The organism is Methylobacterium sp. 17Sr1-1, from assembly GCF_003173775.1.
In the GTDB taxonomy this organism is placed as follows: domain Bacteria; phylum Pseudomonadota; class Alphaproteobacteria; order Rhizobiales; family Beijerinckiaceae; genus Methylobacterium.
The window spans coordinates 4,210,033-5,113,956 of the sequence record NZ_CP029552.1 but is presented as its reverse complement, the minus strand read 5'-3'; the positions used below and the strand labels follow the sequence as shown (position 1 = coordinate 5,113,956).

Below are 903,924 nucleotides of genomic sequence, written 5' to 3'. Positions count from 1 at the left end.
CGGCGACCTGCTGCTCCAGGCGCTGATCCGCGACCAGTGCCTGCGCGGCCGCGCCGCCCTCGACCTCGGCGTCGGCGAGGCGCGCTACAAGGCGAGCGTCTGCGACGAGACGATCGCCCTCGTCGATGCGGTGATCCCGGTGAGCCTGCGCGGCCGGGCCTACGGGGCGGCGGCCGAGGCGGGCGCGCGCCTGAAGCGGCGGATCAAGCGCGATCCGCGGCTCTGGGCGCTCGTCGGGCGGGTGCGCAAGGCGATGGCGCGGACGGCCTGACGGAACGTCGGACCCACGATCAGTCCGACGAGCAGTCTTTCCACCCTCCGGGTCATTCCGGGGCCGCGAAGCGGAGCCCGGAGTGCCGAAGGCACGCCCAGACACTCAGGTGGACGCGGACAAGGCGGCACGCGCTCCGCCTCATCCTGAACGATCCGCGATTCTGGATCCCGGTCTCCGCTGTCGCGGCCCCGGGATGACCCCGAGGGTGTGATCGATGTCGTGGAACCTGGTCTCCGCGGAACCGCCGTCCCGATCACACCGGCCCCGACACCCCCGCCTGCGCGAAAGTCGCCATCTCGCGGTGGCAGGCCACCGCCGCCTTGACGAGTCCGAGCGCGAGCGCCGCGCCGCTGCCCTCGCCGAGGCGCAAGCCCAGGTCGAGGAGCGGACGAAGCCCCAGGCGTTCCAGCACCGCGGCGTGGTCGCCCTCCGCCGAGACGTGACCGGCGAGGCAATGGTCGAGGGCGCGGGGATCGACGGCGTGGAGGAGCGCGGCGGCGGCGGTCGAGACGTAGCCGTCGATCACCACCGGCACCCGCTGCAGCCGCGCCGCCAGGATCGCACCGGCCATGGCGGCGATCTCGCGGCCCCCCAAGCGCGCCATCACGGCGAGCGGATCGTCGAGGTGGCCTTGGTGGCAGGTGAGCGCCGCCTCGACTGCCGCGACCTTGCGGGAAAAGCCCGCCTCGTCGATGCCGGTGCCGCGGCCGACCCAGCGGGCCGGCTCGCCGCCGTAGAGCGCGGCGTAGATCGCCGCCGCCACCGTGGTGTTGCCGATCCCCATCTCGCCGACGGCGAGCCCGTCGGTGCCCGCCGCCACCGCCTCCATGCCGAACGCCATGGTGGCGACGCAGGCCTTCTCGGTCATCGCCGGCTCGGTGGTGATGTCGCCGGTCGGCATGTCGATGGCGAGGTCGAACACCTTGAAGCCGAGCCCGTAGGCGGCGCAGATCTGGTTGATCGCCGCGCCGCCGGCGGCGAAATTGTCGAGCATCTGGCGGTTGACCGTCGACGGGTAGGCCGAGACGCCTTTCGCCGCCACGCCGTGGCTGCCGGCGAAGACGCAGACCAGCGGCCGGTCGAGGCTTGGCGGCGCCTTGCCCTGCCAGGCCGCCATCCAGGCGGCGAGGAATTCGAGCCGGCCGAGGCTGCCGGCGGGCTTGGTCAGGAGCGAGTCGCGGGCCGAGACCTCGGCGGCGGCGGATTCGTCCGGCCCCGGCATGGTGGCGATCAGGCGGCGGATGTCGTCGAACGGGGCGGCGTCGGTCGGGGTGTCGGCCATGGGAATCGGTGTCCTGCGGGGCAACCCGTCGGGCGGGCTATCGTGAGGCGTGCAGATACAGCAAAATGCCGGAGGGGCGAATCCGCAGGTTCAAGGGGCGCCCCGCGTCGGGGTGTGGTGTCGAGATGGCGACGGGACTGAACGCGGGGCCGCCCCTATCCGACGAACCTGCCGGGGATTCCGCCGACGACGCGTTCGAGCCGCCGCCCGCCTCCGGCCCCGCTTCCGGCCTTTGGCCGCCGCTCGCCGACCTCGCCGCGTGCCTCCGCTTCTACAGCCGCCTGCCGGTCCCGGCCCTGCCGGGCGAGGCGGACGCCCACGCCGCGCCCGATTTCCGCACCGTGCCGCGGATGCTGCCGCTCGCCGGCCTGGTGATCGGAGCGGCGGGCGCCGTCGCGCTCGCCGCCTCGCTGGCGCTCGGCCTCGGGCCGTTCCTCGCCGCCACCCTGGCGCTCGCCTTCACGACGCTGGTCACCGGCGCCCTGCACGAGGACGGCCTCGCCGACGTGGCGGACGGGTTCGGCGGCGGCCTCACGCCGGCCCGCCGCCTCGAGATCATGCGCGACAGCCGCATCGGCGCCTACGGGGCCGCCGCGCTCGTCCTGTCCTACGCGCTGCGCATCGGGGCGCTCGCCACCCTCGCCGACCGGATCGGCTGGCGCGTCGCCGTCGCCTTCCTGGTAGCCGCCGCCCTGTCGCGCACCGCCGCCCTGTGGCCCCTCTGCCGCCTCCCCCCCGCCCGGCCGGACGGTGCCGCCCACGCGGTCGGCCGGCCGACGGGGGCGACCCACGCCACCGCCTGGGCGCTCTGCCTCGCCGTGCTCGTCGCCGCCGGCCTCCTCGGCCTGCCCTGGCTGGGCCTGTGCCTCTCCGGGCTCCTCGCCCTCCTCGCCGCCTGGACGCTGAGCCGCATGGCCGCGCGGCTCGTCGGCGGCCAGACCGGCGACGTCATCGGGGCGAGCCAGCAGCTGGCCGAGATCGCCGCCCTCCTCGCCCTCGTGATCGCGTTTCCCGCCTGATGCCCGCCTCCTCCCCCTGCATCCGCCTCTGCGTCCTCGATCCCGTCACCGGCCTGTGCGAGGGCTGCGGCCGAACCGGCGCCGAGATCGCCGCCTGGGGGTCGTTGTCCGAGCCGGAGCGGTTGCGGATCATGGCGGGGCTGCCGGCGCGGCTGGCGGCCGCTGATCCTGAGCCGGAGCCCGAGCCGGCCCCGGCCCTGGCCTGACGCCCGTGCCGGGCGCCGTCGGCATCGGGCTCCTGCTCCTCGCCTGCGCCTACGCGCTCAACGCCGTCGGCGGGCGGACGGTGGCGGGCCTGCGCCCCGACGAGGCGGCCGGGCTCGCGGCGGCCGGCGGCGCGGCCCTGATGATTCTGAACGGCGTCGGCAACCGGTTCCGGTCGGGATTCGGCGAGGGGCTCGTGTCGCTGCTCCTCTGGATCGGGATCGGGGCGGGCGCCGCGGGCCTCTACGCCTATCGCGACGCAGCGCGCGACATGGCGTTCCGGGCGCTCGGCGAGATGCGGCCGGGCGAGCCGGTGCCGGGGCGCGGCGACGAGGTGGTGATCGCCCGGCGGGTCGATGGCGGCTTCACGGTGCAGGCCAAGGTCAACGGCCGGGCGCAGTCCTTCGCCTTCGATACCGGCGCGAGCGCGGTGGTGCTCACCGCCGAGACCGCGACCCAGCTCGGTCTCCATCCGGGCCCGGGTGCCTTCCGGGTCCAGGTCCAGACCGCCAACGGCCGCACCGCCGCGGCCCCGGTGGTGCTCGACACGGTGGCGGTCGGGCCGATCACCGAGTCGCGCGTCGCCGCCCTGGTGACGAAGCCCGGGGCGCTCAGCGTGAACCTGCTCGGGATGAGCTTCCTGGAGCGGTTGAACTCCTACGAGGTGCGGGGCAGCCGCCTGATCCTGCGCGGGGCGCGGGGGTGAGGCTCGGCGCACCTCACAAAACTCCCGATCACCGGCGCTGCTCGTTGGGGCAGCGTCAGCGCAGCGGGAGTTTCGTGAGAGACGCTCACGCCGGCGAGGCCAGCGGCTTGCCCTTCTCGACGATGTAGGTGCTGAGGATGCGCACGGGCTTGGTCCCGCTCTTCGCGCCGGCATGGGGCACGCCCGGCGGGACCTGGAAGGCGTCGCCGGCCTTGAGCACGCGGGTCGGCTGGCCCTCGATCGGCAGCTCGATCTCGCCGTCCAGGACGTAGCCCGCCTCGATGCCCGGATGGGTGTGGCGGCCGACCAGCACGCCGGGCTCGATCTCGACCTCGGCGGTGATGGTGACGTAGCCGGGGGCCGGCCCCTCGGTCTGCCCCAGGACCTTGCGCTTCACCCCCGGCGTCGCCGCGGGCGGCGTCTGCGCTCCGGCCTCGGTGGCGAGAAAGCCGGTCAGGCTGCAGATCGCGCACGAGGCGAACCCCGCGAAACCGCGTCGCGTCAGCATGGTGTTCCTCCCGTCTGTCGCGCCCTCTCCGGGACGCGGTTCGGGGAGTGTGCGCGCGTGCAGGGGGCAGTCAAGGGAGGGCGATAGACTGAATCCTTTTGACCGCAGGGCCGTCTGCGGCAAGACGTAGCGCGGGTTCTCTCCTCTCCCCGCGGGCGGGGAGAGGGCTGCGTCCCCGTGCAGGGGATGCAGCAAGCCCGTAGGGCGGGGGTGAGGGGGTGTTTCCGAAAGAGTCTCACTCGTCGAGACCCCCTCACCCCCGCTTCGGCTTCGCCTCCGCTTGCCGTGTCCCCTGAACGGCGACACGGCCCTCTCCCCGCCCGCGGGGAGAGGAGAGAACCCGCGCCACTTCCTTTCTCGGGCTGCTCCGATGCGACCGGAGAAGCTTGTCGCGCACGGCCACGCGGCATCGCGAAAAGACAAAGCCGCCCCGGCGCCGCAGAGCGGAACCGAGGCGGCTCGGAGATCCAGTTGCCGGCGCCCTGGCGCCGGCGATGCCGTGTCTCAGCGCTTGCCGAGCCTCTCCATCGGCGTGCGGTAGGTTTCCCGCGCGGTGAAGATCGAGACCGCGGCGATGCCCGCCGTGGCGGTGACGAAGAGCGCCACCGGGACCCAGCCGGTCGGGCCCGTGCCGAGCAGCGAGGCGCTGATCACCGGGGCGAAGCCGCCCAGCGCGAAGCCGATCTGGGTGCCGATCGCCATGCCCGACAGGCGGACCTTGGTGTCGAACATCTCACCGTAGAGCGACGGCCACACCCCGTTGGCGGCGCTGTAGACCACGCCCGAGAGCAGGATGCCGAAGCAGAAGATGAGCGGCAGGTTGCCCTGGCTGATCGCCCACATGTAGGGCCAGATCAGCGCCGCGGAGCCGAGCGCGCCGAAGATGAAGACCGGGCGGCGGCCGATCCGGTCGGACAGGGCCGCGAAGGCCGGGATCGCGCCCAGCGCCACGACGTTGGCCAGGATCAGCACCGTCAGCATCGTCGAGCGGTCGATCTGCATCGTGTTGACGGCATAGGACAGGGTGAAGACGCTGAAGATCGTGCTCACCACCGAGACCAGCGCCGCGAAGATCACCCGCACCACGTCCGCCCACTGGGTGCGGAACAGCATCGCGACCGGAAGCTCCGCCTTCGCGTGGGTGTGCTCCTCCTGCTCCTTCTCGAAGACCGGGGTCTCCGGCAGGGTGCGGCGGACCCAGAAGCCGACCGCCACCACGAGGGCGCTGAGGAAGAATGGGATGCGCCAGCCCCAGGACAGCATCTGCGCCTCGGGCATCTGGGTGATCGGCAGGAAGACCAGCGTCGCCAGGATCAGCCCGGCCTGGGTGCCGCTCAGGGTGAAGCTGGTGAAGAAGGCGCGCTTGTGCGCGGGCGCGTGTTCGAGGGTCATCGAGTTGGCGCCGGCCTGCTCACCGGCGGCCGAGATGCCCTGGAGCAGGCGGGCGATGACGAGCAGGATCGGCGACAGGATGCCGAGCTGGTCGTAGGTCGGCAGGCAGCCGATCATGAAGGTCGAGATGCCCATCAGGAGCAGCGTGAAGGTGAGCACCTTCTTGCGACCGAAGCGATCACCGATATGGCCGAGCGCCACCGCGCCGAGCGGCCGGGTGATGTAGGCGACGCCGAAGGTCGCGAACGAGGCGATCGCCGCCGCCTGCGGGTTCGCGGCCGAGAAGAAGAGTTTCGGGAAGATCAGCGCCGCGGCGGTGCCGTAGATGAAGAAGTCGTAATACTCGACGGCGCTGCCGATCCAGCTCGCAAGCGCGGCCTTTTTGGGAGTCTTCACGGCGTCGGGTTCGGCGTGCGACGCGGCGCTTGCCGGAAGGACGGTTGAGGTCATCGGGCGTTTCCTGTGAGGAAGAGAGGACGGGCCCGTTGGGTCGGGCCGCATTCTGGAAGAGTTGGGCCGCGGCGCGCACCGCCGGCCGGAAAAATCTCAGGCCGTCCGGCCGAGCTCGGCGAAGTGGCGCAGCATCCGCTCCGGATCCGGGGTCCGGCCGGTGATGAGCCGGAACGCCTCGACCGCCTGGAACACCGCCATGCCGCCGCCGTCGAGGGTGCGGCAGCCGATCCGGCGCGCCTCGCGCAGGAGCGCGGTCTCGAGCGGGAAGTAGACGATCTCGGCGACGAAGAGGCCGGGGTGCAGGTATTCCGCCGGCAGCGGCAGGCCCGGATACTTGTCCATGCCGGTCGGCGTGCAGTGGACGAGGCCGTCGGCGGCCGCGACCTCCGCCTGGAGGTCGGTGCAGGCCCGCGCCCGGCCGGCGCCGAAGCGCTCGCACAGGGAGGCCGCCACCGACGCCGCCCGGGCCGGGTCGATGTCGTTGAGGACGAGGTCCTTGACCCCGAGGGTGAGCAGCGCGTGCGCCACCGCCGCACCGGCACCGCCCGCGCCGAGCTGCACGACGCGGTCGAGCTTGACGTCCGGCAGGCCGCGCCGGAACGCCTCGGCGAAGCCCCACCAGTCGGTGTTGTGGCCGACGCGCTTGCCGTCGCGCAGCACCACCGTGTTGACGGCGCCGAGCGCCGCGGCGTCCGGAGACAGCTCGTCGAGATGGGCGAGCACCGCTTGCTTGCACGGATGGGTGATGTTGAGGCCGGAGAAGCCCATCCGCTCGGCCGCCTGCAGCAGCTCGGGCAGGTTCTCGGCGCCGAGGCCCAGGCGCTCGAGATCGATCTTCTGGTAGAGGAGCCGCAGGCCCTGCGCGTCGCCCTCGTGCTCGTGCATCGCCGGGGTGCGGGAGGCCTGGATGCCGTTGCCGATCAGGCCGGCGAGAATCGAATTGGGAAGAATGGATGTGGAGCTTGCGCCCATCACGGGCTCCTCTCTCGGTGCGTTCCTCGGATGGCGCGATTGCGACGCGCTTGAATCCAAATGTACTAACCGGTACGTTCATGTCAAGCGCGAAAGAACGCGGCCTGCCCGGCTGCCGCTTCGGGCTCGACGGAGCCGGCCCCGTTTGCGATGGAGAGCCGGCGGAAACGGGAGAGGGAGAGCGCGATGAGGAAAGCGATCGCCACGGTGAGCCTGAGCGGCACGCTGATCGAGAAGCTGGAAGCGATCGCGGCGGCGCGCTTCGACGGGGTCGAGATCTTCGAGAACGACCTCCTGTTCCACACCGGCGCCGCCCGCGACGTGCGCCGCTACGCCTCGGATCTCGGCCTCTCGATCGACCTGTTCCAGCCGTTCCGCGATTTCGAGGGCGTGTCGGACGAGCAGCTCAAGCGCAACCTCGACCGGGCCGAGCGCAAGTTCGACCTGATGGAGGAACTGGGCGCCCCCCTGATCCTGGTCTGCTCCAACGTCCGCACCGAGGTCTCGGACGACGATGCCCGCATGGCCGACCAGCTCTACCAGCTCGCCGAGCGGGCGGCGAAGCGCGGCCTGAAGATCGGCTTCGAGGCCCTGTCCTGGGGCACCAAGGTGCGCACCTTCGACCGGGCCTGGGGCATCGTCGAGCGGGCGAACCACCCGCATCTCGGCCTGATCCTCGACAGCTTCCACACCCTGGCGCTCCCCGACGACTGGTCGGGCATCGCGAATCTCCCGGGCCAGCGGGTGTTCTTCGTCCAGCTGGCCGATGCGCCGCGCATCGGCATGAACCCGCTGACGCTGAGCCGCCACTTCCGCTGCCTGCCGGGCCAGGGCGACCTCGACGTGCCGGGCTTCCTCCAGGCGGTGCTCGCCTGCGGCTACACCGGCACGATCTCGCTCGAGATCTTCAACGACGAGATGCGCGCCGCACCGCCGCGCCAGACCGCGGCCGACGGCCACCGCTCGCTGCTGTTCCTCGAGGAGCGGGTGCGGCGCACCGAGGAGGCGGCCGCGCAAGCGCCCTCCCCCGCCAAGCGCCCGCGCCGCCGGGTCGAGCTGTTCGACCCGCCGCTGCCGCCGGCCATTGCCGGGCACCGCTTCATCGAGGTGGCGGTCGACGAGCGCTGCGAGGGGGCGTTGGCGCGGCTGCTGGGCCAGCTCGGCTTCACGCGGTTGGGGGTCCATCGCAGCAAGGCGGTGACCCTCTACGGCCAGGGCGAGATCCGCATCGTGCTCAACCGCGAGCCGGATTCCTTCGCCGCCTCCTACTTCCTGATGCACGGCCCCTCGGTCTGCGCCCAGGCCATCGCCACCGACGACGCGCTCGCGGCTCTCGGCCGGGCCGAATCCTACGGCGCCGCCCGGTTCGGCGGCCGGATCGGGCCGGACGAGAACACCTTCCCGTCGATCCGCGCGCCGGACGGCAGCCTGATCATCCTCACCGACCCGCAGACCGGCGGCGACTTCGAGCACGACTTCGTGATGGACGGGGACGCGGCGCCCGCGGGCCTGCTGACCCGGATCGACCACGTGGCGCAGGCGCTGCCCGAGGGCCAGCTCGATTCCTGGGTGCTGTTCTACCGCGCGGTGCTCGGCCTCGAACCCGAGGACGTGGTGGTGCTGCCCGACCCCTATGGCCTCGTGCGCAGCAAGGCGATGTCGAATGCCGAGCGCACCATGCGGCTGCCGCTCAACATCTCGGAGAGCCGCAACACCGCCACCGCCCGCCTCGTGACGAGCTTCGCCGGCGCGGGCGTGCACCACATCGCGCTGTCCACCGACGACATCTTCGCGGCGGCGGAGAGCCTGAAGAAGGCGGGCGTGACGCTGCTGCCGATCCCGGCCAACTACTACGACGACGTGGCGGCCCGCTTCGGCCTCGACGACGCGCTGATCGCCCGGATGCAGAGCTTGAGCATCCTCTACGACCGGGTCGGCGACGGCGAGTTCCTGCAGCTCTACACGACGCCGTTCGAGGAGCGGTTCTACTTCGAGCTCGTGCAGCGCAAGGGCGGGTACGACCTGTACGGGGCGCCGAATGCGCCGGTGCGGATGGCGGCGCTGGCGGCGTTGCGGGGGCCGAACCTATCGCAGGTATTGCGGTAGAACGTCAGCAGGGCGGGCCCGTCCCCACTATTCCAGGGGGATAATTCGAAGCCCGCTCGCTCCGCTCGACGGCGGTGCCAACCCTCCGCGTCATTCCGGGGCCGCGAAAGCGGAGCCCGGAATGACACAGAGGGTGGGGAAATCCGTCGCGAGAAAATCAAGAGCATGATTTCATGAGAAAAGCCCCCGGAGCATCGCTCCGGGGGCTTTTCTCATTGAAGAACCAATCCTCAGTTCTTCTTCTCGTCCGCCTTCGGCGCCGTGGCAGGCGACGCCGGAGCCGCCGCGGTCTTCTCGATCTTGGCGCTCTCGCGCAGCTTGGTGATGAGGTCCTGCTGCGTCTTGCGGGTCAGGTAGGCCTCGACCTGCTCCTTCATCTCGTCGAAGCTCGGCACCGGCTTGGTGCGCTTCTCCTCGACCCTGATGACGTGCCAGCCGAACTGGGTCTTGACCGGCTCGGAGATCTTGCCGGCCTCGAGCTTGAACGCCGCGTCGGCGAAGGGCGCGACCATCCGTTCCTTGGTGAACCAGCCGAGATCGCCGCCCTCGGCCTTGGAGCCAGGATCCTTCGAGGTCTCGGCCGCGACCTTGGCGAAGTCCTCGCCGCCCTTCAGGCGCGCGGCGATCTTCTTGGCCTCGGCCTCGTTGTCGACGAGGATGTGGCGGGCATGCACCTCCTCCTCGGGCTTCATCGCCTTGACGGTCTCGTCGTAGAGCGCCCGCTCGGCCTGCGGCGTCACCGCCTTCTTGGCCTCGCGCTCCAGGTACTCGTCGAGGAGGAGCTTGTCGCGGAAGTAGGAGAGCTTGCGGACGAAGTCGGGGTTCTCGGCGATCTTCGCCTTCTCGGCGGCCTGGGCGCCGATCTTCAGGTCGACCATATAGTCGACGAGAAGGCCCTTCTTCTGCGCGTCGTCGACGCCGGGGAGCGACAGGGCCGGATCGTCGGCCGCCACCGCGAGGTCGCCGGCGGTGATGGTCGCGCCGTTGACCTTGGCCACGACCGTGTCGGGGGACGGGGCGGGGGCGGCAGGCGCCGCGGCCGGGGCGGCGGGGGCCGGTGCTTGCGCGAGCGCCGCACCCGGCAAGGATCCGGGCAAGAGGAGCCCGAGGGCGAGCGCGCCGTTGCGCCAGAAGGGAGAGAGGGTCGACATGGCGTGATCCTTGGGGCCCGTGCGCGAGGTCGGTTGAAACCGCCGGACAGGTGGCAAAGATCGGCCGACAAGACAAGCGGCGCGCACGCCGCAGAGGCAAGGCAAGCGGCGCGCGCGCGCCGCAGAGGCAAGGATGGGCAGCGCCCCCGCGGATCCGCGATCCGCGGGGAGGCAGGAGGGCTTCAGTAGCCGGTCGAGGCGACCTCGATCCGGTCGCCGCGACGGGCGAAGGCGACCGAGGCGGCGGCGCCGTCCTGGGTGCCGGGCACCGAGAAGCTGACGACCTGCTCGGAAGCGAGCGTGGTGACCACCCGCAGCGGGGTGGCCGTGTTGGACTCCGTCGGCGCCAGGGTGGCGACGACGCGCAGGCCGTCCTTCTCGACGGTGTAGTAGGCCGAGCCGCGCACCGGGCCGAGATCAAGGCTGTGGGCCTGGCGCGGGTTCAGTTCCGCGGCGCCGGCCGCGGTGGCGAGAACGAGGCCGAGGGCGGTGAGGGAGAGGAGACGCATCGGTGGTCCTGGAGGTTCTGTCCGGCGCGAGGAGCGCGTCCGGAAAGCCGGGATTCGCCGGGAGCCCGTAGCTAATCATTCATCATAATGCACCGCAATAGAATTATGTTGCAATGCACAATCGGCAACTTGCACTTCCGATCATCCCATCGCACTGCGAGGCGGTGGCAGGACCACCGTCGAGCCCGTGAGCCGACGACCCGGCGTGACCTTCCGGCTGCTCCGCCCTAACTGCCGGCGTGGCGAGCGACGACGCCGCGACGATTGCCGACGCCCGGACGCCCTCATGAGACCCGCATGAGCACCTACCGCTTCGACAGGCTCCTCAGCCCCCGCTCCGTGGCTTTGGTGGGCGCGAGCGCGCGGCCGAACGCGTTCGGCGCCGCGATCCTGCGCAACCTGCGCGAGGCAGGATTCTCCGGCCCGATCTGGCCGGTGAACCCGCGCCATGACAGCGTCGACGGCGTGCAGGCCTTCGCCGACCTCGCCGACCTGCCCGAGCCCGCCGACCTCGCGGTGATCGTCACCCCGCCCGAGACCGTGCCGGAGGTGGTCGAAGCGGCGGGCCGCCGGGGCTGCGGCGCGGCCGTCATCATCACCACCGGCCTCGGCAGCGGGCCGGATTCCCTGGCGGAGGCCGCGCGGGCGGCGGCCCGGCGGCACTCCCTGCGCCTCGTCGGGCCCGACAGCATGGGGCTGGCGGTGCCGCACGCCGCCCTCAATGCCAGCCTGCTCGCCCGGGCGCCGCTCCCCGGCGACCTCGCGCTGATCTCGCAGTCGCGCACGGTGGCGGCGGGCATCGTCGCCTGGGCGCAAGGACGCGGCACGGGTTTCTCAGGCATCGTCTCCCTCGGCAACGCGCTCGACGTCGACATCGCCGACTGCCTCGACCACTTCGCCACCTGCATCCGCACCCGGGCGATCGTGCTCTCGATCGACAGCGTGACCGACGCGCCGAAATTCATGTCGGCGGCGCGGGCCGCCGCGCGGGCGAAGCCCGTGGTGGTGCTGCGCTCCGGCCGGCACGACACCGCCCGGACCATCGACGGCCGGGCCGCGACCCATACGGGAATCCTCGCCCGCACCGACGCGGTCTACGACGCCGCCTTCCGCCGCGCGGGCCTCCTGCGGGTGCAGGACCTCGACGAGATGTTCTCGGCGGTCGAGACGCTGGGGCGCCAGCGCCCCTTCCCCGGCCGGCGCCTCGCGATCCTGGCCAATGGCCGCGGCGTCGGCGCCATCGCGGTCGACCGGCTGCTGGATCTCGGCGGCACCCTGGCGGGCCTCTCGGACAAGACGCGGGCGCGGCTCGCGGCGGCGGTGCCGGGCACGGATCCGGCCGCGTCGAACCCGGACACTTGGCGCAACCCGGTCGATATCGGGGCGGACGCCGACGGGCCGCGCTACGCCGCGGCCCTGGAGGCGCTGATCGCCGACCGCGACAACGACGCCGTGCTGGTGATCAACGTGCCGACCGCCTTGTCCGGCGGCTGCGCGGTGGCGACGGCGATCGTCGAGGCGGTGAAGGCCGGCCGCAAGGGGAGCTTCCGGGCCCGGCCGGTCTTCGCCGTCACCGTCGGCGACGAGGCGGCGGGCGAGATCCTGAGCCAGGCCGGCATCCCGCGCTTCGCCACCGATGCCGATGCGGTCGAGGGCTTCACCCATCTGGTGCGCTACCGCGAGGCGCAGGACGATCTCACCACCACCCCGGCGGTGCTGCCCGACGACCTGGTGCCGGATGCGGGTGCGGCCAGGGCGATCGTCGTGTCCGTGCTCGCGGAAGGCCGCACCTGGCTCGACCCGCGCGAGATGGCCGATCTGCTCGCCGCCTACGGCATCCCGGCCCAGCCGGTGACCCTCGCCGCCGACGCCGACGCGGCGGCCGAGGCCGCCTGGCCGGTCATCGCCGCGGGCGGCACCGTGGCGCTCAAGCTCGTCTCGCCGGACGTGGTGCACAAGTCCGACGTCGGCGGCGTGCGGCTCGGCCTCACCAGCGAGGCGGCGGTACGGGACGCCGCCCGCGAGATGCTGGCGCGCGTCGCGCAGGAGCGGCCGGAGGCCCGGGTCACCGGCTTCGTCGTCCAGGCGATGCTGCGGCGGACGCAGGCGCGCGAATTGATCGCCGGCCTCGTCGACGATCCGGTCTTCGGCCCCGTGGTGGTGTTCGGCCGCGGCGGCACCGCCGTCGAGGTGATCGACGACCGGGCGCTGGCGCTGCCGCCCCTCGACCGGCGGCTCGCCGCCGACCTGATCGGCCGCACCCGGGTGGCGCGCCGGCTCAAGGCCTATCGCGACGTGGCAGCGGCGGACGAGGCGGCGGTCGCCCTGGTGCTGGTCAAGCTCGGCCAGCTCGCCGCCGACCTGCCGGAGCTGCGCGAACTCGACATCAACCCGCTGCTCGCCGACCGCGACGGCGTCATCGCGCTGGATGCCCGCGCCGCCGTGGCGCCGCTGCCGCCGGAGCGCCGCCGCGATGCGGGCACCGGCCCGAGCCACGCGCGCTTCGCCGTGCGGCCCTATCCGCGCGCCTGGGAGCGCCGCCTCGTGCTGGACGGCCAGGGGATCCTGGTGCGGCCGGTGCGGGCCGAGGACGAGGGGCTGTTCGAGACGTTCTTCCGGCAGGTCAGCGCCGAGGACCTGCGCCTGCGCTTCTTCGCGCCGGTGCGCGACTTCAGCCACGCCTTCCTCGCCCGCCTGACCCAGCTCGACTACGCCCGCGCCATCGCCTTCGTGGCGATCGAGGAGGCCAACGGCACGATGATGGGGGCGGTGCGCCTCCACGCCGACGCCAACCACGAGACCGGGGAATACGCGATCCTCGTCCGCTCCGATCTCAAGGGCCTCGGCCTCGGCTGGGCCCTGATGGGGCTGATGCTCGACTGGGCGCGGGCGGACGGGTTGCGGGTCGTCGAGGGCCAGGTGCTCCGCGAAAATACCACCATGCTGGCGATGTGCCGCAAGCTCGGCTTTACGGTAAGGACGGATCCCTCCGACCCCGACCTGATGCTGGTGCGGCGCACGCTCACGGAGGAGAGTGCCGCGCCCGAATCCTAGAAGACCTTAGCTCCCCTCATGCGCGACACCCCTCCCCTCGACATCGCCGGCGGCCTCCTGCTCACCGCCGCGGCGGGCTACGTCGACGCCGTCGGCTTCCTGCGGCTCGACGGGCTCTACACCTCGTTCATGAGCGGCAACTCGACCCAGTTCGCAGTCTCGCTGGCCCAGACGGGGCACCCGGTCGCCTGGGAGATCGGCCTGCTGTTCGTGTCGTTCCTGGTCGGGGGTTTCTGCGGCAGCCTGGTCTCGCTGCGCGTGCCCGGGCGCTGGGGGCCGGCGGCGGTTCTGAGCGTCGAGGCCGGGCTCCTGGTGCTCGCCCTCGCGCTCGCCGTCAGCCCGGCGCCGGGCCCGGTCGCGCCGCTGCTCGCCGCCGCCATGGGGGCGCAGAACGCGGCGCTCCGCCGGAGCGCGGGCTTCCGCCCCGGCGTCACCTTCGTGACCGGCACGCTGTTCAGCCTCAGCCACACCCTCGCCCAGGCGGCGACGCGGCTCGGCCCGGCCTTCGGATGGGTGCCGGATGCCTGCACCTGGCTGGCACTCGTCGGCGGCGCCGTGGCCGGAGGACTGGCCTATCGCGGCTACGGGCTGGAGGCGCTGGTGGTGCCGGTGACGGGCGTCGGGCTCGTGCTGGCGCTCGCGGTCGGGCGGGCGACCCGGGGCGCCGCGGCGGCATGACGGAGCGTCATCGCTCCCCGCGAGGCCGTTTGGGGCGAGGAAGGGCCCGCGCCGCATTGTCGAAGAATTTTTGCCTATGGTTCAGGGCTTGACCGCAAGACGACGCTCGATGCCGACTCGAATCGGATGGGACCGCCCGCCGCACTCCCCGGCGCTCCCGCAAACCGGCACCTCCCCCAGTATCGGTCAGATATTGGACAGATAGTGCCAAGCCTATGTCCGCAATCGAACCGTTTTGTCCGGATCAGGCACTATATCACCGATCATGCGCCCCGAAAGCGAGCCCCTGCGAGAAATCGGCCGCCCTTCCACACCATCTACGTGCACTCACAGACAGTCTTTTTCACATCTTGCCACTGGCTTTCAGCCGTGTCAGGCGGCCCACGGCCCGCTCGGCCGAATCATCCCGCTGCATCTCCTGCTCCCATTCCTCGATCATCGTCGGGCGGGAGCGCAGGTTCTGCCGCAGGATGTCTATCTGGGTCCGCAGAATGGTGTTCCGCGGAGCCGTTTCGTGCTTCGGAATCGGGGGTGATTTGCGGGAACTCGACATGCCGGGCATGCTCTGACGGCATCGTTAACGAGGGGTAAATTTCTGTCGGATCCACCCCGTGTGCCGCTCCCGCTCACCCGATGGTGATGGACGACCTTGAAGCACGGGTCTCCGGGCCGATAACTCCGGGCAACACGAACCAACCCGGGAGGCGGCCCGCATGGCGATCCAGGCCCTCATCTTCGACGTCTTCGGCACCCTGCTCGACTGGCACGGCGGCGTCGCCCGGGAGGCGGCGCGGATCCTGGCTCCGTTCCGGCCCGACCTCGACGGAGGCGCCTTCGCGCGGGCCTGGCGCGACCGCTACCAGCCCGGCATGGAGCCGATCCGCCAGGGCGCCCGCCCGTATGCCGATCTCGACACCCTGCACGGCGAGAGCCTGGAGGGCGTGCTGGCGGGAATCGGCCTCGCCGAGGTGGTGCCGGCCGAGGCGCGCCGCGATCTGGTTCTCGCCTGGCACCGGCTCGATGCCTGGCCGGAGGTGCCGCACGCCCTGACGCGGCTGCGCGAGAAATACCTGCTGGCGCCCTGCTCCAACGCGCATGTGCGGCTCGCCATCGCGCAGGCCCGCCGCAACCGCCTGCCCTGGGACGCGGTGCTCGGGGCCGAGTTCGCCCAGGACTACAAGCCGAAGCCCGCCGTCTATCTCCGCGCCGTCGAGGCCCTGCGGCTCCGGCCGGGCGAGGTGATGATGGTGGCGGCCCATTCCTCCGATCTCGCCGCGGCGGCCGCCTGCGGGCTGGCTACCGCCCATATCGCCCGGCCCGACGAGAGCGGCCCGGGCACCGGCGAGCCGGCGCCGCTGGTGCCGGTGGATTGTTCCGCCTCCGATCTCGCCGATCTGGCGAGGCAGCTCGGCTGCTGACGAAGAATGGGCCCCGCCTCCCGTGAGGAGGTGGCGCCCTTCAGGTTCGACGCCCGATCAGCTTGGCGACGTGAGAGGCTACGGCCGACCCATCGTGCGTCCTCGGCCTGTGTGCTTTCAGGCAATCGGTGAGCCAGAGACCTTTGATTGAACCGGAGGACCACGGTCAGGCCGCCCCGGAATGGCTCGGGAGTTCGGCGGACACTCAGACCATGCTGCTCGCGGTCGCGACCGCCGCGAGGACGTTTCTGCTCTCCCATTGGCCGCGCTGGCACGAGAAATGGGGGCCGCCCGCACCGTTCACGTTATCCCAGTGGACCTGCGTGCGGTCCAGCCTGCTGCTCGCCAGGGCACTGGAGCGGCGCGGCATCCGAGCCGCACTCAGAAGTGGCCAGCCGCATCATCACCAAGGCTTCGGCCTGCTCACCGTCGATGGTTGGGTCAGCCATGCGTGGGTCGAAGCGGAGGGATTTGTCGTCGACATCACCGCCGACCAGTTCGGCAACCCCCCGGTCGTCGTCACTCCGGTCGATCACCCGATCTATCGCGGCGCAGAGGACGAGGCTCACCAGCTTCGGCCAACCCGCACTGCTGTTGCGGCCGTGGACGAGATTTGGCTCTCGTGGTGTCGATACGCAGATCAGCAGCGTTGATTCTTGGACATCGACCACGGAAGTCGTGACGGCTGGCTCGGATCGACATCGAAGCGTTCGCTTCTGGGTGACGGGATCGAGATCCGTTTGCCACCCTCGGCAGCTCGTCGCGGGGTCAGATCGAGTGGGTGTTGATCCTGCGCGAGCAGCGCCCGACGGCCTTGCCATCGGGCGCTGCTCCGGGTTGTGGTCTTGCCGCGGTGTCGCCGAGGAATCGGTGACCCAGCCGGCGCCGGCCGTTCGCGGCCGGCTTTCTGACGCTTAGTTCAGCAACGCCTTCGCCGGCCGGCGCTCGTCCGGGGCGACCGCCTGGTCGCCGATGAACAGCCCGGCGGGGCCGAGACGCACCGGCACCGTCTCGCCGTCATGGACGCGACCGGCCAGGATCTGCTCGGCGAGCGGGTCCTGCACCGCCTTCTGGATCACGCGCTTCAACGGGCGCGCGCCATAGGCCGAGTCGTAGCCCTTCTCGGCGAGCCAGGCGCGGGCGTCGGGCTCGATCTCGAGGGTGATCTTGCGGTCCTCGAGGAGCTTGGCGAGGCGCCTGAGCTGGATGTCGACGATCGCCCCCATCTCCTGCCGCTGGAGGCGGTGGAACAGGATGATCTCGTCGACCCGGTTCAGGAACTCGGGCCGGAAGTGCGAGCGCACCACGTTCATCACGTCGTCGCGCACCACGTCGGTGTCCTGGCCCTCGGGCTGGTTGACCAGGTATTCCGAGCCGAGATTCGACGTCATGACGATCAGCGTATTGCGGAAGTCGACCGTCCGCCCCTGCCCGTCGGTGAGCCGGCCGTCGTCGAGGACTTGCAGGAGGACGTTGAACACATCCGGATGCGCCTTCTCGATCTCGTCGAACAGCACGACCTGATAGGGCCGGCGCCGCACGGCCTCCGTCAGCGCCCCGCCCTCCTCGTAGCCGACATAGCCCGGAGGCGCGCCGATGAGGCGGGCGACCGCGTGCTTCTCCATGTACTCGGACATGTCGATGCGCACGAGCGCCGTGTCGTCGTCGAACAGGAAGCCGGCCAGCGCCTTGGTCAGCTCGGTCTTGCCGACGCCGGTGGGGCCGAGGAACATGAACGAGCCGATCGGCCGGTGCGGATCCTGCAAGCCGGCGCGGGCGCGCCGCACCGCGGTCGCCACCGCCACCACCGCCTCGTGCTGGCCGACGACGCGCTTCCCGAGCGCCGCCTCCATCCCGAGCAGCTTCTCGCGCTCGCCCTCCAGCATCTTGTCGACCGGCACGCCGGTCCAGCGCGAGACCACGCCGGCGACGTGGCTCGGCGTCACCGCCTCCTCCATCATGCCGGAGCCGTTGCCGCGCGACCCGTCCGCGCCCCTGGCCTCGATCTCGGCGAGCTCGCGCTCCAGACCCGGGATGATGCCGTAGGCGAGCTCGCCCGCCTTCTGGTACTGGCCCTGGCGCTGCGCCGCCGCGAGGTCGTTCCGAGCCGCGTCGAGCTTCGTCTTCAGCTCCGCCGCACGTCCCAGCTTGTCCTTCTCGGACTTCCAGCGCGCGGTGATCGCCGCCGACTGCTCCTCGAGGTCGCCGAGTTCCTTCTCCAGCCGCGTCAGGCGATCGCGGGAGGCGGAATCCGTCTCCTTCTTCAGGGCCTCGGCCTCGATCTTGAGGCGCACGATCTCACGGTCGATGTTGTCGAGCTCCTCCGGCTTCGAATCGACCTGCATGCGCAGGCGCGAGGCCGCCTCGTCGACGAGGTCGATCGCCTTGTCGGGCAGGAAGCGGTCGGTGATGTAGCGGTTCGACAGGGTCGCGGCCGCCACCAGCGCCGAATCCTGGATCCGCACCTTGTGATGCTGCTCGTACTTCTCCTTGATGCCGCGCAGGATCGAGACCGTGTCCTCGACCGTCGGCTCGGAGACGAAGACCGGCTGGAAGCGCCGGGCGAGGGCCGCGTCCTTCTCGACGTGCTTGCGGTACTCGTCGAGCGTGGTCGCGCCGACGCAGTGCAGCTCGCCGCGGGCGAGCGCGGGCTTGAGCAGGTTCGAGGCGTCCATCGCCCCGTCCGCCTTGCCGGCGCCGACCAGCGTGTGCATCTCGTCGATGAACAGGATGATCTGGCCCTCGGCCGCGGTCACCTCGGACAGCACCCCCTTGAGGCGCTCCTCGAACTCGCCGCGATACTTCGCGCCGGCGATCAGCGCGCCCATGTCGAGGGCGAGGAGCTGCTTGTCGCGCAAGGATTCCGGCACGTCGCCGTTGACGATGCGCAGGGCCAGGCCCTCGACGATGGCGGTCTTGCCGACGCCGGGCTCGCCGATGAGGACGGGGTTGTTCTTGGTGCGCCGCGACAGAACCTGGATGGTGCGGCGGATCTCCTCGTCGCGGCCGATCACCGGGTCGAGCTTGCCGTCGCGGGCCGCCTCGGTGAGGTCGCGGGCGTATTTCTTCAGCGCGTCGTAGGCGTTCTCGGCCGTGGCGTTGTCGGCCGTGCGGCCCTTGCGCAGGGCGTTGACCGCGCCGTTGAGCGAGGCCGCGGTGACGCCGGCCTGGCTGAGGATCTTGCCGGCATCCGTGTCCTTCTCGACGGCGAGCGCCAGCAGCAGGCGCTCCACGGTGACGTAGGAATCGCCCGCCTTCTCAGCGGCCTTCTCGGCGGTGTCGAACAGGCGCATCAGCTCGCGGGTCGCCTGCGGCTGCGACGCGCCGCCCGACACCTTCGGCTGCTTGGACAGCCACGCCTCGGTCTGGGCGAGGGCCACGCGCGACTGGCCGCCGGCCCGGTCGATCAGGCCTGCGCACAGGCCCTCGGGATCGTCGAGCAGCACCTTCAGGACATGGGCCGGCGCCAGCTGAGGATGGCCCTCACGCAGAGCCAGCGACTGCGCCGATTGCACGAAGCCCCGCGCCCGCTCGGTGTACTTCTCAAAATTCATGAATTCGCTCCTCCTTGGCCGGTCCCTCCGCCCTCGCGAAAGAGGCATCGGGAGACCGGTGGGTTCTCGCCCTCGCGCGTCGGTCGCGCGCCGGGCGCCGGCCCTTCCAGGAAGCTGCCGGCCCTCCCCATGTGGTGTGACATATCGGTAACACAAGGGGGCGGCGCCGCGATTTGCGGGCCGGAGGCATGCGGCCGGGGGATGGCTTCGCGGGGAGCCGGGACCGGACGTCCGCAGCCGATTTTCAGCGCGGCCGAATTCCGTTACGCAGGAGGCCATGACGCAGGCCTCCCTCACCGTCACCGCCCTCCACCGCTACCCGGTGAAGGGCCTCTCCCCCGAGCCCCTGGCTTCGGCGGCCCTGACCCAAGGCGCCTATTTCCCGGGCGACCGGCTGTTCGCGGTCGAGAACGGCCCGAGCGGCTTCGACCCGGCCGCGCCGGTGCATCAGCCCAAGATCAAGTACCTGATGCTGATGCGCAACGAGGCGCTCGCGCGCCTCTCGACGACTTACGACGACGCCACCGGCGTGCTGACGCTCCGCGAGGGCGGTCGCGAGGTGGCGCGCGGCGACCTCGCCACCCCGGAAGGGCGGCTCGCCGTCGAGGCGTTCTTCCGCCGCTTCGTCCCGAAGGAATTGCGCGGCCCCCCGAAGGTGCTGGCGGCGCCGGAGGGCTACCGCTTCACCGATTCACGTGGCGGCTTCGTCTCGCTCATCAATCTCGCGAGCGTCGCGGCAGTCGAGGACATGGTCGGGGCGGCGGTGGACCCGCTGCGCTTCCGCGGCAACCTGCACGTCACCGGGCTCCCGGCCTTCGCCGAGCTCGACCTCGTCGGATTGGAACTGGCGACGGAGGCAGGCCTGCGCCTGAAGGTGACGAAGCGCATCGTGCGCTGCGCGGCGACCAACGTCGATCCGGCGACCGGCCAGCGCGACCTCGCGATCCCGGAGGCCCTGCAGAAGAATCTCGGCCACGCCGATTGCGGCATCTATGCCGAGGTGGTCGCAGGCGGTGAGGTGCGGGCGGGGGATGTGCTGCGGGTGGCGGGCTGAGCGACCGCCTCACCGCTTCGTCGGCAGCCAGTCCGGCTCCGGCTCCTGGCGCGGCAGCACCGCGGCCACCTCGTCGAGGTCGACGGTGTAGCTGTCGGTGAGCAGGCGCCAGAGGTCCTGGCGACTGGCGGCACGGTGGCTGAGCGACGTGACCGTCGCGGCGAGCAGCGACGCGTTGGTGAGGGCGGGACGCGGCAGGAGTGTGTCGGCGAGGCGCATCGTTCGGAGATCCGGTGGACCGTCCACAGGATGCGGGGAACGTGGTTAAGCCCCGGTAAAGTCGGCCGTCATCGAACCGTCGCGGGCCGCGGCGAGAACCCGGCGGCCGACGGGGCGCGGCCGTCGCGTTGAAATGTCCGCTCGCGAGATTTCAGTGTGACACGCCGCACGTTGATGCGTAGAACGCCGCGCCGTCCCCGGCCGCTTGCCGCGATGGCGCCGGCCCGACCTTGCGAGAGGAAACCCGCCACGATGAGCGATTTCGGAGCGGACAAAGCGCCCGACGTCCAGCTGCCCAACGTCCATGTGCGGGCCGAGGTCCTGGTGCAGGCGCTGCCGCACATGCAGCGCTACGATCAGGAAGTCGTCGTCATCAAGTATGGCGGCCACGCCATGGGCGACCGCGCGGCGGCCGAGGACTTCGCCGAGGACATCGTGCTCCTGGAGCAGTCGGGCCTCAAGCCGGTGGTGGTCCATGGCGGCGGGCCGCAGATCGGCCGCATGCTCGACCGGCTCGGCATCAAGTCCGAGTTCCGCGAAGGCCTGCGCGTCACCGACGAGGCCACCGTCGAGGTGGTCGAGATGGTTCTCGCCGGCTCGATCAACAAGCAGATCGTCGGCTGGATCTCGGCCGAGGGCGGCAAGGCGATCGGCCTCTGCGGCAAGGACGGCAACATGGTGCGGGCGCGCCGCGCCGCCCGCACGGTGACCGATCCCGATTCGCACATCGAGCGCCACGTCGATCTCGGCCTCGTCGGCGAGCCCGAGCACGTCGACCGCACGGTCCTCGACGCGGTGCTGAAGGCCGAGCTGATCCCGGTCCTCGCCCCCGTGGCGGTGGGCGGCGACGGCCAGACCTACAACGTCAACGCCGACACCTTCGCGGGCGCCATCGCCGGCGCGATGCGGGCCAAGCGCCTGCTTCTGCTCACCGACGTGCCGGGCGTGCTCGACAAGAACAAGAAGCTGATCCCGGAACTGTCGATCGAGGATTGCCGCCGGCTCATCGCCGACGGGACCATCACCGCCGGCATGATCCCGAAGATCGAGACCTGCATCTACGCGCTCGAACAAGGCGTCGAGGCGGTGGTCATCCTCGACGGCAAGGTGCCGCACGCGGTGCTGCTCGAGCTGTTCACCGATTACGGCGCCGGCACGCTGATCCGCCGGTCGTAGGACGCTCTCCCCCGGGCGGCCGGCCAGGGCCGCCCGGTTCGCCAGGTCCCTTCTGTCCTCTGGTCCTCTCTTTGATCTTCCCTTCCGCCCCGCCTCGCTTATCTTGGGCGTCCGGGGCCGTGGGGCCCCCGTCGCCGGAACGTCCCTTGCTCCTGCCAGGCGAGAGCCACCTCACCGCGCCTCAGGCCCGCGGCTTCTCCGGGATCGACACCTGGGTGTTCGACCTCGACAACACGCTCTATCCCCACGACGCCCGCGTCTGGCCGCAGGTCGACGAGCGCATCACCCTCTACGTGATGAATTTGTTCGGGCTCGACGGGATCTCGGCCCGCGCGCTGCAGAAATACTTCTATCACCGCTACGGCACGACGCTCCGCGCGCTGATGGCCGAGTGGAAGATCGACCCCTACGAGTTCCTCGACTTCGCCCACGACATCGACCATTCGAGTATCGCGCTCAATCCGGATCTCGGCGTCGCCATCGAGGGGCTGCCCGGCCGCAAGCTGATCCTGACCAACGGCTCGCGCCGGCACGCCGAGAACGTGGCGAAGAAGCTCGGCATCCTCGATCATTTCGAGGACGTGTTCGACATTGCGGCGGCCGATTTCGTGCCGAAGCCCGAGCGCTCGGCCTACGAGAAATTCCTCGACCGTCACGGGGTCGACCCGACCCGCTCGGCGCTGTTCGAGGACATCGCCAAGAACCTCGTCGTCCCGCACGACCTCGGCATGGCGACGGTGCTGGTGGTGCCCCGCACCATCGACCCGTTCCGCGAGACCTTCGAGCAGGAGGCGGTGCGCGCGCCCCATATCGACCACATCACCAACGACCTCGCGGGCTTCCTGACCGACAGGGTCGCCCCGGTGCTCGCGGCGTGAGCCCGCAACTCCCGCCCGGACAGGACGGGCCGGGAGATCGCGATCCCGTCGAGATCTGGGGCCGGCGCATCGGCCGCGGCCTCGGGGCCGTGGCTTTCGTCGTGCTGGCCTGGCTGCTCGGCCGGCAGTTGCACCTGTGGTGAGCCCCGAACACGAGACCCGCATGTCCGAGACCGACTGGAGCCCGTTGCGGGCCCCCGACCTCGCCGCCATCGAGGCCCTGGCCGAGGCCGCCTTCGCGCGCCTGCCGGACGAGTTCCGCGCCCTGTGCGAGGGCGTGGTGATCCGGGTCGAGGAGTTTCCCGACGAGGAGACGCTGGCGGAGATGGGCTGCGAGAGCGAGTTCGACCTCCTCGGCCTGTTTCGCGGCACCGGCCTGGCGCAGGGCGGCGGCGCCTCAAGCCTCGCCACCGGGCAGTTCCCCAACATGGTCTGGCTCTACCGCCGTCCCCTGCTCGATTACTGGGCCGAGCACGACGAGACCCTCGGCCACCTCGTCGCCCACGTGCTGGTGCACGAGATCGGCCACCATGTCGGGCTCTCGGACGACGACATGGCGGCGATCGAGGCGGCGGCCGATCTCTGAGTCTTCCGCGCAGAGCCGTAGCGGTCGGATCTGCCTGGGATATACTCAACCAACGTGCGATCGGGCTGGAACCAGGCCTCCGATCTTGCAGCTTTGCTTGGGTGAGCCGCGACCCATGCTTCTGGCAAGCAGCCTCGATCGAACGGCTTATTTCATCCGCCGAGGATCTCGATCGGGCCGAAAAGGCTTCGTTTGGACGAACTAGGCCGCAGCACGATCCCCGCATCCCCAATAACGTACTAACCGGTTAATACAACAGCATTTTCGGGAGCCGCTCGATGCGGCAGCACGGGTAAATCAGCTCAAACAGCATAACCGTGATGCGGTTGCCGGTATGATGAACACTTCGTATCGGCGGCGCCGGACGATCGGTCCGGCTGCGACGACGAAGCAGACATGTCCACGTGCATCACCCTCGACCACGTCCTCGTCGATACAGGAAGTGTCGATAACGAGGGGTACTTAGCTTATCTCGACGGCCGCCTGATCGCTGTTCTGATCCAGCTCGATCCGGAGCTTCACGGCGATTTGCGCGTCGGCCGACACTGGTATCTCGAAGCCGGGTTCGGGCCGATCGCGAATGCGACGCGGCCCCTCCCCTTCCCGACTCTCGACGACGCGAAGGCCTGGCTCGCCGGCTGCGTCGGCGTCCATCCGCCCTGCCTGCCGCCCTGCCTGCGGGATGTCCCGGCACCGCGCCCGCCGCGGAGCGCCTGGACGCGGCCGACCTGCGGCGATCGACGGGAGGGCGGACGCCCGGAGGAGGCCTGACGGCCGGCACGGTCGCACCGGCTCGCCGACGCCGTCGGACAGGCAAGGTTTGGGGAACTGCCTCGCGATGCCGGTCGCGATCAGGCGCATTGCCGAGGCATCGTCCCCCGGGCATCGGCATCGCGCGGGCGTCAGGCCGCGGGGCGCGGCGGCAGGGCGCTCGCCTTCGGCCGGCTGGTGCGGAACTGGCCGCGCTCGGCGGCGATGAACACCAGCACCACCACGGTGACGCTGGTGAACCACCAGCTCGCGGTGGTGCCGATGCCGAGGCAGGTGGAGGCGAAGGCGGTGGCGGCGGTGGCCATCGCGCCCGGGGTCAGCACCGGGTGCTCGCGGCCGGAATGGCGGATGCCGTTCCACAGCACGAAGGCCGCCGCAAAGGCGCCGACGATGCCGAGCTCGTACCAGATCTCGAACAGCAGCGAGGCCGGGGCGTTGACCGGCAGCATGCCGATCGCCTTGCCGCGCAACGCCGTCTCGAGGCCGTGGCCGGTGATGAGCCGTAGCGGCTCGGTCGTCACCACCCGCTGCCAGGCCTTCAGCGCCAGGATCGTCGGGTGGAGCGGCCCGAGCACCGGCGTCAGCACGGGGCGCAGCAGGAAGGGCAGCAGGGGCGCGAGGGCGACGAGGCCCGCCGCGACGCCGGCGGTGACCCGCACGCCGAGGCCCTGGCGCCAGGCCGAGAGCGCGAAGGCCGCGGCCCCGCAGGCCAGCGCCAGGAGCGGCACCGGCCCGGGGGCCAGCACCAGGGCGAGGGCCACCACCACGGCGAGGCCGAGAGCCTCCATGTCGCGGCGGCGCGAGCGCAGCCAGGCGGCGGCGGGCCAGAGCAGCAGGGCGAGCAGCATCGCGCCGCGCTCGAGCGCGCTGTCGTCCTCGAAGCCGCCCCGCAGGGAGGCGCCGCTGACCAGCCCGAGCATCACCGCCCCGACCGCCGCGATGCCGACGCCGAGGGGCAGGAGGTAGAGGTTGGCCGAGCGCATCCGGTCCGGCAGCGCGAGGTAGCCGGCCACCGTCAGCCCGACCGTGGCGGCGAGGTTGAGCAGCCGCTCGCTCGCCGGTCCGGGGAACGGTGTCCAGACCAGCGACAGGGCGCACCAGCCGAGGAGCAGGAGGCCGGCCAGGATCGCCCGGGCGCCGCCGAGACGCGACAGACCCGTCGCGAGGGGACGCTGCGCCCCGTCGAGGAGGGCAGCGATGATCAGGAGCACGATGCCGATCGGCGCCAGGATCACCACGCTGCGTCGCGACACCAGTGCGGTGACCGGGATCACCACCGTCAGGCCGAAGAAGGCGAGCCGGCGCAGCAGCGCCGCCGCATCGACGGCGGGATCGGGGGTGGGCGACGTCGCGCGCGGCATGGCGGCCAATCCGGATGACGGCGCCGAAACGGGGCCGTTCTCCCTCCTAGTCGAGAGGGCGGGCCTGAAGCTGTAGATGGGGCGCAACACTGGGGACGGGCGCGCCCTCAGGGGAGCGGCTGGAGCGCCGGCAGCAGGTCGGTGTTCTCCTCGATCCGCAGCATCCGCACGTCGACCACGTCGGCCCGGAACCAGGGGCATTCCCGGGCCACGTCCTGGATCGCCGGGACGCAGCGCACCGGGTCGACCTGGTCGTTGCCGAAGGAGACGCTGCCCCGCTGCCGGTCGAAGCCGCGACGCTCCAGCACCCGGACGATGTCCTGGTCGCCGTTCTGCCACGACGGGTTGTGGTACTGGTGCTTGAGCGTCTCGGTATCGAGATCGAAACAGATCGCGTACACCCGCTTGCCCCAGGCCGGTCGATTCGGGATATGGTGGAGCGCAAGACTATCGGCCTCATGACCCTGCGGCAAGCGACGGTTCGGGCGTCGGATCCTCATGGATCTGCTGCCGCCCTCACCGAAAGGCTCGCCTGGGAATGCAGGACGGCCGTCAGGCGAAATGTGTGCGGTTCCGCGCTCTCGTGAAGGCGCCGGCGTCAGGCGCCGAGCGCCCCCGCCACATCCTCCTCCGTCACCTCTTCCAACGGCTTGCCCACCTTGCAGGCGCGCGAGCGCGCGCCGGGCTGCATCACCAGGATCACCGTCTCGGTGCCCGGGCAGGCCGGATCGGCGCAGACGATCTCGTTGACCCTGAGCGTCACCTCGGGGCCGAAGGCGCCGAGGCGGCGGGCGATCTCGGCCACCCGGGCCCGCGCGGCGGCGTCCGGTGAGGGGCGGCGCCGGAAGGCGCCGAGGAGGTCCATGGCCCTAGCGCGGCAGGCTGAGGAGGCCGGCCCGGCCGTCGGCGCAGCCGAAGGCGAGGTGCTCGCCGCCGGAATGCCAGCTCATCGCCGTCACGGCACTGCCCTTCACCGCGGGGCGCACCAGGAGCTCGGAGGCGTCGGTGAAGCGGATCAGGAGCACGCAGCCGTCCTCGTAGCCCGCCGCCAGGACGGGGGCCTTGGGATGGAACGCCACCCGCGAGACCCGGGCCGGGCGCACGCCGCATTCCCGCGGCGCCTTGCCCGTCGGGCCTTCCTTGGAATCGAACGGCCACACGATCACGGCCTCGGCGCCGCTGGTCGCCAGCCAGTCCCCGTCCGAGGACCAGGCGGTGGAGCGCACCTTGGCCGGGTAGCCGGTCATCCGCATGTGGCCGCGGTCGGGCTGGAGGCGCCAGCCGTGCAGGGCATTCTCCTGCATCGTGGTGATGACGAAGCGCCCGTCCGTCGACCAGGTCACGTCGATGTGCGAGCCCTTCCAGGTCAGGGCGTCGGGCGCCGTGTCGAGATTCGGGTACCACAGGGTGGCGCCGCCGTAATGCGCCACCGCCAGCCGGTAGCCCTTGGGCGCGAAGGCGAGGCCGCGGGCGGTCGAGGGCGCCTCGAACACCTTCTCGCGGCCCTTGGCGTCGCGGGCGACGACGCGCTTGCCCGCCGCGAACGCGACGGCGCCATCGGGATGGAGCGCGAGCGCGTCGATCCAGGCGCCGCCCTTCGCCGCCGCGACCTCCTCGACGGTCCCGTCGGCCCTGACCGCGACGACCCGGCCGTCGTCGCCGCCGGTGACGAGGCGCTTGCCGTCGCCGGCGGCGACCAGGATGCCGGCCTCCGGATGCGCCTCGACCCGGGTGGTCCCGCCATCCTCGGCGACGAGGAGCACCGCCCCGTCGCCGAGCGCCAGGGCGAGCTGCCGGCCGAGCCAGTGCGCCGCGATGACGTGGGCGCCGGCCGCGATCTCGGTGACCTGCTGGGTGAGGGAGGGGGCGGCGGTGGCGCTCATCGCTCTTCCTGTGAACCTCGAATGCGGCCCCGGGCCTGTCACACGGGGCTGGCCCGCGCAAGGGCGGCCGCGGTTCCGCTCCGCATTAACCGGTCCTCCCGCAGGGTTAAGGCTTCGCTCACCAAACCGCGTCAATTCGAGGGATCGGGCCTGAACACGGCCGAGGTTCGGGCGGTTCTTCCCTCGAACCGTCGCCGGAACGGCTCACGACGAACCGGCGGCCCCCATCGTCCTGGAGCGAGTTGCGTCATGATCCAGTCTGCCTTTGCGGCGATGGTGCCGCCCGCCGCCCTCCCCTACGAGACGGTGCTGGTGGTCGAGGACGAGGCGATGGTCTGCGAGATCGCCGCCGAGGCCCTGGCGGACGAGGGCTACCGCGTGCTCACCGCCGCCGACGCGGTCGAGGCCGGCCGCATCCTCCAGGCTGAGCGGGTCGACATGCTGTTCACCGACATCGACCTCGCCCGCAACACCAACGGGGTGGCGCTCGCCCGCGACGCGCGGCGCCACTGCCCGCGCCTGCCGGTGGTCTACACCTCGGGCGGCCGCCACACGCTCGGCGCCGGCGAGGCGGTGACCGACTCGGTCTTCGTGCCCAAGCCCTATCGGCCGAGCCAGATCGTGGCGCTCGCCAACCGCATTCTCGGACACTGAGTCCCTTCGAACACTTCCCCCTGCCCCTGCCCCGGAGCCCTGCACCCATGCGCCCGCCCTTCGTCCTGTCCGGCCTCCTCGCCCTCGTTCTCGCCGGCCACGCCCTCACGGCGGGCGCCAAGGACGCACCGGCCCCCGCGGCCGCCCCGAGCGCGACCTGCGACGTCGTCGGCCTGCGCCTCGAGGACGTGATCGCCAAGTCGTCCGAGCTGCAGCGCTCAGCCAACGAGCAGACGGTGCGCGACCTGCGCACCCTGCGCGACGCCGCCGTGGTGCTGGACGCTTACAAGCATCCGGAGGTCTGCGCGCAGGTTCTAACGGTCCTGCGCGGACTGGCCGCCAACCCCGAACGCGCGATCGACCAGAGCGGCGACACCGACGAGGAGAAGGCCGAGGCCGTCGAGAAGGCCCGCGCGCCCAAAGCTCCTGCGAAGTCTCCCGAGACTGTGCCGGAGACGAAGGCCAAGTAGACCGGTGAAGTCGAGGACAGGTGAGCGGACGGGATAATGTGGCAAGGGGGTCCACCGGCCCGACCCGGCATCCCGATAACAGATTGGAATTCCTCTGAGTTTCGTGGGCGGCCTTGATCCCGCCCGGTCACCTCGCTAGTTCGTTCCTGCCGGCGGCCCGGGATCCATCCCGGGTCGATCCGGTCTGTCCGACGAACAGGAGCGAGAGCCGGGAAGGCGTCGCGCCGGTGCCCTGACGGGCGGCCGGTCCGCGCGCGGATGGCTGTTTGGCGCTCGCCGTCCCAGAGGAGTCGCACGACGTGCTCACGCAAGGGTTGCCCCGGTTCGGGGCCCGCATCGGTCGGGTGACGGCCCTCTGCCTCGCCCTTTCGCCGCTCGCCGCGGCGTCCCAGGCCCAAGCGACCTCGGCCGAGGCCACCGTCACGCCCGCCGCCGTGAGCCAACCCGCCGCCTCGCCGCTGCGGGTGGAGCTGAACAAGCTCGAGACCGCCGGTGAGACCTGCAAGGCGATGCTGATCGTCGAGAACGGCAAGGGCGGCCCGATCCGCTCGCTGCGCCTCGACCTCTACGCCTTCGACCAGGACGGCATCGTCCAGAAGCGCAGCCTGGTCGAGCTCGGGCCGGTGCCGGCGCGCAAGACGGCTTTGCGCCAGTTCGAGATCGCCCCCACCCCCTGCGCCCAGATCGGCCGGGTGCTGCTCAACGACGTGGCGGCCTGCGAGGGCAAGGAAACGTCGGGCCAGGACCTCACCCGCGACACCTGCCTGGAGCGCATCGAGCCCTCCTCCGCCAAGGGCGCCGCGCCGTTCGTGCGCTGACCGCCTCTCTTCCTTCCCTTTCTTCCGGAGACCGCCGAGATGGATCCGACCACCGCGCCCGCCGCGACTGCCGGCCACGACTTCTCCTTCCTCGGCCTCTTCCTGCAGGCCGACCCGATCGTGAAGGGGGTGATGATCCTCCTGATCCTGGCCTCGCTGGTCTCCTGGACGATCATCATCGAGAAGCTGGTGCGCCTCGCCGGCGCCCGCCGCCAGGCGAAGTCCTTCGCCCGCCTCGTCGCCACCGGCGGCATGCCGGAGGCGCGCTCGGGCATCTCCGCCCGGGTGGTGGCCGCCGCCCAGGAGGCCTGGCGCGACCAGGACCCGAGCGAGACCCGCGCCGAGCGGCGCGAGCGGATCGAGCGCGCGATGCGGGCGGCGCTGACCCTCGACATCAAGCGGCTGCAGGTCGGGCTGCCGTTCCTGGCGAGCTCCGGCTCGGCGGCGCCGTTCATCGGCCTGTTTGGCACAGTGTGGGGCATCATGAACTCGTTCTCGTCGATCGCGAAGAGCCAGGACACCAGCCTCGCGGTGGTGGCGCCGGGCATCGCCGAGGCGTTGTTCGCCACCGCCATCGGCCTCGTCGTCGCGATTCCCGCGGTGCTCGCCTACAACAAGTTCTCGAGCGACCTCGCCAAGGTGCAGTCGGCCTTCGTCGCCGGCATCGGTACACTGGGCAACCGGCTGGCGCGCGACCGCAGCCACCACGCCCGCAGCGCCGCCGCCGAGTAGGTCGCTTCCCGTTCAACGCGTAGAATAAGCCCCTGCCCGCTCGGGCAGGCGGCCGGAGGCCCGCCAGATGGGTATGGGACCGGTGCAGGCCGGCGCCGGCGACGAGGATGGCTTCGACGCCGCGCCGATGTCCGAGATCAACGTCACCCCTATGGTCGACGTGATGCTGGTGCTGCTGATCATCTTCATGGTCGCGGCTCCGCTGATGACCGTCGGCGTGCCGGTGCAGCTGCCGAAGACCGCCGCCGCCAAGACGTCCGAGTCGAAGAAGCCGGTGGTGGTCTCGGTCGACAAGGACGGCCAGGCCTTCCTCGCCAAGGAGCCGCTGCCGGCCGACGGCGCACTCGCGCGCCTGAAGGCGGCCGCCGCCGAGGATCCGGGCCAGACCGTGCTGGTGCGCGGCGACAAGGACGTGCCCTATGGCAAGGTCATGGAGGTGATGGGCCTCGTCGGGCAGGCCGGCTTCGCCAAGGTCTCGCTGATCGCCAATGCGCCCTCGGGTGCGCCGTCCGTCGGGGCGGCGCCCGCGCCGGCGGCCCCGCGGTAAAGCCATGAACCACACCGTGACGACCGACGCGCCGGAGCCGCGCGAGCCGGGGACGGGCCTCGGCCTCGCCTTCCTAGTGGCGCTCGCGCTCCACGCGGGCGGCCTCTTCGCCCTGACCTACTGGCGCAGCCCCCCGGCCCCGCCCGGCGAGAACGAGATCGCCATCGATCTCGCGCCGGACATGGCGGCGATCGACGTGCCGACCCAGTCGCCGGACGTCGAGGCGACGCCGACCCCCACGGACACGGCCGAGCCGACGACCGTCCCGACGGCCGAGCCCCCGTCCGACACCGTTCCGGTCGAGACCCCGCCGCCGGAGACCAAGGTCGAGGAGACGCCGCAGGAGACCCCGGTCGAGCAGGCACCGGCCGAGGCGGTGCCGATGGAGAAGCCGCCCGAGGCGGTGGAGGCGGTGCAGGAGCCCGAGGAGCAGGTCGTCACCTCGACCAACCCGGAGGCGCCGGCCGCCGTGGTGGCGAAGCCCGTCCAGGAGCCGAAGCCGGTCCCCAAACCCGTGCCGAAGCCGGTGGCCAAGCCGAAGCCGGTCGAGAGACCGAAGCCTGTCGAGAAGCCGGTCGAGGCGAAGAAGCCGGCCCCGAAGCCCGTGCGCGACGTCAAGCGCGAGGCGCAGAAGGCGGCCGAGCGCACCATGGAGGCCGCCCGCCAGCGCCGCGCCGCGGCCTCCGCCTCGCAGATGAACCAGAGCGGCGCCTCGGCCGCCGCGAGCGCCAACGCGGCGCGAGCCTGGGGCGCGATGGTGCGCGGGGTGATCCAGAGCCGGGCGCGGGGCGCCGCGGGGGCGAGCGGCACCGCGACGGTGCGCTTCACCGTGTCCCGGTCCGGCCGGGTGCTCGGCGCCTCGCTCGCCGGCAGCAGCGGCAACGGCTCCCTCGACGCCGCGGCGGTGGCCGCCGCCTCCGGCAGCCTGCCGCCGGCCCCGGCGGAGTTCACCGGCGCGCAGCAGAGCTTCACCTTGCCGGTGCGGTTCAACTGAGAATCCAACGGCGATTTGACCTGATCGAAGAAGAATAAAGCCCGTCCCCCTCTCCCGTGTGGGAGAGGGGTTAGGGGTGAGGGTGATACGCTTCCGTAATATACCTGAACCGTCGAGCTGCCCAACTCGACGCTACGCGAGTTATCCTGAACCCGAGCCTCCCTGCGCGACTTTCGATCGCCCCTATCCCTCTCCCAAACCGGAGAGGGGATCCCGCGCTTTATTGTCGAACGGGATGATCGGGAACCGACTCACCCCTCCCGCCGCATGAAGTCGAAATCGCAGCCCTGATCGGCCTGCGTGACGGTGTCGTGGAACAGGCGGGCATAGCCGCGGGCCGCCCAGTCGGGCCGGGCCTGTGGGGTGAGCGCCGCGGCGCGGGCGGCGAGCTCGGCCTCGTCGACCAGGAGGTCGATGCGCCTTCCCTCCACGTCGAGCCGGATGCGGTCGCCGGTGCGCACCAGGGCGAGCGGCCCGCCGACCGCCGATTCCGGCGTGACGTGCAGCACGATCGTCCCGAAGGCGGTGCCGCTCATCCGGGCGTCCGAGATCCGCACCATGTCCTTCACGCCCTGGCGGGCGAGCTTCTTCGGGATCGGCAGGTAACCGGCTTCCGGCATGCCCGGCGCGCCCTTCGGCCCGGCATTGCGCAGGACCAGCACGTCGTCGGCCGCGACGTCGAGGTCGGGGTCGTCGATCCGCGCCGCCATGTCGGGGATCGAGTCGAACACCACCGCCCTGCCCTCGTGCTGGAGCAGGCGCGGCGTCGCCGCAGAATGCTTGATCAGCGCGCCGCGGGGCGCGAGGTTGCCGGTGAGCACCGCCATGGCGCCGACCGGCTTGATCGGCTGGCTCGGAGAGCGGATCACGGTCTGGCCCGGCACGTCCTCGGCCGCCGCCACCACGTCGCGCAGGGTGGCACCCGTCACGGTCGGAGCGTCGAGGTCGATCAGGCTGCCGAGCTCGCGCAAGAGCTTCGGCACGCCGCCGGCATGGTGGAAATGCTCCATGTAGTGGTCGCCCGACGGTTTCAGGTCGACCAGCACCGGCACCTCGCGGCCGATCGCGTCGAGGCTCGCGAGGTCGAGGTCGATGCCGGCGCGGTTCGCCATGGCGGTGAGGTGGATCACCCCGTTGGTCGAGCCGCCGATCGCCTGCATCACGACCTGCGCGTTGCGGATCGAGGCCGGGGTCAGGATCTCGCTCGGACGGGGACCGCCGGTCTTCGCCATCGCGGCGGCGCAGGCGCCGCTCGCCTCGGCGAGGCGTATCCGCTCGGCGTGGGGCGCGGGAATCGTGCCGGCCATCGGCAGGGCGAGGCCCATCGCCTCGATCATGCACGCCATGGTCGAGGCGGTGCCCATCACCATGCAGGTGCCGACCGAGGGGGCGAGCCGGCCGTTGACGGTCTCGATCTCCTGCTCGTCGATCTCGCCGGCCCGGTGCGCGCCCCAGAGGCGCCGGCAGTCGGTGCAGGCGCCGAGCACCTCGCCGCGGTGATGGCCGACCACCATCGGGCCGACCGGGATCACCACCGTCGGCAGGTCGACGGAAGCCGCCGCCATCACCTGCGCCGGCAGGGTCTTGTCGCAGCCGCCGATGACGATGACCGCATCCATCGGCTGGGCGCGGATCATCTCCTCGGTGTCCATCGCCATCAGGTTGCGCAGGTACATCGAGGTCGGGTGGGCGAAGCTCTCGTGGATCGAGATCGTCGGGAAGACCATCGGCATCGCGCCGGCCAGCATCACCCCGCGCTTGGCCGCCTCGATCAGCTGCGCGGCGTTGCCGTGGCAGGGATTGTAGTCGGAGGCGGTGTTGGTGATGCCGACGATCGGCCGGTCGAGGGCGTCGTCGGAATAGCCCGCCGCCTTGATGAAGGCCTTGCGCAGGAACAGCGAGAAGCCCGCATCCCCGTAGCTGGTCAGTCCCTTGCGCAAGCCCTTGCCCATCGCGTGCTCCTCCCGCCGGCGTTTTGACCGGTTCTAGGGGTGGGGGGATGGTTGTCAACGAAGCGGGTGGCATGGGAGGCGGGCGCAGGAGGCATCCTGGAATGATGCCGCAGATGACGATCCGCATCACATCAAATTCGGAAAAACATAAATTTCACATAGCAAATTTTATTATTTGATGGGTGATAAATATTATCCGTTATTGCAATCAACGATGCAGGTCCAGCCAAAATATGCAAAAATTACTACACTTCGCGGCTGCCCATGCACCCCCTTCCTATGTCCCACCACCCCTTTCCCGGACGACTGAAACGAAGTGGAAGGAGATCCGGGATCCAGCACAAGAAATCGCGAAGCGTCCGTCTGTCTGCAACGGGGTAGCATAGGGGCCGATTCGCGGCACATCTCTCCTGGATCCCGGATCTCCTTCCGCTGACGCTCCAGTCCTCCGGGAAAGGGGGTTGGTTCATGACACACGATACGTGCGCAATACCGATGGTCCGTCGCTATCGTGCTGCCCCTGGTCACATCTCCGGATCGTCCGCCGCCTCCAGCCGCCCGGACGCGATCGCCTCCAGGAACAGCCGGTGGTCCGCCGCATTCCGGTCTCCGTAGGCCCGCGCCCAGTCGGCCAGGGCCTCGCGAAAGTCGGCGTGGCGGTCGCGGCCGCAATAGCCCGCGATGGCGGCGGCGTCGCCGGTGCGGGCATGGGCCCGGGCGAGCAGCGCGCCGTAGGCCCAGGAGAAGTAGACGAGCGGCTGCCCGCGCATGCAGGCGACCGGGATCTCGCCCTTCATGTTCTTCATCTGGCGGACGTAGAACGGCCGGTCGTCGATGGTGGTCCAGCCCAGCAGCGGGTCGCCGACCGCCTGGAGCAGGCGCTGACCGTAGATCACCCGCTCGCCCTCGTGCGAGGCGTAGGGCTCGGGCATGCCGGACACGTAGGGCGCGTGGGCCGGGCGCACCGCCTCCTTGACCTGGAGGAAGAGCACGTCCTGGTCCGAGTTGCCGCAGAGCAGCGCGACGTAGGCCCGGGTGCCGACGCTGCCGACGCCGACGACCCGGTGGGCGACGTCGACGACGTGGTAGCGGCTCAGCATGAACCGGCGCTCCCGCGGTAGTGTCTCGGCGTAGCGCTCGAGCCCGGCGGTCACCGCCTCGCGGGTCTCGGCATCGACCCAGGTCAGGATCGGCGGGTCCTGGCGGAAGCGCCAGCCGCCATCGACCCGGCGCTCGCCGATCCGGGCGAGCAGGCTCTTGTTGTGGCGCTTGCGCGCCTTCTCGACCGCCCGCTCCACCACGGCGCGGGATTCCGCGTCGATCGCGATGCCGCTGAAATCCAGCTCCTCGGCCCGCGCCGCCCGGTGCCAGACGTCGAGCGGTCCCTGCGGCGCCAGCTCGGTCATGGTGTGCTGGTAGCCGTAGGCGGCGGCGATCACCGCCTCGCGGCGCTCCGGCTCCGGCACGTCGAGGTCGCGGGCGGCGACCTCGATGCTGGCGCAGAGCCGCTTCAGGTCCCACTCCCAGGGGCCGATCGTGACCTCGTCGAAATCGTTGAGGTCGAGCACGATGTCGCGCTGGGGCGTGCCGAACAGGCCGAAATTCGAGATGTGGGCGTCGCCGTTCATCACCACGTCGATGCCGCTCGTCGGGGTGCGGGCGAGATCCCAGGCCATCACGGTGGCCGCACCCCGCAGGAAGGCGAAGGGCGAGCTCGCCATCCGGGCGACGCGCAGCGGGATCAGCCGCGCCTGGCGCCCGGCTTGCGCCTGCTCGATCAGCCGCACCGGGTCGGGCCGGTCCTTCGGGACGGGCACCGGACCGTGGCTGTGATGCGGGACCTTGGCGCGCAGGCCCTTGCCGGCGGCGCGGCGCTTCTCCCACGGCTCGCCGGGCGTGCGCAGGTCGATGTGGGGGAAGTCGGCCAGGGGCTCCAGAACGACGTCCTCGGCCGCCACCACGGCCGCGTCGGCCGCAGGCGCCTCGGGCAGTGGGTCAGGGTTGGCTCTGTCCATGGGGCGCGGCTCGTCGGCGGCCTCGATCGGTCCCCGAGTCAACCTTGGCCGTGAGCAATCGTTCCGGGCGCCGGATGAAAACCCGGCGCCGGACGTGCCACCCGTCACCCCTGCTGATCGCGGGCCTCCTGGATCCGGTGCAAGAAGTCGGCCGCCAGCTCGCCACGCCGGTCCGGGTCGTCGCAGGGGCGGCGCAGGATCAGCCGTCCGTCACGGGCGGTCACGTCCTCGGTCAGCGGCATCGCGGCCGGGGCGCAGCCGGGCCGGAAATCGACCGCGAGGCCCTGCGGCCCGCCGCTGAGGCGGGCGATGCCGAGGGCGAGGCACGCGACCCGCAGGTGGGCCAGCGCGAACAGCGCCCGCACGCCCTTGGGCAGCCGCCCGAACCGGTCCTCGACCTCGCCGCGCAGGGCTTCGACGTCCTCCGGCGTGCCGAGGCGCAGGAGGCGGGTGTAGAGGCTCAGGCGCACCTCCGGCTCTGGCACGTAATCCTCCGGCACGTCGCCGGCGAGGCCGAGATGGATCTCCGGCGCCCAATCCTCCGCCGGCTCGCCCTTGGCGGCGCGGAGCGCCAGCTGGAGCAGGTGCTGGTAGAGGCCGAGGCCGATCAGCTTGACGTGGCCGGCCTGGTTCTCGCCGACGAGGTCGCCGGCGCCGCGGAGATCGAGGTCGCGGGCGCTGATGGCGAAGCCCGCGCCGAGGCGGTCGAGGGCCTCGAGCGTGCGCAGGCGCTTCTCGGCCGAAGGCGCCAGGTCGCGGTCGGGCCGGGTCAGCAGGTAGGTGACGCCCCTTCGCTGGCCGCGGCCGACCCGGCCGCGCAGCTGGTGCAGCTGCGCCAGGCCGAACCGCTCAGCGTCGTGGACCAGCATCGTGTTGGCCCGCGGCACGTCGAGCCCGCTCTCGATGATCGAGGTGGCGAGCAGGACGTCGCCCTCGCCGTCGGCGAAGCGCACCATGATCTCGTCGAGTTCCGCCGGCTTCATCTCGCCGTGGGCGACGACCGTCTCGAGCTCGGGCACCAGCGCCTTCAGGCGCTCGGCCATGGGGCCGATCTCCTCGATGCGCGGGCAGACGACGAAGCTCTGTCCGCCGCGGCCCTTCTCGCGCATCAGGGCCGCCCGCACCGTGTCGTCGTGGAGCGGGATCAGCACCGTGCGGATCGGCTGGCGCACCGCCGGCGGCGTCGCGATGACGCTGAGGGACTTGAGCCCGACCAGCGCCGATTGCAGGGTGCGGGGGATCGGCGTCGCGGTCAGCGTGAGCACATGGGCGTCGCCCGCCATCGTGCGCAGGCGCTCCTTGAGGGCGGCGCCGAAGCGCTGCTCCTCGTCGATCACCACGAGGCCGAGATCGGCGAAGGTCACGCCCTTGCCGGCGAGCGCGTGGGTGCCGATCACGAGGCGGATCGAGCCGTCGGCGAGGCCCTGGCGCACGCGCTTGGCCTCGGCCGGGTTCGCGAGGCGCGAGAGCTGCGCCACCCCGATGCCGAAGCGGGCGAAGCGCCGCTCGAAGGTGCGCAGGTGCTGGCGCACCAGCACGGTCGTCGGCGCCACCACCGCCACCTGCCTGCCGGCGAGGAGCGCCGCGGCGGCGGCGCGCAGGGCCACCTCGGTCTTGCCGAAGCCGACATCGCCGCAGACCAGCCGGTCCATCGGCCGCTCGCCGGCGAGATCCTGAAGCGCCCCGTCGACGGCCTTCGCCTGATCGGGGGTGAGCGGGAAGCCGAAGCCGGCGCCGAACCGCTCCATCTCGCGCTCCGGCGGCACCAGGGCGGGCGCCTTCGCCGTGCGGCGCTCCTCCGCCGCTTCCAGCATGGCGCGGGCGGCCCGCGCGAGGCCGGCCTCCGTGGCGAGGCGCCGCTTGGGCCAAGTGCCGCCCTCGAGCTTGTCGAGGGTGACTGCCTCCTCCTCCGAGCCGTAGCGCCAGATCCGGTCGGCCTGGGCCACCGGCACCATCAGGATCGCGTCGCCGGCAAAGCGCAGGCGCAGGGCCTCGGTGCCGTCGCCGGTGGCGATGCGCTCCAGCCCCTCGAACACGCAGAGACCATGGTCGCGGTCGACCGCCACGTCGCCGACGCGGAGATCCACCTCGCCCATCGGCAGGATCACCGGCTGGCCGACGCTCGGCCGCGCCGAGGTGCCGCCATAGACGTCCGGTGTGGCGATCACGGTGGCACCCAGGTCCGGCGCCCGGAAGCCCGCATCGAGGGGCGCGGGCAGGGCGACGATCTCGCCACCCGCGGCGGCGACCGCCTCCGACCAGTCGGCGACCGGGCGGACGCCCCGCTCGGCCGCCCGGGCGGCCTGGCGCGACAGGCGCTTGAGCCCGGCGGGATCGCCCGCCAACACCACCCGCTCGCCGGCCTTCAGGCGCTCGCGCAGGTAAGCCGAGAAGGCCGGCCCGGGCCGGCGCTCGCGCAGGAAGGCCGGCACGGCGATGGACGCGGCGTCGGCGTCGCTCGCCACCGCCACCTCGCGGGCCTTCCGGGTCTTCGTCCACTCGGCGGGGGTCAGGTAGAGCGGCGCCGCCTGGCCGCGGCTCGCGACCTCCGAGGTGCGGCCCTCGGCGATCTGCTCGAAGAAGGCCTCGGCACGGCCTTCCGCCCCGGCCTCGACCACCAGGCGGGCCTCCGGCACGTAGTCGAGCACCGTGACGAGGCGGCCGTAGAGGGTCGGCAGCTGGTGCTCCTGGCCGGAGAAGGGCCGCAGGCGCACGGGAGAATCCGGCGCCAGGATCACCTCGGTCGCCGGATCGACCACCAGGGTCTCGACCTCGTCGAGGGAGCGCTGCGAGACCGCATCGTAGGTGCGGATCGCCGTGATCGTGCCGTCGGCATGCTCGATGCGGCAGGGCCGGGGCGCGGCGGCCGGATAGACGTCGACGGTCCGGCCGCGCACCGCGACCTCCCCGGGCTCGTCGACCCGGTCGTCGAGGATGTAGCCGAGGCGCTGCAGCTCCGCCGTCAGCCGGGCGGGATCGAGGGCGTCGCCGGCTCTCAGCTCGACCCGGGCCTCGGCCCAGGTCTCGGGCGGCGGCACCCGCTGGATCAGGGCCGGCGCGGTGGTGAGCAGGATGTCGGGCAGGTGCGCGGCATCGGTGAGCCAGCGCAGCACCCCGGCCCGCGCCCCCATCGTGCCGCGGGAGGGCGAGGCGCGGTCGAAGGGGAGGCAATCCCATTCCGGATAGACCGCGACGCCGAGGCCGGGGGCCAGCGCCCGCAGCAGGGCGGCGATCTCCTCCAGCCGGCGGGCATCGCGGGCGACGTGGACCAGCGGCCGCCCCCGCTCGCGCAGGCCGAGCAGCGCCACCGCGAGAGCCCCGGGCGGCACCAGCGGCGCCACGTTCTCCTCAGGCCCCGTCCCTGCGCGCCGGCTCACCTTGCGCTTCGCCATCGGCCCCCACTCCCTGTGTCTGGTGCGGGAAACGCCCGGGGGCTGTGGCGGGTCCGGGCCAAGGCTGTCGCATGCACAGGAATGATGTGGGGGAGTACGGGAGAGGGCGACCTGGCCTCAGAAAAATGCGCGGGTTCTCCCTCTCCCCGCCCGCGATTTCGTTTTTCCGGACAGCCCTGCGCGGGCGGGGAGAGGAGGATCCCGCACCATGAGGGCCAGGGCAGCCCGGCGACCGTCCGAGGATGCCCTACACCACCAACCCGCCCACCGGCCGCAAGCCCTCCGTCCCCGGAAACACGTGAGCGGCGAGCACCGCCGGCGACAGCCCGAACAGGTCCGCCGCCAGCCCCTTGGCGACCGCCCGCACATCCGTGGTCGGGGCGAGGTCGCGGCCCTCGTGGAGCTGGGCGGGGCCGAGGCCGGGCCAGTCGGCCAGGACCCGGCCGCCGCGCACCGCGCCGCCGAGGAGGAACGCCACCGTGCCGGTGCCGTGATCGGTGCCGGTGGTGCCGTTGACCCGGGCGGTGCGGCCGAACTCGGTGACGACCAGGATCGCGGTGTCGGCCCAGCGCGGGGCCAGGATCTCGGCGAAGGCGGACAACACCCCGTCGAGGCCGCCGAGCAGCCCGGCGAGGCGGCCGGTGGCGCCGCCCTCGTCGGCGTGGGTGTCCCAGCCGTCGAGCGCCAGGGCGGCGATGCGGGGGCCGTCATCGGCGGCGATCAGCCGGGCGGCGCCCTCGGCGAGGCCGCGCAGGCCGCCCCCTCCCTTCGGCCCGCCTTTCGCCAGGGCGTCGACGTCGAGGCCGCGGGCGAGGGAGGCCGCCAGGGCCGGGTCGCGCGCCTCGTAGAGGCCGAGCACCCGCCGGGCGAGCTCGTCGCTCGCCCGCGGCAGGCGCGGCGGCGCCCAGCCGAGGACCGGAGCCGGCCCGCGCAGGATCAGCGGCGGCACCACGCCCACCCCGAGGGCGTTCCGCGGGGCGATGCCCTCCCCCGCCGGCAGGGCGGCGACGAGGCGGTTGAGCCAGCCGCTGGCGGTGTGGCCCGGGCCCGGCTGGCCGCTCTCGAGCACGTCCTGCCCGTCGAAGTGGGAGCGCTCGCGGTAGGAGGTAGCGGCGGCGTGCACCACCATCGCCTGGCGGGCGGCGTAGAGCCGGGCGAAGGTCGGCAGCGCCGGATGGAGGGCGAAGAAGCCGTCGAGGGGAAGCGCCGCCCCCGGCCCGTCGCGGGTCAGCGCGATGCCGGGGCGAAGGTCCGCGTAGGCCGGATCGCCCAGCGGCGCCACTGCCGAGAGCCCGTCGAGGGCGCCGCGCAGGATCACCACGACGAGGCGGGCGTCGCGGGCGCCCGGGGCGGCGTAAGCGGTGCGGGGGATGGCACCCCAGGCGAACAATGCGCCGGCCGTGCCGAGGAGTGCCCGGCGGTTCGGATGGGCGGTTCGGGGACCGGACTGGCAGAGATCGCTCATCGAGAGGTCCTCCTGGAGATCACCGTCGCTGGAACTCGGGGGCCATCAGGACGAGGGCGATGGCTTGCGCCCGGCTCTCGGCCCGGCGGATCGCCGTGCGCGTCTCGTCGGTCGCGAGCGGGCCCAGCACCGCGTCGGCGAAGGCGGTCGGGTCGGTGGCGGCGGCGAGCTGGCCGGTCCGGGCGGCGAGGTCGAGGCGGGCGTGCAGCCCCTCCGGCGAGGCCCAGGCTCCGGCCTCGTCGGGGTAGCCGTTCGGCGCCGGCGCCGACCAGTACGGCTGGCCCAGAGCCGCGAGCGCGCCCATGACCATCCGGGGATCCACCATCCGGGGATCCGGCGCGAGGGAGAGCCCGCGCATCGCCGCGACCAAAAATTCCTGCGGCGAGCGGATCTTGCGCTGCACCGGGTCCCAGGCCTCCGGTGCCTCGATCAGCGCCAGCGCCAGGCGGGAGAGGTCGCCGTCCTGGTCGAGGAAGGTCCGGGCGAGGCGCGCCACCAGGGCGGGGGGCGGATCGTCGGCGACGAAGTGGCGGGCGAGGCGCAACGCGACGTGGCGGGCGGTCGCCGGATGCACGGCGAGGTCGTCGAGGGCCATGCGCAGCTGCCCGGGGCCGACATCGAGGTAGGTGCGGCCGAGCAGCGTCACGGCGCCCGGCTCGTGGGCGCCGCGCCGGAAGGTGGTCGTGCCCGGCAGGCCCTCGGCATTGCCGTCGCGCTGCAGCGACCAGCCGGTGAGGATGCGGGCGAGCGCCGTCACGTCCGCTTGCGTGTAGCCGCCCTCCGTGCCGAGGGTGTGCAGCTCCAGGAGCTCGCGGCCGAGATTCTCGTTGAGGCCCTTGCCAGGACCTGGGCCTTTGCGCTGGCCCGCCGGCGAGTTGGGACCGACCGAGGCGACGTTGTCGAGGTAGATCAGCATCGCCGGATGGGTGGCGGCGGCGAGCAGCAGATCGCGAAACCGTCCGAGCACGTTCGGGCGGATCGCCTCGCGCTCGAAGGCGCCGGCGCTGACCCGCAGGCGCGGCCCCCGCGCCACCGAGACGGTGAAATGGTTGGCCCAGAACCAGACCAGGCGCTCGACGAAGCCGAGGGGCGCCGCTTGCGCCAGGGCGAGGCGGGCCGTTACCTCGGCCCGGTAGACCCGCTCCTGGATCGGCGGCGCCGGCGGGCCCTCCGGCATCGGCGCGTCCGGGCTCCCGGCCCGGGCGAGCTTGCGGCCCTGCTCCTCGGCCTGGAGGGCGGTGAGCAGGGTCGGGGCGGGGGCAAGGTCCGGCCCGCCCGGCAGGGGCACGGTGCCCGCCAGGATCTCGCGGCGCAGGGCCTCCTCGACCGGCTCCCCGAGGGCGAGGTCGCCCGGCCGTGCGCCGAGCCCGAACCGCCCGAGGCCGAGCGCCGTCCGACGCGGATCGACCGCCATGCCCGTGCCCTCCCCGCCCGTCAGCCACCATGACGCGCCGGCATGACGCGCTTCTCGGGCTTAACCGATGCTGAGCGGGAGATGACGGTTTCGTAAGGTGAGCGCTCGCCCCGCGCTATGCCGCCAGGGCGAGCAGCCGGTCGCAATCGACATGCGCCTCGAGATGGTCGGCGAGGCCGTCGAGCACGCGCTCGATCACCGCCTCGTAGGCCTCCGGCCCCGGTGCGGCGCCGAGGCGGGCGAGCCATAAGCCCCGCTGGCCCTCGTCCGAGAACAGGCCGTGGACGTAGGTGCCGCAGACCAGCCCGTCGGCCGAGACCGCGCCGTCGGGGCGGCCGTCGGCGAGGCGCAGGAGCGGCCGGGCGGCGTCGGGCCCGTCGGTCTCCCCGACATGCATCTCGTAGCCGGTGAACGGGGTCCCGTCCGGCAGGCTGACGCCGGTCGCTGCCGCCAGCCGCTTCTCGGCGGTGAGCACCGTCGCGACGTCGAGGAGGCCGAGGCCCGCCACCGTGCCCGGCGGCCCTTCGATGCCCTGCGGATCGCTCAAGCTGGTGCCGAGCATCTGGTAGCCGCCGCACAGGCCGAGCACCCGCCCGCCGCGGCGGCGATGGGCCAGGATGTCGATGTCCCAGCCCTGCTCGCGCAGGAAGGCGAGGTCGGGGATCGTGGTCTTCGAGCCCGGCAGCAGGACGAGGTCGGCCTCGGCGGGAATCGGCCGGCCGGGCTCGACCAGCACCACGCTCACGCCGGGCTCGGCCCGCAAGGGGTCGAGGTCGTCGAAATTGGCGATGCGGGGCAGGACCGGCACCGCCACGACCTTGCCCCCTGGGCGCTCGGCGCCCTTGAGGCCGAGCACGTCCTCGGCCGGCAGCCGCGCGGCCTCGGGGAAGTGCGGGATCAGACCCAGCGCCTCCCAACCGGTGCGGGCGGCGATGAGGCTCATGCCGTCGGAAAAGAGGGCCGGGTCGCCGCGGAAGCGGTTGACCAGGAAGCCCCGCACCATCGCGGCGTCCTCCGGGTCGATCACGGCCCGCGTGCCGACGAGGCTCGCGATGACCCCGCCGCGGTCGATGTCGCCGAGCAGCACCACCGGCGTGCCGGTGGCGCGGGCAAAGCCCATATTGGCGATGTCGCCCCGGCGCAGGTTCACCTCCGAGGCCGAGCCCGCGCCCTCGACCAGCACCAGGTCGGATTCGGCTCGCAAGCGGTCGAAGCTCTCGACGACCGCCGCGAGGAGCCGCGGCTTCCAGGCCTGGTACTCGCGCGCCCGCGCGGTGCCGACCATCCGCCCCTGCACCACCACCTGCGAGCCGGTCTCGCTCTGCGGCTTCAGGAGCACCGGGTTCATGTGAACGGAGGGCGCGACGCCCGCCGCCCGGGCCTGGAGCGCCTGGGCCCGGCCGATCTCGCCGCCGTCGGCCGTGACGGCGGCGTTGTTCGACATGTTCTGCGGCTTGAACGGGCGCACCCGCAGGCCCCTTCGCGAGAAGGCGCGGGCGAGCCCGGCGACGATCAGCGACTTGCCGACGTCGGAGCCGGTGCCCTGGATCATCAGGGCCCTGGCGCCCTCTCCCTCTGGCATGGCTCCTCGCACAGGTCGCCTCGCACTCTGCTGGCCGCCCTGTGCGGCAGCGCACGGAAAAAATTCGGAAACTTGGCCGGTCGACCGCCAGGTGTGGCACGGCGGTCATAGGCGTCCGGTCACGCTCAAGCTAGCCTGCGGCCACAATTTCGCTCAACCGGGGCGTCCTCCAGTGCTCAAGAAGTTCATGCTCGCCGGCGCCGCGACGTCGCTCCTCGCCGGGGCGGCCTCGGCCGCGGACCTGCCGCGCCGCGTCGCCCCGCCGCCGGTCTTCACGCCGGTGCCGGTCTTCACCTGGACCGGCTTCTATGCCGGCCTGCACACCGACTACACCTTCACCGACCGCCAGCGCATCACCACGATCGGCAACGACGTCACGCCGACCAACACGATCGGCAACGTCGCGACCCTGCGTCGCCCGCCGGTGGTGCGCAACGAGCAGGACGGCCTCGCCAATATCGGCGGCGGCTTCGGCTACAACTACCAGTTCACGCCGGGCTCGGGCTTCGTGGTCGGCGTCCAGGCCGACTGGGCCTGGACCGACATCCACAAGAACACCTTCTACCTCGGCCCGCAGCTCGCCGCGAATAACGGCTTCTCCGACCCGAGCGCCTTCCGTCAGGAGCTGTCCTGGCTCGGCACCGTCGTCGGCCGCGCCGGCTACGCCTTCGACCGCGTCTTCGTCTACGGCATGGGCGGCTTCGCCTATGGCGGCGTCGATTACCGCGCCAACTTCTACACCACGGCCGGCGCCACCCCGCCGCTCGCGCTCGCCTATACCGGCCGCTACAACGACATCGCGACCGGCTACGCCTATGGCGGCGGCATCGAGTACGCCCTGCCGACCGACTCGTTCCTGGCCCGCTACAGCCTGCTGGGCCTGCTGGGCATCCAGTCCCAGGCGGTGACGATCAAGGCCGAGTACCTGCATTACGACCTCGGCAGCCGCAACGTGCAGGTGAACAACACCGGCCTCACGGTGGCCGCCGCCGCGCAGCCGCGCGGCTCCTACACCTCGCGCTTCACCACCGAGGGCAACCTCGTCCGCGCCGGGTTCAGCTACAAGTTCAACGGCCTCTGATCCTCGGATCAGCTGAGCCGATATCGGCGGGCCGAACCGGCCCGCCTCTCTCGACGGCCGCGGGGCAGATGCCCGGCGGCCGTTTTTAGTCGTGGTCAGCGCCCCGATCGATTGAACCGATCGCTCGACCGGGCCGGACGGGAAGTCCGATCCGGCACGGCAACGGCTGTGTTAGCCTCACCAGTCATCATCACGCCGCACCGATATCCTCGACGCGAACCTTCGTGATCGGCGCGAAGAGCCCCACACGCCTCGTCTCCCCACCCCGATCGTCCAGGATCCGGCGCTCGACGTCCCCGGGCCATTCCGGTGCGCCCGCGACCTCCCCACCGACCGCCGAGATGGCCGACGCCGCGAGGCTCGGGACGATGCTCCAGGCCACGGTGGCACCGATCGCGATGAGATCGAGGGCGACACGGGTGACGAGGGCCGCCCGCGCGCGGTCGTGCCGGAGCTCCGACCAGGGCGCGGCTGCCTGGACGTAGGCATTCGCCCGGGCCCAGAGCGCCCGCGTCTCGGCCGCCGCGCGCCGGAACTCCCGCGCCTCGTGATGCGCGCGAATCGCGGCCACCTGCGAGGCGGCCTCAGCGGCGAGCGAGCGCTCGGCCGGACCGGGCTCAGCCCCCGTCGGGACCTCGCCGTCGAACGCCGTCGCCGCGAAGCGGGCCACCCGCTGGACGAGGTTGCCGAAGACGTCGGCGAGATCCTTGCTCACGTCCGCCACGAACCTTTCCGCGCGGAAATCCGCATCGGCTCCCTCGGGAGCATTCGCGATCAGCCACCAGCGCCAGAGATCGGCGGGCAGCGCGTCGAGCGCCGCCTCGCAGGAGAGGCCGCGCCCCCGGCTGGTCGAGAACTTGCCGCCCTCGTGGGTGAGCCAGTGAAGGCCCTTGATCACGTCCGCCGTGCGCCACGGCTCGCCGGAGCCGATCAGCGTGGCGGGAAAACTCACCGTGTGGAACGGCACATTGTCCTTACCCAGGAACTGGACGATGCGGCCGGTCCCGGCAGACTCGCCCCACCACCAGTCGCGCCAGTCGCGACCCTGGTCGGCGGCCCAGTCCTGCGTGGCGGCAATGTAGGCGATGGGCGCGTCGAACCAGACGTAGAATACCTTCCCCTCGAAGCCGGGCCGCGGCACCGGCACACCCCAGGAGAGGTCGCGGGTGATGCAGCGGTCCTTAAGGTCGGCGGTCAGCCAGCTCCGCGCGAGGGAGACGACGAAGGGCGGCCAGCCCGAGCGGGTATCAAGCCAGTCGTTCAGGCGCTCCCTCAGTGCCGATTGCCGCAGGAACAGGTGGCGGCTCTCGCGCAGTTCCAGCCGTGTGTCCCCCGACAAAGCCGAGCGCGGCGCGATCAGCTCGACGGGGTCGAGCAGGGTGCCGCAGGCCTCGCACTGGTCGCCCCGCGCGTCCGGGTCGCCGCAATGGGGACAGGTGCCGCGGACGTATCGATCGGGCAGGTAGCGGTTATCCGTGGGCGACCAGATCTGCGGCACGCTCCGCTCGGCGATCAGCCCGGCCTCGTCGAGGCGTCGGTAGAAGTGCTGGGTCAGCGCGTGGTTGGATGGCGCGGAGGAGCGGCCGAAATGGTCGAAGCTCAGACCGAAGCGTCGGTAGATCGCCGCCTGCCGCGCATGCTCGCCGTCGCAGAAGGCGCGCGGCGCGAGGCCTGCCTGCGCCGCAGCGAGTTCAGTCGGCGTGCCGTGCTCGTCGGTGGCGCAGACGAACAGCACCTCGCTGCCGATCTGACGGTGGAAGCGGGCATGGACGTCGGCCGGCAGGAGCGAGCCGACGAGGTTGCCGAGATGCTTGGCGCCGCTGACGTAGGGCAGCGCGCTGGTGATGAGGATGCGGTGCGACATGGGGAGCGTCCGATGCGAAAGACGAGGGACGCGCCGAACCCGTGCTGATGAAAAAGCCCTCCCGCTCGGCACGGAAGGGCTCGGGTCCGGCGCTCTCGCCTGTCTCGCGCTGACGCGCGCTCACCCTCTCCGGCCGGATCTCGCGCGGTCGGGCCGGGTCATTCGCAGGGTCGGGGCGAAGAGCGGACGCATGAGCTATCCTTAGCGCGCGGACGGGGCGCCCTCAAGGTCCCCCGCGAACACTGCGACTCGTCGCGGCGGCGCGATCGTCTTATTCCCGCCCCTCCTCCCGCAGATGCCGGATGATCCCCGAGAAGTCGGTGCCCCCCTGCCCCGCCGCCTCGAAGGCGGCGTAGATCGCCTCGGCATGCGCGCCGAGGGGCGTCGCGGCCCCGGCGCCCGCGGCGGCCTCCTGGGCGAGGCGCAGGTCCTTCAGCATCAGGGCGGCGGCGAAGCCCGGCTTGTAGTCGTTGTTGGCGGGCGAGGCCGGGACCGGGCCGGGGACCGGGCAGTAGGTGGTGAGCGACCAGCATTGGCCCGAGGAGGTCGAGGCGACGTCGAACAGGGCCTGGTGCGACAGGCCGAGCTTTTCCGCCAGCACGAAGGCCTCGGCGACGCCGATCATCGAGATGCCGAGGATCATGTTGTTGCAGATCTTGGCTGCCTGACCGGCGCCGGCCTCGCCGCAATGCACGACCTTGCGGCCCATCTTCGCGAGGACCGGCTCGGCCCGGGCGAAGGCGTCCGGCGTGCCGCCGGCCATGAAGGTCAGGGTCGCGGCCTTGGCGCCGCCGACACCGCCGGAGACGGGGGCGTCGAGGCTGGCGAGGCCGCGCGCCTCCGCCTTCTCGTGCGCCCCCCGGGCGCTGGCGACGTCGATGGTCGAGCAGTCGATCAGCAGGGCGCCGTGGGCCACGTGCGGCAGCACCGCGTCGTAGACCGTCAGCACGTGACGCCCCGCCGGCAGCATGGTGACGACGATCTCGGCCCCCGCCACCGCGGCTTCGGCGCTTTCCGCCACCGCGAGTCCGGCGGCGCGGGCGGCGTCGAGCGCCTCCGGCATCAGGTCGAAGCCGGTCACCGCGTGCCCCGCCGCCACGAGGTTGGCGGCCATCGGGCCGCCCATGTTGCCGAGGCCCAGGAAGGCGATCTGCGTCATGGCTCAGCGTTTCCTCTGCTGGATTCTGTTCTGTGAGAGAGATGCAACTTGCGAGACGCCGCCAGGATGTCGGCGCGACAGCAAGGGCGACCTTTCCAAGACGCGACCTCATCCTGAGGTCGCGGTGGGACGACCATCTTTCCGTGGCACCAAGGCTGCGATCAAACCGATCCTCAATTCCCCACCAGTCCCCGCGCCACGATCACCCGCATGATCTCGTTGGTGCCCTCCAGGATCTGGTGCACCCGCAGGTCGCGGACGATCTTCTCCACCCCGTATTCCGAGAGGTAGCCGTAGCCGCCGTGGAGCTGCAGCGCCTCGTTGGCGACCCGGAAGCCGGTATCCGTGGCGAAGCGCTTGGCCATCGCCGAGCGCTGGGTGGCGTCCGGGTCCTTGCGGTCGAGGGCGGCGGCGGCGCCGTAGAGGAGCGCCCGGGCGGCCTCCAGCTCCGTCGCCATGTCGGCGAGGCGGAATTGCAGCGCCTGGAACGCATCGAGGCGCTGCCCGAAGGCCTTGCGCTCGGCCATGTAGGCCAGGCTCTTGTCGAGGGCCGCCTGCGCCCCGCCGAGGGAGCAGGCGCCGATGTTGAGCCGGCCGCCGTCGAGCCCCGCCATGGCGATGCGAAAGCCGATCCCCTCCTCGCCGAGGCGGTTCTCGACCGGCACCCGGCATTCCTCGAAGATCACGGCCCGGGTCGGCTGGGCGTTCCAGCCCATCTTGCGCTCGTTGGGCCCGAAGGACAGACCGGGCGCGTCGGAGGGCACGACCAGGGTCGAGATGCCCTTCGGCCCCGCCTCGCCGGTGCGCACCATCGTGACGTAGACATCGGCGGCACCGGCGCCCGAGATGAACTGCTTGGCGCCGTTGACGACGTAAGTATCGCCCTCCCGCCGGGCGGTGGTGCGGAGCGCGGCAGCGTCCGACCCCGAGCCCGGCTCGGTCAGGCAGTAGGCGGCGACCGTGTCCATCCGGCAGAGTGCCGGCAGGAAGCGCTCGCGCTGGGCCGCGGAGCCGAACCTGTCGATCATCCAGGCGGCCATGTTGTGGATCGACAGGAACGCCGCGACGGTCGGGCAGCCGAGGCTCAGTGCCTCGAAGATCAGGGCGGCATCGAGCCGGGTCAGGCCCGATCCGCCATGCTCCTCCGAAATATAGATGCCGCCCATGCCGAGGGCGGCGGCCTCCCGCAGCACGTCGAGAGGGAAATGCTTGCGCTCGTCCCAGTCGAGGGCGTGCGGCGCGATCCGCTCGGCCGCGAAGCTGCGCGCCATGTCGCGGATGGCGATCTGGTCCTCGGGCAGGGTGAACAGGGTCATGGCGGCGGTTCCTCCTGCCCGGATTTGGTATTTTGTCCGGCCGGACATGGCACGGGTGTCTCCTCTCCCCGCGGGCAGGGAGAGGGTCGCTTGCACCTTGTCGTGCAAGCGACGAGCGTCGGCGCAGCCGAAGCGAGGGTGAGGGGGTCTCGACGAATGAGACTCCTCCGGAGAGACCCCCTCACCCTCGCGGCGAACCTGCGGTTCGCAGCTTGCCGCACCCTCTGAACGAGGGCTCGGCCCTCTCCCCGCCCGCGGGGAGAGGAGGAAACCCGGGCCGCTTACTGCATCACCGGCATCGAGAACTGCGCGCCTTCCTTCACCCCCGACGGCCAGCGCTGGGTGACCGTCTTGGTCTTGGTGTAGAAGCGCACGGCGTCCGGCCCGTGCTGGTTGAGGTCGCCGAAGCCCGAGCGCTTCCAGCCGCCGAAGGTGTAGTAGGCCAGCGGCACCGGGATCGGCACGTTGATGCCGACCATGCCGACCTGCACCTTGGCGGCGAAGTCGCGGGCCGCATCGCCGTCGCGGGTGAAGATCGCGACGCCGTTGCCGTATTCGTGCTCGTTGGGGAGCCGCAGCGCCTCGGCGTAGTCCTTGGCCCGCACCACCGACAGCACGGGCCCAAAAATCTCTTCCTTGTAGATCCGCATCTCCGGCGTCACGTGGTCGAACAGGCAGCCGCCCATGTAGAAGCCGTTCTCGTAGCCCTGCATCTTGAAGGCCCGGCCGTCGACCGCGAGCTTGGCGCCTTCACGCACGCCGATCTCGACGTAGTTGCGCACCCGCTCGAGCGCCGCCCTGGTGACCAGCGGGCCGTAATCGGCGCTCGGATCGGTCGAGGGGCCGATCTTCAGGCTCTCGACCCGCGGGATCAGCTTGCTCATCAGGGCGTCGGCGGTCTTCTCGCCGACCGGCACCGCCACCGAGACCGCCATGCAGCGCTCGCCGGCCGAGCCGTAGCCGGCGCCCATCAGGGCGTCGACGGCTTGGTCCATGTCGGCGTCGGGCATGATGATCATGTGGTTCTTGGCGCCGCCGAAGCACTGGGCGCGCTTGCCCGTCGCGGTCGCCCTTGCATAGACGTACTGGGCGATGTCGGACGAGCCGACGAAGCCGACCGCCTGGATGATGTCGTCGTCGAGGATCGCGTCGACCGCCTCCTTGTCGCCGTTGACGACGTTGAGGATCCCGGCCGGGAGCCCGGCCTCGATCATCAGCTCGGCAAGCCGCATCGGCACGCCCGGATCGCGCTCCGAGGGCTTGAGGATGAAGGCGTTGCCGCAGGCGATGGCGGGGGCGAACTTCCACATCGGGATCATCGCCGGGAAGTTGAACGGCGTGATGCCGGCGACCACGCCCAGCGGCTGGCGCATCGAGTAGATGTCGATGCCGGGGCCGGCGCCTTCCGTGTACTCGCCCTTCTGCAGGTGCGGGATGCCGCAGGCGAACTCCACCACCTCGACGCCGCGCTGGATGTCGCCCTTGGCATCGGGGATGGTCTTGCCGTGCTCGCGGGCGAGCAGGTCGGCGAGGCTGTCCATCTCGCGCGCCACGAGGTCGAGGAAGCGCATCATCACCCGCGCGCGGCGCTGCGGGTTGGTGGCGGCCCAGGCGACCTGCGCCTTGGCGGCGTTCTCGATCGCGGCGCGCATCTCGGCCTGGCTCGCCAGCGCCAGGCGCCCGACCACCTCGCCGGTCATCGGCTGGTAGATGTCCGAATACCGGCCCGAGCGGCCGGGAACGTGCTCGCCGCCGATGAAGTGCCCGACTTCGCGCGCCATGAGGGATCCTCCCTGGATCGATCTGTGTTGGGGCCACCTTGCCCTGGCGATCCCCATAGCGGAAGGGGCGTGAGAGCGGAACGGGTGTGCGCGGATGCGGGAACCGGATGGGCCGAGAGGCGACGTGTGGGACGATTACCGCTTCGTGCTCGCGGTACACCGGGCCGGCACGGTCTCGGCGGCGGCGCGGCGGCTCGGGGTCGATCACGCCACGGTGATCCGGCGAATCGACCGGCTGGAGCGGCGCCTCTCCGAAAGGCTCTTCCACCGCCGCGCCTCCGGCTACACCGCGACGCAAGCGGGCCTCGCGCTGGTCGCGACCGCCGACGCGATCGAATCGGCGATCATCCACGGCGAGGCGGCGATCGGCCGTGCCGGCTCGCAGCTCGTCGGCACGGTGCGGATCGGCGCGCCGGACGGCTTCGGCAGCGCCTTCCTGGCCGCCCGCCTCACGGCGCTGATCGAGCGCCATCCGGAACTCGACATCGAGCTCGTCGCCACCGCCCGGCTGTTCAGCCTGTCGAAGCGCGAGGCCGACATCGCCATCGGCCTGAGCCTGCCGCCGGAGGGGCGCATCGTCGGGCGCAAGCTCACCGACTACACGCTCAAGCTCTACGCCGCCCCGGCCTATCTCGACCGCCACCCGCCGATCGCCGAGCGCCGCGACCTCGAAGGGCATCGCTTCATCGGCTACATCGACGAATTGCTGTACTCGCCGGAGCTCGACTACCTGCACCAGGTCGCGCCGGGGGCCGGCGCGCGGCTGCGCAGCGCCAACCTGAACGCGCAGTTGCAGGCGGCGGTGGCGGGACTGGGGCTCGCGGTGCTGCCCTGCTTCATGGCCTCGGGGCGCCCGGATCTGACTTGCGTGCTGCCGGACGCCGTGTCGCTCACCCGCAGCTTCTGGCTGATGATGCACGCCGACAGCCGCGACCTCGCCCGCATCCGCGCGGTCGCCGAGCACATCTATGCGGTGGTGGAGGCGGAGCGGGAGGTGTTCCTGCCCGGGGGGTGATGTGGTCTCGCAGGCGCTTCACAGCGCTGGCCCCGCCTTCTCCGGCGTCATCTCAAGCTCCACGCCCTTTCCCGGACGACTGAAGCGCCAGCGGAAGGAGATCCGGGATTCAGGGGAGATGTGCCGCGAAGCGGCCCTGTATACTGAAACGTTGCAGACAAGCGGTCGCTTCGCGAGTTTTTGCGCTGGATCCCGGATCTCCTTCCGCTTCGCTTCAGTCGTCCGGGAAAGGGCGCAGGCTTGCCGAAGGCGGCTCTGCAGTACAGGCCAGGGCCTCACACCGGATGCCACCACCGCCCGCGCAGCACCACGCCCTCCGACGTGATCCGCCGGTCCCCCGTCATGTGCTCGCCCAGCACGTCGACGTAGTCGAACGCACCCTCCCGCACCGCCAGCACCGTGGCGTCGCCGAGCGAGCCGACCTTCAGGCTGCCGTATTCCATGCGCCGGAGCGCCACGGCGGCATTCACCGTCGAGGCGGCGATCACCTCGTTGAGGCTCATGCCGAGGCAGAGCATCTTCGACATCGTGGTGACCTGGTCGAAGGCCGGGCCGTCGATGCAGAGCGCGTGGACGTCGGACGAAATCGTGTCCGGCAGGAAGCCGCCGGCCAGCATGGCGCGGGCGGTCTTGAAGGCGAAGGAGCCCTTGCCGTGACCGATGTCGAAGAGGATGCCGCGCTCGCGCGCCTCGCGGACAGCCGGCTTCACCGCACCTTGCGCCGTCACCGGCGAGTTCGGGAACGGCCGGAAGGCGTGGGTGAGCACGTCGCCGGGGCGCAGCATCGCCAGCACCGCCTCGTAGCTCGGCGGCGGCTCGTCGATATGGGCCATCAGCGGCAGGCCGGTTTCCTCGGCGACCTGGAGGGCGATCTCGAGGGGCGCCGTGCCTTGCGTGCCCGAGGCGTGGGCGCCGACCCGGACCTTGATGCCGATGATCACGTCGCGGTTGGCCTCGGCCACCGCCACCGCCTCGCGGGGCGCCATCAGGCGCATGTCCTGGCTCTCGCCGACCATCACGGTCTTCGAGAAGCCGTAGATGCCGGCGAAGGAGACGTGCAGGTAGGCGAGGATCCGCGCCTCCGAGCGCTCGATCACGTGCTTGCGGAAGCCCGGGAAGTTGCCGGGCCCGGCGCTGCCGGTATCGACCGAGGTGGTCACGCCCGACAGCCGGCAGAACTCGTCGGCGTCGATGCCGAGCGAGGTGCCGCCCCAGTAGACGTGGGTGTGCAGGTCGATGAGGCCCGGGGTGACGATCGCCCCGTTCATCTCGCGCACCTCCGTCCCCTCCCCGACGGGCAGGTCGCGGCCGAAGCCCGAGACGAGGCCGTTCGCGAAGGCGACGTCGGCAATGCCGTCGTGGCTCTGCGACGGATCGATGATGCGGGCGCCCCGCAGGATCAGCTCGTGCTGCACGGTTCTTCCCCTGATGATGTAACAGGACGGGCGGGTCACGCGGCCCGCGCCGGCAGGGCGGCGCCGTCGAGGTGGCAGGCCGCGAAATGATGGTCGGCGCCGACCGGATCGAGCCGCGGCTCCTCGGTGCGGCAGCGCTCGAAGGCGTGCGGGCAGCGGGTGTGGAAGCGGCAGCCGCTCGGGGGGTCGATCGGGCTCGGCACGTCGCCGCGCAGGACGATGCGGGTGCGCCCGGCACCGGGCTCCGGCACCGGCACGGCGGAGAGCAGGGCCTGCGTGTAGGGGTGCCGCGGCGCCAAAAAAATCTCCCGGCGCGGGCCGATCTCGACGATCTTGCCGAGATACATCACCGCGACGCGATGCGTCATGTGCTCGACGATGGCGAGATCGTGCGAGATGAACAGGAGCGCCAGGTCCAGCTCCTTCTGCAGGTCCTGCAGCAGGTTGACGATCTGCGCCTTGACCGAGACGTCGAGGGCCGAGACCGCCTCGTCGCAGATGATCAGGTCCGGCTCCGCGGCGAGCGCCCGGGCGATGCCGATGCGCTGGCGCTGGCCGCCGGAGAATTCATGCGGGAACCGCGACAGGGCCTCCCGCGGCAGGCCGACCCGCTCCATCAGGGCGGACAGGCGCCCGTCGAGATCGGCGCGGCCCTTGGCGAGGCCGAAGTTGCGGATCGGCTCGGCCAGGATGTCGCGCACCCGCATCCGCGGGTTGAGCGAGGAGAACGGGTCCTGAAACACCATCTGGATCCGCCGGCGAAGGGGGCGCAGGGCGCCTGCCGAGAGATCGTCGATGCGTCGGCCGGCGAGCACCACCTGGCCGGAGGTGGGCGGGAACAGCCGCATCAGGCTGCGGGCGACCGTCGACTTGCCGCAGCCGGATTCGCCGACGAGGGACAGGGTCTCTCCCTTCTCCAGGGTGAAGGAGACGCCGTCCACCGCCCTCAGGCTGCGGGCGCCGCGGCCGAGCAGGCCGCCGCCGAGGAGGAAGTGCTTGCGCAGGTCGTTGACCGCGAGGAGAGGCTGGCTCACGCGGCGAGCGCGTCCTTCGGCGCGTAGTGGCAGGCGGCGAGGTGGCCCGGCGCCTTCGGCTCCAGGGCCGGGGCGTGGGTCCGGCAGAGGTCGGTCACGGAGGGGCAGCGGCCGGCGAAGACGCAGCCGTCGATGCGGGTCTTCAGGCTCGGCACCATGCCGGGGATCTCGGCCAGCCGCTGGGGGGCGCCCGGCAGCTCGGCGGCGCCGAGGCGCGGCACCGCGCCCATCAGGCCGCGCGTGTAGGGATGGCGCGGGGAGCGGAAGAGGTCGCGCACCGCCGCCTCCTCGACCTTGCGGCCGGCATACATGACGACCACCCGGTCGGCGACCTCGGCCACCACGCCGAGATCGTGGGTGATCAGCATGATCGCGGCGCCGACCCGGCGCTTCAGGTCGCGCATCAGGTCGAGGATCTGGGCCTGGATCGTCACGTCGAGCGCCGTCGTCGGCTCGTCGGCGATGAGGAGCTTTGGCGAGCAGGCGAGCGCGATGGCGATCATCACCCGCTGGCGCATGCCGCCGGAGAGCTGGTGCGGGTATTCCCGCACCCGGCGCCGCGGCTCGGGGATGCCGACGAGGGCCAGCATCTCGACCGCCCGCTCCTCCGCCTCCTTGCGCGAGAGGCCCTGATGCAGGCGCAGGGTCTCGCCGATCTGGCGGCCGACGCTCAGCACCGGGTTGAGCGAGGTCATCGGCTCCTGGAAGATCACGCTGATCGCGTTACCGCGGATGCGGCGCATCTCGCGCTCAGGCAGCTGGAGGAGGTCGCGTCCCTCGAACCGGATCGCGCCGGCGAGCCGCGCCGGCGGCTCGGGCAGGAGCCGCAGGATCGACATCGAGGTCACCGACTTGCCGCAGCCGGATTCGCCGACGATCGCCAAGGTCTCGCCGGACTGGATCGCGAAGGAGACGCCGTCGACCGCCCGGTTGACCCCGTCGGGGGTGCGGAAATGGACCTGGAGGTTCTCGACGGAGAGGAGCGTCATGGGCGTCGTCTCCGGGGATGGTTGGATATCTTTGATAATCTTGTCCCACCCACGACCTCATCCTGAGGTGCCGGCCGATCGGAGATCGGTTGGCCTCGAAGGAGGCCTCCAGAAGCCTCCGCGATCCCTGGAGCCCTCCTTCGAGGCCCACTGCGTGGGCACCTCGGGATGAGGTTGCGGGGGGGAGGAAGAGGACGCCCGGAAAGCTGCCGATCCGCAGCAAGCGCGCACTCACGCATCCTTCGCCATCCGCGGATCGAGGGCATCGCGCAACCCGTCGCCGACGAGGTTCACGGCGAGCACGGTGAGCGACAAAAAAATCGCCGGGAAGAGGATGATGTAGAACTTCACCTGCCACAGCGCCCGGCCCTCGGCCATGATGTTGCCCCAGGACGGGGTCGCGGGCGGCACGCCGGCACCGATGAAGGACAGGATCGATTCGGCGATCATCGCGGAGGCGCAGATATAGGTCGCCTGCACGGTCATCGGCGCGAGCGTGTTCGGCAGGATGTGGCGCCAGATGATCATCGGCATGCGGGTGCCGGTGGTCACCGCCGCCTCGACATAGGGCTGCTCGCGCAAGGACAGCACCACGCCGCGCACCAGCCGGGCGACGCGGGGAATCTCCGCCACCGTGATCGCCAGGATGACGTTCTCGATCGAGCCGCGCGTCAGCGCCATCAGGGCGATGGCGAGCAGGATCGGCGGGATCGACATCAGGCCGTCGACGATCCGCATGATGATCCCGTCGGCCCAGCGCACCATGCCGGAGACGAGGCCGATCGCGAGGCCGGCGAGCGAGGCGAGCAGCGCCACCGCGAAGCCGACGAGGAGCGAGACCCGGGCGCCGTAGACGACGCGGGAATAGATGTCGCGCCCGAGCATGTCGGTGCCGAACCAGTAGAGGCTCGATGGCACCCGCGTGCGGCGCGACGGGCTGATCGCCGTCGGGTCGACGGTCCCGAGGTAGGGCGCGAGGATCGCCATCAGGGCGACGATCGACAGGATCACGCCGCCGATCACGATGGTCGGGTGGCGTTTCCAGGTCCGGCGGATCGGCCCGAGGGCCTTGCGCGGCGGGTAGAGGTCGGGCAGCGGCGCGGCGACCGCGAGGCCGGGGGGCGCCTCGCTCCCCAAAGGTCCGGCGGACAAGGGCTGGGCGGCGCTCAATAGCGGATCCTCGGATCGATCAGGGTGTAGAGGAGGTCGATCGCGAGATTGATCAGCACGTAGGTGAAGCTGAACAACAGCACGACGCCCTGGATCACCGGATAGTCGCGCCGCAGGATCGCATCGACGGTGAGGCGGCCGAGGCCCGGGATCGCGAACACCGTCTCGGTGACGACGGCGCCGCCGATGAGGAGCGCGATGCCGATGCCGATCACCGTGACGATCGGCACCGCGGCGTTCTTCAGGGCGTGGACGAACAGGACGCCGCCCTGCGCCACGCCCTTGGCCCGCGCCGTGCGGACGTAATCCTGCTGGAGCACGTCGAGCATCGTCGCCCGGGTGACCCGGGCGATGAGCGCGATGTAGACGAGGCCGAGCGTCAGCGCCGGCAGGACGAGGTTGGCGAGCCAGGCCCCCACCCCCTGCTCGATCGGCGTGTACCCTTGCGCCGGCAGCCAGCCGAGCTCGAGGGCGAAGACGTAGGCGAGCAGGTAGCCGACGACGAAGACCGGTACCGAGAAACCGAGCACCGCCGCCCCCATCACCAGCCGGTCGACGAGGCGCCCCGCCTTCCAGGCCGCGACGACGCCGAGCGGCACCGCGACGAGGACGGCGAAGACCAGCGTGACCAGCATCAGGGACACGGTCGGCTGCACCCTCTGCCCGATCATGGTGGTGACCGGCAGGTTGGTGAAGATCGAGGTGCCGAGATCCCCGTGCAGGATGCGCCAGGCCCACTCGCCGAAGCGGACCAGGAACGGCCGGTCGAGGCCGAGCGAGGCGCGGATGCGCTCGATATCGGCCGGCGAGGCCTGGTCGCCGGCGATCAGGGCCGCCGGATCGCCCGGCGCCAGCGACAGCAGGCTGAACACGAACAATCCGACCACCGCCATCACCGGGATGACGGCGAGGACGCGCCTGACGAGGAAGCCGAACACGGAGAGTTCCTCAGGCCTTGGAGACGCCCCAGGTGAAGGGCAGCGGCCCCTTGCCCACGCCGGTGACGTTTTTCCGCCAGGCCTGGTAGCCGAGGAAGTAGCCGGTCGGCACGTAGACGCCCCCGCTCACCGCGGCCGCGTTCACCTTGTCGATCGCCGCCTTCTCGGCCGCGGGATCGGCGGCGTCGAACCACTCGGTGATGCCGGCCTCGACCACCGGCAGGTCGGGCCAGCCGAACCAGGCCTTGTCGCCGTTGGCGCGGATCGCCGGATAGACCGCCGGGTTGATGCAGTCGGCGCCGGCGTGCCAGGTGTGGAACATGTTCCAGCCGCCCTGCGCAGGCGGCGCCTTCGAGGCGCGGCGCGTGCCGACGGTGCCCCAGTCGGTGGCCACGAAATCGACCTTCATGCCCATCTGCTTCAGCAGGTCGGCGGTGACGTCGCCCATGTTCTTGGTGATCGACTGGTCCTGCGCCACCACGCAGACCACCGGCTCGCCCTTGTAGCCCGCCTCGGCCAGGAGCTTCTTCGCCGCCGCGATGTCGCCCTTGCCGATCTTGGTGCCGCCCGCCTCGCTGTAGAGCGGGGTGCCGGGCGTGAAGAAGCCGGGCAGCGGCTTCCACAGCTTGTCGTCGTCGCCGATCAGCGCCCGCATGTAATCCTCCTGGTTCATGCCCATGAGGACGGCCTGGCGCACCTTCGGGTTGTCGAAGGGGGGATGCAGGTGGTTCATCCGGAACGCGCCGATGTTGCCGAGCGGATCGGCGATGTCGACGTTGATGTTGGCGTTCTTGCGCAGGAGCGGGACGAGGTCGGGAATGGGGTTCTCCCACCAGTCGACCTCGCCGTTCTGGAGCGCCGCCGAGGCGGTGGCGGGATCGGGCATGATCACCCACTCGACCCGGTCGAGCAGCATGCGCTTGCCGCCGGCGAGCCACGAGGACGGCTCGTCGCGGGGCTTGTAATCCGAGAACTTCTCGAAGACCGCGCGGGCGCCCGGCACCCACTCGGAGCGGGCGAACTTCATCGGGCCGGAGCCGACATACTCGGTGATCTGGGTGAACGGATCGGTCTTGGCGATCCGCTCCGGCATGATGAAGGCGCAAGGCGCGTTGTTCTTGCCCAGAGCCAGCAGGAGCTTCGGGAACGGTTTCTTGAGCTGCCAGCGGAAGGTGCGGTCGTCGACCGGCGCCAGTTCGGCCTGGATCGCCCGGATCATGATGCCCATCGGGTCGCGGGCCATCCAGCGGGTCAGGCTCGCCACCACGTCCTTCGACAGAACCGGCTCGCCGTCGTGAAACTTGAGGCCGGGCCGCAGGCGGAAGGTCCAGGTCAGGCCGTCGGACGAGACCTCCTCGGATTCCACCATCTGGCGCTGTGGCTTCAGCTGCGCGTCGACGCCGTAGAGCATGTCCCAGACGAGGGCGGCGGCGTTGCGGACGACGTACTGCGTCCCCCAGATCGGGTCGAAATTGGCGAGGTTGGCCTGCGGCACGAAGCGCAGCACCTTGGCCGGCTGAGCGAGCGCCGGGGCGGCGAACTGGGGCGCCATGCCGGCGGCACCGAGGGCGGCCGAGCCTTTCAGAAAAGTCCTGCGGTCCATGGCGTGTCCTGCCTGCGGGGCCTGTGGTCATGAGCCGTGCCCGAGCCCCGAGAGGGCCGGCCCTCCCGCGAGGTTCGCCCCGGTCCGATCCCTCGGTCAAGGCGGTTCGCGGGTTGTCAACGGTCACGCTCGGCCGGAGAGCAAGCTTCGCGCCAGAGGCGGCGGCGCGGGAGAACCCCTGCGGGGCGACCGGGCCGAAGCCATGCGCCCTAGTCCCTCGTGCCTATCGCCTTCGGTCGATTTCAGGCGCGAACATTCGGTCATCTTGAGCGATAATCGCTCTTCGTGCGAATGTCCGGAACCATACGATGAACGTGTCTTCGGCATCGGGGGATGAGCCCATGGGGTCCACCGGTGAGATCATCTTCGACGCGCCGTCGCCGGCCGTCGATTGTCGCGTCTCGAACCTGACAGTCTTCGCCGCAACACTGACGGTTCCGGCCGGGCTCGCGGTGCCGGACGGGTTCACCCTGGCGATCACCGGCGAGTTCGTGATGCGCCGCTGCCGCGTGGTGTGGCGCCGGCGCGGCCGCGTCGGCGTGGCGTTCGAGATGCCGGTGTGACCCTGCGGGAGATGTCCTCGAACGCGGCTCCGGCGAACCGGCGTAGGATCCGCACGTTGAGGGCGGCGCGTTAGAACGGTTTCGCCGGATGATCGCACGCCATCCGGTGAAATTCGAACGATGCGCGAGCGCGAGGATCGTCGACTCATCTCGGGCATGACCACATCTCACGCACGACGAACGGAGCCGATGCGGCGCGCTTCCGCCGACCCGACGCGGAGCACGCCCCGATGCTGAGCCAATCCGACGACACCGCGACCGAGATCCGCACCTTCCCGGTCTTCGAGCGGCGCTGGAACTGGTTCCAGATCGGCGTCCAGAGCCTGATCGGCCTGGTGATCGCCTCCGGCCTGGCCGGCCTGTTCGGCGACGGACCCCTGGCCCGTGCCGAGCGGGCCGTGCCCGACACGCCGATCGTGCTGCGCTACGACCGCTTCCTGCGCGCCGGCTTCCCCTCGCAGATGCGGATCGGGATCACCCGGCCGCTCGAGGCCGAACACGTCGCGATCGACCTCAACGCCGATTTCCTCCAGCACGTCTCGGTCGACGCGACCCAGCCGCGGGCCGAGGCGGTGGATGCCACGCCCGCCGGCGTCACCTACCGCTTCCGCCTCGGGCCCGAGCGTCGCGGCGACATCACCCTGATGCTGTCGCCGCGCGAGTTCGGCCCCGTCGCGGCCCGGGTCTCGGCCCTGGGCCGGCCGGTCGATGTGCCGCTCCTGATCTATCCGTAGCCCGAGGCCTCGCGATGCGCACCGTACTGACCGCCGCCCTGATGTACGGCATCGTCCTGCTGCTGCTGCGGGTCACCACGCGGCGCATCATGCGCTCGGCCACCCCCCTCGACATGGCGGTGGTGTTCCTGTTCGGCGGCATGGCGGTGCAGCCGATCCTCGGCGCCGACCGCTCGATCACCGGGGCCTTGCTCGCCGCCTGCACGGTCGCGGGCATGCACCTCGCGGTCTCGCGGCTGAAGCTGTGGTGGCCGGTAGTCGGACAGGTGGCGGAGGGCACGCCGGTGGTGATCTACTCCAACGGCACCTGGGATTGGACCCAGATGCACCGCCTGCGCATCGACGAGCGCGACGTGGTCGCCGAGATGCGCCAGAACGGCATCCGCAGCTTCGCCGAGGTGCAATCGGCAATCATCGAGCACACGGGCGGTATCACCATCGTGCCGAAAAAGAATTAGAGCATTTTCCGACGGAATGAGCTTCGATTTTGCTGCATAAAATGCGGCAAAACCAGCGATGTATAGCAGAAACAGGTTACAATACGATAGGGCCCGACTCTATAGTGAGGTCCCGAGTTGCGGTGAAATGCGTCGGGGCGCATTTTTCTCGATGCCATAAAGACCCTCCGCGTCATTCCAGGTTCCGCTGCACGGCCCCGGAATGATGCGGAGGATCTGGCCTCTGTCTGAGGGCGTCGAACGGGCTCGCACTCTTCGATGATCGACCGAGAGGCTTTTACGCCGGAGCACCCGCCGCCCCACCCTCACAGCGACCGGATCTTCTCCTCGATGCGCTTGGCCTCCTCCTCATCGACCGCGACCGGGGAACTGCTGTCGTTCGGCAGGCCCGGGCCGGTCTGAGCGATCGTCTCGTCCCTCGGGCGGGCGTTGGGGCCGTTCGAGATCTTCGCCGGCCGGTCGTCGTCGTCCTTGGCCATCGATGCCTCCTCGTCGGCACAAATGCCGTCACAGGAGGCAATTGGGTGGGCGAGCCATCGTTCCGGGACGACGGTCAGATCACCTCGACCTTGGTGCCGACCGGCACGAAGCGGTAGAGCTCGATCACATCCTCGTTCAGCATCCGGAAGCAGCCGGCCGAGGCGGCGCGGCCGATCGAGTCCGGATCGGTGGTGCCGTGGATGCGGTAGAGCGTCGAGCCGAGATAGAGCGCCCGGGCCCCGAGGGGGTTGCGCGGGCCGCCGGCGACGGTGCGCGGCAGGCCGGGGCGGCTGCGCCGCATCTCCGGCGTCGGCGTCCATTGCGGCCATTCCTGCTTGGCGGTGACCGTCTGCACGCCCTTCCAGGTCGTGCCGGGGCGCCCGACCGCCACCCGGTAGCGGACCGCCGTGCCGTCGCCGCGCACGAGGTAGAGCAGGCGCGCCGCCGTATCGACCACGATCGTGCCGGCCCCCTGCGCGCCGGGATAGCCGACCACCTTGCCGCGCCGCAGGGCCGGCAGGGCGACGGGCGGCGCGGGCGTGAGGCGCGGGGCCGGGGGCGCCGGCAGCGGCTCGATGGGCAGGGCGGCCAGGCGCGCGGGCGCGTCCGGCGCCGGGGCGGGCGCGGCGAGGGGCGCGACGGCGGGGGCCGGCGGAGCGGGAAGCGGCGCGGCGGGCGCTGTCGCGGACAGCGCGGCGGCGGAGAGGGGATGGGACGGCGCCGGCTCGGGGGCGAGCGCGGAGAGGCGCATGGGGGCGTCCGGCAGGGGCAGGCTCGGCACGGTGGCCGGCCCCTCCCCCGCCGCGACGGGGCTGCGCGGCGCGTCCGTGGCGGCCGCCGGGCGGGAGCGGCAGCGATAGACGCGCTGCCTGTCCGCCCGCATCGTCGCCGGGCCGATCGCGTCGACGACGATCTGCCGGGGCTCGGCCCTCGCCTCCGCCCGCAGGTCCTCGGCCGAGCGGAAGCAGCGCATGTGGAGGCGGTAGCCGATCGCCGTGTCGGAGACCTTGTCGATCCGGCAGCGCAGGTCGCGCGCGTCGAGCCGCGCCTCGGCGGCGGGCTTGAGCCGGATCTCGAACGCCCGCGGGCTCGCCGGGTCGGCGCAGTCGCGCAGGGTCGGCGCCCACCAGCCCGCCGGCGACTCGTCGGCGCTCATCGCCTGGGCGGCGCCGGCGCTGCAGAGAAGGAGGGCGGGCAGGAGCCGGCCGAGACGTCGCATCGTGGTGGCTTTCGGAAGAGGGACTCGACGGGCGGGGGACTGGAGGGAGCTCAGCGGGCAGGCGGCTGTCCGGCCTCGGCGACGGCGCGGAAGCCCGCGGCGTGCGGGGCGGTGCCGATCACCACGAACCCGCTCCAGCCGTCCCGGGGCGCGGGCCCGCCGGCCGGGCCGCCATCGGCGACGAGGGCGACGCGGACCTCCTCGCCGGACCGGCTCTGGTCGCGGGGCGCCGGCGGGACATCGGCTTCCTCGAACAGGCCCGCCCGCAGCAGCAGCGGCGCCTCCTCGGCGACCTGTCTCGGGGGGCCCTCCGCCGGACGGGCGGCCACGCGCAGCGACGCCATGCGGGCGCCGAGCCGGTCGAGGGCGAGGCGGATCGGCCGGCCCTGCGGGGCATCGAGCGCCGCGAGCGCCGCCTTCGTGTCGTCGCGCGCCGGCACGACGTGGACGACGCGGTAGCGGCGCGCCTTCAGCTCGCGCAGGAGCGCGGGCAGGATCGCGACGGTGCGGGGCTGGATATCGTGGAGCAGGATGATCCCCCGCCCCGCCGCGTCGAGGCGCCGGATCACCCGGTCCATCACCGCCTGCGGCGAAATCTTCTTCCAGTCGTCGCCGTCGACGTCGATGCTGAACGGCACCAGCTTCTGCCCGGTCGCATAGCGGTCGAGGGCGGGGCTGTGCCCGAGGCCGGGGAAGCGGAAGAACGGCGACAGGGCCGGCGCGTCGTCGGTGAGCACGGTGCGGACGGCCTCCAGGCCGCCGTTGATCTGGTCGCGCCGCACCTCGGGGCTGCGGACCCGGTCGAGGTAGCGGTGCGACCAGGTGTGGCTCGCGATGGTGTGGCCCGCGGCGGCGGTCTGGCGCAGGGTGTCGGGGAACTGCGCCACCATGCTGCCGACGACGAAGAACGTCGCCTTCACGCATTCCGCCTTCAGCGCGTCGAGCACGGCCTGCGTGCGCCGGGGCAGCGGACCGTCATCGAAGGTCAGCACCACCTCGCCGCGCTCGAGCGGCAGGGTGCGGCCGTAGCTCGCCTTGCCGACGGGCCCTTGCGTGAACGGCACTTCGAGGGTGCGCGCGGTGCCGAGCGCCTCCGGTCCGCATTCCGCGGCCGCGGCGAGGGCCGGCGGCAGGCACAAGGCGGCGGACAGCAGCAGGAGCTTGAAGCAACGCACGAACAAACTCCGCCACGCCAACGACCTTTCCGCCAATTTCACACGCAAATCTGAGTCGCCGGTAAACGCGCCACGATCTCGCCGCAGTCGCTGGGGAATCGCGTGCAGGACTATCCTCTCACCCCGCCCGGAGCCGCGGCAGGATCAACGTGGTTAATCGGGATTAATGCGACGACACTTGCCCTGCGTCAGCGGGCAAGACCTGCAGCGCGGCAGCAAAGCCGGATCGTCCGTCGACCTCGCGCCGACCTGCCCGGCCGTCGGTCGCGCAAGACGAGCGAGCCGGAACGACGGCGGTGCCGCGGGCCGTCCGCACACCTTAACCCAGTGCTAACCATGGCCGTCGTTCCGTTGCCGGAGGGCAGCGGAATCTCGGGCGGATGGCACGGCGCGGACACACCCTTCGGGCGGAGACCCCGCCGCACGGCGCCGTCCCGGCGGGGCCGGCAGCCCTCGCGCCCGGCCTGCTGACGCTGGCGCGCTGGCGGCTGCTGGCCATGCACCGGAGAGCCGGCGTCGGCCATGTCGGCGGCAACCTCTCGGCGCTGGACGCGATGATGCTGGTGCATCACGAGATGCTGTCCGAGGCCGACCGCTTCGTCCTCTCGAAGGGCCACGCGGCGGGCGCGCTCTATGTCACCCTGTGGAGCCGGGGCCTCCTCGCCGAGGCCGAGCTCGACACGTTCCACGCCGACGGCACCCGGCTGCCGGGTCACCCTCCTGCCGGGCATCCGCCCGGACGCGGCCTCCCCGGCATCCGCTTCGGCACCGGCAGCCTCGGGCACGGCCTCTCGCTCGCCGCCGGGCTCGCCCTCGCGGCCCGGCTGCAGGGCCGGCCGGGCCGGGTGTTCTGCCTGACCTCGGACGGCGAGTGGCAGGAGGGCTCGACCCTCGAGGCGCTGATCTTCTGCGCCCACCGGCGCCTGTCCAACCTGACGATCCTGATCGACCACAACCGCCTCCAGGGCTTCGGCACGACCGGCGAGGTCGCCTCCCTCGATCCCATCGGGCGGGCGCTGAGCGGGTTTTCCGTCGAGATCCGCGAGACGGACGGGCACGACCTCGCGCAGATGCGCCGCGCGCTGACGCCCGGCACCGACCGGCCGGTGGTCGTCGTCCTGCACACCGTGAAGGGGCACGGCGTGCCGGCCATCGCGGGGCGCCTCGACAGCCACTACCTGCCGCTCACCGAGGCGCAGGTGCAGGAGGCGATTCTCGGCGAAGAGATTCTCGGCGAGGCGATTCTCGGCGACGCGATCCCCGGCACCGGGGAGACGGCCTGATGCGGCGCGAATTGTGCGAGGCGCTGGTCGCCCGGGCGGCGCGCCCCGGCCTCGTCTTCCTCACCGGCGATCTCGGCTTCGGCGCCCTGGAGCCCCTGCGCGACGCCCTCGGCGAGCGCTTCCTCAATGCCGGCATCGCCGAGCAGAACATGATCGGGGTGGCCGCCGCGCTCGCCAGCGAGGGGCTGGAGCCCTGGACCTACACCATCGCGCCGTTCTGCTACGCCCGCGCCTTCGAGCAGATCCGCAACGACGTCTGCCTCCACCGCCTGCCGGTGCGGATGCTCGCCAATGGCGGCGGCTACGCCTACGGGGTGATGGGCCCGACCCATCACGCGCTGGAGGATTACGGCATCCTCTCGACCCTGCCGTCCCTGCGCATCTTCGTCCCCGCCTTCGACAGCGACGTCGCCGCGGTGGTCGAGGCGGCCGGGAGCGATCCGGGCCCTGCTTACGTCCGGCTCGGGCGCGGCGAGGTGCCGGCGGGCCGCACCGCGCCGGCTTACGCGCCCTGGCGGCGCCTGCGCGCCGGGCGCGGGGCGGTCGTGGTGGCGGTCGGGCCGGTGGCCGGCCTCGCCTGGTCGGCCTTCGCGGAGGACGGCGAGGAGGGGCCGGAGATCTGGGCGGTGAGCGAGCTGCCCTTGGGCATGAGCCCGCCGCCGCCGCCCTTCGTCGAGGCGTTGCCCGGCCGCGTCCTCTGCGTCGTCGAGGAGCACGTCGCGCAAGGGGGGCTCGGCCAGGGCCTCGCCGCCTGGTGCCTGGAGCGCGGCGTCGCGGTCTCAGGCTTCCGCCCGGTCGCGGCGTCCGGCTACCCGTCGGGCACCTACGGCTCGCAAGGCTTCCACCGGCGCGAGAGCGGCCTCGATCCGGATTCGCTCCGCGCGAGGCTTCTCGCATGAACGGCTCGCCCGCCGACTGGATCGACACCCTCAAGGGGCCCATCGCCGTGCTCGGCGCGGGCGGCTTCGTCGGGTGCAACCTGTTCCGCCACATCCTGGCGCGGCGCCGCGACGTCTACGCCGTCGCCCGCACCCTGCCCGCACCCCGCCTGCGCGACGTCGATCCCCAGCACCTCGTCGCGGTCGACTTCACCGACAAGGCGGCGACCGCGAGCTTCGTCGAGGCGATCCGCCCGGCGACGGTGTTCGACTGCATCGCCTACGGCGCCTACTCGTTCGAGACCGACGCCGACCTGATCTACGCCACCAACTTCACCGCCCTCGTCTCCCGCGTCGAGCGCCTGGCCCTGACCGGCGCGCTCGCGGCCTACATCCATGCCGGCTCCTCGTCCGAGTACGGCCTGAACTCCGCCGCGCCCGGCGAAGACGCGGCCCTCGTGCCCAACAGCGCCTACGCGGTCTCGAAGGCGGCGGCCGCCCAGTTCCTCGCCTATGCGGGCAAGACCCGGCGCTGGCCGGTGGCGAACCTGCGGCTCTACTCGGTCTACGGTCCCTACGAGGACGCCAACCGCCTGATCCCGGCCGTGGTGTCCCGCGGGCTGGCGGGGGGCTATCCCGATCTCGTCGATCCGTCGATCGCGCGCGACTTCGTCTACGTCGGGGACGTCTGCGAGGCCTTCGTGCGGGCCGCCGCCAAGATGTCGCTCGACCTCTACGGCGAGTCGCTCAACATCGGCACCGGCACGCAGACCACCATCGGCGACCTGGCGCTGACGGCGAAGGACGTGTTCGGCCTCGCCGAGGCGCCGCGTTTCGGCGCGATGGCGCCCCGCGCCTGGGACCTCGCGCGCTGGCAGGCCAATCCCGACAAGGCCGCGCGCCTGCTCGGCTGGGAGGCCAGGACCCCGCTCACCGAGGGACTCGAACGCACCGCCGCCTGGATGCGCGAGGCCGGGGCCGAATTGTCCGGCCTCACCAAGGCCGGCGCGACGCGGCGCCGGAGCATCGCGGCGATCATCGCCTGCTACAAGGACGAGGAGGCGGTGCCGATCATGCATGCCCGCCTGACCGCGGTGTTCCGCAAGATCGACGTCGATTACGAGATCATCTTCGTCAACGACGCGAGCCCGGACGGGTGCGGCGAGCGGATCCGCGCCTTGTCGGCCTCCGATCCGCACGTGCTCGGCATCACGCATTCGCGCAATTTCGGCTCGCAGATGGCCTTCCGCAGCGGCATGGAGCTGGCGACCGCCCAGGCCGTCGTGCTCCTCGACGGCGACCTGCAGGACCCGCCCGAGCTGATCGAGCCGTTCTACGCGCAATGGGTCGCGGGCCACGACGTGGTCTACGGCCGGCGCGTCGAGCGCGAGATGCCGTTCGTCTGGGGCCTGCTCTACAAGGCGTTCTACCGGGTCTTCGCCGCCTTCAGCTACGTGCGCATCCCGCACGATGCCGGCGACTTCTCGCTGATGGACCGGCGCGTCGTCGGCTGGCTCCTGAACTGCCCGGAGCGCGACCTGTTCATGCGGGGCCTGCGCGCCTATGTCGGCTTCCGCCAGACCGGCGTCGATTACGTGCGCCCGAAGCGGATGTTCGGCACGAGCACGAACAACCTGTTGTCCAACCTCGAATGGGCCAAGCGCGGCATCTTCTCGTTCAGCAACACGCCGCTGAAGATGCTCACCGCCGCCGGCATCGGGCTGCTCGGCCTCTCGGGCCTGATCGGCCTCGCGATGATCGGCCTGCGCCTCGCCGTCCCCGACATCGCTCCGCGCGGCGCGGTCTCGACCCAGCTGGCGATCCTGTTCTTCGGCGCCCTCAACCTGTTCGCGATCGGGCTGATCGGCGAGTACGTCGCGAAGATCATGGAGGAGGTGAAGGGCCGCCCGCGCCTCATCCGGGCGGCCCTGATCCGCGGCGGCGTCGCCACCGACCTGCCGCCCGAGGGGAGGACCCGCCCGTGACCGGCACGCTCGCGCAGCCAAGCACGTCCGCGCGCCGGGACCACGCCGTCCCGGACGCTCCCCCGCGCGCCGCCGGCTCTCATCGCACCGCCGATCGAACCGCTGCGCGCGTCGCGGGCGAGGGCCTCGGCCACCTGCCCTTCACGATCGTGGTGGTGCTGGCGGCCGCCCCCAACCTGATCTTCCTCGCCACCCACCTCCGGAGCGCGGCCCTGGCCGCTTTCTGCCTCGCGCTTCTGTCGACGGCGCTCGCCCTGGTCCTGCGGGATCTCGGCCGGACTCGCGCGCCGATCGACGCGCCGCTCCTCACCGCCGCCCTCGCGGCCGGGATCGGGCTCTGCCTGCTCGGCGGCGAGGGGCACCTGTTCTTCGCCAACGACGACTGGCTGCTGCGCGACGCCGTCCTGCGCGATCTCGTCGCCGAGCCCTGGCCGGTCGGGTACCTCTATGCCGGCGACCCGACGATGCTGCGCGCGCCGCTCGGGATGTACCTGCTGCCGGCGGCGGTCGGTAAGGTTCTCGGCCTGTACGGGGCGCATGCCGCGCTGCTCGCCCAGAACGCGCTCCTGTTCGGCTGCCTGTTCTACGGCTTCGCCCGCCTCGCACCCACGCACCGGCAGGGCCTCGCCCTGATGGCGATCTTCGTCGCGTTCAGCGGCTGGGACGTCGTCGGCGCCTGGAAGCTCGGCGGCCCGCTCACGCCGGGCATCCATCTCGAGCAGTGGCTCGGCAACCTGCAATTCTCCTCCCACGTGACCCAGCTGTTCTGGGTGCCGAACCACGCCGCCTCGGGCTGGATCTTCGTCGGGGCCTGTTGCCTGTGGCGCACCGCCGTCCTGCGGGCCTCCTCGCTGGCGGTGGTGTTCGGGCTCTGCGTGTTCTGGTCGCCGCTCAGCACGATCGGTGCCCTGCCCTTCCTGCTCCTGGCCCTCGCCGGCGACGCGCGCGCGGGCCGGCTCACGCCCGGCGCCGTCGCGACCGTCGCCCTCGCCGGGCTCGGGCTCGTGCCGGTCGCGCTCTATCTCGGCGCCGATGCCGGCCGCGTCCCGCACGGGGTGCAGGAGCTGACCGGGGAGTTCTTCGCCCGCTACGTCCTCCTCCTCACCGTCGAGATCGTCCCGATCCTGGTCGTCCTCGGCCTCGGGCCGGGATCGCTCCTCGGCACCGACCACCGGACGCGGCGGGAAACCGGGCTCGTCCTCGTCCTGCTGCTGCTCGCGCCGCTCTACCGGCTCGGGGGGCGGATTTCGTGATGCGCGCCTCGATCCCGGCCCTCGCCCTGCTGGCCCTGCGGGTCGGCGCGGTCGTGCCGACGCTGCGCGGGCGGCAGGCCGCGATCGCCCTGGCGATCCTCGCCATCGGCGCGGTCACGCCGCTCTACGAGATGATCCGCGCCGTGGTTCTCCCGTCCTTCTCGGTCAGCGCCTGCACCGTCCTGGCCGCCGCCCGGACCCCGCCGAACAACGGGCCGCTCTTCCACTACGTCTCCCGGATCGACGCGCTCCCGGGGCACCTCGCGGATCGCGTCCTCGCCAAGCCCGAAAGGCTGGTGCGCCTCGTGCCGCAGGGCCAGTGCTGGCCGGATCATCCGGCGCATCAGGAGCATGCCGGGGAGGTGTTCTAGAGCAACACGCGGTCACACCGCAGCCGGACGCCGCTTCAGATCTTTGATTTTTCCGGCATCTTCTTTGCCCATCCGGCGACCACTTGGTCGGAAAATGCTCCAGGTCTTCGACTTTGGCGCATCGTCTTCGACGAACCGGAACTCGACCCGTCGATCGTTGCCGCACGGCCGAAATCACGTCCGCTCGACCGGGCCACGAACCGCTCGCGTCGGCGACCGCGCCGGATTGCAGGCGCTACGGCGCTGCGATGACGTACTCCTTGGGTACGGAGGGACAGCACCGCGCATCGTTCGGGCCGAGCGTCGTCAACGTAACCCTTACCTGACCGCGGCTGAACTTCGCCAAGCGCGGCGACTGACCATACACGTCGGGCACCGTCTTGATGAAGCGAAAGCCGCTGCTGGTTCCCCGATAGAGGCTCACCTCGATCGAGTCCGAGTTACCGCCGCCCTTCGGGTGAGAGTAGGATACGGCGAGCGCATCCTCCCGCCGATCTCCCGTGAAGTCACCGAAGAACGGATGAACTTGGACGTAATCGGCGCCCCTGATTCTCTTTCTCTCGAGAGCGACCAGCGCCTTCCGGCCGGCACCCTCGGCACGCGCCGGCTCGGGCAAAGGAACGAAGCATAAAACCGACAAGCAGACAGGCAACCTGACAAGATGTGCGGACCAGCGCGCCGGATGGACGATCATACGACTCTCCCCGCGTTCGCGTGTGCCAAATTGCATACGAAGCGTCGCCATCGGTGACAACCGGTCCTTCGGCGCTGAAGGAGTCGATCCGGCACTTCGATCGGGCGAGCATGGCACGACCACGCGGCGTACGATCATCGAATGGATGTTGGCCGCCTCGGTCTTTCGCATCGTCGAGCCGACCGGGATTCGATTCCAGGATCGCAGCTGGGACGGGACTGTCATCCAGCCCGACCCATTTGCGTTAAGTCTCCGCTAACCAAGAATGCCGTTCCATCCCCATCGGCATGCGGGGGAGAGGCACCGGATCCAGGGGATGCAAGGCGCCGGCCGCTGCGTCCCCGCCCGACGCCGCGCCAGGATTGTCGAGGACGCCCAGTGACCCCGGACAGCCAGACCATCTCCGCCCCGGCCGCGATCCTGGACGGGCTCCAGGGCCGCGACTGCCCGGTCTGCGGCGCGCCCGAGCGCGGGGCGCGGCCGTTCCTGTCGGCCTCGGTCGATCCCGGCCGGATCGGCGCCCTCAGCTTCGCCTCCCGCAAGCCGCCCGAATACATGTCGTTCCGCCTGGTCCGCTGCGAGACCTGCGAGACGGTCTTCGCCGCCGAGGCGCCGGGCGCCGAGGCCCTGGCCCGCGCCTACCGCGATGCGGGCTACGACAGCGCGGAGGAAGCGCTCTACGCGGCGCGCACCTACGCGCAGGCCCTCGCCCCCCGTCTCGGCCCGGAGCATCGCCGGGGCACCGCCCTCGAGATCGGCGCGGGCAGCGGTGTCTTCCTGCAGGAATTGCTCGATCTCGGATTCGCCGAGGTGATCGGGGTCGAGCCCTCGCACGAGGCCGTCGCGGCGGCCCCCGTGGCTTTGCGCCCGCACCTGCGGATCGGCGTGTTCGAGCCCGGCGCGCACCGGCCGGGCAGCCTCTCGCTCGTATGCTGCTTCATGACCCTGGAGCACGTCGCCGATCCGCGTCCGCTGACGCAGGCGGCCTACGACCTGCTCGAACCCGGCGGGCTGCTCGCCTTCGTCACGCACGATTACCGGGCGCCGATCAACCGGCTGCTGGGCCGCCGCTCGCCAATCATCGACATCGAGCACATGCAGCTGTTCTGCCCGGCGAGCCTGCGCCGCCTCCTCGGCGAGGCGGGGTTCGGAGAGATCGACATCGGGGCGATCCGCAACCGCTATCCCCTGCGCTACTGGCTGCGCCTGCTCCCCCTGCCCGGGCCGCTCAAGCCGGCCGGCCTCGCGGCCGCCGAGGCCTTGGGGCTGGGTCAGCGCAGCGTCGGGCTGAATGTCGGCAACCTCCTCAGCGTGGCGCGCAAGCCGCTCTGAGGCGCGACGGGGCACCAGTCCGGCGCGTGGCCGGGCTTCGCCACGCCACCCTTTCCGGGCCTGGAAAGGGTGGAGCTCGAACTGCTCGCCCCGCACAGTCTTGCCGCTGTCGCGTACGGTGGAAAAGCGGGAAGCCGCGAGGGCGCGCTGGGGGCGGCCTTCATCCCGGCCGGACCAGACCTGCCCAGTGAAGCGGCGGGCACGGATCGCCTCCATCCAGCCACGGGATCGGCCGCAGGCGCGTGACGAGACGAGCTTGCCGATGACGGCTGGCGCCACACCAAGCTGATGCTTCGATTTTCAGATTGAGAAGACGAGTGGCGCGCCCGAAAGGATTCGAACCTCTGACCCCCAGATTCGTAGTCTGGTGCTCTATCCAGCTGAGCTACGGGCGCCCGATCGAAGGGTGAACCTTCGATAATGATGCGGCGGAGCGGGGCAGAGCCCCGTCACACCGTGACGTCTCAAGTGTGGAATGGCGCGCCCGAAAGGATTCGAACCTCTGACCCCCAGATTCGTAGTCTGGTGCTCTATCCAGCTGAGCTACGGGCGCCTGACCGGGGGGAGCGGTGCGCCCCGCCGGTGGAGGTGGGATCTAAGGGGTTCGCCCCGGCTTGGCAACCCCTATTTCGCCGGCGGACAGAGGGGGCCGCGCGAGGCGGCCCCCTTCCGGCTCAGAGGCCGGCTTGCCCGCTCAGAAGCCGGCCTGGGTGACGAACTTGGTGTTGAGGTAGGCCTCGATCGCCTCCGAGCCGCCCTCGCTGCCGTAGCCCGAATCCTTCACGCCGCCGAAGGGCGTCTCCGGCAGGGCGATGCCGTGGTGGTTGATCGACATCATGCCGCTCTCGACCCGCGTGGCGAGCTTGGTGGCGGTCTCGGCCGAGCGGGTATAGGCGTAGGCGGCCAGGCCGTAGGGCAGGCGGTTGGCCTCCGTGAAGGCCTCCTCGTCGTCCGAGAAGCGCTGGATCGCGGCGATCGGCCCGAAGGGCTCCTCGTTCATGATCCGGGCGTCGAGCGGCACGTCGGTGAAGACCGTCGGCTCGAAGAAGTTGCCCTGGTTGCCGATGCGCTTGCCGCCGGTGCGCAGATTGGCGCCCTTCTGCTCGGCATCGGCGACGAAGCCCTCCATCGCCTCGATGCGGCGGCCATGGGCGAGCGGGCCCATCTTCACGCCGTCCTCCAGGCCGTTGCCGACCTTGAGGTCGCGGGAGAAGCCGACGAAGCCGTCGACGAAGGCGTCGAACACCGAATCGTGGACGAGGAACCGGGTCGGCGCGACGCAGACCTGGCCGGCATTGCGGAACTTGTTGGCGCCGAGCACCTGCACGGCCTTGGTCACGTCGGCATCGCGGAAGACGATCGCCGGGGCGTGGCCGCCGAGCTCCATCGTGGCGCGCTTCATGTGCTTGCCGGCCAGCGCCGCGAGCTCCTTGCCGATCGCGGTCGAGCCCGTGAAGGTGATCTTGCGGATCACCGGATGCGGGATGAGGTACGACGAGATCTCCGCCGGGTCGCCGTAGACGAGGCCGAGCACGTCGCCCGGCACGCCGGCATCCAAGAGGGCCTGGATGAGGGCGGTGCAGCTCGCCGGGGTATCCTCCGGCCCTTTCAGGATCACCGAGCAGCCGGTGCAGAGCGCCGCCGAGACCTTGCGCACCGCCTGGTTGATCGGGAAGTTCCACGGCGTGAACGCCGCGACGGGTCCCACGGGCTCGCGGATCACGAGCTGCATCACGCCCTCGGCGCGGGGCGGGATCACCCGGCCGTAGGCGCGCCGGCCTTCCTCGGCGAACCAGTCCATCGTGTCGGCGCCGCCGAGCACCTCCATCCTGGCTTCCGCCACCGGCTTGCCCTGCTCCAGGGTCATGATCCGGGCGATCTCGTCGGCGCGCTCGCGCATCAGGTTGGCGGCCTTGCGCAGGACCTTGCTGCGCTCGAAGGCCGAGACCTTGCGCCAGGCCTTGAAGCCGCGGTCGGCCGCCTCGAGGGCCTCGTCGAGGTCCTGGCGGGTCGCGACGGCGAGCTGGCTCAGGGTCTCGCCGGTGGCCGGGTTGAGGATCGGCAGCGTCTGGCCGGCGCTGCCGGCGCGCCACTCGCCGGCGATGTGGAGCTTAACGTCAGGAAACATCGAAGGCCTCATCCTCGTTCCGGAGGGGACGAGCCCTAACTAAGGCAGTCCCCACCGGCGGGACAGGCACCATCGCGCAAAGCCCGTCCGTGCCCGGCGCGCCTTGTGCGTCCGTGCACGACCTGACAGAGTTCCCGGCCTCACACGGTCCCCGGCCTCGTCCGGCGCCGCGGCATCCGCCTCAACGGCCGGCGACCGCGCGGGCGATGGCCTCGAACCGCTTCTGGGTCGCGTCGATCTGGCCGTAGACGGTCTGGCGCGTGCAGGCCGAGACTGTCATGCCGTGGAAGAACTGGCTGGCATCGTGTCGGCTGCGGCAATCGAGGTAGTTCGGCAGCACGAAGATTGCGATCAGGACGAGGACCGGGAGCCCGAGCTTCACCAGGATCCGGACCGGCCAGGGCAGGTAGGAGAAGGCGCGCTCCGTCCGCCGCTCGGCCGGCGGGGCCGACACGACGATCCGGATGTCGCCGTGATCGCCGTCGAGGCGCTCGATCCCGCTGCTCCGGTGATGGCCGCGCATCCCGCTCCCCACATTCAGTCCGCCACGATCATCGATCGTGCGGGTGCGATCCTGACGCAGCGGAATTAAATTTCCGTGCGCCGAAACGAAGACAATCGTCGGGATCGCTCGGAGAAGGCCGAACCGGTCATGTGCGCCTGCGCACGCCGCCGATGTCCCGCCGGTGCCACAACGGATTGAGCCCTGACGGGCGTTCCTCCAAGACTTCGGGCCGCCCGCTGGGGCGGCTTTTCTTTGTGCCCCGGAGCCGGTCCCGGTCAGAGCACGACGTGCCGGCCGAAGGTCTCGGGCCGGAACGGCAGCCGGAAGGTGACGGCGAAGCCGTTCTCGAGGTGGCGCACCACCGTGGCGCGGCGCTTGCCCACGGTCACCGTCTCCCCCACCGGCGGAACGTCGGTCACCGCGACGGCGACGCCGCTCATCGACAAGTCGATGATCGTCCCGGGTATGACCCGGCCGTCGGCGCGGCGCACCTCGACGGAGCGGGTATGGGGCACGATGCGCGGATCGCTGCGCTGGTCGGCCTTGCCGTTGGCCTGCGCAGCGAGCCAATCGAGGCGGGCAGCGAAGCGGGCGCGGCGCTCGGGCCCCACCTCCACCGCGACCGTGAAGCCGTCCGACGCGACCGCCTGGATCACCCCCGTCACCGGTCCGACATTGTCGAGGTAGAGCGTGACGGGGTCGCCCCGCAGGCCGCTCTCCGGCGCCCTCACCTCGATGGTCGAGAGGGAGAGGCTGCGGGTCTCGCAGACATGCTCCGCCCCGCCCGGCAGCAGGTAGCGGCCGCCGACCCGGATCTGGATCGCCCGGAGACCTGATTCGGGTTCGGGCTGGAGATGCAACTTCAAGGGACCCGCCAAGATCTTACAAACGCGCGGGAGTAGCATCGCGCGAGGCCCGGCCGGCCGCAAGGCCGCCCGCTTTTCGTCCTTTACAATCCACCACGAGGCTTAATGCAGGGTGCATGCGATCGGCACGACCCTCGGCGCCGGGACGGGCTGGCCGCCGGACGGCCGTGCCGGCGCCGGTTTCCGCCAGTTCCCCCACAGAACAGGTCGGTCGCGACGACACACGGCACGCAATCACGACGCAATCCCGCATCGCTAATCCGGCGTCGCGGCCGCAGAGCCGGACAAACGACAATCAAGCGGGATATTCGACCATGACATCGACATCGACGGGGTCGCGTTTCGGCGGCCTGCTGCTGCGCGGCCTGCTCACCGCCATCTTCGTGACCGCCGCCGGCATGAAATTCGCCGCCGTGCCGTTCGAGGTCGCGGGCTTCGCGCGCTTCGGCTACCCGCTGTGGTTCATGTACATGGTGGGGGCGGCGCAGCTGCTCGGCGCCGCCCTGCTGTGGTGCCGCGGCACCGTGGCGTACGGCGCGCTCCTGCTCGCCGCCGTGATGGTCGGCGCGGCCTTCAGCCACCTGCGCGCCGGCGACCCGGTGGCGATGGCCCTGCCCGCCCTGGTGCTCCTCGGGCTGCTCGCCGGCCTCGCCGTCGCGCGCCGGGGCGAGCTGGTCCCCTCCGGCCTCCAGGTCGCTTCGCGGGTCTGAGACGATTTCCGGACGATCAGTTCGGAAGTCGTATCACCAGCCCGCGCGGCGCGTGAGCGAGGCCGATTTCCGCATCGCGACAGCGATTGCGCAGCAATCGCCGAGCGATCAATCGCAAATCGTATGATCTCTACTCCGCGGCGAACAGGCCGGCGGGCTCCTCCGCGCCGCCCTTCGGGTTGCCCGGAGCGGTCTCGCAGCCCAGAGCCGGAAGGGCGACGACGCGGTTGCCGCGGAAATCGGTGCGGCAGACCGCGGCGCCGCGGCTCTCGACATAGGCGAGCAACCGCCGCGCCCTGCCCGGCGAGCGCGAGCCGATGGCGCGGGCGAGGGCGTCGTCGGAGGGGCACGGCGCACCGGCGCGGGCGGCCCGCGCCAGCAGCAGGAACAGGCCCTGCACCTCCTCGGGCAGGCCGGCGCAGGCCGCCATCACCGCATCGGCCTCGTCGCCCTCCGCCGCCTCGCCCTCGACGCCGGCCCGCGCGATGGCGAGCCGCCGGCGGAAGCGGCCGAGATCGAGGGGCTCGCCCGGCAGCCGGCGCATCCGGCAGCGCACGAGGAAATCCTGGTAGAGCACCGCAATCGGGTGGTGCGCCGCGTCCGGATCGGCGGCGATCTCGCGCAGGATGTCCGACAGGGCGGCGTCCCGCTCCGCCTCGCTCATGCTCGGGCCGGCCTCGACCGGCTCGGGCGGGCGGTACTGGGCGAGCTGCTGCAGCAGGTCCGCCGGGCTCGCCCGCGGGGTCGGTACCGGGCGGGGGGCGGGCGTCCAGACCGGCTCGTTCCCGGACGGCGTCAGGATCAGCTCGCGAAGATCGTCGCCGGCGGCCGGGCTCGGCAGCGGCACGAGCTTGGGGCTCGACGAGCGGGCCGAGGTCGCGACCGGCCCGATGGCGATCGGCAGCGGGCGCTTCGACAGGGCGGGCCCGAGGGCGATGAAGTGGCCGCGCTCGAGATCGCGAAAGCTCTCGGCCTGGCGCCGCTCGAGGCCGAGCAGGTCGGCGGCCCGGGCCATGTCGATGTCGAGGAAGGTGCGGCCCATCAGGAAGTTCGACGCTTCCGCGGCGACGTTCTTGGCGAGCTTGGCGAGGCGCTGCGTCGCGATGATGCCGGCGAGGCCGCGCTTGCGGCCGCGGCACATCAGGTTAGTCATCGCGCCCAGCGACGCCTTGCGGGCCTCGTCCGAGACCTCGCCGGCGGCGGCCGGCGCGAAGAGCTGCGCCTCGTCGACCACCACCAGCACCGGGTACCAATGGTCGCGCTCGGCCTCGAACAGGCCGCCCAAGAAGGCCGCGGCGGCGCGCATCTGCGCCTCGACGTCGAGGCTCTCCAGCGTCAGCACCACCGAGACGCGGTGCGCCCGCACCCGGGCGGCGATGCGCTGCAGGTCGGCCTCGCCGTGATCGCCCTCGACGACCACGTGGCCGTGGGCTTGGCTGAGGGTGACGAAATCGCCCTCAGGGTCGATCACCACCTGCTGCACGTGCGGCGCGCTCTGCTCCAGCAGGCGGCGCAGGAGGTGCGACTTGCCCGAGCCGGAATTGCCCTGGACCAGGAGGCGCGTCGCCAGCAATTCCTCCAGGTCGAGGGCGGCCGGCCGGCCGCCCGCCACCCCCATCTCGACGCTGATCGTCATCTCGGCTCCCTGCGATGGCCCGACTCGTAACACGGCGGGGGCGGCCCCGATCCGCGACACGAGTCGGGGTCCACAGGGAGTTGGCGTCAGCCGAAGGTCAGCGCCCGCGAGCCCTCCCCCATCCGCTCCAGCATCCGCTGGCGCCACGCCTCGACCGGATCGTCGGGTTCGAGGAGCGCGAGGTCGCCGACGCCGCGCGCCCACAGGAACGCACCCATCACCACGTGATCGGCGTAGAGCGGGCTCTCGCCGCCGAGGAACGGCTGGTGGCGCAACACCGCGCGCACCGGCGCGAGGGTCTTTCGCAACACGGCGAGCTGCGCCTCCGGATCGGGGCAGACCGCCTCCAGGGGTTTGCCGAACCGGGCCTCGCGGCTCTTGCGGAAATAGGCCTGGTCCTCCTCGGCGAGGTGGCGGTGGATGTCGAGGAGGAGGAGCGGCACCAGGGCGAGGTGCAGCACCCCGTCGGTCCAGGCGACGTGGAAGCGGGTCAGCGCCAGCCCCGCCGCGCCGCCGAACAGCGACGGCCGGTCCGGATAGGCCGATTCGAGATGCGCGGCGATGACGGAGGACTCGACGATCGGCCGCCCGCCCTCGACGAGCACCGGCACCTTGTCCGTCCCCGCGAAGGCGAGCGCGTCGCGCTCGGTGAAGCGCCACGGCCGGCCCTCGAAGGCGAGGCCCTTGTGCTCCAGGGCGAGGCGGATGCGCCAGCAGAACGGGCTGAAGCGCCGGTCCGGATCGGCGGCGGCGAGTTCGTAGAGCACGCGGGACACAGGGCGGTTCCTCCGGCGGGCGCCCGGGTCGAGCCGGGCGGTCTGGCGGGGCGGATCATGGCGGGGGAAGGCTGAGGGGGCAACGCGGCGCCGGCCTCATCCCTGCCGCTCCGGCGACTTCGGGGGAAAATCGGCCGTATCGCCGCGGCACTCTACAAACTCGATCGGCATTCGGGTAAGCCGCGCCGGACCGAGCACGGGCCGCCACGGTCCGACGAGGGCGCCGTCCAGTGCCGAAAAGCCGCGAGAAGCCGACCGCCATGATCCCGAAGACCCCTCTGCGCGCCGCTGCCCTCCTCGCCGCCCTGCTCGCCGGGGTCTCGGGGGCCAGCGCCGATGCCACGCTCGACCGCATCAAGGCTAAAGCCAAGTTCACCGTCGGGGTGATCCTGTCGGGCGCGCCGTTCGGCTCCATCGACCCGAAGACCCAGGAGCAGAAGGGCTTCAACATCGACCTCGCCCGGGCGCTGGCCGAGAAGCTGGGCGTGGCGCTCGAGACCGTCACGGTGACGCCGCCGAACCGGGTGCAGTTCCTGCAGCAGGGCAAGGTCGACGCGCTGCTCGCCAACATGCAGGTCACCGAGGACCGGGCGAAGATCATGGACTACCCGCCCACCGTGTTCGACCGGGCCGGCGGCGCCGCGATCGGCCGCAAGGACAGCGGCATCAAGGACTGGACCGACCTGAAGGGCAAGCCGGTCTGCGTCTCGCAGGGCTCGAACTTCACTCAGCCCTTGATCGAGCAGTACGGCGCGGTGGTGAAGGGCCTGCCGAGCCAGCCGGAATCGCTCCTGGCGCTCAAGGGCGGCACCTGCGTGATCGCGGTCCATACCGGCGCGACGCTGGGCCTGATGCTCGAGGACCGGGCCGACGAGTGGAAGGATTACGGCATCCTGATCCCCACGGAGATCGTGCCGGCCGATTCGGTGGTGTGGATCCGCAAGGGCGAGAAGGACACCTCCGCCGCCCTCGACAAGGCCCTGCGCGAGCTGATCGCGTCCGGCAAGCTCCTGGAGATCGCCAAGGCCAACCGGCTCACCAACACGGCCTTCATCGAGGAGCAGCAGAAGCGGCTCGCGGCGGGGAAGTGAGATCGATAGTCCGGACTACCCGCAACTCTCGATTAGTTCAACCCTATCCATCTCGCACCTCAGGATGAGGTCGTGGGTGGGATAGCCTGAGCGTGCACGCGAAGCGGTTCTGAGCGAAGGCGACGACACGATGCAGGACGCGGTCCGGGGCTTCATCGCCCTGGCGGCCCAGATCGGGCTCAACTTCGACTTCCTGACGAGCCCGTTCGAGGTGCGGATGTGGCTCGACGGGATGGCGACGACGCTCGTCCTCGTCGCCCTCACCATCCCGCTCAGCCTCGCGGGCGGCGTCGTGCTGGCGGCGGCGCTGACCTCGGACCGGCCCTGGCTCGCCGGGCCGGCGCGGGCCTACGTGGAGCTCACCCGCAACACGCCGACGCTGGTCCAGCTGATGTTCACGGTGCTCGTGGTCAACATGCTGATCTCGCAGGCCCTCGGAGGGGCGCAGAACAACCCGCTCGGGGCGTATTTCTGGCTCGTCGCGGTGGTGAGCCTGCACGTGGCGGCGTTGCACGCCGAGGCCCTGCGCGGCGGCATCGAGGCGGTGCCCTCGACCACGATCGAGGCGGCCAAGGGTCTCGGCTTCTCGCGCCTGGAGGTGCTGCGGGCGGTGGAGCTGCCGCTGGCGCTGCGCACGGCTCTGCCGGCCATCGTCAACAACCTCGTCAACCTCGTGAAGCTGACGACGATCGGCTACGCCGTCGCGGTCAACGAGATCACCTACGCCTCGCTGATGATCTGGACCCAGCGCGACAACGTCGTCGAACTCATGATCGTGCTCCTGGTGTTCTTCAGCGCCATCAACCTCGCGGTGGCGCGGATCGGCGCGTTGGTCGAGCGGCGTTTGGCCCTGCCGGGATTCGGGCAGTGACGGCGGGCGCCCTCCCCGCGCGGCCCTCGGTCGCGCCGCTCGTGCTCGCCGGCCTCGTCGGCGCCGCGGTCGCGCTCTGGCTCGTCCTCGACCCGTCGCTGGCGCGGCTCCTCCTCGAATGGCTGCCCTACCTCGCCCGCGGCTTTTCGATGAACATCCTCATCAGCGTGCTCGCCATGGCGCTCGGCACCCTCGCCGGCATCACCCTCGGGGCGATGGAGCTCGCCCAGATGCGGCTCGTGCGGGCCCCGGCCGTCGCCTACGTGCAGGTCTTCCGCAACGCGCCGCACCTCGTGCTGATCTTCGCCACCACCTACATCTTCCCGTTCGAGATCGTCGCCTTCGGCCACTACATCCCGTTCCCCGACTGGGTGAAGGCGGTGATCGGGCTCGCGATCCCGGCGAGCGCCCACACCGCCGAGATCACCCGCGGCGCGCTGCAATCGATCCCGACGCCGCAATGGGACGCCGCCAAGGGGCTCGGCTTCTCGCGGATCGAGGCCCTGCGCTTCATCATCCTGCCGCAGTGCCTGCGCCGGGCGCTGCCGCCGTGGATGAACCTCTACGCGTCGATCTGCATGGGCACGGCGCTCGCCTCCCTCGTCGGCGTGCACGAGCTGCTCCACGCCGCGACCGACGCCAGCACGGCGGTGAGCCGCACCGACTTCACGGTGCTCACCTACGTGACGGTGCTCTTCGCCTTCTTCCTGTTCTGCTACCCGGTCTCGCGCCTCACGCAGCGGCTCGAGCGGCGCCTCGCCCGATGAGGTCGGACATCATGACCGCAGCCTCCACTCCCCTCGTCGCCCTCGAGGACGTACATCTGAGCTTCGGGCAGAACGAGGTGCTGAAGGGCATCGACATGCGTGTCGCCCGCGGCGAGGCGGTGTCGATCATCGGCCCGTCGGGCTCGGGCAAGTCGACGATCCTGCGCTGCATCAACGCGCTGCTTGCGCCGAGCGCGGGGCGGATCACCGTCAACGGCGTGAGGGTCGACGCCCTGCGGACGGAAGCCGAGCGCATCGCGTTGCGCAAGCGCATCGGCATCGTGTTCCAGCAATACAACCTGTTCCCGCACCTCACGGTGCTCGACAACATCACCATCGCGCCGGTCCGCATCCTCAAGGAGAAGCGGGCGGAGGCCGAGCGCCACGCCCGCGAATTGCTCGACCGGGTGCGGCTGGCCGACAAGGCCGCGGCCTATCCGGGCCAGCTCTCGGGCGGGCAGCAGCAGCGGGTCGCCATCGCCCGGGCGCTCGCCATGCGGCCGGACCTGGTGCTGTTCGACGAGGTGACCTCGGCCCTCGATCCCGAGACGGTGGGCGAGGTGCTGGCGGTGATCCGCGGGCTGGTGCGCGAGGGCATGACCAGCCTCCTCGTCACCCACGAGATGCGCTTCGCCGAGGAGATCAGCGACCGGATCGTCTTCACCGAGAACGGCCGCATCGTCGAGGACGGACCGCCCGACCAGATCTTCCACCGCTCGCAGAACCCGCGCATCCGGCAATTCGTGCGCGGCCTCGGCGCCCGCGAGGCGGTGCAGCCCGGCGAAGGGATCTGATTCGATGACGACCTCGCTCACCCACCGTTTCGCTGCGGCGATCGTCGCGTCCGCCCCCTCCGACGCGGCGGTGGACGCGGCGCGGCTCGCGATCCTCGATCTCCTCGCCTGCACGCTGGGCGGCGCCGACGACCGCTCGACCGGGATCCTGGCCGGGACGTTGGGCGCCAACACCGGCCCCTCGGTGCTGATCGGCCGGACGGAGCGTGCCGACCCGTTCACCGCCGCCCTGATCAACGGGCATGCCGGCCACGTCCTCGATTACGACGACGTGCATGCCAGCGTGCGCGGCCACCCGACGGTGGTGATCCTGCCCGCGCTGCTGGCGCTCGCCGGTACCCGCCCGGTCGCCGCCCGCGACCTGATCGGATCTTACATCGTCGGACTGGAGGCGATGGCGCGGCTCGGCCTGGCGCTCGGCTCGCGCCACTACGAGACCGGCTTCCACGCCACCGCGACCCTCGGGACCGTCGGCGCCGCAGCCGCCGTCGCACACCTGCTGCGCTTCTCCCCCGAGACCACCGTGGTGGCGCTCGGCCTCGCGGCGACCCAGTCGGCCGGCCTCAGGCTGCAATTCGGCTACGATGCCAAGCCGCTCCATGCCGGCCTTGGCGCCCGCGCCGGGCTGACGGCGGCCCTCCTCGCGGAGTCCGGCCTGTCCGGCGCGCCGGATTTCCTCGGCGGCCCGATCGGCTTCCTCGACGCCTTCGGCTTCGGCGCGACGGTGCCGGAGCGGCTGCTCGCCGGCTGGGGGGCGCCGTGGCAGATCCTGACGCCCGGCCTCACGCTCAAGGCGTTCCCGTGCTGCACGGCGGCGCATCCGGTCGCGGTCGGGGCGCTCGCTTTGCGCGACGCCGATGGCCTGCGCCCGGAGGCGGTCGAGGCCGTCACGCTCACCTTCCCGCCCGGGGGCGATGCGGCACTCGTCGTCTCGCGCCCCGGCACGGGCATCGAGGCGCGGTTCAGCCCGGAATACATCTTCGCCGCCGCTCTCACCGACGGCGCCCTCGGCATCGGCCATTTCGACGAGCGGCCGGTGCGGCCGGACCTCGCCGGGCTCGCCGCCCGCGTGTCGCGCCGCCACGACGACACCGCGCCGCGCCTGTCCTCCGACCCGGCGACGCGGTTCGTCGTCCTCGACGTCACCCTGACGGACGGCCGCACCGTGAGCCGGCGGATCGAGGGCCTGCCCGGCCTGAGCGACGCCGGCCCGAAATTCCGCGACGCGACCGGGGACGCGGAGAGCTTCGCCGAGATCCCGGATCTCGTCGCCCGGATGAGCGACGCGGACGATCTCGCCCGCCTCCTCGCCCTCCTCGGCCAGAGCCGTTCCTGACCTTTCGAAAGGCGCCACGATGACCGCCCCCCGCCGCATCCATCTCGGGCTCTTCCTCCAGGGCGCCGGCCACCACGTCTCCGGCTGGCGCCACGCCGACGCCGAATCGGGCAGCGAGAATTTCGACCTGCTGCGCCGGGTGGTGCGGACAGCCGAGGCCGCGAAGTTCGACATGGTGTTCCTCGCCGACGGCCTGACCAGCGGCGTCGACGCCCACCCGTCGATGATCGCCCGGTTCGAGCCCCTGACCCTGCTCGGCGCGCTTGCCATGGTGACCGAGCGGATCGGCCTCGCGGCCACCGCCTCGACCACCTACGGCGAGCCCTACCACCTCGCCCGCGCCTTCGCGTCGGTCGATCACCTGAGCCACGGCCGCGCGGCCTGGAACATCGTGACGACCTCCTACGCGCGGACCGCCAACAACTTCTCGAAGAGTCACCCCGAGCACGACGCCCGCTACGCCATCGCGGAGGAATTCGTCGACGTGGTGCGCGGCCTGTGGGACAGCTGGGCCGACGACGCCTTCCCGAAGGACAAGGAGCGCGGCGTCTACGCCGACCCGGCCAAGGTGCGGATGCTCGACCACGCGGGCACATACTATTCCGTGAAGGGCCCGCTCAACATCCCGCGCTCGCCGCAAGGCCACCCGGTGCTGATCCAGGCCGGCTCCTCGGGGCCGGGCCAGGACTTGGCAGCCCGCGCCGCCGACATCGTGTTCACCGCCCAGGCGAGCCTGCCCGAGGCGCAAGCGTTCTACCGCAGCCTGAAGGCCCGCGTCGCCGGCTTCGGCCGCGATCCGAACTCCGTCGCGGTGATGCCGGGCTTCCTGCCGGTGGTCGGCCGCAGCCTCAAGGAGGCGAGCGAGAAGCTGAGCGAGCTCGACCGCTGGACCCCGATCGCGAGCGCGATGCCGCTCCTCGAGGAGCGGATCGGCCACTCGCTCGCCGCTTACGACCTCGACGGGCCGCTGCCCGACCTGCCGCTCTCCGACCAGCTGAGGAGCCGCGCCGAGCTCCTGACCGAGCTCGCCCGCCGCGAGGGCCTGACGATCCGCCAGCTGGCGCTCCGGGTCGCCGCGGGGCGCGGCCACCACATCGTGCTCGGCACCGCCACCGACATCGCCGACCGGATGCAGGAATGGTTCGAGGGGGAGGCGGCCGACGGCTTCAACGTGATGCCGCCCTTCTTCCCGGGCGGCCTCGACGAGTTCGTGGCCGAGGTGGTGCCGATCCTGCAGGAGCGCGGCCTGTTCCGCACCGAGTACGAGGGAACGACCCTGCGCGACCATCTGGGCATCGCGCGGCCGGCCTGGCCGGGGGTGTGATACAAGTATCCGCCTGATCCGGTCATCCAAAGATTGAGCGCGTCTCCCCTCTCCAGGCGATACCGGGCTTGCCAGAGATCCTTGCCCGGTATCGCTGCAAGGTGTGGGAGAGGGGCCGTGGGGATCGAAGATCCCGCGTGAGGGTGGCTCAGGTACAGAATAAAGCTCTGACCGTTGAGCGGCGCAGCTCAACGGGTTGTGTCTTCTTCTGACCCGTCTCCATCCTCACCCCTACCCCTCTCCCACACCTTGCAGCGATACCGGGCAAGGATCTCTGGCAAGCCCGGTATCGCCTGGAGAGGGGATCCCGATCTCTACCTGCTTCGGAATAGATCAAACGGAGAAGGTATCATTCCACGCGCGAGAGCCACGCCGGGCGGACGACGAAGCGCCGCCTCACCGCGCTCCCGACACCTCCTCCGACAATCCCGGCGCCGGCCTGACCGCGAAGGTCCACACCCGGTGGCCGAGGAAGTTCCAGAACACCACCACCCCGGTCGCCAGCCCCTGCGCGGCGAGGTAGGGCAGGCCCAGGCCCCGGGTGAGCCCGGCCATGATCAGCCAGGTCAGCCCGAAGCCGATCACCGCCACGATGCCGAAGCGCCAGGTCGCCTCGGCATGAGGCCGCGCGCTGGCATAGGTCAGGCGGCGGTTGAGCCCGTAGGAGACCACGGCACCGGCGAGGTAGCCGGCGAGCGCGGCCGGCACCGGCTCGGCGCGGCCGGTCTCGACCAGGGCGGCGAGCAGGGCGTAGTGGACGGCGAGCGCCGCGAGGCTCACCCCGACATACGCCAAAAATTGCTTCGCCAGGGCCGCCAGCGCGGCGGTCGCCCACGGATTCGCTCTCGGTTCGCTCGCCACGACGCCACTCGACCACGCACCGGATTCGTCGGGACGGTCGGTGCCGCCCCGCTTCCACGTCTAGCGCCCGGCACTGAACCGAAGATGACCCGAAAGCGGCGAACTCCGTTCATCCTTGCAGGCGAGCCGCCACCTTTCGGCTGAGCCAGCGCGGCATCAGCCGGGCTCCGATCACCGCCGCCCGGTTCGCCGCCCCCGGGATCACCACCGCCCGCCCGGCGAGGTGGCCGGCGACCGCCGCCTCGGCCACCGCCGCCGGCGCCATCACGTTGCCGGTGAAGCGCTTGGTGCCGCCGATATCGGCCCTCTCCGAAAACTCCGTCGCGGTGGCGCCGGGACAGACCGCCGTGACGGTCACCCCGAACGGCCGCGCCTCCTCGTAGAGGGCTTCCGACAAGGACAGGAGGTAGGCCTTGCTGGCGTAGTACGCCGCCATGTTGGGCCCGGGCAGGTAGGCGACCACCGAGGCCACGTTGAGGATGCCGCCGGTGCGCCGGGCGATCAGGCCGGGCAGCACCAGGCGGCTGAGGATGGTCGGCGCCGTGACGTTCACCGCCACCATCTCGGCCTGGTCCCGCACCGGCAGCTCGCTGAGGCGGCCGCGCAGGCCGAAGCCGGCATTGTTGACGAGGGTGTGCAGGGCGATGCCCCGCGCTTCGACCCCGGCGACCAACGCCTCGGCGGCGCCGGGAACGGCGAGATCCGCCGTGATTGCCACCGCCGGCACGGGCAGTTCCGCCATCAGCGCCTCCAGTCGCTCCCCCCGCCGGGCGCTCAGCACCAGCGGGCGCCCGCGGGCCGCGAAAGCCCGGGCGATCTCGACGCCGATTCCGCTCGACGCGCCGGTGACCAGCGTCCAGCGCGCATCTCCCCCAGTGTTCACGTCGTCGGCCACGCCCTTCCCCTGATCTGCACGCCTATGCTAAGGGCGCCCAACGCAATCCCCGCCGCTCCCGCACGTTCCGCTCCCGCCTCGACGCCCGCCAGGGCCTCGAGGACGCCGGATCCGAGGAACGAGGCAGCGCGCGCCGCACGAGTCTGAAGCGTCCGATGCCCAAGCGCACCGATCTCTCCTCCATCCTCATCATCGGCGCGGGCCCGATCGTCATCGGGCAGGCATGCGAGTTCGATTATTCCGGCACGCAGGCCTGCAAGGCCCTGCGCGAGGAAGGCTACCGGATCATCCTGGTCAACTCGAATCCGGCGACGATCATGACCGATCCGGATCTCGCCGACGCCACCTATGTCGAGCCGATCACCCCGGAGATCGTCGCCCGCATCATCGAGAAGGAGCGGCCCGACGCCCTCCTGCCGACCATGGGCGGCCAGACCGCGCTGAACTGCGCCCTCTCGCTCAAGCGGATGGGCGTCTTGGAAAAGTTCGGCGTGCAGATGATCGGCGCCACCGCCGAGGCGATCGACAAGGCGGAGGACCGCAGCCTCTTCCGCGATGCGATGACCAAGATCGGGCTCGAGACCCCGAAATCGGCGCTCGCCAACGCCTCGGCCGCCAAGAAGGCGGACCGGGAGAAGTACCTCGCCGAGGTGGCCCGGATCGAGGCCGCCGAGAGCGACCCGCAAGCCCGCAAGACCGCCCTCGCCGCCTTCGAGAAGAAGTGGGCCTCGGCCGAGAACGACCGGCGCAAGCGCTACGGCGAGCATGCCATTGGCCAGGCGCTGGTGGCGCTCGCCGAGGTCGGCCTGCCGGCGATCATCCGGCCCTCCTTCACCATGGGCGGCACCGGCGGCGGCATCGCCTACAACCGGGAGGAGTTCCTCGACATCGTCGAGCGCGGCATCGACGCCTCGCCGACCAACGAGGTCCTGATCGAGGAGTCGGTGCTCGGCTGGAAGGAGTACGAGATGGAGGTCGTCCGCGATCGTGCGGATAACTGCATCATCGTCTGCTCGATCGAGAACGTCGACCCGATGGGGGTCCATACCGGCGACTCGATCACCGTGGCGCCGGCGCTGACGCTGACCGACAAGGAGTATCAGCGCATGCGCGACGCCTCGCTCGCGGTCCTGCGCGAGATCGGCGTCGAGACCGGCGGCTCGAACGTGCAGTTCGCCGTCGACCCGGCCACCGGCCGGATGATCGTGATCGAGATGAATCCGCGCGTCTCGCGCTCCTCGGCGCTCGCCTCGAAGGCGACCGGCTTCCCGATCGCCAAGGTCGCCGCCAAGCTCGCCGTCGGCTACACCCTCGACGAGATCGCCAACGACATCACCGGCGGGGCGACCCCGGCTTCGTTCGAGCCGACGATCGACTACGTCGTCACCAAGATCCCGCGCTTCGCCTTCGAGAAGTTCCCGGGCGCCGAGCCGACTCTGACCACCGCGATGAAGTCGGTCGGCGAGGCGATGGCGATCGGCCGGACCTTTTCGGAGTCGCTCCAGAAGGCCCTGCGCTCGCTGGAGACGGGGCTCACCGGCCTCGACGACATCGAGATCGAGGGGCTGGGCAAGGGCGACGACCGCAACGCCATCAAGGCGGCGATCGGCACGCCGACCCCTGACCGGCTCCTCAAGGTGGCGCAGGCCCTGCGCCTCGGCGTCAGCCACGAGGAGGTCCATGCCTCCTGCAAGATCGACCCGTGGTTCCTGGAGCAGCTCCAGGGCATCATCGATCTCGAGACCAAGGTGAAGCGCTTCGGCCTGCCGAAGACCGAGGGCGCCTTCCGCCAGCTCAAGGCGGCGGGCTTCTCCGATTCGCGCCTCGCCGTGCTCGCCGGCACCGACGAGGGCGCCGTGCGCGCCGCCCGCCGGGCGCTGTCGGTGCGGCCGGTCTTCAAGCGGATCGACACGTGCGCGGCCGAGTTCAAGTCGCCGACCGCCTACATGTACTCGACCTACGTCGCCCCCTTCGCGGGCGCCGTGGCCGACGAAGCCCAGCCCTCGGACAAGAAGAAGGTCATCATCCTCGGTGGCGGCCCGAACCGGATCGGCCAGGGCATCGAGTTCGATTATTGCTGCTGCCACGCCTGCTTCGCGCTGACGGATGCGGGCTACGAGACCATCATGGTCAACTGCAACCCGGAGACGGTGTCGACCGACTACGACACCTCGGACCGGCTCTACTTCGAGCCGCTGACCGCCGAGGACGTGCTGGAGATCATCGAGACCGAGCGGCAGGCCGGCACGCTGCACGGGGTGATCGTGCAGTTCGGCGGCCAGACCCCGCTGAAGCTGGCGCGGGCGCTGGAGGAGGCCGGCGTGCCGATCCTCGGAACCTCGCCGGACGCGATCGACCTCGCCGAGGACCGCGACCGCTTCAAGCGCCTGCTCGACAAGCTGCACCTCAAGCAGCCGAAGAACGGCATCGCCTACTCGGTGGAGCAGAGCCGGCTCATCGCCGCCGATCTCGGCCTGCCCTTCGTGGTGCGCCCCTCCTACGTGCTCGGCGGGCGCGCGATGGCGATCATCCGCGACGAGACCCAGTTCGCCGACTACCTGCTCGACACCCTGCCGAGCCTGATTCCGTCGGACGTCAAGGCGCGCTACCCCAACGACAAGACCGGCCAGATCAACACGGTGCTGGGCAAGAACCCGCTCCTGTTCGACCGCTACCTGTCGGACGCGATCGAGGTCGACGTCGACGCGGTCTCCGACGGCAAGGACGTGTTCATCGCCGGCATCATGGAGCACATCGAGGAGGCGGGCATCCATTCGGGCGATTCCGCCTGCTCGCTGCCGCCGCGCTCGCTGTCGCCGGAGACCATCGCCGAGCTGGAGCGCCAGACCCGCGGGCTGGCGCTGGCGCTGGAAGTCGGCGGCCTGATGAACGTGCAATACGCGATCAAGGACGGGGTGATCTACGTCCTGGAGGTGAACCCGCGGGCCTCGCGCACCGTGCCGTTCGTCGCCAAGGTGATCGGCGAGCCGATCGCCAAGATCGCCGCCCGGGTGATGGCCGGCGAGCCCCTCGCCTCCTTCGGCCTCAAGCCCAAAACCCTGCCGCACATCGCCGTCAAGGAAGCGGTCTTCCCCTTCGCCCGCTTCCCCGGGGTCGACGTGCTGCTCGGGCCGGAGATGCGCTCGACCGGGGAGGTGATCGGCCTCGACCGCGGCTTCGGCGTCGCCTTCGCCAAGAGCCAGCTCGGCTCGGGCACCCAGGTGCCGAAGGCCGGCACGGTCTTCGTCTCGGTGCGCGACGACGACAAGGCCCGCATCCTGCCGGCGATGAAGCTGCTCGCCGAGCTCGGCTTCACGGTGCTCGCCACCACCGGCACCCAGCGCTACCTCGTCGAGAACGGCGTTCCGTGCGCCCGCATCAACAAGGTGCTGGAGGGCCGGCCGCACGTGGTCGACGCGATCAAGAACGGCGAGATCCACCTGGTGTTCAACACCACGGAAGGCGCGGGCGCGCTGTCCGACTCGCGCTCGCTGCGCCGGGCCGCCCTCTTGCATAAAGTGCCGTACTACACCACTCTCGCGGGAGCGATGGCGGCCGCAGAGGGGATCAAGGCCTATCTCGGGGGTGATCTCGAGGTTCGGGCCCTGCAGGAATATTTCGCGGCTTAAGTCGAAAGACTGCGGACGCGCCCTATCTCATCCCCTCGCGCCCGCGCGAGACAATCGGAAACAGGCCCGGTCGGGAGGCGCACCCTCTCGCCGGGCCGATTATTTGTGACGCGAGACGACGACGATGGACAAGGTTCCGATCACGGTACGGGGATTCGCGGCTCTGGAGGCGGAGCTGAAGCGCCGCCAGCAGGAGGAGCGTCCGCGGATCATCCAGGCGATCGCGGAGGCCCGCGCGCTCGGCGACCTGTCGGAGAATGCCGAGTACCACGCCGCCAAGGAGGCGCAGTCGCACAACGAGGGCCGTGTCCTGGAACTGGAGAGCCTGATCTCCCGCGCCGAGGTCATCGACGTCGCGAAGCTCTCGGGCACGAAGGTCAAGTTCGGCGCCACCGTCAAGCTGATCGACGAAGACACCGAGGAGGAGAAGACCTACCAGATCGTCGGCGAGCCCGAGGCCGACGTGCATGCCGGCCGGGTCTCGATCACCTCGCCGATCGCCCGCGCGCTGATCGGCAAGGCCGTCGGGGACACCGTCGAGGTCGTCACCCCGGGCGGCGGCAAGTCCTACGAGATCGTCGGCATCCAGTTCGGGGCGTAAGGCGCCGCCGATCGGCCTTTCGGGCCGAAGCGTTGCCGTTCCGGTGGCCCGAGGCTATCTCGGCTGTCACGAGGTGGCGCGATCGGGCGCCGTGGAGACGATGCCGATGCTGCGCTGGAGCAAGCCCCTGATCGCGGCCGCCCTGCTGGCGGCCGCGCTGCCTGCGAGCGCCCAGGACGCGACCCTGCCGCCGGACACGCGCTTCTCCGCCATCCGGGTCGATGTCGGCCCCCTCCTCGCCCGCGGCCTCGGCCCCTACGCCGAGAACGTCCGGGGCGAGTTGCAGGCGGCGCTCGCCAAGACCTTCGCCGACCGGGTCGGCGGCCCGGGCCCGACGCTCGTCGTGCGGGTGACCGGCGTGTCGTTCAACCCCTATGCCGGGAGCGAGACCCGCTTCGGCGGCGGCAACGCCACCAACAGCGACTACCTCGAGGGCGAGGCCCTGGTGGTCGACCGCGCCGGCACCGTGCTGCTGCGCCATCCCCAGCTCTCGGCCACCAATGCCAGCGCCGGCGGCGCCTGGTACGACCCGGCCTCGGAGAACCGGCGCGTGACCTATATCGCCGGGCATTACGCGGCGTGGCTCAAGCGGGGGTTGGGGCTGGAGTGAGGGGTGGGCCTGGCGACGTGATTCGTGAACCGCGCCTCGGCGACGAGGCGGCCGAGGAGGCCAGCGTGCCGCATTGGTTCGTCATGCTCCTGGCCGAGCACGGCTCTCCGGTGACGGCGGCGCGCAAGCACCACGGCTGCACCCAAGCCGAGCTGGCGGCGGTGCTCGGGATCTCCCAGGGTCACCTCTCCGATATTGAGCGGGGCCGCCGCACACTGACACAGGCGCAGGCGCATCAGGCCGCCAGCCACACCGGCGTCATGGCTGAATGGCTGGTCTGACGTGCGGCATGTCCTGCGCCGAACCCACATCCACTCGCCGAAAAATTCATCGGGCATCCTGTGTTCCGGGACGACCCCGGAGTTCTGGTTCGAGCGCATCGAGGCTTGAACGATGGCGACGGCCCACCTCCTGTTCGGCTTCCTGGGCTCCGGCAAGACGACCCTGGCGCGCGACCTCGAACACCGGCACCGCGCCGTGCGCTTCACCCCGGACGAGTGGATGGCGCGGCTGTTCGGCGAGAACCCACCGGCCGAGACCTTCCCGCTTCACGCCGCGGCGATCCTCGACCTGATGGAGCCGATCTGGACCCGCTGCCTGCGCCTCGGCGTCGATGTCGTGCTGGATTACGGCTTCTGGCGCCGCGCCGAGCGCGACCACGCCCGCCGCCTCGCCGAGGGATGCGGGGCCCGCGCGCTCCTCTACAGGGTCGAATGTTCGGAAGAGGAGGCGCGGCGGCGGGTGGCGGCGCGCAACGAACGGGCGGAGCGCAGTCTCTTCATCGCGCCGGAGACGTTCGACGTCTTGAAGGAGCGGCTCGAGCCCCTGCAAGCGGATGAGATCTGTCTCGCGGTCGAGACGGGCCACGTCTGATCGCGCGAGAGGTCGGAGCCGCTCCGACCCCTGCATCTCGCAGAGACGCGCGGGCGGCAGCACGCCCCCTCCCCTCTACTCCGGCTTGAGGCCCGAGCGCGCCTCGAGCTCCTGGAGCGTCCGGCGCGCCACGCTGGCGCCAGGCAGGCGGCGCTCGCGCTCGAAGCGGGCGAGCGCCGCGCGGGTGGTCGGACCGGCGATGCCGTCGACGGTGAGCGGGCCGTAGCCGAGCTTGATCAGGGCGCGCTGCGCGTAGGCGACCGCCTTGTCGGGCTTGGCACCGGGAGCCGGCGCGGTGTGGAGCGCCGAGGCCTTGACCGGCTCCGCCGCCCTCGCCTCCCGGACCGGCGCGTGGCCGGCCGGCGCAGTTTTCCCGGCGGCGTCCTTGCCGGCCACGGTCTTGACCGGCGCGACCTTGGCCGGCGCAGCCTTCGGGGCGACCGAGGCGGTGCCGTGATCCTCGTCCCGGATCAGCGCGCCGATTCCGTCCGGCTTGGACCGCGACCCCGCGTCGCCCGCGCTGCGCGGCGCCTCGGCCTTCGCCGTCGCGCCGGGCGCGGCCTCGCCGGCGGGCGCGGGGCCCGGCGGCGCCTTGGCCGGCCCCTTGGCAAAGAGGGGTGCGGGGTGGCGGCCGGTCTGGAAGCTGAGGGCGTTCGCCGCCACCGCCGCCACCGCCCCGAGGGCGAGGAGGCCGCCGACGATGCCGGCGGGATGGCGCAGGATCCGGTCGGCCCTGAGCCGCAGGCGATCGAGGGGGCCGGCAGGGCGCGGGGCGGCTCTCGGCGCACGCGGCGCGCGGGGAGCCGGCCGCGGGCGCGGGGCCGGCCGCGCCTCGGCGGTCAGCGCCACCTCGGGATCGTGTCGCCGGGCTGTCGCCTCGACGGGTTTCCGGGCCGGCGCCTCGGACATCGCCTCTCCTTCCGGCGTCGAACGATCCGGGCCGGGTCGGTCGGCCTTGGATCGTTCCGTTCGGGACCGGTCCGCCTTGGGGCGGACCAGGGGTGGATGGACCGGGCCTGAGTCGCTCACGTCAGCCCGTCAGCCGCATCGTGGCGGGCCGCTCGTCGACGAAGGTCCGCGCGAGGGACCCGGTGCGGATCGGCACCGGGCCGCCCGGCACGGCGCGGGCGCCGCGGCAATCGAGCGGCAGGGCGACCACCACCTTCGTGCCGCAGGACGGGCTGCTCTCGACGATCAGTTCGCCGTGATGCAGCCCGACGAGGCCGCGCACCACCGAGAGCCCGAGCCCCGTGCCCTCGTGCGGGCGGCCGTAGCCGGCGCCGGCACCGAGGCCGGCCTGGAAGAACGGGTCGCCGAGGCGGGGCAGGTCGGCCTCGGCGATGCCGATGCCGGTATCGACCACCGCCATCTCGATCCGGTCGAACACCCGGCGCACCGAGAGCACCACGTCGCCGCCGCGGGGCGTGAACTTCACCGCGTTCGACAGCAGGTTGATCAGCATCTGCCGGCAGGCGCGGGCATCCGCCGCGACCTCCGGCAGGTCGGCGGCGATCTCGCGCCGCAGACGCACGCCGCCCTGGTCGGCGCGGATCTGCATCAGGTCGCAGACGCCGCGGGCGAGGCCCGCGAGGTCGAACGGCTCGGGCGCGTAGTCGAAGTTGCCGCTCTGGATCCGCGACATGTCGAGCAGCGCGTTGACCACCTCCAGCAGGTGCTGGCCCGAGGAATGGATGATGCCGGCATATTCCCGCCGCCGCTCGGGGCCGAGCGCCAGGGTCGATTCGGCCTCCAGCATCTCCGAGAAGCCGATGATGGCGTTGAGCGGCGTGCGCAGCTCGTGGCTCACGGTGGCGAGGAAGCGGCTCTTGACCTCGTCGGCGCGCTCGGCCGCGGCCCGGGCCTGGTCGAGCTCCTCGGCCCGGCGCTTGTGCTCCGAGACGTCCCGGGTCACCGCCACCACGGCGGCCTCGCCGGGGAGTGCCGGCATCGCCGCGCCCGGGATGCGGTGGGCCCGCATCTCGGCCCAGATCACCCGGCCGGTCCCGCCCGCCTCGCCGGCGGCGTGCAGGCGGAACTGCACCGTCACCGGCTGGGCCTGGCCGGCGGCGTCGCTCAGCGCGGTCAGGAAGGCCGGCCGGTCGGAGACATGGACGCGGTTGAACAGGCCGCGGCCCTCGAGCGCGTCCGGGGTCGTCCCGGCGAGCGAGCGGGCGGCCGGGCTCGCCTGCAGCACGCTGCCGTTGCGGTCGTGCCAGGTGACGAGGTCGTCGATGGCGTCGAGGAGCAGGGCGTCGCGCAAGGTCGCGGCATTCAGCCGGTCGCTCCAGCGGCCCTCGCGGCGGCAATGCTCCACGGACAACGCCAGCACGTGGCAGATCGCCGTGATGGCGAAGACCGGCATCGCCAGGGCCGCCGGCCAGGCGAAGAAACCGAGGCCCGGCGCGGGCTCGATCACCGCGACCGCCACCGCCCCCAGGATCGCGAACGCGGCCGCCACCAGGGCGGCCCGGTACGAGCCGGCGAGCAGGGCCTCGACCGGGATCATCACCAGCCAGATCGCCGCCGCCGAGGTCGGACCGCCCGTGAGGCTCGCCAGGCAGACAACGAGCCCGGTCAGCGCCGCCGAGGACAGGCCGTGGGCGAGCGTGAGGTTGCCGGTACGCGCCAGCAGCAGGGCCGCGATCACCGGGAGCATCAGGCAGGCCGCCGCCGCCGCCTCGACCAGCGTCGGAACGCCGCGCCAGAGCAGATAGGGCGGCAGCATCGCCATCAGCACCGCGCCGGTGGCGAGCCGCGAGATCAGGAACCGCTCATGGCGGGCCCGCTCGGCCGGGTCGCCCGCCGCGGTATCGTGGACGAGACCCGTCAGACGGGCATCGATCAGGGACGCAAAGGCACTGTTGATACGCACACCGCCACGCCAGCGCGGGTGACCTCGCGGCCCCGGCGCCCCTACACTGCGAACTGTCGAAACCCTCGCAGAGCCGGCTTAAACGAACGTTAGAGCGCGCCGAGACCGGGATTCTTGTCCCCCGGTCGCTCGGCGCGGGCGCGATCTCACCCGCTCGTCACCTCGCCCGGTCGTGCTTCAGCCGGTCATGGCCTCGGCCTCGTACCCGGCGCGGCCGAGAGCCTGGGCCACGTCGAGGGCCTGGGCGTCGGTCACGACCGCGACCCGGCCGGTCTCCAGGTCCACGTTCACCTGCGCCGCCGGGTCGAGGCGCTGGACCGCCTTCGTCACCGCCGCGACGCAGCCCTGGCAGGTCATGCCCTCGACCTTCATCAGGAGTTCCATCCGCTCGCCCGACCGATCCGTCATCGCACGCGCTCCTTTGCCGCTGCGGCGCACCAGGGCCGCGCAAGCCATCTCGGGTATTGCGGCATTCCGGACAAGGGTGCCGCGAAATCCGTGGGCAGCCCGAGGCGGCGTCTTGCGGGTCCACGGCGCCTCGGCGACAACCGGGAAGGCCGGGATTTGCGGAACCCGTCCTGTTCTCGATGCGTAAGAGGTATCGCGATGGCCCTCATCACCGGCCGGCGCGCCGGCGGGTCGTCGGTGAGCCGGGTTGCCCTCAGCCTCTCCTTCCTCGCGGCCGGCGGGCTCTGCCTCGCGGTCGCGTTCCTGTCCGCGCCGCTCCTCGGGGCCGTGGCCGGGACCGCCCTCGCGGCCGCCCTTCTCGGCGGGGTGGCCACCGCGCTTGCCATGCGCCGCGCCGGACGCCTCGCCCGCCAGGTCGAGAAGATGTCGGGCGAGATCGATCTGCTCTCGCGCCGCCTGGTGACGCTGGAGCAGCGGGAGACGCCGGCCGCCCCGGCGGCGGACCTGGAGAGCGGCCTGTCCGAGGTCACGGCCGAGATCGGCCTGCTCGGCGGCATCGTGCGCGAGCTCGCCATGGCGGTGGCGGTCCAGGACGAGGACCTGACCCGCCTGAAGGCCGGGCCGGCCGCCGCGGTCCAGCCCGCGGCCCCCGCCTTCGTACAGCCGCCCCAGGCCCCCGTCCCTCAGGCTCACACCGCGCAGGCCCCGGTCCCGCAGGCTCCGGTCCCGCCCGTGCATGTTCAGGCGGCGCCCGCCTACGCGCCGGCACCCCGGCCGGCCGCCCAGTCCGAGATGCGGGGCTACGCCGCGGCCCCGTCCGCCGGGTTCGCGCCGGCTGCGCCCGCCCAGCCCGCCGCACCGTCCTGGCTGGCCGAGCTCGCGGCCACGCCGGTGGCCCCCGCGCCCGCCGCCCCCATACCCGCCGCCCCGGCGCCCGCCGACTCGATCCTGCCGCGGGAGGCCGCCCCGGCGCCGCGCCGCCCCTTCGTGCCGGAGCCCGCCGCCGAGACCCATTCCGAGGCCGAGATCCTCGCCGCCCTCGCGCAGGGGCTCGAGGTCCACCTGCAGCCGGTCGTCAGCCTGCCGCAGCGCAAGGTGGCTTTCTACGAGGCCCTGGCCCGCCTGCGCGTCGGCGAGGCCCTGTTGTCCCCGGCGGAGTTCCTCCGGGTGCTGGAGCGGCACGGCCGCACCACCGAGCTCGACCGGCTGATGCTCGCCCGCGTGACGGCGATCGGCCAGCACCTCGCCTCCCGCGGCAGCGAGACGCCGGTGGCCTACGCCCTGTCGCCGGGCTCGCTGTTCGAGCCGGGCTTCCTGCGGGCCGTCGGCCGCCTGATCGACCTGCACCCGGAACTCGCCGGCCGGATGATCCTGGCGCTGCCGCAGCGCAGCTGGCGCAGCCTCGACGCCGAGCAGGCGAGCGCGCTGCGCTCCTTGCGCGAGCGGATCGGCCTCGCGGTCGACCGGGTGGCCGATCCGCGCCTCGACGCCGCCGCGCTCGCGTCCCTCGGGGCGAGCTACGCCAAGGTCGGCCTCGACACCCTGCTCGGCGAGCACGGCGCGGCGCTCGCCGTCTCCCTCGCCCGGTCGGGGATCCGGCTGGTGGCGGAGGGCGTCGAGCGCGAGACCGACGTGCCCGACCTGATCGACCTCGACCTGCCGCTCGCGCAAGGGGCGGTGTTCTCGCCTCCCCGCGTGGTGCGGCCCGAGGTGCTCTCGCCCCCCGCCCCGGAGCCGGCGCCCGAGCCGCAGCCGCCGGCGGACGACCCGCCCCCGCCGGTCCGCCGCGCCTTCCGGGACACGCTGCGCCGGGCCGTGTAGCGGATGACGAACCGGTAGCGGCGACCGCCCCTTCCGCCTAGCATTCGGGGACTTCTGCAGCTGAAAGGCCCCCGATGTCGGACCTCATCGCCCGCCGGATCGCGCAAGGGGCGGGCCGTGCGCCCGCCGATCTGGTGATCCGCGGCGCCCGCCTCCTCGACCTCGTCACCGGCGAGTTGGCGGAGACCGACATCGCGGTCTGCGGCGACACGGTGGTGGGCACCTACGGCCGCTACGAGGGTGCCCGGGTGATCGAGGCCGGGGGGCGCATCGCCGTCCCGGGCTTCATCGACACCCATCTCCACGTCGAATCCTCGCTCATCACCCCGCACGAATTCGACCGCTGCGTGCTGCCGCACGGGGTCACCACGGCGATCTGGGACCCGCACGAGCTCGCCAACGTGATCGGCACCGCCGCCTTCGACTACGCGCTCGCGGCCTCGGCTGAGACGGTGATGGACATCCGGGTCCAGCTCTCCTCCTGCGTGCCGGCGACCGGCCTCGAGAGCGCCGGCGCCCGGATCGAGGCCGCGGACCTGTCGCGCTACCGCGACCATCCCCGCTCGCTCGGCCTGGCCGAGTTCATGAACTTCCCCGGCGTGGTCGCGGCCGATCCCGGATGCCTCGCCAAGCTCGCGGCCTTCGAGGGCCGCCACGTCGACGGCCACGCGCCGCTCCTGTCGGGGCACGCCCTCAACGCCTACGCGGCCGCCGGCATCCGCACCGACCACGAGGCGACGGGCGCGCAAGAAGCGCTGGAGAAGATCCGAAAGGGCATGACCGTGCTGATCCGCGAGGGCTCGGTCTCGAAGGACCTGCACGCCCTCGCCCCGCTCCTCACCGAGCGCGCGGCGCCGTTCCTCGCCTTCTGCACCGACGACCGCAACCCCCTCGACATCGCCGAGGAGGGCCATCTCGACCACCTGATCCGCACGGCGATCTCGCTGGGGGTGCCGCCGCTCGCCGCCTACCGTGCCGCCTCGCTCAGCGCCGCCACAGCCTTCGGGCTCACCGACCGCGGGATGATCGCGCCGGGCAGGCGGGCCGACATCGTGCTCCTCGACGACCTCGAATCCTGCGCCGTCTCGTCCGTCTTCTCCGCCGGCCGCCTCGTCGAGGAGGCCCTGTTCGCCGCGCGGTCCGTGACCCCGCCGCCGGGCCGCCGCAGCGTGCGGGCCGAGCCGGTCTCGGCCGAAGACCTCGCCGTGCCGGTGCCGGCGGGCGAGACCTCGGTGATCGGCGTGGTGCCGGGCCGGATCATCACCGAGCACCGGCGCCTGACGCTGTCGGCGGTGCCGGACCTACACCAGGACGTGGCGATGGTGGCCGTGGTGGCGCGCCACGGCACCCGCAGCATCGGCCGCGGCCTCGTCCAGGGCTTCGGGCTCAAGCGCGGCGCCATCGCCTCCTCGGTCGGGCACGACAGCCACAACCTCTGCGTCGTCGGCGCCGATCCCGATGCCATGGCGCGGGCAGTCGACCGGCTGATCGCGCTGCAGGGCGGCTTCGTGGTGGCCGACGAGACCGGCATCCTGGCGGAATTGGCGCTGCCGATCGCCGGCCTGATGAGCGACCTGCCCTTCGAGGCGGTCCGCGACGCCCTGCCGGCCTTGCGCGAGGCCGCACGCGGGCTCGGCTGCACCCTGCCCGAGCCGTTCCTGCAGGTCGCCTTCCTGCCGTTGCCGGTGATCCCGCACCTCAAGATCACCGATCGCGGCCTCGTCGACGTCGACCGGATGGTCATCCTGTGATCGTCCGCTCCTGTGACGAGGTTGTGTAAACGATTTCAGTCCGGACGTTGCGTTCGGGGCGAACGGCCTTTAAGCCCGGTGCGACCTCCTGCTGCGATGCAGCGAGGACGAGGCGGGCAGGAGTGGCAGAGATGATCCGCGCGAGCCATCCGGGCGAGGTCGCGATCCTGAGCGGGATCGCCGGCATCGCGTCGAGCTTCGACCTGATCCTGTGCGACGTCTGGGGCGTGCTGCACGACGGCGTCCACGCCCACCGGGGCGCGAGCGACGCGCTGACGCGCTTCCGCGCCCTGCCAGGCGAGCGGCCGCGCCGGGTGGTGCTGGTCTCGAACGCGCCGCGGCCGGGCAGCGCCGTGCTGGCGCAGCTCGACTCGTTCGGAGTCCCGCGCACCGCCTACGACACCATCGTCACCTCGGGCGACCTCACCCGCCGGCTGCTCGCCGAGCGGGCGGACGCCCCGATGCACCATCTCGGGCCCGACCGCGACCTGCCGATCTTCGAGGGCCTCGATCTCGCCCGCGGCGGGCCGCATGATGCCGCCCACGTGGTCGTCACCGGCCTCCTCGACGACGAGGTCGAGACGGCGGCGGATTACCGCGCCGTGCTGGAGCCCTGGGCCGCCCGCGGCGTCACCCTGATCTGCGCCAATCCCGACCTCGTGGTCGAGCGCGGCGAGCGGCTGATTCCCTGCGCCGGTGCGATCGCGGCGCTCTACGAGGAGATGGGCGGCGCGGTGGTCTATGCCGGCAAGCCGCACGTCCCCGTCTACGAGGCGGCGCTCGCGACGGCGGAGGCGCTCGACGGCGGCGCTCCCCTCCCCCGCGACCGGGTGCTCGCCATCGGCGACGCGATCCGCACCGACGTCGCCGGCGCGCGGGCCTTCGGCATCGCCTCCCTGCTGGTGGCGCGCGGCATCCACGCCGAGGAGCTGGGCGTCGCGGCGGGCGCCCCGCTCGGCGACATCGCCCACTGGCTCGAGGCCCAGGCCGTGCATCCGGACGGCGTGATCGACCTGCTGCGCTGGTAGCAACGGCGAGAGGCCGGGACGCGGCGAGCCGCATCCCGGTCCTGTGGACGCGGGCCCACTCAGGAGAACAGGGCGTCGATCGCGTCCTGCGGGGTCGCCGGCCCCTTGAGCTGCGGGCCGTTGAGCAGCAGCGTCTCGGCGCGGGCCTTGCGGCGGGCCTCCTCCGGGTCGTGCTCGGCCTCGCCGTCGCGGACGTTCACCACGGTGGAGAACTGCGACAGGCGCTTCTCGAGCTGGCCCAGGGCCTCCACGACCTTGGAGATGCGCTGGCCGGTAATGTCCTGGAAGGTGCAGGCCTCGAAGATGTCGCCGATATGCGCCTCGACCTGGCTGCGGTACTCGTCGAGGGTCTTGGCCTTGATGGCCATCATCGCCTCGGCCGATTCCATGATCCGGTTGGTCGCGCTGGCGGTGGCGGCGACGACGCTGCCGAGCTCGTCATGCGCCATCGGGATGCGGTCGCGGGTGAGCTCCTGGGCCCTCAGCGCCGCGATGCCCCGCTTGAGCTTGGTGATGTAGTCGGCGATCTCGCGCAGCTCGTTCACCGCGGCGGCCTGGGGCGCCGGATCGGCTTGGGTCGCGCGGGCCACGGGCGCCTCCTGGCCGCCCAGCAGCCGGTTGAGGGCGGATCGCGGTCCCGCCGTCATCTGCCTGAGCACGTGGTCGCTCCCCGCGAATGGGTTGTTCTCGGATCGGATGTCCGCGGATCGTCGATCCTGGGACCGGGCATCTCGGGCGCGGATCTCATGCGCCAGCGATCACGGTACTCGGTGCGGCCGGGCGGTCCGGCGCGGGGGAGCGGCCGGCCTCTCGGCCCTGGCCGCCCGGTCCCGCGCCCGGGAGACGCCGCCCGTCACCGCGCCGGCGCGATCACGCGCCGCAGACCGCCTCGATCTTGGTCTTCAGCGTCTGGGCGTTGAACGGCTTCACGATGTAGTTGTTCACGCCGGCCTTCTTCGCCGCGATGACGTTCTCAGTCTTCGACTCGGCGGTGACCATGATGAACGGCGTGGTGCGCAGGGCGTCGTCGGCCCGGACGTGGCGCAGCAGCTCGTACCCGGTCATCGGCTCCATGTTCCAGTCGGAGATCACGAGACCGTACTTCTTCGTCTTCAGCTTCGCCAGGGCGCCGGTGCCGTCCGAGGCGTCGTCGACATCCTCGAAGCCGAGCTGCTTCAGCAGGTTGCGGATGATGCGGACCATCGTCTGGTAATCGTCCACGACGAGGATCGGCATGCCGAGGTCAAGGGCCATGGCTTACGGCTCCGGTGGCGGGCGCGACGCATCCCCGTGCGCGACGAACCCCGCTTGGATCATCAGGGGAAGCACCGGACGGCGCTTCTGGTCTGAGCTTGTACTTCCGCCCCCCTTGAGAAGGGGTTAATCCGGCCGGGCACCCCCGCCGCCCGCTTGCGGCTTGACCCCACGAGCGGATTTCGACAGGGTCCGGCCGCCTTCGGGACAGCCCCCGCTTCCGTCAAGCCAAGGACCGTTGATGCCGCGCGACGAGACTGCCCCGCGCCCCGTCGCGTCGCCCTTCCCCGTCCACCGCGACGGCGAGCCGGTGCCCGGGGCCCTCGGGGGCGCGGTCGCGGCGCTCGGCAATTTCGACGGCATCCATCAGGGCCACCGCGCCCTGATCGCGGCGGTGCGGGAGATGGCGGCGGATCTCGGCCGGCCGAGCGCCGTCCTCACCTTCGAGCCGCATCCCCGCGCCTTCTTCTCGCCCGACACGGCGATGTTCCGCCTCACCGGCGAGGGCGAGAAGCTCGCGGTGCTGCGGCGGCTCGGCATCGACGGCGCCTTCGTCCGCCGGTTCGACGCGGGGCTCGCCGGCACGAGCGCGGCGGACTTCGTCGCCGGGACCCTCAAGGGCGAACTCGGCCTGTCGGGCGTGGTGATCGGCCACGACTTCCATTTCGGCCGCGGCCGCGAGGGCACGCCGGCGATGCTGGAGGCGCTCTGCGCCGAGAACGGCCTCGCCTGCCGGATCGTTCCGGCGGTGGCCGCCGGCGGCGGCGAGGCGCCGGTCTCGTCGAGCGCGATCCGCGCGGCCCTCGAGGCCGGCGACGTCGCAACGGCCAACCACCTTCTCGGCTATCGCTGGTTCGTCGAGGGCGAGGTTCGCCACGGCGACAAGCGCGGCCGCACTCTCGGTTTCCCGACCGCTAACGTCGCGCTCGATGCCTGCGCGCTCGCCCACGGCATCTACGCGGTGCGCGCCCGCCTGAACGACGGCGGCGTGCGCGACGGCGTGGCGAGCTACGGCCGCCGCCCGACCTTCGACGACGGCGCGCCGCTCCTCGAGACCTACCTGTTCGACTTTTCCGGCGATCTCTACGGCCAGCGCATCGCGGTCGAGTTCGCCGGCTTCATCCGCGGAGAGGCGCGCTTCGACAGCGCCGAAGCCCTGGTCGCCCGCATGCACGAGGACGCAGCCGAGGCGAAGCGGATGCTGGAAGCGGACCGCACGCCCTCGATGCTGGGATGACCTTGGCTCGCGTGACCCGGCAGGGGTGAGGTGCCGGTTATCCGGACGCTATTCCGGGATGAATTCGCGGATCGGCGCGTCGTTGTCGGCGTCGCGCGCCCGCGGGCGCTTGGCGCGGCGCATCGTGCCGGGATCGTCGTCGGGGATCAGCAGCGGGTCGGTCGGCGTCACCGACCCGGTGGCGTCGACATCCTCCGGAATCGGCCGCGGCGGCGCACTCCGCTCCAGGGCGACGGCCGGGACGGTCGACAGCGCGGCGAAGGCGAGTGCGGAGAGCAGGATCTTCATGACGAAGCTCCGAGACGACTGAGCCTGTCCGTCAACCGCGCGAAGCCGCGCCCCGTTCCGTCGGAGGATCATGCCCCTGCTGACCGATCTCGGCGTCGCACTCGTCCTGTTCGCCTCGACCAACCTCGACGACATCGTCGTGCTGATCGGCTTCTTCTCGGATCCGCGCTACCGTCCGGGCCAGATCGTCGTCGGGCAAGGCCTCGGCATCGCCGCCCTGGTGCTGGCGGCGCTCGCCGGCGCGCTCCTGTCTCTGGCGGTGCCGCCGGCCTGGCTCGGCCTGCTGGGCCTCGTCCCGATCGGGCTCGGGTGTCGCCGCCTCGTCACCCTGAGGGACGAGGCGGAGGACGAGCCCGCGCGCGGCGCGGCCTCTCTCGGCAACACGCTCGCGGTCGCCGGGGTGACGATCGCCAATGGCGGCGACAATCTCGGCATCTACACGCCGGTCTTCGCCACCGCGCCGACCTCCCGGCTGATCCTGTTCGTCGCCGTCTTCGCCGTCATGACCGCGCTCTGGCTCGCCCTCGCCCGCGGGCTCGTGCGGCATCCGGCTTTGAGCGCGCCGATCCGCCGGTTCGGCCGGGTCGCGACGCCGTTCGTGCTGATCGGGATCGGCGCGATGGTGCTGGTCGAGGCGGGGACGGTGTCGTGGGTTACCGGAGGAGCCTCACGGGGATGACGTGCGTGGCGTTCGGCTCGGCGGTTTCCTGAAATCCGAGGCGCCGGTAGAACGCGGCCGCCTCTGCCGACACCGTGCGCAGGCGAACGACCCGGAAGTGACCCTCGGCCTCCCGGAGCAGGGCTCGCACCAGCACGGCGCCGAGGCCGAGGCGTCGGTGCGCCGCGAGGACGTAGAGGTGCCGCAAACGGCCGATCCCGTTGTCCGCGACGTAAGGATCGCCGTTCAGCCCGCCGACCCCGACGAGATGGCCGCCGTGCCAAGCTCTGAGCAGCCTCTCCCCGGGTCGGTCAAAGCGGTTGGCGCCGGTCGCATGGTCCTCGAACAGGCGGCGCACGAAATCGACGCCATGACACTCGCCATCCAGGCGCAGAGGCTCGGACGCGGCACCGAGAGTCGTGAGACGAGCGAGCGCGATGTCGGCGGGCGTCGTGGGGCGAGATCCGTGCAGCGCATCAGAGTCGCAGCCGTAGGCTGACGCTACGGTACGATACTTCGCAACGAGTGCCGACGATCGGACACTGCCCTCCCCGCAACACCCCGCTTCCCCCGCCCGCCCGCCGCTGCTAGAAGCGCCGGATGATCGAATCGCACCCGCGCCGCGTCGCCATCCGGCGAATTACGAGCCCGGCTTCCGCCTGAGGGCCGCTCGCGGCCGCGCGGAAGGCCGGGTTGCTGCCGTTTCGCCGCTGCGATTCCCTCAAGAGGGCTGCGCGTCCGCGCCCCAGACGAGCCTTGATTTCCATGACCGAGCATAAGCCCGAGCCTAAGCCCGCCGCCGGGCGCGACTATTCCGAGACCCTGTTCCTGCCGGTCACCGAGTTCCCGATGCGGGCCGGCCTGCCGCAGCGCGAGCCGGAGATCCTGGCGCGCTGGACGAGGACCGATCTCTACGCCCGCATCCGCGAGGCCGCCGCCGGCCGGCCGAAATTCGTGCTGCACGACGGTCCTCCCTATGCCAACGGCCACATCCACATCGGCACGGCGCTCAACAAGATCCTGAAGGACATCGTCGTCCGCACGCAGGGCGCGCTCGGGCACGACGCCAACTACGTCCCGGGCTGGGATTGCCACGGCCTGCCGATCGAGTGGAAGATCGAGGAGCAGTACCGCGCCGCCGGCCGCAACAAGGACGAGGTGCCGGTGGTCGAGTTCCGGCGCGAGTGCCGGACCTTCGCCGAGCACTGGCTGTCGGTGCAGCGGGAGGAGTTCAAGCGCCTCGGCGTCACCGGCGACTGGGACCATCCCTACCTGACCATGGCCTACCCGGCCGAGGCCGCGATCGCCCGCGAGCTGATGACGTTCGCCACCACCGGCCAGCTCTATCGCGGCTCGAAGCCGGTGATGTGGTCGGTGGTCGAGAAGACCGCGCTCGCCGAGGCCGAGGTCGAGTACGAGGACCACGTCAGCGACACCATCTGGGCCGCCTTCCCGGTCGTCGCCTCGAAGACGGCCCCGGACTTGCAAGACGCCCGGATCGTCATCTGGACCACCACCCCCTGGACGATCCCGGCCAACCGGGCGGTCGCCTATTCCAGAAAAGTATCCTACGGACTGTATCGTGTCGTTGCTGCGCCTCAAGAGAACTGGTCTCAACCTGGTGTTCGTTACGTTGTTGCTGACAAACTGGCGGGCGACGTCTTCAAGGCAGCGCGGGTCGAGTCCTTCGAGCGACTGAGCGACGTCTCAGGCGAAGACCTCGCCGGCCTGACGCTGGCCCACCCGCTCGCCGCCTGGAACGACGGCTACGGCCACGCCGTGCCGATGCTGGAGGGCGAGCACGTCACCGACGAGGCCGGCACCGGCTTCGTTCACACCGCGCCGAGCCACGGCCGCGAGGATTTCGAGGTCTGGATGGCCAACGGCCGCCAGTTGCGCGAGCGCGCCATCGAGACGACGATCCCCTACACGGTCGATGCCGACGGCGTGCTGACCGAGGCGGCGCCCGGCCTCACCGGCAAGCGCGTCCTCGACGAGAAGGGCCAGAAGGGCGACGCCAACAAGGCGGTGATCGCCGCGCTGACCGCCGCCGGAACGCTGGTCGGCCGCGGTACGCTCAAGCACAGCTACCCGCATTCCTGGCGCTCGAAGAAGCCGGTCATCTTCCGCAACACGCCGCAATGGTTCATCGCCCTCGACAAGCCGGTGGCGACGCTCAACGACGCGACCCTCCGCGACGTGGCGTTGCGCGAGATCGCCGTGACCCAGTGGGTGCCGCCGCAGGGGCAGAACCGCATCACCGGCATGATCGCCAACCGCCCGGACTGGGTGGTGTCGCGCCAGCGCGCCTGGGGCGTGCCGATCACGGTGTTCGTGCACCGCGAGACCGGCGAGCTTCTTCGCGACGAGACGGTCAATGCCCGCATCCACGCCGCCTTCGCGGCGGAGGGGGCGGATGCCTGGTTCACCGATGCCGACGGCGCCCGCTTCCTCGCGCCGGACTACGACCCGGCCGCCTACGAGAAGGTGACCGACGTCCTCGACGTCTGGTTCGATTCGGGCTCCACGCACGCCTTCACGCTCGACGACCCGGACGCCTTTCCGGGCCTCGCCGGCATCCGTCGCCGCCGCGACGGCGGTGAGGACACGGTGATGTATCTCGAGGGCTCGGACCAGCACCGCGGCTGGTTCCACTCCTCGCTGCTCGAATCCTGCGGCACCCGCGATCGCGCGCCCTACGACGTGGTGCTGACCCACGGCTTCGTCCTCGACTCCAAGGGCGAGAAGATGTCGAAGTCGAAGGGCAACACCGTCGCGCCGCAGGACGTGATCAAGAGCTCGGGCGCCGACATCCTGCGCCTGTGGGTGGCGGCCTCCGACTATACCGACGACCTGCGCATCGGCCCGGAGATCATCAAGACCTTCTCCGAGACCTACCGCAAGCTGCGCAACTCGCTGCGCTGGATGCTGGGCACGCTCGCCCATCACCGGCCCGAGGATCGCGTCGCCCCCGAGGCGATGCCGGAGCTGGAGCGCTTCATCCTGCACCGTCTCGCCGAGCTCGACGGCGAGATCCGCGACGCCTTCCGCACCTTCGACACCAAGCGGGTGGTGGCCCTGCTCAACGGCTTCATGACCGGCGACCTGTCGTCGTTCTACTTCGACGTGCGCAAGGACGCGCTCTACTGCGACCCGATCTCGTCGGAGACCCGGCGGGCCGCGCTCACCGTCGTCGACGAGGTCTTCCGGCGCGTCACCGTCTGGCTCGCCCCGGTCCTCGCCTTCACGGCGGAGGAGGCCTGGCTCGCGCGCTACCCCTCCGAGACGGCTTCGGTCCACACCGAGACCCTGCCGGAGACCCCGGCCGCGTGGCGCGACGAGGTCCTGGCCAAGCGCTGGGCCAAGATCCGCCGGGTGCGCCGGGTGGTGACGGGGGCGCTCGAGATCGAGCGCGCCGCAAAGCGCATCGGCGCGAGCCTCGAAGCGGCCCCGAAGGTCTTCGTCGCCGATTCCGATCTGCTGGCGAGCCTCGACGGCATCGATTTCGCGGAGGTCTGCATCACGTCGGACATCGCGGTCGAGGCCGGGGAGGGTCCGGCGGACGCCTTCCGGCTCGACGAGGTCAAGGGCGTCGCGGTGGTGCCGGCCCTCGCGCAGGGTCGCAAATGCGCCCGCTCGTGGAAGGTGTTGCCCAGCGTCGGCAGCGATCCGGACTACCCGGACGTGACGCCCCGCGACGCGCAGGCCCTGCGCGAGTGGGACGCGCTCCACGCCAAGGCCGCCGAGTAGACCTCAAGGGATGCGTCCCCTCCCCTTCGGGCTCCTGGTCGCGCTCGTCACCCTGGTCCTCGACCAGGGGACGAAGCTCGGCCTCCTGTTCCTCGCCGATCTGCCCCTGCGCGAGCCGGTGGTGCTCGCGCCCTTCGCGCAGCTGATCGTGGTGTGGAACCGCGGCGTCTCCTACGGGCTGTTCCAGCAGGATTCGGCGCTCGGGCGCTGGCTGCTGGTGGGCGTGTCGCTGGTGGCGACGGTCGCGCTCTCGGTGTGGATGGCCCGGGCCGGCAGCCGCTGGCTCGCCGGCTCGCTCGGCCTCATCGTCGGCGGGGCGATCGGCAACGCCATCGACCGCGCCGCCTACGGCGCGGTGTTCGACTTCGTCCACCTCCATGCCGGGGCCTGGTCCTGGTACGTGTTCAACGTGGCGGATGCCGGCATCGTCTTCGGCGTGGTCGGACTCCTCTACGACGGGCTGGTGCTGGAGCGCCGCCGGGCCCCGGCAACGGGCGGGCAGACCTGAAAACTCGTGTGTGTCGCGGGCGCCACGCCGGGTCCAGGCGTTGCGCCCGCTCGACGCCACGCCATACCTTCGCCCGAAACCGCCCCCACCCAAGCTCGCAAGCAGGGGAGCGGGACAGGCAAGGGGGCCAGCATGCTCGACAAGCGCACGATATTCGCCGCGGTGACGGTCGCGGGCCTCGCGGTCTCGTCTGGCGCGTACGCCCAGGAGGGCGTCGCGATGAAGAACGCCCTGTCGTCGATCGGCCTGATCGAGCCCCAGCGGCCGACCATCACCTATCGCGAGCGCGCGCCCCTGGTGCTGCCGCCGCACATGGACAAGGCCGCCCTGCCGCCGCCGGTCGATCGCCGCGCCGTGCGCGAGGCCAACCCGCAATGGCCGACCGATCCCGAGGCCGCCGCCCGCGACCGCCGTGCCGCCGAGGACCGCAAGCCGATCACCCGCGGCTATAGCGGCCGGATGAGCGACAACAACGCCACGATCTCGGTCCAGGAGATGCGGGCCGGCCGGCGCGAGGGCGCCAGCATGACGACGGAGCCGACCTACAAGCCGGGCGACAACGTCAAGGAGTCGTTCTGGCTCAACCCGATGCAGCTGCTGGCCGGCAAGAAGGCGGACGAGGATCCGAACCTTCCCGACGTCGAGCCGTCCCGCGACGCGCTGACCGAGCCGCCGACCGGCTACCGCAAGCCGCCGAACGGCAAGATCGCCCGCACCGAGAAGGGCCCGAACGCGATGATCAGCGACCGCGAGCAGGCCGATCCCGGCGCCTATCTGCGCTCGCGCCAGTAACGTTTCCGAGACCGTCTCCGAGTTCCAGCCCCGGGCCGCACCAGCGACCCGGGGTTTTCGTTGGTCGAGACCCGCTCGCCATGCAGGGCTTCGGGCCAGATTGCCCCAAGGGCCGCTCTGGCAGCAGGAAGGTCAAGCTTCCGATGAATGTCCGTTCACGCTTCAACTAAGCCATAACGGAGCCGATCTGCGTCGAGTGCATTTCTCCGCAGTTCTCGGGTCCCCCCTGCCACAAAATGCTCTAGAACAGGGTCTCTAACGGCCAGCGACCCCGGTGGCCGGCCCGCCGGCCGGCTCGGACGCCCCGCTGGCCCGTGACTCGCATGAGCCGCAAGCCTCTCTTAAGTGAGCCGGTTCACGATCCAACACGGGTGGCCCGTCCGGCCGCCCGGCTAAGGTAGATCAGGATGCCCCCATACAGGATGCGCCCCGCCCCCGGCCTCGTCTGCCCCGTCAGCGCGACCCTGCGCACCGACGCGGCGCCCTTCGGCCGAGCGGAGGCGGGCGGTCCCGACGTGGCGTCCTTCGTGCTCGACAACGGCCTCGACGTGGTGGTGGTGCCCGACCACCGCGCCCCGGTCGTCACCCACATGGTGTGGTACCGCAACGGCTCGGCGGATGATCCGCTCGGCCAGTCCGGCATCGCCCACTTCCTCGAGCACCTGATGTTCAAGGGCACCGAGACCCATCCGGTCGGCGCCTTCTCGAAGGCGGTGTCGAGCTTGGGGGGCCAGGAGAACGCCTTCACGTCGTTCGACTACACCGCCTACTTCCAGCGCGTCGCCCGCGAGAACCTGAAGACCATGATGAGCTTCGAGGCGGACCGGATGACCGGCCTGATCCTCGACGACGCCGTGGTGGCCCCCGAGCGCGACGTGGTGCTGGAGGAGCGACGCATGCGGGTCGAGACCGATCCGGCGGCCCAGCTCTCCGAGGCGATGGCGGCCTCGCTGTTCGTGCACCATCCCTACGGCATCCCGATCATCGGCTGGATGCACGAGATCGAGGAGCTGAACCGCACCCACGCCCTCGACTATTACCGCCGCTTCTACACCCCGGAGAACGCCATCCTGGTGGTCGCCGGCGACGTCACCGCCGACGAGGTCCGGCGGCTCGCCGACGACACCTACGGCGTGGTGGCGCCGCGCGGCGCCCGGCCGCAGCGGGTGCGGCCGCGGGAGCCGGAGCCGCGGGCGGCGCGCCGCCTCAGCGTCGCCGACCCGAAGGTCGAGCAGCCGACCCTGCAGCGGCTCTACCTCACCCCCTCCTGCATCACCGCCCGCGACGGCGAGAGCCACGCCCTGGAGCTGCTGGCCGAGGTGTTGGGCGGCGGGCCGACCTCCTACCTCTACCGCAGCCTGGTGCTGGACCAGGGCGTCGCGGTGAATGCCGGTGCCTGGTACATGGGCTCGGCGATCGACGACACCCGCTTCTCGGTCTACGCCGTGCCGGCGGAGGGCGTGAGCCTCGAGAAGCTGGAGGAGGCCCTCGACCGCGCGCTCGCCCGCGCCCCCTCCGAGGCCCTGTCCGCCACCGCGATCGAGCGGGCGAAGACCCGCCTCGTCGCCGAGACGGTGTACTCTTCCGACAGCCAGTCGTCGCTCGCCCGCATCTTCGGCTCGGCGCTCGCCATCGGCGAGAGCATCGAGGAAGTCCGGCGCTGGCCGGCCGAGATCGAGGCGGTGCAGGCCGCCCACCTGGCGGCCGTCGCCGAGCGCTACCTGGTGCCGGCCCGCTCGGTCACCGGCTATCTGACCAAGGGTCAAGCGGCCGCGGCGGCCGCCTGAGCCCGACAGTCCGGATACCGCCCGGCGCCGTCTCGCGCCGCCGGGCGGACTTCTCTCTTCCAAGATACACTCTTCCAAGACACAACAAGAGGTCCTCATGACCCCGGCCGACGCCGTCTCCCGCACTGCCGCCGCCTCGTCCTCCTCCCCGACCCAGGCGCGCCCCGTCCTCTCGGCCCGCGGCATCGAGGCCTGGCACGTCGCGTCGCCGATCGTCCCGCTGATCGCGCTCGCCTTCACCTTCGAGGGCGGCGCCGCGCAGGATCCCGAGGGCAAGGCCGGTACCGCGCAGATGCTGGCCCGCCTCCTCGACGAGGGCGCCGGGCCGCACGATTCCGACGCCTTCCAGGAGCGGTTGGCCGCCCGCGCCATCGAGCTGAGCTTCCATGCCGGGCCGGACGCGATCGGCGGCTCGCTCAAGATGCTGGTCAAGCACGCCGACGAGGCGATCGAGCTGCTGGCGCTCGCGCTGGCCCAGCCGCGCTTCGACCAGCCGGCGATCGAGCGGGTGCGGGCGCAGATGCTGGCCGGCCTGCGCTACCAGCAGAACGATCCCGGCGTGATGGCCTCGCGCCGCTTCTTCGCCGAGGCCTATCCGGGCCATCCCTACGGCCGGCCCTCCTCGGGCACGATCGAGACCGTGTCGTCGATCACCCGCGACGACCTCGTGGCGATGCATCGCCGGCTGCTCGCCCGCGGCCGGGTCAAGGTCGCGGCGGTCGGCGCCATCGACGAGGAGACGCTGGTGCGCGCCCTCGACGCCGCCTTCGGCGCCCTGCCGGAGGGCGGCGAGCTGAATGCGGTGCCGGCGACCGCGATCACGGGCCTGGGGCGGCGCATCGTCGTCGATCTCGACGTACCGCAATCGGTCCTGCGCTTCGGCACCGACGGCGTGGCGTGGCGCGACCCCGACTTCATCCCGGCCTACGTGCTCAACCACATCCTGGGCGGCGGCGCCTTCACCTCGCGGCTGTTCCAGGAGGTGCGCGAGAAGCGCGGCCTCGCCTACTCGGTCGGCACCTCGCTGGTGAGCCACCGCGCCGCCTCGATGACCTGGGGCTACACCGCGACCAAGAACGAGCGCGTCGCCGAGTGCCTGACGGTGATCGCCGACGAGATCGCCCGCCTGACCAGCGACGGCCCGTCCGACGACGAGTTGCAGAAGGCCAAGGACTACCTCACCGGCTCCTACGCCCTCGGCTTCGACACCTCGACCAAGATCGCCCACCAGCTGGTGCAGATCGCCTTCGAGGGGCTGGGCATCGATTACATCTCCCGCCGCAACGGCCTGATCGGCGCGGTGACGCAAGCCGACATCCGCCGCGCCGCGGCCCGCACCCTCGGGGACGGCAAGCTGCTGGTGGTGGCGGCCGGGCGGCCGACGGCGATGGAATGAAGCGAGGGGGGCGGCATGGCCGCCTCCGTTGTGCCCCTTCTCCCAGGCTCGCGTGGCTCCGAGACTGGGGACACGTACCGCCGAGAAACTCAATCGCCGATGAGGCCGCCGCGGCAGATCGGAAAGCACGGACGCCCGTGAGGGCAGACAATCGATCGTAAGCCACTCCCCTTTCCCGGACGACTGCAGCGTCAGCGAAAGGAGATCCGGGATCCAGCGCAAAGAGCCGCGAAGCGTCTGCTTGTCTGCAACGATGCAGCATACAGAGCCGCCTCGCGGCACTTCCTTTGCTGGATCCCACATCTCCTTCCGCTGACGCTACAGTTGTCCGGGAAAGGGTAGTGTTTTGACGTCCAACGGCGTTCTCAGGCTGCGTCTCCCGAATGGCCGTGCGGTCGTCGTCAGACCATCGTGAGGCCCGCCGGGCCGGCTCGGGATAACGGCACCGCCATCCCGAGCCGCCCGGATCAATGCACGCTGAGCGCCTGCAGGTCGTGCGCCCACGCATTGGCGAAGGCCGCGTCGCGGCTGTCGGTCAGCAGGATCGGGGCGCCGCTCGCCGAGAGCAGGGCGAACAGGTCGAGGCCGGGGGTGAGGTCCGGAGCCTCCGGGAAGAGGCGCTTGACCTCCTCCGAGCGCATGGCGCGGACATAGGCCACGTGGCCCTCGCCGAGGGCGGCGAGCGCGCCGGCGTCGAGGGTGGAGTCCAGGTTCAGGGTGGTGTCGGACATGATGCGCCCTCCTCTGAAAGGCAGCAGGACGGTGGATCGACCAAGCCCCGGAGCGGCGGCCCGTCGACCGGTGTGACCCCGATATGGGGATGGTCAGGCGTCGTCGCGCGACCCGATGTCGATCCGTCGCACGATGCGCTCCGGCTCGGGCCGGGCGAGGTCGATCGACAGCAGACCGTTCGACAGGTCGGCACCCAGCACCTCCATGCCGTCGGCGAGCAGGAAGGCGCGCTGGAACTGCCGGGCGGCGATGCCCCGGTGCAGGAAGGTCCGGCTCTTGTCGTCGGCTTGGCGGCCGCGGACGATGAGCTGGCTCTCCTCCAGGGTCACGTCGAGCTGGTCGCGGGTGAAGCCGGCCACCGCCAGGGTGATGCGCAGCCGCTCCGGCTCCCGCTCGGTGCGGGGCAGCCTCTCGATGTTGTAGGGCGGGTAGCCGTCATTGGCGGCCTTGGCGACGCGGTCGAGCGCCTGCTCGATCTCGTCGAAGCCCAGCAGGAACGGATGCCCGAACGGCGAAGGACGCGTCATGGTGTCGGCGAAGCCCTGTTGCGAGAGGCACTTCGGTCAGGTCGGGGCCCGCCTGCGCAGCGCCCGTCGGGGCCGACCGCAACTCCGCCGGGCCCGAGCCGAGATATGAGGAGCACGGGGCAGCGCATCAAGGGGACGCACGGGTCTCCAAAGTCTAGCGCTGCATCGCCCCGGTGAGCCGCTGGCTGATGCGCTCGCGCAGTGCGCCGGGCAGTTCCAGGTCGACGAGGCGCCAGGTCCAGCCGCGCAGGCGCAGGCGCAGGCGGAACCGGTTCTCGATCGGCCGGTCGGGCGGGTAGCTCACCACCATGCCACGAAACCCCCGCGGCTCGGCCGAGCGAAACAGGGCGAAGAGCTGGCTGAGCGTCGAGGCGTGCAGGCCGAGCGCGTTCCTGTCCTTCGGGGCTGCGGGGGACGTGGCCGTGGTGTCGCCGGGCGCGGTCTCGCGGGCGCCGCCGTCGCGGGCGAGGCCGGCGCGCACCGGCCAGCCGTCGTCGAGGAGGTCGATCAGGGTCTCGGGGGTGACGAGGGACTCGACCAGTGGCTCCGCCAGCGCCCCGCTCGCCTCGGTCAGGATGGTGCGCTCGCGGGGCGACAGGTCGCGGCGCGCCGAGATGCCGTCGACCGCCGCGGCGAGCGCCTGCTTGGTCAGGGACAGCCGCAGGGTGCGGAAGTTCACCCGTTGCGCCACGGCGGCCGCGTCGTGCGCCTGCACCGCCTGCGACAGGCGGTAGAGCGCGACGTAGGGCGAGATCCCGTAGGCGACCCATAGGAGCACGACCACGAGGCCGGCGAGCCACCAGCGGGTCATGGGACGGCGCCGGCGGGCGGGCGCGCGGGACCGGTCACGCCGGGCGCGCGAGGTGGGCGAAGGCGGCGATCACCTGCTCGTAGACCGGGCGCTTGAACGGGATGACCAGGTCGGCGAGGTTCGCCAGCGGCTCCCAGCGCCAGCCGTCGAACTCCGCCTTGTGGGCGCCGCCGCCCGGCCGCAGGATGTCGATCTCGCGCTCGTCGCCCTCGAACGCGAAGGCGAACCATTTCTGGGTCTGGCCGCGGTAGCGCCCCTTCCAGGGCTTGCCGGCCGCGAAGGTCGGCAGGTCGTAGGAGTACCAGCCCGGCGCCTCGGCGAGCAGGCGCACCGAGCTGGGAGCGACGTTGGTCTCCTCGTAGAGCTCGCGCAGGGCGGCGTCCCGCGGCGCCTCGCCCTCGTCGATGCCGCCCTGCGGCATCTGCCAGGCATGGGCGCCGAGATCACCTGAGTCGTGCCGCCGGTGGCCGGCGAAGACCAGCCCGTCGCGATTGAACAGGGCGATGCCGACGCAGGGCCGGTACGGAAGGCTGGCCAGGGCGGAGTCGGGGCGGTGAAGCGATGCCATGAGGCGACCTTAAAGCAATTTCCCCGCCTGTGGACCGACCATCCGGCGAAAATGCGGGGCGAGCGTGGCCGTGGCGGCGATTCACGTCCCCGAGCGCATGGCTCGGCTCGCCGGCACCAGCAGGATACCGCGGGATTCGAGGTCGCGCGCCCAGCGGGCGATGCGGTCGATCGAGAGCGGCTGGCCGGTGGCCGAGCCGAGCACGAAGCCGGACTTGCGTGCCGCCTCCTCCAGGCGGGCGAGCTCGCGGTCGATCGCGTCCGGGCGCGGCACCGCGTCGACGACGATCTCGGCCCGGGCCGCCGGCACCTTGGCCTTGCGGGCGAGATCGCGGGCGAGCGAGCGCGGTGAGGTGCCGTCGTCGAGGAAACCGAGGCCGCGCCCGCCGACCTCGCGCAGGACCGGCTCCAGGGCGGAGGCCTCGCCGGTGAGGCGCGCACCCATGAAGTTCATCACCCCGACCGCGCCCTGCACCCGGGCGAGCACGAAGGCGAGGCGGTCGAGATTCTCCGCGGGCTTGGCGCCCGCCAGCAGGGTCTGGGGGCCGGGATCGTTGTCGGGATAGTCGAACGGCTCCATCGGCACCTGCACCAGCACCTCGTGCCCGGCCTCGCGGGCGCGGGCGGCGCTGCGCGGGACGTCGGCGCCGTAGGGCGCGAAGGCCAGGCTGACCGCCGGCGGCAGGCGCTGGATCGCGTCCTGGGTCGCGGCCTGGCCGATGCCGAGGCCCGACACCACGAGGGCGATGCGGCCCGCGACCGCCCCGCCCCGCTCCAGCCCCGCGGCCTCGGGACGGGCATAGACGTCGAGAGGCCGGGCACCGTCCGGGCCGACCTTCGGCAGCGGCCCGTAGCGGCCGCGCTCGGCGAGGCGCGGGTCGGGGGCGGGGTTCAGGCGGATCGGGCCGCCCGGCACCCGGATCACCACCGAATCCGGCGCGCTCGTGCCGTCCGGCCGGTTCACCGCGACGCCGGACGCCCGCTCGACCTCGACGGCGCTGCGGCTCGCCGGATCGGGAGGGGCCGGAACCGCCGGCTCCGGCACGGGAGCGACCGGGGCCCGGACCTCGATCGCCGCGACCGCGTACGGCTCGCCGGCAAGCGGATCGTCGCCGAGGACCAGGAATGCGGCGAGACCGAGGGCACCCGCGCCGAGGGCGAAGGCGGCGAGCGCCTTCGGCCGCAGGACGGCGCGCCAGTGCTCGACGCGGGCGGTCGCCTCGTCCCTCAGCCCGAGGGGACGGGTCAGGATGGTGTCGGACGCGAGCGGCACAGGCGTGAGGTCCCGCGACCGTGTCGCTGCCAGAAAGGCGGAAGGCCCGCAGCGCCGGTCGTTCGACCGGTATTGCGGGCCTTCGTGGTAAATGCCGGGTTAAGGGCGAGGCCTGAGCGGCACCCGCCTCACCGTCAGTTCGGCTTCGGCTCCGTGGTCTTCGCCGTGTTGGCGGCGCCCTTCTGCACGCCGTGCAGGAAGTCGACCGCGGCGATCAGCTGCTTGTCCTTGGCCGGGTCCGGCGGGACGTAGGCCGACGAGCCGCCGCGCTCCTCGGTGTCCTTCTGCTTGAGGTGGCCCTTCAGGCCGGCCTCGCCCTTGGTCTCGTCCTTGCCCTTCAGCTCGTCGGGCACGTCCTGCAGCACCTCCTGGTCCGGCTCGATGCCCTTGGCCTGGATCGAGCGGCCGGACGGGGTGTAGTAGCGCGCGGTGGTGAGCCGCAGGGCGCCGTTGCCGCCGAGCGGGATGATCGACTGGACCGAGCCCTTGCCGAAGGAGCGGGTGCCGAGCACCGTCGCCCGCTTGTGGTCCTGGAGCGCGCCGGCGACGATCTCGGAGGCCGAGGCCGAGCCGCCGTTGACCAGCACCACCACCGGCTTGCCCTTGGTCAGGTCGCCGGACTTGGCCGAGAAGCGCTGCGTCTCGTCCGGGTTGCGGCCGCGGGTCGAGACGATCTCGCCGCGGTCGAGGAAGGCGTCGGAGACCATCACCGCCTGGTCGAGCAGGCCGCCCGGGTTGTTGCGCAGGTCGATGATGAAGCCCTTGAGCTTGTCGCCCGGCAGGTCGGTCGAGAGCTTGTCGACGGCGGCCTTCAGGCCGTCATAGGTCTGCTCGTTGAACTGGGTCAGGCGGATGTAGCCGATGTCGCCGCCCTCGGTGCGCGAGCGCACGGGCTTGATCCGGATCAGGTCGCGGTTGAGCGTGACCTCGAGCGGATCCTTGGCCTCCTTGCGGGTGATCTTGAGCTTCACCGGCGAGTTGACGGGCCCGCGCATCTTGTCGACGGCCTGGTTGAGGGACAGGCCCTGGACCTGGTCGCCGTCGATCTGGGTGATGATGTCGTTGGCGAGCAGGCCGGCGCGGGCGGCGGGCGTGTCGTCGATCGGGGTGACGACCTTGATCAGGCCGTCCTCCATCGTGACCTCGATGCCGAGGCCGCCGAACTCGCCCTTGGTCTGGACCTGCATGTCACGGAAGCTCTTGGCGTCCATGTAGCTCGAATGCGGGTCGAGCGAGGTCAGCATGCCGTTGACGGCCGCCTCGATCAGCTTCCCCTCGTCGGGCTTCTCGACGTAGTCGGTGCGGATCTTCTCGAACACGTCGCCGAACAGGCTGAGCTGGCGATAGGTCTCGGCCGAGGCGGCGACGGCGCTCGTGCTCGAGAGCAGGTGGGTCTGGGTCGCTACCGTGGCCGTCCCGGCGCCCAGGACGGCTCCGAACAGGACGAGGGAAACTTTGCGCATTATCCGCGAACCTTCTCGCTTGACCCTTTGGCCCACCAAGGATCCGGGTCGATGGAGCCACCGTCTTTCTTGAACTCGACGTACAGGACGGGATCGTTCCGCCCACCGGCTCCTGCCGAAGGTGCGGAGCCCGTGTCTCCCATCACGGCGACCGGCTCCCCCGCTAGCACGAACTGACCCACCTCGACGTTGATCTGGTCCATGCCCGCCAGGAGCAGATAGTAGCCGTCGCCCGCGTTGATGATCAAGAGACGACCGTAGGAGCGGAACGCCCCCGCATAGGCCACCCAGCCGTCGGCCGGAGAGGAGACGACGCCCCGCGGGCGCGTCATGAGCGATATGCCGCGGCTGGTGCCCCCGGCGCCGTCGGGGCTGCCGAAGGTCCGCACCACCTCGCCGCTCACCGGGCGCGGCACCAGGCCGCGCACCTGGGGGAACGGCACCTTGGGGGCGAGGCGCGCCGGATCGCGCAGGGCCGCGGCCGCGAAGCGCTCGCGGGTCTCGCGGCTCTCGGCCTCCGCCGCCTCCTTCGCCGCACCCGCGGCGCGGCGGGCATTGGCGAGGTCGCCGTCGAGGCGGTCGACCAGGTCCTTGAGCGAGCGGGCCTGGCCGGCGAGGCCCGTCGCCCGATCGCGCTCGGCGGTGAGCCCGCTCTCCGCCTCGCCGAGGCGGGCCTGGCGGGCATTGATGAGGGCGGTGAGGCGCTGGCGCTCGGCGGCCCAGCCCTTGATGTCGCCGCGCAGGGTCTCCTGGTCGGCGGCGATGAGGCCGCGCAGGCGCACCAGCTCGGCGAGGTCGCCGGCCAGGGTCTCGGCCTCGCCCTGCAGCTCGGGCACCACGGCGCCGAGCAGCATCGAGGTGCGGATCGCCGCCAGCACGTCCTCGGGCCGCACCAGCACCGCCGGCGGCGGCCGCCGGCCCATGCGCTGGAGCGCGGCGAGCACCTCGGCGATGACGCCGCGGCGGCCCTCCAGCGAGCGGCGGAGCGCCGTCTCGCTGCCGGCCATGGTCTGGAGCCGGGCTTCGAGGTCGGAGATGCGGCCTTCCGCTTCCTGCGCCTTGCGGGCGGCGTCGATCAGGGCCTGGTTGAGCCGGGCGCCGTCGCCCTTGATCTCGGCCACCTCGCGCTCGAGCTTGGCCTTGGTCTCGTTGCTGGCCTGGAGCGCGCTCTCGATCGCCCGCAGGCTCTCGGCGCGCCGGTCCTTCTCGGCCTGCGCCTTCGCCACCGGATCCGCGGCCGGGTCCGGCGCCGTCTGGGCGCGGGCCGGCCGATCCGGGACCGGCACGGCGAGCGCCGCGGCGAGGAGGGTGGCGGGGAGGAGCGCTCGGGTCACGGGGCGCCGCGGTGATAGGGGTGGCCGGAGAGGATCGTCATGGCCCGGTAGAGCTGCTCGAGGGCCAGGACCCGGACGAGGCCGTGCGGCAGGGTGGCGGCCCCGAAGGCGAAGACGAGGTCGGCTCTTGCTCTCACACTAGGGTCGAGGCCGTCGGCGCCGCCAATCACGATGGCGAGACCGGGCCGGCCGCCGTCGCGCCAGGCGCCGAGCTGGTCGGCGAAGCCGAGGCTCGTCACCGCCTTGCCGCCCTCGTCGAGGACGACCAGGGCGGCGCCGGGCGGGACCGCCGCCAGGATCGCGCCGGCTTCCTCGGCGCAGCGGTCCGGCGCACGCCGGGCCCGGCTCTCCGGGATCTCGGTCGCTTGCACGGCGGAGAAGCCGAGGCTCCGGCCGAGCGCGTCGGCGCGGCCGCGATACTCCTCGGCGAGGTCGCGCTCGGGGCCGCGCTTGAGGCGGCCCACCGCGACGAGGGCGAGCCGCATGGCGGCGTGTCCGTCCCTGGCGTTGCGGGCTCAGCCGGCGAGGCGGTCGGCCGGCCGGTCGGCGCCCCAGATTTTCTCCAGGTTGTAGAAGTGCCGAACCTCGGGCCGGAAGACGTGGATCAGGATGTCGCCGGCGTCGATCAGCACCCAGTCGCAGGCCGGCATGCCCTCGACCCGAGGATTGCCGAAGCCGCGGCCCTTGAACTCCTGGATCACCTTGTCGGCGATGGAACCGACATGGCGCTGGGAGCGGCCGGAGGTGATGATCATGGCGTCGGCGATCGAAGTCCTGCCGACGAGGTCGATCTCGACGGTGTCCTCGGCCTTCATGTCCTCAAGGCAGGCGAGGGCAACCGACCTCATGTCCGCGGCCTCGGGCGCGCCGGTCGTGGCATCCTGCGCCTGGGCTTCAGCGGGAAGCTCGGTGTCCTGAGCTTCGTGAGAGATTGCGTCGTTCAGTGCCGGCCCCTGTCGATGAAGGCACCCGGTGGCGCCACGAGACGATATTGCCCGCGGCCTACGCGGTGCCGATGCCATTAGATCCCGACAGTGGCGAACGAAAGGCGGATTTTCAAGCTGGCGCGGTGCAAATCCCGCGCAAACGCCTCCGATCAGCGCGCGGGTCGGGCCGAACGACCAGGGTCGGCGGCGCGCAAAGCCGTGGAGGACAGGCCGTTGCGCGGCCCGTGCAGGAAGACCCAGGCGGGCGGCGACCGGCCGGCCAGGGTCGCGGCGGCGGCCGCGTCGATGCGCGATCCGGCGAGCGTCCGGGCGGCGGGAGAGGCCATGGCCTTGAGGGTGTAGCCCGGCCGATCGATCACCGCGAACGGCATCCGGGCGGCGATCTCGCGCCAGCCGCGCCAGCGGTGGAAGCTCGCCAGGCTGTCGGCGCCCATGATCCAGACGAAGCGGACCTCCGGGTGGCGCGCCGTCAGCCAGGTCAGGGTCTCGACGGTGTAGCGGATGCCTAAGCCCGCCTCGAACCCGGTGACGGCGATCCGGGGATCGCGCGCCACCGCCCGGGCGCCCTCGGCGCGGGCCGCGGTCTCGGGCAGGTGCCGACGGTCCTTCAGCGGGTTGCCGGGGCTCACCAGCCACCAGACCCGGTCGAGGGCGAGGCGCCGCAGGGCCAGCCGGCTGACATGCCGGTGGCCGGCATGGGCCGGGTTGAACGAGCCGCCGTAGAGGCCGACCCGCAGGCCCGGGGCGAGGGGCGGCAGGCGCACGATCACGCGCGCGAATCCCGGACCGCGGCGCCTCCTTCAGAGGGTCACGGGCGGATCTGCCCGGCGCCGCGCACCCGGTACTTGAAGGTGGTGAGCTGCTCGACGCCGACCGGCCCACGCGCGTGCATCCGCCCGGTGGCGATGCCGATCTCGGCGCCGAAGCCGAACTCGCCGCCGTCGGCGAACTGGGTCGAGGCGTTGTGGACCACGATCGCCGAATCGACCTCCGCGAGGAAGCGTCCGGCCGCCGCCTCGTCCTCGGTCAGGATCGAGTCGGTGTGGTGCGAGCCGTATCCCTCGATGTGGTCGATGGCGGCGTCCAGCCCGTCGACCACCCGCACGGAAATGATCGCGTCGAGGTACTCGGTGCGCCAATCCTCCTCGGTCGCCGGCGTCACCCGGGAATCGACGGCGCGTGCCGCGTCGTCGCCGCGCACGGCGCAGCCGGCGTCGAGCAGGTCGGTCACCAGGGGCGCGAGGTGGGTGGCCGCGCAGGCGCGGTCGACCAGCAGCGTCTCGGCGGCGCCGCAGACGCCGGTGCGGCGCAGCTTGCTGTTGCGCACGACCGAGCGAGCCATGGCGAGGTCGGCGGCCGCGTGCACGAAGACGTGGCAGATCCCCTCGAGATGGGCGAAGACCGGCACCCGCGCCTCGTCCTGCACCCGGGCCACCAGGCCCTTGCCGCCGCGGGGCACGATCACGTCGATGGCGCCGTCGAGGCCGGTGAGCATCGCGCCGACCGCCGCGCGGTCGCGGGTCGGCACGAGCTGGATCGCGTCGGCCGGCAGGCCGGTCCGGGTCAGGCCCGCGATCATCGCCTCGGCGATGGCGGTGGCGCTGCGGTGGCTCTCCGAGCCGGCGCGCAGGATCGCGGCGTTGCCGGCCTTGAGGCAGAGCGCGCCGGCATCCGCCGTGACGTTGGGGCGGCTCTCGAAGATCACCCCGACGACGCCGAGCGGCGTCGCCACCCGCTCGATCGTCAGGCCGTTCGGCCGCTCGTAGGTGGCGAGCCGGCGCCCGACGGGATCGGGCAGGCCGGCGACGCTCTCCAGGGCCTCGGCGATCGCCTCGATCCGGGCGGGGTTCAGCGCCAGGCGATCGAGGGTGGCGGCGGGCAGGCCCTTGGCGCGCGCCTCCGCCATGTCGGCGGCGTTGGCCTCGAGGATCGCCGCGCCCGCCTCGCGCAAGGCGCGCGCCGCCTCGCGCAGCGCCTCGTCCTTGGCCGGGCCTGGGACGACCGCCATCCGGCGCGCGGCGGCGCGGGCGCGCCGGCCGATCTCGCGCATCAGCGCGTCGACATCCTCTTGGCAGGACTCTTGGCGGGGCTTCAGGCTCAGAACGGACACGGTCGTCATCCTGGCCGCCATCGCGGCGGCGTTCGGCCGCCACGTGTCGGGCGGCGCGTCGGTGGAACGCTCCTCATGCCACGTGCCGGCGCACGGCGACAAGCGCCCGAAGCGGGCGGGAGCGTTCAGTCCGCCAGGCCGATCGCGCCGCTCTTCGGCCCGAGGCCCTTCGGCACCGGCACGTCGGTGGCGCTGTAGCGGGTGTTGATGACGAGGCGCGGGCCGTTCGCCAGGACGATCTGGTTGGCGACGATCGCCGTGTACTCGGATTGATCGGCCACCACCTGGTTGGTCTGCACCGAGAACGTTCCGCGCGGCAGGTAGATCGTGCCGACGAGACGCCTGGCGCTGTCGCTCAGAACCTCGAACGATCGACCGGCCGGCGCGGTGCGATCCTCGAAGAGGAGCAGGCCTGCCATGTCCCCGTCCCTCGGGGCCGTGAGCTCGACGACCGAACTCGGAAGCAGGAGCAATGGCTGTTTGACCTGCACTTTGGCCTTGCCGATGTCTCCGGTAAAGTAGATGCCAACGCCATCCCCCTTCATGTAGCCGGCTGTCTTGACGGTCACGGCCAACTTACATATTTCCTGAGAATATGTTTTGTCCGTTACCCTTGAGGTGTGGGATAGAGTCTTACATTTTTTCTCCACGGCCTGTCGCTGTTCTGCCGGACCAACGATCAGGGGGCCGTCTTTCATGACGTAGATGCCCGGTTTCAACGTGACCTCGGCGCCACCCTCGATCGAGAGACCGCCGCAATACGTTCCGGGCGAGAGCGTGTGGGTGCCGGCCTTGAGCGACAGGTCGCTGGCGATGCAGCCGCCGACCGAAGGCTGCGGCCGAACGGCGAGCGGATCCTTGAGAGTGGGACAGCCGGTCACCGGAAGCGGCCTGAAATTCGATTGTCCCCCTGAAAGCCACCGACCGTACATGTTCTCGTCGCGGCGATCACGCTCTGTTCGCTTGCTGCAAGCCCTCCGGCATAGGGAGACAGGGAGTAGACCACGCAGTCGTCGGCATCGATCCTCGCGTTGTCCTTGAGCTGGATGGTGGTGCCTCCCCTCGACGCCAGCCCCAGGACGCAGAGCTTGGAGGACCCCACCGCCTCGGCGGTGGCCGAGACGGTGATGTCGGTGAGGTGCGGCGTCACGAGACGGCTCATGATCGCGTGCTTGCGCTGCGTCAGCGTCACCTTGACCCCGGTCGGTGCCCGCGCGCCGGGCGTCCAGCCCGCCGGCACGAACGGCCCGCCCGAGCGCTCGCGAGCCACCGCCAGGGTCACGACCGACACAGGCCCGTCGCCGCGCTCCAGCTTCACGGTACCGTCGACATAGGAGCGTGCCAGCGACTGCATCCGCTGCTGGCTCGCCCCAGCGACCTGGATATCGGACATGACCGCGAGGGCTGCGGCGTCGGCCGCCTGCTGCAGCGTCGTCCGTTGCAGCACCCAGGACGTGTAATCGACCCCGAGCCCGATGATACCCAGCAGGACCGGCGCGACCAGGGCGAAGATGACCACCACGCTCGCCGACGGATCCGCCGCAAAACGATCCCACCGAGCGTATCCGCACCGCATCATCGCACCAGCCAGTCTCGCTCCGGTTGTCGCAAGATCATGCGCGGGGCGAGTTAAGGCGACGTTGCGTCGCGTGACGGAGCGATCACAAGTAGAGCACAATCAATCGCGCCCAATATAATCTTGCATTTCGCAGCGTCGTCGAGATCGGAACAGCGAATTTATTCCTTTATCGGCACGACAGGCCAAAAAAAAGCGCCGCCGGGGCGACCGGCGGCGCTCGATCGGGCACATCCGATCACGTTGCGATCGAATACTGCTCCGAGCATTCGGTTCGGCTGCATCTACTTCGACGAACCGACACTCGCTTCGTCGGACAATGACCGCAGAATCCCCCGCCGACGTGGTCACCGGCTCGGCACCGGAAATGCTGCAAGACAAAAAGCCGAGCAGAGTCGCCCTGTGCAACTCTGCCGAGGGGCCCGGCCCCGGGTCGGACGTCAGCTGTCCATCTTGAGGGCGGCGATGAACGCCTCCTGCGGGATCTCGACCTTGCCGAACTGGCGCATGCGCTTCTTGCCCTCCTTCTGCTTGTCGAGGAGCTTGCGCTTGCGGGAGATGTCGCCGCCGTAGCACTTGGCGGTGACGTCCTTCGACAGGGCCCGGATGGTCTCGCGGGCGATGATCTTGCCGCCGATCGCCGCCTGGACCGGGATCTGGAACAGGTGGCGCGGAATCAGGTCCTTCAGCTTCTCGCACATCGCCCGGCCGCGGCTCTCGGCGCGGGTGCGGTGGACCAGCATCGAAAGCGCGTCGACCGGCTCGGCATTGACGAGGATCGACATCTTCACGAGGTCGCCCTCGCGGTAATCCGAGATGTGGTAGTCGAACGAGGCGTAGCCCTTCGAGATCGACTTCAGCCGGTCGTAGAAGTCGAACACGACCTCGTTGAGCGGCAGGTCGTAGACGACCATGGCGCGCTTGCCGACGTAGTTGAGGTCGATCTGGGTGCCGCGCCGGTCCTGGCACAGCTTGAGCACGCCGCCGAGATACTCGTCCGGCGTCATGATCGTGGCGCGGATCCAGGGCTCCTCGATCGTGTCGATCTTCATCACGTCGGGCATGTCGGCCGGGTTGTGCAGCTCGCGCTGCTCGCCGTCGGACATGTTGAGGTGGTAGACCACGCTCGGCGCGGTCGAGATCAGGTCGAGGTTGAACTCGCGCTCCAGCCGCTCCTGGATGATCTCGAGGTGGAGGAGCCCGAGGAAGCCGCAGCGGAAGCCGAAGCCGAGCGCGGCGGAGGTCTCCATCTCGTAGGAGAACGAGGCGTCGTTGAGCCGGAGCTTGCCCATCGCGCCGCGAAGATTCTCGAAGTCGGCGGCGTCGACCGGGAACAGGCCGCAGAACACCACCGGCTGCACCGGCTTGAAGCCCGGCATCGCCTCCTTGGTCTTGCGCTTGTCCTCGGTGATGGTGTCGCCGACGCGGGTGTCGGCGACCTCCTTGATCGAGCCGGTGAAGAAGCCGACCTCGCCGGGGCCGAGTTCGGCCATGTCCTGCATCTTGGGCCGGAACACGCCGAGGCGCTCGACGCCGTAGGCCGCGTCCGCGCCCATCATGCGGATCGTCATGCCCTTCTTGAGCACGCCGTCGACGATGCGCACCAGCACCACGACGCCGAGATAGACGTCGTACCAGGAATCGACCAGCAGGGCCTTCAGCGGCGCCGCCCGGTCGCCCTTCGGCGGCGGCAGGCGGGTGACGATCGCCTCCAGCACCGCCTCGATGTTGAGGCCGGTCTTGGCCGAGATCGGCACCGCGTCCTTCGCGTCGATGCCGATCACCTCCTCGATCTGCTCCTTGACCCGGTCGGGCTCGGCCGCCGGCAGGTCGATCTTGTTGAGGACCGGGACGATCTCGTGGTTGGCGTCGAGCGCCTGGTAGACGTTGGCCAGCGTCTGCGCCTCGACGCCCTGCGAGGCGTCGACGACCAGCAGCGAGCCCTCGCAGGCGGCGAGCGAGCGCGACACCTCGTAGGCGAAGTCGACGTGGCCGGGAGTGTCCATCAGGTTGAGGACGTAGTCGCGCCCGTCATGCGCCTTGTATTCCAGGCGCACGGTCTGCGCCTTGATGGTGATGCCGCGCTCCTTCTCGATGTCCATCGAGTCGAGCATCTGCTCGCTCATGTCGCGCGCCGCGACCGCGCCGGTGATCTGGATCAGCCGGTCGGCGAGCGTCGACTTGCCGTGGTCGATATGGGCGACGATCGAGAAGTTGCGGATGTTGTCGATGGGGGACGCGGTCATCGTGTGGCTGTCTCCGGCGCACGGGCGCGGCGATGCGCGGGGCGCACGGCGTAAGGGAAAAGTCGCCCGGAGATAGCAGCGGCACCCCGCCGCGCCAAGACGGCGGCCGGACGCACGCGAGTCTCGAAGGAGCGGTGCGACCGGCGATCGCCGCACCGGGGGCGGGCCGCGGCAAGCCCCCTCCCCTCACCACCGATAGATCAGGCTCCCCAGGATCTGCCGCGGCTGGCCGCGATAGCAGGCGCCGGCCTGGCAGTTGAAGTAGGTGCGGTCGAGGAGGTTCGAGACGTTGACCTGCGCCCGCATGCCCTTCAGCCGCGGATCGATCCGGGCGAAATCGAAAGCCGCCACCGCGTCGAACAGGGTCACGGTGGAATTGCGAAAACTGCCGATCACGTCGTTGGCCGGGCTGGTGCCGGCGTAGCGCACGCCGCCGCCGAGGCTGAAGCCGCTCAAGGGCGACGCGGTCGGGAAGGCGTAGGTGGCAAACAGCCGGAAGGTGTTGCCGGGGATGCCCGAGAGGGCGAGGCCGACCGTCTCCGGGCTGCCGGGGTTCTTCGTCGTGCGGATGTCGACGTGGCTGTAGGCGGCGGTGAGGTTGATGCCGGGGCCGAGATTGGCCGTCGCCTCGAGCTCGGCGCCGCGGGACTTCACCTCGCCGACCGCCGCCGTGTAGAGGAGCGGGTTGACCGGGTCCGGCACGAGCACGTTGGTCTGGGTGATGTCGAACACCGCCATGTTGAGGAAGACGCTGGTGCCCGGCACGTTGAACTTCACGCCGCCTTCGAGCTGGTTGCCCCTGGTCGGCTGAAACGCCTGCCCGAGCCGGTCGAGGCCGAGCTGGGGCGCGAAGGTGGTGGCGTAGCTGACATACGGCACCAGCTCGTCGGTGAGCAGGTAATTGAGGCCGACGCGGCCGCTGAAGGCCCGGTCGGAGCTCGCGGTGCGATTCGTCGGGTCGCCGGCGGTCTCGTTCGCGGTCGCGACGCTGTCGTGCCGGCCGGTGAGGGTCAGGATGAAGCGGCCGAACTTCGCCTGGTCCTGCACGTAGGTGCCGAGCTGCGACTGCGTCAGCCGCGTGGCGGTGCCGAGCACCGGCGCGGCGATGACCTGCGCCCCGTAATTCGGCCGCACCAGGCCGCCGATCTGCAGGTCCGGTGCCGCGCCGAAGCCCATGCGCTGGCCGTAGGTGGAATAAGTGTAGTCCAGGCCGGCGACGAGGTCGTGCCGCACCGGGCCGGTGGCGCCGCGGATCTCGATCTGGTTGTCGAGGGAGATCGTGTCGAGGACGTTGGTGATGCGACCGGTGCTGCGCGAGGCCCGGGCGAGATCGTCGCTCAGGGCGTCGATCTGCGTGTACCGCAGGTCGGCATCGACGTGGTAATACCGAAAATTCTGACGGAAGACGATGTCGGGCGTGAATTTGTGCTCGAAGGCGTAGCCGATCCGGGCCTGCTCGGTGTTGAAGTTCTGGAACGCCGGATCGCCGGAGAAGATCCGGCTCTTCTGGAAGCGCGGATCGGCGTAGCTGGAGTAGAACGAGGTGTTTCCCGGCACCGTGTTGTTCAGGTACTCGGCCAGCAGCGTGACGCTGGTGTCCGTCGAAGGGCGCCAGGTGAGCGCCGGGGCGATCATCGCCCGGTCGTCGGTGCTGCCGGGCAGGAAGGTGCCGCTCTGCCGCACGAGACCGGTCAGGCGGTAGAGGAGCGTGCCGTCGCTGCCCTCCACGGGGCCGCCGAGATCGAAGTTGCCTTGCGCGCGGTCGTAGTTGCCGCCCTGCAGCCAGACCTCGCCGAACGGCACGGAGGTCGGGCGCTTCGAGGTCAGGTCGACGATGCCGCCGGGCGAGCCGAGGCCGTAGAGCCCGCCCGCCGGTCCGCGCAGGATGGTGATGGCGTCGAGGCCGTAGGGCTCGACCCGCGGGATACCGAACGGCGAGGAGGGCTGGCGCAGCCCGTCGCGGTAGATGCCGATATTCGTGACGCTGAAGCCGCGGATGTAGAACGCGTCGAAGCGCGGATCGTAGCCGAACACGTTCGAGGCGACGCCCGGCGTGTAGTTGATCGCCTCGTTGAGCGTCTGGACGTTGCGGTCGTCGAGCTGCTCGCGGGTGACGACCGAGACCGATTGCGGCGTCTCGATCAGCGGCGTGTTGGTCTTGGTGGCGGTGGGCGACACCCGGGCGGTGTAGCCCTGCACCCCGCTCGGGCCCCCGCCTCCGCCGCTGGTGGCCGAGGCCTCCGCCGGCGCGCCGACGCTCCGCGGCGCCTGCGGCGCGGAGACCGAGATCTCGTCGAGCTTGATCGCCTCCTGCTGCTGCGCGAGCGCCGGCGCCGCGGCGAGCCCGGTCGCCAGACCGGAGAGGAGCAGCGAGCGGAAGGAGGGCCGGCGCGACGGACGGGAGGGGGACCGGGGATGCTGGCTCATGCGTGACGCAACTCGAAAGAGGAGGGAAGCGGCCGAATGGCCGCAAGCTATGTCGCGCCGGCGGGAGCGTTAAGTATCCAGTTCGTATCGTTTAGATCGACTCGACATTACATCCCAATTTGTCAGCGCATGAGGCCGAGATACAACAATTTTTACTTGTTATAAGTCAGTTTAGAATGATACGAAACAAGCCGTCGGGATTTGAAAGCCGGGTCGTCCTCGCCTAAGAGGGCGCCGACGGGGTGCAAACGCGCCCGACCGGACGACGCTTGAGCGAGGAGCCCCCCATGGCCGACGGATCCACCTTCGTGCAGGCCTTCACCATCCTGTTCCGCGAGGGGCTGGAGGCGCTGCTGGTGGTGGCGGCGCTCGCGGCGTTCCTGCGCCGGGCCGGGGCGGCGGAGCGCATCCGCCCGGTCTATGCCGGCGCCGGCCTCGCGGTGCTGGCGAGCTTCGGCATGGCCTGGGTGTTCGAGGCCTTCTTCGACGGCAACCACAACGACCTGATCGAGGCCGGCGTCATCCTGGTCGCCGCCGGGCTGATGTTCACGATGAGCGGCTGGCTCTTCCTGCGCCAGGATCCGGCGGCCTGGAAGGCCGAGATCAACCGCATGGCCGAGCGGGCGATGGGCGCCGGCACGCTCCTGTCGCTGGCCGGCATCGCCTTCCTGGCGGTGTTCCGCGAGGGCGCCGAGACGGTCCTGTTCCTGCACGCCCTCGCCCGCACCGCCGGCGGCTTCGACGTCTCGCTCCTGAGCGGGCTCGCGGTCGCCGTCGCCGCCCTCGCGGTGGTGTTCGTGGCGATGCAGTGGCTGGCGCTGCGCCTGCCCCTGCGGCCGGTCTTCCTGCTCACCTCGGCCTTCCTGTTCGTGATGGGCCTGCGGATGGTCGGCGCGGCGATCCAGGAATTCCAGGAGCAGGTGCTCGTGCCGGTGCACAATGACGGGGTGCCGGACCTCGTCACCGAGCTCGGCTTCAACGGCAGCTGGGAGGCCTTGAGCGTGCAGGGCGCGATCGTGCTCTGCGCCCTCGTCTGGCTCGTGATGCGCCGCGCCCGCCCGGCGGCCGGCGTGGCGGCGCGCCCGCAGGTTTCCGCCTGAGGCGGCCCCGGCCGGGGACCGGAGCCCGGGCGGTACCGCCCGGACCCGGCTTGGCGTAAGGGACGTAAGAGCGCCGCCCCGCACGGCTGAAGGCGCGGCGGCTCGCGCCGGGAGGCTCCCTTGTCCGACACCCTCACGCTCTACTACTCGCCGGGCGCCTGCTCGCTCGCGCCCCACATCGCCCTGGAGGAGACCGGTGCGCCGTTCGAGGCGGTGAAGGTCGATTTCGCCACCGCCGAGCAGCGCGGCGGGCGCTATCTCGCCATCAACCAGAAGGGCCGGGTGCCGGCGCTCGTCGAAGGCGAGTGGGTGCTGACCGAGAACCCGGCGATCCTGCGCTACATCGCCCGGCGGCACCCCCAGGCGGGCTTGTGGCCGGAGGACCCGCGCGAGGAGGCGCGGTGCGCCGAGTGGCTCGCCTGGATCTCCTCCACCATCCACCCGGCCTACGCCCATATCCGCCGGGCCGAGCGCTACGCCACCGATCCGGCGGCGATCGAGGACGTGAAGGCCAAGGGCCACGAGACCTGCGCCGATCTCTGGACGATGATCGAGGTCGGGCTGTCGCGCGGCGGCTGGGCTTTGGGCGAGCGTTACAGCGTCGCCGATCCCTACCTCCTGGTATTCTGGCACTGGGGCCGCGGCCAGGTGCTCGGCTACGACATGGCCCGGCAGTTCCCCTACTGGACCGACCACGCCCGCCGCATGGCCGAGCGCCCCGCCGTGCAGCGCGCCTTCGCCCGCGAGGGGCTGCCGCTGCCGGCTTAGTGCACCTCACGAAACTCCCGTCGCGCTGACGCTGCCACAGCCAGCGACAACGGCGATCGGGAGTTTTGTGAGAGACACTTAGACGTCAGCCCCGGAACGCGTCCTCGCCCGCCAGGTATTCCCGCTCGGCCGCCGTCTCGGGGCGGCCGAGCACCGCGTTGCGGTGGGGAAAGCGGCCGAAGCGGCGGATCAGGTCGCGGTGCTCGACCGCCGCCTCCCGGTGCACGGGCAAGCCGAGCGCGGTGAACAGCGCGACGCTGCGCTCCTGCAAGCCCGGATCCTCCGCATGGGTCAGGGGCATGTAGAGGAAGATGCGCAGGGCCGGCTCGATCGCCCGGTCGTGCCCGCGGGCGAGCGCGCGCTCGGCCGCCGCCAGCGCGAGCGCGTCGGTCGCGAAGGCCCGCGGCGTGCCGCGAAACAGGTTGCGCGGGATCTGGTCGAGGAGCAGCACGACGGCGAGCGCCCCCTCCGGCGTGGCCTCCCAGGCCGCGAGGTCGCCGCGCGCCGCCGCCTCGTGCAGGGGCCGGTAATCCCGGCAGGCGGCGTCGAAACCCGGATCGGCGGTGAACCAGCGGTCGAACCCGGCCTCGCGCCAGAATTCGATCAGTTCGGCGGGCGTCGCCCCTTGCGTCATGGCGGATCCCCTTGGCGCCGAAGCGGCGCCGTTCCGCGCATCGTGCCGGCCAGCCATGTGCGCTTCCGCGCGCATAGCCTATTCCCTGACGCGAATCACGCCGCTACAAGCCGCCCGTCGCACGGCCGCTCCAGCGCCCGGAGCGTTCGAGTTTCTCGCCATCTGCACAAGGGGGAGCCGCCATGCGGGTCTATTACGATCGTGATGCCGACATCAATCTGATCAAGGGCAAGAAGGTCGTCATCGTCGGCTACGGCAGCCAGGGCCACGCCCACGCGCTGAACTTGCGCGATTCGGGCGTGAAGGACGTGGTGATCGCGCTCCGCAAGGGCTCGGCCAGCGCCAAGAAGGCCGAGGCCGAGGGCTTCACGGTCAAGGAGGTCGCCGACGCCGCCAAGGACGCGGACGTCGTCATGATGCTGACCCCGGACGAGCTTCAGGGCGAGATCTACCGCGACTCGCTCCAGGCCAACATGAAGCAGGGCGCCGCCCTGCTGTTCGCCCACGGCCTCAACGTGCACTTCAACCTGATCGAGCCGCGCGCCGACCTCGACGTGCTGATGGTCGCTCCGAAGGGCCCCGGCCACACCGTGCGCTCGGAGTACCTGCGCGGCGGCGGCGTGCCGACCCTGATCGCCATCGCCCAGGACGCCTCCGGCAACGCCCACGACCTCGGCCTGTCCTACGCCTCCGCCAATGGCGGCGGCCGCGCCGGCATCATCGAGACCACCTTCAAGGAAGAGTGCGAGACCGACCTGTTCGGCGAGCAGGTCGTGCTCTGCGGCGGCCTCGTCGAGCTGATCAAGGCCGGCTTCGAGACCCTGGTCGAGGGCGGCTACGCCCCCGAGATGGCCTATTTCGAGTGCCTCCACGAGGTGAAGCTGATCGTCGACCTCATCTACGAGGGCGGCATCGCCAACATGAACTACTCGATCTCGAACACCGCCGAGTACGGCGAGTACGTGACCGGCCCGCGCATCATCACGCCCGAGACCAAGGCCGAGATGAAGCGCGTCCTGACCGACATCCAGAACGGCACCTTCACCCGCAACTGGATGCTGGAGAACAAGGTCAACCAGACCTCGTTCAAGGCCACCCGCGCCCGCAACGCCGCCCACCCGATCGAGGAGGTCGGCGAGCGCCTCCGCGGCATGATGCCGTGGATCAAGGAGAAGGCCCTGGTCGACAAGGCCAAGAACTAAGCGCGACACGCCGCGGCCGCCCCCGGGCAGGCCGCGGCCCATGGTGCGAACGCCGCGCGGCAGCCCCTGCCGCGCGGCGTTTCGCGTTCCGGAAGCCACCGGGAGGCCGAGTTGACCCGGCCGTCCGGCGTAGATCCGAGGCCCGCGCCCGCAGACTCGGCAAGGTCGATCGATTGCCCGCGAAGCTCTCGTGGCCCGCCGTTCAGGATACGTCCACGGCACCTACTTCGTCATTCGAGAAATTTAACATAGGTCAAATTCGCCGTCGGCCCCGCCGATGCTGCCAGCATCCGCCGATCGACGGCGCGCCGGGACCAGTTATCATCGCCGGTCCGGAATGATGATTGTCTGTCGAGGCAAGCCTTCGCGCCAGTCGCGACCTCCCCGATACCGTTCAGGAAGCCGTCCACCGGCCTGATCGTTGCGTCGACGACTCGACACATCATCCCGGGGTGCTGCAAGGCGCCGCGGGGAGGCCGCCGTTGACGCAGCGCAGCACCGCGCGATCTCGCCGGCATGATTGACCACCCCGTCCTCTTCTGCCTGCATTTCCTCGGAGGCAGCGCCCGCACGTGGCGCTCCCTCGCCGAGCAACTCGGGCCCACCCTGCGATGCGTCGCCGTCGACCTGCCGGGATTCGGCGACGAAGCCCATTTGCCGGGCGGCGACGTCGCCGCCATGGCCGACCACGTCGCGGCCCGCGTCCAGGGCGAGGCTCCGACCGGGCCCTGGCTGATCGCCGGCAACAGCATGGGGGCGAAGGTCGCCCTGGCGCTGGCGCGCCGCCACGAGGACGGCGATCCCGGGCTCAAGGGCCTCGCCGGCCTCGTGCTGCTGGCCGGCTCACCGCCCTCGCCCGAGCCGATGGCGGAGGAGCGCCGGCAGGCGATGATCGCCTGGATCGACGCCGACCCGGAGACGAGGCGGCGGGAGGCAGAAGGCTTCGTCACGGCCAATACCGGGGCGCCGCTGCGGCCTGAGGATCACGCCCGGACGGTCGAGGACGTGCTGCGGGCGAACCCCCAAGCCTGGAAGGCCTGGCTGACCGGCGGCGCCAACGAGGATTGGCGCGGGCGCATCGGCACGCTGTCCACCCCGGCGCTCGTGGTGAGCGGGGCCGAGGACGGCGATCTCGGGCCGGAGGCGCAGGCCGCCCTGACCCTGCCCCACCTCGCCCGCCACCGCCACGCGGTCGCGCCCGGTGCCGGTCACCTGCTGCCGCTGGAGCGGCCGGACGGCCTCGCGGCGCTGATCCGCGACTTCGTCGCGGCACCACCGCAAACCGCCGAGACCCCGGAACTGCCGCCGGCCTTCGCCGCGCTGATGAGTTCGGACCGGGTCAATTCCCGCCTGCGGGCGACGCTCCGCGCGCGGATGCGCGAGCCGGACGGCCCGTTCTGCCTGAGCCCCGAGGCGCGCGCGACGCTGACCGCCTGCCTCGACCGGGTGCTGCCGCAGGAGGGCGCGGGCAGGATCGATCTTGCCCGCCGCATCGACGCGCGGCTCGCCAGCGGCACCGGCGACGGCTGGCGCTACGCCTCCCTGCCGCCGGACCCGCAGGCCTACGCCCGGGCGCTCCGCACCCTCGACGCCGCCGCCCGCGCGACGCACGGCCGTCCCTTCGTCGCCCTCGACGGCGCGGACCAGGACGCGCTCCTCGACCGCGCCGCCTCGGGCCGCCTGCCGGCGACCTCCGACGGCATCGCCCCCGAACTGATGACCTGCTGGTTCGAGGAGCTGCGGGGCGAGGCGGTGCGCATCTGGCTCGCCCACCCGGCCGGCCTCGCGGCGATCGGCTTCACCGGGATCGGGGCGGGCGGCGACGAGGCCGAGTCCCTGCCGGGCTACCGCCAGACCGGCCTGAACGCGCGCGAGCCTTGGGAAGCCCCGATCCTTGAGACGACTGGAGACGTTCGATGAATCTCGCGGGGCAGCGCCGCTACGGCCACGACGAGGTCGTCGACGTCGTGGTGGTCGGAACCGGGGCGGGGGGCGCGCCGCTCCTCGCCGAACTCGCGGCGGCCGGCCTGAAGGTCATGGCGCTCGAGGCCGGACCGAACTTCGATCCGGCCGGATACGGCTTCGACGAGACCTTGGCGGATGAGATCTACTGGACCGAGGAGCGCCTGAGCGGCGGCTCGACCCCGGAGGCGTTCGGGGCCAACAACAGCGGCACCGGCATCGGCGGCTCGACCCTGCATTGGGGCGCCTTCGTGCCCCGGGCCGACCCGCGCGACTTCCGCCTCAACACCGAGACCGGCGAGGGCTGCGACTGGCCGATCGACCACGCCGATCTGGCGCCGTTCTACGATCGCGTCGAGCGGTTCATCGGCACGTCGGGCCCGACGCCCTATCCGTGGGACGAGGCCCGCCGCTTCCCGCTGCCGCCGGTTCTGCGCAACGGCCCGGCCCAGCTGATGGCCTCGGCCTGCGACCGGCTCGGCATCACCGCGACCGACGCGCCGGCGGCGGTGGTCTCGCGCGACTTCACGCCCGGCGCGGACGTGCCCGAGCGCAAGGCCTGCATCAATTGCGGCTATTGCCACCAGGGCTGCCGCACCCGCGCGAAGGCCAGCATGGACGTGACCTACCTGCCGCTGGCAGTCGCAAAGGGCGCCGAGATCCGCGCGGAGGCCCGGATGCACGGGGTCGAGCGCGACAAGGCCGGGCGGATCACCGCGGTGCTCTACCGCCACGGCGGCCGCGACCACCGCCAGCGTTGCGCCCACCTGATCCTGTGCGCCGGCGCCGTCGAGACGCCGCGGCTCCTGCTCCACCTCGATCTCGCCACCGGCAGCGGCCAGGTCGGCCGCAACTACATCGGCCACGTCGCCACGCAGGTCTGGGGCACCTTCGCCGACGAGGTCGGCATGAACCGCGGCTACCCGTCCTCGCTCATCACCGAGGACTATACCCGGCCGAAGGGGGTCGATTTCGCCGGCGGCTACCTGGTGCAGAGCCTCGGCGTCGAGCCTTTGACCTGGGCCAATTCCGTCGCCCGCGGCCGCGGCCTGTGGGGCAAGGCGCTGACCGACTACCTCAAGCAGTACAACCGCGTCGCCGGGATCGGCATCAACGGCGAGACGCTGCCCTGCGACGCGAACGTCCTGACCCTGTCGGACGAGACCGACGCGCTCGGGATGCGAAAGGCGCATGTCAGCTTCGGCTACGGCTCGAACGAGGACAAGCTCAACGTCCACGCCACCACGCTGATGCGCGAGATCTGGGAGGCGGCGGGCGCCCGCGACATCTGGGTGCTGGAACGCGTCGCCCACACGCTCGGCACCTGCCGGATGGGACGGAACCAGGACAGCTCCGTGGTCGATCCTCAAGGGCGGAGCCACGAGGTCGAGAACCTGTGGATCTGCGACGGGTCGGTCTTCCCGAGTTCGCTCGCGGCGAATCCGGCCCTGACCATCATGGCGTTGTCCCTGCGCACCGCCGGCGCATTCCTGAAGGGCACTCGATGAGCGACGATCCCCGCGAGGCCTATCCCCGGCCCCCCTTCCCCGGCGCGCAGCAGCAGCCGCGCCCCGGCCTCACCGGCCCGATGGATCCCCCGCCGGACCACGGCGAGGAGAGTTACGTCGGCAAGGGCCTCCTCACCGACAAGGTCGCGATCGTCACCGGGGGCGATTCCGGCATCGGCCGGGCGGTCGCGATCGCGTATGCCCGCGAGGGGGCCGATCTCGCGATCTCCTACCTCGCCTCCGAGGAGGAGGACGCGCAAGGAACGAAGGCCTGGGTCGAGAAGGCCGGCCGGCGCTGCCTCCTGATTCCGGGCGACCTGCGCGACGAGGCGCATTGCCGGGCGGTGGTGGAGAGGACCGCCGCCGCATTCGGCCGGATCGACATCCTGGTCAACAACGCCGCCGCGCAGGTGGTGAACGAGGGCCTCGACGACGTCACCGCCCACGACGTCGAGGGCTCGTTCCGCGCCAACGTCTTCGCGATGATCTACCTGGCGCAGGCCGCGGTGCCGCACATGCGTCCTGGCTCGGCGATCGTGAACTCGACGAGCCAGCAGGCCAAGGTCGCCGATGCCAGCATGCTGGTCTACGCCGCCACCAAGGGGGCGATCAGCACCCTCACGGTCGGGCTGTCGAACCTGCTGGCGCCGAAGGGCATCCGGGTCAACTGCGTCGCCCCCGGCCCGGTCTGGACGCCGATCCAGCCGATCGTGAAGTCGCCTGAGCAGATCGAGCGGCTCGGCGCCGACACGCCGCTCGGCCGCGCCGGCCAGCCGGCGGAGCTGGCCCCGGCCTACGTGCTGCTCGCCTCGCGGGAGGGCAGCTACATGACCGGCGCCCTGGTGCCGGTCACCGGCGGCCAGCCGATGCTCTGACGGTAGGGCAGGGTTTCGGGCGGCGGGGTGTCCGCCGGGGTACCCCGCCCTAGTCTCTTCACGAGCGGACGAGACGGACCCCTCTCCGGTCAGACGACCGGGGATGGCCACCAAAACCACGCCGCAGCACCGGAACGGCTGCCCCGCGGCCTCGTTGTTGCGGCAAATCCATGGAGTTGATCGACATGACGGATTCCCAGGGCAAGGCCGGCCAGCCGCGCCAGCACCGCACCCGCAACAACACCGACTCGAACGCCAAGCGCGTCTCGATCGAGACCCTGAACGCGCGCCTCGCCGACGGCATCGACCTCGCGCTCAACATCAAGCAGGCGCACTGGAACCTGAAGGGCCCGCAATTCATCGGCATCCACGAGATGCTCGACGGGTTCCGCACCGAGATCGACGACCTCAACGACAAGGTCGCGGAGCGGGCCGTGCAGCTCGGCGGCACGGCGCTCGGCACCGCCACGGTGGTCTCCGCCTCCTCGAAGCTGTCGCCCTACCCGACCGACATCTACGCCATCGCCGACCACCTCTCGGCCCTGATCGACCGCTACGCCGCCTACGCCAACGCCGTGCGCGAGAACATCGACCAGACCGACGAGGCCGGCGACCCGGACACGGCGGACCTGTTCACCGAGGTCTCCCGCGCTGTCGATAAGCAGCTGTGGTTCCTCGAGGCCCACGTTCAGGAGCCGACCGGCGCGCTGCGCGATGGCGACGGCAAGGGCGCGCGCTGAGGCGGGCGTTCGGGAGTCGGGACTCGCGATCGAGGGGGCCCCGACTCCGAATTCGACGACAGTTTTGCTCACGCTGAGGAATGGCAACACGGTTCGCCTCTCCCGCTATCGGGGGAGGCGCTTTCATTTGTGGGAAAGAGATATCGACGGCTGAGGGTCGTTCGGTTACGCTAGGTCATAAGGCGGTGAGGATCCCCGCGTGACCGTGGCAAAGCCCGATGAATCGGAAATCGCTGCGCGTCGCAAGCACGTGGCGAAGCGCCTGAACGAGCACGTCAAGCTGTTTGCAGCCTACGTCAATGCCATGGCGATCGCCGTCGCCGGCGCGGCGATCATCGTACCCTTGGTCAGCAATCCGGATGCGACCCTGGGCCGGACACACCTCTCTTGGTTCGCGGCCTCTCTCGCCTTACATTGTATCGGTCACGCGGTGATCCGACTGCTGCGCCGGGAGGAGTGACGATGCCCTGGGACGCCACCGTCGCGATGCTCAGCTTCGCCCTGTTCATTTCTGTGACGGGCCTCACCACCCTGAGTTTCGCCGTCTACCGCTTCGAGCGGAAATACGGGAAGGCAGGGCAGACCGGCGCCCCGCCCGCCGAGTAGCCGAAGCGTTACATCGCCTCCGGACCGCGCCCCATCGCGGCCACGCCCGTCCGCGACACCTCGACCAGCCCCACTGACGCCATCAGCTTGACGAAGCGGTCGATCTCGTCGGTCGTGCCGGTGAGCTCGAACACGAACGACGTCAGCGTTGCGTCGACCGTCCGGGCGCCGAAGGCGGCAGCCAGCCGCATCGCCTCGACCCGGTGCTCGCCCTTGCCGGCCACCTTCACCAGCGCCAGCTCCCGCTCCAGCGAATCGCCCTGAAGCGTCAGGTCCACCACCCGGTGCACCGGCACTAGGCGGTCGAGCTGCGCCTTGATCTGGTCGATCACCGCGTTGGTGCCCGTCGTCACGATGGTGATGCGGGAGATGTGCCGGGCGTGCTCGGTCTCCGAGACGGTCAGGCTCTCGATGTTGTAGCCGCGGCCGGAGAACAGCCCGGCGATGCGCGCGAGCACGCCGGGCTCGTTGTCGACGATGACCGCCAGGGTGTGGCGGTTCACCGGCTCGACGCGGACCGGATCGGGGTAGTGGGTGTTCATGGCGTTCATCGTCCTCAAACCCTCGCCCGGTCAGACCAGCATCTTGCCTTCGTCGGAGATCACGTCGCCCAGATCCGCCCCGGTCTCGCCGAGGTAGTCCGAGAGCAGCATCTCGTTATGCGCCTTGCCCGACGGGATCATTGGGAAGCAGTTCTCGGTCTTGTCGACGATGCAGTCGAAGACCACCGGGCCGTCATGGTCCAGCATCTCGGCGATCGCCGCGTCGAGGCTGCCGGGATCGGAGCAGCGGATGCCCTTGGCGCCGTAGGCCTCGGCCAGCTTGACGAAATCGGGCAGGCTCTCCGAATAGCTCTCGGAGTAGCGCGAGCCGTGCAGCAGCTGCTGCCACTGGCGCACCATGCCCATATACTCGTTGTTCAGGATGAAGATCTTGACCGGCAGGCGATACTGCGCGGCGGTCGACAGCTCCTGGATGTTCATCTGGATCGAGGCTTCGCCGGCGATGTCGATCACCAGGGCGCCGCGATGGGCGAGCTGGGCGCCGATCGCCGCCGGCAGGCCGTAGCCCATGGTGCCGAGGCCTCCCGAGGTCATCCAGCGGTTCGGCTCGTCGAACTTGTAGTACTGCGCCGCCCACATCTGGTGCTGGCCGACCTCCGTCGTGACGTAGGTCTCACGGTCCTTGGTGGCCTCGTAGAGGCGCTGGACCGCGTATTGCGGCTTGATGGTGGTGCCCGACGGCCAGTAGCCGAGGCATTCGCGCGCCTTCCAGCCGCGGATCTTCGACAGCCACTCGGTCAGGCGGCCCTTGTCGGGCTCCGGCGTCACCGCCCGCCACTCCCGCAGCATGTCGCCGAGCACCGAGGCGCAGTCGCCGACGATGCCGATATCGGCCTTGACGGTCTTGTTGATCGACGAGGCGTCGATGTCGACGTGGATCTTCTTGGAGAAGGGCGAGAAGGCGTCGAGCCGGCCGGTGATGCGGTCGTCGAAGCGCGCGCCGATGCAGACCATGACGTCGCATTCGTGCATCGCGAGGTTCGCCTCGTAGGTCCCGTGCATGCCGAGCATGCCGAGGAACTGCGGGTCCGAGCCCGGAAAGGCGCCCAAGCCCATCAGCGTCGAGGTGACCGGGAAGCCGGTGGCCCGGGCGAGGTCGCGCAGCAGCTGCGAGGCCTCCGGCCCCGCATTGATGACGCCGCCGCCGGTATAGAAGACCGGCCGGCGCGCGCCCGCCATCAGCGCCACCGCGGCGCGGATCTTGTCCGGATCGCCCTGCGTCTGCGGGTTGTAGGTCTTATGGCTGTTGTCGACCGGGCGGCGGTAGACGCCGCTGGCGAACTGGATGTCCTTCGGCAGGTCGATGACCACCGGGCCGGGCCGGCCGTGCGAGGCGACGTAGAACGCCTCGTGCAGGATGCGCGGCAGGTCCTCGATCGATTTGACGAGGTAATTGTGCTTGGTGCAGCTGCGGGTGATGCCGACCGTGTCGCATTCCTGGAACGCGTCGGAGCCGATCAGGTGGGTCGGCACCTGGCCGGTGATGCAGACGAGCGGGATCGAATCGAGCAGCGCGTCCGTCAGCCCGGTGACGATGTTGGTGGCACCCGGCCCCGAGGTGACCAGCACGCAGCCGACCTTGCCCGACGAGCGGGCATAGCCCTCGGCCGCGTGCACCGCGCCCTGCTCGTGCCGGACCAGGATGTGCTTCACCGTGTCCTGATGGAAGAGCGCGTCGTAGATCGGCAGCACCGCGCCGCCCGGATAGCCGAACAGGGTGTCGACCCCCTGATCCTGAAACGCCCGGATCACCATCTCGGCGCCCGTCATGACCTCGCCCGCACTCATCGCCGCGCTCCGTTCCTTGGTCTCGTCCGCGCTCTCGGGTCCGTTTTACGCAACAAAAAAGGGCCCCGAAGGACCCTTGCATGCGCCACCCTTGGGATGCCGAGCTGTCAAGCTCGCCCCGTCGGTGGCGCCTCCGCTACAATAAGGACCGTACGCATGCTGTGAGAAAGCCTGCCCTTGAGAGAGTGGCGCGGACCCTACGCCGCTGGCCCGGCAGGGTCAACCGATTTCGGGGCGCGCGTCAGGCATTCGGATCAGCGCGGGGTCAGCGTCGGATAGGCCCGCCGCACGGCGCGGGCGATCGCGAGGGCGAGGACGACCTTCACGGCGTCGCCGGGCAGGAACCAGGCCGAGCCGATCGCCGCCTTCGCGAGATCGACCCGGGCGACCGCGGCGATCCATGGGATGCCGACCGCGTAGGTCAGCACCACCCCGCCGAGGACGAGGATCAGCGCCTCCTTCCAGATCGTGAGGCTTCTGACGCTTCGCTCGACCAGGAACCCGATGACGAGGGCGGCGACCGGCCACATCAGCACGAAGCCGCCGCCCGGCCCCATGACGATGCCGAGCCCGCCCCGCCCGCCGGCCATCAGCGGCAGCCCGGCGCAGACGAGGAGCACGAAGAGAGCCAGGGCCGCGCCGCCGCGCTTGGCGCCCGCGATGGCGCCGGCGAGCATCACCCCCATCGACTGCGCGGTGATCGGCACGCCGATCACCGGCAGGGTCACGGGCGGAAACAGCCCGAGGGCGGCGGTGAGGGCGGCAAAGAGCGCGACGAAGACGATGTCACGGGTCGACATGGGGGTCCTTGGATCGAGAGGGATTGTGTCAGCGGCCGGCTTGGTCCGGATCATACGACCGCGCATCGATCGCCGCCGCGATGTCGTCGCTCATCTTGAGCATCCGCACGACGACCGGCACCGTCAGCGCCACGAGGCTGCGCTCCAGCCCCCGGGCGCGCTGCGCCTCGCGCACCTCGGCGGTGATGGCGGCCAGCACCGGGATGAAGCGCAGGGTGAGCGCGATGGCGAGACCGGCCTTGGCGGGATCGACCCCGAGGGGCCTAAGCCAGCCGAGCCCCCGTTGCAGCGCCTCGATCAGGTCGGCGCTGCGGGTCGTGAGCGTCACGAGGCCGGCGAGTAGTACCAGGCTCGCCAGACGGACGGCCACCAGCAGGCCGGCGAGCCAGCCGTCGAGGGCGAGCTGGACCAGGACCAGCACGGCGAGGATCCAGGCGAGCGGCCGCAGCTGCGCCAGCACCAGGGGGCCTGAGATACCGGCGAGCCGGTAGAGCAGCCCCGTGGCAGCCAGCCCCGCGAGGGCGAGATCGAGCCGCGGCAGCGCGAACAGGACCGTGCCGGCCACGATCATCGCGACAATCTTCGCCCCCGCCGGGCAACGGTGGACCGGGCTCCCGCCCGGAACATACGGGGTCACGACATCATCGCGACGTAGGCCGGAAGCGCCACGGACGGCGTGTCGTCGATGACGACGCGGCCGTCCTCGAACACCAGCACCCGGTCGAAATGCTCGAGGAAGGCGAGGTCGTGCGAGACCACGACCGCGCGCTGCGCCAGCCCGTCGATGGCCTCGGCAATCCGGCGCTTGTTGCGCAGGTCGAGCAAGGTGGTCGGCTCGTCGAACACGATGACGTCGGGCGCCATCGCCAGCACGCCCGCGATGGCGAGCAACTGCTTCTGGCCGCCGCTGAGCAGATGGGCCGGGTGATCGCGCAAGTCCTGCAGATCGTAGCGGCGCAGGGCCTCCTCGGTGCGCCGGGCGATCTCGTCCTTGGGCAGACCGATGTTCTTCAGTCCGAAGGCGAGGTCCTCGGCCACCACCGGCAGCACGATCTGGTTGTCGGGGTTCTGGAACACGAAGCCGACCTTGCGGCGCACCGCCTTGCCGTCGCGGCGCGTGTCGAGCCCGTCGACCCGCACCGTGCCCTGGCTCGGCACCAGGAGGCCGTTCAGGAGGCGCGCGAAGGTGCTCTTGCCGCTGCCGTTGCCGCCCACCACCGCGATCCGCCGCTCCGTCAGGTCGAGGGTAAGGTCGCGCAGAACCGTGCGCTCCCCGAAGGCATGGCCGACATGCCGGATCTCGATCATCGACGGGTCCGCTCCTCTCGCGCCGGGCGGCGCCTCATAGCACCTCCGGCCGGGGCCGACAGGGCGGTTTGGAAACTTCCCCCGCCTCCCCTATCTCAGGCTCGGGCGTACGGGCCCGCGGGGGTGCACGGGATGACGACCGGGACGGCCTACCTCTTGGTCGCGATCGCCGGAACCGGCTGCGCCCTGCCGCAGCGAGCGGTGCGCGAGATCCTGCCCCTGCCCCGCCTGTGGCGCCCGCCGGGGGCGCCCGGCGCGCTCGCGGGCTTCCTCAATCTCGCCGGTTCCGCCGTGCCGGTCCTCGACCTCGCGGTCCTGTTCGGCCTCGGCCGGCCGGTTACGGCGCAGGCAGCTCTCTACCGCCACCTCGTCCTCCTCCACGGCGAGGCGCCGCTCGCCCTGCTCGTCGACCGGGTCGCGGATGTCGTGCGGGTCGAGGCCGGCCAGGTCCGGCCGGTCGCCGACGAAGCCACCCTCAACGGCTGCGTCGCCGCCGAGATCCGCCTCGGGGACACGCTGGTGCACGGCCTCGCCATCGACCGGATCCTCCTCGCCGAGGAGCGCGAGCGGCTGGCGGCGCGGACCCGGGAGGCGCAGGCGCGGCTCGCCGAGTGGGCGGCCTGAGCCGGAGATGCGCAACGCGCGGGGCGCCGCCCCCCTCGGCGATCCGGCCTTCGCGGCCCTGAAGGCGCGGCTCGTCGCCCGCACCGGCCATCATTACTACGCCGACAAGGACGACCTCCTGTGGGAGCGCGTCGGCCGGCGCATGCGCGCCCGGGGCGTGCCCGATCCCGCCGGTTACCTGCTGCTGCTGGAGGAGTCGGAGGCCGAGTGGGCGGCCCTCGAGGCCGAGATCACCATCGGGGAGACGTTCTTCTTCCGCTACGCCGAGCAGTTCGCGGCCCTGCGCGGCACGATCCTGCCCGAACGCATCGCCGCGCGGGGCGAGGAGCGGCGCCTGCGGATCTGGAGCGCCGGCTGCTCCACCGGCCCGGAGACCCACTCGGTCGGGATCGTGCTGCACGAACTGCTCGGCGACCGGCTGCCCGACTGGCGCATCGGGCTCACCGGCACCGACATCAACCGCGACGTGCTGGCGGTGGCGCGGCGCGCGGTCTACGGCGCCTGGGCCCTGCGCACGCTCGGGGCGGAGGAGCGCGCGCGCTACTTCCGGCCCGGCCCGCGGGAGGGCACCTTCGCGCTGCGCCCCGAGTTCCGCGGGCTCGCCCGGTTCGAGCCGCAGAACCTGATGAGCCTGCTCGACGGCACCGCCTCCCTGGCGCTGACCGATTACGACCTCATCCTGTGCCGCAACGTCCTGATCTACTTCCACCCGGACGTGGTCCAGGCCCTGGTGCGGGCGCTGGCCCAGCGCCTGCGGCCCGGCGGCTGGCTGCTGCTGGGACATGCCGAGCCGAACCCGGCCTTCGCGGAATTCCTGGAGCCCGTCTCCCTGCCCGGCACCGCCGCCTATCGCCGGCCGGACGACGGCGAGATGCCGGACTTCGCCTCGGCTCAAGGGCTGGTGCGAGGGCTGGTCCCAGGACTGGCGGAGCCGGTTCCGGACTGGGTGCCGCTCCTGCCCCCGGCCCTGCCGACGCCGGAGACGCCCCTCGCCTCCGAAACAGTTGCCTGCAAGACGCCCCCACCCCGGCCGGTCACGACAAAGCCCGCGCCGATCGCGAGCGACAGCCCCCTCGCCACCGTCCGGGCGCTCGCCGATGCGGGCGACCTCGAGGCGAGCTGGCGGGCCTGCCGGGCGGCGCTCGGGCAAGACCCGACCGATCCGCGTCTGCGCTACTACGAGGGCCTGCTCGCCCGTGCCCGGGCCCGGCCGGACGAGGCGGAGCGCGCCTTTCGCGGCGCGCTGTACCTCGATAAAGAGTTCGTCATGGCGCATTACCACCTCGGGTTGACCCTGATCGCCGCCGGCCGCGCCGAGGCCGGCCGCCGCGCCGTGGCCAACGCCCTGCGGCTCGCCGCGCGGCTGCCGGCCGGGGCGGAGCTGCCCGAGGGCGACGGGCTCACCGCCGCCGACTTGTCCGGCGCCGCCCTGCCGTTCCTCGGCGGCGAGGCCGCCTGATGCCGCAATCGACGACCTCCGCCGCGGTTCAAGCCGGGCCGGTCCTGCCCGGCGAGGCTGCGCTTGGCGCCGCCCGGATCGAGGAGATCCTGGAGGCCCGCACCCGCAACCTCGCCGCCCGCGGCACGGCGCCGGAGGCGCGGCCCACGCGCGCCCTGCTCGTCTGCCGCGCCGGCTCCGAGACGGTCGGCCTGCCGCTGGAGAGCGTCGCCGAGGTGTTTCCGTTCCGGCCCTGCACGCCGGTGCCGGGAGCGCCCGCCGCGCTCGTCGGCCTCACCGGGCGGGGCGGGGCCCTCGTCAGCGTGGTCGATCTCGCGATGGCGCTCGGCGCTGCGCCGGCGGCCCCGGAGGGGATCACCGGCCACGTCGTGACCCTGCGCCGCGACGGGCCGCGGATCGGCCTCCTGGTCGAGCGCGTCCTGTCCGTGGCCGAGGCCGTGGTCGAGAGCGTGACGGAACCCGGGGGCCTGGGCAGGCGGGCGGTGGCGGGCTATGCCCGCGCCGCGTCGCAGGCGTCCCGTCCGGAAGCGGACGGGTCCGGTTTCGCGGTGCTCGATCTGCCGTCTCTCCTGGCGCCGCTCCTCGCGGCCGGCCGTCCCGGACCGGTCTGACTCAAGTCTCCAGCCAAAGAGAACCCCACGCGTGTCGCTCTCGATCGGGAACCGCATCCTCCTCGGCTTCGCCGCCGTCGTCCTGGTGATCGTGGCGCTCGGCGTCTACGCGGTCGGGCAGATCGGCGAGGTGCGCAACGCCACCGACATCATCGTCACCCGCGACCTGACGGTGATGCACCAGCTGGAGAACATCCGCGAGGCGCAGCGCCGGATGAGCGACCTGCGCGACGAGGCGACCACCCGCTACTACCTGCGCACGCTCGGCCGCGAGCCGACGGCCAAGGAGGAGCCGACGGTGACCTGGCGGCGCAACGCCGCCGCCGCCGAGACCGCGATCGCCGGCGCCATCACCACCGCCAACGACTACCGCGCCCAGTCGCTCTCGCCCGACCGCGCCGCCGCCTGGCAGCGCATCGCCGAGTTGCTCGTCACCGCTGGAGCCGAGTTGCGCACCACCCGCACCGCCACCGAGCGCCAGTTCGAGGCGATCAACGCCAACGACGTGCCGGGCATCCAGGCGGCCGAGACCGCCCTCGACCAGTCGGGCGAGAGCTTCGTGCGCACCATGGGGGCAGCCCGCGAGGCCCTCGACGGTGCCATCGCGGCCGGCCAGCGCCGGGTCGGCGCGATCTACGAGGAGAGCCGGCTGTCGACCATCGCGGCGCTCGTGGTCTGCGTCGTGATGGCCCTCGTCATCACGGTGCTGATCCGCCGCTCGGTGGTGCAGCCCCTCGACGCGGTGATGGCCTTCGTCGGCAAGGTCGGGAGCGGCGACCTCACCGGGCGGATCGCCGACACCCGCCGCGACGAGCTCGGCCGCTTGGGGGGCGTGCTCAACCAGATGGTCGAGGGCCTGCGCCAGCTGGCGAGCCAGAACCGCGCCTCGACCTCGAACCTCAATGCGGCGGCGGCCGAGATCCGCGCCTCGGCCCAGGAGCAGGCCGCGAGCGTCGAGGAGCAGTTCGCCGCCGTGCAGGAGACCGCCGCCACCGTCGACGAGATCACCCATGCCGGCGCCCAGATCGGCAAGCGCGCGCAGGAGGTGATCGCCACGGCGCAAGCCACCGCCCAGACCTCGAGCGCCGGTCTTCGCGCCGTCGACGAGACGGCCCGTGCCATGGACGCGATCCGCGAGCAGAGCGAGGCGGTGGCCGAGAACATCGTGGCGCTCAGCGAGAAGACGCAGGCCATCGGCGAGATCATCGCCACGGTCAACGACGTCTCCGAGCGCACGCACCTGCTGGCGCTCAACGCCGCCATCGAGGCGGCGGCGGCGGGCGAGAGCGGGCGCAGCTTCGCGGTGGTGGCCTCCGAGATGAAGGCGCTCGCCGACCAGGCCAAGGAGGCGACCGCCCAGGTCCGCGCCATCCTCGGCGACATCCAGCGCGGCATCAACGCCTCGGTGATGCTGACGGAGGAGGCGGTCAAGCGCGTGGCGGTCGGCAAGGAGCGCACCGACACCACCCACGCGACGATCGAGGAGATCACCGCCCGGGTGCAGGAGAGCGTGCAGACCTTCCAGCAGATCGTCGCCTCGACCAACCAGCAGCAGCTCGGCATCGAGCAGGTGATGGGCGCGCTCCAGAACATCCGCCAGGCGAGCCAGCAGACCGCCGCCGGCACCCGCCAGGTCGAGGCCGCCGCCGCCAACCTGAGCGAGCTCGCCAGCGCCCTCCTGGCGCTCGCCGAGCGCTACCGGCTCTGACGGACTCGAAAGCGCGTTCAAGCTCCGATGGACGACATCCGCCAGCTCCTCCTCGCGGCCTTCGACGCCGAGCATCGCGAGCACCTCGCGGCGATCCGGGCGGCGCTCGCCGAGGCCGAGGCGGGCCGGCCGGCCGACTGGAACGACGTCTTTCGCCGCGCCCACAGCCTGAAAGGAGCGGCCCGCGCCGTCGACCTGCCGGCGGTGGAGGAGGTCGCCCACCGGCTGGAAGCCCTGTTCGACCGGGTGGTGCAGGGCCGCACCGGCCTCGACCGGAGGACCGCCGGCGTGGTCGATCTCGCCCTCGACCGGATCGAGGGACTGGTCGCCGGCCTCGCTGGCACGCCCGAGCCGGCCGCCCCCGCGGACGCCATCGCGGCCCTGGATGCCTGCCTGTCCGGCGCGCCGATCCCGGAGGCCAAGCCGGACGCCAAACCCGACAGCGAGCCGGAGATCGGGCCGGAATCCGGGCCCGGACCGGCGGCCGAACGGCTCCCCGACCCCGCGCCGCCGACGCATCAGGACCACGCCGTCGCGTACCTGCGCATCGCCAGCGACCAGGTCGAGAGCCTGTCGAAGGCGGTGCACGACCTCACCGCCGTGCTCCAGGGACAGGAGGCGATCGGAGGCGCGGTTGCGGGCCTCGAATCCGGGGCGCGCAGCTTGCGCCGCAGCGTCGATACGGTGCAGGGCCGCACCGGCGAGATGGTGGCGCTCGCCCGCCGCCTGCGCGAGGCCGGCGATCCGGCCGGCATCGCCCTCGACGGCTTCGTCGACCGGGTGCGTCGCCTCGACGGCGACCTGAGGAGCGTGATCCGCGGCATCTCGGGCCTTGCCCGGGTGCAGAGCCGCAGCACGGGCGCGGTCGACACGGCACTCCGGCGCCTGCGCGACGACGCCGACCGGTTGCTGCTCGTCCCGGCCGAGACGGTGTTCGGCGGCTATGGCCGGATGGTGCGGGAGATCGCCCGCGAGGCCGGATTGGCCGTGGAGGTGCGGCTCCACGGCCTCGACCTCCAGGTCGACCGCGGCCTGCTCCAGGCCCTCAAGGACCCGGTCCTGCACGCCCTGCGCAACACGATCAGCCACGGCGCCGAGAGCCCCGAAGCGCGCCGGGAGGCGGGCAAGCCCGAAGCCCTGTCGGTCACTCTCTCGGTCGCCTCGAAGGGCTCGCAGCTCGTCGTGACGGTCCGCGACGACGGCCGCGGGCCGGACCTCGCCCGCATCCTCGAGACCGGGCGGCGCCAGGGCCTGGTGCCGCCCGGGCCCGATCCCGGCCGGGACGAGGTCCTGGACCTCGTCTTCGCCCCGGGCTTCTCGACCGCGACGGCCGTCGACCGGATCGCCGGGCGCGGCATGGGCCTGTCGGTGGTGGCGGAGGCCGCGCGCACCTTGCGCGGCCGGGCCTCCTTACGGCCGGCCGAGCCCCACGGCACCGAGGTGACCATCACCGTGCCGCTCTCCGCCGCCCGCCAGCCGGTGCTGCTCGTCGAGGCGGCGTTGCGGCCGGGCGAGGCGCCGCAGACCTTCGGCCTGCCGAGCGGCGCGATCGCCGGGCTCCTGCGCCTGACGGAGCGCGACCTCGCGTCCGTGGCGGGCGAGCCGGCGGCACGGATCAAGCAGGGGGGACGGGACGTTGTCGTGCCGCTCGTTCCCCTCGCGTCGCTTCTCGGATCCGGTGTTGCCCCCCTTCCCCTCCGCGACGGCCTCGTCCGCGCCGTTCTCCTGCGCTGCGGCCCCTCGCTTTGCGCGGTCGCCGTCGACCGGCTGCTCGATGTGCGCGTCCTCCTCGTCGGCCCGGCCCCGCCCTTCGGCGGCGACTCCGCGCTGATGTCCGGCACCGTCATGCTCGCCGACGAGACCCCCGCCCTGGTGCTCGACCCCGAGGGCCTCTGCGTCCGCGCCCGCACCGGCGGGCTGGTGGCGGCCCCGGTCGCGGCACCGGAGCGCCGGGCGACGCGCGTGCCGACCGTGCTGGTGGTCGACGATTCGATCACCACCCGCACGCTGGAGAAGAGCATTCTTGAGGCGCACGGCTACCGGGTCTTCGTCTGCGTCGACGGCCAGGACGCCCTCGACCGCCTGCGCCGCGACGGGGCCGATGTCGACCTCGTGGTGGCCGACGTCGAGATGCCGCGCCTCGACGGGTTCGGCCTGCTCCAGGCGGTGAAGGCCGATCCGGGCTTGACGCGGCTGCCGGTGATCCTGATGACCTCCCGCGGCGATCCCGCCGACATCCGCCGGGGCCTCGATCTCGGGGCCGACGCCTACATCACCAAGCAGAAGTTCGACCAGCGCGAGCTTCTCGACACGATCGGTCAGCTGCTGTGAGCACCCCCGTCCGCGTCATGCTGGTGGAGGATTCGCTGGTGGTGCGCCAGCTCCTCGCCCACATCGTCAGCCGCGACCCCCGGCTCGCCCTCGTCGCGGCGGTCGCCTCCGGCGAGGAGGCGCTGCGGGAGATCCACCGGGTCCAGCCCGACGTGATCTCGATGGATATCCGCCTGCCGGGCATCGACGGGCTGGAGACCACGCGGCGGATCATGGCCGAGCGCCCGACCCCGATCGTGGTCGTGGCCGACGCGGTCGAGGATTCCTCGCTCAAGATCTCGATGAACGCCCTGCGGGCCGGGGCGCTGAGCGTGGTCGAGAAGCCGGTCGGCACCGGCCACCGCGCCTACGAGGCGATCTCGGACCAGATCTGCACCCAGTTGCGCATCATGAGCCAGGTGCCGGTGATCCGGCGCCGGCCGATCGGATCCGAACGCCTCGCGCCGGCGCGGGACGAGGCGCGCGGCCAGGCCTTGCAGGTCCCCGCGACGCAGGCGCCGAGCGTGCTCGCGGTCGCCGCCTCGACCGGCGGGCCGCCGGCCTTCGCCAAGCTGCTGGGCGCCCTGCCGGCGGATTTTCCGCTCCCCGTGCTCCTCGTCCAGCACATGGGCGCGGCCTTCATGGAGGGCTTCGCCGACTGGCTGAACGGCGTCGTGCCGCTCACCGTCGTCATCGCCGCCGAGGGCGTGCGGCCGCTGCCCGGCCACGTCTACGTCGCGCCCGGCGACCGCCACCTGACGCTCGGCCCCGGCGGTCTCCTGACGCTCGTCGACGAGCCGCCGGTCGGGGGCCAGCGCCCCTCGGCGACGCTGCTGTTCCGCTCGGTCGCCCGCTCGGCCGGCCCGCGGGGCCTCGGCGTGCTCCTCACCGGCATGGGCGAGGACGGCGCCGCCGGCCTCCTCGACATGCACCGCGCCGGAGCGGCCACCATCGCCGAGCACGAGAGCTCGGCGGTCGTCTACGGCATGCCGGCGGCGGCCGTGCGCCTGAAGGCCGCCGGCAGCGTGCTCCCCCTCGACCTGATCGCGCCGCGGATCCTGCGGGCGGTGCAGCCGGGCCTCCAGGCGTGACGGCAGCGCCCCAGCCCCGCATCCTCCTGGTCGAGGATTCCGAGACCCAGGCGCTGCAATTGCGCCTGTTCCTCGAGCGCAACGGCTTCTCGGTCGCGCGCCACGCCACGGCGGAAGCCGCGCTCGAGGCGATGAACCACGGCCTGCCCGACCTCGTCGTGGCCGATTACCACCTGCCGGGGATGAACGGCGACGAGCTGACCCGGCAGATGCGCCTCGCCCTGCGCACCCGGGCGACGCCGGTCCTGATGCTCACCGAGGCGAGCGGGCGCGACTTCGAGCGCCAGGGGCTGGAGAGCGGCGCCGACGCCTACGTGCCGAAATCGGCCGACCGCGACCTGCTGCTCCTGCGCATCCGAGCGCTCCTGCGCGAGCGCGCCGCGGTGCCGGCCGACGAGCCGGGCCGCCCGGCGAGCTTCCGCCGCGCCCGCATCCTCGTCGTCGACGGCTCGGCCACCTTCCGGGCCTATCTCGCGGCTCTCCTCGCCCAGGAGGGCCACGAGGTCGTCGCCGCCGACGGGCCCGACCAGGCGATGGCGGCTTTGGAGGCGCCGGGTGAGGGCTTCGACTGCGTCACGGTCGATCTCCTCGGCACCGGCTTCGACGCCATCGCGCTCTGCCGCCGGATCGATGCGTTCCGGGGTGCCGCCACGGGTGCGGGGGCACCGGGCTTCTACCTCGTCGGCATCGGCTCGGCGGCCTCCTCCAGCAAGGACCTGCTCGTCGAGGCGTTCTCGGCCGGGGCCGACGACGTGGTGGCGAAGGGGGCCGACGCCGACCTGCTGGCGATCCGGGTGCGCACCCTGGTCCGCCGCAAGCTCCTGGAGGAGGACGACCGCCGCGTCGCCGACGAGGTGCGCCACCACGCGCTGGCCGCCGAGCGGGCCAAGGCCGAGGCCACCGCGGCGGAAGCCAAGGCGGCGCTCGCCGGCGCGCTCGCCCAGGCCAATCACGACCTCGAACAGGCCAACCACCGCCTCAAGGACACGCAGGCCAAGCTCGTCCAGGCCGCCAAGATGGCTTCGCTGGGCGAGCTCGTCGCCGGCATCGCCCACGAGATCAACAACCCGCTCGCCTTCATCCTCGCCCATCAGGGCACCGTCGAGCGGCTGGTCGGCGAGGTGGCGGGCGCGGTGCCGGAAGGCACGCCGGCCCGGCGCGCCCTCGACAAGGCCCGCGACCGGGTCGGATCGATGCGTCTCGGCCTGTCGCGGATCCAGGACCTCGTCGTCAACCTGCGCAAGTTCTCGCGCCTCGACGAGGGCGAGATGCAGACCGTCAACGTGCCGGACGCGATCGAGAACGTGCTGGCGCTGATTCAGCACAAGCTCGGCACCCGCATCACGGTGCGAAAGGAATTCGCCGGCGCCGCCGAGATGCGCTGCTCGCCGGCCCTGCTCAACCAGGTGGTGATGAACATCCTCGGCAACGCCGCCGACGCGATTCCCGGCGACGGCACGATCACGATCGAGACCGTGATCCGCGACGACCACGACGTGATCCGGATCTGCGACACCGGCCCGGGAGTGCCGGAGGACTTGCGCGAACGGATCTTCGAGCCGTTCTTCACCACGAAGCCGGTCGGATCCGGCACCGGGCTCGGCCTCGCCATTGCCTACAGCGTCGTGCAGGCGCATAGCGGACAATTGTCCGTGGAATCGTCGCCGGAGGGAGGGGCCTGCTTCGTGATCAGCATTCCGAGGCGGGCCGCATGACCATGGGTGCGGCGGACCAACCGATGACCCCGGCCGTGCGCGGCACGATCCTGGCTGTCGACGACGAGCCGGACATCCTGGTGGCCCTCGAGGACCTGTTCGAGGACGAGTACCGGGTGCTCACCACCAGCCGGCCGGCCGAGGCCCTGGCGCTGATCGCCGCCGAGCCGGACATCGACGTGATCCTCTCCGACCAGCGCATGCCGGGCCTCACCGGCGACGCGCTGCTCGCCCAGGCGCGGGAGATCTCGGACGCGCAGGCGATCCTGCTCACCGGCTACGCCGACATCTCGGCGGTGGTCTCGGCGCTCAACCGCGGCGGCATCACCGGCTACATCACCAAGCCCTGGGATCCGGCGCTCCTGCGCAACGCGGTGCGGAGCGCCTACGAACGCCACCGCCTCGCCCGGGAACTCGCCACCGAGCGCGCGCTGCTGCGCGGGCTCCTCGATCATTCGGGCGACGCGATCGCCTTCAAGGACACCGAGGGGCGCTTCCTGCGCCTCAACGCCCGCATGGCGGAGCGCCTCGGCGCCCCTTCGGCCGCATCCTGCCTCGGCCGCACCGAGGCGGACATCCTGGGAGACGGCGCCGGCGAGGCGGAGGCCGCCGACCGCGCGGCGATCGAATCGGGTGCACCGACCGAGATGGTGGCGGCGACCGGGCCGGAGGCGGCCCCGGGTGGCTTCAGGGAATCCTGGAGCCAGATCACCCGCGTGCCGATCCGCGATCCCGCCGGGGCGATCGTCCACCTCGCGGTGATCGCGCGCGACATCACCGAGCAGCGCCTGCTCGAGACGCGCCTGCGCCAGGCCGACAAGATGCAGGCGCTCGGCACGCTGGCGGGCGGCGTCGCGCACGATTTCAACAACCTGCTCACCGCGATCCTCGGCAGCCTGGAGCTCGCCCTGCCGAAGGTGGCGGGCGACGCGCGCCTGTCGCGGCTGATGACCAACGCCGCCCAGGCGGCGCAGCGCGGCGCGGCGCTGACGAAGCGCCTCCTTACCTTCAGCCACCGCCGCGACCTCCAGGCCCGGGTCGTCGACCTCAACGCGGTGATCCGCGGCATGGACGACCTGCTCGGGCGCAGCCTCGGTGGCTTCGTGCAGGTCGAGCGCTCCTTGAGCGACGACCTGTGGTCGGCCAGGGTCGATCCCGACCAGCTCGAACTCGCGATCCTCAACCTCTGCATCAACGGCCGCGACGCGATGCCGGAGGGCGGCGTCGTCGCGCTCTCGACCCGCAACGAGACGGTCCGGGGCAGCACCGACCCGAACCTGAAGGACGGCGATTACGCGGTGATCGCGATCCGCGACACCGGCACCGGCATCCCGCCGGAGATCCTGGGGCGGGTGTTCGAGCCGTTCTTCACCACCAAGGGCGTCGGCCAGGGCACGGGCCTCGGCCTCGCCATGGTGTTCGGCCTCGTCCAGCAATCGGGCGGCACGATCCGCATCGACAGTGAAGTCGGGCATGGCACCACGGTACACCTCTACCTGCCGCGCTCGCGCGAGGCGGTCGAGGCGGCCCCCGCCATGCAGGCCGTCCCGGCCCCGGCGCCGCGCCGGGCCCGCGTCCTGGTGGTCGACGACGATCCCCAGGTGCGCCACGTCACCGCCTCGTTCCTCAACGGCTTCGGCTACGACGAGGCCGAGGTGCCGAGCGGCGAGGCGGCGCTGGAACGGCTCGCGGCGGAGCGGTTCGACATCGTGGTCGCCGACCTCGCGATGCCGGGCATGAGCGGCCTCGACCTCGCCGAGGCGGTGCGGCAGCGTTTCCCGGCCCTGCCCTTCCTGCTCGTCACCGGCCACGCCGAGGCGGCGCGCATCCCGGCGGATTTCTCGGTGCTGGAGAAGCCGTTCCTGTCCGCGGATCTCGCGGCGCGGGTGGCGGCCCTGCTCGAGTCGAGGACGTAACCGGCGTCCTCGCGGGCCACAAACAACCTGAGAAGTATAGAGCGCGGGTCCCCCCTCTCCCGTGTGGGAGAGGGGCCGGGGTGAGGGTGCTACAGTTCTGATCGGAGCTCAGACCGTCGTGCTGGCAGCTCAACGCTTGGCGATTTACTCGGAAACGCAGCACCTTCACCCCTACCCCTCTCCCACACGGGAGAGGGGATCCCGCGCCATATCTTTCTAGGATTATTGCTGGGAGAGGCTGGCGCACGCTTGATCCCAAGCCTCGCTGACACCCGTGCGCAAGTGTATCGCCGACGGCACAGCCGGCCCGGAACCGGTCGGGCGCGAAAGTTATTCACGCTTGCGTCAGCAAGATTGGCTAAGTGTTGCCCGCGCGTTGCCGATCGGTCATCCCCGTCGCGCCGCAGCGGTGCGCTAGCCGACGAAGAGTGTGACGAACATGCCCCGGACGCTGAGACCGATCAGCCAAGTCGTCGTCCTGGCCGTCGTGGCCGCAGGCGCGGTCGTCGCCTACACCATGGTGCGACCCAGCCATCGCCAGGAGCCGATCACCGCCTTCGCGGACGTGCCGGCCCGGCCGCAGGCGGCCAGGGGCTTCACCCTCACCGCATCGCAGCTCGCCACGGTGTCGAGCGAGCCGGTGGTCAAGCGCCGGTTCGTCGAGGAGATCGCCACCGAGGGCAAGATCGGGGTCGACGAGTACCAGGCGACGCCGGTCTTCTCGCCCTATCCCGGCCGCGTCATCGCGATCTTCGCCCGCACCGGCGAGCAGGTGAAGCGCGGCGATCCGTTGTTCTCGGTCCAGGCCAACGAGATGGTCCAGGCCCAGAACGACTATCTCGCCGCCCTCAACGTGCTGAACAAGAGCCGCTCGCAGCTCAACTTCGCGCAGGCCGCCGAGAAGCGGCAGCGCGACCTGTTCGAGACCCGCGCCACCACCCTGCGCGACCTCCAGGCCGCCCAGAACGATCTCACCACCGCCACCAACGACAACCGCACCGCCGAGGTCGGGCTGGAGGCGGTGCGCAACCGCCTGCGCATCTTGGGCCTGCGCGACGAGGAGATGGCGGCCCTCTCGAGAGGCTCGGCGATCAATCCCAACACCCCGATCAATGCGCCGCTCAGCGGCACCATCATCCAGCGCAAGATCGGCCCGGGCCAGTATGTCGGCTCGAGCGGCGATCCTTCCTACATCATCGGCGACCTGTCGAAGGTCTGGCTGGTGGCGCAGCTGCGCGAGACCGACGCCGCCAAGGTCGAGATGGACGAGAAGATCACCTTCCGCGTGCCGGCCCATCCGGAGCGCGAGTTCGTCGGCCGGATCAACTTCATCGGCACCTCGGTCGACCCGACGACCCGGCGCATCACCGTGCGGGCCGAAATCGACAACAAGCAGGGTCTGCTCAAGCCCGAGATGTACGCGAGCGTGCGCATCATCAACGAGCGCGAGAGCCTGTCCCACGCCGTGCCCCGCGCCGCCGTGATCCTGGAGGGCAACAAGGCCAGCGTCTGGGTGCTGCGGGCCGACAACTCGGTCGAGAACCGGCCGGTCCGGGCCGGCATCGTCGACGGCTCCACCGTCGAGATCCTCGACGGGCTGAAGGAGGGCGAGCGGGTGATCTCCCGCGGCTCGCTCTTCATCGACCGGATGTCGACCCAGAGCTGACGCCACCCCCTTCCGTTCGACCCCGCACCTTCGGATCATCGGCCATGACCGGCATCGTCGGCCTCGCCCTGCGCCAGCGCGCCCTCGTCGTCCTGGCCTTCGTGGCCCTGATCCTCGGCGGGCTCGCGGCGTTCCAGAGCCTCAACATCGAGGCTTATCCCGACCCGACGCCGCCGATGGTGAACGTCATCACCCAGGCGCCGGGCCTCTCGGGCGAGGAGATCGAGCGCTACATCACGGTGCCGATCGAGGTGATCACCTCGGGGCTGCCCGACCTGAAGCAGGTCCGCACCGTCTCGCTCTACGGCCTGTCCGACGTGAAGCTGCAATTCGGCTTCGCCAACAGCTACCGCGAGGCCGAGCAGCAGGTGCTCAACCGGCTGGCCCAGCTCGACGCGCTGCCGAACGGCGCCAAGCCCGCCATCTCGCCGGTGAGCCCGATCGGCGAGATCTTCCGCTACAAGCTCGTCGCGCCCGAGGGCTACAGCGTCCTCGACCTGAAGACCCTGCAGGATTGGGTCCTGCGCAAGCGTTTCCGCGCCGTGCCGGGCGTCATCGACGTCATCGGCTGGGGCGGCAAGACCAAGACCTTCGAGATCGGCGTCGATCTCGACCGGCTGATGGCGCACGGGCTGACCCTGTCCGGCGTGGTCAAGACCCTCAACGACAGCAACCTCAATGTCGGCGGCAACCGCATCACCTTAGGCAGCCAGTCGGCGGTGGTGCGCGGCGTCGGCCTGATCCGCTCGGTCGACGATATCGGCGAGACGGTGCTGACCCAGTCCGGCGGCGCTCCCGTCCTGGTGAGGGACGTCGCCACCATCACCATCGGCCACCAGCCGCGGCTCGGCATCGCCGGCATGAACGAGGACGACGACATCGTCCAGGGCATCGTCCTGATGCGCCGCGGCGAGCGCTCGACCCCGTCGATCGAGGCGGTGAAGGCGGAGGTGGCCCGCATCGAGGCCGCCGGCATCCTGCCGCCGGGCGTGCGCATCGAGCGCATCTACGACCGCGCCGACCTCATCGCCGTCACCACCCACACCGTGCTGCACAACATGATGGTCGGCATCCTGCTGATCCTGGTGGTGCAGTGGCTCTTCCTCGGCAACCTGAGGAGCGCGCTGATCGTCGTCGCGACGATTCCCTTCGCGCTGTTCTTCGCCGTCATCATCCTGGTGGCGCGGGGCGAATCGGCGAACCTGCTGTCGGTCGGGGCGCTCGATTTCGGCCTGATCGTCGACGGTACCGTCATCATGGTCGAGGCGATCTTCCGGCGCCTCTCGGGCCACGGCCCGCCGCTGCCTCCCGGCCTCGTCGGCGCCCGGGGCATGCCGAGGAAGCTCGGGCTGATCTCGCTGGCCTCCTCCGACGTCAGCCGCTCGATCGTGTTCGCCGCGGTCATCATCGTCACCGGCTTCCTGCCGCTCTTCACCCTGTCGGGCGTCGAGGGCAACATCTTCGGGCCGATGGCCCAGACCTATGCCTACGCGCTGGCGGGCGGCCTCATCGCCACCTTCACGGTGACGCCGGTGCTGTCGGCCTACCTGCTGCCGGAGCACATCCACGAGGTCGAGACGATCCTGGTCCGGAGCCTCGACCGGCTCTACCGCCCGGTGATCCGGGCGGCGCTGAGCCATCGCACCCTGACGCTGGGGCTTGCCGCCCTCATCGGCCTCGGCGTGGCGGTGGAGGGGCGCAATCTCGGCCTCGAATTCCTGCCGAAGCTGGAAGAGGGCAATCTCTGGATCCGCGCCACCATGCCGGCGACGATCTCGCTGGAGGAGGGCAACCTCTACGTCAACCGGATCCGCCGGGTGATCGCCGAGGTGCCGGAGGTCGAGCGGGTGGTCTCGCAGCACGGCCGGCCCGACGACGGCACCGACGCCGCCGGCTTCTTCAACGGCGAGTTCTTCGCGCCCCTGAAGCCCGCCGAGCAGTGGCGCGAGGGCGTGACCAAGGACGCGATGACCGGGACGCTGCTGGAGCGGCTGCGGACCGAGTTCCCGGGCGTCGAGTTCAACCTGTCGCAGTACCTGCAGGACAACGTCGCCGAGGCGGTGTCGGGCATCAAGGGCGAGAACTCGTTCAAGGTGTTCGGACCCGACCTGCAGACCCTCACCGACGTGGCGCGCCAAGTCGAGGCGACCCTGAAGCGCGTGCCCGGCGTCACCGATCTCGGCGTCTTCACCTCCCTCGGCCAGCCGACGGTGCAGATCAACGTCGACCGCACCCGGGCCGCCCGCTACGGCCTGACCCCCGGCGACATCAACACCACGGTGCGCACCGCGATCGGCGGCGACTCGGCGGGCGAACTCTACGACACCGGCTCCGAGCGCCACTACCCGATCATCGTGCGCCTCGCCTCGCAGTACCGCCAGAGCGTCCGCGCCATCCGCGAATTGCGCATCGCCGGCCAGACCCAGGGCGGCGCGATGGTCCAGATTCCCTTGAGCGCCGTCGCCGACGTCGAGCTGGTGTCGGGCCCGGCCTATATCTACCGCGAGGGCCAGGAGCGCTACCTGCCGGTCAAGTTCAGCGTGCGCGACCGCGACCTCGGCAGCACCATCATCGAGGCCCGCGAGCGGGTGGCGCAGGAGGTGAAGCTGCCGCCGGATTACCGGCTGGAGCTCGTCGGCGAGTTCAACAACATGCAGGGGGCGCTGGCCCGCCTCTCGGTCACGGTGCCGCTGGCGATCCTGCTGATCGCCGTGCTGCTCTTCGTGAATTTCGGCTCCCTCGTCGACACGCTGCTCGCGCTCAGCGTGATCCCGATGGCGGTGGCCGGCGGCGTCGTGGCGCTCGCCGTCACCGAGACGCCGTTCTCGGTCTCGGCGGCGATCGGCTTCATCGCGCTGCTCGGCATCGCGGTGATGGACGGCATCATCGTGCTCACCCACTACAACGGGCTGATCGCCCGCGGCGAGGAGCGGGCCGAGGCGATGCTGAAGACCTGCTATACCCAGATGCGCCCGGTGGTGATGACCTGCGTCGTCGCCGGCGTCGGCCTCCTGCCCGCCGCCTTCTCGCAGGGCGTCGGCTCGCAGGTGCAGAAGCCCCTGGCGCTGGTGGTGGTCGGCGGGATGAGCCTGGCGCCGATCCTGATCCTGATCATCCTGCCGGTCCTGATCCTGCTGTTCTCGCGGCGGCGGCCGGCGGCGGTCCACATGCCGGCGGAGCCCGGCGCGCCGGCCCCGGCCGGGGCGGCGATGCACTGACAGGGAGCGAGCGCTCGTCGGCGGTGTCCCGAATAGGACTGGTCAACCGCAGGGCAGGGGCTAACATCATCTGCCCTATCGACGAGCGGACCTGCCCGTGAGCCTCGTATCCCGGTCCCTCTTCACGACGGACAGCCTGCCCGAGCGCGACCGCTTCGATGCGTGGCGGACGCTGTTCTCCGCCCACGACCTCGACGCCGACCCGGCCGGGTTCGCGGGCAGCATCGAGACGACCCTGGTCGGCCCGATGGCGCTGCGCGTGATGAATGCCGCCCCCCAGGGACCCGCCCGGTCGCGATCCCAGATCCGGCGCGACGGCCAGGACGGCTTCATCCTGCATCTGAGCCGGCACGCCTACAGCGTGGCGACCGAGCACGGCGTCACGGAGGTTCCGGCCGGGGCCGTCAGCCTCAACGACCTGTCGCAGCCCTATCGCCGCAGCCGCGTGCCGGAGACGGGCTCGCTGATCCTCGCCCTGCCGCGCGCGTCCGTGGCGTCGCTGCTGCCCGACGAGGAGGCCCTGCACGGGTTGATCCTGACCGGCGGGGCCGGCCGCCTCCTCGCCGACCACCTGCGGAGCCTGTCCGCGCACAGCCACGCGATCACGACGCTGGACGCGGCCCACATCGCCCAGGCCACGCTCCACATGGTCGCGGCCTGCACGCGCCCGAGCCTGGAGGCGGCCGAGCGCGCGAGCCTGCCCCTCGACGCCGCCCGGCTGCGGAGCGCGAAGCAATTCCTGCGCGGCCATCTCAGCTCGCCCTTACGGATCGACGCGATGGCAAAGGCGCTCGGCATGTCGCGCTCGCAGCTCTACCGCCTGTTCGAGCCGGAGGGCGGGATCGCGCGCTACCTCGCGCGCCAGCGCCTCGCGGCGATCCGGATGGCGCTCGACGATCCGCTCGAGCGGCGGTCCATCGGCGAGATCGGCGAAGCCTACGGCTTCGGCACTGGTGCCGTCCTCAGCCGGGCGTTCCGGCAGGCCTACGGTGTGAGCCCGCGGGAATACCGCGCCGCGATCGGGCGGGGTTGAGGCCCGGTTTCATCTGCTCGACGGTAGTGACACCCGCCGCGTCGTTCCGGGTCCGCGCAGTGGAACCCGGAACGACGCGGCGGGTGGAGGAATCGATACAGGCCGATCAAGCAGGCCCCGAACGTGTGGGAGATGCCGGGAGCGTCACGGATACGCTCCCGGATATCGGTTCAGGCCGCGACCTTCCCGCTCCCGCCCGCCTCCCGGCTCTCGGCGGCGGCCAGCAGCACACAGGTCGCCACCACTTCCGCCGCCGCCTCGACCTCGGCGGGCTTCGGGTAGGACGGGGCGAGGCGCAGCAGCCGGTCCTGCGGGTCGCGGCCGTAGGGGTGGGTGGCGCCGGCCGGCGTCAGCGCGAGGCCGCAGGCGGCGGCGAGCGTGACCACGCGGGTGGCGCAGCCCTCCGGCACTTCGAGCAGGATGAAGTAGCCGCCCTCCGGCTCGCTCCAGCGCGCGACACCGGTGCCGCCGAGGTGGCGGGCCAGGGTCTCGGTCACGGCGCGGAACTTCGGCGCCAGCAGGCGGCGGTGGCCGTCCATCAGGGCGTCGAGCCCGGCCCGGTCGCGCAGGAAGCGGATGTGGCGCAGCTGGTTGAGCTTGTCCGGCCCGATGGTGCGCTTGCCGGCATTGCCCAGGTACCAGCGGACGTTGGCTTCCGAGGAGGCGAGCATCGCGAGGCCGGCGCCCGCGAGCGTCACCTTCGAGGTCGAGGCGAAGACGATCGCCCGGTCCGGATGGCCCGCCTCAACGCAGGCGTCCAGGATGTTGCGGAGCGTCGGCCGCCGCTCGGTCAGGTGGTGGAGCGCGTAGGCGTTGTCCCAGAACAGCCGGAAGTCCGGCGCGCCGGTCTCCATCCGGGCGAGCCGCTCGACCGTGGCGTCGGAATAGGTCTCGCCGCCGGGGTTGGAATATTGCGGCACCGCCCACATCCCCTTCACCCGGGGATCGCGGGCCTCGCGCTCGACCACGTCCATGTCGGGGCCGTCTGCGGTCATCGGGACCGGCACCATGCCGATGCCGTAGGTCTCGCACAGGGCGAAGTGACGGTCGTAGCCCGGCACCGGACAGAGAAAGCGGATCTCCTCTTCCTTCGACCACGGCCGCTGCCCCCCAGGCACGCCCTTGAGCAGCGCGTAGACGATGCAATCGTGCATCAAGGCGAGGCTCGAATTGTTGCCGACGACGATCCGCTCAGGCGCTGCACCGAGCACCGGGGCGAACAGGGCCCGCACCTCGGCGAGACCCTGCACGCCGCCGTAGTTGCGGGCATCCTCGCCGGCCTCGGTGCGGTGGTCGCGGTTGCCCGGCAGGGCCGCCAGCCCCTCCGACAGGTCGAGCTGCTCGGGCGAGGGCTTGCCGCGCGTCATGTCGAGCTTGAGGCCGCGCCCTTGCAGCGCGGCGTAGCGGGCCTGGAGGTCGGCGAGAGAGGGAATCGCGGTCATGATCGAAAATTCGCTGGTGGAACGGGAGCGCGTCACCTTCTGCGCCTCCCGCGCCGCGGAATCCAGCGTTTCGCCCGCGTCCTACTTCGCCTTTTCCGACAGGATGGCGCCGGTGCGCGGATCAGCCCGGAACTTCATCGGCTTGCCGTCCTTCATCCCCTCCCCTTCCCAATGCCCGTCATCGGCCTCGATCTCGGAGATCAGGGTGTAGCCGGCGGCTTCGGCCTTCTGGATCACTTGGCCGATCGGCATCCAGTCGGCCCCGACCTTGTCGGCGAGAGCGGCCGTGCCGGTGCCGGCGAGGATCAGCGCGGCGAAGGCCGGGATGGTCAGCTTGGTCATCGGTGGGATCTCCCTTGATTGCCTGGATGCCGCAGGGAGATCGGCCGTTCCGCCGGACGGTTCAGGCCGAGACGAAAAAGGCGGCCCTCGCGGGCCGCCTTCAAGGACAGTCGAGCCGGGTCGCGGCTTACTCGGCGGGGGTCTCGTCGGAGACCTGGACCGGGCCGGAATCCTTGCCGCGGGCGTCGACGTCGCGATCGACGAACTCGATCACCGCCATGGGGGCGTTGTCGCCGTAGCGGAAGCCCGCCTTCATGATGCGGCAATAGCCGCCCGGGCGGCTCTCGTAGCGGGGGCCGAGCACGTCGAACAGCTTCTTGACCATCACCTCGTCACCGCGAAGCGCCGCGATCGCCTGACGGCGGGCGTGCAGGTCGCCGCGCTTGCCGAGGGTGATCAGCTTCTCGACCACGGGACGCAGGTCCTTGGCCTTCGGCAGGGTGGTGATGATCTGCTCGTGCTTGATCAGCGCGGCCGACATGTTCGAGAACATCGCCTTGCGATGCTCGACGGTGCGATTGAAACGGCGACCCCGGAAACCGTGACGCATGGCTCTCTCCTATTGGTTCTCGGCCGCCGTGCCACGGGTCGGCCGTCCTTTGTGGTGAGTGCGGATTCCCGCCACTCCGGATGCGCCGCGGATCGAGGCGCATCCGGAGTGGCGGCGCAGGATGATCCTGCGCCGCCGCTTGCGGCCTAGTAGTGCTCCTCGAAGCGCTTGGCCAGGTCCTCGATGTTCTCCGGCGGCCAGCCGGGCACGTCCATGCCGAGGTGCAGGCCCATCGCGGCCAGCACTTCCTTGATCTCGTTGAGCGACTTGCGGCCGAAGTTCGGCGTGCGCAGCATCTCGGCTTCGGTCTTCTGGATGAGGTCGCCGATATAGACGATGTTGTCGTTCTTGAGGCAGTTGGCCGAGCGGACCGAGAGCTCAAGCTCGTCGACCTTCTTGAGCAGGGCCGGGTTGAAGGGCAGCTGCGGCGCGAGCGGCGCGGCCTCCTCCTTGCGGGGCTCCTCGAAGTTCACGAAGATCTGGAGCTGGTCCTGGATGATGCGGGCAGCGTAGGCCAGCGCGTCCTCGGGCGAGACCGCGCCGTTGGTCTCGACCGTCATGGTCAGCTTGTCCTTGTCGAGATCCTGGCCCTCGCGGGTGTTCTCGATGCGGTAGGACACCTTGGTGACCGGCGAGAACAGCGCGTCGACCGGGATCAGGCCGATCGGCGCGTCCTCGGGCCGGTTGCGCTCGGCCGGGACGTAGCCCTTGCCGGCCGACACGGTGAACTCCATGCGGATCTCGGCCCCGTCGTCCAGGGTGCAGAGCACCAGGTCGGGGTTGAGGATCTGCACGTCGCCGACCGTGGCGATGTCGCCCGCGGTGACGAGGCCCGGGCCGGTCTTGCGCAGGGTCATGCGCTTCGGGGTGTCGCTCGACGAGCGGATGGCGATCGTCTTGATGTTGAGGACGATGTCGGTGACATCCTCGCGCACGCCCGGGATCGACGAGAACTCGTGCAGCACGCCGTCGATGTGGACCGAGGTGACGGCCGCGCCCTGGAGCGAGGAGAGGAGCACCCGGCGCAGCGAATTGCCGAGGGTGGTGCCGAAGCCGCGCTCCAGCGGCTCGGCCACCACGGTGGCGATCCGCTTCGGGTCGTGCCCGGGGGTGACTTCGAGCTTGTTCGGCTTGATCAGCTCTTGCCAGTTCTTCTGAATGACCACGTTCGCACCTCTCGCCAACTTACACCGGGGCGGCCTGGAGGGCCCTCCCCTCGCGGTCTCCCCCGCGCCCGGGAGACACCGCCGTCCTGATCTCTCACGCGTCCGAAGCAGGGGCGGTCAGGACGCCGCGCTCCACTGCTCCGGGACCCAGGCGAAGCCGGCGCCGTCGCGCCGGACCTTGCCGAGGGCCGGAAACTCGAGATGCATCCCGGCGACCAGGAGGCGTTCCGCCGCCGCTTGGTCGAGGATGCGTTTGCGCGTGGCGGCGGCCGTCGCGCCGTCCACGTCGAAGGAGACGCCGGCCTCCGGCCGGGCCAGCTGGATCGCCGGCAGATGCACCACGTCGCCCCAGATCAGCAGCGAGTGGTCGCCCGACTGGACCCGGTAGGCGGTGTGGCCGGGCGTGTGGCCGGGTGCCAGGATCGCCTCGATCCCCGGGAGCACCTCGCCCGCGCCGGCCCGGCGGATCCGGTCGCCATAGGCGCCGACGAGCGCGCGAGCGCGGCGAAACCCCGCCTTCGCCCCCTCCGGCGCCCGCCCCTCGGCCCCGTCGGCGAGCCAGTAGGCGGCCTCGGCCTCCGGGATCACCACCTCGGCATTCGGGTAGAGGGCGGCACCGTCCGGCCCCATCAGTCCGCCGATATGGTCGGAATGCAGATGGGTCACCAGCACGGTTCCGATGTCGCCCGGGGCCACGCCACAGGCGCCGAGCGCCTTCGGCAGATGCCCGAGCGAGGCGGGACCGCCTAGCCCCATCCCGGCATCGACCAGGACCGGCGCCGGCCCGCCGAGGATCAGGAAGGCGTTGACGGAGATCCGCGGCGCCTCGACACTGCGGAAACCACGTTCCTGGAGGCCCGAGGCCTCGTCGGCGGGAATCCCCTGCACCAGCCCGAGCGACGCCGCGAGATGGCCGTCGTTGAGGGCGACCACAACGCGATCGCCCAGCGTCCAGGGGAGGACGCCGGGCCGGACGATGTCGGCTGTGCGGGGTGTCGACACACGATCCTCTTCGCAGGCGGCCGGAGGGCTCAGAGGAGCCCCCCGGCACCGGGGACGATCAGACGCGGCGGCGCTTGCGCGGGCGGCAGCCGTTATGCGGGATCGGGGTCACGTCGCGGATCGACGTCACCGTGAAGCCCGCCGCCTGGAGCGCGCGCAGGGCCGACTCGCGGCCCGAGCCGGGGCCCGAGACCTCGACCTCGAGGGTACGCATGCCGTGCTCGGCGGCCTTGCGGCCGGCATCCTCGGCCGCGACCTGCGCGGCGTAGGGGGTCGACTTGCGGGAGCCCTTGAAGCCCATGGCGCCGGCCGACGACCACGAGATCGTGTTGCCCTGAGCGTCCGTGATGGTGATCATCGTGTTGTTGAACGAGGCGTTCACGTGGGCGACGCCCGACACGATGTTCTTGCGTTCGCGACGACGGACGCGGGTTGCTTCCTTGGCCATACTGTCTTTCGATCCTTCAGGCGCGCCCGTGGTGCCAGGCGCTCGGGACGTCTCTCACGAGTAGCGGTGACGGCGCTCGCGCGCCGCCGGTGTCGGGCGGGAGCCTACGAAACGACCCCGCCGATCGTACGCGGATCGCGGCTTACTTCTTCTTGCCGGCGATCGGCTTCGCCTTGCCCTTGCGGGTGCGGGCGTTGGTGTGGGTGCGCTGGCCGCGGACCGGCAGGTTGCGACGGTGGCGCAGGCCACGGTAGCAGCCGAGATCCATCAGGCGCTTGATGTTCATCGAGACTTCGCGGCGCAGGTCGCCCTCGACGACGTAGTCGCGGTCGATCGTCTCGCGGATCTGCAGCACCTCGGCGTCGGTGAGCTGGTTCACGCGACGCTCGGCCGGGATGCCGACCTTCTCGGTGATCTCCTCGGCCTTCTTGGCACCGATGCCGTGGATGTACTGGAGCGCGATGACGACGCGCTTGTTGGTCGGGATGTTGACGCCGGCGATACGGGCCATGGTGTTCCTGCTCTCCATCGCGTCCAGGGCTCTCGAGCCCGGACGGTGTCCTGGTGTCACGCGCGTCCGGTGGAGTCCCGGCCCCTGCGCGTCGTCCCGACGGCAAATCGGCCCGGAGCGGCCTCCAGAGAGGCACGCCGGGCCGTCCGGGTCTGAACGAAGGAGCGCCCACTAGCGCGGGCGCGAACCGTTGTCAACTCAGGCCCTGCGTCACGCCGACACCGCCTGGAACGGCGCGAGCAGCGCTTCGAGCTGCTTCGTCACCTCGTCGATCGGCGCCATGCCGTCGACCTGGCGCAGGAGGCCGGTCCCGGCATAGTGCGCCGAGAGCGGCGCGGTCTGGGTGCGGTAGGCCTCGAGCCGGGTCTTGAACACCTCCGGCGTGTCGTCCTTGCGCACCGGCTCGCCGCGGGCCTCGGTCTCGGCGGCGCGCTTGGCGATGCGCCCGACCAGCGCGTCCTCGTCGACCTTGAACTCGATCACCGCGTCGAGCGCCAAGCCCTTCTCGGCCAGCATCGTCTCGAGGGCGACGGCCTGTGCCACCGTGCGCGGGAAGCCGTCGAGGATGAAGCCGCTGCGGGCGTCCTGTTCCTCGATCCGGTCGGCGACGATGCCGATCACGATGTCGTCGGAGACCAGCGCCCCGCTCTCCATCAGGGCCTTCGCCTTGAGGCCGACCGGGGTGCCGGCCGCCACCGCGGCGCGCAGCATGTCGCCGGTCGAGAGCTGCGGGATTCCGAACCGCTCGACGATCCGCGCCGATTGGGTGCCTTTCCCGGCGCCGGGCGGGCCGAGCAGAATGATCCGCATAACCTGTCACTCCCCTCCACCGCGTCCCGCACGGGATCCTTGCCTCCCGGGGCGCGGCCTCTGTCTGCTTGTTCTAGCCCGAGACCCTGCCCGGCCGTTATCCGACCATGCGCCAAGCCCCAGCCCCGACGCAAGGGCGCCCGGGCCGGTTGTGCCGGCCCGGGCGCTCGTCGTCGGTCGCGGTCGTCAGCGCCGGCGGGCGCCGCGCAGCTTCGCCTTCTTCACCAGGCCCTCGTACTGGTGCGCCAGCAGATGGCCGTGGACCTGCGCCACGGTGTCCATGGTCACCGAGACCACGATCAGGAGCGAGGTGCCGCCGAAGTAGAACGGCAGCGAGGCGTAGGAGACCAGGATCTCCGGGATGAGGCAGATCACCGTCAGGTAGGCCGCGCCGATCACGGTGATGCGCGACAGGACCTTGTCGATGAACTCGGCGGTGCGCTCGCCCGGACGGATGCCCGGAATGAAGCCACCATGCTTCTTCAGGTTGTCCGCCGTCTCCTGCGGGTTGAACACCACCGCCGTGTAGAAGAAGGCGAAGAAGATGATCAGCGCCGCGTAGAGCAGCATGTAGAGCGGCCGGCCGTGGCCGAGATAGGTCGCCATGGTGGCGATGATGCCGGTGCCGTTCGGATCGGTCTGGAAGCTCGCGGCGGTGGCCGGCAGCAGCAGCAGCGACGAGGCGAAGATCGGCGGGATGACGCCCGAGGTGTTGAGCTTGAGCGGCAGGAACGAGGTCTGGCCCTCGTACATCCGGTTGCCGACCTGGCGCTTGGGATAGTTGATCAGGAGGCGGCGCTGCGCGCGCTCCATGAACACGATGAAGTAGACGACGGCCGCGGCCATCACCACCACGCCGAGGATCACCACCGTCGAGAGCGCGCCCTGGCGCCCGAGCTCGAGCGTGCCGGCGATCGCCGACGGCAGGTGCGCGACGATGCCCGCGAAGATGATGAGCGACGAGCCGTTGCCGATGCCGCGCGACGTGATCTGCTCGCCGATCCACATCAGGAACAGCGTGCCGCCGGTGAGCGTGATCACGGTCGAGACGAGGAAGAACGGCCCCGGATCCTGCACGATGCCGCCGGAGCTCTGCAGGCCGACCGCGATGCCCCAGGCCTGGAAGATCGCCAGCACCACCGTGAGGTAGCGGGTGTACTGGTTGAGCACCTTGCGGCCCGACTCGCCCTCCTTCTTCAGCGCCTCGAGCGACGGCACCACCGAGGTGAGCAGCTGCACGATGATCGACGCCGAGATGTACGGCATGATGTTGAGCGCGAAGATCGCCATGCGCTCGACGGCACCGCCGGAGAACATGTTGAACAGCCCGAGCACGCCGCCCTGCGCGTTCGCGAAGCTCTGGCGGAGCGCGTCGGGATCGATGCCGGGCAGCGGGATGTAGGTCCCGAGCCGGTAGACGATCAGGGCGCCCAGGGTGAACCAGATCCGCTTCTTGAGCTCTTCGGCCTTGGCGATGGCGCCGAAGTTGAGGTTGGCGGCGAGCTGCTCGGCTGCAGAGGCCATGGGTTGCGTGTCCTCAGGGTCGGGATCCGCGGCGGGCCGCGGTCAGGGGCGCGTCAGCACCCCCCAAAACACGAGCGGCGGCCACGCGCTGGTCGCACGGGCCGCCGCCGATGATCGGTGACTTAAAGTGTGCCTTACGCCGACGCAACCGCGTCGTCGGCGGTCGCGAGCGACTGGGTCACCGAGCCGCCGGCCTTCTCGATCGCCTCGACCGCCGACTTCGACGCCCGGGAGACCTGGAAGGTCAGCTTGGCGGTGAGCTCGCCGACGCCGAGGATCTTGACGCCGTCGCGGGCCTTCGAGACCACGCCGGCGGCGATCAGCGCCTCGAGGGTCACCGGCGCGGAGGCATCGAGCTTGCCGGCATCGACCGCCTGCTGGATGCGGCCGATATTGACCTCGTTGAGGTCGGTCGCGCCCGGGTTGTTGAACCCGCGCTTGGGCAGGCGACGGTGGAGCGGCATCTGGCCGCCCTCGAAGCCCTTGATGGCGACGCCGGAGCGCGCCTTCTGGCCCTTCACGCCGCGGCCGGCGGTCTTGCCCTTGCCGGAGCCGATGCCCCGGCCGACGCGCATCCGCTTCTTGGTTGCGCCTTCGTTGTCACGGATTTCGTTGAGCTTCATGGTGCCCTCCTCACGCCGCGTCGTCGAGAACGCGCACGAGGTGATGCACCTTCGCGATCATGCCGCGCACCGACGGGTTGTCGGGCAGGACGGCGATACGGTGCATCTTGTTCAGCTTCAGGCCGATCAGCGTCTGACGCTGGCTGGCCTCGCGGCGGATCGGCGAGCCGATCTGCTGCACGCGGACGGTCTTCTCAGTCATGCCGAGCCTCCCTTACGCCGCGTCGGCGGAATCGGCCGAGGCGGCCGAGTCGGCGTCGCGACGGCGGGCCTGGAGGGCCGAGACCTTGAGACCGCGGCGCGCGGCGACCGAACGGGGCGAATCCTCGTTCTTCAGCGCGTCGAAGGTGGCACGCACGAGGTTGTAGGGGTTCGACGAGCCGAGCGACTTCGCCACCACGTCCTGCATGCCGAGCGTCTCGAAGACGGCGCGCATCGGGCCGCCCGCGATGATGCCGGTACCGGCAGGCGCAGCGCGCAGGATGACCTTGCCGGCGCCATGACGGCCCTGCACGTCGTGGTGCAGGGTGCGGCCCTCGCGCAGCGCCACGCGGACGAGACCGCGCTTGGCGGCTTCCGTGGCCTTGCGGATGGCCTCGGGGACCTCACGGGCCTTGCCGTGACCGAAACCGACGCGACCCTTCTGGTCGCCGACGACGACGAGGGCCGCGAAGCCGAAGCGACGGCCGCCCTTCACCACCTTGGCGACGCGGTTGATGTGGACGAGCTTGTCCACGAACTCGCTGTCGCGCTCCTCGCGGTCGTCGCGGCGACGACCCTCACGCTCACGTGCCATGTGTGTTGTCCATCGACTGACGCGGGCGGCGGTCCCGCTCGCTGTTTATGTCATCCGCCGTAATGAGAGAGGGAGCCGCAAGGGCCCCCTCGCCTCATGGGACATCGTGCCGATCCGCGACGGGGCGGCGCCCGAAGAGGCGCCCTCCCCTGCCGGGATCAGAAGTCCAGGCCGCCCTCGCGGGCCGCATCGGCCAGGGCCTTGACCCGGCCGTGATAGAGGTAGCCCGAGCGGTCGAAGATGACCTGGCTGACGCCGGCCGCCTTGGCGCGCTCCGCCACCAGCTTGCCGACCTCGGTCGCGGCGGCCTTGTCGGCACCGGTCTTGAGGCGGGCGCGCAGGTCCTTGTCGAGGCTCGAGGCGGCGGCCAGGGTGTGGCCGGTCGCGTCGTCGATGACCTGGACGTAGATCTGCTTGGAGGAGCGGAACACCGAGAGCCGCGGACGACCGTTGGCCGCCTTGCGGATCGCCCGCCGGACGCGCGCGCGGCGCCGATCGAGCAGTTCGATTTTGCGAGACATCGGCCGTCCTTACTTCTTCTTGCCTTCCTTGCGGAAGATGAACTCGCCGGCGTACTTCACACCCTTGCCCTTGTAGGGCTCGGGGCCGCGATAATCGCGGATCTCCGCCGCGACCTGGCCGACGCGCTGCTTGTCGATGCCGGTGACGACGATCTCGACCGGCTTCGGGGTGGCGATCGTGATCCCCTCGGGGATCGCGTACTCGACGTCGTGGCTGTAGCCGAGCGACAGCTTGAGAACCTTGCCGGCGACCGCGGCGCGGTAACCGACGCCGTTGATCTCCAGCTTCTTCTCGTAGCCCTTGGTCACGCCCTCGACCAGGTTCGACACCTGGGCGCGGGAGAGGCCCCACATCGCGCGGGCCTCCTTGGTCTGCGACCGGGGCTGGACCGAGATCGCGCCGTTCTCGTGGCTGACCGACACCTGGTCGGGGACACGGAACTGCAGCTCGCCCTTCTGGCCCTTGATCTTCACGTTCTGGCCGTCGACGGTGGCGGTCACGCCGGCCGGCACGGTCACGGGCTTCTTGCCTACGCGGGACATGCTCGTCTCTCCTTTTCGGCTGTCAGGGTCCGAAGGTCAGAAGACCTTGCAGAGCACCTCGCCGCCGACGTTGCGCTCGCGCGCCTCGTGGTCGGCCATGACGCCCTGAGGGGTGGAGACGATGGTGATGCCCAGGCCGTCGGCGACGCGCGGCAGGGTATCGACCGACGAGTAGACCCGGCGGCCCGGCTTGGAGACGCGCTCGATCGAGCGGATCACCGGCTGGCCGTCGAAGTACTTGAGTTCGATCGCGAACTCGGTGCGCCCGTTGCCGTAATCGGTCGTGGCGTAGTCGCGGATGTAGCCCTCGGACTTCAGCACGTCGAGGACGCGGGCCCGCAGCTTGGAGCCGGGGGTCTGCACGACGTTGCGACGACGCATCTGGCCGTTGCGGATGCGGGTGAGCATATCGCCCACGGGATCGTTGATCATCTGTGGCGCCCTCCCCTTACCAGCTGGACTTGACCAGGCCCGGGATCAGACCCCGGGATCCCAGGTCGCGCAGGGCGACGCGGGAGATGCCGAGCTTGCGGTAGTAAGCCCGGGGACGGCCGGTCATCTCGCAGCGGTTGCGGATGCGGGTCGCGCTGGAGTTGCGGGGCAGCTCCGCCAGCTTGAGGCGCGCCTCGAAGCGCTCCTCCATCGACAGCGACTCGTCGTTGGCGGTGGCCAGCAGCGCCTCGCGCTTCGGGGCGAAGCGCTTGACCAGCTCCCGCCGCTGCTTGTTCTTCTCGATCTTGCTCGTCTTAGCCATGTTCTAGCTCTCCAGTGTCCGCGTATGGGGGCGGTTGGCCCTCACTGCCGGAACGGGAAGTTGAAGTGCTTCAGGAGCGCCCGGGCCTCGGCATCGGTCTTGGCGGTGGTCGCCACGACGATGTCCATGCCCCAGGTGTTCTGGGCCTTGTCGTAGTTGATCTCGGGGAACACCAGGTGCTCCTTGATCCCGAGGGCGTAGTTGCCGCGGCCGTCGAAGGACTTGGGGTTCAGGCCGCGGAAGTCACGCACGCGCGGCAGCGCGATGGTGATCAGGCGGTCCATGAACTCGTACATCCGCTGCTTGCGCAGCGTGACCTTGCAGCCGATCGGCATGTTCTCGCGGACCTTGAAGGTCGCGATCGCCTTGCGGGCCCGGGTGATCACCGGCTTCTGGCCGACGATCAGGCCGAGGTCCTCGGCCGCCACGGTGGCCTTCTTGGAGTCCTGGGTCGACTCGCCGACGCCCATGTTGACGACGATCTTCTCGATCGTCGGCACCTGCATCGGGTTGGTGTAGCCGAACTCCTCGATCAGCTTCGGACGCACCACTTCCTCGTAGTGCTTCTTCAGCCGCGGCGTGTAGCCGTCCTTCAGCGCCTCAGCCATCGATCAGATCTCCCGAGCGCTTCGCGAAGCGAACCTTGCGCCCGTCTTCCAGAATGCGAAAACCGACCCGGGTGGGCTTGCCGTCCTTGGGGTCGGCGACCGCCAGGTTCGACAGGTGGATCGCCGCCTCCTTGGAGATGATCCCGCCCTCGGTGGTCTGGGTCTGGCGCGTGTGGCGCTTCACCAGGTTGATCCCCCGGACCAGGGCCCGATCTTCCTTCGGCATCACCTGGATGACCTCGCCGGTGCGACCCTTGTCGCGGCCGGTCAGGACGACGACCTTGTCGCCCTTCTTCACCTTCGCAGCCATTACAGCACCTCCGGCGCCAGCGAGATGATCTTCATGTGGTTGCGAGCGCGCAGCTCGCGCGGCACGGGCCCGAAGATACGGGTGCCGATCGGCTCCTTCTGGTTGTTGATCAGCACGGCCGCATTGCGGTCGAAGCGGATCACCGAACCGTCGGCCCGACGGACGTCCTTCGCGGTACGAACGACGACCGCCTTCATGACGTCGCCCTTCTTCACCCGGCCCCGCGGAATCGCCTCCTTCACCGACACCACGATGATGTCGCCGACGCCGGCATACTTGCGCTTGGAACCACCGAGTACCTTGATGCACATCACGCGACGTGCGCCGGAATTGTCGGCGACGTCCAGATTCGTCTGCATCTGGATCACGGCCTAACGCCCTTTCCTTGTTTCAGGCAGGTCTCCGGCGGGCACGATTGCCCGGCGGACGGCAGCCTGATGGGGATCTCGCGTCCCCGTCCATTAAAAGACCGCGCAGCAGCGCGTTTTCACGCACTGGCGCGGTCAACGAACGCGATGAGGAGCGCGTCACACGCCCTTCATGTTTCGGTGGAGGCCGGCCGTCTACACCGGATCGGCCTCGTTGGCAAGGAGCCGGAACGCCGGAAGGCGCTCCGTTCCGGCTGGACGCGGAAGGGGCGCCGAAACGGCGCCCCGTCTTACGCCTCGGCGGTCGCGGCGGCCTCGCCCTCGACCAGCTTCCAGGTCTTGAGCTTGGAATAGGGCCGCGACTCCTCGATGAACACCGTCTGGCCGACCTTGGCCACGTTGTTCTCGTCGTGAGCGTGGTAGTTCTTCGACCGGCGGATGGTCTTCTTCATCACCGGGTGGGTGAAGCGACGCTCCACCTTCACGACGACGGTCTTGTCCTGCTTGTCGCTGACGACGACGCCCTGCAGCACGCGCTTCGGCATGGTGGTAACTCCCTTAGCCCTGCGCCGCCTGCAGCGTCTTCTGGCGCTGCAGGGTGCGGACGCGGGCGATGTCGCGGCGCACTTCGCGCACCCGGGCGACGTTCTCGAGCTGACCCGTGGCCCGCTGGAAGCGCAGGTTGAACTGCTCCTTCTTCAGGTTCAGGAGCTCTTCGCCGAGCTGATCCGGCGACAGCGCGCTCAGGTCAGACAGCCTCTGGCTCGACTTCATCTCGAATATTCTCCTCAGTCGGCGATGCGCTGGATGAAGCGCGTGCGGACCGGCAGCTTGGCGGCACCCAGGCGCAGCGCCTCGCGGGCGATGTCCTCGGCCACGCCGTCGATCTCGAACATGATGCGGCCCGGATGCACGCGGGCGGCCCAGTACTCGGGCGCGCCCTTGCCGGAGCCCATGCGGACTTCGGTCGGCTTCGCGGTCACGGGGACGTCGGGGAAGATCCGGATCCAGACCCGGCCCTGACGCTTCATCTCGCGGGTGATCGCGCGGCGGGCCGCCTCGATCTGACGCGCGGTGACCCGCTCCGGCTCCATGGCCTTGAGGCCGTAGGCGCCGAAGTTCAGGTCGGTTCCGCCCTTCGCGAAGCCGTGGATGCGGCCCTTGAACTGCTTGCGGAACTTCGTCTTCTTGGGTTGCAGCATGGCAGCCTCTCAAAACTGAAGGGCGGGGGAAGCGCGGCCCTTAGGCCGCGTCCCGTCCGCCGCGCTCGCCGCGCTCACGGTCGCGACGTCCGCCGGAACGGCCGCCCTCCTCGTGCGCGCGCTTGTCCTGCGCCATCGGGTCGTGCTCGAGGATCTCGCCCTTGAACACCCACACCTTGATGCCGCAGGTGCCGTAGGTGGTGAACGCCGTGGCCGTGCCGTAATCGACGTCGGCGCGCAGGGTATGCAGGGGCACGCGGCCCTCGCGGTACCACTCGAGCCGGGCGATCTCGGCGCCGCCGAGGCGGCCGGAGCAGTTGATGCGGATGCCCTCGGCACCGAGGCGCATCGCCGACTGCACGGCGCGCTTCATGGCGCGCCGGAAGGCGACGCGGCGCTCGAGCTGCTGGGCGATCGAGTCGGCCACCAGGGTGGCGTCGACCTCGGGCTTGCGCACCTCGACGATGTTGATCGTCACGTCGGCCTTGGTCATCGAGTTGACCAGCTTGCGCAGCTTCTCGATGTCCGCGCCCTTCTTGCCGATCACCACGCCCGGACGGCCCGAGTGGATGGTGACGCGGCACTTCTTGTGCGGGCGCTCAATGACGATCTTGGAGACCGCGGCCTGCTTGAGCTGCTTGAGCAGCGCTTTGCGGATCGCGACGTCCTCGTGCATCAGGCGAGCGTACTCGCCCTTGTTGGCGTACCAGCGCGAGTCCCAGGTCCGGTTGATGCCGAGCCGGAGACCGATCGGGTTGACTTTCTGGCCCATCGATTCCTCCTCAGGCGGCTTCGGCCGGGACTTCCCGCACCACGATGGTGAGGTTCGCGAACGGCTTCAGGATGCGGGCGCCACGGCCGCGGGCGCGGGCGTGGAAGCGCTTCAGGACGAGCGCCTTGCCGACATAGGCCTCCTTGACGACGAGATCGTCCACGTCGAGGTCGTGGTTGTTCTCGGCGTTGGCGATCGCGCTCTCGAGGCACTTCTTGACGTCGACCGCGATCCGCTTGCGCGAGAACTGCAGGTCGGCCAGAGCGGTCGAGACCTTCTTGCCGCGGATCAGCTGCGCCACCAGGTTCAGCTTCTGCGGGCTGACGCGCAGCATGCGCGCGACGGCCTTCGCCTCGTTCTGGGGGAGCGCGCGGGGTGCTGCTGCCTTGCCCATATCAGCGCCTCTTCGCCTTCTTGTCGGCCGCGTGACCGTGGAAGGTACGGGTCGGCGAGAACTCGCCGAACTTGTGACCGACCATTTCCTCGGAGACGTAGACCGGAATGTGCTTCTGCCCGTTGTAGACCCCGAAGGTCAGACCAACGAAATGCGGAAGGATCGTGGAGCGACGGCTCCAGATCTTGATCACCTCGTTGCGGCTCGCGCCGCGCGCGGCGTCCGCCTTCTTGAGGAGGTAGCCGTCGACGAACGGCCCCTTCCAGATTGAACGTGCCATGGGACGAAGCCCTTACTTCTTGCGGTTGTGGCGGCTCGACACGATGAACGTGTCGGTGCGCTTGTTCGAGCGGGTCTTCTTGCCCTTGGTGGGGATACCCCACGGCGTGACCGGATGACGACCGCCCGAGGTGCGACCCTCGCCGCCGCCGTGCGGGTGGTCGATCGGGTTCATGGCGACGCCGCGGTTGTGCGGACGCCGGCCGAGCCAGCGGTTGCGGCCCGCCTTGCCGAGCGAGATGTTCATGTGGTCGGGGTTCGAGACCGCGCCCACGGTGGCGTAGCACTGGCCGTGCACCAGGCGCTGCTCGCCCGAGTTCAGGCGCAGCGTGACGTAGCCCTGGTCGCGGCCGACGATCTGGGCGTAGTTGCCCGCGGACCGGGCGATCGCCCCGCCCTTGCCGATCTTCAGCTCGACGTTGTGCACGATCGTGCCGACCGGCATGTTGCCGAGCGGCATGGCGTTGCCGGGCTTGATGTCGACCTGCTCGCCCGAGACGACCCGGTCGCCGGCCTTCACGCGCTGCGGCGCCAGGATGTAGCTCTGCGCCCCACCCTCGTAAGACACCAGCGCGATGAACGCCGTGCGGTTCGGATCGTACTCGATCCGCTCGACGGTGCCGACCTTGCCGGCGTGCTCACGCCGCTTGAAGTCGATGTTGCGCAGCGTCCGCTTGTGGCCGCCGCCACGGAAGCGCACGGTGACGCGACCGAGGTTGTTGCGGCCGCCGCTGGACGACTTGCCCACCGTCAGCGACTTGACCGGCTTGCCCTTGTAGAGCTCCGAACGGTCCACGATCACGAGCTGGCGAAGGCTCGGCGTGACCGGCTTGAATGTCTTCAAAGCCATTGGCTTGTTCCCTTACGCCGTTCCCCTCAGAGCCCGGTCGTGACGTCGATGCTCTGACCCTCTTCGAGGGTCACGATCGCCTTCTTCACGTCCGAACGCTGGCCGCGCTGACCGCGGAACATCTTGGTCTTGCCCTTGGTGGTGAGCGTGTTGACGCTCTTCACCTTGACCTCGAACAGCTTCTCCACCGCTTCCTTGATCTGCGGCTTCGTCGCCTTCGGGGCCACCCGGAACACAACCTTGTTGAGCTCCGAGAGGTTGGTCGCCTTCTCGGTGATCACCGGGGAGACGATCACGTCGTAGTGGCGCGGATCAGCGCTCATTTGAATCGCGCCTCCAGCGCATCGACGGCGGCGCGGGTCAGCACGAGCTTCTCGCGGCGCAGGATGTCGTAGACGTTGATGCCCTGCACCGGCAGGACGTCGATCTGCGGCAGGTTGCGGGCCGCACGGGCGAAGTTCTGGTCGAGCTCGGCGCCGCCGATGATCAGGGCGTTCGAGAGCGACAGCTTGCCGAACCGCTCCTTGAGCGCCTTGGTCTTGCCCTCCTCGAGGCGGGCATCGTCCATGACGATCAGCGCGGCGCTCTTGGCCTTGGCCGAGAGGGCGTGGCGAAGCGCGAGCGCCCGGACCTTCTTGGGCAGGTCGTGGGCGTGTGAGCGGGTGACCGGACCGTGGGCGCGGGCGCCGCCGCGGAACTGCGGAGCGGAGGCAGCGCCGTGACGGGCGTTACCGGTGCCCTTCTGCTTGTACAGCTTCTTGGTCGTGCGGGCGATCTCGCCGCGCTGCTTGGTCTGGTGCGTCCCAGCCTGGCGCTTGGCGAGCTGCCAGCGGACGCAGCGCTGCAGCAGGTCGGCGCGGGGCTCGAGACCGAAGATGGCCTCGTCGAGCTCGAGCGAGCCGGCCTCGGCGCCGTCGAGCGTGGTGATCTCGAACTTCATCACGCGTTCTCCTCGGTGGCCGGAGCCGCGGGAGCCTCGACCTGAGCCTCAGACGGGGTCTCCGACGAAGCAGCGGTCTGCTCGCGGAACTTGCCCGGCATCGGGGCATCGGCCGGCAGCTTGCGCTTCACGGCGTCGCGGACGAAGATCCAGCCGCCGTCGACGCCCGGGACCGAGCCCTCGACCAGGATCAGGCCGCGCTCGACGTCGGTGCGCACGACGCGCAGGTTCTGGGTCGTCACCCGCTCGACGCCGAGATGGCCCGGCATCTTCTTGTTCTTGAAGGTCTTGCCCGGGTCCTGACGGCCGCCGGTCGAACCGATCGAACGGTGCGAGATCGACACGCCGTGGGTGGCGCGCAGACCGCCGAAGTTCCAGCGCTTCATGCCGCCGGCGAAACCTTTACCGGTGGTCGTGCCCGTCACGTCGACGAACTGACCGGCCAGGAAGTGGTCCGCGGTGATCTCGGCGCCGACCGGGATGATCGCGTCCTCGCTGACGCGGAACTCGGCCAGCTTGCGCTTCGGCTCGACCTTCGCAACGGCGAAATGGCCGCGCTGGGCCTTCGTGACGTTCTTGACCTTGGCCTTGCCGACGCCCACCTGGAGCGCGACGTAGCCGTTCTTCTCGACCGTGCGGTGGGCAACCACCTGGCACTGATCGACCTTGAGCACCGTGACCGGAACATGCTCGCCGGCGTCCGTGAAGACGCGGGTCATGCCGACCTTCTGTGCGATGACTCCTGAGCGCATGGTTCTCCCCCGCGCAGCCTAGTGAAGCTCTAAGAACCCGCGGGTCCTCAGAGCTTGATCTCCACGTCGACGCCGGCGGCGAGGTCGAGCTTCATCAGCGCGTCCACGGTCTGGGGCGTCGGATCGACGATGTCGAGCACGCGCTTGTGGGTGCGCATCTCGAACTGCTCGCGCGACTTCTTGTCGATGTGGGGCGAGCGGTTGACGGTGAAGCGCTCGATCCGGGTCGGCAGCGGGATCGGCCCGCGGACCTGGGCTCCGGTCCGCTTCGCCGTCGAGACGATCTCGCGGGTCGACGAGTCCAGGATGCGATGATCGAACGCCTTGAGGCGAATGCGGATATTCTGGCCGTTCATGTGATGTCTACCTCGCGACGGGATGGGGCGGGCACGAGGCCCGCCCCGTCACCTGTCCGCTCGTGGAAGCGCCTGGACGCTTACTCGGTGATGGAGGCGACGACGCCGGCGCCGACGGTGCGGCCGCCTTCGCGGATGGCGAAGCGCAGCTTCTCCTCCATGGCGATCGGCACGATCAGCGTCACGTCCATCGTCACGTTGTCGCCCGGCATCACCATCTCGGTGCCCTCGGGCAGCTGGCACACGCCCGTCACGTCCGTCGTCCGGAAGTAGAACTGCGGACGGTAGTTCGTGAAGAACGGCGTGTGCCGCCCGCCCTCCTCCTTCGTCAGGATGTACGCCTCGGCCTTGAACTTCGTGTGCGGCTTCACCGAACCCGGCTTGCACACCACCTGGCCGCGCTCCACGTCCTCGCGCTTCGTGCCGCGCAGAAGAACGCCGACGTTGTCGCCAGCCTGCCCCTGATCGAGCAGCTTGCGGAACATCTCGACGCCGGTCACCGTCGTGGTGGTGGTGGCGCGGATGCCCACGATCTCCACCGACTCGCCGACCTTCACGATCCCGCGCTCGACACGGCCCGTCACCACCGTGCCGCGGCCCGAGATCGAGAACACGTCCTCGATCGGCATCAGGAACGGCAGGTCGATCGGACGCTCCGGCTGCGGGATGTAGGCGTCCACCGTCTTCATCAGCTCGAGGATCGCCTCGTGGCCGATCTTCGGCTCGCGGTTCTCCAGCGCGCACAGCGCCGAGCCCTTGGTGATCGGGATGTCGTCGCCCGGGAAGTCGTACTTCGACAGAAGCTCGCGCACCTCGAGCTCGACCAGCTCCAGAAGCTCCGGATCGTCGACCATGTCGACCTTGTTCATGAACACCACCAGCGCCGGCACGCCGACCTGGCGGGCGAGCAGGATGTGCTCGCGCGTCTGCGGCATCGGGCCGTCGGCCGCCGACACCACCAGGATCGCGCCGTCCATCTGCGCGGCACCCGTGATCATGTTCTTCACGTAGTCGGCGTGACCGGGGCAGTCGACGTGCGCGTAGTGACGGTTCGGCGTCTCGTACTCGACGTGCGCCGTCGAGATCGTGATGCCGCGCGCTTTCTCCTCCGGCGCCTTGTCGATCTGGTCGTACGCCGTGAACGTGGCGCCGCCCGACTCGGCCAGGACCTTCGTGATCGCCGCGGTCAGAGAGGTCTTGCCATGGTCAACGTGACCAATGGTGCCGATGTTGCAGTGCGGCTTCGTCCGCGAAAACTTTTCCTTGGCCATCGCCAAAACTCCGTCGATCGAATGCGTGCGTTTTAGTCTCGAGGTGGTGCCCGCCATGGCGGGCACCGAAGCTGCGAGCTGGCCTGAGATCAGGCCCAACTCATCAGGCGTACTTGGCAACCACCTTCTCGGCCTCGCCGCGCGGGACCTCTTCGTAGTGGTCGAACTGCATCGTGAAGTTTGCGCGACCCTGGGTGAAGGAGCGCAGCTGGTTCACGTAGCCGAACATGTTGGCGAGCGGCACCATCGCGTTGATGACGTTGGCGTTGCCGCGCATGTCCTGGCCCTGGATCTGGCCGCGCCGGGAGTTCAGGTCGCCGATGACCGAACCGGTATAGTCCTCCGGGGTCACGACCTCGACCTTCATCACCGGCTCGAGCAGCACCGAGCCACCCTTCTGCAGGGCCTCGCGGAGCGCCGCCCGCGAGGCGATCTCGAAGGCCAGCGCCGAGGAGTCGACCTCGTGGTAGGCGCCGTCGACCAGCTCCACCTTGATGTCGACCACCGGGAAGCCCGCCAGGATACCGGCGGTCAGCACGCTGTTGAGGCCCTTCTCGACGCCCGGGATGTACTCCTTGGGCACCGAGCCGCCGACGATCTTCGACTCGAACGCGTAGCCGGCACCCGGCTCGTTCGGCTCGACCACGAACTTCACCCGCGCGAACTGGCCGGTACCACCGGTCTGCTTCTTGTGGGTGTAGTCGATCTCGGTGCGCTTGGTCAGCTTCTCCCGGTACGCAACCTGCGGCTGGCCGATATTGGCCTCGACCTTGTAGGTGCGCTTCAGGATGTCGACCTTGATGTCGAGGTGGAGCTCGCCCATCCCCTTCAGGATGGTCTGGCCCGACTCCTGGTCCGTGGAGACCCGGAAGGACGGATCCTCGGCGGCGAGCTTCGAGAGCGCGATGCCGAGCTTCTCCTGGTCCGCCTTGGACTTGGGCTCGACGGCGATCTCGATGACCGGCTCCGGGAACTCCATCTTCTCGAGGATCACGGCCTTGGTCGGATCGCACAGCGTGTCGCCGGTGCGGGTGTCCTTGAGACCCGCGAGCGCCACGATGTCACCGGCGAACGCCTCCTTGATGTCCTCGCGGTTGTTCGCGTGCATCAGGAGCATGCGGCCGACCCGCTCCTTCTTGTCGCGGGTCGAGTTGATGACGTTCGCGCCCGAGTCGATCTTGCCCGAATACACGCGGCAGAAGGTGATCGTGCCGACGTGGGGATCGTCCATGATCTTGAAGGCGAGCATGGAGAAGGGATCGGAGTCGAGCGGCCGGCGGACCACCTCCTCCTCGGTCTTGAAGTCGATGCCCTTGATCTCGCCGCGGTCGGCGGGAGACGGCAGGTAGTCGACGACGCCGTCGAGCAGGGGCTGCACGCCCTTGTTCTTGAACGCCGAGCCGCACATCACCGGGTGGAAGGCGCGGCGCTGCACCGCGGTCCGCACCAGCTTGCGCATGGCGTCCTCGTCCGGCTCGGTGCCGTCGAGGTAGGCGGCCATCGCGTCGTCGTCCATCTCGACGCAGGCCTCGACGAGCTTGGTGCGGTACTCCGCAGCCTGGTCGGCAAGGTCGGCCGGGATCTCCTCCTCGGAGTAGTTGGCGCCGAGCGCCTCACCCGACCACACGATTGCCTTCATCTTGATCAGGTCGATCACGCCCTTGAAGGAGCTCTCGGCGCCGATCGGCAGCTGCAGGCAGACCGGCTTGCCGGCGACGCGGTCGATGATGTCGTCCACGCACTTGAAGAAGTCGGCGCCGATCTTGTCCATCTTGTTGACGAACACGATGCGCGGCACGTCGTACTTGTCGGCCTGGCGCCACACCGTCTCGGTCTGCGGCTCGACGCCCTGGTTGCCGTCGAGCACGCAGACGGCGCCGTCGAGCACGCGGAGCGAGCGCTCCACTTCGATGGTGAAGTCGACGTGGCCGGGGGTGTCGATGATGTTCAGACGCTTGTCGCGCCAGAAGCAGGTGGTCGCAGCCGAGGTGATCGTGATGCCACGCTCCTGCTCCTGCTCCATCCAGTCCATGGTGGCGGCGCCCTCATGGACCTCGCCGATCTTATGGGACTTGCCGGTGTAGTAGAGGATCCGCTCGGTCGTCGTGGTCTTGCCGGCATCGATGTGGGCCATGATGCCGAAGTTGCGGTAGTCCTCGATCGCGTGCGTGCGGGGCATCGGGGGGCTCCTGAAGAAGGGGGCCGCCGCACCCGAAGGGCGGCGGCGAGGCAGCGTTTACCAGCGATAGTGCGAGAACGCGCGGTTGGCCTCGGCCATCCGGTGGGTGTCCTCGCGCTTCTTCACGGCATTGCCGCGGTTGTTGGCGGCGTCGAGCAGCTCGGCGGAGAGACGCTCGACCATGGTGCGGTCGTTGCGCGAACGGGCGGCCTGGATCAGCCAGCGGATCGCCAGCGCCTGGCGGCGCTCGGTGCGGACCTCGACCGGGACCTGGTAGGTCGCGCCGCCGACGCGGCGGGAGCGGACCTCGATCGCCGGGGCGACGTTGTCGAGGGCGGCGCGGAACACCTCGATCGGGTTCGCCTTGGCGCGGGCTTCGATGATGTCGAACGCGCCGTAGACGATGCTCTCGGCGACCGACTTCTTGCCCTCGTACATCACCGAGTTCATGAACTTGGTGAGGACGATGTCGCCGTACTTGGCGTCGGGGATGATCTCGCGCTTCTCGGCGCTGTGGCGGCGGGACATCGCTCGCTCCGTCTTAAGTTCTAAAAATCAACTGTTGTGCCCCACGCAGGCCGCCTGAGCCAGAAGGCCGGCGACATCCTTGCGGGACAGGCGATATAGGTACCGGTCCGCGTCGACTTACTTCGGACGCTTGGCGCCGTACTTCGAGCGGCGCTGCTTGCGGTTCTTGACGCCCTGGGTATCGAGAACGCCGCGCAGGATGTGGTAGCGCACGCCCGGAAGATCCTTCACGCGGCCGCCGCGGATCATCACCACGGAGTGCTCCTGAAGGTTGTGACCCTCGCCCGGGATGTAGCCGATGACCTCGAAGCCGTTGGTCAGGCGCACCTTGGCGACCTTGCGGAGCGCCGAGTTCGGCTTCTTCGGGGTCGTGGTGTAGACGCGGGTGCAGACGCCGCGCTTCTGCGGGCAGGCATCGAGGGCCGGCACCTTGTTGCGGGCCTTCTGCGCCTTCCGCGGATTGGCGATCAGCTGGTTGATCGTCGGCATGCCATTCCTCTCGCAACGCGTCGCCGTCCTGGCGACCGTCGTTTCGCTAAATCTCGTCTGAACGACCGTCGCTTCGGGAAGAAGCGCAACGCAAATCGCGCCCCAGGCTGAAACCAGCCTTTGGCGCGCCATGCGAGCAGAGGACCACCGGGGGCAAGGCCCCAGCGATCATGCCGGTCTGACACGTGTCAGTCGTTGAAGTTCGGTCGCGTTTAGGAGACTTGGATCGAGGCACGAGGGGCACGTCGATCAGCTGTCGCCTACGGCCAGCCGTTCAGTAGGAGGGGCTATTACGGTCTCGTCACACGGACGTCAAGCGGAAACTTTCCCTTAAAGCTTGGCTGCTTACGCGAAAAGGCCGGCGCCCCCGCGAGGGAGCGCCGGCCTTTTTCAATCGGGTCCGGCGGGCGCCGACGCCCGCCGTCGGGAGCCCCCTGCCCTACTCGGCCGCCGGGAGGTGCTCGGCCACCGCCGCGCCGCTCTCGGCCGACTTCTGGGCCATGATCAGGCCGTCGCGCCGGCGCGCGATCGACTTGATGTCGGAGATCATCGCGCCGGTGCCCGCCGGGATCAGCGAGCCGACGATGACGTTCTCCTTCAAGCCCTCGAGGTTGTCGACCTTGCCGTTGACCGCCGCCTCGGTGAGGACGCGGGTGGTCTCCTGGAACGAGGCCGCCGAGATGAACGAGCGGGTCTGCAGCGAGGCCTTGGTGATGCCGAGCAGGACGGGGACGCCCTGGACCGGCTTCTTGCCCTCGGCGAGCAGCTGCTCGTTGATCTCCGCCAGCTCCATCCGGTCGATCTGGTCGCCGGTCAGGATCTCGGAATCGCCGCCGTCGGTGATCTCCACCTTCTGCAGCATCTGCCGGACGATCACCTCGATGTGCTTGTCGTTGATCGACACGCCCTGCAGCCGGTAGACCTCCTGGATCTCGTTGACGAGGTACGCGGCCAGCTCCTCGACGCCCTTGATCGCCAGGATGTCGTGCGGCGCCGGGTTGCCGTCGACGATAAAGTCGCCCAGCTCGACCACGTCGCCGTCCTGCAGGTGGATGTGCTTGCCCTTCGGGATCAGGTACTCCACCGGCTCGGAGCCGTCGTGCGGGGTCAGGCTCAGGCGGCGCTTGTTCTTGTAGTCGCGCCCGAACGAGATCGTGCCGGACTTCTCGGCGATGATCGCCGCGTCCTTGGGCCGGCGCGCCTCGAACAGCTCCGCCACCCGCGGCAGACCGCCGGTGATGTCGCGGGTCTTGGCGCTCTCGGTCGAGACGCGGGCGAGGATGTCGCCGGCCTTGACCCGGGTGCCCGGATCGACGCCGATGATCGCCTCGACCGGCAGGAGCGAGCGCGCGTCCGAGCCGCGCGGCAGCTTCTGCACCCGACCGTTCTGGTCGTGAACCGCGATCGCCGGACGCAGGTCCGCCGTCCGCGCCGAGCCGCGCCAGTCGATGACGACGCGCTTGGCGATGCCCGTCGACTCGTCGGTCGTCTCGGTGATCGACTGGCCGTCGATCAGGTCCTCGTAGGCGACGATGCCGTCGATCTCGGTCAGGATCGGCCGGGTATAGGGGTCCCACTCGGCAATGCGCTGGCCGCGCTTGATCGCGTCGCCTTCGTCGACCCGCACGCGGGCGCCGTATTGCAGGCGGTGGACCGCCCGCTCGGTGCCGTCCGGCCCGACGATCACGACCGCCACGTTGCGGCCGGTGGCGATCAGGTCGCCGTCCGAGTTGCGGGCGAGACCGCGGTTGCGGATCTTGACCGTGCCCTCGAAGCTCGACTCGATGAAGGACGAGTCGGCGATCTGCGCCGCACCGCCGATGTGGAAGGTGCGCATCGTGAGCTGGGTGCCCGGCTCGCCGATCGACTGCGCCGCGATCACGCCGACGGCCTCGCCCATGTTGACGGGCGTGCCGCGGGCGAGGTCGCGCCCGTAGCAGGTGGCGCAGACGCCGTTCCGGGTCGCGCAGACCAGGACCGAGCGGATCTTCACCTCCTGGATGCCGGCCTTCGTGATCGGCTCGAGGTGCTTCTCCTCGATCGTCTCGCCCTTGGCGACGATGATCGAGCCGTCATTGGCGACCAGGTCCTCGGCCGTGGCACGGCCGAGGATGCGGGTCGCCAGCGAGGCCACGACCTGGCCGGCATCGATGATCGCGCGCATCCGGATGCCGCTCTCGGTGCCGCAATCCACCTCGCGGATCACCGCGTCCTGCGCCACGTCGACGAGGCGGCGGGTCAGGTACCCGGAGTTGGCGGTCTTGAGCGCGGTATCGGCGAGGCCCTTGCGGGCGCCGTGCGTCGAGTTGAAGTACTCGAGCACGTCCAGGCCTTCCTTGAAGTTCGAGATGATCGGGGTCTCGATGATCTCGCCGGAGGGTTTGGCCATCAGACCGCGCATAGCCGCGAGCTGCTTCATCTGCGCCGGCGAGCCACGGGCGCCCGAGTGGCTCATCATGTAGATCGAGTTGACCTGCTTGTCGGCGCCGTGCTCGTCCTTCTGCACGGACGAGATGCGGTTCATCATCTCGCCGGCGAGACGGTCGGAGCACTTGGCCCAGGCGTCCACGACCTTGTTGTACTTCTCGCCCTGGGTGATCAGGCCGTCCTGGTACTGCTGCTCGTAATCCTTCACGAGCGAGCGGGTCTCATCGACGATCGACCACTTGTTGTCCGGCACCACCATGTCGTCCTTGCCGAACGAGATGCCGGCGCGGAAGGCGTGGATGAAGCCGAGACCCATGATCCGGTCGCAGAAGATCACCGACTCCTTCTGACCGCAATGGCGGTAGACGGTGTCGATCATCGCCGAGATCTCCTTCTTCGTCATCAGCTTGTTGACGACGTCGAAGGGGACGCGCTTGTGGCGCGGAAGCACGCTCGACAGGATCACGCGGCCCGGCGTGGTGTCGTAGATCCGGGTGACCTCGTTCCCTTCGGAATCGAGGCCTTTCCAGCGCCACTTGATCTTGGTGTGCAGCGTGACGGTGCGGGCCGCGAGCGCGTGCTCGAGCTCGCCGAAATTGCCGAACACGCCCTTCATCGGGTTCTTCGGGTCGTTCGGCTTGTGCTCACCCGGCGAGCCGTCGGCGACGATCGACAGGTAGTACAGGCCGAGCACGATGTCCTGCGACGGCACGATGATCGGCGCGCCGTTCGCCGGGTGCAGGATGTTGTTCGTCGACATCATCAGGACGCGCGCTTCCAGCTGCGCCTCGAGCGACAGCGGGACGTGCACGGCCATCTGGTCGCCGTCGAAGTCGGCGTTGAACGCGGCGCAGACCAGCGGGTGCAGCTGGATCGCCTTGCCCTCGATCAGCTTCGGCTCGAAGGCCTGGATGCCGAGGCGGTGCAACGTCGGCGCCCGGTTCAGCATGACGGGATGCTCGCGGATCACCTCGTCCAGGATGTCCCAGACCTCCGGCTTCTCCTTCTCGACGAGCTTCTTCGCCTGCTTCACCGTGGCCGAGAAGCCCTTGGCGTCGAGGCGCGCGTAGATGAACGGCTTGAACAGCTCGAGCGCCATCTTCTTCGGCAGCCCGCACTGGTGCAGCTTCAGCTCCGGACCGACCACGATGACCGAGCGGCCGGAATAGTCCACGCGCTTGCCGAGCAGGTTCTGGCGGAACCGGCCCTGCTTGCCCTTCAGCATGTCGGCGAGCGACTTCAGCGGGCGCTTGTTGGCGCCCGTGATGACGCGGCCGCGCCGGCCGTTGTCGAACAGCGCGTCGACCGCCTCCTGCAGCATCCGCTTCTCGTTGCGGATGATGATGTCCGGGGCGCGCAGCTCGATCAGCCGCTTCAGGCGGTTATTGCGGTTGATGACGCGGCGATAGAGGTCGTTGAGGTCCGAGGTCGCGAAGCGGCCGCCGTCGAGCGGGACGAGCGGGCGCAGATCCGGCGGGATGACCGGCACGACGGTCAGGATCATCCATTCGGGCCGGTTGCCCGAGAGCTGGAACGCCTCGATGATCTTGAGGCGCTTGAGCAGCTTCTTGGGCTTCAGCTCGGAGGTGGTGGTGGCGATCTCCTCGCGCAGGTCGGCCGCGATCTTGTCGAGGTCGAGCTCCTGCAGGATGCGCCGGATCGCCTCCGCGCCGATCATGGCGGTGAAGCTGTCCTCGCCGTACTCCTCCTGGGCGCGCAGGTACTCCTCCTCCGAGAGGAGCTGACGCTCCTTCAGGGGGGTGAGGCCCGGCTCGATGACGACGTAGGACTCGAAGTACAGGATGCGCTCGAGGTCCTTGAGCGCCATGTCGAGCAGCAGGCCGATGCGGCTCGGCAGCGACTTCAGGAACCAGATATGGGCGACGGGCGCGGCGAGCTCGATATGACCCATGCGGTCGCGACGGACGCGCGCGAGGGTCACCTCGACGCCGCACTTCTCGCAGATCACGCCCTTGTACTTCATGCGCTTGTACTTGCCGCACAAGCACTCGTAGTCCTTGATCGGCCCGAAGATCCGGGCGCAGAACAAGCCGTCACGCTCGGGCTTGAACGTGCGGTAGTTGATGGTCTCGGGCTTCTTGATCTCGCCGTAGGACCAGGACAGGATCTTCTCAGGCGACGAGATCGAGATCTTGATCTGGTCGAAGCTCTGAGGCTGAGCCTGCTGGTTGAAAAGATTCATGACCTCTTGGTTCATGATCTGCTCCTTGGCTGACGGGGCGCCGCGAAGGGCCGGGCGAAGGGCCAGGTAAGCGGCCGCCGTCTGATGAAACGGGTTTCGGCGGCCGGGGCCCTCGCGCTGAGGGCCCCGCCGCCGTCGTCAGGATGGGATCGGGACGAGCTTACTCGGCCGCCTCGGGAGGCGCCTCGAGCTGGTCGTTGGCGGCGCGCTTGGAGGACAGGAGCTCGACGTTGAGGCCGAGCGACCGCATCTCCTTCACCAGCACGTTGAAGCTCTCCGGGATGCCCGCCTCGAAGGTGTCGTCGCCGCGCACGATGGCCTCGTAGACCTTGGTGCGGCCGGCGACGTCGTCGGACTTCACCGTCAGCATCTCCTGCAGCGTGTAGGCGGCGCCGTAGGCCTCGAGGGCCCACACCTCCATCTCGCCGAAGCGCTGGCCGCCGAACTGCGCCTTGCCGCCCAGCGGCTGCTGGGTGACGAGCGAGTACGGACCGATCGAGCGCGCGTGGATCTTGTCGTCCACCAGGTGGTGCAGCTTCAGCATGTAGATGTAGCCGACCGTGACCTTGCGGTCGAAGGGCTCGCCGGTGCGCCCGTCATAGAGCGTCGACTGGCCCGAGCGGTCGAGACCCGCCATCTCCAGCATCGTCTCGATGTCGGCTTCCTTGGCGCCGTTGAACACCGGGGTGGCCATCGGGACGCCGCGGCGCAGGTTGTTGCCGACCTCGGCGAGATCCTGGTCGGTCAGGCCGGCCAGCTCGGTCTCGCTGTAGATCGCCTTCATGCGCTCGCGCAGGGGCTCGATGTCGTGGGTGCGGAGATACGCGTCCACGGCCTGCGAGACCTGCCGGCCCAGGCCCGCGGCGGCCCAGCCCAGATGCGTCTCGAGGATCTGGCCGACGTTCATCCGGCTCGGCACGCCGAGCGGGTTGAGCACGATGTCGGCGTGCGTGCCGTCCTCCAGGAACGGCATGTCCTCGATCGGCACGATGCGCGAGACCACGCCCTTGTTGCCGTGCCGGCCCGCCATCTTGTCGCCGGGCTGGATCTTGCGCTTCACCGCCACGAAGACCTTGACCATCTTCATGACGCCCGGAGGCAGCTCGTCGCCGCGCTGCAGCTTCTCGACCTTGTCGAGGAAGCGCTGCTCGAGGCGCTTCTTCGACTCGTCGTACTGCTTCTGCATCGCCTCCATCTCGGTCATGAGACGGTCTTCGACGACGGCGAATTGCCACCATTGCGAGCGGGGGTAATCCGCCAGGAGTTCACGGGTGAGCGTGGTCTCCTTCCTGAAGCCCTTCGGGCCGGCGACCGGCGACTGGCCGACCAGCAGGTCGCCCAGACGCGCGTAGGTGTTGCGGTCGAGGATCGCCTGCTCGTCGTCGCGGTCCTTGGCGAGCCGCTCGATCTCCTCGCGCTCGATCGCCTGGGCGCGCTCGTCCTTGTCGACGCCGTGGCGGTTGAACACCCGGACCTCGACGATCGTGCCGGTGACGCCCGGCGGCACCCGCAACGAGGTGTCGCGCACGTCCGAGGCCTTCTCGCCGAAGATGGCGCGCAGGAGCTTCTCCTCCGGCGTCATCGGGCTCTCGCCCTTCGGGGTGATCTTGCCGACCAGGATGTCGCCCGCGTGGACCTCGGCGCCGATATAGACGATGCCGGCCTCGTCGAGGTTCTTGAGCGCCTCCTCCGAGACGTTCGGGATGTCGCGGGTGATCTCCTCCGGCCCGAGCTTGGTGTCGCGGGCCATCACCTCGAATTCCTCGATGTGAATCGAGGTGAACACGTCATCCTTCACGATCCGCTCGGAGAGCAGGATCGAGTCCTCAAAGTTGTAGCCGTTCCACGGCATGAACGCGACGAGCACGTTGCGGCCGAGCGCCAGCTCGCCGAACTCGGTCGAGGGACCGTCGGCGATGATGTCGCCCTTCTTCACCACGTCGCCAACGCGCACGAGCGGCTTCTGGGTGATGCAGGTCGACTGGTTCGAGCGCTGGAACTTCTGCAGCCGGTAGATGTCGACGCCGGGCTTCGAGGCGTCGGCCTCGTCGGTGGCGCGGATGACGATACGGGTCGCGTCGACCTGGTCGATGATGCCCGCGCGCCGGGCGCCGATGGCGGCACCCGAATCGCGCGCGACCACCGCCTCCATGCCGGTGCCGACGAAGGGCGCGTCGGCGCGAACCAGCGGCACCGCCTGGCGCTGCATGTTCGAGCCCATCAGCGCGCGGTTGGCGTCGTCGTTCTCGAGGAACGGGATCAGGGCCGCGGCGACCGACACGAGCTGCTTCGGCGACACGTCCATCAGGTCGACCCGCTCGGGGCCGACGACGATCACCTCGCCCGCCCGCCGGCAGACCACCAGGTCCTCCGTGAGCTTGCGGTTCTCGTCCATCTGCGCGTTGGCCTGGGCGACGTGGTACTTCGCCTCCTCCATCGCCGACAGGTAGGCGACCTCGTCCGTGACCACGCCGTCGCGCACGCGGCGGAACGGGGTCTCGATGAAGCCGTACTTGTTGACGCGGGCGAAGGTGGCCAGCGAGTTGATCAGGCCGATGTTGGGGCCTTCCGGCGTCTCGATCGGGCAGATGCGGCCATAGTGCGTCGGGTGCACGTCGCGCACCTCGAAGCCGGCGCGCTCGCGGGTCAGACCGCCCGGGCCGAGGGCCGAGAGGCGGCGCTTGTGCGTCACCTCGGAGAGCGGGTTGGTCTGGTCCATGAACTGCGACAGCTGCGACGAGCCGAAGAACTCGCGCACCGCGGCCGCCGCGGGCTTCGCGTTGATCAGGTCCTGCGGCATCACGGTGTCGATGTCGACCGACGACATCCGCTCCTTGATGGCGCGCTCCATGCGCAGGAGGCCCAGACGGTACTGGTTCTCCATCAGCTCGCCGACCGAGCGCACCCGGCGGTTGCCGAGGTGGTCGATGTCGTCGATCTCGCCCTTGCCGTCGCGCAGGTCGACCAGCGCCTTGACGACCGCCAGCATGTCCTCGCGGCGCAGGGTCCGCACGGTGTCCGCCGCGTCGAGGTCGAGGCGCATGTTCATCTTCACCCGGCCGACGGCCGAGAGGTCGTAGCGCTCCGCGTCGAAGAACAGCGAGTGGAACATCGCCTCGGCGGTCTCGAGCGTCGGCGGCTCGCCCGGGCGCATCACCCGGTAGATGTCGAACAGCGCGCCCTCGCGGGCCGAGTTCTTGTCGACCGCCAGCGTGTTGCGGATGTAGGGACCGATGTTGACGTGGTCGATGTCGAGGACCGGGATCTCCTCGATGCCGACGTCGGAGAGGCCCTTGAGGACCTTCTCGCTGATCTCGTCGCCGGCCTCGGCGTAGATCTCGCCGGTCTTGTAGTTGACCATGTCCTCGGCGATGTACTGGCCGATCAGGTCCTCGTCGGTGGCGCGCAGGGCCTTCACGCCCTTCTCGGCGATCTGGCGGGCGGCGCGCGCGGTCAGCTTCTTGCCGGCCTCGAGCACCACCTCGCCCGAATCGGCGTCGATCAGGTCGGTCGAGGCCTTGAAGCCCTTCAGCCGCTCGGCGTCGTAGGGCACGCGCCAGTCGCGCCCGTCACGGCTATACGTGACGCGGTTGTAGAAGGTCGACAGGATTTCCTCGCCGTCGAGGCCCAGCGCGAAGAGCAGCGAGGTGACGGGGATCTTGCGCTTGCGGTCGATGCGCGCGTGCACGATGTCCTTGGCGTCGAACTCGACGTCGAGCCAGGAGCCGCGATACGGGATGATGCGCGCGGCGAACAGCAGCTTGCCCGAGGAGTGGGTCTTGCCCTTGTCGTGGTCGAAGAACACGCCCGGCGAGCGGTGCATCTGGGAGACGATGACGCGCTCGGTGCCGTTGACGATGAAGGTGCCGTTCTCCGTCATCAGGGGCATGTCGCCCATGTAGACGTCCTGCTCCTTGATGTCCTTGACCGACTTGGCGCCGGTATCGGGATCGACGTCGAACACGATCAGCCGCAGGGTCACCTTCAGCGGGGCGGCGAAGGTGATGCCGCGCTGGCGGCACTCGTCGACGTCGTATTTCGGCTGCTCGAAGGTGTACTTGACGAACTCGAGGAGCGCGGTCGAGGAGAAGTCGGAGATCGGGAAGACGGACTTGAAGACCGATTGCAAGCCCTCGTCGGCGCGCCCGCCCTCGGGCTCGTCCACCATCAGGAACTGGTCGTAGGACGCCTTCTGGACCTCGATGAGGTTCGGCATCTCGGCGACTTCCCGAATCTTGCCGAAGAACTTGCGAATGCGCTTGCGACCGACCAGCGTGTTGGCCATGGGTTGACCTCGCTCCTCATCCACCGCTTATACGGCTCCGGTGGGACGCCGGCCGAATCGAGCCGGCATCAAACCTGCCTGGAACCGCGCGGACCGCCCGTGCACCGGCCGCCCGCAACCTTCGAAAACCTATATGGTGATCCGTACCCCGGATCCCGAGGGGGTGCGCCGAAAGCGACCATAGCCCGCGAGCGCGAGGCCCGCGGGCTGGTGGCCCCGGACCGGCCAGGGCCGGGTCCGGAGCGCGTGGCGGGCCGGACGGCCCGCCATCGTCTTACTTGAGCTCGACCTTGGCGCCGGCCTTCTCGAGCTGGGCCTTGAGCTTGGCGGCGTCGTCCTTGGACACGCCCTCCTTGATCGGCTTCGGAGCGCCCTCGACCAGATCCTTGGCCTCCTTGAGGCCGAGGCCGGTGATCGCGCGGACCTCCTTGATGACCTCGATCTTCTTGTCGCCGGCCGAAGCGAGGACGACGGTGAACTCGGTCTGCTCCTCGGCGGCCGGGGCAGCGGCGCCACCGGCCGGGCCGGCGGCGACGGCGACGGCGGCAGCCGCCGAGACGCCCCACTTCTCCTCGAGCATCTTCGCGAGCTCGGCAGCCTCGAGAACGGTCAGCGAGGACAGGTCGTCGACGAGCTTGGCAAGATCAGCCATTTTTCACTTCCTGATGTTGTCGGTTTGAACGGTTTGGTCTCGAACAGCCCGTTAGGCCGCTTCGTCGGTCTGGGCGTCGCCGGTCTTGGCATAGGCCCCGAACACGCGCGCGAGCTTGGCGGCCGGCGCGTTGACGACCTGAGCGATCTTGGTCGCGGGAGCCTGGACCAGGCCCACGATCTTGGCACGCAGTTCGTCGAGGGACGGCAGCGAGGCCAGGGCCTTCACGCCGTCCGGGTTCAGGGCGGTCGTCCCCATGGCTCCGCCGAGGATGACCAGCTTCTCGTTGGCCTTGGCGAAGTCCACCGCCACCTTGGCGGCCGCGACCGGATCGCTCGAATAGGCGAGCAGGGTCGGGCCCTTCAGGAGGGGCTGAATGGAGGCGACGTCCGTGCCTTCGAGAGCGATGTTGGCGAGGCGGTTCTTCGCGACCTTCACGGTGGCGCCGGCCTGCTTCATCTGCGAGCGCAGCTTCTGCATGTCGGCGACCGTGAGGCCCTTGTAGTGGGCCACGACGACGACGGAGGTGTTCGTGAACACCCCGTTGAGCGTCGCGACGAGATCAGCTTTTGCTGCTCTGTCCACCTTGGCTCTCTCCGGTTGGCGGAACCCGGATGGGCCCCGCCGGTTGCAGTTGCCGCCCAGGATGAGCCGGGGCCTTCGTGAAAAGACCGCGACGTCCTGAACGACGCTTCACGGCCCTGCCCCCGATGCCAAGGACCTGACGGCCCCTCGCCTCGGGCGAGATGGTTCAAACCGACGCCCCGCAGGCCATGGTCAGCCATGGGGGCGGTGAAACTCGGTCTTCCCCGTCTGTGCAGGCTTTGCGGTTTAAGCCGGCGGATGCCGGCGCCTGCAGTCTCGGACAGGACATGGCCGGACGGGGCGCGAGGGGTTGCCCCCTGAGCCCTTCCGGCCACTTTGGTCACCCGGTCGCCCGGGGACCTCTCTCCAGGACCGGCCGGGCGGCCGAATCCTTTCGATCTCGGAAACGTGGAGCCGGGTCTATAGCGGGGTGCAAACAGCCTGCCAAGTGCCCGGACGGAGGAAATTCGGTCGCAGGGGCGAATTCCCGTCAGAGCCTCCGGTTCACGCCGCCTGCCGGGCCCCGCCCCTCGCGGCGGCCTCCGCCTTCGCCTTGTCCTGCGCGGCGTAGAACGAGGCGTTGTGCTCGCCGCGCAGGGCCTCGCGGGTGAAGCGGATCAGGTGGTGGGCGACGAAGCCCATGTTGAACACCGCCTCGACCTGCCCGCGCTTGAGGGCGTAGGCCGCGGCGCGCCAGAACGGCTTGCGGTAGTCGGAGAACAGGCCGACCCGGGTGATGATGTTGAAGCCGAGGATCAGCCCGCGGCGCAGGTTGGTCAGGGTCAGCTTGCCCGCGGTCGGCGTGGTGATCCGGTGCGGGTAGGTCACGTCGCACTGGCGCTTGAAGCGCTCGAACAGCTGCTCGGGCGAGTAGGCGTGGGCGATGGCCCGGCGCCAGGAACCGACCACGTCGTCGTGCGGGCGCTTGAACAGCACGTTCGATTCCAGGCTGGCATCGTGGACGAGCCGGCCCTCCCGCTCCAGCCGGTCCCAGAGCGGGGTCTTGGGCAGCGCCTGGAGCAGGTTGATGGTCAGAACCGGGATCGCCGACCGGTCGATGAAGTCGATCAGGTTCTGCTCGGACTTGTCCGTGTCGCTGTCGAGCCCGAGGATGATGCCGGAGGTCACCTCCAGCCCGTAGGAGTTCAGGGTCTCGATCGCCTCGTACATCGGCACGGCGGCGTTGTGTGTCTTGTCGATGCCCTTGAGCGCGTCGGCCTCCGGGGTCTCGATGCCGACGAACACCGTCATGAAGTTCGCCTGGCGCATCAGCTCGAGGATCTCGGGCTGCTTGGCCATGTTCAGCGTCGCCTCGCAGGCGAACTGAAGGGGGAAGTTGTTCCGCTTCTGCCACTCCACGAGGTGGGGCAGCATCTCCCGCGTCGCCTTGCGGTTGCCGATGAAGTTGTCGTCGACGAAGTAGACCACCGCCGGGTGGGCCGCTTGCGCCACGATGGCGTCGAGCTCGGCGCAGAGCTGCTCGGGGGTCTTGAGGCGCGGCTGGCGGCCGTAGAGCTGCGGGATGTCGCAGAACTCGCAGCGATAGGGGCAGCCCGAGGAGAATTGCAGCGAGCCGATCAGGTAGCGCTTGAGCGGCACGCGCTCGTAGGCCGGGGCCGGGAAGTCGGACAGCGCGAGGCGATCCGTGGTCTCGAACCGCTCCGGCTCGGCCGGGACCGCGACCGTCTCGTCGAGGCGCCGGATCAGCGCGTCGGTGGCGTCGCCGATCTCGCCGATGTGGAGATAGTCGAAATCCGGGTACTTCTCCGGCGCGCCGGAGACGGAAGGCCCGCCGAGCACCGCGACCTTGCCGGCGGCATGCGCCCGCCGGCCGATCTCGTGGATCTGGCCCTCCTGGATGTGCATGCCCGACACGAACACCGCGTCGGCCCAGGCGAAGTCCTCGGGCCTGGCCCGAGCGATGTTCTCGTCGATGACCCTTACCTCCCATGCCTCCGGCATGTAGGCGGCGATCACCAGCAGCCCTTGCGGCGGCATGAAGGCCTTCACGCCGCCCATCAGCGGATAGGCGTGCGAGAAGGTGCCGAAGGACGGCGTGTAGGCGGGGAAGACGCAGAGGATGCGTCGCGAGGAGGAGACCGGGACGGTGCTGCGCATGGGGACGTATCTAGCACAGCGTCGCCGGAAGGCTGCCCCGCCGCGTCGGGTTTTCGCCGCGCTGCAGAGCTACGCCGGAGATCGTGATGCCGCAGCGTCAGAAGCCTGACACACGCTCCAATGCGAAGCGCCCGGTCCGTTGCCGGACCGGGCGCTTCATCGTGTCATCGCGACAGTCGCGTCGGCGTCAGGCGCCGGCGGCGACCAGCACGCTCGAGGGATCGACCTTCACGCCCGGGCCCATCGTCGAGGAGACGGCGATGCGCTGGATGTAGGTGCCCTTGGCGCCGGCGGGCTTGGCCTTGGCGACCGCGTCGGCGAAGGCGCGGATGTTCTCGACGATCTTCTGCTCGTCGAACGAGACCTTACCGATGCCGGCGTGGACGATGCCCGCCTTCTCGACGCGGAACTCGACCGAGCCGCCCTTGGCGCCGGCGACGGCGCCCTTCACGTCCATGGTGACGGTGCCGACCTTCGGGTTCGGCATCAGGCCGCGCGGGCCCAGCACCTTACCGAGGCGGCCGACCAGCGGCATCATGTCCGGGGTGGCGATGCAGCGATCGAAGTCGATCGTGCCGCCCTGGATCGTCTCGAGCAGGTCCTCGGCCCCGACGATGTCGGCGCCGGCGGCCCGGGCCTCGTCGGCCTTGGGCCCACGGGCGAACACCGCCACCCGCACGGTCCGGCCGGAGCCGTTCGGCAGGTTGCAGACGCCGCGGACCATCTGGTCGGCGTGGCGGGGGTCGACGCCGAGATTCATCGAGACCTCGAAGGTCTCGTCGAACTTGGCGGTGGACCGCTCCTTGATCAGCTTCACCGCGTCGGCGAGCGGATAGAGCTTGGTGACCTCGATGCCCTCGCGGGCGGAGCGGATGCGCTTGCCTGTCTGTGCCATGTCGCCCTCCCCTTACGCGGTGATCTCGAGACCCATGGCGCGGGCGGAGCCGCGGATCATGGCGACGGCGGAATCGACCGAATCGCAGTTCAGGTCGGGCATCTTCTTCTCGGCGATCTCGCGGATCTGCGCCTCGGAGATCTTGCCGGCGGGCGCGCCCTTGCCGGGGGTCTTCGAGCCGGAGGCCGGCTTCTTGCCGATCTTCAGGCCGGCGGCCTTCTTGAGGAAGAAGGAGACCGGGGGCTGCTTCATCTCGAAGGTGAAGGAGCGGTCCTGATACGCGGTGATGATCACCGGGATCGGGGTGCCCTTCTCGATCTGCGAGGTCTTCGCGTTGAAGGCCTTGCAGAATTCCATGATGTTGAGGCCGCGCTGACCGAGCGCGGGACCGATCGGCGGCGACGGATTGGCGGCGCCGGCCGGGACCTGAAGCTTCACGTAGCCCGTGATCTTCTTCGCCATGGGACTGCTCCCAGAATAGCCCTACTGTCTGAGGGCGGTTGCAGGTCGCGGTGCGGCCCGGGCTCCCGGAGGCGTTTCCGGGCGGGCCTTCCGCGGGTGAGAGGCAGCTCTTTCGGGATCAGCGATCGCGAGGCGCGTTGCCACGCCCCGTGCGGCTCCCGAAAAATCCGCCGGTGACGATCAGAGCTTCTCGACCTGACCGTATTCGAGCTCGACCGGGGTCGCCCGGCCGAAGATGGAGACCGCCACCTTGAGGCGGGAGCGGCTCTCGTCGACTTCCTCGACGACGCCGTTGAAGGACGCGAAGGGGCCGTCCGCGACGCGGACCTGCTCGCCGACCTCGTAGGCGATCGAGGCCTTCGGGCGCTCGGTGCCTTCCTGGACCTGGCCCTTGATGCGCTCGGCCTCGGCGTCCGGGATCGGCACCGGCTTCGACTTGTCGGCCCCGAGGAAGCCCGTGACCTTCGGGGTGTTCTTGATGAGGTGGTAGACCTCGTCGGTGAGGTCGCACTTCACCAGCACGTAGCCGGGGAAGAACTTGCGCTCGGCGTCGACCTTGCGGCCGCGGCGCACCTCCACGACCTTCTCGGTCGGGACCATGACCTCGTCGAACTTCTCCGTCAGGCCGCGCTGCGCCGCCTGGTCCTTGATCGACTGCGCGACCTTGTTCTCGAAGTTCGAATAGGCGTGGACGATGTACCAGCGCTTCGACACGGCGTTCACTCCAATCCGGCGGCGGCCCCGACTCTCGGGCCGGCTCTGCCGGGGTCTTGCGGTCCGGCTCTGCCGGGTCTTGACGGCTCGATCAGGCCCCGATGCCCAGCACCAGCGTCACGGCGTAGCGCAGGACCTGGTCGACGACGGTGAAGAACACGCTCGCCACCACCACCATGACGAACACCATCAGGGTGGTGACCAGGGTCTCCTTGCGGGTCGGCCAGGTGACCTTCCGGCCTTCGTCGCGCACCTGCTGCAGGAACTCGAACGGGCCGACGCGCTTCTGCGCCGGACGCGCGGGCGGCGTCGGCGGGGTGCTGCGGGAGGCGTTGCGCCCGAGGTCCATCTTCTTCGTCGCTTCGTTCGATGCCATGGCTCGGACAACCGATGCGCTCGAAACCAACGGCGGCCGGCAGGCTGAAGGATCACCCCCGGCCCGCATCGCCGCCTGTTCGATCTGGGATGGGCGCAGCGTCTAGCGCAGTTGCGTGCGCTTGTCGACTGGCCCGGACGGATTGTTATGGAGGTCTGCCGGCTTTCGCTGGAGGCTCCGGTCGGCTCGCGGTCCCTGGCAGGAGTGGAGGGACTCGAACCCCCAACCCCCGGTTTTGGAGACCGGTGCTCTGACCAGTTGAGCTACACTCCTGCAGCGCCGCGGCGCGAGTGCTCTCTAGCCGGATCGCAGGTCCGGATGCAAGCGGAATGTCGCGATCGGATCGGACCCGTCGATCGGGCGGCCAGGCTCGCTCCCGCGGGGCGGCCCGGCACCGACCGGATGCGTGGCCCATTCTTCGCTCTTCGCTGAGAGCGGCCCAACCGGACGCGACGCCCGGGGCATCGTCCGCAGCAGCGCTCGCGCGGCGATCGTGGCCGGCGAGGTCCGCGCGCCCCGTTCCGGGATCGTCGGCGCGGCAGAGGAGTTCGGGTCCGCGGTGCCCGACCGGGGTGCAGAGGATGCGAGGGCAGGCGGGAGCCGGAACCAAGCGGCCAGTAGCGCCTCCCACCCGCGGCCTCGTCCTGATGTGTCGGTCGATCACGGGTCGACCAGCCTCGAAGGAGGCCTCCAGACGTCTCTGCGATTCCTAAGCAGACTTGCGTTGGCAGGCCAACGCTTCGTCCGCTTAAGTTCTTGTTTTGTCGCAGATTTTTGTCGCAAAACCGACGGCCACTTTTGCGAAATCTGCTTAGAGCCCTCCTTCGAGACTCGCTTCGCGGGCGCCTCAGGGCGGGGTCGTGGGTGGGAGTGGGCCAGCCCGCCGACGGAGCGTCGAGAATGCAAAAGGGGCGGGCGCCGCGCGGCGCCCGCCCCTTTCTTGCGCCCGGAGCCGTTCCCGGCTCCGGACCGATGATCGTCCGACTTACTCGGTGATGGAGGCGACGACGCCGGCGCCGACGGTGCGGCCGCCCTCGCGGATGGCGAAGCGCAGCTTCTCCTCCATGGCGATCGGCACGATCAGCGTCACGTCCATCGTCACGTTGTCGCCCGGCATCACCATCTCGGTGCCCTCGGGCAGCTGGCACACGCCCGTCACGTCCGTCGTCCGGAAGTAGAACTGCGGACGGTAGTTCGTGAAGAACGGCGTGTGCCGCCCGCCCTCCTCCTTCGTCAGGATGTACGCCTCGGCCTTGAACTTCGTGTGCGGCTTCACCGAACCCGGCTTGCACACCACCTGGCCGCGCTCCACGTCCTCGCGCTTCGTGCCGCGCAGAAGAACGCCGACGTTGTCGCCAGCCTGCCCCTGATCGAGCAGCTTGCGGAACATCTCGACGCCGGTCACCGTCGTGGTGGTGGTGGCGCGGATGCCCACGATCTCCACCGACTCGCCGACCTTCACGATCCCGCGCTCGACACGGCCCGTCACCACCGTGCCGCGGCCCGAGATCGAGAACACGTCCTCGATCGGCATCAGGAACGGCAGGTCGATCGGACGCTCCGGCTGCGGGATGTAGGCGTCCACCGTCTTCATCAGCTCGAGGATCGCCTCGTGGCCGATCTTCGGCTCGCGGTTCTCCAGCGCGCACAGCGCCGAGCCCTTGGTGATCGGGATGTCGTCGCCCGGGAAGTCGTACTTCGACAGAAGCTCGCGCACCTCGAGCTCGACCAGCTCCAGAAGCTCCGGATCGTCGACCATGTCGACCTTGTTCATGAACACCACCAGCGCCGGCACGCCGACCTGGCGGGCGAGCAGGATGTGCTCGCGCGTCTGCGGCATCGGGCCGTCGGCCGCCGACACCACCAGGATCGCGCCGTCCATCTGCGCGGCACCCGTGATCATGTTCTTCACGTAGTCGGCGTGACCGGGGCAGTCGACGTGCGCGTAGTGACGGTTCGGCGTCTCGTACTCGACGTGCGCCGTCGAGATCGTGATGCCGCGCGCTTTCTCCTCCGGCGCCTTGTCGATCTGGTCGTACGCCGTGAACGTGGCGCCGCCCGACTCGGCCAGGACCTTCGTGATCGCCGCGGTCAGAGAGGTCTTGCCATGGTCAACGTGACCAATGGTGCCGATGTTGCAGTGCGGCTTCGTCCGCGAAAACTTTTCCTTGGCCATATCCATCACCTGCGGCAAGCCCGCCCACGACGTCCAGCCGGGCGGAAGGCGCGGCCCGCTTAGAGGGTTAGCGCCGGTTGATCAAGTCCGCCGTCGCGCGGCTCCCCTTCAGGGGGTGCCTGCGACGCGCCGGCGGTCGAGGCTGCGGGCATAGGCCTCCGCCGTCTCGCGCTCGTGGTCGGAGAGCAGCTGCTCCACGGCACCGACGAGGTCCGGCGCCTCGGTGAAGCCGGCCGCGACCAGGGCCACCGCCTTCGCCCGCGCGGCGTCGCGCTTGGCCGGCAGGCAGATATGCTGCGCCCGCACGGCGAAATGCTCCGGGGTCTCGTGACGAATCCGCGCGGCGGCGGATTCCCGCGCCAGGCAGCCCTTCAGCCGCGCGATCGCCGCCGCCTCGCGGGCCGGCCGCGCCACCTCGATGGCGCGGGTCTCCGTCACTTGGCCCGGGCCGGACAGGGCGACGAGCAGGATCGGCATCACGGCGCGCATGGCGATGTCCCGGCGTGTTTGTTCCTGTTCTGTTCCATACCACCTGAGGGGCTACTTGCACTGATTCCCTCCTGCCAAGGTAAACGGGCGGAAGGGCGGAGACAACGTGAGGACGGCCCCCGCCGAGGCGGGGGCCGGCTGGATCAGGCCGCCGCCGGGGCCTCGCGGCTCGCCAGGAACGCCGCGTGCTCCTCGGCGAGCGCCCCCGACAGGGCGCGGGCGATCAGCGCGCGGGTCTCCTCGACGCCGTAGAGCGCGACGAAGGAGCCGAAACGGGGCCCGCGGGCCTCGCCGAGGAGGATGCCGTAGAGCGTGGTGAACCAGGTCTGCGACACGCCCGGCCGTCCGTCCGGGCTCTTCGACTTGCCCGACAGGTCTGGGAAGTGGCGCCGCCCGACCTCGTAGACCGCCGCCTGCAGCCCCTCCGGATCGGTGGAGCCTTCTTGCGTCGCCAGCGTGTCGGAGAGATCGCGCAGGGCGGCCGCCTCCTCCTCGCTCGGAGCCCGGTAGGTCTTGGCCGGGCGCACGAAATCGCGGAAGTAGCGCACGGCGTGGTGGACCAGCCGGTCGAGGCGCGGATGCGTCTGCGGCGAGGCCTCCGGCGCGTAGCGGCGGATGAAGCCCCACAACACCGCCGGATCCTCGGTATTGGCCACCGCCACGAGGTTGAGCAGCATCGCGAACGGGATCGCCCCGCTATTCCCCACCCGCTCCGGCGCCGGCGGCGTGCCGGCATGCAGGTGCCAGACCGGGTTGCCGAGCTTCAGCTTCGGCTCCTGCCCCGAGAACTTCTCCAGGAAGGACAGGTAGTCGTCGACGTGGCGCGGGATGACGTCGAAGTGCAGCCGCTTGGCCTCCCGCGGCTTGTTGTACATGAACAGGGCGAGGCTCTCGGGCGTGCCGTAGGCCAGCCACTCGTCGATGGTGAGCCCGTTGCCCTTCGACTTCGAGATCTTCTGCCCCTTCTCGTCGAGGAACAGCTCGTAGTTGAAGCCCTCGGGCGGCTCGGCGCCGAGCGCGCGGGCGATCTGCCCGGAGAGCTTGACCGAATCGATCAGGTCCTTGCCGGCCATCTCGTAATCGACGCCGAGCGCGACCCAGCGCATCGCCCAGTCGGGCTTCCATTGCAGCTTGGCGTGACCGCCGGTGACCGGGGTCTCGTAAGATTCGCCCGTCTGGGGATCGCGCCACACGATGGTGCCCGAGGACACCTTCACCTCGTCGATCGGCACCTGCATCACGTGCCCGGTGACCGGGTGGAGCGGCAGGAACGGCGAGTAGGAGGCGGAGCGCTCGGCGCGCAGCGACGGCAGCATCACCGCCATCACGGCGTCGTAGCGCTCCAGCACCCGCAGCAGGGTCGCGTCGAAGCGGCCCGAGCGGTAGCACTCGGTCGCCGACAGGAACTCGTAGTCGAAGCCGAACGAATCGAGGAAGCGGCGCAGTTCGGCGTTGTTGTGGGCGCCGAAGCTGTCATGGGTGCCGAACGGATCGGGCACCGCGGTCAGCGGCTTGTTGAGGTTCGAGGCCAGGAGCGCCTTGTTCGGCACGTTCTCCGGCACCTTGCGCAACCCGTCCATGTCGTCCGAGAAGGCGACGAGGCGGGTCGGGATGCTGTCGTTGGTCAGCGTCCGGAAGGCGTGGCGCACCATCGAGGTGCGGGCGACCTCGCCGAAGGTCCCGATATGCGGCAGGCCCGAGGGGCCGTAGCCGGTCTCGAACAGCACCTCGCCTTTGCCCGTCCGCTCCAGCCGGGCGACGAGCTTGCGCGCCTCCTCGAAGGGCCAGGCGGACGCGGAGGCGGCGGCCTCCGCCAGGGCGGGATCGATGCTGAATGCGGACATGGCCATCGAGGCCGCGCACGGCGCGGCCTTCCGGTGAGCGTGGAAGGGAGCCCGGCACCCTATGGGCCGCGCTTCCGAGGGTCAACGCGAGACCCCTCACGAATCCCCGGCATCGATTCGCCGGTGCCGGGACCCGACCCCGTCACGCGTGGGCGGGCTCGCGCGCCGGCGCCCCGGCCGCCTGCGGATCGGCCATGATGTCGGCCAGGATCTCGTAGGAGCGCAACCGGGCCCGGTGGTCGTAGATCGCGGCGGCGACCATGAACTCGTCGGCCCCCGTGCGGGCCGCGATGGTGTCCAGGCCCTTGCGCACCGTCTCGGGCGAGCCGACCACCGAGCAGGCCAGCATGCCCGAGGCCTGCAGCTTCTCGTGGCCCGACCAGTAGGTCTCGATGTCGTCGATCGGCGGCGGCAGCTGGCCGCGGGTGCCGCGGAAGATGTTGGTGAAGGATTGCTGCGCCGAGGTGAACAGGCGACGCGCCTCGCCGTCGGTCTCGGCCGCGATCACGTTGACGCCGACCATGGCGTGGGGCTTCGCGAGTTGCGCCGACGGCTCGAAGCGGGCGCGGTAGACCTCCAGCGCCTGCATCAGGGCGTCGGGGGCGAAATGCGACGCGAAGGCGTAGGGCAGGCCGAGCATCGCGGCGAGTTGCGCCCCGAACAGGCTGGAGCCGAGGATCCACAGCGGCACGTTGGTGCCCGTGCCCGGCACCGCCTGGATCACCCGCCCGGCATCGAGCGGGCCGAGCAGCGTCTGGAGTTCCAGCACGTCCTGCGGGAAGTGGTCGGAGGCGGCCGGATCGCGGCGGAGCGCCCGCAGGGTGCGCTGGTCGGTGCCGGGGGCGCGGCCGAGGCCGAGATCGATGCGGCCCGGATAGAGCTCGGCCAGGGTGCCGAACTGCTCGGCGATCACCATCGGCGAGTGGTTCGGCAGCATGATGCCGCCGGCCCCGACCCGGATCCGGTGCGTGCCGCCGGCGATGTAGCCCACCACCACCGAGGTCGCCGCGCTGGCGATGCCGGTCATGTTGTGGTGCTCGGCCACCCAGTAGCGGGTGAAGCCCCACCGGTCGGCGTGCTGCGCGAGGTCGAGGGTGTTGCGCAACGCGTCGCCGGGCGAGGACCCTTTCGGGATCGGCGCGAGGTCGAGGATGGAGAGTGGCGGCATCGGCGGATCCCGGATGTGAGTGCGTGTCCCCTGATGGTGCTGAAGATTTGGCCGCGGGCGGCGGAGCGCAAGGCGGAGCGGGCGGGTGGGGCATGCGTGGGGCGCGGGTGGCCGCCCTCACTCACGGTCCGATGGTCAGAGATCGAACGCGATGAACCGGCCTTCCGGTCTCGCGCATGGCAGCCTGCACCAGAGCCGCGGGCGCGTCGAAGGTGACGCGCTCGGTGCGTTCCCCGAGCAGACCGGCCTCGCGCGCGTCGTCGAGGGGCGCGGTCCGGGTCGTCTTCGCGGTCGATCGCATGGCTCGCCCGCAATCACCGCTCGCGAGGATAGGGGGCAGTCCGGGCTCGCACGAGGTTGACGGAAGCCGGGGCGGCCGAGGTGCCTTGCCCCTTCCGCCGCTTTCGGAAAAGGTTCGCTCCAGCGCCGCCCCGTCCGCGATCATCGCTCGCGGATTCAAAGGAAGGTCGGCCAGATGGGAGGATCCATGGCGGGCGTGTTCGATCTCACCGGTCGGGTGGCGGTGGTCACCGGCGGCAATGGCGGCATCGGGCTCGGGATGGCCGAGGCCCTGGCCGGGGCCGGCTGCGCGGTCTCGGTCTGGGGTCGCGACGAGACCAAGAACCGGCGCGCCCTCGAACGGCTCGCGGCCACGGGCGCCCCGGTCGCCGCCGAGATCTGCGACGTCGCCGACCCTGCGGCCGTGCAGCGCGCCTTCGACGCGACGCTCGCGCGCTTCGGCCGGGTCGACGGGCTCTTCGCCAATGCCGGGGTGGCCGGCGGCGGGCGGCGCTCGTTCCTGGAGCGGGAGCCCGACGAGTGGCGGCAGACCTTCGCGGTCAACCTCGACGGGGTGGTGGCGAGCTTTCAGGTCGCGGCCCGGCACATGGCCGAGCGCGCCGGCCGAGGCGACGCCTTCGGGCGCCTCGTCGCGACGTCCAGCGTCGCCTCGCTGCTGGGGGCGGCCCGCAACGAGCATTACGGCGCCACCAAGGGGGCGCTCAACGCGATGGTGCGGGCGCTGGCGGTCGAGCTCGCCCGCTACGGCGTGACGGCGAACGCGATCCTGCCGGGCTGGATCGAGAGCGACATGACCGCCGGCCTGATGGCGAACGAGAAGTTCGTCACTTTCAACCTGCCGCGCATCCCCGCCCGGCGCTTCGGCCGGCCGGAGGATTTCGGCGGCATCGCCGTCTACCTGATGAGCGGGGCCTCGGCCTACCACACCGGCCAGGTGCTGGTGATCGACGGCGGCTACACGGTCGCCTGAGGAGGACGCCATGGCACGCTTCACCGACAAGGCCGTCCTCGTCACCGGCGCCGGCAGCGGCATCGGCCGCGCCTCCGCCCTGCTCTTCGCCCGCGAGGGCGCCGCCGTCGCCGTGGTCGACCGCGACGGGCTGAGCGCCGAGGAGACCGCCGCGCTGATCGCCTCCGAGGGCGGCCGGGCGCTGGCTCTCGCGGCGGATGCCGGCCGCGAGGCCGACGTGACCGGGTTCCTTAACGCCGCCGAGCGGGAATTCGGCCGGCTCGACGCGATCCACGCCAATGCGGGGATCGGCGGCGGCACCGTGCCGCTCCCAGAGCAGAGCGTGGAGCTCTGGGAGGAGGTCCTGCGGGTCAACCTGATCGGCGCATTCCTGGCGATCAGGCATGGCGGGCCGCTGCTGCTGCGTCACGGCGGCGGGGCGATCGTCTGCACCGCGTCCGTCGCGGGCCTGCGCGCCAACGCGGCGGGCGCGGCCTACAGCGCCAGCAAGGCCGGGGTGATCAGCCTGGTCCAGACCGCGGCGGATGCCTTCGCAGGCTCGGGCTTGCGGATCAACGCCGTCTGCCCCGGCCTGATCGAGACCGGAATGACGGCAGGCCTGTTCGCCGCGGCCCGCGCGAAGGGCAAGGCGGACCGCATCGGTCAGCTCAACCCCGCGCGCCGGGCGGGTGCCCCCGAGGAGGTCGCGGCGGCTGCCGTTTTTCTGGCCAGCGAGGAGGCCTCGTACATCAACGGACAGGCGCTCGCCGTCGATGGCGGGCTGTCGAGCACGCATCCGTTCGTGCCGCGGAGAGGCTGAGAGATCTTTCGAGGGACGAAAATATGCTGCGAGGCGCTTTTCTATCTCACCCGCGACCGCATCCTGAGGCGTCGGTCGATCGAAAATCGACTGGCCTCGAAGGAGGGCTCCAGAAGTCTATGAGAGAACTGAAGGCCTCCTTCGAGGCCGAGCGATCTCCGATCGCCCGGCACCTCAGGATGAGGTCGTGAGTGGGATAAAAACCTGCCGATCGGTCAAACAGGCCTTCAGAACGGGCTGACCGGAAAGAACCGCAGGTACAACTCCGCATACTTCCCCTCGTCCCACAGGCGCTGGAGCGCGTCGTCGAGGGCGCGGGCCAGGGCCTCGTCCTCCTTGCGGGTGACGAAGGCGGTGCCCTCGCCGAAGTAACGGTTCTCCAGGTAGTCGCCGCCGGAGAAGGCGCAGCACCCCGCGGCTTCCGTGCCGCCGATCCACAAGGCCAGGGCCAGCCCGTCGCCGAACAGGTACTCGATCTCGCCGCGGCGCAGGGCGGCCTCGGCGGTGCCGAGGTCCGGATAGGTCTTCGGGGTCGCGTGGAAGAAGGTGCGCAAGTACGCCTCGTGCGCGGTGCCCGAGACCACGCCGGTCGGGTGCTCGGCGATCACCTTGGCGTCGGGCACCGGCAGGCTCTTGTCGCCGCGCACCGCGAAGCGGGCCGGCCAGCGGAAATACGGCCGGGTTGCCCGGTGGTTGGCCCGCAACGCCGCGGTGAGCGGGAGGGCGGCGGCCACCACGTCGCCCTGGTTGGCCTGGAGCGCGTCGAGCAGCGTATCGAAGCGGCGCACCTGCACGGTGCAGGTCAGGCCGAGCTTCTCGCAGGCCGCCCGGGCGAGCTCGACCGAGAACCCCGTCGGGTTGCCGTCCGGCCCGGCGAAGTGCAGCGGCGGGTACTCGTCGTCGGTGAGGAAGCGCACCGGCCGCGTCGCCTGCGGCGGATCCGGCCGCTCCAGCCGGGCACGGGGATTCCAGAAATTCGGGATCGTCACCGGCTCGGCCGCCGCCGGCAGGGCCGCGAGCACCAGGAAGGCCGCCATCAGGCCGCGCATCTGACGATGCGGCATCCGCGCCACGGTTGCGAGAAATCCGCGGGACGGGAGGCGCGACGCTGTCGCGGGGACGGAGAGAGCCATAGGCTCTCCTACCACGAACCTCCGCCGGGGGGAGCCGGCATCGTCGAGGGCCCGAGATGTTCGTCGAGGTCCGGTCTCCGCAGGGCGCCGCGGTCGTCCTGCCCGGCGAGCTCGCCTTCCTGCTCGGCCAGGGCGTCGACCTCGGCCTCGTGCGCGAGGCCGCTCTCCTCGCCCGTCGGGAGGGCGCGGAGCCGGTGGCGGCGCTGCTGCGGGCCGGCCTGATGAGCGAGACCGATTACTACGCCGCCCTCGCCCGGGCGCTGGGCCGGCCGTTCCGCGGCGCCGGCCTCGTCCTGCACGCCGATGCGCGGTTTCCCGACGACATCCGCCTCGGCGCCGCGGTCGGAGCCGCAGGCGAGGTCTTCCTCGCCCCGCCACCCGGGGCGGTGGCGGCGCTCCTCGCCGCCGGCGCGCCGCACGGGGCCGTCCTCACCACGCCGGCGGCGCTCTCGAGCGCGGTTCTGGCGACCGCCGGCCCCCGCGCCGCCGCCCGGGCCGCCGAGGCGCTGGAGGTGCGCGCGCCCGACTGGGCCTACCGCCCGGGGCTGCATCCGGGGCAGATCCTCGTCCTCCTGCTCGGCCTCGCGGCGGCCTTGCTCCTCCTCGATGCCGGGCCCTGGCTCCGGCTCGCCGCCCTGGCGCTCCTGAACTTCACATTCCTGGCGGTGATCGTCTTCCGTCTCGCCGCGCCATTGCTGAAGCCCGCGCCCCTGCCCGATCCCGCACCGGTCCCGGAAGCCGAGCTGCCGGTCTACACGGTGCTGGTGGCGCTCTACCGCGAGACGAAGGTGGTGCCGCGCCTCGTCGGCGCGCTCGCCCGCCTCGACTACCCGGCCTCGAAGCTCGACCTCAAATTCGTGATCGAGGCCGACGACGCCGCCACCGCGGCGGCGCTCGCCGCCCTGCCGCTGCCGGCCCGCTTCGAGGTGGTGACGGCGCCCGCCGGCCTGCCCCGCACCAAGCCGCGCGCCCTCAACGTCGCCCTGCCGCTCGCCCGCGGCGAGCACCTCGTGGTCTACGACGCCGAGGACGTGCCGGATCCGGGCCAGCTCAAGGCCGCGGCTGCCCTGTTTCGCGCCGGCTCGGACCGGCTCGCCTGCCTGCAGGGCCGGCTGGTGATCGACAACACAAACGATTCCTGGCTCACCCGCTGCTTCACCCTCGAATACGCGGCGCTCTTCGACGTGCTGCTGCCGCTGCTGACGGCGGCCCACCTGCCGGTGCCGCTCGGCGGCACGACCACGCATTTCCGTACGCGGGTGCTGCGCGAGCTGCACGGCTGGGACGCCTGGAACGTCACCGAGGATGCCGATCTCGGCCTGCGCCTCTCGCTCGCCGGCTACCGGGTGGGCGATCTGCCGCTCTCGACCCTGGAGGAGGCGCCGGCTCGCGTCCGGCCCTGGCTGCGCCAGCGCATCCGCTGGATGAAGGGCTTCGTCCAGACCACGATCACCCACAGCCGCCACCCCGTCCGCGCCTTCCGGCGCCTGGGGCCCCTCGGCCTGCTCTGTGCCGTCGCCATGGTGCCCGGCACGGTCGTCTCGGCCCTGGCCTACCCGTTCGGGATCGCGCTGGCGGTCTGGCATCTCACCGCCGATCCGCTGCCGGAGGGTCCGGACTTCGTCGCCAACCTTGTGACGGCGACGGGCGCGACCGTCTTCGTCGCCGGCCTCGGAGCGATGGGGCTGCCGGCGCTCGCCGGCTGCCTGCGGCGGGGCTGGTGGAGCCTCGCGCCCTGGGTGCTGATGCTGCCGTTCTACTACGGCCTCGTCAGTGCGGCGGCCTGGCTCGGCCTCCTCGAGTTGCTGGTGGCGCCCTATCGCTGGAACAAGACCGAGCACGGGCTCTCCGCCACCTCCCGCACCGGGGCGATGCGGGAGCAGGGGGTCAGAGCTGGCGCGCCACCTCGGCGGCGGCGTCCTTGGCCGGGCGCATCAGGTTGAGCGCGCCGACGAAGTGGCCGCGTCCGTCCATGATGTAGACCAGCGCCGTGTGCTCCATCGTGTAGTCGCCCTCCTTCAGCGGTACCTTGCGGCTGTAGGCCCGATAGGCCTTGACGGTGGCGGCCACCGCCTCGGGCGAGCCGGTCAGGCCGACGATGCGGGGATCGAAGCTCGACAGATACTCCTTGAGCGCCTTCGGATCGTCGCGCTCGGGGTCGACGGTGACGAACAAAGCCTTCACGTCGCGACCCTGCGGCCCGAGCGCCGCCAGCACGTCGGAGATCTGCTGCAGGGTGGTCGGGCAGATGTCCGGGCAGTGGGTGAAGCCGAAGAACACCAGGTGCGGCTTGCCGGAAAAATCCCGGTCGGTGACGGTGCGGCCGTCCTGGTTCACGAGGGTGAACGGCCCGCCCACCGCGCTGGTGCCGGTCGCCGGGCGGCCGAGCATCAGGCTGGCGGTGAGGCCCAGAACCGCGAGGCCGAGGGCGAAGACGAGGAGCGGGATCGCGGCGCGGCGCATCCGGGGCGTGAGGGGCATCGGCGGATTCTTCCTGGGCTTGCCGGGGGCGGACGGGGCCGGTGGAGCACCGCCGGCCCGCGGCCGCAAGGGGGCACGGGGTCACCCCGGAAGAACCGGGCGCGGGGTTGCTCCAGGAGGACGACCGCTCGCGCGGTGGGCGCAAAGCTGCCCTGCGCCTCAGCAGACCCAGGTAACCGGACCCCATGTTGCGTTGCGTCGCCCGCTCTCCTATCGGTCGCGCCAACCGGTTCCGCGCCTCCCCGCGGTCTCCGACCCCGATTCTCGAAAAGACCGATCAAGAAGACCCGCCATGGCCGACAAGCTCTCACTGCCCAAGGACAAGATTCGCGTCCTGCTGCTCGAAGGCATCAACGACAGCGCGGTGTCGCTGATGGAGGCGGCCGGCTACGTCACCGTCACGCGGCTGGCCAAGGCCCTCGATCCGGCCGACCTGCACCGGGCGCTCAAGGGCGTCCACATCCTCGGCATCCGCTCGCGCACCCAGCTCGACGAGGCCGCCTTCGAGGCCGCCGACCGGCTGATGGCCGTCGGCTGCTTCTCGGTCGGCACCAACCAGGTCGACCTCGACGCAGGCCGCCGGCGCGGCATCCCGGTCTTCAACGCGCCGTTCTCCAACACCCGCTCGGTGGCGGAGCTCGTCATCGGCGAGATCGTGATGCTGCTGCGCCGCATCGTGCCGCGCTCGGTCTCGGCCCATGCCGGCGGCTGGGACAAGTCGGCGAACGGCTCGTTCGAGGTCCGCGGCAAGACGCTCGGCATCGTCGGCTACGGCAATATCGGCTCGCAGCTCTCGAACCTCGCCGAGGCGATGGGCATGCGGGTGATCTTCCACGATCTCACCGACCGCCTGCGCCACGGCAACACCGAGCCGGTGGACAGCCTCGACGCGCTGCTGGCGCAGAGCGACGTGGTCTCGCTGCACGTGCCCGAGACGGCCTCGACCCACAACATGATCGGCGAGGCGCAGATCCGGGCGATGAAGCCGGGCGCCTACCTCATCAACAATTCCCGCGGCACGGTGGTCGATCTCGACGCCCTCGCCTCGGCCCTGAAGGACGGCCACCTGCGGGGTGCGGCCGTCGACGTCTTCCCGGTCGAGCCGAAATCGAACAGCGAGCGTTTCGTCTCGCCGCTCCAGGGGCTCGAGAACGTCATCCTCACCCCCCATGTCGGCGGCTCGACCGAGGAGGCGCAGGAGCGCATCGGCGCCGAGGTGGCGCGCAAGCTCGTCGACTATTCCGACATCGGCTCGACCGTCGGCGCGGTGAACTTCCCGCAGGTGCAGCTGCCGGCCCGGCCGACCGGCCTGCGCTTCATCCACGTGCAGCGCAACCTGCCGGGCATGCTCGGGCGCCTCAACGAAACCTTCGCCCGCAAGCACATCAACATCGCGGCGCAGTTCTACCAGACCGACGGCGAAGTCGGTTACGTGGTGGTCGAGACCGACGCGACCGACGTCGATCCGGAGGCCCTGCTGGAGGAGCTGCGCTCCATCGACGGCACGATCCGGGCGCGGCTGCTCTACGAGCGCCGCTAAAGGCGAGGGGCGGGGGCCGGTCGCGGGACCCGCCTCCTCACGCCCGGCGCGGCAGGGACGCCCCGAGCACGCAGCCGGCGAGGTAGATCACCACCATCAGGGCGGCGGTCTCAAGCCAGAAGCCTTCGCGTCCCGGCACCGCGAGGCGCCCCCCGGGTGCGAGGCCGGCGAGCGCCGCGACCCCGGCGGCGAGGGCGAGGAGCCCGACGAGGCCGGCGGCGAGGCGCGGGCCCCGGCCAGTGGGAAGGCCGGCGAGGCGGCCGGTGCCGGCCCCGATCACGAGCGCGGCGACGAGGCCCGGCCAGGCGACAGAGGCGAGAATCAGCACGAGAGGGGCCTCACGAGCGCAGGGCGAAGGCGACCGCCCGGCGGTCGGCGGCGGCCTCCGCCGGCGCGGCGGCAATCCGGTCGGCCGGGATGCCGGCCTTGAGCAGGTAATCGACGATCGCGGCGGCGCGCCGCTGCGGCAGGCCGGGATCGGGCATCGCGGGCGTGTCGGCGGGTTTGGGCGCGGGCTTCTCGGCCTGCTTGCCGGGTTTCCCCGAGGGCTTCGGCTTGGCGGGTGCCGGCGCCTCCTTCGGGGCGGGCGGCGGAACGGTGCCGGGCGGGTCGTCGTGGCCGGCGACCTCGATCCGGGCCTGCGGGCAGGCGCGGGCGAGGCCCGCGACCTCGTCGAGGACGGGGTAGAAGGCGGCCTTCAGATCGGCGCTGCCGGGGTCGAAGCGCAGGGTCGGTTCGGCGGCGAGCGCCGCGAAGGTCTCGCGGCAGGCCGCGGGATCCCGGACCGGGGCGGCGCCGCGGCCCTCCACCGCGACGTCGATGCGCCAGCCGGGGGGTGCGATCCGGGCGGCCTCCGCGGCGATGCGGCGCGCACTCTCGGGATAGAGCCCCTCGCCGGCGATGCGCAGGGTCTGGTCGCGCACCGTGACCTCGCCCTCGGCGAGCTGGGCGAGGATGCCGATCCCGGCGGTCAGGCCGTCGAGGAGGGCGGGCGGCGCGCCCTCGGCGAGGCGGGTGCGGTCGACGATCCGCTCGCCGTAGAGGGAGGGGCGCAGGGCCGCCCGGATCGCGGCGCGCGCCTCGGCATCCGGCAGGTGGCCGGTGAGGGTGAAGGCGTCCGGCCCGCGCCGGACCGTCACGAGGTAGGGCGAGACCCGGCTCGCCGTCAGGTCGACCGTGCCGCGGGAGACGCCGGCCGGCAGGGCGCCGGCGAGGGAATCGGCCTCGCGCACGGCCTGGCCGTCGATGGCGGCACCCCGGATCGACAGGGCGGACCCGTCGAGGGAGACGCTGCCCTCCCGCACCAGTGCCAGGGCGGCGAAGGCGCGGTCGGTCAGCGCCCGCGCGTCGATCCCGGCGGGGAGCCCGCGGGCGGTGCGCATCGTGTCGGTCACCGGGGCGCCGTCGGCGAGGAGCCGCGCGGCGGCCAGGATCGCCGCGCGGTCGGCCTCCGATACGGTGTAGCCGTCGAGGCGGATGCCGTCGGGGCCGCGGCTCGCCGACCAGGTGAAGGGCGAGACCAGGGCCGGCTCGACCGCGACCTCGCCGACCGTGAAGCCGGCGGGCGGCCGGGCGAGGTCGGCCTTGAGGCCGGCATAGGCCTCGACGCTCGCCGCCTCGCCGTGGACCGAGAGGGTGCGGTCGCTCATCGCCGCGGTGGCGCCGGGCTTCAGGCGCTGCGCCTGCGCGATGAGGAAGCGGGCTCCCTCCGAGAAATTGTCGGGCGCGCCGCGGGCGGCCCGCGCGGCGTCGCGCAAGGAGAGCCCGGCGGGCAGGCCGGCGCTCAAGGTCTCGGCGAGCGCCGCGCGGCCGATCTCCGCCGGGCGGTGGCCGATGAGGTCGAGGCGGTCCGGCGTGCGGTGGACGACCGCCCAGGTGAAGGGTGAGACCTCGGCGACGAGGCCGAGGCGGTCGAGGATCCGGCGGTGGCCCGGCACGGCGGCGAGGGCGGCGCGGGCCTCGTCGAGGGCGGCCTGCATCGGTGCCTCGCCGCTCGCCACGAGGTCGCGGCCCCGCGCCTCGACCCGCAGCCAGGGCTCGGCGCCGTCGCGGCCGGTGCGCGACACGATCATCCCCGCGGGCGCTTCCAGGGCGGATTCGAGCTGCGGCTCGGCGACGGTCGTGGCCGTGACCCACGCGCCGGCGAGAAGGGGAAGGCCGGCGAGCCAGCCGATCGAGCGCATCGCCAACACGGGACCTCGTCGCGGACAACAAACGGCGCGGAGGCGGGGGGCCGCGCGCGAGCCGCCACCCTGGCGGCGGTTTCCGGCATCAGCAAGGCGCGACGCGGCGCGGCAGAGAATCGAAGAAGGGGAATCGAAAAAGGGGAATCGAAAAAGGGCCCCGGCACGGAGCCGGGACCCTGAAGGACGTCCGGATACGGTCCCGAGGGGACCGTTCTCGCGACTTAGAAGTCGCGCTGGACGCGCATGCGGACCTGGAACGTGTCCGCGTAGTTGGTGGTCGGCAGGATCGCGCCGTTGGCGGCCACCGGCAGGCCGGCGGCGTTCACACCGGCAGCGACGCCGCCCGGAGCCTTGTTCTGGTCGATGACCCGGCCGTTCTTGATGTCGACGCGGTTGTAGAGACCCTCGACGCCGATATCGAGGTCCTTCACCGGCGACCAGATCAGGCTCGCGCCGGCGACGATCTGGCTGGTGTCGCGCAGGGCGGCACTGAACAGGAAGTTGCCGGGGCTGTTGACCGGGTTGCCGAGGCCGTTGAAGTTCAGGCCGCCGAGCAGCGCGCGGCTGGTCTTGCCGAACGACATCTCGCCGTAGCTGCCGATGATCGCCGACCGCCACTCGGGCGCCCAGTAGTGCAGGTACGACCCGACGACCGTCCAGCTGGTCGACAGCTCCATCTTGCCCGTGAGGGGGTTGACGGCGGCGTCGGTGAAGTAGGTCGCGAACGGCGAGCCCTGGGTGTTGCCGGCGCTGGCGGTGTAGGTGCCGATGTACTGGGAGTAGCCGGTGTAGATCTGCGCACCCTCGCCGTACGAACCCTGGAGGTACAGAGCGTCGCCGGCGGCGATGAACGGCAGGTTGAACTTCAGGCCGCCCTGGATGGCCCAGCCGTACTCGGTGTTGACGCGGGGCGTCACGACCGTGCCGGGGGCGATCGCGGCGCCGCCGAAGGTCAGGACGGTCGAGGCGTTCTGGGCGTTCAGCTCGTGCACGGCGGCCGAGAGCTGGGCCGAGCCCCAGGCGGCGTCGTAGCGCAGCACGCCGACGAAGTCGGGCATGCGGTTGGTCTGGCGCAGGTCGTAGAACGCCTCGCCGATCGGCACGCCGGCCGCGTTGGTGGCGACGACCGGGCTCAGGTTGGCAGCCGCGGCGGTGAAGACCGCGAACTGGCTCGCCGCGTTGCCGGCGGTGGCGGTGCCGAACAGCGGGTTCTTGCGGAACGTCGGATCTTCGATCGAGATCGTGGCCGAGAAGCCGTCGCCGAAGGTGGCGGTGTAGGCGAGCAGGTTGGTCGAGGAGACGTCCGAGCCCAGCGAGGTGCCGATGATCTCGAAGTCGTGGGCGTAGAAGTCGTAGAACGAGGCCGCGCGACCGGCGGTGAGGCCGGCGAACTGGATGAAGGCCTTGTCGACGTTCACGTATTGCTGGGCGCGGCCGAACGTGTCGACGCCGAGCGCCGGGAAGGCGTTGGCGATGCGCTGCTGCGTGCCCGAATTCAGGTAGGCGCCGGTCCGCGAGGCGAGCTCGAAGCGCACGAAGGCGCGGAGCGTGCCGTAGGCGGTCTGCGTGCGGGCGTCGAGGTTGAGGCGGCCGAGGCCGCGGTAACCCATCAGGTCGCCGTTGTTGCTGCCGCGCTGATAGCCCTGCGAGTAGCCGGCCTCGAAGCGCGCACGACCGGAGACGCGCAGGCAGGTATCGGTACCGGGAACGAAGAAGAAGCCGGCGCCGTAGGCCGAGCAGACACGAACGAATTCGACAGGCGCTGCCTTCTTGATCGGCAGATCGGCAGCCTGCGCCCCTGCGACAACGGTCAGGCCGGCAGCCGAACCCAGCAGAAGGCTCTTCACGAGCTTCATCGAGACCTCCAAAGTTTCGAGACCCTGGGGGTGAACGACTGTGTCTCGACGATCCTACGGGAGCCGAACCACGCCACTCTTATCCCCTTGCGCCCGGCGCTCCCCTCTGGGGATGTCTTCCGGGCCGCGCCGGGGTTGTCCCCGGTGCAGAGGCACCATGTGCTAGGCGCTAACAGCGATCAACCGGGATCAGCGTCCGGGACGGCCAAGTCACCGGCTTTCGGCCTTAATGTTGCACGGACGCCACGAAAGCTTGCGCGGGTCAGCTAAATCCGGCCCCTCGCGCGCGAGCCTCGAAGATTTCGCGCGCCGTCCTGTCGTCTCTTGGCCCGGACTCGGCCCCGGCGGCCGCGACCCGGATCACCTCCGGCTCGCGCCGGGGAATCAGCCCTCCAGCTCCTCGCGCATCATCTCGAGCTCGAGCCAGCGCTCCTCGGCGCCGGCGAGGTCGGCCTCGGTCGTCGCCAGGGTGCGGGAGATCGCCTCGAAGCGGGCGGGGTCGCGGGCGTAGAGGGTCGGGTCATCGAGGGCCGCGCGGAGCTTCGCCCGGTTGCCCTCCAGCGCCGCGATCCGGGACGGCAGGGTCTTGAGCTCGTGCTGCTCGTTGAAGCCCAGGCGCTTCTTCGCCGACGGGCGGGACGCCGTGGCCTTCGGGGCCTCCCTGGCGACGTCCTTCGCGCCCTTCGGGGCCACGACCCCGCGCGCCTGCACCCCGACGCCGCGCTGGGCGACCATGTCGGAATAGCCGCCCGCATAGGCGACCCAGCGCCCCTCCCCTTCCGAGACCAGCACCGTGTCGACCACCCGGTCGAGGAAGTCGCGGTCGTGGCTGACCAGGATCAGGGTGCCGGCATACTCGCCGAGCATCTCCTGGAGCAGGTCCAGGGTCTCGAGGTCGAGGTCGTTGGTCGGCTCGTCGAGGACGAGGAGGTTGCCGGCCTCGGCCAGCGCCCGTGCCAGGAGCAGGCGGTTGCGCTCGCCGCCCGAGAGCACGCGGACCGGCGTGCGCGCCTGCTCGGGCGAGAACAGGAAGTCCTTCATGTAGCCGACGACGTGCCGGCTCTGGCCGCCGACCTGGACGCTGTCGCTGCCGCCCCCGGTCAGCACGTCCGCGACGGTGCGCTCGGGATCGAGGGCGCTGCGGCGTTGGTCGAGGAGGTTGAGGGTGACGTTGGCGCCGACCTTCACCACGCCGGAATCGGGTTCGAGGCGGCCGGTGAGCAGGTTGACGAGCGTCGTCTTGCCGGTGCCGTTGGCGCCGACGATGCCGAGCCGGTCGGCCTTCGCGATGCGCAAGCTCAGGTCGCGGACGATGGCGCGGTCGCCGTACGACTTGGAGACGTCGCGCGCCTCGACCACCAGGGCGCCGGAGGCCTCGGTCTCGCTCACCGTCAGGGTCGCGGCACCGACCGGGCCGCGATGCTCGCGGGCCTTGCGGCGCAGCTCGTGCAGGCCGGCGAGCCGCTTGACGTTGCGCTTGCGCCGCGCCGTCACGCCGTAGCGCAGCCAGTCCTCCTCCGCGGCGATCTTGCGGTCGAGCTTGTGGCGGTCGCGCTCCTCCTCCTCGAACACCTGGTCGCGCCAGGCCTCGAAGGCGGAGAACCCCTGGTCGAGCCGCCGCGTCGTACCGCGGTCGAGCCAGACCGTGGCCCGCGACAGGGATTCGAGGAAGCGCCGGTCGTGGCTGATGAGGACGAGCGCCGAGCGGCTGCCCTTCAGCTCGGCCTCCAGCCACTCGATCGCCGGCAGGTCGAGGTGGTTGGTCGGCTCGTCGAGGAGCAGGATGTCGGGCTCGGGCGCCAGCGCCTGGGCGAGCGCCGCGCGGCGCGATTCGCCCCCCGACAGCCGGCTCGGATCCTCCTCGCCGGTCATCCCTAAGCTCTCGAGCAGGTAGCGCGCCCGGTAGAGCTCGTCGCCCGGCCCCATTCCCGCCTCGACGAAGGACAGGGTGGTGGCGTGCCCGGAAAAATCCGGCTCCTGCGCGAGGTAGCGGACGGTCGTGCCGGGCTGGACGAAGCGCAGGCCCTTGTCGGGCTCGATCAAGCCGGCGGCGACCTTGAGCAAGGTCGACTTGCCCGAGCCGTTGCGGCCGACGAGGCAGGTGCGGTCGCCGGGGCTGAGCGAGAGGTCGGCCCCGGCGAGCAGCGGCGTGCCGCCGAAGGTGAGCGCGATGCCCTGGAGGGTGAGGAGCGGAGGAGCGGCCATGGCCGGGGGATTACGGCAGGCTCTTTGGAAAGGCGAGCCCTGCGCCGGGATGCGCAGGGGGTGCTTGTAGCGGGGCTGCCCCGAACCGGTCCGGGCTCCTAAGGTGCGAGTGACAGAGCGCGCCGCAACCGCGACCACCGAGGAGAGGATAGCCGATGAGCTTCGTCACCCCCGATTCCTTCACCACCCGCCCCGAGATCGACGGCACCTTCGGGGTCGTGGCCTCGACGCACTGGATCGCCACCGCGGTCGGCATGGGCGTGCTGGAGCGGGGCGGCAACGCCTTCGATGCGGGAGTCGCCACTGCCTTCGTGCTCCAGGTGGTCGAGCCACACCTCAACGGGCCGGGCGGCGACGTGCCGGTGATCCTGCACGACGTCCGGGTCGGGCACCCCCAGGTGGTGTGCGGGCAGGGCCCGGCGCCGCAGGCCGCCACCATCGCGCACCTGCGCGACGATCTCGGCCTCGACCTCGTACCGGGCACCGGGCTGCTCGCGCCGTGCGTGCCGGGCACCTTCGACGCCTACATGCTGATCCTGCGCGACCACGGCACCTGGCGCCTCGCCGACGTGCTGGAGGCGGCGATCGGGTATGCCCGGGACGGCTTCCCGCTGGTCGAGCGGGTCTCGGCCACCATCGCCACCGTCGAGGGGTTGTTTCGCGAGCACTGGCCGAGCTCGGCGGCAACCTATCTCGGCGGCGGCGGCGTGCCCGCGCCCGGCACGCTGTTCACCAATCCGGTCCTCGCCGAGACCTATGCCCGGATCGTGCGCGAGGCCGCCGGCGGCTCGCGCGAGCAGGAGATCGAGCGCGCCCGGCGGATCTGGTCGCAGGGCTTCGTCGCCGAGGCGATCGACGCCTTCTGCCGCGGTGAGCCGGTGATGGACGTGACGGGGACACCCCACCGCGGCCTCCTCACCGGGGCCGACATGGCGGCCTGGCAGGCGAGCGTCGAGGCGCCGATCGGCTACGAGTACGGCCGCTACACCGTGCTGAAGGCCGGACCGTGGACGCAAGGGCTCGCCACCCTGCAGCAGCTGGCCCTCCTCAAGGGTTTCGACCTCGACCGCCTCGACCCGGCGGGACCCGACTTCATCCACCTTCAGGTCGAGTGCGCCAAGCTCGCCTTCGCCGACCGGGACACGTTCTACGGCGATCCCGCCTTCGTCGACGTGCCGGTGCAGACCCTGCTGTCGGATGCCTACAACGCCGAGCGGCGCGGGCTCGTCACGGAGACCGCCTCGCTGGAGCAACGGCCCGGCACGATCCCGGGCTTCGGCAAGGCCCTCGACGCCCGGGTGAGCAGCGGCGCCCGCACGGCGGTCGGCAGTTCCGGCGCCGGTGAGCCGACGGTGGGCAAGATCGAGGCGACCGTCCCGCCGGACGATGCCCGCTCAGGCGTGGTGCGGGGCGACACGGTCCATTTCGACATCATCGACCGGCACGGCAACATGATCGCCGCCACGCCGTCGGGCGGCTGGCTGCAATCCTCGCCGGTGATCCCGGCGCTCGGCTTCTGCCTCGGCACGCGGGCGCAGATGTTCGTGCTCGACGAGAGCCATCCGGCGGCGCTCGCCCCGGGCAAGCGGCCGCGCTCGACCCTCTCGCCGACGATGGCCCTGCGCGACGGCGCGCCCTACCTCGCCTGGGGCTCGCCGGGGGGCGACCAGCAGGACCAGTGGATCCCGCAATTCTTCCTGCGTCACGTCCATGCCGGCATGAACCTGCAGGCGGCGATCGACGCGCCGGCCTGGCACACCGAGCACTTCCCGTCCTCGTTCTGGCCGCGCACTGCCCGGCCGGGCGTCGTGGTGGTGGAGAACCGGATCAGCCCCGGGACGATCGCGGAGCTGCGCCGGCGCGGCCACGTCGTCGAGGTCGGGTCCGACTGGTCGGAGGGGCGGCTCACGGCGGCGAGCCGCGACGGCCGCCGCCTGCGGGCGGCGGCCAACCCGCGCGGCATGCAGGGCTACGCCGCCGGGCGGTAAGGCACCTCACATCGTCGGGTTGGCGGGCCCGGCCGGGGACGGGTCGGGGGTGATCGCCGGCGAGTTGCCGGGATCGTTCACCGGGATCTCGACCGGGCGGTCGCCCGGGGCCTCGCTCGGCAGCTCGGGCCCGCCGGGATTCGGCGCGTCCGGGCCAGGATTCCCAGGACTTGGGGTCGGGGGCACGGGATCGTAGGGCTGGTCCGGGATCGGGCCGGGATTCGACATCGAGCGCTCCTCTCTCTGCCGTGTCCAAACCGGGGCGCCGGGCCCCGGTTCCGCAACGTCGGCTACTGCTTGGTCAGGAGCTTGGCGCCGTTCTGGCTGACGATCTGCTGCACCTTGTGGGCGAAGAGCGACAGGAGCAGCGGCATCCGCACCTCGACCCGCACCGAATCCTCATCGACGTCGATGTCGCCGTCGACCCGCTGGTTCATGGCGGCCACCAGGAACGAGAGCCGGTCGCCGCTCCAGGTCGCGTCGGCCATGCTGAGACCCGCCTTCTGCAGCATCTCCTTGGCCTGGCCGATCCCGTTCTCCAGCCGGCGGCGGGCCTCGGCCCGGCCGAGCTGATGGGGAATCACGACAACCAGGGGCTTTGCCATCATCACGCTCCGCTCGCACGATGAGCCTGATGTGGGGAGGCTTAGCCCAACGGCAACGCCGCCGGGTCGGACTAAGCAGATTTCGCAAAAGCGGTTGCCGGTTTTGCGATGAAAATCTGCGACAAAACAAGAGCCTAAGCGGACGAAGCGTTGGCCTGCCGACGCAAGTCTGCTTAGGTCCCGGATCAGTCGACCACCGCGACCGCGACGCGGGCGACGCCGCTCATGCCGATCGCCCGGCCCGCCCCGCGGGCGAGATCGATGATGCGGCCATGGGCGAACGGCCCGCGATCGTTGATCCGCACCACCACCGAGCGGCCGTTGGACTCGTTGGTCACCCGCACCCGCGTGCCGAAGGGCAGGCTGCGGTGCGCCGCCGTGAGGCCGTTGGGGTTGAATCGCTCGCCGCTGGCGGTGCGATGGCCGGAGGCGTACCAGGAGGCCTTGCCGCTCTGGGCCTGCGCAGTCGACGAGGCGGCGAGGCTCCCCCATCCGGCGAGGGCGACACCCCCCGCGAGAGCCACGATGCGGGCCGCGTTCGACCGACGCGCAGGCTGGGCGCTGTTCATTCCACTGTCCTTGGCAGTTGCTGACGGCACAGCCAATCGAGACCAAACAGGACGAAAATATGACCGCCCGATTTGTGGCAATTGGTGCCGTATTGTCGGCCGATATCTTGCGATCCGTTAAGGTTTGACTTTTCAAGTCGCGAAACGGCACGACATCTTATTGGCGACTTGTGGCGGTCGGCCGCTGCACTCGGGTTTTCAGAATTCGGAAGAAGCGCGGGATGCGCGGCGGGCCTGCGGTTCCGGGGCGAATGGCAGGGTTGCGTCGTGGGTGGGCGAGGCGTGAGTCCTCTCCTCGCGAGCGGCAGGGCTTTTCGAGGGAATGAAGAGCACGGGCTTTCTCCTCTCCCCGCGGGCGGGGAGAGGCCTGAGCTCCGAAGGGGCTCAGGAAGCCCGAAGGGCGGGGGTGAGGGGGTGCTTCCGGAGGAGCCTCATCGTCGAGACCCCCTCACCCTCGCTCCGGCCGTCGCCTCCGCTTGCCGCGTTCCCTGAACGGGAACACAGCCCTCTCCCCGCCCGCGGGGAGAGGGGAAGCCCGCGCCTCTTCCGGCCTGCGGATAGCCTACCTGTCAGGGCAACCGCGCCCCCGCACCGACGAGGGCGCGCCCTCGTCGCCATTCGTAGTGGTTCATTAACGGATGAGCCCGGCCACCGGACGACTAGGCAAGAAGTGCAGCCCCATTTCGAGACGCAATTCGTACCTGCGGGAAACGTGACCTTTACCGTAGCGACGGCAATGTCTGGTGGTCAGTCGCGTAACCGGTGTTTGCCATGGCTTCCCCGCGTACCGCGGTCGTCGGCACCGCCGCCCGGAATCAGGTCTCGCGTACCGGGCGAGTGGTGTCGGCGCCGCGGATGGGTCTCGTTACCCCCGCACAGCGTCTTCCCCTGGACGAGGTCATCCTCGGGGATTGCCTCTCTGCCCTCGAGCGACTCCCGCCGGCCAGTGTCGACCTGGTCTTCGCGGATCCGCCCTACAACCTCCAGCTCGGCGCCGGCGCCCTGTTGCGCCCGGACCAGAGCACCGTCGACGCCGTCGACGACGACTGGGACCAGTTCGCCAGCTTCGAGGCCTACGACACCTTCACCCGCGCCTGGCTCTCCGCCTGCCGCCGGGTGATGAAGCCGACCGCGACCCTCTGGGTGATCGGGTCGTACCACAACATCTTCCGCGTCGGCAGCGCGTTGCAGGATCTTGGTTTCTGGATCCTGAACGACATCGTGTGGCGCAAGGCCAACCCGATGCCGAACTTCCGCGGCAAGCGCTTCACCAATGCCCACGAGACCCTGATCTGGGCCTCGCGCAGCGAGCAGAAGGGCTACACCTTCCATTACGAGGCGCTGAAGGGCGGCAACGACGACCTGCAGATGCGCTCGGACTGGTTCATCCCGCTCTGCACCGGCGACGAGCGCCTGAAGGGCGACGACGGGCGCAAGCTGCACCCGACCCAGAAGCCCGAGGCCCTGCTCGCCCGCACCATCCTGTCGTCGTCGAATCCCGGCGACGTGGTGCTCGATCCCTTCTTCGGCACCGGCACCACCGGGGCCGTCGCCAAGCGCCTCGGCCGCCATTTCATCGGCATCGAGCAGGAGCCGGCCTACGCGGCGGCCGCCCGCGAGCGGATCGCCGGGGTCGAGCCCCTGTCGCGCGCCGCCCTCCTCACCGCGCCGACGAAGCGCGCCGAGCCGCGGGTGCCGTTCCTGAGCCTGCTCGAGGCCGGCCACGTCCGGGCCGGCGAGACGCTCACCGACGAGCGTCGCCGCCACAAGGCTTTGGTACGCCCCGACGGCACGCTGGGCGTCGGACCCGCTTCGGGCTCGATCCACAAGATCGGCGCCCTGGTCCAGGGCCTGCCGGCCTGCAACGGCTGGACCTTCTGGCACGCCGAGCGCGGCGGGCGCCTCGTCTGCATCGACGATTTCCGCGGCACGATGCGGGCCGGCATGGGCTCGGCCGCCTGAGCGGCAGGACTTGGCGGACGACGCCTGAGCAGGAGCGCCCCTGGCCTTGCGGCCGCGGGCGCCATCCTGTCTGACGGAATGCATCGCAGGTTGCCTGCCGTGCGACGTCGGATCGGGGCTCGTCCGAAGGACGCGCCCGTAGCGGACGGCTCGCCCGTCCGCGACCCGCACCGCCTCGTCTGACGAGGCCGGTCCCGGAGCCGGGATGGGGGTGTCGCGGCCTCGCTCCTACTTGCAACCGTCGACGATGAGATCGGACGGCTTGCCGAGGGCGTCGCCGACATTCAGCAGCGACAGCGATCGGGAAATATTCTCCGCAGGAATCTCGAAGAGAAACGATGAGGATCTCGACGACGCGAGCGCGGCCACGAAATTATACAGATTGCCGAAGAAGGCCCGCCCCGAGGCCTCGTACTGCGTCTCGGCAAATTCGAAAGAATGATTTTTTTCGTCGACCACGAACTGGACATACACCTTCTCGCGAGGACGGTACGTCCAGCCTCCGATCGTGAAGAACATCCCGGCCGGATGATCGTCCTGCCCCGAAGCGCAATAGACGATCAACTCGTCCTTGGATCTGTTCGTGATCTTCGCTTCCAGGGTGCCCTGCCCGAAGCCGGTCGTCCATCGGTAGTCGACCGGCTGCGCGGCACTGGCCGACAGGACGAAGGCGCTCGTCACCAAGAGCTTCAGCATCGACGGCGATCCCCCTCCCCGCTCGCGACGCGCTGGGGCCGTTCCGGCGATCGGCATTTCGCGCGGCCGGGAGATAGGGCGGGCCGGCGCGGCCGGCGACGGGCCGCGCGGCGCCCGGCTCACCCCCTGCCGGGCTCGCGCCGTCCGACCATCACCCCGCACCGCATCTCGTTCACCGCTCCCTGGGCCGGCCCCGTCCGACAGGCTTGGTCACCGGAGCCGCCGAGGCGGGCCGTCGCGACAGCACCTTCGGCAGCGGCGCGCGGCGCGGCGGCGGTTCGGGCTCCGGGAGCGTCGCGAGGTCGGGGGCCGGCGGGGGTACTGGCGCGGCCGGGGGGGCGGCGAGCTTCTGCTCCAGGGCGTGGGCCAGCACCTTCTTCATCGCACCCGGCAGCGGCTCGGAGTCGAGACCGGCGCGGGGCGTGAAGCGCATGCCGTCGGGCGCCGGGGTCCCGGCGGCGACCCGGGCGAGGAAGACCGTCAGTTCGAGCGGGAAATGCGTGAAGACGTGGCGCACCGTGCCGGGCAGCCGCTTCCAGCGTGCGTCGAGCGGCGCGTCGAGGAGCGCCTGAGCCGGGTCGTAATCGGCCCGCCACTCGCTCGTCGGCGGCTCGGCCATGGCGCCGAGGAGGCCCTCCGGCGGCCGGGTGCGCAGGAGCACCGCGTCGTCGCCGGTCCGCAGGACCACGAAGGCGGCGCCGCGGCGCAGGGCGCCGGCCACCTTCTTCACCTTGCGCGGAAACGTCTCTTGCAGCCCCTCGGCCCGGGCGCGGCAGGGCCGCATCCAGGGGCAGAGCGCGCAGGCCGGCCGCTTCGGCGTGCAGAGCGTCGCGCCGAGATCCATCACGGCCTGCGCGAAGTCGCCCGGGCGTTGGTGCGGCACCAGGCCTTCCGCGAGGCGGCGGATCTCGGCCCGCGCGGCCGGGATCGGGGTCTCGATCGCGTAGAGGCGCGACACCACCCGCTCGACATTGCCGTCCACCGCCGCCGCCGGCCGGTCGAAGGCGATCGCCGCGATGGCGCCCGCCGTGTAGGCGCCGATGCCGGGGAGCTTGCGCAGGCCCTCGACCGTGTCGGGAAAGCCGCCGGCCTCGGCAACCGCCTTCGCGCAGGCATGCAGGTTGCGGGCGCGGGAATAGTAGCCGAGGCCGGCCCAGGCGCCCATCACCGCGTCCTCCGGCGCCGCCGCCAGGGCCTCGATGGTCGGGAAGCGCTCCAGGAAGCGGGCGAAGTAGGGCTTGACCGCAGCGACGGTGGTCTGCTGCAGCATGATCTCGGACAGCCAGACCCGGTACGGGTCGGGCGCGACGCCGGGCAGCGCGCGCCAGGGCAGCGCGCGGCGATGGCGGTCGTACCAGACCAGGAGGTCGGCGGCTTCCGGCCTTGAGTGCGACGCGGCGGGCGCTACCATGCGGCCCGCCTTAGCGGGTTTTCCGCCGCGGCGGGAGCGGGATTTCGGCGATTGTCGCCGCCGCGCACGGCTCTCGACGGGGCGGGCCCGAGGGTTAAGTGTTCCCTTACACGAAGGCTCTAGCTTTCGCGGCGTCACGCCGGACGCGGCGACCCTTTTTTAGGACGGACGGGCGATGGCGCGGCCCAAACCCTTGAGCGAGCTGATCGAGCGGTCCCTCGGCCCCGTCTTCGCGGCGCAGGGCTTCGCCTCGACCGACATCCTGGCCTCCTGGTCCGAGATCGTCGGCGAGCGCCTCGCCCGGGCCTGCCAGCCGGAGAAGCTCGAATGGTCGCGCCGACGCGGCGCGTCGCGCGAGCAGCGGCCGGAGCCCGGCACCCTGACGGTGCGGGTCGAGGGCGCCTTCGCCCTCGAACTCCAGCACCTCGTGCCGCTGGTGATCGAGCGCATCAACCGTCATTACGGCTGGGCCTGCGTCGGCAAGATCCGCCTGCGCCAGGACCGGGTCGCCCAGGCGCGACGCCGCGCTGCCGCCCCCCCGCCCCTGGACCCGGTGCGTCGCGGCGAGGTGGCGCTCGCGGTCTCGACCGTGAGCGAGGCGGCGCTCCGCGACGCCCTCGACCGGCTCGGCCTCGCGGTTTTGGGCGCGCAGCGCTCGCGCTGAGCGCGATACCCTCTTCGTCGTCGGCGGGCATGCATCCAGCCGCAAGCCCGACCGGGCGCCGGCACCCCCTGTGCCGGACGCCGCCGCGGCACGCGGCGGCACCAACGAACTGAAGCGTCGCGGGCTGTTGATGCCTCGGCGGCTTGCCACGAGGCGGCCGGGATTCTACCGCACTGACGATTGCGGACCCTCCCGCACCCTCCACGAGGACGCCTGCCATGCTCACCCGTCGCGAGGCCCTGACACTCACCGGCTCGGCCCTCGGTGCGGCTCTGCTCGCGCCGGCCCTGCCGCTCTCGGCTCTGGCTCAGGGGCCGGTGGTCGACGGCCTGATGCAGCCCGGCCCGCTCGGCGACGCCTGGCTCGGGCCGGACAACGCCCGCTGCACCATCATCGAGTACGCCTCGATGACCTGCTCGCACTGCGCCGCCTTCCACAAGACGACCTGGCCGGCGCTCAAGGAGCGCTGGATCGACACCGGCAAGGTCCGCTTCACCCTGCGCGAATTCCCCCTCGACCCGCTCGCCACCGCGGCCTTCATGCTGGCCCGGTCCGACAACGCGGCGCGCTACTACCCGATCACCGACATGCTGTTCGACCAGCAGCCGAACTGGGCCTTCGTCCCGAAGCCCCTCGACGCCCTCGAGCAAATGATGCGCCAGGCCGGCTTCTCGAAGGAGAAGTTCGAGGCGACCCTCAAGGACCAGAAGCTCTACGACGGCGTCAACGCCGTGAAGGAGAAGGCGATGACCACCTTCAAGGTCAACGCCACGCCGACCTTCTTCATCAACGGCCAGAAGTACCAGGGCGAGATGACGATCGACGGCATGGAGAAGGTGATCAAGCCGATCGTGGGGGCGTAACCCTTTCTCATATGAGCGAACACTAACAAATCGAGCGCGAGATCCCCTCTCCCGAGTGGGAGAGGGGGACCTGCGCCTGCTCTCGAATCGTCGGCGCAAAGCCAGCGCACCGCGTCTCCCCATGAAATTCACGCGCCTGCGCATCGTCGGCTTCAAGACCTTCGTCGAGCCGAGCGAGTTCCTGATCGAGCCCGGGCTGACCGGGGTGATCGGGCCGAACGGCTGCGGCAAGTCGAACCTCGTCGAGGCCCTGCGCTGGGTGATGGGGGAGAGCTCGCACAAGAGCATGCGGGCGTCGGGCATGGACGACGTGATCTTCTCGGGCTCCGGTGGGCGCTCCGGCCGCAGCCACGCCGAGGTGACGCTCACCCTCGACAACGGCGCCCGCACGGCGCCCGCCGCCTTCAACGCCGCCGACCTGCTGGAGGTCTCGCGCCGCATCGACCGGGGCGCCGGCTCGACCTACCGGGTCAACGGCCGCGAGGTCCGGGCCCGCGACGTACAGCTGATGTTCGCCGACGCGGCGACCGGCGCGCGCTCACCCGCCATGGTGCGCCAGGGCCAGGTGGCCGTGCTGATCGCCGCGAAGCCCCAGGCGCGGCGGCGCATCCTGGAGGACGCCGCCGGCATCGGCGGCCTGCACGCCCGTCGGCACGAGGCGGAACTGCGCCTGCGGGCGGCGGAAGAGAACCTGTCGCGCGTCGAGGACGTGCTGACGGCGATCACCGCCGGCGTCGAATCGCTGCGCCGCCAGGCCCGATCGGCCCAGCGCTACCGCGCCATCGCGGCGGAGATCCGCCGGCACGAGGCGTTGCTGCTGCTGATCGGCCACACGAACGCCCGCCGCGAGGCGACGGCGTCGGACGCGGCTCTGGCCCAGGCCCTCGATCGGCTGGGGCGTGCGCAAGCCGAGCAGGTGGACTCGGCGACCGCGCAGGGGATCGCCGCCGCCGCCCTGCCGCGCCTGCGCGAGGCGGAGGGCGCCGCGGCGGCCGAGGTGCAGCGCCTGATGCTGGCGGGGGCGCAGCTCGAGGCCCAGGAGCGCCGCAGCGCCGAGCGCCTGCGCGATCTCGGCCGGCGGATCGCCGACCTGCGCCGCGACCACGCCCGCGAGGCCGCCTCCCGGGACGACGCGCGCTCGACCCTGGCGCGCCTGGACGGCGAGGCCGCGGCGCTGGACGGGGCCGAGGACGGGAGAGCCGCGCGCGAGGAGGCCGCCGTACGGGAGACGGCCGCCGAGACGAGCCTCGCCCTCGCCGAAGGAGCGCTCGCCGCCGCGCAGGGTGCGCAGGCCGAGCACGCGGCCCGGCGCGGCGCCCTGATCCGCGCCGCCACCGACGAGCGCGCCCGGGCGGCGCGGCTCGCCGGCGAGCAGGCCCGTCTCGCCCGCGAGGCTGCGGCGGCGGGAGAGGCCGGGGCGGACCGGCTCGCCGCCCTGCGCGAGGCCTACGACGAGGCGAAGGAGACGGCCGAGGACGCCGAGGAGGCGGCGGCCGCCGCCCGCGACGCGGTGGCCGCGGCGCGCGAGGCCGAATCCCGGGGCCGGCCGCTCCTGGCGGCGGCCGAGCGCGAGGCGGCGCGGCTCGACACCGAGGCCCGCACCCTCGCCCGGCTGGTGGCGCCGGGCGCGGACGCGCGCTTCCCGCCGGTCCTCGACGCGCTCACCGTCGAGCCCGGCTACGAGGCGGCCCTGGCGGCGGCGCTCGGGGACGACCTGGAGGCCGCCCTCGACCCGCAGGCCCCGACCCACTGGATTGCTCCGCCCGATCCCGGCACCGACCCGGCCCTGCCGGCCGGGATCCCGCCGCTCGCCGAGCGGGTCGCCGGCCCGCCGGCCCTCGCCCGCCGCCTGCGGCAGGTCGGAGTGGTCGAGCCGGCGGAGGCGGCGGCGTTGCGCGAGCGCCTGCAGCCGGGCCAGCGCCTCGTCACGCGGCGGGGCGACCTCCATCGCTGGGACGGTCTCACCGCCGCCGCGGAAGCGCCGCGGCCGGCGGCGCGGCGGCTGTCCGAGCGCAACCGGCTCGACGCGTTGAGCGAGGCCGCGACCGAGGCCCGGGAGCGGGCGGAAGCCATGCAGGAAGCCCACGACGCGCTCCAGGCCCGCGCGGACGCCGCGGCGGCCGCGGAGCTCCGCGCCGTCGAGGGCCTCCGCCTCGCCCGCCGCACCCTCGACGACGCCCGCGAGACGCTGGCCCAGGCCGAGCGCCGGGAGGCCGAGGCCGTCGCCCGCCGGACCGCCCTCGCCGAGGCCGAGGCGCGCATCGCGGCCGACGCCGAGGAGGCCGCCGCCCGGGTCGAGGCCGCCGAGGAGGCGCTGAGCGCCCTCGACGAACCAGGAGACCTCGCCGCCCGCCTCGACGAGGCCCGCATCCTCGCCGAGGCGCGGCGGCTGGCCGCCGCCGAGGCCCGGGCCGCCCGCCTGTCACTGACCCGCGCCGCCGAAGAGGCCGCCGCCCGCCGCGCGGCTCTGGCCGTCGACCGGGCCCGCTGGCAGGAGCGGGCCGAGCGGGCCGACGGCGTGCTGGAGGAACTCGAGGAGCGCCTCGCGGCGGCGGAAGAGGAGCAGGCCGGGCTCGCCGAGGCGCCCGAGACCTTCGCCGAGGAACGCCGCCGCCTGACTGCTGCGATGGAGGCCGCGGGCGCCGCCCGCGCGCAGGCCGGCGAGCGCCTGAATGCGGGAGAACGGACCCTGGCCGAGGCCGAGGCCCGGGCGCGGAAGGCCCTCGACGCCTTCGCCTCGGCCCGCGAAGCACGGGGTGCGGCGGTGGCCGCGCACGAGGCCCTGACGCGGCGCCTCGCCGAGGTGGTCCGCGCCATCGCCGACGGCCTGGAGACGACGCCGGAAGGCCTCTACGGCCTCGCGGGCGTCGCCCCCGGCGATCCCCTCCCGGAGGTCGGCGCCGTCGAGGCGAAGGCGGCGGCCTTGCGGGCCGACCGCGACCGGCTCGGCGCCGTGAACCTGCGGGCCGAGGAGGAGTTGCGCGATACGGAAGGGCGGCGCGACGAACTGGGCCGCGAGCGCGACGAGCTGATCGAGGCGATCCGGCGCCTGCGCGGCGCGATCCAGAGCCTCAACCGCGAGGGGCGCGAGCGGCTGCTCGCCGCCTTCACGGCGGTGAACGGGCATTTCGAGCGGCTGTTCACGACCCTGTTCGGCGGCGGCACCGCCGAGTTGACCCTGGTCGATTCCGACGACCCGCTGGAGGCGGGCCTCGACATCCTGGCCCGCCCCCCGGGCAAGAAGCCCCAGACCATGACGCTGCTCTCGGGCGGCGAGCAGGCGCTCACCGCGACCGCGCTGATCTTCGCGGTGTTCCTCACCAACCCGTCGCCGGTCTGCGTCCTCGACGAGGTCGACGCGCCCCTCGACGATGCCAATGTCGAGCGCTACTGCGACCTCCTCGCCGCGATGGCGCGCGACACCGACACCCGCTTCCTCGTCATCACCCACAACCCGATCACCATGGCGCGGATGGACCGGCTGTTCGGCGTGACCATGGCCGAACGAGGGGTGTCGCAACTCGTCTCGGTCGATCTCACGACCGCCGAGCGGCTGGTCGAGACGGTTTGACGGCGCACCCGCGTGCGGCGCGGAATCCGTCGAAAGTCCAATGACTTAACGCCTGTTCGCGATGCCTTGACACCCAAGGTGGGCGAAACTATGGTGCGCCCGCTCGACGGGGGCGGCCGGACCGGATCTCCTCATCCTTCACGCGCGAGGTTTCGCCATGAGCGGCAACGACCCGCGGGGGAAGGACGGCACCGGTGAGGGCTCCTCCCCCGACGACGACCTCTCCGCGAGGCTGAAGCGTCTCGAGATGCAGATCGACCGGAAGCGCCCCGCGGCGTCTCCCGACCTTTCTGCGCGTCAAGGCAGCGGCCAGCCTTCGTCCCTCGGCATCGCCATGCGGCTGTCCACGGAATTCGTGGCCGGCGTCCTGGCGGGCGGCCTTCTCGGCTGGGGCTTCGATCGTCTCCTGGGCACCAAGCCCTGGGGCCTGATCGTCCTGCTCGTCCTGGGCTTCGCGGCCGGAATCTACAACGTGATGCGCGTTTCCGGATTTTTTCCGGCCGCGGACACGAAGAAAGGCCCGCCAGGGTCTTGATCATCCGGTGGATGCCGTGCATCCGCCTGCACGGATTGGCAGCGCGGCGGGAGAAACCCGCGGCAGCGACACACGAGGGGGCGGGACCGGCATGGCCGTCAAGATGGATCCGATCCACCAGTTCGAGCTGAAGCCGCTGGTTTCGTTCGGGCATATCGGCCACCAGAACATCGCCTTCACCCAGTCGGCGCTGTACATGTTCCTGGCCGTGGGGCTCATCGCGCTCCTGACGATCTGGGCGACGAAGAGCCGGGCGGTGGTGCCGGGCCGGGCGCAGTCCCTGGCCGAGGTGTTCTACGAGTTCATCGGCCAGACGGTGCACCAGTCGGCCGGCCACGGCAGCGAGCGCTTCGTGCCGCTGGTCTTCTCCCTGTTCATGTTCGTGCTGCTGCTGAACCTGTTCGGGATGATCCCCTACGCCTTCGCGGTGACCAGCCACATCATCGTCACCTTCATGCTGGCGCTGGTGGTGATCCTCACCGTGGTGATCTACGGCTTCATGGCCCACGGCACCCACTTCCTCGGGCTGTTCGTGCCCCCCGGCGTGCCCGGCTGGCTCAAGCCGCTGATCGTGATGATCGAGGTCGTGTCGTTCATCTCGCGGCCGATCAGCCTCTCGGTCCGTCTCTTCGCCAACGTGCTGGCGGGCCACATCGCGCTCAAGATCTTCGCGGGCTTCGTCCCGGCCCTCCTCGCCGCCGGCGTCTGGGGCATCCTCTCGCCCCTGCCCCTCGCCCTCTCGGTCGCCGTCACGGCCCTCGAGATGCTGGTCGCGGTGCTACAGGCCTACGTCTTCGCGACGCTGACCTCGATCTACCTCAGCGACGCCCTGCATCCGGGCCACTAAGGCGGCGGGGCCGTCGCACGGCCCTCAGCCCTTAGCCCGCGATCAGACTCCCAGAGCTTCCCACCCCGGTTCGCCGTGTCGCGGCCGGATACCACCCGCCAGACGACTAGACGACCTTAGGAGCATCACGATGGATCCCGTTGCTGCGAAGTACATCGGCGCCGGCCTCGCCTGCCTCGGCATGGCGGGCGCCGCCGTGGGCCTCGGCAACCTGTTCGGCCAGTTCTTCGCCGGCGCCCTGCGCAACCCCTCCGCGGCCGACAGCCAGCGCCCCAACCTGCTCCTCGGCTTCGCGCTGACCGAGGCGCTGGGCATCTTCTCGCTGCTCGTCGCGCTGCTGCTGCTGTTCGCCGTCTGATTTCGGCGAGGATTGCCTGACAAGAGGTGGTCCACCCCGCGCACCGGGCTTCACACGAGGCTCCGGTGCGCGTGCGTTAGGGACACCCGATACCACTTCGTGCAGCCGCCGCTCCTGCTGAGGCGCGGTGGCCAGACGGCCGGCCCGGCCGAGCGCTCGGCGGGAGCGCTTCGTCTCCCCCACACCCGGACGACACCATGGCGCAGCCACATGCACCCGCCCCCTGAAGGAGGGGCTGATTCACGAGCCGGCCTCCGAGCATGGCGGCGGCTTTCCGCCGTTCGAGAGCAGCACCTTCGTCGCGCAGATCCTCTGGCTCGCGCTCGCCTTCGGCCTGCTCTACTACCTGATGTCGAAGATCGCGCTGCCGCAGATCGCCGGCATCCTGCACGACCGGCAGACCCGGCTCTCCGGCGACCTCGACCAGGCCGCCCGCGCCAAGTCCGAGGCCGACGGCGCCCGGGACACCTACGAGCGCGCCCTCAAGGACGCCCAGGCCAAGGCCAAGGGCATCGCCCAGACCACCCGCGAGCAGCTCGCCGCCGAGGCCGAGACGCGCCGCAAGTCCCTCGAGGCCGACCTGGCGGTGAAGCTCGCCGAGGCCGAGACCCAGATCCGCACCCGCACCGCGACCGCGATGGGCAGCGTGCGCGAGGTGGCCGCCGACGCCGCGACCGCGATCGTCGAGCGCCTGACCGGCCAGGCGCCGGACCGCGCCGCCGTCGAGGCGGCCTACGACCGCGCCGCCGCGCCCCAGACCGTGCACTGAGCCGCAGGAGATCAACGACATGCTGTTCGATGCGGAATTCTGGGTCGCGGTCGCCTTCGTGGTGTTCTGCGGCATCGCCTGGAAAGCGGGTGTGTTCGACCAGATCACCGGCGGGCTCGACAAGCGCGGCGCCCGCGTGCGCAAGGAGCTCGAGGAGGCACGGCGCCTGCGCGAGGAGGCCGAGGCCGTCCTGGCGGATTACAAGCGCCGCCGCTCGGACGCCGAGCGCGAGGCCGCCGAGATCGTCGCCAATGCCCGTGCGGAGGCCGAGGCCGCCGCCGCCGAGGGCCATGCCCGCCTGAACGAGTTCGTCGCCCGCCGCACCAAGGCGGCGGAGACCAAGATCGCCCAGGCCGAGGCTCAGGCCGCCGCCGAGGTGCGGGCCGCCGCGGCGGAAGCCGCCGTGCGGGTCTCCGAGACGATCCTGCGGGAGAAGGTCAGCGGCGACGCCGCCCAGGACCTGGTGCGCCGCAGCCTCGGCGAGGTGCGGACCCGTCTGCGGGCCTGATCACCTGCGGCAATCCGGCCACGCACACTGAGAGCCGCCTTCGGGCGGCTTTCTTATTGGACGAAACCGAAAGCCCATTTTCGTCATGCCGCAAAGTCTTCAGTTGCGGTTCGAGGAATTATTTCAAGATATAACGGCAATCCCGCGGCCCGGCGGCGCTGAAGATGCGCGGGTTTTACAGGTTTGTGACAAGAGGATCGCCGGCCGCATTTTTCTGTGGCATGAGAAGCGGCCGAATCGCCGCCGAGCCCGTGATGACCGTCTACTATTTCCATTTCCAGTCGGGTCGCCGCCTGATCATCGATCCCGAGGGCGTCGAGTTGCGGAGCGCGGCCGATGCGCTGGAGGTGGCGGCGAAGCTCGCGGCCGGCCTGCTCGACGACGGCGAGGTCGCCTGCGACTGGAGGCGCAGCGCCTTCCGGGTCGAGGACCAGCACCAGCGCCCCGTCTTCCGCCTGCCGATGACGACCGTGCGGGCCCGGGAGAACCGTAGCCGGGCGCTGCTGAATTAGGGGATAGGCCAGCCGGGCCACTCGGGTACACGATGCCGACGGGGACGCTCGCGAGAGCGCCTCGCCGACCTGCAACCTCATGCTGCCGTCGTGTGCCGTAGCCGGGCCGCCACGCGTCGCTCGACAGTCGTGCTCCCCTCCGCGTGATTCCGGGGCCGCGAAAGCGGAGCCCGGAATCCAGAGCCGCGGACAGTTCAGGATCGAGCGGGACGCTATCCGCCGCTTCCGGAACGACCTGAGGATCTGGATTCCGGGCTTCGCTTTCGCGGCCCCGGAATCACGCGGAGGGGAGGGATATCGACAGAGGCCGATCAAACAAGCTCTCGGCCTTCGCACCCGATCGATGCTGTCGATCGGCACCTCACAGCCGGTAGCGGATCTGGTCGGTCCAGAAGCGCTCGAGCCGGGCCAGCGCCGTGTTGAGCCGGCCGAAATCGTCCTCGGAGATGCCGCCGATCGGCTGGATCGTCTTGGCGTGCTTGTCGTAGAGCCCGCGGACAATCTCGTGCACCTCGCGGCCCTTGTCGGTGAGGCTGATGCGGACCGAGCGGCGGTCGGTCTTCGAGCGGGCGTGGTGCAGGTAGCCGGTCTCGACCAGCTTCTTGACGTTGTACGAGACGTTCGAGCCGAGATAGTAGCCGCGGGTGCGCAGCTCGCTCGCGGTCAGCTCCTTGTCGCCGATGTTGTAGAGCAGCAGGGCCTGGACGCTGTTGACGTCCTCGCGGCCGCGGCGCTCGAACTCGTCCTTGATCACGTCGAGGAGGCGGCGGTGCAGGCGCTCCACCAGGTGGAGGGCCTCGAGGTAGTGGGGGCGCACCGCGGTCTCGGTCTCGGGAGCGGAGATCGTCTGCGCCACCTTCGTCGCCTGGGTCTTCATCGGAACGCCTCACTCTGTACGGGGGTGCTCGGCGGTGTCGTCCCGCTCCGCTTATGAGTTCAAATTAGGCGCGCCCCGTGAATGTGAGTTTAAACGACAGGATAAATTCTCGATTTACCTCTGTCGGTAAACCGAAGATGAACCTGATCGTTCACTTTCGAGAAAGGTTGAGGATCAGCGTAGTTCGCGCGAGGCCAACCAGGAGACCGTGAAGTAGACAAGGATGATCATGCTGTCGAAGGCGAGGCTCGGAATCGACATCGGCAGCAGCTGCGGGGTGAGCAGGGCGAGCACGATCGCCGAGGTGGCGGCGAGCAGCCAGACCACCCCGCCCCAGGCGGTGGCGAGCCACAGGCCCACCGCCGCCAGCAGGTTGATGACGCCGAAATAGACGATCACCGCCTGCCGGCCGATCGGCGCGGTCTCGAACGGCGCGGCGTTGGGACGGGCGCCGAGGATCTCGGCCCAGGCGCTCAGGCCCTTGACCATCCAGACCACCGCGACGACCCGCATCAGCCAGACCAGGACCACGTCCCAGCGCGTCTCGGGGCGCGGGGGCCGGCGCTCGATGCGGTCGGCCGCCTCCTCGATCCCGGCCCGCCGCGGACCGCCCCGGACCTTGCTCAAGGAGCGCATGGTCAGGTGAAGCTCGGCTCGCCGGGCATCGGCGCGAAATGGGCCTCGATGTCGGACGCCTGCACCGCCTCCAGGGTGGCGGGCCGCCAGTCCGGCTTCCCGTCGCGGTCGATCAGCACCGAGCGCACGCCCTCGTAGAAGTCGTGCCCGCGCAGGATCCGGCACAGGATGCGGTATTCGAGCCGCATCGCCTCCGGGAAGGACAGGGACGCGCCGCGGCGCATCTGGGCCAGCGCCAGGACGAGGCTCGTCGGCGAGCGGGTGCGGATCGTCGCGGCGGACTTTTGCGCAAAGTCGGAGCCGGCGGCGTCGAGCCGCGCCAGCACCTCAGGCACGCTGTCGGCCGAGAAGCAGGATTCGATCAGCGCCCGCTCGGCGTGGAGCGGGCCGGGGGCCGGCGCATCGTGATGGCCGATCGCCGCCTCGACCGGGCCGCCCTCGCTGAGGGCATCGCGGATCGCGTCGAAGCGCGCGGCGGGTGCGGCGTGGGTGCCGAGCCCGAAGGCCAGCACGTCGCCCTGGCCGATCCGCTCGCCGGTGAGCGCCAGATAGGTACCGACGAAGCCCGGCAGCCGCGGCAGGGCGTAGGTCGCACCGACATCGGGGAAGAAGCCAATGCCGGTCTCGGGCATCGCGAAGGCCGTGCGCTCCGCGGCGACCCGGTGCGAGCCGTGCACCGACACGCCGACGCCTCCGCCCATCACGATGCCGTCGATCAGCGCGACGTAGGGCTTCGGATAGCGCTGGATCAGCGCGTTGAGTTCGTATTCCTCGCGGAAGAAGGTCTGGGCTTCCTCAAATTTCCCGGCGCTCCCCTCCTCGTGGATGCGGCGGATGTCGCCGCCGGCGCAGAAGGCGCGTTCGCCGGCGCCCTGCACAACCACCCGGGTCACGGCAGGGTCCGCCGCCCAGGCGTCGAGGGCGGCGCGCATGGCGCGCACCATCTCGAGGGTGAGGGCGTTGAGGGCCTTGGGCCGGTTGAGGGTGATGAGTCCGGCGGCGCCCCGCCGCTCGCACAGAACCGCGCCGTCCGCCGTCACGCCCGCGTCGCCCATGATGCACCCTCCCGGTTCGTGCGGTCACGAAACTCCCGGTCACCGTCGCTCGCCGTGGCGGCGTCGGAGCAGCGGGAGTTTCGTGAGAGACACTTAATGGCGGTTAACCGGGCGCGAGCCGCCGCGTCAACGGTACGAGGCGACGCGAAACCCTGCCATGCACCTCCGCCCGGGTTCAGGCGCCGTTTGGTTTGTGCTACCTCCGGATTGGACGAATTCGACGTCGAAGCGTCCGATTTGGAACAGGCCCGGCACGAAGGCGGGCCGCGAGGAGGCCCGACCCCGGATGTCGCAGATCCAGCCGATGCCCCGGCCGCTGGCCCGGGAAGCCGCCCGGACCGAGCCGGCCTCCCTCGGACTGACCCAGCGCCCGCGCCGCAACCGCAAGGCCGAGTGGTCGCGCCGCCTGGTGCGCGAGACCACCCTCACCGTCGACGACCTGATCTGGCCGATCTTCCTGATCGAGGGCGAGACCCGGCGCGTGCCGGTCGCCTCGATGCCGGGCGTCGAGCGCCTGACCGTCGACGAGGCGGTGCGGGCGGCCGAGCGGGCCGCCGCCTTGCGCATCCCGGCGATCTCGTTCTTCCCCTTCGTCGAGCCGTCCTTGCGCGACGCGACGGGCTCCGAGGCGCTCAACCGCAACAACCTGGTCTGCCGCGCCGTGCGGGCGGTGAAGAAGGCGGTGCCGGAGATCGGCATCATCACCGACGTCGCCCTCGACCCCTATACCAGCCACGGCCATGACGGCCTCCTGGAGGACGGGGTGATCGTCAACGACGAGACGGTGGCGCTCCTCGTCGAGCAGAGCCTGATCCAGGCCGAGGCCGGCACCGACGTCATCGCCCCCTCCGACATGATGGACGGGCGGGTCGGGGCGATCCGGGCCGGGCTCGACCGGGCCGGGCACCGCGACGTGCAGATCATGACCTATGCGGCGAAGTACGCCAGCGCCTTCTACGGCCCGTTCCGCGACGCGATCGGCACCAACGCCACGCTGGTCGGCGACAAGCGCACCTACCAGATGGATGCCGGCAACACCGACGAGGCGCTGCGCGAGGTCGCCCTCGACCTCGACGAGGGCGCCGACTCGGTGATGGTCAAGCCGGGCATGCCCTATCTCGACGTGATCCGCCGGGTGAAGGAGAATTTTTCCGTCCCCACCTTCGCCTACCAGGTCTCGGGCGAGTACGCGATGATCGCGGCGGCCGCCCAGAACGGCTGGCTCGACGGCGAGCGCGCCATGATGGAGAGCCTCGCCGCCTTCAAGCGCGCCGGCGCCGACGGCGTCTTCACCTACTTCGCCCCGCGGGTCGCCGAGCGGCTGCGGCAAGGGTGAGACGGAAAGGACGGGTGAGCCCGGGCTCCCGCGCGAGGCTCACGGGTCTCGCCGCCCTCCTGGTCCTTGCCGGTCTCCTGGGCCTCGGCGCCTGCTCCGGCACGCCCGATGCCGAGCAGGCCCGGATCTGCCGGCGGGCCCTGCCGACCCTGGTGCCGGCGGGCGCCCGCGTGGCGGTGTTGCGCGAGGCCGCCGGACCGCAGGAGCGCAGCATCCGCATCGACTTCTCGCAGGAGCGCGAGGGCCGCAGCCCGCTGCCGCGCTACGCGGTCTGCGAGTTCTCCGGGATGAGCCGCACCGACCTCTCGGGGCTCACGAGCGACCGCGGCCCGGTCGGCGGCGCGGCGCTCTACCTGCTCAAGCACTACTACCTCGACACGCCGGACGCGGCGCTCGCCGAGCCGGGGGCGGGCTGACGCGGAACCTTGGGGGCCCTACAGTGCCGACACCCGGAGAGTCGCGCTTGAGCCAGCCCTACGCCATCACCCCGGACGACGTCGTTCGGGCCGCCCACACCATCCGCGGCCACGTGCTGCGCACGCCGCTGGTGCCGGCGCCGCGCCTGTCGGAGCTGACCGGGGCGCGGGTCCTCGTCAAGCACGAGAACATGCAGGCGACCGGCGCCTTCAAGGAGCGCGGCGCGGTCAACCGGCTGAGCGCCCTCTCGGCGTCCGAGCGAAGCCGCGGCGTGGTGGCGATGTCGGCCGGCAACCACGCTCAGGCGGTGGCCTACCACGCGCGCCGCCTCGGCATCCCGGCCACCATCGTGATGCCGGCGACGACCCCGCTGGTGAAGGTCGAGAACACCCGCGCCCACGGCGCCACGGTGGTCCTGGAGGGAGAGACCCTGGTCGAGTCGGCCTCTGCCGTCGACCGGCTGGTCGAGGCGCACGGCTTCGTGCTGGTCCACCCCTACGACGATCCCCTGGTGATGGCCGGCCAGGGCACCATCGCCCTCGAGATGCTGGAGGACGCGCCCGACCTCGATTGCCTCGTCGTGCCGATCGGGGGCGGCGGGTTGATGAGCGGCATCGCGATCGGGGCGAGCCTGCGGCCGCGGGTGGCGCTCACCGGGGTCCAGGCCGCGCTCTACCCGTCCTTCCTCAACGCCATCGACGGGCAGGACAGACCGATCGGCGGCCCGACGCTCGCCGAGGGCATCGCCGTCAAGACCGTCGGCCGCCTGACCCTGCCGATCATCCGCGACCTCGTGCGCGAGATCGTCCTCGTCGACGAGCCGCAGATCGAGCGGGCGGTGCACGACTACGCCACGCTCCAGCGCAGCCTCGCCGAGGGCGCGGGCGCCGCCGGCCTCGCGGCCCTGCTCGCCCGGCCCGACCTGTTTGCCGGCCGCACCGTGGGCCTCGTCCTGTGCGGCGGCAACATCGACGCACGGCTGCTCGCCTCGGTGATGGTGCGCGAACTGGAGCGCGAGGACCGCATCATCTCGTTCCGGATGACCGCGAGCGACCGGCCCGGCGTGCTCGGCCGGGTCGCCGGGCGGCTGGGCGAGCTCGGCGCCAACATCCTGGAGGTCTCGCACGGCCGCCTCCATCTCGACGTGCCGGCCAAAAGCGTCTCGATCGACGTGACGATCGAGACGCGCGGCCCCGGCCACACCGCCGAGATCCTCGATACGCTCAGCCGCGAGGGGCTGGAGCCGCGGCGGATCGGGCCGCATGGGAATGCGGCGGCGGGTTGATAAAATGCACGGATAAAAACAGTTTAAATCTGAGTATTCTAAAATATTTTTAGTCCGTCAAAAATCATCGATTTTTATCATGACGCCTAGAAATATATCCCTATTTATCATCGAGTTCCCCGCCGATCATAATCTGAGCGATATGAGTCACGATTTTCCATAAATATCACGAGCGATCTTCTATCTCTTTCGCTGCTTCGCATATCATAACCGGTTCTTTTCAAAAGTAAAATTATATATAAGCATGATAAAATAGACACAATAGATATCATTACGATTATAAATAAAGCGATAAATGGGTCGCCAAGATTTAGAACACGCGGAATCTCTGAGTGGATCATCTTAAATCCTCCACTTTTTCCTGATATTCTTCCGCCCACTCTTGATGAGCAAGCTTCCTACTGTTCATTTCATGCGATGCGACCAAACCTACCGCAGCTATTATGACACCGGCGACGGTCGCCAGTATACCGGCAGCGGTAAGTGGCCCAGTCGCGGTTGCCAGAGCTATCAAACCGCCAGTCCCAAGCGTACCACCAATTCCGATACCGATCTGCTGCGCAGTTTGAGCTGCATTTCCTGCATCGGCGGCACGTCGCTTTTCTCTGCGCGCGAGGGCTCTGAACCTCTGCCTTAGAGAATGCTTCTCTGCAACCGGAACGAAAACCGTGATCGTCTCGTCATCAATCTCCAAAACTACGGGAGCAAGAATTCCAGTGGCTTGAGTGGAAGGCGGCTGCATAGGCTGCAGCGTGCTCAATCCACCGCTACCGCCTCCTTGCAGCGGAGGAGTCAAATCACTGCCGTTGCTCAAGTCCAATCCACCCCTGAATTAAAAGAAGGCGGCCGAACATCTCTGAGTCCCTTACGTTGTTGATGCAAATTAGCAATTACTACCGTATGCGTTAAATGTGAAGGCTTACAACTAGGAAATTTATCAAATGTGCCAAAAATCCGCAAATTAGTTGGTCCATATGATGAATTTATCACGTTATAACAATTATACATTCGATTTCAACAGTCAATGCTTCAAGATGCCCATTAAAAAAGTTGCATATATTTCAAATAAAATATATAATTAAATATTCAACCATGAACTATTATAATTTCAACGCCATCAATCGAACGTTACATACAGCGGACATTTCACGGGCGGAGCAGGACGGCCTCTGAGGGTAGAAACCGATTTTTTCCGGCCCTTGAGGCGCACCAGCCCTCCCCCCACCTTACCCAACGGGCGATACGGCGGAGACGGACGCGATGGCGAATTCCTGGCAGAACGGCCCCTATCAGGGCGGACCCTACCAATCCGGCTACGGCGGCCCCCTGCCCCCGTCCGGCCCCGGCTGGGCCGGGCCGCCGGTGCTGGTGGCGCACGGCTCGCTGTCGCGGCGCTTCATCGCCTACCTGCTCGACATCCTCTTCATCTTCGGCTTCAGCTGCCTCCTGTGGCTGGCGATCTCGCTCCTCGGGGTCATCACCTTCGGGGTCGGCTGGGCGCTCTACGCGATCCTGCCGGCGAGCGGCATCCTCTACAGCGCGATCACCGTCGGCGGCCCGCGCCAGAGCACGCTGGGCATGCGGATGATGGGGCTGCGGGCGGTGCGGGCGACGACCGGCGGTCCGATCGACTGGATCACCGCCGGCGTGCACGCGCTGCTGTTCTACGTCGCGCTGTCGACCTTCCTGCTCTGGGTGCTCGACATCGGCATCGGCGTAGTGCGGGCCGACCGGCGCATGGGCCACGACCTCGTCCTCGACCTCGCGGTCGTCCGCGAGGCGTGAGGAGCGCGAGAGCGCACCCTTCCGGTTGCAACCTTCGGCCCCTGTCGCGCTTAACTGTCAGGATTTCTCGCCGGCGCGGCCCGCCCCTGTTGAGGCGGGCCGCGCCGGTGCTATCCTGGCCTTCCCGGCGCCGCGCCGGTCCCTGCCTGCGAGAACACCGAAGCGTGACCAGCCATCCGCGGGACGCACCGCAGTTCTACCTCACGGCGCCCTCACCGTGCCCCTACCTGCCCGGGCAGCAGGAGCGGAAGGTCTTCACGCATCTCGTCGGCCGGCGCGCCCGCGACCTCAACGAGATCCTGACCCAGGGCGGCTTTCGCCGCTCGCAGACCATCGCCTACCGGCCAGCCTGCGAGACCTGCCGCGCCTGCATCTCGGTGCGGGTCGTGGTGGACGACTTTTCGCCGAGCGACAGCCAGCGCCGGGTGCTGAAGCGCAACCGCGACCTCGTCGGGCAGGCCCAGGCCAACCGCCCGGCCTCGGAGCAATACGCGCTGTTTCGCCGCTACCTCGATGCCCGCCACGGCGACGGCGGCATGGTCGACATGACGGTGCTCGACTACGCCATGATGGTGGAGGACAGCCACGTCGAGACCCACCTCGTGGTCTACCGCAAGCGCGGTCCCGACACCGCGATCAACGGCCGCGGCACCGGCGCGCCAGTCGCCATCTGCCTCACCGACGTGCTCTCCGACGGGCTGTCGATGGTCTACTCGTTCTACGATCCCGTCGAGGCCGAGCGCTCGCTCGGCACCTTCATGATCCTCGACCACATCGAGCGCGCCCGCAGCCTCGGGCTGCCCTACCTCTATCTCGGCTACTGGGTCGAGGGGTCGCGCAAGATGCAGTACAAGGCGAAGTTCACCCCCCAGGAACGGCTGATGCCGAACGGCTGGGCCCGGGTGGAGGAGGCCTGATCCTGCGGGACTGTCGCGGCCGGGCCACAGGCCGGCCGCCTCGTCTTTTCGGCATCGTAACCCGCCCGTCGGACGCTTGACCCGACCGGTCCCGGCCTGCCCCATTGTGGCCCAAAAGCGGCGCGGCGACGCCGCAGGGCCTCGGGGGAACGACATGACGACGGGTTTCGGACGCCTGCGGCGGGCGGGCATGACGGCAGCTTTCCTCGCCGGCACGGCCCTGGTGGGAATGCACGGTGCCGCCGCGCAGGGGGTGACCGGGCTCACGGTCTTCGGCGACAGCTACGCCGATACCGGCAACGTCGTGCGCCTCACCGGCCGGCCCCTCGGCTTTCCCTACGTGAACGGCCGCTACTCCAACGGCGCCAACTTCGTCGACGGCCTGCAGGCGATCTACGGCCTGCCCGATTCCTCTGTCGCGAATTACGCCGTCGGCGGCGCCCAGACCGGCACCGGCAATGTCGGCTCGGGCCTGCTGCCGGGCCTGACCCAGGAGGTGGCGGCGTTCCTGGCGAGCGGTCAGCGCCTCCGCCCCGGCAACCTCGTGGCGATCAACATCGGCGGCAACGACGGCATCGGCGCCGCGCTCTCCGGGCTCACGATCGCCCAGGCGCCGCTGCTGGGCCGGGCCTCGGCGGCGAATGCCGTCGGCAGCGTGGGGCAGCTCGTCGGCGCCGGCGCGAGCACGATCGTGTTCAACGGCTTCACAACGCTCAACGGCCTGCCGCGGGTCGCGGCCTCCGGCAACGCCGCCGCCGCCGACCTCTTCTCCCGCACCTACTTCGACGGGTTGCAGGCCGGCCTCGCGCCCTACGCCGCCGCCGGCACCCGGATCTTCCTCCTCGACAACGGCCAGATCTTCCAGCGCATCATCGCCGATCCCGGCCGCTACGGCTTCACCAACACCAGCACGCCCTGCGCGCTCGTCGCCGCCTGCGCCACCGCCCCGAAGGCGGTGCAGAACACCTACCTGTCCCTCGATGGGGTGCACCTGACCGAGGGCGGCTACCTCGTCCTGTCGCGCTACATGGCGAACGCCGTGGCCGCGCCGAACGGCATCGCCGCCCAGGCCGAGCTCGGCCAGATCGGCACGACGAGCTTCGCCGGCGCCCTGCTCCAGCGCCTCGACGCCTACCGGCTCTTCGCCCCCGGCCCCGGGGAGGCGACGGGCGCCCTGAGCACCACCGGCGTCGCGCCGCTCGGCGCAGGCCCGAGTCCGCTGATCGTCTGGGGCCAGGGCGGGTACGCCGGCGGCAGCCGGGCGACACGGGGCTTCGCCACCGGCTACGACTACGACAGCCCGAGCGGCACGATCGGCCTCGAAGCCACCCCGGCACCGGGCGTGCGCTTCGGCTTCGCCTTCAACTACGCCAACCCGCACGCGAACCTCCGCGGCGGCGCCGGTTCGATCGACGTCGACAGCTACGGCTTCGCCGCCTACGGCTCGTTCACGGCTAAGAACCTCTTCGCCGACGCAGTCCTGGCCTATGGCCGCCACGACTATTCGGTGACCCGGCCCGGCGTGATCGACCCGCTGAACGGCGCCACCAGCGGCGACAGCGTGGCGGTGGCGGCGAAGGCCGGCTACCTGTTCGACACCTTCGGGCCCGTGCGCCTCGGGCCGATCGTCGGCCTCACCTATGCCACCACCCGGGTCGGCGCCTATACCGAGCGGGGCGACCCGGTGCTGACGCAGGCCGTCGGCGCCACCGGGATCGAGTCGCTCGTCGGCCGTGCCGGCCTGCAGCTGCGCGCCGCGCCCTTCAGCCTCGTCGGCCTGCCGGTGCGGGCCTTCGTCAACGTCACCGCCGAGCACGAATTCCTGGATGGCGGCCGTACGCTGGTGACTTCCCTCACCTCGACCCCGCTGCTGCCGATCCTGACCCCGCTCGGCCGGGCTGCGCGCGGCACCTACGGCCTCGTCGAGGCGGGCCTTTCCGCCGACGTGACGCCGGGGGTGAGCCTGACCTTGACCGGCGGCACCACCTTCGCCCGGACGGGCGGGGACGGGTACGCGGTGAATGGCGGGCTGACCCTGCGGTTCTAAGCAGACTTGCGTTGGCCGGCCAACGCTTCGTCCGCTTAGCATCTTGTTTTGTCGCAGATTTTTGCCGCAAAACCGGCCACCACTTTTGCGAAATCTGCTTAGACCGTCCCGATCCCGGGTCCCGCAGCGGCGGGACCCGGGATTCGGATCTCCGTCCGGCTTCAGCCGCAGACGCGCACGCGCCGGTAATAGACGTTGCCGAAATCGTCGCGCGCCCGGCGGCGCTGGATCCAGCAATCCCGGGCCGGCGCGTAGTAGACGCGGCGGTAGCCATAGGCCGGATATCCGTAAGCCGGGTAGCCGTAAGCCGGGTACGGGGAGGCGTAGCGCGGCTGGGCCGCCGCCGCGGCGGCAAGCCCGCCCAGGGCCAGCCCGCCGATGATACCGGCCGCGATGGCCCCGCCGTCGCGAGCCTGCGCGGGCGCGGCCTGCATGCCGATCAGCGGCAGGACCGCCGCGGCCGCGATCACGCACTTGCGCAGCGACGCTGCGCCGAACGACAGACGATCCACCATCTTGAGCCCCGATCCGATCTTGTTCTTGCCACTTGGACGACATCGGCAGAATGCGGTCCGCCCTTGAAGGCCCGCCTGCGGATCCGGCTAAAATTTTAGCGACCGCGCCTGAAAGTTGAGGACGGAACAGAACCGCGGGCATTCACCCGGCGATCGGTGCTCCGGAAAGCGTCAGGGGTGATCGCGGCCCAGGAAATTCCGGACGAGATTCCGGACGAGATTCCGGACGGGCCGCCACGCCGTCGCGGGGCGCGAGCCCCCTTCCCTTCCTTGCCTTCTCGCCCCGCATCCCATAGCCGTCGCGGCATCCCAACCCCGCCCGTGAGCAGGAGCCCCGACGATGATCCCCCGCTACAGCCGGCCCGAGATGACGGCGATCTGGTCGCCGGAGACGCGCTTCCGGATCTGGTTCGAGATCGAGGCCCATGCCACCACGGCTCTGGCCGAGCTCGGCGTCGTGCCGAAGGAGGCCGCTGCCAAGGTGTGGGAGAAGGGCCGCGACGCGGTGTTCGACGTCGCGCGGATCGACGAGATCGAGCGCGTCACCAAGCACGACGTGATCGCCTTCCTGACCCACCTCGCCGAGATCGTCGGGCCCGAGGCGCGCTTCGTCCACCAGGGCATGACCTCGTCGGACGTGCTCGACACCTGCCTCAACGTGCAGCTCGTCCGCGCCGCCGACCTGCTCATCGCCGACATCGACGGGCTGCTCGCCGCGCTCAAGCGCCGGGCCTTCGAGCACAAGCTCACCCCGACCATCGGCCGCTCGCACGGCATCCACGCCGAGCCGGTCACCTTCGGGCTCAAGCTCGCCCAGGCCTATGCCGAGTTCGAGCGCGCCCGCGCCCGCCTGGTCGCGGCCCGTGCCGAGGTCGCGACCTGCGCCATCTCGGGCGCGGTCGGCACCTTCGCCAACATCGACCCGCGGGTCGAGGAATACGTCGCCGAGAAGATGGGGCTGGTCCCGGAGCCGGTCTCGACGCAGGTGATCCCGCGCGACCGCCACGCAATGTTCTTCGCGGTGCTCGGCGTCGTCGCCTCGTCGATCGAGCGGCTGGCGATCGAGGTGCGCCACCTGCAGCGCACCGAGGTGCTGGAGGCCGAGGAATACTTCTCCGAGGGCCAGAAGGGCTCCTCGGCGATGCCGCACAAGCGCAACCCGGTGCTGACCGAGAACCTGACGGGCCTCGCCCGCATGGTCCGGTCCTACGCCCTGCCGGCGATGGAGAACGTGGCGCTCTGGCACGAGCGCGACATCTCGCACTCCTCGGTCGAGCGGATGATCGGCCCGGACGCCACCGTGACCCTCGACTTCGCGCTCGCCCGCCTCACCGGCGTGGTCGACAAGCTGCTCGTCTACCCCGAGCAGATGCAGCGCAACCTCGACCGGCTCGGCGGCCTCGTCCACTCGCAGCGGGTGCTGCTGGCGCTGACCCAGGCCGGCGTGTCGCGCGAGGACGCCTACCGGCTGGTCCAGCGCAACGCGATGCCGGTCTGGCGCGGCGAGGGCGACTTCCTCACCCTGCTCCAGGCCGACAAGGAAGTGACCGCGGCCTTGAAGCCCGAGGCGATCGCCGAGTGCTTCGACCTCGGCTACCACCTCAAGCACGTCGACACGATCTTCCGGCGGGTGTTCGGGTCGGAGAAGTAAGCGGAGGGGCTGGGCGCCATAGGGCGCCCGGCCACGGGACGGACCTGCGGAAGAGGCGGGGTAGGCAGTCCCCCATGCCAGATTTCGGGTGTCCCACCCTTGACCTCATCCTGCGGTACCGAAGCGCAGCGGAGGGCTCCAGGTCGCCCTGAGACTCCTGGAGGCCTCCTTCGAGGCTCCGCGATCGTCGATCGCTCCACACCTCAGGATGAGGTCGAGGGTGGGATATCGCGCCAGCCTTGTGCCGTCCGATGTTTGTGACGACACGACAGGACGAATGCGACATTCGCGAACGTCTTCGACGCCCTGACCGACGATCCGTTGGAGGCCGCGAACATGACCGCACGGGCGGACCTGCTGCTCCAGATTCGCGAGCGGATCCGGAGCTGGGATCTATCCCAGGAACAGGCGGCGGCCAGATTGCACCTGACCTGCCCGCGGCTCGACGATCTGATGCGCGGCAAGCTCGACACGTTCTCGCTCGACGCGCGGGTCAACATCGCGACCGCCGCGGGCTTCGTCCTACGCATCCACCCGGAGGATGCCGCCTGATCGCAACGTCACACCCGCGCCCGCGGGTCGTGCCGCCCCAGCCGCTCCAGCAAAAAGTCCACCTCGGCCTTCGCCGTCGCCGACAGGCCGGCCCCCGGCTTGCGCTGAGCGTCCGAGGCCAGGATGCCGCGGCGCATCATCACGTATTTGCGCACGGCTAGGCCGAGGCCCGGCTGCTGCTCGTAGCGCAGGAGCGGCAGGTGGGCGTCGAAGATGTCGTGGGCGCGCTCGCGCTCGCCGGCGCCTGAGAGGCGCACCACGTCGACCAGCATCTCCGGGAAGGCATAGCCGGTATTGGCCCCGTCGGCGCCGCGCTCGCACTCGAAGTCGAGGAAGAGGCCGCCATTGCCGCACAGGATCGAGATCGGCCGCAGCGAGCCGTCGCGCTGGAAGGCGCGGAGTGCCGAGATCTTCTCGAGCCCCGGCCAGTCCTCGTGCTTGAGCATCACGCAGTTCGGGTTGTCGGTGACGATGCGGCGGATCACGGCGGGCGTCATCACCACGCTCAGGGTGAGCGGATAGTCCTGGATCACGAACGGCACGTCGGGCCCGATCACCTCGGCGGCCTGGGCGTAGTAGCCGACGATCTGGTCGTCGGTGCGCAAGCTCGGCGGCGGGGCGATCATCACGGCGGCGGCGCCCGCATCCATCACCGCGCGGGTGAGCGAGCCCATCGCGGCGAAGCCCGGGGCCGAGACGCCGATGACGACGGGCAGCTTGGTGCGCCGGATCACCCGCGAGGCCACGGCCACGGCTTCCGCTCCGTCGAGCTTGGGCGCCTCACCCATGATGCCGAGCACGGTGAGGCCGGTGGCGCCGATCTCGCCGTAGAAATCGGTCATCCGGTCGACCGAGGCTTCGTCGATGCGGCCGTCCGGATGGAACGGGGTCGGGGCGATGGGGAAGACGCCCTTCGCGTCGGGGGTGAGCCGCATGTCGGTTCCTCTCGTGTTCGCCGGACGATAGGTCGTGGGCGCGGCCAAGCGCAACCGCCGCGGGCGCCGGACGCCCGCCTCCGTCATGCAGGGCGGGGCGGCCGGAATCGCGCTTGCGGCCGGGCTCCGGCTGGTGCTTCAAGAGCCTCTTGTCCGTGCCCGGCCGCGTGATCGGTCCCGCGAGAGGAAGACCCACATGTCCCGCATCGTCTACGTCAACGGCCGCTTCGTGCCCTTCGAGGAGGCGACGATCCCGATCATGGACCGCGGGTTCCTGTTCGCCGACGGCATCTACGAAGTGAGCGCGGTGCTGAACGGCAAGCTCGTCGACAACGAGGCCCATCTCGCCCGGCTCGACCGCTCGCTGGGCGAGATCGGCATCCGCAATCCCCACTCGATCGCCGAGTGGACCAAGCTCGAAGAGGAGCTGGTCACCCGCAACGGCCTCAAGGAAGGCCTGGTCTACATGGAGGTGACCCGCGGGGTGGCCGAGCGCGACTTCGCGTTCCCGCCCGAGGGCACGCCGCCGACCGTAGTGATGTTCACGCAAGCCAAGACCGTCTCGGCGAATCCGTTGGCCGAGCGCGGCGCCAAGGTCATCACCGTCGAGGACCTGCGCTGGAAGCGTCGGGACATCAAGTCGGTGGCGCTGCTCGCCCAGGTGCTGGCCAAGCAGCAGGCCGCCGCCGCCGGCGTCGCCGAGGCCTGGATGCACGAGGACGGCTTCGTGACCGAGGGCGGCTCCTCGACCGCCTTCATCATCACCGAGGATAACCGCATCGTCACCCGCCCGCTCTCGACGGCGCTGCTTCCGGGCATCACCCGCCGGGCGGTGATGCGCCTCGCCGAGGAGAACGGCCTGACGGTGGAGGAGCGCGCCTTCACGGTCGAGGAGGCGCTGGCCGCGTCCGAGGCGTTCTTCACCTCGGCCTCCGCCTTCGTGATGCCGGTGATCGAGATCGACGGCACCCGCGTCGGCGGCGGCCAGCCCGGTCCGATGACCCGGCGCCTGCGCGGCCTCTACCTGGAGATGGCGGCGAACGGCTAGAGCATTTTCCGACGAAGTGGATACCGGTTCGTCGAAGAAAATGCGGCAAAACAAGCACTTAGAGAGCTTCGCGATGGCAACGCGATCGTGAAGGGCTCTAAAGCCAAGCGGGGCCGGAACTGACCGGTGCCGGCCCTGTTTCCCTCAGGAGACCCGAATTCCTGGGAGAACCCGAATGTCCAAGCTGACGCGCGGCGGGCTGGCCGTGCTGGCGATCGTCGCCGGCGCCACCGCCGCCCTCGCCCAGTCGCCCGAGGTACCCCTGAAGGGGCGTGACCGCGATCCGAACCTGCCGCCCCTGAACCAGACCATCCCCGAGAAGGTCCGGCCCGGCGATGCGACCTCGAACGCCGACAAGTCCGACACGACCGGATCGACGCTCAGCGACAAGCTCCAGCAGTCGGACGGCGTGATCAAGCCGCCGGCCACCGGCGCCCCGGACATGGCGGTGCGGCCCCCGGAGCCGGCCCCGAACTCGACCCCGGTGATCAAGCCGGGCGAGCTGCCGGGCCAGGGCCCGAACACGCAGGCGAAGTAGCGCCGACGACCTCCGCGCACGGCGCATCTTCCGGGCCTCGCTTGATTTCCCGGCCGGGATCGCCGAAGAGCGCACACGCGTGACACCATCGCTGAGCCGATCAGCCCCGCGCCTTCGCGCGCCGGGGCTTTTCGCGCGGCGGGCAGGGACGGGTATTTTTGATATGGCGAACGTCGTCGTCGTGGGCGCCCAGTGGGGCGACGAGGGCAAGGGCAAGATCGTCGACTGGCTCTCCGAGCAGGCCGACGTCGTGGTGCGCTTCCAGGGCGGGCACAATGCCGGCCACACCCTCGTGATCGACGGCGTGACCTACAAGCTGTCGCTCCTGCCCTCGGGCGTGGTGCGCGGCGGCACGCTCTCGGTCATCGGCAACGGCGTCGTGGTCGATCCCTGGCACCTCGTCGAGGAAATCGCCAAGATCGGCCTGCAGGGCGTGGCGATCACGCCCGAGAACCTGCGCATCGCCGACAACGCGACGCTGATCCTGCCGCTGCACCGCGAGCTCGACCACTTCCGCGAGACCTCGAACGCGGTCCTGAAGATCGGCACCACCAAGCGCGGCATCGGCCCGGCCTACGAGGACAAGGTCGGCCGCCGGGCGATCCGGGTCGTCGACCTCGCCGATGCCGAGATGCTCGACGCCAAGATCGGCCGCCTGCTCGCCCACCACAACGCCCTGCGCCGGGGCCTCGGCATCGACGAGATCGACGGTGCGGCGCTGAAGGCCGAGCTTCTCGCCATCGCCCCGAAGATCCTGCCCTTCGCCGACACGGTGTGGTCGCTCCTCGACGACGCGCGGCGCTCCGGCAAGCGCATCCTGTTCGAGGGCGCGCAGGGCGCGCTCCTCGACGTCGACCACGGCACCTACCCCTACGTGACGTCCTCGAACATCGTGGCGGCGCAGGCCGCGACCGGTTCGGGCCTCGGCCCGGGGGCGATCGGCTACGTGCTCGGGATCGTCAAGGCCTACACCACCCGGGTCGGCGAGGGGCCGTTCCCGACCGAGCTCACCGACGCGATCGGCGAGCGCATCGGCGAGCGCGGGCGCGAGTTCGGCGTCGTCACCGGGCGCAAGCGCCGCTGCGGCTGGTTCGACGCCGCCCTCGTGCGCCAGACCGTGCGGACCTCGGGGATCGACGGCATCGCGCTCACCAAGCTCGACATCCTCGACGGGTTCGAGACGATCCAGATCTGCACCGGCTACCGCCTCGACGGCCGCGAGATCGACCACTTGCCGGCGAGCCAGGCCGACCAGGCCCGGGTCGAGCCGATCTACGAGGCCTTCGAGGGCTGGAGCGAGACCACCGCGGGCGGCCGCTCCTGGGCCGACCTGCCGGCCCAGGCGATCAAGTACGTGCGCCGGATCGAGGAGCTGATCGGCGCGCCTGTCGCCCTGCTCTCGACCTCGCCGGAGCGGGACGACACCATCCTGGTCCACAACCCCTTCGAGGATTGAGCGGAATTTGGAGGATTGAGGGGAATCCTTCGCGTACCCGGCGGGCGAAGCTTGACGCCCGCCGCCCCGCACGACAAGGCATGCGGCGACCATGGCCGATTACTATCCCCTGCTCGCCCGCGCCCTCGAGGCCCTGCCCGACCGTTCGCCCGACCTGCGGCACACGGTCTACGAGCGCGCCCGCGCGGCGTTGATCGGCCAGCTCCGCTCCCTCGATCCGCCCCTGTCGGAGGCCGACATCGAGGCCGAGCGGGTCTCCCTCGACCGGGCCATCGCCCGGCTCGAGATCGAGCATGGCGGCCCGCCCGAGCCCGCCCCGCCTGAGCCCGCTCCACCCGAGCCGCATAACCACCCGGAACCGCCCCGGGAGCCGACGCCGGAACCGGCGATGCCGCCGGAGCCGCCGCGCGCCATCGTCCCCCCTGCCCTGCCCGAGCCGGCGCCCCCCGAGACCCCGGCGCCGCACCACGCCGACGCCCTGCCGGAGGCCGGCCCCCCGGTCGAGCTGAAGCTGCCTCCGGCGCGGGCGCGCACGCCCGATCCTGCGGAGGAGCCGGGGACAGCCGATCCGGGTCCCCAGCGCCCCCGCCTCGACGTGGTGGCGCCCAAGCGCGACCGCTCGCGGCTGGTGCGCAACGGCATCGTGGCGGCGGTGCTGGCGGCCATCGTCGGCGCCATCGCGGTCACCGCCTGGTCCCTGCGCGACAACCCCGCCGCCCTGCCGGCGGGATTTGCCGAGAACGGCCCCAACCGCCCGGCCGAGAACCAGGATTCGAAATTCGCCGATCGGGTCGGCGGCGAGCGGGCGCCCCAGGCCCCGGCCCCCGCGCCGGCGGCGCCCGCCGCCGCCCCGCCGGGCGGCGCCCCGCGCCCGTCGCCGACGCCCGACATCGCGGTCGCGCAGCGCGGCACCCTCTACGAGGAGAACGGTCCCCAGGGCAGCGCCCCGAAGGCGACGCAGGCCCGGGTGGTCTGGCGTCTCGACGCCGTGAACGGCGGCCAGGGCCAGCCGCTCCAGACCGTGGTGCGGGGCACCGTCGACGTGCCCGACGCGGGCCTGAGCCTGGCGATGGTGCTGCGCCGCAACACCGACGCAACCCTGCCGGCCTCGCACATCCTCGAGCTCACCTTCACGGCGACCGACCCGAACCGCACCGTGCGCGATGTCGGCCTGATCCAGTTCAAGGACGATGAGTCCGGCCGCGGCTCCCCGGTCTCCGGCTTGCCGGTGCCGGTGCGCGACAACCTGTTCCTGATCGGCCTCTCGAACCTCAAGGCCGACATCGAGCGCAACACCGATCTCCTGCTCAAGCGCAACTGGATCGACCTGCCGATCCGCTACGCCAACGGCAACCGGGCGATCCTGACCTTCGAGAAGGGCAATGCGGGGGAGAAGGTGATGCGGGAGGCGTTCGAGCAGTGGCAGCCGTGAGCCGCCGCATCCCGGCCGAGCGGCGGTAAGCGGCGGATCCCACTCCTTAGCTCGCGCCAGCCGCCTCACGCCGCCCGGATCGTCACGAGGAAGCGTCCGACCTCGGCCGTGAGGTGCTCGGACTGGCGCGACGGCTCGGAGGCCGAGGCCGGCACCTGGGACGCCGCCGCGCCGGTATCCTCCGAGGCGCGCGCCACGCCCGCGATGTTGCCGGTCACCCCGGAGGTGCCGCTCGCCGCCTGCGCCACGTTGCGGACGATCTCCCGGGTCGCGGCCCCCTGCTCCTCCACCACGGCGGCGAGTCACGCCCTGCACCTGGCCGATGCGCACCCCAGCCCCGGTCCTCTGGCGCATCGAGGTCAGCCGCGACGGATATGTCGGTAACGTGACGGCCCATCCGGGGCAGGCACCGACCGAGCGGGAGCGCGATGCGCCGCTTTGCCGAGGAATCGCCGGGCGGCCCGTTGAGCCACGCATGGCCGCCCTACCCGGGAGCGGCTGGGAGCGGGCAGTCCCATCGGCTAAGCGAGAACCTTGACTTCCGCATCGCGGGCCGGTTGCGGAACGCTCAGCCCTGTTCGACGACAACCCTGCCCCGAGACAGCCTCATCATGACCGGCGCCGTCCTGCTGGCCCTCCTGCCGGTCGTCATCCTGACGGCCCTCGGCCTGACCTTGCGCCGCCGCCGCTTCCTCGCGGAAGCTTTCTGGCCGCAGGCCGAGCGCCTCGGCTACTTCGTGCTGCTGCCGAGCCTGTTCTTCCACAGCCTCGCCACCGCGCAGGTCGAGGCGGTGCCGGTGGGCGCGCTCGCCCTGACGCTGATCCTCTCGACCCTCGTCGTGGCGGCCCTCGTCGTCGCCCTGCGGCCCGTCATGCGGATCGACGGGCCGGCCTTCACCTCGGTGTTCCAGGGCAGCGTGCGCTTCAACAACTACGTCGGCGTCACGCTCGCCGCCGGGCTGTTCGGGGCCAAGGGGATCGCGCTCGCGGCGATCTGCAACGCGGCGATCGTGCCGACGGTCAACGTGCTGTGCGTGCTGGTCTTCGCCCGCCACGGCGCGGCGCGGCTGACGCCGCGGGGCATCCTCCGGCAGCTCGCCACCAATCCGCTGATCGTGTCGTCGCTGGCGGGCCTCGCCGTCCAGCTCCTCGGCTGGGGCCTGCCGCCGGGGCTGGAGCCGGCTTTGCGCACACTAGGCGCGGCGTCGCTGCCGATCGGCCTGCTCTGCGTCGGGGCGGCGCTCGAATTCGAGGGCGCCCGGGCCTGGATCCGCCCGGTGGCTTCGGCCTCGGCGATGAAGTTCCTGGCGATGCCGACGGCGACCGTGCTGGTGGCGCACGGGCTCGGGCTGCACGGGCCGGCGCTCACCACGGCCCTGCTGTTCCAGGTGCTGCCGACCGCCTCCTCGGCCTACATCCTCGCCCGCCAGCTCGGCGGCGATGCGCCGCTGATGGCTGGCATCACGGCGGTGCAGACCGTGCAGGCGCTGGTCGCGATGCCCCTGGTGCTGATCGGCCTCTCGATCGTGGTGCCGATGGGGTAGAGCATTTTCCGACGGAGCGGATACCGGTTCGTCGCAGAAAATGCTGCAAAATCAAGAACTTAGAGAGCTTCACGATTGCAACGCGATCGTGAAGTGCTCTAGTGCCGGCCTACCTCAGGCCGGCACCCCCGCCCGCGGCGCCTCGCGGGTGGCGAGGTTGCGCTTGACCGCATCCTGCACCTTCTCGAAGGCCCGCACCTCGATCTGCCGCACCCGCTCGCGAGAGACGCCGAACTCGCTCGACAGGTCCTCCAGGGTGATCGGGTCGTCGGCCAGCCGCCGGGCCTCGAAGATCCGGCGCTCGCGCGGGTTGAGCACGCCCAGCGCATCCTTGAGGGCGGCGAGGCGGTTCTGCCCCTCTTCCTCGCGGGCGAGCACGGTCTCCTGGGTCGGGCTGTCGTCGACGAGCCAGTCCTGCCACTCGCCCTCGCCCTCCTCGCGCAACGGGGCGTTGAGCGACGCGTCGCCGCCGAGGCGGCGGTTCATGTCGATCACGTCCTGCTCGGGCACGCCGAGGCGGGTGGCGATCTGCTTGACCTGGTCGGGGCGCAGGTCGCCCTCGTCGAGGGCGGAGATGCGGCCCTTGGCCTTGCGCAGGTTGAAGAACAGCTTCTTCTGGTTCGCGGTGGTGCCCATCTTCACGAGCGACCACGAACGCAGGATGTATTCTTGAATTGCCGCCTTGATCCACCACATCGCGTAGGTAGCGAGGCGGAAGCCCTTGTCGGGGTCGAAGCGCTTGACGGCCTGCATCAGGCCGACATTGCCCTCGGACACCACCTCGCCGATCGGCAGGCCGTAGCCGCGATAGCCCATGGCGATCTTGGCCACGAGCCGCAGGTGGGAGGTCACGAGCTTGTGAGCGGCGTCACGGTCGCCGTGCTCGCGCCAGCTCTTGGCCAGCATGTACTCTTCCGTCGGCTCCAGCATCGGGAACCGGCGGATCTCGTCGAGGTAGCGCGACAGGCCCCCTTCGTTGGCGAGCACGGGAAGTGCAGCAGCCATTCCAACCTCCTAGAAGCTCCCCGCGAGACATGGGCGAGCGCGAACGACCTCCCGTTGGCCGGCCGTTCGATCTGCCACCATAGCAGAGAGCGGTCCGACCGGGTAGCGACGGGTGTCGCGACTAACGCGTGAGGCGGCGTTTTGTGTTGCCGTGGCGGTTCGCCGCGTGCGGTGCCACACTGCCGCAGGAAGACCTCGCGCAGGGCGATCCCGATCCCGCACCCTCGTCAATGAGACGTGCGGGGCAGGGGTTCTCATCCCGGGTTCCGTACCGCCACGCTCCCGCAACGTCTCTCCGTCAGGGCGTCAGCGCCGCGATCAGCCGCGCCATGTCGGCCGGCGGCGGGCTCTCGAAGCGGAGCGCTTCGCCGGTGCGGGGGTGGCGGAAGCCGAGGAGCGCCGCGTGCAGCGCCTGCCGGCCGAGGGCGTCGAGCGCCGCACGGGCCTCCGGTTCCAGGCGGTTCGCCTTGGTGCGGAACGCCGCGCCGTAGGTCGCGTCCCCGAGGAGCGGGTGGCCGCGATGGGCGAGGTGCACGCGGATCTGGTGGGTGCGCCCGGTCTCGAGCCGGCAGCGCACGAGCCCCACCGCCTCCCGCTCCCCGAGGGCGGCCTCGGTGCGGTAATGGGTGATCGCGTGGCGGCCGCGGCCTTCCCGCACCACCGCGATCTTCTCCCGGTTGCGCTCAGAGCGGGCGAGCGCGGCGTCGATCGTGCCGCTCGCGGGATCGGGCAGGCCCCAGACCAGGGCCAGGTAGGCCCGCTCCAGCGGCCCGGTGCGGCCGTGATCGGCGAATTGCGCCGAGAGGTCCTGGTGGGCGAGGTCGGTCTTGGCCACCACCATCAGGCCGGTCGTGTCCTTGTCGAGGCGGTGGACGATGCCCGGCCGCGCGACCCCGCCGATGCCCGAGAGGCTGGCGCCGCAATGGGCCAGCAGCGCGTTGACCAGCGTGCCGCTGTCGTTGCCGGCGCCCGGATGCACCACGAGCCCGGCCGGCTTGTCGATCACGATCAGGTCGTCGTCCTCGTAGACGACCGCGAGGTCGCGAGCCTCCGGCGCCGGCTCGGCCGGGCGTGGCGGCGGCACCGACACGGCGACGCGCTGGCCGCCCACGACCTTGGCGGAGGGATCGCCCGCCGGCGCATCCTCCAGGGTCACCTGCCCCTCGCGGATCAGCGCCTGCAGGCGGCTGCGCGACAAATCCGGCCAGAGCCGCGCCAGGGCCCGGTCCAGGCGCTCGCTCCCCTCCCCTTCCGGGATCACGCCCTCGCGAAGATCAGCCTCGCTCAACCCCACCACTCCTGCCCACCTCGCTCGAAAACGTCGCCGGCATACGATTTCGGGCTTGTGCCCGTCCAGGCCCGTCGCTATACCGCCGCCATCCCGCCGGGCCAGCTCCCATCGTCTAGCGGTCTAGGACGTCGCCCTCTCACGGCGAAAACAGGGGTTCGAGTCCCCTTGGGAGCGCCACCGGCCGGAGATGTCTTCGAGCCTTCTCGCGCTACGCTGGTTCTTCGGCAGGACGAAGCTCGAATTCCACGTCCCCGGCGTAGAATGATCCGGTGAGGCCGATCGAGGTGCCGAACGCGACCTCGATGTCGCCCGCTGCGGGTCCGGTGCAGGTCGGCCATTCGGATCGGTCCGGAGTCGCGGGCAGGCGCCTGACAGTCAGCTCCGAGATGATGGATGCGGCGTCGCCCGTCAGGCTCAGCCCGGTGACGCGGCGCATGTGGATCACCACCTGTGCGTGCCGGTCGAGGATGAAATAACCCTCCTCGTCGGTCCGATCCGTCATCCGGAACGCCCCGAGCGTGAGCGATGCGTTGCCACCCGCGATGGTGATGCCGTCCAGGGTCGCATCGTGGAAGCTCGGGCAGAACCCGAACCACTTGATGACGGCCTGTCCACCCGGGAGTGACGCGACGAGCGCCTTGTCGGTGGTCACCCAGGCGGACTCGTCAGACATGATCGCAGGCATCCGCTCTCTCGATTGGAATAGAAAGCGAGCGAGCTGCTCGCCTCGCGCCACAGCCTTGACCCTCTCCGAGTCATTCCGGGGCCGCGTAGCGGAGCCCGGAATCCAGAGCCGCTGAGGGCGACAAAAAGTGCGGACGCTTTCCGCCTGATCGTCTCCCACCTGAGTTTCTGGATTCCGGGCTCCGCTGTGCGGCCCCGGAATGACCCTGTGGGTGTCAAAAAAGTCGGGCCCGCCAAACGAGCCCTCAATGGTCGTGCCCGTGCTCCGGCAATGTCAGCCCGAAATGCGCCACCAGATCCTGCACCTGCGCCGGGGTCAGGTGGCGCGGGTTGAGGTTGCGCAGGAGCAGGTAGAGCTTGGCGGTCTCCTCCAGCTCCTCGGTGGCGAAGACCGCCGCCTCCAGGTCGTCGCCGGCGACCACCGGCCCGTGATTGGCGAGCAGCACCGAGGAATATTGGCCCGCGAGCCCCCGGATCGCGTCCGCCACCGCCGGGTCGCCGGGGCGGTAGTAGGGCACCAAAGCCACCGCGCCGGCCCGCATCAGGCTGTAGGGGGTCAGCGGCGGCAGCACCGCGCGGGGGTCGATCTCCGGCAGCATCGAGACCGCGACGGCGTGGGTCGAGTGGAGGTGGACGATCGCCCGGGCGGAAGCCCGGCTGTCGTAGAGGGCACCGTGGAGCGGGATCTCCTTGGTGGGCTTGTCGCCGGACAAAAGCCGCCCGTCGCGGTCGAGGCGGGAGATCCGGGCCGGGTCGAGGAAGCCGAGGGAGGCGTTGGTCGGCGTCACCAGCCAGCCGCCGTCGTCGAGGCGCAGCGAGATGTTGCCCGACGAGCCCGGCGTCAGGCCGCGCTCGAACAGCGAGCGGCCGAAGCGGCAGATCGCCTCGCGCAGGGAGGATTCGCTCTTGCCCGATACATCCGTCACGCCGTCGCTCCCTCGATCAGCTCGAAGCCGAGATCCACCACCGTCGCCGGGCCCCCGGTGCAGAGGAGCCGGGCCGCCGTCGTGCCGGCCTCGACCCGCGGGGTGCGGATGGTGGCGAGCGGCTGCGGCATCAGCCGGCCGACATCGAGGCCGTTATAGCCGAACAAGGCCAGCCGTCCCGGAACCGAAAGGCCGTGGGCGAGGCAGTGGAAATAGCCGCCGAGCGCCATGTCGTCGTTCGAGAAATAGGCCGCGTCGAGGTCCGGCACACGGGCGAGCAGGGTCTCCAGCCCCTGCCGGCCGGCCTCGACCGAGGACGGACTCGCCACCCGCTCCTCGCCGGCGAGCGCCAGCCCGGCCGCACCCAAGGCCTCGCGGAAGCCGGCATAGCGCTTGGCGGCGCGCTTATCCTTGGTGAGGTCGTGGCCGATATAGCCGATGCGGCGATAGCCGCGGCCGGCGAGGTGGCGGGCGCTCGCCTCGCCGGCCGCGCGGTTGGAATAGCCGACGACGATGTCGAGCCCCGGCCCGTCGACGTCGAGGAGCTCGGCCACCCTCACGCCGCTGGCAAGCAGCCGCCGACGCGTGCCCGGATTGTGCTCGAGCCCGGTGACGATCAGCCCGGCCGGGCGCCAGCTCAGCAGCGAGCCGACCACCGCCTCCTCCTTGTCCTGGTCGTAATCGGTGACGGCGATCACCGACTGGAAGCCCTCCTGCTCCAGGGCCGCGGTCGCGCCGCGCAGGAGGTCCGGGAAGACGATGTTGGTGAGCGACGGGATGACGATGCCGATCAGCCGCGAGCCGGTGGAGGCCAGCGTCCCGGCGATGCGGTTCGGCACGTAGCCGAGGCGCGCCACCGCCGCCTCGACCCGGGCCCGGGTCTTCTCCGAGAACGAGCCGTGGCTGCGCAGGACCCGCGACACCGTGCTCTCGCCGACCCGCGCCTCGCGGGCGACGTCCGCGAGCGTGATTGGGCGCCGGCCGATCCCGTCCCGCAAGCCGTCCTCGTCGGCCGCGAAGGCCTCGTTGCCCCCCTCGTCCATCCGCCCTCCCGTCGTCGCCCGGCACCTTGTCACGGCGGCTCGGGACCGCCACGATGTCACGGTTCCCGGGCCGGCTCAACGGATCCATGATCCGGATTGGCAGCGCTGCCAAATCAGTGCTAGAGCTTGGGGCGATGGCGCGGCGTCAGATCGCGCAGGTCCGGGCCGGTCACGGCCCGCAGGGAGGATACGGCATGAGCGACACCCCCGCCCGCGTCGCAGTGATCGGTCTCGGCTCGATGGGCTACGGCATGGCGCAGGCCCTGCGCCGGGCCGGCCTCGACGTCGCCGGCAGCGACGTCACACCCGACAACGTGGCACGTTTCGCCTCCGAGGGCGGCCGCGGCGCCGCCAGCGCGGCGCAGGCCGCGCGGGACGCAAGCATCGTGGTCTGCGTCGTCGTCAACGCCGCCCAGACCGAGGCGGTGCTGTTCGGAGAGGGCGGCATCGCCGAGGCGATGCCGGAAGGCGCGGTGTTCGTCTCCTGCGCCACGATGGACCCCGAGATCGCCCGCCGCCTCGCCGCCCGGCTCGAGGCCACCGGCCGCCACTACCTCGACGCGCCGATCAGCGGCGGCGCCCAGCGCGCGGCGCAAGGCGAGCTGACGATCCTGGCCTCCGGCAGCGCGGCGGCCTTCGCCCAGGCGAAGCCCGCCCTCGACGCCATGGCGGCCAAGCTCTACGAGCTGGGCGATGCCGCCGGCCAGGGCGCGGCGTTCAAGATGATCAACCAGTTGCTCGCCGGCGTGCACATCGCCGCGGCGAGCGAGGCGATGGCCTTCGCGGCGCGCCAGGGGCTCGACCTGCGCAAGGTCTACGAGGTCATCACGGCGTCTGCCGGCAATTCCTGGATGTTCGAGAACCGGATGCCGCACGTGCTCGACGGCGATTACGCGCCGCGCAGCGCGGTCGACATCTTCGTCAAGGATCTGGGCATCGTGCAGGACATGGCCCGGACCCAGAAGTTCCCTGTGCCGGTGGCCGCCGCCGCGCTCCAGATGTTCCTGATGGCCGCCGGCGCCGGCATGGGCCGCGACGACGACGCCTCGGTGGCGCGGATCTACGCGCAGGTGACGGGGACGGCCCTGCCGGGTGGGGCGGGGTAAGCCGTCACGTCCAAACAAGCCGAGCTGACACCCTCCGCGTCATTCCGGGGCCGCGAAGCGGAGCCCGGAATCCAGACACTCAGGTGCTCCAGAACGAAGCGGAACACTCGCCGCTTTATCCTGAATATCCTGTGGTTCTGGATCCCGGGCTCCGCTGCGCGGCCCCGGGATGACCCTGAGAGTCGGCAAGGTCGGGTGCCCGTGATCGACCAGCCGTGTCGGTCGATCAAGACAAGCCCGCCAAGACACCGGCGCCGCCGCGCCCGAGAGGGAGGACATTCATGCCGCGCTTCGCCGCGAACCTGACCCTGATGTTCACCGAAGTCCCGTTCCTCGACCGCTTCGCGCAGGCCGCCGAGGCCGGGTTCGAGGCGGTCGAGTTCCTGTTTCCCTACGACCATCCGCCCGAGGCGGTGGGCGAGCGCCTTAGGGCGCACGGCCTGACCCAGGCCCTGTTCAACCTGCCCCCCGGCGACTGGGCCGCCGGCGAGCGCGGCCTCGCCGCCCTCCCCGACCGGTTCGAGGAGCTGAAGGGCGGCGTCGAGACGGCGCTCGGTTACGCCCGCGCGACGGGCGTCAAGCGCCTGCACCTGATGGCCGGCATGGCCGACCGCAACGACCGGCAAGCCCGGGACTCCTATCGCCGCGCCGTCGCCTGGACGGCGGAGCGCTTAGGCGCAGAAGGTCTCGACCTCGTCCTCGAGCCGATCAACGCCCGCAACATGCCGGGCTACTTCCTCAACGATTTCGGTTACGCCGCCGACCTGATCCGCGAGCTGGCGCTGCCGAACCTGAAGCTCCAGTTCGACCTCTACCACTGCCAGATCCTGCACGGCGACGTGACCATGCGGCTGCGTGCGCTGATGCCGATCGTCGGCCACGTCCAGACCGCGAGCGTGCCGGAGCGGCACGAGCCCGGCAGCGGCGAGATGAACGACGCCTTCCTGTTCGCCGAGCTCGACCGGCTCGGCTATGACGGCTTCATCGGCTGCGAGTACAACCCGCGGGCCGGCACGCGCGAGGGGCTCGGCTGGTTCGCCCCCTACAAGGGAGCACGGACATGACCCTGGCGCTGGGCTGCATCGCCGACGACTATACCGGCGCCTCCGACCTCGCCAACACCCTGACCAAGGCGGGCCTGCGCACGGTCCAGACCATCGGGGTGCCGGCGGACGATCTCGCGCTGCCCGAGGTCGACGCCGTGGTGGTCTCGCTCAAGAGCCGCTCGATTCCGGCCGAAGAGGCGGTGGCGCGCTCGCGCGAGGCCGCCGCGTGGCTCAATGCTCGCGGCGCCGGCCACCTGCTGTTCAAGGTCTGCTCGACCTTCGATTCGACCGATGCCGGCAATATCGGCCCGGTGACCGACGCCCTGCGCGAGGATGCCGGCGAGGCGATCGCGCTGGTCACCCCGGCCTTCCCGGAGACGGCGCGCACGGTCTATCTCGGCCACCTCTTCGTCGGCGCGGTGCCGCTCGCCGAGAGCCCGCTGAAGGATCACCCGCTCAACCCGATGCGGGATTCGAACCTCGTGCGGGTGCTGGTGCGCCAGAGCCAGGCGGAGGTCGGCCTGATCGACCTTTCCACCGTCGCGCAAGGCGCCGAGGCGGTGAGCGCGCGGCTCGACGCACTGGCCCGCGAGGGCAAGGGCGCGGCCATCGCCGACGCGGTGCTCGACCGCGACCTCGCGGTTCTGGGTGCGGCCGCCCTGACCCGAAAGCTCTCGACCGGCGCCTCGGGCCTGGGCCTCGGCCTCGCCCGCGCGCTCGTCTCCTCGGGCCGGGTCGCGCCGGCGGCCGCGCAGGCCGATCTCGGCGGTCCGATCGGCGGTCCGGCGGCCTGCCTTGCCGGCAGCTGCTCGCAGGCGACGCTGGGCCAGATCGCCCGGGCCGAGGCCGCGATGCCGGTGCGCCGCCTCGATCCGGCGCGGCTGCTCGCCGGCGAGGACGAGGGCGGCGAGGCCCTCGCCTGGGCGATGGAGCGGATCGGCGACGGCCCGGTGCTGATCGCCAGCAGCGCCGGCCCGGAGGAGGTGGCGGCGGTCCAGGCCCAATACGGCCGCGACGCCGCCGGCCACGCCATCGAGGCCGCGATGGCGCGGATCGCCGAGGGGCTGGTCGCCCACGGCGTGCGCCGGCTGGTGGTGGCGGGGGGCGAGACCTCCGGCGCGGTGGTCGACCGCCTCGGCCTGCCGGCCTTCCGCGTCGGCCCCGAGATCGCCGCCGGCGTGCCGGTCCTGCGCACCACGGACCGGGACATGTGGCTGGCGCTCAAGTCGGGCAATTTCGGTGGGCCGGACTTCTTCGCCGATGCGCTGAAGTTGATGCCGTAGGATTGTTACGCGACCTGACCGGCCGAGCCGGGTCAGGTCGCGCGAGCCTCGGGGCGGCGGGGCTGCATCACCAGCCTGACCCCCAGGTTGCCGTCCAGCGTCTCCAGGATGGTCATCAGCCGGTCGAGGGCGAAGCGCCGCGGCTGCGCGTTGCGGATGCGGGAGAACTCGCTGTGCGCCACCCCTGTCGCCGCCTCGGCGTCGCGCGTGGTGAGGCCGCGCGCGTCGAGCGTCCGGACGATCTGCGCGGCGACGAGGGCTCGCGCCTGTTCGAGATCGGGATGCGGTCTTTTCAGGTCGCGATAGACGTTCCCGCTTCCGTGAATGAGTTCGAGATCGTCGTCGCTCATCGTAAGGCCTCCTGTACTTTCTGAACGCTATGGCGTGAGGCACATCATACGATCAACACCTGATCTTGCCCAGAAGACAGGGCGCGGGATCCCCTCTCCCGTGTGGGAGAGGGGCAGGGGCGATCGGAGATCGCGCAGGGTGACACGTTTCAGTATGAAGCTGCGAGCTTTGTGCTGGAACCGGAACGGTTGGCGTTCTCTGCGGAAGCGTAGCACCCTCACCCCCGACCCCTCTCCCATACGGGAGAGGGGAGATGTGCTCTATTCTGATGCGAACGGATCAGCGGAGATCACATCACGGCTCACTCTGCCCCTCTGCCTCCTCCCCCTCGGGCGCGGCGGGGGGTGGCACCGGCGCCACATCCGGCAAAGGGGCAACGGGTGCTGGCGGCGCAGGCAACGCCACGACCGGCGCCAGCCGCCACGGCCGCGTCTCACCCGGCCGCTTGGCCGTCTCGATCGCGATGCCCTCCGCCGTGAAGCGCAGGGTCGTCGCCCCGTGCGCCGCCAGGAACCGTTTATCGAGGATATGCGAAGCGGCGCAGCCCGGCGGCGCCTCGAGCCGGGAGACCACCACGGTCGCGCGGGCGCAATCCTCCGGAAAGGCGCGCTTGTCGCGCACGAGCGCCACGCTGACGCCCCGGGGGCCGTGGCCGACGCAGCCGAGCTTGTCGCAGCGGGCGCCCGCGGCGAGCCCGGGATCGTCGCGGGAGCGGCCGTCGCCGTCGGCCTTGAGCCACTGCTCGAGCACGAAGGCGGGAGGCTTGCCCAGCACCACGAGGCGCCCGTCGGCCCCGCGCAGGGCCGCGCCGCCGCCCTCGCGGTCGACGTAGAGGTCGCGGCGCTCCGGCGCCGCCGCGAGCGCGAGGCCGAGGAGGCCGGGGGCGAGGCCGAGCCAGCGCAAGCCGGACACCGGCAGCACCAGGAGCAGCAAGGCCACGCTCATCAGCCCCAGCGCCCCCGGGCCGAAGGCCGGCAGCACCACCGTCGCCCGGTCGAAGCCCTGGATCCAGGCCGAGATGTCGAGCATCCCGCGCACCGCCAGCCCCATCGCCCACCAGACCGGCCGGTCGAGGGCGAAGGGATAGGCCAGGATGCCGAGCACCGCCGCCGGCATCACCACCAGCGAGACGAGCGGCAGGGTCAGCGCGTTGCCGACGAGGCCGAAGGGCTGCACGGTCTGGAAATGGTAGGTGGCGAAGGGCGCGGTGGCGATCTGCGCCACGAGGGTGGTGGCCAGCGTGCCGATCACCGTGGCGAGGCACCAGGCCAGCGCCCGGGTGATCGGCCCGGCTCCCTCCGGATTCCACAGCCGCCCGTCGATCACCTTGGCGCAGGCGACGAGCCCGGCCACCGCCCCGAACGACATCTGGAAGCTCGGGCCGAGCAACCCTTCCGGCTCGCGGGTGAGCGAGATCAGGGCGGCGAGCGCGAGGTTGCGCAGGCTGAGCGCCGGCCGGTCGACCAGGATCGCGCCGAGCATCACCAGGGTCATCACCAGCGAGCGCTCGGCGGCGAGGTCCCAGCCCGAGAAGGCGCAGTAGGCGGTGACCCCGAGCATGGCGAGGGCGGCCGCGATCTTCTTGATCGGCCAGGAGAGGGCCAGCCCCGGCACCAGGGCGAGGAGCGCCCGGGCGAGCCAGAACACCACGCCGGCGGCCAGGACCATGTGCAACCCGGAGATCGACACGACGTGATAGATGCCGGCCGCCCGCAGGGTGTCGTTGGTGGGCTGGTCGATGAGGCCGCGCTTGCCGGTGACGAGGGCCGCCGCCACCGCACCCGGCTGGCCGCCATTCGACTCGGCGATGCGGCGGGTGAGCGCGTTGCGGGCCTCGTCGAGGCCGGCGGCGAAGCGCAAGGCGAGCGGCGCCGGCTCCGGCGGCGGCTTGACGACAGCCTGGCCGAGGAGCGAGCCGACGGCGCCGATGCCGCGGAAGTACGCGTCGCGGGAGAAGTCGTAGCCGCCGGGCCGGGCCGGCTCCGGCGGGGGCAACAGGCGCGCCTTGGCCTCGACGTAGTCGCCGGGTTTCAGATTGTCGGCGCGGCGGTACGAGACCCGCACCCGGGCCGGGCGCTCGGAGACGGGCATCTCGCCGAGCCGCACGACCCGCACCACGAGCCGCGCGCCCTCCTCCCGCTCCTCCAGCGCCTCGACGAAGCCGTGGAGCGGCGCGATCACCGTGCGGGCGAGCACCGGCGCGGCGACGCTGGCGGTGCGGTAGGCCGCGGCGGCGAAGCCGAAGAACACGAAGGCGGCGGCGAGCAGCAGGGCCGGCGCCACCGCCCGGGCCCGGAGCGCGAAGGCCCCCCCGGCGAGCGCGATGCCGCAGCCGAGCGGCGCGGCGAGCACGGCCGGGCCGTCCGCCACGGTGAGGAACAGGAGGGCCCCGGCGCCGAAGGCCACGGCCAGCCAGGGAAACAGACGGCGCTGCGCGGCCTCCAGCGCGAGCCCGGCGGAGAACCAGCTGCCCAAAGCCGGCAGCAGCAGCACGGGCGCCGGCAGCGCACGCAACCGGCGCGTCGCCAAACCCGTTCCTGCCCCCGGCCCCGCCATCCCGCGTCCCGACCCGACGAGGCTGCGCCCAACCGCCGCTGGTCCCGCCGTGGCGGGACGGCCCGGAAGACGGTTTCTTAACGGCTCGTCCCGCGCATGCTACAGGACCCGGCGCCGGCGGGTCGACTCGAGCAACCCTGCCCTAACGGCCCCGGCCACACCGTTTTTTCGCTCTCACCCGGTTCACGTCGCGCATGTCCTCCGTCGTCACCCGCTTTGCCCCGTCGCCCACGGGCTTCCTCCACATCGGCGGGGGCCGCACGGCACTGTTCAACTGGCTCTACGCGCGCCGGCACGGCGGCCGGATGCTGCTGCGCATCGAGGACACCGACCGCGAGCGCTCGACGCAAGGGGCCATCGACGCGATCCTCGACGGGCTCAACTGGCTCGGCCTCGATTGGGACGGCGACGTGGTCTACCAGTTCGCCCGCGCCGCCCGGCACCGCGAGGTGGCGGAGGGGCTGCTCGCAACGGGGCGGGCCTATCACTGCTACGCCACGCCCGACGAGCTGACCGAGATGCGCGAGGCCGCCCGCCGCGAGGGCAAGCCGATCCGCTACGACGGCCGCTGGCGCGACCGGGACCCCTCGGAGGCGCCCGTCGGCGTCAAGCCGGTGATCCGGCTTCGCGCCCCCACCGACGGCGAGACCGTGGTCGAGGACGCGGTGCAGGGCCGGGTGGTGTGGCAGAACAAGGACCTCGACGACCTCGTCCTGCTGCGCTCGGACGGCACGCCGACCTACATGCTGGCGGTGGTGGTCGACGACCACGACATGGGCGTGACCCATGTCATCCGCGGCGACGACCATCTCACCAACGCGGCGCGCCAGACCCAGATCTACCAGGCGCTCGGCTGGGACGTGCCGAACATGTCGCACATCCCGCTGATCCACGGGCCGGACGGGGCGAAGCTCTCGAAGCGCCACGGCGCGCTGGGCGTCGACGCCTATCGCGACCTCGGCTACCTGCCGGTCGCCCTGCGCAACTACCTCGTGCGCCTCGGCTGGAGCCACGGCGACCAGGAGATTTTTTCGACCGAGGAGATGATCGCCGCCTTCGATCTCGCCTCGGTCGGGCGCTCGCCGGCCCGGTTCGACTTCGCCAAGCTCGAGAACCTGAACGGGCACTACATCCGCTCGTCCTCGGACGAGGCGCTGGTGGAGGCGATCGAGGCGATCCTGCCGACGCAAGGGCAGCGCTGGGGCCTCTCGGCTCCCCTCGATCCGGCCTTGCGGGAAAAATTCATCGCCGCGATGCCGGGGCTGAAGGAGCGGGCCAAGACCCTGATCGAACTCGTCGACAGCGCCTACTACCTCTACGCGCCCCGCCCCCTCGCCCTCGACGAGAAGGCGACCGGCCTCCTCGGCAATGGCGGGCGCGAGCGGCTGGCCGGCGCGCTCACCCACCTCGAAGCGCTCGACGAGTGGAGCGCCGCCTCGACCGAGGGTGCGGTGCGGCATTTCGCCGAGAGCACCGGGGTCAAGCTCGGGCAGGTGGCCCAGCCCCTGCGGGCCGCGCTCACCGGCCGGACGACGTCGCCGCCGCTCTTCGACGTGATGGCGGTGCTCGGCCGCGAGGAGAGCCTGGAGCGCCTGCGCGAGCAGGTTGCGGCCTGACCCCGACGGCACGGCCCCCGCGAATCCACCGTCGCGGGGGCGATCCGACCGCCTCTGAACAGAAAGTGAATTCTGTCACCTGTGCGGGGAGCCGTGGTTGATGCCGATGCGACGATCCGCTAACCCGGTCGGCGAGTGAGCACCCGCAGCAAAGTCGCCGCCCTGCCCCGGGGGCCGCGGTCGAGGCGCCAACGCTCAGTCACGTTGATGAAAGGGTCCGCAACCCCATGAGCCTCCCCACCAGCACCCTCACGGTGAACGGCCGCGCGATCGAGATGCCCACCAAGGCCGGCACGATCGGTCCGAGCGTCATCGACATCAGCAAGCTCTACGCGCAGACCGGCCAGTTCACCTACGACCCGGGCTTCACCTCGACCGCCTCCTGCGAGTCGAAGATCACCTACATCGACGGCGACGAGGGCGTGCTCCTGTACCGGGGCTACCCGATCGAGCAGCTGGCCGAGCACGGCGACTTCCTCGAGACCTGCTACCTGCTGCTGTACGGCGAGCTGCCGACCGCGGCCCAGAAGGCCGACTTCGACTACCGCGTCACGCGCCACACCATGGTGCATGACCAGATGAACCGGTTCTTCCAGGGCTTCCGCCGCGACGCCCACCCGATGGCCGTCATGGTGGCCTCGGTCGGCGCGCTCTCGGCGTTCTACCACGACTCGACCGACATCACGGACGAGAAGCAGCGCATGATCGCCTCCATGCGCATGATCGCCAAGATGCCGACGCTCGCGGCCATGGCGTACAAGTACACGATCGGCCAGCCCTTCGTGTATCCGAAGAACGACCTCGACTACACCTCGAACTTCCTGCGGATGTGTTTCGCGGTGCCGTGCGAGGAGTACCAGCCTAACCCGGTGCTGTCGCGCGCGCTCGACCGGATCTTCATCCTGCACGCCGACCACGAGCAGAACGCCTCGACCTCGACGGTGCGTCTGGCCGGCTCCTCGGGCGCCAACCCCTTCGCCTGCATCGCCGCCGGCATCGCCTGCCTGTGGGGTCCCGCCCATGGCGGCGCCAACGAGGCGGCGCTGAAGATGCTGGCCGAGATCGGCACGCCGGAGCGCGTCTCCGAGTACGTCGCCAAGGCCAAGGACAAGAACGATCCCTTCCGCCTGATGGGCTTCGGTCACCGGGTCTACAAGAACTACGACCCGCGCGCCCGCATCATGCAGAAGACCACCCACGAGGTGCTGAGCGAGCTCGGCATCAAGGACGATCCGCTGCTCGACGTCGCGATGGAGCTGGAGCAGATCGCCCTCAAGGACGATTACTTCATCGAGAAGAAGCTGTACCCGAACATCGACTTCTACTCGGGCATCACGCTCAAGGCGATGGGCTTCCCGACCTCGATGTTCACGGTGCTGTTCGCGCTCGCCCGCACCGTCGGCTGGATCAGCCAGTGGGCCGAGATGATCGAGGACCCGTCCCAGAAGATCGGCCGTCCGCGCCAGCTCTACACCGGCGCCCCGAAGCGGGATTACGTGACGGTGGCTCAGCGCGGCTGAGATTTCGATATCAGGAACTGAAGGCGGGCGGCACGTGAGTGCCGCCCGTTTCTTTTTGTCCGGTTGCTAAACAACACCGCCCCCTTTCCCGGACGACTGAACCGAAGTGGAAGGAGATCCGGGATCCAGCACAGAAAGTCGCGAAGCGTCTGCTTGTCTGCAACGGCGCAGCATTCAGAGCCGCTTCGCGGCATTTCTTGCGCTGGATCCCGGATCTCCTTCCGCTATCGCTCCAGTCGTCCGGGAAAGGGGGCGGGAGAGAATGATGGTTTCGGCGCGCGTAACAGCCCGCCGATGCTGGTTTCAAGCCTTACGCCGGCACCTTCCCGCCCAGCTCGTCCTCGATATGCGCCCGCACGATCGCATCGAAGTCGGGCTCGGCCTTGAAGCCGAGCTCCTGCGCGCGCCGCGCGTCGAAGGTGCGGGGCCAGCCGGAGACGATGCGCTCGATCGTCGGGTCGGGCTCGCGGCGGATGCGGGCGACGGCGGCATCACCCGCGGCGCGGCGCAGGGCCTCGATCTGCTCGGCCACCGTGGCGCCGACCCCCGGCATGGTCAGGTTGCGGCGATCGCCGAGGCGCTTGGTGTCGATCGTCGCGGCATGCAGCAGGAAGCCGACCGCCGAGCGCGGCGAGGCGTGCCAGTGACGGACCTGGTCGGAGACCGGCAGCACCGCCTCCTGGCCGGCGAGCGGCTCGCGGATGATGCCGGAGAAGAAGCCCGAGGCCGCCTTGTTGGGCTTGCCCGGCCGGACGCAGATGGTGGGGAGGCGGATGCCGACGCCGTCGAAGATTCCCCGCCGGCTGTAGTCGGAGAGCAGAAGCTCGCCGATCGCCTTCTGGGTGCCGTAGCTGGTGAGCGGCGCCGTCAGGTACTCGTCGGGGATCGGGTCGGGCATCGGCGCGCCGAACACCGCCACCGACGAGGTGAAGACGAAGCGCGGCTTGTAGCCCTCCCCGATCGCCCGCACGGCGTCGTAGAGGCGGCGGGTGCCGTCGAGGTTGATCCGGTAGCCCTTGTCGAAATCGGCCTCCGCTTCGCCCGACACGATCGCCGCGAGGTGGAAGATCACGTCCGGCCGGCCGGCGACCAGGCGCTCGGCCTCGCCGGGATCGGAGAAGTCGGAGGCCGAGAGCGAGACCGGGATCGCGGTGCCGGCGGGTGCCTCGGGCGGCACCACGTCGTGCAGGGTCAGGCGCGAGATGGTCTCGCCGCCGAGGGAGCCGTCCTTGACCAGCCGGTCGAGGAGCTTGCGGCCGACCATGCCGGCGGCACCGAGGATGAGGATATGCATGGAAAAAACTCCTGCGCCGTCGGATCAGAGCGTGAAGCCGCCGTCGGCGACGTGGGTCTGGCCGGTGGTGAAGCGGGACTCGTCCGAGGCGAGATAGACGGCGAGCAGGGCCATCTCCTCCGGCGTGCCGAGCCGGCCCATCGGCTGGCGGTCGATGAAGGCCTGGCGGGCGGCCTCGACCGAGGTCTTGTTCATCTCCGCGAGCGCCGCGATGCGGTCGTCGAGGGAGGGCGACTGGATCGTGCCGGGGCAGATCGCGTTCGCCCGCACGCCGCTGCGGATGAAGTCCCGCGCCACCGCCTTGGTGAGGCCGACCACCGCCGCCTTCGAGGCGCCGTAGACGTAGCGGTTGGGCGCGGTCGCATCGGCGCCGACGGCCGAGGCGATGTTGACGATCGAGCCGTTGCCGCGCTCCAGCATGCCGGGCAGGAAGGCCCGGATCGTGCGGTGCATCGAACGCACGTTGAGGTCGAAGGCGAGGTCCCACTCGGCGTCGGTGCAATCGAGGATGGTGCCGTGATGGACGAAGCCCGCGGCGTTCACCAGCACGTCGACCGGCCCGGCTTGCCTGGCGAATTCTTGCACCGCCGCATCCGAGCGCACGTCGAGGGAGGCGGCCTGCGCGCCCTTCAAGCCCTCGAGCTTGCCCGCATCGAGGTCGGTCGCCAGCACCTCCGCGCCCTCGGCGAGGAAGGCCGCCGCGATGGCGCGGCCGATCCCCTGGCCCGCCGCCGTCACGACCGCGCGCTTGCCCGTCAGACGTCCCGCCATTCTGTCCTCCCGCTTGTGTCGTGCCCCGCTCGCCGGCGGGGCTTGTCCGTGAAACCGTGGCGCCTCAGGCGAGACGCTTGAGCATGTGGACCAGGCGCCGGTCCGGCAGATCCTCGACCCGCTCGGTGGCGTAGCCCCGCCGCGCGTACCAGTCGATGTTCCGCACGAGCTTGTCCCCGGTGTAGAGCCGCAGGCACGACAGGTCGAGGTCCCGCGCCCTCGCCTCGGCGGCCGCCAGCAGGACGTTGCCGAAGCCGCTGCCCTGATGCGCCGGATCGACCGACACGCTCCAGATCATCAGGTGATCGGAGGTCGGGTCGAGGATCAGGGCGCCGGCGGGCTTGCCGTCATGGTCGGGCAGCCAGACCTCGTAGCGCGCCAGCACCTCGGCGGCCGGCGTGAGGAGCGGCACCGGCTCGACGCCGAGGAGCGGGCGGTTCGGCGCGTAGGCCGCCTCCTGGAGGCTCGCGAGGGCGGCCTCGTCGGCGGTGGTCGCGCGGCGCAAGGGGCTTCCCGGGATCGTCGCCCGGTTGAGCGCGCCGAGTCGCAGGGACTGGCCGCCGTCGAGGTTGTCGGACGCCAGCCAGCGGTCGAAGCCTTGGGCGCGCTGCGGCCACTCGCCGTCGAGCATCGAGAACCAGGCCGTGTCGCGGTTGCGGCCCTTGACGATCACCGCTTGGCGAAACAGCCCCTCGTAGGTGAAGCCCAGGCGCTCGGCCGCGCGCCGCGAGGGCGCGTTGAGGGCGTTGCACTTCCACTCGTAGCGGCGATAGCCGAGGTCGAAGACGTAACCGGCGAGGAGCCGCATCGCCTCGGTGGCGCCCGGCGTGCGCTGGAGCGCCGGGGTGTAGAGGATGTTGCCGATCTCGATCACCCGGTTCGCCCGGTCGATCCGCATCAGGGAGGCGTGGCCGACCGCCTTGCCCGTGCGGACATCCAAGATGGCGTAGAACAGCGGATCGGCCGAGGCGGCGCAGGCCGCGATGTAGGCCTCGAACGCCGCGCGGTCGTCGAACGGCCCGGCGGCCATGTACTGCCACAGGGCCTCCCGGCCCGGCCCGACGGCGCCGTCGGCGAGGTCGGCGGCGTGAGCCGCCTCGAGGGGCACGACCGTGACGTGGCGCCCCTCCAGGCGGACCCGCTCCGGCGCGGGGGCCGGGGCGGTGTCGGCGACTGGCCAGCCGATCGGCAGGCCGGTGACGGGATCGCGATCGGGAGTCATGCGCCGCCCCGCTCCTTCAGGTCGTCGCGGAAGAAGCCGTTGATCTCCGAAAAGCTCACCGACCCGTCGAAGCCGCCGAAGCTGCCCTCGTCGTGGATGCGCTTGGCCGCCCGGATGAAGCCGGTCCAGGCCGCCCGCGCCAGCGACGAGCCGACGCTGATCCGGCGGACGCCGAGACCTTCGAGATCGGCGACCTTGAGGCCCGGATTGGTGCTCATCAGGAGGTTGACCGGCACCGGCGCCAGCGCCTCGACAAGGGTGCGGATCTCCTCGCGCCGTTTCGGGCCCGGCGCGTAGACCACGTCGGCCCCCGCCTCGGCATAGGCCTGGAGCCGGCGGATCGCCTCCGGCAGCGGCTCGGGGTGGCCGGTGAGGTAGCACTCGGCCCGGCCGGTCAGCATCACGTCGGCGCCCGCAGCGTCGATCGCGGCCTTCGCGGCGCGGATGCGCTCGGCGCCCTCCCGGATGTCGTAGAGCGGCCGGGCGGGATCCCCGGTGGCATCCTCGATCGACAGGCCGGCGATTCCGGTCGCGACGCAAGACGCGACGTTGCGGGCGACACCCTCGGGATCGTGCGCGTAGCCGGATTCGAAATCGGCGTTCACCGGCAGGTCGGTGGCGGCGACGATCTCGGCGATATGGGCGAGCATCGCGTCGAGGGGTACCGCCCAGTCGGTGTCCGGCAGGGCGCGGGTGAAGGCGTAGCCGGAGCTGGTCGTGGCGAGCGCCGGAAAACCCATCGCCGCGAGGTAGCGGGCCGTGCCGATGTCCCAGGGATTCGGCATCACGAAGCAGCCGCTCTCGTGGAGCCGCCGGAAGGCGGCGCGGCGCGCGGCGAAATCGGTCATCGGGGGCGTCTCGCGGGAATCGGGGCGCCAGCCTTTCATAGGGCGCGGGCCGCTGTAAACTGGTCGTCGCCGCGCGTCAGGCGGCGCGCACCGAGGCGATGAAGCCCGCGACCTCGGCCCCGAGCCGGTCGGATTGCTGCGTGAGCGCCGAGGCCGATTCCAGCACCGCGGCGGCGGCGGCGCCGGCCCGTTCGGAATCCTGCGCGACGCTCGCGATGGTGCGCGTCACCTCGCCGGTGCCGGTCGCGGCCTGCGCCACGTTGCGGGCGATCTCCTGCATCGCCTCGCCCTGCTGGGCCGTCGCCGCGGCGATCGCGGCGGCGCCCCCGTCGATCTCCCGGATGCGCGCCGTGACCGTGCCGATCGCCGCGACGGCGCGGGCCGTGGCGGCCTGGATCTCGCCGATCTGGCCGCCGACTTCTTCCGTCGCCCGCGCGGTCTGGCTCGCCAGCTGCTTCACTTCCGCCGCGACCACCGCGAAGCCGCGGCCGGCCTCGCCGGCGCGGGCCGCCTCGATCGTCGCGTTCAGCGCCAGCAGGTTCGTCTGGGCGGCGATCGACGAGATCAGCTGCACCACGTCGCCGATCCGCGCCGCGGCCCCGTCGAGGGCCTGGACGAAGGCGCCGGCCTCGTCGGTCTCGGCCACGGCCCGCCGCGCGAGGTCGGCGGAATCCCGCACCTGCCCGCCGATCACCGTCACCGACAGGCCGACCTGCCCCGCGGCCGCCGAGACCAGCTCGACGTTCCGCGCCGTCTCCTCGGCCGCCGCCGCCACGGTGGCCGAGCGCTCCGCCGTGCCGATGGCGATGGCGCTCATGCCGCGGGCGGTCTCCTGGAGGGCGCCCGCCGAGGCCGAGACCGTGGCGACCACGGCCCCGACGGCCTGCTCGAACCGGTCGGCCATGTCCCGGAACGCCGCTCGGCGCTCCGCCTCGCTGCCCGCGCGCAAGGAGGCCTGCTCGGCGACGAGCGCGCCGTTCTCCACCATCTTGGCGTGGAACACCGCGAAGGCGCGGCCGATGGCGCCGATCTCGTCGCGGCGGCGGGAATCCGGCACGGCGACCGCGAGGTCGCCGCCGGCGACCCGTCCCATGGCGTCGGCCAGCTGCGTCAGCGGGCCGGAGATGCGCTGGCCAACCCACCAGGACAGGCTGGCGGCGCACAGCACGACGAAGCCGATGCAGCCGAGGATCAGCCGGCCGGTCCAGTCCCGCGACGCGGTCACCGCCGCTTGCGCACCGGCGCGCTCCTCCTCGGCGGTCTGCGCGACCGCGGCGATGCGGGGCGCGAGGCGGGTGTAGAGCGTCGCGAGGTCGTCGGCTTCCTCCTTCAGGCTGCCGGCGCCGACGAGGTAGGCCATGAAGCCGTCCCGGTAGCGCCCGACGAGGTCGCCGATCTCACCCCGCTCGGCCGGGCTCAGCCGCGTGGCCTTCAGCGCCTCGACGAACTCCGCCGCCCGCTCCCGCAGCGCGTCACCGTAGGCCTCGTCGCCCCGCAGCATGAAGTCCTTCTCGTGCCGGCGCATCATCAGCATCAGCACGGCGAGACGCGGCTCGTCGATCCGGGCGAGCCGCGTCTCGACGTCGTGGATCGCCCCGCGCAAGCGCCCCTGCAGCCCGTCCTTCTCGGTGAAGCCGAGGGTGCGCTGCGCCGCCGCGACGTTCTGGAAGCGCGTGGCATAGATGTTGAGACCGGCCCGCAACGCCTCCGCCGCCTTGAGCGGCGCATCGTCCGGCAGAGGGGCGACCTGCCGCTCGATCTCGTCGAGGCGCTCGCCGGCCTTCGTCAGCAGAGCCTGGCGCTCGTCGATCAGCGCGTCCTTCCGGTGGAGCAGGAAGTCGGTCTCGACCTGATGCGCCTTGAGGAGATCGTCCGCGAAGGCGGTGATCCGGGCCGAGAGATCGGCAGCCCGGTCGGCGCTCGCCTGGAGCCGCTCCTGGCTCCACGAGCCCCAGCCGAAGACGATTCCCAGCAGAAGGACTCCGCCGACGCCGAGGACCGCAATCTGTGCGCGCAGACCGACGCTGGGGAACCGGAGCTTCATCGAAGGACCCACCGGGGAGACGAGGTCGCTATGTTAGCCGGGCAAGCGTTAAGATCCGGTGAGATCCGATATTTTACTGCATGTAACCGTTATATGTCACGACTTTCCGGAATGGCGTGGCGCGGAACCCTGGGTCAGTATGGCGGATCGCCCCTCTTTCTCGGACGATCGGAGCGTTGTCGGAAGGAGATCCGGGAGAGGGAGACCAGTTCACCGGAATCGGTGTCATACGGTCTCGGCTTGATCCGGCCGGATAAGAATTGAACGCGTCTCCCCTCTCCCACACCTTGCCGCGATACCGGGCAAGGATCTCTGGCAAGCCCGGCATCGCCTGGAGAGGGGATCCCGTGCTCTGCTTGCATTGGGACAGAGCAGCGGAATCGGTTTCATCGGACAATTCTCGGCCACACCATCGAACAAAAGAGCGCAGGGTTTCCCCTCGCCCGCGGAAGAGGGGAAACCCTGCGCTCGGTCTCGACCCGGCGTCTCTCGATCGATCGCGCCCCGGACCGTCGCCGGCCCGGGGCGCCAGAACTTAGTGGTTGTCCCGCGGCACGCCGTGCGTCTGGGCGATGCGCTGGAAGGCCTCGGAGCCCTTGAGGATCATGCCCTCGGAGAGCTGGTCGACCATCGCGCGCTGGATCGCCTGCCAGGGGGTCTGGCTCGCCGGGTAGGGGTAGCCGCCCCGGGCGTTCAGGTCCTCGCGGCGGCGCCGGATCTCCTCCTCGGGGAGCAGGATGTCGGCGGTGCGCTTGTTGAGGTCGATCCGGACGCGGTCGCCGTTCTGGAGGAGCGCCAGGCCGCCGCCGGCCGCCGCCTCCGGCGAGGCGTTGAGGATCGAGGGCGTGCCCGAGGTGCCGGACTGGCGCCCGTCGCCGATGCAGGGCAGCGACAGCACGCCCTTGCGGATCAGCTCGCCCGGGGGCTGCATGTTCACGACCTCCGCCGCGCCCGGATAGCCGATCGGCCCGGCGCCGCGCATGATGAGGATCGTGTGCTCGTCGATCTCGAGCGAGGCGTCGTCGATGCGGTGGTGATAATCCTCCGGCCCGTCGAACACCACGACCTTGCCCTCGAAGGCGTAGGGGTCGTCCGGGTTGGCGAGGTAGCGGTCGTAGAACTCGCGGCTGATCACGCTGGTCTTCATGATCGCGGAATCGAACAGCGAGCCCTTGAGGTTGAGGAACCCGGCGCGCTCGCGCAGGGGCTCGTTATAGGGCTTGATGACGTCGCGGTCCCAGGTCTGGGCGCCGGCGCAATTCTCCGCCACGGTCTTGCCGTTGCAGGTCAGCACGTCGGCGTGGAGCTTGCCGGCCTCGAGCAGCTCGGACATCACCGCCGGCAGGCCGCCGGCGCGGTAGTATTCCTCGCCGAGATAGTGGCCGGCGGGCTGCATGTTGACCAAGAGCGGGATGTCGTAGCCGACGCGCTCCCAGTCGTCGCAGGTGAGCGGCACGCCGATCAGCTTGGCGATGGCGTTGATGTGGATCGGCGCGTTGGTCGAGCCGCCGATGGCGGTGTTGGCGACGATCGCGTTCTCGAACGCCTCGCGGGTGAGGATGTCGGAGGGCTTCAGGTCCTCCCACACCATGTCGACGATGCGCTGGCCGGTGGCGTAGGCGGCCTGTCCGCGCTCGCGGTAGGGGGCGGGGATCGCCGCCGAGCCCGGCAGCGCCATGCCGAGCGCCTCGGCCAGCGCGTTCATGGTCGAGGCGGTGCCCATGGTGTTGCAGTGGCCGTCCGAGGGCGCCGACGAGGCCACGATGTCGAGGAACTGCTGGTAGTCGATGTCGCCGGCGGCGTGGCGCTCGCGGGCCTTCCACACCACGGTGCCGGAGCCCGTGCGCTCGCCGCGGCTCCAGCCGTTCAGCATCGGGCCGACATTGAGCGAGATCGTCGGGATGTTCACGGTGGCCGCCGCCATCAGGCAGGCCGGCATGGTCTTGTCGCAGCCGGTGAGCAGCACGACGCCGTCGAGGGGGTAGCCGTACAGCACCTCGACCAGCGACAGGTAGGCGAGGTTGCGGTCGAGGGCGGCGGTCGGCCGCTTGCCGGTCTCCTGGATCGGGTGGCACGGGAACTCGAACGCCACGCCGCCGGCCGCGGTGATGCCCTCGCGCACGCGCTTGGCGAGCTCGAGGTGGTGGCGGTTGCACGGCGAGAGGTCCGAGCCGGTCTGGGCGATGCCGATCAGCGGCTTGCCGCCGCGCAGCTCGCCCACCGTGAGGCCGAAATTGAGGTAGCGCTCGAGGTAGAGCGCGGTCATGCCCGGGTTGTCCGGGTTGTCGAACCAGAGGCGCGAACGCAGGCGGCTGGCGTCGATGCGGGGGCGCGGCGTCTGGGCCATGGCGGGGTCGTCCTTCCCGAGTTCGTTCTTGTCGAGAACCGTTCCGGGGAACCTATGGACCCGGCCGGTGCAGGAAGGCAACACCGTCATGCGCATGGCCGGCGCCTTCGCGGCTGCGACGCCGCGGGCGCATAAGTTTCTCGCGGCAGTGCTGTCGCATCACGGCGGAGCGGTGCTATGAGGCCGGCTGAACCATACCGCTCGACTAGCCCAGGGGAGCCGCCGATGAGCCAAGAGAAGCCGTCCAACCCGCTCGTGCCGATCGCCATCGTGGTGTCGATCCCGGTCATCGTGTGCCTGATCATCATGCTGACCGACGACGGCATCGAGCGCTCGCTGCTCTGGGCGGCGATCAAGACCGGCATCATCCTGACGGTGCTCGGCGGCGCGATCTCGTACGGCGTCAGCCGGCTGGCCGAGCGCAACGCCTCGCGCTGACCGATCCGGCCCGACGGCACCAGAAGGCCGCGGGACCGCGAGAGCCCTTCACGATCGCGCTGCCATCGCGAAGCTCTCTGGGTCTTTGATTGTGCCGCGTTTTTCGACGAACCGGTTTCCGCTTCGTCGAAAAATGCTCCAAGGCGGGGCGTGACGGCGCCCCGCCTCGACCGCATTCGAGGAAACGAGTGACCGCCATGCCCGCCATCGTCCCCGCCTTCTCGCGCATCGGGGAGGAGAACGCCTTCGCGGTGCTCGCCCGCGCCACGGCCCTCGCCCAGGCCGGCCGCGACGTGATCAATCTCGGCATAGGCCAGCCCGACATGCCGACCCCGCCCCACGTCGTCGAGGCGGCGGTGAAGGCGCTCCAGGACGGGCACCACGGCTACACCCCGGCGACCGGCATCCTCCCCTTGCGCGAGGCCGTGGCCCGCGACCTCGACCGGCGCCTCGGCGTCCAGGTCTCGCCCGACAGCGTGATGATCGTGCCGGGCGGCAAGGTCACCATGTTCATGGCGATCCTGATGTTCGGCGAGCCGGGGGCCGAGATCCTGTATCCGGATCCGGGCTTCCCGATCTACCGCTCGATGATCGAGTTCACCGGCGCGACGCCGGTGCCGGTGCCGATCCGCGAGGAGAACGGCTTCGCCTTCTCGGCCGAGGAGACGCTCGGGCTGATCACGCCGCGCACGCGCCTCTTGATCCTCAATTCCCCCGCCAACCCGACCGGCGGCGTGACCCCGAAGGCCGAGATCGACACATTGGTGGCGGGGCTGGCGAAGCATCCCGACGTCACGATCCTATCGGACGAGATCTACGGCACGATGACCTATGACGGCGAGCGCCACCATACGCTGCTCGCCTATCCGGAGATCCGCGACCGGCTGATCTACCTCGACGGCGCCTCGAAGACTTACGCGATGACCGGCTGGCGCCTCGGCTGGTCGGTCTGGCCGGCACCGCTCTACGACGCCGCCCGCAAGCTCGCGGTGAACTCGTTCTCCTGCGTCAACGCCGCGACGCAGTGGGCGGGCATCGCCGCCCTCGACGGGCCGCAGGATTGCGTCGCCGCGATGATGGCCGAGTTCGACCGCCGCCGCCTCCTGGTGGTCGAGGGGCTGAACCGTCTTCCGGGCGTCTCCTGCATCACCCCGAAGGGCGCCTTCTACGCTTTCCCGAACATCGCCGAGACCGGCTGGAAGGCCAAGGCCCTCGCCTCGGCGCTCCTGGAGGAGGCCGGCGTCGCGACGATCGGCGGACCGGATTTCGGAATCCACGGCGAGGGCTACCTGCGCCTGTCCTACGCCAACTCGGCGGAGAACATTTCCCGGGCGCTGGAGCGGATCGGGGTTTTTCTGGAGGGGAACCGGCGCTGAGCGGCGGCCCGCCCGTTTTTACCGGCACTGCTGCCATCCTCCATCGTCATCCCGGGTTCTCGCCTCCGGCGAGCCCCGGGATGACACGGCGCGTATCGAAGCCGCCTCACATCACCCCATACACATCATAAACCGGCCCCTCCGGCAGCCGCTGCCCCACGCCCACGGCCACCACCCGGTTGAGCCAGGCGAGGTCTGCCGCCCCGGTCTCGAAGCGGAGCGACGTGCGGAAGTAATACTCCTCCGGCGCCACCGCCTCACCGCGGCCGAGGCGGGCCAGCACCTCGGGCGGGCCGGCGCGCAGGCCGGTATACTGGCAATAGACCAGGGCACCGCCGCCCGCCCGAAAAGTCAGGCGCACGTCGAGATGGGTGGTGCCGTGGGGCTCGACCCGCAGCCAGTCGCCGGCCGGGCCGGGCAGCACGTCGCCTGAGAGCCGGGGCCCCGAGACGGTGCCGCCGGTGACCGGGACGACCCGCAGATCGGTGCCGCGGGACGCGCCGATCCCTTGCGGCGCGCCGACCGTGAGGCTCATGCGGAACAGGAACTCGGTGCTGAGCGGCAGCGGCGCGTCCATGCGGTCTCCTCCGATTCTTATCGGGCGATATCCTCCACCGCCCGGCGCGCCGCGTCGAGGTCCGGCGGGTCGATGCGGCGGTAGCGGGCCTGGACGAGGCCGAACACCCCGAAGGCGGCGAGACCCGCCGCGGTCAGGCCGAGCAGCACCCAGCCGTAGGGCTCGCCCCGCAAGGCCTGGAGGGCGCCGCCGAGGCCCTTGACCTCGCTCGACCGGCTGGCGAGCGCCGCGGCGATCAGGAAGCCGCCGATCAACCCGAAGGTGAGCGCCCGGGCGGCGTAGCCGAAGCGGCCGACATGGCGCACCCAGTCGCGGGCGTCGTGGGGCACGGAGAGGCGCTTGCACACGTCGCCCTTCCAGGCCTTCCACGCGAAGGCGAGGCCGGCGCCAATGACGACGAGCCCGACCGCGCCGACGAGCCACTGGCCGAAGGGCTGCTGCAGCAGCCAGGCGGTCCAGTCCCGCGCCCCCTGGTCCTCGGCCTGGCGCGCCGTGCCGCGCCCGAGGGCCGCCAGCATCATCGAGGCGCCGAGGCCGCCATAGGTGAAGCCGCTGACGAGGTGGCCGGCCCGGGTCGCCAGCCCCTTGGCCGAGCGGCCGTAGCCGTCGGCGTCGGTGAGCGCCTCGACCACCCGCCAGAGCGCGAAGGCGGCGAGCCCGAACGCCACGATCCCGAGCAGGATCCAGCCGAAGGGCCGCTCCAGCAGGATCAGGAGCGCGCTGCGGCTGCCCCCGGTCTGGCCGCCGACGCCGATCGCCGCCAGCACCGCGAGGCCGCCGACGAGGCAGTAGGTCACGCCGCGGGCGCCGTAGCCGAGGCGGGCGAGCAGTTCGAGGGCTTGCCGGCCGCGGGAAGGCGCGAGACCTCGGCGCATGGCGGTTCCCCTCAGGCCGGAAGGCCGGATTCGACCCGGGCCACCGCCGCCTCGTCGAGGTCGAGGGCCTCGGCCAGCATGCGCAGGAAGGAGCGCTCCTGCATCGTGTCGGGATCGATGGCGAGGCGGGCGGCGGCGTAGACCCGGGCGCCGGCCTCCGGATCCCGCACCCGGTCGGCGATCTCGTCGATCGTCGCCGGATCCTCCAATTCGCGGGCGAGCCATTGCCGGCCGGCGAGGTCGAGGCCGGATTCGGCCACCGCCGCGTCGAGCCGCTCGCGCTCGCGGGCGTCGATCACCCCGTCGGCGGCCGAGGCCGCCACCATGATGCGCAGGCAGAGCGTCGCCTCGTCGTCGCTGAGCGTACCGGCCTCGAAGGGCGTGCCGGACGGCGTCGCTTCCGACTTGGCCGCCGACTTGGCCGCCGACTTGCCGGCCGGCGCCTCCGACTGCGTCGCCCGCAGGGCGAGCCCGGCGATCAGCGCCAGCCCGCCGAGGGCCGCGGACGCAGCGAGCCCGCCGCGGCGACTGCGCACCAGGGCGTCCAGCACCCGTTTCACCTCGGCCATCGCGCTCTCCCGTCGCACTCACAGATCTTTGCCGACAACGGTTTCGTGCTGCTCCGGTTCGCCGGAGGGTGCGCTACAGGACGGATCGATCGCCGCGGCCGTTGCGCCGCCAGGCTCGACACGCCATCTCCCCGGTCATGCTTCTCGCCCTGGCCTGGCTGGCGCGCACGCTCGTGCTCGCGCTCGTTCTCCTGTTCCTGCTGCCGCTCGCCGCCCATGCCCTGTGGTGGTGGAGCCGCGACGACCTCGCCCCCGACTGGTCCACCGCCGACTGGTCGAGCGCCCGGCTGCTGCCCGCCGCCGCCGCGGCGCCGGAGGCGATCGTGCGGATCTACGCCGCCCGGGTCGGGCGCTGGCGGGGCATCTTCGCCCATCACACCTGGATCGTCGTCAAGGAGGCCGGCGCCCCGCGCTACACCCGCTACGACGTGGTCGGCTGGGGCCTGCCGGTGCGGACCGATGCCTACGCCGCCGACGCGCGCTGGTTCGGCAACCCGCCGCAGGTGGTGCTCGCCCTCGACGGCGAGGCGGCGGCGCGCGCCGTGCCGGCCATCCGCGCGGCGGTCGCGGCCTATCCCTACGCGAAGGCCGGCAGCTACAACGCCTGGCCGGGGCCGAACTCCAACACCTTCGTGGCCCACGTGCTGCGGGCGGTGCCGGACCTTGCCGTGGCGCTGCCGCCGACGGCTCTGGGCAAGGACTTTTCGGAGAACCTGGTCGCCTGGACGCCGAGCCGCACCGGGGTGCAGCTCTCGGCGCGGGGCTATCTCGGCCTCACCCTCGGCTGGGTCGAGGGGATCGAGCTGAACGTGCTCGGCACGGTGGCGGGGCTCGACCTGCGCCGCCCGGCCCTGAAGCTGCCGGGCTGGGGCCGCATCGGCATGGACCCGGCCGGCGCGACCGAGACGCTGATCGCCCCGACGGCGCGGGGGTGAGCGGGCCCTTCACGGCCCGGCCCGGTCGAGGGCGCGGTCCGCCGTCACGTGTCCGAAGGGCAGGAGAAGGTTGCGGGCCGCCGCCGCGACCGCCGCGAGATCCCGCGTCCCGCGCATCAGGTCGATCTCGCCGCGCTGCTGGTGGCGGATGGCGTGGGAGAGGAGGCGCACCCGAGGATCTCCGGCCCGGCCCAGGGCCTCGTCGGCCATCTGCGCCGCGCCGGCGTGGTGGCGGCTTATCAGGGCGACGAACAGCGCGTCGAAGGCGCGCCCCTCGGCCCGGCGCAAAGTCTCGATCTCGTCGGGACGCGCCCGCCCGGGCATCGCCTCGCGCTCCTGCGGCGTGCAGAGGGCCGAGAGCGCCGGAAACCAGCTATCCCACCATTGCGACATCACGGCGATCTCGCCGTTCTGCGCCGCCTCCATCAGCCCGGCCAGCGCCCGCAGGTGCGGATCCTCGGCCTTCGCCACGGCGAGAGCCGCGAGCTGCGCACCCTGCGCGTGGTGGTCGCTCATCCGCCGCAGGTAGGCCTGGTCGAAGGTCGCGTCGCCGAGATGCGGCACCTCCCAACCGAGCCAGCCGAGGAGCGCCAGGAGGCCGAGTCCGGAGGCTCCCGCCGCGGCGAGGCCGGCCCACACCTCCGCGAAGCGCCGGTGCGGCGAGGACCGGCCGGCGATCCAGTCGCGCAGGGCCGGGAACAGCGGGTAGAGCGAGGCCGAGGTCAGGTGGACGAGGAAGCCGATCCAGTAGGGCTGCTCGAGGGTGAAGAGCGGCTGGCGGAACGGCAGCAACGGCACCAGCACGAACCATTCGAGCGACGAGGTCAGGAGCGCCCAGGGCCCGCACAGGACCAGCAGGGTGGCGGGCGACAATCCCGCCGTCCAACGGCCGAGGAGCCCGAAGAACACCAGCGCCCAGGAGACATCCGCCCATTGGTGAAACAGGATGCCGGCCGCGATGACCGGCCAGCCCGGCTCGGGCGAGAGCGCGGCGTCGCGCAGCGGAATCGCCGCGACCGCCATCCAGTCGACCGCCGCGTCGCGGCCGATGCGAGCGGCGGTCAACTGGCTCACCAGGGTCGAGAAGGTGCTGCTGAAGAGCCCGAGCAGGACGGCGGCGCGCCAGGCGGTGGAGTCTCCGAAGGGCCGGGTGAGCATCGTGACGGGTCGCTCCCGCGCGGGGTCCTGCCCCGAACCTAAGGGAGGGTCCCGCCGCGGCACGACAGCCTATGTTGCTCTCCCGCACCGATGCGCGGGCCGGGGGATCATCTGCACGCAGGCCGTGAACCAAATCATGGTGCAGCGCGTTGACGCTGACTCCGAGGTTTGCACCGCCACATGTCCAGCTCCCGATTCGTCAAGGCCGACGCGGCCCCCTCCCCGCTCTCCGGCCCCTTCGCCCCGGTCCTCACGGGCGTCTCGCGCGGGCTGCAGGACCTGTTCCCGCTGGTCGAGCTGCCGCAGGCGGTGCGCGTCGCCCGGGACGAGGAGGAGCACGAGGCCGTAGCTCCGGTGCTGCGGTCGCGCCAGGGTCCGGAGCCGCGTCTGGCCTGACGGCACAAGGCTCTAACCGGTGCTCTCCCGCAGAACGAGGCGAAATCCCAGATCGACCACCACCGGTGCGGCCGCCTCCCCGTCGATGAGCCCGAGCAGCAGCTCGCCGGTCCGTCGCCCGATCCCGACCGGGTCGACCGCGATGGTGGAGAGGGGCGGTACGCATTGGCGGCCGATCTCGAAGTCGCCGAAGCCGAGGATCCGGACGTCCTGCGGCACGCGCAGGCCGCGGCGCTGGCACTCCATCAGGGCGCCGAAGGCCGAGATGTCGGAGACGAGGAAGACCGCCTGCGCGCCGCCGCGGGCCAGAAGTTCGGCCATCGCCTCGGCCCCCTGCGCGAAGGCGCCCGCCGCCCGTCCGTGATGCAGGATCAGGTCGTCCGGCAGGCCGGCCTGCCGGAGGCCGTCGCGCAGGCCGCGCAGGCGCTCCTCGCCCCGAAAATCCCGGACCTCGCCGGTCCGCTCCGGCCCGAGCCCGGCGATGCGGGTGGCGCCGAGGCCGATCAGGGTCTGCGCGGCGAGCCGGCCGGCCTCGTAGTTGGAGAAACCCACCGCCCGGTCGATCGGCATCTCGGGCCGGTCCCAGATCTCCACCACCGGCACGCCGGCGCGGGCGAGCAGATCGCGCGCGGCGGGAGAGTGCCGCATGCCCGCCACGACGATCGCGTCCGGGCGGCGCGACAGCATCGCGCGCAGCACGACCTCCTCCTCGGCCAGCGAGTAGCCGGTGACCCCGATCAGGGGCTGGTAGCCGCGCGGGCGCATCGCCGCCGTGAGGCCGGCGGCGGTGTCGGCGAAGTTCGGGTTGGTCAGCGTCGGGACGATCAGGGCGACGAAGCCGGTGCGCCGCGACGACAGGCCCCCCGCCCCCCGATCCGGCACGTAGCCGAGCCGGTCCACCGCCGCGAGCACCCGCGCCCGCGCCTCCTCCGAGACGAGACCCGGCTCGGCGAGGGTGCGCGAGACCGTCATCGGCGAGACGCCGGCGAGGCGCGACACGTCGCGCATCGTCGGCGCCCGGCGGGGCGGCGCCCGGTCCTCGGCCACCGTAAGCCCTAGAAGGCGAGATGGACCTTGATCGCCCGGCTGCGATCGGCGGCGAGCGCGAAGGCCTCGTCGGCCCGGCTCATCGGCATCTCGGCCGAGAGGATCGGCCCGACATCGATCCGGCCGGCGGCGAGCAGCGCGATGGCGGTGCGGTACTCCTCGTGGAAGCGGAACGCGCCGACGAAGTCGATCTCGCGCGCCATCAGCATGTTGGCCGGCACCGGCACGTCGCCGGGCGGCATCATGCCGAGCTGCACCACCCGGCCTCCGGGCCGCACCACCCGGAACAGCGAGGCGAGGGCCGCGGGCGAGCCGGTCGCCTCCAGCGCGACGTCGAAGGTGCCCTTGTCGGCCTCGTAGGCCGAGAGCCGCTCCGGCTCGGTCCCGACATTGATGGTCTCGGCCGCGCCGATCTCCCGGGCGATGGCGAGCGGCGCGTCGGCGAGGTCGGTGCAGACGATCCGACGGGCGCCGGCGAGCTTCGCGGCCATCAGGCACAGCAGGCCGATCGGCCCGGTCCCGGCGATGAGGACGTGGCGGCCGAGCAGCTCGCCCGCCCGCCGGATCCCGTGCAGCGACACCGCCAGCGGCTCGCCGCAGGCCGCGACCCGCATCGGCATGGAGTCGGGGATCGCCACGCACTGGTCGGCCCGGGCGAGGAAGTGCTCGCTGAAGCCGCCCTGGACGTGCGGGTAGATCGCCGCCGAGCCGAAGAAGCGCATGTTGCGGCACAGGTTCGAGCGGCCGGCGCGGCAATAGTCGCAGGCGAGGCAGGGCCGGCTCGGATCGACCGCGACCCGGTCGCCGGGCTTGACGCCGGTGACGGCCGCGCCGACCCGCTCCACCGTGCCGGCGACCTCGTGGCCGAGCACCATCGGCTCGCGCAAGCTGAAGTCGCCGACCCGGCCCTTGCCGTAATAGGACAGGTCCGATCCGCAGATGCCGCCCGCGCCGAGCGCGACCACGACCTCGTCGGCCGCCGGCTCGCGGAGCGAGATCGCCTCGACCCGCAGGTCCTTGGCGGCGTGGATGCGCGCGGCGAGCGTCATGCGTCAGGTCTCCTCCCGGTGCGGCGTCTGGACCGGCGCGATTCTCGCGCCGAGATGCCGCTTGCGCTGGTACCGGTACCATGCTTCCCTTCCGGCACAAGCGCAATCGCGGGAGCGGCCTCGCCGGCCGCCGGGACCGGGGCGCTCCAGAGGAGGAAGCGTCTCGTGTCGACCGCCTTGTTCGATCTGTCGGGCCGACGGGCCCTGGTGACCGGCTCCAGCCAGGGCATCGGCCTGTCTCTCGCGCTCGGCCTCGGCCGCGCCGGAGCGGCGATCGTGCTCAACGGCCGCGACGCGGGAAAGCTCGACGGCGCGGTGGCCGAATTGCGCAAGGAGGGCCTCACGGCCGAGGCGGCGGCCTTCGACGTGTCGGACGCTGCCGCCGTGAAGGCCGGTATCGACCGGATCGAGGCCGAGATCGGCGCGATCGACATTCTCGTCAACAATGCCGGCATCCAGCGCCGCGGGCCGCTCGAGGATTACTCCGTCGAGACCTGGCACGAGCTGATGCGGATCAACCTCGACAGCGTGTTCTACGTCGGCCAGGCGGTGGCCCGGCACATGATCTCGCGCAAGCGCGGCAAGATCATCAACATCGCCAGCCTCCAGAGCGAGGCGGCGCGCTACTCGATCGCCCCCTACACCGCCTCGAAGGGCGCGGTGAAGAACCTGACCAAGGGCATGTGCACCGACTGGGCCCGCCACGGCCTGCAGGTGAACGGCATCGGCCCGGGCTACTTCGCCACGCCGCTGAACCAGGCGCTGATCGAGAACCCGGAATTCGACGCCTGGCTGAAGAACCGCACCCCTGCCGGGCGCTGGGGCCGGGTGGAGGAGCTGCAAGGCGCGGCGATCTTCCTGGCATCGTCGGCCTCGGATTTCGTCAACGGGCAGATTCTGTACGTGGACGGGGGTGTGCTGGCGACGCTGTAGGGCCGGTCTCAGCCCTTTACGACTCCCGCGGTATCCAGGGCAGTGCGGGAACCGAAAGGGTGGGGTTTCTCCTCTCCCCGCGGGCGGCAGGGCTGTCCGGGGAACAGAAGGGGCTCGGATTTCTTCCTCCCCCCTCTGCGGGGGAGGGTGGCCCCCGCGTCAGCGGGGGTCGGGAGAGGGGCAGCGCGACGCTGTTCCAGGTGGCGCCCTTCACGACGGCTCAGCCATATCCGGAAGCGGCGTCCCCTCTCCCGGCTCGCTTACGCTCGCCACCCTCCCCCGCAGAGGGGGGAGGGGTAAAGTCGCGCCATTCCTTTCCCCGGACAGCCCTGCCGCCCGCGGGGAGAGGGGAATGCCCGCGACTTTTATTTCAGAGCAGTTTGCTCGTGCAGGAGCGCCGGACGCCGCCCGGCGTGCACCGTCACGACGCTCAGAACACCCGCTTCTCGCGGATCTGCCCGTCGAAGCCGACATGGAGCATCCGCTCCTTGCCGTCCTGGCCCTTGGCCGCCACGTCGAGGTGGCGCGGCCCGCGGCCGGCGACGCGCACGTCCGTGTAGCCGGCATCGGTGACCGCCTTGGTGAGGGCCGGGACGTCGACGCTCGGACCCAAGCCCACCTTGTCCTTGGCCCAGTCGAGGCCGCCGGGGGGCGGGCCCATCGGGCGCAGCGCCTCGACGCGGCCGTCGGCCCGGGTCAACGCGGCGGCGTGCAGGAAGCCGTTCTCGAACCGGCCTTGCACCGTGACGCTCTCGCCCTTGGCGACCAGATTGGCCCCCTCCCCGGCCCGGCCGGTCTCGACCAGAGCCCGGCCGGTGCCGTCCTGGAGGATGAACTTGTTCCCAAAAATCTCTGCGACCTCGCCCTTGGCGGCGGTGGCGCCGGAGGGGGCGAGCGCGCTCACGGCGACCGGCGCGACGGGAGTGAGCGGCGTCTGCGCCGGCTGGGCCAGCGAGAGCCCGACGGCGCCGAGCGCCAGCGGCACCGCCACGGCGCCGACGAGGAGGCCGCGGCGGGGCCGCGAGCGCGGGGCAGACGCGGGCGCCTCGGTCCTCGTCTCGGTGGCCGGGGTCTCGATCGCGACGGCCTTGCCCTCGATGGTGGTCTGGTCGGTCATGGGTGTGGTCCCTGGTGGTTGAGGCCCTGTCCGGGTCGGCGCTGCTTCTACGTCAGGCCCCGGGAACCGGGCCTGAACCCGACCGTTCAGGTTCGGTTAAACCGCCGGGACTACGGCGGAATCCGATTTGGACACCTGGTCTCTCCCCCATGAAGCTCCTGCTCGTCGAGGACGACGCGGCCCTCGCGGCCGAGATCCTGCGGGTCCTGCGCGCCGAGAACTGCGCCGTCGATCACGCCCGCGACGGCGAGGACGGCGCGCATCTCGGCGACACCGAGACCTACGACGCCGCGGTGCTCGATCTCGGCCTGCCGAAGCGCGACGGGATCGCCGTGCTCCAGGGCTGGCGCGCGGCCGGCCGCACCCTGCCGGTGCTGATCCTCACCGCCCGGGACGCCTGGAGCGACAAGGTGGCGGGCTTCAAGGCCGGGGCCGACGACTACCTGGTGAAGCCGTTCCGGGTCGAGGAGCTGGTGATCCGCCTGCGCGCCCTCGTGCGCCGCGCCGCCGCCCACGGGGCGACGACCGTCACGTGCGGGCCGGTCAGCTTCGATCCCGGCCTCGGCGCCTTCACCCGCGACGGGCTGCCGCTCAAGCTCACCGCGCTCGAATGGCGGGTGCTCTCCTGCCTGATCCTGCGCCGGGACGGGGTGGTGCCGCGGGGCGAGCTGCTGGAGCGGGTCTACGAGGGCGACGCCGAGGTCGATTCGAACTCGGTCGAGGTCATCATCACCCGCTTGCGCCGCAAGATCGCCCCGGCCCGGATCGAGACCGTGCGCGGCCACGGCTATCGCCTCACCGCCGGCGAGGCGTCGTGACGGCTCTCGGCCAGATCGGCTCGCTGCGCCGGCGCCTGCTCCTCGGGGCGCTGGCGCTGATCGCGACCGCGCTCGTGGTGGCGGGCCTGGCGATCGGGCTGATCCTCGCCCGCTTCGTGCGCGGGCAGATCGATCAGCGGCTCGACGCGCAGATCGTCTCCCTGGTCTCGGGCCTGGAGCCGGGGCCGACCTTGCGGCTCTCCCGCGACCTCGACGCGCCGCCCTTCGACCGGCCGGGCTCGGGCTGGACCTGGCAGGTGACACGCGGCTCCGCCCGGCTCGGCTCCGGCTCGCTCGGCACCCGCGCCCTCGCCGTGACGTCGGCGCCGGCGGCCGACGACGACCGGCCCCGCCCGGCGGAAGGCGCCGGGCCGCGCGGCGAGGCCCTGATCCTGCGCGTCCTCGCCCTGCCGGACGGCACGGTGGTGACGGCGAGCGCGCCGCGGGCGGCCCTCTACGGCCCGCTGCGCGAGGCGGGGCTGGCGCTCACCGCGAGCCTCGGGGTGCTGGGCCTGTGCCTCGCCGCCGGCGCGGTGGCGCAGGTGCGCCTGGGGCTTCGCCCCCTCGACCGGCTGCGCCAGGAACTGGAGGCCGTGCGGGCCGGGCGGCGCGAGCGGGTGCCCGATCCGCAGCCGGCGGAGGTCCGGCCGCTCGCCGCCGAGATCAACGCGCTCCTCGACCAGAACGCCGCGCAGCTCGCCCAGGCCCGAACCCACGTGGCGAATCTCGCCCACGGGTTGAAGACGCCGCTCGCCACCCTGTCGCTCGCCCTGTCGGAGCCCGGCCGCGATCCGGACGGGCGCCTGTCGCAGCTTGTCGCTCATCTCGACCGCGGCGTGCGCCATCACCTGCGCCGGGCCCGCAGCGCCGCGCTGACCGGGGCGGCCAGGATCCGCACCGAACTCGCCGGGCCGGTCGCCGACCTCGCCGGCGCGCTCGAACGGCTCCACGCCGAAAAAGGGGTGCGGGTGACCTGCGCCGTCCCACCGGGCCTCGCCGCGGCCTGCGACCCGCAGGACCTCGACGAGATGCTGGGCAACCTCGTCGACAATGCCTGCACCTGGTGCCGGCGGGAGGTGAGGGTGTCGGCGGAAGGCTCGGGCAGCGACGTGGTGGTGGCGATCGAGGATGACGGCCCGGGCCTCGGGCCCGAGGCCCTGGCGGCGGTGGCGCAGCGCGGCCGGCGTCTCGACGAGCGGGTGCCCGGCCACGGCTTCGGCCTCGCCATCACGACGGAGCTTGCCGAGCTCTACGGCGGCGGGCTGGCGCTCGACCGGTCGGCGATGGGGGGATTGCGGGCGCGGCTGCGGCTGCCGGGGTGAGAGCCCCGACGCTCGCGCGACGCCGGCTTGCGGGCATACTCCGCCGCCCTACACTCCTTCGCGCCGGGGGAAGCGCCGCACGAGACGGCGCGGAGACCGGCCGGGAGGAGTTTTGCCCATGACCCATCGTCCGCGCCGCCTCGGCGGCTGGAGCGGCGCCTTGACGGGTGCCCTGACCCTGGCGGCTCTCGCCGCCGTCACCCAAGCGGCCGCGCAAAGCGCGCCGCCGCCCCCGCTGCAGGTGCCGGCCAAGAGCGTCCCGGTGCCGGACGACGTCAGCCCGCAGATGGCGAAGATCATCGGCGCGCCCCTGCGCACCAACTGGGACATCCAGCCGAAGACCGGCGAGGCGTGGAAGCCCGTCGCCGAAGCCGGCGCCGCCGCGCTCGGAAAGCTCGTGCCCGGCATGCTCGAGCGCCTGAAGGTGAAGGTCGAGCGCACCACGATCGACGGGGTGCGCGCCTTCATCGTCACGCCCGAGGAGATCCCGCCGGAGAACCGCAACCGGCTCCTCGTCCACGTCCATGGCGGCTGCTACGTGCTCAATCCCGGCGAGGCCGGCCTGCCGGAGGCGATCTTCATGGCCGGGTTCGGCCGCTTCAAGGTCATCTCGGTCGATTACCGGATGCCCCCGGAGGCGACCTACCCGGCCGCGCACGACGACGCGATGACCGTGTGGAAGGCAGCCACCAAGATGGCCGATCCGAAGAACATGGCGATCTTCGGCACCTCGGCGGGCGGGGCGCTGACCCTCGCCATGGTGCTGCGCGCCAAGCAGGAGGGGCTGCCGCTCCCGGCTGCGATCGCCCCCGGCACGCCGATGTCGGACACCACCAAGGTCGGCGACAGCTTCGTCACCAACGCGATGCTCGACAACGTGCTGGTCTCGCCCGACGGCTTCTGCGACGCCGGCGCCAAGGTCTATGCCAACGGCCACGACCTGAAGGACCCGATGCTGTCGCCGGTCTACGGCGACCTGCACGGCTTTCCGCCGACGATCCTGACCACCGGCACCCGCGACCTGCTGCTGTCGAACACCGTCCGGGTGCACCGCAAGCTGCGCGACTCCGGGGTCGAGGCCTACCTGCAGGTCGGCGAAGGGCAGTCGCATGCCCACTACATCCGCGACGACACCGCGCCCGAGACCCGGAAGGTGTTCGAGGAAATCGCCTGGTTCTTCAACCGGCATCTCGGCCGGTAGACGTGTTCAAGGCCGGCGGTCGCGACCGCCGGCCCGGGCGGTCAGGCGGCGCGGACGCTGGTCAGGAAGCCGTCGACCTCCCGGCGCAGGCGGGCGCACTGGTCCGACAGGGCGTCGGAGGCCTGCGCCACCTCTCCGGCCGCCCGGCCGGCGCTGCCCGCCGCGTCGGCGACCTCACCGATGTCGTGCGTCATGGCGGCGGTGCCGTCCGTCGCCTCGGCCATCTGGCGCACGATCTCCTGGGTCATCGCGCCCTGTTCCTCGATCGCCGAGGCGATGCCGGTCGCGACCTGGCTCATCGCCTCGATCTGCGCGGTGACGCCGGCGATCGCCGCCCCGGCCCCCTGGCTGGTGGACTGGATCGCCGCGACGTGGCGGCCGATCTCGTCGGTCGCGCGGGCCGTCTGGCTCGCCAGTTCCTTGACCTCCGCGGCGACCACCGCGAAGCCGCGGCCGGCCTCGCCGGCGCGCGCCGCCTCGATGGTGGCGTTCAGCGCCAGCAGGTTGGTCTGGCCGGCGATCTGCGAGACGAGGCCGACGACGTCGCCGATGCGGGCGGCGGCGGCGGAGAGGTCCGCCATCGTGCCGCCGGCGTCGCGGGCCTGCGCCACCGCCTCGGCCGACATCGTGGCGGCCTGCACGACCTGGCGGCCGATCTCCGCGACGGTCGCGCCGAGCTCCTCGGCCGCCGCCGCGACGGCGCCGACATTGCCGCTGGTCTGCCGTGCGGTGGCGGCGACGCCGACCGAGCGGGACGCGGTCCCCTCGACCGCGCGAGTCACGGCGCCGGAGGCTCCGGTCAGCCCCTCGGCCGTGCCCGAGACCGCCGCCACGATGCCGCCGACCGAGACCTCGAACCGGTCGGCGAGGTCGCGCAGCAGGCCGCGCCGGGCCTGCTCCTCGCGCAGACGCGCCGCCTCGGTGGTCTGGAGCTGCTGCGCCGCCTCCTCCAGGGACAAGTCGCGGATCATCGCGACGGCCCGGGCGATGTCGCCGATCTCGTCGCGGCGCCGGTGGCCGGGCACCTCGTCGAGGGTCCGGCGGGCGGCCAGCGCCGTGAGGGCCGCGGTGAGCGCGCCGAGGGGACGCACGATCGCCCGCGACATCAGGAGCCCGAGGATCGCGGTGCCGGCGAGCACGGCGAGGCCGATCAGCACCAGGATCCGCGACAGGGCGTCCACCGCCCGCAGCGCCTCGGCCTCGGACTGCTCGGCCAGCATGGTCCAGCGGGCACCGAGCACCGGCACGGCGGCGCTCACCGCCATGCGGCGGCCGGTGGGCGCCTCGTAGGAGAACGGCGCCTGCGCGGCGACCTGGTCCGGGGTGAAGCCGAGACCGCTCGCGGGAGCGCCGGCCGCAATGCCCGTCGACAGGGGCGGCGTGGCGCGCAGGCGCCCGTCGTCGCCGACCACCAGGGTCTGGCCGGTCCCGCCGAGGCCGGCGCGCTGGGCCAGGGTCGCGTCGAACAGGGCGGGAGTGATCCGCATCACGATGTAGCCGGCCCGCTCCACCGCCTGCGCGGTGCCCATGGCGACGTTGGCGCGCCGGCTCATCGCCTTGCCGATGAAGGCCGCCGGGGCCCCGCCGACCGGATAGGCGGAAAAATCCGCGAAGGAGACCGCGTCGGGCGCCGCTCCCTTCATCTGCGCGAACAGCCGGGCGAGGCCGGTCTCGCGCAGGGCCGGATCGGCGACCGTGGCGGCGAAGTCGTCGCCCTTGGTCGCCGTGTAGACGATGCGCCCGTCGGGATCGAGGAACATGAGGTCGGCGTAGCCGGGCCGTCCCAGGAGCTTGCGGGCCACCTCCTGCACCTTGACGTGGCGGCGGCCATACATCGTGTTGGTGGTGCCGTCGAAGGCGAGCCGCGCCTCCGGGCTCGGCGGGGCCCGGAACGCTGCCAGGATCCCGGCGTAATCGGGCTTGGCCGGGTCGAGGGTCTCGATCAGGTCGGTGAAGTTCGAGGCGACCTGAGGGTGGCCGGCGGCGGCGACGAAATCGGCCTTGGCCTGATCGGCGACGAGGGCGACGCCGTGGCCGGTCGCCGTCGCCGCGAGCTGGAGCCGATCCTGGACGGCCGCGACCAGGCTGCTCTTCGCCGAATGCCAGCTCAAGCCACCCATCACCGTCGCGCTCACGAGCGCGAGCCCGACGATGGTCGAGGGCAGCCTGACAGCCAGCTTGGACAGGGAAACCATGGGGTGAACGAACTCGCGGCGCACTGTTTGGCGTCATGGGCCATGGGAGGGCCGATGAGACGCGGGGCGAACGCCCCTGGGAGCGCCACGAAACCGGACCGACGATAATTTCCGGTAAAGATCTAACCGAAGGTCATCGCCTCGATTGCCCGGCATTACCCAAAGAGCCATGACCCGGGTCATGGTTTTACGGTTAGGCCGCATCCAGGGATCGCTACCGATCGACCAAATCCATCGCTGCAACCTCGACCGCCGGGCAGCGCCCGCCGGAACGCCGACGCGCCGGGCATCCCCTCGTCAGCGCTGTTCTCGCGCCGCCGCAGGGCTCGGCGGGAACGCGCCGAGCGACACACGCGCCACCTCCCGCAGCGCCTCCCGGTCCGCCCCCGAGGAAGCCAGCACCCCCATCCCCGAGGCGACCGTCGACAGGAAGCGGGCGAGCGCGGCCGGGTCGCTGCCCTGGGGAAGATCCCCCTCCTCCCTCGCCCGCACGAAGCGATCGCGCAGTTCGGTTTCGCCCTGGGCGCGGCGGGCGGCGAGCTCGAACGGGATGTTTTCGGAACCCGCGCCGCAGGCCAGTCCCCCCTGGACCAGCAGACAGCCGGGCGGGTTCGCCGGGTCGGTATGGCTCTCAGCGATGCTCGACAGGAAGCGCTCGGCGACGTCGCGGGCGGTGGCGCCGTCGAGCACGTAGCGCATGTGCTCGGACCGCCGCTCGGCGTAGCGGTCGAGGGCAGCCTTCAAGAGGCCCTCCTTGCTGCCGAAGGCGGCGTAGAGGCTCGGCGGCTTGATGCCCATCGCCTTCGTGAGCATCGCCAGCGTCGCCCCGTCGTAGCCGTGGCGCCAGAACACCTCCATCGCCTCGTCGAGGGCCTTCTCCGTGCAGAAGGCCCGGGGCCGCCCCATCACCATTGTCCGCTGGCTCCAACTTTTGTATCGAGTGGTAGATAAGTCTCTTGACGGCCGGCGTCCATGCCGACATGTGTAACGCACCTTACAGATGTCGGAGCCGGTCGTGAATCCCGATCCTGCTATCGTCCCTTCGAGAAAGACCCCGCGCCTCGCCGCGGCCGGCCTCGCCCTCGCGCTTCTCGCAGGGGCATCCTACCATTTCGCACCCCTGTCGCGCCTCTCGGGCAATCAGGCCATCGCTGCGACCCCGCCGGTCGAGCAGGCGGTCCCGGTGCCGGTCGCCGCCGTCGAACCGCGCGACGTGGTGCTGTTCGATGAATTCTCGGGCCGCCTCGAGGCGGTCGAGCGCGTCGACGTGCGGGCCCGGGTGGGCGGCGCGGTCGCGGCGACGCACTTTTCCGAGGGCGACCTCGTCCGCGCCGGCGACCTCCTGGTGACGATCGACCCCGCGCCCTACGCGGCCGAGGTGCAGCGCCTGGAGGCGCAGGTCGCCGTCGCCGAGGCGCGGCTGGCGCTGACGGCGAGCGACTACGAGCGCGGGCAGCGCCTGTCGGACCAGCGCATCGTCACCGCGCGCGACCTCGACGTGCGGGCGAACGCCTTCAAGGAGGCGAAGGCCAATCTCGACGCCGCGAAGGCGACGCTGGCCTCCGCCCGGCTCAACCTCGACTACACGCAGGTGCGGGCGGCGGTGGGCGGCCGGGTCGGGCGCCGGGAGATCACCCCGGGCAACCTCGTGGCGACGGGGGCGGGTGCGGCGGTGCTCACCACCCTGGTCTCGGTCGACCCGATCTACGCGAGCTTCGACGCCGACGAGACGGTGGTGCTGAAGGCGCTTAGCGCCATCGCCGATCCGTCCGGCCGGCGCGGCAGGCTCGACCGCATCCCGGTCGAGATGGCGACCGCCGACGGCGAGCGCGCGAAGGGGCACCTCCAGTTCATCGACAACAAGGTCGATGCCCGAAGCGGCACGGTGCGGGTGCGCGCCACCTTCGCCAATGGCGACGGGCACCTGATCCCCGGACAGTTCGCCCGGATGCGCCTCGGCCAGGCGGCGCCCGAGCGGCTGCTCCTCGTCGACGAGCGGGCGGTCGGCACCGACCAGGACAAGCGCTTCGTGCTGGTGGTCGGGGCCGACAACCGGGCCGAGTTCCGGGCCGTCACCCTTGGCCGGTCGGTCGAGGGCCTGCGGATCGTCACCGCCGGCCTGTCGGGCGGCGAACGGATCGTCGTCAACGGCTTGCAGCGGGTGCGCCCGGGCAGCCTCGTCAGCCCGTCCCCGGTGACGATGGGGGCACGGCCGATGCAGGAGCCGGGGACGGGGAAGCTGGCGCAGCGGTGAGGGGTGGCTTCGGCTGACCTGAAGACCTCCATCGTCATTCCGGGGCCGCGCAGCGGAGCCCGGAATCCAGAACCGCAGGTGCTCGTCCAGATGCTCTGGCGGTCCCTCGCTCCATTCTCCTCCACCTGAGTGTCTGGATCCCGGGCTCCGCTGCGCGGCCCCGGGATGACGCGGAGGGTTTCAGGGCTGTCGAGCAGAGCGGAGCCAGATCCGAAATACACGTTTCCACTATCGCACGCGCTCAAAGATAAATCACCGTTCCCCTCTCCCGTGTGGGAGAGGGGCCAGGGGTGAAGGTGCTACGCTGCCGAGTAGAACTCGGATCGTTCCGGTCCCAGCACCCCGATCAGTGCTTGATCCTGAACCGTCACACCCTCACCCCTACCCCTCTCCCACACCTTGCAGCGATACCGGGCAAGGATCTCTGGCAAGCCCGGCATCGCCTGGAGAGGGGATCCCGCGACTCCCCTTCATCCTGACGCATGAGGCGGCTGCCGCCTCCAGGATCCCTCGCGCCCCCGGAGGGCGGCATGAACCTCTCCAAGTTCTTCATCGACCGCCCGATCTTCGCGGGCGTGCTCTCGGTGCTCATCTTCATCGGCGGGCTTTTGTCGCTGTTCGCGATGCCGATCTCCGAGTACCCGGACGTGGTGCCGCCTTCCGTGGTGGTGCGGGCGACCTTCCCGGGGGCCAACCCCAAGGTCATCGCCGAGACCGTGGCGACGCCGATCGAGGAGCAGATCAACGGCGTCGAGGGCATGCTCTACATGTCGAGCCAGGCGACGACGGACGGCATCATGACGCTGACCGTCACGTTCCGCCTCGGCACCGATCCCGACAAGGCGCAGCAGCTGGTGCAGAACCGGGTCTCGCAGGCCGAGCCGCGGCTGCCGGCGATCGTGCGCCAGCTCGGCATCGTCACGGTGAAGTCCTCGCCCGACCTGACGATGGTGGTCCACCTCGTCTCGCCGAACGGTCGGTACGACATGACGTACCTGCGCAACTACGCGGTGCTCAACATCAAGGACCGGCTCGCCCGCCTCGACGGCGTCGGCCAGGTGCAGCTCTTCGGCTCGGGCGATTACGCGATGCGGATCTGGCTCGACCCGCAGAAGGTCGCCGAGCACGGCCTGTCGGCCGGCGACGTGGTCCGCGAGATCCAGGCCCAGAACGTCGAGGCCGCGGCCGGCGTCATCGGCGCGTCGCCGGCCGTGCCCGGCCTCGACCTCCAGCTCTCGCTCAACGCCGAGGGGCGGCTGACCAGCGAGGAGCAGTTCGGCGACATCGTGGTCAAGACCGGCGAGAATGGCGAGATCACGCGCCTGCGCGACATCGCCCGGATCGAGCTCGGCGCTTCGGACTACGCGCTGCGCTCGCTCCTCGACAACAAGTCGGCGGTGGCGATCCCGATCTCGCAGTCACCCGGCTCGAACGCGATCCAGATCTCCGACGAGGTCCGCCGGACCATGGCGGAGATCAAGAAGACCATGCCCGAGGGGATCGACTACCAGATCGTCTACGATCCCACCCAGTTCGTGCGCGCCTCGATCGAGGCGGTGATCCACACCCTGCTCGAGGCGGTGGCCCTCGTCGTCCTGGTGGTGATCCTCTTCCTCCAGACCTGGCGGGCCTCGATCATCCCGCTGCTCGCCGTGCCGGTCTCGATCGTCGGCACCTTCGCGGTGATGCACGCCTTCGGCTTCTCGATCAACGCGCTCAGCCTGTTCGGCCTCGTGCTCGCCATCGGCATCGTCGTCGACGACGCGATCGTCGTGGTGGAGAACGTCGAGCGCAACATCGAGGCCGGCCTGTCGCCGCGCGACGCCAGCTACCAGGCGATGCGCGAGGTCTCGGGGCCGATCATCGCCATCGCGCTGGTGCTGGTGGCGGTGTTCGTGCCGCTCGCCTTCATCAGCGGCCTGACGGGGCAGTTCTACAAGCAGTTCGCGCTGACCATCGCGATCTCGACCGTGATCTCGGCGATCAACTCGCTGACCCTGTCCCCCGCCCTCTCGGCCCTGCTGCTGAAGGATCATCACGCGCCGAAGGACCAGCTCACGCGGGTCCTCGACACCCTGCTCGGCTGGTTCTTCCGCCGCTTCAACCGCGCCTTCGGTCGGGCCTCGGACGGCTACGGACGCGGCGTCGGCGGCGTCATCTCGCGTAAAGGCGCGATGATGGTGATCTACCTCGTCCTCGTCGGCGTGACCGTGGGGCTGTTCCGCCAGATCCCCGGCGGCTTCGTGCCGGGCCAGGACAAGCAGTACCTCGTCGGCTTCGCGCAGCTCCCCGACGGCGCGACCCTCGACCGGACCGAGGAGGTGATCCGCCGTATGAGCGAGATCGCCCTCAAGGAGCCCGGCGTCGAGAGCGCGGTCGCCTTCCCGGGGCTGTCGATCAACGGCTTCACCAACTCCTCGAATTCGGGGATCGTGTTCTCGACCCTCAAGCCCTTCGAGGAGCGGAAAGGGCCGGGCTTGAGCGGCGCCGCCATCGCGATGTCGCTGAACAAGAAGTACGCCTCCATCCCCGAGGCGTTCATCGCGATGTTCCCGCCGCCGCCGGTCAACGGCCTCGGCACGATCGGCGGGTTCAAGCTCCAGATCGAGGACCGGGCCGGCCTCGGCTACGAGGCGCTGAACGAGGCCACGAAGGCCTTCCTCGCGAAGGCCGCGCAGGCGCCCGAGCTCGCCGGGTTGTTCTCCAGCTTCCAGATGAACGTGCCGCAGCTCTTCGCGGATATCGACCGGACCAAGGCGCGCCAGCTCAAGATCCCGGTCACCGACGTATTCGACACGCTGCAGATCTATCTCGGATCGCTCTACGTCAACGACTTCAACCGCTTCGGCCGCACCTACTCGGTCAGGGTCCAGGCCGACGCCCCGTTCCGTGCCCATTCCGACGATGTGGGCCTGCTCAAGGTGCGGGCGGGCTCCGGCGAGATGGTGCCGCTCTCGACCCTCCTGCGCGTGCGCCAGACCGCCGGCCCCGAGCGGGCGATGCGCTACAACGGCTTCCTCTCCGCCGACATCAACGCGGGTGCCGCTCCCGGCTTCTCGTCCGGCCAGGCGCAGGAGGCCGCCGCCCGCATCGCCGCCGAGACCCTGCCGCGGGGCTTTTCCTTCGAGTGGACCGATCTCACCTACCAGGAGTTCATCGCCGGGAATTCGGGCGTGTGGGTGTTTCCGCTGGCGCTGCTCCTCGTCTTCCTGGTTCTGGCGGCGCAGTACGAGAGCCTCGCTTTGCCGCTGGCGATCCTCTTGATCGTGCCGATGGGCCTGCTCGCGGCAATGACCGGGGTCTGGCTGTCGTCGGGCGACAACAACGTCTTCACGCAGATCGGCCTCATCGTGCTGGTCGGGTTGTCGGCCAAGAACGCGATCCTGATCGTCGAATTCGCCCGGGAGCTGGAATTCGCCGGCCGGACGCCGGTCCAGGCGGCGATCGAGGCGAGCCGCCTGCGGCTGCGCCCGATCCTGATGACCTCGATGGCCTTCATCATGGGCGTGCTGCCCCTCGTCACCGCCACGGGCGCCGGCTCGGAGATGCGCCGCGCCATGGGCGTGGCGGTCTTTTCCGGCATGATCGGCGTGACGGCCTTCGGGCTGTTCCTCACCCCGGTCTTCTACGTGCTGCTGCGGCGGCTTACCGGCAACCGCCCGCTGAAGCAGCATGGCGGGCACGAAGCGGTGGTGGAGGAGCGCGTCGTCGAGGTGGCGTGAGGAGCTACTCCCGTCGGTGGCGCCGATCCTCCAGTGTGAGGAGCGGCGCCACAACACGAGACGCTGCCGGTTTGCTCCTGCAAAATTGACACCCTCCGCGTCATTCCGGGGCCGCGCAGCGGAGCCCGGAATGACGCGGAGGGTGAGAAAAAGGTCGGGCGTCAACCCTGCCAGGCTCCGAGGCAGAGCCTTGAAGCCGCAAGATGGTCCTGAAGCCCGCCTACCGCCCCTTGCAGCGGCTCCGCAGCAGCTCCGAAAACTCCTTCTCGGAGCCCTGCACCTGGGCCAGGCGCTCGCTGCGCTCCGCGCCCGAGAGGCAGCGGCCGTAGACGGTGGCGGCACGGCGCATCGTGTCGACGTGCTGGCGCCAGCCGCGGCAGCGGTCGGCCTCGCCGTCGCCGACGGTCTCCAGGCGCTCGATCGCCATCTTCTGCGAGGATTGCGCCACCAGGAGATCGCGGGCGCAGGTGCCGTCGGTGGCGCGCGCGCCGCTGGAGGCGACGACGAGGACCGTCGCCGCGCAGAGAACGATCCGCATCGTCACGCCGCCTGCGCGGGGGACTGGGTCAGGAGGGCGTAGAGCGCGTCGGCGTCGCGGGCGGCGCGGATGCGGTCGATGATGCCGGGCTCGCGCAGCACCCGGGCGACCCGGGCGAGCGCCTTCAGGTGATCGGCGCCGGCGCCCTCGGGGGCGAGCAGCAGGAAGGCGATGTCGACCGGCTGGCCGTCCAGGGCCTCGAAATCGACCGGGCGCTCGAGGCGGGCCATCAGGCCGAACAGCGTGTCGAGCCCCGGCAGCTTGCCGTGCGGGATCGCCACGCCCTCGCCGATGCCGGTCGAGCCGAGGCGTTCGCGCTGGAGCAGCGTCTCGAAGATCTCGCGCTCGTCCAGGCCCGGCAGGTGGCGGGCCGCCTGGGCGGCCAGCTCCTGCAGAACCTGCTTCTTCCCCTGCGCACGCAGCGCCGGGAGGACCGCCTCCGGCTTCAGGAATTCCAGCAATGGCATCGAGACCGCTGCCTCATCGGCGGGGAGCGCGACAGGCGCCCCGCACTTGTTCCAGGACCGGAGGCCTTCCGCGACAGGGGGTTAGCCCTGCTCACGGAGTGCCGCGTTCCGGCGGATCGATCCACCCGATCGCGCCGTCGCCCCGACGATATACGACGTTGACCCGCTCGGTTCCAGCGTGAACGAAGACGAGAACGGGGACACCGGTGAGATCGAGCTCCACGACCGCCTCGCTCACCGTGCGCCGGTGCAGGGTGCGGGTGCTCTCGGCGATGATCGGCGGGTGCTCGCCGGTATCCTCCTCGGGCGATTCCATGACCGAGTAGGCCGCCTCCATCACGGCGGTGTCGTCGCTCCGCAGGGCCCCGTTTCCGAGGACACCGTCCACCGCCGCGCCCTTGGCGTGGCCGTTCGGATGGGCCTTGAGGCGGTGCTTGTAGCGGCGCAGGCGCTTCTCGATCCGCTCGGCGGTCTGGTCGAAGCTCGCATTCGCGTCGTGGGCGGCGCCCGAGGCCTCCAGGGTGATGCCCGAGGGCAGGTGCAGCACGCAGTCGGTGCGATAGGCGCTGCCGTCCCGGCCGACCGTCACGTGACCGTGATAGGCACCGTCGAAGTACTTGGCGAGGGCGGCAGAGATCCGCTCCTCCACCCGGGTTCTCAGGGCCTCCCCGAGATCCACGCCGCGACCCGACACGCGCAACGCTGCCATCAGCTCCCTCCGGTCTCGTTGTTCGTCGACCCTGGCTCCGGGGACGTCTCCGGCGCGAGGGCCAGCCCTCAAGAGCTAAGAACGCCCGGACGCGAAGTCAACGAAGCCGGCTCAGTTGCGTCAGAGGAGGAGTGGCCGCTGCGTTCAGCGCGCCGGCATCGCCGCGCGCTCGCGCCGGCGCTCGATCGAGGACGGGATGCGCAGGGATTCCCGGTACTTCGCCACGGTGCGGCGGGCGATGTCGACGCCCTCGCCGCGCAGGCGCTGCACCAGGGCGTCGTCCGACAGGACGTCGTCGGCGGTCTCGCCGTCGATGAGCTGCTTGATGCGGTGGCGCACGGCTTCCGAGGAATGGGCGGCCGCGCCCGCCGCCCCGGGAATCGCCGCGGTGAAGAAGTACTTCATCTCGAAGGTGCCGCGACTGGTGCCGATCGACTTGTTCGAGGTCACCCGCGAGACGGTGGATTCGTGCATGCCGATGGCGTCGGCGACGGTCTTCAGGTTGAGCGGCCGCAGGTGGGCGACGCCGTTGACGAAGAACCCGTCCTGCTGGCGCACGATCTCGCTCGCCACCTTCAGGATGGTGCGGGCGCGCTGCTCCAGGCTGCGGGTGAGCCAGTTGGCGGTCTGCAGGCATTCCGACAGGAAGGCCTTGTCGGTGTCGGTCGCCGCCCCGCGCGAGACGGTGGCGTAGTAGCTCTGGTTGACCAGGACCCGGGGGAGCGCCTCGCTGTTGAGCTCGACGAGCCAGGAGCCGTCCGGGGCCGGGCGCACGAACACGTCCGGCACCAGCACCTCGACCGGGCCGGCGCCGAAGGCGCGGCCGGGCTTGGGGTCGAGGCGGCGCAGCTCCGACAGCATGTCGGCGAGGTCCTCCTCGTCGACCCCGCACAGGCGGCGCAAACCGGAGAAGTCGCGCTTGGCGACGAGGTCGAGGCGCGAGACCAGCGCCTGCATCGCCGGATCGAACCGGTCCTGCTCGCGCAGCTGGATCGCCAGGCACTCGGCGAGGTCGCGGGCGCCGACGCCGGACGGGTCGAAGCCCTGGACGAGGCCCAGCACCCGCTCGACGACCGGAAGACCGACGCCGAGGCGCTCGGCGAGGGCGGAGAGATCCTCGCGCAGGTAGCCGGCCTCGTCGATGGCATCGACCAGGAAGCCGCCGACCAGGCGCTCGACCGGATCGCGGGTGGCGATGTCGAGCTGGGCCGAGAGGTGGTCGTGCAGCGAGGATTCGGCGGTCAGCGTCGCCTCGAAATCCGGCGCCTCGCCGTCGAAGCTGCCGCCGCTGCCGCTCCAGGGCGCCGGGGTGAGAGACAGGCCCTCCCCGCCCGCCGCCGGCGCCTCGCGGCCGACCGGGCCGTCATCCGGAAACACGTTGTCGAGGCGGGTGCCGAGGTCGCCCTCGATCTCGCTGCGGCTCGGGTTGAGGTCGTGGGCGAGCCAGGGCTCGGCCCCGCCCTCGCTGTCGAACCCGTCGCCGTCGCCACCCGAGTCGGACGCCTCGCCGCGGGAGTCGCCCGGCTCCGGCGCCTCGATCTCGGCCCGCTCCAGGAGCGGGTTGCGCTCCAGCTCCGCATCGACGTAGGCCGCGAGGTCGAGGTGGGACAGTTGCAGAAGCTTGATCGCCTGCAGGAGTTGCGGCGTCATCACCAGGGCCTGGCCCTGGCGCATCTCGAGCCGTTGCAGCAATCCCATCAGCCAGCCCCGCCATGCGACGCCCCGGCTTCGACCGGGGTCGGCACAAGTCTTGCTTCAGACATCTGACAGCAGCTTTAAACCGAAGCGTGTCACGCGTCAAAGCGATCGTGAGGGCGTGGCCGGCTGCGCGCGAGGGTGGCGCAGGGCAGGGCCGTGCGCCAGTGGAAAAGAGCGTTACCACTCAAGAGGGGGCGGATCGACGCAAGGTCACTTGAATCTGCAATTTTCGGACAAGTGAAGATCGCGAAAAGCCTTAAATCCACCAGTCCGCAATCGCCTAGAATGCATCCGATCTCAGCGTGACACGGCACACGATGTGGAAGGACTTCATGCTGCCGAACGGTCTTTCATAAGCCACTCCCCTTTCCCGGACGACTGAGCGTCAGCGGAAGGAGATCCGGGAACCAGCACAGGAAGTGCCGCGAAGCGGCTCTGCTTGTTGCAACGTCGCAAACATACGGTCGCTTCGCGAGTTCTTGTACTGGATCCCGGATCTCCTTCCACTTCGTTTCAGTCGTGCAGGCCCGTTCCGGGCCCGGAAAGGGGGAGCGCCATGATCGACGCACGAGATTCTCGATTTCGCAGCATTTTATCCCCTGGAGCGGCATCCGCTTCGTCGGAGAAAATATCCTACAGCCGGAAATCCTCACCCAGGTACAGCCGCCGCACGTCCTCGTTCGCCACGATCTCGTCGGGCGTGCCCTCGGTGAGGATGCGGCCGGAATGGACGATGTAGGCCCGGTCGATCAGGCCGAGCGTCTCGCGCACGTTGTGGTCGGTGATGAGCACGCCGATGCCGCGGCCCTTGAGGTGCATCACCAGTTCCTGGATGTCGCCGACCGCGATCGGGTCGATGCCCGCGAAGGGCTCGTCGAGCAGCATGAAGGAGGGCGAGGAGGCGAGCGCCCGGGCGATCTCGCAGCGCCGCCGCTCGCCGCCCGAGAGCGCGATCGAGGGCGACTTGCGCAGGCGGGTGATGTTGAACTCCTCGAGGAGCGAATCGAGCTTGCGCTCGCGGGCCTTGCGGTCGGGCTCGACCACCTCGAGCACCGCCCGGATGTTGTCCTCGACGTTGAGGCCGCGGAAGATCGAGGCCTCCTGCGGCAGGTAGCCGATGCCGAGGCGCGCCCGCTGGTACATCGGCAGCCGGGTGATCTCCTGGCCGTCGAGGCTGATCGTGCCGCGATCGGCCGAGACCAGGCCGGTGATCATGTAGAAGATCGTCGTCTTGCCGGCGCCGTTGGGGCCGAGCAGGCCGACCGCCTCGCCGTTGCGCACGGTCAGGCCGGCATCGTGCACGACGGTGCGGGCGCCGTAGCTCTTCTTGAGCCCGGCCACCGCCAGGATGCCGGGCCCGCCGAACCCGTCGGCGGCGCCGTCCTGCTCCACCGCCAGGGCGTCGGCCCTGCGCCCACGGCCGAACAGGCGCCCGAGGCGCGAGACGGCCCGGGGGGCGGGCATGGCAGGCGTCCGGGTTGCTTGAGCTTGCAGGGGCAGGGCGGAGGGAAAGGTCACGGGCTCACTCGCGAAGGATGCCGGGTTCCCGGCGCCCCGCCGCGTCGGCCTGATCCGCCCCAGGCGGCCGTGCGGCGGGTGAACGGCGCCGGTTTAGCCGAAGCCGGGCCCCGGCCGCAACGCGCGCGAGATCCACTTCGTGTCCTGGAACACACCGCCACAATGCGCTTACAAAGTCGTTCATCCGACTCCTCCCGCCCGGACGGCCCGATGCTCTCGCTCCTCGACCTCTGCGCCCGAATCGATGCCGGCCGGCTGACGCCCGAGGGGGCGGTCGGCCTCGTGCGCGAGGCGATCGCCGCCCGCGAGCCGGAGATCGGCGCCCTGGTCTGCGTCGATCCCGCCCCCGCCGTCGCGGCGAAGGGCCCGCTCGCCGGCATCGCGGTCGGGATCAAGGACATCATCGACACCGCCGACCTGCCGACCACCATGGGTTCCCCGATCTACGGGAATTGGCGCCCGCGCGCCGACGCGCCGGTGGTGGCGCGGCTGAAGACCCTCGGCGCGGTGCCGCTGGCCAAGACCACCACCACGCCCTTCGCCTTCCTCGATCCCACCGCGACCCGCAACCCGCACAATCCCGGGCACACCCCCGGCGGCTCCTCGGCGGGGTCGGCCGCCGCGGTGGCGGCCGGGATGCTGCCGCTGGCGCTCGGCACCCAGACCGGCGGCTCGATCATCCGCCCGGCGGCGTTCTGCGGCGTCGTCGGGGTCAAGCCGTCGTTCCGGCTGCTGCCGACGGTGGGAGTGAAGTGCTACTCCTGGGCCCTCGACACGCTCGGCCTGTTCGCGGCGGGCGTCGCCGACGCCGCCCACGCGCTCGCGCTGCTCGCCGACCGGCCGGCCATCGCGCGCACCGGCGACGTCGGCCCGCCCCGGATCGGGATCCTGCGCCAGGACTTCTGCGCCGCCCCCGAGCCGGAGGCGGAGGCGGCGCTGGCCCGGGCGGCGCGCGCGGCCGAGGGGGCCGGCGCGACGATCCGCGACCTCGTCCTGCCGGCTCCGTTCGGCGAGGCCTTCGCGGCGCACGGGACGATCCAGGACTACGAGGCGCGCCAGGCGCTCGCCTGGGAATACGCCGCCCACCGCGACGCCCTGCCGCCGCGCCTGCGCGCCGCCCTCGACGCGGCGCAAGCCATCGAGACCGCTGCCTACGATGCCGCCCGCCGCACCGCCCACCACGCCCGCCGCGGCCTGAAGGACGTTTTTTCCGAGAACGGCTTCGACGTGCTCCTGACCTACGCGGCGCCAGGCTCCGCGCCGGCCGGCCTCGACCAGACGGGCGATTCGCGCTTCAACCGGCTCTGGACCCTGATGGGCGTGCCCTGCGTCACCCTGCCGGTCGACCGGACCTCCGCCGGCCTACCGGTCGGGGTGCAGGTGATCGCCCGGTTCGGCGACGACGGACGGGCGCTCGCGGCGGCGGGGCTGATCGAGCGGGCATTGCGGGGGTAGAAGAAGCGCGACCAACGCAGAAGGCGAATTGCCTGCGAATCATGGTCTCCCGCTCGCGGTCCCGCCTCACAGGGTCATCCCGGGGCCGCGCAGCGGAGGTTCTCAAAGCTGCCGGCGGGAGACGCCGAACGGGTCGGGTCACGAGCGGGTCGGTTCACGCCGCCGCCGACACCCCGCCGCCGGCCGCCCCTGCCCCCGGCAGCGCCCCCACGGGGCAGGGCCGGCCGAACAGGTAGCCCTGCAACTCGTCGCAACCCGCCTCGCGCAGGATCGCCGCCTGCGCCTCGGTCTCGACGCCCTCGGCCAGCACGATCATGCCGAGGGCCTTGCCGAGGCCGACGGTGGCGCGGACGATCTCGACGCTGCCGGTCTCCTCGCCCGCCTCCTGCCCGAGGCCCTGCACGAAGCAGCGGTCGATCTTGATCTTGTCGAAGGGGAAGCGGCGCAGATAGCTCAGGCTGGAATAGCCGGTGCCGAAATCGTCCATCGCCGTGCCGACCCCGAGCGCCCGCAGGCGGTGCAGGATGGCGAGCGTGGCCTCGTCGTCCTGCAGCAGCACCGATTCGGTGATCTCGAGCTCGAGCCGCCCCGGCGGCAGGCCGGTAGCCTTGAGCGCGGCGGTCACCTCCTCGACGAGGCCGTCGCCGACGAACTGCGCCGGGGAGAGGTTCACCGCCACCTTGACCTCCGCCGGCCAGGACGCGGCGTCGGCGCAGGCCTGGGCGAGCGCCCAGGCGCCGAGGCGGCGGATCTGCCCGGTCGCCTCGGCGATCGGGATGAACTCGCCCGGGCTGACGAACCCCTCGCGCGGGTGGCGCCAGCGCAGGAGCGCCTCGCGGGCGCGCAGGGCCGACCCCTCGGCGGCGACGATCGGCTGGTAGTGGAGGTCGAGCTGCCCCTCGGCGAGGGCGACGCGCAGGTCCGTGCCGAGCTGGCGGCGGCGCTGCAGGTCGGCATCCATCGCCGGGTCGAAGGAGCGCCAGCCGTTCCGCCCGGAGGCCTTCGCCTGGTAGAGGGCGACGTCGGCCCGGCGCAGGAGCTCGGCGGTGGTGAGGCCGGGCTCGTCCGTCATCGCGAGGCCGATCGAGGTGCCGATGCCGACCTCGTGGCCCTGGACCTCGAAGGGTCGGCGCAGCAGCTGCACGATCCGCTCGGCGAGCGCCGCCACGCCGGCCGGGTGCGAGGGCGCGCAGCGGATCACCGCGAACTCGTCGCCGCCCAGGCGCCCGACGAGCGCCGTGGCGCCGACCGCCTCCTGGAGCCGCTGCGCCACGAGACGCAGGAGCTCGTCGCCGACCGGGTGGCCGTGGGTGTCGTTGACCTCCTTGAAGCCGTCGAGGTCGAGGCAGAGCACGCTCACCGCCTGGTCGCCGGTTCGCGCCGCCAGCGCCGCGTCGAGGCGTTCCTGCATCTGGGCACGGTTCGGCAGCCCGGTCAGGGCGTCGTGGCCGGCGAGGTGGGCGATGCGGGCCTCGTTGCGGCGGCGCTCCGTCACGTCCTCGTGGGTACAGATCCAGCCGCCGCCCGGGATCGGCACGTGCACGACCGCGATGGCCCGCCCGTCGGCGAGGTCCCAGGTGAAGCTCGCCGGCGTGCCCCCCGAGGCGATGCGGGCACAGGATTCGACCAGCGGGATTGCCAGCCGCCCGGCCGCACCGAGATGTCCGAGCAACGCGGAGAGCGGCACGCCCGGCCGGCGCAAGGCCTCCGGCACGGCGTGCATCTGGGCGTAGCGCGCGTTCATCACGATCAGCCGGTCGTCGCGGTCGAACAGGCACAGGCCCTGGGTCATGTGGTCGAGGGCGATGCCGAACTGGGCGTGCTGGGTGCTGAGCTCCCGCTCGGCCTGCGCGCGCATCTCGGCGGCGGCGCGGGCGGCCTCGGCCTGCACCAGCTGCGCCTGCGCCCGCGCCTGGCGGAAGGCGAGGAGCACCAGCCCGCCCAGGCCGAGATCGAGCAGCAGCGCGGCCGCGCCGACGAGCCAGGCCTGCCGGCGCCACCCGGCGAGGCTCGCCTCCGCCGTGCGGCTGACGCTCAGGAGCATCGGGTAGCGCACCAGCGTCCGGCTGGCGATGATGCGGTCGCGCCCGTCGATCGGGCTGGTGGTGCGGATCACGCCGCTGGCCAGTTTCTTGAGCGCGACGCCGGATGCCCCGACCTTCGCGAAGACCTGCCCGACGCTGCCGTCGTGCTGGGGATGGCGCACCAGGAGCGTCCCGTCGTCGCGGAACACCGCGATCACGTCGTTCGGCGTCGGGGCGATCGTCCGGTAGAGCCGCTCGAAATAGCCGAGCTCGACCGCGCCGAGCACCAGGCCGAGGAAGGCCCCGTCCGGGGCGCGGACCTTGCGGGCGATGTAGATCGTCCACACCCCGTCGCCGCGGTTCAGCAGCGGCCGGCTGATGAAGCGGTCGAGGGCGGGATCGGCCGCCAGGGCCTTGAAGTAGTCCCGGTCGGCGATGTTGACCTTCGGGATGGGCCAGTAGCGGCTGAAGTTCAGGAGGTTGCCGCGGCGGTCGATCACCGTGACGGCGTTCACCTGCGGCAGGGCGGCGATGCGGGTCTTGAGAGCCTCGTGCAGCGCCTCGCGGCCCGCGAAGGCGGCGTAGGCCTCCTCGCTCGCCACCTGCGCGGTCCGGGCCTCGGCGATCACCGTCTCCTGGACCAGCTCGATCGATTGCAGCGCCCGGTCGGCCTGGTCGGCGAGGATCGTGGAGAGGCCGACGAGGCTGCGCTCGGTCTCCGCGACCGCGTGCTCGTGCAGGTTGCGGACCAGCAGCCCCGCCGCGGCGGCGATCAGCGCCGCCAGCAGGCCGGCGGAGGCCGCCACCATCCGGAAGGAGCGGCGGCGCGGGGCCCCGGTGGGCCGCAAGATCGGGATCGTCGGGTCCACAGCTCTCGTCTGGTCGAAGCGAACGCGTAGAGGCGACGTGTATGCGCCCGGGGGCTTAAGGAGCGATGAAGCCGCGGGCCGAAAACGGACTTCGCCGAGAGAGAGGTCGAGTATAGGGCCCGACTTCGATTTCAAGGGTGTGGGAATCGTTTCACTTCGAACGCACCCGGACGGCGGCGAGCGGGATGCGACGCGCGTCCCCGTACAAGGGATTACAACGCGGCAGCCCCGATGCGGCGACCTTACGTGCCGTCGGGCGACGGCGGACATCATTCCCCTGAATACCGGACAATATTCCAGCGCCGGGACATCGCTTCCGCTGCGTTCCGGTCCAACCGCAACCGCGGTGCGGGACGTCGATGCGGCCCACGAGGCGTTCGGCATCGCGCCGCAACGGCTCTCGACTTCCCGCGCCGGCTTGCCGCCCCACTTTGCCGCCCCGACGTGCTGTTCCGATGGGCCGCCGCTACAATCCGCCGTCGCGGAACCGGTACCAGGCGACCACCGCCGAAGCGTAGAGCCGGTGCAGGCGGTGCAGCGGCAGCGGCGTGATCGGCGTGGGAGCGAGGGGAAGCGCGTCGGCGTCGCCCCGGGCGAGATAGGCGGCGATCGCCTGGCCCATGCGGGTCTGGAGGCCGACGCCCCGGCCCTGGCAGCCGATATCGATGAGGAGGCCGGGCTCAGGCGTGTGCAGGTGGGGCAGGTAGTCCCGGGTGACCGCGACCCGGCCGCACCAGCGGTGGTCGAAGCCGATCCCGGCGAGTTGCGGAAACAGCTTCGGGACGATCCGCTCCAGATGCGCCCAGTCGCCCTGGCCCCGCGGCTCGCGGAACGGCCCGCGCCCGCCGAGCAGCAGCCGGCCGGTATGGTCGAGGCGGAAATAGAGCAGGAGCTTGCGGGTGTCGGAGGAGACCTGGCCCTCCGGCAGCACGCTGCGGCGCAGGTTGTCGGAGAGCGGGGTGGTCGCGACCTGGAACGAGTTCGCCGCGATGATCGTCTGGCGTAAGGACGGCCACAGGTCGCCCGAATAGCCGTTGGTGCAGAGCACCACCCGCTCCGTGGTCAGGCTCGGGCCGGCCTTCGTCCGCACCGTCCAGGTCGCGCCCTGCCGCGACAGCCCGGTGACGGGGGTGTCGGTGTGGATCCGGGCGCCGGCCGCCAGCGCGGCGCGGGCGAGGCCGCGGGCGTAGGAGAGCGGCTGCACCGCGCCGCCGCGCCCGTCGAGCCAGCCGCCGCGGTAGCGCTCCGAGCCGATCAGCCGGTCGGTCTCGGCCTTGTCGAGGAGGCGCGCCGGGGCGCCGCGCCGCGCCCATTGCTCGGCCCGGCGCTCGGCCTGGACCAGCCCCTCGTCGGTATGCGCGCCCTGGATCCAGCCGGTGCGGGTGTGGGGCACCTCCATCCGGTGCTTCGCGATGAGGTCGAACACCGCGTCGGCGGTGCCGGCCCCGAAGGCGGCGAGGCGCTCGCCGCGCTCAGGCCCGAACAGCTGCACCAGCTCGTCGGGATCGTGCTTGAGACCCGGGATCACCTGGCCGCCGTTGCGGCCCGAGCCGCCGAAGCCGATCTCGCGCGCCTCCAGCACCACGGGCTTGAGGCCGGCTTCCGCGAGGTGGAGTGCCGTCGACAGGCCACAGAAGCCGCCGCCGATCACCACCACGTCGGCCCGGCCGGATTCGGCGAGCGGGGTCGTCGCGGGCGGGGGCGCGGCGGTGGTGGCCCAGAGGGCGGGCCCGAGGGGGAAGGGTTCTGTCATGGGACACTCGTCACAGCGGGTTCAGCACCCGCCTCAAAAAGTCCTGGGTGCGGGGCTGCTGCGGGCGGCCGAGCACCTCGCGGGCCGGGCCCTCCTCGACGATCACGCCGCCGTCGAGGAAGAGCACCCGGTCGGCGACCTCACGGGCGAAGCTCATCTCGTGGGTGACGACCACCATGGTCATCCCCTCTTCGGCGAGCCCGCGCATGACGCCCAGAACCTCGCCGACGAGCTCCGGGTCGAGGGCCGAGGTCGGCTCGTCGAACAGGATCGCGTCGGGCCGCATGGCGAGCGCCCGGGCGATGGCGACCCGCTGCTGCTGGCCGCCCGAGAGTTTTTGCGGGTGGGCCTCCTCCTTGCCCGACAACCCGACCCGGGCGAGCAGCGCCCGGCCGCGCTCGGTCGCCTCCTGGCGGTCCTCGCCCTTCACGTAGATCGGCCCCTCGACGACGTTCTCGAGCGCCGTGCGGTGGGGGAACAGGTTGAAGCGCTGAAAGACCATCGAGACCTGGACCCGCACGCCGCGGATCGAGCGGTGGCTGCGGTCGACCTGGCGGCCGTTCACGGTGATCGTCCCGGAATCGTAGGATTCGAGGCCGTTGATGCAGCGCAGCACCGTCGACTTGCCCGAGCCCGACGGCCCGATCACGCAGACCACCTCGCCCTTCGAGACACTGGCGGTGATGCCCTTCAGGACCTGCAGCGCCCCGAAGGACTTGCGGACGTCGTCGAGCACGATCATCGCCGACCGGCCTGCTTCTCGAAGTGGCGCACGATCAGGATCAGCGGCAGGCTCAAGGTCAGGTACATCAGTGCGACGAGGGTGAACACGCTGGTGTTCTTGAAGGTCGCCGAGGCGATGAGCTTGCCCTGGAGCGCCAGTTCCGCGACCGTGATGGTCGAGGCCTGCGAGGAATCCTTCAGCATCATGATCATCACGTTGCCGAAGGGCGGCAGCGCGGTGCGGAAGGCCTGCGGCAGCAGCACCCGCCGCATGGTCAGCCCCCAGCCCATGCCGATGGTCTGCGCCGCCTCGACCTGACCCTTGTCGATCGCCTCGATGGCGGCGCGGAAATTCTCGGCCTGGTAGGCCGAGTAGGCGAGCCCTAAGCCCAGCACGCCCGCCTGCACCGCCGAGAGCGACAGCCCGAAATCCGGCAGCACGAAGTAGATGTAGAACAGCTGCACGATGATCGGGATGCCCCGGATCACGTTGATGAAGGTCGCGGCGAAGAACGACAGGGCGCGTATCCCTGAGACCCGCATCATCGCCCAGACGAGGCCGAGCGCGGTCGAGACCACGAGCGAGCCGACCGTGATCAGGATCGTCAGCCACACGCCCTGGAGCAGGATCGGCACGAACTCGCGGGCGTCAGACAGGAAGCTGTCCATGGAACGGGGCGATCCGCTCAGGACGGGTTCACGGAGGGCTGCAGGCCCCACTTCTCCAGGATCCTGGCGAGTTCCCCGTTCTCCTTGATCTTGGCGAGCCCCGCGTTGATCTTCGCCAGCAGCGCGGTGTCGTCCTTGCGCACGCCGATGCCGACCGAGCCGACGACCACCGGCTTGTACGAGGCGACGAGGTGGGCGTTGGGGAAGTTGCCGCTCTTGAGGTTGTAGGCGATGATCGGCGAATCGGCGAAGATCGCCTTGACCCGGCCGGCATTGACGTCGCGCAGCATGTCCGGGAACGTGTCGTAGACTTTCACGTCGGCGAACTGGCCCGACTTCTTGAGCGCGTCGACGAAGGCGGTGCCCACCTGCGCGCCCACCGTCTCGCCCTTGAGGTCGGCGAAAGCCGTGTAGGCCTTGGTGTCGGCCTTCGGCACCACCATGCCCTCGCCGTAGGCGTAGACCGGACCGGAGAACGCGATCACCTCCTGGCGCGGCGGCGTGATGAACATCGCGGCCGAGATCGCGTCGATCTTCTTGGCGGTGAGCGCCGCGATCAGGGTCGAGAACTGGAACGGCTCGATCTGCACCGAGAAGCCGGCCTGCTTGCCGATGGCGGTGATCACGTCCACCATCACGCCCTGGATGGTGTTGGTCTTGGTGTCGAGGAAGGTGAAGGGGACGCCCGTCGGCGTCGAGCCGACCCGCACCGTCTCCTGCGCCAGGGCGGGACGGGCGAGGGCGCTCCCTGCGAGCAGAACCAGGGCCGCCCCTGCGGCCCGCATCAGACGCCTCATCCTCTTCTCCCCTGCCGGCTTCGTGCGGCTCTTCGGCGGTTCACCGCTCGAATTTCATTGACATGAACATCAGGCCATATTTCGCTGCCCCTCGCAATCGAATTTCATGCGCATGAAACAGGCGGCAGATCGACCACCAAACGAGCAGGGGAGCGGGCAAGCCGGCGGACCAGTGGCGGCCGATCTCGCGGTCGGGCAGCGGCTGCGCGCCTTGCGGCAGGCGCGCGGACTGTCGCTGAAGGCGGTGGCGGTGTCGACCGGGCTGTCGATCGGCTATCTCAGCCAGGTCGAGCGCGGCCTGTCCTCGCCGTCCTTGCGGGCGCTGACGCAGGTCGCCGACCTCCTCGGGGTCGGGATCGGTGCCCTGTTCGGCGGGCCCGACGGCGCCGCGGCCGACGGGATCGTCACCCGGGCCGGCGAGCGGGCGGCGCTCACGCTCTGGCGCGCCGGCATCACAAAGCAGCTGCTGACGCAGGGCGACGGGCGTTTGAGCCTGTTCCTGATGCAGCTCGCGCCGGCGGCCGGAACCGGCGACGAGGCCCTGGTCCATGACGGCGAGGAGGCCGGGCTGGTGATGGAGGGCGCCCTCGTCCTCACGGTGGAGGAGACGACGGCGGAGCTCGGGCCCGGCGACAGCTTCCGCTTCGCCAGCCGGCGCCCGCACCGCTACCGCAACCCGTCCCCCGACCGGATCGCCGTGGTGCTGTGGGTCAACGCCGTGCCGCAGGCGCGGGAATGATGACGATAGGAATATGAGCTTTTTCGCACGTCCGGAGCGCCGGTTTCATCTTGCGTGAAGATAACGGTGGGAGGGTATCGTCCGACGAAGCCGGACTGGTACCATGACCAAGAGCAGCGGGTGCGGGCAGTGCAGGAGCGGCGAGCCGCTGCCCTTCGCCTTCACGATGGCGTTCCACCCGATCGTCGACCTCGAGCGGGGCGCCGTCTGGGGCTACGAGGCCCTGGTGCGCGGCACCGAGGGGCAGGGTGCGGGCCACATCCTCGGCCAAGTCGACGACGGCAACCGCTACCGCTTCGACCAGGCCTGCCGCACCAAGGCGATCGAACTCGCCGGCGGGCTGTTTCCGGCCGGCGACCTGCGGCTGTCGATCAACTTCCTGCCGAACGCCGTCTACGAGCCGGCGGCCTGCATCCGGGCGACCCTGGAGGCGGCGCGGCGGATCGGATTCGCGCATCAGCGGATCATGTTCGAGTTCACCGAGAACGAGCGCATGACCGACGTCGCGCACGTCCAGCGCATCGTCACGGATTACCGTCAGCGCGGCTTCCTCACGGCGCTGGACGATTTCGGCGCCGGCTATGCGGGCCTCGGCCTGCTGGCGCGCTTCCAGCCCGACCTGATCAAGCTCGACATGGAGCTGATCCGCGGCATCGCCGGATCGCCGGCCCGGCAGGCGATCGTCTCCGGGGTGATCGGCATCGCCCGGGCCCTCGGCGTCGCGGTGATCGCCGAGGGGATCGAGACGCCCGAGGAACTCGCGGCGCTCCGCGAGGCCGGCATCACTCTGTTCCAGGGCTATCTCTTCGCCCGGCCGACGGTCGCGGCTTTGCCGGAGCTGAACCTGCCGGGGCTGCGGCAGGCGGCGTGACGCCCGGCGGGCCGCGCGGAACCGGCCGAGGCCGTCAATCCAGGAATCGCCGCACGGTGAGGCGCGAGACCACCGCGGTGACGACCGAGGCGATGACCCCGATCAGCACCACGCTGGCATAGCCGCGCCAGCCGATGGCGAAGCCGCCGAACAGGGCCTCGAGCTCGTCGCCGGCCGGCCCTGCGCGCCAGAACCGGGCGAGCGCGCCGCCGGCCCCGATCACCGCCAAGGCCGCCACCGCGCCGATCGCCCCGCCGCGCAACCCCAAGCGGAAGAAGCGGCGCTGGAACTCCCGGGCGATGAAGTCGGCGTCCGCCCCGACGAAGTGCAGCACCTCGACCACCTCGCGGTTGCCCGCCATCGCGCCGCGGGTCGCGAAGGTGACGGCGAGCCCGGTGGCGAGCAGCACCAGGGCCACGACCGCCACGCCGACGCCCACGACCGTGTTCGCCATGGTCGAGAGGCGCGAGAGCCACAGCGCGTGGTCGTCGAGGCTCGCCACCCCCGGCAGGGACTCGGCGAGGCGCTGGCGCAAGGCGCCGAGATCGGGGGTGCTCGACCCCAGCCGCACCGTGATGAGCCGCGGCACCGGCAGGTCGCCGAGATCGAGGCCGCTGCCGAGCCAGGGTTCGAGCAGGCGTTCGGATTCCGCCTTGGTGAAGGGCCGCGTCGAGGCGATGCCAGGGGTGTTGGCGGCGAGCGAGGCCGCCTTGGCGACGTCGGCATCGGTGTCGCGGCCCGGCCCCGGCCGGACCTGGATCGTCACCTCCTGCGCCACCGAGCCCTGCCACTGCGCCGCGCTCGAGGCGACGATCTCGGCGCCCCCGGCGCAGAGGGCGGCGAGGAAGGTCAGGATCGCGATCACCGCGGCGAGCGCCCGGCCGGCGCTGGTGTCGGTCGGCACCAGCGCCGCGTTGCGGCGCAGGGTCGGCGGCAGGTCGCCGCCGGGCGCTTCGCGCCGCGGCGGGCGCTCCAGGGTGGCTCCGTCAGACATGATGCGTCTCCCCGCGGCTCATCCCTCGATCCGCAGGCGGTTGTTGCCCAGGACGAACCGGCGTGCGTCGACGAGGTCCATCAGGGCGAAGTCGTGGGTGGCGATCAGCACCGAGGTGCCGAGGCGGTTGAGCTCGACGAACAGGCGCAGCAGGCGCCGGCCGAGCTGGGGGTCGACGTTGCCGGTCGGCTCGTCGGCGAGCAGCAGTTCCGGCCGGGCGATCAGCGCCCGGGCGATCGCCGCGCGCTGCTTCTCGCCGCCGGACAGGAGCGGCGGCAGCACGTGCATGCGCTCGCCGAGGCCCACCCAGCGCAGGAGCTCCACCACCTCGGCCCGGTAGCTCGTCTCGGCCCGGCCCTGGACGCGCAGGGGCAGGGCGACGTTCTCGTAGGTCGTCAGGTGGTCGAGCAGGCGGAAATCCTGGAACACCACGCCCATGCGCCGGCGCAGGGAGGTCAGCGCGCCGCTCGAGATGCCGCTCACCTCCTCGCCGAACACCGAGACGAGGCCCCGGCTCGGCCGCACCGAGAGCAGGATCAGCCGCAGCAGCGTCGTCTTGCCGGCGCCCGACGGGCCGGTGAGGAACTGGAACGAGTGCGGCGCGATGGTGAAGCTGATGTCGCTCAGGATCTCGGGGCCGACCCCGTAGCGCATGCCGACATTCTCGAACCGGACCACCGGCTCGTCCATCCCGCCGAGCAGGCTGCCTCCGGTCCCCCGGTCCTTCCTCGCGTCCATCCGGTCTCCCTGCGCGCCGGTCCCCATTTCCGACCGGTCCTCACGTCCCGCGTCGCTCGATATCCCGCGTCGCTTGCCCGGGCCCGCCCGGCGCGAGCGCCATTTCACCGCGAGCGCCCCGACGATCCGCGCCGCTTTACCACGCATTAAGGCTGTCGCGGGAGGAGTCGTGGTCCGGCCTCGGTGCCGCGCCCGACTGATTCGCCATGCTGATCGTCTGTCCCGCCTGCGCAAGCGAATATACGCTCGATCCCGAGCAGATCGGCCCGGCCGGGCGCACCGTGCGCTGCGCCGCCTGCCGCGAACCCTGGTTCGTCTCCGCCCCCGTCGCGGAGCCGGGGCCCGACCTCTCGCCCCCGGGCGAGGCGGTGTTCTCCGCCGCCGGGACCGCCGCGCCCCGCCGGGCCGGGACGCGGGCCGCGACGGCCGCCGCCGGACGGCCGTCGCGCCGGCGCCTCGCCGGGGCGGCGCTGGCGGCCGCAGGACTCGCCGCCTGCGTGCTCGCCCTGGTGCCGGCGGGCCGGGCCGGAATCGTGCGCGCCCTGCCCCAGACCGCTCGGCTCTATGCGGGGCTCGGCCTGCCGGTGAACCTGCGCGGCCTCGCCTTCCGGGACGTCGCCGCCTATCAGGTGCCGGACGCCTCCGGCAGCGGGCGCGTCGTGGTCGAGGGCGACCTGGTGAGCGCCGCGAAGGAGGCGGTGGCGGTGCCGCCGCTGCGCCTCGAACTGCGCGACGAGCACGGCCAGGTCGTCTACCGCTGGACCGCCCCGGCGCCGCGGGACCGGCTCGAACCCGAGGAGACCGCCCGCTTCCGGGCCGAGCTGCCGAACGCGCCGGCCAGGGGGCGCGACGTGCTGGTCCGCTTCGCCGCGGTTGACAGCGGGGATTCTGCCGTCAGCCTGAGGGCTCCGACGAACGTCCCGTGAACCGCAAAGACCGAGACCGATGAACCTGCCCCGCGTCCGCGTCCTGTTCGACGAATCCGCCATCGCGCAGCGCAACGAGGAGATCGCCCGCGCCATCGCGAGCCAGCCGCTGGAGAACCTCCTGGTGGTGGCGGTGCTCAAGGGCAGCTTCATGTTCGCCGCCGACCTGATCAGGGCGCTGCACCGGGCGGGTCTCGCGCCGCAGGTCGAGTTCATCCACCTGTCGAGCTACCGCGCCGCCACGGTGTCGTCCGGCCAGGTGGCGATCCTGCGCGACGTCGAGAGCGAGGTGCGCGGGCGCGACGTGCTGCTGATCGACGACATCCTCGAATCCGGCCGCACCCTCGTCTACGCCAAGGACCTCCTGATGGCCCGCGGCGCGCGCCGCGTGCTCACCACCGTGCTGCTCGAGAAGCCCGGCAAGCGCGCGGTGACGATGGATGCGGACTACGTCGGTTTCACCTGCCCGGACGTGTTCGTGGTCGGCTACGGGATGGACGTCGCCCACGCCTTCCGGCAGCTGCCCTATGTCGGCCTCGTCGATTACGGTGACGACGGGCCGGACCTGTTCGACAAGGGTTAGGGCTTCGGGGCGAGACGGCTCCGGCAACGGCGTCGGGGCCCGGAGCGGTGCGCGTTTGCAACGCCGGCGCGCCGCGCTCCGGAAAGCGGCACGAATTCGGAACCGTAGCTGCCGCAACGGCTTGACCCGGTGCCGCCGGCCCCGTCACACTCGCCGTGTCCGCGTGGTTTTTCGGCCCGGAGCGACGAGAGGACGAGAGACGAGAGGACATGGCGCGCATCCTGCTGGTCGACGACGAGGAACCGATCCGCGGCTTCCTGAAGCGCGGGCTGGAGATGGACGGCCACACGGTCGTGACCGCGGTCGACGGCAGCGACGGTCTCGACCGGCTGTCCGAGACCGCGTTCGACCTGATGCTGACCGACATCCGCATGCCCCTGATGGACGGCATCGCCCTGGCGCTCGCCGCCAAGCGCGACTATCCGGACCTGACGATCCTGCTGATGACGGGCTTCGCCGACCAGCGCGAGCGCGCCCGCGGCCTCGACGCGATCGTCGCCGACGTGCTGACCAAGCCCTTCACCCTCGCCGACATGCGCGCCACCGTGTCCCGCACCCTGCGCGGCGCCGGGGTGGTGGCGGCGCGCTGACACCCCTTATCCTGCGGAAGGCGGGCCGGCGAAGCGGGCGAGCGCGAAGTCGATGAAGGACCGCAGCTTCGGGGTGATCCGCCGGTCGGGCGCATAGAGCAGGTGCATCGGCCGGGAGACGGGTCGGTAATCCGCCAGCACCGGCACCAGATGGCCCGCCGCCACGGCGTCCCGCACCAGGGCGACCGGCTGCAGCAGCAGGCCGAGGCCGGCGAGCGCCGCGGTCAGGAGAGCCTGCCCGTTATTGACCAGGAGCCGGTACGACACCTCGACCGTCTCGGGGCCCTCCGGTCCGACGAAGCGCCACTGATCCCCCGTCGCCATGTAGGCGAAGCCGAGGCATTCGTGCTGCCGGAGGTCGGCCGGCGCGCGCGGCGCGCCCCGCGCCGCGAGGTAGGACGGGGCGGCGCAGAGGGCGAAGTCCATCGGGCGCAAGGGCCGGGCGATCAGGCCGTTCCCGGCCGGCGGACCGACGCGGAAGATCACCTCGTAGCCCTCCTCGATCAGGTCGGCCTTCCGGTCCGAGAGGGTCAGCTCGACGTCGACCTGCGGGTAGGCCGCGAGATAGGCGGGCAGCACCCGGGCGAGGTCGTAGGCCCCGAAGGTGACCGGGGCGTTCACGCGGATCTGGCCCCGCGGCACCGCCTGGCTGCGCGCCGCCACCGCCTCCGCCGCCTCGACCTCCGCCAGGATGACCCGCACCCGCTCGTAGAGGTCGCGCCCCGCCTCGGTCAGGCTCTGCCGGCGGGTCGTGCGGTGGATCAGCCGGACGCCGAGATGCTCCTCCAGCAGGCGCACCTGCTTGCCGACCGCCTGCGGCGAGAGCCCGAGCAGGTCGCCTGCGGCGGAGAAGGAGCCGGTCTCGACGGCTCGGGCGAAGGCCTCCATGCCCGAGAGGCGGTCCATCGATTGCAAACCCGCCGTTTCGAATTTCGAATGCGGGCCCGGATTTATCACGCCTCCCGGCGGGTTCATACCGGGACCACGAGCGGGGCGGATCAGAGGAGAGACCCGGCATGACGACCCAACGCCGCGTGGTGATCACCGAGTTCGGCCCGCCAGAGGTCATGACCCTGCAGAGCGGGGAGCTGGCCGCGCCCGGCACGGGCGAGGTGTGCCTGCGCCAGACCGCGATCGGCTTCAACTTCATCGACATCTACCAGCGTCGGGGCATCTACCCGCTCGACCGGCCGACCGGGCTCGGCTTCGAGGCGGCGGGCGTGGTCGAGGCGGTGGGCCCCGACGTGACGGACGTGAAGCCCGGCGACCGGGTCGCGTACATGAATGCCGGGGTCGGCGCCTATGCCGACCGGCGCAACGTGCCGGCGGGGAAGCTCGTGCGGCTGCCCGACGGCGTCAGCGACGAGACCGCCGCCGCCCTGCTGTTCAAGGGCATGACGGCGCAGTACCTGCTGCGCAAGACCCACGCGGTTCAGGCGGGCGACCTGCTGCTGGTCCATTCGGCCGCCGGCGGCGTCGGCCAGATCCTGACCCGCTGGGCCACGGCGCTCGGCGCCACGGTCATCGGCACCACCGGCTCCGCGGCCAAGCGCGACGCCGCGCTCGCCGCCGGCTGCAAGGCCGTGATCGACCTCGACGGCGACTGGCCCAGGGCCTTCCTGGAGGCGACCGGCGGCGCCAAGGCCCGTGTCGTCTACGACGCGGTCGGCAAGGACACCCTGCTGAAGTCGCTCGACTGCGCCGCCCCGTTCGGGCTCGTCGTCTCCTACGGCGCGGCGTCCGGGCCTGCTCCGGCGATCGACCCGGAGCTCCTGAACAAGAAGGGCTGCCTGTTCCTCACCCGCCCCTCGGTCTTCCCGCACAACGCCGACCCGGCCACCTTCCGGGCCAACGCCGCCGACCTGTTCGACGCGATCGGCCGCGGCCACGTCGCGGTCGATATCGGGGCCCGCTTCCCCCTCGACCGGGTGGTGGAGGCGCACGAGGCGGCGGAGGCCCGGACGGTGACCGGGGCGATCGTGCTGGTGCCGTGAGAAAACGTTCCGCGTCCAAGACGTCGAGAATGCCACTCATCCCACTCACGACCTCATCCTGAGGTGCCGCGTAGCGGCCTCGAAGGAGGGCTCCAGTTCTCTCAGAGCCTTCTGGAGGCCTCCTTCGAGGTCAGTCGATCCTCGATCGACTGACACCTCAGGATGAGGTCGTGGTCGGGACGGAGGCGGGTCGCTGCGACCCCTCCTCAGTTCATCCACCAGATCGCCGCATTGAGCGCCGTCGCATACGCCACCCACGCGGCGTAGGGCACGAGGACGAGGGCGGCGAGCCGGTCGAGCGGCAGAAAGAGCCGGATCGTCCACAGGATCATCACCAGCAGAGCGAGCACCACGACGAGGCCGCCGCCCAGGTCGTGCCGGGCGAAGAACACCGGCGTCCAGGCGCCGTTGAGGGCGAGCTGGACGAAGAACGCCCACAGGGCGAGCGTCCGGGTGCGCCGCAGGCTCCCCGTCGCCGGCGCGGTGCCGAGCACCCGCCAGCCCGAAAAGGCGATGAGCGTGTAGAGGATCGTCCAGGCGACCGGGAACAGCCAGTTCGGCGGCGTGAAGCCGGGCTTGGCGAGGCCCGCGTACCAGGTCGGGATGTTCGGCGTCGTCGCGAGACTTCCCACGACCGCCACCGCGGCGACGGGGGCGATCGCCGCGAGGAGGCGCGGCACGGGCGAGAGGACGGGCCGGGCGGGACGGTGAAGCGTTGCGGTCGGCGGCATCTCGGGCTCGGGTGCTATGTGTCTCTCACAAAACTCCCGATCACCGTCGTCGCTCGCTCTGGCGACGTCGGCGCAACGGGAGTTTTGTGAGGTGCACTATACCGGGATGGAGGTTGCGCGCCGGCACCGGTTCTGCAAGGGCGGCGGGGGAGCAAAACATCCTCGTCGCATCGTCTCGTCGCATCTTGGAGTCCGGCATGAGCAGCGCCCCGCGCCAATGGTCGAAGAAGAGCCTCGCCGCCCAGGCGCTCGGCCACGTCGATCCGGTCACGAAGGCCGTGGTGCCGCCGATCCACGTCGCCACCACCTATATCCGCGACCCCGACAACCAGTATTCGTCCGGCTACGTCTACGGCCGGCCCGACAACGCCACGGTGCGCGAGGCGGAAGCCGTGATCGCGATGCTGGAGGAGGCTGAGGCCGGCGCGCTCCTGTTCTCCTCCGGCATGGCCGCCGCCACGGCGGTGTTCGGCGCCCTCGACCCCGGCGACCACATCGTGGCGCCGACCGTGATGTACTGGGCGCTGCGCCGCTGGCTGTCCGAGGAGGCGACCCGCTGGGGTCTGAAGGTCGATTTCATCGCCACCGACGACCTCGATGCCCTGAAACGCGCGGTGCGGCCCGGCGAGACCAAGCTCGTCTGGCTCGAGACCCCCTCGAACCCGCTCTGGACCGTCACCGACATCGCGGGGGCGGCCGAGATCGCCCACGCGGCCGGCGCGCGGCTCGCCGTCGATTCGACCGCGAGCTCGCCGGTTGTCACCCGGCCCCTGACGCTCGGCGCCGACGTGGTGATGCATGCCGCCACCAAGGTGCTCAACGGCCATTCCGACGTGATCGCCGGGGCGCTCGCCGGCGCGACATCCGACGCGTTCTGGGCCCGGATCCAGCGCATCCGCTCCGGCAACGGCGCGATCCTGGGGCCGTTCGAGGCCTACCTGCTGATGCGCGGCATGCGCACCCTGCACGTGCGCATCGCGGCCCAGATGGCGAATGCCGGCGAGCTGGCCCGGCGGCTCTCGGCCCATCCGGCGGTGGCCCAGGTGCTGTATCCGGGCCTGCCCGGGCATCCCGGCCACGCGGTGGCGGCGCGCCAGATGACCGGCGGCTTCGGCACCATGCTGTCGATCCGGGTGGCGGCGGGCGAGGCGGCGGCGATCCGGACGGCGGCCCGGGTGGGTCTGTGGAAGCGCGCGACCTCGCTCGGCGGCGTCGAGAGCCTGATCGAGCACCGGGCTTCGATCGAGGGCCCGAGCACCCCCTGCCCGCCGGACCTGCTGCGGCTCTCGGTCGGCATCGAGGATGCGGACGACCTGTTCGCGGATCTGGACCAGGCGCTGCGGCAGGAGTGACGGATCAGGCCGGCGAAAAAGGCCACGGGAGCTTCCGGCGCCGTTTGCGCGTTGAACCGGCGACGCTTTTTGTTCGCCGGCCCAATTCTTCGCTAGCTCACGGGAGACCCGCCATGCCCGCCGCCCTGCCCTTCGCGCTTCTCGGCGCGCACCTCGTCCTCGTCGCGGCGGATGGTCCGCCGCGGCTCGACATCGCCGGCACCTGCAACTCCCCCGGCCGCGCCTCGGTCAGCCAGGAGGCCGGCTCGGACGGTTGCCTGCGCTCCGAGCGCTCGGCGGGCGACGAGCTGCGCAAGCGCTGGGGCCAGTTCTCCAGCTCGGCCAAGACCCAGTGCTCGCAGCAATCGACCGCCGGCGGCTTCCCGAGCTACGTCGAGATGCTGACCTGCCTCGAACTCGCCAGCGGCGCCGTGCCGGTGACGAGCCCGACCAACCGCGCCACCGCCGGCCAGGGCAGCCCCGCCACCACCGGCAGCGTCCGCGGCCGCCCGGGAGAGCGCGCCGACAGCCTCACCGCCGAGCCGAAGCCGAGCCAGCGCACAGACCCGATCAAGGTGCTGGGCAAGCCGGCGCAGTAGGGCCGGCGCTACAGCACGGCAGCGTAGGGGCGGAGCACGTCGACTGTCTCGACGAGGCCGGCAGCATCCATGTCGACGAGAAGCGCCTCGGGGTGCTTCTCGGGCCGCTTGAACCGTAGCCGCATCGTGCGAATGGCAGCAGTCGCCCGGCCCATGCCGAGCGCGATCGTATCGGCGAGAAAGCGGTCCGTGGAACGAGCCTCGAGATCCAGCGGCAGAAGAATCTCCGCCGGAAAATCCTTCAGGTTGTCCGTCACGATGACCGAGGCGCGCGTCTTGATAGCCGCAGCCAAGACGTGGGCATCGTCCTTGTCCGGCAGGTTTTCGCCGTGGATCAGGACATCCGAGAAGTCCGTGACCATGGCCTCCTCGAACGCTGCCTCCATGTTGGCTCGTGCGCGCGTTGCGTGGGCATGAGCGTCGGGAACACCCTTGCCTGACAGGATCTCCGCGATGGCGCGCTCCGTCTCCGTCCAGGACGGGGTCTGACCAGCGAACGCGGAAGAACTCGGCTTCCGCCAAAGTCAGCAGCAGGTTTCGCTTCAAGGCACCGGCGAGTGCGCAGGCATCAATGAAGGCGGTGAAACGGCTGGCGAACATCGCTCAGAGATGCTCGGCATCCATCTCCGCCAGGGCGGACAATGCCTCGCCCCGCTTGGCATCCCGCGCTCGCTTGTAGTCGAACAGATGCTCCGCCTTGATCCGACGGTGCCGCCCGACCAGCGTGTGGGCGATCTCCTGCCGGTCGAGCAGGGAGATGAGGAACGGTCGCGAAACGTTCAGCAGGTCGGCCGCCTGCTGGGTGGAGAGCATCTGCCCGACCGGCACCAGCGTCACCGCGTGGCCGCTACCGACATGCCACAGCAGATCGATCAGCAAGTTCGACAAGGCGGGGGTGAGCGTCACCTCGACCGGGGATTTGGCCTGGTCGAGGATGCGCAGGCTCGTTCGGTCGGTCGCGTGACTTGCCAGGATCGTGCGGAGCTGGTTGGCCGCCGCCCGCTCGTCCTCCGAGGGAAGGCGACGACCCAGAGGCTCGACGCAGGCCGGCGCAGTCATGTAGGCCCTCTCGTCCCGAACCGAAGCGATCCCCCTATCCGCAACAGTCGCAACGAACTCAACAGTCGAAACGCGGGATCGTGAGAGGCGTTCCGGCCGTTCAGATGTCCCGCGGCGGAGACGCCTTCGCGTCGTCGGTCGCCGTGGCGAGCCAGACGGGAGCCTCGCCGCGCACCGGCTGCGACCGGGCGAGGGCCGGCGGCGCGGCGCGGGCGGCGGCGAGGTCGCGCAGTTCCGGCGCCTGGGCGGTGTCGTCGACCGTGAGGAACAGGCCGCGCCGGCGCGCCGCCTGGCCGAGATCGGCCCGGCTCGTCAGCACGCTGAGGGCCGGGCTCGCCAGGAGCGCGAGGACGAGCGGCGCCATCCAGAGGGCCAGCAACGGATCGGCGGCGTAGGCCACGGCCGCCGCCAGCAGGATGCCGGCGACCAGCGAATCGGCCTGGAGCCGGCAGGCCTCGGACCACGGCACCCGGCGGTCGTCGCGCACCTGGGTGTCCCAGCGCACCACTCTCCCGGCGAAAGTCGTCGCCACGGCGCCGGCGTTGAACAGGGTCATGACCGGCCAGAGCAGCACCCACAGGGCCTGTTCGAGGGCGGCGCTCACGAGCAGGCTCCGCGTGCCACCGAAGGCGGCGCGGCGCTCGGGCGAGAGCAGGACGTGGCCGAGGCTGAGGAGCTTCGGAGCCGCCAGCACGGCAAGGCTCAGGGACGCCAGGATCGCCGCCGCCGGGCCCTCGCCGGTCAGCCCGTAGGCGAGGAGTCCGAGATCGCCGCTGCGGATCGCCTGCCACGTGCCCAACCCTAGGAACGCGACCCAGACCGGCGAGGCGAGGTAGGACAGGATGCCGGCGCCGAGGTGCCAGCGGCTGCCGGCGGTGAGGCCGGGCAAGCCGATGATGCCGAGATGCTGCAGGTTGCCCTGGCACCAGCGCCGCTCGCGGCCGAGCAGGTCGGTGAGGTTGGTGGGCATCTCCTCCCAGGTGCCGGGCTCCTCCGGCAGGAGGCGCAGCTCCCACCCGGCCCGGCGCAGGAACGCCCCCTCGACCGTGTCGTGGCACAGGATCTCGCCGCCGAGCGGCGCGCGGCCGGGCAGCACCGGCAGCTCGGCATTGGCCGCGAAGGCTTTGACGCGCACGATGGCGTTGTGGCCCCAGTAGCCCCCGTCCGGCCCCTGCCAGGTCTCCAGCGCCCGGATCGAGAGCGGGGCGTAGAGCCGCACGGCGAATTGCTGGATGCGGGCGAACAGCGTGTCGCGCCCGGCGGCGTAGCTGACGGTCTGGATCAGGCCGGTGCGCGGGTTCTCCTCCATCAGCCGCACCAGGCGGCGCATGGCCGCACCGGTCATGAGGCTGTCGGCGTCCAGCACGATCATGAAGTCGTACTCGTGGCCGTAGGTGGCGCAGAACTCGCCGATATTGCCGGCCTTGCGGCCGGTATTCTCCCGCCGGCGCCGGTAGCGGATCGCCGGCAGGCCGGACCCGGCTTGCTCGCGCCAAGCCTCCTCGCGCCACGCCTGGATGCGGCCGAATTCGCGCTCCTCGGCCGCCGCGATCTCCGGGTCGCGGGTGTCGCTGAGGACGAAGATGTCGAGGTCGCGCCCGTCGCCGCCGGTGCGGGCGAGCGACCGCGCCATCACGCGGATCGCCGCGAAGACCGCGGCCGCGTCCTCGGCGTGGATCGCCACGACGGCGGCGGTGCGGCTGCGGCCGCTCGCCACCGGCGGCAGGACGGCCGCCTGCCGCTCCACCCGCGACATCACCCGTGGCCCGAGTCCGGTGGCGAGCGCGCCGTAGAGGTAGGTCCAGGCGATGTAGGACTGCCAGGCCATCGCCAGGCAGAACAGCGCGAGCACCGCGGCGTCGAGCGGCCCGTCCGGCACGCCGGTCGCGGCGAGCGCCGCCGCGGCGAGGGCGAGCGCCGTCGCGACAGTCGGCACGAAGAGGGCCAAGCGGCGGCGGCGCAGGGACGCGGCCTCCCGCCGGGCGTCTTCCTGGGACTCCTGCCGTTGGGTGAGGTCCGCGCCGGGCGCAGCCGGCACCGCATCGTGCGACGAGGGAACGAGGGGCATGGAGGGGTCGCGTGAACTCGGTGGAGGGGAGCCGAAGCGGGACGCCGGTCGAGCGCCGCCCAGGCGCTATCCCGCTGACATCTCTTGAAGCAATCGGGCTGAATGACGCCAGAACGATGACACCTGTTCGCGGCGCTCCCGCCCCATAGATACAGGATGGAGGTATCGGCCGACCCAGGCCGGCAGCGAAAGGAGCGCGACGGGTGCCGCAGACCATCCTGATCACCGGCGGGGCCGGCTTCATCGGCCGGGCCGTGGCGCGGGCCCTCGTCGCCCGGGGCGACCGGGTGCGCGTGCTCGACAGCCTGATCGAGCAGGTCCATGGGACGCAGGCCAGGCCCGAGGGGCTGCCGGACGCGGTCGAGCTGCGGCGCGGCGACATCCGCGACGGGCGCGCGGTGGCCGACGCCGTGGCCGGCGTCGACGCGGTGATCCACCTCGCCGCCGAGGTCGGGGTCGGCCAGAGCATGTACGACGTCGACCGCTACGTCGCGGTCAACGAGCACGGCACCGCGATCCTGTTCCAGGCCCTGATCGAGCGGCCGGTGCGGCGGGTGGTGGTCGCCTCCTCGATGAGCGTCTACGGCGAGGGGCTGTATCGCGGCGCCGACGGGCGGGTGCGCGAGGAGGTCGTGCGCCAGCCCCGCTCCGGCCCCGATGCGCCGTGGGATCCCCTCGACGAGGAGGGGCGGCCGCTCGTGCCGGTGCCGACCCCGGAATGGAAGCGCCCGGCCCTGGCCTCGGTCTACGCGCTGGGCAAGTACGCCCAGGAGCGCCTGACCCTGATGCTGGCCCCGGCCTACGGGATGGAGGGCGTGGCCTTGCGCCTCTGGAACGCCTACGGGCCGGGCCAGGCGCTCTCGAACCCCTATACCGGGGTGCTCGCCATCTTCGCCTCGCGCCTGCACAACGGCGCGAGCCCGGTGATCTTCGAGGACGGGCACCAGCGGCGCGACTTCGTGCAGGTCGACGACGTGGCCCAGGCCTTCCTGCTCGCCCTCGACCGGCCGAGGGCCGCCGGCCAGGTCTACAACATCGGCTCGGGCGAGGACCGCTCGGTGCGCGAGGTCGCAGGCCTTCTCGCCCAGGCGATGGGCCGGCCGGACCTGACGCCGGAGATCGCCGGCAAGGCCCGGGCCGGCGACATCCGCCACTGCATCTCGGACATCACGAAAGCGCGCGAGGAACTGGGCTACCGCCCGGCCCGCGACTTCGCGGACGGGCTCAGGGAACTCGCCGCCTGGGTCGCGGAGCAGGAGGAGGCCCGGGACCGGGTCGAGGAGGCGCGCCGCGAGCTCGACCGGCGCGGGCTCGTAGCGTGATGACGGCGCATATCACGCCACCTCCGGCCATCGCCGGCCGGCGCCCGGTCCTGATCACCGGCGGCGCCGGCTTCATCGGCTCGAACCTCGCCGATGCCCTCGCGGCGGAGGGGCGGGACGTGCTCGTCTACGACGCCCTGCTGCGCCCGGGCGTCGAGGCCAACCTCGCCTGGCTGAAGGAGCGTCACCCGCAGCGGATCTCCGCCGTGACGGCGGATCTGCGCGACGCCGGCTCCCTCGCGGCCGCGGCGGCGGAGGCCTCTTCGGTGTTCCACCTCGCGGCCCAGGTCGCCGTGACGACGAGCCTGACCGATCCGGCGGCGGATTTCGCCGTCAATCTCGGCGGGACGCTGAGCCTGCTCGAGGCCCTGCGCCGGCGCCCCGATCCAGCCCCGCTGGTCTTCGCCTCGACCAACAAGGTCTATGGCGACCTCGCCGACCTGACCTTCCGGCGGGTGGGCGACGCCTACGCGCCGGAGGATCCGGCGATCCTCGCCCACGGCGTCGGCGAGGACCGGCCCCTCGATTTCCATACGCCCTATGGCTGCTCGAAGGGCGGGGCCGACCAGTACGTGCTCGACTATGCCCGCAGCTTCGGGGTACCGACCTGCGTCCTGCGGATGAGTTGCATCTACGGCCCGCGCCAGATGGGTACCGAGGACCAGGGCTGGGTCGCGCATTTCCTGATCCGGGCGCTGGAGCGCGAGCGGATCACGGTCTACGGCGACGGCTGCCAGGTGCGCGACGTGCTCGATGTCGGCGACGCCGTCGCAACCTACCGGGCGGCGCTGGCGCGGATCGGGCAGGTGAAGGGTCGGGCCTACAATCTCGGCGGGGGACCGGCCAACGCGGTGTCGCTGCGCCGGGTGCTCGCTGCCATCGAGGGCCTCGTCGGCCATCCCCTCGACGTGGGCTTCGAGGAGTGGCGTGCCGGCGACCAGCGCTACTACGTCTCCGACACCCGCCGCGCCGCCGCCGATCTCGGGCTCGGGGCGCCGCTGCCCTGGCACCGGGGGCTGACGCGGCTGGCGGAATGGCTCGCCGAGAGCCGGGGCCTGCGCCTGAACCCCCGGGCGGTGCCGGCCTGAGCCGCGCGCGAGAGGCGGTCGGGTTCCCGCTTCGAGCCCGCGAAAACGGCATGGCGCTCGTCGCGCCATGCGCCTGCGGCATGACGGCCGGCCCATTGGTATCGATCGCTTAACCGCATTCGGGCGAAAAGCCCTTGTCGTCCGGAGCGGCCCCGCCACTTCTCAATAGTCGCCCCCAGTACCTGCGATGCCCGTTCCCGGTTCAGGACAGCCGCTTTGAGAATCGCCCTCGTCAACCCGACCTGGAGCTTCGAGAACAGCATCTACTTCGGGTGCCGTTCCCCGCACCTGCCGATCGAGCTCGGGGCCTGCAAGGTGCTGCTGGAGCGGGCGGGCCACGCGGTGCTGATGCTGGACGGGGCCCTCGACGGGCTCTCCCTGACCGCCCTGGCCGAGCGGGTGGCGGAGTTCGCCCCCGACATGACGGTGGTGACCACCGCCCCGACCTACCTGTTCTGGCGCTGCGCTCAGCCCGAGCTGCGCGTGCCCCGCGCCTTCCTCGATGCGCTCGGGGATCGTGGTGGCCGCACCGTGGCGGTCGGCCCGCACGGCTCGGTCACGCCGGAGACGACTCTCGCCAAGCTCGCCTGCGACATCGTGGTGCGCGGCGAGTGCGAGGAGGTGGTGACGCGATTGGCCGAGGGCGGGCTTGCCCGGCTCGATGCCGTGCCGGCCGTTGCCTTCCGCGATCGCGCGGAGACGGTCGTCACCGGCGGACCGGCGGCGACGAGCTTCGTCGATCTCCCGGCCCTGTCCTGGCCCGACGCCTGGGTGGCGCGCCACGCCCACCACCACCACCGCTTCGACCGGGCGCCGGAGGGGCCGGGCGCCGAGGTCGAGGCCTCGCGCGGCTGCCCTTATTCCTGCACCTTTTGCGCCAAGATCGACTTCCGGGACAAATACCGGCGGCGCGCGCTGCCGAACGTCCTGGAGGAGGTCGACCGGTTGATCGCGCAAGGGGTGACCTACCTCTACTTCATCGACGAGATCTTCCTGCCGCAGAAGCCGCTGCTGGAGGCCCTCGCCGCGCGCCAGGTGGAGTTCGGGGTGCAGACGCGAATCGACCTGTGGAAGCCCGACATGCTCGACCTGCTCGGGGCGGCGGGCTGCGTCTCGATCGAGGCCGGCGTCGAGAGCTTGACGGAAGCCGGCCGCGCGCTGCTCGACAAGAATTGCCGCGCCTCGACCGACGACCTCGCCGAGCGCCTGATCCATGCCCGCCGCTCGGTGCCGTTCGTGCAGGCGAACCTCATCAAGGTCGCGGGCGACGATCCCGCGCTGGTGGCCGCCTGGCGCGACCGCCTGCGCGCCGCCGGCGTCTGGGCCAACGATCCCGTGCCGCTCTACCCCTATCCGTCCTCGCCGGATTACCGCCGCCTCTGGGGCGAGCCGGACGGCGAGGCCTGGGAGCGGGCGCACGCCCATTACCTCGGCCAGTTCGACCGCTTCAGCGACATCCAAGAGGAGCGGCCGGCCCCGTTGCGCGAGTTGGAGGCGGCATGCTGCCCAGCCTGACGGTCCCGGCCGGACGTCCCCTCCCCTACCGGGGGGCGCCGGCCCTCAACCTGTTCATGACCGTCGATGCGGTCGGCGGCGTCTGGCAGTACGGGCTCGACCTCGCCGAGGAGCTGACCCGCCAGGGCATCGGGGTGACGCTCGCGGTGCTAGGGCCCGAGCCGAGCCAGGACCAGCTCCGCGCCGCCCGCGCCATCCGCGGCCTCGCCCTGTGCCCCCTCGGGGCGAGCCTCGACTGGACGGCGCTGACCCCCGGCGAGGTCGAGGCCGCCGCCGCGATGGTCGCCCGAGAGGCCGAGCGGGCCGGCGCCGACCTGATCCACCTCAACAGCCCGGCGCTCGCGGCCCTCGCCGAGTTCTGCGCCCCCGTCGTGGCGGTAGCGCATTCCTGCGTAGCGACCTGGTGGGCGGCGATGCGCCCCGGACCCCTGCCGCCCGACCTCGCCTGGCGGGCGAGCCTCGCGGCGGAGGGCTACCGCCGGGTCGACGCGCTGCTCAGCCCGACCCGCGCCTTCGCGGAGGCCACCGCAGCGACCTACGGCATCGCCCCGCCCCGGGTGGTGCCGAACGGCCGGCGTACGCCCACCTCCCGCGGGCACCGCACCCCGGCGGGCGCGGCCGCCTCGCCCTTCGCCTTCACCGCCGGCCGGCTCTGGGACGAGGGCAAGAACGCCCGCACCCTCGACCGGGCCGCCGCCCGGATGCAGCTGCCGCTGCTCGCCGCCGGCGACCTGAAAGGCCCGAACGCGGCACAGTTTACCCCCGAGCACCTGCGGCCGCTCGGCCGCTTGAGCGACCAGGACGTGGCGCGCTGGCTCGCAGGCGCCCCGATCTACGCCTCCGCCGCCCGCTACGAGCCCTTCGGCCTCGGCGTGCTGGAAGCGGCGAGCGCCGGATGCGCCCTCGTGCTCTCCGACATCCCGACCTTCCGCGAGCTGTGGGACGAGGCGGCGATCTTCATCGCACCCGACGACGAGGCGGGCTTCGCCCACGCCATCGAGATGGTGGCGGCCGATCCCGCCATCCGGGCGCGGCTCGGTGCCGAGGCGCGGACGCGGGCCGAGGCGTTCACGGTCGAGGCGATGACGGCGGGCGTGCTCGACGTCTACCGAATGGTGCTCGAGGCCCCGCCCCTGCGGGCCGGGATGCCGGCGTGAGGATCGTCGCGTTCACGCATTCCCTGCGCTCGTGCTGGAACCACGGCAACGCCCATTTCCTGCGCGGCGTGCTGCGCGAGCTGCAGGCCCTCGGCCACGCGGTGGCCGCCCACGAGCCGGCGGGCGCCTGGAGCGTCGAGAATCTCCGTCGCGACCACGGCGAGGCGGGACTCGCCTCGTCGCTGGCGCCCTACCCGGAGCTGACGGCCACGGTCGACCCGCCGGGCTTCGACCTCGACGCCGCGCTCGACGGCGCCGACCTCGTGCTGGTGCACGAATGGAACGAGCCGGCCCTCGTCGCCCGCATCGGCGCGGCGCGGCGGAACGGCGGCCGGTTCACCCTGCTCTTCCACGACACCCACCACCGCGCGGTGAGCGAGCCCGACGCGATGCGGGCCTACGACCTCTCGGGGTATGACGGCGTGCTGGCCTTCGGCGAGACGCTGGCCGAGGTCTATCGCGGCTGGGGCTGGGGGAATCGCGTCTTCGTCTGGCACGAGGCCGCCGATACCCGCCTGTTCCATCCGCCGGCGGTGGAAGGCCCCCGCGCGGGGCTGGTCTGGATCGGCAACTGGGGCGACGGCGAGCGCAGCGCCGAGCTGGAGCACTTCCTGTTCGGGCCGGCGCAGCGGGCCGATCTACCCCTGGATATCTGGGGCGTGCGCTATCCCGGCGCGGCGCTCGCGACGCTGGAGCGCCACGGCGCGCTCTACCGCGGCTGGCTGCCGAACGCCCGCGCCCCGGAGGTCTTTGCCCGTCACCTCGCCACCGTGCACGTCCCGCGACGCTTCTACGTCGAGGCCCTGCCCGGCATCCCGACGATCCGGGTGTTCGAGGCGCTGGCCTGCGGCATCCCCCTGATCTCGGCGCCCTGGCGCGACAGCGAGGGCCTGTTCACGCCGGGGCGCGATTTCCTGGTGGCCCCGGACGGCGCGGCGATGGAACGACACCTGCGCGACCTTGCGGAGGATGCGGGCTTGCGGGCGGAACTCGCGGATCACGGCCTGCGGACGATCCGGGCGCGGCACACCTGCGCGCATCGTGCGGCAGAGCTGCTGGCGGTGGCGGAGCGGCTGCGGGGGTAGGCGAGACCGCTCGCCTCCGCTCAGCCCCCCGTTCGATGACCCGCGCGGTGCCCCCTGCGGGCAACGGCCTCCATTCAATGGAAGCCGCCTCCAAGCGCTTGATTTCGCGGTCAGATTTTTGAGCGCGGGATCCCCTCTCCCACACGGGAGAGGGGAGACGTGCCATTTTTCGCCCCGGACAGCCCTGCACGGCCCGGGTCGGCCGGTAGCGACCGCAACCCGGGCTTCTTCCGGTCTCCCGTCATCACCGTGGATGCGGACGATGTCCTGCCGTGTGGCAGGGAGCGCGCGATCCCGATCGGTGCCGCGGCCGATCCGCGCTCAGCCCCCGCTGCCCGCCTCGTCCTGGCACCGGATCAGCTTCGTCGCGCCGGCGGCCCGGTCGGGCTCGGCGAGGCGGAACTCGCCGGTCTCGGGGTCGCGGATGCGCAACTGCCCGGTGGCGATGCCGAAATGCGCGCCGTGGAGTTGCAGCTTGCCGCGCTCGACCAGGATGCGCACGCAGGGGAACGTCATCAGGTTCTTGAGGCTGTTCGTCACCGTGGCGAATTCGAGCTGCTCCAGGTAGTCCGGCCCGCGCGGCTCGTCGCCGAGCGCCTCCGCCGCCGGGCGGATCAGCGAGACCCAGCGGCCGATGAAGTCGCCCGGCGAGAGCGGCGCGGCGTCGTCCGCGAAGGCGCGCACGCCGCCGCAGCGGGCATGGCCCAGCACCACGATGTGCTTCACCTTGAGCGCCTGCACGGCGAATTCGAGCGCCGCCGAGGTGCCGTGATACTCGCCGCCGGTCTCGAAGGGCGGAACGAGGTTGGCGACGTTGCGCACCACGAACAATTCCCCCGGCCGCGCGTCGAAGATCACCTCCGGCGAGACCCGGCTGTCGCAGCAGCTGATGATCAGGATCTCGGGGCTCTGCCCCTCGGCGAGGCTGGCGTAGCGGTCCTGCTCGCGCACGAACCGGTCGTCGAGGAAGGCGCGGTAGCCCTCCGTCAGCGCCGGGGGGAAGGGGGTCGCGTCGGTCATGATCGTGCTCCTCTCGGAAGAATCCGGCTTACGCTGCGCCCGGCCCCCACGACAACGTCACCACCTCCGGCGTCTCGCCGGCGACGAGGCGCCGGGCCAAGTCGGCGAGCCCCTGCGGCTCGACCCGCTCGTGGGTCGCGGCGAGTTCGTCGAGGGGCCACCAGCGGGTGCCGTAAACCGGGTTGTCCTCGGTCTCGGCGAGGCGGCTCGTATCCACCCGATCGTCGGGCAGCCGGACCACGAAGTAGCGCTCGCGGGCGAAGCGCGGCTTGTTGAACAGCGTGAACGGCCCGTCGCAGCGGGCGACCTGGGGCCCGAGCGGCGCGTCCGTGACGCCGATCTCCTCCTCCAGCTCGCGCCGGCAGGCTTCTTCGGGCGTCTCGCCGGGCTCGATGCCGCCGCCGGGCATGAACCAGAAGGTCCGGTCCCCCGGCCGGCCCGGATCGACGTCGCGGGAGGCCTCGTAGGCGATCAGCAGGAGCCGGCCCGCCGGGTCGAGCACCAGGGCGCGGGCGATGTCGCGGGTCGCAAGATCAGTCGGAGCTTCGGTCATGCGGGTGCCTCGCTGTGGGGAAGCGTCCAGATCGCGGCCGGCAGGCCGTGGGCGTCGCGCTCCGGCGGATCGGGATACGGCACCCCGCGCCCGTTGGCGATGGCCCGCGCGACGGCGAACGCCGCCAGCGCGTCGAGGAGGTCGTCGGGCTTGGCGCCGCGCGGGGCCGCGAGGTCGGCCGGCAGGCCGGCTCGCGCCAGGAGGTCGCGCCGCAGGGCCGCGCCGGCGGGCTTGCGCTTCGGTTCGGGGAGCGGGGTGCCGCCGTTGAGGCCCAGGAAGGCGAGTTCCGGATGCACCTCGTAGACCCGGCCCTGCAGGTCGGGCCGCGCCCGCAGCAGGCCGTCCACCTCGCGGATGCGGGGAAAGATCGCGTTGGCGGGTGGCGAGGGGGCGAAGGGCTGGGTCTCGGGCCGGCGCGACAGGGCGATGGCCGCCGTGTAGTCGGGCGCGTAGACGACGCTGCGGGCCGAGGTCGGAAAAACCGAGGCACGCCGCGGCCCGAGGAGGGCGCGGACCAGCACCTCCGCCGCGCGGCCACCGGGGCCGACCCGATCGGGCAGGCCGATCGGAATGTCGACCGCCACGATCGCGGGGGCTTCCGGCGCGTCGCAGACGGCGTCCAGGCTCGGCAGGACGCGGGCGCGGAGGGTGTCGGAGGGGCCGTCGCGCCGGCCGAAGACCGCGACCCAGCCGCCCGGGCATCCGTCCACCCCTGCGACCCACGTCATGCGCCCGATTCCCCATTAAGGGTGTGGATTTAGGGCAGGGAGGGCCGTTGTCGCGAGGCGCGTCGCTACGATTGCAGAACGAGCGCTCGCCGTCCCGCTCCACAGGGTCATCCCGGGGCCGCGTGCGCGGCCCCGGGATGACCAGGAGGGTGTCGGTGATTGTGGGTGAGAGCGGAACGCCTCACGCCGCCTTGGCGTAGCGCGCCTCGGCGAGGTCCTGGTGGTCGATCTCCGGCGCGCGGCCGCCGATCAGGTCGGCGAGCAGGCGGCCCGAGCCGCAGGCCATGGTCCAGCCGAGCGTACCGTGGCCGGTATTGGTGTAGAGGTTGGGATACGTGGTCGCGCCGACGATCGGGGTGCCGTCCGGGGTCATCGGGCGCAGGCCCGTCCAGAACTTCGCCTGGGAAACGTCGCCTCCCTCCGGGAAGAGGTCGAGGACCGAGCGCTCCAGCGTCGCCCGGCGCGGACCGCGCAGAGCCTGGCTGAAGCCGGCGAGCTCGGCCGTGCCGCCGACCCGGATGCGGTCGCCGAGCCGGGTGATCGCCACCTTGAAGGTCTCGTCCATCACGGTCGAGACCGGGGCGGCCTCGGCATCGGTGATCGGCAGGGTCAGGGAGTAGCCCTTCACCGGGTAGACCGGCAGCGCGATGCCGAGCGGCTTCAGCATCGCCGGGGTGTAGCTGCCCATGGCGGCGACGTAAGCGTCGGCCGTCAGCACCTCGCCGCCGGCGAGCCCCACGCCGGCGATCCGGCCGCCGTCCTGGCGAAGGCTGGTGATGGTGGCGCCGTAGCGGATCGTCACGCCCATGCGCTCGCAGATCGCCGCGAGACGCTGCGTGAAGAGATGCGCGTCGCCGGTCTCGTCGCCGGGGAGCCGCAGGCCGCCGACGAAGGTGCCGGCGACCCGGGCGAGCGCCGGCTCGGCCGCGACGCAGCCCGCCGGGTCGAGCACCTCGTAGGGCACGCCGTACTCGTCGAGCACGCCGGTGTCGTCGCCGACATGGTCGAGCTGCTTCTGGGTGCGGAAGAGCTGGAGCGTGCCCTTCTCGCGGTGGTCGTAGGCGATGCCGGTCTCGCGGCGCAGGTCGCGCAGCACGTCGCGGCTGTACTCGGCGAGCCGCACCATCCGGCCCTTGTTGCGGCGGTACGCGTCCTCGGTGCAGTTCGCCAGCATCTGGGCGAGCCAGCCGTAGAGCTTGGGCTCCAGGCTCGGCCACAGCACCAGCGGCCGGTGGCGCATCATCAGCCACTTCATCGCCTTGACGGGGATGCCCGGGGCGGCCCAGGGCGCCGAGTAGCCGGGGGAGACCTGGCCGGCATTGGCGAAGCTGGTCTCGAGGCCGGCGCCCGGCTGGCGGTCGAGCACCGTGACCTCGTGGCCGGCCTTGGCGAGGTAGTAGGCCGAGGTGACGCCGACCACGCCGCCGCCGAGGATCAGAACGCGCATCGCCGCAAAACCTTCTGTCGCGCCCTTGAGCCTCGTGACCGACCCGGCGCCTGGTCGATGACGAGAGTGTCGCGCAACGATCGCCGAATTTCCCGCCGGATTGCCGCAGGACGTGCGAGAGTATGCTACGACACGCACAAATCTGCGGTGGAACGACAGGAGGTTGCGCGGTGGCCGGGCGGGACGAGATCGACGCGCGCATCCTGCGCGTCCTGCGCGACGACGGGCGCATCAGCAACGCGGATCTCGCCGCCAAGGTCGGCCTGTCGCCCTCGGCCTGCCTGCGCCGCCTGCGGCTGCTGGAATCGAACGGGACGATCCGCGGCTACACCGCCCTGATCGAGGCCGACGAGCGCGAGCACCACATGGTAGTGCTGACCCAGATCACCCTGGAGCGGCAGACCGAGGAATCGCTCAACCGGTTCGAGGCGGCGGTGCGCCGCTGCCCGGAGGTGCGCGACTGCTACCTGATGACCGGCCTGTCCGATTACCTGATGCGGATCGAAGTGTCGGATGCGGGCGATTACGAGCGGTTGCACAAGGAGGTGCTGTCGCGCCTGCCGGGGGTGGCGCGGATCCAGTCGAGCTTCGCGATCCGGACGGTGGTGGGACGGGGGTAGTCTCCGCTACTAGAATAAGGCTGGCCCTTTCCCGGACGACTGCAGCGTCAGCGGAAGGAGATCCGGGATCCCGCAATTAAACTTCGCGAAGCGCCCGTCTGCCCACGATGGTGTAAAAGCAGAGCCGCTTCGCGGCACTTCTCCCCTGGTTCCCGGATCTCCTTCCGCTGACGCTCCAGTCGTCCGGGAAAGGGTGGGGGACGTGGGTGAGGTCACGCGAAATATGCCGGCCACCGCGCCCGGATCTCGTCACCCAGCGCGATCGACTTCGAGAGATGGTCGCGAACCGCCTCCTGCGCCGCCTCAGCCGTCCCCTCGGCCAAAGCTGCCACGATCCGCCGGTGATCGGCCACGATCTGCTGTGCCTTGCCCTCCACCGGCAGGTGCAGGCGGCGCAGGCGGTCGATGTGGCCGCTGCGGCTGCGGATCAGGTCCCACAGGTCGGGCACGTCCGCCGCGTCGCACAGGGCGCGGTGGAAGGCTTCGTCGCTGGCCGACAGGCGGGCGAGGTCGCCCTGATCCGCAAAAATCCCCTGCTCGGTCACGAAGGCCTGGAGCCGGGCGACGAGCGCCCGGTCGGGCGCGAGCGCCAGGGTGCGCACCACCTCCTGCTCGACGGCACGGCGCAGGAACTGCGCCTGGCGGGCCGCCGCGAGGTCGATGCGGCTCACCACCGTCGCCGATTGCGGGAAGATGTCGACCAGGCCCTCTTCCTGGAGGCGCAGCAGCGCGTCGCGGATCGGGGTGGCGCTCAGCCCGAAGCTCGCCTGCAATTCGGGCCGCGACAGCACCGTGCCGGGCGCGAGGTCGAGCGCGACGATTTTTTCCCGGATGAGATCGAAGACCTGGGGGGCGGCGTGGCGCGAGCGGTCGCGCAGACGCTGCGCACCGGCGAAGACGGCGTTCATGGCGATCGAACTCTAACAGCGGCACGGGGCAACCGGAGCGGCCCCGGGCACAGCCTAACACGGCGCGTTCCCGGTTGACATACTAATGCATTACCATTTTAGTGAGGGGGCCAGGCCGACGATTCAGAACCACAGCGGCCGGCACGCGCCGCCCTGAAGCGGCCCCGGGAGAACGCTCATGATCCACTCGCCCGCGCGCCGCGTCTTCGCGGCGGGCCTCCTCGCCGCCAGCGCAGTGGTCGCCGGCTTCGGCCCGGCCGTCGCGCAGCAGAAGAGCGAGATCGCGATCACGCGCCAGCCCGGCATCATCTACCTGCCGACCCACATCATCGAGAAGCAGGGGCTGATCGAGAAGCACGCCGAGAAGCTCGGTGTGCCGGGCGTGAAGACGAAGTGGATCACCTTCTCGGGCGGCGGCAGCCAGACCGACGCGCTGCTCGCCGGCGGGGTCGACATCGTCAATACCGGCACCGGCAACCTGCTGCTGCTGTGGGACCGCACGCGGGGCGGGGTGAAGGGCATCGTCGCCACCTCGGCGCTGCCGCTGCTGCTCGTCAGCCGCGACCCGAAGATCAAGACGGTCAAGGATATCGCGCCCGGCGACAAGATCGCGGTGCCGACCGTCAAGGTCTCGACGCAGGCGATCCTGCTCCAGATGGCGGCGGGCGAGATCTGGGGCGCCGACCAGTCCGGCCGGCTCGACGCCAACACGGTGCAGCTCGGGCACCCGGACGCGGCGATCGCGCTCGCCAACCCCACCCACGAGATCAAGACCCACTTCGCCGCGCCGCCGTTCCAGTACGTCGAATTGCGCACCGTCCCGGGCGCCCACATCGTCGCCCGCTCGCCCGACATCATCGGCGGGCCGCTGACGCAGGGCCAGTTCTTCACCACCACCAAGTTCGCCGACGCCAACCCGAAGATCGTCCAGGCGGTGCGGGCCGCATCGGAAGAGGCGCAGGCCCTGATTCGCCAGGACACGCGCAAGGCGGTCGAGATCTACCGCGAGGTGACCGGCGACAAGACCAGCGTCGAGGACCTGCTGAGCTACCTGGGTGAGCCCGGCATGATGGAGTTCAACCTCCAGCCGCAAGGCACGATGCGCTTCGCCGAACATCTCGGCCGGATCGGCACTCTTCGCAACAAGCCGAAGGCCTGGACCGATTACTACCTGCCGGTCGCCCACGACCTGAACGGCAACTGACGCGACCTCGCCGAGAAGGGACACGCCATCATGACCGCGCTCCTCGACGTCCGCGGCGTCACCTTGCGCTACAAGACCCCCAACGTGCTCGTCACCGCGACCGAGCGCGTCAGCTTCAAGGTCGACACCTCCGACCGCTTCGTGCTGCTCGGGCCGTCCGGCTGCGGCAAGTCCACCCTGCTCAAGGCGGTGGGCGGCTACATGCACCCGACCGAGGGCGAGATCCGCATCAAGGACCGGGTAGTCAAGGAGCCCGGGGCCGACCGGATGATGGTCTTCCAGGAGTTCGACCAGCTCCTGCCCTGGAAGACGGTGCTGGAGAACGTGATGTTCCCGCTCCTCAACGCCCGCAAGATGCCCCGCCGCGAGGCGGAGGAGCGGGCGCGGGCCTACATCGAGAAGGTCAGCCTGACCCGCGCCGTCGACAGCTACCCCCACACCCTGTCCGGCGGCATGAAGCAGCGCGTGGCGATTGCCCGCGGCATGGCGATGGAGCCCGACATCCTCCTGATGGACGAGCCCTTCGCGGCGCTCGACGCGCTCACGCGGCGCACCTGCCAGGACGAGCTGCTGCAGCTGTGGGAGGAGACGAAGTTCACGGTGCTCTTCGTCACCCACTCGATCGCCGAGGCGATCAAGATCGGCAACCGCATCCTCCTGCTCTCGCCCCATCCGGGCCGGGTCAAGGCCGAGGTGCGCGACGTCGACAAGGTCTCGGCGCATGACGGCAGCGCCGGCCAGCTCGAGCAGCAGATCCACGACCTGCTGTTCACCGACGAGCCCGCCCATCACCATTGAGCGCCGAGCGCGAGAGGCAACCATGAGCGCCACCATGCCGGCCCGCATCATCATGAGCGATGCGGCCCCCGCCGCCGACGGCGCGGTCGAGCGCCAGCTCGGCACCGCCGAGATCCTGTGGAACAGCGGCTTCGTCCGCAAGACCGCGATCATCATCGTGCTGGCGCTGATCTGGGAGATCTACGCCCGCTTCCTCGACAACCCGCTTCTGTTCCCGACCTTCTCCGACACCGTCACGACGTTGTGGCAGCAGACCCTCGACGGCACGATCCCGAACCGCGCCTTCACGTCGATCAAGGTGCTGCTGATGGGCTACGCCGCCGGCATCCTGCTCGCCGCGACGCTCACCATGGTGGCGATCTCGACCCGCATCGGCACCGACTTCCTCGAGACGATGACGGCGATGTTCAACCCGCTGCCGGCCATCGCGCTCCTGCCGCTGGCGCTGATCTGGTTCGGCCTCGGCAACGGCAGCCTGGTCTTCGTGCTGATCCACTCGGTCCTGTGGGCGGTGGCGCTCAACACCCATTCGGGCTTCCGCGGCGTCTCGAACACGCTGCGGATGGTCGGGCGCAATTACGGCCTGAAAGGGATCCCCTACGTCACCAAGATCCTGATCCCGGCGGCGTTCCCGTCGATTCTGACGGGTCTCAAGATCGGCTGGGCCTTCGCCTGGCGCACGCTCATCGCGGCGGAGCTGGTCTTCGGCGTGTCGTCGGGGGCGGGGGGCCTCGGTTGGTTCATCTTCGAGAACCGCAACCTCCTCGACATCCCCGCCGTCTTCGCCGGCCTGCTCACCGTGATCATCATCGGCCTCGTGGTCGAGAACCTGATCTTCCGCACGCTGGAGCGGCGGACGGTGCAGAAATGGGGCCTGCAGCACTGAGCACCCAACCCTCCCCCTTCCGCGGGGGAGGGTGCCCGGCTGCGAGTGCGAAGCACGCGTGCGCCGGGCGGGAGAGGCGACCGCGACGTTGATCCAGCGGGCGCCCTTCACCCCGGTCGCGACCGCTCCGGAAGCGGCGTCCCCTCTCCCGGCCCCTGCTGACGCAAGGGCCACCCTCCCCCGCAGAGGGGGGAGGGAATGGGCGTCGCGGGACTGATAGATCTGAACGACAACAACCAACAGGAGCCGAAAACCATGGCCCGCGATCCGCTCACCCCGCCCGAACTCGAGCCCGGCAGCATTCCGGACGGCCCGCAGGCCGTGCGCCGCGAGCCCGCCTCCTTGCGCTCCGCGCGCTGGTTCGGCCCGGCGGACCTGCGCTCCTTCGGGCATCGCTCGCGGGCGATGCAGATGGGCTACACGCCCGAGGAATGGACCGGCAAGCCGGTCATCGCGATCCTCAACACCTGGTCCGACCTCCAGCCCTGCCACGCCCACTTCAAGCACCGCGTCGACGACGTGAAGCGCGGCATCCTGATGGCGGGGGGCTTCCCCGTGGAGCTGCCGGCGATCTCGGTCTCCGAGAGCTTCGTCAAGCCGACCACCATGCTCTACCGCAACATGCTGGCGATGGAGACCGAGGAGCTGCTGCGCTCCCACCCGGTCGACGGCGCGGTGCTGATGGGCGGCTGCGACAAGTCCACGCCCGGTCTCCTGCTCGGCGCCACGAGCATGAACCTGCCGGCGATCTACATCCCGGCAGGTCCCATGCTCCGCGGCAACTGGCAGGGCAAGGTGCTGGGCTCCGGCTCCGACAGCTGGAAGTACTGGGACGAGCTCCGCGCCGGCAAGATCACCGACCAGGACTGGCTCGGGATCGAGGGCGGCATCGCCCGCTCCTACGGCACCTGCATGACCATGGGCACCGCCTCGACCATGACGGCGATCGCGGAAGCCGTCGGCATGGTGCTGCCCGGCGGCTCGTCGATCCCCGCGGCCGATGCCGGGCACATTCGGCTCTGCTCGGAATCCGGCCGGCGCATCGTCGACATGGTGTGGGAGGATCTGACGCCGCAGCGGATCCAGACCCGCGAGGCCTACGAGAACGCGATCGCCGTCGCGATGGCGATGGGCTGCTCGACCAACGCCATCATCCACCTGATCGCCATGGCGCGCCGCGCCGGCCACGCCATCGGCCTCGACGATTTCGAGCGCTACAGCCGCATCGTCCCGGTGATCGGCAACGTCAGGCCCAGCGGCAACACCTACCTGATGGAGGACTTTTATTACGCCGGCGGCATCCGCGCGCTGATGAACGAGATCCGCGAGCACCTGCATCTCGACTGCCTCACCGTCAGCGGTCAGACCCTCGGCGAGGTGATCGAGGGCGCGAAGGTCTACAATGCCGACGTGATCCGCCCGCTCTCGAACCCGGTCTACGGCCAGGGCTCGCTCGCGGTGCTGAAAGGCAACCTCGCGCCGAGCGGCTGCGTCATCAAGCCGGCGGCGATGGACCAGCGCTTCCTCAAGCATTCCGGCCCGGCCCTCGTCTTTGACGATTACCCCTCGCTCAAGGCGGCGATCGACGACGAGAACCTGGACGTCACCGCCGACCACGTCCTGGTGCTGCGCAATGCCGGACCGCAGGGCGGCCCCGGCATGCCCGAATGGGGCATGCTGCCGATGCCGAAGAAGCTCCTGAAGGAGGGGCACCGCGACATGCTGCGCCTGTCGGATGCGCGGATGAGCGGCACCAGCTACGGCGCCTGCGTGCTCCACGTCGCACCCGAATCCTACATCGGCGGGCCGCTGGCGCTGCTGCGCACCGGCGACATCGTCAGCGTCGACGTCGAGGCGCGGTCGATCCGCATGGAGGTGTCGGACGAGGAGCTGGAGAGCCGCCGCGCCGCCTGGACCCCGCCGGCGCCCCGCTACGAACGCGGCTACGGCGTGATGTTCTCGCGCCACATCCAGCAGGCGGACGAGGGCTGCGACTTCGACTTCCTGCGCACCGAGTACGGCGCCCCGGTGCCCGAGCCGGCGATCTACTGATACGGCTCCGGACGAGAATCCGGAGTCCCCCATGATCCGCCCGACCATGGCCCGCCCGAAAGGCACCGCCGCCGCGATCGGCCGCTCGCTGCGGCTCTACCGCGGCGCGGAGGCGCCGGCCGCCGCCATGGACGCCCTCTATCGCCGCTTCGTGCGCCCGAGCGACCTGGTGTTCGATGTCGGCGCCCATGTCGGCGATCGGGTCGCGGCCTTCCGCCGCCTCGGCGCCCGGGTCGTGGCGCTGGAGCCGCAGCCCGGGCCGGCCCGGGCCTTGCGCCTGCTCCACGGCCGCGACCCGGACGTGATCCTGGTCGCGGCGGCGGTGAGCGACGCGGCCGGCGAGGTCGTGTTCCACCTGAACTCGGCCAATCCCACCGTCTCCTCGGCCTGCGCCGATTTCGTCGCGGGGGCGGCGGGCGCGCCGGGCTGGGAGGGGCAGGTCTGGGACCGGCGCATCACGGTACCGGCCACCACCCTCGACCGGCTGGTGGCCGAGCACGGCCGCCCGGCCTTCGTGAAGATCGACGTCGAGGGATTCGAGGACAGGGTGCTGGCGGGACTCTCGGTGCCGCTTCCCGCCCTGTCCTTCGAGTTCACCACCATCGCGCGGGACACCGCGCTTCGCTGCCTCGACCGGCTCGCGGCGCTGGGGCCGTACGGGTTCGACGTCGCGCTCGGCGAGAGCCAGGCCCTGCGCTTCGGGCGCCTCGTCGGCCGGGACGAGATGGCGGCGCATCTCGTGGCGCTGCCGATGGCGGCGAATTCCGGGGATGTCTACGCGGTGCTCCGGGCCTGAGCAGGCAAGCCTTTACGCCTTCGCGCGACGCTCGGAGCGTGGGGCATGGAGGACGGCATGAGCGGGCGGATCGGGGTGTGTCTGGCGGCCGCGCTGAGCATGCTGTGGCCCGGGAGCGAGGCCTGTGCCGGCGCGTCCACCGCCCGGACGCAGCATCTCCTCGACGCGATGACGCGCCACGACCTGTGTGCACGGGACGATGCGGGCCTGAAGCGGCTCCACCGCGATCTGTCGAAGCGCTCCGCCACGAAGGCCGGCGCGACGCGGTAGGGTCTGAGGCGGGTGCCGGCTCCCATGGCCGGCACCGGTCTCGTGGAGCGGATCGCTCAGTCGGCCGAGCGCACGATCTTGGTGATGGCGAGCGGCGGGCGGCCCGACTTCTCCGCGATGTCGCGGTCCTGCTCCTCGATCACCTGGCGGACGGCGCTGTCGACGTCGTGCTCCAGGGTGGCGGTGCGGGGGACCCGCCGGTTGGAGCGGCGCGAGCCATCCTCGTAGTAGACGTCGAACAGGACGAAGCCCGTATCCTGCACCTTCGGCTTCTGCTTCGAACGCAGCATGGTCGTTGACTCTTCTTGGCGGCGGAGCACACGGCGTGAAAGCGCGGCTTGGGAGCCACGCTGCGGTGCGGCCCGCGCCGCGAGGGGGAGGATCGATCGGGTGATGGCGGTCCTTCGGGCGCCCGGTCGGGGGCCCGCCTCGGAGGGGCGAGCGCGCGACGCATGCGTGGATATGGGCCCGAACGCCGCCGAACGCCAGCGCGAAGCGCCAGCGTCGATGCCGCACTGCGTCAGATGCCGTGCAGGACGGCCGCGAAGACGCCTCGCGGGTGTAGGGACGCCGTAAAGCGGTCCGGCGATCAGCCGGTATACATCACCGCCGCCACCGGGGCGGGCTTGGTCCGGGCCGTGTGGGTCATCGCCCAGATCGACCAGGCGGCCAGCCCCGAGCAGGAGAGCAGCACCAGCCCGCGGACGTAGCGCCCGCGATGGATGTCGCGCACGGCATAGACCGGCAGCAGCGCCGCCTTGGCGATGTTGCGCAGGGCCAGAACCATCAGGATTGCCAGGAAGGCCGTCACTGTCCCGAGCATGTCCATCCCCCCTTCGGCTGGTACGCCATGGCGAAGCTTATCCCCGCAACTCAGCGAAACGAAGCCACCCGCCCAAAAATATCGCTGCGGCGTGTCAACCCAGCCACCGGGACTCTGCGCGCCGAATGGTTAACGAGGGGTAGCGTGGCCGTGCGGGCCGGCCGGGGCGATCATCGCACCCGCGCGAAATCCGGCCCCGCATAGGCGCGCCCCGCGCTCCCGCCCCGATCCGCGACCGCGACGGTGAGGGCCCAGCGCGCCTGTGCGCCGTCCCGCGCCCGAGCTTCCGCCCGCGCCCGGAGCGCGAGCCCGAGCCGCGCGAGGGCCAGCGCCCGGTTGCGGTGCTGGCTGCGCTCGGTGTCGCAGGTGATCGCGAGGCCGCTCGGCCGGTGGTGCAGCCGAACGGCGCTGTCGGTGGTGTTGACATGCTGGCCGCCGGCGCCCGACGCGCGAAAGGTCTCCCAGCGCAGGTCGGCCTCCCGGATGCCGAGATCCTCGATCCGCGGCGGCACCACCCGGGCGACGGAGACGAACCAGTTCTTGCGCCCGTGTCCCGGCCGGAGCGGGCTCGGGCAGGTCCACCGGACCGTGCCCTCCCAGGACCGGGCCAGGGGTTCGACGCGCGCCTCGTCGCCGTCGAGGCGGACGAGGGCGGAGAGCAGGCCGGGCCTGCCCGGCACCGTCTCCACGACCCTGGCGGAGAGGCCGGACGCCGCGGCTTCCCGCACCAGCACGTCGCAGAGGCCGGCTACGCCGAGCCGGCATTCGCCGGGCCCGCGGCCAGCGCTGAGCTGCAAGAGGACCATCCTCAGCGCCCCCCGTACTTGGCCGCACGGGCGCCGCGGCGCTCGCGCAGGCGGGCCTGCTTGTCGGCCCGGGCCGGACCGTCCGGATCGAGCGAGCACTTGAAGGTGACGAGCGGGTGCAGGATCGCGATCACCCGCACCAGCCCGGCCGCCTCCAGGTCGCCGACGACGGAGGTGGCCGGCTTGTAGGCCGGCGCCGCCTCTTCCCACAGCAGACGCTCGTCACCGCAGACGACCACGCCGCCATAGGGATTCCGGGCGAGGTCCTCCCGGCGCAGGCGCCCCTTGAGCTTGGCCTTCGCCTCGTGCCGCCCGAGCTTGCGCCCGGCGCCGTGGGCGAGCGACCACAGGGTGTCGGCCCGGTCGGGCACCGGCTCGACGAGGACGCTCACGTCGCCCCGCGAGCCGGGCACCACCACCGGCCCGCGATCGGCCGGGGCCGCGCCCTTGCGGTGGAGATGGCAGCGGCAGCCGCCCGCCTCCACCGGCGTGACGCCGTTGTGGCAGAGATCGAGCAGGCATCGCCCCTCGCCGCCAAGGGCGGCGAGGGCCCGGTGGGCGACGAGGTCGCGGTTGGCCCGGGCCCAGGCGACCGCCGCGTCGTGGGCGGCGAGGTAGGCCTCGCCCTCCGGGGCGTCGGCCTCGAGGCCCAAGGCGCCGTACCGCTCGGTATGGGCCCGCAGGATCGATTCGCCGAGGCCTCGGCTGCCGGTATGGACCAGCAGGGCGAGGCGGGCAGGATCGAGCCCGATCCGCGCCGCCGCGTCGGGATCGCGGATCTCGGCGACGGTCTGCACCTCCAGGAAGTGGTTGCCGTGCCCGACCGTGCCGAGGGAGGCGTCGTAGGCGGTGGCCGAGACGCCGCGCTGCCTGAGCCAGCCGGCGGTGTCGCCGTCCCACGGCGCGTCGAGCCCGTCGAGCCGGGCGGCGATCCTGTCGGGATCGGCCCGGCGTCGGGACAGGTCGGTCTGCCAGAGCGCCATGCCGCAGCCGATGTCGGAGCCGACCAGGGTCGGCCGGATCAGGCCCTCCGACAGGAAGGCCGCGCCGACCGGACCGTTCTTGCCGGGATGGAGGTCCGGCATGCCGACGGTTTCGCGCATGCCGGGAAGCGCGCCGGTCTCGTCGAGCTGGCGCAGGGCCTCACCCTCGATCCAGGTCGAGGCGGAGGCGACCACGCGAACGCCGGGGGCGCGCGTGGCGATGAGGGACTTGCCCATGAGGGATGTGGATTCCGGAGTCGCCGCAGCGACCTTGAGACGAGCTTCGGCGAGCGGACGAGCCGCCCCACCGCATCAGAACGCCGGTCCGCCGCGCATGCGGGGATCCTCGCGTCGTTGCCCCGTCAGAGGACGGGGCGGGCATGGACCACTGCCATGGCTCGCCCTCCTGCCGGGTCCCGTCCCGGTCCACATTCTCGATGATACCGCACCGGAAGACATACGGCAATCCGAACGCCGTCGACGATCAAACGATTGCCGCTTGATGCATTCGAATAATGATCAAGCGCATCTCCCCTCTCCCGTGTGCGAGAGGGGCCGTGGGGATCGAAGATCCCGCGTGAGGGTGGCTCGGCTTCCGTAATGATCCTGAACCGTCGAGCTGCCGGCACGACGGTCACAGCTTCACAATGAGGCGTGTCACCCTGCGCGATCTACGATCGCCCCTACCCCTCTCCCACACCTTGCAGCAATACCGGGCAAGGATCTCTGGCAAGCCCGGCATCGCCTGAAGAGGGGATCCCGCGCCATATACTTCGAGCGTTTGTTGAAAATATTTTACCTTTTACCTAATACCCCCGCGCCGCATTCACCGTATCCGGCGGCACCCGTCCCTCCCGCACCGCTTCGGCGGCGGCGAGCAGGGTGCGGGCGACGGCCTGGGGGCTCGCGTCGCAGGCCTCGTGCGGGGTGACGCGGATCGCCGGATGGTCCCAGAACGGGTGCGCGGGCGGCAGCGGCTCGGTCGCGAACACGTCGAGGGCGGCGCCGGCGAGGTGGCCGGATTCGAGGGCGGCGAGGAGATCCGCCTCGATCAGGTGCTCGCCGCGGCCGACCTGGATCAGGAAGCCGCCCGGGCGCAGGCGCGACAGGAGGCGGGCATCGAGGATGCCGCGCGTCTCCGGCGTCAGCGGCAGCAGGTTCACCAAGACCTCGCTCTCGCCGAGCATCGCCGGGAGCCCGTCCGGCCCGTGATGGTGGATGACGCCGGGATCCGGGCTCTGCGGGTTCCGGCTCCAGGCCCGCACCGGGAAGCCGAGGGCGGCGAGGTCACGGGCGACGCGCCGGCCGATCTTGCCGTAGCCGAGAAGCCCGACCGGCACCGCGCCCGCGTCCCGCGGGCAGAGGCGGCGCCAGACCCGGTCGCGCTGGTTCGCCGCATAGGCGTCGAAGCGGCGCTGGTGGCCGATGACGTGCCAGAGCACGAAGCCCGACATCGCCCGCGCCTGGTCGGGATCGACGACGCGCACCACCGGCAGGTCGGGCGGGCGGCCGGGGCAGGCGAGCAGGTTGTCGACGCCCGCCGCGATCGAGCAGAGGGCCGCGAGGTTGGGGTAGCGCGCCAGCGCGTCGGCGGGCGGGCGCCAGCCCAGCGCCAGGCGCACCCGCTCGGGGTTCTCCGCCGGATGGTCGAGGATCTCGACCCGGTCGGCGATGGCCTCGAGCGCGTCGCCGTACAGCCCGCGGATGTCGGTGGTGGAGCTGAGCAGCACGCAGGGCAGACGGTCCATCATCACGCCGCCTGCCGCACCCGCCCCGGCACCGCGTCGAGCAGCGCGCGGGTATAGGGGTGCTCGGGATTGGCGAAGAGCGCGCTCGCGGTCTTCAGCTCGACGATCTCGCCCTGGCGCATCACCGCGATCCGGTCACAGATCTGCGCCGCCACCCGGAGGTCGTGGGTGATGAACAGCATCGACAGCCCGAGCCGCGCCTTCAGATCCTCGAGGAGCGCCAGCACCTGCGCCTGGACCGAGACGTCGAGGGCCGAGACCGCCTCGTCGGCGACCAGGACCTCGGGTTCGAGGGCGAGCGCCCGGGCGATGCCGATGCGCTGGCGCTGGCCGCCGGAGAATTCGTGCGGGAAACGTTCCAGCGCCTTCTCGTCGAGGCCGACGAGGCCGAGGAGGCGGCGCGCCCGCTCCATCGCTTCCGTCGGAGGCACCCCGTGCGCCACCGGCCCGTCGGCGATGATGCGCCCGACGCTGCGGCGCGGGTTGAGCGAGGCGAAGGGATCCTGAAAGACCATCTGGATCCGGCTGCGGGCCTGGCGCAGGGCCTCGCCCTTCAGCCCCGTCAGGTCGGTGTCGCCGAGGCGGACACAGCCGGCATCGGGCTCGATCAGCCGCATGACGAGGCGCGCGACCGAGGATTTGCCCGAGCCCGATTCGCCGACGAGGCCGAGCGTCTCGCCGCGGTGGAGCGCGAAGGCCACGTCCCGGGCCGCCGCGGTGCGCCTCTTCCCCCGCCACAGCCCGCCGCCGGTGACGTAGGTCTTCTGCAGGCCCGTCACCTCGACCGCTTTCGGGCCCGAGAGGGGCGGCCGGACCGGCGGGTCCATGGTCGGCACGGCGGCGAGCAGCGTGCGGGTATAGGGCGCCTGCGGCCGGCCGAGCACGGCATTCGCCGGCCCCTCCTCCACCACCCGTCCGTGGCGCAGCACCAGCACCCGGTCGGCGATCTCCGCCACCACGCCGAAATCGTGGGTGATGAACAGGACCGCCATGTTGCGGCGGCGCTGCAGGTCGCGGATCAGCTTCAGGATCTGGGCCTGGGTCGTGACGTCGAGCGCCGTCGTCGGCTCGTCGGCCACCAGCACCGCCGGTTCCAGCGCCAGCGCCATCGCGATCATCGCCCGCTGGCGCTGCCCGCCCGAAAGCTGATGGGGATAGGAGCGGACGATCTGCTCCGGGTTCGGCAGCCCGACCTCGCCGGCGAGCGCCACCGCGCGGGCACGGCGCTCCTTCGGCGTCAGCTGGCCGTGGGCCTCGAACATCTCGGCCATCTGGTCGCCGATCCGCATCAAGGGGTTGAGCGCCGTCATCGGCTCCTGGAAGATCATCGCGATCCGCCGGCCGCGGGTGTCGCGCCAGGCGGCATCGTCCTGCGCGAGCAGGTCGGTGTCGCCGAGGCGGATCGTGCCGGAGACCGGCCGCACCGCCTTCGGCAGAAGGCCCATCAGGGCGTGGGCGCACATCGACTTGCCGGAGCCCGATTCGCCGACGAGGCACAGGATCTCGCCGGCGACGAGATCGAAGGACACGCCGTCGACGGCGTTCGGCCGGTCGCCGCCCTGGGGAAGGGCGAGGCTCAAGTTCCGGACCGCGACGGCGATCCGCTTGGTGTCGCTCACGGCGTTCATCGTCAGCGCTCCCGGGACAGGCGCGGGTTGAGGGCGTCGTTCAGCCCCTCGCCGATCAGGTTGAGGGCGAGCACGGTGAGCAGGATGACGAGGCCCGGGAAGGCGGTGATCCACCAGGCCTGCCGGATCACCGTGCGGCCGGCCCCGACCATGAAGCCCCAGGACATCCGGTTCGGATCGCCGAGGCCGAGGAAGGAGAGCGAGGATTCGAGCAGGATCGCGGTCGCCACCATCAGCGAGGCCAGGACGACGATCGGCGACAGGGTGTTGGGCAACACCTCCCGGCGCAGGATGGTGAAGGTGGTCTGGCCCGTCACGATCGCCGCCTGGACGTATTCGCGCGAGCGCAAGGAGAGCACCTCGCCCCGCACCAGCCGGGTCACCGGCGGCCAGCTGACCAGCGCGATGGCGAGGATCATCGAGGAGAGCGAGGGCTGGAGGATCGCCACGAGCACGATGGCGAGCGCGAAGCTCGGGACGGTCTGGAACAGCTCGGTGAAGCGCATGAGCGCATCGTCGACCCGGCCGCCGAGATAGCCGGCGAGCGCGCCCAGCGGCACGCCGATGAGGAGGGCGGCGAGCGTCGAGACGAGGCCGACGATCAGCGAGACGCCGGCCCCGTGCATCAGCCCGGCGGCGATGTCGCGCCCGAGCGCGTCGGTGCCGAGCGGCACCCGCTCCAGGGTGAAGGGCGGCACGAAGGGCCGCTGCACCATCCGCCAGGGCGAGGTCGGGTAGAGGACCGGGGCGAGGAAGGCCGCGGCGACGACCAGGCAGAGGATCACGAGGCCGATCACCGCGCCCGGATGGCGCAGGAAGGCGGCGAGCGGCCCGCGGCGGCGCGACCGGGCCGAGGCGGCCAGGGGAACGGCATTGCTCATCACGCCACCTCGATGCGGGGATCGACCGCGCGGTAGACCACGTCGGTGACGAGGTTGAAGACCAGCACCATCGCGGAGGAGACCACGAAGACGCCGAGGAGAAGATTGTAGTCGCGCTGGAGCAGCGCCTCGTACATCAGGCGCCCGATCCCCGGCCAGGCGAACACCGTCTCGGTGAGCACCGCGCCGCCGACCAGCGTCCCGGCCTGAAGACCGGCCAGCGTCACCACGGGCAGGAGGGCGTTGCGCAGGATGTGCCGGCGCTGGATCACCCCCTCGGTCAAGCCCTTGGCCCGCGCCGTCTTCACGAAGTCGAGCCGCGAGACCTCGAGCATCGAGGAGCGGGTCATCCGCACGTAGACCGCCATGAAGAACAGCCCGAGGGTGAGGGCCGGCAGCACCAGGTGGTGGGCGATGTCGAGGGCGCGGGACAGCCCGGTATAGCCGGCGCCCACGGTCTCGAAACCGAAGCTCGGCAGCCATTCGAGCCGGACCGAGAACAGGATGATCGCCATCAGCGACACCCAGAACAGCGGCGTGGCGTAGAACAGGAGCGCGAGCCCGGTGATCGCGGTGTCGGCGAACGTGCCGGCCCGCCGCGCGGCGAGCGCGCCCAGCAGCACCCCGAGCGAGAGCGAGACCGCGAAGGCGCTGCCGGTGAGGAGCAAAGTCGCCGGCAGCCGCTCGCCGATCAGCGTCGCCACCGGCATCTGCTGGCGCACCGAGTAGCCGAGATCGAGCTTGACGATGCTGCCGAGATACGCGCCGAGCTGGCTCGGCAGCGGCTGGTCGAGGGCGAACTTTTCCCTGAGCTGCGCGATGAAGGCCTCGTCGCCGGCCCCCGCCTCGCCGGCCATCACCAGGGCCGGGTCGCCGGGGGCGAGGCGGATCAGGAAGAAGTTCAGGACCACGATGGCGAGGAGCACCACGACGCCCTTCGCCACCCGCTGCGCGAGAAAGCCCACCATGCCGTTATTCCTCAGCGGTCGTTCCAGGAGCCGTCAGCGCTCGATCCAGGCATCGCGGAACCCGTCATTGACGCCGATGCCGGTGGTGACGAGGTCGTGGACCTTGCAGCGGGTGATGGTCGGGAACTCCAGTTCGAGCAGCCAGGCCATCGGCGCGTCCTCGACCAGGGTCTTCTGCACCGCCTCGTAGATCGGCCGGCGCTCGCCGTCGCCGACCGCGACCGCGCCCTTCGCGAAGGCCTCGTCGACGCCCGGATTCGCGTAGCCCTCGACGTTGTTGAACGGCGAGCCCTTGGCGATCTGCGACGAGACGTAGTTGCGCCCGACCCCGAGCGCCGGATCACCGTACTGGTAGAGGTAGGTGAAGGCGATGTCGTAGTCCCACTCGGAGGTCTTCTGGTTCCAGCCGGCGACGTCGGTGGCGACCAGCTCGACCTTGATGCCGGCATCCTCGAGGTTCTGCTTCACGGCCTCGGCCCAGCGCTGCCAGGTCTCGCCGTAGGGCAGCGGCAACAGGCGCACGGTCTCGCCCTTGTAGCCGGCCTCCTTCAGGAGCGCCTTGGCCTTGGCGGTGTCGAAGGAATACTTCGCGGCCTTCGGGTCGTGGTAGCGCACGGTCGAGGAGAACGGGCCGGTCGCCGGCTTGCCGAGGCCGTTCCACACTACGTCGCGGGCAAAGTCGCGGTCGAGGGCGTAGGACACCGCCTGGCGGAACGCCTTGTTGGCGGTCGGGCCCTTGCGGTTGTTGAGCCAGAGCCAGGAATGCGGGCTGAAGAACTCCCAGCCCTTGGTGGTCGAGCAGGCGCCCTTGATCTTCGACAGGCGCGGCACGTCGAAATTCTCGACCGAGCCGCCGGGCAGGATGTCGACCTTGCCGGTCTCGAACGCCACCGCCCGGGCGGCGGCGTCGGGAATCACGTGCCAGTAGATCTCGTCGAGATAGGGTTTTCCGGCGACGTGGTAGTTCGGGTTCTTCACCAGCCGGATGTAGGAGCCCTTCTTCCACTCCTTGAACATGTAGGGGCCGGTGCCGATCGGCGTGTTGTTGGCCGGGTTGGTCTTGTAGTCGGTGCCGGCATAGATGTGCTTCGGGATCATCGGCAGCGAGCCGACCTCGAAGATGCCGAGGAACGGCCCGAACGGCTCGGAGAGGGTGAATACCACCGTGGTGGGGTCGGACGCCGTCACGCTCGCCACCCGGGTGAGGTTGCCGCGGGCGCGGGCATGGGTCTGGCGCAGCAATTCGACCGAGAACACCACGTCGTCGGCAGTGAACGGCTTGCCGTCGTGCCAGGTCGCGTTCTTGACGAGCTTGAAGGTGTAGGTCTTGCCGTCGTCGCTCATGCTCCAGCTCTCGGCGAGGCCGGGCAGGGGCTTGAGGGCGAAATCGTAGCGCAGCAGGCCCTCGTAGATGTTGCCGGCCACCATCTGGGTCGGGCCGTTCTGCACCATCGCCAGCATCAGGCCGGGCGGCTCGGGCTGGATCACCGCGTTGGCGATGCCGCCGGGCTTCGGCGCTTGTGCCAGCGCGGTGCCGGCGAGCGCCAGGGAGAGCACGGTGCCGGCCAGAATCGTCTTGAGCATCGGTTGTCCTCTTCGTCCCTGTCGCGGCAGTGAAAGTGCGTGCACTTGTTCCCCTCCCCCGTGTGGGAGAGGGGTTAGGGGTGAGGGTGATACGGTTCCGGATCCAGCACTCAAGCATCGAGCTGCCAGCACCACGCTGAGTGTTTTACACGGAAGCGTGTCACCCTCACCCCTACCCCTCTCCCACACGGGAGAGGGGATCCCGCGCTCCTCTCGGCGGCGGGCGTGATTTGCTTTATTGACTTTGACTATTCTTTGTAATCCGGGTCGCTGCGGTCCAGCATGCGCTTGAACGCGTCCCACTCGGTATCGGGCAGCTGGCCCGTCTCCATCTTGTCGTAGAACGAGGCGTACTGGCCCGCGGTCTTCGTCGCGACCGCCGCCGGGGGGCGGATCAGCGGGGCGCCGGCGGCCTGCAGCGCGAGCTGCGCCCGGCACGAGCGCTCGATGTTGTGCATCAGCTTGAACGCCTCGGCGACCGAGCGGCCGCAGGTCAGCATGCCGTGGTTGCGCAGGACCATCACCGGCTTGTCGCCGAGATCGGCCACCAGGCGCTCGCGCTCGTCGAGATCGAGGGCGATGCCCTCATAGTCGTGATAGGCGAGGCGCCCATGGAACTGCATCGACCACTGGTTGAGCGGCAGCAGCCCTTCCTCCTGGCACGACACGGCGACGCCCGCGACCGTGTGGGTGTGGAGCACGCAGAGCGCGTCCTCGCGGGCGGCGTGGACGGCGCTGTGGATGGTGAAGCCCGCCGGGTTGATGCCCAGCCCGCAGGGGTCGTCGACCACCCGGCCTTCGAGATCGACGGTGACGAGGTTGCCGGCCTTCACCTCCTCGAACCGCAATCCGTAAGGATTGATCAGGAAACGGTGCTCCGGCCCCGGCAATCGCGCCGAGATATGCGTGTAGATGCTGTCGTCGAGGCCGAGGCGGTGGATCAGCCGGTAGGCCGCCGCGAGATCGACGCGGATGCGTTGCACCTCGTCGGCGTGCGGATGAGCGGATGACGACATCGGACCTCCTCGCGGGCGAGTATCGGCGGCGGAGCGTGCCGCGACGACTTCGCATGTGTGAGCGGCGCGGCGCGAAAACTCGCGCGCCGGCGGCCGGATACGGGGCCGGACGGAACACGACATCGCCCGGCATGTGCCTAGACTGACCCGGCCTTGCGCGGCGATCAAGCTGAAAGTGTCGACAATCGACGCCTACGCATTGCACAATGGCGGCACGGAGGTGCGATGCGCGCGATGTCCCAACCCGTCGGATTGCCGGTGCTGGCCGAGAGCGATCTCGTGCGCCAGGTCGCGCGCCGGCTCACCGACGCGATCGTGCAGGGGCGGCTGGCTCCCGGCGCCAAGGTGGCGGAGGCGGCGGTCGCCCGCGAGCTCGGCATCAGCCGGGCGCCGGTGCGGGAGGCGGCGCGCCTGCTCGAGAGCCAGGGCCTGCTCAAGGCCTCGCCGCGGCGCGGCTTCTTCGTACGCGAGCTCTCCGCGCAGGACGTCGACGAGCTCTACGACATGCGCCTCTGCGTCGAGCGCCACGCCGCGGTCGAGGCGGCGCGCCGCCTGACGCCGGGGATCCGCGACGGCCTGCGTCGCCAGCTCGCCCTGATGCGGGATCTCGCCCGGCACGACGACCCCGCGCTGATCGTCGAAGCCGATTACGAGTTCCACCGGCTGATCTGCGAGGCCTCCGGCAACGGCCGCCTGCTGCGCCTGTTCGACGGGCTGGCCTCGGAATTGCGAATCGTGATCGGGCTGATCGGCCGGCTCTACGACGATCCGGAAGAAATCGCCCGCACGCACGAGCCGGTGCTGGAGGCCATCGAGGCCGGCCACCCGGAGCGGATCGTCGCCCATGTCGACCACCATCTCGGCGTCGCGCGCCGCGAGGTCGGCCGGCTGGTGCGAAGCCTCACCCCCACTCCCTGAGGCGCGAGCCTCGGTCCCTTTCCCATGAGGCGCGAGCCTCGGTCCCTTTCCCATGAGGCGCGAGCCTCGGTCCCTTCCCCATGAGGCGCGAGCCTCGATCCTATCCGGGGCGCGAGCCTCGGCCCTAACCCGCCGGAGATCCCATGAAGGCCGTCCATTCCGCGGACCACCGCAGCCACGACCCGAAGTTCTTCCTGGTCCGCGGCCAGGTGAAGCCCGCCGCCGACCAGCCCGAGCGGGCCGACCGCCTGCTCGCCGGGCTGAAGGCCGGCAGTCATACGGTGGTGACACCGCAGGCCCACGGCGTCGGCGCCCGGGCGCGGGTGCACAGCCCCGACTACCTCGCCTTCATGGCGGAGGCCTGGGAGGCCTGGGAGGCCCTGCCCGACCACGGCTCCGAGATGATCGCCAACATCCACCCGGTGCGCGAGGCCGCGACCTACCCGACCCACATCGTCGGGCGGCTCGGCTGGCACACGGTCGACACCGCCTGCCCGATCGGCCCGGGTACCTATGCGGCGGCCTCAGTGGCGACGGACGTCGCGGCGAGCGCGGCGCAAGCCGTCCTCGACGGCGAGGACGCGGTCTACGCCCTCTGCCGCCCGCCCGGCCACCACGCCTATCGCGACCGGGCCGGGGGCCATTGCTACTTCAACAACAGCGCGGTCGCCGCCGCGCACTTGCGCCAGCGCCACGCCCGGGTCGCGGTGCTCGACGTCGACGTGCATCACGGCAACGGCACGCAAGGCATCTTCTACCGCGATCCCTCCGTGCTCACGGTCTCGCTCCACGCCGACCCGCGCGGCTTCTACCCCTTCGTCTGGGGCTACGCCCACGAGCGCGGCGAGGCCGAGGGGATCGGCGCCAACCTCAACCTGCCGCTGACGCTCGGCACCGGCGACGACGATTATCTGGCGGTGCTGGAGGGCACGGCCACCCGCACGATCCAGTCCTTCGCCCCGACGGCGCTGGTGGTGGCGCTCGGCCTCGACGCCTCCGAGCACGATCCGCTCGCCGGCCTCGCCATCACCACGGAGGGCTTCCGCCGCATCGGCGCGGCGCTCGCTGCTCTGCGTCTGCCGACGGTGCTGGTGCAGGAGGGCGGCTACCTCTCGGACCTGCTGGGCGAGAACCTGACGGCGGTGCTCGCCGGCTTCGAATCCGCCCGCTGAGGACTTTTCCGATCATGGCCTTCGCCTGCACGATTCCGGCGGTCCCGACCGTCCAGCACGACGACGACACGGTCCGCATCACCCGCTGGGACTTTTCGCCCGGCGCCGTCACCGGCTGGCACGAGCACGGCTGGCCCTACTTCGTGGTGATGATCACCGAGGGCACGCTGCGGATCCACGACGGCACGAACGTCACCGAGGTGCCGCTCGCCCACGGCCAGTCCTACCGCCGCCCGGCCGGCATTCGCCACGATGTCCAGAACGGCTCCGACCACCCGATCGCCTTCGTGGAGATCGAGGTGAAGAAGCCGGAGGGGCTGGCGGCTCTCGGCTGAGGATACCTTCAAACGGGAACGGCCGGGGCGTGAGCCCCGGCCGCTTCTTTGGTGAGGTACGAGACGCCGATCAGCGCAGGAGCTGAAGGATGCCCTGCTGCGACTGGTTGGCGAGCGACAGGGCCGAGATGCCGAGCGAGTTGCGGGTCGAGAGAGCCTGCGAGTTCGCCGCCTCCTCGTTCAGGTCCGCATTCGTCAGGTTCGCCGCGCCCGCATCGAGCACGTTGATCATCTGCTTGGTGAAGTCCTGCCGGTTCTGAACCACCGCCAGGTTGGCACCCAGGGTCGAGGCCTGGTTCTTCAGCTGGCTCGACGCGCTGTTGATCGTCGAGATCACGCTGTTGATCGAGTTGCTGTCCTGGAAGTCGGTCTGGCCGACGGCGACCATGCCGAGCAGCGAGGCAGTTACCGCCGTGCCGGAGATCTTCAGCGAAGAGGTACCCTTCTCGTTGAAGCTGACGTTGACCGTGTCGCCGGCCAGCAGGTTCGTGCCGTTGAAGCCCGAATCTGCCGCCATCTGGTCGATCTGGCTGAGCAGGTTGTTGTAGGTACTCACCAGGTTGCTGCGAGTGTTCGCACCGTCGCCGCTGATGATCGCGCTCGACGTGCTGGTGCTGAACGGGTTGCCGGTACCGCTCGCCGAGACCGTCAGATTGTCGGCGCCCGACTCGTTGGTGGTGGTGATCTTGATCGCGCCGGTGGTGTTGTCGATGCTCGCCATCGCGTTGGCCGGGGCCAGGGCGGCGTTGAGCTGGTTGAGCGTCGAGATCTGGCCCGCCGCCGTACCGAAGCTCAGGCTGACCGAGTTGCCGCTGGCCACCTTCACGGTGATCGACTTGCCGTCGAGCGCGCTCTTGGTGAAGGTCTGGGTCGGGGGGGTGCCAGCCGTCGCGACCGTGGAGCCCTGGCCGGCGCCGTAGCTCTTGATGAGCGAGAAGCCGAGGTTCGAGACCTTGGCGGTCGAGGTGCTGCCGTCGCCGAGCACGATTCCGGTCGCCGAGTCCGCCGCCGTGAAGCTGAACTTGCGGGCGGTGGCGTCGTATGTGGCGCTGACCGTGCCGTTGGTCGCCGTGCTCACCTTCTGGGCAAGTGAGCTCAGGGTGTCGGAGCGGCCCACCGTGACGGCTTGGCCGTTCACAGTGAACGTGTCACCGACGTTGAAGCCGGCACCGGTGGCGAGCGAGGTGGCAGTCGGCACGAAGGTGCCGGCGGTGGTGACGGTGGGGGTGGCGCCGAACAGCGAGGCCGACTGCGTGTCGGTGCCGAGCGAGAAGGTGCCGCCGTCGGCAGTGCCGGTGAAGGCGATGTTGTTGCCGCTCGCAGCCGCGGTGACCGAGGAACCGGCTGCCTTGAGCTGGGTGTTGATCGCAGCGATGAAGGCGGTCTGCGTGGTGTCGTCGATGCCCTTGGTCAGGGTGACGCCGACGCCATCGATGGTGACGGTCTTGCTCGAGGCCGAGGCGCCGAAGAAGTTGGTCTGGATGTTGGATTGGCTGCTGACGTCGACGGTGGTGGTCAGGACGCGGGCGGCGGCGCCGGTCGAGTTGCCGATCGCGGTCTCGGCGACGGCGGTGGTGGCACCGACGGAGAGGAGGTTGTTGGCGGTGGCGCCCGTCAGCGCGGTGGAGGCGATGCTGGCCTTGGCGGAGAAGGCGTTGGAGGCCGAGAGGGCCTGCTGCGCGACAGACTTTAGCTGATCGGTTAGACCCTGCAGCTTGGTGAGGCCGGTATTGGCGGCCTGGATCGTCTGGATGCCGTTCGACACGCCGTCGAGCAGGCTGCTGAGAGCCGATGAGCGCGAGGAAAGGCCCTGGGCGGTGAAATAGTTGCTCGGGCTGTCGAGGGCGCTGTTGACCTTCTTGCCGGTCGCGAGACGGGTCTGCGTGGTTGAGAGCAGGTCGGCCGTGCCCTGGAGCGACAGGAGGTTCTGGCGAGTGGCGGCCGAGAGGGTGATGCCGGAAGACATTGGTCGATCCTATTGATCGGGAGACCTTCGTGTTTTGAAGGCGAGATCAGATTGGCCCCTCGTCCTTGCCCGGTCCTTACTGCGAAGCTGAAAAGACCTCCGCTCCCCTGTTTCCATCGGGCATGACTTTCAAAAAGTTAAGCACATCGTCCATCCCTACTCCTCGATTTACCTTAATATTGAAGTTACCATGATTTGTGCGCGGCCGAGGGCGAATGGCCGCGGAATCGAGGACGAGATGGCGATCGGCTGCCCGCTTGAGGATCCGTCGGGCACACCTGCCACTCGGAAGAAGGCTGCTGTGATGTCCACAGCAAGCAGAACGACGCCCGTCGCCGGCTGGTCCGGCCGCTGGTCCCGCAAGATCAGGCTCGACGGCGTCCATCACGACCCGCCGACATACGGTCGCCAGAGGGTGCACGCGCAGAAATTGTTTGGGCTTGATGGAGTGATCCGACCGAAGCGAAATTCTTCATCGTCATTCTGGGTCGCTCAGCGGAACTTGGAACCCATAACCGCTGACGATGCCGAATGAAGCGGAGCGCTGGCCGCCCTATACTTGACCGTCAGCGTGTCTGGATCCCGGGTTTTCGGCTTCGCCGAGCCTAGGGATGACGAGGAGAGATGTCGGCTTCTGCGACAGATCGTTGGCACGACGAGGCGCACAAGCTCTGGCACAATGAAAAAATCCCAAGCAGAAGCGTAGGATGCGCTTCTGCTTGGGATTTTTCTGAATCGGCGCCGTCAGGCTTGAAGCGGCGGGGCGCATCTCATGCGGCTCGCCGTAGAGTGGCCGTTCAGGAGGTGCGAAAGGCTCCGGCTCTCCGCCTAACTTATGAGAGACGGAGAGCCGGAGCCTTTCGCTTGCCTGATCAGCCGCGCAGGAGCTGGAGGATGCCCTGTTGGGCCGTGTTGGCGAGAGACAGAGCCGAGATGCCGAGCGAGTTGCGGGTCGAGAGAGCCTGCGAGTTGGCCGCCTCCTCGTTCAGGTCGGCGTTGGTCAGGTTCGCTGCACCCGTATCGAGCACGTTGATCATCTGCTTGGTGAAGTCCTGCCGGTTCTGAACCACTGCCAGGTTGGCACCCAGGGTCGAGGCCTGGCTCTGCAACGCGGTATTGGCGGTGTTGATCGTGGCGATCACGGCGTTAATCGAGTTGCTGTCCTGGAAGTCGGTCTGGCCGACTGCGACCAGGTTGAGACCCGACGCCGTCACAGCCGTGCCGGAGATCTTGAGCGAGGAGGTCCCGCGCTCGTTGAAGCTGACGTTGACCGTGTCGCCGGCGAGCAGGTTCGTGCCGTTGAAGCCCGAATCTGCCGCCATCTGGTCGATCTGGCTGAGCAGGCCGTTGTAGGTGCTCACCAGGCCGTTGCGGGTGTTGGCGCCGTCGCCGCTGATGATCGCGCTCGACGTGCTGGTGCTGAACGGGTTGCCGGTACCGCTCGCCGACACTACCAGGTTGTCGGCGCCCGACTCGTTGGTGGTGCTGATCTTGATCGCACCGGTGACGCTGTCGATGCTCGCCATCGCGTTGGCCGGGGCCAGGGCGGCGTTGAGCTGGTTGAGCGTCGAGATCTGGCCCGCCGCCGTACCGAAGCTCAGCGTAACCGAGTTGCCGCCTGCCACCTTGACGGAGATCGATTTGCTGTCCAGGGCGCTCTTGGTGAAGGTCTGGGTCGGGGGGGTGCCAGCCGTCGCGACCGTGGAGCCCTGGCCGGCGCCGTAGCTCTTGATGAGCGAGAAGCCGAGGTTCGAGACCTTGGCGGTCGAGGTGCTGCCGTCGCCGAGCACGATTCCGGTCGCCGAGTCCGCCGCCGTGAAGCTGAACTTGCGGGCGGTGGCGTCGTATGTGGCGCTGACCGTGCCGTTGGTCGCCGTGCTCACCTTCTGGGCGAGGGACGCCAGCGTGTCGGAGCGGCCCACCGTGACAATCTGGCCGTTGACGGTGAAGTTGTCGCCGACGTTGAAGCCGGCACCGGTGGCGAGCGAGGTGGCAGTCGGCACGAAGGTGCCGGCGGTGGTGACGGTGGGGGTGGCGCCGAACAACGAGGCCGTCCCCGCATCGGTGCCGAGCGAGAAGGTGCCGCCATCGCCGGTGCCGGTGATGGCAATGTTGCTGCCGCTCAAGGACGCGACGACCGAGGAGCCGCCGGCCTTGAGCTGGGTGTTGATCGAGTTGATGAAATTCGCCGGGCTGGTGTCGTCGATACCCTTGGTCAGGGTGATGGCGACGCCATCGATCGTGACCGTCTTGACCGACGCCGCCGCGGTGAAGAAGTTGCTCTGGATGTTGGCCGTGGAGCTAATGTCGACGGTGCCGGTCACGACCCTGGCGGCTGCGCCAGTCGCGTTGCCGACCGGGGCCTCGGCGACGGCGGTGGTGGCTCCGACCGACAGAAGGTTGTTGGCGGTGGCACCCGACAGCGCGGTCGAGGCTATACTGGCCTTGGCGGTGAAGGCGTTGGAAGCCGAGAGGGCCTGCTGGGCCACAGCCTTGAGCTGGTCGGTCAGACCGCGCAGCTTGGTGATGCCGGTATTGGCGGCCTGGATCGTCTGGATGCCGTTCGACACACCGTCCAGCAGGTACGTCAGGGACGACGACCGCGAATTCAGGTTCTGGGCGGTGAAGTAGTTCACCGGGCCGTCGAGGGCGCTGTTGACCTTTTTGCCGGTCGAGAGGCGCGTCTGCGTCGTGGAGAGCAGCGCTGCCGTGTCCTGGAGCGACAGGAGGTTCTGGCGGGTGGCGGCCGAGAGGGTGATGTCGGACATGGGGGCGACCTTTTTGATCGTCGGGCGAGGCGTCTTTTTGACGACGCTGTCACCATCGCCGCGCAGGCCTTTCGTCTTTCTTAAGCCTAACGTTTTCGCCGACCGGGTCCGCCCTGTTATGGTTAATGTTGGATAAATCTGTATCTGAGCGGTTTGTTTCGGGCTTCGCTACAGTGAATTCTTAATCGTCCGGGTCCTAGCGTCGGGCCCATGTTCACCTATTCCCCTTACTCCGCCCCGCATCGAGGGCAGGCCCGCCGGGCGCATCCATCTCCGGATGGTGCGGTTCCGGTCGTGCTACCCGCGTGGCGCGGCGGGGCGTTGGAGCGGGACGGGCGGCGGGGGGCGGCGCGGTCTCCCGCCGATCCGTCGGGGTGACGGACCGGATGCAACCAGACTCGGAAGGCGCACCCTTCGCCAAAGCTGATACGGACAGACGCCCATGCCCCTGCGCATCCACCTGAAGCCGTTCGAGCGCCTGATCATCAACGGTGCGGCGCTCCGCAACGGCGAGCGCTCGACCAACCTCTTGATCGAGAACACGTGCAAGTTCCTGCGCGAGAGCGAGATCATTCCGGAGAGCGGCGCCGACACCGCCTGCAAGCGCCTGTGCGTCACGCTCCAGCTGATTTACCTCGCCGACCATCCGATGGAGGCCGACGACCTCCTGGTGCGGCAATCGATGGAGATCCTGCGCGGCATGCCGACGAGCGCGCCCTACCTGGTGGCGATCCAGGACGAGCTCGCGAACAAGCAGTATCACCGCGCCCTGAAGATCGGCCGCGAGCTCGTGGCCTACGAGCGCAGCCTGATGGAGCGCCTGAACAGCGCCGCGACCGACGCCGCCTGAGCGCGGCGTCGTCGCCCGAACCGAGGCTCCGCCCCGGGGCGGCCGCAATGGGGTGATGGTGTCTCCCCCGTGAGGCCGAGTGTCTCTCCCAAAACGCCCGATCTGCGCCGCGGATGGCCGTGGCAGCGACTGAGCGGTGGGCGTTTCGTGAGGTGCACCAAGGACCCGTCGAGGCGCAGACCCACGGGCGACACGGACTCGATCGACTGGACCACTCCGGCGCAACGCGTCGCCTGGCCGGACCACGGCCCGGGCGAGCCGGTGACCACGACCCTGCGCGAGCCGGTGGCGGCCTCCCGCGCGGTCGAGGCCGGGAGCGCCTGAACCATCCTCGCCGACGGGCGCATCCCCCCGGGCTAGGTTGCCGAACTTCAGGTCGCCGAACTTCAGATTGCCGAGCGTCGCGCGGCCGAGCCCCGGGCCGGCGGCTGAGCCGCGCGCGTCCGTTCCGCCCCTGACCAAACCGCGGACGCCCCATCCGCGTTGCCCTCCTTCAGATGCGGAGGGGTGATGCTGATCTTCGAATGGATCGCGGGCGTGCTCGTCGTCGCGGTCCTGCTCGCCGGGGTGGCGCGGCGCCTCGGGGCGCCGTTCCCGGCCTTCCTGGCCATCGGCGGGGCGGTGCTGGCCTTCGTGCCGCAGGTCCCGAACCTGCGCCTCGACCCCGACCTCGCCCTGGCTCTGTTCCTCGCGCCCGTCCTGCTCGACGCCGCCTACGACACCAGCCTGCGCGACCTCAAGCGCAACTGGATGCCGGTCGCCGGCCTCGTCGTCGGCGCGGTCGGGGTCACCACGGTGGCGGTGGCCCTTGTGGCGCGCTGGCTCGTGCCCGACCTGCCGCTCGCCGCCGGGATCGTCCTCGGCGCCATCGTGGCGCCGCCGGACGCGGTGGCGGCGCTCTCGGTGCTGGCCCATGTCCGGCTGCCCCACCGCCTCGTCACCATCCTCAAGGGCGAGAGCCTGTTCAACGACGCCTCGTCGCTGCTGATCTACCGCCTCGCCCTCGGGGCGGTGGCGACGGGCTCGTTCTCGGTCGCCGAGGTCGCCCCGACCTTCCTCGTCGGCGTCGTCGGCGGGATCATAGCCGGGCCGGTCCTGGCGATGCTCTACGTCCGGCTGATGCGCCGGGTGACCGATCCGCCGAGCGCCGTGGTGCTGCAATTCGTCGCCACCTTCGGCCTCTGGATCGCCGCCGAGCGGGTCGGGGTCTCGGGCGTGCTGACGGTGGTGAGCTTCGGGCTGGCCGTGTCGCGGCTCTCGCCCCAGACCATGCCGGCCCACCTGCGGGTCACCTCCAACACCGTCTGGGAGACGGCGGTGTTCGTGCTCAACGTGCTCGCCTTCGTGCTGATCGGCCTGCAGATCGGCCCGATCCTCGAGGGCCTGAGCCCGGCCGAGCGCAGCCACTACGCGCTCGTCGCCGCGGCCGTCTTCGCCACCACGGTCGTGGTGCGGCTCGCCTGGGTGCTCGGGGCGCGAGCCTGCGCCCGGCTCTTGCACCGCGTCGCCGGGCCCGTGGGACCGGCGCCGGTCGGCCTGCGCTCGGGCACGATCGTGGCGTGGTGCGGGATGCGCGGCGTCGTCACCATCGCGCTCGCCCTGGCCCTGCCCGGCGACTTCCCGCACCGCGACCTCGTGGTGCTGACGGCGTTCTGCGTCGTGCTCGGCACGCTGGTGATCCAGGGCCTGACCCTGCGCCCGCTGCTCGCCTGGTTCTCGCTGGGCGACGACGATCCGGTCGGGATCGAGATCGGCCGGGCGCGCGCCGCGGCCTACCGGGCGGCCCGCGACAGTCTCGCCGACGACCGCTCGCCCCATGCCGAGGCGCTGCGGCGGGAATTCGACGCGGGCTTGCGCGAGGCGGAGGACCACGAGGAGGGCCTCGCCCCGGCGAGCCTGCCCGCCGACGGGTTGCGCCGCCGCGCCGTCGAGGCCGCCCGGGCCGTCATCCTGGACTTGCGCGAGCGCGACGAGATCGGCGACGACGCCTACCTGCGCCTCGAGGAGGAGCTCGACTGGGCCGAGCTCAGCGCCACGCCGCGGGACGAGGTCTCGCCCTGACCGCGCCCGGCGCGGTGCCGGGCCGCGCCGGAGGCACGGCGAAAACGATGGTCAGACCCGAACGGTTGATTGTATCCCGTTCGGGCTTGAGACCAAAAACCTGCGCGCCGGGCGAGCGAGGTCCCGCGCGGGCGACAAGAGACGGAACGAGCGAGACGCCATGCACGCCACCCGAATGCCCTCGTCGCGGCCGCCGTCCTGGACGTCGCGGTTCTTCACGAGCGGGCCCGTCACCTGCATCGAGGACCTGCGGGTGCTCGCCGAGCGGCGGGTGCCGCGGATGTTCTACGACTACGCCGATTCCGGCTCGTACTCGGAGGGCACCTACCGGGCGAACGAGGACGACTTTTCGAAGATCAAGCTGCGCCAGCGCGTCGCCGTCGACATGACGAACCGCACGCTGGCGAGCACGATGGTGGGCCAGCCGGTGAGCATGCCGGTGGCGCTGGCGCCGACCGGGCTGACGGGCATGCAGCACGCCGACGGCGAGATCCTCGCCGCGCGGGCCGCCGCCAAGGCCGGGGTGCCGTTCACGCTCTCGACCATGAGCATCTGCTCGATCGAGGACGTGGCCGAGAACACCGACGCCCCGTTCTGGTTCCAGCTCTACGTGATGCGCGACCGCGACTTCATCGACCGGCTGATCGACCGGGCCAAGGCGGCGCAGTGCTCGGCGCTCGTGCTCACCCTCGACCTCCAGATCCTGGGCCAGCGCCACAAGGACGTGAAGAACGGCCTCTCGACCCCGCCCCGGATGACGATCCCCAACATCGTCAACCTGGCGACGAAGCCGCGCTGGTGCCTCAACATGCTGCGCACGCAGCGCCGCACCTTCCGCAACATCGTCGGGCACGCGCAGGGAGTGGGGGACCTGCGCTCGCTCTCGTCCTGGACCGCCGAGCAGTTCGATCCGCGGCTCAACTGGGACGACGTCAAGCGCATCCGCGACCGCTGGGGCGGCAAGCTGATCCTCAAAGGCATCCTCGATCCCGAGGACGCGGAGCTGGCGGCGCAAAGCGGCGCCGAGGCGATGATCGTCTCGAACCACGGCGGCCGTCAGCTCGACGGGGCGATCTCGTCGATCGCCGCTCTGCCCGGCATCGTCGAGGCGGTGGGCGACCGGATCGAGGTGCTGATGGATGGCGGCATCCGCTCGGGGCAGGACGTGATCAAGGCGCTGGCGCTCGGCGCCCACGGCGTCTTCATCGGCCGCGCCTTCCTGTACGGGTTAGGCGCCGGCGGCGAGGCGGGCGTGACCCAGTGCCTCGACATCATCCGCAAGGAGCTCGACGTCACGATGGCGATGTGCGGCCTGCGCGACGTGCGCCAGGTCGACGAGCGGATCCTGGCCGGCAAGCCGGCGCTCGCCAACCGGCCGTTCTGACGAAAAGCTCCGCCCGACACTGCGCCGGGCGGAGCGACATCCGTTACATGCGGTGCATGTGGCGGTGCATCATGCGGTGACGCATCATGTGCCGCCGGTGCATCATGTGGCGGCGATGCATCATGTGCCGGTGCATCCGGTGGTGGCGCATCATCCGGCGCTCGCCGCGGGTCATCTGCACGTGCTCGATCATGGGGGCGGCCTGGATGCCGGCCGGGCTCGCCGGGGCGGCGGAGGCCGCGCCGATGCCGAAGGTGAGGCAGCCGAAAACCGCCGCCGCCGCGAGGCCCAGAGTCGTCTTCTTCATCTTTGGTGTCTCCTCTGCGCGGCCCCCGCGTCCGACGGCGGGAACCGGCCCGCCGGCGCGGCGGGCTCACCCGCAGGCAGCGGGTCACCAACAAGAATTTTCCAACGGTGAAGGTTCCGGCGGAAGAAATCTTTTTCGCAGGCCCGGCGCCAGAAAAATTCGATCCTTTAAAAAAATGTTGCCGGCTCCCGTATCCCGGCGCGCCGCCGCGCGTTTCCCCCCGCATTCCGGAACGGATGCCGCAACGACGGGGGAGCGCCAGACCATGCACGAGGGGATCCGGATCCAGGCCGACGCCGACGGCACCTTCACGCTCTACAGCGACACCCGGGTCATCCTGCGCGGCCTCACCCGCGAGCGCGCCTACCGCCTCGCCGGTCGCCTCGGCGAGTTCGTGTGGTCCTGAGGCGTCCTCGGCCTACCTCTCCCGTCCTATCCGGCCGAGGCTCGGGTCATCGCAGCGGCATCACCGCGCCTCGTGCCCGATCCGCGCCGCCAGCGCCGGCGCGAGCCCGGTGCTCGGCTTCGGATCCGGCCGCCGGAACGTCCCGGCCGTCGCCTTGGCAGGCCGCTGCGCCGCCACGGCCTCGGCGAGCTTGACCGCCGCCACCACCTGATCGACCACCGGCACCGGCAGACGGTCGCGCACCCGGGCACCGAGGCCCGTCAGGGGCGCGCCGGCGAAGATCAGCACGTCGGCGCCGTCCTCCTCGACCGCCGCGAGGGCGAGGTCGATCAGCTGCGCCTCCTTCTCCTCCTGGACGGCGGAGAGCGCGGAGAAGCGTCCCTCCAGCGCCCGGACCCCGGCGCAGCGCTGCTGGAGGCCGTGGGCGGCGACGCATTCCTCGTACCAGGGCACCAGAGCGCAGGCGAAGGTGACGAGGCCGAAGCGCCGGCCGAGCAGGCAGGCCGACAGCATCGCGGCCTCCGCCAGGCCGATGACCGGGCAGTCGAACAATTCGCGGGCACCGAACAGGCCCGGATCGCCGAAAGCCGCGATGATCGCGGCGTCGACGGGCGGCGCCTCCGCCAGCATCTCGAGGGCGATGGCGCCGCCGATCTGCGCCTCGGCCCGGGTCGCGATGTAGGGCACGCCGCGGGGCGCCGTGGCCGTCAGGATCTCGGTCCCGGGCGCGGCGGCCGCGGCGCCGGTGGCACGCATCAGCTCGGTCACGTCGCGGCTGGTATTGGGGTTGAGGAGCAGCAGGCGCATCGAGGGTCTCTCGTCAATCAGGCGGCGTCGGGCCGGGCGAGGCCGGCGAGGAGCGCCGTGCCGGTATGGCCGACATGGTCGGCGAGGAGGCGCCCGGCGCCCGCGGCGTCGCGGGCCTCGAGCGCGGCGAGGATCGCCCGGTGCTCGGCGACCGACTCGTCCCAGCGCGCCCGGCTGTCGAGGGCGCGGCGGCGGGCGATCTCGGCCCGGGCGTGCAGCGCCTCGTGCGCCTCCCGCAAGGGGGTGTTGCGGGCGCAGGCGACGATCAGGGCGTGGATCTGCTGGTTGAGGGCGAAGTAGGGCCCGAGCGCACCGGCGGCGTGGTGCGCCTCCAGCTCGGATTGGTACGCGCGCAAGCGCTCCAGCTCGGCCGGGGTGATGCGCGAGGCCGCGAGCTCCGCCGCCGCCCGCTCGATGGCGGCGATCGCCTCGAACAGCTCGGTCACCGCGTCCGGCCGCAGCTCCGCCACCCGGGGCGAGCGGTTGGGGCGCAATTCCACCAGCCCCTCGACGGCGAGCAGCTTCAGCGCCTCGCGCAACGGCGTACGGGAGATGCCGAGCGCCACCGACAGCTCGGTCTCGACCAGGGCGGCGCCGGCCGGGAGCGTGCCGTCGACGATCAGCGCGCGCAGGCGCTCCGCCGCCTGGTCGTGCAGGCCGCGCCGGGGCCGCAAGGCCGCGGCTTCCAGCAGCACGGGCTTGCGCGGACGCCCGCGCGGGCGCCGGACCGGGTCCATGCGTGTCACTCTCCCTCGTCGTCGGGATGGGACCATAGCGACTCCGATCGGCCGCGGGCGCATCAATTCCAGGCAATTCTGCTGCCTGCCTCGGCATTTGGCATCAATTGCATGCAGAGCACGAAAAATGCGTTGCGCGAGCCCTAAGCCCGTCACACCCTGATCTCGCGGCGGCGTCGAACGGCCCCGCCACCCTCTTCGAGACGTCCGGATCACGCCCGGACGGCACGCCCCTCACGAGCGAGGTCACCGACCATGCGCCGCCCTCTCGGCCCCCTGCTGGCCGCCGCCCTCTGGTCCTTCTCGCCCGCGTTCCTCGCGCCGGCCTCGGCGCAGGAGGCGCCTGTGAAGGTCGGCTACGCCAAGTGCGCCCATTGCCTGCCGGTCGCCCTGCTGCCGGGCTTGGCCAAAGGCGCGACGATCGACGCCACCGGCTTCAATTCCGGCAACGACGTGCTGACGGCGCTGATCGCGAAAAGCCTCGACGTGGCGCAGGTCACCTACCTCCACTACGTCACCGCCCTCGACAAAGGCTTCGACATCGTGGCGGTCGCCGGCGAGGTGAATGGCGGCTCGGAATGCCTGTCGGCCAAGGCGCTGAACCTGAAGGCCGATGACTGGGCCGGGTTCAAGGCCGCGGCCGAGAAGGCGAAGGCGGCGGGCGCAGCCCTCAAGGTCGCGGCCTCCCGCGGCAACGCGCAGGACATCCACATGCGCGGCGCCTTCCTCAAGCAGGGCATCAACCCGAACAAGGACGTGCAGTTCGTCAACATCCCGAACCCGTCCGACCACCTGGCGGCGATGCAGCGGGGCGAGATCGACATGGTCTGCTCGGTCGAGCCCTTCGCCTCGCAGATCCGCATGGCGGGGGCGGCGAGCCGCTTCGTGCTGCCCTACGACCAGGCCGCCGGCAACCTGACGAACCTGATCGTCACCCGCTCGGACGTGATCGCCAAGAACCGGGCCGGCGTGCAGGCGGTGGTCGATGCCGACGTGGCCCTGGTCGAGACGCTCAAGGCCGACAAGGGCGTGTGGGTCGACGTGATCAACCAGAAGACCGGCCTGTCGAAGGAGGTCGCCGCCGAGGCGATCGCCAATGCCGAGCCGGACTACCGCATGCACCGCGCCAAGACGCTCGCGATCGCCGCGATGATGCGGGACCTGAAATACATCGGCCGCGACGTCTCGGCCGACGTGGAGAAGCACATGGACTTCTCGTTCCTGGAGGCCGCCACCAAGAAGACCCGCGATGGCCTCGGCTACTGAGACCACGCCGCTGCCGGAGGCCGCGCCGGCTCCCGCCCGCCGGCTGCCCCGGCGCCTCGTCGCCTTCGCCGAGCGGGCGGCCCTGCCGCTCCTCCTCGTCGCGGGCTGGGAGGCTTTTGCCCGCTCCGGCGCCCTGCCGGCGGCGCTGCTGCCGGCCCCGAGCACCGTGCTGCACGCCTTGGGTGACTGGCTCCTCGGCCTCGACGAGAGCACCCAGACCTATTCCGGCCACTGGGTGCCCGACGCCCTGGCGAGCCTGACCCGGGTCGCCGCCGGCTACGCCATCGCGGCCGTCTCGGCGATCCTGATCGGGGTCGCCATCGGCTGGTGGCGGCTCGTCGAGCGCACCGTCGAGCCGACGTTGCAGATGCTGCGACCGATCCCGCCGGTGTCGTGGATCCCGCTCGCCATCATCTGGTTCGGCATCGCCGACAAGCCGGCGATCTTCCTGGTCTTCCTCGGCGCGTTCTTCCCCGTGCTGATGAACACCATTCACGGCGTACGCGGGGTCGACCGCAACCTGATCCGGGCCGGCGCGATGATGGGCGCCTCCGAGCGCCAGCTCCTCACCGACATCGTGCTGCCGGCCGCCCTGCCGTCGATCTTCTCGGGGCTGCGCATCGCCATCGGCTCGGCCTGGATGCTGACGGTGACCGCCGAGATGGTCGCGGTGAAGAGCGGCCTCGGCTACGTCCTGTGGGACTCCTACTACTTCCTGCGCTACGACATCGTGCTCGCCGCGATGATCTCGATCGGCCTGTTGGGATACCTGTCCGATCTCGGCCTCAAGGCGCTGATGGCCTCGGTGCTGCACTGGCAGAAGGGCACGACGGTGCAGGGGCGGTGATCCGCCCCTCCCCTTCCCCCAAATTCCCTTGCCCCGGCTTCCCTTGCCCCGGCTTCCCTTGCCCCGGCTTCCCTTGCCCGCAGAGATTCCGATGAGCGCGATCGACCTCGCCGACGTCCAGAAAGTGTTTCGCGACCGCGACGGGCGCGACCTCGTGGCGGTGGACCGCACCCGTGCCACGATCGAGGCGGGCGAGTTCGTGTGCCTGCTCGGTCCCTCGGGCTGCGGCAAGTCCACCCTGCTCAACATGATCGCCGGCTTCGAGGCGCCGAGCGCCGGCGAGGTCCGGGTGGCCGGCCGGCGCGTCGAGCGGCCGGGAGCCGACCGCGGCGTGGTGTTCCAGCAGCCGACGCTGATGCCCTGGCTCACCGTCATCGACAACGTCGCCTTCCACCTCAAGCTGAAGGGGATGGCGAAACGTGAGCGGCACGAGCGGGCGAAGACCTATATCGACCTCGTCGGACTCACCGGCTTCGAGCGGCACTACCCGGCGGAATTGTCCGGCGGCATGAGCCAGCGGGTTGGCATCGCCCGGGCGCTCCTGATGAACCCGGCGGTGATCCTGATGGACGAGCCCTTCGCGGCGCTCGACGCCCAGACCAAGATCGAGATGCAGGAGGAACTGGTCGCGATCTGGCAGCGGGTCGGCGCCACGGTGGTCTTCGTCACGCACTCGGTCGACGAGGCCCTGGTGCTGGCCAGCCGCATCGCCGTGATGAGCCGGCGGCCGGGCCGCATCCGCGAGTTCATCCCCTTCGATCTCGCCCGGCCGCGGGACGTGACGAGCCCGGAGTTCAACGACATGAAGCGCCGCATCCTCGGGCTGATCCGCGAGGAATCGAGCCGCAAGGTGGCCGCGTGATGATCCGTCTCGGGATGCTGACCCCGTCGTCGAACACCCGGCTCGAACCGGCGACGGCCGAGCTGCTGCGCGGCGCGCCCGGCGTCACCGCGCATTTCTCGCGCTTTCGCGTCACCGAGATCACCCTGTCGGCGGCGGGGCTCGGGCAGTTCGACGAGGCGCCGATCCTGAACGCGGTCGCGCTGCTGGCCGACGCCAAGGTGGATGCGATCGCCTGGAACGGCACCTCGGCGGCGTGGCTGGGCTTCGCCCGCGACGAAGCCCTCTGTGCCCGGATCACCGAGGTGACCGGCATCCCGGCTGCGACCGCGGTGCTGGGTTTTCGCGAAGCCTTCACCCGTGCCGGCATCCGGCGCGTGGGCCTCGTCACGCCCTATACGGGCGACGTGCAGGCGCGGATCCAGGCGAACTGGGCGGCGGCCGGATTCGACTGCGCGGCCGAGCGCCATTGCGGGCTCTCTGACAACTTCTCCTTCGCCGAGGTGCCGGAGGCGGAGGTGATCGCCATGGCGCGGGCGGTCGCGGCGGAAGGCGCGGAGGCGGTGGCGATCGTCTGCACGAACATGGCGGGGGCGGCGATGGTCGAAGACCTCGAGGCCGAGCTCGGCATCCCGGTCTACGACTCGATCGCCGTCACCCTGTGGGCGGCCTTGCGCGCCGCGGGCGCCGATCCCGGCCGGATCACCGGCCGGGGCGGTCTGTTCCGGCTCTAACCTTTATCGATCGGCCTTGTCGCCCCCGAGGGTCAGTTCGAGGTAGCGGCGCGTCGTCGGCCGCACGAGGTCGGCCATTTTCTGCGCCATCGCCAGTTCCTCCTTCAGCGACATCTCGAAGGCCGGCAGCCGGGCGCTCTGGCCGGCCGCCTCGGCGAGCGTGATCAGCGCGTCGTAGGCGGCCGCCTCGTAATTCTCGAAGGCGCGGTTGGCGAAGGCGTTCTTCAGGATCTCGTCCTGGGCCGGCGTGTGGGCGAGCGCCGCCATGTTGCCCACGAAGCCGAGCACGCCCTCCTTCAGGGTCGAGGGGCTCTCGGACATCGCCGCCAGGGCCTCGTCGAGCCGGTCGCGCTGGCCGTGCGTCTCGGTGATGTGCCGGCGGAGCGCCGCCTCCATGTCGGGGTAGCGCTCCAGGCGCTCGACCTGCCGCTCCATGATCTGGAGCGCCTGCAATTCGAGCGCGTGGGTGTTCTTCAGCGCGGTCACGTACAGCGAACGGACGTCCTCGGCCATCGCGGGGGCTCCTTGCCAGGGTGGTGTGGGGCAGGTCTGTGCTGCTCGGGCCAACGCCGCCGGCCGGCGCCGGTTCGCCTCTAATACTTATACTGTGACAAAGTATCCGAGGTGATCGGGCGGGTCAGGAACGCCCCGAGGTGCCCGGCGTTGTCCGGCCTCCACGGCGAGGACATCGCCTCGCCCCTCCACTCAGGGAGATCGCCATGACTGCGTCACCCCCTCCCGTGCCGCCGGCCAACCGCTCCGACAAGGGCCCCGGCAGCGCCGAGCGCGCCCCGACCGAGACCGGGCCGAAGGGCGCCAACCAGACCAAGGACCCGGACAAGATCGGCCAGGCCGGCAATTCGAAGGTGAACACCACCAACCAGGGCTACCAGCAGGATCGGTGATCGCATGAGCACTTCGGACAAGACCGACGCCGCCAACCGCCACCATGGCGGGCCCGGCAGCAGCCACCAGCGCCCCGACCGACCCGACCCGACGGCCAAGGCCGGTCCGAACCCGGGCGAGGCGACCAGCGACAGCCGCTCCCATGTCTCGGGTGGCGGCGGCGAGCGCGACCGGCACCACACCCACGACCCCGACCGCAAGGGGCATTCGCCGCGGTCGCATTGAGGCAGCGGGCGCCCGCCCCCTGGGAGACACACCTTTCGTTAAGGGTGTTTCCCGTGAAACGCGGGGCGCGGGCGCCCCGATCCCGTCACGGCCTCAGCGCGATATCGCCAAGGTCGCATCGCAAACGAGCATCCCTGACGAACCGTGTGCAGGGAGCCCGCTCGATGTCCACTCCGGTCCTTCTTCAGCCCGGCCTCACCCGCCGCGCCGCCCTGCTCGGTGCGGCCCTTGCCGCCTGCACCCTCCGCGGCGCCTCGGCGGCCGAGGATACGGTGGCCCGGCTGGCGCAGCTGGAGCGCCGCGACGGTGGCATGCTCGGTGTCGAGGTACGCGACACCGCCACCGGCCGCCGCTTCGGCCATCGGGCCGACGAGCGCTTCCCGATGTGCAGCACCTTCAAGGCGATCGCCGCCGCCGCGGTGCTCGCCCGGGCCGATGCGGGCAAGGACGACCTGAACCGCCGGATCGCTTACGGCCGCGACGCCCTCCTCAGCTACGCCCCGGTCACGACGAAGCACGTCGAGACCGGCATGACCCTCGCCGAACTCTGCGCCGCCGCCGTGGTGTGGAGCGACAACACCGCCGCCAACCTGATGCTCGACACGCTCGGCGGACCGGGCGGGATCACCGCCTTCGCGCGCGCTCACGGCGACACGGTCACCCGCCTCGACCGCACCGAGCCGACGCTCAACACCGCCATTGCCGGCGATGTCCGCGACACCACCAGCCCGGCCGCGATGGTTGGCCTCCTGGAGAACGTCCTGCTCGGCCGCGCCCTGTCGGCGGAGTCGCGCGCCCGGCTGATCGGCTGGATGCACGACAGCCCGACCGGGCTGAAGCGCGTGCGCGCCGGCCTGCCGGAGGGATGGCGCACCGCGGACAAGACCGGCACCGGCGACAACGGCACCGCCAACGTTGTCGCGTTGATCCACCGGCCGGACGGTGCGCCGATCCTCGCGGCGGTGTATCTCACCGGATCACCGGCCGAGCCCGCCGCCCGCGACGCCCTGCACGCCGAGATCGGCCGGTTGATCGCCCGGAGCTTGCCGGGCGCCTGACGGCCCCAAGCTCCCTGAAGGCTCATGTCGAAGACGACCCGCGCCACGCAAGTCCTCGCCCGCGCCGGCATTCCGCACAGCGTCCACGCCTACGAGTACGATCCGGAGGCGACCCGCATCGGCCTCCAGGCGGCGGAGGCGATGGGCGTGTCGCCGGGCGAGGTGTTCAAGACCCTGATGGCCGCCGTCGACGGCAAGCCGGTCTGCGTGCTGGTGCCCTCCGACCGCGAGGTGTCGCTCAAAAAGCTCGCCGCCGCCTTCGCGGGGAAATCCGCCGCGATGATGCGCCCGGCCGATGCCGAGCGGCTGACCGGCTACCATGTCGGCGGCATCAGCCCGCTCGGGCAGAAGCGCGTGGTCCCGACCCTGGTCGACGCGGCTGCCCTCGCCCTTCCGGCAATCTTCGTCAATGGTGGCCAGCGCGGGCTGCAGCTGCGGCTCAAGCCCGACGACCTCGTGCGTGTGCTTCCGGCCCGGACCGAGGCCGTGACCTGACGGGAACGCAACGTTAACCACGATCCGCCAAGGCTCTGCAGCGGGATCGGCGACGGGGACGGGCGGATGGGTGACGGCGTGCGGCTGCTGGCGGGCCTGATCGTCCTCGGCCTCGCGGGGCCGGCGAGTGCGGCCGACATGCCGGAGCCCGGCTATTGGCCGGTGCCGCGTCCCGCACCGGCCCCTCCCCCGCCTCTGCGCTACTTCCCGCGCGGCGACAGCGACGCCTCGCCCGCGACTCGCGGCGATCCCGCCTGCCAGGGCTTCGTGCCGACCAACGCGCCCGGCGACCCGACCTATGTCGGCTCGCCCTTCGGCATCGGCAAGCCGAGCTATTACGGCTTCACACCCCCGCGCGGCGTCGACGATCCCTATGGGCGCCGGATCGCCCGGGGATGCTTCTAGAGCCTGAGAGCCCGTTTGACCGCTGGGTGAGAGACGGAAAACTGCTTTTGGCACTGGCTCTGCAAGTCAACCAGGCTTCGAGCCGGGCCATGCGCCTTCGCGGCGGAGCGATTCGATCTTGCCGCCCCGGCCCCGACGGATAAACCGGGTCTTGCCGCCGCCGGATCTCCGCTCATGACCCGCATCGCCTGCCTCCATACCGTCGCCAGCAACGCCGCGCTCTTCGACGAGGCCCTGCGGGCGGCCGGGCTGGCCGGTGTCGATCTGCACCACACCTTGCGCGCCGACCTGCTCGCCGCCGCCGAGCGCGAGGGACGGCTCACGCCCGAGATCGCCGCCGAGACCGTGGCGGTCCTGCGCGGCCTGTGCGCGGAGGCCGACGCGGTCCTGCTGACCTGCTCGACCCTGGGGCCGGCCGCCGAGCGGGCGGCCCTGGACGCGCCCATCCCGGTCCTGCGGGTCGATGCGGCCCTGGCCGCGGAGGCGGTGAAGGCCGGCGGCCGGGTGGTGGTGCTCTGCGCCGTCGCGACGACGGTCGAGCCGACCCGGCGCCTGTTCGAGGCGGCCGCGCAGGCGACGGGTGCAGAGGTGAGCGTGCAGGTCGTCCCCGAGGCCTGGGAGGCGTTCAAGGCGGGCGAGTCCGACCGCTACCGGACGCTGGTCGCACGCGCCGCCGGCACCGCGCGGGAGGACGGCGCGACCCAGGTCGCCCTGGCGCAGGCCTCCATGGCCGGCGCCGCCGCCCTGCTTTCCGAGGCGATCCGGCCGCTGACCAGCCCGACGGTCGGCCTTGCGGCGGCGGTCGCCGCGTCCCGGATGGCGTAGGCAACGGAAGCGGCCCGGGGCGACGCCCTATTCCGCGAGCCCGACCATGCGCGCCCGCGTGTCCTCGTCGAGCACGGCCCGGATCGCCGCCGTCAGCGGGTGGCGGGCGGTGTGCCGGGCGCCGTAATCGAGGTTGAAGGCGTAGTCGAAACCCGGCGGGTTGCGGCCCTGGTTGTGCTGGAGGATCGTCTCCAGCTTGTCGAAGCCCTTGGCGAGGACCGCCTCCGGCGAGGCGCCGGCCTCGTACTCCTCCCACAATCCCAGGATCTCGTCCCGGCGCGCGGGCGGCAGCTTTGCCGTGAGGGCCAGGAGATCGCGGCGCTCCTGCGCGCTCTTGTCCGCCGCGCGGGGATCGGTCGCCGGGATGTCGCCGCCGACCGCCTCGCCGAGGTCGTGGACGAGGCACATCTTGATGAGCTTGAGCGCGTCGATCCCCGCGACGCCGTCGGCCAGCACCATCACCATCAGGCAGAGCCGCCAAGTGTGCTCGGCGGTGCTCTCCTGCCGGCCGGACGCGGTGGCGCCGCTGCGCAGCGTGCTCTTGAGGGCTTCGGCCCGCCGCAGGAAATCGAGCGTACCGGCGAGGTCGTCCGGGGTCATGGAACAGGTGGCTCCTTCGTTCGGCCGGACGAGAGGGCACGGCGGACGGGGTGTCGGCCAGGGTCGTCCCGACAGGGCCTGACCAGCGGGCGACGCCGCCGTGGAGAGGCATCCCGGCTCCGCTTCGCGCGCGTCGATATCACGATCTACATGTCCGCTTCGAGACGATCGATCGGAGAGCCGGCACGACCATCAGTGTCGACAACCCTGAGGCCGGTGCGCTGACGCGCCGATTCGCCGAGCTCGCCGGCGTCGGCATCACCGAAGCGATCGTCATCGCCATGACGGAGGCGTTTGAGCGCCGACGCACCGAGACGCCGCGCGAGACCGCAGCGCGTCCTCGGGCGAAACGTGGCGTGGTGCTCAGTCAGGCGGCACGCGCGCCGCTGCCGCGGGAGGCTTACGACGCGATGTGGGCCGAGCGCTGATGTTCATCGATGCCTCGGCGCCCGTCGCGGTGCTGTCGGACGAACCGGAAGCCGGGCGTGTGTCCGACGCTATCGCCGGCGCCGCCGCACGGGTCACATCGCCGGTCCCGTGCTCGAAGCGGCGCTGTCCCTGACGCGTCCGGACAAGTTCGCGATAACGCTCGCGGCCGTGCAGCCGCTCATCCTGGAGTTCCTCGAAGCAAGCGGGATCGAGATCCGCGACCTGCCCCCGGCCGAGCACGCGACGGCGCTCGCCCTGTCCGCCGCGCATCGCTACCGCGCCGGACGCCGGGGCCCCAACCTCGGCGACTGCCTGCATTCTACATCGGCAAAATACGAGGGCGTGCCGATCTCGGCGACGGCCGACGAGTTCAGGGAGGCCGACCTGGAGACCATTCCGCAGGGTACCGTCCGTTCGACCGACGAACAGGCAGTGCTTCCGATATTTGGTTTTTCCATCACTTTCTTCGAAGACGCACCTTCCGTCCCATCGAGATCGCGCGAGAGCCGCGCCCGATGAGCCGGAACCGGCTCCTTGACCGCGGGAGATGCCCGAACTTCGCATCGCACCACCCTGGCGCCCGATCTCCGCCCCGATTACGCTCCCCGCCCATTCGGCCGACAGGAGCCCCGCGCGATGACACCACTCCCCTCCCCTCCCGCCATCCTCCGGCTGACCGACGTTACGGCCCTGCGGGAACAGCTGCGGGCGTGGCGGGCGGCCGGCGAGGGCGTGGCTCTGGTACCGACCATGGGGGCTTTGCACGAAGGCCACCTGTCCCTGGTGCGGCAGGCGCAGGCCGGGTCGCGGCGGGTCGTGGTCAGCATCTTCGTCAACCCGACCCAGTTCGGTCCGAACGAGGATTTTTCGCGGTATCCGCGCGTCCTGGAGGCCGATCTCGCCCTGCTGGCGGAGGCCGGGGCCGATGCCGCCTTCCTGCCCGAAGTCGCGACCATGTACCCGCCGGGATTTTCCACCACCGTGACGGTGGCGGGGCTGACCGAGGTCCTGTGCGGGCCGGTGCGCCCCGGGCACTTCGCCGGCGTCGCCACCGTGGTGACGAAGCTCCTGCTGCAGGCCCTGCCCGACCGGGCGATCTTCGGCGAGAAGGACTTTCAGCAGCTCCAGGTGATCCGGCGCGCGGTCCGCGACCTCGACATCCCGGTGGCGATCGAGGGCGCGCCGACCCTGCGCGAGCCCGACGGGCTCGCCCTGTCGTCGCGCAACCGCTACCTCTCGGCGGAGGAGCGGCGGGCTGCTCCAGCGATGCACGCGGTGCTGCAACGGGTGGCAGCACGCGTGCGCGGCGGCGCGGACACGGCGCCCGCCCTGGCCGAGGGCCGGGCGGCCCTGGAGGCGGCGGGGTTCGCGCCCGTGCAGTACCTGTCGGTGAACGATGCCGAGTCGCTGGCGCCGCTGGAGCGGGTCGCGGGCCCGGCCCGGGTGCTGGCGGCGGCCTGTCTCGGCCGCACGCGCCTCATCGACAACGTCGCGGTCTGAAGACGACCGCGACGCGCGGAACGTTCAGTCCTGCGGCGGGACCTAGTCCCGCAGGAGCTCGTTGATGCCGGTCTTCGCCCGGGTGCCGGCATCGACGCGCTTGACGATGACGGCGCAGTAGAGCGACGGGCCGGGGGTGCCGTCCGGCAGGGCCTTGCCGGGTTGGGTGCCCGACACCACCACCGAATAGGGCGGCACGCGGCCGTAAGAGACCTCGCCGGTGGCCCGGTCGATGATCTTGGTCGAGGCGCCGATATAGACGCCCATCGAGAGCACGCTGCCCTCGCCGACGATCACGCCCTCGGCCACCTCGGCGCGGGCGCCGATGAAGCAATTGTCCTCGATGATGACCGGGTTGGCCTGGAGCGGCTCGAGCACGCCGGCGATGCCGGCGCCGCCGGAGATGTGGCAGTTCTTGCCGACCTGGGCGCAGGAGCCGATCGTGGCCCAGGTGTCGACCATCGTGCCCTCGCCCACATAGGCGCCGAGATTGACGAAGGACGGCATCAGCACCGCGCCGGCGGCGATGTGGGCGCCCCGGCGCACCACCGCGCCCGGCACCGCCCGGAAGCCCGCGGCGCGGAAGCGCGCGGCGTCCCAGCCCTCGAACTTCGACGGCACCTTGTCCCACCAGCCGCCACCGCCGGGCCCGCCCGGGATCAGCGCCATGTCGTTGAGGCGGAAGGAGAGCAGCACCGCCTTCTTGAGCCACTGGTTGACGTGCCAGTCCTGGTTGCCGGACTTCTCCGCGACCCGCGCCTCGCCCGAATCGAGCAGCGCCAGGGCGGCCTCGACGGCCTCGCGCACCGGCCCGCGCGTGTCGGCACCGACAGTCGCGCGGTCCTCCCAGGCGGCTTCGATGGTCCGGGCGAGATCGGCGTGCGACATGAGAGGCGTCCAGGCGGGAGTTCGGTTCGGCTCCCCTCTACCAAAGCCCCTGCCGTGCTGTCACGTCGGGTCGGCGGCGCGGCTGTCGGCGAAGGCGCGGGTCAGGGCGGCGAGTTCGTCGGCGAGCGCGTCGTGGATCACCGCGGCGGCGTCCGGAAAGACCTCGAGCACCCGGCGCATCACCGCCTGGGTGACGACCATGACCTCGACCGGGGCGTGCCCGGCCCGTGCGGTGGTCGGCCGCTCCACCGGAAAGAACAGGGCGGCCTGGCCGATCAGCGCCGAGGGGCCGGCCTCGACCGGGGCGCCGCGGGGGCCGCGGGGCTCCAGCACCACCGTGCCGCGCGTCACCACGAAGCCGCCCTCGGCGGTCTCGTCGCGGGTGAACAGCACGGCGCCCGGCTCCAGCCGCCGGCGCTCGGCCGCGAACGAGATCAGCCGCAGGGCGTCCCGGTTCATCAGGCCGAACAGCGGCGCCGCCTCCAGAATCGCGATGTCGTCGTCGAGCGCCAACGGCCTCGCTCTCCCTTCCGGCGCCGGCGTCAGATCGCTGAGCGGCCCGGCCAAGCTCTAGAGCATTTTGCGCCGCGCCGGACACCGGTTCGTCGCAGAAAATGCGGCGCGACGGAAGCCGGGGACCCGCGATCCCCCCGTGCGCGCCGCTTCCCTGACGCGACTTGCCTGACGCGACTTGCCTCACGCGACCCGCGCGCCCGCCTCGCGCCCGGGCCGCATCACCACGCGGTCGCGCCCCTGGCGCTTGGCCTCGTAGAGCGCCGCGTCGGCGGCCGAGAAAACCTGCCCGCCGGTCTCGCCGCCCGCGACCTCGGCGACGCCGAGGCTCACCGTGACGATGCCGCCCTCGTTGCCGACATGCGGGATCCGCAGGCGGGCCACCGCCCGGCGGATGCGCTCGGCCCGGGCGACGGCGGCCGGGCCGGACGATCCCGGCAGCAGCACGGCGAATTCCTCGCCGCCGATCCGGCAGGCGGTCTCCGCCGGCTGCCGGACCTGGCGCTGCAGCACCCGGGCGACGGCGCGCAGCACCTCGTCCCCGGCGAGGTGGCCGTAGGTGTCGTTGTAGCGCTTGAACCGGTCGGCATCGAGGAGGACGAGGGACAGGCGCGTGCCGGACCGGGCGGCCTCCTCGCGCATCCGCGCGAAGGTCTCGTCGAAATGGCGCCGGTTCGTCAGGCCGGTGAGCCCGTCGGTCTGGGCGAGGCGGGCGAGGTCGCGGTTGGCGGCGAGCGCCCGCTCCTCGGCGCGGGCACGCCGCTCGAGCTCGCGCTGGAGCACGAGGGTCAGCCCGATCATGCCGGCGCACAGGAACGCCACGAGGACGGCGATCACCAGCGCCCTCGGCCACCACAGGTCGGCGATGGCCTGCGTCGGCACCACCACGACGGCGACGAGCGGATGCGGGCCGATCCGGCTGTAGCTGAACAGGCCCTCGACCGCCTCGGTGTAGCCGGTCGCGACGAACCGCCCCGCGCGGTGCTCGAAGAAGCGCCGGAAATGCGGCGCCGCCGTCAGGTCCTTGCCGATCGCCTCCTCCATCATCGGGCTGCGCACCAGGAGCTCGCCGCTCTCGCGGAAGAACGCGATCCGGGTGCGGTCGCCGAGGCTGAGGCGGCCGAACAACGCGTTGAAGTAGCCGATGTCGATCGTGCCGACGACGACGCCCGCGAAGGCCCCGTCGGCATAGGCGAGACGGCGGCTGAGCGGGATCACCCAGCGCCCGCCCGGCGTCATCCGGAGCGGCTTGCCGATGTAGAGCCCGACATCCTCCCGCTCCTTGTGGATCTGGAAGAAATCGGCGTCGGGAAAGCGCAGCCGGCGGGGCACGATGGCGGTCGAATCGGCGAAGGCCTGCCCCTGCGCATCGAGGGCCAGGATGGCGCCGAGGCCCTTCGCGGTGGCGGCCCGGTCGAACAGCACGGCCTGGCGCAGGCCCGGCGCGATGCCGTCGATCTCCGGACCGTGCAGGCCCTCGACCACGGCCTGGAGCGACAGGTCGTAGAGCTCGATGTTGCGGTCGACCATGTGCTCGACCGCTTCCAGCAGGTTCTGCGACACGCGGCCGACCTGCTCCCAGGCGCTGCGGCGCATCTGCATGACGGTCAGGCCCGAGGCGGCGCCGATCGCCAAGGTGGCGGCGACGATCGCGCCTGCCAGCGTGCGGGACGCGGTGGACGGTCGCCTGCGGGGTCCGGGTTGCATCGACGCTCCGTTGCGCGGTGCCTTGACGATCCCCCCGGTCTAGGCGCGGGACTCTAAGATCGGGTTGCGCCCCGAGGATAACCGGTTCCAGGGATAACCGATCGTTAGGACCGGTCGCGCTCGTGGAGGTGGGCGCCCCATGCCGTTTGCGGATACGATCCGGCGCCGGAGAATCCCGCAGGAGGCACCACGATGCGCGCCGATACGATTCCCTTCAGACCATGCAGGGGCATGCCGCGATGCTGAGCCCCGCTCTGCGCGAGGAGATCGCCCGCCGCCACGGCACGCCCGCGGTCGTCATCGACCTCGACCGGGTGGCCCGCAACATCGCCCGGCTCCAGGCCGCCTGCGACGCGGCCGGCCTCGCCAACCGCCCGCACATCAAGACGCACAAGAGCCCGGTTCTCGCCCGGATGCAGATCGAGGCCGGAGCGCGTGGCGTCACCTGCCAGAAGATCGGCGAAGCCGAGGTGATGGCCCGGGCCGGGATCGACGACATCCTGATCAGCTACAACCTGATCGGCCCGCACGCGATCGGGCGCCTCGGCCGGCTCCTGCGCGAGAGCGCCGCCCGGATCACGGTCGCGGCCGACAATCCGGTGACGGTGGCGGGCCTGCCGGAGGCGGCGCGCGCCGGCGGGCGCAGCCTCGACGTTGTGGTGGAATGCGACACCGGCCGCAAGCGCGCCGGCGTCGAGACTCCGGGCGAGGTGGTGGCGCTCGCCCGCGACATCGCCGGCCGGCCCGGCCTCGCCTTCGCGGGCCTGCTCCTCTACCCCCCGGCCGGCGCCGCCGAGGGCGCGCAGGCCTTCCTCGACGCGGCGCGGGCGGGCCTGGCCGAGCATGGGCTTCACCCCCGCATCGTCTCGACCGGCGGCACGCCGAACCTGCCGGAACTCGGCCGGGTCCGCGGCGCCACCGAGCACCGGGCCGGCACGGTGATCTTCAACGACCGCATGATGATGGCGGCGGGGGTCGCGACGCTCGACGATTGCGCGCTGGCGGTGCTCTCCCGGGTGGTGAGCCGGGCCGGGCCTGAGCGCGGCATTCTCGACGCCGGCTCGAAGACGCTCACCAGTGATTCTGGCGGCGGCCTCGACGGGTTCGGGTTGCTGCCCGACCATCCGGGCGCCCGCGTCGGTGCCTTCGCGGAGGAGCACGGTTTCCTCGACCTCGCGGCCTGCGCGGAGCGGCCCTCGGTCGGGATGCTGGTCGAGGTGGTGCCCAACCACGTCTGCGTCGTCGTCAACATGGTCGACGAGCTGGTGTCCGTGCGGGGTGGGGATATCGTCGGCACGCTGCCGGTGGAGGCGCGGGGGATGATCGCGTGAGCGCATCCTGACGGCGGGCGCCGCCCTGCAAACGACGATTCTGCCACCCTCAGGGTCATCCCGGGGCTCGCCGAAAGGCGAGAACCCGAGATCCAGATCATAGGTGGGCGAGGATGACATGGACCGCCACGGTGCGCGCAGACGATCGGAAGCCTCCTCCCTTTCCCGGACGACTGCAGCGTCAGCGGAAGGAGATCCGGGATCCAGCACAAGAACTCGCGAAGCGCCCGCTTGTCCGCGACGTTGCAATAGCCAGAGCCGCTACGCGGCACTTCTCCCCTGGACCCCGGATCTCCTTCCACTTCGTTCCAGTCGTCCGGGAAAGGGGGAGAATATGAAGCCAGGAGGAGAATGCGTGCCAGCCGGGACGGGGTCGCGACTGTTCGAGGACCACCCCCTCGCCACGGGCTCAAGGCTACGGCAGCAGCTTGTACCCCCCGCCCTCCGTCACCAGGATCGAGGCGGTGGCCGGGTTCGGCTCGATCTTCTGGCGCAGGCGGTAGATGTGGGTCTCAAGGGTGTGGGTGGTGACCTGGGCGTTGTAGCCCCACACCTCGGCGAGCAGCGTGTCGCGCCCCACCACCTGCCGTCCGGCGCGGTAGAGGAAGCGCAGGATCGCGGTCTCCTTCTCGGTGAGCTTCAGCTTCGAGCCGCGCTCGCCGACGAGGAGCTTGGCGCCCGGCCGGAAGGTGTAGGGGCCGATCTGGAACACCGCGTCCTCGCTCGCCTCGTACTGGCGCAGCTGGGCACGGATGCGGGCCAGCAGCACCGCGAACTTGAACGGCTTCGTCACGTAGTCGTTGGCGCCGGCATCGAGCCCCTGCACGGTGTCGGAATCAGACGCCTGGCCGGTCAGCATGATCACCGGGCCGCGAAAGCCGCCCTGGCGCATCTGCCGCACCGCCTCGCGCCCGTCGAGGTCGGGCAGGCCGACATCCATCACCACGAGGTCGACGCGCTCGGCCGCGACCCGGTCCATCGCCCCGCGCGCGGTCTCGGCGGTGACCACCTCGAAGGCGTCCGAGAGGGCGAGCTGCTCGGTCAGGGTGTCGCGCAGGGTCGGATCGTCGTCGACGACGAGCAGGCGGTGGGCGTTCGACATCGAACCGGCACTCTCGAGGGAAGGCGGGCGGGCTCTCTAGAGCATTTTCCGACGAAGTGGATATCGGTTCGTCGAAGAAAATGCGGCACAATCAAAAACCTAGAGCATCCTCCGGTCGCAACGCGATCGGAGGATGCTCTAGGTCCCGTCCGCCGGGCCACGGTCCCGGACGGACCGCAGCCTGGCAGCGTGCGGGGCAGAGTAGCGGAGCGCCAAGCCGCGGCAAGGCCCGGGCCCCGTCCTGTCCACGGCGCTCGCCCTCAGGCCCGGGGTGGCAAAGCGCCATCCGGGCGCGGCGGAACGGGCCGCAGGTTGCTCGGCGCGGCGAGATCCGGGCGCGCCACCGCCACCGGGCAGGCCTGGAGCCAGAGATAGGCCCGGAGCGCCAGCCAGGCATCCTCCAGCGCGCCGTGGTGGGCCCCGACCCGGGACAGGCCGATGCGCCGGCACACGACGTCGAGGGCCGCCCTCCCTTTCTCGCCCCGGCGGCGATAGGCCTCCATGGTGCAGTAGACCTTCGTGGAAACCGGGGCGAGGCCGGCGGCGGCGAGCTCGCGGTTGAGGAAGCCGAGGTCGAAGGCGGCGTTGTGGGCGACGATCAGGTCGGCTCCGGCGAGAAGGTCCGCGAGGGCGCCCGCATGGGCGGCAGCCGGATCCTGGTGGCGCAGCAGCCAATCGTCGTAGCCGTGCACCGCCTCGGCCCTCGGGTGGCTCGCCCGGCCGGGATCGAAGATCAGGTGATGGCAGGCGATCTCCGGCGCGCCGTCGGCGAGGGTGGCGGTGGCGAGCGCGACGGCCCCGACGCTCACCACCCGGTCGGTCTCGGCCAGCCCCGTCGTCTCGACGTCGACCGCGACGAGGCGCGGCGGCAGCCAGCCGAGCCAGTCCGGCGCGGGATCGGGGAGCGGGATCGGCGAGGACATCGGCGCGGAGGACATCGGCGAAGACATGGGGGCCGGGGGGCTCGAACGGGGCGGCACGGCATTCTCCGCCGGGCCGGGCGCCCTGTCACGCTCCCCTCGACGGGCCCGGAGCCGGCGCCGTAGAACGGAATCCCATGAAGCGCATCACTCTCCCGCACCTGCGGGTCCGCCCGAACCCCCTCGACCGGCGCCGCGGCACGCTGATCGCCGGCCCGGTCCTGATTCCCTGCGCCCTCGGCAAGGGCGGCCAGACGCGGACCAAGCGCGAGGGCGACGGCGCCTCGCCCCGCGGGACGTTCCGCCTGCGCGGCGGCTTCTACCGGCCGGATCGGCTCGGCGTACGGCCCGCGACCCCCCTTCCCCTGCGCCGCATCCGCCCGCAGGACGGCTGGTGCGACGAGCCCCGCGACCGGCGCTACAACCGCCCGATCCCCCTGCCCGCCCCCGGAATCAGCGCGGAGAAGATGTGGCGCGACGACGGGCTCTACGACCTCGTCATCGACCTCGACTACAACCGTGGCCCGATCCGCCCGGGCCGCGGCAGCGCCATCTTCCTGCACGTCGCCCGCCCCGGGTTCCGGCCGACCGAGGGCTGCGTGGCTTTGCGCCGCCCCGACCTCGTCCGGCTCCTGCGCCGCCTCGGGCCCGGTACAAGGATCACCATCTAGGCAAGCTGTTCTTCGGCAAGGCGGACAATTCGAGAGAATTTTCTTCTCGTTCTATGCTGCGGAGCACAAAAAACTCTTTGATTTTGGTAACGCTGCCACACTCGCGCTGCGGGAAAACATCCTGTAGGGTCCAGCTGCCACACAAAAACCGCATCGGACGCAGGGAGAAGACGCATGCTCGACGCCTACACCGCGACCGAGATCGTTCGAGCCCGACAGATTCACGCGGCGGAGGGCGCCCGCGGTACCCTCTGGGACAGCACCGCCCGCTATCGCGACGGGCTGCCGAACTCCCCGATCCTGCTCACGGACGAGGACCGCGTCCGCTTCCTGGAGCAGGCGCGGGAGGAGATCCGCTGCCTGCATGCCAATTGACATGATACGTCAAAGCATTTTCCGACGAAGTGGATGCCGGTTCGTCGGAGACAATGCGGTGGGATCGATAACTCAGAGACGCGCCCGATCGCGTTGCGATCGGGCGCGTCTCTGGCGTCAGCCCCTCGGCTGGCGCGCCCCGAAGATCGCGCTGCCGACCCGCACATGGGTCGCGCCCATCTGGATCGCCGCCGGGTAGTCGGCGCTCATCCCCATCGACAGGACCGGTAGGGCGTGGCGGCGGGTGATCGCCGCCAGCAGGCCGAAATGCGCCGAGGGCGGATCCTCCGCCGGCGGGATGCACATCAGCCCCGAGACCGTGAGGCCGTGCGTCTCGCGGCACTCGGCCAGGAAAGCGTCGACCGCGCCCGGCGCCACGCCGCCCTTCTGCGGCTCCTCGCCGGTATTGACCTGGACCAGCAGGCGCGGGTGCCGGCCGCTGCGCTGGATCTCCTTCGCCAGAGCGGCCGCGAGCGACGTGCGATCGAGGGTGTGGATCACGTCGAACACCTCCACCGCCTCGCGCGCCTTGTTGGATTGCAGCGGGCCGATCAGGTGCAGCTCGACGTCCGGAAACGCCTCGCGCAAGGCGGGCCACTTCGCCTTGGCCTCCTGCACGTAGTTCTCGCCGAACAGGCGCTGGCCCGCCTCCAGCGCCGGGCGGATCCCGTCCGCGGGAACCGTCTTCGAGACCGCGATCAGCGCGATGGTTGCCGGATCGCGCTCGCTGTCCTCGGTGGCCCGAGCGACGGCCTCCCGCACCTCGGCCAGATTCGACGTGACGGTCTGCGGGTCGATCATGACCGGCTGCCTTTCCGCTTGATTGTTGACCCTCGGGACCAAACCGTGTCCTAGTCCGCCGGCGCCGCGCCGAGCAAGCTCAACCGTTTGCGGCCGTGACGTTTTCCCTTCATCCCTGCCGCCGGTGCTCTCGGCGCCGGCGCCGACCGGTCGCAAAGACGCCGCCATGGCCGAACGTTACAACGCGAAGGATTCCGAGCCCCACTGGCAGCAGGTGTGGGCCGAGCGGGAGATTTTTCGCACCCGCAACGACGATCCGCGCCCGAAATACTACGTGCTCGAGATGTTCCCCTACCCGTCGGGGCGCATCCATATGGGTCACGTGCGCAACTACGCGATGGGCGACGTGGTCGCGCGCTACAAGCGCGCCAAGGGCTTCAACGTCCTGCATCCGATGGGCTGGGACGCCTTCGGCCTGCCGGCCGAGAACGCCGCGATGCAGAACAAGGTCAACCCACGGGACTGGACCTACGCCAACATCGCGACGATGCGGGCGCAGCTGCAATCGATGGGCCTGTCGCTGGACTGGAGCCGCGAGATCGCAACCTGCGATCCGGAATACTACAAGCACCAGCAGCGGATGTTCCTCGACTTCCTCCAGGCCGGTCTGGTCTCGCGCCGCACCGCCAAGGTGAACTGGGACCCGGTCGACCACACCGTGCTCGCCAACGAGCAGGTCATCGACGGGCGCGGCTGGCGCTCCGGCGCGCTCGTCGAGCAGCGCGAGCTGACCCAGTGGTTCTTCAAGATCACCGACTTCGCCCAGGACTTGGACGACCGGCTCGACACGCTGGAGCGCTGGCCGGAGAAGGTCCGGCTGATGCAGCGCAACTGGATCGGCCGCTCGGAAGGCCTGGAGCTGCGCTTCGCCCTGGAGAGCGCACCCGAGGGCGCCGCCCGCGACGTCACCGTCTACACGACCCGGCCCGACACCCTGTTCGGTGCGAAGTTCCTGGCAGTCGCCGCCGACCATCCGCTCGCTGCGATGGTCGCGAAGGACAATCCGGCGCTGCAGGACTTCATCGCCGAGTGCCGGCGCATGGGCACGGCGCAGGCCGCAATCGACACGGCAGAGAAGCTCGGCTTCGACACCGGCCTCAAGGTGCGCCATCCCCTCGACTCGTCCTGGACCCTGCCGGTCTACGTCGCGAACTTCGTGCTGATGGAGTACGGCACCGGCGCGGTGTTCGGCTGCCCGGCCCACGACCAGCGCGATCTCGACTTCGCCAACAAGTACGGCCTCGGCAACACGCCCGTCGTCTGTCCGCCCGACCAGGATCCCGCCGGCTTCGTGATCACCGACACCGCCTATGACGGCGACGGGCGGATGATCAACTCGCGCTTCCTCGACGGGATGGACACGGATACGGCGTTCAAGACCGTCGCCGACCGCCTGGAGGCCGAGCGCCTCGACGGCGCCCCGGTGGGCCGGCGCCGGGTGCAGTTCCGCCTGCGCGACTGGGGCGTCTCGCGCCAGCGCTACTGGGGCTGCCCGATCCCGGTGATCCACTGCGACGCTTGCGGCGTGGTGCCAGTGCCGGTCGAGGACCTGCCGGTGCGCCTGCCGGAGGAGGTCTCGTTCGACGTGCCCGGCAACCCGCTGGAGCGGGATGCGGCCTGGCGCAACGTGCCCTGCCCGTCCTGCGGCGCGCCGTCCCGGCGCGAGACCGACACGATGGACACCTTCGTCGACTCGTCCTGGTACTTCGCCCGCTTCACCGCGCCCTGGCTCACGGACGCGCCGACCGACAAGGCGGTGGCCGACCATTGGCTGCCCGTCGACCAGTATATCGGCGGCATCGAGCATGCGATCCTGCACCTGCTCTATTCCCGCTTCTTCATGCGGGCGATGCGCAAGACCGGCTGGGCCGGGCTCGACGAGCCCTTCGCCGGCCTGTTCACGCAGGGCATGGTGGTCCACGAGACCTATCGCGACGAGGCCGGCGCCTGGGTGCAGCCGGTCGATGTCAAGGTGGTGACCGAGGACGGCGCCCGCAAAGCGTTTCACGTGAAAACCGACGCCCCGATCGCCATCGGGGCGATCGAGAAGATGTCGAAGTCGAAGAAGAACGTCGTCGACCCCGACGACATCATCGCCTCCTATGGCGCCGACACCGCCCGCTGGTTCATGCTCTCCGACTCGCCGCCGGAGCGCGACGTGATCTGGACCGAGGACGGCGTGCAGGGCGCCTCGCGCTTCGTCCAGCGCGTCTGGCGCATGGTGAGCGAGGTGGCCGAGGGCGGTACCGAGCCCGCCGGCACGGGCAGCGAGGCGGTGCTGAAGGCGGCGCACAAGGCGCTGAACGCGGTCGGCGAGGATATCGAGCGCCTGCGCTTCAACCGCTGCGTCGCCCATGTCTACGAGCTGGCGAACAGCCTGCAGGAGGCGGTCAACGCCGAGCGCGGCCACGCCCCCTCCCCTGCCCTGCAGGAAGCGACGCGGATCCTGGTTCAGCTCATCGCCCCGATGATGCCGCACCTCGCCGAGACCTGCTGGACGGCGCTCAAGCAGGGCGGCCTGGTGGCGGAGGCGGCCTGGCCCGCGGTCCGGCACGAGTTGCTGGTCGAGGACAGCGTGACGCTGCCGGTGCAGATCAACGGCCGCAAGCGCGCCGACGTCACGGTGCCACGCGACGCCGATCAGGCAGCCGTGCAAGCGGCCGTGCTGGCGCTCGAGCCGGTTCAGCGGGCGTTGGAGGGCAAGGCGCCGCGCAAGGTGATCGTGGTGCCGCTGCGCATCGTCAACATCGTGGTCTGATCGATCGCGCATCCCGGCAGGGTTCAGGGCCCGGCGATCGAAGGATCGCCGGGCCCTTTGTTTATCCGCGACATCCCCGATTTCCCGCCCTGGTCCGACGCGCGCCCTGCTGCTGCCGCAGAGACTCTTTAGGTCCGGTCCGCTAGTCTGCGGCGCGACCCTGAAGGCCTCGTCTGCCCCCTTGGCAGGGCCTCAGCGTAGCGGTAACGGCATCAGCGTCGCGGCGAGATCTTTGGTGGCAGGACGGACCTTCATGGCAGGCAGCACGGCGAAGACGGCGCGGAACCTCACTCTCGTCGCCACCCTGGCGCTCGGCCTCTCGGCCTGCTTCCGGCCGCTCTACGGGCCGACCGCATCGGGCGCGCCGTTGAGCGCCGTGCTCGCCTCGATCCAGGTCGAGCCGGCGAAGACCGCCCAAGGCCAGGAGCGCCTCGGCCACTACCTGCGCAGCGAACTGGTCTTCGACCTCGACGGCTCGGGCCAGCCGTCCGAGAAGAAGTACCGCCTGACCCTCGCGGCGAGCGAGACGGTGCAGACGCCGATCGTCAGCTCGATCACCGGCCGGGCCGAATCGGCGACGCTGCTCGGCACCGCCTCCTACAAGGTGCAGACGCTCGTCGGCGACCGCATCATCACCGAGGGCGTCGCCCAGGGTACCGCGACCTACGACCGCTCGGCCCAGCGCTTCGCCAGCCTGCGCGCCGCCCGCGACGCCGAGATCCGGCTCGCCAAGCTCCTCTCCGAGCAGATCAAGACCCGCGTCGCCGCGATCCTGGCGACCCAGCCCTGAGCCCGCGCCCGATCGCCGGAGGCGTGTCATGACCGCCGTGAAGGCCGGCGAGGTCGAGGGGCTGCTGCGCCGCGGCCCCGACCCGCGCATCGCCGTGATCCTGGTCTACGGCCCGGATACCGGCCTCGTCACCGAGCGCGCCCGCCTGCTCGCCGAGAAGGCGGTCGACGATCCCTCCGACCCGTTCGCGCTGGTGAAGATCGACGGCGACGTCCTGGCGAGCGATCCCGGGCGCCTGATCGACGAGGCCGGCACGGTCGGTCTGTTCGGCGGCAAACGGGCGGTCTGGGTGCGTCCCGGCAGCCGCAACTACGCCCCGGCAGTCGAGGCGGTGCTGAAGCAGGACGGCTTCGACACCCGCATCGTGGTCGAGGCCGGCGATCTCGCCAAGTCGGCCCCGTTGCGGGTCGTCTGCGAGCGCTCGCCCAAGGCGCTGGCCATCCCCTGCTATCCGGACGATGCCGGCACCCTCGCCGACCTCGTCGAGCGTACCCTGCGGGCCGACGGTCTGCGCATCACCCGCGACGCCCGCGACCTCCTCGTCAGCGGCCTCGGCGGCGACCGGCGGGCGAGCCTCGGCGAGATCGAGAAGCTGGCGCTCTACGCCCGCGGCCAGGACGAGATCGGCATCGACGACGTCGAGGCGATCGGCAGCGACGTGTCGGGATCGATGCTCAACGCGCTCATCGACGCGGCCTTCGCCGGGCGGGTCTCCGAGACCGAGCGGGCCTATCGCCGCTTCCAGATCGAGGGCATGGACGCCTCGGTGATGCTCGGGGGGCGCTCCGCCACGCCCTCACCCTGCTCGCCACCCGCCTCGACGGCGAGGGCAAGAGCCCGAGTGCGATGGTGGCGGGCTGGCGCGGCCTTCACTTCCGGCGCCAGAAGATCGTCGAGACGCAGCTCGCCCGCTGGAGCCCGGCTTCCTTACGCCGGGCGGTGTCGCTGCTGCAGGAGGCGGTGCTCGGGGCCCGCCGAGCGGGCGGCGACTTCTCGCACGCGGTCGCGGCCGATCTCTTCCTGCGCCTCGCCAGCGAGGCGGCAAGGCGGGGCTGACGGGCCCCCTGCCCTGTTCGCGGCCGGGCTCATCCGCCCGGCCCGATCCTTCACATTTCCAGGCGCCGGCACAGCCCGTCGAGCTGGTCGAGGCTGGTGTAGCGCAGGCGCACCTCACCGCCGGCGCCCTTTGCGTCGATCGACACCACGACCCCCAGAACATCCTCCAGGCGACGCTCCAGGGCGCGGGTATCGGCGTCCTTCTCCACCGCGGCCTTGCGCGGCCGGCCGGGGCGCGGGCCCGTGCCGGTCTGCTCGCCGGCGGCCAAGGCCTCGACCTCGCGCACCGTCATGCCATCGTCGATGACCCGGCGGGCTACGGCCTCCGGATCCTTGACGGCGAGGAGCGCCCGCGCGTGACCGGCGGTGAGCGTGCCGGCGATGACGTGGTCCTGTACGCCGGGCGGCAGTTGCAGCAGGCGCAGGGTATTGGCGAGGTGGCTGCGGCTCTTGCCGATGATCTCGGCCAGCTCGGTCTGGGTGTAGCGGAACTCGCTCATCAGCCGCTCGTAGCCCGCCGCCTCCTCAATGGCGTTGAGATCGGCGCGCTGGACGTTCTCCAGGATGGCGTATTCGAGCGAGGTGCGGTCGTCGATCTCGACCGTGACGACCGGTACCTCGTGCAGGCCAGCCCGCTGCGCCGCGCGCCAGCGCCGCTCGCCGGCAACGATCTCGAACGCGTCCGGCACGTTGGCGAGCGCCCGGACGACGATCGGCTGGATCACCCCGCGGGTGCGGATCGAGGCCGACAGCTCCTCGAGCTCGGTCTCGGCGAAGTGGCGACGCGGGTTGCGCGGGTTCGGCCGCAGGAACTCGATCGGTACGCGTCGCTGGCCGGCCTTCGGCTTCTCGGGAGCGGCCGGAGTTTCCTCGCCGAAATCACCGATCAGCGCCGCGAGACCCCGCCCGAGGCGAGGTCGCGCTCCCTCCTCCGCCATACCCTTCATCCTCTCCATAGCTCCACTGTGTACGCCGTCAGGCGGCGGCCGGCAGACGGCCTTCCCGCTGGATGATCTCGGAGGCGAGCCGCAGATAGGCCTGCGAGCCGGCGCATTTGAGATCGTAGAGCAGCACCGGCTTGCCGTGGGACGGCGCCTCGGAGACGCGCACGTTGCGGGGGATCATGGTCTCGTAGACCTTGTCGCCCATGAACTCGCGCACGTCAGCCACGACCTGCGCCGACAGGTTGTTGCGCGGATCGAACATCGTCAGCACCACGCCCTGGATCGCCAGGCGCGGATTGAGGGCGCTCTTGACCTGCTCGACGGTGCGCAGGAGCTGGCTCAGGCCCTCCAGGGCGAAAAACTCACATTGCAGCGGTACCAGCACCGCGTGGGCTGCTGCGAGCGCATTGAGGGTGAGCAGGTTGAGCGAGGGCGGGCAGTCGATCAGCACGTAGGTGAAACGCTGGTCCTCCGGCACCTCGCTCCGGTCGAGCGGCTCGAGCGCCCGGCGCAGGCGCTGCGCCCGGTCCGGCGCACTTGCCATCGCCATCTCGAGGCCCAGCAGATCCATGGTCGAGGGGATGAGCGAGAGGCGTGGAACCGCCGTGACCTGTACCGCATCGGCGAGCGGCGCTTCGCCCGCGAGCACGTCGTAGGTCGAGAGACGGCGCTGGCGCCGGTCGATCCCGAGGCCGGTCGAGGCGTTGCCCTGCGGGTCGAGATCGACGATCAGGACGCGTTCGCCGATCGCCGCGAGCGCCGTGCCGAGGTTGATCGCCGTCGTGGTCTTGCCGACGCCGCCCTTCTGGTTGGCGAGCGCGATGATGCGCAGGGGTCGCGGACTGCCGCTCGCCTGCGACTCGGGGGATTCCGCGATCATGGGAGTAGGCCGCTCACGCTGGAGACGCGGACGATTCTGGCCGCAGAATCGGTCCGGCTCGGGATCAGATCCGCGGTGAATCTCCACCTTTCCTCCGCCTCGGTCAATTCGGTTAAGACATCACGCCCTTTCGGAAAAAGCCCGGTGGCGCCTTTTTTCAACAAGGGTTCGGTCCATTCGAGGAGCTGCGGCAGCGGCGCGAGGGCTCGCGCCGTCACGATCTGCGAATCAGTGAAGCCCGCGATCACGCTCTCGATCCGGGCGACATGGATCTTCGCCGGTGCGCCGGTGAGCCGGGCGGTCTCCTGCAGGAAGGCGCCCTTGCGGCCGTTGCTCTCGACGAGATCGACGCGAAAGCCCGGCCGCTCGCGACCGGCGATAGCCAGGATCAATCCTGGAATGCCGGCGCCGCTGCCGAGATCGAGCCAGCGCGTCGCCTCAGGGGCGAGTGCCAGGAGCTGGAGCGAGTCGGCGACGTGTCGGGTCCAGACCTCGGCCAACGTCGAGGGGCCGACGAGGTTCTTGATCGATTGCCAGCGCGTCAGCTGCGCGACGTAGAGATCGAGCGCCGTGGCTGTTTCACGTGAAACGCCGGCCTCGCGCAGGACGGCGTCGCGGCCGGGAGGCGGGTTCTTCATGCGACCGGATCCAGGGTGGCCGTGCCGCGCCGAGCATGGGCGGCGAGCAGCGTGAGAGCAGCCGGTGTGACCCCTTCGATCCGGGCGGCCTGGCCGAGCGTGAGGGGACGGACCTTGTCGAGCTTCAGCCGCAGTTCGTTCGATAATCCGGCGATGCTGCCGTAATCGAGCAGGGCCGGCAGGGCGATGGCCTCGTCGCGCCGGAACGCCGCGATGTCAGCCCGCTGCCGGTCGAGATAGACCGCGTAGGTCGCGTCGGTACACAGGCGGTCGGCGAGGGAAGGGGGGACGGCCCGAAGCTGCGGCCACACCTCGGCGAGCCGATCCCAGGTGATCTCCGGATAGGAGAGGAGCTGGAACGCCGACCGGCGGATGCCGTCGCGGTTGAGGGCGATGCCGTGGCGCTGCGCCTCCGTCGGCGTCAGGCTCAACTCGTCCAGCCTCTGCCGCGCGATCTGGAGCGCTTCACGGCGTGCCGCATCGTGCGCGGCGCGAACCGGTGAAACGCAGCCGAGGGCGAGGCCGCGGCCGGTCAGGCGTTCGTCGGCATTGTCGACCCGGAGGCTGAGCCGATACTCCGAGCGCGAGGTGAACATCCGGTATGGTTCGCTGACCCCGTGGGTCACGAGGTCGTCGATCATCACGCCGAGATAGGACTCGGCCCGGTCGAACACCGCGAGATCCGCCGCGCCGGCGAGCCGGGCGGCGTTGAGCCCTGCGACCAGCCCCTGGCCGGCTGCCTCCTCGTAGCCGGTGGTTCCGTTGATCTGACCGGCCAGGAACAGGCCGGCGATCCGACGGGTCTGCAAGGTCGGGTCGAGCTCGCGCGGATCGACGTAGTCGTACTCGATTGCGTAGCCGGGGCGCAGGATCGCCGCACGCTCGCAACCGGGCAGCGACCGGACGATGCCGGCCTGGACGTCCTCGGGCAGGGAGGTCGAGATCCCGTTCGGGTAGACCGTCGGATCGTCGAGACCCTCCGGTTCCAGGAAGACCTGGTGACCGTCGCGGTCGCCGAAGCGCACCACCTTGTCCTCGATCGATGGGCAGTAGCGCGGCCCGCGGCTGGTGATACCGCCGGAATACATCGCCGAGCGATGAAGGTTGGCGCGGATCAGATCGTGCGCCGCCTGACCCGTTCGGGTGACGCCGCACTCGATCTGCGGCGTGGTGATGCGCTCGGTCAGGGTCGAGAACGGCACCGGCTCGTCATCGGCGGCCTGCTTGTCGATGCCATGCCAGTCGATGGTGCGGCCATCGAGGCGCGGCGGCGTCCCGGTCTTCAGGCGGCCGAGGGCGAAGCCGTGCCGGTCGAGAGTCGCCGAGAGGCCGAGCGCCGGCCCTTCACCGATTCGGCCGGCCGGCGTGGTGAACTCGCCGATATGGATCAGGCCGCGCAGGAAGGTGCCGGTGGTGAGGACCACGGCACGGCAGGGGAGGGTGCGGCCGTCGGCGAGCACAGCGCCGGCCACGCGCCCTTCGACGATGGTGAGATCGGCGACCTCACCCTCGACGATCGTCAGATTGGGCGTTTCGCACAAGGCAGCCTGCATCGCTCGCGCATAGAGCTTGCGGTCGGCCTGAGTCCGCGGCCCGCGCACGGCCGGCCCCTTGCGGCGGTTGAGCAAGCGGAACTGAATCCCGGCCCGGTCGGCGACGCGGCCCATCAGCCCGTCGAGGGCATCGACCTCGCGCACGAGGTGTCCCTTGCCGAGGCCGCCGATGGCCGGGTTGCAGGACATCGCCCCGAGCGTGTCGCGGCGGTGGGTGACCAGCAATGTGCGTGCGCCGTAGCGCGCGGCCGCCGCGGCCGCCTCGGCGCCCGCGTGTCCGCCGCCGACGACGATCACGTCGCAGGGGAGAGAATCGTCAGTGAGCATGCGGTGATTAGGCGGCCTCCTGCGGCCGCGTCAATCACGCTGTCGCCCGATCCCGCGTTTCACGTGAAAACACGGCAGACGGGCCGCTCACTTGCCGATGCAAAAGCTCGAGAAGAGCCGGTCCAGCATCTCCTCGACGCCGACACGGCCAGCTACCTCGCCCAGAGCTCGTACCGCGAGGCGCAGATCCTCGGCCACCAGCTCGGCCGGCAGATCGGCGCCGTGCAGGACGACGCGGTCGAGGTGATGGAGGCAGCGTTCGAGCGCGAGCCGCTGCCGCTCGCGCGTCACGAGCGCGTCGCCACTGCCGAGAGACGTTTCTGCCCGACGTTCGATCTCCGCGAGGAGCCGGTCGAGCCCGGCACCGGTCCGGGCCGAGATCGAGATCTCGTCGGCCGCGATCGATGCTGACAGATCTCGCTTGGTGGCGACGACGAGCACCGGGACGGAGAGGGCAGGGGGCGTCTCACCGTCCGGCTCGCGCAGCCACAGCACGAGATCGGCCTGATCGATGCGCCGCCGGCTACGCGCCACGCCTTCGGCCTCGATCGCATCCGTACTGTCGCGCAAGCCCGCCGTATCGACCAGTAGAACCGGCAGGCCGCCGAGATCGCACCGGACCTCGATCGCGTCCCGCGTCGTCCCGGGGATCGCCGAGACGATCGCCACGTCGCGGCGGGCGAGCGCGTTGAGCAGGGTCGACTTGCCTGCATTCGGCGCGCCGGCGAGCACCACCGTGAAGCCGTCGCGCAGGCGCTCGCCCCGGCGGCCATCGGCGAGGGCTGCCCGGATCGCATCACGGATGCGCGCCGCGGCGTCCCGCCCGGACGCGGTCAAAGCCTCGTCATCGATGTCGCCCTCGTCGGAAAAGTCGAGCGCGGCCTCGGTTCCGGCGAGCACGTCGAGGAGGGAGGTCCGCCAACCTTCGACGGTACGGCCGAGGGCACCGTCGAGCTGGCGGATGGCCTGACGCCTCTGCGCCTCGGTCTCAGCGTCGATCAGGTCGGCCAACCCTTCGACGGCGGTCAGGTCCATGCGGCCGTTGAGGAAGGCGCGACGGGTGAAGGCGCCGGGCTCGGCCGGTACGAGGCCGGGCATCCCGCCGAGGCTGCGCAGGATCGCCGCCCGCACCGCCGGACCACCGTGGAGATGCAGTTCCACCATGTCCTCGCCGGTGGCGGTGCCGGGGCCAGGCAGCCAGGCGACGAGGGCCTGATCGAGCAGTTCCGCGGTCTCCGGCTCGCGCAGGGTACGCAGAGACAGGTGCCGCGCGGCGGGCAACGGCGCCCGGATCAGCGCCGCGAGGGTGGGACCGGCCTGCGGTCCGCTGATCCGCACGACCGCGACGGCGGTGCGGCCGTGGCCGGTGGCAGGAGCGAAGATGGTGTCGGGGGCGTGCATCGTGCAGGATGGCGGCGGGCTTGGAGGAGCGTCGGACCGGGATACGGCGTGACGTCGCTAGCACGGATCCGGGCACGATGCCGAACGGGGACCACGATCTCGATGGGGCGACGGCTTTGAGAGCAGTGCTTCGGAACTCACCCAGACCTGCTTCAAATCCAGATGACGCCGTCCCACTCGCACCCTCATCCTGAGGTGCCCGCGCAGCGGGCCTCGGAGGAGACCTCCAGGGATCGCGGAGGTTTCCGGAACTCTCCTTCGAGGCCCGCTGCGCGGGCATCTCAGGATATGGGCGTGGGTTGGAGGAGAGAAGGGGGAGAGGGGGCGCAGGCACCGATCCACGCACCCGGCTCAAACGAGAACGGCGCCCCTTTCGGGGCGCCGCGCAAGCCGTCCGAACGATCGAGATCGGCGGGCGGATCAGGTGTTCATCGAGTCGAAGAAGTCGCCGTTGCTCTTGGTCTGGCGCAGCTTGTCGAGCAGGAACTCGATCGCGTCGGTGACGCCCATCGGGTTGAGGATGCGGCGGAGCACGTAGGTCTTCTTGAGCGAGTCCGGCGGGACCAGCAGCTCCTCCTTGCGGGTACCGGAGCGGGTGATGTCGATCGCCGGGAAGATGCGCTTGTCGGAGACCTTGCGGTCCAGGATGATCTCGGAGTTGCCGGTGCCCTTGAACTCCTCGAAGATCACCTCGTCCATCCGCGAGCCGGTGTCGATCAGCGCGGTCGCGATGATGGTGAGGGACCCGCCCTCCTCGATGTTGCGGGCAGCGCCGAAGAAGCGCTTGGGCCGCTGGAGGGCGTTGGCGTCGACGCCGCCGGTCAGCACCTTGCCGGAGGACGGCACCACGGTGTTGTAGGCGCGGCCGAGGCGGGTGATCGAATCGAGCAGGATGACGACGTCGCGGCCGTGCTCGACCAGGCGCTTGGCCTTCTCGATCACCATCTCGGCGACCTGGACGTGGCGGGTCGCCGGCTCGTCGAAGGTCGAGGCGATCACCTCGCCTTTCACCGAGCGCTGCATGTCGGTGACCTCTTCCGGCCGCTCGTCGATGAGCAGGACGATGAGGTAGCACTCGGGGTGGTTCAGGGTGATCGACTGGGCGATGTTCTGCATCAGCACCGTCTTGCCGGTGCGCGGCGGCGCCACGATCAGCGCGCGCTGGCCCTTGCCGATCGGCGCGACGATGTCGATGATCCGGGGCGAGAAGTCCTTGCGGGTCGGCTCCGACAGTTCGAGCTTGAAGCGCTGCGTGGGGAACAGCGGCGTCAGGTTGTCGAAGTGGACCTTGTGCTTGATCTTGTCCGGGTTCTCGAAATTGATGGTGTTGACCTTGAGCAGCGCGAAGTAGCGCTCGCCGTCCTTCGGGCCGCGGATCGGGCCCTCGACGGTGTCGCCGGTCCGCAGGCCGAAGCGGCGGATCTGCGTCGGCGAGATGTAGATGTCGTCGGGGCCGGGCAGGTAGTTCGAGTCGGAGGAGCGCAGGAAGCCGAAGCCGTCCTGCAGCACCTCGACCGTGCCGGCGCCGATGATCTCGACGTCCTTGGCAGCGAGCTGCTTCAGGATCGCGAACATCAGCTCCTGCTTGCGCATGGTCGAGGCGTTCTCGACCTCGACCTCCTCGGCGAAGGTGAGGAGTTCGGTCGGCGTCTTCGACTTGAGATCCTGCAGCTTCACCTCGCGCATGGCGGGGGCGGCGGAGGTCTCGATCGGGGCGAGGGTGTCTTCGATCATGGGATATCGGGGTGCGGGGGCGAAGCGGGGGGCGTCATGTCAGGACAGGTCCGGCCGCCGCAGGACGCGGCGTTGAGCGGAGAGCAACGGGGTGGCCGAGGCGGGCACCGGTCGCGAAATCGTCGCCTGATAGTCCCGGAGGTCGCGTGGAGGGGCCGGGCGGCCCTGGATGCGACGTGACGTGACGATGGAGGAGGGAACGATTGTATGTAACGGGTCCTCGTCGTCGACTCAAGTCCGCGGTCGCGGAAAAGTGGGGAAGGGTGCGGCGCGGTGGTATCATCAAGAGACGGCGGACCCGGTGCGGATGCTCCGGCCGCGCCCGAAGCATGGTGGACTATCTCCGTACTGGCGTCAGAGCCGCATTAACATATGGAATGGTCAACCCCCAGGTCACGACCTGAGATCATCCCTGCCGGCGCCGAGCTTCAGGCTTTTCGCAGCCAGTTTCGAGGTATTGCGGCAATCCGGGCCAGTATCCACGAGCGGCGGTACCGCAAACGGGGCGTTCACCGGCGCGCGGCTCAGCGGCGGCGCAGTCGGATGTAGAGCGCACCACCCCCGCCGTGATGGTGGGCCGCCTCCTCGAAGCCGACGACCAGGGGGCGCAATTCGGGCAGACGCAGCCAGTGCGGCACGCTGCGGCGCAGCACGCCGCGCTCGCCGTAAGGATCGCCGCCGGCCCCGCCCTTGCCGGTAACGACCAGCACCACCGCGTGGCCCTGGGCCCGGGAGCGATGCAGGAAGCCGATCAGGGCCGCATGGGCCTCGGCCTGACGCATCCCGTGCAGGTCGATCGAGGCGTCGACGCTGCGCGAGCCGCGGCGCAGGGCGGTGCGCACCCGGCGCTCGAGGGGCGCCAGCGGCGGCAGGGCGGGTGCGGGCGGAGGAGGCGTCGGGACCGGACTTGGCTTCGGAGCCGGTTTCTTCGCGGCGGGACGACCGGGTCGCACCGTCACGGCGGGCGGCGCCGGCGCGGGGACCGGCTCCGGCGGCGGGGGAGGGGAGGGGGCGGCCCGCCCGCGCAAGGGGGTGACCAGGCGGGAGATCTCGGCCCAGAGTCGCGTCTCCTCGGCGGAGAGCCGGCGCCGGCGTCGGAAGCGGGGCGGCTCGGTCACGGCGCAGCTCCCGCGTCGCCTTGCTTCGGCAGCAGCACGACGAAGCGCGCGGGATCGCGCAGCAGGCCGGCGACCGCACCCGCCCGGGCGCCGGTGCCGAGATAGAGGTCGCCGCGGGCCGGGCCGAGGATCGCCGAGCCGGTATCCTGCGCCACGACGAGGCGACGCAGGGGCACGCTGCCCCCTCCGGAGCGGGCAGCGATCCTTCCAGCCAGAACGGCAGGCCGTAGCGCCACAAGGTGGCGTCGACCGCGAGGCTGCGCCCGGCGGTCAGCGGCACGCCGGCCCCGCCGCGGGGGCCGGCCCCCTCCGTCACGTCCTCGTCGAGGCGGAAGAAGACGTAGGAGGCGTTGCGGCGGATCAGGTCGCGGGCGATGGCTGGATTGGCGCGCAGCCAGCCGGTCCAGCGGGCGAGCGTCAGGCCCTCGAGCGGCAGGTGGCCGCCGGTGACGATCAGGCGACCGACCGAGGTGTAGGGCCGGCCGTTGCGGCCGTCATAGGCGAGGCGGACGGAGCGGCCGTCGGGCAGGCGTACCCGGCCGGAGCCCTGGACCTGCAGCACCAGGAGGTCGACGGCGTCGCGCAGCCAGAGGAGCGGGCGGGCGCGGGCGCCGAGCGCGCCGTCCTCGATCGCCGCCCGGTCCGGATAGGGCAGGAAGGCGTCGCCGTCGCGGCGGGCGGCGCGGAGCGAAGGATCGAGGCCGGGCCGGGTCTCGCCGGGCTCCAGCGAGACGAGGTCGTCGGGACGCGCGAGCGCCGGCACGGTGAAGTCCGGCGTGGCGACGGGCGAGCCGGTGAGTTCGGGCTCGAAATAGCCGGTGAGGAAGCCGTTCGTGCGCTCGGGCGCGGCGTCGCGGTTCGGCCGCAGGACGCGGTAGGCGGAGAAGTTCTGCTCGAAGAAGGCCCGGGCCGCCTCAGGCGCCATGTCGGCGGCGGCTTTGCAGGCACGGGCGAGGTCCTGGCTCGGCGCGCCCGGCGCTGCCTCGGCGAGAACCGGGCCGGCAGGGGCCTCGCAGGTCGCCCGAAAGGTCGCGAGGGCCGCCGCGAGGTCGTCGGCGGGAAAGCCCGGAAGGTCGCCGAGGGGAACGGGTTCGAGGACGGCCTCGCCGACCCGCAGGGGGGCCGCATCCGCCGGAACTAGGCCACCGGCGAGGAGGGCGGCGAGGGCCAGCGCGGCGGACGCGCGTCCGATCGCGGAACTGGCGGCGGGAAAGGGGCCGAAGGCCGGTGGCATGGGCTTGTCGGGCTCCGGCCCCGGGAATGCTGTGCTCTGGTCGCGTCGCGCAGGACTTGAAGGAGCCTTCGCGACGGAGGGAGTGTCGCCGAGGGCCGGCGGCCGATCAAGCCGCCGGCGCCGTCATTGGCCGGCTTCCGTTGCGACGAGCTGCCAGTTCGGGTCGCGGCTGCCCAGCGTCCGGGCGAAGGTCCAGACGTCGGTCACGTCGACAACCTTCTCGGGGCTGCCGTCGACCACCTGGCCCTGCGGCCCACGGGTGGCGGTGATCAGCTTCGAGAGATAGCGCACGGTGACCTGGGCCACGCGGTTGCGCACGTCGACCCCGACGATCTCGGCCCGGTCGATCGACACGAAGGTGGTCTCGACGGTCTGGCCGGCGCGCTCGCGGCCCTGGATCGCCCGCTCGAACCCGTCCGCGACCTCGCGCGAGAGCAGGGTCTTGAGCGTCTTGCGGTCACCCTTGGCGAAGGCCGTCACGATCGTCTCGTAGGCGACCTTGGCGCCGTCGGTGAAGCCGCGGGGGTCGAAGTTCGGCTCCTGCTGGAGGATCAGGTCGAGGCCGCGCGCGGCGGGCGAGTTCGGCTCGACGACGCCCTTCCAGTTGCGCGGCACCGCGGTGGCGACCGGCGCGGCGGCGGCGCGCTCGGGACCGGCGCCGGGCAGCCGCACGACGTTGTCGCCGTCGCGGGGGGCCGCCGGCGGCTCCTCGCGCCGGGCCAGCGGGTTGAACGGCGGCCGCTCGCTCCCGGTCTTCTGGCCGAGGACCGAGCGCAGCTTCCAGATCACGAAGACCGCAAGCCCGAGGAAGATGAGGGTCGTAAGGTCGAGGGAGTCCTGCATCATCGATCCGTTCATCGATCCGTTCTTGGCGGCGTCCTTGGCGGCTTCCTTGGCGGCGTCACGCGTGGCATCCCCGACCGCCCCGGCACAGCTTGCGACATCTCCGGCGCATCGACGGCTTTGGCACCGGGACCGGGGCGTGGCAAGCGTCCGGCCGGCGCCGCATCGCGGGCCATTCTGTTGATATGGGGCCGGGGCCCTGCCGTATCCAGGCGCCCGCGCACGACGATGCCATGTTCCTTGGCCGTGTTCCCGGCCTCGATCCTGCTGGGCTTTGCCGGAGAAGCTGGCCTGCCGCTGTATTGGGAAGGCTGGGGCCGTGGCGCGAAAGGGATGATCGGCGCCTCTGCTTGTTCGCGGCCTGCGGGCATGATAGCCGCAACGCCGCCGACGCGCGCGCCGTTTTTCGCGCCAGCGCGCGCCGGCCCGTCGTTTACGTCCAGCCCTCGAAGGAACCCTCCGCCATGGCCGATTCCCCGCTCCCGAACGGCAACGGTGGCGCCGCGGCGCAGCCCGACGACTTCACCCCGACCCTCAACGCCCTGGCGCAATACGCCAAGGACCTCTCCTTCGAGAACCCGAACGCGCCGCGCTCGCTGCAGCCGCAGGAGCAGGGCCCGCAGATCAACATCCAGGTCAACGTCAACGCCCGGCAGCTCGCCGAGGAGGATTTCGAGGTCGAGCTGCGCCTCGAGGGCGACGCCAAGACCGGCGGCGACGTGCTGTTCGCGTTCGAGCTGACCTATGCGGGCATCTTCCGCCTGCGCAACATCCCGCAGGACCAGATGCACCCGGCGGTGATGATCGAGTGCCCGCGGCTGCTGTTCCCGTTCGCCCGCCAGATCATCGCCGATGCGGTGCGCAACGGCGGCTTCCCGCCCCTCTACATTGATCCGATCGACTTCGTCGGCCTCTATCGCCAGAAGGCCGCCGAGGCCCAGGCGCAGGGCGGCGTGGCGTAATACGGTGCCCGCGCGGGCCGGAAGCCCCGGCCCGCGCACCCTGAAAAAGTGTTTCACGGGAAACGCGGCCGTTCATCCTTAATCCCGCTTAATCCCGCAGGGTCGGCACCGGGGACGCCACCAGCAGCCCCGCCGTCGCGAGGTTGAACAGCCGCAAGGCCTGCCCCGTCCTCAGCACCCGGGCGGTGCCGACGCCGATCAGCGTCCGAAACCCGAGCAGGGCAGAGCGACGAGCCCGAACAGGATCGCGAGCGCGACCGTCGCGGCGAGCGGGGCGGCCTCGGCTTGCGCCGTGTCGGTGGCGAGCGCGCCCGCGGCGACGATCCAGGCCTTCGGGTTCACCCACCGAACAGGGCTGCCTGCAGGAAGCCGAAGGGGCAACCGAACGTCTTCATGGCGGAGTCGGCTGGATCGGGATCGGACCTCGCGATCTTCCAGGCGAGCCAGAGCAGGTAGGCCGCCCCCACCATTTCGGCCCCGCGCGGACCCAGGGATCGGTGAGCAGCGGTAGGCCTGCGGTGCCGAGGACAACCAGCATCACGGGGAAACCTGCTGCGATGCCGAGCATGTGCGGCACGGTGCGGGCAAAGCCGTAGGTCGCGCCGGAAGCCACCACCATGGTGTTGTTCGGGCCGGGCGTCGCCGGCATCGCGACCGCGAACCCGCCCGCCGAGAGAAACCGGGTCCAGTCCACGCCCGATCCGCCCCGCTTCGTCGTCATGCCGCCGGTGCGATGATACGCGGTTCTGCAGCGATGCTCGCGACGTCGGCGATCGGGATTGCAACGCTCTCGCGCTCTGCTGTCGGTCTACGACCCGGCATGCGGCTGTGGCACAGGCCGAGTCGGAGAACCCTGGGTCAGGTGACCGCAGGACGACCCGGCTCAGGCCCCCTGGACTCCCGCCCCCGGATCGGGCGATGGGGGCCATGCGCGCTTCGCGCGCGAGAACATCTGCGCGTCGCGCGAGAGGGAAGACGACGGGATGGCGTACTGGCTCTACAAGTCCGAGCCCTCGGTCTGGTCGTGGGACGACCAGGTCGCCGCTGGCGCAGCGGGAACGTTCTGGAACGGCGTGCGCAACCACGTCGCCCGCAAGAACCTCGAGGCGATGCAACTCGGCGAGCAGGGCTTCTTCTATCACTCGAACGAGGGCAAGGCGGTGGTCGGCATCGTCGAGGTGATCCGGACCTACTATCCCGACCACACCGACGAGACCGGCCGCTTCGGCATGGTCGACCTGAAGGCGGTCGCAGGCCTGCCCAACCCCGTCAGCCTGGAGGCGATCAAGGCCGAGCCGGCTTTGCGCGAGATGGTGCTCGTCAACAACTCGCGCCTGTCGGTGCAGCCGGTCAGCGAGGCGGAGTGGGCGCTGGTGCGCCGCATGGGGGGCCTCTGATCGATGAGGGCGCGGGCGTGAGGCGCGTTCTCGCCGGGTTCGGGCTCGTCCTCGCGCTGATGGCGGAGCCCGCGAGCGCCCAGCAGAAGCCCAAGACACCCCCCAAGCCCGCCGGACCCGAGAAGGTCCTGACCTGCGGGGCCCTGTCGAACCTGCGCATCCTGATGGCGGAGACGGGAGGAAACCCCGCCGCGATCCGCACGCGGCTCTCCGATCCGAAGGCCGATCATCTCGGCTGCACGCGGGTCGGCCGCGACCGGGTCGAAGGCAATGCCGAGCGAGTGGTGATCGGCGGTACGGCCTACGATTGCCTGAAGGTGAAGGAGACGAGCCTGTGCCGCTGGACCCTGTCGGGCGTGCCGGCGGAGGCGCCGTGAGGCTGCCTCCGCCAGGACGTGTCAGATGCTCCAGTACGGCGTCGCGTTGAAGTACTGGTGGACGTGCTCCTCCCACTTTCGGTCGTAGGAGGGGTCGTTGCCCTCCGCCGAGGCCGGCGGTGCGGCGCGGAGCTGGTCCTCGGTGAGGTCGAGGACGTAGGCGTCGAGTTCCGGCGCGAAGCGCAGGGTCGACCACGGGACGGTGTGGTAGCCTTCGCCGATGCCGAGGAAGCCGCCGAAGCTCATCACGGCGTAGACCACCTTGCCGGTGGCCTTCTCGATCATCAGGCGCTCGATGCGGCCGATGCTGTCGCCGTTCGGGCGACGCACGGCGGTGCCCTCGACGCGGTCGCTGGCGATCAGCGCGTTGGTCTCGCTGGTGGTGGTGCTGCTCATGTCGGAGCGATCGCCGACGGTCGGTGCGACGGTGGTCATCGGAACTCTCCCGATCCATTCGTTTCTTCCCCGGCAACGCTGCCGCCGGGGAGCCTGTTCCGGAGCCGGGTCCCGAAGGGAACGCTGCGGCGAATGGCGGAGCAGCGAGGCAGTTCCCCCCGGGCAATCGGGGCGCTAGCCTGCGGCCCATGCTCCTGCGCTCCTTCCTTCCGCGGTCCATGCCGATTCGCCGTGCCGCCGTCCTGACGGCCTTCCTCGCGCTCGCCGCGCCCGCCCTGGCGCAGGATCGCGGCACCCTCACCCCGAAGCCGCTGCCGCCGCTCGCCAACCCGGACGATCCCTCGACGCCGGCCAAGGCCCTGTTCGGCCGCGCGACGACGCCGGCCGCCCTGCCGCCGCAGGCGATCGGCGGCTACGCGCGCGGCTGCGTGGCCGGCGCCGAGGCCCTGCCGATCGACGGCGCGACCTGGCAGGTGATGCGCCTGTCGCGCAACCGGAACTGGGGCCATCCGCGGCTCGTCGCCTTCCTGGAGAAGATCGCCACCGAGGCGCCGCGCAAGGCGGGCTGGCCGGGGCTCCTCGTCGGCGACATGTCCCAGCCCCGGGGCGGGCCGATGCTGACCGGCCACGCCTCGCACCAGCTCGGCCTCGACGCCGACATCTGGCTGACCCCGATGCCGGACCGGCGCCTGACCCGGGCCGAGCGCGAGGAGATGTCGGCCACCAACGTGGTGCGGCCGGACCGGCGCGACATCGACCCGGGCGTGTGGCTGCCCGAGCACCTGCGGTTGATCAAAATGGTGTCGCGCGAGCCGGAGGTGGCGCGGATCTTCGTCAACCCGGCGATCAAGCGGGCTTTGTGCCGCGAAGCGGGATCGGACCGGAGCTGGCTCACCAAGGTGCGGCCGATCTACGGCCACAACTACCACTTCCACATCCGGCTCGACTGCCCGGCGGGCGAGGCGGCCTGCCACGACCAGGACCCGCCGCCCTCCGGCGACGGCTGCGGCGCCGAGCTCGATTACTGGTTCACGGACGCGGTGCTGAACCCCAAGCCCCGCCCGCCCGGCAAGCCGCGCCCGCCGATGACGCTCGCGGGCCTGCCGGATGCCTGCCGCACGGTGCTGAAGGCGCGGTGACGGCAAGTCGGGACCGGCACGCTCCGGTCCCGCTACCCCAGCCCCGGTTCCCGCGCTTACTCCGGCGCGACGCCATCCCGATCGGGCAGGACACGCCGGTGCCCCCGAGCCCGCCATAGCCGCCCGGGTTTTTCGCCAGGGATTGCTGGTGGTACTCCTCGGCGGAGTGGAACGAACCGCCGTCGCGGATCCCGGTGGTGATCGGGCCGCAGACGCGGGCCTTCAGGGCGGCGGCGTAAGCGTCGCGCGTGGCCTCGGCCCGGCAGGCCTCGTCGGGCAGGTGATGCCCGAGCGGTACCGCGTGCCGACATCGTTGCCCTGGCGCAGGCCCTGAGTCGGGTCGTGGCTCACCCAGAAGGTCTCGAGCAGGACGACAAACGGCATCAGGCGCGGGCGGTAGGCGACGAGCACGACCTCGGTGTGGCCGGTGCGCCCCGAGCAGACTTCCTCGTAGGTCGGGTTCGGGGCGGTGCCGGCGGCGCAGCCCATGGCGGTGACGACAGACGCCGTCACCCAGCTGCCGGAACTTGCGCTTCGCGCCCCTGAAGCTAGCCGAGGCCGAACACCGCCGTCTCGGCGCGCTTGCGAAAGAGCAGCATCGGGTCGCTCCGGTATCGGAGCGGAATCTCACGGCGCCGAAGGCGAAACACCTCTGAGCACGACCTGATGTGGGGTGCCGAGCTTTCGTTCTTCCGAAGGACGTCGCGTCAGCGCAGGACCGGCGCCGGCGCGACCGGTGCGTCCGTAGCGGCGACGCGGGCCGGAGCGTCGGGCCCGAAGGCGGTGCTCGGATCGAAGAAGACGCCGCGGGCGGTGATCAACCCGGCCGCCAGGGCCCAGAACAGCACGGCACCGACGATCCGCCGGGTCCGGACCGGACGGCGGCGCGCCGGCGCGCACGCGGTCTCCTGCGCGGAACGCAGGTCCAGACGCTCGCCGAACGGATCGAAGATGGCAGGACGCATGGTCGATTCCGGGATGACGCACGGCTCCGCGGAGCGGAACTTCACGACCGTAGATAGGTCTGGCGCAGGCCTCGCAGCAATAGACGCAGTTTTCTATTTTTAGCTGCAACATAGAAGATATCTGCTGTCAGATCGCTCGCAGAGAGAAATTTTGTCTTTGCTCCCCGACACGCCGGCGACTCGGTGCTGCGTCGTGACGCAGGCGGGCCGGACCGCCCCCGCGGATCGTGAGCGGGCGCGCCGGTCCGGGCTCCGGCGCGCCCGCGATGCCGGCGGATTTCGAGCCCGCACAGGCCCGGGACGCGACTTCCCGTGACTCACTCATGCACGGTTGATCGGCCGGGATCGTCTGGACTACAATCCCATGACTTTGCGGCATGCCAGCCTATTTGCGTCCGGTCGCAACAGCTGAGATTAGGAAAATTTACCTTGGAGAGCAGAATTCGGACGTGCGGCGCGCGGGCGGATCGTGGTTTGCGGCGGCAGTTCCGTCCGGACCGGCAACCGGGTACAGGCCGGATCGAGACACGGACCGGCGCCCGATGAACCTGTACTCGCTGGACCCTCGCGCCGACCCGCGGTCGCCGGAGCTGTCGTCGAACGATTTCATGCGCCTGATCGAGGCGTTCGGTCTGACCGGCGCCTGGCGCTGGGACTTCGTCACCGGCCGGCAGGTCTGGTCGGCGGGGCTCTACCGGCTGCTCGGGCTCTCGGAACGCGACCCGGCGAGCTACGAGCGCCTGCTCGGCCTCGTCCATCCGGCCGATCGCGACGTGCTCGAGGACGCCGCCCAGATCGTCCAGGCCGGAATCCTCGGCAGCCACACCGTCCGGCTGATCCGGCCGGACGGGACGGCGCGCACGGTGGTGAGCCGCGGCGAGGTCTTCTTCAGCCCGGAGGGCCACCCGGTCGCGGCGACGGGCGTGCTTCTCGACGTGACCGACCGCGAGCGCCTGGCCGAGATGCACCGCCTGGAGCAGCAGCGCCGGGCCAGCCTGGCGCGGGAGGCGCAGGTCTTCATCCACACCGAGCCGAGCCTGCCGCTGACCGAGTACGGGGCGGATTTCCTGGCCCTCGTCGGCCTGCGCCGCGAGGAGGTGCGGGCGGACTGGCTCAGCCCGATCGTGCCGGAGGAGCGGCCGCGCTGGCGCGACGAGCTGCCCCGCCTCGCCGCCCTGGGCCAGCCGTTCAGCATCGCGCCGACCCTGCGGCTCGCCGAGGGCGGGGCGGCGCGCTTCCGCATGACGCTGGTCCCCCTGCGCGATGGGACGACCCCCGATCCGGTCTGCTGGACCGCCGTGATCACGCCTCTCGCGGCCGAGGCCGCCCGGGACCTCCCGCCGCGCCAGGCCGAGCCGGCGATCCCCGTCGAGCGGGCGATCGAGGGCTGCCACCTGCGGGCGGCCCGCGGCCTCCTCGACTGGACGCTCAACGACCTCGCGCGGGAGAGCGGCCTGTCGCTCTCCACCGTGCGGCGCCTGGAGGAGGAATCCGACGGGCCGTCCTCGCGCTCCCGCCCGCACGTGCTGGCGGCCCTGCGCCGGGCCGGCATCGTCTTCACCCTGGTCGAGGGCGCGGTGGCGGTGGCGCTGGCGGAGTGATACCAAATCCGGAAGATCACTTCCGGATTTTGTATCACGAGCCCGCGCGGTGAAGCCGCAGGCCTCACACGCTTGAGCGGAGCCGGAATCCGCATTGCGAAAGCGATCCCGCAGGGATCGCCTGAAGCAATCAGTCGGATTTCGTATCAGCGCTCACCCGACCCGGAACACCGAGAGCGCCACGTGGTCCGGCGCCCGGGCCCCAGTGGCGAGAAACAGGCTGGTCTGCATCCAGGCGAGATGCGGGCAGGCGGTCTCGAACCGGGGCGCGGTCCGGAAGTAGATCAGGCCCGGATCGACCGGCTCCCCGCGGCGCAGGCGCTCCAGCGCCTCGGGCGGCCCGAAGCGCAGGCCCGTATTCTCGACGTAGATCCGGGCGCCGTCCCCGGCCTCGATCACGTAGCGGGCGTGGAGCTGGGTGAGCCCGTCCGCCGCGATGGTCTGGTAATCGGCCCCGCCGGGCAGGACCCGGCCGGACAGGGCCGGCCCCGACACGGTGCCGCCGGTGATGGCGATGACGCGCCGGGCCCCCGCGCTCGTCGCGCCGACCTCGTAGGGGGTCGCGACCGCGATGCGGGCGTCGAAGACGTGATCCAGGGTGGGGACGGGGAGCATCACGGCTTCTCCACTCTCACGTGTCCACTCTCACCTGCCCCTCACCAGCGGGCAGTCGCTCTCTCCGATCGGCCGGAAGGCGTCGTCGCCCGAGAGCGTCGCGACCCGCTCCATCACGTCCCACTCGCCCTTCGACTCCTCCGGGCGCTTGACCCGGAACAGCGAGACGTCGCGGATCACCCGCCCGTCCGGCCGCAGGCGCCCGCCCTTCGTCATCACGTCGTCGATCGGGATCTCGCGCATCTTCGCCATCACGGGCTCGGCCGCATCGGTGCCGGCGGCCCGGACGGCCTTCAGGTAGTGCGTCACCGCGGAATAGACGCCGGCCTGGTAGCTGTTCGGCATCGCCCGCTGGCGCTCGTAGAAGCGCTTGGCGAAGGCACGGGCGGCGTCGTCCTGGTCCCAGTAGAACGCCTCCGCGAGGTAGAGCCCGCCCGCGACCTTCAAGCCTAGCGCGTGGACGTCGACCGCCGTCATGTAGAAGCCGGCGAGCTTCTGCTTGCCGCCCAGCACCCCGAACTCGGAGGCCTGCTTGACCCCGTTGATCGCGTCGCCGCCGACGTTGAACAGCGCGATCACCCCGGCGCCGGAGGCCTGCGCTTGCAGGATCTGCGATGACAGATCGGGCGAGAGCAGGGGGTGGAAGACCTGGCCCGCCACCGTGCCGCCACCCTTCGTCACCACCGGCGTCACGTCGGCGACGAAGGATTTGCCGAGCGTGATGTCGGCGACGACATAGAACCAGGTCTTCTCGCCCGATTCGACCAAGGGTTTCGCGATGGCGCGGGAGAGGGCGTAGGTGTCGATGACCCAGAGCGCACCGTTCGGCGAGCACTGCGCCCCGGTGATCACCGTCGAGCCGGATCCGGTGATCAGCGCCAGCCGGCCCTTCTCCTTCGCCAAGGTCTGGACGCCGAGGGCGACCGCCGAGTTGCCGAGGTCGGTGATCATGTCGACCCCCTCGACGTCGTACCAGCGCCGGGCAAGCGTGCTCGCCACGTCCGGCTTGCTCTGGTGATCGGCGGCGACGATCTCGATCGGCTTGCCGAGCACGGTCGCGCCGAAATCCTCGACCGCGAGACGGGCGGCGGTGACGCTGCCGGTGCCGTAATTGTCGGACATCGCCGTCGACATGTCGGCGAGCACGCCGATCTTGACGCGATCGCCGGAGACGGCGCCCTCCGCACCGGCGACAGCCGGCGCGAAGGCGATCAGGCCCGCGAGGAGGGCGGAGCGGAGGGCGCGCATCCTGTCCTCCGTCAGACGGCCTTGAGGCCGAGGATCTCCCGGGCCTCGGCCGGGCTCGCGACCTCGTGGTTGAGTTCCTTGATGATCCGCACCGTGCGGGCGACGAGCTGCTCGTTGGTGGCGAGCTGGCCGCGGGAATAGTAGTTGTTGTCCTCGAGCCCGACCCGGACGTGGCCGCCGAGCAGGATGGCCTGGGTGGTGGCCGGCAGCTGCGCCGGGCCGATGCCGGAGACGCAGAAGATCGATTGCGGCGGCAGCATCCGGATCATCGCCGCCAGGATGTCGTGCGAGTAGGGCATCGCCCCCTGGAAGCCCTTGTCGGCGCCGAGCACCATGTTGATGTAGTAGGGCGGCTTGTCGTAGCCCTTCTCGATCAGCCGGGTCACGTCCTGCAGGATGTGCTGGGGCCCGAACACCTCCCATTCCGGCTTGATGCCGCGCTCCTGCATGCGCTTGGCGAGCAGCTCGCAGCGGCTCGGCGTGGTCACGACCAGGATCTCGCGGCCGCCATGCACGTCCGCGAAGGTCATGCCGTCGAAGGTCGCCATCTCGGCCCCGGCCTCGCAGCCTTTCAGCCGCTCCTCGAAGCTCGATTCGAACAGCCCGTCGGGGCGCGGCACCAGCATGTCGCCGCTCGAGCCGCCGCCGGTCGAGTTGTTGAGGATGATGTCGCAGCGCTCGCGGATGCGACGGTTGATATCGCGATAAATCTCGTCGTTGCAGGTCGCCTCGTCGTCGGGCCGGCGGGCGTGGAGCGCCGCGATCGCCGCGCCCTCCTTCCACGACTTGTGCACCGAGTCGGCGATTTCCTGCGGCTGGGTCGGCAGGTTGTGGTTCTGCGCCTTCGAGGCCATGCCGCCCGTCGGCGCCACCGTCACGATCACCTTGGCCATGTTGTCCTCCCTAGAGCATTTTCCGACGAAGTGGATACCGGTTCGTCGAAGAAAATGCGGCAAAAACAAAGACCTAGAGAGCTTCGCGATTGCAACGCGATCGTGAAGTGCTCTAGTTGAACTTCTGGTTACGGCAGCTCCGGCGCGTCGCGCTTCTGCCGCACGAGGTCGACGAGCAGCCGGTCGCGCTCGGCCACCATCGCGTCGCGGTCGCGTCCGGCCAGTGCCTCGTCGAGGCCGCGGACGAGGGTCGCCTTCAGCTCGGGCGTCAGGCGCGGGTCGCCGAGATCGGCCCACATCGCCTCCATCAAGGGCCCGAGATGGTCGAGGGTGTGGGCCAGCCCCCCGGGGCCGCCGGAGAGGTGGTTGAGCAGGCACGGTCCCATCAGGGCCCAGCGCAGGCCCGGCCCGTGGGCGATGGCCGCGTCGATGTCGGCGACCGTGGCGGCGCCTGAGCCGACGAGGTGGAACGCCTCGCGCCAGAGCGCCGCCTGGAGCCGGTTGGCGACGTGGCCGACGAGTTCGCGCCGCAGGCGGATCGGCCGCTTGCCGATGCGCTCGTAGAAGCCCATCGCGGCCGCGACGGCGCCCTCGTCGGTGTTTTCTCCGCCCAGCACCTCGACCAGCGGCACCAGGTGGGGCGGGTTGAAGGGATGGCCGAGCACCACCCGGCCGGGATGGCGGCAGGCCACCTGGATCGCGCTCGGGGTGAGGCCGGAGGAGCTGGTCGCCAGCACCACGTCGGGGGCGGCCGCGGCGTCGAGGCGGCGGTAGGTCTCGCGCTTGATCTCCAGGCGCTCGGGCCCGTTCTCCTGGACGAAATCGGCGTCGGCCACCGCCGCTTCCGGCTCGGCCACGAAGGTCAGGCGCTCGGGCGAGGCGCCGGGCGTAAGCCCGATCCGCTCCAGGACCGGCCAGTGCCGGGCGACCGTCTCGCGCAAGCGGTCTTCCGCACCGGGGCCTGGGTCGGTGGCGGTCACGTCGAGGCCGGCGCCTAAGAACTGCGACACCCACGACGCCCCGATGACGCCGGTGCCGATCACCGCCACCCGGCCGATGGCCGTGCGGTAGCCCGAGGCCGATTCGCTCGCGTCATCCATCGCGGCGTCCTCCCTGATCAGTCGGTTGTCAGGGCTTGCCGCCCAATTGACCCGTTGAGATAGTTATATCACATTACAAATCAGGTTTGGCAATCCGGCGCAAACAGGCCGGAGCGAGAATCGGAGGAGCGCCACGATGGCGGAGGACTTGTCGGGCCTCGGCACCGAGTCCCTGGTGGTCACCAGGCGGGACGCGGTGGCGATCGTCACCCTGAACCGCCCGCACAAGCGCAACGCCCTCGACGACGGCATGGTGCTGGGGCTGGAGCGCATCGCCCGGGGCCTGCCCGACGACGTGCGGGCGCTGGTGATCGCGGCGGAGGGCCCGCATTTCTGCGCCGGCCTCGACCTCGCGGAACTGACCGAGCGCGATGCGCCGGCGGGCATGCTGCATTCACGGATGTGGCACCGGGCCTTCCACGAGATCGAGTTCGGCCGGGTGCCGGTGGTGGCCGCGCTGAAAGGGGCGGTGATCGGCGGCGGGCTGGAACTGGCGCTCTCGGCGCACCTGCGGGTGGCCGAGTCCTCGGCCTTCTTCGCCCTGCCGGAGGGCCAGCGCGGCATCTTCGTCGGCGGCGGCGCCTCGGTGCGGCTGCCGCGGCTGATCGGCGTCTCGCGGATGCGCGACATGATGCTGACCGGCCGCGTCCACGATGCCGAGAGCGGCGAGCGGCTGGGCCTGTCGCATTACGTCGTGCCGGCGGGGGAAGGGCTGGAGCGGGCGATCCAGCTCGCCGCCCGGGCGGCCGAGAACGCGCCGCTCACCAACTACGCCCTGATCCACGCCCTGCCGCGCATCGCCGAGGCCGACCCGGCGACGGGCTACCTCACCGAAGCGCTGATGACCGCGGTGGCCCAGAGCGACGCCGAGGCGAAGCGCCGGCTGGCGGAGTTTCTGGAGGGGCGGGCGAAGAAGGTGAGGGAGTAGCCTCACCAGCGCCGCGTCCTGACACCCTCGGCGTCATTCCGGGGCCGCGTCAGCGGAGCCCGGAGTGCCGAAGGCACGCCCAGAACCTCGGGATGCTCAGGACGGAGCGGGACGCGCCCGCCTCATTCGGCACCATCCGCGGTTCTGGATCCCAGGCTCCGCTGACGCGGCTCCGGGATGACCCTGAGAAGGGGAAACGGAGCGGGTAACAAGTACAGCACTGTTCCCCTCTCCCGTGTGGGAGAGGGGTTAGGGGTGAGGGTGGCGCACTTCAGTTTAATGCACTGAGCGTGGTGCTAGCATCTCGACGGTCGAGTTCTATTCTGAACCGTCTCCACCCTCACCCCTACCCCTCTCCCACACGGGAGAGGGGATCCCGCGCCTTCTTTTTCTTCGTCACATCAAGCAAAAATCTTTCAAGGACAACACAACCCTAAAAACCGGCACCAAGACCGGCCACAATCACCCCCGGAGGAACCCATGCCCCGCCACACCGTCCGCCGGCTCGCCCCGGCCCTCGCTGCCCTCCTCGCCCTCCTCACCCCCGCCACTGCCGCCGAGCGGCCGGTGAAGATCGGCGTCCTCAACGACATGTCGGGCCCCTATGCCGACTACCAGGGCCAGGGCTCGGTCATCGCCGCGCAGCTCGCCATCGAGGACTTTGCGAAGCAGGCCGGCCGGCCGGTCGAGCTGGTCTCGGCCGACCACCAGAACAAGACCGATATCGGCGCCTCGATCGCCCGGCGCTGGTTCGACCAGGACGGCGTCGACCTGATCCTCGACGTGCCGAACTCCGCCGTCGCGCTCGCGGTCGCGAATCTGGCGCGGGAGAAGAACAAGGTGTTCATCGGCTCGGGCGCCGGCACCGCCGAGCTCACCGGCAAGCAATGCTCGCCCAACACGGTGCACTGGACCTACGACACCTGGTCGCTCGGCCACGCGCTGGCGAAGGCCCTGGTGCAGCAGGGCGGAAAATCCTGGTACTTCCTCACCGCCGACTACACCTTCGGCAAGGACCTCGAAGGCTCGGCCGCCGAGGAGGTCAAGGCCACCGGCGGCAGCGTGAAGGGGTCGTCGCGCCATCCCCTCGGCACCGCCGACTTCTCGTCCTTCCTGCTCCAGGCGCAGGCCTCGGGTGCCGACGTGATCGGGCTGGCGAACGCCGGCGACGACACCTCGAACGCTCTCAAGCAGGCCGCGGAGTTCGGCATCGCCCCGGGCCAGCGCCTCGCCGGGCTGATCCTCAACATCACCAACATGCCGGCCCTCGGCCTCAAGGCGACGCAGGGCGTCTACATCGTCACGCCGTATTACTGGGACCTCAACGACGGCACCCGCGCCTTCGCGGCGCGATACAGTGCGCGCCACCCGCGCCACGCCATGCCCAACGACATGCAGGCCGGCATCTACTCGGCAGTAGAGCACTACCTGAAGGCGCTCGCCACCGTGAAGGAGGCCGGTGACGGCCGAACTGTCGTGGCGGCCATGAAGGCGATGCCGACCGACGACCCGATCTTCGGCAAGGGCCGCATCCGCGAGGATGGCCGCAAGCTGCACCCGATGTACCTGCTCGAGACCAAGACCCCGGCCGAGAGCAAGGGCGGCTGGGACTACTTCAAGCCGGTGCGCACCGTGCCGGCGGACGAAGCCTGGCGCCCGCTCTCCGAGGGCGGCTGCCCGCTGGTGAAGGGGTGATAGCGATGACCACCCATCGCTTCGTCGAGCGGGACGACGGAAGCCTCGTCGTCACCGCGACGGCGGCCCTGCCGCCCTACCCCGAGCGCCTGACCGCGCACCTCACCCGCCACGCCGCCGAGGCGCCGGACCGGCCGTTCCTGGTGCGCCGGGGCCGGGACGGAGCGTTCGAGCCCCTGACCTACGGGGCGGCGCTGCGGAGCGTCGAGCGCATCGCCGCGGCGCTGCTCACCCGGAACCTCTCGGCCGAGCGGCCGGTGATGATCCTGTCGGGCAACGGCTTCGAGCACGCGCTCGTCTCGCTCGCCGCCCTCCACGCCGGCATCGCGGTGGCGCCGGTCTCGCCGGCCTATTCCACGGTGTCGCAGGACCATGCCCGCCTGCGGGCGATCGTCGAGCTCCTCACCCCCGGCCTCGTCTTCGCGGCCGAGGGCGCGACTTACGCGCCCGCCATCGCGGCGGCAGTGCCGGCGGGGACCGAGGTGGTGATCGCGGACGGCGCCGCGATCGGCCGGCCGGTCACCCGGTTCGACGACCTGCTGCGGGGCGAGGACCCCGCCGCCGTCGCGGCGGCGCACGCGGCGATCGAGCCCGGGACGGTGGCGAAGCTCCTGTTCACCTCCGGCTCGACCGGCGTGCCGAAGGCGGTGGTGAACACCCACCGGATGCTCGCCTCCAACCAGGCGATGCTGCAGGCGCGCTTCCCGGCGCTGACCGCCGAGCCGCCGGTGATGGTCGACTGGCTGCCCTGGCACCACACCTTCGGCGGCAACCACAACTTCAACCTGGTGCTGGCGAATGGCGGCACCCTCACTATCGACGAGGGCCGACCGACCCCCGGCGGCATCCGCGAGACCGTGCGCGTGTTGCGCGAGGTCGCCCCCACCCTCTACCTCACGGTGCCGAAGGGCTTCGAGGCGCTGGTGCCGCACCTGCGCGACGACGAGGTCTTGCGACAAAACTTCTTCAGCCGGCTCCAGGTCACCTTCTTCGCCGCCGCCGGCCTGCCGCAGCCGGTCTGGGACGCGATCGACGATCTGGCCCGGCAAACGATCGGCCGGACGGTGCCGATGGTGACGGGGCTCGGGGCCACCGAGACCGCCCCGATGGCCCTCGTCACCGACGACCGCCCGGCCAAGGCCGGCCAGGTCGGCCTGCCGGCGCCAGGGGTCGAACTGAAGGTCGCGCCGGTCGGCACCAAGCGCGAGGCGCGGGTGCGGGGGCCCAACGTCACCCCCGGCTACTGGCGCCGGCCGGACCTGACGGCCTCCAGCTTCGACGAGGAGGGCTTCTACCGCCTCGGCGACGCGCTGGTGCCGGTCGATCCCAAGGATCCTCACCGCGGCTTCGCCTTCGACGGCCGCCTCAACGAGGATTTCAAGCTCACCACCGGGGTCTGGGTCAGCGTCGGCCCCTTGCGCGCCGCCTTCCTCGACGCGTTCCAGCCGCTGGTGCGCGACGTCGCCATCGCGGGCGAGGCGCGCGACGAGGTCGCGGCCCTGGTCTTCCCCGACCTCGCCGCCTGCCGCGCCCTCTGCAAGGACACCGGTGGAGAAGCGGGCGGCGACGAGGCGATCCTCGCCCACCCGGCGGTTCGGCAGGATTTCGCCCGGCGCCTCGCCGCCTTCGCGCAAAGATCCACCGGCTCGTCGAACCGCATCGCCCGGCTGCTGCTGCTCGCCGAGCCCCCGGCCCTCGACCGCGACGAGGTGACCGACAAAGGCTCGATCAACCAGCGCGGCGTGCTGCGCAACCGCGCCGGGGCGGTCGAACGCCTCTACGCCGTGCCTCACGCCCCCGACATCATCACCCCGGAGACCGCATGACCGCGCCCGAGAGCCAGACCGTCGACCAAGTCGTCGACCATGAGGGTTTCACCCATACCCGCACCCTGACGGTGGAATGGGGCCATTGCGACCCCGCCGGCATCGTGTTCAACCCGCGCTTCTTCGACTTCTTCGACTGGTCGACCGCGCTTTTGTGCGAGGCCGCGACCGGGCTGCCGAAGGCCGGGATGCTCGCCCGCTACGATCTCCTCGGCATTCCGCTGGTCGAGACGGGCGCGCAGTTCCTGAAACCCTCGCGCTACGGTGACCGGGTCGAGATCGTCTCGACGGTGGTGGCCGTCGGCCGCTCCAGCTTCGCCGTGCGCCACCGCCTGCTCAACGCCGGCGTCCTCGCGGTCGAGGGCCGCGAGCGCCGGGTCTGGGCCGGCCGCCATCCCGACGACCCGGCCCGGATGAAGGCAGCGCCGATTCCGGAGGAGCTGGTCAGGCGCTTCCGGGGAGAGTGAGGGTCACTCCGCCTCGTCCACCCCCTCGTCCCCCGTCACGTCCCGCGCGCCCTGCTCCAGCCGGCGCAGCAGGCCGAGCAGCGCGGCCCGCTCCTCCGGCTCCAGGAAGGCGGCGATGCGCTCCTCGTGGGCGGCCTCGCGGCGGTGCAGCTCGGCCATCAAGGCCTCGCCGTCGGGAGTGAGGAACAGGGATTGCGAGCGGCGATCGGTCGGGTCGGGCTCGCGGCGCACGAGGCGGCGCGCCTCCAGCTCGTCGAGGAGCGGACCGATATTGGCCCGCTTGATCCCGATCGCGGCGCCGACCTGGCTCGGCCGCAGGCCCGGGCTGCCCTCGATGACGGTGAGCACCCCGAGCTGACTCTGGCGCACGTCGAGATCGGCGAACAGCTCGACGAAGCTGCGGGAGACCGCGACCTGCGCTCGCCGCAGGGTGTAGCCGATCAGGCCTTCGAGGCGGGCAAGGCCCGGGGAATCATCGCTCGGCAACGCTGGACGGGCCCTTCTCTCGGCCGTGAACCTGTCCCGCCACCTGCCCGCGATCGGGCCCGGGCGCAAGGCACCGGCGACAAGGCACCGGCGACAAGGCACCGGCGACATGCCCCCGGCGACAGGCCGGAGAGGCCGGCGCGCCCGGGCGCCGCGCTCAGCCCGCCGCCCGGGCCTCCCGGTCCCACGCCGCCTCGACCTCCAACGATTGCTTGTCCCGCTTGCAGGTGGCGAGCGCGGCGTCGCGGCCGTCCTCGCGATAGGTGACGGCGAAGTCGCCCTTGCCCACCTCGCCCTCGATGCGAGTGTCCTCCGCCGATCCGGCATGGCCGACATAGCGCAGGCTGGTGCCGTAATGGCCGCTCCAGAAGAACGGCGTCTCTGTGAACGCCGCCGCCTCCCCGAGGAGGGCGCGGGCGACGTGCTGGCCCTGGCGCTGGGCGTGGACCCAGTGCTCGACCCGCAGGCGCTGCCCGCCGCGCGGATCGGGGTACGACGCCACGTCGCCGATGGCGTAGATTCCCGGCGCGGAAGCCGCGAGATGCGCATCGACCGCGATGCCGCCGCCCTCGTCCTTGGCCGCGAGCGCCAGGCCGGCGGCCTCGGCGAGGTCGGTGCGGGGCGCGACGCCGGTGCCGAGCACCACGAGATCGGCCTCGATCCGGCTGCCGTCGCCGAGGGTGAGGGCCCGGCCGTCGAAGCCCGTGACCTCGCGGCCGAGGCGGAAGGTCACGCCTTTCTCCTCGTGCAGGCCCTGGACGAAGCGGCCGACCGCCTCTCCGAGGATCTTTTCGAGGGGCACCGCATCCGGCGCCACCACCGTGACGGTCTTCTCGCGGGCCACCATCGCGGCGGCGACCTCGAGGCCGATGAAGCTCGCGCCCACCACCGCGACCCGGCGGGCGCCCGACGCCGCCGCGATCAGCGCGTCGGCGTCAGAAAGGCTGCGCAGGGTGTGGACATTCGGGCGATCGAAGCCCGGCAGGTCCGGCCGCCGCGGCGCGGCGCCCGTCGCGATCACCAGGGCGTCGTACGGGAGCCGCTCGCCGCCCGCGGTCACGACCTCCTCGGCGCCGAGATCGAGCGAGACCACCCGGTCGCGCAGGAGACGGGGGCCGTCGCCGGAGTAGAAGCTCTCGGGGGCGAGAAGCGTCTTCCCGCGCTGCGCCTTGCCGGAGAGATACTGCTTCGAGCAGAAGGTGCGGTCGTAGGGCGGATCGGGATCGTCGCTCACCAGGGTGACGGCGGCGCCGTGACCGGCCCGGGCCAGCCACTCGGCGCAGGCATGCCCGCCGGCCCCGCCGCCGACGATCACGACCTTGCCGGGCGCCTGGACCACCTTGCCGGGGGCTTGCGTCACGGATCTGGATGCGGTCTCGCGCCGGCCGGTCACGGTGATGCGGCCGTCGCGCTCCTCGGCGCGGTAGCACGGCAGCGGATCGAAGGCCGGGGCGCCGACCGCCTCGCCGGTCTCCAGGCTGAAGCGGGCATGGTGCCAGGGGCAGCGGATCTCGCCCTCCGCCACGATCCCCTTGCCCATCGGCGCGCCGAGATGGGTGCAGCGGGCGCCGATCGCCCGCACCTGTCCGTCGCGGCGCAGGAGCAGCACCTTGTCCTCGCCGAGGGTGCCCTCGACCGTCGCCCCCTCGGGGAGATCGCCCGCCGGGATCCCGCGGGCGAAATCCGGCTTGTCGTCCGAAGTCTTGTCAGCCATGGCCTACCTCTCCGTCATGCGTCGCGCCGTCGGCAGCCAACGCGTATGTGCCGTAACGGTGCCTCAGCCGATCCCGTCGATGTGCAGCAGGAGACACTGAGGGCCGCGCAAGGAGGCGCCCGCCATCCGCCAGGAGGAGCGTCCGGCCGGTCCGGCCGAAGCCGGCGACCGGCGTTCCGAGGCGCCCACCGGGCAGCACGGAGATCGATACGGCGTGCGCTTGTTACGTCAAGCCGCCGATTCTTCCGAGTTTGCGGTTTTTATCAACAGATAATCCTTGCCTTTTCGGTCGCGCCGAACTTAAGGATAGGACACCCAATTCCAGTGATTCTCAGAGCGTGCCGGGATGGATGAGAACGCTAACACTCACGATCAGATTGTCACGCTGACGGCTGACATCATCTCTGCCTATGTCAGCAGCAATCATCTGCAGAGCGCAGAACTGCCGAAGCTGATCTCCGATGTTTACGGTGCGCTGAACGAGATGGCACGGGGGACCAAAGCCCTCCCCGAGCCGGCTCATCCCAAGGCGACCGCGGGTGAGATCCGCCGCTCGATCACCCACGACTACCTGATCAGCTTCGAAGACGGCAAGTCCTACAAGACCCTGCGCCGCCACCTGACCTTGCGGGGTCTGACACCCGAAGCCTACCGCCAGAAGTGGGGCCTGCCCCACGACTATCCGATGACCTCGGCGAGCTATTCGGAGCAGCGCTCCGAACTGGCGCGCTCGCTCGGCCTCGGCCAGCAGCGCCGCCGCCCGGTGCGGATCGAGGAGGGAGACGACGCGGTCGGGACGGCCGAGCCCTCCGCTCCCGAGCCGATGGACGAAGCGCCCGAGACCTCCGAGGCCACGAGCGAGAGCAAGCCCCGCCGCGGCCGCCGCGGTGCCTGAGTGCATCTCGCCTCGCGCCCGGCGCTGCCATGGCGCGACGTCGGTACCCGCGGGTCTCGCGGGGCCCGTTCGGCGCTCTCGCCGGCCGTCTCGACGTTTGCCGGAAGCTGACGCTTGCGAGGGTCTCGACAAGTCCAGGTCATACCGGGGGCCGCGCAGCGGCCCCCGGTATGACCAGTGGTGCGATCAGGTTGGACAGCAGCCCGCGATCAGGGCATCGCGGCCCAGGACCGGCCGGATGAGGCGAAATCCGGACGATCACGTCCGAATTTGGTATCGCGAGCCCGCGCGGCGTTGCGCGAAGTCGGCTTCTGCATTGCCGAAGCGATCCAACAGTGATCGCCTGAAGCAATCTATCGGAAGCCGGATGAGACGCTGGGCCTCGCAATCCGGGCCGGTGAGTCGTGCATCTCCCGCCAGCCGCGATCATTGATCATGGGTGGCGATGCGATTCCACAGGCGTGAACCGGGCCGGTCGCCGCATCGCGACGGCGATCACGCCGTGATCGCCCGGATCCAACTGGTGGACGCCCGCCGGTTCAGGCGGGCCTGAGCAGGTACAGGCACTCGGTCGTTTCCTTGTCCTCCTGCGAGAGCGTCCTGTATTTCGGCAGCAGGCCGGCCTCGAACTCAGGGGACATCTCGTCCCGCACCGGGTGCGCCTCTTGGATCCTGAAACCGGACCGCCGGATCAGCTCGTTCATCGCGGAGTAACGGATCTTGTTGATGTAGCCGGGCTCGTGATCGCCGTCGTCGATCAGATACTGCCAAAAGCTCCATTTCGAGGCGTCGCTGTACCACCGGTGATCCCGGAAATCGACGCCGGCGAAGATGTATCCGTCCGGCGAAATGGATCGCCGAGCGCAGGTCAGCACGTCCTCGAGATCGGCGACGTGCTCGAAGACCGAGTTCGAGATCATGAGGTCGAACTTGCGCTCCGCCTCGCTCAGGTCCTGGTAGCGGGACAGCTTGTAGCCGACGTCAGGGGCGAGCCCGCTGCGCAGGTCGCCGCCGAGCAGAGCGGACAGATCGAACTCCGCGGCGCGGCTGCGACAGAGCGACAAATCCGCGTTCGCGTGATGCAGTTCGATCTGGCTCAGGCCCGAGATCACCGACAGGATGTTGCCGTATTCGGCGACCGCGATGCCGCCGGGATCGAACGGTGCCTCCAGATCGATCGCCATCGTGGAGCGGGCGCCGAGCAGGTACAAGATGATGGACGCAGCGACGGGCCGGGTCGCCCCGCAGCCGAAATCGAGGATCCGCTTGTTCCTGATGATACCCGGATGCTTCGCCGACAGACGCAATAACTGGTTAATTTGATAGAAACTATAGAAGCCGCCCCTGAACGATGGTCTATTCGAGTTTGCCTCGAGGGCAGAAATGATGTCTTCCTTAAAAATTTTTACTTCGGGATCCAGCACTTCGCCGCCGCGGGGATTTCCGGTCAGGCCGCGGCCCGGCCGCGCCTCCTCGCGCCCCAAACCAGTCTTGATCGCCTTGACAAATTTATTCATTGCCTTCGTGCGCAACATGGAACAGCGACCCCACATACCTGCCGCAAGACATTCGAACGACGATCCGCAATCGAATCGATAAGAGACTTCACCGACCGAATCCAGCTCGGATCTCGCCATCGTTCGGCGACCGGGCCGATCCCGACCCGGAAGCGATCCGCCGCCGTCTCCGCACGCCCTCACGGTCATCGCGTCCCGGGAACGGTCGGGATCGCGGGCGCCCCGCCTGCGCGACGAGGACCGGCGCCCGGCCGCGCGGCCCGGAATTTCAGCCCTCCGACCCCGCCAAGGCCAGGGCCGCGAAGGCATGGGCCACCGCCGCGGCGCCCGGATCCTCCACCCCGGCGAGATCGGCGGCGGCGAGGTAGCTCGAGCGGCCGGTCCCGGCCCGGGTCATCCGGGCGGTGGCGGCCGCTCCCGCTTCCGCCGCCCGCGCCGCCGCGTCGAGGCCGTCGGGCAGGGCCGCGAGGGCCGGCACCAGGGCGTCGAGCAGGGTGCGGTCGCCGGGCCGGGCGCCGCCATGGGCCTGGAGCCGCGCGGCACCGCGCGCGAGGGAGTCGGGCCAGCCGAGCCCGTCGGCGAGGCCGGCCCCGGTGGCGGAAAAGAAGATCGACATCAGCACCCCGCTCGATCCGCCGGCCACCCGGGCGAGGCGGTCGGAGAGCGCGCGGCACAGGGCGGCGGGCTCGGCCTGCGGCAGCCGGTCGAGATCGGCGAGCACGGCTCGCGCCGCCGCCGCGAAGGTGGTGCCGGTGTCGCCGTCCCCGACCCGCGCGTCGAGGGCGTTGAGCGCGCCTTCCGCCGCGATCAGGGCGGTGCCGATCGCCGTGATCGCCCGCGCCACGGCGGGATCCTGCGAGGGGGCGGCCTCGCCCTGCCGCGCGAGGCCGTCGGGCAGGGGGCGCGTCGCCGGCGCCACGACCGGGACCGCGCGCGGCCAGGCCGGCACCTCGGTCGCGGCGGTGAGCGCGGCCTCCGTGGCGGGATCGAGCGGCATCAGCGAGAGCGAGGCGCCGTGCATGTCTAAGGCCGTCATCGCGGCGGCCGGCCCGAGGAGCAGGCGGACCCGCTTGCCCAGGGACGTCGCCAGCACCGCGCGGGTCAGCACCTGCATCTCCAGCGCGGTGGTGCCGCCGAGGTTGTTGACCAGGAGGGCGAGGGGTCCGTCGTCCGGGAGCGCCGCGGCGAGGCGCCCGGTCATCAGGCCGGCGAGGTCGCCCGCCCGCGGCAGGGCGATGCGCTCGATGCCGGGCTCGCCGTGGATGCCGAGGCCGAGCTCGGCCTGGCCCGGCGCGAGGCGGGCCTCCGCGACGCCGCCCGGCATCGTGCAGCCCGAGACCGCGATGCCGAGGGACCTGATCCCGGCGCTCGCCGCCCGCGCCGCCGCAGCGACCTCGGCGAGGGGCCGGCCGCTTTCGGCGGCGTGGCCCGCCACCTTGTGCACCAGGAGCGTCCCGGCGATGCCGCGGGGTTGCGCGGCACCCGGGATCGCGACGTCGTCGGCGACCGTGACGGTCTCCACCGCGAGCCCGAGGGCCCGGGCGCGCTCGGCGGCCAGCCCGAAATTCAGCCGGTCGCCGGCGTAGTTCTTGATGATGACGAGGCAGCCCGCCGGCCCGGTCACCGCCAGGATGCCCGCCAGCACCGCGTCGACGGAGGGCGAGGCGAAGACGTCGCCGCAAACCGCCGCGGTGAGGAGGCCACGCCCGACGAAGCCCGCATGGGCCGGCTCGTGGCCCGAGCCTCCCCCCGAGACGATGGCGACGCGGTCGGTAGTCCAGTCGGCCCGCAGCACGACCCGGATCGCCGGATCGCCGTCGAGGCGGGCGAGCCGTCCGCCGCTGCCCGCGACGAGCCCGTCCACCGCCTCCGCCACCAGGGCGGCGCGGTCGTTGATGAAGTGGGCCATCCGGTCCTCCCCTGGCGCATTCTCCGACGAGGCGGATTCCAGCCCGTCGACGGTATGCTGCCGATCCTGCCAAAAGCGCGGCCGGCCCGCCATGGCGGAGGCGCCCGCCCCGAACGGCTTTGCCGAATCGGCCGCTTCGGGCCATAAGGGGCGGAACCCTCCGGGCCGGGATGGTCCCCGGCGTCGCGGATGCCGCGCGGCGTCCGAGACCCGGACCGGCTTCGAGACCCGCCGGGGCAGTGTCGCAGCGGCGCCCGATCCCCAGGTGAGCCCGCCGCCGACGCCGATGAGTGACCCCCTTCCGTTCCTGGCCGGCGGCGGCCGCGCGGCTGCGATGATCCGCGCGCGCGACTGGTCCGGCCACCCGCTCGGCCCCCCGGAGACCTGGCCGGAGGCCCTGCGCACGGCGCTGAGCCTGGTGCTGAACTCGCCCGAGAGCATGATCCTGGCCTGGGGGCCGGATCTGCATTTCTTCTTCAACGAGACCTACTTCCCGCTGCTCGGCCCCCGGCTCGACTGGGCGATGGGCGAGCGCTTCGACCGGGTCTGGGCCGATGGCTGGGAGCAGGCGAAGCCCATCATCGACGACGCCTTCGCAGGGCGCAGCCGGCGCTTCGTCGACCTGCCGTGGAAGCTCGGCACCGACCGGGGCGAGGCCGAGACCTGGTGGACCTTCTCCTACTCGCGGGTGCTCGACGGCGAGGGCCGCGTCGCCGGCCTGTTCATCCTCACCAACGAGACCACCGCCCAGGTGATCGCGACCCGGCGCCTGCGCGAGAGCGAGGCGGTCGCCCGGGAGAACATCGACCGGGTCCAGCTCGCCCTCTCGGCCGGCGCGATCATCGGCACCTGGTTCTGGGACCTGCCGAACGACCGCTTCACCGTCGACGAGGCCTTCGCCCGCAGCTTCGGCCTCGATCCGGCGCTCGGCCGCGAGGGGCTGAGCCTGGAGCAGGTGATCGAGACGGTGCACCCGGACGACCGGGCCGGCCTGATCGCGGCGATCGACGCGGTGGTGATCCGCGGCGGCGCCTACGCCCACCAGTACCGCACCCGGCGCGCCGACGGCCAGTATTACTGGCTCGAGGCGAACGGGCGGGTCGACCACGCGCCCGACGGCACGCCGCTGAGCTTCCCCGGCGTCCTCATCGACGTGAACGAGCGCCGCGCCGTCGAGGCGGAGCGCGACCGCGCCACCACGATGCTGCGGGCCCTGACCGAGACCCTGGAGCAGCAGGTCGCCGCGCGCAGCGCCGAGCTGATGCGGGCCGAGGAGGCGTTGCGCCAGTCGCAGAAGATGGAAGCGGTGGGCCAGCTCACCGGCGGCATCGCCCACGACTTCAACAACCTGCTCGCCGGCATCTCGGGCGCGCTCGAACTGATGCAGACCCGCATCAACCAGGGCCGGCTCAAGGACGTCGAGCGCTACATGGCGGCGGCGCAAGGCGCCGCGAAGCGCGCGGCCGCACTCACTCACCGGCTCCTCGCCTTCTCCCGCCGCCAGACCCTCGACCCGCGACCCACCGACGTCGACCGGCTGGTGGCCGGGATGGAGGAGCTGATCCGTCGCACCGTCGGTCCGGCGATCGAGATCGCGGTCTCGGGCGATCCCGACCTCTGGACCGTTCTCGTCGACCCGCCGCAGCTCGAGAACGCGCTCCTCAACCTCTGCCTCAACGCCCGCGACGCGATGCCCGACGGCGGGCGCATCGCGATCGAGACGACGAACCTGCGCCTCGACGCGGCGGCGGCGCGCGGGCACGAGATCCCGCCCGGCGACTACCTGTCGCTCTGCGTGACCGATACCGGGACCGGCATGAGCCCGGAGGTGATCGCCCGGGTGTTCGAGCCGTTCTTCACCACGAAGCCGATCGGCCAGGGCACGGGCCTCGGCCTCTCGATGATCTACGGCTTCACCCAGCAATCGGGCGGGCAGGTGCGGATCGCCTCGGAGGTCGGACGCGGCACCAGCGTCTGCCTCGTCCTGCCGCGCCACCACGGCGCCTCCGAGGCGGAGGCCGCGCAGGCGACCCTGGCGGAGGCGCCCCGGGCGGAGCAGGGCGAGACGGTGCTGATCGTCGACGACGAGCCGACCGTGCGGATGCTGGTGACCGAGGTGCTGGAGGATCTCGGCTACACGGCGATCGAGGCGGCCGACGGCGCGGCCGGCCTCAAGGTGCTGCAATCGGACGCGCGCATCGATCTCGTCGTCACCGATGTCGGCCTGCCCGGCGGGATGAACGGGCGCCAGATGGCCGATGCCGGCCGGGCGCGGCGGCCCGGTCTGAAGGTGCTGTTCATCACCGGCTACGCCGAGAACGCGGCCCTCGGCACCGGGCAGTTCGAGCCCGGGATGCAGGTGCTGACCAAGCCCTTCGTGGTCGAAGCCCTGGCCCTGCGCGTCCGCGAGATGCTGGCCCGGCCCTGAGCGCGAACCATGCGGCGCCCTGCCGCGGGATGACGTTGCGTTAGAGGGCGTTAAGGGCGCTGTGCTTCAAGGAAGGGAACAAGCCCACGATCGTCTGGGACACCATATGTTCGCCCTTGCGCGCCGCTCCAGCAAAACCGCCAAGCTCGACGCCATCGAGCGCTCGCAGGCCATCGTGACGTTCGGGCTCGACGGCCTGCTCGCCGAGGCGAACGAGAATTTCCTTCAGCTGATGGGCTACCGCCTCGACGAAGTGCGCGGGCGCCACCACCGGCTGTTCGTCGACCCCGCCGAGGCGGCGGACCCCGCCTACGAGGCGTTCTGGACCGCCTTGCGCCGGGGCGAGTTCCAGAGCGCGGAGTACCGGCGCCTGGCCAAGGGCGGGCGCGAGGTGTGGATCCGCGCCAGCTACAACCCGGTGCTCGACGCCCGCGGCCGGCCGGTCCGGATCGTGAAGTTCGCCCTCGACATCACCGCCGAGAAGCAGGCGGCGGCCGACGCCGCCGGCCAGATCGCCGCGATCAACCGCTCGCAGGCGGTGATCCACTTCGCCCCCGACGGCACGATCCTCGACGCCAATCCGCACTTCCTCGCCGCGACGGGCTACCGCCTCGACGAGATCGTCGGCCGCCACCACCGCCTGTTCCTGGCCGGGGGCGAGGCCGCCGGGCCGGACTACCGCGACTTCTGGGCGAGGCTCGCCCGCGGCGAGTACCAGGCGGGCGAGTTCAAGCGGCGGGCGAAGGACGGTACCGAGATCTGGATCCAGGCGACCTACAACCCGATCCTCGACGGCGCCGGGCGCACGCTCAGGATCGTCAAGTACGCCACCGACATCACCGCCGCCAAGCAGCACGCCGCCGACACCGCCGGCAAGATCGAGGCGGCGCTCCGCTCGCAGGCGGTGATCGAGTTCGACATGGACGGCGTCATCCTCGATGCCAACGGCCATTTCCTGAAGGCGATGGGCTACGGCCTCGACGAGATCGTCGGCCGCCACCACCGCCTGTTCGTCTCGCCCGACTACGCCGCGAGCCGCAGCTACGCCGAGTTCTGGGAGTCCCTCCGCGCCGGGCGCTACGCCTCCGCGGTCTACCAGCGGGTCGGCAAGGGCGGCCGGGAGGTGTGGATCCAGGCCACCTACACGCCGGTCCTCGACCTCGACGGGCGTCCCTGCAAGGTCATCAAGTTCGCCACCGACGTCACCCACAGCATGACCATCCGGGCCCGCGCGATCGCGGCGGCGGAGCAGTCCCTGACCCGGATCCAGTCCGTGGCCGAGGCCTCCGAGGAGATGCACAGGACTTCGGCGTCGATCGCGGCCCGGATGGGCCAGTCCCAGCAGGCGGTCGGCGAGATCCAGGAGCGGATGGGCGTGGCGGGCGCCGCCACCGCGCGGCTCGATGCGGCGGCGCAGGCGATGAACGGCGTCGTCGAGGCGATCACCGCCATCGCCGAGCAGATCAACCTGCTGGCGCTGAACGCCACGATCGAGGCGGCGCGGGCGGGCGCGGCGGGCCGGGGCTTCGCCGTGGTAGCCGCCGAGGTGAAGAACCTCGCCGGCCAGGCCAGCGCCGCCACGGGGCGGATCTCGGGCGAGATCGGCGCCATGCAGACCGTGTCGCGCGAGGTCACCGAGGCTCTGGGCTCGATCAGCAATGCGGTCGACGCCGTGCAGGGCTTCGTCGCCGAGACCGTGGCGGCGAGCGAGCAACAGCGCGCCACCACCGGGGCGGTCAGCACCAACGTCCAGACCACGGCGTCCGGCGTCGCCGAGATCGCCGGCAGCCTCGACGAGTGGCTGGTCGGCATCGAGGAGCGGCGGGTCGACGAGCGGACGCGCACCTCCCTGACCGGCCGGGTCATGCTGCCGCCGGGATCGGGGCCGGTGGAGGCGATGTCCTGCCTCGTGCTCAACCTCTCGAAGTCCGGCGCGAAGCTCGCCCTCGAGCGCCCGGTCCGCCTGCCGCCGCGGATCCGGCTCGAGGTCGAGGGCCACGGCGAGCGCGCTTGCGCGGTGGTGCGCCAGCACGGCTGCGAGATCGGCATCCGCTTCGAGGAGTGATGCGCGATCAGGATATTTTCCGCAGGAAACTATATCATTAGCCGGCTTTAGAAATTGGGTACCCTCTACAACCGCGGCCAGCCCAGCAACCGCCCCGGCGCGAACGGCGCCACAGGCACCGCCGGCATGCGGCCGGTGGCGAGGTCGGCGACGAGTTGCCCGGTGATCGGGCCGGTGGAGAGCCCGATATGGCCGTGGCCGAAGGCGAAGATCAGGCCGGGATGGCGCGGGGCGGGGCCGATCACCGGCAGGCCATCCGGGGTCGAGGGGCGCGACCCGAGCCAGGGCCGGTTGTCGAGAGGCTGGCCGAGGCGCACGGTGCCGGCGGCCTCCCGCGCCGCCGCCTCGATCTGCCGGTAATCCGGCTCGGCGTGGCGGTCCGCGACCTCGACGCCGGAGAGCACCCGCACCCGGCCCTCGCCCATCGGCGACAGGATCGAGGCGGCGCCGGTGTCGTAGACCGGGCGGGTGAGGGCCGGGCTCTCGGGATGCAGGGCGTAGTGGCGGTGGTAGCCGCGCTCGGCCGCGAAGGCGAAGCGGTAGCCGAGGGGCCGCGACAGCTCGTGCGCCGCCGCCCCCGTCGCCAGCACCACTTGGCGCGCCCGCACCGTCCCGCCCGGATGGACGACGTGCCAGCCGTCGGCCCGGAGGTCCAGGCGGCTCACGGTCGTGCGCAGGGTCCGTCCGCCGAGGCCGGAAAAGAGCCGCTCGGCCGCCTCGACCAGCCCGCCCGGATCGCCGACGGCGCCGGTCTCCGGCAGCAGCATCGCCCGGGCGAAGGGACGGATCAGCGCCGGCTCCAGCGCCTGGATCGCCGGACCCTCGACGATCTCGAACGGGACCCCGTGACGGCTCAGGATTTCGCGCTCGAGGGCGGCCCCCGCGAAGGCGGCCTCGGTCCGGTAGAGCTTCACCCAGCCGCATTCGCGCAAGAGGTGGGGCACGCCGGCCCGGTCGGCGAGGCGCCGGTGCTCCGGATAGGCGGCGTCGGTGAGCGGCGCCAGCGCGTCGGCGGCCCGGCGCCAGGCGGAGGCGCGGGCGTTCGCCAGGAAGTGGGCCGCCCAGGGCAGCACCCGCAGCAGGTGGCCGTGGCGCAGGCGAAGGCCCGGATCGGCATTGCGCAGATAGGTCGGCAGCTTGCCCCACAGGGCGGGACCCGACATCGGCAGGATCGAGCCGCGGCTGACCACGCCGGCATTGCCGTAGGAGGTGCGCGCCCTCGCCTCGCCGGGATCGCACAGGACCACGTCGAGCCCGCGATCCCTGAGGGCGATGGCGGAGGAGAGCCCGACCATCCCGCCGCCGACGACCACGATGTCGGCTGTCATCTCGTCCTGCTGCATCACTGCTGTCTCGTTCTCATCGGTGCGGGTCTACCGGCGGACAAGAAGAGCGCGGATTCTCTCCTCTCCCCGCGGGCGGCAGGGCTGCCCGAGAAAATCCCTTTTAGAGTCAAGCGCGGGATCCCTTCTCCCACACGGGAGCGGGGAGGCGCGCCCTTTCCTGCTCCGCGAATTTCCCTGGCCAGACCTGTGGTTATTGCCCCAGCCCCGCCAGATCGCGGACCGCCCCCAGAAGCACCCGCGTCGCCGCGTCGGCATCCTCCAGGGTGATCGATTCGGCCGGGTTGTGGCTGATCCCGCCGCGGCAGCGCACGAACAGCATCGCCGAGGGGCCGAGCGCCGCCATCGCCACCGCATCGTGGGTCGCGCCGGAGGGCAGAAGCAGAGGGGCGAAGCCGAGGCGCCGCGCCGCCCGGTCGAGCATGGCCTGGAAGCCCGGATCGAGGGCGACCGCCGCGTTGTCCATGAACGTCTCGGAGCCGAAGCCCACCGCGCGGCGCTGCGCGATCGCCCGGCACTCGGCCTCGATCGCCTTGAACAGGCCCAGACGGTCGGAATCCTCGGGCGCGCGCACGTCGAGGCTGAAATCGACCCGGCCCGGGATCACGTTGACGGCGCCCGGCACGACGGTGAGCGCCCCCACCGTCGCGACCGCACCGGGAGCCGCCTCGCCCAGGCGCTCGACCGCGAGCGCCATCTCGGCGGCGGCCGCCAGCGCGTCCCGGCGCATGCCCATCGGCACGGTGCCGGCGTGGTTGGCCTCGCCGGTCACGGTGCAGCGCGCCCGGGTGAGCCCGACGATTCCCGAGACCACCCCCACCGGCTGCGCCGCGGCTTCCAGCGCCGGGCCCTGCTCGATGTGGACCTCGAGATAGCCGGCGATCTCGTCACGGCGCCGGGCGAGGGCCGGGATGCCGTCCGGGTCGCCGCCGAACTGCGCCAGCGCCTCCCGCAGGGGGGTGCCGGCGGCGTCGCGGCCCTCCAGCCACTCCATCTTGTATTGCCCGGCCCAGGCCTTCGAGGTCGAGAGCGAGGTCGGGAAGCGCACGTTCTCCTCGTCGCCGAAGGCCACCACCTCGAGGGCGAAGGGCAGCGGCAGCCCGCGCAGCGCCTCGGCGACGGCGAGCCCCGCCGCCACCCCGAGGGGGCCGTCGTAGCGCCCGGCATCGACCACGCTGTCGATGTGCGAGCCGAGCACCAGGGCCGGCAGCCCGGGCTCCCGCCCTTCCATCCGCCCGACCACGCTGCCGGCGGCGTCGATCCGCGCCGCGAGCCCCGCCTCCCGCATCAGGCCGAGCACCGCCTCGGCGGTCGCCCGGTGGGCCGGCGAGAGGTAGAGCCGGGTCAGCCGGCCGGGCTCGTCGGTATGGCGGGCAAGATCGTCGATCAGCGCCATCACGCGGGCGCCGAGGCGGGGAGTGTCGGTCATGGCGGTCGCGGCCTCAGCTGGCATCGAGCGGGGGGTATGCAGGGTCGGTGCCGGTGGAGGCAACCGGGCCTGGGGCATGCCGGCAGACCGTCACCGCGTCGCCGGGCGCGGACCGTCGAGGGGGGCGAGACCGTCCGGTCTCGCGGCGGGTGCCCGGATCGTCCGGAGATCCCGGGCGAGGCCGGCGAGGTCCGGCACCGGGGTCTCGCCCGTTCCGAACAACGCCGCGTCGAGGGCGGCGAGGCGCGGCCCGGTGCCGGGATCGGCGCGCCAGGCCGCCGCGCGGCCCGGGTCGCGCCGGGCGGCGTGGCCGAGGGCGGCGTGGAACCCGCGCGCGTCGCGCCGCCGGGCGGCCCGGGCGAGGGCCCGCAGGTCGGGCGCCTCGCGGTGGCGGGACAATCCCCAGGCACCGAGCCCGAGTCCGAAGGCAGCGATCCCGGCGACGAGCGTCCGCCAGGGCGAGGCCGGGGGAGGGGGCGTCTCCTCCGCGGGCGCCGCCGTGCGGGCGCCGACGATGCGGGCCGGGATCTCGGCCTCGCGCATCACCCGCGCCCGGGTGTCGAACCACGGAATCGCAATCGCCGCCAGCGTGATCGGCTCCGGCACGCCCGGGCGCACGTCCCAGCGGTAGGTCACCCGGGCCACCGGGCCCGCCGGGGTGATGCGGGTCTGGCGCTCGACCGGGCCGGCGAAGGTGAGGATGCCGCGGGTGCGCAAGGTGGGCCGCGGCGGCAGGGCATCGGCGGTGAGGCCGCGCGCCTCCAGCGTCACGGTGCGGCGGGCCGGCTCGCCGAGCCTCAGCGTCTCGGGCTCGGGATCCCAGAGGTCGGTCACCGTCAGGCCTTCCGCCGGCAGCCACCAGGGCTCGGGCGCGTCCGGCCCGCCCGGACCCTGCCAGGCCGCCACCTCGATCGGCAGCGGGTTCGAGCGCACCTCGATCAGCCGGCGCTCGCCGCCGTCGACGAGCGTCAGGCGATGCACGAAGGGGTCGACGACGAAGCGGCCGGCCCCTTGCGGAAACACCGCGACGGTGCGCTCGAAGCCGCGCGCCTCCTGGCCCTGGATCGTGGTGCGGAACCAGCGATCGCGGCCGAGCTGGGTCCAGCCGAAATGCGGCAGGCTCGGCTGGCGCAGATCCTCCAGCGCGATCTGCGCCCGGTAGGTGCCGCGGATGCGCAGCAGGACCATCTCGCGCGGATAGGGCGCAGCCCCGCCCGGTACCTCGGCGGTGACGGTGAGCGCGAGGTCGCCGTCGTCCAGCGCGAGCGCCGGCGCGGCGAGGAGACAGGCGAGGACGATCCCTCCCGCCGCAGCCCTTCTTCCCACGGTGCGCCTCACCATGGATTGCTCCCCGGCTGCACGGCGGTGCCGGCCTCGCGCCGGCGGGTCTGCTCGGCGCGGATCCGCAGGGCGACGAAGCGGCCGGGATCGTCGGTCAGGGTCGCGAGCCAGTGCCGGTCGGGGCGGATTTCTCGGAGTTCGAAGCTCTTCGAGACCCGGCGCACCTCGCGCTCCACCACCTCGGACACGCTGGCATTGCCGCCGCCCTGGCGCCCGCCGCCCTCCGCGTCGCTGGCCGAGCCCCGCGCCTGGCCGCGGCCGGGATCGACCGCCCGCTGCTCGGCCCGGCCGGTGCGGGCGGCCTTCGAGTTGCCCGGCGAGTCGGCGGCCGACGACGCCTCGCGATGGCCGGCGAGGCCGTCGCCGGTCGAGGCGGTGCCGGGATCGTCCGCGTCGGATTCGGTCTTGGTGGCGTAGCGGGTGGCGGCATCGGCCTTCGCGTTCGCCTCTCCGGCAGTGCGGCCGCCGGGGGCGTCCGGCGTGTCGAGGAGGCGCGCCACCAATTCGCGGTTGGCCTTGGCGTCCTCGTCCGCCGGGTCGCGGGCGAGCGCCGCGTCGTAGGCTTTGAGCGCCCCCTTGAGGTCGCCGGAGAGCGCCAGGGCGTTGCCGCGGTTGTAGGGAAATCTCGCGAAGGCCTCGGCGGCCTCGGCGTAGCGGCCGGCGGCGTAGAGGGCGGTGCCGCGCCAGGCCGGATCGGCGCTGACGCGCGCCGCCGGCCCCGGCAGCCCGGCCCCGAGCAGGAGCCGGGCGAGGGCGGCGGGTTCTACGGCGAGGCCCGCCAGGGCGAGGCCCCCGGCGGCGAGGAGGAGGATCCGCATCAGCCGCTCCGCCGGAAGAGCAGCAGGACCGGCAGCAGCGCGAGGCCGGCGAGCCAGCGGCCGAGATCCTGCCACGCCAGCACCGTGTAGCCCCCGTCGGCGAGGTGGCGGGCGACCGTCTCGGACAGGACCGCCAGGACTGGGCCCGGCGCGTCGAGGCTGCCGGCCGCGCCTCCGCCGAGGGCGGCGAGGCGGGTGAGCCCGGTGCCGTCCGGCCGCGGCGCCTCCGGCGGCAGCGCGGGATCGGTCACCAGCACGGTGTGCAGCTGGTGGCCCTCTTCCCGGAGCGCCGCCGCCTCCCGGGACGCCGTCTCGTCGAGGCCGCCGCCGTCGCTCACCAGCACCACGTCGCCGGTCACCACCGCGCCCTCGGCGAGCGTCCGGCGGGCGAGCGCCAGGGCGCGGGCCGGGTGGCTGCCGCGGTCCGGCACGGTGGCGCCGTCGAGGGCGAACAGGATCGTGCTCAAGGCGTCGCGGTCGGTGGTCGGCGTCGCCACGAGGTAGGCGTCGCCCGCATAGGCGATGAGCGCGACCGCCTTGGTGCCGGCGGCCTCGGCCAACCCTTGCGCCAGCGCCCGCGCCTCGCCGAGGCGCCCGCCCTCGGCGACCGAGCGCGACAGGTCGAGGGCGACGATCGCGGCGTCGAGGTTGCGGAACCCCGCCACGTCGCGGCGCTCCACGGCCGGGCCGGCGAGGCCGAGGGTGAGGAGAGCGGCCGCCGCCACCAGCAGCCCTTGGCCCGAGCGGCGCCCCGGCCGCACCGCGCCGCGGGCCTGGAGCGCCGCCATCAGGTGCGGCTCCACCACCTTGACCCAGTCGCCGAGGGGCGCGGCCCGGTGGGCGGCGCGCCAGGCCAGGAGGGCGAGGAGCGGCAAGGCGAGGAGCCACCAGGGGCGCAGGAGCGTGAAGGCCTCGGTCATGCCCGCACCCGGTCCCGGAGGGTGCGCGACGCCCTCGAACACCAAGCGGATCGCCCCGCATAGACCTCCCCCGCCCTTTCCCGGACGACTGGTGCGTCAGCGGAAGGAGATCCGGGAAAGGGGGCTGGCTCGCGATGTGTGGTGCGCTCGCCGCTCCCCATGAACGGCCGGACTTCGAGGGATGGATCCATCGACAGCATCACGCCGCCCTCCGGCTCAGCAGGAGCGCCAATGCCGAGAGCAGCGCGACGCCGCCCGGCCACGGCCAGAGGTCGCGGCGCAAGGGGACCGGCGGGGCCCGGTCGCGCCCGCCCTCGAGGGCGTCGATGCTGTCGGCCACGCCCGCGAGGTCCTCGGTGGTGCGCACCCGAAAGAAGCGGCCGCCGCTCGTCGCCGCCACGTCGCGAAGAGCCTCGGAATCGACCACGTCCTGCTCGCCGTCCGCGTCGGCGAGGTCGCGGGGGCCGAGCGCGATGGTGTGGACCCGGATGCCGAGGTCGCGGGCGAGCACGGCCACGTCCCGCGGCGTGGTCTGGCCGGCATTGTTCGCGCCGTCGGAGAGCAGCACCACCACCTTCGCCGGGCCCGGCAGGGCGTCGAGGCGCTTGAGGGCGAGGCCGAGCCCGTCGCCGATGCCGGTCGAACGGCCGACGAGGCCGATCTGCGCCTCCTCCAGCGCCCGGGCGACGGCGCGGGTGTCGAAGGAGGGGGCGGCGGCGACGTCGGCCTGGTCGGCGAAGATCACGAGGCCGACCCGGTCGCCGGCCCGGCGGCGGATGAACTCGGCCCCGACGCGCTTGACCGCCGCGAGCCGCGAGGTGGTGCGCCCGTCGAGCGAGAAATCGATCCGCTCCATGCTGCCCGACAGATCGAGGGCGAGCACGATGTCCCGCCCCGAGGCCGGCAGCGCCGCGCCCGGCAGCACCAGCCGCGGGCCGGCGAGGCTTGCGACGAGCGACACCCAGAGCAGCCAGGTCAGGGCCGCGCGCCCGCGCGCCCCGACGGCGAGCGGCCCGCCGCGATCGAGCCCGGCGACGAGGGAGGGCGGCACCGCGAGCGCCCCGCTGCCGCCCGAACGCGGCGGCAGGAGGCGCGCGGCGAGGAGCGGCAGCGGCAGGAGCAGGCCGGCCAGCGGAGCCGCGAAATCGAGGGAGGCGAGGCCGGCCATCATCGTCAAACCCGCAGGCGCGCGAGGAGCCGGGCGAGGCCGGCCTCCGCCGCGGCGAGATCGGGGGCGGGGCCCGGGGCGTAGAGGCCGTCGGTCAGCGTCCGGCCGGGGCCGCGTCCGAAGAAGTCGGTGCGGAGGTGAGCATCGAGCTCCGCCGGTCCCTCGACCCCGAGGCTGCGGGCGAGCCGCCGGCTCAACCGCGCGAGCGCCACGCGGCGCTCCGGCAGCGGCAGGGCGCGGGCGGCGGCGAGCTCGGCCAGAGCCGCCCGGCGGATCGGGCGGGCGCCCCAGCGCGGCCGCAGCCAGGCCGCGAGGCCGGCGAGCGCCAGGCCGAGGGCGACGGCGGCCAGCACCTCGGGCCGGACCAGCCCCGGATCGGGCGGGGCGTGCAGGCCGCGCAGGCCCGAGAGCGCGCCCTCACAGCACGGCATCGAGCCGCTCCATCAGGGGGGCGAACCCTTCGGGACCCGTCTCGGTGTCGAGGCGGAGACAGGCGAGGCCGAGACGGGCACAGGCCGCGAGGCGGTCCTCCGGCGCCGGCCGCGCCCGGCCGGAGATCCTGGCGGTCCCCCGGCGGCCGTCCGGCGTCGCGTAGGGGTAGAGGCCCGGCGGGGCGATGCGCTCGAAGGCATCGCTCACCAGGATCAGGCTGACGGAGATCCGCTCGGCGAGCGCCGCGAGGCGCTCCGAAAAGTCGTCGCCGGGTGAATCGAGGGCGCTCGCCAGCACCAGGTGCCCGCCCGCCGGCAGCAGCGCCCGCGCCTGCTCCAGGATCGGGCTCAAGGGCGGGTCGTCGTGAAGCGGGGCCGCGAGGGCGCCCGCATGCCCCCGGGCGAGGCCCTGGCACAGGGCCGCCATGCCGCGTCCCGCACCCCGCGGCGGCAGCGCCAGCGGCTCCGCGCCCGCGACGCAGAGCCCGACCCGGCCGCCATCGCCGGCGATGCGCCAGCCGAGCAGCACCAGGGCCTCCGCGGCCGCGACCGAGCGCAGGGCGCGGCGGGTGCCGAACAGCATCGAGGGCCGGAAATCGGCCAGGAGCACCACCGCGCGGTCGCGCTCCTCGTGGTGGGTGCGCACGTGCAGCGTGCCGGTCCGGGCGGTGGCGTTGCGGTCGATGTGGCGCACGTCGTCGCCCTCGGCCCACGGCCGCACATCGTCGGGCTCGGTGCCGCGCCCGCGCCGCCGCGTGACGAGGCCGCCGGGCAGCCCCGAGCGGCCCCGCGTCGTCGCCCCGGTTCCGCGGCGGGCGAGGTGGCGCAGGCCCATGAGCGCGCTCGCTTCGAGGGCGATGCCGGGCGGGGAGAAGGGATCGGACTCGGGCGACGGCCGTGCCACGGTGGCGAGCATCCTCAGAGCGGGTGCACCCGGTCGAGCAGGCCGGCCACCAGGGCGCGGGCGGTCTGGCCTTCCGCCGCGGCGCGCCAGGTCAGGGCGAGGCGATGCGCCAGCGCGTCGCCGGCAAGCGCCACGACGTCGTCCGGCACGACGTGGTCGCGCCCGTGCAGGTAGGCCCGGGCCTTGCCGGCGAGCATGAGCGCCAGGGTGCCGCGGGGCGAGACCGGATGCTCGATGGCGCCGCGCAAATCCGGCGCCGCCGGCCCGCCGCGGGTGGCGGCGACGAGGCGGACCAGAAAGTCCTTGAGCGCCGGCGAGACGTGGACCTTGAGCGCCGCCGCGCGGGCTTCGCGCAGCTCCTCGGCCGTCAGGCGCACCGGCATCGGGGCGACCGCCTCGGTCATCTCGCCCTCCACGAGGTCGAGGATGCGCCGCTCGGACGCCTCGTCGGGCATCTCGACCACGACGTGGAGCAGGAACCGGTCGAGCTGCGCCTCGGGCAGCGGGAAGGTGCCGGCATGCTCGATCGGGTTCTGGGTCGCCACCACCATGAACGGGTCGGGCAGGGGATGGGTGATGCCCGCCACCGTGATCTGCTGCTCGGCCATCGCTTCGAGCAGCGCCGACTGCACCTTGGGCGGCGCCCGGTTGACCTCGTCGACCAGCACCAGGGAGTGGAACAGGGGACCGGCCAGGAACTCGAACCGGCCGCCGTCGGGCCGCCAGACATTGGTGCCGGTGAGGTCGGCGGGCATCAGGTCGGGGGTGCACTGGATGCGGGCGAAGCCCGTGTCGAGCCCGTCGGCGAGGCGCTTGACCGCCCGGGTCTTGGCGAGGCCCGGCGCGCCTTCGATCAGGAGGTGACCGCCGGTGAGGAGCCCGATCAGCAGCCGCTCGACGAGGCCGGAGGCGCCGATCAGGCCCGCCTCCAGGCCGGTCCTCAGGGCGTCGAGCCGCGCGCGGACGGGATCGTCGGGCGCGAATCCGTCGCGGCCCGTCCTCGCGACGCTCCGCGCCACGGCCTGCTCAGCGCCTCGCGCCATCCGGTGCGTCTCCCTCAGGGCCGGTGCTTCGGGTCCCGGCGTTGAGGGGATCAGGCCGCGTCTTCTCGGGTGCGTCAATCCCGTAGGGGGAACCTGCGGATTGTGCTTAAGTCCGCTTCATCGGGCGCGGGTGTCTCGTCGGGGCACTCCCTGAGGAGCGCCCCGCACATTTCTCGGTCGCGCCCGTCACACCGTCCAGGGCGCCGGCCGGTTCGGGCTGAGGCCGTAGCGGGCCACCGCCTCCGCCACCTTCGCCCGGTCGAGGCTGCCCTCGTCGGCGAGCGCCGCGAGCGCCGCGACCGCAACGTGGTGCCGGTCGACCTCGAAGAAGGCGCGCAACGCGCTGCGGGTGTCGCTGCGGCCGAAGCCGTCGGTGCCGAGCGTGACGTAGCGGGCCTGGATCGCGGTCGCGATCAGCTGCGGGTAGGCGCGCACGTAGTCGGTGGCGGCGACGACCGGGGCGGAGCCGGGCAGCGACTCCTCGACGAGGCTGCGCTTTGCCGGCAGGCCCGGGTTCAGCCGGTTCGACCGCTCGACCTCGCGAGCCTCGCGGGCGAGTTCGCTGAAGCTCGTGACGCTGTGGACCTCGGCGGCGATGCCCCATTCCTCGGCGAGGATCTTCGCCGCGGCGATGACCTCCGGCAGGATCGCCCCCGAGCCGAGGAGACGAATAGCCGGCTCACCATCTCCATAGCCTGAGAAACGATACATCCCGCGGATGATCCCGTCCCGCACGCCATCGGGCATCGACGGCTGGGCGTAGTTCTCGTTCATCGCCGTGACGTAGTAGAACGCGTCGACGTCGCGCTCCATCATGTCGCGGGCGCCGTGATCGAGGATCACCGCCATCTCGTAGGCGAAGGCCGGATCGTAGGCGCGACAATTCGGGATCGTTGCGGCGACGAGGTGGCTCGACCCGTCCTGATGCTGCAACCCCTCGCCGCCGAGCGTGGTGCGGCCCGCCGTGGCGCCGATGAGGAAGCCGCGGGCGCGCTGGTCGGCCGCCGCCCAGATCAGGTCGCCGACGCGTTGGAAGCCGAACATCGAGTAGTAGATGTAGAACGGCAGCATCGCGAGGCCGTGGACGCTGTAGGAGGTCGCGGCCGCGGCCCAGGACGAGATGGCGCCTGCTTCCGTGATGCCCTCCTCCAGCAGCTGCCCGTCGCGGGATTCCTTGTAGTAGAGCATCGAACCGGCATCCTCCGGCTCGTAGAGCTGGCCGAGCGGCGAGTAGATGCCGACCTGACGGAAGAGGTTGGCCATGCCGAAGGTGCGCGCCTCGTCGGCGACGATCGGCACGACGCGCGGGCCCAGCTCCTTGTGCTTGATCAGGCTGCTGAACAGCCGGACCGCCGCGGTGGTGGTCGACATCTCCTTGCCGTCGGCCTCGAGCGCGAAGCCGGCATAGGTCGAGAGATCCGGCACCGTCACGTGGGCTGCCGTGCGACGGCGCTTGGGCAGGAAGCCGCCGAGTTTTTCGCGCCGCTCGCGCAGGTAGCGCAGCTCGCGGCTGTTCTCGTCCGGCTTGTAGAATTCCAGCCCCTCGACCTGCGCGTCGGTGAGCGGCAGGGCGAAGCGATCCCGGAAGGCCTTGAGGGCGTCGGTGTCGAGCTTCTTCGCCTGATGGGCGGTCATGCGCGATTCACCCGCGCCGCCCATGCCGTAGCCCTTCTTGGTCTTCGCCAGGATCACGGTCGGGCGGCCCTTGGTCGCCTTGGCCGCCGCGAAGGCTGCGTAGAGCTTGCGGAAATCGTGCCCGCCGCGCTTCAGCTTGTCGACGTCGCCGTCCGACATGTGGGAGACGAGCGCCTTCACCTCCTCGTCCTCGCCGAAGAAGTGGGCGAGGTTGTAGGCGCCGTCCTTGGCCCCGAGCGTCTGGTACTTGCCGTCGACCGTGGCGGCGAAGCGGCGCAGGAGCGCGTGGTTGGTGTCGCGGGCGAAGATCGCGTCCCACTCCGAGCCCCACAGCACCTTGACGACGTTCCAGCCGGCACCGCGAAAAACGCTCTCCAGCTCCTGGATGATCTGGCCGTTGCCGCGCACCGGGCCGTCGAGGCGCTGCAGGTTGCAGTTGATGACGAAGGTGACGTTGTCGAGTTTTTCGCGGGCCGCGAGCGTCAGGGCGCCGATCGATTCCGGCTCGTCCATCTCGCCGTCGCCGAACACGCCCCAGACGTGCTGGCCGGCAGTGTCGGCCAACCCGCGGTCGCTCAGGTAGCGCATGAAGCGCGCCTGGTAGATCGCATTCATCGGCCCGATGCCCATCGAGCCGGTCGGCACCTGCCAGAACTCGGGCATCAGCCAGGGATGCGGATAGGAGCACAGGCCCTCGCCGGCGATCTCCTGGCGGTAATGCTTCAGGTTGGTCTCGGAGAGCCGCCCCTCCAGGAAGGCGCGGGCATAGACGCCGGGCGCCGAGTGCGGCTGGAAGAACACGAGGTCGGCGCCCGCACCCGTGGCGTCCCCGGCCTGGAAGAAGTGGTTGAAGCCGAGCTCGAAGATCTCGGCGGCGGACGCGTAGGAGGCGACGTGACCGCCGAGCTCGCCGTAGGCCATGTTGGCCCGCACCACCATCGCGAGCGCGTTCCAGCGCATGATCGAGGTGATGCGCTCCTCGACCGCGAGGTCGCCCGGATAAGGCGGCTGCTTCTCCAGCGGAATGGTATTGCGGTAGGGGGAGTAGGGCGGCGCCTCCTCGACGACGCCGATCTCCCGCGCCTTCTGCTCCAGCCGGTCGAGCAGGAAGCGGGCCCGGGCCGCGCCGCCGTGGCGGAGCACCGATTCGAGCGAGGCGAGCCAGTCCGCGGTCTCGGCCGGATCCGGATCGGCCACGCCGCGGGGGCCGAGGATGGCTTGGCTGTTGGTGCGCTCGTTCTCGTTGACCGGCACGGCCGGGACCGGCTTGGCGCTCGCGCTCATGGCCTTCATCCTCCCAAAAGACGGCGCCAGGATAATCCCCCGGTCGCGGCAGAAGCTGCTTCGTTTGCCGCTGGATCGAGGGCAAGCGCAAAACATTTTCGCTTGATCGGTCATCGGCGGTCGATCTTGCCGCAGCGCGGTGGACCAAGCGGAACCGTTCGGCAGCCGGCTACCGGCTGCGCCGCCAGCTCCGATCCTCGGGCATGGAGCGCCCCGCAACGTCCAGCGGGTAGCGTCAATGGCACCTTTGTCCTAAGGTCCCGCGCGAGTCGGGCCGTGCGGGGCCGGCCTTCCCATCGCTTTCCCCTCGTCGAGACCGCATCGGCCGGGGATGCGGGGTCGCCGGCCCATCCGTGCCCGCGCATGCCTCGGGACACAGCCTCGCGATGACCGCCGACACGGCCACCGGCCTCAGCCTGCTCCAGACCCCTCTGCACGCGCTGCACCAGGAGGTCGGCGCTCGGATGGTGCCGTTCGCCGGCTACATGATGCCGCTGCAATACCCGCTCGGGCTCCTCAAGGAGCACCTGCACACCCGCAAGGCGGCCGGGCTGTTCGACGTCTCCCACATGGGCCAGATCGCCGTGCGGGCCCGCTCCGGCGATCTTGGCGACGCCGCCCGCGCCTTGGAGACGGTACTGCCGATCGACGTCGTGGGGTTGAGCGCCGGGCGCCAGCGCTACGGCTTCCTGACCACGCAGGGCGGCGGCATCCTCGACGACCTGATGCTCGCCAACTTGGGCGACCACTACCTGCTGATCGTCAACGCCGCCAACAAGGCCGCCGGCCTCGCCCACCTGCTCGATTCGATCGGCACCGAATGCACGGTCGAGCCGGTCGAGCGGGCGCTGATCGCGCTCCAGGGTCCGGGGGCGGAAGCCGCGCTCGCCCGCCACCTGCCCATCGTCGCCGAGATGCGATTCATGGATGCGCGCCAGGTCGCGTTCCAGGGTGAGGAGGGCGTCGTGGTGCGCTCCGGCTATACCGGCGAGGACGGGTTCGAGATCGCGCTGCCAGCGGAATCCGCCGTGGCGCTCGCCCGGGCGCTGCTGGCCGATCCGGAAGTCAAGCCGATCGGCCTCGGCGCCCGCGACTCGCTGCGCCTCGAAGCGGGCCTGTGCCTGCACGGCTCGGACATCGACCACGAGACCTCGCCGGTCGAGGCCGGCCTGTCCTGGGCGATCCCGAAGGTGCGCCGCCTCGGCGGCGCCCGGGCCGGCGGCTTTCCCGGCGCCGAACGCATCCTGGCCGAGCTGGCCGACGGCCCGGCGCGGCTCCGGGTGGGCCTGCGCCCGGAGGGGCGCACCCCGGTGCGGGCGGGCGCCGCCCTCTACGATGCCGCCGACGGGTCCGAGGCGGTCGGCCGGGTGACCTCCGGCGGCTTCGGGCCGAGCCTGGAGGGGCCGATCGCCATGGGGGTGGTGCCGAGCGCGCTCGCGGTGCCGGGCACCCAAGTCTTCGCCGAGGTGCGCGGCCAGCGCCTGCCCTGCGCGGTGGTGCCGCTGCCGTTCCGCCCCGCCGGCTTCAAGCGTTCCTGATACGGGAGAGCGTTCACATGCTGAAATATACCGACGAGCACGAGTGGCTGCGCCTGGAGGGCGACGTGGCGACGGTGGGGATCACCGACCACGCCGCCGAGCAGCTCGGCGACCTCGTCTTCGTCGAGCTGCCGAAGGTCGGCGCCACGCTGACCAAGGGCGCCGCCGCCGCGGTGGTGGAATCGGTGAAGGCGGCCTCCGACGTCTACGCGCCGGTCGACGGCGAGGTGACCGAGGTCAACGAGGCGGCGGTGGCGAGCCCGGAGAGCGTCGGCACCGATCCGCAGGGGGAGGGCTGGCTCTACCGCGTGCGCCTGAGCGATCCGTCCCAGCTCGACGGGCTGATGGATGAGGCGGCTTACCGCGCCTTCGTCGGTTGAGATCCTTGGGCTGATCCGATCCTCGTCTGATCTGTTCCAACACCAGTCAAGCGCGGGATCCCCTCTCCCGTGTGGGAGAGGGGTAGGGGCGATCGAAGATCGCGCAGGGTGGCTCGGCTTCAGCATGAAACGCCGAGCGTCGTGCTGGCAGCTCGACAGTCGACTTCTATTCTGAAGCCGAGCCACCCTCACCCCCAACCCCTCTCCCACACGGGAGAGGGGAGATGCGCCACATCTTTCAAGCCGCCCCACGCGGCCCCGGTCAGGGCACCCCCTCCATGCCGATGGACAAGTACGATCCCTACGACTTCGCCAACCGCCGCCATATCGGCCCGTCGGTGGACGAGATCGCCCGCATGCTGGACGTGGTCGGCTCCGAGAGCCTCGACGCCCTGATCGACGAGACCCTGCCGGCGGGGATCCGCCAGAGGGAAGCGACCGAGTTCGGCGCCGCCCTGTCGGAGCGCCGGGCGATCGAGCGCCTGCGCGCCACCGCCAACAAGAACAAGCTGCTGACCTCGCTGATCGGCCAGGGCTACCACGGCACCACGATGCCGCCGGCGATCCAGCGCAACATCTTCGAGAACCCGGCCTGGTACACGGCCTACTCGCCCTACCAGCCCGAGATCAGCCAGGGCCGGCTCGAGGCCCTGCTCAACTTCCAGACCTGCGTCAGCGACCTGACCGGGCTCGACATCGCCAACGCCTCGCTCCTCGACGAGGCGACGGCCGCCGCCGAGGCGATGGGCATGGCGCGCCGGATCGCGACCGCCAAGACCGATCCCAGCCAGCCCGATACCTTCTTCGTCGACGCGCAGTGCCTGCCGCAGACCATCGCGGTCCTGAAGACCCGGGCCGAGCCGTTCGGCTGGCGCATCGTCGTCGGCGACCCCTTCACCGATCTCGATCCCAAGGCGGTGTTCGGCGCGATCTTCCAGTATCCGGGCGTCGAGGGCGCGGCCCACGACTTCACCGACGTGATCGCCAAGCTGCATGATGCCGGCGCGATCGCCGTGGTGGCGGCCGATCCGCTGTCGCTCACCCTGCTCAAGCCCCCGGGCGAGATGGGGGCCGACATCGCGGTCGGCTCGATGCAGCGCTTCGGCGTGCCGATGGGCTATGGCGGTCCGCACGCCGCCTACATGGCGACGCGCGACGCCCACAAGCGCTCGCTGCCGGGCCGCATCGTCGGCGTCTCGGTCGATTCGCGCGGCAACCGCGCCTACCGGCTCTCGCTCCAGACCCGCGAGCAGCACATCCGACGCGAGAAGGCGACCTCGAACATCTGCACCAGCCAGGTGCTGCTCGCGGTCATCGCCTCGATGTACGCGGTGTTCCACGGGCCGCGCGGGCTCAAGGCGATCGCGATGCGCATCCACCGCGACGCGACGCGCCTCGCCGCCGGCTTGGACCAGCTCGGCTTCGAGACGCACCCGGACGCCTTCTTCGACACGATCACCGTGACGGTCGGACCGTTCCAGGGCGTGATCCTGAAGAACGCCGTCGCCAACGGGATCAACCTGCGGAAAGTGGGCAACGATCGCATTGGCATCACGGTCGACGAGCGCACGAGGCCCGACATCATCGAGGCGGTGTGGCGCGCCTTCGGCGGCGATGCGCTGACTTACGACGAATCCTGGCCCGAGCCGCGCCTGCCCGCCGGCCTGATGCGCACCTCGGAATACCTGACCCACCCGATCTTCCACATGAACCGGGCCGAGAGCGAGATGACGCGCTACATGCGCCGCCTCGCCGACCGGGACCTCGCCCTCGACCGGGCGATGATCCCGCTGGGCTCGTGCACGATGAAGCTCAACGCGACCGCCGAGATGCTGCCGATCTCGTGGCCGGAATTCTCGGAGCTGCATCCCTTCGCGCCGAAGGACCAGGCCGAGGGCTACGCCGAGATGATCCAGGACCTCTCGCAGAAGCTCGCCGACATCACCGGCTACGCGGCGATCTCGATGCAGCCGAATTCCGGCGCGCAGGGCGAGTATGCGGGCCTGCTCGCGATCCGCGCCTACCACCTGTCGCGGGGGGAGGGGCATCGCACGGTCTGCCTGATCCCGTCCTCGGCCCACGGCACCAACCCGGCCTCGGCGCAGATGTGCGGCATGACCGTGGTGGTGGTCGGCGCCGACCGCCACGGCAACGTCGACGTGGCCGATCTCCGCGCCAAGGCGGAGAAGCACAGCGACAACCTCGCGGCCTGCATGATCACCTACCCGTCCACCCACGGGGTGTTCGAGGAGGCGGTGCGGGAGATCTGCGACATCACCCACGCCCATGGCGGCCAGGTCTATCTCGACGGCGCCAACCTCAACGCGCTGGTCGGCCTCGCCCGGCCGGGCGACATCGGGGCCGACGTCAGCCACATCAACCTGCACAAGACCTTCTGCATCCCGCATGGCGGCGGCGGGCCCGGCATGGGGCCGATCGGCGTCAAGGCGCACCTGATCCCGTTCCTGCCCGGACACGTCGAGACCGACGGGCGCGAGTTCTCGGTCTCGGCCGCGCCCTACGGCTCCGCGGCGATCCTGCCGATCTCGTGGAGCTACTGCCTGCTGATGGGCGGGCGCGGGCTGACGCAGGCGACCCGCATCGCGATCCTCAACGCCAACTACATCGCCAAGCGCCTCACCGGCGCCTACGACGTGCTCTACACCGGCACCCACGGCCGGGTGGCGCATGAATGCATCATCGACGCCCGCCCGCTGATGAAGAGCGCCGGAATCAGCGTCGAGGACATCGCCAAGCGGCTGATCGATTGCGGCTTCCACCCGCCGACGATGAGCTGGCCGGTCGCCGGCACCCTGATGATCGAGCCGACCGAGTCCGAGACCAAGGGCGAGATCGACCGCTTCTGCGACGCCATGCTGGCGATCCGGGACGAGATCCGGGCGATCGAGGAGGGCCGGATGGACCGGGCCGACAACCCGCTCAAGAACGCCCCCCACACCGTGGAAGACCTGATCGGCCCGTGGGAGCGGCCGTATTCCCGCGAGGCCGCCTGCTTCCCGGCCGGCGCCTTCCGGGTCGACAAGTACTGGCCGCCGGTCAACCGGGTGGACAACGCCTATGGCGACCGCAACCTGGTCTGCGCCTGTCCGCCGGTGGAGAGCTACATGAAGGCGGCGGAGTAGCGAACACCTTCGGGTGCTTCTGCCGCCCTTTCCCGGACGACTGGAACGAAGTGGAAGGAGATCCGGGATCCAGGGGAGAAGTGCCGCGAAGCGGCTCCGCCTCTTGCAACGTTGCAGACGGATGGACGCTTCGCGACTTTTTGTGCTGGATCCCGGATCTCCTTCCGCTATCGCTTCAGTCGTCCGGGAAAGGGGCGCTCCATGAGAACTGCTCGGTCGCACAACAACAAGACCGAGGCGGTACGACAAGCCCTGCCCAGCGAGAAGGACAAGCTCGTTCTCGTCGCCCAGTCGATCGCCTTCGCACATGGGCTCCGGGAACGGGCCGGCCCTAATCGCGAGCCCGCCACCAAAGCCTTCATCGACGACCTCTACGAAGATGCGTAGAGATCGCCCGCAGGCGCCTCACCCCGCCTCCCCGAGATAATCCCGCCAGATCGCCTTCTCCCCCAGCCCCGCCGTGAAGGCGGCGTGCGCTGCCAGCTCGGCCTCGGTGAGGCGGCTGCGGGTCGGGCGAGGGCCGTGCTCGACCGGCGCGGCGCGCAAGGAGGGACCGGCCGGGCCGGCACTGCCCTCGGCCGTCAGCCCGAGCGTCGTCTGCTTGCCGCCGAGCAGCTCGATATAGACCTCGGCCAGGATCTGCGCGTCGAGGAGCGCGCCGTGCTTGGTGCGGCGGGAATTGTCGATGCCGTAGCGCGAGCAGAGGGCGTCGAGGTTGTTGGCCGCGCCCGGGTGCTTGCGGCGGGCGAGCGCGAGCGTATCGACGACGGAGGCGAGCTCGATCGCCGGCGGCGCCTTGTCGCCGAGGCGGGCATACTCGGCGTTGAGGAAGCCGACGTCGAAGGCGGCGTTGTGGATCACCAGGGTGGCGTCGCCGCAGAACTCCAGGAAGTCGGGCAGGATCTGCGCGAAGAGCGGCTTGTCGGCGAGGAAGGCGTCGGAGAGGCCGTGGACCCGGAACGCGCCCTCCGAGACCGGCCGCTGCGGGTTGACGTAGCGGTGGAACTCGCGGCCGGACGGGATGTGGTTGAGGAGCTCGATCCCGCCGATCTCGATCAGCCGGTCGGTCTTGGCCTCGGTGCCGGTGGTCTCGGTGTCGAGGACGATCTCGCGCAGCATCGTGCGGCTCCCTTCGAGAGAACGGTTGGGACCGGTGTAGCGAGGAAGCGTTAACCGGCCGGCTTCGTCACCGCGGCGATCACCGCATCGACCTGTGCCTCGGCATGGGGAAAGCCCCGGTCGGTCTCGATCAGGTGATCGGCGCGGCGGCGCTTCTCGGCGTCGGGCATCTGTTTGGCGAGGATCTGCGCGAAGGCCTCCTCGGTCATGCCGGGACGGGCGAGCACCCGGGCGCGCTGCACCTCGGGCGGAGCGGTGACCACCGCGACGGCGTCGCACCCCGCCTCGCCGCCGGTCTCGAACAGCAGCGGCACGTCGAGCACGACCAGCGGTGCGGCGGCATGCGTCGCGAGGAAGTCGTCCCGCGCGCGGGCCACCAGGGGATGGACCAGGGATTCGAGGCGCCGCAAGCGATCGGGCTCGCCGAGCACGGTGGCGCGCAGGGCGGCGCGGTCGACCGAGCCGTCGGGGCTGAGCGTGCCGGGGAAGGCCTCGCCGATGGCGGCCGCCGCGGCTCCGCCCGGGCCGTAGAGCGCGTGCACGCAGGCATCGGCGTCGTGGACCGGCACCCCGCGGGCGCGGAACATCGCCGCAGTGGCGCTCTTGCCCATGCCGATCGAGCCGGTGAGGCCGAGGATGACGGGCCGGCTCACCCGTGCCCCCCGAGGTCGGCGACGATGCGGGCCCGCAAGGCCGGCGTCACCGCGGGCGTGCGGCCGAACCAGCGGGAGAAGCCCGGCACCGCCTGATGCAGCAGCATGCCGAGCCCGTCGACGCCCGCGAGCCCGCGAGCCCGGGCGGCTGCGAGGAGCGGGGTTTCAAGCGGCACGTAGACGATGTCGGCCACCGCCGCCTCGATCGGCAGGGGCGCGAGGTCGAGGGCGAGCGGGTCCTGGCCCGCCATGCCGAGCGCCGTGGTGTTGACGAGGAGCCCGGTGGCGGGAAGCTGGGCCGGCACCGCCTCCCAGGGAACCGCGGTAATCCGGGCGGGATCGAGGGCGGTCAGGCTCTCGGCCCGCTCGGCGCTGCGGTTCGCCACGATCAGGCGGGAGAGCCCGCGCTCGAGGAGCCCGACCAGGATGGCGCGCGCCGCCCCGCCCGCGCCGAGCACCAGGGTGGCGCGCCCGTCGGCGACGCCCGTCGCCTCCGGCCAGCTGGCCCCCAGGCTGGCATCCAGATGGGCGAGGAAGCCCGGCGCATCGGTGTTGTCGCCGTGGAGGCGCCCGTCCTCGAACCACAGCGTGTTGACGGCGCCGATCCGCTCGGCCCGCGGCGTCAGCACTTGGGCGAGGCGGAACGCCGCCTCCTTGTGCGGGATCGTGACGTTGCCGCCCACCCAGCCCTCGCCCCGGAGGCTGCGGACGAAGTCCGAAAAGGCGTCGGGATGGACGTCGATGCGCTCGTAGGTGCCGGACAGGCCGTGCTCGGCGAGCCAGTGGCCGTGGATCAGCGGCGAGCGGGAATGGCCGATCGGGTGGCCCACCACGAAGGCTCTGGGGTGCGGGGTCGTCATCGGACAGTCGTCTCAGAACGCCAGCAGGCCCCGCGCCCGCAACCGCGCGAGCAGGGGCAGGAGCGGCAGGCCCAGGATGGTCGAGTGGTCGCCCTCGATGCGGTCGAACAGGTGGATGCCGACGCCCTCGAGCTGGTAGGCGCCGACGCTGCCGGTGACCGCCGGCCCGGCCGCGTCGAGGTAAGCGGCGATTCCCGCCTCGTCGAGCGGCCGCATCGTCAGCCGCGCGGTGACGACGAAACGATCGGCCACCGCGCCGCCGACCGCGAGCGCCACGGCGGAATGGAGCGCGTGGGTGCGCCCCTGCAACCGCGCGAGGTGAGCGGCGGCGCCGGCCCGGTCGGCGGGCTTGTGAAAGACGGTGCCGTCGAGGTCGAGCACCTGGTCGGCCCCGATCACCACCCGGTCGGGTGCTCGTGCGGCGACCGCACCCGCCTTGGCGGCGGCCAGGCGCTCGGCGAGGTTCTGGGGCGACAGGCCGGCGGCCTCCGCCTCGACGGCGCGCTCGTCGACGCCCGGCGCCCGCGTCTCCACGGTCAGCCCGGCGGAACCGAGGAGCATGCGCCGCGTCGGGCTGGTCGAGGCGAGGAGGAGCGGCTCAGGGTCGCGCCAGAGAGAGGAGGTCTGCGGCATCGGTCTAGTCGGCGATGAACTTGAGCCGGTGCTCGCGGTGGAGGTCGACGATCGCCGCCGCCGTCTCCTCGATCGAGCGCCGGGTCACGTCGATCACCGGCCAGCGGTTGCGGGCGAAGAGCCGGCGCGAGGTCGCGATCTCGTTCGCCACCGAGTCGCGGTCGACGTAGGACGAGGAATCGTCGGCCTTGAGGCTGAGCAGGCGGTTCTGGCGGATCTGCACGATCCGCTCCGGCGAGGCGATCAGCCCGACGATGAGCGGCTGGCGCAGGGTCTCCAGGATCGCCGGCGGCGGCACGCCGGGGATCAGCGGGATGTTGGTGGTCTTCAGGCCGCGATTGGCGAGGTAGATCGCCGTCGGCGTCTTCGAGGTGCGGCTCACCCCGAGCAGGATCACGTCCGCCTCGTTGAGGTCGTGCGGCAGGTTGCCGTCGTCGTGGGCGAGCGTGAAGTTCATCGCGTCGATGCGCTTGAAGTACTCCGCGTTCAGCATGTGCTGCGCGCCCGGCCGGGCCGTGGAGTGGGTGCCGAGATAGGATTGCAGCAGCTGGTGCACCGGCTCCAGCACCGAGAGCAGCGGCGAGCCGGTGGCCCGGCAGGCCTCCTCCAGCCGCTCGGTCAGCTCGCGCCCGACCAGGGTGTAGAGCACGATGCCGGGCGCCTGCTCGATCTCGTTGATCACCCGTTCGAGCTGGGTGCCGGAGCGCACGAGGGGATAGACGTGCTCGATCGCCGAGACCCCCTCGTACTGGGCCGCCGCCGCGCGGCCGACGTTGATCAGGGTCTCGCCGGTGGAATCCGACACGAGGTGGAGGTGGAAGTAGCTGCGGACCACGCGGGCTCCCCGGGCTCGCCGCGGGTGCGGCGGTCGCTCAAGCATTTCTTCGACGAAGCGGATCCCGGTTCGTCGAGAGAAAATGCAGCACAATCAAAGACCTGGAGCGATACTCGATCGCCAGGCGATCGCGCGTCGCACCACACCCGGCCTGTCGTCCACCGATCGGCCGCGCGGAGTCGATGAGTGTGGATAATGCGCCGACGAAGCGAGGTCCAGGCGGGAGGCCTGTGGGTTAACGGCCTCGCGCCTCAACAGGCCGGCCGTTAACACTCGTGGCGGACCGCCCGTGGGAGAATCCGGGACGTGGGACGCCTGAGTCGAGCCGGACGGGACCTAAGCCCCTCGCGACTCTTCCGATCCTTCGACAATGGAGCAAATCTGTTAAAGGCCTCTTAACGTACCGGCGGTGGGGACGGGCTGTGGACGGGGCTGGAGCCCCGCGACGCCTGCCCCCAATAGAAAAAACAGATTCCTAGAATCTCTCTTTTCTTTTCAGAGGCCTGGCTGGGGACGGGTTTCGTCGCGGGTCGCGACGACGCGCCGGGCTGGCGCGGGCGCGCGGTTCTCGGCATAGGGAAGCGGGCCGCCGGTGTGGCGGTCCTAAGGTTTTCGGGGGGCTTGAGGCATGGGCGGGACCGCGGGAGCCGGACGGACAGGCGCGGAGCGGCCGCTCCTGCGGGTGCTGAACGGCGAGGCCTTGTCGCCGCCGCCGGCCTGGATGATGCGTCAGGCCGGGCGCTACCTGCCGGAATACCGGGCGGTGCGGGCCGAGGCCGGCTCCTTCCTCGACCTCTGCTACAACCCCGACTTCGCCACCGAGGTCACCCTGCAGCCGATCCGCCGCTTCGGCTTCGAGGCGGCGATCCTCTTCTCCGACATCCTGGTGGTGCCCCATGCGCTCGGCCAGGACGTGCGCTTCGTGGAAGGGGAGGGGCCCCGCCTCGACCCGCTCGCCGGCCGCCCCGAATTCGACGCGCTGATCGAGGCGGGCGACCCGCGGGTGATGCGCCACCTCAACCCCGTCTTCGAGACCGTCTCGCGCCTGCGGGCGGAGCTGCCGGCCGAGACGACCCTGCTCGGCTTTTGCGGCGCCCCCTGGACCGTGGCGAGCTACATGATCGGCGGGCGCGGCACGCCGGACTTAGGCCCCGCCCGGGCGCTCGCCGCCCGCGACCCCGCCCTCCTCGACGCCCTGATCGACCGGCTCGTCACGGTCTCGACCGAGTACCTGGTGCGCCAGTTCGAGGCCGGCGCCGACGCGGTGCAGATCTTCGAGAGCCATGCCGGCAGCCTGCCGGACGTGCCGGCGGGTGAGGCCGGCGACGCGCTGGCGCGCTGGAGCTTTGGGCCGATCGCCCGGATCGTGTCGGGCATCCGCGCCCGGGTGCCGGGCGCCAAGGTCATCGTCTTCGCCCGCGGCTCGGGCCTCGACGGCCACGCCCGGGTGGCGGCGGAGACCGGTGCCGACGCGATCGGGGTCGACTGGGCGGTGGATCTCAAGGCTCTGCGCGCCCGCCTGCCGGCCTCGGCGGTCACGCAGGGCAACCTCCACCCCGAGACCCTGATCGAGGGCGGCGCAGGCCTCGACGCCGCCGTGGACGCGATCCGCGAGGCCACCGCCGGCACGCCCCACATCTTCAACCTCGGCCACGGCATCACCCCGCAGACGCCGATCGCGCATGTCGAGCGGATGCTGGCGCGGCTGCGGGGGTGAGGGGTGGAGGCATCGCACCACGCACGCTCCTGCTCTCTCCCAGCCGCGACCTCATCCTGAGGTGCCGGAGCGAAGCGGGGGCCTCGAAGGACGCCTCCAGATATCGCGGTGATTGCTGGAGCCCTCCTTCGAGGCTCGCTTCGCTCGCACCTCAGGATGAGGTCGCGGGTGGGATGATCTGAATTAAGCGATCGACCCTCCTCCGACAGGAACAATCCCACCGTGTATCTCTGGATCAAGGCCGCCCACGTCATCTCGCTCATCGCCTGGATGGCGGCGATGCTCTACCTGCCGCGGCTGTTCGTCTATCACGCCGCTTTGCCGGCGGGCTCGGCCACGGCTGAGACCTTCAAGGTGATGGAGCGGCGCCTCGCCAAGGCGATCATGCTGCCGGGGATGATCGCCACCTGGATCTTCGGCATCGCCCTCGCCGTGATGAGCGGCGCCTATACGCAGGGCTGGCTCCACGCCAAGGTCGCCCTGGTTCTGGCGATGAGCGGCATCCACGGCTGGCTGTCGCGGATGGTCAAGGACTTCGCCGCCGACCGGAACACCCGCAGCCCGAAATTCTACCGGGTGCTCAACGAGGTGCCGACGCTCCTGATGATCGCCATCGTGATCCTGGTGGTCGTCAAGCCGTTCTGAGGGGGCGCATCATGGCGGGCATCGAGACGCAGACCCTCTCCCTCACCCTGGCCGGACGCTCGTTCAGCCTGCCGGCCGACCGGATCGGCGACGGGCCGCCGGCGTTGCTGCTGCCGGCCCTGTCCTCGATCTCCACCCGCGAGGAGATGCGGCCCCTGGCGACGCGGCTCGCCGCCCGCCACCGCTGCCTGGTGCCGGACTGGCCCGGCTTCGGCGCGCAGCCCCGGGCCCGGGTGGACCTCGCCCCCGGCACGCTGCACGCCTTCCTCGACGCCCTGCTGGCCGAGGCACCCGGGCCCTACGCCCTCGGGGTCGCGGCGGGCCACGCTGCCGGCTACCTCGTCGCCGCGGCGGCGCGGCACCCGAAGGCCTTCGCGCGCCTCGTCCTGGTGGCGCCGACCTGGCGCGGGCCGCTGCCGACCGCGATGGGCGAGGAGCGCCGGCCGCTCTTCGCCAGGCTGAGACGCGCGGTCGAGGCGCCGCTCCTCGGCAACCTGCTCTACCGGCTGAACGTCAGCACCCCGGTCGTGTCGCGGATGATGCAGGCCCACGTCTACGCCGATCCGGCCCGGGTCACCCCGGCCCTGCTCGCCGAGAAGCGGCGGGTGACGCACCAGCCGCGCGCCCGCTTCGGCACCGCCGCCTTCGTCACCGGCGGCCTCGACCCGGTCCGGACCCGCGAGGACTTCTTCGCCCTGTTCGGCCCGGGCCTGCCGCCGGTGACGATGCTGCAGCCCAAGGGCGCGCCGCGCCGCTCCGGCGCCGAGATGACGGCGCTGGCCGAGAGCGGCCGGGTGCGCCGGGTGGCGGTCCCGGGGGCGCTCTCCGCCCACGAGGAATGCCCCGAGGCGGTCGCGGCCGCGATCCTCGCGGCAGAGGCGTGAGGCGGTTGCGGGCGCCGCTCGTCCTTGCCCTGGCGCTCGCCGCGGGCACGGCGGCGGCCGAGCCGGCGCCCCGGCCCTACCTGAAGGACGGCGCCCTCGACGCGGGGGCGATCCTGCCTCCGCCGCCCAAACCCGGCAGCGCCGGGCACGCCTCCGACGCCGCGACCTACGCGGCGACCCGGGCGCTCGCCGGCTCGCCGCGCTGGTATCTCGCCACGTCCGACGTCCCCTCCGGCGTCGGCGCCCTCCTCGACGATTTCTCCTGCGCCGCCGGCCGGCGGCTCGATCCCGCCGGCCTGCCGGCCCTCGCCGCACTCCTCGCCCGCGCCCGCCGCGACGTGGTGGCGCAGGTGCGCGACGCCAAGGCGCGCTTCGCCCGTCCCCGGCCGCATCTCGGCAACGACGCTCCCCTCTGCGTCGACCGCAGCGAGGCCCTGGACCGGAGCTTCGCCTATCCCTCCGGCCACGCCACCGAGGGCTGGACCTTCGGCCTCGTCCTCGCCGCCCTGATGCCGGAGCGCGCCGCGCCGCTCCTCGCCCGCGCCCGGATCTACGGCGAGAGCCGGACCGTCTGCGGGGTGCACTGGGCGAGCGACGTCGAGGCGGGACGGATGACCGGCAGCGCCCTGTTCGCCGCCCTCGTCGGCGATCCCGCCTTCCGGGCCGACCTCGACCGCGCCCGGGACGAGCTCGCCACCGCACCCGTCGGGCCGGCGCCTGAGCCGGCGGCCTGCGCCCGCGAGGCGGCGGCGGTATCCACGCCTTAGCTCGAGGCGGGTCGCCGAGCTGCGGGGCCGGCGCACCGGCGTCGTGGCGGACGATGCGCCGGGATGTGCTTCCGGATCAATCCGGGGTGGGGTGGCGTTCGGTCGAAGGCCGAGTCGGTTCGAAGAGACGGATCGTGTCTCGCCAGCCACCGCCCTTTCCCCGACGCCTGAAGCGCCAGCGAAAGGAGATCCGGGATCCAGCAATTAGACTTCGCGAAGCGTCCTTGTGCCTGCAACGGTGCAGCATTCGGAGCCGCTTCGCGGCACTTCCTGTGCTGGATCCCGGATCTCCCTCCACTTCGTTCCAGTCGTCCGGGAAAGGGGAGGCGGTGGAAACGGACCATCTCCTCAACGGCTCCCGGCCACTCTCGAAGCGAGCCACGGTTGATCTTCGCGATATGCCAGTGTCGTGTACCGTGGGCTTGAGCATCGGACGTGTCTGACGACCCGGGCCCGCAAACGAAAGCAGCGCCCGCCCGCATCGCGACCGGGCGCTGCCCTCAGATCATCCGAACGACGGCCGTCACGCCGCCTTGCGCTTGGCCTGCCGCGCCCGCCGGCCGAGGATGTTGAGCACCTCGACGCCGGCCGAGAAGGCCATGGCGGTGTAGACGTAGCCCTTCGGCACGTGGGCCCCGAACCCTTCGGCGATCAGCGTCATGCCGATCATGATCAGGAAGCCCAAAGCCAGCATCACCACCGTCGGGTTGGCGGCGATGAAGCGCGACAGCGGATCGGCGGCGAGCAGCATCACCGTCACGGCCGCGAGCACCGCGATCACCATGATCGGCACGTGCTCGGTCATGCCGACCGCCGTGATGATGCTGTCGATCGAGAACACCAGGTCGAGGATCAGGATCTGGCCGATCGCCGCGGCGAAGCCGAGCGACGCCCCGCCGCCGGCCTTCTCCTGCGGGTCGGGATCGAGGCTGTGGTGGATCTCCTTGGTGGCCTTCCAGAGCAGGAACAGGCCGCCGGCGATCAGGATCATGTCGCGCCAGGACAGGCCCTTGCCGAAGATCTCGAAGACCGGCTGGGTCAGGTGGACGATGTAGGCGACCGTGCCGAGCAGCGCGAGGCGCAGGATCAGGGCGAGCCCGATGCCGATGCGCCGGGCTCGCGACTGCTGCTCGACCGGCAGCTTGTTGGTGATGATCGAGATGAAGATCAGGTTGTCGATGCCGAGCACGACCTCCATGACGACGAGAGTCGCGAGGGCGGCCCAGGCCGTCGGGTCGGCGGCGAGTTGGACAAGAGAGTCCATGGCGAGACGATCCTCTTAAGCAGATTTCGCAAAAGTGCTGGCCGGTTTTGCGATAAAAATCTGCAACAAAACAATGACCTGAGCAGACTAGTGTGGGCCTGCCGACGCTAGTCTGCTCAGGGGAAGATCGAGGGGCGGCCCGTCGAGGCCGGAGCCTGGAACGGGGGGGCGTGGACCTGGACGGCGTGTCGCAGCACCCGCACATGGGCCGGCGTGTAGGTCGTCAGCTCGCCGTCGGTGTTGACCGGGCGCGGCTTGCGGGTGCGCAGGATCACCTCGGTGGTCTGGAAGGCGCGCACGTCGGCGGCCTTGCCTTGCGTGCCCCGGCGCAGGGCCGGCAGCAGGGCGAGCAGCCGCCACCAATGGGCGACCTCCAGGCTGTAGAAGTTGAGCAGGCCGTCGTCGACGGTGGCGTTCTCCTCCACCGTCATGCCGCCGCCGTAGTGGCGGCCGTTGCCGACCGAGACCTGGATCGTGCGCACGGTCTCCACCGTGCCGTCATGCTCGATATAGACCGTGAACGGCCGCGCCCGGCGCAGCAGCCGGAACGCCGCGACGCCGTAGCCGATCGTGCCGAGGCGGCGCTTCAAGTCCGCCGTCAGCTCGCCGGCGAGATCGGCCGAGAAGCCGATGCTGGCGACGTTGAAGAAGTAGTGGCCGTTGACGCAGCCGAGATCGATCGGCCGGGCCGGCACGGTCGCGATCACCTCCGCCGCCTCGATCGGGTCGGCCGGCAGGCCAAGGCTGCGGGCGAGGTCGTTGGCGGTGCCGAGCGGCAGGATGCCGAGGGGCAGATGCGCTTCCGCGAGCGCCTGGGCGGCGGCGTTGAGGGTGCCGTCGCCGCCGCCCAGGATCACCATGTCGCAGGTGCTCGCATGGGCGTGGATCAGCGCCTTGCAGTCGGTCTCGCCCGGCGGCGGCTCCACCGGCTCGATGCCGCCGCGGCGCAGCACGCCCTTCACGGCATCGAGGTCGAGCCCGCCGTTGCGGGCCTTCTTGTTGACGACGAGCAGGGCCCGCCGTGCGGCGTCAGCGCCGGACATCGGCGCCTCCGGCGTGGATCGTCGGGACCGGGTTCGGCAGGAAGTGGATCGGAATGACGCGCAAGGCTGCGGGCCCTCCAGTGCGATCGTGCCGCGTCAGCACAAAGGCAGAGAAGGGGTCCGACATCGCGGTCGACGCCTCGAACCGCCAGAGGGGCCCGGACCCGGGGAGCCCTTGAGGTGGGGTCGCGGCCGCGCTTGGCAAGGGCTCCCCGCCCGGCAAGGGTTCCCCAAGGAGAGAATCGCCCCATCGGCGGCATCGCGGACCGGGCAAGGGGTGTGGGGAACGTGGGTAGCGGGGAGGGCGCCGGACCCGCAATGGAACCGTAACCGCGGCGACGAACGTTCACTTCCCTGCCGTCCTCGTCCGATCGTGCTCCTCCCCCGGGTGCCGCCCCATGCTCCGTCCGTTCCGGCTCAAGCCCTCCCGTCCGTCGGCCGTCCTCGCCGGCCTCGGCCTGACCGCCCTCCTGTCCCCGGCCGCCCTGGCGCAGGGCTGGGTCGATCCGCCCAACCGGGCAGCCCAGGCTCCGGCCGCAACGAGCCCTGCGCCGGCCCCCGCCCCCGCTTCGCCCGCGCCCAAATTCGCTCCGGGTCCCCGGGCCGAGGCGCCGAAGGCGCAGCCTTCCGCGCATCGCGCCCCGCGCCGGGTCGCCGAGGAGACGCAGAGGCCGGCTCGCAGCGGGATCCACGCCGCGACGGCGGCCCGCCGCGCCGCACGTCTCGCCCGGACCGAGCGCCCGCTCCCGGTCCAGATTCCCGCTCCCGCTCCGGTCGCCGTCTCGGACGGGCAGATGCGCGACTGGGCGGTGGCCTCGCAGCGCCTCGCCCGCGACTACCTGGCGTCGATCTCGGGGCCCAACGGCGCGGCCCTCGCGGCGGCGCCGGGCTTCTACGGCAGCCAGGTCGTCTTCCACGGCCGGTCGATGAGCGTCGCGAGCCTGATGTCCGAGAAGCGCCGCTTCGTGCAGCGCTGGCCCGAGCGGCGCTACCACCCGCGGTCGGATTCCCTGCGCACAGCCTGCAATGCCGGGCTCGCCGTGTGCCAGGTCCGCGCCACGGTCGATTTCTCGGCCTTCAGCCCCGATCGCGGCGTGCGCTCGCAGGGCACCGTCGACCTGGAACTGGCGGTGAGCCTGGCCGGGGCGCGCCCGGTCATCATCGCCGAGACCAGCCGGGTGGTGCGCCGCGACGCGGTGGCGAGTCGCTGAACGATGGCGCCCCGTGACACGATCTCCGGACGATTCCTTCCGGAGATCGTGTCACAACCTCGCGCGGCGCCCGAGCGAGTCCGATCTTTGCATCGCGAAAGCGATCCGACAGGATCGCCCGGAGCGATCCAGTCGGAGATCGTATGACAGGGCGCCCGTCGGGACCTAGATGAAGAGGGCGAGCGCCCGCCACGGGGCGGGCGGCTCGGGCAGACCCCGCGGCCGGGGGCGATGGGACACGATGCGGACATGACCTCGCGTGAGCAGTTGCAGGCGCTGATCCGGGCCGAGATCGACCGGCAACGCCCCGTCGCGGTGGCCCGTCGCACCCTCGAACTCCTGGTGGAATCCGCGATCCGCCGCTCCGACGCGCCGCCGGGTTATCAGGTCGTCGACCGGGACGGGAGCCCGCGCACCCGCAGCGTCGCCGGCGAGGCCGTTCCGCTGACGCTCGGCGACCTCGTCGACGAGTTGCGCCGCCAACATCCGACGATGTTCCAGCCGCCCGCCGCCCCGAGCCCGCCGGCAGGCGACGCGCCGCGGGACTGGATCGTGGTGAAGCCCGCCGCCGCTGCTTCCGAACCGCCCGCCCGTCCCACCCGCGCCTCGCGCTTGCAGGATGCGCTGAGCGGGCTTTCCGCACGCCTGCGCCCGCCGGCGCGGGAGCCGGAGGCCCCGGCCGCCGCGCCGGTTCCGGTGCCGCCGGTCCCGCCCGGCGAGGGGCTGAAACCCGGGCTCGCCCGGCCGCAGCCGCTGCCCGGCCGCGGCGCGTCCCGCCGCCCGCTCTACGCGGTTCTCGGAGGGCTCGCGGTGCTGGGCATCGGCTACGCCCTGCTCCGCGGCGGCGGGGAGCCGGCGCGCGAGGCTGCGATCGCGCAGGGAACTGCACAGGGGACCGGACAGGGCGCTGGTCGCAGCCGATCGGCCGAAACAAAACCGGTCGAGTCCAGACCGACGGAGACGAAGCCGACCGAGAGGAAAACCGCCGAGGCGAAGCCCGTGCCGGATTCGAGGATCCCGGAGTCGAAGGGCCCGGAGGCGAAGCGCGAGCCGGTCGAGACCGGAGCCCTGGTGCCGGAGGCCGCCGGCCCGGTCGCCGGCGTCGCCGAGGTGCTCGACACCGCGACCCTGCGGCTGGGCGGCCGGACCCTGCGCCTCTACGGCGTCGAGGCGGCCAGGGGCGCGCAGGCGAGCGACCTCACGGGCTATCTGGGCGGCCGTCCGGTGAACTGCCAGCCGAGCCCGGCGAAGACCGCCTGGATCTGCACCGTCGACGGGCACGACCTCTCCGAGGTGGTGCTCTACAACGGCGGCGGCCGCGCGACGCCCGAGGCGACGCCGGACCTCGTCGAGGCCGAGCGCCACGCGCGGACGGGCAAGCTCGGGATCTGGGCGAAGCCCTGACGTCGGGCTGCCGGACCCCGGTCTTCGCAGGAGGCCGGCTGTCGCAGGCGATACCGGCCCGACCCATGGGATTTCTGTGAGAGGGCGGCGGGCTGTTCAGCACAAGAAGAGGCGTGGGATCCCCTCTCCCGTTTGGGAGAGGGGTAGGGGCGATCGAAGATCGCGCAGGGTGGCTCGGTTTCCGCCATGACCCTGAACCGTCGAGCTGTGCAGCTCGAGGCTCAGCGATTTTCCTGAAGCCGAGCCACCCTCACCCCTGTCCCCTCTCCCAAACGGGAGAGGGGGACCCGCGTCGTTTCTTGTCCCGGACAGTCCGGCCGCGCGCGGGGAGAGGGGAAGCCCGCGCCACGTCTTTCCGTCGGAAGTTCCTCGACGGCCGGGACCTTCGCCCCGTCACCCGAATGCCCCGACCTCGTGCTGGATCATGCCGCTGATCTCGCGCACGAGGCCGAACAGGCGGCGGATCGGGGCGAACAGGGTGCGGTGCTCGGCCTCGTAGGTGCCGACCCCGCGCGGACCCGCCGGCTCGCCGAAATTGAGGCCGAGCGTCGGGTCCGGGGTCACCGGGAAGATGTCGTCGAGGAGCTTCAGGCAGCTCTCGACGTCGAGGCGCAGGATGCGCTCGATCAGGGCCTCGCGGGTGATGCCGTTCTGCGGCCGGAAGCCCGGGATGTGCACCGCCAGGAACCAGATCCGGTGGATCAGCGCGAGGCGCAACGCGTGCAGGAGCGCCAGCCGCGGCGTCATCCCGGGCAGGTCGGGCGCCACCGTGTGCAGCATCAGGTGGTCCTGCGTCAGCCGCCCGAACAGGCGGCGCAGGTGCGGCGCGAGGTTGAGCCGGTCGAGGGCCGCGGCGACCGCGACGATCTCCTCGCGCCGCCCGTCCCGGGTGGCGCGGCGCGCCCGCTCGAGCCAGACGGACGGGTCGAGGGTGTCGATATAGGCCCGCAGTACGTCGAGGTCGCCGACGGCGGTGGCTTCCTGCACCAGCCGGAAGGCGCGGGCGAAGCGCTCGGAGCGCTCGCGCATCTCGACGAACACGTCCGGCGCCCGGCCGGCGGCCCGCCCGACGCCGTGCAGGGAATTCGCCAGGAAGCCGAGCTGCTGCAGGATCGCGTTGTTGGGGATCGCCCGCATCTGGCGCGGATGGGTGATGGCGACGGGCCCGCCGCCGTCGGATTGCCGCGCGACCGGGCGCGAGCCGGTGCGGTCGATCAGGTTCGGCCCGAAGGTGCCGAGCAACGCCGCGTAGCCCGGATCGTCGACGAGCCGCTCCATGTCCTGGCGCACGCCGGTGAAGAATTCGGTGGCGAAGTCGGCCTCGGCATAGATCGGGTCCGGGGCCGGCTGGAGCCGGCTGTAGACGTGCTCGCCGATGCGCGCGACCGTGGCCTCGGCCAGGGCCTTCGTGCCGAACAAGAGGTAGCCGTCGCTGCCCTGGAAGCTCGATTCGAGGCTGGTGCGGATCCCGGCCTCGCGGTTGCGCCGGCGCGCGTGATCGGGGGCGAGATAGGCCAGGCGGTCGGCGAGGCTCGTCGGATGGGCGCCCCGCCCGATCGACTCGCCGTGGGTGTCGAAGATCACGAGCTCGATGTCGGTGAGGTCGTGGGCCGCCATCAGCTCGGTGATGCGGAAGCGCAGGCGCTCGATCCAGAAGGTGGCGGCGAGCTGGCCGACGTAGCGCCCCGAATCCGAGTAGCCGAACTGCACCACCAGGCGCCCGATGCGCTTGAGATAGGCGCGCCAGTGGGGCGAGCGCAGGGCGTCCTCGATCACGTGCACGCCCTGTTCCAGGGCCGAGGCGGTCTCGAACAGGGGCGTGATCTCGACCTTGTCGCCGATGCCGAAATGCTGGGCGAGCCAGAGCGCGGCCAGCAGCGTGTAGCCGGTCTCGGTCTCGGCGATCAGGAAGCGGACCGGGTGGGTGCCGTCGACGTGCTTGAGGATCTGGGCGATCGTCATCATCAGCCGGGCGGCCGAGGCCCGCTCGGCGGCCAGCGCCCCGAAATCCACCGGCACCGCCGCGACCGCGTCGAGGAGCGCGTTGATCGAGGCGAGGTGCGAGCGGCGCTGGGCCGGGTCGGTCGGGTCGCCCTCCTGGTCGAGCGCCCGGCGCACGGCGTTGTGGACCTGGCTGGCGTTGAGCCGGAAATGCGGCAGGCCGTTCTGGAGCCCGTGCGCGGCGACGCCCGCCCGCAGCACGCAGAGCTTCAGGCGCGCCTCGTCGTCGGCGGCCTGCGTCACCGCCCGGTCGAGCAGGGCGAGGAGGGGGCCGGCCGCGGTCTGAGCCCGGTCGCGCTCGATGATCAGCGCCAGGGCGAAGCGGTGCACCGCCTCGAGCGCCGGCTGCTCGCCGAGCTTCGGGGCCACCGCGAGCTGGCGCAGCACCGCCGCCCGCGCCTCCTCGGCGAGCCGCCGCGCGGGCTCCGCGGCCGGATCGTCGGGGAGCTGCGCCAGCACCCGGTCGAGCTGGGTGCGCTTCGATTCGAGCCGGTAGCGGAGGGTGTCCCACCAGCCGATATCGGTGCGCCCGTCGGTGTCGCAGCCGACCCAGGAGGCGATGACGACGGGCTTGGGGACGAGTTCGCTCCACTGGTCCGGCCAGCGCTCGCGGGCGGCGCGCAGCAGGGCCTCGTTCAGGCCGTCGAGGGCGGCGCGGCCGTGCTGGACCGCGTGCCGGGCCTGGTCGAACTCGTCGTTGAGGGTGATCACCGGGTCGGCCCGGGCCGAGAGCGCGGCGGCGGCGGCGACCGGCGCCTGACGTGCCGCCGGGTCGGGCTCGGAGGCCGCCTCGGCCAGGAGCCTCGCCACCGCCTTGGGCATGCCGAAGGTCGGGTGGGCGGTGAAGACGGCGGCAAAGCGCGTGCGCTCGACCCGGGTGCGGGCGGCCTCGAACTCCATCTCCGGATCGCCGAGGGCCGCCGCCGCCACGGCCTCGGTCGCGGCAGCGGAATCCGGCTCGGACCCGAGGCCGAGATAGGCCCGCAGCCGCGCCGCCCGGGCCTCCAGCGCCTGGGCGCGCAGGCCCACGAACAGGCCCGCGAGGTCGTCCTCGCCGATCTCGCCCCGGTCGAACAGCCGGCTGATCGCCAGCGCGACGGTCAGGACGGGATTGCGGAACGGGTCCTGGCTGGCCTGGCGGCGGGCCTCCTCGACCAAGCCGAGCAGGTCCGCCTCGAGGGTCGCGGCGGAGCGGGACTCGGAACCGTGGCGGTCGGAATCGGGGTCGGTACCTTGGTGCCTGTCCATCGGGTCGCTTCGTCCTGTGGCCGGACAACCGTCCGGATCGAGCGGCGCGCGGGCTCGCGCCTGGGTGGCGTGACGCAAGGAGCGTTCCGCGGGGCATATAGGCCGCTTCTCCCGCGCGGGCGCCCCGGATCCCGCGCGGTCGGGCGCGGATGGGGAGCCGCGCGGCCCTTGCGGCCGCGAAGACACAGCCCGGGCCGGAATCGTCCCCGGTGACGCCCGCGCAATGGTTAAGATTTTCTCAACGCCTCATACTGGCCGGCCCGAGGATGCCGGTTCGCGGAGCAACGCGCCATGATGTCGATCGGAGCTGCCCTGGATGCGGCCACCCCCTCCGTCGGAACCTCCCTGCCCGTCGGGCGGCTCGGCGCGCGCGCCCAGGTGCGGGCGATCCGCGAGGCCGAGGACGAGCCCGAGCCGTCGCCGGAGGAGGGCGCCCTGCTCGTCGCCGTCGAGGCGGGCCTGCGCGAGGCGGGCTACCTGCCGGCCTGACGAGGGAGGGCTTGTCCGAGCCGCGGGTGGACGACGCCGTCCTTGCATGCGCGATCGTCGCTGTGCGACCGGACAGGTCGCGGGAAATGCTCTAAGGCTGGCATCACGATGGAAATGATCGTGATTCTGGCTGCTGCGGCAGCCCTGGTGTTCGTCGGCTTGGTGCTCGTGTTCGCGCATGGCCGCGGCCGCCGTCCGCCCCTGCGGCTCCCGCACGAGCAGGAGCTCGAGGACCGGGGCGACGAGCTGTTTCGGGACTTCGACGAGGACCTCGCCGGCCTGCTCGAGGAGGCGGCGCGCCAGCCGGCGCCGTCGCGCGTCGACCCTGAGCGGTTGGAGGCGCCCGACGCGCCGAGGTCTCGCCCGCGCGGCGGCATGACCATCGACCACGACCCGGCGGAGCCCGGCCTGCCCGAGCCCGGCGACCGCGAGGTCGATCGCTATAAGTTCGATCCTTCCAAGCGCGACGGAGAGTCCCGGTGACGCGTGCCGCGGTGCAGGTCGTCCTTCTGGCCGCCTTCTCGGTCGTCCCTCTGAGCCTTCCCGCCCGTGCCGCGCCCGGTGACGCCGCGCCGGCCTGCCCGGCGCCGCAGGTGGCCGAGTTCGCGGGCCCCAAGGGGTTTCGACTGTTCGTCACCCGGCAGGGCACCATGACCTGGAGCAACCCGCTGCGGCCGCTCTCGCCCGAGACCGTGCAGGTGCTGCAGGTGGTGATCCGCAACAGGCTCGCGACCGCCTACGGCCCCGACCTGTCGGGCCTGCGCCGCGGGCCCTCGCCGGCCGCCCTGGAGGCGCAGAACGGCGCGACGATCCAGTGGACCGGCAGCCCGGACACCCTGCCGCCGACCCTGCGCATCCTCGCCGACGACGGCGGCCAGGTCCTGGCCGAGCTCGCTTTCCAGGCCTGCGGCGACGCCCCGAAGGTGGCGGAGCCGAAGGCGCCGAAGCCCGTCCCCACCGCCCGCAAGGGCGGTCCGAAGGCGAGACCCGAGAAGGCGGACGCCCCGAAGCCGGATGGTCCCCAAGCCGAGGGGGCCGATCCGGCCGCCGAGACGAAGGCGGCTCCCAAGGCGCCCCCGGCGCGGGCGGCGAAGCCGAAGCGCGAGAAGGCCGCGGCCCCCGACGGCGCCCCCGGGCGGACACCCGGCGGCCTCGTGCTGCCGCAGGGTGCGATTCCCTGAGGTTTCCCGCTTCCTCAACGGAAACACCGTGGCCGTTGCGGCGTTCGTCCGCCGGGCGACCGATCCTCCCACCCACGACCCGTTCTCGGAGACGTCTCGCGATGTACGATTCCTGGCTGCGCCTCGGCTTCGACACCGTCCGCCTCGGGCTCGAAGCCCAGACGGTCGTCGCCCTGCGGCTGGCCAAGCTCTCGCAAGGCGGCGCGGCGGCCCAGGCCGAGGCGCAGCGCATGGTGACGGAGAAGCTGGAGGCCGCGGCGGAGGCCGCGATGACGCTCGCCACCGGCGGCACGGCCGAGCGGGTGGTGCGGGACTATCGCCGCAAGGTCCGGGCCAACGCCCACCGGCTCAGCCGCGGCTGACGCGGCGACCCGCCGGATCGCGGATGGCCCGCGGGACGGGCGGAGCCCGTCCCGGATGAGGCTACCGGCGGGAGACGGTCACCGTCACGAGCTGCCTACCTTCCAGGGCCGCTCACTTGCGGGCGGCCATCATGTCGTGGGTCAGCACCGTCAGCTTGCCGATCAGGCTGGTGATGTCGCCATGGGTGCAGGACCATTGCGTGCCGACCGCCCCGCCGTCGGAGGAGACCGACACCACCGCGACGGAGCGCAGCTTGCCCTCGCGGGCGAGGCGCAGCTGCTCCTGCAGCACCTCGATCATCGAGGCGGTGTTCTCGTCGACGGGGGCCGCGGCCACGGCCTGCGGGAAGGCGACGACGCGGGTGGTTTCGGCGGCGATTTCGCTCATGGTGACTCTACGAACGCTTGAAGGAATCGGGAGTGCGGGGGCCGCGCGCGGCCGCATCGCGGTCGCGCGGGGATCCCGGCTTCTGTGCGCCTCCGGCACGGTCGAGCCGTCCCAGGAGGTCGGCGAGATCCGCCGGCAGCGCCTCGGCCAGGCAGCCGTCGAACGCGGCGTGCAGGCCGGGGGACAGAAATGACGCCAAGGACGCGGCCGTGCAGCCCGCATCGCCGGTCTGCCGGACCGGGGCCAGGATGGCGGGAACCGGCCCGCCGGGTCGATCGTGCATCGCCCGTGACATCATCGCAGCCTCGCGCTTCAGGAGCCGCCCTCGCCGCCAAAACTGCCCATCCGGCCGCGGATCACAATCCCCGCTCTGTGGCCGAGCTTCCACTTCCGACCCTGATGTTGTGAGACCGCAACACTCTGCGCATCGGCCCGGATCGCAATACCGTCCCGGTCCGGGCGGGAACCGGCAGCGACGTCGCCGGCCACTCCATTGGGTGTAGAGGTCGCCGACGATTGGGGAAGGGCGGTACCAATTAGTAAAAAATAGTTCGGTCTCAATGTCGGTATTAACTTTTGTTAGAAAATGGTGGACATAAATGTGTTAGTTCAGGCATCAGGCGCGGTGGTGGGGTGCTTTGGCTGAGTTTCTCATTCGCAAGCTCGAGCACTTCGCGAGCTTGTCCTCCGACGACAAATACGCGCTCGATCAGGCGTCGCGCCAGCGCACGCGCCGTATTCGCTCGCGCGACGACATCGTGCACGAGGGGGATCTCCCGCAGGGCGTGAACCTGATCCTCGATGGATGGGCCTGTCGGTACAAGACCCTCGAGGACGGCCGCCGCCAGATCATCGCCTATCTTCTGCCGGGCGACCTGTGCGACCACAACGTTTCGATCCTGGGCGAGATGGATCACTCGATCGGCACCGTCACCGCCGTGACCCTGGCCGAGATCCCCACCGAGACCATGCGCCAGCTCACCGCCGGGCATGCCCGGCTGTCGCAGGCCTTGTGCTGGGAAGCCCTGGTGGCGGCGGCGATCCAGCGCGAATGGACGGTGAATATCGGCCAGCGCACCGCCTTCGAGCGCCTGGGCCACCTGCTGTGCGAACTCTACGTCAGATTGCGTGCCGTCGGGCTCACCCAGGGTACGACGTGCGAGCTGCCCCTGACCCAGGCCGAGATCGCCGATACGATCGGGCTGTCGGTGGTGCACGTCAACCGTACGTTGCAGGAACTGCGCAGCGTCGGGCTGATCTCCCTGCGCGGCCGCGAGCTCACCATCCACCGGCTCGAGGCGCTGCAACGGGCGGTGCAGTTCAACCCGAACTACCTTCATCTGGGCCGCGAAGGGCGGCACCTCGACTCCAATGAGGCGTGAGGCTGCCGGGCAAGGGGTTTCGGGGCAAGAGGTGGTTTCTGGGCAAGAGGTTCCTCGTCAAGAGATTGCCGGGCGACAGGAGGCGTCCGGTCCGGAGGACGGGGAGGAGCCCGATTTCCGCCGAATGGTCGAGAGCATCCCGCACCTCGTCTGGCAGGCGAACCCGCTCGGCGACTGGATCTGGGCGAGCCCGCAATGGGCCGTCTTCACCGGGCAGAGCCCCGACTCCAGCCGCGGCTACGGCTGGCTCGACGCTGTCCATCCTGAGGACCGCGAGCGCACGCTCCAGGCTTGGCAGGCGACGACTCGGCAGGGCGACCTCGCAATCGAGCATCGCCTGCGGCGCCGATCGGCGGACGGTATCGACGGCGAGACCCACCTCTGGTTCTTCACCCGCGCCACGCCCCGGCGCAACGGCGACGGCCGGCCGGTCGCCTGGTTCGGCACCTCGACCGACATCCACGCCCTGCACCTGATGCGCGAGGCGCAGGCGCGCTTGATCCACGAGTTGCAGCGCCAGGGCCGCAACAACCTCGCGGTGACCCGCGGGATCGTGCGCCGCATCGCCGACACGGCGGTCACGGCCGACGACGTCGTGGCCTATGTCGACGACCGCTTGGCCGCCATGGCCCGCATCCAGGCCGAAGTCTCGCGCGAGCCGCTGAGCGGCGTCGCCCTGGAAGTGCTGATCCGTGACGAGCTGTCGGCCCATGCCCTGCCGGAGCCGAGCGAGCTCGCCGGTCCGCCGGTGCGGCTGCCGGCCGAGATGGCCGAGAAGCTCGGTCTCGCCCTGCACGAACTGGTGCTGAGCGCGGTGCTCGACGGCCACGATCGGATCGCCGCGACCTGGACCACGACGCCGGCCCACCTCACCCTGATCTGGCGCGAGCGCGCGCGGCGCGGGGAGACGGCGATCGAGAGCAGCGGCGGCAGCCTGCGCGGGGAGATGCTGGAGCGGATGCTCGCCTACGACCTGCACGCCGTCACCACCGTCACCGAGACTCGCTACGAGCGCCAGGTCGTCATCCTGCTGCCGCTGCCGCGGTGAAGGTGCGTCTGTTTCACGTGGAAACGATGCCGTGATGCGTCACGCTGCGGTTTCGTCAACCTTGACGGGGGCGCCCGCGGTCGCGGCCCCCGCAACCCTGGCCGGCGGATCCGCGGATTGACGCTTGCCGGGCCGGTGCGCGACAGACGGGGCTCCCGCTGCCGACACGTTCTCCCGCACCCCATGTCCCACGCGTCCGCCGCGCCGTTCACCCGGGCCGGCATCCTCACGGGCATCCGGCTCAGCCTGCCGCTCTGGCCCAGCATCGCGGTGTTCGGCGCCGCCTTCGGGGCCGCGGCGGCCCAGCGCGGCGTGAGCCTCGCGGAGGCTGTGGGCGCCAGCGCCCTCGTCTATGCCGGCTCGGCCCAGATGGTGACGCTCGAGGTCTGGGGCCAGCCCTGGACCCTGAGCGCGCTCCTCGCCGCCATGACGGTGACCGGCCTCATCAACGCCCGCATGATCCTGATGGGCGCCACGATCCAGCCGTGGATGCGCGGCACGCCGCTCTGGCGCACCGCGATGACGCTGTTCGTGCTCGTCGACGCGAGCTGGCTCATCGGCGTGCGTCACCGCGCCGAAGGCGGGCGCGATCTCGGGGTGCTGTTCGGCTCCGGCATCGGCCTGTGGCCGCTCTGGGTCGCCTCGACGGCGGCCGGCCACCTCGCCGGTGCCCTGGTGACCCAGCCCCGGGCCTACGCCCTGGACATGATCCTGCCGGTGTTCTTCGCCGCGATGCTGGCGCCGCTCTGGCGCGGCGTGCGGCCGGCCCTGCCGTGGCTCGCCTCCGGCCTCGTGGCGCTGCTGGTGCAGCGGCTGGTGCCGGGCTACGCCTTCATCGCGGCGGGCGCCGCGGCGGGGCTCGTCACCGGCCTCCTCGTCGATGACGGGGCGCCGCGATGATCGACGCCGTCCTCGCCAGCCCGGCCGGCCCCTGGATCGCCATCCTGGCGCTCGCCCTCGTCACCTATCTGTGCCGGGCGTCGGGCGTGGTGCTGATGAGCCGGGTGCGCCTCACCCCGCGGGTCGAGCGCGGCTTGCGTGCCCTGCCGGGCTCGATCGTGGTGGCGACCGCGCTTCCCACCGGCCTCTCCGCCGGCCTGCCCGGATTGCTCGGCCTCGTCACCGCCGCCGGCGTGATGGCGCTGACGCGGTTCGAGCTGGCGGCGGTGCTGGCGGGACTGGGGGTGGTGGCGGCCGGGCGGGCGCTCGGGTTGTAGAAACCCGTTCGGCTGTCTCGCTCGATCGATCCCACCCGCAACCTCATCCCGAGGTGCCGCGGAGCGGCCTCGAACGAGGGCTCCAGCTCGGTCGGAGACTTCTGGAGGCTTCCTTCGACGCTCACTCCGTTCGCACCTCAGGATGAGCTGGATGGTGGGACAGACCGGACGATCGGAACGGCTTGGGGTTTCCGCCCTCACCGCAACCGCTGCCGGATGCGGAACCCCAGCCCGTCGCGCACGTCGCGATAGGCGTCGAGGCGCTGCTCGCGCGAGCCTTGCGACACCGTCGGGTCCGGGGTCGGCCAGTACTCGACCTCGGCCGCCACCGTCCGGGTGAGCTCCAGGGCGGCGTGGTGGGCCTCCGGCGAGAGCGAGACGATCAGGTCGAAGTTCAGGCCCTCCCACTCCTCCAGCTCCTCGAGGGTGCGGGGGCGGTGGCGCGAGGCGTCGATACCGACCTCGTCGAGGGCCGAGATCATGAACGGGTCGGTGGGCTCGCCGCTGCGCACGCCGGCGGATTGCACGTAGACCGACTTGCCGAAATAGTGCCGGGCCAGGGCCTCGGCGCAGGCCGAACGCACCGCGTTGAAGTTGCAGACGAACAGCACCGACTGCACCCGCTTGCCCGATCTCAGTGGTTCGGGTCTCGCAGGATCCGGCTTCGACGAATCGGCCCCGGCGGGAGCGGCACTGTCCGGAAGGGAGCTTCCGGACACCGGCTCAGCCTTTCCAGTGCAGGGCGAAGATCAGGGTGAACAGCCGGCGGGCGGTGTCGTGGTCGATCTCCACCTTGCCCTCCAGGCGCTGGCGCAGCAGCTCGGACGCCTCGTTGTGGACCCCGCGCCGGCCCATGTCGATCGCCTCGATCTGGCTCGGGGAGGCGGTGCGGATCGCCTTGAAGTAGCTGTCGCAGATCATCTCGTAGTCGCGGATCACGCCGCGGAACGGCGTCAGCGACAGGAGATGGGTCATCACCGGCTGGCCGTCGGCGGTGGAGATCGCGAAGGACAGCTTGTTCTCGACGAGGCCCAGCGCCAGCGCGTAGGGGCCGCCCTCGTGGTTGGCCACGCGAAAGCTGTTCGATTCCAGGATGTCGTAGATCGCGATGGCGCGCTCGTGCTCTTGGTCGGGGTTGCCGCGCCCGATCGAATCCTCGTCGAGCGTCACCGCCGCCAGGCGCTGTCGCGGATCGGGAGCCTCGCTCGCCATCGGATCTCCTCCCCCGTCTCGGGTGTGTCGGCGGGTGTGTTGGAACATGCAGCAGAGGCGAGCGCGGTCCCGCGCGCAAGCCGGACGTAGGATGAGCCGGACTGATTAAAGGTTCAGGCGGATCGCCACCGAGCGGGCGTGGCCCTCCAGCCCCTCCGAGCGGCCGAGGGCGACCGCCGCGGGGCCGAGCGCCCGCAGGGCCTCGGGCGTGCAGGAGAGAAGCGAGGTCCGCTTCATGAAGTCGAGCACGCCGAGGCCGGAGGAGAACCGGGCCGAGCGGGCGGTCGGCAGGACGTGGTTGGGGCCGCCGACGTAATCGCCGATCGCCTCCGGGGTGTGGGCGCCGAGGAAGATCGCCCCGGCATTGCGCACCCGCGCCGCCAGCTCCTCGGCCTCGGTCGATTCGATCTCGAGATGCTCGGGCGCGAGGCGATCGACCAGCGGGATCGCGTCGGCGAGACGCCCCACCCGCACGATGGCGCCGTAATCGCGCCAGCTCGCGGTGGCGATCTCGGAGCGCGGCAGGGTCCGGAGCTGGCCCTCGACGGCCGCCGCCACGGATTCGGAGAGCGCGTCGCTGTCGGTGACCAGGATCGCCTGGGCGGCTTTGTCGTGCTCGGCCTGCGCGAGCAGGTCGGCCGCGACCCAGTCCGGGTTGGCGGAGGAATCGGCGAGGATCAGCACCTCGGAGGGACCGGCGATCATGTCGATGCCGACCTGGCCGAAGACCCGGCGCTTGGCCGCCGCCACGTAGGCGTTGCCCGGGCCGACGATCTTGGCGACCGGCCGGATGGTGGCCGTGCCATAGGCGAGCGCCGCCACGGCCTGGGCGCCGCCGACCCGGAAGACCTCGTCGACCCCGGCGAGCTTGGCGGCGGCGAGCACCAGCGGGTTGGTGATCCCGTCCGGCGTCGGCACCACCATGGCGAGGCGCGGTACGCCCGCGACCTTGGCCGGCACCGCGTTCATCAGCACCGAGGAGGGATAGCTCGCGGTGCCGCCCGGTACGTAGAGGCCGACCGATTCGAGCGCGGTCCAGCGCCAGCCGAGGGTGACGCCCAGCGCATCGGTCTCGCGGTGATCCGCCGGCACCTGGGCGCGGTGGTAGGTCTCGATCCGCTCCTTCGCCAGCCTCAGGGCGTCGAGGGCCTCCGCCGAGCACGCCGCCGTCGCCGCGTCGATCTCCTCGGAGGAGACCCGGATGGTGTCGGGGGTCAGGTCGAGCCGGTCGAAGCGCGTCGTATAATCGATCAGCGCGGCGTCGCCGCGCTCGACCACGTCGCGGATGATGTCGCGGACCGCCATGTCGACATCCTCCGCCACCTCGCGCTTGACCGAGAGCAGGCGGGTGAACTGCGCCTCGAAGTCGGGGTCGCGGGAATCGAGGCGCTGCATGCGGGATCCGGTCTCGTGGTCGGCGGGACTTCGCCCGCCGACTGCCAAAAAATTCAGGCCGCGTCGAGGGGCATGTCGAGATGGGCCGGCTTGCTCTCGGCCTGCCAGACCGGGCCCAGATCCTTCATCGCCGCCTCGATGCATTCGAGTTCGAGCCGGATGGCGCCGCCGCCGGAGAAGACCAGGGTCGCGGTGCCGGACGGCGCCTCGCCGGGCTCGAAGGTGATGGCCAGAAGCTCGAGCGGGCTGTCGGGCTCGTCGCGCGCGATGTTGCGGCAGCGGACGGCGAGCACCCGCTCGAAGTGCAGGCCGGTCAACCGCCGTCGCGGCGGGGCGCCGTCGGGGCATTCCCAGTCGAAGCGGCGCGCCACCAGGGCGAAGCGGCGCTCGCGGGGCAGGTAGGCGAGGTCTCCGGTCCGCAGGACAGCATCCTGAAGGTGGGTCGAGATGACCGCGAGATCGTCGGCGTCGAGGGCAGCGAGCTTCAGGAGCTCCATCTCCGCGTCCTTCACTGTCGGCGTCCCTGTGCTTGGGGCCGGTCCGTCGAGCGGCCGGCCCGCGCTGTTCGGAATGATACTGAACGTAGGTAGCGATGGCCCCCGCCGACGACAACCATCGCCCGGCCGATGGCGGGGGACCGGTGATTTAGCGAGGGCTTCTCGGCAAGGCCGCCTGTCGCAACGGCACCGAATCGCCTCAGCCGGCGTTCATGTCGGGACGCCTAGCGTGACCGGCGAGACAAGGTCCGACACGACCGTCAGAAACCGTGAGGAGAGACCCCGTGAGAACCGTGATGACCGCCGCCCTGGCCGCCCTGACCCTCGGCCTCGGCGCCGCACCCGCCTTCGCGCAGTACGGCTATGGCGGCGGCTACGACGACGACCGCCCGCGCCGCCGCTACGAGGAGCGCTACGACTACGACCGCCCGCGCTACCGCGACGAGTACGACCGTCCGCGCTATCGCGGCGAGTATGGCGGGGGCCGCATCGGCCGGATCTGCGTCACCGCCCGTGGCAATTGCCCGACCCGGCCGGCCCCGCTCAACTCGTCCTGCGGCTGCGAGGTCCCGGGCTTCGGCTTCAAGCGCGGCGCCATCGGGTATTGATGGTCGTCCGGTGGGGCGAGCGGACTTGCCGCGCGCCTCGCCGGGGCTTGGCGATGGGCGTGACCCTTCGCTCCCGATCGGCGGTAGCATCGAGGATCCGATCGGTCCCTCTTCCCTCCCACCCGCGCCCTCATGCCGAGGTGCGAGTGAACCGAGCCGCGAAGGACGCCTCCAGGGATCGCGGAGGCTTCTGGACTCCTCTTCGAGGCCCACTTCGCGGGCACCTCAGATGAGGGCGTGGATGGGATAAATTCTTCTAAAGGCTTCTTATTCTGCATCCACCGCGTCATTCCGGGGCCGCGCGGCGGAACCCGGGATGATGCGGCGGGTGCCAAGATTGTCGGACAGCGCCGAGAGCACCAGGGCCGGCGTGCGGTCGCCGGCGTCGCGCAAGCCCTGCGGTCGGGTCAGGCCATCGAGCCCCGGCAGCATCCGGTCGAGAAGAATCGCGTCCCGGATCTCGTCCCCCGCGCGCTGCGCGCCCTCCGGCCCGGTCGCCGCCTAGGCGACCGCGTGCCCGCGCCCCCCGCAGGTCGCCCAAAATCTCCTCCGCCGTCGCAGGGTCGTCCTCGATCAGCAGCAGCTTTGCCACGGATGTGTCAGGTCCTCCATGCAGCCAGCGTGGATCGTCCCTCGCGGTTCGCAGGTTCACACCTCCGGTCGCGCGCAGTCCCTCTCCCCGCCGGCGCAGGGCTGTCCGGGGAAAAATATGGGGTGGGTGCATCCGGGCCGGTTCGGCATCGCTCCACTCCGGCCATCATCCCGGAAGATGGCGCTGTCGTCCGAGGTGGTGCTCTGTGCTTGCAGATGGACCCGGAGTCGGTCGAGCTGCTGATCGATGGTCTGGGCTTTGGCCTGGCGCGCCGTCGAGACCCGCACGTAGACAGCCGTCCTCATGGCTTGCCTCCTCTGCGGGGGGGAAGGCCATCTGCGTCGCTGCCGGTGGGGCTTGGGGTGATCCCCAGCTCAGGATGAGGCCGTAGGCCCGACCCCACCGCCGAACTGCGTCCGGTGTGGTCGTGGTCTGACGGCGGATCTGGCAGTGGCGACGCATGGGCACCTCCCCGATCGCTCGCTCGATCGAGATCTGCCCTCTGGCTGGCCGCTGTGCAGCCGCGCCCACGTCACCACGTCAGGACCAGCCGCGCCGTGCGCACCAGACAAAACTTGTCGTTCGTGATCAGGCCATTGAGCTGCTGTTTCGCTGGCTCAAGCAGCACTTGGCGATCCGCCGCTGCCTGGGCCACAGCGTGGAAGCCGTGCGCCTGCAACTGGTGGCGGCGATGATCACCTTCGCGCGGCTGCGCCTGGCTCTGCGCCGCCACTGCCCGCGCGTCCCGATCCTGCGCCTGGTCGATCTGCTGCGGCAGGGCTTGTTCGAGCCTCAAACCTGGGCCGACGTCCGCGCCTTGCTGTCCCCAAAAACTGCCTCGACCACACGCAGAAGCAGACAGATACATGGCTCCTCACTTCCCCGGACAGCCCTGCACCCGCGGGGAGAGGAGGAAGCCCGCGCCTCGTCCTGTCCCCAATCAGCCAGCATGTCCTGAGAGCGCACCAGCCGTGACGGCTCTCCCCGTCAAACCGGCGCGACTCCGCCCCCGAACCGCTCTACCTTCCCGCCCGCACCGCACGGGAGCGCAGAATGATCCAGCTTTATGCCTGGGACACGCCGAACGGCCGCAAGATCAGCGTCGCGCTGGAGGAGCTGGGGCTGACCTACCGGGTCGAACCGGTGGACATCACCAAGGGCCGGCAGTTCGAGCCCGCCTTCCTCGCCATCAGCCCGAACAACCGCATCCCGGCGATCGTCGATGTGGAGGGGCCGGACGGGGCGCCGATCTCGGTGTTCGAATCCGGCGCGATCCTGGTCTACCTCGCCGAGAAGACCGGGCGCTTCCTGCCGGCGAGCGGACGCGGCCGGGTTCAGGTCATGGAGTGGCTGATGTGGCAGATGGGCGGCTTCGGGCCGATGCCGGGCCAGGTCCACCACTTCCTCGGCGTCGACGAAAAAGACCGCACCTACGGGCTTGAGCGCTACCAGAAGGAGACGCGCCGCCTCTACGGCGTCCTCGACAAGCGCTTGGCCGAGGGTGAGTTCGTCGCCGGCGACCTCTCGATCGCCGATTTCGCCATCCTGGGTTGGGCCTGGCGCCACGCCCGGCACCGGGTCGACCTCGCCGACTACCCGAACGTGAAACGCTGGTACGAGGCGCTGATGGCCCGGCCCGCCGTGCAGCGCGGCTTCTCGGTGGCGCTGACCTGATGCAGGGATCCGACGAGATGACGGACGGAACGGCCATCCGGGCCGAGCTGATCGAGCGCTTCTTCCGCTACCTCGCGGTGGCGAGCCAGAGCGATGCCCGCGCCACCACCCTGCCGAGCACGCCGGGCCAGCGCGCGCTGGCCGAGCTCCTGGCCGGGGAGCTGCGCGACCTCGGCCTCTCCGACGTGGTGCTCGACGAGCACGCGATTCTTACGGCGCGCAAACCCGGCACCCGGCCCGGCGCTCCGCCGATCGGCTTCGTCGCCCATCTCGACACCGTCGATGTCGGGCTCTCGCCCGAGATCCGCCCGCAGGTGCTGCGCTTCGACGGGTCCGACCTCTGCCTCAACCCCGCTCGGGACATCTGGCTGCGGGTCGCCGAGCATCCGGAGATCGCGGCCTACAAGGGCGAGGACGTGATCGTCGGCGACGGGACGAGCGTGCTCGGGGCCGACAACAAGGCGGCGATCGCCGTCCTGATGACGCTGCTCGCGACCCTGACGCCCGAGGATCCGCACGGCGACATCTGGATCGCCTTCGTGCCCGATGAGGAGATCGGCCTGCGCGGCGCCAAGGTCCTCGATCTGGCGCGCCTCCCTTGCGACTTCGCCTACACGATCGATGCCTGTGGCCTCGGCGAGGTGGTGATCGAGACCTTCAACGCGGCCGGCGCCGAGATCGTGTTCACCGGCGTCGCCGCGCATCCGATGTCGGCCAAGGGCGTGCTGGTGAACCCGCTGCTGATGGCGCACGACTTCGTCAGTCGGTTCGACCGTGCCGAGACGCCGGAGAACACGGAAGGCCGCGAGGGCTACATCTGGTTCAACGGCCTTCAGGCCCATTCCGGCGAGGCCCGCCTCCAGGTCATGATCCGCGACTTCGACAAGAACCGTTTCGCCGCCCGCAAGGAGCGCCTGCACGCGGTGGCGGCGGAGATCGCCGCCCTCTACCCGACCGGCCGGGTGGAATGCCGGATTACCGACACCTACGGCAACATCCACGACAGCCTCGGCGAGGATCATCGCCCGGTCGATCTCCTGTTCGCCGCGCTCACCGCCGAGGGGATCGCGCCGCGGCAGATCCCGATGCGCGGCGGCACCGACGGCGCCGCCCTCTCGGCCCGCGGCCTGCCGACGCCGAACTACTTCACCGGCGCCCACAACTTCCACTCTCGGTTCGAGTTCCTGCCGGTGCCGGCCTTCGCGGCCTCGTGGCGGGTGACGCGGCGGATCTGTCTGCTGGCGGCGGAGCCGGTGACGGGTGAAACGCGATCGGCTTGACCGCGCGAGGGGCCGCTGAAGGTGGACGGCAGACGGCTCATCCGTTGAGTCGAATGTCCTGCTACCTCAGCGTGCTCATGACTGAGACAAGATGATCGATCTCATCTTCAGTATTATAGTAGTGTGGAGATGCCCGCACGAGCGAAGGAAGCTTCCGAGCTTCGGCGTCCAGGAGAGTGCTGGAGGGGTTGGAGACACTCACATTGATGCCCGAGAGGGCGAGCTTCGCTTTGACGCCGTCCGCGCCGCGGTTCTCGACCGAGAACGTCACGATGGCAGCCGGATCGCGTCCCAGGTCGTAGACCCTGACACCGGAAACGGCTCTCAGGCCGTCGCGCAGTCTCGCTGACAGATCGCGGCAGCGCGCCTCGATCACATCGAGACCGACCTCCAGGGCGTAATCCACCGCACGGCCGAGCCCGAGCCGGGCAGCGTAGTTGTTTTCCCACGTCTCGAAGCGTCGCGCGTCAGGTCGCAGTTCGTAGCGGTCCGGAGCAACCCAGGGCGCCGCGAAATGGTCGAGCATCGGCGGTTCCAGACTCCGCATCAGCTCGCGCCGGACGTAGAGGAATCCCGTGCCGCGCGGGCCACGCAGGAACTTGCGGCCCGTCGCGGCCAGCACGTCGCATCCGAGTTCATCGACCCGCGTCGGCATTTGGCCGACGGCCTGGCAGGCATCGAGCAGATAGGTCACGCCGTGCCGGCGCGCGATCCGTCCGACCGCCGCGGCGGGATTGCGCAGGCCGCCGTTCGTCGGCACCCAGGTGATCGCGATGAGCTTGACGCGCCCGTCGATCATGCGTTCGAGGGCTTCGGGGTCGAGCACGCCGTCCCCGTCATCGGGGACAATCTCGATGACCGCCCCGGTTCGCTTCGCGACCTGAAGGAAAGCGACGTAGTTCGCGGCGTATTCCGCCCGGGCCGTCAGGATCCGGTCGCCCGGCTGGAAGGCGATGGCGTAGAACGCGAGCTGCCAAGCGACCGTCGCATTCTCGGCGAGCGCGATCTCGTCGCGATCCGCCCCGAGCAATCGCGCCACGCTGTCATAAACGCCATCGAGCTGGGGGGCTGCCTCCCCGGCCGCCTCGTACCCCCCGATCTCGGCTTCGCGGGTGAGATGGCCGACCATGGCGTCGAGCACAGGCTGCGGCATCAGCCCGGCGCCAGCATTGTTGAGGTGGATGCGGTGAGCGACGCCTGGCGTCTCGGACCTGAGCTTCGCGATCTCGATGGCCATGTCTCTCGCCTTACCTATCCCCCAAACCGGCCATCAATGGACGTCGCGTCGACGGCGACCATATTCGAAGGGATTGTCCGGCGTGACGCCAGTCAGCCTCGGCCATGGGCTGAAGGCAGTCCCTCGCCCATGGTCAAGCTGATCGGGTCGGGCCCTAGCGTGCCGGCGGCGCGAACAACCCCAGGAACAGCGGCCTCGCATAGAGATCCGCCGCATTGTCCGGCGTCACCCCCGGCACCCAGGCCGGCAGCTCGGCCGCCGCGTTGACCATGCTGGAGACGAGCTGGGCGGCGATGCCGGCATCGTGCGGGCGCACCGAGCCGTCGGCCATGCCGTCGACGAGGCAGAAGCCGAAGCGCTCGGTCAGGCGGTTCATGGTGCGCCGGGTCTCGGTGCGCAGGGCCTCCGGCAGGGCGCTGAAGGCGGTGACGCGCAGCAAGGGACCGCCGGGGCCGAGCTGGCTGCGCACCAGCGTGGCCGACGCGGTGCAGATCCGGTCCCAGCCGCTGCCGCCGTTGGCATCCGCCGCGTCCTGCACCGCCCGGATCTGCGCGAAGCTGCGGGCGAAGCAATTGGCGACGAGGTCGTCCTTGTTGTCGTTGTGATGGTAGAATGAGCCCTTGGTGACCTTGAGGAGGCCCGAAATCTTCTCCACCGAGGCGCCGCGATAGCCCTGCTGGTTGATGAGGATCGTGGCGGCGCGCAAAAAGGCCTCCGGCGAGACCTCGCTCTCCTCCGGCGGCGCCTGCTCGGGCAGGAGGGCGGGGTGCCAGCGTAAGCCCGGCGCGGCGAGGCCGCGCGTGAGGAGGTCGGTCATCCGGGCGCCGGCCCGGGCGTAGTCCCGCGGCTCGTAGCGGTGGATCCACAGCCGGGTCGAGTGGATCACCGAGAGCAGCAGGTGGGTGCGGGCGTTGCGGTCCGGCCGGTCGAGGCCGGCCTCGTCGAACAGGCCGCGCAGGCGGCGAAACAGCGCGTTGTAGGCCGAGAACACGCTCTCGGCCTGGGGGGCGGGCAGCGCCCGCACGTCGTGGAGCACCGCGAGGTCCGGCTCCTCGCCCGCCGCCATCGCGGCCCGATGGGCGACCATCAGGTCGAGGAGGAGGGCGAGCCGCGCCGGCCCGTCGGGCGCCGCCTCCGCCCGCGCCGCCAGGCCATCGAGCACGCCGATCGTGTGCAGGAAGCAGGCCGCCGCCAGGTCCTCCTTGCGGCGGTAATAGTAGGTCACGCTGTTCGTCATCAGCCCGACGCTGCGGGCGACGTCGGCGAGCGTCGTGCCCTTCACCCCGGCCTCGTTGATCAGGGCGGCGGCGGCATGGAGGATCGCGTCGCGCTTCTGGGCGTAGCGCCGGGTCTGGCGCGGCGCCGCGTCGGGAACGGGCACGGTCTCGGGATCGAGGCTGCGGGGCATGGGAGGATTGAGCACTGTCGCGGCCGCCCTGGCAAGCCGGTGATTTGACCGGGCTCCTCTCACGCTCCCGTGCCGTAATGCTCCCGGTACCAGGCGACGAAGGCCGGGATGCCGGTGTCGAGCGGCGTCGCCGGCACGTAGCCGACGAGGTCGCGCAGGAGGTCGGGGCTCGCTTCCGTCCGCTCGACGTCGCCGGGCGGCAGGTCGCGCAGGTGGCGCTGGGCCGTCCGGCCGAGGGCCTGCTCCAGGGCGCCGAGCATCGCCGAGACGCTCACCGGCCGGCCGCCGCCGATATTGACCATCCGGTAGGGCGCGACGGGGCTCAGGGTGTCGGCCGCCGAGACCGGGGCGGCGCCGGGCAGGGGAGGGGGGGCGTCGATCAGCCGACTGATGCTCTCGACGAGGTCGTCGATATAGGTGAAGTCGCGCACCGCCCTGCCGTGGTCGTAGACGTCGATCGGCTCGCCCGCCAGGATTTTCCGGGTGAACAGGAAGAGCGCCATGTCGGGCCGGCCCCAGGGCCCGTAGACGGTGAAGAACCGGAACGCGGTGGTGGGGATCTTCCAGAGGTGGGCGTAGGAATGCGCCATCGCCTCGCCGGCGAGCTTCGAGGCGGCGTAGATGGTGAGCGGCCACACCGCCCGGTCGGTCTCGCGGAACGGCACCGCCTTGTTGCCGCCATAGGCCGAGGAGGTCGAGGCGAAGAGCAGGTGGCGCACCGGATGCGCCCGGCAGCCCTCCAGCACCTGGAAGGTCCCCACCATGTTGCCCGACACGTAGGCCTCCGGGTGCTCCAGGCTGTAGCGCACCCCGGCTTGCGCGGCGAGATGCACCACCACCTCCGGCCGCGCCTCGGCCATCAGCGCCATGAAGGTGCCGGGCTCCTCCAGCATGAAGGCGTGGGACGAGAAGCCGGGCAGGGTCGCGAGCTGCGCCAGCCGGGCCTGCTTGAGGGCGACGTCGTAGTAGTCGGTCAGCCCGTCGACCCCCACGACCTCGTGGCCGGCCCGGAGCAGGCGCCGGGCGAGATGGAAGCCGATGAAGCCGGCCGTGCCTGTCACGAGGAAGCGCATGGCGGGTCCCTGGCGCGGGCCGAAAAAAGCGCCCGCTCGACGCGGTTACACGCCTGCGGGCCGGGTTGCCAGGGTGCGTGTCCTCAGAACACGTGCCGCAAGCCCCAGTACAGCGCGCCCGCCAGCGCGATCGCCGCCGGCAGGGTCAGGATCCAGGCGAGCGCCAGGTTGCGCACCGTCGCCATCTGCAGGCCGGTGCCGTTGGCCCACATCGTGCCGGCGACGCCGCTCGACAGGATGTGGGTGGTCGAGACCGGCATCCCTTAGGCCTCGGCGAGCCCGATCGTGCCGGCGGCGACCGCTTCCGCCGACGCGCCTTGCGCGTAGGTCAGGTGCTGCTTGCCGATGCGCTCGCCGACCGTGACGACGATCCGCTTCCAGCCCACCATCGTGCCGAGGCCGAGCGCCAGGGCGACCACGACCTTGACCCAGGTCGGGATGTAGCGGGTGCCGTCGTCGAGGGTGCGCTGGTAGTCCTTGAGGGTCTTCTTCTCGGGCTCGGAGAAGGGCGAGTGCTCGCCGGTGAGGAGCCGCACCGCGTCGCCGGCGAGGTACATGTCGTTGCGCAGGTTCTGCGTCGCCGCCGCCGGCACGTGCCGGATGGCGCCGTAATTCTGCACCTCGGCGGCGATGTCGTCCGCGAGGCCGGCCAGCGCCGCGAGGCCGTCGGGCGCCGCGAGGGCCTTCCCCGGCGCCTGCGCCTTCAGGGCCTCCCCGATCCGGGCGCGGGTTCCGGCGGCGTCGGGCACGGCGGCGGAGGCGGCGTGGTCGCGGAACACCCGGCTCGCGGCTTGCGAGCCCTCCACGAAGGCGGGCGTGCTCGAATCCGGCATGGTGCGGTTGAGCGCGTAGGCCGTCGGGGCGGCGCCGATCAGGATCAGCATGATCAGCCCCATGCCCTTCTGGCCGTCGTTGCCGCCATGGGCGAAGGACACGCCGGTGCAGGTCAGGATCAGGAGGCCACGGATCCAGAGCGGCGGCGGCGCCTCGCCCTCGGGCGCGCGGTAGAGGTCGGGCCGGCGCACCAGGCGCTTGAGCGCGAAGAGCAGGCCCGCGGCGCAGACGAAGCCGACGAGGGGGCTGAACAGCAGCGATTCGAGCACGCTCAGCGCCTGCCCCCAGGCGACGCCGGAGGCGGCGTGGTCGGGTGCCATCAGCTGGTTGGCGAGGCCGACCCCGATCACCGAGCCGATCAGCGCGTGCGAGGAGGAGTTCGGCAGGCCGAGCGCCCAGGTGCCGAGATTCCACACGATCGCCGCGAGGAGCAGCGCGAAGATCATCGCGTAGCCCGCCCCCGAGCCGACCTGGAGGATCAGCTCCACCGGCAGCAGCGTCACGACGCTGTAGGCCACCGCGCCGGTCGAGGCCATGACGCCGAGGAAGTTGAACGCGCCCGACCAGACCACCGCGACGACGGGCGGCATCGCGTGGGTGTAGATCACGGTCGCCACCGCGTTGGCGGTGTCGTGGAAGCCGTTCACGAACTCGAAGGCGAGGGCGATCACCAGGGCGAGGCCGAGCAGCGCGAAGGCCCCGATGGCGAGCGGCGGCTGGCCGGCCCGGTGCATGTCGGCGACGAGGTTGTAGCCGCCATAGGCGAGGCCCGCCGCCAGCACGGCGAGGAACCCGGCCATGGCCGCCGGGTGCAGCCGGTGGTCGAGGCGCGGCCCGGAGCGGGCGTGACCATGCGCCGCGCCGGCGCGATCGGGGGCGAGGGCGGCGTCGGTCATGGCGGCCTCGGGGCAAGCGCGCGGTGGCGGGGATCACTCAAGGATAGGGCACGTGGATGGCAAGTCGATGACGCCGCGAGGATGGGCCGGAGCCGGCGCGGACACCCTCGCGGCTGTCGAAAACCACGCGTAAATGCTTAGGGGGCTTGCGTTCTGCGAGACGCAACCCCAAATTCATACGATCACCGCTGCCCTTGAGCGACGCGTGTGCGCACGGGTCTCGAGGGGGCGGATCCCATGGGGTGGAGAATCCGGCGACGGACCTGCCCGCCACGAACCGGCCCGGCGCCCTTCTGGTCGAGGGTGACGGAAGGCCAGCGAGTCAGTACCCGATGAACCAGCTCGTGCGCATGTCGCATATCGTGACCGCAGACACCGTCGAGGAGCCCTCTCCGAGCCTCCGGGTTCCGTTCGCCCAGTCGGGCGCCTTCGTGTGCAAGTTCATCATCGGCGAACCGAACGACCGTGCGGTCTGCTGCGGTGCGCCGGTGCAGGACGGCAAGAGCTGGTGCGCCTTCCACCGCCGGATCGTCTTCGAGCCGACCCGGCCGGGGCGGCTGCGATAGCAGAGCCCGGCCGGGACCGCTACCCCGTCCCGCGCCGTTTTCGGCCCTCCTCCTCGTCTCGAGGCGTGCCTCAGGCGGCCCGGCCGTAGATCGGGAAGGCTTCCTGCCGGCCGCGCAGGGGCTGGCGGCTGACCTCGTGCCACCCCGTCCCGGAGGTCCGGCTCGCATCGAGCGCGGCCTGCGACACGAGCGTGGTGGCCCCGAAGGTCTTGGTCGCCTGTTCGAGCCGGGCCGCGACGTTGACCGCGTCGCCGAGCACGGTGAATTCGAGCCGGTCGTCGTCGCCAACCACGCCGACGAACACCTCGCCGCAATGCACCCCGATGCCGATGCGCACCGGGGGCTCGCCCGATCCCGCGTTCCACTCGGCCACCAGGGCCTCCAGCCTGCCCGCGAAGGCGAGGGCCTGGGCGGCGGCGTCCCTCCGCGCCTCCGGCACGCCGAACACCACGAGCGCGCCGTCGCCCATGAACTTGTCGATCACGCCGCCGGTCTCCCGGGCGGCCTGGGCGACGCAGCGGCGGAACCCCGTGACCAGGATCGCCACCGTCTCGGGATCGGCCCGCTCGGCGATCGTGGTGGATCCGCGCATGTCGACGAAGGCGATGGCCGCGTGCCGCCGCTCGCCGAGCCGCAGGCCGCCGCCCCGCTCCATGCTGCCGCCGCGCTCCAAGAGCGGCGCCAGCTCGGCGGGCAGGAAGCGCGACAGGGCGGCCCGCCGCGTCGCCTCGCGCAGGGCCAGGACAGCGAGCAGCGCCATGATGCCGACCGACACGACGCTGCCGATCCCGACCATCGCCTCGATCCGGTGGGCGTGCTGCTGGTAGCCGACCAGCAGGTCGTCCTCCTGGGCGCGCATCGTCTCGATGATCCGGCGGATCTCGTCCATCTCCGCCTTGCCCTCGCCGGCCCGCACCAGGGCCAGCGCCCCGTCGCGGTCGCCGGCGCGGTCGAGGGCGAGCGTCCGGTCGAGCTCGGTGAACTTGCGGGCGATGGCGGGGCGCAACGCGCGCAGGCGGGCCTCCTGGGTCGGGGCGCTGCGCAGCTCGGCTTCCAGCACCGGCAGCTCCGCGGCGATCCGGGCCTGCCCGGCGGTGTAGGGCACCAGGAAGGCCGGATCGCCCGTCAGGAGGTAGCCGCGCTGCCCGGTCTCGCTGTCGAGGAGGTCGGCCAGCACCTGCATCAGGGTCCGGTCGACCGACAGCGTGTGGGTGATGCGGTGCTGGACGCTGCTCTGCCAGGCCAGCAGCAGCCCGTTGGCGGACCCGACGAGCAGCAGCAGCGCCGCCCCCGCGGCGGTGAGCCGGGTGCGGCCGCGGAGGGGACCGAGCCGGATGGGGTCGAGCCGCAACGAGCCGAGCCGCGCGAGGAGCGGCCGGCGGGCCGAGGGACTTGGCGTCGGGTCTGCGGTCATGTCGGTCCGTCCGGCGCCGGGCGCGGACGGGCCCTCGGCTCCCGGCGATATGGGACGATTCCCGCCGGGCGCAATCGATCGGCCGACCGACTTCGGATTGACGCAGGGTTGAGGAGGGATCGTCCGGGGAAAAGAGATGGCGCGTCTCCCCTCTCCAGGCGATGCCGGGCTTGCCAGAGATCCTTGCCCGGTATCGCTGCAAGGTGTGGGAGAGGGGCCGTGGGGATCGAAGATCCCGCGTGAGGGTGGCTCGGCTGCCGCAATGATCCTGAACCGTCGAGCTGTGCAGCTCGACGTTCGGCGATTTTTCCTGAGGCCGAGCCACCCTGCGCGATCTTCAATCGCCCCTACCCCTCTCCCGTGTGGGCTACGGCCTTGACGGAAGTGAGTCTCTCGCGAGGAGGGCACCGGCGAGCATGGCCGAGAAGCGCTCCCATCCGCGCGCGACGACCTTGGGACCGGGTGGCGAGTTGGGAGCGTTCCAGCCGCCGTGGCGGGCCACGATCCACTCTAACCAGCTCAGGTTGCCGACGGGGTGAGGGTTGCGCAGGCGGTCCGTGCTGCCCTCGCAGGCCCGCCCCAGTTCCGCGACCACTGGCAGAGCCGCCTTATCCAGAACGTCCTGCATCGGTCGTCGGCTGCCGTCGCGGGCATCGACCAACTGCAGGATCCGCACGGCGGCTCCCAGCGCCAAGGCACTCAGCCGGAACAGCTTGTCTGGCACCCGCACCTGTGTCTCGTCCAGGCCGAGCCCGTCGCGCTTGAGAGCGCGGAACACCTCCTCGATCCGCCACCTCAACCGGTACAGCCGCACCATGTCCTGCGCGGCGGCGGCATCCGGCACCGCCCGCGTCGTCAGAAGCCGCCAGCACAAGGGCGTCACGCCCACAGGCGGCTCGAGTTCCTGCACGCAGACGCCATGCAGCCTCAGGCTGGCCGGCTCGCGGGCGCCTGGGCCGGAGGGACGGACCACCTCGACCGGTCCGGCCTGCAGCCTCACCTTGGCGATGCGGGCCGGCACCCCAGGGCGAGCCGGCACCTCCACGGTGCCGGTTGTCGCGACGGGCCATGACGCCTTGTCCTGAAGGCTGCCCCTTCAACCAGTGGCCGGTCATGGCGTGCCCGCACCAGAAGATCGCTGCCCGCGGGCCGACGGGCGAAGTGGCTGTAGATGTCGCCCTCCTGGTCGGCGACCACGATCAAGCTCCGGGCCGTGTCGGCCAAAGCCGTCGCGGCAGCGGCCGCTCCGGTGATCCAGCGCTGGCTCTCCTTGTCCTCGACTGGCCGCCGGTGACGTGGCGCCGTCTGGCGGGCGGCGCGGGTCCAGAGCTGGGCGTCGACCAAGCCCAGCACCGCCTCGTCCTCGGCATCGACGGCGATGACCGGGTGCAGGAAGAAGCCGGGATTGCGGCCGTTGCCGGCCGGCCCCAGGCCATGGCGGCCAGCAGCAGCTGGGGTGAAGTTGATCTCGCTCGTGTCCTGGACGGCCACGATCGGACGCCCGGCGCAGGCCTGGGCCGTGCGGGCTGCAAAAGCCTGCAGGATGCCCTGCCAGTCAGCGCAGGGCGAGGAAAGGTAGCGATGGGCGGCCGCCGTACCGGCTTCGCTGCCGCCCACCGTGCTCAGCACCACGCTGCCGGTGGTGACGATCCGCTCAAACAGCCACGCCCCCCGGGCCTCGGTGCGTACGTCGCCCGATCCAAAGCCTCGCATCGGTTGTCCTCGCTGAACCGCAAAGACGCCCAACTCACAGACGCCGAACCATTTCCGTCAAGGCCGTAGCCCGTGTGGGAGAGGGGATCCCGCGCTCGATTCTAAATGGGATTTTCCCGGACAGCCCTGCGCCCGTGGGGAGAGGAGAAACCCGCGCCCTGCTTCGTCTCACACAGCCCCGGACCTCACGCCTGCCCCGCCGCCCTACGCCGGACCGGCGTGGCGCCGCTCGCCTCCCGCGGCTCCGGCCGGAGCGCGCCCGGCTCGGCGAGGGGCGCCACGATGGTGCAGACCACACCCTCCCGCGGAAAGCTCAGGCTCACCGTGCCGTCGAGCTCGCGGGCGAGGCTGCGCTCGATCAGGCGGGAGCCGAAGCCGGTGCGGGTCGGGGGGACGACCGGCGGCCCGCCGGATTCCTGCCAGCGCAGCGAGAGGCATCCGTCGGCGACCGACCACGACAGCGCGACCTTCCCCGCCGGCACCGAGAGGGCGCCGTACTTGACCGCGTTGGTGGCGAGCTCGTGCAGCGCCATGGCGATCGAGAGGGCGATGCGGGGCGGCAGGCGCAAGGCCGGCCCACCGACCGCGAAGCGCGAGGGCGCACCCGGCCCGTCGAGGGGGGCGAGGGCGTCCTTGACCACCTCGGCCAGCTCCGCCCCCTCCCAGCTCTCGCGGGTGAGCACGTCGTGGACGCGCGCGAGCGCGATCAGCCGGGCTTCGAAGGCGGTCTTGGCGCCCGCCGCCTGCGGTCCGTCGAGGCCGCGCAGGCTCTGCATCGCGATCGACTGCACGGTGGCGAGCGTGTTCTTCACCCGGTGGTTCAGCTCGTGGACCAGCAGGCGCAGGTGCTCCTCGGCCCGCTTGCGCTCGGTCACCTCCTGGTGGATGCCGATCACCCGGCGCGCCCGGCCTCCCGCATCCCGCTGCACGATCGCCTGGGCGCTGACCCAGCGTTGCGAGGACCCGTCCGGCCGGATCCGGAACTCGGTGCGGTACTCGGATTCGCCCGCGAGCAGGTCGGCGAGCGCGGCCTCGATCCGGGTGCGGTCCTCGGGGTGCACCGTGCGGGTCCAGGCCTCGTGCGACAGGGGGGCGGCCCCGAAGATCTCGGCCGAGCGGGCCGAGAGGCGGTGCTGACCCGAAACGAGATCGATCTCCCAGGTCCCGAGGCGCCCGGCGGCCAGCGCCAGCCGCAGGCGCTCCTCGCCCTCGCGGAGCGCCGTCTCGGCGTCCTTGGCCTCGGTGATGTCGACGTTGCAGCCGGTATAGCCGAGGAAGCGGCCGTGATCGTCGAGGCGGGCGACGCCCTCGCACAGGATCCAGCGCGTCGCCCCGTGCCGGTCGATCACCCGGGTCGCGTGGCGGAACGGCGTGCGCGCCGCGAAGGCGCTCTCGAACGCCGCCTCGAAGCCGGGCAGGTCGTCCGGGTGGATGATCTCGCGCCAGCGCCCTTCCGTCAGCGTCCCGGTCGAGCGGCCGAACAGGTAATCGTAGTGGAGGTTCACGAAGACGATCTCGCCCGCGTCGTCGGTCATCCAGATCAGGGCCGGGGCGGAATCGGCCATGTGGCGGAAGCGCGCCTCGCTCTCGCGGAGCGCAGCGAGGCTGCGGCTCTGCTGCTCGAGCGCCTGATCGCGCTCGGCGATGCGCCGGCGCAGGCTCTGCGAGGCGTCGGCGAGGGTGTCGGCGAGCTGGCGGATCTCGCGGATCGGCGTCGAGACCCGCGGCACCGGCTGGCCGGCGGCGAGCGCCCCGCCGGCCGCCGCGAGCTGGCGCAGGGGCTCGGCGACCCGGGCCCACAGCTTGACCGCGAGCACCGACGACACGGCGAGCGCCAGGAGCCCGAACCCCCCGAAGGCCACGACCCAGTGGCGCAGCGGCGCCTCGACCTGCTGCCGGGGGATGCTGGCGCCGACGGTCCAGCCGGCCGCCTTGGCGGCGGTCTCGACGTAGAGCACCGGTCGCCGGCGCCGGTCGACGCCCTCCCAGATGTCGGCGGCGGCGGTCGGATGGCCGCGCAGGGCGGCCTGCATCGGCTGGCCGGCGAGGCCGGCATGGTCCTCCGAGCGGGCGAGCAGGAGGCCGTTGCGGTCGATGATCCCGGTGGTCCAGCCCGGCGCGAGGTCCTGGACCAGGATCTGGTGCAGCCGCTCCACCGGCACCGTGACGCTGAGCACGTAGGTCGGCACCCCCTCGATCGTCACCGGCACCGCGACGTCGTAGGTCGGCGGCCGCCCGGGCGCGCCGGCGCGGACGCCGCCGATCACCGGGCGCGTCGTCGCCAGCACCGCCTCATCCTCGGGATGCGGGTCCTGCGGCAGCGGCGCGCCGGGGGGCAGGGCGGTGTTGACGAGCTGGCTCCCGTCCCGCCGGCGCAGGGAGAGGTGGAGGCCCGTCGTCTCGGTCACCGCCCGGGCCTGGGTCTCGAAGCCGCCGAGGCCGTCTTGCTTCAGCCGCGGCGAGGCCGCGAGGGTCTGCAGCACCGAGACCAGCCCGGCGATGTCGCGGTCGATGCTGAGCGCGATGCCGCGCACGCTCTCGCGGGCATCCTGCTGGAAGCGGATCCGCTCCAGGGAGGCGTAGCGGCCGAGCAGCACGGCGGTGAACAGGAGGCCCGGCCCGATCAGGGCGATCGCCAGGGCGACGAGGTAGACCTGCGTCGACAGCCCGTCCCGCCGCAGGGCGTGGAGCCGGCGGCGGATCATGGCGTGGTCCTCATGACGGGGTCCGAAGGGAAGGTCCTGGCGGCGCGCGGGTGGCGCGGCATGGTCAAGGCGTCAGGCCCTGTCGATGTGGCCGAGGTCGCGGCCCGGCTCGATCCGGTCGCGCACCCGCTGCTTGAGGGTCTTGATGTCGGGAAATCCCCCGTCGCGCTTGCGCTCCCAGATCAGGGCGTCGCCGCAGGTGATCGCGAAGGCGCCGCCGGTCCCGGGGATCAGCGCGACTTCGCCGAGATCGTCGCGGAACGTGGAGAGCAGCTCCTGCGCCATCCAGCCGGCCCGCAGCAGCCAGTTGCACTGGGTGCAGTAGGTGATGGCGATGCGGGGCTTCTCGGCCTCTGGACGGGGGGCTGTGTCGCTCATCTTGAAGAAGACTCCGCCTCCGATCCCCCCGCTTGTCAACCCGCCGGGCCTCCGTTCACGCGAGCTGGCGCAGCACCCAGAGGCTCGCGGCGACGCCCGCGATGCCGGCCGCCACCGAGACGCCGACATAGGTGAGCGCCGCCGCGTGCGCGCCGCGCTCCCAGAGCAGGAACGCCTCGAGCGAGAAGGTCGAGAAGGTGGTGAAGCCGCCGAGAACCCCGGTGGTGAGGAACAGCCGCAGGGCCTGCGGCCCCGCGCCCCTCGCGGCGAACCAGCCGGTGAGCACCCCCATCAGGATCGAGCCGGCGATGTTGATCAGCATGGTGCCGAACGGAAAGCCGCTGCCCGCCCGCGCCGCCCAGAGGTTGACGCCGTGGCGCAGGGCCCCGCCGAGGCCGGCGCCGAGAAAGACCACCAGGTAGCTCACCGCCTCGACCTCTCCTTCGATCGCGAGGCTTCTGCCACGGCTCGGTCGTCCGGGCGAGGCCGCCGGCGCAACCTTGGCCCGCGCGCCGCACCAGATTCCATTCGATGCCGATCGGCCCCCGGCCGGCGTAGCGCATGGGGTCACGGCGGGACTGCGGTATCGATTGTGAGGAGTGGGGCGGGCGTACCGGATCGGGCGCCCACCCTTCACCCTTGGCGACCCGGACCTTTCCGGGCCCGGTACGGTCCTACACGACTGCAACGAAGTGGAAGGAGATCCGGGATCCAGCGCAAAAAGTCGCGAAGCGTCCTTTGACGCTCCAGTCGTCCGGGAAAGGGTCGGGTGTGAAGAACGGGTAGGGGCTTAACCCTCTCACCCCTCGAACCGGTCCCGCCACGCCGCTTGCGCCCCCGTCACCGGCAGGGCGCGCGCATGGTAGACCCCGAGCGCCACCGCCCGCGCCAGCACCCGCGCCGCCGCGTCGCCCAATCGCGCCAGATCCCCGACGGGATCGGCGAGCGGCACGGCGCCGGTCGCGGCGGAGAAGACGAGGTCGCCGTCGAGGGGTGTGTGGGCCGGCACGATCGCCCGGGCGAGACCGTCCTGCGCCGTCACGGCGAGGCGGCGGGCCTCGGCCTTGGTCAGGCGCGCATCGGTCGCGACCACCGCGATCGTCGTGTTGGCGCCCGGCATCGGCTTTGCCGGCCAGGCGAAGGCGTCGGGCGGGATTTTTGGCGCAGGGCCGAGGCCTCCGAACTCGGTTCCCTCCTCGAACGGCCCGGCCCAGAAATGCGGTCCGTCCCCGACGGTGACCCGTCCGAGGGCGTTCACCGCCACCAGGGCGGCGACGCGGGCGCCCGTGCCCTCGACCAGGGCGGAGGCGCTGCCGAGGCCGCCCTTGAGGTTGGCGGTCCGGGCGCCGAGCCCGGCCCCGACCGAGCCCATCGCCACCGGACCGGCGCTCGCCGCGACGGCCGCGGCGTAGCCGAGATCGCGGTAGGGCGAGAAACGGCCCCACGCCTTGTCGCCGCCGTTGAGGAGGTCGAACAGGATCGCCGCCGGCACGATCGGCACCCGGGCCGGGCCGACCGCGAAGCCGCGACCGGTCTCGGCGAGGCGGGCGACGACACCGGCGGCGGCATCCAACCCGAAGACCGAGCCGCCGGACAGGACGAGGGCGTCCACCCCCGCCACCGTGCGCTCGGGATCGAGGAGATCCGTATCCCGCGTGCCCGGCCCGCCGCCGCGGATATCGACCGCGGCCACCGTCGGTGCATCGAAGACGATCGCGGTGGTGCCCGAGAGGGCGCGGGCATCCTCGGCGTGGCCGACGCGGATGCCGGCGATGTCGGTGAGGCCCCCGCTCATCGCGATTCGGCCCGGCGCATCAGGTCGGCGACCGCCGCCTCTTCGGCGGCCGAGAGGGCCTTGGGCTGGGACGCCTTCCGCTTACGGGAGGTCGCGAAGAGGGCGAGGCCGCCGAGGCCGACCACCAGCACCGGGGTCAGCCAGAGGAGCGCGGTGTGCCAGGCGACGACGGGGCGCAGCAGCACGAACTCGCCGTAGCGCTGCACCACGTAGCGCAGCACCGAATCGTCGTCGTCGCCCTGGCGCAGGCGCTCGCGCACGATCAGCCGCAGGTCACGGGCGAGCGGCGCGTCGGAATCGTCGATCGACTGGTTCTGGCAGACGAGGCAGCGCAGGCCCGCCGAGATCGCCCGGGCCCGCTTCTCCAGGGTCGGGTCCTTCATCACCTCCTCGGGCTGCACGGCGCCGGCGGCGACGGGCATGAGGAGCGCCAGGGCGAGGAGGGCGGAGCGGAGCGCACGCATCGGGGTGACTGACCTGTCCTACTCTGCGGGGACCGAGTGGGGCGGCACCGGGCCGGCGGCGTCGCGGATCGCCGGCCGCAGGGCCGGGGCGCCGACGCGGAAGCGCCGGTCGGTGAGGGAGAGGCCGCCGCCGAGCGCCATCACCACGGCGCCGAGCCAGATCAGCAGCACCAGGGGCTTGTAGTACAGGCGGATGCCGAGGCTGCCGTCGGTCCCGGTCTCGCCGACGCTGGCATAGACCTGGCTCACCCCGAGGGTGAGCAGGCCCGCCTCGCTCACCGACATGTTGCGCGACGCGTAGAAGCGCTTGCCCGGCTCGATCACCCCGACCGGGTCGCCGCCCTCGCGGATGGTCAGATGGGCCACGGTCTCGGTGTAGTTCGGCCCGGTGCGGGGCAGGACGCCCTCCAGAGCCGCGACGTAGGGACCGGCGCGCAGCTCGCCGCCGCGCTTCACGGTGGCGAGGGATTCGACGCTCCAGGCCTGGGCGGCGATGCCGATCACCGTGACGCCGACGCCGGCATGCGCCAGCGCCGTGCCCCAGGCCGAGCGCGGCAGGCCGGCTGCGCGGCGCAGCGACAACCCGAATGTCTTGCCCTTCGCCCGGGTGACGATCTCGAGGGCGGCGCCCAGGATCAGGTAGGCGCCGAGCCCGATGCCGAGCGGCGCCCCCACCGGTCCGCCCCAGGTGACCGCGATGGCCAGAAGCGCAACGGCGAGCGCGAGCGCGAAACCGACGAACAGCCGCTGGCTCGCCGCCGCGAGGTCGCCGCGCTTCCAGGCGAGCGTCTGGCCGAACGGCACCACGAGGAGCAGCGGCACGGCGAGCGGCAGGAAGGTCAGGTTGAAGAAGGGCGGCCCGACCGAGATTTTTTCGCCCGTCAGCGACTCGAGGACGAGCGGGTAGAGGGTGCCGACCAGCACCGTGGCGCAGGCCGCCGACAGGAACAGGTTGTTCATCACCAATGCGCCCTCGCGCGAGATCGGCGCGAACAGGCCGCCCTGGCGCAGGGTGGGGGCGCGCCAGGCGTACAGCGCCAGCGAGCCGCCGATGAACAGGACCAGGATGCCGAGGATGAAGGTGCCCCGGGTCGGGTCGGTGGCGAAGGTGTGGACCGAGGTGAGGACCCCTGAGCGCACCAGGAAGGTGCCGAGCAGCGACAGCGAGAAGGTCAGGATGGCGAGCAGCACCGTCCAGACCTTGAGCGCGTCGCGCTTCTCCATGACGACGGTGGAGTGAACGAGCGCCGTGCCGGCGAGCCAAGGCATCAGCGAGGCGTTCTCGACCGGGTCCCAGAACCACCAGCCGCCCCAGCCGAGCTCGTAATAGGCCCAGTACGACCCCATGGCGATGCCGACGGTGAGGAAGCACCAGGCCGCCAGCGTCCAGGGCCGCACGGCGCGGGCCCAGGCGGCGTCGATCCGGCCCTCGATCAGGGCCGCGATGGCGAAGGCGAAGGTGATCGAGAAGCCGACATAACCGAGATAGAGCAGCGGCGGATGGATCGCGAGGCCGGGATCCTGGAGCAGCGGGTTGAGGTCGCGCCCCTCGACCGGGGCCGGGTTGAGCCGGGCGAACGGGTTCGAGGTGACGAGGATGAAGAGCAGGAACACCGCGGTGATGGCGGCCTGCACGCCGAGCGTGTTGGCGCGCAAGGTGGGCGGCACGGCGTTGCGGGCGAGCGCCACCACGGCGCCGAACAGCGCCAGGATCAGCACCCAGAGCAGCATCGAGCCCTCGTGGTTCCCCCAGACGCCGGAGATCTTGTAGATCAGCGGCTTCATCGAGTGCGAGTTCTCGACGACGTTCTGGACCGAGAAGTCCGAGGTGACGTGGGCGTAGGTCAGCGCCCCGAACGCGAAGGCGATGCACGCGAAGGTGGCGAGCGCCGCCGGCACCGTGACGCTGCGCAGGACGGGGTCGGCGGCGCGGCTCGCCCAGACCGGCATCACCATCTGCGTCAGGGACAGGGCGAGCGCGAGGGCGAGGGCGTAGTGACCAACCTCGATCAGCACCAGGGCGACCTTTCGGTGAGCGTGAAGTCCATCGGGACGGGAGATCGGTCGACGGCTCTCCCGCCCGGCGTCCTGCCGCGGCGGATCGCGGACGTCACCTTAGTCCGCTTCGTGCCGAGCGCCGCCAAGACCTTCCGCCGCACGGGGAGGGACTATTGGACGGCGGTGCGGGAGACGGGCTCGGCCTGCGCGGTTCCGGGCTTGGTCCCGCCTTGCTTGGCGCCGCCTTCCTTGGCCCCGCCTTCCTGCCAGCGCCCCTGCGCCTTGAGGGCGTCGGCGACCTCGCGGGGCATGTAGGTCTCGTCGTGCTTGGCGAGCACGGTGTCGGCGCGAAAAATGCCGTCGGGCTCCAGCACGCCCTCGGTCACCACGCCCTGGCCCTCGCGGAAGAGGTCGGGCAGCAGGCCGCGGTAGCGCACCTGCACGGTCGAGCCGGTATCGGTGACGGCGAACGCCACCTTGCCGTCGGCCTCGCGCTTGAGCGAGCCGGCCTCGACCAGCCCGCCGAGGCGGAAGCGGGTGCCCGGCGCGACCTTCTGGCCCGCCACCTCGGTGGGCGAGCGGAAGAACACGATGGTGTCGCGCATCGCCGAGAGGACGAGCCCGAGGGCCACCGCCAGCACGGCGCCGCAGACGAGGATGAGGACGGAACGGCGGCGCCGGCGCGTCATGGGGCGGGGCTCAGGCGGGACGATGGGGGAGGGGGGTGGCGAGGGTCATGGATGGCGTCTCCCGGGGGCGGCCGGCGCGGGGCCGGCTCTGTTGGTTGTCGGTGTATAGCAGTGCTTGGGCGGCGGTGCCGAGTAGAGCGCGGGCCTGATCCCTCCCCCCTCTGCGGGGGAGGGTGCCCGGCGGAGCCGGGCGGGAGAGGGGAACCACGCTTCCGGAGAGGTCGCGACCGCCATGAAGGGCGCCACGTTCGGCACCGTCGCGGTCCCCTCTCCCGGCCTGCTCCGCAGGCCACCCTCCCCCGCGGCGGGGGGGTCAGGCGTCGCGATCGTCACGGCGCCGCCTTCGGCGCGCCCACTCCCATCTCCCGGGCGGCCTCCTCCACCGGCGCGAGCCTGGCCGGATCGTTCCCGAGGGCGGTCCGGGCCTGCGCCAGGATCTCCTCCGCCCTCGATCGCTCGCCCAGCACCCCGTAGGAGCGCACCAGCCGGGCCCATTCCTCCGGCGTCCCGCCCTTCTCGGCGAGGCGCTGGGCCAGCCCCTCGACCATGCCGCGGACCATGCCGCGCTGCTCCTCGCTCATGCCGGGACCCGCGGCGGGCTTCGCCGCGGCGGGAGGCGGCGCGGTGCCGTCGAGGCGGGCGAGGCTGTCGCGCACCATCGGCAGCCAGGGCGCCTCGGGCGGCGCTCCCGCCGCGAGCGCGGCGTAGCGGGTGCGGGCCTGGGCGCGGTCGCCGTCCTGCTCGGCGGCGCGGGCGAGGTAGAATTGCGGCTTGACCGCGTTGGGATCCTGCTTGAGCGCCCGCTCGAAGGCGTCGCGGGCCCGCGACGAGACGACTCCGTCGCCCGTCGCCACCAGGGCCTCGCCGTAATCGGCGAGCCGGGTCGCATCCTCGCCAAGCAACCTGAGCGAGTTCTCGTAGGCCTTGATCGCGTCCTCGCCGCGCCCGACGCGCAAGTAGACCGGGGCGAGCACCGCCCAGCCGCGGCCGTCCTCCGGCGCCTTGGCGAGGTGCGCCTCGATCTGCGCCACCGCCGCGGCGAGGTCGTTGCCGGCCGATCGCGCATGGGCCAGGCGCTCGGCCTGGGGCTGGGCCGGCAGGTCCGGCGAGCCGTACATCCCGTAGACGAGGAGAGCCACCAGCGGCACCGTCGAGAGGGCGAAGGCCGAGGCCGCGCGGCGCCGACGCAGGGCCGGCTCGCCGACCGCACCGGCGGTGCGGCCGGGCTCGCGGCTCGCCCGCAGCAGGCGGCGCGCCGCCTCTGCCCGGGCCGCCTCGGCCTCCGGCTCGGCCAGGAGGCCGCGGGCCGCGTCGCGGTCGATCTCCCGCAGCTGGTCGCGGTAGAAGCCGGTCTCGGTGGCGATCCGCGCCTCGCCCTCCGGCACGGCCGCGAGCGCGAGCCGGCGCGACATCGGCCAGAGCAGGACGAGCACCGCCAAGCCGGTCATGAGCGCGAAGATGAACCAGATCGCCGTCATGTCACTCCTGTATCCCCCGGGCCCGGGAGACACGATTCTGGCCCGTGGCGACACGGTGTCACGTACGGACAATCCCCTAAGGAATGACGTTTCGGCAAGTGGGGGTTCTCAAGGGCCCCGCCTCACCGCGGCGCCACCGGCCAGAACAGGCTGATCAGCAGCGTGCCGACCACGATCACCATGAGCGAGAGCGGCAGGCCGAGGCGGGCATAGTCGCCGAAGCGGTAGCCGCCCGGACCCATCACCAGGGTGTTGCACTGGTGGCCGATCGGGGTGAGGAAGTCGCAGGCCGCTCCCACCGACACCGCCATCAGGAACGGGTCCGGGTTGAGCCCGAGCTTCTGGGCGAGGCTGGCGCCGATCGGTCCCATCACCAGCACCGTCGCGGCGTTGTTGAGGAACGGCGTCACCGCCATCGCGGCGATCAGCAGGAGCCCGATCGCCAGCATCGGCGGTACGCTCTGCATCGTGTGCGAGAGCGCGCCGGCGATGAGGTCGGTGCCGCCGGTGGCGCGCACCGCGTCGCTCACCGGGATCAGGGCGCCGAGCAGCACGATCACCGGCCACTCGATCGTCTCATAGGCCTCGTGCATGGTCATGACGCGCAGGAGCAGCAGCAGCACCGCCGCACCGAAGAACGCCATCGCCACCGGCACGAGGTGGAGCGCCACCAGCGCCATCGCCCCGGCCAGCACCGCGATCGGGATGTAGCTGCGGCGGCTGTGGCCGAGCGCGAGCTTGCGCTCGGCGAGCGGCAGCAGGCCGAATTCCGAGAGCACCTCGGCCAGGCGCTCGGGGGGAGCACGCAGGACCACCACGTCGCCGGCGCGCAGGCGCACGCTGCCGATGCGCCGGGTGATCGCCGCGCCGGAGCGGCTCACCGCGAGCAACGCCGTGCCGTGGCGCCCGGCGAGATCGGCGCCCCCCGCGGTGGTGCCGGCGAGCGCCGAGCCGTCCGGGATCACCGCCTCGATCACCGCGACCTCGCCCGCGGGGCTCTGCGTGCCGACGAGGGTGAGCTTGGCCCGCGCCACCAGGCGCTCCAGGTCCTCCGGCTCGCCGTCGAGGAGCAGGATGTCGTCGGCCTGGAGCCGCCAGTCCGGACCCGGCACGTAGCGGCGGAAGCGCTCGCGGATGACGGTCGCCACCGTCACGTCGCCGTCGCCGAGCGCCTCCAGCTCGCCCACGGTGGCGCCGACGAGGGGTGATTCCGCCGAGAGGCAGGCCTCGGTGGTGTAGGCCTCGATCCGGAAGGCGTCGGCCAGCGAGCTCCCGGGGCGCCGGTCCTTCGGCAGCAGCCGGTAGCCCACCGACAGGAAGGCGAGGCCCGCCACCGCGAGGCCGAGGCCGACGGGCGTGAAATCGAACATCCCGAAGGGCTCGCCGACGACGTCGGCCCGCACCTTGGCGACGATGATGTTGTTCGACGAGCCGACCAGAGTGACGAGGCCGCCGATCAGCGAGGCGAAGGACATCGGCATCAGGAGCTGCGAGGCCGACGTGCCGGTCTTGCGGCCGAGCTGGATCGCCACCGGCATCAGGATCGCGAGCGCCCCGATGTTCTTGGTGACGACCGAGAGGCCCATCACCGCGCCGGCGAGCGCCGGCACCTGCTGGCGGGGTTTTCGCAGGTAGGGCAGGAACGGGCGCATCGCGCTCTCGATCACGCCGGAGCGGGAGACGGCGGACGAGATCACCAGCGCGCTCATCACGATGATCACCACGTCGTCGGCGAAGCCGTCGAACGCCTTCGAGGCCGGCACCAGCCCGAGCGCGACGCCGGCGACGAGGGAGAGGAGCGCCACGAGGTCGTAGGGCAGCCGCCCCCAGACGAAGAGCAGGACGGTGACCCCGATGAGGCCGAAGGCGAGGCCCTGGTCGAGGGTCATGCGCGGGGGCTCCGGCAGAGGCTCCGGCAAAGGCTCCGTATAGACGGTCGGGGGCGTGTCATGCCGGTGCGGTGATCCTGATGCGGGGTATCGGGCCCTCTAGATTGGGCCGCGCGGGGCGCCGCCCAGGGCAGGGAGGCGAAGAGTTTGCGCGGCGGCGGCCGATCACCCGCGTCGTTGCTCCTTCGGCGGCGCCTGCCGCCCGCAACAGGTCACCGCGACGGTCGTCGGCATGACTCCAGAGAGTCGCGCCTACACCCGCAGGGACCTAGGCGACGGCGTCGGCCACCAGATCCGGGTGCCGCCCGATGACCCGCACGTAGGCGACAGCGAAATCCGGCGCCGTCGCCCGTGCCTGCTCCCAGTCGCGCAGCGTACCGACCGGGACCCGGAAGCGGCTGGCGAACTCGGTTTGCGACAGGCCGAGCCCGGTTCGCGTCCGGCGGATCAGGCGTGCGCGCTGGCTGCGGTCCAGCGCATCGACACTCACGTCGAAATCCTCGGCGTCGACCGGGTCAGCCGGCAGCGCGATAGGCTCGCTCCTCACCCTTGTTGCTCCTTCACACCGAGATGAAACGAAGCAGTTCCCCCCGCCAGACAAACACGCCGGTAAACAGCTTCCCCTCGACGATCCGACCACTTTGAACCTCTCCTCTCCGTCGATCTCGCGAATCGACGGGATGAGCAGATGCTCGTCGTCCTCGAAGATCCGGTCGCCGAAGGCCAGGGGGCAGTTTGTGCTTCTGGCGATTGATCGCGTCCTTGGCGAGGTCGAACCGATCGGCCGTCATGGGTGTGTGACATACGGAAATTCCGTATGATCTGCAACGCGGGCTATGAGAATGCCGGCTGTGGGAGAGTGGCGCACGCGACTTGGCGGCCGAACCAGCGGAGCCCGTCGGGCGGCCGCACGTTGATGCCGACCGCGAGACCCGAGACCCCGCAATGAGCTTCGCCTTCCTCACCCGCGCCTTCGGACGCGACGCGACCGACGAGGTCGAGGAGCCGGAGGCCGCCCCGGCCCGGGCCTCGCGGCGCGACCGGCGGGCGGGGCGCGCGGACGCGGTGGTCACCGAGGCCCTCGCCCAGAAGGTGCTGCACGCCTTCCTGCAGAACCGCCATCAGACCCTGGTGCCGCTGACCCTGAACCTCCGGGTGCTGGAGCCAGGCCAACGCGACCTCGTCATCCAGGCGATGGCGGCGGCCTTCCTGGCCCAGGGGCGCCGGCAGGATCCCGCCCCGGTGCGCGACGCGCTCACCCGGATCAGCGCGGCGGAGGCCGAGCGCCAGCGCCTCGACAAGGCGCTGGCCGCGCCGCTCGCCCTCGGCGACCTCCTCGACGCGATCCTGGACGCCGATCTCGGCGCCTACGCCTACGTCGCCTCGCTGCTCGCCGTCGACCAGCGCCGCAGGGTCAACCAGCTGTATCTGGCCTATCTCGCCGAGCGGCTGGGGCTGGCCGAGGACGTGGTGTCGAGCCTGCACCGGCGCTACCGGGTCTGATACTGCGTCTTTTGCGGCGCCGGCCCGGGGCTTCTCCTGCCGCCGGCCCGCCGCTACCCTGGCGGGATCGTCGCACGACCGGTTCAATCTTGTCCCCGAGTTCCAAGTGTCCCCGAGTCTTACGCCCCGCAGCCGCTCCGGCGCCCAGTCCCGCGACGAGACGTCTCCGACGGACGGACCGTTTCCCGCCGCCCCGGTCTCCCGCGCCAGGCCGGCGCCGCTCTCTGCCGATGCGCGGCTGCTCGCGATCGCCGCCGACCACCTGCGCCGGCTCGGCCACCGGCAGGTCACCGTGGTCGGGGTCGCGGCGGAAGCCGGCATGACGCATGCCAACGTCTACCGCTACTTCCCGTCGAAGACCGCCCTCGTCGACGCGGTGGCGGGCCGCTGGCTGCGCGAGGTCGAGGCCGAGCTCGGCGCCATCGCGGACGCGCCCGACCCCGCCGACGACAAGCTCGAACGCCTGCTCCTGGCGCTCGCTTCGATGCAGCGCGAGGTGCTGGCGCGGGACCCGCACCTGTTCGCCGTCCACCGCGACGCCACGGTCGAGTCGCGGCCGATCGCCCGGCGCCACCGCGGCCGCCTGCGCCAGCTGGTCGAGCGGGTGATCGAGGAGGGGATGAATGCCGGCACCTTCTCGCTGCGCGACCGCGAGCGCGGCCTCGCCTTCATCTTCGACACCAGCCACCGCTTCCTGCACCCGGTCTCGATCCAGCTCGACGCCGAGGTCCCGCGCGACCTGATCGAGGCCCGCCTCGGTGCGGTCATCCGGGCGATGCTGCGGATCCTGCGCATCGGGACCCTGTAAGCCTGCTGACAAACTTACAAAATTGTAACGCGCGGTGGGACATCGCGACAAAATATTGATTCGACTGACAGATTCAGATCGTATGACGAGCCGTGAGCGCGGCGTTAGCGCTGCCCCGGCGCCCCGCGCAAGGCCCTCGGGTTGTCGGCCACGGCTTTTTTCGCCAAAGAGGCACCCGCCGGCGCGGGCTCCTCGCGAGCGGACCCCGGCCCCCCGACGGTTCCACCACACCGCGAAGGATCGGTTCACACATGGCACGCAAGAAGATCGCGCTCATCGGCGCTGGACAGATCGGCGGCACGCTCGCGCACCTCGCCGGCCTCAAGGAGCTGGGCGACGTCGTGCTGTTCGACATCGCCGACGGCGTGCCGCAGGGCAAGGGCCTCGACATCGCCGAGTCGGCCCCGGTCGACGGCTTCGACGCCAAGTACAGCGGCGCCAGCGACTACGCGGCGATCGCCGGGGCCGACGTGGTGATCGTGACCGCCGGCGTGCCGCGCAAGCCCGGCATGAGCCGCGACGACCTGATCGGCATCAACCTGAAGGTGATGGAAGCGGTCGGCACCGGCATCAAGACCCATGCCCCGAACGCCTTCGTGATCTGCATCACCAACCCGCTCGACGCGATGGTGTGGGCGCTGCAGAAGTTCTCCGGCCTCGACCCGAAGAAGATCGTCGGCATGGCCGGCGTGCTCGACTCGGCCCGTTTCCGCCACTTCCTGGCGGACGAGTTCCAGGTCTCGGTCGAGGACGTCACCGCCTTCGTGCTCGGCGGCCACGGCGACGACATGGTGCCGCTGGTGCGCTACTCGACGGTGGCCGGCGTGCCGCTGCCCGACCTCGTCAAGCTGGGCTGGACGACCCAGGAGAAGCTCGACGCCATGGTCGAGCGGACCCGTAAAGGGGGCGGCGAGATCGTCAACCTGCTCAAGACCGGCTCGGCCTTCTACGCGCCGGCGGCTTCCGCGATCGCGATGGCCGAGAGCTACCTCAAGGACAAGAAGCGGGTCCTGCCCTGCGCGGCCCACCTCACCGGCCAGTACGGCGTCGACGGCCTGTTCATCGGCGTGCCGATCGTGATCGGCGAGAACGGCGTCGAGCGCATCGTCGAGGTCGAGTTCACGGCTGAGGAGAAGGCGATGTTCGAGAAGTCGGTCAACTCCGTGAAGGGCCTGGTCGAGGCCTGCAAGGGCATCAACGGCGCGCTGGCGTAAGGCCCGACGGGCGGCGCGGGCAGATCCCGCGCCGCCTCCCCCGACGCCCCGCCTGACTTAAGAAAGCTTGTCGCCCCATGAACATCCACGAGTATCAAGCCAAGGCCGTCCTCAAGGAGTTCGGCCTGCCGGTCTCGAACGGCCGCGCCATCTTCAAGGCCTCCGAGGCCGAGGCCGCCGCCAACGAGCTGGGCGGCCCGCTCTGGGTCGTGAAGTCCCAGATCCACGCCGGCGGGCGCGGCAAGGGCAAGTTCAAGGAGGCCGAGGCCGGCGAGAAGGGCGGCGTGCGCCTCGCCAAGTCGGTCGAGGAGGTCAAGGCCTTCTCCGAGCAGATGCTCGGCCGCACCCTCGTGACGGTGCAGACCGGCGAGGCCGGCAAGCAGGTCAACCGCCTCTACATCGAGGACGGCTCGGACATCGAGACCGAGTTCTACCTGTCGATGCTCGTCGACCGCGAGACCGGCAAGGTCGCCTTCGTGGTCTCGACCGAGGGCGGCATGGACATCGAGCAGGTCGCCCACGACACCCCTGAGAAGATCATCACCTTCTCGGTCGACCCGGCCACCGGCGCGATGCCCCATCACGGCCGCGCGGTCGCCAAGGCGCTCGGCCTGACCGGCCCGCTCGCCAAGGAGGCGGAGGACCTGACCAGCAAGCTCTACAAGGCGTTCACCGCCAAGGACATGAGCATGCTGGAGATCAACCCGCTCATCGTCACCAAGGACGGGCACCTGAAGTGCCTGGACGCCAAGATCTCGTTCGATTCGAACAGCCTCTACCGCCACCCGGAGATCGTGCAGCTGCGCGACGTCACCGAGGAGGACGAGAAGGAGATCGAGGCCTCGAAGTACGACCTCGCCTACATCGCGCTCGACGGCACCATCGGCTGCATGGTGAACGGGGCGGGCCTGGCGATGGCGACCCTCGACATCATCAAGCTCTACGGCGAAGAGCCGGCGAACTTCCTCGACGTCGGCGGCGGCGCCTCGGAGGAGAAGGTCACCGCGGCCTTCAAGATCATCACCGCCGACCCGAACGTGAAGGGCATCCTGGTCAACATCTTCGGCGGCATCATGAAATGCGACGTGATCGCCAACGGGGTGATCGCGGCCGTCAAGGCGGTGGGCCTGCAGGTCCCGCTGGTGGTGCGCCTCGAGGGCACCAACGTCGAGAAGGGCAAGGAGATCATCCGCTCCTCGGGCCTCAACGTGATCCCGGCCGACGACCTCGACGACGCGGCGCAGAAGATCGTCGCGGCGGTGCGCAAGGGCTGAGGAGGGCAGGGCGCCTCTCGCAGGCGCCCTTCTCGTGAGCGGAGCCCGGTCGGGCTCCCCCTCGGCGCAGGTTTCTCAGGTGCGGTGCACCTCAACGCTCGGTCTGCCTGAGCCGCACCGCCCATCCTAGAATGCAGATCTCCGGAGATCGCACGTGTCCATCCTCATCGACAAGAACACCAAGGTCATCTGCCAGGGCTTCACCGGCAAGAACGGGACCTTCCACTCCGAGCAGGCGATCGCCTACGGCACCAAGATGGTCGGCGGCACCTCGCCGGGGAAGGGCGGCGCGACCCATCTCGGCCTGCCGGTGTTCGACACCGTGAAGGAAGCCCGCCACGCCACCGGCGCCGACGCCTCGGTGGTCTACGTGCCGCCGCCGGGCGCCGCCGACGCGATCTGCGAGGCGATCGACGCCGAGATCCCGCTGATCGTCTGCATCACCGAAGGCATCCCGGTCCTCGACATGGTGCGGGTGAAGCGCTCGCTCGAGGGCTCGAAGTCGCGCCTGATCGGCCCGAACTGCCCCGGCATCGTCACCGCCGGCGAGTCGAAGATCGGCATCATGCCGGCCAACATCTTCCGCCCGGGATCGGTCGGCATCGTGTCGCGCTCCGGCACCCTGACCTACGAGGCGGTGTTCCAGACCACCAACGAGGGCCTCGGCCAGACCACCGCGGTCGGCATCGGCGGCGACCCGGTGAAGGGCACCGAGTTCATCGACATGCTCGAGATGTTCCTCAAGGACGACAAGACCGAGTCGATCGTGATGATCGGCGAGATCGGCGGCTCGGCCGAGGAAGAGGCGGCGCAGTTCATCCGTGACGAGGCCAAGCGCGGCCGCAAGAAGCCGATGGTCGGCTTCATCGCCGGCCGCACGGCGCCTCCCGGCCGCCGGATGGGCCATGCCGGCGCGATCATCTCGGGCGGCAAGGGCGGCGCCGAGGACAAGATCGCCGCGATGGAGGAGGCCGGCATCCGCGTCTCGCCGTCGCCGGCGCGCCTCGGCAAGACCCTGGTCGAGGTCCTGAAGGGCTGAGTCGTCCCCTAGGACGCCGATGCCCTTCGCCTCGCGCATGGCAGACGTGGCGTGCGGGATTTGCCTCCCGCACCCACATCGCAAGCAAACGTCAACTCTCTTGAGTTCGTAACACATCCTCGCGCCCGCTCCCGCGGGCGCCCCCACCGTCGATGGACCGCCATTCTCCCGCCTCACCCGGAGGCGAGAAGCCGGCCTCCGATCGACCAGCGCGGATAGACAGATCGCCATGGCACGCCAGGACGCGAACGACGCCCTCCTCGGAACCTCGTTCCTCTACGGAGGCAACGCCGATTACATCGAGGAGCTCTACGCGACCTACACCCGGGATCCCAACGCGGTCGATCCCGAGTGGCGCAGCTTCTTCTCCGGCCTGAAGGAGGAGAGTGCGATCGTCGTCAAGAACGCCGAGGGCGCGTCCTGGGCCAAGCCGAACTGGCCGATCGCCGCCAACGGCGAGATCGTCTCGGCGCTCGACGGCAACTGGGCGCAGATCGAGAAGGCGGTCGGCGAGAAGATCAAGGCCAAGCAGGAGGCCAAGGGCCAGGCGGCCACCCCGGCCGACGTGCTCCAGGCGACCAAGGACTCGGTCCGCGCGATCATGCTGATCCGCGCCTACCGCATGCGCGGCCACCTGCACGCCAAGCTCGATCCGCTGGGCCTGCAGCCGCGCGGCGACCACGAGGAACTGCACCCGCAGCATTACGGCTTCGCCGAGTCCGACTGGGACCGGCCGATCTTCCTCGACAACGTGCTCGGCCTCGAATTCGGCACCATCCGGGAGATCGTCGCGATCCTGGAGCGGACCTACTGCCAGACGCTCGGCGTCGAATTCATGCACATCTCCGATCCGGAGGAGAAGGCCTGGATCCAGGAGCGCATCGAGGGCAAGGACAAGGAGATCTCGTTCACCGAGCAGGGCCGGCGGGCGATCCTCAACAAGATGATCGAGGCGGAAGGCTTCGAGAAGTTCCTCGACCTCAAGTATACCGGCACCAAGCGCTTCGGCCTCGACGGCTCGGAGGCGATGGTCCCGGCGCTCGAGCAGATCATCAAGCGCGGCGGGGCGCTCGGCGTCACCGACATCGTGCTGGGCATGGCCCATCGCGGCCGCCTCAACGTGCTCGCCAACGTGATGTCGAAGCCGTTCCGGGCGATCTTCCACGAGTTCAAGGGCGGCTCGTCGTCGCCGGCCGAGGTCGAGGGCTCGGGCGACGTGAAGTACCACCTCGGCGCGTCGAGCGACCGGGCCTTCGACGGCAACACCGTCCACCTCTCGCTGACCGCCAACCCCTCGCACCTCGAGATCGTCGATCCGGTGGTGCTCGGCAAGGTGCGCGCCAAGCAGGACCAGACCGGCGACGAGCAGCGCACCACCGTGCTGCCGCTCCTCATCCACGGCGACGCCGCCTTCGCGGGCCAGGGCGTGGTGGCGGAGTGCTTCGGCCTGTCGGGCCTGAAGGGCCACCGCACCGGCGGCTCGATCCACTTCATCATCAACAACCAGATCGGCTTCACCACCGATCCGCGCTTCTCGCGCTCCTCGCCCTATCCGTCCGACGTGGCGAAGATGGTCGAGGCGCCGATCTTCCACTGCAACGGCGACGACCCCGAGGCCGTCACCTTCGCGGCCAAGATCGCCACCGAGTACCGGCAGAAGTTCCACAAGCCGGTGGTGATCGACATGCTCTGCTACCGCCGCTTCGGCCACAACGAGGGCGACGAGCCCGCGTTCACCCAGCCGAAGATGTACCAGATCATCCGCAAGCACCCCTCGACGCTGGAGACCTACGGCAAGCGGCTGACCGAGAGCGGCGTGGTGAGCCAGAAGGAGCTCGACGACCGCAAGGCCGAGTTCCGCGCCACCCTCGACAGCGAGTTCGACATCGCCACCGGCTACAAGGCCAACAAGGCCGACTGGCTCGACGGCCGCTGGTCGGGCCTGAAGGCGGTGCGCGAGGACGAGGACGACCCGCGCCGCGGCCGCACCGGCGTGCCGGCCGATACCCTGCGGGAGATCGGGAAGGCCATCACCACGGTGCCGCAGGACTTCCACCTGCACCGCACCATCCGCCGCTTCCTCGACAACCGCGCCAAGGCGATCGAGACCGGCGAGGGGCTGGACTGGGCGACCGCCGAGGCGCTGGCCTTCGGCTCGCTCCTCACCGAAGGTCACCGGGTCCGCCTGTCGGGCCAGGACGTCGAGCGCGGCACCTTCTCGCAGCGCCACTCGGTGGTGATCGACCAGGAGAACGAGGAGCGCTACACGCCCCTCAACCACATCAAGGACGGCCAGAGCCGCTACGAGGTCATCAACTCGATGCTCTCGGAGGAGGCGGTGCTCGGCTTCGAGTACGGCTACTCGCTGGCCGAGCCGAACTCCCTGGTGCTGTGGGAGGCGCAGTTCGGCGACTTCGCCAACGGCGCGCAGGTCGTGGTCGACCAGTTCATCAGTAGCGGCGAGCGCAAGTGGCTGCGCATGTCGGGCCTGGTGATGCTGCTGCCGCACGGCTACGAGGGCCAGGGTCCGGAGCACTCGTCCGCCCGTCTCGAGCGCTACCTGCAAATGTGCGCCGAGGACAACATGCAGGTCGCCAACTGCACGACGCCCTCGAACTACTTCCACATCCTGCGCCGCCAGCTGAAGCGGGACTTCCGCAAGCCGCTGGTGCTGATGACCCCGAAGTCGCTCCTGCGCCACAAGCGGGCGGTCTCGGCCCTCTCGGACATCGCCGAGGGCTCGACCTTCCACCGGGTGCTGTGGGACGACGCCGAGAAGGCGCAGGACGGCGTGAAGCTGTCGAAGGACGACAAGGTCCGGCGCGTCGTGCTCTGCTCGGGCAAGGTCTATTACGACCTCTACGAGGAGCGTGAGAAGCGCGGCATCTCCGACGTGTACCTGATGCGCGTCGAGCAGCTCTACCCGTTCCCGCTGAAGTCCCTCGCCACCGAGATCTCGCGCTTCCGCAACGCCGAGGTGGTGTGGTGCCAGGAGGAGCCCAAGAACATGGGCTCGTGGGCCTTCGTCGAGCCCTACCTCGAGTGGGTCCTCAACCAGGCCGGCTCCGCCTCCAAGCGCCCGCGCTACGTCGGCCGCCCGGCCTCGGCCTCGACCGCCGTCGGCCTGATGTCGAAGCACCTCGACCAGCTCCAGGCCTTCCTCAACGAGGCCCTGGCGGTCTGATCATCCTTCACCGGCGCCCCTCGCGGGGCGCCGCCTGATCCTTGCAGTTCCGGGCGACAGTCCTCGCCCCAACCCCGACGGAAGACATGGCCACCGAAATCCGCGTCCCGACGCTCGGCGAGTCCGTGAGCGAGGCCACGATCGGCCGCTGGTTCAAGAAGCCCGGCGACACCGTGAAGGCCGACGAGCCCCTGGTCGAGCTCGAGACCGACAAGGTCACCCTGGAGGTCAACGCCCCGGCCTCCGGCCAGCTCGGCGACATCGTCGCCAAGGACGGCGAGACGGTGGAGCCGGGCGCGCTCCTCGGCTCAATCGTCGAGGGCGGCGCCTCCGCCGGCAACGGCGCGGCCGCTCCCAAGGCCGAGGCGCCCAAGGAGGCCCCGAAGGCCGCCGCCGAGGCACCGGCCAAGTCCTCGTCCGCCTCCTACGGCAGCCACGGCGACGCCGCCCCGAAGGGCCACGCGTCCGGCGACAACGGCCCGGCCGTCGCGCGCCTCGCCCACGAATCCGGCGTCGACCCGTCGTCGGTGAAGGGCAGCGGCAGGGACGGCCGCGTGACCAAGGGCGACATGCTCTCGGCGATCTCGTCGGGCGCCTCGGCCCCCGCCCCGGCTCCGGCCCCGCAGGTCGCCCGCGCGCCGTCCGCCCCGGACGATGCCTCCCGCGAGGAGCGGGTGCGCATGACCAAGCTGCGCCAGACCATCGCCCGGCGCCTCAAGGACGCCCAGAACACCGCCGCGATGCTGACGACGTTCAACGACGTCGACATGGGCGCGGTGATGGCCCTGCGCCAGCAGTACAAGGACGTGTTCGAGAAGAAGCACGGCGCCAAGCTGGGCTTCATGGGCTTCTTCACCAAGGCGGTGATCGGCGCCCTGAAGGACGTGCCGGCGGTGAACGCCGAGATCGACGGCCAGGACATCGTCTACAAGAACTACTACCACGTCGGCATCGCGGTCGGCACCGACAAGGGCCTGGTCGTGCCGGTGGTGCGCGACGCCGACCAGCTGTCGATCGCCGGGATCGAGAAGGCCATCACCGGCTTCGGCCGCAAGGCCCGCGACGGCAAGCTGTCGATCGAGGACATGCAGGGCGGCACGTTCACGATCACCAACGGCGGCATCTACGGCTCGCTGATGTCGACCCCGATCCTCAACGCGCCGCAATCGGGCATCCTCGGCATGCACCGCATCGAGGAGCGGCCGGTGGTGCGCAACGGCAAGATCGAGGCGCGGCCGATGATGTACCTCGCCCTGTCCTACGATCACCGCATCGTCGACGGGAAGGAGGCCGTGACCTTCCTTGTGCGGGTCAAGGAGGCCCTGGAGGACCCGGCGCGCCTCGTGCTCGACCTCTAAGACCAACCAGCCCCTTCCCCGCCCGGGGGAGGGGCCTCTCGCATCGGGGAGCGGCTTACGATGGACAAGGTCCTGGTGGTCACCGGCGGCAGCCGCGGCATCGGCCGGGCGGTCTCGTTACGCGCGGCGCGGGCCGGCTGGCGGGTCTGCTTCTCCTACGTCGCGGCCAAGGACGCCGCCGACGCCCTGGTGCGGGAGATCGAGGAGCACGGCGGCAAGGCGCTGGCCGTGCGGAGCGACGTCGCGGTCGAGGCCGACATCCCGGCCCTGTTCCAGGCGGCGGACGGCCTCGGCACCCTCGGCGGCCTCGTCAACAATGCCGGCGTCGTCGACTACGCGGCCCGCGTCGACGAGATGACGTTCGCGCGGCTCAACCGGATGTTGACCACCAACGTCATCGGCTCGTTCCTGTGCGCCGGCGAGGCGGTACGGCGGATGTCGACCCGCCACGGCGGGCGGGGCGGCGTCATCGTCAACATCTCGTCGGTCGCGGCCCGCCTCGGCGCTCCGGGCCAGTACGTCGACTATGCGGCCTCCAAGGGCGCCATCGACACCTTCACCACCGGCTTGGCCGGCGAGGTCGCCCAGGAGGGGATCCGGGTCAACGGCGTCGCCCCCGGCCTGATCGAGACCGACATCCATGCCAGCGGCGGCCAGCCGGATCGGCTGGCGCGGTTGAGCCCGCTCGTGCCGATGAAGCGCGCCGGCACCGCCGACGAGATCGCGGCCGCGGTGATGTGGCTCCTCTCGGACGAGGCCTCCTACGCCACCGGCACGACCCTGACGATCTCGGGCGGCCGCTAGCCGCTCCTCAACCCCGCTCACTCATCTGGCGGCGGAGCCTCGATGGCCCGCCGCTCCCAACCTCGCGAGTCCTGAATGTCCTCCTACGATCTCGTCGTCATCGGCACCGGCCCCGGCGGTTACGTCTGTGCGCTCCGCGCCGCCCAGCTCGGCCTGAAGACCGCCGTGGTCGAGAAGCGCCCGACCCATGGCGGCACCTGCCTCAATGTCGGCTGCATCCCCTCGAAGGCCCTGCTGCACGCCTCCGAGGCGTTCGAGGAGACGACCAAGCACCTGCCGGTGCTCGGCATCACCGTGGGCGAGCCGAAGCTCGACCTCGCCAAGATGATGGCGTTCAAGCAGGACGGCGTCGACGGCAACACCAAGGGCGTCGCGTTCCTCCTGAAGAAGAACGGCGTCGATGCGTTCCAGGGCACCGGGCGTCTCGCCGGCGCCGGCCGGGTCGAGGTCATCTCGGAGGATGGCGGCAACCAGATCCTCGAGGCCAAGAACGTCGTGATCGCGACGGGCTCGGACGTCGCCAACCTGCCGGGCGTCACCATCGACGAGGAGGTGGTGGTCTCCTCCACCGGCGCCCTCGACCTGACCAAGGTCCCGGGCAAGCTCGTGGTCATCGGCGCCGGCGTGATCGGCCTCGAGCTCGGCTCGGTCTGGCGCCGTCTCGGCGCCGAGGTCACCGTGGTCGAGTATCTCGACCGGATCCTGCCGGGCATGGACGGCGAGGTCGGCAAGCAGTTCCAGCGCATCCTCCAGAAGCAGGGCATCCAGTTCCGCCTGTCGCAGAAGGTGACGGGCGTCGAGCGCAGCAACGCGGGCGCCAAGGTCACGGTCGAGCCGGCCGCGGGCGGTGCCGCCGAGGTGCTGGAGGCCGACGTGGTCCTCGTGGCGATCGGCCGCGTGCCCTACACCGCGGGCCTCGGCCTCGACACGGTCGGCGTCCAGCTCGACAACAAGGGCCGGATCCAGACCGACGACCGCTACGCCACCAACGTCACCGGCATCTACGCCATCGGCGACGTGATCGCCGGCCCGATGCTCGCCCACAAGGCCGAGGACGAGGGCGTCGCGGTGGCGGAGATCCTGGCCGGCAAGGCCGGTCACGTGAATTACGGCGTGATCCCGAACGTGGTCTACACCACGCCGGAGGTCGCCTCGGTCGGCAAGTCCGAGGAGGAGCTGAAGAAGGACGGGATCACCTACAACACCGGCAAGTTCCCGTTCACCGCGAACGGCCGCGCCAAGGTGAACCACACCACCGACGGCTTCGTGAAGGTGCTGGCCGACGCCGCGACCGACCGGGTGCTCGGCGTGCACATCGTCGGTCCGGATGCCGGCAACCTCATCATGGAGGTCGCGGTGGCGATGGAGTTCGGCGCCTCGTCGGAGGACATCGCCCGCACCTGCCACGCCCACCCGACCCTGACCGAGGCGGTGAAGGAAGCCGCGCTCGCGGTGGAGAAGCGCGCGCTGCATATGTGAGAACGACGATCCTGACCCTCCCCCCTCTGCGGGGGAGGGTTGGTGCCGGCGCGGTATCGTCTGTTCCAGAACGCCAACGAAGAACGAGAGGAATCGCCACGATGGACGATGCGGCAGGCAACCCGGTTCCCCCCGCGGTCGTCGTGGTGATGGGCGTCGCGGGCTCGGGCAAGACCACGGTGGCGAGCCTGCTCGCCGGCCGGCTCGGCTGGGAGTTCGAGGACGGGGACGATTTCCACCCCGCCGCCAACGTCGAGAAGATGCAGGCCGGTACCCCGCTCACCGACGAGGACCGCTGGCCCTGGCTCGCCGCCATCGCGGCCTGGATCGACCGCTTGCGCGCGGAGGGACGCCACGGGGTCGTGACCTGCTCGGCCCTCAAGCGCGCCTATCGCGACATCCTGGTCGGGGACCGGCCGGACGTGCGCCTCGTCTACCTTCAGGGCGACCGCGAGCTGATCGGCCGGCGCATGGCGGCCCGTCACGGCCACTTCATGCCGACGAGTCTGCTCGACAGCCAGTTCCGTACCCTGGAGGAGCCCGCGCCCGAGGAGAACCCGCTCGTGGTCTCGGTCGGCGCCACGCCGCAACAGATCGTCGCCGAGATCGGCGAGGCCCTGACCGGGCAGGCGGTCCAGGGCCCTTGATCCCCCGCGGGCGGCCCGGCACATTTCACATTTCTTAAGACTGGTTTTTGACAGTCCGGGGTGCCCGTGCCATCGCCGGGGCATGCTGGACAATACCCATGGCCGGTAACCTGCCCACCCCGCACGACACCCTCTTTCCCGGCGGCGGCGAGATGGGGGCGCGCCTGCGCGCCCACGACTGGGCGGCCACCGCGCTCGGGCCGGTCGCGGGCTGGCCGCAATCGCTGACCACGGCGGTGCGGATCATGCTGGGCTCCCGCTTCGCCATGTGGATGGCCTGGGGGCCCGACCTCACCTTCTTCTGCAACGACGCCTACAAGCCGACGCTCGGCGTCAAGGAGGCCTGGGCGCTGGGCTCGCGCTCGGACGTGGTCTGGGCGGAGATCTGGCCCGATATCGGCCCGCGCATCGCCCAGGTGCTGCGCACCGGCCAGGCGACCTGGGACGAGGCGCTGCTGCTGTTCCTGGAGCGGCGCGGCTTCAGCGAGGAGAGCTACCACACCTTCTCCTACAGCCCGCTCGCCGACGAGTCCGGCATCGTCACCGGCATGCTCTGCGTCGTCTCGGAGGAGACCGAGCGGGTCATCGGCGAGCGGCGCCTGCGGTGTCTGCGCGACCTCGGCGCCGGGATGGCGGCGGCCCGGACCGTGGCGGAGGTCGGCGCGGTCGTCGCGGCCTGCCTCGGCGAGGGCACCCCCGACCTGCCGGTGGCGCTCGCCTACCTGGTGGGCGACGAGCCGGCCCTGCTCGCCCGGGCGGGACTCGGGCCGGACCACCCGGCCGCCGGGCGGGCGGCCGAGGCCGCGGCCGCCGCGCTGGCGCATCGCGATCCCGCCGGCCCGGCGGCGGTGGCGGCGGACGCCCTCGGGCCGCTCTTCGCCGACCTGCCGTCCGGCCCCTGGGACCGCCCGCCTGTCCACGCCCGCGTCGTGCCGATCGCCCAGCAGGGCCAGGACCGCCCGGCCGGGGTGTTCGTCGCGGGCCTGAACCCCTACCGGCCCCTCGACGAGGCCTATCGCGGCTTCGTCGACCTGTTCGTCGGCCAGATCGCCACGGGGCTCGCCAACGCCAACGCCTACGAGGCCGAGCGGCGCCGGGCCGAGGCCTTCGCCGAACTCGACCGGCAGAAGACCGTGTTCTTCTCCAACGTCAGCCACGAGTTCCGCACGCCGCTCACCCTGATGCTCGGGCCGCTGACCGAGGTGCTGGAGTCCTCAGCCGTCGATCCCGACACAAGCCGCCTGGTGGAGCTCGCCCACCGCAACGGCCTGCGGCTCCTGAAGCTCGTCAACGCGCTCCTCGATTTCTCGCGCATCGAGGCCGGCCGGGCCCAGGCCGCCTACGAGCCCCTCGACCTCGCCCGCTTCACCGCGGAACTCGCCTCGAGCTTCCGCTCGGCCACCGACAAGGCCGGCCTCGTCCTCGACGTCGATTGCACGCCCCTGCCGGAGCCCGCCTTCGTCGATCCGGAGATGTGGGAGAAGATCGTCCTCAACCTCGTCTCCAACGCCTTCAAGTTCACCCTCGACGGCGAGATCGCCGTGCGGCTGCGGGCTCAGGGCGACCACGCGGTGCTCACGGTCTCGGATACCGGCCTCGGCATCCCGGAGGCCGAGCTGCCGCGGCTGTTCGAGCGCTTCCAACGGGTCGAGGGCGCGCAGGGGCGCAGCTTCGAGGGCTCGGGCATCGGGCTCGCCCTGGTGCAGGAGCTGGTCCGGCTGCACGGCGGCACGGTCGGGGTGGAGAGTGCGCCGGGCCGCGGCAGCACCTTCACGGTGAGCCTGCCGCTCGGCCGCGCCCACCTGCCGCCGGAGCGCATCCGCGCGGCCCGGGCCGGGATCTCGACCGCCACCCGCTCCCACGTCTTCGTCGAGGAGGCGACGCGCTGGCTCGACGACGAGGCCGCGCCCGCCTCCGACCTCGTCGAGGCCCCGGGCCCCGCCGGCCTCACCGGCCGGGTGCTGCTCGCCGACGACAACAGCGACATGCGCGCCTACGTCCGGCGCCTGCTCGGCGATGCCGGCCACGGAGTCGAGGCGGTGGGCGACGGGCAGGCGGCGCTGGCGGCAGCCCGCCGCCGCGCGCCCGACCTCGTCCTCTCTGACGTGATGATGCCGGGCCTCGACGGGTTCGGGCTGCTCGCGGCTTTGCGGGCCGATCCGGCCTTGCGCGGCATCCCGGTGATCCTGCTCTCGGCCCGGGCCGGCGAGGAGGCCCGCATCGAGGGCCTGGCCGCAGGCGCCGACGACTACCTGATCAAGCCGTTCTCGGCCCGCGAGCTGCTCGCCCGGGTCGAGACCAACCTGCGCCTCGCCCGCGTCCGGCACGAGGCGGCCGACGCCCTGCGGCAGGTCAACGAGACGCTGGAGGCCCAGGTCGCCGCGCGCACCCGCGAGCGCGACCGGATGTGGCGCCTGTCGCGGGACGTGATGCTCGTCGCCCGCTTCGACGGCACCATCACCGCCCTCAACCCGGCCTGGCGCGCGGTGCTGGGCTGGGAGGCGCAGGACCTGATCGGCCTGCCCTTCCTCGACCTCGTCCACCCGGACGACCGGGCGCGCACGCGGGCGGAGACGCAGCGCCTCGCCGACGGCCACGCGACGCTCCTGTTCGAGAACCGCTACCGCCACGCCGACGGCTCCTACCGCACCCTGTCCTGGACCGCGGTGCCGGGGGAGGAGCACCTGCACGCGGTCGGGCGCGACGTCACCGAGCAGCGCGAGCTGGAGGAGGCCTTCCGCCAGTCGCAGAAGATGGAGGCGGTGGGCCAGCTCACCGGCGGCATCGCCCACGACTTCAACAACCTGCTCACCGGCATCGTCGGCTCCCTCGACCTGCTCTCGACCCGGCTCTCGCAGGGCCGCCTCGACGTCGCCCCGCGCTACATCGAGGCGGCGCTGACCTCGGCCCACCGCGCCGCGGCGCTGACCCACCGGCTGCTGGCCTTCGCCCGGCGCCAGCCCCTCGACCCGCGGCCGGTCGACGCGAACGCCCTCGTGGTCTCGCTCGAGGACCTGGTGCGCCGGACGCTGGGCGAGACCGTCGCCCTCGAGACCCGCCTCGCCGAGGGGCTGTGGCCGACGCTCTGCGACGCCAACCAGCTCGAGAGCGCGATCCTCAACCTCGCGATCAACGCCCGCGACGCGATGCCGGAGGGCGGGCGCCTCGTCGTCGAGACCCGCAACGTCGAGCTCGACGCGGTCTTCGCCGCCGCCCACGGCGACGTGGCGCCGGGGGCCTATCTCCGTCTCGCCGTGACCGACACCGGCACCGGGATGCCGCCGGAGGTGGTGCGCCGCGCCTTCGACCCGTTCTTCACCACGAAGCCGCTGGGCCAGGGCACCGGTCTCGGCCTCTCGATGATCTACGGCTTCGCCCGCCAGTCGGACGGCCACGCGGTCATCACCTCGGAGGTCGGCCGCGGCACCACCGTGGCGCTCTACCTGCCGCGTCATGCCGGCCCGCCCGCCGCGGAAGTCCCGGCGCCGGCCCCCGCCGCGACGCCGCCCGCCGGCAGCGGCGAGACGGTGCTGGTGGTCGAGGACGAGCCGGCGGTGCGCAGCCTCATCGTCGACGTGCTGCGCGACCTCGGCTACCGGGCGCTGGAGGCGAAGGACGGCCCGGCCGGCCTCGCGGCCCTGCGGGGCTCGGCCCGCATCGATCTCCTCGTCACCGATGTCGGCCTGCCCGGCCTCAACGGCCGCCAGCTCGCCGACGCCGCCCGCGAGCACCGCCCCGACCTCAAGGTGCTGTTCATCACCGGCTACGCCGAGAACGCCGCCATGGCGGGCTTCCTGGCCCCCGGCATGCAGATGATCACCAAGCCCTTCCCGTTGGAATTGCTGGCGCGGCGGATCCGGGCGATGATCGAGGGGTGAGGCGAAGCTCTCTGCTTCAATCAGCAGCTTTCACTCGAAACAGGCAATCCTTCGAAGTATAGCGCGTCCCCCTCTCCCGTGTGGGAGAGGGGTTAGGGGTGAGGGTGACACGCTTCAGTGTAGTTCGCTGAGCATGGTGCTGGTAACGGAACGGTTGGTGCCTTCTGCGGAACCGTAGCACCCTCACCCCTACCCCTCTCCCACACCTTGCAGCGATACCGGGCAAGCCCGGCATCGCCTGGAGAGGGGATCCCGCGCGCTTTCTTCAACGGTGGTCATTGGCGGAACCGACATGTTCCAGGCACGAACCCCGAAAGCGATCCGCCCATGCACCGGACGCCTCCTCAGCCATGCGCCCGCCCGCGGAGCCCGCCCCCGGGGTGGACCTACGCCCCGAACCCCTGTAACAGCACCCTCCTCCACGAAAAGACCGTAGGGATTCCCCGCGCGCCGCAGAGCGCCCGCCGCCGACGCGGCCGGCCCTCTCCACGAGGCCATGTGCTACCAAGCCTTGGGCCTCCGGAGCCGATTCGATCCCCGCGCGTCGCCTCACCCGGGATCGAATCACGTGCCTTTTCCTGCTCTGCCCGCCCCGCTCGCCAAGGCCCTCGCCGACCGCGGCTACGAAGACCCGACGCCGGTCCAGGCCGCCGTCCTCGAGCCCGAGACCGAGGGGCGCGACCTCGTCGTCTCGGCCCAGACCGGCTCCGGCAAGACCGTCGCCTACGGCCTCGCGCTCGCCCGTACGCTCCTCGGCGACGCCGAGATGCTGCCCGCGCCCGGCGCCCCGCTCGCGCTGGTGATCGCGCCGACCCGTGAGCTGGCGCTCCAGGTCCACCGCGAATTGTCCTGGCTCTACGGGCCGGCCGGCGCCCGCGTCGTGTCCTGCGTCGGCGGCATGGATCCGCGGCGTGAGAGCCGCTGGCTGGCGGACGGCGCCCACATCGTGGTCGGCACCCCGGGCCGCCTGCGCGACCACCTGGAGCGGCGCAACCTCGATCCCACGCAATTGCGCGCCGCGGTTCTCGACGAGGCCGACGAGATGCTGGATCTCGGCTTCCGCGAGGACCTGGAATTCATCCTCGGCACCACGCCGGCCGAGCGGCGCACGCTGCTGTTCTCCGCGACCCTGCCGAAGCCCATCGTGGCGCTCGCCGAGGCCTACCAGCGCGACGCGATGCGCATCGCGGTGGTCGGCGAGACCAAGGCCCACGCCGACATCGAGTACCGCGCCTTCCGCATCCTGCCGCGGGAGACCGAGCTCGTGGTGGTCAACACCCTGCGCCAGATCGAGGCGCGCACCGCCATCGTGTTCTGCAACACCCGCAATTCCGTGCGCCACCTCCAGGCGGTGCTGACCGAGCGCGGCTTCCAGGCGGTGGCCCTGTCGGGCGAACTCGGCCAGGGCGAGCGCAACGCGGCGCTCCAGGCCCTGCGCGACGGCCGCGCCCGGGTCTGCGTCGCCACCGACGTCGCCGCCCGCGGCATCGATCTGCCGGGTCTGGGCCTCGTCATCCACGCCGAATTGCCCAACGATTCCGAGGTGATGCAGCACCGCTCGGGCCGCACCGGTCGGGCCGGGCGCAAGGGCATCAGCGTGCTGCTGGTGCCGCCGTCGCGCCGCCGCCGCGCCGAGGAGCTGATGGTGCGGGCGAACGTGGTGCCGGTGTGGTCCGGCCCGCCGCCGGCCGACGAGATTCGCGCCCTCGACCAGGAGCGCCTGCTCCAGGATCCCCTCGTCACCGACGAGGTGAGCGACGAGGATCGCGCCATGGCCCAGTCGCTGCTCGCCCAGCGCTCGGCCGAGGACCTCGCCGCCGCCCTGGTGCGGGCCTACCGCTCGCGCCTGCCCTCGCCCGAGGAGGTCACCGATCCGGGCTTCGCCACCGGCCGCGGCGTGACGCCCCGGCGCGAGACCACGGCCCGGGACGCCCCGCGCGCGCCGTTCGGCTCGAGCGTGTGGTTCCGCCTCAACGTCGGCCGGCGCGACAACGCCGACCCGCGCCGCCTGCTGCCGATGCTGTGCCGCCGCGGCGACGTGACCCGCGAGGAGATCGGCGCGATCCGCATCTTCGACCGCGAGACCAAGTTCGAGGTCCGCGGCGGCGCCGCCGAGCGCTTCGCCCACACCTTCCCGCGCACCGGCCCGGCCGACCTCCAAGTCGAGGCCCTGGCCGGCGGCGAGGCCGAGGTGCCGCCGCGCCAGCAGCGCCAGCCCCGTCGCAACTACGCCCGGCGGGGGTGAGGGCCATTCCCGGATCGGCCCTCAGCCGGTAACAGGGGCCTCGTACCAGACGAGGCCCCGATGAGCGACACCGTCGAGATCCGCCACCGCGACACCACCGCCCGCCTCGCCCTCACCGGGGCCGAGCCGGTATCCTGGCGGGTCGGCGGCACCGAGTACCTGTGGTCGGGCGATCCGGCTCACTGGAACCGGCACGCGCCCTGGCTCTTCCCGGTCGTCGGCGCCTCCGCCGGAGGGGCCGTCACGGTCGAGGGCCGCGCCTACCCGATGGCGCAGCACGGCTTCGCCCGTGACAGCCGTTTCGCCGTGGTGGCGCAGGCCGAGGACAGCGTGACGCTCCGCCTGACCGACAGCGTTGACACCCGGACGCACTATCCCTTCGCCTTCCGGCTCGACATCACCGCCACGGTCCGGGACGGGGCGCTCGCCTTCGCCTGCGAGGTCCACAATCCCGGCTCCGGGCCGCTGCCCTACGGACTCGGCTTCCACCCGGCTTTCCCCTGGCCCTTCGCCGGCGGTGAGCGGGCGGCCGGGGGCGGCTACGCGGTGCGCTTCGAGCACCCGGAGCGTCCCGCGGTGCCGGAGGTCGGTGCCGGCGGCCTGCTGGTGCGCTCCGAGCGGCCCTTGCCCCTCGACGGCGACACCCTGCCCCTCGATCCCGCGCTGTTCACCGAGGCGCTGGTGTTCCTGAACGCCCGCAGCCGGGCGATGCACTTCACCGCACCGTCGGGCGCGGCCATCGCGCTCGAAGCCGAAGACTTTCCCCACCTCGCGGTCTGGACCCGGCCGACGGCGCCGTTCCTGTCCCTCGAATGCTGGACCGGCCACGCCGACTGGGCGGGGTTCTCCGGCGAGCTCGTTGATCGCGATTCGCAGCGCTTGCTGGCGCCGGGCGCCAGCGCCCGCCACGGGGTGACCCTGCGCTTCACCTCAGCCTGAGGCCCCGCGCGTCAACTCGCTGTCAACCGGGTCCGGGGCCTACTCGTCGCCCCTCGATCCGGAGCCCGGCCCCCATGAGCGACCCGACCCCCGGCGCCGAACCCGCCGACCTGCTGCTGCCCGGCGCGCCCGACGTGCGGGCGGCGGCGATCACTTGGCTCGAAGGGCTGGCCGCGGAGCGGCGGCTGTCGCCCAACACCGTCGAGGCCTATCGGCGCGACCTGCGCCAGTTCCTCGCCCATCTGGTCCGTCAGGGGACGAATCCCGACATCCCGGCCCTGGTCCGGCTGAAGCCCCGCGACCTGCGCGGCTTCATGGCGGCGCGGCGGCAGGAGGGCGTCGGCGGGCGCAGCCTGATGCGGGGGTTGGCCGGCCTGCGCTCCTTCGCCCGCCACCTCGACCGCGAGGGGCACGGCAGCGTCGCGGCGCTCAGTGCGATCCGCTCCCCCAAGGTCGAGCGGCGCCTGCCCCGCCCGCTCCCCGTCGCCGCGGCCATCGCGATGGCGAGCCCCGACATCCGCGCCGGCGAGGAGCGCCCGGCCTGGGTGCTGGCCCGCGACGCCGCGGTGCTGGCCCTCCTCTACGGCTCGGGCCTGCGCATCTCGGAGGCGCTCGGCCTCACGCGGCGCGACGCGCCGGTCGACGGGATCGATGCCGTGACGGTGGTCGGCAAGGGCCAGAAGACCCGCAGCGTGCCGGTGATCCCCCAGGTCCAGGCCGCGGTGGCGGAGTACCTGAAGCTCTGCCCCTACGCGCTGCCGGCGGAGGGCCCGCTCTTCGTCGGCGCCAAGGGCGGTCCGCTCTCGCCGCGCATCGTGCAGCTCGCCGTCGCGTCGATGCGCGGGGCGCTCGGCCTGCCCGACACCGCGACGCCGCACGCGCTCCGCCACTCCTTCGCCAGCCACCTGCTCGGCCGCCAGGGCGACCTGCGGGCGATCCAGGAACTCCTGGGTCACGCCTCCCTGGCGACGACGCAGGTCTACACCAAGGTCGATGCCGCCCGCCTGCTCGACGCGTTCGACTCGGCGCATCCGCGGGCGCGCGCCTCCTGAGGGAGGATCACTCCGCCGGTACCTCGCGGGCGCGCCCGAGGGTGATGTGCGGCACGAGGAGCGCGGTGGCGAAGGCCGCCGCGGAGAACAGCAGCACCGCCCAGAAGGTCTGGTGCAGGGCATGCTGCAGGACCTGGCGCACGGTCTCGGCCTCGCCCGGCAGGCCGCCCGCCGCGAGCGCCTGCTGCAGGCTGTCCGCCGTGACGGTGCTGCCCGAGGCCGCGAGCCCGTGGTTGAGCACCGCGCCGAACACCGTGGCGCCGAGCGTGCTGCCAAGGTTGCGCGAGAAGATGTTCGAGGCGGTGGCGCTGCCGCGCTGGGTCCAGGGCACGATCTCCTGGATCAGCATCAGGGACGCGTTGCTGACCAGCCCCATGCCGAAGCCCATGACCAGCGAGCCGATTCCGGCCTGGGCCGGGTGGCTGCCGGGCTGCAGCGTCACGATGGCGATGGCGCCGAGCGGCAGCATCAGGCTGCCGGTGATCAGGATGCGGCGCAGGCTGAAGCGGTGCAAGGAGCGCGCCGCCAGCGTCGCGCCCATCGGCCAGCCGAGCACCATGACCGTGAGCGCCATGCCGGCGACGATCGGCGTCTGCCCGAGCACGCCCTGCACGTACATCGGCAGGAAGGTGGTGAGCCCGATGAGCGCCATGCCGGCGAGGAGCGAGGTGCCGTTGGCGGCGGCGATCGGCCGGCGGCGCCACAGCGAGGCGTCGATCACTGGCTCCCGTGCCCGGCGCTCCTGGAAGGCCAGCAGCACGGCCGCCACGAGGCCGAGCCCGGCGGCGATGCCGACGACCCGCCAGCGCGCCTCGCCGGCCTCGGTCAGCGCCACCATCAGGGCCGCCACCGTGAGGGTGAACAGGGCCGCGCCCGCCGCATCGACCGGCCGGCGCTCGCGCCGCTCGCCCTCGTGCAGGAAGGCGATGAACAGGCCCGAGGCGACGAGGCCGACCGGCAGGTTGATCCAGAAGATCCACGACCACGAGGCGTGCGCGATGATGAAGCCGCCCGCCACCGGCCCGACCACCGCCGAGATCGCCCAGACGCTGGCGAGGAAGCCCTGGATCCGCCCGCGCTCCTGCGCGGTGTAGAGGTCGCCCACGATGGTGAGCGCGACGGGCTGGATGGCCCCCGCGCCGATGCCCTGGATCAGCCGGAACGCGATCATCGCCGGCATCGACCAGGCGAAGCCGCACAGCACCGAGGCCGCGAGGAACACCGCGATGCCAGTGAGCAGCACGGGCTTGCGGCCATGGATGTCGGCGAGCTTGCCGAACACGATCGTGGCGGCGGTCTGGGTGAGGAGGAAGCCGGAGAAGACCCAGGCGTAGAGCGACAGCCCGCCGAGCTCGCCGACGATGCCAGGCATCGCCGTGGAGATGATCGTCGCCTCGATCGCCACCATCGCCATCGCGGCCATGACGGCGGCGATCACGAGGGGACGGCGCGTCGTCCGGGAGGTCGTCATGGTGGCTCTTCTCGGGGGAATGTCTTGGCGTGGCGAAGCCTTTGCCGCGCAGCTAAACCGACGGGCCCGGAAAGCAACCGGCGCCGGGCGCATGTCAGGCCCGCGCAGTGAAGGCCCGGCCTTCGCTCACTCCGCGTAAGTCACCGGCAGTGCCGTCGTGTACTTGATCCGCTCCATGGCGAAGGCCGAACTGACGTCGTAGAGGTCGACCGACTGGATCAGCCGCTTGTAGACCCGGTCGTAGGCGGCGATGTCGGGCACGACGATGCGCAAGAGGTAATCGGTTTCGCCGCTCATGCGGTAGAACTCGACCACTTCCGGGATCGTGACCACGGCGGCGCAGAAGCGCTCGGCCCAGTCGGCGGTGTGGCGGTTGGTGCGCACCGAGACGAACACCGTGACGCCGACCCGCATCCGGTCGGGATCGAGGAGCGCCACGCGGCGCTGGATCACCCCTTGCGCCTCCAGCTTCTGGATCCGCCGCCAGCACGGCGAGGCCGACAGGCCGACCCGGGCGGCGATCGCCTCGAGCGATTCGGCCGCGTTCTCCTGCAGGCACAACAGGATTTTTCGGTCGAACTCGTCCACGCGAAATTTTTCCAATCTCTCGCGAATTCACGCAAACGGATTGCGCGACCATGCCGGGTGCGGGTGAATTTCGCAATCCGTCTGCGCGGGCTCCGTGCGATTCTCAGGTGCCTTCCGAAGACCCCGATTCGCCCGAGGTTCCCATGTCGAAGCTGTCCTTCTCCGAGCACCCGGCTTCCGTCGGCGAGACCTATGTCGAGCATATGGGTGTCGCCACCAGCTTCGGCCTCAGCATGATCGCCGGCGGCCTCGCCTGCCTGGTGCACGGCATTCTACCCTTCGCCTTCACCAGCACCGGCTCGCGCACGATCATCCGCCTGCACGACCGCATGGTGGCGAACCGTAGCCGCGCCGCGCAGGCTCGGACCGGCTCCGCCGTCTCGGCCTGACACGCTCTCCGTCATTCTCGCCCCCCCTCCCTTCGTCGCGGCTTGACGTTTCCGGGGCATTTCCGGACCCTGGCCCCCTGACACGGCACCGGCGGGCGCTCGGCCTCGAGCGTCCGGACAGGGGCCGGGAAACAGGGAGCATCCGCCCATGCCGTTCCTCAGGCGCGCCGTCGGCGCGCTGGCCGTCGTCCTCGGCCTCGCCACCTCCGCAAACGCCGAGACCGGCGAGGTCCGCTTCACCCGCCAGCCCGGCCTGATCTACATGCCGATGGTGCTGGCCGAGCAGCAGCGCCTGGTCGAGAAGCACGTCGCGGCGGCCGGCCTCGGCGACGTGAAGGTGAGCTGGGTCACGCTGACCAGCGGCGGCGCCTCGGTCGACGCGCTGATCTCCGGCAACGTCGATTTCGTCACCAGCGGCGCCACCAACCTGCTGCTCGCCTGGGACCGCACGCGGGGCGAGGTGAAGGGGCTCGCCGCCTCGGCCGGCGCGCCGATGCTGCTCGTCACCCGCAACCCGGCGGTGAAGACGCTCGCCGACTTCTCGGCCAAGGACCGGATCGCGGTGCCGACCGTGAAGGTCTCGGCCCAGGCCGTGATGCTGCAGATCGCCGCCGAGCGCCAGTTCGGCGAGGCCGGCCGCAACAAGCTCGACGCGATCACGATCCAGCTCGGCCACCCCGACGCGGTCGGCGCGCTGCTCGGCGGCACCAGCGAGGTCAACAGCCACTTCTCGCTGCCGCCCTACCAGCAGATCGAGCTGAAGGACCCGAAGATCCACGTCGTGCTCAACTCCTACGACGTGGTCGGGGGGCCGTTGAGCAACGCCATCGTGTTCGGCCGCGGCAAGTTCATGGAGCAGAACCCGAAGACCACCGCCGCGGTGCTCGCCGCCATCGACGAGGCCAACGCGCTGATCCGCGACGACCCGAAGCGGGCGGCCGAGCTCTATCTCGGGGCGACCAAGGAGAAGTTCGAGCCCGACGAGCTCGTCGCGATGATGAAGCAGCCCGGCGTCGTGTTCTCGACCACGCCCTACGGCACGATGCTGCAGGCCGAGCACCTGGCGAAGGCCGGGGTGCTGAAGAACCGGCCGAAGGAGTGGAAGGACTTCTTCTACAAGGCGGTGCACGGCCAGCCGGGCACCTGACCCGGGCTCAGCGCGGCAGGATGTCGAGGCCGGCGCGGCCGAAGGTCAGCTCGCCGATGTCGCACTCCGCCGCGCTGTCGGCCGGGAACGCGACCGCACCGGAGGCCGAGGCGCCGCCGGTGCCGTAGCCGTAGGCGGTGCGGCCCCAGCCGCTCGCGGCCCGCACCGGCCGGGCGCCCGGGCGCGGGGCGGAGCCGACGACGTCGTGATCGAACGGGGACCAGAGCCGGCAATCGGAGCCGGGCAGGCCGGGGACGACCGGGCCGACGGGCTCGCGGCCCCGCGGGGCGGCGAGCGCCAGGCTCGGCATCAGGACCGCGGCGATGATGGCAAGGCTTCGGATCATCCTGCTTCTCCCGCTCCCAACCCGGTGGTCGGTCCGTCCGATCCGAGATAGCGGGATCCGGGCGGCGCGCCAGCGGGTCAGGGCGCCTGCGGATGAAGCGCATGTGCCGGGTGGAGCGGCCTGCGATAGCGTGCGAGGCTGAGCCCCACACATTCTTACATCGACCCCACCCACCACCTCAGGATGAGGTCGCGGGCAGGATGGAATAGTATTGTTCCAGATACGGAAGGGGATTGGGGCCCTCGTGATTAATCCCGGCAGGTGATCCGGATCGGACGGTCCGAGGTCTTCACGGCCGGAGCCGCCTCGATCGCGCCGGTATACTCGTCCTGGGCGGCGATGCTGAACGAGGCCGACTTGGCGTAGCCTTGCGACTCGCACCAGGCATCGGCCACCACCTGGCCGCACTCGCCGCCGGTGGTCAGGCACTCGGCGACGCCGTAGCCGTCGCTGGAGGGGATCAGGAAGGTCTTCTCCACGCCGGGCGTCTGCGATGCGGCCAGCGCCGGCCCGGCGACGGAGACCAGGACACCGAGGGCGCTGAGGACGGCGAGGGTGCGACGCATGGGGCAAACCTTCTGATCGGAGCCGTCGGCATCCGGCTCCGGCCCGACACTGGGCGTGGGTGGTAAACAATCTCTCTACGCAGCATGGGAGCGGGCCGATTACGCAGGGTCCGGCAGGGCGTTGCGCCCCGCGTCGTCTGCCGTCTCGAATTGCTCACGGAATTGGGCTAACCCGGATCGGCGCTCCGTGGCGTCTCACCCGTGCAACAGGCGGCCGCCCGGTCGTCCGCGCCGGCGACGCCCGGTGACCGGCAAGGCCGGGTCCGATCCTCGACCCGGCAACGACTTAGAACCTCGGCCGGAGCGCCAGACGGCATCCCGGCCCGACCCCGTCCCGCAGGTGTTTCATGGCCTCGCTGTTGCGCCTCTACAACACGCTCTCCCGGGCCAAGGAGCCGCTCCGGCCGATCGATTCGGGCCGGGTGCGGATGTATGCCTGCGGCCCGACCGTCTACGACGCGGCGCATATCGGCAACGCCCGGCCGCTGATCGTCTTCGACCTGCTGTTTCGCCTGCTGCGCCACGTCTACGGGGCGGAGGCGGTGACCTATGCCCGGAACGTCACGGACGTGGACGACAAGATCAACGCCCGGGCGGCCGAGCGCGGCATCACCATCCGCGAGCTCACCGACGGCACGCTGGCGCAGTTCCACGACGACATCCGCCGCCTCGGCATCCTGCTGCCGGACGACGTCAACGTGGCGGGACAACCTCCGGCGATGATCGAGCCGCGGGCGACCGACCACATCGTCGAGATGACGGCGCTGATCGACCGGCTGGTGGCGGCCGGCCACGCCTACGTCGCCGAGGACCACGTGCTGTTCGACGTGCCCTCGATGCCCGATTACGGCGCGCTGTCGCGCCGCCCCCTCGACGAGATGGAGGCCGGGGCCCGGGTCGACGTCGCACCCTACAAGCGCTCGCCGCTCGACTTCGTGCTGTGGAAGCCCTCGAAGCCCGGTGAGCCCTCCTGGCCCTCGCCGGGCGGGATCGCGGTCCCGGGGCGGCCGGGCTGGCACATCGAGTGCTCGGCCATGGCCTGGAAGCATCTCGGCGAGACCTTCGACATCCATGCCGGCGGCATCGACCTGGTGTTTCCCCATCACGAGAACGAGGTGGCCCAATCCCGCTGCTGCTTTAACACGCCGGTGATGGCCAACATCTGGCTCCACAACGGCTTCCTGCAGGTCGAGGGGGAGAAGATGTCGAAGTCGCTCGGCAACTTCGTCACCCTGCGCGAGGTGCTGGCGGATTGGCCCGGCGAGGTCGTGCGACTCGCCATGCTGCGCACCCATTACCGCCAGCCGATCGACTGGACGCTCCGCGGCCTGGACGAGGCGAGCCGCACCCTCGACCGCTGGTACGACGCCGCCGGCGACGCGAGCCCCGGCCCGGCGCCCGACAGCGTGCTCGAGCCGCTGCTCGACGACCTCAACACCCCGGCGGCTTTGGGCGAGGTGCACCGCCTCGACGATCCGGCGGCGTTGCGGGCCGGCGCCGGCCTGCTCGGGCTGCTGGGCCAGACGAAGACCGCGCGCGAGCAGGCGGCGGTCGCGGCCTCCGGCGTCGATGCCGCGGCCGTGGAACGGCTCATCGCCGAGCGCAAGGAGGCCCGCGTGCGCAAGGACTGGGCCGAGTCCGACCGGATCCGCGGGGCGCTCGCGGCGCTCGGGGTGACGGTGAAGGACAACAAGGACGGGACGACGAGCTGGACGGTGGGGCAGTAGGGGAGGGCCGCATGCGGACGATCGAGGAGGTGCTGCGGCCGCCGACGGAAGCCGAGGCGTCGGCTGCCCTGGCGCGGTTCGCCGCGGATGCGCGTCGGCATTACGGCGCGCGTCTCCTCGGTCTCTCCCTGTTCGGTAGCCGTGCCCGGGGCGATGCCCAGCCCGACAGCGACGCCGACGTGGCGGTGATCCTGGCCGATGGAGCATGGCGGATCATCGACGAGGCACGATTCCTCGCCGACCTCTCCTACGACCGGCTGATCGAGGACGGCCTCGACATCCAGGCCCATCCCGTCTCGCAGAGCGCCTGGAACGATCCGGCGCTCCACCCCAATCCCGCCCTCGTCCGGGCGATGAGGCGCGACGCCCGGCCGATCATCCTCACTCCTTGACGGCCGCTGGCCAGACGATCGCCTGCGCCACGATCACGTCCGTACCGTTGAAGGTGCAGGCGGGCGAGCCGTAGAGCTTGTAGCCCAGCGCCAGCGCCTCCGAGATCCGGCGGCAGAAATGGGCGTCGTCCTTGCCGGTGATCAGGCGGTAGGGCAGCCCGTCGTTCGGGGGCTTCGCGTCCGGGGTCGTGGTCAAGCTGAGCTCCTCGTGACGTGACACGTTGGATCCCACCCAAGACCTCATCCTGAGGTGTGAGCGAAGCGAGCCAAGGAGGGCTCCAGGACCCACAGCGATCTCTGGAGGCCTCCTTCGAGGCCGCTGCGCGGCACCTCAGGATGAGGTCGTGAGGGGGAGAGATCGTAAAACCTGCTGCCGTGTCCGGATCGATACCGACGGCGGCAGGGTCCTCCGCAAGCCGTCGTAGGCTTCAGAACTTCTCCTCGATCAGCGCCTCGGCCTCCGGCCGCGGCGCCGCCTTGCGCACCGCCTCGCGCAGCATCGGCACCACCTGGTCCGGCGCCTCGGTCACAAGGTAGCTGAGGTCCAGCCCCTCGCGGATGAAGCCGGTGCGGCGCATGTGGTCGAGGAGGGCGAGGAACGGCGCCCAGAAGCCGGCCACCGAGAGCAGCAGGATCGGCTTGGCGTGCTGGCCGAGCTGCGACCAGGTCATCTGCTCGACCAGCTCCTCCAGGGTGCCGATGCCGCCCGGCAGGGCCACGAAGGCGTCGGAGCGGTCGAACATCAGCTTCTTGCGGGTGTGCATGTCGGAGACCACGATGGTCTCCTGCACGTCGTCGAGCATCCGCTCGCGCGACTTGAGAAAATCCGGGATGATGCCGGTGACGTGACCGCCATGGTCGAGCACCGCCCGCGCCACCGTGCCCATCAGCCCGACATTGCCGCCGCCATAGACGAGCGCGATGCCGGCCTCGGCCAGGTGGCGCCCCAGCGCCCGCGCCGTCGCCTCGAAGACCGGATCGGTGCCGAACCCCGAACCGCAATACACGCAAACCGTCCGCATCGAGTCTCCGCACCGTTCGCAGCCGAAACCGGCAAGCCCTACTACAACCTTGCGCCACGCAAGTTTCCGGCCGAGCCGCGCGATGCGCGCCGCGTGGTCTCGCCCCGCCAGTCCTGTTACTATGATGGCGATGGCGTGGGCGTGTCGACCGGAGGCGAAAGGTCGCGCGACGCGAGGCCATCGGCCGGGAGGACCCGTGAGCGGGAGTGTTGCGCCATGACGACGGAGTTGCGGGCGAGCGAGTTGCGCAGGGGAATCGTCCTCGCGGCCGTCGGCCTCGTCGCCGGCTTCGTGCTCATCGGCGTCGCGGCGAGCGGCACGCGGCTGTTCTCGCTCGACACGCCGGAGGAGACGGGGCCGCATCCGGGCACGACCGCGCCGGCGCCGGCCGTGACGCCCCTCGCCGCCCTGCCGGCGAAGCCCGACCTGCCCGCCGCGGCGGGGGACGCGCCGTCCTTCGACGTCCTCCGGGTCGAGCCCGACGGGGCGAGCGTGCTCGCCGGGCGCAGCCGGCCCGGGGCCGAGATCGAGGTGCTGCGCGACGGCCAGCCCTTCGCCCGCACCCGGGCCGACGAGGCCGGCAACTTCGCCCTGGTGCCGCCGTCCCTGCCGCCCGGCAGCCACGAGATCACCCTGCGCAGCACCGCGGCGGACGGCGCCACGGCCTCGAGCCGGGCCAGCGCCGTGGTGGTGGTGGCCGAGGACCGCCGCACCAAGCCCCTCGTCGCCGTGACGGTGCCCGGCCAGCCGACCGCGGTGCTCTCGCTGCCGGAGCCCGCCAAGGTCGAAACCGCCAAGGTCGAAACCGCCAAGGCCGAGACCAGGCCCCCGGCCGGCCCCCAGCCGGTCAAGGTCGTCGGCGTCGATGCCGAGCCCGGCGGGCGGCTCTACGTCACCGCGCAGGGAGCGCCCAGGGCGGACCTGCGGCTCTACCTCAACGACACGCTGGTGGCGCCCGGCCAGGCGGGGCCGGACGGCCGGGTCGCCTTCACGATCGGGCGCGGGGTCAAGCCCGGCGACTACCGGGTGCGGATCGACCAGGTCGATCCCGCCACCGGCTCGGTCAAGACCCGCGCCGAGACCGCCTTCGCGGTGCCGCCGAATCTCGGGCCGGCCGTCACCGGCGCGGCCGAGGTGCCGGCGCGCCAGCCCCTGATGCGCGGCGCGGCGGCGAGCGGCCCCGTGGTCGCGGTGGCGCCCTCCGCCGCCGTTCCGCCCGCGGGCGCGACGGCCACGGCCCTGGCCCCCGCCGGGGCGCCGGGCGCGGAGGCGGCGCAGAGTCCCGCCGAAGCCGGCACGGTGTTCGTGCCCGGCATCAGCACCGCGAAGGTCATCCGCGGCGACAACCTGTGGAGCATCAGCCGCCGGGCCTACGGCAAGGGCCTGCGCTACACGGTGATCTTCGACGCCAACCAGCGCCAGATCCGCGACCCGAACCGGATCTATCCCGGCCAGGTCTTCGTGCTGCCGGGCGAGGGGCCGCAGGCGCGGGAGCCGGAGAGCCGCGGGTGAGAGCCTGTTCGACTGAACGGACAGCATCGTCACCCTCCTCGTCATCCTGGGGCGAGGCTTGCCGAGAACCCGGGATCCATAACCGCTGACGGTGCCTGGAAAGGCGGGCAGCGTTCCGCTTCGTCCTGAAACGTCGGCGGTTATCGATCCCGGGTTCCGCTGCGCGGCTCCAGGATGACATGGAGGCTTTGAGAGCTTTATCGAACAGGCGCCCAGCCGCCCGACTGCCTCAGCCCGCCCGCTGGATCAGCGTCGCGTCGAGGAGGTTGTCGAAGCCACGCTCCTTGAGGCCGATCACCAGGGCGTCGTTCCGCTCCTCGACCACCCGCATCAGCCAGGACGGCGCCGCGAAGCTGCCGCCGTAGCTCTGGCCGTAGAGCTTCGTCCAGCTCCGCACCTCGGTGTAGCCGAAGCCGTGCCGGGCGTAGTCGCTCTCCAGCACGCGCAGGCGGTGCGAAGCCTTCTTCCCTCCGACCAGCGCCAGGGCCGCCCGCCACCAGCGCTGGGGCACCAGCCCCGCGTCGCGGTCCTGCACGCCTGCGAGCGCAGCCCAGTTGCGCCCGGCCGAGGTCAGGACCAGCACGCCGCCGGGGGCGAGCGCGTCGATCATCACGTTCACCGCCCGGGCGAAGAGCGGCGCGTCGAAATGCGTGACCAGCGAGCCGACGAAGATCAGGTCGTAGGCGCCGGGCAGGGGGGCGGAGAAGTCCTTGCTGCTCTTGATCTCGGTCACGCCGAATTGCGCGACCACGTCCGCCACCTTGCGGGCGTCGAGGTCGGCGACCGCGATCTCGGCCTCGGGGAAGAATTTGACCAGGTGGCGCGTCACCCGCCCGCCGCCGCAGGGCAGGTCGAGGATGCGCCTCGGATCGGTGCGCCCGGTCAGGAGCATCGCCTCGGTGATCAGGCGCAGGGCCGAGAGCCCGACATGGCGGTAATGCGCCCGGCCCTCCGGCGTGTCGACCAGCATGTCGTCGTGGGTCGAGACCGCCGGATCGACGGTCGCGGTCTCGTAGCGGCGCCAGCGCGCGAGGCAGCGTTCGAGCACGGCAGCCGTCGCATCCCCGCCCCAGGACGGTGGCGCGTGCACGGGCAGCAGGGCCGGCCCGGGGCGCGGGCGCCGAACATCGCGGGAGGACGGGAGCAGCATGGACGATCCGGGCGTGACGAAAGGGGAGGGGACGCGCGAGGCCGGCGCGGCCGGAATGCCGCCGTTCTAGGCGGGTTTCCGCGACGTGTCGCGCGGGTTTCCGCCGTCGAAGAGCCGGCAAGTCGAAGAGCCCGTCGCCGAGGCCGGGACGGCCCCGCCGCAGGTCCGGGCCGCGTCGGGCGCGCTGTCCCGTCGTTCGGTCATGGCCTATATGCGGCGCGAAAATCCGTCCGGAACCGGCCCTTGTCCACTGATCCGAACTCCCCGGCCGAGCCCGAGCGGCCCGGCCTCGTCGCCACCTACCGCCGCCTGTGGCCCTATCTCTGGCCCCACGGCCGGCCCGACCTGCAGCGCCGCGTCTTCGTCGCCTTCGGCCTCCTGCTCGTCGCCAAGGTGGTCACCCTGGCGATGCCGTTCACCTTCAAGTGGGCGACCGACGCCCTGGTGGCGGTGGTGGGAGGCAAGGAAGAATCGGTCCCGACCGGGATCTGGGCCGCGCCGGCCCTGATGATCGGGCTCTACGGCGCCACCCGGATCGCCATGGCGCTCCTGACCCAGGTCCGCGACGGGCTGTTCGCCAAGGTGGCGATGCACGCGGTGCGGCGCCTGGCGCTCCAGACCTTCCGGCACATGCACCAATTGTCCCTGCGCTTCCACCTCGAGCGCAAGACGGGCGGCCTGACCCGGGTGCTGGAGCGCGGGCGCAACGGCATCGAGGAACTCTCGCGATTGATGGTGCTGACGCTTGTACCGACCATCGTCGAGTTCCTGCTCGTGCTCGGTACGCTCGCCTACGAGTTCAGCCTCTCCTATTCCCTCGTCGTGCTGGTGATGGTGGCGGCCTATCTCGGCTACACCTACAAGGCCACGGAGTGGCGCATCGCCATCCGCCGGCGGATGAACGATTCCGACACCGACGCCAACACCAAGGCGGTCGATTCGCTGCTCAACTACGAGACGGTGAAGTATTTCGGCGCGGAAAGGCGCGAGACCGAGCGATACGACCAGTCGATGGCACGCTACGAGAAGGCCTCGACCCAGACCTACGTCTCGCTCGCGGTACTCAATGCCGGTCAGGCGGTGATCTTCACGATTGGCATGAGCGTGGTGATGTGGCTGGCGGCCCGAGACATCATGGCCGGGCGGGCGACGATCGGCGGCTTCGTGTTGGTCAACACCATGCTGGTGCAGCTCTCGATGCCGCTCAACTTCATGGGCATGATCTACCGCGAGATCAAGCAGGCCCTGATCGACATCGACGACATGTTCAAGATCCTGCACCGCAACCCGGAGATCGCCGACCGGCCGGGCGCGGCCCCGCTCGCGATCGCCGACGCGGTGGTGCGGTTCGAGGACGTGCACTTCGCCTACGTGCCGGAGCGGCCGATCCTGCGCGGCATCAGCTTCACGGTGCCGGCCGGCCGCACGGTCGCGATCGTCGGGCCGTCCGGGGCCGGAAAATCCACCCTGTCGCGCCTGCTGTTCCGGTTCTACGAGCCGCAATCGGGACGCATCACGATCGACGGGCAGGACATCGCGGCCGTCCAGCAGGACAGCTTGCGCGCCGCGATCGGCATGGTGCCGCAGGACACGGTGCTGTTCAACGACACGATCGGCTACAACGTCCGTTACGGCCGCTGGGAGGCCTCCGAGGAGGAGGTGCGCGAGGCGGCCCGCCTCGCCCAGATCGACCGCTTCATCGCCGCCCTGCCGGAGGGCTACGACACCCCGGTCGGCGAGCGCGGCCTGAAGCTCTCGGGCGGCGAGAAGCAGCGCGTCGCCATCGCCCGCACCATCCTGAAGGGACCGCCGATCCTCGTCCTCGACGAGGCGACCTCGGCCCTCGATTCCTTCACCGAGCGCGAGATCCAGGACGCCCTCGACCGGGTCAGCCGCGGCCGCACCACCCTCGTCATCGCCCACCGCCTCTCGACCGTGGTCGGCGCCGACGAGATCATCGTCCTCGACCAGGGCCGCATCGCCGAGCGCGGCACCCATCTGGCGCTGCTCGCCCAGGGTGGTGTCTACGCGGCGATGTGGAACCGTCAGCGCGAGGCGGATGCGGCCCGCGAGGCGCTGAAGCGCGCGGAGGCGGAAGAAGGAACGAGCCTGCGCACGCATCTGGAGCCGGGGGAGATCCCTGGTCCGGTGGCGAAGGCGCCCGAGCCCGCCGCGGTGTCGTGAGGCGATTCGCGCCGATCCGGCGCGCGGGGCGCGCCCCGCGCCGATCTGACAATTGACGTGAAGCCATGCGCCTGCCATCCGCGGGCGCAGAGACCGGCGCGCTCGCGACCGGCGAGACGGCCCGAGGACGCATCCGAGGACTCATGACCGACCTGTTCGAGACGATCCGCCGCGTACTGGTGCCGATCCACAAGGAGGGCTATCCCTTCATCGCGATCGGCATCGTGCTGACGGTGCTCGCCGGCACCTTCGTGCAGTTCCTCGGCTGGATCTTCTTCATCCTGACGCTGTGGGTCTGCTACTTCTTCCGCGACCCCGAGCGGATCGTGCCGGTCGGCGACGGCCTGGTGATCTCGCCGGCAGACGGGCGGGTGAACCTGATCAGCACCGTGCTGCCGCCCTCCGAGCTCGACCTGCCGTCGGTGCCGATGCTGCGGATCTCGGTGTTCATGAACGTGTTCGACTGCCACGTGAACCGGGTGCCGGTCACGGGCCGCATCGACCAGGTCCACTACACCCCGGGCCTCTTCCTCAATGCCGAGCTCGACAAGGCGAGCGAGGACAACGAGCGCAACGGCCTCGTCATCGAGACGCGCCAGAACGGCGAGCCGGTGCGGATCGGCGTGGTGCAGATCGCCGGCCTCGTCGCACGCCGCATCGTCGACTGGGTCAAGCCCGGCGACGACCTCACCGTCGGCGACCGCTTCGGCCTGATCCGCTTCGGCTCCCGGGTCGACGTCTACCTGCCGGCGGGCACCCGGGTGCTGGTCGGCCTCGGCCAGAAGGCGGTGGCCGGCGAGACCGTGCTCGCCGACCTGCGCGGGACCGGCCCGGTGCGGCAGTTCCGCCGCACCTGACAGGGGAGGGACCCGCCATGGACGACCTCTTCCCGCCCTTCGCGCCGGAGCCGAACGAGCCCAAACCGCGCCGGTTCAAGCCGGTGCCGGTGCGGATGATCATTCCCAACATGATCACCCTGATGGCGGTCTGCCTCGGGCTCACCGCCGTGCGCTTCGGCTTCGAGGGCAAGTTCGAGCCGGCGGTGATCGCGATCATCGCCGCCGCGGTGCTCGACGGTGTCGACGGGCGGGTGGCGCGGCTGCTCAAGGGCACCTCGCGCTTCGGCGCCGAACTCGACTCCCTCGCCGACTTCGTCAATTTCGGCTGCGCCCCGGCGCTGATCCTCTACAGCTTCGTGCTGCACAACCTGAAGCAGCTCGGCTGGATCGTCGCCCTGATCTTCGCCATCGCGATGGCCCTGCGCCTCGCCCGCTTCAACGTGATGCTGGACGATCCCAACCGGCCGGAATGGAAGAAGGACTTCTTCGTCGGCATGCCGGCCCCGGCCGGTGCGCTGACGGTGATGCTGCCGCTCTACCTGCATTTCCTCGGCTTCGAGATGGCGCCCGGCCTCGCGCCGGTGGCGCTGATCTACACGCTGGTGATCGCTCTCCTCGTGATCTCCACGGTGCCGACCTTCTCGGGCAAGACCGTCGGCAAGCGGGTGCCGCGGGAATACGTGCTGCCGATCTTCGTCGTGACGGTGGCGGCGTTCGGGCTCCTGATCAGCTTCCCGTTCGAGATCCTGGCGCTGCTCAGCCTCGGCTATCTCGTGGCGATCCCGATCGGTGCCAACCAGTACCGGCGCAAGCTCAAGACGGAGGCGGCGCAAGGCCCCGCGCTCCCGAGCGACGAGGCGCCGGCGGGCTGAGAGCCCGTGAATCGTTCAGGTCCATCACTCCGGCACATCCGCCGACATCTCTCCGTGTCATCCCGGGTTCCGCTACGCGGCCCCGGGATGACACGGAGGATTTCATGTCGGTCGTAGGATCCCGACCCGGGCGATCAGGCGCCGGGTCAGGCCCGCCGCGCCACGATGAAGAGCCTCGGAAACGGCAGCAGCACCCGCCCGTCACCTTGCGCCGGATAGGCCCGGCGCAACGCCTCCTCGTAGCGGGCGAGGTACTCGGCCCGCTGCTTCGGGTCCAGGGGCCCCAGGAACGGCCGCAGACCCGTGGAGCGCACCCACTCGACGATGCCGCGGTGCCCTTGCAGCGGATGGACGTAGGCCGTGCGCCACAGATCGACCGTGCAGCCCGTCCGCGACAGCCACGCATCGTAATCCTGGAACGAGCCGAGCGCGGTGCGGGCGCCGGCCGCGCCGGCGAGCGCCTCGCGGAACGGCGCCTCTTGCGCCACCTCGCGCATCAGCCGGTGCGACGGCTCGTCGAGGTTGTCCGGCATCTGCACGGCGAGGCAGCCGCCCGGCGCCAGGAAGCCGGCGAGGCGCGGCAGCAGGCGGGCATGGTCCGGCAGCCATTGCAGCACGGCGTTGGCGAAGATCAGGTCGGGCTTTTCGTCCGGCTCCCAGGCGGCGAGGTCGGCCTCGACGAAGGTGAGGTCCGGGAGCGTGCGGCGCGCCTCCTCCAGCATCGCGGGCGAGGAATCGAGGCCGGTGATCGTGGCTGTCGGGAAGCGTGCCGCCAGGAGCGCCGTGCTGTTGCCGGGCCCGCAGCCGAGATCGACCGCCCGGGCGGGGGCGGAGAGCGGCACCCGCGCCAGCAGGTCGGCGGCCGGCCGCGTGCGCTCGTCAGCGAATTTCAGGTACTGGCCCGCATCCCAATCCGCCATCGGACGACTCCCCCTCGGGCGATCGCGCCCCAGCTTCGCTGTGTGAGCGGTCGCGCCGACCGGCGCCTGCGAGGAGACCCGACATGCTCGAGGAATTCAAGAAGTTCGCCCTGCGCGGCAACGTCGTCGACCTCGCGGTCGGCGTGGTGATCGGCGCGGCCTTCGGGGCCATCGTCACCTCGCTGGTGCAGGACGTCATCATGCCGACGGTGGGGGCGATCACCGGCGGGCTCGATTTCTCGAACTACTACCTGCCCCTCTCCTCGAAGGTGCAGACCGGCCTCGCTTATGCCGAGGCCAAGAAGCAGGGCGCGGTGATCGGCTACGGCCAGTTCGTCACCGTGGCGCTCAACTTCGTGATCGTCGCCTTCGTGCTGTTCCTGGTGATCCGCGGCATGAACCAGCTGGTCCGGCGCGAGGAGGTGGCGAAGGAGGATCCGGCCGACGTGAAGATCCTGACGGAGATCCGGGATCTGCTGGCGGCGCGGCGGTAAGGCAGGGAGGGATAGGGTCGACTTCCGGCCCTGCACGTCATCCCGGGTTCCGCTTCCGCGGCTCCGGGATGACGCGGAGGGTGTTGAATCGGTCGATCGAACTCACGGGTGCGCTCACCGCTTCCCAGGCAGGTCGCCCAGGATATCCTTGAGCGCGCCCTCCACCGCCTCGCGGCCGGTGTCGTGGGCCTTCAGGCGGCCTTCGAGGCGGCGCAACTGGGGCGTGAATTCCGGCGGCAGGCTCGGGTCGCCGAGGTAGTCCGGCTTCGCGGCCTCGGCGTTGTAGGCCGAGCGGAGCTGCTGGCCGAGGTGCTCGCGCACCGGCGGGGGCAGCGCGGCGTCATGGTTCTCGTACGGGTCGGAGGGCATCGGAGTCCGTATCGCTAAGGTTTCGTCGCGCTCTGGCAAGACCATTCGCGCCATCACCTAAGTAGAACGACGATGGGCCCGGTTTTGTTGCAGGAATCGAGGCGGCACCCAGCGAGGAACGGTATGCCCCGGCAACGAAAAAGCCCCGGCACGAGGCCGGGGCTTTTCCGAGGTTGGGAACCGCGCCGCCCGGGGGGGCGGCGCGCTGGCAAACCTCAGTCGATGAAAGTTTTAGTCGATGACCTGCACGATGCGGCGGGTGCCCGGATCGACCAGCACGACGCGGTCGTTGACCACGGTGTAGCGGCGGCCACGGATGCCGTAGTCGGACGGGACCTCGTAGTAGCTCACGCCCGAGGAGGGCAGCACGGTGCCGACGCGGACGTCGCCGTCCCAGTCGTACGAGCGGTGCTGGCGCACGGCGTAGGAGCGGAAGCGGGGACGGTCGTCGACGCCGAGCAGGCCGCCGACGGCACCCGTCGCCGCACCCACGGCACCGCCGACGATCGCGCCGACCGGGCCGGCGGCATCCGCGCCGTCCTCGGCACCGCGCTGGGCGCCACCGATCAGGCCCTGCGCATGGGCGGCCATCGGCAGGGAGAGGGCGAGAGCAGCAGCGGCCAGGAAGGTCTTGGTCTTCATCGGGTCGATCTCCGTTTCGTCCAGTCCACCCCGCCGAGCGGGGTAGCTCTTCGGGGGTGGTAACGTCGCCGTGGGCGAAACGGTTCAATCGATCCGGCCGAAAAATTTGCCCTGAACCCCGCAGGAGTAACGGGCGCGAATCATGCGTCCTTCGGCATCGCCGACTGGATCAGCCGGTCGGTGCCGAGATCTTCCTCGTCGTAGCCGAGAAGCTCCGCCAGGCGGCCGCGGGCGCGGCTGACGCGGCTCTTCACCGTGCCCACCTTGCAGCCCATGATCGCCGCCGCCTCCTCGTAGGAGACGCCCTCGGCGCCGACGAGCACCAGGGCCTCGCGCTGGTCCGGCGGCAGCTTGGCGAGCGCGCTCTGCAGGTCCTCGACGTCGAGCCGGTCGCCCTGGTGCGGCGCGGTGGCGAGCCTCGCGGCGTAGGAGCCGTCCTGGTCCTCGACCTCGCGCACCCGCTTGCGGTGATCGGAGTAGAAGATGTTGCGCAGGATGGTGAACAGCCAGGCGTTCAGGTTGGTGCCGGCCTGGAACCGGGCCCGGTGCTGCCAGCCCTTGAGCAACGTGTCCTGCACCAGGTCGTCGGCGCGGGCCGGGTTGCTGGTGAGGGACAGCGCGAAGGCGCGCAGGGACGGCACCGCCTGCAGCAGCCCGTCGCGGAATTCCGGCAGGACGACCTCGCCCTGCGCCTTCAGCGCCGCCTCCAGGCGGGCGACCAGCTCGGCGAACCGGTTGTCCGGATCCTCGTCGCCCAGGGCCTCGTAGGTGGCCCGGAGCTGGGTGCCGAGATGCGACCGGATGCTGGCCGACAGGCCGGGGCGGTCTTCCGCCGACGGATTCGGGGCCGACGGATTCGGGGCAATGTCTCGCGTCATGGCTCTCGCGTCTGCCTGCCTACAGGAAGATGGGCCCGGGGGCCGCGACCGGAAAGGGCGAGCTTAGCGAGAAACCGACCGGAACCGATAGGGCCCCGGCGTCACGGGGTGCGTCAACCGCCCGCGCCGGCCCCGGTCTCGTCCCCGTCCGGCACGCCGAGGCGGAAGGCCAGCACCTCGCCCGGCGCGAGGTCGGTCCAGTTCTCGTCGCGGGTGAGCGGGCGGGTCGCCACCACGGTCACGATGTCGTCGGGCGTGGTTTCTTCCGCGAAATCCACCCGCCAATCCTCGTCGATCAGCGTCGCGGTGCCGAACGGCGCCCGGCGGGTCAGGGTGCAGAGCCGCTTGCCGCAATGGGCGTAGAGGGTGCGGCTGTCGGAGAGCAGCATGTTGAACACCCCGAGCCCGTGCAATTCGCCGCAGAGCTCCCGCACCGCCCCGTCGAGGCGGGTGGGTTTGGGCAGCGTGCTCCAGCGCTCTTCGAGCGCCCCCAGCATCCAGCAGAAGGCGTGCTCGCTGTCGGTGGTGCCGACGGGCTTGAAGCGGCCGAGCTTCAGCCGCTTCACCCCCTTGAGCTGGCCGTTATGCGCGAAGGTGAAGGTGCGGCCCCACAATTCGCGGCTGAACGGATGGGTGTTCTCCAGCGTCACCCGGCCGCGATTGGCCCGGCGGACATGGGCGATCACGATCCGGCTCTTGATCGGGTATTGCCGCAACAGCCGGGCGATCTCGGAGCGCGCGCTCGGCTCCGGATCGTGAAAGCTGCGGCAGCCGCGGCCTTCATAGAACGAGATGCCCCAGCCGTCCTGATGCGGCCCGGTCTCGCCTCCCCGGCGCGCGAGGCCGGCGAAGCTGAAGCGGATGTCGGTCGGGACGTTGGCGCTCATGCCGAGCAATTCGCACATGGCGAGGATTATAGGGCTCTGGCGGTGAGCGGGGAGTGAACGCGCCTACCCTCGGGAGAGGTAATCCACCAGCGTCATCGCGAACAGGATGCCGACCCAGAAGAAGCCGATGCCGGCAAACAGCTTCACCAGCGGCGGCTCGTGGCGGACCTCCATCGAGACCAGGAGGATCGTCGCCACCATCGCGGCGGCGACGAGCAGCTCGACGACCCAGACATGCGGGAAGGGGAGGGTGGCGCCTAAGCCTACGTTGATCCCGAGCATCACCAGGAGCGCGCCCGCCGTCAGGACCGGCTCGCGCATGTGCCGCCAGAGGATGCGGCGCTCGTCGCTGGTGCCGAACACGCGTGTGCCTCCTACCGGTTGAGCACGTAGAGGGTCGGGAAGGCGAGGATCCAGATCAGGTCGATGAAGTGCCAGTAGAGCCCGAAGATCTCGATCCGGTTCTGGTGCTGGCTCAAGAAGCCCGGCCGGCTCGCCTGCCAGGTCATCACCAGGAGGATGGTGATGCCGGTGAGAAGGTGCAGGCCGTGCAGCGAGGTCGCGACGTAGTACAGGTTCACGAACAGTCGCGAGGGCGGCGAGTCCTTCAGCTCGTAGGGCCGGTCGGACAGGAACGGCATCATGTGCTCGTGGTAGTCGGCGTAGTACTCGTAGCCCTTGAGCACGAGGAACAGCGTGCCGAGCGCGGCGGTGGCGAGCATGAACCGGACCATGCCGCGCTGCCAGCCGAGGCGCGAGAGCTGGATCGCCCCCGACATGGTCAGGCTGGAGCCGATCAGCACCACGGTGTTGACCGCGCCGATCCAGAATTTGAGGTGGCGCGCCGCCTCCTGGATCGCCTCCGGGTGGAGCAGGCGCAGGATCAAGGCCGTGAGGAACAGTCCGGCGAAGAGCAGCAGCTCGGTCAGCAGCCAGGCCCACATCCCGAGCACGGCGGCGCGCTTCTGCTGCTCGACCGTGGCGAAATGCGAGACGAGCTTGACGCCCACCTGTGTCTCGGTGGCGCCGGCGCTCACGAGTGCTGCCTCCCGGTCTCGCGGGCCTGGATCGGATAGTCGTAGGGGATTTTCGGGGCCTGCGGCTCGGTGAGGAAGTTGTGCGCCGGCGGCGGCGAGGCCACGGTCCATTCGAGGCCGCGGGCGTCCCAGGGGTTGGCCGGCGCCCGCTTCCCGAACCAGATCGAGTAGACGAGGTAGACCATCGGGAAGATGTAGCCGACCGCCAGGATGGTCGAGCCCGCCGAGGACAGGATGTTGAGGAACTGGAATTCCGGCGGATAGACGTGGTAGCGCCGCGGCATCCCGAGATAGCCGAGGATGAATTGCGGAAAGAAGGTGACGTTAAAGCCGATGAAGATCAGGAAGGCGGAGATCCGGCCCCAGGCCTCGTTGTACATCCGCCCGGTGATCTTCGGCCACCAGAAGTGCAGGCCGCCGAGGAAGGCGAGCACCGTGCCGCCGACCATGATGTAGTGGAAATGGGCCACGACGAAGTAGGTGGCGTGGACGTGCTGGTTGATGGCGAGCGTCGCGAGGTAGAGCCCGGTGAGGCCGCCGAGCACGAACAGCCCGATATAGCCCATGGCATAGAGCATCGGCGTGTCGAGCTTGAGCGAGCCCTTGTGGATCGTCGCGGTCCAGTTGTAGACCTTGACCGCCGAGGGCACGGCGACGGCGAAGCTGAGCACCGAGAACGCCACGCTGGCGAAGTCGCTCTGCCCGTTGACGAACATGTGGTGGCCCCAGACGAAGAAGGTCACCGAGGCGAGCCCGATCGCCGCGTAGGCGACGAACTTGTAGCCGAAGAGCTTCTTCTGCGCGAAGGCCGGGACGATCTCCGAGATCACCCCCATGCCCGGCAGGACCATGATGTAGACCGCCGGGTGCGAGTAGAACCAGAACAGGTGCTGGAACAGCACCGGGTCGCCGCCATAGGCCGGATCGAACACCCCGATGTGGAAGGCGCGCTCGGCGATGAGCAGGATCAGCGCTACGGTGATGACCGGGGTGGCGAGCAGGAAGATCAGGCTGGTGGCGTAGTGGGTCCAGACGAAGATCGGCAGCCGGAACCAGGTCATGCCCGGCGCCCGCATGGTGTGGATCGTCACCACGAAGTTGAGGCCGGTCAGGATCGACGAGAAGCCCACGATGGTGACGCCGATCAGCGCCGGCACCACCCAGGTGTTCGAGAAGGCGGTGGAGAGCGGCGTGTAGAAGGTCCAGCCGGTATCGACGCCGCCTAAGACCACGCTCGCCAGCGTGAACAGCGCGCCGGTCATGAACACGTACCAGGAGGCGAGGTTCAGCTTCGGGAAGGCGAGGTCCCGCGCCCCGATCATCAGCGGGATCAGGAAGTTGCCGAAGGTGGCGGGGATACTGGGGATCAGGAAGAACCACACCATCACGACCCCGTGGATCGTGAACAGCTTGTTGTAGGTGTCGTTGGTGAAGACCTGCCCGTCCGGCACGACGAGCGCCAGGCGCACCAGACCGGCCGTCACCGCGCCGATGACGAAGAAGGCGGTGATGCTGGCGAGATACAGCAGCGCGATGCGCTTGTGGTCGGTGGTGAAGAACCACGAGCGCAGGGTGTGCTCGGCATGCAGGTAGTCGGCCCCGTGGCCGAGGCGGGAATCCGGGGTGTGGGGGTCGCGCAGGGCCGGCCCGTCGGTGATGGTGCCGCTCGTCATTGAACCGGACCTCCTGGAGTCGCTTCCTGCTGCGCCGTCGCGCCCGAACTCTTCAGGTAGGCGAGGAGACGGTCGAGGTCGTCGTTCGGGATCACGTTGCGGAAGGCCGGCATGACTTGGCGGTAGTCGGCGGCGAGCTTCTGCCGGTTCGGGTTCAGGATCTTGTCGCGGAGATACGTCTCGTCGGCCGTCACGGTGCGACCGTCGGCGAGCTTGACCTCGCGGCCGTAGAGGCCGGCCAGCGCGGGCGCCCGCACCTTGGCGCCGGGATCGTGGCAATTGCCGCAGCCGTAGGATTCGTAGACGACGCGGCCGGCCCCGGCCTGGCCGCCCTGGTTGGCGCCGGCATTCTGGAGCCAGGCGGCGTAGTCGGCCTGGGTCATCAGGGTGAGGTTGCCGTCCATCTTCGAGTGGTCGGTGCCGCAATATTCCGAGCAGTACAGCCGGTAGCTCCCGGTACGGTCGGCCTTGAACCACAGCTCGGTGTAGCGGTCCGGCAGGGTCGCCATCTGCATCCGCAGTGCCGGAAGGTAGAGGTTGTGGATCACGTCCTGACTGATCATCCGGATCTTGATCGGCTGGCCGATCGGCAGGTGCAGGTCGTTGATCTCGGACTGGCCGGTGGGATGCTGGAACTTCCACATCCATTGCCGGCCGATCGCCTCGACCACCATGGCGTCGCCCGGCGCCTGCTTCGAGACGAAGAACAGCCGGGCGCCCCAGACGAAGAAGATCAGGGTGAGCAGGAACGGGATCAGCATCCAGCTGATCTCGATGAGCACGCTGCGGGTGTTGCCGTGGCTGCGGTCGGCCTCCTCGCCCTGACGGTAGCGGATCGCGAACCACGTGATGGCGACGAAGACCGGCACCGTGAGCAGCAGCGTCAGGACCGTGAAGGCGAGGATCAGCCAGTCGGTTTCGACCGCGGTGGCGGAGGCCGCCGCCGGCCAGAGCTGGAGCGCGAGGTCGGTCGGGTTCATCGAACGGGGGCTCCGCCCTCGGGCGGGAGGGACGCAGCGGGGTCGAGCGCAGAGGAGTCCAGGGCGAAGGGGTCCAGGGATTTGCCGGCGATCAGCCGCATCGCGCGCGCGACCGGGATGCGGGCGCGCCCGTCGGGGAGGGTGGCGTAGGTGGTCGTCTGCATCGTGTCCCGCGCCTCCTGGCGGGCGAGGTCCTCGTAGGGCGCGCCCTGGAGGTTGGGCGGCGGCGGCTGCACACGGGCGGTCTGCTGCGGGGTGAGGCGCGGCGTATCGGCGACGTGCCAGGCGCCGAACAGGTGCATCATCAGCCCCACCGCCGCGATCGCGGTGGCGACGGAGGCCGCCAGCCCCGCCACCACGACGGCGGTGCGGCGGACGTCGACATCCTCCTCCTCGAACCCTTCCGGGTTGTGCGGGCCGTGATCGGGCTCGGGTGGCACTGGCGGCTTGAGGCCGGAGAGGCGCAGGAGCCCCGCTGCCGCGACGGCCGAGAGGAGGGCGAAGGGGCCGGGCCGGGTGATCGAATCGCTCACGACGCGTGCCCCCTCAGGCGGCGGTCGACCGGGCCGTAGAGGCCGCCGGCGACCCCCACCACCCCGATCAGCGCGAGCGCGTCGGCCCAGGTGAAGCGGAAGGCGCCGCGGAAGCCCGGCGTGACGAGCCAGAAGATCTCGGCCCCGTGCAGCAGCAGGATCAGGAGGGCGATGCCGGCCAGCAAAGCCGGCCGGCCGGCGGTGCGGCGGGGCACGAGCACCAGGACCGCCAGCACCGTCACGCCGACCGCCGCCCAGAGGCCGAGGCGGCCGAGCGCCCCGTCGCGGGCGAGGTACCAGCGCGCCTCCTCGGGGAGGTTGGCCGACCACACGGTGAGGTACTGCGCGGCGTGAACGAAGCCCCAGATCGCCAGGAGCACCAGGATCGGGTCGGCGAAGGCGGCGGCGGTGCGCTGGTCGCGCCCCGGCCGGCCGGAGGAGTCGCGCGCCGCGATGAGCGCCGCCGCCGAGAGGGCCAGGCCCGCCTGGATCGTCATCACCAGGAGACCAAAGGCCGTCGAGGCGAGGCCGGGATCGGCCGATTGCACCCAATCCTCCGCCGCCAGCGTCGCCGTGACGGTGGTGAGGACCAGCCCGAGGACGGCCCGGCTGTACCGCCGCGCCGCCGCCGGGCTGCCGGGTTCGGCGGCCGGGCGCCGGAAGACGTCGGCGAGCCAGAGCCAGATCGCCAGATAGGCGAGGCTGCGCAGGATGAAGAAGACGGGGGTGAACCACACGGCCGCGAAGGCTGTGCGCGGCGGCACGCCGCGGTCCCAGGGGTAGAGGCCGCCGAGGCTGAGCAGCACCGGCAGCAGCAGCAGGCCGGCGATCGGCAGGAGGCCGAGCAGGCGGCGCAACGAGGCGGCCATCGGGCCGGCGGCGAAGCCCGCGAGTTCGAGCCCCATCAGCAGCGGCAGGGCGCCGACCGGGAACGACACCAGCACCAGCCAGGCGGCGAGATAGGACGGCATCACCGGGGTACCGGAGACGCCGGCGAGCGCGCAGACCGCGAGCGCCGCCACGCCGAGGGCGAGCGAGATCGGGCGGCGGCTCATCGGGTGTCTCCCGCCTTGGTGCGGCGCGAGGCGGCCGCGACCGCATCCTGATCCTCCGCCGGCAGGCTCGCCAGCGTCGCGCCCTGGCTCAGCTGGAGCGCGCGGAGATAGGCGACGATCGCCCAGCGGTCGGCCGGCGGCACCTGCGCGGCGTAGGGGAGCATGTTGCCTTTGCCGTTGCTGATCACGTCGTAGAAGTGTTGCGCGGGTGCGGCGCGCAGGCGGGCGTCGTCGAAGGCGGGCGGGCGCGGGTAGCCGCGCTGCACGATCAGCCCGTCGCCGTGGCCGGCGCCGCCGTGGCAGGGGGTGCAGAACACGTCGTAGCGCTCCTGGCCCCGCGCCAGCAGCTCCGGGCTCGCGGCGGCCGGCTGCGGCACCGGCCGGTCGGGGCTCTTGCGCGCCACGGTGCCGGGGGGCGGCAGCCGCATCGTCTGCTTCTCGGGAAAGAACGGGTTGCTGTCCCAGGTCTTCGCCTTGGGCTGGCTCACCATGTTGGCCTGGTCGCAGGCGGCGAGGGCAAGGGGGAGCAGAAGGGCGAGGCAAAGCCGGGTCGGCCGGCGACGCGGCGCCCGCCGGACCGGCGAAGTGCCGACAGCAAAGCCGTGCCCCGCGACCGGTTTTCGTGCCCTCTCCGCCCTTTCCCGGACGACTGGAGCGACAGCGGAAGGAGATCCGGGATCCAGCGTAAGAAGTCGCGAAGCGTCCGTGCCTCTGCAACGGTGCAGCATGGAGAGCCGCTTCGCGGCGAGTCCCTGCGCTGGATCCCGGATCTCCTTCCGCTTCGCTGCAGTCGTCCGGGAAAGGGGGAGATCGATGATCGGCCTCAGGCGATCGATGACAGGACGGCGCGTCACAGCGGCACCCTCCGGACCATCAGGGGCCGTCCGTCCGGCAGCCGCGCCAGGGCCTGCTCGATCCGGGCCGGGTCGAAGCGGGGGCCCGCCGCCTCGAGCGCGAGGAAGAAGCGGTCCTCGCTGGCGCGGGAGAAGCCCGGAATCGCGAAGGCCGGGTGGTTGAGCCGGGGCAGGCGGTTCTGGAACAGCAGCGCCAGCAGGGCCGTCAGGCCGCCGCACAGCGTGCCGAAGGACACGCTCGGCACCAGGAAGGCCTGCCAGGAGAAGCGCGGCCGGCCGCCGACGTCGAACACGTAGTCGAACCCGGTGGCGTAGAGGCACAGCGCCATGAAGGCGATGCCGCCCATGAGCGCCGCCCCGAGGGCGAGGAGCGGCAGGATCCCGGCCGGGCGGCCGAGCGCGTCGGCGGCGCGGCGCATCGGCACCGGGCCGTAGGTCTCGATCCGGGCGCCGAAGTCGCGCGCCCTCATGGCCTTCACGGCGGCTGCCAGCGTCCCGGCATCGTCGAACTCGGCGCTGACGCCCCAGAGCGGGGCCTCCGCCGTCTCGGCGGGGGTCGGCGCCCGCTCGCCGCTCGGCTGCCCGTCGGGGTGGCTCTCGGCGAAGCGCCGCGTCTCGGTGATCGAGACCATCGGCAGGGTGCGCAAGCCGAGGAGCAGCAGGGCGAGGAAGAGGCCGATCGAACCGGCGAGGGTCGCGAGCCCCCAGGCCCCCATGCTGTAGGGATGGGCCGAGGAGGGCAGGAAATCGTGGCTCAGGGTCACGATCAGCAGCATGAAATGGTCGCCGAAGCTGCCGATCGCCGCCGCCACGCCGACGAGCGCCACGACGAGGCCGGAGCGGCGGAACGCCCCGAACCAGAACAGCTGCACCGGCAAGAGGGCGAAGACCACGATGATCCAGAACGCCCAGGCATGGGAGCCGGAGAGGCGGCGCACCAGCACGCCCCTGTCGTAGGCGTCGCCGTGCAGGAGGCTGGAGAAGATCTCGGTGGCGTAGCAATAGGCCGAGGCGAGGCCGAGGCTCAGCATCAGGCGGGCCATCAGGGCGAGGTGGCGCTCGGTGATCAGCGCCTCGAGGTGGAGCGCCCGGCGCACCAGCACGCAGAGGGCCGCGGTGACGCCGACGCCCGAGAGCAGCGAGGCGGCGAGGAACGTCACCGGCAGCAGCGTGTCGTGCCAGCCCGGCAGGACGGTGCCGGCGAGCATCACCGAGGCCCCGGTCTGGAGCGAGACCACGAGGACGAGGGCGAGGCCCGAGAGGGTGCGGGTGGCCATGAGCCAGCGCTCCCAGTGGGTCGAGGCCCCGCGCCAGCCGAGCGCCAGGATGCCGTAGGCCTGCGCCTTCAGGAGCGTCAGGCGCCGGCTGCGGCCGCGCGCCTCGACCTCCGCCAGGACCGCCCCGAAGGCGCGGTCGCGTAAGGAGGCGAGGTCGGGCAGGAGCCCGACATACCACAGGCTCAGACAGACCCCGAGGAAGCTGATGATGTCGACCGCGTCCCAGACCAGCGGCGAGCGGAATTGCGGCCACAAAGCCAGGGTGTTGGGGTAGGGCAGGGTCCAGTAGAACACCCAGGGCCGCCCGAGATGGATGATCGGGTAGAGGGCGGCGGCCGCCGCGGCCAGGATCGCGGTGGTCTCGGCGATGCGGTCGACCCCTGAGCGCCAGGCGGCGCCGGTGAGGCGCAAGGTGGCGGAGGTGAGGAGCGCCCCGCAGGCGATGCCGATCCACCAGTCATAGGCGACGATGTCGAGCGCCCAGACGACCGGGTTGTTGTTGTGCCAGATGCCGACGCCGTTGATGAGCAGCCAGGCGAGCGCCGCCGCGAAGACCCCGAGGAGCCCGCAGGCCCCCGCGAAGGCGATCCACCACGCCCGCGAGCGGGTGCGGGCCGGCGCCTCGGTGACCGCGCGGCCGATCGAGGCGAAGTCCTCGTCCCGGCCGAGCAGGCCGGCACGGGGGATCGTCGTGCCGCTCACAAGGCGCCCCCTGCTTTTGCGGAGGCCTGCTCGACCAGCCGGGCGAGGTAGGTGGTGCGCGGCCGGGTGTTGAGCTCGGAGAGCAGCCCGTAATTGCGCGGATCGGCGGCCGCCGCCGCGACCCGGCTGCCGGAATCGCGCAGGTCGCCGAAGGTGATGGCGCGGGTCGGGCAGGCGCCCTGGCAGGCGGTCTCGACCGCGCCGTCGGGGATCGGGGCGTGGTCGCCCTTCGTCGAATCGATCCGCCCTGCTGCGATGCGCTGGACGCAGTAGGTGCACTTCTCCATCACGCCGCGGGCCCGGACCGTCACCTCCGGATTGCGCTGCTGCTGCTGCACCGGCGCCGTGTCGCCGGAATAGTCGAGGTAGTTGAAGCGCCGCACCTTGTAGGGGCAGTAGCTGGAGCAGGCGCGCGTGCCGACGCAGCGGTTGTAGACCATGAGGTTCAGCCCCTCGCGGTCGTGGACCGTGGCTTCAACCGGGCAGCCGACCTCGCAGGGCGCCTGCTCGCAATGCATGCAGGGCACCGGCATGAAGTGGGTTTTGGGATCGTCGAGCCCACCCTCGTAGTAGCGGTCGATCCGGAGCCAGTGCAGCCAGCGGCCGAGAGCGACCTCCTCCTTGCCGACGATCGGGATGTTGTTCTCGGACTGGCAGGCGGTGACGCAGGCGTTGCAGCCGATGCAGGCATCGAGGTCGATCACCATGCCCCAGGCGCGCTCTGTGTCGTAGCGCCCGCCGGGCGAGGTCGGGGCCGGCGGGTAGAGCGAGGGCGGCGTCTCGCGGGAGGCGACCGGCGCGGTGCTGCCGACCGCCTGCACCCGCACGAAGTCGTGCCCCTCCATCGTGCCGTGGTTCTGCGTCGTCACCGGGGGCGCCTTGCGGCCGGTGGCAGCGAGCGTCGCCTCCGCGAGGCGCCAGGGCGTGGCGCTGCGGCGCAGAGGATAGGCGTCGTAGCCGAGCCCGTCGGCGAGCTGCTCTGGAATCCGGCGGCCGTAGCCGAGGAAGACCGTGACGGCCTCGTCGGCCTGGCCCGGCTGGATCCAGACCGGCCCCTCGATCCGCCGCCCCTCGGCCTCCAGGGTGACGACGTCGCCCTGTTTCAACGCCTCGCGCTCGGCCAGCAGGGGGCTCACCGCGATCACGTTGCCCCACACCACCTTGGTCAGGGGTTTGGGGAGTTCCTGGAGCCAGGCGAGGTTGGCGAGGCTCCCGTCCCACACGGTCGCGTCGGGCCGGAACAGGACCTCGACCCGCCGGGCGGGACCGGCCGGCGACGGGGCGGGGCGGGCGGGGGCGATCACGGCCGGGAGCGGCGCACCGACGGTCTCGGGCGGGAAGGCGGTGTCGGCGAGGAAGCCCGCCTGCAGGAAGGCCTCCCGCCGGGTCGTCCAGGCGGCATCAGACTCGTCCGGCCGGCGCCAATGGGCGTCGAGGAGGGCGGCGCCGTCCTTGGCTTCGGCGTCGGTCAGGATCGACAGCACCTCCGGACCCGAGCGGCCGTCGTAGAGCGGGCGCACCGTCGGCTGGATCAGCGTCACCGTGCCGTCCAGCGAGCGGGCATCGCCCCAGGCTTCGAGCGGGTGGGCGAGCGGCAGGTTCCAGTCGCAGTGGAAGGCGGTCTCGTCCTGGTAGAGCCCGGCATGGATCTTGAGCGGCACGCGGGCGAGCGCCTCGAGGAAGCCGAGGTCGCCCGGTGCCTCGTAGACCGGGTTGACGTCGAGCATCACCAGCACCTGCACCTCGCCCCGGCGCATCGCCTCGGTGAGCGCGCCCAGGGGCTCGGGGTCGAGGACCGGGACCGGGGCGGTGTGGAAGACCGTGCGGCCGATATTGCCGAGCGCCGCGTTGAGCCGGTGGACCTGCGCCAGCAGCTCCGGCCCGGCCTGGGCGCCGGCGAGCACGAGGCCGCTGCCGCGGGCCGCGTTCAGCGCCGCGAAGGCCTTGGCTCGCCACGCGGCGGCCGGGCCGTCGCGCTCCTCCGCCGTGCCGCTGCCGGCCTCGGCGAGGAGGTCGCGCACCAGCCGGTCGAGGCCGTCCGAACCGAGGGCGAGGGGGGCGTCTGCCTTGGCCGAGGTCAGGTTCGGGCTCGGGCCGGCATGGTGGAGGGCGAGCAGGCGCCCCTCGGCGGCAGCCCCGCGGCGCGCCTCGATCCAGTCCCGCGCCAGACCGACCTGGCCCGGCCCGGGATCGAGCAGGTCGCCGTCGAGCGAGACCACGACCCGCGCCCGGTCGAAGCGCCAGCGGGTCTCGAGCGGGCGGCCATGGGCGAGGCGGGCGCCCTCGTAGAGCGCTTCGCGCCCGGTCGGGGCCGAGACGTGCCAGCGCAGGCCCGGAAAATCCCGGCGCATCGCGGAAATTTGCGCCGCCAGCGACGGCGAGGTCACCGGGCCGGTGACGAGGTGGAGGCCGCGCCCACCATCACTCGCCTTCAGGGCCGCGAAGCGCCCGGTCATCGCGGCGCGGAACGCCTGCCAGGAGCTCGGCCGGCCGAGATGCTGCGGCGCCTGGAGCCGGAACGGGTCGTAGAGCCCGAGCACAGAGGCCTGCCCGAACACGTCGGTGCCGCCGCGGCTCCAGGGATGCTCGGCATTGCCCTCGATCTTGAGCGGGCGGCCGTTGCGGGTGGTGACCGTGATGCCGTTGGCGAAGCCGTCGATGAGCGCCGCCGAGGCGTAGGCCAGCGGCGCCCCCGGCACGATCCGCTCGGGCTGGCGGACGTAGGGGATTTCCTGCGCGCGCCCGTCCGGCTGGCCGCAGGCGGCGAGCCCGCTCATCGCGAAGGAGGCGGCCATCAGCTTGAGGAAGCCGCGCCGGTCGGGCGCGGCGGCCAGCCGCGCGGCGGCCGGGTACTCGGTGTCGAGGAAGGCCCGGAACTCGGGCGAATCCGCCACCGCGTCGAGGCTGCGCCAGAAGGCCGGGCCGTCGCCGGCGGCGAGGCGGGCGCGGAGCGCGCCGATGTCGTCACTCATCGGTGGCAGATCCCGCATTCGGTCAGCCGCTCGCCGCCGCGGATATGGTACTGGCGCACCAGCTCCGGCCCGAGCGTCGCCTGGTTCGCCGGCGGGCTCCAGGACATGTTCAGGATCTGGTCCTTCGGCCGCACGTATTTCTCGGGGTTGCGGTGGCAATCGAGGCAGAAGCTCATCTCGAAGGCGTTGGCCCGGTAGGTGAGCTGCATGTCGGTGACGCTGCCGTGGCAGGTCGAGCAGCCGATGCCGTTGGTCACGTGGACCGAGTGGTTGTAGTAGACGTAGCCCGGCAGCTTGTTCAGGCGGGTCCAGACCAGGGGCTGGTCCTTGGCGTAGCTCGCCCGCACCGGTTCCAGCATCTCCGAGCCGGACCAGATCTGCCCGTGGCAGGTCATGCAGGTCTGGGTCGGCGGGATGCCGGCGGTGGCCTGGGTCTCGACCGTGGTGTGGCAGTAGCGGCAGTCGATCTTCAGCTCGCCCGAATGGTGCTTGTGGCTGAACGGCACCGGCTGGGCCGGCGCCACCCCGACGCCGGTGACGTAGGAGGAGTGCACCAGCCCGGCCCCCACCACCGGCAGGGCCGCGAGGCAGGCCGCAAGCGTGAGGAGCGCGAGGCGCAGGAGGGCGTCGGCGCCCGGCGCGAAGAGCTGGCGCACGGCGTCAGGCCCCGGCCACGAGACGGGCCGGATCACCGTGTTTCAAGGCGGGGATCACGCTCTGCACGCCGTCCTCGTCATACCGCAGCCTAGTTCGGAACGATGCCGGGCTAGGTGGCGCAGCGCCCGGCCCCGGCCAGGGGCCGCCGAGGCGAGAACGGCCGAATGTCACAGCTGGACGGGCGCTACGCCGGGGTCGTCAGGTCCCGCACCATCAGGGTCGCGCTGCCGTAGCCGGGCGGCGGCGCCTCGGGGATCGGCCGGAAGCCGTGGCGGCGCCAGAAGCCGGCGGCATCGCCGACCGCGACCAGCACCAGCGCGGGCAGGCCGCGCCGCCGGGCCTCGTCCCGCATCAGCCCGACGAGCGCGGCCGCCGCGCCCCGGCCGCGCGCCTCGGGCACCAGGGCGACGTCGTGGATGCACCAGGCGCCCGCCGCCTCCGGCAGGGACCCCAGGAGCGTGTCGAGGTCTGGCACCGACCTTGCGTACCACGGATGGCCGACGGCGTAACCCAGCAGGTCATCGTCGGCCGTCAGCGCGAAGCAGCCCTCCGGGCAGAGGCGCAGGCGCTCGGCCATCACCGCGTCGTCCTCCGGGTAATCCGGGTGGATGCGGGCGGCGATGGCCGAGGCGCCGTCCAGGTCCGACGCCCGCAGCGGGCGCCAGCGGAGATCCGGCTCGGTCAGCGGGCGGCCTCGTAGGTGAAGGTCGGGGCGGCCTGGAGCTGCGCCTTGGTCAGCCGCACCTCGGCCTCCCGCACCGTGCCGTCGGGCCCGGTCGCCAGCACCGTGGCGCGGCCGCGGGGCTCGGGCGCCGCGACCGAGCCGGTGGCCTCGTCGACGGTGCCGCTGCGCTTGGCCGGCACGGCGGCGAGCGCCTGGTCGGCGACCTTGGCGCCCGGCATGGTCTCGGGGCCGGCGCTGTTCGCCGCGGCCTCGCCCGGTGCGCGCTCGGGCGTGGTGTGGGAGGGCGGCGCCTCGGCCGCGGCGGCGCCGGTGTTCCAGGCCAGCTTGTCGAACGGCACGGCCACGGATTTCTGGCCGATGCCGAGGAAGCCGCCGACGCCGATTACCACCGCCCGCACCCGCCCGTCCTCGGTCAGCAGCACGTCCTCGATCTCGCCGACCCGGACGTGGTCCATCCCGATCACCTTCACGCCGACGAGCTTCGAGGCCCGGACGCTGCCGGGCTCCGGCCGAGTCAGGAAGCCCGCCGCCGGATCGGGGGCGGCCGGCTGCTGGGCGAAGGCGGGGGCGGCAGCGAGCAGGGCAGCGAGTAGAAGGGCGCGCGAGAAGGTTGGCATGTCGGGTCTCCGGGCGATGCGGGGCATTCCGGGGAAAATCCGTTTCAAAATCGAGCGCGGGATCCCCTCTCCCGTGTGGGAGAGGGGTAGGGGTGAGGGTGGCTCGGCCTCAGGATAGATCGCCGAGGGTCGAGCCGCGCAGCTCAACCTGCCGTGCTTGATCCTGAACCCGAGCCACCCTCACCCCCGGCCCCTCTCCCAAACGGGAGAGGGGGGGACCCACGCTCTTTCTTTTCCCCGGAAGCCCCGCGAGCGATGGGGGCTTTCAGGCTCTCAACCAAGCCGGAGCGCGACGGTTCACCAGCGCAGGCGGTCCATCAGTCCGCCGACGACGGCCCGCGCCGAGCCTGCTGCGCCGAGCGCCCAGTCCCGTGCCCGGGCGGCGACGCCGCGTGTGGCGCGGGCGCGGGCCTCGGCCTCCTGCGCCGCCAGCATCGCGTGGACATAGGCGTCCTCCTGCGGCTTGCACGCGGCGAGCGCCGCGCGCTGCGCCGCCCGCCGCTCCATCCCGAGGGGCTGGCCGGTGAAGGCCTGCCGCACGCAGGCGTGCCAGCGGGTCTCGAGGACAGCGAGGTCGGCCTCCTCGGCGAGCGCCGGCCCGCAGGCGAGCGCCAGGACGAGCAGCGACGGCGAAGGGGCGCCGGCGGGCCGCCGGCGCCGAGACCTGCTCACCCCCGCCGCAGGAGGAACACCCCCTGCGTGCCGACGAGGTTCCACACCCACCACGGCAGGGCGAAGCGCATCGGGTGGCCCGAGGCGTCGAGCGCCGAGGCACGCTCGATCCGCGCGCCGACGAGGCGGCACAGGCCGACGAAGTCCCGGATGGTGCAGTGGTGGATGTTGGGGGTCGCGTACCAGGGATCGGGCAGGGTGTCGGTCACCGGCATCCGGCCGCGCAGCATCAACTCGCTGCGCACCCGCCAATGGCCGAAATTCGGGAACGACACGATCGCGTGCCGGCCGATCCGCAACAGATGCTCCAGCACCTCCTTGGGCTGGCGCGTCGCCTGGATCGTCTGCGACAGGATCACGTAATCGAAGGCGTCGTCCGGGTAGGCCGCGAGGTCGGTGTCGGCGTCGCCCTGGATCACCGGCAGGCCGTGGGCGAGGCAGGCATTGACGCCCTCGCGCGACAGCTCGATGCCGCGGCCGTCGACGCCGCGCCGGTCGCGCAGGAGCGCGAGCAGGGAGCCGTCGCCGCAGCCGACGTCGAGCACCCGCGAGCCGGGCTCGACGAGGTTGAGCATCACCAAGTGGTCGATGCGGGCGGAGCCGGTGGCGTCCTGCGGCAGGCCCGCGGGGGCGAGGGAAGCGGTGACGTTCACAGGCCGCGCTCCCGGGCCGCGGCCGCGATGAAGCCCTTGGCCGCCGAGATCATCGCCGGCTCGTCGAGCAGGAAGGCGTCGTGGCCCTTGTCGCTCTCGACCTCGACGAAGGCGACCGGCGCCGCCGCGGCGTTGAGCGCGTGGACGATCGCCCGCGAATCGGCGGTCGGAAACAGCCAGTCGGAGGTGAAGGACATGATGCAGAACCGCGTCCGCGTGCCCCGGAAGGCATTGGCGAGCACGCCGCCGTGGTCGGCCGCGAGGTCGAAGTAGTCCATCGCCCGGGTGAGGTAGAGGTAGGCGTTGGCGTCGAAGCGCTCCACGAAGGTGATGCCCTGGTGGCGCAGGTAGCTCTCGATCTGGAAGTCGGCGTCGAAGGAGAAGGTCGGCGCGTCCCGGTCCTGCAGGCGGCGGCCGAACTTGCGGTGGAGGGCCGGCTCCGACAGGTAGGTGATGTGCGCGCCCATCCGGGCGACGCCGAGCCCCTTGGCGGGCCGCGTGCCGACGTCGAGGTAGCGCCCGCCGTGCCAGTTCGGATCCGCCAGGATCGCCTGCCGGCCGACCTCGTGGAAGGCGATGTTCTGGGCCGAGTGGCGCGCGCCCGTGGCGATCGGCATCGCGGCGAAGACCCGCTCGGGGTAGCTCGCCGCCCATTGCAGCACCTGCATCCCGCCCATGGAGCCGCCGATGCACAGGAAGAGGTCCTTGATGCCGAGCCGGTCGAGCAGCATCGCCTGGCCACGCACCATGTCGCGGATCGTCACCAGCGGGAAGTCGAGGCCGTAGGCCCGGCCGGTCGCCGGGTTCAGGGAGGCCGGCCCCGTCGTGCCCATGCAGGAGCCGACGACGTTGGCGCAGATCACGAAGTAGCGGTCGGTGTCGACCGGCTTGCCGGGCCCGACCAGCCGCTCCCACCAGCCGGGCTTGCCGGTCACCGGATGGGTGTTGACGACGTGCTGGTCGCCGGTGAGCGCGTGGCAGACCAGCACCGCGTTGCTGCGCGCCTCGTTGAGCGTGCCGGCGGTCTGGTAGGCGATCTGCCAGGGCGCGAGGTCCATGCCCGCATCCATCGCCAGGGCTTCGTCCGCTCCGAAAAGGGCGACGGGGCTCGTCGGCTCGACCGCCTGGGAGGCGGGATCGACGCCGGGCTTCAGGAGTGGTGTGGCCATGCTTCTCACGGGGCTGTCGCCGGGCGGCGGGCTTGACGAGGCTTTGGCGAAAAATTCCGGAGGCGGTTCGTTCTCCAAACCGGACCGGTCGTTAAAGCGTCCAAAAATTCCGCTTCAACGGACGAAAGAGGTAGGGCTTCGCTGTCGCGCCGTCAATCGACGGAAGGGACTTCTCTCGCGCGCCTGCATGCCGGTGGCCCTGGCCCGCGGGCCTGGGGGGTCGTAAGACGGATCTTTCCGCTTCTGCCTCAACGGGACGCCATGACGACCCCGCCCGCCGACCTCGCCGCCCTCCGGGCCGACATCGACCGCATCGATTCGGCCATGCACGACCTCCTGATGGAGCGCGGCCGGATCATCGACCGGCTGATCGCCGTCAAGAAGACCTCGGCCTCGGGCTCCGCCTTCCGGCCCGGCCGCGAGGCCTCGATGATGCGCATGATCGCCGAGCGCCACGAAGGCCTGCTCCCCCTCGACACGGTGGAGGGGATCTGGCGGGTCATCATCGCCACCTTCACCTACGTGCAGGCGCCGTTCGCGGTCCATGCCGACGTCTCGGGCGGCGACGCGCCGATGCGCGACTCGGCCCGGTTCCATTTCGGCTTCACGGTGCCGTACCGGCCGCATCCGAGCGCCGCGGCGGTCATCGCCGCGGTGGCCGCCTCGCGCGGCGATCTCGGGGTGTTCCGCCTCGACCAGGGGGTGACGGCGGGCGCCTGGTGGCGCCTGCTCGCCGGCCCGGGGCGGCCGAAGGTGATCGCCCGGCTCCCCTTCATCGAGCGGCCCGGCCACCCGGCCGGCACCCCGGTCTTCTGCATCGCCAAGCCCCTCGACGATCCGGCTGCGGCCCAGCGTGACTGGGTGCTCTACGCCGCCCGGTTCGAGCGATGGCGCGACGAGGCGGCGGCGGCGGTGGTAGGCCTGGGCGGCGAGGTGGTGGCGAGCGCCGGCGTCAGTGGGGGCTTGAGCCAGCTCCTGGCGCTCCCAGGCAGCGTGACCCCGGAGGAGGCGCGGGCGGCGTTGTCCGAGGCTGGGGCTACGCCGGGGGCCTTCGAGGAGATCGGCAGCCACGCGGCGCGGTTCCGGGTGGGAGCGGAGTAGAAGCGCTATTTCGCTTCTTGTTCCGGGAAGGAGCTAGCGGGAGGTTGAAGAGGGGGCTCTGGGAGTGTCGTCCATCCCAGATTGTCCTTGAGATCGTTGAAGCATTGGGCGCAGACCCATTCGGCGCATGCGCCGCGCTCGTAGTCGTCGCAGGTCGCATAGCCCTCGTGCAGGATGTCCGGGCCATCGAACTCGGCGAGCGTCGCCCAGCAGCCCGCGCAATGATCGTGGTCCCAGGTTTCGCTCCAGCGCGTGTAGCGCCGGAACTGAAGCCGGAGGCCCTTGAGATGGCTGGCGTTGTCGAGGCGCCAGTCGTTTGAGTCTTCGTCGCTCATGACGCTGCTGCAGTCGGCTTCGGTGCTCGCACAGGTCGTAGGCGGAAGCGTGCCAGAAAAGCCCAATCGACCAGTCTGGCTCGACAACCGGTCTCCTGCGCAGAGACCACGGCTGCCGCCACTTCGCCAAGCTACGGGCTTTTCCAAAATCCGCCGAGGCGCCGCCAAAGTTCATCTGGCGGCGCCGAAATTTCGCAATCTCTACCCACAAGAGGGCGGAGAGGATGTCTACTACGCAGTCGTGCCGAGCCGCCGGTTGAGCCCGAGCGCGCCGAGGGTGCAGACCGCACCCGACAGCAGGTACACGCCGACCCACGGCAGCCCCAGATGGCTCGACGCGTAGAGCGCGACCAGCGGGGCGAAGCCGGCGCCGACGAGCCAGGCGAGGTCGGAGGTCAGCGCCGAGCCGGTGTAGCGGTACTTGGTCCCGAAGTTCTCCGCGATGGCGCCCGAGCTCTGGCCGTAGGCGAGGCCGAGCAGCGCGAAGCCGACCACCACGAAGATCGTCTGCCCGGCCATGCTGTCGCCGAAGAGCAGCGGGGCGACGATGCTGCCGAGGGCAAACAGGCCGATCAGCGCCGCGGCGAGGGCGATGGTGGAGCGACGGCCGATCTGGTCGGCGATCAGGCCCGACATGACGATCGTCATCGTGGCGACGGTGGCGCCGGCGAACTGCACCATCAGGAACTCGCCGACCGAGCGGCCGGTGAACAGGTTGATCCAGCTGACCGGAAAGACCGTGACGAGGTGGAACAGGGCGTAGCAGGCGAGCGGCACGAAGGCGCCGACCAGGATGTTGCGCCCGCTGGCCCGCACCGTCTGGAGGACCGGCTCCGGTTCGAGCTCGTCGGCCTCGAGCAGGCGGCGGAACTCCTCGGTCGCCACGAGGCGCAGGCGCGCGAACAGAGCCACGACGTTGATCGTGAAGGCGACGAAGAACGGGTAGCGCCAGCCGAAGCCCATGAAGTCGGCATCCGACAGCTGGAGCTGGAAGAATGCGAACAGCCCGCTCGCCAGCATGAAGCCGACCGGCGCGCCGAGCTGCGGCAGCATCGCGTACCAGCCGCGGCGGCTCGGGGGGGCGTTGAGGGCGAGCAGCGAGGCGAGGCCGTCCCAGGCACCACCGAGCGCCAGGCCCTGGCCGATGCGGCACAGGCCGAGCAGCACCGCCGACCAGGTGCCGATGGTCTCGTAGCCCGGCAGGAACGCGATCAGGCAGGTCGAGAGGCCGAGCAGGAACAGCGCGATGGTGAGCTTGGTCGCCCGGCCGTAGCGCCGGTCGATCGCCATGAACAGCACCGAGCCGACGGGGCGGGCCACGAAGGCGAGGGCGAAGAGCCCGAAGGAGTACAGCGTGCCGGCCACCGGCTCGGCCCAGGGGAAGACCAGGCGCGGGAAGACCAGCACGCAGGCGAGGCCGAACACGAAGAAGTCGAAGAACTCGGAGGTACGGCCGATGATGACCCCGAGGGCGATCTCGCCGGGGGCGACGTGGCCCGGCTCCGACGAGGCCAGGCGGGCGTCCCGTTCCGGCTTGGAGGAGGAGGCGGCGGCGGGATCCGCCGTGATCGTGGCCATATCGGAATCCTGCTTCGTCACGCTACGAAGACCCCTTCCTTAGAGGAGAACCGGTCCTTTGGGGGCCTGGACAAAACGTCCAATCCCCCCGGGGCCCCGGCGGGCGTACAGGACAGGAGCCGAAAGCTGATCGTCCGGGCTGCCCGTGAAACACTTGCGCCTCCTCCTCGTACTTCCGTTCATCCTCCTGACCGGAGGATGCAATATGGTGCTCCTATCGCCTTCCGGCGACGTGGCGCTGCAGCAGCGTAACCTGCTGATCGCCTCCACGGTTCTGATGCTCCTCATCATCATTCCCGTGATGGCGCTCACGATCGCCTTCGCCTGGCACTATCGCGAGGGCAACAAGAAGGCGGTCTACGACCCCGATTTCCATCACTCGATTGGTCTCGAGGTGGTGATCTGGTCGGCGCCGCTGCTGATCATCGTGGCGCTCGGCGCGCTCACCTGGCTCGGCACCCACCTGCTCGATCCCTACCGGTCGGTCAGCCGCATCAGCGCCTCGAAGCCGATCGTCTCGAGTGTCGGCGACCCGATGGTCTCGGGCAAGCCCCTGGTGGTCCAGGTCGTCGCCCTCGACTGGAAGTGGCTGTTTCTCTACCCCGAGCAGGGCATCGCCTCGCTCAACGAGGTCGCCGCCCCCGTCGACCGGCCGATCGAGTTCCGCATCACCTCCTCCTCGGTGATGAACTCGCTGTTCATCCCGGCGCTCGCCGGCCAGATCTACGCCATGCCGGGCATGCAGACGCGGCTCAACGCCGTGATCAACAAGGCCGGCGACTACGAGGGCTTCTCGGCCAATTACAGCGGCGCCGGGTTCTCGCACATGCGCTTCACCTTCAAGGGCGTCGACGAGAGCGGGTTCAACGCCTGGGTCGCCAAGGTCAAGCAGGAGGGCGGCGGCCTCGACCGGGCCGGTTACCTGAAGCTCGAGCGCCCGAGCGAGAAGGAGCCGGTGCGCTACTACAAGACCGTCGACGCCGACCTCTACGACGCGATCCTCAACATGTGTGTCGACCGCGCCAAGATGTGCATGCACGACATGGCGGCGATCGACGCCCGCGGCGGCGGCGGCCGCGAGGGCCTGCACAGCGTCATGAGCCTCACCTACGACAAGGCCGTTCGTCGCGGCACCGGCGCGACCCAGCAGGCGACCTTCGTCACCGCCCTCTGCACCCCCGCCGACGCCTACGGCCTCGGCAACGCCTCGAAGACGTCCGCCGCGTCCACCACGACGCCGCGCCTGAACTGAAACCCATCGCACCGGCCGCGAACGGCCGGTGCCGAAGCGGTCACCGGTTCGGCGGTGACCGCGATGCGCGAACAAGGAGCCGAGCAGAGCTGCCCCATGCCGTTCTGCCTGGATCCAACCCCGAACAGACCGACCTGCACTCCAGGCTGAGCCATGAATTCCGAGCACAATCCGATCGAAGCCTACCCGCATTGGTGGCGGCTGCTGTTCGGCCGCTTCACCATCGAATCCCTGCCGCTCCACGAGCCGATCGTGGTGGTGACCTTCCTGGTCGTGGCTTTGGGCGGCCTCGCCGTCCTCGGCGTGCTGACCAAGTACAAGCTCTGGGGCCCGCTCTGGCGCGACTGGATTACCAGCGTCGATCACAAGAAGATCGGGATCATGTACATGATCCTCGGGCTCGTCATGCTGCTGCGGGGCTTTGCCGACGCGGTGCTGATGCGCTCGCAACAGGCCATCGCCCATGGCGGCGCCGAAGGCTTCCTGCCGCCGCACCACTACGACCAGATCTTCACCGCCCACGGCGTGATCATGATCTTCTTCGTGGCGATGCCGCTGGTCACCGGGCTGATGAACTTCGTGGTGCCGCTGCAGATCGGCGCCCGCGACGTCGCCTTCCCGTTCCTCAACAACTTCAGCTTCTGGATGACCGCCGGCGGCGTCGTCCTGACGATGATGTCGCTGTTCGTCGGCGAGTTCGCGGCCACCGGCTGGCTCGCCTATCCGCCGCTCTCGAACATCGCCTACTCGCCGAGTACCGGCGTCGACTACTACATCTGGGCGCTGCAGATCGCGGGCGTGGGCACGACATTATCGGGCGTCAACCTGATCGCCACCATCGTCAAGATGCGGGCGCCCGGCATGTCGATGATGAAGATGCCGGTCTTCACCTGGACCTCGCTCTGCACCAACATCCTGATCGTCGCCTCCTTCCCGGTGCTCGGCGCGGTGCTGGCGCTGCTCACCCTCGACCGTTACGTCGGCACCAACTTCTTCACGAACGATCTCGGCGGCAACCCGATGATGTACGTGAACCTGATCTGGATCTGGGGCCACCCCGAGGTCTACATCCTGGTGCTGCCGGCCTTCGGCATCTTCTCCGAGGTGACCTCGACCTTCTCCGGCAAGCGCCTGTTCGGCTACGCCTCGATGGTCTACGCCACGGTCGTCATCACCATCCTGTCCTACCTGGTCTGGCTGCACCACTTCTTCACCATGGGATCGGGGGCGAGCGTCAACTCGTTCTTCGGCATCACCACGATGATCATCTCGATCCCGACGGGCGCGAAGATCTTCAACTGGCTGTTCACGATGTATCGCGGCCGGATCCGCTTCGACCTGCCGATGATGTGGACCGTCGCCTTCATGCTGACCTTCGTGATCGGCGGCATGACCGGCGTGCTGCTCGCCGTGCCCCCGGCCGACTTCGTGCTGCACAACTCGCTGTTCCTGGTCGCGCACTTCCACAACGTGATCATCGGCGGCGTGCTGTTCGGCCTCTTCGCCGGCATCTACTACTGGTGGCCGAAGGCCTTCGGCTTCCGCCTCGACCCGTTCTGGGGCAAGGTCTCGTTCTGGTGCTGGGTCAGCGGGTTCTGGGTGGCGTTCACGCCGCTCTACATCCTCGGCCTGATGGGCGTGACCCGGCGCATGAGCTCGTTCTCGGGCACCGAGTACCAGCCGCTCTTCGTGATCGCGGCCTTCGGCGCCCTCCTGGTCGCCTGCGGCATCGGCGCGATGATCGTGCAGTTCGCCGTCAGCATCCTGCGGCGCGAGCAGCTCGTCGACCTCACCGGCGATCCCTGGGGCGGCCGCACCCTCGAATGGGCGACCTCCTCGCCGCCGCCGGCCTACAACTTCGCCTTCACCCCGATGGTGCATGACGGCGATGCCTGGTGGGACATGAAGAGCCGCGGCTACAAGCGTCCGCTGGAGGGCTACAAGGCCATCCACATGCCCAAGAACACCGGCGCGGGCGTGATCATCGCCGCCATCGCCACCGTCTTCGGCGTCGCCATGGTCTGGTACGTCTGGTGGCTGGCAGCGATCTCCTTCGTGGGCGTGATCGCGGCGACCATCATCCACACCTTCAACTACGACCGCGACTATTACATCCCCGCCGACGAGGTGGCGCGGACCGAGGACGAACGCACCCGCGCGCTCGCCCTCGCCCCGGCCGCCACCCCCGTGGGAGCCTGAGGAACCCATGGCACAGTCACACACGGTCACGGCGAGCGACGGCGAGCTGCACTTCTACGTCGCCGACGAGCACGGTCACGCCGAGGGCGGGACCATGCTCGGGTTCTGGCTCTACCTGATGAGCGACTGCCTGATCTTCGCGATCCTGTTCGCGACGTACGGCGTGCTCGGACGGAACTACGCGGCAGGCCCGTCCGGAGCGGACCTGTTCGACCTCAAGCTCGTGGCGGTGAACACCGCCATGCTGCTCTTCTCCTCCATCACCTACGGCTTCGCCATGCTGGAGATGGAGAAGGGCGACCAGCGGATGACGCAAGCCTGGCTGGCGATCACCGGGGCGTTCGGCCTCTGCTTCATCGGCCTCGAGCTCTACGAGTTCGCCCACCTGATCCACGAGGGCGCCACGCCCCAGCGCAGCGCCTTCCTGTCCTCGTTCTTCACCCTGGTCGGGACGCACGGCCTGCACGTCAGCTTCGGGCTGGTCTGGCTCGTGACCCTGATGGTGCAGGTGCACCAGCGCGGCCTGATCGAGGCCAACCGCCGCCGGCTGATGTGCCTGAGCATGTTCTGGCACTTCCTCGACGTGATCTGGATCGGCGTCTTCACCTTCGTCTACCTGATGGGGTCCCTGACATGAGCGCCCGCGCTCCCGCTTCCGACGGTGTCCATTCCGGCTCCGTGCACGTCGAGGTCGTCCACGACCATCACGAGGCCGGGCACGGCTCGCGCAGGGGCTACATCACCGGCTTCGTCCTGTCGGTGATCCTGACGGCGATCCCGTTCTGGCTGGTGATGGCGGAGGTCTTTTCGGACGCCCGCGTCACCTCGCTCGTCATCATGGCCTTCGCGGTCGTGCAGATCGTGGTCCACATGGTCTACTTCCTGCACATGAACGCGCGCTCGGAAGGCGGCTGGACCATGATGGCGCTGATCTTCACCATCGTGCTGGTGGTGATCGCGCTCTCGGGCTCGCTCTGGGTGATGTACCACCTCAACACCAACATGATGCCGGTGTCGCCGAGCGACATGCGCACCATGCCGTGACGGCGAGCGACCAACTCGTGAAGCCGGCCGGGGCGGCTCCGCCCCGGCGCAAGCGCCTCTTCCTGGTGGCGCTCTCGCTGCTCGCGACCGCCCTGTTCCTCAGTCTCGGGATCTGGCAGGTCGAGCGCCGGGCCTGGAAGCTCGACCTCATCGCCCGCGTCGAGTCGCGGCTCGCCAGCCCCCCCGTCCCGGCACCCGGTCGGGCCGCGTGGCCGACGATCTCTCGCGACGCCGACGAGTACCGCCGCGTCACGGCGCGGGGCCGCTTCCTCTCGGGCCGCGCGGTCCGCACCATGGCGGTGACCGAGAAGGGCGCCGGCTCCTGGCTGCTCGAACCCCTCGTGACCGAGGCCGGCGACACGATCCTCGTCAACCGCGGCTTCGTGCCCCCCGACTGGCAGCCTCCGCCGGGAGACGGGGAGGGGAGCGTCACGGTGACGGGCCTGCTGCGGATCCCTGAGCCCGGCGGCGGCTTCCTGCGCAGCAACGATCCGGCCCATGACCGCTGGTACTCTCGCGACGTCGCGGCGATCGCGGACGCCAAGGGTCTCGGCCCGGCGGCCCCCTACTTCATCGACGCGGACGCCTCCGGCAACCGGCCGGGCGCGCCGGTCGGCGGGCTGACCGTCGTGGCGTTCCGCAACCATCACCTGATCTACGCGCTGACCTGGTTCGGGCTCGCGGCGTTGTCGGGCTATGCGGCGTATCGGGCGCTGCGGGAGCGGTGAGGCGGGTTTTCGGAGCGATGAGTTCGAGACGGGACGCACGCGCGAGAACCCTCCCCCCTCTGCGGGGGAGGGTGCCCGGCGGAGCCGGGCGGGAGAGGGGCAGCGCGACGCTGATCCAGCTCGCGCCCTTCAGAACGGTTCAGTTCTCTCCGGAAGCGTGGTTCCCCTCTCCCGCCCCGCTTCGCGGGGCACCCTCCCCCGCAGAGGGGGGAGGGTTCGGGGTGGCGCAGGTCATATCCCCATGACCGACCTGCGCCGCACCGCCCGCGCCACCCTCGTCACCGCTGCCCGCCACCTCGGCATCGGCTCCCTGGCCGGTCTCGGCGAGTCCGGCGCGCCCGAGGACCATGACGGCGGCCGCCAGAACCTCCTCCTCCTGGTGCAGCTGCGCTGGATCGCGGTGGCGGGCCAGGTCGTCACCATCGCGGTGGCGCAAGCGGGCCTCGGCATCGCCCTGCCGCTCGGGGCGATGGCGGTGGTGCTCGCCGGTCTCGTCCTCCTCAACCTCGTCAGCCTGGGCTGGATCGCCCGCGGCGGCGGCGTCACCGAGGGGGTGCTGTTCATGGCCCTCCTCCTCGACGTGGTGGCGCTCACGCTGCAGCTCTCGCTGAGCGGCGGCGCCACCAACCCGTTCACCTCGCTGTTCCTGCTCCAGCTCACCCTCGCGGCGGTGCTCTTGAGCAGCCGGGCGACGATCGGCCTCGTCGCCATCACCACCGCGGCGCTCGGCGTGCTGATGCTGGCCTACCGGCCGCTGGTGCTGCCGCCGGGCGACAGCGGCGAGCTCTTTCGGCTCTACCTCGTCGGCATGCTGGTGAGCTTCGTCATCGACGCCGCGCTGATCGCGGTGTTCGTCACCCGCATCTCGCGCAACCTGCGCCGGCAGGATGCGCGGCTCGCCGACCTGCGCCAGCGCGCGGCGGAAGAAGACCACATCGTCCGGATGGGCCTCCTCGCCTCCGGGGCGGCGCACGAGCTCGGCACGCCGCTCTCCTCGCTCTCGGTGATCCTCGGCGACTGGCGCCGGATGCCGGAACTGACCTCGTCTCCCGACATCGCCCGCGAGATCGAGGAGATGCAGGAGGCGGTGGGGCGCTGCAAGGCGATCGTCACCGGCATCCTGCTCGCCGCCGGCGCCGCCCGCGGCGAGGCTCCCCATCTCACCACCGTGCGCGGCTTCGTCACCGAGCTCGTCGGCGACTGGCGGCGGATGCGCTCCTGCTTCTGCCTCCAGGTCCGCGACGAGTTCGGCGAGGACGAGGAGATCGTCTCCGACACCGCCCTCAAGCAGGTGCTGTTCAACGTCCTCGACAATGCGCTGGACCTGTCGCCGAACTTCGTCGAGCTGGCTGCCTTGCGCGACGGCGATACCCTGCGGCTCTCGGTCACCGATCGCGGCCCGGGTTTCGCACCCGAGATGCTGGCGCGGCTCGGCCAGCCCTATACATCGAGCAAGGGGCGCCTCGGCGGCGGGCTCGGGCTGTTCCTGGTCGTCAACGTCGTGCGCAAGCTCGGCGGCACGGTGGAAGCCCGCAACCGCAGCTACGGAGGCGCCGTCGTGACCATCAGCCTGCCGCTCTCCAGTTTGACGGTGTGACGATGTCCGACGACGACCGCCTGCTCGTCATCGTCGAGGACGACGACCGCTTCGCCGCCACCCTGACCCGCTCGCTGGAGCGGCGCGGCTATACCGTGGTGAGCCTGGCGGGCCTCGCCCCCCTCGAAGCTTTGCTCGCCGAGCGCACGCCGGCCTACGCCGTGGTCGACCTCAAGCTCAACGGCGAATCGGGCCTCGCCTGCGTCAAGGCGCTCCACGACCACGATCCGGGCATCCTCACGGTGGTGCTGACGGGCTATGCCAGCATCGCGACGGCGGTCGAGGCGATCAAGCTCGGCGCCTGCCACTATCTCGCCAAGCCCGCCAACACCGACGACATCGAGGCGGCGTTCTCCAAGGCGGAAGGCGACGTCGACGTCTCCCTCGACGGCCGGCCGACCTCGATCAAGACCCTCGAATGGGAGCGCATCCACCAGACCCTGGTCGAGACCGACTTCAACATCTCGGAGACCGCGCGCCGGCTCGGGATGCACCGGCGCACGCTGGCCCGCAAGCTCGACAAGCAGCAGGTGAAGTAATCCGCCCGGCAGCCCCTGTCTGCCCGCATGGCTGGCGCGTGCGGAATGCGGTTTCGCATCCTGGCGAAGCCGGCGCACCCGGGGTAACGTCCCGCACGAAATGCATGGAGGAGACGAGATGAACGCCCCGTCCGCCGCGGTCGCGACCCAGACCAACCTGAGCCCGGTGAAGCCCCACGAGGGCACCCGCGGCGCGTTCCGGTGGGACGACCCGTTCCTGCTCGACGACCAGCTCACCGACGACGAGCGCCTGATCCGCGACTCGGCCCGCAGCTTCGCGCAGGAGCGCCTGCTGCCCGGCATCGTCGAGGCCTATGCCGAGGAGAAGACCGACCGCTCGCTGTTCAACGCGATGGGTGAGCTCGGCCTGCTCGGCGTCACCCTGCCGGAGGAATACGGCTGCGCCGGAGCAAGCTACGTCGCCTACGGCCTCGTCGCCCGCGAGGTCGAGCGGGTCGATTCCGGCTACCGCTCGATGATGAGCGTGCAATCCTCGCTCGTCATGTACCCGATCTACGCCTACGGCGACGAGAACCAGCGCAAGAAATACCTGCCGAAGCTGGCGTCGGGCGAGTTCGTCGGCTGTTTCGGCCTGACCGAGCCGGATGCCGGCTCCGATCCGGCCGGCATGAAGACCCGGGCCGACAAGATCGACGGCGGCTACCGCCTGTCGGGCGCCAAGACCTGGATCTCGAACGCGCCGATCGCCGACGTGTTCGTGGTCTGGGCGAAGTCCCCGGCCCACGACAACCAGATCCGCGGCTTCATCCTGGAGAAGGGGATGAAGGGGCTCTCGGCGCCGAAGATCAAGGGCAAGCTGAGCTTGCGCGCCTCGGTCACCGGCGAGATCGTGATGGACGGCGTCGAGGTGCCGGAGAGCGCGCTGCTGCCGAACGTCTCGGGGCTGAAGGGTCCGTTCGGCTGCCTCAACCGGGCGCGCTACGGCATCTCCTGGGGGGCGCTGGGCGCCGCCGAGGATTGCTGGCACCGGGCGCGGCAATACACGCTCGACCGCAAGCAGTTCAACCGGCCGCTCGCCCAGACCCAGCTGGTGCAGAAGAAGCTCGCCGACATGCAGACCGAGATCGCGCTGGGCCTCCAGGGCTCGTTGCGGGTCGGCCGGCTGTTCGACGAGGGCCGGATGGCGCCGGAAATGATCTCGCTGGTCAAGCGCAACAATTGCGGCAAGGCGCTGGCCATCGCCCGCGAGGCGCGCGACATGCACGGCGGCAACGGCATCATGGGCGAGTACCACGTGATGCGCCACGCCCAGAACCTCGAGACGGTGAACACCTACGAGGGCACCCACGACGTCCACGCCCTGATCCTGGGCCGGGCGCAGACGGGCTTGCAGGCGTTCTTCTAGTCCTCGACGGCCCGTCGCCAATATTCGAGGCTCCTCGGGTTCACCGGGGAGCCTGCCGCCTGGTCGAGGCCGAGAACGGCCTCGTGGAAGGTCCGAGCCTCCTCCCGCCCGACGAGATCCCGCAGGGCGGTGAGGATGCGGGTGATGCGCAGGTGGTTGTGGTCGAAGGCCGTCAGCCACCCATCGGTTCCGGCGTAGAAGCGCAGCATCCGGTCGCGCGCGGCCAGGAGCCCGGCCCGCGCCGCCGGATCGGCCCGGATCGCGACCGCCTCCGCCGCCCCGAGCACCGGCGCCCCCGGCACCGCCCGGCTCGGCTCGCTGAGCGGGAACAACCACTGGATGAAGTCGTGCACCCCCTCGATGCGGGCATCGTCGAAGGCCAGCACCTCGGCGAGGTAGCGCCCGCGCCCGTCTTGGCCGCGGCCGGCGAGGAAGGCGTGGATCGGTCCCGCACTCGTCTCGGTCATGCTCGCCTCCTCGTGTCTCGCCCTCCGATCTATGGCGAGGCGCAGCGGCGGACAGGCGGCGCGATCGCGCGATCGAGGCTGCATTGCTGGCGCGCGCCGCGGAACCACGACAGGCTGCCGCTCTCGAGGCAGGCGCCGCCGCACTGGCGGTGAGATCCATGGATCGGCCGGACGTAGACCGGTTCGGTCAGCATCCGCGCCCGGCCCACCTCCTCCGCCGTGAGGGCCTGCACGGCGACGCGCGGGAGAAGGAGCGCCATCGTGCAGGAGCGAAGGGGCCGCGCCGCCGTTTCAGGGAGCCCGATGATCGGATCGACGGTGGGGCAGGTCGATTGAATTGCGGTTCATCTTGGCGTTGGCTCGCCTCGTCACGCCGCCGCCCGCCGTCAAAAGCATCGTCGTGCTGTTTTTCTGCCCGCGCTGGAAGCCCGTTCTCTCGAACCGGCGCCCCGCGCGGACGCTCGTCCCGCCGCGCCGTCAGGCCTTCGGCCGCTCGCGGTTGCCGTACTGCGCCAGCTCCAACCGGGCGATCGAGCGGTTATGGACCTCGTCCGGCCCGTCGGCGAGGCGCAGCGTGCGGATGCGGGCGTAGGAATAGGCGAGGCCGGCATCGCTGCTGACGCCGGCGCCGCCATGGGCCTGGATCGCGTCGTCGATGATCTTCAGCGCCATGCGGGGGGCCGCGACCTTGATCATCGCGATCTCGAGCTTGGCGCCCTTGTTGCCGACCTTGTCCATCATGTCCGCCGCCTTGAGGCAGAGGAGCCGCGTCATCTCGATGTCGGTGCGGGCCTCGCCGATGCGCTGCTCCCAGACCGAGTGGTCGGCGATGCGCTTGCCGAAGGCGACGCGGCCGAGCAGGCGCTTGGCCATCTTCTCCAGCGCCTCTTCCGCCACCCCGATGGTGCGCATGCAATGATGGATGCGCCCCGGCCCGAGCCGGCCCTGCGCGATCTCGAAGCCGCGGCCCTCGCCGAGCAAAAGATTTTCGGCCGGCACCCGCACGTCGTTGAGGATCACCTCGGCGTGGCCGTGGGGCGCGTCGTCGTAGCCGAAGACCGGCAGCATCCGCACCACCTCGATCCCGGGCGTGTCGAGGGGGACGAGGATCTGCGATTGCTGCTGGTGCAGGGGGGCGCTGGTGTCGGTCTTGCCCATCACGATCGCGACCGCGCAGCGCGGATCGCCGACGCCCGAGGACCACCACTTGCGGCCGCTGATCACGTAATGGTCGCCGTCTCGGCGAACCTTCGTCTCGATGTTGGTGGCGTCCGAGGAGGCGACGTCCGGCTCGGTCATCAGGAAGGCCGAGCGGATCTCGCCCGCCATCAGGGGGGTGAGCCAGCGCTCCTTCTGCGCCTTGGTGCCGTAGCGGTGCAGCACCTCCATGTTGCCGGTATCGGGCGCCGAGCAGTTGAACACCTCGGAAGCCCACTGGATCCGGCCCATCTCCTCGGCGCAGAGCGCGTAGTCGAGGTTGGTCAGACCCGCCCCGCGAAACGTCCCGTCGTCGTGCTCGGGGGAGGGGGGCAGGAACAGGTTCCACAGGCCCGCCTCGCGGGCCTTGGGCTTCAGGCGCTCGATCACCGGCACCGGCTGCCAGCGATCGGTGCCGAAGGCCTCCATCTCGGCCTTGTAGGTCGGCACGGCCGGGCGGACATGCTCGTCCATGAAGGCCCGGACCCGGTCGCGCCAGTGGCGCTGCCGCTCGGAGAGGGTGAAGTCCATCCGCGATTCCTCCCGTCGCCGGGGTCTCGCGCCCCGGCCTCTTCGGTCGGGAGCCTAGCGCCAACCGCGCGCCAGCAAAACCGCCTTTTCGAAAGGGAGGGGAGGCACGAGCCGTGCCGGTTCCGTACCGGATTTTCGAACTCTGAGCCCGGCCAGGGGAGGGGGCCCGCCGCGATCGTCCGGTTTTCCGGGACGATCGCGGCGGTCCCGCCTACTTCGCCGGATCGACCAGCGTCAGCTTGCCGGTGAACGGCTGATCCTGCTTCGACGTGGCGGTGCAGCCATAGGTGTACTCGCCCGGCGCGATGGTGCGCAGGCGAATCTCCCCCTTGCCGTTGGCCTTGATCAGGTAGGCGTCGTTGCTCGCCACGTGGACCACGTCGCCGTCGTGGTGCAGCACGTTCTTGTTCTGGAAGATCTGTGGCGCGGTGAGCGACACCTGCAGGTTCGACTGGTTGGTCACGTGCAGGTCGACGTTGCTCTGAGCCGGCAGGCGCAGCTCGGCGGGGGCGCAACGCGGCGCGCCGTTCTCGGCGGTGATCGTCACCTCGACCGGGGGCATCGCGTCGGTCTTCGGCGGCGGCAGGTCGTTGGCGGCGCGGGCCCCGCCCGGCAGGGCGACGGCGAGGAAGGCGGCGGCCGCAACGGCGCGGGTGGGGATCGGCATCGGGGGTTCCTCCCGGAGGGGTTGAACGAGGTCGAGGCCAGAACGCCAGGTCGCGCCCGATGTTTCCTCGCCCGACCGGCCGCCGCCCGCGACCCGATGCCCGATGTCCGGGGCCAAGCGACGACAAATCTTCTCCGGATCGGGCCCACGGCAGACGAAGTGCCTCCGGACGGAGCGGAAATTGCCGCGCTTCGTCCATTGCGCCGGCGCTGCGTTGCAGCAAGGATGGCGCCCGAACGACGACGGGGACACAGGATGATCATCGACCGCCGCGACGCCCTCAAGCGGGCCGGCCTTCTCGCGCTCGGCACCGCGGCCTGGAGCCCGGCGGCCCTGACGCGGGCGCTCGCGCAAGGGAGCGGGACTTCGGCCGGAACTCCCCGGCGCGGCGGCGTGCTGACGGTGCAGCTCAACGGCGAGCAGCGGGTGCTCAACCCGGCGATCCGCGCCTCGACCGGCGTCTACGTCATCACCTCGAAGATCGTCGAGCCGCTGGTCGATCTCGACCAGGACGGCAAGCCGGCCGGCGTGCTCGCGACCTCCTGGGAGGCGGCGCCCGACGGCAAGACCGTGACCTTCACGCTGCGCCAGGGCGTGACCTGGCACGACGGCAAGCCGTTCACGAGCGCCGACGTGCAGTACACCGCGATGGAGCTGTGGAAGAAGTACCTGAACTACGGCACACAGCTTCAACTGTATCTCGACGCCGTCGACACGCCCGATCCGCACACGGCGGTGTTCCGCTATTCCCGGCCGATTCCGTTGAACCTGCTGCTGCGGGCGCTGTGCGACCTCGGCTACGTCGCGCCCCGGCACGTCTTCGAGGGCACCAACGTGCTCGAGAACCCGGCCAACACCGCGCCGATCGGCACCGGGCCGTTCAAGTTCGTGTCCTACGAGCGCGGCCAGCACGTCATCGCCGAGCGCAACCAAAACTACTGGCGCGAGGGCTTCCCCTATCTCGACCGGATCGTCTGGCGCTTCATCACCGACAAGGCGGCGGCCTCGGCGGCGCTCGAGACCGGCCAGGTCCAGCTCTCGACCTACAACGCGCTGGCGCTCGCCGATCTCGACCGGCTGAAGTCGGACAAGCGCTTCACCGTGTCGAGCAAGGGACTGGAGGCCAACGCCTTCAACAACACGCTCGAATTCAACACCCGCCGCAAGGAGCTGGCGGATGTCCGGGTGCGCCGGGCGATCGCGCACGCCATCGACGTGCCGTTCTTCATCGAGAACTTCATCTACGGCCTCGGCAAGCCGGCCACCGGCCCGATCCCGTCCTCCTCGACCGCCTTCTACCCGGACAACCCGGCGCCCTACGCCTTCGACCCGAAGAAGGCGGCGGCCCTCCTCGACGAGGCCGGGTTCAAGCGCGGCGCCGGCGGCACCCGCTTCTCGCTCAAGCTCGTGCCGATCATGAACGGCGAGGACGTGCCGCTGCTCGCCACCTTCATCCAGCAATCGCTCCAGGCGGTCGGGATCAAGGTCGACATCGTCAACCTCGACACGGCGGGGGCCCTCTCGACGGTCTACCGCGACTGGAACTTCGACCTCGCCACCGGCTGGCACCAGTATCGCGGCGATCCGGCGGTCTCGACCACCGTGTGGTACCGCTCCGGCTCGCCGAAGGGCGCGCCCTGGACCAACCAGTACGGCTGGCAATCCGACCTCGTCGACCGCCTCACCGACGAGGCGGCGAGTGAGCTCGATCCCGAGAAGCGCAAGGCGCTGTACGCCCAGTGGGTCAAGGCGGTGAACGACGAGATCCCGGTCTGGATGATGACCGAGCGCACCTTCCTGTCGGCGACGAGCAAGCGCGTGCACGGGGACCACAATACGCCGCGCTGGGGCTCGGGGGATTGGCACGACGCGTGGATCGAGGCGTGAAGGCCGTAGCCATGAGGCGCGACGCCCTGAACCCTCCCCCCTCTGCGGGGGAGGGTGGCCTGCGAAGCAGGCCGGGAGAGGAGCGGCGCGACGTTAGAGGACGTGGCGCCCGTCATCACGGTCGTGAGCTTTTCGGAAGCGTGGTTCCCCTCTCCCGCCCCGCTTCGCGGGGCACCCTCCCCCGCAGAGGGGGGAGGGTCACGCGCGCCATCCTGGAGAGAGGGCCCAAGGCCCACCCATGACCATCCTCCTCCTCGCGCTCCGCCGCCTCGCCGCCAGCCTCCCCACCCTCCTCGTCATCCTGGCGGGGCTCTTCCTGCTGCTCCAGCTCGCCCCCGGCGACACCGTCGATGCGCTGATGGCCCAGATGGGCGGCGGCGATCCGGCGACGGCCGAGGAATTGCGCCGCTATTACGGGCTCGACCTGCCGGCCGCGGCCCAGCTCGCCCGCTACCTGTGGCGGCTGGTGCAGCTCGATCTCGGCCAGTCGGCGATCTACGGCAAGCCGGTCGCGACCGTGATCGCCGAGCGGCTGCCCGTGACGCTCATGCTGATGGGCGCCTCCCTCACCCTCGCCTTCGCGGGCGGGACCTGCCTCGGTGTGCTGGCGGCGCGGCGGATCGGGCAATGGCCCGACACCCTGATCTCGACGCTGGGCCTGATGTTCTACGCCACGCCCTCGTTCTGGTTCGGGCTGATGGGGATCGTGCTGTTCGCGATCCATCTCGGCTGGCTGCCGGCCGGCGGCATCGAGGAGGTCGGCGCCGGCTATACCGGCGTGACGCGCCTCCTCGACATCGCCCGCCACCTCGTCCTGCCGACCCTGACGCTCGCTCTCGTCTTCCTCGCCACCTACCTGCGGATCATGCGCGCCTCGATGCTGGAGGTGATGAACCTCGACTACGTCCGCACCGCCCGAGCGAAGGGACTGGGCGAGACCGGCGTGATCGTGCGCCATGCCTTGCGCAACGCGCTCCTTCCCATGGTCACCCTGGTCGGCCTCCAGGCCGGCACGATGCTCGGCGGCTCGGTGGTGGTCGAGAGCGTGTTCGCGCTGCCGGGCCTCGGGCGGCTCGCCTACGAATCGGTGGTGCAGCGCGACCTCAACACCCTGCTCGGCATCGTGTTCGTGTCGGCGCTCCTCGTCATCACGGTGAATTTTGTGGTCGATCTGATCTACGGCCGGCTCGATCCGCGCATCGCGGCGGGGCGCTAACGCGATGGCGGCTCTCGCGCGCTATTGGCGCAACCCGGCGGCGCTCCTCGGCGCCGTGCTCCTCCTCCTCGTCGTCGCGGTGGCGCTCGCCGCCCCGGTGCTGTTTCCCAAGGACCCGCTCGGCCTCGCCGGCCGGCCGCTGCAATGGCCCTTCGTCAACCCGAAGGTCTGGCTCGGCACCGATGCGAGCGGGCGCGACATCGCCGCCCAGGTGTTCCACGGCGCCCGGGTGTCGCTGCTGATCGGCCTCGTCGCCACGGTGATCGCCATCGCGATCGGCATCGCGGTCGGCGCGGTCGCGGGCTTCTACGGTGGGATCGTCGACGACGTCCTGATGCGGGTGACGGAAGCCTTCCAGACCCTGCCGAACTTCCTCCTGCTCCTCGTGCTCGTCGCGGTGTTCGGCTCGGACATCACCACCGTCACGGTGGCGATCGGTCTCGTCTCCTGGCCGGCCCCGGCCCGGCTGACCCGTGCCGAGTTCCTCACGTTGCGCAACCGCGAATTCGTCCAGGCCTGTCGGGTGCTCGGCATGGGCGACGCCCGCATCATCGCCCGGGAGATCCTGCCGAACGCCCTGCCGCCGGTGATCGTCTACGCGAGCGTGGTGATGGCGGTGGCGATCCTGCTCGAGAGCGCGCTCGCCTTCCTCAACCTCTCGGACCCGAACGTCGCCTCCTGGGGCAACCTGATCGGGGCCGGGCGCGGCGTGCTGCGCACGCAATGGTACGTCTCGGCGATTCCGGGCGTGGCGATCCTGGTCACGGTGCTCGCCGTGTCGCTGGTCGGCCAGGGCCTCAACGACGCCCTCAACCCGCGCCTGCGCGGCCCCGCACCGGTAAAGACCGCCGCATGAGCGACCTCCTCACGGTGAAAAACCTGTCGGTCCGCCTGCCGCCGGGGGCCGACCGCAGCCACGCTCTGTCCGATGTCTCCCTGTCGCTGGCGGCCAACGAGATCCTGTGCGTCGTCGGCGAGTCCGGCTCGGGCAAGTCGGTGCTGGCCAACACGGTGATGCGGCTGCTGCCCGCGGGCGTGCGGCCCGATGCCGGAGAGGTGCTGTTTCGCGGCCGCGACCTCGTCGGCGCTTCGGAAGCGGAGATGCGGCGCCTGCGGGGCCGGGAGATCGGCATGATCTTCCAGGAGCCGATGACGGCCCTGAATCCCTTGCGCCGGGCGGGCGACCAGATCGCCGAGACCTTCCGCATCCACACGACGCTCGGGACCCGCGCGATCCGGGAAAAGACCCTCGCGCTGCTGACCGAGGTACGGATGCCGGATCCTGCGGCGGCGCTCCGGGCCTATCCGCACGAGCTCTCCGGCGGCCAGCGCCAGCGGGTGATGATCGCGATGGCGCTGGCGCTGGAGCCGGCCCTCCTCATCGCCGACGAGCCGACCACCGCCCTCGACGTGACGACCCAGGGACGCATCCTGGCGTTGATCCGCGACATCCAGCGGCGGCGCGGCATGGGCGTCCTGTTCATCACCCACGATTTCGGGGTGGTGGCGGAGATCGCCGACCGGGTCGCGGTGATGCAGGCCGGACGCCTCGTCGAGGAGGGGCCGTCGGACGCCGTGCTCAACCGCCCGCGGGCGCCCTATACCAGGGCGCTGATCGGCGCGGTGCCGCCCCTGCTGCCGCGCCCGCCGCGTCCGGCCGCAAGTTCGGCGGCAAGTTCGGCGGCAAGTCCGGCGATCCTGTCCCTCGCGGGCGTCTCGAAGACCTACCGCAAGGGCGGCGGCCTGATCCCGGGCCGGGCCCGGGTGACGCACGCGGTCCGGGACGTGAGCCTGTCGCTGCCGCGGGGCACGACGCTCGGCATCGTCGGCGAGTCGGGCTCGGGCAAGTCGACGCTCGCCCGCTGCATCGTGCGCCTGCTCGATCCCGATACGGGCACGATCCGCCTCGGCGACACCGATCTGGCCGGCTTGTCGCGGCAGGCGATGCGACGCCAAGCCCGCCGCGTACAGATGGTCTTTCAGGACCCCTTCGCCTCGCTCAACCCGCGCCGCCGCGCCGGCGACCTCGTGGCGCAGGGGCCGATGCTGCACGGCGTTTCCCGGGCCGACGCGATGGCGAAGGCGCGCGAGCTGTTCACTCTCGTCGGACTCGATCCGGCGGCGATGGACCGTCTGCCGCACGAATTCTCCGGCGGCCAGCGCCAGCGCATCGGGCTCGCCCGGGCGCTGGCGCTGGAGCCCGAGGTGCTGGTCGCCGACGAGCCGGTCTCGGCGCTCGACGTCTCGGTCCAGGCGCAGGTTCTGGCGCTGCTCGATAGCTTACGCGACCGGCTCGGGCTGTCGATGCTGTTCATCACCCACGACCTGCGGGTCGCCGGCCAGATCTGCGACCGCATCGCGGTGATGAAGGACGGCGCCGTCGTCGAGGCCGGCCCGACCGCGGAGGTCTTCTCCGCCCCGCAGGCCGCCTACACCCGCGCCCTCCTGGAGGCGGTGCCCGGCCGCTCCTGGATCCCCGGCCGTCCGCAGATGCCGGCCGCCTGAAAGAGGAAACGTCATGTCCCTCACCCTCGACCACCTCGTCATCGCGGTCGCCGACCTCGACGCGGCCTTCGCGGATTACGCCAGCCTCGGCTTCACGGTGATCCGCGGCGGCGAGCACCAGAACGGCATCACCCACAACGTGCTGGTGGTACTGGAAGACGGCGCCTACCTGGAACTGATCGCCTTCAAGAAGCCCGAACCCGGCAACCGCTGGTCGGAGGTCTATCACCGTGCCGGCGAGGGCTTTCTCGATCACGCGCTGCTGCCGTCCAATATCGAGGCCGACGTGAAGGCGGCGCAAGAGCGCGGGCTCGACATCGCCGATCCGGTCGCCGGCGGCCGCTTCCGGCCGGACGGCGCCCGCCTCGACTGGAAGACCGCCCGGGCGCCGGGCTCCGACGTGCCGTTCCTGTGCGGCGACGTCACGCCCCGCGCCCTTCGCGTCCAGGAGGGCGACGTGCGCCGCCACGACAACGGCGTCACCGGCGTCGCCTCACTCACGGTGGCGGTGCGCGACGTCGCCGCCTCCCGCGCCCGCTACGCCGCCCTCCTCGGCACCGGGGCCGACGCGCCGATCGTCGAGGCCGAGATTCTCGGGAGCCCGGCCCGCGCCGTGACCCTGCCGCTCGGACCGGCCACCACCGTCACCCTGGCGAGCCCGACGGGCGCGGACGGGGTGCTGGCCGGGGCGCTGGCGGAGCGAGGCGAGGGCCCGGTCGCGGCCGTGTTCCGGGCCGCCACGGCTGCGGGCGAGCTCGACCTGCGCCTCACCCACGGGGCGCGGCTCGCGATCACGGCGGGGTGAGGCGGCGGCCGGGCGGGCTGTGGCCGGCAGGGTCAGTGCCTGTTCGATGTGAAGGCCCGACTTGAAACCCTGTGCGTCATCCCGGGGCCGCGACAGCGGAACCCGGGATCCATAACCGCCGACGCTTCAGGACGAAGCAGAACGCTGCCCGCCTCTTCAGGAGACCTCAGCGGTTATGGATCCCGGGTTCTCGACTTCGTCGAGCCCCGGGATGACGCAGAGGATGTGATATCGTGGGATTGGTCGACCGGAATCGAGAGCGACGTCGCGATCGAGACAAACCAACCGGCGACACCCTTAATTCTTCCACGCCGACGGCCCCTGATCCGCCGCGAGGCCGCGGCCGATCTCCAGGAGCAGCATGTCGGCGAGGCGGTGCAGGAACGGATCGTGCCAGTCGTCGACCGCGCGGCGGACCGCGATGCCGTGCTCGGCGGCGCGCTCCAGGGGATGGGCCTGGCCCCCGGTCAGATCGATGATGACGCCGCGTCCCTCGAGCGGCCGGCCCGACGCGTCGCGGGTACACCGGCCGCAGGACAGGACCCAGCGCACGCCGCCGTCCCGCGACAGCAGGCGGTAGGGCAGGACGTAGGACCCGCCTTCCTCCGCGGCCCGCCGGATGCGCGCCTTCACGCCGTCCAGATCCTCCGGGTGGATGCGGGCGAGGAGGAGGGAGATCGGCGCGCCGGTGCGCAGATGGGCGGGATCGAATTCGTAGAGGGCCGCCATGCGGTCGTCGCCGCGCAGGACGTTGCGCGCGATGTCCCATTGCCAGGTCGCCACCGCGTCCGGCGCCGCGCAGGCTGCCGCCAGACCCCCCGGCGGCGGTTCCGCCCATCTCCCCTCTCGTCCCCGCACGCACCCCTCCGCTGGAACGCATTCCGACGGGTTGCCCGGCGGAAAGCTGCAACTCCTGCGAGTACCAGTAATTTTGTACCGGCCGGGCGTCAAGTTTCCGCCGGGACGGAAGGGCCTTGGCGGCAATGCATCCTCGCCGTGATCCGGATGACGGATCGTCCGCCCCGGCGCGCCGGGGCGGATCGCGCGCCCGAGAATATAGCGTCTCTGCGTCCCAGGTCCCCGCTGCCGCCATCAGGGCGTAAATACTCTAATGGAGTACTTATGCCGGAATGGAGCGGCATCTTTTCGTCTGCTGCATTGCGGAATCGACGTGGCGTGATGCCGTGTCGCCGCCGTACCCTATATCGCGAGGATCCGGTTCCGGCGCCCGGCCGCGCCCCCGCCCGCCCCCCGATCCCGCATGCTCCCCTCCGCCGATCCGTCCCAGGTCGACTCGACCGCCCACATCATCCAGGTGGCGCTGACCCCGGTCTTCCTGCTCTCCGGCATCGCGACGCTGCTCAACGTCTTCTCGACCCGCCACGCCCGCATCGCTGACCAGGTCGAGAAGCTCTCCGACCGCATCGCCGAGCGGCCCGGCGACCAGGCCCGGCTCCGCGACCTGCGCCGGCGCAGCCTCGCCCTCGACGTGGCGGTGGTGATCGCGGCGCTCGGCGGCGTCGCGATCTGCGGCGCGGTGCTGACCCTCTTCCTCGGCACCCTGCGGGACGCCGCGGTGGCGAGCGTGCTGTTCTTCCTGTTCGGCGCCGCCATCGTCTGCACGCTCGCCTCGCTCACCGCCTTCGCGATCGAGATGACGCTGGCGAGCCGCACGGTGCGCACCGAGGTGGACCAGCAGCAGCGGGAGGAGGCGGCGCAGGGCTCGGAAGAGGCCGGGATGCGCTGAATGACGCGGAAGAGGGGAGGGGCGCACCGAGGGCGCGGAACCGTCGCGGGCGAGACCGGTTCCCCCGAGGCACACCAGTCCCGGAGTCCCGCCATGCCGACCGAACTCCCGCAGAACCGCGCCTCGCCGAACGAGCGCGCCTACCGCGAGCCCGGCACGATGGAGCTCGACCCGTCCGGCGACGGCGTCGCCCTCGACGAGACCCGCCGGCTGATCGCCTCGAACAAGGTCGAGGGCACCGCCGTCTACGACCGCAAGGGCGAGCATCTCGGCAGCGTCTACAACTTCATGGTCGACAAGGTGACCGGGCAGGTCGCCTATGCGGTCCTGTCCTTCGGCGGCTTCCTCGGCTTCGGCGAGAGCTACCACCCGGTGCCCTGGAAGGCGCTGACCTACGACGTGCGGCTCGGCGGCTACGTCATCGACATCGACGCCGACACCCTCGCGGGCGCCCCGCGCCACGGCCCGGACGAGGACCCCTTCACCGATCCGTCCTATGGCGGGCGCCTCGACGACTATTACGGTGGCCGGGCCCCGACGATCTGAGACGGTCATGACCGAGGCGGGGCAGGAGGACAGGCGGGACGACCGGCAGGAGGCGCCCGACGCGCCGGGGGCGCCCGCCGGCGAGGTCGCCCGCGGGGCGGGCTTCGCGGTGGCGCCCGGCACCGCCAAGCGCCCCGGCGTGCTGGTGGCGATGCCGTTCGACCGCGCGCTCCTGGCCCGCTTCAAGGAGAGTTTTCCGACCGCCCGCTGGCGGCGCAAGCTCCGGCGCTGGTTCGTGCCCGGCACCACCGCCGAGCAGCGGGCCGATGCCTGGATCGCCCGGGAGATCTCCGCGCTCGATGCCTACGGCGACGACAAGGGCCGCGACGCCTACGCCTTCGAGCCCCTGGAGAGCCCCTACCTGGCGGCGCAAGCCGAGGCGCTCCTGGTCCGCACGCCCTATTCGCGGATTGTCGTCGATACCCTGCGCACCATTCCGTTCGCCGCCTGGGCGCCGGAGATCCGGGCCTGGCGGGTGCCCTGGCGCTCCTACGAGGCACTGAAAGCGGTCTGGCCGGTGATCGAAGAGGCGGCGGCCGCCAACGAGCCGGCGGTGCGGCGCGCCCGGCGCGAGGCCGCCCGCGACCCCGCGGCGGAAGCCGAGCGCCGGCGCCGGCGCCACCCGGTGCCGCGGGGCGATCCTCCCCCGCTCGGCGCGGCGGTCGAGGTGGCCGAGGCGGGGGTGGTGGTGTTCGAGGCCCTCGACGACGCCCCCATCGCCGAGACCGACGCGCTCGCCCACTACCCGTCGATCACCACGCCGGGGCCGCTGGTCTGGGGCTGGTGGCGGATCCCGACCTTCGGCGAGATCGCCGAGGCGGTGCCGGCGGCGGCGCCCGATGCGCCCGGCCGCGGCTGGTGGCCGGCGACCCGCGCCGGCCTGGAGGAGCGCCTGCGGCGCCTGCGCGAGACCGCGCGGGCGCAGGAGACCCGGGCCCGCCGCGCAGCCGCCAAGGCCGGTGCGGAGAGCCGCGACTCCCGAAGTTCCTAGAGCTCGCCGCTCAGAACTTCCCGCCGAGGCCGACCGAGCCGCCCGAGCCCATGGTGGGCGACAGGCTGCCGCCGCTGCTGCCGCCGGCGCCGCCCTCGCCCTCGATGTCCTCGCGACGGATGCGCCGGGGCGGAGCGCTCAGGGTGTCGCCGCTCGCGCGGGAATTGGTCGGGACGTTGAGGCGGCGGGTCGGCTCGGTCGCCGCCTGGGCGAGGTCGCCGCTGCTGCGGGCCGGCAGCTTCACGTCGCCGCGCAAGGAGGGCGGCGGGCCGACATCGCCCGCCGGGAGCACGCCGCCGACCTGGCCGAGGGGATTGCTGATGCAGCCGCCCGCGAGCGCGGCCACGGCCGCGACGAGGCAGGCTCTGGACAGGACGGACATCGACACTTCCCGGGCTCTCGAAGGAGCCGTCCCACCGGCCGGCGGGAACGGCGTTGACGAACCTCTAACGGTCGCGCCGCCCGAAGGCCAGCCGCGCCGCTTGCGCCGCACGGAACCCCGGCGCTTTGCATGGCTTTCGTGCTCGGCTGCAACAGACGAGACTCCCGCCATGATCCGCCACCTGATCTTCGACATCGACGGGACCCTGCTCGACAGCGTCGACCTGCACGCCAAGGCCTGGGCGGAGGCGTTCGCCGCCTTCGGCATCACGGTCCCGGCCGATCGGGTCCGCAGCCAGATCGGCAAGGGCGGCGACCAGCTGATGCCGGTCTTCGTGCCCAAGGAGCGCCTGGAGCGCGAGGGCGAGAAACTCGAGAAATTCCGCTCCGACCTGTTCAAGACGAAATACCTGCCGGAGGTGAAGCCGTTTCCCGGGGTGCGGGCCCTGTTCGAGCGGCTGAAGGCGGAAGGGCACGTCCTGGCGCTCGCCTCCTCCGGCAAGGCGGAGGAGGTGGAGCGCTACCAGGAGATCGCCGGCATCCGCGACCTCGTCGACGTGGCGACCAATTCCGACGAGGCCGAGCGCTCGAAGCCGCATCCGGACATCTTCGAGGCCGCGCTCGACAAGCTCGGCCGCCCGTCCCGGGGCCAGGCGATCGTGATCGGCGATTCGCCTTACGACGCCGAGGCCGCGGTGAAGGCCGGGCTGCCGGTGATCGGCGTTTTGTGCGGCGGCTTCCCGGAGGCCCAGCTCGGCGAGGCCGGCTGCACCGCGATCTACCGCGATCCGCAGGACCTGCTCGACGGCTACGACGCCTCGCCCCTGCGGCGCGGGCTGCCGTAGCGGGGCGCCCCCGCCGGACCGGCCCATCTTGCGGGATGGGGACGGCCATGCGAATCGTGCGGCGCTCCACGCTGACAGGATTGCCGTCCATTGTCCGGCCCGCGCCGCCTCGCCGCCCTGCTGCTCCTGGCCGCCCCGCTCGCCGCCGCGCTGCCGACGGCCGTCCTCGCGCAGCAGCCGCAGCCGGCCGGCCCGCCGAGCGCCGACGCGTCGGATTTCGCCCGCATGGAGGCGGCGCAGAACGCCGCCAACGCCGCGCCCGGCCCGCGCACCGTGCCGGGCCGGCGCATCCCGGTGCCGGGCACGGTGAGCCCCGAATTCCAGGCGGCGATCGCGGCGCCCTACAAGACCCCGGCCTGGAACGCCGATCCGGGCAATGCGGCGGAGTGGAAGGCGCTGGTGGCGAAGCTCGCGGCCCAGACCGCCGCGCCCCTGCCGGCCCTGCGCGAGCGCCTCGGCGTGGTCTCGACCCCGGAGGTGATCGGCGGCGTCAAGGCCTGGATCATCGCCCCGAAGGTGGTGCCCGAGCGCAACCGCCACCGGCTGCTGATCCACATCCACGGCGGCGGCTACGTCTACAACCCGGGCGAGGCCGGCACGCTGGAGGCGGTGCTGATGGCGGCCTTCGGCGGCTTCACGGTGATCTCGTTCGACTACCGCATGCCCCCGGACGCGCCCTACCCGGCGGCGATGGACGACGCGATGGCGGTGTGGAAGGCCGCGCTCGCCCTGCAGCCGGCCGGGAACATGGCGGTGTTCGGCACCTCGACCGGCGGCGGCATGACCCTGGCGCTGATGCTGCGGGCCCGACGCGAGGGGCTGCCGCTCCCGGCCGCCATCGCCCCCGGCACGCCCTGGTCCGACCTGACCGAGACCGGCGACAGCTACAAGGCCAACGAGTGGCTGGACAACGTGCTCGTCTCCTATGACGGCGTGCTGACCCGGGCGGCGAAGCTCTACGCCGACGGCCACGACCTGCGCGACCCCCAGCTCTCGCCGATCTACGGCGACCTGCGCGGCCTGCCGCCCACCATCCTGACCACCGGCACCCGCGACCTCTTCCTCTCCAACACCGTGCGCACCCACCGCAAGCTGCGCCAGGCCGGGGTCGACGCCTCGCTCCAGGTGTTCGAGGGCATGAGCCACGCCCAGTACCTGTTCGATCCGGACGCGCCGGAGACCCGCGAGGTCTTCACCGAGATCGCCGCCTTCCTCGACAAGCATCTGGGGACGGCCGCGAAGGCTCCGTGACCGGACGGGGCCGCGGCGCGGCTGTCCCCGTCGCGCGGCGGGGAGGCGTACGATTCCCCCTTTCCCGCACGACTGGAGCGTCAGCGGAAGGAGATCCGGGAGAGGGGAGGAGCGGAAACTGAATGCCTCCCCGCTAAATCTTGGCCGCGCCGAAACCTGGCCGTATCGAACCTCGGCCCTGTGCCCCTGTCGTGTACCGTGCTCCCGCTCCGTTCACCCCTGCTGCGCGACCAGCGCGCGGGCCTGCGCCACCGTGACGGAGCGGTAGGCCTGCACCGCCGCGCCGGCCGCCTCGGCGGTCGGGGCCGGGCCGGGCCGGGCCCGCAGATAGGCGCCGAGGGTCGAGAGGCGCAGATCCGCCGCCCGCACGATTAGGGCGAGCGCCCGCGACGCCGGGGAGCGGTGCGCCGCCTCGGCCCGCTCGGGCGGGCAGCCGGCGAGGTGGGCGAGGCCGATCAGCGCCTCGGCGATCCGGCCATGCGCGAGCCAGCTGCGCAGGTCGGCCTCCTCGAGGCCGAGCCGGACCCGCAGGGCGACCGCCGCGACGGCGCGCCGCGTCGGGCCGGGGCGGGCGGCAGGCCGCAGGAGCGCGTCGCGCTGGCCCGGCAGCAGGCCGCCGCGGGCCGCCAGCCCCGCCGCGAGGCGGTCCCGGTCCTCCATGCGCGCGGACAGGAGCGTCAGCGCCGACAGCGAGAGCTGCGCCCCGCGATTGGCGACGAGCGTCCCCATCACCGCCTGGTCGCCCCGGTCGGCGAGCACGTCCGCCACCCGGGCGGCGACCGTCGCGCGCCGGGCGATGGCCGCGAGATGCACCGGTCCGCGGCTTCGGGCGACGCGCAGCAGCACCTCGTCGGGCAGGGCCGCGCAGCGCGCGAGCACCGGCACCGCGACGCTCGCCTCGGGATCGCAGGCGAGGCGCCGGGCCAGCTTGCGCGGCGGCCGGGCGAGGGCGGTGACCTGCCGGGCGAGCCGCCCGCGCGATCCCGTGCCGGCCCCCTCGACGAGCACCGTCAGGACCTCGTCGAAGGCGCCGACCTGCGTGGCGGAGAGCCCGTCGGCCCGGGCGACCAGGAGATCGGCGACGCCGTCGAGGGTGCGGCCCGCATCGACGACCTGCTCGGCGGCCTCGACGAGGTCGGCGAGCAAGGCCGCCGGCGGCCGTCTGTCGGGTCGGAAGGCCGCGGCCGACGCCATAGGGCGAGAGATCCTGTGGTGAACGCAGCGATACCCTAGCGGCGCGATGGTTACGCCGGCCTTAGCGCCGTCCTGCGCGCTCTCGCCCTCGTCCCCTCTCTCGTCCTCTCTCTTGCCCGCTCTCTTGCCATCCCGTCAAAACCTGCTATAGGCCGCGCCTCGCGTTCGCTCCGGCCGGGGGCTGAACGGACGGTGTCGGGCTCAGTCCCGGCACAGGGGTTCGCCCCGTCGTCCCGTGTCTCCGCCTTCGAACAACCGCTCGGGCCTTTGCAGGCTCGAAGGGCTTGGCGCCGTGCGACGCGAGGACGAACCGGCCCGACGCCCGAAACCGCTTCCCGCGTGCTCGTGCAGCGGGCCTTAGTCTCCCTGAGAAAGGCCCATCATGGCTCTCTATGAGCATGTGTTCCTGGCTCGCCAGGACGTGACCTCGCAGCAGGTCGAAACGATGGTCGAGACCTACAAGTCCGTCATCGAGCAGAACGGCGGCAAGGTCGAGAAGACCGAGATGTGGGGCGTGAAGTCTCTCGCCTACCGCATCCGCAAGAACCGCAAGGCGCACTTCACCCTCCTCAACATCGACGCTCCCCCGGCGGCCCTCGCCGAGATGGAGCGCCAGATGCGCATCTCCGAGGACGTGCTGCGCTTCATGACCGTGCGCGTCGAGGAGCTCGAGTCCGAGCCGTCCGCGATGATGCAGAAGCGCGATCGCGACGAGCGCAAGGACCGCGAGCGCGGCCGTCGCCGCGACGACGACGGCTTCGGCGGCGGCTTTGGCGGCGGTGACCGCCCCGAGCGCGGCGACCGTCCGGAGCGCGGTGAGCGCACCGAGCGCGCCGAGCGCAACACGAACGAGGAGCAGTAAGCCATGGCTTTCGGTGCTGGTGGCGGCGGTGGCCGTCGTCCGTTCTTCCGTCGGCGCAAGACCTGCCCGTTCTCGGGCCCCAACGCCCCGAAGATCGACTACAAGGACGTGAAGCTGCTCTCGCGCTACGTCTCCGAGCGTGGCAAGATCGTGCCCTCGCGCATCACCGCGGTGTCGGCCAAGAAGCAGCGCGAGCTCGCCCAGGCGATCAAGCGCGCCCGCTTCCTGGGCTTCCTGCCCTACGTGATCCGCTGATCTGATCAACAACCCGGCGGCTTCCTGCCGCCGGGTCGCTGGGGCGTTCTGTTTTGCGCCTCTAACCCCGCCCGGACGGGCGGCGGGACAGCGGACAAGGTGTCATGGTTCGTCACACCGGCATCGGCGTCGTCGCCGGCCTCGCCTCGGCGCTCCTGATCGGGGTCGTCGTCCAGGCGACGCCGCTCGCGCTGGCCCTCTACCTGCTCGCCCCGCTGCCGATCCTGATCGTGGCGATGGGCTGGAGCCACCGGACCGGCCTCGTCGCCGCAGCCTCCGGCACGCTCGCCCTCGCGATCGTCTCGTCGCCCCTGCGCGGCCTCGCCTTCCTGGTCTCGACCGCCCTGCCGGCCTGGTGGCTCGGCTACCTCGCGCTGCTCGGCCGCCAGAAGTCCTCCGGCGGGATGGAATGGTACCCGACCGGCCGGCTGCTGGCCTGGGTCGCCGTCACCGCGGCGATCGCCCTCGTCGTCGTGGTGATGCTGTCCTCCGGCGACCACGCCGCCTACCAGGAGCGGGTCCGCCGCCTCGCCCGGGCGATGCTGCAACTGCAGATGCAGGAGACACCATCCCGCGGCGCCGGGCTGGAGGAGGACGACCTCGCCCGCATCGCCGAGCGGGTCGCCGGCCTGGCGCCCGCCATCATGGCGACGACCTTCACCCTGCTCCTGACCTTCTATCTCTGGGCCGGCGCCCGGGTGGTGCAGATCTCCGGCCGCCTCGCCCGGCCCTGGCCGGACCTGCCCGCCACCGTGCTGCCGCGCCGGGCCCTGTGGGGATTGGTCGTCGGCGCCGTGCTCTCGCTCTTGCCGGGCTATGCCGGCGCCTTCGGGGTGGCCCTCCTCGGCGCCCTCGCGGCCGCCCTGGCGCTGCAGGGGCTCGCCGCGCTCCACGACCGCAGCCGCGGCAAGCCCGGCCGCACGCCGATCCTGATCGGCCTCTACGTGCTGGTCTTCCTCACCCAGGGGCTGGCGCTCGCCGCGCTCGCCCTGTTCGGCCTCGTCGACGCCCTCACCGGGCGGCGCCGGCCGGTCCAAGCTCCTCCGGTGACCTGACCCCGCCGGTGGCCTGACCCCATGAATCCCCGGGACGTCGCGAGGCGGTCCGGTTCCCCGACGGCGGAACGCTCCGCCATCACCACCCGGGGCCGACGAGGCCCCCCGATCGAAGGACGACGACCATGGAAGTGATCCTGCTCGAGCGCGTGGCCAAGCTCGGCCAGATGGGCGAGACCGTGAAGGTGCGGCCGGGCTTCGCCCGCAACTTCCTCCTCGCCCGCGGCAAGGCCCTGCGCGCCACGGAAGGCAACAAGAAGCGCTTCGAGGACCAGCGCGCCCAGCTCGAGGCCCGCAACCTCGAGCGCCGCGCGGAGGCCGAGAAGGTCGGCGAGACCCTGAACGGCAAGAGCTTCGTGCTGATCCGCCAGGCCGGCGAGACCGGCGTGCTCTACGGCTCGGTCTCCCCGCGCGACCTCGCCGAGGTGGTGACCCAGGACGGCTTCACGGTGAACCGCGACCAGTTCAACATCGCGCAGCCGATCAAGACCCTCGGCCTGCACGAGGTCCCGGTGGTGCTGCACCCCGAGGTCGAGGTGAAGGTCACCGTCAACATCGCCCGCAGCCCCGAGGAGGCCGAGCGCCAGGCCCGCGGCGAGTCGACCACCACCCGCGAGGAGTTCAACCTCGACGATCTCGGCCTCGAGGTCGGCGCCGCCCTGGCCGAGGCCGGCCCGGACGCGGACGACCGCTGATCGCTCCACGGCAATCCCACCCTCGTGGGTGGGATTGCCGGGACAACGGGGACAAGCCCGCGGGTCGGGCTTGACTTGTTCCCATTTTGTTCCAGCATGGCGGGGTCCGCGGCGCGAGTCGCGGGCCCCGCCTGCGTTTTGCGCGACCGCCCGGCCCCCCGGTCCAAGGTTCGGTCGAGGATGCAAGGTTTGGTCAACCACGACGGTGCGATGGTCGCCGCCACGTCTATGATCCGACACGCGGTCGTCCGACCCGTGCCGCCCCCTTCGATGAGCCGGAGCCCCGCCGGATGGCCATTCCCAGCACCTTGACGGCGAATCTCGAGCCCGTGCAGCAGGAATACCGCGTCGCGCCGCACAACATCGACGCGGAGCAGGCGCTGCTCGGCGCGATCCTGGTCAACAACGACGCGTTTTACCGGGTCTCGGACTTCCTGCTGCCTGAGCACTTCATGGAGGAGGTGCACCGGCGGATCTACGAGGTGTCGATCACGCTGATCAAGGCCGGCAAGCTCGCGAGCCCGATCACGCTCAAGACCTATCTCGGCGACGCGGATCTCGGCGGCCTCACGGTCGGCCAGTACCTCGCCCGGCTCGCCGCCGAGGCGACGACGGTCATCAATTCCGAGCATTACGGCCGCACGATCTACGACCTCGCGCTGCGCCGGCGGCTCATCACCATCGGCGAGGACCTGGTCAACGGCGCCTACGAGGCCCCGGTCGAGACCTCGCCGCGCGAGCAGATCGAGGCGACCGAGCGCCGGCTCTACGAGCTCGCCGAGACCGGCAAGTACGACGGGGGCTTCCAGAAATTCTCCGACGCCCTGACGGCGGCGGTCGACATGGCGGCCAAGGCATACCAGCGCGAGGGGCGGCTGTCGGGCATCGCCACCGGCCTGTCCGACCTCGACGCCAAGATGGGCGGCCTGCAGGCCTCGGACCTGATCATCCTGGCCGGCCGGCCCGGCATGGGCAAGACCTCGCTCGCCACCAACATCGCGTTCAACATCGCCAAGGCCTATGTCGGCGAGAAGCAGCCTGACGGCTCGATCGCGACGAAGAACGGCGGCATCGTCGGCTTCTTCTCGCTCGAGATGTCGGCCGAGCAGCTCGCCACCCGCATCATCGCCGAGCAATCGGGCGTCGCCTCCTACAAGATCCGCCGCGGCGACATCCGGCCAGAAGAATTCTACAAGATCACCGACGCCGCCCGGGACATGCAGACGATCCCGTTCTATATCGACCAAACCGGCGGCATCTCGATCGCCCAGCTCGCGGCGCGGGCCCGCCGGCTCAAGCGGCAGCGCGGCCTCGACCTCCTCGTCGTCGATTATCTCCAGCTCCTGTCGGGCTCGTCCAAGAAGGGCGACAACCGGGTGCAGGAGATGACCGAGATCACCACCGGCATGAAGGCGCTCGCCAAGGAGCTGGCGGTGCCGATCGTCGCCCTGTCGCAGCTCTCGCGCCAGGTCGAGGCCCGCGACGACAAGCGGCCGCAGCTCTCGGACCTGCGCGAATCGGGCTCGATCGAGCAGGACGCCGACGTGGTGATGTTCGTCTTCCGCGAGGAATACTACGTCAAGAACAAGAAGCCGCGCGAGGGCACGGAGGAGTTCTTCACCTGGGAAGCCGAGATGAACCGCGTCTACGGCAAGGCCGAGGTGATCCTGGGCAAGCAGCGCCACGGCCCCACCGGAACGGTCGAGCTCCAGTTCGACGCCGAGATCACCCGGTTCTCGAACCTCGCCCAGGGCGACCGGCTGCCCGACACGATGTGAGCAGAGGCCGCCTGACTTTCGGGCAGGCGGCCATTCCATCCTCCCTTGGCGGGGCCTCGGTCGGGCGGTAGACCGTGCGCATGCGCGACTCGAGCCCCATCGGCCATGGCGGCCGCCTCACCATCGATCTCTCGGCCCTGCGGGCGAACTGGCGCCGCCTCGCCGAAGTGGCGGAGTGCCCCGAGACCGCCGCGGTCATCAAGGCCGACGCCTATGGGTGCGGCATCGCCCGGGCCGCGCCGGCCCTGTGGCGGGAGGGCTGCCGCACCTTCTTCGTCGCCCACCTGTCGGAGGGGCTGGCCGCCCGGGAGGCGGTGCCTGAGGCGGCGATCTACGTGCTCAACGGCTTCCCCCCCGGCCGCGCGCCGGAATACCGGGCCGCGACTCTCCGCCCGGTGCTCGGCTCGCGCGAGGAGATCGCCGAATGGGCGGCGGCGAACCGCCAGGAGGGTGTGATCCGCCCGGCGGCGCTCCACGTCGATACCGGCATGAACCGCCTCGGCCTGTCGGTGCCGGAGGGGCTGGCGCTCGCCGGCGATCCGGTGATCGCGCAAGCCGGCATCGACCTGCTGATGAGCCACCTCGTCAGCGCCGAGGTCGAGCACGATCCCCTCACCGACCGGCAGGCGGCGGCGTTCGCCACCCTGCGCGCCGCCTATCCGGGGATCCGGGCCTCGCTCGCCAACTCGTCGGGCGACTTCCTGCCCGTGTGCCGCGCCGACCTGGCGCGGCCGGGCTACGCCCTCTACGGCGGCAACCCGCGGCCCGGCCACGACAACCCGATGCGCCCGGTGGTGCGGCTGGAGGCCGGCATCCTCCAGGTCCGCGAGGTCGCGGCCGGCGAGACCGCCGGCTACAACGCCCGCTGGACCGCCCCGGGCCCCCGGCGCCTCGCCACCCTGTCGCTCGGCTATGCCGACGGTTTTCCGCGCGCCTCGACCGGCCGCGGCGAGGCTCTGGTCGGCGGCGTGCGCTGCCCCTTCGCCGGCAATGTCTCGATGGACCTCATCATCCTCGACGTCACCGAGGCGCCACAGGAGGCTCTTCGCCGCGGCGCGCCCGCGACGCTGATCGGCGATCGCCTCGACCTCGAGACGGTGGGGCGCAACGCCGGCACGATCGGCTACGAGATCCTGACCGGTCTCGGGAGGCGCTACGAGCGGGTATACCGGGACTGAGCGCCGTCGGGGGTCCCCGACAGTCTTGAAGCCCTCCGGGTCATCCCGGGGCTCGCCGCAGGCGAGAACCCGGGATCCATAACCACCGATGGCTCAGGGATATGGCTGAGCGCGTCGAGCTGAATTCTGCACCGTCAGCGGTTATGGATCCCGGGTTCCGCTACGCGGCCCCGGGATGACACGGAGGATGGAAAAGCCGTCGTGGGTCCGAGCCGGGACGACTCCTCACCGGAACGTCTTCCGCGGATCGAACGCATCCCGCACCGCCTCGCCGGCGAAGATCAGCAGGCTGAGCGTCACGGCGATCACCGCGAAGCCCGTCAGTCCCAGCCACGGCGCCTGCAGGTTGGCCTTGCCCTGGGCCAGCATCTCGCCGAGCGACGGCGAGCCCGGGGGCAGGCCGAAGCCGAGGAAGTCGAGCGAGGTGAGGGTGGTGATCGAGCCGTTCAGCACGAAGGGCAGGAAGGTCAGCGTCGCCACCATCGCGTTGGGCAGGAGGTGGCGAAACATGATGCGGGCGTTGGAGAGCCCCAGGGCGCGGGCCGCCCGCACGTACTCGAAGTTGCGCGCGCGCAAGAACTCCGCCCGCACCACGCCGACCAGCGACACCCACGAGAACAGGAGCAGGATCCCGAGCAGCACGAAGAAGCTCGGCGTGATGATCGACGAGATGATGATCAGGAGGTAGAGCGACGGGATCGCGGTCCAGATCTCGATCACCCGCTGGAACACGAGGTCGACCCAGCCGCCGAAATAGCCCTGCACCGCGCCGGCGAGCACGCCGATCACCGAGGAGACCAGCGCCAGGGTCAGCCCGAACAGCACCGAGAGGCGAAAGCCGTAGAGGAGCCGGGCGACGACGTCGCGGCCCTGGTCGTCGGTGCCGAGCCAGTTCCACTCGATGTCGCGGCAGGTCGTGCCGCCGGTCTTCTCCGCCACGGTCTTGCACTGGGCGTCCGAGAGGAGCCAGGTCGGCGGGGCGGGGGCCGGGACCGGCAGGTCGAGGTTGTGGGTGTTGTAGGAGAAGCGGATCGGCGGCCAGACGGCCCAGCCGTTCTCAGAAATCTCCTTGGCGATCACCGGGTCGCGGTAATCGGTGCGGGCGAGGAAGCCGCCGAACTTCTCCTCCGGGTAATCGACCACGATCGGAAACAGGATCTCGCCCTTGTAGGAGGCGACGATCGGCCGGTCGTTGGCGATGAACTCGGCGAAGAGGCTCAAGCCGAACAGCAGGCAGAACAGCACGAACGACCAGTAGCCGCGCCGGTTGGCCGTGAAGTTCGCCAGCCGCCGCCGGTTCAGCGGCGACAGCCGCCCGGTGCCGGTGGGGCCGGGCAGCGGCAGGCTGACCGGGCCCGCCGCGGGCGAGGTGACCGGGACGGCGTCGAGCTCAGGGAGCGGGGGGCGCTGGTTCATGCGGCGTCCCCCGGCGAGGCGGTCAGGATCAGTCGAGGCGGGTCGCGGTGACGTCGATCACGCTGGGCTTCAGCGCGCCGCTGCGCTCCAGGTGCTTGCGCAGCAGAGCGACGTTGCGGCGGTTGGCCTTGAAGGCGGCGTCGAACAGGTCGCCGACGATCGGCACCACGCCGACCACGCCGTCGATCGCCACGTTCGCCGCCATGCGGGCGAGGAGCCAGCGCGGCGCGCCGAGGCGCTTCGCCTCCCAGACGATGTAGGACGAGATCGCCGTGGTGATCGCGTCGCCGATCACCGGGATCAGGCCGACGATCGCGTCGAGGCCGATGCGCCGGTTGCCCGGCAGCAGGATCGCGGTGTCGAGGAGATGGGCGAGCAGGTCGAGCCGCGCCATCACCTGCTCGGGCGACGAGCCCTCCAGGGCCTTGGAACCCCGGGCGCGCAAGGAGAAGGGATCGTCCTGGGGGAAGCGGCCGTCCCTGAAGCCGCCGGCCTTGAACTCGGCTCCGTTGCCGGAGGATCCTTGGCTGAAGGATCCTTGGCCGAAGGAACCCGCCCCGAAGGGCGGAACGCGGCCGGCCGTCTGCGAAGAGGTCATCCCGGGGCTCCGGAGCGGGTGCGTGGTGCTCATGATCCAGGATGTGGCCCCGGCGCCCCGGCTCGACAAGGAGGCCCCGCATCAGGTTGCGCGCCCCGCCGCCAGGCCGCGCAGGCGCTCCAGCGCCCGGTCGAGGGTGTCGTCACGCTTGGCGAAGCAGAACCGCACGATGGTGCGCACCGGCTGGTGGGCGTAGAAGGCGCTGACCGGGATCGCCGCGACGCCGTGCTGCCGCACCAGCCGCTCGCAGAAGGCGACGTCGTCGGTCTCGCCCAAGGGGGCGATGTCGAGGTTGAGGAAGTAGGTGCCGGCCGAGGGCAGGACGCTGAAGCCGAGCTTTCTGAGACCGTCGGCGAACCGGTCGCGGGCCCGGGCGAAGTCCGCCCGCATGCCCTCGTAATAGGCGTCGTCCTTGGCGAGCCCGTAGGCCACCGCCGCCTGGAGGTTCGGCGGCGTGGTGAAGGTGAGGAACTGGTGCGCCTTGGCGAGCCCCCGCATCAGGGGAGGGGCCGCCATCACGAAGCCGACCTTCCAGCCGGTGAGGGAAAAAATCTTGCCGGCCGAGCTGATCTTCACCGTGCGCTCGCGCATGCCCGGAAACGCCATCAGCGGCCGGTGGCGGCGGCCGTCGAACACCACGTGCTCCCAGACCTCGTCGCAGAGCGCGACGGCGTCGTAGCGCTGGCAGAAGCGCGCCAGCAGTTCCAGGTCCTCGTCCGGGAAGATCGTGGCCGAGGGGTTGAGCGGATTGTTGAGCAGCACGACCTTCGTGCGCGGCGAGAAGGCGGCGGCGAGGGCATCTTCGGTGATCCGGAAATGCGGCGGCGTCAGGGTGACGAAGCGCGGCACCCCGCCGGCCCGGCGGACCAGCGGCAGGTAGGCGTCGTACATCGGCTCGAACAGCACGACCTCGTCGCCGGGCTCGATCAGGGCCATCAGGGCGCCGGCGAGCGCCTCGGTGGCACCCGACGTCACCATCACCTCGGTCTCGGGATCGAGGTCGAGCCCCTGCCAATGCGCGTAATGCGCGGCGACCGCCCGGCGCAGCTCCGGCAGCCCCATCATCGGCGGGTACTGGTTCCAGCCCTCCACCACCGCCTCGGCGGCCTTGGCGCGCACGTCGGCCGGGCCCGGATCGTCCGGGAAGCCCTGGCCGAGATTCACGGCGCCGGTCTCCCGGGCGAGTGCCGACATCACCTCGAACACGGTGGTCGGCAGGTCGGCGAAGATGGGGTTCATGCGGGGGACGCGGGTTCGAGGACGATAAGCGGCCTCGCTACCACGCCGGGGGACCGGACGGAACCGAGCCGGCCGTCGCGCCCCGGATGTCGCGCGTCCCGGCGCAGGCCATTCCCGATCCCGTCACGCCCGGCGCCGCTCCTCCGGCTGCAATAGCGCCGCGAAGGCCTCCGCCGGCATCGGCCGGCCGAACAGGTAGCCCTGCGCCTCCTCGCAGCCCTTCGCGAGGAGGCGCCCGGCCACCGCCTCGGTCTCGACGCCCTCGGCGGTCACCGAAAGGCCGAAGCTGCGGCCGAGAGTCAGCACCGACTGGACGATCGCCCGGTCCCGGATCGCCTGGTCGAGGCCCGTCTCGTCCTGGCCTGAGGCCTCCATGCCCTGCACGAAGGAGCGGTCGATCTTCAGGCGCGTGAGCGGGAAGCGCTTGAGCAGGCTCAAGGAGGCGTAGCCGGTGCCGTAATCGTCGAAGGCGAGCCCGATGCCGAGGTCGCGCAGCGCCCGCAGCGGGGCGATGAGGGCCTCGTCGTGCTGCAGGATGATGGTCTCGGTGATCTCCAGCTCGAGGGCCGAGGCCGGCAGGCCGGAATCGGCGAGCGCCGCCCGCACCTCGTCGACGAGGCTCACCGAGTGGAACTGCGCGCCGAACAGGTTGACGCTGACGCGCAGGTCGCCCGCCCCGTCCCGGCGCCAGGCGGCGGCCTGCGTGCAGGCCTCGCGGAGCACCCAGCGGCCCACCGGCGCGGCGAGCCGGCTCGCCTCGAGGGGGGCCAGGAACTCGCCCGGCGCGAGCAGGCCGAGCCGGGGATGGCGCCAGCGGATCAGGGCCTCGGCGCCGACGATCCGGCGGTCGGAGAGGCGCACCTGCGGCTGGTAGACCAGCGCGAACTCCCCGGCCGCCAGCGCCCGGGGCAGTTCCTGCTGGCGCGCGGTCCAGGCCAGGGTGGCGTCGCGCAGGGAGGACGTGAACACGCGGTGGCAATGCCGCCCGGCGCGCTTGGCCTCGTAGAGCGCCATGTCGGCGCTGGCGAGCAGCCCGTCGGCGAGGGGGCCGTGCGCGGGACTGAGCGCGATGCCGATGCTCGCCCCGATATGGATGGTCTGGCCGTCGACCGGGAACGGCTCGGAGAGGCTGTGCAGGATCGTCCCGGCGACCGTGACCGCGGCGGCCTCGTCGCAGCCGGGCAGCAGGACCGCGAACTCGTCGCCGCCCATCCGGGCGACGAGGCCGGCCGTTCCGATGCAGGCGCAGAGGCGGGCGCCGGCCTGCCGGATCAGGTCGTCGCCCGCCTCGTGGCCGAGCGTGTCGTTGACCTTCTTGAAGCCGTCGAGATCGATCATCAGGGCGGCGGCCGGCCGCTCGGGGGCGGTGCGCCCGATCGCCAGGGCGAGGCCGCGGCGGTTGCTCAGGCCGGTCAGGCCGTCCGTCTCGGCCTGCCGGCGCAGGGTCTCCATCAGGCGGGCGCGCTCGCGCAGCCGATCCTCCAGCACCGAGAGCGCGTCGAACAGCCGACGGATCTCGACGATGCGCAGGGCCGGCAGCGGGCGGGCGGCGGGCACGCCGCCCTCGGCCAGCGTCATCGCGGTCTCCCGCGCGACCAGGAGCGGGCGCAGCACCGAGGCGCGCAGGGATTGCAGCAGGGCGACCAGCAGGACGAGGATCGCGACGGTGCCGCAGGCGACCGCGAGGAGCCGCGTGCGCACCGCGTCGCGCTCGGCGGCGAAGCCCGCGACCATGCCGGCGAGGTAGCGCTCGCGCAGGGCCTCGACCGGCTTCAGGGTCGGCACGTAGCGGCGGGTGAGCTCGTCGGCGGTGAGCGTGTAGCGGCCCGAGGCGCGCCCTTCCGCGATCGTCGCCTCGATCAGGCCGAGCCCCCGCCTGGCGAAGGTCACCTCGACCTCGCGAAACAGCCCCTCCATGGGCTGCCCGGGCCCGAACGCCGCCTGGCCGCGCAGCAGCCGCAGCAACTCCTGAATACGGCCCCGGATCTGCGTGGCGTCGGTGAACTGGCGGGCGTCGAGGGGGCGGTGCACGGCGACGGCCGGGATGATGGCGGAGCCGATCCGGCCGCCATACTCGCGCAGGTCGCTCACCGCGTGGCCGATCAGGGCCGATCCGGCAAGCGCCGGATCGGCCCTGCCGATCTCGCGGATCTCCCAGGCGACCACGTCCTGGAAGGTGTCGACCACGGCGATCATCCGGGCGATCGCACCGGTGATGTCCTCCAGGCCCCGCTCCGCCGCCGGCAGGCCGGCCACCCGGTCGACGTCCCGCCGCGCCTCGTCGAGCCGGACGGCGGTCGCCGCGAGGAGGCCGTAGGGGAGGGCGTGGCCGGGCTCGTCCTTCGCCGGCCCGCGCAGGGCCGCGAGGGCGCCGTCGCTCGCCGTCCGGAACGCGGCGAGCCGTCCTTGTGCCGCCGGATCGCTGCCGGGCGCGATCGACATCGCGACGTTCGCCGGGCCGCGCTCCGCCGAGAGACGGTTGGCGGCCTCGAGCACCTGGCGCAGCCGGCTGATGAGCACGAGGTTGCTCTGGCCATCGCGATAGGCCGCGACCGAGGGCGCGATGACGATCGCCGTGAGGGCGACGAGCCCCGCCGCGAGGAGGAGGGCGGTGCCCCAGAGCCGGCGCCCGAGCCTGACCTCCCGCCGCCCCCCCTGACCCGGGGGCGCCGCCGATGCTGGAGATGGTTGCTGCACGGAGACCCTCGGGAAAGGGCCGGAGCGATGCACCGGCCGGATGCTGCCTCTGCTGTCGGGCTAGGGGGGATTCCTTGCCGAACGCTTAGATTCGGGCGTGTCGGCGCTGCATCCGGCAATTGTTTCGGAGTTGTCCCTTGGTCATATACTGTGGGAAGTATCCGAGGCCCGATCGGGCCGAGGCTCGCTCGAACCGGGACGTCATGACGGGCGAGGTGACGGCGAGGGTGGGGCGGCGCCCCTCGCCGGCCGGCCGTCCCGGTCACATCCCGATGGGAGGTCCGTCGTCGAAAGCCGCGGCGAGGCGGCGGATGCCGGTCCGGATCGTCTCGGGCTCGCTGCCGGCGAAGCCGAGGAGCAGTCCGGCCCGGTCCGGCCGCGCCAGCGCGTCATGGTAGAGCGGGCCGACCGGGTAGACGCCGATCCCCGCCACCCGCGCCGCCGCGGCGATTCCGGCCTCGGCCGCCGCCGGGACGCCCTCGAACCAGGCGACGAGGTGCAGGCCCGCCGCCGCGCCCTCGACGCGCACCCGTCCGCCGAAACTCTCTGCGAGAGCGGCGAGCAGCGCGGCGCGCCGGCCGGCATTGCGCCGCCGCGCCTGGCGCAGGTGGCGCTCGTAGCCGCCGTTCCCCAGGAGGGCGGCGAGGGCGGCCTGTTCCAGCCCCGGCGCCTGTCGGTCGGCGAGGCGCTTGGCCTCCGCGAAGGCGGCAGCCAAGCCCTCGGGCACCACCAGGTAGCCGAGGCGCAGTTGCGGCGAGAGGGTCTTGGAGACCGTGCCGGCATAGACGACGCGCCCCGCCCGGTCGAGGCTTTGCAGCGCCTCCACCGGCCGCGCGTCGAAGCGGTACTCGCCGTCGTAATCGTCCTCGACGATCGTCGCGCCGCAGGCCTCCGCCCAGGCCAGCAGCGCCTGCCGGCGGGCGGCGGGCAGCACGCCGCCGAGGGGGAACTGGTGCGAGGGCGTGACGTAGGCGAGCCGCGCCGGACCGATGTCCGGGAGGCGCCCGGTCTGCAGGCCCTCCGAATCGACCGGGACCGGCACGATCGCGGCGCCGGCGGCGGCGAAGACTTTTCGCGCCGCCCCGTAGCCCGGATCCTCCATCACCACCCGGTCGCCGGGATCGACGAGGAGCCGGGCGCAGAGGTCGATCCCCTGCTGCGAGCCGTTGACCACGACGATCTGGTCGAGGCCGCAGCTGAGGCCGCGCGCCCGCCAGAGATAGGCCTGGAGCGCGGCGCGCAATGCGGGGAGCCCGCGCGGATCGCCGTAGCCGAGCCGGGCCGGCCGGCGCAGCAGGGCCGCGGTGAGCGCCCGCCGCCAGGCGAGGACCGGAAAATCGTCGCCCGAGAGGTCGCCGTAGCGGAAGTCGATCGCCGGCGCCGGCAGGGAAGCGGGCGTCGGTTCCGCCAGGATGCGCCGCCCGAAGGCGGAGAGGCGGGGCGCCGGGTTCGGCCCGGCCGGGGCCGGGGCCGCGCTCGGCAGGATGCCGGCGGCGACCCGCGTCCGGGCGCCCGGCCGCGTCTCCAGGTAGCCCTCGGCGACGAGCTGGTCGTAGGCCGCCGTCACGGTGGTGCGCGAGACCCCGAGCTCCGCCGCCAGCGCCCGGGTCGAGGGCAGGGCCGCACCGGGCGGATAGAGGCCCGCGGCGATCTGCGCCTTCAGGTCGGCGCCGATGCGGGCGCTGGCGGAGAGCGTGCGGGGAGGGATTGCGTCCAAACTGGCCTGGTCCTGTCCATCCGAAGCGACGTCTAGCATGGACCGGTGCGACGGGTCGTTGGCGGAAGGATGAGGCGCGGGTTTCCCCTCTCCCCGACAGATCCCGGGCCTGCCCGGGATCTGCAAGCGAGGGACGAAGCCGGGCATGCCCGACTTCTCGCGGGGAGAGGCCTGAGCTCCGAAGGGGCTCAGGGAGCCCGAAGGGCGGGGGTGAGGGGGTCTCGACGCGCGAGGCTCTTCCGGAAACACCCCTCACCCCCGCTTCGGCTTCGCCTCCGCTCGCCGCGTCACCTGAACGGTGACACGGCCCTCTCCCCGCGAGAAGTCGGGCTTGCCCGACTTCGCCTATCGCTTGCAGATCCCGGGCAAGCCCGGGATCTGTCGGGGAGAGGAGAAGGCCCGCGTCCAACCTCTCGCCATTCCGCCGCAGGCCGCCGCCATTTGCGCATGGTCCGAACCTTGCTCCATTCTCGTCCCGCGGGCGATCCGGGACGGGGCATGGCGGAACTGAGAAGCCTGGAGATCTTCTACTGGACCGCCTCGCTGTGCAGCTTCCGCAAGGCGGCGGAGCGGATGCACACCTCGCAGCCGGCGGTGTCGCAGCGCATCGCGGCGCTCGAGGAGGAGTTCGGGGTGCGGCTGTCCGAGCGGCGCGCCCGCTCGGTGGTGCTGACGGCGAAGGGCCGCGACCTCCTGACTTACGCCGAGCGCTTCCTGCGCCTGCGCACCGAGATGATGCAGGCGGTGGCCGGGCCCGGGGCGATGCGCGGCGTGCTGCGTCTCGGCGTGTCGGACACCATCGTGCATACCTGGCTGATGCGCTTCATCGCCCGGATGAACGAGGCCTATCCGGGGATCACCGTCGACATCGCGGTCGACATCTCGCCCACGATGCGCGACGCGCTGCTCAACCGCGACCTCGACCTCGCCTTCCTGGTCGGGCCGATCACCATGCCGAACCTGGTCAACCTGCCGCTCTGCAGCGTGTCCCTGGCCTGGATCGCCGCGCCGGGGCTCGATCTCGGCCCCGGCGAGGTGAGCCTGGAGAGCCTGCTGAAGCACCCGCTCATCACCTACCCGAAGAACACCAACCCCTACGTGTCCTTGCGCGAGATGCTGGCGCAATCGAACCTGCCGCCGCCGCGCCTGCACAGCAACGCCTCGCTCTCCACCATCGTACGGATGGCGCGGGAGGGGATCGGCATCGGGGTGATCCCGCCCGAGGTGGTGCGCCGGGACATCGAGGAGGGCGCGCTGCGGATCATCGCCCCGGCGCCGGCCCTGCCGGACATCCACTTCACCGCCACCTATCCCAGTGCCCCCGACGACGGGCTCGCCGCGACGGCGGCGCGGCTCGCCTGCGAGGTCGCGGCCTCGCCGGACTGGCGCCGGTGATCCCCTTGGCGATAAGCGGATCTTATCGAAACCGATGCGAAATGATGATTGGCGCTTACCTGCCTACGATGTGATCATGGCGCATTGCTGGGCACGAAAAGTTCCGGGCAGAGGAGTGGCGATGACCCTTCCCTTCGATCGGGCGCGGATGAGCGGCGAGGCGGCGCGCCTCGCCTGCCGCAGCGGCACCATCACCGGCTGCACCGCCGGCATCGCCGACGGCTACGTCCAGGGCAACCTCGCGGTGCTGCCCGCCGATCTCGCCGACGAGTTCCTGCTCTTCGCCCAGCGCAACCCGAAATCCTGCCCGATCATCGGCGTCTCGGCGAAGGGCGAGCGGACGATCCCCGAGCTCGGCCTCGATCTCGACATCGCCACCGACGTCGCCGGCTACCGGGTCTGGCGCGACGGCGAGGTGGCCGAGGAGCGGGACTCCGTCGCCGATCTGTGGCGCGACGACCTCGTGGCCTTCGTGATCGGCTGCTCCTACTCGTTCGAGGCCGCGATGGCCGAGGACGGGCTCCCCCTGCGCCACGTCGAGATGGGGGTGCGGGTGCCGATGTACCGCACCAGCGTTCCGTGCGCCCCGGCCGGCCGGTTCGCCGGGCCGATGGTGGTGTCGATGCGGCCCCTCACCCCCGCCCAGGCGATCCGGGCGGTGCAGATCACCTCGCGCTTCCCCTCCGTCCACGGCGCGCCGGTGCATCTCGGCCGGCCGGACCTGATCGGCATCCGCGACATCGGGGCGCCCGATTACGGCGATCCGGTCGAGATCCGCGACGACGAGATCCCGGTCTTCTGGGCCTGCGGCGTCACCCCGCAATCGGTGATCGCCGCCGTGCGGCCGGCCTTCGCCATCACCCACGCCCCCGGCTGCATGCTGATCACCGACCGGCGCAACAGCGAGTTCGCCGTTCTCTAGAAGTCGTTCCCAACCGATTCGTCTTGGACTCTTGTTCGTGCATCATGCCGCGGCCGGGCCTGCGACCGTTTCGACGCCAGCTGTTCACAGCTTGGCAACAGGCCGTTCAAAGGACGCGGAATGAGGCTTAGAGGACATCTGAAAGCCCCTGGAGGCCAGCGCATGATTCGTCGTCGAGAACTCTTGGTCGGGGCCGGTGCCCTCTCCCTCGCCTCGCTCCGCGGCGCACCGGCCCGCGCGGCCGCACCGGAGGTGGTGGTCGGCGTGCTCTACCCCATGTCGGGGGCGAGCGCGCAGATGGGCGTCGATGCCCGCCACGCCATCGAGACGGCGCTCGACATCATCAACAACGACCACGACCTCGACCTGCCGACCGCCAAGGGCGCGGGCCTCGCCGGCATGGGCGGCGCCAAGATCCGCCTCGTCTTCGCCGACCATCAGGCCGATCCGCAGAAGGGCCGCGCCGAGGCCGAGCGCCTCATCACCCAGGACAAGGTCTCGGCCCTCGTCGGCTGCTACCAGTCGGCGGTCTCCGCTACCGTCAGCGCCACCGCCGAGCGCTACGGCATGCCCTTCGTCTGCGCCGATTCCTCCTCGCCGAGCCTGCACCGCAAGGGCCTGAAGCTCTTCTTCCGCCCGGCCGCGCACGACGAGATGTTCTCGACCGCGATGTTCGACTTCCTCGATGCCCAGCGCAAGCAGGGCAAGACGATCGACTCGATCGCGCTGTTCTTCGAGGACACGATCTACGGCGTCGACTCGGCCAACGTGCAGCGCAAGCTGGCAGGCGAGCGCGGCTACAAGCTCGTCGCCGACGTGAAGTACAAGAGCAACTCGCCCTCGCTCACCGCCGAGGTACAGCAGCTCAAGACCGCCAACGCCGACGTGCTGCTGCCGACGAGCTACACCACCGACGCGATCCTGCTCACCAAGACCATGGCCGAGCTCGGCTACAAGCCGAAGAGCATGATCGCGCAGGCCGCCGGCTTCTCCGAGAAGGTGACCTACGACACCGTCGGCGACAAGCTCCAGGGCCTGATCTCCCGCGGCAGCTTCTCCCTCGACCTCGCCGCCAAGCGTCCGATGGTCGCGACGGTGAACAACATGTACAAGGCCCGGGCCGGCCGCGACCTCAACGACAATTCCTCGCGCCAGTTCATGGCGCTGATCGTGCTCGCCGACGCCCTCGACCGCGCCGGCTCGACCGACGGCCAGAAGATCCGCGCCGCGCTCGCCGCCACCGACATCCCGGGCACCCGCACGATCATGCCCTGGACCAAGGTGGCGTTCGGGCCGGACGGCCAGAACACCCATGCCGACCCGGTGCTGCTGCAATGGATCGGCGACAAGTTCGTCACGATCTTCCCGGATGCCGCCGCGGTGGCGCCGGCCAAGTGGCCGATGAACACGTAACCCGGTCGTTCTTTATGCTGAACGACGCGAGGTGAAGCACACCTCCCCTCTCCCGTGTGGGAGAGGGGCCGGGGGTGAGGGTGGCTCGGGTTCAGGATCAGGCACCGAGCGTCGAGCTGCGCAGCTCAACGTTCGGAGCCTTGCACGGAAGCGCGCCACCCTCACCCCTACCCCTCTCCCACACCTTGGAGCGATACCGGGCAGGCCCGGCATCGCCTGGAGAGGGGATCCCGCGCCAGACTTGGTGACAATCCCGTATTCGCGCGCCGCTCACCGGAGCCCCGACCCCCATGACGACGCAAGCCCTGGTGCAGGTGCTGGCGAGCGGCCTCCTGATGGGCTTGATCTACGCCCTGATCGCGGTCGGACTCTCCCTCATCTTCGGCCTGATGGACGTGGTGAACTTCGCCCACGGCGAGTTCCTGATGCTGGCGATGTACGCGACCTTCGGGCTGGTGCTGGTCACCCGGCTCGATCCGGTGGTGCTGATGCCGCTGGTCGCGGCCCTGCTCTTCATGCTGGGAGCCGCCGCCTACATGGGCGTGGTCCGCTTCGCCATGCGGGCCAAGGCCAACCAGGGCATGGTGCAGATCTTCGCGACCTTCGGGCTCGCGATCCTGCTCCAGGGCGCCGCCCAGTACCTGTTCACGCCCGATTACCGCAACGTCCAGGATACCTGGCTCGGCGGGCGCACCCTCGAACTCGGCGGGATCTTCCTGCCCTGGCCGCAGATCTTCGGTGCCGTGGTCTCCCTCGCCGCCTTCGGGGGGCTGCACCTCCTGATGAGCCGCACCGATTTCGGCCGCGCGCTGGAGGCGACCCGCGAGGACCAGGGCGCGGTGGCGCTGGTCGGCATCGACCGCAACCGGGTCTTCGCCCTCGGCTGGGGTCTCGGCGCCGCGCTCGTCGGTCTCGCCGGGGCGGTGCTGGCGATCTTCTACTACATCCACCCCCAGGTCGGGGCGAGCTTCGCCCTCATCGCCTACGTCACGGTGGCGCTCGGCGGCTTCGGCAGCGTCGGCGGCGCGCTCGTCGCCGGGATCATCGTCGGCCTCGTCGAGGCCTTCACGGCGGTGATCCTGCCGCCGGCGCTGAAGTCCGTCGGCGTCTACGCCCTCTACCTCGCGGTGGTGTTCGCGCGGCCGCAAGGCCTGTTCGGGAGGCTCTGATGACCACGCTGACCACCGCCCTCGCGCCGGGCTCCGCCCCCGCCCGGGCCGAGGCGAGCTACGCAGGCCGGCGCCGGCGCAAGCTGATCGTCGCCGCCCTGGTCTTCTCCGGCCTCGCCGCGCTCCCCTACGGCATCCGCGACGTCTACCTCCAGAACGTCCTGATCCTCACCCTGATGTACGCCGCTTTGTCGCAGAGCTGGAACATCCTGGGCGGCTATTGCGGTCAGGTGTCGCTCGGCCACGCGCTGTATTTCGGCTTCGGCGCCTACGCGACCTCGGTCCTCTTCGTCAATTACGGCGTGCTGCCGTGGTTCGGCATGCTGGCGGGCGGGGCATTGTCGGCCGTCGTGGCGCTGATCCTCGGCTATCCGTGCTTCCGGCTGGCCGGCCACTACTTCTCGATCGCCACCATCGTGATCGCGGAGATCGGCCTGCTGCTCGTCCACAACTGGGAGTTCGTCGGCGGCGCGATGGGCATCCAGTGGCCGTTCAACCCCGATTCGTGGTGGACGCTGCAATTCGCCCGCGACAAGGTCCCGTACGTCCACTTCGCGGTCGGCTTCCTGGCGGTGGTCTGGTTCGTGACCTGGCTGATCGAGGGCTCGCGCTGGGGCTACTGGTGGCGCGCGGTCAAGGACGACGCCCAGGCCGCCGAGAGCCTCGGCGTCGAGGTCTTCCGCTCCAAGATGGCGGCGGCCGCGGTCTCGGCCTTCTTCACCGCCATCGGCGGCGGCTTCTACGCGGCCTACGTCTCCTACATCGATCCCGAGAGCGTGATGAGCTTCCGCTTCTCGCTGCTCTTCGCCCTCCCGGCGGTGCTCGGCGGCATCGGCACCCTGTGGGGGCCTCTCGTCGGCGCCGCGATCCTGATCCCGCTCACCGAGATCAGCCGCTCCTATCTCGGCGGCAGCGGCAACGGCCTCGACCTGATGCTCTACGGGGTCCTCGTGATGGTGGTGGCGCTCGCCCGGCCCGAGGGCGTGCTGAGCCTCTTTCGCCGCACCCGCAAGGCCCGCAACGAGGAGGCCACACCGTGAGCATGCCTGCTGCAACGTCGCCCTTGCTGCGCATCGACCACGTCACGCTGCGCTTCGGCGGCCTCGTCGCCAATGCCGACGTCAGCCTCGACGTGCCGGAGGGCCAGATCCTCGGCCTGCTCGGGCCGAACGGCGCCGGCAAGTCGACGCTGTTCAACCTGATCTCCGGCACCTACCAGCCGAGCGAGGGAAAAATCTTCTTTCGCGGCGAGGACATCACCCCGCTCTCGGCGCCCGAGCGCTGCCGGCGCGGCATCGCCCGCACCTTCCAGGTGCCGCGCTCGTTCGACTCGATGAACGTCATCGAGAACGTCATCGTCGGGGGGTTCGCCCGCCACGCCAGCGCCGCGGCGGCGCGGCGGGTGGCGCTCGAAACCCTCGACTTCGCGGGCTTGAGCCACCGCGCGGACGCCGTGGCCGGCGAGCTGACGCCGCCGGAGAAGCGCCGCCTGGAAGTGGCGCGGGCGCTCGCCACCGAGCCGAAGCTCCTCCTCCTCGACGAGGTGCTGACGGGGCTCACTCCCAGCGAGGCCAAGGCCGGGGTCGAGCTGATCCGCAAGGTGGCGGCGAGCGGCGTCACCGTGATCATGGTCGAGCACGTGATGGAGGTGGTGATGCCGCTCGTCGATCGCGCCGTGGTGCTGCATCTCGGCCGCGTCCTCGCCGAGGGCCACCCGACCGAGGTCGTGCGCCACGAGGGCGTCATCACCGCCTATCTGGGGGAGCGTCACCGTGCTGCTTGAGGTCCGCGGGCTCTCCACCGCCTATCAGGGCCTGTTGGCCATCCAGGGCATCTCGATCGAGGTCGATGCCGGCGAGATCGTCGTGGTGGCCGGCGCCAACGGGGCCGGCAAGTCGACGCTCCTGAAATCCATCGCCGGGATGGAGCGGCCGAAATCCGGCGAGGTGGTGTTCGACGGCGCCCGCCTCGACGGGCTGCCGGGCCACGCCATCACCGCCAAGGGCATCGCCTACGTGCCGGAGAACAAGCGGCTGTTCCCGCGCCTGTCGGTCGCCGACAACCTGCGGCTCGGCAGCTATCTCCATCGCAAGGCCGCCGACCGCGAGGCTCCGCTGGAGCGGGTCTTCTCCCTGTTCCCCCGCCTCAAGGAGCGCCTGCCGCAACGCGCCGGCACCCTCTCGGGCGGCGAGCAGCAGATGCTCGCCATCGGCCGCGCCCTGATGACGCGGCCGCGCCTCCTGATGCTCGACGAGCCTTCGCAGGGCATCATGCCCAAGCTCGTCGACGAGATTTTTTCCGCCATCGAGGCGATCCGCGCCTCGGGCACGACGATCCTGCTCGTCGAACAGCGCCTCGCCGAGTCGCTCGGCATCGCCGACCGCGCCTACGTGCTCCAGACCGGCCGCCTGATGCTCTCGGGGCCGGCCGCGACCCTGCGGGACGATCCGGAGGTGCGGCGGGTGTATCTGGGGATCTGACCGTCCGGGTGTGAGGATCTATCCGGCCGGACGGAACACCCCCGCAAGCAACCGGTCAATCCCACCCTGAACCTCATCCTGAGGTGCGACCGAAGGGAGCCTCGAAGGAGACCTCCAGATGCCGCTACGACTTCTGGAGGTCTCCTTCGAGGCTCCCTTCGGTCGCACCTCAGGATGAGGTTCAGGGTGGGATAGTCTGAAAGCGGCGCGGGTCCTGCACCCGGACTCCCCCCTGCCGACCCAATGCTCTACAGAGGGGCCTCACGGAGAACCCCTTGATGACCAGCCGCACCACCGAGATCACGCTTGAGCGCATCGCCCTGATCCGGCGGCTGGTCGTGGCCTGGGACCCGGCGGGGCAGGGCGCTCCGGTGATCCACCCGGACGCGCCGTACGGCAGCCTCGACCGCGACGGCGACATCGCCAACGTCACCGGCGACGACGAGGGCGCGGCGGAGGAGCACCGGGCGGTCGGCGAGGCGCTGGTCGCCTTCCTGCATCATGCCGACCTCAAGCCCGGCCGCTACAGCTACCACAACCCCCTGACCAAGCTCGACCTGTCCCACGTCTCCGACGTGTTTCGCGACGAGAGCACGGGAACGTCGCCCGAGCAGATCGTGTTCGAGGTCGGCCCCGAGCACGTCGCCCTGATCCGTCGCCTCGCCATGGGCTGGGACGAGGCCCGCGGGGTGCCGGCGGTGGACGGCGCGGCGCCCTACGGGGCGGGCGGCCTGGAGGAGGCGATGACCCGGGCGCTCGGGGCCGAGCGCGACGACCTGGCGCACCTGCACCGGTCGATGCAGCCGGCCCTGCAGATCTTCCTGCGCAGCGCCGACATCGCGCCGGGGGATTACGCCATCGCCTGATCGGGGCGTCGCGCAGGAGGGTCCGGAGGTTCACCGCACCAGCGGCTCGGCCACCATCTTCACCGGGTGGCCGCGGCTGACCAGCACCGCCGCGCTCGAATGCTCGGGGTCGGTCTCGAACCGGGTGCGGACCCAGGCGACCAGGAACTTGGCGTATTCCGAGGCGAGCAGCCGCGCCGAGGCCGGGTGGCGCCACCACTGGTCGGGATCGACCCCCTCGGGGACGACCGGGTGCGGCACCACCTGGTGGCCCTCGGCCAGCGCGTGGTCGAGCTCCACCAGGGTGCGCGGCATGTGGTAGTTCGAGGTCACCACCGCGACACTCCGAAAACCGTTCTCGCGCATCCAGCGCCGGATCTCGATGGCGTTGCCGATGGTGTTGCGGGCTCGGTAGTCGAGGTCGACGCAGCAGTCGATCAGGTGCTGCTGGCCCGGGTTGAGCCGGGCGATCTCGTCGCGGCTGGTGCGCTCGTTGACGCCGGTGATGAGGAGCCGCCGGCCGTAGCCGCCGGCGAGCAGGTCCATCGCGTCCTCGATGCGTTGCGCCCCGCCGGTGAGCGCCACGATGCCGTCGGAGGGGCCGAGCGGTATCCGCTCGGAGCGGGCGAGGCCGGCCACGAAGGCGAGGAAGCCGAGGGCGAGGGCGAGGCCCCCGGCGAGCCCTAAGCCGGCGAGGCCGAGGGCGAGGCGTCGGCGCAGGCTCCACCGGGGCCGGGGCGGTCCCTCGGATCCGCCGCCCGACCAGGACCATCCCACCACGTCGCCGGTTCGCGTCGTCATTCCGCGCTGCATCCGCGAGGTCATCTCACCCGTGCCGAGCATAGTGCCGATTGCGGCGGCCGAGAGGCAACCGTCACCGGGGCCGATTCGTTCACTCGGGCCGCCCCTGTGAAGAGCGGGCAAGGAGCGAGGCTAGCCGCCCTGGCTGGCGTCAGGCTGGCCCCGGGGAAGGATCTCACTCCTCCAGCAACGCGTCGAGATCCGCCGGGGTGAGCGCGCTGGTCGGTGCGCCCTCATGGTCGAAGAGGGAGTCGGCGAGGGCGCTCTTGCGCGCCTTCAGGTCCTCCATCTTCTCCTCGATGCTGCGCGCCGCGACGAGCTTGTGGACGAAGACCGGCTTGTCCTGGCCGATGCGGTGGGCGCGGTCGACCGCCTGCGCCTCCACCGCCGGGTTCCACCACGGATCGTAGAGGATCACCGTGTCGGCGGAGACGAGGTTGAGCCCGGTGCCGCCGGCCTTGAGGCTGATCAGGAAGACCGGGACCTCGCCGGACTCGAAGCGCCGCACCGCTCCCTCCCGGTCGCGGGTGCGGCCGGTCAATTCCGCGTAGGCGATGCCGCTTTGCGCGAGCCGCGGCTTGATCAGGGCGAGCATCGCGGTGAACTGGGAGAAGACCAGCACCCGGCGCCCCTCGGCGAGCAGCGCGTCGAGCAGTTCCTCCAGCCGCTCGAGCTTGGCCGAGCCGGCGTCCTTGGCTCGATCGAGCTTCAGGAGGCGCGGGTCGCAGCAGGCCTGGCGCAGCTTGAGCAGGGCGTCGAGGATGACGATCCGGCTGCGCTCCCAGCCCTTGGCGGCGATCGCCTCCCGCACCCGGGCGTGCATGGCGAGCCGGATCGACTCGTAGAGGGCGCGCTGGGCCTCGCCCATCTCGACCTCCTCGGCGATCTCGGTCTTCGGCGGCAGGTCGCGCGCCACCTCCTCCTTGGTCCGGCGCAGCAGGAACGGCTTGATCCGGCGGGCCAGCAGCCGGCCGCGCTCGGCATCGCCGTGCTTCTCGATCGGCGTGCGCCAGGTCCGGGCGAAGGCCTTGCGCTCGCCGAGCAGGCCCGGGCAGGCGAAGGAGAACAGCGACCACAGCTCGGCGAGGTTATTTTCCAGCGGCGTGCCCGAGAGGCAGAACCGGTGCCGGGCCGACAGGCCGTGGATGAGCTGGGTCGTCGTCGCGTCCGGGTTCTTGATCGTCTGCGCCTCGTCGAGGATCAGGAGGTGCCAGTCCTGGGCGGAGAGCACCGCGTGGTCGCGGGCGACGAGGGGATAGGTGGTGAGCACGAGGTCGTGGCCGTCGATCGCGTCGAAATGCTCGCGCCGGCCGAGGCCGTGCAGGACGAGGACCCGCAGATCCGGGGCGAAGCGCTCCGCCTCCCGGCGCCAGTTCGCCATCAGGCTCGTCGGGGCGATCACCAGGGCCGGGCGGTCGAGGCGCCCTTGCGCCTTCTCGCGGGCGACCAACGCCAGGGCCTGCACGGTCTTGCCGAGGCCCATGTCGTCGGCGAGAATCCCGCCGAGGCCGGCCTCGCGCAGGAAGGCGAGCCAGGACAGGCCGGCCGCCTGATAGGGCCGCAAGGTCGCCCGGAAGGTCTCCGGCGGGGTCACCTGCGGGATGCCGCCCTCGGCGAGCAGCATCCGGCCCATGGCGCGCAAGGCCTCGCCGCCGCGCCAGGCCAGCATCGCCGCCGCGCTCACCCGCTCCAGGGCCGCCAGGGTGGCGGCGTCGACGAGGCCGAGCCTGAGGCGCCCGCCCTCGCCGGCGCCGGCGCCGAGGCTGAGCTCGCGCAAGGCGAGCAGGATCGGCTTCAGGCGCGCGCCCGGCAGCGCCAGCATCCGCCCGTCGCCCAGCGGCACCATCACCGGCTCGGCCGAACTCTCGTCGATCGACTCGATCGTGAAGTCGGGCCGCGCCAGGAGCGCCGCGACCGGCTCGGCGAGGGGGATGCGCTCGCCCTCGAACTCGACCCCGAGGTCGAGCTCCAGCCAGTCGATCCCCGTGCTCTCGTGGATCTCGAACTCGACCGCCGCATCCGGGTACAGCACCCGGCCGCGGAAGCTCGGATCGGTCACGATCTCGAAGCTCGTGGCCTTCAGGGCCGGCAGGGCCTCCGCCTGGATCGCCGTCCAGGCCTCCTCGCCGCCATCGGGCACGAAGTCCCGGGCGTGGCGCGGGTTCAGGTTCGGGCGCTTCTCCTGGACCGGCGACAGGCCGTGGCCGAGGAGCCGCGCCACCGCCCGCCGCTCGGCCGGAGCGTCGCGCTCGACGACGTAGAGCCGGCCGCCGACGAGCCGCGTCGGCCGCGCCCGCAGGTCGCCGAACGGCACCGTCACCGGCCCGTAGCGGAACGAGAGGGCGGCGAGGCGCAGGGCCTCCGGCGGCGGCGGCTTGCCGTAGTAGTAGGCCGGCGGCGGGATCTCGATCTGGGTCAGGCGCAGCACCGGCACCGGGGCCTTGTCGACGATCGTCTCCCGCGGCGGCTCCGGCAGGCGTACGCTCAGGCCGGGCACCCGCTCCGCCAGGGCGGCGTTGAGGGCGTGCGCCGAGGCCGCCGGCAGGGGAGGGGCGTCGACCAGGGCCGCGGCGATGTGGGCCGGCAGGCCGAGCGCGATCGGCCCGACGAGGCCGGCCCCGGGATCGAGATAGACCGGCGGGTAGGCCGCGAGCGCCAGGACCTCGCCGTCTTCATTGCCGTCTTCTTGTCGTTGACCGTCTTCTTGGCCGTCGAGGCGCGGCTGCGGCGCCAGGGTTTCCTCGTCCTCCACCCAGGCGAGGTGGCCGGGCCGGGGCGGTCCGGCCGTGAGCGCCGGCCCCAGCACGGTCCCGTACCGGGCCCGGCCGGTCGCCAGAACCTGCTCCAGGATCTCGGCGCCGGCCTGGTCGAGCAGGGGATAGGCCGGCGGACCGTCGCCGTCGGCCTCGCGCATTCGCCCGTGCAGGGCCTTGAGGATGCGCAGGTCGGAGGGGCGCAGGTACTGGGCCGGGTTCGGCGTATAGGCGACGCTCGCCGGGTCGACCGGGCGGGGCTTGGCCGACATCTCCCCGCTCTTCAGGAGACGGGCCTGCATCGGCGCGACGCCGAGCCGGGGCGCGGTGCCGCCGCGGCCGGGGAGCGCCAGAAGGACGTAGATCAGCCGCCGGTCGATCTCGGGCGGGTAATCCTCGCCGCCGGTCCGCCGGACGAGGTCGAGCCGGGCGATCCAGCTCTGCAGGTCGGGCGTCAGGGCGTCGGACGAGTCCTGGAGATGGAGCAGGCGGGCGGCCCGCTCCTCGGGGGTCGGCGGCGGCGGCGGTGGCCGCGAGGCGCTGGCGCCGCGCAAAGCCCCGAGCAGCACCGCCACGACGTGGCGGCAATTGTAGCGCTCCTGGCAGGAGCAATGCCCGCTGATGGCGGCGCCATCGGCATCCTTGCCCACGACGATCGAGACGTTGAGCACCATCCGCCCGGTGCGGCTCTCGACGTCGCCCTCGATGTAGCTGTCCCCGTCGACCTCGATGTCGAAGGCCTGGCCCCGCGCGAAGTCGCGCTCGCCCTCGCGGAAGGAAAGGGGGCCGCAGTTGCGAAGGATGTCGCGTTCGGTGAATGAGAGGGTCCTGCGCATCGAAACGGGATCCGCCTCCGACCTGCCGGGGCCAAGGTAGGGAACCGGTCCGGCGTTGGAAACCGCAACGGCAGCCGGCCGGGCGAATCGCCTGTGCGTCTCCCGTCGGACCGGAACGGACGGCCCCGGCTGCCGTTCCGGACCTTGACAGGAATGCAGGAGTGACGAGCACCCCATGACCATCGATCCTGCGCGCGACGCGACCGAGACCCTCCTTCAGCCCGGCCGCACCTGCTGGTGCGTGGCGCGGGCCGAGCGGGTCGCGGTGATGATCGACTCCGCCGAGTACTTCGCCCGGCTGGAGGACGCGCTGCGCCAGGCTCGGCATTCGATCCTGATCGTCGGGTGGGACTTCGACGGGCGCATCCGCCTGCGCCACGATGCGAGCCCGGAGGAGTCGCCGCCCCTCGGGCCGCTCCTGCGCGATCTCGCCGCGCGCCGGCCCGGGCTCCAGGTGCGGGTGCTGGTCTGGAGCGTCGCGACCCTGCACGGGCCGGGCGCGGCGCTGCCGCTCCTGTTCGGGGCCGAGTGGGAGGCGCATCCACACGTCACCCTGCGCCTCGACACGCATCACCCGCTCTACGCCGCCCATCACCAGAAGCTCGTCTGCATCGACGACCGGATCGCCTTCTGCGGCGGCATCGACCTCACGGTCGGGCGCTGGGACACCACCGCCCACACGGCCGGCGATCCGTTGCGCACCAATCCCGACGGCGAGCTCTACCCGCCGGTGCACGACCTGCAGATGGCGGTGGACGGCGAGGCCGCCGCCCGGCTCGGCGACGTCGCCCGCGAGCGCTGGCGCGCCGCCACCGGCGAGGTGCTGGCGCCGGTGACGGGGGCCGGCCCGCTCTGGCCGCAGGGCCTGGATCCGCTCTTCACCGAGATCCCGGTCGGCATCGCCCGCACCATGCCGCTCCAGGGCGACGAGCCCTCGGTCGAGGAGGCGGCGGCGCTCACCGCCGCGTCCCTGGCCTCCGCCAAGGAGACGATCTACCTCGAGGCGCAGTACCTCACCGCAAACTTCGTCGCCGATGCGCTCGCCGCCCATCTGGCAGTCGAGGACGGGCCCGAGATCGTGGTGGTGCTGACGCGCCGCTCGCACAACTTCACCGAGCGCGTCGCCATGGGGACCCCACGCGACCGGGTGCTGCGCCGCCTGCGCGCCATCGACCGCTTCGGGCGCCTGTTCGTCGCCTATCCGGTGGTGCCGGGGCCCGAGGGCGATTGCGAGATCGAGATCCACGCCAAGCTCGTCCTGATCGACGACCGCTTCCTGCGCATCGGCTCCTCGAACCTCAACAACCGCTCGGTCGCCCTCGACACCGAGTGCGACCTCGCGGTCGAGGCCCGGAACGCCGAGGAGCGCGCCGCGCTCCGGGCCTTGCGCGACCGCCTCGTGGCCGAGCATCTCGGCGTGGCGCCCGACGTGATGGCCGCGGCGATCACTGAGGGGGGCCTGATCGCGGCGATCCGGGCCCATATGGGCGGGCCGCGCTCCTTGCGCGTCTGCGAGGTGCCGGAGGAGGAGGGCCTGCTCGATCCTCTGGTCAGCTCCGAGCTGCTCGACCCGGAGCGGCCGTTCGGGACGGCGTAGGGGCTCTCAATGGTGCCCTTGCGTCATTGCAGGACGTCGCAGTAACCGGGATGCATCATCCCGGAGGTCTGCGTGGAACTGTCCGATCTCGTGCGGCTGACAGAACGCCATGAGCTGAGCGCCTTCGACGCCGGAACGGCCGATCTCGACGGTCAGAGTGCCTGGCTACGCGAGCACGGCCTCGCGAACGACCGGCGCGGCCTCACGCGCGTCTTCGTCGCCACCTATGCCGGCACGATGCGGGCCGCTGCCTTCTTCGGATTGGCACCGGGCATCGTCGCGCGGGACTCGCTGCCACGACGCCTTCGGCCACACGGCACGCCGCTCGTCATCCCGGGCATCCTCATCGCGCGTCTGGCGGTGGACCGGACGCTCCAGGGCCAGGGTATCGGTCGTGACCTGACGCTCGCCGCCATCGGTCGGGCGCTGCGTGCGCAGGAGCACGTGGGCGGAGCGCTCGTCATCGTGGATGCTGCGGGCGAGAAGGCACAGCGGCTCTACGCCCATCATCGCTTCACGCCCGTCACAAATATCACCAGCGGGACGACCCGGATGGTGCTGCCGATGTCCATGGCCGATGAACTGATGCGGCTGCCCTGAGCCGCTCGCCTCACACCCAGCGACGGTTTGCGACTTCGCGTCGAAGCTCGTCCGACACGGTCGGCGGATCGTCGAGCAAGGCGAGGAGTGCGTCGAATTGCTCGGCCGACACGATGGTCAGCCCCGGATCGTCGCCGGCTCGGAGCATCTCCTCACGCGGAATGCGACGCTCGACCGCGTCCCCAGGCAGGGGCGGCTTTCGCGTGTGCCGGTGGATTGGAGCGCGCGTTTTCATCAGAATCTCCACCCCCCTCGTATAGCGCATTCCCCCGACCACCGCCACGCGCGGATCACGACGGACGCGCCGGGGCGGCCTCCCGCGACGCCCCGCCCGCGTCGCGCCACCGGAACACCGCCTCGGTCGCCGCGAAGGCGAGGAGGCCGAGCGCCAGGGGGCCGAGGAAGTACAGGCACCGGAAGGCGATCAGCGGGCCGATCACGTCGGTCTTCGGCAGGAGATGGACGACCACGCTCTCGATCACCCCGACGCCGCCGGGCACGTGGGTGATCAGCACCGCCGCGTTGGCGATGACGAAGACCGAGGCGACGGCGAGGTAGCCGACGTCGGAGACCGCCGACAGCACCTGGTGCAGGCAGGCCGAGACCAGGGCGAAGTTGACCGCGCCCAGGCCCACCTGCGCCGCCGCGAGCGGCAGCGGCGGCATCTCGATCGACCAGCGCCGGAAGGTCAGGGGCTTCCGCCACCAGGCGGCGAGGCCGAGATAGACCGCGACGCCGCCCGCGCAGGCGAGGCCCGCCGCCAGCACCGCGCCCTTGCCCAAACCCGTCACCTCCCGGGCGAGGTCGGGATGGACCAGCACCGCGACGGCGCCGAGCGCCATCAGGCCGACCGCGACGGTGACGCCGCAGAACAGGACCGCCTTGGCGACGTCCGCGGTCCCGAGGCCCCAGCGGGTGTAGAAGCGGTAGCGGATCGCTCCGCTGCTCAAGCCGGCAAAGCCGATGCTGTGGCCGAGCGACAGGCTGATGAAGGCCGCGAGCGCCACCCGCGGATAGGGCAGGGGCCTGCCAGCGGCGCGGAGCGCCAGCCAGTCGATGCCGGTGAGGCAGAGATAGCTCGCGGCGGCAAAGCCCCCGGCGGCGGCGAGCCGGCCGGCGGGGAGCGCCCGCACCGATTCGACCAGCTGGCTCAGGCTGTAGCCGGCGAGCGTCCGGTAGAGCAGGTAGCCGCCGAGCGCGACGCTCAGCACGGTGAGGAGGATGGTCCAGAACCGGCGGCGCGCGGAGGTCTCTTCCTTGTCTTTGGTTCGTCCTTGAGCCTGCGTCACGCGGGTTCCTCTCGGGGTACGGGGATGCGGGGAGCGGAGACCGGCGCGAGGTCGAGGTCGGCGACGAGCGGCAGGTGGTCGGAGGCGATCCGGGCGAGCCTGCCGCCGACCGTGCGCACCCCCCGCACTGCGATGCCGCGGCTGACGAAGACGTGGTCGATGCGCAGGAGCGGCAGGCGGGCCGGGAAGGTCGGCCGCAGCCAGGCCCCTGCGCCCTGCGCGTCCGGCAGCCGGGCCGCGAGGCGGCGATGCACGTGCGAGCCCGGCAGGGCGTTGAAGTCGCCAAGCAGCACCACCGGGTCGCGGCAGGCCGGATCGCCGAGGAAGGCCGGCCCGAGCAGCGCCTCGGCCTGTGCCCGCCGCTCGCCCCGGCCGAGGCCGAGATGCGTCGTGACGACCTGCACCTCGGTGTCGCCGGCGGTGATGGCGGCCCAGAGCGCACCGCGGGGCTCGCAACCCTCCCGCTCCGGCAGGCCCGCCGCCCGCACCAGCCGCGAGGGCAGGGCGGTCAGGATCGCGTCGCCGTAAAACTCCTCCATCACCTGCATCGCCGGGTGGAAGTGGGAGCGCATGCCGAGATGGGCGGCGATCGCTTGCGCCTGGTCGATCCCGCCGCTGCGGGCGCGGCCGACATCGAGCTCCTGGAGCGCCACCACGTCCGCCCGGCAGGCGGCGATCACCGCGGCGATGCGCTCCGGATCGAGACGGCCGTCGGCGCCGAGGCAGCGGCGCACGTTGTAGGTGAGGACGCGGAGCAACCGGGCGGGGCCTTCGAGAGCGCGGGTGGTCTCCCTCAACGGCCGAGCCTGGCGGTGGTTCGGGCCCGCCCGCCACGCTTGCCGGAAAAGCGCAATGTTCGGTCCTGAACGGATCAAGCCGGCATGCGTTCACTCCCGGCGCCGCGAGGATGCGACGCGGAAACGCACGCGATGCGAGACAAGGGAGGAGACCGGATGAGGCTCGTGGTCTTCGGCCTGACGATCAGCTCGTCCTGGGGCAACGGCCACGCGACCCTGTGGCGGGGCCTGGTCCGGGCGCTCGCCCGCCGCGGCCACAGCGTGGTGTTCTACGAGCGCGACCTGCCCTTCTACGCCCCCCACCGCGACCTGACCGAGATCCCGAACGGGCGCCTGGTGCTGTTCTCCGACTGGGCGGAGATCCGGGGACAGGCCGCCCGCGACGTGATGGAGGCCGACGTCGCGATGGTGACCTCCTACTGCCCCGACGCGCACGCGGCCACCGACCTCGTCCTGGGATCTTCGGGCTTGCGGGTGTTCTACGACCTCGACACCCCCGTCACCCTCGATTCCTTGCGCCGCGGCGAGGCGGTGGATTACGTCGGGCCGCGAGGATATTCCGGCTTCGACCTCGTGCTCAGCTATACCGGCGGCCCGGCGCTCGACGCGCTCCGGGACGATCTCGGTGCGCGCCGCACGGCGGCGCTCTACGGCCATGTCGACCCGGAGGTGCACCGGCCGGCGGCAGCCCGAGCGCAGTATGCCGCCGACCTCTCCTATCTCGGCACCTACGCGGCCGACCGGCAGGCCAAGGTGCTGTCCTGCCTCGTCGAGCCGGCGCGGCAACGGCCGGACCGGCGCTTCCTGATCGGCGGGGCGCAGTACCCGCAGGATTTTCCCTGGACCGACAACATCTTCTTCGTGCGCCATCTGGCCCCGCAGGAGCATCCTTCCTTCTACGCCTCCTCGCGCCTGACCCTCAACGTCACGCGGGCGGCGATGGCCGCCATGGGCTGGTGCCCGTCGGGCCGGCTGTTCGAGGCGACGGCCTGCGGCGCCGCTTTGCTGAGCGACGCCTTCGACGGGCTCGACGCCTTCTACCGGCCCGGCGAGGAGATCCTGCTCGCCGAGACGCCCGACGCCGTGCTCGCCGCCCTCGATCGGAGCGACGCGGAGTTGCGCCGCATCGCGCAAGCCGGGCGCGCCCGCACCCTCGACCACCACACCGCCGCGCACCGGGCGGCGGAGCTGGAGGCCATCCTCGACGCGGCCCGACACCCCGTCGCCCGGAATCCTATCACGATGGAGGCGTGACACCGCATGTGGGGCATCGTTCCGGCCGCGGGCCGCGGCAGCCGCATCCAGCCGCTCGCCTTCTCCAAGGAATTGCTGCCGGTCGGCAGCCGCCTGCGCGACGGGGCCGAGCGGCCTTGCGCGGTGAGCGAGTACGTCGTCGAGCGGATGATCCGCGGCGGCGCGGACAAGATCTGCTTCGTGATCGCCCCGGGCAAGTCCGACATCGTCGAGTATTACGGCTCCGGCTACGGGCCGGCGCCGATCGCCTACGTGGTGCAGCCGCGCCCCGCGGGCCTGTGCGACGCGCTGTTTCGCGCCCTGCCGCTGATCGCCCCCGACGAGCCGGTGCTGGTCGGCCTGCCCGACACGGTGTGGTTCCCGGATGACGGGCTGGCGCGCCTGCCGGCCGACGGGCTGTCCTTCCTGCTCTTCCCGGTCGAGCGGCCGGAGCTGTTCGACGCCGTGGTGCTCGACGGCGACGCGGTGCGGGAGATCCAGGTGAAGCGGCAGGACGCCGCCTCGTCCTGGGTCTGGGGGGCGTTCAAGCTCACCGGCCGCATCCTCGCCGAGCTGCACGGCCTCTGGCAGGCGCGGCAGTGCCGCGACGAGTATATCGGCACCCTCGTCAATGCCTGGCTCGACGCAGGCGGCCGGGCGACGGGTGTCTGCGCCGGCACCGCCTACGTCGATACCGGCACGCTCAACGGCTACCGCGCCGCGATGGCGCTCCTCGGGCCGGCGGAGCCCGGGGAAGAGGGGTCGTCCCTCGGCCGACCTGGGGTACCGGGCGTCGGGGCGGTGCCATGAAACATCGCCCGATGTGCCCCCGCCCCCTCTCCCGGACGACTGGAGCGGTAGCGGAAGGAGATCCGGGATCCAGGAGAGAAGTGCCGCGAAGCGGCTCTCTCTGCTGCGGCGTTGCTGACAGACGGACGCTTCGCGAAGTTTGATTGCTGGATCCCGGATCTCCTTCCGCTGATGCGTCAGTCGTCCGGGAAAGGGAAGAGCTTGTAAAAGCCTGTCCAGTACGCCCCGGCCGACGTCATGTCCCGTGTCGCAGCTCGATAGGATGGTGCTCTTCGCATCACGCGATGGTCGGCACGATCCCGCCCTCGACCCGCAGGCTCGCCCCGTTGGTCGCCGCCGCGAGCGGGCTCGCGAGATAGGCCACGAGGCCGGCGATCTCCTCGGGATCGATCATCCGGGCCAGCAGCGAGAGCGGGCGGTGGACCCGGAAGAACTCCGCCTCCAGCTCGTCCGCCGGCGCATTCGGGTCGGAGGCGACGCTCTTCAAAAAGTCCACGATGCCCTCCGAGCGGGTCGGGCCGGGCATCACCGCGTTCACCGTCACGCCGGTGCCGCGGGTGCGCTGCGCCAGGCCCCGGGCGATGGTGAGCTGGGCGGTCTTCGACACCGCGTAGTGCAGCATGTCGGGCGGCGGCACGAGGCCGGACTCGCTCGACACGAACACGATCCGCCCGGACTTCCGCGCCAGCATGCCGGGGAAATAGGCCTGGGCCAGCCGCGCCCCCGAGACCACGTTGACCTCGAACAGGCGGTGCCAGTCGGAATCGGTGATCTCCTCGAACGCCTTCGATTCGTAGATGCCGAGGTTGTTGACCAGGATGTCGACTTCCGGAACCGCCGCGACCAGGGCCGCCGCACCGTCGGCCGTCGCCGGATCGGCCAGCACCGTGCGGGGCGCCCGCGCACCGGGCTCGGCGGCGATCTCTTTCGCCGCCGCGTCGAGCTTCGCTCGGGAGCGCCCGGGCAGCACCAAAGCGGCGCCCTCCGCCGCCAGGCGGCGGGCGATGGCGAGGCCGATGCCCGCGGTGGCGCCGGTGACGAGGGCGGTCTTGCCGTCGATCTTGAGGTCCATGGTCGGTCTCCGTCTCTGGAGGCCCCGAGATGACGACGGCGGCGATTGATGACCAGCGCGCGCGGCGGCACGATGATCGTGCATCGGACGCAACAATGGACGGCCCATGGACAACCGGCTCGGCGAGATGGAGGCCTTCGTGCAGGTGGCGCGCCGCGGCAGCTTCGCCTCCGCCGCCAAGGCCCTGCGCTGCACGCCCTCGGCGGTGAGCCGAGCGGTGGCACGCCTCGAGGCACGCCTCGGCGTCGGGCTGATCCGGCGCACCACGCGGGCGATGACCCTGACGCCGGAGGGCGAATCGTACCTCGCCCGGGCGGGCGAGCTGATCGCCGAGTTCGACGCGATCGAGGACAGTTTCGGCCGCGACGCCGCCCAGCCGAGCGGCCTGCTCCGGGTCAACGCCTCGGTGCCGTTCGGCATGCGGGTGATCCTGCCGGTGCTGCCGCGCTTCCTCGGTCAGCAGCCGCGGATGCGGGTCGATCTCGCGCTCACCGACGACGTGGTCGACCTCGTCGAGGCGCGGGCCGACGTGGCGATCCGCATCGGGCCGCTGCGCGACACCCGCCTGCGGGCGAAGCTCCTGGGCCGCAGCCGCCTCGCGGTGGTGGCCGCACCCGCCTATCTCGACGAGCGCGGCACGCCCGCCCATCCGGACGCGCTTCCCGACCACAACTGCCTCAACTTCAGCTTCCGCCGCTCCCTCGACACCTGGCCGTTCCTGGTCGACGGGGCGGTGTCGCAGCGGCCGGTCCACGGCAACTTCTTCGGCAATTCCGGGGAGGTGGTGCGGCTGATGGCGCTCGGCGGCGCCGGCCTCGCGCGGCTCGCCCGCTTCCACGTCGACGAGGACATCGCGGCCGGCCGCCTCGTGCCGGTGCTGGAGGTGTTCAATCCGGGCGACGCGGAGGACATCCACGCCCTCTATGCGGGGCACGAGCGGCTGTCCTCGCGCATCCGCTGCTTCGTGGATTTCCTCGCGGCGCACGCGGCTTTGCGGGGGTGAGACGGCTCCCGCGAGCCGCGCGGGGGCGCCGACGACGAACGAGGGGACGCGACGCCAAGAAAGTGGAACGCTCGATCATGGAAGCCGCGGCCGGGCCCGTGCAAAGCTGTCGTCACCGGGTCGCGGACCGACCGCGCCCGATCCGGCGGAGTCCGCACCCCATCATGTCGTCCTGGTTCTCGCGTCTCGCCGCCTTCCTCCTCGGCCTGCTCCCGGGCCGGGCCTCGCCCGACCCCGGCACCTGGATCCTGCTCGGCGAGGGGCGGGGCGTCTCGTGGTGCGGGGAGGCCGAGGCGGCCGTTCCCCCGCTCACCGGTTCCACGCCTCCGCCTGCGCGGTGATCCACTCGCGGAAGCGGGCGACCTTCGGGGCGTCGGTCTCGGTCGGGGTGACGAGGAAGAAGCTGTAGGGGCTCGGCACCTCGTCGGGGAAGGGCCGCACCAGGCCGAACCCGGCTTGTCCCGAATGGAGCCGGCCGATCCCCGCGACGAGGTCGCCCCCCAGCACCCGGGTGGCGAGGCCGACCCCGCCGCCGGCGGTGGCGACCTGGAGAATCATGAAGGTGTGGGTGAAGCGCGGTCCGCGCGAGGCGTCGATGCCGGTGACGCCCGCCGCCGCGAGCCATTGCGGCCAGTCCACCGCCTCGATGTCGATCGGGTCGTCGTCGTGGAGCAGCGTGTGGCGAGCGAGGTCTTGGGGAGAGCGCAGGGGCGGCTCGCCGTCGCGAAGGCTCGGGCTGCAGACCGGGAAGACGACGTCGTGCATCAGGAGGTCCGAGCGCAGGCCCGGATAGCGCCCGCGCCCGTGCCGGATCGCCACGTCCGTGTCGTCGCGGGAAAAGTCCACCAGGCGATTGTTGGCCACCACCCGCACGTCGAGGTCCGGATGTTGCGCCCGGAAGCTGCCGATGCGCGGGATCAGCCACAGGCTGGCGAAGGAATGGGTGGTGCTCACCGTCAGCACGTGGTCCTGGCCCTGGCGGCGCAGGCGGGCGGTGGCCTCGGCGAGGTGATCGAGCACCTCGCCGGCGGCGGCGGCGAAGCGCTGGCCCGCCGGGGTCAGGGCGACGCCCCGGCTCGGCAGGCGGCGGAACAGGGGGAGGCCGAACCAGCCCTCCAGGATCTTCACCTGCTGCGCCACCGCGCCGGCGCTGACCCCGAGCTCGTCCCCGGCCTCGTGGAAGGTGGGGTGGCGCGAGGCGGCCTCGAAGGCCCGCACCGCGTTGAGCGGCGGCAGGCGGCGGCGGGGATTGCGGTCGAGGGACATGAGGCGACCCCGGTGGGACGTGACCCAGATTTCCTGCGTCGGCGGACGAGTCGATCTGGTTTGCTCGCCGAGCGCCCGAAAGGCAATCTCTCCTCATCGAGCAACCCATCCGTCCCATCCGGAGACAGCCATGACGAGCCTCGTCGCTGGCCGAGGAAACCTGCGCCTCGTTCCCACCATCCGCATCGCGCCGCCGCGCCGGCGCGCCGCCGTCACGCTGATCCAGCGGCTCGAATTGTGGGCCGACCGCCGGCGCGAGCGCCGCGCCCTGATGGCCTGCCCCGAGGGGCTCCTCAAGGATGTCGGCCTGTCGCGGAGCGACGCCCTGCGCGAGGCCGAGAAGCCGTTCTGGCGGGACTGATCCGCCGAGCATCGACCACCGGCATCGTCGTCGCCGACATTGACCGCAAGGAACGGGATGCCGCGGGGGTACCCCTGCGTCAGGGTGCGGCATCCACCCCGGAGAGCCGAGATCCGATGCAGCCCTCTGCCAACCGCCCCATCTCCAATCGTCCGATGACCCCGGCGGAATGGGGCCTGCTCCTCGGCCTCTCGGTGCTGTGGGGCGGCTCGTTCTTCTTCGTCGGCGTCGCCCTGCGGGCGCTGCCGCCGCTCACCCTGGTGAGCCTGCGCGTCGGCCTCGCCGCCGCGATCCTCGCCCTGGTGCTCCGGCTGCGCGGGATCCCGATGCCGCGGGGCGCCTCGGTCTGGCTGGCCTTCCTGGGCGCGGCCTTCCTCAACAACGCGGTGCCGTTCTGCCTCATCGCCTGGGGGCAGACCCACATCGCCTCGGGCCTCGCCGCGATCCTCAACGCCACCACGCCGCTCTTCGGCGTGCTCGTGGCGCACGTGCTGACCGACGACGAGCGCCTGACCGGCAACCGCCTCGCCGGCGTGCTGGCCGGCCTCGCGGGCGTCGCCGTGATGGTCGGCCCCTCGGTTCTCGCCGGTCTCGGAGGCGAGGCGATGGCGCAGGGCGCGGTCCTGCTCGCCGCGCTCTCCTACGCCTTCGCGGGAATCTACGGGCGGCGCTTCAAGCGCATGGGCATCCCACCGCTCTCGGCCGCCGCCGGCCAGGTCGCCGCCGCGACCTTGCTGCTCGGGCCCGCCGCCCTCGCGGTCGACCGGCCCTGGACCCTGGCCGCGCCGCCCGTCGCGGCGATCGCGGCGGTCATCGGCCTCGCGGCGCTCTCGACGGCGCTCGCCTACGTGATCTTCTTCCGCCTGCTGGCGAGCGCCGGCGCCACCAACCTGATGCTCGTCACCTTCCTGATCCCGGTCTCGGCGCTGCTGCTCGGCGCCCTGGTGCTCGGCGAGCCGGTGGTGCCGCGCCAGCTCCTCGGCATGGCGCTGATCGGGCTGGGGCTGGTGGCGATCGACGGGCGGGTGCTGCGGTGGAGGCCGGCGCGGGGATCCGCGACCTCCGCGCCGACAGAATCGTGATCCTCAAGCCCCGGTTCTCGGTCACGTCGTCACGGGCACGTGCACGGCGATGACGGTGCCCGGCCGGTCGGGGGCGAAGCGGCCGTCATAGAGCTCGAAATCCGGGCCGTCGGCGACCGTGAGGCCCGAGGCCGGGACGAGCTCGCCCCAGATCGCCGCCATCGCGCCCTTCATCTGCGGGTGCAGGGCCGTGCCGTCCAGGGTGACCCGGAACACCGCGTAAGTCGCCGCCGGGATCGTCTTCCTCTCGAATCCTGCGGGCAGGGCGCCCTGAGGCCGTACGCCGATGCCGGCCATGTAGTCGAAGCTGCCCTCCTCCTTGTCGGCGCTCCAGACGACGCCGTAGGTAGCCCAGCTCGGCACCTGTCCGTCGACGAACGGCAGGCCGCGGATCATCGTGGACCAGAGGTCGGGGATGGTCGACGCGGTCGCCTGGTCGAAGCGCCGTGTCGGGCCGGCGACGGTGAACGCGTCGCGGGTCACGAGGCCGGGCAGGCGGGCGACGGCGCGGGAGGTCTCGGGTGTCGGCATGGCGGGGTCTCCGTCCGGGGGGAGGGGCGCGAGGCCGCGGCGGAAGCGGCCGGGGGTGACCCCGAAACGGCGTCCGAAGGCGCGGGTGAAGGCTTCCTGGGATTCGAAGCCCGCCTCGAAGGCGAGGTCGACGAGCCGCAGGTCGGGCTCCGCGGCGAGGCGCCGTGCCGCCCGCACCAGCCGGCGCCCGCGCACATGGGCCATCGGCGCGAGGCCCATCCGGGCAGTGAACAGGCGCGAGAAATGATAGGGCGACAGGCCCGCGCGGTCGGCGAGGCGGGCGAGCGTCAGGCGCTCGTCGAGGTGCCGCTCGATCCAGGCGAGCGTGTCGGCGACGAGGTCGGGCGTGGGCGAGGGGGCTCGATGGGCGGGGGCGCGATCCATGCCGTCATCATGACGGAGGGAAGCAGGAGCGTCCTGACCGGTCTTGCTGCGAGGATGTCCTCGTCGCTCCACGCGGTGGCGGTGAAGCCCTGGGTGTCATTCCGGGCTCCGCTGCGCGGCCCCAAAATGACACCGGGGTTTCGGGAGCGTCGAGCGAAACAGGCGCTCAAATCCACCGCTTGCGCCGCTTGAAGCTCTTCAAGTTCCGAAAACTCTTGCGCTGGTCGCCGGCGCCGCCGAGGTAGAATTCCTTCACGTCCTCGTTGGTGCGCAGTTCCTCGACCGTGCCGTCGAGCACGACCTTGCCCTGCTCCATGATGTAGCCGCGGTCGGCGACCGAGAGGGCGGCGCGGGCGTTCTGCTCGACGAGCAGGATGGTGACGCCCAGATCCTGGTTGATCTGGCGGATGATGCCGAAGACCTCCTTCACCAGGAGCGGCGAGAGGCCCATCGAGGGCTCGTCCATCAGGATCAGGCGGGGGCGGGCCATCAGGGCGCGGCCGATCGCCAGCATCTGCTGCTCGCCGCCCGAGAGGTAGCCCGCCGCCCCCGTGCGCTCCTTGAGGCGCGGGAAGTAGGTCAGCACCCGCTCGAGATCCTGGCCGATCTCCTTGTCACGGCGCGAGAAGGCGCCGAGGCGCAGATTCTCCATCGGCGTCATGTCGGCGACGATGCGGCGGCCCTCCATCACCTGGAAGATGCCGCGGCGCACGATGCGATCGGGCTCGATGCCGTCGATGCGGGCGCCGTCGAACACGATCTCGCCGCGGGTGACCTCGCCGTCCTCCGAGCGCAGGAGGCCCGAGATCGCCTTCAGCGTCGTCGACTTGCCGGCGCCGTTGGCGCCGAGCAGCGCCGTGATCGAGCCCGCCGGCACGTCGAGGCTCAGGCCCCGCAGGACGAGGATGACGTCGTCGTAGACGACCTCGACGTTGCGCAAGGAGAGGAGGGGGGCCGGCGCGGCGTCGGGACTCGGGCGCTCCAGGGTCATGACCTGCGACATCGGACGGCTTTCGTTTCAGCGAGATGCGACGTCGAACCCTCCCCCCTCTGCGGGGGAGGGCGGCCCGCGGAGCGGGCCGGGAGAAGGGCAGCGCGACGCTGATCCAAGGGGGCGCCCTTCATCGAGCGCGCGACCTCTCCGGAAGCGGCGTCCCCTCTCCCGACCCCTGCTGACGCAGGGGCCACCCTCCCCCGCAGAGGGGGGAGGGTTCGGGGAGGGTCAGCTGTGAGGGGCGGTCCTCACCACCCCTGCCACTCGCTCTTCCGCGGCAGCGTCACGGTCTTGACCGGCTCGAGCTTGATCGTGCCGGCCTTCATCAGGTCGGGCAGCGCCCCGTCGGTCGGACCCGAGATCTTGGCGCGGTAGATGTGCACCTCCATCATCCCGCGATGGTCGGTCGGCGACCAGGTCGAGGGGACGCAGACGCCCTCCATGCCGGCCGGCACCCAGTCCTTCTTCTGGTAGAAACCCTTGCGGACGTTGGGACCGGCCAGGCCACCGTTGTCCTTGGCCCAGGCGAGCGCCTCGGTCATGTAGAGGGCGGCGCAGATGCCGGTGTAGTAGTGCACCGGGCGATACGCGGTGCCGGCGGCGTCCGACACCTTCGAGATCTCGGCCGCCATCGCCATGCCCGGCGCGGTGCTGCCGCTCACCGCCGCGGTGCGGACCGGGAAGACGACGCCGTTCGCCGCCTCGCCGGCCGCCTTGGCGGCGTTCTCGTCCATGCCCCAGACGTTGCCCATGAACTGGATGTCGGTGCCGACCGACTTGCAGGACTTGAGCAGCGAGATGTTCGAGCCGCCGGTGTTGCCGAGATAGGCGTAGTTGGCGCCGGCATTCTTGGCGGTCAGGCACTGGGCGGTGTAGTCGCCCGGCGCCAGCGCGAAGACGATCGCCGGCAGCACGTCGAAGCCGAGGTCCTTCGCCATCGCCTCGCCGGCTTCCTTGGGCGAGTTCGGGTAGGGGTGGTTGCCGCCCATATGAACGTATTTCGGCTTGCCGGTCTTGCCCTTGGCCTTCCAGTCGTCGGCCGCCCATAGCAGCATGGCGCGTAAGGAATCCGAGTAGGACGGGCCGTAGAAGAAGTTGTAGGGCGCGGCCTTGGCCTTGCCGCTGGCGCCGGTCGGATCGCTCACCTGCGCGGCGTAGGAGCCGGAGATGTAGGGCACCTCGTCCTTGGTGACGAAGGCCGAGAGCGCCTCGGTGTCGGCGGTGCCCCAGCCCTGGATCGCCGCGACCTTGTCGCGCCCGCCGGTCCACTTCTTGTAGAGCGCGACGGCGCGGGGCACCTGGTAGCCGTAATCGACCGATTCGACGTTCATCTTCTCGCCCTTGATGCCGCCCTTGCGGTTCACGTAGGCGAGGGCGTCGGCCACTCCTTGGGCGTAGGGCACGCCGACATCGGAGGTGGCGCCGCTCTGGTCGGCGAGGTGGCCGATCGGGATCTCGGCGGCCAGCGCCGGCACGGCGAGAGCGAGGGCGGCGGCCGAGGCGAGGGACAGGCGAAGCATGGGTTTGGTTTCCTCCGGTGATGGGCTGGTTCGCCAGCCTCGTCGATGGTGTCCAAAGATATACGACAGGACGTGATGGCCAGGCCGATTTTTCGTAGGCCTCGCCCTTTCCCGGACGACTGCAGCGTCAGCGGAAGGAGATCCGGGATCCAGCTGTAAAACTTCGCGAAGCGACTGCCTGTGTGCAACGTTGCAATCTGCGGAGCCGCTTCGCGGCACTTCCTCTGCTGGATCCCGGATCTCCTTCCACTTCGTTTCAGTCGTTCGGGAAAGGGGGGCTTGTCGTGAGCAGACCGCCCGATGCTGCCGCTATCCTCCTGTCGTGTCGGTCGATGGTCGTCAGTGCGAGAACGGGTACAGCTTCCAGTACGCCTTGATCTGGCGCCAGCGGTGGGCGAGCCCGTCGGGCTCGAACATCAGGAACAGCACGATCACGAGGCCGATCGCCATCTCGCGCAGGAAGGACAGGTTGTCCTTGAGCGCGAGCGCCCGGTCGAGGGAGGAGCCGCGCACGGCGTCGGTGAGCCAACCCATGGCCTCGGGCACCAGCACCATGAAGGCGGTGCCCATCAGCGTGCCCATGATCGAGCCGAGGCCCCCGATGATGATCATGCCGAGGAACTGGATCGAGAGCAGGATCCCGAAGCCCTCGACCGAGACGAATTGCAGGTAATGCGCGTAGAGCGCGCCGCCGATGCCGGCAAAGAAGGCCGAGAGGCCGAAGGACAGGGTGCGGTAGCGGGTGAGATTGATCCCCATCATCTCCGCCGAGAGATAGTGGTCGCGCACCGCCACCAGCGCCCGCCCGTCGCGGGAGCGCATCAGGTTGGTGGCGAGCACGAAGGTCAGCACCAGGTAGGCCAGCACCACGTAGAAGTAGCGGTGGTCGGTATCGAAGCTGAACCCGAAGATCGAGAAGGCCTCCGCCGCCGTGCCGGCGACGCCGCCGGTGAACCAGTTCGCCCGGGCGAAGAAGTCCTGGAGGATGTACTGCGCGGCGAGCGTCGCGATGGCGAGGTAGAGGCCCTTCAGCCGGGCCGCCGGCAGGCCGAAGATCAGCCCGATCGCGGTGGTCAGGACGCCCGCGAGCGGGATCGCGAAGAAGACCGGGATGCCGTAGTTGTTCGACAGCCAGGCCGACGCGAAGGCGCCGAAGCCGAAGAAGGCGGCGTGCCCGATCGAGATCTGCCCGGTGAAGCCGACCAGGATGTTGAGGCCCAAGGCCGCGACCGCGAAGTAGCCGATCTGGATCAGCAGGCTCAGCCAGTAGCGGTCGAGGACGAGCGGGGCGAGGCAGAGCAGCGCCAGCCCGGCCCAGACCGCGTAGCGGCTGCCGGCGGTCGGGAAGATGGTGGTGTCGGCGGCATACGTCGTGCGGTAGTCGCCGGCAGGGATCAGGCTCTGGGTCGCCATCAGACGCGCTCGATGTCGCGGGTGCCGAACAGGCCGTAGGGCTTGATCATCAGGATCACCACCAGGACGTAGAAGGGAACGATCTCGTAGAGGTTGCCCCAGTGCAGGTACTGGCCGTCGACGTATTGCGCGACGTTCTCCAGCACCCCGATCACCAGGCCGCCGATCACCGCGCCGACGACCGAGTCGAGCCCGCCGAGGATGACCGCCGGGAAGACCTTGATGCCGTAGAGCGAGAGGGCCGAGGACACGCCGTTGACGATGCCGACCACGATGCCGGCGACCGACGAGACCACCGCCGAGATCGCCCAGGCGAGGGCGAAGACGTTGCGCACCGAGATCCCCAGCGACTGCGCCACCTGCTGGTTGAAGGCGGTGGCCCGCATGGCCAGCCCGTGCTTCGAGTAGCGGAAGAACCAGGCGAAGCCCGCCATCATGGCGACCGAGATGCCGAGGCTCATCAGGTACACGGTCTGGATCTCCAGCCCGAGGAACGACACCGACTGGGTGGAGAAGATCGGCGGGAAGGGCTGGGCGAAGACGCCGAACAGCCACTTGCACAGGGCCTGGAAGAAGATCGACAGGCCGATCGTCACCATGATGACCGAGATGATGGGCTCGCCGATGAGCGGCCGCAGCACCACCACCTGGAGGGCGATGCCGAAGACCAGCATGAACGCGAAGGTGACCGCCATGCCGACCAGGAACGGCAGCTGGTAGGTGGTGAGCAGCCACCAGCACACCCAGGCGCCGATGAGCAGGAACTCGCCCTGCGCGAAGTTCACGACCTGGCTCGCCTTGTAGATCAGGACGAAGCTCATCGCGACCACGCCGTAGAGGGCGCCGACGATCAGCCCGTTGACGACGAGCTGGAGCAGCAGGTGGGTGTTCATGGCCTCATGGCCCCTATTCGGCGGCGGCGAGGGTGGCGGGAGCCGCCGTGAGGTCGATCACCGGCAGGGTGGTGCGGATGCGTTGCGTCGTGCCGTCCTGGAACCGGATCACCGTATCGACCCGGTAGCTCGGCGCGCCGGCATAGATCGTGTCGATCAGGTCGGAATACTTCTCGTTGATGACGCCGCGGCGGACCTTGCGGGTGCGGGTCAATTCGCCGTCGTCGGCGTCGAGCTCCTTGTAGAGGAGCACGAACTTGGCGACGCGCTGCACGTCCGTAAGACCCGCATTCACCCGCTCGACTTCGGCACGGATCAGCGCGATCACCGCCGGCTTCGACGCGAGGTCGGAATAGGTGGTGAAGGCGATGCGGTTCTTCTCCGCCCATTTCGCGACGACCGCGTAGCGGATGCAGATCAGGGCCGCCAGGTACTCGCGCCCGGCGCCGAGGATCACGGCCTCGGCGACGTAAGGGCTGAACTTCAGCTTGTTCTCGATGTATTGCGGCGAGAAGCGCTCGCCATGGGCGTTGACGGCAAGGTCCTTGATCCGGTCGATGACGACCAGTTCGCCCTTCTTGTCGACGTAGCCGGCATCGCCGGTGTGCATCCAGCCGTCGCGCACGTCGCTCGGGGCGTTCGGATCGGCCTTGTAGTAGCCGTGGAACATGTTGGCGTGGCGCGCCAGCACCTCGCCGATGCCGTTGCGGTCGGGATCGAGCACCCGGATCTCGATGCTGTCGTCGAACGGCACGCCGACCGTGTCGAAATCGACCGTCTCGCCCCGGTGCAGGGTGTAGGCGCCGAGCGTCTCGGTCTGGCCGTAGAGCTGGCGCAGCGGCACGCCCATGGCGCGGAAGAACCGGAACGTGTCGGGCCCGAGCGCCGCGCCGCCGGTGGCGGCCGAGGTCAGCCGCGTGAAGCCGAGCCGGTCGCGCAGGGCCCGGAACAGCAGGGCGTCGGCGGCGGCTGAGCGCGTCCCCTTGTCGAGGGCGGAGAGCCCCATCGTCATGCCGCGCTCGTAGAGGGCGCGCTTGAACGGCGAGGCGTCCATCATCCGGGCGCGCACGTCGGCGGCGACCGCCTCCCAGACCCGGGGGGCGAACAGCACGAAGGTCGGGGCGATCTCCCGGAAGTCGTGCATCAGCGTGTCGGCATCCTCGACGAAGTTGACCTTCATGCGAGAGAGGAGCGCCTGGCCCAGCGCGTAGACCTGCTCCATGATCCAGGGCAGCGGCAGCACCGAGACGTAGTCGTCCTCCGGCCCCTTCGGGTCGGCGGCGAGGTAGCGGGCGCAGTGGCGGAGCACGCGGCCGCCGCTCAGCATCGCGAGCTTCGGCCGCGCCGTGGTGCCCGACGTGGTGCAGAGGATCGCCACCGCCTCGGCCCGGGTCGCGTCGACCATCCGGTCGTAGAGGCCGGGATCGGCCGCGTGCAGGGCCTCGCCCCTGGCCGCGAGGGCGTCCGCCGAGATCAGGCGCGGATCGTCGTATTTGCGCATCCCGCGGGGGTCGCAGAACACGATGTGGCGCAAGGTCGGCACGCCGTCGGCGAGGTTGAGGAGCTTGTCGACCTGCTCCTCGTCCTCGGCGATCACCGCCTTCACCCCGGCGAAGGCCAGGAGGTACTGGACCTCGTCCTCGAGCGCGTCGCGGTAGAGGCCGAGCGACAGGGCGCCGAGCGCGTGGGCGGCGATCTCGCCCGCCACCCAGTCGGGCCGGTTGTCGCCGATCAGCCCGACGACGTCGCCGTTGTCGATGCCGAGATCGGAGAGGCCCAGCGCGAAGGCGCGGGTGCGGGCGTGGTACTCGGCCCAGGTCGTCGGGCGCCAGAGCCCGAAGATCTTTTCCCGCAGCGCGACCTCGTGCGGGTGCTCGGCGGCGTTGAGGCGCAGGAGCTTCGGGAAGGTGTCGGCGCTCTCTGCCCGCGCGGTGAAGTCCGTCATCACGACACCGCCCTGACCGGTTCGGGCGAGGCCGGTTCCTCGTCCTCCTCGCCGAGATAGGCCTTTCGCACGTGCGGATCGGCCAGGACCGCCTCGGGGCGGCCGAGCGCGATGCGGCGGCCGAAATCGAGCACCATCACCCGGTGCGAGATGTCCATGACCACGCCCATGTCGTGCTCGATCATCACGACGGTCATGCCGAACTCCTCGTTGAGGTCGACGATGTAGCGGGCCATGTCCTCCTTCTCCTCGAGGTTCATGCCGGCCATCGGCTCGTCGAGGAGGATCAGCTTGGGCTCGAGCGCCATGGCGCGGGCGAGCTCGACCCGCTTGCGCAACCCGTAGGAGAGGGTGCCGGCAGGCGCCTTGCGGTAGGCCTGGAGGTCGAGGAAGTCGATGATCTCCTCGACCCGGCGGCGATGCGCCAGCTCCTCGCTCTGGACACCGGGCAGCCAGTACAGCGAGCCGGTGACGAAGTTGTTGCGCATCAGGTGGTGGCGCCCGACCAGGATGTTGTCGAGCACGCTCATGTGGTGGAACAGCGCGAGGTTCTGGAAGGTGCGGCCGATGCCGAGATTCGGACGCTGGTTCGGCGTCGCCTTCGTGATGTCGCGCCCGTCGAGCAGGATCTGGCCCTCGGACGGCCGGTAGCGGCCCGAGATGCAGTTGATCATCGAGGTCTTGCCGGCGCCGTTCGGGCCGATGATCGAAAAGAGTTCGCCCTTCTCGACCGCGAAGCTGACATCCGTCAGCGCCTTGACGCCGCCGAAGCGCAACGAGATCTGGCGAACCGCGAGGGTTTCCGCCACGCCTGATCCTCCCCTGAGGATGGCGGCCGCGCTCGTGTCCGGCGCCGCTCTGCCATTCTGGGATGCCGGGTATGCGTCCCGGTCATCCGTGATGAAAATACGTTCGACTGTTTTTTTCCGAGCGTCAAGTGCTACACTGGGCCGACGAAAGTCGTGGGGCGGCACGCCCCGTGAGGGCGGGGTTAGGGGCAGCATGGCGCGTATCGCAGGCTCGTCGGGACCGCGGACCGAGGAGGCCATCCGGCGGGCGGGGTTGAGCCTGATCGCCACCCACGGCTACGCCGCGATGAGCCTGCGCCAGCTCGCGGCCGAGGTCGGCATCCAGCAGGGCTCGCTCTACAACTACTTCCGCAACAAGCAGGAATTCCTGTTCGACCTCATCCGCGGGCACATGCTCGACCTGCACGCCGCCCTCGACGCGGCCCTGCTGGCGGAGGGGACCGGGGAAGAGCGGCTGACCCGGTTCACCGAATTCCACGTCGCCTATCACGTCGAGCGGCCGCAGGAGGTGTTCATCTGCTACTCGGAGCTGCGCAGCCTGGAGCCCGACAACCTCGCCGCCGTGGTGGCGATGCGGCGCGACTACGAGCGCAAGCTCGGCGACATCCTCGACCACGGCTGCGCCACCGGCGAGTTCCGGCTCGCCGACACCCGGATGGCGACCCTGGCGATCCTCGCGATGCTGTCGGGCATCTGCACCTGGTACAAGCCGGAGGGGCGGCTCTCGACGACGGCGTTGCAGGAGATCTTCACCGGCATGGTGCTGGCGCTCGCCCGCGGCGGGGAGCCGGCGGCGGCCGCGGTGGCGCCGCGGCGGCGCGGGGCGCTCAGGGCGGGAGTCGGTTGAAGCATTCTCCGTCGAAACGGAGACTCATTCGCCGATCGTAAGCCACTCCCCCTTCCCCGGACGACTGGAGCGTCAGCGGAAGGAGATCCGGGATCCAGCACAGGAAGTGCCGCGAAGCGGCTCCGAATGCTGCACCGTTGCAGGCACAAGGACGCTTCGCGACTTCTTGTGCTGGATCCCGGATCTCCTTCCACTTCGTTGCAGTCGTCCGGGAAAGGGGAGTGGCTTGCGATGGAACGCCCGCTCGCCGGACATGCGCCGTTCGCGACCGCATCGCACAGCGATCAGGCGCTGGTCCCCGGGACGCCGGGCGGCGGCCGTGCCCGGACGCGGCCATATGTACCGTCACCGCCCGATGCCGCACGGTCAAGATCTTCGCGATCGTGCACAAATCGTTCCAAGCGCTTACAATGTATACCGAGCGTTCACGACCAGCCCTCTAGGTCCAACGGGACATCCGGCGAGGACCGGATCCGGAGCGGCTGCCCCATGTTCGTGCTCACCCTTCCCCGCAAGTTCGCCCTGCTGATCGCACTCGCGACGTTGAGCCTGGTCGCCCTGGGTGGGATTGCGCTCAATTATCAGTACGAGGCGATGCTGGCGCAGCGCGTCGAGCGGATGGCGCTCATCACCGAGGCCGCGGCCAACGTCGTCGAGCGCTACCGGCAGAAGGCCGAGAAGGCCGAGATGAGCGAGGCGGCGGCCCGCGAGGCGGCGCTCGCCGACATCGCGGCGATGCGGCACGGCCGCGACAATTACCTGTTCGTCAACGACGCCGCCGGCACCGTGATCGCCCACCCCTCCGCGAAGGTGGTCGGCCGCAACCTGATGGGCGTGACCGATTCGACCGGCTTTCGCTACGTCGCCGACGTGATGCCCCGGGCGGCGCGGGACGGGGTGGCGACGTTCCGCTACACCTGGGTGCCGGAGGGCGCGACGGCGGCCGTGCCGAAGATCGGGCTGTTTCGCTACTACGCGCCCTTCGGCTTCTCCATCGGCGTCAGCGAGTATGTCAGCGACCTGCGCGAGATGATCGTCGCACAGATCGAGCGCCTCGCCGTCGCCGGCCTCCTCATCGTGCTCGTCCTCGGCGGCGCCTCTCTCCTGATCGTCCGCTCGGTGGTGCGGCCGATGGAATCCCTGCGCGGCGCCATGGGTTCTCTCGCGCAGGGCCGCACCGACCTCGCGGTGCCGGAGGCCGGGCGGCGCGACGAGGTCGGGGCGATGGCCCGCGCGGTGCTGGTGTTCCGCGACAACGCGATCGAGCGCGAGCGCCTGCGCGGCGAGAGCGAGGCCGAGGAGCTGCGCCGGATGCGCCGCGCCGCCTCGCTCAACGAGCTGATCCAGGGCTTCGAGGCCTCGATCACCGGCGTCGTCGCCACCGTCGCGTCGGCCTCGGGCGAGCTGCGCGGGACCGCCCAGACCATGACCGCCACGGCGACGCAGACCGCGGCCCAGTCCACCGCCGTCGCGGCCGCCGCCGAGGAGGCCGCGTCCAACGTCGAGACCGTCGCGGCGGCCGCCGAAGAGCTCGGCGCCTCGGTGCAGGAGATCGGCCGCCAGGTCGACGGCTCCGCCCGCCTCGCCCAGGCCGCCGTCGCCGAGGCCGGCCGGACCGCCCATCAGGTCCGCGCGCTGACCGAGGCCACCGCGCGCATCGGCGACGTGGTCGGGCTGATCTCGTCGATCGCGGCCCAGACCAACCTCTTGGCGCTCAACGCCACCATCGAGGCCGCGCGCGCGGGCGCCGCGGGCCGCGGCTTCGCGGTGGTGGCGGCCGAGGTGAAGGAGTTGGCGGGCCAGACGGCACGAGCCACCGAGGAGATCACGAGCCAGATCGCGGCGATCCAGGCCTCGACGGGTCAGGCGGCGGGGGCGATCGGCCAGATCACGGCGCGGATCGAGGAGATCTCGGGCGTGGCGACCTCGATCGCCGCGGCGGTGGAGGAGCAGGGGGCGGCGACGCAGGAGATCGTGCGCAACGTCAGCCAGGCGGCGGCCGGCACCGGGGAGGTGACGGGCAACATCGCGGGCGTGGCGGGCGCGGCGGAGGAGACGGGGGCGGCGGCGAGCCAGGTGCTGGGCGCGGCCACCGAGCTGTCGCGCCAGTCCGAGCGCCTCTCGGCCGAGGTGGCGCACTTCCTGGCGCAGGTCCGGGCGGCCTGACGGCCCAGCGCTCGAACGGGCCCGACGGCGACGCTCGCCCCGCCGTCAGGCCTCGAACACCACCTCGAGGTGGACCGGGAACGGCGTGCCCTGCGTGTCGATGCGCCCGCGCGCCTTCGGCGCGGCGCAGGGGGACGGGCGGGCGAGGAGGGGCTTGAGCAGGCCGGGCAGGGTCGCGCGGTTGAGATGCGCGCCGAAGCACAGGTGCAGGCTGTGGCCCCACAGCATGTAGGTGTCCCACGGCCGGTCGGTGCGGAACCGGCCCGGCTGCGGCACCGCCAGGGGATCGAACATCGCCGGCAGGTTGGCGGCGAACACCATCGTGCCCTCCGGGATGCGGCGGGCGCGCAGGGTACCGGGGGCTGGGATCGCGTCGCGCATCGCCCGGCGGTAGATCACCGGGTTGAGCGGGCGGAAGCGCAGGGCCTCGAACAGGTGGGGCGCGATCGAGCCGTCCTCTAGGTCGGGTCGGTGATGCCCGTGCCGATCAGGCGGAGCGCCGTCATGCTCGGCACGAAGAAGTAGTCGCCGCCGCGGGGCTCCACGAGCTGGGGCAGGTCGTTGCAGATGTAGGGCCGCTGCCCGCTGCCCGGCTCGACCGCGATCACGAGCTTCGGATCGTGATGGGAGCCGCCCTTCGGGTGGTTGCCGATCAACGGGCAGGTGTCGCTGCCGGCGTTGAAGTCGAGGCCGTACTGCATCCATTGCTGCTGCACGAACTCGAACTGGCGGAACAGGTTGGTGCAGATCGCCAGGAAGATGATGCCCTGCTCGCCGGAATCCCGGCCGCTGCCGCCCTGGGACGGGCCGCCATAGGGCAGGCCGCGGCGCAGGATGCGGCGGCGGTTGACCAGCGCCGAGCCGTCGCCGGCCTTCGGGTCCGGGTCGGTGACGTGCGGGTCGAGCATGTCGCGCGGGTTGGCCCGGCGCATATGGGCGGCGACCGGGCAGGTGGTGCCGGAAAGGTCGTCGCGATACGTGAAGTCGGTGTAGCGCAGGGCGAGCGCGGCGAGCTTCGGCTTGTCCCGGGCGGCCTTGGCCTTGGCCAGTTCCGCCTGGAACGCCAGCCAGTCGGCATGGGTCGGCGCGGCCTGGAGCGGAATCCCGTCCTCCCAGCGCCCGACCAGCTTGGCGCGCAGGGTCGCCTCGGCCTCCGCCTGGGGGATGCCGTGGATCGCGGCATAGCGCGCGCCCTGCTGGCGGATGTAGGTCGCGAAGCTCTCGACGTTCTCGTGCAGCTTGCGATAGGCCATGAAGGTGCCGTTGCGGCTGAACTCGATCGGCATCGCCGCGCCGGGGACCTCCTGCGCCTCGTCGGGGTAGCCGAGCAGGAACTCGCCGGTGGCGAGCGGCGCCCAGGTCTGGTCGGGCAGCAGCTTGCCGCCGCCGATCACCCGCAGCGCCTCCAGCGCCGGCGGGAACTGGCCCTCGAAGACCGGGTCGCCGAAGCCGTCCGAGAGCCCGAAATGCTCCTTGTTGGTGGCTGCGAGGCCGTGCTCGCCCGGGCTCAGGACCGCCGACATCTCCTGGAAGTCGGCCCCGTCCGGCCCGGTGCCGGCCAGGAGCACGACTTGGCCGCCGGACGCCCCGCACAGGTCGCGCAGGCGTTGCGTCTCCGCCTCGAGCTCGGCGACCGGCGTGCCGTCCGCCTCCATCTGCGCGTTCAGCATCACCACGATATGGACGCGGTTCTCGCCGGAGGAGTCGCGCCAGACCGGGTCGCGTTTGTCGCGGAAGGGGTCGTCGCCGAGGATCTCGGCCCGCTGCGCCATGCCGTCGATGAACTCGTCGGGCATGCCCCGCAGGGTGCGCACCGGGACGCCGAGGGCGAGGAGGCCGTAGAAGGTGAAGGCGAGGTTGAGCGTCACTTTCGGCTTCACCAGGGTCACCTCGCCCGGATAGTCGGCCTCGCCCTCGGCGCGGGCCACGTCCTTGAGGCGCGGGGCGCGGCGGCGCACCAGCGCCTCGCCGCGCTCGGGGTCCTTCCAGCGCGCGGCGGTGGTGACGAGCGGCCGCAAGCGCTCCACGAAGGCGCGGCCCTCGCGTCCGTCGCCGCGCACGGTCAGGAAGAAGGCGCGGGCCTTGGGGAAGCCCTGCCGGCCATAGGCCCGCAGGATGCCGCCCTGGATGTCGGCGAGGTCGAGGAGGGTCGTCATGCCGTGGGTTCCGGGCGAGGTGCGGCGCGCAGGCCGGGATCGGTCGGGCGGGGCCGGCCGGCGGCGTCAGCTGCCGATCACCCCGGGGGCCTGCGTCGGGCCGGCGATGTCCGCCGGGCGGTGGGTGGCGAGGAACTGCCGGAACGCCGCCCCGCGCGCCGGCAGGGTGGCCCCCTGCTGGGCGATGGCGAAGCGGGTGAAGGCCTGCTGCAGGTAGAGCGCCTTCAGCACGTGCCGCAGGGTCGCGTCCGGCGCCGCGGGCAGCGGCCGGGCGCCGCGGCGCATCACGATCCAGTAATCGACCGCGACGCCCGCGAGGCCGAGCACCAGCGCCAGGACCAGGCCGGTGGGCCAGCGCACGAGGTGAAAGAGGGCGGCGAGGAGCGGCAGCGCCACCCCGAGGGCCGGCGGGGCGATCACCAGCCAGCGCGAGGGCGACGACAGGGGCGGCTTGCCGATCCAGTAATCGTTGAACGGCATCGTCGTCTCGACCTGGCACGGCAGCAGGAAGTCGGCGAAGGACTTTCCGTCGCGGACCTCGCGGAAGCCGTAGCAGAAGCGGAACACCGCCTCGAGCTCGCGTGGCATCAGCCCCCAGAGCTCCTCGCAGTAGCGCCGCGCCGGGTCGGGCCCCTCCGGGTCGAAGTCGATCATCACCAGGAGGTAGGGGCAGGCGAGGACGTCGTTGGCCTGCGGGATCAGCAGGTCAGTCTGATGCACGGCGTCCGACACCGCGTCGCTGTGGTCGCGCCCGTTGAAGAACGGCTGGTCGAGCACGACGAAACGGGCGAAATGCGTGCGCGACGAGCGGGCGAAGGGGCTCTGGATCCCGACCTTCACCGCCTCCGGCGATTGCAGGGCGGTGGGCAGCGTCTCCAGCGCCTCACGCACCATGTGGACGGGGGAGCTGCGCAGGCCCTCGTGCTCGACGATGACGTCGTTCTTGATCGGCACGATCGCGGTGAAGAAGTAGTGACCGCCGTCGAGGTTCGGCATCTCGGCTCTCCTGGTCAGCGCGTCCGGTCAGCGCGTCCGGTCAGCGATCTTGGCGGCGCGCGGCGCTGCGGCGGGTGCGGCCCTTGATCAGGGCCTCGACGGTGGCCCGGACCTCGCCGGCCTGCGAGGCCGACGCGTCGGCGCGCGGGGCCGCCTCGATGCTCTCCAGGGCGGGCCCCCCGCCGTCCGGGGCGGGCACCTCGCTTTTCTGGGTGGGCGCCGCCTGGACGACCTCCACCGGCGGCGGGCCGCTGCCCTCCCGGCCCCAGCGGGCCCGCACCATGGCGCAGCGATGCAGGTCGGCGATCGCGGTGTCGCGGCTCGCCACCGGCCCGTAGCCCGGCGTGCCGAGGCAGCCCTGGTTCTCGGCGAGCACCCGGTCGAAGGCCGCCGCGAGGGCGTCGTCGCCGCCGTCCGGCCTCACCGCCCGCAGGGCGGCGGCGAGCTGCAGCGCCAGCTTGATGTCGCGCTGGCCGCTGCCCGGCGTCGCGTTGTAGTAGTAGCCGGTATCGACCTGGTTCGCCCGGATGTACGACTTGAACGGGGTGATCGGGATCGAGTTCGGGTACTTGGTGCTGCCGTACCAGAACAGGTCGAGCCCGTTGGGAATGCCGTCCGCGAACGCGTCGATGTACTGGTCCCAGGTGCCGTTGAAGTTGCTGCAGAACAGCATGGTGTCGTTGGCGAGCACCTGCTTCGGCTGGCCGCGCTGGGGCCACTGGTCGCGCCGGATGATCACCCAGCGGGCGAAGTGGATCAGCGACAGGCCGAGAAGACCCGACAGAGTCCCGGGAAAGACCCGCGCCACCATGAAGATGAAGCGATTGAGCCAAGTCCATCGCGGCCGGATCGGCGTCACGACGTTCATGCCATAGGCTTTGCCCGCCACGTTCGACATGCGCCTGTCCCCGATTCGTGCGGAGACACTATCACAACCTAGAGAGACATCAATGCGGAGCGGAATTCGGGCCGATGGAAAATCGAGCCGCGCGCGGCCGGCGGATGCCGAAGGGGGATGTTCTAACGCGAATTGCTGGCAGCGCTGCGTCTTGATGACGATATGGCGGGCACGAATGTCGTCAATTTGGGAATGATGCTTCGGGGGCGAGACTAGACGATATGACGGGCGGCGGCCCTGAATGTCCGCCGCCCGCGGCCGTCAGCCCACCGGCCGCTCGTCGGCGATGACCTTGCCGTCGTTGGGCAGGCTGCCGGGATCGACGATCTCGACCGTGCCGCGCAGCTTCGTCACCGCCCGCAGGGTCTCGGTCACCGCCTCGGCCAGGGCGGCGTCGGTCGTCCCGGTCTCCGCCCGCAGGGTCATGACGTCGGCCTCGTCGGCCCGGGTCACCACCAGGCGCAGGCGCCCGAGCTCCGGGTGGCGGCGGGCGATCTCGGCGACCTGCTCGGGGCGCACGAACATGCCCTTCACCTTGGCGGCCTGGTCGGCCCGGCCCATCCAGCCGCGGATGCGCGTGCCCCCCGGCAAGGCCGCCGTGAGGTCGCCGAGCGCGTAGCGGATGAGCGGCCGGTCGAGGTCGAGCACCGTGACGACGATCTCGCCGACCTCGCCCTGCGGCACCGGATCGCCGGTGCCCGGCCGCACGATCTCGAGGATCAGCCCGTCACTGACGAGGAGGCCGGGTTCCCCCGGCGTCTCGTAGGCGATGAAGCCGACATCCGCCGTGGCGTAGGCTTGGGCTGCGGCGATGCCGCGCTCCCGGAACTCGGCCTGGAGCGAGGGCGGGAAGGCGGCGCCCGAGACGAGCGCCTTCGTCAGCGACGACACGTCCCGCCCGGCCTTGGCGCCGGCATCGAGCAGCACCTTGAGGAAGTCCGGCGTGCCGACATAGCCGGCGGGCCGGTAGGCCTCGATCAGGTCGAGCTGCTGCTCGGTGTTGCCGGGCCCGGCCGGGATCACCGCGCAGCCGAGCGCCCGCGCGGCGGTGTCGAAGATGAAGCCGCCCGGCGTCAGGTGGTAGCCGAAGGTGTTGAGCACCACCTCGCCGGCCCGGAAGCCCGCGGCCGCGAGCGCCGGCGCGCCGCCCCACGGATCCTCGCCGGCCCGCTGCGGCTCGAAGATCGGCCCCGGCGAGGTGAACAGGCGGGGAAATTCCCCGGCCGGCCCCGGCACGAAGCCGCCGAAGGGCAGGGCCTCGCGCTGGCGCGCCGGCATCTCGCCCTTGCGCAGGACCGGCAGGCGGGCGAGCGCCGCCCGGTCGGTCACGGTGGCGGGGTCGATCCCGGCGAGGTGGGCGGCGTAAGCCGGGGCCTTCAGGGCGGCCGCCAGGGCGTCGGGGAGGCGGGCGAGGAGGGCGGATTGGGGCATCGTGGGGCGGTCTCCCGGGAGATGGCCCGCGCGTTGGCCGCGCGGTTGCGTCAGGATTGCAAGGAAGGGCTCGCGATGACGACGGTGGCTGCGCGCTTGCCCGTCAACCCGAGCCCCGGTACACGAGGCATCATCGATGCCGTAACGTCATGGCGCGCATACAGCAGCATCCCGAGTTTGCGGCGTGGTTCTCGAGGCTGCGCGATGCGGCGGCATTCGCCCAGATCGCCAGGAGGATCGACCGGCTGGCGCTCGGGAATCCGGGCGACGTGGCTCCGGTCGGTGATGGCGTGAGCGAGATGCGCGTTCATGTCGGCCCTTGCTACAGAGTCTACTTCCTTGGCAGCGGCCCTCTGAACGTCGATGGTGACAATCATGACAGACGTCCGGCTCACCCCCTACGATACGGCGGACTACCTCGACAGCCCGGAGCGGATCGCCGCCTACCTCGAAGCGGTGCTCGCCGAGGACGATCCGGCGCTCGTCGCTCGTGCGCTCGACGCCGTCGCACGGGCGCGCGGCCTCGCTCGCGGAGAGGTGCAGGCGGGGGCGACGCATCCGGCCGCCGTCATCGACCTGCTGCACCGGCTCGGGCTCAGGATGAGCGTCGCCCCGCTCGGAGCATCCTGAGACAGCCTTGTCTGCGATCTGAACTCTGCGGTTCCTTTCTCGCCGGGCCCGCTGGGTGGAGACCGCAGAGCGCGTCACAGGCCGATGCGATCGAGGTCGCGCGGATCCTGCGTCAGGTCCACCTGATCGTAGTCGGCGTAGAGACTGCGCTCCTTGAGGAAAGCGTCGAGCGCCATCCGGGTGCCGAAGCCGAGGCGGCGGCGCAACTCGGGCTGGGTCAGCCGCCCGGCCTGGAATTCCTCGACCGCGAGTTCTTCCAAGGCGCGCCGGGCGAGTGCGTCTCCGTCCGCCTCCATCCGCACCATCTCACCCCACCCGCGCCAGCAACCGCTCCGCCCGCCGCAGGTGCGGCCGGTCGAACATCTCGCCGTCGATCCCGACGACGCCGACGCCCGGCGCTTCGGCGAAGGCCGCCACGACCTTCCGCGCCTGGGCGAGCGCGGCCGGCGTCGGCGTGAAGGCCTCGTTGATCACCGCGACCTGCGCCGGGTGAATCGCCATCTTGCCGACGAACCCGTCGCGCCGCGCCGCGCGGCACTCGCGGGCGAGGCCGTCGAGATCGCGGAAGTGGGCGTTGATGGTGTCGATGGCGTCGACTTCCGCCGCGGCCGCCGCCATCAGGGTCAGGTTGCGGGCGAGCCCGAACGGCGCGCTCCAGGCGCCGTCCTCCCCCCGGTTGGTCTCGGCGCCGATGTCGGCCGAGAGGTCCTCCGCGCCCCAGGTGACGCCGGAAAGCCGTGGGCTCGCTCCCGGCAGGGTGGACAGCGCGAACACCGCCCGGGCTGTCTCGGTGGCGATCGGCAGGATGCGGGTGGCGCCGTCGGGCAACCCGTGTTCGGCCTCGTGGACCGCGAGGCGGGCGCCGAGATGCGCCACCGAGGGACCGCCCTCCGCCTTGGGCAGCATGATCCCGTCGGGGGCGTGCGGCATCACCGCGGCGAGGTCGTCCTCGGTGAGGCCGGTGTCGAGGGCGTTGACGCGGACATAGAGCCTTGGCCGGCCGGCCTGGTCCCGCATTCGCGCGAGGAAGCCGGCTGCGACCTCGCGGGCCTTCGGCTTTTCGGCCAGCGCGACGGAATCCTCCAGGTCGAGGATCAGGGCGTCGGCCCCGACCTCCAGACCCTTCTCCTGCTTGCGGGGGGAGTCGCCGGGCACGAACAGCAACGAGCGCATGACGGGGAGCCTGCCTGGTCTGATCTGACGATTATTCTTAGTGTCTCTCACAAAACTCCCGATCGCCGTTGTCGCTGGCTGTGGCGGCGTCAGCGCGGCGGGGGTTTTGCGAGGTGCACTTTATCCCACCCGCGACCTCATCCTGAGGTGCGAACGCAGTGGGCCTGGAAGCAGGGCTCCAGATGCCGCGGTGATCGCTGGAGCCCTCCTTCCAGGCCTTCGCTGCGCTCCGGCACCTCAGGATGAGGTCGTGGGTGGGAGGAGGAATGTCACCCGCGGCGTAAGCCCCGGCAAGCCGGGCCGGCGCTCACGCCTCCGCCGCGGGGCGCTTGCGCATCATCGCCTGGCGGCGGCACTCGGCCACCAGCGTGCCGTCCTGCTTGTAGGCGCGGTGGACGAACTCGACGATGCCGGCCTCCGGCCGCGAGCGCGACTCGCGCTTGGCGACGACCTCCGTCGTCACGTTCACCGTGTCGCCCTCGAACAACGGCGCGGGAAAGCGCGTCTCGGTCATGCCGAGGTTGCCGATCGTGGTGCCGACGGTGGTGTCGTTGACCGAGATGCCGATCATCAGCCCGAGGGTGAACAGCGAGTTCATCAGCGGTTTGCCCCACTCGGTCTCGGTGGCGCAGAAATGCGCGTCGATGTGGAGCGGCTGCGGGTTGAGGGTCATGTTGGAGAAGAGCATGTTGTCCATCTGCGTCACCGTGCGGGTGAGGCGATGGCGGAGCGTCGCGCCGACCTCGAAATCCTCGAAGTACAGCCCGCCGCGCGGATGGGTCGAGACCGGGATCGTGCTCACGCGGCGTCCTCCGTCGTCAGGGTGATCAGGCGGGCGCCTTCGGCGACCTGCTGGCCGGCCTCCGCCGCCACCTCGGCCACGGTGCCGTCGGCGGGCGCCGTCAGCGCATGCTCCATCTTCATCGCCTCGACCACCGCGAGGCGCTGGCCACGCACGACCGTGTCGCCCGGGGCGACCAGCACCGCGACGAGGCGGCCGTGCATCGGCGCCTTGATGGTGCCGCCCTGGTCGATGTGGTCGAGATCGACCGCGAAGGGATCGGGCGGGGAGAGGGCGATCTGGCGGCCCTCGGAGAGCACCAGCACGCCGCCCGGCGCGTCGATCACCGCAAGGGCGGTGGGCTCGGGGCCCGCCTCACCGTATTCCACGCTCGGCCCGGACGCCCCCCAATGCAGCACGGCCTCGGCCGGTTCGCCCTCGAGCGCGAACGGAAACACCTGGCGCCGGGCCTCGCCGAGCTGGAACCCGTCCGCCGCGTCCCAGGGCGAGCCGGTGACGGCGGGGGTCGCCCGCGCCACCAGCGCCCGGATGCCGGCGCGGATGGCGGCGTCGCGGTGCGGGCTCGGGGCGGTCAGGGTCGCGAGGTCGCGGTCGATGAAGCCGGTGTCGAAGCGGCCTTCACGAAAATCGGGCGCCTCGACGAGCGCCTTGAGGAAGGCGACGTTGGTCTTCGGCCCCGCCACCCGGGTGCGGCCGAGCGCTTGCGCCAGCCGGTCGAGGGCCTCCGCCCGGGTCGCCCCGTGGGCGATCACCTTGGCGATCATCGGGTCGTAGAACGGCGTCACCCGGTCGCCCGCGCGCACCCCGGTATCGACCCGGATGCCGTCGCCCGAGGGCAGGTCGAGGGCCCGCAACGGTCCGGTCGAGGGCAGGAAGCCGTGATCCGGGTCCTCGGCGTAGAGCCGCGCCTCGACGGCGTGGCCGTGGATGGTCAGCCCGTCCTGGCCCACCGGCAGCGTCTCGCCGGAGGCCACCCGGAACTGCCACTCGACGAGGTCGTGGCCGGTAATCGCCTCGGTCACCGGATGCTCGACCTGGAGCCGCGTGTTCATCTCCATGAACCAGAAGCCGTCGGGCCGCAGACCCTCGCGGCCGTCGGCGATGAACTCGACCGTGCCGGCGCCGACATAGGCCACCGCCTTCGCCGCCTCCACGGCGGCCCGGCCCATGGCCGTCCGGACCGCCTCGGGCATGCCGGGGGCGGGCGCCTCCTCGATCACCTTCTGGTGGCGCCGCTGGAGCGAGCAGTCGCGCTCGAACAGGTGCACGGCGTTGCCGTGGGCATCGCAGAACACCTGGATCTCGACGTGGCGCGGCGACAAAATATACTTCTCGACCAGCACCCGCGGGTCGCCGAACGCGTTCTGGGCCTCGCGCTGGGCGGAGGCGAGGGCATCGGAAAAGCCCTCCGGCCCCTCGACCCGGCGCATGCCCTTGCCGCCGCCGCCCGCCACCGCCTTGATGAGGACGGGGTAGCCGATGGCAGCGGCCTCCGCCGCGAGGAAATCCGGATCCTGGCGGGCGCCGTGATAGCCCGGCACCACCGGCACGCCGGCTTCCGCCACGAGGGCCTTGGCGGCGTCCTTGAGGCCCATGGCGCGGATGGCCGAGGCCGGGGGACCGACGAAGACGATGCCGGCCTGCGCGCAGGCCTCCGCGAAGTCCGGCCGCTCGGAGAGGAAGCCGTAGCCCGGATGGATGCACTCGGCTCCGCTCGCCCGGGCGGCCGCGATGATGCGGTCGATGCGAAGGTACGACTCGGCGGCCGCGGCCGGGCCGATGCAGTGGGCCTCGTCGGCGAGGGCGACGTGCAGCGCGTCGCGGTCGGCCTCGGAATGGACCGCGATGGTGCGCATCCCGAGGGCCTTGGCGGTGCGGATCACCCGGCAGGCGATCTCGCCGCGATTGGCGATGAGGACGGAGGCGAGGCGGCGAGTGGTCATGGCGTCCTCACATCCGGAACAGGCCGAACCGGGTCTCCGGCACCGGCGCGTTGAGGCAGGCGGAGAGCGAGAGGGCGAGCACCCGGCGCGTCTCCTCCGGCAGGATGATGCCGTCGTCCCACAGCCGCGCGGTGGCGTAGTAGGGCGAGCCCTCCTCCTCGAACCCGGCGCGGATCGGCGCCTTGAACGCCTCCTCCTCCTCCGGGCTCCAGGCACCGCCGCCGGCCTCGATGTTGTCGCGGCGGACGGTGGCGAGCACGCTGGCCGCCTGTTCGGCGCCCATCACCGAGATGCGCGAATTCGGCCAGGCGAACAGGAAGCGGGGCGAATAGGCCCGGCCGCACATGCCGTAATTGCCCGCCCCGTAGGAGCCGCCGACGATCAGCGTGAGCTTCGGCACCGCCGCGGTGGCGACGGCCGTGACGAGCTTGGCGCCGTTCTTGGCGATGCCGCCGGCCTCGACCTCGCGCCCGACCATGAAGCCGGAGATGTTCTGGAGGAAGACCAGGGGGATCCGGCGCTGGCAGCACAGCTCGATGAAGTGCGCGCCCTTGAGCGCGCTCTCCGAGTAGAGGATGCCGTTATTGGCCAGGATCCCGACCGGCATGCCGTGCAGGCGGGCAAAGCCCGTGACGAGCGTGGTGCCGTAGAGTCGCTTGAACTCGTCGAATTCCGAGCCGTCGACGAGGCGGCCGATCAGCTCGCGGGCGTCGTACTGCTTGCGCAGGTCGGTCGGCACCAGGGCGTCGAGGTCGGAGACGTCGTAGGCCGGATCGACGGGGGCCGCGATGTCGAGGTCCGGGCGCTTGACGGTGTTGAGGCCGCCGACGATGCGGCGCAGGATCGCGAGCGCGTGGGCATCGTCGGTGGCGTAATGGTCGGCCACGCCCGACAGCCGGGCATGGACGTCGGCGCCGCCGAGATCCTCGGCGCTCACCACCTCGCCGGTCGCGGCCTTCACCAGCGGCGGGCCGCCGAGGAAGATCGTGCCCTGGCGGCGCACGATCACGCTCTCGTCCGACATCGCCGGCACGTAGGCGCCGCCGGCGGTGCAGGAGCCCATCACGCAGGCGATCTGCGGGATGCCGGCGGCCGACATCTGCGCCTGGTTGTAGAAGATGCGGCCGAAATGCTCGCGGTCGGGAAAGACTTCGGTCTGCTGCGGCAGGTTGGCGCCGCCGGAATCGACCAGATAGAGGCAGGGCAGGCGGTTCTGGAGCGCGATCTCCTGCGCCCGCAGGTGCTTCTTGACGGTGAGCGGGTAGTAGGTGCCGCCCTTGATGGTGGCGTCGTTGCAGACCACCATCACCTCGCGGCCCGCCACCCGGCCGATGCCGGTGATGAGGCCGGCGGCGTGGATGTCGTCGCCGTACATCCCGTTCGCGGCGAGCGCCCCGACCTCGAGGAAGGGCGAGCCCGGATCGAGCAGGCGCAGGACCCGGTCGCGCGGCAGGAGCTTGCCGCGGGCGACGTGGCGCTCGCGGGCGCGCTCCGGCCCGCCGGCGGCGGCCTTGGCGCGGTGGGCCTTGAGGGCTTGGCGCAGCTCGCCCCAGGCGGCGCGGTTCTGCTCCGCCGCCCCTGAGGCGAGGTCGGCGCTGGTGGGGATGACCGGCATCGGGCTCGACCTCAGGCGGACTTCGTGAAGAGCTCGCGGCCGATCAGCATCCGGCGGATCTCGCTGGTGCCGGCGCCGATCTCGTAGAGCTTGGCGTCGCGCAGGAGCCGCCCGGTCGGGTAGTCGTTGATGTAGCCGTTGCCGCCGAGAAGCTGGATCGCGTCCAGCGCGCATTGCGTCGCCCGCTCGGCGGCGTAGAGGATCGCGCCGGCGGCGTCCTCGCGGGTGGTCTCGCCGCGGTCGCAGGCCTGCGCCACCGCATAGACGTAGGCCTTGGCGGCGTTGGTCGAGACGTACATGTCGGCGAGCTTGCCCTGGACGAGCTGGAACTCGCCGATCGGCTGGCCGAACTGCTTGCGCTCGTGGATGTAGGGCATCACCACGTCGAGGCAGGCCTGCATGATGCCGAGCGGTCCGGCGGCGAGCACCGCCCGCTCGTAGTCGAGGCCCGACATCAGCACGTTGACGCCGCGGCCGACCTGGCCGAGCACGTTCTCTTCCGGAATCTCGCACTCCTCGAAGACCAGTTCGCAGGTATCCGAGCCGCGCATGCCGAGCTTGTCGAGCTTCTGGGCTGTCGAAAAGCCCTTCATGCCCTTCTCGACCAGGAAGGCGGTGATGCCGCGCGAACCCGCCCCCGGATCGGTCTTGGCGTAGACCACCAGGGTCTCGGCCACGGGACCGTTGGTGATCCACATCTTCGAGCCGGTCAGGACGTAGCGGTCGCCCTTCTTCTCGGCGCGGGTGCGCATCGACACCACGTCCGAGCCGGCGCCCGGCTCCGACATGGCGAGCGCCCCGACATGCTCGCCGGAGATGAGCTTCGGCAGGTACTTGCGCTTCTGCGCGTCCGAGCCGTTGCGGCGGATCTGGTTGACGCACAAATTCGAGTGCGCGCCGTAGGACAGGCCGACCGAGGCCGAGGCCCGCGACACCTCCTCCATCGCCACGCAATGGGCGAGGTAGCCGAGGCCGAGGCCCCCGTACTCCTCCTCGACCGTGATGCCGTGGAGGCCGAGCGCCCCCATCTCGGGCCAGAGGTCGCGCGGGAAGGTGTTGGTGCGGTCGATCTCCTCGGCCCGCGGCGCGATCCTGTCCTGCGCGAAGCTGCGCACGCTGTCGCGGATCGCCTCGGCGGTCTCGCCCAGGCCGAAATTGAACTCACGCGCGGCGTTCGGGATCATCGGCGCCCTCCCTCGGATTTTCCCCATTCATACGAACGATCGTTTTTTAAGACAAGCCTGCTCGCGCCGTCCGCAGGGTGCGGCGGTCCGCCTCCGCGGACGGGCGAGATGCAGTGGCGGCCATGATCAAGCCCATCGCCAGCCGGACCAACCTCCTGGCGCTGGACGCCGCGATCGAGGCGGCGCGGGCCGGTGCGGCGGGACACGGCTTCGCGGTGGTGGCCGCCGAGGTCAAGGAGCTCGCCGGCCAGACCGCCCGGGCGATGGACCAGATCACCCGGCAGGCCGCCACGATCCAGGCCGCCACCGGCGACGCAGACCGGCGACCTCGCCGACGCGGTGCGGGGCCTCGCCGGCACCCTCTCGACCTATTCCGGGCGCCTCGACCGCAGCCATCGTGTCGTTCGTGGGCGGCGGGCGCTGAGGGGCGCTCGGCGGGCTTGCAAGGGGGGCGAGCCCGCCGGGTTTCCACCGCGACGCGGGATTCGCCGCGGTAGCGGCCGCCATTCTGCGAAGCCTGTGAAACGTCCCGACCCGACCGGCGCTACGGCGTGACGGAGACCGGTGGAGGTTGATCCGCTTCACCTGCGCCCCGGGCAGACCGCGTTTTCGAATCCCCCGGGGATCGCTTCGATAGCCCGACGGTGGCCGGTCCGGTCACGTCCGAGCGTACGCGCCGGACCGGATCGCCTGCAACCCGATCGGGAACTCCGCCGACACCGGTAGACCGAGCGGCGACATGCGCCCATGCACCAGGCCGAGCACCGCGAGCGGCACGTCGAGGACGACCGGCACCGAGCCGTCGAAAGCGTCCCTGACGAGGCAGAGGTGGTAACGCCGGTCGCTCGGCTCCCCCCGGGGGTTGTCGACCGGGCCGCCGGTGATCGCACCGTCCAGCGCGTCCTCGACGACCGCCCATGAAAACAACGGATCGGCCGCGGCGATGGCCGCGGCGTTGAGTCGTGCCAGATCGGAGATGAAGCTGAACACGAGATCCGCACCCGCGCGGTCGCTCGCGAACCAGCGAGCACGCGGTGCGTTGACCTCGACGTCGCCCAGTACGGGATCGAAGGGGCGATGCGGGACCCAGCCGGCCAGCCACGCATCGATCCGTCGCCCCTCGACCAGCGCCGCTTCGTCGCCCTTCAGCACGGCGGCCCCGTCGAGCCCTTCACGGGCGAGCCGGGAGACGAGGACGGCGATCCGGTCGGCGTCGCGGGCCAGGAACTGGGCCAAGTTCTCGGCGCGCTGCTCCCGTGTCAGCCCCCGGTGATCACCGCGGTGGAGCGGCGTGTCGGGCGGGTAATCGCCGAGCCGGACGGAGAGAAGGGCATAGGGATCGCCGGCGGCTCCATCGGGCCGCTCGGCTCCGCCATCGCCATGCCGTCCGGACGACCTTCGGCCGCCGAGCCAATCGGATAGACCGCGCATGGCTCCGATCTAGCAGCCGGCGCGCGACGCAGCCACCCTTCAGGACCATCTTCGAACTCTGTCACCGCCAAGCTTCCATCACCGCCAAGCTTCCATCTGCGTTCTATCCCCGCGCCACCGCCCGGGCGATCCGCGCCGCCCCCGGCCCCACTGCTGCGGCCTGCGTCGCCGCCCGGGCCCGTGCCGCCCGGTGGCTCGCATGGGTGATGGCGATGGCGAGTGCGTCGGCGGCGTCCGCGGTGTCGGCGGTGGCCTTCGGCAGGAGGAAGCGCACCATGGCGCCGACCTGGTCCTTCTCGGCGTGGCCGGCGCCGACCACCGTCTTCTTCACCAGGTTGGCGGCGTATTCCGCCACCGGCAGGCCGGCCAAAGCCGGCACCAGCAGGGCGACGGCGCGGGCATGGCCGAGCTTCAGGGTCGCCTGGGCGTCCTTGTTGACGAAGGTCTCCTCGACCGCCGCCTCGTCGGGGGCAAGCGTGGCGACGACCTTGGTCAGGCCCTCGTGCAGGGTGCGCAGGCGGGTGGCGAGGTCGTCGTCGCCGTTCGAGGTCACGGTGCCGCTCGCCACGAAGGCGAGGCGGGTGCCCGTGACGGTGATCAGGCCCCAGCCGGTGCGGCGCAGGCCCGGATCGATGCCGAGGATGCGGATCGGTTCGCTCATCGCCGCTCGAAAGTCCTTGCCGTGGGTGCAGGCGGCGCCCGCATCATGCCGCGAAACCGTCCCGGCGCGAAGGGCGCCGCCTCCGTAGCCGGGAAACGGCGCCGCCGCCACCGCGGGACGTTCCGTGAACGCGCGCGGACACTCTTGCGGCCGACATCTTGACGAACCGTAGCCGTGGCAGCGTGGTGGCATCATGCCGCCTGCTCTCGCCGCGCTCCTGCCTCTCGATGCCCGGGCCGCCACCCTGTTCCTCGCCGCCCTGGTCGGCGGGCTGGTGCGCGGCTTCACCGGCTTCGGCTTCGCGATGGTGTTCGTGCCGATCGCCGCCGCCGCGGTCGGGCCGGCGGCGGCGGTCGGGCTGATCTGGGTCGTCGACGCGCCGTTCTCGCTGTGGTTCGGCGCCCGCTCCGCCCGGCGGGCGACCTGGGGCGAGGTGATCCCGCTGCTCGTCGGCTCCACGCTCCTGCTGCCGGTCGGCGCCTGGCTCCTCACGCGGCTCGACCCCGGCGTCACCCGCTGGATCACCGCCGGGGCGATCCTGCTGGCGCTCGCCGCCCTGGTCTCGGGCTGGCGCTACCGCGGCGTGCCCTCGCTGCCGCTCTCCCTCGCCACCGGCGGCGCCTCGGGGCTGGCGAGCGGCTTTGCCGCTTTGGGCGGCATGCCGCTGGCCGTCTTCTGGCTCGCCAGCCAGCGCGCCTCGGCCGGACAGGTGCGCGGCAACCTGATGGCCTATTTCGGCCTCTCGACCCTGGTGTCGGGCGTGGTGTTCACGGCGACCGGGGTGCTGTCGGGCCCCCGCTTCGCCGAGGCCCTGCCGCTTCTCCTGCCCTACGGACTCGGCCTCGCGGTCGGATCGCACGGCTTTCGCCTCGCCTCCGACCGGGTTTTCCGGGCCGTGGCCTACACGGTGATCCTGCTGGCGGTCTGCCTGGCGCTGCCGCTGCGGTAGATCTAGGCCTTGTCCCACCAGCCTTTCTCGGGCCGCAGCCCGTGCTGGCCGCGATAGGGCGCGACTTCAGGGCTCTGCCAGCCCTCCGTCAGTTCCGGCGCCAGCCGGTAGATCTCCACGCCCAAGGGCCGGCAGACGTCGATCGGGTCGCGGGCGTCGGGGCCCCAGAGCGGCACCGAGAGGTCGCCGCCCGGGCAGGTCGAGAGGGCGCAGAGCAGGTCGATCTCGGCGAAGAATTCGAGGTAGTCGCCGGCCTGCGCCGGGCAGTCGCGCATGAAGTACAGGTCGTCGTGGTTGAGGCCGGTGACCTGGAACACGTTGAGCACGTCGTGCACGTCGAACTCGGTCAGGCCGAACGGCATCACCGCGCGGACGAGGTTCGAGTGGCAGTGGAAGTGGAAGTCCTGGCCGGTGAGCAGCTTGTTGACGTAGGGGTCGCAGCGGGTGCCGAGCAGGTCGTGGACCCGGCCGCCATACTCGTCGGTGCCGTAATGGCTCAAGCTGTCGGCCGTGATCGTGACCAGCGGGCGCAGGAACGGCAGGGTCGACCACAGCCGGTCGAAGGTGGTGACGTGCGCGCCCTGGAGCTGGCGGGTGCGCGCCGCCCACAGCCGCTCGCGCGGGTCGTGCCGGTTCCAGATGTTGAGGTCGCCGACCTGCGGCCCCTCGGGCGCCACGACGCGGAAGACGTGGCCGGCCGGCACGCTCCAGGCCCGCCCGGTGCGGATCGGGATGGTGAACGCGTCGACGAGGGTGCGCCCGCCGGTCTCGGCGGCGATCCGCTCGTAGAACGGCCGGTCGACCGACAGGGCCGAGCCCTCGCTAACCTGGTAGGCGGCCGGAAAGTCCTTCATGCCGGGTGCTCCCGCGTGTGTGACGCCGCCTGGAGTGGCAGAAGAGGCGGGGAGGGGCAAACCGGCGGCGCCCGCCCCGCTCCCGCCGCAATGCGGCGGGACCAGTGCGCACCGGACGGCGCCGCGCGTCGCCGCCGGTTCACCACGAGGGGCGAGCACCGCCGAAGGACGAAGCGTCATGCCGCGCCCGTATCGCCTCCCGCTCCTCCCGTTCCTCGTCTCCGGGGCCGTGCTCGTCGCGGCGACTCCGGCGCTCGCGCATCCGCATGTCTGGATCACCACGAGGGCCGAGCTCGATTACGGGCCGGACGGGGCGTTGCGGGCGGTGCGCCACGCCTGGACCTTCGACCCGACCTATTCCGCCTTCGCGATCCAGGGCCTCGGCCAGTCGCCGACCGGGCCGGTGAACCCGGCGGCCCTGGCGGCGCTCGCCCGCGACAACGCCGAGAATCTCGGCGAGCAGGGCTACTTCACGCTCCTGAAGGTCGACGGCCGCAAGCAGGATCTCGGCAAAGCGGCCGATCCGGCGATGACCTTCGCCGACGGGCAGCTCACCTTGCGCTTCACCCTGCCGCTCAAAGCACCGGTCGCCGGTACCGCCTCGCTCGAGGTCTTCGACCCGACCTACTTCGTCGCCTTCAGCCTCGCCGATGGCGACGGCTTCGCGACGCTCAAGGGCGCCCCGGCCAGTTGCCGCGCCACGGCGCATCGGCCGAAGAGCGCCGCCCCGGCCCCCGCGGCGACCGGCATGTCGGAGGCGTTCTTCGAGGCGATGACCGCCGCCTCGACCTACGGGGTGCAGTTCGCCAACCGGATCGTCGTCGCATGCTGAGCACGCTCAGCCTCACGCCCCCCTCCCGCGGCCTGCAGCGGCTCGGCCTCGCGGCGCTCGCGGTCCTGGCCGCCGCTCTCGTGCTCGCAGGCCTGCTCGGGCTCCTGGCGCCGGGCTTCCGGGCGCCGCCGCGCTCGCCCTTCGGCATCGGCTTTCGCGAGGCGGCGCCCACCGGCGCCACCAGCCTCGGCGCCTGGCTGCTCGCGATGCAGGCCGGCTTCTCCCGGGCGCTCCAGGCGGCGGTGTCGGCGGTCAAGGCCGGGCGCGACGGCACCCTGACGCTGATCGGCCTCGGATTTACGTATGGAGTCCTGCACGCCGCCGGGCCGGGCCACGGCAAGGCGGTGATCGCCGGCTACCTGATGGCGGGCGAACGCGCCCTGAAGCGCGGCTTCGCCCTGAGCCTGCTTGCGGCGCTCCTTCAGGCCGTGGTCGCCCTGGCGCTGGTCGGCGGCGGCGCGGTGCTGCTGCGCCTGACTGCCGCCGGCCTCAACCAGGCCGGCACGGTGATCGAGACCGCGGGCTTCGCCTGCGTGGCTTTCCTCGGGGCGGCGGTGACCTGGCGCAAGGCCGGCCAGCTCGCCCGGCTCCTCAACCGCGAGGCGGGGCCGGCCTGCGGGCCCGATTGCGGCCATGCGGGTCTCGCCGACGGCACCAGGGTGGAGCGCCTGGCGGGCTGGCGCGAGCAGGCCGGCGTGGTGCTGGCCGCCGGAACCCGGCCCTGTGCCGGCGCGGTGCTGGTGCTGGTCTTCGCCCTGTCGCAGGGCATCCTGTGGGCCGGCGTGGCCGCGACGCTCGCGATGGCACTCGGCACCGCGCTCACCACAGGGGTGCTGGCGGCGCTCGCGGTCTTCGCCAAGGCCCTGGCGCTCAGGCTCGCCGGCGGCCGCGGCCAGGGCGGCGCGATCGCGGTCGGCGTGCTCGAATTGTGGGCCGCCGCCTTCGTGCTGGTGCTCGGCGCCGGGCTGCTCTCGGGCTGGGCCGCCGCGGCGTTCTGAGGTGCCTTGCGCGGGGCATTGCCTCGCGTGAGCGAGCCGCGATGATTCTCCTTCAAGTGACACCCTCGCGGTTATCCAGGGTTCCGCTGCGCGGCCCCGGGATGACGTCGAGGGTTCGGGAATGGCTGTTCGGCTCGAACAGGCTCTCAGGCGACGGCCGCCACCCGCGCGACCCGCCGGCGCCGCGAACTCTCCGCCGCGACCGCCGCGAAGGTGATCTCCTGCCGCTCGCGGGCGACGAAGGCGCCGGGCATGTCGGCCTGCATCTGGCCCTCGAGGTCGCGCAGCAGCGCGTCGGTGTGCTGGGGATAGAGGTGCACGATGGCGAGCCGCCCGACATCGCCGGCGCGGCACAGCTCGACGCCCTTCTGCCAGGTCGAGTGACCCCAGCCGCGGCAGGCCGGGTACTCGCCCTGCGTGAACATGCCGTCGTAGATCACGAGGTCCGCGCCGCGCACGAAGTCGAGCAGGGCCGGATCGGGCCAGGGCTCGGAATGCTCCAGGTCGCTGATGTAGCAGGCGCTGCGGCCGCCATGGCGGAAGCGGTAGCCGGTGGCGCCCTGGGGATGCTCGAGGGGGATGGTGTCGACGACGGCGCCGTCCGGGAAGGTCAGGCTCTCGCCGGCCCTGAAGCCGTGATGGACGAAGCGGGCGGGCAGCACGTCGAGGGTGATCGGGAAGAGCGGCGGCGAGAACAGCCGGTCGAGGGGCTCGGCGGCGCTCGCGCCGTCGAGGTTGCCGCACCAGGTGTGAATCTCGCGCGAGGGATCGAGCACCGCCGGCTTCATGAACGGCAGGCCGCCGACATGGTCGAGATGGAGGTGGCTCAGGAGCAGGTCGACCCGCTGGGGCAGCCGGTCGCGGTGATGTGCGCCGAAGGCGTTGATGCCGGTGCCGGCATCGATCACGAACAGCCGCTCGCCGCAGCGGACCTCGACGCAGGGGGTATGTCCGCCGAATTCCACGAATTCCGGACCGGAGGCACAGGTCGACCCCCTGACGCCCCAGAACCGGAGCGTCAGACCGGCTTCCATGAGAGGACCCCTCGTTGTCATGCCGGCGACCGTGATGGGGGTTGTCTGGGTTGGATGTGCGATGACGCACATGGCGGATGCTCCGGCCGGACGGTCCGGCAAGACACTATGGTGGGCTGTGCACGAGAGATGTGCCTCACGAACGATGAGCGCAAGATGAAGGTTCCCTCGGACGGCCTAATCTGTCGTTAAGCGGGTGTGCTCGCGCACGGACCCTGTGGATTCTGCAGCATCCTGCCCGAGCGCGGCCGTCGCGGGAAGTCCCACCTCGGGGGGAGTCGACGAGGGACCGGTGTGGCCGGCCGGCACCACCGTGTTGCGCTCGGCCCGCAGCACGAGGTCGAAGGGCGCTGCAAGATTCGACCCGGACTGATCCGGCCGGCACTCGTCCGGCAGGCAGACCACGAGGCCGCGCCCGGCCCGGGCCGCCCGCAGCCGCGCGATCCCCGCCATGATCTCGGGCGCGCCACGGTCGTCGAGGGCAAGGCCGATCACCAGGATGTCGGGCCGGCGCACCAGGCAGCGGGCGAGGTCGATCGCCATGCGCTCGGAGGGCGTGAAGCCGTCGCGTCCGCCGAGGCCGCTGTCGGCCGCCCGCGGATCGACCTGGCTGGCGAGGCCGAAGCGGTAGACCGTGCGCTCCAGGCCGCGCTCGCGCAGGACCGCCTGCATCAGGCTGCGCACCCGCGCCCCGGCCCCGGCCTCGGCGCCGGCGATGCGGCCGAACAGCAGGTTCTCCTCCAGGCTCGCCGCGGCGGTGACCTTGCCGGGGTCGTAGAACTCCACCGAGCCCTGGAGCGAGGCCGGCAGCAGCGCCGCGAAGGTGCGCCTCGCCGCGACGAGGCGCGCCTCCATCGCCTCGTCGATGAGACCGAAGCGGTGCCGGGTCTCGCTGTAGCGCAGGCACAGGCCGATCAGCCGGGCGCGGTCGCGCTGGCCGGCGGGGCCGCGGCGCCAGCCGGAGGCCTCGGGCTGGCGCGCCACCAGGTCCTCGAAGAAGCCGCGCTCCCGGGCCGGAAACAGCGAGAAGGCGTCGAAGAGCGGGTGGTCGTCCGGCAGGTCGGAGAAGATCTCGACGGTGGCCCGGGCGATGGCGAGCCCCATCTCGGTCATCGGCCGGGTCAGGCCTTCGGCCTCCAGCACCGCCCGGGTGAAGGGATGGCCGGCGAGCCGCGCCTCCGAGAAGGCCGAGCCGACCGGCGCCCCGAACAGGATGTTCTCGCCCACCGTCGCCTGGCGGTTGTAGCGGGCGGGGTCGAACGGCTCGATCAGGTGGGCGGCGTGGTCCGCCGTCAGCGCGGCGCGCAGGGCGTCCCGCGTCTCGACGATCGCCGTTGCGGTGCCTGCGTCGAGCCGGCGCGGCAGCACGCTGGCCAGGCCCCGGCCATAGACCAACCGGTCGAGCCCGGTGACCGCCAGGGCCTCGACCAGCCGCTCCTCGAGTTCGCCGGCATGCGGCGTGCTGGCGTCCGGGCTCGATCCGTCGGCGAAGGCGGGATCGCCGTAGAGCAGGTTCTGCAGGAGCGTGCCGGCCATCAGCACCGGCTCGGCGCCCGCATAGGCGATGCGCCGGGCCCGCTCCGCCGGCTCGACCGAGCGCAGGTCGATGCCCGCATAGGTGACCGCCCCGGCGGTGGGTTCGAGCTGGCCGGCGATCAGGGCCGCCAGCACCCGCCCGCCGCTGCCGCGGTCGCCGAGGATCGCGACGTGGCCCGGCATCGGCACGGTGAGGTCGAGGCCGATCAGCCGCTCGCCCGAGGCCGGATCGTAGGCCGCGACGTTGGCGAGCACGATCGGCCCGCCGTCGGGCAGATTCTCGGACTGGCTGCGCAGCCGGCGCGGCGCCCGGGCGCGGGCCTCGAGCGAGGCGGTGGCGCGGGCGATCTCCCGGAAGGCCGGCAGGGCGGCGCGCCGCCGCCGGTTCTGGCGCAGGAAGGCGGCGACCGCGCTCGACGCCACGGCCAGCGCCCCGAGCACCGCCGAGAGGCCGCCGGCGCTCACCGGGGCGGTGGGCGTCGGCCCCTGCCAGAGGGCGGCGGCGAGCACGATCGTCGGCACCAGCACCGTGAGGGCCAGCGCCGGGGCGCGGGCGCGGGAGAGCTCGTCCTCGGTCGCCGTCAGCGCCCGGCGGGCCCGCTCGGCGACGTGGCCGAGGCGGGCATGCTCGAAGGCGGTGGTGCCGTGGGCCCGCACCGCCGGCAGGCGCCGCACCAGGTCGGTGAGGCCGCGCTCCAGGGCGGCGCCCTCCAGGCGGCGCTGGTCGTCCCGGCGCTCGGTGCGGGCGATGAGGAGCTGGCGCGCGAGCGCCGCCGCCACGAGGCTGATGCCCGCCACCGCGACGAGGCGCGGCGCCACGGCCGCCGCGACCGCGAGCGCCACCAGCGTGGCGCCCGCCGCCAGCGCCGGGACCAGGATGCCGACGGCCAAGAGCCCGTCGGCGGCGCGGATCGCCGCCCCGACCTGGCCGGCGAGCGCCCGCGCATCGTCGCGGGCGGCCGGCCCGGAGCGCAGGATCGCGTCCTCGGCGAGCTCCCGCAGGTGGCGCACCGCCTCTCCCTGCGCCGTCACGCAGAGTCGCGCCACGCCCCAGCCGAGGAGGGCGAGGGACAGGGCGACGCCGATCAGGCAGCCCAGCGCCCACAGGGTCAGGGCGCTCTCCGGCAGCGGCCAGCCGCGCACCAGCACCAGGCCGTGGCCGCCCCACCGTTCCGGCAGCGGCACCACCAGGTGGAGGAAGTGAATCGGCCCGCGTCCCGGCTCGGCGAGCGCCAGCAGCTCGTCGACGAGGTCGCGCAGGGCGAGCAGCCCGAGCCCGACCAGCGGGCCGCCGAGCCCGAGGGCGACCGCGACGGCGGCGGCGTGCCGGCGCTTGGCGGCGCGCCAGGCGAAGACGATCGGATCGCGGTCCATCAGCGCGGGCGACGGGACCGGGGGGAGGGGGCGCCGGAGAGAGAGGCGCCGGTGGGCCGCGCCGGCCCGGTGCGCGGGGTCAGGCCCGGGGGCCGTCTCGCGATGGTGACCATGGGCCTCCTCGATGTTGCGCGAGGTATGGGCCGCGCGGGCCGGAGCGGTCAAGCCGGGCGGGCGGACGGGCCCGCGTCCCGGATCATCCGCCGCAAGGGCATCCATCCCCAGCACAGACGTGCGGAGCCGCACGCGGTCGCATCGCATGCGGGATTATTGTTCGGAATGCCCTTGGGTGCGTGGTCGCACATCGCAAGATGATTTCTTCGATGATCCTCATCTTCATCGCCGGACCGGATCGGTTCGGTCCATCATTACAGTCGATCGAGAGAGGATAGTTCGATGAAGACGATCGTCGTCCTGAGCATTCTGGCCGCCACCGTCGCGCTGCCGGCCGCCGCGCAGGCCGAAGGCGGCGAGGGCAGCCGCCAGGCCGCGGGCGGCGGCTTCATGAGCAGCTACGTCTCCGATCCCTACCACGATCCCCGCTCGTACCTGTCGCAGCGGGCGGGCACCGGGCAGATCCAGGGTCAGCCGATGGTGACGGAGCGGGGCAACGGGCTGGAGCGCGGCGGCCGATGGGCGGTCGGCCGGTAAGGCGCAGAGTTTCTCCGGACAGCCCTGCCGCTCGCGGGGGCAGGGCACGCGCGAGCCGACCTAAGCCAGCATTCCCAAACGGCGGAACTCTCCTGCCCTTCACACAAGGACCCCCCGTGGACAGCAGCATCATCCAGGGCATCTCCGCCTTCCGCGGCAGCGTCTTCCCCGGTCAGCAGCGGATGTACGAGCGCCTCGTGCGCGACGGCCAGCAGCCGAAGGCCCTGATCATCGCCTGCGCCGATTCCCGGGTCGCGCCCGAGCACATCACCCAGGCCGGCCCCGGCGAGCTGTTCGTCTGCCGCAACGCCGGCAACATCGTGCCGCCCTTCTCGCAGATGAACGGCGGCGTCTCCTCGGCGATCGAGTACGCGGTGGTGGCGCTCGGCGTGCGCGACATCGTGGTCTGCGGCCACTCGGATTGCGGCGCCATGAAGGGGCTGATGCAGCCCGGCGCGCTCGCCGCGATGCCGAACGTCGCCGCCTGGCTGCGCCACAGCCACGCCGCCGAGCGCATCGTCTGCGAGGCCTATCCGGACGACATCGACCCGACGGACCGCCTGCGGGCGCTCGCCCTCGAGAACGTGGTGGTGCAGCTCGCCCATCTGCGCACCCATCCGAGCGTGGCGGCGGCGCTCGCCAAGGGCGGGCTCTCGCTGCACGGCTGGTTCTTCGAGATCGAGACCGGGGCGCTCCTCGCCTATGACGGCCGGCGCTTCGTGACCCTGACCGACGACGGCGCCCTGCCGGTGGCGGAGGTCTCGACGCCCCGGCGGGCGGCGGCCGACCGGCCGGTGCGGGCGGCGGCGGAGTGAGGCGCTGAGGCGGGCCCGTTTCCTCTACGCCCATCCTGGAGGAAACGGGCCGGATCCGGCCGGCGGGTGCGGCCTTACATTGCCTCGAAGGCCGGGCCGGCCAGGCTGCGGGCATGGTCGCGAAGATCTGCCGGCCAGTTCTCGCTCAAGGTTTGGAAGCGATCTGCATCGCCCGCGTAGAGGGCGCGTGACGCCTCTTCGTAGCCGGGGGCGTCGCCGAGCATCGCCCCCATGAAGCGGTCCGCCGCTTCTCGAGCCAGGCGCTGCCGCTCCCCGCCCGCGCCGGCATTGCGGGCCGCCTCGACGAGCTTGCGCAGGGCGACCGAGGCCCCGCCGGGTTGGGCGGCGAGCCAGTCCCAGTGCCTCGGCAGAAGGGTGACCTCGCGGGCGACGACCCCGAGCTTCGGGCGTCCCGCCGGGCGGGCGGGCGGCTCCAGCCGCGCCGTCACCTCGGCGTCGCTGCCGCGCAGGTCGAAGTCGATCTGCCGGCCGGTGCGGTCGAAGACGAGCGGGCTGGCTCCCCGCGCGACCGCCTGTTTGACCGCGAGGGCCACGACGGCGGCCGGGCCGGTGGCCAGGTGTCGGCCCCCCTCGAAAGCGGTGCAGGTGAAGGACTCGTCCATGGCGGTACTCTGGGCTCGACGTGCGACGCCTTTTTACCCGGATAAAAATTCACTGTCAATAACACCCGGGTAAAATCGAGGGGAATCCGCCTATCCCCGCGCGCCGCGCGGGCGAGCCCCCGCCGATTCGCGCTTCCGGTATGGTGACCGTGCGCTAGATACGACGCCATGCGCCAAGCCCGGATCGTCCCCCTCGTCGTCGCCACGGCCCTGTTCATGGAGAACACGGACTCGACCGTGCTCGCGACGTCGCTGCCGGCGATCGCCGCGGATATGGGCGAGGACCCGATCGCCCTGAAGCTGGCCCTGACCTCCTACCTCGTCAGCCTGGCGATCTTCATCCCGATCAGCGGCTGGGCCGCCGACCGCTACGGCGCCCGCACGGTGTTCCGCTGGGCGCTCGCGGTGTTCATGGCCGGCTCGCTCGCCTGCGCGGCGGCCCATTCGCTGGGCTGGTTCGTCGCCGCCCGCTTCCTGCAGGGCATGGGCGGGGCGATGATGGTGCCGGTCGGGCGCCTCGTGCTCCTGCGCAGCGTGCCGAAGGGCGAGCTGGTCCAGGCGCTCGCGACGCTGACCATCCCGGCCCTCGTCGGCCCGGTGATCGGCCCGCCGCTCGGCGGCCTCATCACCACGACGCTGCACTGGCGCTGGATCTTCTTCATCAACCTGCCGATCGGGCTCGCCGGCATCCTGCTCGCCACCCGCTACTTCCAGGACATCAAGGAGGAGGCGCGCCCGCCCCTCGACCTCGTCGGCTTCGTCCTGTCGGGGGTCGGGCTCGCGAGCCTGATGCTGGGCCTGGCTTCGAGCGGGCGCCACCTCCTGCCGGAGGCCGTGTCCTGGGCCTGCACCGGCGCCGGCATCGCCCTGTGCGGGCTCTACCTCGCCCACAGCCGCCGGGTCGCGCATCCGGTGATCCGGCTGGATCTCTTAGCGTACCCGACCTTCCGGGCGGCGGTGCTCGGCGGCAGCCTGTTTCGCATCGGCACCGGGGCAATCCCCTTCCTGCTGCCCCTGATGCTGCAGCTCGGCTTCGGGCTCGACCCGCTGCATTCGGGCCTCATCACCTTCGCGGCCGCCGCCGGCGCGCTGTTCATGAAGACCATCGCCGCCCGGATCCTGCGCGCCTTCGGCTTCCGGGCGGTGCTCACCCTCAACGCGGTGGTGGCCGCCGGCCTGCTGGCGATCAACGGCCTGTTCACCGCGGGCACGCCGCACGCCCTCATCATCGCGGTGCTCCTGATCGGCGGCTGCTTCCGGTCGCTGCAATTCACCGCCGTCAACGCCATCGCCTATGCCGACGTCGATCCGCGCGACATGAGCGCGGCGACGAGCCTCGCCAGCGTCGCCCAGCAGCTCTCTTTGAGCATCGGGGTCGCCTTCGGGGCCTTCGCGCTCCAGTCGGCCGCCGAGTGGCACGGCCGCACCGAGATCCGGGCGGAGGATTTCTGGCCCGCGTTCCTGGCGGTGGCGATCGTCTCCGGGCTCTCGACCTTCTCGTTCCGCCGCCTCGCCCCGGAGGCCGGCGCCGAGGTTTCGGGCCACCGCATCGTCCAGGCGAAACCCGCCGCCGACGCCACGTGAACCTGCCTGAAGGAATCCTGCGCCCAAGCTTCAGCCGGCATTCAGCGTGACGGTGCGAACTTGAGGACATCGAGCACGGACGAGCCGCGATCTCGGCTCCGGGTTGCTCGGGACATCGTCCTCACCTTCCAACGTCATGGGGATCTGCCATGAAGCGCATCGCATCCGTCTGCGTGGCCGCTGCGGCCCTGGCGAGCGTCACCCTGGCCGGCGCCGCGCCGGCCGAGGCCGGCTGGCGCGGCGGGCCGGCCTTCGCCCTCGGCGCGGTCGGCGGCCTCGCCCTCGGCAGCGCGATCGCCGCCGGCGCGCGCCCGGCCTACGGCTATGCTCCCGCCCCGGCCTACGGCTACACGCCGGTCTATGGCGGCTACGCCCCGGCTTACGGCCCGGACTGCTACACCGTCCGCCGCCGGATGGTGGACGAGTTCGGCGACGTCTACATCCGCCGGGTCCGCGTCTGCGACTGACCGTGACCTGACGTCGTTCGGCCGGGACCGCCATGAGCCTGCTCGTCCACTACATCCCGGCCTTCCCGGATGGCGCCCTCGCCGATCTCGCGAACGAGACGCCCTGGGCGCTCACCGCGGCGGCGCCGGCGATCGTCCGCCGGCTCCTCGACCGGCTCGGCGCGGATTTCTTCGTCGCCGACGAGGTCGCGGTGCATCGCAGCGCCCGCATCGAGCCCGGCGCGGTGCTCAAGGGCCCGCTCGTCGTCGGGCCGCGCTGCTTCATCGGCCACGGCGCGACCCTGCGGGGCGGCGCCTGGCTGGAAGAAGCCTGCACGATCGGGCCCGGCGCGGAACTCAAGGCCTCGTTCCTGTTCGCCGGCACGGCGCTCGCCCATCTCAACTTCGTCGGCGAGAGCGTGATCGGCCGTGACGTCAACCTCGAGGCCGGGGCCGTCATCGCCAACCATCGCAACGAGTGGCCCGGCGCCACGGTGGCGTTCCGGCACGACGGCGCCCTGATCGAGACGGGCCTGCCTAAGTTCGGCGCCCTCGTCGGCGACGGGGCGCGGCTCGGGGCGAATGCCGTCGTGGCCCCCGGCGCGATCTTACGCCCCGGCACGGTCGTGCCGCGCCTCGGGTTGGTCGATCACGGCGTCCCGCCGGACCTCAGGTGACGCGTCTCAGATCAGTTCCTGCACCGGCACCGGCTCGCCGATGCCGCGCAGGGACCGCAGCTCGGCCCGGGCCGTGATCCCGTTCTCGGTCAGGCAGCGGGCGGCCTCCGCGTGGCGCAGGACCGCGTCGGTGGCGAAGATGCCGCCGGCCGCCGCCAGCTGCTGCACCCGCGCCGCCACGTTCACGGTCTGCCCGAAATAGTCCTGGCGGTCGTTGAGGCTCACCGCGAGGCACGGTCCCTCGTGCAGGCCGATCTTGAGCACGAGGTCGTCGGCCCCGCGCTCCCGGTTCAGGGCCTGCATCGCCGCCCGCATGCGGAGCGCCGCCGCCACCGCCCGGTGCGGCGCCGGAAAGGTCGCCATCACGGCGTCGCCGATCGTCTTGACCACCGCCCCGCCCTCGGCGGCGACGATCTCGTGCAGGATGCGGAAATGCGCCCGCACCAGGTCGTAGGCGACGAGGTCGCCGACCCGGGCGTAGAGCTCGGTCGAGCCCTTCAGGTCGGTGAACAGGAAGGTCAGGCTCAGGATCTTGAGCCGCTGGTCGATGTCGAGCGTGTCGGTGCGGTAGAGATCGCGGAAGGTCTGGTTGCTGAGGAGCCGCTTGGCGGTGAGATAGGGCCTGCGCCCGCCGAGCAGAGCCTCGAGATCCGGACCGACGCGGAAGACCGCCGGCAGCACCCGCCCGCTGGTCCTGTTGTCGAGGGAGAGGCGCAAGGGGCCGGGGCGGAACGTGCTGTGCCCGGCGCTCGCCCGGGCGGCGTCGAAGACCAGGGCGAGGTCCTGGCGCTCCTGCGTCGGCTCGCCCTCGACCGCGAGGTTGTGGGCGGCGTGGGTGACGGGATCGAGCACGATCAGCGGCTCGGGCCCGAGCTGCAACGCCAGGATCATCCGCTCGCCGGCGCGCAGCTCGACCGTTTCGACGAGCGCCCGCTGCGCCAGCGCGGCGAGGTCCGCCGGCTCCGGAAACGCGAGGCCGGAGCCGAAGAAGACCTGGCGCTGGTAATCCCAGAAGCCGAGCCCGTCGGGATCGTGCGCGGCGATGCGCCGGATCCGCGGGCTCACCGTGAACGTCACCTCGACCGTGTCGTCGAGGACCGGCTCGCTGTCGAGGGCGCAGAAGGCGCAGTGATAGCCCGACGGCCTGACCCCGCGCAGGCTCGCCGGCGCCTCGATCACGCCGCCGCAGCTCGGGCACAGCACGTTCCAGGCCATTTCGAGGAGGCCGAGCCGCGCGCCGTGCAGGAGCGCGGCGATCACCGGCTCGTCGTCGAGGCCCGCTTCCGCCGCGAGATGCACGGCGTTGATCCGCGCCAGCTCCGCATCGGATCCGTGCCGGAGCAGGTGTTCCACGGCGCCGGCCGCCGCGGGCTCGGCCGTCCGGTGGAGTGCGGCGAGGAGGGCATCGCTCTCGTCCATTGCGGGAGTTTAGACCCGGGCGCGGGCGGCGGCAACGCGACGTCCGGTGGTCCCTCGGCGCCTCGACCTTGCGAACCTCCTCTTCCGCACGGAACAGCGGGCTCGGGGCCGACGCCCCCGGGCAACGGGGCAGGGCCGCTCTGCTTCGCCCTCCGGGATTCCGGGCCCGGACGGACGCCGCGGCTTCCGGAGCCTTCCCGCCGATCGGCGCGCGTCTTCATCCATCCGCACCTCACCAGGGGTCGCCGGTGTTAATGGTGTTAGCTGGCATGGCGTCAATATTCATCCAGGTTGAGGGGTGCGACGTCCGCCTGTTAGTGCTATGGTGAATTCTGCCAGTTCATGGGCCTGTATAGACAGTTGCGCATTAAAGCGGTGTCACGAAGCGGATGTCTCCCAATCCCCTGATCCAACGATTGGAGCATGCCGGCCCCCTGTCACAGGTGGAGCGAGACGCCCTTCAAGGTCTGTCTCGGAAGTCGCGCTACCTACGGTCGCGGGAAGACGTTGCGCACAGTGGGTCCGCTCAGGTCGTTCCTTTCATCATGGATGGAATCGCGTGCCGATATACGATCCGGCCCGACGGGCAGCGCCGCATCGTACATTTTCTTCTTCCGGGGGATTTCTACGATCTCCATGCGTCTGCGCACTTCGCTTCGGATTGGCACTTGGGCGCGTTGACGCGCTGCCTGGTTGTCGACGTGCAACGCCAGACTCTCGAGGACCTGGCGGTCAGGCACTCGGGTATTGCGCGGGGGTTGTGGTGGGCAACGCTCGTGGAATTGGAGACAGCGCGTGAATGGATCGTCAATGACAGCCGCCCGGCTGACAAGCGGTTGGGCCATTTGTTTTGTGAACTGCTATTTCGACTGCAGATGGTCGGCCTAGCGCAGGATAATAGTTATGATTTGCGCTTGACGCAAATCGATCTGGCAGATGCTATTGCCGTTTCTTTCGTGCATATGAATCGCATAATACAATCATTGCGCAGTAATGACTTGATAATATATCAGAGGGGTTATATAAAAATACCTGATTTTGGTCGATTGTGCGAATTTTCGGAATTCGAATCGACTTTTCTGCATGCGTCTCAAACCGCTTAGCCCATGCGCTCGCACGTGCTAGAGAGCTTCATGATCGCGCTGCAATCGCGAAGCTCTTTGGGTCTTTGATTCTGCCGCATTTTCTACGACGAACCGGCATCCACTTCGTCGGAAAATGCTCTAGAAAAAGGTATGCTCAACCGGTACGTCATGCCGCCGCGGGCAAAATCCAGCTTTGCCTTCGCGCCGAGGTCGCGAGGCAGTCGCGACTCCAGATAAGTCATGCCGTACCCTCTGCGTGTGGGCGAGCCCACCAGCTCCGAGGTTCCGCTTTCTACCCATTTGAAGATGATCCGGGGTGCGGACCCACGCGGCTCGACGCGCCACACGACCGTGACGGAGCCCTTCGCCTCTGACAATGCACCGAACTTGAGCGCGTTGGTTGCCAATTCGTGAATGCCGAGGCCGATCATCTCGGCGGTTCGTGGGTGAAGGTGGATTTTCGGCCCTTTGATCCGCACGCGATCTTCGCCCGGTGCGTCGAAGGCCAGCAACTCGTGTGTGATCAGCCATCCCAGTTCCAGACCAGGGGGGCCCGGTTGCATGGCCGCGTTCTTCAGACGGGCGAGCGCGCCGATGCGGCCGTCGAGGTGCATCATGTAGTCTTCGGCTGTTTCGTGGGTTTCGGCCGTTCGGCGTGCGATGGAGCGCACGGTGGCGAGAGTGTCGCGCACCTGCCTCTGCAGGTCGCGCGTATCGGGCGCATCCCGGTCTCCGAGCCGGCCCGCATCGTCGGACGGTCGAAGCGCTCCATTCAGTCGCGCGGCCGCTTGACCGGTGATCTGGCGGACACGGTGCACTCCCTGCTCCGGCTGTGCGTCAAGTGCTGTGTCCGACGCGATCTCGCGTTGGAGGGCGACCCAGTGCGTCAGTTCTCCCGCTTGATTGCGCAGTGGCGTGATGTGCCAGTAGAGACGGTAGCTCGTGCCGTCCTTGCGATAATTGATGCTGCTGCCCTGAAAGGCTTCCCGCGTCTCCAAATCAAATCGCAGGCGATCCAGCAACGCGCGGTCGGTCAACGGACCCTGCAGAATGCGCGGCGTCTTTCCAAGAACTTCATCAGCTGAGTAGCCTGTCAATCGGGAGAATGCCGGATTGACGTACTCGATATGCGGCCCGGGGCGGTCAAGCTGTGCATCTGTAATAATGACTGCTTCCCCGATCGCATCCAGCGCCGTTCGAAAAAGCGGAAAATCTCTCTGAAGTGAGCGACATCTCGCATCAATGTCGTTGATATGCTCTTCTTCAGGTGCCATTTTACTATTTTGGCCAGATATTTTCGTGCATTCTGCACGCAACCGCACAATGGTTTCGCGAGGCATTCTCAGCAGAAGGCTCGCGAAGACTGATTTATCAAATGTCGGTACTGAGAATATTAACGAATGTAAAGGCTCGAAACAGCATCGGGTTACATAGCCCATGCACCGCCTGGCACGGCCATGCCGGCGGTCCCGGTCCAGCACAGACGTTTCGTCGAACAAGCCCCGGATGCACCCTGTCCGGCACGGAGCCGACCTGCATCGGCGATTCGTCCGGCTTCCGGCTCCGACTTCCGACAGCCCTGCGCGGTCCGTCGGACCGGGCTCGGAACCTTCTTTCCACGCGGGGAAAGGAGGCGGCCCGTGCGGCCGGTCTCACCCGCCGAGCGCCGCCAGTGCCTCCCCGTCCAGCCGGAAGAACACCTTGTCGGGCTTCTGTGCCGCCCCGAGCCCCTCGTAGAACGCGAGCAGCGCCGGCTTGCCGGCATCCGCCGTCCAGTCGACGCGCTTCAGCCCGCGCGCCACGGCCTCTCCCGCCACCGCCCGCACCAGGGCGCGGCCGTGGCCGGCGCCGCGATGGGCGGCGCCGACGAACAGCTCCTTCAGGAACAGGCCGCCCGCGAGACCCGGGCCGGGATAGATCGCCGGGAACGCCGCGAAGCCGGCGAGGTCCCCGCCCTCCTCCGCCACCAGGATCTCGGTGCCGGCCGGGCGCCCGGCGAGCGCCGCCTCGATCTCTTCCCGAGGCGGGCACGCCACGGCGTAGTAGGCCTGCATCTCCTCGAACAAACGCGCCAGGGCCGGGTAATCGGCCGGGTCGGCCGCCCGGATCACAGGGCGCCCCGGCGCAGGTCGGTGAGCACCGCGGCGAGGTGCGAGAGGAAGCGGGCCGCCGCCGCGCCGTCCACCGCCCGGTGGTCCCAGGACAGGCTCAAGGGCAGGATCAGCCGCGGCTGGAAGGTGCTGCCGTCCCAGACCGGCTCGATGCGCGAGCGCGCGGCCCCCAGGATCGCCACCTCGGGGGCGTTGATGATCGGCGTGAAGCCGTCGCCGCCGATGCCGCCGAGCGACGAGACCGAGAAGCCGCCGCCCTGCATCGCGGCGGGGGGCAGGGTGCCGGAGCGGGCCTGCTCGGCGAGCTCCCCCATCTCCTGGGCGATCTCGACGAGGCCCTTGCGGTCGCAGTCGCGCACCACCGGCACCAGGAGGCCCCGCGGCGTGTCGACCGCGAAGCCGACATGGACATAATCCTTCAGGATCAGGGCATCGCCGTCGAGCGCCGCGTTGAAGCGCGGATAGGCCCGGAGCGCGGCGGCGGCGGCCTTGATCAGGATCGCCACCATCGTGACCTTGTGGGCGCCGGGCCGGCCGGCGCCGTTCAGCTCGCGCCTCAGCGCCTCGGTCTCGGTGACGTCGGCGTGGTCGAAATTGGTGACGTGCGGGATCGTCAGCCAGTTGCGGGCGAGCGCCTGGCCGGAGATCTGCTGGATGCGCGACAGGGACTCCCGCCGCACCGGGCCGAACTTGGCGTGGTCGACCTGCGGCCAGGCCGGCAGGCCGGCGCCGATCCCGGTGGGGGCCGGAGCGGGCGGTGGGGCGGCGGCCGGCGGGGTAGCGGGGGAGGGGGCCGCCATCTGGCCGCGGACGAAGGCCAGCACGTCCTCGCGCAGGATGCGCCCCTGCGGGCCGGTGCCGGGAATGCCCGCCAGATCGACGCCGAGCTCGCGCGCGTAGGCGCGCACGGAGGGCGTGGCGTGGGCGGCGGAGGTGGCGGGGGCTTCGGCCTTGGCGGGGGCTTCGGACGTGGCGGAGGTCCCGGGCGCGACCGGCGCGGGAGCCGCCGCTGCCGCCGGGGCCGGGCTCGGCGCCGGTTCGGGGGCCGCCGAGGCCGCGGCGGGCAGCGGTGCGGCGGCCTCGCCGGAGGTGTCGACCATCAGGATCGGCGTGCCCTGCGACACCCGCGTGCCCGGCGCCACCAGGATCTCCGCCACCACTCCCGCCACCGGCGAGGGGACCTCCATGGTGGCCTTGTCGGATTCGATGCTGATCAGGAGGTCGTCGACGGCGATCCGGTCCCCGGGCTTGACCAGGATCTCGACCACCGGGACGTCCTTGAAGTCGCCGATATCGGGCAGGGCGACCGGCAGGCTGGCACTCACGAGGCTCTCCCCGAGACGGTTCTCGTTGTCCCGTCGCGCGCCACCCCGTCGCGGGCGGCGCAGCATCCGGAGCGCCACGCCTAGAGCATTTCGCGACCGGGGGGAAACCGTCGTGCTCGGCCTGAGATCTATCGCGCCTTGCGGGTCCGTTCCGGAAGGGCCGGGCGCAAGGAGGGGGCGGCGGCCGGGCGCAGGCGCGGCGAGGCCGGGCCGTGGGCCGGGCGGTGCTGCTCGGGGGTGGCGCCGTGCAGGGTCCCGTCGCTGCCGAGGATCGAGGCGACGAGGTCGCGGGCGGTGGCGGCGTCCATGGCGCGAAACAGCTCGGTCAGGCCGAACACCGCCTCGACCGAGCGGGCGATGGAGGGATCGAGGCGCAGGAAGATGAACACCGCCTCCTCCTCGGCGAGGTCGGCGGCGCGCAGGGCGAGCGCCAGGAGGTCGCGCCGCTCCGGCTCGGTGGCGCGGAAGCTCACCCCCGGCATGCCCAGTGCCTCGCCGAGCGCCACCTCGAACCGCTCCGGCTCGCCGCGGGCGGCGAACGCGGTGAGCGCGGCGCCGGCCGCCCGCATGCCGGCCCGCCCCTGCGGCCGCAGGGCCGCGCGGGCGGCGACGCCGTCGCGGATCGCCGCCCGGCGCTCACGGTCCGCCTGGAGGTAGAGCGGCGCGAGGTCGACCGCCGGCAGGTCGTGGCGGGCGAGGAGCAGGGCGGCCAGGTCCGGCCGCCGGCGCGCCCGCTCGACCAGCCGCTCCAGGGCGGCGCCGGAGAGCGGCGCGGTCGCGTTGCGGGCGAGCGCGATGTCGACGTCCGGCTCGTCGCGCTGGCTCAGGTCGTCGACGAGGGCCCGGCCGAGATCGTGCCGCAGGGCGATGACCGCGTCGAGCTCCGGCCCGTTGCCGGCGGCGTCGAGCAGCGCCGTCGACAGGACCGGGCTCAAGGCCAGCACCGCGTCGCGGGCGCCGCCGCCATGGGCGGCGAGCAGCGTCAGCACGCTCTGGGGCGTGTCGGCGAGGGGCGCCAGCTTCTGGGCGACGATCTCGGCGGTGGCGGAATCGACCGTCGGGATCAGCCCGCAGGCGAGTGACTCGAAGGCCCGGATCGTCGCGACGTCCCGCACGGGGGCGGCGCGAAAGAGGTCCGTCTGCACCCGCAGCAGGACCGGTTTCATGTCGAGACGCCGGTCTCGCGCGAGGTCGAGAAGGCCGGAGAGGTCCGGCGGAGCGTCGGCGGCGGAGCGGGCCATGGGCGATCGGGTACGCAGGACTGAAGACGACCCGGAGAATGCCGGGGCTTGCGTAAAGCGACGCTTAAGGCTGCGGAGAGCGGCCGGTTCCGGGCCTGGGGACAGCGGGGATCGGGCGCCGGTCCGGTCACCGATGGTTTACGCGGCAGGCCGGGCGGGCCTCCGGACACGGTGAGACGGGGGAGCATTGGAAACAATCCATTAACCATGCGCGTGGTTTCGTCCCTCCCGTGAGGTCGCGATGGGTGGCGGTCCCGGAGGGACGTGCCGGAGGGACTTAGGCGGAGGCGGGAGAGCACACATGGTCGGCCCACAGCGGCGTCCCTCGGCGGACATCATCCCGTTCCCGCGCCCCGCGGCGCGCCCGGGCGCGGTCGCCGGCGGTTCGGCCGATTCCCATCCGGCGGACGCGGTCCGCGGCACGATTCTGCTGTTCACGGGAGTGCGCTATGAGAGGCTGCCCGATCCCGCCGAGCCCGTCCTGCCTGCGCCCGCGCCCGAGCGGCGCTGCCGGCGCTGAGGTCCCGCGCCGCCCCATGCCGCGCCGTACCCTCCCGTTCGTCGCGCCGCTCGCCGGCGCCCTCATCGCCGTGCCGCTGGTGGCAGCCTGCGTCCAGCAGGGCGATTTCGGCCGCCCGGCGCCCACCGCCTGGAACAGCCTGATCGACGCCGCCGGCACGTTCGCGGCGCACGAGCGCGGCGAGCCGGCCTCGTTGTTTCCCTTCACGGAGGACGAGCGGGCGCTGCGCGATCGCGCCTGGCGCTTCCTGATGCCGGCCCGGGAGCGCAGCGTCTTCGACGCCGCCCTCAACAACCTCACCCGCGCCCGGGTGCTGCCGGTGGGCTGGCGCCCCGCCGATCCGGCGGCCTACCTCGAGGCGATCACCAGCGGGCCGTTCCGCTCGGTCGTCTCGCGCTACCGGCGCCTCTCCGACGACCTGGTGGCGGATGGCCGCCTCGTCCCCGCCTTCGCCGAGACGGCGTCGCGGGTGGTGCGGGCGGACCTGACGCGGCTGCAGAGCCTGCCCTTCATCACCACCCTCGACGACCGCGACGTGCGCAGCGCCGCGATGCGGGTGGCGGAGAACCGCTGCCTCATCGCCTGGGTGCGGCGCGAGACGGCGGCGCGCTCCGCCTCCTACCGCTACGCCCTCGAACACCTGCTGATCGCCGCCCCCGAGGACGAGGCGGTGGCGACCGAGCGGGCCCTCGCCTTCCTGGATTCGCGCCGGACCCTGCTCGACCCGCTGCTGCCGGCGGATGCCGAGGCGCGCTGCGGCCTCGTGCCCGCGGAACCGGGCGAGGTGGTGCTGGTGCGCAAGGGATGATACCGCCGCACCCTCGAACGGATCCGTTCGAAGGCGCTGGCTAAGCCCGAACGGGCGTCGGCGCTGATGCGCCGGACGCCGTGGCATCGACGTGTCGATGCCACGACGCAAGGGATGAGAGATCGTCTCCCGAACGCGGAGATCGGGAGACGATCGCCCTACTCGTCCGGCCCGTCGATGGTGCAGGAGACCGAGCGGGCGGCCTCGTTGGCCTGGGCCTGCTGGCTCGGCAGGGCGGCGAGCACCCGCACGCTGACGAAGCCCTGCCGGCTCGGTGCGACGATGCGCACGTCGCGATTGCGCTCGTCCTCGTCGGCGGTGGCGAGCGCCTCGTCGAACTGGCGCCGGGTCATGATGACGAGCTCGACCGTGCCACGCACGGCCGCCTGGTCGGTGATGGCGTAGTAGGCGCCGCTGCGCCCGTGGAGCGCGATCGTCTCGACGAGCGGGCCGGTCTCGGCGGTGATCCGCACCGGCCCGTCGTCGAGGTCGTAGGCGCAGACGCCCACCGCCACCGCGGGGTCCTGCGGCGGCAGCCAGCCCTCCGCCGCCTCGGCCGGTCCCCCGACTTCGGCCGCGTGGATCAGCACCGAGGTGTCGTTGGCGAGCGTCGCGCGCGAACGCGCCAGGGCGTCGCCGGCGGCGAGGTAGGGGATCGCCAGCACCGTCGCGACGTGCACGAGCCCGGCCAGGACGAGGCCGCACAGGGTGGCGAGGATGAAGCGGCCGAGCGGCGTCACGGGCAATCCTCCCGGGTGATCGAGGGCACGCCCTCGCGTTCGAGCACGCCGGTGCTCGCCGCCACCGGCGTATCGTAGAGGCGCAGCACCAGCCGGATCGAGCCGTCGCCCCCGGGCATCGGAAGCCAGTTGCCGGGTTGCACGGCCGGGCTCAGGATCACCGCGAAGCGGCCGTCGCGGTCGCGCAGGACCTCCGTGGAGGTGAAGCCGGTGCGCGCCGGCGGCACGGCGCCTCCTTGCGCCGGGCGATCGGCCGCGTCCTTGGCTGCTTCCCGGGCCGCCTCCTTGGCATGCCCGCGCCGCTCCACCGTCAGGGTCCAGGCCCGGGCCGGGGGCGTGGCGCCGGCGATGCGGTAGCGGCAGGAGGGATCGAGCCTGCGCCCGGCATCGTCGGTGAGCGCGGTGAGGAGCAGGCCTTCCCCGAGGGCCAGCGGCACCTCGCCGGTCCGGGCGTGGATCGCCCGCACGTAGGGGTCGGCGTCGCGCGAGCCGATCTTCGGCCAGGCGGTCCAGGCATTCAGGGTGACGCCCCCGAACGGGTAGCGCCCCCGCGTCGCCCAGTTGGCGCTGGCGAGGCCTAAGGCCGCACCGAGCGCGAGGGCGTAGACCACCAGCCCGACAGTCCCGAATCCGCGCCCGACCCCGCGCAGGTGCGACGCCCGCCGCAGCAGCCGCGGCAGGGATCGGGGCCGGAGGGGCGCGGCGCGCCCGGCGGCCGGAGGGGCGACTTTCTCGATCAGCATCGTGGGGCCGTGTCTAGCCCAGGTCGGGCGGAGCCCGAACGGGTTTTTTCGCCGAACGGCTATCGCCGGGCAGGAGACGGAAGACCCGGGATCCGACGGATCGGACCGCGGGCCCTCCGCGGCGATCCGCGGCGCAGGGCGAGCGTCATCGCGTCAGCCGCTCGTACTCGGCGTCGAAGGCGGCTTCGAACATGCGGATCTTGAAATCCGAGGTTTCATTTCTGTCGAGGACGTCGAATCGTTCTCGTGAATGGTCGCGCGGTCCGCTTCCGGCGTAATTGGCATCGCCGCGCCGCATGCGCTGGGCAAATTCTTCATAGGTTTTGCATTGATAGTGATTGATCTGGATCGTGTCGTGAACTGTCCGGGTGCCGATACCGGGGTAATGCAGCGCGAACTCGTTGAAATCGGAGAGCGTCCTGCGGCCCTTCGACGTTCCCGCGTCGTGAACATGAACATCCGTCGTCAGGGCGGTCCGGGTGAAAGTCTTGAAATGGTTGTGATTGCCCCAGCCCAAGTCGGCACCCTGAAAAAACGTCTTAGTCACGAAGTCGTAATCCGCGGATGTCCGTCCGCCGGAGCCGAAATTCCGCCAGTTGATGTGAACGCTCGCGACATCGTCCGGAACGCGATCGAGGAAATGGTGGATATGGCCGTCGGCGAAGGGCAGGAGAAACTCGTCGATGTCGAGAAAAATGACCCAGGGCGTCGTCACGATGCTCAAGGAATGCGTGTAGGCGGTGATCTGGGGCGAGGTGCCGGGTACGGACGGCCACCGTATCAGGGCGACCCGTGGATCCCGCCGTGAAAGACGCGAGACGATCCGGTCGGTGTCGTCGGTGCTGTCGTTCGAGAAGATCAGGATGCGATCGAAGCCGATCGCGAGATTCCAGGCGATCCACTCCGTGATGTACCGGCCTTCATCTTTCGCGATGGCCACGACGGTCGCGACACCCGGTGCCCGCTCGGGCGGGCTCACGATCGCCGAAAGCCGGTCGCGAATCCGGTGCGACCACGTCGGTGCGTGACCGTGTTCCGAGGTGGACCAGGCGCGGTCGAGGAGGTGGGTCCGGATTCGCTGCGCCAGGGGCGTCGCGAGAAGGCGGTCCAGCCACCGATCATGCTCGCGCTGTGTCGTCAGTTTCAAAGCCGATGAACCGTAAGGTAATCCGGAGGGGTTCTCGACGACGATCGAGGTTGCGCCCGCCTGGTTCAGTTCAGGCGATCGCAGAGCATTTTCCGGGAAAGTGCATACGGGTTCTGTGAAGGAAATGTGACAAAATCGCGGTCGCGGACTCGAAGATCTGACACGCCCCCGATCCGAGCACGACCGGCCCGTGCTCCGGGGCATGATCCGGTTATTACGCCTTGTTTCTGCGCTGGATTTCGGGGCGCGCCGGAATTTTTTCCTCTCGCCGACATCCGCTTGGTCAGGTGAGGCCCGGGTGAAAATGCCGGTGCATCGTCACGGGCGTCTCGCTGGACGCCGCGAGAGCCGCGCCGTCGGCGACGCTCACAGGATCCGGCCGTGCTGCGACCCCCATTGCTCGACCAGCTGCCGGACCGACGCGCTCGAATCGATCAGCCGGCCGTGCTGCTCGGCCAAGTCCGCGAGGTATCCCATGAGGCTCCTGACGGCGATCATGTCGTCCTCGACGCGCGGCGTGTATCGCAGTTCGCCGCCATGGTAGCGCGTCGGATCCTCGACGAGGTCCGGGTGCTCGTTCTTGTGGGTCATGAACCACTCGCTCTTGAGGAGCGCTTCGGGCCGGTCCTTGAGGATCTCGAACGGCCCGCGATAGTGGGAGCTCGCGCCGGCCTTGAGGGCGACCTCGCCCGCGGCGAGGACCTTCGCCCAGCCCCGCACGAACTTCACCACCAGCTGGAACGGCGAGCGCTCCGAGTAGTGGGCCAGCCAGATCCTGGTCTCGGTGATCTGCTCGCGCACCTCGGACCCGCGGCAGAAGACGTGGTGCGACCCGTTGTCGATCATGATCTCGTCGTGACGAATCTTCGCGCTCACGATCACCTTGCAGGTGTCGCTCGGCGCGTGACGCTTGACCATGCGACGCGGGACGATCATTTCATCCTTGTTGTCCTGCCGCGTGTATTGATAGTTGACCATCGGGATCTTGACGCACTGGACCGGGCTGCCGCTCCGCTCCAGGGCCTCGAAGTATTGATGAAACGACATCCCGAGATGACGATCGTCGAGGAACTCGTCGGCGTCCAGGAAGATGACCCAGTCGGCCCGGTGGTTGTCGACCGCTTCCTTGTACAGAAACGTATTGAACTCGCGCTCGTTGTAATGCACGGACTTGTTCTGGAAGACGGTGATCGGCAATCCCTCGGCCTGCAGGGACCGCAGGATGTCGAGCGTGCCGTCGTTGCTGCCGTTGTCGATGAAGATGTGATGGCCGGCAAACAGGGCCGTGTGCCGCGTGAAGGCCTCGACGATGTCCGCCTCGTCGAGGATGCGGGTGACCGCCACGTACTTCATGGGCTTCCCTTTCGTGCGGCCCTGGACGGCGGAGGAGACTATCATCGCGTGCCGGAGCCGGTCGACGTGGCCTCGTCGCTCGGCCCGGCCAGGGGATTGGCCGGGCGCATGTCGGCCGCCGCGGAACTGTGCGGGCGAGGTACCGAACGGCGCCGTTGTGCGGATCGTCACGGCGAAGGTCAAGGCGCGGCGCTCGGGCACCGCGCGGGACGTCCCCGGCGTTACCGCACCGACGACCGTTCGGCCGTGCCGCTTCCCACCGTGTTGAACGCCGCCCGTCCCGGGGTCGGGCTCTCGACCGAGCGGAACAGGGTGCCCAGTCCCCCCAGCACCTCGAAGGAGCGCCGCGACAGGGCGCCGGCCGGCGCGCCGGGGGGCGGGGTGGTCGGGGCGGGGCCCTGGGCGCTGCGAACGACGGCCTTGTCCGACTCGAAGCCCGGCATCGGCTTGATCTCGATGCCCTGGTGGGCCGGCGCCATCACCTCGTGGAAGGTGATCGCCGGCAGCGAGCCGCCGGTCAGGTTCTTGGTCGAGGAATGGTCGTCGTTGCCGTACCAGACGGCGGTCACGAGGTTGCCGGTATAGCCGACGAACCAGGCATCCCGGTAGGCGTTGGTGGTGCCCGACTTGCCGGCGGTGCGCACGCCCTCCACCGCCGCCTTGCGGCCGGTGCCCTCGTCGACGACCTTGTTCAGCATGATGTTCATGTCGGCGACGACCCGGGTCGAGAGCAGCTGCTCGGGCGGCGCCTCGCTGGCGTCGTGGCGGTAGATCACCTCGCCGGCGCCGGTGCGGATCTCGGTCGCCGCGTAGGGCTTGGCCCGGCGGCCGCCATTGGCGAAGACCGAGTAGCCGGCGGCCTGGTCGAGCACCGTCACCTCGGCCGAGCCGATCGGCAGCGAGACCGAGTCGACCAGGTTCGAGGTGATGCCCATCTTGTGGGCGAGCTCGATGATCTTGGCCCGGCCGAGCTTGGCCGCCCGGGCGTCGTGGGTCTCGCCCAGTTGCTTGCCCATGGCGATCGAGAACTGCACCGGGATGGTGTTGATCGATTTCGCCACCGCCACCCACAACGGCACGGTGCCGGCGAAGGAGCGGCCATAGTTCGCCGGGCACCAGTTGCCGATGCAGACCGGCCGGTCGACGACCTTGCTCTCGGGCCGCCACTGCCCGGTGGCGAGGGCCGCGGCGTAGACGTAGGGCTTGAAGGACGAGCCGGGCTGGCGGAGCGCGTCGGTGGCGCGGTTGAACTGGCTCTGGCCGTAATCGGCCCCGCCGACCATCGCCCGCACGGCACCGTCGGGGTCCATGGTCACGAGGGCCGCCTGCTCGACGTCGAAGGCGTCGCCGAACTGGCGCAGCACGTTCTCCACCGCCTGGTCGGCCCGCTTCTGGATCGCGAGGTCGAGCGGGGTCTTCACGACCAGCACCCGCTCCTTCTTCAGCTTGCCCTCGTCGACGAGCTTCTTGATCTCGTTGAAGGCCCAATCGAGGTAGTAATCGGCGCTGATGTCGCGCGAGCGGGTCACCGGGGTCGCCGGGTTGCGCAGGGCCGACTGGATCTGGCCTTCCGTCAGGTAGCCCGCCTCGACCATGTTGTGCAGCACGTCCGCCGCGCGGGCACGCGCCGCCGGCAGGTTGACGTGGGGCGCGTACTTCGTCGGCGCCTTGAACAGGCCGGCCAGCATGGCCGCCTCCGGCAGGGTGATGTCCTTGAGGTTCTTGCCGAAATAGTAATCCGCCGCCGCCGCCGCCCCGAAGGTGCCGCCGCCCATATAGGCCCGGTCGAGATAGAGCTTCAGGATCTCGTTCTTGGTCAGGTGGCATTCGAGCCAGAGGGCCAGGAACGCCTCGTTGACCTTGCGCTCGAGCGAGCGCTCGTTCGACAGGAACAGGTTCTTGGCGAGCTGCTGGGTCAGCGAGGAGCCGCCCTGGACGTGGCCGCCGCCGCGGGCGTTCACCGTCACGGCGCGCAGGGTCCCGATCGGGTCGATGCCCCAGTGCTCGTAGAAGCGCCGGTCCTCGGTCGAGATCAGCGCCTTGACCAGGATGTCGGGAAACTCGTCGATGCGCAGCGAGTCGTCGTGCTTGATGCCGCGCCGCCCGACCTCGGTGCCGTAGCGGTCGAGGAAGGTCACGGCGAGGTCCGGCGCCTTCAGCCAGTTCTCGCTGGTCTGGTTGAAGGCCGACTGGGCGAGCGTCAGCATCACGACGCCGCCGACGAGGCCGAGCGTCACGCCCTCGCTCGCGAGGTCGAGCGCCAGGCGCTTGACGCCCCGCACCCGGAAGCGACGCTGGAACCGCTCCGCGAAGCGCCCATAGGCCTCGCCGAACGAGCGGCCGCCGTTGTAGAGGCCGTCATTCAGCCAGGCGTCGAAGCCGAGCATCCCGTGGGACAGGCGGGTCCGGAGCTTGGTCAGCCGGTCGGCGGGCTGGTTCTCGGGCACGGCAGCAATCCTCGGGATGGCGCAATTCGTCGGTCTAGCAAGCCTCGCATCCTAGCGCGAGACGGTCAGCCGTTCGCAGGCTTCCAAGGCCTATATGGGGCGCTTCTGCGCCGACACGACGTCGCAGGATTGCGTAAGCCGGTCCGGCCGTGCTTGCCCGCGGGCCCCGGGCGCGGCAGAGGAGGGGGCTTCCATCCCCGAAATCCCCACCCGCGCCGTCGCGCCGGCGCCTCGAGAGCCTTGGATCACCGTGGCCGAAGCCCGCAGCAAGCCCCCGCGCCCGCCCGCCTCGCTGAAGGCCGCGACCCCGTTCTGGCGCGAGAAGAGCCTGGAGGCGATGTCCCCGGAGGAGTGGGAGAGCCTGTGCGACGGCTGCGGCCGCTGCTGCCTGCTCAAGCTCGAGGACGAGGATTCGGGCGAGATCCACTACACCGATATCGGCTGCACGCTGCTCGATGCCGGCACCTGCCGCTGCCGCGACTACGCCCGGCGCCAGCGCAGGGTGCCCGATTGCGTGCGGCTGACGCCCGAGGCGGTGCGCACCCTGCCGTGGCTGCCGCCGACCTGCGGCTACCGCCTGGTGCGGGACGGGCACGACCTGCCCTGGTGGCATCCCCTGGTCTCCGGCACCCGGCGCACCGTGCACGAGGCCGGCATCTCGGTCCGCGGCCGGGTCAGCGGCACCGAGGAGGAGTTCGAGACCGAGGAACTGCCGGACCGCATCGTCGACTGGCCGGGCCAGGATCCCCAGAGTGAGGATCCGGCGGGCGGGGATCGGCAAGGCGGGGCCTGAACGACGCTCACCTCGCCGGCCGAGCGCCGGGTCGACCTCAGGACCGCCCGAGCCGCCGCGCAGCCAGCGCTGGCACGGGGCTTGCTAGCTTCCTGCGGACGCTCATGGGCGTTTCCTCCCTGACTTGGGGCCCCGCCGCGGTTCTCGCGCGGGGCCTCCCTTCGTTCACGACCGTTGCCATCGGGCGCGGGCCGCCCGATAACCCGGGCGACCGGAGATCATCCCGACATGGCCCTTACCGTCGCGGTCCAGATGGACCCGATCCAGGCGATCCGCATCGCCGGCGACACCACCTTCTCGCTGCTGCTGGAAGCGCAGGCCCGCGGCCACACGCTCCTGCACTACACCCCCGACCGGCTCTCGATGCGCGACGGGCGCGTCACCGCCCGGGCCGAGCCCCTGCGGGTGCAGGACGTCGAGGGCGACCACGCTCATCTCGGCGCCCAGGAGCGCGTCGACCTGGCGACCGTCGACGTGGTGCTGATGCGCCAGGACCCGCCCTTCGACCTCGCCTACATCACGGCGACGCACATGCTGGAGCGGATCCACCCGCACACGCTGGTGGTGAACAACCCGTTCGAGGTGCGCAACGCCCCCGAGAAGCTGTTCGTCACCGCCTATCCGGAGCTGATGCCCCCGACCCTGATCACCCGCGACAAGCGCGAGATCGAGGAGTTCCGGGCCGAGCACGGCGCCGTGGTGATGAAGCCGCTGCACGGGCACGGCGGCGCGGCGGTGCTGCGGGTGCTGCCCGACGACCCGAATTTCGGCTCGATGTTCGACCTGTTCTCGGTCACCTTCCGCGAGCCCTGGGTGGTGCAGCGCTTCCTGCCGCGGATCACCGAGGGCGACAAGCGCATCATCCTGGTCGACGGCGAGCCGCTCGGCGCCGTCAACCGGGTGCCGGCGGCCAACGACATCCGCTCCAACATGGTGCGGGGCGGCACCGGCGGCGCGACGGCGCTGACCCCGCGCGAGCGCGAGATCTGCGCGGCGATCGGCCCGGAACTGCGCCGCCGCGGCCTGATCCTGGTCGGCATCGACGTGATCGACGGCAACCTGACCGAGATCAACGTCACCTCGCCGACCGGCATCCGGGCGATCAAGCGCCTCGGCGGCCCCGACCTCGCGGTCGCGGTCTGGGACGCGATCGAGGCCAAGGTGACGAAGCCGCAGAGCGCCTGACCCAGCCCGGTGGGGAGGGCGCCGTCAGCCCGCATCCTCCCCCAGCGTGTCCTCGATGTAGAGCCGGTCGAGCAGCACCTTGCAGACCGCCATCAGGGGCAGCGCCAGGGCGACGCCCCAGAGCCCGAACAGCACCCCGAGCAGGATCTGGCCGGCGAACAGGGTCGCGGGCGGGATGTCGAGCGCCTGCTTCTGCACGAACGGCGTCAGCACGTAGCTCTCCAGGGTCTGCACCAGCAGGTAGACGCACAGGCCCGCGATCACCCCCTGCAGCCCCGAGGCGAGGGAGGCCAGCACGATGATGATGCCGGCGACCAGGGCCCCGATGGTCGGGATGAAGCAGAGCAGGCCGGCCTGGAGCCCGAGGACCAGGGCCCCGTCGATGCCGACGAGGCTCAAGCCGAGCCAGACGCAGACGAAGATCGCCGCCATCACGACGAGCTGGCCGAACAGCCAGTGGCGCAGGGTGATGCCGATGTCGTCGGCGACGGAGGCCGCGTGGGTGCGCTGGCGCGAGGGCACGAAGCGCAGCAGCCCGTCGCGGTAGGTTCGCGGATCGGCCGCCACGAACAGACCGAGCACCACGACGATGAACACGTTGCCGATGGCGCCGAACACCGCCAGCGCCACCGTCGAGGCCTGGCCGAGCACGCTGCTCGCGCCGGACAGGAGCGTGCCGGGGCTCGGCAGGCCGCTGGGGCCCTTCTGGCGCCCGTCCTCCGCCGAGTTCGGATCGCGCTGCGCCGCGGCCTCCTTCAGCTTGCCGAAATCGAGGAAGCGGGTGTCGATCCCGCGGGCGTCGAGCCAGGATTTCACGGTGCCGGATTGCTTCTGCAGCGTCTCCCCTAAGCGCTGCGCCTGCCCCGCCACGGTGGCGCCGCCGAGCCCGACCATGCCGAGCACGAGCAGCGCCAGCAGCACGCTCACGGTCGCGAGCCGCGCCCCGTGCCCGAGCGGGATGACGCGGCCGAGGTAATGGGTGAGCCCGTCGAGGAAGACCGCGCACAGGATGCCGGCGAAGATCAGGAGCAGCGTGTCGGCCGCGTGCCAGGCCAGCAGCAGGACCGCGGTGAACGACACCACCCCGATGCCCGCGAGCACGAGGGAGCGGGTGTTCGCCCATGCCGTGCGGGGGGCCTCTCGGTGAGCGGCGTCCTGAGATGGGAAAACGGCCATGTCCGATGATCTCTCCGCCGGCGGCGCTCGCGGCCGCCGTGCAGGACAGATAGCCGCGCGCGGCCGTTCGGCGACCGCAAAATCCCGCTCAGCCCTGCTCGCGCCGCCGCCGCACGCCGGCGAGCACGGCGGGATGCGCCGAGGTCTTCCAGGCCTCCGCGCCCTCCGGCGAGACGGCCGTGAAGGGCTTCGGCAGGGCCAGCACCGGGGCCTCGCGCCGGGGCGTCCAATCCTTCACCTCGACGATTTCGATGATCGGCTCGGGCGGCGGGCGGATCGTCCGGCGCAGGGGCTGCGGCGCGCGACGCCGGCCGACGACGCGCAGCAGCGCCCAGCCGGCGAGACCGGCCCAGGCGAGGAGCACCCCCCCGGGCGTCGGGCGCTCGGAGAGGAGGAGCGTGACGAGTCCGACGAGGGCGCAGGCCACCGCGAGGCTGCGCGCGCTCAGCGGGTCGAACGCCAAGGAGTCGGGCTCTCTGGGGTCGGGGTGTCTGTGATCGTGGAACATGACCGTGATCCTGCATCAGGCCGGTCAGCGATTCGTCGATCCGATCGCTCGAATTCTTGGTAATCCCCGTTTCACACCCTCACCACCGCGCCGCCGCCGCCGCATCGTGCTCCGTCGCCTCGACCCAGCCGCCCAATGTACCGTCGGCGCGGTGCTCGCGCTTCCAGAACGGCGCGCGGGTCTTGAGGTAGTCCATCAGGAAGCTCGCGGCCTCGAAGGCGGCCGTGCGGTGGGCGGAGGCCGCGAGCACCAGGACGATGCCCTCGCCCGGGCGGATCAGGCCGTGGCGGTGGATCGCGACGGCCCCTTGCAGCGGCCAGCGCGACGCCGCCTCGGCGAGCACCCGGCCGATCTCGGCCTCGGCCATGCCGGGATAATGTTCGAGCTCGAGGGCGGAGAGTTGCCCGTCCTCGTCGCGGCACAGGCCGGTGAAGCTCACGATGGCGCCCGCCCGCCCGCCGAGCTCCGCCGTGAGGGCGGCGATCTCCGCCGCGACGTCGAAAGGCTCGGGCTGGATCGAGAGGCGAGGGGTCATGGCGGTTCCGGCGATGGGCAGGGCCATTCTCTAGCATGAACCGGCGGCGACGGGACCCGGGGCTGGCGGCGGGCGCGGAACGGCGTAGATGTGGGGCGAAGGACCGGCCGCCCGGCCGGCCGGACGGAGGACGACCCGTGATCCCTGACCTCCTCCTCCCCTTCGACGACACGGAGCCCACCTTCGCTGCCCGGCCGGTCTGGTGCGGCCGCGGCAGCGCGGTGATCGGGCGGGCGAGCCTCGGGGCGCAGGCTTGGCTCGGCGACGAATCGGTGATCCGCGCCGACGGGCACGACGTGATCGTCGGCGACCGGTTCTGGCTCGGCGCCCGCTCGACCCTGCACATCGCGGCCGAGATGTATCCGTGCATCGTCGGCGACCGGGTCACGGTCGGCCGCGACGCGGTGGTTCATGCCTGCACGGTGGGCGACGAGGGCGTGATCGAGGATGGCTGCGTGGTCCTCGACGGGTCCCTGATCGAGGACGGGGTGCTGCTGGAGGCCGGCAGCACGGTATTCCCGCGCACCACCCTGCCGGCGGGCTTCGTCTGCGCCGGCAGCCCGGCCCGGCCCCTGCGCCCCCTCGCGCCGGGCGAGCTCGCCGAGCGGGCCGAGCGCCTGCGCGAGGCCGCCGCCAGCGAGCCGGCCGCCGCGCCGGGCGACGACTTCGCGCCCGATCCGGCGGTGTTCGTCGCCCGCACCGCCCGGCTCCGCGGCCGGGTCGCCCTTTCGCCGGGGGCGAGCGTGTTCTTCTCCTGCCTCCTCGAGGCGCCGCTGAGCCCGATCGTGATCGGAGCCAACGTGAACGTGCAGGACAACTGCGCGATCCACACCCAGGCCGGCGGCCTGGTGATCGAGCGCGACACCACGCTCGGCCACAACGTCACCGCCGGCGACGGGCGCATCGGCCCGGGCTGCCTCATCGGCATGGGCGCGCGCCTCGCCCCCGGCACGGTGGTGGAGGGGGACGTGCTGCTCGCCGCCGGCAGCGCCACCGATCCGGGCCAGGTGCTGGACTCGGGCTGGCTCTGGGGCGGGCGCCCGGCCCGGCCCCTGTCGCGCCTCGACGCGAACCGCCGCGCCATGATGGCCCGCACCGTCGCGAGCTACGCGGCCTATGGGAGGGTTTATCGCAAGCTCCAGAAGGCCTGACCCGGACGGGGAGGGGGCCAGGTCAAATCCAGTCAGTATGACCGTGAGAAGGGCTGCTGAGGGCGGTTTGCGAACGTTCGAGGAGTCGGCGTCGGCGGAATGCGCGGGTGGAGCGACGAGGTCGCGAGGGCGCAATGAAGCCGGATGCATCTCGGGCCATCTTGCTTGGCCAGCCCGACGTCGTGGAAGGCTCGCACCAGGGGCATGCCGATTTTCGTATCAGGAAAAAGGTCGTCGCATCCCTCGGTTGTCCTGACGACGAGTGGGGCATGTTGAGGCTCAGTTCCGAGCGGCAGGCCGTTCTCGTCGAAGCAGAGCCGAACCTCTTCGAGCCTGCCCCGGGCAGTCGGGGCCGTAGAGGCAGCACCCTCGTGCGTCTGGCCCGTATCGATGACACGACGGCGCTGAGCGCCATCAGGATGGCGTGTGGCGGCGCCCGCGCCCTGAAGTCGGATCAGGGCCGATCAAGGGCTCTCGCCGGTCCAGGCGATCGGCGCCTTCAGAGCCCCGCCACCGCCCGTCCGGCCCCGGCGCGGCGGGCGGCCTCCGCCACGTCGAGGAGATGGGCGAGTTCGGACGCCGCCGCGGCGACCCGCTCGGCGACGCGCTCGTCGGTGACGACCCCGTTCTCGATCTCCGCCTCGCCGGCATAGACCGCGGTCGGCGCGACGTGGGCGGTGAAGAAGCCGAAGAGCGGGCGCAACTGGTGCTCGACCATCAGGGCGTGGCGCGGGCCGCCGCCGGTCGCGGTGAGCGCCACCGGCTTGCCGGCCAAAGCCGCCGGCTCCAGGAAGTCGATCACGTGCTTGAACAGGCCCGAATAGGAGCCGTTATGCACCGGCGAACCGACGATCACCGCGTCGGCGCCCTCGATCGCCTCGATCATGTGGGCGATCGGCAGGGGCAGGGCCTGCCGCGTGGTGGCGCCGAGCCCGGTGCCGACCTCGGCGAGGTCGAAGACCTTCAGGTCGATCGGGCGGCGGCGGCCGAGCTCGGCCGCCACGGCCTCCACCAGCGCGCGGGTCCGGGAGGGGCGGCGGACGTTGCCCGAGAAGGCGACGATGCGGGCTGGTCTCACGGCGGGCTCCGGTTGGCTGTGCGGCGACGGGATGCTGGGACGGTCTCGCGGCCTTGGCGACGGTCCCGAATGTGCCGGGCGCGTGCGGGAGGTCAATGCGAATCCGGTGCCAGGGCTCCCCGTCCGTTAACGGGACGACGCGTCCCAGGTCTCCAGAAGATGGGGCAGATCGGTGAATTCGTCGAAAACCCGAAGGGCCCCTGCGGCCAAAAGATCCGCTCCGGCCCGGTCGTGCGACCAGTGGCCGCCGCCGCAGAAGCCCAGCACCGGCATGCCGGCGGCCCGCGCCGCGGTGACGCCCGGCACGCTGTCCTCGATCACCACGCAGGCTTCCGGCGCCACCCCCATCTGGGCGGCGGCGTAGAGGAAGAGGTCCGGGAACGGCTTGCCCCGCGCCACCATGGTGGCGCTGAACACGTGGCCGTCGAAGTGCTCGAGGAGGCCGGTGAGCGAGAGCGCGTGGCGCAGGCGCTGCGGATCGCTGCTCGAGGCGACGCAACGCCGGTCCTGCATCGCCCCCAGCACCGCGCCGGCGCCCCTGATCGCCTCAAGCTCGGCGTCGAAGGCCCGCAGGGTGTCGGCCCGTACCGCGTCGACGAAGCCCTCGGGCGCTGCCACGCCGTAATCCGTCGCGACATGCGCCATGATCGAGGTCATGCTGGTGCCGGTGAAGCGGCGGGCCACCGTGTCGAGGTCGATCGGCACGCCGATGCGCCGCAAGGCTTCGGTCAGGCGCACCAGGCTGATCGGCTCGCTGTCCACCAGGACCCCGTCGCAATCGAAGATCACCAGTTCCGGCCGTCCACCCGTCCTGCCGTTCATGCCGCTCCCCTCGCTGTCGGTCGCAACGCGCCGTGGCACGCGGGGCGCGCCCGGATCAACCCGCCACGGTGCCGCGCTCAAGCTTGCGCCCGCAAGACCGTCTCTCTACTCAAGGTCCCGCGCGCCCCGCGTGAGGTGCGCGGTCCGGAGCCCTGGATGATCCGTTTCCTGTGCCGCTGCCTCGGCCTTCTGCTTCTTGCCGCCGGTTTCGTCGGGATCGTCTATGACGGCGCCCGCTCGATCGCCAACAACGCGGTGCTCGTCACCTCGGTCAGCGACGTTGCCGCGGCGCTCATGAAGGACCGGGCCGCGAGCCTCCAGGCGATGGCCGAAGGCGGGCAGCCGACGCTGTGGAAGCTCCTCGGCCTCCCCTTCACCCTCTCGCCGGCGGCCCCGATCGCCCTGGTCCTCGGGCTGGCGCTGCTCTGGCTCGGCCAGCCGGCGCGGGCCGGCATCGGCACGAGCTTCCGCCCGTGAGGTCCCCGCGTCCGAGCGCCGGACCCGCCCGCGGCGCGTCCCTCACCCCTGCACGGTCCGCCCACACGAGCATGCCCGGCGATGCGGCCTGACGCGATGGGGCGGACCGCGCTCGCGGTCCTGCCCGGCCTCACCCTCTGCGTCGCCGTCACGGCGGCGGCGAGCTTGGTCCAGGCGGCGGAGGAGCACCTCGTCCACCACCCCTACGTCGAGGCTCTGGTGATCGCGATCCTCGCCGGCATCGCGATCCGCTCGGTCTGGGAGCCGGGGCCGCGCTGGCGCATCGGCATCGCCTTCAGCGCCAAGCAGCTGCTCGAGGTCGCCGTGATGCTGCTTGGCGCCTCGATCAGCCTCGCCGCCCTCGTCGCCTCGGGGCCGGCCCTGCTCACCGGCATCGTCGCCACCGTGGTGATCGCGCTGATCGCCAGCTACGCCATCGGCCGCCTGCTCGGGCTGCCGGCCCGGATGTCGATCCTGATCGCCTGCGGCAACGCCATCTGCGGCAACTCGGCCATCGCGGCGGTGGCCCCGGTGATCGGCGCGAGCGGCGACGACGTCGCCTCCTCGATCGCGTTCACGGCGATCCTCGGCGTGCTGGTGGTGCTCGGTCTGCCGCTCCTCATCCCGCTCCTCGGCACCAACCCGACCGAGTACGGCGTCCTCGCCGGCCTCACCGTCTACGCGGTGCCGCAGGTGCTCGCCGCCACCGTGCCGGTGAGCCTCGTCAGCACCCAGGTCGGCACGCTGGTCAAGCTCGTGCGGGTGCTGATGCTCGGGCCCGTGGTGCTCGGCCTGTCGCTGCTGGCCCCGCGCCTGCGCGACGAGCCCGGCACCCCGGCCGGCGCGCGGAAGAAGCTCGGCTTCTTCAAGCTGGTGCCGTGGTTCATCCTCGGCTTCCTCGTGCTCGCCACCGCCCGGTCGCTGGGCCTCGTGCCCGACGCGGCGCTCGCGCCGCTCACCCGCACCGCCGGCATCCTGACGGTGATCGCCATGGCGGCCCTCGGGCTCGGGGTCGACGTGCGGGTGGTGGCCCGGGTCGGCGGGCGGGTGACCCTCGCGGTCATCGCCTCCTTGGGCGTCCTGCTCCTCGTCAGCATCGCACTGGTGCGGGGTTTGGGGATTTCCTGACGGCGCTCAGCTCCGCAGCGCCGCCGTGCCCGATTTCGGCCCTACCCCGTCGGGGACCGGCACCGACGTCGCGCCGTAATTCGCGTTGAGAGTCAGGTTCGGCCCCTCGTAGAGGTTGATCTGCCGGGCGACGATCACCGTGTAGGCCGAAAGGTCGGCGACCGGCTGGCTGCTGTCGACGATCAGCCGGCCCGCCGGCAGGTAGATGGTGCCGAGCATCGTGCGGGCGTTGTTGCTGATGATGCGGTACTGCCGCATCGGCGGCGCCGGGCCCGGCGGAAGGGGGGCGGGGGCGTGACCCAGGCCTCGATCGGCACCGGGACGGGATCGACGACGGTCCGCTGCTCCGCCATCAGCAAGCCCGCCATGAGGCCGCTCGTCGGCGCGGTGAGGCCGATCGTCGTGTCCTTGTCGAACAGGAGCCCGCCCTTGTCGCCGGTGAAGAAGAACCCGACGCCCTCGCCCGACATCGTCGCCTTCTTGTCGACGATCAGCGGGCCGTCCTTCATCACGTAGGTGCCGGGACGAAGCCTGACGATGGCGGTCTCGGTGATGCGCAGGCCGCCGCAATAGGTGCCGGGATCGAGGGTGACGATCCCCGTCACGATGTTGCTGGGGCCAGATGGCGTCTTCCCGAGCGGGTTGACCCATGAACCCAAGCTCACGCAGCTCGCATCCGGCGTCGGCAGCGGATGGTTCTTGAGTGGATCGCCGATCGGCGTGCAGTCGGTGATCGGCGCCGGGGTGAACAGGGCCTTGGACCCGTCGAAGCCGCCTGCCGAGCAGATCGACGTCGCTCGGGCGGTCGCGCTGTCCTTGCCCAGAAGGCCGCTCGGGCTCGTGGAGTTCGAGTAGAGCGAGCAACCGTCGGCCGTGACCTTCGCATTCTTCTCCATATTGAAGGCCCCCTTGATCGAGGGGTCGAGGGCGAGCAGGCACAGGCGGGCCGAGCCGACGAGCTGGGCCTTCGCGCTGACGATCAGGGTGGTGGAGGGCAGGCTGAGCAGCTTGCCCATGAGCGAGGGCACCGTCTCCTCGATCATCGTCGACACGGCGCTGCGCCTGTCGCCGATCTCGGCCGTGATGCTGCTGGTCCGGTCGGCCGGCGTGCGCGCCTGCGCCTGAATCGTCTGCCGGGTGACGCTCGCCACCGAGGCGTCGTCGGCATTGGCGAGCTTGAGCATGTTGGCGCCGGCGAGCACCCCGGCATCGGCGGCGCTCTGCAACTGGGCCTTGCGGTAAAGCAGCCGGCTGTACTCGACGCCGGCGCCCACCGACGCCATGAGGACCGGCAGGGCGATCGCGAAGGCGACCAGGACGGTGCCGCGGCGATCCTGCGCGAAGAGGTGGAGCAGCCGGCCGGCGCGCCTCGCGCGGCCTCCGAAAACAGGGTTCTGCACGAAATCCGTACCGCCGCTGAGCCCCGGCGGAGGGCGCGGCGCCTCACGCGCAGGCTCCACCAGATGAAGTATCGATCACGCCCGGGCACCGCTCCGACGGCGATACCCCAGCCTGGTACAACTAATTTGAGACCGAAAACTTCTAATGAGCGGTGAAGGAGTCAGGTCTGCCGCGTCGTCGTGCCGGGATCTACGGCTGAAATGACGGTAGCGGCACGTTCCGAATCGCCGCGATGGCAACGATTGCCCGGAGGACGACGGCGAATGCGAACACGCGCGGGGACGAACTCCTCAAGCGAGAGCCGCGATGACGGTCTCGGCCGGCGGGACCGGCCTGCGGCTGTCCTTTGGAGACGGGATGAACGTCGCGCAGCGCGGAGAGAAGCGCCTGGCTCGGTCCCTTCGGGCGAATCGCGACGGCGCCGATGCTGCGCGAGGCAAGGGCGATCGGCTGCAGGCATCGGAGAGGCGGTTGGCTCGGAGCCCCTTCCAGGCCGGGGCGGTTCGTCGAACTTCGGGGTTGTTCTCGGGCCTGTCTCGTGGGCTCGGCCAGGGTTCTCTGCCGCCGACGGACCGGTTCGTCCGCGATGCGAGCGCCGTCCGCTCGCAAAGTCTGACGGCGTGGAGGGTTTCGCCGCGGACGTATCCCAGGAGGCGCCGGGTCAGGTCGGCGGGACGGTGCTCCGGCGCTCGGTGGCGGGCGCGGGCCTGGGAGAGACGGGCTTCTCGGGCGCGGATGCCTTCGCGGCGGGCTTCGGCTCGGCCTTGGGGGCCGTCCTCTCGGCCGAGGGTGCCTTGACGGCGGCCGGCTTGGCGGCCTCGGACTTGATGGCGGCGGGCTTGGCGGCCGGCTTGGGCTCGGCCGCGGTTCCCGCCGGGACCGGTCGGGCGGCGGGCTTCGCCGGCCCCGGCTTGGCGGTATCCGGCTTGGCGAGCGCCCCGGTCACCGCGACGTCGGCCGGTTTGCCGGTGTCGAGGCCGTAGACGTCGTCGCGAAAATGCACCCTTCCGTCCGGGGTGGCGTAGCCGGTCAGATAGACGAAGGTCACGGGAATCGGCTTCGCCAGCTTGATGTCGCGGCGCTCGCCGGTGGCGATGCCGGTCTCGATCTCCATCGGGCCCCAGGCCGAGCCGGGGCCGTTCGGGCCCGGCGTCCCGTCGAGGAGCCAGCCGACCAGCGCCTTCACGTCGGCGACGCGCACGCAGCCCGAGGAGTGGAAGCGCACGTCGCGGGTGAACAGCGACTTCGACGGCGTGTCGTGCATGTAGACCGCGTGCCGGTTCGGCATGTCGATCCGCACCTGGCCGAGCGAGTTGTCGAAGCCCGGATCCTGGCGCAGGGTGTAGTTCACCGCCCGCTCGGTCGACCAGTCGACGGCGGTCGGCTGCACCTCCTGCCCCTGGCCGTCGAGCATGCGGATATGCATCTTGGCGAGGTAGCCCGGATCCTTGCGCATGTGCGGGATGATGTCCTTCTTGATGAGGGACACCGGCACGGTCCAGGTCGGGTTGAAGTTGATGTTGGTGATCTTCGTCTCGACCGACGGCGAGGCGCGTTCCGGCTTGCCCACCACCGCGACGTAGCGGCGCGCCACGCTGCCGTGATCCACCGCCTCGACGGCGGCCGACGGGATGTTGACCACGACGTAGCGCTCGCCGAACGGGAAGCTCGACCCGATCAGCCGGTTGGCCGAGGCCGCGAGCTGGCGCTGGCGCACGCTCGCCGGCACGTTGAGGGCGGCCACGGTCTGGCGGCCGAGGAGTCCCGTCTCGGGCAGGTTGTGCCGGGCCTGGTAGCGCTTGAGCGCCGCGACGAGGCCGGGATCGAGGGTGTCGCCCTCCGGGCCGCCGGGGGCGAGGTCCTCGGTCAGCACGAGGTGGCGGCGCAAGCCCGGGATCGCCGGGTTGCGCTCGCCGGGCTTCACCGCGAGATCGGACGGCAGGGCCGGCCAGCCCCCGGCTTCGACCAGGCCCTGGTAGCGCTCGGCCGCCCGCAGGGTGTCGAGGAAGGTCGCGGGGGTCAGGGTCGGGGTGGTGTCCTGCGACATCCGCGCCACCACCAGCGGCGGCAGCTCGCGCGAGATTTTTTTGGGAGCGGGCTTCGCTTCCGCGGGCTTGGCCTCGGCCGGCCTGGCCTCGCCGATCCTCGGGGCGGCGCCGGGCTTGATCGGACCGACCGGCAGCGGCGTCGCGCCGCCCGGCACGGGCTCTGGCGCAGTCGTCACCTCGCGCCGCGCGGGCTCGACCGGTGCGGGGGGGACGGGGGCGGCCTGCGCGGACGACGATGGATTCTGCGACGCCGGGTTCAGGGGAGCCTGGGGGCCGGGCACCGAAGCGGGCGGCACCGGGGGCGCGGGCTCGACCGCGGCGGCCAAGCCGGTGCCGAGCACCCAGGCGAGGGCCGCCGCCGAAGGCAGGTACGGAAACGCAACACGCAACACCATCACCGGCCTCGGGCAAGGACGCCCCCCAGCATGGTCACGCGAGGGTTACCAAAAACCTGCCGGCCCGACTCAGGGGCCCCGTACGCGGATCACCCCCGCCACGGATCGCCGAGCGCGCCCCGCGCCGCCGCCAGGATCTCGTCGGAGAGAGCCGGATCGTCCACCGCCCGGGCGAGCACCAGGGCGCCGACGAGGCCGGAGATCGCCGCGAGCGCCGCCGCCCGGTCGCCCTCCGGCAGGGCCTCCTGCATCCGGGCGAGCCGCGCCTCCAGCCCCTCGGTGAAGGCGCGCCGCACGGGCGCCGGCTGGCGCGCCGCCTCGCTCCCCAACGCCGCGAGGGCGCAGCCGGTGCCCGGCCGGTCGCGATGGGCCGCCGACAGGTAGGAGGCGACGAAGGCCGCCAAGTCCCCCGATTTCTCGTCCCGCGACTTTTCATCCGGCGCCGTCCCGGGCTCCCGCGGTGCCGGCGCCAGCGCCTGACCCAGCGCCTGGGCGGCGAGATCCTCCTTCGAGGCGAAATGGCCGTAGAAGCCGCCATGGGTCAGCCCGGCGGCCTCCATCACCTCGGCCACCGTCACGGCGGAGAACCCCTTCTCGCGGAAGAGACGCCCGGCCGCTTCGAGGATCCGGCGCCGGTTCTCCTGGAACTGCTCGCGCGTCACCCGCATCCGACGATCCGCTCCCGTTGACATCATTGAGGACCACGATCATCACTGTAATATCATGATCGACGTCATGTAAGAAGACGAAAAGGAGGGAGCATGGCCGCCACGTCGTTGCCCGAGCCGCCGCGGGAGGCCCCGGCAAGAGAGCACCCGGCAAGAGAGCACCCGGCAAGGGAGCGTACGGTCACCTGGGCCGATCCGCGGGCGCTGGCCCGGGCCGGGCAGGGGCTGGCCGGGCTCGATTTCCTGCGGGCCCTGATCGCCGGCACGGTGCCGCCGCCGCCGATCGTCGCCCTGATGGGCATCACGCTGGACGAGGCCGAGCCGGGCCGGGTGACGATGCGGATGCCGGCGGGCGAGTACCTCTACAACCCGATCGGCAGCGTCCATGGCGGGGCGCTGGCGACGCTGCTCGACAGCGTGATGGGCTGCGCCGTCCACAGCACCCTGCCGGCCGGGCGCGGCTACACGACGCTGGAGATCAAGGTGAACTACCTGCGGGCGGTCACCGAAGGCTCCGGCCGCGTCACCGCGACCGGCCGGGTGGTCCATGCCGGGCGCCGCCAGGCCGTGGCCGAGGCGAGCCTCACCGACGAGGCCGGCCGTCTCTGCGCCACCGCCAGCACCACCTGCCTGGTCTTCGACTTGCCTGTGCGGGAAGACCTGCCCGCCCGACCGGAGGCGCGCCCGTGAGCCTGCCCTACCGCACCGCCCTCATCGTCGGCGCCGGGGCCGGCATCAGCGCCGCCCTCGCCCGCCTCCTCGCCGCGGAAGGGCTGCAGGTCGGCCTCGCGGCCCGCGACGCGGGCAAGCTCGCCGATCTCGCGGCCGAGACCGGGGCGGCGACCTTCGCGGCCGACGCCGCCGACCCGGGGGCCGTGGCCGCGCTGTTCGCCGCGGTCGAGGCCCGCCTCGGCGCGCCCGACGTGGTGATCTACAACGCCAGCGCCCGCGTGCCCGGACCGCTCGCCGCCCTCGATCCGGAGGCGGTGCGGCGGGCGGTGGAGGTCACCGCCTTCGGCGCCTTCCTGGTCGCCCGCGAGGCGGCGCGGCGCATGGAGCCGCAGGGCCACGGGGCGATCCTGTTCACCGGCGCCACCGCCGGGGTGAAGGGCTTTCCGCTCTCGGCCGCCTTCGCGATGGGCAAGTTCGCCCTGCGCGGCCTCGCCCAGAGCGCGGCGCGCGAGCTCGGCCCGAAAGGCATCCACGTCGCCCATTTCGTCGTCGACGGCGCGGTGCGCAGCGCCCGCCGGCCCGACCCGGCGGACAAGCCCGACAGCACCCTCACGCCGGAGGGCGTGGCGCGGGCCTATCTCGACGTGCTGCGCCAGCCCCGCGACGCCTGGTCGTTCGAGGTCGAGCTGCGGCCCTGGGTGGAGCGGTTCTGAGGGTTCGACGGGCGGCGCCGATCGATCCGGTGCCCGGGCCAATGCCTTTCAGTGTCGTCCCGGGTTCCGCTGTCGCGGCCCCGGGATGACGTCGAGGGTGTCACGGCTGTCGATGGACGAAGCGCTGAGGCGGTCCGCCCTCACGCCGCCCGCACCGCCTCCAGGAAGCCCTGCACCTGGCTGCGCAGGCGCTCGGCCTGGCCGGCGAGTTCGGAGGAGGTGGCGAGCACCTGGGTGGCGGCGTGGCCGGTCTCCTGGGCGGCCTGCGACAGGCCGGCGACCGTCGCCGTGACGTCGCCGGTGCGGGTCGAGGCCTGCGCCACGGAGGCGACGATCTCCCGGGTCGCGCTGCCCTGCTCGCGCACGGTGCCGGCGATGGCCTCGGCGGTGTCGCTCACGGCGTGGATCGTCCCGGTGATCCCGGCGATCGCCGTGACCGCCCGGCCGGTCGAGGACTGGATCCAGGCGATCTGCTCGCCGATCTCGGCCGTCGCCTTCGCGGTCTGGCCGGCCAGTTCCTTCACCTCGGCCGCCACGACGGCGAAGCCCCGGCCCGCCGCCCCGGCCCGCGCCGCCTCGATCGTGGCGTTCAGCGCCAGCAGGTTGGTCTGCTGGGCGATGCCGGAGATGAGGGCGAGCACGTCGCCGATCCGGTTCGCCGCGCCGGCCAGATCCGCCACGATCGTGCCGGCCTGCGCGGCCTCGGCGACCGCAGCCTTCGAGCGCTCGGCGGAGGCCGCGGCCTGCCGGTCGATCTCGCTCACCGAGGCGCCGAGGGTGCCGGCCGCGTCCGACACCATCCCGACGTTGCGGGCCGCGTCGCCGGCGGCCTCGGCCACCGCCGCCGAGCGCCGGGCGGCGTCGCCCGCGGTGGCGGAGAGCTGGGCGGCGGTCGCCTGCATCTCGGTCGCCGCCGACGAGACCATGCCGACGACCTCGCCGACCGCCCGGTCGAAGCTCCGCACCAGGTCGTCCACCGTGCCGGCCCGGCGCTCGCGCTGCGCCTGGCCGGTCGCTTCCGCGGCCCGCAAGGTCTCGGCCTCGGCGAGGCGGTCGCGGAACAGCCGGACCGAGCGGGCCATGGTGCCGACCTCGTCGCCCCGCTCCGTCGCCGGCACGGCGACGTCGAGGCGGCCCTCGGCGAGGGCCTGCATGGTGCGGTCGAGGGCGGCGAGCGGGCGGCCGATATGCCGGGCGAGCGCCCAGGCGACGGCGAGCGCCGCGAGTGCCGCGACGGCGAGCACGCCGAGGAGCATCAGGACGGCCCGGTGCCGGGCGGCGACCTCGCCCGAGACGTCGAGCGCCACCTCGATCGTGCCGATCGCCTGGCCGGCGGCGTTGACGAGCGGCCCGGCCACCACGGCGGTCGCGCGCTCGGCGAGCCGGATCTCGCGCCAGGCGATCGGCCGCGCCGTCGCCGCGACATGGGCGGCGGGGTCGAGCAGGGTCTTGTCGGGGAAGGTCGCCGCGAGCGTCGTCGGCGCCCCGTCCTTGACGAGGTGGAACGCCAGATCCACGCCGAGCCGCTGCTTCAGGTCGGCGAGGAAGCCGGCGCCGAGCGGGCTGCCGACATCGGCGATGCCGACCGTCGCGCCGTTGCGGATCACCGGCACCGTGGCGAAGATCGCGATCGTGTCCCGCCCCGGCTCGATGCCGGTCGCGGGCAGGCCGGTCTGCAAGGCCGCCCGCACGGTGGCGCGGCGGGCGAGCACCGAATCGCCGTGGGTGTCCGGCGCGTGCAGCCGCGCGAGCGCGGTGCCGTCCGGCCGGAAGAAGGTGACGAGCCGCAGGTTGAGGTCCTCGGCCAGCCGCGCCCCGAGGGCCGGGGAGCGCGAGAGGATCGCCGCCCGGTCGCCTCGCTGCATCGCCTCCCCGAGGGCGGGATCGTGGGCGAGGCTCGTCGAGACCGCGAGCGCACGCCGGCCCTGCTCGGCCATCGCGTCCGTCACCGCCCGGTAGCGCTGGTCCAGCGCCGTGGTGATCGCGGCGTCGGCGGCCTGCTGCTGCTGCCGGTAGGCGGTCCATCCGAGGAGCGCGGTCGCCGTCAGCGAGCAGGCGAGCAGGGCGGCGGTGAGCTTGCCTCCGATGGAGCGCAAGGCAGGCGGGCGTCGCGAGAGCATGGCGGGTGCGTAAGGGCTCGGCAGGTCGGGCTCGACCGGAGAGACCCTGTCGATCGCACGTTAAGGCCGCGTGAAGCGCGGCCCGCCGAAGGTCACGATGGTGCGACGATCGTCGGTGGATCGTATCCGCTTGTCTTTGCGGCACCGCGTTGACGCGCGTCATCCGGCTTCATGGGTGAGCCGGACGTGCGAGCGGTCCGGAGCGCAAGGAGAAATCTTCCCCAACGCCAACCACGACCTCGCCGGCCCGGCCTGGTCTGCTCACACTCGGTAGCGCGCCGCCGCGTGCTCCTGCGAAAAATTCGGCGCCATCGCCCGGCGCGCCGCCTCGAACGCCTCCCATTGGCCGTCATCCGGCAGGGACGGAATCGTCACCGCCTCGCGCCGGTCGAACCCTGTGAGGGCGGCGTCGACCATCTCGCCGACCTCCATCACGCCCTGCAGGCTCTCCACCGCTCTGCCGGAGCGCTCCCAGATCTCGGTGCGGGTCGCGGCCGGCAGAACCGCCTGGACGTAGATCCCCCGCGGTCCGAGCTCGGACTGGAGCCCCTGCGACAGGGTCAGCACGTAGGCCTTGGTCGCCCCGTAGACGCCGGGCAGCCACTCGGGCGCGAGCGCCACCACCGAGCTGATGTTGACGATGGCGCCGCCGCCGCGGGCCAGGAACCCCTGCACGGCGGCGCCGGCGAGCCGGGTGAGCGCCACCACGTTGAGGTCGACGAGGCGGTATTGCGGCGCGAGGTCGTCGGCCGTGAACCCCGCCGGGGCCGCCGCGCCGGCATTGTTCACGAGCAGGCCGATCCCGGCATCGTCGCGCAGCCGCGCCTCGACCGCCGCGAGCCTGGCCGGATCGGTGAGGTCGGCCGGCAGCACGTCGACGGCGACGCCGGTCTCGGCCCGCAGGCGCGCGGCCAGCGCGTCGAGGCGGGCGGCGTCGCGGGCCACCAGCACCAGGGGATGGCCGCGCCGGGCGAGGCGGTCGGCATAGGTGGCGCCGATGCCCGACGAGGCGCCGGTGACGAGGGCGGCGGGCTTCCGGGTGCGGGTCTGGTGGCGTGTCTGGTCGCTCATGGGGGATTCTCCGGGCCGGCGGCGCTTCATGATCGCCGTCATGTCTGTATTGATGATAAGCATCATCAAAGACGTCAACCGGCTCCGCCGCCGGCGGGTGCGCCGGCGCACAAAGGGCCCGCAACCTCCGCACAAGGCAGGGGCGTCAAGAGAGCGATGAGGCAGTGTCGCCTGGGCTGGGACGGGATTGGCGAGAGAGATGTCCGGTCGCGAGCAAGCCGAGAGGCTGTGGAGCAACATCGTCGAGCTCGGGCCCCGGCGTCTCGCCGCCCTCGGGCTGATCGGGCTCGTGGTGTTCCTGGCGGTGGGCCTCGGCGCCTATTACCTGAGCCGCCCGGCGCAGGAGACGCTCTATACCGGCCTCTCGCGCGAGGACGTCGCCCGCATCGGCGGCGTGCTGAAGGATGCGGGCATCCGCTTCGACGTCAGCGCCGACGGCGGCGCCGTGATGGTGCCCTATGGCAATACCGCCCAGGCGCGGATGCTGCTCGCCGAGAAGGGCCTGCCGCAGAGCTCGAAGTCGGGCTACGAGTTGTTCAACGATCTCGGCTCGCTCGGCATGACCTCGTTCATGCAGGAGGTGACCCGGGTTCGCGCCCTCGAGGGCGAGATCGCCCGCACCATCCAGGGCATGAAGGGCGTGCGCGCCGCCCGCGTTCACATCGTGCTCCCCGAGCGCGGCTCGTTCCGGCGCGACCAGCAGCCGCCCTCCGCCTCCGTCGTGGTGCGCACCGAGCCCGCCGACGATCGCAGCGGGGCCCAGGCGATCCGCCAGCTCGTCGCCTCGGCGATTCCCGGCATGAGGCCCGACCGGGTCACGGTGATCGGCGCCGACGGCACCCTGCTCCTGTCGGGCGACGACGCCGGCCAGGCGCCGACCGGCCGGATGGCGAGCCTGGAGAAGGACGTCGGCCGCGAGGTGCAGGACCGGATCCGTCGGGCGCTCACCCCCTATCTCGGCCTCGGCAACTTCGAGGTCAGCGTCGCGGCCCAGCTCAACACCGACAAGACCTCGACCAACGAGACGATCTACAACCCCGACCAGCAGGTCGCCCGCTCGGTCCGCTCGGTGCGCGAGAACGAGAACAGCCAGAACCGCAACTCCCAGCGGCCGACGAGCGCGCAGCAGAACCTGCCCGACCAGCGCACCCGCTCGGACGGCAACGACACCGCCAGCAACGAGACCTCCAAGAAGGAGGACCTCACCAACTACGAGATCTCCCAGAAGGTGATCCAGACGGTGAGCGACGGCTACGCGATGAAGCAGCTCTCGGTGGCGGTGCTGGTCAACCGCTCGCGGCTCACGGCCGGGCAGCAGGGCCAGGAGGGCAACGCGGCCAACGCAGCCAACATCGAGAAGCAGATCGCCGAGATCGAGCAGATCGTCGCCTCGGCAGCCGGCACCAGCAAGGAGCGCGGCGACACGGTCAAGGTCGCGGCGGTGAGCTTCATCAACGACGGCCAGGCCCTCGAGCCGGTGCCGCCGCTCAGCATCGCCGACGTGATGGTGCGCCAGTCCGCGACCCTCATCAACGCGGCCACCATCCTGGTGGTGGCGGGCCTCCTGATCTGGTTCGGCCTGCGCCCGGCTCTCCGCGCCATCCTGGCGGTGCCGGAGGCGGCCCAGACCGAGATGGCGGCCCTCGAGGCCGCGGGCGCCGCCGCCGCCCTGCCGGGCGCCGCGATGGCCGAGGCCGGCGCCCTGCCGGCACCGGACGCCGTCCCGGGCCAGCCGGCGCTCGCCGGCCCCGAGGGGATGTCCGCCATGGCGAGCCTCATCGAGGACATGGCCGAGAAGGCGAGGAACTCGCCGCAGAAGCGCCTGGAGCAGATGATCGACGTCGACGAGGAGCAGGTCGCCGCCATCCTCAAGCGCTGGCTGCTGCGTGAGGAGCCGGCGTGATGGATGCGGTGATCGCCCGCTACCTGCCGGAAATCGCCTCCGGCCCGGTGCCGCCCCAGCCAGCGGCGGCTCAGGCCCCCGCGGCCCGCGGCGGCCCCTCTCCCGATAGGCCGTCCTTCGACAATCCGTCCTTCGACAATCCCTGGGCCGGCCTCGCCCGGGCCCCGCGCGCGCCGCTCCCGGTTCCCGAGACGCCGGACGCGATCCGGATCGAGCCCGCCCGGGCCGACGGCCCGCCCGAAGGCCCGCTCGACGCCGCGCGCGCGGAGTGGCTCGAAGGCCTGCTGCCCCGCGCCGCGACCCCGCCGGTGCCCGCGCCGCTCGCCGAGGCCGCCATCGCCGCCTCGCCCCTGGTGAAGCCGCCCGCGGCCAAGCGCGAGACGCCGGAGGAGCGCGCCGCGCTCCTCGCCGCCGCCGAGGAGCGCGGCCGGCAGCAGGGCCTCGCCGAGGCCCGGGAGGAGGCCGCGGTCGCCCGCCTCCACGCGGCGCAAGCCGCGGAGGCCCGCCTCGCCGAGGCGCGCCGGCACTGGAGCGCGGCCGAGGCCGACGCCCTCGCCGACGGCTTCGCGGCGGCGCTCCGCGCCCTGGACGCGACTCTCTCCGACCGCATCGCCCGCCTGCTGGTGCCGGTGCTGACCGACGCCCTGCGCCGCCAGGCGGTGGCCGAGCTGAGCGGCGCGCTGGCGCGGCTGCTGGCCGAGCCGCAGGCCGCGCATGTGCGGGTGAGCGGGCCGGAGGACCTGCTGGCGGCTTTGGCCGAGCGCCTCGGGCCGCTCGCGGCCTCCGTGTCGTTCACGGCGGCCGAGACGGCGGAGGTGCAGGTGAGCGCCGACCAGACCGTGATCGATACCCAGCTCGGCGCCTGGACGCGCCTCATCGCGGCAGCGGTGGCGGAGACCTGAGATGTCCGAGGGCCATCAGGAAATCATCATCATCAAGCGCCACGGCGACCACGAGGACGGTCACCACGGCGGCGCCTGGAAGATCGCGCTCGCCGACTTCATGACCGCCATGATGGCTTTGTTCCTCGTGATGTGGCTGATCAACTCCACCAGCAAGGAGCAGAAGCAGACCATCGCCGAGTACTTCAACCCGGTGAAGCTCGCCGAGGTCACCCACGACAAGAAGGGGCTTCGCGATCCCCACGACACCCCTTCCGAGCCCGGCGCCGAGGGCGGCAAGGCCGAGGGCAAGGGCGGAGAGGGCAAGGGGGAGGGCAAGGGCGAGGGCAAGGCCGGCGACAAGGCGAGCGAGGCCGCCCCGGGGAGCCGGTCGCGGGAATCGGCCCTGTTCCAGGACCCTTACGCGGTGCTGGCGCGGCTTGCCGCCGAGTCCGAGCGCGCCGACACGGCGAGCTCCGACGCCGCGGCGGTCGAATCCGGCCAGCCCGGGATCAGCGGCGGCGACGCGGCGCGCGACCCCTTCGATCCGCTCTACTGGCAGGTCGAGCCGCTGCCGCGCCACCGCACCGAGCGGCCTGGCAAGGTCGGCACCGCGGTCACCGCCCCGTCCGAGAACCGCCTCGACGCCGCCGGCCAGGTCGCGTCCGCGGGCAAGCCCCGCGACCCGAAGGACGCGACGACCCGCGTCGCCTCGGCCGAGGACGGGCTGCCGCTCACGCCGCGGGATCTGTCCAAGGATTCCCCGAAGGATTCCGCGAAGGACGCCGTGAAGGCGGCCGCCCTCAAGGAGCCGGCGCCCAAGGACGCCGCGAAGGATCTCGCCAAGGACCCTGCCAAGGATCCGGCCAGGGAGGCCGGCAAGGACAAGGCCGCCGAGACCGCCGCGGTCGCCGCCATGAAGGCCGAGATCGCCAAGGCGGTGGCGCCGCTCTCGACCGGCGCGCCGATGCCGAAGGTCGAGGTGCGCCGCTCGGGCGAGGGCATCCTGATCAGCATCACCGACGAGATCGACTTCAGCATGTTCGGCATCGGCTCGGCGGAGCCGACCCCGAAGGTGGTGCGGGCGATCGAGAAGATCGCCAAGGTGATCAATTCCCGGCCCGGCCGCATCGTGGTCCGCGGCCACACCGACGGGCGGCCGTTCCGCTCCGAGTCCTACGACAACTGGCGCCTCTCGACCGCCCGGGCGCAGATGGCCTCCTACATGCTGGTGCGCGGCGGCGTCGACGACGCCCGCATCGAGCGCATCGAGGGCTACGCCGACCGCCAGCCGCGCAACCCCGCCGATCCGAAGGCGGCGGAGAACCGGCGCATCGAGATCCTGCTGCGGGGGCTGCCCGAATGAGCCGCCTCGCCCGCCTCGCGCTCGCCGGCATCCTCCTCGCGGCCGGGCTCGTCCCGGCGCAGGCCGGCGGGGACGGCCACGGCGGCGGCCACGCCGCGCCGGCGGCCGATGCGCATGGCGGCGATGCCGGCCATGGCGGGGGAGGGGACGGCCACGGCGGCCACGGCGCGCCGGCCAAACCCATCGAGCCGCTGCCGGTGGCGCCCCGCGGCCTGCCGGTCGAGCTGGTGCGCACGCTGCAGCTGCTCCAGGACCGGATCGCCCGCGGCTCGACGCAGGCCCACCTCGCCCAACGCCAGCTCCTCGGCCATATCGAGCAGCGCCTCGTCGCCCTCGATCCCGAGTCCTGGGCGGCGCCGGAGAACGTGCGGGCGGCCGTCGCCTTCGCGCTCGCCGGCGGCGGTCCCGGGGTGCTGCGGCGGATGCGCGAGACGGCCAAGGTGCCCGACGACCTCACCGCCCTGGTCCAGGGCGCGCTCGCCTACCTGGAGGGCCGCGAGCGCGAGGCTCGGTCGCTGCTCGGCCGCTACGATCCCCGCACCCAGCCCCCCGGCCTCGCCGGCCAGCTCGCCCTGACGCAGGCCGCGGTCGCTGTCCGCGAGGCGCCGCGCAAGGCGATCGAGCTCCTCGACCTCGCGCGGCTCCTGGCCCCCGGCACCCTGGTGGAGGAGGGGGCCCTGCGCCGCGAGATCTTCATCCACGCCCAGGGCGGGGACGCGACGCGCTTCGAGGCCCTGTCGATCCAGTACCTGCGGCGGTTCCGCCGCTCGGTCTATGCCGGCAATTTCCGCCAGCGCTTCGCCACGGCGCTGACCCGGCTCGACTTCGACAGCGACCGCGCCCGCGTCGCCCGCCTCGAGCGGATGCTCGACGAGATCGAGCCGGGCGAGCGGCGCGACCTCTACCTCCTGGTCGCCCGGGCCGGGCTGGACCAGGGCCGGCGCGAGACCGCGACCTTCGCGGCCGAGCGGGCCTTGAGCCTCGCCGGCCCCGACAGCGAGGCGGCCGCCCGGGCCCGGCTCTACCGCGCCGCCGCGCTGATCGTCGTCGACGGGCGCTACGAGGAGGGGCTCGAGTCGCTTCGCGCCGTGGACCGGGCCGGGCTCGACGCGGGCGACCGCGGCCTCCTCGACGCCGCGCTCTCCACCGCGGGCCAGATCCGGGGCGGCGCGCCGCCCGTGCCCGCCGCTCCCCCCGCGCCGCCGGCCGCCGAGGCCGCCCCGCCGGCCGGCCGGCACCAGATTCCCGAGGCCGCATCGATCGCCCGGGCGCGCGAAGCGCTCGCGCAGGTCGACCGGATGATCGACAGGACCGACCCGTGACTCCCCTCGACGCGATGCTGACGGGCCCGCGCCCGCGCCTCGACGGCGCGCGCAACCCCGGCGACCAGGCCCGTCCCGATGCCGGATCCGGCTTCGACGCCGTGCTCACCCAGTTCGAGAGCCGCGAGCGCCCCGAGCCCGCGTCCCCGCCCGACGCCGGGACGGAGACGGCGCCGCGCCCTGCGTCCCCTGGTGCCGCGTCCCCTGGTGCCGCGACGCTGGACACGCTGCTGGCCGGCGCGCTCCCGCGTGGGGGCGTCCGCCAGGGCGACGCGGATCTCGCCGCCCTGATGGAGCGGGCCGCCGGCCGGTCGCCCGCGCCGGGTCCTGCCGGGGCGACGCCGGCCGCGAGCCCACCGGGATCGGGTACCTCCTCTGGACCGCAAGGCGCCGCGTACGGATCGTCCGGCAGCCTGCCGGGAGCCGGGAGCGCCGCCGCGACCGCTTCCGTGCCCTCGCTCGCCGTCGCGATCCAAGCCCGCGCGGACGCGGCCCCCGCGACCACGGCCTCCTCGACCAAGGCCTCCTCGACCAAGGCCCTTCCGGCTGAGACGGCCGCCCCGCCGCGGGAGGCGGTGCCGCCACGCCTCGCAGGGCTGCGCCCGATCCCCGTCCCCGAGGCTACGGCCGCGAAGGCCGAGGTCTCAGCCGGTGCACCGGACGGGGAGGGCGAGGCCTCCGAGCCCGCGGCCGAGCCGGCGCCCGCCGACGAGGCCCCGCTCGCCGCCGTGCCGTGGCCGACGCGCGTCGATCCGGCGCTGGCATTCCCGCCTCCGGCCGCGCCGGCGGCCCCGGCTCCGATGAGTGCCGCGCCGCCGCAGACCCCCGGCCCTGCGGCCGGTCCGGCGGCAGGTCAGGCGACGGTGCCCGACGCCATGCCGAGGTCTGCCGTGGTCGTGATCGCGCAGGAGACCCATTTCGCGCCGGTCGCGGTCCGTCCGGCGCCTGCGACGGCCGTTCCCGCTGCCGCGCCGGCGATCGCCGCGCAACGCGATGCGACCGGTCCGGGGACCGCCCTGGCCGGGGGCGGCCGTCTCTTCCGCTTCCCACCCCGACGGGCGCGACGGCGCCTCGCCCGCAGCCGAGCGCCGCCGCGGCGACGTTCCCGGTGCCCGAGGCCGCCGGCCGTGCGGCTGCTGCCGGGTCCGGTGCGGTGCCGGCCGAGGCGCTGAACTCCGGCACCCCGGGCCCCGCCGCTCCGCCCGCCGGCCTGACCCTACCGCCGCGCGACCCCGTCTCGCCGATCTCGCCGGTGACCGCGACAGCCGCTCAGCCGGCGTCAGCGCCGCCCGGGACGTCCGCCGCGCCGGAGCCGGCTGCCCCCCTGCCGCAGCGCGAGACGGTGACGACTCCCTCGGCGACCGCGGCATCTGCGGCCCGGCCGGGGACGGCGGCGCCGGCCTCCGATCGTGGCGCCCCGACTCCCGGTGCGGCTCTCGGCGCTCCCGCGACCGCCCGGATGCCGGCCGGTCCCGGGCCTCAGCCGCGGACCGGCGACGCCGCCCCGACGGCTGGGCCGACCGCTCCGAGCGCGGCCGTGTCGGGCGCCGTCTCCCCGTCGGAGGTGAGACCGTCATCCGAGGCCAAGCCTGCGGTCGAGGGCAAGCCTCCGGTCGACGCGGGATTGTCGGTCGAAACGGCCTCTTCGGGCGAGGCGCGTCCTGCGATACCGTCTCAAGAGACCGGTTCCTTCCAGGAAGCCCGGTCCTCCCGGCAGCCCGGTCCCGCGCGCGACGCCAGGCCCGTCTCGGAGGCCAGGCTCCTGCCCGAAGCCAAGGCCTCGCAGGAGATCAGGACCGTCGGCCCGGCCACGCCCGGGGAGCGGCGGGCCGAGGATCTGGCGGCGGGCATGACCGCCCCGGTCCCGGCCGCCGAGGCGGCGCCGGTCCCGGCGGCCTTGCCGGCCGCCACCCTGCGGCAGATCGCGGACGCGGTGGCGACCGGGGCCGCCTCCCTGCCCGACCCCGCCTCGGTCCGGGCCGGTGCGGTCGCGGCGGCCTGGAGCGCCGCCGCCCAGACGGAGGGGCCGTTGCGGCTCCTGACCCTGCAGCTGCGTCCGGCCGAGCTCGGCCAGGTCCAGATCCGGATGCGGCTCCAGGACGGGCGCCTGGAGATGAGCCTGCGCGCCGAGCGCGAGGAGACCGCGGAACTCCTGCGGCGCGATGGGGGCCTCCTCACCGCCCTGGTGCGCGAGGCCGGCTACCAGCCGGATCTCGTCACCGTGCAGGCCGGCCGCCTGCCGGGCCAGACCGACGCCTCCCCGCAAGGGGGCGGCCAGGCGCTCCCGTCCTTCGCCGGCGGGCAGCAGCAGCATGGCGGCGCGAGCCCGGACCAGCCGGCCCGCCGCACCCCCGACGCGCCCGAGGAAGGCGGGCGCCGGAGCATGGAGCAGAGAGATGACGCGCATTCGGGCGATCGCGACCGCAGCGGCCTTTACCTGTAGCGCCGTCGCGGGCGCGCAGGCCGCCGCCACGGTGTCCGGCGCCGCCAGGGCGACGCTGCCGCCGACCGGCAACGTCTGCGAGCAGCAGATGGCGCAGGCCGCGGCGCGCCACGGCGTGCCGCTGGGCATGCTCTACGCCGTCGGGCTGACCGAGAGCGGCAACCGCGGCTCGCTGCAGCCCTACGCCATGAATATCGGCGGCAAGGCCTATTTCGGCGCGAGCGCCGCCGACGTGATCCGGCGTCTGGGGGAAGCGCAGGCCAGCGGCGTGCGCCTGGTCGATCTCGGCTGCATGCAGATCAACCACCATTACCACCGGGCGAAGTTCTCCTCGCTCGAGGCGATGATCGACCCGCGCCAGAACGTCGAGTACGCCACGATCTTCCTGAAGGAGCTCAAGGCCCGGGAGGGCAGCTGGACCCTGGCGGTGGCGCGCTACCACGCCGGCCCGAACAACAACCCGGCGCAGAAGCAGTATGTCTGCCGGGTGATCGCCAACATGGTGGCCTCCGGCTTCGGCCAGTGGACCCCGGGGGCCAAGACGTTCTGTCAGTGAAGACGTTCTGTCAGTGAAGACGTTCTGTCGATGAGGACGTTCCGCCGGCGGGGATCGTCCACGGGTGAGGCTTCGCCTCACCCGACGTAGGTGTAGCCGATGTAGCGCTTCGCCTCGATCGGGTCGTGGCCGAGGGCCTGCGCCAGCTTCTTGCGCAGCTTGCTGACGTGGCCCTCGACCACGCTCTCCTCGACGCCGTCGCTGTAGACGCCGTAGACGCCGTTGAAGAGCTGGGTCTTGGTCACCCGCCGGCCGCGGTTGCGCACCAGGAATTCCAGGATGTGGCGCTCGCGCCGGGGCAGCGAGAGGGGCACGCCGTCGATCTCGGGGTCGCGCCCGTCGAAGAACACCCGGAGCCGCTCGGGCCCCCGGGCCGGTGCCTGCCCGTCGCAGGCCAGGGCGGCATCGGAACCGGAAGCCTGGGAACCGGACGCCTGGAGACTCGCCGCCTGCTCCCCGTTGACCCGGCGCCAGATCGCCTCGGTCCGGGCCAGGATCTCGCGGACGTGGACGGGCTTGGGCAGCACGTCGTCGATGCCGGCGTCGAACAGCACCAGGGTCTGTTCCAGCGACCGCGAATCGGCCAACGCGATGATCGGGGCGCGGGATTGCCGGCGGATCGCGCTCGCGCAGCGGGCGCGCTCGTCGAAATCGCCCAGCAGGAAGCCCTGCACCGCGTCGAGATCGCTGCGGGACGCCGATTCGATCCAGCTCGTGAACTCTTCCGGCGAGAGCGAGAAGGATGATATTCCTTCCCGGTCGAACCCGGCCTTGAAGCCTGCATTCACCGATTTCCTGGCATCAACCAAGAAATACATCTGTCGTACCCTCATCGGCCCGGGCGGGTGGCGCAGCGGCACGCCGCCCCGACCTGTGCCCCATCTTCTACCCTCGGCGCCGAACCTTCGGCGAATCGGCGCGCGGTGCGCGCACGCCGATTCGAAACCCTTGGGTGTCTGATTTGCGCCGATCGAATTCATGTCCGCGCCGCGCCGGCCGGTCAATGACCGGCGCGCCGCAGCGGACCCCCTTCGCAGGGCTTTTTGTTAAGAATCGATCGGAGTGTGGATGCGGGGACGCGTTAGCCCGGCGTTAGCTCTACGCGAAGCGGCCCTCGACGCCGGCTCAGGAGAGCCGGGCATCCGACAGGGCGCGGGCGAAGGCGTCGAGGCGCAAGGGGGGGCCATCCTCCGCCAGGATGCGCTGGATCGCCACCCCGACGAAGCAGCCGTCGAGGACGAGCTTGAAGAACACCGTCACGGGCTTGGTGGCGAATTCCATGTCGAGCACCACCTGCATCGAGCGGCCCCAGTCGAGGCAGACGTCGGCGGCGTCGGCGTAGGTCAGCGTCGCGTGCTTGAAGAACGGCTCGGCGGAGGAGGCGACGAGGTCGGCGATGTTGCCGTGGCGCTCGCCCCGCACCCAGCCGATCAGCACGCTGCCGTCGAGCAGGCAGAACTCGGTGATGAAGTCGCGGAGCGCCGTCGCGAAGACCTCCTCGGCCGCCGCGATCACGTCCCGGGAGGGAATCCGGGCCTGCGCGAGATCGTGGTCGTGAGGGATCATCGTTGTCTCGCGAACAGGAAGAACAGGATCTGCGCGACCGCGCGGTAGAACTCCGCGGGGATCATCTGGTCGACTTGGACAGCATCGTACAGCGACCTTGCCAGAGGCTTGTCCTCGATCACCGGGATGCCCTTCTGCTCGGCGATCTCGCGGATGCGCAGGGCGATCAGGTCCTGGCCCTTGGCGAGCACGATCGGCGCCGGCCCTTCCGACGGCTCGTAGCGGAGCGCGATCGCGAAGTGGGTCGGGTTGGCGATGACCACGGTGGCGCGGTCGACCTGGCCGAGCATGCGCTTGCGGGTGCGGTCCAGGGCGAGCGAGCGCAGGCGCGCCTTGACGCTCGGATCGCCCTCGATCTGCTTGTGCTCGTCCTTGATCTCCTGGCGCGACATCTTGAGCGAGCGCTGCCAGCGCAGGCGCGCCCAGACGAGGTCGCCCGCGACGATCACGATGGTGGCGATGCTGACGGCCGAGACCAGGCGGATCGCGGTCGTCAGGATCAGCTCGGGGAGCTGGCTCGGGTCGACGAACATGGCACTCACGGCTTTGCCCTGTTCCGAGCGCAGGAGCAGGAGGACGACGAGACTGACCGAGGAGACTTTAAGGACGGCTTTCAGGAACTCGACCTGGCCGGAGCGGCCGAAGATGCGGCCCCAGCCCGAGGCCGGGGAGATGCGGTTCCATTTCGGGGCGATCCGGTCGGCGACGAGGCTCGGGACGTTCTGGGCGAGGGAGGCGACGAGCCCGAACCCGATCAGCACCAGCAGGATCGGGGTCAGGAAGCGGGCAAGCGCTCCGCCGGTGGCGTGCATCAGGGTCAGGGCGTCCTCGGCGCCGCCGAGGGCGAACCCGCCCGGATGGTCGAGGAACGAGGACAGGTCCCGGGCGAGCGCCGCCGCCCGGTCCCGCACCACCAGGCTCAAGGACACCAGGAGTCCGAGGATCGAGGCGAAGACCGGCGCCTCGCGGGAGAACGGCACGTCGCCCTTCTCGATCGCGTCGCGCACCTTCCGCTCGGTGGCGGCCTCGGTCTTGCTCTCCTGGTCGGTCTCCTCAGCCATGCGCGGACGCGCGGGCGATCAGCCCCGCCCCGCTCATCGCTCGCCGCTCAGCGGATGAGGGCCTCATCCTCGCCTCCCGGGTTGATCTCGATCTCGCCGCGGCCCGCCATGTCCATGGCGAGGTCGGTGATGGTGCGGCGCGCCTCCATCACGTCGCGCTGGGCGGCCGGCTCGCCGCCGTTGAGCTCGTGCTCGACCATGCGGCGCACGCGGGCCGACAGCGCGCTCAGCACCACCGTGCGGAACTCCGCGTCGGTGCCCTTCAGCGCCAGCACCAGGCGGTCGTTGGGCACCGCGTCGAACAGGGTGGTGCGCGCGCGCGGCGCCAGCTTGACGATGTCGTCGAAGGTGAAGAGCAGGCCCTTGAGGATCTCGACCGATTTCGGCCGCGAATCGGCGAGGCTGTGGAGCGCCTCGTCCATCTGCTGGCGGTCCATCTTGTTGATGATGTCGGCCATCTTGGCGTGGGTGTCGGCGCCGGAATTGCGCGAGCCGTTGACCAGGAAGTCCTCGTGCAGGGCGCGCTCGACCGCCTGCATCACGTCGTCGGTCACCGGCTTGAAGGTCAGCATCCGCCGCATCACGGTGTTGCGCACCGGCAGCGGCAGGTGTCCCATCACCTTGGCGGCGACGGCGGGCTTGACCTTCGACAGGATCAGGGCGGCGGTCTGCGGGTGCTCCTTGACGAGGTAGCTCGCCAGCACGCTCTCCGACACCGTCGCCATGCGCTCCCAGACCGAGCGGTTGGCGTTGCCGCGCACCTCGGCCAGGATGTCGGCGACCTGGTCGGCCGGGAGCAGGCCGGTGAGGAGCTTCTCGACCTCCTGCACCGTGCCGACGAGGCTCGCGCCGCTGGCGAACTCCTCGGCGAAGCTCTCGACCACGGTGTCGACCTGGTCGGGGCTCACCGCACCGAGCCGCGAGGCCGAGTGGGTGATCCGCTTGATCTCGTCCGGCTCGAAATACTTCAGCAGGCGCCCCGCCGCGGGCTTGCCCATGGCCAGGAGCAGGGTCGCGACCTGGTCGACGGGTGCGAGCTGCCGCGAGGCGCTGCGCAGGGCCGGAGGGGACACCGAGACGTTCACGCGGGTCAGCCGTTCTGTGCGGCGTCGGCCGGGCCGACCACCTCGGTCAGCGAGACGCCGAAGCGGGAATTGTCCTCCTCGACGATGACGATCTCGCCCCGGGCGATCACCCGGCCGTTGACCATCACGTCGACCGGCTCGCCGACCCGGTGGTCGAGGGGCACGACGGCGCCGCGGCCGAGCTTCATCAGGTTGGCGACCGGCATGGTGGCCGAGCCGAGCACGACCTGCACCAGGACCGGGATGCGCAGGATCGAATCGAGGTTGCGTCCGTCCTCGGCTGCTGGCGAGCCTTGGTTCGGGAAGGCGGCGCTGGCGCCGGCATCGGGGAAGGGGCTCGTGCTCATCGCGGGCTCGCGTGGAAGTCTCGAAATGTCCCCGACAGGTCTAGGCGCTCAAGCTGATCCGAGGCTTGCGGCGCATGCTTGCGGCCGGGTGTGGTGGCGTCATTCGGCTCGGCTTCATCCGTCGTGCCTTCCGGCGCGACGCAGTCTCGCGTGGAATCGATACCGGACCGTGCAGGGGATGGGTCGAAAGCGATGCTCCGGAGGCGCGTCCGAACGCGTTGCGCACGGCACACGCCCATGGCAATCGGCCGGATCCGAGAGGACACTTCGCCTCGTGCAAGCTCGCCGTTTCCCGGACGACGGCAGCGAAACGGAAGGAGATCCGGGAAAGGGGGAGCTTATAAGGACGGGCCCGCTCCTCCGGTCAGCGATCGCCGTCGCGGACCGGGCGCGTTCCACCCGGTCGCCGCCTACCGCCGTCCCTCGGCCCGGGCCGCCTCGCGCCGGCCGGCCTCGAGGGCGTCGAGCGTCGCCTTCGCCTCGTCGATCTTGGCGCTCAGCGCCTCCAGCACCGCCCGGCCCTCGCCGGTGAAGCTGCGCACCGCCTCGCCGGCGCTGGCGAGCGCGTGGCCGGAGGCCGCGACCGCGCGCCCGTACTCGGCCTGGGCGCGGTCGAGGCGCTTGAGCTTCAGGTAGAGCGGCAGCACGCAGGCATTGGTGCCGACGAGGGCGGCGAGCAGCACTCCGTCAACCAGCGACACCATGCTCCGCTCCCTCCTTGTCCTGATTGATGGCCTCGTCGATCCGCAGGACGTAGGCCCCCTGAGACTGCCCGGCCTGACACCAGAACAGCGGCTTGTCGTTGCCCTCGAGCTTGATCCGCGTCGCCGGTGTGGCATCGAGGGCGATCACCTGGCCGACCTTCAGCCCGGCGATCTCGCCGAGCGTCAGGTGGCGCTCCTCCAGGACGGCGCGCAGGTGCACCGTGGTCTTCTGCACCTCGGCGGCGATCTGGCTCGTCCAGCGCGGGTCGCGGCGGGTGCTGGTCTCGCCGGTCAGCACCTTGGCGAGGCTCGGGCGCAGCGGGTTGAGGACCGATTGCGGGAGGATGAGGAACATCTCGCCGCCGCGGCTGAGCCCCTGGATCAGGAACTTGGCCTGGATCGCCTTGTTGCTGCGCCGGCCGATCACCGCGAATTCCATCCGGGTCTCGGTGCGCTCGAGGTGGAACGCCGTCTTCGAGACGAGGCCGAACGAGGATTCGAGCGCCCGGCCGACCTGCTCCAGGATCATGTGGGCGATGCGCAGCTCGATCGCCGAGAAGGCGCGCTCGTCGTCGACCGGCTGCTCGGTGCCGTCGGCGCCGAACAGCACCTCCACCATGGTGAAGACGAAGTCGCGGTCGAGCCCGACCAGGATGTGGCCGTCCCAGGCCGGGGCGCTGAAGATCCCCACCACCGCCTTCGCGTCGTAGACGTCGAGGAGCTCGCCGAAGCGCCCGCTCTCGACGCCGTTCAGGGAGTACAGGACCGACGAGGCGGCGAGGTGCTTGAGGCTGTCGCCGCAGGCGGTGGCCAGGCGGTCGAAGATGAGCTGCAGCATCGGCAGCCGGTCCAGGGAGAGGCCGGCGGCCTCCTGGATGCGGGCGCGGATGTCGGCGGGGCTCCGGAGGATCGCCGGGTCGGAGGGGCCGGGCGTGGAGCCGGGGAGGGGGCCGGTCGCGGGTTCGGTCATGGATCGGAGTGTCCCGGCTCTCGTCAGGCCGCGTCTCGGGGAGTCTGCATCAGGCCGTTTCGCGGTCGGTCCATGGTCAGGCCGCTTCGCGGTTCTGGGCGCCCGGCACGGTGGCGGCCTCGACCTCGTCGATGGTCGGGCGGTCGGGCGCGGCGATGCCCTTGCGGCCGTGCTCGATCGCCACCTGCGGCAGGGCGCCGTTCATGTAGGCGATCAGGCTCTGCTTCACGATGGTGTAGACCGAGCACTGCTTCTCGCGCACGCCCTTCACCTTGATGGCGAGCGGCGCCAGCACGCCGTAGGAGGCGAACACCCCGAAGAACGTGCCGACGAGCGCCGCGCCGATGAGGCCGCCGAGGATCTGCGGCGACTGGTCGAGCGCGCCCATCGCCTTCACGATGCCGAGCACCGCCGCGACGATCCCGAGCGCCGGCAGCGCCTCCGCCACCGTGTTGATCGCCGCGTAGGGCTTGAGCGCGTACTTCTTGTGCGTGCCGATCTCCTCCTCCATCAGCGCCTCGATCTCGTGCGAGCGGGCGCCGCCGATCAGGATCAGCCGGCAATAATCGCAGATGAACAGGACGAGGCCCTGGTCCTTCACCACATCGGGATAGTTCTTGAAGATCTCGGAATTCCCGGGATCGTCGAAATGGGTCTCGACCTCGTTGCGCGGCTTGGTCTTGATCTCGCGCAGGAGGGCGTGGATCAGGCCGAGCAGGGACAGGAAGTCCTTGCGCTTCGGGCCCTTGCCGGTGAACGCCTCCATGGTCGCCTTGCCGGAATCGACCACCGTCTTCATCGGGTTGGCGATCACGAAGGTGCCGGCCGCCATGCCGCCGATGATGACGAACTCCCAGGGCTGCCAGATCACGATCAGGTGGCCGCCCATGGCCACGAAGCCGCCGAGCATGCAGCCGATGGCGATGAGCAGGCCGACGAGGATTCCCATTTCCCGCAACGCTCCGTCTTGATGACATACGGCTCTAAGGCCGGTGGCTTGCGCGGGGCTTTTTGGGACAATCGGCCGTGAGGCCCGGGCTCCCGGCCGCGGATTCCCACCGCCGCGGCAGCGGGGATTCAGCTTGAGTCTATCGCGCCTTATCCCAGTGTTTCCGGGTTTTCCCCAGGCGTCTCGCGGGGCTAGGAGCGACTTAAGCGCTTGATAAGGCGGGGATCGCGATAGTCCTCCCTGTCGCCGGGGCCCACAAAGACCACGGCGACAGGTTCAGCGGAGGGCTTCGCCGGCCCTAGACATGATGTCGACCCGCTGACCCCGGTGAGAAGCCGGATGTGTTGAAAGCTCAGACGGTGAGGTGACGGTCCGCGGGCTGATGAAGCCCGCGGACCCAGCCGGGCCGCTCTGCACCGGTACGAGCCCGGACTCCTGCACATTCCCGCCACCGCGCAACACCGGAACCATCAGCCGTGACCAGCCTCCTGACCAACACCGCCGCGATGACGGCGCTGACCACGCTCAAGTCCATCAGCCAGAACCTCGACACGACCAGCAACCGCGTCTCCACCGGCCAGCGCGTGGCGTCGGCCGCGGACAACGCCGCCTACTGGTCGATCGCCACCACGGTCCGTACCGACAACGCCTCGCTGGGCGCGGTCAAGGACGCGCTCGGCCTCGGCTCCTCGGCCGTCGACACCGCGTATAACGGCGTCAACAACATCATCACCAGCCTCCAGAACATCCGCACCAAGCTGCAGACCGCGCTGCAGCCGGGCGTCGACCGCTCGAAGGTCCAGTCCGAGATCGCCGCCATCCAGAACCAGATGAAGGCCATCGCCGACTCGTCGGTGTCGAGCGGCCAGAACTGGCTCTCGGTCGACTCTGCCGACACGACCAGCTACAGCGCCACCAAGTCGGTGATCGCCGGCTTCTCGCGCGGCACGAACGGCAACATCTCCTTCTCGACCGTCGACATCTCGGTCTCGACCATCCGCCTCTACGACAAGAACACCGGCGGCACCCCGGCGACGACCGCCAAGACGACGGGTTCCGCGGCGCTCGCGGCCACGATGGACTTCAGCGGCTCGAACCTCGCGACCTTCTCGCTCAACGTGAATGGCTCGGGCGCGGACACGATCACGCTGAACGCCACGTCCCTGGCCTCGGCCGCGGGCAACATCGCCGCGGTCACGCGCCAGGAACTGGTGAATGCGATCAACAACCAGATCGCGGCGACGACGAACAGCAAGAACAAGGTCCTTGCCAGCCTGGACAGCTCGAACCGCCTGGTCTTCGAGACGGCCGGTGCCCCCGCCACCTCCACCGGCACGGGCGCCACGATCTCCGTGACGATGGCGGCCAACCCGACCGTCAGCCTCGGGTACGGCTCCGGTGCCACGCCCGCGGCGGTGACGGCGGCCGGCACCGCCGCCGGCGCGAGCGCGGGTGGCGGCATCCTCGACACGGGCGGCGCGAACGCCGTGACCTCGATCAAGACCTTCAACACCGCCACCGGCGTGGCGACGGATGACGCGACCATCGGGAACTACATCAACGTGATCGAGGCGGCGATCGCGAAGGTGACCGATGCGGGCACCAAGCTCGGCGCCAGCAAGACGCAGATCGACGGGCAGAAGAACTTCGTCGACACTCTGATGAAGTCCAACGACCGGACGATCGGCACGCTGGTGGACGCGGACATCGAGGAGGAGTCGACGAAGCTCAAGGCGCTGCAGACGCAGCAGCAGCTGGCGGTCCAGGCGCTCTCCATCGCCAACTCGTCGAGCCAGAACGTCCTCTCGCTCTTCCGCTAAGCGACGTGCCCGGCGGCAGGCCGGGCGCTCTGGACGGACAACAAGGCCGCGCCCGGTATCGGGCGCGGCCTTCGTCGTCTTCAAGATCCTTCGGCTCCGCGTCGGTGGCTGCGGGCCCGCTTCGTCGCCGGCGCCTGCCCGTCGGAGCCGCGACCAAGGTCCAGGCGAACGGCCCGAAGCGCAGGCCGGCGCCACATCGCGAAAGCCCGCGCGAATCATCGGCACGGTCCGAAGCCAGACGTCCTGCGCACGATTCGAGCCGGTTCCAGATCCGGACTGGCGGGGGCGTTTAACCTTAATCACCTGCTAAGTGGTTCTCGCCATTATGAGGTCATCGGCAGCGGCGCTCCCCGGCGGGGAACGCGATGTCGGTGAGAGCTTCCAGCGGCCGGGACACGTCCCGGAGACATGACGTCGCCCCGCTGCGCCGGTGAAAGTCCGGATGTCCAACGCGCAGCGAGAGTCCGCTCCCGGGGTTCACGGTCCGTCACGGCGACCCTGCCCCAGCGCGCCCCCGGAAATGGACCTCACCCTCGGCTCATCGTCCCGGAAAGCCCGATTCATGACCAGCCTCCTGACCAACACCGCCGCGATGACGGCGCTGACTACGCTCAAGCAGATCGGCCAGAACCTCGACACGACCAGCAACCGCGTCTCCACCGGCCAGCGAGTCACGTCGGCCGCGGACAACGCCGCCTACTGGTCGATCGCCACCACGGTCCGCACCGACAACGCCTCGCTGGGCGCGGTCAAGGACGCGCTCGGCCTCGGCTCCTCGGCCGTCGACACCGCGTATAACGGCGTCAACAGCATCATCACCAGCCTCCAGAACATCCGCACCAAGCTGCAGACCGCGCTGCAGCCGGGCGTCGACCGCTCGAAGGTCCAGACCGAGATCGCCGCCATCCAGAACCAGATGAAGGCCATCGCCGACTCGTCGGTGTCGAGCGGCCAGAACTGGCTCTCGGTCGACTCCTCAGACACGACCACGTACAGCGCCACCAAGTCGGTGATCGCCGGCTTCTCGCGCGGCACGAACGGCAACATCTCCTTCTCAACCGTCGACATCTCGGTCGCGACCATCCGCCTCTACGACAAGAACACCGGCGGCACCCCGGCGACGACCGCCAAGACGACGGGTTCCACGGCGCTCTCGGGCACGATGGACTTCAGCGGCTCGAACCTCGCGACCTTCTCGCTCAACGTGAATGGCTCGGGCGCGGACACGATCACGCTGAACGCCACGTCCCTGGCCTCGGCCGCGGGCAACATCGCCGCGGTCACGCGCCAGGAACTGGTGAATGCGATCAACAACCAGATCGCGGCGACGACGAACAGCAAGAACAAGATCCTTGCCAGCCTGGACAGCTCGAACCGCCTGGTCTTCGAGACGGCCGGTGCTCCCGCCACCTCCACCGGCACGGGCGCCACGATCTCCGTGACGATGGCGGCCAACCCGACCGTCAACATCGGGTACGGCTCCGGTGCCACGCCCACGGCGGTGACGGCGGCCGGCACCGCCGCCGGCGCGAGCGCGGGTGGCGGCGTCCTCGACACGGGCGGCGCGAACGCCGTGACCTCGATCAAGACCTTCAACACCGCCACCGGCGTGGCGACGGATGACGCGACCATCGGGAACTACATCAACGTGATCGAGGCGGCGATCGCGAAGGTGACCGATGCGGGCACCAAGCTCGGCGCCAGCAAGACGCAGATCGACGGCCAGAAGAACTTCGTCGACACGCTGATGAAGGTGAACGACCGGACGATCGGCACGCTGGTGGACGCGGATATCGAGGAGGAGTCGACGAAGCTGAAGGCGCTGCAGACGCAGCAGCAGCTGGCGGTTCAGGCGCTGTCGATCGCCAACTCGTCGAGCCAGAACGTCCTCTCGCTCTTCCGCTAAGCGGGGGAGGGCGGTCCCCCCTCCCGGGGACCGCCGGCACGATCGAACGAGAAGAGCCGCCCGCGACCGTCAGGGTCGCGGGCGGCTCTCTTTTTCGTCCCGGTGGGTGATCAGCCGACGAAGGTGTAGCCGGCCAGGCGCTTGGCCTCGATCGGGTCGTAGCCGAGGCGCATCCGCAGCTTCTTGCGCAGCTTGCTGATGTGGCCCTCGACCACGCTCTCGTCGACCGCCGTGTCGAGGTCGCCGTAGACCGCCTTGAAGATCTGGCCCTTGGTCACCGGCCGGCCGCGGTTGCGGGCGAGGTAGTCCAGGATGTCGCGCTCGCGCCGCGGCAGCAGCAGGCTCTGGCCGTCGATCTCGGGGTCGCGCCCGTCGGTATGCACCGTCAGGCGGCCGCTCTTGTCCGGCGTGCTCGCGGGCTTGATCTCGCTGCGGTTGGTGCGGCGGCGGATCGCCCCGGCGCGGGCGATGATCTCGCGGACGTGGACCGGCTTGCGCACCACGTCGTCGATGCCGGCGGTGAACAGCGCGAGGGTCTGCTCGAGGGAGCGGGTCTCGTTGAGGGCGATGATCGGCGCGCCGGACAGGCTGCGCAGGGCGGCGGTGAAGGCCGTGCGGTCGGCGCAGTCGCCGATGACGAAGCCCTGCACCGCGGCGAGGTCCTGCACCGGGGTGGCGTCGATCCAGGTCCGGACGTCCCGCACGTCCAGCCCCCGGGCCGCCACACCCTCCACGCTGAAGCCTGCAACGACCTGCGCAGCCACGCTTTCCCGCTCGTCGACGACGATGTACACGCCAGCCCCCAAAATTCTTTCAAGATTTTTGACGAGTGTTCTCGCTCCGGCGCCGGTATCGGCGTCGGATCTGTTTATTTTTATTGTGCCGAAGCGGCGCCGGGTCTTCGCGGTGGACGTGCGATGCGGTCCGGCTTGCGCGTCGAGGCGCGATCTGGTGAACGATTTGTTAAAGGGAGTTTCGCGCTGAAATGGTTAATTTTCTGTTAACTACCGGTATCGGCTGTCCGATCGCGGACACACCCTGTGGCGCGGTGGCAACGCTCCATTCGAGAAGATCAAAGAAATCAAGGCGTTAGAAAATTCAATGAGGCGCTGCGATCCTGTGGCGCCTGGGCGACAGTACCGGGTGCCGTAAGGGAGGGTTCCCAGGCCAGCGGCTGTTCGGCGCCCTGGCGCATCGTCCGACGCGGCGGTACCTGGGTCGTCAAGGAAGATGCTGAAAAATCAGAGACATAGGTCCATACCCGGCCGTCGCGCGACCGGGTGGGGACCGCAGCGCCCGCTTAACCTGCTCAGTCGTTCCGACACTCTCCTGATCGTTCCGGGCTGCGCTTTCGAGGCCCTGGAATGACCAGGAGGATTTCGGAATCGTCGGGAGTCAAACAGGCTCTCAGCCGTCGAGCTCGGGGTAGCGCCGGAAGATCCCCTGCTGGTTGAACGGAACGCGCCGGTCGCTCGCCAGGTAGGCGGCGATCCGCGGCCGGGAGGCGACGAGGCGGTGGAGGGCGACGACCTTCGGCGTCGCGCCGATCGCCCGCTCGGTCGCCCGCGGGAAGGCGTAGGCGAGGCCCTCGACGAGCTGGAACAGCGAGAGGTCGGCGTAGCTGAGGCGGTCGCCGACGAGGTGGCGCGGGCCGGCCGGGTTCGTGGCCAGCACCCGCTCGAGCCAGCCCAGGAATTTCGGGATCCGGTTCTCGCGAAAATCCTCGGCCCGGCGGGCGGCCTCTTTCCGCTGGTCCTCGTAGTACAGGGCCGAGGCGATCGGGTGGTGGCTGTCATGGGCCTCGGCCACCGCATCCGCGATGGTGAGCTGGATCTGGTGGGTCCAGATCCGGTCGGCCTCGCTCTCGCCGACGAGGCCGAGGCGCGGCCCGAGATGGAGCAGGATCGCGGCGGTCTGGCCGATCACCAGGTCGCCGTCGCGCAGGTAGGGCGGCGCGAAGGGCGGGCGGGGCGGGGCGTCGAGCCCCGCCACCATGCCGTCGATGCCGTCCTCGCGGGCGACGTCGACGTACTCGGCGCCGGCCTCCTCCAGGGCGAGGCGGACGAACTCGCCCCGGCCCTGGATCAGCGGCCAGTAATGCAGCTCGTAGGCCATCGGCATCACCCCTGGCTCGCGGCGCCCGTCGCCGGCGGGCGCCGGTGCGGTCTCACCAGCCGCGCATCTCGTCGTGGTTGGGGCGCCGGCCCTGCGGCGTCAACCCGTCGATCACGCCCGGCAGCACCTGGGCGAGCTGCGCCAGCAGGTCGTTCCGGTCCATCCCGGTCTGGCGGCTCAGGGTCTCGACCGTGTCGGGGCCGAGGGCCTGGGCGAGCTGCTGCGGCTGGATCGGCCGGTTGTGGCCCGGGCCGATCCACGATTCGATCATCTCGCCGAGGCCGCCGCGGCGGAACCGGTCGATGAGCTGGTCGAGGCCCCCACCCGCCGCATCCTCCGGCTGCTCCCGGTCGAGGCGGGAATACGGGCCGGCGCCCTGGTCGAACGGGTTCTGCATGCCGCCGCCGGGAGCCGGGGAGGGCGCTGCACCGCCGGGGCCGTCGAGCATCCCGGAGAGGTCGGAATAGGGGTTGTCCGGGTCCTCGCCGCGCCGGGAGCGGGGCGCGTCGTCCCGCGGATCCGGCGTGCCGCCGTATCCCTGCGGGTCGGGCATGCCGTAGCCGTGCGGGTCCGGGGCGTAGCCGTCGTCGGGCCCGGATTGCGGCGCCGGCCGGCGGCCGCCGCCGAAGATATCGCCGAAGCCGCCCTGCATCGCCTTGGCGGCGAGCAGCATCAGCAGCGCCTTGACCAGGGGCGACATCGCCCCCGAGCCGCCCCCGCGACTCTCCTCGTGCCGGCCTCCGCCGAGGACGTTGCCGAGCACCGAACCGATGACCTGATCGAGCAGACCCATGGGTGCCTCCCCCTCTCGCGTGTCGCGCGAGGGTTAACTGGGCTGGCGGGAAGCGGTTGCCTGCGACGCGCCCCGCCGGACGGCGATGCGCCTAAGCGGACCTGCGCTGGCAAGCCAACGCAGGTCCGCTTAGGTCGTTGTTTTGTCGCAGATTTCCGTCGCAAAACCGGTCACCACTTTTGCGAAATCTGCTTAGAGGATGCGGTCCCGGTACCGCGCGGGCGCCGCCCAGCAGCTGTCCCGCTTGCCGAACAGGCGGTAGCGGTTGCGCGCGACGAGGCGGTAGACGGGGTCGCGCAGCCGGGCCGGGACGAGGCGGAGGACACGGGCGAGCCGCCAGGGAAACCCGAGCGTCTCGTAGATGTGGAGGACGGCGTCGCTGTCCCGGCGCACGCGGTCGCCCTCCAAGCCGCCTTCCACGACGAGCAGGCTCGCCGGATCGTCCGGATCCATGCCGTGCCGGCGGCAGAGCGACCGGCCGACCTCGCCCTGCATCGCCGCGAGGCGGAACGTCGCCGCGCGGTCCCGCTCCAGGACGAAGCGGGCCTGGGCCGAGCACAGCACGCATTCGGCGTCGAACAGGATGATCGGGCCGGAGGGAGGCGTCGTCACGCGCGCCTCGCTCCGCGCCTCACCGCCCGTCGCCGGCCCCGTTGCCGCCGCCGGTGGCGCGGCGGTCCTTGGCGTCGAGCTGGTCGAGGGGGTTGGTGCGGGCGCGCGCGTTGCCGCTCAAGCCCGTATCGCCGGGCATCACCTTGGTGTCGGGCTTGATCGCCTGGGGCGGCGCGATCCCGGAGGCGTCCTTGCGCGCCCCATCGGGGATGTCGGCCTGGGTCGGCTGGTCGCGCCGGTCGGAGATCGCGAGGGCCGGGGCGGCGCTGGCCGTCAGGAGGAGCAGGGCGGCGGCGAGACGGGCGAGCGGGGGCGTGGCGGGTCTCATGGCGAGTCTCCTGCGGGGTGTCTCGCAGGGGCAAAGCGGCCCGAAGCTCTGCGGTTCCGGTTGGGTCCCGGGAAATCCCGGTGGATCCCGAAGGTCCCCTCATGCGAAAAAGGACCGCCCCGGCGGGGCGGTCCTTCGCGGTTACATGTTGATCAGGGCGTTGGCGGTGCCGACCACCGTCATGGCGAGGCCGCCGGCCAGGACGCCGATCATGCCGTAGGACACGGCGCGCAGAAGCTTCATCTCGCTCATTTCCGTCTCCCTGGGGTTAGCAGCGGTAGCCGCCGGAGGTCTGGCCGTACTGCTTGACCGGGAAGTTCTGCTGCCTGGCATTGCCCTCGGCGGCCGAACTCATCGGGCAGGAGCCGTAGAACGGCACGCTGTCATTGGCGCGCCCTCCGATCGAGCCGGTGGTCTCGACGTCCTGGCTCCAGAACGGGTTCGCGGGAGCGTTGGGGCTGAATGCCATGGCGGACGAGATCGGAGCGGCGCCAAGGACAATCGCGGTGACGACGGCGGCGATACGGGTCTTCATGTGGTATTCAGTCTCCTTGTCGCAGTGCCGGCCGAGGGATCGGCCTGTCTCTGCTGCAATGGTTGGAATATAGGCGGCCCGCCCCTGCCGCGATGTGTCCTCGCGCACGCGGCGGAGCGGAACAAGAACTCACCGGCCGCCGTGGGTGGGCGGCGGCTCCCCGGCGCCTTCCCGTGCGGGAGGGCGCGGGCCCGCGCCGCCCCGTGCCCGCCCGCCTCGCACGGGCCCGCCCGCGTCACATCCCGCTACCACCGCGGCCCGCTTCCCTGGAGCTAGTCTAAGCGGCGACACCCGAGCGGTCGCTCACGCGCACGCTCCCGCGCAACGAGGTTCCTGCTGCCGATGGCCAAGCCCGTCCACTCGATGATCCGCGTCCTCGACGAGGAGCGCTCCCGCGCCTACTACGCCCGCGCCTTCGGCCTGGAGCTCGCCGAGCGCGTCGGCTTCGACGGCTTCGCGCTCGTCTACCTGCGTCACCCCTCGTCGCCGTTCGAGCTGGAGCTGACGGTCAATTTCGACCGCACCGAGCCCTACGACCTCGGCAACGGCTACGGCCATCTCGCGGTGGTGGTGGACGACGTCGATGCCGAGCATGCCCGCTTCACCGAGGCCGGCCTGCCCGCGACCCCGGTCAAGGACTTCCAGCACCAGGGCAAGACGCTCGCCCGCTTCTTCTTCGCCACCGATCCCGACGGCTACAAGATCGAGGTGATCCAGAAGGGCGGCCGCTTCGGCTGAGCGCGCCTCCGCCGGCCGGGCAAGCGCGCGGACAGACGCGCCCCGGCCGGCTACCGACGAACCGTCACAGAAGAAACGAGAGGAGACACCCGATGAGAGAAGTCGATCCGCGCACGCGGTTCAGCCGCCGCGGCTTCCTGCAGAGCGCCGCCGTCGCCGCACCCGCCGCGGCGCTCGCCACCGGCGCCGGGCTCCAAGTCTCGGAGGCCTGGGCCGAGAACGGCGCGGCGCTGGCGCCGGCCGAGCTGAAGACCCTGGTGAAGATGGCGCGGGACATCTACCCGCACGACTTCCTCGGTGACGTCTACTACATCACGGCGATCAAGCCCTGGGACGGCAAGGCCGCCGCGGATCCGGCGGTGAAGACGCTGCTGAAGGAGGGGGTGCGCCGCCTCGACGAGGATGCGCAGGCCCGCCACAAGGTCGCTTACGCCCAGATCGGCTGGGAGGCCGACCGGGTCGCGGTGCTGGAAGGCATCAGCCACACCGACTTCTTCAAGAAGATCCGCTCCGACCTCGTCGTCTCGCTCTACAACCAGCCGGAGCTGTGGCCGAAATTCGGCTACGAGGGCCCGTCGGCCGACAAGGGCGGCTACATCCACCGCGGCTTCAACGACATCGACTGGCTGCCGAAGGTCTGACCGGCCGGCCGCCCAGACACGCCTACCGTCAATAAAAGAACAATCGATGAACAGCCGCGCCGGCCCGGTCGCGACCGGCCGCGCGGACCGGAGGAAACCATGGCCACTTTCGACCTGAACGACGACAGCCTCGTCGTCATCGTTGGCTCGGGCGCCGGCGGCGGCACGCTCGGCACCGAACTGGCGCTCAAGGGCGTCCGCTGCGTCATCCTCGAGGCGGGCGCCCGCCACAACATGGAGGATTTCGTCAACGACGAATGGGCGAGCTTCGCCCAGCTCGCCTGGACCGACATGCGCACCACCTCGGGCTCGTGGCGGGTGGCGCGGGACTTCCCCAACCTGCCGGCCTGGATCGTCAAGGCGGTCGGCGGCTCGACCGTGCACTGGGCCGGCGCGTCCTTGCGCTTCGAGGAGCACGAGTTCCGGATCCGCGACCATTACGGCGCGATTCCCGGCGCCAACCTCCTCGACTGGCCGCTCACCCGGGCCGAGCTCGACCCCTGGTACGAGAAGGCCGAGGACCGGATGGGCGTGACGCGCACCAACGGCATCCCGGGCCTGCCGGGCAACAACAACTTCAAGGTGCTGGAGGCCGGCGCCCGCCTCGTCGGCTACAAGGAGGTCCATACCGGCCGGATGGCGATCAACAGCCAGGAGCGGCACGACCGCGGCGCGTGCCAGCAGATCGGCTTCTGCTTCCAGGGCTGCAAGTCGGGCGCCAAGTGGTCGACCCTGATCGCCGAGATCCCCCGTGGCGAGGACACGGGCAATCTGGAGGTCCGCCCGAACTGCATGGCGTTGCGCATCGAGCACGACGCGTCCGGCAAGGTGACGGGCGTGGTCTACGCCGACGAGAAGGGCACTCTCCAGCGCCAGAAGGCCCGCATCGTCGCGGTGGCCGGCAACTCGATCGAGAGCCCGCGCCTCCTGCTCAACAGCGCCTCGAACCTTTTTCCGGACGGGCTCGCCAATTCCTCGGGCCAGGTCGGGCGCAACTACCTGCGGCACATGACCGGCAGCGTCTACGGCGTGTTCGAGAAGTCGGTGCACATGTACCGCGGCACCACCATGGCGGGCATCGTCCGCGACGAGGCCCGGCACGACCCGCGGCGGGGCTTCGCCGGCGGCTACGAGATGGAGACCGTCTCCCTCGGCGTGCCGTTCATGGCGGCCTTCCTCAACCCGGGTGCCTGGGGCCGGTCCTTCACCAGCGCGATGGAGCAGTATCCGCGCATGGCCGGGATGTGGCTCGTCGGCGAGGACCTGCCGCAGGAGACGAACCGCATCACCCTCGACCCGGTCGTCAAGGACAAGCACGGGATGCCGGTGGCGAGCGTCCACTTCGACGACCACCCCAACGACGTCGCCATGCGCAACCACGCCTACAAGCAGGGCGCGGCGATCTACGAGGCGGTCGGCGCCACCGTCACCTACCCGGTCACGCCCTATCCGAGCACCCACAACATGGGCACCAACCGGATGAGCGCGAAGCCGCGGGACGGCGTGCTGAACAAGTTCGGCCAGACCCACGACGTGAAGAACCTGTTCGTCTCCGACGGCAGCCAGTTCACCTCGGGGGCTGCCTGCAACCCGACCCTGACCATCGTGGCGCTGGCGCTCCGCCAGGCCGACCACATCGCCGGCGCGATGCAGCGGCGGGAGATCTGATGCGCTCCCCCCTCCCGTCCCTCGTCCTGCTCGCAGCGCTCGCCGCGGGTCCCGCCTCGGCACAAGGGACCTCCGCACAAGGGACCTCGACACCGGGATCGGCCACGCCCGCCGCGCCCTCGCGCCAGCCCGGCGGGGCCGCTGCCTACCCGAACAGTCCCGGCGGCCAGCCGGCGGCGGAGCGGGACGGCCGCCCGGTCGCGACCGACCGCGCCGCCTGCCCGGGCCCCGGCCCGTGCCCGGCGGCTCCCGGGCCGTCCGGCGCCGCGGATGCGAGCCGGACGCCCACGCCGAGCAGCTCGGTCGGTCAGGCCGGCCCGGTGCCGAGCACCGCCTATCCGGACGCGCCGGGCGGAATGCCGTCGAACCGGCCGGACGGCACCGCGCCGCGGTGAGACGCACCGTCGGCGGGCCGGGGGACCGGCCCGCCGACGGGCATGCGACGACGCCTTTGTCGGCGGAAAGTCTGAGCCGGGATCCGGACTTTCTCATTCTCGCATGCTGTCTGCCAGTTCTGAGTATATCATTTCCTTAGGTCATGGCGTAAATGCCGCGATCAACCGAATATTAATCCGATCAACCTCACAGTGCGGGCCGTTCATCAGAAGCCTTCTGCATGCCGTCTCGTTCGCTCTCGCTGAGAACCTGCCTCTTCGCCGTCGTCGGCATCCTTGGCCTCGCGCTGGTGGCGGAGGCCTCCGTCAAGCTGCGCGACGCCTGGAGCGTCACCCTCACTGCGCAGGTCGCCCGGCACGAGGCCCTGGTCGACGAGGCCGTCCTCGCTGCCCTGCAGGCGATCCGCTTCGAGCGCGGCAACAGCCTCAGCGCGTTCGGGGCGGGCGTCGCACAGGCCAGGGCCGCGTCGCAGAAGCTGGCCGGAACGCGGGCCGAGGCCGATGCCGCCCTGGCCGAGATCGACCGGCGCGCGGCGCTTCTGAGCGACGCCGACCTCGTCGTCGCCGTCGCGGCGATCCAGAGCGAGTACCGGGCGCTCGCGGCGATGCGCCCGGCTTTCGACGACGCCTTCGCCCGGGAGGTCGAGGGGCGCGACGCCGGCCTGCCCGGCCGCTGGGCGGTCCAGGCCGACCGCACGCTCGCGGCGCTCGACGCCCTGTCCGGGGCCCTCAGCGAGCGCATCAAGCAGGCCAATTCGGAGAGCCGGGCCCTGGTCAACGTCAAAAACGCGGCCTGGTGCGCCCGCGCCACGGTGGGCGGGGCCTACGCGATCCTCGCGCAGGCCGTCGGGCGGCGCCGGCCGCTCACGCCGGAGGAGGTCGAAACCGTCACCGCGACCCTGGGCAGCGCCGAGACGCACTGGGCCTACGTGCAGGCCGAGATGCGCCGCCGCGGCGTGCCCGAGGCGGTGAAGCGGGCTGCCGGTACGGCGCAGGCGGCGATGTTCGCCCCCGAGAACGCGGCCCTGCGCCGGTCCATCCGCGAGGGGCTCGCCTCCGGCACCCTGACGCTGTCGCTCGCCGACTTCCAGGCCGACAACAGCACCCGGCAGCGCACCGTCCTGACCGTCGCCACGACGGCGATGAAGGAGGTGGTGGCCGTGACCGAGGCGGCGCTCGCGGACGCGCAGCGCGCCATGATGGCCGCCGTCGCCACCATCGTCGGCGCCCTGGTCGTGTCCCTGGGCGGCCTCGCCCTCACCCAGTGGCGCGTCGTCAAGCCGCTCGACGCGATGCGACGGACGATGGAGCGCCTGAGCCGCGACGACCTCGACGTCGCCGTGGCCGGCCGGGGCCGGCGCGACGAGATCGGCGCGATGGCGGGCGCGGTGCAGGTGTTCAAGGACAACCTGATCCGTATGAAGCGTCTGGAGGAGGAGACCGCGCTCGCCCGGGCCTCGGCGGAGGCGCAGCGCCGGCACACCATGCGCGAGATGGCCGACGCCTTCGAGCGCGCGGTCGGCGGCATCGTCGGCCGGGTCTCGACCTCGGCGACCGAGCTGCAGCGCACGGCGCAGCGGATGACGGCGACCGCGACGGAGACCGCCGGCCAGTCCGTCGCGGTGGCCGCCGCCGCCGAGGAGGCGGCCTCGAATGTCGGCACCGTCGCGGCCGCGGCGGAGGAGCTCGGCGCCTCCGTGCAGGAGATCGGACGCCAGGTCGCCGGTTCGGCCGAACTCGCCCGGGCCGCGGTGAGCGAGACGGACCAGACCGTCGCCCGCGTGCACGCCCTGAACGCCGCGGTGAGCCAGATCGGCGAGGTCGTGGCGATGATCTCCGGGATCGCCAGCCAGACGAACCTGCTGGCGCTCAACGCCACCATCGAGGCGGCGCGCGCCGGTGCCGCGGGGCGCGGCTTCGCGGTCGTCGCCGCCGAGGTGAAGGCCCTGGCCGAGCAGACCGCCAAGGCGACCGAGGAGATCGGCAGGCAGATCGGCCAGGTGCAGGGGGCGACGGGCCATGCGGTCTCGGCGATCGGCGGCGTCGGCGGGCGCATCCGCGAGATCAGCGACGTCGCGGCCGCGATCGCCGCGGCGGTGCAGCAGCAGGGCGCCGCGACGCAGGAGATCGTGTGCAACGTCTCCCAGGCCGCGACCGGCACCGGCGAGGTGACGAGCACCATCGCGGGCGTCGCGGTGGCGGCGGAAGAGACGGGCGCGGCGGCGAGCCGGGTGCTGGCGGCGGCCTCCGACCTGTCGGGCCAGTCCGAGCACCTGACGGGCGAGGTCCGGCGCTTCCTCGAGACCGTGCGGGCGGCGTGAGCTCCCGGTCCGAGTTCGCTGATCAGATCCGTGCCCTCCATCGTCATCCCGGGGCCGCGAAGCGGAACCCGGGATCCATAAACGCCGCCAGTTCGGGACAAGGCTAAACCCGATCCGCCTCGCCCTTTAAAGGTCAGCGGTTATGAATCCCGGGTTGTCGCTTGCAGCGAGCCCCTGGATGACATGGAGCTCGTCGGGCAAGTCTAACTAACGTCGGCGAGAAGGCTGGCCTGCACGCTCTGGTCCCGCTCACGCCCGCCCCTGCACCGGCAGGTCGGCGAGCGACGGCCGGGGCCGCTCGATCAGAGACGCCGCCAGCATCGCCTCCAGGCGGATCAGGTCCTCGTCGGGCTCGGGGATCCAGCCGCAGCCGCAGCGCGGCGCCGGGCCGTGCAGGGAGGCGATCTGCCGGTAGAGCGTGCCGACCGTGCGGGCGGCGGCCTCGAGCGCCGCCATCGGCGGCAGCGGGCCGCGCTCCAGGGCGTCCCAGAAGGCGAGCGTCAGGGCCTGCTCCAGGGCGGCCTGCCCGCGCGCTTCGGCGTCTTCCCGCAGGCGCTCGCGCGGGTGCGGGGTCATCGCCCGCCCCCCGACTCGCTGAAGAGGCCGACCAGGCGCTCCCAGGGCAGGCCGACCGGCGGCCATCCTTCGCGGATCAGGCCCGCACAGCCGTGAATCAGGATCAGCGCTCGCGCCATCGCGGCCTCCATTTCGGGTCGTGCCGGGGTTCGGCGCGCCCTGAATGCAGCACCTCGTCTGTGTGCGCAAGATCTCTGCGCGATATTGGAGGATTTCTACTTTGCGGTGACCAATCTATAGTGTCAGGTGAATTATGAAAATTCCAAACTGCGCGCCGCCCCGATGGCGGATTGGCAGAGGCGCCGGGAGGGGCTACTGGGGCGCCGACGCAGGTCCGGGTTCCTCGCCCGGGTTCCCCGCCCGACCCCTCGCCCGAAGGCTCCGACACCGATGACCGATACCCCGCCCGACCGCCTCAGCACCGATCCGCGCAGCCCCTTCCACGACGCCGCCCTGCTGGAGCGCGGCGTCGGGGTGCGCTTCAAGGGCGTCGAGAAGACCAACGTCGAGGAATATTGCGTGAGCGAGGGCTGGGTGCGGCTCGCCGCCGGCAACGCCAAGGACCGCTTCGGCAACCCGATGACCGTGAAGCTGAAAGGCCCGGTCGAGCCCTATTTCCGCGGCCCCACCCCGGACGCGGCGAGCGAGTAGCCGCGCCCCATGCGGAATCCACCCCCCGCGGGGACGCTCAGCCCCGCGGGGGTGCCTCCGCCCGCAGGGCGGCGAGGTCGAGGCGGCGGGTCACCATCTGCAACCCGCCGGCCCCGTCCCGCGGCCACTCGGCCTCCGGCCGGTCGCGGTACAGCTCCACCCCGTTGCGGTCCGGGTCGTCGAGATACAGCGCCTCGCTGACGCCATGGTCGCTCGCGCCGGTGAGCGGGATGCCGGCGGCGTCGAGCCGCGCCAGGGCGTCGGCGAGCGCCGCCCGGGTCGGGTACAGGATCGCCGTGTGGTAGAGCCCGGTGCTCCCGGGCGGCGGCGGTGCCCCGCCGGCGCTGTCCCAGGTGTTGAGCCCGATATGGTGGTGGTAGCCGCCGGCCGACACGAAGGCGGCCTGGGTGCCGTAGCGCTGCATCAGCGCGAAGCCCAGCACCCCGCAATAGAAGCCGAGCGCCCGGTCGAGGTCGGCCACCCGCAGGTGGACGTGCCCGATGCGGGTCCGCGGGTCGATCGGTGCGCTCATCGGCTCGGTCTCCAGTGACGACAGGCTGGTGTCAGGTCGCCTGCGCAGACTGCAGCGTTTGAGAATGTCCGGAAATCCGGCATCTCGTAGCATCACTTCACACTCTCAGAGTGAGATCGAGCCGTGCCCGACCGGCTGACCGGAATGCAGATCTTCGTGCGCGTCGCCGCGACCGGCAGCCTCTCGGCGGCCGCGCGGGTGCTCGGCCTGTCGCAGAGCGGCGTCACCAAGCACGTCGCCGCCCTCGAGGACCGGCTCGGCGCCCGGCTCCTGCACCGCACCACCCGCCGCCTGACCCTGACCGAGGCCGGCCGGCACTACCTGGAGGCCTGCGAGCGCATCCTCGCCGAGATCGACGAGGCGGAGGCGGCGGCCGGCGCCGAGACGGCGGAGCCCCGCGGCACCCTGCGGCTCAACGTGCCGGTCTCGTTCGGGGTGCTGCACGTCGCCCCCGCGCTGGCCGCGTTCGGGCAGGCCCATCCGTCGCTGACGGTCGAGCTCGGCCTCAACGACCGGCCGGTCGACCTGATCGAGGAGGGCTGGGATCTGGCGCTGCGGATCGGCCACCTGCGCGACTCGAGCCTGGTCGCCCGGTCGCTCGCGCCGTGCCGGATGCAGGTCTGCGCCGCGCCGTCCTACCTGGCGGCCCATGGCCGTCCGCGGCGCCCGGAGGACCTCGGCGGCCACAACTGCCTCGGCTACACCCTGGCGAGCAGCGACGGCTGGCGCTTCGAGAGCGGCACGGTGGCGGTCTCGGGGTCGCTGCGCGCCTCGAACGGCGCCGCCCTGGTGGCCGCCGCCGCCGCCGGGCTCGGGGTGATCTACCAGCCGACCTTTCTGGTGGCCGAGGCCTTGCGCCGCGGCAGCCTGGTGGCGCTCGGTCTCGGGGCCATCCCGTCCCTGCCGATCCACGCGGTGATGCCCTCGCGCCGCCGCCCTCCCGCCAAGGTCCGGGCCCTGGTCGAGTTCGTGGCGCGCCGCTTCGCCGATCCACCCTGGGACCGCGACCTGCCCGCGCCGCTCGGGGCCGACGACCCGCTGCCCGCGCCCGCCCTCGTCCCGGAGCCGACCGGGCCGCGCCCGGCCCAAGCCGGCCCGGCCCAAGCCGACTCGGTCCAGGCGGATCCGGTTCAAGCGAGGCTGTCGTGAGCCGGCGCCCCCTGACCTACGGCCTGCCGGCGGAGACCGGCTCGGTGCTCGACCTCGCGTCGCGCCCTGGGGCCGATCCGTCCGGCCTGGACTTCCCGGACCGGGATTTCCTGCGGCTGATCGAGGGCCACGGCCTGACCGGCAGCTGGACCTGGGATTTCGCCCGCAACGAGCAGGTCTGGTCCCCGGGCCTCTACCGGCTGCTCGGCTTCGAGCCCGGCAGCGTGCGGGCGGATTTCGGCCTGTTCCTCAGCCTCGTCCATCCGGAGGACCGCCCGGTCATCGAGACCAACGGCGTGGTGATGCGGGAGGGGGTCTTCAACGACCACACCGTCCGGGTGATCCGGCCAGACGGGTCGCTGCGGATGCTGGCGAATCGCGGCACCGCCTACTTCACCCCCGACGGCCGGCCCCGCGCCGTGGCCGGGGTGGTGCTGGACGTCACCGACGCCGAGCGCATGGCCGGCCTGCACCGCGAGGAGCAGCGCCGCAAGCGGGCCCTGTTCGAACAGGCGCAGACCTGGATGCACGCCTCGCCCTACTCGAATTCCCTGCGCATCGCCTCGCGCGAACTCCTGACCCTCACCGGCCTGACCCAGCAGGATTTCCACGAGGACTGGACCCGGATCCTGGTGCCGGAGGAGCGTGCCCGCACCCGCGACCACGTCGTGGCGCGGGTCGCGGCCGGGCAGCCCTTCGTGGTCGAGAACCACCTGGCGCTCGCCGGCGGCGAGACCGGCCGGTTCCGGGGCGTGTTCGTCCCGGTGCGCGGTGCCGACGGACGGATCGAGACCTGGGCCAGCCTGAATTCCCGCATCGACGGGATCCGGCCGGCGCCCAAGGGCGCAGTGCGGCAGGGCCTGGAGCAGGCCGTCCAGGGCGCGCATCTGCGCGCCGCCCGCGGCCTGCTCGACTGGTCGATGGCCGACCTCGCCGCGGCCAGCGGCCTCTCGCTCTCGACCATCCGGCGCCTGGAGGAGGGCAGCGAGGGGCCGGCGGCCCGCAGCCGCCACGCCGCCATCGAGGCCCTGCGCCGGGCCGGCATCGGCTTCCTGCTCGTCGAGGGCGACGCGATCGCGGTCGCCAAGGTGCGGTGAGCCGCACGAGGTGGTCAAGATGCGCTGACGAGAGCCCTTTCCGGCCCCCGCAGGGCTTGCCATATGGGTTCCATGCCCGCCCCGAAGAAGCCCCGCTTGTCGACCGGCAAGGCCTCGAAGCCCGAGCTGAAGCCGCTCGACCCGTTCCTCGCCGAGCTCCTGAACCCGGCGCTGAACCGCGACCGCCTGCCCGTCGTGGAACCGCCGCCCGAGCCGCCGAAGCGCGGGCGCCCGCGCAAGGACGCGGCCGAGGTGGCCAAGGATGCGGCCAAGGACGCGGCAAAGCCCGCCCGCAAGGCCAAGCGGCCCGAGGCCCCGGGCGGCTTCGGCGAGGCGCCGCAGGCCACCTTCGCGCACGGCAACGCGGCCGATGTCGAGCCGGCGCTCGCCCAGGCGCTGGGGCTGCGCGAGCCGGACGGCGAGGCGGTGGAGGAGCGCGGATCGCTCGCGACCGAGGGCGTCTCGGCGACGGTCGACGCGCTGACCAAGCTCCTCACCGAGGGCAACCCGCTGTTCAAGAACGGCGAGCTGTGGCGCCCGCACCGCCCCGAGCGGCCGCAGAAATCCGAGGGCGGGGTTCCGTTCCGGCTCAAATCCGACTTCACCCCGGCGGGCGACCAACCCCGCGCCATCGCCGAGCTGGTCGCCGGCGTGACGGGACACGAGCGCGACCAGGTGCTGCTGGGCGTCACGGGTTCGGGCAAAACCTTCACGATGGCCAAGGTCATCGAGGAGACCCAGCGCCCGGCCCTGATCCTTGCCCCCAACAAGACCCTTGCGGCGCAGCTCTACGGCGAGTTCAAGAGCTTCTTCCCCGACAACGCGGTCGAGTACTTCGTCTCGTACTACGATTATTACCAGCCCGAGGCCTACGTCCCGCGCTCCGACACCTTCATCGAGAAGGAATCGTCGATCAATGAGCAGATCGACCGGATGCGCCACTCCGCCACCCGGGCGCTCCTGGAGCGCGACGACGTCATCATCGTCGCCTCGGTCTCGTGCATCTACGGCATCGGCTCGGTCGAGACCTACACGGCGATGTCGTTCACGGTCAGCCTCGGCGAGAAGATCGAGCAGCGCCAGCTCGTCGCCGACCTGGTGGCGCTGCAATACAAGCGCATCCAGTCCGACTTCGCCCGCGGCACCTTCCGGGTGCGCGGCGACGTGATCGAGCTGTGGCCGGCCCACCTGGAGGACCGCGGCTGGCGCATCGGGCTGTTCGGCGACGAGATCGAGTCGATCTCGGAGTTCGACCCGCTCACCGGCAAGACCATCAACACGCTCAAGTTCGTCAAGGTCTACGCCAACAGCCACTACGTGACGCCGCGCCCGACGCTCCAGCAGGCGGTCAAGGGCATCAAGGACGAGCTGAAGTGGCGGGTCGAGGAGCTGACCCGGATGGGCCGGCTGATCGAGGCCCAGCGCCTGGAGCAGCGCTGCACCTTCGATCTCGAGATGATCGAGGCCACGGGCGCCTGCAACGGCATCGAGAACTACTCGCGCTACCTCACCGGCCGCAAACCCGGCGAGCCGCCGCCGACCCTGTTCGAGTACCTGCCCGACAACGCCCTCGTCTTCACCGACGAGAGCCACGTCACGGTCTCGCAGATCGGCGGCATGTACCGGGGCGACTTCCGCCGCAAGGCGACTTTGGCCGAGTACGGCTTCCGGCTGCCCTCCTGCCTCGACAACCGCCCGTTGCGGTTCGAGGAATGGGACGCGATGCGCCCGCAATCGATCCACGTCTCGGCGACGCCGGCGAAGTGGGAGCTGGAACAGACCGGCGGCGTCTTCGCCGAGCAGGTCATCCGCCCGACCGGCCTCGTCGACCCGGTGATCGAGGTGCGCCCGGCCCGCTCGCAGGTCGACGACCTGCTGGGCGAGGTGAAGGAGGTGGCGGCCGCCGGCTATCGCACGCTGGTGACGACGCTCACCAAGCGCATGGCCGAGGACCTGACCGAGTACCTGCACGAGAACGGCGTGCGGGTGCGCTACATGCACTCCGACATCGACACCCTGGAGCGCATCGAGATCATCCGCGACCTGCGGCTCGGCGCCTTCGACGTCCTGATCGGCATCAACCTGCTGCGCGAGGGCCTCGACATCCCGGAATGCGCGCTGGTGGCGATCCTCGACGCCGACAAGGAGGGCTTTCTCCGCTCCGAGACCTCGCTGATCCAGACCATCGGCCGGGCCGCCCGCAACGCCGAGGCCCGCTGCATCCTCTACGCCGACCACGTCACCGGCTCGATGGACCGCGCGATGGCCGAGACCGAGCGCCGGCGCAAGAAGCAGCTCGCCTACAACGAGGAGCACGGCATCACGCCCCAGAGCGTGAAGCGCAACATCGCCGACATCCTGGAGAGCGTCTTCGAGCGCGACCACGTCCAGGTCGATACCGGGCTGGCCAAGTCCGCGGTGACGGTCGGCCACAACCTCAAGGCGGTGATGGCCGACCTCGAGAAGCGGATGCGGAAAGCCGCCGCCGATCTCGACTTCGAGGAGGCGGCGCGCCTGCGCGACGAGCTCAAGCGGCTCCAGGCGACCGAGCTCGCCATCGCCGACGACCCGATGGCCGGCCAGGCCGAGGTCGAGCGCGAGGCCGGCCGCTTCGGCGCCAAGCGCAAGCGTCGGGGGCCTGAGACCTTGGGCTACGGCCCCGGCGGCAAGGGCGTCTCCGACGAGGGCACCCGCATCCGCGAGCCCGACCTCGACGACATGGGCCCGGGCACCGACCGCGAGGTACCCTTCACCTACGCCGAGCGCCCGACCGGCCGCTCGACGCAGGGCTTCCCGGGCCAGCGGCCGAAGTACAAGGGGCGCAAGGGGCGGGGGTGAGAGCCTGGATTCGGATTGCCTGTCCGCCCTACCCGCCATCTCGGAGATTGCTTGAGCGAGTGCGTCAGTCATCCGCCAAACCGGTCGGACCTCTCCCGGTGTCATCAACTCAGTTCGCCCCTGGCGCGAACTGAGTTGATGACGTCGAGAGATGTCGGCGTGGGTGCCGGACCAACCAACGCAACCGGTCAAACGGGCTCTGAGCAACTTCGAGGCACGAAGAAGCGGCCTCCGGAAGCTGGAGCTCCCGGAGGCCGCTTCACGTCTCGATCACTCCCCGTCGATCTTCGCGCCGATGATCGCGATGGCGCGCTGGTAGACCGAGGCGGCGTTCCAGCCCTGGATCGCCGCGAAGTTCGGCTCGCCGGGCTGGTAGCCGGCGCCGGCGCGCCAGCCATGGGCCTTGAGGAAGTTCGCGGTCGAGTTCAGCGCGACCGAGGCGTTGTCGAGGCTGCCGCCGGTGCCGTAGTTCAGGACGTTCTTCGGCAGGAACTGGGTGTGGCCGATCTCGCCGTGGGCGGCGCCGCGGGTGTTGGGGCTCAGCACGCCGCGATCGACCAGGGTCAGGGCGGCGTAGAGCTGGTCGGTGAAGTAGGCCGAGCGGCGGCAATCATAGGCCAGGGTCGCCACCGCCGAGAGCGTGTTGACGTTGCCCTTCACGGCGCCGAACGCCGTCTCCATGCCCCAGATCGCCAGCAACGGGCCCGGCGGCACGCCGTAGCGCTGCTCGATCGAGTCGAACAGCCCGGCCTGCGAGCGCTTCATCGCCCGGCCGCGCGAGATGATCGACGCCGCGCCGCGCTTGGCCATGAACTGCTCGAGGGAGAGCTTGAAGCTCTTCTGGCCCCGATCGGCCGCGATGGTGGCCGACGAGTACGACGTCCCCATCAGGGCCGAGATGGCGGCGGGGCTGGCGCGCCCGCGGGCCTCGTCGGCGAATTCCCGCTTCCAGGCCTCGAACCCGCCGGCCGAGTTGCCGCATTGCGCGGCCTGCGCGCCGCCGGCCAGCACCGCGAGACCCGCGGCGATCAGGGCCCTCCCGTAACCGCTTCCGATCATCGAACAACACTCCCTCGGAGCCGCGCCGCAGGCCTCGGGACGTCGGGCCGCCGCGGCTCCCATTTTCCGGCAATCGATGCCTGCCCGTGGGGCGACGCTACAGTGCCGTCGTCTGCGGAATCTTTACGGCGGAACTGCAACTCGCGCCGAATCCGGCCTTTCGCCCGCGAGCGTGGCCGGACTCGTCGGGTGACATGTAGGGCGGGGGCAGCCGCGGCAGGAAAACGGTCCGCACGCGTGACCTTTCGGCCACGCTGGCAGGTCAGGCCGAGAGCCCGAAGATCGTCCGCGCCTCGGCCGGGCTGGCGGGGGCGCAGTCGAGATGGGCGAGCAGGCTCACGGCCTTCTCGACCAGAGCCGCGTTGCTCGGGGCGAGTTGCCCGTGCGACAGGTAGAGGTTGTCCTCGAGCCCGACCCGGACGTGGCCGCCGGCGGTGGCGGCGAGCGCCACCATCGGGAACTCGGCCCGCGAGATGCCGAAGGCCGACCACACCGCGTCCCGGGGCAGGCGGTCGCGCATCTGCAAGAGGGTCTCGGGCGTCGCCGGCGCGCCCCACGGGATGCCGAGGCAGATCTGGAACATCGGCGGCGACTCGAGGTGCCCCTCCGCCAGGAGGTGACGGGCGAGTTCGATCTGGCCGAGGTCGAATACCTCGATCTCCGGTTTCGCCCCGGCCTGGCGGATCAGCGCCGCCATCGCCCGCAGGTGCGCGGGCGTGTTCATGAAGGCGTGCTCGCCGAAATTCATCGTCGCGACGTCGAGGGTGCAGATCTCGGGCTTGAGCGCCGTGACGTGCCGGGTGCGCGCCTCCGGCGAGGCCAGCGTGGTGCCGGGGCCCGCCACCGCCGGGTCGGGATCGCCGACGACGTAGCGCCCGCCCGCACCCGTCGTGAGGTTGAGGATGACGTCCGAGTTCTTCTCGCGGATCCGCTCCACCACCTCGCGGTAGAGCGACAGCTCCATGCTGGGCTTCGCGGTGGCGGGATCGCGCACGTGGATGTGGACGATCGCGGCGCCGGCCGCCGCCGCCTCCAGGGCCGATTGCGCGATGGCCTGCGGGCTCACCGGCACCGCCGGGTTCTTCGAGGGCGTATCGAACGAGCCGGTCAGGGCGCAGGTGATGACGGTCTTGCGCGACATGGGTGCCTCCCGCTTCAGAGCATGCCGCCGTCGACCACCAGGGTCTCGCCGGTGACGTAAGCAGCGCCGGCGGCGAGGAACAGCATCGCCTGCGCGATGTCCTCAGGTCTCGCCATCCGGGCGAGCAGGGTGCGCGCCACCGATTCGGCCTTGCGCTCGGCGGACCATTGTTCCGTCCACGGCGTCTCGACCAGGCCCGGCGCCACGGCATTGACCCGGACCTCAGGGGCGAGCGCCCGGGCGAGGCTGCGGGTGAGGTTCACCAGCCCCGCCTTGCTCGCCGAGTAGGCGAGGCTGGAGCCGCGCTGCCCGAGCCCGGCCACCGAGGCGGTGTTGACGATGGCGCCCTTGGCCTGGCGCAGGGCCGGCGCCGCCGCGTGGGCGCAGCGGAAGGGGCCGATCAGGTTGGTCGCGAGGATCGTCTGCCAGAACTCCTCGGTCATCGCGTCGAGGTCGGTGAAGGCGATCGGCGTGGTCGTGGCCGGGGTGCCGGCATTGTTGATGAGCACGTCGAGGCCGCCGAGCGCGTCGATCCCGCGCGCCACCATCGCCTCCGCCTCGCCCGGCACCGAGACGGTGCCGGGGAGCGCCCGGACCTTCAGCCCCTCGGCGGAGAGCCGCGCGGCGGCGTCGGGCCCGCGGGCATCCTCGGCGAGGTGGTTGAGTGCCACCTCGGCGCCGCAGCGGGCGAAGAGCGTGACGGCCGCGAGCCCGATGCCCGAGGCGCCGCCGGTGACGAGCACGCGGCGCCCGCGCAGATCCGCACTGATCATTGGAGTTTCCACCCTGCGAAACGTTGTTTCGCGGGAGAGTGGCAGGGCAGGGCGGGGCTTGTCCAGCTTCGATCGCGCATCGGGGGTGCGCTGCCCGCGTGCCTCGACGGCGGTGGCGGCCGTGCCATGATCGGGGGTCGGGGAGGGGTCGGTGCCGGACGTCTCTCTCCGCTGGCGCAGTGCGCTCAACGGCCTTGAAGCCCTCCGCGTCATTCCGGGGCCGCGCAGCGGAGCCCGGAATCCATGAACGCAGGTGGCCCAGGACGAAGCGGGTCGTGTTCCGCTTCGTCCTGCACGTTCGGCGGTTCCGGATCCCGGGCTCTCGCCTTCGGCGAGCCCCGGGATGACCCTGGTCGATGGGAACGTCTGGGCAAATTTATCCGTGATCTCGCTTCAGCGAAGTATCAATAGTCCCAGAAGATCCGCTGCAGCTCCTTGGTGTCGCTGGTCTTCGTCAGGGCGACCGCCGCCAGGATCTTGGCCTTCTGCGGGTTGAGGTCGTGGGCCACGACCCAGTCGTACTGGTCGTCGGGCTGCTCGGCGTTGCGCAGCACGAAGCCGTCGCCGACGCGCGAGGAGCGAATGATTAGCGTGCCCTTGGCGCGCAGGTCCTTCAGCGTATCGACGAGGTAGCCCGCCACCGAGCCGTTGCCGGTGCCGGCATGCACGATCGCCTTGGCGCCCGCCTGCACGGCGGCGGTGTAGGCCGACGGGTTCATGTTGCCCGAGCCGTAGACGATCGCGACCTCCGGCAGGGTGTCGATCGTGTCGATGTCGAACTCCGACGACGCGCCGTGCCGCTTCACCGGCGCGCGGAACCAGTAGGTCTTGCCCTCGACCACCATCCCGAGCGGACCCCACTGGCTGAAGAACGCGCTCGGCTTGATGTTGACGCGCTTCGTCACGTCGCGCCCGGCCTGGATCTCGTCGTTCATCGTCACCAGCACGCCCTTGCCCCGGGAGGCGGGGCTCGCCGCGGTGGCGACCGCGTCGGCGAGGTTGAGGGCGCCGTCGGCCGAGATGGCGGTCGAGGGCCGCATCGAGCCGACGACCACGATCGGCTTGTCGCTCTTCACGACGAGGTCCAGGAAGAGCGCGGTCTCCTCCAGGGTGTCGGTGCCGTGGGTGACCACCACCCCGTCGACGTCGTCCTGCTTCAGGAGGGCCGAGATGCGCTTGCCGAGCTGCACCAGCTGGGCGTTGGTGAAGCTCTCGGAGGCGATCTGGAACACCTGCTCGCCGCGCACGTTGGCGAGCTCGCTCAGGGACGGCACCGCGGCGATCAGCTTGTCCACCGGCACCTTGGCGGCCTGGTAGGTCGCGCTGTTGCTGGCGTCCGCCCCTGCACCCGCGATGGTGCCGCCGGTGGCGAGGATCACCACGTTGGCCTTGCGCGCGGCGGCCGGTGCCGTCGTCGCGGTCGTCGGCATCTCGCGAGCGGTCGCCGCGCCGGCGAGGGGCACGCTCGCGAGCATCAGGGCCGCGAGGGCGGGCAAGAGGTCAAGCACGAGGGCAGGGCCGGGGCGGCGCATGGTCGGGTCCTTCCGATGAGGAATCGAGGCCTTGAGCGGGTACCAGCCCCGCGCCTCCCCCGCCAGCGTCCCGATGCTGGATTGCCGCAGGGACGCGCAGGCCGACCCGGCAACTTTTCGCAGAATCGGGCGTTCTCAAGATACATGACGCCAAGCGTCCCGTGCCAGCGGTGACTGGTACACTCGACAGTTCAGGAAACGACCATGTCCGCCTCCCAGGACGCTCTCAAGCCGCGCTTCTCGCAGCACATCGACATCCACTGCCCCGACGACCGCGCCTATTGGGCCGGGCATTTCGGCGTGAGCGGCGAGCAACTGCGCAGCGCCGTGAAGCTGGTCGGCTCGCGGGTCTCGACCGTGGCGGCGCATCTGGGCCATCAGGCCGCGTAATCTTTCGGACTCCGACAAGTCTGGCGCCGCGGGCCGCGATCGGCCCGCGGCGTTCTGCTGTTCCGAGCCCGCTTGTCGTCATCGCGCCAGCACCGCGAGCCATCCCGGCACGCCTGCTCCGTTCTGCCGCCTGATCTCCGCCGGCTCCAGCAGCGCGACCCTCAAGCCCGCCGCCGCCGCATCCTCCTGCAGGCTCTCGACCCCGTGGGCGTAGCGGCCATCCGCCCCGAGCACCGTGCCGCGCGCGCCGGCATGGCCCTGTACCGTGAAGGCGAACAGGCCGCCGGGGGCCAGCACCCGGGTGGTCTCCCGCAGCACCGGGCCGATCTCGCGCAGGTAGATGAACACGTCCGCCGCCACCGCGAGGTCGGCGCTCGACGGCGGCTCGGCTCGCAAAAAATCCCGGAGGTCCCCCTCGTGCAGGCGGGCGTAGAGGCCGGTGCGGCGCGCCTCGGCCAGCATGCCGGGCGAGAGGTCGATGCCGGCGAGCGTGCCGGCGATCCCGTCGAGGGCCCGGGCCATCAGGCCGGTGCCGCAGCCGAGGTCGAGCACGCGCGGAAAGGAGGCGTCCGGCCCGCGCAGCCGCTCCAGCGCCTCACGGATCAGCGCCGGGCCGCGATACCCCAGGCCCTCCACCAGGTGGCGCTCGAAGCGGCCGGCATAGCCGTCGAACAAAGCCCGGACATAGGCCGGCGAGATCGCCTCCTCGGCCGCCAAATCGAATTCGCCCAAGTCGAGTTCGTCCCAGTCGAACTCCTCCAAGCCGAGCTCCACCAGGTGCAGGCGGGCGCCCAAGGAATCCTCCGGATCGAGGGCGAGCGCGGCCCGGAACGCCTCCGGGGCGTCTGCCCGCAGGGCCGGGTCGGCGGCGCGGGCGCGGCCGAGCAGCAGCCAGGCCGGGGCGTAGCCGGGGGCGCGCTCCAGCACCTGGGCGGCGAGGTCGGCGGCGGCGCCCGCGTCGCCGTCGGCCAGGACGGCCTCGGCCCAGGCGTAGCGGCGGTCGGCGAGGAGGTCGCCGGAGGAGCGGGCGGGGGCGGGCATCGGGGAGTTCCGGGGACGGGACGGACGGATCGGGCCGCCTATATACCCCCCTCCGCCTCCGTCGAGAGGCTTCGTCCGCCGACGAGACGCAATGGCGCCGCGCCCCACCGACCTGCTCACCCTGACCCGCGAAGGCCTCTACTGCCCGCCGGGGGACTTTCACGTCGATCCGGTCCGCCCGGTACCGCGCGCGCTTATCACCCACGGCCATGCCGACCACGCCCGGGCGGGCCATGGCGCGGTGCTGGCGACGCCCGAGACCCTGCGCATCATGGCGGTGCGCTACGGCGAGGACTTTTGCGGGACCCGCCAGGAGGCGCGGCTCGGCGAGGCGATCCGGCTCAACGACGTCACGGTGCGCTTCCACCCCGCTGGCCATGTCCTCGGCTCGGCCCAGATCGCGATCGAGCGGGGCGGCTGCCGGATCGTCAATTCGGGCGACTACAAGCGGGCGCGCGACCCGACCTGCCTTCCCTTCGAGGTCGTGCCCTGCGACGTGTTCATCACCGAGGCGACCTTCGGCCTGCCGGTCTTCCGCCATCCGGTCGCCCGGGACGAGGTGCGCAAGCTGCTCGACTCGGTCCGGCTCTTCCCCGAGCGCACCCACATCGTCGGCGCCTACGCGCTCGGCAAGGCGCAACGGGTGATGGCGCTCCTGCGCGAGGAGGGCTTTTCCGAGCCGATCTACCTGCACGGCGCGATGGAGAAGCTGACCGATCTCTACCGCCGCGAGGGCATTCCCCTCGGCGAGACCATCAAGGTCGTGGCGGCGGAGCGACCGAAGCTCGGGGGCAGGATCGTGATCTGCCCTCCTTCCGCGATCCAGGACCTGTGGTCGCGCAAGTTTCCCGATCCGGTCACCGGCTTCGCCTCGGGCTGGATGCGGGTGCGGGCCCGCGCACGCCAGAAGGGCGTCGAGCTGCCCCTCGTCATCTCCGACCACTCGGACTGGGACGACCTCTGCCGCACCATCCAGGAGACCGGCGCCAGCGAGGTCTGGGTCACCCACGGCCAGGAGGACGCCCTGGTGCATTGGTGCGGGACGCAAGGGATCCGCGCCAAGCCCCTGCACATGCTGGGCTACGGCGACGAGGGCGAGGCCGAGCCGGAGCCCCCGGGATCAGGCAGCGAGGCCGCCGACGGCAAGGCTGCGGAGAGCGCCGCGTGAACGACTTCGCCCACCTCCTCGACCGCCTCGCCTACGAGCCGCGCCGCAACGCCAAGCTGCGCCTGCTCCAGGACTTCTTTCGCCATACCCCGGATCCCGACCGCGGCTACGCGCTGGCCGCCATGACCGGCTCTTTAAGCTTCCGCGAGGCCAAGCCCGGCCTGATCCGCGGCCTCGTCGAGGAGCGGGTCGATCCGGTGCTGTTCCGGATGTCGCACAACTACGTCGGCGACCTCGCCGAGGCCACCGCCCTCATCTGGCCCGGCCGCGGCGACGAGCCGGGCCCCGGCCACAACAACCCGCCGGTGCCGACCCTGTCCGAGGTGGTCGAGGCGTTGGGCACGATCGGCAAGGGCGAGCTGCCGGCGCGCCTCGCCGGCTGGCTCGACGCCCTCGACGAGACCGGGCGCTGGGCGCTCCTCAAGCTCATCACCGGCGAGCTGCGGGTCGGGGTGTCGGCGCGCCTCGCCAAGACCGCGGTGGCGAGCCTCGGCGGGCACGAGGCCGACGCGGTGGAGGAGGTCTGGCACGGGCTCGCGGCGCCGTACCCCGAGCTGTTCGCCTGGGTCGAGGGCCGGTCCGGCCCGCCGGAATCGGTCAACCCGGCGCCGTTCCGCCCCGCCATGCTCTCGCATCCCATCGAGGAGGAGGCGGATCTGGAAAAACTCGATCCCGACGCGTTCTCGGCCGAGTGGAAGTGGGACGGCATCCGGGTCCAGCTCGCCGGCGGGCGCGACCGTGACGGAAGGCAGGTCCAAAAAATCTACTCGCGCACCGGCGAGGACATCTCCGGCGCCTTCCCGGACCTCGCCGAGGCGATCACCTTCTCGGGTGCGCTGGACGGCGAGCTGCTGATCCTCCGCGAGGAGCGGGTGCAGAGCTTCAACGTGCTGCAGCAGCGCCTCAACCGGAAGGCGGTGACGCCGAAACTCCTCCAGGACTTCCCGGCCCATGTCCGCGCCTACGACCTCCTCGCCGAGGACGGGGAGGACCTGCGGCCGCTCGGGTTCGCCGAGCGCCGGGCCCGGCTGGAGCGCTTCGTCGCCGGGCTCGACCACGCCCGCATCGACCTCTCGCCCCTCGTTCCCTTCGCCGACTGGCCGGCTCTGGCGGCGGCGCGGGCCGACCCGGCCTCCGTCGGCGCCGGGCCGGACGCGGACGCGATCGAGGGCGTGATGCTGAAGCGGCTCACCAGCCCCTACCAGCCCGGCCGGCCCAAGGGCCCGTGGTGGAAGTGGAAGCGCGAGCCCTACCTCGTCGACGCGGTGATGATGTACGCCCAGCGCGGCCACGGGAAGCGCTCGTCGTTCTACTCCGACTACACGTTCGGGGTCTGGCGCGAGGCGCCGGACGGGGCGGAGGAGCTGGTGCCGGTGGGCAAGGCCTATCACGGCTTCACCGACGAGGAGCTGGCCAAGCTCGACCGCTACGTCCGCAACCACACCACCAAGCGCTTCGGCCCGGTGCGGGAGGTCGAGTACGGCGTCGGCAAGGGTCTGGTCCTCGAGATCGCCTTCGAGGGCGTGCAGCGCTCGACCCGGCACAAGTCGGGCGTGGCGATGCGCTTTCCCCGCGTCAGCCGCATCCGCTGGGACAAGCCGCCGGCCGAGGCCGACCGGATCGAGGCGCTGGAGCGCATCCTCGCCCGCGGCGAGAAAGAGACTCACCCCGGACGGGAGATCGCCGAATGAGACGCGTCGAGATGATCGCGCAAGGACCGCTCACCCGCCAGGTCACCGGGCGCCTCGCGGTCGATACGAAGGGCCCGGGCTTCAGCGAGATCACGGCCGAGGTCGCGGGCTTCGTGCGCGAGGCGGGAATGCGCCACGGCCTCCTCACGGTGTTCTGCCGCCACACCTCAGCCTCGCTGACGATCCAGGAGAATGCCGACCCGGACGTGCGCACCGACCTGATGACCGCCCTCGACCGGCTGGCGCCGCGGGACGCTCCTTACGTCCACGGCATCGAGGGGCCGGACGACATGCCGGCGCATATCCGCACGCTGTTGACCGACGCGGCGCTGACGATCCCGCTGGTCGACGGCGCGCTGGCGCTGGGCACCTGGCAGGGGATCTACCTGATCGAGCACCGCGACCGGCCGCATCGGCGGGAGATCGTCTTGAGCCTCGTCGGCGGGTGAGGGCAGACGATCGTTCCTCCATGCTGGTTCCCGCAGTTCGCTGGGTGTGAATGCAGTGCGGTGCGATGCGCGATCCGTCCGGATTTCGCATGACCAAGGCTTGTTCTGACCTGCCTATGGATCGACGGGCTCAGATCGTCTCGTCAGATCGTCTCGGGCGACGAGTCGACTGGCCCTGCGGCGAACAAGTCGGGCCGACGCAAGTGCAGGGCCTGAGCGAGAACCAGGGTCTTCATGTCCCGCAGACGGCCCTCGCTCATGAGCCTGGCCAGATCGCGAAAGCTCACCTCCTCGACCTCCATCCGTTCGCCTTCATGCGCGAGGCCTCCTCCGGCTCCGGTCCGCGCCGCAGACGTATACGGTGCCAGGTAGAGCCAGATCCGCTCGGACGACACGCTCGGCATCGCATAGGCACGCACGACGAGTTCGAGCTCGACCAGCTGCACGCCCGCTTCTTCGAACGCTTCCTCGATCGCGGTCACCTCCGCGGCCTTCCCGTCGAGACCGCCCGCGGGAACCTCCGGGAGCGGCTCCGGATCGCCCCAGTACAAGGGGTTGACCGGGTTGGCCTTGGCCATCGCGCGGTCCTCGGCCTCCTTCCACCAGGAGGCGACGCCCTTCTCGATGCCCTTGCGCCAGGCGCCGTCCTCCTTCTGCTCCAGGAGCGGCAGCAGCGCGCGCAGGGTCTCGGCGGAGTCGCCCTGGAGCGGCACCTCCATCGGGTAGCGCAGGGACAGCATCTCGGGCGCGAGGTCGATCTGCACGCCGCGGGCCTGGCCTTCCTGCGGCAGGAACTCGGCCCAGGGGAAACCGGAGCCGATCATCAGGAGCGTGTCGCACTCCGCCATCATGTCGGAGGAGGGCTTGGAGCCGAGCAGCCCGATCGTGCCGGTGACGAAGGGCAGGTCGTCGGGGAGCGCCGCCTTGCCGAGCAGCGCCTTGGCGACGCCGGCCTGGAGGCGGTTCGCCACGGCGATCACCTCGTCGGTGGCGTGGAGCGCGCCGGCGCCGACCAGGATCGCGACCTTCTCGCCGGCATTGAGCACGTCGGCGGCGCGCCTCAGGTCGACCTCGAAGGGGACGACCCTCGGGGCGGTCCAGCCGACGCCGGAGAAGGTGTTGCCGTGCTTGCGCACGGGGGCCTCGTAGGTGGAAGGCTGATTTTCGAGTTGTGTCTCACAGAAAAATGATAGAAACTGCGCCGCAGAGCTTGGACGCATGCCCTGAGCATTAGGGTTTAATGTAATGAGCCATGTAGATTTGGCTAAGATATGTAAAGTGCTATTTATAATATTATCTATTATGCTCTATTTTTCTAATGAATCATCGCTTGCCGAAGATTGGCCAAGACAGCCGCTACATCCGGCACTGAAAAACAAGCCAAGTCTATTCGATGATCCCCATACAGTCCTGGGAGATCGTTTTCCTTGCCGCATAACGCGCTGTTCTTCAGAAGCCCATCAAATCTTAGTTTGTATCTTGATCATCACATGTCTTCCGCAGAGCTAATCCAAAATGGCAAAGCAGTCGAACTGCATGTGGGCAGGAGGCTTTCTGCTGAAGAGTTGATCACTAGCTTCAGAGGAAGGGTTTTTGATCAGCAACTTGGATCGGGATATATCGTGATGATAAGCACATTTTAGATACCACCCCCGATTCTAACACATCACCTTCCGGCAACTTGGAGATCCTAATAACCCCGATGACTGCTCGTGCAGTAAAAATGGAAGTTTATTCCAACGGCTATGAAGCAGACGGCGAAACAATCGCAATAAGTCAATCGACTGGTCAGCCCTTAAAAGATTTTAAACCAGGCGGATATGGCTATTCGCAACGCTTGGCCCGATAGGGAATGGCTATTTTATTACTGTGACACATTCTTTTGACTCAACCCGGACTAACAATGACAACAATCAAACAGTGCGATTTAAGGCTCAAAAAGCTTATATTGATAATCAAGAAGCTACATGGACAGATCTGAGAACTTGGGATCCCGTGGAACGTCCTGGAGGTCGTTCGGCAGGATGATCGCCGCGACCTTGCGCTCGGCCTTGGCGACGCGCATCGCCCGGTCGACGATGTGGCGCACCGAGGCCGGGGAGGCCGCCTGCTGCACGTAGGCCGCGACGTCCTTGTAAATGCTCGTGAGGTCGAGCTCCTGCTGGTAGTGGGCACCGTTGACGTTGCGCGCCTGCTGGCCGGCGATGGCGAGCAGGGGCACGTGGTCGGAATAGGCGTCGTACATGCCGGTCAGAAGGTGCGTCGCGCCCGGTCCCGAGGTGGCGAGGCAGACGCCGACCTCGCCGGTGAACTTGGCGTAGGCGGTCGCCATGAAGGCGGCCATCTCCTCGTGGCGCACCTGGATGAACTCGAATGGCAGGTCGTTGCGCTGGAGCGCGCCGAGCAGGCCGTTGATGCCGTCGCCCGGGTAGCCGAAGATCGTCTTCACCCCCCACTCGGCGAGACGCTTCCAGAAGAAATCGGCGACGGTGTCGGCCATGGCTGCTCCTTGGGAGCCGTGCGGCATCGCGAGCCCGATCCGGGCCCTGCGGTGATTGCGGCGACCGGCTCTTCAGCGTGCCTCCTGGGACGGTGTCCTTTGGGCATTGCCTCGGTCGCTGGGCTAACCGGCATACTCCAGGGATGTTCCTGGCCAGGATGCCTCCGGCTCGTGTCGCGTATTTCCGGCCTGCATGGGCGGTACGCGGGGATCAGCCTCGTGCCCGCGTGGCACGCCGAGGCCAGTCCGGCGGCGAGCTGCGGGGCGCCGGGGACCTCGGCGCCGATCAAGCAGGGACAGGGCGCGAGGATGCACCTGCGGATTCGACCCCGCGGAGACGGTGCCATCCGCGTCTCTCACCGGTTCGCCATCCGGCTCAGCACGTCGGCGAGCGTCAAGGTGAACAGGATCGCGGCCCAGAACAGGCCGCAGGCGGCAACGACGCGGACGAGGCCGCTGGCGTGCTTGAGCCGCATGAACACCAGGGCGACGAGCGCGGTCTTGACCCCGGCGATCCCGAACCCCAAGGCGGTGTCGATGCGTCCGTACGGCCAGTAGGCGGCCCAGGTGCTCAGGGCGAGAAGGAGCATCAGGCCGGCCCAGACCCACAAGTTGCGGCGCCACAGGGCGCCGGGGGTCTCGGTGCTCTTGGATTCGGCCTCTGCGCTCATCCGGACCGTCCCGGCAGGTAGAGCATCGGGTAGAGGAAAACCCACACCACATCCACGAGGTGCCAGTACAGCGCCGTGACCTCGACCTGCGGATTCTCCTCGAGGAAATCGACGTCGCGCCAGCCCATGACCGCAAGGCGCGTCACCAGGGCGATGCCGATGCTGAGGTGGATCGCGTGCACCACCGTGACGAGCCAGTAGAAGCCGAAGAAGATCTGGGCCGGCGCCTGGCTCAGGGCGAAATGCGCACCCGGCACCAGGTGCTTCTCGATATCCTCGCGATACTCGAAGCCTTTGACCACCAGGAATGCGAGGCCGAAGATTGCGGTGGCCGCGAGGCACCAGAGCGTCAAGCGGCGGAATAGCCCCTTCTCGGCGGCTTGCGAGGCGACCGCCATGGTCAGACTGCTGGTGAGCAGGATCGCGGTGTTGAGGGTGCCGAAGACGATGTTGGTTTCGCGCCCGGCGGCCGCGAAGGCCTCCTGGTTCGCCAGGCGCGCGGCAGTGTAGGTCAGGAACAGGGCGCCGAAGAACAGCACCTCGCTCGCCAGGAAGACCCAGATCCCGAAGGTGGCGCCGTCGCGCTGGCGCGCGAAGGCGGTCGCATGGTCGGTCTCGAGGTCGCTCCAGGGTTCGCGCAAGCGAGCCTCGATGTCGGGGTGTCCCTCGCGCAGGCAGGCCTCGACGTCGGCGCGGCTCATGTCAGCGACCCTCGCGAGGGAAGCCGCGGCTGGTCGTGGACCGGGGCGACCCCTTCCGGATGGTAGTTGTACGGCCCGCCCTGGACCCGGGGCGAGCCGAAGAAGTTCTGCCGCGGCGGCGGCGAGGTGGTGCGCCATTCGAGCCCGCTCGCGTCCCACGGGTTGTTCGTCGCCCGATCGCCGAACAGCAGCGACCAGGTGAGGTAGCCGAGCGGCATCAGGTAGGCCACCGCCAGCACTGCGGCGCCGGCCGACGAGAGCACGTTCCAGATCTGGAACTCCGGCGGATAGACGTGGTAGCGCCGCGGCATCCCGAGGTAGCCGGCGATGAATTGCGGGAAGAACGTCAGGTTGAAGCCGAAGAACATCAGGATCGCGGCGAAGCGCGCCCAGGTCTCGGGATAGGTCCGTCCGGTGATCTTCGGCCACCAGAAGTGCAGGCCGCCGAAATAGGCCGAGACCGAGGCGCCGACCATGATGTAGTGGAAATGCGCGACGACGAAGTAGGTGTCCTGGACGTGGACGTCGACCGGGATCGAGGCGAGGAACAGGCCGGTGAGGCCGCCGAGCGTGAACAATCCGACGAAGCCGAGCGCGTAGAGCATCGGCGATTCGAACCCGACCTGGCCGCGATAGAGCGTGCCGGTCCAGTTGAACACCTTGATCGCCGACGGCACCGCCACGACGAAGGACAGGAACGAGAACACCAGGGCGGCGTAGGGCGACATGCCGGAGGTGAACATGTGGTGGCCCCAGGTGAAGAAGCCGATCACCGCGATCGCCACCAGGGCGTAGACCATGAAGGTGTAGCCGAAGACCTTTCGTCGCGCGAAGCAGGTGATCAGCTCCGAGACCACGCCCATCGCCGGCAGCACCATGATGTAGACCGCCGGGTGCGAGTAGAACCAGAACAGGTGCTGGAACAGGATCGGGTCGCCGCCGCGGGCGGGATCGAAGATCGGCAGCCCGAAGGTGCGCTCGGCGACGACCAAGAGCAGGGTCACGGCGAGCACGGGCGTGGCCAGCACGAACATCAGGCTCGTCGTGTACATCGCCCAGACGAAGAGCGGCAGGCGGAACCAGGTCATGCCGGGCGCCCGCAGGAGGTGGATCGTCGCGATGAAGTTCACACCCGTCGCGATCGACGAGAAGCCGGTGGTGAACACGCCGAGCACGGTGAGCGAGACCCAGGTGTTGGAGAACACCGTGGAATAGGGCACGTAGAAGGTCCAGCCGGTATCGACGCCGCCGAGGAGGAGCGCCGCGACGGCGAGCGATCCCCCGCCGACGTTGAGGTACCAGCTGATCAGGTTCAATTTCGGGAAGGCGACGTCCCGGGCCCCGATCATCAGCGGCACCAGGAAGTTGCCGAGCGTGTTGGGAATGCTGGGGATCAGGAAGAACCACACCATCACCACGCCGTGGAGCGTGAACAGCTTGTTGTAGGTGTCGGCCCGCAGCACGTCGGCCTCGGGCGTCGCGAGTTCGAGCCGCACCAGCGTGGCCGCGGCGCCGCCGATGAAGAAGAACACCGTGATGGTGATCGCGTAGAGGATCGCGATCCGCTTGTGGTCGGTGGTGAGGAGCCAGGAGCGGACGCTGTGCCCGTCGGCGAGGTAGCTCACCGGGAGGCGCAGGTCGAGTTCGTCCGGGTCGGCGAGGCCGGTGGGGCTGGCGGTGGTGCTCATCGGGAGCCTCTTTCTTGTCCCTCCCCCGGGCGCGGCGGAGGGTGCCCGGCGGAGCCAGGCGGGAGAGGGGACGACGCTTCCGGAGGGGGCGCGGCCGCCACGAAGGGCGCCATCCGGATCGGCGTCGCGCTGCCCCTCTCCCGCTCCAGCACAGGTGCTACGCACCCGCCGTGGGGCACCCTCCCCCGCAGAGGGGGGAGGGAGCGGACCCTCGCGGCACTCACGGCCGCACCCCCGGTCCCGCCGGAGCGGGCTCGTCGAGCACCGGCGCGCCCGGCACCATCGCCGGGCTGCGCTCCCGCACCCCGCCGGGTACGTTGGAGCGCATCTCGGGCGTGCCGAGGCTGCGCACCACCCCAGGCTCGGAGCCGAGCGCGCGGATGTAGGCGGTGATCGCCTGGATCTCGCCGTCGTCGAGGAGGCCGGCATAGCTCGGCATCACGGGGGCGTAGCCCGCCACCACGTCGCGCCCGGGCTGGAGGATCGAATCGCGGATGTAGGCGGCGTCGGCGGTGGCGAAGCGGCCGCCTTCGAGGGGCACCGGGCGCTCCCAGATTCCGGCGAGGCTCGGGGCGTGCACGGCCGAGCCAGGGGCGTGGCAGCCGGCGCAGCCGCGCTCGGAGAACAATCGCTCGCCCTGGTGGGCGAGGTCGTCGCCCTCGGGCTGCGCCGACAGCCAGCTTGCATAGGCTTCCGGCTCCATCACGATGACGCGGCCGAGCATCCGGGCGTGGTCGGTGCCGCAATACTCGGTGCAGAGCAGGTGGAAGGTGCCGGTCTTGGTGGCCTGGAACCAGGCCTCTGTCTGCTGGTCGGGCAGCACGTCGCGCTTCAACCGGAAGGCCGGGACGAAGAACGAGTGGATCACGTCCTGCGAGGTCATGATCAGCTTGACCGGTTTGTTCACCGGCACGTGCAGCTCGTTGATCTCGCGGGCGCCGTTCGAGGCCTGCGTCTTCCACATCCACTGCTTGGCGACGACGTGGATCTCGATGGCGTCCGGCGGCACCGAGTAGGCGCCGATCTCCGCCGAGGCCGCCCACCAGAAGACGAACACGAACAGGAAGATCGTCGCGGCGGTCCAGCCGATCTCGAACTCGCGCGAGACGATCTCGGGCAACGGATGGCGGTTCGCCTTCGAGCCGCGGCGGAAGCGGATCGAGAAGACCAGGATGAGGCCGATCACCAGGGCGAGGATCACCGCCGAGGCGATCGTGAGCCCGATGAAGATCCGGTCGGTCAGTACCGCCTGGAGGGAGGCGGTTTCGGGCATGAGGAGGCCGGCCATCAGCGCACCTCTTTCGGCGAGTCCGCGACGGTGCCGGGCGGCGGCAGCGGGCTCGCGGCGCCGCCGCGGCTGCCCAGAGGCGGGACGCGCTCCGGCTGCAGCGGGGCGGCGTAGGCGTCCGATCCGCGCTCGCCGAGGCGCCGCATCGCCTCCGTCACCGGCATGCGGGCGATGCCGCGGGTTTGGTCGACCCACCCATAGGTGTCGAGGCGCCGGCGCTGGTCGGCGAGCAGGCGGGCGAGGTCTCCTTGCGGGTCGCGCTGCAGGGCCGGGCCGGCGAAGGTGCGGGGCTCCTCGGTGTTGGGGCTGGTGATTACCATGTCGCGGTAGAGACGCATGCCTGCGAGGGTCACGGCGACGAAGACCACGATGAACAGGCCGGCGAGCAGCACCGGTTTCAGGCGGATGTCGGGCGCCTCCGGCGGCCCCTCGGCATGGCCGACCGCGTCGTCGCGCACCGGTTCGGCGGTGTCAGGCATGCCGGAGCCTCCCTCCGAGCCGGCCGGCGAGGCGCAAGGCCAGGCGCGCGACGACGACGAGCCCGGCGAGCCACAGCCCGGCGGCGAGTGCCGCCCCGCCCGCTCCCGGTCCCCAGGCCGGCAGCACGAGCCAGCAGGCGCGCGAGGCGAGCCCGACAAGGACGAGAAGTCCGACGAGCCGCAGGGCCCCGGGGCTGCGCCGCACCGCCCCGAGGAGCAGGAGCAGGAACGGGAGGAGGCCGCCGGCCGCGACCGAGGCCGCCATCAGCGCCGGGTAGGGCTCGGCCGCACGCCGCAGGTAATAGGCGGCCTTGGGCGGCAGGTCGCCGTACCAGGCCACCACGTAGGACATCAGGCCGATGTAAAGCACGCCGAGCAGGGTCGCGAGCAGCAGGTTGGCGAGGTCGGGCGCGGTTCTCTCGTCGAGCCCGCGCGGGCTCGCCACGGCGGCGAGGCTCAAGGCGGCCAGGATCTGGTGCAGGGCGAACCCGGCGCCGAAGGCCGAGGAGGTGAAGCGGGGCTCCAGCGACAGGATCCAGTCCACCGGAACGAGGCTGATGGTCAGGCCGTAGAAGGCGAGGCCGAGGCCGGCGACGAGCCGGGTGCGGCGCCCGGCCAGCACCAGCCCGGCCAGCACCGACCAGCCGAGGAGCGCGACCGCGCCGCGGGCCACGAACAGGAGCGGGTTGAGGTAAAGGGCGGCGACGTCCGGCTCCACCGCGCCCGGATCCGCCGCCCAGGGATAGAGCGCCGGCAGCGCCAGCGCGACGCCGAGAAAGCCGAGGGCGACGAGCGGCAGGAGCGCCGCAACCGGCCGCAGGACCGGCGCCAGCGCCTCGCCCCAGCGCCCGCCGGTGATGCGGTGGACGAGCAGCAGCACGAGGGCGCCCGCGGGGGCGGCGCCGAAGGCGATCCAGGCGAGGAGCCAGCCGCGGGCGAGGGCCTCGGTCACGGACGCCCCTCCGGGTTTACCTCTGCCGGAATTTTCTCCGCCAGCCCCGGCACCTCGGCGATGCGGGCGCCCTGGGAGAGCTGGAGGGCGCGGATATAGGCGGCGATCGCCCAGCGGTCCCGCGGCTCGACGCGGTTGGCGTAACGATACATGACGCCGTAGCCGTTGGTGATGACGTCGACGAGGTAGCGGGCGGGCGCCGCCCGCAGCCGGTCCTCGTGGTAGGAGGGAGGCCTGGGAAAGCCGCGGGCGACGATCATGCCGTCGCCGTGGCCGGTCAGCCCGTGGCAGGGGGTGCAGATCGCCTCGTAGCGCTCGCGCCCGCGCCGCAGCAGCGCGGCGTCCACCGGCGGCGGATCGGCGAGCGCCGCCTCGTCGGCGAGCGCGCCCTGCTGCACCGTCCCGTCCGGAGGGTTGCGGGCCTCGGCCCCGTCGGCCCAGAGCTCGGCGCGGCGGTAGACGCCGTAGCGCTTCTGCCGCGCCATCGAGAGGTCGTCGCAGGCGCCGAGCAGCAGGAGCGACGGGAGGAGGACGGAGCACAGGAGCCGGCCGGTCACGGATGCGTCTCCGCCACCAGTCCGGCCCCGGCCTCCTCGAGGAGCCGGCGCAGGGGTTCCGGGTCGCCCTTCGGCGCCACGAGGAGCAGGAAGCGGTCCTGGCTCGCCCGCTCGAATTGCGGCATCACGAAGAGCGGGTGGTGCAGCCGCGGCAGCCCGCAGGTGACAAGGAAGATCGTAAAGCCCGCGATGGCGGCGGCCAGCACCCCGACCTCGAACGGCACCAGCACGAAGACCTGCCAGCTGTGCAGCGGCCGGCCGCCGGAATTGAGCGGGTAGTCGTGGACGGCGCTCCACCATTGCAGGGCGTACATCGCGGCCGCCGCGCCGAACCCGGCGAGCGCCATGGCGGGCCGGATCCAGCGCGGGGCGGGATCGAAGGCCTCGGCGAGCTCTTCGAGGGGGAAGGGCGTGAAGGCGTCGACGGCGCGGTGGCCGTCCGCCCGGGCGCGGCGCAACGCGGTGACGAGGGCGTCGGGGGTGTCGAACGCGGCGAGGAGCGGCGTGGTCACGGGTGCGCCTCCCGGCATCCGTGCTCCATCACGCCGCCCCCTCGTCCCGCGCCAGCTGTCGGACCTCGTGCATCGAGACGATCGGCAGAAGGCGCGCCAGCACCAGGAACAGGAAGGCGAACAGCCCGAGCGGTCCCACCAGGATCGCCAGATCGTAGAGGCTGGTGTGGTAGGTCCGCCAGAGCGTGACGGCGTGGCCGTGCGAGAGCGTGTTCCAGACGATCAGGATCCGCTCGAGCCACATGCCGACATTGATCAGCACCGAGATTCCGGCGAGCCACCACAGGTTCCGCCGCACCCGGCGCCACCACAGCGCCTGAGGCGCCAGACAGTTGCAGAACAGCAGCAGGCCGTAGAGCGGCGCGTAATCGCCGGTGAAGAAATACCCGACGACCGTGCGGTCGGCGTGCTCGCCGCCATACCAGGCGGTGAACCACTCGGTGGCGTAGGAGAACGCCATGACGATCGAGGCGAACAGCATCACCTTCGCCATGGCGTCGAAATGCGCCGGCGTGATCATCGCCTGGAGGTTCAGGCCCCAGCGGATCAGGATCGCCAGCACCACCACCATGGCGAAGCCCGAGAACATCGCGCCGACGACGAAGTAGGGCGGAAAGATGCTTTCCTGCCAGCCGGGCATCAGGCTCGCGGCGAAGTCGAGCCCGACGATCGAGTGGACCGAGCAGACCAGCGGCACGGCCAGCGCCGCCATGGTGAGGTGGTAGGTCTCGTAGGCGCGCCAGTGCCGGGCGGAGTTGCGCCAGCCGAGCGCCAGCGCGCCGTAGATCACCCGGCCGGCCCGCGTCCGCGCGCGGTCGCGCATGGTGGCGAGGTCCGGCAGCAGGCCGGTGTACCAGAACAGGGCCGAGAACAGGAGGTAGCTCAGGATCGCCCAGAAGTCCCAGACCAGGGCCGAGCGCCATTGCGGCCACAGATCCATGGTGTTCGGGTAGGGCGCCAGCCAGTAGGCATAGAGCGGCCGGCCGAGATGGATGATCGGGAACAGCCCCGCGATGGCGGCGGCGAACAGGGTCATCGCCTCGGCGAAGCGGTTGATCGAGGCGCGCCAGCGCTGGCGCGTCAGCAGCAGCATCGAGGAGATCAGCGTGCCGGCATTGCCGATGCCGATCCACCAGACGTAGTTGGCGATCGAGAAGCCCCAGACCACGGTGGTGTTCACCCCCGACAGCCCGATCCCGACCGTGAGCACCGCCCCGATGGCGCCGAGCGTCAGGACGACGAGGGGCAGGGTGCAGAGAAGCGCGATCACCCAGGCGCGGCCGAAGCCGGTCCGCAGGACCGGATCGGCGACCGCCGCCGAGATCGCCCCGTAGCCCAGGCGCTCGGCGTCGATCAGCGGGTGGGGCTGCCCGCTCACGTCCGGTCCTCCCGGGCGGGATTGCGCAGGTCGGCGAGGTAGGTGGTGCGCGGCCGGGTGTTCAGCTCCGCCATCAGCGCGTAGTGGCGCGGATCCGAGCGCTGCGCCGCCACCGGGCTGTCCTTCGCCGCGAGGTCGCCGAACCGGATGGCGCGGGTCGGGCAGGCGGACTGGCAGGCGGTGGCGACCTCGCCCATCGGGCGCCCGTCGCGCTCGGCGGCCTGGCGCTCGCCCGCGATGCGCTGGACGCAGTAGGTGCACTTCTCCATCACGCCGCGGGCCCGCACCGTGACGTTCGGGTTGCGCTGCGCCCGCACCGGCGCGGCGCCGAGATTCGCGTATTCCTGCCCGTCGGCGTAGCCGAAGAAGTTGAAGCGGCGGACCTTGTAGGGGCAGTTCGCCTCGCAGAAGCGGGTGCCGACGCAGCGGTTGTAGACCTGGAGATTCAGCCCCTCGCCGTCATGGACCGAGGCCGCCACCGGGCAGACCGGCTCGCAGGGCGCGTGCTCGCAATGCATGCACGGCACCGGCTGGAACCCGGCCTCGATCCGCTCCGGTTTGCCCGCGTCGTAGATGTCGACGCGCAGCCAGTGCATCATCCGGCCGCGGGCGATCTCGTCCGGTCCCACCACCGGCACGTTGTTCTCCGACTGGCAGGCGATCACACAGGCGTTGCAGCCGATGCACGCCATGGTGTCGATCACCATGCCCCAGGCATGGCCGTCGGCGTCGCCCGTCCAGGGGGCCAGCAGCGTGGGCTGATCCGACCCGTTTCCCTTGGGCGTGGACGCGGCCAGCGCCGCGAGGTCGATGCGCGGGAAGAGCTTCTCGGTCTCACCCTCGATCTGGGTGTAGCTCTGCGTGCGCAGGATCGCGTGCCGTTCGTCGAGCGGCGTGAGGCTCACGTCGCGGACCAGCCGCCCCGCGCCCTCCCGCATGAGCCGGTAGCCGTCGACCCCGACGTCGTTGCCGATCGGCCCGGCCCGGGGCCGGCCATGGCCGACGCTCAACCCCGCCACCCCGTCGGCGACCCCCGACACGACCGCCACCGGCGCGACCACCGAGATGCCGCGAACGGTGACGCTCACGCCCTGGCCGTCCTCGACGCCGCGCCGCGCGGCCTCGCGGTGCGAGAGGAGGAGCGCGTTGCCCCAGACCTGCTTCGTCACCGGATGCGGGCATTCCTGCAGCCAGGCGTTGTTGGCCGAGCGTCCGTCCCACAGGGCCGGGTCGGGGGTGAGCAGGAGGGTGAGGTCGCACGGCGGGGGCGCCGGCGGCAGGACCGGCAGGGCAGGCTCGGGGGTCGGAACCGGTGCGGCGGCGCTGCCCGGAATCGTCCCGTCATGCAGGCAGCGCCGCCACCAGCCCTCGAACTCGCGGTCGTCCGGGCGGCGGTGCCGCTCCCAGATGCCTTGCCAGGTCTCGCGCACGATGTCGTAGCCGCGTCGCGTCTCGGCGCCGGTGAGCAGGTTCAGGATCTCGTGCGCCGAGCGGCCGCCGTAGAGCGGGCGCAGCAGGGGCTGGACCAGGCCGGCCGTGCCGTCGGTCGCCCGCAGGTCGGACCAGGATTCGAGGTCGTGGGCGAGCGGCAGGTGCCAGTGGGCCGCTCCCGCTGTCTCGTCGGCATGCGTGCCGGCCTGAACGCTGAACGGCACCCGCCGCAGCAGCTCCGGAAGCCCGAGACCGGCCGGCGCGGTGTGGACCGGGTTCGTGCCGAGGATGGCGAGGCAGGAGACCTTGCCCGCCGCGATGTCCTCGCACAGCCCCGCGAGGTCGCCTGACGGATGGTCCGGCAGCGCGTCCGGCGGCGCGATCCAGTCGATCGGTGCCGCCAGCCGGGCGTTGAGCCAGTGGGCGAGGGCATGGAAGGCGGGATCCAGCGCCTCGCCGACGAGCACCACGGCGTGGCCGGGATGCCCGCGCAGATCGGCCAGGATGTCTTCCGCGAAACGGCGTTCGTCATCCCCCAAGCCGGGCTCGGGCAGGCCGGCGCCGAACCCGTTGGCGAGATGGACGAGGAGGGCGGCGACCGCCTGCGGCGCCAGGGCGCGGCGCGCGTCGGCCTTGATGCCGGTGAGCGTCGGCAGGCTCTCCGCCACGTGCAGGCGGCCGAACCGGGCCGGGTCGCGGCGGCGCTCCATCAGGGCGGAGGACAGGCGGATCTGGTCCGGCCCCGGCCCGAGGGGATCGGCCTCCAGGCAGACGACGATCTCGGCCCGGTCGAGCCGGGGCAGGGCGCGCAACGGGCGCCCGAAGGCCAGGGCGGCGCCGGCCCGGGCGTTCGCCTCGTCGAGCGGTTCGTGGACGTGCCAGGCCGCCTCCGGCATCGCCTCCCGCAGGGCCGCGATCTGGCGCAGCAGCGTCGGCGAGGTGATCCGGCCGGTCAGCAGCCGGAAGCCCGCCCCGCGTCGCGCCCGCGCCTCGGAGAGCGGCCGGGCATAGGCCTTGCCGAACGCCTCCCAGGAGGCGATGCCGCTCGTCCGCTCGCTCGGCGCGCGGGAGCGGTCGGGGTCGTAGAGATCGAGGATTGCGGCTTCGAGGAAGACGTCGGTGGCACCGCGGCTGCCGGGATGGAGCGGGTTGCCCTCGATCTTGATCGGCCGGCCGTCGACCGCGATGGCGTGGACGCCCCGGGCGAAACCGGAGAGGGGAAGCGCCGTGGCGTAGCGTGCCGGCACCCCGGGCAGGAGCTGCTCGGGCTGGCGGACGTAGGGAAGGATCTCCTCGTCCGGCCGGGAGCACCCTCCCGCCGCGAGCGCGATGCCGGCGCCCAGCAGCTGCAGGGCCTCGCGGCGGTGAAGGCCGGTCAGCGGTGGCATATCGAGCACTCGCTGAGCCGCGCCGGCGACTTCACGTGATAGGCGGCGAGGCGGGCGCTCTGCTCCGCCTGATCAGCGGGCGGCGTCCAGGTCATGTCGAACACCGCCTCGCGCGGACGCAAGTTCGGCCCGGGATTGCGGTGGCAGTCGAGGCACCAGCCCATGGTGAGGGGCGCGACCTGCCGCATCAGGTTCATGGTCTGGACCGCGCCGTGGCAGGTCGAGCAGCCGACGCCCTTGGCGACGTGGACCGAATGATTGAAGTAGACGTAGTCCGGCAGGGCGTGGACCCGGCGCCAGACCAGCGGCCGCCCCTCGGCGAGGCTGGTGCGGACGGGAGCCAGCATCGGCGCGTTGGTCCAGATCTGCGAGTGGCAGCTCATGCAGGTCTCCGTCGGCGGGATGCCCGCGAAGGCGGCCTTCTCGACCGAGGTGTGGCAGTAGCGGCAGTCGATCCCGAGCCCGCCGACATGGTGCTCGTGGCTGAACGGCACCGGCTGCTCGCGGGTCACGTCCTGGGCGGTGACGTAGGGCGAGCGCCACAGGGTGGTGGCCATCCCGACCGCGAGGACCGGAACGACGGCGATGCCTGCGAGGACCACGCGCGCCAGGGTGTCGGCGCCCGGACGAAAGATCTGCGCCATTCCGCTTGCAGTCTCGCTCCCCGATCCGCCAGGCGGTGTTCGCGCCGCATCCGTAGCAATATACTCAGTCTGGGTATTATGGTTCCGTCGCCTGGATCGAGGGACCGCGCCGTGGCCCCGAAGCCACGTCTCCGCAGGAGAATCGCGGTTCTCCGGGCGCATGGGCCTGCCGGACCCGCAAGCCGGGCATGCGCCGGCAGCCTCAGCTTTCGGCGAGGCTCAGTTCGCGTCCTACGGCTCGATGGTTGGTCCGGCGCAGATCGAGGCGACGGTGACGGCCCGAGGGGCGGTTCGTGAGGCACTCAAGCCAGCGCGCAAGCCACCGCGAACAGCGCCAGACCCACCGCCATCCAGGTCACGTAATCGCCCACCAGCCCGCTATGCAGGGCCTGCAGCCCCCGGAAGCCCGCCCGTTCCACCCCGGTGAGCCGCCGCATCGCCCGTGACACCGCGCGGCGACGCGCGAGGGCGAGGGCCAGGAAGCCGAGCGTCAGGCCGATCGGCGCGAGATTGCCGAGTTCGGCCGGCGGCAGCACCAGGGGCGGCGCTGCCGGATCGGCGAGGCGTGCCGCCGCGGCGCCGAGGAACGGCGCCGCGGCATCGTAGGGCGTGAGCGCCAGCGCCACGAGGGTGAGCGCCGGCAGGGCCATCAGCCAGAGCGGGCGGTCGGGCTTCTCGCGCTCGCGCTCGGTCGGGGCGAGGAGCTCCGGCCCGGGCACGCCGCTGGCGCGCAGGAAGATCCGGGCGGTGGCGCGCAGCACAGCGGCGCCGGTGAGCGCGGTGGCCAGCGTCGTGCCGGCGGTGACGAGCGGGCCGGCCCCGTGCTCCATCAGCCCGGTCGCGCCGTGCATCAGCCCGAGCGGCAGCCCACCGAGGAGGAGGCCGCCGAGCGCCATCGCCAGGGCCGGCGGCCACAGGCCCCGGCCCCGGCCATACAGCACGATCTCGTCGGCCGATTGCCGCAGGGCGAGGAGCGTGCCCGCCACCATGAACAGCGCGCCCTTCACCAGGCCGTGCCCGACCACATACAGCAGCAGGCCCGCGATCGTCGTGCCCGTATCGGCCGCGAGCGCCGTCAGCATGATGCCGAGATGCGCGATGGTCGAGAAGGCGAGCAGCCGCTTGAGGTGGCGCTGGGCGAAGGCCGTCAGGCCGGCGATGAGCGCGGTGGCCAGACCGAGCCACAGCATCAGGTCGTGCACCAGCCCCATGACAGTGGGATTGCCGGCAAAGACCTGCGCCACCAGCTTGGCAAGGCCGAACAGGCCGAGGCTCACCATCGCGCCTGAGAAGATCACCGAGACCGGGCTCGGCGCGACCGCATGGGCGTCGGCGAGCCAGAGGTGGAACGGCAGGATCGCCGCCTTGGTGAGAAGGGCGCTGGCCACCAGCACGAACCCGCCGGTGACGACCGGATCGCCGCCGATCCCGGCGACGATCCGGCTCATGGCGGCGAAGTCGAGGGTGCCGGTGCGGGCGTAGAGCAGCCCTGTTCCCGCAAGCATCAGGAAGCTCGCGAGCGCATTGGTGATCGTGAAGTTGAAGGCGCCCTCGAGCGCGCTGCGGCCAAGCGGGTAGGCGGTGAGCGCGAAGGCCGCGACGCTCATCAGCTCGAACCAGACGAACAGGTTGAACAGGTCGCGCGTAAGGCAGAAGCCGACCATCGCGGCGAGGAAGAGCAGCATCAGCACCTGGAAATGCGCGTGCTCGGCGTCGAAGTAGCCCCAGGCGAAGACGAAGGTGGCGGCAAATAGCAGGCCGCAGAAGGCCGCGAGGGCGGCGCTCGCCGGATCGGCCTGGAAGCCGATGCCGAGCACCACGCCCGGGCGTTGCGCAGCGTCGGGCGTCCAGCCGCCGAACCAGTGTCGCACCGGTCCATCGAGGCTGTGGCGCGCGAGCCAGGTGCAGAGGGCGGAGACGGCGAGCGCGGTCAGGATCGCCACGACCTTCGGCAGGCGCGGCGGCAGCCAATGGGCGAGGCCGAGCATCAGCGTCGCGATACCGAGGGGCAGCAGCACCGCGGCGGGGAGGGCGGCGTCGGGATTCACCGGCTGGACCGCTCGGGCGTGGATGCGGGCGGGCGCAGGGGGCGCAGGGCCTGCGGATCGAGGGTGTGGCGGCGCTTCTGCACCTGGACGGCGATGGCCAGCAGCAGCGCCGACACCGCGGCGCCGACCACGATGTCGGTGAGCACCAGCGCCTGCACGATCGGGTCGACCGCCGGCGTCCCGGGGGGATGATCGTAGAAGATCGGCGGCCCGGCGCCGTTCACGAAGCCGAGGCCGAGGAGCAGCACGTAGGTCGCCGACTGGCACACGGTGAGGCACCCGACGAGGTGCACGGCATGGCGCGAGGTGGCAAGGCCGTAGAGCCCGATCCCGAACAGCCAGGCGGCCACGAACCAGGGCAATGCGCTCATCGGCCTTCCTCGTCGGGCACGGGATCGTGGTCGGGCGCGCGGGTCTCCTCCATGAATTCGAGGAGCAGGAGCCCGAAGCTGCCGGTCACCGACAGGGCGACCGCGGCGTTGACCACGATCATCAGCCCACCGGAATAGAGGTCCTTGAGGGTGCCGAAGGGCAGGATGTTCTCCAGGGCCGGTCGGCCCATGACGAGCGGCACGGCCGCTGCCAGCACGTAGAGCAGCGCGCCGCCGCCCTCGAGCAGGGCGAGCACCGGCCCGCGCACCAGCGCCCGCCACACCGCGTAGCCTTCGCCGAGATAGAGGAGGAGCAGGCTTGAGGCGATGATCACCCCGCCCTGGAAGCCGCCGCCCGGCGTCGTCATGCCGTGGAGCGCGACGGAGAGGCCCAGCAGCAGGGTGAGCGTCGCGGTGATCCGGCAGGCGAGCACCGTCGCGTCGGCGCGCGGGATCACCGGGCGCCCGGGCACGTGGCCCGCCCGCTCGGCCCCGCTCTCGCCGCGGGCGCCGCGCAGGAGCACCGTCGCGCCGGTCACGGCGCAGAGCAGCATGCATTCCTCGCCCAGGGTATCGATGCCGCGCACGTCGAAATTGACCGCCGCCACCATGTTGGTGACGTGGCGCAGCTCCGGCAGCAGGGCATTCACCGCCTGCCCGTAGGGCGAGGTAGGGGCGCCTAAGCCCGGCAGGGCGAGGGCGACGTGGATCACGGCCGGGGCCAGCGCCAGGAGGGCAAGGCAGAGGATGACGAGGCGAAGCCGCACGCTCATCGCCCGACCCGGTCCGTGGCGATGGCGGCAAGCGCGACCAGGAACAGGAACGGCGTCACCGCCGTACCGACGGCGATCTCCGACAGGGCGACGTCGGGTGCCTGCAGCGCGAGGAACAGCAGCCCGAGGACGAGGCCGTTGCCGGCGAGCGCGTAGACCTGCCGCCTGGGGTCGCGGGTGATCACCACGAGCCCGCCCGAGAGGGCCGCGAGGATCAGGAGGCCGGCGACGAGCCCGCTCATCGCCGCTCCCCGTCGCGGATGTGCAGCGCGTGGCCGGTGACGTGCGAGAGGACTGCGCCGACGAGGAGCGTCGCCAGCCAGATCACGGTGCATTTCAACGCTCGCGGCGAGAGCCCGTCGGTCAGCCAGGCGGCCAGGACGAGGGCCGCACCCCCGGCGACGTTGACGAAGGTGACGGCATGCAGGCGCTCCAGGGGGGTCGTGAGCCGCCAGAGCGCCAGGGCGGAGATCCAGGCAGCAAGCACCGCGAGGGCGAGGCAGAGCCCGACGAGGGCGCTCACAGCCAACGCTCCTGGAACATGGCGAAGAGCAGGGTGCCAGGAAGCGTCAGTACCGTGAGGACGAGCCCGAGGTCGATCGCGGCCGGCTGGTCGAGGGCGAAGCTCATCACGACGAGGAGCAGTAGCGCGACCGAGGTGGCGAGCTGCACCGCAACGAGGCGGAAGGCGAGGGCGCCACGGGCCGCTGCCGCGACCGCGAGGCCGAGGGGCGGCAGAAGCGCCAGCGCGGCGGCGAGCCAGAGCTCCGTCATGCCAGCCACAGCGGATCGGCCGGCGGGGGCGTCTCGCCGAGTGCGTGGATCAGCGCCTCGTCGCGGCCGGGATCGGCGCGCAGCACGAAGCTGTCGGGCGCGAGCGAGGCGAGGAGCAGGGCCCCGGCCCGCCTGGCCCGCTCGGCCGGCTCGTCCTCCGGCCCGCGCCGGAACGGCCGGCGGTGGGCGTGACCCAAATGGGTGCCGACGAGAATGACCCGCGTCAGCGCGGCGCCGGTGCGCAGGGTCGCGGGCCCCAGGCCCCAGAGCGCCCGGCCCCAAGGGGCGAGGTGGGCGCGCGAGAAGCGAAAGTGCCGCTTCGCGCCGGTGCGGATCCGCCCGGCCCACGCCGTCACAAGGCTCGCTACGACGATCCCGGTCGCGATTTCGTGGGTGCTGGCTTCGCCGGCGAGCAGGAGATAGAGGGCGAGCGTGCCGAGCCAGGCGAGGGTGCTGCGGAGCATCGTCGGACGGATCCGGTGTCGGTTGGGGGTTTAACGCCTTCGAAGCTCTCGCGTTCGTTGGCTCGTGCCGGACGAATGTCGCCAGCGGTGCGAGCTGGTTGAGGGGCAGCACCTGCGAGGAGGGGAGGTTGCCCCAGAGCCGGTCCCCACTCTGGGATTGCCCCGTTTCGGTTCTTGCTCATTCTGCGTGGATAGCGGTGGATTGACCCGGGCCGCCGATGGGCAGGCCCGCTCTCCCCGTCGCGGAGAACATGGATGTCCCCCCCTCGCCAGCCCCGAGTGCCGTGTCGCGCGGTTCGTCGAGCAGCATGAGGATCACCTCGTCATTCCGTTGCGGCTGGACGCAGCCAGCGGCCGCTGCCCCGAATGCGGGCGTGCGAGCCGGTCCGTCCATAGCCGCGACCAGCGCCATCCCGCCGACCTGGCGCTGTCGGCCTCGCGGGCCACGCTGCGCATCGAGGTGCGGCGGTTCGACTGCCTCAACCCGGACTGCCAACGGCGGACCTTCGCCGAGACGCCCCTGACCCTCCTCGCGCCGCGCGCCCGGCGCACGCGGCGGCTTGGCGAGGCGCCGGCCAGGGTCGGCCTCGCCTGCGGCTGTGCAGGCGGCGCGCGTCTCCTCGCGCACCTCCACATGCCGGCCAGCCGCGGGACCGTGCTGCGGCTCGTCACCCGCCTGCCGATGCCCGACGCGCCGGCTCCCATCCGGGTCGGGATCGACGACTGGGCGATCCGCAAGGGCAGCCGCTACGGTACGATCGTCGTCGACCTCGACCGTCAGCGCGTGATCGACCTCCTGGATCGCAGCGCGCCCACGCTGGCCGGATGGCTCGAACGCCACTCCGGCGTCGAACTCGTCGCCCGGGATCGTTCGACCGAGTATGCCCGAGGTGCAAGCCTCTGCGCTCCCCAGGCGCAGCAGGTCGCCGATCGCTGGCACCTGCTCTGGACGCCTGATCCACGCAAAATGAGCAAGAACCATCCGGGGCAATCCCACCCGACAGGCTCTCGCCTTGGCAGCACGAAGGTCGGTGGTCGCAAGGCTGCGCACCAGTTCCTGCAGGCGCGGCCTCGGTCTGAGCGTGTCCGGCACGCGGCGCCGAAAATGGAATATTCGTCCCCTAAGGACGACGTTGGCGTTGGACCCCACTCCGCTCCCTCGCCGCCCGGGCGGGCGGCCTGTGTAGCAGCGGGCTCACTCCGCAGGGCGCCTGCGCGAGATCGTGAGCGTTCTGAATGGGTTAGATGAAAAGGTGGCTGGGGCGCCAGGATTCGAACCTGGGAATGGCGGTACCAAAAACCGCTGCCTTACCGCTTGGCGACGCCCCAACGCGCGGCTGGCGCTTCCATAGCCGGGTGGGGCGGTGCTGGCAACCGGGGCGTTGCGTGTGCGGGGCATTGCGTGTGCGGGGCGCGGGCGGCGGTTGGAGGGGCTTTCGGGCTCGTGTATGCCGAGCCCTGCGAACGGTGCGGAACGCCGCAGCCGTCAAGGACCGGACGGCGCGAAGCGCCGCAACGATCACCGACAAGGGGAGGAGAGGGCCGATGAGCACGCAGAAGGTCGCGCTGGTGACCGGGGCCGGTTCGGGGGTGGGCCGCGCGGTGGCGCTCGGGCTGGCGGATGCCGGCTACGACGTGGTCCTGTCGGGGCGCCGTCCCGAGCCGCTGCAGGCGGTCGCCGCCAAGATCGAGGCCAAGGGCCGGCGCGCGCTCGCCCAGCCGACCGATATCGGCGACGAGGCCTCGGTGGGCGCGCTGTTCGCCCGCGTCGAGGAGACGTTCGGCCGCCTCGATGTGCTGTTCAACAATGCCGGCATCGGCGCGCCGCCGGTCGAGCTCGACGAACTGCCCGTCGCGACCTGGAAGGCGGTCGTCGACACCAACCTCACCGGCGCCTTCCTGTGCACCCAGGGCGCGTTCCGGCTGATGAAGAAGCAGCAGCCGCGCGGCGGGCGCATCATCAACAACGGCTCGATCTCGGCCCACGTGCCGCGGCCGTTCTCGGCGCCCTACACCGCCACCAAGCACGCGATCACCGGGCTGACCCGCTCGACCTCCCTCGACGGGCGCGCCCACGACATCGCCTGCGGCCAGGTCGATATCGGCAACGCCGCCACCGACATGACCGTGCGCATGCAGGCCGGCGTGCCCCAGCCCGACGGTTCGACCCGCCCCGAGCCGACGATGGACGCCAAGCACGTCGCCGACGCGGTGGTCTACATGGCGAGCCTGCCGCTCGACGCCAACGTGCAGTTCATGACCGTGATGGCGACCAAGATGCCGTTCATCGGCCGCGGCTGACGCGGGCAGGGCTTCCCTCGGGACGCCCGGGGCCTCTGGCCCTCCGGCGCCGGCTTGGGGTAGAGAGGCGGCGTGGACGCTGACGCGGCGCCCGCGCCTCCCCATATCGGGGATTCACCTCCTCACCGACGACCGGGCCCGACGGACCCGAGACGGCAAACCCGGGTCCGGGCCAGACACCTCCCATGCTGATGCAGACAGACGCCTCGCGCGCCCCCGCCGATCCGGTCGCCCGGCGCCGCACCTTCGCGATCATCTCGCACCCGGATGCCGGCAAGACCACGCTGACCGAGAAGCTGCTGCTGTTCGGCGGCGCGATCCAGCTCGCCGGCGAGGTCAAGGCCAAGCGCAACCGCGTCTCGACCCGCTCGGACTGGATGGGCATCGAGAAGGAGCGCGGCATCTCGGTCGTCACCTCGGTGATGACCTTCGAGTACGGCGACTGCGTCTTCAACCTGCTCGACACGCCGGGCCACGAGGACTTCTCGGAGGACACCTACCGGACGCTGACCGCGGTCGATTCCGCCGTGATGGTGATCGACGCGGCCAAGGGCATCGAGGCGCGCACCCGCAAGCTGTTCGAGGTCTGCCGCCTGCGCGACATCCCGATCGTCACCTTCGTCAACAAGCTCGACCGGGAATCCCGCGATCCCTTCGACCTCCTCGACGAGATCGAGAAGACGCTGGCCCTCGACGTCGCACCCGTCACCTGGCCGATCGGGCGCGGCCGGAGCTTCGCCGGCACCTACGACCTGCTGCGCCGCCGGGTCCGCCGGCTCGACGCGGCGGACGATGCCGGCACGGTGCCGGTGTCCGGTCTCGACGACCCGCTCTTCGACACCCTGCTGCCGGAGGCCGGCGACGCCGCGACCTGGCGCGAGGAGGCGGAGCTGGCGGAAGGCGGCTGCAAGCCGTTCGACCTCGAGGCGTTTCGCGAGGGCCACCTGACCCCGGTCTTCTTCGGCAGCGCCTTGCGCAATTTCGGCGTGCGCGACCTGATCGACGGGCTCGCCGAGGTGGCGCCGCCGCCGCGCGGCCAGGACGCCGACATCCGCGCCGTCTCGCCGACCGAGCCGAAGATGACCGGCTTCGTGTTCAAGATCCAGGCGAACATGGATCCGAACCACCGCGACCGCATCGCCTTCATGCGGGTCTGCTCCGGCAAGCTCAGCCGCGGCATGAAGGCGCGGCTGGTGCGCACCGGCAAGCCGATCTCGCTCTCGGCGCCGCAATTCTTCTTCGCCCAGGACCGGGCCATCGCCGACGAGGCCTATGCGGGCGACGTGGTCGGCATCCCCAACCACGGGACTTTGCGCATCGGCGACACGCTGACCGAGGGCGAGGAGTTGCTCTTCCGCGGCGTGCCGAGCTTCGCCCCCGAGATCCTGCGCCGGATCAAGCTCACCGACGCGATGAAGGCCAAGAAGCTGCGCGAGGCGCTGCAGCAGATGGCCGAGGAGGGGGTGGTGCAGCTCTTCCTGCCGCAGGACGGCTCGGGCGCGATCGTCGGCGTCGTCGGCGCGCTGCAGCTCGACGTGCTCAAGGAGCGGCTCCAGGCCGAGTACGGCCTGCCGATCGATTACGAGCCGACCCGCTTCACCATCTGCCGCTGGATCGAGGCGGAGGACCAGGCCGAGCTCGACAAGTTCATCGGCTCGCACGGCTCGTCGATGGCGAGCGACCTCGACGGGGCACCGGTCTACATGGCGACCACCGGCTTCTCGCTGCGCTACGAGGAGGAGCGGGCGCCCGCGATCCGCTTCACCGACGTCAAGGACTACCAGAAGCGGCGGGCCTGAGGCCCGCCCGGGGCCCGCCCCGTGGCAGGGGCGGCGCCGGGGGTCTTCAGAGCTTGCCGAGCAGCGGGAAGTCGACGTTGAGGCTCGAGATCGGGCCCACCGGCGTCTCGCGCTTGCGCGGCCGGCCGTTGAGCACCTGCTTCAGCTTCGTCTTCAACAGCGACAGGTCGAACGGCTTGAGGATGAAGGCGTCGGCCCCGGCGAGGTGGGCGACGTTGATGTCCTCGAAGCTGAACGAGGTCTCGGTGAGGATGAACGGCATGTTCATCAGCTGATCGTCGGCCCGGATCTCGCGCAGGAGCTGGATCCCGTCCATCGGCTCCATCTCGAGGTCGGAGATCACCAGGCCGTAGCGCTTGGTCCGCAGCTGCTCGAGCGCCTGCGTTCCGTCGACCACGCCGTCGACTTCCGGGAAGCCGAGGCGGCTCATCAGTTCGGTCACCAGGCGGACGAGTTTGACCTGGTCGTCGACGATCAGGATCGGAGGTGCTTCGCTCATCGGAACCAGCCAGCGGAATGAGGTTTCATGACGGATCACCGGGGGCTCCCGGCGGCCCCCTGACAGGCGCCTCGCGAAGATCGGTGGCCGGCTTCGCGGTATGGCCTGCGACGAAACAAGAACCTGAGCGGACGACGCGAGTGGCTCCTCGAAGCCCGGCGCGGGCCGCTCAGACGAACAGATGGTCGATACCCTGCTTGGCCATGGTGTCGGCCTGGAGGGCCTGAGCGAGGGCGTGGATCGTGCTCGCCTTCGGGGTGCCGCGCTGGAGCATCGGCGCCAGGTTGGCCTTCTGGAACAGGGCGTCGTTGGCCGGCGTGCGCAGCACGTAGGCGAACGAGGTCACGAACTCGCGCTTGGCGATCTCGCGCCACTCGACGATGTGCACGTCGCGGTGGCGGATATCCCCGCCGATCCGCTGGAACGTCTCCTGCACCGACATCCGCTCCCCTTCGAGGATCTGGATGAAGTAGCCCTGATCGACGATCAGGATGCTGGTGATGACCGAGAACTCGTTCTTCTTCTGCGCGTGCCGGGCGATGTCGGTGACCTGGCGCGCACGCTCGCGCGGCTCGGCGGAGAGCTGGGCGCGCGAGAAGTAGATCAGGTGAATGAGGCTGCTTCGCTTGCTCGTGCGCATGTCCCTGGTCCCATCGCGGTCCAGAAGGGCAGCTAAGGGCAAGAGCTTCAACAGCGCGTAAACACGACCCCTCGCATCCCACGGCAGATTTTGCCGCAAGGGACCGACGGCACCCGGCGGGTTTTGCCGCGCGGGGTCCATAGCCTCCAGTAAAATCAAGGGCTTGGGCCTTGGCACACGGCTTGCGGATCCTCCCTCCGAGTGATCCTGACGGGATTTCCGGAGAGCTGGGGAAGATGGACGTTTTCAGCGCGCTGCAGACCTCGGTCTCGGGCCTCAAGGCCCAGGCCTTCAGCCTCGAGAACATCTCGGGCAACATCGCGAACTCGCAGACCGTCGGCTACAAGCGGATCGACACCGACTTCGTCGACATGCTGACCGAGCAGCCGGCCAAGCAGCAGGCCGCCGGCGGCGTCGCCGCCTTCTCGCAGCTGACCAACAGCCTGCAGGGCGGCGTGGCGGCCACCGGCGTCTCCACCAACATGGCGCTCAGCGGCGACGGCTTCTTCACGGTCCAGACCGCCGGGAGCAACGGCGGCGGCACGCCGACCTTCTCGGGCACCAACCTCTACACCCGCCGCGGCGACTTCTCGGTCGACCGCGACGGCTACCTCGTCAACGGCGCCGGCGCCTATCTCACCGGTCAGAGCCTCGACCCGGCGACCGGGCAATCGACCGGCACCGGGCCGATCAAGGTCTCCGACGCGACCCTGGCGGCGAAGCCGACGACCAGCATCGCCTACGCGGCGAACCTGCCGAGCACTCCGACCACCACCTCGGGCTCGTCGCTCCTCGCCACGCTGCCGGGCGGCGATCCCCGGGTGCTCAGCGGCACCGCGACGACGGCCCCGACGGTCGCGGCGTCCGACTCGGCCGCCTTCGTCAATTCCAGCGTCGCGGGCGGCGAGCTCACGGCCTATTCGGGCACCGGCACCCCGGTGAGCGTGCAGATGCGCTGGGCCAAGGTCGCGAATGCCGACGCGACGGCCGGCACCGGCGACACCTGGAACCTGTACTACGCCAACCAGACCGCCACCGGCAGCACCGCGGGAACCTGGCAGAACGTCGGCACCGCCTTCACCTTCAACGGCAGCGGCCAGCTCACCGCGCCGACCGGGACCAGCCTCAGCATCCCCGACGTGACGGTGAACGGGACCAATCTCGGGGCGGTAGCGCTGAACTTCGGCACCGGCGGCCTGACCCAGTACGGCTCGTCGACCGGCCAGGTCACCACCAACACCCTGCAGCAGAACGGGTACGCCGCCGGCACCCTCAACTCGCTCGCGGTGACGAGCGACGGCAAGCTCACCGGCACCTATTCCAACGGCAGCAGCGTGGCGCTGGCGCAGGTCGGGGTGGCGCGGTTCAACGCGCCCAACGCCCTCAAGGCGGTCTCGGGCGGCAACTACGCCCAGACGGCGGAATCCGGCGAGCCGCTGACCGGGCTGTCCGGCACCACGATCATCGGCGGCAACGTCGAGCAGTCGAACACCGACACGGCCGGCGAGTTCTCCAAGCTCATCGTCACCCAGCAGGCCTACTCGGCCAACACCCGGGTGATGTCGACCGCCCAACAGATGATGTCCGACCTGATCAACGTCATCCGCTAGGGCAGCGTCTCGTCGCATGGCCTTGGGGTCATGCTTCAATTTATCGGTTTCGTCGCTTCGATTGCAACGGACCGTTAGTCACTTTGGCGAATACTACAAAAGGTAGGTTTCGCGAAGTGAGATCGTCGGGTTCGCGGCAAAAGGCGGCGGGCACGACAGCAATCCGGGCGGAAGCGCATCGGCGTGCCGATGCGGGTCCGCCTCGCGGCGGGCCCTCGTGCTCCGCCGCCCCGGACCCGTTCGGCCGCAAAAGGCGGCCCGGCCGGTTCCGGCCCGCCCGCGAGATGCCGGCCCGCGCGAGCCAGCCCCAAAACGGGGCGCGGCGGCGCGACCCGGCTCTCACCTTCCCAGCCGGAATATCGACCGATGTCGCTCAACGCCCTCAACACCTCGACCGCCGGACTGCAGGTGACGCAGGCGGCGATCGGCCTCGTGTCGCAGAACGTCGCCAATTCCGGCACCGCCGGCTACGTCAAGCGCGTCCTCACGCCCGTCTCGACGCTCGGCAATTCCGGCGTCGCCACCGGCACGATCAGCCGCACCCTCGACGCGGTCTCGCTCAAGCAATTGCGGCTCGAGACCGCGGGGGCGTCCTATACCGGGCTGTCGGCCAAGGTGCAGGGCCAGCTGGACGCGCTCTACGGCACCCCGGGCAGCAGCTCCGCCCTCGACGGGGTGATGAACAGCTTCACGCAGTCGCTCCAGGCGCTGACGAGCGACCCGACCTCCGCCGCCTCGCGGGCGACCGCCGTGAGCGGCGCCCGGACCGTCGCCACCACGATCTCCGGGATCGCGCAGGGCGTGCAGGACCTGCGCACCGGCCTCGAATCGCAGCTCGGCGGCGACGTCGCCGCGGCGAGCGCGCTCCTGTCGCAGGTCGCCGGCCTCAACGGCAAGATCGCCGGCGCCTCGACGAGCGATCCCGGCACCGCCGACCTCCTCGACCAGCGCGACCAGGCGATCAACACGCTGTCGCAATATCTCGACGTGCAGGTGAGCGACCAGCGCGACGGCTCGGTCACCCTGCTCACCGCCTCGGGCGCGACGCTCGTCGACCATACGGCCGCGGCGAGCCTGTCCTTCGACGGCCGCGGGACGTTGAGTGCGCAGGCGCAGTTCTCGGCCGATTCCAGCACCCGCGGCGTCGGCACCGTGACGGCGACGACGCCGGCGGGCGCCAAGATCGACCTCGTCGCCACCGGCGCGATCCGCTCCGGCTCGATCGCCGCCGCGGTCTCGTTGCGCGACGACACCCTGGTCCAGGCGCAGCGCCAGCTCGACGACCTCGCCTCCGGCCTGTCGCGGGCGCTCAGCGACCGCCCGGTAACCGGCAAAGCCGCGTCCGACAACGGGCTCACCGGCTTCGACATCGATCTCACCGGGCTCCAGGCCGGCAACGCCGTGACGCTCGGCGTGCGCAACGCCGCGGGGGTCTCCCGCAACCTGATCCTGATGCCGACGTACGGCGCGGCGCCCGATCCGATCGATCCGGCGCTCACCGACGACCCGACCGCCCTCGTGGTGCCGGTCGACATCTCGGGCGGATCCTCGACCTTCGCCGACAAGATCGGCGCGGTGCTCGGCAGCGGCTTCACCGTCACGGCCACGCCCGGCGGCGCCGCCGGCGCGGTGCGGATCCTGTCGGATCCCGCGAGCCTCGCGCTCACCGGCGCCGGCGCCTCGGTCACGGTGCCGAGGAGCGCGTCCGACACGAAGACCGGCAGCGGCCAGCTCGCGCTGTTCGTCGATGCCGGGGCCGGCAACGGCGTGTTCACCGGCTCGTTCGAGGGCGGCTCGCACCTCACGGGCTTCGCCCAGCGCCTCGCCGTCAACCCGGCGGTCGCCGCCGATTCCTCCACCCTGGTGGATTACTCCGGCGCCACGGGCTCCGGCGACACCGCGAGGCCGCAGGCCCTCGTCGACGCGCTGACGAGCGGCACCCGGACGTTCTCGGCGGCAAGCGGCATCGGCGGCGTGAGCGCCCCGCGGGTCGCCACGGTCGTGGGCTTCGCCCAGTCGGTCGTCGATGCCCGCGGCGCGGCCAGCGCCGAGGCGCAGCAGCTCGACGAGGGCCAGCAGATCGCCCTGTCCTCGGCCCAGAGCCGGTTCTCCAAGGAATCCGGCGTCAGCGTGGACGAGGAGATGTCCCGGCTGATCCAGCTCCAGACCGCCTACAGCGCCAATGCGCGGGTGCTGACCGCCGCCCGCGACATGCTCGACACCCTGCTCCGGATCTAGAAAGACCGACCGCGATGACGATCGCCCCCTTCGCGGCCGGTACCGCCGCCGCCGACCTCAACACCCAGCGCCTCGTCGCGATGAAGACGACGCTCGGCACGCTGTCGAACCAGATCGGCAGCGGCCGCAACGCCGAGACCTATGGCGGCCTCGGCACCGGGCGCACCCAGAGCCTGTCGGCCCACGCCCAGATCAGCGCGCTCGACGGCTACATCGCGGCGGCCGGCACCGGCGCGACCCGGGTGGCCCTGGCCTCCGCCAGCGTGCAGCAGATCGCGACCCTCGGTTCCTCGGCCTGGGAAAGCCTCGTCAGCGCCCGCACCGGCGCCGGCACCACCGCCCGCTCGACCCTGCAGCAGGACGCGGCCGGCCAGCTCGGCGGCGCCCTCGACGCCCTCAACCAGAGCACCGGCGGCCAGTACATCCTCGGCGGCCGGGTCACCGACCGGGCGCCGGTGGAGTCAGCCTCCCGCATCCTCGATGGCGATCCGGCGTCGGGCCTCGACGGCGTGCGCACGGTGATCGCCGAACGCCAGGCCGCCGATCTCGGCGCCAGTACCCCGACGACCGGGCGGCTCGACCTCGCGGGTTCGGGCGCGAGCGTGAGCCTGTCGGAGAGCCAGTCACCCGGCGTGCGGGCGAATTTCGGCTTCACGATCGCCAGGGCCGTCAGCTCGAACCCGGCCGGCCTCGCGGTCACGGTCCAGGACGGGGCGCCGGTTACCGCCACGCTGTCCTTCGCCAGCCAGCCGAGGGACGGCGACATCGTGCGGGTGAGCGTCCAGAACCCGGACGGCAGCCAGGGCTTCGTCGATCTCACCGCCCGGGCGGCGGGCAGCGGCGGCGACGGCACCTTCACGATCGGGGCCGACGCGTCGGCGAGCGCGCAGAACCTCACCGCGGCTTTGGGGGCCAAGACCGTCACCGGCGTACAGAGCGCGAACCCGCCGGGTGCGGGCGCGGCCCTGTCCGGCGGCATTCCGGCCTCCGCGACCGTGACGGTCGGGGCGGGGCTCCAGGCCGGCGACAGCGTGCAGATCACCGTGGGCTTGCGCGACGGCACCAGCCAGACGATCAGCCTGAAGGCGTCCGCGGACGGCAAGGCCACCGGCACCTTCGCGATCGGCGCGAGCCCGGACGACACCGCCGCCAACCTCAAGGCGGCGCTCGCCACCGCGCTCGACGCCAGCGCCAGGACCGACCTCGCGGCGAGTTCCGCCTCGCGGGCGGCGAGCGACTTCTTTTCCGGCTCGTCCTCGCCGGGCCTGAGCCCGCGCCGGGTCGCGACGGACGCATCCGGCAACGCCACCGGCTACGTCGCCGATCCGAGCGGCCGCACCCTGATCTGGTACAAGGGCGACGACACCTCCGCCGATCCGCGCCGGACCGCGACCGTGCCGGTCTCCGGCGACCGGTCGGTGGCGATCGGCGTCCAGGCCAACGAATCCGCTTTCCGCGGCACGCTGAGCGGCCTCGCGGTGCTGGCCACCACGCCGTTCGACGAGACCGACACCGACAGCGCCCGCTTCGACGCCTATTCGGGCCGGGTGCAGACCCTGCTCAAGCCCGCCGACGGTCAGCCCTCGGTCCAGGGCATCGCCTCGGAGCTGAGCCTCGCCTCGGCCCAGATCGACACCCAGACGAGCCAGAACAAGGCCACCAAGGCCGTGCTGCAGAAGACCGTGGACGGCGTCGAATCGGTCTCGACCGAGGAGGCGGCGACGAAGCTTTTGACGCTGCAGACGCAGTTGCAGGCGAGCTACCAGGCGACGTCGATGCTGTCGAAGTTGACGTTGACGAGTTATTTGTAAGGCCTGATCAGCGCCGGGTGCTCTCCCTCGTTTCACTCGTCGCTGAACGCCGCAACCGCCATGTCGACGAACGCCCGCAAGCCAGCCGTCATACGGCGGTCGGGAAGGCGCACGAGCGTCAGCGGGCGCGGCTCCGGCGCATGGTCCGGGAGCACGCGGCACAGGCGACCGGCGGCGAGATCGGTATCCAGCGTCACGGCGGCTTGCAGGATGATGCCGTAGCCGGCGACCGCCGCCTGCCGGAGGGCGGCCGCGTGGTTGATCCGCAGGCGGGGCGGCGGCAGCGGCACCCGATGGTCGCCGTCGGGGCCGCTGGGTGGCGCAGGTGCGGCAGGCGACCGGCACGGGCGTCGATGTGATCTACGCTCGATCGGCACGACCATCCACGACAGCCTCGCCGCGTTGCGTCCCGGCGGGAGAGTGGTGATCTTCGGCAAGGCGGGCGGGACGCCGCCCGCGATCGATCCACTGCGGCTGATGGAGGAGTCCAAGGGCGTCGTCGGTGGTGATCTGTGGACGTATCTGAACGGTCCGGAGAGCCGACAGAGCCGCGTCGACCGGCTGTTCTCCGCCCTTCGCGCAGGCACGATCACCGTCCCGGCGATCACCGCCTTTCCGCTCAGCCAAGGTGCCGAAGCGCACCAGTTGCTGGAGGATCGCAGCTTCGCGGGCAAGATCGTCCTGATCCCGGACGGCGGAACAAATCTTGTATAGCGAGGAGAATTCTCGATGTGGAACTGATATCGATGATGTCATGCATACGGACAATATAATTGATCAACGTGGCTTCGATCTACGGAATATAATGTTTTATTTTTCGCAATTACAGATTGGTCTCTGCAAATAGACGTGAAGCAGGCCTTGCGAGAGGTCGCCGTGGGTCGGAAGCCGGTACATGGCAGTCGGACCGGTGAAGTTTCGGTCTCAACCACACAGTCAAACTCCCTCCGCCCGGCCCCTGATCCGCGCCAGATCCGTGAGGATCGGCGAATGCGGCATCTCCGGCGCCGGTTGGCGCACACCCTCATCCTGAGGTACCGCGTAGCGGCCCCGAAGGAGGGCTCCGGTTGAGCGCTGAGACTTCTGGAAGCCTCCGCGGCTTCGCTTCGCTACGCACCTCAGGATGAGGTCGCGGGTGGGACAGGCGCTGTGGTCAACCTGTAAAAGTCTCGCCGCGAGCGTGTCCCCCGTGCCCTGGCGCGCGACCGCTCGCCATGCTTCCCTCCACCCCGAACGGGAAGAGCGGCTCATGCGCACGACATCGATGATCCTCGCGGCCGTCGCCTTGTTCGCGGCTTCCCTGGCGGCCCTGCCGGCCCACGCGCTCGACGTGCGCGACCTCCCCATCGCCAGGGCGCCCGAGGCCTGTCCGCACGAGGGGCCCGGCTTCACCCGGGTCGTCCCCGGCGGTCCGTGCATGCGGATCAGCGGCCGGGTGCGGGCCGAGGCCGGGACGCCGGTTCAGGCCCGCCCCGGCGCGGGGCTCGACGGGGCGGCGCGCGGCGTGGTCAGCGCCTCCGGCCGGGTCGCGATCGATACCCGGACGCAGACCGAGTACGGCCCGGCCCGGGCCTATATCCGCCTCGGCACCGGCCACTGACCCGCTAGAGCACTTCACGATTGCGTTGCAATCGCGAAGCTCTCTGGCTCTTTGATTGTGCCGCATTGTCTACGACGAACCGGTATCCACCTCGTCGGAAGATGCTCTACAGGCTGCGCGACAGCACCAGCGGCGCGCTGCGGCGGTGGCCGTAGGGGGAGGGGCCGGGCGGCTGCCGTAGCCGGACCCATAACCCTTGGGCTCGGCGTTGCGGGTCAACTCCGTCGAGAGGTTGCGCAGCAAGCCCTCCGAGATCGCCCGGGCGGTCGCCAGCACCGCCTGGTTGGCCGCGACAGTCTCCGAGAACCGGCCATGCGCCTCGCGGAGCGCCGCGACCCCGTCGGGCGCGAAGCGGGCGAGCGCCACGGCATTCGCCTTCACCGCCTGCAGGCCCTGGAGGTAGGCGCCGGCGAGCGCCGTCTTCTGCGACGCCTCGGCCAAGCCCTCGGCGAGGCGCCCGACCCGGATGTGGTCGCTCTCGCGCCCGAGCAGGGTCTCGAGTTCGCGCATGGTGGTCAGCGTCTCGGCGACGAGGCGCTCGGCGGCGGCGGCATCCGCGACCGGGGCGGGGCGGACGGCCTCAGCCATTGGCGCCCCCCTGGAGCCGCAGCATCTCGCGCATCACCTGGTCGCCGATGCCGATGCCGCCGCTCTTCACGATCGACTGGGCGTATTCCTTGTTGAGCATCGAGCGGTAGACGCCGCCGCCGGTGCCGTTCTCGCCGAGCGGCCCGTCGGTGCCCTGCGAGCGGTTGAGCACGTCGAGGCTCTGCTCCAGGAACATCGCCTCGAAGTCCTTGGCGGTCTTCTGGATCTTGGTCTTGTCGCCGGTGGGCGCCGTGGCGTTGCCGGTGAGCGCCGACAGGCCGGAGGCGGCGGCCCCGGCGAGGGCCTGGCCGACCGCCATTCCGGCGGAGGCCGCGAGGGGAGCGAGGGGAAGCATCGGCGTTCAGTCCTCGGAGTCGGATGGGGGAAGCGGGGGAAGGTGCGGTGTCACATCACTTCGATGTCGGCTTGCAGCGCGCCGGCGGTCTTGATCGCCTGGAGGATCGAGATCAGGTCGCGCGGGCCGATGCCCAGCGCATTGAGCCCGTCCACCAGCTCGCGCAGGGTCACGCCCTCCTTGACCAGGGCGAGCTTGTTCTTCTCGCCGGCATCGACCTTGAGGGCGGTGCGCGGCACCACCACGGTCTCGCCGTTGGAGAACGGCGCCGGCTGGCTCACCTGCGGCTGCTCGGTGATGGTGACGGTGAGATTGCCCTGCGCCACCGCCACGGTGGAGACCCGCACGTCGCGGCCCATCACGATGATGCCGGAGCGCTCGTCGATCACCACCCGGGCGGTCTGGTCGGGCTCGACCTTCAGCTGCTCGACCTCGGTGAGCAGCCGGATCATGTTGCCCTGGTAGCGCGCCGGCACCTGGAGGGTGACGGTGGAGGGGTCGGTCGGCTCGGCGGTGTCGGCACCCATGAAGTCGTTGATCGCCGCGGCGATCCGCTTCGAGGTGGTGAAGTCGGGGTTGCGCAGCGACAGGCGCAGGCACTTCTGCTCGTTGAGCTTGAAGGCGATCTCGCGCTCGATCACCGCCCCGTTGGCGATGCGCCCGTTGGTCGGCACGCCGCGGGTGATCTTGGCCGCGTCGCCCTCGGCCTGGAAGCCCGCGATGGCCAGCGACCCTTGCGCCACCGCGTAGGCCTCGCCGTCGGCGGCCAGCAGCGGCGTGACCAGCAGCGTGCCGCCCTGGAGCGACTTGGCGTCGCCGAGCGAGGACACCGTGACGTCGATCCGCGTGCCCTGCGCCGCGAAGGGGGGAGGTTCGCCGTCACCATCACGGCGGCGAGGTTGGCGGTGCGCATGGTGGCGCCCCGCGTGTTGACGCCGAGCCGCTCCAGCATCGCCTGCACCGATTGCTTGGTGAAGGGCGCGTTGTTGAGCGTGTCGCCGGTGCCGTTGAGCCCGACCACGATGCCGTAGCCGATGAGCTGGTTGCTCCGCATGCCCTCGACGCTGGCGAGGTCCTTCACCCGCGACAGGGCGAGGGCGGGGCCGGCCGTCAGGAGGAGGACGGGCAGAAGGCAGGAAAGACAGGCGAGGACGAGGAGGCGAAAGCGCATGACGGGGTCCCGAAACTCGTGGAATCGGATTGCCAGGAGCGTGCCAGCCCCCGGACCACCCGTAAGTCTCTGGTAAGGTTACCGATCCGTTTCTCGCGCTCGCCGGTGGCGGGCGTTCCGGGCCCGGTCGTTTTCGCCTCGCGGCAAGATCTGCCGCCCCGTTTACGGCGCATTCACCATACCGGGGCGAGGTTTGCGGGACAGAAGCGAACCTTCGTGACCCGGACCCGATCCCATGCGCGTCGACACCCGCCTCGCGGCCACCCCCCTGTCGGGGGCCGGCTCGCGCACCCTGCCGGCAGGCGGCGTGTTCACCCTCGGGACGGAGGGCGCGCGGGGACCGACCAGCGCCGGCAGCGCGATGCCGCTCGCGAATCTCAGCGCCATCCTGACCCTCCAGGGCCAGGACGAGATCGCCGCCGACCGTCGCCGCCGGGCGACGAAGCGCGGCCACGACCTCCTCGATTCCCTCGACCGCCTCAAGGCCGCCCTGCTCGGCGGCCGCGTCGCCGCGAGCGAGCTGCAGGCCATCGCCGGCCGCCTCGCCGAGCGCAACGGCACCACCGGCGATCCCCGCCTCGACGACCTGATCGGCCAGATCGAATTGCGGGCGCAGGTCGAGCTGGCGAAGCTCGGGATGGCGGGGGGTGATCGGCCCTCTTTCAGTTGTTCGGCGTGCGAGGGGTTACACGCCACCCCCTTTCCCGGACGACTGAAGCGTCAGCGGAAGGAGATCCGGGATCCAGCGTGAGAAGTGCCGCGAAGCGGCTCTGCATGCTGCACGGTTGCAGGCACACGGACGCTTCGCGATGTCTTGTGCTGGATCCCGGATCTCCTTCCACTTCGTTGCAGTCGTCCGGGAAAGGGGGAGAGGCTGGTAAGGTGCGAGGCCATCGTTATGAGTTCGCGCCTGCGGCGAGACGCGGTCCGGCTTCCTGGTGACCGCCGCCAAGGCGCGCCTGGCGGAAGGGGCGGCGCCCGGCCGTTGACGCCTCAACGCCGCTCCCCCACAACGGCGCCCGCTCAAGACCGGCGCCTTGATGTCGCCGCGAGATCCGCGTCACCCAGAAGATCCGCGTCACCCCGGCCGCGATGCTGTTCAACTCCTTCCCGTTCCTCCTCGGCTTCCTGCCGGTCGCGCTCATCCTCCACGCCGTCGTGGCCCTGCACCGGCCGGGCTGGCGGCTGCCGCTGCTGGTCGTCCTGTCGCTCGTGTTCTACGGCTGGTGGGACCCGCGCTTCGTGCCCCTGCTGGTGGCCTCGATCGGGCTGAACTGGCTCGTCGCGCGCTGGTTTGCGAAGAGTCGCGCCGCCCTGCTGATCCCGCTCGCCATCGCGGCGAACCTCGCGGTGCTGGCCCTGTTCAAGTATGCGGGGTTCCTCGCCGGCCTCGCGGCGCTCCTGCCGGGGCTGCACGATTTAGCCCGGCCGAGCCTCGCCCTGCCGCTCGGCATCTCGTTCTTCACCTTCCATCACGTGATGTACCTGACCGACCTGCGCGCCGGCCGGGCGCCGCAGATAGATCTGACGCGCTACGCCCTCTACATCGCGTTCTTCCCGCAGGTGCTCGCCGGGCCGCTGGTGCGCTGGAGCGAGATCCTCCACCAGTTCGACGAGAAGCCCTATGCCCGCCCCGACGCCGCCGAGCGGATCGGGCGCGGGCTGATGCTGCTCTGCATCGGCCTCGCCAAGAAGGTCTTCCTCGGCGATCCGCTCGCCGCCTACGCCAACCCGGTCTTCGAGGCGGCCAGCGCCGGCAAGGTCGTGAGCGTGGCGGAGGCCTGGCAGGGCACGCTCGCCTTCACGTTCCAGATCTACTTCGATTTCTCCGGCTACACCGACATGGCGCTGGGTCTCGCGCTGCTGTTCGGGATCGTGCTGCCGCAGAACTTCGACGTGCCCTACCGCGCCACCTCCCTGCGGGAATTCTGGCGGCGCTGGCACATGACCCTGTCGCGCTTCCTGCGCGACTACCTCTACATCCCGTTCGGCGGCAACCGCCGGGGGGTTTCCGTCCAGATCGCCGCGCTGTTCGCCACGATGACGCTCGGCGGCCTGTGGCACGGCGCCGGCCTCACCTTCGTCGCCTGGGGGGCGGCGCACGGCGCCGGCCTCGCGGCCGGCACCCTGTGGCGCCGGGCCGGGTTGCCGATGCCGGCGCTGCTCGGCTGGGCCCTCACCTTCGCCTTCGTGGCGCTGACCTGGGTGCTGTTTCGCGCCACCAGCTTCGAGGCGGCGGTCGCGGTGTTCAAGGGGCTGTTCGGCCTCGCACCGGTCGGCCACGGCTTCAAGTGGCGCGCCTTCGTGCCCGCCGCCCTGGTGGCGCTCGTCGGGCCGACCGCCTGGGCGGCGGTCCACCGGCTGCCGCCGCGGCCGGCCCTGGCCCTCGCCTTCGCGGTGCTCCTCGTGGCGGTGCTGCTGCGCATCGGCGACGACGCCAATTACGAGTTCATCTACTTCCAGTTCTGAGGGGGCCGATCCGATGCGCGCTGACCCTCCCGCCGAGGCCGCGTGGCGCGGCTTCTCCGTCCGCCTCGTCGTCGCGGCCGTGCTTCTCCTCCTCGGGTACCTCGGGCTGGCGCTCGCGGTCGATCCCTACGACACCGGCCGGCCCCGGCTCGTCGACCGCGACGGCGTGCGCCCGCAGGGGCCCCGCACCGCAACGGCGAGCCGCGGGCGCGACCCCGCCTTCGCGGCGGCGATCATCGGCAACTCCCACATCCAGCTGATCAAGCCGGCGAACCTGCGCGAGGCCACCGGCCTCCCGTTCGTCCAGCTCGCGGTGCCGGGCACCGGCCCGGGCGAGCAGTTGCTCATCGCCGACTACTTCCTGCGCCACCATCCGCGGGCGCGGGCCCTGGTGATCGGGGCCGATTCGTTCTGGTGCACCGGCGATCCGGCCCTGCCGATGCAGCGGCCCTTCCCGGCCTGGCTCCTCGCCGAGGACTGGGCGAGCTACCTGCGCGGCCTCCTGCGGGTGCGCGTCGTCGGCGAGGTCGTCAACCGCCTCAGTTGGGCCCTGCGGACCACGCCGCGCCGGGCCGCGCCGGACGGCTACTGGGACTACGAGCCGGACTACCTCGCCCTCGGCGATCCCGACATGCCGGCGCGGGTCGCCTCCCGCGCGAAGCCGGCCCCGGCCGATCCCGATCCGGGGGAGGGCGGGCCCGGCTTCCCGGCGGCGGCCGCCCTGCGCGCCCTGGCGGGGCGCTTAGGCGCGGACACGGCGCTCGTCCTGGTCTTCCCGCCGGTCTTCGCGGCGACGAAGGCCCGGCCCGGCACGGCCCGGGCCGCGGCGGAGGCCGCCTGCCGCGCCGCGCTCGCCGGCGCCGTCGCCCCGCGGGGCCGCGTCGTCGACTGGTCCGGCGACCGGCCCGAGCTGCACGATTCCACCCTGTTCTTCGATGCCAGCCACTACCGCCAGCCCCTCGCCCGCCGCATCGAGGCCGACATCGTTGCCGCCCTGCGGGAGGCGGGGGCGACCGGTACAGATGCTCCACGACCGTGACACGTTTGCAGCAGGGCGCCGGCGTCCCCTGGTCCGGTCCTTGCGTGCCGGTGCAGGGACATTGTGATGTCGTGCAGCCTCAATTATAGGGCTGCGCCAAGTGGGTCGCGGCCATGACGGCGGCTGCGGTCAGGACAACAGCGGTTTTCCGAGGGGCGCGATGGCGAAGATCGTGATCGAGGAGGGTTATGCCCCCAATGACGCCGAGCCCTTCATGAACGAGCGTCAGCGGGAGTATTTCCGGCGCAAGCTCCAAGGTTGGAAACAAGACATTCTGCGCGAGGCCCAGGACACCCTGGTGGCGCTGCAGAGCGAGAACGAGAATCACCCCGACCTGACCGACCGCGCTTCGTCGGAGACCGACCGGGCGATCGAGCTCAGGGCGCGGGACCGGCAGCGTAAGCTGATCGCCAAGATCGACGCCGCCCTGTCCCGGATCGAGGACGGCTCCTACGGCTATTGCGAGGAGACCGGCGAGCCGATCTCGCTCAAGCGCCTGGAGGCGAGGCCGATCGCGACCTTGTCGCTGGAGGCCCAGGAGCGCCACGAGCGCCGGGAGCGGGTGTACCGGGACGATTGAGGGGTTTCGGCTCTGTCGGCTCGATGAAGGCGCGCTGGCCCTGAACCCTCCCCCCTTTGCGGGGGAGGGTGGCGAACGGAGTGAGCCGGGAGAGGGGACCGCGACGGTGGAGGATGTGGCGCCCTTCATGAAGCGCGCGACCTTTCCGGAAGCGGCGTCCCCTCTCCCGCCCCACTCCGTGGGGCACCCTCCCCCGCAGAGGGGGGAGGGTTAACGCTCTGGAATTCGGGCGCTTCTTCTTCCAATCAACATTGGAAACGAGAGCGGCCCCGGCGGGGAGTGCCGGGGCCGCGCCGCGTCCGGGCGGCTCAAGGGGGAGCGGGCCGACCGGCGCGGGATCTCTGCGGCGACCGTCCGTCAGAACGGCAGCACGATGTCCAGGAACTGCTGGCCGTAGCGCGGCTGCTGCACGTCGGTGATCTGGCCGCGGCCGCCATAGGCGATGCGGGCCTGGGCGATCTTGCTCGAATCGATCGTGTTGTCGGACTCAATGTCCTCCGGCCGCACCACGCCGCCGACGATCAGTTCGCGCACCTCGAAGTTGATGCGGATCTCCTGGCGGCCTTCCAGCACCAGGTTGCCGTTCGGCAGCACCTGCGTGACGATCGCCGCCACGTTGGTGGTCACCGTCTCGGCGCGCTGCACCGAGCCGGCGCCGTCGTTCGAGGTGGTGGAGTCGGTCGTCAGCATCTTCGCCGGATCGATGCCGGCCAGCAGCTTGGTCTTGGTCTCGAGGCCGAAGGCGTTGGGCATCCCGAACGATTCGCTGTTCGAGCGCGAGCGCTTGGTCTCGTTGTTCAGGTTCGCCTTGTCGGTGACGTTGATCTTCACCGTGACGAGGTCGCCGACCTTGGCGGCGCGCTGGTCCTTGAAGAAGGCGCGCGAGCCGGTGCGCCACAGCGAGTTCGAGGCGTAGGAGACCGGCTGCACGTCCGGCATCGGCAGCCGCACCGGGCGGTAGCCCGGTTGCGCGGTCGGATCGTCGATCGCCGAGAGCACCGGCGTCGCGCCGATATTCGTGAGCCGGTCGGCGGTGTTGCAGCCGGCGAGCAGCGCGCCCGACAGGCAGAGGAGGGCGAGGCGGGTCACGGTCATCGCAAACCTCCTCACGGCCGGGCCGAGGCGAGCCGGGCCGGGGCGGCCGGGGCCGCCGCCGCCACGGGCACGATCGGCGCCACGGTGACGCGGCCGGGGCCGATCACGGTGGCCTGGATCACCTTCTTGGAGACCGGGTTGATCACCCCGATCACCGCCCCGAGGGGACCGCCCTCGCGGGCCTGACCGCGCAACGCCAGGGCCACGCCCGGGGTCTCGTACACGATGGTGACGGCCTCGCCGCGGGCGACGAGGTCGGGCCGGTTCAGCTCGCCGGCGCGCAAAGCCGTGCCGGCGCCGAGCGACTTCTGCGCCACCTGGCCGATGAAGGCGGCGGCATCCGCCGCGCTGTCGGCCGGCAGGCCCTCGCGCGGGCGGCGCTCGACCGCGATGTCGGGGGCCGACAGCGTCTCGCCCCGGTTGACCGCCCGGGTCAGCACCGCGACGTCGGCCATCTCGACCACCTGGCCGGCGACCCGCAGCGAGGCCTGGCGCTCGCCCACCACCACCAGGGCGGAGACCCGGCGGCTGCGCGGATCGTAGGTGACTTCCTGCGCGGTCACCGCCGCGATCAGGTCCGGCGGCACGGTGAGCACCGGCGGCTCGCCCTCGAAGGCGACCGTGACGAAGCCGGCATCGAGGCCGCGGACCTTCGCGAGCGCCGCCTTCACGGCGCCCTCGATCTCCGGGGCGGCGATGCGGCGGGCCGCGCGCTGGACCGAGATCTGGAGCCGGCCGCCGCTCTCCGGCGCGTCGAGCCCGAGCCCGGCCGTCGCCTCGACGATGCGCCGGACCTGGATCGTGCCCGAGGTGCCGAGCGCCGGCGCCCGGAACAGAGCCCGCTGGGCGAGCGCGGGAGGCGCCCCGGCGACGAGGTCGCCCAGCGTGATCACGTCGCGCTCGGCGGTGATGTCGCCCTTGAGCGCGAGGCGCGGCCCCTCGGCCAGCACCGGCAGGGTGAGGAAGCCGAGCGCGAGCAGCGTGAGCGCGGTGCGCGAGAGGATGCCGGGCCCGAGCAGGGCGCGGCGGCCCTCGCGGGCGATCGGAGCGCGGACGACGGGCGCTGAGTGGATCATCGGGGCGCTCATCCGCGGAACATCTGCGAGGTGGTGGAGAGCATCTGGTCGGCGGCGGTCACGACCTTCGAGTTCATCTCGTAGGCGCGCTGCGCGGCGATCAGGGAAGAAATCTCCGAGACCGCGTTGACGTTGGCCTCTTCGAGGTAGCTCTGCTGCAGGTTGCCGAACCCGTCGGTGCCGGGATTGCCGGTGATCGGCGGGCCGGAGGCCAGGGTCTCGACGAACAGGTTGTCGCCGATCGATTCCAGGCCGACCTTGTTGACGAACCGGGCCATCTGGATCTGGCCGAGATTCTGCGGCGCGGTCTGGCCCGGGATCTGCGCCTGCACGATGCCCGAGGCGCTGATCGTCACGCCGGTGGCGTTGTTCGGCACCGTGATGTTCGGGTTCATCAGGTAGCCCTCGCGGGTGACGATCTGCCCCTGCGCATCGAGGTCGAACGAGCCGTCGCGGGTATAGGAGGTGCGCCCGTCCGGCATCGTGACCTGGAAGAAGCCCTCGCCGCGCACCGCGATGTCGTAGGTCTTCTCGGTCGAGGTGAGGGTGCCCTGCGACATCACCCGGGCGGTCGAGGTGGTCTTCACGCCCGAGCCGAGGGCGAGGCCCGCCGGCAGCTGGTTGTTCTGGTCCGAGGTCGCGGTGCCGGCCCGGCGCAGGTTCTGGTAGAGCAGATCCTGGAAATGCGCCTGCTGGCGCTTGTAGCCGGTGGTGCGCAGGTTCGCGATGTTGTTCGAGATGACCTGGACGTTGAGTTCCTGGGCCGCCATGCCGGTGGCGGCGGCGTAGAGCGCGCGCATCGTTTAAGGCTCCCCTTTACGCGTTGCCGACGTCGGCGAGGCGCTGGATCGCCTGGCCGCGCATCGAATCGAGCCGCGAGACGGTGTCGGAGACGAGCTGGTAGACCCGGCTCACCTCCAGCATCCGGGTCATCGCCAGCACCGGGCGGACGTTGGAGCGCTCGAGCGCGCCGGGCTCGATCCGACCCTGGGGGCCGGCCGGTTGGGCGGGCGTGTTCGACGCGTAGAGGTTGGCGCCGGCATTCGTCAGCGCTTGCGGATCCGCGAAGGTGACGAGACGCAGCTTTCCGCGGGTGCCCTGGTTGGTCGAGACCGTGCCGTCCGGCCCGATCGCGAGCCCGGTCTCCTGCTGGCCGATCTGGATCGGACCGCCGTCGCCGAGCACGGCGTAGCCGTCGCTCGTCACGATCTGTCCCTGCGCGTTCATCTCGAAGGCGCCGTTGCGGGTGTAGCGCTCGCCCTGCGGCGTCTGCACCGCGAAGAACGCCTCGCCGCGGATCGCCGCGTTGAGCGGGTTGCCGGTCGGCTCGATCGGCCCCTGCTGCAGGTCGAGGGGCGTCGCCGCGTCGATGACGTAGGACACCTTGCGGTCGGGGCGCTGGAAGGTCTCCGCGCTCGCCTTCGGCATCAGGTATTCCTGGAAGCGCGTCGAGCGCGCCTTGAAGCCCGTCGTGGTGACGTTGGCCATGTTGTTGGCGATGACCTCGAGCTCGCGCCCGAGGGCCATCTGGGACGAGAGCCCGATCAACTGAGCATTCTGCACCGGCTACTCCCCGACGATGCGTGTTACCGGGCCACCCCGCTCCCCAGCGGCGGACCCGGGAGAATGATCGCAGGCTCCGTGCCAGGCCGGGGCGCCCGGATTTCTGCTGTCATGGCAAATGCTTGGTTAATCGCGGGCGCCGCCCGAACCGGGCGTTTCGTGCCGACCCGGCAGGATCGACCGGGCAGAAATTGCCGCCTTAACGCCGCGTTAACCGTCTTCGCACACTCTCTCGCAACGGTCGGGTGACGGATTCTCAAGGGTTGGACGGCGGGCGATGGCCAAGAAGCCGAAGAAGGCCCCGGCGCCGGAGGGCGAGGGGGAGGGCGAGGAGGGGGCGGTCGCCGCTCCCAAGAGCCGGAAGAAGCTGATCCTCATCGGCGCCGCGGCCGTGCTGCTGGCGGCCGGGGGCGGCGGCGGCTTCATGGTGATGCGCAGCCGCGCGGCCCATGCCGAGAAGTCGGCCGCCGAGCAGAAGGTGCCGGTCGCGTTCATGGACATCCGCGAGATGACCATGAACCTGATGCCCGAGCCCGGGCAGACCCAGCCGCGCTTCGTGCGCCTGAAGATCGCGCTGGAGGTGCGGGACGCCAAGGTGGCCTCCGAGATCCAGCCGCTGATGCCGCGGGTCGAGGACACCTTCCAGGTCTTCGTGCGCGACCTGCGCGTCGGCGACTTCGAGGCCGCCGGCGGCACCTACCGCCTGCGCGAGGAGCTGCTGCGCCGTGTCAACGTGGCGGTCTACCCCGCCAAGGTCGACGCCGTGCTCTTCAAGGACTTCATCATCCAATAACCATCCACTAGAGAGCTTCACGATCGCGTTGCAATCGCGAATCTCTCTAAGTCTTCGTTTTGTCGCACTTTCTTCGACGAACCGGTATCCACTTCGTCGGAAAATGCTCTAGCGGGATTTGGTGCTTCCGTGGCCGGACCTGACGATAACGACGACGACTGGGCCGCGGCCCTGATGGAGCAGGGCGGGGGCGGCGACGCCTCGCTCGCGGAGGAGTGGGGCGCGGCTCTGGCCGAGCAGGGGACCACCGCGCAATCGAGCGACATGGCGGCCGAATGGGCCAACATGATCGACGAGGGCGAGTCGGAGAACCTGCCCGAACTCGCCGGCAACGACCGCATCCTGAACCAGGAGGAGATCGACCAGGTCCTCGGCTTCTCGCTGCGGGAGCTCTCGGCCTCGGGCGCGGGCGGCATCCGGGCCATCGTCGATTCGGGCGTCGTCTCGTACGAACGCCTGCCGATGCTCGAGATCGTCTTCGACCGGATGATCCGGTTGCTGTCGACGAGCTTGCGCAACTTCTTCCAGGACAACGTCGAGGTCACGCTCGACAACATCACGTCGGTGCGCTTCGGCGACTACCTGAACGCGATCCCGCTGCCGACCCTGCTCGGCGTGTTCCGGGCCGATGCCTGGGAGAATTCGGGCATCGTGACGGTGGAGTCGAACCTCGCCTACTCGACCCTCGACCTGCTGCTCGGCGGCAAGCGCGGCGGCTCGAGCATCCGCCTTGACGGGCGGCCGTTCACGCCGATCGAGATGCAGCTGGTGCGGCGGATGGTCGAGATCATCCTGACCGACCTCGAGGCGTCGTTCCAGCCGCTCTCGCCGGTGCGCTTCCTCATCGACCGGATCGAGACCAACCCGCGCTTCGCCACCATCACCCGGCCGGCCAACGCCGCGATCCTGATCGACCTCAAGCTCGACATGGAGGGCCGCGGCGGCCTGCTCCAGATCCTCTTCCCCTACGCGGCGATCGAGCCGATCCGCGACCTGCTCCTGCAGAGCTTCATGGGCGAGAAGCTCGGCCGCGACCACATCTGGGAGAGCCACCTCGCCACCGAGATCTTCCAGGCCGACGTCGCGGTCGAGGCGGTGCTGCACGAGATGTCGCTGCCGCTGCGCCGGGTGCTGTCGCTGGAGGTCGGCGACACCATCATGTTCGACGCCAAGCCCGCCGACCTCATCACCCTGCGCTGCGGCGACTGGGGAATGACGCAGGGCCGGATCGGCCGCCTCGAGGACAGCATCGCCGTGCAGGTGACCCGCCCCTTGCGCCGCGCCCGCACCACCCTCGCGGCCTTCGAGGCCTCGATGCAGAACCGCAACGACGGGTGACGCCCGCCATGTGTCCCGTCATGCGTCCCGCCATGCGTCCCGTCATCTCCCTCTTCTTCCGCAGCGAGGCCGTTTCGTGAGCCTGATCGTCAGCATCCTGGCCGACCTGCTGGTGGCGGTCCTCCTCGTCGCCTGCATCGCCACCTCGGTCAGCCTCGGCCGCCGCATCACCCGCCTCAAGGGCGACGAGACGGCGATGCGCCAGACCATCGGCGACCTGATGGTGGCGACCGAATCCGCCGAGCGGGCGATCCTCGGCCTGCGCACCACGCTGGCCGAGTGCGACCGCACCCTCGCCGAGCGCCTGCGCTTGGCCGAGCGCACCAATGCCGACCTCGCCGCCCAGCTCCAGGCCGGCGACGAGGTGCTCTCGCGCATCGGCCGCATCGTCGCCCAGGCCCGGGCGGCGGTGCCCGGGGAGGCGGCGCCCCAGCCCGCCTTCGCGCAGGCCGCCCAGCCCGCTTTCGCACCGGCCGCCTTCGCCCAGCCCGCCTTCGCGCAAGCGCCCGTCGCGCCGCCGGCCGAGGCCGCGCCGGCCTACGCCGCGCCGGCGGCCCCCGTCCCGCCGCCCGCGCCCGAGCCGCGGCCGGTCTCCACCGGCGAGCGCCTCGGCGCCGCCGCCGCCGCCGCCCGCGCCCTCAGCGAGCGGGCCCTGAGCCGCCTGCAGGCCCAGGCCGCATGACCCTCGCGCTGCTCCTGCGCCGCTTCGCCGGGCTGCCGCCGACGGAAAGCCCGCCCGCCGCGGCCGGCACCACGCCCGGGGCCGCGGCACCGAAGGCCGCCGCGGGTCCCGGGGCGGCGACGGCTGCGGCACCGGGTGCCGCGGCGAGGCCCGCGGGCGCCGGCACCCCCGGTCCGGCCGCCGCGAAGCCCGCCGGCACGCTGCCCGCCCGGGTCCCGCAGGCGCCCCCCTCCGTCGCCGTGCTGGTGCAGCGCCTGCTGGCGAACCCGGTCTGGCGCGGGCCGACGATCCGCCTGCGCCTCGTCGATGCCGTGGCGGTGGCGGCCGCGGGGCTCCTGCTCCTGAAGGTCCTCGCCCTCCTCGAGGCCGGGCCGTCCACCGGCGCCCGCTTCGCCGAGTTCCTGGTCCATGCCCGCTCCGGCTACGAGCCCCTCGACCCGACCATCACCGGGTCGCTCTCGCCGAAGGAGGCCGCGCCCGCACCCGCATCCCCGCCGGAGGCGGCCCGGCCGGTGCCCGAGCCGGCCTCGTCCTCCGAGCGGGCGATCCTGGAGAAGCTCGGCGCCCGGCGCGACGCCCTGCAGCAGCGCTCGCGCGACCTCGAGACCCGCGAGCAGCTGATCGAGAACGCCGAGCGCAAGCTCGAGACCCGCATCAACGACCTCAAGACCCTGGAGCAGAAGGGCGACGACGCGGCGGCCAGGCGCGCCGAGGCGGAAGCCGCGGGGCTCAAGTCCCTGGTGACGATGTACGAGACGATGAAGCCGAAGGAGGCCGCCCGGGTCTTCGACCGGCTGAAGCTCGAGGTGCTGGTGCCGGTGGTGGTCGGCATGAACCCGCGCAAGATGGCCGAGGTGCTGGCGGTGATGCAGCCCGAGGCCGCCGAGCGCCTGACCGTGGCGCTCGCCCAGCGCGCCCGCGGCGCCGGCGGGCCGAAGGCCGCCGCCATCGCCCCGGGCCTGCCGCCCGGCGAGCTGCCGGCGATCGACGGGGCGCGCTAGAGCATTTTCCGACGAAGTGGATACCGGTTCGTCGAAGAAAATGCGGCGAAACCAAATGCGTGGAGTGCCTCGCGATCGCAAGGCGATCGCGAGGCACTCTAGAGCGCCCCGGGTCCCGGGATTAAGCGCTCATTAGCCCTGTGGCGCCATGGTACCGGCCTGAGGGTGTACTCGGGCGGGTGTGATGGGTTCGACGGGCAGGAGCCGCCGCGTAGCGGCGCTGATCGCGCTGGCGGCTTTGGCCGTCGGGGCGGGCGCGGCCGACGCGGCGCAGCTCGTGGCGATCCAGGGCAGCGAGCAGAAGAATTTCGGGCGCATCGCGCTCACCTTCGACCATGGCGTGAAGGTCACCGCCAAGGTCACCGGCGGCGTGCTGGTGGTGAACTTCCGCGAGCCGGTGACCGGCCAGCGCGAGCGCCTGGCCGCCGAGATGCCGGCCTACGTGGCGCAGGTCCGGCGCGATCCGGACGGCGCCGGCCTGCGGGTCGCGCTCCAGGCCACCTACAAGGTCAACGTGCTGGAGGCCGGCGAGCGGGTCTTCATCGACCTGATGCCCGAGGGCTGGACCGGCCTGCCGCCCGGCCTCCCGCCGGAGGTGCTGGCCGACCTGTCCCGCCGGGCCGAGGAGCTCAGCGAGCGCCTGCGCCGCGAGGCCGTCCGGACCCGGCGCACGGCGCTGCGCCTCGAAGTGGCGACCCTGCCGACCCTCACCCGCCTCTCGGTCCGCCTGCCGCAAGAGGCCGAGGTGGCGCTGGAGCGCGCCGGTGCGGAGGTCCGCCTGCGCATCCCCGGCGCCTACACGATCGACGCGACCGAGGCCCGCGCCGCCCTGCGGCCGGCCGCGACGGCGCTCGCGGCCGAGGCCGGAACCGATGCCGCCCGCCTGGCCGTGACGCTCGGCGAGGGCTTCACGGCGGAGGGCTACCGCGAAGACGATTCCTACGTCCTCGACCTCGTCAAGCCGGCGGGCCGGAAGCCGGACGACAGGAAGGCCGACGACAGGAAGCCCGCGGCGGGAGCGCCGGAGCCGTCGCCCGTCGCCGCGGTCCCGGCCGAATCCCGGCCTCAGGCCGTGGCCTCCCCGCCGGCCGAGGCGCCGGCGTCCGCCCCGGCGGACCTGCCGTCGGGCCCGGTCCAGGCCCGGGTCGTCCGGGCGGTCCAAGGAACGGGCCAACAAGGAACGGGTCAAGGAACCAGCCAGGGCCTGCGGATCGCCTTCCCGTTCGCGGCCCGGCCGCCGGCGGCCCTGTTCGAGCGCGGCGGGGTCGCCACCCTTGTGTTCGAGAGCACCGCGGCGATCGCCCTGCCGTCCCTGCCGACGGGCGCGCCGGCGAGCGTCGCCGAGGGACCGCGGGCGGAGGGCGCGTTCACGGTGCTGCGGCTGCGCCTCGAATCCGGCGTGCTCGCCCAGCTCGCGGCGGGGGAGGGCCAGGGCTGGGACCTGGTGCTCGGCGATGCCGCCCTGCCGGGGGGCGACGTCCTGGCGCCCCAGCGCAGTGCCGATCCCACCGGCCGGCCGGCGGTGACGGTGCCGCTGGCGCGTCCCGGCGGCACCCTGTGGCTGGAGCGCGACGGCGAGCGCATCGCCGTGGCGACGGCCCGCGGCCCGCGCATCGCCGGGCTGCCGAAGCGCGGCCGCTTCGTCGAGTTCGAGCTGCTGCCGACCCGCCAGGGCGTCGCCGTGCTGGCGGCGGCCGACGATCTCGCCGTGCGCCCGGGCCTGGCCGAGGTGACGATCACCCGTCCCGGCGGCCTGTCGGTCTCCCCGACGGTGGTCGAGACGCCGGACGCCGCCCAGGCCGCCCAGGCCTCCGACCTGCTGGTGCAGCCCGATCGCTGGCGCGAGGACCAGCGCGGCGACGTGCGTGCGCGCCTGCGCGCCGCCGAAGCCGCGGCCGCCGCGGCCGAGCGGCCGGCCCGCTCCGCCGCGCGTCTCGACCTCGTCCGGGTGCTCCTCGCCAACGATTTCGCGGCCGAGGCCGCCGGGGTGCTCGCCCTGGCGGTCCGGGAGGATCCGCCTTTCGCCGCCGATCGGGCCGTCCGGCTCCTCTCGGCCATCGCCGCCCTGCGCCTGAATCAGGAGGCGCGGGCGGCCGGCTTCCTCACCCCCGACGGCAAGCGGGCGCTCGATCCCGAACTGCGGCTGTGGCGCGGCGTCGTCGATGCCCGCGGCCGGCGCAGCGCCGCGGCGATCACCGCCTTCAAGGCCGGGCTGCCGCTGATCGAGGCCTATCCGGACGACCTGCAGGTGGTGTTCTACCTCGCGGCGGTGGAGGCCGCCCTCGACGCCAAGGACCCGGCCTTCGCCCAGCGGGCGCTCACCGCGGTCGCGCCCCTCGCCGATTCGGGCCAGGCCCGCGACCGGCTGGCCTTCCTCAAGGCGCGCTTCGCCGAGGCGATCGGCCAGGACGGCGAGGCGCGCCACGCCTACCAGCAGCTCGCCGAGACCGCGGCGCCGGCCATCGCCGCCGAGGCGACCCTGCGGGCGGTCGATCTCGGCCGGGCCACCGGCACGATGACGCCGGAGGCGGCGGTCGACCGGCTCGAGCGCCTGACCCTGACCTGGCACGGCGAGGCCGAGGCCGAGGCCCTGGCCCGGCTCGGCCGGCTCTATGCCGGAGTCGGCCGCTGGCGCGACGCCTTCGCGACCGCCCGCAAGGCCAACCGCCTCTTCCCCGACCACCCGGCGACCCGCGGGTTGCACGACGACACGGTGGCGTTGTTCTCCGCCCTGTTCCTGTCCGACAAGGGTGCCAGCCTCGGCAAGATCGAGGCCCTGGCGCTGTTCTACGACTTCAAGGAGTTCACGCCGATCGGCCGCCAGGGCGACGAGATCGTGCGGCGCCTGGCCGACCGCCTCGTCGCCCTCGACCTCCTCGACGCCGCCGGCGACCTGCTGCAGCACCAGGTCGACCACCGCCTCACCGGGGCGGCGCGGGCGAGCGTGGCGGCGCGCCTCGCGACCGTCCGGCTGATGGAGGGCGAGCCGCTGAAGGCCCTCAAGATCCTGCAGAACACCCGCCTGCCGGAACTGCCGGCGCAGATCCGCGACGCGCGCCTGCTGCTCGAGGTCCGCGCCCTCTCCGACCTCTCGCGCACCGACCTCGCCCTCGAGCTGCTCGAGGGCAACGCCACCCCGGAGGCGGCGCACCTGCGCGGCGACATCCTGTGGGGCGCGCGGCGCTGGCGCGAGGCCGGGGAGGCGCACGAGGCCCTGCTCGGCACCCGCTGGCGCGAGCCCGGCGCCTTGAGCGACGCCGAGCGCAGCGACGTGATGCGGGCGGCGATCGCCTACGCGCTGGCCGAGGATCCGCTGAGCCTCGACCGCCTGCGCACGAAATTCACCGCGAAGATGGCCGAGAGCCCGGACGCCCGCACCTTCAGCCTCGTCGCCGCGCCGAACGCCTCCGGCACCGCGGCCTTCCGCAGCCTGGTGCGCCAGGCCACCAGTGCCGAGACGCTGACCGACTTCCTGCGCGCCTACCGCGCCCGCTACCCCGAGAGCGCCGCGCCGGAGCGGCCGAAGCCGGAGGCGAGCCCGGCCCCCGCGCCCGAGGCCCGCGGCGCCGGCGGACCGTCGCCCGGATAGGCTACCTCTCGGCCGCAGCCCCGTCCGGACGGTCGAAGCGGGGCAGGCGCCGGCCAGGCAGCAGGTCGTAGGGCACCCGCCAGCCGGGCAGGGCCGCGATCCGGTCCAGCCAGGCCCGGATCGCCGGGTGGCTCGCCGCGAGGTCGTAGCCTGTCTCGTCGGCCGGAAAGGAGAGGTAGGCGCAGAGCGACAGGTCGGCGACGCTCGCCCGGTCGCCGATGACGAAGGCCCGGCCCGCGACCTGTTCGGCGAGGATGCCGAGGAAGTCGTCGACCCGCGACCGCAGGTATGCCAGCACCGCCGGGTCGGCCCCACGGCTGAAGGTGCGCATGAAGCGGTAGGTCGCCATGTGGGCGGAGAGCTTCTGGTTGTCCCAGAACAGCCAGCGCAGCACCTCGAACCGCTCGGCCTCGCCCTCGCCGCCGAGGCGGCCGTAGCGATCGGCGAGCCGCAGCAGGATCGGGCCGGTCTGGGTCAGGCTCTTGCCGTCATCCTCCAGCACCGGGATTTCGCCCATCGCGTTGACGGTGCGCCGCCACTCGGGCGTCCAGGTCACCCGGGCGCCGAAATCGGTCCAGACTGGATCGAATGTTTCGCCGCACAGGGTCAGCATCAGCGCCAGCTTGTAGCTGTTGCCGGATTCGGGAAAGTAGTGGAGGCGGTAACGGCTCACGGGCTGGTCTCCGCGTCGGACGGGCCGAGGCCTAACACGCGAAGCGGGCGTCCGTCCGGATCCGAGTCAGACCTCGCCCTCGCCCGCCGGGGCCGGCCGGGGCCGCGGCGCGTCGCCGGTCGTGCTGGTGCCGGGATCGAGGGCATCGGGCTTGCGGGCTGCGTCGTGGTCGGCCGGGGTCACGCCGGCCTTGGCGGCGGCGGCATCCTCGTCGCGGCGGGTCAGGTGCGGGCGGGCGGTGAGCAGGTCGTCGCGGCGGTCGGGCACGGGCGGATCCTCCGATGGGCGCAAGCCAACGCGAGGCAGTCCCAACCGGTTCACCCCCTCGCACGGCGTCGAGCGCCTGCCGGAGCCGTGATGAAGTCTTGTCGCGTGGGGAGAGCGGTTTCAAAGTCCGATCGGCTCGTGCCCCGCTCGGGGCCGGCATCAACACCGCTTGAGGGTGTTGGTGCCCAGGAGAGGACTCGAACCTCCACGGCTTGCACCACTGGTACCTGAAACCAGCGCGTCTACCAATTCCGCCACCTGGGCCCGAAGCACTGCTTGGCAGCGCCGCGGTGACAGTCGTTTAGAGGGGAGCGAGGGCGGCGTCAACGGGATTGAGCGTCGTTCGCGAGGGGCGTTTCATGCTGCGCCTCTCGGTCGGCGTGCGGGACGCGCCCGGCGCAGCCGCGCCCGTGACCGATGCGCTCCAATCCGCGACCTCGTCCTGAGGTGCCCGAGCAGACCGGGAGGCCGGCATCCTTCAAGCATCATCCCGAGGCTCGCCAACGGCGAGGACCCGGGATCACGCGGAGGGTTTGGATTGGTAAGCGAACTCGACCGGGCGCTCGGCGCTGTCCATTCGACAGTCCGGCCTTCGATCGAGGTGTCTGCTATCTGGGGCGAGTGTTCGATACGAATATGAGAGCATCTGCTCGATCACATCGGCTATCGTCGAGATGGGGATTGTTTCCGCAAACTGATCGTTTCGCGGACGGCATCAACACCACTTGGGATGTTGGTGCCCAGGAGAGGACTCGAACCTCCACGGCTTGCACCACTGGTACCTGAAACCAGCGCGTCTACCAATTCCGCCACCTGGGCCCAGAAGCGCCGCCTTGGCGGCGCCCCGGTGTCAGTCGTTTAGTCGGCGGCGGAGCCGGCGTCAACGCCGAACTCCGCCGTTCCGCGAGACTAAGCTCAGACGCCCGCCGGCCACTCGCGGATGTCGACGAAGTGACCCGCGATGGCGGCGGCCGCGGCCATCGCCGGGGAGACGAGATGCGTGCGGCCCTTGTGGCCCTGGCGGCCCTCGAAATTGCGGTTCGAGGTCGAGGCGCAGCGCTCGTGCGGCTTGAGGCGGTCGGCGTTCATGCCGAGGCACATCGAGCAGCCCGGCTCGCGCCAGTCGAAGCCGGCCTCGATCAGGATCCGGGCGAGGCCCTCCTCCTCCGCCTGCTGCTTCACGAGGCCCGAGCCCGGCACCACCATGCCCGACACGTTCGGATGGATCTTCTTCCCCTCGACCATCCGGGCGACGATCCGCAGGTCCTCGATCCGGCCGTTGGTGCAGGAGCCGATGAACACCTTGTCGAGGGCGATGTCGGTGATCCGCGTGCCCGGGGTCAGGCCCATGTAGGAGAGCGCCTTCTCCTTGGAGGAGCGCAGGTTCTCGTCCTCGATGGCGGCCGGATCCGGCACCTGGCCCTGGACCGAGATCACGTCCTCAGGCGAGGTGCCCCAGGTCACGATCGGCGGGAGGTTGGCGGCGTCGAGCCGGATCTCGCGGTCGAAATGCGCGCCCTCGTCCGAGACGAGGTTGCGCCAGTAGGCGACCGCGCGCTCGAACGCCTCGCCCTTCGGGGCCTTCGGCCGGTCCTTGATGTAGGCGAAGGTGGTCTCGTCGGGGGCGACCATGCCGGCGCGGGCACCGCCCTCGATCGACATGTTGCAGATCGTCATCCGGCCCTCCATCGAGAGGCCCCGGATCGCCTCGCCGGCATATTCCAGCACGTGGCCGGTGCCGCCGGCGGTGCCGATCTCGCCGATGATCGCCAGGATGATGTCCTTGGCGCCGACGCCGGCGGGCAGGCGCCCGTCGACGACGGCGCGCATGTTCTTCGCCTTCTTCTGGATCAGCGTCTGGGTGGCGAGCACGTGCTCGACCTCCGACGTGCCGATGCCGTGGGCGAGGGCCCCGAAGGCGCCGTGGGTCGAGGTGTGGGAATCGCCGCAGACGATCGTCTGGCCCGGCAGGGTGAAGCCCTGCTCCGGCCCGATGATGTGGACGATGCCCTGCCGCTTATCCAGCGCGTCGTAATACTCGATGCCGAACTCGCGGACGTTCTCGGCCAGCGTGTCGATCTGCGTGCGGCTCTCGGGATCCTCGATGCCGAGGCTGCGGTCCGACGTCTGGACGTTGTGGTCGACGACCGCCAGCGTCTTCTCCGGGTGGCGCACCTTGCGCCCGGCGAGACGAAGCCCCTCGAAAGCCTGGGGAGAGGTGACCTCGTGCACGAGGTGACGGTCGATGTAGAGGAGGCAGGTGCCGTCCGGCTGACGATCGACGACGTGGTCGTCCCAGATCTTGTCGTAGAGGGTGCGAGGGGCAGTCATCGGAGTTCTTGCCTTGTCACGAAGACCTGTCGTGGAAGCCGGGCGCATGGCGTTCGCACCCGGCGGACCCGTCATGTAACCGTCTCATCCGCTGAGGGGTAGACCCCTCGGCGCCGCAAGGGGATGCAGGCATCGCAGGCGTGCGGGAACATACGGGTGCTGTGACCCGCCCTCAGCCTGATCTTTTCCAATGCAAGCAAGTCGCGGGATCCCCTCTCCAGGCGATGCCGGGCTTACGCGGTATCGCCGCAAGGTGTGGGAGAGGGGTAGGGGTGAGGGTGGCTCGGCTTCCGTAATGATCCTGAGCTGTTGAGCTGCGCAGCTCTAAGGCTTACATTTTATTCTGAGCCCGAGCCACCCTCACCCCTACCCCTCTCCCACACGGGAGGGGGGAGAGGTGCTCAATTTTTATTTGTCAGGATCAAACAGAAACTGGTTCACTCCTTCACCGCCCCGGTCATGGCCGAGACGTAGTGCTCGACGAAGAACGAGTACAGGATCACCAGCGGCAGCGAGCCGACCAGGGCGCCCGCCATCAGCGAGCCCCAGCGGTAGATGTCGCCGTCGACGAACTCGCTCACCACCGCCACCGGCACCGTCTTGTTCTGGGTCGAGGACAGGAAGGTCAGCGCGTAGATGAACTCGTTCCAGCACAGGGTGAGCGAGAAGATGCCGGCCGAGATCAGCCCCGGGACCGCCAGCGGCAGGATGATCTTGAGCAGGATCTGCCAGCGGCTCGCCCCGTCGATGAGCGCGCATTCCTCCAGCTCGTAGGGGATGGTCTTGAAGTACCCCATCAGGAGCCAGGTCGAGAACGGGATCAGGATGGTGGGGTAGACCAGCACCAGGGCGAAGGGCGAATCGTAGAGCCCGTAGGCCTGGATGATGGTGGCGAGCGGGATGAACAGGATCGAGGGCGGCACCAGGTAGGCGAGGAAGATCGCCGCGCCGACCGCGACCGCGCCCTTGTAGCGGATCCGCACGATCGCGTAGGCGGCGAGCACGCTGGCGAACAGCGACAGCACGGTCGCCGCCACCGAGATCATCATCGTGTTCCAGAGCCACAGGGGATAGTTGGTCTGGAACAGCAGCTTCGAGATGTGCTTGAGCGTCGGCGAGACCACCCAGAACGGGTTGTAGGTCTCCATGTCGATGAGCTGGTCGTCCGGTTTGATGGCGGTCAGGGCCATCCAGTAGAACGGAAACAGAAGCACCACCAGGATGACGAAGAGCGGCAGGTAGACCGTGACGACGCGCTTCGGGAGCGTGTCGAGATAGGCCATGCCTTCGCTGTTGTCGGGGGTGTCGGCGGTCGTGGTCGCGGCGGCCATCGTGGGTGTTTCCTTCTTTTAGCCGGTCTGCCACTTGCGGTTCTGGAGGCCGAACCACGAGATCCCGATGGCGAAGATCAGGAACGGCACCATCGCGGTGGCGATGGCCGCGCCCTCGCCGAGGTTCCCCGAGAGGATGCCGCGCTGGTAGGACAGGGTCGCCATCAGGTGGGTCGAGTTGACCGGGCCGCCGCGGGTCATCGCCCAGATCAGCTGGAAGTCGGTGAAGGTGAACAGCACCGAGAAGGTCATCACCACGGCGATGATCGGGGTGAGCAGCGGCAGGGTGATATGACGGAAGTTCTGCCACGGCGTCGCGCCGTCGATCGTCGCCGCCTCGTAGAGCGAGGGCGAGACGGTCTGGAGGCCGGCCAGCAGCGTGATGGCGATGAACGGCACGCCGCGCCAGATATTGGCGAAGGTCACGCAGATCCGCGCCATCGTCGGATCGCCCAGGAAGTCGATGTTGCGGTCGAGCAGGCCGAGATGGCGCAGCGACCACGAGATGATCGAGAACTGGCTGTCGAAGATCCACCAGAACGCCAGCGCCGACAGCACGGTCGGGACGACGAACGGGATCAGCACGATCGAGCGGATCAGCGCCTTGAACGGAAGCCGCTTGTTGAGGAGCAGCGCCAGGTAGAGGCCGATCGCGAACTTCGCCACCGAGGCGAAGCCGGTATAGACCAGCGTGTTGAACACCGAGAGCCAGAAGACGCTGTCGTCCGAGAGCCACTCGTAGTTCTCGAGCCCGACGAAGTTGCCGCCCCGCCCGATCCGGGTGTCGGTGAGCGAGAGCCAGATGCCCTTGCCGAGGGGATAGGCCAGGAACAGCAGCAGGATCGCGGCTGCCGGCAGCATGAACCAGAAGCCCAGCCAGCCGCGGCTGGCCCGGAACCGGCTCCAGGCCGAGCCGGTCGTGGGCGCCGCCGCGGCGGGGCGGGCGAGGGCGATATCGGCCACGGGGAGCCTCCTCCGGGTGTTTTGTTGTGTTTAGGCCGCCTCGGGGAACAGGAGGACAGCATAACTCGGCTGTCACGTCCGTACGTTGCCGCATGAGGCGCGGGCTTCTCCCCTCCCCGCGGGCGGGGAGAGGACTTCATCGACCTTGTCGTCGATGAAGTGAGCGGAGGCGAAAGCCGGAGCGAGGGTGCGGGGGTGTTTCCGGAGGAGCCTCATGCGGCAACTCCCCCTCACCCTCGGCTGCCGCCTCGCCGCGCCGACGACAAGGTCGTCGCGGCCCTCTCCCCGCCCGCGGGGAGAGGGGGGATGCGCACGGACCGTGCATGAGGCCGTCAGGCCGACCGGAAGATCCGCTGCGCCTGCCGCTCGGCCGTCTTGATCGCGCTCTTCAGGTCCTCGCGGCCAGTGCAGTAGGAGGCGAACATGTCGACGACGACGAAGTCGGCGAGCACGGCGGCCACCTTCTCGCTCACCGGGGCGAGACCGCCGGCGGCCAGCGTCCGGGTCGAGGCTTCTCCGAACACCTTGTTCTTCGGGTCGGCGGTCCAGATCGGGTTGTTGGCGTAGGCCTGGAGCGGGTGGCAGAGATAGCCCTGCGATGCCTCGAGCCAGGCATTGTAGTTCTGGGCCTCGAGCGCGAAGGCCATGAAGGCCTTACAGGCGTTCGGCGCCTTGGTGTAGGTGTAGGCCAGGATCGGGAAGGCGAGCTGGAACTCGGTCGGCTTGCCGGACTTGCCGACCGGATAGGCGGCGTGGTCCATGTCCGCCGCGATGTCCTTCTTCTCGTTCTTGGCCGCGGCGTAGATCGAGATGCCGTTGTTGGTGAGATAGAGGTCGCCCGACAGGAACGCCTTGTTGTTCGACGAGTCGTTCCACGACACCGTGCCGGGCACGAAGGTCTCGTAGAGCGCCTTGACGTAGTCGAGCGCCTTGGCGGTCTCCGGTGAGTTGATGACGATCTTCTCGTTGGCGTCGACCAGGTAGGCGTCGTGCGACCACAGGGCCCAGTGGATCCACGAATTGGCGTCACCCGTGGCGTGGCCGAGCGCGAAGCCGGCCGGCGTGTTGTTCTTCTTCATCGCCTTGCACAGCTCCAGGAAGCCGGCATGGTCCTCCGGGAACTTGGTGAAGCCGGCCTTGTTCATGGCCGAGATGCGGTAGTTGAGGTAGCCGCCGTTGAACGCCATCGGGATGGCGATCCACTTGCCCTTGACCTTGCCGTAGGCCTCCGCCGCGGGCAGCCAGCCGCCGTACTTCTTGCCGAGGTAGTCGGCGACGTCGCCGACCTCGATGCATTTCGAGGGGAAGAGCGCCGGGAAGGAGTACAGGCCCCAGACCATGTCCGGGCCCTGGCCGGTATTGGCCGCCACCGAGGCCTTGGGCTGGATGTCGTCGAAGGATTCGCTCGTCACCGTCACCGGCACGCCGGTCGCCTTGGTGAAGGCGTCGACGAGGCGCATGAAAGCCTCGTCCTCGGACGGGATGAAGCGCTTCCAGCGCAGGAGCTTGAGCGAGGCGCCGGCTTCCGGCTTCCACTGGTTCTCCTGCGCCCAGGCGCGGGCGAAGCCCTCCAGGCCGGCGGCGGAGGCGAGGCCGAGGGCGGCACCCGCCTTGAGGAACTGGCGACGATCGAAGGCTGACATCGTGGCGTCTCTCCCGGGATGGTCTTTGTCGTTCATACGGGCCGGCCGGCGGCGGGATGGCGTCCCGTCGCCGGCCGGGCGGGCGTCGTCAGTTCAGCCGGCGGCCGTTCTCGGCGTCGAACAGGTGGACGAGGGCGGGATCGGCCGTGATGTTGATCCGCTCGCCCGGGCCGGCGCCGATGCGGTCGCGGAACACGCAGGCGATGTCGCGGGCGACCTCCTTGGCGATGTCCTGCGCGCCGCCGCCCGGCGGGCGCACCAGCACCATGGTCTCGGAGCCGGTCGGCTCCACCACCGCCACTTCCACCGGCACGCCGTTCTCGGCGAGGCGCACGTGCTCCGGCCGCAGGCCGTAGACCGCCGGCATGCCGTCGGCGGGGCGCGCCCCGCGGGTCGGCAGCGGCAGGGTCAGGCCGCCCTCGGTGCGAAAGGTCTCGCCGGCGATCTTGCCCTTGAGGAAGTTCATCGCCGGCGAGCCGATGAAGCCGGCGACGAACATGTTGTCGGGCCGGTCGTAGAGCTCGAGCGGCGCGCCGACCTGCTCGACCACGCCGTCATGCATCACCACGATCTTGTCGGCCATGGTCATGGCCTCGATCTGGTCGTGGGTGACGTAGACGGTGGTGGTGCGCAGGCGCTGGTGCAACTCCTTGATCTCGGCCCGCATCGCCACGCGCAGCTTGGCGTCGAGGTTCGAGAGCGGCTCGTCGAACAGGAAGACCTGGGGGTCGCGCACGATCGCCCGTCCCATGGCGACGCGCTGGCGCTGGCCGCCCGAGAGCTGGCGCGGGTAGCGGTCGAGGAGCTTTTCCAGGCCGAGGATCGCCGCGGCGCGGCCGACCCGGCTGTCGATCTCCTCCTTGGCGGCCTTCCGGAGCTTCAGCGAGAAGGCCATGTTGTCCCGCACCGTCATGTGCGGGTAGAGCGCGTAGTTCTGGAACACCATGGCGATGTCGCGCTCCTTCGGCGGCACCGCGTTGACGACGCGCGACCCGATCCGGATCTCGCCCGCCGTGATGTTCTCCAGCCCCGCGATCATGCGCAGCAGGGTCGACTTCCCGCAGCCCGAAGGGCCGACCAGGATGACGAACTCCCCGTCCTGAATGTCGATCGAGACGCCGTGCAGGATCGGGGTGGCCCCGAACGATTTGCGCACGTTCCTGATTTCCAGCCCGGCCATCGGCTCCTCGTTGTCGTGTGTCGATTCAGAATGGGGTCGCGCGCGGCGCGCTGACCGAAACGGCAGCGCTGCCACAGGCGCATGACGAACACACGACAGGCGGGCCCTCTGAGGGGCGTCTGGCGCTCATCTGGGTTGTTTCCTCGACCCGTAAGAACGGGGCGGCCTGGCTTGCCGCCTCTCGTGTTGGCGGCCATCATCGGGCGCGCGGGGCGCAAGATCAAGCGCCCTCGCCATGCGTCCATCGTCGGATGCGCGAGAAACGACCGGGAGACGGGTTTGAAGTCCACAGACGTGCTGATCATGCGGCCGATGATGCCGCTGGTGACCGACAGCCTGGAGAGGCTCTTCACCGTCCACCGCGGCGACAAGGTCGACGACAAGGAGCGCTTCCTGGACGAGGTCGGCCCGAAGATTCGCGGGATGGCGGTGAGCCACGTCCACGTGAACGACGCGCTGCTCGACCGGCTGCCGAAGCTCGAGATCGTCGCCAATTTCGGCGTCGGCTACGACACGATCGACGCAGCGGCCTGCGGCCGGCGCGGCGTGATGGTGACCAATACGCCCGACGTCCTGACCGACGAGGTCGCGGACCTCGCCGTCGGCCTCCTGCTCGCCACCGTGCGGCAGATCCCGCAGGTCGACCGCTACCTGCGCCAGGGCAAGTGGCTGGAGAAGTCCTATCCGCTCACCGGCACCCTGCGCGGGCGCAAGGTCGGCATCCTCGGGCTTGGCCGCATCGGCCGGGCGATCGCCCACCGCCTCGTCGCCTTCGGCCTGCCGATCGCCTATCACGGCCGCACCAAGCAGGCGGACGTGCCCTACGAGTACTTCCCCTCGCTCATCGAGATGGCGCGGGCCTGCGACGTGCTGATGGTGGTCGCCCCCGGCGGCCCCGAGACGAAGAACATGATCGGCCGCGAGGTGCTGGAGGCCCTGGGCTCCGAGGGCGTGCTGATCAACGTCGCCCGCGGCACCCTCGTGGACGAGGAGGCGCTCGCCGCCGCGCTCGCCGACGGCACGATCCAGAGCGCCGGCCTCGACGTGTTCGCCGAGGAACCGAAGGTGCCCGCCGCCCTGATCGCCCAGGAGCATGCGGTTCTCCTGCCGCATGTCGGCTCCGCGTCGCATCACACACGCAACGCAATGGGCCAGCTCGTCGTTGATAACCTGACCTCCTGGTTCCAGGGCAAGGGTCCGGTGACGCCCGTGGCCGAGACCCCCTGGAAGGGCTGACCTTCGAGAGCCACGTCCATGCGCCTGCGCCGCCTCCTGCCCGTCCTCGGTCTCGCCGCCTGGGTAGGGAGCGCGGCGGCGCAGGAGGGGGCGGCACAGGAAGCGGCTCCCGCGCGGGACGCCGCCGGGCCGTGGGAGCTCGCCCTCGACGGCAGCTTCCGCCGCTGCGGCCTGATGCTGGCGGCGGAGCCCGGCCCGGTCGGCCGGGCCCTGCGCTTTCCGGCCGGCTGCCGGCGTGCGCTCCCGGTGGTCAACGGCATCGCGGGCTGGCGTTTCGAGGGCGGCCTGATCCAGCTCCTCGACCGCGAGGGCCAGCCGCTGCTGGCCTTCGCGGCCCCGGACGGCGACGGCATCCGCAGCGCGGAAACCCCGGGCGGCGAGCGCTACAGCCTGGCCCAGGCCGGCGCCCGTCCCGCCGCTCCCGAGACCCCGCTGGTGACCCAGGCGGCGCTCACGACCCCGCCGAGCCCGCGGGAGGCCTCGCGAGACACGTGGGCCGGCGCCCCCGCGACCGCGGCCGGGGTGACCGGGCTCTACACCCTCGACCGCTTCGTCGAGAAGGACGTCTGCCGGGTGATGCTCAGGGCCGAGGCGGCGCAGGTCCAGGAGGGCTGCCGCGACCCCGGTCTCGCCCTGTTCGATCCGACCGCCTGGCACTACGAGGCCGGCCGCCTCGTCCTCGTCGCGCGGCGCGGCCACAGCGTCGAGCTGGTCCCGGTGGGGGAGGGGCGCTGGCGCCGCGATCCGGAGATCGGGACCACGTTCGTGCTGCGGCGGGTGGAGCCGTGAGGAGACCTCAGGCGACAGCCAGGCGCGCGCCGACGCTCAAGGCGCTGCCCTTGAAGGGACGATCCTGCGGACCGTGCTGGCCGTGTCCGACGCTCCACGCGCGCGGCCAGTGGATGCCCTCGATACCCGTCGCCGTGGCGGACGCGCACGAGGTCCAGGCGGCTTCGCCGTGATGGCGATAGAGGATGCCTCCGGGTCCCATATCCGGGTAGAAAGCGACGCGGACATCGAACTCGCGGCCGACGGGCAAGTCGGTGCCGAGCCAGTAGGACGGGCTTCGCCCCGGCTTCTTTCCGACGATGAGGGTGAGGGTCTGCTTCGGGCCGCGTAGACCGAGCCAGATCGGGGCGATCGCCTCCGGGGCGTGCGCCGTGAACAGGGTCTGTTCCGGAGCCCAGGCCTGCGCCGCGGTTCGCCCGGACAGGCTGATTTCGACGATGGATCCGGTGTCGATCGGACCGGTCAGGACTGCGTCCGACTGGCCTGCCGCGACGCCTCGCCAGCCGGTCGAGTCGTCGGCGAACGGTGGCGGCCACCGCAGGCGTTCGCGTGCTACGCCGTTCGTGTCCAGCACCTGATACCGCAACCCGTCGCGATCGAGGGCGGCCTGGATGCAGTGAAGATACTCGACCTCGTCCGGCATCCTGTGCGCCGTACCGGCTCCGGCGGTGCAGATCTGAAGCACGCCGCGATGCACCTGCACGTCGTAGGCCAGGATGTGGCTGCAGACGTAGGCCAGGACGTGGGAATCCACCAGGATCTGCCAGAACGCGTCCGCGTATTCGGGACCGATCTCGCGCTGGTAGCGCCCGGAGAACCCGTTGACGGGGTGGACCGGATGGTGCCCGAGCACGATTCTGTGCCTCGCGTCGGCGTGCCGGGCGAGGGTGGACCGAAGCCACGCGGTCTCGACGTGCCCCTCGCCGCCGAGGCCGGTCCAGAGCGTGTGGACGAACACCATCAGCAGGTCGCCGCGGCGGACCCAGTAGGAAAGACCTCTTTGATCGTCCGGCCCGTTATCGGGAAGCCGCAGGACGTCGCGAAACACGTCCTCGCTCATCGTATCGTACGCCGTGTGGTTGCCGGTCGTGTGCCACATCGGGATCGCGCCGCGGTCGAGCCAGGCCATCTCGACGTCGAACCAGTGCGCCCACTGCGCGCGCAACGCCGCCGGGTCGGGTGTCAGGCCGATGATCTCGTCGCCGGGGAAGAGGATGAACTCGGGCTGCGGCGCGAGCCGGCGAACGACCGCGTTGACGCTCGCGAATGTCCGCTCGTGCAAGGCGCCAGGGATGCCCGAGCAGGAATCGCCGTACATGACGAACTGGTGCCCGGGCGAGTCCGGAAGGATCGCAGAGATCTTGTCCTGCGAGACAGTCATGCGGCGCATCCGGCTTCAAGTCTTGCATAACATCCGCGTGCCGCTGACGCAACGATGTGCCTCGATCGTCGCATCGAGGACAGCGAACACCGCGACGGCCCCTGGCTCATGCACCGAGGACCGCCACCTTGCCGGCCCGTTGGGCGCTGGACCTCCCTATCGCCGTCCGCGCCCGCGTTCTTGCCAAGCGGCACGTCGTCATCCGACAACCCGACGACGATTCCCAACGCCAGGACCTTCCCATGCAGGCCTACCGCGCCCTCGAAGCCACCTTCGCCCGCATCAGCGCCCTCGAGGACGCCTCCGGCATCCTCGGCTGGGACGCGCAGACGCTGATGCCCGACGGGGCGGCGGAGGGGCGGGGCGACCAGATCGCGGTGCTGCGCGGGCTTGCCCACGACATGTTGACCGATCCCGCCACCGCCGACCGGCTGGCGGCGGCAACGGACGAGGACGGCCTCGACGCCTGGCAGCGGGCGAACCTCGCCGAGATGCGCCGGTCCTACACCCATGCCGCGGCGGTGCCGCGCGACCTCGTCGAGGCGAGCTCGCGGGCGGTGTCGCGGGCCGAGATGACCTGGCGCGAGGCGCGCCGCACGAGCGACTTCGCCCTGCTGCGGCCCGACCTCGCCGAGGTGCTGCGGCTCCAGCGCGAGATCGGCCGGGCGAAGGGCGAGGCGCTGGGTCTCTCGCCTTACGACGCCCTCCTCGACAGCTACGATCCGGGCCTGCGCCAGGCGGCGATCGACCCCCTCTTCGCGGTGCTGGAGGCCGAGCTGCCGGGCTTGATCGCGCAAGCCCGGGCGTGCCAGGCGGCGGCGGGACCGGTGCCCACGGCCGAGGGTCCGTTCCCGGTCGAGACCCAACGCCAGGTCGGCCTCGCCCTGATGCGGGCCGCGGGGTTCGACTTCACCCGCGGGCGCCTCGACGTCAGCCTGCACCCGTTCTGCGGCGGCGCCACCGACGACGTGCGCATCACCACCCGCTACGACGAGGCCGACTTCGCCCGCGCCCTGATGGGCGTGCTGCACGAGACCGGCCACGCCCTCTACGAGCAGGGCCGACCCGCCGCCTGGCGCCGCCAGCCGGTAGGGGCGGCTCGCGGCATGAGCCTGCACGAGAGCCAGTCGCTCACCCTGGAGATGCAGGCCGGCCGCAGCCGCGACTTCGTCGCCTATCTGGCGCCGCTGGTGCGGGAGGCCTTCCATGGCACCGGCCCGGCCTGGGAGGCCGAGGCCCTCTACCGCAACTACACGCATGTCGCGCCGGGCTTCATCCGGGTCGATGCCGACGAGTGCACCTACCCGGCCCACATCCTGCTGCGCTACCGACTGGAGCGGGCGCTGATTCGGGGAGAGATGGAGATCGGCGACCTGCCGGGCGCCTTCGACGAGGGCATGCACCGGCTCCTGGGGCTCACCGTGCCGGACGATGCGCGGGGCTGCCTGCAGGACATCCACTGGCCCGGCGGCGCCTGGGGCTACTTCCCGACCTACACCCTCGGGGCGATGATGGCGGCGCAATTGTTCGACGCCGCCTGCCGGGCCGAGCCGGACCTGCGCCCCGGCCTCGCGCGGGGCGATTTCGCGCCGCTGGTCGGCTGGCTGCGGGCGAACGTGCACGGCAAGGGCAGCGCGCTCGGTACGCAGGAGATCCTGGAGGCCGCGACCGGGCGGCCGCTCTCGGCCGAGATCTTCCTCGGGCACCTGCGCCGGCGCTATCTCGACGCGTGAGCGGCCCGGCCGGTCGCCGGGCCGGCCCTCAGGCTGCGGCCTTGAACCCCGTCTCCTCCGGCCCGATCACCCGCACCGGTTCGCCCGGACGAGCGATGAGCGTGCCGCCCTTCGGCACCTCCGACCAGCCGGCGCGCAGGCCGTCGATCGGCTCGGAGACGACCGCGAGGCCGGTGCCGGTCTCGCGCCAGTACAGGCTCGGCGGGCGGCCGTCGCAGGCCCAGCGATAGGCGGTGAGGCTCTCGCCGTCGGTGAGCACGCCGGTGAAGCGCAGGGGCTCGTCGATGCCGGCCTCGCGCATCAGGCCGCGGGCGGCCGACACGCTCGCCGCCATGCCGGCGACCGGGTCGCGGTCGAGGCCGTGTGCGAGGGCGAGGAGGAACAGGGCTTCCGAATCGGTGGTGCCCTGGCGCGCCTCGTAGAGATTGTCCGGGATCATCGCCTCGAGCCGCCGGCGGATGCGGGCGTAGCCGCCGATCTGGCCGTTGTGCATGAACAGGTGGCGGCCATGGGCGAAGGGGTGGCAGTTCGCCCGGGTGGTCGCGGTGCCGGTCGCGGCGCGGACATGGGCGAAGAAGGTGCGGGCGCGGATCTGCCGCGAGAGGCTGCGCAGGTTCTCGTCGGACCAGGCCGGCCGCACGTCGCGGTAGAGGCCGGGCTCCGGGCGGTCGCCGTACCAGCCGATGCCGAAACCGTCGCCGTTGGTCTCGGTCTGAGCCTCCGTCGCGTGCAGCGACTGGTGCACGAGCGAGTGGGTCGGCGCGCAGACGAGCTCGTCGAGATAGACCGGGTCGCCGTGGTAGGCGAGGAAGCGGCACATCGGCTCTTCACCTCCCGCGGCGGGTGCCGGTCCCGCTCCGGGCCGTGCCTCGTCCGCCGCCTTCATCGAACGGTAACATTCCGGCCGGGACGGTGAACAGCTCGTTAATGCACCGCACCATGCGCGAAAGTTCCTCATATGCCCAAGGCTCATGCTCAAGGCGCGGGCAATGGCGTAAGGGAAGAGGACGACATGCGCGCGGCGCATCGGTCGCCCGGACGAAGGTAGACCTTTTGCCGGGATCAATGTCAGGATTGAGTCGTTGATGCTCACGCAGGCGTGTTCGCGTCGCTGAGTTGCGTCCCTGTTCGGCACGCGTGTCACGCTGCGCTCGGTTTTCCGTTCCTTCGGCACCGCTCGTCCCCCCTGCATCCGCATCGGGGGATGCCGCGGCGATTCGGCGGGCGGCCGATCGGCTCCGCATCAATCCCGAGCACTCACGAGGACCCGGGAATCAATAAAACCCTCAGAACATAACAGGAGGCTTCATGGGCAGAGCAGCACCCACCGCGCCGATCGCCGTCGTGGTGGAGGACGATGAGTCCGTTCGGGACTTCGCCGCGGCGATCCTGGAGGAGACCGATCTCGACGTGATCGCCTGCGACAGCGCCGCCGACGCGTTGGCGGTGATGCGGGAGCGCGGCTCCGAAGTCGCGCTGCTGTTCACGGAGATGCGGCTCTCCGGCGAGATCGACGGGGCCACCCTCGCCCGCACGGTCGAGCGGGACTGGCCGGACGTGCGCCTGGTGGTGACCTCGCGGCCGGGGGAGGCGCAGGCCGTGCCGGACCACGCCGTCTACATGCAAAAGCCCTGGCGGCCCCTCGACGTGCTGGTCGAGGCCGAGCGGGCGACCTACGCCACGGCGGCCTGAGAAACGACAAGAGCCCGCACGCCTCGCGGCGTCGGGCTCACGTCTGGTCTGAAGTCCCGCCGGTGAGAGGCGGGTGCCGGAGCACTGCCCGATCGCGTTGCAATCGGACAGCGCTCCAGGTTTTTACTTGTGCCGCATGTTCTACGACGAACCAGTATCCACGTCGTCGGAAAATGCGCTGGCCGGTCGCTTACGCGGAGGCGGCCGGAGCGGCAGCCGGGGCCGCGGAGGGGGCCGGACCGGGACGGCGGGGAGCGCCGACGCGGGGCTTCGGCTTCGGAGCGGCGATCAGACCCTCGCGGATGGCGGTCTTGCGGGCCTGCTTGCGGGCGCGGCGGACGGCTTCCGCCTTCTCGCGGGCCTTGCGCACCGACGGCTTCTCGTAGGCCTTGCGCTGCTTCATCTCGCGGAAGATGCCCTCGCGCTGCATCTTCTTCTTGAGGACGCGGAGAGCCTGATCGACGTTGTTGTCCCGAACGAGTACCTGCAAGGGTATCTATCCTTTCGTCTAAATCCAGAATCGTGGCCGACCTTGCGCGGAACGCGCCCGGATGGCTGCCTGCCCGGCCAACCGAAATGCGCCCCACGGCCCGGACCTGGAAGGACCGGGAGGGGCTTGGGTTGCATTGCGGTCGCACCGGAGCCCGGCGCAAGCTGTCGGCGCACGGTATGCGCCTGATCGGGGCCTTACACCACTCCGCCACGACTTCCAACCGGGGAGTGGTCGCCTGACCGAAATTTGAGCGGCGACGCGTCCGGGAAGAGCTTCGTGCCGAAGACCTGCTAGCTAGGCGGGGGGCGTCACGGATCAAGCGTTGGCCTGGATGAAGCTGCGCACCCGCGGGTAGGTCTGGCCCTCCCACTTGCGGCCGGAGAACACCCCGTAATGGCCGACCCCGGCCTGGAGGTGGTGGCTCTTGCGGAAGGGCTTGAGGCCGGTGCAGAGGTCGTGCGCCGCCACCGTCTGGCCGACGGCGCAGATGTCATCGCGCTCCCCCTCCACCGTCATCAGGGCGGTCCTGCGGATCGCCCGCGTGTCGATCGGCGCTCCGCGGAAGGTCAGCTTGTTCTGCGCCAGCGTCGCGTCCTGGAACACGGTCTTGACCGTCTCGAGGTAGAACTCCGCCGCGAGGTCGAGGACGGCGAAATACTCGTCGTAGAAGGTCTCGATCTGCGCCGCCTTCGCTTGGGCGTCCCTGTTGGTCTCGCCCTCGGCGAGGTGCCAGTAGAGGTCGAGATGGCCGTGCATGTGGCGCGCGGCGTTCATCGACATGAAGGCCCCCACCTGCATGAAGCCCGGATAGACCCGCCGCCCGGCTCCGGCATGGCGGCGCGGCACGGTGGCGATCAGATTCTTCTCGAACCACGCGATCGGCTTCGCGGTGGCGAGCTCGTTGACCTTGGTCGGGTTGATCCGGGTGTCGACCGGGCCGGCCATCAGGGTCATGCTCGCCGGGTGGGCCGCGTTGCGGCTCTCGGCCATCACCGCGGCGGCGGCCAGCGCCTGCACGCAGGGCTGGCACACCGCCACGAGGTGGGCGCCCTCGCCGATCGTCTCGAGGAACTGCACCAGGTGGGCGACGTAGTCGTCGAAGCCGAAGCGGCCGGCGCTGAGCGGCACGTCGCGGGCATTGTGCCAGTCGGTGATGTAGACGTCGTGGTCGGCGAGCAGGGTGCGCACGGTGCCGCGCAGGAGCGTGCCGAAATGGCCCGAGAGGGGCGCCACCACCAGCACCCGGGGCTGCTCGCTGACCAGGTCCTTGCGGAAGCGCAGCAGCGTGCCGAAGGGCGTCGAGAGCACCGGCTCCTCGGTGACCGGGGCCTCGCGGTTGCCGATTTGCACCGTCTCGATCCCGTAGGAGGGCCGGGCATGGGTGAGGCCGGCCCGCATCATCATCCGGGCGGCGGCCGCGACCCAGGTCGCCGGCGCGCCGTAGCCTCTCGTCGTCCAGGGAGCCGTGCCCTCGTGGAGCACCCGTCCCCAGGCGCGCGTCGCGGCGGCGGCGTCCGACTGGACCTCGAAGGCATCGTACAGCATCGGCCCGGGCACTCCCTCACGGACACGCGCGGGATTCGGCCCGCCGGCAAGCGTACGGCACGGCTTCCCCCGCCCGCGACCGGACTTTCGGCGGAAGACGGCAGCCATCCCCTGCGCTCGCGGGATGCGACCCTCGTGCCAAGTTCCTGTCCCATGCAGTCTAGGTCCGCGCGACTTGTGCGAAGATTGCGTCCCGGCGTGGAGTCCGACCGGCACGAGTCTTTCGGCACGGGTCTTTCGGCACGAGTCTTGGATCGCGAGGCCGGGAACCCAGGGGCAGACGGGCCGCGCGATGACGGCCCGGGGAGGACCGCATGGCCGAGGCGACGCTGACGATCTCAAGCCGCAACTACTCGTCCTGGTCGCTGCGCGGCTGGCTGCTCTGCCGCATGGCGGGGCTCGACCTTGCGGTGGAAGTGCTGTCGGGCGATCCGGCGAGCCGGGCCGAACTCCTGCACCTCTCGCCCTCGTTCCTGGTGCCGCGGCTGACCCACGGGTCGGTGCGGGTCTGGGATGTGCTCGCCATCGCCCAGTACCTCGCCGAGGTGCGGCCGCAAGCCGGCCTCCTGCCCGACGACCTCGCCGCCCGGGCCTGGTCGCATTCGATCTCGGGCGAGATGCATGGCGGCTTCGTCAACCTGCGCTCGGCCCTGCCGATGAACCTGCGCGCCCGCTACGACGACTTCAAGCTCTGGGGCGGCGCCCGCGCCGACATCGCCCGGGTGGTCGAGATCTGGCAGGAGGCGCTCCGGGCCCACGGGGGGCCGTTCCTCTTCGGCGCCCGGCCGGTGGTGGCGGACGCGATCTACGCCCCGGTCTGCACCCGCTTCGTCACCTACGGCGTCGACCTGCCGCCGGATTGCGCCGCCTACCGCGACCGGATCATGGATTGGGATCTGATGCGCGACTGGATCGGCGCGGCGGCGGACGAGCCGGAGGAGATCGAGGAACTCGACATGGAGTTCTGACGGCCGGCGCCGCAATTCTCGCCCTGCCTCGGCACCATCCCGGGTCATGCTGCGCGGCCCCGGGATGGGAATCGCGCTCGGCAGCCTCGGCTTGACGCTGAGGCCCTGCGCAGCGGACCGCTACGACGAACGATGCCCATCCGTGCGTCATCCCCCTTGTTGCCTCATCCTTGAGCGCCGTGCCCCTGCCCATTCTCCATCCACCAGCCCATCATTTGTGCATCGCACCAATCGGCCAAGCCGCCCCGTCGCCCGCCTCGGCCGAGCTGAGAATTATCCTGATTTCAATCACTTGAGTCGCGTGCCGGCCAGTTGGCACGGAACCTGCTCTCCCTCTCTCGTCCGTCAGCGTCGACGGGCACCGACCGTCAGCAGAGCCGCTGACCCGAGTTCCCCTGTGGGCCCGCAACCGCGCGGCCGGCGGAAGACCTTGGGCAGCGGTTTTTTGCGTTTCGGCACCGGGATCCGCGCCACGACGGCGCAAGCGGCTTGAGGGTACGGCAAACGATGAGCAGCGTTGAGCACACCACGCGTCGCGGCATCCTCAAGGGGGCGGCCGGCGCCCTGTCCCTGGCGGCAGCGAGCCGTGTCGCCCTGCCGGGCGGCGCCTTCGCGCAAGGTGCGGGCCCCGAGGTGAAGGGCGCCAAGCTCGGCTTCATCGCGCTCACCGACGCCGCCCCCCTCTTCGTCGCCAAGGAGAAGGGCATCTTCGCCAAGCACGGGATGCCCGACGTCGAGGTGCTGAAGCAGGCTTCCTGGGGCACCACCCGCGACAATCTGGTGCTCGGCTCGGAGGGCAACGGCATCGACGGCGCCCACATCCTGACCCCGATGCCCTACCTGATCAGCGCCGGCCGGGTGACGCAGAACAACGTTCCGGTGCCGATGTACATCCTGGCGCGGCTCAACCTCGCCGGGCAGTGCATCTCGGTCGCCAAGGAGCATATGGGCGACAAGGTCGCCCTCGACGCCAAGCCCTTCCGGGCCGCGCTCGAGCGCAAGAAGGCGTCGGGCAAGTCGGTCAAGGCGGCGATGACCTTCCCGGGCGGTACCCACGACCTCTGGATCCGCTACTGGCTCGCCGCCGGAGGCATCGATCCGGACAAGGACATCGAGACCATCGTCGTGCCTCCGCCCCAGATGGTAGCGAACATGAAGGTCGGCACGATGGATTGCTTCTGCGTCTGCGAGCCGTGGAACGAGCAGCTGATCACGCAGGGCATCGGCTACACGGCGCTCACCACCGGCGAATTGTGGAAGGACCACCCGGAGAAGGCGCTGGGCATGCGCGCCGCCTGGGTCGACAAGTACCCGAACGCCGCCAAGGCGCTGCTCGCCGCCGTGATGGAGGCGCAACAATGGTGCGACAAGCCGGAGAACCGCGACGAGCTCGCCGGCATCGTCGCCAAGCGCCAGTGGATCAACGTCCCGGCCACCGACGTCGTCAGACGGATGAAGGGCGAGTTCGATTACGGCGACGGCCGCAAGGTGTCGAACAGCCCGCACATCATGAAGTACTGGGCCGACGACGCCTCGTACCCGTTCAAGTCGCATGACCTGTGGTTCCTCACCGAGGACATCCGCTGGGGCAAGTTCGATCCCCAGACCGACACCAAGGCGCTGATCGAGAAGGTGAACCGGGAGGACATCTGGCGCGAGGTGGCGAAGGGCATGGGCGTCACCGCCCCCGCCTCGACCTCGCGCGGCAAGGAGACCTTCTTCGACGGCAAGGTCTTCGATCCGGCGGACCCCTCCGCCTACCTCAACAGCCTCGGCATCAAGAAGGTGGCGTGAGATGGCGCTCGGACTCAGCCTCGGGCGCCTCGGCGCCGCCAAAGCCGAAGGGGTGAAGCGCCCCCTCGTCACCCGCGCCGCCCTGAAAGGTCTGGCGCTGCGGATCGTGCCGCCGCTGGTCGTGCTGGCGGTCTTCCTGCTGCTCTGGGAGGTGCTGTGCCAGCGCCCCGGCGCCGGCCTGCCGCCGCCGTCGCGCGTCGTCAGCGAGGCCTGGGAGATCATCGCCCACCCGTTCTACGACAATGGCGGCACCGACAAGGGGCTGTTCTGGCACATCAGCGCCAGCCTCCAGCGCGTGGCGCTCGGCTTCACCCTGGCGGTGATCGCCGGCGTGATGCTCGGCACCCTCGTCGGTCAGTCCGAATGGGCGATGCGCGGGCTCGATCCGATCTTCCAGGTCCTGCGCACCATCCCGCCGCTCGCCTGGCTGCCGCTGTCGCTCGCCGCCTTCCGGGACGGCCAGCCCTCGGCGATCTTCGTGATCTTCATCACCTCGATCTGGCCGATCATCATCAACACCGCGGTCGGCATCCGCAACATTCCGCAGGACTACCGCAACGTCGCGGCGGTCCTGCGCCTCAACGCCTTCGAGTTCTTCGCCAAGGTGATGCTGCCCTCGGCGGCGCCGTACATCTTCACCGGTCTCCGCATCGGCGTCGGCCTGTCCTGGCTCGCCATCGTGGCGGCGGAGATGCTGATCGGCGGTGTCGGCATCGGGTTCTTCATCTGGGATGCCTGGAACTCCTCGCACATCAGCGAGATCATCGTGGCCCTGGTCTATGTCGGGGTGATCGGCTTCGTGCTCGACCGCCTCGTCGCCGGCCTCGGCCACCTCGTCACCCGCGGCACCGCCACGGCCTGAGGGAGGCTTCCAAATGACCACTCTCAACGCGACCCATCTCAGCCTCGAACAGGTCGGCATCAGCTTCACGAGGGGCGGCCGCACCACGGAAGTCCTGCGTGACGTCAACCTGAAGATCGCCAAGGGCGAATTCGTCTCGCTGATCGGCCATTCCGGCTGCGGCAAGTCGACGGTGCTCAACATCGTGGCAGGCCTGCTCAAGGCCTCGGCCGGCGGCGTCCTCCTCGACGGCAAGGAGGTCAACAGCCCCGGCCCCGAGCGCGCCGTGGTGTTCCAGAACCACTCGCTCCTGCCCTGGCTCACGGTGCGCGAGAACGTGGCGCTCGCCGTCGACAAGGTGCTGAAGGCCAAGAAGAGCAAGGCCGAGCGTCGCGACTGGATCGAGCACAACCTCGCGCTCGTCAACATGACCCACGCCGCCGAGAAGCGCCCGCACGAGATCTCCGGCGGCATGAAGCAGCGCGTCGGCATCGCCCGGGCGCTGGCCATGGAGCCGAAGGTGCTCCTCATGGACGAGCCGTTCGGCGCCCTCGACGCGCTGACCCGGGCCCATCTGCAAGATCAGCTGATGGAGATCCACCTGCGGCTCAAGAACACCGTCATCATGATCACCCACGACGTCGACGAGGCGGTGCTGCTCTCCGACCGGATCGTGATGATGACGAACGGCCCCTCGGCCACGATCGGCGAGGTCCTGACGGTGCCGCTCGCCCGGCCGCGCAAGCGCCTCGAACTGGTCGAGGACCCGACCTACACCCATGCCCGGGCCGAGGTGCTGGAATTCCTCTACGCCCGCCACGCCAAACCCGCGATCGCGGCGTGATCCCATGACCGAGCGTCTCGTCGTCATCGGCAACGGCATGGCCTCGCTCCGCTTCCTGGAGCGGCTGACCGAGGCCGCCCCCGGCCGCTTCGACGTCACCTGCGTCGGCGCCGAGCCGGTGGCGGCGTACAACCGCGTGCTGCTGTCGTCGCTGCTCGGCGGCGAGGTCGACGAGGCGGCCTGCACCTTCCGCGGCCTCGACTGGTATGCCGAGCACGGCATCACCCTCGTCACCGGCGCGCCCGCCACCGCGATCGACACCGCGGAGCGCATCGTGCGGGTCGGCGAGGGGCTGGTCCTGCCCTTCGACAAGCTGGTCCTCGCCGTCGGCTCGGTGCCGATCCGGCTGCCGAAGCCCGGGATGGATCTGCCCGGCGTCATCACCTTCCGCGACCTCGCCGACGTGGCGGCGATCCGCCGGGCGGCGGTGGCGGGCGCCAGGGCGATCGTGATCGGCGGCGGGCTCCTCGGGCTCGAGGCCGCGGTGGGGCTGGCGCGGCTCGGCGTCGACACCACGCTGCTGCACGTCATGGACCGCCTGATGGAGCGCCAGCTCGACCATGCCGCCGCGGGGCTGGTGCGCGAGGCGATGGAGGCCCGCGGCGTGCGGGTGATCCTGAAGGCCGACACCGCCGCGGTCGAGGGCGACGGCAAGGTCGAGCGCCTTGTCCTGTCGGACGGCACGGTGCTGCCGGCCGATCTCGTGGTGATGTCGGTCGGCGTGCGGCCCTCGACGGCCCTGGCGGCGAGCGCTGGGCTCGATATCGGCCGCGGCATCCGGGTGGACGACACGATGGCGACCTCGGTGCCGGGGATCTACGCGCTCGGCGAATGCGCCGAGCACCGCGGCCAGACCTACGGCCTCGTCGAGCCGGCCTACGAGCAGGCCGAGGTGCTCGCCCGCCGCCTCTGCGGAGGAGAGGCCGCTTACGCCGGCACCTCGCTCGCCACGAGCCTCAAGGTGTCGGGCCTGCCGGTTTTCTCCGCCGGCGCGGTCGACGTGCCGGACGGCGCCGAGGCCGTGACCTGGAGCGACCCGGCCTCCGGCCTCTACCGCAAGCTCGTGATCGACGGCGACCGCCTGATCGGCGCGGTCTTCGTCGGCGACGTCGCCGAGCAGGGCTGGTGCAAGACCCTGATCCGCACCGGTGACGCGATCAGTTCCGACGACCGGGACGACCTGATGTTCGGGCGTCCCGCCCCTCAGTCCCTCGCAGCGTGAAGGAGCCCGCGATGGCCGACGACTTCAACGCCGAGCAGAAGCGCTACCTCGAAGGCTTCTCCCACGGCATCGCCGCAATCCGCATGACCGGCGGCCTCGCTGCCGGAGGCGGTGCCGCGGCGCCCGCCGCCGAGCCGACCGGGCCGGACGCGATCCACATCAAGGCGCAGGACCGCACCGTGAAGAACGGCGGCAAGCTCGCCGAGCAGGAGAAGTGGAAGCGGGCCGAGAACCCGTTCGACGGCCACAACCGGCTGATCGCCGAGGCCGAGACCGGCAAGGCGCCGAAGCCGGAGGACAATTTCCGCTGGCGCTATCACGGGCTGTTCTGGGTCGCGCCGGCCCAGAACTCCTACATGTGCCGCCTGCGGATCCCGAACGGCATCCTGCACCATTGGCAGTTCGCCGGCATCGCCGACCTCGCCGACGCCCATGGCGGCGGCTACAGCCACGTCACGACGCGCGCCAACCTCCAGGTGCGCGAGATCGCTCCCGAGCACGGTCAGCCCTTCCTCGACGGGCTGATCGATCTCGGCCTCACCGCCCGGGGCGCCGGCGCCGACAACATCCGCAACGTCACCGGCTCGCCCACTGCCGGCATCGACGCGCAGGAACTCCTCGACACGCGGCCGCTCGCCAAGTCCTGGCACAACCACATCCTCAACGACCGCTCGCTCTTCGGCCTGCCGCGCAAGTTCAACGTCGCCTTCGACGGTGGCGGCGTGCTGCCGGTGCTGGAGGAGACCAACGACATCGGCTTTCAGGCGGTCGAGGTGATGGAGGGCGCCGCGGTCGAGCCGGGGATCTGGATGCGCCTCGTGCTGGGCGGCATCACCGGCCACCGCGACATCGCCCGCGACACCGGCGTGGTGCTGCGCCCGAAGGAGTGCAACGCCGTCGCCGACGCGATCCTGCGGGTCTTCATCGAGAACGGCGACCGCACCAACCGCAACAAGGCGCGGATGAAGTACGTCCTCGACGCCTGGGGCTACGACAAGTACCTCGCCGCCGTGGAAGAGAAGCTCGGGCGCAAGCTGGAGCGGGTCGATCCCGCCCACGTGAAGCCCCGCGGCGGCTTCGACCGCTACGCCCATGTCGGCGTGCATGCCCAGGTCCAGTCCGGCCTCAACTGGATCGGCGTGATCCTGCCGGTCGGCAAGATGACCACCGACCAGATGCGGGCGCTGGCGGAGATCTCCCGCGAGTGCGGCGACGGCCAGATCCGTCTCACCGTCTGGCAGAACTTCCTGTTCTCGGGTGTGCCCGACGACAAGGTGGCGGAGGTCGAGACCCGCGTCGCGGCCCTCGGGCTCTCCACCAAGGCGTCGAGCATCCGCGCCGGCCTCGTCGCCTGCACCGGCAATCGCGGCTGCAAGTTCGCGGCCTCGGACACCAAGGGCCATGCGCTGCTCATCGCCGACCACGTCGAGGCGGCTGTGCCGGGGCTCGACGTGCCGGTCAACGTCCACCTCACCGGCTGCCACCATTCCTGCGCCCAGCACTACATCGGCGATATCGGGCTCATCGGCGCCAAGGTGGTGGTGAGTGAGGAGGGCGACACCGTCGAGGGCTACGACATCGTGGTCGGCGGCGGCTTCGGCGAGGCGGCCAAGATCGGCACCGAGATCTGGAAGGCCGTGAAGGCCGAGGACTGCCCCGGCCGGGTCGAGACCCTGCTCACCGACTATCTCCAGCACCGCACCGGCCCGGAGGAGACCTTCCAGGCCTACACCGCCCGCCGCGGGCCGGAGGCGCTGAAGGCGCTCGCCGGCGAACGGCTGCTGGAGGCGGCCGAGTAAGGCACCCTTCTCCTCTCCCCGCGGGCGGGGAGAGGGCCGAACCCTCGTCCAGAGGGTTCGGCAAGCCCGCAGGGCGTGGGTGAGGGGGTGTCTCCGGAGGAGCCACACTCGTCGAGACCCCCTCACCCTCGCTCCGGCTTCGCCTGCGCTTGCCGTGTCCCCTGAACGGTGACACGGCCCTCTCCCCGCCCGCGGGGAGAGGAGACGGCCGGTGCATCACCGGCGGAACGCCACTCTCCTTCGGTAACCCCCGATGACCCAGCACGTCGCTCCCCCGCTCGTCCTGATCCCCGAATCCGCCCCCTTCAACACCGACCAGCGCGCCTGGCTGTCGGGCTACTTCGCCGCCCTGCTCGGGCCGGCGGTCGAGGGCGCAACCGCCCTCGGGGCCGGCGAGGCGCCCGGCGGTCCGGCTCTCGCCGACAACGGCGATGCGCCCTGGCACGACCCGTCGATGGGCCTCGACGACCGCATGACCCTGGCCAAGGACCGCTCCGAGCCGCAGAAGCTGATGGCCGCCATGGCCCAGCAGGATTGCGGCCAATGCGGCTACAACTGCGCCGACTATGCCAACGCCATCTTCCTCAAGAAGGAGGAGCGCCTGAACCTCTGCCAGCCCGGCGGCAAGGAGACGCTCCGGATGCTGAAGAAGCTGGAGGCGGAGTTCGGCACCGCGGCCCCGGCCGGCGCCGCGCCCGCCTCCGACGACGCTCCGAAGGCGGAAGCTCCGGTCGGTCCCTACGGCCTCTGCCGCGAGAACCCGGCCGAGGCGGTCTTCCTCTCCCGCCGCCGCCTCAACGCGCCGGGCGGCGAGAAGGAGACCTGGCACATCGAGATCGATCTGACCGGCACCGGCATCGACTACGTCGTCGGCGATTCGCTCGGCCTGTTCCCCGCCAACGCCCCGGCCCTGGCCGACGCGGTGATCGCCGAGCTCGGCGCCCGGCCCGAGCGGGTCATCGCCACCAAGCTCGGCGAGAAGACCCTGCGCGACCATCTCCTCACCAACTACTCCCTCGGCGGCGCCCCCGACGGGCTGTTCCAGCTCCTCTCGCTCCTCACCTCCGGCGCGCAGCGCAAGAAGGCCCAGGCGCTCAGCGCCGGCGAGGATCCGGACGGCGACGCGGCCTATCTCGACGTGCTCGGCGCGCTCCATAAATTCCCGGGTGCCCGGCCCGACGCCGAGGTCTTCCTCGAAGCCCTCGACGAGCTGCAACCGCGGCTCTACTCGATCTCGTCCTCGCCCAAGGCCGATCCGGGCCGGGTCTCGCTCACGGTCGATGCGGTGCGCTACAGCCACCGCTCGCGCCTGCGCCTCGGCGTCGCCTCGACCCATCTCGGCGAGCGCCTGTCCGAGACCGCCAAGGTGAAGGTGTATCTCCAGAAGGCCCACGGCTTCGGCCTGCCGGACAAGCAGGACACCCCGGTCATCATGGTCGGCCCGGGCACCGGCATCGCCCCGTTCCGCGCCTTCCTGCGCGAGCGCGCCGCCGTGAAGGCGCCGGGCAAGAACTGGCTGTTCTTCGGCCACCAGCGCCAGGCCTCCGACTTCTTCTACCGTGACGAGCTCAACGGCTTGAAGGACCAGGGCGTGCTGACCCGCCTGTCGCTCGCCTGGTCGCGCGACGGGGGCGAGAAGACCTACGTCCAGGACCGGATGCGCGAGAACGGCCGCGAATTGTGGCGCTGGCTGGAGGAGGGCGCCCATTTCTACGTCTGCGGCGACGCCAAGCGCATGGCCAAGGATGTCGAGCGCGCGATCATCGACGTGGCGGCGACCCACGGCGGCAAGAGCCCGGAGGAGGCGGTGGCGTATCTCGCCGCACTCAAGAAGGCGAACCGGTACCAGGCGGACGTGTATTAAGACCGTACGAAACCCTGCTCGGTGCTCCCTTACGTCAATCACATCCTCCGCGTCATCCCGGGGCCGCGAAAGCGGAGCCCGGGATCCGGACACTCAGGTGGGAGAGGATGAAGCGGAACGGTCCGCGCCTCATCCTGACGGATCAGCGGTTCTGGATTCCGGGCTCCGCTTCGCGGCCCCGGAATGACGCAGAGGATGTCATTCCGTCGAGCACGCCGATCGCGTGCAAGCGCTCGTCAGCGTCACCCTGATTGATTGTTTCGGGTGAATTGCGATCCACCGTCGACTCCCGGCGGCTCGAACATTGCTTGTCCGCCCCCACCCGCACGCCCGGCGAAAGGCTCTTCCCATGAACCTGCACGTGCCGGCCCTCGCGCCCGAGGCCGCCCCCGTCCGCACCACCTGTCCGTATTGCGGCGTCGGCTGCGGCGTGCTCGCCCGGCCGGACGGGCAGGGGGGCGCCAGCGTGGCGGGCGATCCGCAGCACCCGGCGAATTTCGGCCGGCTGTGCTCGAAGGGCTCGGCGTTGGGTGAAACCCTGTCCCTCGACGACCGGGTGCTGCATCCGGCAATCGCCGGGCGGCGCGCGACCTGGGACGAGGCACTGGATGCCGTCGCCGAGGGCTTCAAGCGCACCGTCGCGGCGCACGGGCCGGACTCGGTGGCGTTCTACCTCTCGGGCCAGCTCCTGACCGAAGACTATTACGTCGCCAACAAGCTCGCGAAGGGCTTCATCGGCACGCCCCACGTCGACACCAATTCGCGCCTGTGCATGTCGTCCTCGGTGGCCGCGCACCGCCGCGCCTTCGGCTCCGACACCGTGCCGGGCTGCTACGAGGACCTCGACGAGGCCGACCTCCTGGTGCTGGTCGGCTCCAACACCGCCTGGTGCCACCCGATCCTCTTTCGCCGCATGCTCGACGCGCGGGCGAAGCGCGGCACCAGAATCGTGGCGATCGATCCCCGCCGCACCCAGACCGGCGAGGAGGCCGACCTCTTCCTCGGCGTGAAGCCCGGCACCGACACGGCCCTGTTCTCCGGGCTGCTGGTCCACCTCGCCGACGCGAACGCCCTCGATCCGCGCTACATCGCCGAGCACACCGCCGGCTTCGAGCCGGCGCTGGAGCGCGCCCGCCAGATCGCCCCGACGACCGCGGCCACGGCCGCGGCGACCGGCCTCTCCGAGGCCGAGGTCGCGACCTTCTTCGAGCTATTCCGCACCACGCCGCGGGTCGTCACCGCCACCTCGCAGGGGGTGAATCAGTCGGCGCAAGGGACCGACAAGGCCAACGCGATCATCAACTGCCACCTCGCCACCGGCCGCATCGGGAAGCCCGGCATGGGGCCGTTCTCGCTCACCGGCCAGCCCAACGCCATGGGCGGGCGCGAGGTCGGCGGGCTCGCCAACATGCTGGCGGCCCACATGCACTTCACCCCCGAGGAGGTGGACCTGGTGCGCCGGTTCTGGAACGCGCCGAACATCACCACCGGCGAGGGGATGAAGGCGGTGGCGTTGTTCGAGGCGATCGAGCGCGGCAAGATCAAGGCGTTGTGGGTGATGGGCACCAACCCGGCGGTCTCGATGCCCCGGGCCGACCGGGTGCGGGCGGCCTTGGCCAAGCTCGACACCTACGTGGTCTCCGAGGTGGTGGCCGACACCGACACGGTGCGGGCCCGCAACGCCATCGTGCTCCCGGCCCTCGCCTGGGGCGAGAAGGACGGCACGGTGACCAATTCCGAGCGCCGGATCTCGCGCCAGCGCGCCTTCCTGACAGCCCCGGGCGAGGCGCGGGCCGATTGGTGGATCATGGCCCAGGTGGGCCAACGCCTCGGCTATTCCAAGGCCTTCGCCTGGCCGAGTGCCGCCGCGGTGTTTCGCGAGCACGCCGCCCTGTCGGAGTTCGAGAACCGCGGCAGCCGCGACTTCGACCTCGGTGGGCTCTCCGACATCACGGACGCCGCCTACGCCGCGGCGGCGCCGGTGCAGTGGCCGCTGACCCGTAAGGCCAAGGCGCCGCAGACGCGGTTCTTCGCCAATGGCGGCTTCTTCACCCGCGACCGCAAGGCCCGCTTCGTCGCGGTGCAGAAGCCGGTCCTGGCGCAAGCGACCAGCGACGCGCTCCCCTTACGCCTCAATACCGGCCGGGTGCGCGACCACTGGCACACGCTGACCCGCACCGGGAAGAGCCCGCGCCTCTCGGCCCACCGGGCGGTACCCTTCGTCGAGATCCACCCCGACGACGCGGCCGCCGCCGGCCTCACCGAGGGCGACCTCGCCCGGGTCCGCACCGCCCATGGCGCCGCGGTACTGGAGGTCATGGTGACCCCGGGCGCGCAACCCGGCGTCCTGTTCGCCCCGATGCACTGGAGCGAGGCCAACACCTCGGACGGCCGCGTCGGCGCCCTCGCGCAGGGCGCGGTGGACCCGGTCTCGGGCCAGCCGGAGCTCAAGGCGACCCCGGCCTCGATCGCCCCCGAGCCCTACCGCTCCCGCGGCTACCTCATCACCCGCGAGACGGTGGCGGCGCCCTTCGGCTGGTGGTGGGCGAGGGCGACGCTGGAAGGGGCGACCGGCCTGATCGTCGCGACCCAGGACGGTCCGAGCGAGGCCGCCGCCCTGATGCGCGAGCTGTTTCCCGGGGCTGCCTTCAGCGAGTACGCCGACCCGGGGCGCGGCCGCTACCGCGCCGCCGCCTTCCGCGACGGGCAGCTCCTCGGCGTGATCGCCCTGGCGCCCGCCGCCGAGCGCCCGACCTGGGACGCCGCCAAGGCGTTCTTCCGCACCCAGGAGCTGCTGGAGCCCTCCGCCCGCCGGGCGCTCATCTCCGGCAGGGCCGAGAGCGCCGGCACCGGGCCGCTGGTCTGCGCCTGCCACACCGTCGGGCTCGATACGATCCGGGCGGCGATCAAGGGCGGGGCGCACGGGGTTGAGGCGGTCGGCGCGGCGTGCAAGGCCGGCACCAATTGCGGCTCGTGCATCCCTGAGATCCGCAAGCTGCTGGCCGCGGAACTTGCACCCGCTTCCGCATAGGCGCATCTGATGGCGCAGGATTTCCCGAGACTCGTTCCAGAAGCTTCCCTTCCCATGCGTACGCCCCGCGCTCCCCGCGAGACCCGCTCCCCGGGTCTCGAGCCCCTGGCCGTGCTCCCGGTCTTCGTGACGCTCACGGGCAAGCGCGCGGTGCTGGCCGGGGCGAATGGCGGCGCGGCCTGGAAGGTGAAGCTGCTCGCCGCCGCCGGCGCCCATGTCGACGTCTTCGCCCCCGAACCCACCGAGGAGATGCGGGGCGCTCCCGCGGAGGCCGTCGCCGGCACGGTCGTGCTGCACGAGCGCGACTGGTCGCCGGCCGATCTCGAGGGCGCGGCCTTCGCCATCGCGGCCTTCGAGGACGAGGGCGAGTGCGAGTGCTTCGTCGGCGCGGCGCGCGCCGCGGGCGCGATCGTCAACGCCATCGACCGGCCGCATCTCTGCGACGTCTCGTTCGGCGCCATCGTCAACCGCTCGCCCCTCGTCGTCGGCATCTCGACGGAGGGCGCCGCGCCGGTCTTCGGCCAGACCGTGCGGGCGCGCATCGAGGCGATGCTGCCCGCGGGCTTCAAGGCCTGGGTCGGGGCCGCCCGCGACTGGCGCGCCGAGGTGAGCGCGCGCTACCACGCCTTCGGCGAGCGCCGGGCGTTCTGGGAGCGTTTCACGGACCGTGCCTTCGCCGAGCCGGAGCGGGCGCCGGTCCGCGCCGACCTCGACGCGCTGCTGGCCGAGAACGACGCCGCGCCGACGGGCGGCAGCGTCGTCCTGGTCGGGGCGGGGCCGGGCGACGCCGAGCTCCTGACCCTCAAGGCCCTGCGGGCCCTGCGCAGCGCCGACGTGATCCTGTACGACGACCTCGTCGCGCCGGAGATCCTCGACTACGCCCGGCGCGAGGCCCGCACGATGCTGGTCGGCAAGACCGGCCACGGCCCGTCCTGCCGCCAGGACGACATCAACGCTCTGATGGTGTCGCTGGCGAAGAGCGGCAAGCGGGTGGTGCGGCTCAAATCCGGCGACCCCCTGGTGTTCGGCCGCGCCGGCGAGGAGATCGACGCCTGCCACGAGGCCGGCATCCCGGTCGCGGTGGTGCCCGGCGTCACGGCGGCGCAGGGGGCGGCGGCCTCCCTCGGCATCTCGCTCACCCACCGCGACGCGGCACGGCGCCTGCAATACGTCACCGGTCACGACCGCCGCGGGGCGCTTCCCGACGACCTGAACTGGAAGGCGCTGGCCGATCCCACCGTGACCACGGTGGTCTACATGCCCAAGCGCACCCTGCGCAGCCTCCTCGCCCAGGCCGTCTCCGAGGGCCTGCCGCCCGCGACTCCGGCGCTGGTGGTGTTCAACGCCACCCGGCCCGACCAGGCGGTGGTGCGCGGTGAGGCCCGCGACATCGCCGACCGGGTCGAGGCGGCCGGGCTCGAGGGGCCGGCGATCGTGATGGTGGGGGATGCGCTCGGGCGGGGCGTGCAGGCGGATCAGGTTCCCGCCATTCCGCCCGCGGTCCTGGAGGCGGCGGAGCGGGCGAGCGTCTGATTGAATGCCTGACTACGCTGGCGGACCGAACTGAAACCCTCCGCGTCATCCCGGGGCCGCGCAGCGGAACCCGGGATGACGCGATGATACGGTCGATCGTCGTTCAGAAATTTCAGCCGTTTGCAGTTGCGCCAGGTTCTCTCTGCCTGATTGTTTAGCGGCACCACGCATCGACAGCTGACCATGCCGATAATGCCGCCCCGCCCCCCGGCAGAGAGGGGGCGGGGACAGCGTTCATATCGACAGGGGCAGCCCCCGCGCGGCTTCAGCGCTGTTGTTGCTGCGGTTGCTGCTGGGCCTGCTGCTGCTGGATCAGCGGAGTGATGCGCCGCACCGTCACCCGGCGGTTCTCCCGCGAGGCGCTCTGGGTGTTCACCTTCAGGTACTGCTCGCCGTAGCCCTGCGTGGTCAGGTTCTCGGGCGGCACCTTGAAGTCGCGGGTCAGCACCTCGGCCACCGACTGGGCGCGCCGGTCGGAGAGCGAGAGGTTGTCGACGTCGGCGCCGACCGCGTCGGTGTAGCCCTCGATCAGAAAAACCTCCTGCGGGTTGTTCTGGACCGCCTGGTTGATCGCCGCCGCGATGGTGGCGAGGCGTTGGGCCTGATCGGGCGTGACCTCCCACGAGCCGGTGTCGAAGGTGATCGTGTCGATGTCGACGCTGCGCATCCGGGCGCGCAGGGTCGGGCTGTAGCGCACCTGATCGAGGGTGTAGCGCCGCTCGACCGGTGCGACCGGCGGGGCGGTCAGCGCCTCGTAGATCGCGCCCTGGTCGGCCCGCTCCGCCTCGACCACGTAGCGGTCGCGGGGGATGCGGATGTCGGGCGGCGGCAGCACGACCACGTCCTGCTGGATCGACCGCGGCGGGCCCGCGTAGGAATTGTCGATCAGCACCACCTCGCGTCCGTCCGGGCCGCGGCGGTAGCGCCGCAGCAACCGGCCGTCGTCGTCCACCACCGTGAAGACCTGGTAGCCGCCCGGGCGGTCGATGATCGTCACCGTGTCGCGGCCGCGCCGCTCGATGCGGGCGTCGCGGTCGAGCAGGCGGAAGCGCTCGGTCTCGTCGTGGCGCAGGAAGTAGCGGTCGTCGTCGCGCACGATCACGCGGCCGGGCTCGCGGATGATCAGGCGGCCGTTCTCGTTGTACTCGCGCCGGGCGCGGCGGACGTCGTCGTAGCTGCGCACGTCGATGTCGCCACGGCGGAAGCCGCCCGGGACGTAGTCCGGCGCGTCGCGGCGATACCCGCCGGGCAGGTCGCCGCGGTCGTCGGGGCCGCGCCGGTCGAAGTCCCGCCTGTCGTCGCCGCGGCGGTCGAAGTCGCGACCGTCCCGTCGATCGAGGTCGCGGCCGTCTCGACGATCGAAATCGCGCCGGTCCTGATCGCGCGGGTCGCGCCGGTCGAAGTCGCGGCCGTCGGACGGCGTGCCGGCGCCGCCGGGCACGAAGGGCCGGCCCGGCACGCCGGGCTGCTGATTGGGCGGCAGCGGCGCGCCGTTCGGGCCGGCGCCGGGGGCGTCCGGCCGGCCGGGTCCGCGACCCGGAGCGCCCGGCAGCGGCTCGCCGGGCGCCGGCGGCGCCGCGCGGCCCGGGGCAGGGGGCTGGCCGGGAGCGGGCCCTTGGCGATCGGGACCTTGGCGATCGGGACCTTGCCGCTCGGGTCCTTGACCGGGTGCGGGCGGCTGGCCCGGGCCGCGCTGGCCCGGCGCGTCCGGCCCGTGGCGCTCGTCGCGCGCATCGGGACGATCGTCGCGGCGGTCCGGCCGCGCGTCGGGAGTGGGGCGTTCCCGCTGGTCGGGACGCGCGGCGGGGCCGCGATCCTGCGGCGGGGCCGGCGGACGGCCGGGCTCCTCGCCACGCGGGCCGCGCGGCTCCTGACGATCGGGGCGCTCCGGGCGATCGGGACGGTCCGGCCGCTCCTGACGATCGGGGCGTTCCTGGCGATCGGGGCGTTCCTGGCGATCCGGCCGCTCGGGCCGATCCGGACGGCCCTGCGGGCCGCGCTCCTGCGGTTCGGGCCGCTCCCGCTGCTGGGGTTCGGGCCGCTCGCGAGGCGGCGCCGGGCGCTCGCGCGGTTCCGGCCGCTCGGGTCGCTCCTGCCGAGGCTCGGGGCGTTCCTGTCGGGGCTCGGGGCGCTCGCGGGGCTCGGGCCGCGGCGCCTGCCGCTCCTGTCGGGGTTCCGGCCGCTCTTGCCGGGGCTCGGGGCGTTCCTGCCGCGGTTCGGGGCGCTCGCGCGGCTCCGGCCGCTCGGCCGGGCCCCGCTCCGGGCGCGGTCCGCCGCCCGGGCCGCCGGGGCCGCCATGCCCGCGCTCACCGCCTGGGCCCCCGGGACCTCCGGGTCCGCCCGGACCACCGGGGCCTCCCGGCCCGCCGGGCCCGCGCTCTCCCGGCCCGCCCTGGGCCAGCCGGATCACGTCGTCGCCTCGCACCGCCGATGGGCCGGCAAGAGAGTGGCCGGCAAGAGCTTGGCTGGCGAGAGCCTGGCTCGCCAGAATCGGCTGGAGCAGCAGCGCCGGCAGGATCGTGCCGGTCAGCAGCAGCGCGCGGGCAGGGCGCATCGGGTGGAACCTCTCGTCCGTCGTCGGTCCCTTCGAACACCTTGACGGCGAGTTGGTTCCCTGCGGTCAACCGGCCCGGGGCGCTCGCGCCGGGCCGGGCGGCGTCACGGGGTGGCGACGGGAGCGGCGCCCGGGGCCGGGACCGCCGCCACGGCAGCCTGCGGGCCGTCCGCCTTGGCGGTGAGCGGCACCGGGATCAGGTTCGGGGCGATGATCCGCACCGCGGGACGCTCCTCGGGGGTGGCCGGGCGGGCGGATTCCGCAGCCTCGGCGGTACCGTCCTCGACCCGGGTGGCGGCGGTGGCGGCCAGGGTCGCGGCGGCCCGGTCGGCGCGGCCGACCAGGCTCAGGCGCACCTTCGGCCGCGACATCGCCTCGGCCTGGGCCGGGGTGACGAAGATGTCGCCCTTGTGGCGTACCAGCATGCTCTCGGCCTTGACCAGGGCCTGCGCCCAGGTCTGCGTGCCCTTGCACGAGCAGTTCGGCACGAAGGTCTTCTGGAACTTGAAGGCGTTCGCCAGGGCCGAGTAGGCGCGCTTGGTCTGGATCGCGGCGGCCTGGGTCAGGCCGCCGTCGCTCGGCGGCATCGAGTAGGCGGCGGCCTCGGCCCCGGGGCAGAGCGCCTGGCACATCTCGTCGGCGCCCTCCCGCCCGTCGGGCAGGTTCGGCATCGGGAAATAGGCCCCGTCGCACATCCGCACGCAGATCACCTGCGAGCCGCCGCGCCCGAACCCGTCGGCGGGCTTCGGCTGGGAGGCCGCGGCGCTCTGCAGGCCGGTGCAGGACTCCTTGACGGCAGCGATCAGCTGCTCGCGGCGGGCGTTCGAGACCTCGCGGGCGCCGGCGCCGTAGCCGGCATTGAGGGCGCGGATGCGCTGCTCGACCTGGGCGCATTGCGGCGGCCGCATGTCGAAGAACAGGAAGCGCCCACCCTCGCAGCCGATCGACTGGCGGTAGGCGACGAGCTGCTGGATCTCCTCGATCTGGCCGCGGTTCGAATCCCGCTGCAGGCCGGCGAGCTCGGCGCGGAAGCGCTGACAGGCGGCCGCGTTGGGCTCGGCCAGGGCCGCCTGGCACAAGGAGAGGATCGCAAGGACGCCGGCGATGAGCCGGACCGTGAGGCGTAGCAGCGGCATGGCGTTCGGGGACCGGCCGTGATGCGAGGACGATCCGCCCTTGAGAGGAGGGCGGCGGACGAGAACGAGCCGCCCCGCGGGCGGGGACGCCAAGCGTGGCAGGACGGGACGGCTCCGTTCTAACCGCCCTCGCCGCCGTGCGACAGCCTCCCTACATACGTTAAGCTTCTTCAAGGAAAGGTTGATGCGATGGTGTGGCGGCGGGGTCTCACGGCTCTCTGCGGGGTGGCCTGTCTCGGGCTCACCACGGGCGCGGCGCTGGCCCAGGAGCCGGACCGGATCTTCGACAAATCGACCGTCTGGCGGCCGCTGACACCCAACGACAAGCTGGTGGTCTACGGCATCGACGACCCGGACGTGGCCGGCGTCGCCTGCCACTACACCCAGCCGGAGAAGGGCGGCATCAAGGGCACGCTCGGCCTCGCCGAGGAGGTCTCCGACATCTCGCTCTCCTGCCGCCAGGTCGGGCCGGTCAAGTTCAAGAGCAAGATGAAGCAGGGCGAGGTGGTGTTCAGCGAACGCCGCTCGCTGATCTTCAAGAGCATGCAGATCGTGCGCGGCTGCGACGCCAAGCGCAACACCCTGATCTACATGGTCTACTCGGACAAGGTGGTGCAGGGCTCGCCGAAGAACTCGACCTCGACGGTGCCGCTGATGCCGTGGGGCACCGAGGCGCCGCCGAAATGCGGCGACTTCCTGGGCTGACCCTCCGCGCCGCCGACCTCTGCTGCTTCGTGTCCGGGCCCGCGCTTGCGCGGGCCTTTTTTCGTCCGCGCCGGATCGTGCCTCCGGGCCCGGGCTCGCCGCCGCGCCCGTGCCCCGCCGGCCCGCCTCATGCCGATTCGGGACAGCATTAACGATCCGGTAACCATGCTGCGCGCTTCATGGCTCCCGGTAACAACTCGTCAACCGCCGTGACCAGCATCAGCCTCACTCGCCCCTCCCTCCCGCTGCGCGGCCGCTCCTTCCGGGCGCTCGTGCTCGCGCCGGAGACGCCGCTCGGCGACTGGTTCTCGCACCTGGATGCCCTGGTGCAGCGCTCGCCGACGCTCTTCTCCGAGCGCGCCGTGATTCTGGACGTCTCGGGCCTGGCCAAGGACTCCCTCCGGGGGGACGCGGCCGGATCCGAGGCGGCCGAGCCCGCCGAGGACGATCACGATGCCGCGGCAGCGACGCCCGACATCGCCGGCCTCGTCGACGAGCTCAAGCAGCGCGGCATCCGCATCATGGGCGTCGAGAAGGCCGAGCCGGCCTGGCTCGGCCCGGCGCTGCCGCCGCTGCTCAGCGGCGGACGCCCGGCCGCGATGGCGGAGCCGGACGCCGACGTCGCCGAGGCCAAGCCGCCGGAACCCGTCAAGCCGCCGGAGCCGCGCAAGCCCAACTCCCTCGTCCTCGAGACCCCGCTGCGCTCCGGCCAGTCGGTCTACCACCCCGAGGGCGACGTGACGGTGATGGGCTCGGTCGCCTCCGGCGCCGAGATCCTGGCCGGCGGCTCGATCCACGTCTACGGGGCGCTGCGCGGCCGCGCCATCGCGGGTGCGGGCGGCAACCCCCGGGCCCGGATCTGCTGCCGCAAGTTCGAGCCCGAACTGATCGGCATCGACGGCCTGTTCCGCACCGCCGACACCACCGACCCGAAGCTGCGCAAGAAGGCGGTCCAGGTCTGGCTCGAGGGGGAAACCCTCCGCATGGCCGCCCTCGACTGACGACAACGGCCGGACGGGGCTTCGCGGGCGCCTAACGCGCTCCGGCCCGCCCGGCCGACACACCCGAACACGACACTCGAACAACCCCGTGAGCGCGCGACCCGGCATCCGGGGCGCCGCATCATCCCGATTGTCCGGGGGGAGCATTGTCCATGGCCAAGATCATAGTGGTGACGTCCGGCAAGGGCGGGGTGGGCAAGACCACCACGACGGCGGCCCTCGGGGCCGCCCTCGCGCAAGCCGGGCAGAACGTCTGCGTGGTCGATTTCGACGTCGGCCTGCGCAACCTCGACCTCATCATGGGCGCCGAGCGCCGGGTGGTCTACGACCTGATCAACGTCGTCCAGGGCGACGCCAAGCTTCCCCAGGCGCTGATCCGCGACAAGCGCCTCGACACCCTGTCGCTGCTCCCCGCCTCGCAGACCCGCGACAAGGACGCGCTCACCGACGAGGGCGTCGCCCGGGTGATCGGCGAGCTGCGCGAAAAGTTCGACTGGGTGATCTGCGACAGCCCGGCCGGCATCGAGCGCGGCGCGACGCTGGCGATGCGCCACGCCGACATCGCGGTCGTCGTCACCAACCCCGAGGTCTCCTCGGTGCGCGATTCGGACCGGATCATCGGGCTGCTCGATTCCAAGACCGAGCGGGCCGAGAAGGGCGAGCGGCTGGAGAAGCACCTGATCCTCACCCGCTACGACCCCAGCCGGGCCGAGCGCGGCGAGATGCTGAAGATCGACGACGTGCTCGAGATCCTGTCGATCCCGCTGCTCGCCGTGATCCCGGAGAGCGAGGAGGTTCTCAAGGCCTCGAACCTCGGCAGCCCGGTGACGCTGAACGCGCCCCAGAGCGCCCCGGCCCGTGCCTACACGGACGCGGTGCGGCGGCTCAAGGGCGAGACGGTCGAGATGATTGTTCCGTCCGAGAAGCGGTCGATCCTGGGCAAACTCTTCCCCCGGAGGGCGGCATGAACCTGCTGAGCTTCCTGTCGCGGCGCGGCACCGCGCCGGTGGCGCGCGAGCGGCTCCAGATCCTTCTCGCGCACGAGCGCAACGGTTTCGGCCGCTCGGACCTGGTGGCGGTGTTGCGCGAGGAGATCCTGGCGGTGATCGCCAAGCACGTCGCCATCGACCAGGAGAAGGTGAAGATCACCATGGAGCGCGGCGACGCCGTCTCGACCCTGGAGATCGACGTCGAGCTGCCGAAGGCCGTCCACCGGGCAGCCTGATCACTCGGGGAATGCCCCGAGGCCTTGCGCTCACGGCCGGACCGGGCGATTCAGGCGCTCCGGAGCCGGACGGAGCGAGCTGTTGGCGGACGCCTTCCCACTGCACGACAAGCTGGCCCTGGTCACCGGGGCCGGCAGCGGCATCGGCGCGGCCCTGGCTCTCGGCCTCGCCCGGAAGGGGGCCCGCCTCGTCCTCGTCGACCGCGATCCCGACGGTCTCGCCCGCAGCGAGGCCGCCGTGCGGGCGCTCGGGCGCGACGTCGGCACGCATGCCTTCGACATCACGGATTGTGCGGCGGTCGCCGCGCTGCCGGAGGCGGTCGCCGCCCGGCACGGGCCGCTCGACCTCCTGATCAACAATGCCGGCGTGGCGCTCGCCGGCCGCTTCGCCGATGTCGAGCTCGACGACTTCGACTGGCTGATGGACGTCAATTTCCGCGCCGTGGTGCGGATGACCCGCGCCTTTCTCCCCGTTCTGGAGAGCCGGCCGGCGGCGCAGATCGTCAACCTCTCGAGCCTCTACGGCCTCGTCGCCCCGCCGGGCCAGGCGGCCTACGCGGCGAGCAAGTTCGCGGTGCGCGGCTTCTCCGAGGCGCTGCGGCATGAATATGCCGGCACCAACCTCGGAGTGAGCGTCGTGCATCCGGGTGGCGTGGCCACGGCGATCGCCCGCAACGCCCGCGTCGGCCCTCGCCTCGATCCCGCCGAGGTCGCCAGCGGCAAGGCCGCCGTCGAGCGCCACCTGCGTCTTCCCCCCGAGGCGGCGGCGGCGCGCATCCTGCGCGGCATCGCCCGGCGGGAGCCCCGCATCATCGTCGGCCGCGACGCCGCCCAGGTGGCGCTGATCCAGCGCCTGATGCCGGTGCGGTACTGGTCGCTGATCGCCCGCGCCATGGAGTAATGCATGCCGAGCCTGCGCGCCCACGTCTTCGACTGGATCATCCGCTGGCAGGTCCGGCCGAAGGTCGCCCGCGCCGGGGGCGACGTCGCGGCGATCCGCCGGGTCCTCAACTCGGGCAGCTTTCCCGAGCCGCCCGGCCTCGCCTTCCGCGAGGGCAGCGTCGGCGGGATCGCGGGCGAGTGGGTCGAGCGCCCCGGCCTCGCACCGGACGCCCCGCGGCTGTTCTACCTGCACGGCGGCGGCTTCATCGCCTGCTCGCCCCGCACCCACCGGCCGATCACCGGCGCCTTCGCGCTCAGGGGTTTCCGGGTGTTCTGTCCCGATTACCGCCTCGCCCCCGAGCATCCCTTTCCGGCGGCCCTCGACGACGCGGCCGCCTGCTGGTCCGCCTTCGCCGCCTCGGGGCCGGCGGGGATCGCGGGCGATTCCGCCGGCGGCAACCTGGCGCTGGCGCTGATGCTGCGGGCGCGCCGGGACGGCCTGCCGCAACCGCAGGCCGCCGTTCTGTTCTCGCCCTCGACCGACATGCTGGGTGAGGGCGACTCGATGCGCAGCAATGCCCGCCGCGACGCGATGTTCGATCCGACGAAGCTGCAGCACCTCGTCGACCTCTATCTCGGCGGGCACGACCCCGCCGACCCGCTCGTCTCGCCGCTGCGCGGCGACCCCGCCGGGCTGCCGCCGCTGCTGTTCCATGTCGGCGCCCGCGAGGTTTTGCGCGACGATTCGGTGCGCTTCGCCGAGAAGGCCAAGGCCGCCGGCGGCTCCGCCACCGTGACGGTCTGGCCGGTGGTGCCGCATGCCTGGCAGCTGGCGCAGTCGTTCCTGCCGGAGGCGCGCCGCTCCCTGTCCGAGGCCGCCGCCTTCCTCGAGAGCCACGTCAAAGCCCCGGAGGCGGTCCGGTGACGGACACGCCCGCCACCACGCCGCAGCCGGCGCCCTGGCCGGACAAGCCGCTCGCGGTGCTGGTGATCGGGGCCGGCTTCTCCGGCCTCGCCATGGCGATCCGGTGCCGGCAATCCGGCATCGACGACCTCTTCGTCGTCGAGAAGGCGGAGGCGGTCGGCGGCACCTGGCACGAGAACACCTATCCGGGCGCGGCCTGCGACATCCCGGCCCATCTCTACGCCCTGTCCTTCGCCCCGAAGCCCGACTGGACCCGCACCTATGCCGGCCAGCCGGAGATCGCCGCCTACCTGCGCGAGCTGGTCGCGCGGTTCGATCTCGCGAAGCACATCGCCCTCTCCACCGCGGTCACCGGGGCGGTCTGGGACGGCACGCGCGCGCTGTGGCGAGTCGAGACCGATCGCGGCCCGCTGGAGGCGCGGGTGCTGGTCTCCGGCATGGGGGCGTTGCACCACCCGGCCATTCCGTCGATTCCGGGCCTGCACACCTTCCTGGGCGCCCTCTTCCACACCTCTTCCTGGGACCACGGCGTCTCGCTGATGGCCAAGCGCGTCGGGGTGATCGGCACGGGGGCGAGTGCGATCCAGGTCGTGCCGGCCATCGCCCCCGAGGTCGAGCGCCTGGTGCTGTTCCAGCGCACGCCGCCCTGGGTCATGCCGCGCAACGACCGGCCGATCGCCCCGCGGCTGCGGGCGTTGTTCCGCCGCCTGCCGCCGGTGCGCCGCCTCGTGCGCGAGATCCAGTTCCGGGTGCGCGAGGCGCGGGCGGCTTTGGGCTTCACCCGGGTCTCGGGACTCACCCGCCTCGCCGAGGCCGCGAGCCGGCACCACCTGCGCCGGCAGGTCGCCGATCCCGACTTGCGCGGAAAGCTCACCCCGCCCTACCGCCTCGGCTGCAAGCGGGTGCTACTCTCCGACGAGTACTACCCGGCCCTGACGCGGCCGAACGTGACGCTGGAGACCGGCCCGATCCGCGCCGTCACGCCGGACGGCGTGACGATGCAGGACGGCCGCCACCACCCCCTCGACGTGCTGGTGCTCGCCACCGGCTTCGACACCACCGCCTCCCTCGCCCGGGTACCGGTGGTCGGCCGCGACGGGCTGATCCTGGCCCGCGCCTGGGGCGAGCGGGTCGCGGCGCATCGCGGCGTGGCGGTGGCGGGATTCCCCAACTTCTTCATGCTGCTCGGCCCCAATACGGGGCTGGGCCACAACTCGGTCGTGCTGATGATCGAGGCGCAGGTCGAGTACGTGCTCGCCTGCCTCGCCGAGATGAAGACCCGCACCCTCGCGGCGATCGAGCCGTCGCCGGAGGCGCAGGCGCGCTACCTCGCGGATCTCGAGCGGCGGCTCGCCGGCAGCATCTGGCAGCAGGGCGGCTGCGCCAGCTGGTACCAGGACGCGGCCGGGCGCAACATCGCCCTGTGGCCCGGCACGGTGACGGCGTATCAGCGCGCGATGCGGGTGCCGGACTGGGGCGAGTTCGTCCTCACCCCGGCGTAGGCGCTGGTCCCGGTTGCAAGAGTCTTTGGACGCATCGCTGCGCTGCGGCGATAGCGCTTTGCGCCCGTCACAGACGCGTGCTATCGGCCGGTGCCAACTCAATCCAGGCTTTTGCCAGGCATCTGCCAGGCCAATCGCCCGGGGCGACCCGATTTGGCGGCTTCCGTAAGGGCCGCACGCACGAGGAGTTGGTTCATGGCCCGCATCGGCACCGATACGATCATCGAGGGCCTGACCTTCGACGACGTCCTGCTCCGCCCCGCCGCATCCTCGGTGATGCCGGCCGAGGTGAATCTCGGCACCCGCCTCACCCGCTCGATCCGGCTCAACATGCCGATCATCGCCTCGGCGATGGATACGGTGACCGAGGCCCGGATGGCCATCGCGATGGCGCAGAACGGCGGCCTCGGGGTGATCCACCGCAACCTCGAGCCGCCGGAGCAGGCCGAGCAGGTCCGCCTCGTCAAGAAGTACGAGTCGGGCATGGTGCTCAACCCGATCACCATCCACCCGGACGAGACCCTGGCCGACGCCTACGGGCTGATGCGCCAGCACGGCATCTCGGGGATCCCGGTGGTCGAGCGCGGCCCCAACGGCTCGCGCGGCAAGCTCGTCGGCATCCTCACCAACCGCGACACCCGCTTCGCCACCAACCAGAGCCAGCCCGTCGCCGAGCTGATGACCCGCGACCGGCTGATCACCGTGCGCGAGGGCGTGACCCAGGACGAGGCCAAGCGCCTGCTGCACCAGTTCCGCATCGAGAAGCTGCTCGTCGTCGATGACCACTACCGCTGCATCGGCCTGATCACCGTCAAGGACATCGAGAAGCAGGTCGCCTACCCGAACGCGATCAAGGACGAGCAGGGCCGCCTGCGGTGCGCCGCCGCCACCACCACCGGCGACGGCGGGTTCGAGCGGGCGGAGCGCCTGATCGATGCCGGCTGCGACGTGATCGTGGTCGACACCGCCCACGGCCACTCGGCCAAGGTGCTGGAGAGCGTCCGCCGGGTGAAGACCCTGTCGAACGCCGTGCAGGTCATCGCCGGCAACGTCGCGACCCGCGAGGGCGCCCAGGCGCTGATCGATGCCGGCGCCGACGCCATCAAGGTCGGCATCGGCCCGGGCTCGATCTGCACCACCCGCATCGTCGCGGGCGTCGGCGTGCCCCAGCTCACCGCCATCATGGAGGCGGTCGAGGCCGGCAACGAGGCCGACGTGCCGGTGATCGCCGACGGCGGCATCAAGTATTCGGGCGACCTCGCCAAGGCGATCGCCGCCGGCGCCTCGGTGGCGATGCTGGGCTCGCTGCTCGCCGGCACCGACGAGGCCCCGGGCGAGGTCTTCCTGTACCAGGGCCGCTCGTACAAGAGCTATCGCGGCATGGGCTCGGTCGGCGCCATGGCGCGCGGCTCGGCCGACCGCTACTTCCAGGCCGAGGTCAGCGACACCCACAAGCTCGTGCCGGAGGGCATCGAGGGCCAGGTCCCCTACAAGGGCCCGGTGGCGGCGGTGCTGCACCAGCTCTCGGGTGGCCTGCGCGCCGCCATGGGCTATGTCGGCGCCCCGTCGATCCCCGAGATGCAGGAGAAGGCGCAGTTCATCCGCATCACCAATGCGGGCCTGCGCGAGAGCCATGTCCACGACGTGACGATCACCCGCGAGAGCCCGAACTATCCGGGGCGGGTGTAAGCGGCGGGGTGACCGGCGGGTCCGCCTCGCAGGGTCGTCTGAAGGTAAGGTCCTTCGCACTGCCGGACAAAATGTGCCGGCAGTCGGTCTATCACGAGCCACTCCCCTTTCCCGGACGACTGCAGCGAAGCGGAAGGAGATCCGGGATCCAGGGGAGAAGTGCCGCGAAGCGGCTCTGAATGCTGCATCGTCGCAGACAAGCAGACGCTTCGCGACTTTTTGCGCTGGATCCCGGATCTCCTTCCACTTCGGTTCAGTCGTCCGGGAAAGGGCGGCGTGGCTCTCGATAAACCATTGCGCCTGCGGCATGCGGCGTGCGGCGGAGCCGAGGAGTTCAGGTTCCGAGCAAGCCGCAGCCGATCGCCCGACGATCCATCACGGCTTCTCCTCCGCCGGGCCGTGCTTCTGCGGACGGTGGCCGTCCTGGCCCGGGTGGTTGTGCTTGTTGTGGTCGCGGCTCTCCTGGTGGGTGGAGGGCGGCCGGGTCGGATCGGCGCTGGTGCGGATGCGGGCGCCGCCGCCGGCCGGGACGTTGGGGCCGTCCTTGCCCTCGATCAGGCGGATGTTCTGCGCGTGGGTCTTGTCGCCGTGGGGCTTCTCGCCGGCCATGGGCTTCTCCTGTCGCGGATGAGCCCGGCCAACTCCGGCCGACTGGCCCTGTTCCTCACCAGGCCGGCGCCGCGGCGCCGAGGGGGCCGGCGGGCCGGTCCCAGGCCATCGGCACGCCGTCGAGGGCGAGCGGCGGGCGCAGGCGCAAGGCCGGGCCCCAGCCGGTCGGCTCCGGCACCTCCGCGAAATCCCCCCGCTCCGGGGCGGCGGGCGCCGCCTCGGCCGGGGCCGCCGGTGCGGCGGCCAGCAGGGCGGCGGTGCGGGCGAGCGACAGCCGCGCCGCAGAGCCGCGCCCGGTCGCGAGGCGCCGCGTCAGCCCGTGCAGGCAGGCGGCTGCCATGAGGTAACCCGTCGCGTGGTCGAGGGCCTGGACCGGCAGCGGCACCGGCTTGTCGGCGCCGGCGCGGACCATCCCGGCCTCGGCGAGGCCGCTGCTCATCTGGACCAGGCTGTCGAAGCCGCGCCGTCCCCGCCATGGCCCGCTCCAGCCATAGGCGTCGAGGCTGACGTCGATCAGGCCCGGCCGCAGGCGGGCGCGGGCCGCTTCGTCGAGCCCGAGGCGGGCCAGCGCGTCCGGCCGGTAGCCGTGGACCAGCACGTCCGCCGTCGCGAGCAACGACTCGAACCGTGCCCGCCCGGCCGGGTTCGTCAGGTCGAGGCGGGCGCAGGCCTTGCCGAGGGTCGTCTCCGGCACCACGCCGGGCTCCTCCCAGCCCGGCGGATCGAGGCGCAGCACGCTCGCGCCGAACCCGGCGAGGAAGCGGGTCGCCACCGGGCCGGCGAGCACCCGGGTCAGGTCGAGGACGCGTAAGGAAGCGAGGGGGCGGTCGGGCCGCGCCCCCGTCAGGCCGGCCTCGCCGGCCCCGCCCGCCTCCCAGGCGACCAGGGGCTCGGCCGCCACCGCCGCTCCCTGCGGATGGGCGGCCCAGGAGGCGGCCGGGCGCATCGCGGCGGCGCAGCCGCCGGCCGCGACGACCGCCGCTTCGAGGTCGTCCACCCGCCAGGCCGCCACGGCGCCCGACACCGCCTCCCGCTCCGGCGCGGTGCCGAGCACCGCCAGGGCCGCGTCGCGGTGATGCGGCGCGTTGGTGTGCAGGCGGATCCAGCCATCCGTCGCCCGGTAATCGCCCGCCACGGGGTCCCAGAGCGGCGGCAGCGCCCATCCGCGCGGGTGGAGCGAGCGGGCGAACCAGAACGCGGCGAGGCGCCGGTCGACCGTCACGCCCGGATGCCGGCCGAAGCGGTTCTCCATCAGCTCGGCCAGCGCCAGCCCCGCCGCCGCGACCGAGGCCGCCGCAAGGTCGCTGACCGGGTAGACCGACGGGAGGGCGCCCGCCCCGGTCACCGTCACCGGCGGCGCGGCCTCGACGCCGAGGCCGCGCCGGATCGCTCCCAGGATCGCCCCGAAGGCTGGATTGCCCGTTTCCCTCGTCATCACCCGCTCCCGCGTTCGCCTGTCGTGACAGAAGCGCGCCGACGGGGTCAGATCGTCAATCTTGATTACCCGAATCAACGTCGCGTCCGCGAGGATGTCCGTGACCGCCTACCTCACCGCCGCCGAGGCAGCCGCCCGCCTGGGCGTCAGCCGCCAGACCCTCTACGCCTATGTCAGCCGTGGCCTGATCGAGGCGCATCCGACCGCCGATCCGCGGGTGCGGGCCTACGCGGCGGACGCGGTCGCTCGCCTCGCCGCCGCCCGCCATCGCGGCCGGCGTCCGCGGGAGGTGGCCCGCGCCACCCTCGACTGGGGCCTGCCGGTCATGGAGACCACCGTCACGCTGATCCGCGACGGCTGCCTGTACTATCGCGGCACCGACGCCGTGGCGCTGTCGCGGACCGCGACCCTGGAGGAGGCGGCCGCCCGGCTCTGGGCCCTGCCGCAGGACGCCGCCTTCGGGCCCGAGATGTCCGGAGCCGCGCCGCCCGGCGGCGACCTCGTCGGCGCCTTCGCGGCCGCGACGGAGGACGCGCCGACGGCCTCCTGGCAGCAGGATCCGGCCCGGCTCGCCGCGGGATGCGGCGCCCTGGTCCGGGTGCTCGCGGCCTGCGTCACCGGCCGGGCGCCGGACGCCGCGCCGCTCCACCGCCAATGCGCGACGGCCTGGGGCCTGGATTCCGCCGGGGCGGAGGCGGTTCGCCGCGCCCTGGTCCTGTGCGCCGACCACGAGCTGAACGCCTCGGGCTTCACCGCGCGGTGCGTCGCCTCGGCGGGGGCGAGCCTGCGCGCGGCGGTGATCGGCGGCCTCGCGGCACTGAGCGGCAGCCGGCACGGCGGCATGACCGCGCGGGTGGAGGCCCTGTGGGACGCCCTCGACGGGGCCGACCCGGCCGCATCCCTGCGCCGCCAGCTCGCCGGCCGCGAGTCCCTGCCGGGCTTCGGCCATCCGCTCTATCCCGCCGGCGATCCGCGGGCCGCCGCCCTGCTCGCGCCGCTCCTCGCGGAGGATCCGCGCCTGCGGACGATCGCGGCGGCGGCCGAGGAGCTGACGGGCGCGAGGCCCGCCCTCGACGTCGCCCTCGTCGCCCTGCGCCGGCGGCTCGGGCTGCCGCGGGGCAGCGCCTTCGGGCTGTTCGCGCTGGGCCGCTCGGCCGGCTGGATCGCGCAAGGGCTCGAGCAGCGCCAGGCCGGCGGGCTGATCCGCCCGCGGGCGGTCTATGTCGGGCCCGAGCCGTGACGCGGCCCGGTCAAGCGCCACCATCGGGGAAGACCATCGACCATCGTGCCTGTGCTCGAAACTCGGCCGTGCTTGACTTTCCGCCGCGCGGAAAAACACTTTGGGCCCAGGATCGAGGATGCGGGAGCGGGCGATGGTGCGCGGCGGAACCGGACGCTCCGCGTTGCTATCGGGCGCGGCCCTCGCGGCCTGCCTGATGGCGGCGACGCCGGCCCGGGCCGAGATCCAGGTCCTGGCGGCGCGGATCACCGCGGGCGAGCTCTGGGTGCTCGGCACCGCAGACGAGGCGGAGGCCGAGGTCAGCCTCGACGGCCGCTTCACGGCACGAGCCGATTCCCGCGGCAAGTTCGAGTTCCGCCTCGTCTACCACCCGGCGACCTGCATCGTGACCCTGCGCGCCGGCCGCCAGGAGCGCGGCGCGGTGGTGGGCGAGTGCGGCCAGCGGGGACCCGCGGGCCCGGAAGGCCCCAAAGGCGCTGCCGGCCCCGAGGGCCGGGCGGAGGTGAGGACCGTGGCGGGCCCTCCGGGGCCCCGCGGCGAGACCGGCCCGCCGGGGCCACGGGGCGAAGCCGGCGCGCGGGGCGAGGCCGGTCCTCCGGGCCCGGCCGGTCCCGCCGGGGCGCGCGGCGAGGCGGGATTGCGCGGCGAGCCAGGCCCGGCCGGCACGCCGGGAGAGCCGGGCGCACGGGGCGAGGCGGGTCCTGCGGGCGAAGCCGGGCCACGCGGCGAGGCGGGCTTGCCGGGCGCGCCGGGTCTGCGGGGCGAGACCGGCCCACCGGGTCCGGCCGGTGCCCCCGGCAAGCCGGGGCCGCGCGGGCCGGCAGGCCCGGCGGGACCACCTGGCCCGCGGGGGCCCGCGGGACCGGCAGGTCCGGTCGTCCGCGCGCCGGCCGCTGCGGCACGCCCCCAGGCCCCGCAGGCGCCGGCCAGCCGAGCGGCACCTGCCGCCGCCCCGGCGGAGGGCGACGTCTACTGATATCGATGGCCTCCGATACCGATGCACCGGGCCGGGCGGGGGAGGCCGGCCGCGGGTGGACACAGCGCTGCGACATCCGGCGAGCCGACGGCAGACGCCCCGTCACGGCCGCGCTTTGATGCTGTCATACCCGTCGTTGGCCGCCTCGATCGCCGCACCGTGGTCGAGTGCCCACGAGCACAGCGCCTCGAAGGGCTGGCGCAGCGAGTGGCCGAGCGGGGTGATCGCATACTCGACGCCGATCGGTGCGGTCGGCAGCACGGTCCGGGTCACCAGACCGTTGCGCTCCAGCCGCTTCAGCGCGTCCGCCAGCGCCTTGTGCGTGATGCCGTCGAGCCGCCGCTTGATCGCGTTGAACCGCGACGGTCGCGGGCACAGCACCGTGAGGATCAGGATCGTCCACTTGTCGGCGATCTTGTCCAGCACCGGACGGACCCGCGCCATGTCCGCGAGCGCGCATGCGGACGCGGCATCGAGATCGGTATCATCGCGCATATCTAGGCTATCCCAAGTATCTAGTCTATCTCAAGTGCGTTCTTGATAGCAGGTATACGATATGTATCTCATGCGCCATCGCAGATGAAAGGGATGCCGCGATGGCTCGCATGGTGGACAAGATTGCGCTCGTGATCGGCGGGGCGAAGGGCATCGGTCTCGCGGTCGCCGAGCGGCTGGCGATCGAGGGCGCGTCGGTCGTCCTCACCGGGCGTTCCGCCGACGAGGTCGAGGCCGCTGCCGCGAGGATCGGACGCGGTGCGCGGGGTCTCGTCGCGGATGCGGCCGAACGCGACGATCTGCAGCGCGTCGTGGCGGTCGTCCGGGAGACGCATGGCCGGATCGACGCGCTGGTCCTCAATGCGGGCATCTCGGAACCGGCGACCCTGCGCGACGGGACGCCCGAGCATTTCGACCGGCACTTCGCGGTCAACGTCCGTGGGGCCGTCTTCGGATTGCAGGCGGCTCTGGGCGCGATGGGGCCGGGTGCGTCCGTCGTGCTGATGGGCTCGATCGCCGACGCCGCGGGCATCACGCCCTACGGGACTTACTGTGCGACGAAGGCGGCGCTGCGGTCCTACGCGCGCACATGGACGGCGGAACTGGCCCCGCAGGGCATCCGCGTGAACGTGGTGGCCCCCGGCCCGACCGACACCGCCATGATGGCGAGCGTGCCGGAGGACGCGCGGGCCGCGCTGATCGCGCCGATCCCGCTCGGCCGCATGGCGCGTCCGGAGGAGGTGGCGGCGGCCACGCTGTTCCTGCTGAGCGACGAGGCGAGCTTCGTCGCGGGGGCCGAACTATGCGTCGATGGCGGGATGCGACAAGTCTAGCGTCTCGATCGGGGTGTCAGCGTGTCCGCTTCGGCCAGGAAGCGTCGCCGGAGCGGACCGCCGCAAGACCGTCCGATCGCGTTGCCGCACGGGTGCATACCGTGGCATTGCCATCGGATGGTGTCACAGGGCTTTAATTGCGGCCGCATGCCTTCGACGAAGCGGTATCCGCCTCGTCAGACGACGTTCTAAGGCAGCTCCCGCACCACCACGCGCCCGCCTTCCGCCGACAGCGCCAGACGCCCGGCCTTCAAGGCCAGCGCCTTCTCGCCGAACAACCCGCGGCGCCAGCCGTGCAGCACCGGCACGTCGGCGGCGTCGTCCTCCGCCAGGGCCTCGAGGTCGTCGACGGTGGCGATGATCTTGGGCGCCACGCGCTCGTCCTCGCAGACCGCCTTCAGGAGCACCTTGAGGAGCTCGACCAGCGCGCCGTTGCCGCCGCTGCGGGCGCGGCCGCGCTCAGGGATCGGCACGCCCGCCGGGTCGCGCGACAGGCCGCGCTCGACGGCGGCCAGGATGTCGGCGCCGGTGCGCGAGCGCTCGAACCCGGCGGGGATCGTGCGCAGCCGGCCGAGCGCCTCGACGTTGCGCGGCGCCGAAGTGGCGATGTCGATCACCGCCTCGTCCTTCAGGATGCGCCCGCGCGGCACGTTGCGGCTCTGCGCCTCGCGCTCGCGCCAGGCCGCCACCTCCATCAGCACCGCGATCTCGCGGGCCTTGCGCATCCGGCTGCTCAGCCGCCGCCAGGCCTGATCCGGATCGGCCCGGTAGGTGTCGGGGGAGGTGAGGACCGCCATCTCCTCGTCGAGCCAGGCGCCGCGGTCGGTGGCGATCAGCTCGCGGGCCAGGGTCTCGTAGACCTTGATCAGGTGGGTGACGTCCGACAGCGCGTAGCTCAGCTGCGCGTCCGAGAGCGGGCGGCGCGACCAGTCGGTGAAGCGCGACGACTTGTCGATCTTCGCCTTGGCGACGTCGTTGACCAGCTGCTCGTAGGAGACCGAATCGCCGTAGCCGCAGACCATCGCGGCGACCTGCGTGTCGAAGAAGGGCTGCGGCAGCAGCCCGCCGAGGAGCCAGATGATCTCGAGGTCCTGCCGGGCCGAATGGAAGACCTTCAGCACCCGCTCGTCGCCCATCAGCGCGAAGAACGGCGCGAGGTCGATCCCGGGGGCCAGCGGATCGACGAGCGCGGTCGACCCGTCCGGTGCCGCGATCTGGATCAGGCACAGCTTCGGATAGTAGGTCGTCTCGCGCATGAACTCCGTGTCGACGGTCACGAAGGGTTGCGTGGCGAATCGCGCGCAGGCGGAGGCGAGTTCTTCCGTCGAAGTAATCAGCTTCATGACCATCGGCTATAGCGGAGCCGGCCGCCCAGCGCGAGAGACCGACACCGTGGGTTATGGGGATTGCGCGGCGCGGTCACCCGAAATCACGCCGCGCGCGGCCCGCTCCGCCGCGCCTCCCGGCGCAGGGCCGCGGCACGGGCCCGCCGCGTGCTCTCGGCCCGGCGGGTGAGCCAGTCGAGGATGTTGCGCTCCACCCGCTCGCCGGTGTCCCGGTCGGTCAGGCGGTGGATGCGGTCGGCGCGAAAGCCCCGGTAGCCGTCCCGGTCGCGGTCGGTGCCGCCGACCAGCACCCGGCCCGGGCCGATCTTCAACTCGTGCGCCTGCAGCCGGCGCACGCTCCAGGCGCCGTTGCCGTCCTCGTAGACGAGCTCGAACCGGCCCTCGATCGGCAGGACCCGCCAGGCGCCGTCCTGGCGTTCGATGAACGCGGGCTGGCGCTCCATGAACATGTCTCGGCTCTCGGTCGGCATGGCGCGAGCCTCCGGTCGTGGCGCTCCGGCCGCCGCGGGCGCGGCCCGCGGCGGATCCGGCAGGGGGTCGGGGTGCGGCTCGAAGGAGCCGAAAAAGCTGTTCTGATCCATGGGGATAATATAGTTGTTCGTTGTTTGTTCCACAAGCGCGAACGGGGCCGGATCGAGGCCCCGCGCTTGACTTCGTTCCCCCCTTCGCGAATGGGTGCCCACACGCTTTAACGTGCAGGCGGCCCGCCCGCGCGCCCGGTTCCGGGCCCGGTCGAGACAGCCGCGCTTCTGGACAGTCAAGACACGCCCATGCACCGCTATCGTTCCCACACCTGCGGGGCGCTCCGCCCGTCCGACGTCGGCGCGACCGTCCGCCTCTCCGGCTGGTGCCACCGCGTCCGCGACCATGGCGGCGTGCTGTTCATCGACCTGCGCGACCATTACGGGATCACCCAGTGCGTGATCGATCCCGATTCCGAGGCCTTCAAGGCGGCCGAGGCCGTGCGCTCGGAGTGGGTGATCCGCATCGACGGGCGGGTGCGCCAGCGGCCCGTCGGCACCGAGAACGCCGAGCTGCCGACCGGCGCGGTCGAGGTCTACATCACCGACCTCGAGGTGCTGGGCGCCGCCGCCGAATTGCCGATGCCGGTCTTCGGCGACCAGGAATACCCGGAGGAGACGCGGCTCAAGTACCGCTTCCTCGACCTGCGCCGCGAGAAGCTGCACGCCAACATCATGCGCCGCGGCGCGATCATCGATTCGCTGCGCCGGCGGATGCGCGAGGGTGGGTTCTTCGAGTTCCAGACCCCGATCCTCACCGCCTCCTCGCCGGAGGGGGCGCGCGACTTCCTGGTGCCGTCGCGCCTGCATCCGGGCAAGTTCTACGCCCTGCCGCAGGCGCCGCAGCAGTTCAAGCAGCTGACGATGATCGCCGGCTTCGACCGGTACTTCCAGATCGCGCCCTGCTTCCGCGACGAGGACGCCCGCGCCGACCGCTCGCCGGGCGAGTTCTACCAGCTCGACATCGAGATGAGCTTCGTCACCCAGGAGGACGTGTTCCAGGCGGTCGAGCCGGTGCTGCGCTCGGTCTTCGAGGAATTCGCCGAGGGCAAGCGCGTCTCGCCGAGCTTCGTGCGCATCCCCTACGCCGAGGCGATGCTGAAATACGGCGTCGACAAGCCGGACCTGCGCAACCCGCTCGTCATCGCCGACGTCACGGACGAGTTCCTGCGCGACGACGTGACGTTCAACGCGTTCAAGAACGCCATCAAGGCCGGCGGCGTGGTCCGCGCGGTGCCGGCCCCGGGCGCCGCGTCGCAGCCGCGCTCGTTCTTCGACAAGCTCAACGACTGGGCCCGCTCCGAGGGCGCGCCCGGCCTCGGCTACATCGTGTTCGAGGAGGAGGGCGGCACGCTCACCGGCCGCGGGCCGATCGCCAAGTTCGTGCCGGCGGAGGCGCAAGCCGCCATCGCCGCCAAGGCCGGGCTCAAGGCCGGCGACGCGGTGTTCTTCTCCGCCGGGCCCGAGGCCAAGGCGGCGGGGCTCGCCGGCAAGGCGCGCATCCGCGTCGGCGACGAGCTGGCCCTGTCCGACAAGGACCAGTTCGCCTTCTGCTGGATCACCGACTTCCCGATGTACGAGTGGAACGAGGACGAGAAGCGGGTCGACTTCTCGCACAACCCGTTCTCGATGCCGAACTTCGACCACGACGCCTTCATGGCCCTCGATCCCGAGGACCACGCGACGATCCTCGGCATCAAGGCGTTCCAGTACGACATCGTCTGCAACGGCATCGAGTTGTCGTCGGGCGCGATCCGCAACCACCGCCCCGAGGTGATGGAGAAGGCCTTCGGCCTCGCCGGCTACCCTCGGGAAGTGCTGGAGGCGAAGTTCGGCGGCATGCTGAACGCGCTGAAGCTGGGCGCCCCGCCGCACGGCGGCATCGCGCCCGGAGTCGACCGCATCGTGATGCTGCTCTGCAACGAGCCGAACATCCGCGAGGTCGTGCTGTTCCCGATGAACCAGCGCGCCGAGGACCTGATGATGGGCGCGCCCTCCGAGGTCGGGCCCAAGCAGCTGCGCGAGCTGCATATCCGCCTCAACCTGCCGCAGAAGCAGGGCTGATCGGCGGACGTGCCCGGTCTCGTCGCGGTCGTCGTCGCGCATGACAGCGCCGGCGTCCTGCCGGCCTGTCTCGCCGCGCTCGCCCGCGAGCATGTGCCGGCGCTGGTCGTCGACAACGCGAGCCGCGACGGTTCGGCGGATCTCGCCGCCCGTCTCGGCGCGCGGGTGCTGCGGCTGCCGCGCAACGAGGGCTACGGCCGGGCCAACAATGCCGGCATCTGGGCGGCGGGCCGGGCCGAATACGCCCTGATCGTCAACCCGGACGTCGAGCTGCAGCCGGGCGCCGCCGACGCGCTCCTCGCCGCGGCCGAGGCCTATCCCGATGCGGGCCTGTTCGCGCCCCGCATCGTCGAGCCTGACGGGCGGTTCTTCTACCAGCCGCGCTCGCTGCTCGCGCCCTACCTGACCAACCCGGGCGGGCGGCTCCACCCGCCGGAGGGCGACGCCTGTGCGCCGTTCCTCTCCGGCGCCTGCCTGATGGTGCGGCGCGACCTCTTCCTGTCGCTCGGCGGCTTCGACCCTGAGATCTTCCTGTTCTACGAGGACGACGACCTCTGCCGCCGCATCGCCGATGCGGGCAAGGCGCTGGTCCACGTCCACGGCGCGGTGGCGCTCCACGGCCGCGGCGCCTCGAGCGCGCCGGAGCGGGGGAGGGTGCGCCGCTCGCGCTGGCACCAGGCCTGGTCGCGGGCCTACGTCTCGCGCAAGTACGGCCTGCCCGATCCCACGGCTGCGATGCTGGCGAAGAACGGCGTGAAGGCGCTCCTCGCGGCGCTCGCCTTCCGCCGCTCGGGACTCGAGCGCTACGGCGGCTCGGTCGCCGGCGCCTGGGCGGCGCGCCAGGGCCGCAGCGCGCTGGCGCAGGAGGGCTTGGCGCGGGATCCGGCCGTTCAGCCGGAGGCCGGTGCATGGTGACGGTCGCCGCCGGCCTGAGGCAGCCGCACAACGCCTTCGGGGCGGTGCGATTGGCGCTCGCCCTTCTCGTCGTGGTCTCGCACGCCTTCAGCGTCACCACCGGCCATATCCTCGACGAGCCGCTGACGCGCCTGACCGGCTACACGCTGGGCGAGCACGCGGTGAACGGCTTCTTCGCCGTCTCGGGCTTCCTCGTCACGATGAGCCTGATGCGGCGCGGTCCCCGCGACTACGTCGTCGCCCGCGCCTTGCGCATCGTCCCCGGGCTCGTCGCGGCGACGCTCGCCGTCGCGCTCGGCCTCGGCAGCCTGATGACGAACCTGCCGCTCTCCGCCTACTGGGCCGATCCCGGCCTGTGGCGTTTCATTTCCGGCACGCTTACCACCTTCAAGAGCAACGCCGCCCTGCCGGGCGTCTTTTCGGAGAATCCGTTCCGCTTCCCGATGGGCACGGTCTGGACGCTCAAATACGAGGTCCTGTGCTATCTCGGCCTCCTGGCGGCGGGACTGCTCGGCACCCTGCGCCGGCGCTGGCTCGCGCCCGTGCTCGTCGCCGGCCTGGCGGTGGCGCTCGCGGCGGCGGGCCTGCGCGACGGCGAGATGCCGAAGGCCCTGGAGACGAGCTTGCGCCTGCCGCTGATCTTCTCGGCGGGGGCCATGCTCTTCCTCTGCGCCGACCGGGCGCCCTTGAGCTGGCCCCTGGCGCTCGCGCTCCTCGTCCTCGCGGGCCTCGCCCACGGCACAGCCCTCTACGCGCCTTTGCTGTTCCTCGCCGAGGCCTACGGCGTGCTCTGCCTCGGCCTCAACCCCCCGGTCCGCCACCCGGCCCTCGACCCGCGGGCGGACCTCTCCTACGGCACCTATCTCTATGGCTGGCCGGTGCAGCAGAGCCTGCACGCGCTGTTCCCGGCGGCGTCGGCGTGGTGGCTGCTCGGGCCGTCGCTGGCCCTGACGCTGGCGGTGGCGGCCCTGTCCTGGCGCCTCGTCGAGCGGCCGGCTCTGGGATGGAAGGCGCGGCTGATGGGCCGGCGTGAGGCAATGGCCTGAGCGTTCCCGATCGCGACCTGTGGCGTCGCGACGAGCGGCGCGGTATCATGGCATCATGACTCGCGACGACGCCCTCATCCAGCTCAAGGCGCATGCCGACAGCATGCGGGACATGGGCGCGACGTCGCTCTACCTGTTCGGATCGACCGCCCAGGACGACGCCCGGCCGGACAGTGACCTCGACCTGTTCATCGACTACGATCCCAAGAGCCGCTTCAACGGCTTCGACCTCGTTGGCATCAAGCTCTTCCTCGAGGAGCAACTAGGGACCGAAGTCGACGTGACCACCCGCGACAGTCTGCATCCGCGGCTGCGTGCGCGCATCGAGCGATCGGCGGTCAAGGTTTTTTAATCCGGCCGGCTGCCGGCGACTCACGGCTCCGTCTTGTTCTCGTCAGGCTGAGACACCGCGTGTTCGAGCACCCGGGGGATGAAGCGCTGGTACGGCATCCCCTCCCGAGAGGCCGAAGCCTTGACGGCGTCGAGCAATTCCTTCGGTAAGCGCATGTTTACGCGCTCCGTTTTTGGTGAGAACTCGAACTGGACCGGCTTGAATTGCGAGAAATCGAGACCGGATAGATCTTGATCGAGAAATGTCTCGGCTTCCGCATCAGTGTGGAAGTCAGGGATCTTGTTGTTGTTCATATGAATCCGCCTCCTTGCGATGCATGTAGCGGGCGCTGATCGGCCTGATTGATTGCTGATTGCCGCGGCGTATGGACTTGATTTACATGCAAAAGGCCGCCCGATGGGCAACACTTGATGGAAATCATACGACTTCCGCTTAATACAGTCAGATAAATATTGAGCGCGTCTCCCCTCTCCCGTGTGGAAGAGGGGTTGGGGGTGAGGGTGGCTCGGGTTCAGGATTAAGCATGAACCGTTGATCTGCCAACACCACGGTTCGAGCTTTACTCGGAAGCGCGCCACCCTCACCCCTACCCCTCTCCCACACGGGAGAGGGGATCCCGCGCTCTATTTGACGCGGAACAGATCAAACGAAGACGGTATCAGGTGCTGTTCATCGCCGAAAACTTCAAGTCAGACACGATCTGCTACAGCTTCGATCTCAAGCATCAAGATGTCGATCATCCCGCGTCGCTGAGGTAATCCATCAGAATCTGGCGACTCTTCTCCAGCGTGGCAATCTTGTCCGAGATGCGGTGCATCTCCCGCTCCAGCGCCGGGCGAACCTCCTTGCAGGGCTGGAAGCGCTGTCCCTGATCGTCGACGCAGGGCAGGACGATCCGGGCGGTCGCGAGGGTGAGGCCGGCGGCACTCAGGGCGCGGATGCGCTCGACCAGACGGACGTCGTCCTCGCCGTAATCGCGGTAGCCGGAGGTCCGGCGGGCCGGTTGCAGCAGGTGCTCCCGCTCGTAGTAGCGCAGCATCCGCACGCTGACGCCCGTCCGGCGCGACAATTCACCGATCTGCATCACCCCTCCGACCCGGCTTGACCCTGACAGCGCTGTCACCCTTTAGCGATCGGCGCATGCCCGGTTCAAGGAGTGACGGCATGTGGTCGAGAATCGCCCTTCTGGCAGTCGGAACCTTCGCGATCGGCACCGACGGGTTCATCGTGGCCGGCGTCCTGCAAGACATCAGTCATCGGCTGGACGTGAGCGTGGCCGCCGCCGGTCAGCTGGTCACGGTCTTCGCGGTGGTCTACGCGATCAGCTCTCCCGTCGTGGCCTCCCTGACGGCGAACCTGCCGCGCCGCACCCTTCTGCTCGTCGCCCTGTCCGTCTTCATCGTCGGCAACGCGATGGCGGCTCTGGCCGAGAGCTACGCGATGCTGATGGCCGGCCGGATCGTGGCCGCCGTGGCATCGGCGGCCTACACGCCCTGCGCCTCCGTCACCGCCGCGATCCTGGCGGGGCCGGCCCATCGGGGACGAGCCCTGTCGGTCGTCATGGGCGGCATCACGGTCGCCACCATCGTCGGGGTACCGGTCGGAACGTGGCTCGGCGAGCCTGGCGGCTTTCGCGCCGCCTTCTGGCTGGTCACGGGTCTCGGCGTGGCGGCGCTCGCGGGGCTCGCCCTCCGGCTTCCCGAGCTCCCGGCTCCGCCCGCGGTCACGCTCGGCGAGCGCGTGCGCTCCCTGCGCCTGCCGCAGGTCCCCGGAACGCTGATCGTCACGACCCTGGCGATGACTGCGGGCTTCACCGTCTACACCTATATCGGCCCGCTCCTGGCCGAGACGATGCATGCCGAGGGCCGGACCCTGAGCCTGGTCCTGTGCGCGTTCGGCATCGCCGGGACCATCGGCAACGGGCTCAGCGGCTGGCTCGCCGACCGGTGGGGCGCGAACCGCACGGTCGCGACGAGCCTGATCGCCGTCACGGGGATCCTCGCGGTGTTTCCCTCCCTGGCGACGACGCTGCCGGGCGCTCTCCTCGGCGTCGCGGTCTGGAACAGCGCGGGATGGCTGCTGCTGCCGGCGCAGCAGCATCGCCTGCTCGCCACGGCGCCGCAGGTCGGCCAGATCCTGGTGTCCCTGAATGCCTCCGCCCTGTATCTCGGCATCGGCGTGGCGGGCCTTCTCGGCGGGTGGGTCATCCAGCTCTGGTCGGCCCGTGCCCTGGGACCCGTCGCGGCTCTGGTGGCGGCTCTGGCGCTGGTCGTCCACGTCCTGAACGCCCGCGACAGCCGCCGCTCTGCGGTGGTGCGCGAGCAGGGTTAACGGAATGTGAGCCATCCTGCGGGCATGACGGGTGTCGATCCGCGCCCGCCGCCATCCCGCGCCGGCCGCCCTAAATCAAGCTCGAACACCGAGCCCCGCGTCACGAGCGTCCATGCCCTCCTCCCGCGCCCCCGCCCTCGACGACCTCGACCCGAAGAGCGCCCAGAGCCGCCACGCCGCCCTCTCGGCGGAGATCGCGGAGCACGACCGGCGCTACCACGGCGAGGATGCGCCGACGATCTCGGATGCCGAGTACGACGCCCTGCGCCGGGAGCTCGAGGCGATCGAGGCGCGCTTCCCCGATCTCGCCGGCACCGGCGCGGCCTCGGCCAGCGTCGGCGCCAAGGCGTCGGACAAGTTCGCCAAGGTGCGGCACGCGGTGCCGATGCTCTCGCTCGGCAACGCCTTCTCGGACGAGGAGATCGGCGAGTTCGTCGAGCGGGTGCGCCGCTTCCTCGGCCTCGCCACCGGTGAGCCGGTCGCCTTCACCGCCGAGCCGAAGATCGACGGTCTCTCCCTGTCCCTGCGCTACGAGGACGGGCGCCTCGTCACCGCGGCGACGCGCGGCGACGGCGAGGTCGGCGAGGACGTGACCGCCAACGTGCGGACGATCAAGGAGATTCCCGAGGTTCTGGCCGGCGGGGACTGGCCGGCCGTGTGCGAGGTGCGCGGCGAGGTCTACCTGTCGCACGCCGATTTCGCCGGCATCAACGCCCGCCAGGAGGCGGCCGGCAAGCCGCTCTTCGCCAACCCGCGCAACGCCGCCGCCGGCTCCCTGCGCCAGCTCGATGCGAGCATCACCGCCTCGCGGCCCCTGCGCTTCTTCGCCTATGCCGCCGGCGAGATGTCCGAACAGCCGGCCGAATCGCAGTTCGAGATGATCGAGGCCTTCAAGTCCTGGGGCCTGCCGGTGAACCCCTTGACGGTCCTATGTATCGATGCGGCCGCCATGCTGGCCCATTACCGGATGATCGAGGCGCGGCGGGCCGAGCTCGGCTACGACATCGACGGCGTCGTCTACAAGGTCGATTCCTTCGCCCTCCAGCGCCGCCTCGGCTTCGTCGCGCGGGCGCCGCGCTGGGCGCTCGCCCACAAGTTCCCGGCCCAGCGCGCCACCACGGTGGTCGAGGCGATCGACATCAATGTCGGGCGCACCGGCTCGCTCAACCCGCTGGCGCGCTTGAGGCCGGTCACGGTCGGTGGCGTGGTGGTGTCGAACGCGACGCTCCACAACGAGGATTACGTCCATGGCGTCGATGCCGACGGACAGCCGATCCGCAGCGGCGTCGCGATCTGGACCGGCCAGACCCTGCGCGACGATGGCGATCTCTCGCAAGGCTCGGACGTGCGCGTCGGCGACACGGTGGTGGTCCTGCGCGCCGGCGACGTGATCCCGAAGGTCGCCGACGTGGTGCTGGAGCGGCGCCCCAGGGACGCCGTGCCCTACCGCTTTCCCGAGACCTGCCCGGCCTGCGGCAGCCACGCGGTGCGGGGCTTGAACCCGCGCACCGGCAAGCTCGACGCGGTGCGCCGTTGCACCGGCGGCCTGATCTGCCCGGCGCAGGGGCAGGAGCGGCTGAAGCACTTCGTCTCGCGCAATGCCTTCGACATCGAGGGCTTCGGCGAGACCTACATCGAGACCCTGTTCGAGGCCGGCCTGGTGCGCCAACCCGCCGACCTGTTCCGGCTCGCGTTCGAGCCCCTGAAGGAAGCCGTGGTCGCCCGGCGCCAGGCGCTCTCCGCCGAGCGGGCGCTCGCCGCCGGCAAGGAGGTCAAGAAGGCGGGCAAGAAGAAGGACGACGAGGACAAGGCGATCAAGAACCTCCTCGCCGGGGTCGAGGCGCGACGAAAAATCCCGCTCAACCGGTTCATCTTCGCGCTCGGCATCGAGCAGGTCGGCGAGGCGACCGCCAAGGCGCTCGCCAAGCATTTTTCGGACATGCCGGCCTTGATGGCGGGCGTGGCGGCGGCCGCCGCCTGCCAGCCCGGGCCGGACTGGATCGCGCTGGCGAGCCTCGACCGCGTCGGCGCCACCACCCGCGACCGGCTGCTGGCCGCGGCCGCCGAGGCGCCGGACGCCGACCTGCTCGCCGGCGGCGCGGTGGCGCGCCTGTCGACGCCGCAGCGCGAATCCCTGCTCGAAGCCTACGGCGACTCCGCGGGCGTGCGGGCGGCGGTCGAGCGGGCGGCGGCCCAGGTGCCCGGCGACGCCTACCGGGCGCTCGCCGATGACGGCGAGATCGGCGCGGTCACCACCGCCTCGCTGATCCAATTCTTCTCCGAGGAGCACAACGTCGCGGCGGTGGAGGCCCTGCTCGCCGAGGTCGCGACCGAGCGGGCGGCGGCGCCCGCGCAAGCCGCGGCGTTCAGCGGCAAGACCGTGGTGTTCACCGGCACCCTGGAGAAGATGACCCGCAGCGAGGCCAAGGCGACGGCCGAGCGCCTGGGCGCCAAGGTCTCGGGCTCGGTCTCGGCCAAGACCGACCTCGTGGTGGCCGGGCCGGGCGCGGGCAGCAAGCTCAAGGATGCCGAGAAGCACGGCGTGACGGTGGTCTCGGAGGAGGAGTGGCTGGCGATGGTCGCCTCTGCCTGAAATTCGGCGCCTTCGCGGGGAAGAGCGCGGGGATGACCTTCCCTCGCACCCTCGCGATCGACTTCGAGACCGCCAACGAGCGCCGCGACAGCCCCTGCGCCGTCGGGCTCGCCTGGATCGAGGGCGGGCGGGTGGTGCGGCGCGAGTCGCGGCTGATCCGCCCGGCCGAGATGCGCTTCTCCCCCGGCAACATCCGGGTTCACGGCATCCGCCCGCGGGACGTCGCCGGCGCGCCGTCCTTTCCCGAGGCGATGGCACCGTACCTCGCGGAGATCGCCGGCAGCCTGGTGCTCGCGCACAATGCCAGTTTCGATGTCGGGGTGCTCGCCGCCACGCTCCAGGCCTACGGCCTGCCGCAGCCGGCCTACGCCTCGCTCTGTACGGTGCAACTCGCCCGCCGGCACTGGCCGGGGGAGGGCGGGCAGGGCCAGGGCACCTACCGGCTCTCGGCGCTCGCCGCCCGGATCGGCGTGACGTTCCGCCACCACGATGCCGGCGAGGACGCCTATGCCTGCGCGGAGATCGCGCTCGCGGTGATGCGGGAGGCCGGCGCGCCCGATATCGCGAGCCTCGCTAAGGGACACGGCCTCCTCCGCGAGCGGGCCGGGGAGGGAGGGCGCGCGCCCGACGGGATCGCCGCCCGGGCCCTGCGCGGCGTGGCGCCGAGCCGTACCCGCGCGCCGCTCCTCCACTTCGTCGTGCGTGGCAGCACCGGCACGCCCTACGACGTGCGGCTGATCGAGGGCCGCGACGGCCCGCGCCTGCGCTGCTCCTGCGCCGGGGCGCGGTTCCGGCCGGATTGCCGGCACGTCCGGGCGCTCGCGAACGGCGAGATCGACGCGCTCCTGTCGGACAATCCGGGGGACGTGGCGGCGCTGGCGGGCTTGTTGCGGATGATGGGGTAGAAGCCCTTCTGGATCAGGCTCGTACCCCTGTCCCAGCTCTCCTTCCGCGGAGGCTTCAGTCGTGCAGGCCCGTGCCGGACCCGGAAAGGGCGGGGGCTCATGGATCGAGGTCGGCCCGTCCGCGTCGGGCTCGAAACGCAAGGCGCCCGCCCGGGGGTGCCGGGCGGGCGCGAGGGGAGGCTTCGTGGTCGGGGATCGTCTTAGGGAACCTCACGATCGCGTTGCAATCGCGAAGCTCTCTCGGTCCTTGTTTTGTCGCATTGTCTTCGACGAACCGGTATCCGTTTCGTCGGACAATGCTCTAGAAGGTGATGCCGCCTTCGATCATGTAGCGGTCCTGCGCGGTGCGGTTGCCGGTGCGGCCGAAGCCGGTGCCGAGCGTGCCGAAGGCGAGGTCGCCGCGGGTGATGTCGTAGAGCTGGACCCGCGAATACTCGCCGCGGACGAAGAAGCGGTCGAAGGTGAAGGTCGGGGTGACGGTGAAGGACAGGGCCGAGCTGCCCGCGCCGTAGAGCAGGCTGGTGCCGCCCGAGAACCGGTCGCCGGTCTGGCTGATGTACTCGACGCGGCCGGCGAGCGCGAAGTTGTCGGTGAAGGCGTAGCTGGCCAGCACCGCGCCGCCATAGGTCGAGGCGCCCTCGGCGATGCCGATCTTGAAGTCGCGCGCGACGTTCGTGTACTGGAAGTAGGGCGTGATCGTCCACGGCCCGTTCGAGTACGTATAGTTGATCGACAGGATGCCGCTGTTCTGCTGGAACAGCGGCGTCGCGTAAGAGTAGCGCAGGCTGCGCGACAGCACGTCGGTGCGGTCGAGGTTGACGCCGCCGTTGATGCCGAAGGTGTTGTTGTCGTCGAGCTTGTAGGTGACGGCGCCCGTCAGCCAGCTGATGTTGCCGGAGAAGAACCCGTCGGTGCCGGCCACCGAGGCCGACCACGGGCCGTCGCTGTAGTTCACCTGCACGCCGTGGTTGATGATGTTCTCCTGGTTGAACAGGAGGCCACGGGAGATGTTCAGGTTCTGGAAGGTGAACGGCGCCTCGGTGCCGATCAGGGTCGGCATGCGGCCGCCCTGGATCGACCACTGGTCGTTGAACACGTACTTGCCGAAGGCCACCGGCAGCGGCGTGAACAGCAGGTCGGTCTGGTCGAGGGCGCTGTAGTTGAGGAAGCCGAGGGCCGGGATCGCGTAGGCGCCGGCCTGGACGTAGAACTGGAATGGCCCATCGGCCTTCTGGATCCAGCCCTGGATGTTGGTGAAGTCGACCCGGGCCGCCCGGTCGCTCGGCAGCGGCGCGGCCGAGAACGGGAACGGATTGCTCTGGGTGTAGGCGTAGCCGGTGATCGCGCCGCCGACATAGATGTCGCCGAAGCCGCCGAGGGTGAAGCAGGACGGGTTCGGGTTCGGCTTGATCACGCCGCCATAGGCCGGCAGCGACAGGGTCGCCTTGCAGTGCTCGACAACGGCCACCGGGGCAGGGGCCGGGGCGGCCAGGTCGGCGGCCAGGGCGGACCCTGTCGACAGCAGGGCGACGGTCAGGCTGCTGAGGGTGAAGCGCATTGCCACGGTCGGGAAGTCCATCTGGGGCCAGGTTCGGCGGGTGCCAACGGCGGCCGGGTCCAACTCCGGTCAAGCTGGCAGTGTGGCCGCATCGTGGCAAAACCTTTTGTTGTGCGTTTGCCCAAAAATTGTGCAATCTAGGCTCTGTTGCGAGCGTGTATCCGGCGCCGTGTCTTTCGCGCAACGCGGGTGGATACTTGGCCTCCGTACGAATGACGCTGTCTCACGGCACTTCTGCGCTGGGGCAAGCCTGCCTGAGGCGCAGGCGATGCACTGTCCTGCGCTTTCGCCGCGTCACGCGTCCGGTCGATCGCGGCGCGTCACGGGACCGGGGAATCACGCCTCCTCCGCCAGCATCCGCCGCAGCCAGTCGATGAAGGCCGAGGCCGCCGGCGAGAGCGGACGGTCCGCCGCCGGCACCGCCGCGAAACCGTTCGGGAAGCGGTGGAGGCCGCAGGGGGCGACGAGGCGGCCCGCCGCGAGGTCGTCGCGCACCAGCATCTGCTCCACCAGGGCGACGCCGAGGCCCGACAGCGCGGCCTCGATGCACAGGCCGTTATGCGGGAAGGCGCTGTCGCGCTCCGCCGCGAGGCCCATCCCCGTCGCCGCCTCCCAGGCCGGCCAGGCATGCGGGGTGTATTCGTGGATGATCCGGGTCTCGGCGGCCAGCCGCCCGCCCTCGATGCGGATCGGGTAATCGGGGGCGCAGACCACCCCGAAGGCCACGTCGCCGAGGCGGATCGCCCGCGCCTCGTCGCGGATCGGGCGGGTGAGCCGGTCCCAGTTCAGCACGAGGTCGGCGCCGTCGTCGCGGGTCTCCCGGGCCGAGGTCATCGAGAGGCGCACCTGCACCGTCGGCTGCTCGCGGTAGAAGCCCGACAGGCGCGGCACCAGCCAGCGCATCGCGAAGGTCGCCCCGCAGGCGAGGTGGACGTTGGCACCGCGCCCGGCATCGCGCAGGCGTGAGAATCCCCGCTCCAGGTCGTCGAGCACCCCCGCCACCACGTTCCGAAAGGCCTCGCCGGCCGGGGTGAGCCGCAGGCCCGTGCCGGCCTTCTCGAACAGGGCCGTGCCGGCCTGATCCTGCAAGGCCCGCACCTGGCGCGACACCGCCCCGTGGGTGCGCCCGAGCTCGTTGGCCGCCCGCGTGACCGAGCCGAGGCGCGCCGCGGCCTCGAAGGCGCGCAAGGACGAGAGCGGCGGCAGGTGGCGCATGGCGGAGACCTGTGAGTTTCGCGCACGAAGCGGGCTGAAGAACTCAATATACGGCAGCGCTCAATCCGGATAGCTCTGCGGGGCCCGCTACAGAAGGAGACCTGCCGTGGCCGCCACCGTCATCCCGTTCCCGATGCACCGCGTCGCCGGCGCTCCGCGGGCCGTGACCGTGAGCCGCGCGCACGAACCACGTCTCGCCGGCGTGGCGATCCTGCGGGGCTGGCTCCGGCGATGGAGCGCCCGCCGCCGCCTCGCGCGCGACCTGCCCTTCATGACCGACGAGACCCTGGCCGATGTCGGCCTCAGCCGCGCGGAGGCGCTCGCGGAGGCCGGCCGCCCGTTCTGGCAGGCCGGCGCCCACGATGCTGCCTGAGGACGCGGCCTGAGCCTGCGCCCGCGGCCGGTTGACCGGCCGCGGTGCCGCTGCCAGCCTGCTCCCGCCGGGGCCGGGAGACGCCCCGCCGGGAGGATACCTCGTGACCCACCGCGTCCGCGCCGCCATCCTGCACCACGCCCCTGTCGGGCGGCCCTATGCCGAGAGCCGGCCGCTGCGCATCGAGACGATCGAGCTCGATCCGCCGGGGCCGGACGAGGTGCTGGTGAAGATCGCCGGCGCCGGCCTGTGCCATTCCGACCTCTCGGTCATCAACGGCGACCGGATCCGGCCGGTGCCGGTGGCGCTCGGTCACGAGGCCTCGGGCATCGTCGAGGAACTGGGACCCGGCGTCACCGACCTGCAGCGCGGCGACCACGTGGTGATGTCCTTCGTGCCGACCTGCGGCGGCTGCGCGCCCTGCCGCGAGGGGCGCGGCGCCCTGTGCGAGCCCGGCAACGCCGCCAATGCCCGCGGCACGCTCCTGTCGGGCGCGCGTCGCATCCGCTGCGACGGCGCCGAGGTGAGCCACCACAGCGGCGTCTCGGCCTTCGGCGAGTACGCGGTGATCTCGCGCCGCTCGATCGTGAAGATCGACCCCGAGGTGCCCCTCGTCGAGGCGGCCCTGTTCGGCTGCGCGGTGATGACCGGCGTCGGCGCGGTGGTGAATACCTGCCGGGTGCAGATGGGCCAGAGCGTCGCGGTGGTGGGGCTCGGCGGCGTCGGCCTCTCGGCGCTGATCGGCGCGGTCGCCTGCGGGGCCGGCCGCGTCGTCGCGGTGGATCTGTCGGAGGACAAGCTCCGGGTCGCCCGCGAACTCGGCGCCACCGACACCTTCCTCGCCTCCGATCCCGACGCGGTCGCGGCGATCCGCGACGCCACCGAGGGCGGCGTCGATTACGCCCTCGAGATGGCCGGCTCGGTCAAGGCCTTCGACACCGCCTACCGGATCACCCGCCGCGGCGGCACCACGGCGACCGCCGGCCTCGCCAACCCGAACCACAGCTTCACCCTGCCGCCGGTCGGCCTCGTCGGCGAGGAGCGGGTGGTGCGCGGCAGCTACATGGGCTCCTGCGTCCCGGCCCGGGACATCCCGCGCTACATCGCGATGTACCGCCAGGGCCGCCTGCCGGTGGACAAGCTGATGACCGGCACCCTCACCCTCGACCAGATCAACGAGGGCTTCGACCGGCTCGACCGCGGCGAGGCGATCCGGCAGGTGATCGCGATGTAGGGGTTGATCTTCGGCAAGGGATCGTCCTGTGCCGCTCGACGGTCCTGCCACCCTCCGGATCATCTCGGGTTCCGCGCCGCGGCCCCGGGATGACCCGGCGGGTGGCAGCGTCGGCGAGAGAGTTGGACAGGCCCTCGCGGTCACGAGACCAGTCCCGCTTCGATGCCGGCGAGGCCGCATCGCAGCGTTCGCGGTCGACACGGGCGTGTCGAAGGGATCACGCCGGGAGTTTTTCTTGGCCTAGACCTCCTGACGTCCTCGCGTCCGACGCGGGGTGCCGCCGTGCTGCACTTGTCTCAGCGCGCGCGCCCATGCATCGATGGGCGGATGTGACGAGGGGCCGCCCGCGACCGGCCCGAGGGATTTTTGCTCAAGGACGTGCCATGGGGCTGTTTCAGGATGCCTTCTCCCGAGTCGGCCGGGTCGTCATGTCCTATGCCGGCGACACCGCCTTCCTCCACGCCGCCTGCTCGGCGGCCGCCGCCGTGATCCTGGCCGACCAGGAGATCGACGAGCAGGAGATCGAGACGGCGCTGGCCGACCTGAGCAACAACCCGGTCCTGCACAAGTCCTACGGCGTGCTGAAGCTCGAGCAGGAGCTGCACGAGGCGATCGCCCGGGCGAAGAGCCGGGCGGGGCGGGTCGAGAACCTGCGCCTCGTCGCGGCCATCGCCGACCGGCCGCTGGAGCAGCGCCAGGACGTCTTCCTCATCGCCGCCGATGTCGCCGACCAGGGCGGCATCAGCGAACTGGAGCACAAGGCGCTGGCCGAGATCGCGGAGGTGCTCGGCGTCGAGAAGGCGGCCCTGCTCGGTGCGTGAATCCAAGCGTGTGAGGGCCTGACACCGGGCCGCCCCGCCATATCTCTCCCCTCGACCCGCCGGGTTGGGGAGTGTGTGGCGATGGATGTCGGAATTCTCGGACTCGGCCGGATGGGCCGGGCGATGGCGCTCAACCTGGTCAGGACCGGTCACCGGGTCCGGGTCTGGAACCGCTCTCCCGCGGCGGCGGAGGCTCTGCGCGCCCACGGCGCCGTGCCGGTGGCGACCCCCGCCGAGGCGTTCCGGGGCGACGCCGCGGTGACGATGCTGGCCGACGACTCCGCTCTGCGCGCCGTCCTCGTCGAGGGCGGCCTGCTCGACCAGGCCGAGCGGCCCGGGGTGCATCTCGGCACCAGCACCATCTCGGTCGCGCTCGCCGAGGAGCTGGCGGCGGTGCACGGGCGGGCCGGCGTCCTTTACGTCTCCGCCCCGGTCTTCGGCCGGCCCGACGTGGCGGAGGCGGGCCAGCTCAACATCCTGGCGGCCGGTCCGGCGGAGGCGATCGCCCGCGCGCAGCCGCTCCTCGACGCGATGGGGGCGAAGATCTGGCACTTCGGCGAGGCGCCGGCCCGGGCCAACGCGGTCAAGCTCGCCGGCAACATGATGATCGTCGCGGCGATCGAGGCGATGGGCGAGGCCGCGGCCCTGGTCGAGGCGCACGGGGTCGCGGCGTCCGACCTCATCGACTTCCTGTCGAACACGATCTTCGCCGCCCCGATCTACAAGAACTACGGCGCCTCGATCGCTGCCGGCCGCTACGAGCCGCCGGGCTTCGGGCTGGCGCTCGGCGCCAAGGACGTGCGCCTGGCGCTCGCCGCGGCGGACGCCGCCCGGGTGCCGATGCCGCTCGCCAGCGTCCTGCGCGACAGCCTGCTCGACGCGCTGGCGCATGGCGACGGGGAGAAGGACCTGGCGGCGCTGGCGACCGTGTCGATGCGGCGGGCGGGGCGGGCGTAGGGGCAGCGCCGGCGATCGTTCGCAGAGGATCGATCGGGTCTCGCGCGCGGAGGGCGGCTTCTCACCGGAGCCGGACGGGTCCGCTCGGCCCGCCGGGCGGTCTGGTGGGCCGCTTCAGCCTTCGTCGTCATTCACGTGCGGCAACGCGCTTGCTATGATGACGGGCGCCGATGAGGACGCCATGCCGACCACTGTCGAGATACCGCCGGAGCAGGTCGAGGCACTCGATCGGATCGCTGCCCGCGAGCACACGTCGCGCGATGCTCTCGTGCAATCGCTGATCGCCGAGTTCGTCGCCAAGCATGGGGTCAAACCTGACATCGACCGCTTCTTTGGTGTGTGGGCCGATCGTACGATCGATGGCCTCGATCACCAGGACAGGCTGCGCTCGGAGTGGTGAAGCCGGTTTATGGCGACAATATTGAGTTTGCGTCAGTGCCTTTTTGACGGATTCGTGCAATTCATCCCACCCGCGACCTCATCCTGAGGTCGCGGGTGGGATGAGCAATTTTCCCGGTTCGACCTCGTCAGTCGAACACGCTCTCACGCGCCCGGATCGTTCTCCAGCCGAATCGGCTCCCCGTGCGGCGTGGCCGCCGCGGCCCGCGCGAAGGCGGCGCGGCGCGCCTCCAGGGCTGCCGCGCTGGTCAGGCCGCGCTCGGCGAGCAGAGCCTCGATGGTCTCGAGCCACAGTGCGTAATCCGCCACCCGGTCGCCGGCCCGGCCGAGGGCCTGGGCCCACTCGCTCCAGGTGAACAGGCCGGCATCGTGCAGAGACACCACCAGCGCGAAGGTCTGCGCCTCCCAGGGGGCGGCGAAGACCGGGGGCTCGGGCGGGCGGCTCGTGTGCGGGACGCTCATGCGCCGCCCCTGGCCGGTTCGAGGTAGCTCTCGAAGGCGTTGACCGAGACGGCGAGCCCCGGATCCGCGTCCTCGCCCCACAGCTCGATCCCGGAGAAGCGCACGGTGTAGAGCCATTGCGGCGTCTCGCCGGCGAAGGCGGCGTTGGAATCCGGGAAGACGAAGCCGCCATGGACCCGCTCGACCGTGCCGGTGCGCCCGCGGACGTAGCGCGGCAAGCGGGTATGGCCGGCCGGGTGGATCACCTTGGCCCGCACCTCGTCGCCGGGGGCGAAGCGGGCGGGCGTCGCCACCGGGCGGTCGCTCGGAAAGCCGCGGGCGAAGAGCGGCGCCACCTCCCCGGCCTGGAGCACCCGGGCGACCGGGGCCGGCGGGGTCATGGCGGCGCCGGCCGCGAGCTCGCCGGCCTCGACGAGGCCGTGCTGCTGCACCTGTTTCTCCAGGGCCCGGAACCAGATCCGGTAATAGCTGGAGGTCAGGTACTCGCCGGGCGGCAGCGATTCGCGGGCGGCGCGGCTGGCATCGAGGTTCCAGGTGCCGGTCGCTCCCATCGCCATCGCCAGGGCGAAGACCCTCCGCTCCCACGGGGCGTGGAACCGGGGCTCGTCCGCCTCGAGACCCAGCGGGCCGAAGCCCTGCATGCCGCCGAGATCCTGTCCGCCGTTCATGCGCGGGCCCCCTGGCCGGGGCTCGCGGGGAGCCCGGTGCCGATCATCGAATCGCGGGTGACGAGGCCGGCGAGCGCCGCCTCGTCGAGGCCCTCGGTGCCGGGAGGCCGCATCGGCAGCACCATGTAGCGCAGCTCCGCGGTCGAATCCCACACCCGGATCCGCGTCTCGGGCGGCAGGCTCGTGCCGAACTCGGCGAGCACGCCGCGCGGGTCGATGACGGCGCGGGAGCGGTAGGGCGGCGACTTGTACCAGACCGGCGGCAGGCCGAGCACCGGCCAGGGATAGCAGGAGCACAGGGTGCAGACGACGAGGTTGTGCTCGTCGGGCGTGTTCTCGACCACCACCATGTGCTCGCCGCCGCGCCCGCCGACATCGAGCTCGCGCATCGCCGCGCTGCCGTCCTGGAGGAGCCGCGCCTTGAAGGCGGGATCGATCCAGGCCCGGGCCACCACCCGGGCGCCGTTATGCGGCCCGACCTTGGTCTCGTAGGTCTCGATCAGCACGTCGAGGGCGGCCGGATCGACGTAGCCCTTCTCGACCAGGATCGACTCGAGGGCCCGCACCCGCAGGTCCATCGGCGACAACTCGCTGCCGTGCGGGTGGTCGTGGCCATGGTGATCGTGACCGTGATGGTCGTGGTCATGGTGGTCGTGGTCTTGCGCCATATTCGCCCTCCCGAAGGGGCCAGGATACGCGGCGGGCCCTCGCCCCGCCACCGTCACGGACGCACGGCCGGAATCTCCACGGGCAGGGGTGCGGCGCGCTGCATCAGGTAGAGGGTGAGCGCCACCGCCTCCGCCGAGCCGGGGGTGAGCGGCTCGGCCCGCATGCCGGTGAGGCAGTTGCGCAGGCGCCGCTCCAGCGAGCCGAGGTCCTGCCATTCGAGCCGGTAGAGCGGGTAGCCGTTCGGGTGCCCCTGCGGGATCGTGCTCGCGCCGAGGCGCCGGCCCCACTGCGCGTCGTGGCAGGCGGCGCAGGAGAAGCCGAGCTGGCCCATCGGCGTCTCGAACAGGGCCCGTCCCTCGGCCCGGGCCGGCGCGAGGCGGGGATCGTCCGGTGGTGCCAGCGGCAGCGAGCGGGAGAGATGGCCGAGATAGGCGGAGAGCGCCAGGAGGTCGCGGCCCTCCCGCGGCAGCGGCGTCGCGGCCTGGTGACGGGTGCGGCAGAGGTTGATCCGTCCTTCGAGGTCGACCGGTCGCGCCGTCGCCTCGTCCCAGGCCGGGTAGCGGGCGGCGACGCCGCGCATCGCGGCTTCCGCGTGGCAGCCGGCGCAGGCGGGGATCCCGGGGGAGGGCGCCCGGGCGAAGAGGTCCGCCCCGTCCTGGACCCAGAGCATGCCCGGATTGGCGGTGTCGTCGGCCTGCATCGCCCGGGTCTCGGGCGCCATCTGGTCGAAGCCGGAGCGGCGCTCGGCTGCCGGGATCCCTTGGGATAAGACTTGGGACGAGGTGCTTTGCGCCGCGGCGGGGCCGAGGAGCAGGGCTGCCGCGAGGGCGAGGCTGGCGAGCGTCCGTCCTCTTGGTCGGCGCATGCCGGGGACATTCCTCATGGTGGGCGGGTGGAGGGCCCGAGATTACACGGGAGCCTGCACGCCTGCACGTTCGCTGGCCCATGGCCGCCGACGCATGGTCACTCAGGCGTCGGAATCCGTCATCCCACTCACGACCCCATCCTGAGGTGCCGGCGATCAGAGATCGCGCACGATCGGAGATCGGTTGGCCTCGAAGGAGGCCTCCCGCAGTCTCCGTGATCCCTGGAGCCCTCCTTCGAGACTCGTTTCACTCGCACCTCAGGATGAGGTCGTGGATGGGAGAGGGGAGTTCGTGGCTGCGGCTCGCGAAAGAGACACAGAATCCGACAAGATCCGTCGATCGCGTAGGCACATGGAAGACGGGAGCCGCGCCCGCCGTCGCCTCGATCGTAAGGCCCGGTCTCAAATCGGCCGCACCTCGCCCGGGCGGAGCTTCAGCCGGGCGGCGAGACGGTCCGAGAGGGTGCCGCTCAGCTCCACTGCCGCCTCCGGCGCCACGGCCTGCACGGCCGCCACGGCGGCGAGCGGGTCGGTCGCCATGGCGACGTAGACCCGCAGGCCCGGGGCGGCGGACCCGGTATCGGCGGCCGAGACGGCGACCGTGAAGGCGGTTTGTTTCGGCTTCTTGGTGGGCATCAGGTTCTATCGCACGCGGACGGGTCGCTGTCTCCGCCCGGGCGACCCCCGCCCACACGTGATCGCGCCCGCGGCAGTTCCCTCGCCGAACCGTGACTTGCGCTGCCGGGCATTCGCCCCGATCTCCGCTACGAGACTCTGCCGTCCGGGATTTTTGTCCTCCGGGACACGGCCTTCAAGGGGCGAACCATGCACATCAAGGTCAAGCGCGACTGGGAGATGCCCGAGCGCCTCGCCACGCCCGAATCGATCTTCCTCGACCGCCGGGCGCTCATCGGCGGCAGCCTCGGCCTGGCCGCTTCCTCCCTCGTCGGCGGGCCGGCGCTCGCCGCCGTACCGGGGGAAGGGACCGGCGCGGTGAAGACCGCCGATCTCTACCCGGCCAAGCAGAACCCGGCCTACACCCTCGACCGGCCGGTGACGGCGGAGCGCTACAGCGCCGACTACAACAATTTCTACGAGTACGGCACCAACAAGACCGTCACCCCGGGCTCCAACGCCCTGAAGGTCCAGCCCTGGACGATCAAGGTCGACGGCCTCGTCGAGAAGCCGTTCGAGATCGGCTTCGAGGACCTGGTGCGCAAGATGGCGCTGGAGGAGCGGCTCTATCGCCACCGCTGCGTCGAGGCGTGGTCGATGGCGGTGCCGTGGACCGGTTTCCCGCTCGCCGCCCTGGTGGCGCTGGCCAAGCCCACCGGCGACGCCAAGTACATCCAGATGCAGACCTTCATGGACAAGGCGATGGCGCCGGGCCAGCGGGCGTTCTTCTACCCCTGGCCCTACACCGAAGGCCTGACGCTGGCCGAGGCGAACAACGAGCTCGCCTTCATGGTGACGGGCGTCTACGGCAAGCCGCTGCTCAACCAGTTCGGCGCGCCGCTGCGGCTCGCCGTGCCGTGGAAGTACGGCTTCAAGTCGGTGAAGTCGATCAACCGCATCACCTTCACGGCGGAGCGGCCCAAGACCTTCTGGGAGGGCCTGCAGGCCTCGGAATACGGGTTCTGGGCCAACGTGAACCCGGCCGTGCCGCATCCGCGCTGGAGCCAGGCGAGCGAGCGGGTGCTGGGCACCGACGAGCGGGTGCCGACGCTGATCTACAACGGCTACGGCGCCCAGGTCGCCGACCTCTACAAGGGGCTCGAGAAGGAGCGCCTGTTCGCCTGACAAAAGAAGGGCCGGCGCATCGGTGGATCCGCCGGCCCGTCCCACGGTAGTCACCCCGATCGAACATCCTCTCCGTCATCCCGGGTTCTCGGCTTCGCCGAGCCCCGGGATGACGTAGTGGAAGTGGAAGCGGAGGCGATCTCCCGGTCCACGTACTCCGTACGACTGGATTTACGCCGTCCCGTCGCCCTGAAGGTAGCCGGAGCGGCGGCTGTCGGGCATCTGGAGCGAGACCAGGAACGCCACGGCGCACATCGCCGTCACGTACCAGTAGAAGGTGGTCTCGTAGCCGGCCTCCTTGAAGGTGAGGGCCACGAACTCGGCCGAGCCGCCGAAGATCGCGTTGGCGATGGCGTAGGACAGGCCGACGCCGAGCGCCCGCACCTCGGCCGGGAACATCTCGGCTTTCACGAGCCCGCTGATCGAGGTGTAGAACGAGACGCATAGCAGCGCCGCGGTGATCAGCAGGTAGGCGACGATCGGGCTCTTGGCGTCGGCGATCGCGTGCAGCAGCGGCACCGTCAGCAGCGTGGTGAGCCCGCCGAACAGCAGCATCGCGGTCTTGCGGCCGAACTTGTCGGCGAAGATGCCGAAGAACGGCTGTGCCACCATGTAGGTGAACAGCACCGCCGTCATCACCAGGTTGGCGGTCTTCTTGTCCATATGGGTGGTGTTCACCAGGTACTTCTGCATGTACGTGGTGAAGGTGTAGAAGATCAGCGAGCCGCCGGCGGTGTAGCCGAGCACGGTGATGAAGGCGCGGCGGTGGTTGCGCCAGATCGACGCCATGCTGCCGGCCTCGCGCGAGGTGCGGGTCGCGGCGGTCGAGGTCTCGTGCAGCGAGCGCCGCAGGTAGAGCGCGACCACGGCGGCGGCGGCCCCGATGAAGAACGGGATGCGCCAGCCCCAGGCGGTCATCGCCTTGTCGTCGAGGGTCAGCGTCACCAGCACCACGACGAGCGAGGCGAGGAGCTGGCCGCCGATCAGCGTGACGTACTGGAACGAGCCGTAGAAGCCGCGCTTCCCCTTCAGCGCCACCTCGCTCATGTAGGTCGCCGAGGTGCCGTACTCGCCGCCGACCGACAGCCCCTGCGCCATGCGGGCGAGCAGCAGCAGGATCGGGGCGAAGATGCCGATCTGGCCGTAGGTCGGCAGGATCGCGATGACGAGCGAGCCGGCGCACATCATCATCACGGAGATCAGCATCGAGGTCTTGCGGCCGTAGCGGTCGGCGACGCGGCCGAACAGCCAGCCGCCGATCGGCCGCATCAGGAAGCCGATCGCGAACACCGCCGCGGTGTTGATGAGTTGCACCGTCGGGTCGGAGCCCGGGAAGAACACGTCCTTGAAGTAGATCGCCGTGAAGGCGTAGGCGTAGAAGTCGTACCACTCGACGAGGTTGCCCGACGAGGAGCCGATGATGGCCTTGATGCGGGCCTTGTTGTCGTAGGCCGCGATGGTCGGGTCTTGCGAGGCGAGGCCGTCGGCGGCCGCGGGCCGGCTCTGGGCGGTGCTGGTCATCGCGGGGTCTGTCTCCTCCCGGGGGGTGAGCGATGGCGGGGCGCGAGCGGGCCGCCTGAGGCCGCGCGCCGCGCCCGGACTAGGAGAATGCACGGCCGGGGTACAGCCCCGCACCGCACCATACCGTCATTTTCTTCCCAGTCGCCCCCCGTGTCCCAAGGATAGTCGCCTGACGCAAGGTCCGAAATGTAGAATTTCGCGCCCGGGGAGACGTCCGGAATGGCGCATGGAAACCAACCGGAACAGGACGGATGGATAGCTGCAGCGCAACAATCTTGCGAAGACTTGCTCAGGGTCCCGGCGAGCAGGCTTCCCGGGGCTTCGCGCCGGCGGTGCCGGTCTCGGTGGCGACGCGCTCGGCCAGGGCCGCCACCGCCGCGTCGAGATGAGGCGCGATCCGCTCGCGCGGGGGCGGGATCTCGTCGCCGACCTGCACCCAACGGGCGCCGGTCCATTCCTGCACGGTGAGCGGGCGGCGCCCGCTATGGTCGGCGCAGGACAGGCGCAGGCGGCGGGCGAAGCCGACGAGGCCGAGCTCCTTCCAGCGCACCGGATCGAGGTTGATGGCCTCCAGCCCGCGGCGCATCGCGGACCCGTCGATCACCCGCGTTCCGGCAAGGGCTTTCGCGTTGCGGATGCCCTCGGCCAGGATCACCCCGGCATAGACGCCGCGGTTGTAGAGCGGGCCGGCATTCTCCTCCTTGGGCGTGCGCGACAGCCCGGCATCGATCACCAGGAGGTCGATCTGGTCGAAGGCCGGGAAGCTGTCGCCCGGCGCGTGCCAGGTCACGGTGCGCAGGCCCTTGGCGGTGAGGTCGCGGGCGCCGGCGGCCGGCCGCAGCAGGTCGTCCTCGCCGGTCCAGCCCACCGTGACGACGCGGTTGAGCGGCAGACCGGCGGCGGCCGCGTCGCGCAGAGGGGTGCCGGCGAGGCCGGCGGTGGCATCGAGGATCACGAAGTCGGGATCCGCGGCCCGGACCGCGCGCCAGGGGCCCGCGCCCTCGTCGGCGCCGTCCGGCAGGGCGTAGGCGCGGAAGGCGAGGCCGGCCTCGGCGGCCAGCGCCCGCAGCACCGGCTCCGGCTCGCGGCCCGCCGGGCTGTCGCGGTGGATATAGGCCACGCTGCGGCCTTGCGGGCTGTCCTCGCTGCCGCCCTGCGCGACATGCGCGAGCGCCGCGCTCAGCGAATCCCAGACCGTGGCCGGCGGCGCGAAGGCCCAGGGCAGCACGTCGCCCCGCGCCATCGCGGCCGGACCGTAGCCGGCGGCGACGAGCGGCATCCGGTCGGCAGCGAGGCGCGGCAGCAGCGCCAGGGCCGCGTCGGCACTGCCGGGCACGAGCGCGATGCTGCCGCGGGCGACCGCCGCCTCGTAGCAGGCGAGCGCCCGCGCCGCCTCGCCCCCGGTCTCGCATTCCTCGACCGCGAGGGGGGTGCCTCCGACGCCGCCGTCGCGCCGCCCGAGCATGGCGAGGTAGTCGGCGAGCCCGTTCGCCAGGGAGGTCCCGGCGGCGGCCGTCGGGCCGGTGCGCTCGGTGAGCACGGTCAGCGGCAGGGCGTCGGCCGCGGCAGCGGGGCCGGCCGGGGAAGCCGAGAGGGCGAGGACGAGGAGGGCGGCGATGGCGGCGGGGCGGGGCGACATGGCCGTGTCCTGACGGGGCGTGAATGGGCACGAGCCTACGCCCGGGACCGCCCGGGCGATAGCTCAGGATTCGAGCACGCGACCGGCCGGAAACAGCACCTCGACCAGCGTGCCCTCGCCCGGGCGGCTGGTGATCCGGAGCGCGGCGCGGTTGGCCTCGACGAGGGCCTTGGTCAGCGGCAGGCCCAGACCCGTGCCGCCGCCGCGGCGCTGCGCGGTCGCGATCTGCCGGAACGGCTGTAGCGCCGTCTCGATCTCCTCCGGGCTCATGCCGATGCCGGTGTCGCGCACCCGCAGCGCCACGCCGCCCCGGTCGGTCGCCGCCGTCGAGACGATGACCTGCCCGCCCGCATCGGTGAACTTGATCGCGTTCGAGATCACGTTGAGGGCGGCCTGGCGCAGGGAGCGCTGGTCGGCCAGCACCGCCGGCAGGCCGGGGGCGAAGCTCGTGCGCATTACCACCCGCTGCCGGGCGGCCTGGGGCTGCATCAGGGCGACCGAGGCCGCCACGAGGTCGTTGAGGGACAGACCCGCGAAGGCGAGGTCGAGGTGGCCGGCCTCGATCTTGGCGAGGTCGAGCAGGTCGTTGACCAGGCTGACCACGTGCTCGCCGGAAGCCCGGATGTCGCGCAGGTAGTCGCGATAGCGGTCGCTGCCGACGGGGCCGAACTGCTCCTCTAGCATCACCTCGGCGAAGCCGATGATGGCGTTCAGCGGGGTGCGGACCTCGTGGCTGATCGTGGCCAGGAAGTCGGATTTCTGGGCGCTGGCCCGCTCGGCCTCGCGCCGGGCGCGCACCAGCTCGGCCTCGGCGCGGCGGGAGACCGAGACGTCGCGCAGGACCGCGGCGACGCGGCGCGGCGGCCCGCTCGCCACCGGCGCCAGGGTCAGGATGAGGGGCAAGGGGCCGTCGGGCCCCCGCGCCATCACCTCGTCGCCGGTCGTCGCGGTCGCGCCCGCGCTCGCCCGCAGCAGGGCGGCCTGGGCCGCCGGCCGGCTCTCGGGGGAGAAGAGGCCGATCAGCGGTTCGCCCGCGACCTCGCGCGGATCGGCGCCGAGGAGGTCGCGCGCACCGCGATTCATCCGGACGATGCGGCCCTCCTCGTCGAGCACCACCACCCCATCGGTGACAGCGTCGAGGATCGCGGTGGTTTCCCGCAGGTTCGCGTCGCGATGGGCGAGATGGACCTCGGCCGCCGCCAGCGACTGGACCGGATCGGTATCGGGCAGGCGCCGGATGGTGAGCAGGCTCGCCGGCGCGCCGTCCCACTCTATCACCCCGACGCTGACGCCGACCGGCACGCTGCCGCCGGTCCGGGTGGCGAGCGCGACCGGCGCGCCCTCGCCGGGGCCGGGGGAGGCCGAGGGGTCGCGGCCGCGGAAGATCGCCCCCGGGCCGCCGGCCGCCGCCAGGGCCTCGGGGCTGTCGTAATCCGCCAGGGTCAGGAGTTGGCGGTTGGCGAGCAGCACCTCGTCGCCGCGATGAACCAGGAGCCCGACCGGCAGCCGCTCGACGAGGCGGGCGAGCGCCACCTCGGCGCCGCGCTCGGGCAGCCGGGCGAGCGCCTGCGCGCCTCGGAACGGCGTCACTGCACTCCGCGCCGGCGCAGCATGCGGCGCCGGGACGGGGGCCGACGCGGCGCCCTCCGGGTCCCCGGCGAAGCGCGCGCCGAGCGCCCGGGCGATCTCCCGGAACGCCGCGTGCTCATTGAGGGAGAGGGAGGCGGCGCCCGGACGCTCCTCCGCTGGGGGCTCGGCGCCTTGGGGCTTGGTGGCCAAGGGCTCGGTGGCCAAGGGCTCGGTGGCTTGAAGCGGATCCGCGGCCGGCGACTCCGCCGCGGAAGCCGGATCGTGCGACGGATCGCCGTCAGCCTGGTCCCGCGGCGCCGGCTCACCCACCGGCGGAAGGCGGGTGTCGGGGCCTGGGCCAGGGGGCCGGGTGCCGAAGCCCCAGCCCATCCCGAGATGCGCGAAGGGCGCCGTCATCAGGCCGGCCAGCTCCCCCATGGTCGCCCCGGCGAGGGCGACGAGGTCGGGCGCGTCCGGCTCCGGCCGTGGGCCGTGCGGGGCCGGGTCGGGCCGGGACGGTGCCTCCCTGGGTAGGGCCTCCTGGACGGGCTCTCCGGTGGGCAGGCGCCCGACGGCGATCACTGCCGCGGCGCGCTCGCGCAGGGACGGGCGGGGCGGCTTCGGCTCGGTCGCTTCCGGCCGGTCGGCCGCCGGGACGACGCGCTCCGGATGGACGACGCCGAAGCCGCTGAAACCCGCGAAGGCGCGGCCGGCACCGAGGCGGGGCGCCCCCGAGAGGTCGACCATGACGGCGTCCCGGGTTCCGGCGATGCGCCAGCGCACGGGCACGGCCCGGAAGGTCCTCCGCTCCGCCAGGGCCTCGACCAGGGCCGGCTCGGCCTCGACCGGGCCGGCGACGAGCTCGTCCCAGCTCCGGCCGAGCGGCGACGCGCCGACGGTCTCGGGCAGCCGCCCCGTCACCTCGACGAGGCAGCCGCGGGCGTCGCTGCGCCACAGGAAGCGCAGGCCGGGACCGGGTGCGGGACGGGGGGCGGGCTCCGCCGGCGCGGGCTCGGGAGCGGGTTCGGGCGCCGGATCCGCGGCGGCCGGAACCGTCGCGGCCGGTGCCCGGCGGGGGCGGCGCGCGGGCAGGGGATCGAGGATCGCGACGGCGAGGCCGGGCGCGCCGTCCGGCAGCGCAGCGGGCAGGCAGGCGCAGAGCAGGGGCGGGGCGAGGCGCCCGGCGAGGCGCAGGCGCTCGAGCCGCGGCGGCGCCGTCCCGACGGGCAGGGCCAGGGAGCCGCGCAGCTGTCCGGCAAGGCTCAGGGACGGGTCGATCCGCCCGTCCGGATCGGCGATCGTCTCGCGCAAGGCGGCGGCGGCCGGGGAGGCGTGGAGCAGCTGCGTGGCCGTGCGGTCGAGGAGCAGGACCGCGCGATCGTCACCGGCGATCCGCTGCCCGAAGGCCGGAACGGCCCGCAGGGCCTCGATCGTCGTCTCGAAGAGCACGTCCCGACCCACTGCCACTCCCCACGCCACGCACCGTACCCGGCACGACGGCCGATCCCCCGACCGATCGTCGCGAAAACCGGACCCGCCCGTCCTGCTTTAAACCAACTGACCCCTTCCCGCACCGGCACGAAATGCGCAGTCGCTGCGTTATCGTGCCGTCAACCTTAATGACGCTCGAAAAGGTGGCATTTCGCCCGAAGCGTGCTATTGTGCAGTGCACAAACGTGCCGGGCCCCCGAAAGTGCCGTGCCCGCAGCGTGCCGCGCCAGGGGCCGCGCCAAACAACGAGGAGACGAACATGACCCAGACCCCGAACTACGAGATCCCGACCGAGATGCGGGACTTCGCGGAGAAGAGCGTCGAGCAGGCCCGCAAGGCGTTCGACTCGTTCCTCGGCGCGGCGCGCAAGACCGCCGACACCCTCCAGGGCTCGGCCGAGATGGCCCGCACCAACGCCCAGGAGACCTCGAGCCGCGGCTTCTCCTTCGCCGAGCAGAACGTGAACGCCGCGTTCGACCTCGCCCAGAAGCTCGTCCGCTCGAAGGACGTGCAGGAGGCGATGCAGCACCAGGCCGAGTTCGTGCGCAGCCAGTTCGCCGCCATGCAGACGCAGGCCCGCGAGTTCGGCGGCCTCGCCCAGAGCGCGATGCAGCAGAGCGCCGAGAACGCCAAGCAGGCGATGCAACAGGGCGCCGAGCAGGCCCGCAACGCCATGCAGCAGGGTGCCGAGCAGGCCCGCCAGGCGATGCAGAAGGGCACCGACGCCGCCCGCAGCGCCACCGACCAGGCCACCAACGCCGCCAAGGACGCCGCGTCCTAAGACGCACGCTTCCGGGCCGACGTCAGAACGGTCACGGCCGCGCTCCGGGAGGGGCGCGGCCTTTTTTCGTCGTCACGCGCGAGGCACGCGATCCGGCAGAGCCGCGTGCCGGACGCTCACACCGCATCCGGCGTCTTGCTGCGGTGCAGCGGACCGATGCCGACCTCGATCTCGTCGAGCCCGTCATCGGCGTCGAGATCCTCGGCGCCGGACCGGTGGACCGGCGGGTCGCAGGCGCGGATCAGCCGGACGATCTGCATCGCCCGGTCTGCGCAGTCGGGCGAGATGCGGGCGATGTCCTCCGCGAGTTCGAGGACCGCGTCGAGGGTGCGCTGCCACTGGGCCGAGGTGGTCACGGCGGATCTCCTGGCTCGATCTCGCGGCGCGACCCGAAGGCCGCACCGGCCACGATTTGCCGCGCCGGGGCGGTTCGGCTACCGAGGCGGCGCCGGGGCGCCCGGCTCGCGGCGTCACGCAGGGTAACGCCCCGCCAGAGAGGAACGCAATGATGCGAGGGTTCGTTCGCGCCGGCCTGTCGTCGGCCGTGCTTTTGGTCGCGGTCCTGACCGGCTCGGCCCAGGCGCAGTACTACCGGGAGGACACGCCCCCCGGCTACGGCTACGACCGCTACGAGCGTCCGGCCCCGCGGCGCGCGGTCGGCTACAATTGCGATGCGGTGCAGCGCGGCTTCACCGGGCGGCAGCCCTATTCCTGCCCGCTGCCCGGGCCGCGGCCGCTCGGCGTCCGCTGCTTCTGCGACGTGCCGCTGGCGAGCTTCAGCGCGCCGCAGCCGCCGGCCCCGGGCCGCGTGTCGCCCTGACGAACGAAGAGGGCCGCCCCCGAGGGCGGCCCTGTCCGGACCGACGATCGACGAGTCGGGGGCTTAGTTCAGCACCACCACCTTGGCGCCGACCTTGACCCGCGAATACAGGTCGGTGACGTCGTCGTTGGTCATGCGGATGCAGCCGGAGGACACGGCCTGGCCGATCGTGTCGGGCTCGTTCGAGCCGTGGATGCGGTAGAGAGTGCCGCCGATATACATCGCGCGAGCGCCGAGCGGGTTGTCGATGCCGCCGGCCATGTAGCGCGGCAGGTCGGGGCGACGGGCCAGCATCTCCTTCGGGGGCGTCCAGGACGGCCACTCGCGCTTGGCGGTGATCGTCTTCGTGCCCGACCAGGTGAAGCCCGGGCGGCCGACGCCAACGCCGTAGCGGAGAGCCATGCCGTCGCCCAGCACGAGGTAGAGCCGGCGCTCGGCGGTGGAGACCACGAGCGTGCCCGGGGCGTAGCCGCCGTTGAAGGGAACCAGCTCGCGCGGGATCGGGGCGACCTGCGCCTGATCGGTGCTGCCGGCGGATTGTCCCTGACCATACTGGCCCTGGCCGTAATACCCCTGCGTGCGGTAGCCCGGCGCGTCGTAGGGCTGGCTGGCGTAGTAATCCTCGCCGGGATTGCCGTCGAAGGGATCGTAGGGCGCGGCCTTGGCCGGCGCGGAGGCAAGAACGCACACGCTCAGAGCGCCCGCCAGGGCGGTAGCGAAGATCTTCATGGCCGGAGCCTTACCTCAGCAGTTACCTTTGCTGTACAATGCTGTCCCGGCTCAGTGGTTCCCGGTTAAAGCGACGCTAATGGCGAAGGTGGAGTACCGAGTCCGGTGGAACGGTTCACGACCGGTTGATCGGGTCGGTTGCATCCGAGCGATGGCCTCAGCGGATCAGGGTACCTCGTCGGTATGGACCTGGAAGCCGGCGAGCAGCGAGGGGCCGAAATTGGTCGAGATCGCCACGTCGGTGGCGTCGCGGCCCCGCGCCATGACGATGCGGCCGATCCGCGGCCTGTTGTGGCGCGCGTCGAACGTGTACCAGCGCCCGCTCAGGTACACCTCGAACCAGGCGGAAAAATCCATCGGATCGGGCACCGCCGGCACGCCGATATCGCCGAGATAGCCGGTGCAGTAGCGCGCCGGGATGTTCATGCAGCGGCAGAAGGTGACGGCGAGGTGCGCGAAGTCGCGGCACACGCCCTCGCGCTGGTTGAAGCCGTCGAGGGCCGAGCGGGTCGCGTCGGCGCGCTGGTAGTCGAAGCGGATGTGGTTGTGGACGTAGTCGACGATGGCCTGCACCCGGGCCCAGCCCTCGGGCGTGTGGCCGAAGAGCTGCCAGGCGGTGTTCGACAATTTGTCGGTGTCGCAGTAGCGGCTGCCGAGCAGGTAGACCATCACGTCGTCGGGCAGGTCCTGCACCGGGTGCTGCACCGCGTCGGGCGCGACATCGTCGGGCCAGCCGCTGTCCTGGACCAGGAAGTCGGCCGAGATGGTCAGCCGTCCCGGTGGGGCGACGATCCGGGTGCAGGTGTTGCCGTAGCGGTCGGCATAGTCGCGGGCCGGGATCGGCGGGTCGAAGCGCATCGCCGGCGAGGTGAGGCAATCGCCGAGCCGTGAGGGATGCACGCTGAGCATCAGCAGCATCGGCGTCGGAGCCGGGGAATCGAAGGTGATCGCGTACCCGGTCCGGATCCTCATGACGGTGCTGGCTCCCTGATGCTGCCGATGGGACGATCCCATCGGGACAACACAGGGTAAGGCCCCGGCGTCGCCGCGGGTTGCGCGAAGAATCGGCAGGCGCTGACCGAAGTTTCGCCGTCTCGGCCAATCCGCGACCAGGGGCGGGCGATTCTCGGCGAGCGCGCGGCCCGGCGCCTCAGCCGCGCCGGGCGCGGGCCTCGAAGGCCGCCGCCATCGTGTCGTCGTGGCGCCCCAGGGTCTCGAGGCGCTCGGCCCGCCGGTTCTGCTCCTGGCTTTCCTCGCCCGGACTCAGCTCGGCGAAGACCCGTGCCTGCTCGGCCTGCAGGCGGTGGCGCTCCGCCTGCTCGCGGAAGAAGGCCGCCTGCTGTCCCGCCGTCGCGGCGTACTCGGCCTGGTAGCTGTCGCGCTCGTTCGTCTTCATCTCCAGATCCCCCGATCTGCCCGGCCGGTCTCTTTCGGCCCACGACCTCCTGGATGTCGCGCGGCGCTCGGCCGCGCGACCGTCACCCTCACAATAAGGCACGAGCGGCGTGCCGATCAAATCCGCCGAACAGGCAGATCCGCCGAAAGGGAAGGGGCCGGCCGCGCGCTTACGCTACCGGCGGGCGCGGCGTGCGCGCCGCCTGCTCGGCGAGGGCCAGCAGGTCGGGCGCCCGCTCGATCGGCACCGCCTGCGGCGGCAGCTGCGCCTCGGGCACGCGGGCCTCGGGCCGGGGCGGCTGCGCCACGACGAGGTGGATCGTCGGCCAGAGCATCGCCACGGCGCGGGCGAGCCCCGCCCCGTCGAGGGCGCCGTCGCGTTCGGTCGGCAGGCCGATCAGCACCAGGGCGACCTCGCCGCCGTTCACGCGCAACGCCTCGAGCCCGGCATCGGGATCGAGGCAGCGGATCGTCTCGAGGCCCGCGCGGGCCAGGAGCGAGGCGGCCTCGCCCGCGCCGGGCACGTCGCCGACCAGGAGGGCGAGGCGGCCGGCGGGGATCCCGCCGGGAGGGCCGGCCTCGGCCCCGTCGCCGGCCTGCCGCGCGCGGCCGGTCTCCCGGGCCGTCTCCACCTCGCGCGCCTCCAATTGGCGCAGCAGGGCGCTCAGCCGCTCCGGCACCGATTCGGCCACCAGGCCGTCATAGGCCGCGGCGAGGCCCGCCCCGAGAGCGTCGAGGGAGAGGGTGGGTGTGAGTGGCGTGCCGCCCGTCCGGCACCCGGCGCCCGCCGCGCCCATCGTCACCTCCTGATTCCGTCGTTCCGGTCAGGAGGATAAATCTCGACCCGGGGTGAGGTTTCCCCAGAAGAACGCGTCGCGGGACAGCTTTTTCGCGAGCTCTCAGGGGGTATCGGCGGCGTAGGCCATCACGCCCATCAGGGCGCCGACGTCGCGGTAGCGGGCACCGCGGGTGCTCATCATCGCCTCGAACTTGTCGTGGACCTGCGCCACCGTGAGGCTGCGGGCTTTCCGTTTGCCGACGCGCTCGTAGAAGATCGGGCGGTTCGCCTTGGCGGGTTTCGGCAGCAGGGCGGCCGCCTCGGCCTTCGGCTCCTCGACCACCTTGGCCATGAACCGCTCCGCATCGTCCGGCCCGAGGAAGTGGGCGAGGTAGGTCTCGCCGAGGGTGAGGTCGCGGCCGATCCGGGCGGCGATGCGCGCGGCATCGCGCTTCAGCATCTCGCCGGCCATCAGGGCGGAGAGGGAGGGATCGCGGCGCAGGTCGAGGATGCGGGCGCGCTCGGCGGAATCGGCAACGCCGTTATCCTCGCCGATCAGCCCCGCCTCGCGGGCATAGCCGTGCTGGGGACCGAATTCCCGCATCACCTGCAGCCAGGTGCGCTCGATGAACTGGTAGAGGCCGGTGGCGGACGAGGTCCGGGCCTGGACCTCGGTCACGAAGCTCGATTCCTTGTCGGCCACCGCCATCAGCAGCACCGGGTCGGTGCGCACGGTCGCGGCGGCCCGCACGATGGTCTGGACGAGGTGGCGCCGGATCCGCATCGGCCCGAAGCTCAGCACCTCGTTGGGGTCGCCCCCGGTGCTGGCGGCGAGCAGGTCGTCGTAGGAGACCCGATCGACGCCGGACGAGCCGAGGGCGGTGTCGAGGTCGTGGACCGGTTCGCGCAGAGGGGCCATCGAGGGCGCGTCGCGGCCGGGCGTCGCCGGTGCCTTGACGGTCTGGATCTTGGGAGTGGGCATCACCAGGAGGTCGGCCATCATGGTGACGGCCGGGCGGGCGGTCATCAGATCGGCGCCGTACTGATGCAGAAGGGCGGACAGGCCTGCGGCGAAGCACCCCGCCGCGAGCAGCGTGCGCGCCATGACCGGCACGCCCCCGTGGGCGGCGCGGCTGCCGAGCGACAGCGCGTCACCCGAGAGGACGTTCCCGGAGAGGGCGATTCCCGGCGCCCCCGCCATCCGCAGGCCGCTCCGCTGTGCCGGTCCGTCCGCTCGACGTCTCATATGGTGTATCGCCCCGGTTTCCACGCCTCTGGGACGCAAGAAGCCGGTGAGATGTGGCGATAAAACGGCGATGCTCTCACAGCTCATCGCCGTCTCACATAAGCTTCGCCGTACGAGCCGCCGAGCATTCGGGTCCCGTTACGGCCAAGCTTGACCTGAGGAACCGCTCCGGTGACTGCGAATGCCGATGTTGCAGTGCGGCGAAGCGCTCCCGGTTCAGCGTGCTGCGGGCTGGACGGCGGTGTCGCGGTCGCGCTGGCGCTTGTTGGCCTGGTGGCGGCCGAGCGCGCAGCCTGCGGCTGCGCCCGCGAAGGTGTGGCCGACCGCGTGGCCGGCGATGCCGCCGACGACCGCGCCCTTGATGCAGCCTTTCGCCTCGGCGGCTCCGGCAAAGCCGGCCAGACCCACGGCCAGCACGGCGCCGGCGATCATCTTGCGCATGGTCATCTCTCGTACGTCACGTCATGGACGTCACTGAACAGGCCAAGTCGTGATCCGGTTCCCTCGCCCGCCTGACCTAGGCCGAGGCGCGACCGGACTCGACGGATGCCGCGTTCAGGCGTGCGCCAGGACGTAGATCTGCAGCGCGACCTCGACGGCGAGCAGGAACGCGATCACCGCGAGGAGCAGGGCCAGTACGGCCTGGCCGCGGGTGTCGAACAGCCCCAGGACCTGGGCGACGACGCTCCGCTTCGGCCGCCCGGCTGCCGTCCCGGGCGGGCCCGCGCCCGTCGGCGTCCCCGTCGGCCGGGATCCTGCCCGGGGCGACGCCTCGATGTCTCCGGGCTCGACGTCTGCCGGCCCGGGCTCCTCGGCCGTGAAGTCCCTCGGCCGGAATTCCTGGATTTCGAAGCTCGGCCGATAGGCACCGACCGGCACCTGGATCCGGACCGGCCAGAACCGGCCCTCGTCGGCGTAGACCTCGTCGAGGACCCGGCGCAGGCGGCCGGCCTCGACCCGCACGCTCGGATCGTTGCTCGGATCGAAGCTGTCGGCTCGGCCGAGGGCCTGGGTGGCGATGGTGTAGGCCTTGATCGCCTCGCCCCGCCCGGCCAGTTCCTCGTCGACGATGTAGCTCAGGAAGGCGGCCAGCTTCTGCGACCGTCGGAACGCGGGGGCGCGCAGGCAACCGTCGAGGCTGCGGCGCACGGCCTCGGCGGAGACGGGGTCCGTGCTGGTCTCTTCCTTCATCACAGCTCAGTCCGGCCCGCCGATCGATGCGGGTCGACCACTACAATCATTTGCATGAAAGGTTGCTCCATACATTATGCGTATAATCGCGAGGTGCGGGAACTCGTCGTAATCAGGTCTGACGCCGTTGCGAGACCGAAGCCTGCGTCCGGATCGCTGCGTTCTGCTGCCCGTTGCGATGCGGCGCGCGACTCGGCGCGCGACCTGGCCCACGACTTTACCCGCGATTCGGCCCGGGTCCCGGCACCATGCCTGCCGGCCCGGTCCGACCACGGCAATGGTCGGTTTCCTCCCCGGCAATAGGCAGGGAGAGTATTCGCGGGACCTTAACCGATCGCTAACCATATCGGCCGGAAGATCCGACGAAGCTGACCGCACCGAGGTGATCCATGCCGCAAGCTCAGACCCGCCCGCTGCCCACGGCGTTCGCGCGCTATCCGATCCCGCTCGAGCTGCTGGCCGTCCTGCATCGCGCCAGCGAGGACGATGTGGATGCCCTGGTCTCGCGCATGCCGGAGACCGGGCGGGCGCGGCTGGCGGCCTACTGCACCGACAAGGACCACCTGCACCGGCTCGGCCTGCGCATCGCCGGCACCTGCGACGAGGCCGCCCTGGTGCGGGTCGTCGGGGCCGATGCGGGGGCGAGCCTCTACGCCCAGTCGCGCCCGGCCGGAATGCTGCCGAGCTGAGGCGCCCACCGCCCCGCATCACGACGTCACCTTCGAGGGGCTGCCGAGGGGCTGCATCGCGCGGCCCCTCTTTGCGTTGGCGGTCGCGCACCAACCGAGTCGCCCGACTCGCACCGGCCATCGGCTCCGGGAGAATGGCATCGGGACAGCGGGGGCACCAAGAAAAAAGGCCGCTCTCGCGAGCGGCCCGAAGTCTAGGGAGGAAACGCCCAAAGAGGGCTGCAAGGCCGCGACGCCATCGCGACCGTGCGATGCACAATCTAGCGTGCGCCGCACAAAACGCAAGCGCTATTTTCGGTTTCGCGCGCAACCGAAACGAATGGCAGCGCTGCACTCCTCTCAAGGTTTCGGAAGTGGGTTTCGGATCAACGCGTTCGCGGGTCTGGGCCGTGAGCGCCGCAGCCCAATGGGCGAGGGGCCGGGGAGGAACCGGGCCTGCGCGGCGAGGGTTGAGCGGACACAACAACCCTCGGAGGAAACCTGATGATCCGTTTTACCGCTCTCGGTGCCGGACTGGTCCTGCTCGCCGGGACGCTCGGTGCGGCCGCCGGCCCCTGCGCCCCCGGTCAGGTTCCCGGACAGACCGCGCAGAAGATGGACAGGAGCTCGAATGTCGATCCCCCCGCCACCGCCTCGGTGACGCCCGGCGCGAAGGCGGAATCGCCCGGAACGGTCGGGGCGATGCAGAACATCGGCTCGCAGACCGCGACATCGCCGGCGGATGTCAGCCGGCAGTCGAAGGGCGAGAAGACCGCCGCGCAGCAGGCCAACGACTGCTGACGCCGGTCGAGCGAACCACGTTCCGCTGATCACGCAGGCTCCTCGCGCGGGGGGCCTGCGCCGTGCGTGGCGCTCGAACGCGGCTCTGCCGGCCCGAATCGTCGCAGCGCTCAGTGCGCCGGCATCCGGGCAGCCCCGGCCGCGTTGCCTTCCGCGAACTTCCGGTGCGCCGCGTCGTCGGCCGGCACCGGATGAGAGAGACGACAGGAGAGGAGGACAGACATGGCCGACCGGACGCCCGAGATGGCCAGGGCCCAAATCGCCTTCGCGCTGCAGGCCAAGCGCGAGTCGCTGGCAGCGGCGACCGACGTCCTGCGGACCTCGCCCGAGGATGGCGAGGCGCGCCGCACCGTCGAGCGGCTGACCGAGGATGTCGGCCGCCTGGAGATCCAGCTGCGCGGCGCCGCCTGACGAGAGCCGGCCCGTCAGGGTCGGCCTGGACCGATCAGGCCGCGGGCGCGCCCTTCAGGTAGCCCTTCGCCCGAAGGTATTCCCGCAGGATGAGGCAGATCGCCTCGCCGCGGGAGAGCTGCTCCACGGCGGCGAATTCGGTCAGACCCTGCGCGAGGTCATCGGGGATGTGGAACGCTTCCTCGTCGCGGACTGACCCGGGGTCCCCGGGTCCGTCGGGCGTCTCGCTGGTATCGGTCATCGGGCGCCTCCGGCTCGTTCCCGGGTATCGCGCCGGGGAAGCGATCGTTCCGCCTACCGCCAACGGTCACCCTCGATCGGGTGGGCGCCGCACCGGATGACGCGCTTGCCCGGCCGGCGCACCCGGCGGACGATCGTCCCGAGCCCGGGTCGGGCTCGGGACGAGGGAGAATGGGCATGGGACCGGGCGCGCTGACCGAACTGCGGCGCATCGCCGGGCTGGCGGGTCTCGCCTGCCTGCCAGTGCTGGTCTGGCTGTCCTGGATCCCGAAGGACTGGGAGCTGCGCACCGGCGCGGCCGGCCAGCTGGAGCACCTCGTCGCCTATGCGGGCACGGCCGGCCTCCTCGGCCTCGGGTTTCCCCGCGGGCCGGCCTGGCGGCTCGCCCTCGCCCTCGTCCTGCTCGCGGGCATCCTGGAGATCGGTCAGATCTGGGTTCCGGGCCGCACCGCGCAGGTCATCGATTTCGCGGCGAGCGCCGGCGGCGCCCTGCTCGGGCTCGCCGCCGCGCGCACCCTCGCCGGCCGCCGGATCGCAGCCGGGCAGGACCCCATGCGACAAGACCCTTTGCAGAAAGTCTCGTAGGCGGCCGTCAGGCCGCCCGCACCATCCGCGGCCGGGCCGGGCGCGATGTCAGGCGCACGGGCTCCTCCGGCCCGCGCACGGTGAGGGCGAGGCTCACGGTCATGACGGCGTCGCCCGCCCGGTCGCGCACCCGCACCTTCAGGTCGGAGAGGTCGGCGCCGGCCAGGCCGGCGCCGGCGAACTCGATCGCCGTGCGGGTCGCCTCGCTGCGGATCTCGTCCTGGCTGCAGAGAATCAGTCCGATATCGTCCCGGCACTGCCAGGCACCGGCGCTCAGATCGAAGAAGTAGCGCTGCACACCGTCCTCCCCTCGTTCTGGGGAGAGATGTGCACAGACCTTATGGCCTATGCTTTAACAAATTTGAAAGGATTGGTCCGGATCCGGCATCGTGACCGGCCTGTGTTGCGCCGGGGCCTCGATCCTCGCGCAATCCGATCCGCGGGCCTTGGGCCGCGAGGGTCGTGGTACCGCCACCCCGGCTCGAACGGGGGACCTCTAGATCCACAATCTAGCGCTCTAACCAACTGAGCTATGGCGGCTCGCGACGGGGGGCTGTGTAGTCCGGCCGGAGCGCCGTGGCAAGCGCCGTTCGGCGGCTTTCGCGCCGGAAGGGTGGGAAACTGCGCCGGCTAGGTCGGGAATCCCGATCGACCGGCCGGCTCTCACGCCCTAAACCGCTGCCGGCGCCCGCCCTGCCCCTCGAGAGCCCGCCCGACGGTCCGATGACGCCCAAATCCGAGACGGTCCGCCGCTCCCTCACGGAGAGCGCCCTCGTGCTGGCGCCGGGGGCTTTGCGCGCCTGGGTGCGCGGCGGCGAGATCGGCCTGATCCTGCTCGCGGCCCTCGTCGGCTGCGTGTCGGGGGGGCTGGTGAGCGCCATGGGCTGGGCCGCACAGGCCGCCCACGAGTGGCTGTTCGGCCTCGACCTCGACGAGCGCCTGAGCGCGGCGGCCCGTGTGTCGCCCCTCGTGGCCCTCGGCGTGCCGGCTCTGGGCGGTGCGCTGCTCGGCCTGGCGGTCTGGCTCGGGGGCCGCGTCCGGCGGGTGCCCGGCAGCCCTGTGATCGACCCGATCGAGGCCAACGCCCTGCATGGCGGCCGGCTCTCGCTGCGGGATTCGGTGCTGGTCGCGGTGCAGAACCTGATCTCGAACGGCTGCGGCGCCTCGGTCGGGCTCGAGGCCGGCTACACCCAGATCTCCGGCGGGGTCGCCTCGCGGCTCGGGCTGAGCTTCGAATTGCGCCGCAACGACATGCGGGTGCTGGTGGGCTGCGCGGCGGCGGCCGCCATCGCGGCGGCGTTCGGGGCGCCGCTGACGGGGGCGTTCTACGCCTTCGAACTCATCATCGGCACCTACGCCATCGGATCGCTGACCCCGGTCGTCACCGCGGCCTTGGCCGGCGCCTTCGTGTCGCGGGCGCTCCTCGGCCACCAGACCGTCATCACCCTCGGGGCGACCCCGGCGGTCGGCCCGGCCGACTACCTGCCGACCCTCGGCCTCGGGCTGATCTGCGCCGGGCTCGGCATCCTGATCATGCAGGGCGTCACCCTGGTCGAGGAGGGGGTGCGCCGCACGAAGCTGCCGCCGCTCGCCCGGCCGGTCGTCGGCGGCCTCGCGGTCGGGGCGCTGGCGCTGGTGGCGACGCCGCAGGTGCTCTCGGCCGGGCACGGCGCGCTCCACCTCAACCTGTCGGAGGACGGCGCGGCTTTCGGCGCGGCGGGGCTGATCCTGATCTTCCTCGCCAAGGCGCTGGCCTCGGCGATCTCGATCGGCACGGGGTTCCGCGGCGGGCTGTTCTTCGCCTCGCTGTTCCTGGGGGCGCTCGCCGGCAAGATCTTCGTGATGCTGGCCCCGCCGCTGGTCGCCATGGTGCTGCCGCCGGTGACCTACGCGGTGGTGGGGATGAGCGCGCTCGCCGTCGCGGTGATCGGCGGCCCGATGACGATGACCTTCCTGGCTTTGGAGGTGACCGGCGACTTTCCCATCGCGAGCCTGGTGCTGGTGGCGGTGATCGCCTCGTCGCTCACGGTGCGCAAGACCTTCGGCTACTCCTTCGCGACCTGGCGCTTCCACCTGCGCGGCGAGTCGATCCGCAGCGCCCACGACGTCGGCTGGATCCGCACCCTGACGGTGGGCCAGCTGATGCGGCGCGAGGTGCGCACGGTGCGCAGCGACACCACGCTCGCGGCGTTCCGGCGCGCCTTCCCGCTCGGGTCCGGCACCCAGGTCGTCGCCGTCGACGAGGCCGGGCTCTATGCCGGCATCGTGCTCGTCGCCGAGGCCCATGCCGCGCCGATCGACGACAAGGCCGCCGAGACGAAGGTCGTCGACCTCCTGCGCTACCGCGACCAGGTGCTGGTGCCGCAGATGAACGCCAAGGAGGCGGTCGCCCTGTTCGACAAGGCCGAGAGCGAGGCGCTGGCGGTGGTCGAGAGCCGCGAGGCCGGCCGGGTGATCGGCATCCTGAGCGAGAAGCACACCCTCAAGCGCTACAGCGACGAGCTCGACCGCCAGCGCCGGGCGAGCGTGGGGGAGGTGGCATGATCCAGAAGAATTGCCCGCGCCATTGACCGGGAGTGCGGGATGCGCGACGCGGGGGCGCCATAAACTGGAGGAGACACCCATGCCGTCAGCCCAGCGCACCTACCGCATCGCCGTGATTCCCGGGGACGGCATCGGCAAGGAGACAGTGCCGGAGGGGGTGCGCGTGCTGGAGCAGGCGGCCAAGCGCCACGGCTTCACGCTGCAGCAGGACTGGTTCGACTTCTCGTCCTACGATTACTACGCCAAGCACGGCCGCATGATGCCGGAGGACTGGAAGGCGCAGATCGGCGGGCACGACGCCATCTTCTTCGGCGCCGTCGGCTGGCCGGAGAAGATCCCCGACCACGTCTCGCTGTGGAACTCCTTGATCCTGTTCCGGCGCGAGTTCGACCAGTACATCAACCTGCGCCCGGTGCGGCTGATGCCCGGCGTGCCGAGCCCGCTCGCCGGCCGCAAGCCCGGCGACATCGATTTCTGGGTCGTGCGCGAGAACACCGAGGGCGAGTATTCCTCGGTCGGCGGCCGCATGTTCCAGGGCACCGATCGCGAATTCGCCGTGCAGGAATCGGTCTTCACCCGCCGCGGCACCGACCGGGTGCTGAAATTCGCCTTCGAGCTGGCGCGCAGCCGGCCGAAGAAGCACCTGACCTCGGCCACCAAGTCGAACGGCATCTCGATCACCATGCCGTACTGGGACGAGCGGGTGCAGGAGATGGCGCGCCACTATCCCGACGTCGCCTGGGACAAGTACCACATCGACATCCTGACCGCGCATTTCGTGCTGCATCCGGACTGGTTCGACGTGGTGGTGGCCTCGAACCTCTTCGGCGACATCCTGTCGGATCTGGGCCCCGCCTGCACCGGCACGATCGGCATCGCGCCGTCGGGCAACATCAACCCGGACCGGGACTTCCCGTCGCTGTTCGAGCCCGTCCACGGCTCGGCGCCGGACATCGCCGGCCAGGGCATCGCGAACCCGATCGGGCAGATCTGGTCCGGCGCGATGATGCTGGAGCACCTCGGCGAGAAGGAGGCCGCGGCCGAGATCGTCGCCGGGATCGAACGGGTGCTCGCCGAGCGCACCCTGCGCACCCGCGACCTCGGCGGCAACGCCGACACGAGCGCCTGCGGTCTCGCGGTGGCGGAAGCCATCGGGTGATGCGGGTGGGCGCCCGGCACGGCCGGGCGCCCACGGTTCACGATCGGGCGGTCTACAGACGGCGGCGGCCCGTCCCTTCCGCGACCTCATGCTGAGGTGCTGCTGCTTGCGGCAGCCCCGAAGGAGGCCTCCAGGGACCGCGAGGGCTTCCGGAGTCCTCCTTCGCGGCCAAGCGATCGTTGCAAGCGATCGTTGATCGATTCGATCGCCGATCCACGGGCACCTCGGGACGAGGTCGCGGCCGGGAGAAACGGTCTCGCGAGCTCCGCGCCGCTGCCGTGCTCGGGCCGAGCCCTGACCCTCGGGTCTCGAGAGCCCGGCCCGTGACCTGCCGGCCCGCCTTCTCCGCGGCATCGTCGCAGCCGGAGCGTATGCGGGGCGCAGTACGGAACCATTTCCCACACCTCCTCGTTGCGGCCCGGCACTGCGGCGATCCGCGCCATCGGCCGTGCGGGTGCAGTGTCGGGAGAGGGTCATGAGCAAGTCGATTCGCGGCAAGGCGCTGCGCGGAACCATGACGGCCGCCTTGCTGGCGCTGGGCGCGGCCACGGCGTTCGCGCAGGGTGGTGCGGGCGGTGCCGGCGGTGGGGCAGGCGGCGGTGCGGGTGCGGCCGGCGGAGCCGCGGGCGGTGCCGGTGGTGGGGGCGTGGGTGGCGGCGGCGCCGGTGGTGCCGGCGGCGCAGGCGGCGGTGCGGGCGTGGGTGCCGGCGGCGGCGCGGGCGGCGCGGCCGGTCCTCGCGGCGGCGCCGGTGCGGCGCAGCCGGGCGGCGGGGCCGGGGCCGCGGGCGGTGCCGGCCAGCAGCCGGGCGCTCCCGGCGGCCGGGCCGGCGGCGAGGGTACCCAGCCGGGTGCAGGCGGCCGCGGGGCCGAGCAGGGCGAGCGCGGAGGCCGTGGTGGGGCCGAGCAGGGCGGCGAGCGGGGCGCGGAACGCGGTGAGCGTGGCGAGCGGGGTGCCGAGAGAGGCGAGCGCGGGGAGCGCGGGGCCGAACGCGGTGAGCGCGGTGCTGAGCGGGGCGAGCGCGGGGAACGTGGCGGCGAGCGCGGCGGCGGCCGGTCCGAGGCCCGGGGCGCCGTCTCGCGGCTCGACACCACCCAGCGCACCGAGTTCCGTCAGACCATCGTGCGCTCCGGCGTGCGCCCGGTGACGAACGTCAACTTCGCGCTCAACGTCGGCACCGCGGTGCCGCGCTCGGTGACGCTGCACACCCTGCCGCCGGCGATCCTCACCCTGGTGCCGGCCTATCGCGGCTTCCGCTACGTGCTGGTGCAGGACGACATCGTCATCATCGATCCCGACACCTACGAGATCGTGGACGTGATCCGGGGCTGAGGACGGCCTGAGAAAAACTCCTCCGGCTCAGGCACGGTCCTTGAGCCGGAGGATGAACACCGCGAGCTCGGATTGCCGCGACACGCCGAGCTTGGCGAAGACCTGGCGCAGCTGCGAGCGGGCGGTCTCGTGGCGGATGCCGAGGCTCTCGGCGGCCTGGACCAGGGAACGCGATCCGTCCATCAGCAGGGCGAGCCGCGCCTCCGCCGGGGAGAGCCCGAATTGGGCCAGGCGGTCCTGCCCGCCGCTCTCCGCCGCCGCCCGGCGCAAGACCACGAGGGCGAGCTGGTCCGGCGCGAGCAGCCGCGCCATGCCGACGACGCCGCGCAGATCCTGGCGCAGGCCGATCGCGGTGACCTGCCAGGTCTCCGCGCCGACCCGCACCGGGCCCGGCATCCCGCCCGCCGGCGCGCCACCGCAGGCGAGCGCCGCCTCGCGGGCCATCGCCCCGGCGAGGCGCGGGTCGCGCACCTGGATCCGGTCGAGGGCGCCGACCCGCAGCACGTCGCCCGCCGCCAGCAGGGCGTGGCCGGCGCGGCTCGCCTCGACGAGGCGCAGGTCCCGCGTCACCACGAAGGCCGGATCGGCCACCCGCTCCAGCAGCGTCTCGCCGGCCGCGAAGGCGGCGCCGGCGGGGAAACAGGCCCGGTTGGTCTCGATCGCGCGGCGCATCCGCGGCCCGATCCGTTCCATCACGGCGGCGAGCCGGCCGTGCTCGCGCGAGGCCCGGGCGAGGTCGTGCTGCAGGTTGAGCACCGCGAGGCGCCCGTCGGCGTCGATGAGCTTGACCCCGCTCGAGGCTTTCATGCCGCCGAGGCGCGACAGCCAGTCGGCGTAGAACTCGGTGTGGCGCAGGGACGAGGCCGGCATCCGCTCCTCGGAATGCATCGACATCATCGTGGGCGTCGACAGGATCACCGAGATCCACGGGTTCACGGCGCCGTAATGCGCCTCGTAGGACGCGACGGCGGCGGGATCCCAGCCCCAATAGACCAGGGGCAGGCCGGTCCCGGCGGCAGCGTCGACGACCTGGAGCACCGGCCACACCCCGGGCAGGAGGCGGCCGATCTCCGCCATCACGGTGTCCCAGGCCGCTGGGTCGCAGGCGGCGTGATCGATCGCCAGCCCGATCTCCGCGCTCACCCGCTGCGCGTGCTCCGCCTCGCCCATCGCCGTCGATTCCGAATTGCCCGGGCCCCCGCACCGGTTCGGCAGGGTGTCACGGCGTCGACGCGCGAGTCCAGAACTCAGGCTTCGAAACAACGATTTCGCGAGCGGGGACAGCCTCTTCTTGAGGCATGCCATGGCTTGCCCGCGGTGACGCGCGGGACTAGGGTCCCGCCCGCTCGAAGACCCGGACGGCCCAACCCCGGCCCGCCCGGGGCCTTGACCCCAACCCCGGCCCGGCCGGGGCCTTGACCCCAAGCCCGGCCCGGCCGGGCATTGATCCCGAGCCCGGCTCTGCCGGGCACCGATCCCAACCTGTCCGGAGTCGAAGACCATGGGCTTTCTGGCCGACGCCCTCTCGCGCGTGAAACCCTCCGCCACCATCGTGATGACCCAGAAGGCGCGGGACCTGAAAGCCCAGGGGCGCGATGTCATCAGCCTGTCGGTCGGCGAGCCGGATTTCGACACGCCCGAGCACATCAAGCAGGCGGCGGTCGAGGCGATCCGCCGGGGCGAGACCAAGTATCCGCCGGTCTCCGGCATCGTGCCCCTGCGCGAGGCGATCGCCAAGAAGTTCAAGCGCGAGAACGGGCTCGACTACAAGCCGAGCCAGACCATCGTCGGCACCGGCGGCAAGCAGGTGATCTACAACGCGCTGCTCGCCACCCTGAACCCGGGCGACGAGGTGGTGATCCCGCGGCCCTACTGGGTGTCCTACCCGGAGATGGTCGGCCTGTGCGGCGGCACCCCGGTCTTCGCCGAGACCACGATGGCGACGAACTTCAAGCTCCAGCCCGAGGAGCTGGAGCGCGCGATCACGCCCAAGACCAAGTGGGTGATCCTGAACTCGCCCTCGAACCCGTCCGGCGCCGCCTACAGCCACGCCGAGATGAAGGCGCTGACGGACGTGCTGGTGCGCCACCCCCATGTCTGGGTGCTCACCGACGACATGTACGAGCACCTGGTCTACGGCGACTTCGCCTTCGTGACCCCGGCCCAGGTCGAGCCGGCGCTCTACGACCGCACGCTGACCATGAACGGCGTCTCGAAATCCTACGCCATGACCGGCTGGCGCATCGGCTACGCCGCCGGGCCCGAGCAGCTGATCAAGGCGATGGACTTCGTCCAGGGCCAGCAGACCTCGGGTGCGGCGACGATCTCGCAATGGGCGGCGGTGGCCGCCCTCGAGGGGCCGCAGGACCACCTCGCCGAGTTCCGCGCCGCGTTCCAGGTCCGGCGCGACCTCGTCGTGTCGATGCTGAACCAGACCAACGGCCTGCGCTGCCCGACGCCGGAGGGCGCGTTCTACGTCTACCCGTCCTGCGCCGAGCTGATCGGCAAGCGCACGCCGGAGGGCAAGGTGATCGAGACCGACGAGGATTTCGTCACCGAGCTCCTGATGGCCGAGGGCGTCGCCTCGGTGCACGGCTCGGCCTTCGGCCTCGGGCCCAACCTGCGCATCTCCTACGCGACCTCGAACCAGCTCCTGGAGGAGGCCTGCAGCCGCATCCAGCGCTTCTGCGGCTCGCTGCGCTGACGCGCAGATCCAGAGGCCTCGCGTGATTCGACCCGGCGGGCCCGTGCCCGCCGGGTTTTTCGTTGCGCCGGTCAAGCTTTCCCGGCCGACGCGTTTAGACGCAAGCGCCGCCCCTGCATTCCGGTTGCGACCCCGACCCGGTCTGGCTTACACGGACCGTCCTCGATGCCGGCGCGCCCGGAGGCTTCCGGAACCCATCCGGGCTGTGCGGCAAAGAGGTCGGCGATGACGGGGTGGGGCGGACCAGTTCTCTGCAACCATTCCTGTGAGGCTCAGTGGGCCGAGCAGTCGCAGGAGCGTCACGGGTTCGGGGAACAGGAACCGCGACCCTGGCGCATGGCCCACCAAACTTCGCCTCTTTCGCCGATCGGCCGCTCCCGTTGCGGGACAGTCCCGGCGAGCGGGCCGAGGCCGCCCGTTAAGCATTGTGGCCCAGGATCGGCGAAACGGGGCCGGATCGACGGCCCCGACGAAATCGCGGGTCCCGACCAGCCATGTGGCGCCTCCTCACCGGCGGAATCAAAGTCATCATCGCGATCGCCGCGCTGACCACGGCGGCGAACTGGATCGCCTTGCGCGAGAAGGACCGGGCACCGGGTCCGGCCCTGGCGGCGATCCCGGATCCCGCCACCACCGGCACGATCCAGCCCCGCAAGGCCGAGGCCGCCTCGGCCCGCCTCGACCAGCGCGGCCTCGGCCGGTTGATGACCGAGGCCTCGGGGGACGGGCGGCGGCGCTGAGCGGCTGTTTGGATCATCTTTTGTAGAGACACGCCTCTCGGATTCTTCCCGGCTCCACTGTGTCGCCTTTGAATGACACGGAGAACATCGAACCTGTCGAGCGAAGCAAGCACACGCTTGTCGTAAAACTCCCCTTTCCCGGACGACTGGAGCGTCAGCGGAAGGAGATCCGGGATCCAGGAGAGAAGCGCCGCGAAGCGGCTCTATCTTTGCAACGTTGCAAACAGGCAGACGCTTCGCGATTTTTTATGCTGGATCCCGGATCTCCTTCCGCTGACGCTGCAGTCGTCCGGGAAAGGGAGGTGCTCGTGATGCGATGGCGCATCGCTCAACGCCTTCAGCGTGACAGCATTGCTTCCGACGAGGCGGCAACCGCCTCGTCGGACGGTATCCTGTAGCGCCACCTATCCCCGCAGCGCCGCCTCGACCCCCGCGGCGATCTCCAGGAGCCGCCGGTCCTGGCCGTGGCGGGCGAGCAGCATCAGCCCGACCGGCTTTGCCTGACCCGGCAGCGGCAGCGAGATGCCGGTGAGGTCGAACAGGTTCCCCACCATCGTGTTGCGCAGCATCAGGAGGTTGAGGCGGGAGAATTCCGCGTCGTCCTCCGCCACCGCGGCGATGGCGGGCGCCGGGACCGCCGTCGCCGGCAGGGCCAGCACGTCGAGGGGGGTGAGCCGCTCGTCGCCGGCCTCGATCAGCGCGGCGCGACCGCGCATCATCCGGATATAGGCCGCCGCCGTCACGGTGCGGCCGCGGGCAATCCGGGCGTGGACCCGGGGATCGAAGGCGGCGGCCTCGGCGTCGAGCCAGTCGGCGTGGATCTCCGACGCCTCGACCGCGGCGATCGGGCCGGCCGCCGTCGTCTCGGCCATGCGGGCGAGGAGGTCGTCGAACTCGGTGTCGTGGATGCGGGCTCCGGCCCCGCTCAGGGCGGAGAGGGCCGCCTCGAAGGCCTGCGCCACCATCGGGTCGGTGTCGGTGAACAGGAGGCCGCGGGGCACGCCGATCCGCAGGTCGCGCAAGGGGGCCGCCCGGAGCGGACGGTACTCATCGCCCGCCATCACGGCGTCGGCCGCCGCGCAGGCCTCGACCGAGCGGGCCAGCGGCCCGATCGAATCGAGCGAGGGCGAGAGCGGGAAGGCGCCGGCGAGCGGCACGCGGCGGGCGGTGGGCTTGAAGCCGACCACGCCGTTGAGCGCCGCCGGGATGCGCACCGAGCCGCCGGTATCGGTGCCGATGGCGATGTCGGAGGTCCCCAGCGCCGCCGAGACGCCGGCCCCCGAGGACGAGCCGCCCGGCACCAGGCTCGGGTCGGTTGCGTTGCCCGGCGTGCCCCAGTGCGGGTTGAGGCCGAGGCCCGAGAAGGCGAACTCGGACATGTTGGTCTTAGCCAGGATCACCGCGCCGGCCCGGCGCAGGCGGGCCACCACGGGGGCGTCCTGGAGCGCGGCCTCGGCCTTGCGGCGCAGCGACGAGCCGGCGGTCGTCGCCTCGCCCTGCACGTCGAACAGGTCCTTGATCGACACGATGACGCCGTCGAGGGCGCCGAGCGACAGGCCGGCCTTGCGGCGGGCATCGGCGGCGTCGGCGGCGGCGCGGGCGGCCTCCGGGTAGAGCTTGGTGAAGACGTGCCGGCTCGCCGGTTGCTCGATCAGGGCGAGGCGGCGTTCGAGATCGTCGCGGATCGTGCTCATCTCAATCGGTCTCCAGGGAAAGTTTCGGGCGTCGGCGGCTCGTCAGCAGGATCGCGCCATTCCAGCCCAGATTGGTCAGGAGGGCGAGCGGCAGGGCAAGGGCCGGCCCCAGCCGCTCGACCGTGAGGGCGAGGACGGTGAGCGCCGCCACGAAGCCGAGGAGCCCCGGCAGGCTCAGCACCAGGACCGTCGCGGTCGCCGCCCCGCCGATCCGCGGATGCAGGATCACCGCCAGGCTCACCATCACCACCGGCGCGAGGGCGAGGAGCCCCGCCGCCGAGGGCCCGGCGAGGCGCCCGGCCAGCACCACGGCGACGACGAGCGCCATGACGATGCCGGCCCGCACCAGCACGTCGCGCCGCCGCCCCGGCCGTGCCGGCAGCGGGCCGCTCCGGCGCAAGGTCCGGCAGGCGCCGACGCAGGCGAGGATCACCAGCGCGGCCGTCGCGACGGCGCCCGGCAGTCCGCCGCCGAGATGGGCGAGCCCGAGCGCCGCGGCGGCCCACGCCGCGAGCGCGGCGGCGAGCGCGGGCGCGACGCCGTGCCGGCGGGCCAGCCCTGCATAGGTCGCGATCAGCACGGCGGTCGCCGCGACGGCCGGCAGGCTCGCCACCGCGCTGGCGCGCAGGAACCCCGCATCGTGGTCGAGGGCGAGGAAGACGTAGGCCGGCCCGGCCGAGACCGGCAGCGTCGCGATCATCGCGCCCACGAGGGGCCCGGTCCGCTCGACCGCGAGCGAGGCGAGCACCACGATCGTGGCGCTCGCCAGCATCTTGGCGAGGAGCGCCGCCCAGAAGGCGGCGTCCCCGATCCCCGTCAGGGCGGCCAGTGACCCCATCGCGGGTTCAGGCCACCACGGGCAGCACGGCGATGTCGTAGGCGTGGCTCAGGGTGCGGCCGAGCACCGGATCCTCCAGCGCCATCTCGAAGCGGGCGGCCGGACGGATGCCGCCGATCGCGCCGAGCGTGCCGCCGAACATCACCGTGCCGGGGGGGAGGCCCGGCCCGCCCGGGCGGCGCGCCAGCAGGTCGCTCGGGGTGCGCAGGGCCGTCAGCCGGCCCTCCTGGTAGAGCACCCGCTCGCCGTCGATGGTGGCGTGCGCCCGCAGCACCAGCTCGTCCCAGTGCGGCTCGACCTCGTCGAGGCGCCACAGGCCGGTGCCGACCGGCTTGCCGCACATCTGCTTGGAGAGCGCGATCCCGACCGTCTCGGCCTTGCGGTCGGTGTGGTCGGAGCCGAGCCCGAGCCAGAGCCCGTCGGCCAGCGACACGATCACCGGCTCCGCTTCGCCGGAGGAATCCGGGCCCAGCACCTCGAGGCGGGCTTCTTGCGTCAGCGTCGCGGCGGCGGCCCGGTAATAGACCGGGACCGAGGAGGGCGGCGGCACGCCGATCGCCGCCAATTCGTCGATGTGGTGGCGGATCGCCGCCTCGTCCCGCCCGGCCCAGCCGGCGATCACCAGCGCCTCGGGCGCCAGCGCGATCGTGTCCCGGCGGCCCGCGGCCTCGCGATGGAAGGTCAGCATCGGTCTCTCTCCCTGATTCACTCGGCCGGCGCCAGGTCGGCCGCGCTCTCGCGCCAGCGCGCGAAGCCCAGCACCAGGAGGCCCGCCAGCAGTTCCAGCCCGGCGACGAAATACAGCCCGTTGCTCGACGTGCCGGTCAGCGTGTTCGACAGGCCGACCACGTAGGGGGCGACGAAGCCCGCGAGGTTGCCGATCGAGTTGATCGCCGCGATGGCGCCGGCCGCGGCGGTGCCGGCCAAGAAGGTCTGCGGCAGCGACCAGAACACCGGGAAGGCGGCGAGGATGCCGATCGCCGCGACCGTCAGCGCGACGAGTGCCAGCACCGCGTGGCCGATCAGGGCGCCCGTGGCGGCGAGGCCCGCGGCGGCGATGAGGCTGGCCACGGCGCAGTGCAGCCGGCGCTCGCCGGTGCGGTCGGAATGCGCCCCGGTCCACACCATCGCGATGGTGCCGGCGATGAAGGGCACCGCGGCGAGGAAGCCGATCGCGATGGCGCCCTGCACGCCGATCTCCTTGATGATCGACGGCGTCCAGAACGCGATCGTGGCGTTGCCGCTGACGATGCAGAAATAGATCAGGGCGCAGAGCCAGACCCGGCCGTCGCGGAGCGCAACCTTGAAGCTCGCCTCCTTGCCGGCGGCCCGTCCCTCGGCCTCGACGACCACCGTCATCGCGGCGGCGACCTCCGGCTTGAGCCAAGCCGCGTCCTTCGGCCGGTCGGGCAGGAAGGCCAGCACCGCGGCGCCCGCGATCAGGGACGGGATGCCCTCGAGGATGAACAGCCACTGCCAGTTCGCCAGCCCCGAGACGCCGCCCATCGTGCCCATGATCAACCCGGCGAGCGGGCCGCCGACCACGCCCGCGATGGCGAACGAGGTCATGAAAAGGCCGTTGATGCGCGAGCGCTTCGCGCTCGGGAACCAGTAGGTCAGGTAGAGCACCACGCCGGGGAAGAACCCGGCCTCGAACACGCCGAGCAGGAAGCGGATGGCGTAGAAGGCCCATTCCGACTGCACGAAGGCGAGGCTCATCGAGGCGAGCCCCCACAGGATGGTGATCCGCGCCAGCGTCTTGCGGGCGCCGATGCGCTCCAGGAGCAGGTTGCTCGGCACCTCGAACAAGAAGTAGCCGATGAAGAAGATGCCGGCGCCGAAGCCGTAGACCGCCTCGCTGAATTTCAGGTCCGACAGCATCTGCAGCTTGGCGAAGCCGACATTCACCCGGTCGATCCAGGCCAGGATGAACAGGAAGACGAGGAACGGGATCAGCCTGAGCGTCGCCCGGCGATAGCCCTCGTCCAGTTCGTGCGTACTCACGGTCTCCACCCTCGTCATCGCTCTTCTCCCGCGGTCCGCGAACCGGCCGCCCGGCGTGTGGTTCTGCAAGTACCATGCCTGTGATATTTCACAAGCCGGTCCAAGCGGAGCGTGCCCCGTGGTAAGGGGGCGGGCAGCAGAAGCGGAGCGGTGAACGGTGGTTGAAACGCGTGCAGGTTCGTGCCCGCCTTTGTCGCAGAACGAGCGCGCCTATCGGCGGCTGAAGGACGACATCGTGGCTTTGCGGCTGAAGCCCGGCGACGCGCTGAACGAGGCGGGGCTCTGCGCCGAGCTGGGCTTGGGCCGCACGCCGGTGAACCAGGCCCTGCACCGGCTGATGCACGAGGGGCTGGTCCGCATCCTGCCCCGCAAGGGCGTGCTGGTGCAGCCGCTCTCGATGGACGAGTTCGCCCACCTGATCGAGGTGCGCCGCCTCACCGAGCCGGCTTGCGCGGCGCTCGCCGCCGGGCGGATCGGCGAGGCGGCCCTCGCCGAGCTCGACGCCGTGCTGGCGGCGCAGGCCGACGGCCTCGACGCGATCCTCGAATCGGACCGGCGCTTCCACGCGATCATCGCCGAGGCCTCGGGCAACCGGGTGCTCGCGGAGGTGCTCGCCGGGCTGCACGGGCGCTCGGTGCGGTTCTGGGCGCTGTCGCTCGCCACCGGCCATCATCTCGCGGAGGTGGCCGAGGAGCATGCGGCGATCCTCGACGCCCTGCGCCGGCGCGACCCGGACGGTGCGGCGGCGGCGATGACCGCCCACATCGATTCCTTCGCCCGCACCCTCGCCTCGCGGCTGGGGTGACGGACGGCCCGACCCGGGGCATAGATGCGCCGCCATTCGGGGAGTCACGCGACCGATGACCGACATCCGCCCCCGCCGCAGCGCCCTCCTGGTGCCGGCCACCGCGACCGCCCTCGCGGCGGCCCGGGCCGAGCCCGCCGACGCGCTGATCCTCGACCTCGCCGATTCGCTCATGCCCGCCGACAAGGAGGCCGGACGGACCCGCCTCGCGGCGTTCCTCGCCGAGGGCGGGTTCGCCGCCGCCGAGCTGGTCGTGCGAGTCAACGGCCTCGACACCCCCTGGGGCGAGGCCGACCTCGCCGCGGTGGCGGGGGCCGCGCCCGACGCGGTGCTGGTGCCGCGGGTCGAGGAGCCGGAGGATCTGGCCGGCATCGGCAGCCGCCTGCGCCGGCTCCACGCTCCGGAGCGGGTCCGGCTCTGGGCCGGCCTCGACACGCCGCTCGGCATCCTCGCGGCCGAGGCGGTGGCGAGCGCGGTGCGCGACGTCGATGCGCGGCTCGCCTGCCTCGTCGTCGATGCCGGCGCGCTCGCCCGCGGGGGACGGCTGCCGCCGGGCGCGCCGGAGGCCGGGCCGCTCCTCGCCTGGCTCGCGACCGCGCTCGCCGCTGCCCGCGCCCACGACCTCGACGTGCTGCTCGATCCCGCCGACCGGCTCGACATCGGCCGCGCCCGCGGCCTCGGCTTCGACGGGGCGGTAGCGACCGCGCCCGCCGGCGCCCGCCGGGCCGAGGCCGCCTTCGCGCCCGACCCGGACGCGCTCGCCGCCGCGCGCGCCCTCGTCGCCGCCTTCGACGCGCCCGACGCCAGGGGGCAGGCCGGAATCGCCCATCGCGGCCGCACGGTGCTGCGGCGCGAGGCGGACGAGGCGCGCCGGCTCGTCGCGCTGGCCGACGCCGTGGCGGCTCGCTCCGGAAGCCGGGCATGAGCGGGCTCGACCGGGAAACGCAGAGCGCGAGCGGCCTCGACGTCGCGATCCGGATCCTCGATCCGCGCCTGACCGAGTGGGGTTTTCCGCGCTGGGGCTCGGCCCTGGCCGCGGGGCTCGACCTCCATGCCTGCCTCGACGCGCCCATGATGCTCGAGCCGCAGGCGCCGCCGGCCCTGATCCCGGCCGGCTTCGCCCTGGCGATCCGCGATTCCGATTGGTGCGCCATGGTCTATCCGCGCTCGGGAATGGGCCACCGCGACGGGCTGGTGCTCGGCAACACCGTCGGGGTGATCGACGCCGATTACGAGGGCCCGCTGATGATCTCGGCCTGGAACCGCAACCCGCCGGGAGCCGCGCCCCTCACGGTGCGGCCGGGCGAGCGCATCGCGCAGCTCGTCTTCACCCGGGTGGCGCGGCCCGCCCTGACGGTGGTCGACGCGTTTCCGGAGGCCGGCACCGGCACCCGCGGCGCCGGCGGCTTCGGCTCGACCGGCCGCGGCTGACGACGCGCTTGGACGCGGTGCTCCACCCCTCCCGGCCCGCTTCGGGCGCCGCCCTCGACCCGCCGCGCCTGCGCCTCGCGCTCGCCGCGATGGTCGACATCGCGCTCCATGCCCGGCCGCAGCCGGTGAGCGCCAAGGCGCTGGCGGCGCGCCACGCCCTGCCGCCCCGCCACCTCGAGGCGGTGCTGCAGGCCCTGGTCCATCACGGCCTGCTCAAGGGCCTGCGCGGGCCGCATGGCGGCTACGAGCTCGCCCGCGAGCGCCGCCGCATCAGCGCCGGCGACATCGCCCGGGCGGTGCTCGGCCCGGACGCCGAGCCCGGTCTCGGCGGCCACGACGTCGCCGGTCTCGTCGTCGCCCCCCTGGTGGCGGAGGCGGCCGGGGCGTACCTTGCGGTGCTCGATTCGGTGACCGTGGAGGATCTCTGCGGCCGGGCCGAGGCCGCGCAGGTCGCCGGCCCGCGGGCCGGCGCGGATTTCACGATCTAAGCAGTTCCGCCCGGGGTCGCAGTTCCGGCAAGGAAACGATGCCGGATCAAGGTTTTGCGTTAGTTCGATCCTGAACCGTCCCGGCACCCGCGCGGTGCGGAAGCTTAAAGAATGCTTTATCAAGTCGCGGTAGTTTGAGCCATCATCGGGCGCGGAAGGGAATCCCCGGGACCATGACCAATGCAGCCGATCCCGCAATCGTGGTCGTCACGGCCCGGCCCGATCCCGGCGGGCTGACACGGTTGTTCGCGTCGGGCGTGCCGTCCCTCGTGGTGACCGATCCCGGCGCGGCGCTCGCCGCCCTCGCGGCGAAACCCGTCGACCTGGTGCTGATCGAGGCCTGGCCCGGCCTCGACGCGCCGGCGCTGATCCGCGTCCTTCGCCTGAAGCCCCACCTCGCCCACACCTCGATCCTGCTCATCGCCGACGGCGACCCGGCCGAGGCGCGCCGCCTCGGGCTGGAGGCCGGCGCCACCGACGTGGTGCTGCCGCCCCTCGACGCCTCGGACCTGTCGATCCGCGGCCGCAACCTGATCGCGCTCGCGCGCGCGCAGGACGCGGTCGAGAGCCAGGCCCGGGCGCTGACCCGCGAGATCGAGCGGGCGGCGGCCGAGAGCCAGGAGCGCGAGCGCGAGATCATCCGCCGCCTGATGCTCGCCGCCGAGTTCCGCGACGACCAGGCCGGCGACCACCTCACCCGCGTCGCCGGCTGCGTGCTCGCCATCGCCGACGGGCTCGGCCTGTCGGAGGAGGAGGGCAACGACATCGCGCTCGCCTCCACCATGCACGACATCGGGAAGATCGGCGTCGCCGACTCGATCCTGCGCAAGCCCGGGCCCCTCACCGAGCCCGAGCGCTACGAGATGATGCAGCACGCCCTGCGGGGCTACCGCATGCTGCACGACAGCCCGTCGCGCCTCCTGCGGCTCGCCGCCGAGATCGCGCTCACCCATCACGAGCGCTGGGACGGCGCGGGCTACCCGCAGGGGCTCAAGGGCACCGAGATCCCGCTGCCCGGCCGCATCACGGCGGTGGCCGACGTGTTCGACGCCCTGATCTCGGCCCGGGTCTACAAGCCCGGCTGGCCGCTGGAGCGGGCCCGGCGCTTCCTCGAGGAGCAATCGGGCGCGCATTTCGATCCCGACTGCGTCGCGGCCTTCCTGTCGCGCTGGGACGACGTCGTCGCCCTGGTCGAGGAGCGGCCGGCCGATCGCGCGGCGTGAGAGGAGGGGGGATCACCATCCCATTGTGCCGGGCTCGCCCTTGAACGGTCCGACGATGTTGTCCGTGATCCAGCCGCCGTAGAAGCCGCCCGGCTGCGGGGTGACGCGCGCGTCGCCGACGAAGCACGCCTCCATCGCCCCGGCATAGAACGCGACGTGCCCGGCGAGGGCTGCGAAGGCGTCGGTCGGGTTCGGATAGGCCCAGGCCGCCCGCCCGGCCCGGCCCCGCGGCCCGACGACGTCGAAGTAGAGGGCGCGGCCCTTCCATTCGCACGGGGAGCCGCCGCCGGCCGGTACGAGCGCGCCCGGCACGACGTCCTCCGGCGGCAGGTAGTAGCTCGGCGGATGGGACGTCTCCAGGATCCGCCATCCCCGCACCGTGTCGGCGATGGTGAGCCCGTCGAAGACGACGCGCAGGCGCTCCGGCACCGGTTCCAGCCGGGGCGGGGATAGTCCCACACGCTCTCCTGGCCGGGGCCGACCGGGTCGGGCTTCGGGTGGCCGCGCTGCATCCTGGGCTCTCCTCGCGTGTCGTCCGCCGCGATAACGCGCGGCCGCGCGAAGCGTCACGTGGTCGGCAGGGCCCTGAGCGACGGGGACGATCCGGCCCGCATCCGCAGCGACACATCGGCACGAGGGATCCCCGGTATGGCCGGCACGCCTCGGCCCCGTCGCCGCCCTGTCCTCGCTGCAAGCCGATCCTCACGCGCGTTCAATCTTCGGTTGCTGCAATTATCAGAAATATCGAGCAATATAAGAGCGTATGCTGCATAGCAGCGCGTAGTGACAATTTCTTAATCGACTTCCGTTGTTGATCGTCACATCGACGCCATGGGCGGACCAGGCACCTATGATCGCGCTCCGTCAACGCCTCCACCTTCGGACTCAGCTTCTCGGTCTCGCGGCCCTCGTCGTCCTCATCGTGATCGCCGTGGGCGGACAGGCGACGCTGAGCGTGTACCGAAGCGCGGCAGCGATCGACGAGATCGGCGACCTGCTGCTGCCGCGCGTCAGCCTGATCGGCGACCTGCGGGCGGTGATGACCCGCGTGCGCCTGGGGGCGACCCGCGTGATCGACGAGGCCGAGCCGGCCGCGAGGGCGCGCGCCGCGGAGCGCAACGTGGCGCGCATCGACGAGATGCGGGGCCTGACCCAGGACTTCGCGAAGCTCCCGGCGGACGGCGAGACCGCCGCGACCTTCGCGGGCTTCCTGCGCCAGTGGCAGAGCTATCTCGACGCGCAGGCCGCCGCCTTCGCCGCCGCGGCGGCCGGCGATGCCAAGGGAGCCCGCGCGGCCTTCAACGGCCCGGCCAACGAGCTGTACGATGCGGCCTGGAAGGAACTCGACGGTCTGAAGTCGGCAGCGAGCCTTCGGGCGACCGCCGGCGCCGAGGCCGCCCGCGCGGCCAATGCGAGCACGATGGCCACGATCGTGCTCGCCACCGCCATCGGTGCGGGCGTCGCCTTCGCGGTGATCGCGTGGCTCGCCCGCGACATCGCCGGCCGGGCGCTGCAGGTCGCCTCGGTGATGACGGGCCTGGCGCGCGGCCACGTCGACGTCACGGTGCCGTGCACCGGGCATCGCGACGAGATCGGCGAGATCGCCCGGGCCGCCCTCGGCTTCCAGGCGAGCCTGCGCCGCAACCACGATCTCGAGGCGGAGACGGCGGAAGCACGGCTGTCGGCCGAGGCGCTGCGCCGAAGCGGAATGCGGCGGATGGCCGAGGACTTCGAGCGGGCGATCGGCGGGATCGTCGGTCTGGTCTCCTCCTCGGCCACCGAACTGGAGGCGACCGCCAGGCAGATGTCCGCCACCGCGGGCCGGACCGCATCGCAGACCGGCACGGTGGCCAAGGCCGTTGAGGAGGCGTCCGCGAATGTCGGAACGGTCGCCGCCGCCGCCGAGGAACTGAGCGCATCGGTCCACGAGATCGACCGGCAGGCCGTCGGTTCGGCCGACCTCGCGCGGGCGACGGCGCGAGAGGCGGACCAGACCGGGGCGCTGGTCCGGGAACTGAGCGCGTCCGTCGGGCGCATCGGCGACGTCGTGACGATGATCGCGTCGATCGCCGGGCAGACCAACCTCCTGGCGCTCAACGCCACCATCGAGGCGGCCCGGGCCGGGGAGGCGGGGCGCGGCTTCGCGGTGGTGGCCGCCGAGGTGAAGGCGCTCGCCGAGCAGACCGCACGGGCGACGAGCGAGATCTCGGGGCAGATCGCCGGCATCCAGGGGGTGACGGGCCAGGCGGTGACGGCGATCGGCGCGATCACCGGCCGCATCCGGGAGATCGACCTCGCGGCCACCACGATCGCGAATGCGGTGAGGGAGCAGGGGACGGCGACCCAGGAGATCGTGCACAGCGTCGGCCAGGCGGCGCAGGGCACCGGCACGGTGACGCAGACCATCGGGAGCGTCGCGGACACGGCCGGGGAGACGGGCGAGGCGGCCTCCCAGGTGCTCGGCGCGGCGACCGAGCTGTCGCGCCAGTCCGAGCACTTGCGGGCGGAGGTCACCCGCTTCCTCTCGACCGTCCGGGCCGCCTGACAGCCCATCCCGGAGGCCGCCGTCCCGAAGTCGGGGCCCGCGGTGCCCCGGCTCGGCCGCCGCTCACGCGTCGGTCACGCCGGCCGCATCCTGCGCCTTCAGCACCTCCGGCCGCGGCATCGAGACGATGTTGTAGCCCGAATCGACGTAGTGGACCTCGCCGGTGACGCTGCCCGAGAGCGGCGAGAGCAGGTAGAGGCCCGAGCCGCCAATGTCCTCCAGCGTCGCGGTGCGCCGCAGGGGGGCGTGAGCGGCCTGGTGGTTGAACATCAGGCGGGCATCCGCGATGCCGGCGCCGGCGAGCGTCCGCACCGGGCCGGCCGAGAGGGCGTTGACCCGGAGCCCCTGCGGCCCGAGATCGGCCGCGAGGTAGCGCACCGACGCCTCCAGGGCGGCCTTGGCGAGGCCCATCACGTTGTAGTTCGGCATCACCCGGGTCGAGCCGCCATAGGTGAGCGTCAGGAGCGAGCCGCCGGGGCGCATCCGCGTCGCCGCCCGCTGGGCGATCTCCGTGAACGAGAAGCACGAGATCACCATCGTGCGGGAAAAATTCTCCCGGGTGGTGACGTCGACGTAGCGGCCCTTGAGCTGCGCCTTGTCGGAGAAGCCGATGGCGTGCACGACGAAGTCGAAGCCCTCGGGCCAGGCCTCGTCGAGGGCGGCGAAGGTGGCGTCGACGGAGGCCAGATCCTCGACGTCGCAAGAGAAGACCAGGGAGGAGCCGAGGGTACCGGCGAGCGGCCCGACGCGGCGGCCCAGCGCCTCGCCCTGGTAGGTGAAGGCCAGTTCGGCGCCCTGGCCCGCCAGGGCGCGGGCGATGCCCCAGGCGATGGAGTGGTCGTTCGCGACGCCCATCACGAGCCCGCGCTTGCCTGCCATCAAACCCGTCACGCCCGATCCTCCGCTGTTCAAGGGTGGATCGGGCCTTTACGCGGCGAGCGGGCGCCTGTCCACGTCTCGCGGAACAGGCACCCGACCGCGTCAGGCGTCGACGTGCTTGAGCACCAGCGTGGCGTTGGTGCCGCCGAAGCCGAAGGAGTTGCTGAGCACGTGGCCGAGCTTGGCGTCGTCCTTGCGGGCGCGCAGGATCGGCATGTCGGCGAAGGCCGGGTCGAGCTCGTCGATATGGGCGCTCTCGCAGATGAAGCCGTTGTTCATCATCAGGAGCGAGTAGATCGCCTCCTGCACGCCGGTGGCGCCGAGGGAGTGGCCGGTCAGCGACTTCGTCGCGGCGATCGGCGGGCAGGCGTCGCCGGTGCCGAACACCTCGCGGATCGCCTCGATCTCCTTGTCGTCGCCGACGGGGGTCGAGGTGGCGTGGGGGTTGATGTAGTCGATCTTGACCCCTTTGAGGTTCTCGATCGCCTGGCGCATGCAGCGCACCGCGCCCTCGCCGGAGGGCGCCACCATGTCGTGGCCGTCCGAGGTGGCGCCGTAGCCCGCGACCTCGCCGTAGATGCGCGCGCCGCGGGCGCGGGCATGCTCCAGCTCCTCCAGCACCAGCACGCCGGCGCCGCCCGCGATGACGAAGCCGTCGCGCGCCTTGTCGTAGGCGCGCGAGGCCCGCGAGGGGGTGTCGTTGTACTTCGAGGACATGGCGCCCATGGCGTCGAACAGGACCGACAGGGTCCAGTCCAGCTCCTCGCAGCCGCCGGCGAAGATGATGTCCTGGCGTCCGCCCTGGATGATCTCGGCGGCGTTGCCGATGCAGTGGTTCGAGGTCGCGCAGGCGGAGGAGATCGAGTAGTTCACGCCCCGGATCTTGAACCAGGTCGCGAGCGTCGCCGACGCCGTCGAGGACATGGCCTTCGGCACCGCGAACGGCCCGACGCGCTTCGGCCCCTTGGCGCGGGCGATGTCGGCGGCCTCCACCAGGGCGCGGGTCGAGGGACCGCCCGAGCCCATGATGATGCCGGTGCGCTCGTGCGACACCTCGGCCTGCTCAAGGCCGGCGTCGCGGATCGCCTGCTCCATCGCGACGTGGTTCCAGGCGGTACCGCCGCCGTGGAAGCGCATGGCGCGGCGGTCGACCACCTCCTCGGCGTCGAGGGTGGGGGCGCCCTGGACCTGGCTGCGGAAGCCGTGGGTGGCGAAATCCTCGGCGCGGGAGATGCCCGAGCGCGCCTCGCGCAAGGAAGCCAGCACCTCCTGGGTGGAATTGCCGATGGACGAGACGATGCCCATCCCGGTGATTGCCACGCGCCTCATGATCGTCGGAACCCTCCGGAGCGGCGCCACGGGCGCCCGCGGGCGGTCTTCGCCAGCGGGTGTCACCTAGGCGCCCGGTGCCGTAATCTCAACCGCCCATCGGGGGAAAGGGTCCCGGCGGGCCTGTGACGGCCCGCTTTTCAGTGCGGCGGGCCGGATCGCCCGCGCGGTGACGGGCTTGTCAGCGCAGGCTCAGCCGCCGGCAGCCGGGGTGGCGGCCTGGAACAGGCCGACGCGCAGGTCCTGCGCCTCGTAGATGCGCCGGCCGTCGGCCTCGAGCCAGCCGTCGGCGATGCCGAGGACCAGGCGGCCCTGGCGCACGCGCTTGAGATCGACGCCGTAGACGACCTTCTTGACGCTGGGCAGCACCTGGTCGCTGAACTTGACCTCGCCGACGCCGAGCGCCCGGCCGCGGCCCGGCGAGCCGAGCCAGCCGAGATGGAAGCCGACCAGCTGCCACAGGGCGTCGAGGCCGAGGCAGCCCGGCATCACCGGGTCGCCGTGGAAGTGGCAGGGGAAGAACCAGAGGTCGGGCCGCACGTCGAGCTCGGCGAGCACGTGGCCCTTGCCGTGGGCGCCGCCGTCGCGGCCGATCGAGGTGATGCGGTCGAACATCAGCATCGGCGGCAGCGGCAGCTGGGCGTTGCCGGCGCCGAACATCTCGCCGCGGCCGCAGGCCAGCAGGTCCTCGTAGGAGAAGCTCGAGGGCCGGCTCGGGGCGGCGGGGGCGGAGGTCTGGTCGGCGGACATGAGCGGGGCGACATCCTCGTCGAAGGGGCGCCGACCCTCCGGCAGAGGCCGGGGGCGGCGGGGTGGCGCCTCGTTAACACAGCGCCCGGGACTGTTCAAAGCCGGCCGAAGGCCCTAGTCTGTAACGCTTCTGATCTGCGCCTCAACGGCCGCGGTCGGGTTGCGGCGGGGGGATGGGCGGCCTATAACGAGCGGTAACATTGCCGCCGTCCAACGAGTCGTAGTTCCGCTGATGAACGACCTGTCGCCCCTGCGCGCCGTCCTCGGCGCCCGCGTCCCGGCCCTCGAGTCCGGCGCCGCCGGCCAGCGGCGCGGTTGCCCGCTCTCGGACCTTCGCGATCGCCTGCGCCGTGCCGGCCTGCGCCCGACGCGCCAGCGCCTCTCCCTCGGCTGGTTGCTGTTCGGCAAGGGCGACCGGCACCTCACCGCCGAGATGCTGTACGACGAGGCGATGCGGGCCAAGGTCCCGGTCTCCCTCGCGACCGTCTACAACACCCTGCACCAGTTCACCGAGGCCGGCCTGCTGCGCCAGCTCGCCCTCGACGGCTCGAAGGCCTATTTCGACACCAACCCGAGCGAGCACCACCACTTCTTCCTGGAGGAGGAGGGCCAGGTGCTCGACATGCCGGATTGCGGCATCACCGTCGATTCGCTGCCCCAGGCCCCCGAGGGCATGGAGATCGCCGGCGTCGAGGTGATCGTCCGCCTGCGCCGCCGGGGCGGCCGGGCCTGATCGCACCCGCACCGTGACGTTTGCGAGGGCCGCGTTTCCGAAAAGGGAACGCGGCCCTTTCGTCATGAGAGGCCGGTGCCGGAAAGCGGGCGCATCCCCATCTTGAGCGGAATGCAGGGCCGCGACGGGGCGGGGTCCGGTATCCTGGACCCGGAGCCCCGCACCGCACGAGCCCGCGTGCGACAGAGATGGCCGATCCGGCCGACCCCGCGCACGACATCCGGAGGAACCCCATGACCCACGACGACCCGTTCGTCATCGCCGGCACGACCCTGTCCTCGCGCCTCCTCATCGGCACCGCCGGCTACCCGACGCAGGCGATCATGAGCGAGGCGGTGCGGGAGAGCGGCGCCGAGGTGGTGACGGTCTCGATCCGCCGCATCTCGCTCCACGGCCACGGCTCGGACACGGTGGCGCGCCTGAAGGGCGCCCGCTTCCTGCCCAACACCGCCGGCTGCGAGACCGCCCGCGACGCCGTGATGACGGCGGAGCTGGCCCGCGAGGCGATGGGCACCAACTGGATCAAGGTCGAGGTGATCGGCGACCGCGAGACGCTCTATCCCGACGTCGCCGAGACGATCGAGGCCACCCGCCAGCTGGTCGATGCCGGCTTCGTCGTGCTCCCCTACTGCAACGACGACCCGGTCGTGTGCAGCCGGCTCGCCGATCTGGGTGCCGCCGCGGTGATGCCGATGGGCTCGCTGATCGGCTCCGGCATGGGCGTCGCCAACCCGGCGAATCTCGAACTGATCTGCCGGCGCTCGCCCGTGCCGGTGATCGTGGACGCGGGCATCGGTACCGCCTCCGACGCGGTGATCGCCATGGAGCTGGGCGCCGCCGCGGTGCTCCTCAACACCGCCGTCGCCAAGGCCGACGATCCGGTGCGGATGGCCCGCGCCATGCGCCACGCCGTCGAGGCCGGCCGCCTCGCCCATCTCGCCGGCCGCATCCCGCGCCGCGCCCGGGCCGAGCCGTCGAGCCCGCAGCTCGGCCTCGTCGGCTCGTGAGCCTGCCCGCCCGCCTGCTGATCGTCACCGACCGGCACGGCTGCCCCGAGCCCCTGGCCGACCGCGTCGCTGCGTGCCTCGCCGCCGGCGCCCGCTGGATCTGGCTGCGCGACCGCGACCTGCCGGCGCCGGAGCGGGCGGTTCTGGCCGAGACTCTGGCCGGACAGGTGGCGCGGGTGGGGGGAGCGCTCACCATCGGGCGCGATGTGGAGTTGGCGGCGCGGGTGGGGGCGGCGGGAGTTCAGCTCGGCGAGGCTGGCGCCGTGGCGGCCGCCCGGGCGCGGCTGGGTCGGGGGGCGTTGCTCGGCGTCTCGGCGCATTCGCTCAGCGACGTGCGGGCGGCGCGGGAGGCGGGGGCGGATTATGTGACGTTGAGCCCGATTTTTCTGACGGCGAGTAAGCCGGGGTATGGGCCGGCTTTGGGGCTGGAAGTTTTGCGCGAGGCGGCGGAAGTGATGCCGGTGGTGGCGCTTGGCGGCGTCGATGCCGATACGGCGTCCGCGTGCCGCAAGGTCGGAGCCATTGCCGTGGCGGTGATGGGGAAGGTTATGCGTGCGCAGGATGTCAAGGGCGTGATTCCGACCTTTGGATAAGACGCATCTTCGTGGCGTTTTCGCTTCGTCTCCCATCTGTATCCGAACGATTAGAGCGACGCAGAAGTAGAAGATAGCATTCCAAGAAAGTTAGGAACCGTTTCAACAAAGCGAAAACCGTCCAATCAATCCGATATAATGTTTGGTCGCGAGATGCATCTCGATACTAGGATGATGTGGTTGATATTTCGACACAGCGAAAAAAAATCTGGTAAAACTTCTAAATAAAATTTGAAAATTACTATTTCAACAAATTTTGGACGTTTCTTGTGGGCGCGACACGATCGTTAGTGGACACCAAAACCGTCAACGTTATGATATGGCAATGTTGGATTTCGCAAGCATCAGCTGGAAGTGCTCGCATGAGTAAGAGCTTTGGCGAGTTTTATCGCGCATTTGGATTTGTTGAATATCCTTTCTCCGTTTTCACATCAGAGAATGAACAGACCCATGGCAAAGACCTTTTTGTCGATTTTTCGATGTATAGCCCAATAATTGAAGGATTCAACAATGGGAGAACGATGATTATAGCTGGTGATCGCGGTACAGGCAAAACCGCAATACTATACGATTTTTCAAGAAGGGCGAGCAACGACTCCTTACTAGTGAGCATATCGGATTATTCTGATTTATCTTTATCGTTCAATTCGGCTAATTTTTACAAATTCGCAATATCGAATCTTGCGGAAAGATTATTTGCACAGATGGCTGATGATCGCAAAAGTGGATCTAGCCTGTCAAAACAAGACAAGGTTCTTTTATCATATTTTCTTGCTCATTTTGTTAGGCAAGCGAGCAAAAACGAGCTACATAGAAAAGTTGCTGCTCTACAAATGGGGTGGGGGCTTGGATATCGAACAAGTTTTATAAGGTTGCGCGTATACCGCTCAACATTGGTGCAAATGCAGCTGTGTCCTTTCTTTCTGACTTAATTTCACAAGCGGCAGGAACCCCGAAACAGCAATCAGAATGGAAGGAATACTTTCCAGAATTTACTTACAATATAGATGAGAGTTTCTCCGATCCTGAAATTTCATTCTCGATGTTGAAGAAGCTGGTAGGATTATCAAAGAAGATAGGATACAATAATATTATTTTTATATTTGACAAGGCGGATGAAGACGCTAGACTAAATAATGCTGCGGAAGAAATAGAATCTTTCATCGAGCCTGTTGTCACCGACAATAAATTTTTAACAGACGATTCCTTCCAAGTAATCTTATCATTATGGGTGATTCCGTTCAATATGCTGAAAGATAGAGTAAGAACACAAAAAATATTTTGCCCCTCAGTAATATGGGACGACGCCGACCTAATCTCTGCTGCAAATAGGAGGCTATCTGTATTTTCAAATAACGCCACTCATTCTTTTGCAAATATATTTGAAAATGGGATGGAAACAAAAGGCTTTCAGCAAATGTTGACGCTTGCGAATAAGAACCCTCGTGATTTATGGCATTTACTTGATAAAAGCTTCAAATCTCAATTCCGCCTGAACCCGGAATCAAGCAAAATTACTCCTCGCGCAATAGAACAAGGCATAAGCGATTTTGTTAAGCAATTTAACTTTTATGAATACTATCCCAGGAGATCTAACGCTAGAGCCAATTCGATGGATATTTATGCCTATATAAGGCACTTACTGAAATTAGAAAACATAGAATTTACAAGAAACCAGCTCAACGAACGTGCAGGCACTGGCAGCTCGACACAAAACTATGTGGCTGCTATGGAGAGCATGGGCCTTATAGAGCGCACCGGCTCAGCCGGCGGAAGCGCAACATTCAAGATCAGGGACCCGAAAGTCGTACATGCGCTTTCACACAAACTAGAAATCGAAAGAAGCGGTTAAATATTCGATTCGATTGACAAACGAGAGTAATTTTTCATTGTTATTCAAACTTTTTCAACCTTAAAAAATTAAGAACATTGGTGCGGACGGCGGGACTCGAACCCGCACGACCAGAGGTCGCAAGATTTTAAGTCTCGTGCGTCTACCGATTCCGCCACGTCCGCGAAGGGCGCTGCCCTGCCGGTCCGGGTTAGCCGGGGGCGGGGCGCAGATCAAGGCCTCGCGATCGGATCGCGAGAAAGCTTACGCCGGCCCGAGCGGGCGCCAGCCGTAGAGCCAGGCGTAGCGCTCGGTCATCCGGACCGGGCCGAGGCGGCCCATCACCGCGTCGCGGGCGGCGGCGATCAGGGGGCCGGCGTGGTAGACGCGGCCGTTGCGGCGGGCGTGGGCCTGGATGGTCGCCACCCGCTCGGCCCGGGCCTTGGCGTAGCGGGACAAGGCGGCCGGCACCGGCTGGCCGGGGACGAGGCAGGCGGCGAGCACCGCGGCGTCCTCGATCGCCAGCGCGGCGCCCTGCGCCAGGAACGGCAGAACCGGGTGGGCGGCGTCGCCGAGCAGCGCGATCCGGCCGCGGGCCATCGGGCGGGCGGCCGGCCGGTCGACCAGGGACCAGACCAGCCAGGACTCGGGCCGGGCGAGGAGGCCGGCGAGGGGAGGGGCGGCGTCGGCGAAGGCGGCGCGCAGGCGGGCGGGCTCGCCGCGGGCGCCCCAATCCTCGCTGCCGGTCGTGTCCGGCACCACGGCGACGAGGTTGAGCCGGCGCCCGCCATTGATCGGGTAATGCACCACGTGCCGGCCGGGGCCGAGCCACAGGCCGGTCTCGTCGGCCAGGAATTCGGGCGGCACCGCCTCGCGGGGGAGGGTGGCGCGCCAGGCGGCCTCGCCGCGGGGGCGCAAGGGGCGCCGGTCGAGGCTGGTGCGCAGGGCCGAGCGCACGCCGTCGGCCGCCACCACGAGGTCGACCTCCAGGGTCTCGCTGCGGCCGCCGTCGCTGGCGAGCGTCAGGGTGGCGCGGGTTGATGTTTCCTGCACGGCGGTGACGGCGCGCCCGATCAGCAGGCGGATGCCGGGCCGGCCGCGGGCGGCCTCGAGCAAGATGGTCTGGAGGTCGGCCCGGTGCACCACCCAGTAGGGCGCGCCGAACCGCTCGCGCATCGCCTCGCCCAGCGCGATCTCGCCGATGTCGCGGGCCGTGGTCAGCCCGCGGATCCGCACCCGGGCCGGCTCGCCGGCGACGCGGCGCAAGGGGAGGCCGAGACCGAGATCGGTGAGGATCCGGCTGGCATTGGGCGAGAGCTGCAGGCCCGCCCCGACCTCGCTGAAGGCGGTGCGGCGCTCGACGAGGGTCACGTCGTGCCCGCGGGCGCTCAGGGCGAGCGCCGCCGTGAGCCCGCCGATGCCGGCCCCGACGATCGCGACGCGCAGGCCCGGCCGGTCCGGGACCGGACGAGTCCCCGGCAGATGGCCAGGTAAGTGGCTGGGGGGCAAGGCTTACTCGGCGGCGAGGCGGGCGCGGTCGTCCCAGACGCTCGAGGCCGGGTTCGCCGTGCCGGCCTTCAGGGACGGCTTGTAGCGATACAGGGTCGAGCAGTACTGGCAGATGATCTCGTGGTCGGCGCCCATGTCGAGGAAGACGTGGGGATGGTCGAACGGCGGCAGCGCGCCGATGCACATGAACTCCTTCGAGCCGACCTCGATGACCGGAACGCCGTCCTGGTTGTGGAAGTGCGGGACCGCCTTGTCTGCCATCGCCTCAGAGTTCCTGCCTTGAGCGGGGCCTGATGCCCTCGGGATATCGGGTTCTCCTAGCCCCTCGGGACCGCCGCGCCTAGGGGGCCGCGCCGGGGCCGAAGGCCTCCGCCGCCGTTTGGTCACGGTCTTGCGACATCGGGGCGCCGCACACGCGTCAACCAAGAGAGGATCGCCCGTGACCCGCTTCCTGCCGAGGCTCGCCCTCCTCGCCGCTCTCACCGTGCTCGGCGCCCCCGCGGCGCAGGCCCAGAGCCGCACCGTGGTCGGCGCGGGCGCCGGCGCGGTGGCGGGCGCGCTCGTTGCCGGGCCGATCGGCGCGGTGGTGGGCGGGGTCGTCGGCGCCGCCTGGGGCGAATCGGGCCGGCGCCCGCGCCGGGCCGGCCGCCGGGTGCGGCGCCACCACGCGGCGCGGCAAGCTGAGCCGCGGCCCGTCACGCGGGTGGCCCAGCGGGTGCCGGCCGCCGCGACGGCCCGGCCGCGGGCCTGGGTCGATCCGCGCTAGCGCCTCCCTTCGTCCTTGGCTTCGGAGCCGGAAGCGCCTACATCGAGGCATCCGGTTTTTTCAGCGCCAGCGCATCTTTCGGGCCCCCGATGAGTCGTGACGAGCAGAGTGCGGTCAAGGACGGCCGCCGGCAGGAGCCGCCGATCCACGGCCCCGAGGCCTTCGAGGCGATGCGCAAGGCCGGCCGGCTGACCGCCGAGGCCCTCGACCTGCTGATGGAGGCGGTGGCGCCCGGCGTCACCACCGAGGCGCTCGACCGCCTCGCCTACACCTTCGCGATGGACCACGGCGCTTATCCCGCCTCGCTGCATTACCGCGGCTATCCGAAGTCGATCTGCACCTCGATCAACCACGTCGTCTGCCACGGCATCCCGAACGACAAGCCGCTGCGCGAGGGCGACATCGTCAACCTCGACATCTGCCTGATCGTCGACGGCTGGCACGGCGATTCGAGCCGCATGGCCTATGTCGGCGAGGTGCCGCGCAAGGCGGCGCGCCTGTGCGACATCACCCACGAGGCGATGATGCGCGGCATCGCGGCGATCAAGCCCGGCGGCACCACCAACGACATCGGCGCGGCGATCCAGGCCTTCGCGGAGGCCGAGCGCTGCTCGGTGGTGCGCGATTTCTGCGGCCACGGCCTCGGCCGCACCTATCATGACGCGCCGACCATCCTGCACTACGTCGAACCGAGCTACAGCGTCGCCCTGAAGCCCGGCCAGTTCTTCACCGTGGAGCCGATGATCAATCTCGGCCGCCCGGCGGTGAAGGTGCTGGCCGACGGCTGGACCGCGGTGACCCGCGACCGCTCGCTCTCGGCCCAGTTCGAGCACACGGTGGCGGTGACCGAGACCGGCGTCGAGATCTTCACCCTCTCGCCCAAGGGGCTGGACAAGCCGCACGACACGGCCGCCACCGCCTGACGGCTCGGCCCGGTCCGGCTCGGCCATGACCCGCCCGCCCCGCACCCGTCCCGGTTTCGCGGAGGCCGGCGGTTCAGTGCCCGAGAGCAAGCCCCCGGAGAAGGCGGACGAGCCGCATTACTACGGCCACCGCGACCGCCTGCGCGCCCGCTTCGCGCAAGGGGACACGTTGCCCGATTACGAGTTCCTGGAGCTGGTGCTGTTCCGCGCCATCCCGCGCCGGGACGTGAAGCCGATCGCCAAAGCGCTGATCGCCCGCTTCGGCAGCTTCGCGGAGGTGATCAGCGCCTCGCCGGAGCGGCTGCTGGAGGTCGACGGCATCGGCCCTGCGGTCGTCACCGATCTCAAGATCATGGAGGCGGCCGGGCGGCGGCTCGCCCGTGGCGCGGTGGCCGAGCGCACGCTGCTCTCGTCCTGGGCCGCGGTGATCGATTATTGCCGGGCCGCGATGGCGTTCGCGCCGCGGGAGGAGTTCCGGCTGCTCTTCCTCGACAAGCGCAACCGCCTGATCGCCGACGAGGTCCAGGGCCGCGGCACCGTCGACCACACGCCGGTCTATCCGCGCGAGGTGGTGCGCCGGGCGCTGGAGCTCTCGGCCACCGCCCTGATCCTGGTCCACAACCACCCGTCGGGCGATCCGACCCCGTCCCAGGCCGACATCAAGATAACCCGCGACATCGTCGCGGTGGCCGGGCCCCTCGGCATCGTGGTGCACGACCACATCATCGTCGGGCGGGACGGCCACGCGAGCTTCCGCGGGCTGAAGCTGATCTGAGTTCCTACCGCTCCGTCAGCTTCATCTCGATCCGCCGGTTGCGGGCATAGGCCTCCTCGCTCGTCCCGGCCTCGAGGGGCTGGAACTCGCCGAAGGCGCCGGCGAGCAGGCGCTGGGGCGGGATGCCCTTTCCGACGAGGTACTGCACCACCGCGATGGCGCGCGCCGCCGAGAGCGCCCAGTTCGACGGGAATTGCGACGACGCGATCGGCCGCGCGTCGGTGTGGCCGTCGACCCGCAGCACCCACGGGATGTCGGCCGGGATCTGGCGGTTGAGCTCCCCGATCGCGCTGGCGATCCGGTCGATCTCCGGGCCGGCCTCGGGCTTCAGCACCGCCTGGCCGGCGGAGAAGAGCACTTCGGATTGTAGCACGAAGCGGTCGCCGACGATGCGGATGTCGGGGCGGTTGCCGAGGATCTGGCGGAGCCGCCCGAAGAAGTCCGAGCGGTAGCGCGCCAGCTCCTGCACCCGCTGGGCCAGCGCCACGTTGAGGCGGCTGCCGAGATCGGCGATCCGGGCCTGGCTCTCGCGGTCGCGGGTCTCGGAGGCGGCGAGCGCGTCCTCGAGCGCCGCGAGCTGCTGGCGCATCGCCGAGATCTGCTGGTTGAGGAGATCGACCTGGCTCATGGCGCGGGAGGCCGCGCCCTTCTCGGCCTCGAGCTGGCGGCCGAGCTCGGCGGCCTTGCCCTCGGCGCCCTGGCCGGTGGCGAGGAGCCCTTGCAGGCGCTTCCGCTCGGCCTCGGAGCCGGACAGGTTCGCCCGCAAGCCCGCGGCGGTCTCCTCCAGCGCGCGCTTGCCGGAGCGCTCCAGGGCCAGGAGGTCGGTGAGTTCCGAAATCTGGCGGTTCAGCCGCTCCAGCACCGTGTCGCGGCCCGACAATTCCTGCGACAGGAAGAACTGGCCGGTGACGAAGATCGTGAGCAGGAAGACGACCGAGAGCAGCAGCGTCGTCAGCGCGTCGACGTAGCCGGGCCAGACATTGAGGGCGCGGTCGCGCCGGACGAGGCGGCCGGCCATCAGAGGCTCACTCCACCTTCTCCCGGGCGAGGCGGTCGAGCACCTGCTTCAGCTCGCGCTCGCGGGCCGCCTGCGCCTCGACCCAGTCGCGGATCATCTGCTGCTCGGCGCGCATGTGCTGGACGAGGCCCTGGATACCCTCGGCGAGGTTCGCCATCGCCTGGGTGCTGGCCCGGCCGTGGCTGGTCGTGTCGCCGACGAGGGTGCCGAGCCGCGTCATCGCGTCGGCGATGTCCTTCAGCACCGCATCGTCCTTCGCGGGTTCGGGCGGGCGCGGCGCGGCGGCGAGCGCTGCCGCCGCCGGAACCGTAACGGGGACCGGCACCGGCGCGGGCGCGGGACCCGCGGCGGTGACGAGCCAGTCCTCCAGTTCGTTGTAGAACCGGGTATGGGCCTGCCCCGCCTGGAGATCGAGGAAGCCGATCACCAGCGAGCCGGCGAGCCCGAACAGCGAGGCCGAGAAGGCGAGGCCGATGCCGGAGAGCGGCACCGCGAGGCCGCTCTTCAATTCGTCGAACATCACCGCCGCGTCGCCGCCGCCGGCCCGCATCGAGCGGATGACCCCGCCCACCGCCGAGAGCGTGTCGATCAGGCCCCAGAAGGTGCCGAGCAGGCCGAGCAGGATCAGCAGGCCGCCGATGTAGCGCAGGATCTCGCGGCCCTCGTCGAGGCGCGAGGCCACGCTGTCGAGGAGCGGCTGGAACTGGCCTTGCGGGTGCGGCCGGCCGGCCCGCGCCTCGCGGAGCGCCGGCGCCAGGGCGGAGAGCACCCGCGGGGTGCCGGGCTCAGGCGCGCCGGTGGCGGTGCGGTTGGCGAAGCGCACCTCGCGGAAGAGGCGCTGCACCTGCCCGAAGGCCATGATGATGGCGATCAGGGTCGCGCCCAGGATCAGGCCGTTGAGGCCCGGATTGGCCATGAAGGCCGGCACGATCTGGCGGTAGAGCACGAAGGCCAGGAAGCCGGCCAGCGTCAGGAACACCACCATGCGGATGAGGTAGATCCGCGGCGACGTCAGGGGAGGGGACGCAGCGCTCGCCGCCATCGCGGGCCGTACTCACTGTCGCGGGCGAGGATTCGTCCGCAGGCTGCACTGGTCGGCCCCGACGAAACGACGTCGCCGGGAGCCGCCGGCACTGTGCCGGGTGCCGCCGGGCCGATCAAGCCGGAGCAGTACGGGGTTTCGAGGGATTCAGTCCCAGTGTTGCGGCCAGGTTTCCTCGAGATGCGGCCCGAGGCGGACGGGGCTCACCCGCCGGGCGAGGCCGGTGGCATCGTCCGTCTCGACCGCGAGGCCGCACAGGGTGCCCTCGCCGGTGGCGGCTTCGAGCCGGCTGCCCGGGGTCTTCTGCAGGAAGCGGCGCACCGGCTCGTCCTTCTGCATGCCGAGCACCGAATCGTAGTCGCCGCACATGCCGACATCGGACATGTAGGCGGTGCCGCCGGGCAGGATGCGGTGGTCGGCGGTCGGCACGTGGGTGTGGGTGCCGACGACGAGGCTCGCCCGTCCGTCGAGGAACCAGCCGAAGGCCTCCTTCTCGCTCGTCGCCTCGGCATGCACGTCGACGACCACCGCGTCGGCGGCATCCCGCAGCGGGCAGGCGGACAATTCGCGCTCGGCCGCCGCGAAGGGATCGTCGAGGGGATCGAGGAAGATCCGGCCCATCACGTTGACGACGAGGATCCGGGCGCCGCTCCGCGTCTCGACCACGGTGGCGCCGCGGCCCGGCGTGCCGGGCGGGTAGTTCGCCGGCCGCACCAGCCGCGGCTGGCGGGCGATGAAGACCATGGCCTCGCGCTGGTCGAAGGAGTGGTTGCCGAGCGTCACCGCATCGGCGCCGGCATTGATCAGCTCGTCGCAGATGCTCTCGGTGATGCCGAAGCCGCCGGCGGCGTTCTCGCCGTTGATCACCACGCAGTCGAGGCGCCAGCGCTCGCGCAGGGCCGGCAGACGCTCGCTCACCGCCAGGCGGCCGGGCCGGCCGACGACGTCGCCGAGGAAGAGGAGGCGCATGGCGGGGATCAGTCTCCGGTGGGGTGGATGAGGCCCGCCTCGGTCACGATCCCGTCGAGGGCGCGGTCGTGCGGGCCGGCCGGCACGAGGGGGGTCTCCTGGGCCGAGAAGGCGATGCCGAGGGCGAGCGTGCGCCCCGTCGCGTCGAGGCGGGCGAGCGCCCGGTCGTAATAGCCCTTGCCGTAGCCGATGCGGTGGCCGCGCCGGTCGAAGGCGGCGAGCGGCACGAGGAGCACGCGGGGCTCGACGATGGCTGAGTCGGGTCCGGGCTCGCTCAGGCCGAAGCCGCCGGGGCTGAGCGCCGCATCCTCGGCGGCGAGGCGGAAGACCAGCCCGTCGGGCGTGACCTGCGGCAGGGCCACCGCCTGGCCCCGGGCGCGCAAGGCGGCGACCAGCGGGCGCAGGTCGACCTCGCTGCGGATCGGCCAGTAGGCCGAGACCAGCGCGGCCGCCGCGATCTGGGGGAGGCCGAGGACGATCTCGGCGATGCGGCGGGAGGCTGTTTCGCGAGCCTCGACCGCCAGCCCGTCCCGCCGCGCCAGGGCCGCCTTGCGTAAGGAAGCCTTGTCCGGAGAAGCGGGGGAACCGTCGATCGTCATAGAAGTCCAGCGCGGAGCCACGAGAGCCGTTGGAGAATCGATCCCGGGAAACCTACGAAGTAGGTGGGCGCCGTAATGCCCCGGTCCACGGACCAGGGCAGTGACAGCTCCCGGGGGAGTCGATAAGGCCCCGGGGATATTGTCTCCTGACGAGAACCGCAGCCCCGCCGACCTCATGTAGCGCCGCGGAGGCGGTTGCGAAAGGGGGCGGGCGGGGGATTTGGGACCGCGTGCGAGGGGGACGTTTCGGTACGCTCACACGTCGACCGGTCCTCGATCGCGGAGGACGACAAGAGGTCGTCACGTTCGCGCCGCTCCGCGTCATCCCGGGGCTCATCGAAGGTGAGAGCCCGGGATCCATCACCGCCGACCATCAAGAACGGTGCTGGAGCGTCCCGTTTCATCTTGCATCGTCAGCGGTTATGGATCCCCGGTTCCGCTGCGCGGCCCCGGGATGACCCGGAGGGTGTCATGACCAGACCAACAGCCGACACGAACAGTCTCTCAATTTGCTTCAGGATCCCATGACCCCGAAAGCCATCCTCGCCCCCGTCTTCGTCCAGGTTCTGCTCACCTTCGGCCTGCTGCTCTGGACCGGGCGGGTCCGCTTCGCCGCGGCCAGAGCGGGGCAGGTCAAGCTCAAGGATATCTCCCTCGGCGAGCGCAGCTGGCCCGCCCCGGTGCAGCAGGTCTCGAACGCCTTCGCCAACCAGTTCGAGCTGCCGGTGCTGTTCTACGTCGTGACCGGGCTCGCGCTGGCGACCGCCCAGGCCGACACCCTGTTCGTCGGTCTCGCCTGGCTGTTCGTGCTGACCCGGCTCGTCCATGCGGGGATCTATGCCACCAGCAACGTGGTGATCCGACGCTTCCAGGCCTTCCTCGCCGGGGCCGTCGTCCTGATGGCGATGTGGCTGGTCTTCGCCGGGCGGATCCTCCTCGCCTGAGACGGCTTACTCGCCATCCCCGTGCGAGGAGGGTAAGGGGCACTCAGTATCGCGGGGCCCGCGGCGGCGGGTTGCCGTATTCGAGCTGCGTCTTGGCGTCGTAGGGCCGGGGCGGTGGCGGGGTGAGGTCGACGGCCGGCGCCGCCGGGGCGGTGGCGCAGGCGCCGGCCGCCAGCGCGATCAGGCCGGCGAGACTCACGGCGAGGGCGGACGGGATGGAACGACGGATCATGGATGCGGAACTCCGGCTCTGCGGATGGAACGGCCAAGGTGTCGGGGTGCGCGGAGCCGAAAGCTTGGCCGTGATGCGCCGGTCCCGCGGCGCGAACTTGGCCTTTTTACGATCGGCCTGTTCACGGTCGGCGGTGTCGCGATGACCCCCGGCGCCCGCCTCTCCGCCGCCATCGAGGTCCTGGCCGACATCGCCGAGCGCCGCCGCCCGGTGGCCGACGCCCTGAAGGATTGGGGCCTCGCCCACCGCTTCGCCGGCTCGGGCGACCGCGCCACCATCGCGACCCTGGTCTATGACGCCTTACGCCGGCGCGCCTCCGCCGCCTGGATCATGGGCGAGGACAGCCCGCGCGCCGTGCTGATCGGCTCGCTGCGCCTGCAGCGGGGGCTCGCCGCCCGGACCGTCGCGGAGCTCTTCACCGGCGAGCGCTTCGCGCCGGCCCCCCTCACGGAATCCGAGCGGGAGCGGCTCGAGACCGGGACGCTTAGCCACGCGCCGGTCCACGTCGCCGGCGACGTGCCGGAATGGGTGGTGCCCTCGCTCGCCGCCGCGCTCGGCGACGACCTCCTGCCCGAATTGCGGGCGCTCGCCCGCCGCGCGCCCCTCGACATCCGGGTCAACACCCTGAAGGCGACCCGCGACGGAACGCGCGAGGCGCTCGCCCATCTCTCGCCCGAGCCGACGCCGCTCGCGCCGGACGGGTTGCGGGTGCCGCTCGGCGAGGACGGGCGCGGGCCGGCGCTCCACGTCGAGCCGGAATTCCTGGACGGCTGGTTCGAGATCCAGGACGAGGGCTCGCAGCTCGCCGCCCGCCTCTCGGGCGCGCGGCCCGGCATGAGCGTGATCGATCTCTGCGCCGGCGGCGGCGGCAAGACCCTGGCGCTGGCCGCCCTCATGAACAACCAGGGCCGGTTGATCGCCACCGACGGCGACCCGCGGCGCCTCGCCCCGATCCACGAGCGCCTGCGCCGGGCGGGCGCCGAGGCCGAGGTTCGTACGCCCCGGGGCGGCAAGGGCCGCCCGGACGTGCTGACCGACCTCGACGGTACCGCCGACCTCGTCCTGGTCGACGCGCCCTGCACCGGCGCGGGCACCTGGCGGCGCAACCCGGACGCCAAGTGGCGCCTGCGTCCCGGCAGCCTCGCCACGCGGGTCGCGGAGCAGGAATCGGTGCTCGATCGCGCCGCGCGGCTGGTGCGGCCGGGCGGGCGCCTCGTCTACGTCACCTGCTCGCTCCTGCCGGAGGAGAACGACGCGGCGGTCGCCGGTCTCGCCGGCCGGCGCGACGACCTGACGCCACGGCCCCTCGACCTGCCGGCGGAGGTCGCGCCCAAGATGCGCCGCACCGCCCACGGCATCCAGATGAGCCCGGAGCGGACCGGCACCGACGGCTTCTACGTCGCGCTCCTGGAGCGCGGGGCGGCATAACCCCAGGACGAGCGCGGCGCATCTCCGTGCCGGCCCGGTACTTTTCTGCCGTGCATCCGCGGCAGCTTGGCTTATGCATGCAGGCGAGGGGTCGTCCCGCCGGCATTCCCTGAGCCGGCGAGACTCGGGATCGATTCGGGGTCTTCGAGAGTATCGGACGGTCGGCATGGTGCTGCATCGCAGGACGTTGCTCACGGGAGCCGCCCTCGCCCTCGCGCCCGCCGCTCGCGCGCAGGAGCGACCGATGGGCCAGGAACCGATGGGTCGGGAGGACACGTCCCAGGCGAAGCCCCCGGGCCACGACGCGCCGACCGACACCGCCCCCGGCGCCGCCCTGGAGGTGATGCGGCTCTGGCCCGGCAAGCCGCCGGGGGGCGGGGGCCCCGGTCCGGACGCGCCCCGCTTCGACGAGAGCCGCGAGGGCGTGGTCACCGGCGTCGCCGAACCCTGCCTGCTGGTGATGCGCCCCGCCCGCTCGACCGGGACCGCGATGGTGATCGCCGCCGGCGGCGGCTACCGCCGCATCGATCTCGGCCACGAGGCGGTGCCGGTGGGGCGCTGGCTCAACACGATGGGCGTCACCGCCTTCGCGCTGGTCTACCGGCTGCCCGGCGAGGGCTGGGCGGCGGGGGCCGACGCGCCGATCCAGGACGCGCAACGGGCCGTGCGCCTGGTGCGGGCCCGGGCGCGACGCTACGGCTACGAGCCGAACCGGATCGGCGTGATGGGTTTCTCCGCCGGCGGCCACCTGATGGGGGCGGCCAGCACCCGCTTCGCCTCACCGCTCTACAGGCCCGTCGACGAGGACGACGCGCTCTCGGCCCGGCCCGACGTCGCGGCGCTGATCTACCCGGTCATCACCCTCAAGCCGCCGTTCGACCGCACCTCGAGCCGCCGCGTCCTCGTCGGCGAGAGCCCGACCCGCGTCGCCACCGACGCCTACTCGGTCGAGACCCACGTTCCCCCCGAGACCCCGCCGACCTTCCTCGCCCAGGCCGCCGACGACCCGATCGCGGTCGTCGACAATTCCCTGCTGATGTTCGCGGCCCTGCGCGCCGTCGAGGTGCCGGTGGAGATGCACCTGTTCGAGCGCGGCGGCCACGGCTTCAACCTCGGCGTGCCGGGTTCGCCGGCGGCGGCTTGGCCGAGCCTGTTCGCGACCTGGGCGCGGCGGCGGGGATTCATCCGGGCGTGAGAGACCGGATTTTCGAATGATCCCGGCCGATGCAGTGACTGGCGGCCATACTCGGTCTTCCAATTCCGATTGACACGGCCTCCGGCCCGATCCCATCATTCCGCCCGTGACCGACTTAGCCCCCGACCCGAACCTCTCCGCCCCGCTCGCTCATCTCGAGGGCGACACCCCGCCGGCCCCGTCCTGGTTCCGGGACGCCGTCGCGGTCGCACCCGAGACCGGGCGCCTCGCCGTGAAGGGCGCGGCCATCGAGACCCTCGCCTGGGGCGAGCGCGGCCGGCCGGGGCTGATGCTGCTGCACGGCAACGGGGCGCATGCGGGCTGGTGGCGCTTCATCGCGCCGTATCTCGCGGACCGTTACCGGGTCGCCGCCCTGTCCTGGTCCGGCATGGGCGGCTCGGACTGGCGCGAGACTTACGACCTCGACACCTTCGCCGACGAGATCGAGGCGGTCGCGGAGGCGACGGGGCTGTCCGTGACCGGGCCGCCCGTCATGGTGGGGCATTCCTTCGGCTGCTTCCCGATGCTGACCGGGGCGGGCCGGGAGGCGGGGCGCTGGCGCGGCGCCGTGATCGTCGATCCGCCGATCTTCTCGCCGGAACGCCGCACCGGGCGCCGGCGCGAGGACGGCCGCTTCGCGCCCCACCGGATCTACCCGACCCTGGAGGCGGCTTTGGCGCGGTTCCGCTTCGCGCCGATGCAGCCCTGCGACACCCTCTACATCGCCGACCTCATCGCCCGGGAATCGTTGCGGGAGGTCGAGGGCGGCTGGAGCTGGCGCTTCGACCCCTCGCTCTGGGCGCGCCTCGCGCTGCCCGACCGGGTCGAGATGGTGCGGGGCGCCCGCTGCCCGCTCGCCCTCGTCACCGGCGCCCGCTCGGACCTGATGCGCCCGGCCGACGCGGCCTATGTCCAGGGTCTGCTGCCGCCGGGCTCGCCGAGGGTCGACCTGCCGGAGGCCTATCACCACGTGATGGTCGACCAGCCGCTCGCCTTCGTGGCGGCCCTGCGGGCGCTGCTGGCGGTCTGGCCCTCATAGCGAAGAAGGGCGGCCCCCGCCGGGGGCCGCCCTCTCGAATCACGTCGGACGCGACGGCGCGCTCAGAAGCAGCGGCGCACCTTGCGCACCACCACCCGGCCGAACGGACCGCGGGTGCGGGTCACCTGGACCGTGCAGCGCGGGCCGCGGCGGACCACCCGGCGGGTGACGTACTGCGCCTGCTCGATCGAAGCGGCGGGCGCGACCATGTTGCCGGAGGCGACCGGCAGGGCCGAGGCCGGCGCGAGGCTGAGGCCCGTGGCGAGGGTGGCGGCGATCCCGAGGACGATGGCTCGCATGGCGAGGCTCCCTGTCTGGTGGGTTGGGGGGCGCCTCACTCGCCGTTAGCGCCTGAACATCCGGTTAATGCCGTGAACGCACCCGGGATCCGCGGTCCGGCGCGTTGCGCGAGGCCCGAGCCTCGTCTAACTCATCGTCGCATGACGACCGAGCACGACAAGATCCTCATCATCGATTTCGGCAGCCAGGTGACCCAGCTCATCGCCCGACGGGTGCGTGAGGAGGGGGTCTATTCCGAGATCGTGCCGTTCCAGGCGGCCGAGGCGGCCTTCGCGGCGATGAAGCCGCGGGCGGTGATCCTGTCGGGCGGGCCGGAATCGGTCACGGTCGACTCCTCGCCGCGGGCGCCGCAAGCGGTCTTCGAGGCCGGCGTGCCGGTGCTCGGCATCTGCTACGGCGAGCAGACCATGGCGGCGCAGCTCGGCGGCGAGGTCGAGGGCGGCCACCACGCCGAGTTCGGCCGCGCCGAG

General features: G+C 71.2%; 849 protein-coding genes, 9 tRNA genes, 1 other RNA gene and 13 pseudogenes (2 of these 872 cut by a window edge). 393 read left to right on the top strand and 479 right to left on the bottom strand.

Annotated elements, in window-relative coordinates; genetic code table 11:
• On the top strand, positions 1–271 hold the 3' portion of the coding sequence (locus tag DK412_RS23225; protein ID WP_109973887.1) for a GNAT family N-acetyltransferase. Its footprint begins 911 nt before the window's first position; only the last 271 of its 1,182 coding nucleotides appear in the window; the start codon falls outside the window, past its left edge; its stop codon occupies positions 269–271.
• 256 nt (positions 272–527) lie between these two features.
• Here DK412_RS23225 and cobT read toward each other — a convergent pair whose 3' ends face one another.
• Positions 528–1,556 carry a nicotinate-nucleotide--dimethylbenzimidazole phosphoribosyltransferase gene (cobT, locus tag DK412_RS23220; RefSeq protein WP_109973886.1) on the bottom strand — a complete coding sequence of 343 codons (1,029 nt, stop codon included), beginning with the start codon at positions 1,554–1,556 and terminating at the stop codon, positions 528–530.
• Between the two features lie 125 nt (positions 1,557–1,681).
• Here cobT and cobS point away from each other — a divergent pair, with 125 nt between their 5' ends.
• Genes cobS through DK412_RS23205 form a run of 3 tightly spaced genes read left to right on the top strand, consistent with a single transcriptional unit; the run spans position 1,682 to position 3,485 of the window.
• On the top strand, positions 1,682–2,575 hold the full coding sequence (gene cobS / locus DK412_RS23215) for an adenosylcobinamide-GDP ribazoletransferase (protein WP_109973885.1): 894 nt from the start codon (positions 1,682–1,684) through the stop codon (positions 2,573–2,575).
• Positions 2,575–2,781 carry a DUF1289 domain-containing protein gene (locus DK412_RS23210; protein ID WP_204165431.1) on the top strand — a complete coding sequence of 69 codons (207 nt, stop codon included), beginning with the start codon at positions 2,575–2,577 and terminating at the stop codon, positions 2,779–2,781. The genes cobS and DK412_RS23210 overlap by 1 nt, the downstream gene beginning before the upstream one ends.
• A 5-nt stretch (positions 2,782–2,786) precedes the next feature.
• Positions 2,787–3,485 carry a TIGR02281 family clan AA aspartic protease gene (locus tag DK412_RS23205; RefSeq protein ID WP_245447204.1) on the top strand — a complete coding sequence of 233 codons (699 nt, stop codon included), beginning with the start codon at positions 2,787–2,789 and terminating at the stop codon, positions 3,483–3,485.
• A gap of 85 nt (positions 3,486–3,570) precedes the next feature.
• Here the strand turns inward: DK412_RS23205 and DK412_RS23200 are convergent, their stop codons facing one another.
• From DK412_RS23200 to DK412_RS23190, 3 genes are all read right to left on the bottom strand, one after another.
• On the bottom strand, positions 3,571–3,993 hold the full coding sequence (locus DK412_RS23200; protein WP_109973884.1) for a cupin domain-containing protein: 423 nt from the start codon (positions 3,991–3,993) through the stop codon (positions 3,571–3,573).
• 504 nt (positions 3,994–4,497) lie between these two features.
• The gene (locus DK412_RS23195; protein ID WP_109973883.1) at positions 4,498–5,835 is read right to left on the bottom strand and encodes an MFS transporter; all 1,338 of its coding nucleotides are present in this window, start codon (positions 5,833–5,835) and stop codon (positions 4,498–4,500) included.
• Between the two features lie 96 nt (positions 5,836–5,931).
• On the bottom strand, positions 5,932–6,810 hold the full coding sequence (locus tag DK412_RS23190) for a shikimate dehydrogenase (RefSeq protein ID WP_109973882.1): 879 nt from the start codon (positions 6,808–6,810) through the stop codon (positions 5,932–5,934).
• Between the two features lie 186 nt (positions 6,811–6,996).
• Here DK412_RS23190 and DK412_RS23185 point away from each other — a divergent pair, with 186 nt between their 5' ends.
• The gene (locus DK412_RS23185; RefSeq protein WP_109973881.1) at positions 6,997–8,916 is read left to right on the top strand and encodes a sugar phosphate isomerase/epimerase and 4-hydroxyphenylpyruvate domain-containing protein; all 1,920 of its coding nucleotides are present in this window, start codon (positions 6,997–6,999) and stop codon (positions 8,914–8,916) included.
• A gap of 230 nt (positions 8,917–9,146) precedes the next feature.
• Here DK412_RS23185 and DK412_RS23180 read toward each other — a convergent pair whose 3' ends face one another.
• Together DK412_RS23180 and DK412_RS23175 are read right to left on the bottom strand one after the other, a co-directional pair.
• Positions 9,147–10,067, bottom strand: coding sequence for a peptidylprolyl isomerase (locus DK412_RS23180; protein ID WP_109973880.1), 921 nt, complete (start codon positions 10,065–10,067; stop codon positions 9,147–9,149).
• A gap of 182 nt (positions 10,068–10,249) precedes the next feature.
• Complete coding sequence (locus tag DK412_RS23175) at positions 10,250–10,576, bottom strand: hypothetical protein (RefSeq protein WP_109973879.1); 327 nt, start codon at positions 10,574–10,576, stop codon at positions 10,250–10,252.
• A gap of 297 nt (positions 10,577–10,873) precedes the next feature.
• Between DK412_RS23175 and DK412_RS23170 the strand changes: the two genes are divergently transcribed.
• On the top strand, positions 10,874–13,630 hold the full coding sequence (locus DK412_RS23170; RefSeq protein WP_109973878.1) for a bifunctional acetate--CoA ligase family protein/GNAT family N-acetyltransferase: 2,757 nt from the start codon (positions 10,874–10,876) through the stop codon (positions 13,628–13,630).
• An 18-nt stretch (positions 13,631–13,648) separates the two neighbouring features.
• Positions 13,649–14,308 (top strand): YoaK family protein, encoded by a 660-nt coding sequence (locus tag DK412_RS23165; protein WP_109973877.1) that lies wholly within the window; start codon positions 13,649–13,651, stop codon positions 14,306–14,308.
• Positions 14,309–14,651: 343 nt separating this feature from the next.
• Here the strand turns inward: DK412_RS23165 and DK412_RS23160 are convergent, their stop codons facing one another.
• The gene (locus DK412_RS23160) at positions 14,652–14,870 is read right to left on the bottom strand and encodes a hypothetical protein (RefSeq protein WP_109973876.1); all 219 of its coding nucleotides are present in this window, start codon (positions 14,868–14,870) and stop codon (positions 14,652–14,654) included.
• Positions 14,871–15,021: 151 nt separating this feature from the next.
• Between DK412_RS23160 and DK412_RS23155 the strand changes: the two genes are divergently transcribed.
• Complete coding sequence (locus DK412_RS23155) at positions 15,022–15,726, top strand: haloacid dehalogenase type II (protein WP_109973875.1); 705 nt, start codon at positions 15,022–15,024, stop codon at positions 15,724–15,726.
• A 212-nt stretch (positions 15,727–15,938) separates the two neighbouring features.
• Positions 15,939–16,379 carry a lasso peptide biosynthesis protein gene (locus DK412_RS23150; RefSeq protein WP_162596282.1) on the top strand — a complete coding sequence of 147 codons (441 nt, stop codon included), beginning with the start codon at positions 15,939–15,941 and terminating at the stop codon, positions 16,377–16,379.
• A gap of 261 nt (positions 16,380–16,640) precedes the next feature.
• Here the strand turns inward: DK412_RS23150 and clpB are convergent, their stop codons facing one another.
• The gene (gene clpB, locus DK412_RS23145) at positions 16,641–19,280 is read right to left on the bottom strand and encodes an ATP-dependent chaperone ClpB (RefSeq protein WP_109973873.1); all 2,640 of its coding nucleotides are present in this window, start codon (positions 19,278–19,280) and stop codon (positions 16,641–16,643) included.
• 277 nt (positions 19,281–19,557) lie between these two features.
• On the opposite strand from clpB, the gene DK412_RS23140 reads away from it, so the two are divergent.
• On the top strand, positions 19,558–20,334 hold the full coding sequence (locus DK412_RS23140; RefSeq protein WP_109973872.1) for an MOSC domain-containing protein: 777 nt from the start codon (positions 19,558–19,560) through the stop codon (positions 20,332–20,334).
• A gap of 9 nt (positions 20,335–20,343) precedes the next feature.
• On the opposite strand, the gene DK412_RS23135 is transcribed toward DK412_RS23140, so the two are convergent.
• Positions 20,344–20,553: a hypothetical protein gene (locus tag DK412_RS23135; protein WP_109973871.1), complete on the bottom strand. Its 210-nt coding sequence runs from the start codon at positions 20,551–20,553 to the stop codon at positions 20,344–20,346.
• A 252-nt stretch (positions 20,554–20,805) separates the two neighbouring features.
• Here DK412_RS23135 and argB point away from each other — a divergent pair, with 252 nt between their 5' ends.
• The 5 genes from argB to DK412_RS23115 all read left to right on the top strand — a co-directional run bounded on the left by argB (position 20,806) and on the right by DK412_RS23115 (position 23,964).
• On the top strand, positions 20,806–21,729 hold the full coding sequence (gene argB / locus DK412_RS23130) for an acetylglutamate kinase (protein WP_109973870.1): 924 nt from the start codon (positions 20,806–20,808) through the stop codon (positions 21,727–21,729).
• Between the two features lie 146 nt (positions 21,730–21,875).
• Positions 21,876–22,607: a pyrimidine 5'-nucleotidase gene (locus DK412_RS23125; RefSeq protein ID WP_109973869.1), complete on the top strand. Its 732-nt coding sequence runs from the start codon at positions 21,876–21,878 to the stop codon at positions 22,605–22,607.
• A complete protein-coding gene (locus DK412_RS30705) occupies positions 22,604–22,750 on the top strand; it encodes a hypothetical protein (protein WP_204165430.1) in 147 nt (48 codons plus the stop codon). Before DK412_RS23125 ends, DK412_RS30705 begins: the two co-directional genes overlap by 4 nt.
• Before the next feature lie 20 nt (positions 22,751–22,770).
• On the top strand, positions 22,771–23,193 hold the full coding sequence (locus DK412_RS23120) for a metallopeptidase family protein (RefSeq protein WP_109973868.1): 423 nt from the start codon (positions 22,771–22,773) through the stop codon (positions 23,191–23,193).
• Positions 23,194–23,589: 396 nt separating this feature from the next.
• Positions 23,590–23,964 carry a hypothetical protein gene (locus DK412_RS23115; protein WP_204165429.1) on the top strand — a complete coding sequence of 125 codons (375 nt, stop codon included), beginning with the start codon at positions 23,590–23,592 and terminating at the stop codon, positions 23,962–23,964.
• A gap of 131 nt (positions 23,965–24,095) precedes the next feature.
• On the opposite strand, the gene DK412_RS23110 is transcribed toward DK412_RS23115, so the two are convergent.
• The 4 genes from DK412_RS23110 to DK412_RS23095 all read right to left on the bottom strand — a co-directional run bounded on the left by DK412_RS23110 (position 24,096) and on the right by DK412_RS23095 (position 27,208).
• Entirely contained in the window at positions 24,096–25,325 is a 1,230-nt protein-coding gene (locus DK412_RS23110; protein WP_109973867.1) for a peptide ABC transporter permease, read from the bottom strand.
• A 107-nt stretch (positions 25,326–25,432) separates the two neighbouring features.
• Positions 25,433–25,798, bottom strand: a complete 366-nt coding sequence (locus DK412_RS23105) for a virulence factor (RefSeq protein WP_245447202.1) — start codon at positions 25,796–25,798, stop codon at positions 25,433–25,435.
• 125 nt (positions 25,799–25,923) lie between these two features.
• Entirely contained in the window at positions 25,924–26,190 is a 267-nt protein-coding gene (locus DK412_RS23100) for a hypothetical protein (protein ID WP_109973865.1), read from the bottom strand.
• Positions 26,191–26,194: 4 nt separating this feature from the next.
• Positions 26,195–27,208, bottom strand: coding sequence for a WD40 repeat domain-containing protein (locus tag DK412_RS23095; RefSeq protein WP_109973864.1), 1,014 nt, complete (start codon positions 27,206–27,208; stop codon positions 26,195–26,197).
• A gap of 249 nt (positions 27,209–27,457) precedes the next feature.
• Here DK412_RS23095 and DK412_RS23090 point away from each other — a divergent pair, with 249 nt between their 5' ends.
• The 6 genes from DK412_RS23090 to DK412_RS23065 all read left to right on the top strand — a co-directional run bounded on the left by DK412_RS23090 (position 27,458) and on the right by DK412_RS23065 (position 31,423).
• Positions 27,458–27,862 carry a response regulator gene (locus DK412_RS23090; protein WP_109973863.1) on the top strand — a complete coding sequence of 135 codons (405 nt, stop codon included), beginning with the start codon at positions 27,458–27,460 and terminating at the stop codon, positions 27,860–27,862.
• A 47-nt stretch (positions 27,863–27,909) separates the two neighbouring features.
• Positions 27,910–28,332 carry a photosystem reaction center subunit H gene (locus DK412_RS23085; RefSeq protein ID WP_109973862.1) on the top strand — a complete coding sequence of 141 codons (423 nt, stop codon included), beginning with the start codon at positions 27,910–27,912 and terminating at the stop codon, positions 28,330–28,332.
• 266 nt (positions 28,333–28,598) lie between these two features.
• On the top strand, positions 28,599–29,150 hold the full coding sequence (locus DK412_RS23080; RefSeq protein ID WP_245447199.1) for a Tat pathway signal protein: 552 nt from the start codon (positions 28,599–28,601) through the stop codon (positions 29,148–29,150).
• 39 nt (positions 29,151–29,189) lie between these two features.
• A complete protein-coding gene (locus DK412_RS23075; RefSeq protein ID WP_109973861.1) occupies positions 29,190–29,882 on the top strand; it encodes a MotA/TolQ/ExbB proton channel family protein in 693 nt (230 codons plus the stop codon).
• Between the two features lie 67 nt (positions 29,883–29,949).
• Positions 29,950–30,429 carry a protein TolR gene (gene tolR, locus DK412_RS23070; RefSeq protein ID WP_109973860.1) on the top strand — a complete coding sequence of 160 codons (480 nt, stop codon included), beginning with the start codon at positions 29,950–29,952 and terminating at the stop codon, positions 30,427–30,429.
• Positions 30,430–30,433: 4 nt separating this feature from the next.
• Positions 30,434–31,423 carry an energy transducer TonB gene (locus DK412_RS23065; RefSeq protein ID WP_109973859.1) on the top strand — a complete coding sequence of 330 codons (990 nt, stop codon included), beginning with the start codon at positions 30,434–30,436 and terminating at the stop codon, positions 31,421–31,423.
• A gap of 251 nt (positions 31,424–31,674) precedes the next feature.
• Here DK412_RS23065 and DK412_RS23060 read toward each other — a convergent pair whose 3' ends face one another.
• The 6 genes from DK412_RS23060 to DK412_RS23035 form a co-directional block, all read right to left on the bottom strand.
• Positions 31,675–33,375 carry an IlvD/Edd family dehydratase gene (locus tag DK412_RS23060; protein ID WP_109973858.1) on the bottom strand — a complete coding sequence of 567 codons (1,701 nt, stop codon included), beginning with the start codon at positions 33,373–33,375 and terminating at the stop codon, positions 31,675–31,677.
• Positions 33,376–33,899: 524 nt separating this feature from the next.
• Positions 33,900–35,390: a DUF2252 domain-containing protein gene (locus tag DK412_RS23055; protein ID WP_109973857.1), complete on the bottom strand. Its 1,491-nt coding sequence runs from the start codon at positions 35,388–35,390 to the stop codon at positions 33,900–33,902.
• Between the two features lie 104 nt (positions 35,391–35,494).
• Positions 35,495–38,782 (bottom strand): helicase-related protein, encoded by a 3,288-nt coding sequence (locus DK412_RS23050; protein WP_109973856.1) that lies wholly within the window; start codon positions 38,780–38,782, stop codon positions 35,495–35,497.
• 247 nt (positions 38,783–39,029) lie between these two features.
• Positions 39,030–40,247 carry a DUF1501 domain-containing protein gene (locus tag DK412_RS23045; RefSeq protein WP_109973855.1) on the bottom strand — a complete coding sequence of 406 codons (1,218 nt, stop codon included), beginning with the start codon at positions 40,245–40,247 and terminating at the stop codon, positions 39,030–39,032.
• 19 nt (positions 40,248–40,266) lie between these two features.
• Positions 40,267–41,661, bottom strand: a complete 1,395-nt coding sequence (locus DK412_RS23040) for a DUF1800 domain-containing protein (RefSeq protein WP_109973854.1) — start codon at positions 41,659–41,661, stop codon at positions 40,267–40,269.
• Between the two features lie 115 nt (positions 41,662–41,776).
• A complete protein-coding gene (locus tag DK412_RS23035; protein WP_109973853.1) occupies positions 41,777–43,213 on the bottom strand; it encodes a cobyric acid synthase in 1,437 nt (478 codons plus the stop codon).
• Positions 43,214–43,415: 202 nt separating this feature from the next.
• Here DK412_RS23035 and DK412_RS23030 point away from each other — a divergent pair, with 202 nt between their 5' ends.
• The gene (locus DK412_RS23030; RefSeq protein ID WP_204165428.1) at positions 43,416–44,324 is read left to right on the top strand and encodes a porin family protein; all 909 of its coding nucleotides are present in this window, start codon (positions 43,416–43,418) and stop codon (positions 44,322–44,324) included.
• 190 nt (positions 44,325–44,514) lie between these two features.
• Here DK412_RS23030 and metG read toward each other — a convergent pair whose 3' ends face one another.
• The 4 genes from metG to DK412_RS23010 form a co-directional block, all read right to left on the bottom strand.
• Entirely contained in the window at positions 44,515–46,188 is a 1,674-nt protein-coding gene (gene metG, locus DK412_RS23025) for a methionine--tRNA ligase (RefSeq protein WP_109973852.1), read from the bottom strand.
• Positions 46,189–46,459: 271 nt separating this feature from the next.
• Positions 46,460–47,347, bottom strand: coding sequence for a 3-hydroxyisobutyrate dehydrogenase (gene mmsB / locus DK412_RS23020; protein ID WP_109973851.1), 888 nt, complete (start codon positions 47,345–47,347; stop codon positions 46,460–46,462).
• Positions 47,348–47,520: 173 nt separating this feature from the next.
• Positions 47,521–48,663, bottom strand: coding sequence for an acyl-CoA dehydrogenase family protein (locus DK412_RS23015; RefSeq protein WP_109973850.1), 1,143 nt, complete (start codon positions 48,661–48,663; stop codon positions 47,521–47,523).
• A gap of 281 nt (positions 48,664–48,944) precedes the next feature.
• Complete coding sequence (locus tag DK412_RS23010) at positions 48,945–50,444, bottom strand: CoA-acylating methylmalonate-semialdehyde dehydrogenase (protein WP_109973849.1); 1,500 nt, start codon at positions 50,442–50,444, stop codon at positions 48,945–48,947.
• 94 nt (positions 50,445–50,538) lie between these two features.
• Here DK412_RS23010 and DK412_RS23005 point away from each other — a divergent pair, with 94 nt between their 5' ends.
• A complete protein-coding gene (locus DK412_RS23005; RefSeq protein ID WP_109973848.1) occupies positions 50,539–51,459 on the top strand; it encodes a LysR family transcriptional regulator in 921 nt (306 codons plus the stop codon).
• Between the two features lie 275 nt (positions 51,460–51,734).
• Here DK412_RS23005 and DK412_RS23000 read toward each other — a convergent pair whose 3' ends face one another.
• The 6 genes from DK412_RS23000 to DK412_RS22975 all read right to left on the bottom strand — a co-directional run bounded on the left by DK412_RS23000 (position 51,735) and on the right by DK412_RS22975 (position 58,608).
• A complete protein-coding gene (locus DK412_RS23000) occupies positions 51,735–52,874 on the bottom strand; it encodes an amidohydrolase/deacetylase family metallohydrolase (RefSeq protein ID WP_109973847.1) in 1,140 nt (379 codons plus the stop codon).
• A 35-nt stretch (positions 52,875–52,909) separates the two neighbouring features.
• The gene (locus DK412_RS22995) at positions 52,910–53,908 is read right to left on the bottom strand and encodes an oligopeptide/dipeptide ABC transporter ATP-binding protein (protein WP_109973846.1); all 999 of its coding nucleotides are present in this window, start codon (positions 53,906–53,908) and stop codon (positions 52,910–52,912) included.
• Positions 53,905–54,897: an ABC transporter ATP-binding protein gene (locus DK412_RS22990; protein ID WP_109973845.1), complete on the bottom strand. Its 993-nt coding sequence runs from the start codon at positions 54,895–54,897 to the stop codon at positions 53,905–53,907. The genes DK412_RS22995 and DK412_RS22990 overlap by 4 nt, the downstream gene beginning before the upstream one ends.
• A 231-nt stretch (positions 54,898–55,128) precedes the next feature.
• A complete protein-coding gene (locus tag DK412_RS22985; protein ID WP_245571975.1) occupies positions 55,129–55,992 on the bottom strand; it encodes an ABC transporter permease in 864 nt (287 codons plus the stop codon).
• A 71-nt stretch (positions 55,993–56,063) separates the two neighbouring features.
• Positions 56,064–57,005: an ABC transporter permease gene (locus DK412_RS22980; RefSeq protein ID WP_109973843.1), complete on the bottom strand. Its 942-nt coding sequence runs from the start codon at positions 57,003–57,005 to the stop codon at positions 56,064–56,066.
• Positions 57,006–57,015: 10 nt separating this feature from the next.
• Positions 57,016–58,608, bottom strand: a complete 1,593-nt coding sequence (locus DK412_RS22975; protein ID WP_109973842.1) for an ABC transporter substrate-binding protein — start codon at positions 58,606–58,608, stop codon at positions 57,016–57,018.
• Between the two features lie 341 nt (positions 58,609–58,949).
• Between DK412_RS22975 and DK412_RS22970 the strand changes: the two genes are divergently transcribed.
• The 3 genes from DK412_RS22970 to DK412_RS22960 all read left to right on the top strand — a co-directional run bounded on the left by DK412_RS22970 (position 58,950) and on the right by DK412_RS22960 (position 60,363).
• Positions 58,950–59,171, top strand: coding sequence for a pilus assembly protein PilZ (locus DK412_RS22970; protein WP_109973841.1), 222 nt, complete (start codon positions 58,950–58,952; stop codon positions 59,169–59,171).
• Between the two features lie 230 nt (positions 59,172–59,401).
• Entirely contained in the window at positions 59,402–59,905 is a 504-nt protein-coding gene (locus tag DK412_RS22965; protein WP_109973840.1) for a hypothetical protein, read from the top strand.
• A 14-nt stretch (positions 59,906–59,919) separates the two neighbouring features.
• Positions 59,920–60,363, top strand: coding sequence for a YetF domain-containing protein (locus tag DK412_RS22960; RefSeq protein WP_109973839.1), 444 nt, complete (start codon positions 59,920–59,922; stop codon positions 60,361–60,363).
• A 305-nt stretch (positions 60,364–60,668) separates the two neighbouring features.
• Here DK412_RS22960 and DK412_RS30325 read toward each other — a convergent pair whose 3' ends face one another.
• The 3 genes from DK412_RS30325 to DK412_RS22950 all read right to left on the bottom strand — a co-directional run bounded on the left by DK412_RS30325 (position 60,669) and on the right by DK412_RS22950 (position 63,237).
• Positions 60,669–60,842, bottom strand: a complete 174-nt coding sequence (locus DK412_RS30325; RefSeq protein WP_162596281.1) for a hypothetical protein — start codon at positions 60,840–60,842, stop codon at positions 60,669–60,671.
• Positions 60,843–60,916: 74 nt separating this feature from the next.
• Positions 60,917–62,062: a L,D-transpeptidase gene (locus DK412_RS31585; protein ID WP_348629344.1), complete on the bottom strand. Its 1,146-nt coding sequence runs from the start codon at positions 62,060–62,062 to the stop codon at positions 60,917–60,919.
• Between the two features lie 50 nt (positions 62,063–62,112).
• Positions 62,113–63,237 (bottom strand): polysaccharide deacetylase family protein, encoded by a 1,125-nt coding sequence (locus DK412_RS22950; protein ID WP_162596280.1) that lies wholly within the window; start codon positions 63,235–63,237, stop codon positions 62,113–62,115.
• A 380-nt stretch (positions 63,238–63,617) separates the two neighbouring features.
• Between DK412_RS22950 and DK412_RS22945 the strand changes: the two genes are divergently transcribed.
• From DK412_RS22945 to DK412_RS22925, 5 genes are read left to right on the top strand one after another with little or no spacing between them, the layout of a single operon-like run.
• Positions 63,618–64,520, top strand: coding sequence for a transketolase (locus tag DK412_RS22945; protein WP_245447197.1), 903 nt, complete (start codon positions 63,618–63,620; stop codon positions 64,518–64,520).
• Positions 64,520–65,419, top strand: coding sequence for a transketolase (locus tag DK412_RS22940; RefSeq protein ID WP_109973837.1), 900 nt, complete (start codon positions 64,520–64,522; stop codon positions 65,417–65,419). Before DK412_RS22945 ends, DK412_RS22940 begins: the two co-directional genes overlap by 1 nt.
• Positions 65,416–67,383 carry an NAD-dependent epimerase/dehydratase family protein gene (locus DK412_RS22935; RefSeq protein ID WP_109973836.1) on the top strand — a complete coding sequence of 656 codons (1,968 nt, stop codon included), beginning with the start codon at positions 65,416–65,418 and terminating at the stop codon, positions 67,381–67,383. The genes DK412_RS22940 and DK412_RS22935 overlap by 4 nt, the downstream gene beginning before the upstream one ends.
• A complete protein-coding gene (locus tag DK412_RS22930; protein ID WP_109973835.1) occupies positions 67,380–68,636 on the top strand; it encodes a hypothetical protein in 1,257 nt (418 codons plus the stop codon). The genes DK412_RS22935 and DK412_RS22930 overlap by 4 nt, the downstream gene beginning before the upstream one ends.
• Positions 68,636–69,007: a hypothetical protein gene (locus tag DK412_RS22925; RefSeq protein WP_109973834.1), complete on the top strand. Its 372-nt coding sequence runs from the start codon at positions 68,636–68,638 to the stop codon at positions 69,005–69,007. The genes DK412_RS22930 and DK412_RS22925 overlap by 1 nt, the downstream gene beginning before the upstream one ends.
• A gap of 235 nt (positions 69,008–69,242) precedes the next feature.
• Here DK412_RS22925 and DK412_RS22920 read toward each other — a convergent pair whose 3' ends face one another.
• On the bottom strand, positions 69,243–69,872 hold the full coding sequence (locus DK412_RS22920) for a hypothetical protein (RefSeq protein WP_204165426.1): 630 nt from the start codon (positions 69,870–69,872) through the stop codon (positions 69,243–69,245).
• A gap of 207 nt (positions 69,873–70,079) precedes the next feature.
• Between DK412_RS22920 and DK412_RS22915 the strand changes: the two genes are divergently transcribed.
• Positions 70,080–71,033 (top strand): class I SAM-dependent methyltransferase, encoded by a 954-nt coding sequence (locus tag DK412_RS22915; RefSeq protein ID WP_162596279.1) that lies wholly within the window; start codon positions 70,080–70,082, stop codon positions 71,031–71,033.
• Between the two features lie 318 nt (positions 71,034–71,351).
• Here DK412_RS22915 and DK412_RS22910 read toward each other — a convergent pair.
• From DK412_RS22910 to DK412_RS22890, 5 genes are all read right to left on the bottom strand, one after another.
• Positions 71,352–71,428: transfer RNA gene (locus tag DK412_RS22910), tRNA-Arg, on the bottom strand.
• A gap of 81 nt (positions 71,429–71,509) precedes the next feature.
• Positions 71,510–71,586: transfer RNA gene (locus tag DK412_RS22905), tRNA-Arg, on the bottom strand.
• A 141-nt stretch (positions 71,587–71,727) separates the two neighbouring features.
• Positions 71,728–73,161 carry an NAD-dependent succinate-semialdehyde dehydrogenase gene (locus DK412_RS22900; RefSeq protein ID WP_109973831.1) on the bottom strand — a complete coding sequence of 478 codons (1,434 nt, stop codon included), beginning with the start codon at positions 73,159–73,161 and terminating at the stop codon, positions 71,728–71,730.
• 181 nt (positions 73,162–73,342) lie between these two features.
• Complete coding sequence (locus DK412_RS22895; protein WP_109973830.1) at positions 73,343–73,684, bottom strand: hypothetical protein; 342 nt, start codon at positions 73,682–73,684, stop codon at positions 73,343–73,345.
• 257 nt (positions 73,685–73,941) lie between these two features.
• Complete coding sequence (locus tag DK412_RS22890) at positions 73,942–74,532, bottom strand: PilZ domain-containing protein (protein ID WP_245447195.1); 591 nt, start codon at positions 74,530–74,532, stop codon at positions 73,942–73,944.
• A 314-nt stretch (positions 74,533–74,846) separates the two neighbouring features.
• On the opposite strand from DK412_RS22890, the gene DK412_RS22885 reads away from it, so the two are divergent.
• The gene (locus DK412_RS22885) at positions 74,847–75,242 is read left to right on the top strand and encodes a DoxX family protein (RefSeq protein WP_109973829.1); all 396 of its coding nucleotides are present in this window, start codon (positions 74,847–74,849) and stop codon (positions 75,240–75,242) included.
• A 130-nt stretch (positions 75,243–75,372) separates the two neighbouring features.
• Here the strand turns inward: DK412_RS22885 and DK412_RS22880 are convergent, their stop codons facing one another.
• On the bottom strand, positions 75,373–76,878 hold the full coding sequence (locus tag DK412_RS22880; RefSeq protein WP_109973828.1) for an ATP-binding protein: 1,506 nt from the start codon (positions 76,876–76,878) through the stop codon (positions 75,373–75,375).
• 86 nt (positions 76,879–76,964) lie between these two features.
• Positions 76,965–77,654: a glutathione S-transferase N-terminal domain-containing protein gene (locus DK412_RS22875; RefSeq protein ID WP_109973827.1), complete on the bottom strand. Its 690-nt coding sequence runs from the start codon at positions 77,652–77,654 to the stop codon at positions 76,965–76,967.
• 260 nt (positions 77,655–77,914) lie between these two features.
• Here DK412_RS22875 and DK412_RS22870 point away from each other — a divergent pair, with 260 nt between their 5' ends.
• From DK412_RS22870 to DK412_RS22845, 6 genes are all read left to right on the top strand, one after another.
• The gene (locus DK412_RS22870) at positions 77,915–78,745 is read left to right on the top strand and encodes a transporter substrate-binding domain-containing protein (RefSeq protein WP_109975438.1); all 831 of its coding nucleotides are present in this window, start codon (positions 77,915–77,917) and stop codon (positions 78,743–78,745) included.
• Positions 78,746–78,875: 130 nt separating this feature from the next.
• Positions 78,876–79,616, top strand: coding sequence for an amino acid ABC transporter permease (locus tag DK412_RS22865; protein WP_109973826.1), 741 nt, complete (start codon positions 78,876–78,878; stop codon positions 79,614–79,616).
• Positions 79,617–79,657: 41 nt separating this feature from the next.
• Positions 79,658–80,383 carry an amino acid ABC transporter permease gene (locus DK412_RS22860; protein ID WP_245571974.1) on the top strand — a complete coding sequence of 242 codons (726 nt, stop codon included), beginning with the start codon at positions 79,658–79,660 and terminating at the stop codon, positions 80,381–80,383.
• A gap of 11 nt (positions 80,384–80,394) precedes the next feature.
• The gene (locus tag DK412_RS22855) at positions 80,395–81,177 is read left to right on the top strand and encodes an amino acid ABC transporter ATP-binding protein (RefSeq protein ID WP_109973824.1); all 783 of its coding nucleotides are present in this window, start codon (positions 80,395–80,397) and stop codon (positions 81,175–81,177) included.
• 4 nt (positions 81,178–81,181) lie between these two features.
• Positions 81,182–82,513: an MmgE/PrpD family protein gene (locus DK412_RS22850; protein WP_109973823.1), complete on the top strand. Its 1,332-nt coding sequence runs from the start codon at positions 81,182–81,184 to the stop codon at positions 82,511–82,513.
• Between the two features lie 19 nt (positions 82,514–82,532).
• Positions 82,533–83,837 carry an LLM class flavin-dependent oxidoreductase gene (locus DK412_RS22845; RefSeq protein ID WP_109973822.1) on the top strand — a complete coding sequence of 435 codons (1,305 nt, stop codon included), beginning with the start codon at positions 82,533–82,535 and terminating at the stop codon, positions 83,835–83,837.
• 396 nt (positions 83,838–84,233) lie between these two features.
• On the opposite strand, the gene DK412_RS22840 is transcribed toward DK412_RS22845, so the two are convergent.
• Both DK412_RS22840 and DK412_RS22835 read right to left on the bottom strand, forming a co-directional pair.
• Positions 84,234–84,698 carry a GtrA family protein gene (locus tag DK412_RS22840; protein ID WP_109973821.1) on the bottom strand — a complete coding sequence of 155 codons (465 nt, stop codon included), beginning with the start codon at positions 84,696–84,698 and terminating at the stop codon, positions 84,234–84,236.
• A 109-nt stretch (positions 84,699–84,807) separates the two neighbouring features.
• On the bottom strand, positions 84,808–85,593 hold the full coding sequence (locus DK412_RS22835) for an SDR family oxidoreductase (protein ID WP_245447193.1): 786 nt from the start codon (positions 85,591–85,593) through the stop codon (positions 84,808–84,810).
• A gap of 155 nt (positions 85,594–85,748) precedes the next feature.
• Between DK412_RS22835 and carB the strand changes: the two genes are divergently transcribed.
• From carB to DK412_RS22810, 5 genes are all read left to right on the top strand, one after another.
• The gene (gene carB, locus DK412_RS22830; protein WP_109973820.1) at positions 85,749–89,222 is read left to right on the top strand and encodes a carbamoyl-phosphate synthase large subunit; all 3,474 of its coding nucleotides are present in this window, start codon (positions 85,749–85,751) and stop codon (positions 89,220–89,222) included.
• Between the two features lie 124 nt (positions 89,223–89,346).
• Positions 89,347–89,823: a transcription elongation factor GreA gene (gene greA / locus DK412_RS22825; RefSeq protein WP_109973819.1), complete on the top strand. Its 477-nt coding sequence runs from the start codon at positions 89,347–89,349 to the stop codon at positions 89,821–89,823.
• A gap of 106 nt (positions 89,824–89,929) precedes the next feature.
• A complete protein-coding gene (locus DK412_RS22820) occupies positions 89,930–90,433 on the top strand; it encodes a hypothetical protein (RefSeq protein ID WP_109975436.1) in 504 nt (167 codons plus the stop codon).
• Positions 90,434–90,450: 17 nt separating this feature from the next.
• The gene (locus tag DK412_RS22815; RefSeq protein ID WP_245447191.1) at positions 90,451–90,714 is read left to right on the top strand and encodes a helix-turn-helix transcriptional regulator; all 264 of its coding nucleotides are present in this window, start codon (positions 90,451–90,453) and stop codon (positions 90,712–90,714) included.
• Positions 90,715–90,826: 112 nt separating this feature from the next.
• On the top strand, positions 90,827–91,306 hold the full coding sequence (locus tag DK412_RS22810; protein ID WP_109973818.1) for an AAA family ATPase: 480 nt from the start codon (positions 90,827–90,829) through the stop codon (positions 91,304–91,306).
• Positions 91,307–91,381: 75 nt separating this feature from the next.
• On the opposite strand, the gene DK412_RS22805 is transcribed toward DK412_RS22810, so the two are convergent.
• From DK412_RS22805 to DK412_RS22795, 3 genes are all read right to left on the bottom strand, one after another.
• Positions 91,382–92,215 carry a peptidoglycan-binding domain-containing protein gene (locus DK412_RS22805; protein ID WP_109973817.1) on the bottom strand — a complete coding sequence of 278 codons (834 nt, stop codon included), beginning with the start codon at positions 92,213–92,215 and terminating at the stop codon, positions 91,382–91,384.
• Positions 92,216–92,336: 121 nt separating this feature from the next.
• Complete coding sequence (locus tag DK412_RS22800) at positions 92,337–94,178, bottom strand: HAMP domain-containing sensor histidine kinase (RefSeq protein WP_109973816.1); 1,842 nt, start codon at positions 94,176–94,178, stop codon at positions 92,337–92,339.
• Between the two features lie 177 nt (positions 94,179–94,355).
• Entirely contained in the window at positions 94,356–94,586 is a 231-nt protein-coding gene (locus DK412_RS22795) for a heavy metal-associated domain-containing protein (protein WP_245447189.1), read from the bottom strand.
• Positions 94,587–94,784: 198 nt separating this feature from the next.
• Here DK412_RS22795 and DK412_RS22790 point away from each other — a divergent pair, with 198 nt between their 5' ends.
• The 3 genes from DK412_RS22790 to DK412_RS22780 all read left to right on the top strand — a co-directional run bounded on the left by DK412_RS22790 (position 94,785) and on the right by DK412_RS22780 (position 99,186).
• Positions 94,785–96,407, top strand: coding sequence for an EAL domain-containing protein (locus tag DK412_RS22790; protein ID WP_109973815.1), 1,623 nt, complete (start codon positions 94,785–94,787; stop codon positions 96,405–96,407).
• Between the two features lie 74 nt (positions 96,408–96,481).
• Complete coding sequence (gene ade, locus DK412_RS22785) at positions 96,482–98,158, top strand: adenine deaminase (protein ID WP_109973814.1); 1,677 nt, start codon at positions 96,482–96,484, stop codon at positions 98,156–98,158.
• A gap of 131 nt (positions 98,159–98,289) precedes the next feature.
• On the top strand, positions 98,290–99,186 hold the full coding sequence (locus tag DK412_RS22780; RefSeq protein ID WP_109973813.1) for a TIGR01459 family HAD-type hydrolase: 897 nt from the start codon (positions 98,290–98,292) through the stop codon (positions 99,184–99,186).
• Between the two features lie 59 nt (positions 99,187–99,245).
• Here the strand turns inward: DK412_RS22780 and DK412_RS22775 are convergent, their stop codons facing one another.
• Together DK412_RS22775 and DK412_RS22770 are read right to left on the bottom strand one after the other, a co-directional pair.
• Positions 99,246–99,845, bottom strand: coding sequence for a protein phosphatase CheZ (locus tag DK412_RS22775; protein WP_245447187.1), 600 nt, complete (start codon positions 99,843–99,845; stop codon positions 99,246–99,248).
• Positions 99,846–100,056: 211 nt separating this feature from the next.
• Positions 100,057–100,440, bottom strand: a complete 384-nt coding sequence (locus DK412_RS22770) for a response regulator (protein WP_048452414.1) — start codon at positions 100,438–100,440, stop codon at positions 100,057–100,059.
• A 241-nt stretch (positions 100,441–100,681) separates the two neighbouring features.
• On the opposite strand from DK412_RS22770, the gene DK412_RS22765 reads away from it, so the two are divergent.
• Positions 100,682–101,677 (top strand): bifunctional riboflavin kinase/FAD synthetase, encoded by a 996-nt coding sequence (locus DK412_RS22765; RefSeq protein ID WP_109973811.1) that lies wholly within the window; start codon positions 100,682–100,684, stop codon positions 101,675–101,677.
• 48 nt (positions 101,678–101,725) lie between these two features.
• On the opposite strand, the gene DK412_RS22760 is transcribed toward DK412_RS22765, so the two are convergent.
• Positions 101,726–101,965, bottom strand: a complete 240-nt coding sequence (locus DK412_RS22760; protein ID WP_109973810.1) for a hypothetical protein — start codon at positions 101,963–101,965, stop codon at positions 101,726–101,728.
• Positions 101,966–102,035: 70 nt separating this feature from the next.
• Between DK412_RS22760 and DK412_RS22755 the strand changes: the two genes are divergently transcribed.
• Entirely contained in the window at positions 102,036–102,644 is a 609-nt protein-coding gene (locus tag DK412_RS22755; protein WP_109973809.1) for a cadmium resistance transporter, read from the top strand.
• Here the strand turns inward: DK412_RS22755 and DK412_RS30320 are convergent.
• Entirely contained in the window at positions 102,619–102,981 is a 363-nt protein-coding gene (locus DK412_RS30320; RefSeq protein ID WP_162596278.1) for a GNAT family N-acetyltransferase, read from the bottom strand. The two genes, DK412_RS22755 and DK412_RS30320, sit on opposite strands and share 26 nt — an antisense overlap.
• A gap of 407 nt (positions 102,982–103,388) precedes the next feature.
• Between DK412_RS30320 and ileS the strand changes: the two genes are divergently transcribed.
• The 5 genes from ileS (at position 103,389) to DK412_RS22725 (ending at position 110,856) form a co-directional block, all read left to right on the top strand.
• Positions 103,389–106,373 carry an isoleucine--tRNA ligase gene (gene ileS / locus DK412_RS22745; RefSeq protein ID WP_109973807.1) on the top strand — a complete coding sequence of 995 codons (2,985 nt, stop codon included), beginning with the start codon at positions 103,389–103,391 and terminating at the stop codon, positions 106,371–106,373.
• A gap of 10 nt (positions 106,374–106,383) precedes the next feature.
• Entirely contained in the window at positions 106,384–106,881 is a 498-nt protein-coding gene (gene lspA, locus DK412_RS22740; RefSeq protein WP_109973806.1) for a signal peptidase II, read from the top strand.
• 132 nt (positions 106,882–107,013) lie between these two features.
• Positions 107,014–107,673 (top strand): hypothetical protein, encoded by a 660-nt coding sequence (locus DK412_RS22735; RefSeq protein ID WP_109973805.1) that lies wholly within the window; start codon positions 107,014–107,016, stop codon positions 107,671–107,673.
• Positions 107,674–108,095: 422 nt separating this feature from the next.
• Positions 108,096–109,460 carry a pitrilysin family protein gene (locus DK412_RS22730; RefSeq protein ID WP_204165425.1) on the top strand — a complete coding sequence of 455 codons (1,365 nt, stop codon included), beginning with the start codon at positions 108,096–108,098 and terminating at the stop codon, positions 109,458–109,460.
• Between the two features lie 97 nt (positions 109,461–109,557).
• Positions 109,558–110,856, top strand: a complete 1,299-nt coding sequence (locus DK412_RS22725) for a pitrilysin family protein (RefSeq protein ID WP_109973803.1) — start codon at positions 109,558–109,560, stop codon at positions 110,854–110,856.
• Positions 110,857–111,323: 467 nt separating this feature from the next.
• On the opposite strand, the gene DK412_RS22720 is transcribed toward DK412_RS22725, so the two are convergent.
• The 15 genes from DK412_RS22720 to DK412_RS22655 form a co-directional block, all read right to left on the bottom strand.
• Positions 111,324–111,587, bottom strand: coding sequence for a DUF1150 domain-containing protein (locus tag DK412_RS22720; protein WP_109973802.1), 264 nt, complete (start codon positions 111,585–111,587; stop codon positions 111,324–111,326).
• A 93-nt stretch (positions 111,588–111,680) separates the two neighbouring features.
• The gene (locus DK412_RS22715) at positions 111,681–112,115 is read right to left on the bottom strand and encodes an Hsp20 family protein (protein ID WP_093569103.1); all 435 of its coding nucleotides are present in this window, start codon (positions 112,113–112,115) and stop codon (positions 111,681–111,683) included.
• A 154-nt stretch (positions 112,116–112,269) separates the two neighbouring features.
• Positions 112,270–112,926 carry a DUF2939 domain-containing protein gene (locus DK412_RS22710; protein ID WP_109973801.1) on the bottom strand — a complete coding sequence of 219 codons (657 nt, stop codon included), beginning with the start codon at positions 112,924–112,926 and terminating at the stop codon, positions 112,270–112,272.
• 34 nt (positions 112,927–112,960) lie between these two features.
• Positions 112,961–113,494, bottom strand: a complete 534-nt coding sequence (locus DK412_RS22705) for an RNA pyrophosphohydrolase (protein ID WP_109973800.1) — start codon at positions 113,492–113,494, stop codon at positions 112,961–112,963.
• An 81-nt stretch (positions 113,495–113,575) separates the two neighbouring features.
• A complete protein-coding gene (locus DK412_RS22700) occupies positions 113,576–114,766 on the bottom strand; it encodes a divergent polysaccharide deacetylase family protein (RefSeq protein WP_109973799.1) in 1,191 nt (396 codons plus the stop codon).
• 134 nt (positions 114,767–114,900) lie between these two features.
• Positions 114,901–116,229 (bottom strand): S41 family peptidase, encoded by a 1,329-nt coding sequence (locus DK412_RS22695; RefSeq protein ID WP_109973798.1) that lies wholly within the window; start codon positions 116,227–116,229, stop codon positions 114,901–114,903.
• Positions 116,229–117,515 (bottom strand): peptidoglycan DD-metalloendopeptidase family protein, encoded by a 1,287-nt coding sequence (locus DK412_RS22690; protein ID WP_245571973.1) that lies wholly within the window; start codon positions 117,513–117,515, stop codon positions 116,229–116,231. Before DK412_RS22690 ends, DK412_RS22695 begins: the two co-directional genes overlap by 1 nt.
• Positions 117,516–117,559: 44 nt before the next feature.
• Positions 117,560–118,048, bottom strand: a complete 489-nt coding sequence (gene rlmH / locus DK412_RS22685; RefSeq protein ID WP_109973796.1) for a 23S rRNA (pseudouridine(1915)-N(3))-methyltransferase RlmH — start codon at positions 118,046–118,048, stop codon at positions 117,560–117,562.
• 30 nt (positions 118,049–118,078) lie between these two features.
• Positions 118,079–118,411 carry a ribosome silencing factor gene (gene rsfS, locus DK412_RS22680; RefSeq protein ID WP_109973795.1) on the bottom strand — a complete coding sequence of 111 codons (333 nt, stop codon included), beginning with the start codon at positions 118,409–118,411 and terminating at the stop codon, positions 118,079–118,081.
• A gap of 248 nt (positions 118,412–118,659) precedes the next feature.
• Complete coding sequence (locus DK412_RS22675) at positions 118,660–119,280, bottom strand: nicotinate-nucleotide adenylyltransferase (protein ID WP_109973794.1); 621 nt, start codon at positions 119,278–119,280, stop codon at positions 118,660–118,662.
• Positions 119,281–119,318: 38 nt separating this feature from the next.
• The gene (locus tag DK412_RS22670; protein ID WP_245571972.1) at positions 119,319–120,560 is read right to left on the bottom strand and encodes a glutamate-5-semialdehyde dehydrogenase; all 1,242 of its coding nucleotides are present in this window, start codon (positions 120,558–120,560) and stop codon (positions 119,319–119,321) included.
• Between the two features lie 185 nt (positions 120,561–120,745).
• Positions 120,746–121,501: a hypothetical protein gene (locus tag DK412_RS31150; RefSeq protein ID WP_245447185.1), complete on the bottom strand. Its 756-nt coding sequence runs from the start codon at positions 121,499–121,501 to the stop codon at positions 120,746–120,748.
• Entirely contained in the window at positions 121,498–122,142 is a 645-nt protein-coding gene (locus tag DK412_RS31145) for a pilus assembly protein TadG-related protein (RefSeq protein WP_245447183.1), read from the bottom strand. Before DK412_RS31145 ends, DK412_RS31150 begins: the two co-directional genes overlap by 4 nt.
• 494 nt (positions 122,143–122,636) lie before the next feature.
• Positions 122,637–124,442, bottom strand: coding sequence for a translation elongation factor 4 (lepA, locus tag DK412_RS22660; protein ID WP_109973792.1), 1,806 nt, complete (start codon positions 124,440–124,442; stop codon positions 122,637–122,639).
• A 186-nt stretch (positions 124,443–124,628) separates the two neighbouring features.
• Positions 124,629–126,869: a TonB-dependent siderophore receptor gene (locus DK412_RS22655; protein ID WP_109973791.1), complete on the bottom strand. Its 2,241-nt coding sequence runs from the start codon at positions 126,867–126,869 to the stop codon at positions 124,629–124,631.
• 287 nt (positions 126,870–127,156) lie between these two features.
• On the opposite strand from DK412_RS22655, the gene DK412_RS22650 reads away from it, so the two are divergent.
• Positions 127,157–127,969: an FTR1 family protein gene (locus DK412_RS22650; RefSeq protein WP_109973790.1), complete on the top strand. Its 813-nt coding sequence runs from the start codon at positions 127,157–127,159 to the stop codon at positions 127,967–127,969.
• Between the two features lie 120 nt (positions 127,970–128,089).
• The gene (locus tag DK412_RS22645) at positions 128,090–128,737 is read left to right on the top strand and encodes a glutathione S-transferase N-terminal domain-containing protein (RefSeq protein WP_109973789.1); all 648 of its coding nucleotides are present in this window, start codon (positions 128,090–128,092) and stop codon (positions 128,735–128,737) included.
• Between the two features lie 85 nt (positions 128,738–128,822).
• On the opposite strand, the gene DK412_RS22640 is transcribed toward DK412_RS22645, so the two are convergent.
• Positions 128,823–129,371: a DUF924 family protein gene (locus DK412_RS22640; protein ID WP_109973788.1), complete on the bottom strand. Its 549-nt coding sequence runs from the start codon at positions 129,369–129,371 to the stop codon at positions 128,823–128,825.
• A gap of 182 nt (positions 129,372–129,553) precedes the next feature.
• Between DK412_RS22640 and ilvC the strand changes: the two genes are divergently transcribed.
• Positions 129,554–130,573 carry a ketol-acid reductoisomerase gene (gene ilvC, locus DK412_RS22635; RefSeq protein WP_109973787.1) on the top strand — a complete coding sequence of 340 codons (1,020 nt, stop codon included), beginning with the start codon at positions 129,554–129,556 and terminating at the stop codon, positions 130,571–130,573.
• A gap of 230 nt (positions 130,574–130,803) precedes the next feature.
• Here ilvC and DK412_RS30315 read toward each other — a convergent pair whose 3' ends face one another.
• Complete coding sequence (locus DK412_RS30315; RefSeq protein ID WP_162596277.1) at positions 130,804–130,983, bottom strand: hypothetical protein; 180 nt, start codon at positions 130,981–130,983, stop codon at positions 130,804–130,806.
• A 106-nt stretch (positions 130,984–131,089) separates the two neighbouring features.
• Here DK412_RS30315 and DK412_RS22630 point away from each other — a divergent pair, with 106 nt between their 5' ends.
• The 6 genes from DK412_RS22630 (at position 131,090) to DK412_RS30310 (ending at position 136,264) form a co-directional block, all read left to right on the top strand.
• The gene (locus DK412_RS22630) at positions 131,090–132,493 is read left to right on the top strand and encodes an alpha/beta fold hydrolase (RefSeq protein ID WP_109973786.1); all 1,404 of its coding nucleotides are present in this window, start codon (positions 131,090–131,092) and stop codon (positions 132,491–132,493) included.
• Entirely contained in the window at positions 132,490–134,043 is a 1,554-nt protein-coding gene (locus tag DK412_RS22625; RefSeq protein WP_109973785.1) for a GMC family oxidoreductase, read from the top strand. Before DK412_RS22630 ends, DK412_RS22625 begins: the two co-directional genes overlap by 4 nt.
• Positions 134,040–134,918, top strand: coding sequence for an SDR family oxidoreductase (locus tag DK412_RS22620; protein WP_109973784.1), 879 nt, complete (start codon positions 134,040–134,042; stop codon positions 134,916–134,918). Before DK412_RS22625 ends, DK412_RS22620 begins: the two co-directional genes overlap by 4 nt.
• 185 nt (positions 134,919–135,103) lie before the next feature.
• Complete coding sequence (gene dps / locus DK412_RS22615) at positions 135,104–135,658, top strand: DNA starvation/stationary phase protection protein Dps (protein WP_109975433.1); 555 nt, start codon at positions 135,104–135,106, stop codon at positions 135,656–135,658.
• Between the two features lie 199 nt (positions 135,659–135,857).
• Entirely contained in the window at positions 135,858–136,118 is a 261-nt protein-coding gene (locus DK412_RS22610; RefSeq protein WP_162596276.1) for a hypothetical protein, read from the top strand.
• Between the two features lie 2 nt (positions 136,119–136,120).
• A complete protein-coding gene (locus tag DK412_RS30310) occupies positions 136,121–136,264 on the top strand; it encodes a hypothetical protein (protein WP_162596275.1) in 144 nt (47 codons plus the stop codon).
• Between the two features lie 8 nt (positions 136,265–136,272).
• Here the strand turns inward: DK412_RS30310 and ilvN are convergent, their stop codons facing one another.
• The 5 genes from ilvN to DK412_RS22585 form a co-directional block, all read right to left on the bottom strand.
• Positions 136,273–136,815, bottom strand: a complete 543-nt coding sequence (ilvN, locus tag DK412_RS22605; protein ID WP_093569123.1) for an acetolactate synthase small subunit — start codon at positions 136,813–136,815, stop codon at positions 136,273–136,275.
• A gap of 21 nt (positions 136,816–136,836) precedes the next feature.
• On the bottom strand, positions 136,837–138,615 hold the full coding sequence (locus DK412_RS22600; RefSeq protein WP_109973782.1) for an acetolactate synthase 3 large subunit: 1,779 nt from the start codon (positions 138,613–138,615) through the stop codon (positions 136,837–136,839).
• 254 nt (positions 138,616–138,869) lie between these two features.
• Positions 138,870–139,415 (bottom strand): biotin transporter BioY, encoded by a 546-nt coding sequence (locus tag DK412_RS22595; RefSeq protein ID WP_109973781.1) that lies wholly within the window; start codon positions 139,413–139,415, stop codon positions 138,870–138,872.
• Between the two features lie 28 nt (positions 139,416–139,443).
• Positions 139,444–139,986 carry an energy-coupling factor transporter transmembrane component T gene (locus DK412_RS22590; RefSeq protein WP_109973780.1) on the bottom strand — a complete coding sequence of 181 codons (543 nt, stop codon included), beginning with the start codon at positions 139,984–139,986 and terminating at the stop codon, positions 139,444–139,446.
• Positions 139,987–140,048: 62 nt separating this feature from the next.
• Complete coding sequence (locus DK412_RS22585) at positions 140,049–140,723, bottom strand: ATP-binding cassette domain-containing protein (RefSeq protein ID WP_109973779.1); 675 nt, start codon at positions 140,721–140,723, stop codon at positions 140,049–140,051.
• Between the two features lie 132 nt (positions 140,724–140,855).
• Between DK412_RS22585 and DK412_RS22580 the strand changes: the two genes are divergently transcribed.
• The 11 genes from DK412_RS22580 (at position 140,856) to DK412_RS22530 (ending at position 158,074) form a co-directional block, all read left to right on the top strand.
• Positions 140,856–141,347, top strand: a complete 492-nt coding sequence (locus DK412_RS22580; protein WP_109973778.1) for a chemotaxis protein CheW — start codon at positions 140,856–140,858, stop codon at positions 141,345–141,347.
• Between the two features lie 7 nt (positions 141,348–141,354).
• A complete protein-coding gene (locus DK412_RS22575) occupies positions 141,355–142,806 on the top strand; it encodes a protein-glutamate O-methyltransferase CheR (RefSeq protein ID WP_109973777.1) in 1,452 nt (483 codons plus the stop codon).
• Positions 142,806–143,417: a chemotaxis protein CheW gene (locus DK412_RS22570; RefSeq protein ID WP_109973776.1), complete on the top strand. Its 612-nt coding sequence runs from the start codon at positions 142,806–142,808 to the stop codon at positions 143,415–143,417. Before DK412_RS22575 ends, DK412_RS22570 begins: the two co-directional genes overlap by 1 nt.
• A 31-nt stretch (positions 143,418–143,448) precedes the next feature.
• A complete protein-coding gene (locus DK412_RS22565; RefSeq protein ID WP_245447181.1) occupies positions 143,449–145,125 on the top strand; it encodes a methyl-accepting chemotaxis protein in 1,677 nt (558 codons plus the stop codon).
• Between the two features lie 27 nt (positions 145,126–145,152).
• Entirely contained in the window at positions 145,153–147,456 is a 2,304-nt protein-coding gene (locus DK412_RS22560) for a response regulator (RefSeq protein WP_109973774.1), read from the top strand.
• Between the two features lie 17 nt (positions 147,457–147,473).
• A complete protein-coding gene (gene cheB, locus DK412_RS22555) occupies positions 147,474–148,526 on the top strand; it encodes a chemotaxis-specific protein-glutamate methyltransferase CheB (RefSeq protein WP_204165631.1) in 1,053 nt (350 codons plus the stop codon).
• Complete coding sequence (locus DK412_RS22550; protein ID WP_109973772.1) at positions 148,523–150,241, top strand: response regulator; 1,719 nt, start codon at positions 148,523–148,525, stop codon at positions 150,239–150,241. The genes cheB and DK412_RS22550 overlap by 4 nt, the downstream gene beginning before the upstream one ends.
• 23 nt (positions 150,242–150,264) lie before the next feature.
• Positions 150,265–152,157: a response regulator gene (locus DK412_RS22545; RefSeq protein ID WP_204165424.1), complete on the top strand. Its 1,893-nt coding sequence runs from the start codon at positions 150,265–150,267 to the stop codon at positions 152,155–152,157.
• 439 nt (positions 152,158–152,596) lie between these two features.
• Positions 152,597–153,823, top strand: a complete 1,227-nt coding sequence (locus DK412_RS22540) for an efflux RND transporter periplasmic adaptor subunit (RefSeq protein WP_109973770.1) — start codon at positions 152,597–152,599, stop codon at positions 153,821–153,823.
• A gap of 44 nt (positions 153,824–153,867) precedes the next feature.
• Positions 153,868–157,041 carry a CusA/CzcA family heavy metal efflux RND transporter gene (locus DK412_RS22535; RefSeq protein WP_109973769.1) on the top strand — a complete coding sequence of 1,058 codons (3,174 nt, stop codon included), beginning with the start codon at positions 153,868–153,870 and terminating at the stop codon, positions 157,039–157,041.
• 97 nt (positions 157,042–157,138) lie between these two features.
• Positions 157,139–158,074: a helix-turn-helix domain-containing protein gene (locus DK412_RS22530; protein WP_109973768.1), complete on the top strand. Its 936-nt coding sequence runs from the start codon at positions 157,139–157,141 to the stop codon at positions 158,072–158,074.
• 170 nt (positions 158,075–158,244) lie between these two features.
• Here DK412_RS22530 and DK412_RS22525 read toward each other — a convergent pair whose 3' ends face one another.
• From DK412_RS22525 to DK412_RS22285, 49 genes are all read right to left on the bottom strand, one after another.
• Positions 158,245–159,516 (bottom strand): aminotransferase class I/II-fold pyridoxal phosphate-dependent enzyme, encoded by a 1,272-nt coding sequence (locus DK412_RS22525; RefSeq protein WP_109973767.1) that lies wholly within the window; start codon positions 159,514–159,516, stop codon positions 158,245–158,247.
• An 81-nt stretch (positions 159,517–159,597) separates the two neighbouring features.
• Entirely contained in the window at positions 159,598–159,858 is a 261-nt protein-coding gene (locus DK412_RS22520; RefSeq protein WP_109973766.1) for a PepSY domain-containing protein, read from the bottom strand.
• A gap of 127 nt (positions 159,859–159,985) precedes the next feature.
• Positions 159,986–160,408 (bottom strand): 50S ribosomal protein L17, encoded by a 423-nt coding sequence (gene rplQ, locus DK412_RS22515; protein ID WP_093569140.1) that lies wholly within the window; start codon positions 160,406–160,408, stop codon positions 159,986–159,988.
• A 146-nt stretch (positions 160,409–160,554) separates the two neighbouring features.
• On the bottom strand, positions 160,555–161,574 hold the full coding sequence (locus DK412_RS22510; RefSeq protein WP_093569141.1) for a DNA-directed RNA polymerase subunit alpha: 1,020 nt from the start codon (positions 161,572–161,574) through the stop codon (positions 160,555–160,557).
• Between the two features lie 117 nt (positions 161,575–161,691).
• Positions 161,692–162,576, bottom strand: coding sequence for an MBL fold metallo-hydrolase (locus DK412_RS22505; RefSeq protein ID WP_245447179.1), 885 nt, complete (start codon positions 162,574–162,576; stop codon positions 161,692–161,694).
• Positions 162,577–162,634: 58 nt separating this feature from the next.
• Positions 162,635–163,024 (bottom strand): 30S ribosomal protein S11, encoded by a 390-nt coding sequence (gene rpsK, locus DK412_RS22500; protein ID WP_015928609.1) that lies wholly within the window; start codon positions 163,022–163,024, stop codon positions 162,635–162,637.
• 142 nt (positions 163,025–163,166) lie between these two features.
• Positions 163,167–163,535, bottom strand: coding sequence for a 30S ribosomal protein S13 (gene rpsM / locus DK412_RS22495; protein WP_048425835.1), 369 nt, complete (start codon positions 163,533–163,535; stop codon positions 163,167–163,169).
• A 210-nt stretch (positions 163,536–163,745) separates the two neighbouring features.
• Entirely contained in the window at positions 163,746–164,345 is a 600-nt protein-coding gene (locus DK412_RS22490) for an adenylate kinase (RefSeq protein WP_109973765.1), read from the bottom strand.
• Positions 164,346–164,531: 186 nt separating this feature from the next.
• The gene (gene secY / locus DK412_RS22485; protein WP_048450470.1) at positions 164,532–165,869 is read right to left on the bottom strand and encodes a preprotein translocase subunit SecY; all 1,338 of its coding nucleotides are present in this window, start codon (positions 165,867–165,869) and stop codon (positions 164,532–164,534) included.
• Between the two features lie 134 nt (positions 165,870–166,003).
• On the bottom strand, positions 166,004–166,492 hold the full coding sequence (gene rplO, locus DK412_RS22480) for a 50S ribosomal protein L15 (protein WP_048450469.1): 489 nt from the start codon (positions 166,490–166,492) through the stop codon (positions 166,004–166,006).
• Between the two features lie 10 nt (positions 166,493–166,502).
• A complete protein-coding gene (rpmD, locus tag DK412_RS22475; protein WP_093569144.1) occupies positions 166,503–166,694 on the bottom strand; it encodes a 50S ribosomal protein L30 in 192 nt (63 codons plus the stop codon).
• A 12-nt stretch (positions 166,695–166,706) separates the two neighbouring features.
• Complete coding sequence (gene rpsE, locus DK412_RS22470) at positions 166,707–167,288, bottom strand: 30S ribosomal protein S5 (protein ID WP_048425830.1); 582 nt, start codon at positions 167,286–167,288, stop codon at positions 166,707–166,709.
• Positions 167,289–167,446: 158 nt separating this feature from the next.
• Positions 167,447–167,809, bottom strand: coding sequence for a 50S ribosomal protein L18 (gene rplR, locus DK412_RS22465; RefSeq protein ID WP_048450468.1), 363 nt, complete (start codon positions 167,807–167,809; stop codon positions 167,447–167,449).
• A 9-nt stretch (positions 167,810–167,818) separates the two neighbouring features.
• Positions 167,819–168,352 carry a 50S ribosomal protein L6 gene (gene rplF, locus DK412_RS22460; protein WP_109973764.1) on the bottom strand — a complete coding sequence of 178 codons (534 nt, stop codon included), beginning with the start codon at positions 168,350–168,352 and terminating at the stop codon, positions 167,819–167,821.
• Positions 168,353–168,388: 36 nt separating this feature from the next.
• On the bottom strand, positions 168,389–168,784 hold the full coding sequence (rpsH, locus tag DK412_RS22455) for a 30S ribosomal protein S8 (protein ID WP_048425827.1): 396 nt from the start codon (positions 168,782–168,784) through the stop codon (positions 168,389–168,391).
• 16 nt (positions 168,785–168,800) lie between these two features.
• A complete protein-coding gene (rpsN, locus tag DK412_RS22450; protein WP_048431920.1) occupies positions 168,801–169,106 on the bottom strand; it encodes a 30S ribosomal protein S14 in 306 nt (101 codons plus the stop codon).
• A 41-nt stretch (positions 169,107–169,147) separates the two neighbouring features.
• The gene (rplE, locus tag DK412_RS22445; RefSeq protein WP_048425825.1) at positions 169,148–169,714 is read right to left on the bottom strand and encodes a 50S ribosomal protein L5; all 567 of its coding nucleotides are present in this window, start codon (positions 169,712–169,714) and stop codon (positions 169,148–169,150) included.
• Positions 169,707–170,024, bottom strand: a complete 318-nt coding sequence (gene rplX / locus DK412_RS22440; protein ID WP_093569147.1) for a 50S ribosomal protein L24 — start codon at positions 170,022–170,024, stop codon at positions 169,707–169,709. Before rplX ends, rplE begins: the two co-directional genes overlap by 8 nt.
• The gene (rplN, locus tag DK412_RS22435) at positions 170,024–170,392 is read right to left on the bottom strand and encodes a 50S ribosomal protein L14 (RefSeq protein ID WP_048425823.1); all 369 of its coding nucleotides are present in this window, start codon (positions 170,390–170,392) and stop codon (positions 170,024–170,026) included. Before rplN ends, rplX begins: the two co-directional genes overlap by 1 nt.
• Before the next feature lie 290 nt (positions 170,393–170,682).
• Positions 170,683–170,937, bottom strand: coding sequence for a 30S ribosomal protein S17 (gene rpsQ, locus DK412_RS22430; protein ID WP_109973763.1), 255 nt, complete (start codon positions 170,935–170,937; stop codon positions 170,683–170,685).
• A gap of 13 nt (positions 170,938–170,950) precedes the next feature.
• Positions 170,951–171,166 carry a 50S ribosomal protein L29 gene (gene rpmC, locus DK412_RS22425; protein ID WP_048425821.1) on the bottom strand — a complete coding sequence of 72 codons (216 nt, stop codon included), beginning with the start codon at positions 171,164–171,166 and terminating at the stop codon, positions 170,951–170,953.
• 14 nt (positions 171,167–171,180) lie between these two features.
• Complete coding sequence (gene rplP, locus DK412_RS22420) at positions 171,181–171,594, bottom strand: 50S ribosomal protein L16 (RefSeq protein ID WP_109973762.1); 414 nt, start codon at positions 171,592–171,594, stop codon at positions 171,181–171,183.
• A gap of 40 nt (positions 171,595–171,634) precedes the next feature.
• Positions 171,635–172,366, bottom strand: a complete 732-nt coding sequence (gene rpsC / locus DK412_RS22415; protein ID WP_093569150.1) for a 30S ribosomal protein S3 — start codon at positions 172,364–172,366, stop codon at positions 171,635–171,637.
• Between the two features lie 10 nt (positions 172,367–172,376).
• Positions 172,377–172,760 (bottom strand): 50S ribosomal protein L22, encoded by a 384-nt coding sequence (rplV, locus tag DK412_RS22410; protein ID WP_048444830.1) that lies wholly within the window; start codon positions 172,758–172,760, stop codon positions 172,377–172,379.
• A 1-nt stretch (position 172,761) separates the two neighbouring features.
• Complete coding sequence (gene rpsS / locus DK412_RS22405) at positions 172,762–173,040, bottom strand: 30S ribosomal protein S19 (protein ID WP_048444829.1); 279 nt, start codon at positions 173,038–173,040, stop codon at positions 172,762–172,764.
• 12 nt (positions 173,041–173,052) lie between these two features.
• Positions 173,053–173,889 carry a 50S ribosomal protein L2 gene (gene rplB, locus DK412_RS22400; RefSeq protein ID WP_109973761.1) on the bottom strand — a complete coding sequence of 279 codons (837 nt, stop codon included), beginning with the start codon at positions 173,887–173,889 and terminating at the stop codon, positions 173,053–173,055.
• A 26-nt stretch (positions 173,890–173,915) separates the two neighbouring features.
• On the bottom strand, positions 173,916–174,212 hold the full coding sequence (locus DK412_RS22395) for a 50S ribosomal protein L23 (protein ID WP_093569152.1): 297 nt from the start codon (positions 174,210–174,212) through the stop codon (positions 173,916–173,918).
• The gene (gene rplD, locus DK412_RS22390; RefSeq protein WP_109973760.1) at positions 174,209–174,829 is read right to left on the bottom strand and encodes a 50S ribosomal protein L4; all 621 of its coding nucleotides are present in this window, start codon (positions 174,827–174,829) and stop codon (positions 174,209–174,211) included. Before rplD ends, DK412_RS22395 begins: the two co-directional genes overlap by 4 nt.
• Positions 174,829–175,581 carry a 50S ribosomal protein L3 gene (gene rplC, locus DK412_RS22385; RefSeq protein ID WP_109973759.1) on the bottom strand — a complete coding sequence of 251 codons (753 nt, stop codon included), beginning with the start codon at positions 175,579–175,581 and terminating at the stop codon, positions 174,829–174,831. The genes rplD and rplC overlap by 1 nt, the downstream gene beginning before the upstream one ends.
• Positions 175,582–175,628: 47 nt before the next feature.
• Complete coding sequence (gene rpsJ / locus DK412_RS22380) at positions 175,629–175,937, bottom strand: 30S ribosomal protein S10 (protein WP_012330343.1); 309 nt, start codon at positions 175,935–175,937, stop codon at positions 175,629–175,631.
• 80 nt (positions 175,938–176,017) lie between these two features.
• A complete protein-coding gene (gene tuf, locus DK412_RS22375; protein WP_109973750.1) occupies positions 176,018–177,208 on the bottom strand; it encodes an elongation factor Tu in 1,191 nt (396 codons plus the stop codon).
• A 103-nt stretch (positions 177,209–177,311) separates the two neighbouring features.
• Positions 177,312–179,387 carry an elongation factor G gene (fusA, locus tag DK412_RS22370; RefSeq protein WP_109973758.1) on the bottom strand — a complete coding sequence of 692 codons (2,076 nt, stop codon included), beginning with the start codon at positions 179,385–179,387 and terminating at the stop codon, positions 177,312–177,314.
• Between the two features lie 57 nt (positions 179,388–179,444).
• Complete coding sequence (gene rpsG, locus DK412_RS22365; RefSeq protein WP_093571353.1) at positions 179,445–179,915, bottom strand: 30S ribosomal protein S7; 471 nt, start codon at positions 179,913–179,915, stop codon at positions 179,445–179,447.
• 117 nt (positions 179,916–180,032) lie between these two features.
• Positions 180,033–180,404, bottom strand: a complete 372-nt coding sequence (gene rpsL, locus DK412_RS22360) for a 30S ribosomal protein S12 (RefSeq protein WP_048429408.1) — start codon at positions 180,402–180,404, stop codon at positions 180,033–180,035.
• Between the two features lie 439 nt (positions 180,405–180,843).
• Complete coding sequence (gene rpoC, locus DK412_RS22355) at positions 180,844–185,049, bottom strand: DNA-directed RNA polymerase subunit beta' (protein ID WP_109973757.1); 4,206 nt, start codon at positions 185,047–185,049, stop codon at positions 180,844–180,846.
• A 145-nt stretch (positions 185,050–185,194) separates the two neighbouring features.
• Complete coding sequence (gene rpoB / locus DK412_RS22350; protein ID WP_109973756.1) at positions 185,195–189,319, bottom strand: DNA-directed RNA polymerase subunit beta; 4,125 nt, start codon at positions 189,317–189,319, stop codon at positions 185,195–185,197.
• Between the two features lie 274 nt (positions 189,320–189,593).
• Positions 189,594–189,971: a 50S ribosomal protein L7/L12 gene (gene rplL, locus DK412_RS22345; RefSeq protein WP_093571356.1), complete on the bottom strand. Its 378-nt coding sequence runs from the start codon at positions 189,969–189,971 to the stop codon at positions 189,594–189,596.
• A 51-nt stretch (positions 189,972–190,022) separates the two neighbouring features.
• Complete coding sequence (gene rplJ / locus DK412_RS22340; protein ID WP_109973755.1) at positions 190,023–190,556, bottom strand: 50S ribosomal protein L10; 534 nt, start codon at positions 190,554–190,556, stop codon at positions 190,023–190,025.
• Between the two features lie 504 nt (positions 190,557–191,060).
• Positions 191,061–192,674, bottom strand: a complete 1,614-nt coding sequence (locus DK412_RS22335) for a B12-binding domain-containing radical SAM protein (protein WP_109973754.1) — start codon at positions 192,672–192,674, stop codon at positions 191,061–191,063.
• A 187-nt stretch (positions 192,675–192,861) separates the two neighbouring features.
• Complete coding sequence (gene rplA, locus DK412_RS22330) at positions 192,862–193,569, bottom strand: 50S ribosomal protein L1 (protein WP_109973753.1); 708 nt, start codon at positions 193,567–193,569, stop codon at positions 192,862–192,864.
• A gap of 12 nt (positions 193,570–193,581) precedes the next feature.
• Entirely contained in the window at positions 193,582–194,031 is a 450-nt protein-coding gene (gene rplK, locus DK412_RS22325) for a 50S ribosomal protein L11 (protein WP_109973752.1), read from the bottom strand.
• A 180-nt stretch (positions 194,032–194,211) separates the two neighbouring features.
• The gene (gene nusG / locus DK412_RS22320) at positions 194,212–194,745 is read right to left on the bottom strand and encodes a transcription termination/antitermination protein NusG (protein WP_109975431.1); all 534 of its coding nucleotides are present in this window, start codon (positions 194,743–194,745) and stop codon (positions 194,212–194,214) included.
• Between the two features lie 91 nt (positions 194,746–194,836).
• Positions 194,837–195,121, bottom strand: a complete 285-nt coding sequence (gene secE / locus DK412_RS22315) for a preprotein translocase subunit SecE (RefSeq protein ID WP_109973751.1) — start codon at positions 195,119–195,121, stop codon at positions 194,837–194,839.
• A 196-nt stretch (positions 195,122–195,317) separates the two neighbouring features.
• A tRNA-Trp gene (locus DK412_RS22310) sits at positions 195,318–195,394 on the bottom strand.
• A gap of 712 nt (positions 195,395–196,106) precedes the next feature.
• Positions 196,107–197,297 carry an elongation factor Tu gene (gene tuf / locus DK412_RS22305; protein ID WP_109973750.1) on the bottom strand — a complete coding sequence of 397 codons (1,191 nt, stop codon included), beginning with the start codon at positions 197,295–197,297 and terminating at the stop codon, positions 196,107–196,109.
• 108 nt (positions 197,298–197,405) lie between these two features.
• Positions 197,406–197,786 (bottom strand): hypothetical protein, encoded by a 381-nt coding sequence (locus tag DK412_RS22300; protein ID WP_109973749.1) that lies wholly within the window; start codon positions 197,784–197,786, stop codon positions 197,406–197,408.
• A 143-nt stretch (positions 197,787–197,929) separates the two neighbouring features.
• Complete coding sequence (locus DK412_RS22295; RefSeq protein WP_109973748.1) at positions 197,930–199,630, bottom strand: lysine--tRNA ligase; 1,701 nt, start codon at positions 199,628–199,630, stop codon at positions 197,930–197,932.
• Positions 199,631–199,772: 142 nt separating this feature from the next.
• On the bottom strand, positions 199,773–200,798 hold the full coding sequence (locus DK412_RS22290) for an LLM class flavin-dependent oxidoreductase (RefSeq protein ID WP_109973747.1): 1,026 nt from the start codon (positions 200,796–200,798) through the stop codon (positions 199,773–199,775).
• 121 nt (positions 200,799–200,919) lie between these two features.
• Entirely contained in the window at positions 200,920–201,099 is a 180-nt protein-coding gene (locus tag DK412_RS22285) for a hypothetical protein (RefSeq protein ID WP_109973746.1), read from the bottom strand.
• 186 nt (positions 201,100–201,285) lie between these two features.
• Here DK412_RS22285 and DK412_RS22280 point away from each other — a divergent pair, with 186 nt between their 5' ends.
• Both DK412_RS22280 and DK412_RS22275 read left to right on the top strand, forming a co-directional pair.
• On the top strand, positions 201,286–202,068 hold the full coding sequence (locus DK412_RS22280) for an SDR family oxidoreductase (protein ID WP_109973745.1): 783 nt from the start codon (positions 201,286–201,288) through the stop codon (positions 202,066–202,068).
• Positions 202,069–202,078: 10 nt separating this feature from the next.
• Entirely contained in the window at positions 202,079–202,867 is a 789-nt protein-coding gene (locus tag DK412_RS22275; RefSeq protein ID WP_109973744.1) for a glucose 1-dehydrogenase, read from the top strand.
• Between the two features lie 227 nt (positions 202,868–203,094).
• Here DK412_RS22275 and DK412_RS22270 read toward each other — a convergent pair whose 3' ends face one another.
• A complete protein-coding gene (locus DK412_RS22270) occupies positions 203,095–203,916 on the bottom strand; it encodes a transporter substrate-binding domain-containing protein (RefSeq protein ID WP_245571971.1) in 822 nt (273 codons plus the stop codon).
• Between the two features lie 140 nt (positions 203,917–204,056).
• On the opposite strand from DK412_RS22270, the gene DK412_RS22265 reads away from it, so the two are divergent.
• Positions 204,057–205,943, top strand: coding sequence for a glycosyltransferase family 2 protein (locus tag DK412_RS22265; RefSeq protein WP_109973742.1), 1,887 nt, complete (start codon positions 204,057–204,059; stop codon positions 205,941–205,943).
• Here DK412_RS22265 and DK412_RS22260 read toward each other — a convergent pair.
• Positions 205,888–206,481 carry an SCO family protein gene (locus DK412_RS22260; protein WP_109973741.1) on the bottom strand — a complete coding sequence of 198 codons (594 nt, stop codon included), beginning with the start codon at positions 206,479–206,481 and terminating at the stop codon, positions 205,888–205,890. The two genes, DK412_RS22265 and DK412_RS22260, sit on opposite strands and share 56 nt — an antisense overlap.
• Positions 206,482–206,773: 292 nt before the next feature.
• Between DK412_RS22260 and serA the strand changes: the two genes are divergently transcribed.
• Entirely contained in the window at positions 206,774–208,021 is a 1,248-nt protein-coding gene (serA, locus tag DK412_RS22255; protein WP_109973740.1) for a phosphoglycerate dehydrogenase, read from the top strand.
• Between the two features lie 37 nt (positions 208,022–208,058).
• Here the strand turns inward: serA and DK412_RS22250 are convergent, their stop codons facing one another.
• The 4 genes from DK412_RS22250 to DK412_RS22235 form a co-directional block, all read right to left on the bottom strand.
• Positions 208,059–208,349 (bottom strand): hypothetical protein, encoded by a 291-nt coding sequence (locus DK412_RS22250; RefSeq protein WP_109973739.1) that lies wholly within the window; start codon positions 208,347–208,349, stop codon positions 208,059–208,061.
• Between the two features lie 10 nt (positions 208,350–208,359).
• On the bottom strand, positions 208,360–210,204 hold the full coding sequence (locus DK412_RS22245; protein ID WP_245571970.1) for an OmpA family protein: 1,845 nt from the start codon (positions 210,202–210,204) through the stop codon (positions 208,360–208,362).
• A 224-nt stretch (positions 210,205–210,428) separates the two neighbouring features.
• The gene (locus DK412_RS22240; RefSeq protein ID WP_109973737.1) at positions 210,429–212,063 is read right to left on the bottom strand and encodes a porin; all 1,635 of its coding nucleotides are present in this window, start codon (positions 212,061–212,063) and stop codon (positions 210,429–210,431) included.
• A gap of 384 nt (positions 212,064–212,447) precedes the next feature.
• A complete protein-coding gene (locus DK412_RS22235; RefSeq protein ID WP_109973736.1) occupies positions 212,448–214,268 on the bottom strand; it encodes an ATP-binding cassette domain-containing protein in 1,821 nt (606 codons plus the stop codon).
• Positions 214,269–214,423: 155 nt separating this feature from the next.
• Here DK412_RS22235 and DK412_RS22230 point away from each other — a divergent pair, with 155 nt between their 5' ends.
• A complete protein-coding gene (locus DK412_RS22230) occupies positions 214,424–216,256 on the top strand; it encodes a gamma-glutamyltransferase family protein (protein WP_109973735.1) in 1,833 nt (610 codons plus the stop codon).
• Between the two features lie 6 nt (positions 216,257–216,262).
• Here DK412_RS22230 and DK412_RS22225 read toward each other — a convergent pair whose 3' ends face one another.
• From DK412_RS22225 to DK412_RS22215, 3 genes are all read right to left on the bottom strand, one after another.
• Positions 216,263–216,484, bottom strand: a complete 222-nt coding sequence (locus DK412_RS22225; RefSeq protein WP_109973734.1) for a hypothetical protein — start codon at positions 216,482–216,484, stop codon at positions 216,263–216,265.
• A gap of 62 nt (positions 216,485–216,546) precedes the next feature.
• Positions 216,547–216,861 (bottom strand): polyhydroxyalkanoic acid system family protein, encoded by a 315-nt coding sequence (locus tag DK412_RS22220; protein ID WP_109975430.1) that lies wholly within the window; start codon positions 216,859–216,861, stop codon positions 216,547–216,549.
• A gap of 185 nt (positions 216,862–217,046) precedes the next feature.
• Entirely contained in the window at positions 217,047–217,430 is a 384-nt protein-coding gene (locus DK412_RS22215; RefSeq protein ID WP_109973733.1) for a septal ring lytic transglycosylase RlpA family protein, read from the bottom strand.
• Positions 217,431–218,201: 771 nt separating this feature from the next.
• Between DK412_RS22215 and DK412_RS22210 the strand changes: the two genes are divergently transcribed.
• Positions 218,202–219,392 carry a site-specific DNA-methyltransferase gene (locus DK412_RS22210; protein ID WP_109973732.1) on the top strand — a complete coding sequence of 397 codons (1,191 nt, stop codon included), beginning with the start codon at positions 218,202–218,204 and terminating at the stop codon, positions 219,390–219,392.
• Between the two features lie 228 nt (positions 219,393–219,620).
• On the opposite strand, the gene DK412_RS22205 is transcribed toward DK412_RS22210, so the two are convergent.
• A complete protein-coding gene (locus DK412_RS22205) occupies positions 219,621–220,088 on the bottom strand; it encodes a hypothetical protein (RefSeq protein WP_109973731.1) in 468 nt (155 codons plus the stop codon).
• A gap of 172 nt (positions 220,089–220,260) precedes the next feature.
• Positions 220,261–221,499 carry an A/G-specific adenine glycosylase gene (mutY, locus tag DK412_RS22200; protein ID WP_109973730.1) on the bottom strand — a complete coding sequence of 413 codons (1,239 nt, stop codon included), beginning with the start codon at positions 221,497–221,499 and terminating at the stop codon, positions 220,261–220,263.
• 175 nt (positions 221,500–221,674) lie between these two features.
• Here mutY and DK412_RS22195 point away from each other — a divergent pair, with 175 nt between their 5' ends.
• The 9 genes from DK412_RS22195 (at position 221,675) to DK412_RS22155 (ending at position 230,126) form a co-directional block, all read left to right on the top strand.
• Entirely contained in the window at positions 221,675–222,163 is a 489-nt protein-coding gene (locus DK412_RS22195) for a DciA family protein (protein WP_093570115.1), read from the top strand.
• Between the two features lie 218 nt (positions 222,164–222,381).
• Entirely contained in the window at positions 222,382–223,026 is a 645-nt protein-coding gene (locus DK412_RS22190; protein WP_109973729.1) for a thioredoxin domain-containing protein, read from the top strand.
• Positions 223,027–223,147: 121 nt separating this feature from the next.
• On the top strand, positions 223,148–226,597 hold the full coding sequence (locus tag DK412_RS22185; RefSeq protein WP_109973728.1) for an AAA family ATPase: 3,450 nt from the start codon (positions 223,148–223,150) through the stop codon (positions 226,595–226,597).
• Between the two features lie 157 nt (positions 226,598–226,754).
• A complete protein-coding gene (locus tag DK412_RS22180; protein ID WP_109973727.1) occupies positions 226,755–227,132 on the top strand; it encodes an AtpZ/AtpI family protein in 378 nt (125 codons plus the stop codon).
• 91 nt (positions 227,133–227,223) lie between these two features.
• Positions 227,224–227,979: a F0F1 ATP synthase subunit A gene (locus tag DK412_RS22175; protein WP_093570111.1), complete on the top strand. Its 756-nt coding sequence runs from the start codon at positions 227,224–227,226 to the stop codon at positions 227,977–227,979.
• A gap of 130 nt (positions 227,980–228,109) precedes the next feature.
• Positions 228,110–228,337, top strand: coding sequence for a F0F1 ATP synthase subunit C (locus DK412_RS22170; protein WP_093570110.1), 228 nt, complete (start codon positions 228,110–228,112; stop codon positions 228,335–228,337).
• Between the two features lie 223 nt (positions 228,338–228,560).
• Positions 228,561–229,106 (top strand): F0F1 ATP synthase subunit B', encoded by a 546-nt coding sequence (locus DK412_RS22165; protein ID WP_109975429.1) that lies wholly within the window; start codon positions 228,561–228,563, stop codon positions 229,104–229,106.
• A 22-nt stretch (positions 229,107–229,128) separates the two neighbouring features.
• Positions 229,129–229,614 carry an ATP F0F1 synthase subunit B gene (locus DK412_RS22160; RefSeq protein WP_109975428.1) on the top strand — a complete coding sequence of 162 codons (486 nt, stop codon included), beginning with the start codon at positions 229,129–229,131 and terminating at the stop codon, positions 229,612–229,614.
• Positions 229,615–229,868: 254 nt separating this feature from the next.
• Entirely contained in the window at positions 229,869–230,126 is a 258-nt protein-coding gene (locus DK412_RS22155; RefSeq protein ID WP_109975427.1) for a hypothetical protein, read from the top strand.
• A gap of 361 nt (positions 230,127–230,487) precedes the next feature.
• Here DK412_RS22155 and DK412_RS22150 read toward each other — a convergent pair whose 3' ends face one another.
• The 3 genes from DK412_RS22150 to DK412_RS22140 all read right to left on the bottom strand — a co-directional run bounded on the left by DK412_RS22150 (position 230,488) and on the right by DK412_RS22140 (position 232,694).
• Entirely contained in the window at positions 230,488–231,003 is a 516-nt protein-coding gene (locus DK412_RS22150; RefSeq protein WP_093570107.1) for a winged helix DNA-binding protein, read from the bottom strand.
• A gap of 174 nt (positions 231,004–231,177) precedes the next feature.
• Entirely contained in the window at positions 231,178–231,639 is a 462-nt protein-coding gene (locus tag DK412_RS22145) for a DUF6163 family protein (RefSeq protein ID WP_109973726.1), read from the bottom strand.
• A 2-nt stretch (positions 231,640–231,641) separates the two neighbouring features.
• Entirely contained in the window at positions 231,642–232,694 is a 1,053-nt protein-coding gene (locus DK412_RS22140) for an enoyl-CoA hydratase/isomerase family protein (protein WP_109973725.1), read from the bottom strand.
• A 286-nt stretch (positions 232,695–232,980) separates the two neighbouring features.
• Between DK412_RS22140 and hemB the strand changes: the two genes are divergently transcribed.
• Genes hemB through DK412_RS22125 form a run of 3 tightly spaced genes read left to right on the top strand, consistent with a single transcriptional unit; the run spans position 232,981 to position 235,732 of the window.
• Positions 232,981–234,030 carry a porphobilinogen synthase gene (gene hemB / locus DK412_RS22135; RefSeq protein WP_109973724.1) on the top strand — a complete coding sequence of 350 codons (1,050 nt, stop codon included), beginning with the start codon at positions 232,981–232,983 and terminating at the stop codon, positions 234,028–234,030.
• Between the two features lie 14 nt (positions 234,031–234,044).
• Positions 234,045–234,446, top strand: a complete 402-nt coding sequence (locus DK412_RS22130) for a hypothetical protein (protein WP_109973723.1) — start codon at positions 234,045–234,047, stop codon at positions 234,444–234,446.
• Positions 234,447–234,493: 47 nt separating this feature from the next.
• Positions 234,494–235,732: a threonine ammonia-lyase gene (locus DK412_RS22125; protein ID WP_109973722.1), complete on the top strand. Its 1,239-nt coding sequence runs from the start codon at positions 234,494–234,496 to the stop codon at positions 235,730–235,732.
• A gap of 337 nt (positions 235,733–236,069) precedes the next feature.
• Here the strand turns inward: DK412_RS22125 and DK412_RS30305 are convergent, their stop codons facing one another.
• The gene (locus DK412_RS30305) at positions 236,070–236,546 is read right to left on the bottom strand and encodes a hypothetical protein (protein ID WP_204165423.1); all 477 of its coding nucleotides are present in this window, start codon (positions 236,544–236,546) and stop codon (positions 236,070–236,072) included.
• Between the two features lie 446 nt (positions 236,547–236,992).
• On the opposite strand from DK412_RS30305, the gene DK412_RS22120 reads away from it, so the two are divergent.
• The 3 genes from DK412_RS22120 (at position 236,993) to DK412_RS22110 (ending at position 240,481) form a co-directional block, all read left to right on the top strand.
• Positions 236,993–237,517, top strand: a complete 525-nt coding sequence (locus tag DK412_RS22120; protein ID WP_109973721.1) for an RDD family protein — start codon at positions 236,993–236,995, stop codon at positions 237,515–237,517.
• A 164-nt stretch (positions 237,518–237,681) separates the two neighbouring features.
• Positions 237,682–238,434, top strand: coding sequence for an arginyltransferase (locus tag DK412_RS22115; protein WP_109973720.1), 753 nt, complete (start codon positions 237,682–237,684; stop codon positions 238,432–238,434).
• A 154-nt stretch (positions 238,435–238,588) separates the two neighbouring features.
• Positions 238,589–240,481, top strand: coding sequence for an autotransporter domain-containing protein (locus DK412_RS22110; protein WP_109973719.1), 1,893 nt, complete (start codon positions 238,589–238,591; stop codon positions 240,479–240,481).
• Positions 240,482–240,642: 161 nt separating this feature from the next.
• On the opposite strand, the gene DK412_RS22105 is transcribed toward DK412_RS22110, so the two are convergent.
• Positions 240,643–240,996 (bottom strand): hypothetical protein, encoded by a 354-nt coding sequence (locus tag DK412_RS22105; RefSeq protein ID WP_245447177.1) that lies wholly within the window; start codon positions 240,994–240,996, stop codon positions 240,643–240,645.
• A 340-nt stretch (positions 240,997–241,336) separates the two neighbouring features.
• On the opposite strand from DK412_RS22105, the gene purB reads away from it, so the two are divergent.
• Both purB and DK412_RS22095 read left to right on the top strand, forming a co-directional pair.
• On the top strand, positions 241,337–242,647 hold the full coding sequence (gene purB / locus DK412_RS22100) for an adenylosuccinate lyase (protein ID WP_109973718.1): 1,311 nt from the start codon (positions 241,337–241,339) through the stop codon (positions 242,645–242,647).
• A gap of 336 nt (positions 242,648–242,983) precedes the next feature.
• Positions 242,984–243,199 (top strand): XRE family transcriptional regulator, encoded by a 216-nt coding sequence (locus tag DK412_RS22095; RefSeq protein ID WP_109975425.1) that lies wholly within the window; start codon positions 242,984–242,986, stop codon positions 243,197–243,199.
• An 8-nt stretch (positions 243,200–243,207) separates the two neighbouring features.
• On the opposite strand, the gene DK412_RS22090 is transcribed toward DK412_RS22095, so the two are convergent.
• Positions 243,208–244,134, bottom strand: coding sequence for a dihydrodipicolinate synthase family protein (locus tag DK412_RS22090; protein ID WP_109973717.1), 927 nt, complete (start codon positions 244,132–244,134; stop codon positions 243,208–243,210).
• Between the two features lie 196 nt (positions 244,135–244,330).
• On the opposite strand from DK412_RS22090, the gene DK412_RS22085 reads away from it, so the two are divergent.
• The 4 genes from DK412_RS22085 (at position 244,331) to DK412_RS22070 (ending at position 248,608) form a co-directional block, all read left to right on the top strand.
• On the top strand, positions 244,331–245,182 hold the full coding sequence (locus tag DK412_RS22085) for a D-amino-acid transaminase (RefSeq protein WP_109973716.1): 852 nt from the start codon (positions 244,331–244,333) through the stop codon (positions 245,180–245,182).
• A 175-nt stretch (positions 245,183–245,357) separates the two neighbouring features.
• Entirely contained in the window at positions 245,358–245,720 is a 363-nt protein-coding gene (locus DK412_RS22080; protein ID WP_109973715.1) for a hypothetical protein, read from the top strand.
• Positions 245,721–245,883: 163 nt separating this feature from the next.
• On the top strand, positions 245,884–247,176 hold the full coding sequence (locus DK412_RS22075; protein WP_109973714.1) for an adenylosuccinate synthase: 1,293 nt from the start codon (positions 245,884–245,886) through the stop codon (positions 247,174–247,176).
• 91 nt (positions 247,177–247,267) lie between these two features.
• Positions 247,268–248,608 carry a histidine kinase gene (locus DK412_RS22070; protein ID WP_109973713.1) on the top strand — a complete coding sequence of 447 codons (1,341 nt, stop codon included), beginning with the start codon at positions 247,268–247,270 and terminating at the stop codon, positions 248,606–248,608.
• Positions 248,609–248,673: 65 nt separating this feature from the next.
• Here the strand turns inward: DK412_RS22070 and DK412_RS22065 are convergent.
• Positions 248,674–248,910 (bottom strand): annotated as a pseudogene (locus DK412_RS22065) (methyl-accepting chemotaxis protein); the annotation flags it as partial.
• 309 nt (positions 248,911–249,219) lie between these two features.
• On the opposite strand from DK412_RS22065, the gene DK412_RS22060 reads away from it, so the two are divergent.
• A complete protein-coding gene (locus DK412_RS22060) occupies positions 249,220–250,152 on the top strand; it encodes an AEC family transporter (protein WP_109973712.1) in 933 nt (310 codons plus the stop codon).
• A gap of 114 nt (positions 250,153–250,266) precedes the next feature.
• On the opposite strand, the gene rpoH is transcribed toward DK412_RS22060, so the two are convergent.
• A complete protein-coding gene (gene rpoH, locus DK412_RS22055; RefSeq protein WP_048447606.1) occupies positions 250,267–251,157 on the bottom strand; it encodes an RNA polymerase sigma factor RpoH in 891 nt (296 codons plus the stop codon).
• Positions 251,158–251,455: 298 nt separating this feature from the next.
• Positions 251,456–252,445 carry an RluA family pseudouridine synthase gene (locus tag DK412_RS22050; protein WP_245447175.1) on the bottom strand — a complete coding sequence of 330 codons (990 nt, stop codon included), beginning with the start codon at positions 252,443–252,445 and terminating at the stop codon, positions 251,456–251,458.
• Between the two features lie 104 nt (positions 252,446–252,549).
• Between DK412_RS22050 and DK412_RS22045 the strand changes: the two genes are divergently transcribed.
• Positions 252,550–252,625 (top strand) — tRNA-Glu (locus DK412_RS22045).
• Positions 252,626–252,656: 31 nt separating this feature from the next.
• Here DK412_RS22045 and DK412_RS22040 read toward each other — a convergent pair.
• The 3 genes from DK412_RS22040 to DK412_RS22030 all read right to left on the bottom strand — a co-directional run bounded on the left by DK412_RS22040 (position 252,657) and on the right by DK412_RS22030 (position 255,101).
• Positions 252,657–253,100 (bottom strand): hypothetical protein, encoded by a 444-nt coding sequence (locus tag DK412_RS22040; RefSeq protein WP_245447173.1) that lies wholly within the window; start codon positions 253,098–253,100, stop codon positions 252,657–252,659.
• Positions 253,101–253,377: 277 nt separating this feature from the next.
• Positions 253,378–254,058 (bottom strand): aldolase, encoded by a 681-nt coding sequence (locus DK412_RS22035; RefSeq protein WP_109973710.1) that lies wholly within the window; start codon positions 254,056–254,058, stop codon positions 253,378–253,380.
• Positions 254,055–255,101 carry a LacI family DNA-binding transcriptional regulator gene (locus tag DK412_RS22030; RefSeq protein WP_109973709.1) on the bottom strand — a complete coding sequence of 349 codons (1,047 nt, stop codon included), beginning with the start codon at positions 255,099–255,101 and terminating at the stop codon, positions 254,055–254,057. The genes DK412_RS22035 and DK412_RS22030 overlap by 4 nt, the downstream gene beginning before the upstream one ends.
• A gap of 134 nt (positions 255,102–255,235) precedes the next feature.
• Between DK412_RS22030 and ltnD the strand changes: the two genes are divergently transcribed.
• The 3 genes from ltnD to otnK all read left to right on the top strand — a co-directional run bounded on the left by ltnD (position 255,236) and on the right by otnK (position 258,536).
• A complete protein-coding gene (gene ltnD, locus DK412_RS22025; RefSeq protein WP_109973708.1) occupies positions 255,236–256,207 on the top strand; it encodes an L-threonate dehydrogenase in 972 nt (323 codons plus the stop codon).
• Positions 256,208–256,488: 281 nt separating this feature from the next.
• Complete coding sequence (otnI, locus tag DK412_RS22020) at positions 256,489–257,271, top strand: 2-oxo-tetronate isomerase (protein WP_109973707.1); 783 nt, start codon at positions 256,489–256,491, stop codon at positions 257,269–257,271.
• On the top strand, positions 257,268–258,536 hold the full coding sequence (gene otnK, locus DK412_RS22015; RefSeq protein ID WP_109973706.1) for a 3-oxo-tetronate kinase: 1,269 nt from the start codon (positions 257,268–257,270) through the stop codon (positions 258,534–258,536). The genes otnI and otnK overlap by 4 nt, the downstream gene beginning before the upstream one ends.
• A 32-nt stretch (positions 258,537–258,568) precedes the next feature.
• Here otnK and DK412_RS22010 read toward each other — a convergent pair whose 3' ends face one another.
• Together DK412_RS22010 and DK412_RS22005 are read right to left on the bottom strand one after the other, a co-directional pair.
• A complete protein-coding gene (locus DK412_RS22010) occupies positions 258,569–258,886 on the bottom strand; it encodes an XRE family transcriptional regulator (protein WP_109973705.1) in 318 nt (105 codons plus the stop codon).
• 295 nt (positions 258,887–259,181) lie between these two features.
• Positions 259,182–261,443 (bottom strand): ComEC/Rec2 family competence protein, encoded by a 2,262-nt coding sequence (locus DK412_RS22005; RefSeq protein WP_109973704.1) that lies wholly within the window; start codon positions 261,441–261,443, stop codon positions 259,182–259,184.
• A 194-nt stretch (positions 261,444–261,637) separates the two neighbouring features.
• On the opposite strand from DK412_RS22005, the gene gltX reads away from it, so the two are divergent.
• Both gltX and gltA read left to right on the top strand, forming a co-directional pair.
• The gene (gltX, locus tag DK412_RS22000; protein WP_109973703.1) at positions 261,638–263,059 is read left to right on the top strand and encodes a glutamate--tRNA ligase; all 1,422 of its coding nucleotides are present in this window, start codon (positions 261,638–261,640) and stop codon (positions 263,057–263,059) included.
• A gap of 227 nt (positions 263,060–263,286) precedes the next feature.
• Complete coding sequence (gene gltA, locus DK412_RS21995; RefSeq protein WP_109973702.1) at positions 263,287–264,579, top strand: citrate synthase; 1,293 nt, start codon at positions 263,287–263,289, stop codon at positions 264,577–264,579.
• A gap of 310 nt (positions 264,580–264,889) precedes the next feature.
• On the opposite strand, the gene denD is transcribed toward gltA, so the two are convergent.
• From denD to DK412_RS21965, 6 genes are all read right to left on the bottom strand, one after another.
• Positions 264,890–265,873: a D-erythronate dehydrogenase gene (gene denD, locus DK412_RS21990; RefSeq protein WP_109973701.1), complete on the bottom strand. Its 984-nt coding sequence runs from the start codon at positions 265,871–265,873 to the stop codon at positions 264,890–264,892.
• 24 nt (positions 265,874–265,897) lie between these two features.
• Positions 265,898–266,644 (bottom strand): SDR family oxidoreductase, encoded by a 747-nt coding sequence (locus DK412_RS21985; RefSeq protein WP_109973700.1) that lies wholly within the window; start codon positions 266,642–266,644, stop codon positions 265,898–265,900.
• A gap of 64 nt (positions 266,645–266,708) precedes the next feature.
• Positions 266,709–267,866, bottom strand: a complete 1,158-nt coding sequence (locus tag DK412_RS21980) for a GNAT family N-acetyltransferase (RefSeq protein ID WP_109973699.1) — start codon at positions 267,864–267,866, stop codon at positions 266,709–266,711.
• The gene (locus tag DK412_RS21975; RefSeq protein ID WP_109973698.1) at positions 267,863–268,714 is read right to left on the bottom strand and encodes an isocitrate lyase/phosphoenolpyruvate mutase family protein; all 852 of its coding nucleotides are present in this window, start codon (positions 268,712–268,714) and stop codon (positions 267,863–267,865) included. The genes DK412_RS21980 and DK412_RS21975 overlap by 4 nt, the downstream gene beginning before the upstream one ends.
• Before the next feature lie 76 nt (positions 268,715–268,790).
• Positions 268,791–270,758, bottom strand: a complete 1,968-nt coding sequence (locus tag DK412_RS21970; RefSeq protein ID WP_109973697.1) for a methyl-accepting chemotaxis protein — start codon at positions 270,756–270,758, stop codon at positions 268,791–268,793.
• Between the two features lie 535 nt (positions 270,759–271,293).
• Positions 271,294–273,105 carry an IlvD/Edd family dehydratase gene (locus DK412_RS21965; protein WP_109973696.1) on the bottom strand — a complete coding sequence of 604 codons (1,812 nt, stop codon included), beginning with the start codon at positions 273,103–273,105 and terminating at the stop codon, positions 271,294–271,296.
• A 225-nt stretch (positions 273,106–273,330) separates the two neighbouring features.
• On the opposite strand from DK412_RS21965, the gene DK412_RS21955 reads away from it, so the two are divergent.
• Both DK412_RS21955 and DK412_RS21950 read left to right on the top strand, forming a co-directional pair.
• Positions 273,331–273,543: a hypothetical protein gene (locus tag DK412_RS21955; RefSeq protein WP_093570066.1), complete on the top strand. Its 213-nt coding sequence runs from the start codon at positions 273,331–273,333 to the stop codon at positions 273,541–273,543.
• Positions 273,544–273,740: 197 nt separating this feature from the next.
• On the top strand, positions 273,741–274,919 hold the full coding sequence (locus DK412_RS21950) for a pyridoxal phosphate-dependent aminotransferase (protein WP_109973694.1): 1,179 nt from the start codon (positions 273,741–273,743) through the stop codon (positions 274,917–274,919).
• A 106-nt stretch (positions 274,920–275,025) separates the two neighbouring features.
• On the opposite strand, the gene DK412_RS21945 is transcribed toward DK412_RS21950, so the two are convergent.
• Genes DK412_RS21945 through DK412_RS21935 form a run of 3 tightly spaced genes read right to left on the bottom strand, consistent with a single transcriptional unit; the run spans position 275,026 to position 276,940 of the window.
• Positions 275,026–275,496: a DUF3237 domain-containing protein gene (locus tag DK412_RS21945; RefSeq protein WP_109973693.1), complete on the bottom strand. Its 471-nt coding sequence runs from the start codon at positions 275,494–275,496 to the stop codon at positions 275,026–275,028.
• 17 nt (positions 275,497–275,513) lie between these two features.
• Positions 275,514–276,371 (bottom strand): DUF1206 domain-containing protein, encoded by an 858-nt coding sequence (locus tag DK412_RS21940; RefSeq protein ID WP_109973692.1) that lies wholly within the window; start codon positions 276,369–276,371, stop codon positions 275,514–275,516.
• An 11-nt stretch (positions 276,372–276,382) separates the two neighbouring features.
• Positions 276,383–276,940, bottom strand: a complete 558-nt coding sequence (locus DK412_RS21935) for a DUF533 domain-containing protein (protein WP_109973691.1) — start codon at positions 276,938–276,940, stop codon at positions 276,383–276,385.
• 137 nt (positions 276,941–277,077) lie between these two features.
• On the opposite strand from DK412_RS21935, the gene DK412_RS21930 reads away from it, so the two are divergent.
• A complete protein-coding gene (locus DK412_RS21930; RefSeq protein WP_109973690.1) occupies positions 277,078–277,875 on the top strand; it encodes a DUF3750 domain-containing protein in 798 nt (265 codons plus the stop codon).
• A 9-nt stretch (positions 277,876–277,884) separates the two neighbouring features.
• Here DK412_RS21930 and DK412_RS21925 read toward each other — a convergent pair whose 3' ends face one another.
• On the bottom strand, positions 277,885–279,033 hold the full coding sequence (locus DK412_RS21925) for a DUF305 domain-containing protein (RefSeq protein ID WP_109973689.1): 1,149 nt from the start codon (positions 279,031–279,033) through the stop codon (positions 277,885–277,887).
• 180 nt (positions 279,034–279,213) lie between these two features.
• On the opposite strand from DK412_RS21925, the gene DK412_RS21920 reads away from it, so the two are divergent.
• Positions 279,214–279,429 (top strand): hypothetical protein, encoded by a 216-nt coding sequence (locus tag DK412_RS21920; protein ID WP_109973688.1) that lies wholly within the window; start codon positions 279,214–279,216, stop codon positions 279,427–279,429.
• Between the two features lie 12 nt (positions 279,430–279,441).
• On the opposite strand, the gene DK412_RS21915 is transcribed toward DK412_RS21920, so the two are convergent.
• Together DK412_RS21915 and DK412_RS21910 are read right to left on the bottom strand one after the other, a co-directional pair.
• On the bottom strand, positions 279,442–280,437 hold the full coding sequence (locus DK412_RS21915) for a LacI family DNA-binding transcriptional regulator (RefSeq protein ID WP_109975423.1): 996 nt from the start codon (positions 280,435–280,437) through the stop codon (positions 279,442–279,444).
• Positions 280,438–280,484: 47 nt separating this feature from the next.
• Positions 280,485–281,525 (bottom strand): L-idonate 5-dehydrogenase, encoded by a 1,041-nt coding sequence (locus tag DK412_RS21910; protein WP_109973687.1) that lies wholly within the window; start codon positions 281,523–281,525, stop codon positions 280,485–280,487.
• Between the two features lie 165 nt (positions 281,526–281,690).
• On the opposite strand from DK412_RS21910, the gene DK412_RS21905 reads away from it, so the two are divergent.
• Positions 281,691–282,458 carry an SDR family oxidoreductase gene (locus DK412_RS21905; RefSeq protein WP_204165422.1) on the top strand — a complete coding sequence of 256 codons (768 nt, stop codon included), beginning with the start codon at positions 281,691–281,693 and terminating at the stop codon, positions 282,456–282,458.
• 430 nt (positions 282,459–282,888) lie between these two features.
• On the opposite strand, the gene DK412_RS21895 is transcribed toward DK412_RS21905, so the two are convergent.
• The gene (locus tag DK412_RS21895; protein WP_109973685.1) at positions 282,889–283,575 is read right to left on the bottom strand and encodes a DNA-binding protein; all 687 of its coding nucleotides are present in this window, start codon (positions 283,573–283,575) and stop codon (positions 282,889–282,891) included.
• Between the two features lie 149 nt (positions 283,576–283,724).
• Between DK412_RS21895 and DK412_RS21890 the strand changes: the two genes are divergently transcribed.
• The 3 genes from DK412_RS21890 to DK412_RS21880 all read left to right on the top strand — a co-directional run bounded on the left by DK412_RS21890 (position 283,725) and on the right by DK412_RS21880 (position 286,916).
• Positions 283,725–284,393, top strand: coding sequence for a response regulator transcription factor (locus DK412_RS21890; RefSeq protein WP_109973684.1), 669 nt, complete (start codon positions 283,725–283,727; stop codon positions 284,391–284,393).
• On the top strand, positions 284,390–285,715 hold the full coding sequence (locus tag DK412_RS21885) for a sensor histidine kinase (protein ID WP_109973683.1): 1,326 nt from the start codon (positions 284,390–284,392) through the stop codon (positions 285,713–285,715). The genes DK412_RS21890 and DK412_RS21885 overlap by 4 nt, the downstream gene beginning before the upstream one ends.
• A 118-nt stretch (positions 285,716–285,833) precedes the next feature.
• Positions 285,834–286,916, top strand: a complete 1,083-nt coding sequence (locus DK412_RS21880; RefSeq protein ID WP_109973682.1) for an alpha/beta hydrolase — start codon at positions 285,834–285,836, stop codon at positions 286,914–286,916.
• Positions 286,917–286,957: 41 nt separating this feature from the next.
• Here DK412_RS21880 and DK412_RS21875 read toward each other — a convergent pair whose 3' ends face one another.
• Together DK412_RS21875 and DK412_RS21870 are read right to left on the bottom strand one after the other, a co-directional pair.
• Entirely contained in the window at positions 286,958–289,111 is a 2,154-nt protein-coding gene (locus tag DK412_RS21875) for a methyl-accepting chemotaxis protein (protein WP_109973681.1), read from the bottom strand.
• Positions 289,112–289,408: 297 nt separating this feature from the next.
• Positions 289,409–290,023 carry a TetR/AcrR family transcriptional regulator gene (locus DK412_RS21870; RefSeq protein ID WP_109973680.1) on the bottom strand — a complete coding sequence of 205 codons (615 nt, stop codon included), beginning with the start codon at positions 290,021–290,023 and terminating at the stop codon, positions 289,409–289,411.
• Between the two features lie 88 nt (positions 290,024–290,111).
• Between DK412_RS21870 and DK412_RS21865 the strand changes: the two genes are divergently transcribed.
• Entirely contained in the window at positions 290,112–291,365 is a 1,254-nt protein-coding gene (locus tag DK412_RS21865) for an efflux RND transporter periplasmic adaptor subunit (protein ID WP_109973679.1), read from the top strand.
• A gap of 530 nt (positions 291,366–291,895) precedes the next feature.
• The gene (locus tag DK412_RS21860) at positions 291,896–295,087 is read left to right on the top strand and encodes a multidrug efflux RND transporter permease subunit (protein ID WP_109973678.1); all 3,192 of its coding nucleotides are present in this window, start codon (positions 291,896–291,898) and stop codon (positions 295,085–295,087) included.
• 220 nt (positions 295,088–295,307) lie between these two features.
• Here the strand turns inward: DK412_RS21860 and DK412_RS21855 are convergent, their stop codons facing one another.
• From DK412_RS21855 to lptB, 5 genes are all read right to left on the bottom strand, one after another.
• On the bottom strand, positions 295,308–295,625 hold the full coding sequence (locus tag DK412_RS21855) for a hypothetical protein (protein WP_109973677.1): 318 nt from the start codon (positions 295,623–295,625) through the stop codon (positions 295,308–295,310).
• Positions 295,626–295,627: 2 nt separating this feature from the next.
• Positions 295,628–296,092: a PTS IIA-like nitrogen regulatory protein PtsN gene (gene ptsN, locus DK412_RS21850; RefSeq protein WP_048451812.1), complete on the bottom strand. Its 465-nt coding sequence runs from the start codon at positions 296,090–296,092 to the stop codon at positions 295,628–295,630.
• A gap of 91 nt (positions 296,093–296,183) precedes the next feature.
• Positions 296,184–296,801, bottom strand: a complete 618-nt coding sequence (gene raiA / locus DK412_RS21845) for a ribosome-associated translation inhibitor RaiA (protein ID WP_109973676.1) — start codon at positions 296,799–296,801, stop codon at positions 296,184–296,186.
• A gap of 144 nt (positions 296,802–296,945) precedes the next feature.
• Entirely contained in the window at positions 296,946–298,499 is a 1,554-nt protein-coding gene (rpoN, locus tag DK412_RS21840) for an RNA polymerase factor sigma-54 (RefSeq protein WP_109973675.1), read from the bottom strand.
• 633 nt (positions 298,500–299,132) lie between these two features.
• On the bottom strand, positions 299,133–299,963 hold the full coding sequence (gene lptB, locus DK412_RS21835) for an LPS export ABC transporter ATP-binding protein (protein ID WP_109973674.1): 831 nt from the start codon (positions 299,961–299,963) through the stop codon (positions 299,133–299,135).
• A 264-nt stretch (positions 299,964–300,227) separates the two neighbouring features.
• Between lptB and DK412_RS21830 the strand changes: the two genes are divergently transcribed.
• Positions 300,228–301,472 (top strand): amidase, encoded by a 1,245-nt coding sequence (locus tag DK412_RS21830; RefSeq protein ID WP_109973673.1) that lies wholly within the window; start codon positions 300,228–300,230, stop codon positions 301,470–301,472.
• Between the two features lie 154 nt (positions 301,473–301,626).
• Here the strand turns inward: DK412_RS21830 and DK412_RS21825 are convergent, their stop codons facing one another.
• The 5 genes from DK412_RS21825 to DK412_RS21805 all read right to left on the bottom strand — a co-directional run bounded on the left by DK412_RS21825 (position 301,627) and on the right by DK412_RS21805 (position 308,307).
• A complete protein-coding gene (locus DK412_RS21825; RefSeq protein WP_245447169.1) occupies positions 301,627–304,344 on the bottom strand; it encodes an EAL domain-containing protein in 2,718 nt (905 codons plus the stop codon).
• A gap of 487 nt (positions 304,345–304,831) precedes the next feature.
• Positions 304,832–306,118, bottom strand: a complete 1,287-nt coding sequence (locus DK412_RS21820) for an FAD-binding oxidoreductase (protein ID WP_109973672.1) — start codon at positions 306,116–306,118, stop codon at positions 304,832–304,834.
• A gap of 10 nt (positions 306,119–306,128) precedes the next feature.
• A complete protein-coding gene (locus DK412_RS21815) occupies positions 306,129–306,860 on the bottom strand; it encodes an amino acid ABC transporter ATP-binding protein (RefSeq protein ID WP_109973671.1) in 732 nt (243 codons plus the stop codon).
• Positions 306,857–307,510: an amino acid ABC transporter permease gene (locus tag DK412_RS21810; RefSeq protein WP_109973670.1), complete on the bottom strand. Its 654-nt coding sequence runs from the start codon at positions 307,508–307,510 to the stop codon at positions 306,857–306,859. The genes DK412_RS21815 and DK412_RS21810 overlap by 4 nt, the downstream gene beginning before the upstream one ends.
• A gap of 17 nt (positions 307,511–307,527) precedes the next feature.
• A complete protein-coding gene (locus DK412_RS21805; protein ID WP_109973669.1) occupies positions 307,528–308,307 on the bottom strand; it encodes an ABC transporter substrate-binding protein in 780 nt (259 codons plus the stop codon).
• A gap of 172 nt (positions 308,308–308,479) precedes the next feature.
• On the opposite strand from DK412_RS21805, the gene DK412_RS21800 reads away from it, so the two are divergent.
• The gene (locus DK412_RS21800) at positions 308,480–309,046 is read left to right on the top strand and encodes a cupin domain-containing protein (RefSeq protein ID WP_348629341.1); all 567 of its coding nucleotides are present in this window, start codon (positions 308,480–308,482) and stop codon (positions 309,044–309,046) included.
• A 103-nt stretch (positions 309,047–309,149) separates the two neighbouring features.
• A complete protein-coding gene (locus tag DK412_RS21795; RefSeq protein ID WP_109973668.1) occupies positions 309,150–309,917 on the top strand; it encodes an EAL domain-containing protein in 768 nt (255 codons plus the stop codon).
• A gap of 34 nt (positions 309,918–309,951) precedes the next feature.
• Here the strand turns inward: DK412_RS21795 and DK412_RS21790 are convergent, their stop codons facing one another.
• Together DK412_RS21790 and ftsE are read right to left on the bottom strand one after the other, a co-directional pair.
• Positions 309,952–310,911 carry an ABC transporter permease gene (locus DK412_RS21790; protein ID WP_109973667.1) on the bottom strand — a complete coding sequence of 320 codons (960 nt, stop codon included), beginning with the start codon at positions 310,909–310,911 and terminating at the stop codon, positions 309,952–309,954.
• An 18-nt stretch (positions 310,912–310,929) separates the two neighbouring features.
• Positions 310,930–311,649, bottom strand: coding sequence for a cell division ATP-binding protein FtsE (ftsE, locus tag DK412_RS21785; RefSeq protein ID WP_093570244.1), 720 nt, complete (start codon positions 311,647–311,649; stop codon positions 310,930–310,932).
• A 206-nt stretch (positions 311,650–311,855) separates the two neighbouring features.
• Between ftsE and DK412_RS21780 the strand changes: the two genes are divergently transcribed.
• From DK412_RS21780 to DK412_RS21770, 3 genes are all read left to right on the top strand, one after another.
• A complete protein-coding gene (locus tag DK412_RS21780) occupies positions 311,856–312,575 on the top strand; it encodes a DUF3426 domain-containing protein (RefSeq protein WP_109973666.1) in 720 nt (239 codons plus the stop codon).
• A 19-nt stretch (positions 312,576–312,594) separates the two neighbouring features.
• The gene (gene hpt, locus DK412_RS21775; RefSeq protein ID WP_109973665.1) at positions 312,595–313,158 is read left to right on the top strand and encodes a hypoxanthine phosphoribosyltransferase; all 564 of its coding nucleotides are present in this window, start codon (positions 312,595–312,597) and stop codon (positions 313,156–313,158) included.
• 209 nt (positions 313,159–313,367) lie between these two features.
• A complete protein-coding gene (locus tag DK412_RS21770) occupies positions 313,368–313,748 on the top strand; it encodes a response regulator (protein ID WP_109973664.1) in 381 nt (126 codons plus the stop codon).
• Between the two features lie 6 nt (positions 313,749–313,754).
• Here DK412_RS21770 and DK412_RS21765 read toward each other — a convergent pair whose 3' ends face one another.
• On the bottom strand, positions 313,755–314,654 hold the full coding sequence (locus DK412_RS21765; protein ID WP_109973663.1) for a LysR family transcriptional regulator: 900 nt from the start codon (positions 314,652–314,654) through the stop codon (positions 313,755–313,757).
• A gap of 110 nt (positions 314,655–314,764) precedes the next feature.
• On the opposite strand from DK412_RS21765, the gene DK412_RS21760 reads away from it, so the two are divergent.
• Positions 314,765–315,742: a quinone oxidoreductase gene (locus DK412_RS21760; RefSeq protein ID WP_109973662.1), complete on the top strand. Its 978-nt coding sequence runs from the start codon at positions 314,765–314,767 to the stop codon at positions 315,740–315,742.
• A gap of 206 nt (positions 315,743–315,948) precedes the next feature.
• Here the strand turns inward: DK412_RS21760 and DK412_RS21755 are convergent, their stop codons facing one another.
• Complete coding sequence (locus DK412_RS21755) at positions 315,949–316,473, bottom strand: TspO/MBR family protein (RefSeq protein ID WP_109973661.1); 525 nt, start codon at positions 316,471–316,473, stop codon at positions 315,949–315,951.
• Positions 316,474–316,670: 197 nt separating this feature from the next.
• On the opposite strand from DK412_RS21755, the gene DK412_RS21750 reads away from it, so the two are divergent.
• The gene (locus tag DK412_RS21750; protein ID WP_109973660.1) at positions 316,671–317,825 is read left to right on the top strand and encodes a PLP-dependent aspartate aminotransferase family protein; all 1,155 of its coding nucleotides are present in this window, start codon (positions 316,671–316,673) and stop codon (positions 317,823–317,825) included.
• 113 nt (positions 317,826–317,938) lie between these two features.
• Positions 317,939–318,403: a hypothetical protein gene (locus DK412_RS21745; protein WP_109973659.1), complete on the top strand. Its 465-nt coding sequence runs from the start codon at positions 317,939–317,941 to the stop codon at positions 318,401–318,403.
• A gap of 8 nt (positions 318,404–318,411) precedes the next feature.
• Here DK412_RS21745 and DK412_RS30700 read toward each other — a convergent pair whose 3' ends face one another.
• The 3 genes from DK412_RS30700 to mdoH form a co-directional block, all read right to left on the bottom strand.
• Complete coding sequence (locus DK412_RS30700) at positions 318,412–318,789, bottom strand: PIN domain-containing protein (protein WP_204165421.1); 378 nt, start codon at positions 318,787–318,789, stop codon at positions 318,412–318,414.
• Between the two features lie 217 nt (positions 318,790–319,006).
• A complete protein-coding gene (locus DK412_RS21735; protein WP_109973658.1) occupies positions 319,007–319,462 on the bottom strand; it encodes a helix-turn-helix domain-containing protein in 456 nt (151 codons plus the stop codon).
• 100 nt (positions 319,463–319,562) lie between these two features.
• Positions 319,563–321,530 carry a glucans biosynthesis glucosyltransferase MdoH gene (mdoH, locus tag DK412_RS21730; protein ID WP_109973657.1) on the bottom strand — a complete coding sequence of 656 codons (1,968 nt, stop codon included), beginning with the start codon at positions 321,528–321,530 and terminating at the stop codon, positions 319,563–319,565.
• A gap of 203 nt (positions 321,531–321,733) precedes the next feature.
• On the opposite strand from mdoH, the gene DK412_RS21725 reads away from it, so the two are divergent.
• The 5 genes from DK412_RS21725 (at position 321,734) to DK412_RS21705 (ending at position 327,697) form a co-directional block, all read left to right on the top strand.
• Positions 321,734–322,852 (top strand): SDR family NAD(P)-dependent oxidoreductase, encoded by a 1,119-nt coding sequence (locus DK412_RS21725; protein WP_109973656.1) that lies wholly within the window; start codon positions 321,734–321,736, stop codon positions 322,850–322,852.
• The gene (locus DK412_RS21720) at positions 322,852–323,940 is read left to right on the top strand and encodes an NAD-dependent epimerase/dehydratase family protein (protein ID WP_204165420.1); all 1,089 of its coding nucleotides are present in this window, start codon (positions 322,852–322,854) and stop codon (positions 323,938–323,940) included. Before DK412_RS21725 ends, DK412_RS21720 begins: the two co-directional genes overlap by 1 nt.
• Before the next feature lie 216 nt (positions 323,941–324,156).
• Positions 324,157–325,455 (top strand): TIGR04295 family B12-binding domain-containing radical SAM protein, encoded by a 1,299-nt coding sequence (locus DK412_RS21715; protein WP_109973655.1) that lies wholly within the window; start codon positions 324,157–324,159, stop codon positions 325,453–325,455.
• The gene (locus DK412_RS21710) at positions 325,440–326,612 is read left to right on the top strand and encodes a glycosyltransferase family 4 protein (protein WP_109973654.1); all 1,173 of its coding nucleotides are present in this window, start codon (positions 325,440–325,442) and stop codon (positions 326,610–326,612) included. The genes DK412_RS21715 and DK412_RS21710 overlap by 16 nt, the downstream gene beginning before the upstream one ends.
• Positions 326,609–327,697, top strand: a complete 1,089-nt coding sequence (locus DK412_RS21705) for a glycosyltransferase (RefSeq protein ID WP_109973653.1) — start codon at positions 326,609–326,611, stop codon at positions 327,695–327,697. Before DK412_RS21710 ends, DK412_RS21705 begins: the two co-directional genes overlap by 4 nt.
• Positions 327,698–328,018: 321 nt before the next feature.
• Here the strand turns inward: DK412_RS21705 and DK412_RS21700 are convergent, their stop codons facing one another.
• The 4 genes from DK412_RS21700 to DK412_RS21685 all read right to left on the bottom strand — a co-directional run bounded on the left by DK412_RS21700 (position 328,019) and on the right by DK412_RS21685 (position 331,526).
• Positions 328,019–328,717: a carbonic anhydrase gene (locus DK412_RS21700; RefSeq protein WP_109973652.1), complete on the bottom strand. Its 699-nt coding sequence runs from the start codon at positions 328,715–328,717 to the stop codon at positions 328,019–328,021.
• Positions 328,718–328,745: 28 nt separating this feature from the next.
• Complete coding sequence (locus tag DK412_RS21695; protein WP_109973651.1) at positions 328,746–329,270, bottom strand: NUDIX domain-containing protein; 525 nt, start codon at positions 329,268–329,270, stop codon at positions 328,746–328,748.
• Entirely contained in the window at positions 329,267–329,998 is a 732-nt protein-coding gene (locus DK412_RS21690; protein ID WP_109973650.1) for a DUF429 domain-containing protein, read from the bottom strand. Before DK412_RS21690 ends, DK412_RS21695 begins: the two co-directional genes overlap by 4 nt.
• Positions 329,999–330,179: 181 nt before the next feature.
• The gene (locus DK412_RS21685) at positions 330,180–331,526 is read right to left on the bottom strand and encodes a D-amino acid dehydrogenase (protein WP_109975419.1); all 1,347 of its coding nucleotides are present in this window, start codon (positions 331,524–331,526) and stop codon (positions 330,180–330,182) included.
• An 89-nt stretch (positions 331,527–331,615) separates the two neighbouring features.
• Here DK412_RS21685 and DK412_RS21680 point away from each other — a divergent pair, with 89 nt between their 5' ends.
• Positions 331,616–332,065, top strand: a complete 450-nt coding sequence (locus DK412_RS21680; RefSeq protein WP_244538404.1) for an Lrp/AsnC family transcriptional regulator — start codon at positions 331,616–331,618, stop codon at positions 332,063–332,065.
• A 212-nt stretch (positions 332,066–332,277) separates the two neighbouring features.
• Here DK412_RS21680 and DK412_RS21675 read toward each other — a convergent pair whose 3' ends face one another.
• On the bottom strand, positions 332,278–332,973 hold the full coding sequence (locus DK412_RS21675; RefSeq protein ID WP_109973649.1) for a GntR family transcriptional regulator: 696 nt from the start codon (positions 332,971–332,973) through the stop codon (positions 332,278–332,280).
• Between the two features lie 178 nt (positions 332,974–333,151).
• Between DK412_RS21675 and DK412_RS21670 the strand changes: the two genes are divergently transcribed.
• From DK412_RS21670 to DK412_RS21645, 6 genes are all read left to right on the top strand, one after another.
• Positions 333,152–334,177, top strand: coding sequence for an ABC transporter substrate-binding protein (locus tag DK412_RS21670; RefSeq protein ID WP_109973648.1), 1,026 nt, complete (start codon positions 333,152–333,154; stop codon positions 334,175–334,177).
• 30 nt (positions 334,178–334,207) lie between these two features.
• On the top strand, positions 334,208–334,975 hold the full coding sequence (locus DK412_RS21665) for an ABC transporter ATP-binding protein (protein ID WP_109973647.1): 768 nt from the start codon (positions 334,208–334,210) through the stop codon (positions 334,973–334,975).
• 34 nt (positions 334,976–335,009) lie between these two features.
• Positions 335,010–335,861, top strand: coding sequence for an ABC transporter permease (locus tag DK412_RS21660; protein WP_093570274.1), 852 nt, complete (start codon positions 335,010–335,012; stop codon positions 335,859–335,861).
• 255 nt (positions 335,862–336,116) lie between these two features.
• Complete coding sequence (gene araD / locus DK412_RS21655; RefSeq protein WP_109973646.1) at positions 336,117–337,913, top strand: L-arabinonate dehydratase; 1,797 nt, start codon at positions 336,117–336,119, stop codon at positions 337,911–337,913.
• A 31-nt stretch (positions 337,914–337,944) separates the two neighbouring features.
• On the top strand, positions 337,945–338,709 hold the full coding sequence (locus DK412_RS21650; RefSeq protein ID WP_109973645.1) for an FkbM family methyltransferase: 765 nt from the start codon (positions 337,945–337,947) through the stop codon (positions 338,707–338,709).
• Between the two features lie 57 nt (positions 338,710–338,766).
• On the top strand, positions 338,767–338,979 hold the full coding sequence (locus DK412_RS21645) for a hypothetical protein (RefSeq protein ID WP_204165419.1): 213 nt from the start codon (positions 338,767–338,769) through the stop codon (positions 338,977–338,979).
• 56 nt (positions 338,980–339,035) lie between these two features.
• Here the strand turns inward: DK412_RS21645 and DK412_RS21640 are convergent, their stop codons facing one another.
• The 10 genes from DK412_RS21640 to DK412_RS21595 form a co-directional block, all read right to left on the bottom strand.
• Positions 339,036–339,269 carry a hypothetical protein gene (locus DK412_RS21640; protein ID WP_109973643.1) on the bottom strand — a complete coding sequence of 78 codons (234 nt, stop codon included), beginning with the start codon at positions 339,267–339,269 and terminating at the stop codon, positions 339,036–339,038.
• Between the two features lie 299 nt (positions 339,270–339,568).
• Complete coding sequence (locus DK412_RS21635; protein WP_093570273.1) at positions 339,569–339,802, bottom strand: hypothetical protein; 234 nt, start codon at positions 339,800–339,802, stop codon at positions 339,569–339,571.
• 170 nt (positions 339,803–339,972) lie between these two features.
• A complete protein-coding gene (gene prfH, locus DK412_RS21630; RefSeq protein ID WP_109973642.1) occupies positions 339,973–340,608 on the bottom strand; it encodes a peptide chain release factor H in 636 nt (211 codons plus the stop codon).
• A 2-nt stretch (positions 340,609–340,610) separates the two neighbouring features.
• Entirely contained in the window at positions 340,611–341,828 is a 1,218-nt protein-coding gene (locus tag DK412_RS21625; protein WP_109973641.1) for an RNA ligase RtcB family protein, read from the bottom strand.
• Positions 341,829–342,397: 569 nt separating this feature from the next.
• The gene (locus tag DK412_RS21620; RefSeq protein WP_109973640.1) at positions 342,398–343,342 is read right to left on the bottom strand and encodes a glyoxylate/hydroxypyruvate reductase A; all 945 of its coding nucleotides are present in this window, start codon (positions 343,340–343,342) and stop codon (positions 342,398–342,400) included.
• Entirely contained in the window at positions 343,342–344,967 is a 1,626-nt protein-coding gene (locus DK412_RS21615; protein WP_162596272.1) for an ABC transporter ATP-binding protein, read from the bottom strand. The genes DK412_RS21620 and DK412_RS21615 overlap by 1 nt, the downstream gene beginning before the upstream one ends.
• Before the next feature lie 2 nt (positions 344,968–344,969).
• Positions 344,970–345,848, bottom strand: coding sequence for an ABC transporter permease (locus DK412_RS21610; protein WP_162596271.1), 879 nt, complete (start codon positions 345,846–345,848; stop codon positions 344,970–344,972).
• Entirely contained in the window at positions 345,848–346,816 is a 969-nt protein-coding gene (locus tag DK412_RS21605; RefSeq protein ID WP_109973638.1) for an ABC transporter permease, read from the bottom strand. The genes DK412_RS21610 and DK412_RS21605 overlap by 1 nt, the downstream gene beginning before the upstream one ends.
• A 33-nt stretch (positions 346,817–346,849) precedes the next feature.
• Entirely contained in the window at positions 346,850–348,400 is a 1,551-nt protein-coding gene (locus DK412_RS21600; RefSeq protein WP_109973637.1) for an ABC transporter substrate-binding protein, read from the bottom strand.
• A gap of 248 nt (positions 348,401–348,648) precedes the next feature.
• Complete coding sequence (locus DK412_RS21595; protein ID WP_109973636.1) at positions 348,649–349,416, bottom strand: class II aldolase/adducin family protein; 768 nt, start codon at positions 349,414–349,416, stop codon at positions 348,649–348,651.
• A gap of 234 nt (positions 349,417–349,650) precedes the next feature.
• Here DK412_RS21595 and DK412_RS21590 point away from each other — a divergent pair, with 234 nt between their 5' ends.
• From DK412_RS21590 to DK412_RS21580, 3 genes are all read left to right on the top strand, one after another.
• Positions 349,651–350,334: a GntR family transcriptional regulator gene (locus DK412_RS21590; RefSeq protein ID WP_245447165.1), complete on the top strand. Its 684-nt coding sequence runs from the start codon at positions 349,651–349,653 to the stop codon at positions 350,332–350,334.
• A 143-nt stretch (positions 350,335–350,477) separates the two neighbouring features.
• On the top strand, positions 350,478–351,506 hold the full coding sequence (locus DK412_RS21585; RefSeq protein ID WP_109973634.1) for a histone deacetylase family protein: 1,029 nt from the start codon (positions 350,478–350,480) through the stop codon (positions 351,504–351,506).
• Positions 351,507–351,520: 14 nt separating this feature from the next.
• A complete protein-coding gene (locus DK412_RS21580; protein ID WP_109973633.1) occupies positions 351,521–351,841 on the top strand; it encodes a cupin domain-containing protein in 321 nt (106 codons plus the stop codon).
• Between the two features lie 70 nt (positions 351,842–351,911).
• On the opposite strand, the gene DK412_RS21575 is transcribed toward DK412_RS21580, so the two are convergent.
• Together DK412_RS21575 and DK412_RS21570 are read right to left on the bottom strand one after the other, a co-directional pair.
• Positions 351,912–353,807, bottom strand: coding sequence for a flagellin (locus DK412_RS21575; protein WP_109973632.1), 1,896 nt, complete (start codon positions 353,805–353,807; stop codon positions 351,912–351,914).
• Positions 353,808–354,679: 872 nt separating this feature from the next.
• Positions 354,680–356,575, bottom strand: a complete 1,896-nt coding sequence (locus DK412_RS21570; RefSeq protein WP_109973631.1) for a flagellin — start codon at positions 356,573–356,575, stop codon at positions 354,680–354,682.
• 442 nt (positions 356,576–357,017) lie between these two features.
• On the opposite strand from DK412_RS21570, the gene DK412_RS21565 reads away from it, so the two are divergent.
• The 4 genes from DK412_RS21565 (at position 357,018) to DK412_RS21555 (ending at position 360,870) form a co-directional block, all read left to right on the top strand.
• Complete coding sequence (locus DK412_RS21565; RefSeq protein WP_109973630.1) at positions 357,018–357,425, top strand: flagellar biosynthesis repressor FlbT; 408 nt, start codon at positions 357,018–357,020, stop codon at positions 357,423–357,425.
• Positions 357,426–357,572: 147 nt separating this feature from the next.
• On the top strand, positions 357,573–357,749 hold the full coding sequence (locus DK412_RS30300) for a hypothetical protein (protein ID WP_162596270.1): 177 nt from the start codon (positions 357,573–357,575) through the stop codon (positions 357,747–357,749).
• 186 nt (positions 357,750–357,935) lie between these two features.
• The gene (locus DK412_RS21560; RefSeq protein ID WP_109973629.1) at positions 357,936–359,486 is read left to right on the top strand and encodes a Na+/H+ antiporter; all 1,551 of its coding nucleotides are present in this window, start codon (positions 357,936–357,938) and stop codon (positions 359,484–359,486) included.
• 175 nt (positions 359,487–359,661) lie between these two features.
• Entirely contained in the window at positions 359,662–360,870 is a 1,209-nt protein-coding gene (locus DK412_RS21555) for an alpha-hydroxy acid oxidase (protein WP_109973628.1), read from the top strand.
• Positions 360,871–360,913: 43 nt separating this feature from the next.
• On the opposite strand, the gene DK412_RS21550 is transcribed toward DK412_RS21555, so the two are convergent.
• The gene (locus DK412_RS21550; protein ID WP_109973627.1) at positions 360,914–361,177 is read right to left on the bottom strand and encodes a hypothetical protein; all 264 of its coding nucleotides are present in this window, start codon (positions 361,175–361,177) and stop codon (positions 360,914–360,916) included.
• Between the two features lie 265 nt (positions 361,178–361,442).
• Here DK412_RS21550 and DK412_RS30695 point away from each other — a divergent pair, with 265 nt between their 5' ends.
• Positions 361,443–361,583, top strand: a complete 141-nt coding sequence (locus DK412_RS30695; protein ID WP_177303092.1) for a hypothetical protein — start codon at positions 361,443–361,445, stop codon at positions 361,581–361,583.
• A gap of 60 nt (positions 361,584–361,643) precedes the next feature.
• Here the strand turns inward: DK412_RS30695 and DK412_RS21545 are convergent, their stop codons facing one another.
• Both DK412_RS21545 and DK412_RS21540 read right to left on the bottom strand, forming a co-directional pair.
• A complete protein-coding gene (locus DK412_RS21545) occupies positions 361,644–362,390 on the bottom strand; it encodes an aspartate/glutamate racemase family protein (RefSeq protein ID WP_109973626.1) in 747 nt (248 codons plus the stop codon).
• Positions 362,391–362,407: 17 nt separating this feature from the next.
• Positions 362,408–363,127: a GntR family transcriptional regulator gene (locus tag DK412_RS21540; RefSeq protein WP_109973625.1), complete on the bottom strand. Its 720-nt coding sequence runs from the start codon at positions 363,125–363,127 to the stop codon at positions 362,408–362,410.
• Positions 363,128–363,382: 255 nt separating this feature from the next.
• Here DK412_RS21540 and DK412_RS21535 point away from each other — a divergent pair, with 255 nt between their 5' ends.
• The 4 genes from DK412_RS21535 to DK412_RS21520 all read left to right on the top strand — a co-directional run bounded on the left by DK412_RS21535 (position 363,383) and on the right by DK412_RS21520 (position 366,815).
• The gene (locus DK412_RS21535) at positions 363,383–364,393 is read left to right on the top strand and encodes an ABC transporter substrate-binding protein (protein ID WP_109973624.1); all 1,011 of its coding nucleotides are present in this window, start codon (positions 363,383–363,385) and stop codon (positions 364,391–364,393) included.
• Positions 364,377–365,240 carry an ABC transporter permease gene (locus DK412_RS21530; protein ID WP_109973623.1) on the top strand — a complete coding sequence of 288 codons (864 nt, stop codon included), beginning with the start codon at positions 364,377–364,379 and terminating at the stop codon, positions 365,238–365,240. The genes DK412_RS21535 and DK412_RS21530 overlap by 17 nt, the downstream gene beginning before the upstream one ends.
• 91 nt (positions 365,241–365,331) lie before the next feature.
• Positions 365,332–366,102: an ABC transporter ATP-binding protein gene (locus DK412_RS21525; RefSeq protein ID WP_109973622.1), complete on the top strand. Its 771-nt coding sequence runs from the start codon at positions 365,332–365,334 to the stop codon at positions 366,100–366,102.
• Positions 366,102–366,815, top strand: coding sequence for an aspartate/glutamate racemase family protein (locus DK412_RS21520; protein WP_245447163.1), 714 nt, complete (start codon positions 366,102–366,104; stop codon positions 366,813–366,815). The genes DK412_RS21525 and DK412_RS21520 overlap by 1 nt, the downstream gene beginning before the upstream one ends.
• Before the next feature lie 3 nt (positions 366,816–366,818).
• On the opposite strand, the gene DK412_RS21515 is transcribed toward DK412_RS21520, so the two are convergent.
• Positions 366,819–367,328 carry a ferritin-like domain-containing protein gene (locus tag DK412_RS21515; protein ID WP_109973621.1) on the bottom strand — a complete coding sequence of 170 codons (510 nt, stop codon included), beginning with the start codon at positions 367,326–367,328 and terminating at the stop codon, positions 366,819–366,821.
• Between the two features lie 206 nt (positions 367,329–367,534).
• On the opposite strand from DK412_RS21515, the gene DK412_RS21510 reads away from it, so the two are divergent.
• The 6 genes from DK412_RS21510 (at position 367,535) to DK412_RS21485 (ending at position 370,729) form a co-directional block, all read left to right on the top strand.
• Positions 367,535–367,720, top strand: a complete 186-nt coding sequence (locus tag DK412_RS21510; protein ID WP_099904172.1) for a hypothetical protein — start codon at positions 367,535–367,537, stop codon at positions 367,718–367,720.
• 4 nt (positions 367,721–367,724) lie between these two features.
• Entirely contained in the window at positions 367,725–367,946 is a 222-nt protein-coding gene (locus DK412_RS21505; protein WP_109973620.1) for a hypothetical protein, read from the top strand.
• A 164-nt stretch (positions 367,947–368,110) separates the two neighbouring features.
• Positions 368,111–369,004 (top strand): class A beta-lactamase, encoded by an 894-nt coding sequence (gene bla, locus DK412_RS21500; protein ID WP_109973619.1) that lies wholly within the window; start codon positions 368,111–368,113, stop codon positions 369,002–369,004.
• A gap of 24 nt (positions 369,005–369,028) precedes the next feature.
• Complete coding sequence (gene ybaK / locus DK412_RS21495; RefSeq protein WP_109973618.1) at positions 369,029–369,499, top strand: Cys-tRNA(Pro) deacylase; 471 nt, start codon at positions 369,029–369,031, stop codon at positions 369,497–369,499.
• Between the two features lie 66 nt (positions 369,500–369,565).
• Positions 369,566–369,904 (top strand): hypothetical protein, encoded by a 339-nt coding sequence (locus DK412_RS21490; protein ID WP_109973617.1) that lies wholly within the window; start codon positions 369,566–369,568, stop codon positions 369,902–369,904.
• Between the two features lie 174 nt (positions 369,905–370,078).
• A complete protein-coding gene (locus DK412_RS21485) occupies positions 370,079–370,729 on the top strand; it encodes an aspartate/glutamate racemase family protein (protein WP_109973616.1) in 651 nt (216 codons plus the stop codon).
• Positions 370,730–370,756: 27 nt separating this feature from the next.
• On the opposite strand, the gene DK412_RS21480 is transcribed toward DK412_RS21485, so the two are convergent.
• Positions 370,757–371,329 carry an HD domain-containing protein gene (locus DK412_RS21480; protein WP_109973615.1) on the bottom strand — a complete coding sequence of 191 codons (573 nt, stop codon included), beginning with the start codon at positions 371,327–371,329 and terminating at the stop codon, positions 370,757–370,759.
• A 50-nt stretch (positions 371,330–371,379) separates the two neighbouring features.
• Between DK412_RS21480 and DK412_RS21475 the strand changes: the two genes are divergently transcribed.
• The 3 genes from DK412_RS21475 (at position 371,380) to panC (ending at position 373,258) form a co-directional block, all read left to right on the top strand.
• A complete protein-coding gene (locus DK412_RS21475) occupies positions 371,380–371,757 on the top strand; it encodes a type II toxin-antitoxin system VapB family antitoxin (RefSeq protein WP_109973614.1) in 378 nt (125 codons plus the stop codon).
• Positions 371,758–371,866: 109 nt separating this feature from the next.
• Positions 371,867–372,277: a type II toxin-antitoxin system VapC family toxin gene (locus DK412_RS21470; RefSeq protein ID WP_245447161.1), complete on the top strand. Its 411-nt coding sequence runs from the start codon at positions 371,867–371,869 to the stop codon at positions 372,275–372,277.
• A gap of 117 nt (positions 372,278–372,394) precedes the next feature.
• Positions 372,395–373,258 (top strand): pantoate--beta-alanine ligase, encoded by an 864-nt coding sequence (gene panC, locus DK412_RS21465; protein WP_109973613.1) that lies wholly within the window; start codon positions 372,395–372,397, stop codon positions 373,256–373,258.
• A gap of 42 nt (positions 373,259–373,300) precedes the next feature.
• Here panC and dapD read toward each other — a convergent pair whose 3' ends face one another.
• The 3 genes from dapD to DK412_RS21450 form a co-directional block, all read right to left on the bottom strand.
• Positions 373,301–374,146: a 2,3,4,5-tetrahydropyridine-2,6-dicarboxylate N-succinyltransferase gene (gene dapD, locus DK412_RS21460; protein WP_109973612.1), complete on the bottom strand. Its 846-nt coding sequence runs from the start codon at positions 374,144–374,146 to the stop codon at positions 373,301–373,303.
• A gap of 60 nt (positions 374,147–374,206) precedes the next feature.
• A complete protein-coding gene (locus DK412_RS21455; RefSeq protein WP_109973611.1) occupies positions 374,207–374,659 on the bottom strand; it encodes a Crp/Fnr family transcriptional regulator in 453 nt (150 codons plus the stop codon).
• 183 nt (positions 374,660–374,842) lie between these two features.
• Complete coding sequence (locus DK412_RS21450; RefSeq protein WP_109973610.1) at positions 374,843–376,366, bottom strand: sensor domain-containing diguanylate cyclase; 1,524 nt, start codon at positions 376,364–376,366, stop codon at positions 374,843–374,845.
• 239 nt (positions 376,367–376,605) lie between these two features.
• On the opposite strand from DK412_RS21450, the gene DK412_RS21445 reads away from it, so the two are divergent.
• Positions 376,606–377,697, top strand: coding sequence for an alanine racemase (locus DK412_RS21445; protein ID WP_109975415.1), 1,092 nt, complete (start codon positions 376,606–376,608; stop codon positions 377,695–377,697).
• A gap of 415 nt (positions 377,698–378,112) precedes the next feature.
• Here DK412_RS21445 and DK412_RS21440 read toward each other — a convergent pair whose 3' ends face one another.
• Positions 378,113–378,799, bottom strand: a complete 687-nt coding sequence (locus DK412_RS21440) for a response regulator transcription factor (RefSeq protein ID WP_093568644.1) — start codon at positions 378,797–378,799, stop codon at positions 378,113–378,115.
• A gap of 260 nt (positions 378,800–379,059) precedes the next feature.
• Complete coding sequence (locus tag DK412_RS21435) at positions 379,060–379,722, bottom strand: 3'-5' exonuclease (RefSeq protein ID WP_109975414.1); 663 nt, start codon at positions 379,720–379,722, stop codon at positions 379,060–379,062.
• Between the two features lie 134 nt (positions 379,723–379,856).
• Here DK412_RS21435 and DK412_RS21430 point away from each other — a divergent pair, with 134 nt between their 5' ends.
• Positions 379,857–380,390 (top strand): L,D-transpeptidase family protein, encoded by a 534-nt coding sequence (locus DK412_RS21430; RefSeq protein WP_109973609.1) that lies wholly within the window; start codon positions 379,857–379,859, stop codon positions 380,388–380,390.
• Between the two features lie 174 nt (positions 380,391–380,564).
• A complete protein-coding gene (locus tag DK412_RS21425) occupies positions 380,565–380,765 on the top strand; it encodes a hypothetical protein (RefSeq protein WP_093568647.1) in 201 nt (66 codons plus the stop codon).
• Positions 380,766–380,882: 117 nt separating this feature from the next.
• Here the strand turns inward: DK412_RS21425 and DK412_RS21420 are convergent, their stop codons facing one another.
• A complete protein-coding gene (locus tag DK412_RS21420; protein WP_109973608.1) occupies positions 380,883–381,566 on the bottom strand; it encodes a YggS family pyridoxal phosphate-dependent enzyme in 684 nt (227 codons plus the stop codon).
• Between the two features lie 166 nt (positions 381,567–381,732).
• On the opposite strand from DK412_RS21420, the gene leuS reads away from it, so the two are divergent.
• From leuS to holA, 3 genes and pseudogenes are all read left to right on the top strand, one after another.
• On the top strand, positions 381,733–384,324 hold the full coding sequence (gene leuS / locus DK412_RS21415; protein ID WP_109973607.1) for a leucine--tRNA ligase: 2,592 nt from the start codon (positions 381,733–381,735) through the stop codon (positions 384,322–384,324).
• Positions 384,325–384,577: 253 nt separating this feature from the next.
• Complete coding sequence (gene lptE / locus DK412_RS21410) at positions 384,578–385,114, top strand: LPS assembly lipoprotein LptE (protein WP_109973606.1); 537 nt, start codon at positions 384,578–384,580, stop codon at positions 385,112–385,114.
• Between the two features lie 28 nt (positions 385,115–385,142).
• Positions 385,143–386,170: pseudogene (holA, locus tag DK412_RS21405) on the top strand (DNA polymerase III subunit delta).
• A gap of 50 nt (positions 386,171–386,220) precedes the next feature.
• On the opposite strand, the gene DK412_RS21400 reads toward holA, so the two are convergent.
• The 10 genes and pseudogenes from DK412_RS21400 to DK412_RS21360 form a co-directional block, all read right to left on the bottom strand.
• A complete protein-coding gene (locus DK412_RS21400) occupies positions 386,221–387,108 on the bottom strand; it encodes a ParB/RepB/Spo0J family partition protein (protein ID WP_109973605.1) in 888 nt (295 codons plus the stop codon).
• 37 nt (positions 387,109–387,145) lie between these two features.
• A complete protein-coding gene (locus DK412_RS21395) occupies positions 387,146–387,994 on the bottom strand; it encodes a ParA family protein (RefSeq protein ID WP_109973604.1) in 849 nt (282 codons plus the stop codon).
• Positions 387,991–388,632 (bottom strand): 16S rRNA (guanine(527)-N(7))-methyltransferase RsmG, encoded by a 642-nt coding sequence (rsmG, locus tag DK412_RS21390; RefSeq protein ID WP_109973603.1) that lies wholly within the window; start codon positions 388,630–388,632, stop codon positions 387,991–387,993. The genes DK412_RS21395 and rsmG overlap by 4 nt, the downstream gene beginning before the upstream one ends.
• Positions 388,629–390,512 carry a tRNA uridine-5-carboxymethylaminomethyl(34) synthesis enzyme MnmG gene (gene mnmG, locus DK412_RS21385; RefSeq protein ID WP_109973602.1) on the bottom strand — a complete coding sequence of 628 codons (1,884 nt, stop codon included), beginning with the start codon at positions 390,510–390,512 and terminating at the stop codon, positions 388,629–388,631. The genes rsmG and mnmG overlap by 4 nt, the downstream gene beginning before the upstream one ends.
• 87 nt (positions 390,513–390,599) lie before the next feature.
• The gene (gene mnmE / locus DK412_RS21380) at positions 390,600–391,913 is read right to left on the bottom strand and encodes a tRNA uridine-5-carboxymethylaminomethyl(34) synthesis GTPase MnmE (RefSeq protein ID WP_109973601.1); all 1,314 of its coding nucleotides are present in this window, start codon (positions 391,911–391,913) and stop codon (positions 390,600–390,602) included.
• A 420-nt stretch (positions 391,914–392,333) separates the two neighbouring features.
• The gene (rho, locus tag DK412_RS21375) at positions 392,334–393,647 is read right to left on the bottom strand and encodes a transcription termination factor Rho (protein WP_109973600.1); all 1,314 of its coding nucleotides are present in this window, start codon (positions 393,645–393,647) and stop codon (positions 392,334–392,336) included.
• A 524-nt stretch (positions 393,648–394,171) separates the two neighbouring features.
• On the bottom strand, positions 394,172–394,765 hold the full coding sequence (locus DK412_RS21370) for a Smr/MutS family protein (RefSeq protein ID WP_109973599.1): 594 nt from the start codon (positions 394,763–394,765) through the stop codon (positions 394,172–394,174).
• Positions 394,762–395,001 carry a 3D domain-containing protein gene (locus tag DK412_RS31140; protein WP_245447159.1) on the bottom strand — a complete coding sequence of 80 codons (240 nt, stop codon included), beginning with the start codon at positions 394,999–395,001 and terminating at the stop codon, positions 394,762–394,764. Before DK412_RS31140 ends, DK412_RS21370 begins: the two co-directional genes overlap by 4 nt.
• Positions 395,002–395,153: 152 nt before the next feature.
• Positions 395,154–395,690: pseudogene (locus tag DK412_RS31580) on the bottom strand (MltA domain-containing protein); the annotation flags it as partial.
• A 432-nt stretch (positions 395,691–396,122) separates the two neighbouring features.
• A complete protein-coding gene (locus DK412_RS21360; RefSeq protein ID WP_204165626.1) occupies positions 396,123–396,842 on the bottom strand; it encodes a Tim44/TimA family putative adaptor protein in 720 nt (239 codons plus the stop codon).
• Positions 396,843–397,306: 464 nt separating this feature from the next.
• Between DK412_RS21360 and secB the strand changes: the two genes are divergently transcribed.
• Entirely contained in the window at positions 397,307–397,804 is a 498-nt protein-coding gene (secB, locus tag DK412_RS21355; RefSeq protein ID WP_109973598.1) for a protein-export chaperone SecB, read from the top strand.
• Positions 397,805–398,002: 198 nt separating this feature from the next.
• Here the strand turns inward: secB and DK412_RS30690 are convergent, their stop codons facing one another.
• A complete protein-coding gene (locus DK412_RS30690) occupies positions 398,003–398,146 on the bottom strand; it encodes a hypothetical protein (RefSeq protein ID WP_204165418.1) in 144 nt (47 codons plus the stop codon).
• 49 nt (positions 398,147–398,195) lie between these two features.
• Complete coding sequence (locus DK412_RS30685; RefSeq protein ID WP_204165417.1) at positions 398,196–398,498, bottom strand: hypothetical protein; 303 nt, start codon at positions 398,496–398,498, stop codon at positions 398,196–398,198.
• Between the two features lie 289 nt (positions 398,499–398,787).
• Between DK412_RS30685 and DK412_RS21345 the strand changes: the two genes are divergently transcribed.
• Positions 398,788–399,201, top strand: a complete 414-nt coding sequence (locus DK412_RS21345) for an EVE domain-containing protein (protein WP_109973597.1) — start codon at positions 398,788–398,790, stop codon at positions 399,199–399,201.
• A gap of 17 nt (positions 399,202–399,218) precedes the next feature.
• Entirely contained in the window at positions 399,219–399,578 is a 360-nt protein-coding gene (locus tag DK412_RS21340; RefSeq protein WP_245447157.1) for a hypothetical protein, read from the top strand.
• Positions 399,579–399,599: 21 nt separating this feature from the next.
• On the opposite strand, the gene DK412_RS21335 is transcribed toward DK412_RS21340, so the two are convergent.
• Complete coding sequence (locus tag DK412_RS21335) at positions 399,600–399,974, bottom strand: PRC-barrel domain-containing protein (protein ID WP_245571968.1); 375 nt, start codon at positions 399,972–399,974, stop codon at positions 399,600–399,602.
• A gap of 218 nt (positions 399,975–400,192) precedes the next feature.
• Here DK412_RS21335 and mepA point away from each other — a divergent pair, with 218 nt between their 5' ends.
• On the top strand, positions 400,193–401,113 hold the full coding sequence (gene mepA / locus DK412_RS21330; RefSeq protein ID WP_109975411.1) for a penicillin-insensitive murein endopeptidase: 921 nt from the start codon (positions 400,193–400,195) through the stop codon (positions 401,111–401,113).
• A 73-nt stretch (positions 401,114–401,186) separates the two neighbouring features.
• On the opposite strand, the pseudogene msrA reads toward mepA, so the two are convergent.
• A pseudogene (gene msrA, locus DK412_RS21325) lies at positions 401,187–401,688 on the bottom strand (peptide-methionine (S)-S-oxide reductase MsrA); the annotation flags it as partial.
• 132 nt (positions 401,689–401,820) lie between these two features.
• Entirely contained in the window at positions 401,821–402,123 is a 303-nt protein-coding gene (locus DK412_RS21320) for a hypothetical protein (protein WP_109973595.1), read from the bottom strand.
• A gap of 497 nt (positions 402,124–402,620) precedes the next feature.
• On the opposite strand from DK412_RS21320, the gene DK412_RS21315 reads away from it, so the two are divergent.
• The gene (locus DK412_RS21315; protein WP_162596269.1) at positions 402,621–403,679 is read left to right on the top strand and encodes a PAS domain-containing protein; all 1,059 of its coding nucleotides are present in this window, start codon (positions 402,621–402,623) and stop codon (positions 403,677–403,679) included.
• Positions 403,680–403,832: 153 nt separating this feature from the next.
• On the opposite strand, the gene DK412_RS21310 is transcribed toward DK412_RS21315, so the two are convergent.
• The 4 genes from DK412_RS21310 to DK412_RS21295 form a co-directional block, all read right to left on the bottom strand.
• The gene (locus DK412_RS21310; RefSeq protein WP_109973593.1) at positions 403,833–404,294 is read right to left on the bottom strand and encodes a DUF3237 domain-containing protein; all 462 of its coding nucleotides are present in this window, start codon (positions 404,292–404,294) and stop codon (positions 403,833–403,835) included.
• Positions 404,295–404,324: 30 nt separating this feature from the next.
• Complete coding sequence (locus DK412_RS21305; protein ID WP_109973592.1) at positions 404,325–405,542, bottom strand: ABC transporter substrate-binding protein; 1,218 nt, start codon at positions 405,540–405,542, stop codon at positions 404,325–404,327.
• An 11-nt stretch (positions 405,543–405,553) separates the two neighbouring features.
• Complete coding sequence (locus DK412_RS21300; protein ID WP_109973591.1) at positions 405,554–406,435, bottom strand: 3-keto-5-aminohexanoate cleavage protein; 882 nt, start codon at positions 406,433–406,435, stop codon at positions 405,554–405,556.
• Between the two features lie 128 nt (positions 406,436–406,563).
• Positions 406,564–407,535, bottom strand: coding sequence for a 3-hydroxyacyl-CoA dehydrogenase NAD-binding domain-containing protein (locus DK412_RS21295; RefSeq protein ID WP_109973590.1), 972 nt, complete (start codon positions 407,533–407,535; stop codon positions 406,564–406,566).
• Positions 407,536–407,671: 136 nt separating this feature from the next.
• Here DK412_RS21295 and DK412_RS21290 point away from each other — a divergent pair, with 136 nt between their 5' ends.
• The 4 genes from DK412_RS21290 to DK412_RS31455 all read left to right on the top strand — a co-directional run bounded on the left by DK412_RS21290 (position 407,672) and on the right by DK412_RS31455 (position 412,451).
• A complete protein-coding gene (locus tag DK412_RS21290) occupies positions 407,672–408,463 on the top strand; it encodes a crotonase/enoyl-CoA hydratase family protein (protein WP_109973589.1) in 792 nt (263 codons plus the stop codon).
• A 480-nt stretch (positions 408,464–408,943) separates the two neighbouring features.
• A complete protein-coding gene (locus DK412_RS21285; protein ID WP_109973588.1) occupies positions 408,944–410,158 on the top strand; it encodes an ABC transporter substrate-binding protein in 1,215 nt (404 codons plus the stop codon).
• A 5-nt stretch (positions 410,159–410,163) separates the two neighbouring features.
• Complete coding sequence (locus DK412_RS21280) at positions 410,164–411,984, top strand: feruloyl-CoA synthase (RefSeq protein ID WP_109973587.1); 1,821 nt, start codon at positions 410,164–410,166, stop codon at positions 411,982–411,984.
• Positions 411,981–412,451 carry a thioesterase family protein gene (locus tag DK412_RS31455; RefSeq protein WP_109973586.1) on the top strand — a complete coding sequence of 157 codons (471 nt, stop codon included), beginning with the start codon at positions 411,981–411,983 and terminating at the stop codon, positions 412,449–412,451. Before DK412_RS21280 ends, DK412_RS31455 begins: the two co-directional genes overlap by 4 nt.
• A gap of 3 nt (positions 412,452–412,454) precedes the next feature.
• Here the strand turns inward: DK412_RS31455 and DK412_RS21270 are convergent, their stop codons facing one another.
• Complete coding sequence (locus DK412_RS21270; RefSeq protein WP_162596268.1) at positions 412,455–412,937, bottom strand: MarR family transcriptional regulator; 483 nt, start codon at positions 412,935–412,937, stop codon at positions 412,455–412,457.
• Positions 412,938–413,094: 157 nt separating this feature from the next.
• Positions 413,095–414,651 carry an apoptosis inducing factor family protein gene (locus DK412_RS21265; protein WP_109973584.1) on the bottom strand — a complete coding sequence of 519 codons (1,557 nt, stop codon included), beginning with the start codon at positions 414,649–414,651 and terminating at the stop codon, positions 413,095–413,097.
• Between the two features lie 346 nt (positions 414,652–414,997).
• On the opposite strand from DK412_RS21265, the gene DK412_RS21260 reads away from it, so the two are divergent.
• The gene (locus tag DK412_RS21260) at positions 414,998–415,546 is read left to right on the top strand and encodes a MucR family transcriptional regulator (RefSeq protein ID WP_109973583.1); all 549 of its coding nucleotides are present in this window, start codon (positions 414,998–415,000) and stop codon (positions 415,544–415,546) included.
• A 539-nt stretch (positions 415,547–416,085) separates the two neighbouring features.
• Here the strand turns inward: DK412_RS21260 and DK412_RS21255 are convergent.
• Positions 416,086–417,081, bottom strand: coding sequence for a methyltransferase domain-containing protein (locus tag DK412_RS21255; RefSeq protein ID WP_162596267.1), 996 nt, complete (start codon positions 417,079–417,081; stop codon positions 416,086–416,088).
• A 250-nt stretch (positions 417,082–417,331) separates the two neighbouring features.
• A complete protein-coding gene (locus DK412_RS21250; RefSeq protein ID WP_109973581.1) occupies positions 417,332–418,972 on the bottom strand; it encodes a dihydroxyacetone kinase subunit DhaK in 1,641 nt (546 codons plus the stop codon).
• Positions 418,973–419,258: 286 nt separating this feature from the next.
• Between DK412_RS21250 and DK412_RS21245 the strand changes: the two genes are divergently transcribed.
• Together DK412_RS21245 and DK412_RS21240 are read left to right on the top strand one after the other, a co-directional pair.
• Complete coding sequence (locus DK412_RS21245; RefSeq protein ID WP_109975410.1) at positions 419,259–421,400, top strand: hybrid sensor histidine kinase/response regulator; 2,142 nt, start codon at positions 419,259–419,261, stop codon at positions 421,398–421,400.
• Positions 421,401–421,506: 106 nt separating this feature from the next.
• A complete protein-coding gene (locus DK412_RS21240; RefSeq protein ID WP_109973580.1) occupies positions 421,507–423,465 on the top strand; it encodes a PAS domain S-box protein in 1,959 nt (652 codons plus the stop codon).
• A gap of 65 nt (positions 423,466–423,530) precedes the next feature.
• On the opposite strand, the gene DK412_RS21235 is transcribed toward DK412_RS21240, so the two are convergent.
• The 10 genes from DK412_RS21235 to mdeB all read right to left on the bottom strand — a co-directional run bounded on the left by DK412_RS21235 (position 423,531) and on the right by mdeB (position 435,790).
• Positions 423,531–424,808: an FAD-binding oxidoreductase gene (locus tag DK412_RS21235; protein ID WP_109973579.1), complete on the bottom strand. Its 1,278-nt coding sequence runs from the start codon at positions 424,806–424,808 to the stop codon at positions 423,531–423,533.
• Between the two features lie 193 nt (positions 424,809–425,001).
• On the bottom strand, positions 425,002–426,237 hold the full coding sequence (locus tag DK412_RS21230; RefSeq protein WP_245447155.1) for an allantoate amidohydrolase: 1,236 nt from the start codon (positions 426,235–426,237) through the stop codon (positions 425,002–425,004).
• A 90-nt stretch (positions 426,238–426,327) separates the two neighbouring features.
• A complete protein-coding gene (locus tag DK412_RS21225; protein ID WP_109973577.1) occupies positions 426,328–427,578 on the bottom strand; it encodes a BatD family protein in 1,251 nt (416 codons plus the stop codon).
• Positions 427,572–428,396, bottom strand: a complete 825-nt coding sequence (locus DK412_RS21220) for a tetratricopeptide repeat protein (RefSeq protein ID WP_245447153.1) — start codon at positions 428,394–428,396, stop codon at positions 427,572–427,574. Before DK412_RS21220 ends, DK412_RS21225 begins: the two co-directional genes overlap by 7 nt.
• The gene (locus DK412_RS21215) at positions 428,396–429,316 is read right to left on the bottom strand and encodes a vWA domain-containing protein (RefSeq protein WP_109973576.1); all 921 of its coding nucleotides are present in this window, start codon (positions 429,314–429,316) and stop codon (positions 428,396–428,398) included. The genes DK412_RS21220 and DK412_RS21215 overlap by 1 nt, the downstream gene beginning before the upstream one ends.
• Before the next feature lie 199 nt (positions 429,317–429,515).
• Complete coding sequence (locus tag DK412_RS21210; protein WP_109975408.1) at positions 429,516–430,487, bottom strand: VWA domain-containing protein; 972 nt, start codon at positions 430,485–430,487, stop codon at positions 429,516–429,518.
• Between the two features lie 2 nt (positions 430,488–430,489).
• On the bottom strand, positions 430,490–430,915 hold the full coding sequence (locus DK412_RS21205; protein WP_109973575.1) for a DUF4381 family protein: 426 nt from the start codon (positions 430,913–430,915) through the stop codon (positions 430,490–430,492).
• Entirely contained in the window at positions 430,902–431,831 is a 930-nt protein-coding gene (locus tag DK412_RS21200) for a DUF58 domain-containing protein (protein ID WP_109973574.1), read from the bottom strand. The genes DK412_RS21205 and DK412_RS21200 overlap by 14 nt, the downstream gene beginning before the upstream one ends.
• A gap of 2 nt (positions 431,832–431,833) precedes the next feature.
• The gene (locus DK412_RS21195; protein WP_109973573.1) at positions 431,834–432,862 is read right to left on the bottom strand and encodes a MoxR family ATPase; all 1,029 of its coding nucleotides are present in this window, start codon (positions 432,860–432,862) and stop codon (positions 431,834–431,836) included.
• 186 nt (positions 432,863–433,048) lie between these two features.
• On the bottom strand, positions 433,049–435,790 hold the full coding sequence (gene mdeB / locus DK412_RS21190) for an alpha-ketoglutarate dehydrogenase (RefSeq protein WP_204165416.1): 2,742 nt from the start codon (positions 435,788–435,790) through the stop codon (positions 433,049–433,051).
• A 377-nt stretch (positions 435,791–436,167) separates the two neighbouring features.
• Between mdeB and gcvT the strand changes: the two genes are divergently transcribed.
• The 4 genes from gcvT to DK412_RS21170 all read left to right on the top strand — a co-directional run bounded on the left by gcvT (position 436,168) and on the right by DK412_RS21170 (position 441,229).
• A complete protein-coding gene (gene gcvT / locus DK412_RS21185) occupies positions 436,168–437,319 on the top strand; it encodes a glycine cleavage system aminomethyltransferase GcvT (RefSeq protein WP_109973571.1) in 1,152 nt (383 codons plus the stop codon).
• Between the two features lie 17 nt (positions 437,320–437,336).
• A complete protein-coding gene (gcvH, locus tag DK412_RS21180; protein ID WP_109973570.1) occupies positions 437,337–437,699 on the top strand; it encodes a glycine cleavage system protein GcvH in 363 nt (120 codons plus the stop codon).
• 278 nt (positions 437,700–437,977) lie between these two features.
• A complete protein-coding gene (gene gcvP / locus DK412_RS21175; RefSeq protein ID WP_109975407.1) occupies positions 437,978–440,842 on the top strand; it encodes an aminomethyl-transferring glycine dehydrogenase in 2,865 nt (954 codons plus the stop codon).
• 201 nt (positions 440,843–441,043) lie between these two features.
• Complete coding sequence (locus DK412_RS21170; protein ID WP_204165415.1) at positions 441,044–441,229, top strand: hypothetical protein; 186 nt, start codon at positions 441,044–441,046, stop codon at positions 441,227–441,229.
• Positions 441,230–441,247: 18 nt separating this feature from the next.
• Here the strand turns inward: DK412_RS21170 and dnaQ are convergent, their stop codons facing one another.
• From dnaQ to DK412_RS21145, 5 genes are read right to left on the bottom strand one after another with little or no spacing between them, the layout of a single operon-like run.
• Entirely contained in the window at positions 441,248–441,961 is a 714-nt protein-coding gene (gene dnaQ, locus DK412_RS21165) for a DNA polymerase III subunit epsilon (RefSeq protein WP_109973569.1), read from the bottom strand.
• Between the two features lie 50 nt (positions 441,962–442,011).
• A complete protein-coding gene (coaE, locus tag DK412_RS21160) occupies positions 442,012–442,614 on the bottom strand; it encodes a dephospho-CoA kinase (protein WP_109973568.1) in 603 nt (200 codons plus the stop codon).
• Positions 442,611–443,474, bottom strand: coding sequence for a shikimate dehydrogenase (locus DK412_RS21155; RefSeq protein ID WP_109973567.1), 864 nt, complete (start codon positions 443,472–443,474; stop codon positions 442,611–442,613). The genes coaE and DK412_RS21155 overlap by 4 nt, the downstream gene beginning before the upstream one ends.
• A 12-nt stretch (positions 443,475–443,486) precedes the next feature.
• Complete coding sequence (locus DK412_RS21150; protein ID WP_109973566.1) at positions 443,487–444,107, bottom strand: Maf family nucleotide pyrophosphatase; 621 nt, start codon at positions 444,105–444,107, stop codon at positions 443,487–443,489.
• Positions 444,108–444,111: 4 nt separating this feature from the next.
• Entirely contained in the window at positions 444,112–444,942 is an 831-nt protein-coding gene (locus DK412_RS21145) for a pyruvate, water dikinase regulatory protein (RefSeq protein ID WP_093568700.1), read from the bottom strand.
• Positions 444,943–445,570: 628 nt separating this feature from the next.
• Here DK412_RS21145 and hemE point away from each other — a divergent pair.
• The 4 genes from hemE to DK412_RS21125 all read left to right on the top strand — a co-directional run bounded on the left by hemE (position 445,571) and on the right by DK412_RS21125 (position 448,955).
• The gene (gene hemE, locus DK412_RS21140) at positions 445,571–446,659 is read left to right on the top strand and encodes a uroporphyrinogen decarboxylase (RefSeq protein ID WP_109973565.1); all 1,089 of its coding nucleotides are present in this window, start codon (positions 445,571–445,573) and stop codon (positions 446,657–446,659) included.
• 270 nt (positions 446,660–446,929) lie between these two features.
• Entirely contained in the window at positions 446,930–447,304 is a 375-nt protein-coding gene (locus tag DK412_RS21135) for a CopD family protein (RefSeq protein ID WP_245447790.1), read from the top strand.
• Between the two features lie 20 nt (positions 447,305–447,324).
• Positions 447,325–448,188: an alpha/beta hydrolase gene (locus DK412_RS21130; protein ID WP_109975406.1), complete on the top strand. Its 864-nt coding sequence runs from the start codon at positions 447,325–447,327 to the stop codon at positions 448,186–448,188.
• Positions 448,185–448,955 (top strand): phosphatase PAP2 family protein, encoded by a 771-nt coding sequence (locus DK412_RS21125; protein ID WP_245447151.1) that lies wholly within the window; start codon positions 448,185–448,187, stop codon positions 448,953–448,955. The genes DK412_RS21130 and DK412_RS21125 overlap by 4 nt, the downstream gene beginning before the upstream one ends.
• Before the next feature lie 523 nt (positions 448,956–449,478).
• On the opposite strand, the gene DK412_RS21120 is transcribed toward DK412_RS21125, so the two are convergent.
• Both DK412_RS21120 and DK412_RS21115 read right to left on the bottom strand, forming a co-directional pair.
• A complete protein-coding gene (locus tag DK412_RS21120; RefSeq protein ID WP_109973562.1) occupies positions 449,479–450,219 on the bottom strand; it encodes a TerC family protein in 741 nt (246 codons plus the stop codon).
• 116 nt (positions 450,220–450,335) lie between these two features.
• Entirely contained in the window at positions 450,336–451,262 is a 927-nt protein-coding gene (locus tag DK412_RS21115) for a lipid kinase (protein ID WP_109973561.1), read from the bottom strand.
• 398 nt (positions 451,263–451,660) lie between these two features.
• Between DK412_RS21115 and DK412_RS21110 the strand changes: the two genes are divergently transcribed.
• Complete coding sequence (locus DK412_RS21110) at positions 451,661–452,473, top strand: hypothetical protein (RefSeq protein WP_109973560.1); 813 nt, start codon at positions 451,661–451,663, stop codon at positions 452,471–452,473.
• 249 nt (positions 452,474–452,722) lie between these two features.
• Positions 452,723–453,877: a hypothetical protein gene (locus DK412_RS21105; protein ID WP_109973559.1), complete on the top strand. Its 1,155-nt coding sequence runs from the start codon at positions 452,723–452,725 to the stop codon at positions 453,875–453,877.
• Between the two features lie 393 nt (positions 453,878–454,270).
• On the opposite strand, the gene DK412_RS21100 is transcribed toward DK412_RS21105, so the two are convergent.
• Positions 454,271–457,126, bottom strand: coding sequence for a phosphoenolpyruvate carboxylase (locus tag DK412_RS21100; protein WP_109973558.1), 2,856 nt, complete (start codon positions 457,124–457,126; stop codon positions 454,271–454,273).
• A gap of 291 nt (positions 457,127–457,417) precedes the next feature.
• Here DK412_RS21100 and DK412_RS21095 point away from each other — a divergent pair, with 291 nt between their 5' ends.
• The 4 genes from DK412_RS21095 (at position 457,418) to DK412_RS21080 (ending at position 459,158) form a co-directional block, all read left to right on the top strand.
• Positions 457,418–457,615 carry a hypothetical protein gene (locus DK412_RS21095; RefSeq protein ID WP_109973557.1) on the top strand — a complete coding sequence of 66 codons (198 nt, stop codon included), beginning with the start codon at positions 457,418–457,420 and terminating at the stop codon, positions 457,613–457,615.
• 108 nt (positions 457,616–457,723) lie between these two features.
• The gene (locus DK412_RS21090; RefSeq protein WP_162596266.1) at positions 457,724–458,098 is read left to right on the top strand and encodes a hypothetical protein; all 375 of its coding nucleotides are present in this window, start codon (positions 457,724–457,726) and stop codon (positions 458,096–458,098) included.
• Positions 458,095–458,796 carry a hypothetical protein gene (locus tag DK412_RS21085; RefSeq protein WP_109973555.1) on the top strand — a complete coding sequence of 234 codons (702 nt, stop codon included), beginning with the start codon at positions 458,095–458,097 and terminating at the stop codon, positions 458,794–458,796. The genes DK412_RS21090 and DK412_RS21085 overlap by 4 nt, the downstream gene beginning before the upstream one ends.
• Positions 458,797–458,897: 101 nt before the next feature.
• Positions 458,898–459,158, top strand: a complete 261-nt coding sequence (locus DK412_RS21080) for a hypothetical protein (protein ID WP_109973554.1) — start codon at positions 458,898–458,900, stop codon at positions 459,156–459,158.
• A 112-nt stretch (positions 459,159–459,270) separates the two neighbouring features.
• Here DK412_RS21080 and DK412_RS21075 read toward each other — a convergent pair whose 3' ends face one another.
• On the bottom strand, positions 459,271–459,546 hold the full coding sequence (locus DK412_RS21075) for a hypothetical protein (protein ID WP_093568718.1): 276 nt from the start codon (positions 459,544–459,546) through the stop codon (positions 459,271–459,273).
• A 7-nt stretch (positions 459,547–459,553) separates the two neighbouring features.
• Positions 459,554–459,829, bottom strand: coding sequence for a hypothetical protein (locus tag DK412_RS21070; protein WP_109973553.1), 276 nt, complete (start codon positions 459,827–459,829; stop codon positions 459,554–459,556).
• Between the two features lie 355 nt (positions 459,830–460,184).
• Between DK412_RS21070 and DK412_RS21065 the strand changes: the two genes are divergently transcribed.
• The 4 genes from DK412_RS21065 (at position 460,185) to DK412_RS21050 (ending at position 463,193) form a co-directional block, all read left to right on the top strand.
• Complete coding sequence (locus DK412_RS21065) at positions 460,185–460,928, top strand: Crp/Fnr family transcriptional regulator (RefSeq protein WP_109973552.1); 744 nt, start codon at positions 460,185–460,187, stop codon at positions 460,926–460,928.
• Between the two features lie 124 nt (positions 460,929–461,052).
• Positions 461,053–461,976, top strand: coding sequence for a PAS domain-containing protein (locus DK412_RS21060; RefSeq protein ID WP_162596265.1), 924 nt, complete (start codon positions 461,053–461,055; stop codon positions 461,974–461,976).
• A 183-nt stretch (positions 461,977–462,159) separates the two neighbouring features.
• Entirely contained in the window at positions 462,160–462,876 is a 717-nt protein-coding gene (locus tag DK412_RS21055; RefSeq protein ID WP_109973550.1) for an AzlC family ABC transporter permease, read from the top strand.
• Positions 462,873–463,193, top strand: a complete 321-nt coding sequence (locus DK412_RS21050) for an AzlD domain-containing protein (protein WP_109973549.1) — start codon at positions 462,873–462,875, stop codon at positions 463,191–463,193. The genes DK412_RS21055 and DK412_RS21050 overlap by 4 nt, the downstream gene beginning before the upstream one ends.
• A 197-nt stretch (positions 463,194–463,390) precedes the next feature.
• Here DK412_RS21050 and DK412_RS21045 read toward each other — a convergent pair whose 3' ends face one another.
• The 4 genes from DK412_RS21045 to DK412_RS21030 all read right to left on the bottom strand — a co-directional run bounded on the left by DK412_RS21045 (position 463,391) and on the right by DK412_RS21030 (position 466,297).
• A complete protein-coding gene (locus DK412_RS21045) occupies positions 463,391–463,813 on the bottom strand; it encodes a low molecular weight phosphatase family protein (RefSeq protein ID WP_204165414.1) in 423 nt (140 codons plus the stop codon).
• Positions 463,814–463,916: 103 nt separating this feature from the next.
• Positions 463,917–464,405 carry a UPF0262 family protein gene (locus tag DK412_RS21040; protein WP_048446985.1) on the bottom strand — a complete coding sequence of 163 codons (489 nt, stop codon included), beginning with the start codon at positions 464,403–464,405 and terminating at the stop codon, positions 463,917–463,919.
• Between the two features lie 105 nt (positions 464,406–464,510).
• Complete coding sequence (gene hisD / locus DK412_RS21035; protein ID WP_109973548.1) at positions 464,511–465,800, bottom strand: histidinol dehydrogenase; 1,290 nt, start codon at positions 465,798–465,800, stop codon at positions 464,511–464,513.
• 53 nt (positions 465,801–465,853) lie between these two features.
• Positions 465,854–466,297, bottom strand: a complete 444-nt coding sequence (locus DK412_RS21030) for a DUF2948 family protein (protein ID WP_204165413.1) — start codon at positions 466,295–466,297, stop codon at positions 465,854–465,856.
• Positions 466,298–466,581: 284 nt separating this feature from the next.
• On the opposite strand from DK412_RS21030, the gene DK412_RS21025 reads away from it, so the two are divergent.
• Positions 466,582–466,905 carry a hypothetical protein gene (locus DK412_RS21025; RefSeq protein ID WP_348629339.1) on the top strand — a complete coding sequence of 108 codons (324 nt, stop codon included), beginning with the start codon at positions 466,582–466,584 and terminating at the stop codon, positions 466,903–466,905.
• A 267-nt stretch (positions 466,906–467,172) separates the two neighbouring features.
• On the opposite strand, the gene DK412_RS31130 is transcribed toward DK412_RS21025, so the two are convergent.
• Entirely contained in the window at positions 467,173–467,337 is a 165-nt protein-coding gene (locus tag DK412_RS31130; protein ID WP_245447149.1) for a hypothetical protein, read from the bottom strand.
• A gap of 692 nt (positions 467,338–468,029) precedes the next feature.
• Positions 468,030–468,365 carry a hypothetical protein gene (locus tag DK412_RS21010; protein WP_162596264.1) on the bottom strand — a complete coding sequence of 112 codons (336 nt, stop codon included), beginning with the start codon at positions 468,363–468,365 and terminating at the stop codon, positions 468,030–468,032.
• A gap of 185 nt (positions 468,366–468,550) precedes the next feature.
• On the opposite strand from DK412_RS21010, the gene DK412_RS21005 reads away from it, so the two are divergent.
• Both DK412_RS21005 and pepT read left to right on the top strand, forming a co-directional pair.
• Complete coding sequence (locus DK412_RS21005; protein ID WP_109973543.1) at positions 468,551–469,171, top strand: glutathione binding-like protein; 621 nt, start codon at positions 468,551–468,553, stop codon at positions 469,169–469,171.
• A 17-nt stretch (positions 469,172–469,188) separates the two neighbouring features.
• Positions 469,189–470,451 carry a peptidase T gene (gene pepT / locus DK412_RS21000; protein WP_109973542.1) on the top strand — a complete coding sequence of 421 codons (1,263 nt, stop codon included), beginning with the start codon at positions 469,189–469,191 and terminating at the stop codon, positions 470,449–470,451.
• A gap of 61 nt (positions 470,452–470,512) precedes the next feature.
• Here the strand turns inward: pepT and DK412_RS20995 are convergent, their stop codons facing one another.
• From DK412_RS20995 to DK412_RS20980, 4 genes and pseudogenes are all read right to left on the bottom strand, one after another.
• On the bottom strand, positions 470,513–471,688 hold the full coding sequence (locus DK412_RS20995; protein ID WP_109973541.1) for an aminotransferase class V-fold PLP-dependent enzyme: 1,176 nt from the start codon (positions 471,686–471,688) through the stop codon (positions 470,513–470,515).
• 154 nt (positions 471,689–471,842) lie between these two features.
• Positions 471,843–473,096, bottom strand: coding sequence for a TetR/AcrR family transcriptional regulator (locus DK412_RS20990; RefSeq protein WP_109973540.1), 1,254 nt, complete (start codon positions 473,094–473,096; stop codon positions 471,843–471,845).
• Between the two features lie 59 nt (positions 473,097–473,155).
• Positions 473,156–474,169 carry an NAD-dependent epimerase/dehydratase family protein gene (locus DK412_RS20985; protein ID WP_109973539.1) on the bottom strand — a complete coding sequence of 338 codons (1,014 nt, stop codon included), beginning with the start codon at positions 474,167–474,169 and terminating at the stop codon, positions 473,156–473,158.
• A gap of 83 nt (positions 474,170–474,252) precedes the next feature.
• Positions 474,253–475,899 (bottom strand): annotated as a pseudogene (locus tag DK412_RS20980) (inorganic phosphate transporter).
• Between the two features lie 332 nt (positions 475,900–476,231).
• On the opposite strand from DK412_RS20980, the gene DK412_RS20975 reads away from it, so the two are divergent.
• The gene (locus DK412_RS20975) at positions 476,232–476,465 is read left to right on the top strand and encodes a GcrA family cell cycle regulator (RefSeq protein WP_093568735.1); all 234 of its coding nucleotides are present in this window, start codon (positions 476,232–476,234) and stop codon (positions 476,463–476,465) included.
• Between the two features lie 70 nt (positions 476,466–476,535).
• Here the strand turns inward: DK412_RS20975 and DK412_RS20970 are convergent, their stop codons facing one another.
• The 13 genes from DK412_RS20970 to DK412_RS20910 all read right to left on the bottom strand — a co-directional run bounded on the left by DK412_RS20970 (position 476,536) and on the right by DK412_RS20910 (position 491,535).
• Entirely contained in the window at positions 476,536–477,879 is a 1,344-nt protein-coding gene (locus DK412_RS20970; protein WP_109973538.1) for a CHASE3 domain-containing protein, read from the bottom strand.
• Positions 477,880–478,246: 367 nt separating this feature from the next.
• Positions 478,247–478,918: a transposase gene (locus tag DK412_RS20965; RefSeq protein WP_204165412.1), complete on the bottom strand. Its 672-nt coding sequence runs from the start codon at positions 478,916–478,918 to the stop codon at positions 478,247–478,249.
• Entirely contained in the window at positions 478,876–479,592 is a 717-nt protein-coding gene (locus tag DK412_RS20960; RefSeq protein WP_109973536.1) for a hypothetical protein, read from the bottom strand. The genes DK412_RS20965 and DK412_RS20960 overlap by 43 nt, the downstream gene beginning before the upstream one ends.
• Positions 479,593–479,777: 185 nt before the next feature.
• On the bottom strand, positions 479,778–482,297 hold the full coding sequence (locus DK412_RS31450) for a PAS domain-containing protein (RefSeq protein ID WP_109973535.1): 2,520 nt from the start codon (positions 482,295–482,297) through the stop codon (positions 479,778–479,780).
• Positions 482,298–482,369: 72 nt separating this feature from the next.
• Entirely contained in the window at positions 482,370–482,675 is a 306-nt protein-coding gene (locus tag DK412_RS20950; RefSeq protein ID WP_109973534.1) for a SelT/SelW/SelH family protein, read from the bottom strand.
• Between the two features lie 55 nt (positions 482,676–482,730).
• Positions 482,731–483,102: a fluoride efflux transporter CrcB gene (crcB, locus tag DK412_RS20945; RefSeq protein WP_109973533.1), complete on the bottom strand. Its 372-nt coding sequence runs from the start codon at positions 483,100–483,102 to the stop codon at positions 482,731–482,733.
• 372 nt (positions 483,103–483,474) lie between these two features.
• Complete coding sequence (locus tag DK412_RS20940) at positions 483,475–484,470, bottom strand: P1 family peptidase (RefSeq protein WP_109973532.1); 996 nt, start codon at positions 484,468–484,470, stop codon at positions 483,475–483,477.
• Positions 484,467–484,934, bottom strand: a complete 468-nt coding sequence (locus tag DK412_RS20935) for a cytochrome c-type biogenesis protein (RefSeq protein WP_109973531.1) — start codon at positions 484,932–484,934, stop codon at positions 484,467–484,469. The genes DK412_RS20940 and DK412_RS20935 overlap by 4 nt, the downstream gene beginning before the upstream one ends.
• Before the next feature lie 18 nt (positions 484,935–484,952).
• Positions 484,953–486,950 carry a heme lyase CcmF/NrfE family subunit gene (locus DK412_RS20930; RefSeq protein ID WP_109973530.1) on the bottom strand — a complete coding sequence of 666 codons (1,998 nt, stop codon included), beginning with the start codon at positions 486,948–486,950 and terminating at the stop codon, positions 484,953–484,955.
• Between the two features lie 152 nt (positions 486,951–487,102).
• Positions 487,103–487,621 (bottom strand): cytochrome c maturation protein CcmE, encoded by a 519-nt coding sequence (gene ccmE / locus DK412_RS20925; protein WP_109973529.1) that lies wholly within the window; start codon positions 487,619–487,621, stop codon positions 487,103–487,105.
• 329 nt (positions 487,622–487,950) lie between these two features.
• Positions 487,951–489,099 carry a c-type cytochrome biogenesis protein CcmI gene (ccmI, locus tag DK412_RS20920; protein WP_109973528.1) on the bottom strand — a complete coding sequence of 383 codons (1,149 nt, stop codon included), beginning with the start codon at positions 489,097–489,099 and terminating at the stop codon, positions 487,951–487,953.
• A gap of 122 nt (positions 489,100–489,221) precedes the next feature.
• Entirely contained in the window at positions 489,222–490,988 is a 1,767-nt protein-coding gene (locus DK412_RS20915; RefSeq protein ID WP_109973527.1) for an SLC13 family permease, read from the bottom strand.
• A 268-nt stretch (positions 490,989–491,256) separates the two neighbouring features.
• Positions 491,257–491,535, bottom strand: coding sequence for a helix-turn-helix domain-containing protein (locus DK412_RS20910; RefSeq protein WP_109973526.1), 279 nt, complete (start codon positions 491,533–491,535; stop codon positions 491,257–491,259).
• A gap of 398 nt (positions 491,536–491,933) precedes the next feature.
• On the opposite strand from DK412_RS20910, the gene DK412_RS20900 reads away from it, so the two are divergent.
• The 14 genes from DK412_RS20900 (at position 491,934) to DK412_RS20835 (ending at position 512,412) form a co-directional block, all read left to right on the top strand.
• Positions 491,934–492,491: a DUF533 domain-containing protein gene (locus DK412_RS20900; protein ID WP_109973525.1), complete on the top strand. Its 558-nt coding sequence runs from the start codon at positions 491,934–491,936 to the stop codon at positions 492,489–492,491.
• Positions 492,492–492,729: 238 nt separating this feature from the next.
• Positions 492,730–493,299 carry a TetR/AcrR family transcriptional regulator gene (locus tag DK412_RS20895; RefSeq protein ID WP_245447786.1) on the top strand — a complete coding sequence of 190 codons (570 nt, stop codon included), beginning with the start codon at positions 492,730–492,732 and terminating at the stop codon, positions 493,297–493,299.
• A 251-nt stretch (positions 493,300–493,550) separates the two neighbouring features.
• The gene (mdh, locus tag DK412_RS20890; RefSeq protein ID WP_109973523.1) at positions 493,551–494,513 is read left to right on the top strand and encodes a malate dehydrogenase; all 963 of its coding nucleotides are present in this window, start codon (positions 493,551–493,553) and stop codon (positions 494,511–494,513) included.
• A gap of 77 nt (positions 494,514–494,590) precedes the next feature.
• The gene (sucC, locus tag DK412_RS20885; RefSeq protein ID WP_109973522.1) at positions 494,591–495,787 is read left to right on the top strand and encodes an ADP-forming succinate--CoA ligase subunit beta; all 1,197 of its coding nucleotides are present in this window, start codon (positions 494,591–494,593) and stop codon (positions 495,785–495,787) included.
• A gap of 154 nt (positions 495,788–495,941) precedes the next feature.
• Positions 495,942–496,826: a succinate--CoA ligase subunit alpha gene (gene sucD, locus DK412_RS20880; RefSeq protein WP_109958687.1), complete on the top strand. Its 885-nt coding sequence runs from the start codon at positions 495,942–495,944 to the stop codon at positions 496,824–496,826.
• Positions 496,827–497,055: 229 nt separating this feature from the next.
• Positions 497,056–500,010, top strand: a complete 2,955-nt coding sequence (locus DK412_RS20875; RefSeq protein WP_109973521.1) for a 2-oxoglutarate dehydrogenase E1 component — start codon at positions 497,056–497,058, stop codon at positions 500,008–500,010.
• 86 nt (positions 500,011–500,096) lie between these two features.
• Entirely contained in the window at positions 500,097–501,368 is a 1,272-nt protein-coding gene (gene odhB / locus DK412_RS20870; RefSeq protein WP_109973520.1) for a 2-oxoglutarate dehydrogenase complex dihydrolipoyllysine-residue succinyltransferase, read from the top strand.
• Positions 501,369–501,428: 60 nt separating this feature from the next.
• Positions 501,429–502,172 (top strand): SDR family oxidoreductase, encoded by a 744-nt coding sequence (locus DK412_RS20865; RefSeq protein WP_109973519.1) that lies wholly within the window; start codon positions 501,429–501,431, stop codon positions 502,170–502,172.
• A gap of 75 nt (positions 502,173–502,247) precedes the next feature.
• The gene (lpdA, locus tag DK412_RS20860; RefSeq protein WP_109973518.1) at positions 502,248–503,651 is read left to right on the top strand and encodes a dihydrolipoyl dehydrogenase; all 1,404 of its coding nucleotides are present in this window, start codon (positions 502,248–502,250) and stop codon (positions 503,649–503,651) included.
• Positions 503,652–503,752: 101 nt separating this feature from the next.
• Positions 503,753–504,298, top strand: coding sequence for a gluconokinase (locus tag DK412_RS20855; RefSeq protein ID WP_109973517.1), 546 nt, complete (start codon positions 503,753–503,755; stop codon positions 504,296–504,298).
• Between the two features lie 98 nt (positions 504,299–504,396).
• Positions 504,397–508,176 carry an ATP-binding protein gene (locus DK412_RS20850; protein WP_109973516.1) on the top strand — a complete coding sequence of 1,260 codons (3,780 nt, stop codon included), beginning with the start codon at positions 504,397–504,399 and terminating at the stop codon, positions 508,174–508,176.
• Positions 508,177–508,744: 568 nt separating this feature from the next.
• A complete protein-coding gene (locus DK412_RS20845) occupies positions 508,745–510,421 on the top strand; it encodes a DEAD/DEAH box helicase (RefSeq protein ID WP_109973515.1) in 1,677 nt (558 codons plus the stop codon).
• 60 nt (positions 510,422–510,481) lie between these two features.
• The gene (locus DK412_RS20840; RefSeq protein ID WP_109973514.1) at positions 510,482–511,360 is read left to right on the top strand and encodes an aldose 1-epimerase family protein; all 879 of its coding nucleotides are present in this window, start codon (positions 510,482–510,484) and stop codon (positions 511,358–511,360) included.
• 74 nt (positions 511,361–511,434) lie between these two features.
• Complete coding sequence (locus DK412_RS20835; protein WP_109973513.1) at positions 511,435–512,412, top strand: tyrosine recombinase XerC; 978 nt, start codon at positions 511,435–511,437, stop codon at positions 512,410–512,412.
• 7 nt (positions 512,413–512,419) lie between these two features.
• Here the strand turns inward: DK412_RS20835 and DK412_RS20830 are convergent, their stop codons facing one another.
• Together DK412_RS20830 and DK412_RS20825 are read right to left on the bottom strand one after the other, a co-directional pair.
• Entirely contained in the window at positions 512,420–513,883 is a 1,464-nt protein-coding gene (locus DK412_RS20830; protein ID WP_109973512.1) for an MDR family MFS transporter, read from the bottom strand.
• Between the two features lie 126 nt (positions 513,884–514,009).
• On the bottom strand, positions 514,010–514,471 hold the full coding sequence (locus DK412_RS20825; RefSeq protein WP_048434174.1) for an Lrp/AsnC family transcriptional regulator: 462 nt from the start codon (positions 514,469–514,471) through the stop codon (positions 514,010–514,012).
• A 143-nt stretch (positions 514,472–514,614) separates the two neighbouring features.
• On the opposite strand from DK412_RS20825, the gene DK412_RS20820 reads away from it, so the two are divergent.
• Both DK412_RS20820 and DK412_RS20815 read left to right on the top strand, forming a co-directional pair.
• Positions 514,615–514,860 (top strand): DUF6356 family protein, encoded by a 246-nt coding sequence (locus tag DK412_RS20820; RefSeq protein WP_109973511.1) that lies wholly within the window; start codon positions 514,615–514,617, stop codon positions 514,858–514,860.
• Between the two features lie 148 nt (positions 514,861–515,008).
• On the top strand, positions 515,009–516,007 hold the full coding sequence (locus tag DK412_RS20815; RefSeq protein ID WP_109973510.1) for an ABC transporter substrate-binding protein: 999 nt from the start codon (positions 515,009–515,011) through the stop codon (positions 516,005–516,007).
• 7 nt (positions 516,008–516,014) lie between these two features.
• On the opposite strand, the gene DK412_RS20810 is transcribed toward DK412_RS20815, so the two are convergent.
• Both DK412_RS20810 and DK412_RS20805 read right to left on the bottom strand, forming a co-directional pair.
• Complete coding sequence (locus tag DK412_RS20810) at positions 516,015–516,353, bottom strand: hypothetical protein (RefSeq protein WP_109973509.1); 339 nt, start codon at positions 516,351–516,353, stop codon at positions 516,015–516,017.
• A gap of 248 nt (positions 516,354–516,601) precedes the next feature.
• Positions 516,602–516,919, bottom strand: coding sequence for a hypothetical protein (locus DK412_RS20805; RefSeq protein ID WP_109973508.1), 318 nt, complete (start codon positions 516,917–516,919; stop codon positions 516,602–516,604).
• Positions 516,920–517,266: 347 nt separating this feature from the next.
• Between DK412_RS20805 and cysS the strand changes: the two genes are divergently transcribed.
• Both cysS and DK412_RS20795 read left to right on the top strand, forming a co-directional pair.
• Entirely contained in the window at positions 517,267–518,646 is a 1,380-nt protein-coding gene (gene cysS / locus DK412_RS20800) for a cysteine--tRNA ligase (protein WP_109973507.1), read from the top strand.
• An 11-nt stretch (positions 518,647–518,657) separates the two neighbouring features.
• On the top strand, positions 518,658–519,038 hold the full coding sequence (locus tag DK412_RS20795) for a nucleotidyltransferase domain-containing protein (RefSeq protein ID WP_109973506.1): 381 nt from the start codon (positions 518,658–518,660) through the stop codon (positions 519,036–519,038).
• On the opposite strand, the gene DK412_RS20790 is transcribed toward DK412_RS20795, so the two are convergent.
• Both DK412_RS20790 and DK412_RS20785 read right to left on the bottom strand, forming a co-directional pair.
• Positions 519,028–519,195 carry a DUF1737 domain-containing protein gene (locus DK412_RS20790; protein ID WP_348629405.1) on the bottom strand — a complete coding sequence of 56 codons (168 nt, stop codon included), beginning with the start codon at positions 519,193–519,195 and terminating at the stop codon, positions 519,028–519,030. The two genes, DK412_RS20795 and DK412_RS20790, sit on opposite strands and share 11 nt — an antisense overlap.
• A 271-nt stretch (positions 519,196–519,466) precedes the next feature.
• Entirely contained in the window at positions 519,467–520,060 is a 594-nt protein-coding gene (locus DK412_RS20785; RefSeq protein ID WP_109973504.1) for a TIGR00730 family Rossman fold protein, read from the bottom strand.
• A gap of 216 nt (positions 520,061–520,276) precedes the next feature.
• On the opposite strand from DK412_RS20785, the gene DK412_RS20780 reads away from it, so the two are divergent.
• On the top strand, positions 520,277–521,572 hold the full coding sequence (locus DK412_RS20780; protein ID WP_109973503.1) for a LysM peptidoglycan-binding domain-containing protein: 1,296 nt from the start codon (positions 520,277–520,279) through the stop codon (positions 521,570–521,572).
• A gap of 229 nt (positions 521,573–521,801) precedes the next feature.
• Here DK412_RS20780 and DK412_RS20775 read toward each other — a convergent pair whose 3' ends face one another.
• A complete protein-coding gene (locus tag DK412_RS20775; RefSeq protein WP_162596262.1) occupies positions 521,802–522,722 on the bottom strand; it encodes a class I SAM-dependent methyltransferase in 921 nt (306 codons plus the stop codon).
• Positions 522,723–522,965: 243 nt separating this feature from the next.
• On the opposite strand from DK412_RS20775, the gene DK412_RS20770 reads away from it, so the two are divergent.
• The 3 genes from DK412_RS20770 to pssA all read left to right on the top strand — a co-directional run bounded on the left by DK412_RS20770 (position 522,966) and on the right by pssA (position 526,617).
• Positions 522,966–524,906 (top strand): ABC transporter ATP-binding protein/permease, encoded by a 1,941-nt coding sequence (locus DK412_RS20770; RefSeq protein ID WP_109973501.1) that lies wholly within the window; start codon positions 522,966–522,968, stop codon positions 524,904–524,906.
• Positions 524,907–525,049: 143 nt separating this feature from the next.
• Positions 525,050–525,763: a phosphatidylserine decarboxylase gene (locus DK412_RS20765; RefSeq protein ID WP_109973500.1), complete on the top strand. Its 714-nt coding sequence runs from the start codon at positions 525,050–525,052 to the stop codon at positions 525,761–525,763.
• Positions 525,764–525,780: 17 nt separating this feature from the next.
• A complete protein-coding gene (pssA, locus tag DK412_RS20760; protein WP_109973499.1) occupies positions 525,781–526,617 on the top strand; it encodes a CDP-diacylglycerol--serine O-phosphatidyltransferase in 837 nt (278 codons plus the stop codon).
• A gap of 146 nt (positions 526,618–526,763) precedes the next feature.
• Here pssA and tam read toward each other — a convergent pair whose 3' ends face one another.
• The gene (tam, locus tag DK412_RS20755; RefSeq protein ID WP_109973498.1) at positions 526,764–527,537 is read right to left on the bottom strand and encodes a trans-aconitate 2-methyltransferase; all 774 of its coding nucleotides are present in this window, start codon (positions 527,535–527,537) and stop codon (positions 526,764–526,766) included.
• Between the two features lie 83 nt (positions 527,538–527,620).
• Between tam and mscL the strand changes: the two genes are divergently transcribed.
• The gene (gene mscL / locus DK412_RS20750; protein WP_109973497.1) at positions 527,621–528,031 is read left to right on the top strand and encodes a large conductance mechanosensitive channel protein MscL; all 411 of its coding nucleotides are present in this window, start codon (positions 527,621–527,623) and stop codon (positions 528,029–528,031) included.
• Positions 528,032–528,145: 114 nt separating this feature from the next.
• Here the strand turns inward: mscL and DK412_RS20745 are convergent, their stop codons facing one another.
• The 19 genes from DK412_RS20745 to DK412_RS20655 all read right to left on the bottom strand — a co-directional run bounded on the left by DK412_RS20745 (position 528,146) and on the right by DK412_RS20655 (position 546,343).
• Positions 528,146–528,400 (bottom strand): hypothetical protein, encoded by a 255-nt coding sequence (locus DK412_RS20745; RefSeq protein WP_093568538.1) that lies wholly within the window; start codon positions 528,398–528,400, stop codon positions 528,146–528,148.
• Positions 528,401–528,631: 231 nt separating this feature from the next.
• Positions 528,632–529,042, bottom strand: coding sequence for a DUF1236 domain-containing protein (locus tag DK412_RS20740; protein WP_093568537.1), 411 nt, complete (start codon positions 529,040–529,042; stop codon positions 528,632–528,634).
• A gap of 140 nt (positions 529,043–529,182) precedes the next feature.
• On the bottom strand, positions 529,183–529,920 hold the full coding sequence (locus tag DK412_RS20735; RefSeq protein WP_109973496.1) for a sigma-70 family RNA polymerase sigma factor: 738 nt from the start codon (positions 529,918–529,920) through the stop codon (positions 529,183–529,185).
• Positions 529,921–530,033: 113 nt separating this feature from the next.
• Complete coding sequence (locus tag DK412_RS20730; protein WP_109973495.1) at positions 530,034–530,825, bottom strand: class II glutamine amidotransferase; 792 nt, start codon at positions 530,823–530,825, stop codon at positions 530,034–530,036.
• 45 nt (positions 530,826–530,870) lie between these two features.
• Positions 530,871–531,170 (bottom strand): oxidase, encoded by a 300-nt coding sequence (locus tag DK412_RS20725; protein ID WP_245447145.1) that lies wholly within the window; start codon positions 531,168–531,170, stop codon positions 530,871–530,873.
• 11 nt (positions 531,171–531,181) lie between these two features.
• Positions 531,182–531,844 (bottom strand): cytochrome c oxidase subunit 3, encoded by a 663-nt coding sequence (locus DK412_RS20720; RefSeq protein ID WP_245447143.1) that lies wholly within the window; start codon positions 531,842–531,844, stop codon positions 531,182–531,184.
• On the bottom strand, positions 531,841–533,517 hold the full coding sequence (locus DK412_RS20715) for a cbb3-type cytochrome c oxidase subunit I (RefSeq protein ID WP_109973493.1): 1,677 nt from the start codon (positions 533,515–533,517) through the stop codon (positions 531,841–531,843). Before DK412_RS20715 ends, DK412_RS20720 begins: the two co-directional genes overlap by 4 nt.
• The gene (gene coxB / locus DK412_RS20710; RefSeq protein ID WP_109973492.1) at positions 533,514–534,497 is read right to left on the bottom strand and encodes a cytochrome c oxidase subunit II; all 984 of its coding nucleotides are present in this window, start codon (positions 534,495–534,497) and stop codon (positions 533,514–533,516) included. Before coxB (DK412_RS20710) ends, DK412_RS20715 begins: the two co-directional genes overlap by 4 nt.
• Positions 534,494–535,030, bottom strand: a complete 537-nt coding sequence (locus DK412_RS20705; RefSeq protein WP_204165411.1) for a hypothetical protein — start codon at positions 535,028–535,030, stop codon at positions 534,494–534,496. The genes coxB (DK412_RS20710) and DK412_RS20705 overlap by 4 nt, the downstream gene beginning before the upstream one ends.
• Positions 535,027–536,085 (bottom strand): hypothetical protein, encoded by a 1,059-nt coding sequence (locus DK412_RS20700; protein WP_109973491.1) that lies wholly within the window; start codon positions 536,083–536,085, stop codon positions 535,027–535,029. Before DK412_RS20700 ends, DK412_RS20705 begins: the two co-directional genes overlap by 4 nt.
• Positions 536,082–536,576 carry a cytochrome c gene (locus tag DK412_RS20695; RefSeq protein ID WP_109973490.1) on the bottom strand — a complete coding sequence of 165 codons (495 nt, stop codon included), beginning with the start codon at positions 536,574–536,576 and terminating at the stop codon, positions 536,082–536,084. The genes DK412_RS20700 and DK412_RS20695 overlap by 4 nt, the downstream gene beginning before the upstream one ends.
• A 359-nt stretch (positions 536,577–536,935) precedes the next feature.
• On the bottom strand, positions 536,936–538,918 hold the full coding sequence (locus DK412_RS20690; protein ID WP_109973489.1) for a quinol:electron acceptor oxidoreductase subunit ActD: 1,983 nt from the start codon (positions 538,916–538,918) through the stop codon (positions 536,936–536,938).
• A complete protein-coding gene (locus DK412_RS20685) occupies positions 538,915–541,890 on the bottom strand; it encodes a TAT-variant-translocated molybdopterin oxidoreductase (protein WP_109973488.1) in 2,976 nt (991 codons plus the stop codon). Before DK412_RS20685 ends, DK412_RS20690 begins: the two co-directional genes overlap by 4 nt.
• On the bottom strand, positions 541,887–542,546 hold the full coding sequence (locus DK412_RS20680; RefSeq protein ID WP_109973487.1) for a cytochrome c3 family protein: 660 nt from the start codon (positions 542,544–542,546) through the stop codon (positions 541,887–541,889). The genes DK412_RS20685 and DK412_RS20680 overlap by 4 nt, the downstream gene beginning before the upstream one ends.
• Before the next feature lie 185 nt (positions 542,547–542,731).
• Positions 542,732–543,157, bottom strand: a complete 426-nt coding sequence (locus DK412_RS20675; RefSeq protein WP_280953994.1) for a GNAT family N-acetyltransferase — start codon at positions 543,155–543,157, stop codon at positions 542,732–542,734.
• A gap of 71 nt (positions 543,158–543,228) precedes the next feature.
• Complete coding sequence (locus tag DK412_RS20670) at positions 543,229–543,849, bottom strand: PRC-barrel domain-containing protein (protein ID WP_109973485.1); 621 nt, start codon at positions 543,847–543,849, stop codon at positions 543,229–543,231.
• Between the two features lie 297 nt (positions 543,850–544,146).
• On the bottom strand, positions 544,147–544,521 hold the full coding sequence (locus DK412_RS20665) for a hypothetical protein (RefSeq protein ID WP_109973484.1): 375 nt from the start codon (positions 544,519–544,521) through the stop codon (positions 544,147–544,149).
• Complete coding sequence (metW, locus tag DK412_RS20660) at positions 544,518–545,174, bottom strand: methionine biosynthesis protein MetW (RefSeq protein ID WP_109973483.1); 657 nt, start codon at positions 545,172–545,174, stop codon at positions 544,518–544,520. Before metW ends, DK412_RS20665 begins: the two co-directional genes overlap by 4 nt.
• On the bottom strand, positions 545,171–546,343 hold the full coding sequence (locus DK412_RS20655; protein WP_109973482.1) for a homoserine O-acetyltransferase: 1,173 nt from the start codon (positions 546,341–546,343) through the stop codon (positions 545,171–545,173). The genes metW and DK412_RS20655 overlap by 4 nt, the downstream gene beginning before the upstream one ends.
• 261 nt (positions 546,344–546,604) lie before the next feature.
• Here DK412_RS20655 and DK412_RS20650 point away from each other — a divergent pair, with 261 nt between their 5' ends.
• Positions 546,605–547,444, top strand: a complete 840-nt coding sequence (locus DK412_RS20650) for a chorismate mutase (RefSeq protein WP_109973481.1) — start codon at positions 546,605–546,607, stop codon at positions 547,442–547,444.
• Between the two features lie 5 nt (positions 547,445–547,449).
• Here DK412_RS20650 and DK412_RS20645 read toward each other — a convergent pair whose 3' ends face one another.
• Together DK412_RS20645 and DK412_RS20640 are read right to left on the bottom strand one after the other, a co-directional pair.
• Positions 547,450–547,779 carry a hypothetical protein gene (locus DK412_RS20645; RefSeq protein WP_109973480.1) on the bottom strand — a complete coding sequence of 110 codons (330 nt, stop codon included), beginning with the start codon at positions 547,777–547,779 and terminating at the stop codon, positions 547,450–547,452.
• Between the two features lie 231 nt (positions 547,780–548,010).
• Positions 548,011–549,357, bottom strand: a complete 1,347-nt coding sequence (locus tag DK412_RS20640) for an MFS transporter (RefSeq protein ID WP_109973479.1) — start codon at positions 549,355–549,357, stop codon at positions 548,011–548,013.
• Positions 549,358–549,502: 145 nt separating this feature from the next.
• On the opposite strand from DK412_RS20640, the gene cyoA reads away from it, so the two are divergent.
• The 8 genes from cyoA to DK412_RS20600 all read left to right on the top strand — a co-directional run bounded on the left by cyoA (position 549,503) and on the right by DK412_RS20600 (position 558,082).
• Entirely contained in the window at positions 549,503–550,609 is a 1,107-nt protein-coding gene (cyoA, locus tag DK412_RS20635) for a ubiquinol oxidase subunit II (protein ID WP_109973478.1), read from the top strand.
• Positions 550,610–550,762: 153 nt separating this feature from the next.
• Positions 550,763–552,808: a cytochrome o ubiquinol oxidase subunit I gene (gene cyoB / locus DK412_RS20630; RefSeq protein WP_109973477.1), complete on the top strand. Its 2,046-nt coding sequence runs from the start codon at positions 550,763–550,765 to the stop codon at positions 552,806–552,808.
• A 7-nt stretch (positions 552,809–552,815) separates the two neighbouring features.
• Positions 552,816–553,445, top strand: coding sequence for a cytochrome o ubiquinol oxidase subunit III (gene cyoC, locus DK412_RS20625; protein ID WP_109973476.1), 630 nt, complete (start codon positions 552,816–552,818; stop codon positions 553,443–553,445).
• A complete protein-coding gene (cyoD, locus tag DK412_RS20620) occupies positions 553,442–553,852 on the top strand; it encodes a cytochrome o ubiquinol oxidase subunit IV (RefSeq protein ID WP_109973475.1) in 411 nt (136 codons plus the stop codon). The genes cyoC and cyoD overlap by 4 nt, the downstream gene beginning before the upstream one ends.
• The gene (locus DK412_RS20615; RefSeq protein WP_280953956.1) at positions 553,849–554,580 is read left to right on the top strand and encodes an SURF1 family protein; all 732 of its coding nucleotides are present in this window, start codon (positions 553,849–553,851) and stop codon (positions 554,578–554,580) included. The genes cyoD and DK412_RS20615 overlap by 4 nt, the downstream gene beginning before the upstream one ends.
• 241 nt (positions 554,581–554,821) lie before the next feature.
• Complete coding sequence (locus DK412_RS20610) at positions 554,822–556,177, top strand: ATP-binding protein (protein ID WP_109973474.1); 1,356 nt, start codon at positions 554,822–554,824, stop codon at positions 556,175–556,177.
• A gap of 2 nt (positions 556,178–556,179) precedes the next feature.
• Positions 556,180–556,716: a response regulator transcription factor gene (locus DK412_RS20605; protein WP_109973473.1), complete on the top strand. Its 537-nt coding sequence runs from the start codon at positions 556,180–556,182 to the stop codon at positions 556,714–556,716.
• 118 nt (positions 556,717–556,834) lie between these two features.
• Positions 556,835–558,082: an acyl-CoA dehydrogenase gene (locus DK412_RS20600; protein WP_245447141.1), complete on the top strand. Its 1,248-nt coding sequence runs from the start codon at positions 556,835–556,837 to the stop codon at positions 558,080–558,082.
• Here the strand turns inward: DK412_RS20600 and DK412_RS20595 are convergent.
• The 4 genes from DK412_RS20595 to DK412_RS20580 all read right to left on the bottom strand — a co-directional run bounded on the left by DK412_RS20595 (position 558,079) and on the right by DK412_RS20580 (position 560,944).
• Positions 558,079–558,549 carry an opioid growth factor receptor-related protein gene (locus tag DK412_RS20595; protein WP_109973472.1) on the bottom strand — a complete coding sequence of 157 codons (471 nt, stop codon included), beginning with the start codon at positions 558,547–558,549 and terminating at the stop codon, positions 558,079–558,081. The genes DK412_RS20600 and DK412_RS20595 overlap by 4 nt on opposite strands.
• A 29-nt stretch (positions 558,550–558,578) precedes the next feature.
• A complete protein-coding gene (locus DK412_RS20590; RefSeq protein WP_109973471.1) occupies positions 558,579–558,809 on the bottom strand; it encodes a hypothetical protein in 231 nt (76 codons plus the stop codon).
• A gap of 217 nt (positions 558,810–559,026) precedes the next feature.
• Positions 559,027–560,277, bottom strand: a complete 1,251-nt coding sequence (locus DK412_RS20585; protein ID WP_109973470.1) for an acyl-CoA dehydrogenase family protein — start codon at positions 560,275–560,277, stop codon at positions 559,027–559,029.
• Between the two features lie 211 nt (positions 560,278–560,488).
• The gene (locus DK412_RS20580) at positions 560,489–560,944 is read right to left on the bottom strand and encodes a hypothetical protein (RefSeq protein WP_109973469.1); all 456 of its coding nucleotides are present in this window, start codon (positions 560,942–560,944) and stop codon (positions 560,489–560,491) included.
• Between the two features lie 255 nt (positions 560,945–561,199).
• Here DK412_RS20580 and DK412_RS20575 point away from each other — a divergent pair, with 255 nt between their 5' ends.
• The 5 genes from DK412_RS20575 (at position 561,200) to DK412_RS20550 (ending at position 567,357) form a co-directional block, all read left to right on the top strand.
• Positions 561,200–562,831, top strand: coding sequence for an ABC transporter substrate-binding protein (locus DK412_RS20575; protein WP_109973468.1), 1,632 nt, complete (start codon positions 561,200–561,202; stop codon positions 562,829–562,831).
• Between the two features lie 238 nt (positions 562,832–563,069).
• Entirely contained in the window at positions 563,070–564,047 is a 978-nt protein-coding gene (locus DK412_RS20565) for an ABC transporter permease (RefSeq protein WP_109973467.1), read from the top strand.
• Positions 564,048–564,051: 4 nt separating this feature from the next.
• Entirely contained in the window at positions 564,052–564,903 is an 852-nt protein-coding gene (locus tag DK412_RS20560) for an ABC transporter permease (RefSeq protein WP_109973466.1), read from the top strand.
• Entirely contained in the window at positions 564,900–566,552 is a 1,653-nt protein-coding gene (locus DK412_RS20555; RefSeq protein ID WP_109973465.1) for an ABC transporter ATP-binding protein, read from the top strand. The genes DK412_RS20560 and DK412_RS20555 overlap by 4 nt, the downstream gene beginning before the upstream one ends.
• Positions 566,553–566,565: 13 nt before the next feature.
• Entirely contained in the window at positions 566,566–567,357 is a 792-nt protein-coding gene (locus DK412_RS20550) for a VOC family protein (protein ID WP_109973464.1), read from the top strand.
• Between the two features lie 297 nt (positions 567,358–567,654).
• Here DK412_RS20550 and DK412_RS20545 read toward each other — a convergent pair whose 3' ends face one another.
• Positions 567,655–568,215 carry a PAS domain-containing protein gene (locus DK412_RS20545; protein WP_162596261.1) on the bottom strand — a complete coding sequence of 187 codons (561 nt, stop codon included), beginning with the start codon at positions 568,213–568,215 and terminating at the stop codon, positions 567,655–567,657.
• Positions 568,216–568,618: 403 nt separating this feature from the next.
• On the opposite strand from DK412_RS20545, the gene DK412_RS20540 reads away from it, so the two are divergent.
• From DK412_RS20540 to DK412_RS20530, 3 genes are all read left to right on the top strand, one after another.
• The gene (locus tag DK412_RS20540; RefSeq protein ID WP_109973462.1) at positions 568,619–569,104 is read left to right on the top strand and encodes a DUF2721 domain-containing protein; all 486 of its coding nucleotides are present in this window, start codon (positions 568,619–568,621) and stop codon (positions 569,102–569,104) included.
• A 93-nt stretch (positions 569,105–569,197) separates the two neighbouring features.
• A complete protein-coding gene (locus DK412_RS20535; protein ID WP_109973461.1) occupies positions 569,198–569,650 on the top strand; it encodes a PRC-barrel domain-containing protein in 453 nt (150 codons plus the stop codon).
• Between the two features lie 7 nt (positions 569,651–569,657).
• Positions 569,658–570,641 (top strand): hypothetical protein, encoded by a 984-nt coding sequence (locus tag DK412_RS20530; protein WP_245447139.1) that lies wholly within the window; start codon positions 569,658–569,660, stop codon positions 570,639–570,641.
• A gap of 10 nt (positions 570,642–570,651) precedes the next feature.
• Here the strand turns inward: DK412_RS20530 and DK412_RS20525 are convergent, their stop codons facing one another.
• Positions 570,652–571,023, bottom strand: a complete 372-nt coding sequence (locus tag DK412_RS20525) for a hypothetical protein (protein WP_109975400.1) — start codon at positions 571,021–571,023, stop codon at positions 570,652–570,654.
• Between the two features lie 169 nt (positions 571,024–571,192).
• Here DK412_RS20525 and DK412_RS20520 point away from each other — a divergent pair, with 169 nt between their 5' ends.
• Positions 571,193–571,867 carry an HAD family hydrolase gene (locus DK412_RS20520; RefSeq protein WP_204165410.1) on the top strand — a complete coding sequence of 225 codons (675 nt, stop codon included), beginning with the start codon at positions 571,193–571,195 and terminating at the stop codon, positions 571,865–571,867.
• Positions 571,868–572,017: 150 nt separating this feature from the next.
• Entirely contained in the window at positions 572,018–573,118 is a 1,101-nt protein-coding gene (locus DK412_RS20515; protein WP_245447782.1) for an alpha/beta hydrolase, read from the top strand.
• Between the two features lie 213 nt (positions 573,119–573,331).
• On the opposite strand, the gene DK412_RS20510 is transcribed toward DK412_RS20515, so the two are convergent.
• Positions 573,332–574,312 (bottom strand): DUF2336 domain-containing protein, encoded by a 981-nt coding sequence (locus tag DK412_RS20510; protein WP_109973460.1) that lies wholly within the window; start codon positions 574,310–574,312, stop codon positions 573,332–573,334.
• Positions 574,313–574,694: 382 nt separating this feature from the next.
• On the opposite strand from DK412_RS20510, the gene rpsF reads away from it, so the two are divergent.
• The 6 genes from rpsF to alr all read left to right on the top strand — a co-directional run bounded on the left by rpsF (position 574,695) and on the right by alr (position 580,135).
• Complete coding sequence (rpsF, locus tag DK412_RS20505) at positions 574,695–575,174, top strand: 30S ribosomal protein S6 (protein ID WP_109973459.1); 480 nt, start codon at positions 574,695–574,697, stop codon at positions 575,172–575,174.
• A 3-nt stretch (positions 575,175–575,177) separates the two neighbouring features.
• Positions 575,178–575,429, top strand: a complete 252-nt coding sequence (gene rpsR / locus DK412_RS20500) for a 30S ribosomal protein S18 (RefSeq protein ID WP_012332436.1) — start codon at positions 575,178–575,180, stop codon at positions 575,427–575,429.
• Positions 575,430–575,533: 104 nt separating this feature from the next.
• Entirely contained in the window at positions 575,534–576,484 is a 951-nt protein-coding gene (locus DK412_RS20495) for a DUF2232 domain-containing protein (protein ID WP_109973458.1), read from the top strand.
• Between the two features lie 125 nt (positions 576,485–576,609).
• Complete coding sequence (gene rplI / locus DK412_RS20490; protein WP_109973457.1) at positions 576,610–577,179, top strand: 50S ribosomal protein L9; 570 nt, start codon at positions 576,610–576,612, stop codon at positions 577,177–577,179.
• Between the two features lie 290 nt (positions 577,180–577,469).
• Positions 577,470–578,957, top strand: coding sequence for a replicative DNA helicase (locus DK412_RS20485; RefSeq protein ID WP_093568492.1), 1,488 nt, complete (start codon positions 577,470–577,472; stop codon positions 578,955–578,957).
• Between the two features lie 80 nt (positions 578,958–579,037).
• Complete coding sequence (gene alr / locus DK412_RS20480; protein ID WP_109973456.1) at positions 579,038–580,135, top strand: alanine racemase; 1,098 nt, start codon at positions 579,038–579,040, stop codon at positions 580,133–580,135.
• A gap of 225 nt (positions 580,136–580,360) precedes the next feature.
• Here alr and DK412_RS20475 read toward each other — a convergent pair whose 3' ends face one another.
• The 5 genes from DK412_RS20475 to DK412_RS20455 form a co-directional block, all read right to left on the bottom strand.
• Positions 580,361–581,551, bottom strand: a complete 1,191-nt coding sequence (locus DK412_RS20475; protein WP_109973455.1) for an ABC transporter permease — start codon at positions 581,549–581,551, stop codon at positions 580,361–580,363.
• A 28-nt stretch (positions 581,552–581,579) separates the two neighbouring features.
• Positions 581,580–582,149, bottom strand: a complete 570-nt coding sequence (locus tag DK412_RS31575; protein ID WP_109973454.1) for a DUF4112 domain-containing protein — start codon at positions 582,147–582,149, stop codon at positions 581,580–581,582.
• Positions 582,150–582,230: 81 nt separating this feature from the next.
• Positions 582,231–583,388 (bottom strand): aminotransferase, encoded by a 1,158-nt coding sequence (locus DK412_RS20465; protein ID WP_109973453.1) that lies wholly within the window; start codon positions 583,386–583,388, stop codon positions 582,231–582,233.
• A 123-nt stretch (positions 583,389–583,511) separates the two neighbouring features.
• On the bottom strand, positions 583,512–586,085 hold the full coding sequence (locus tag DK412_RS20460) for an EAL domain-containing protein (RefSeq protein ID WP_109973452.1): 2,574 nt from the start codon (positions 586,083–586,085) through the stop codon (positions 583,512–583,514).
• A gap of 262 nt (positions 586,086–586,347) precedes the next feature.
• Positions 586,348–587,802, bottom strand: a complete 1,455-nt coding sequence (locus DK412_RS20455) for a PLP-dependent aminotransferase family protein (RefSeq protein WP_245447137.1) — start codon at positions 587,800–587,802, stop codon at positions 586,348–586,350.
• Positions 587,803–588,300: 498 nt separating this feature from the next.
• On the opposite strand from DK412_RS20455, the gene DK412_RS20450 reads away from it, so the two are divergent.
• From DK412_RS20450 to DK412_RS20415, 8 genes are all read left to right on the top strand, one after another.
• Positions 588,301–589,197, top strand: coding sequence for a LysR family transcriptional regulator (locus DK412_RS20450; protein ID WP_109973450.1), 897 nt, complete (start codon positions 588,301–588,303; stop codon positions 589,195–589,197).
• Between the two features lie 121 nt (positions 589,198–589,318).
• The gene (locus tag DK412_RS20445; RefSeq protein ID WP_109973449.1) at positions 589,319–590,119 is read left to right on the top strand and encodes a putative hydro-lyase; all 801 of its coding nucleotides are present in this window, start codon (positions 589,319–589,321) and stop codon (positions 590,117–590,119) included.
• Between the two features lie 162 nt (positions 590,120–590,281).
• Positions 590,282–591,532, top strand: coding sequence for an ABC transporter substrate-binding protein (locus DK412_RS20440; RefSeq protein WP_109973448.1), 1,251 nt, complete (start codon positions 590,282–590,284; stop codon positions 591,530–591,532).
• A 290-nt stretch (positions 591,533–591,822) separates the two neighbouring features.
• On the top strand, positions 591,823–592,701 hold the full coding sequence (locus DK412_RS20435; protein WP_109973447.1) for a branched-chain amino acid ABC transporter permease: 879 nt from the start codon (positions 591,823–591,825) through the stop codon (positions 592,699–592,701).
• Positions 592,701–593,741 carry a branched-chain amino acid ABC transporter permease gene (locus DK412_RS20430; protein WP_109973446.1) on the top strand — a complete coding sequence of 347 codons (1,041 nt, stop codon included), beginning with the start codon at positions 592,701–592,703 and terminating at the stop codon, positions 593,739–593,741. Before DK412_RS20435 ends, DK412_RS20430 begins: the two co-directional genes overlap by 1 nt.
• A gap of 2 nt (positions 593,742–593,743) precedes the next feature.
• A complete protein-coding gene (locus DK412_RS20425) occupies positions 593,744–594,484 on the top strand; it encodes an ABC transporter ATP-binding protein (protein WP_109973445.1) in 741 nt (246 codons plus the stop codon).
• Positions 594,477–595,181 carry an ABC transporter ATP-binding protein gene (locus DK412_RS20420; RefSeq protein WP_162596364.1) on the top strand — a complete coding sequence of 235 codons (705 nt, stop codon included), beginning with the start codon at positions 594,477–594,479 and terminating at the stop codon, positions 595,179–595,181. Before DK412_RS20425 ends, DK412_RS20420 begins: the two co-directional genes overlap by 8 nt.
• A gap of 278 nt (positions 595,182–595,459) precedes the next feature.
• A complete protein-coding gene (locus DK412_RS20415) occupies positions 595,460–596,047 on the top strand; it encodes a hypothetical protein (RefSeq protein WP_109973443.1) in 588 nt (195 codons plus the stop codon).
• Between the two features lie 30 nt (positions 596,048–596,077).
• Here the strand turns inward: DK412_RS20415 and DK412_RS20410 are convergent, their stop codons facing one another.
• The gene (locus DK412_RS20410) at positions 596,078–596,827 is read right to left on the bottom strand and encodes a YdcF family protein (RefSeq protein ID WP_109973442.1); all 750 of its coding nucleotides are present in this window, start codon (positions 596,825–596,827) and stop codon (positions 596,078–596,080) included.
• A gap of 175 nt (positions 596,828–597,002) precedes the next feature.
• Positions 597,003–600,416: an SNF2-related protein gene (locus tag DK412_RS20405; RefSeq protein ID WP_109973441.1), complete on the bottom strand. Its 3,414-nt coding sequence runs from the start codon at positions 600,414–600,416 to the stop codon at positions 597,003–597,005.
• Between the two features lie 175 nt (positions 600,417–600,591).
• Between DK412_RS20405 and DK412_RS20400 the strand changes: the two genes are divergently transcribed.
• Both DK412_RS20400 and DK412_RS20395 read left to right on the top strand, forming a co-directional pair.
• Positions 600,592–602,013, top strand: a complete 1,422-nt coding sequence (locus DK412_RS20400) for a phospholipase D-like domain-containing protein (protein ID WP_109973440.1) — start codon at positions 600,592–600,594, stop codon at positions 602,011–602,013.
• Positions 602,014–602,085: 72 nt separating this feature from the next.
• Entirely contained in the window at positions 602,086–602,613 is a 528-nt protein-coding gene (locus DK412_RS20395) for a GNAT family N-acetyltransferase (protein ID WP_109973439.1), read from the top strand.
• A gap of 10 nt (positions 602,614–602,623) precedes the next feature.
• Here the strand turns inward: DK412_RS20395 and DK412_RS30295 are convergent, their stop codons facing one another.
• The 3 genes from DK412_RS30295 to DK412_RS20385 are packed head-to-tail and all read right to left on the bottom strand — an operon-like array spanning position 602,624 to position 604,660.
• Positions 602,624–602,860, bottom strand: a complete 237-nt coding sequence (locus tag DK412_RS30295; RefSeq protein ID WP_204165409.1) for a hypothetical protein — start codon at positions 602,858–602,860, stop codon at positions 602,624–602,626.
• A 43-nt stretch (positions 602,861–602,903) separates the two neighbouring features.
• Positions 602,904–603,902 carry a YbhN family protein gene (locus DK412_RS20390; protein ID WP_109973438.1) on the bottom strand — a complete coding sequence of 333 codons (999 nt, stop codon included), beginning with the start codon at positions 603,900–603,902 and terminating at the stop codon, positions 602,904–602,906.
• Positions 603,899–604,660, bottom strand: a complete 762-nt coding sequence (locus tag DK412_RS20385) for an endonuclease/exonuclease/phosphatase family protein (protein ID WP_109973437.1) — start codon at positions 604,658–604,660, stop codon at positions 603,899–603,901. The genes DK412_RS20390 and DK412_RS20385 overlap by 4 nt, the downstream gene beginning before the upstream one ends.
• Positions 604,661–604,855: 195 nt before the next feature.
• Between DK412_RS20385 and DK412_RS20380 the strand changes: the two genes are divergently transcribed.
• Positions 604,856–605,953, top strand: coding sequence for a glycosyltransferase (locus tag DK412_RS20380; RefSeq protein WP_109973436.1), 1,098 nt, complete (start codon positions 604,856–604,858; stop codon positions 605,951–605,953).
• A 6-nt stretch (positions 605,954–605,959) separates the two neighbouring features.
• The gene (locus DK412_RS20375) at positions 605,960–606,742 is read left to right on the top strand and encodes a sugar phosphate nucleotidyltransferase (protein WP_109973435.1); all 783 of its coding nucleotides are present in this window, start codon (positions 605,960–605,962) and stop codon (positions 606,740–606,742) included.
• Positions 606,743–607,019: 277 nt separating this feature from the next.
• On the opposite strand, the gene DK412_RS20370 is transcribed toward DK412_RS20375, so the two are convergent.
• Positions 607,020–607,814 carry an SDR family oxidoreductase gene (locus DK412_RS20370; protein ID WP_109973434.1) on the bottom strand — a complete coding sequence of 265 codons (795 nt, stop codon included), beginning with the start codon at positions 607,812–607,814 and terminating at the stop codon, positions 607,020–607,022.
• A gap of 106 nt (positions 607,815–607,920) precedes the next feature.
• On the opposite strand from DK412_RS20370, the gene DK412_RS20365 reads away from it, so the two are divergent.
• Positions 607,921–608,817, top strand: coding sequence for a LysR family transcriptional regulator (locus DK412_RS20365; RefSeq protein ID WP_109973433.1), 897 nt, complete (start codon positions 607,921–607,923; stop codon positions 608,815–608,817).
• A 164-nt stretch (positions 608,818–608,981) separates the two neighbouring features.
• A complete protein-coding gene (locus DK412_RS30290; RefSeq protein ID WP_162596259.1) occupies positions 608,982–609,158 on the top strand; it encodes a hypothetical protein in 177 nt (58 codons plus the stop codon).
• Here the strand turns inward: DK412_RS30290 and gcvA are convergent.
• Positions 609,127–610,083, bottom strand: a complete 957-nt coding sequence (gene gcvA, locus DK412_RS20360; protein ID WP_109973432.1) for a transcriptional regulator GcvA — start codon at positions 610,081–610,083, stop codon at positions 609,127–609,129. The two genes, DK412_RS30290 and gcvA, sit on opposite strands and share 32 nt — an antisense overlap.
• Positions 610,084–610,213: 130 nt before the next feature.
• Between gcvA and DK412_RS20355 the strand changes: the two genes are divergently transcribed.
• The gene (locus tag DK412_RS20355; protein WP_109973431.1) at positions 610,214–610,444 is read left to right on the top strand and encodes a DUF1127 domain-containing protein; all 231 of its coding nucleotides are present in this window, start codon (positions 610,214–610,216) and stop codon (positions 610,442–610,444) included.
• A gap of 116 nt (positions 610,445–610,560) precedes the next feature.
• Complete coding sequence (locus tag DK412_RS20350; RefSeq protein ID WP_245447135.1) at positions 610,561–611,526, top strand: DMT family transporter; 966 nt, start codon at positions 610,561–610,563, stop codon at positions 611,524–611,526.
• Between the two features lie 21 nt (positions 611,527–611,547).
• Here DK412_RS20350 and DK412_RS20345 read toward each other — a convergent pair whose 3' ends face one another.
• The 7 genes from DK412_RS20345 to DK412_RS20315 all read right to left on the bottom strand — a co-directional run bounded on the left by DK412_RS20345 (position 611,548) and on the right by DK412_RS20315 (position 620,015).
• Positions 611,548–612,441 (bottom strand): AraC family transcriptional regulator, encoded by an 894-nt coding sequence (locus DK412_RS20345; RefSeq protein ID WP_109973430.1) that lies wholly within the window; start codon positions 612,439–612,441, stop codon positions 611,548–611,550.
• Positions 612,442–612,607: 166 nt separating this feature from the next.
• Complete coding sequence (locus tag DK412_RS20340; protein ID WP_109973429.1) at positions 612,608–613,444, bottom strand: ABC transporter ATP-binding protein; 837 nt, start codon at positions 613,442–613,444, stop codon at positions 612,608–612,610.
• Positions 613,445–613,683: 239 nt separating this feature from the next.
• The gene (locus DK412_RS20335) at positions 613,684–614,955 is read right to left on the bottom strand and encodes an ABC transporter substrate-binding protein (protein ID WP_109973428.1); all 1,272 of its coding nucleotides are present in this window, start codon (positions 614,953–614,955) and stop codon (positions 613,684–613,686) included.
• A 339-nt stretch (positions 614,956–615,294) separates the two neighbouring features.
• A complete protein-coding gene (locus DK412_RS20330; RefSeq protein ID WP_109973427.1) occupies positions 615,295–616,368 on the bottom strand; it encodes a branched-chain amino acid ABC transporter permease in 1,074 nt (357 codons plus the stop codon).
• Entirely contained in the window at positions 616,368–617,261 is an 894-nt protein-coding gene (locus DK412_RS20325; RefSeq protein ID WP_099951620.1) for a branched-chain amino acid ABC transporter permease, read from the bottom strand. The genes DK412_RS20330 and DK412_RS20325 overlap by 1 nt, the downstream gene beginning before the upstream one ends.
• Positions 617,262–617,274: 13 nt before the next feature.
• On the bottom strand, positions 617,275–619,206 hold the full coding sequence (locus tag DK412_RS20320) for a long-chain fatty acid--CoA ligase (RefSeq protein WP_109973426.1): 1,932 nt from the start codon (positions 619,204–619,206) through the stop codon (positions 617,275–617,277).
• Entirely contained in the window at positions 619,206–620,015 is an 810-nt protein-coding gene (locus tag DK412_RS20315; protein WP_109973425.1) for an ABC transporter ATP-binding protein, read from the bottom strand. Before DK412_RS20315 ends, DK412_RS20320 begins: the two co-directional genes overlap by 1 nt.
• Positions 620,016–620,208: 193 nt before the next feature.
• On the opposite strand from DK412_RS20315, the gene DK412_RS20310 reads away from it, so the two are divergent.
• Both DK412_RS20310 and DK412_RS20305 read left to right on the top strand, forming a co-directional pair.
• Positions 620,209–620,862 (top strand): TetR/AcrR family transcriptional regulator, encoded by a 654-nt coding sequence (locus tag DK412_RS20310; protein ID WP_109973424.1) that lies wholly within the window; start codon positions 620,209–620,211, stop codon positions 620,860–620,862.
• A gap of 489 nt (positions 620,863–621,351) precedes the next feature.
• Positions 621,352–623,028: a methyl-accepting chemotaxis protein gene (locus DK412_RS20305; RefSeq protein ID WP_109973423.1), complete on the top strand. Its 1,677-nt coding sequence runs from the start codon at positions 621,352–621,354 to the stop codon at positions 623,026–623,028.
• A gap of 45 nt (positions 623,029–623,073) precedes the next feature.
• On the opposite strand, the gene DK412_RS20300 is transcribed toward DK412_RS20305, so the two are convergent.
• From DK412_RS20300 to DK412_RS20280, 5 genes are all read right to left on the bottom strand, one after another.
• Positions 623,074–623,409 (bottom strand): hypothetical protein, encoded by a 336-nt coding sequence (locus DK412_RS20300; protein ID WP_162596258.1) that lies wholly within the window; start codon positions 623,407–623,409, stop codon positions 623,074–623,076.
• Between the two features lie 77 nt (positions 623,410–623,486).
• Positions 623,487–625,184, bottom strand: coding sequence for a hypothetical protein (locus DK412_RS20295; protein WP_109973421.1), 1,698 nt, complete (start codon positions 625,182–625,184; stop codon positions 623,487–623,489).
• Between the two features lie 66 nt (positions 625,185–625,250).
• A complete protein-coding gene (locus tag DK412_RS20290) occupies positions 625,251–626,180 on the bottom strand; it encodes a hypothetical protein (RefSeq protein ID WP_109973420.1) in 930 nt (309 codons plus the stop codon).
• Between the two features lie 40 nt (positions 626,181–626,220).
• Entirely contained in the window at positions 626,221–627,078 is an 858-nt protein-coding gene (locus DK412_RS20285) for a hypothetical protein (RefSeq protein WP_204165408.1), read from the bottom strand.
• A 261-nt stretch (positions 627,079–627,339) separates the two neighbouring features.
• A complete protein-coding gene (locus DK412_RS20280) occupies positions 627,340–628,509 on the bottom strand; it encodes an AMP-binding protein (RefSeq protein ID WP_109973419.1) in 1,170 nt (389 codons plus the stop codon).
• Positions 628,510–628,658: 149 nt separating this feature from the next.
• Between DK412_RS20280 and DK412_RS20275 the strand changes: the two are divergent.
• Together DK412_RS20275 and DK412_RS20270 are read left to right on the top strand one after the other, a co-directional pair.
• Positions 628,659–628,796 (top strand): annotated as a pseudogene (locus DK412_RS20275) (type II toxin-antitoxin system RelE/ParE family toxin); the annotation flags it as partial.
• 88 nt (positions 628,797–628,884) lie between these two features.
• Positions 628,885–629,139, top strand: coding sequence for a putative addiction module antidote protein (locus tag DK412_RS20270; protein WP_109973418.1), 255 nt, complete (start codon positions 628,885–628,887; stop codon positions 629,137–629,139).
• A 74-nt stretch (positions 629,140–629,213) separates the two neighbouring features.
• Here DK412_RS20270 and DK412_RS20265 read toward each other — a convergent pair whose 3' ends face one another.
• The 6 genes from DK412_RS20265 to DK412_RS20240 form a co-directional block, all read right to left on the bottom strand.
• Positions 629,214–629,435, bottom strand: coding sequence for a UPF0175 family protein (locus DK412_RS20265; RefSeq protein ID WP_245447133.1), 222 nt, complete (start codon positions 629,433–629,435; stop codon positions 629,214–629,216).
• A 10-nt stretch (positions 629,436–629,445) separates the two neighbouring features.
• Entirely contained in the window at positions 629,446–630,312 is an 867-nt protein-coding gene (locus tag DK412_RS20260) for a CoA ester lyase (protein ID WP_109973416.1), read from the bottom strand.
• Positions 630,313–630,619: 307 nt separating this feature from the next.
• A complete protein-coding gene (locus tag DK412_RS20255) occupies positions 630,620–631,114 on the bottom strand; it encodes a MaoC family dehydratase (RefSeq protein ID WP_245447131.1) in 495 nt (164 codons plus the stop codon).
• On the bottom strand, positions 631,111–633,057 hold the full coding sequence (locus DK412_RS20250) for an acetyl/propionyl/methylcrotonyl-CoA carboxylase subunit alpha (RefSeq protein ID WP_109973415.1): 1,947 nt from the start codon (positions 633,055–633,057) through the stop codon (positions 631,111–631,113). The genes DK412_RS20255 and DK412_RS20250 overlap by 4 nt, the downstream gene beginning before the upstream one ends.
• A 7-nt stretch (positions 633,058–633,064) precedes the next feature.
• Positions 633,065–634,672, bottom strand: a complete 1,608-nt coding sequence (locus tag DK412_RS20245; protein ID WP_109973414.1) for a carboxyl transferase domain-containing protein — start codon at positions 634,670–634,672, stop codon at positions 633,065–633,067.
• 11 nt (positions 634,673–634,683) lie between these two features.
• Positions 634,684–635,856, bottom strand: a complete 1,173-nt coding sequence (locus DK412_RS20240; RefSeq protein ID WP_109973413.1) for an isovaleryl-CoA dehydrogenase — start codon at positions 635,854–635,856, stop codon at positions 634,684–634,686.
• A 107-nt stretch (positions 635,857–635,963) separates the two neighbouring features.
• On the opposite strand from DK412_RS20240, the pseudogene DK412_RS31115 reads away from it, so the two are divergent.
• Positions 635,964–636,167 (top strand): annotated as a pseudogene (locus tag DK412_RS31115) (methyl-accepting chemotaxis protein); the annotation flags it as partial.
• A 346-nt stretch (positions 636,168–636,513) separates the two neighbouring features.
• Here the strand turns inward: DK412_RS31115 and DK412_RS20230 are convergent.
• Positions 636,514–637,287: a hypothetical protein gene (locus DK412_RS20230; protein ID WP_204165407.1), complete on the bottom strand. Its 774-nt coding sequence runs from the start codon at positions 637,285–637,287 to the stop codon at positions 636,514–636,516.
• Between the two features lie 103 nt (positions 637,288–637,390).
• Positions 637,391–637,948, bottom strand: coding sequence for a crossover junction endodeoxyribonuclease RuvC (gene ruvC, locus DK412_RS20225; RefSeq protein ID WP_093569881.1), 558 nt, complete (start codon positions 637,946–637,948; stop codon positions 637,391–637,393).
• Between the two features lie 193 nt (positions 637,949–638,141).
• Between ruvC and DK412_RS20220 the strand changes: the two genes are divergently transcribed.
• Positions 638,142–638,897 (top strand): sulfite exporter TauE/SafE family protein, encoded by a 756-nt coding sequence (locus tag DK412_RS20220; protein WP_109973411.1) that lies wholly within the window; start codon positions 638,142–638,144, stop codon positions 638,895–638,897.
• A 2-nt stretch (positions 638,898–638,899) separates the two neighbouring features.
• Here the strand turns inward: DK412_RS20220 and DK412_RS20215 are convergent, their stop codons facing one another.
• On the bottom strand, positions 638,900–639,751 hold the full coding sequence (locus DK412_RS20215) for a DUF1989 domain-containing protein (protein WP_109973410.1): 852 nt from the start codon (positions 639,749–639,751) through the stop codon (positions 638,900–638,902).
• Positions 639,752–639,929: 178 nt separating this feature from the next.
• Here DK412_RS20215 and DK412_RS20210 point away from each other — a divergent pair, with 178 nt between their 5' ends.
• Complete coding sequence (locus DK412_RS20210) at positions 639,930–640,583, top strand: DUF1007 family protein (RefSeq protein ID WP_109973409.1); 654 nt, start codon at positions 639,930–639,932, stop codon at positions 640,581–640,583.
• On the top strand, positions 640,577–641,581 hold the full coding sequence (locus tag DK412_RS20205) for a nickel transporter (RefSeq protein WP_109973408.1): 1,005 nt from the start codon (positions 640,577–640,579) through the stop codon (positions 641,579–641,581). Before DK412_RS20210 ends, DK412_RS20205 begins: the two co-directional genes overlap by 7 nt.
• A 146-nt stretch (positions 641,582–641,727) precedes the next feature.
• Here the strand turns inward: DK412_RS20205 and DK412_RS20200 are convergent, their stop codons facing one another.
• Both DK412_RS20200 and DK412_RS20195 read right to left on the bottom strand, forming a co-directional pair.
• Entirely contained in the window at positions 641,728–642,615 is an 888-nt protein-coding gene (locus tag DK412_RS20200; protein WP_245447129.1) for an MBL fold metallo-hydrolase, read from the bottom strand.
• 177 nt (positions 642,616–642,792) lie between these two features.
• A complete protein-coding gene (locus DK412_RS20195; protein ID WP_109975393.1) occupies positions 642,793–645,525 on the bottom strand; it encodes an ATP-binding cassette domain-containing protein in 2,733 nt (910 codons plus the stop codon).
• A gap of 396 nt (positions 645,526–645,921) precedes the next feature.
• Between DK412_RS20195 and DK412_RS20190 the strand changes: the two genes are divergently transcribed.
• Positions 645,922–646,176 (top strand): hypothetical protein, encoded by a 255-nt coding sequence (locus tag DK412_RS20190; RefSeq protein WP_109973407.1) that lies wholly within the window; start codon positions 645,922–645,924, stop codon positions 646,174–646,176.
• Between the two features lie 116 nt (positions 646,177–646,292).
• Entirely contained in the window at positions 646,293–646,991 is a 699-nt protein-coding gene (locus DK412_RS20185; protein WP_245447126.1) for a carbonic anhydrase, read from the top strand.
• Between the two features lie 74 nt (positions 646,992–647,065).
• Here DK412_RS20185 and DK412_RS20180 read toward each other — a convergent pair whose 3' ends face one another.
• Entirely contained in the window at positions 647,066–647,614 is a 549-nt protein-coding gene (locus DK412_RS20180; RefSeq protein ID WP_109973406.1) for a DUF2239 family protein, read from the bottom strand.
• Between the two features lie 168 nt (positions 647,615–647,782).
• Here DK412_RS20180 and DK412_RS20175 point away from each other — a divergent pair, with 168 nt between their 5' ends.
• The 3 genes from DK412_RS20175 to DK412_RS20165 all read left to right on the top strand — a co-directional run bounded on the left by DK412_RS20175 (position 647,783) and on the right by DK412_RS20165 (position 650,321).
• Positions 647,783–649,198 carry a DHA2 family efflux MFS transporter permease subunit gene (locus DK412_RS20175; protein WP_109973405.1) on the top strand — a complete coding sequence of 472 codons (1,416 nt, stop codon included), beginning with the start codon at positions 647,783–647,785 and terminating at the stop codon, positions 649,196–649,198.
• A gap of 149 nt (positions 649,199–649,347) precedes the next feature.
• On the top strand, positions 649,348–649,665 hold the full coding sequence (locus tag DK412_RS20170; RefSeq protein ID WP_109973404.1) for a hypothetical protein: 318 nt from the start codon (positions 649,348–649,350) through the stop codon (positions 649,663–649,665).
• A 32-nt stretch (positions 649,666–649,697) separates the two neighbouring features.
• On the top strand, positions 649,698–650,321 hold the full coding sequence (locus DK412_RS20165) for a transferase (RefSeq protein WP_109973403.1): 624 nt from the start codon (positions 649,698–649,700) through the stop codon (positions 650,319–650,321).
• Positions 650,322–650,327: 6 nt separating this feature from the next.
• On the opposite strand, the gene DK412_RS20160 is transcribed toward DK412_RS20165, so the two are convergent.
• Positions 650,328–651,740, bottom strand: a complete 1,413-nt coding sequence (locus DK412_RS20160) for an adenylate/guanylate cyclase domain-containing protein (RefSeq protein ID WP_109973402.1) — start codon at positions 651,738–651,740, stop codon at positions 650,328–650,330.
• 545 nt (positions 651,741–652,285) lie between these two features.
• On the opposite strand from DK412_RS20160, the gene DK412_RS20155 reads away from it, so the two are divergent.
• Positions 652,286–652,843 carry a Crp/Fnr family transcriptional regulator gene (locus DK412_RS20155; protein ID WP_162596257.1) on the top strand — a complete coding sequence of 186 codons (558 nt, stop codon included), beginning with the start codon at positions 652,286–652,288 and terminating at the stop codon, positions 652,841–652,843.
• Positions 652,844–652,926: 83 nt separating this feature from the next.
• Here DK412_RS20155 and DK412_RS20150 read toward each other — a convergent pair whose 3' ends face one another.
• The 4 genes from DK412_RS20150 to DK412_RS20135 form a co-directional block, all read right to left on the bottom strand.
• A complete protein-coding gene (locus DK412_RS20150; protein ID WP_162596256.1) occupies positions 652,927–654,099 on the bottom strand; it encodes a PAS domain S-box protein in 1,173 nt (390 codons plus the stop codon).
• 378 nt (positions 654,100–654,477) lie between these two features.
• The gene (locus DK412_RS20145; protein WP_109975391.1) at positions 654,478–654,879 is read right to left on the bottom strand and encodes a GNAT family N-acetyltransferase; all 402 of its coding nucleotides are present in this window, start codon (positions 654,877–654,879) and stop codon (positions 654,478–654,480) included.
• A 53-nt stretch (positions 654,880–654,932) separates the two neighbouring features.
• Positions 654,933–656,261: a 2-oxo acid dehydrogenase subunit E2 gene (locus DK412_RS20140; protein WP_109973399.1), complete on the bottom strand. Its 1,329-nt coding sequence runs from the start codon at positions 656,259–656,261 to the stop codon at positions 654,933–654,935.
• A 128-nt stretch (positions 656,262–656,389) separates the two neighbouring features.
• On the bottom strand, positions 656,390–657,502 hold the full coding sequence (locus DK412_RS20135) for a DUF2336 domain-containing protein (RefSeq protein WP_109973398.1): 1,113 nt from the start codon (positions 657,500–657,502) through the stop codon (positions 656,390–656,392).
• 301 nt (positions 657,503–657,803) lie between these two features.
• Between DK412_RS20135 and DK412_RS20130 the strand changes: the two genes are divergently transcribed.
• Both DK412_RS20130 and DK412_RS20125 read left to right on the top strand, forming a co-directional pair.
• Positions 657,804–658,022: a hypothetical protein gene (locus DK412_RS20130; protein ID WP_109973397.1), complete on the top strand. Its 219-nt coding sequence runs from the start codon at positions 657,804–657,806 to the stop codon at positions 658,020–658,022.
• Positions 658,023–658,038: 16 nt separating this feature from the next.
• Positions 658,039–658,830 carry a hypothetical protein gene (locus tag DK412_RS20125; RefSeq protein WP_109973396.1) on the top strand — a complete coding sequence of 264 codons (792 nt, stop codon included), beginning with the start codon at positions 658,039–658,041 and terminating at the stop codon, positions 658,828–658,830.
• 158 nt (positions 658,831–658,988) lie between these two features.
• Here DK412_RS20125 and DK412_RS20120 read toward each other — a convergent pair whose 3' ends face one another.
• From DK412_RS20120 to DK412_RS20100, 5 genes are all read right to left on the bottom strand, one after another.
• Complete coding sequence (locus DK412_RS20120; protein WP_109973395.1) at positions 658,989–659,570, bottom strand: hypothetical protein; 582 nt, start codon at positions 659,568–659,570, stop codon at positions 658,989–658,991.
• Positions 659,567–660,313 (bottom strand): DUF1214 domain-containing protein, encoded by a 747-nt coding sequence (locus tag DK412_RS20115; RefSeq protein ID WP_109973394.1) that lies wholly within the window; start codon positions 660,311–660,313, stop codon positions 659,567–659,569. The genes DK412_RS20120 and DK412_RS20115 overlap by 4 nt, the downstream gene beginning before the upstream one ends.
• A 145-nt stretch (positions 660,314–660,458) precedes the next feature.
• Complete coding sequence (locus tag DK412_RS20110) at positions 660,459–661,460, bottom strand: glycosyltransferase family 2 protein (protein ID WP_162596255.1); 1,002 nt, start codon at positions 661,458–661,460, stop codon at positions 660,459–660,461.
• A gap of 366 nt (positions 661,461–661,826) precedes the next feature.
• A complete protein-coding gene (locus DK412_RS20105) occupies positions 661,827–663,014 on the bottom strand; it encodes a glycosyltransferase family 2 protein (RefSeq protein WP_162596254.1) in 1,188 nt (395 codons plus the stop codon).
• Between the two features lie 20 nt (positions 663,015–663,034).
• Positions 663,035–665,200 (bottom strand): PBP1A family penicillin-binding protein, encoded by a 2,166-nt coding sequence (locus DK412_RS20100; protein ID WP_109975390.1) that lies wholly within the window; start codon positions 665,198–665,200, stop codon positions 663,035–663,037.
• A 310-nt stretch (positions 665,201–665,510) separates the two neighbouring features.
• Here DK412_RS20100 and DK412_RS20095 point away from each other — a divergent pair, with 310 nt between their 5' ends.
• Both DK412_RS20095 and gshB read left to right on the top strand, forming a co-directional pair.
• Positions 665,511–666,053, top strand: a complete 543-nt coding sequence (locus DK412_RS20095; protein WP_280953955.1) for a YcgN family cysteine cluster protein — start codon at positions 665,511–665,513, stop codon at positions 666,051–666,053.
• Between the two features lie 228 nt (positions 666,054–666,281).
• Positions 666,282–667,238 carry a glutathione synthase gene (gshB, locus tag DK412_RS20090; protein ID WP_109973391.1) on the top strand — a complete coding sequence of 319 codons (957 nt, stop codon included), beginning with the start codon at positions 666,282–666,284 and terminating at the stop codon, positions 667,236–667,238.
• A gap of 24 nt (positions 667,239–667,262) precedes the next feature.
• Here gshB and DK412_RS20085 read toward each other — a convergent pair whose 3' ends face one another.
• The 3 genes from DK412_RS20085 to DK412_RS20075 all read right to left on the bottom strand — a co-directional run bounded on the left by DK412_RS20085 (position 667,263) and on the right by DK412_RS20075 (position 669,457).
• Positions 667,263–668,339 (bottom strand): AI-2E family transporter, encoded by a 1,077-nt coding sequence (locus DK412_RS20085; RefSeq protein ID WP_245447124.1) that lies wholly within the window; start codon positions 668,337–668,339, stop codon positions 667,263–667,265.
• Between the two features lie 163 nt (positions 668,340–668,502).
• The gene (locus DK412_RS20080; protein ID WP_109973389.1) at positions 668,503–668,877 is read right to left on the bottom strand and encodes a hypothetical protein; all 375 of its coding nucleotides are present in this window, start codon (positions 668,875–668,877) and stop codon (positions 668,503–668,505) included.
• Positions 668,878–669,001: 124 nt separating this feature from the next.
• Positions 669,002–669,457, bottom strand: a complete 456-nt coding sequence (locus tag DK412_RS20075; RefSeq protein WP_093569856.1) for a molybdenum cofactor biosynthesis protein MoaE — start codon at positions 669,455–669,457, stop codon at positions 669,002–669,004.
• A gap of 137 nt (positions 669,458–669,594) precedes the next feature.
• On the opposite strand from DK412_RS20075, the gene DK412_RS20070 reads away from it, so the two are divergent.
• Positions 669,595–670,608, top strand: a complete 1,014-nt coding sequence (locus DK412_RS20070) for a gamma carbonic anhydrase family protein (RefSeq protein ID WP_109973388.1) — start codon at positions 669,595–669,597, stop codon at positions 670,606–670,608.
• Positions 670,609–671,107: 499 nt separating this feature from the next.
• Here DK412_RS20070 and msuE read toward each other — a convergent pair whose 3' ends face one another.
• Both msuE and DK412_RS20055 read right to left on the bottom strand, forming a co-directional pair.
• Positions 671,108–671,686 carry an FMN reductase gene (gene msuE, locus DK412_RS20060; RefSeq protein ID WP_109973387.1) on the bottom strand — a complete coding sequence of 193 codons (579 nt, stop codon included), beginning with the start codon at positions 671,684–671,686 and terminating at the stop codon, positions 671,108–671,110.
• A 126-nt stretch (positions 671,687–671,812) separates the two neighbouring features.
• Positions 671,813–672,508, bottom strand: coding sequence for an HAD family hydrolase (locus DK412_RS20055; protein ID WP_109973386.1), 696 nt, complete (start codon positions 672,506–672,508; stop codon positions 671,813–671,815).
• Between the two features lie 156 nt (positions 672,509–672,664).
• Here DK412_RS20055 and DK412_RS20050 point away from each other — a divergent pair, with 156 nt between their 5' ends.
• Positions 672,665–672,985, top strand: a complete 321-nt coding sequence (locus tag DK412_RS20050) for a PetM family of cytochrome b6f complex subunit 7 (protein WP_109973385.1) — start codon at positions 672,665–672,667, stop codon at positions 672,983–672,985.
• Between the two features lie 81 nt (positions 672,986–673,066).
• Complete coding sequence (locus DK412_RS20045; RefSeq protein WP_109973384.1) at positions 673,067–674,113, top strand: putative sulfate exporter family transporter; 1,047 nt, start codon at positions 673,067–673,069, stop codon at positions 674,111–674,113.
• A 6-nt stretch (positions 674,114–674,119) separates the two neighbouring features.
• On the opposite strand, the gene DK412_RS31110 is transcribed toward DK412_RS20045, so the two are convergent.
• From DK412_RS31110 to DK412_RS20030, 4 genes are all read right to left on the bottom strand, one after another.
• On the bottom strand, positions 674,120–674,332 hold the full coding sequence (locus tag DK412_RS31110) for a hypothetical protein (protein ID WP_245447122.1): 213 nt from the start codon (positions 674,330–674,332) through the stop codon (positions 674,120–674,122).
• Positions 674,296–675,513, bottom strand: a complete 1,218-nt coding sequence (locus DK412_RS20040) for a TadE/TadG family type IV pilus assembly protein (RefSeq protein ID WP_245447120.1) — start codon at positions 675,511–675,513, stop codon at positions 674,296–674,298. Before DK412_RS20040 ends, DK412_RS31110 begins: the two co-directional genes overlap by 37 nt.
• A gap of 662 nt (positions 675,514–676,175) precedes the next feature.
• Complete coding sequence (locus DK412_RS20035) at positions 676,176–677,957, bottom strand: L,D-transpeptidase family protein (RefSeq protein ID WP_109973383.1); 1,782 nt, start codon at positions 677,955–677,957, stop codon at positions 676,176–676,178.
• Between the two features lie 89 nt (positions 677,958–678,046).
• A complete protein-coding gene (locus tag DK412_RS20030; RefSeq protein WP_109973382.1) occupies positions 678,047–678,625 on the bottom strand; it encodes a TetR family transcriptional regulator in 579 nt (192 codons plus the stop codon).
• Positions 678,626–678,718: 93 nt separating this feature from the next.
• Here DK412_RS20030 and DK412_RS20025 point away from each other — a divergent pair, with 93 nt between their 5' ends.
• Together DK412_RS20025 and DK412_RS20020 are read left to right on the top strand one after the other, a co-directional pair.
• Positions 678,719–679,315: a PaaI family thioesterase gene (locus tag DK412_RS20025; protein ID WP_109973381.1), complete on the top strand. Its 597-nt coding sequence runs from the start codon at positions 678,719–678,721 to the stop codon at positions 679,313–679,315.
• Positions 679,312–680,010: an SDR family NAD(P)-dependent oxidoreductase gene (locus tag DK412_RS20020; protein WP_109973380.1), complete on the top strand. Its 699-nt coding sequence runs from the start codon at positions 679,312–679,314 to the stop codon at positions 680,008–680,010. The genes DK412_RS20025 and DK412_RS20020 overlap by 4 nt, the downstream gene beginning before the upstream one ends.
• Positions 680,011–680,150: 140 nt before the next feature.
• On the opposite strand, the gene DK412_RS20015 is transcribed toward DK412_RS20020, so the two are convergent.
• Together DK412_RS20015 and DK412_RS20010 are read right to left on the bottom strand one after the other, a co-directional pair.
• Positions 680,151–682,106, bottom strand: coding sequence for a methyl-accepting chemotaxis protein (locus DK412_RS20015; protein ID WP_245447119.1), 1,956 nt, complete (start codon positions 682,104–682,106; stop codon positions 680,151–680,153).
• A gap of 285 nt (positions 682,107–682,391) precedes the next feature.
• The gene (locus tag DK412_RS20010; RefSeq protein ID WP_109973378.1) at positions 682,392–683,201 is read right to left on the bottom strand and encodes an SDR family NAD(P)-dependent oxidoreductase; all 810 of its coding nucleotides are present in this window, start codon (positions 683,199–683,201) and stop codon (positions 682,392–682,394) included.
• Between the two features lie 199 nt (positions 683,202–683,400).
• On the opposite strand from DK412_RS20010, the gene fliF reads away from it, so the two are divergent.
• The 7 genes from fliF (at position 683,401) to DK412_RS19975 (ending at position 691,672) form a co-directional block, all read left to right on the top strand.
• Entirely contained in the window at positions 683,401–685,104 is a 1,704-nt protein-coding gene (gene fliF, locus DK412_RS20005) for a flagellar basal-body MS-ring/collar protein FliF (RefSeq protein ID WP_109973377.1), read from the top strand.
• Entirely contained in the window at positions 685,104–686,006 is a 903-nt protein-coding gene (locus tag DK412_RS20000; RefSeq protein ID WP_109973376.1) for a hypothetical protein, read from the top strand. Before fliF ends, DK412_RS20000 begins: the two co-directional genes overlap by 1 nt.
• A gap of 1 nt (position 686,007) precedes the next feature.
• Complete coding sequence (locus DK412_RS19995; protein WP_109973375.1) at positions 686,008–687,351, top strand: MotB family protein; 1,344 nt, start codon at positions 686,008–686,010, stop codon at positions 687,349–687,351.
• Positions 687,348–688,673, top strand: coding sequence for a chemotaxis protein MotC (locus DK412_RS19990; protein WP_109973374.1), 1,326 nt, complete (start codon positions 687,348–687,350; stop codon positions 688,671–688,673). The genes DK412_RS19995 and DK412_RS19990 overlap by 4 nt, the downstream gene beginning before the upstream one ends.
• Positions 688,670–689,845 carry a hypothetical protein gene (locus DK412_RS19985; protein WP_109973373.1) on the top strand — a complete coding sequence of 392 codons (1,176 nt, stop codon included), beginning with the start codon at positions 688,670–688,672 and terminating at the stop codon, positions 689,843–689,845. The genes DK412_RS19990 and DK412_RS19985 overlap by 4 nt, the downstream gene beginning before the upstream one ends.
• 677 nt (positions 689,846–690,522) lie before the next feature.
• A complete protein-coding gene (locus tag DK412_RS31105) occupies positions 690,523–691,116 on the top strand; it encodes a flagellar hook-length control protein FliK (RefSeq protein ID WP_245447117.1) in 594 nt (197 codons plus the stop codon).
• Positions 691,070–691,672, top strand: a complete 603-nt coding sequence (locus DK412_RS19975; RefSeq protein WP_109973371.1) for a transglycosylase SLT domain-containing protein — start codon at positions 691,070–691,072, stop codon at positions 691,670–691,672. The genes DK412_RS31105 and DK412_RS19975 overlap by 47 nt, the downstream gene beginning before the upstream one ends.
• A gap of 77 nt (positions 691,673–691,749) precedes the next feature.
• On the opposite strand, the gene DK412_RS19970 is transcribed toward DK412_RS19975, so the two are convergent.
• From DK412_RS19970 to motA, 8 genes are all read right to left on the bottom strand, one after another.
• On the bottom strand, positions 691,750–692,490 hold the full coding sequence (locus tag DK412_RS19970; RefSeq protein WP_109973370.1) for a response regulator transcription factor: 741 nt from the start codon (positions 692,488–692,490) through the stop codon (positions 691,750–691,752).
• 307 nt (positions 692,491–692,797) lie between these two features.
• The gene (locus DK412_RS19965; protein ID WP_109973369.1) at positions 692,798–693,238 is read right to left on the bottom strand and encodes a hypothetical protein; all 441 of its coding nucleotides are present in this window, start codon (positions 693,236–693,238) and stop codon (positions 692,798–692,800) included.
• Positions 693,235–694,299 (bottom strand): EscU/YscU/HrcU family type III secretion system export apparatus switch protein, encoded by a 1,065-nt coding sequence (locus DK412_RS19960; protein WP_109973368.1) that lies wholly within the window; start codon positions 694,297–694,299, stop codon positions 693,235–693,237. The genes DK412_RS19965 and DK412_RS19960 overlap by 4 nt, the downstream gene beginning before the upstream one ends.
• A gap of 47 nt (positions 694,300–694,346) precedes the next feature.
• Entirely contained in the window at positions 694,347–695,372 is a 1,026-nt protein-coding gene (locus tag DK412_RS19955; protein WP_245447114.1) for a flagellar motor switch protein FliG, read from the bottom strand.
• Positions 695,373–695,389: 17 nt separating this feature from the next.
• Positions 695,390–695,731, bottom strand: coding sequence for a flagellar motor switch protein FliN (gene fliN, locus DK412_RS19950; RefSeq protein ID WP_093569834.1), 342 nt, complete (start codon positions 695,729–695,731; stop codon positions 695,390–695,392).
• 410 nt (positions 695,732–696,141) lie between these two features.
• Positions 696,142–696,435, bottom strand: coding sequence for a hypothetical protein (locus DK412_RS19945; RefSeq protein ID WP_109973366.1), 294 nt, complete (start codon positions 696,433–696,435; stop codon positions 696,142–696,144).
• Positions 696,419–697,405: a FliM/FliN family flagellar motor switch protein gene (locus DK412_RS19940; protein ID WP_109973365.1), complete on the bottom strand. Its 987-nt coding sequence runs from the start codon at positions 697,403–697,405 to the stop codon at positions 696,419–696,421. The genes DK412_RS19945 and DK412_RS19940 overlap by 17 nt, the downstream gene beginning before the upstream one ends.
• Positions 697,406–697,481: 76 nt before the next feature.
• Positions 697,482–698,354, bottom strand: a complete 873-nt coding sequence (gene motA, locus DK412_RS19935) for a flagellar motor stator protein MotA (protein WP_109973364.1) — start codon at positions 698,352–698,354, stop codon at positions 697,482–697,484.
• 476 nt (positions 698,355–698,830) lie between these two features.
• Between motA and DK412_RS19930 the strand changes: the two genes are divergently transcribed.
• Positions 698,831–700,174 carry a flagellin gene (locus DK412_RS19930; RefSeq protein WP_109973363.1) on the top strand — a complete coding sequence of 448 codons (1,344 nt, stop codon included), beginning with the start codon at positions 698,831–698,833 and terminating at the stop codon, positions 700,172–700,174.
• Positions 700,175–700,736: 562 nt separating this feature from the next.
• Entirely contained in the window at positions 700,737–702,080 is a 1,344-nt protein-coding gene (locus DK412_RS31445; RefSeq protein WP_109973362.1) for a flagellin, read from the top strand.
• A gap of 110 nt (positions 702,081–702,190) precedes the next feature.
• Here DK412_RS31445 and DK412_RS19920 read toward each other — a convergent pair whose 3' ends face one another.
• From DK412_RS19920 to DK412_RS19895, 6 genes are all read right to left on the bottom strand, one after another.
• The gene (locus DK412_RS19920) at positions 702,191–702,874 is read right to left on the bottom strand and encodes a response regulator transcription factor (RefSeq protein ID WP_109973361.1); all 684 of its coding nucleotides are present in this window, start codon (positions 702,872–702,874) and stop codon (positions 702,191–702,193) included.
• A gap of 613 nt (positions 702,875–703,487) precedes the next feature.
• Positions 703,488–704,195 carry a glutathione S-transferase gene (locus tag DK412_RS19915; protein ID WP_109975388.1) on the bottom strand — a complete coding sequence of 236 codons (708 nt, stop codon included), beginning with the start codon at positions 704,193–704,195 and terminating at the stop codon, positions 703,488–703,490.
• A 52-nt stretch (positions 704,196–704,247) separates the two neighbouring features.
• Positions 704,248–704,988, bottom strand: coding sequence for a YidB family protein (locus DK412_RS19910; RefSeq protein WP_109973360.1), 741 nt, complete (start codon positions 704,986–704,988; stop codon positions 704,248–704,250).
• Between the two features lie 192 nt (positions 704,989–705,180).
• The gene (locus tag DK412_RS19905; protein ID WP_109973359.1) at positions 705,181–705,600 is read right to left on the bottom strand and encodes a DCC1-like thiol-disulfide oxidoreductase family protein; all 420 of its coding nucleotides are present in this window, start codon (positions 705,598–705,600) and stop codon (positions 705,181–705,183) included.
• Between the two features lie 19 nt (positions 705,601–705,619).
• Positions 705,620–705,928, bottom strand: a complete 309-nt coding sequence (locus DK412_RS19900) for a hypothetical protein (protein ID WP_109973358.1) — start codon at positions 705,926–705,928, stop codon at positions 705,620–705,622.
• Positions 705,929–706,196: 268 nt separating this feature from the next.
• On the bottom strand, positions 706,197–706,463 hold the full coding sequence (locus tag DK412_RS19895; protein ID WP_109973357.1) for a hypothetical protein: 267 nt from the start codon (positions 706,461–706,463) through the stop codon (positions 706,197–706,199).
• 342 nt (positions 706,464–706,805) lie between these two features.
• Between DK412_RS19895 and DK412_RS19890 the strand changes: the two genes are divergently transcribed.
• The 5 genes from DK412_RS19890 to DK412_RS19870 all read left to right on the top strand — a co-directional run bounded on the left by DK412_RS19890 (position 706,806) and on the right by DK412_RS19870 (position 712,226).
• Positions 706,806–707,201 (top strand): VOC family protein, encoded by a 396-nt coding sequence (locus DK412_RS19890; RefSeq protein WP_109973356.1) that lies wholly within the window; start codon positions 706,806–706,808, stop codon positions 707,199–707,201.
• A 92-nt stretch (positions 707,202–707,293) separates the two neighbouring features.
• Positions 707,294–707,842 (top strand): twin-arginine translocation signal domain-containing protein, encoded by a 549-nt coding sequence (locus DK412_RS19885; RefSeq protein WP_109973355.1) that lies wholly within the window; start codon positions 707,294–707,296, stop codon positions 707,840–707,842.
• Positions 707,843–707,941: 99 nt separating this feature from the next.
• Positions 707,942–709,510 carry a GMC family oxidoreductase gene (locus DK412_RS19880; protein ID WP_109973354.1) on the top strand — a complete coding sequence of 523 codons (1,569 nt, stop codon included), beginning with the start codon at positions 707,942–707,944 and terminating at the stop codon, positions 709,508–709,510.
• On the top strand, positions 709,510–709,905 hold the full coding sequence (locus DK412_RS19875; RefSeq protein WP_109973353.1) for a hypothetical protein: 396 nt from the start codon (positions 709,510–709,512) through the stop codon (positions 709,903–709,905). The genes DK412_RS19880 and DK412_RS19875 overlap by 1 nt, the downstream gene beginning before the upstream one ends.
• 221 nt (positions 709,906–710,126) lie before the next feature.
• Positions 710,127–712,226, top strand: a complete 2,100-nt coding sequence (locus DK412_RS19870; protein ID WP_109973352.1) for a HAMP domain-containing methyl-accepting chemotaxis protein — start codon at positions 710,127–710,129, stop codon at positions 712,224–712,226.
• 249 nt (positions 712,227–712,475) lie between these two features.
• Here DK412_RS19870 and DK412_RS19865 read toward each other — a convergent pair whose 3' ends face one another.
• Together DK412_RS19865 and DK412_RS31440 are read right to left on the bottom strand one after the other, a co-directional pair.
• The gene (locus tag DK412_RS19865; RefSeq protein WP_109973351.1) at positions 712,476–712,802 is read right to left on the bottom strand and encodes a hypothetical protein; all 327 of its coding nucleotides are present in this window, start codon (positions 712,800–712,802) and stop codon (positions 712,476–712,478) included.
• The gene (locus DK412_RS31440; protein WP_280953954.1) at positions 712,799–712,921 is read right to left on the bottom strand and encodes a hypothetical protein; all 123 of its coding nucleotides are present in this window, start codon (positions 712,919–712,921) and stop codon (positions 712,799–712,801) included. The genes DK412_RS19865 and DK412_RS31440 overlap by 4 nt, the downstream gene beginning before the upstream one ends.
• Positions 712,922–713,192: 271 nt before the next feature.
• Between DK412_RS31440 and DK412_RS19860 the strand changes: the two genes are divergently transcribed.
• Positions 713,193–713,453: a DUF3297 family protein gene (locus DK412_RS19860; protein WP_109973350.1), complete on the top strand. Its 261-nt coding sequence runs from the start codon at positions 713,193–713,195 to the stop codon at positions 713,451–713,453.
• Between the two features lie 37 nt (positions 713,454–713,490).
• Here DK412_RS19860 and DK412_RS19855 read toward each other — a convergent pair whose 3' ends face one another.
• Positions 713,491–713,985, bottom strand: a complete 495-nt coding sequence (locus DK412_RS19855) for a VOC family protein (protein WP_109973349.1) — start codon at positions 713,983–713,985, stop codon at positions 713,491–713,493.
• A gap of 123 nt (positions 713,986–714,108) precedes the next feature.
• Between DK412_RS19855 and DK412_RS19850 the strand changes: the two genes are divergently transcribed.
• The 3 genes from DK412_RS19850 to uvrB all read left to right on the top strand — a co-directional run bounded on the left by DK412_RS19850 (position 714,109) and on the right by uvrB (position 719,069).
• Positions 714,109–715,134 carry a LysR family transcriptional regulator gene (locus DK412_RS19850; RefSeq protein ID WP_109973348.1) on the top strand — a complete coding sequence of 342 codons (1,026 nt, stop codon included), beginning with the start codon at positions 714,109–714,111 and terminating at the stop codon, positions 715,132–715,134.
• Positions 715,131–716,231: a PAS domain-containing protein gene (locus tag DK412_RS19845; protein ID WP_245447112.1), complete on the top strand. Its 1,101-nt coding sequence runs from the start codon at positions 715,131–715,133 to the stop codon at positions 716,229–716,231. Before DK412_RS19850 ends, DK412_RS19845 begins: the two co-directional genes overlap by 4 nt.
• A 72-nt stretch (positions 716,232–716,303) precedes the next feature.
• Complete coding sequence (gene uvrB, locus DK412_RS19840) at positions 716,304–719,069, top strand: excinuclease ABC subunit UvrB (protein ID WP_109975386.1); 2,766 nt, start codon at positions 716,304–716,306, stop codon at positions 719,067–719,069.
• A gap of 270 nt (positions 719,070–719,339) precedes the next feature.
• Here uvrB and DK412_RS19835 read toward each other — a convergent pair whose 3' ends face one another.
• The 4 genes from DK412_RS19835 to DK412_RS19820 form a co-directional block, all read right to left on the bottom strand.
• A complete protein-coding gene (locus DK412_RS19835; RefSeq protein ID WP_109973347.1) occupies positions 719,340–720,128 on the bottom strand; it encodes a lytic transglycosylase domain-containing protein in 789 nt (262 codons plus the stop codon).
• A 262-nt stretch (positions 720,129–720,390) separates the two neighbouring features.
• Complete coding sequence (locus DK412_RS19830; protein ID WP_109973346.1) at positions 720,391–721,269, bottom strand: 3-keto-5-aminohexanoate cleavage protein; 879 nt, start codon at positions 721,267–721,269, stop codon at positions 720,391–720,393.
• 14 nt (positions 721,270–721,283) lie between these two features.
• Positions 721,284–722,042, bottom strand: a complete 759-nt coding sequence (locus DK412_RS19825; RefSeq protein ID WP_109973345.1) for an SDR family NAD(P)-dependent oxidoreductase — start codon at positions 722,040–722,042, stop codon at positions 721,284–721,286.
• Positions 722,043–722,446: 404 nt separating this feature from the next.
• Positions 722,447–723,517, bottom strand: coding sequence for an asparaginase (locus DK412_RS19820; RefSeq protein WP_245447774.1), 1,071 nt, complete (start codon positions 723,515–723,517; stop codon positions 722,447–722,449).
• 261 nt (positions 723,518–723,778) lie between these two features.
• On the opposite strand from DK412_RS19820, the gene DK412_RS19815 reads away from it, so the two are divergent.
• On the top strand, positions 723,779–723,964 hold the full coding sequence (locus tag DK412_RS19815; RefSeq protein WP_109973343.1) for a DUF3606 domain-containing protein: 186 nt from the start codon (positions 723,779–723,781) through the stop codon (positions 723,962–723,964).
• Positions 723,965–724,042: 78 nt separating this feature from the next.
• On the opposite strand, the gene DK412_RS19810 is transcribed toward DK412_RS19815, so the two are convergent.
• Positions 724,043–725,005 carry a methyltransferase domain-containing protein gene (locus DK412_RS19810; protein ID WP_109973342.1) on the bottom strand — a complete coding sequence of 321 codons (963 nt, stop codon included), beginning with the start codon at positions 725,003–725,005 and terminating at the stop codon, positions 724,043–724,045.
• 91 nt (positions 725,006–725,096) lie between these two features.
• Here DK412_RS19810 and DK412_RS19805 point away from each other — a divergent pair, with 91 nt between their 5' ends.
• Genes DK412_RS19805 through DK412_RS19795 form a run of 3 tightly spaced genes read left to right on the top strand, consistent with a single transcriptional unit; the run spans position 725,097 to position 728,313 of the window.
• Complete coding sequence (locus DK412_RS19805) at positions 725,097–726,173, top strand: ligase-associated DNA damage response exonuclease (protein ID WP_109973341.1); 1,077 nt, start codon at positions 725,097–725,099, stop codon at positions 726,171–726,173.
• Complete coding sequence (locus tag DK412_RS19800; protein ID WP_109973340.1) at positions 726,170–727,864, top strand: cisplatin damage response ATP-dependent DNA ligase; 1,695 nt, start codon at positions 726,170–726,172, stop codon at positions 727,862–727,864. Before DK412_RS19805 ends, DK412_RS19800 begins: the two co-directional genes overlap by 4 nt.
• On the top strand, positions 727,861–728,313 hold the full coding sequence (locus DK412_RS19795; protein WP_109973339.1) for a secondary thiamine-phosphate synthase enzyme YjbQ: 453 nt from the start codon (positions 727,861–727,863) through the stop codon (positions 728,311–728,313). Before DK412_RS19800 ends, DK412_RS19795 begins: the two co-directional genes overlap by 4 nt.
• Before the next feature lie 551 nt (positions 728,314–728,864).
• Here the strand turns inward: DK412_RS19795 and DK412_RS19790 are convergent.
• The 20 genes and pseudogenes from DK412_RS19790 to DK412_RS19700 all read right to left on the bottom strand — a co-directional run.
• Positions 728,865–729,461: pseudogene (locus DK412_RS19790) on the bottom strand (thiamine pyrophosphate-requiring protein); the annotation flags it as partial.
• Between the two features lie 848 nt (positions 729,462–730,309).
• A pseudogene (locus tag DK412_RS19785) lies at positions 730,310–730,813 on the bottom strand (thiamine pyrophosphate-binding protein); the annotation flags it as partial.
• Between the two features lie 356 nt (positions 730,814–731,169).
• Positions 731,170–731,484: a cytochrome C oxidase subunit IV family protein gene (locus DK412_RS19780; RefSeq protein WP_109973338.1), complete on the bottom strand. Its 315-nt coding sequence runs from the start codon at positions 731,482–731,484 to the stop codon at positions 731,170–731,172.
• On the bottom strand, positions 731,481–732,185 hold the full coding sequence (locus tag DK412_RS19775) for a cytochrome c oxidase subunit 3 (RefSeq protein ID WP_109973337.1): 705 nt from the start codon (positions 732,183–732,185) through the stop codon (positions 731,481–731,483). Before DK412_RS19775 ends, DK412_RS19780 begins: the two co-directional genes overlap by 4 nt.
• Positions 732,182–733,873 carry a cytochrome c oxidase subunit I gene (gene ctaD / locus DK412_RS19770; protein WP_109973336.1) on the bottom strand — a complete coding sequence of 564 codons (1,692 nt, stop codon included), beginning with the start codon at positions 733,871–733,873 and terminating at the stop codon, positions 732,182–732,184. Before ctaD ends, DK412_RS19775 begins: the two co-directional genes overlap by 4 nt.
• A gap of 220 nt (positions 733,874–734,093) precedes the next feature.
• Positions 734,094–735,161 carry a cytochrome c oxidase subunit II gene (gene coxB, locus DK412_RS19765; protein ID WP_109973335.1) on the bottom strand — a complete coding sequence of 356 codons (1,068 nt, stop codon included), beginning with the start codon at positions 735,159–735,161 and terminating at the stop codon, positions 734,094–734,096.
• Positions 735,161–735,640, bottom strand: a complete 480-nt coding sequence (locus DK412_RS19760; RefSeq protein ID WP_109973334.1) for a hypothetical protein — start codon at positions 735,638–735,640, stop codon at positions 735,161–735,163. The genes coxB (DK412_RS19765) and DK412_RS19760 overlap by 1 nt, the downstream gene beginning before the upstream one ends.
• Entirely contained in the window at positions 735,633–736,592 is a 960-nt protein-coding gene (locus tag DK412_RS19755; protein WP_109973333.1) for a hypothetical protein, read from the bottom strand. Before DK412_RS19755 ends, DK412_RS19760 begins: the two co-directional genes overlap by 8 nt.
• A complete protein-coding gene (locus DK412_RS31090) occupies positions 736,589–737,077 on the bottom strand; it encodes a cytochrome c (RefSeq protein ID WP_245447772.1) in 489 nt (162 codons plus the stop codon). Before DK412_RS31090 ends, DK412_RS19755 begins: the two co-directional genes overlap by 4 nt.
• A 68-nt stretch (positions 737,078–737,145) precedes the next feature.
• Positions 737,146–737,661, bottom strand: a complete 516-nt coding sequence (locus tag DK412_RS31085) for a DUF3341 domain-containing protein (RefSeq protein WP_245447110.1) — start codon at positions 737,659–737,661, stop codon at positions 737,146–737,148.
• Between the two features lie 28 nt (positions 737,662–737,689).
• Entirely contained in the window at positions 737,690–739,039 is a 1,350-nt protein-coding gene (nrfD, locus tag DK412_RS19745) for an NrfD/PsrC family molybdoenzyme membrane anchor subunit (protein WP_109973331.1), read from the bottom strand.
• Positions 739,036–741,858, bottom strand: a complete 2,823-nt coding sequence (locus tag DK412_RS19740; RefSeq protein ID WP_109973330.1) for a 4Fe-4S dicluster domain-containing protein — start codon at positions 741,856–741,858, stop codon at positions 739,036–739,038. Before DK412_RS19740 ends, nrfD begins: the two co-directional genes overlap by 4 nt.
• Positions 741,846–742,502 carry a cytochrome c3 family protein gene (locus DK412_RS19735; protein WP_109973329.1) on the bottom strand — a complete coding sequence of 219 codons (657 nt, stop codon included), beginning with the start codon at positions 742,500–742,502 and terminating at the stop codon, positions 741,846–741,848. The genes DK412_RS19740 and DK412_RS19735 overlap by 13 nt, the downstream gene beginning before the upstream one ends.
• 302 nt (positions 742,503–742,804) lie before the next feature.
• On the bottom strand, positions 742,805–744,550 hold the full coding sequence (locus DK412_RS19730; RefSeq protein ID WP_245447107.1) for a proton-conducting transporter membrane subunit: 1,746 nt from the start codon (positions 744,548–744,550) through the stop codon (positions 742,805–742,807).
• Positions 744,547–744,921 carry a sodium:proton antiporter gene (locus tag DK412_RS19725; RefSeq protein WP_109973328.1) on the bottom strand — a complete coding sequence of 125 codons (375 nt, stop codon included), beginning with the start codon at positions 744,919–744,921 and terminating at the stop codon, positions 744,547–744,549. The genes DK412_RS19730 and DK412_RS19725 overlap by 4 nt, the downstream gene beginning before the upstream one ends.
• On the bottom strand, positions 744,918–745,694 hold the full coding sequence (locus DK412_RS19720; RefSeq protein ID WP_109973327.1) for an MnhB domain-containing protein: 777 nt from the start codon (positions 745,692–745,694) through the stop codon (positions 744,918–744,920). Before DK412_RS19720 ends, DK412_RS19725 begins: the two co-directional genes overlap by 4 nt.
• Positions 745,691–745,936 carry a hydrogenase subunit MbhD domain-containing protein gene (locus DK412_RS19715; RefSeq protein WP_109973326.1) on the bottom strand — a complete coding sequence of 82 codons (246 nt, stop codon included), beginning with the start codon at positions 745,934–745,936 and terminating at the stop codon, positions 745,691–745,693. The genes DK412_RS19720 and DK412_RS19715 overlap by 4 nt, the downstream gene beginning before the upstream one ends.
• Entirely contained in the window at positions 745,933–746,217 is a 285-nt protein-coding gene (locus DK412_RS19710; protein ID WP_109973325.1) for a monovalent cation/H(+) antiporter subunit G, read from the bottom strand. Before DK412_RS19710 ends, DK412_RS19715 begins: the two co-directional genes overlap by 4 nt.
• On the bottom strand, positions 746,214–746,468 hold the full coding sequence (locus DK412_RS19705; protein ID WP_109973324.1) for a monovalent cation/H+ antiporter complex subunit F: 255 nt from the start codon (positions 746,466–746,468) through the stop codon (positions 746,214–746,216). Before DK412_RS19705 ends, DK412_RS19710 begins: the two co-directional genes overlap by 4 nt.
• Positions 746,465–746,932: a hypothetical protein gene (locus DK412_RS19700; protein ID WP_109973323.1), complete on the bottom strand. Its 468-nt coding sequence runs from the start codon at positions 746,930–746,932 to the stop codon at positions 746,465–746,467. The genes DK412_RS19705 and DK412_RS19700 overlap by 4 nt, the downstream gene beginning before the upstream one ends.
• Before the next feature lie 325 nt (positions 746,933–747,257).
• Here DK412_RS19700 and DK412_RS31080 point away from each other — a divergent pair.
• Positions 747,258–747,878: pseudogene (locus tag DK412_RS31080) on the top strand (ISL3 family transposase); the annotation flags it as partial.
• Between the two features lie 308 nt (positions 747,879–748,186).
• Here the strand turns inward: DK412_RS31080 and DK412_RS19690 are convergent.
• Positions 748,187–748,261, bottom strand: a tRNA-Gln gene (locus DK412_RS19690).
• A 216-nt stretch (positions 748,262–748,477) separates the two neighbouring features.
• On the opposite strand from DK412_RS19690, the gene DK412_RS19685 reads away from it, so the two are divergent.
• Positions 748,478–749,233 carry an SDR family oxidoreductase gene (locus DK412_RS19685; protein ID WP_162596251.1) on the top strand — a complete coding sequence of 252 codons (756 nt, stop codon included), beginning with the start codon at positions 748,478–748,480 and terminating at the stop codon, positions 749,231–749,233.
• A 185-nt stretch (positions 749,234–749,418) separates the two neighbouring features.
• Complete coding sequence (locus DK412_RS19680) at positions 749,419–751,032, top strand: peptide chain release factor 3 (RefSeq protein WP_109973320.1); 1,614 nt, start codon at positions 749,419–749,421, stop codon at positions 751,030–751,032.
• A gap of 46 nt (positions 751,033–751,078) precedes the next feature.
• Here the strand turns inward: DK412_RS19680 and DK412_RS19675 are convergent, their stop codons facing one another.
• Positions 751,079–751,531, bottom strand: coding sequence for a response regulator (locus DK412_RS19675; RefSeq protein ID WP_109973319.1), 453 nt, complete (start codon positions 751,529–751,531; stop codon positions 751,079–751,081).
• A 169-nt stretch (positions 751,532–751,700) separates the two neighbouring features.
• Complete coding sequence (locus DK412_RS19670) at positions 751,701–752,171, bottom strand: BLUF domain-containing protein (RefSeq protein WP_109973318.1); 471 nt, start codon at positions 752,169–752,171, stop codon at positions 751,701–751,703.
• Positions 752,172–752,407: 236 nt separating this feature from the next.
• Between DK412_RS19670 and DK412_RS19665 the strand changes: the two genes are divergently transcribed.
• From DK412_RS19665 to DK412_RS19655, 3 genes are all read left to right on the top strand, one after another.
• Entirely contained in the window at positions 752,408–753,781 is a 1,374-nt protein-coding gene (locus DK412_RS19665; protein ID WP_109973317.1) for a flagellar hook-basal body complex protein, read from the top strand.
• 366 nt (positions 753,782–754,147) lie between these two features.
• On the top strand, positions 754,148–756,019 hold the full coding sequence (gene flgK / locus DK412_RS19660) for a flagellar hook-associated protein FlgK (protein WP_109973316.1): 1,872 nt from the start codon (positions 754,148–754,150) through the stop codon (positions 756,017–756,019).
• Between the two features lie 14 nt (positions 756,020–756,033).
• Positions 756,034–757,830: a flagellin gene (locus DK412_RS19655; protein ID WP_109973315.1), complete on the top strand. Its 1,797-nt coding sequence runs from the start codon at positions 756,034–756,036 to the stop codon at positions 757,828–757,830.
• Between the two features lie 32 nt (positions 757,831–757,862).
• Here DK412_RS19655 and DK412_RS19650 read toward each other — a convergent pair whose 3' ends face one another.
• Positions 757,863–758,120, bottom strand: coding sequence for a LysR substrate-binding domain-containing protein (locus tag DK412_RS19650; protein ID WP_204165406.1), 258 nt, complete (start codon positions 758,118–758,120; stop codon positions 757,863–757,865).
• Between DK412_RS19650 and DK412_RS31435 the strand changes: the two genes are divergently transcribed.
• Together DK412_RS31435 and DK412_RS19640 are read left to right on the top strand one after the other, a co-directional pair.
• Positions 758,089–758,544 (top strand): zinc-binding dehydrogenase, encoded by a 456-nt coding sequence (locus tag DK412_RS31435; RefSeq protein ID WP_109975384.1) that lies wholly within the window; start codon positions 758,089–758,091, stop codon positions 758,542–758,544. The two genes, DK412_RS19650 and DK412_RS31435, sit on opposite strands and share 32 nt — an antisense overlap.
• 535 nt (positions 758,545–759,079) lie before the next feature.
• Positions 759,080–759,430 carry a porin gene (locus DK412_RS19640; RefSeq protein WP_245447104.1) on the top strand — a complete coding sequence of 117 codons (351 nt, stop codon included), beginning with the start codon at positions 759,080–759,082 and terminating at the stop codon, positions 759,428–759,430.
• Between the two features lie 69 nt (positions 759,431–759,499).
• Here the strand turns inward: DK412_RS19640 and DK412_RS19635 are convergent, their stop codons facing one another.
• The 3 genes and pseudogenes from DK412_RS19635 to DK412_RS19625 all read right to left on the bottom strand — a co-directional run bounded on the left by DK412_RS19635 (position 759,500) and on the right by DK412_RS19625 (position 761,544).
• Complete coding sequence (locus DK412_RS19635) at positions 759,500–760,018, bottom strand: hypothetical protein (RefSeq protein ID WP_245447102.1); 519 nt, start codon at positions 760,016–760,018, stop codon at positions 759,500–759,502.
• A complete protein-coding gene (locus DK412_RS19630) occupies positions 760,011–760,373 on the bottom strand; it encodes a rod-binding protein (protein ID WP_109973313.1) in 363 nt (120 codons plus the stop codon). The genes DK412_RS19635 and DK412_RS19630 overlap by 8 nt, the downstream gene beginning before the upstream one ends.
• 50 nt (positions 760,374–760,423) lie before the next feature.
• Positions 760,424–761,544, bottom strand: a pseudogene (locus DK412_RS19625) (flagellar basal body P-ring protein FlgI).
• Between the two features lie 235 nt (positions 761,545–761,779).
• Here DK412_RS19625 and DK412_RS19620 point away from each other — a divergent pair.
• The 4 genes and pseudogenes from DK412_RS19620 to dksA form a co-directional block, all read left to right on the top strand.
• Positions 761,780–762,178 (top strand): annotated as a pseudogene (locus tag DK412_RS19620) (flagellar assembly protein FliX); the annotation flags it as partial.
• 458 nt (positions 762,179–762,636) lie between these two features.
• On the top strand, positions 762,637–764,013 hold the full coding sequence (locus tag DK412_RS19615) for an MBOAT family O-acyltransferase (protein ID WP_109973311.1): 1,377 nt from the start codon (positions 762,637–762,639) through the stop codon (positions 764,011–764,013).
• Between the two features lie 13 nt (positions 764,014–764,026).
• Positions 764,027–765,052: a hypothetical protein gene (locus DK412_RS19610; RefSeq protein ID WP_109973310.1), complete on the top strand. Its 1,026-nt coding sequence runs from the start codon at positions 764,027–764,029 to the stop codon at positions 765,050–765,052.
• Positions 765,053–765,212: 160 nt separating this feature from the next.
• Positions 765,213–765,632, top strand: coding sequence for an RNA polymerase-binding protein DksA (gene dksA, locus DK412_RS19605; RefSeq protein WP_060847286.1), 420 nt, complete (start codon positions 765,213–765,215; stop codon positions 765,630–765,632).
• Positions 765,633–765,989: 357 nt separating this feature from the next.
• Here dksA and flgH read toward each other — a convergent pair whose 3' ends face one another.
• The 4 genes from flgH to flgF are packed head-to-tail and all read right to left on the bottom strand — an operon-like array spanning position 765,990 to position 769,366.
• Entirely contained in the window at positions 765,990–766,727 is a 738-nt protein-coding gene (gene flgH, locus DK412_RS19600; protein WP_109973309.1) for a flagellar basal body L-ring protein FlgH, read from the bottom strand.
• A gap of 11 nt (positions 766,728–766,738) precedes the next feature.
• Positions 766,739–767,803, bottom strand: coding sequence for a flagellar basal body P-ring formation chaperone FlgA (gene flgA, locus DK412_RS19595; RefSeq protein WP_245447100.1), 1,065 nt, complete (start codon positions 767,801–767,803; stop codon positions 766,739–766,741).
• An 8-nt stretch (positions 767,804–767,811) separates the two neighbouring features.
• Positions 767,812–768,603 (bottom strand): flagellar basal-body rod protein FlgG, encoded by a 792-nt coding sequence (gene flgG, locus DK412_RS19590; RefSeq protein ID WP_093566153.1) that lies wholly within the window; start codon positions 768,601–768,603, stop codon positions 767,812–767,814.
• Positions 768,604–768,619: 16 nt separating this feature from the next.
• A complete protein-coding gene (flgF, locus tag DK412_RS19585) occupies positions 768,620–769,366 on the bottom strand; it encodes a flagellar basal-body rod protein FlgF (RefSeq protein ID WP_109973307.1) in 747 nt (248 codons plus the stop codon).
• Between the two features lie 277 nt (positions 769,367–769,643).
• Between flgF and fliL the strand changes: the two genes are divergently transcribed.
• From fliL to DK412_RS19555, 5 genes are all read left to right on the top strand, one after another.
• The gene (fliL, locus tag DK412_RS19580; protein ID WP_109973306.1) at positions 769,644–770,159 is read left to right on the top strand and encodes a flagellar basal body-associated protein FliL; all 516 of its coding nucleotides are present in this window, start codon (positions 769,644–769,646) and stop codon (positions 770,157–770,159) included.
• Between the two features lie 129 nt (positions 770,160–770,288).
• Positions 770,289–771,497: a flagellar motor switch protein FliM gene (gene fliM / locus DK412_RS19575; protein ID WP_093566161.1), complete on the top strand. Its 1,209-nt coding sequence runs from the start codon at positions 770,289–770,291 to the stop codon at positions 771,495–771,497.
• A gap of 76 nt (positions 771,498–771,573) precedes the next feature.
• Positions 771,574–772,179 carry a DUF6468 domain-containing protein gene (locus DK412_RS19570; RefSeq protein ID WP_109973305.1) on the top strand — a complete coding sequence of 202 codons (606 nt, stop codon included), beginning with the start codon at positions 771,574–771,576 and terminating at the stop codon, positions 772,177–772,179.
• 239 nt (positions 772,180–772,418) lie between these two features.
• The gene (locus tag DK412_RS19560) at positions 772,419–773,180 is read left to right on the top strand and encodes a hypothetical protein (protein WP_245447771.1); all 762 of its coding nucleotides are present in this window, start codon (positions 772,419–772,421) and stop codon (positions 773,178–773,180) included.
• A 184-nt stretch (positions 773,181–773,364) separates the two neighbouring features.
• Entirely contained in the window at positions 773,365–776,769 is a 3,405-nt protein-coding gene (locus DK412_RS19555) for a hypothetical protein (protein WP_109973303.1), read from the top strand.
• Between the two features lies 1 nt (position 776,770).
• Here the strand turns inward: DK412_RS19555 and DK412_RS19550 are convergent, their stop codons facing one another.
• The 9 genes from DK412_RS19550 to ugpC all read right to left on the bottom strand — a co-directional run bounded on the left by DK412_RS19550 (position 776,771) and on the right by ugpC (position 785,157).
• Positions 776,771–777,442 (bottom strand): glutathione S-transferase family protein, encoded by a 672-nt coding sequence (locus DK412_RS19550; protein ID WP_109973302.1) that lies wholly within the window; start codon positions 777,440–777,442, stop codon positions 776,771–776,773.
• Positions 777,443–777,508: 66 nt separating this feature from the next.
• Positions 777,509–777,709 (bottom strand): hypothetical protein, encoded by a 201-nt coding sequence (locus DK412_RS19545; protein WP_109973301.1) that lies wholly within the window; start codon positions 777,707–777,709, stop codon positions 777,509–777,511.
• A gap of 179 nt (positions 777,710–777,888) precedes the next feature.
• A tRNA-Leu gene (locus DK412_RS19540) sits at positions 777,889–777,973 on the bottom strand.
• A gap of 470 nt (positions 777,974–778,443) precedes the next feature.
• A tRNA-Leu gene (locus DK412_RS19535) sits at positions 778,444–778,528 on the bottom strand.
• Between the two features lie 96 nt (positions 778,529–778,624).
• Positions 778,625–780,040, bottom strand: a complete 1,416-nt coding sequence (gene leuC, locus DK412_RS19530; RefSeq protein ID WP_109973300.1) for a 3-isopropylmalate dehydratase large subunit — start codon at positions 780,038–780,040, stop codon at positions 778,625–778,627.
• 437 nt (positions 780,041–780,477) lie between these two features.
• Positions 780,478–781,371, bottom strand: a complete 894-nt coding sequence (locus tag DK412_RS19525) for a carbohydrate ABC transporter permease (protein ID WP_109973299.1) — start codon at positions 781,369–781,371, stop codon at positions 780,478–780,480.
• 18 nt (positions 781,372–781,389) lie between these two features.
• Positions 781,390–782,334, bottom strand: a complete 945-nt coding sequence (locus DK412_RS19520; protein ID WP_109973298.1) for a sugar ABC transporter permease — start codon at positions 782,332–782,334, stop codon at positions 781,390–781,392.
• A gap of 332 nt (positions 782,335–782,666) precedes the next feature.
• Positions 782,667–783,977, bottom strand: a complete 1,311-nt coding sequence (locus DK412_RS19510) for an ABC transporter substrate-binding protein (RefSeq protein ID WP_109973296.1) — start codon at positions 783,975–783,977, stop codon at positions 782,667–782,669.
• An 88-nt stretch (positions 783,978–784,065) separates the two neighbouring features.
• Positions 784,066–785,157 carry a sn-glycerol-3-phosphate ABC transporter ATP-binding protein UgpC gene (ugpC, locus tag DK412_RS19505; RefSeq protein WP_093566178.1) on the bottom strand — a complete coding sequence of 364 codons (1,092 nt, stop codon included), beginning with the start codon at positions 785,155–785,157 and terminating at the stop codon, positions 784,066–784,068.
• Between the two features lie 279 nt (positions 785,158–785,436).
• Between ugpC and DK412_RS19500 the strand changes: the two genes are divergently transcribed.
• Positions 785,437–786,393 (top strand): 2-hydroxyacid dehydrogenase, encoded by a 957-nt coding sequence (locus tag DK412_RS19500; protein WP_245447098.1) that lies wholly within the window; start codon positions 785,437–785,439, stop codon positions 786,391–786,393.
• Between the two features lie 18 nt (positions 786,394–786,411).
• Positions 786,412–787,182, top strand: a complete 771-nt coding sequence (locus DK412_RS19495) for an AprI/Inh family metalloprotease inhibitor (RefSeq protein WP_109973295.1) — start codon at positions 786,412–786,414, stop codon at positions 787,180–787,182.
• A 7-nt stretch (positions 787,183–787,189) separates the two neighbouring features.
• Here DK412_RS19495 and DK412_RS19490 read toward each other — a convergent pair whose 3' ends face one another.
• On the bottom strand, positions 787,190–788,563 hold the full coding sequence (locus tag DK412_RS19490) for a metallophosphoesterase (protein WP_109973294.1): 1,374 nt from the start codon (positions 788,561–788,563) through the stop codon (positions 787,190–787,192).
• 242 nt (positions 788,564–788,805) lie between these two features.
• On the opposite strand from DK412_RS19490, the gene DK412_RS19485 reads away from it, so the two are divergent.
• On the top strand, positions 788,806–790,296 hold the full coding sequence (locus tag DK412_RS19485) for a carboxypeptidase M32 (RefSeq protein WP_109973293.1): 1,491 nt from the start codon (positions 788,806–788,808) through the stop codon (positions 790,294–790,296).
• Positions 790,297–790,324: 28 nt separating this feature from the next.
• On the opposite strand, the gene DK412_RS19480 is transcribed toward DK412_RS19485, so the two are convergent.
• Positions 790,325–791,116, bottom strand: coding sequence for a class II glutamine amidotransferase (locus DK412_RS19480; RefSeq protein ID WP_109973292.1), 792 nt, complete (start codon positions 791,114–791,116; stop codon positions 790,325–790,327).
• Positions 791,117–791,604: 488 nt separating this feature from the next.
• On the opposite strand from DK412_RS19480, the gene DK412_RS19475 reads away from it, so the two are divergent.
• Positions 791,605–791,988, top strand: coding sequence for a response regulator (locus DK412_RS19475; RefSeq protein ID WP_109973291.1), 384 nt, complete (start codon positions 791,605–791,607; stop codon positions 791,986–791,988).
• A gap of 190 nt (positions 791,989–792,178) precedes the next feature.
• Here the strand turns inward: DK412_RS19475 and rpsU are convergent, their stop codons facing one another.
• Complete coding sequence (gene rpsU / locus DK412_RS19470; protein ID WP_093566187.1) at positions 792,179–792,478, bottom strand: 30S ribosomal protein S21; 300 nt, start codon at positions 792,476–792,478, stop codon at positions 792,179–792,181.
• Between the two features lie 318 nt (positions 792,479–792,796).
• Entirely contained in the window at positions 792,797–794,026 is a 1,230-nt protein-coding gene (gene phaZ, locus DK412_RS19465) for a polyhydroxyalkanoate depolymerase (protein WP_109973290.1), read from the bottom strand.
• 314 nt (positions 794,027–794,340) lie between these two features.
• Between phaZ and DK412_RS19460 the strand changes: the two genes are divergently transcribed.
• From DK412_RS19460 to cysG, 9 genes are all read left to right on the top strand, one after another.
• Positions 794,341–794,994, top strand: coding sequence for a glutathione S-transferase family protein (locus DK412_RS19460; protein WP_109973289.1), 654 nt, complete (start codon positions 794,341–794,343; stop codon positions 794,992–794,994).
• 507 nt (positions 794,995–795,501) lie between these two features.
• Positions 795,502–796,788: a CmpA/NrtA family ABC transporter substrate-binding protein gene (locus tag DK412_RS19455; protein ID WP_109973288.1), complete on the top strand. Its 1,287-nt coding sequence runs from the start codon at positions 795,502–795,504 to the stop codon at positions 796,786–796,788.
• Between the two features lies 1 nt (position 796,789).
• A complete protein-coding gene (gene ntrB, locus DK412_RS19450; protein WP_109973287.1) occupies positions 796,790–797,650 on the top strand; it encodes a nitrate ABC transporter permease in 861 nt (286 codons plus the stop codon).
• A 13-nt stretch (positions 797,651–797,663) separates the two neighbouring features.
• Positions 797,664–798,473 carry an ABC transporter ATP-binding protein gene (locus DK412_RS19445; protein ID WP_109973286.1) on the top strand — a complete coding sequence of 270 codons (810 nt, stop codon included), beginning with the start codon at positions 797,664–797,666 and terminating at the stop codon, positions 798,471–798,473.
• A 4-nt stretch (positions 798,474–798,477) separates the two neighbouring features.
• Positions 798,478–799,695: an FAD-dependent oxidoreductase gene (locus DK412_RS19440; RefSeq protein ID WP_109973285.1), complete on the top strand. Its 1,218-nt coding sequence runs from the start codon at positions 798,478–798,480 to the stop codon at positions 799,693–799,695.
• Positions 799,696–799,706: 11 nt separating this feature from the next.
• Positions 799,707–801,494: a NirA family protein gene (locus DK412_RS19435; RefSeq protein WP_109973284.1), complete on the top strand. Its 1,788-nt coding sequence runs from the start codon at positions 799,707–799,709 to the stop codon at positions 801,492–801,494.
• Positions 801,495–801,747: 253 nt separating this feature from the next.
• Positions 801,748–803,358 carry a sulfite reductase subunit alpha gene (locus DK412_RS19430; protein WP_109973283.1) on the top strand — a complete coding sequence of 537 codons (1,611 nt, stop codon included), beginning with the start codon at positions 801,748–801,750 and terminating at the stop codon, positions 803,356–803,358.
• A gap of 349 nt (positions 803,359–803,707) precedes the next feature.
• Positions 803,708–806,389 (top strand): nitrate reductase, encoded by a 2,682-nt coding sequence (locus DK412_RS19425; protein WP_109973282.1) that lies wholly within the window; start codon positions 803,708–803,710, stop codon positions 806,387–806,389.
• A 54-nt stretch (positions 806,390–806,443) separates the two neighbouring features.
• A complete protein-coding gene (gene cysG / locus DK412_RS19420) occupies positions 806,444–807,922 on the top strand; it encodes a siroheme synthase CysG (protein ID WP_109973281.1) in 1,479 nt (492 codons plus the stop codon).
• Positions 807,923–808,187: 265 nt separating this feature from the next.
• Here the strand turns inward: cysG and DK412_RS19415 are convergent, their stop codons facing one another.
• A complete protein-coding gene (locus tag DK412_RS19415) occupies positions 808,188–810,476 on the bottom strand; it encodes an OmpA family protein (RefSeq protein WP_109973280.1) in 2,289 nt (762 codons plus the stop codon).
• Positions 810,477–810,580: 104 nt separating this feature from the next.
• Positions 810,581–811,612, bottom strand: coding sequence for a DUF2865 domain-containing protein (locus DK412_RS19410; protein WP_109973279.1), 1,032 nt, complete (start codon positions 811,610–811,612; stop codon positions 810,581–810,583).
• Positions 811,613–811,801: 189 nt separating this feature from the next.
• Between DK412_RS19410 and DK412_RS19405 the strand changes: the two genes are divergently transcribed.
• From DK412_RS19405 to guaB, 8 genes are all read left to right on the top strand, one after another.
• Positions 811,802–812,317, top strand: coding sequence for a CreA family protein (locus DK412_RS19405; RefSeq protein WP_109973278.1), 516 nt, complete (start codon positions 811,802–811,804; stop codon positions 812,315–812,317).
• A gap of 209 nt (positions 812,318–812,526) precedes the next feature.
• A complete protein-coding gene (gene minC / locus DK412_RS19400; protein WP_109975380.1) occupies positions 812,527–813,318 on the top strand; it encodes a septum site-determining protein MinC in 792 nt (263 codons plus the stop codon).
• Positions 813,319–813,470: 152 nt separating this feature from the next.
• Positions 813,471–814,286 (top strand): septum site-determining protein MinD, encoded by an 816-nt coding sequence (gene minD, locus DK412_RS19395; protein ID WP_109973277.1) that lies wholly within the window; start codon positions 813,471–813,473, stop codon positions 814,284–814,286.
• Positions 814,283–814,543 carry a cell division topological specificity factor MinE gene (minE, locus tag DK412_RS19390; protein WP_093566219.1) on the top strand — a complete coding sequence of 87 codons (261 nt, stop codon included), beginning with the start codon at positions 814,283–814,285 and terminating at the stop codon, positions 814,541–814,543. The genes minD and minE overlap by 4 nt, the downstream gene beginning before the upstream one ends.
• Before the next feature lie 82 nt (positions 814,544–814,625).
• A complete protein-coding gene (locus tag DK412_RS19385) occupies positions 814,626–815,444 on the top strand; it encodes an SDR family oxidoreductase (RefSeq protein WP_109973276.1) in 819 nt (272 codons plus the stop codon).
• 3 nt (positions 815,445–815,447) lie between these two features.
• Positions 815,448–816,350, top strand: a complete 903-nt coding sequence (locus tag DK412_RS19380; protein ID WP_109973275.1) for an alpha/beta hydrolase — start codon at positions 815,448–815,450, stop codon at positions 816,348–816,350.
• Positions 816,347–817,852 carry an NAD(P)/FAD-dependent oxidoreductase gene (locus DK412_RS19375; RefSeq protein ID WP_245447096.1) on the top strand — a complete coding sequence of 502 codons (1,506 nt, stop codon included), beginning with the start codon at positions 816,347–816,349 and terminating at the stop codon, positions 817,850–817,852. Before DK412_RS19380 ends, DK412_RS19375 begins: the two co-directional genes overlap by 4 nt.
• A gap of 195 nt (positions 817,853–818,047) precedes the next feature.
• Positions 818,048–819,541 (top strand): IMP dehydrogenase, encoded by a 1,494-nt coding sequence (gene guaB / locus DK412_RS19370; RefSeq protein WP_109973274.1) that lies wholly within the window; start codon positions 818,048–818,050, stop codon positions 819,539–819,541.
• A gap of 375 nt (positions 819,542–819,916) precedes the next feature.
• Here guaB and DK412_RS19365 read toward each other — a convergent pair whose 3' ends face one another.
• Positions 819,917–820,150, bottom strand: coding sequence for a hypothetical protein (locus tag DK412_RS19365; RefSeq protein WP_109973273.1), 234 nt, complete (start codon positions 820,148–820,150; stop codon positions 819,917–819,919).
• Positions 820,151–820,205: 55 nt separating this feature from the next.
• Positions 820,206–821,585: a CoA transferase gene (locus tag DK412_RS19360; protein ID WP_109973272.1), complete on the bottom strand. Its 1,380-nt coding sequence runs from the start codon at positions 821,583–821,585 to the stop codon at positions 820,206–820,208.
• 100 nt (positions 821,586–821,685) lie between these two features.
• On the opposite strand from DK412_RS19360, the gene DK412_RS19355 reads away from it, so the two are divergent.
• Complete coding sequence (locus DK412_RS19355; RefSeq protein WP_109975378.1) at positions 821,686–822,825, top strand: citrate synthase; 1,140 nt, start codon at positions 821,686–821,688, stop codon at positions 822,823–822,825.
• A gap of 133 nt (positions 822,826–822,958) precedes the next feature.
• Positions 822,959–823,801 (top strand): collagen-like protein, encoded by an 843-nt coding sequence (locus tag DK412_RS19350; RefSeq protein WP_162596249.1) that lies wholly within the window; start codon positions 822,959–822,961, stop codon positions 823,799–823,801.
• A 102-nt stretch (positions 823,802–823,903) separates the two neighbouring features.
• Here DK412_RS19350 and DK412_RS19345 read toward each other — a convergent pair whose 3' ends face one another.
• Positions 823,904–824,296 carry a helix-turn-helix domain-containing protein gene (locus DK412_RS19345; RefSeq protein ID WP_109973271.1) on the bottom strand — a complete coding sequence of 131 codons (393 nt, stop codon included), beginning with the start codon at positions 824,294–824,296 and terminating at the stop codon, positions 823,904–823,906.
• Positions 824,297–824,397: 101 nt separating this feature from the next.
• Here DK412_RS19345 and DK412_RS19340 point away from each other — a divergent pair, with 101 nt between their 5' ends.
• Positions 824,398–825,129 (top strand): SDR family oxidoreductase, encoded by a 732-nt coding sequence (locus tag DK412_RS19340; RefSeq protein ID WP_109973270.1) that lies wholly within the window; start codon positions 824,398–824,400, stop codon positions 825,127–825,129.
• A 188-nt stretch (positions 825,130–825,317) separates the two neighbouring features.
• Here the strand turns inward: DK412_RS19340 and rnd are convergent, their stop codons facing one another.
• The gene (rnd, locus tag DK412_RS19335; RefSeq protein WP_109973269.1) at positions 825,318–826,472 is read right to left on the bottom strand and encodes a ribonuclease D; all 1,155 of its coding nucleotides are present in this window, start codon (positions 826,470–826,472) and stop codon (positions 825,318–825,320) included.
• Positions 826,473–826,558: 86 nt separating this feature from the next.
• Positions 826,559–826,945, bottom strand: a complete 387-nt coding sequence (locus DK412_RS19330) for a hypothetical protein (protein ID WP_245447094.1) — start codon at positions 826,943–826,945, stop codon at positions 826,559–826,561.
• 300 nt (positions 826,946–827,245) lie between these two features.
• Here DK412_RS19330 and aspS point away from each other — a divergent pair, with 300 nt between their 5' ends.
• From aspS to DK412_RS19310, 4 genes are read left to right on the top strand one after another with little or no spacing between them, the layout of a single operon-like run.
• On the top strand, positions 827,246–829,060 hold the full coding sequence (aspS, locus tag DK412_RS19325) for an aspartate--tRNA ligase (protein ID WP_109973268.1): 1,815 nt from the start codon (positions 827,246–827,248) through the stop codon (positions 829,058–829,060).
• A gap of 9 nt (positions 829,061–829,069) precedes the next feature.
• Complete coding sequence (locus DK412_RS19320; RefSeq protein WP_109973267.1) at positions 829,070–829,975, top strand: glycosyltransferase family 2 protein; 906 nt, start codon at positions 829,070–829,072, stop codon at positions 829,973–829,975.
• Entirely contained in the window at positions 829,969–831,021 is a 1,053-nt protein-coding gene (locus tag DK412_RS19315) for an acyltransferase (protein ID WP_109973266.1), read from the top strand. Before DK412_RS19320 ends, DK412_RS19315 begins: the two co-directional genes overlap by 7 nt.
• Before the next feature lie 55 nt (positions 831,022–831,076).
• Positions 831,077–831,373: a nucleotidyltransferase family protein gene (locus tag DK412_RS19310; RefSeq protein WP_109973265.1), complete on the top strand. Its 297-nt coding sequence runs from the start codon at positions 831,077–831,079 to the stop codon at positions 831,371–831,373.
• Positions 831,374–831,393: 20 nt separating this feature from the next.
• Here DK412_RS19310 and DK412_RS19305 read toward each other — a convergent pair whose 3' ends face one another.
• Positions 831,394–831,666, bottom strand: a complete 273-nt coding sequence (locus DK412_RS19305; RefSeq protein WP_109973264.1) for a CopG family antitoxin — start codon at positions 831,664–831,666, stop codon at positions 831,394–831,396.
• Between the two features lie 443 nt (positions 831,667–832,109).
• A complete protein-coding gene (locus DK412_RS19300) occupies positions 832,110–832,457 on the bottom strand; it encodes a MerR family transcriptional regulator (protein ID WP_109973263.1) in 348 nt (115 codons plus the stop codon).
• An 80-nt stretch (positions 832,458–832,537) separates the two neighbouring features.
• Here DK412_RS19300 and DK412_RS19295 point away from each other — a divergent pair, with 80 nt between their 5' ends.
• The 3 genes from DK412_RS19295 (at position 832,538) to DK412_RS19285 (ending at position 837,202) form a co-directional block, all read left to right on the top strand.
• Positions 832,538–833,704 carry an MFS transporter gene (locus tag DK412_RS19295; protein WP_162596248.1) on the top strand — a complete coding sequence of 389 codons (1,167 nt, stop codon included), beginning with the start codon at positions 832,538–832,540 and terminating at the stop codon, positions 833,702–833,704.
• 112 nt (positions 833,705–833,816) lie between these two features.
• Positions 833,817–836,297, top strand: coding sequence for an NAD-dependent DNA ligase LigA (gene ligA / locus DK412_RS19290; protein WP_109973261.1), 2,481 nt, complete (start codon positions 833,817–833,819; stop codon positions 836,295–836,297).
• A 32-nt stretch (positions 836,298–836,329) separates the two neighbouring features.
• Positions 836,330–837,202: a 3'-5' exonuclease gene (locus DK412_RS19285; RefSeq protein WP_109975375.1), complete on the top strand. Its 873-nt coding sequence runs from the start codon at positions 836,330–836,332 to the stop codon at positions 837,200–837,202.
• Positions 837,203–837,503: 301 nt separating this feature from the next.
• On the opposite strand, the gene DK412_RS19280 is transcribed toward DK412_RS19285, so the two are convergent.
• The gene (locus tag DK412_RS19280) at positions 837,504–838,766 is read right to left on the bottom strand and encodes a porin (RefSeq protein WP_109975374.1); all 1,263 of its coding nucleotides are present in this window, start codon (positions 838,764–838,766) and stop codon (positions 837,504–837,506) included.
• 330 nt (positions 838,767–839,096) lie between these two features.
• A complete protein-coding gene (locus DK412_RS19275) occupies positions 839,097–839,975 on the bottom strand; it encodes a LysR substrate-binding domain-containing protein (protein WP_204165404.1) in 879 nt (292 codons plus the stop codon).
• A 106-nt stretch (positions 839,976–840,081) separates the two neighbouring features.
• Here DK412_RS19275 and DK412_RS19270 point away from each other — a divergent pair, with 106 nt between their 5' ends.
• From DK412_RS19270 to DK412_RS19250, 5 genes are all read left to right on the top strand, one after another.
• Positions 840,082–840,348 carry a DUF1127 domain-containing protein gene (locus DK412_RS19270; protein WP_245447092.1) on the top strand — a complete coding sequence of 89 codons (267 nt, stop codon included), beginning with the start codon at positions 840,082–840,084 and terminating at the stop codon, positions 840,346–840,348.
• Between the two features lie 103 nt (positions 840,349–840,451).
• Positions 840,452–841,582, top strand: coding sequence for a zinc-dependent alcohol dehydrogenase family protein (locus DK412_RS19265; protein ID WP_162596247.1), 1,131 nt, complete (start codon positions 840,452–840,454; stop codon positions 841,580–841,582).
• Between the two features lie 383 nt (positions 841,583–841,965).
• Positions 841,966–842,403, top strand: coding sequence for a tellurite resistance TerB family protein (locus DK412_RS19260; RefSeq protein ID WP_093571297.1), 438 nt, complete (start codon positions 841,966–841,968; stop codon positions 842,401–842,403).
• A gap of 81 nt (positions 842,404–842,484) precedes the next feature.
• Positions 842,485–843,360, top strand: coding sequence for an NAD(P)-dependent oxidoreductase (locus DK412_RS19255; RefSeq protein ID WP_109973259.1), 876 nt, complete (start codon positions 842,485–842,487; stop codon positions 843,358–843,360).
• A gap of 181 nt (positions 843,361–843,541) precedes the next feature.
• Positions 843,542–843,760, top strand: coding sequence for a ribbon-helix-helix protein, CopG family (locus DK412_RS19250; RefSeq protein WP_109975371.1), 219 nt, complete (start codon positions 843,542–843,544; stop codon positions 843,758–843,760).
• 143 nt (positions 843,761–843,903) lie between these two features.
• On the opposite strand, the gene DK412_RS19245 is transcribed toward DK412_RS19250, so the two are convergent.
• From DK412_RS19245 to DK412_RS19225, 5 genes are all read right to left on the bottom strand, one after another.
• A complete protein-coding gene (locus DK412_RS19245; RefSeq protein ID WP_109973258.1) occupies positions 843,904–844,221 on the bottom strand; it encodes a nitrile hydratase accessory protein in 318 nt (105 codons plus the stop codon).
• On the bottom strand, positions 844,218–844,889 hold the full coding sequence (gene nthB, locus DK412_RS19240) for a nitrile hydratase subunit beta (protein WP_109973257.1): 672 nt from the start codon (positions 844,887–844,889) through the stop codon (positions 844,218–844,220). Before nthB ends, DK412_RS19245 begins: the two co-directional genes overlap by 4 nt.
• Complete coding sequence (gene nthA / locus DK412_RS19235) at positions 844,886–845,557, bottom strand: nitrile hydratase subunit alpha (RefSeq protein WP_109973256.1); 672 nt, start codon at positions 845,555–845,557, stop codon at positions 844,886–844,888. The genes nthB and nthA overlap by 4 nt, the downstream gene beginning before the upstream one ends.
• Positions 845,558–845,610: 53 nt before the next feature.
• On the bottom strand, positions 845,611–846,423 hold the full coding sequence (gene soxA / locus DK412_RS19230; protein ID WP_109973255.1) for a sulfur oxidation c-type cytochrome SoxA: 813 nt from the start codon (positions 846,421–846,423) through the stop codon (positions 845,611–845,613).
• Positions 846,424–846,825: 402 nt separating this feature from the next.
• On the bottom strand, positions 846,826–847,059 hold the full coding sequence (locus DK412_RS19225; protein ID WP_109973254.1) for a hypothetical protein: 234 nt from the start codon (positions 847,057–847,059) through the stop codon (positions 846,826–846,828).
• A gap of 189 nt (positions 847,060–847,248) precedes the next feature.
• On the opposite strand from DK412_RS19225, the gene msrP reads away from it, so the two are divergent.
• On the top strand, positions 847,249–848,223 hold the full coding sequence (gene msrP, locus DK412_RS19220) for a protein-methionine-sulfoxide reductase catalytic subunit MsrP (protein ID WP_109973253.1): 975 nt from the start codon (positions 847,249–847,251) through the stop codon (positions 848,221–848,223).
• Positions 848,224–848,394: 171 nt separating this feature from the next.
• Here the strand turns inward: msrP and DK412_RS19215 are convergent, their stop codons facing one another.
• The 3 genes from DK412_RS19215 to DK412_RS19205 form a co-directional block, all read right to left on the bottom strand.
• Positions 848,395–849,744, bottom strand: coding sequence for an MFS family transporter (locus tag DK412_RS19215; protein ID WP_109973252.1), 1,350 nt, complete (start codon positions 849,742–849,744; stop codon positions 848,395–848,397).
• A 289-nt stretch (positions 849,745–850,033) separates the two neighbouring features.
• Positions 850,034–851,383 carry an ABC transporter substrate-binding protein gene (locus DK412_RS19210; protein ID WP_109973251.1) on the bottom strand — a complete coding sequence of 450 codons (1,350 nt, stop codon included), beginning with the start codon at positions 851,381–851,383 and terminating at the stop codon, positions 850,034–850,036.
• Positions 851,384–851,446: 63 nt separating this feature from the next.
• Positions 851,447–854,413, bottom strand: a complete 2,967-nt coding sequence (locus DK412_RS19205) for an ATP-binding protein (RefSeq protein ID WP_109973250.1) — start codon at positions 854,411–854,413, stop codon at positions 851,447–851,449.
• 289 nt (positions 854,414–854,702) lie between these two features.
• On the opposite strand from DK412_RS19205, the gene DK412_RS19200 reads away from it, so the two are divergent.
• Positions 854,703–855,224, top strand: a complete 522-nt coding sequence (locus tag DK412_RS19200; protein WP_109973249.1) for a phasin — start codon at positions 854,703–854,705, stop codon at positions 855,222–855,224.
• 116 nt (positions 855,225–855,340) lie between these two features.
• Here DK412_RS19200 and DK412_RS19195 read toward each other — a convergent pair whose 3' ends face one another.
• Positions 855,341–855,580 carry a hypothetical protein gene (locus DK412_RS19195; protein ID WP_109973248.1) on the bottom strand — a complete coding sequence of 80 codons (240 nt, stop codon included), beginning with the start codon at positions 855,578–855,580 and terminating at the stop codon, positions 855,341–855,343.
• Positions 855,581–855,732: 152 nt separating this feature from the next.
• Between DK412_RS19195 and DK412_RS19190 the strand changes: the two genes are divergently transcribed.
• Entirely contained in the window at positions 855,733–856,044 is a 312-nt protein-coding gene (locus DK412_RS19190; RefSeq protein WP_109975370.1) for a hypothetical protein, read from the top strand.
• Between the two features lie 63 nt (positions 856,045–856,107).
• On the opposite strand, the gene DK412_RS19185 is transcribed toward DK412_RS19190, so the two are convergent.
• The 7 genes from DK412_RS19185 to DK412_RS19155 all read right to left on the bottom strand — a co-directional run bounded on the left by DK412_RS19185 (position 856,108) and on the right by DK412_RS19155 (position 861,383).
• Complete coding sequence (locus tag DK412_RS19185; protein WP_109973247.1) at positions 856,108–856,773, bottom strand: L,D-transpeptidase; 666 nt, start codon at positions 856,771–856,773, stop codon at positions 856,108–856,110.
• Between the two features lie 165 nt (positions 856,774–856,938).
• Positions 856,939–857,745, bottom strand: a complete 807-nt coding sequence (locus tag DK412_RS19180; RefSeq protein WP_109973246.1) for a transglutaminase family protein — start codon at positions 857,743–857,745, stop codon at positions 856,939–856,941.
• A 178-nt stretch (positions 857,746–857,923) separates the two neighbouring features.
• Positions 857,924–858,169 carry a hypothetical protein gene (locus DK412_RS19175; RefSeq protein ID WP_109973245.1) on the bottom strand — a complete coding sequence of 82 codons (246 nt, stop codon included), beginning with the start codon at positions 858,167–858,169 and terminating at the stop codon, positions 857,924–857,926.
• Between the two features lie 169 nt (positions 858,170–858,338).
• Positions 858,339–858,965, bottom strand: a complete 627-nt coding sequence (locus tag DK412_RS19170; RefSeq protein ID WP_109973244.1) for a NepR family anti-sigma factor — start codon at positions 858,963–858,965, stop codon at positions 858,339–858,341.
• Between the two features lie 102 nt (positions 858,966–859,067).
• Positions 859,068–860,192, bottom strand: a complete 1,125-nt coding sequence (locus tag DK412_RS19165) for a transglycosylase SLT domain-containing protein (RefSeq protein ID WP_109973243.1) — start codon at positions 860,190–860,192, stop codon at positions 859,068–859,070.
• Between the two features lie 216 nt (positions 860,193–860,408).
• Positions 860,409–860,633: a hypothetical protein gene (locus DK412_RS19160; RefSeq protein ID WP_109975369.1), complete on the bottom strand. Its 225-nt coding sequence runs from the start codon at positions 860,631–860,633 to the stop codon at positions 860,409–860,411.
• Between the two features lie 114 nt (positions 860,634–860,747).
• Positions 860,748–861,383 carry a hypothetical protein gene (locus DK412_RS19155; RefSeq protein ID WP_109973242.1) on the bottom strand — a complete coding sequence of 212 codons (636 nt, stop codon included), beginning with the start codon at positions 861,381–861,383 and terminating at the stop codon, positions 860,748–860,750.
• A 389-nt stretch (positions 861,384–861,772) separates the two neighbouring features.
• On the opposite strand from DK412_RS19155, the gene DK412_RS19150 reads away from it, so the two are divergent.
• The 3 genes from DK412_RS19150 to DK412_RS19135 all read left to right on the top strand — a co-directional run bounded on the left by DK412_RS19150 (position 861,773) and on the right by DK412_RS19135 (position 863,263).
• Positions 861,773–862,072, top strand: a complete 300-nt coding sequence (locus tag DK412_RS19150) for a hypothetical protein (protein ID WP_109973241.1) — start codon at positions 861,773–861,775, stop codon at positions 862,070–862,072.
• Positions 862,073–862,555: 483 nt separating this feature from the next.
• Positions 862,556–862,852 (top strand): hypothetical protein, encoded by a 297-nt coding sequence (locus tag DK412_RS19140; protein ID WP_109973239.1) that lies wholly within the window; start codon positions 862,556–862,558, stop codon positions 862,850–862,852.
• 243 nt (positions 862,853–863,095) lie between these two features.
• Positions 863,096–863,263, top strand: a complete 168-nt coding sequence (locus DK412_RS19135) for a hypothetical protein (RefSeq protein ID WP_245447090.1) — start codon at positions 863,096–863,098, stop codon at positions 863,261–863,263.
• Positions 863,264–863,297: 34 nt separating this feature from the next.
• Here DK412_RS19135 and DK412_RS19130 read toward each other — a convergent pair whose 3' ends face one another.
• Positions 863,298–863,504, bottom strand: coding sequence for a ribbon-helix-helix domain-containing protein (locus DK412_RS19130; RefSeq protein ID WP_109973237.1), 207 nt, complete (start codon positions 863,502–863,504; stop codon positions 863,298–863,300).
• A 176-nt stretch (positions 863,505–863,680) separates the two neighbouring features.
• Here DK412_RS19130 and DK412_RS19125 point away from each other — a divergent pair, with 176 nt between their 5' ends.
• On the top strand, positions 863,681–864,088 hold the full coding sequence (locus DK412_RS19125; RefSeq protein WP_204165403.1) for a hypothetical protein: 408 nt from the start codon (positions 863,681–863,683) through the stop codon (positions 864,086–864,088).
• A 7-nt stretch (positions 864,089–864,095) separates the two neighbouring features.
• On the opposite strand, the gene DK412_RS19120 is transcribed toward DK412_RS19125, so the two are convergent.
• Together DK412_RS19120 and DK412_RS19115 are read right to left on the bottom strand one after the other, a co-directional pair.
• Positions 864,096–864,386: a hypothetical protein gene (locus DK412_RS19120; protein WP_109973236.1), complete on the bottom strand. Its 291-nt coding sequence runs from the start codon at positions 864,384–864,386 to the stop codon at positions 864,096–864,098.
• A gap of 165 nt (positions 864,387–864,551) precedes the next feature.
• Positions 864,552–864,628: transfer RNA gene (locus tag DK412_RS19115), tRNA-His, on the bottom strand.
• Positions 864,629–864,811: 183 nt separating this feature from the next.
• On the opposite strand from DK412_RS19115, the gene DK412_RS19110 reads away from it, so the two are divergent.
• The 3 genes from DK412_RS19110 to DK412_RS19100 all read left to right on the top strand — a co-directional run bounded on the left by DK412_RS19110 (position 864,812) and on the right by DK412_RS19100 (position 869,121).
• Entirely contained in the window at positions 864,812–866,632 is a 1,821-nt protein-coding gene (locus DK412_RS19110; protein WP_109973235.1) for a chloride channel protein, read from the top strand.
• Between the two features lie 79 nt (positions 866,633–866,711).
• A complete protein-coding gene (locus DK412_RS19105) occupies positions 866,712–867,791 on the top strand; it encodes a tartrate dehydrogenase (RefSeq protein ID WP_109973234.1) in 1,080 nt (359 codons plus the stop codon).
• A 475-nt stretch (positions 867,792–868,266) separates the two neighbouring features.
• Positions 868,267–869,121, top strand: coding sequence for a DUF1236 domain-containing protein (locus DK412_RS19100; protein ID WP_109973233.1), 855 nt, complete (start codon positions 868,267–868,269; stop codon positions 869,119–869,121).
• A 27-nt stretch (positions 869,122–869,148) separates the two neighbouring features.
• On the opposite strand, the gene DK412_RS19095 is transcribed toward DK412_RS19100, so the two are convergent.
• Positions 869,149–870,291: a helix-turn-helix transcriptional regulator gene (locus tag DK412_RS19095; protein ID WP_109973232.1), complete on the bottom strand. Its 1,143-nt coding sequence runs from the start codon at positions 870,289–870,291 to the stop codon at positions 869,149–869,151.
• A 331-nt stretch (positions 870,292–870,622) separates the two neighbouring features.
• Between DK412_RS19095 and DK412_RS19090 the strand changes: the two genes are divergently transcribed.
• On the top strand, positions 870,623–871,825 hold the full coding sequence (locus DK412_RS19090) for a pyridoxal phosphate-dependent aminotransferase (protein ID WP_109973231.1): 1,203 nt from the start codon (positions 870,623–870,625) through the stop codon (positions 871,823–871,825).
• 494 nt (positions 871,826–872,319) lie between these two features.
• The gene (locus DK412_RS19085; protein ID WP_109973230.1) at positions 872,320–872,565 is read left to right on the top strand and encodes a hypothetical protein; all 246 of its coding nucleotides are present in this window, start codon (positions 872,320–872,322) and stop codon (positions 872,563–872,565) included.
• Positions 872,566–872,969: 404 nt separating this feature from the next.
• On the opposite strand, the gene DK412_RS19080 is transcribed toward DK412_RS19085, so the two are convergent.
• The 4 genes from DK412_RS19080 to DK412_RS19065 are packed head-to-tail and all read right to left on the bottom strand — an operon-like array spanning position 872,970 to position 877,101.
• Entirely contained in the window at positions 872,970–874,259 is a 1,290-nt protein-coding gene (locus DK412_RS19080; protein WP_109973229.1) for an amidase, read from the bottom strand.
• A gap of 1 nt (position 874,260) precedes the next feature.
• Positions 874,261–875,097 (bottom strand): hypothetical protein, encoded by an 837-nt coding sequence (locus tag DK412_RS19075; protein ID WP_109973228.1) that lies wholly within the window; start codon positions 875,095–875,097, stop codon positions 874,261–874,263.
• Between the two features lie 7 nt (positions 875,098–875,104).
• The gene (locus tag DK412_RS19070) at positions 875,105–875,785 is read right to left on the bottom strand and encodes a DUF2848 domain-containing protein (RefSeq protein WP_109973227.1); all 681 of its coding nucleotides are present in this window, start codon (positions 875,783–875,785) and stop codon (positions 875,105–875,107) included.
• 17 nt (positions 875,786–875,802) lie between these two features.
• On the bottom strand, positions 875,803–877,101 hold the full coding sequence (locus tag DK412_RS19065; protein ID WP_245447088.1) for an MFS transporter: 1,299 nt from the start codon (positions 877,099–877,101) through the stop codon (positions 875,803–875,805).
• Between the two features lie 190 nt (positions 877,102–877,291).
• On the opposite strand from DK412_RS19065, the gene DK412_RS19060 reads away from it, so the two are divergent.
• The 5 genes from DK412_RS19060 to DK412_RS19040 all read left to right on the top strand — a co-directional run bounded on the left by DK412_RS19060 (position 877,292) and on the right by DK412_RS19040 (position 881,048).
• A complete protein-coding gene (locus DK412_RS19060) occupies positions 877,292–877,906 on the top strand; it encodes a GntR family transcriptional regulator (RefSeq protein WP_245447086.1) in 615 nt (204 codons plus the stop codon).
• Between the two features lie 55 nt (positions 877,907–877,961).
• Positions 877,962–878,831 carry an aldolase/citrate lyase family protein gene (locus DK412_RS19055; RefSeq protein WP_109973224.1) on the top strand — a complete coding sequence of 290 codons (870 nt, stop codon included), beginning with the start codon at positions 877,962–877,964 and terminating at the stop codon, positions 878,829–878,831.
• On the top strand, positions 878,828–879,337 hold the full coding sequence (dut, locus tag DK412_RS19050) for a dUTP diphosphatase (protein WP_109973223.1): 510 nt from the start codon (positions 878,828–878,830) through the stop codon (positions 879,335–879,337). The genes DK412_RS19055 and dut overlap by 4 nt, the downstream gene beginning before the upstream one ends.
• A gap of 17 nt (positions 879,338–879,354) precedes the next feature.
• On the top strand, positions 879,355–879,825 hold the full coding sequence (locus tag DK412_RS19045; RefSeq protein WP_280953993.1) for an Rrf2 family transcriptional regulator: 471 nt from the start codon (positions 879,355–879,357) through the stop codon (positions 879,823–879,825).
• Positions 879,826–879,998: 173 nt separating this feature from the next.
• Positions 879,999–881,048 (top strand): HD domain-containing phosphohydrolase, encoded by a 1,050-nt coding sequence (locus DK412_RS19040; RefSeq protein ID WP_109973222.1) that lies wholly within the window; start codon positions 879,999–880,001, stop codon positions 881,046–881,048.
• Between the two features lie 12 nt (positions 881,049–881,060).
• Here the strand turns inward: DK412_RS19040 and DK412_RS19035 are convergent.
• Positions 881,061–881,560, bottom strand: a pseudogene (locus tag DK412_RS19035) (DUF427 domain-containing protein).
• A gap of 338 nt (positions 881,561–881,898) precedes the next feature.
• Between DK412_RS19035 and DK412_RS19030 the strand changes: the two are divergent.
• Complete coding sequence (locus DK412_RS19030; protein ID WP_109973221.1) at positions 881,899–883,593, top strand: methyl-accepting chemotaxis protein; 1,695 nt, start codon at positions 881,899–881,901, stop codon at positions 883,591–883,593.
• Between the two features lie 63 nt (positions 883,594–883,656).
• Here the strand turns inward: DK412_RS19030 and fabI are convergent, their stop codons facing one another.
• From fabI to fabA, 3 genes are all read right to left on the bottom strand, one after another.
• Positions 883,657–884,484: an enoyl-ACP reductase FabI gene (gene fabI, locus DK412_RS19025; RefSeq protein ID WP_109973220.1), complete on the bottom strand. Its 828-nt coding sequence runs from the start codon at positions 884,482–884,484 to the stop codon at positions 883,657–883,659.
• 90 nt (positions 884,485–884,574) lie between these two features.
• The gene (fabB, locus tag DK412_RS19020; RefSeq protein ID WP_109973219.1) at positions 884,575–885,801 is read right to left on the bottom strand and encodes a beta-ketoacyl-ACP synthase I; all 1,227 of its coding nucleotides are present in this window, start codon (positions 885,799–885,801) and stop codon (positions 884,575–884,577) included.
• 192 nt (positions 885,802–885,993) lie between these two features.
• A complete protein-coding gene (gene fabA / locus DK412_RS19015) occupies positions 885,994–886,551 on the bottom strand; it encodes a 3-hydroxyacyl-[acyl-carrier-protein] dehydratase FabA (protein WP_093568866.1) in 558 nt (185 codons plus the stop codon).
• 232 nt (positions 886,552–886,783) lie between these two features.
• Here fabA and irrA point away from each other — a divergent pair, with 232 nt between their 5' ends.
• From irrA to DK412_RS30280, 5 genes are all read left to right on the top strand, one after another.
• Complete coding sequence (gene irrA / locus DK412_RS19010; RefSeq protein ID WP_093568865.1) at positions 886,784–887,284, top strand: iron response transcriptional regulator IrrA; 501 nt, start codon at positions 886,784–886,786, stop codon at positions 887,282–887,284.
• Positions 887,285–887,517: 233 nt separating this feature from the next.
• Positions 887,518–888,291, top strand: coding sequence for a thiazole synthase (locus DK412_RS19005; protein WP_109975367.1), 774 nt, complete (start codon positions 887,518–887,520; stop codon positions 888,289–888,291).
• Positions 888,288–888,884 carry a thiamine phosphate synthase gene (locus DK412_RS19000; protein WP_109973218.1) on the top strand — a complete coding sequence of 199 codons (597 nt, stop codon included), beginning with the start codon at positions 888,288–888,290 and terminating at the stop codon, positions 888,882–888,884. Before DK412_RS19005 ends, DK412_RS19000 begins: the two co-directional genes overlap by 4 nt.
• Positions 888,885–889,174: 290 nt before the next feature.
• On the top strand, positions 889,175–889,816 hold the full coding sequence (locus DK412_RS30285) for a hypothetical protein (protein WP_162596246.1): 642 nt from the start codon (positions 889,175–889,177) through the stop codon (positions 889,814–889,816).
• Positions 889,795–890,736 carry a hypothetical protein gene (locus DK412_RS30280; protein WP_162596245.1) on the top strand — a complete coding sequence of 314 codons (942 nt, stop codon included), beginning with the start codon at positions 889,795–889,797 and terminating at the stop codon, positions 890,734–890,736. The genes DK412_RS30285 and DK412_RS30280 overlap by 22 nt, the downstream gene beginning before the upstream one ends.
• Before the next feature lie 78 nt (positions 890,737–890,814).
• On the opposite strand, the gene DK412_RS18995 is transcribed toward DK412_RS30280, so the two are convergent.
• The 3 genes from DK412_RS18995 to DK412_RS18985 form a co-directional block, all read right to left on the bottom strand.
• Positions 890,815–890,900 (bottom strand) — tRNA-Leu (locus tag DK412_RS18995).
• A gap of 79 nt (positions 890,901–890,979) precedes the next feature.
• Positions 890,980–892,197, bottom strand: a complete 1,218-nt coding sequence (locus tag DK412_RS18990; protein WP_109975366.1) for an FAD-dependent oxidoreductase — start codon at positions 892,195–892,197, stop codon at positions 890,980–890,982.
• A 30-nt stretch (positions 892,198–892,227) separates the two neighbouring features.
• Entirely contained in the window at positions 892,228–892,485 is a 258-nt protein-coding gene (locus DK412_RS18985; protein WP_093568862.1) for a zinc-finger domain-containing protein, read from the bottom strand.
• A gap of 178 nt (positions 892,486–892,663) precedes the next feature.
• Here DK412_RS18985 and DK412_RS18980 point away from each other — a divergent pair, with 178 nt between their 5' ends.
• From DK412_RS18980 to radC, 3 genes are all read left to right on the top strand, one after another.
• Positions 892,664–892,990, top strand: coding sequence for a DUF456 family protein (locus DK412_RS18980; protein ID WP_204165401.1), 327 nt, complete (start codon positions 892,664–892,666; stop codon positions 892,988–892,990).
• Positions 892,991–893,079: 89 nt separating this feature from the next.
• On the top strand, positions 893,080–893,913 hold the full coding sequence (gene map, locus DK412_RS18975; RefSeq protein WP_109973217.1) for a type I methionyl aminopeptidase: 834 nt from the start codon (positions 893,080–893,082) through the stop codon (positions 893,911–893,913).
• 25 nt (positions 893,914–893,938) lie between these two features.
• The gene (radC, locus tag DK412_RS18970; RefSeq protein WP_245447084.1) at positions 893,939–894,688 is read left to right on the top strand and encodes a DNA repair protein RadC; all 750 of its coding nucleotides are present in this window, start codon (positions 893,939–893,941) and stop codon (positions 894,686–894,688) included.
• 4 nt (positions 894,689–894,692) lie between these two features.
• On the opposite strand, the gene DK412_RS18965 is transcribed toward radC, so the two are convergent.
• From DK412_RS18965 to ssrS, 5 genes are all read right to left on the bottom strand, one after another.
• Complete coding sequence (locus DK412_RS18965; RefSeq protein WP_109973215.1) at positions 894,693–895,706, bottom strand: peptidoglycan -binding protein; 1,014 nt, start codon at positions 895,704–895,706, stop codon at positions 894,693–894,695.
• 7 nt (positions 895,707–895,713) lie between these two features.
• On the bottom strand, positions 895,714–896,748 hold the full coding sequence (locus DK412_RS18960) for a MotA/TolQ/ExbB proton channel family protein (protein WP_109973214.1): 1,035 nt from the start codon (positions 896,746–896,748) through the stop codon (positions 895,714–895,716).
• A gap of 147 nt (positions 896,749–896,895) precedes the next feature.
• On the bottom strand, positions 896,896–897,717 hold the full coding sequence (locus DK412_RS18955; RefSeq protein ID WP_109973213.1) for a TIGR00282 family metallophosphoesterase: 822 nt from the start codon (positions 897,715–897,717) through the stop codon (positions 896,896–896,898).
• 8 nt (positions 897,718–897,725) lie between these two features.
• The gene (locus DK412_RS18950) at positions 897,726–898,316 is read right to left on the bottom strand and encodes a 5-formyltetrahydrofolate cyclo-ligase (protein WP_109973212.1); all 591 of its coding nucleotides are present in this window, start codon (positions 898,314–898,316) and stop codon (positions 897,726–897,728) included.
• A 10-nt stretch (positions 898,317–898,326) separates the two neighbouring features.
• A non-coding RNA gene (gene ssrS, locus DK412_RS18945) (6S RNA) lies at positions 898,327–898,484 on the bottom strand.
• 356 nt (positions 898,485–898,840) lie between these two features.
• Here ssrS and DK412_RS18940 point away from each other — a divergent pair.
• Complete coding sequence (locus tag DK412_RS18940) at positions 898,841–899,260, top strand: MAPEG family protein (protein ID WP_109973211.1); 420 nt, start codon at positions 898,841–898,843, stop codon at positions 899,258–899,260.
• Between the two features lie 43 nt (positions 899,261–899,303).
• Here DK412_RS18940 and DK412_RS18935 read toward each other — a convergent pair whose 3' ends face one another.
• On the bottom strand, positions 899,304–899,492 hold the full coding sequence (locus tag DK412_RS18935; RefSeq protein WP_093568853.1) for a hypothetical protein: 189 nt from the start codon (positions 899,490–899,492) through the stop codon (positions 899,304–899,306).
• A 141-nt stretch (positions 899,493–899,633) separates the two neighbouring features.
• On the opposite strand from DK412_RS18935, the gene DK412_RS18930 reads away from it, so the two are divergent.
• From DK412_RS18930 to DK412_RS18920, 3 genes are all read left to right on the top strand, one after another.
• A complete protein-coding gene (locus DK412_RS18930) occupies positions 899,634–900,920 on the top strand; it encodes an RsmB/NOP family class I SAM-dependent RNA methyltransferase (protein WP_109973210.1) in 1,287 nt (428 codons plus the stop codon).
• 166 nt (positions 900,921–901,086) lie between these two features.
• Entirely contained in the window at positions 901,087–902,115 is a 1,029-nt protein-coding gene (locus tag DK412_RS18925; RefSeq protein ID WP_109973209.1) for an alpha/beta hydrolase, read from the top strand.
• A 106-nt stretch (positions 902,116–902,221) separates the two neighbouring features.
• A complete protein-coding gene (locus DK412_RS18920) occupies positions 902,222–903,154 on the top strand; it encodes an alpha/beta hydrolase (protein WP_109973208.1) in 933 nt (310 codons plus the stop codon).
• Between the two features lie 62 nt (positions 903,155–903,216).
• Here DK412_RS18920 and DK412_RS18915 read toward each other — a convergent pair whose 3' ends face one another.
• Complete coding sequence (locus DK412_RS18915) at positions 903,217–903,453, bottom strand: hypothetical protein (protein ID WP_109973207.1); 237 nt, start codon at positions 903,451–903,453, stop codon at positions 903,217–903,219.
• Positions 903,454–903,594: 141 nt separating this feature from the next.
• Between DK412_RS18915 and guaA the strand changes: the two genes are divergently transcribed.
• Positions 903,595–903,924 carry the beginning of a glutamine-hydrolyzing GMP synthase gene (guaA, locus tag DK412_RS18910; RefSeq protein WP_109973206.1) on the top strand. 1,227 nt of this gene lie beyond the right edge of the window, so the window shows 330 of its 1,557 coding nt (coding positions 1–330); the start codon lies at positions 903,595–903,597; its stop codon lies off the right edge, out of view.

Coding starts and splice junctions, on each gene's coding strand:
- cobT (WP_109973886.1), bottom strand. CDS start 1,556: ATGGCCGACACCCCGACCGACGCCGCCCCGTTCGACGACATCCGCCGC.
- cobS (WP_109973885.1), top strand. CDS start 1,682: ATGGCGACGGGACTGAACGCGGGGCCGCCCCTATCCGACGAACCTGCC.
- DK412_RS23210 (WP_204165431.1), top strand. CDS start 2,575: ATGCCCGCCTCCTCCCCCTGCATCCGCCTCTGCGTCCTCGATCCCGTC.
- DK412_RS23200 (WP_109973884.1), bottom strand. CDS start 3,993: ATGCTGACGCGACGCGGTTTCGCGGGGTTCGCCTCGTGCGCGATCTGC.
- DK412_RS23195 (WP_109973883.1), bottom strand. CDS start 5,835: ATGACCTCAACCGTCCTTCCGGCAAGCGCCGCGTCGCACGCCGAACCC.
- DK412_RS23190 (WP_109973882.1), bottom strand. CDS start 6,810: ATGGGCGCAAGCTCCACATCCATTCTTCCCAATTCGATTCTCGCCGGC.
- DK412_RS23185 (WP_109973881.1), top strand. CDS start 6,997: ATGAGGAAAGCGATCGCCACGGTGAGCCTGAGCGGCACGCTGATCGAG.
- DK412_RS23180 (WP_109973880.1), bottom strand. CDS start 10,067: ATGTCGACCCTCTCTCCCTTCTGGCGCAACGGCGCGCTCGCCCTCGGG.
- DK412_RS23175 (WP_109973879.1), bottom strand. CDS start 10,576: ATGCGTCTCCTCTCCCTCACCGCCCTCGGCCTCGTTCTCGCCACCGCG.
- DK412_RS23170 (WP_109973878.1), top strand. CDS start 10,874: ATGAGCACCTACCGCTTCGACAGGCTCCTCAGCCCCCGCTCCGTGGCT.
- DK412_RS23165 (WP_109973877.1), top strand. CDS start 13,649: ATGCGCGACACCCCTCCCCTCGACATCGCCGGCGGCCTCCTGCTCACC.
- DK412_RS23160 (WP_109973876.1), bottom strand. CDS start 14,870: ATGCCCGGCATGTCGAGTTCCCGCAAATCACCCCCGATTCCGAAGCAC.
- DK412_RS23155 (WP_109973875.1), top strand. CDS start 15,022: ATGGCGATCCAGGCCCTCATCTTCGACGTCTTCGGCACCCTGCTCGAC.
- DK412_RS23150 (WP_162596282.1), top strand. CDS start 15,939: ATGCTGCTCGCGGTCGCGACCGCCGCGAGGACGTTTCTGCTCTCCCAT.
- clpB (WP_109973873.1), bottom strand. CDS start 19,280: ATGAATTTTGAGAAGTACACCGAGCGGGCGCGGGGCTTCGTGCAATCG.
- DK412_RS23140 (WP_109973872.1), top strand. CDS start 19,558: ATGACGCAGGCCTCCCTCACCGTCACCGCCCTCCACCGCTACCCGGTG.
- DK412_RS23135 (WP_109973871.1), bottom strand. CDS start 20,553: ATGCGCCTCGCCGACACACTCCTGCCGCGTCCCGCCCTCACCAACGCG.
- argB (WP_109973870.1), top strand. CDS start 20,806: ATGAGCGATTTCGGAGCGGACAAAGCGCCCGACGTCCAGCTGCCCAAC.
- DK412_RS23120 (WP_109973868.1), top strand. CDS start 22,771: ATGTCCGAGACCGACTGGAGCCCGTTGCGGGCCCCCGACCTCGCCGCC.
- DK412_RS23115 (WP_204165429.1), top strand. CDS start 23,590: ATGTCCACGTGCATCACCCTCGACCACGTCCTCGTCGATACAGGAAGT.
- DK412_RS23110 (WP_109973867.1), bottom strand. CDS start 25,325: ATGCCGCGCGCGACGTCGCCCACCCCCGATCCCGCCGTCGATGCGGCG.
- DK412_RS23100 (WP_109973865.1), bottom strand. CDS start 26,190: ATGGACCTCCTCGGCGCCTTCCGGCGCCGCCCCTCACCGGACGCCGCC.
- DK412_RS23095 (WP_109973864.1), bottom strand. CDS start 27,208: ATGAGCGCCACCGCCGCCCCCTCCCTCACCCAGCAGGTCACCGAGATC.
- DK412_RS23090 (WP_109973863.1), top strand. CDS start 27,458: ATGATCCAGTCTGCCTTTGCGGCGATGGTGCCGCCCGCCGCCCTCCCC.
- DK412_RS23085 (WP_109973862.1), top strand. CDS start 27,910: ATGCGCCCGCCCTTCGTCCTGTCCGGCCTCCTCGCCCTCGTTCTCGCC.
- DK412_RS23075 (WP_109973861.1), top strand. CDS start 29,190: ATGGATCCGACCACCGCGCCCGCCGCGACTGCCGGCCACGACTTCTCC.
- tolR (WP_109973860.1), top strand. CDS start 29,950: ATGGGTATGGGACCGGTGCAGGCCGGCGCCGGCGACGAGGATGGCTTC.
- DK412_RS23065 (WP_109973859.1), top strand. CDS start 30,434: ATGAACCACACCGTGACGACCGACGCGCCGGAGCCGCGCGAGCCGGGG.
- DK412_RS23060 (WP_109973858.1), bottom strand. CDS start 33,375: ATGGGCAAGGGCTTGCGCAAGGGACTGACCAGCTACGGGGATGCGGGC.
- DK412_RS23055 (WP_109973857.1), bottom strand. CDS start 35,390: ATGGACAGAGCCAACCCTGACCCACTGCCCGAGGCGCCTGCGGCCGAC.
- DK412_RS23050 (WP_109973856.1), bottom strand. CDS start 38,782: ATGGCGAAGCGCAAGGTGAGCCGGCGCGCAGGGACGGGGCCTGAGGAG.
- DK412_RS23045 (WP_109973855.1), bottom strand. CDS start 40,247: ATGAGCGATCTCTGCCAGTCCGGTCCCCGAACCGCCCATCCGAACCGC.
- DK412_RS23040 (WP_109973854.1), bottom strand. CDS start 41,661: ATGGCGGTCGATCCGCGTCGGACGGCGCTCGGCCTCGGGCGGTTCGGG.
- DK412_RS23035 (WP_109973853.1), bottom strand. CDS start 43,213: ATGATCCAGGGCACCGGCTCCGACGTCGGCAAGTCGCTGATCGTCGCC.
- metG (WP_109973852.1), bottom strand. CDS start 46,188: ATGTCGCACCGCATCCTCATCACCAGCGCGCTGCCCTACGTCAGCGGC.
- mmsB (WP_109973851.1), bottom strand. CDS start 47,347: ATGACGCAGATCGCCTTCCTGGGCCTCGGCAACATGGGCGGCCCGATG.
- DK412_RS23015 (WP_109973850.1), bottom strand. CDS start 48,663: ATGACCCTGTTCACCCTGCCCGAGGACCAGATCGCCATCCGCGACATG.
- DK412_RS23010 (WP_109973849.1), bottom strand. CDS start 50,444: ATGGCGCGCGAAGTCGGGCACTTCATCGGCGGCGAGCACGTTCCCGGC.
- DK412_RS23005 (WP_109973848.1), top strand. CDS start 50,539: ATGCGGGAACCGGATGGGCCGAGAGGCGACGTGTGGGACGATTACCGC.
- DK412_RS22990 (WP_109973845.1), bottom strand. CDS start 54,897: ATGACGCTCCTCTCCGTCGAGAACCTCCAGGTCCATTTCCGCACCCCC.
- DK412_RS22975 (WP_109973842.1), bottom strand. CDS start 58,608: ATGGACCGCAGGACTTTTCTGAAAGGCTCGGCCGCCCTCGGTGCCGCC.
- DK412_RS22970 (WP_109973841.1), top strand. CDS start 58,950: ATGGGGTCCACCGGTGAGATCATCTTCGACGCGCCGTCGCCGGCCGTC.
- DK412_RS22965 (WP_109973840.1), top strand. CDS start 59,402: ATGCTGAGCCAATCCGACGACACCGCGACCGAGATCCGCACCTTCCCG.
- DK412_RS22960 (WP_109973839.1), top strand. CDS start 59,920: ATGCGCACCGTACTGACCGCCGCCCTGATGTACGGCATCGTCCTGCTG.
- DK412_RS30325 (WP_162596281.1), bottom strand. CDS start 60,842: ATGGCCAAGGACGACGACGACCGGCCGGCGAAGATCTCGAACGGCCCC.
- DK412_RS31585 (WP_348629344.1), bottom strand. CDS start 62,062: ATGCGACGTCTCGGCCGGCTCCTGCCCGCCCTCCTTCTCTGCAGCGCC.
- DK412_RS22945 (WP_245447197.1), top strand. CDS start 63,618: ATGGCACGGCGCGGACACACCCTTCGGGCGGAGACCCCGCCGCACGGC.
- DK412_RS22940 (WP_109973837.1), top strand. CDS start 64,520: ATGCGGCGCGAATTGTGCGAGGCGCTGGTCGCCCGGGCGGCGCGCCCC.
- DK412_RS22935 (WP_109973836.1), top strand. CDS start 65,416: ATGAACGGCTCGCCCGCCGACTGGATCGACACCCTCAAGGGGCCCATC.
- DK412_RS22925 (WP_109973834.1), top strand. CDS start 68,636: ATGCGCGCCTCGATCCCGGCCCTCGCCCTGCTGGCCCTGCGGGTCGGC.
- DK412_RS22920 (WP_204165426.1), bottom strand. CDS start 69,872: ATGCGAAAGACCGAGGCGGCCAACATCCATTCGATGATCGTACGCCGC.
- DK412_RS22900 (WP_109973831.1), bottom strand. CDS start 73,161: ATGTTTCCTGACGTTAAGCTCCACATCGCCGGCGAGTGGCGCGCCGGC.
- DK412_RS22895 (WP_109973830.1), bottom strand. CDS start 73,684: ATGCGCGGCCATCACCGGAGCAGCGGGATCGAGCGCCTCGACGGCGAT.
- DK412_RS22885 (WP_109973829.1), top strand. CDS start 74,847: ATGACATCGACATCGACGGGGTCGCGTTTCGGCGGCCTGCTGCTGCGC.
- DK412_RS22880 (WP_109973828.1), bottom strand. CDS start 76,878: ATGACGATCAGCGTCGAGATGGGGGTGGCGGGCGGCCGGCCGGCCGCC.
- DK412_RS22870 (WP_109975438.1), top strand. CDS start 77,915: ATGATCCCGAAGACCCCTCTGCGCGCCGCTGCCCTCCTCGCCGCCCTG.
- DK412_RS22865 (WP_109973826.1), top strand. CDS start 78,876: ATGCAGGACGCGGTCCGGGGCTTCATCGCCCTGGCGGCCCAGATCGGG.
- DK412_RS22855 (WP_109973824.1), top strand. CDS start 80,395: ATGACCGCAGCCTCCACTCCCCTCGTCGCCCTCGAGGACGTACATCTG.
- DK412_RS22850 (WP_109973823.1), top strand. CDS start 81,182: ATGACGACCTCGCTCACCCACCGTTTCGCTGCGGCGATCGTCGCGTCC.
- DK412_RS22845 (WP_109973822.1), top strand. CDS start 82,533: ATGACCGCCCCCCGCCGCATCCATCTCGGGCTCTTCCTCCAGGGCGCC.
- carB (WP_109973820.1), top strand. CDS start 85,749: ATGCCCAAGCGCACCGATCTCTCCTCCATCCTCATCATCGGCGCGGGC.
- greA (WP_109973819.1), top strand. CDS start 89,347: ATGGACAAGGTTCCGATCACGGTACGGGGATTCGCGGCTCTGGAGGCG.
- DK412_RS22820 (WP_109975436.1), top strand. CDS start 89,930: ATGCTGCGCTGGAGCAAGCCCCTGATCGCGGCCGCCCTGCTGGCGGCC.
- DK412_RS22810 (WP_109973818.1), top strand. CDS start 90,827: ATGGCGACGGCCCACCTCCTGTTCGGCTTCCTGGGCTCCGGCAAGACG.
- DK412_RS22805 (WP_109973817.1), bottom strand. CDS start 92,215: ATGTCCGAGGCGCCGGCCCGGAAACCCGTCGAGGCGACAGCCCGGCGA.
- DK412_RS22795 (WP_245447189.1), bottom strand. CDS start 94,586: ATGACGGATCGGTCGGGCGAGCGGATGGAACTCCTGATGAAGGTCGAG.
- DK412_RS22790 (WP_109973815.1), top strand. CDS start 94,785: ATGGCCCTCATCACCGGCCGGCGCGCCGGCGGGTCGTCGGTGAGCCGG.
- ade (WP_109973814.1), top strand. CDS start 96,482: ATGTCGGACCTCATCGCCCGCCGGATCGCGCAAGGGGCGGGCCGTGCG.
- DK412_RS22780 (WP_109973813.1), top strand. CDS start 98,290: ATGATCCGCGCGAGCCATCCGGGCGAGGTCGCGATCCTGAGCGGGATC.
- DK412_RS22770 (WP_048452414.1), bottom strand. CDS start 100,440: ATGGCCCTTGACCTCGGCATGCCGATCCTCGTCGTGGACGATTACCAG.
- DK412_RS22765 (WP_109973811.1), top strand. CDS start 100,682: ATGCCGCGCGACGAGACTGCCCCGCGCCCCGTCGCGTCGCCCTTCCCC.
- DK412_RS22760 (WP_109973810.1), bottom strand. CDS start 101,965: ATGAAGATCCTGCTCTCCGCACTCGCCTTCGCCGCGCTGTCGACCGTC.
- DK412_RS22755 (WP_109973809.1), top strand. CDS start 102,036: ATGCCCCTGCTGACCGATCTCGGCGTCGCACTCGTCCTGTTCGCCTCG.
- ileS (WP_109973807.1), top strand. CDS start 103,389: ATGACCGAGCATAAGCCCGAGCCTAAGCCCGCCGCCGGGCGCGACTAT.
- lspA (WP_109973806.1), top strand. CDS start 106,384: ATGCGTCCCCTCCCCTTCGGGCTCCTGGTCGCGCTCGTCACCCTGGTC.
- DK412_RS22735 (WP_109973805.1), top strand. CDS start 107,014: ATGCTCGACAAGCGCACGATATTCGCCGCGGTGACGGTCGCGGGCCTC.
- DK412_RS22730 (WP_204165425.1), top strand. CDS start 108,096: ATGCGCCCCGCCCCCGGCCTCGTCTGCCCCGTCAGCGCGACCCTGCGC.
- DK412_RS22725 (WP_109973803.1), top strand. CDS start 109,558: ATGACCCCGGCCGACGCCGTCTCCCGCACTGCCGCCGCCTCGTCCTCC.
- DK412_RS22720 (WP_109973802.1), bottom strand. CDS start 111,587: ATGTCCGACACCACCCTGAACCTGGACTCCACCCTCGACGCCGGCGCG.
- DK412_RS22715 (WP_093569103.1), bottom strand. CDS start 112,115: ATGACGCGTCCTTCGCCGTTCGGGCATCCGTTCCTGCTGGGCTTCGAC.
- DK412_RS22710 (WP_109973801.1), bottom strand. CDS start 112,926: ATGACCCGCTGGTGGCTCGCCGGCCTCGTGGTCGTGCTCCTATGGGTC.
- DK412_RS22705 (WP_109973800.1), bottom strand. CDS start 113,494: ATGGCATCGCTTCACCGCCCCGACTCCGCCCTGGCCAGCCTTCCGTAC.
- DK412_RS22695 (WP_109973798.1), bottom strand. CDS start 116,229: ATGCGCAAAGTTTCCCTCGTCCTGTTCGGAGCCGTCCTGGGCGCCGGG.
- rlmH (WP_109973796.1), bottom strand. CDS start 118,048: ATGCGGCTCGCCCTCGTCGCGGTGGGCCGCCTCAAGCGCGGCCCCGAG.
- rsfS (WP_109973795.1), bottom strand. CDS start 118,411: ATGAGGTCGGTTGCCCTCGCCTGCCTTGAGGACATGAAGGCCGAGGAC.
- DK412_RS22670 (WP_245571972.1), bottom strand. CDS start 120,560: ATGCGCGAGATCGGCCGGCGCGCCCGCGCCGCCGCGCGCCGGATGGCG.
- lepA (WP_109973792.1), bottom strand. CDS start 124,442: ATGACCGCGTCCCCCATCGACAACATCCGCAACTTCTCGATCGTCGCC.
- DK412_RS22655 (WP_109973791.1), bottom strand. CDS start 126,869: ATGAGCCAGCATCCCCGGTCCCCCTCCCGTCCGTCGCGCCGGCCCTCC.
- DK412_RS22650 (WP_109973790.1), top strand. CDS start 127,157: ATGGCCGACGGATCCACCTTCGTGCAGGCCTTCACCATCCTGTTCCGC.
- DK412_RS22640 (WP_109973788.1), bottom strand. CDS start 129,371: ATGACGCAAGGGGCGACGCCCGCCGAACTGATCGAATTCTGGCGCGAG.
- ilvC (WP_109973787.1), top strand. CDS start 129,554: ATGCGGGTCTATTACGATCGTGATGCCGACATCAATCTGATCAAGGGC.
- DK412_RS22630 (WP_109973786.1), top strand. CDS start 131,090: ATGATTGACCACCCCGTCCTCTTCTGCCTGCATTTCCTCGGAGGCAGC.
- DK412_RS22625 (WP_109973785.1), top strand. CDS start 132,490: ATGAATCTCGCGGGGCAGCGCCGCTACGGCCACGACGAGGTCGTCGAC.
- DK412_RS22620 (WP_109973784.1), top strand. CDS start 134,040: ATGAGCGACGATCCCCGCGAGGCCTATCCCCGGCCCCCCTTCCCCGGC.
- dps (WP_109975433.1), top strand. CDS start 135,104: ATGACGGATTCCCAGGGCAAGGCCGGCCAGCCGCGCCAGCACCGCACC.
- DK412_RS30310 (WP_162596275.1), top strand. CDS start 136,121: ATGCCCTGGGACGCCACCGTCGCGATGCTCAGCTTCGCCCTGTTCATT.
- ilvN (WP_093569123.1), bottom strand. CDS start 136,815: ATGAACGCCATGAACACCCACTACCCCGATCCGGTCCGCGTCGAGCCG.
- DK412_RS22600 (WP_109973782.1), bottom strand. CDS start 138,615: ATGAGTGCGGGCGAGGTCATGACGGGCGCCGAGATGGTGATCCGGGCG.
- DK412_RS22595 (WP_109973781.1), bottom strand. CDS start 139,415: ATGTCGACCCGTGACATCGTCTTCGTCGCGCTCTTTGCCGCCCTCACC.
- DK412_RS22590 (WP_109973780.1), bottom strand. CDS start 139,986: ATGATCGTGGCCGGCACGGTCCTGTTCGCGCTGCCGCGGCTCGATCTC.
- DK412_RS22585 (WP_109973779.1), bottom strand. CDS start 140,723: ATGATCGAGATCCGGCATGTCGGCCATGCCTTCGGGGAGCGCACGGTT.
- DK412_RS22580 (WP_109973778.1), top strand. CDS start 140,856: ATGACGACCGGGACGGCCTACCTCTTGGTCGCGATCGCCGGAACCGGC.
- DK412_RS22575 (WP_109973777.1), top strand. CDS start 141,355: ATGCGCAACGCGCGGGGCGCCGCCCCCCTCGGCGATCCGGCCTTCGCG.
- DK412_RS22570 (WP_109973776.1), top strand. CDS start 142,806: ATGCCGCAATCGACGACCTCCGCCGCGGTTCAAGCCGGGCCGGTCCTG.
- DK412_RS22560 (WP_109973774.1), top strand. CDS start 145,153: ATGGACGACATCCGCCAGCTCCTCCTCGCGGCCTTCGACGCCGAGCAT.
- cheB (WP_204165631.1), top strand. CDS start 147,474: ATGCTGGTGGAGGATTCGCTGGTGGTGCGCCAGCTCCTCGCCCACATC.
- DK412_RS22545 (WP_204165424.1), top strand. CDS start 150,265: ATGACCCCGGCCGTGCGCGGCACGATCCTGGCTGTCGACGACGAGCCG.
- DK412_RS22540 (WP_109973770.1), top strand. CDS start 152,597: ATGCCCCGGACGCTGAGACCGATCAGCCAAGTCGTCGTCCTGGCCGTC.
- DK412_RS22535 (WP_109973769.1), top strand. CDS start 153,868: ATGACCGGCATCGTCGGCCTCGCCCTGCGCCAGCGCGCCCTCGTCGTC.
- DK412_RS22525 (WP_109973767.1), bottom strand. CDS start 159,516: ATGACCGCGATTCCCTCTCTCGCCGACCTCCAGGCCCGCTACGCCGCG.
- DK412_RS22520 (WP_109973766.1), bottom strand. CDS start 159,858: ATGACCAAGCTGACCATCCCGGCCTTCGCCGCGCTGATCCTCGCCGGC.
- rplQ (WP_093569140.1), bottom strand. CDS start 160,408: ATGCGTCACGGTTTCCGGGGTCGCCGTTTCAATCGCACCGTCGAGCAT.
- rpsK (WP_015928609.1), bottom strand. CDS start 163,024: ATGGCCAAGGAAGCAACCCGCGTCCGTCGTCGCGAACGCAAGAACATC.
- rpsM (WP_048425835.1), bottom strand. CDS start 163,535: ATGGCCCGTATCGCCGGCGTCAACATCCCGACCAACAAGCGCGTCGTC.
- DK412_RS22490 (WP_109973765.1), bottom strand. CDS start 164,345: ATGCGGATCATTCTGCTCGGCCCGCCCGGCGCCGGGAAAGGCACCCAA.
- secY (WP_048450470.1), bottom strand. CDS start 165,869: ATGGCCTCTGCAGCCGAGCAGCTCGCCGCCAACCTCAACTTCGGCGCC.
- rplO (WP_048450469.1), bottom strand. CDS start 166,492: ATGAAGCTCAACGAAATCCGTGACAACGAAGGCGCAACCAAGAAGCGG.
- rpmD (WP_093569144.1), bottom strand. CDS start 166,694: ATGACTGAGAAGACCGTCCGCGTGCAGCAGATCGGCTCGCCGATCCGC.
- rpsE (WP_048425830.1), bottom strand. CDS start 167,288: ATGGCACGTGAGCGTGAGGGTCGTCGCCGCGACGACCGCGAGGAGCGC.
- rplR (WP_048450468.1), bottom strand. CDS start 167,809: ATGTCTCGCAAAATCGAACTGCTCGATCGGCGCCGCGCGCGCGTCCGG.
- rplF (WP_109973764.1), bottom strand. CDS start 168,352: ATGTCCCGCGTAGGCAAGAAGCCCGTGACCGTGCCGGCCGGCGTGACC.
- rpsH (WP_048425827.1), bottom strand. CDS start 168,784: ATGATCAACGATCCCGTGGGCGATATGCTCACCCGCATCCGCAACGGC.
- rpsN (WP_048431920.1), bottom strand. CDS start 169,106: ATGGCTAAGACGAGCAAGATCGAGAAGAACAAGCAGCGGCGGGAGCTG.
- rplE (WP_048425825.1), bottom strand. CDS start 169,714: ATGGCTGAGGCGCTGAAGGACGGCTACACGCCGCGGCTGAAGAAGCAC.
- rplX (WP_093569147.1), bottom strand. CDS start 170,024: ATGGCTGCGAAGGTGAAGAAGGGCGACAAGGTCGTCGTCCTGACCGGC.
- rpsQ (WP_109973763.1), bottom strand. CDS start 170,937: ATGCCGAAGCGCGTGCTGCAGGGCGTCGTCGTCAGCGACAAGCAGGAC.
- rpmC (WP_048425821.1), bottom strand. CDS start 171,166: ATGAAGTCGAGCCAGAGGCTGTCTGACCTGAGCGCGCTGTCGCCGGAT.
- rplP (WP_109973762.1), bottom strand. CDS start 171,594: ATGCTGCAACCCAAGAAGACGAAGTTCCGCAAGCAGTTCAAGGGCCGC.
- rpsC (WP_093569150.1), bottom strand. CDS start 172,366: ATGGGCCAGAAAGTCAACCCGATCGGTCTCCGGCTCGGCATCAACCGG.
- rplV (WP_048444830.1), bottom strand. CDS start 172,760: ATGGGCAAGGCAGCAGCACCCCGCGCGCTCCCCCAGAACGAGGCGAAG.
- rpsS (WP_048444829.1), bottom strand. CDS start 173,040: ATGGCACGTTCAATCTGGAAGGGGCCGTTCGTCGACGGCTACCTCCTC.
- rplB (WP_109973761.1), bottom strand. CDS start 173,889: ATGGCTTTGAAGACATTCAAGCCGGTCACGCCGAGCCTTCGCCAGCTC.
- DK412_RS22395 (WP_093569152.1), bottom strand. CDS start 174,212: ATGAGCGCTGATCCGCGCCACTACGACGTGATCGTCTCCCCGGTGATC.
- rplD (WP_109973760.1), bottom strand. CDS start 174,829: ATGAAGTTCGAGATCACCACGCTCGACGGCGCCGAGGCCGGCTCGCTC.
- rplC (WP_109973759.1), bottom strand. CDS start 175,581: ATGCGCTCAGGAGTCATCGCACAGAAGGTCGGCATGACCCGCGTCTTC.
- rpsJ (WP_012330343.1), bottom strand. CDS start 175,937: ATGAACGGCCAGAATATCCGCATTCGCCTCAAGGCGTTCGATCATCGC.
- tuf (WP_109973750.1), bottom strand. CDS start 177,208: ATGGCCAAGGAAAAGTTTTCGCGGACGAAGCCGCACTGCAACATCGGC.
- fusA (WP_109973758.1), bottom strand. CDS start 179,387: ATGCCCCGCACGCACGCGATCGAGGACTACCGCAACTTCGGCATCATG.
- rpsG (WP_093571353.1), bottom strand. CDS start 179,915: ATGTCCCGCCGCCACAGCGCCGAGAAGCGCGAGATCATCCCCGACGCC.
- rpsL (WP_048429408.1), bottom strand. CDS start 180,404: ATGCCGACGATCAACCAGCTGATCGCCAATCCGCGGAAGGCGCAGAAG.
- rpoC (WP_109973757.1), bottom strand. CDS start 185,049: ATGAACCAAGAGGTCATGAATCTTTTCAACCAGCAGGCTCAGCCTCAG.
- rpoB (WP_109973756.1), bottom strand. CDS start 189,319: ATGGCCAACACGCTGGTCGGTCGCAAGCGCATTCGCAAGTTCTTCGGC.
- rplL (WP_093571356.1), bottom strand. CDS start 189,971: ATGGCTGATCTTGCCAAGCTCGTCGACGACCTGTCCTCGCTGACCGTT.
- DK412_RS22335 (WP_109973754.1), bottom strand. CDS start 192,674: ATGCGCAGCACCGTCCCGGTCTCCTCCTCGCGACGCATCCTCTGCGTC.
- rplA (WP_109973753.1), bottom strand. CDS start 193,569: ATGGCACAGACAGGCAAGCGCATCCGCTCCGCCCGCGAGGGCATCGAG.
- rplK (WP_109973752.1), bottom strand. CDS start 194,031: ATGGCGAAGAAGATCACGGGCTACGTGAAGCTTCAGGTCCCGGCCGGC.
- secE (WP_109973751.1), bottom strand. CDS start 195,121: ATGGCATCGAACGAAGCGACGAAGAAGATGGACCTCGGGCGCAACGCC.
- tuf (WP_109973750.1), bottom strand. CDS start 197,297: ATGGCCAAGGAAAAGTTTTCGCGGACGAAGCCGCACTGCAACATCGGC.
- DK412_RS22300 (WP_109973749.1), bottom strand. CDS start 197,786: ATGCGCGCCGTGATGCCGATCCTGCTCGTCGCCCTGTCCGGCCCGGGC.
- DK412_RS22295 (WP_109973748.1), bottom strand. CDS start 199,630: ATGTCCGCATTCAGCATCGATCCCGCCCTGGCGGAGGCCGCCGCCTCC.
- DK412_RS22290 (WP_109973747.1), bottom strand. CDS start 200,798: ATGCCGCCACTCTCCATCCTCGACCTCGCGCCGATCCCGAAAGGGTCC.
- DK412_RS22285 (WP_109973746.1), bottom strand. CDS start 201,099: ATGCGATCGACCGCGAAGACGACCCGGACCGCGCCCCTCGACGACGCG.
- DK412_RS22280 (WP_109973745.1), top strand. CDS start 201,286: ATGGCGGGCGTGTTCGATCTCACCGGTCGGGTGGCGGTGGTCACCGGC.
- DK412_RS22275 (WP_109973744.1), top strand. CDS start 202,079: ATGGCACGCTTCACCGACAAGGCCGTCCTCGTCACCGGCGCCGGCAGC.
- DK412_RS22270 (WP_245571971.1), bottom strand. CDS start 203,916: ATGCGCGGCCTGATGGCGGCCTTCCTGGTGCTCGCGGCCCTGCCGGCG.
- DK412_RS22265 (WP_109973742.1), top strand. CDS start 204,057: ATGTTCGTCGAGGTCCGGTCTCCGCAGGGCGCCGCGGTCGTCCTGCCC.
- DK412_RS22260 (WP_109973741.1), bottom strand. CDS start 206,481: ATGCCCCTCACGCCCCGGATGCGCCGCGCCGCGATCCCGCTCCTCGTC.
- serA (WP_109973740.1), top strand. CDS start 206,774: ATGGCCGACAAGCTCTCACTGCCCAAGGACAAGATTCGCGTCCTGCTG.
- DK412_RS22245 (WP_245571970.1), bottom strand. CDS start 210,204: ATGCGCTCGATCGGCTGGCTCGCCGGCCTTCCCCTTCTCGCCGGCGCG.
- DK412_RS22240 (WP_109973737.1), bottom strand. CDS start 212,063: ATGAAGCTCGTGAAGAGCCTTCTGCTGGGTTCGGCTGCCGGCCTGACC.
- DK412_RS22235 (WP_109973736.1), bottom strand. CDS start 214,268: ATGGCCGCTCCTCCGCTCCTCACCCTCCAGGGCATCGCGCTCACCTTC.
- DK412_RS22230 (WP_109973735.1), top strand. CDS start 214,424: ATGAGCTTCGTCACCCCCGATTCCTTCACCACCCGCCCCGAGATCGAC.
- DK412_RS22225 (WP_109973734.1), bottom strand. CDS start 216,484: ATGTCGAATCCCGGCCCGATCCCGGACCAGCCCTACGATCCCGTGCCC.
- DK412_RS22220 (WP_109975430.1), bottom strand. CDS start 216,861: ATGGCAAAGCCCCTGGTTGTCGTGATTCCCCATCAGCTCGGCCGGGCC.
- DK412_RS22215 (WP_109973733.1), bottom strand. CDS start 217,430: ATGAACAGCGCCCAGCCTGCGCGTCGGTCGAACGCGGCCCGCATCGTG.
- DK412_RS22210 (WP_109973732.1), top strand. CDS start 218,202: ATGGCTTCCCCGCGTACCGCGGTCGTCGGCACCGCCGCCCGGAATCAG.
- DK412_RS22205 (WP_109973731.1), bottom strand. CDS start 220,088: ATGCTGAAGCTCTTGGTGACGAGCGCCTTCGTCCTGTCGGCCAGTGCC.
- mutY (WP_109973730.1), bottom strand. CDS start 221,499: ATGGTAGCGCCCGCCGCGTCGCACTCAAGGCCGGAAGCCGCCGACCTC.
- DK412_RS22195 (WP_093570115.1), top strand. CDS start 221,675: ATGGCGCGGCCCAAACCCTTGAGCGAGCTGATCGAGCGGTCCCTCGGC.
- DK412_RS22190 (WP_109973729.1), top strand. CDS start 222,382: ATGCTCACCCGTCGCGAGGCCCTGACACTCACCGGCTCGGCCCTCGGT.
- DK412_RS22185 (WP_109973728.1), top strand. CDS start 223,148: ATGAAATTCACGCGCCTGCGCATCGTCGGCTTCAAGACCTTCGTCGAG.
- DK412_RS22180 (WP_109973727.1), top strand. CDS start 226,755: ATGAGCGGCAACGACCCGCGGGGGAAGGACGGCACCGGTGAGGGCTCC.
- DK412_RS22175 (WP_093570111.1), top strand. CDS start 227,224: ATGGCCGTCAAGATGGATCCGATCCACCAGTTCGAGCTGAAGCCGCTG.
- DK412_RS22170 (WP_093570110.1), top strand. CDS start 228,110: ATGGATCCCGTTGCTGCGAAGTACATCGGCGCCGGCCTCGCCTGCCTC.
- DK412_RS22155 (WP_109975427.1), top strand. CDS start 229,869: ATGACCGTCTACTATTTCCATTTCCAGTCGGGTCGCCGCCTGATCATC.
- DK412_RS22150 (WP_093570107.1), bottom strand. CDS start 231,003: ATGAAGACCCAGGCGACGAAGGTGGCGCAGACGATCTCCGCTCCCGAG.
- DK412_RS22145 (WP_109973726.1), bottom strand. CDS start 231,639: ATGCGCTCCTTGAGCAAGGTCCGGGGCGGTCCGCGGCGGGCCGGGATC.
- DK412_RS22140 (WP_109973725.1), bottom strand. CDS start 232,694: ATGGGCGACGCGGGCGTGACGGCGGACGGCGCGGTTCTGTGCGAGCGG.
- hemB (WP_109973724.1), top strand. CDS start 232,981: ATGTCGCAGATCCAGCCGATGCCCCGGCCGCTGGCCCGGGAAGCCGCC.
- DK412_RS22120 (WP_109973721.1), top strand. CDS start 236,993: ATGGCGAATTCCTGGCAGAACGGCCCCTATCAGGGCGGACCCTACCAA.
- DK412_RS22110 (WP_109973719.1), top strand. CDS start 238,589: ATGACGACGGGTTTCGGACGCCTGCGGCGGGCGGGCATGACGGCAGCT.
- DK412_RS22105 (WP_245447177.1), bottom strand. CDS start 240,996: ATGGTGGATCGTCTGTCGTTCGGCGCAGCGTCGCTGCGCAAGTGCGTG.
- purB (WP_109973718.1), top strand. CDS start 241,337: ATGATCCCCCGCTACAGCCGGCCCGAGATGACGGCGATCTGGTCGCCG.
- DK412_RS22095 (WP_109975425.1), top strand. CDS start 242,984: ATGACCGCACGGGCGGACCTGCTGCTCCAGATTCGCGAGCGGATCCGG.
- DK412_RS22090 (WP_109973717.1), bottom strand. CDS start 244,134: ATGCGGCTCACCCCCGACGCGAAGGGCGTCTTCCCCATCGCCCCGACC.
- DK412_RS22085 (WP_109973716.1), top strand. CDS start 244,331: ATGTCCCGCATCGTCTACGTCAACGGCCGCTTCGTGCCCTTCGAGGAG.
- DK412_RS22080 (WP_109973715.1), top strand. CDS start 245,358: ATGTCCAAGCTGACGCGCGGCGGGCTGGCCGTGCTGGCGATCGTCGCC.
- DK412_RS22075 (WP_109973714.1), top strand. CDS start 245,884: ATGGCGAACGTCGTCGTCGTGGGCGCCCAGTGGGGCGACGAGGGCAAG.
- DK412_RS22070 (WP_109973713.1), top strand. CDS start 247,268: ATGGCCGATTACTATCCCCTGCTCGCCCGCGCCCTCGAGGCCCTGCCC.
- DK412_RS22060 (WP_109973712.1), top strand. CDS start 249,220: ATGACCGGCGCCGTCCTGCTGGCCCTCCTGCCGGTCGTCATCCTGACG.
- rpoH (WP_048447606.1), bottom strand. CDS start 251,157: ATGGCTGCTGCACTTCCCGTGCTCGCCAACGAAGGGGGCCTGTCGCGC.
- DK412_RS22030 (WP_109973709.1), bottom strand. CDS start 255,101: ATGGACGAGGGGGGCAACGAGGCCTTCGCGGCCGACGAGGACGGCTTG.
- ltnD (WP_109973708.1), top strand. CDS start 255,236: ATGGCGCGGCGTCAGATCGCGCAGGTCCGGGCCGGTCACGGCCCGCAG.
- otnI (WP_109973707.1), top strand. CDS start 256,489: ATGCCGCGCTTCGCCGCGAACCTGACCCTGATGTTCACCGAAGTCCCG.
- otnK (WP_109973706.1), top strand. CDS start 257,268: ATGACCCTGGCGCTGGGCTGCATCGCCGACGACTATACCGGCGCCTCC.
- DK412_RS22010 (WP_109973705.1), bottom strand. CDS start 258,886: ATGAGCGACGACGATCTCGAACTCATTCACGGAAGCGGGAACGTCTAT.
- DK412_RS22005 (WP_109973704.1), bottom strand. CDS start 261,443: ATGGCGGGGCCGGGGGCAGGAACGGGTTTGGCGACGCGCCGGTTGCGT.
- gltX (WP_109973703.1), top strand. CDS start 261,638: ATGTCCTCCGTCGTCACCCGCTTTGCCCCGTCGCCCACGGGCTTCCTC.
- gltA (WP_109973702.1), top strand. CDS start 263,287: ATGAGCCTCCCCACCAGCACCCTCACGGTGAACGGCCGCGCGATCGAG.
- denD (WP_109973701.1), bottom strand. CDS start 265,873: ATGCATATCCTCATCCTCGGTGCCGCCGGCATGGTCGGCCGCAAGCTC.
- DK412_RS21985 (WP_109973700.1), bottom strand. CDS start 266,644: ATGGCGGGACGTCTGACGGGCAAGCGCGCGGTCGTGACGGCGGCGGGC.
- DK412_RS21980 (WP_109973699.1), bottom strand. CDS start 267,866: ATGACTCCCGATCGCGATCCCGTCACCGGCCTGCCGATCGGCTGGCCA.
- DK412_RS21975 (WP_109973698.1), bottom strand. CDS start 268,714: ATGACCGATTTCGCCGCGCGCCGCGCCGCCTTCCGGCGGCTCCACGAG.
- DK412_RS21970 (WP_109973697.1), bottom strand. CDS start 270,758: ATGAAGCTCCGGTTCCCCAGCGTCGGTCTGCGCGCACAGATTGCGGTC.
- DK412_RS21965 (WP_109973696.1), bottom strand. CDS start 273,105: ATGGCCCAGACGCCGCGCCCCCGCATCGACGCCAGCCGCCTGCGTTCG.
- DK412_RS21955 (WP_093570066.1), top strand. CDS start 273,331: ATGAGCCAAGAGAAGCCGTCCAACCCGCTCGTGCCGATCGCCATCGTG.
- DK412_RS21950 (WP_109973694.1), top strand. CDS start 273,741: ATGCCCGCCATCGTCCCCGCCTTCTCGCGCATCGGGGAGGAGAACGCC.
- DK412_RS21945 (WP_109973693.1), bottom strand. CDS start 275,496: ATGGACGCGCCGCTGCCGCTCAGCACCGAGTTCCTGTTCCGCATGAGC.
- DK412_RS21940 (WP_109973692.1), bottom strand. CDS start 276,371: ATGCGCCGAGGTCTCGCGCCTTCCCGCGGCCGGCAAGCCCTCGAACTG.
- DK412_RS21935 (WP_109973691.1), bottom strand. CDS start 276,940: ATGGCCGAGGTGAAACGGGTGCTGGACGCCCTGGTGCGCAGTCGCCGC.
- DK412_RS21930 (WP_109973690.1), top strand. CDS start 277,078: ATGCTTCTCGCCCTGGCCTGGCTGGCGCGCACGCTCGTGCTCGCGCTC.
- DK412_RS21925 (WP_109973689.1), bottom strand. CDS start 279,033: ATGCTCACCCGGCCCTTCGGAGACTCCACCGCCTGGCGCGCCGCCGTC.
- DK412_RS21920 (WP_109973688.1), top strand. CDS start 279,214: ATGTCCAGCTCCCGATTCGTCAAGGCCGACGCGGCCCCCTCCCCGCTC.
- DK412_RS21915 (WP_109975423.1), bottom strand. CDS start 280,437: ATGCGCGACGTGTCGCGCCTCGCCGGCGTCTCGCCGATGACGGTCTCG.
- DK412_RS21910 (WP_109973687.1), bottom strand. CDS start 281,525: ATGACGCTCGCCGCGCGCATCCACGCCGCCAAGGACCTGCGGGTCGAG.
- DK412_RS21895 (WP_109973685.1), bottom strand. CDS start 283,575: ATGACCGACCAGACCACCATCGAGGGCAAGGCCGTCGCGATCGAGACC.
- DK412_RS21890 (WP_109973684.1), top strand. CDS start 283,725: ATGAAGCTCCTGCTCGTCGAGGACGACGCGGCCCTCGCGGCCGAGATC.
- DK412_RS21880 (WP_109973682.1), top strand. CDS start 285,834: ATGACCCATCGTCCGCGCCGCCTCGGCGGCTGGAGCGGCGCCTTGACG.
- DK412_RS21875 (WP_109973681.1), bottom strand. CDS start 289,111: ATGGTTTCCCTGTCCAAGCTGGCTGTCAGGCTGCCCTCGACCATCGTC.
- DK412_RS21870 (WP_109973680.1), bottom strand. CDS start 290,023: ATGGTGATGGGGCGGCCCCGGGCCTTCTGCACGGAGAAGGCCCTCGAC.
- DK412_RS21865 (WP_109973679.1), top strand. CDS start 290,112: ATGTCGGAGCCGGTCGTGAATCCCGATCCTGCTATCGTCCCTTCGAGA.
- DK412_RS21860 (WP_109973678.1), top strand. CDS start 291,896: ATGAACCTCTCCAAGTTCTTCATCGACCGCCCGATCTTCGCGGGCGTG.
- DK412_RS21855 (WP_109973677.1), bottom strand. CDS start 295,625: ATGCGGATCGTTCTCTGCGCGGCGACGGTCCTCGTCGTCGCCTCCAGC.
- ptsN (WP_048451812.1), bottom strand. CDS start 296,092: ATGCCATTGCTGGAATTCCTGAAGCCGGAGGCGGTCCTCCCGGCGCTG.
- raiA (WP_109973676.1), bottom strand. CDS start 296,801: ATGGCAGCGTTGCGCGTGTCGGGTCGCGGCGTGGATCTCGGGGAGGCC.
- rpoN (WP_109973675.1), bottom strand. CDS start 298,499: ATGGGATTGCTGCAACGGCTCGAGATGCGCCAGGGCCAGGCCCTGGTG.
- lptB (WP_109973674.1), bottom strand. CDS start 299,963: ATGCCCGCCCCCCGGGCCGTCTCGCGCCTCGGGCGCCTGTTCGGCCGT.
- DK412_RS21830 (WP_109973673.1), top strand. CDS start 300,228: ATGCTCTCGCTCCTCGACCTCTGCGCCCGAATCGATGCCGGCCGGCTG.
- DK412_RS21820 (WP_109973672.1), bottom strand. CDS start 306,118: ATGACAGAACCCTTCCCCCTCGGGCCCGCCCTCTGGGCCACCACCGCC.
- DK412_RS21815 (WP_109973671.1), bottom strand. CDS start 306,860: ATGATCGTGCTCGACGACGTCCGCAAGTCCTTCGGGGCGCTGCAGGTC.
- DK412_RS21810 (WP_109973670.1), bottom strand. CDS start 307,510: ATGGACAGCTTCCTGTCTGACGCCCGCGAGTTCGTGCCGATCCTGCTC.
- DK412_RS21805 (WP_109973669.1), bottom strand. CDS start 308,307: ATGAGGCGTCTGATGCGGGCCGCAGGGGCGGCCCTGGTTCTGCTCGCA.
- DK412_RS21795 (WP_109973668.1), top strand. CDS start 309,150: ATGACCAAGAGCAGCGGGTGCGGGCAGTGCAGGAGCGGCGAGCCGCTG.
- DK412_RS21790 (WP_109973667.1), bottom strand. CDS start 310,911: ATGTCTGACGGAGCCACCCTGGAGCGCCCGCCGCGGCGCGAAGCGCCC.
- ftsE (WP_093570244.1), bottom strand. CDS start 311,649: ATGGACGCGAGGAAGGACCGGGGGACCGGAGGCAGCCTGCTCGGCGGG.
- DK412_RS21780 (WP_109973666.1), top strand. CDS start 311,856: ATGCTGATCGTCTGTCCCGCCTGCGCAAGCGAATATACGCTCGATCCC.
- hpt (WP_109973665.1), top strand. CDS start 312,595: ATGAACCTGCCCCGCGTCCGCGTCCTGTTCGACGAATCCGCCATCGCG.
- DK412_RS21770 (WP_109973664.1), top strand. CDS start 313,368: ATGGCGCGCATCCTGCTGGTCGACGACGAGGAACCGATCCGCGGCTTC.
- DK412_RS21765 (WP_109973663.1), bottom strand. CDS start 314,654: ATGGACCGCCTCTCGGGCATGGAGGCCTTCGCCCGAGCCGTCGAGACC.
- DK412_RS21760 (WP_109973662.1), top strand. CDS start 314,765: ATGACGACCCAACGCCGCGTGGTGATCACCGAGTTCGGCCCGCCAGAG.
- DK412_RS21755 (WP_109973661.1), bottom strand. CDS start 316,473: ATGCCGCCGACCGCAACGCTTCACCGTCCCGCCCGGCCCGTCCTCTCG.
- DK412_RS21750 (WP_109973660.1), top strand. CDS start 316,671: ATGAGCAGCGCCCCGCGCCAATGGTCGAAGAAGAGCCTCGCCGCCCAG.
- DK412_RS21745 (WP_109973659.1), top strand. CDS start 317,939: ATGCCCGCCGCCCTGCCCTTCGCGCTTCTCGGCGCGCACCTCGTCCTC.
- DK412_RS30700 (WP_204165421.1), bottom strand. CDS start 318,789: ATGGAGGCAGCGTTCGAGGAGGCCATGGTCACGGACTTCTCGGATGTC.
- DK412_RS21735 (WP_109973658.1), bottom strand. CDS start 319,462: ATGACTGCGCCGGCCTGCGTCGAGCCTCTGGGTCGTCGCCTTCCCTCG.
- mdoH (WP_109973657.1), bottom strand. CDS start 321,530: ATGCCCCTCGTTCCCTCGTCGCACGATGCGGTGCCGGCTGCGCCCGGC.
- DK412_RS21720 (WP_204165420.1), top strand. CDS start 322,852: ATGACGGCGCATATCACGCCACCTCCGGCCATCGCCGGCCGGCGCCCG.
- DK412_RS21710 (WP_109973654.1), top strand. CDS start 325,440: ATGCTGCCCAGCCTGACGGTCCCGGCCGGACGTCCCCTCCCCTACCGG.
- DK412_RS21700 (WP_109973652.1), bottom strand. CDS start 328,717: ATGACCGACGCGACCCCCTTCCCCCCGGCGCTGACGGAGGGCTACCGC.
- DK412_RS21695 (WP_109973651.1), bottom strand. CDS start 329,270: ATGACCGAAGCTCCGACTGATCTTGCGACCCGCGACATCGCCCGCGCC.
- DK412_RS21690 (WP_109973650.1), bottom strand. CDS start 329,998: ATGACGTGGGTCGCAGGGGTGGACGGATGCCCGGGCGGCTGGGTCGCG.
- DK412_RS21675 (WP_109973649.1), bottom strand. CDS start 332,973: ATGAACGCCGTCTTCGCCGGTGCGCAGCGTCTGCGCGACCGCTCGCGC.
- DK412_RS21670 (WP_109973648.1), top strand. CDS start 333,152: ATGATCCACTCGCCCGCGCGCCGCGTCTTCGCGGCGGGCCTCCTCGCC.
- DK412_RS21665 (WP_109973647.1), top strand. CDS start 334,208: ATGACCGCGCTCCTCGACGTCCGCGGCGTCACCTTGCGCTACAAGACC.
- DK412_RS21660 (WP_093570274.1), top strand. CDS start 335,010: ATGCCGGCCCGCATCATCATGAGCGATGCGGCCCCCGCCGCCGACGGC.
- araD (WP_109973646.1), top strand. CDS start 336,117: ATGGCCCGCGATCCGCTCACCCCGCCCGAACTCGAGCCCGGCAGCATT.
- DK412_RS21650 (WP_109973645.1), top strand. CDS start 337,945: ATGATCCGCCCGACCATGGCCCGCCCGAAAGGCACCGCCGCCGCGATC.
- DK412_RS21645 (WP_204165419.1), top strand. CDS start 338,767: ATGAGCGGGCGGATCGGGGTGTGTCTGGCGGCCGCGCTGAGCATGCTG.
- DK412_RS21640 (WP_109973643.1), bottom strand. CDS start 339,269: ATGCTGCGTTCGAAGCAGAAGCCGAAGGTGCAGGATACGGGCTTCGTC.
- DK412_RS21635 (WP_093570273.1), bottom strand. CDS start 339,802: ATGCTCGGGACAGTGACGGCCTTCCTGGCAATCCTGATGGTTCTGGCC.
- prfH (WP_109973642.1), bottom strand. CDS start 340,608: ATGGTCCTCTTGCAGCTCAGCGCTGGCCGCGGGCCCGGCGAATGCCGG.
- DK412_RS21625 (WP_109973641.1), bottom strand. CDS start 341,828: ATGGGCAAGTCCCTCATCGCCACGCGCGCCCCCGGCGTTCGCGTGGTC.
- DK412_RS21620 (WP_109973640.1), bottom strand. CDS start 343,342: ATGATGGACCGTCTGCCCTGCGTGCTGCTCAGCTCCACCACCGACATC.
- DK412_RS21615 (WP_162596272.1), bottom strand. CDS start 344,967: ATGAACGCCGTGAGCGACACCAAGCGGATCGCCGTCGCGGTCCGGAAC.
- DK412_RS21610 (WP_162596271.1), bottom strand. CDS start 345,848: ATGAGCAATGCCGTTCCCCTGGCCGCCTCGGCCCGGTCGCGCCGCCGC.
- DK412_RS21605 (WP_109973638.1), bottom strand. CDS start 346,816: ATGGTGGGCTTTCTCGCGCAGCGGGTGGCGAAGGGCGTCGTGGTGCTC.
- DK412_RS21600 (WP_109973637.1), bottom strand. CDS start 348,400: ATGCTCAAGACGATTCTGGCCGGCACCGTGCTCTCCCTGGCGCTCGCC.
- DK412_RS21595 (WP_109973636.1), bottom strand. CDS start 349,416: ATGTCGTCATCCGCTCATCCGCACGCCGACGAGGTGCAACGCATCCGC.
- DK412_RS21590 (WP_245447165.1), top strand. CDS start 349,651: ATGTCCCAACCCGTCGGATTGCCGGTGCTGGCCGAGAGCGATCTCGTG.
- DK412_RS21585 (WP_109973634.1), top strand. CDS start 350,478: ATGAAGGCCGTCCATTCCGCGGACCACCGCAGCCACGACCCGAAGTTC.
- DK412_RS21580 (WP_109973633.1), top strand. CDS start 351,521: ATGGCCTTCGCCTGCACGATTCCGGCGGTCCCGACCGTCCAGCACGAC.
- DK412_RS21575 (WP_109973632.1), bottom strand. CDS start 353,807: ATGTCTTCCGGCATCACCCTCTCGGCCGCCACTCGCCAGAACCTCCTG.
- DK412_RS21570 (WP_109973631.1), bottom strand. CDS start 356,575: ATGTCCGACATCACCCTCTCGGCCGCCACCCGCCAGAACCTCCTGTCG.
- DK412_RS21565 (WP_109973630.1), top strand. CDS start 357,018: ATGCCCCTGCGCATCCACCTGAAGCCGTTCGAGCGCCTGATCATCAAC.
- DK412_RS21560 (WP_109973629.1), top strand. CDS start 357,936: ATGCTGATCTTCGAATGGATCGCGGGCGTGCTCGTCGTCGCGGTCCTG.
- DK412_RS21555 (WP_109973628.1), top strand. CDS start 359,662: ATGCCCTCGTCGCGGCCGCCGTCCTGGACGTCGCGGTTCTTCACGAGC.
- DK412_RS21550 (WP_109973627.1), bottom strand. CDS start 361,177: ATGAAGAAGACGACTCTGGGCCTCGCGGCGGCGGCGGTTTTCGGCTGC.
- DK412_RS30695 (WP_177303092.1), top strand. CDS start 361,443: ATGCACGAGGGGATCCGGATCCAGGCCGACGCCGACGGCACCTTCACG.
- DK412_RS21545 (WP_109973626.1), bottom strand. CDS start 362,390: ATGCGCCTGCTGCTCCTCAACCCCAATACCAGCCGCGACGTGACCGAG.
- DK412_RS21540 (WP_109973625.1), bottom strand. CDS start 363,127: ATGGACCCGGTCCGGCGCCCGCGCGGGCGTCCGCGCAAGCCCGTGCTG.
- DK412_RS21535 (WP_109973624.1), top strand. CDS start 363,383: ATGCGCCGCCCTCTCGGCCCCCTGCTGGCCGCCGCCCTCTGGTCCTTC.
- DK412_RS21530 (WP_109973623.1), top strand. CDS start 364,377: ATGGCCTCGGCTACTGAGACCACGCCGCTGCCGGAGGCCGCGCCGGCT.
- DK412_RS21525 (WP_109973622.1), top strand. CDS start 365,332: ATGAGCGCGATCGACCTCGCCGACGTCCAGAAAGTGTTTCGCGACCGC.
- DK412_RS21520 (WP_245447163.1), top strand. CDS start 366,102: ATGATCCGTCTCGGGATGCTGACCCCGTCGTCGAACACCCGGCTCGAA.
- DK412_RS21515 (WP_109973621.1), bottom strand. CDS start 367,328: ATGGCCGAGGACGTCCGTTCGCTGTACGTGACCGCGCTGAAGAACACC.
- DK412_RS21510 (WP_099904172.1), top strand. CDS start 367,535: ATGACTGCGTCACCCCCTCCCGTGCCGCCGGCCAACCGCTCCGACAAG.
- DK412_RS21505 (WP_109973620.1), top strand. CDS start 367,725: ATGAGCACTTCGGACAAGACCGACGCCGCCAACCGCCACCATGGCGGG.
- bla (WP_109973619.1), top strand. CDS start 368,111: ATGTCCACTCCGGTCCTTCTTCAGCCCGGCCTCACCCGCCGCGCCGCC.
- ybaK (WP_109973618.1), top strand. CDS start 369,029: ATGTCGAAGACGACCCGCGCCACGCAAGTCCTCGCCCGCGCCGGCATT.
- DK412_RS21490 (WP_109973617.1), top strand. CDS start 369,566: ATGGGTGACGGCGTGCGGCTGCTGGCGGGCCTGATCGTCCTCGGCCTC.
- DK412_RS21485 (WP_109973616.1), top strand. CDS start 370,079: ATGACCCGCATCGCCTGCCTCCATACCGTCGCCAGCAACGCCGCGCTC.
- DK412_RS21480 (WP_109973615.1), bottom strand. CDS start 371,329: ATGACCCCGGACGACCTCGCCGGTACGCTCGATTTCCTGCGGCGGGCC.
- panC (WP_109973613.1), top strand. CDS start 372,395: ATGACACCACTCCCCTCCCCTCCCGCCATCCTCCGGCTGACCGACGTT.
- dapD (WP_109973612.1), bottom strand. CDS start 374,146: ATGTCGCACGCCGATCTCGCCCGGACCATCGAAGCCGCCTGGGAGGAC.
- DK412_RS21450 (WP_109973610.1), bottom strand. CDS start 376,366: ATGCAACCCGGACCCCGCAGGCGACCGTCCACCGCGTCCCGCACGCTG.
- DK412_RS21445 (WP_109975415.1), top strand. CDS start 376,606: ATGCTGAGCCCCGCTCTGCGCGAGGAGATCGCCCGCCGCCACGGCACG.
- DK412_RS21440 (WP_093568644.1), bottom strand. CDS start 378,799: ATGTCGAACGCCCACCGCCTGCTCGTCGTCGACGACGATCCGACCCTG.
- DK412_RS21435 (WP_109975414.1), bottom strand. CDS start 379,722: ATGTCCTCGCCGATCCCGCTCCCCGATCCCGCGCCGGACTGGCTCGGC.
- DK412_RS21430 (WP_109973609.1), top strand. CDS start 379,857: ATGAAGCGCATCACTCTCCCGCACCTGCGGGTCCGCCCGAACCCCCTC.
- DK412_RS21425 (WP_093568647.1), top strand. CDS start 380,565: ATGCTCGACGCCTACACCGCGACCGAGATCGTTCGAGCCCGACAGATT.
- DK412_RS21420 (WP_109973608.1), bottom strand. CDS start 381,566: ATGATCGACCCGCAGACCGTCACGTCGAATCTGGCCGAGGTGCGGGAG.
- leuS (WP_109973607.1), top strand. CDS start 381,733: ATGGCCGAACGTTACAACGCGAAGGATTCCGAGCCCCACTGGCAGCAG.
- lptE (WP_109973606.1), top strand. CDS start 384,578: ATGGCAGGCAGCACGGCGAAGACGGCGCGGAACCTCACTCTCGTCGCC.
- DK412_RS21400 (WP_109973605.1), bottom strand. CDS start 387,108: ATGGCGGAGGAGGGAGCGCGACCTCGCCTCGGGCGGGGTCTCGCGGCG.
- DK412_RS21395 (WP_109973604.1), bottom strand. CDS start 387,994: ATGATCGCGGAATCCCCCGAGTCGCAGGCGAGCGGCAGTCCGCGACCC.
- rsmG (WP_109973603.1), bottom strand. CDS start 388,632: ATGAAGAACCCGCCTCCCGGCCGCGACGCCGTCCTGCGCGAGGCCGGC.
- mnmG (WP_109973602.1), bottom strand. CDS start 390,512: ATGCTCACTGACGATTCTCTCCCCTGCGACGTGATCGTCGTCGGCGGC.
- mnmE (WP_109973601.1), bottom strand. CDS start 391,913: ATGCACGCCCCCGACACCATCTTCGCTCCTGCCACCGGCCACGGCCGC.
- rho (WP_109973600.1), bottom strand. CDS start 393,647: ATGATCGAAGACACCCTCGCCCCGATCGAGACCTCCGCCGCCCCCGCC.
- DK412_RS21360 (WP_204165626.1), bottom strand. CDS start 396,842: ATGCAGGACTCCCTCGACCTTACGACCCTCATCTTCCTCGGGCTTGCG.
- secB (WP_109973598.1), top strand. CDS start 397,307: ATGGCCGATTCCCCGCTCCCGAACGGCAACGGTGGCGCCGCGGCGCAG.
- DK412_RS21345 (WP_109973597.1), top strand. CDS start 398,788: ATGGCGTACTGGCTCTACAAGTCCGAGCCCTCGGTCTGGTCGTGGGAC.
- DK412_RS21335 (WP_245571968.1), bottom strand. CDS start 399,974: ATGAGCAGCACCACCACCAGCGAGACCAACGCGCTGATCGCCAGCGAC.
- mepA (WP_109975411.1), top strand. CDS start 400,193: ATGCCGATTCGCCGTGCCGCCGTCCTGACGGCCTTCCTCGCGCTCGCC.
- DK412_RS21315 (WP_162596269.1), top strand. CDS start 402,621: ATGAACCTGTACTCGCTGGACCCTCGCGCCGACCCGCGGTCGCCGGAG.
- DK412_RS21310 (WP_109973593.1), bottom strand. CDS start 404,294: ATGCTCCCCGTCCCCACCCTGGATCACGTCTTCGACGCCCGCATCGCG.
- DK412_RS21305 (WP_109973592.1), bottom strand. CDS start 405,542: ATGCGCGCCCTCCGCTCCGCCCTCCTCGCGGGCCTGATCGCCTTCGCG.
- DK412_RS21300 (WP_109973591.1), bottom strand. CDS start 406,435: ATGGCCAAGGTGATCGTGACGGTGGCGCCGACGGGCGGCATGGCCTCG.
- DK412_RS21295 (WP_109973590.1), bottom strand. CDS start 407,535: ATGGATGACGCGAGCGAATCGGCCTCGGGCTACCGCACGGCCATCGGC.
- DK412_RS21290 (WP_109973589.1), top strand. CDS start 407,672: ATGGCGGAGGACTTGTCGGGCCTCGGCACCGAGTCCCTGGTGGTCACC.
- DK412_RS21285 (WP_109973588.1), top strand. CDS start 408,944: ATGCCCCGCCACACCGTCCGCCGGCTCGCCCCGGCCCTCGCTGCCCTC.
- DK412_RS21280 (WP_109973587.1), top strand. CDS start 410,164: ATGACCACCCATCGCTTCGTCGAGCGGGACGACGGAAGCCTCGTCGTC.
- DK412_RS31455 (WP_109973586.1), top strand. CDS start 411,981: ATGACCGCGCCCGAGAGCCAGACCGTCGACCAAGTCGTCGACCATGAG.
- DK412_RS21265 (WP_109973584.1), bottom strand. CDS start 414,651: ATGGCTGACAAGACTTCGGACGACAAGCCGGATTTCGCCCGCGGGATC.
- DK412_RS21260 (WP_109973583.1), top strand. CDS start 414,998: ATGGATGAGAACGCTAACACTCACGATCAGATTGTCACGCTGACGGCT.
- DK412_RS21255 (WP_162596267.1), bottom strand. CDS start 417,081: ATGTTGCGCACGAAGGCAATGAATAAATTTGTCAAGGCGATCAAGACT.
- DK412_RS21250 (WP_109973581.1), bottom strand. CDS start 418,972: ATGGCCCACTTCATCAACGACCGCGCCGCCCTGGTGGCGGAGGCGGTG.
- DK412_RS21245 (WP_109975410.1), top strand. CDS start 419,259: ATGAGTGACCCCCTTCCGTTCCTGGCCGGCGGCGGCCGCGCGGCTGCG.
- DK412_RS21240 (WP_109973580.1), top strand. CDS start 421,507: ATGTTCGCCCTTGCGCGCCGCTCCAGCAAAACCGCCAAGCTCGACGCC.
- DK412_RS21235 (WP_109973579.1), bottom strand. CDS start 424,808: ATGCAGCAGGACGAGATGACAGCCGACATCGTGGTCGTCGGCGGCGGG.
- DK412_RS21230 (WP_245447155.1), bottom strand. CDS start 426,237: ATGACCGACACTCCCCGCCTCGGCGCCCGCGTGATGGCGCTGATCGAC.
- DK412_RS21225 (WP_109973577.1), bottom strand. CDS start 427,578: ATGGTGAGGCGCACCGTGGGAAGAAGGGCTGCGGCGGGAGGGATCGTC.
- DK412_RS21220 (WP_245447153.1), bottom strand. CDS start 428,396: ATGCGGATCCTCCTCCTCGCCGCCGGGGGCCTCGCCCTGGCGGGCCTC.
- DK412_RS21215 (WP_109973576.1), bottom strand. CDS start 429,316: ATGACCGAGGCCTTCACGCTCCTGCGCCCCTGGTGGCTCCTCGCCTTG.
- DK412_RS21210 (WP_109975408.1), bottom strand. CDS start 430,487: ATGATGGCCGGCCTCGCCTCCCTCGATTTCGCGGCTCCGCTGGCCGGC.
- DK412_RS21205 (WP_109973575.1), bottom strand. CDS start 430,915: ATGCCGTGCTGTGAGGGCGCGCTCTCGGGCCTGCGCGGCCTGCACGCC.
- DK412_RS21200 (WP_109973574.1), bottom strand. CDS start 431,831: ATGCTCGCCACCGTGGCACGGCCGTCGCCCGAGTCCGATCCCTTCTCC.
- DK412_RS21195 (WP_109973573.1), bottom strand. CDS start 432,862: ATGGCGCGAGGCGCTGAGCAGGCCGTGGCGCGGAGCGTCGCGAGGACG.
- mdeB (WP_204165416.1), bottom strand. CDS start 435,790: ATGAAGGCCATGAGCGCGAGCGCCAAGCCGGTCCCGGCCGTGCCGGTC.
- gcvT (WP_109973571.1), top strand. CDS start 436,168: ATGACCGCCGACACGGCCACCGGCCTCAGCCTGCTCCAGACCCCTCTG.
- gcvH (WP_109973570.1), top strand. CDS start 437,337: ATGCTGAAATATACCGACGAGCACGAGTGGCTGCGCCTGGAGGGCGAC.
- gcvP (WP_109975407.1), top strand. CDS start 437,978: ATGCCGATGGACAAGTACGATCCCTACGACTTCGCCAACCGCCGCCAT.
- DK412_RS21170 (WP_204165415.1), top strand. CDS start 441,044: ATGAGAACTGCTCGGTCGCACAACAACAAGACCGAGGCGGTACGACAA.
- dnaQ (WP_109973569.1), bottom strand. CDS start 441,961: ATGCTGCGCGAGATCGTCCTCGACACCGAGACCACCGGCACCGAGGCC.
- DK412_RS21155 (WP_109973567.1), bottom strand. CDS start 443,474: ATGACGACCCCGCACCCCAGAGCCTTCGTGGTGGGCCACCCGATCGGC.
- DK412_RS21150 (WP_109973566.1), bottom strand. CDS start 444,107: ATGCCGCAGACCTCCTCTCTCTGGCGCGACCCTGAGCCGCTCCTCCTC.
- hemE (WP_109973565.1), top strand. CDS start 445,571: ATGGGCGGGACCGCGGGAGCCGGACGGACAGGCGCGGAGCGGCCGCTC.
- DK412_RS21135 (WP_245447790.1), top strand. CDS start 446,930: ATGGCGGCGATGCTCTACCTGCCGCGGCTGTTCGTCTATCACGCCGCT.
- DK412_RS21120 (WP_109973562.1), bottom strand. CDS start 450,219: ATGGACTCTCTTGTCCAACTCGCCGCCGACCCGACGGCCTGGGCCGCC.
- DK412_RS21115 (WP_109973561.1), bottom strand. CDS start 451,262: ATGTCCGGCGCTGACGCCGCACGGCGGGCCCTGCTCGTCGTCAACAAG.
- DK412_RS21110 (WP_109973560.1), top strand. CDS start 451,661: ATGCTCCGTCCGTTCCGGCTCAAGCCCTCCCGTCCGTCGGCCGTCCTC.
- DK412_RS21105 (WP_109973559.1), top strand. CDS start 452,723: ATGACCTCGCGTGAGCAGTTGCAGGCGCTGATCCGGGCCGAGATCGAC.
- DK412_RS21100 (WP_109973558.1), bottom strand. CDS start 457,126: ATGGACAGGCACCAAGGTACCGACCCCGATTCCGACCGCCACGGTTCC.
- DK412_RS21095 (WP_109973557.1), top strand. CDS start 457,418: ATGATGTCGATCGGAGCTGCCCTGGATGCGGCCACCCCCTCCGTCGGA.
- DK412_RS21090 (WP_162596266.1), top strand. CDS start 457,724: ATGGAAATGATCGTGATTCTGGCTGCTGCGGCAGCCCTGGTGTTCGTC.
- DK412_RS21080 (WP_109973554.1), top strand. CDS start 458,898: ATGTACGATTCCTGGCTGCGCCTCGGCTTCGACACCGTCCGCCTCGGG.
- DK412_RS21075 (WP_093568718.1), bottom strand. CDS start 459,546: ATGAGCGAAATCGCCGCCGAAACCACCCGCGTCGTCGCCTTCCCGCAG.
- DK412_RS21070 (WP_109973553.1), bottom strand. CDS start 459,829: ATGCACGATCGACCCGGCGGGCCGGTTCCCGCCATCCTGGCCCCGGTC.
- DK412_RS21060 (WP_162596265.1), top strand. CDS start 461,053: ATGGTCGAGAGCATCCCGCACCTCGTCTGGCAGGCGAACCCGCTCGGC.
- DK412_RS21055 (WP_109973550.1), top strand. CDS start 462,160: ATGTCCCACGCGTCCGCCGCGCCGTTCACCCGGGCCGGCATCCTCACG.
- DK412_RS21050 (WP_109973549.1), top strand. CDS start 462,873: ATGATCGACGCCGTCCTCGCCAGCCCGGCCGGCCCCTGGATCGCCATC.
- DK412_RS21040 (WP_048446985.1), bottom strand. CDS start 464,405: ATGGCGAGCGAGGCTCCCGATCCGCGACAGCGCCTGGCGGCGGTGACG.
- hisD (WP_109973548.1), bottom strand. CDS start 465,800: ATGCAGCGCCTCGATTCCCGCGACCCCGACTTCGAGGCGCAGTTCACC.
- DK412_RS21030 (WP_204165413.1), bottom strand. CDS start 466,297: ATGGAGCTCCTGAAGCTCGCTGCCCTCGACGCCGACGATCTCGCGGTC.
- DK412_RS31130 (WP_245447149.1), bottom strand. CDS start 467,337: ATGCTGCCGGGGCTCGATGGCCTGACCCGACCGCAGGGCTTGCGCGAC.
- DK412_RS21010 (WP_162596264.1), bottom strand. CDS start 468,365: ATGTATCTGTCTGCTTCTGCGTGTGGTCGAGGCAGTTTTTGGGGACAG.
- DK412_RS21005 (WP_109973543.1), top strand. CDS start 468,551: ATGATCCAGCTTTATGCCTGGGACACGCCGAACGGCCGCAAGATCAGC.
- pepT (WP_109973542.1), top strand. CDS start 469,189: ATGACGGACGGAACGGCCATCCGGGCCGAGCTGATCGAGCGCTTCTTC.
- DK412_RS20995 (WP_109973541.1), bottom strand. CDS start 471,688: ATGGCCATCGAGATCGCGAAGCTCAGGTCCGAGACGCCAGGCGTCGCT.
- DK412_RS20990 (WP_109973540.1), bottom strand. CDS start 473,096: ATGCCCCGCAGCCTCGATCCCGAGACCGTGCCCGTTCCCGACGCGGCG.
- DK412_RS20985 (WP_109973539.1), bottom strand. CDS start 474,169: ATGCGCTTCCTCGTGACAGGCACGGCCGGCTTCATCGGCTTCCATCTC.
- DK412_RS20975 (WP_093568735.1), top strand. CDS start 476,232: ATGAACCAGCTCGTGCGCATGTCGCATATCGTGACCGCAGACACCGTC.
- DK412_RS20970 (WP_109973538.1), bottom strand. CDS start 477,879: ATGACCGCAGACCCGACGCCAAGTCCCTCGGCCCGCCGGCCGCTCCTC.
- DK412_RS20960 (WP_109973536.1), bottom strand. CDS start 479,592: ATGCGAGGCTTTGGATCGGGCGACGTACGCACCGAGGCCCGGGGGGCG.
- DK412_RS31450 (WP_109973535.1), bottom strand. CDS start 482,297: ATGATCCGCCGCCGGCTCCACGCCCTGCGGCGGGACGGGCTGTCGACG.
- DK412_RS20950 (WP_109973534.1), bottom strand. CDS start 482,675: ATGAGCGACACAGCCCCCCGTCCAGAGGCCGAGAAGCCCCGCATCGCC.
- DK412_RS20940 (WP_109973532.1), bottom strand. CDS start 484,470: ATGAGCGGGGGCCTCACCGACATCGCCGGCATCCGCGTCGGCCACGCC.
- DK412_RS20935 (WP_109973531.1), bottom strand. CDS start 484,934: ATGCGTGCGCTCCGCTCCGCCCTCCTCGCCCTGGCGCTCCTCATGCCC.
- ccmE (WP_109973529.1), bottom strand. CDS start 487,621: ATGACGCGCCGGCGCCGCCGTTCCGTCCTCATCCTCGTCTGCGGCGCC.
- ccmI (WP_109973528.1), bottom strand. CDS start 489,099: ATGACGGCGATCTGGTTCATCTTCGCGCTCATGACCGGCTTGGCGGTG.
- DK412_RS20915 (WP_109973527.1), bottom strand. CDS start 490,988: ATGACCCTCGACCAGGGCCTCGCCTTCGGCCTCATCGGGGTCACCGTC.
- DK412_RS20900 (WP_109973525.1), top strand. CDS start 491,934: ATGAGCTTCGCCTTCCTCACCCGCGCCTTCGGACGCGACGCGACCGAC.
- mdh (WP_109973523.1), top strand. CDS start 493,551: ATGGCACGCAAGAAGATCGCGCTCATCGGCGCTGGACAGATCGGCGGC.
- sucC (WP_109973522.1), top strand. CDS start 494,591: ATGAACATCCACGAGTATCAAGCCAAGGCCGTCCTCAAGGAGTTCGGC.
- DK412_RS20875 (WP_109973521.1), top strand. CDS start 497,056: ATGGCACGCCAGGACGCGAACGACGCCCTCCTCGGAACCTCGTTCCTC.
- odhB (WP_109973520.1), top strand. CDS start 500,097: ATGGCCACCGAAATCCGCGTCCCGACGCTCGGCGAGTCCGTGAGCGAG.
- DK412_RS20865 (WP_109973519.1), top strand. CDS start 501,429: ATGGACAAGGTCCTGGTGGTCACCGGCGGCAGCCGCGGCATCGGCCGG.
- lpdA (WP_109973518.1), top strand. CDS start 502,248: ATGTCCTCCTACGATCTCGTCGTCATCGGCACCGGCCCCGGCGGTTAC.
- DK412_RS20855 (WP_109973517.1), top strand. CDS start 503,753: ATGGACGATGCGGCAGGCAACCCGGTTCCCCCCGCGGTCGTCGTGGTG.
- DK412_RS20850 (WP_109973516.1), top strand. CDS start 504,397: ATGGCCGGTAACCTGCCCACCCCGCACGACACCCTCTTTCCCGGCGGC.
- DK412_RS20840 (WP_109973514.1), top strand. CDS start 510,482: ATGAGCGACACCGTCGAGATCCGCCACCGCGACACCACCGCCCGCCTC.
- DK412_RS20835 (WP_109973513.1), top strand. CDS start 511,435: ATGAGCGACCCGACCCCCGGCGCCGAACCCGCCGACCTGCTGCTGCCC.
- DK412_RS20830 (WP_109973512.1), bottom strand. CDS start 513,883: ATGACGACCTCCCGGACGACGCGCCGTCCCCTCGTGATCGCCGCCGTC.
- DK412_RS20820 (WP_109973511.1), top strand. CDS start 514,615: ATGTCGAAGCTGTCCTTCTCCGAGCACCCGGCTTCCGTCGGCGAGACC.
- DK412_RS20815 (WP_109973510.1), top strand. CDS start 515,009: ATGCCGTTCCTCAGGCGCGCCGTCGGCGCGCTGGCCGTCGTCCTCGGC.
- DK412_RS20810 (WP_109973509.1), bottom strand. CDS start 516,353: ATGATCCGAAGCCTTGCCATCATCGCCGCGGTCCTGATGCCGAGCCTG.
- DK412_RS20805 (WP_109973508.1), bottom strand. CDS start 516,919: ATGCGTCGCACCCTCGCCGTCCTCAGCGCCCTCGGTGTCCTGGTCTCC.
- cysS (WP_109973507.1), top strand. CDS start 517,267: ATGGCCTCGCTGTTGCGCCTCTACAACACGCTCTCCCGGGCCAAGGAG.
- DK412_RS20795 (WP_109973506.1), top strand. CDS start 518,658: ATGCGGACGATCGAGGAGGTGCTGCGGCCGCCGACGGAAGCCGAGGCG.
- DK412_RS20785 (WP_109973504.1), bottom strand. CDS start 520,060: ATGCGGACGGTTTGCGTGTATTGCGGTTCGGGGTTCGGCACCGATCCG.
- DK412_RS20780 (WP_109973503.1), top strand. CDS start 520,277: ATGACGACGGAGTTGCGGGCGAGCGAGTTGCGCAGGGGAATCGTCCTC.
- DK412_RS20775 (WP_162596262.1), bottom strand. CDS start 522,722: ATGCTGCTCCCGTCCTCCCGCGATGTTCGGCGCCCGCGCCCCGGGCCG.
- DK412_RS20765 (WP_109973500.1), top strand. CDS start 525,050: ATGACCGACCTGTTCGAGACGATCCGCCGCGTACTGGTGCCGATCCAC.
- pssA (WP_109973499.1), top strand. CDS start 525,781: ATGGACGACCTCTTCCCGCCCTTCGCGCCGGAGCCGAACGAGCCCAAA.
- tam (WP_109973498.1), bottom strand. CDS start 527,537: ATGGCGGATTGGGATGCGGGCCAGTACCTGAAATTCGCTGACGAGCGC.
- mscL (WP_109973497.1), top strand. CDS start 527,621: ATGCTCGAGGAATTCAAGAAGTTCGCCCTGCGCGGCAACGTCGTCGAC.
- DK412_RS20745 (WP_093568538.1), bottom strand. CDS start 528,400: ATGCCCTCCGACCCGTACGAGAACCATGACGCCGCGCTGCCCCCGCCG.
- DK412_RS20740 (WP_093568537.1), bottom strand. CDS start 529,042: ATGAAGACCAAGACCTTCCTGGCCGCTGCTGCTCTCGCCCTCTCCCTG.
- DK412_RS20735 (WP_109973496.1), bottom strand. CDS start 529,920: ATGACGCGAGACATTGCCCCGAATCCGTCGGCCCCGAATCCGTCGGCG.
- DK412_RS20730 (WP_109973495.1), bottom strand. CDS start 530,825: ATGTGCGAATTGCTCGGCATGAGCGCCAACGTCCCGACCGACATCCGC.
- DK412_RS20715 (WP_109973493.1), bottom strand. CDS start 533,517: ATGACGAGCGGCACCATCACCGACGGGCCGGCCCTGCGCGACCCCCAC.
- coxB (WP_109973492.1), bottom strand. CDS start 534,497: ATGAACCCGACCGACCTCGCGCTCCAGCTCTGGCCGGCGGCGGCCTCC.
- DK412_RS20700 (WP_109973491.1), bottom strand. CDS start 536,085: ATGAGCCGCCGCCCGATCTCGCTCGCCCTCGGCGTGGCGGCGCTCGCG.
- DK412_RS20695 (WP_109973490.1), bottom strand. CDS start 536,576: ATGGTGAGCCAGCCCAAGGCGAAGACCTGGGACAGCAACCCGTTCTTT.
- DK412_RS20685 (WP_109973488.1), bottom strand. CDS start 541,890: ATGAGTGACGACATCGGCGCGCTCCGCGCCCGCCTCGCCGCCGGCGAC.
- DK412_RS20670 (WP_109973485.1), bottom strand. CDS start 543,849: ATGCCAACCTTCTCGCGCGCCCTTCTACTCGCTGCCCTGCTCGCTGCC.
- DK412_RS20655 (WP_109973482.1), bottom strand. CDS start 546,343: ATGGCCACACCACTCCTGAAGCCCGGCGTCGATCCCGCCTCCCAGGCG.
- DK412_RS20650 (WP_109973481.1), top strand. CDS start 546,605: ATGACGACCCCGCCCGCCGACCTCGCCGCCCTCCGGGCCGACATCGAC.
- DK412_RS20645 (WP_109973480.1), bottom strand. CDS start 547,779: ATGAGCGACGAAGACTCAAACGACTGGCGCCTCGACAACGCCAGCCAT.
- DK412_RS20640 (WP_109973479.1), bottom strand. CDS start 549,357: ATGGCCACGATCACGGCGGATCCCGCCGCCGCCTCCTCCTCCAAGCCG.
- cyoB (WP_109973477.1), top strand. CDS start 550,763: ATGAATTCCGAGCACAATCCGATCGAAGCCTACCCGCATTGGTGGCGG.
- cyoC (WP_109973476.1), top strand. CDS start 552,816: ATGGCACAGTCACACACGGTCACGGCGAGCGACGGCGAGCTGCACTTC.
- cyoD (WP_109973475.1), top strand. CDS start 553,442: ATGAGCGCCCGCGCTCCCGCTTCCGACGGTGTCCATTCCGGCTCCGTG.
- DK412_RS20610 (WP_109973474.1), top strand. CDS start 554,822: ATGACCGACCTGCGCCGCACCGCCCGCGCCACCCTCGTCACCGCTGCC.
- DK412_RS20605 (WP_109973473.1), top strand. CDS start 556,180: ATGTCCGACGACGACCGCCTGCTCGTCATCGTCGAGGACGACGACCGC.
- DK412_RS20600 (WP_245447141.1), top strand. CDS start 556,835: ATGAACGCCCCGTCCGCCGCGGTCGCGACCCAGACCAACCTGAGCCCG.
- DK412_RS20595 (WP_109973472.1), bottom strand. CDS start 558,549: ATGACCGAGACGAGTGCGGGACCGATCCACGCCTTCCTCGCCGGCCGC.
- DK412_RS20590 (WP_109973471.1), bottom strand. CDS start 558,809: ATGGCGCTCCTTCTCCCGCGCGTCGCCGTGCAGGCCCTCACGGCGGAG.
- DK412_RS20585 (WP_109973470.1), bottom strand. CDS start 560,277: ATGGACTTCACCCTCTCCGAGCGGCAGCGCCACTGGCGCGACCGGGTC.
- DK412_RS20580 (WP_109973469.1), bottom strand. CDS start 560,944: ATGCCGATCCCCACCCGCGCCGTTGCGGCCGCCGCCTTCCTCGCCGTC.
- DK412_RS20575 (WP_109973468.1), top strand. CDS start 561,200: ATGATCATCGACCGCCGCGACGCCCTCAAGCGGGCCGGCCTTCTCGCG.
- DK412_RS20565 (WP_109973467.1), top strand. CDS start 563,070: ATGACCATCCTCCTCCTCGCGCTCCGCCGCCTCGCCGCCAGCCTCCCC.
- DK412_RS20560 (WP_109973466.1), top strand. CDS start 564,052: ATGGCGGCTCTCGCGCGCTATTGGCGCAACCCGGCGGCGCTCCTCGGC.
- DK412_RS20555 (WP_109973465.1), top strand. CDS start 564,900: ATGAGCGACCTCCTCACGGTGAAAAACCTGTCGGTCCGCCTGCCGCCG.
- DK412_RS20550 (WP_109973464.1), top strand. CDS start 566,566: ATGTCCCTCACCCTCGACCACCTCGTCATCGCGGTCGCCGACCTCGAC.
- DK412_RS20540 (WP_109973462.1), top strand. CDS start 568,619: ATGCTCCCCTCCGCCGATCCGTCCCAGGTCGACTCGACCGCCCACATC.
- DK412_RS20535 (WP_109973461.1), top strand. CDS start 569,198: ATGCCGACCGAACTCCCGCAGAACCGCGCCTCGCCGAACGAGCGCGCC.
- DK412_RS20530 (WP_245447139.1), top strand. CDS start 569,658: ATGACCGAGGCGGGGCAGGAGGACAGGCGGGACGACCGGCAGGAGGCG.
- DK412_RS20525 (WP_109975400.1), bottom strand. CDS start 571,023: ATGTCCGTCCTGTCCAGAGCCTGCCTCGTCGCGGCCGTGGCCGCGCTC.
- DK412_RS20520 (WP_204165410.1), top strand. CDS start 571,193: ATGATCCGCCACCTGATCTTCGACATCGACGGGACCCTGCTCGACAGC.
- DK412_RS20510 (WP_109973460.1), bottom strand. CDS start 574,312: ATGGCGTCGGCCGCGGCCTTCCGACCCGACAGACGGCCGCCGGCGGCC.
- rpsF (WP_109973459.1), top strand. CDS start 574,695: ATGGCTCTCTATGAGCATGTGTTCCTGGCTCGCCAGGACGTGACCTCG.
- rpsR (WP_012332436.1), top strand. CDS start 575,178: ATGGCTTTCGGTGCTGGTGGCGGCGGTGGCCGTCGTCCGTTCTTCCGT.
- DK412_RS20495 (WP_109973458.1), top strand. CDS start 575,534: ATGGTTCGTCACACCGGCATCGGCGTCGTCGCCGGCCTCGCCTCGGCG.
- rplI (WP_109973457.1), top strand. CDS start 576,610: ATGGAAGTGATCCTGCTCGAGCGCGTGGCCAAGCTCGGCCAGATGGGC.
- DK412_RS20485 (WP_093568492.1), top strand. CDS start 577,470: ATGGCCATTCCCAGCACCTTGACGGCGAATCTCGAGCCCGTGCAGCAG.
- alr (WP_109973456.1), top strand. CDS start 579,038: ATGCGCGACTCGAGCCCCATCGGCCATGGCGGCCGCCTCACCATCGAT.
- DK412_RS20475 (WP_109973455.1), bottom strand. CDS start 581,551: ATGAACCAGCGCCCCCCGCTCCCTGAGCTCGACGCCGTCCCGGTCACC.
- DK412_RS31575 (WP_109973454.1), bottom strand. CDS start 582,149: ATGACCTCTTCGCAGACGGCCGGCCGCGTTCCGCCCTTCGGGGCGGGT.
- DK412_RS20465 (WP_109973453.1), bottom strand. CDS start 583,388: ATGAACCCCATCTTCGCCGACCTGCCGACCACCGTGTTCGAGGTGATG.
- DK412_RS20450 (WP_109973450.1), top strand. CDS start 588,301: ATGGCGGAACTGAGAAGCCTGGAGATCTTCTACTGGACCGCCTCGCTG.
- DK412_RS20445 (WP_109973449.1), top strand. CDS start 589,319: ATGACCCTTCCCTTCGATCGGGCGCGGATGAGCGGCGAGGCGGCGCGC.
- DK412_RS20440 (WP_109973448.1), top strand. CDS start 590,282: ATGATTCGTCGTCGAGAACTCTTGGTCGGGGCCGGTGCCCTCTCCCTC.
- DK412_RS20435 (WP_109973447.1), top strand. CDS start 591,823: ATGACGACGCAAGCCCTGGTGCAGGTGCTGGCGAGCGGCCTCCTGATG.
- DK412_RS20430 (WP_109973446.1), top strand. CDS start 592,701: ATGACCACGCTGACCACCGCCCTCGCGCCGGGCTCCGCCCCCGCCCGG.
- DK412_RS20425 (WP_109973445.1), top strand. CDS start 593,744: ATGCCTGCTGCAACGTCGCCCTTGCTGCGCATCGACCACGTCACGCTG.
- DK412_RS20415 (WP_109973443.1), top strand. CDS start 595,460: ATGACCAGCCGCACCACCGAGATCACGCTTGAGCGCATCGCCCTGATC.
- DK412_RS20410 (WP_109973442.1), bottom strand. CDS start 596,827: ATGACGACGCGAACCGGCGACGTGGTGGGATGGTCCTGGTCGGGCGGC.
- DK412_RS20405 (WP_109973441.1), bottom strand. CDS start 600,416: ATGCGCAGGACCCTCTCATTCACCGAACGCGACATCCTTCGCAACTGC.
- DK412_RS20400 (WP_109973440.1), top strand. CDS start 600,592: ATGACCATCGATCCTGCGCGCGACGCGACCGAGACCCTCCTTCAGCCC.
- DK412_RS20380 (WP_109973436.1), top strand. CDS start 604,856: ATGAGGCTCGTGGTCTTCGGCCTGACGATCAGCTCGTCCTGGGGCAAC.
- DK412_RS20375 (WP_109973435.1), top strand. CDS start 605,960: ATGTGGGGCATCGTTCCGGCCGCGGGCCGCGGCAGCCGCATCCAGCCG.
- DK412_RS20370 (WP_109973434.1), bottom strand. CDS start 607,814: ATGGACCTCAAGATCGACGGCAAGACCGCCCTCGTCACCGGCGCCACC.
- DK412_RS20365 (WP_109973433.1), top strand. CDS start 607,921: ATGGACAACCGGCTCGGCGAGATGGAGGCCTTCGTGCAGGTGGCGCGC.
- DK412_RS30290 (WP_162596259.1), top strand. CDS start 608,982: ATGTCGTCCTGGTTCTCGCGTCTCGCCGCCTTCCTCCTCGGCCTGCTC.
- gcvA (WP_109973432.1), bottom strand. CDS start 610,083: ATGTCCCTCGACCGCAATCCCCGCCGCCGCCTGCCGCCGCTCAACGCG.
- DK412_RS20355 (WP_109973431.1), top strand. CDS start 610,214: ATGACGAGCCTCGTCGCTGGCCGAGGAAACCTGCGCCTCGTTCCCACC.
- DK412_RS20350 (WP_245447135.1), top strand. CDS start 610,561: ATGCAGCCCTCTGCCAACCGCCCCATCTCCAATCGTCCGATGACCCCG.
- DK412_RS20345 (WP_109973430.1), bottom strand. CDS start 612,441: ATGGATCGCGCCCCCGCCCATCGAGCCCCCTCGCCCACGCCCGACCTC.
- DK412_RS20340 (WP_109973429.1), bottom strand. CDS start 613,444: ATGTCGCAGGTCATGACCCTGGAGCGCCCGAGTCCCGACGCCGCGCCG.
- DK412_RS20335 (WP_109973428.1), bottom strand. CDS start 614,955: ATGCTTCGCCTGTCCCTCGCCTCGGCCGCCGCCCTCGCTCTCGCCGTG.
- DK412_RS20330 (WP_109973427.1), bottom strand. CDS start 616,368: ATGGCGACCCAGAGCCTGATCCCTGCCGGCGACTACCGCACGACGTAT.
- DK412_RS20325 (WP_099951620.1), bottom strand. CDS start 617,261: ATGAACACCCACCTGCTGCTCCAGCTCGTCGTCAACGGGCTGATCGTC.
- DK412_RS20320 (WP_109973426.1), bottom strand. CDS start 619,206: ATGACGGACTTCACCGCGCGGGCAGAGAGCGCCGACACCTTCCCGAAG.
- DK412_RS20310 (WP_109973424.1), top strand. CDS start 620,209: ATGGCGCGTATCGCAGGCTCGTCGGGACCGCGGACCGAGGAGGCCATC.
- DK412_RS20305 (WP_109973423.1), top strand. CDS start 621,352: ATGTTCGTGCTCACCCTTCCCCGCAAGTTCGCCCTGCTGATCGCACTC.
- DK412_RS20300 (WP_162596258.1), bottom strand. CDS start 623,409: ATGCGCGACGCGATCCCAGCCCCCGGTACCCTGCGCGCCCGCCGCATC.
- DK412_RS20295 (WP_109973421.1), bottom strand. CDS start 625,184: ATGACGACCCTCCTCGACCTCGCCGACATCCAGGGCGGCATCCTGCGG.
- DK412_RS20290 (WP_109973420.1), bottom strand. CDS start 626,180: ATGCCGAACCTCGACGGCGGTCACTACTTCTTCACCGCGATCGTGCCG.
- DK412_RS20285 (WP_204165408.1), bottom strand. CDS start 627,078: ATGTCGAACGTGGCGGGCAAAGCCTATGGCATGAACGTCGTGACGCCG.
- DK412_RS20280 (WP_109973419.1), bottom strand. CDS start 628,509: ATGCCCCAATCCGCCCTCCTCGCCCGCCTCCCCGACGCCCTGGCGGCC.
- DK412_RS20270 (WP_109973418.1), top strand. CDS start 628,885: ATGACAGACGTCCGGCTCACCCCCTACGATACGGCGGACTACCTCGAC.
- DK412_RS20265 (WP_245447133.1), bottom strand. CDS start 629,435: ATGGAGGCGGACGGAGACGCACTCGCCCGGCGCGCCTTGGAAGAACTC.
- DK412_RS20260 (WP_109973416.1), bottom strand. CDS start 630,312: ATGCGCTCGTTGCTGTTCGTGCCCGGCGACTCCCCCCGCAAGCAGGAG.
- DK412_RS20250 (WP_109973415.1), bottom strand. CDS start 633,057: ATGACCACTCGCCGCCTCGCCTCCGTCCTCATCGCCAATCGCGGCGAG.
- DK412_RS20245 (WP_109973414.1), bottom strand. CDS start 634,672: ATGCCGGTCATCCCCACCAGCGCCGACCTCGCCTCAGGGGCGGCGGAG.
- DK412_RS20240 (WP_109973413.1), bottom strand. CDS start 635,856: ATGATCCCGAACGCCGCGCGTGAGTTCAATTTCGGCCTGGGCGAGACC.
- DK412_RS20230 (WP_204165407.1), bottom strand. CDS start 637,287: ATGCGCGGTCTATCCGATTGGCTCGGCGGCCGAAGGTCGTCCGGACGG.
- ruvC (WP_093569881.1), bottom strand. CDS start 637,948: ATGAGCGAACCGATCCGCATCCTCGGCATCGATCCGGGCCTGCGCCGC.
- DK412_RS20220 (WP_109973411.1), top strand. CDS start 638,142: ATGCCGCCTGCTCTCGCCGCGCTCCTGCCTCTCGATGCCCGGGCCGCC.
- DK412_RS20215 (WP_109973410.1), bottom strand. CDS start 639,751: ATGAAGGACTTTCCGGCCGCCTACCAGGTTAGCGAGGGCTCGGCCCTG.
- DK412_RS20210 (WP_109973409.1), top strand. CDS start 639,930: ATGCCGCGCCCGTATCGCCTCCCGCTCCTCCCGTTCCTCGTCTCCGGG.
- DK412_RS20205 (WP_109973408.1), top strand. CDS start 640,577: ATGCTGAGCACGCTCAGCCTCACGCCCCCCTCCCGCGGCCTGCAGCGG.
- DK412_RS20200 (WP_245447129.1), bottom strand. CDS start 642,615: ATGGAAGCCGGTCTGACGCTCCGGTTCTGGGGCGTCAGGGGGTCGACC.
- DK412_RS20195 (WP_109975393.1), bottom strand. CDS start 645,525: ATGGACCGCGATCCGATCGTCTTCGCCTGGCGCGCCGCCAAGCGCCGG.
- DK412_RS20190 (WP_109973407.1), top strand. CDS start 645,922: ATGAAGACGATCGTCGTCCTGAGCATTCTGGCCGCCACCGTCGCGCTG.
- DK412_RS20180 (WP_109973406.1), bottom strand. CDS start 647,614: ATGGACGAGTCCTTCACCTGCACCGCTTTCGAGGGGGGCCGACACCTG.
- DK412_RS20175 (WP_109973405.1), top strand. CDS start 647,783: ATGCGCCAAGCCCGGATCGTCCCCCTCGTCGTCGCCACGGCCCTGTTC.
- DK412_RS20170 (WP_109973404.1), top strand. CDS start 649,348: ATGAAGCGCATCGCATCCGTCTGCGTGGCCGCTGCGGCCCTGGCGAGC.
- DK412_RS20165 (WP_109973403.1), top strand. CDS start 649,698: ATGAGCCTGCTCGTCCACTACATCCCGGCCTTCCCGGATGGCGCCCTC.
- DK412_RS20160 (WP_109973402.1), bottom strand. CDS start 651,740: ATGGACGAGAGCGATGCCCTCCTCGCCGCACTCCACCGGACGGCCGAG.
- DK412_RS20155 (WP_162596257.1), top strand. CDS start 652,286: ATGGATGGAATCGCGTGCCGATATACGATCCGGCCCGACGGGCAGCGC.
- DK412_RS20150 (WP_162596256.1), bottom strand. CDS start 654,099: ATGGCACCTGAAGAAGAGCATATCAACGACATTGATGCGAGATGTCGC.
- DK412_RS20145 (WP_109975391.1), bottom strand. CDS start 654,879: ATGCAGGCCTACTACGCCGTGGCGTGCCCGCCTCGGGAAGAGATCGAG.
- DK412_RS20135 (WP_109973398.1), bottom strand. CDS start 657,502: ATGGCCCGCTCCGCCGCCGACGCTCCGCCGGACCTCTCCGGCCTTCTC.
- DK412_RS20130 (WP_109973397.1), top strand. CDS start 657,804: ATGGTCGGCCCACAGCGGCGTCCCTCGGCGGACATCATCCCGTTCCCG.
- DK412_RS20125 (WP_109973396.1), top strand. CDS start 658,039: ATGCCGCGCCGTACCCTCCCGTTCGTCGCGCCGCTCGCCGGCGCCCTC.
- DK412_RS20115 (WP_109973394.1), bottom strand. CDS start 660,313: ATGCTGATCGAGAAAGTCGCCCCTCCGGCCGCCGGGCGCGCCGCGCCC.
- DK412_RS20100 (WP_109975390.1), bottom strand. CDS start 665,200: ATGCTCGGCTTCGACGCCTGGCTGAATGACGGCCTCTACAACGGCGGC.
- gshB (WP_109973391.1), top strand. CDS start 666,282: ATGGCCCTTACCGTCGCGGTCCAGATGGACCCGATCCAGGCGATCCGC.
- DK412_RS20075 (WP_093569856.1), bottom strand. CDS start 669,457: ATGACCCCTCGCCTCTCGATCCAGCCCGAGCCTTTCGACGTCGCGGCG.
- DK412_RS20055 (WP_109973386.1), bottom strand. CDS start 672,508: ATGAACGGCAGGACGGGTGGACGGCCGGAACTGGTGATCTTCGATTGC.
- DK412_RS20050 (WP_109973385.1), top strand. CDS start 672,665: ATGATCCGTTTCCTGTGCCGCTGCCTCGGCCTTCTGCTTCTTGCCGCC.
- DK412_RS20045 (WP_109973384.1), top strand. CDS start 673,067: ATGCGGCCTGACGCGATGGGGCGGACCGCGCTCGCGGTCCTGCCCGGC.
- DK412_RS31110 (WP_245447122.1), bottom strand. CDS start 674,332: ATGCTCGGCACCATCTACCTGCCGGCGGGCCGGCTGATCGTCGACAGC.
- DK412_RS20035 (WP_109973383.1), bottom strand. CDS start 677,957: ATGGTGTTGCGTGTTGCGTTTCCGTACCTGCCTTCGGCGGCGGCCCTC.
- DK412_RS20030 (WP_109973382.1), bottom strand. CDS start 678,625: ATGCGGGTGACGCGCGAGCAGTTCCAGGAGAACCGGCGCCGGATCCTC.
- DK412_RS20025 (WP_109973381.1), top strand. CDS start 678,719: ATGGCCGCCACGTCGTTGCCCGAGCCGCCGCGGGAGGCCCCGGCAAGA.
- DK412_RS20010 (WP_109973378.1), bottom strand. CDS start 683,201: ATGAGCGACCAGACACGCCACCAGACCCGCACCCGGAAGCCCGCCGCC.
- fliF (WP_109973377.1), top strand. CDS start 683,401: ATGTCCGGTCGCGAGCAAGCCGAGAGGCTGTGGAGCAACATCGTCGAG.
- DK412_RS20000 (WP_109973376.1), top strand. CDS start 685,104: ATGGATGCGGTGATCGCCCGCTACCTGCCGGAAATCGCCTCCGGCCCG.
- DK412_RS19995 (WP_109973375.1), top strand. CDS start 686,008: ATGTCCGAGGGCCATCAGGAAATCATCATCATCAAGCGCCACGGCGAC.
- DK412_RS19990 (WP_109973374.1), top strand. CDS start 687,348: ATGAGCCGCCTCGCCCGCCTCGCGCTCGCCGGCATCCTCCTCGCGGCC.
- DK412_RS31105 (WP_245447117.1), top strand. CDS start 690,523: ATGACCGCCCCGGTCCCGGCCGCCGAGGCGGCGCCGGTCCCGGCGGCC.
- DK412_RS19975 (WP_109973371.1), top strand. CDS start 691,070: ATGACGCGCATTCGGGCGATCGCGACCGCAGCGGCCTTTACCTGTAGC.
- DK412_RS19970 (WP_109973370.1), bottom strand. CDS start 692,490: ATGTATTTCTTGGTTGATGCCAGGAAATCGGTGAATGCAGGCTTCAAG.
- DK412_RS19965 (WP_109973369.1), bottom strand. CDS start 693,238: ATGATCCCTCACGACCACGATCTCGCGCAGGCCCGGATTCCCTCCCGG.
- DK412_RS19960 (WP_109973368.1), bottom strand. CDS start 694,299: ATGGCTGAGGAGACCGACCAGGAGAGCAAGACCGAGGCCGCCACCGAG.
- fliN (WP_093569834.1), bottom strand. CDS start 695,731: ATGAGCACGAGCCCCTTCCCCGATGCCGGCGCCAGCGCCGCCTTCCCG.
- DK412_RS19945 (WP_109973366.1), bottom strand. CDS start 696,435: ATGGTGTCGCTGGTTGACGGAGTGCTGCTCGCCGCCCTCGTCGGCACC.
- DK412_RS19940 (WP_109973365.1), bottom strand. CDS start 697,405: ATGACCGAACCCGCGACCGGCCCCCTCCCCGGCTCCACGCCCGGCCCC.
- motA (WP_109973364.1), bottom strand. CDS start 698,354: ATGGGAATCCTCGTCGGCCTGCTCATCGCCATCGGCTGCATGCTCGGC.
- DK412_RS31445 (WP_109973362.1), top strand. CDS start 700,737: ATGACCAGCCTCCTGACCAACACCGCCGCGATGACGGCGCTGACTACG.
- DK412_RS19915 (WP_109975388.1), bottom strand. CDS start 704,195: ATGGCCTACGAGCTGCATTACTGGCCGCTGATCCAGGGCCGGGGCGAG.
- DK412_RS19910 (WP_109973360.1), bottom strand. CDS start 704,988: ATGGGTCTGCTCGATCAGGTCATCGGTTCGGTGCTCGGCAACGTCCTC.
- DK412_RS19900 (WP_109973358.1), bottom strand. CDS start 705,928: ATGAGACCCGCCACGCCCCCGCTCGCCCGTCTCGCCGCCGCCCTGCTC.
- DK412_RS19895 (WP_109973357.1), bottom strand. CDS start 706,463: ATGAAGACCCGTATCGCCGCCGTCGTCACCGCGATTGTCCTTGGCGCC.
- DK412_RS19890 (WP_109973356.1), top strand. CDS start 706,806: ATGGCCAAGCCCGTCCACTCGATGATCCGCGTCCTCGACGAGGAGCGC.
- DK412_RS19885 (WP_109973355.1), top strand. CDS start 707,294: ATGAGAGAAGTCGATCCGCGCACGCGGTTCAGCCGCCGCGGCTTCCTG.
- DK412_RS19880 (WP_109973354.1), top strand. CDS start 707,942: ATGGCCACTTTCGACCTGAACGACGACAGCCTCGTCGTCATCGTTGGC.
- DK412_RS19875 (WP_109973353.1), top strand. CDS start 709,510: ATGCGCTCCCCCCTCCCGTCCCTCGTCCTGCTCGCAGCGCTCGCCGCG.
- DK412_RS19870 (WP_109973352.1), top strand. CDS start 710,127: ATGCCGTCTCGTTCGCTCTCGCTGAGAACCTGCCTCTTCGCCGTCGTC.
- DK412_RS19865 (WP_109973351.1), bottom strand. CDS start 712,802: ATGACCCCGCACCCGCGCGAGCGCCTGCGGGAAGACGCCGAAGCGCGC.
- DK412_RS31440 (WP_280953954.1), bottom strand. CDS start 712,921: ATGGCGCGAGCGCTGATCCTGATTCACGGCTGTGCGGGCCTGATCCGC.
- DK412_RS19860 (WP_109973350.1), top strand. CDS start 713,193: ATGACCGATACCCCGCCCGACCGCCTCAGCACCGATCCGCGCAGCCCC.
- DK412_RS19855 (WP_109973349.1), bottom strand. CDS start 713,985: ATGAGCGCACCGATCGACCCGCGGACCCGCATCGGGCACGTCCACCTG.
- uvrB (WP_109975386.1), top strand. CDS start 716,304: ATGCCCGCCCCGAAGAAGCCCCGCTTGTCGACCGGCAAGGCCTCGAAG.
- DK412_RS19835 (WP_109973347.1), bottom strand. CDS start 720,128: ATGATCGGAAGCGGTTACGGGAGGGCCCTGATCGCCGCGGGTCTCGCG.
- DK412_RS19830 (WP_109973346.1), bottom strand. CDS start 721,269: ATGTCGCGCAAGACCGTCATCACCTGCGCCCTGACCGGCTCGTTCGAT.
- DK412_RS19825 (WP_109973345.1), bottom strand. CDS start 722,042: ATGATCAGTGCGGATCTGCGCGGGCGCCGCGTGCTCGTCACCGGCGGC.
- DK412_RS19820 (WP_245447774.1), bottom strand. CDS start 723,517: ATGCTCGCGAGCGTGCCCCTCGCCGGCGCGGCGACCGCTCGCGAGATG.
- DK412_RS19815 (WP_109973343.1), top strand. CDS start 723,779: ATGTCCGCCTCCCAGGACGCTCTCAAGCCGCGCTTCTCGCAGCACATC.
- DK412_RS19810 (WP_109973342.1), bottom strand. CDS start 725,005: ATGCCCGCCCCCGCCCGCTCCTCCGGCGACCTCCTCGCCGACCGCCGC.
- DK412_RS19805 (WP_109973341.1), top strand. CDS start 725,097: ATGGCGCCGCGCCCCACCGACCTGCTCACCCTGACCCGCGAAGGCCTC.
- DK412_RS19795 (WP_109973339.1), top strand. CDS start 727,861: ATGAGACGCGTCGAGATGATCGCGCAAGGACCGCTCACCCGCCAGGTC.
- DK412_RS19780 (WP_109973338.1), bottom strand. CDS start 731,484: ATGAGCGCAGAGGCCGAATCCAAGAGCACCGAGACCCCCGGCGCCCTG.
- DK412_RS19775 (WP_109973337.1), bottom strand. CDS start 732,185: ATGAGCCGCGCCGACGTCGAGGCCTGCCTGCGCGAGGGACACCCCGAC.
- ctaD (WP_109973336.1), bottom strand. CDS start 733,873: ATGAGCACCACCGCCAGCCCCACCGGCCTCGCCGACCCGGACGAACTC.
- coxB (WP_109973335.1), bottom strand. CDS start 735,161: ATGGCCGGCCTCCTCATGCCCGAAACCGCCTCCCTCCAGGCGGTACTG.
- DK412_RS19760 (WP_109973334.1), bottom strand. CDS start 735,640: ATGCCTGACACCGCCGAACCGGTGCGCGACGACGCGGTCGGCCATGCC.
- DK412_RS31090 (WP_245447772.1), bottom strand. CDS start 737,077: ATGGCGCGGCAGAAGCGCTACGGCGTCTACCGCCGCGCCGAGCTCTGG.
- DK412_RS19740 (WP_109973330.1), bottom strand. CDS start 741,858: ATGCCACCGCTGACCGGCCTTCACCGCCGCGAGGCCCTGCAGCTGCTG.
- DK412_RS19735 (WP_109973329.1), bottom strand. CDS start 742,502: ATGGCGCAGATCTTTCGTCCGGGCGCCGACACCCTGGCGCGCGTGGTC.
- DK412_RS19725 (WP_109973328.1), bottom strand. CDS start 744,921: ATGAGCGCATTGCCCTGGTTCGTGGCCGCCTGGCTGTTCGGGATCGGG.
- DK412_RS19720 (WP_109973327.1), bottom strand. CDS start 745,694: ATGAGCGTGCGGCTTCGCCTCGTCATCCTCTGCCTTGCCCTCCTGGCG.
- DK412_RS19715 (WP_109973326.1), bottom strand. CDS start 745,936: ATGAGCGGGCTCGTCGCCGGCCTCCTGATCCTCGCGGCCCTCTCGGGC.
- DK412_RS19705 (WP_109973324.1), bottom strand. CDS start 746,468: ATGACGGAGCTCTGGCTCGCCGCCGCGCTGGCGCTTCTGCCGCCCCTC.
- DK412_RS19700 (WP_109973323.1), bottom strand. CDS start 746,932: ATGCTCCGCAGCACCCTCGCCTGGCTCGGCACGCTCGCCCTCTATCTC.
- DK412_RS19685 (WP_162596251.1), top strand. CDS start 748,478: ATGAGCACGCAGAAGGTCGCGCTGGTGACCGGGGCCGGTTCGGGGGTG.
- DK412_RS19680 (WP_109973320.1), top strand. CDS start 749,419: ATGCTGATGCAGACAGACGCCTCGCGCGCCCCCGCCGATCCGGTCGCC.
- DK412_RS19675 (WP_109973319.1), bottom strand. CDS start 751,531: ATGAGCGAAGCACCTCCGATCCTGATCGTCGACGACCAGGTCAAACTC.
- DK412_RS19670 (WP_109973318.1), bottom strand. CDS start 752,171: ATGCGCACGAGCAAGCGAAGCAGCCTCATTCACCTGATCTACTTCTCG.
- DK412_RS19665 (WP_109973317.1), top strand. CDS start 752,408: ATGGACGTTTTCAGCGCGCTGCAGACCTCGGTCTCGGGCCTCAAGGCC.
- flgK (WP_109973316.1), top strand. CDS start 754,148: ATGTCGCTCAACGCCCTCAACACCTCGACCGCCGGACTGCAGGTGACG.
- DK412_RS19655 (WP_109973315.1), top strand. CDS start 756,034: ATGACGATCGCCCCCTTCGCGGCCGGTACCGCCGCCGCCGACCTCAAC.
- DK412_RS19640 (WP_245447104.1), top strand. CDS start 759,080: ATGCGCACGACATCGATGATCCTCGCGGCCGTCGCCTTGTTCGCGGCT.
- DK412_RS19635 (WP_245447102.1), bottom strand. CDS start 760,018: ATGGCTGAGGCCGTCCGCCCCGCCCCGGTCGCGGATGCCGCCGCCGCC.
- DK412_RS19630 (WP_109973313.1), bottom strand. CDS start 760,373: ATGCTTCCCCTCGCTCCCCTCGCGGCCTCCGCCGGAATGGCGGTCGGC.
- DK412_RS19615 (WP_109973311.1), top strand. CDS start 762,637: ATGCTGTTCAACTCCTTCCCGTTCCTCCTCGGCTTCCTGCCGGTCGCG.
- DK412_RS19610 (WP_109973310.1), top strand. CDS start 764,027: ATGCGCGCTGACCCTCCCGCCGAGGCCGCGTGGCGCGGCTTCTCCGTC.
- dksA (WP_060847286.1), top strand. CDS start 765,213: ATGGCGAAGATCGTGATCGAGGAGGGTTATGCCCCCAATGACGCCGAG.
- flgH (WP_109973309.1), bottom strand. CDS start 766,727: ATGACCGTGACCCGCCTCGCCCTCCTCTGCCTGTCGGGCGCGCTGCTC.
- flgA (WP_245447100.1), bottom strand. CDS start 767,803: ATGATCCACTCAGCGCCCGTCGTCCGCGCTCCGATCGCCCGCGAGGGC.
- flgG (WP_093566153.1), bottom strand. CDS start 768,603: ATGCGCGCGCTCTACGCCGCCGCCACCGGCATGGCGGCCCAGGAACTC.
- fliL (WP_109973306.1), top strand. CDS start 769,644: ATGGCCAAGAAGCCGAAGAAGGCCCCGGCGCCGGAGGGCGAGGGGGAG.
- DK412_RS19555 (WP_109973303.1), top strand. CDS start 773,365: ATGGGTTCGACGGGCAGGAGCCGCCGCGTAGCGGCGCTGATCGCGCTG.
- leuC (WP_109973300.1), bottom strand. CDS start 780,040: ATGACTGCCCCTCGCACCCTCTACGACAAGATCTGGGACGACCACGTC.
- DK412_RS19525 (WP_109973299.1), bottom strand. CDS start 781,371: ATGGCCGCCGCGACCACGACCGCCGACACCCCCGACAACAGCGAAGGC.
- DK412_RS19510 (WP_109973296.1), bottom strand. CDS start 783,977: ATGTCAGCCTTCGATCGTCGCCAGTTCCTCAAGGCGGGTGCCGCCCTC.
- ugpC (WP_093566178.1), bottom strand. CDS start 785,157: ATGGCCGGGCTGGAAATCAGGAACGTGCGCAAATCGTTCGGGGCCACC.
- DK412_RS19495 (WP_109973295.1), top strand. CDS start 786,412: ATGCGCCTGCGCCGCCTCCTGCCCGTCCTCGGTCTCGCCGCCTGGGTA.
- DK412_RS19490 (WP_109973294.1), bottom strand. CDS start 788,563: ATGACTGTCTCGCAGGACAAGATCTCTGCGATCCTTCCGGACTCGCCC.
- DK412_RS19485 (WP_109973293.1), top strand. CDS start 788,806: ATGCAGGCCTACCGCGCCCTCGAAGCCACCTTCGCCCGCATCAGCGCC.
- DK412_RS19480 (WP_109973292.1), bottom strand. CDS start 791,116: ATGTGCCGCTTCCTCGCCTACCACGGCGACCCGGTCTATCTCGACGAG.
- DK412_RS19475 (WP_109973291.1), top strand. CDS start 791,605: ATGGGCAGAGCAGCACCCACCGCGCCGATCGCCGTCGTGGTGGAGGAC.
- phaZ (WP_109973290.1), bottom strand. CDS start 794,026: ATGCTGTACGATGCCTTCGAGGTCCAGTCGGACGCCGCCGCCGCGACG.
- DK412_RS19460 (WP_109973289.1), top strand. CDS start 794,341: ATGGCCGAGGCGACGCTGACGATCTCAAGCCGCAACTACTCGTCCTGG.
- DK412_RS19455 (WP_109973288.1), top strand. CDS start 795,502: ATGAGCAGCGTTGAGCACACCACGCGTCGCGGCATCCTCAAGGGGGCG.
- ntrB (WP_109973287.1), top strand. CDS start 796,790: ATGGCGCTCGGACTCAGCCTCGGGCGCCTCGGCGCCGCCAAAGCCGAA.
- DK412_RS19445 (WP_109973286.1), top strand. CDS start 797,664: ATGACCACTCTCAACGCGACCCATCTCAGCCTCGAACAGGTCGGCATC.
- DK412_RS19440 (WP_109973285.1), top strand. CDS start 798,478: ATGACCGAGCGTCTCGTCGTCATCGGCAACGGCATGGCCTCGCTCCGC.
- DK412_RS19435 (WP_109973284.1), top strand. CDS start 799,707: ATGGCCGACGACTTCAACGCCGAGCAGAAGCGCTACCTCGAAGGCTTC.
- DK412_RS19430 (WP_109973283.1), top strand. CDS start 801,748: ATGACCCAGCACGTCGCTCCCCCGCTCGTCCTGATCCCCGAATCCGCC.
- DK412_RS19425 (WP_109973282.1), top strand. CDS start 803,708: ATGAACCTGCACGTGCCGGCCCTCGCGCCCGAGGCCGCCCCCGTCCGC.
- cysG (WP_109973281.1), top strand. CDS start 806,444: ATGCGTACGCCCCGCGCTCCCCGCGAGACCCGCTCCCCGGGTCTCGAG.
- DK412_RS19415 (WP_109973280.1), bottom strand. CDS start 810,476: ATGCGCCCTGCCCGCGCGCTGCTGCTGACCGGCACGATCCTGCCGGCG.
- DK412_RS19410 (WP_109973279.1), bottom strand. CDS start 811,612: ATGCCGCTGCTACGCCTCACGGTCCGGCTCATCGCCGGCGTCCTTGCG.
- DK412_RS19405 (WP_109973278.1), top strand. CDS start 811,802: ATGGTGTGGCGGCGGGGTCTCACGGCTCTCTGCGGGGTGGCCTGTCTC.
- minD (WP_109973277.1), top strand. CDS start 813,471: ATGGCCAAGATCATAGTGGTGACGTCCGGCAAGGGCGGGGTGGGCAAG.
- minE (WP_093566219.1), top strand. CDS start 814,283: ATGAACCTGCTGAGCTTCCTGTCGCGGCGCGGCACCGCGCCGGTGGCG.
- DK412_RS19380 (WP_109973275.1), top strand. CDS start 815,448: ATGCCGAGCCTGCGCGCCCACGTCTTCGACTGGATCATCCGCTGGCAG.
- guaB (WP_109973274.1), top strand. CDS start 818,048: ATGGCCCGCATCGGCACCGATACGATCATCGAGGGCCTGACCTTCGAC.
- DK412_RS19365 (WP_109973273.1), bottom strand. CDS start 820,150: ATGGCCGGCGAGAAGCCCCACGGCGACAAGACCCACGCGCAGAACATC.
- DK412_RS19360 (WP_109973272.1), bottom strand. CDS start 821,585: ATGACGAGGGAAACGGGCAATCCAGCCTTCGGGGCGATCCTGGGAGCG.
- DK412_RS19350 (WP_162596249.1), top strand. CDS start 822,959: ATGGTGCGCGGCGGAACCGGACGCTCCGCGTTGCTATCGGGCGCGGCC.
- DK412_RS19345 (WP_109973271.1), bottom strand. CDS start 824,296: ATGCGCGATGATACCGATCTCGATGCCGCGTCCGCATGCGCGCTCGCG.
- DK412_RS19340 (WP_109973270.1), top strand. CDS start 824,398: ATGGCTCGCATGGTGGACAAGATTGCGCTCGTGATCGGCGGGGCGAAG.
- rnd (WP_109973269.1), bottom strand. CDS start 826,472: ATGAAGCTGATTACTTCGACGGAAGAACTCGCCTCCGCCTGCGCGCGA.
- DK412_RS19330 (WP_245447094.1), bottom strand. CDS start 826,945: ATGCCGACCGAGAGCCGAGACATGTTCATGGAGCGCCAGCCCGCGTTC.
- aspS (WP_109973268.1), top strand. CDS start 827,246: ATGCACCGCTATCGTTCCCACACCTGCGGGGCGCTCCGCCCGTCCGAC.
- DK412_RS19315 (WP_109973266.1), top strand. CDS start 829,969: ATGGTGACGGTCGCCGCCGGCCTGAGGCAGCCGCACAACGCCTTCGGG.
- DK412_RS19310 (WP_109973265.1), top strand. CDS start 831,077: ATGACTCGCGACGACGCCCTCATCCAGCTCAAGGCGCATGCCGACAGC.
- DK412_RS19305 (WP_109973264.1), bottom strand. CDS start 831,666: ATGAACAACAACAAGATCCCTGACTTCCACACTGATGCGGAAGCCGAG.
- DK412_RS19300 (WP_109973263.1), bottom strand. CDS start 832,457: ATGCAGATCGGTGAATTGTCGCGCCGGACGGGCGTCAGCGTGCGGATG.
- DK412_RS19295 (WP_162596248.1), top strand. CDS start 832,538: ATGTGGTCGAGAATCGCCCTTCTGGCAGTCGGAACCTTCGCGATCGGC.
- ligA (WP_109973261.1), top strand. CDS start 833,817: ATGCCCTCCTCCCGCGCCCCCGCCCTCGACGACCTCGACCCGAAGAGC.
- DK412_RS19285 (WP_109975375.1), top strand. CDS start 836,330: ATGACCTTCCCTCGCACCCTCGCGATCGACTTCGAGACCGCCAACGAG.
- DK412_RS19275 (WP_204165404.1), bottom strand. CDS start 839,975: ATGCGCCACCTGCCGCCGCTCTCGTCCTTGCGCGCCTTCGAGGCCGCG.
- DK412_RS19260 (WP_093571297.1), top strand. CDS start 841,966: ATGGGGCTGTTTCAGGATGCCTTCTCCCGAGTCGGCCGGGTCGTCATG.
- DK412_RS19255 (WP_109973259.1), top strand. CDS start 842,485: ATGGATGTCGGAATTCTCGGACTCGGCCGGATGGGCCGGGCGATGGCG.
- DK412_RS19250 (WP_109975371.1), top strand. CDS start 843,542: ATGCCGACCACTGTCGAGATACCGCCGGAGCAGGTCGAGGCACTCGAT.
- DK412_RS19245 (WP_109973258.1), bottom strand. CDS start 844,221: ATGAGCGTCCCGCACACGAGCCGCCCGCCCGAGCCCCCGGTCTTCGCC.
- nthB (WP_109973257.1), bottom strand. CDS start 844,889: ATGAACGGCGGACAGGATCTCGGCGGCATGCAGGGCTTCGGCCCGCTG.
- nthA (WP_109973256.1), bottom strand. CDS start 845,557: ATGGCGCAAGACCACGACCACCATGACCACGACCATCACGGTCACGAT.
- soxA (WP_109973255.1), bottom strand. CDS start 846,423: ATGCGCCGACCAAGAGGACGGACGCTCGCCAGCCTCGCCCTCGCGGCA.
- DK412_RS19225 (WP_109973254.1), bottom strand. CDS start 847,059: ATGCCCACCAAGAAGCCGAAACAAACCGCCTTCACGGTCGCCGTCTCG.
- msrP (WP_109973253.1), top strand. CDS start 847,249: ATGCACATCAAGGTCAAGCGCGACTGGGAGATGCCCGAGCGCCTCGCC.
- DK412_RS19215 (WP_109973252.1), bottom strand. CDS start 849,744: ATGACCAGCACCGCCCAGAGCCGGCCCGCGGCCGCCGACGGCCTCGCC.
- DK412_RS19210 (WP_109973251.1), bottom strand. CDS start 851,383: ATGTCGCCCCGCCCCGCCGCCATCGCCGCCCTCCTCGTCCTCGCCCTC.
- DK412_RS19200 (WP_109973249.1), top strand. CDS start 854,703: ATGACCCAGACCCCGAACTACGAGATCCCGACCGAGATGCGGGACTTC.
- DK412_RS19190 (WP_109975370.1), top strand. CDS start 855,733: ATGCGAGGGTTCGTTCGCGCCGGCCTGTCGTCGGCCGTGCTTTTGGTC.
- DK412_RS19185 (WP_109973247.1), bottom strand. CDS start 856,773: ATGAAGATCTTCGCTACCGCCCTGGCGGGCGCTCTGAGCGTGTGCGTT.
- DK412_RS19180 (WP_109973246.1), bottom strand. CDS start 857,745: ATGAGGATCCGGACCGGGTACGCGATCACCTTCGATTCCCCGGCTCCG.
- DK412_RS19175 (WP_109973245.1), bottom strand. CDS start 858,169: ATGAAGACGAACGAGCGCGACAGCTACCAGGCCGAGTACGCCGCGACG.
- DK412_RS19170 (WP_109973244.1), bottom strand. CDS start 858,965: ATGGGCGCGGCGGGCGCCGGGTGCCGGACGGGCGGCACGCCACTCACA.
- DK412_RS19165 (WP_109973243.1), bottom strand. CDS start 860,192: ATGAGACGTCGAGCGGACGGACCGGCACAGCGGAGCGGCCTGCGGATG.
- DK412_RS19160 (WP_109975369.1), bottom strand. CDS start 860,633: ATGCGCAAGATGATCGCCGGCGCCGTGCTGGCCGTGGGTCTGGCCGGC.
- DK412_RS19155 (WP_109973242.1), bottom strand. CDS start 861,383: ATGAAGGAAGAGACCAGCACGGACCCCGTCTCCGCCGAGGCCGTGCGC.
- DK412_RS19150 (WP_109973241.1), top strand. CDS start 861,773: ATGCCGCAAGCTCAGACCCGCCCGCTGCCCACGGCGTTCGCGCGCTAT.
- DK412_RS19140 (WP_109973239.1), top strand. CDS start 862,556: ATGATCCGTTTTACCGCTCTCGGTGCCGGACTGGTCCTGCTCGCCGGG.
- DK412_RS19135 (WP_245447090.1), top strand. CDS start 863,096: ATGGCCAGGGCCCAAATCGCCTTCGCGCTGCAGGCCAAGCGCGAGTCG.
- DK412_RS19130 (WP_109973237.1), bottom strand. CDS start 863,504: ATGACCGATACCAGCGAGACGCCCGACGGACCCGGGGACCCCGGGTCA.
- DK412_RS19125 (WP_204165403.1), top strand. CDS start 863,681: ATGGGACCGGGCGCGCTGACCGAACTGCGGCGCATCGCCGGGCTGGCG.
- DK412_RS19110 (WP_109973235.1), top strand. CDS start 864,812: ATGACGCCCAAATCCGAGACGGTCCGCCGCTCCCTCACGGAGAGCGCC.
- DK412_RS19105 (WP_109973234.1), top strand. CDS start 866,712: ATGCCGTCAGCCCAGCGCACCTACCGCATCGCCGTGATTCCCGGGGAC.
- DK412_RS19100 (WP_109973233.1), top strand. CDS start 868,267: ATGAGCAAGTCGATTCGCGGCAAGGCGCTGCGCGGAACCATGACGGCC.
- DK412_RS19095 (WP_109973232.1), bottom strand. CDS start 870,291: ATGGGCGAGGCGGAGCACGCGCAGCGGGTGAGCGCGGAGATCGGGCTG.
- DK412_RS19090 (WP_109973231.1), top strand. CDS start 870,623: ATGGGCTTTCTGGCCGACGCCCTCTCGCGCGTGAAACCCTCCGCCACC.
- DK412_RS19085 (WP_109973230.1), top strand. CDS start 872,320: ATGTGGCGCCTCCTCACCGGCGGAATCAAAGTCATCATCGCGATCGCC.
- DK412_RS19080 (WP_109973229.1), bottom strand. CDS start 874,259: ATGAGCACGATCCGCGACGATCTCGAACGCCGCCTCGCCCTGATCGAG.
- DK412_RS19075 (WP_109973228.1), bottom strand. CDS start 875,097: ATGGGGTCACTGGCCGCCCTGACGGGGATCGGGGACGCCGCCTTCTGG.
- DK412_RS19070 (WP_109973227.1), bottom strand. CDS start 875,785: ATGCTGACCTTCCATCGCGAGGCCGCGGGCCGCCGGGACACGATCGCG.
- DK412_RS19055 (WP_109973224.1), top strand. CDS start 877,962: ATGACCGACATCCGCCCCCGCCGCAGCGCCCTCCTGGTGCCGGCCACC.
- dut (WP_109973223.1), top strand. CDS start 878,828: ATGAGCGGGCTCGACCGGGAAACGCAGAGCGCGAGCGGCCTCGACGTC.
- DK412_RS19040 (WP_109973222.1), top strand. CDS start 879,999: ATGACCAATGCAGCCGATCCCGCAATCGTGGTCGTCACGGCCCGGCCC.
- DK412_RS19030 (WP_109973221.1), top strand. CDS start 881,899: ATGATCGCGCTCCGTCAACGCCTCCACCTTCGGACTCAGCTTCTCGGT.
- fabB (WP_109973219.1), bottom strand. CDS start 885,801: ATGAGGCGCGTGGCAATCACCGGGATGGGCATCGTCTCGTCCATCGGC.
- fabA (WP_093568866.1), bottom strand. CDS start 886,551: ATGTCCGCCGACCAGACCTCCGCCCCCGCCGCCCCGAGCCGGCCCTCG.
- irrA (WP_093568865.1), top strand. CDS start 886,784: ATGAACGACCTGTCGCCCCTGCGCGCCGTCCTCGGCGCCCGCGTCCCG.
- DK412_RS19005 (WP_109975367.1), top strand. CDS start 887,518: ATGACCCACGACGACCCGTTCGTCATCGCCGGCACGACCCTGTCCTCG.
- DK412_RS18985 (WP_093568862.1), bottom strand. CDS start 892,485: ATGGCAGACAAGGCGGTCCCGCACTTCCACAACCAGGACGGCGTTCCG.
- map (WP_109973217.1), top strand. CDS start 893,080: ATGAGTCGTGACGAGCAGAGTGCGGTCAAGGACGGCCGCCGGCAGGAG.
- radC (WP_245447084.1), top strand. CDS start 893,939: ATGACCCGCCCGCCCCGCACCCGTCCCGGTTTCGCGGAGGCCGGCGGT.
- DK412_RS18965 (WP_109973215.1), bottom strand. CDS start 895,706: ATGGCCGGCCGCCTCGTCCGGCGCGACCGCGCCCTCAATGTCTGGCCC.
- DK412_RS18960 (WP_109973214.1), bottom strand. CDS start 896,748: ATGGCGGCGAGCGCTGCGTCCCCTCCCCTGACGTCGCCGCGGATCTAC.
- DK412_RS18955 (WP_109973213.1), bottom strand. CDS start 897,717: ATGCGCCTCCTCTTCCTCGGCGACGTCGTCGGCCGGCCCGGCCGCCTG.
- DK412_RS18950 (WP_109973212.1), bottom strand. CDS start 898,316: ATGACGATCGACGGTTCCCCCGCTTCTCCGGACAAGGCTTCCTTACGC.
- DK412_RS18940 (WP_109973211.1), top strand. CDS start 898,841: ATGACCCCGAAAGCCATCCTCGCCCCCGTCTTCGTCCAGGTTCTGCTC.
- DK412_RS18935 (WP_093568853.1), bottom strand. CDS start 899,492: ATGATCCGTCGTTCCATCCCGTCCGCCCTCGCCGTGAGTCTCGCCGGC.
- DK412_RS18930 (WP_109973210.1), top strand. CDS start 899,634: ATGACCCCCGGCGCCCGCCTCTCCGCCGCCATCGAGGTCCTGGCCGAC.
- DK412_RS18925 (WP_109973209.1), top strand. CDS start 901,087: ATGGTGCTGCATCGCAGGACGTTGCTCACGGGAGCCGCCCTCGCCCTC.
- DK412_RS18915 (WP_109973207.1), bottom strand. CDS start 903,453: ATGCGAGCCATCGTCCTCGGGATCGCCGCCACCCTCGCCACGGGCCTC.